The organism is Duncaniella sp. B8, assembly GCF_005304985.1.
Classification (GTDB): domain Bacteria; phylum Bacteroidota; class Bacteroidia; order Bacteroidales; family Muribaculaceae; genus Duncaniella; species Duncaniella muris.
Genome location: NZ_CP040121.1, coordinates 173,015 through 1,095,760 on the forward strand (window position 1 = coordinate 173,015; position 922,746 = coordinate 1,095,760).

A 922,746-nucleotide genomic window follows, 5' to 3' on the forward strand; every position below is an offset into this window, starting at 1 on the left:
TTAAGGGAGGCCCTATGGACTTCACTCCGGGCATATTCCGTATGAAGATAACCGACTTTGCTCCCGGCGGTCAAGGTAGACAGAAGCGTGCGACCATCCCCAACCAGCTTGCATTGTATCTCACCATGTACAGCCCCTTACAAATGGCTGCGGATATGCCCGGGCACTATCAAAAGCACATGGACGCATTCCAATTTATCAAAGACGTACCGGTTGATTGGAGCAAAAGTGTATATCTTGATGCAGAACCGGGAGAATTTATTGTAGTCGCCCGCAAAGACAAAGGCAGCGATGCATGGTATGTGGGAGGCGTTACTGATGAAAATGTCCGAGACTATACACTTGACTACAACTTCCTGCCACTTGGCAAAACGTATGAAGCAACCATTTATGCCGATGCTCCGGATGGCGACGGTTTTGACAATCCCGAAGTTTATACCATTACCACCAAGACGGTAGACAGTACGTCAAAAGACAAAATCCATATGGCTCGTGGCGGCGGATTCGCAATTTCAATAAAACCAGTAGAATGATTGGCAAATAGGTACAAACCACCGTTATATATCTGAGCAAAATGAAAACTATATCTCTACTGCTGACGCTTGGTGTCATCTTCGGTGCCGGAGCAACCGAGTGGGAGAATCATCGTGTTTTTGCCGAAATACGAATGGCGCCGAGGGCTACGTTCTACCCTTACTTTTCCGTAAATGAAGTGCCCGATGGTAATGTATGGCAGTCGCAGAAAAATCCCGACGATTTAACCAGATATAAATCAAAAATCCGCATAATGCCTTCCTAAAGCCAAAGTAGTTCAATTTATAAGACTTACATATGAGATTATTGAGCATTGTTTTAATATCAATAGGTGTGACATTTGCGGTCTCGGGTGCAGAGCATCGCTTTTATGCTATTGAGGCATCGGGTGATAGCATTGCCGAAGGGATTGAATCCACAGTCAATGTGGACAAATCAGGCAATACTGAAACCATAACACTGCGATTGCGCAACACCCGCCATACACCATTCCAGCCCGTAAAGGCTGGCCTTAAACTTGGAGTAGACACCTACATGGACACCTATCCGGAATGGTACGGCAAATTTTTTCCAACACTCGCAGTTTGCGAACCGGACCATTTCTACGGCTACATGCAGTCGCCTGAAGGCAAGAAAAAAGCAGTAGTATCCATCGACCCGATAGCTTCATGGAGCCTTGATTACAACTTGGGCTATCAGGATCCGGAACCGCACTGGTTCTGGGGACACCGCATAGAATGTATGAATCTCGATATGTTATGTCAGGGGCCATTGCCCGACCATCATCCGAGCCTCTGGAAACTTGAACCGGGAGAGGAGCGAACATGGACGGTGAAAATCATTGATCTTGACAATAATGACAATTTCGAAGAGACGGTATACCGTAATACCGGAGCTCCCGTAATTGCAATGGAGAGTACATCCTGTGCTCCGGGGGATACGCTTGCAATTGATATTTTCGGAAACGCTCCGGTAATGACCATCGAAGGCAATAAGACCGACTTAAAGCAAATCGATACGGCATTATGGCGTGCAATATACCATGCCACCGCTCCGGGTATCAAAACCATTGAAGTAAGGGACGGAGAGAGAAAGGCTCATGGCACGGTGGCGGTGCGTCATCCCTGGTACAAGACTATGGAGCTGGCACGTAAAGCCGTAGAACAATACAAACAGAAACCTACCTCGCACGTAGAAAGTTGGTATGGCTTCCATACCGCCTTTGATGTCGCACGGATCATGCCCAATCACAGTATAGACAGTGTTCTAAACAGACGCTTCGACATGGTTGTCGAGAAGGTGTTTGATCTTGACACAGGTGAACCGCATGAATGGAAATGGCGAATACAGAATGTATCTTCCACCCTCGGAATGTTGGCGGACCGCTATCTCGCTTACGGCAATATATCCGATCTTATCTTAGGGGAACGCATGGCCAATTATCTTATGAGCTGTCAACGGGCAGACGGGGCTTATATGAATGGTAATACAGACTACACCTCTGTAATCTATCCAGCCAAAAGTATGTTTGAATTTGCTGATGCGGAGCGCATTGCAGGGCGAAAGAAACAAGCGATACGGATTGAGAAATCGGCAAAACGAGCCATAGAACACCTTGCTGCGGTGGACGGCAATCTCGAAACCGAGGGGCAACTGACCTATGAAGACGGCATGGTGAGCTGCTCGGCACTGCAGCTCGGTGAACTGGCCTTGCGCAGCAAAGACACCAAGGATAAGAAACGTTACACCGATGCAATGCTCAAGCTGCTTGAGGGACACGATTGTTTGACACAGTTGCGGGTGCCCGACGGGCGGCGCAGAGGCGGTACGCTTCGCTTTTGGGAGGCACAATATGACGTATTCATGCTACCGAACATGATTTCTTCACCACATGGGTGGAGCGCATGGCGGGCTTATGCGACTTATTATGCCTATCTTCTCACGGGTGAAGAGCGTTGGCTTCGCGAGACTTTCGATGCTGCCTCGGCTTTCGCAGCCCTCATTGACCATGAATCCGGCGACCTCAACTGGGCTTTTGTCATCGACCCGTATGTCCGCGCGCGGCAGGTATGCGAGCCGCATCCAAACCACACGTCCGATGATGCGACATACGGCAATCCGCATCCTGAATGCTATCCCAACCGGGAATTCATTGTAGGGGAGCAGTATGTACCGATGATTGCCGATTGGCAGACAATAGTTTCGAGTGACAACGATGTGCATGAATGTTTCAAATTCATTGCAGAGGCAATACTCTGCAACGCTTTCATCGTAGAGCGTCCGGACGGCAGCATCGCGGCCTACAATTGTCGTGTCAGCCGGCAGGATAACATTTTGCATGTCAACGCGGATGAATCACAAATTTCCACCCTGTACGCAAACGTGCGCACGCCGTATGAAATCAAATTCGACGGCGATATTAGATGATTATAAAATACACCATCGTTATACATCTGAACAAAATGAAAACTATATCTCTACTGCTGACGCTTGGTGTCACCTTCGGTGCCAAAGCTGCCGAGTGGGAGAATCCTCGTGCTTTTGCCGAAGGGAGAATGGCACCGAGAGCCACTTTTTATCCATACTCATCCGTAAATGAAGCGCTTGATGCCAATGTGTGGCAGTCGTCTCGTGTGACATGTCTCAATGGCCGGTGGGCCTTCTGCTATTCTCCAAATCCTAAATCGCGTCCTGCCGATTTTTACAAGACCGATTACAATGTAAGCCGGTGGGATAGTATCGATGTGCCCTCGAATTGGGAATTTCAAGGCTACGGCATACCTATATACACCAATACCACCTATGTTTTTCCAGTCAATCCGCCCTATGTGCCACACGACGATAATCCCGTTGGCAGCTACAAGCGCACCTTCACGCTCGACAGTGCCACGGTGAATAACAGCCGCACATTCCTTCACTTCGATGGTTCAACAGCCGGTATGTATGTGTGGGTGAACGGGAAGAAGGTGGGATACGTACAGTCGCAGAAAAATCCGGCTGAATTCGATATCACCGACTTTGTTAAGCCCGGAGGGAACGAGTTGGCCTGCGAAGTGTATCGCTGGACCGACGGCTCTTATCTCGAAGATCAGGATTTCTGGCGTCTCTCGGGTATTGACCGCAATGTATATCTGTACAATACCGACAAGCGTGGTCGAATCGCCGACTTCTTCGTGAAAGCCGACCTCGACGGCAGATATCGCAACGGGCTTTTCAATGTCGATGTAAAGCTTGACTCATCCGAACCCCTGACGCTCAGTGCCACGCTATATGATGCGGGTGGGCGTAAGGTGTACAGTACGGACAGGAAGGTGGGCGCAAATGAAACCGTGAGCTTCAAGAGCACGCTCACGAAAGTAAACAAGTGGAACTACGACTCTCCTTATTTGTATCGCCTCGTACTCGATCTACGCGACGCTTCCGGTAAAACCGTCGAGGCAACATCGACCAACGTCGGATTCCGCAAGGTAGAAATCAAGAACTCGCAACTTCATGTCAACGGTATCCCCCTAGAGGTGCACGGGGTAAATATGCAAGAACATCACCCCGATAACGGCCATACCATCGACGAAGAGACTATGATAAAGGATATCCGCACAATGAAGCAACACAATATCAACGCTGTACGCACCTCACACTATCCGCAGCCACCGTTGTGGTATGACCTCTGCGACCGCTATGGTCTACTGCTGGTCGACGAGGCCAATATTGAGGCTCATGGCCTTGGTGTGTATGATATAAGTGATGAAGCCAAGAAAACGCATCCTGGTCATGCTGAGATGTGGCGTGATGCAGTCCTTGACCGCGAAATCAGTCTCGTGGAACGCGATAAAAATCATCCATCGGTAATAATATGGTCACTTGGTAACGAAACATCAAATGGGAAAAACTTCATCGACAGTTACCATTGGATAAAAAAACGAGACAATACACGCCCCGTGCAGTTCGAGCAAGCTGGCGAAGGTGAGAACACAGATATCGTGTGTCCGATGTATCCCCCCTACGAATGGATTGCAGACTATGGCAAACGCGAAGGGGTGACACGCCCTTACATTATGTGTGAGTTCGCCCACGCTATGGGTAACTCCACTGGCAATTTTCAAGATCTTTTCGACCTCATCCGCACATATCCCACGCTTCAGGGCGGATTCATCTGGGATTGGGTTGACCAGGGATTCCGGATGAAGGACGAGAACGGCCGCGAATACTGGAGCTATGGCGGCGACTATGGTGCCACCGGCTACACTCACGACGAAAACTTCTGCATTAATGGCCTAGTAAATCCCGACCGCAAGCCTCACCCCGGTCTGAGCGAGGTCAAGAAAGTGTATCAGGACATCCGTTTCTCCTCCGACAATCCCATATCAGGTGAAGTGACCGTAGAAAACCTCTTTCCATCGCTCTCCACCGAGCCCTACGAATTCTTTTGGGAACTCCTGTGCGACGGCAACGTGGTGACCGAAGGTCGATTCGAACTCAAGGTCGCCGCCAGATCATCGAAAACAATACGACTGCCCCTTCCCCCAATAGACAAAGGAGCCGATTACACTCTGGACATATACGCCTGCGCTAAGAAAGGAGACGAGATAATCCCCACAGGCCATGAAGTGGCCCGCGAGCAGTTCATTCTCGCGCAGAAAGACCTTGGCGCGACTTCTCTTGCAGAGGCCAAGGCCAAGATAATCCACGACTGCGACAACTGGACTGCCGAAGCTGCCGGAGCCTGCATGACATTCGACGCACTCACCGGAGAGCTCACCGCATATACAATAGATGGAAAGAATCTGCTGTCCGGAGCTATGATGCCATCATTTTGGCGTGCGCCGACCGACAACGATTTCGGGAACAATCTCCATGTGAAATCCAACGCCTGGCGCACGGCTGCGCAAAACCGCCGCCTTGTGTCGTTCGCCAGGGACGGAAATTCCCTTAAAGCCGTCTACCGCCTCCAGGAAGTGCCGTCGGACTACACCGTGGTCTATACCCCTCTCGACGACGGCAGCCTAAGTGTAGCCGTAGCCTGGAAGGCGGACGATGGCGCGTTCACGCCCGAGCTGCCGCGTTTTGGCATGATTATCACAATGCCCAGGAGTTTCAATGACTTTGCTTGGTATGGACGCGGTCCACAGGAGAACTATTCCGACCGCAAGACTTCGGCGTTTCTCGGCCGGTACAGCGGCAAAGTTGCGGATATGCGCTGGAATTATATCCGTCCGCAGGAAACAGGCAACCATACAGATGTGCGTGAAGCGTCTCTGACTGATGCCACAGGCTACGGCATAAAAGTTCTGGGCCTCCAGCCACTCGAAGTTAGCGCTCTTGACATCCTTCCCTCCGCACTTGACCCAGGCCTTATAAAGCATCAGCAGCACAGCAACGACATCTCTCCTTCACTACGCGATGTATATCTCTATGTAGACCTCGCGCAGCGTGGCCTTGGTGGTGACAATAGCTGGTGGGCCCTTCCTTACGAACAATATCGCCTTGTTGGGAAGGAATATAGTTACTCATTCGTCATCAAACCGATAAAACCATGAATCTCTCAGATTAAAAATAACTTAAAGGCTTCCAAAATAAACTGCGCTGCATAAAAGTTTTTCTTATAACTTTTGCGGTGCAGTTTAAATTTTATTATTGCTGTCCGATAAAACTTTTTGAGGCAAAACAAAATTAGGACTGGCACCTATTGCAGGAGTCAGTCCTTTTAGTTTAGTTTGTGTTGACCAAAACATATTCTAAACTATGCCCAAAAGTGGCTTTCGGGAAAAATACCGGAGCGAAGCGAGGATGATTTTTCCCGAAACCGATAGGCCCGGCCTTGCAGTCCGAAAGAGGCGGACGCTAATTTTGCCCGGTAGTTTCTTCGGGGCTGTCAGCCAGACTATTCCTCTCGACCCTGTTTCATGCAGTCATTTTTCAATGGGGTTCTACTAATATCAAGTTTTGTTGTATGCTTTGTTTCAAATAAAATTCAATCCTCATGACGCATTATTAATTATGAACCATACAGCGGATACAGGTGTTGAAATTGAATAGTAAATATATGTAATATCACAGTTTATGACACAATATCAATTAAAACGGGCTTACGAACCCGCTTCTCCGGAAGACGGTTTCAGGGTATATATAGACAGACTTTGGCCGAGAGGTCTCTCGCACGATACTTTCCATTATGATTTGTGGGATAAGGATATCGCGCCATCCTCAGAACTCCGCGAATGGTTTCATGCGGATCCCGATAACCGATGGTCTGAATTTGAGACTCGATATTCCAAAGAACTGGAGACCAGCCCTTCGTTCGGGGCATTGCGACATCTTCTTGCACAGAAATCTGTAGTGACATTACTTTATTCGTCTCATGATGAGCGACATAACAATGCCATTGTGATTTACAACTTATTGACAAAATAATCTCTTAACATATCCTCTACTTATGAAAATGTTCTGTTACCAGTGCCAGGAGACCGCACGCGGCAAAGGCTGCGAGATACAAGGTGTATGCGGAAAGAAACCCGAAACGTCTGCAAGAATGGATCAGCTGCTTTACATCGCCCGTGGCATGGCCATCGTAAACCGACAGTTGCGAGAGAAAGGCGCATCAAGCAAGGATGCATCCCGGTTCATCGTCGACGCACTGTTCACCACCATCACCAACGCGAACTTCGACAATGATATGCTCGACGGCTATATCACAAAAGCCCTCGACCTGAAAAACGAACTCGAAGGAGAGTCGAAAAAGCGCGGCATGGAGCCTCCTTTCATGCCTGAGGTGTCGTATCATATCCCAAAGGAGGAATATGGCGTACATGAGGTAATCGAACACAGCGGCACTCTTGAAGAAGAAATCACAAGTGTGCTCCATGACAAGAACCCGAATATAAGAGGTCTCAAGCAGCTTGCCATGTACGGCTGCAAGGGTATGGCGGCCTATGCCCGCCACGCCTGTAACCTCGGTTATGAGGACGAAGACATATATGTCGTGATAGAGAACGCCCTTGCCGAGATAAGCCGTCCTGACATAAGCGTGGATGAGCTGTTTTCGCTCGTGCTCAATGTGGGTGACGGGGGTGTCAAGGCTATGGCTCTGCTTGACAAGGCAAACACATCGACCTACGGCAATCCCGAAATCACAAAGGTAAACATCGGAGTAAGGAACCGTCCGGGCATACTCGTGAGCGGTCACGACCTCAAGGATCTTGAGGAACTGCTCGATCAGTCAGCAGGCAAAGGGGTTGACATCTACACCCACTCGGAGATGCTCCCTGCCCAGAGCTATCCTTTCTTCAAGAAATTCCCCCACTTTGCAGGTAACTACGGCAACGCATGGTGGCGGCAGACTGACGAGTTCGAGACATTCAACGGCATGTTCCTCTTCACCTCCAACTGCATCGTGCCCCCGCGTCCGAAAACCACCTACATGGACCGCGTCTACACGACCGGTGTCGTCGGAATGCCCGGCACACATTTTATCACCGAGGGGAAGGACGGCAAAAAGGATTTTTCCGAAATCATAGAGCGGGCGCAGACATGCCAGCCGCCGACAGAGATCGAGCACGGTGAGATTGTCGCCGGATTCGCCCATAACCAGGTGCTTGCTTTGGCGCCTAAGATTATCGACCTCATCAAAAGCGGTAAAATCCGCAAGTTTGTGGTCATGGCAGGCTGTGACGGCAGAATGCCCTCGCGCAAATACTATACGGAATTTGCGGAAAGGCTTCCTAAAGACTGCGTGATTCTCACCGCAGGCTGTGCCAAATACCGCTGCAACAAGCTTCCGCTCGGTGATATCGAGGGTGTTCCGCGCGTGCTCGATGCCGGACAGTGTAACGACTCCTATTCGCTCGTCGTGATTGCCAATGCTCTCAAGGACGCTTTCGGCCTGGAGAGTGTCAACGATCTGCCGATTGTCTACAACATCGCATGGTATGAGCAGAAGGCGGTGATAGTGCTTCTGGCCCTGTTGAGCCTCGGAGTGAAGAATATCCACACCGGCCCGACGCTGCCGGCGTTTTTCACCCCCGAAATTCTGAAAGTGCTTCAGGAGAAGTTCAATATAGGTACCATCGCCACCGTTGACGAAGATTTGGCTACCCTTATCGGTTGAAAGAAATGGACGGTTGGAATGTGAATCGGTTTATCCATAAATATATGATAGCGGCGGCGCACGCCATCCTTTGGCTGGCGGCGCTGTCTCTTGCCGCATATTTCCATCTTGACCACGGATATTCGGCTGCCGAGGCGCTTCTCGGCTCCACGCTCATGGCATATTGTGCATATGTCTGTGAGTCCGGACTGGGCACATGGCGCGTGGCGGCCGCTGCCGGTGATGTTAGGATTGATTTCAGGAAGGCCGGATTGTGGGGATGGATTGTCGTGAACATAGCGGTAGCAATAACCCTGTCGTTGCTTTTTCTGAAATACCCCGAATGGTGGATATTGCTCCTCATCATACTTAACGCTGGATGGCAGAAATATATGAACGGGCGGATACCCCCGCGTTTGCAGGAAACCTTCCAGTCTGTAAAGCTATGAAAATATCATCCGAACTGTTCCTCTGCCTCGGACTTGTCTTTGCCGCTTTATATTTTCTGATATTCGGCATCGGCTTTGTCATCACTATGAAGATTCGCAAAAAAAGAAACCTCTAAATAAATTTACGACATGTTCAGATTAAAAGGGCTCAAGCCGAAAGCACGGTGCATATGTTAAATTGGGCAATTAGAAGTGTTAAATTTTTAGGCGTAGAGTTTGACTAATCGGAAGATGAAGAAGTCGCGGTCCCGGACACCACGCATTTGTGAGCGAAATATTTTGACTTTAGAGTTGAATGCCTCGGCAGAGGCATTGGTCGCACGACGACGGAAATAGTTCAGGATTGTTGGGGCGTGGTTCTTGAATGTTTTGATTACCGAGCGGAAGTTGTTGTTACCCAATGCCATTACCTTTTCATACCACTTGTTCATCCTCCCCATGGCTTTTGTCGGTGAGATTTTAGCGTTGAAAATCTTGCGCAGCTCCATCGCAAGGCTGTATGCAGCCTTCAATATTGGATAGTATTTGAACAGTATGTTGACACGATGGCGCTGTATGTCAGTCCATTTGTTCTGCGACATCATCAGAGTGTGTTTGCTGCGAGCCAGTATCTGGCGCATGGTCTCTCCGTTGGAGTACGTTACCGGCGGTTCGGACTTGTTGCGGTTGTTTTCCTCTGCGATGAGCTGTCGGCGAATGTCAATGCGGATTTCGTCAACGGCCTCATTATAGACCTGTTGGACATGAAAACGGTCGTTGACTACATGGGCGTTATAGAACACTTCTGCGGCTATGAGCATCATTGATGGCGAGAGATCGCAGGTCACTTCCTTGACCCTGCGTCTGATTGATTTCTCCATAGCTCCGATGAGTATGGATATAATTTCGTCACTCTTTGTTCCGGGAATGGCTGCCGCAAGTGTTCCCTTGCCTCCGTGGCCGTCCTTGTTGGTCAGGAACGTCCATACCTCCCCGTTGCTCAGACACGTCTCATCAAGACTCATGTAAGGGCCGATATTATCGGCGTTGAAATAGAACCCACAGCCAAGCTCCTGTTCGCACCAGTCGGCGTAACCGCTTATCTTATTGCGGTACAAGTCGGCAAAATGTTTGCCGTTGACGCAGTACATCTGCGCTATCTGTTTAATCGACAGGGCTGTCGTCTCCACCTTCGTCTTTTAAAAAAGCCACGAACTCGGCGCTGAGTCGTGTTCCTTCCTCGTTGGGAAGTTCGAGATTGTAGCTGAAGATTTCGTTGGTCTGCCTGTCCCACCACTTGTTCTTGCGCATGTGAAGAAATACAGGCCGTCCACGCATCGGATAGTCCTGTATTGTTACATAATCCGTATAGCCTCGCGCTACGATATTTGGATTACGATAGTCTTCATCAGACAGTTTCTTCTTTTCGTCAAGCCATATGTCATAGGACTGTTCCGTGCGCTCGAAGCGCACCATTTCAAATAGTTCGTCCATGCCCTCGGGCAGGCACATCCATATTGCATCTGCGGTTTTCATGCCACAAATTTAACACTTTTCTCAAAATTCATGCACCGTGCTTTCGGCTTGACCCATTAAAAGACAGAATTCCGTACGCTGACGGCTCCATAGCGAAGGAGATTGTCATGCAGAACCATAGCGGGCTTTCGCTCCTTATGGCAGTTGACAAGGGACTTGAGATTCCCACACATACGGCTAATGCCGACGTGCTCGTCCAGGTAATAGATGGGAGCATGGAGTTCAACATTGAGGATAAAGTACTTGAGTTGAAAGAGGGTGATGCGCTCACTATGACACCGGGTGTGAAACATTCCTTAAAGGCTACGGAACGGTTCAAGGTTCTTGTCACAAAGCTCAACGCATGAGCACGGCATCGTTCGGTCTTCAGGCATCCTGAGGGTATGGACTCCCCGGATGCCTTTATTATTTCCCGATTAGATGTCGGATAGCCATTATCGGGTGATAAATGAGCATCCTCGGGCCGGAAAAGCGCATGACCGTCTTTATTTTTTCTTTCATATCCGGACGGTAACAATGTATCCTGCATTTGCGGCAACTTCCTTTCGAATCGCTGAAAGGACAATGGCGCAGACGGCTTTCGGCATACCTCGCCAAATTCTCACACCCGGGACAAGTATCTCTATTTCCCTCTTTCAGGCGGCAATATAGACGGATCATCTCTTTTACGATCCTGATTTCGTATTCTATCTTCATTTATGGTTTGGATTTGCCGACCGGCGGTTCTGTGAGTGTTATTTTGACAACGGTTGTGCGGTCGAGGCTACGCTTGATCGCTTCATCAAAATTCCCCATGTAATTAGGTAAAAAGCGTTGGCATAGCAGACGCAAAGCCATAATCTTTTCCGCGTTATCAGTCACAATCTCCGCCTCCCCTAAAGCGATGGCAGAGTCATAATACATAGTAAAATTCTTTTTCCCGGTCTCAAATTTCGGGGAGCATCGGCTGACGGCACTCAGACTGACAATGGGATTGGCCCTTATGCAATCCATCTTCTCCCCCTCGTCGGCGCAATGGAAATAAAACGTGTGCCCCTCCCCCCGTATCAACGACAGCGGGAGTCCGTATGACGTTCCGTCCGGTCGTATCATCGACATCGTTACAAAGGGAGCACGGTCAAACACATTAAGCGCCCAGTCCTCATCTTTCTGCCTTGCTGCTTTTCTCATCTGCTTCATATTGCAAATTTAAGAAAAAATAAGGGAATAACAATCTGTGGCTTCTGCGACACGGAAAAGGCAATCTAAAAGAGAATTGCGCCCCGGAATGAGGCGTAATCCAAAAATAAATGCTAACTTTGCATCAAAGTAAAAGAGTTATTTGAAAGCGTGAGAAATATAGCGTAACCAAACACACTACCAATTTCTTATCCATTGCCCATCCTCACGCGAATTCTCAAAAATAACCTTGTAGTCAAAATATTAACCCAAGACTACATCAAATATACGAAGAATAATCGACATTGGATGTTACGAATGTCCCAAGTGTGCGTGAAAATCAGCCCTGAACGATGATATTCTTGAATTTACCCGTGTTGATGCACTCCGAAAACCTCAAGTTTGCTTTCGTCAAGATTTATAAGGACGTCTACTTCATCGCCCCCGCCATCTTCCAGCCATATCAGTTCTTTATCATTGTTTAAGTAGCCGTTAGTTATATCTCTCTCAATAAGCTTCGTGCCATAATCAATCTGGGGGTAATTTGAATGTAATGGGAAGAGTAAAATATGTATTGACTTTTTTGCCATTAATAGTGCCGGGAGTAAAATTAGGGAATAATCTTACTACCCGTAAAGCCTCACGGTCAAGAGCAGAATCTTTACCTCGTACTATTTTCGGCTCACAAACACGACCTAATGTGTCAACATAGAACTGTACTACCACACGACCTTGAATCTCCTCCATTAATTGCTCTTCGGGATATTTCAAATGTTGACCTATGAAACGTAACATTTCAGCGGGACCTCCCGGAAATTGTGGCAGCTGTTCAACACAACTGTAAATTCCACTTTCATCCGGATTTTTCGGCCGCTCTTCCGGCATTTCACCTTGTGTTACTACTTCATTAGGATCATGGCTTATCTCACCTTCTTTGATACCTGAAACTTCGATTGCAGAATTGAAAATTGTATCTCTGGTTTTGGATAATAAGCATTCCTCATCAATTTCGCCCTCGAAATCCAATGTATCAGCTATTTCGATCGGTTCGCCCTGCAATGTTTCGTTTGACTGATTCGATGATGATGTGCCGCTGCACCCCGACATGATAATCATCCCTGCTGAGATGCCGGCGAGGGCTACGGCTTTTCCGGCGAGGGATCGGGCGCGGAGCTGCTGCTCAAGGTAGCGCACCTCGGCTTCGCATTTGGGGCATGTGCCGAGGCAGTCGCCCTTGTAGCGACATTCCGAAGTGGCGAACTCAATGCCGTTGGCCTCGGCTATCTGCCGACGTATCTCTTTCAATATCTTGCAGGTCTGCTTTCCTCGTGCCATAGTCAATCAGTTAATTTGAATGTTATCGGTAAGGTAAACCAATATTCAACAGCTTTCCCATTCAGGGTTGCCGGGTTGAATTTGGGCAAGGATTTGACGACACGCAAGGCTTCTTTGTCAAGTTCCGGATAAACTCCACGTATAATTTCAGCTTCCCCTACGGAGCCGTCAGCTTTTATCAAGAACCGAATTGTAACGCGACCTTGTATGTGCGACTCATAGCATCCCGGAGGATAGACGATATGCTGTGATATCCATTCCATTAGTTTTTCATCGCCGCCGGGGAATGTTGGGCGAACATCTACAATAGCTTCATACACTTTATAATCTTGTTCAGGGTCAATAATTTCCCCCACAACAATTTCAGTATCATCGATTTCTCCTTTTTTTAAGACAACCGTATCTTCAATTGCGGGCAGTTCGCCCTCCTCGATTGTGTCGGCAACCTCAATCTGCTCGACTGATATCTCAGGCTCGCCCTGCAATGTAACGTTCGATTGATTTGACGATATGCCGCTGCACCCCGACATAAGAATCATACCCGCAGAGATGCCGGCGAGGGCTACGGCTTTTCCGGCGAGGGATCGGGCGCGGAGCTGCTGCTCAAGGTAGCGCACCTTGGCTTCGCATTTGGGGCATGTGCCGAGGCAGTCGCCCTTGTAGCGACATTCCGAAGTGGCGAACTCGATGCCGTTAGCCTCGGCAATCTGCCGACGTATCTCCTTCAATATCTTGCAGGTCTGTTTTCCTCGTGCCATAGTGTCAGTGTTTGCGGATTTGGTAGGTGAATAAATCGAATCGGGTGAAGCCGAGTTGTTCAAGCGCGGCGCGGCTTGCCTCGCGGTCGGCATCAGTGTTGAAGTCATGTATCAGCGGTATGCGGATAATGCAGTCGCTTTGCCGACCGCTGTTGGCTATCAGTCGGAGATTGGAGAGGACAATGGAGTTTCCCCGCCCGGTATAGTTGCGATAAATCTCAGGATTCATGTCCTTGATGTCAATGATAAGTGTGTTTACCACAGGGAGCAAGGACGCGATATTGTCTGCCGGAACATTTAGCGATGTTTCAAGATTGATTTGCCAGCTCTCGCCGCACAGTTCGCGGAAGTGTCGGATAAAATCAGGCCGCAGACACGGCTCTCCGCCGCCGAAAGTCACGCCGCCGTTTGTGGCAATGAAATAAAGCTCGTCAATGCGGGTCTCTGTATATAGCTGTTCCGGCGAATACTCGCGGAAACGTCCGCCGTCGCCTAACGACTGCGGGTTAAGACAATATCGGCAACGTAGCGGACAGCCGTGAAAAGCCACAAGCGTAGTCACGCCGTCGCCGTCAGTCGAGAGGCGATGCCGCGCAATACCGATTATCTTAGCCCGTTGCCGTTCCATGAGGGTTTATTATTTCTGTAATATCGCAAATATAATGAAAAATAGGCATATATTCATGCAACTTTGCCATGAATTTATCATGTACGGCTTGGAAAATGGCGATAATAATGGGGCATTCCATCCGGAGCGGTAAATCGGTGTCCTCGACCGGACACCATATGCAGGGTGGGATTGTAAGCCCGTGACACCGCAGCGCAAAGCGCGCAGGTGTCACGGGCTACGAGTAAACCGATGTCCTGCCGGACATCACCATCCGGCGCCATTCAGGCAGAGAGGGTCAGCCTGGGCGGGTTTCCGTAGGTATATAGCAAAAAAAAGATGATTTCAGAAGTCTGAAATCATCTTTTTCGAGTAGCGAATCTGGGAATCGAACCCAGGTCTCCACCGTGAGAGGGTGGCGTGCTAGGCCACTACACTAAATCGCCATTCACTACTCTCTGAAAGGAACTTTTCTGTCGGCGAGGCTCTCCAGCACTGCGTTCCTTCCCGGTTTTGCACTGCAAAGGTAAGGGCTTTTTTTGAGTGTTGCAAATAAAGATTCCCGTTTTAACATATATTTACAAATCTGACAAGGAATCATCAACAAAAACCAAACCGCCTTACCGGTTGTTAAAACATCGACAGCACATTTTACCCTCCAGGTGTAATCAACCGCAGGCCGAATCTATGGTTATTCAGGGAAAATGCTTATCTTTGCATGTTTAAATTAAACACTCATCACTTAAAAAACAGAGAATACGCTCTTAGTTTCAACCACATCTTACACAGAATCAGACAAATGACTGAAACAGTAACAGACATATTGCCCTCAATCATCGAAGGGATCCGCGACCGCAAGGGCCGCAAGATAACCACAGTCGACATGAGCGACATCGACACCGCCGCCGCCCGCCGTTTCGTGATCTGCGAGGGCACATCCACTCAGCATGTAGCCGCTGTGGCTGACAGCATCCGAGAATATCTGCTTGAACACATCGGCGTCAAGCCCTATAACTATGACGGTTACGGCAATTCAACATGGATTGTGATAGACTACGGTGACACGCTTGTCCACGTCTTTCAGCGCGAGACCCGCGATCTTTATGCGCTTGAAGAGCTCTGGAGCGATGCCGTCATCACCGACTATCCTGATGAAGACTGATATAAAAAATCCTCTCATAATCAATTGATTCCAAAATGAGTTCTCCGACTCCACTCAACAATAATCCGAACCCGAAGAAGTTTAAGATCGGGTTCAGCATGTACTGGGCCTATGCCATAATAATCCTGTTTCTTCTCGGAATGCTCTATGTCGATGACACTTCTATAGAGAAGGAAGTGAGCTACACAAAGTTCAAGGAATATGTAGCCACAGGAGGTGTGGGCGAGATCACCGTGTTCTCCAACACCAACAAGGCCGAGGCCGTGCTCTCCGACTCTCTTGCCCGGAGCGTCTTCAAGGAAAGCCAGTATAAGGGCGACAAGGGCACTATCGCCAAGATCATCACCGACATTCCGTCGGCCGACAAGTTCGAAGATCAGATCGACCTCTGGAATCAGGAGGGAGTGAAGCACGGCGAGGTCAAGTATGACAAATCGTCGGACTACGGCTCGCTGCTGTGGTCGTTCGGCCCGATTCTGCTTCTTGTGTTCTTCTGGTTCTTCATGATGCGCCGCATGTCAGGCGGAGCCTCAGGCGGCGGAGCCGGCGGAGTGTTCAATGTAGGCAAATCCAAAGCCAAGATGTTTGAGAAAGGCGAGGGGACCAACGTCACATTCAAGGATGTGGCCGGACTCTCCGAAGCCAAGACCGAGATACGCGAGATTGTGGAATTTCTCCGCAATCCCCAGCGCTACACCGACCTCGGTGCCAAGATTCCAAAAGGCGCTCTCCTTGTAGGCCCTCCCGGAACAGGCAAGACGCTGCTTGCCAAGGCTGTGGCCGGCGAAGCCAATGTGCCTTTCTTCTCGATGTCAGGTTCTGATTTCGTAGAGATGTTTGTGGGTGTCGGAGCCTCGCGAGTGCGCGACCTTTTCCGTCAGGCCAAGGAAAAAGCTCCCTGTATAGTGTTTATCGACGAGATCGACGCCGTGGGCCGTGCCCGTGGCAAGAATCCCAACATGGGGGCCAATGACGAGCGTGAGAACACCCTCAACCAGCTGCTTACCGAGATGGACGGCTTCGGGTCAAACAGTGGTGTCATCATCCTTGCCGCCACCAACCGCGCTGATATTCTTGACAAAGCCCTGCTGCGCGCCGGCCGTTTCGACCGTCAGATCAATGTCGATCTGCCTGAGCTGAAAGACCGCATAGAGGTGTTCAAGGTGCATCTGCGCAACATCAAGACCGATGACTCGGTGGATGTGGACCTGATGGCGCGTCAGACAGCCGGATTCTGCGGTGCCGACATTGCCAATGTCTGCAACGAGGCAGCGCTGATTGCTGCCCGCGGCAACAAGAAGGCCGTTGACCGCGACAGCTTCATGGCCGCTATCGACCGTATAATAGGAGGTCTCGAACACAGTTCGAAGATAATTTCCGACGACGAGAAGAAATCAATCGCCATCCATGAGGCCGGCCATGCCACCGTATCATGGTTCCTGAAATACTCCAATGAGATGGTCAAGGTGTCGATCGTGCCACGCGGAATGGCTCTCGGAGCTGCATGGTATATGCCTGAAGAGCGCCAGATCACTCCCAAGGAGGCTCTGCTTGACCAGATCTGCATGACTCTCGCAGGACGTGCGGCCGAGGAACTGACCACAGGCCAGATTTCTACCGGTGCGCTCAACGACCTTGAGAAAGTGACCAAAATGGCTTATGCAATAGTGGTTTACTACGGCATGAGCGACAAGATTCCCAACGTATGCTACTACGATTCGACCGGTCAGGCCTACGGCTTCTCCAAGCCCTACGGCGGTGAACGCGCCAAGCAGATCGACGACGAAGTGTCGCGCATCATCAGCGAGCAGTATGAGCGCGCCAAGAAGATTCTTACCGAGCATAAAGAAGGCCACGCCAAACTTGCCGAGACACTTCTGACAAAGGAAGTCATGTATGCCGAAGACCTCGTCAACATTTTCGGCAAGCGCCAGTGGAAATCTCGCACCGAAGAGATCATGGAGCTTCAGGCCGCGCGTGACGCCAAGCGCCTCGCCGAGGAAAATGCAGCCAAGGAAGCTGCCGGAGAGTCTGAAAAGCCCCATGAGGCAGAGCCTTCAGGCGATTCTGCTGACAGTCAGGAAGTGGTTGATGTGGAAGTCTCCGAAACGGCTGAGACTGCAGACTCGGAAGAGAAAAAAGACACTTGTGTGACCCCGCCGCCCTACAAAGGCGATGGCTCAAAGGACAGTGAGAGCAACTGATCTCAGACGTCACATTTGAAATAAAACAACCTCTAAAAAATCCACCTCAGGCGATCCGTATTCGCGGATCGCCTGAATTTTTTTGCCTCTCCCCGCATTATCGCACTTAAAGGGGCCGGGGCGCTTGTATATTTGCGGGTGTGAATTATCAAAAAAACATAACCCAGCCATTACAAGCGATGAAAAATGCAAAGTCAGTCAGCATGTTGCCGGATTGTCCGGTGTCAAAAAAGTTTTATCAGGAAACCGTCAGCCGTATTCATGCTTCATTTCAGGCCATAGGCGGAAGTGCAGCCGATGAGCTTGCCGAGAAGACGGTCAAGGCCGTGAATGATTATCTTAGCGGAACTTGTCTGCCGGCCGATGACTCTGATGCGACTGTCAGGCTGATGTTTGCGCTGATCCGCAGTGAGCTTGACAAAGCTATGGCCCGCTCGGCGGCTGCCCGTAGGCGCAAGAAGACGGCTCCTCGCCGCCCTCGGCGTAAATCTGCCGGAAAGAATGTCCCGGAAGAGTCTCTGTGCGAACCCAAGGCCTCAGGAAGCGGCATTGACATGGCGCGCCTGGCTGAACTTCTGAAGATCAGGGAGCAGTTTGATTGTGACGATGAGGATAACTATGACGAGGCGGATGAACCGGCGGAGCCGATTTTACTTAACCGCAGGCAGCGGCGCATGATAGAGCGTGAGAAGCGCAGAAAGGCGCGCCGCGAGGCCTCTCGGCGCCGTTGATGAATATCCCCGGTTGTGATATGAACCTGCCGTTGCTGAAAAAGGGGGAGACGGCGTTACGGCAACGTCATCTCCCCCGGCTTCAAAATCAACGTCAAAACTATTGTTATATAGCGCCGTATGTTTGATTTTATGGCTTCTTTGCAAGATGTTCAAGTGCCTCGCGGTTGCGGTTGCAGTCGGCCTGAAGCTGCGGGCGGAGTATTCCGGCCTCCGTCGGGTCGATCATGGAAAGATCGGCATAGCGGTCTTCATTCATGGCGAATTGCTCAACGGTGCTGACCGGTTCCGGATCGGGGTAGCGGGGCGATTCGGTCAGCGGCGACGAGCCGTTGGCTCCGCTGTTGTCGGCCCCCGGAATCACAGAGTCGATGGTCAGAGCCGGGCGTCCTTCAGCCGCAGCCTGCGGATTGTAGCGGTAGAGAGGCCAGTAGCCCGCCTCGACAGCCCGTCGCTGTTCCACTATGGAGTGGCCGAGACCCGGACGGATGCCGTGGTTCAGACAGGGGCAGTAGGCAATCACTATAGCCGGTCCGGGATAGCGTTCAGCCTCGGCGAGGGCATCGATGGTCTGCTGATAGTTTGCGCCCAAGGCCACGGAAGCCACATAGACATTGCCGTAGGTCATCATCATGCGCCCCAGCTCTTTCTTAGCCACCCGCTTGCCGTCGGGGTTATATTTGGCCACAGCGCTGCGGGGCGTGGCCTTTGATGTCTGACCGCCGGTGTTGGAATAGCATTCAGTGTCCATGACCAGCACCTTCACCGGCTCGCCCGAAGAAAGCACATGATCGAGTCCGGCAAAGCCTATGTCATAGGCCCATCCGTCGCCGCCTATGGCCCATACGGTTTTCCGCCCGAACAGATCGGCCTCCTCAAGCAGGGCCGCATAGGCCGGACTGAGATCTCTGACAGGTTCGAGCATGGCTCTGAGCTGCCCGCCGGTTGCTGCCGAGAGTTCAGGATCGTCCTTTGCCGAATACCAGGCCTCAAGCGGCTGTTTGAGATAGGGGAGAGTATCGGGACTGTCTATCAGCTCCCTGACCTGCATGGCCACACGCTTGCGGCGGTGTTCGAGAGCTACGAGCATTCCGTAGCCGTATTCACCGTTGTCCTCGAACAGAGAGTTGCCCCATGCCGGACCCTTGCCTTGCGGATCGGTGCAATAGGCGTTTGAAGGATAGTTGGCACCCCAGATCGAACTGCACCCCGTAGCGTTGGCAATCAGCATCCTCTGCCCGAAAAGCTGTGTGAGCAGTTTGACATACGGAGTTTCCCCGCAGCCGGCGCAGGCTCCTGAGAACTGCAGGCATGGCTGGCGCAGCTGCGAGCCGTTGACTGTCTCGGCCGGCAGAAGGCGGTCTTTGAGAGTGACGTTGGCCATAGCCCACATTGCAAGCGGGGCCTCGCGGTCAACCACATCTTCAAGCGGTGTCATGGTCAGTGCGTGTCCGGGGCAGATTATAGAGCATGACGAGCACCCCAGGCAGTCTTCCGGAAAGTTCTGGATGTGGAACTTGTAGCCTTTGAGCTGCTGCGCTCCGGTGGCATCCTTGAGCGTGAAGCCTTCAGGCGCTTTGGCGGCCTCTTCCGCCGACAGGAGGAAGGGGCGGATGGCGGCGTGGGGGCAGACAAGCGAACACTCTGCGCACTCAACGCATTTGTCGGCGTTCCAGACCGGCACACGGGTGGCAATGCGGCGGTGCTCGCAGGCGGTGGTACCCATAGGCATTTTACCGTCAGGCGAGAAGGCCGAAACAGGGATCAGGTCGCCGCGGCCTTTGATGCAGGGTGTGTGGATTGTGCGGATGAATGTTTCAAGCGCGGAATCGGCAAATGCCGGTTCCGGCCTTGCCGGAGCCTCCGGAGCAGACCAGCCGCTGATTTCGCTGACATTGATCTCCTTGAGCGCGGCGATAGTCATGTCAACGGCCTTGATATTGCGGCTCACTACATCGCCGCCCTCATGACGGTAGGTTTCGGACAGACGCTCCTTCAGAGCGGCCACACCCTCGTCAAACGGAATCAGGCCGCTGAGATAGAGAAACACCGTCTCCATCACCATGTTGATGCGCGGGCTGAGGCCACAGACAGCGGCAATGCGGTCGGCGTCGATATTGTAGAAACGCAATTTCTTTTCAGTGATAGCCTTGCGCATGTCGGCGGGCAGTTTTTCGGGCATACGGTCGGGAGTCCAGGGTGAGTTCAGCACAAAGATTCCTCCGGGCTTTATCTTGTCGAGCATATCGAAACGCCTTACATATGACGACTTGTGGCAGCCCACATAGTCGGCCCCGTCAATGGCATAGGCCGATGTTACCGGTTTCTTCCCGATTCGCAGCTGCGAGATGGTGTAGCCGCCTGATTTCTTTGCCGAATAACTGAAATAGGCCTGGGCGTAGAGACCGGGAGTGTTGCCTATGATCTGTGCCACCTGCTTTGTGCCGCCTACAGTGCCGTCGTTACCGATGGCATAGAGTATTGTCTGATAGGTCCCGGAGGCCACATTGGTCTCCACGGTTTCAGTGACCGGAATCGAGAGCCGGGTGACATCATCGGTGATGCCTATGGTGAACGGATTCCGGGGCTCTTCCCTGGTCATTTCATCGAAAATGGCCTTGACCATCGAGGGATTGAACTCTTTGCTTGACAGTCCGTAGCGTCCGCCGATGATGCGGGTGTCGCGGAATTTTCCGCAATCATGGAGCGCTGTGATGACGTCCTCGCACAGAGGCTCATGGCAGGCTCCCGGTTCCTTGGTGCGGTCAAGCACCGCTATACAGCGCACCGACGGCGGAAGCGCCTCGCAAAGTTCCCTGGCGGGGAAAGGTCGGTAGAGGCGCACTTTCACCACCCCTGTCCGGTAGCCATTTTCGGAGTTGAGATAGTCTGATGTCTCGCTGACCACATCGGCAGCGGAGCCCATCACTATGATGACTCTGTCGGCATCGGGAGCGCCGTGGTAGTCCACAAGATGATAACTGCGGCCGGTGATGGAGCTTACCTTGTCCATTGCCTGCTGCACGATTGCGGGGAAGGCATCGTAGAATCTGTTGGCTGCCTCGCGGTTCTGGAAGTAGACATCCGGATTCTGGGCCGAGCCTCTCAGATCGGGGTGCTCAGGGTTCATGGAATGGCGGCGGAAAAGATTGACTTTCTCCCAGTTGACAAGGGGCCGCATCGACTCGTAGTCGATCACATCGATGGTATCCATCTCTGACGATGTCCGCCAGCCGTCAAAAAAATGCAACACCGGAAGTGAGCCTTCAATGGCTGCAAGATGGGCCACGAGGGCGAGATCCATAGTCTCCTGCACGGAAGCTGAGGCAAGCATTGTGAAGCCCGTGGCACGGCAGGCCATCACGTCCTGATGGTCGCCGAAAATCGAAAGCGCATGAGTGGCAAGCGAGCGGCAACCCACATGGAAGACCACCGGCAGCAGCTCGCCGGCAATTTTGTACATGTTCGGAATCATCAGCATCAGGCCCTGCGAGGCTGTGAATGTGGTGGCCAGTGCCCCGGCCGCGGCCGCACCGTGGACCGCTCCGGCTGCTCCAAGTTCACTCTCCATTTCCTTTACCTCAAGGGGCTGACCCATCAGATTGCGCCGTCCCTGTAGCCCCCACTTCTGGGCGGTGTCACCCATTGCGGCTATGGGGGTTATCGGGTAGACGGTGGCGACGTCACTGAGTGCGAATGCCACGTGTGCGGCTGCTGTGCAACCGTCAAGGATCTGCTTTTTCATTTCGGTCGGATTGAAAGGTGGATGGTAGAGTCTGTGAGGAGATCTGAATGGTGAGCATAAGTGCGGTCAGGCACTTATACCCTGATGAGTTTCATTGCAGCTTGACAGACTGCCTGAAATCTTTTTTAGAATGATCCTGCGAGGCAGAGGTCTGTGATCCAGAGCCAGAGCGGGCAGAAACCTATAAAGAGGATGACCGAGAGGGTCAGTGACGAAGTGCCCTCGGCCACATAGGTGTCATATTCGTCGGCGATGATGATGCCTGAAAATGCAGGAGGCAGAGCGCCGGCCACAACGAGCATCTTAAGGTTCAGAGGATCCATATGGAAGATCAAGCCCATGATAAGCAGCACGGCTGGCATCATGATCATCTTGAGGATTGATCCGAGTATTACCTGCCAGTTGATAGAGATCTTGATGGCCGAAAGGGTGATGCCGGCTGAGAATACGGCCATTGAGGCATTGGCGCCCTTGATGAGTGTGAACGAGGGGCTTGCCCAGTCGGGCCAGGGTATTCCGACGAGCACCCAGATGACTGCGAGTATCGGGGCCCATGCCACAGGCTGTTCCAGCGCGTGGATCACAGGAGCCCAGGCGCTTTTGTTTTTCGATGATCCGGGATTTTGCTTTTCAAGAGATGCGTTGAGCAGTGAAAGGCCCACGGGGATGCCGACGGCGTTGACAACAATGCCTACGATAGCCACAACGAGTGCCACAGTAGGGGTGGTGCCGAAGATAGGTTCCAGCACGGCGAATCCGAGGAAACCGATTGTCGGCGAACCGCTGATAAGCGCCGAGATGGCGGCATCGGCTCCGGTGTTTTTCTTGAACATCAGGAAGACGAAGTAGACAATCATGAAACAGAGCATGATGCCCACAAGTGAGATTATGGACAGTTTCAGATCATGGGCGAGCATTTCGCGCGTGGCCTGGACTATGGAGACGAAAAGGGCGGCTGGAAGGGCGTAGTCAAGCACAACCTTGTTGAACTTCTTGGCATCTTCGCCGGAAAATATTCCCTTCTTTCCCGAAATATAGCCCGCAAGCATCACTACGATGATCGGGACTATGGCGTAGAGAATAATGTGTTCCATAAATAGTTGTTTGAAAGTTGATAATCAGGGGAGAATATCAAAACCGGCTGGATAGGGGTGAGGCTCCATCCGGCGGATTTGAGTCTGAGTGTGAGTAGGTTTCGGGAAAAGACTATACAGTGATGTTCTGAAGGGGTGCGGGGTTCAGATAGCCTATGTGGCCTGATTCCTTGCCGGAGTCGGCGGCAAGCTGCACGTCGATCAGACAGGGTTTCTTGCTTGCGATGCTCTCGGTCAGAGCTGCGCGGAGCTCATCGGGAGTCTGGACGTAGTAGGTCTGTGCGCCGAAGGCTTCGCCGAGCTTGTCGTAGCGGGCGTGGATATCAAGGGTTGTCGGCGCCGGATCGGTGGTTTTGTCCATTGGCACTCCGATGCCGTTGTAGATACCGCCGTTGTTGAAGATGACAACTGTGAGCGGGAGTCCGAAGCGGCAGGCGGTAGAGAAGTCCATGCCTGAGAAGCCGAAAGCCGAGTCACCTTCGATGGCCACAACAGATTTGCCTGTGGCCACGGCGGCACCGATGGCTGATCCCATGCCCATACCCATGATAGCCCAGGTGGCGCAGTCTACGCGGTGACGAGGGATGGTCATGTCAATGGCATCGCGGGTGTCATCAAGAGTGTTGGCGCCCTCGTTGATCAGTATGATGTCAGGGTTGGCCTCGATGATAGGCTTGATGACTCCGAGCGCGGTCCAGTGGTGCATCGGCATCAGGCCCTTCGTGGCATCGAGACGTGCGGAGAACTTAGCGTTTTTCTCCTTGGCCTCTGCCTGTAGGGAGCTGACCCATGCAGGATCGACTGACATCTTCGCGCCGTCCATTTTTGCAAGAATGGCATCAAGAGCGAGGCCCATGTCACCGACAACCGGCGCAGCGATAGGCACGTTGACATCCATTTCTTCGGGATCGACATCGAGCTGGATGAATTTCATATCGGGGTTCCATTTTCCGCGGCCGAATGAAAGCATCCAGTTGAGACGGGCGCCGATCACCATGACCACATCAGCCTTCTCCATGACGGTCGAACGGCAGGACAGGGCGCTTAGGGGACCCGCATCGGGCATCAGGCCCTTGGCCATCGACATCGGGAGATAGGGGATGTTGTATTTTTCGATCAGAGTCTTGATCTTGTCGTCGACCTGAGCATAGGCGGCGCCTTTGCCGAGAAGGATGGCCGGACGCTTGGCTGAGGTGAGCACCTGGACCGCGCGGTCGACAGATTCGGCATTCGGAGCTACGGGAGAGTACATGTCAACCGACTCATAGAAAAGCTTTTCAGCTTCATCGCGGTCCATGATCTCACCGAGCGCCGGGGTGGTCATGTCGATATACACACCGCCCGGACGGCCTGACACGGCCGCGCGGTATGCGCGGCTGACGGCAGCGGGGATGTCTTTGGCATGGCTGCATCGGAATGCGGCCTTGACCACAGGCTTGGCTGTGTTGAACTGGTCGAGCTGTTCATAGGTGCCCATGTTCATGTCGACCATAGTCGGATCCGATGCGCCTGAGATCTGTATCATAGGATAGCAGTTGACGGTGGCGTTGGCTGTGGCTGTCAGGCCGTTCATGAATCCGAGTGACGATACGGTCATCAGCACGCCGGGTTTCTTGGTGAGAAAACCTTCGGTGGCGGCGGCCATTCCGGCCTGCTGCTCGTGGCGGAATCCTACGAAACGTATGCCCTGTCCCTGGATGAGATAGGCTGCTTCGGTGATAGGAATGCCCACAAGGCCGTAGACATTTTCAATGCCGACATTCTTCAATGCCCTGGCAAGTATATACATGCCGGTCACCTGGTCAGGAAAGTGGGGCGCGGCTTTAGGCTGACATCCGCACCCTGCGGATGTGTTGCTGCTGTTAGTTGTAGTTGCCATATAAAAACAGATTTTGAAGTTGGTTGCAGAATAGTGAAGAGGGGACAATTAGCAATTGGGCTTGCTTTACAAGACAATCGTTAATTGTCCCCTCTTTTCAGTTTCGTTGATTACGTGCGGTAGGTTTACTTGGCCTCAGGCAGGGGTGCGGTTGTACCGTTCTTGGCGAACGATGCGATCTGGTCGTCTGTATAGCCGAGGCTCTTGAGCACTTCATCGGTATTTCCGCCGAGTGACGGGCAGGGGCCGTAGGCCGGCTGATAGTTGCTCATGGTGAACGGACATCCGACGGTTACGAATTCGCCGATCTCACCACCCTGGTTAATCTTGACGAGAGTGTTGCCGTCATAGAGACTCTGGTCAGACATCACTTCCTTGGTCGAAAGGACAGGACCTACAGGCACACCGTATTTCGACAGGATTTCGGTTATCTCAAATTTGGTCTTGTCGGCAGTCCATGCACCGATACGCTGATAGATTTCCTGTTTGTGCTTGTCACGGGCATCGGCTGTGGCGAAGTCGGGGTTGGTGAGCCAGTCCTCGAAGCCGAATCCCTGGCAGGCGAGTTTGAATTCCTTTTCGCCACGCTGGAGGATGATATAGACGTAGTTGTTGGCATCAATGGCCGAGTCGAGATCTCCGGCAGGCTTACACTTGTAGGTCCAGCCAAGCACGCCGCCGCCTTCTATATTGCCTGAACGGGGCACACAGTCACCGAATTTTCCGTCGGGGTACTGCGGGAACTGCGACAGATAGCCGATCTTTTCGAGTGTCAGCTGGTCACGGGTCTTGATGCGGCATAGGTTAAGACATGCGTTGTGCATCGACTGATAGACGAAGCAGCCTTCGCCGGTTTTGTTGCGCTGCTGGAGGGCGGCGAGAAGGCCGATGAGCAGGTGCATGCCGGTGTTGGAGTCGCCGAGAGCCGCGCCGCTCTGGGTAGGGATGTCATATTCGCCTTCATACCAGCCTGTGGTCGAGGCTGCAGCTGCGGTCACCTGGGCGATAGGCTCGTAGGCCTTGAGGTCTTTGTATTTTGATGATACAGGGAAGCCCTTGATTGTACCGTAGATACATTTAGGGTTGAGTTTGTGGACCACATCCCAGCTGAAACCGAGTTTGTCCATAGCACCCGGATGGAGGTTTTCAATAAACATGTCGGCACCCTGGATAAGCTTGGTAAGGATGGCTTTACCATCAGGGGTCTTGGCATCAAGAGAGATTGATTTTTTGTCTGAATTGAGCTGCAGGAAGTAGTAGCTTGGCAGATTAGGGTCGAACTGAAGTTCTTTACGGGTGGCGTCGCCGACTCCGGGACGCTCGATTTTGATTACATCGGCTCCAAGCCAGGCAAGCATCTGGGTGCATGAAGGTCCTGACTGTACTTCGGTGAAGTCAATCACCTTGATTCCTTGTAGTGGGGCAGTGTTCATAATAGTAAATATATTAAGAATAGATGATTTTGGATTTTAACGTGTGTGCGTTAATTTTATGGGTATTTCTCATAAATCTGTACTTATACAACACTATACGGGCTGAAAAGTTGATTTTTGGCTCTTGTTCGGGAATTAATTTGTAATTTTGTCGGCCGGAACCGGCGGGAGGCGCCGCCTCAGGCTACCGTTTGTCCGGCCGAAATCATAACAGAGCCATTATGAACAATATCTGTCTTCAACTGTTTCTGTCTTTCTTCAAGATAGGAGCCTTCACTTTCGGGGGCGGCTGGGCGATGATCTCTATAATCGAGAAGGAGATCGTCGACAAGCACCGCTGGATAGACCGCGACGAGTTTCTTGACCTGCTTGCGGTGGCGCAGTCGCTTCCGGGCATTCTTGCCGTCAATATCTCTGTGGCCGTCGGCGACAAGCTGCGCGGAATGAAAGGTTCGCTTGCGGCCGCTCTGGGCTGCATCCTGCCGTCGTTTCTGATGATACTTTGCATAGCGGTGTTTCTGACGCCTGATCTGATCAAGAACAACCCGACACTGTCAGCAATCTTCAAGGGAATCCGTCCGGCGGTTGTGGCGCTGATCATAGCTCCGGTGATTTCGTCGGCCAAGGCTGCGAAAATCGGTTGGAAGACGGCTGTGATACCTGTCGGAGTGGCACTGCTGATATTTTCGAAACTTCCGGTGGTGTCAAATCCGATCCTTTACATAGTGCTCGGCGGATTTTTCGGCTGGCTCTGGTTTTCGCGCAATGTCAAGGCGCTCCACAAGGTTGAGAATGAAATAAAAAAGGAGGACGAGAAGCTATGATATATCTCAAACTTATATGGGCCTATCTGAAAATCGGACTTTTCGGATTTGGCGGCGGTTATGCCATGCTGGCGCTGATCGAGCGCGAGATAGTAGGGCCGGGGTGGATCAGCGGGCAGATGTTTACTGACATAGTGGCCATTTCGCAGATGACTCCCGGACCGATCGGCATCAACTCGGCCACATATATAGGTTATGTGGCTCCGGCGGAGTATTCCGAGGCTTTCTCCTCGCCGGTTTTCGGTATTTTGGGATCGGTGCTCTGCACGCTGGTGGTCGTGCTGCCGTCATTTGTGCTTGTGGCCTATACAAGCCATCTGATACGCCGCCATAAGGACAGTGTGGTTGTCAAGGGCATCTTCGCAGGGCTGCGTCCGGTGGTTGTAGGGCTTATTGCATCAGCAGCTCTGCTGCTGATGAACGGCGCGAATTTCGGAGAGGAATGGTCGCATATAGCATGGAGCATAGCCATCTGTCTGGCGGCTTTTCTGATGGTTTATAAATTCAAATTCCATCCGATTCTGATTATATGCCTCGCCGGCGCGGCGGGGTGGCTTATCTATTGATATGCCGCGAATTAAATTTTAATATTTCCAGCCTTGCTTCAATCAAGGTATTTGTGTAAATTTATCGCTTAAAAAATTGACAGCCATGACTTATCAGGAGTCTATTGATTTTCTATATAATTCTCTTCCGGTGTTTCAGCGCGAGGGCGCTTCGGCTTATAAACCGGGGCTCGGAACCTCTGTGGCCCTTGACGATCTGTTTGGAAATCCACACCGTGAGTATGCCTGCATCCACATTGCCGGGACCAACGGTAAGGGATCGACAGCCCACACTCTTGCGGCTGTCTTGGCCCGTGCGGGCTACAGGACAGGGCTTTATACATCGCCGCACATTTTTGATTTCCGTGAGCGCATAAGGGTCAACGGTCAGAAGATATCACATGAAGCCGTGGTTGATTTCGTGGAGCGATGGATGGCTGTGGAGTCGGATTTGACACCGAGCTTTTTTGAACTCACCTCAACTATGGCTTTCGAGTATTTTGCCCGCGAGAAGGTTGACGTGGCTGTCATAGAGACCGGTCTCGGCGGCAGGCTCGACAGCACGAACATCATCACTCCGGTTGTCAGTGTGATCACCAATATCTCGCCTGACCATACGGCGCTGCTTGGCGAGAGCCTTGAAAAAATTGCCTTTGAGAAGGCGGGGATCATCAAGACCGGAGTGCCTGCGGTGATCGGAGAGCGTCAGCCAGAGTGCATGGCTGTGTTCGAGGAGCGTGCGGAGGCTGTTGGCGCACCTCTGAAATATGCCGCTTCGCTTGACGGACGGCGCGAGGATGGGATGATGGTCTATGAGCATACTCCTTACGGCAAGATCCGCGGAGAACTTTCCGGTGACTGCCAGATAAGAAATGCGGCTACCGTGATGGAGACTCTTGGTGTTTTGTCAGGCTGTGGTTTCGCAATTCCTGCCGAGTCCGTCAGAGATGGATTCGCACATGTCTGCGAGGACACCGGACTGATGGGGCGCTGGACCACTCTGCGGCGCGATCCGCTGACCATCTGCGACACGGGTCACAATATAGGCGGATGGGAATACATAGCCTCTCAGCTTTCGGCGCGTAAGTCCGGGACTCTGCATCTGATTATGGGTTTTGTCAACGATAAGGATATCTCGGCCATCTTGCGTAAAATAGTGGAGATAGGAGGCGATAAGCGACTTTATTTTTCCGCTCCGTCTGTGCCACGCGGGCTGAATGCCGATGCGCTTGCGGCCCAGGCTGCCGAATTCGGACTGAACGGGCCGGCGATAGCTGATGTGAACGAGGCTCTTGCCACGGCTACGGCCGCCGCCACCGGGACGGATGACATGATTCTCATAGCCGGCAGCAATTTCCTGATCGCGGATCTGAACTTGTCTCTACTCAGTGAAGATAAATGAGGAAATCGGAGGCTGGATAACATATCCGGCTGTTAACCTGCCTCTTAGAGCAGAAATCTGATTCGCTTCAATACCCAGGCATCGCTCGGCCCTTTGGACTATCGCTTACCCTGGGGTTTCGAAAACTCAGTCTCTTCGAGACATTTAGGGAAGATGCGATTTCATCCGGAATCCGTCTTGCTGGACACATGCAGATCGCGGATTACCACTCTTTTACATTGGCCCTGTCTGGGAGTGGCCGGAGCGGTGGAGTGAGATGACCGCGATTATTTGCGGGAGAGGGTTGAGTTGTAGTAGCGAGGATCGCCGGTGACTTCCGGGCCGATGAAGGGGGGCAGCGGCGGGTTGGAGTCGGCTGAGGGCATTTCGATTTCGGCGAGTATGAGCCCTTCGTGGTGTCCGTGGAAGATGTCCACTTCCCATTTCCACCCAAGGTGGTCAACGATGTATCTTGTCTTGTCAATGGCGAAGCCTCCGCAGAGCCGCCGGGCCATTTCTTCGGCGTCAGCTACCGGGACGGGATATTCCCATTCGTCGCGTATGGCTCCTGAGTTGCGTCCTTTGACGGTCAGAAATGCCTCTTTGTCACGGATGCGGATGCGCACCGTGGCGTCAGGGGCAGTTGAGATATAGGCCTGACGAATGCTTACTGCGGCTTCTGCCTGAGAGATAAAGCTGCGGTCTTTGACAAGAAATTTCCGTTCTATTTCTTTTGCCATTGTTTCCAGAGTGTTAAAAGAGTGTAAAGAGGTTATGCCGATAGCAATTATCTACGCATTTATGCGTAATTTTGCAAAATTAAAAAAGATTGTAACTATTTGCAACAATTTTCCATGACCAAATTGTGTGCGCTCATGCGCATCATCATATTTTGTGTAAGCGTAATCCTGATTTCTTTTTCAGCATCCGGCCGTAATGTGACAGTGCGCGGAGTGGTGCGCGATTCGCTGACCCGCGAGCCGATACCATATGCGTCTGTACTGCTCAAAGGTACTGACCGAGGCGTTCTTACGGATGACAACGGCCGCTACACTATAGTGACCACGCTGCCTTTTGACAGTGTGATGGCTTCGTCGCTGGGATATACAACAAAAGCTGTTGCCTCAAGGAAGAGGGGCGACAATGTGCAGGTTGACATTGATCTGGTGTCGACCGGTGTGCTGCTCGGAGAGGTGATAGCCAAGCCCAAGCGGGAGCATTATTCGAAAAAGAATAATCCGGCTGTGGCTTTCATGGAGAAAATACGCCACACTCAGGATCTGAACGATCCGCGGCGCCACGATAATTATAATTATAACAAGTACGAGCGTATAACGCTGGCTTTGAATGACTATCAGTTTAACGATTCGGCCAAGCGCGGCTTTGACAAGATGTTTTCTTTTGTCAAGGAGTATATCGACACTTCAGAGGTTTCGGGCAAGCCGATCCTGAATGTGGCTCTGAGAGAAAAACTGTCATCGGTGCATTACCGGAAGGAGCCTAAAGGGGAGAAGGAGTTCGTCACGGGGCTGCGTTCATCGGGCATTGACGAGATGCTTGACAAGCAGAGTATGCAGACGTTCTATGAGGACGTGTTGCGTGAGGTGGATGTCTATGACAATGATATCGTGCTGATGCAGACCCGCTTTGTGTCGCCGCTGTCAAGAATCGCGCCTGATTTCTATAAATTTTATCTTACGGATACGGTTTTTGTCGACACCACGCGCTGTGTGGAGCTTACGTTCGTGCCGCGCAATCCGAGCACGATGGGGTTCACGGGGCGTTTTTATGTGCCTGTTGGCGATACGACCATGTTTATAAAGAGAATTGTGTTGCGTGTGCCTCACGACATAAATCTCAATTTCATCAACGGTCTTGTCATCAGCCAGGATTATGAGAAGGCTCCTGACGGGTCGCGTCTGAAGACCAAGGACGACATGATTCTCGAAGCGAGCGTGGTTCCGGGTTCAGGCGGTCTCTACGGCCGGCGTCAGACGGTCTATGACAGTCATAATTTCGATCCGGCACCTGATGCGTCGATTTTCAAGCGCGGAGTGGCCCAGATCTATGCCCCAGGCGCGGAGTATCGCGGTCAGGATTTCTGGGATGAGAACCGCAAGGCGGAGATTGCCCAGGGTGTCAACGGAATCGAGAAGATGATGGAACGCATGAGGCAGGTGCCTCTGTTCTACTGGACTGAGAAGGTGGTCAAGGTTCTCGTGTCGGGCTATGTGCCGACGGCCAAGAAGTCATATTTCGATATCGGGCCGATGACTTCGCTCGTGTCCTATAACTCTGTGGAAGGTCTGCGCCTGAGAGCGGGCGGCATGACTACGGCCAATCTTTCGCGCCGGTGGTTTGCCCGCGGCTACGGGGCTTATGGTTTCAGAGACCACAAGTGGAAGTATAAGGCGGAGCTGGAGTATTCGTTCCGTGACAAAAATTATCATTCGCGTGAGTTCCCGATACATTCCCTGAGGGCCACGCAGTTATATGATCTCGACCGCCTGGGCCAGATATCGAGTGTGCACAATGCTGATAATTTCTTCCTTTCGGTGAGCCGTCTGCCTGACTGCCAGATGACCTATCATCGTGTAAGCAAGCTTGAGTATATTCTTGAGACAGAGCAGCATTTCTCGCTTGAGGCGCGGATTCAGCAGGAGCGGCAGTATTCCACTCCGTTTATGACTTTCATCAACGGCTACGGCGAGAATTTCAGGCATTACACTATGAATTCGTTCCGCCTGCAGTTGCGCTATGCTCCGGGCGAGAAGTTCTATCAGCTGACTACGGGACGCACCCGCATCAATTTCGATGCTCCGGAGATGGTTATTTCACACACCTATGCTCCGAAGGGGTTCATGGGTAATCCGTTTGCTCTGAATGTGACGGAGGCTTCGTTTTTCAAGCGCATATGGCTTTCGGCTTTCGGTTATGTCGACATGACGCTTAAGGGAGGCCATGTGTGGTCGCGCACTCCTTATCCGGGGCTGCTGATTCCGGGGGCCAATCTGTCATATCTGATTATACCTGACCTGTTTTCGTGTATGAATCCGATGGAGTTCATCAATGATTCTTACGCGCAGTGGGATCTGACCTATTGGGCCAACGGGTTGATTCTTAACTATATTCCGATCATCAAACGGCTTAAGTTGCGCGAGGCGTTTATGTTCAAGGGTGTCTGGGGCCATCTGAGTGACCGCAACAAGCCTTGGTTAAATCCGGATCTTTATGGTTTTCCGGAGATCAACAATACGCAGCTGATGTCTGATACTCCTTATATGGAGGTGGGTGTGGGTCTTGACAATCTGCTGAAGGTTTTCCGTGTGGATTATACCTGGCGCCTGACTTACCGCGATAACCCCGGAGCCTGCAAGCAGGGGCTGAGGTTTACTTTCCATTTTTCTTTTTGAGAACCGGCATGAACATAAATCCGCATTTCAAAATCTATATCGGAAAGAAGTTCTGCAATATACAACAGTCTGTCAGTGCACTCCATCCGGAGCGGTAAATCGGTGTCCTCGACCGGACACCAGATGCCGGGGGATTGCAAGCCCGTGACACCTGCGCGCTTTGCGCTGCGGTGTCACGGGCTACGAGTAAATCTGCGTCCTCCGGACGCCCATCCGGCCTCAGCATGCACAGCGTGACCGGGACAGTTGTCTGCATCCTGTCTGAGCGATTCACTGCCCCCTGCCTGATGAGTTTTCTGAATCCGCTGATGCCAAATGCACCGAATTTCTTTTGTTGTTTACTTCTCTCAGATCAGGCAGAGGATTATGAGCTGGGCGATGATGACGCGGCAGAACATTGAGAGGGGGTAGACGGTGGCGTAGCTTACGGTTGCATAGTCGCCTGGGATGATGTCATTGGCGTAGTTGAGGGCCATCGGGTTGGCCATACTTCCGCAGAGCATTCCGCAGGTGAGTCCGAAGTCGAGGCGGCAGAATTTCATGGCTATGGCTCCCATTATGAGTACGGGGATTATGGTTATAAGGAAGCCGAGGAGTATCCAGACGAGGCCTTCGGGGCGCATGATGGTGTCAATGAAGTGTGCTCCGGCTTCGAGTCCGAGGCAGGCGAGGTAGAGCGAGAGGCCGATGCCGCGTAGCATGAGGTTGGCGCTTCGGGTGGTGTAGGTGACGAGGCGGAACTGCGGGCCGAAGCGGCCAATTAGTATGCCTACGATGATGGGGCCTCCGGCGAGTCCGAGTTTTATGGGGGTGGAGATGCCGGGGATCATGATAGGGATGGAGCCGATGACGAGTCCGAGGACTATGCCGATGAAGATGGCTCCGAGGTTGGGGTCTTTGAGTTTGATTTCGGTGTTGCCGAGGATCTGTTCGACTTTTTCGATGTCGGCTGCGCTTCCGACTACGTTGAGTATGTCGCCGAGCTGGAGGACGAGTTCGGGGGTGGCGAGCAGGTGGAGTCCGCTGCGGCTTATTCGGCTGATGTTTATGTGGTATTGGTTGCGCAGGCGCAGCGAGCCGAGTTTTTTGCCGTTGATCGAGGGACGGCTGACGATGATGCGGCGCGAGATGAGCTGGTTGTCGATGGAGTTCCAGTCGATGTCTTTCTTGTTCCAGTCACGGGCTTCCTGTTTGCCGAAGAGGACTTTCAGTTTTGCGGCGTCTTCAGGGGTGGTGATGACGAGCAGGTGGTCGTCTTTGAGGAGGATTGTGGTTGAGTCAGGGAGGCTTACGTCATGGTCGCGCCAGAGGCGGGAGATGACGAATCTGGTTTTGGAGACTGCTGAGATTTCGCGGACCGACATGCCGTAGATGGCGGGGTTGCAGACCTGGAATTCGGCTATGAATGTGCCGTCAGGTTCTTCCTGCGGAGGGGTGAGCGGTGCGCCGGAGCGGCGGAGGAAGCCGCGCAGGGCTATGATGGCGAGGATCACTCCGACTACTCCGAGGGGGTAGGTGACGGCGCAGCTGAGGGCGGCTCCGCTGGCTGAGCGGCCTACCTGTTCGAGGGCCTGCTGGGCGGCGCCGAGTGCGGGGGTGTTGGTGGTGGCTCCGCAGAGGAGTCCGGTGGCTTCTCCGATGGGTATGCCGAGGCAAAGGGTGCAGAGGACGGCCATGAGGGTGCCTATGGCGAGGACTCCGAGGCCGAGCATGTTGAGTTCGAGACCTCCTTTGCGGAATGAGCTGAAGAAGCCCGGACCGACTTTCAGGCCGAGTTCGTAGACGAAGAGCACAAGGCCGAGGTTTTCGGTGTAGTGCAGGATGGTGGGGTCTATTGAGAGCCCGATGTGGCCTGCGAGGATTCCGGCGAAAAATACGAATGTGACGCCGAGTGATATGCCCCAGACGCGGATTTTACCTAAGGCAAGGCCAAAGGCGATGATCACTGAGATAATGATCACCGCCTGGAGTGCCGTGTGGCTCATGAAGAGCTCTGAAAACCATTGCATGTGCTGACCAGTTTATTTTGACTGATAGAGGTAGCGTTTGATGGAGCGTTTGGGCGTTTTTTCGAATTCTTCGCTCATGAGTTTGAAGCGCTGTACCTGGGAATAGGCCGGGAGGCTGGAGTTGAGAGTTTTGATGTTTTCCTCCATTATGCCCATGATTCCGTCGTTGTCGAGGCCCTGGGATGTGAGGCTTTCGATGTCGGGGTAGATGAGGGCCACGAGGCGTCCGTCACCTCCGTCGATGATGAGCGATTCGGCTACGTAGGAGAGGTTGTTGAGTTTGTCTTCGATTTCTTCGGGGTAGATGTTCTGGCCGGAGGGTCCGAGGATCATGTTTTTGTCGCGTCCGCGGATGTAGAGGAATCCGTCGCTGTCGAGGTTGCAGATGTCGCCGGTGGAGAGCCATCCGTCTTCGCTCATGCAGGCTTCGGTGGCTTCCGGATTTTTGTAGTAGCCGAGCATTACGTTTTCGCCTTTGACGTGGAGAATGCCTGGTTTGACGGCGCTGTCAGTGGAGTCGATGCGTGCTTCTACGCGGTCTACGATGCGTCCGCATGATGCCATGCGGTTTTCGCTGGAGGGCGAGTAGGAGATGAGGGGCCCGCATTCGGTCATGCCGTAGCCTACGGTGTAGGGGAAGTTTATGCGGCGGAGGAATTTTTCGACGTCGCGGTTGAGGCCGGCACCTCCGATGATGATTTCCTGCACGTTGCCGCCGAAGGTTTCGGTGAGGCGGTCTTTGATTTTGCCGAGGAGCTTTTCATCTACATATGGCACCATGAGCATGAGTTTCATGAGGGGCTTTTCAAGCATCGGGAAGACGCGGGTGCGGATGATCTTCTCGATGATCAGGGGCACGGTGACGATGTAGCGCGGGTGGACCTTGGCGAAGGCTTCCATGATGATGCGCGGCGAGGGTGTGCGGGTGAGGATGTGGATGTGGTTGCCGCAGATGAATGGGCGGAGCATGTCGATTGTGAGACCGTACATGTGGGCCAGGGGGAGCATGCAGACCACTCCGTCGCCAGGACCGGTGGGTATGTTCTCGATGCAGAACTGCACGTTGGACCACAGGCTGCGGTAGGGAAGCATGACTCCTTTTGAGAAGCCGGTGGATCCGGAGGTGTAGCTGATGAGGCAGAGTTCTTCTTTGGTGTCAATGTGGTAGACGACGTCTTCAGGGGTGAAGCGGTCGGGGTAGCGGCGGCCGAAGATTTCGTTGAGGTGTCTGCGGGCGTGGATGAGTTTTTCGTCGTTGCTGTGGAGCATCGAGAAGTCGCGGACTGAGATTGCGCCGAGGAGGGTGCGCATGCCGTCGGGGTTGAGGTCTTCCCAGATGTTCTCGTCGATTATGGCCAGGCGGGCATCGCTGTGGTTGATAAGGTGCTGGATGTTGTCGGCTTTGAAGTCGGCGAGAATGGGAACTATGACGGCGCCGTAGGTGAGGGTGCCGATGAAAGCCACGCACCACATGGAGCTGTTCTTGGCACAAAGTACTACTTTGTCGCCCGGACGGATTCCGCTCTCCTGGTAGAGGAGGTGGAGTTTGGCTATTTTGCGGGCTACGTCCTTGTAGGTCAGGGTGGCACCGCCGAAGTCGGTAAGGGCGGGGAGGTCCCAGTTGTCACGGATTGCGTCCTGGAAATATAGGTTGAGGCTTTCGCGATCTTTCATTATTCTGAAGTATGGGGTGTGATAGATTGAATTTAGGGGAAATTTGGCACAAATTTAGGAATTATCGGCCATTTTTGCAGTGCTATTTTCTTTAATAAATCTTAACGCTTGCGGGCACAGTGGTTTATGCGGGTCGAGAATGCGGACGTCAGGATCTTTCGAGAGCCAGAGGAGCTGTTTTTTTGCGTAAACGCGGGAGTTTTTGGCTATGCGGGCTATTGCTGTCTCGCGGTCCATAGTGCCGTCGAACATGGCGAAGAGTTCTTTGTAGCCTACGGTGTTGAGCGAGTTTAGGTGGCGCTGGGGATAGACGCGGCGGGCTTCCTGCTCGAAGCCTTCGGCTATCATGGCGTCGACGCGCCTGTTGATGCGGTCGAAGAGTTCGGCCCGCTCCCAGCCGACGGCTATCTTGATGATGCGGAACGGGCGCTGCTTGCGGTTGCCGGTGAGCAGGGTGGAAGCGGGGATTCCGGCCTGGAGGGTGATTTCGATGGCGTGGATGAGGCGGCGGTGGTTTGAGGGGTCGGCTTTGTCGAGGTAGGCGGGGTCGAGCCGGCGCAGGTGTTCATGGAGTGCGGGGAGGCCTCCTTTTTCATACAGGTCCATGACTTCGGCGCGGATCTGCGGGGAGATGGTGGGGAGTTGGTCGATTCCGTTGGTGACGGCGTCGATATACATCATTGAGCCTCCGCACATGACGGCGTAGTCGCTGTGGAGCCAGATTTCGGAGAGGATGCGGAGGGCGTCTTCCTCGAAACGGGCGGCCGAGTAGTAGTCGGTGAGATCAAGGGTGCCGACGAGGTGATGGGTCACGGCTGCGAGTTGGGCGGGGGTCGGTGCGGCTGTCCCGATGGGGAGGTCGTGGAAAAGCTGGCGCGAGTCGGCCGACACGATTTCCGTGTCGAGCGCCTGCGCCAGCTCTATTGCGAGTGAGGTCTTTCCGCTTGCGGTCGGGCCTGTGACTATTACGAGAGTTTTCAATCTGCTGCTTATTCGGCTACAAGACGGGCAATCTCGATGATGACCTGAGTGGCTTTTTCCATCGAGGGGATGGGCACGAATTCATAACGTCCGTGGAAGTTGAGGCCTCCGGCGAAGATGTTGGGACAGGGGAGCCCTTTGAATGAAAGCTGTGCGCCGTCTGTGCCGCCGCGGATGGGCTGTACTTTGGGGACTACACCTACGTTTTTCATCGCCTGGATGGCAGTGTCGACGATGTGCATTACGGGTTCGATCTTCTCACGCATGTTGAAGTACTGGTCTTTGATTTCGATAGAGACGCAGTTGGGGAATTCGTTGTTGATTTTGCGTGTAAGGTGTTCGAGCTCTTTTTTGCGGCGTTCGAAGCGGTCGCGGTCGTGGTCGCGGATGATGTAGGTGAGCACGGTTTCTTCTACGGTACCTTCAATCGAGATCAGGTGGTAGAAGCCTTCGTAGCCTTCGGTGTGTTCGGGAGTCTCCCAGCGGGGGAGCATGATGGCGAACTGGTTGGCGACGCGGATGGAGTTGAGCATCTTGTGTTTGGCGTAGCCGGGATGCACGTTGCGGCCTTTGAAGGTTACTTTGGCTACGGCTGCGTTGAAGTTTTCGAATTCGAGTTCGCCGATCTCGCCGCCGTCCATAGTGTAGGCCCAGTCGGCGTTGAAGAGGCTGACATCGAATTTATGTGCTCCCTGGCCGATTTCTTCATCGGGGTTGAAGGCTATGCGGATGTCGCCGTGTTTGATTTCAGGGTGTTTGATGAGGTAGTCAACGGCTGTGATTATTTCGGCGATTCCGGCTTTGTCATCGGCTCCGAGGAGGGTGTTGCCGTCGGTCACGATGAGGTCCTGACCTTTGTAGTCGAGCAGTTCGGGGAATTTGGCGGTTTCGAGCACGATTCCTTTGGCGGCGTTGAGTACTATGTCATTGCCGTCGTAGTTTTCGACGATGCGCGGAGCCACGTGTTTTCCGCTCATGTCAGGCGATGTGTCGAGGTGGGCGATGAAGCCGACTGTGGGAACCTGCTTGTCAACGTTGCCTTTGAGCGTTGCCATCAGATAGCCGTTGTCATCAAGAATAATGTCGTCGAGACCCATTGCGCGGAGTTCTTTTTCAAGATGCTGCGCGAAGATCATCTGTCCGGGGGTTGATGGGGTCATGTTGGTCAGTTCGTCACTCTGAGTGTCGAATTTGACGTAGTCCAGAAAACGGTCAACAACTGTCATGGCGTTTTGTGAGATTATTGTGGTAAGATTATATGCTTGAGTTTTTGCAGTGCAAAGGTACGAAAAAAGAGTGGATAGTCAGTCGGTTGGGGTTAAAAAAAAGAGTGCGGTCCGATGTCTGGACCGCACTCTTTGGTTATCAGGGATGGTTGTTGACCTTATTTCACTTCCTCGAATCTAACCATATATGATTACCAATATATTGGAATTACCGCGCTTGTCAAGCATGGTAAAGAGCAATGGAAATGCAACACCCTTGTGTGTAACTCCAAGCATGAGGTTATTGATGTTGACCTCACCGAATTTCCAGTTGGTGCGGTCAAGGCTCAGAACCAGTCCTGTCTTGACTGGCAGAAGTGCAAATATCACTTTGGCTATGAGGTCAAGATTGAGAGCATATCCTGCAAGGAACCTCTGCAGGCGGCGCAGATTGGAATCACGCTCGACGCTTGTAGGCATCGCAGACGCTATCTTGTGGAGGCTGACCGTCTGCACAACACAAATGGCGTGAAGGACAAACGCAAGCAATTTTATGCGAGCAAGATTCTTGCTGCTCTTGCATAATCGGGACGATTTTATTAGCTTTGTCGCAGTCCCTGGGAGTTGTCGTAACTTTCATGGAAAAAGCGGTCAAACTTTTCTTTAAAGAAACTAATTTTCAGGGACTTTTGCAAGAAATAACTAATTAAAAATCAACAATATAACCGACAAAATTCATTTTTTTCATCTACTAAAAATACCATGATACAATGAAACGTTTATTATTGCTTCTGGCGGTTGTCACAGCCATGATCAACTGCTCCTATGCCGCCAACGACGACATTGCCCTTCATGTCAAGGACATAATAACCGATTGGGGAGGCTCGGGCGGAAAAGCCGACTCTGAGACAAACAGTTACACCTATAATCAGTATGCCCTCAACTATTGGGACATACACGACCTGTCCACCGATGTCTATGACCGCCTCGATATGAAATTTGCCACTCCGGTCGATTATGACAACATCCATGTGACGGTAACCTACAGCGACGGCACCACGACCGAAAGCACCATTGTCAATGGAGCGACAAGCCACAATCTGGCTTTCGAAGCCGACAAGATTCTTGAAAAGATTACCGTATCCCATGGCTGGGACGGTCCCCAAGGCCCGATAACCATCTATTATGACAGCATAGTGATACGCGCCAAGGATTCAACAGGCCTGATAGGGAACATGCCGGTTAAGTCGCCTAAACTCGGAACCGGAATGGCAAATCCCATTCTTGATTTCCAATTCTGTGCCGACCCCACCGCTATAGAGCATGACGGGCGGCTCTATGTCTATGGCACCAATGACCATCAGCAATATGAAGCCGGAACCGAGAAAAACTCTTATGAAAAAATCAAGTCACTGGTCATGATTTCAACCGATGATATGGTAAACTGGACCTATCATGGCTTGATTCAGGTTGACGAAATCGCACCCTGGATCTTGGCATCATGGGCACCCAGCATCATCAGCAAGAAACAGGCCGACGGCACTACATTGTTCTCGCTCTACTTCTCCAACAGCGGATGGGGCGTCGGTGTAATCCAGGCCAAGTCGCCTGTGGGCCCCTGGACCTCTCCGCTGAGTAAAAGCCTCATTGACGGCACCAATCCTGTTGTGGCCGGGAGCGGAGCTGTCTTTGACCCCGGAGCGGTGATCGACGACAACGGTGACGCATGGGTGACATTCGGCAACAGTCAGGGATGGATAGCCCGGCTGAACCCCGATCTTCATTCCTTTGCCGCCGACCCCGTGAAACTCCCTTCACCCTTCCACTATGAGGCCAACGAGCTTAACTTTATAAATGGCACCTATGTCTACACATTCAATAATGACTGGTCGGACCACGAGCCATGGACATGGGGCGGCACAAAACCCCAGCCTGCAGCATGGTTTACATGAAAAGCACCGATCCGTTGAAACAGGATTCATGGACCTATGGCGGCAACTACTTCAAGAATCCCGGAGATAACGGCATGACCTTAAATAACAACCACACCCATCTGCACAAATACAATGATAAATGGTATCTGTTCTAAGTAGATGTTGAAAATTAGTTTATATCAATTTTTTTGCGTATCTTTGTGTAAACACATAAAGACACAACGCTATCGCAAAAATCAAAGTTATACAACTGACAGACCAACAACGTCTGCAATTAGAGGAAGGCTTTCGCCAAGGCAAGAGCCACGCATACCGCATGCGCTGTCGCGCAGTGCTTCTGAAATCCACCGGCCTGACTTCGGAACAGGTTGGAGAACAGACCGACATGACCCATATATCAGTCAATTCCTGGGTGAAACGCTTCGAGGCCGAAGGAATCAAAGGACTGGAAACACGTCCCGGACGGGGTCGGAAGCCAATAATGGACTGCTCGGACGAAGAGTCGGTACGCAAAGCCATAGAGAACGACAGGCAGAGCGTGAAGAAAGCGAAAGAGGCATGGCAGCAGGCTTCAGGGAAAGAAGCCTCCGAGAGTACCTTCAGGGCTTTTTTATCCGCCTTGGCGCGGGATATAGACGTATAAGAAAACGTCCAAAGGGGAAACCCTCGCCGCAGCTCTATGCGTATAAGACCGAGAAGCTGCAAGAACTCGTACAACAGGAAAAAGATTGTCTCATCGACATTTATTATGGAGATGAAAGCCACATCTGCACCGAGGGATATGTGCCATACGGATGGCAGTTCCGAGGTGAAGATGTCTATATCCCATCTGAAAGAGGTCTGAGACTCAATATTTTCGGCATGATAGACCGCAACAATCGATATGAAGGATTCTCCACAACTGAGAATATGACCGCTGACAAGGTTGCCGACTTTCTTGACCGATTTTCTCTCCGTATCCGTAAAAACACTTTTGTTGTCCTTGACAATGCAAGCGTCCACAGATGCAAACTCATGCGGGAACTCCGTCCAATATGGGAGAAACGTGGGTTGTATCTCTTTTTCCTTCCACCGTACAGTCCACATTTGAATATCGCCGAGACGCTCTGGAGAATCCTCAAGGGCAAATGGCTCAGACCTGCGGATTATTGCTCCACAGAATCCCTGCTCTATGCAACTAACCGTGCGTTGGCTGCGCTTGGATCTGAACTCAATATCAATTTTGTCCATGCGGCTTAGTATAAATTAATTTTTACGACTTACTTATCAAACCATGTTGCTGGAGCCGTCGCTGGGTGCAAACAGCGGCTTCCGAAGCATCTATGTGGATGAAATAGAGGTCGACGAGCAGAACGTTGACATCAGCGAATGTATACCCACCCGTGAAGGCGTGAGCGCCATTAAAAATCTCGACCCTGCCATCACTCAGTATGCCGCCACGTCGGCCGCCACACTCGGCATTCTCTACAAGCCCACTGACGAGGCCGGTCACATGATAGCGACGGTGGGCATGACCAGTATCACAGCCCCCGCGATGCCCGAAGGGATTATCGAAGTGAGAAACGTCGATTTTTCAACCCGATGCAAATACCTCAAATGCCGATTGAAAGGCGACGGAAGCGTGGCATTGAGGATTGACGACCGATATGCCGCCGACATCGCCGTGGTCAACAGCAGTAAAAGTGACTGGAACGAATACACAGTCCCCCTGACAAGTATTGAAGACGGCACCCACACGATTTACCTGATACTGAAAGGCGAAGTCGAATTTGACACATGGCAGATGACCGAGAGCGACTTAAGTTCAGTCGATACCGTGCCCTGTGACCCGCATGACCTCCGCGGCAACATCTACGACCTGCAAGGCCGCCGTCTCCCCGCCATCCCCACCGGCACCATCTACATCCGCAACGGCAAAAAATACCTCACCAAGTAACCCTCAATCCATCCGAATCCTTCACAAAATGAGTTGCGCCGCGATGCTTGATGGCATCGCGGCGCAACTATATGGTGGGGGAGGGGGTTATTTTACCAGGTCGAGGACTTGGGAGAGGCGGGTGATGGCCGAGGGGTGGGTGACGGCATCTTCGTCGGCTGTCCATCCTTTCCCTTTGAGCCATGCCACATGGCAGCCGAGCGAGAGGGCGGGGAGGATGTCTTTCTTGTAGCTGTCGCCTATGACAAGCACGTTTTGGGCCGGCAGACCGAGGGCTTCGACTCCGAGCGCAAATATTGCGGGGTCGGGTTTGCGTACTCCCACTACCGCGCTCTCGATTATGCGGTTGAAGTATTTCAGCAGGTCAAAGTCTTCAAGCACGGCGCTGACATTGCCGTAGAAGTTGGACACGAGTACCATGGGGAAGCGTGCATGCAGCGCCTCGAGGGTGGGACGTGCCTCCTCGATACACTCGCGGGCGGCTGCGTAGCAATACTGTGCGACGCGGGCAGCAAGTGGCTCGACAGTGTCGGCGGCGATGTGGCCGCGCTCGGCAAGCCATTCCAGCTCTATGCGCATCTTGATGAGCAAGAGGTCGTGGAAGTTGTGATGCGGGAGGATGTGGCGCACGCGGGCCAGCTCACGCTCGGCATGAACGTAGGCTTCGCGGAAGGTTTCCTTGTCAACCGTGATGCCGCTCTCGCGGTATCCGTCCCAGATTACCTCGCTCCAGTGAACGCCGCGGCTGTCGATTGTGCCGCCGTAGTCAAAAATTATTCCTTTGATTTCAGTATTTTCCATCTTTCAGTTCGGCGGTAAATTTGCGGCAGATGCCTTCGTGACGAATGATCATATAGACAAGGAGGTTGTTGAGCACAACAAGTTCAAAGGCGAAATAGAGCCACGGCATGCCGGCAAAGAGCGATACAAAGAGGGCTATCGTGCGCCAGTTGAACGAGAGGATGTTGGTGTACTTCATCAGCGGCAGCGAGGCGGCACGGAAGGCATCGCGGAACGACTGGGGGATGCGTCCCGATGGGAAGCGCTGCTTCAACTCGCGGCGGAGGGCCTGCATCGCCGGGGCTGTCGCCTCTTGCTGAACGGTATAGTTGGTATATACGGTCAGAGTGAGCTTTTTCCAGAAATCATGACTCCATGAGAGATTTTTCAGCTTGGCCTTGAGATCCGATGCGGTTTCGAGCTCGCTGCCGTCCTCGCCCTTCAGAAAATAAAGGTGGAACTGGCGGTAGTAGTCGGCCATTGCCGCCTGCTTGGCGTGGCAGATGCCGGTGACTACGGCGATTACCCATATAAGCCAGGGGTGGGCCATGAAAAACTCCGATGTGACGTGTAAAAATGTTGGAATTAATTTTGAGGTAAAAATTTAAATTAGTAATTTTGATGTTATGATACATCAAGGTATCGTAGAAGAGGGCTTGCAAACTGAGCCAGCACTGCAAATCAAGTTTGAAAGAAGAACATTGAAATCCGTAGTTGAGAATCTCTTATTTGTACGTTTATATTAGATTGACAGATCTGAAGTAGCGGAATTATATCAACAACAGGCATCAGTCACAGGTTAATCAGTGACAGACTCTAAGCAATTAGAGCAGGCATTCCCTCTTAATATCGACGGTCTAGTTAAGCATTACGAGATGACTCTCCAGAGGGAAGGATTTCTTGAAGATTCGCCCTTTATTATTAACCAGTTATTGGAGAAACTCGGTTGGAAAGTTCCAAGACTTAAACGAAAAGTCCATGTCTATATCGAGTTGACCGGCGACATAAAAAAACAATTAAAAGAGAAAGAGAAAAGTATAGCAAAAAAATTAGCACGAGGCTCAAAAATTAAATCGATGGATTGTAGTGCAGCAAAATATATCATTGAGGCTACATTATCCAGTTTCGAATGCCGTATAGCAAATCGACGTTTGAATAAAAAAGAAGCAGATGAATTCCTATGTTATAGTTCGCGGACCATGCGAGACCAACAGAGGATTTATAAGGATCGAATACTAAACCCAAAAACTTTTGAACATCAGATATTTACTGAACTACGCAGAGAGCTAAAAAGCTTGACCGCACAAGATTAAATAAGGCGCATCCTTTTGTGGTGCGCCTATATTTTTATCGGCCTATAAATAAGTCCTAAATCTTAATCTTAATGGCATCTGCTGCGGACTCTTTCTTTTTATCGACCACTTTAGTGTATATCTGCGTCGTGCGGACGTTAGTGTGGCCGAGCATTTTGCTGACGGTGTAGATGTCTGTCCCGTTGGCAAGCTGAAGCGTGGCGAAGGTATGGCGGAAGCAGTGAAAGGTGATGTGTTTGGTGATACCGGTGGATTTGATCCATCGCTCCAGAGGTTTGGAAATCCAGGATGGAGAAGGCAATCCTTCGAAAACCAATCGATCTCCATCCAGACGATCCCCGCATAACAGGTATGCCTGTTCAGAGATTGGTGTGTATTCTACACCCTTGGTCTTTTGCTGGTTGAAGTTAACTCGCCAATGGTCGCCGTCCTTTACCACCTCTTTCCATTTAAGCTTTTGAATATCTACATGACGCATACCGGACAATGCTGAGAACAGTGCAGCTCGTTTGATGATTGGTTGGTCACATTCTGTTGCGGCTAATTGGTTTAACTCTTCTATGGTAAGGTATTCTCGGCGACTCTCTTGCTCCGGGATGCCTTTTACTTTAGCTGCCAGGTCGACGGTAAGGTAGCCGTCCACGAAGGCTTGCTTCAGTGCCGCCTTAAAAATTGAGAAATAAGTGGCAGCTGTGTTTCGAGACACATTCCCACTCTTCTTTCCACCCTGAGGAGCAGTGAGCATGAACTGTTTGAAATTCTCGATAAAACGGAGGTCAATGTTGCTGAAAGGCACATTATCACTCTCGGCAAATATTTTAATCAGTTCATGAACACGATTCCAGTTCACCTTAATGGACTCCGAGTTGGCTGTGTGCCGTCTCTTGGCCTCCTGCTCAAAATAGTCAATAAAATTAGCCTGGGCGCGTTCACTCTGGGCCGCCAATGCTGCCTCGGTTTCTGTATATAGTTCCTGATTATCATATTCACGCTGTCGAAGTTCACGAACCTTATCTGCATACAAACAGGATTCATTATCAACGGCTGACCGACACATGATAACGCCATTCGCATCACGCCTTGGCTTGTATGTCACGCTCCCATCTGGATGCGTCTTTGCAACATGAGACTTATCCCAAATGGGTGTAGTAACACTCCGGTTGACACCCTCCTTAATCCGGGTGAGCTTCCCATTGGGTGTCTTATACACGGGGTATATGTCAATTATCAGATACCATTCATCACGATATTCTGACTTGCGTAACTTAACAGTGCATTTGGTGTTTGCGAGCTTCTTTTTCATTTCTTCACGACATCTTTATAAATGCGGTCAATTTCTGATTTGGGGGCATAGACGAAGCGCCCTATTTGTCGAATGGGAATAGAGTATTTCCTTATGTGGGAGTATACGGTACTCTCGGCTATAGCGAATTTCTCAGCAATCTCGCCAATAGTATAGCAATCCTCAGGCTCCAAATTATACGGTTTAGGTAGTGTCTGTCTGGCGTCAACGGGTTCTTCACGCAATGGCAGTATGCCCATCAGTTCCGATTTTCGAACTCTTGTAAGCCGTTGTCCTAGATTGATGCTTGACACTTTACCGCTATTTATTAGCCTCCTGATCGTTTTTGCACATACACCAAACACGGCTTCGGCTTCCGTAACGCTTATATAGTCTCGCTTATCCGGAATTTCACCTATGACCTTATCCCATCTTTCGCGTTGCAGTTTCAGTGCATTTCTTTGTTTGTAGCCCTTGTTAGAACAAGCGCGGCTACAATAATAGGAGTCGAGCGACTTTGCAAGAAAGATCGCCCCGCAGCATTTACATTTTCTCTTTATTTCGTATTGTGCTGTTGGCATATTATTACTATTAAGAACCCATAAGAGGACATAAGGGCAAATAAGGGACACCTCATCGCCAATTAAGGGACGTTCCAAATATGGTGCAAATATAACGAAAATAAATCAATTTCAAGCTATCTTGATTAAAATAGTGAAAAAGAAAATGGAGTGTAACCTTTTGAGTCACACTCCATTTATATGGATTTAGATTGTTCTGAATTGAGACCTTATTTCACTTCCTCAAATTCTACGTCGTCGACGTGGCCTTCGCCGGGGTTGCCTGCCTGTGAGGCTCCGGGGTTAGGACCTGCCTGTGCGCCTCCGGCTGCCTGCTGGGCATTGAGGATTTCCTGCTGGATGGCTCCGAAGGTGTTCTGGATTTCGGTTATGGCAGAGTCGATGGCTGCGATGTCCTGGGCCTTGTGGGCTTCTTTGAGCTTGTTGAGGGCGTTGTCGATCTGGGCTTTCTTGTCTGCAGGGATCTTGTCGCCGAGTTCCTGAAGCTGCTTTTCGGTCTGGAATATCACGGTGTCGGCGTGGTTGAGCTTGTCGATTTTTTCTTTTTCCTTGGCGTCAGCTGCGGCGTTGGCTTCGGCTTCTTTCTTCATGCGTTCGATTTCTGAGTCGGTCAGGCCGCTTGAGGCTTCGATACGGATGCTCTGTTCTTTGCCGGTTGCTTTATCCTTGGCTGATACGTTGAGGATGCCGTTGGCGTCGACTTCGAAGGTGACTTCGATCTGGGGGATGCCGCGGGGTGCAGGTGCGATTCCGTCGAGGTGGAATTTGCCGAGTGTCTTGTCGTCTTTGGCCATAGGACGTTCGCCCTGAAGGACGTGGATCTCAACCGAGGGCTGGTTGTCAGCGGCGGTGGAGAATGTTTCGCTCTTGCGGGTAGGAATGGTGGTGTTGGCTTCGATCATCTTGGTCATTACGCCGCCGAGGGTCTCGATGCCGATTGACAGAGGCACAACGTCAAGAAGAAGAACGTCTTTTACGTCGCCTGAGAGCACACCGCCCTGGATGGCTGCGCCGACTGCCACTACTTCGTCGGGGTTTACGCCCTTTGAGGGTGCTTTGCCGAAGAATTTCTCTACTACCTGCTGGATTGCGGGGATACGGGTTGAACCGCCTACAAGGATGACTTCGTCGATGTCTTTTGCTGTCATGCCGGCATCCTTAAGGGCCTGTTCGCAAGGCTTGATGGTTGCCTGGATGAGTTTGTCGGCGAGCTGTTCGAACTGCGCGCGGGTGAGGGTCTTGACGAGGTGTTTGGGACCGGTGGCTGTGGCAGTGATATAGGGGAGGTTGATTTCAGTAGAGGTGGTTGACGAAAGTTCGATCTTGGCTTTCTCGGCGGCTTCTTTGAGGCGCTGGAGGGCCATTGCGTCTTTACGCAGGTCGATGCCTTCTTCTTTTTCGAATTCGTTGGCGAGCCAGTCGATGATCACGTGGTCGAAGTCGTCACCGCCGAGGTGGGTGTCACCGTTGGTTGATTTAACTTCAAACACGCCGTCGCCAAGTTCGAGGATCGAGATATCGAATGTACCGCCGCCAAGGTCGAAGACTGCGATCTTCTGGTCTTTGTCTGATTTGTCAAGGCCGTAGGCGAGGGCTGCGGCGGTAGGTTCATTTACGATACGCTTTACAGTGAGGCCTGCGATCTCGCCGGCTTCTTTGGTTGCCTGACGCTGAGAGTCGTTGAAGTAGGCGGGCACTGTGATGACTGCTTCAGTCACTGCCTGTCCGAGGTAGTCTTCAGCGGTTTTCTTCATTTTCTGAAGAATCATTGCCGAGATTTCCTGGGGGTGTATTCGCGGCCGTCGATGTCGACACGCGGGGTGTTGTTGTCGCTGCGGACCACTTTGTAGGGCACGCGCTCGATTTCTTTTTCAACCTGATCGTAGGTTTCACCCATGAAACGCTTGATGGAGTTGATGGTGCGTTTAGGGTTGGTGATGGCCTGACGTTTTGCGGGGTCACCGACTTTACGTTCGCCACCGTCAACGAATGCTACAATTGAAGGGGTTGTGTTGCGGCCTTCGCTGTTAGGAATAACGACGGGGTCGTTGCCTTCAAGGACTGAAACGCAGGAGTTGGTTGTTCCAAGGTCAATACCGATAATTTTTCCCATAATGATTATAATTTTTTATTTTTTGTTTTTTTTGATTTGTCTGTTGTTTCTGTCGGATTTCGGAATGTGGAGCCTGGGGATGGTTGTATACGGCTTGGTTTTCCGGTTCGACATCCAATAATGTAACAAATTTTGTGCCAAAAAGGTTGTGGCAGGCGTAAGGTACTGACGGATACTGATTTTGGTGTGAGGATTGTTGTGACATGAAAACTGACACGGTCTGCCAATACGACAGACTCGTATAGGCAGACCGCAGAACTATGTGTAAAAAAGGGATGTTGGGGTTAGTTTATAATATATAGGTTGTTATGTGTAAACCGGTGTCTGGGTCAGAGCAGTTCGATGCCTGCATCGGCACATGCTTTGATCTGATCTTCAGGCCATATTGATGCTTGGACTTCACCGATGTGTGCTTTGTGGAGGAGGAACATGCACAGGCGGCTCTGGCCTATGCCGCCTCCGATTGAATATGGGAGCTTTCCTTCGAGGAGAAGTCTGTGGAATGTCAGAGATGAGCGTTCGGGGCATTCGCGGAGTTTGAGCTGTTCGCGCAGTGATTCGGGGCTTACGCGGATGCCCATTGAGGAGATTTCAAAGGGTATGTCAAGCACGGGGTTCCAGAGTATGATGTCACCGTTGAGGCCCTGATAGCCTTCTTCGTTGAGGCTGATCCAGTCATCGTAGTCGGGCGAGCGTCCGTCGTGGGGCTGTCCGTCGCTCAGAGGAGCTCCTATACCTATTATAAATATAGCGCCGTGTTCGCGGGCGAAGATGGTTTCGCGTTCGCGCGGAGTTTTGTCGGGGTAAAGACGGGCCAGCTCTTCGGCATGGACAAAAGTGATGTCCGGCGGGAGGACGGGGGTGATATGCGGAAATTTCTCGTAGACTGTCTGTTCGACTTCAAGAAGGGTTTTGTAGATGGTTCTTACGGTCTTTTTCAGATAGTCAAGTGTGCGGTCTTCCTTGCGGATGGTTTTTTCCCAGTCCCACTGGTCGACGTAGAGCGAGTGGATGTTGTCAAGATCCTCGAATGTGCGGATGGCGTTCATGTCGGTATAGAGGCCGTAGCCGGGGGCTATGTCATAGGCTCCGAGTTTGTAACGTTTCCATTTGGCCAGCGAGTGGACCACTTCGGCTTTGCGGCCTCCCATCGCGTCGATGGTGAATGAGACGGCTTCTTCCACGCCGTTGAGATTGTCGTTGAGGCCTGTGCCTGTCAGAAGGAAGAGCGGGGCGGTCACTCGGCGCAGTCTGAGCTCGCGGGCGAAGATGGTCTGGAAGGTGTCTTTGACCATTTTGATCGCTACTTCGGTTGTTTCCGGAAGCAGTTTGCGATGATATTTCTTGGGGATGATAAGTGGCATGGGGTGAATGTTTTGCTGAGGTTTTATTGATATGTGGCAAAGGTAATGGCAATTTTTTGAATTTGCAAGCAAATTGCAATTAAAATTGTAATTTTATTATCAAAATGATAAAAATGGTCAAATTTAAGCTGCATTTTACCACTGTCGGACTTGTCGTGGCAAAGGTGCTGGCGAAGATATTTTTTGGAATTAGTTTATATATAAGTGGTGTAATAGAAAGAAATAGATTAAATTTGCATACATAAACGTTTCAATCACTCCAGTGCAATGACAGATCTGGCTAAAGATATTTCTTCGGCTGTTGCCGTGCTCCGCAAAGGCGGAATCATTGTCTATCCTACAGACACAGTGTGGGGTATAGGCTGCGATGCCTGTAATTCCGAGGCCGTGCGCAGGGTTTTTGAAATCAAGCGGCGGGCCGATTCCAAGGCTTTGATCACGCTGGTGGCCGATGGAGAGGATGTTGCGCGCTATACATCGTCAGATTTTTCTACGGCCATGAAGCTGATAGGAGAGAGCCGGCGTCCGACCACCGTTATCTATCCGGGTGCCAAGGGACTTGCTCCGGAATTGATAGCAGATGACGGGAGTGTGGGCATCAGGCTGACTTCCGAGGCTGTCTCGGCTGCGATATGCCGAGGCCTTGGCCGTCCGCTGGTCTCTACATCGGCCAATATCAGCGGTTGCCCGGCGCCGGCTTTGTTTGGCGAGATTTCCGAGGAGATCCTCGATGCTGCTGATTATGTGGTCGAGGCCCGGCGCGATGATGTCAGCGCGGCGTTGCCGTCAAGAATAATGAAAATAGAGCCAGACGGCTCCGTCACAGTAATACGGCCGTGAAATCGAAGAGGAGCCGGATACTGAGGACCTGTTATGTCGGCGCCGATTATTTGTCGACTCTCGCCGGAGTGCTTTTGTTCACTCTGGCCCGATTTGTTATGATCGGTCCTCTGCACAATACCTATTCCGGGTTCTGGGCTTTTGTCAATACTCCCGGCTCGCGGCTGACGCTGGCGCTGTTTCCGGCGTTGATGCTGGGGCTGTATTGTGTGTCGGGATACTATGTCAATGTGGCATACAAGTCGAGAATCAGAGAGTTTCTCAATACGCTCTGTTGTGTGGCCATCGGGTCGGTGATCTTCTTCATGGTTGTGCTGCTCAATGACGTTTTGCCGCGCCGTATCCACAACTATGAACTGCTGCTGATTCTTTTTGGATGCCTGTTTGTGACGGCCTATGGCACACGCCTGCTGCTTACCACTCTCATAAAATCATCGTCCGCCCGTCGTCATGACCGTCAGAGATTGCTGATGCTCTGTGACAGAACCGGCGATGAGCGCCTGATACGTGACGCGGACAGCTGCCGCAAGGAGGTTGTCGCCACAATCCCGTTTGATAGCTTCGGTTGCTCCTCCGCCGATAGCCATTGTACTCATGGTTATTTCGGCCGACAGCTGAAGAAACATGACGCAGACGGCTTTCTGCTGTCGCTTTCATCGCTGCCGCAGGACAGGCTGCTGAAGATAATATGTGAGCTCTATCTTCTTGATTGCCCGATAATAGTTTCGGCCGATGATTACCGCCTGCTGACTTCAAAGGTGGTGTATGAAAACCTCATGTCAGAGCCGCTGATGGATATTTCGAGACTTACGCTTCCCGACTCGACTGTAGCAGTCAAGCGCAGTCTTGATGTGGCTTTATCAGTCATCGGGCTGATTGTGTCGCTGCCGGTGATGCTTGTGCTTGCTCTTCTGGTGAAAGTCGGCTCGAAAGGTCCGGCCATATATTCGCAGGAACGTATCGGCTATCACCGCATACCGTTCAGAATCTACAAGCTGCGTTCAATGAAGGCGGATGCCGAAGTGAACGGTCCGGCATTGTCGGCGGAAGATGATCCGAGAATAACACGCATAGGGCGTTTTATGAGGAAATATCGTCTTGACGAGCTGCCTAATCTGTGGAATGTGCTTCGTGGCGACATGTCGCTTGTCGGGCCGCGCCCTGAGCGGGAGTTTTTTCTAAGCCAGATGCGCGAGGCCGCTCCGTACTGCACTCTTCTCCACCAGGTAAGACCCGGACTGACTTCGCTCGGCATGGTCAAGTTTGGCTATGCATCGACAGTCGAAGAGATGCTTTTACGGCTGAAATACGATCTTCTCTATATCCAGAATCTTTCTCTCTCGCTGGACCTCAAGATACTGTTTTATACATTACGCACAGTCATAAGGGGCGAGGGTCTCTGAGACAAGGTAAAAAAGGAAAGAAATGAAACTGTTTTTCACATCCATAGCAAAAAGCTTTCAGGATGCCTTCATGGTGTTTCTGATGTGGCGCGAGCGTCATATAAAGGAAAAGACGTTTGTCATCATACTGGCGTTGCTGGTCGGCATTCTGGCCGGAGTGGCGGCTCTTGTGCTGAAAACGCTGATCCATCTGATAAGCCACGCGCTGACGTCCAACATCAATATCGACGAAGGCAGTCTGCTGTATCTGATCTATCCGGCAGTCGGAATTCTTCTGACCATGCTGTTTGTCAGATATGTGGTCCGTGACAATATATCCCACGGTGTCACAAGAGTGCTTTATGCCATTTCGCAGAACAAGTCGCGCCTGAAGCGCCACAATATGTATTCATCCGTAATCGCCAGTTCGATCACCATCGGATTCGGCGGATCGGTTGGAGCCGAGGGCCCTATAGTCTATACCGGAGCGGCAATCGGTTCGAATCTCGGACGTGTGTTCCGGCTGTCGCCACGGATTCTGATGATCCTTGTGGGCTGCGGAGCCGCAGCAGGTATCGCCGGCATTTTTAAGGCTCCGATTGCCGGTATGCTTTTCACTCTGGAGGTTCTGATGCTCGATCTGACCACGGTCTCGGTGATGCCTCTGCTGATAGCGTCGATAACGGCCGCAACGGTGGCCTATGTCGCAACTGGCTATGATGCAGAATTCTTCTTTCTTCAGAGCGAGCCGTTTGTGACCGGAAGAATACCCTATGTCATTCTTCTCGGTCTGTTTCTCGGATTTGTGTCGCTCTATTTCACGCGGTCGATGAACATGATGGAGGGGCTGTTCAGAAAACTCGGCACTCCGTGGCGGAAAATGCTGGTGGGAGGCTCTGTAGTGGCGCTCCTCGTCTTTCTGTTTCCGCCGCTCTACGGCGAGGGTTATTCGTCGATCATCGACCTTCTCAGCGGCAACACGGAGTCGATTGTCAACGGCTCGATCTTCTACAAAGACAGAGGGTCTGTCTGGTGGATTCTCGGCTTTATCGCCGCGCTTGTCCTTCTGAAATCATTCGCCACCTCGGCCACAAACGGTGGCGGCGGTGTCGGCGGCACCTTCGCCCCATCGCTCTATGTAGGATGTATGGCAGGATTCTTTTTCGCCTATTTCATCAATACGGTCTTCGGTCTGGATCTGTCGACCAAGAACTTTGCGCTGATGGGTATGGCAGGTGTCATGTCAGGTGTCATGCATGCCCCGCTGATGGGTATCTTCCTTACGGCCGAGCTGACCGGAGGCTATGAACTGTTTCTGCCCCTGCTGATTGTCTCGGCGATTTCCTACGGCACTATCAAGTTTTTCGAGCCTTACAGTATCTACACCATGCGTCTTGCCCATGAAGGCAAACTGATCACTCACCACAAGGACAAGGCTGTGTTGACACTGCTCAAGATCGACAATGTCATAGAGACTGACTTTGTGGCAGTCCGGCCTGACATGAACCTCAAGGAGATGGTTAATGCCATCTCACGCTCATCGCGCAATCTGTTTCCGGTCATTGGCGATGACGGAAAGCTGCTCGGAGTGGTGATCCTTGATGAAATCCGCAACATCATGTTCCGGCCTGATCTCTACAAGCGCATGTATGTCAATCAGTTCATGTCAATCCCTCCGGCCAAGGTCGAAGTTGGGCAGAGCATGGAGACTGTCATGAAGACTTTTGACGCTACCGGCGCATGGAATCTGCCGGTGGTTGAAGAAGGTCGATACGTGGGGTTTGTGTCGAAATCAAAAATTTTCAACTCCTACCGCCGTGTGCTGCGCCACTATTCGGAGGATTGATGAAATTTTGTTGAGAGTTCTAATAATGTGTATATATAAGTCAGGAGCCGGATTGCAGATTAATCCGGCTCCTGTGCTATATATGTGTTGCCGTAATGTTCCGGTCTGAGGTCGGGCGGCCCGCGGTGTCAGAGGACTATCTTCCCAGCATTGCTTTCCTTGATGATGCCGTGGCGGAAAGCATAGAGAAGTTCGGTCAGCTCATCGATCTGGCTCTGGAGTATCTTTCCCTTGTCGGTGTCGCGCACACGGATGCGCTGCGAGGTCTGCTCGACCATTTTGGTTGAGCGTACAATGTCTGTGCCGCTCCTGATGGCTTCTTCTTCGGAGATGAACGGTTCGTGCTCTACCAGTTCGAAGTTGCTGCTGTGGTAGATCAGCGTATAGCCGGCTATTCCGGTGGTCTTGTGGTAGGCTTTGGCGAAACCGCCGTCGATCACCATCAGCTTGCCGTTGGCCCTGATGGGACTTTCTCCCTTTTTGGCGCGCACGGGCACGTGGCCGTTGATAATGTGGCGCTGTGAGCCTTCAACCTTGAATTCGTCGAGAATCATGTCACAGACCTCCTCTTTCTGGCGGAGGGTGTAGTAGTGGCCTTTTTCCTCTTTGTGGGCTTCGGGGTCTTTGATGAAATACCGTTCGAAGGTGGTCATCTTACTCTTGTCGAAAAGCGGGGAGTCGGGGCCGCACCAGAGATACCAGTAATAGTCGCGCGCATAGTCCTTGTCGGCCGGAGGGGTATCGTCGTTGAAAGCCGAACGCACGAGCATTCCTATCTGATGGAAGAGCTCGCGTCCGCGGTATTTCTGTCTGTTGACCATGACTTCTTTGAGAGAGCCGTCGGCGTTGAGCGGCATGGAGGCATGGAACAGTAGGTTTGAATTATAGATGCCATACATGCAGCCATGACTGAACAGGCATGATATGTGACGTTTCAGTCCGGTGCTAACCGTGAATGAATGGTGCAGTTTGTTGATCAGTTCCTCTTCTTCCTCTGTCAGGCGGTAGGGATTTGCCGGATCGACTGTCGGGAAGTTCATGTCAGACATTTCATAGTCCTTACCATCGATGTTGACAGTGCCTTTTTCGAAATCTATGCGGTGGAGCAGATTGCGGCCTGTCATTTCCCATTCCGGATGTTTCAGCGTCATAGCCCCTTCGAGCTTGAACTGGATTACGGCTATGGCTTTGTGCATCTGGGCCATCAGGCGTAGAGCCTTTTCAGGGTGCTCGGTCTGTTCGGCATCGACTTTCGGAGCGAATTCAATGCATGGATCGTCGGCATAGGTTTCCATAGCCATTGTGGCAAGCGGCAGCAGATTGATTCCGTAGCCGTCTTCAAGAGTGGTGAGGTTGGCATAGCGGAGTGAGACGCGGATCACGTTGGCGATGCAACATTTGTTTCCGGCCGCCGCGCCCATCCAGAGAATGTCATGGTTGCCCCACTGTATGTCCCAGTTGCCGTAGTGGCAGAGAGTGTCCATGATCAGATGAGCGCCCGGACCACGGTCATAGACATCCCCCAGAATGTGAAGCTGGTCGATGCTGAGTTTCTGGATCACCTTGCATAGTGCCACTATGAATGCGTCGGCCTGACCTGTTGACACGATTGTCTCCAGAATACGGTTGAAATAGCCTTGCTTGTCATATTCTCCTCTTGATTCGTGGAGAAGCTCTTCGATGATGTAGGCAAATTCCTTCGGAAGGGCTTTCCTGACTTTGGAGCGGGTGTATTTCGACGATACGCTTTGACACACTCTGATGAGCTGATGGAGGGTGATGGTGTAGAAGTCATACATGTTCTCCTCTGTCGAGTGCACAATCTGCATTTTCTCTTCCGGATAGTAGATGAGAGAGCAAAGCTGGCGTATCTCGCTTTCGCGCATTGAGGTTCCGTAGAGGTCGGTGACTTTGCGCTTGATGTTTCCCGAAGCGTTTTTCAGAATGTGGCGGAAGGCTTCGTGCTCTCCGTGGAGGTCGGCCACAAAGTGCTCGGTGCCTTTCGGCAGGTTTAATATGGCTTCAAGATTTATGATTTCGGTGCTGGCGGCGCTGATATTCGGAAATGTCTGCGCGAGCAGTTCGAGTATGCGGCGGTCATTTTCAACTTGCCGTTCGTTGGTTTTGCTGTCAATTGGCGACATAGTCGTGCTGTTGTGGTTTTAGAATCGGTTCTTATCCCTTGTTTGCGTTGAATGGAGAGTGGTGAGTGTCTACAAATGTAACATAAATAAGTTGAAAAAGTCCCATTGGTGTGACAAAAAAGTTCAGCTATTATGACAGGAAGTCCCAATTTTCTGGATTTTAGAAGTTTTAAGTGCTTTAATTTGTGGGATCGTGTTAAAATTGCTAATTTTACGCCGAATTTTCTTCACGGAACCATGTAAAAACTTATAGATACATATCATATAGAACCTTAGATAAACAACGCTAATATGGTAAATTTTTCACTTGAAGGCAAAGTAGCGCTTGTGACCGGCGCAGCCTATGGAATCGGTCTTGCTATCGCTCAGGCATATGCCGAAGCAGGGGCTAAAATCGTTTTTAACTGTTCGCGCCAGGAAACTGTCGACCGCGGTCTCAAAGCATATAAAGAACTTGGAATCGACGCTAAAGGATATCTCTGCGACGTTACTGACGAAGAAGCCGTCAAAGCTATGGTGACTGACATAGAGGCAACCGTCGGCACAATCGACATTCTTGTCAACAACGCCGGTATCATCAAGCGTATTCCGATGGAGGAAATGAACGTAGAAGACTTCCGCCGCGTTGTCGACGTAGACCTCATTGCTCCCTATATCTGCGCCAAGGCTGTTATCCCCGGAATGATCAAGAAAGGCCACGGCAAGATCATCAACATCTGCTCTATGATGAGTGAGCTCGGTCGTGAGACAGTGTCGGCCTATGCTGCCGCAAAGGGTGGACTCAAGATGCTGACCCGCAATATCTGCTCTGAATACGGCGAACACAATATCCAGTGCAACGGCATTGGCCCCGGCTATATTGCCACTGACCAGACTGCACCTCTCCGCGAAATCCAGCCGGACGGATCGCGTCATCCCTTTGACCAGTTCATCATCTCGAAGACTCCGGCTGCCCGCTGGGGTACTCCCGAAGACCTGATGGGCCCTGCCGTGTTCCTCGCTTCAGATGCCAGCAACTTCGTGAACGGCCACGTTCTCTACGTTGACGGCGGTATTCTCGCTTACATCGGCAAGCAGCCTAAATAAGAGTCTGGTGTCTGTCCATCCGCCTGAATATATATAATATATGTGTAGGCGATGGCAACAGCTGATGCAATATTATCAAAGAGGGCAGAGGTGTATTTATGGCCTCTGCTCTCTGAATAAAAATCCAATCAATATCACACAACTGTTTAAATGGAACAGGTATTCTCTTACATTATAGGACTTGGCGCGGCTGTCATGATGCCTGTGATCTTCACGATTCTCGGCGTCTGCATCGGCATCAGGTTCAGCGATGCTCTTAAATCGGGCCTCAAAGTCGGTGTCGGCTTCATCGGCCTCTCTATTGTCACCGCTCTTCTCACCTCCGCTCTCGGTCCTGCGCTTGACACTGTGGTCAAGATCTATGACCTTCAGCTTAAAGTTTTTGACATGGGCTGGCCCGCCGCTGCCGCAGTGGCTTATAACACTGCCGTCGGCGCGTTCATCATCCCAGTCTGTCTTGGCGTCAATCTGCTTATGCTGCTTACCAAGACAACACGCACTGTCAACATCGACCTCTGGAACTATTGGCACTTCGCCTTCATCGGTGCGGTGATTTATTTTGCCAGTGAATCACTCGTTTGGGGCTTCTTCGGTGCCATCATCTGCTACATCATCACCCTGATCATCGCCGACATGACTGCCAAAAAATTCCAGTCATTCTACAAAGACATGGACGGCATCTCGATCCCACAGCCCTTCTGCGGCGGTTTTGTGCCTTTCGCATGGCTCATAAACAAGGGGCTCGACAAGATTCCGGGCATCGAAAAGCTCGAAATTGATGCCGAAGGCATGAAAAAGAAGTTCGGCCTGCTTGGCGAGCCTCTGTTCCTCGGTGTGGTTGTGGGTGTAGTCATCGGCTGTCTCACATGCAAAACATGGGCCGAGATCGTCGACAAGATTCCTTACATCCTCGGACTCGGAATCAAGATGGGTGCCGTCATGGAACTTATCCCCCGTGTAACTGTCCTCTTCATCGAGGGCCTCAAGCCTATCAGCGATGCTACACGCAGCCTCATTGCCCGCAAATTCAAAGGCGCCGACGGCCTTAACATCGGCATGAGCCCCGCGCTTGTGATTGGCCATCCGACCACACTTGTGGTTTCGCTCCTCCTCATCCCGGTGACCCTCCTTCTTGCCGTCGTTCTTCCCGGCAACCAGTTCCTGCCGCTTGCATCGCTGGCCGGCATGTTCTATGTATTCCCCCTCGTGCTGCCTTTCACCAAGGGCAACGTTGTCAAGACATTTATCATCGGCCTGGTAGTGCTGACTATGGGCCTTTATATGGTGACCAATCTCGCGCCGGCATTCACTCTTGCAGCCAAGGACGTATTTGCCGCTACCGGTGATGCCGCTGTGGCTATTCCCGCCGGTTTCGATGGCGGTAGCCTCGACTTCGCCTCAAGCCCGCTTGCATGGGTAATCTACCAGTGTACCGAAAATCTCAAATGGATTGGTGCCGGACTGCTTGTGCTCATGACCTCAGGCCTTATGGTGTGGAACCGAATGCTGATCATCCGCAACCAGCGCGACATGATCGCCAGAAACTCAGAAAAGATCCAGACAACTGAATAAAAACATTCAGCACACGCCCGGCATCTGAAATAAGTCTCCGTGGCGCAGGCTGAAATTATCCAAAGAATAAAAAGCAATTAACGAATATGAAAAAATTATTAACTGCATTTGCACTTATGAGCGTATCTCTCAGTGGCTTCGCACAGACCGATTACACAATACTCCGTGCCTGCCATCCCGATGACGTGAAGCACTATGACACCAAGCAGCTCCGTTCTCACTTCATGATGCCGAAAGTCATGGAAGAAGACAAGATCAACCTTACCTACTGCCTATATGACCGTCTGGTCTATGGCGGCGTGATTCCAGTGGCAAAGGAAATGACTCTTGAAACCATCGACCCCCTGAAAGCCGACTACTTTCTTCAGCGTCGCGAACTCGGCGTGATCAACATCGGCGGCGACGGCATAGTGACTGTCGACGGAAAGGAATATGAACTCCACTTCAAGGATGCGCTCTATGTAGGCCGCGGCAAGAAAAACGTGACCTTCCGCAGCAAGGACGCTTCGAAACCCGCTAAATTCTATCTCAACTCAACTCCCGCCCACAAGGAATACAAAACCCAGCTCATCACCATCGACGGCCGCAAGGGTTCTCTCAAAGCCAATTCCTTCGCCGCAGGCAAAATGGAAGAGAGCAACGACCGCGTGATCAATCAGCTCATTGTCAACAATGTGCTTGAAGAAGGTCCCTGCCAGCTTCAGATGGGTCTCACCGAGCTCAAGCCCGGCAGCGTCTGGAACACAATGCCCGCCCACACCCACGACCGCCGTGTGGAGGCCTACTTCTACTTCAACGTGCCCGAAGGCAACGCCATCTGCCACTTCATGGGCGAGCCTCAGGAAAACCGCATCGTATGGCTCCACAACGAACAGGCCATCATCTCTCCCGAATGGTCGATCCACGCCGCCGCAGGCACTTCGAACTACATGTTTATCTGGGGCATGGGCGGCGAAAATCTTGACTATGGCGACATGGACAAGATCACTTACCTTCAGATGGAATAATTTCAGAGCAGACTCTGAAGATTTTAGAAATCTTGACTGAATATATGAATATAATCAGGAAAATAGTCCGGCATTCGGAATACACGGCCGAGGTGGTGATAGAAAACCCTTCTATCGCCCGCTCGGCCCGTGCCGGTCATTTCGTGATGGTACGTTTCACTCCTGATTGCCCCCGCATCCCGTTTACTATCGTCGATGCCTCTCCCGCCGACGGCACATTCACCATTATAATCCACAAGGGTGCCCGTCTGGCCGACCTGATCGGTTCGCTCCACGAAGATTACCGGATTGGTGATGTGCTCGGTCCTTTGGGACAGGCGTTCGAGATCAGAAACTACGGTACTGTGGTCTGCTGTGGCGACGGTGTAGGTTTCGTGCCCATCATCCCCGTGATCAAAGCTTTGAAGCAGGCCGGCAACAGAGTGGTGACAATCCTTTCGGAATTTACCTCGGAAACCTCGTGCCTCAGAGCTAATGTCGAGCCTTACAGCGACGTGATTCTCCATTCTTCTGAAGAGATGGCTACTCTGGAACTCATTGACAGGGTGCTCACTGATGAGAAAGTGGATCTGACCGTTATAACCGGGCCGACTCCCATGATGAAAGCTATTGCCGAGTGCACACGTGTCAGACAGATTCCCACCCGCTGCATTCTCAATATGGTGATGCTTGACGGAGTGGGCCTTTGCGGCATCTGCCGCGTCATGGTCGATGGCAAACGTATGCTGACATGCATTGACGGGCCTGTCTTTGACGCGCATCATGTTGATTTTGACCAACTGCAAAACCGCCAGCGCCATTTCGTATGACAACAATCGAAGAAAACAATCTGATTTCCCGCGATTCCGGGTGGCGTGAAGAACTGCGCAAGCGTTTCACGACCAGAGAGCGCACAGCTGTGCCGCGGGTCAAAATGCCTGAGATGGATGCCGCCTATCGCGTCCGTTGCGACGACGAGGTAAACCAGGGCCTTTCTACCGAACAGGCGGTTCTTGAAGCGCGCCGTTGTCTCGACTGCCCGGATCCAGGCTGCATGAAAGAGTGTCCGGTCTCAAACAATATTCCGGCCTTTATAAAGAATGTGGAACGGCGCAACTTCGGCGAGGCCCTGAAAGTGCTCTCGCTGACCACGGTGCTTCCGGCTGTCTGCGGACGTGTCTGCCCGCAGGAAAAGCAGTGTGAGCACGGTTGCATCTATAACAAGATGAAAAAGCTGCCGGTGGCCATCGGCCATCTCGAACGCTTCGTGGCCGACTATAACCGTGAACTTGATGAATCTGTAGCCCGGCAGTCATCGGCTCCGGCAGTGCAGGCCCCTTCTTATTTTGCCGCCATAAAGATCGCGGTTGTCGGCTCCGGCCCATCCGGACTCGCTTTTGCCGGCGATATGGCCAAACGCGGCTACGATGTGACCGTGTTCGAAGCGCTTGACTGTTTCGGCGGTGTGCTGAAATATGGAATTCCGCAGTTCTGCCTGCCTAATCATGTGGTTGATGCCGAAATTGAAAAGCTTCGCGCCATTGGTGTGAAATTTGTAAAAGATACCTTTGTCGGGAAGACTCTTTCCTATGACGATCTGCAGGAGCAGGGGTTCAAGGGCATATACGTGGCCACCGGTGCCGGAAAGCCCAGGTTTATGGGCATTCCGGGTGAAAACCTGCCTGGTGTCATGACCGCCAATGAATATCTGATCCGCGTCAATTTCAGCCAGCATGAAATCTACGGTCAGAACGTGGCTACTCTGAAACAGAAACGAGTGGCAGTCATCGGTGCTGGCAACACCGCGATGGATGCCGTGCGCGCAGCCCTGCGTCTGGGAGCCGAGAAGGCCATGATCATCTACCGCCGCGGCGAGTCGGAGATCCCGGCACGCCAGGAAGAGGTGCGTCATGCCAAGGAAGAAGGAGCCGAATTCCTTACGCTTCACAATCCGCTTGAATATATTGCCGATGAAAATGGTCTGCTGAAGGCAGTCCGACTCCAGCGCATGGAGCTTGGCGAGCCTGACGAATCGGGCCGCTGCACTCCGGTGCCGGTCGAAGGCGACATTATTGATGTCGAGGTCGATCTGGCTGTGGTTTGCGTAGGCTTCCTGCCTAACCCGCCTGTCTCACTCCCTGACGTCGATCTCTCGCGTAACGGAAATATCCTTGTCGATGGTTCGTCAATGAAGTCATCGTCACCGGAGATCTATGCCGGAGGCGATATAGTCAGAGGCGCGGCCACCGTGATCCTCGCTATGGGCGACGGCCGCAAGGCTGCAAAGTCGATGGCCGAGGCTTTCGAGCAGATCATCCGCAACACACGTCTCGACTGAATGCAAGAATATAGAAAATCATCAAATTTTACCTAATTAAATACCATACTTATTAAATTATGAAAGTTGTAACTTTAGGCGAGATTATGCTTCGCCTTTCCCCCGAAGGGAACAATCGCTTTGTGCAGGTAGATAACTTTGACGTCATCTGGGGTGGCGGCGAGGCCAACGTGGCTGTAAGCTGTGCCAACTACGGCCATGACGCTTACTTCGTTTCAAAACTCCCCAAGCACGAAATCGGCCAGGCTGCTGTCAACGCACTCCGCCGTTATGGTGTCCACACCGATCACATCGCCCGTGGCGGTGACCGTGTAGGTATCTACTACTGCGAGACCGGTGCCTCGATGCGTCCCTCAAAGGTGATCTATGACCGCGCAAACTCTGCCATCTCAGAAGCTGATCCCGAAGATTTCGACTTCGATGCTGTCATGGAAGGTGCTGACTGGTTCCACTGGAGCGGTATCACTCCCGCTATCAGCGACAAGGCTGCCGAACTCACCCGTCTTGCCTGCGAGGCTGCAAAGCGTCACGGCGTGACTGTGTCTGTCGACCTCAACTTCCGCAAGAAACTCTGGACCAAAGAAAAAGCTCAGTCTATCATGCGTCCTCTCATGCAGTACGTTGATGTCTGCATCGGCAACGAGGAAGACGCCGAACTCTGCCTCGGCTTCAAACCTGACGCTGACGTTGAAGGCGGCGAGACCAATGCCGAAGGCTACAAGGGCATTTTCAAGGCTATGGCTAAGGAATTCGGTTTCAAATATGTCATCTCTACCCTCCGCGAATCATTCTCAGCTACTCACAACGGCTGGAAGGCTATGATCTACAACGGTGAGGAATTCTATGAAAGCAAGCGCTACGACATCAACCCGATCATCGACCGCGTAGGTGGTGGCGACTCTTTCTCAGGCGGTGTGATCCACGGTCTGCTCACCATGCCGACCCAGGGCGAGGCTCTCGAATTTGCAGTAGCCGCTTCTGCTCTCAAGCACACTATCCCCGGTGACTTCAACCTCGTTACAGTAGACGAAGTTATGTCACTCGCCGGCGGTAACGCCAACGGTCGCGTTCAGCGCTGATCACTAAGAACTTTTTGATCAAATATACACAAGCGCCCCTGGTCAATCGAGACCGGGGACGCTTTTTTGTTGCTTTTGTGGTGGGCTATGAAGGAGATTTCACTTTCTTATGATTTTTCTATTGTCTGCCCGGATGGGAGATGATGAAATAGTAACGCCGATGTTGGCTTACATCGGCGTTACAGGCAATATATGAAAAGTAAGTGGCTTTAAGCGGAGAGGAGCTTATTTCTTGACGAGGCGGATAAAGCAGGCATCGGAAGTCTCGGCTTTGGCTGCGGCTCCGTTCTGGAAACCTTCGAAGCCCATCGTGAAGAAGTTCATGTCAAAGGCCGAGGAATGGTTGAAGCCGGTATTGCCGTCTGAATACCACTTGTAAGCCCAGTAGACAGCTCCCGGACGACGGTATAGGTCATAGAACATCGGCTGGTATTTGACATTGTCAACATCACTGAAACCGGCTGTGGTTCTAAAGCCGTAATAAGCGCTTCGGCTACTATATCGCAGAGTTCCGGGATAGTCTCTGTTGGCCGGATTTGGGTCCCATTTCCCTTGCCAGTTTGCGGCACCGTCTGGAGTTCCAGATCCTTTCCGTCGTCCGACTCCTTCGGTGCCGAGGGGGAAGAAGATCTGGGCGGCCGTCTGGTTGTTGTAGACAATCACACCGATCATGCCCTTTTCCGACTTTCCGTCAGCTGTTTTGAGATAGCCGTAGGCATCGGAGCGTTTGGTTTTCACTTCACGGGCTCCATCGCCATAGACAATTCCATAGGCTTTGCTGATAGGGAAGGAGAGGTCATTTGTCTCATTGCCTTCAGACATGAGCTGGAAGTAGTTTTCAATGGTGGCTATCTGGTAGTCAGTGTTTGTGATATCCCAGGTATGATCTGAAGTCCAGTCACCCTTGGTCTGATCCCATGACATGGTGGTAGCCTTGCCGGAAGCGTCAATGACATCAAAATTGCCCGGCGCATAGCGGTTGTCGCCTCGCGGACGCGGATATTTCGCATTGTTAGCCGAGGTTATGGCGATGTTACTTTTGCGGCGGAAGAGAGAGCCTTCGTCAAGCGGCGAGTTGGTCATTATGGCTTTGCCGTTTTCGAAGTGATCGACATTGAACGAGCTCCATTTTGCATACGGTTCCCCGTTCTTGTCATTGCCCTCGCGTAAGGCTATCGGGTCATAGCCCTCGCGGCAGAAGATGTCATGCTCGCAGGTGTAGTTGTGGTAGCGCACACGCACAATCGCACAGCCGTCGGCTCCGGTGAAGTTGATTTTGAAGTCGATAGGCTTTTCGGTGGCTCCCTGAATGCGCTTCACGTGGACTTGCGGGGCGGTGTCGTCACCGCTGCCTTCGCGGGTTGACGAAAGAGTGACCACTCCGTTGCCGGCGATGACCTCCGCGCTCCAGGCGCCTTCAGAGTTGAACGATGAGAAGTCTGAGTCATCCTTGTCTTCGGTCAGACGGAGCAGAGTCACATGAAAGTCCTCGGTGCTACCTGACTTGCGCCAGACACCATTCGGATTGAGGATGCGTCGCACCTGAATTATATCGAGAATGAAAGTGGTGTCGGCATAGGCATTGATCTCGTCTTTCCAGATTGAGGCCGTGAAGCGTACTTTCTGCTTGCGCGGATAGGAATAGCAGGGGTTGTTGCCGGAGAAACCTGTGCGGGTCACCAGCTCCTTGGCGCGGGTGTAGAGCGGAATCTTGAAGATGCGCTCTGTCGGCTCGCCCCGGAGATTGCGCTTGCTGACAATCACAGTGTGCTGTCCGTTGCCATCGGTTGTATTTGAACCGAATTCCTGAAGGTCATCCGATGAGTCGTTGCCTATCTCATATTCGCGGTCGCCGATGCTGTGTTCTTTGTAGTAATCCTGACTTTTCTTGAGCGCGCTGGCAAACGGCACATTCCATGACGGCTGGCCTTCATATCCGTCAGGGGGCGGAATCTGCGTCAGGCGGGTCTGCTGGAGCGAGAGGAAAGCCTGATGGCGTCCGTCACCATATACGGCATTCTCATAATAATATTTGATAGAAGGCCATTCGGCGCTCATAGTGCCTTTTACTTTGGGGAATGCCTTTGAACCGTCGCCCCAGGGTCGCCAGAGTGAGATGCTGTCCGGATTGTATTCCGTATCACCCACATCGATGATATGAGCTTTGAGTTTGGTCCCCGGTTCCATGCGTCCGACAACCTTGATGGTTGTAACCATCTTTTTGTCGTAGAGATAGGAGATATACTGTGGAGAAGTGGCGTAGAGACCGCGCTTTTCCTGATATTCGATGTGCCAGTCGGCATCGTTGCCGTAGCCTTTGAAGGCGAGGGTCAGCTGATAGTGGGTGTTGCGGGTAGCGTTATAGTCAGTGGTGACGTTCTGGCCGAGCATGAAGCGGTAGGTGATGGGGCCTGAGCTGACATGACCGTCGGCCGTGGTGCAACGGTAATAGCCTTTCACTTCCACGTAGGTGCCGAAAGGTTTCTCGTCTTTCCAGCCGGAGCCTTCGGTGTCGATGTCGGGATTTGGAAAGTCGATCTTATTGTCGCTTCCCGGTTCTTTGGTGTCATTGTTGATGGCATCCTGCTGCTTTGATTTGCCTGTGCCCTGCATGTTTTCGTAGAAGAAGAGCGAGGGAGCAGTATTGGCGTGGGTAGCGTCAATGACATCGTTCTGATCACTGTTGCCGTAGGCTCCGAGGAAACTGTGGGCGTCATTGCAGACGTGCAGGCAGTTTTCGGGGATGATGGAGTTAGGGTCATCGGGCAGTCTCTGCACGGTGATCCTGCCGCCGTCCTCGTAGACGCCGTTGGGAATGTCATGACGCTTGTCGGCAGAGACTTCACTCCCTTCGCCTGCGGTGTTCGGCTTGCCGAGCAGGCATGTCTTTGGGATGTCTTTCAGATAGATGTCGGTGATGTAGACCTGCACGTCGTTGTAAAGTTCCGAGCCGTCAAAGGCTACTGTCACTTTTGACGCGAGGCGGCGCACCCAGCAGTGGAGCTGCGAGGTGGTGGCAGAGATGACCAGCGGAGAGCTGTCAGATGCCTCGCGGTCGGGGCTGAGTGAGAAGATGCCGAACATCTCGCTGTTGTTGGCCAGCGAAGTTACGTCCCAGGAGCGGGAAATGCTTTTCAGACCGTCGCGTGTCTGTATGGCTGTCTGATATTCATCCTCGCGGAGGGTACCCATGTTGGCCACGGCATAGATGTGGTAATCCTTGCCTGATTCGAGCTGCAGTTTGAAAGTCACTTTGCCGGTGCGGCTGTCAGTGAGGTTACTTTCGTCAGGGTCGAGGCGATTGTCCTGGTCATTGAGGTTGCGGACTTCGGAGATGTCGGGGTGGACAGGTTCGGAGCCGTCGCTGACCACCACATAACGTCCGTAGAGATTGTCGCCTTTATAGACGAGCATCACAAGTGATGATATGTTTTTGATCCGGTCGCCAGCCTCGCCGCCCTCATAGGCGCGGGAGTTGAGCGAACGTGAAGACTCCGCTTCGTATGACAGCTCTACGGCAATGTCAGCCGTGCCCTCGACATACACGTCGGCGCGGCGGTCGAAATCATCGATGCATGAAGCCGTCACTCCTGAGAGGAGAAGAAGAAGCCATATATAATATGTGTTGAAGTGTCTGGATTTCATTGCTGGATTGATAGTCCTAATTGTTGTCTGGATCAGGGATTTCGTTTCTATCGGCATCATAGCACTTGCCGGTGGCCGGATCGCGGAAGTAGCGGAAGGTTCCGTTGTCGTCGCGCACAATGTCCCAGCCTGTGGCCGGATCCTTGGGGTTGCCTTCGATGAGGAATGGGTTTTTGATCACTGTAGTGGCATCGGTGTCGTAATAGTTGCCGTTTTCTGAGTTGAAATAACAGATCAGGTTGCCGTTGTCATCATAGACGGGCACGAGTTCCTTGGGAATGCCTATGCCGAAGCCGGGTTTCAGGGGCACATGGGAGTAGGGGACCACCTGGACTTCCACATTGATGTGTTCGGCCAGTTTGCGGACTTCAAACTGATACCAGTAGTTGCGCAGCAGGTCGAAATAGTCGCCTGCAGCGGCTCCTTCCGGCGGATCGTTGTAATATTTGAAGTCTATGAAATAGTCACGGGCGTTATATTCCTTGTATCTGATCCTCAGACGGGCGCGGGTGGCGTCAGTCTCCCCCCTCTGAGAGTTAGGGAATTCGGGCACGTAGACCGTGTAGTGGCCGTCAGCCGGATTTTTCACCAGCGGAAGCGGCTCGGAACTTTCATTTGGATAGGGATAGAGTCCGGAGCCTGCGGGAAGCGAGGGGTAGAGCACATAGTCTTTCTGATAGTCGTTTTTGACATAGTGGTTCTGATGTGTGACACCTTTGGGCATCGGCACGGCTCTGGTGATGTGGCGCGTGAGGGCTACAGATTCGATTTCGTCGGCGCTGTCTGAGTTGTCCCAGACTTCAATTTTTGCCAAGGCTCTGAGCAGATGTAGATTACCGAGATAGGCGGCCATGTCGGGACGCAGGCTGACGTTGTCATACTGGCTGATGCCGAACATGGCTATCTTGTCGGCAGCCGTGAGATCCCATGATGGAAGTCCGGCGGAGTAGTCGATCCAGTAGTCGGCGGTGGAGACTATGTCGAACAGAGCCTGGAGCGAGCCTGCCTCTGCGAGATCGGGGTAGCGGTGATGCCAGTTGGCAAGCACCAGCACTTTGAATGAAGAGCCGAGAGCATCGCGGATATCTCCGCTGACCTTGAATTCGAGGAGATATGTCTTGGAGCTTAATGTCTCTGAGACGGGAGTGACCACGGGATTTCTCACTGTGGCTATCCAGCGGTCATCTGTGCCGTAGAGGGCCACGAGCAGGTCGCCGCCCGCTATGTCAATGTAGTTTTCATAGCCGGCGCCACGGTCATAGTCACCCGAAGGAGTGGTGCGTGATGCAAGGTCGGATCCTGTCTGCAGGTAAAGACCTATTTTATGTTCAACCGTGACACCGCCCGTGCCGTCCGTTCCACCCGGATCATCCGATCCTTCGGAACAGGCGGCAAATCCAAAGGCTGCGGCCGACAGCAGCAGGGCGAGGAGTGTCCGGATTGAACTTGCAGTGTATTTGTTAAACATTGTGTGTCGAATTGTCTTGCGTGTGGAATAGAGAATGGAGTCCTTTAGAGGTCGGAAGACTGGCGTACAACCATCCAGCTGTTGATGTAGATGTAGGAGTCTGCCCAGCGGTTTCCTTCGTCGATGAAGAACACGAGATCATATTTGTCTTGTCGGTCAAGATATTCCTGCTCGGTCATCGTGTGTTCATAGCGTCCGCGCACGAGCAAGGCATATTGGATAAGTGGAATGTCTACGATTTTTTCGCCGGATGGATTGTAGATCTTGACGCGCATGTCGTTGCTGCGGTCGGCCATCAGGCGTGAGACTGTGAGATTGGCCACACAGGCGCTCATGGTGGTGATGACGGGCACATCGTCGGCTTCAGGATATTCGATTCCGGCTGTTCCGGCGAGTACCTGCCAGGGCTGATAGGTGATTTCCTCGTCGGGCATGATGGAGTTGTCCCAGTCAAGCGAGCCGTTGGCATCGGTAATGGTGAAGGTGTAGCCTTCCTTTACGATCTCGCCGGAGAGGTGCTGAAGCACAATGTTGACATCGTTGGTATTTTTAATGAGTTCAACATTGTAGATGTATGTGCCCTCCTCTTCAGGGAAAATCTTGACATCGGTCTTGCCGTGGTAGAGTCTCTTGAGGTCTTTGCGGGAGAGGGCGGCGCCGGTGACAGGGTCATATTCGCGGTTGAGGCGGCAGGTGAGCTGGGTGTGGTGGCTTGCATCGGCCGGAATGGCGAAATGTTCGTCACGTCCTTCTCCGCACCAGGCCAGTAGCTGATAGCTTCCGGGGGCCACGTCGAGATCCATCAGATAGCCGTCCTGGCGTAGCCGGTCGCCGCGTTCGCTTTTCTGCCATACGATGTCGCCGGTGGCGGGATCGATCAGGTAGAGGGTTACGGCGTTGACTTCCTTTGAAAAGGCATCGGCATAGAGCATGTTCATGTCAAAGATGAAGCGTGCCTTGTAGTGAGGGTCACAGTCTCCTTCTTCGTCATACATGACTCCGTTGCAACTGGCGAGTGACAGTGCGGAGAGCATGATTGCGGCGATTCGCAGGTTGAGACGGCGGAGTTTTGTATCAGGTTTCATTTTACAATCCGTGAATGGCATTATAAAGCGATTGGTTCTTTGAATGAGAGTATGTATAGTGAGGAGGATCGGTGAGATCCTCTCGTCAGTGTCGGGTTGAAGAAGAGGTGAGAGGCGCTATGGCTGTATTCGGGTTTAGAGAGGGGGAGAGGGTTCGGTGTTGAGTGCGGGGAGAGAAAAAAGTGGAAAAGGTGCGGGACTGAGCGGGGCTCCGCACGGCCCCGCACCTTTCAAGGTGGTTGATAATATTCTCTATGTGATGACTGTCAGTATCAGAGGTCTACGCTCTGCTTGACAACCTTCCAGGAGAGGATGCTGATGTTAGCAGCCATGCCGAAGGTTTCTTTTGAGGGATTGTCAGGGATGAGATCTTCAGTGCTGTTGTCGCTGGGATCGAATACGCCCTGGCCGAGACGGAAGACTTTGCCTACCTCGATCTGATACCAGTGGTTGCGGACAACGCCATACTGGCCGTTTTCGCTCACTGTGTAGTCATAGTTTTCACCGGAACCGGCATTTTTGCCGAGGAGGTGTTCAACAGGCACGTAGTAAACGCTTGCACCGCCGGTGTAGGCCATAGGCTTCTCGTTGGTGAAGAATGTGTTGAGCGCGGTTTCGAAAGCTGAAGTCTCTACTGCAGTAGCAGTGTTGCCGTTGATGGCGTAGAGCTGAGTGTCAGCGCCGATGTTGGGCACGAGTTTGAAGATACCGGTGCTTGCGCCGTCTTTGGCGAGCTCGACATTCTTAGCGCTTACCTGAGTGTAGTTGTCGCGGTTGAGAGTGCCGTCGGGGTTGGTTTCGGTCTCGCTGCCGGTTTTGATCCAGTAGTTGAGCTGGTTGGTGGCGTTCAGGCGGTTGAGGATGTAGGGAACGAACTGGTCTTTCTTGTAGTAGACACCGCTGAAGAGGATGAGATCAAGGGGAGTTTTGGCTTCTTTGTCGGCATAGATAGTAGCGGTGAAGACGATGTTGGTGACAGCTGCGGGAGTAAGCACGTTGTTCTCGTTGCGGATCAGGGTGAAATCCTTGGTGGTCTCGTTTGAGTAGACGGGCTTGGTGAGGTCGGTGTTGACCTCGCTGAAAGTCGGGCGGTCAAGTACTGCATTGGCATCGTCGTAGCTTACAGACTTGCCCCAGTAGCTGCGGTGGAGCTGGGCGATGTTCCATGTGTTCCAGAGTCCGGTGAGGCCGTCGAGGTTCTTGCCGAGATATGATTCTTTCTCAGTTCCGGTCACGCCGAAGTTCTCGATCTTTACATAAACGCGCTCTGCACCTAACTCGACGTTATTGTTGTTGTCGTTGTCGAGACCGGCGATTGTAACATCAACCGGGAAAGGATTGCCTTTGGGGAGGTCGATGGTGTATTTGGCGGCAAGACGCTCAACGTAGATTTTGACAACGTCAGAGGCGGGAACATTGTTGACGTCAACGGGTTCGGTCTTGAGGTTGCTTTCCTGAATGAGGTTGGCATAGTAGACGGCATTGTCATACTGGCCGGGGAAAGCGCTTGCACCGCCGTTGAAGCTTGAAGTAGACATCACGAATGATTCGCCGTTCTTCCACTGGAGAGTGTAATTGCGCACTTCTTCCATTGTGCGGGGAGTCGCGCGGACGTATGCAAGAAGTTCGGGAGTGGCGTTGAGAACAGTGATGAGATACTTGGGAAGGTTTTTCTTAGTGAGATTCTTGAGAACAAGCACGTTGTTGCTCTGGAATTCAACATTGTGGTCCTCGAAGTCACCTGACTGACCGCGGCTCCAGACGCTGGCTTCGGTGACAAACATCTTGTCTTTGTCAAAGAAGAAGAAGTGAGCGGTGTTAACAACATGTTCTTGGGGATCGCCGGGAACGAGATCGCCTTCTTCGGCACGGCCTACAGTGTTGGCATCTGTGATGTTGACGGTCAGGTACATGGTTGCACCTTCGCCGTCGATGTTTCCGTTGCCGCCGTTTTTAGCGGGTTCGTCGCTTGAACAGGCAGCAAACGCCATTGCTGCGGCTGTTGTCAGAAATAAGCTTTTAAACTTCATTGTGATTGATTATTGAATTGGTTTTTAATTTGTTACTAATGAATCTGTGTAGTTTTGAAATGTGTGATTGAATGGATGGTTGAAAAATCAGGTTATTGTGACTATTGTCTGATGTCGGTGGAGAGAAGATAGAGGCGAGCGTGGAGGAGGACCTTAGGCAAGCATATTTTGCCTATCGGGCGTTGAGTTTGTCAAGCTGGCGGATGGCGTCGGCCGCTTCGGGGATCGAGGACGATTTTTCAAAGTATGCACGGGCGGCTGAGTAGTTGCCTTTCAAGGCTTCGCGCACACCTCTGATGTATTCGGCTTCTTCTGAAGTTCCTGCCTTGTCGAGGAAGCGGGCAGCATGGTCGAGATCACCGCGTTCGAGGGCGCAGACTGCTGCGTTGAGGTTGGCTGCGGGGTCTGATGGATACATGCGCACGGCTGTCTCGAAGACATCGTTGAACTCTTCGCTGCCGGGCTGGCAGTCCTGGGCTAAGAGATAGAACTCGTTGAGGCTGAGCTTCTGCGGCTGTTCCTTCATGATGCGGCGTATCTCATTGACATCGCTGTAGGTGCGGATGTTGTATTCAATGCGGTAGTCGGTGTGGCGCAGGGCGGGGTAGTAGGTCTGCAACATGAAGCGGTAGTCCTCAGGATAGAGCTTCTTGATGCGGGCCTCTTTTGCGTCAGGCTCCATGTCGGAGTCGATGAGGGCGAGGATTTCGGTGCGGTTGGGGAGGTTTGATCCGTCAACGGCTTTTTTGAGACCGGCCCAGTCTTCAGGCTCGAAATCGGTGGCTATGATGCCAGAGTCGAAGCGGTAGAGTTTCTGGATGTAGTCTTTGAGTGCGGCGGTTCGGCCGATGGCAAGGTCGCGGTTATGGGAATAGGGACTTTCGGGCGAAGCGAAACCTTTGAGCCACACGCGGGTGATGGTCACGTCACCGTCACCGCGCACAGAGTCGATGGTGGCCTGGATCTTGGCCAGCTCGGTGGTGTTGCGGCGATATTCGGGATAGATGACGGTCTGGTCGACTGGGAAGTCAATGAAGGCCGAACCGGAGAGTTCGCGGTGTTTCTCGCCGTTGCCCTGCGGGCGCACGTAGACCCATTTCGGAGTGAAGTAGCCGAAATAGCCGTAAGGGCCTTCGAATGGAGCTTCGGCCAGCAGTTTGCGGCAGCAGCCGAAGTCGGAGCGGTCAAGGTAGACCGAAGAGCCGTTCATCCAGTCGGCATAGGGGATTATCTGTGAGTAGTGCAGGCTGTCAGGGAGTTCTGATGCGCGGATCACGGTCTCGTCTGCGCCTGAGATCATGCCTGGGCTGTTGCGCTGATACTGATAGTAACGCACACGGCCATAGATGCCTACGGCGGGGAGCTTGAGGGTGTCGGAGCCGTTGATAATGCTCGGAGTGAGCAGCACCGCGCGGTTGCTTTCTACCCGGAGTTTGCTGAAATCGAGTGAGAGATCCACGTTCATATAATCGCCGTGGCGCTGGAGTGAGGCGTGGTCCACGCTGACGCCTACCGGAATGGTGCGTGTTTCGGCTGCCGATGTGCCGGCCGAAAGGCCGAGGATGATGGCTGCGGATATGTGAAAGGCGGGAAATTTCATTTCAGTGCGTTTTTGACAGGGTTAAAATACGTACACTACGTTGATTGCGGCTTTTGTCGGGCCAAAGTAGTTGTGAGGGCGGTTTGATTTCAGCTTCTTGCCGCATCCCGCACATTTGAACTGGCTGTAGCGGGTGTAGGAATATCCGAGTCCTATCTCCGCTTCGAGGTTCCAATGACGTCCGAGCACCCAGGCATAGCCGTAGGCCACACCGGCGCCGACAAACCATCCCTGAAAGCGGTAGTCTTTGAGTTTGCCGAAATCGGTGCCGAGCATGGAGAAGCCCATGTCAAGGCCTCCGACATTGTACTGGCCTCCGTGGAGGTGTGCGCCGACAAAGTGGCCTGCGAAGCGGTCGCAGAACCAGTAGCGGGCTTCGGGCTGCACGAACCAATGTTTCCAGCGCTTGTTGTCGCTGAATGTCCAGGCATTGAATTCGCCGGAGAGGTCGAGTGTCCATTTGGGAGCGAGGCCAACTTCACCTCCGATGTTTATGTTGGTGAAGATATCAGACGAAAGGTCGGTCTTGACTGCAAGATCCTGAGCTTTCGACATTTCGAACAAGCTCGCAATCATCATGATTGCAAGCAATACTCTTTTGATCGGCAACATAGATAATCTATATAATTGTTACTATTGCTTATGCCGGCGGGGCAGTGTCAGATGTAGGCGCACAAAAGCACCTGCGAATGTCTCACTGATGAGTCAGGCGCAGAAATTCAAGGGCATGGAGAATAAACCCCAGCACTTTTGGCGATACTACTATAAGCCAACTGGTTACGTGGCATAAACGTGTTACTACTATACTAAAATGCGACTATAACTGTGATGTGTGTCATGAAACGGTTTCGTTGGAAACTCATTTTCAACAGCAAAAGTAGTAATTTGCTTTTAAATCTGCAATAAAAAATGGAAAAATAAGTGCGAATTTTCTGCTTTTTTACCAACGAATCACGCAAGTGATTTTTCAGGTGCGTTTTATTTGTCCGGGTCGCGGGAAATGGCTAATTTTGGATGTCGGTTTGCAAACCGGCAAAATCACACTGATACCTATATTATAATATACATATATATTATACAATCATACTATACAATTTTTATTGGCAATGGTAAAACATATAGTAAGCTTCAAACTTAAGGGCACCGCGGAAGAACGCCGCGAGGTTGCCGAACGTTTCAGAAATGCGCTGATGGAACTCCCGGCGCAGATTGATGTGCTCCGCTCGATGGAGGTCGGCATAAATGAAAATCCGTCGGAAGACTGGGATGTGGTGCTTACTGCTGTGGTTCCGACTATGGATGATGTGATGGTTTATGCCAGGCACCCGGCCCACGTTGCAGCGGCTTCGATAATCGGTGCTCATAAGGAGGCACGGGCCTGTGTGGATTATTATTTCTCATGATAAGTCCGGATTTGGGTAAGGTGCCGGAACTGACAAAGGCAGTGGAATGGTCATAGTCTTCGATCTGGATGATACGCTTTATCCGGAGATGGAGTTCGTGAGATCGGCCTATAGGACGATAGCGCGCCAATATGGCCGCGGGTTGTTGCCGGCCATGCTTGCGGCTGCAGACCCGCGCGAGGCTTTTGACTCTACCGGTCTGCCGGTGTCCGACGTGATCGGTCTCTACAGAAATCATAACCCGGACATCAGATTGCCCTGGATGTCGCTCTATGTGTTGAGTTGTCTTGCTCGCACCGGCCACACTCTGGGGCTGGTGACCGATGGTCGCAGCGTCACTCAGCGCCACAAGATAGAGGCTCTCGGACTTGCCCGTTTCATCAGTCCTGACCTGATCATGATTTCTGAAGAGGTGGGGGAAGAAAAGGTGTCGGGCCGTGCTTTCCGCTCCATTATGAACCGTACAGAAGGCAGGGGGGCTTATGTCTATGTCGGCGACAACCCGGCGAAAGATTTTATTGCGCCTAACCGTCTCGGCTGGACTACGGTAGGTTTCCGGAGGGGCGGCAACGGCGAGAATATCACGCAGGCTGATCCGGCTGATTTTCCGGAAGAAAACCGACCGTCAGTCGAGATAGAAAATTTGGGTGAATTGCTCCGTTTTGTTGATTTTTATGAATTTAAAAATTAGTAAAGTTGTCCAAAATGAACATGTATATTGCTGATATATAATATATTGCTAATTTTAAAAATACAGAAAGTTATCCAAAACGGCATACGGTGTGATATAAAAAGTCTAACTTTTATGTTGGACTTTTCTTTTTTTATGCCTATCTTTGCAGTGTCAAAAACGACTAAAAAGAACACCTGCAAAAAACAATATTCCCCCTCAAAACAAAAATCAGATGATACAGACAGTGGTAAAGCGCGACGGTCGCGTCGTGGGCTACAACGAAGAGAAAATAAAGGCTGCAATCCGCAAGGCAATGCTCACCACAGAGATGGGAGAAGACGAAGCCTTGATTTCACGCATCACAGACCGGATCGGAATGATCGGCTGCGAGCAAATGACGGTTGAAGAGATTCAGGACCGTGTGGAACTTGAACTCATGAAATCGCCCCGCAAGGAAGTGGCCAAGCGCTATATCGCTTATCGCGACCAGCGTTCGATAGCCCGCCGCGCAAAGACCCGCGACATGTTTCTGGAAATCATCGAGGCTAAAAACAACGACATCACCCGTGAGAATGCCAACATGAACACGGACTCGCCCGCAGGCATGATGATGAAATTTGCCAGCGAGACAACCAAGCCTTTCGTCGATGACTACCTTCTGTCGCCCGAAGCCCGCGAGGCTGTGCAGAATGGCTATCTTCATATCCATGACAAGGACTATTATCCAACCAAGAGCCTTACTTGCGTACAGCATCCGCTGGACCGCATACTGAAATACGGCTTTGTGGCCGGCCACGGCGAGTCGCGTCCGGCAAAGCGCATCGAGACGGCCAGCATCATAGGCTGCATCTCACTTGAGACAGCCCAGAATGAGATGCACGGCGGTCAGGCCATTCCGGCATTTGATTTCTACCTCGCTCCTTTCGTGAGATATTCATATATAGAAGAAGTCAAGAAACTCGAAGACCTCAGCGGGGAGGATCTGTCGGCGCTCTACGATGTTGAAATAGAGGACTATATCAAGGCTCCGCTTGAAGGTATGACCGGCACCGAGCGCTGGAAACAGCATGCCGTCAACCAGACTGTGAGCCGTGTGCATCAGAGCATGGAGGCTTTCATACATAATATGAACACCATTCATTCGCGTGGCGGAAATCAGGTTGTGTTCAGCTCGATCAATTACGGTACAGATACTTCGGCTGAGGGACGCTGCATCATCCGCGAGCTTCTCAACTCGACTTACGAAGGTGTGGGCAACGGAGCCACAGCCATTTTCCCCATTCAGATCTGGAAAAAGAAAAAGGGAGTCAGCTATCTGCCCGGCGACCGCAACCACGACCTCTATCAGCTTGCCTGCAAGGTGACAGCGCGCCGCTTCTTCCCGAACTTCGTGAACCTCGACGCGACATTCAACCAGCATGAGAAGTGGGATGCCAATGATCCGGAGCGTTATAAGTATGAAGTAGCCACGATGGGCTGCCGCACACGAGTGTTTGAGAACCGCTTCGGCGAAAAGACTTCGATTGGCCGCGGCAACATCAGTTTCTCTACAATCAACATTGTTCGCATTGCAATTGAGTGCATGAATATAGTTGATCAGGATGAACGCATCAGACGCTTCTTCGAAAAACTCGACGATGTTCTTGATATCACCGCCCGTCAGCTCTGTGACCGTTTCAATTTCCAGAAGACGGCTATGGCCAAGCAGTTCCCGCTGCTTATGTCGCGTCTGTGGAACGGAGCTGAGAAACTCAGCCCGACTGACACTATCGAGAGCGTGATCAACCAGGGCACACTCGGCATCGGCTTCATCGGCCTGGCCGAATGTCTGATAGCCCTGACCGGGAAGCACCACGGCGAGAGCGAGGATGCGCAGAAGTTAGGTCTGAAGATCGTGTCACACATGCGCTCGCGCGTCAATGACTACAGCGAACAGTATAAGCATAACTTCTCTGTGCTCGCCACTCCGGCCGAAGGTCTGTCAGGAAAATTCACTTCACGCGACCGCAAATCGTTCGGCGTGATTCCCGGCATCACAGACAAGATCTACTACACCAACTCTAACCACGTGCCTGTCTACTATCACTGCTCGCCGCGCCATAAGGCCAAGGTCGAGGCTCCGTATCACGAACTGACCGGCGGCGGCCACATTTTCTACGTGGAAATTGATGGCGATGCCACCCACAACCCTAAGGCGATCAGCGATATCGTTGATCTGATGGATAAGTACAACATCGGCTACTGCTCGGTAAATCATAACCGCAACCGCTGCATGGACTGCGGATATGAGGATGCCCAGGAGTCGCTTGAAGAATGCCCCTGCTGCCACAGTCACAATATCGACTGCCTGCAGCGCATCACCGGCTATCTTGTCGGCACCACTGACCGCTGGAACAATGCAAAACTGGCGGAACTCAATGACCGCATAGTCCACAAGTGATCACGGTTTTTCATACAGACAGATTTTTTTCAGAATGAGAATTCTCGATATAGTTCCGGGGACGTCGGTTGACGGCCCCGGACTTCGTACGGCCATCTATGTGGCCGGTTGCTCTCACGGATGTCCAGGCTGTCACAATCCGCAGTCGTGGAATTTCGGGGCAGGGCGTGAGATGAGCATCGATGAGGTGATGCTCGAAGTGATAGAAAATGATTTCGATGTCACTCTGACCGGCGGCGATCCGATGTATAGCGCCGAGCAGCTGATACCGCTTGCCGCCAGAATAAAAGAAGCCGGAAAGAGCATCTGGTGCTATTCCGGTTTCAGCTATGAGGCTGTCATGGGCAATGAGCCTATGAGGCGTCTGCTTGAATATGTCGATGTGCTTGTCGACGGGCCTTTCATCGAGGCGCAGCGCGATGTGCATCTGCTTTTTCGCGGCTCGGCCAATCAGCGGCTGGTCGATGTGGCACGCTCTGCGGTCGGCAATGTTGTCGAGTGGGAGTGGTAAATACAGAGACTGTATAGCCTGGTTCCGTTACAGGGTGGCCGGGGTTTACTTCAGCTGCCGGTCGCTGGCGTTTGAGATTACGTAGGCGCGGACTTTCTGGAAGAGGTCGTTGGCGAAAACGAATTCGTTGAGGGCCTCGTTGGACGTCTGATAGATCTGGTGCATGTCACCAACCCATTCGCGGTGGCCCTTGTTGATGAAGATAATGTTCTCGCCGATGCCGAGCACCGAGTTCATGTCGTGGGTATTGATGATGGTGGTGATGTTGTATTCGTGGGTGATGTCACTCAGAAGTTCATCGATCACTATCGAGGTTCTCGGATCGAGACCTGAGTTTGGTTCGTCGCAGAAAAGATATCTGGGGTTGAGGGCTATGGCGCGAGCTATGGCCACACGTTTCTGCATACCGCCTGATATTTCCGACGGATATTTCGAGTCGGCACCTTTCAGTTTCACACGCTCAAGACAGAACTGCGCGCGGTCTTTGATTTCGGCCGGAGTCATGGATGTGAACATGGTGAGCGGAAACATCACGTTGCCGAGCACGGTCTCCGAGTCGAAGAGGGCCGAACCCTGGAAGAGCATGCCGATTTCCTTGCGCAGGTCCTTGATCTGGTTGGTGTCCATCTTCATCAGGTCGCGTCCGTCGTAAAGGATTTCGCCTTTCTCCGGGCGTATGAGGCCCACGAGCGATTTGACGAGGACTGTCTTGCCCGAACCGCTCTGGCCGATGATGAGGTTTGTCTTGCCGGTTTCGAATCTGGCGCTGACATCATGGAGGATGGTCTTGCCGTCGAATGATTTGGTTATATTCTTTACTTCGATCATTGCAGTAGGAGTTTTGTCAGTACGACATCAAGCAGCAGAATCAGAATGCTGGAAGCAACGACGGCGTTGGTTGAAGCCTTTCCGACTTCAAGAGCGCCGCCTTTGACGAAATAGCCATAGTAGGCTGAGACGGAAGTGATGATGAAGGAGAAGAAGAGCGACTTAATGAGTCCGTACCACACGTACCATTCTACGAACATAGTCTGCAGGCCGTAGATGAAGCGGTTGAGCGGGATGATGCCTGTAAAAATCGAGATCAGCACTCCGCCGAGGAACGATGTGAAAATACAGAAAATCACCAGTATGGGCATATAGACAAGGAAGCCTACTATTTTCGGCAGAACAAGGAAGTTGGCGGAATTTATGCCCATGATATCAAGTGCATCAATCTGCTCTGTCACTCGCATTGTCCCGATTTCCGACGCGATGTTCGAGCCAACCTTGCCGGCAAGGATCAGACAGAGGATGGAGTTGGAGAACTCCAGCAGGATGATCTCGCGGGTGGCAAGACCGGTGGAGTAGGAGGGAACGAGGGGAGAGACAATGTTGAGCTGCATCTGGATGGTGATCACAGCGCCGATAAACAGTGAGATCACTATCACCAGCGGAATGGAATCCACGCCAAGTTTGGTGATTTCGAAGAAGGTGCGTCTGAAAAACGTCTTCCAGCGGTCGGGAACCGAAAATATCTTGTTTATGAAGAGGCAGTATTGCCCGAAAGTGGTGAGTGAGTCGGTTATAACCATGTCAAGAGGTTGAAAATTACATTTACCTCGGCAAAGGTAAGCATTTGTCACCTGTTGCCGAGGCTGTAGTGGGGCTATTGGCCAAAATTCAGGAAAGAAGAGAGAATTTTATCCGGTTTCGGATCAGCCGAGGGCTTCTGTCAGTTTCTCGGTGCTGATTTCAGACTGTTCTCCGGTGGTCATGTTCTTGAGAGTGACAGTCCCGTTCTGGAGTTCGGTCTCTCCGATGATGGCCACAAAGGGAATGCCGAGGCTGTCGGCGCGTCCCATCTGCTTTTTCATTTTTGCAGCATCGGGATAAAGTTCTGCAGGGATTCCGCTTTCGCGCAGTTTCTTGATGATCTGAAGGCTGCGGGCGGCTTCCTTGGGACCGAAGTTGGTAAACATCACCTTGGCCGCGCCTTCGATTCCTTCAGGGTAGAGATTGAGAGTATTGAGCACATCATAAATGCGGTCGGCGCCGAATGAAATGCCTACACCTGAGACTCCGGGCAGGCCGAACACTCCGGTAAGGTTGTCGTAGCGGCCGCCGCCGGTGATGCTGCCGATCTCTACGTCGCGGGCTTTGACCTCAATGATGGTTCCGGTGTAGTAGTTCAGGCCGCGGGCCAGGCTTACATCGAGTTCGAGGTCGGCGCACAGACCGAGAGCCTCTGTGCCGGCCATGACTTCGCGCAGTTCGCTTACGCCCTTGAGGCCTGTTTCGCTTGAAGCAAGCATTTCTTCAAGGCTTGCGAGGCGTTCGGCATTGGAGCCGGAGAGGGTGATGAGCGGTGTGATGCGGTCAATGGCTTCGGCCGACAGTCCGCGTTCGCCGAGTTCGGCTTTCACGTTGTCGAGGCCGATCTTGTCGATCTTGTCAATGGCCACGGTTATGTCCACGATTTTGTCAGGCGCGCCGACAAGTTCGGCTATGCCTGCGAGGACTTTGCGGTTGTTGAGTTTGATTGTGATACGGATGCCGAGACGGCTGAACACATCGTCGATGAGCTGGAGAAGTTCGATTTCGTTGATCAGCGAGTCAGATCCGATAACATCGGCATCACACTGGTAGAATTCTCGGTAACGGCCTTTCTGCGGACGGTCGGCACGCCACACCGGCTGGATCTGAAAACGCTTGAAGGGGAAACTGAGATCGTTGCGGTGCATGACAACGAAACGCGCGAAGGGCACTGTCAGGTCGTAGCGCAGACCTTTCTCACAGATCTTGGCTGCGAGTTTTGCCGAATCGTCGCCGGCTATGGCCGACTGGATCAGCTGGGGATCAGCCCCGCGCAGGAAGTCGCCTGAATTGAGTATCTTGAACAGCAGTTTGTCGCCCTCTTCGCCGTATTTGCCCATGAGAGTCGAGAGATTTTCCATTGCCGGAGTCTCGATCTGCTGGAAACCGTGGAGTTTGAAAACAGTGCGTATAGTGTCGAATATATAGTTTCGGCGCGCCATTTCAGCCGGGGTGAAGTCGCGCGTGCCTTTGGGGATTGACGGTTTCTGTGCCATGTATATCTGTCGATTTGTTCTTAAATATATTATCGTTGAAAGTTAGTACGAATTATTTTGCAAAGATAGCGATTATTTGCTAAATTTGCGTCACTTTAATGCGTAAACATACTTACTCGTAAAACAGACCCGATACTGCAGGTTCAACTGGCAAGTGCAAAATTAGCGATTTGTTTGAAGAACTCGGTTTTCGGGTTTGAAAAACCAAGTTTTTTCCGAGGCCTTAAGTTCAGTTTCTTTGCCACGTTTTTGATGTATAGGTCAGTGAAATCATTGAAATTTGACTTTTTGGGGATGTATTGACGGATGAGTTTGTTGATGTTTTCGACCGCTCCTTTCTGCCATGAGCAGTAGCTGTCGGCAAAGTAAACAGTCACATCATCAAGACCTTTGATGCGTAATCCGGCGGTTATGTCGAGGTGTGCCGCGAACTCGCTGCCGTTGTCAGTAGTGATGGTTTTAAGATATTTACGGTATGCGTACAGCATTCTCACGACAGTCTTTGACAATGGCTTGGCTCTTTTTCCGTAAGGTAGTTTCTCCATCATCACAAAGCCAGTCATGCGTTCAAGCAGCACTAGAATCGCGTGCCCGTAGGCATCAACAATAAGATCCATCTCAAAATCGCCAAAGCGTTTGCCGTCGGCCTCGGCCGGTCTGTCGTGTATGCTTGTGCGGTTTGGTATGTTGGTGGCTTTAGTGGGTTTGCGTTCGCCTTTTGGTCGTCGTCGGAAGTCGGGATGTCTGCGGTGACGGCGCAGTTCTCCGCTTTCATCAGCGTTTATAATGTTGTAAATGGTCTGTATGGATACGGAAACGCCTTCCTTGGCCAACACGCCACGAATTTGTTCTGGTGACCATTGGTGGTCAATAATCATCTGTTTTATACGCCACACCAACACGCTGTCGAGCTTCTTGTTGGATGTGGTGCGCTTTCTGCGTTCAAGGGCTTTGGCATGAGCCTTTTCCCACAGATAGTGGCCTTTGGTTGTGGAATTGCGCTTCAGTTCACGACAAAGTGTTGATTGACTGCACCCTACAATGAGGGCGATTTCTTTTCTTGGAGTTTTTCTTTGCAGTAAGGCGAAAATTTGCGACCTTTGCTGCGAGGTTAATTGTCTGTACATTAGCAATACAAAATTAGTTAATCTCAGGGAGACTTCGGTCTCCTTTTTTATTTTGTATTGCCAGTATGTTCTGCTGCTGTCCGCTCTTGGGGGCGGTTTAGGCCGCCCCCGCCGCTTGGGCATCCCCTCGCCAGAAGGAGTGAGGAGAATGAATAATTCCTAGCTCAAAGTTTTGCACTTCGATTTGGAATCTTCAAAACAGACCCGATACTTATGAAATATATAGGAGCACATGTCTCTGCCGGAGACGGTGTGAGCAATACTCCTTTGAACGCCCATCTGATAGGAGCGAAATCATTTGCTCTCTTCACCCGCAACCCGTCGCGCTGGACTTCGAAACCGATACCGCAGGCGCAGGCTGAGGCGTTCAGGGAAAACTGTATGCGCTACGGTTACAGCCCGGCGCATATCCTTCCGCATGACAGCTTTCTGATCAATCTCGGCTCGCCGGATGCCGTGAAACTCGAAAAGTCGCGTGAGGCTTTTCTTGATGAACTGCGCCGCTGCGAGCAACTTGGACTTACCATGCTCAACTTTCATCCTGGTTCCCACATGCGTGAGATGGAGACTGATGCCTGTCTTGACCTGATAGCCGACTCGCTCAACGGTTTGCTGGAAAAGACGGCGGGGGTGAAGGCTGTGATCGAGAATACTGCCGGGCAGGGAAGTAACCTCGGATATTCGTTCGACCAGATTGCCAGAATTATTGACCGCGTGGATGACAAGACGAGAATAGGTGTCTGCATTGACACCTGCCATGCTTACACGGCCGGCTATGATCTTGCCACAGCCGAAGGCTATGACAAGACTTGGGCCGAATTTGACAGCATCATCGGTTTCAGCTATCTCTGCGGAATGCATCTCAACGATACTCAGAAGGGACTCGGCTCGCATGTTGACCGTCATGCACCGATCGCAACCGCCAATCTTGACCGCGAATTCTGGTCGAGACTGATGAACGATCCGCGCTTCGATGATATCCCGCTGATACTTGAGACCCCTGACGAGGCAATATGGGCAGAGGAAATCAGTCTACTTTACTCGCTTGACAGCCGTAAATCAGACTGAAGCCTGCCGCATACATGCATCCGGCTGTATCCGGCCTGCCGATCCGCTGACTGACGGATCTTGTTTATTATATAAATGTAGAGAGATTATTTTTTGATTATATCATCATCAACTTACACTTACCTATGGTTAAAAATAAACCAGACCAAAGTTTTCTGAATCTTTGGAACCTGAGTTTCGGCTTTTTTGGCGTACAGATCGCCTATGCTCTCCAGAGCGCAAATATTTCGCGAATATTCGCTACTCTCGGCGCCGATCCTCATTCATTGAGCTATTTCTGGATTCTGCCCCCGCTGATGGGCATTATTGTGCAGCCATTGGTTGGCGCTGCGAGTGACCGCACATGGAATCGTCTCGGCCGTCGCCTGCCTTACCTTGTTCTTGGAGCAGCTATCGCTGTTGTGGTCATGTGTCTTCTCCCTAATGCCGGAAGTTTCGGACTGACAGTTGGCGGAGCTATGATTTTCGGCTTTATCGCCCTGATGTTTCTTGACACTTCCATCAACATGGCCATGCAGCCGTTCAAGATGCTTGTCGGCGATCAGGTCAACGAGCGTCAGAAAGGTCTTGCATATTCCATCCAGAGTTTTCTCTGCAATGCCGGCAGTCTCGTCGGTTATCTTGCGCCGATCACCCTGACGGCAATCGGTGTCAGCAATCTCGCTCCGGCAGGACAAGTGCCTGATGCGGTGACCTATTCATTCTACATCGGAGCCGCTGTGCTGATACTGTGTGTCATCTACAGTTTTGTCACCATCCGTGAGATGCCTCCCAAAGAATATGCCGAGTATCATGGCATCACCGAGCAGCAGAATGAAGAAAAGACCTCGATGCTGAAGTTGCTCATACATGCTCCGCGCACGTTCTGGACTGTCGGTCTCGTGCAGTTTTTCTGCTGGGCGGCTTTCCTCTATATGTGGACCTACACGCCAGGTGCTATTGCCGATACCGTGTGGGGCACTACCGATACCAATTCGGAGGCTTATCAGACTGCAGGCAACTGGGTCGGTGTGCTTTTCGCCGTCCAGGCCGTAGGCTCAGTGCTCTGGGCAGTGGTCATTCCGCGATTCAAGAGCCACAAGACAGTTTATGTGCTCAGTCTTCTTCTCGGAGCAGCAGGCTTTATCTCCACTCTCTTTGTCACTGACCAATATGTGCTGTTCATTTCCTTCCTGCTGATTGGCTGTGCGTGGGCCGCAATGCTGGCACTTCCGTTTACCATTCTGACCAACTCGATTTCCGGTAAGAACATGGGAACCTATCTTGGGCTTTTCAACGGGACCATATGTGTGCCTCAGATCTGCGCTGCCGCTCTCGGCGGTCTGATTCTTCCGCTTCTTGGAGGCCACCAGGTAAATATGCTGGTGCTCGGCGGAGTTCTTCTTGTTGCCGGCGCGCTTAGTGTCGGACTGGTCAAAGAGACTTACGCTGAAAAGGAGAATTGATTCTATCCTGACAGACAAAATAAGGTAACTGATCAGCATACTCGCCTGATAGTTACCTTATTTTGTATTTTAGGATTATGTGTCTTGGAAAATACGGCGGCTCATGGCCGTCAGAGCCAGACCACGGGTGAAGAGATATGCCAGAAAGGCTATCCAGAGTCCGTGGTTTCCTATTATAGGGAACAGGATGCGGAGCATCACGAAATAAATTGCAGTGGCGGTGGCCATTGAGAGCAGCATTTCTCTTGTGCGTGTCGCGCCGATGAAAATTCCGTCCCATGTGAATGCCGCGAATCCTACAGCCGGAATGGCTATGACCCAGCTGTAATATTCCTTGGCTGAAAGTCTTACTCCGGCATCATCGCTTAGGAGGCCCATGATGCTTTCTCCTCCCACAGCATAGACCAGGGTGAAGAGCAAGACCATTGCCACACTCCATCTGAACAGTGCTTTGACGCATTCACGCAGCCCCCTGCTGTCGCCACCTCCGATCAGGTTGCCGCACAGTGATTCGCCGGCAAAGGCAAAGCCGTCCATGAAGTATGAAAAAAGAATGAAAAACTGCATCAGCAGTGTGTTGACAGCCAGTATGACGGTGCCTTGAGTTGCCCCTGTGCGTGTAAACCAGACTGTTACGGCTATCAGACAGAGTGTGCGGAAAAATATATCAGTATTGACTTTGAAAAATCTTTTCAGATCGCTCAGGCGGATTATTTCACGAAGCCGTCCCGGAGCAGGGCGATATTTGATTGCCACAATGCCGAGGCCCGTGAGCGCTCCGAGCCATTGGGCTGTCAGTGTGCCGGAAGCAACACCTTCGACCTTAAGTCCGAAACCGAGCACGAGCAGCAGGCTGACGGCTATGTTGGATATGTTGACCACGAATGCCACCCACATCGGCGCGCGGGCGTTTTTCATTCCTAACAGCCATCCGGTGACAGTGAATGTGGCCAGCGAAGCGGGGGCTCCCCAGACAAGAATCGAGAAATAGACTGATGCGAGATCCCTTACCCGGTCTCTGACTTCAAGAAAGTTCAGAGTGAGATCAAGAAGTGGTTTCTGAAAGAGGATTATCAGAATTGACGCGCAGAGAGCAACTGTCAGTCCGCGGGCAAGCACTTGGGCGCAACTTTTGCTGTCGCCTCCGCCATTGGCCTGGGCTGTAAGTCCGCTTGTGCCCATCCGCAGAAAGGCGAAAAGCCAGTAAAGCATGTTGAAAATTGTTCCGCCGACTGCGATGGCGGCAATATAGTCGGCACTCCCCATATGCCCGACGATCACCACGTCCATCAGGGCCAGCAGTGGCGTGGTGATGTTCGTGATGATCGACGGAATTGCGAGCGACAAGATGTCGCGGTTGATTTCATTCATCGGAATTTAGCAGATCCGATCAGTCTTTGAGGCGTTTCGCTTTCATCGAATCCCAGATCAGGTAGACGATGAGAAGGGCATAGACGGCAAGTCCGGCCCATTGTGTGGCGATGGTGCTGAGAGGGCTTGTGTATTCGAAACCGAGGAAGCGTGTCAGGGCGGCGAACACGCCGAAGAGGGCACCGCCGGCAATGAGGCCTGACGAGATCAGAGTACCGCGGTCGCGACGGGCGTCATTGAGGGCTTTGTCGGTAGAACGGCTTCCTACAAACCATGCGATAGCGCCTCCGACAAGCAGCGGAGTGTTGAGCTGCAGGGGAATGAACATGCCGAGACAGAATGCAAGGGCAGGCACGCCGAGCCAGTTGAGTATCAGAGCCAGAATGGCACCGGTCATATAGAGGATCCACGGGGTGTCTCCGCCCATCATAAGCGGTTCGATCACCTTGGCCATTGCATTGGCCTGGGGTGCGATGAGGGCGTTGTCGCCGGTAAAGCCATAGACTTTGTTGAGCAGGAGGATGACACCGCCTACAGTGGCTGCCGAAACAAGTGTGCCGAGGAATTTCCAGCTTTCCTGCTTGCGTGGGGTTGAGCCGAGCCAGTAGCCCACCTTGAGGTCAGTGACAAATCCGCCGGCCATCGATAGAGCAGTGCAGACCACGCCGCCGATCACCATTGAGGCCACGATGCCTGACGATCCGCTAAGGCCGATGGCCACAAAGATGGCCGATGCGACAATCAGAGTCATCAGTGTCATGCCTGACACGGGATTGGAGCCGACAATGGCGATTGCGTTGGCAGCCACTGTTGTAAAGAGGAATGCGATAGCTGTGACCACCAGCCACGCCACCAGAGCCTGCCAGAAGGTATGGATCACGCCTATCCAGAAGAATATGAGCACGGCTGCAAGCGCGAGCGCAATGAAAAACACGATGTGTTTCATCGAAATATCTGTCTGCCAGCGCACGGTTTTGCCTTCAGATGTGTTGCCGCGGAGCTCGCGTGAGGCGAGACCTACGGCACCGCGGATGATAGACCATGATTTCACTATGCCGATGATGCCTGCCATAGCGATGCCGCCGATACCGATCATGCGGGCGTGGTCAGAGAATATGGCTTCGGGGCTCATGGCTGCGATTTCAGCTGATCCGTATGTGCCGAGAAGCGGAATCAGAATCCACCATACAAAGATTGAGCCGGCGCAGATGATGAACGCATAGTTCAGTCCTATGATATAGCCCAGACCGAGCACTGCGGCTCCAGTGTTGCAGCTGAGCACGAGTTTGGTCTTCTCGGCCAGAGTCTGGCCCCATTCGGTGACATGAGTGTTGAGGACACCGGCCCACCATCCGAAAGTTTCCACAATATAGTCGTAAATACCGCCGATGAGCGAGGCAAGCACGAGGGTGCGGGCCTGCCCGCTGTTGCCGGCAGAGCTTTTGCCGAGACCGCTTGCAAGCACCTGGGTGGTCGCAGTCGCCTCAGGGAAAGGATATTTCCCGTGCATGTCTTTTACGAAGTATTTGCGGAACGGGATGAAGAAGAGTATGCCGAGTATGCCGCCTAAGAGCGAGCTGAGAAATATCTGCAGGAAGTTGACGGTGATTTCCGGATACTTGGCCTGAAGAATGTAGAGTGCGGGCAGGGTGAATATGGCTCCTGCAACGATGACTCCCGAACATGCTCCGATACTCTGGATGATGACGTTCTGGCCCAGGGGATTCTCTTTTTTCAGAGCGCCTGAAAGACCTACAGCGATGATGGCGATGGGAATGGCGGCTTCGAAGACCTGTCCGACCTTAAGGCCGAGGTAGGCTGCTGCCGCGCTGAATATTACGGCAAGCAGCAGTCCCATACCGACAGAGTAGGGCGTCACTTCGGGGTAGTCACGGGCCGGGTGCATGATAGGCCTGTAGCCTTCATCCTCGGCGAGTTCGCGGAACGCGTTTTCGGGGAGTTCCACAGGATCTGCGTCCTGATAGACTTCCTTGGGGTTTTCTGTGGGTTTCATTTTGGCTTTTCAGGGAATTAGTTTTCTGAAAAATAGGAGTGGGGGAAGGGGCGGCAATTATAGCGTGAGGCCATGATCTCGCCATAGGCACCGGCAGAACGGAGTGCGAGCAGATCGCCTCGCTTTACTTCAGGCAGGGTTTCGCTTTCGCCAAAACGGTCTGAGGATTCGCAGATCGGTCCTACCACGTCGTAGTGGTGGAGTTCGCCGTTGGGGTTTGAGATGTTTTCGATTTTGTGGTGCGCGCTGTAGAGGGCCGGACGGATGAGATCGCTCATTCCGGCATCGACTATGGCGAAACGTTTGCTTGTGCCTTCCTTGATGTAGAGCACACGGGTGATCAGCGATCCGCACTGTGCCACCACCGAGCGGCCGAGTTCGAAATGGAGTTCCTGATCCGGGCGCAGGCGCAGATGGTTGTGGAAGGTGGTGAAGTAGGCTTCGAAGTCGGGGATCGGGTGGCGTTCGGGGTGTGCGTAGTCAATACCGAGACCGCCGCCAACGTTGATAAGGCTGAATTTGACACCTTTCTGTTCATATTCGTCCTGCAGGCGGTTGATGGTCTCGCAGAGCATCACAAAGGGTTCTGTCTCAGTGATCTGCGATCCGATGTGGAAATGCAGACCTTTGAGGTCGATGGCGGGCAGGCTTTTGGCGAGGCCTATAATCGAGTCGAGCTGTTCAAGATTGATGCCAAACTTGTTTTCGGCCAGCCCTGTAGTGATATAGGCATGGGTGTGGGCGTCGATATTGGGGTTGACGCGGATTGCCACACGTGCTGTCTTGCCCATCTCGGCTGCAATTTCGCTGATGACTCTCAGTTCCGGTTCTGACTCTACGTTGAAGCATTCGATATCTGCTTCAAGAGCAGAGCGGATTTCAGGATCGCTTTTGCCTACGCCGGCAAACACGATGCGGTCGCCGCGGAATCCGGCTTCGATCGCTGCCTCGATTTCCCAGCCGCTGACGCAGTCCACTCCGAATCCTGCGGCCTGGATGGTGCGCAGTATGCCGGGGTTGGCGTTGGCCTTGATGGCATAGTGGACTTTGAAGCGGGGATCACGGGCGGTACGGCGGATCTCCTTGACAGTGCGTTCGAGCAGACGCAGGTCGTAGAAATAGAACGGTGTTTTGAGGCTTGAAAATTCCTCTATGGGGAAACGTGTCATGTTTTTTCTGTCTGATCTCTTTAATTAGGTGTGCGGTCTTTAGCTGAAAAGTTTTTCACTGAGGCGTTTGAGAGCCTCGACTTTGTCGCAGCTGCGGACGAGGAACGAGATGTTGTAGTTTGAACCGCCGTAGGAGATCATGCGCACGGGGATGTCGGCAAGAGCTTCCATCGCTTTTGCCTCATAGCCGGTGTTGGTCCACTCCATGTTGCCTACAACACAGATGATGACCATGTCCTTGTCAACGGTCACGGTGCCGAACTTCTTGAGCTCGTCAATGATTTCCGGCAGGAAGCGTTCGGAGTCGATTGTCAGTGAGACGCCTACTTCAGAAGTGGCGATCATGTCAATCGGGGTGCGGTATTTTTCGAATGTCTCGAACACGCGTGTCAGGTAGCCGTAGGCCAGAAGCATGCGGGAGCTTTTGATCTTGATGGCGACCACATTGTCTTTGGCTGCGACGGCTTTGATTGACGGTTCGGTTATGTTGTTGTAGATCAGAGTGCCGTGAGCTTCCGGTTCAAGTGTGTTGAGCAGGCGCACAGGTATGTTGTTGACCTTGGCGGGGAGCACACAGGTGGGGTGGAGGATCTTGGCGCCGAAGTAGGCCAGCTCGGATGCTTCTTCGTAGTGGAGCTCGTTGACGGGCTTGGTGCCTTCCACGAAGCGCGGGTCGTTGTTGTGCATACCATCGATGTCGGTCCAGATTTCGATCTCGTCAGCTTCGATGGCTGCGCCGATGAGCGATGCGGTGTAGTCCGAGCCGCCACGCTGCAGGTTGTCGATCTCGCCGGTCGAGTTGCGGCAGATAAATCCCTGGGTCACAAAAATGTCGGCATCGACATATTTGTCAAGCAGCGGCTGGAGATGCAGAGCTATGTGCTGCATGTCAGGCTCTCCGTTCTGGCCTGTTTTCATAAAGTCAAGGGCGGGGAGGGCTTCGGCGTAGAGACCGCGCTCGTTGAGCAGGATGGTCATCATGGCCACACTCATGATCTCGCCCTGGGCAAGGATGATTTTTTCTTCAGTCGGTCCGAAAGTCTCGCGCTGGGTGAACGAGCGGATGTAGTTGAAGCAGGCCTTTATCTCTTTGAGTGCTTTTTCGCGGCTCTCATGGCGGTCGTAGAGAGAGGCGATTGTCTTGAGATACTTCGATTCGAGGAGGTTGATCGTTTCCTTGGCTCCGTTGGTGTTTTTTTTGTAGAGATAGTCCGAGATCTCAACCAGAGAGTTGGTTGTGCCTGACATGGCTGAAAGAACGATGATGTTTTTACCTCTTGCGCTGACGAGGTCTGCTACGTGGCGGATTCTTTCGGCTGATCCTACAGAAGTTCCTCCAAACTTTAAGACTTTCATATTTTAAATGTTGTGTATGTGATAATTCGATAGGAGTATTTTGCGCAAATTTACAAAAAAAAATTCACATCAAAGCATTGTGATACCAAAACGGTTGCCAGACTGGCTTAGTTGCCGTAAATCATAGTGTCCGGCAAGCAAATAGGTCTGGTTTTATGCCCTTCGCTCACTTCATGCGTTTGAGAAGCGGGTAGGCGGCTACGATTCCGAGCTCGCCGGCCCGGCTGAGATCGGGGAGGGCTGAGCTTTTGTCACCGAGAGACAGATAGACGAATCCGCGGTTATAATAGGCTTCTCCGAAGACCGGTTTCAGCTCTATGGCGCGGGTGAGGGCTTCGATGGCTTCGACGTAGCTGCCGCATTCTGCCAGCAGTACACCTTTATTATAATAGGCTACGGGCATGAACGGTGAGTGGCGCAGGGTTTCGTCAAGATCGACTATAGCTTCCATGATGCCGCTGCGCGACAGTGCTTTGCCCGGTTCGGATGTGGCTTTGACTGTCTCGTATCTTGCCTGGGCTCGCAACAGATAGGCGAGCGCAAAGTCGGGAGTGAGTCTGGCGGCTTCGTTGAGGTCGGCTATGGCGCGGTCATAGTCTTTGAGCGCTATGAGATCCATAGCACGGCCGAAGTAGTCGATGGCGCGGGGGGCATGTCCGGCCATGTAGGAGTTGTAGTAGCTGATCGACTGGCGGTGCGGGCCTTCAAGTTCATACATTGGCAGCTGTGCAGGGTGTCCGGCAACCTGTAGGACGAAGCGCAGTAGCCCCAGGGAGTTTATTTCATCGACCTCACGGATGTATTCGCTGCTTGGGTTGATCTCGTTGGGCGAGGTGTAGTAGGTCAGCATGAACGGCGGCTCAAGTTCTACGGCCATGTCTTTGTCCTGGACTTTTCCGCGAATGTCAGCTGTCGAGTAATCTTTTTCTGCTGAATAGTTGCTGCGCACGGTGGTGAGTGACGAGAATCTGCGTTTCACCTGCTCCTGTGTTTCCGTTATGGTCTCGCTTTTCGGCTGTGTGGTGCTTTGGGTTGCCGCGGAGACCTTGTCGCCGGCTGTCGAGGTGTTGGATTTGTCGGTTTTCGCGGAACCGGAATATGCCGATCCACTGAATTGCTTGTCAGGTGTCAGCTGGACGGTGGTCTTGGCCAGAGCCATTGATTTGTCGTAGTCTTTTTGGGCCGAACGGCTGTCTCCCTTGCGGCGTTTGATGTCGTATCGCAGAAAGTAGGCTCCGGCAAAGTCCGGAAAGGCTTCGATCACTTTGTCGAGATCGGCCAATGCAGCTTCGAACGACCCGATTTCTGAAAGGAGTATGGCGCGGTTGTAGAGCGTCTTGTAGTCCTCGCAGTCAAGGTCGAGCACACGAGAGAAGTCATCGATGGCACGGTTGGTGTCATGGACTTCGGCACGGAGCAGGCCGCGGTTGAATATAGCTGCGGTGTTGGCGGGTTCGAGCCCGATCGCACGATCATAGTCTTCGAAGGCTCCGTGGATATCGTCGTTCATGTAACGCAGATAGGCGCGGTTAATATAAAATCCGGCGGCTTCAGGACGCAGTTTCACGGCTTTGTCCATGTCTGCGAGGGCGCTTTTGAAGTCTTTGCCTGAATGGATGGCTATATCGGCACGTAGGAGGTAGGCGTTGACTGCATTGGAGTTGAGTGAGAGCGCGTGGTCTATGTCGGCTTTTGCTCCGATCGTGTCTTTCATCTCCAGGCGCAGGCGCGCTCGGCCCAGATAGCCTTCTTCGAATTTCGGAAAGCGTCTGATGAGATGGCTGAAGGTGGTTTTCGCTCCGACTGTGTCGCGGTTTTCATGCTGGGCTATGGCTTTATTGAAGATTATGCTGCTGTTTTCGGGCTGCATTTCAAGCGCGCGGTCATAGTCGGCTATGGCTTCGGCGTTTTTGCCTTGGTTTTGTCGAGCCACACCTCTGACTTCATAGGCTTCGGTGATGAACGGGTTGCGTTCAAGCGCGAGAGTGGCATCTTCTTCAGCTCCGCGGAAGTCATCAAGGTTGAGCTTGGCCACAGCACGGTAGAAATAAGGCTTGGCCTGGGATGGGTTGACGCTTATGACTTGGTTGAAATATTGGATCGAAAGCACGTAGTCTTCAAAGTAGTGGGTGTTGGCGCCGATCCGCAACACCTGCTCGGTGTTGATCTGTCCGCTGACCTGTGTCGTGACGGTGATGAGCATCAATAGGAGCAACAGGCGCCGGAGCATATGTATTTTAGGTGTCGTAATGATCATCTTGCAGGGTTATGACTTGCAAAAGTAATGTTTTCGCACAAAACACGGTCATGATTTAAGGATTTTTCATATTTTTGCGGCCATGAAACAATCCGGATTTCTTAGATTTCTTATTATTGCGATTCTTTTATCTCTGTCTGTTATGTGCTTACATTCACAATCGAGACCGTCGCCGCTGACGCTCGAACAAAAACTTAAGGATCATGGACTTGTCGATGTGGCGGGTCTTGATTCAACCATATGTGTAAGTCTGATGTATGCGAGAGAGGATAATTTTACGGGCGTGTTGCTCTACACCGATGGCCTTGAGCGGGCTTATCTGCAACCGGAAGCGGCTGCGGCGGTAGTGCGGGCGCAGGCTGAGCTTGGCAGGATCAGTCCGGGTCATCGGTTGCTGATCAAGGATGCCGCCCGTCCGATGAGCGTCCAGCGCCGGATGTTTAGAGCTGTCAGCGGAACCCCCAAGGCAAATTATGTGGCCAACCCGGCCAGAGGCGGCGGTCTGCATAACTATGGACTGGCGGTTGATATAACCATTGTCGATCAGGAGGAGCGTGAACTTCCTATGGGAACTCCGGTTGACCATCTTGGTCCGGAAGCGAATATCGATGCCGAGGAAGCGCTGGTAAGGCGTGGCGTAATCAGTGAGACCGAGCGGCAGAACCGTCTGCTCCTGCGTCGTGTCATGACCTCGGCCGGATTTCACACCATCCGCACAGAGTGGTGGCATTTCGACCTTGTCAATAAGGCCAAAGCTCGCGCATCGTTCAGACGGCTTGATTTCTGACCCTTTTTCAGCGTCGGGAAAAACTTCTCAACTCGGAAAAAAAATCGTAACTTTGCACCATAAAATCATAAAAAACAATAAACCCATGTCTCTTACCGACGAAATAGCCCGCAGACGCACGTTTGCAATCATTTCACACCCTGACGCAGGTAAAACAACGCTCACTGAAAAACTTCTGCTTTTCGGTGGGGCGATCCATGTGGCAGGTGCCGTAAAGTCAAATAAAATCAAGAAGACTGCGACTTCCGACTGGATGGAAATCGAAAAGCAGCGCGGCATCTCTGTGGCAACCTCGGTAATGGGTTTCAACTACGGTGATTATAAGATCAACATTCTTGACACTCCCGGTCACCAGGATTTCGCGGAGGATACTTACCGCACCTTGACAGCGGTAGACAGTGTGATCATAGTGGTCGACGTTGCCAAAGGTGTCGAACAGCAGACCCGTAAGCTCATGGAGGTATGCCGTATGCGTAACACTCCGGTGATTATCTTTGTCAACAAACTCGACCGCGAGGGCCGCGATCCGTTTGATATTCTCGACGAACTTGAGAGCGAACTGAAGATCAGCGTGCGCCCGCTGTCATGGCCTATAAATATAGGTGCGAAGTTCAAGGGAGTCTACAATATTTTTGAGCATTCTCTGGATCTCTTTACCCCCGACAAGCAGCGTGTCAGCGAGCGTGTCGAAATTGATTCCGTCACAGATCCGCGTGTCGACGAAGCGGTAGGGGAGACTGATGCCGCCAAGCTTCGCGAAGACCTGGAGTTAATCGAGGGCGTTTATCCCGAATTCGACACCGAAGCCTATCTCGAAGGCAAAGTGGCTCCGGTGTTCTTTGGCTCGGCGCTGAATACTTTCGGTGTGAAGGAACTTCTGGACTGTTTTGTGAAAATCGCTCCTTCTCCCCGTCCGGTCAATGCCGAAGAACGTGCCATCAATCCTGACGAAGAGGGCTTTTCGGGTTTCGTGTTCAAGATTCATGCCAACATGGACCCAAATCACCGTTCCTGCATTGCTTTTGTCAAAGTATGCTCTGGAAAGTTTGAACGCAATGCTCCCTACAAGCATGTAAGATCCGGCAAGACCATGAAATTTGCAGCCCCGACTGCCTTCATGGCACAGAAAAAGAATATTGTCGACGAGGCATATCCCGGTGACATTGTCGGTATTCCCGATACCGGCAACTTCAAAATCGGCGACACTCTGACATCCGGAGAGACTCTGCATTTCAAGGGCCTTCCGAGTTTCTCGCCAGAGATGTTCAAATATATAGAGAATTCCGACCCAATGAAGGCCAAGCAGCTTGACAAGGGCATACAGCAGCTGATGGATGAGGGCGTCGCACAGCTGTTTGTCAACCAGTTCAACGGCCGTAAGATCATCGGAACTGTCGGACAACTCCAGTTTGAAGTCATACAATATCGTCTGCTCCACGAATATGGCGCGCAGTGTCGTTGGGAACCAATATCGCTCTACAAGGCCTGCTGGATCGAGAGTGACGATGCCGAAGCGCTTGCAGCTTTTAAAAAACGCAAGCATCAGTTCATGGCTGTCGACAAAGAGGGTCGCGACGTATTCCTCGCCGACTCCGGCTACGTGCTCCAGATGGCCCAGAATGACTTCCCCAAAATCCGTTTCCACTTCTCCTCGGAATTCTAAGGCGGAAGTGGCTGCGGACGGGCGACAATTGCTGTAAGGTATTATCAGGGCATTGAATGTGGATGATTATAACATTCAATGCCCTGATTGTTAAAGTCTACGCAGTAGGGTGAAACAAGTGGTCGTGAAAAATAAAATAAAAAAGTTGCTGCAAAATTTGGATAGTTCGCAGAAAATATCTACCTTTGCAACGCTTTAGAGAAAGTGAGACACTTTTAACTAAGTGTAAAACAATTCAACAAGCACCTGGAGAGATGGGTGAGTGGCTGAAACCACCAGTTTGCTAAACTGACGTAGGAGCAATCCTACCACGAGTTCGAATCTCGTTCTCTCCGCAAAAGAGCTGCAAATCATAGATTTGCAGCTCTTTTGGCGTTTAGGTGGATTGGTGGTCTTTTGGAGGTGTGTGCTACGTGTACTGAGGCTGGATGAAAATCTACTATCAGATGCAAAGTATATAGAAGAAATCTTATCTCCATCTTTTTTTACAGTCCATTCCGACCCGCGCTGCAAGTAATATCATAAACTTAACCTTGAACTGGATTATTTTACAACATTAACATGGTTTTCAGGGTTAGGGATAAAGTATCTTGTAATATCTTCATCTTCGCATTTTGCTTCGTGCCTAATGTAGCGATTATCGTTGCGTAAGATTGTGAAGTCTTCCCGTCCGCCTTTTACCGCTCCCACTGGATGTCGGTGTCTATATGCAAAAAATATACTTGATGGAATGAGGAATATCGGGTCAAGCCGAAAGCACGGTGCATGAATTTTGAGAAAAGTGTTAAATTTGTGGCATGAAAACCGCAGATGCAATATGGATGTGCCTGCCCGAGGGCATGGACGAACTATTTGAAATGGTGCGCTTCGAGCGCACGGAACAGTCCTATGACATATGGCTTGACGAAAAGAAGAAACTGTCTGATGAAGACTATCGTAATCCAAATATCGTAGCGCGAGGCTATACGGATTATGTAACAATACAGGACTATCCGATGCGTGGACGGCCTGTATTTCTTCACATGCGCAAGAACAAGTGGTGGGACAGGCAGACCAACGAAATCTTCAGCTACAATCTCGAACTTCCCAACGAGGAAGGAACACGACTCAGCGCCGAGTTCGTGGCTTTTTTAAAAGACGAAGGTGGAGACGACAGCCCTGTCGATTAAACAGATAGCGCAGATGTACTGCGTCAACGGCAAACATTTTGCCGACTTGTACCGCAATAAGATAAGCGGTTACGCCGACTGGTGCGAACAGGAGCTTGGCTGTGGGTTCTATTTCAACGCCGATAATATCGGCCCTTACATGAGTCTTGATGAGACGTGTCTGAGCAACGGGGAGGTATGGACGTTCCTGACCAACAAGGACGGCCACGGAGGCAAGGGAACACTTGCGGCAGCCATTCCCGGAACAAAGAGTGACGAAATTATATCCATACTCATCGGAGCTATGGAGAAATCAATCAGACGCAGGGTCAAGGAAGTGACCTGCGATCTCTCGCCATCAATGATGCTCATAGCCGCAGAAGTGTTCTATAACGCCCATGTAGTCAACGACCGTTTTCATGTCCAACAGGTCTATAATGAGGCCGTTGACGAAATCCGCATTGACATTCGCCGACAGCTCATCGCAGAGGAAAACAACCGCAACAAGTCCGAACCGCCGGTAACGTACTCCAACGGAGAGACCATGCGCCAGATACTGGCTCGCAGCAAACACACTCTGATGATGTCGCAGAACAAATGGACTGACATACAGCGCCATCGTGTCAACATACTGTTCAAATACTATCCAATATTGAAGGCTGCATACAGCCTTGCGATGGAGCTGCGCAAGATTTTCAACGCTAAAATCTCACCGACAAAAGCCATGGGGAGGATGAACAAGTGGTATGAAAAGGTAATGGCATTGGGTAACAACAACTTCCGCTCGGTAATCAAAACATTCAAGAACCACGCCCCAACAATCCTGAACTATTTCCGTCGTCGTGCGACCAATGCCTCTGCCGAGGCATTCAACTCTAAAGTCAAAATATTTCGCTCACAAATGCGTGGTGTCCGGGACCGCGACTTCTTCATCTTCCGATTAGTCAAACTCTACGCCTAAAAATTTAACACTTCTAATTGCCCAATTTAACATATGCACCGTGCTTTCGGCTTGAGCCGGAATATCCCTTTTGTATCGGCAGCAAGAACTATGTAGGCGATTCTCTCACTCTTTATTACTTCCGGATCTATGCTATACCACCACGTCTTGTGTTTATATCCGAAATCTTTAGAGCCCCTGAAATAAAGATTTCCCATTGAAGAAGAATAGATTGGTCTCCTTCCAGGGTATTTTTCTATATTCTTGAACTCTGGTGGAAGAATACTGATGGATTGCTCTATAGAAAGGTAGTTCATGACTTCAGTAGTAAGTATATTAATTAGTGTTAAAGAATTTAGATTCGGTTTATTCAATATGATTCAGAGTGGTAGAATTGGGCTGAAATCGCAAAATCGAGGCGTTCAGAACACAGTTCCGAGGTGTCGGCGACATCAAGTTCTTTATGTTCAAACTGGCCACTCTATACTCTTGACATTCCCCTTCCGCCCACCGGAAAAATCCGCTGACCCGTGATTCGGGCGCCGGAGACGGCGTGTCCCGTTTTTGTCCCGGCTGTTTAAAGGAAAACAGGTTTAACTTATTGAGCTAAACCTGTTTTCTCTTGCTTTTGTCGGGGTGACTAGACTCGAACTAGCGACCTCACGCCCCCCAGACGCGTACTCTAACCAACTGAGCTACACCCCGATTATCTTTCAAAAGCGTTGCTTTGTTTCTCAAAAGCGATGCAAAGGTAGGGAGTTATTTTTAAACTTCCAAATGTTTGCCATAAAATTAACCTATGTTAACTTAAAATTGCTGTTTTGATCCTCGTTTGTTAAATATTTTAGCTTTTAGGGGCTTCAGGCAGCTCTGCAACCTTCTTTCGGTTTCTGCGCTTTTTTTCATGAGGACGTATAAAATATTCGTCATAGTAGGCGAGGACGAGGGTGGTGAGGGGGAGAGCTATGATCAGCCCGATCATTCCAAAGAGTGTTCCCCATACGGAGAGAGACAGAAAAATGATTGCCGGATTCATGCTCATGGCTTTTCCGATGATCTTTGGAGTGAGCACCAGATCCTGGATGGCCTGCACGATGCAATAGACGGCTATCATCTCCCAGAACAGTGTCCAGAAGCCGATCTCTCCGCCGACTGCCACGACTATACATATAAGTGTGGCCGGGATGAGTGACACGAGCTGGAGATAGGGCACCATGTTGAGCAAACCGATGAACATGCCGAGCACTATGGCCATTGGCAGTCCTATTATGAGGAATCCGATGCTGAAGAGAATGCCGACGATGAAGGCTACAAGCGCCTGTCCGCGGAAATAGTGGTTCATCGAGATTTTCACGTCATGGCCGATCTTGAAGACTATGCGGCGATATTTCGGCATGACCATGCGCCTGAATCCTGACGATATTTTTTCATAATCAAGCATGATGAAGACCACATACAGGAATACTATGATCCAGCTGAAGAGGCTCATGACAAGCGAGATCGAGCCGGTGATCACCTGCCAGGAGGCTGAGAAGCCCTCTTCGATCATTTTCATCCATTCCTCGTGGGAGAGTTTCCGGGCTATAAGTTCGAAGTTTACGTTTTTTCTGAGGAATTCATGAAGTTCTTCCGGCACGAACGGTATTTTGAGGTCTGTGGCGGCATAGGCTTTGATAAGTCCGGCCATCTGGCTTGACTCTCGTACAATCATCGGGACCAGCAGATAGCAGAGCACGATGAAGAAAAAAGTCATTTCGAACAGAGTGACGAATGTTGCTATGGTTCGTCCTTTGAGATTTAGCAACTGACGGTTGAACTGGACGAACGGCTCAAGCAGGTAGGCTATCAGACAGCCTACGCAGAAGGGGAGTAACACTCCTTTAAGTATGTTGACCAGCCAGATCAGTCCGACAAACAGTACACAGTTGATCAGAAGTCTGACTGTCCGGTCGAGATCGTAGCGTTGACGTACAAGCATAGTAGGAATTAGGGTTGTGGTGGTGAAACGTGTGTAGGATATTTTGCCACGAAATTACAATTTAAATTCTGATTTCCCATTATTTTGCGTAATTTTGTAATGCTTAACATGCACTTTCGCTGCGGTCTGCCGAGACTGTCAGTTGCGCCTGATGCAGATAATTTAATTAAAATCACATACTTATCAATGGAAAATTTAAATCAAAATGTCGTTCAGCCTGTGCGTCAGCTGCTTTCTGACAAGGCATGGGCTCGCTGGACAGCTCTGGCGCTTGTGGCGTCGATGATGCTGTTCGCCTACATGTTTGTCGATGTGATGTCGCCCCTGCAGTCACTTGTCCAGACCCAGCGCGGATGGTCGCCCGATGCATTCGGTTATTATGCCGGAGCCGAGTATATCCTCAATGTCTTCGGCTTCCTGATTCTCGCCGGCATCATCCTCGACAAGATGGGAGTCCGCTTCACCGGTACACTTTCTGCTTCCCTCATGGTGATCGGAGCTTTCATCAAGCTCTATGCCATCAGCGATGCATTCCAGGGCACAGCCCTTGACCAGTGGCTCGGTTCATGGTGGACCGCCATGCCCGGCAGCGCCAAGCTTGCCGCTCTCGGCTTCATGATCTTTGGCTGTGGCTGCGAAATGGCCGGTATCACTGTTTCCAAGACTCTTGCCAAATGGTTTGAAGGCAAGGAAATGGCTCTCGCGATGGGTCTTGAAATGGCTATCGCGCGTGTGGGCGTGTTCTTCATCTTCACTATCTCGCCCCGTTTGGCCGACTGGTCGGCATCTCCGACAGTGGTAGTGCCCGTGGCTTTCTGCTCGGCTCTCCTCTGCATAGGCCTGCTCTGCTTCATAGTGTTCACCTTCATGGACTCGAAACTTGACAAGGAAATGGGTGCTGCCAAGGTTGAAGAAGCCGCTTCCGACGAAGAGTTCAAACTTTCTGACGTAGGCGCCATCTTCGGCAGCAAACTCTTCTGGATCATCGCCATGCTCTGTGTGCTCTACTACTCGGCCATCTTCCCCTTCCAGCGTTATGCGGCCAATATGCTTCAGTGCAACCTCGGCATCTCCGAGACCCAGGCTTCCGATATTTTCCGCTGGTTCCCGATCGGAGCTGCTGTGCTTACTCCCTTCCTCGGTTATTTCCTTGACCGTAAGGGCAAAGGCGCGAGCATGCTCATTCTTGGCGCGATACTGATGATTGTCTGCCACCTGACTTTCGCATTCGTTGTTCCGACAACTCAGAGCGAGCTTATAACCTACTCGGCTATCGTCGTTCTCGGCATTTCGTTTTCGCTTGTGCCTGCGGCTCTGTGGCCCTCAGTGCCCAAGATCATGGACAAGCGTTTCCTTGGTAGTGCCTATTCTCTGATTTTCTGGGTGCAGAATATCGGTCTGGCATTTGTGCCCATCATTATCGGCAAGGTCATCACATGGTCTAACCCTGGCATCACTGATCCCTTGCAGTACAACTACACTGTGCCGATGTGTTGCTTCGCTTCACTCGGCGTACTTGCACTGATTTTCGGTATCATTCTCAAATCAATGAACGCCATACACCACTACGGTCTCGAAGACCCCAACATCAAGGAAGACTTCGAAGATGTCCGTATTGATGGCGAGGCATAAGACTGTCTGTTATTAAGAAGACAAATGAAACGAGTCCCGCAGACCCAAAGCCGATTGCCGGCCGGTCTGCGGGACTTACTTGTTTTTGTGAAGATGTAGAGTATCTGAGCAGTGGTATGATATAAGTTGAGAGGTTTCGCCAGGCCTTATCGGCTGCCGGCTGATGACTGGTCTACACTGGCATCGGCATTGACAATCTTGCGGGCGCCACGTTTCTGATGTCCCCATTGGATGTTGTAACGCACCTGGATGAATGGCATCGGAGCCATGTCAAGCCTGATGTGGGTTGAATTGGTGTTGTATTTGTTAAGTGATTTCGAACCGCGGTCATATTTTGTGAACGGGCATATGGCTCCGGCTGTGAACTCCCACAGACGCCATTCATAGCTCAGAGCGAGTATTGACAGAGATTCGCCCCAGGTGATGGATTCGCCCCAGAGGTCACGCTGGGCTTTCTGATACTGGGCTGTGAGGGTAAAGTCCCAGTGTTGCAGCATGGCTGTGACATCGCCGCTCCAGTCATGGTTGTGGAGCCGGTAGTCGCGTCCGCGCATCTGTTCGGCGCGATACTGTATCGTCCCGCTGACATTCAGCCATTCCGGTATGATTTCCACTTGCGGCGAGAGATAGAAACTCAGATTTTTCAGGCCGCGGCTGTTTTCGTATGACTTTATCAGACGGTCTTCGCTCCATTCAAAGCAGGGAGTGATAGCGTCAGGGCTTGTGAAGGCTCTGATGCCGAAGGTGCCCATCACTTTCGGGAAAGTGAAATTATAGCGCAGCGTCAGCATGTATGACGACGAGGTCTTGAGGTGTGGATTGCCTACGAGCCACTGGAAGCCGTCAATCTGCTGCGGAGCCACGTTGGTCTGCGCGAGAGTCGGAGCGGATTGCCAGGTAGTGAAATTCAGTCTGAACTGTGAGCTTTCATTGAGCCGGTAAGTGGCTGTGAACTGAGGCCGCAGGTTCCAGCTTGAGTTACCCTGGTCTGTTTCTTTGAAGAGAAACGATGTGTATTGGGCGCCGAGACCGGCTGTAAGGGTGACGTTTTTGATGCGCTGGAAATACTCTCCGAAGAAGTATACCTTGTCTTGGCTCTGGTGGAAGATGGCTCCGCCGAGATTTTCATAGGTTGAGCGGTTGCGGTTGGCCGTATATGAAACTCCGGCTGTCAGGCGTGAATTTTTCCAGTTTTTGATATAGTTAGCCTCGATGCCGTAGGCTTGGTTACAGTCGCGTATCCGAGTGTTGACATCAGTAAGCTGATTCTCTGTGGCAGCATTGCGCTCGTTGTAGTTGTGAGTGGTGCGGCCGTTATAGAGAGAGCCGTTGAAGTCAATGGCAATGAGCTGGTCACGGACGAAATGCTGTTCCAGATAGGCCTGGAAACTTGGTGTGAAGCCTTTTTTTGAGTTGTAGTCATGCAGCAGTATGGCATCTGGAGAGTTGCTGAGAGAAAGCAGCCCTTCATAGAGGCTGGTCTCAGGCCATGCCTTGTAGCCGTGGACTGCCACCCACAGTACTGTCGTGTCAGGCTTTATGTAGCTGTAGTCAAGCTGAAGACCTCCGAAAGTGGCGTCCATATATCCGCGGGTAGGCGTTTCAGTGCGTGTCAGAGTCTGGCCGTCGGGGTAAGTGAACACTTCGTGATATTCGCGGTGCATTTCCACCTTGTTGGTCAGCTTGAAATTGGCGCTCATCCCGAATTGCGATCGGCCGTTGTTAAGCTTTAGGCCGGCATTGTATTGTCCCCACGAGCAGTTCAGCGCCGGCATCGCCTGGGTCATAAGCGAACCGCCGGCAGAAGGGTTTATCACTATGAAGTTGAGCACAGCGTTGGCTCCTTTGTATCTCAGTCCGGGATTATCTATCCATTCCACCCGCTTTATAGTCTCAGGCAAGAGATTGCGTACCTGATCAAGGCTTGCCTCGCGGCCGTTGATCCGGACCTGAACGCTTTGGCCTGATGATGTCACGCTTGAGAGAGCCTCATTGACGGTGAGTGTGGGGATCATCAGATTTTTAAGCATCTGCAGGCCGTTTTTTGAATGCTCGATGGCGCTCACTGACGGATATAACACATCCATATCTGATTTGCGCAATACTTTTGGCGCCTGGATGACGATTTCCTGCAGCTCCTGGGTGGCGATGGTGTCGGACTGCTGTTGCTGGGACGACACAAGTAGTGATGAGGCTGTGATAAAGATAACTGATAGCTGTTGACGTAACATTTGGCTTGTTATGTGTATGATTTCGAATTATGGATTCGTATGTATGTGTGACGTTAGATGCCGGGCATGCTGACGGAGTTACAAAGTTACGACAAAAAATCACCCCCCCGGTAATTAAAAAATGTTAAAACGAGCGTTCACGGCGTGAGGCATCAATACGCAGCAATATAAAAAGGAGGAAAGTAAATCCCCACAGCGATGAACCTCCATAGCTGAAGAAGGGTAGCGGGATGCCGATGACCGGACACAGCCCGATGACCATGCCGATATTAATCGATATGTGGAAAATCAGATAGCTCGCCACACAATAGGCATAGACGCGCCCGAACACCGTAGGCTGCCGCTCTGCAATATTAATTATCCTGAGAATCAGTATAAGGAACAGAAGTATCACTGTTGCCGATCCCCAGAGGCCTTCCTCTTCGCCCACGGTGCAGAAAATGAAGTCCGTGTGCTGTTCAGGCACATATTTTAGCTTGGTCTGTGTACCGTTAAGGAAACCTTTGCCCCACAAGCCGCCTGAACCGATGGCTATTTTCGACTGATTGACGTTATAGCCGGCTCCACGGAGATCTTCTTCCATGCCAAGTGCCACCTTGATTCTCATCTGCTGGTGGCGCTGGAGGATGGAAGTGAAGGCATAATTCACGGAAAACAGAAATACAATGGCGGACAGGGCTGTCGCCACTGTTATGACAAGTTTGCGGGCTGTGGTTTTGAACATCAGCAGCACGCAGTAGGCCAGGGCCGCCATGATCACAGCTATGAAAAAGATTGTACCCGGAACTTCCACCCCGCATATCTCAAGCACGGTGACTGCGATGCCGGTGCCTGCAAACCAGAGAAACACATTGCGGGCAGCTGTGAATTCCTTGCAGTAGACAGCGAGCATAGCCACTATCAGCACCATGATCATGATGAAGACCGCTGCCTGACCTGAGGGAATGCCGAGGAGCATGGAGCCGGTGAACTTCACCGCTACCACGAAAAATGTAACCGCACACAATGCAGCAAGCAGCACCAGTCCGCTCATTCCCTCGCGGTAGAGTACAAAAAACAATGAGAGATAGACCAGCGCCGATCCGGTTTCGTTCTGGGCAAGAATCAGGATCACGGGCATGAATATTATCATCAATGCGAGCATATAGTTCTTACGCGAGGCATTGAGGACGAAGTTGTAGCTTGAAAAGAGTTTGGCAAGGCACAGAGCAGTGGAGAATTTGCCGAATTCAGCCGGCTGCAGACTCATCGGGCCGAGCACAAGCCATGAATGAGATCCCTTTGTGTTAGGCGCTATGAATATGGTGATCAGCAGCAATAGCAACACTGTGCCGTAGATGACATAGGCATAATTCTCATAGACTCTGACATCTATCAGCAGCAGTACGAGACCCAACACGAGCGAGAGCCCTATCCATCTAAACTGCTTGCCGGAAAACTCGGTGAAACTGAGCATATTCGCATGGTCGAAATCATAGCTCGCGGCATAGATGCTCACCATGCCTGCCATTACAAGTATTAGATATAGGATGACTGTGAACCAGTCAACCTGTTTCAATACCGAACCGCTGTTTTCCTTTTGCTGCACCTTGGTCTATTTTTAATAGTTTATTGAAAATATGTGGATATGGTAAGTGGTGGGATATGTAGAGCTGCCGGTCGATCAATGCTTTTTGGTGCCGGCAAATTGAATGGTGTTGGACTGCAGCATGCGTTCCTCAAGATATTTGCGCTCCGGAGGAATGTAGCCGCGCAGATAGCGCTCCATGACGAGCGAGCCGATCGGCACACCGAACGTGGCACCGAATCCTGCGTTCTCCACATAGACCGCAATGGCGATCTTCGGGTCGTGATAAGGAGCGAAGCCCATGAATGCCGAGTGGTCGCGTCCGTGGGGGTTCTGAGCCGTACCGGTTTTGCCGCAGACTTCGATGTCAGAAAGGTTGGCTATGCGGCATGTACCGCCGGTGACGGCCATTCGCATACCTTCGGCAATGTCGTTATACCAGTGGGCTGCGATAGTCGGCGTATGCTTTTCAAGATACTGGGCGGGCATCACAGTGTCCTGTATCTCCTTGACTACATGGGGCGTGATGAAATGACCGCGGTTGGCTATGGTGGCTGCAAGGTTGGCTATCTGCAGCGGTGTTGCAAGGATCTCTCCCTGGCCGATAGAAACCGAGATAATAGTGTTGGCGCTCCAGTGACCTTCACCGTAATATCCGTTATAGGTTTTGGAATTTGGTATGTAGCCTCGGTATTCGCCGGGCAGGTCAATGCCGAGTTTGTAGCCGTAGCCCATTGAGACGAGGTGGTTTTTCCAGATTTCGAATGCATTGGCTGACGAGCCATATTTGCTCCGCTTGTCGATCATAGCCTTGAACCCCCAACAGAAATATGCGTTGCACGATGTCTGGAGAGCCGGTTTCAGAGGCAGGGGAGAGCCGTGGCCGTGGCAGCCGACTCTAAGACCTCCTGAAATGAAACCGTGGGCACAAGGAAACATTGTTCCGGTGGTGATGATGTTCTCTTCAAGTAAAATAAGACCCTGTGTAGGCTTGAAGGTAGAGCCCGGAGGATAGACGGCCTGGATCGCGCGGTTGAAAAGCGGTTTGTCAAGGTCGCGCATCATTTCGTTGTAGTTCTTTCCGCGCTCGCGGCCAACGAGCAGACGCGGGTCGTAAGAGGGTGCTGACACAAGACAGAGGATCTCGCCCGTTGAGGGCTCGATCGCCACCACGGCACCTTTTTTGTTGACCATCAGAGATTCGGCATATTGCTGAAGTTCGATGTTGAGCGACAGTTTGATGTTTTTTCCGGCCACGGCATCGCGGTCGAGCGCTCCGTCTTCGTAGCGTCCCTGAATTCGTCCGAGAGCATCGCGCATCAGCACCTCGGCCCCTTTGCTGCCACGGAGATATTCTTCATAAGTGTGCTCAATGCCGATGTCACCTATATAGTCGCCGGGCATGTAATACGGATCTTTGTCAATGTCTTTCTGCGCCACTTCGCGGATGTTGCCCAGCACATTTGCTGCTGTGCGGTAATTATATTCGCGCAGAATTCTTTTCTGGATATAAAAACCCGGAAAGCGGTAGAGTTTTTCCTGCAGGCGTCCGTATTCCTCGGCGCTGAGGTGGGTAAGAAGCCGTTGCGGCGAATATGACGAATAGCCCGGATTGCGGCGCTTGTCTTTCATGTCGATGAAGCGTTTGCGCAGATCTTCGGGCGTGATGTTGATGGCGCGGCAGAAATCGAGGGTGTCGAACTCCTTGACGTCACGCGGAATCATCATCACATCATAGGCCGGCTGGTTGTAGACCACCAGGCGGCCGTCGCGGTCATAGATTATGCCGCGCGATGGGTAGACCGCCTTGCGCAGAAATGCGTTGGAGTCGGCATATTCTTTATATTTCGAGTCCAGTACCTGCAGACTGACAAGACGTGCTATGTATATAAGGGCTATAACCACGATAAAACCGCTGATGATATAGCGCCTTTTTTCGAGATTATAATCTTTTCTCACTTTGTGGTGTCATGAAACTGTCAATCCCGATCATGAGAGCCATTGAGAGAATGGTGCTGAAGACTATGCGCAGCAGCAGTCTGACGGGATTGAAGAATGTGAATGCTTCGATAAGGAATATGAGGCTGCAATAGAGCAGCGTCAATGTGAGCAGATATTTCAGGTATGTGGCTGTTCCGAGAGAATACATCGAAGGTTCAGGACGGGTGAGGTCTTCCTCGCGGGGCACATAGAGACGCAGGATCGGCTTGCGCATCATTGCCTCGATAGTGCAGGCGAGGGTATTCATTCCGTATGTGTCGGAGAAGATGTCGACTATCAGGCCAAGGAAAAATCCGATTGTAAGCATCCAGTTGACCGACAGGGTGATAGGCAGTCGCACCAGCAGGTAGATGAATACCAGCGGCACAGCCACGTTGAAAAGGCAGATGTGGTTGAACACTATCACCTGCGCCAGCACGAGGATGAATCCCAACAATATGAACTGAAGCACCGTTTTGCTCACGTAGCGCTTGTTTTTTTATGAAATTCCTCCGCCGGATTCTCTGAAACGGGGGAATCCGGCGGCGGTTTTTCAGTTGACGTTTTTGATTTCAAGTTCTTTCTCCACGGTCTTGAGCTCGTCTTTCATCTTGTCGCGGATAACGCGGACGGTAGAGAGGGTGGAGAAGTCTGTGAACAGTTTGATTCGCAGTGTGTAGAAGTTGTCCTCGCGGTCGCGCGATCCTGATAGGATCGTGCCTACGGGAACTCCTTCGGGGAACACCGAAGAGTAGCCTGAGGTGACAATAGTGTCGCCTTTCACGAATTTGGCGTGTTTGGGCAGCTCTTCGAGTATCGCTTCGCCCGGATCGCGTCCGTCCCAGACCAGCGAACCTACCTGATCCTCGCCTTTGACCTTGCAGGAAAGGCGCAGATAGGGGTTGAGCACTGAGATGAGACGCGCCGTGTGATCGCCCACAACGTTGACAATCCCGACAATGCCGTTCTGGTCCATGACTCCCATCTCCGGTTCCACTCCGTCAAGCCGTCCTTTTTCTATAGTTATATAGTTGTGGGAGTGGTTGATGGAGTTGTTGATCACGTGGGCGATCAGGAACTGATAGCGGGTGAGGGCTGAGTCAACGGTCATCGTGTCGGCATAGATCTGCTGCTGATAGCCGCGTATCACTTCCTTGAGTTTGTAGATTTCAAGCTCAAGGTCGGAGTTGCGGTGCTGCAGATCTTCGTTGATGTCGCGCAGAGAGAAGTAGGAGGTGACGTTGTTGGTCGTCTTGTAGACGGCCGAAGCGATCGAGTTGGCCGACGACAGATAGACATGGTGCTGATAGGGGTTGCGCGAGAACAGTAGTGCGCAACCTGCCACCAGATAGGCGGCAAACAGGAACCATGAACTGTATTTGACGAAAAACTTTAGTAGCTCGCTCAATTCTTCTCAGTCTGTTTAGCGGATCAGGAAGGAGAATGTCTCGATATTCTTGAGTGCCACGCCGGTTCCCTTGGCCACTGCGAGAAGCGGATCTTCGGCAATGTGGAACTGGATACCGATCTTGTCGGTGAGGCGCTTGTCAAGACCGCGGAGCATTGCGCCGCCGCCTGCAAGGAAGATGCCGTTCATGACAATGTCGGAGTAGAGTTCCGGCGGAGTCTCGTCGAGAGCCTGAAGTACGGCGGCCTCGATGCGCGAGATTGATTTCTCGATACAGTGGGAGATTTCCTGATAGCTGACGGGTACTTCCATCGGAAGGGCGGTCATCTTGTTGGGACCGTGGACAATGAAGTCTTCCGGCGGATTTTCAAGTTCGGTGAGGGCTGAGCCTACGTGGATCTTGATCTGCTCCGCTGTACGTTCGCCCACCTTGACGTTGTGAACTCGGCTCATGTGTTCCATGATGTCGTCTGTCAGGTCATCGCCTGCCACCTGTATGCTCTTGTTTGAGACGATGCCTCCGAGCGAGATGACGGCGATTTCGGTTGTACCGCCGCCTATGTCGACGATCATGTTGCCCTGGGGGGCGAGCACATCGATGCCTATACCGAGGGCTGCTGCCATCGGTTCATAGATCATGTAGACGTCGCGTCCGCCGGCGTGTTCCGATGAGTCGCGTACGGCGCGGATCTCAACTTCAGTCGAGCCTGAAGGAATTCCGACCACCATCTTCATGGAGGGGGAGAACCAGTTGCTCTTGGAGCTTGCTTTCTTGATAAGGCCGCGAATCATCATTTCCGCAGCGTTGAAGTTGGCTATAACGCCTTTGCGGAGCGGGCGGATGGTCTCTATGCCGTCATTTTCTTTACCCTGCATGAGTTTGGCTTCGCGTCCCACAGCTATGAGCTTGCCGGTGCGCTTTTCCAACGCTACGATCGAGGGTTCGTCAATGACAATCTTGTCATTGTGTATGATAATCGTATTGGCCGTTCCGAGGTCAATCGCGATTTCCTTGGTGAATGAAAATAATCCCATGTGTTGTCAGTTGTGTCAGTCTGATTAGTGCTTGAAATGGCGGAATCCGGTGATGGCCATTGCGATTCCGTGGGCGTTGCAGTAGTCTACGCTCTCCTGATCGCGGATCGAGCCGCCGGGATGTACGACTGCTGTCACACCAGCTTCGCCGGCAATCTCCACGCAGTCGGGGAAGGGGAAGAAGGCGTCAGAGGCCATGACTGCACCGTGGAGGTCAAAGCCGAACGAGCGCGCTTTTTCGATGGCCTGCTTGAGGGCGTCGACACGTGAAGTCTGGCCTACGCCGCTTGCCAGAAGCATGCCGTTTTTGGCGAGCACGATTGCGTTGCTCTTCGAATTCTTGACGATCTTGTTGGCGAAGAGGAGGTCTGCAGCCTGTTCGGGGGTGATGGCTTTCTCTGTAACCTGCTTGAGATCTTCAACAGTCTCGATCTTAAGGTCGCGGTCCTGCACGAGGGCGCCGTTGAGGATAGAACGGAACTGGCGGGTTGTGTCAAGAGGCTTCTTGATGATCAGGATGATGCGGTTCTTCTTCTGCTTGAGGATTTCGAGCGCGTCATCTGTATAGGCGGGGGCTATGATGACCTCGAAGAAGATTTTGTTGATTTCTTCAGCTGCGGCAGCATCGACAGTGCCGTTTGTGATGAGCACTCCGCCGAATGCGCTGACAGGGTCACCGGCAAGAGCGTCTTTCCAGGCTTCGGCTATGGTAGGACGGGTTGCGAGACCGCAGGCGTTGTTGTGTTTGAGCACTGCGAATGTCGGTTCGGTGAATTCTGAAATCAGAGTTACGGCTGCGTCAATGTCGAGAAGGTTGTTGTAGGAGATCTCTTTGCCGTGGAGCTGGGTGAACATTGCGTCGAAGTCACCGAAAAATGTGCCTTTCTGATGGGGATTCTCGCCGTAGCGCATCTGCTTTGCGTCGTCAAACGCTATGCGGAGTTCATCGGTGTGTTCGATCGGCGATTCAACTTCAGTCGATGCGAAGTAGTTGAAGATATCGGTGTCATAGCCGGAAGAGACTGCGAATGCCTGAGCGGCGAACCAGCGGCGTTCAGCAAGCGATGATTCGGCTTTGCCGTTGCGCTTGAGCATTTCGGCCAGAGGTTTGTATTGGGCTTTCGAGGCTACGATGATGACGTCGTTATAGTTCTTGGCGGCTGCACGGATGAGCGAGATTCCGCCTATGTCGATCTTTTCGATGATGTCGGCTTCGGGGGCTCCGGATGCAACGGTGGCACGGAAGGGGTAGAGGTCAACGATCACCAGGTCGATTTCAGGAATTTCATATTGGGCTATCTGGCCGCGGTCTCCTTCGTTGTCGCGACGGTTGAGGATGCCTCCGAATACTTTGGGATGGAGTGTTTTTACTCGACCGCCGAGTATCGACGGGTAACCTGTGAGGTCTTCGACTGCTTCACACTCGTAGCCTAAGCCTTCGATGAATGAGCGGGTGCCGCCGGTTGAGAGGAATTTCACGCCGTCAGCGTGGAGTAATGAAAGAATTTCTTCCAGTCCGTCTTTGTAAAAGACTGAAATGAGTGCGGTTTTGATACGTTTGTTGTCAGACATGACTGATTTTATTCTTATCTGATTTAAAATGATAGAACTGATTTCGGTTTTGAAAGTGCAAAGTTAGTGAAAATTACTTAGCAATGGAATTAAAAATAATTATAATTTATTCCGGATGCCTAATTTCTTTGTTTTGCTTTGTTTTGCTTGTCGGCTTTTAATGGGCGGTCTGTTGATATGTGTGTGGTAGGGATGGAGCTGCAAGATTTTTTTTGGGGGCTGCGCGGTGATATGGCAAAGTTGTATATATGAAAAAACTGTCCGTCTCCTTGGGAGTCGGACAGTTCTTGTAATCTTCAAGTTGATTTTCTCTGTCAGGAGAAAATTACTTTCTGATACCGAGTTCTTTCTGGGCGATGATGGCACGGTAGCGGTTGATGTCCTTGCGGATCAGGTAGTCGAGAAGACGACGACGCTTACCTACCAAAGCCTTAAGAGCTCGTGCGGTCGTATAATCTTTATGATTTGACCGAAGGTGTTCAGTCAAATGAGCGATACGGATAGAGAATAATGCAATCTGCGCTTCAGGCGAGCCAGTGTCAGTCTTGCCCTTACCGTACTTCTCAAAGATTTCTACTTTTTCATCAGAGTTCAAGTGCATTGATACAGATGTTTAAAAGTGATTAATGAATATAAATTGTCTCAAAAGAGCGCACAAAGGTAAGAATTAAATTTAACATATCCAACCTTTGCGACGCTTTTCTAAGCGTTTTTTTCTTTTATCCTCATTTTATCCTCGGATTTTGTCTCTGTCAGCACTGTCTTGTGCCGAGGTGAGATCAAAACCTGTATGTGATCAGTCGAGGTTGTTGAGGTTGTCTTTCGCAGGGTTGCGGAAGTGGATCTTGTGGTCGAGATATTCCTGGGTTGCGATGAGGGTGGGTTTGGGCAGACGTTCGTAGAAGCGTGAAATTTCGATCTGCTCGCGGTTTTCTGAGATTTCTTCGAGGTTGTCGTTGAGCGATGCGAATTCCTGAAGTTTCTTTTTGAGGTCGTGTTTCATCTCGCCGGCGATCTGGTTTGAGCGCTTTGCGATGATGCAGACTGTTTCATAGACGTTTCCGGTGTCCTCGCTCATTGAGATGAGGTCGCGGGTCTGGGTGTTGAGAGGTGCGTTGGTCTTCTTGTAGTCCATTATATCTCTGTTGTTTACGTTGTTTCCTTTTCTGTTGTTTTTGTGGAGCCTGCGGCTTATTCTTTGACGTAGCGCTGGGCGATCTTGAAAATGTTGTCGGCTTCCTCGCGGTTAGGGGTGTCGGGGTAGTTGTTGATGTATGAGTAGTACTCGTCGATCACCTCGCGGAAGCGGTCGGGTTTCTTTTCGTCGATACTTTCGCGGGCTTCCTGGTAGCGGGCTTTGAGTATCAGGAGTTCAAGGTCTTCCTTATATTTTGAATAGGGATAGTCTTTGATGGCGTTGCGTGCTACGATTACAGCACTTTCGTAGTTGTTGCCCATGTAGGTTCCGAGGTTGTAGTAGAGCTGGGCGTTTTCGAGCTGTTTGAGGGTCAGTTTGTCCTGAAGCTCGAAGATGGCATTCTGGGCGTTGGCCACTTTGTCGCTTTTGGGGAAGTAGTCGAGAAAAGCCTGGAGTTCCTGAATGGCGTTGATTGTACCGCTCTGGTCAAGCTGTGGCTCAGGAGAGTCGAGATAATAGCCGTAGCCGGCATAGTAGCGGGCGAGCTCGGTGTACTTTCCTTTCGGGAAGCGGGTGTAGTAGGTCTTGAAGAATGAGCCTGCAGTTTCGTAGTCTTTGTTTTCGTAGTTCGAAAGGGCAAGGAGGTAGAGCGAGTCTTCGGCCTTTTCCGAGCCTTTGAACTGGGTGACGATGTCTTCGAGCACGGTGGCTGCCTGGGTGTATTTTTTCTGCTCGAACGCGCGCTTGGCGAAGTCGAGCCTATAGTCGGCGTCATGGCTTTTGAGCACCTTCTGATACTCGCCGCAAGAGGCGAGAAGCATTGCTGCGCCAAGCATGACTGCGTATTTTCTGAGTGATCTGATCACGGTTTTCGGTGGTCTGTGTTCGTGAATGAATTGAGAGTTTGTTTTCAACTTGCAAAATTAGCTATTTTTTCGTGATATTTCACAACTGTGGAACGATTATTTGCAAAAAACACTTAAATTTGTGGCTCAAAATTCCCTTTTGATCCTTCATGAAATCACATTTTATACGTTTCGAGATATTCGTCATGCTTCTGACAGTCTTGTTTAATTCTTCCGATCTGTCCGCTGCCGGGCCGAAGCGGGAGATGAGAGGTGTGTGGCTCACCACAGTATGGGGCATTGACTGGCCATCGGTCACCGGCTCTTCTCAGAAGGTGTGCCGACAACAGCAGGACGAACTGAAGGCGCTGCTTGACAGATGTCAGGCCGCTAATCTCACATCTGTCTTTTTTCAGGTGAGAGGTATGGCCGATGTCATGTACGAATCATCGCTGGAGCCGTGGTCGGCCTTCGTGTCAGGCAAACGCGGTGTGTCGCCGGGCTGGGACCCATTGAAATTCGCTGTCGAAGAGTGTCATCGCCGCGGTCTGGAGTGCTATGCGTGGGTCAATCCGTTCAGGTGGAGTTCCGGCACAGACTACAACAGTGTGCCTGACCGCCGCTGGAAAGAGCAGGGGTGGTTGCTGACCTATGGTAAATATACCGTTTTTAACCCCGGCCTTGAGGCTGTCAGACAGCATGTGGTCGACATTTGCCGCGAGATTGTCAGCGGTTATGACATAGACGGTCTTGTCTTTGATGACTATTTTTATCCAAACCGCATTCCGGAAGACAGTTCGGCTCCCGACTATGATCTATGGCAGGCGGAAGCACCCTGGATGGCCTTCGGAGACTGGCGCAGGGCCAATGTCCACAAAACCGTGGCCGATGTCCATGCTTTGGTCTCAGATCTGAAACCGGGCTTGCGTTTCGGCATCTCGCCTGCGGGGATAGCCGGGAAAAAGCACACTTCGGCGCCGAAGTGGGGCATGACCGGCTGTGAGGTCAAGGGTGACGACTGGCAATATTCCGAAATTTATTCTGATCCTCTCGGCTGGCTCTATCAGGGAACTGTGGATTTTATATCGCCACAGATCTATTGGCCCACCACTCATGCCGTGGCTCCTTACGAGCCTCTTGCGCGCTGGTGGAGCGAGGCTGCAAATTTCTACGGGCGGCATTTCTATGCAAGTATCACTCTGGCTCCGCTTGACAAGCGCAATACCAACAGTGAGCGTCAGGAATTGCTGCGTCAGATAGGAATCAACCGTGATTCAAGCCTCGATGGTGATCAAGGCACGGTGCTCTATAGTGCCAAGCATTTATATAAACTGGCTTCCGATCTGACAAAATCGCCGTTTGGGCTGAAGTCACTGACTCCGCAGGTGCGTCGGGGATCATCGCTCGATCCGGTTGAGGCTCCGACGGCACTAAGGTTAAAAGGCGGGGTTCTGTCGTGGCATGGGAAAGGCAATGCGGCTGCTCCGGTGCGCTATGCGGTCTATGCTTTTCCGAAAAATCTGCCTCATGATGAGCTGGTTGAGGAGAATGGTGACGGCCTGCGTGCCTGCTATCTTCTCGGCGTGGTCTATGGTGAGGAATTCAGAGTCGGCTCACCGGGCTCATATTCATATGCGGTGACAGCTCTTGACGGTTTTTCAGCTGAATCCGAACCGGTTTTTCTGAAATAGTACCCAGTTGTTTTAACTGACGTTTGCCAGATTCCGGCGGTGACGGGCAGTGTCTTGAGTGACATAGAAGCGTATCACAGCATAGATGATGCTCTGATTCGGAGTAAGCGTGTCTTCCGGATTCTGTCCGAGAATGAATTCCATGCTCAGAGCATTGCTGATAGGTGTGCGGTCGGCGCTTGAAAGAGAGTTGATGGTGTCGATTACGCGGGGTGAGATAATGACTGATGAATTCATGGCAGGAATTTGTTTTGAGTTTGAGAGTTGTAGAGAATGAGTGTGTGAATTGGAAGTGATATGCAAATGTAGTGTTCCTGATGGGCGATAATCCTGCACATGTAGGTTAAAATAAGTTGCGGCTTGCTCTGTCTGTCACTTGGCTTTCAATCTTTCATCTCTCCGAAAAGCATAATGTATTCCTGCTCGAAGTTAGGAGTGAATATTCCGTTGCCGATTCCTGCCAGAATCTCCTCGCGCGGCCAGAAGCGGCCTCCGTCAAGTTCGTCAGAGGGTTTCGGTTCGTGGCAGATCACAGTGCTGAATGCATTGACGAGCTCTTTTTCGCGATCGGATTCAAATACATATCGCTTCAGAAATGTCGGCTCGAAATCGTCTATGCCAAGTTCCTCGCGTGCTTCACGGTGGAGCGCTGTGACTACATCCTCGCCAAAGTCGATGTGTCCGCCTACAGCTGTGTCCCATTTCCCCGGCTGGATGTCTTTCCATTCAGGCCTTTTCTGAAGATACAGACTCCCTTGCTTATCAAAGACGTGGAGATGGACTACCGGATGCAACAGTCTGCTCCCTGAATGACATTCGCCGCGGGTGGCGCTTCCGATTACTGTTCCTTCTTCATTGACCACCGGGAATATTTCTTTTGAATTGTCGCTTTTCATGTTGTGGCATGTTATGGATATAATAAAAAAGGTAACGCCGACCTCTGAAATTGTTCGGCAGTCGGCGTTACCCCGCTTACATAAAATGTAGGCTGATTTCTTAGAGGTTGTTGGACAATCAGAGCATAGCGGTAGAACGCTTGATGAATTCGCTCAGATCGCGGCCGCGGAGAAGTCCGTTGGAAAGAAGCGCAAGGTCAATAGCTTGTTTCACAACAGGTTTTTCAGCGGCATAACGGCCTATGATCTCGTCTTTTTCCTTGCGGGCTTTCTCCACGCTGTCAGTCAGGCGCTGCTCTTCGGCTTTCTGCTCGTCGGTCGGCTTGTTGTCTTTGATCTCAGCGCGCAGGGTGGTGATCTTTTCGTTGTCAGAGTCTATAGAAGCGCTCAGAGGTGTGAGTTTGTCGGCCAAAGCTTTCTCTGCTTCGTCAAGAATCCGAGCAACCACAGGCTGTGAGGTGTTGACGATGAGATTGTAGCTGTCAGGCAGTTCGGCGTAGAAACTCATGCCGGCCTGAGTGGCGGCCATGTCTTTCATGCGGCGCATATACTCGTTCTGGGTGATCAGAATCGGGCTTGCTGCCGGATCGAGCGACTCGAACGATACAAGGAATTCTGCTTTGTCGACTGCCGGAATCTGGCTGCGGAAGAGTGGGGTCAGCAGTGAAATCTGATCAGCGTTCAGACCGCTGTCCTTGCTGTCTTCTTTCGGGATCAGCTTTTCAGCTACTTCGCTGTCAACTCTTACGAAGCGGGTCTTCTCAAGCTTGCTTTCAAGCATCGAGATGAAGTGACCGTCGAGCTGTCCGTCCATGAGCAGCACATTGTAGCCCTTTTCGTTGGCGGCGTTGATGAAACTGAACTGTCCGGTCGGGTCGGTTGCATAGATGTAGACCACGTTGCCGTCTTTGTCGGTCTGAGCGCTCTCAACGAGTGCTCGGTATTCTTCGAGTGTGAAATATTTGCCTTCGGTGTCGCGCAGGAGCACGAATTTCATGGCGGCGTCACAGAATTTTTCATCGGTCAGCATACCGTATTCGATGAAAATCTTGATGTCGTCCCATTTCGACTCGAAGTCGGCTCTGTTTTCCTTGAAAAGTTCTTCAAGGCGCGAGGCCACTTTCTTGGTGATGTAGCCGGAGATTTTTTTGACCGCTGTATCGCTCTGCAGATAGGAGCGCGACACGTTCAGCGGAATGTCGGGCGAGTCGATCACGCCCTGAAGCAGGGTCATGAACTCAGGCACCACGCCTTCAACCGAGTCAGTGACAAACACCTGGTTGCAGTAGAGCTGGATGCGGTCTTTGCGAATATCGAGATTGCTCTTGATCTTTGGGAAGAAGAGGATACCGGTCAGTGTGAAAGGATAGTCTACGTTGAGGTGAATCCAGAACAGCGGATCTTCCTGGCCGGGATAAAGCTCGCGGTAGAATTTGCGATAGTCCTCGTCAGTTAGTTCCGACGGCTTTTTGGTCCATGTGGGTTCGGTGTCATTGACTACCTTGTCTTTGTCGGTATCCACGTATTTGCCGTCTTTCCATTCCTGAACCTTGCCGGAGATTACGGGCACGGGCAGGAAGCGGCAGTATTTTTTGAGCAGGGTGTCGATACGGGCCTGTTCAAGGAATTCTTTGTTGTCATCGTCGATATAGAGAACTATGTCTGTGCCGCGTTCGGCCTTGTCAGCGGGGCCCATACTGTATTCGGGGCTTCCGTCGCACTCCCAGCAGACGGCTTCAGCATCTTCCTTATAGCTGAGCGAACGGATCTCAACCTTCTTTGCCACCATGAATGCCGAGTAGAAGCCAAGTCCGAAGTGGCCTATGATGGCATTGGCGGTGTCTTTATATTTGTTGACGAATTCTTCAGCGCCTGAGAAGGCGATCTGATTGATATATTTGTCTATATCTTCGGCTGTCATGCCGATGCCGCGGTCACTGACTGTAAGTGTCCCGGCTTCCTTGTCGACTTTGACGCGCACGTCCATCTCGCCGAGTTCGCCTTTGAATTCGCCGAATGATGCGAGAGTCTTGAGTTTCTGAGTGGCGTCAATCGCGTTTGAAACTAATTCGCGGAGAAAAATTTCGTGGTCGGAGTAGAGAAACTTTTTGATGACCGGAAAGATGTTCTCGGTCGTTACTCCAATCTGTCCTTTTTGCATGATATATTCAGTTTTGTTTGATTTTTGTTATATTATATAATGTGGTGACTCGCTGACGGCGGGTGCATACACACATATAACACTACAGCAAACAGAATGCCAGACTGCAAAACTGACAAATCTTGTTAAATAATATGCAAAAATGACAGACCGCTGGGCTGAGCGGATTTTTGAAATCCATGTCAGGATTGGCAGGGCAGAATCAGAGTTTGATTTCTGTGGTGTCACGCGGCACATTGATATTGTGCCGGTCAAAAATCCCTACGGCATTTCTCACGAAGCCGTTGCGATAGGTGTCCATGCTCTTGTGCAGGGCTTTGCTTTCAGCCGGCAGCAGACGGAATTTGCCGTCGGAGCTGCCGGGCTCTGTAAACACAAGCTTGTAAGTGGCTTCCTTGACATAGGCCCGACCGAAGATGTCGCGCGCAAGTTTCACTCGTGCCATAGCCCCGCCACGGGTGTCGGTGGTGCGCATTGCCGATATGAAATTGCCGAGCGAATAGACTGTGAAACAAGGTCGCCCTGTCTTTTCGTTCAGCCGGAGTTCCATAGGCTGGATCACGTGAGGGTGGCCTCCGATGATCAGCTCTACACCCAGATCGCGCAGATATTTCGCGAGGCTTTTCTGAGCGCTGTTGGGCAGCAGTTTGTATTCTTCGCCCCAGTGGATGCAGACGGCTATCAGTTCGGCACCCTTCTCACGGGCTTTTTTTACGTCAGAAGCAATCAGCTGGCGGTCTATGTAGTCAATCTCTATGTCAGAGGTCTTGTTGATGCCGTTTGTTCCATAGGTATAGTTCAGGAATCCGACTTTGAAGCCGTTGATGACATGGATCATGGGCAGTATCGAGTCGCGGTGGGCTCGGTTGCGGTAGACTCCGAGATAGGGCACGCCTTTTTTCTCAAAGGTGCTGATGGTGCGTCTCACTCCACGGTCGCGGCGGTCGAGGATGTGGTTGTTGGCCGAGAGCATAAGATCGAACCCGGCTTCTGTAAGTGCGTCTACATAGTTGTCATGCGCGCAAAACATCGGATAGCCTGAATAGGGCGCGCCGCCAAGAGGTGTTTCGAGATTGACCACTGCGAAGTCGGCCGATTTAATATAAGGCCTGAGGGCTGTGAAATAAGTGCCGTAGTCCAGCGAGCCGTCAGCCAGGCGCGCGGCATCGATCTGGCGCTGGTGTTGCATGGCATCACCGGCGAATACTATCTCGGCGCTGTCTTGTGGAATCAGCATCGAGAGCAGCGACAGAAATACTGAAATCATGCTCACGGAGGAGGGTGCTTGGGTTGTGAGTGGGAGTGAAAAAAATAACCGGTCTGCAAAAGGGAATCAGTTAGGACCCCTACCTACAGACCGGTCGGAAATATTTTTGTTAATTGTAGATCTCTTTCTTTGCGGCAAGGAGAGTGTTGCGCATGAGCGAGCAGATGGTCATCGGGCCTACTCCGCCTGGAACAGGGGTGATGAATGCGCACTTTTCCGCAACATTGGCGAAATCAACGTCACCGCTAAGACGGAAACCGCTCTTGCGGGTGGCGTCAGGCACACGGGTGGTGCCTACGTCGATGATTGTGGCGCCGGGTTTGACCATGTCGGCGGTGACGAACCCCGGACGGCCGAGGGCGGCGATGATGATGTCTGCTTCAGCGCATGCTTCCTTGATGTTGGTCGACGCGCTGTGAAGCACTGTCACTGTCGCGTTGCCCGGTTGGGCTTTCTGCATCATAAGGTTTGCCACCGGCTTGCCGACGATGTTGCTACGGCCGAGAACCACACATTTTGCTCCACGTGTTTCCACGCCGTAGCGTTTCAGAAGTTCCATGATGCCGGAAGGAGTCGCTGAAACGAAGCATGGCAGCCCGATCGACATGCGGCCCACGTTGACCGGATGGAATCCGTCGACATCCTTGCGGTAGTCAATCGCCTCGATAATTTTCTGTTCCGAGATGTGGCGGGGAAGGGGGAGCTGCACAATGAATCCGTCGACTTCCGGATCTTCGTTGAGTCGGCTTATGGTCTCAAGCAGTTTTTCTTCGGTCACATCGTCCTCATAGCGGATGAGGGTCGAGCGGAAGCCGCAGGCTTCACAGGCTTTCACTTTGTTGGCTACGTAGGTTTCGCTGCCTCCGTCGTGGCCGACAAGGATGGCTGCGAGGTGGGGGCGGCGTTTGCCTTGAGCCACCATTTCTTCGACTTCAGCGGCAATTTCGCGCTTGATGTCGTCGGCAGTCTGTTTTCCGTCTATGAGGGTCATAGTCTTTGTGGGGTGGAAATATGGGGGTGAAATAATAATCGGTTTTCTTCAGCCGGCAGTTCAGCGGCGCATGCCCTTCATGCCTCTCATAAGGGCCATCGGGTTTTTGATGCCTGAAACGGCCTTCATCATCTTGCGGGCATCGTCAAACTGCTTTATGAGGCGGTTGACTTCCTGGATGTCTGTGCCGGAGCCTTTGGCTATGCGCTTGCGGCGACTGCCATTGATGATTTCAGGATGCTGGCGTTCCTGCTCGGTCATTGAGCGGATGATGGCCTCGATGCCTTTGAATGCGTTGTCGTCAATGTCGATGTCCTTGATAGCTTTGCCTACACCGGGTATCATTGATGCAAGTTCCTTCAGATTACCCATTTTCTGAATCTGCTGGATCTGCTGGAGGAAGTCGTTGAAATTGAATTGATTTTTGGCAATTTTGCGCTGGAGTTCGCGGGCCTGCTTTTCGTCATAGGCGTTCTGGGCCTTTTCAACGAGCGATACGATGTCGCCCATGCCGAGAATACGGTCGGCCATACGCGAGGGGTGGAAGAGATCAAGGGCATCAAGTTTTTCGCCTGTACCTACGAATTTGATGGGCTTGGTTACTACAGTGCGGATAGAGAGGGCCGCGCCGCCGCGTGTGTCACCGTCAAGTTTGGTGAGGACAACGCCATCGAAGTCCAGACGGTCGTTGAATTCTTTGGCAGTATTGACGGCGTCCTGACCGGTCATGGAGTCGACCACAAACAGAGTTTCCTGAGGCTTGACTGCTTTCTTGATTGCCGCGATCTCCTGCATCATCTGTTCGTCGACGGCAAGACGGCCGGCGGTGTCGATGATCACCAGATCAAGATGGTTTGTTTTGGCGTAGCGGATAGCGTTTTCTGCAATCTCTACCGGATTCTTGTTGCCATCCTCTGTATAGACGGGAACATCGATCTGGTCGGCGAGCACTTTCAACTGGTCAATAGCTGCGGGACGATAGACGTCGCATGCCACAAGGAGCGGACGTTTTCCCTGCTCTGACTTGAGCTTGCGGGCGAGTTTGCCGCTGAAGGTGGTCTTACCGGAACCCTGCAGACCTGACATGAGGATGACGGTCGGATTGCCTGACAGATTTACCTGGGCTGTCTCGCCACCCATAAGCCGTGCCAGCTCATCGTGGACAATCTTGACCATGAGTTCGCCCGGCTTGATGGCGTTGATCACATTCATGCCCAGAGCCTTGGCTTTTACCTCGTCGGTAAACTGCTTGGCTACTTTGAAGTTGACGTCGGCTTCGAGGAGCGCGCGGCGCACGTCCTTAAGGGTTTCGGCTACGTTTATCTCGGTGATCTTGCCTTCACCTTTGAGTATCTTGAAACTTCTTTCAAGTCTTTCGCTTAGATTTTCAAACACGTTGGGTGGCTGGGGATTGAGGGTTTATAAAAGTTTGTTGGTACGGGTGTCGGGGAAGAGCACCACGGGCTTGTGGGTGCGGGCTTCCTCCGGGGTCATCTGTGCGTAACACATGATGATTACTACGTCGCCCACCTGCACCTTGCGTGCGGCGGCGCCGTTGAGGCAGATGACGCCTGAACCCGGCTCGCCTGCAATGGCGTAGGTGTCAAAGCGTTCGCCGTTGTTGTTGTCGACAATGTAGACTCTTTCGCCTGGGAAAATTCCGGCGGCTTCCATCAGCTGGCTGTCAATGGTGATGCTTCCTATGTAGTCGAGCCGTGCTTCTGTCACGGTGACACGATGGATCTTGCACTTGAGTAGTTCGAGTGTCATTTCCTTGCGGGGTATTTTATGTTGTCGATCAGGCGGACTTCGCCGCAGAACACGGTGGCGCATCCTACGGGGCTTTCCGATTCGGCCCAGTCTGTGATTGGCTGCATGCTGAGCGCATCGACAATTTCGTAATATTCTACTTGCAGGTGAGGAAGAGAGTTGAGTTCATCGATCACGTAGCGTTTGGTCTGCTCAACGCTGTGGTCACGCGCCCATGAAAGGCTGCCTTCAAGAGTACGGTGGATGGCGGGGGCTATGGCGCGCTGCTCGGCGCTGAGGCGGACGTTGCGTGAGCTCATGGCCAGACCATCGGCCTCGCGTTTGATCGGGCAGTCCACTATTTCGAGGTCAAAGCCTTCAATCTCGACCATTCTGCGGATCACGGCTATCTGCTGAAAGTCTTTTTCTCCGAAATAGGCACGGGTCGGACGGGTGAAGTCAAAAAGTTTGCTGACTATCTGGGCCACTCCGTTGAAATGGCCCGGACGCATAGCGCCTTCCATCACTTCGGCCACCGGACCAAGATCAAACACGCGGGTGTCTTTCTGAGGATAGATTTCCTCTACCGAGGGAATGAAGGCCACATTGACTCCGGCTGATCTCATTAGCTCGCAGTCAGCCTCCTCGGTGCGGGGATAGGTGGCAAGGTCTGTTGGGTTGTTGAACTGTGTGGGGTTGACGAACACGCTTACCACCACGAAATCATTTTCGCGGCGGGCGCGCTCGATCAGTGACAGGTGGCCGGCATGAAGTGCTCCCATCGTGGGAACAAGTCCGACGCTTCCAGACTTGCGGGCGGTGTCAAGCTTGGCTTTTAATTCTGCTACAGTGCGAATTATTTCCATTTCTTTCTGTATATGTCTGAAAATTTCAGAGTGCAAAATTACACATTATGTATTAAATTTCCCAAAAAAGTTTGCAGGTTTCGGTCTCCGGATGTCGATTGACGGGATTTTTTAGTAATTTTGATGTGAATTTCAAAGCCTGTCAAGGTCTATGGTATTAAAAAATGGCGCTTGACCTCGCCTTATTATCCACACTGCAAAATGCAACAGGAATTTGCCTCTAAACTCCTTGAAGGAGCCGTCACAGAACTTTCACGCCTGCCCGGCATCGGGCGGAAAACCGCTTTGCGTCTCGCGCTACACATTCTTCGCTGTGATGAAGGGGCGGGAGTGGCTCTTGGCGAGTCGATCATCAGAATGAGGCGCGGTGTGCGTTACTGTTCGATCTGCCACAATATTTCCGAGACCGAAGTTTGCCCGATCTGTGCCGACTCGCGTCGTGACCGGTCAACGGTCTGTGTGGTGGAGAGTGTCAAGGATGTCATGAGTTTTGAAAATACTCGCCAGTACGGTGGCCTTTATCACGTGCTCGGAGGAGTAATTTCGCCGATGGACGGCATCGGCCCCGACCAGCTTGAAATCGACTCTTTGGTCGAGCGAGTGGCTTCCGGAGAGGTGAGTGAAGTGATTCTTGCTCTCAGCGCCACGATGGAAGGGGAGACCACCAATTTCTACCTCTATCGGCGTCTTGCTCCTTATGCCGACGTTCGCATCACTCAGCTTGCACGTGGTGTGTCGGTCGGCAACGAAATTGAATATACCGATGAGATAACCCTCGGTCGTTCCCTGCTTAACCGCACACTCTTTTCAGATTCAATCCGCCGCTGAAACTTCGTCACGCGTCTCTTCTATTGTGTGAAATGTGGTGGTATGATCACAGGAATTTCTGGCAGATGTAGGCATCAGAATAGCTGTTGCCTGACATAAGCCACGATTTTAAACGTCCGCTGATTCTGAATCCGGCTTTTTCGAAAAGCCAGCGTGAGGCAGCATTTTTTTCTCCTACAATGCAGTAAAGCTGATGAAGCGAAAGCCTGCCACGGCAATAATCAGCAGCAAGGTTGAGTGCTCGCAGGCCGTAGCCATGCCGACGTGCGTCGGAATCAATCAGGATTCCTACGCCGCAACGCGAATTGGCAGGATCAAAGTCATAGAGATCGAGAGTGCCGATGGTCTGAGTCATACCTTCCGCATTGATGAGGTCTATCATCAGCCGGAGTTGGCGTGCGGCGTAGATATCACCGTCATAGTTATTTACATAGTCCCACAACTGTTTGCGCGAGTATGGTGCAAGTGTGAGGCCGACACCCCACACCGCCGGATCGTTTTCCCAGCGGTAAAGGGTGTCGACATCAATAGGTTCGAGTGCCCTGAGGCTTATAGTGCCGTCTGTCAGCATTCTATAGGCTAATTTTTTTAGAGGCCCTCTTCGTTGAGGAAACGTTCGGCTTCGAGCGCAGCCTTGCAGCCTGAGCCGGCAGCCACGATGGCCTGACGGAATACGGGGTCGGCAACATCACCTGCGGCAAAGACTCCGGGGATGTTGGTCTGCATTGATGAGCCTTTGACCTTGATATAGCCGGCTGCATCGCAGTCGATGTACTGGCGGAAGATCTCGGTGTTGGGATTGTGGCCGATGGCGAGGAAGAATCCGTCGATGGCGAGGTCGTAGTGCTGTTCGTTCTGTGTGCCTACGTTTTCCACGAGATGTGCGCCTTCGAGATATTCTTCGCCATAGAGTCCGGTGGTGTTGGTGTTGAAGAGCACTTTGATATTGCTCTTTTCAAGCACACGTTCCTGCATCACTTTAGAGGCGCGGAGGTGGGGTTTGCGTACGATCAGGAACACATCGGATGCCAGATTGCTAAGATAGAGGGCTTCTTCGCATGCTGTGTCACCGCCGCCTACAACTGCCACGCGCTTTTTGCGGTAGAAGAATCCATCGCATGTGGCGCAGGCAGAGACTCCGAGACCTGAATATTTTTCTTCGTCAGGCAGACCGAGATAGCGTGCTGATGCTCCTGTGGAAATGATCACTGTGTCGGCGAGAATCTCCAGACCGTTGTTGGTCACTGCCTTGAACGGGCGCTTTGAAAAGTCGACTTCTGTCACAAGACCCGAACGGATGTCGGCTCCGAATTTGAGTGCCTGAGTGCGAATGTCTTCCATCAGCTGCGGACCGGTGATGCCGTTGGGCTGTCCGGGAAAGTTCTCTACCTCGGTTGTGATGGTCAGCTGGCCGCCGGGCTGGAGGCCTTCGATCACGAGCGGCGAGATATTGGCGCGTGAAGCATAGATTGCTGCGGTGTAGCCTGCAGGGCCTGAGCCGATGATGAGGCAACGGGTTTTGATTTCTGCCATAAGTCTCTTGTTTTTGAATTGATGTTTTTGAACGGTTAGATTTTAAGTTGGTCAGACAATTTTAAGTTGTTCAGTCTATTGAACCATACCTATTATATAATGTATATTTTTTCTGATTGTTCACTCTTTTGAGCGTCTACGCGGGCTTTAACGCAGGTCTACCACCGGCAGTCCGGGATGCTTTGCGGCATCATAGCGGAAAAACGACACCGGGAGTGCCTCGCCGGGCTTCACGGAGCTGACAGTGATGCCGACGCTGCGGCGATTGGCCATGTTGAGCACTATGCGGGTCGGGTAGAGGGTAGAGGCGTTGAGGGTCAGATCCACGCTATGGATATCGCTTCCTGCCTGCGTGGCTGTCAGCCTGATCTTCTTCTCTCCGGCTGCTGATTTGAGCATGGATGCGCGGTAGTGGGTCTTGAACGAGTTGATGATCGCAAACGGATTGACCTGCTGAAGCTCTTCCGGACTTGGTTCGGTGATGTTTACTTCGCCTACATGGGTCGAATAGGTCCACTGTGTGCGTCCGTCGTACCACGATGAGATCTGCGGAGAGACAATCGTGAAGCGGTCGCCCGAAATGGTGAGTGTGCCACTGTTGCTCTGGCCGTCGGCAGTGATTGTGTATGATGCCGAGAGTGATTTCGACGCTCTGATCTTCGCAGCGGCTTTGTCAAGCACGGCTGTGGCTGATTCCGCCGCATGGAGCGGCAGAAGGCAGCAGAGAGCGAGGATCAGAAGTATGATGTTTTTTGTCAGCATGGTCGTGTTTCTTATCGGTGTTTTTGAAAGGTGGGATTATCAACGGTTTTCGAGGATATGTTCGAGTGTCACTGCGTCTACGAGCACCTGGCGTGGCTTGCCTCCCTGCGAGGGGCCTACGATTCCTGCGGCTTCCATCTGGTCCATGATCTTTCCGGCGCGGTTGTAGCCTATTGAGTAACGGCGCTGCAGCGATGAGGTCGATGCGGTGTCAGTCGATACCACCAGACGGGCACATTCATCGAACAGTGGGTCGCGGTCGCCGAGAGTTGCGCCGCTGATGTTGCCACCTTCGCCTTCCGGAGTATATTCAGGCAGTTCGTAGGGCGACTGGTAGCCAACCTGCGAACCGATGTTCTCGCAGATGGCACTCACTTCCGGGGTGTCTATGAAGGCACACTGCACTCGTTCGAGCTTGCCGTTGATGGAGAAGAGCATGTCGCCGCGGCCTATCAGCTGATTTGCACCGAGCTGGTCGAGAATAGTGCGGGAATCATTGCCCTGGATCACACGGAAGGCTATACGTCCCGGAATGTTGAGCTTTATGCCACCGGTGATCACGTTGACCGTTGGACGCTGGGTTGCTATGATCAGGTGTATGCCTGCCGCACGGGCCACGGCAGCCAGACGCGACACTGGATTTTCAATTTCTTTGCCCTGACGGATGATCAGGTCTGCGAACTCGTCGATGATCAGCACAATGTAGGGGAGGAAACGGTGTTTCTCCGGATTGAGCTTGCGGGCAATGAATTTGTCGTTGTATTCCTTGATGTTTCGTGCTCCGGCCTGTTCGAGCAGCGAGAGGCGGTTGTCCATTTCGATACAGAGAGAGTTGAGCACGGTGACCACCTTTGACATATCGGTGATAATGGCGTCTTCGCCGGGGAGCGATGCGAGATAGTGGCGCTCCAGCTCGCGGTAGAGACTCAGTTCAACTCGCTTCGGGTCGATGAGCACGAATTTCAGTTCCGAAGGATGTTTTTTATAAAGAAGCGAAGTGATGATGGCGTTGAGGCCTACCGATTTACCCATACCGGTGGCGCCGGCCACGAGCAGGTGGGGCATTTTGGCGAGGTCGGCCATGAAAATGTCATTCGAGATAGTCTTGCCAAGTGCCATCGGAAGCTCCATTTTGGAGTTGCGGTAGACTTCGCTGTCAAGTACTGAACGCATCGAAACCACCTGAGGGTCTTTGTTAGGCACCTCGATGCCGATTGTGCCTTTGGCAGGTATAGGTGCGATGATGCGGACACCTTCGGCTGCAAGCTGCAGTTGCAGGTCATCGCCGAGACTTCTGATCGAGCGTGTGCGCACACCCTCGGCCGGAATGATCTCATATAGGGTCACGGTCGGGCCGATAGTGGCTTCGATCTTGGAAATTTCCACTCCGAAGGTGCGCAGAGTTTCTGTCAGGCGGCGCTTGTTGAACTCCATTTCCTGGATATCCACGCTGGGTCCGTTGTCTTTCGTAGGACGCAGAAGATCTACGGAGGGGAAGCGGAAAAGAGAAAGTTCGGCGCGTGGATTGTAAGGCTCCGAGGCCAGAACCTCTTCTGCTGTGGCCGGGCGCACTGTAGTAGGCGCGAGCGGAGCCTGAAGAGCTGTCTGAGCAGATGGGTCTGAGTTTCCGTGCTGTTCTGTCTCATCATCAGAGTCATTGTCGCTGTCGGCAAACAGAGGAGTGTTGAAATCAGCCTCCTCTTCTTCTGCATTCTGCACGCTTGCGGTCTCTGTGCTGTCTGCGGGAGTTTCGTCGTCAGATTCAATGTCGTTGGAATCATCACGGCTGTAGCTGTCTGTTATGTCGCTGTCATCTCCGGCAAAAAGCGGGCGCAGCAGGCTGTCTTCACGGCTACCGGCTGACTGAAGATGGTCTGAGCCCGGGCCATTGTCCTCGAAATCGGTAACTTCGATCTCTGCAATCTCTTCATCGGTTTCTTCAATGATGTCGCCGCTGCTATTTCCGGACCGATCCGCAGACTCATTTTCTGCATGACCTTCCACTGCATTTTTTGTCATAGCCGGCTGCATCGCCACTGCCACTGCCGCTGCCGGCTGTATGGCTGCCTGCCGCTGTGTTTCGGCTTCAACGGCTGCACGGCGCTGAGCCTCGGCTTCTTCGGCAGCTTCGCGGGCAAGGCGTTCGGCCTCTTCGGCCTCGCGTATGCGCTCACGTTCGGCGCGGCGCTGTGCCTGGCGCTCATTGTAGGTCCGGATGCCCTGTGAAGCCACTCCGTAGATGCGCTTCAGTTCTGTCAGATAGAGGATGATGACAAGGCCGCCCATGATAATGCTGATGCCCAGTGCTCCCCAGATGCCGGTCAGGGTGATCAGGCGATCGTTGAGCAGATGGCCGTGGCGTCCGCCCCAGTAGACTGGCGAGGCGAATTCATAGGTCACCAGACCGCAGATAATCGAAAGTGCCACTGCTGTCAGCAGGCATCGCATGGTCAGCGGCCAGAATGACGGACGGTAGACGCGCAGCATTGACAGTCCGCAGGCGGCCAGATAGTAGATAAGCAGAAACGATCCTATTCCGAGCCAGTTGTAGAGAAGTGTATGGGCTATCCATGCTCCTGCCGGACCTCCGGCATTGCGTATCATAGTCGGGTCGAAATCGCCATTGAGCATCGCGCTTTGGTCTGACCCTATATTGGCGAAGTAGGAGATGGTGACTATCAGCATATAGCCGGCAAGGATCGTGAAGACCAGTCCGATGAACATCACGGTGCGTGAGTCGCGGATCAGTTGCAGCGTTTTTGCCACTCCGGCGCGCGGACGGCGACGGCTGACGGCTGTCTGCTCCGGGACAACGGTGGTTCCTGTCGTGGAGCCATAGCCGGGCTGATTGCCCTGGGGGGCATAGGTTGTCTGTCGGGAAGGGGTGGCAGAGGCTGTCTGCCTGTTGTTGCCGGCATAAGGTGATTCGTCATAAGGTGATGCAGCTGGAGCATCGTCCGGCTGCGGGGTTGAGTCGTGGCGGTCGGAGCGATGTCCGTTGAGCATCTCTTCAGCATCGAATGCGGTATCTGTGAACGAGGGTTCGTCAATCGGGGAGTATGATGTGGACATATATGTATAATCGGGTGATCGCTTGGTCGAGATCGCTTATTGGAATTATCTTGAAATTATCGCTGTGTTTTGAGTAAGTGTGCTTTTGATGTGACAAAGCCTAAACAGATAGCAAAATTACAATTTTTATTTCACAAATTCAACTCGGCAATTTTTTTTGGAGTAAAAAAAGCAACCGCCCTCCCGAAGCCGGGAAAGCGGTTGCCGTTATTGGATCTTATATATGATATATAAGGTGCGGGATGCTTGTCTTATCGTTTTACGAACTTGAATGTGCGCATTGACTTGCCGTCTTCAACCACGAGGACGTAAACGCCTGCTTCAAGAGTGTCGATGATATCTTCGCGGTCAGAACCTACGGCTGTGCGGAGGATCATGCCGCTGAAGGCGTTGACCACAGTGTAACGGGCGTTGCCGCCGTTGGCGATGATGTCTTCGATCTCTGAGAGGCGGAGGAGGTTGAAGTGTTCCTCTACTTCTTCAGCCGAGAGTGCCTTGGGATATACGATGAATTCGTCAATGGCTCCGCCGAAAGTGCGGTGTCCGCTTTCGTCATCACCTCCGATGAAGATGAGTTCGCTTGCCGAGAAGTTGATACCTCCGGTTTTCACACCTGTGAGGGTTGCAGCTTCCTTACCGTCGATATAGAGGGTTGTTGTTTTTCCTGCAAAGTTGCGCACACAGGCAATGTGGTGCCAGTTACCGTCAAATACGTAATCGGCGTTTTCAATCTTGCAGTCTGCTTTATCAGCATTGTCGTCAATTGAGAAGCTGAGGTAGCCGTTCTTGCGTTCGAGGCCGATCCAGTTGCCTGTGCCACCTTCCACGTTGGTGGTGTTGTGAGTGCCGATGCAGAAGAGATAGCCGTCATCGTCGGTTGATTTCACCCAGAGTTCGGCAGTGAAATCGCCTTCGCCTACGTTGATCGCATCATAGATGGGCTGGGTGAAGTATTCGGCATTGTCAAATTCAACTGCTCCGGCCTTCACGCCCTGAACGGATGCGATGCCTGCGGTTGCGGTGGCCTCACCGTGGGCGAGGTTGGGAGTTGTCTCGCCGATTTCGTCCATCGGGAAGTAGAGAATGTAGTCGCCGGCCTGTGATTCGTAGTGTTCCTTGACCTTGCTTGCACTCATTACTCCGCGGTAGAGTGAGAGTTCGTCGAGTTTGCCGTTGTAGGAGTTGTCAAATGCGGTCACGTCGCCGATGATGAGGGGTTCGTCATCGCTGATGATCTCTCCGGTGGGATCATCGCCTGAGGCTACGAGTTCGCCGTCAACATAGAGATTGAGCAATTTGTTGACAACGTCGCGGGTGGCAACGATGTGATGCCACTCGCCGTCAAAATATTTGTCGGCGCCGGAGACTTCGATCTGCTTCTTGGTCACGTTGTCGTCAATAGCGAAGCGGAGTTCCTTTGTGCCCTTGTTGTCTTTGTATTCGATGCCATACCAGTTGCCGGAGCCGTTATTGGGAGAAATGACACCCTTGTTGAGCAGGTAGCAGTTCTTGTCAACAGCGGTAGAATTCATCCAGAGTTCAATGGTGAATGAGTTGCTGCCGAAGTCAATTAGGTCATAGCTTTCCTGAACGTAGCGGTTCGATCCGTTGAGGCTGAGAGCATTGCCGTGCTTGCCTTCTACGGCTTCGCCGTTCCCGCCGTTGGCGGTAGCGATTTCACCAAGGATTGAATTGGGGGTGGTTTCACCTACTTTTTCGAATGGGTAGTGGGCCACGAGTTCAATCGAGGTGTTTAAGCGCACCTTGATTGTGCCGGAGATGGTCGCATTCTGGTCTTCTTCAGCACCGGTGGTGGTGATGGTGAATGCATATTCGCCTTCGGCCTTGGGGGCGCCTGAGATTGAGCCGGAGAGAGTGGCAGGGTCGAAACTGTAGGTCATGCCTTCGGGGAGGCCTTCGATTTTTACGCCTGTGGCGCGGATCACGGTGAAGCCGATAGTCTGGATTTCATCGCCAAGATAGATCACCTGGTTGAGCGCGCCGCCGTTGACGGTGATTGCACCCACGGTATTGAAGGCTTCCTCAAGGTTATAGCTGAGGTGGGGAGGCTGGTTGTAGCCGCAGTTCTGCCATGCTATGGCCACGCGATACTGACGGTCCTGCATCAGAGTGTTGACCCGGTAGTCGGTCGGGATGGTGGTTGAAAAAATGAGCAGATCGGATTCGGTTTCCTGATCGTGGAGAATGATTTCCTCGCGCCAGTCGCCGAAAAGGTCGGCCTGAAGATTGGGAGTGGCTTTGGTTCCGTTGGTGGAGCCTGCGTTTGAGTAGCTGGAGAATACCCAGCTTGCCGCTGTTCCGTTGAGGTTTTCACTGCGTTTCTCGATGATGGGGTATGACTTGCCTGCACTGGAATTGTATTTTCCGTCAAAAAGTTCATCAAGCAGGTCGCCGTCCCAATAGATACGGAAGTTTGACGAGGGAACTTTGCCGTCGATAGCGATCTCGCCTGTGCAGGTGAATGTCTTGTTGGCACGTGAAGTGTCCGAGCTATTTGCATACCATGCGTTAGGCCATACTTCGTAGCCACGGAATTTGGATGAAATGTTCGCTGCGAGACCGCGGCCGATGTCGTGGGCTGACTGGGGATTGCCCCAAAGAATTTCGCCGGTGCGGGCATCGCGGAAAGTTGCATCCCACTTATAGGGAGATTTCTTTTCTTCGTGGACCATGAAGATTTCAAGGCCTTCGCGGTCGGGGTCCATGTCAGCGAGGTGGAGAGCATCGCCGTGGCCTGCACCTGTGCGCAATACTTTTACGCCGTCATGGTCAAGGATGGCAGATCCGTAGACAATTTCGTCAAAGCCGTCGCCGTCACAGTCGCCGATTGTCAGAGAGTGGGCGCCTTCGCCATAGAGGCCCTGGCCTGAAGTCTCTGATTTGTGGAGCCATTTTTCTGTGAGCTTCTGTCCGTCGAAGTTCACAGCCCAGACATAGGCGGCGGTGTAATAACCGCGGCAGAAGATGGCCGACGGAGTTTTGCCGTCAAGGTAGGCCACGCCTGCGAGGTAGCGTTCGCAGCGGTTGCCGTTGCTGTCGCCCCACTGGCTGTTTGTGCGGATTGTGCGTGGAGGATTATACTCGATGGTGTGAATTTCGGCTCCGGTCTCGCCGTTGAATACGGTAAGATATTCGGGACCGGCTACGACTATGCCGGCATGATCGTTCTTGTCTTTCTTTCCGTTGGACTTTGTGCGGTGATCGTCTGTCACTTTGGCATCGCCGAGAAGCACTGCTTTGCCCTGTCCGTCAATGGTACCGGGAGCTGTCTTGCATATGAGCTCAGCCTTGCCATCGCCATTGAAGTCGTAGACCATGAACTGGGTGTAGTGGTTGCCTGAGCGGATGTTCTGGCCGAGGTCTATGCGCCAGAGCTGGGTGCCGTCGAGCTTGTAGCAATCGAGGATGGTGTTACCGGTGTAGCGGTATTGGTCACCGTTGTCTGCCTGGTTGGTCGGGAACCATTTTACAATGAGTTCCCATTCGCCGTCGCCATCGACATCGCCTACGGAAACGTCGTCAGGAGTATAGGTATAGTTGCGCATCTCTCTATAGCCACCTTCGGGCGATGTGCCACCTTTGGGACGGTTCAGATGTACGCGCAGGAAATTTTCAGCCCAGGCGGCTACTTCCTTTGAGGTCTCGATGTCGGTGCCGTTGAGGATGGCTTTGACCTGATACTTTGCTCCGGGAGTTCCGGCGGGATCAGTGAAGTTAGTTACTTTGAGGGGAGTTTCGTTGATCTTGCTGCCGTCGCGGTAGACGTCAAAGAGCAGATCTTTCGAATCGCCGAGCAGCGAGCGCCATGAAACGAAGACGCCATTGTCGGCCTTTACGGCTATGACTCCGCGATCAAGCTTTTCGGGCTGGATCGTGTGGGAGTACTTGGACTGCTGCGCCGACATTCCGAGCGACATCAGCAGCGCCATGCACGATAAAAAAGTTTTTTTCATGCTAACAAGTTAAAGTAAAAAATTGATAAGTTTTCTGATATTATGGTTATTGAATAGTTGAACTGGTTCCGAAGTGCATGGACAGAAGCTTAGAGGAAGAGGGCCTTTCGCAGGATTCCGCCTCATGATGCCACTGCCGGTTAAGTTTTGATGGTATCAGGTGACAAAATTAATGATTTTTAGCCAAAAACGCAAATCCAGACGGCGGTGGCGAACAAATTTTGCATAACTTATGTTTATATTTCATAGACGTTCACGTCTGTTTTGTGGATAATTTAAGATAATATAATGAAAAAGATTGGTATATTTTACGGAACCACCACAGGTTCGACTCTCGAAGTCGCTGAAATGATAGCTCGCGAACTGAATGTAAATCCTCAGGATGTGCATGACGTGGCCCGGACGGCGCCGTCAGACGTAGCTGACTATGATGTGATAATTCTCGGTGCGAGTACCTGGGGGGCAGGCGATCTTCAGGAGGATATGGCCGGTTTTCTCGATGGTCTGCAGTCGCTTGATCTTGAAGGCAAGGAGGTGGCGATTTTTGGCTGTGGCGATGAGTCGATGGCTGATACTTTCTGCAATTCGGTAGGGGAGATCTATCATCGTCTCCATAACACGAAGGCTATGTTCATAGCTCCTTTCAGCAATGATGGCTACCACTACGATCATTCAGCCAGTGATGTCAATGGTATGATAGTGGGACTTTGCATTGATAATGTCAATCATCCGGAAAAGACCGAGGCGCGTGTCAAGGCATGGTGCGAGGAAATCAAAAAGGAATGTGAGTGAGAACGGAATGGGCAAGAATGGACAAGGAGGTAAATAGCATGGAAAAGTGTTATAAAATGTGAAATTTGTTTGATCGTATCAATGTTTTTTCTTAAATTTGCACCTCAAAATGCAGAATAACGAAAAAAATAAAAATATACGGCAATGAAAAGAACATTTCAACCTTCTAACAGAAAGAGAGTTAACAAGCATGGTTTCCGTGCCCGCATGTCTACCCCCGATGGACGCAAGGTCCTCGCCCGTCGTCGCGCCAAAGGCCGCGCTCGCCTGACCGTTTCTGACTCTATCGCCGGAAAGTAATCAGCTCTCACTTCTGAGAAAAACATAAGCCGATCTCCGTAAGGAGGCCGGCTTGTTTTGCTTACAGGAATAGGGGCGGTGGTGTTACTCTAACCGGTTCTAAAGAAATCAGCAGCAAAACCCGTAAAGGGAGGCAGCGGATTCAGAGGATAGCCCAAGCAAGATTCATGGGCCCCTGCAGGTGAGATTCAGACAGCGATGTCTCAAAGGCATTTAAGAAAGCTACGATCTCATCTGGAACGCTCCTTGTCGGATACCCGCCGCTCGTGGGGCCTTCCGTGGTGGTAAATCGGTGTCCTTCCGGACACCACATTTGCTTGAATGTCTTCCCCCCCGACACCTACGCGCTGAGCGCTACGGTGTCGGGGGCTACGAATAAATCGGTGTCCTTCCGAACACCCGCTGCCCGTGGAGCCGTTCGGAAAACGTATTGTCGGACTTGTCGTTGCCTGCGGATTTGTCCGGGTTACGCTGCGTTGAGGCTGGATGGTGATGTCCGACAGGACATCGATTTACTCGTAGCCCGTGACACCGCAGCGCACAGCGCGCAGGTGCCACGGGCCTGCGCCCCCCTACATGTGGAGTCCGGCAGGACACCGATTTACCGCTCCGGATGGAGTGCCTTCCTCTAAAGTCCACTTATAAAATAAAAGCCCGTGGCTTTTGCGCAGTAACCACGGGCCTATGGATTTCAGAGGACTTTGCAACACCCTCTGTTGCTCAGAAATCAGAATAGGTAAGCTGCTGTGATGGTCCAGTAGCGGTTTTTGCCTTCAATGCCGGCTTTGCCGTATTCGTCGTCAATAGCGCGGACGGCTTTAGTGAGGCCGAGGCCGTAGCGGGCGTTGATGTCGATGTGGCTTAGGAAACGCAGACCGAAGCCGAAGTTAAGAGCCCAGTCAACCGAGCGGTTGCGGTAGGCATCGTGGATATTTTTGCGACTGGTGAGGAATGACACACTCGGACCAACACCGAGGTAGGGAACAACGACTTTGCTGATAAGCGGCAGCGAAAAGTTGTATCTAAAGTTCAGCGGCAGCTCGATGTAGCTACGGTTGTCCTTGGATATTTCCTGCTCGGCAAGAAATTTGGCATTGCGGCGGACATACATTGCTGAAAGGTCAGCTGAGATGCCGATGACGGGAATGGTGAATTCACCCATCACACCTGCGGTCCAGCCGGTCTGGTTGTCGGAATCGAGCACGCTTTTGTTGAAGTGCATGTCATTGACGGTAAGTCCAACTTTGGGTCCGAAACGGAACTGCGCGTCAGCAGTGAATGTGGTTGCGCTGACAATGAACGCAAGCACCAACATGATTGCTTTGATAGATTTCATGAATTGTGATTGTGTGATAAATTAAATTGTATATGATTGGATCGCTGTAAAAAATATGGTATGCCATGAAACACATATATAGGACCTGCCTGGTGGTCAGGTCCTATATATGTGGATGTCGTATTTTTAGCCGGTCAGTTTTCAAATTCGATCAGAGGGGTGTCAGTAGCCACCTGGTCGTCTACGCTAACAAGTACCCGCTTGACTATGCCGCTGATTTCGGATTCAATATCGTTTTCCATCTTCATGGCCTCATAGACCAGCACGGTGTCTCCCGGCTTGACTTCCTGACCTGGTTTTACGTTGATTGAAACGACTCTGCCACTCATCGGGGCTGCGATTACCGGACCGGTGATGGGCTCGGCAGTTTCGGCGGGAGCTTCTTCGGCTGCGGGAGCCTTGACTGATTCTTCGGCTTCGAATTCTTCTTTGCGGCGTTTACGGAGGAATCCGTTGGCCACAGATGGCAGGAGTTCGAGCAAGAGATACTCTTCGGTGTTCGATGCGAGTTTGCGTCCGCCGAGTTCCGGAAGTTCAGGATTTTCAGGCTTGCGGTAGGCGCTGACGTCATAGGGCTTTTCTTCAGGGTTGCCGGTGATTTTCTCACGGAATGCGGGATCTATGGCCACCGGGGTTTTGCCGTATTCGCCTTTGACGAGTGAGATGAATTGGTTGGATTTGTTGGTATAGTCCGGCTTGCCGTTTTTGCGGTCGAGGGCCACAAGCACTGCCTGGCTGCCCACTATCTGGCTGGTGGGGGTGACGAGGGGGATCAGGCCGGCATCGCGGCGCACCATCGGGATCAGGCGCATGGCATCTTCAAGGAGATCTTCGCTCTGGAGCTGCTTGAGCTGGGCCACCATGTTGGAGTACATGCCACCGGGAACTTCTGCGGTCTTGACGAGTTCGTTGGGTTTGGGGAAGCCGAAGTAAGCTTCAATCTTGTGGCAGGCATCAAGGAGGGCTGCTTCGTCTTTGGCTTTGGCGAATTCGATGGCACTGTCGAAGAGGGCGAGGACTTCTGGTGGAAGTTTGTCGGTCAGCGGATCGAACGGACGCGGCATGTTGTCTTTGTTGAGGTCGAACTGTGCGAGCTCTTTGCGGGCTTCGAGAAGTCCGGTGCGGATACGGCCCACGGCTTCCATATTGACGTCAACTTCGACTCCCATGCGCTGACAGAAGATCCAGATGAGTTCGATGGCCGGAGCTGCGGAGCCTCCGCCGAACCACCAGATGTTGGTGTCGAGTATGTCGACTCCGTTGATGATGGCCATGAGCGATGATGCCAGGCCGTAGCCGGGAGTGCAGTGGGTGTGGAAGTCAACGGGGACTTTGACTTCGCGTTTGAGGGCTGAGATTATTGATGCGGCCCGGAGGGGGTTGACCAGTCCGGCCATGTCTTTCAGTGTGATGATCTTTGCGCCGAGCGCTTCCATCTGCTTGGCTTTGCTGACGAAGTATTCGTCAGTGAAGATCGGAGTCGGGCCTCCTTCACGTGATCCGAACATTGCTTTGAGCTTGCCGAGGAAGCCTTCGGGTTTGGCGGGAGCTTCGGGCTTGGGATCGACGGTGTAGCATACGGCTCCATCGGCTATGCCGCCGAGTCGATTGATGAGGCGGATTGATTCCTTGACGTTGTCGATGTCATTGAGTGCATCGAATATGCGCATTACGTTCAGCCCGTTGGCTATCGCTTCCTTGTAGAAGCCTTCGAGTACCGAGTCGGGATAGGGCACGTAGCCGAAGAGGTTGCGGCCGCGAGAGAGGGCGGAGAGGAGCGCTTTGGGGTGGTCACTCTTTGAATCCATTGCCTCGGAGAAAGTGCGGAGACGCTGCCAGGGCGATTCGTCGAGGTAGCGCATCACAGAGTCGGGTACTGCACCGCCCCAGACTTCCATGATATGGAAGCGGGCATCCTCGTAGTAAGGAAGGAGGCGGTTGATGGTCTCCTGTTTCATGCGGGTCGCGAAGAGCGACTGCTGGCCGTCACGCAGTGTGAGGTCGCGGATCTGAAGTTTGGGTCGTGTCATAACTTTTGAGATAGTTGAACGAGTAGGTTTGACCGTAAGCCCGGCTGCGATGGCGTGGAAGTGGGTCAGGGCGCCGAGGCTTGGTAGCTGTCGGCAAATATAAGGGATTTAATCTTATTAAAGAAAAAATTCCGTAATTATTTTTTAATTGTTGTGAAAAAAGTCTCAAATATGCCTCACAGGAGTCTGTGGCTGGGCAAGCGGGATGGTGTTGCCAGTTGAAATTGCGTTGGGCGATCAAAGGTAGGGGTTGGTGGTCTTTTCGCGTCCGATAGTGGTTTCGCCTCCGTGGCCTGCGAGGACTACTGTCTCGTCAGGGAGTGAGAGGAGCCGGCGCCTGATGGAGTCTATGAGTGTGGCGTGGTCTCCTTTGGGTAGGTCGGTTCGGCCTATTGATCCTGGGAAGAGGGCATCGCCGGTGATGACGAAGCCTGATTCGGGACAATAGAGCGCTATCGAGCCTGGCGAGTGGCCTGGGACTGCGATGATTTCGATGGGTTCTTTGCCGAGGTAAATGGTGTCGCCGTCGTGGAGTTCGACGTCGAGACTCTGCGGGGCGAGCGGCAGGCGCATGCCGAAACGGGCTGCCTGTTCGGGGAGGGTGCGGGCAAGGAAATCATCGGCGGGATTAGCTTTGATTTCGAGTCCGTATTTCTCTTTTATATATGTGTTGCCGAATATGTGGTCGAGGTGGCTGTGGGTGTTGATCAGCTGTGTCGGCCAGAGGCTGTTGCGAGAGATGAAGCTGTCAAGGGCGTCTTTTTCGGCCTGATCGATCATGCCGGGGTCGACTATGGCGGCTTCAAGGCTTTCGGGGTCCCACATGACGTAGGTGTTGACTCCGAACATATTGAAAACGAAACGGCTTACTTTCATAGTTCTACGTAAATAAGGTCTTTGGTCTTGAAATAGTCTTCTGCAAACCAGTCGCTCAGGGGGATGTCGAGTATCGGTCGCTTGACGCGGCCGAGTTCGGGGGCAAGGTCTCCGCCTTTGAGGCAGACGAGCCCGTTGGGGATGCGGTTGCGCTGTTCAGACGAAATGTTGCGGCTGATGATTCTGACGAGTTCGTCGAGCTGCATGACGGCGCGGCTGATCACGTAGTCGGCTTTTAGTTTGCATTCGCCCATGTCGCCGTGCTGGAAGGTGACGTTGGTGAGCCCGATTTCAGATGCGATTTCAGATGCGACGCGGATTTTCTTGCCGATGCGGTCTATCAGGTGGAAGCGGCATCCGGGCCAGAGGATGGCGAGGGGTATGCCGGGGAAACCTCCGCCGGTGCCGAGGTCGATCAGCAGCGATCCGTCAACCGGGGTCATGAATCGGGCTATCGCCAGGGAGTGGAGTATATGATGTGTGTATAGATTGTCAATGTCTTTGCGGGATATGACATTGATTTTCTCGTTCCACTCAGGGTAGAGGCGTCCAAGGGCGGTGAAGCGTTCGATCTGCTCCGGAGTAAGATCTGGAAAATATTTGAGAATTTCGTCCATTTGGGTTGATGGGTCTGATAGCGGACCGGGGGATCGGGAACGGGTGTGGGTTCCTGCCGGTCAGTCTGTTTAACAATCGGAAGTCTTCAGGCGTTTATATCAGATGGAACTAATTGTCGCCTGATTATGCAAAATTAGGGGTAATTCGTGAAAAAATGGTTAAATTTGCACAAAATAATACTCCATATGCTCAAGATCGGAAAATATAACACTCTGCGGGTGGCCCGCAATGTTGATTTCGGTGCCTATCTTCAGGATGCCGACGGAAATGAGGTGCTGTTGCCCTCGCGCTATATCGTCAACCCGCTTCAGCCTGGCGATGATATAGAGGTGTTTGTGTATAAGGATTCCGAGGGTAGGCCTATCTGCACTACGGAACATCCGTTTGCTCAGGTGGGAGAGTTTGCCTATCTGCAGGTGAACGATGTCAATCAGACCGGTGCTTTCCTGGACTGGGGTATCATGAAAGATCTGCTTGTGCCATTCCGCGAACAGACGGTAAAGCTGTCGCGCGGAATGGTGGTGTTGGTTTATGTTTATCTTGATGATGCCACGAAAAGAGTTGTGGCTTCGGCGAAGATTGACAAGTTTCTTGGCAATACCTATCCGCGCTATAAGCTCGGCGGCCGGGTGAAGGCGCTGGTCTACAAGCGGACCGATCTGGGGTATAAGGCGATTGTCGATGACCTGTTTCACGGTATGATCTATGAAAACGAACTTTTTGCTCCGCTGGAAATCGGAGAGGCTATCACGGCATATGTGAAGCAGGTGAGAGATGACGGTAAGATTGACCTTGTGCTGAGTGGCGGCAATGACGGCCGTGTCGATGCTCTTATGGAGCGGATACTGGGACGGCTGGCCAATGAACCTGATGGTTTTCTGCCTATTTCAGATTCGGCGGCTCCGGAAACTGTCAGAGCTACGTTTCAGTGTTCAAAGAAGGATTTCAAGAAGGCGATAGGCCATCTCTATCGTGAGCGCCGGATTGTGATAGCTGACGGCGGTATCAGGCTGGTCAAGGCGTGATTTCTTCAGTGTAAAAAACATTCGGGCATTACTCTGCATAAGGGGAATGTCCGGGAAAGAAAAGACAAGAGGAGTCTGCTTAATGAAAAGCGGGCTCCTCTTGCTTTTTCTTGGTGTTCTTTCTGTGCTTTGGTGCGCTTTTGTATTAGCGTGAGATTTCTTCGAGTTCCATTGAGGCGAGTTCCCAGAGTGACATGGCGTTTTCGAGTTGCTTGGTGGCTGTGGCGTGGCGGTCGTAGATGTCGGCCGGCGGGTTGCCTGCGGAGATGGCGGACTCGATGTCGGCTACTTCCTGTTCAAGGCGCGAGATTTCGGCTTCGGCTTCTTCGACTTTTTTGCGGGCTTTGCGGACGAGCTTTTCGTGTTCGCGCTGTTCGGCGTAGCTGAGCTTGCGCTGAGCTGGGGCGGTTGATGCCGGCGCATCACTGGAGGTATCGGCTTCTTTGGGCTTGGAAGCTGCCGGAGTTTTGTCGGCGACGGGGCGGATGGTGTTGCGTTCGAGCTCGGCGAGTGATGCGAGTTTTTTCTTTTCGAGGAATTCGTAGATGCCGCCGAGGCATTCGCGGACCTGACCGCCGCCGAATTCATAGACTTTCTCAACAAGGCCGTCAAGGAATTCGCGGTCGTGGCTGACTACGATGACTGTTCCGTTGAAGTCTTTGATAGCCTGCTTGAGAATGTCCTTGGTTTTCATGTCGAGGTGATTGGTGGGCTCATCGAGGATCAGCAGATTGACGGGCTCAAGCAGGAGACGGATCATGGCCAGTCGTGTCTTTTCACCGCCGGAAAGGACTTTGACTTTCTTGTCGGAAGCTTCGCCTCCGAACATGAAGGCGCCGAGGATGTCGCGGATCCTGGTGCGGATATCGCCGACGGCCACGCGGTCGATAGTGTCGAACACGGTGATTTCTCCGTCAAGCAGCGTGGCCTGGTTCTGGGCGAAGTAGCCGATCTTTACGTTGTGGCCGATTTTGAGGTTTCCGGTAAACGGTATCTCGCCCATGATACATTTGACAAGGGTTGATTTGCCTTCGCCGTTTTTGCCTACGAAGGCTACTTTCTCGCCGCGCTTTATGGTGAAAGTGGCGTGGTCAAAAACCTGATGGTTGCCATAGGCTTTGCCAACGTTGTCGGCGATGACGGGATAGTCACCGGATCGTGGAGCGGGAGGAAACTTGAGGTTGAGGCGGGAGGTGTCTACTTCGTCTACTTCGATGCGCTCGATTTTGGCAAGCTGTTTGATGCGGCTCTGAACCTGGACGCTCTTGGTGGCTTTGTAGCGGAAGCGTTCAATGAAGTCTTCGGTGTCCTGAATCATTTTCTGCTGGTTCTGATAGGCGCGCATCTGCTGATCGAGGCGCTCCTGCCGCAGGACGAGATATTTGGAGTAGTTGACGGAATAGTCGTAGATTTTGCCGAGTGAAATTTCAATTGTGCGGTTGGTGACGTTGTCGATGAAAGCGCGGTCGTGGCTGACGAGCACCACGGCTTTGGCTTTTGTGATGAGGAAATTTTCGAGCCACTGGATCGACTCGATGTCGAGGTGGTTGGTGGGTTCGTCAAGCAGGAGTACGTCGGGGCGGGCGAGGAGAATCTTGGCGAGTTCGATGCGCATGCGCCACCCGCCTGAAAATTCTGACGTGGGGCGCTGAAAGTCGCTGCGAAGGAAGCCGAGGCCGATGAGTGTCTTTTCGATTTCGGCTTCGAAGTTTTCGCTTTCTTCAATGGCGAGGCGGTCGGTCAGCGAGGTCATTGTCTCGATGAGCTCCTGGTAGGCGTCAGATTCGTAGTCGGTGCGGGTGAGAAGTTCGTTGTTGATTTCATCGAGGCGTGCCCGCATTTTGTCGACGTGGCTGAAGGCGCTGCGGACTTCGTCAATGACGGAGGAGGTGTCGCTGACGTTGATGTGTTGCGGAAGGTAGCCTACTGTTGTGTCGCGTGGCATGGCCACGTTGCCTGATGTCGGTTTCTGCAGTCCGGCTATGATTTTGAGCATTGTCGATTTGCCGGCTCCGTTTTTGCCGACAAGGGCTATGCGGTCTTTGGGGTTTATTATATAGGATATGTTGTCAAAGAGTGATTTTGCGCTGAATTCGACCGAGAGGCTGTTGATTGAAATGCTCATAGCGGATTGCGGGAGTATGATGGATGGGTTTTGAGTGATTTTGTTTTTCGGATTGCAAAATTACTCAGAATCCCGCAGACTGCCAAGAGTTTTGTAGGGGAGCATGGGGCGATGCCGATGGAGTGGAGTGTGAGGCCGGGTTGGTGGTGGTGGAGGAAGTCTGGGGGGCTACCGCATGAAAGGGTGGCCGTGGGCCGGATCAGGAATGAAGGATTCGTAAGTGCAGTCGTCGTAATAAACCACAATGCCTGTGACTCGTTTGCCTTTTCCGGTTGTTAGCGTGATGGAGTCATCGTTGGAGTCGGTCACGGCAGATGAGGAGGGGAATCCTGCTGATGGTCGGGTTGGCGGTTCGGCCGGTTCAACCGGAGTGGCAAATGTGAATGTTGTGTTGGCCTCCGGCGCAGATGGCGTTGCTGCTGATTTTTCTGAAGAATTTTGCATTGGGGTGTCATCGAAGTCTAAGCCGAAGTCAATTTGCTGTGTGACTGGCGTTTGCTGATGCTCTGGTGTTGAGGGCCGGCTGTTTTGAGGCTCTGAGATTTCAATATTTCCGTTCGTCACCATATTTCCCTCGCCAAACATCAGCCATACGATGTTTAGATCGGGGTAGGCGCTGTGGATTTTGCTGATGATTTCGTCGCTCACCTTCTTGTTGCGTCCGGCAAGTAGCTGGCTGCCAGTGGGGCGAGGGATTCCGCATTCATCTGCAAACTGGGTTATGCTGATCTGACGGCTGTCGAGATAGTGTTTGAGTCTTGAAACGAGGTCCATAATGCAAATTCTTTAGAATTTTGAATTGTAATGCGATTGCAAATGTAATTATATAATTTTGAATATGCAAATTTAAGAATGAAAACTCTAAAATTTGAGAATTGAAATTAGATTGGTGTGGATTATCAATTGTAAAGTCAATTACCTTATGGCGAGTTTGCTATTGTAAATGCAAGATTTGAAGCAATGGTTTAGGGTTAAGCTGTAAAATTCTATATAATCGGGGAGTTATATGTGTATATGGATTTGAATTTAGTAATGGCCTGTAAGTGGCTGTGGGATGGCGTGATATATTAAAGCTTTGATTTGGATTATTTTTATAATATAGGTGATAATTAATTAGTTATTCTGAATGTTAATGCTTTATAATTTGCAATTGTGATGCGTAGATTTGAAATTCGGACAGATAGCAAATATGAATTAGGATTGCAAAAACAGATGATGTAAATATAAATTCAAGAATGTAAATGGATTGAATTTGCGATTTGAAAATTGAAATTGAGATGTCATAAATCATAATAAATGTAAATACAAAGAGCGACAATGCAAATGAGAATTTTACGTTTGGATTGCAAACTTGCATTTGCAATTTAGAATAGTGTATATTTAAGTTTGTAAACTCAAAATACTTGATCTAAGAACAGATTTTCAAAAATTGACGGCATCCATCTGATGCTCATTGTTATAACAAGTCACAAATATGAAAATACATACTGATTAACGATAATTAATCAATGATATTTGCTTTTTATATTCCCAATACATTTATTATACCGCGTTATCTATTGATAACACTTCTCAACAAAGCGATATTTGCGCCGGATTACGATTCAGCCTCGAAATATTGAATTCTCATCCCTATTATTTGTCCGGGTTTCCCACTTTGCTCCTTATACACCTCTGTCTTGGGCTTCCGATGGTACAGTGTGTGAGTATTTTGTAATAAGTAACTTTGAGCATTGAAGATTTTAACAAACTTCAGCAATGTTGCTTACTGATTTTTTGAATTTTCGGAGTAATTTCAATAAATTTGCGCTCTGATAGCTCTTTTAATGATAAAAACACTCTTAATATCTGCTCTCTCCATTTTGTTCATTGCCTGTAGCCATAGGGGCAATGCGGTGGATTTTGACTATATCGAGAAGATGATATCCGATTCGCCTGAAAAGGCAATCGTGATCCTCGACAGCATCGACCGGAGTTCTCTGACTGAGGCCGACCGCCATCTGGCCGATCTTCTGTCAATCAAATCTCGTGACAAAGCCTACATCACCCATACTTCAGACAGCCTTGTGCTTGATGTGATGGATTACTATTCTTCACACAAGGATGACCGATTATATCCCTTGGCTCTCTATTATGGCGGTCGTGTTTACTCCGATCTTGGCGATTACCCGACGGCTCTTCGATATTTCCAGTCGGCGCTTGATGTCATTCCGGAGAATATGGATAATTTGGAATTAAAGGCTGCTGCTTTAAGCCAGACAGGCCGGCTGCTACGCAATATAAGGCTGCCACTACAGGCTATACCATATTTAGAAAAAGCAATTGAAGCAGGCAAACTGCTCGATGACACTTTCGGGGTGGCTTATGACTACAGTCATCTATACCAGTGCTTTGCTCATGTCAACGATCTGCCATCTGCCCGACGATGCAATGCCGAGGCCATGAAATACTCCGAAGCATTGCCTGCAATCGAACAGGCCGATATGAAAATAGATTTAGCCTTACTGCTGTATCAGGAAAATAAAATAGATTCAGCCTTATATGTTATCAGAGGTTTACCGGACAGGGTAGACCCATTGCGCAGATGCTATGCACTCGCAGTCGCCGCACAGATATACAGAGACGCCGGAGTGCCTGACAGTGCCTATATCTACGCCAGGGAACTGGTTCTGGCGGGAAATGACAATAGCCGGATAGGATTCAAAATCATGTTTGCGCCGGAACTTAAAAGCGTAGTGCCCGAAGACACACTCCGTTTTTATCTGCCACTGTATAAACAGACAATTGAGAAATACCTCGCCCAACATGATGCCAGTGAAACGCTCATCCAGAATTCTCTTTATAACTATCAGCTCCATGTGCGCGATAAAGAGAAAGCTGAAACGGCCAGAAACAGAATGTATATTCTTGTCTACACCATATCAGCACTGGCTGCTTTTGTTATTATAGGACTGCTTTATCTCAGAACGCGTAATCTAAGGCAGATTTTGCATCTTCAGAAAACCTTGAATACTATAAAGACATTGAGATACAATCAGGCTGACAATAGCAAGTCTTTCGAGCCAATGACCTCCCGGACTTCAGCCTGCTCAGAGACCGAATTTCTGCGCCGGCAGATCTTGCATGAGTTTGAGGCGATGGAAAATGCCGATAGCTCCGCATTTTCAGTCAGGCAGGGAGTACTCTGTTCTGAGGCATTTCGCCGGCTGGAGGAAGTCATACAGAAACAGAAATCCATACCGGATTCTGATGATTTGTGGGATGAACTGGCGATGGCTGTTGAAAAAGATTCCCCCGACTTTAAAGCGCGTCTGGCCACTCTTACCAATTGCAAAATGTCAAACGCCGACTTTCAGATAGCATTATTGATCCGCTATGGGATTTCCCCATCAAATATGGCCATCTTGCTGAACCGCACAAAAAGCACAATTTCTTCACGTCGGTCTTCTCTATGCTGCAAAATATTTGGCCCAGGCCAAAGCATCAAGTTGCTTGATTCCATAATATGCTATTTATGAGCCTCATGACTTCCGATAAATTGAGATTTGCCCGGTACGGAAATTGTACGAATCCCCGTACTAAAGTATATTTCCGTACTTTTTCCGTACTGATATGTTGCAACTCTTTCTGACATAAGCGATAAATTTGCAAACAAAAAATTAGTTTATGAACCGACTCCTTAAATCAATCACATTGGCCATCATCCTTCTCTTTGCAATGGATCTGGCTGCAGCCAACAATTGTATCACCTTGACATTGGAACAGTCCGTTATTTCTTCAGATCCGGAGATATGCAATCCAGACCACAAAGGGCGAAGATCTATGCCTATAATATGTACCATAGATTTAACATCAGGCACAGTCCAGACCACATTGACTTCAGAAATCATATCTTATGAGATCTGGGATTCTGATGGAACAGCACTTGTGGCTCAATATATAGATGAACCCGATTTTGTCGGATTACTATGTGATGTCAGTGGTCTTTATCAGCTTAGATTTATAACCGAGTCGTACCAATATATAGGATATATTGAGTTGCCCGGAAAATAGAATCATAAATTCAGAGAAACAATTGACCGCTTATTTACGCTAAAACCCAACTGTTAAGCCATGAAGAAGTCAGTCATCCAGATAATATTGATGTTTCTTGCAAGCATTACCTTATGGTCTTGTGCATCTGAAACAGATGCTTATGCCAGGCTTGTATCCGAGTGGCAGGGACGGGAGATAGTATTAGCGATATTGTCTTTCACCGGCGACACCATCTACGGAGAGTTCGAACGGACTATCCATGTCTACTTGGAGGATTTCGAATACCCTACAGTGATAAACGTTTCTGGTAACATAATACAATAACCATTCTCTCCTCATAAACTTAATTAACCAAAAAAACAAACAATGAAGAAGATTGTTTTTCACCTTGTCTTCGTGGCCATAACTACAGTTTCAGGCGTATACTTCTACCATTCCGAAGACAGCAGAAGACTACTGAGCGCAACTACGCTAGCCAACATTGAAGCATTGTCTCGCACCGAGAGCGGATACAAGTACGTCACGCCTATAGAATATTCTTGGGGATGGGGATGTAATTGTGCCGGTAACGGTTCAGAAGAATGTTGTGGCTAAATACTCAGTGATTAACTCCAATCATTCGTGGCATGAACATGTTCATGCCACGAAAACACATTGAACTCATTTAAACTTTTGTGATTTGTGAGTTTTATTAAGCCATATCACTGCGAATACGAGATAACTCCAGCCCTTCCAATTGGAAATTGTTGTATCAAATCTAGTGAGAAGGAGCGAAAGCCATCCATCCATGCATTGGTACGTTCGATTACGAACAGTTCTTTATAAAGTTCCTCTTCAAAGAAATAATTTTCTTTGTGTTCTGCGTTTCTCGTATTAGGACATACATTTGCGATGATACCATACTCATTCAATGCAGGACGAAAATGTTTGGTATCAATTTTAACGATTTGAAATTAGTTTAAATCACTTCATTATATGGAAAAGGTAAAATTTTCACATTTCATTCTGCTTGTCATGTCTATACTCATGGCAGGATGTAAGAATAACTACCAGGGAGCAGGAAATGAAAATGCTACATCCTTGAAATCAGACACAGTCCCTTATTCTGTAAAATTTGATTTTGACAATGCATGCGAAATCTCGACCGATCTTAAAAAAAATGGTATCATTACGTTTGATGAGGAGACTGAAAACATACCGGGTGGAATCCAGCAGATTGCAGTCAAAGGAGATACGATATTTGTAGTTGATCCTGCAAAGAATCCGGGTCTTTATGCGTATCTTAAAGACGGCTCACAGTTATTCGCATATTGTGACAATGGCACGGGACCTGAAGATATAGTTTCGCCCATGAGTCTTGCAGTAACAGATTCTGAAATAAATGTTTTTGATTTCTCGGCTAAGAAACTCATCAGCTTCAGCAAAGACGGCAGGTTTAAGCAGGGAATAAATCTATCTATGGATGTGAAGGCTGCGATTAAAGATTCAAACGGAGGAATCTGGATGGATTTTTCCAATCAAAAATACGGTAATGAGAAGCTTATATGGAAAAAAGATGAGAAAAGCAAACCCATAACCGTCTTAACAGTACCGGAACACCTTAAGGGCATGACTACTGTTCCACTTATGAATATGGTACAGCTTACAAATGGAGAACTGCGATATATACCATCAATAGAGCCATATATATATGCCCTCAGTGACGGTCGCGCCATTATGATGTATGAACTTGACTTCATGGGTAAGTGGCCTTCGATTGAGAAAATCGCGACTCAATATCAGGGGAATGACTGGGCCAAGAAATTCATAAACTTCCCGATTCACATCAAAGGAGTCGCTGAAAGCGATAGATGGCTTGTGGTTGGAGCAAATTTTAACAAGAAACTGTACATTACGGTATATGATAAAATAGACCATACATCCCGCTCTTTTGTCGATTCACAGCAGGAGTATTACAATCCGTTATATGTAGAAGAGTCCAATCTATATATGAATAGAAGTGACGACAGTATAGAAATACTGAAAATTGATTAGATTAATTTGGTCGTTCTGACACACATTTGTTAAGCCATGAAGAAATCAGTCATACAGATAATATTGATGTTTCTTGCAAGCATTACCTTATGGTCTTGTGCATCTGAAACAGATGCTTATGCCAGGCTTGTATCCGAGTGGCAGGGACGGGAGATAGTGTTTCCTGATGTAATGACAGATGTTATTACAGGAGATACAATTGATCTGTCAGATGCAGATTTTACGATTCTCACATATGTTGACAGTACCGGTTGCACCGGTTGCAAGATGAAATTACCGATTTGGAAAGAGTTTTTCGGTTCGTTGGACTCGATTGCCGGAGAGAGGGATTTCAATGCTGTATTTGTCGCTAATGCAAAAGACAACCGCGAATTGACCTATCTTATCCAACGCGATGATTATCCTTATCAAGTTGTTAATGATGTAAACGACTCTTTGCAGAAACTTAATCAGTTTCCTGATGACATTATGCTCCGTACTTTCCTCTTGGATCGAAACAATCATGTTGTAGCTATTGGCAACCCCGCTTACAATGTAGGTATTGCAGAATTATACCGAGCCATTATTTCAGGAAGAAAAACTTTCAATGAAGGCGGGACTCAGATGATTACTGTTGATGATTCAAAAAAAGAAATCGGAGAAGTCAGATTGGGAGAAGTTTTAACTGTCAATTATGCGCTTGAGAATGAAAGTATGGACACCGTGTTTGTCAGAGATGTCATTTCATCATGTCATTGCACGGAAGCTATTATTTCAGATAGCGTCATCCCTCCAAATGATACTTTGCCGATCCAGATTAAATTCCATGAAGATTCTATTACCGGCATATTCAGGCGGAATGTGTACATATATTATCACGGATTTGAAAACCCGACAGTACTGGAAGTCTCAGGATCTGTCATCAATTAAATTTTATTCAATTTTATAAAGATTTACTCATGAAAAAGATCTTTTTAGCCTCATTCGTAGTCTTAGCAGCCATAAGTTCGTGCTATGGCTTTTTTCATCAGTCTCAGAATCCAGTATTGAACAATGCATTGACTCTCACAAATGTTGAAGCGTTGTCAAACAGCGAGATTATAGTCGATTGGGATAGATGTTGTGCCCCTGGTGGAGATGGATGCTGTTCTGGCCCATATAATTGGTTGCCGAATGATCGGATATGCTAAAAACGTTTCTGATGGATGGAATAGGTGAATCTCACACTTATTCCATCCATTCGATCGTCAACCATGAAACAAATAACATAAGTAACTTTTCAAAATTAAACGATATAATGTACATAAGTAGCTTCTACGGATGATCTTTCATCCTCTCTGCGGTTTTATTCCGGCCGGAATTAAGCTCTTCATCGGTCGTTTATATCTATAAACTCCCTCTTCAGCCCTCGATTCCGGCCTCTGAATAAATCCCGCATATAGTATAAATTAATTTTTCCAAAGCTACTTAATAAAATATATTTCAAAGTTATGAGACGTGTTATTTTTATTACATTGTTTTTTATGTCGCAGTTCGCTGTATATACGGCTAAAGCAGAATCCGAGATAATAGCCGACAGTGTAAAAGTGTCTTTATTGCGTGGTTTCCCGGCTGTCAAGATAACAAAAATAGACATCGGGACAGTCCATGTCGGAGAGAAGGTGGAGACCGGCTGTGCCCTGCATAATCAATCTAACCGGAAACTGGAAATTGAAAAACTTGTAGTTTCTGATCCGGGAATGAAATTTGCAACTTCACGACCGTGGATGATGCCGGAATGGAAGATCAGTCTTGAAGGATATCTTAAATTTAAAGCTCCTATAGGGAAATTCCGTGGTACGATAAAGGTGTATTATAAAGGGGTGAAGAAACCTACTATTGCTGTAATTGAAGGTAATGTTGTAAAATGATGTTGAAAAAATGAGATTTTTTAATAAGATTTTGCTGATAGTATTGCCCGTGCTTGCCGTATCTTGCGGGCATTCAGGAGATAACTCTCTTGATAAGGATGTGGACATATCACAAAATGTGATTCCATTTGAACTTGATACAATTTCGGTAGGTAATGGAGCCGGCATATACTCATTTGGCTCCATGATTGTTGTTGTGGATGGACATGCCAAGGACAAGATTCTGACAATCATTGATCTTCCTTCGCTGAAAGTCAAAGGGCAAATAGCACAATTCGGCCCCGGACCGGATGAAATAACGGTTCCTGGAGCTGTTTTTATTGACAATAGCGGAAAATCTATTTCCATATTCGATTATGGACAATTGAAAATTGCCACCTATGACATCGACAGTGCATTGGTTAAAGCCGATTATAGTCCTTCGATAAAGGCTGATTTCAATAATCGGCAATTTCCAGACCGCTATGTCCATGTCAATGATTCAATCGGTTTTGCAAGGTCAATCACTATGGATCCCAAAAGCAGAGGATATTCCCAGGGCCTTTGCAAATATAACATAACAACGGGCGAATTAACAGAAATTTCCGATCCGGAGCGTATGGCCGGGCTGAAGTCATTATTTGGTATCTCATTAGCCGACAGCATTATTGCCGAGGGCGCTACCAATAATGATATTCTGAACATATATAATTTTAAAGGTGAATTGCTTCATAAAACTGAAGGACCGGATTACTCATCTGAGGTAATGAAAGACAAAGTGTTTTTCAGAGAGATAGAAGTGATACCGCATTATATTCTGGCCTCCTATTCAGGGCGGGAGGGGGAAAATGCCTACAGTGCCGACAGGATCAGAGTGTACAAGCATGACGGCAGTTATGTCAAAACGCTAATTGTCGGAAAAAACATAACAGACATGGCATATAACCAAGCGTCAAACAGGCTGTTCTGCATATTCAACGACGAAAACATTCAGTTTGGGTATATCGAGCTGGATGATATCCTATAGGATGATAAGTAAGGCTAATTAATATGAGTGAATAAAAAATCAACCCTACCACTCATCGTGTTTATTCGCACCTTGATTCTTCAGTCATGTAAGAATCAAGGTGCAGTAAACAACGGTGGTGCTCCAGTGGTCAATATTTATTCCGGCAATAAGGAATTGACGCATGAAAAAAGCAGCTTGCATCTGATATCACGGAAGATATAAACCTGCTGATAATGAAGTGGAAGCTCAAGAATGCTTTGACAGGCAATGACATTATAATCTAATAAAACATCTGTCGCTGATACAAAATATCTATTCACGTATATAGAAGAAACTGATGAAGAATATGCTTATGCAATAGTGAAGAAGGAGGTTCTGGCAACAAGATCGAAGTTGCTGCTGAATCATGTTGCAGACATTGACAGCATATTTAAACAGGTTGAAGATGAAGCCTTGTATTTGTTAAAGTATAAGTTGAAAGAATAGCAAGTTACATAAACATTTATTCAATAATATTTTAATTAAAACATTCATAATCATGAAAAAAAACATGCTCGCCACAACCGTGGTTATTGCCGCTGTAAGCGGAATCATCGGCTATTACAATCAATCACCGAATCAACAGCTGGGTGCTTTGGCGCTTGCAAATGTTGAGGCTCTTTCAAGTCAGGAAGATACGTCAGGCTACAGCAATACGGGGCCAGCAGAAGAAAAAAGATGCTATGGCGGCGGTCATAGGATGGTGTGTCGCTGTATAAACTCTCATCCATGCTCAGGTACAGATTGTTATTAACATGTTTGGATGAAGAAGTCGGTATAGCCTTTCGGTTTCAGCACGCTCAATAATACTTAAGTAATATTATTTGATATGAATCATTCCCCAATTTAATAAATAAACTTCCGAAATGAACCATTTATTCATTAGAATATTATTTACGACATGTTTTATCGGATGCGTATTGTCATGCTCAAAGGATAATAATGCACGAGACACAGATGTGCCACAGTCCGTTATTAATATAGATATGTGCAAGGATTCTTATGACGGCTTATATCGTGATCATCATGCTTCATTCGTAATTTTGAAAGAGGATGATGAAACGATGTTTATGGATATAGATAAAGTGAGGTTTTTCAATGGGAATTACTATATTCTCGACAGAAGTTCGGCTCGGAAACTCGTGTCATTTACCTCCGATGGATCACCGATGGGAAGCTACGGGAGACAGGGCAATGGGCCTGGAGAATACGTTTTTCCATGGGATATGGATGTGGATTCAACTGGTGTATATGTATTGGATACAAATAACCGAAAAGTAATCCGTTATTCCCACGATGGTACATTCATCAGTGAATCAAAGCTCAAGTTTCTCGCGGATGCTTTCAAACGCCTTCGGAATGGAAATTTCATATTCAATATCGCTCCTGACGGGAAAGCATCACCAAGCCTTTGTATTACTGACCCATCAGGACATATACAGACTTCTTTCTGCTATTATGAAGACGGATATGTAGGTGGTTGTACGACAAACAATGTGTTACGTGAAACCTCTGATGGTATATTATATTACAGAAGTCCGTTAGATACTTTAATAAAAATGGATAAAAACGGCAATGTAACCGGCCGAATAATTTTTGATTTCATGGAAAAGGGAATATCTCAGATAGCAAAAAAAGATTTTCTGGCATTTCGGCGCAATGAAGAAGACAAATCTTATCTGAGGCTTGTAGACACGCCATTTCCCCTGTCGGGCAGCCTATTGATAGGGCTGGTGGAAGATGAGAGCTCGCAGTACACAATTATTTGTGATCCGGTAAATAATATGTGTGGAAGCCGTAAGTTTACAAGCAATTCTTCTGTATATGACATCATCGAGCCTCTGACATCTGTAGGTGACTCTGTCGTAGTAAGTCTTATGAATGAGGAGCTGGCACATCGTTGCCGTGATTATGCGACTCTTCCAGATTCGATAAAAGATTCTCTTAAATCTGGGGCTCGTGTATTGGTTTTAAACACCTTGAATTAAACTGTCCGGCAGGCACAACAGAAAGATAGGCCATGAAAGCAATATCAATCCGGACTGTTGTAATGTTTATTTTCATCTTGATTCTTCAATCATGTAAGAATCAAGATGCAGTAAACAACGGTGGTGCTCCAGTGGTCAATATTTATTCCGGCAATAAGGAATTGACGTATGAAAAAAGCAGCCTGCATCTGATATCACGGAAGATACAAACCTGCTGATCATGAAGTGGAAACTCAAAAAATACTGAAATCAGAAATACCTTGACATGTAATAAAACAACTTTCAAGGGCGCTCGGCAAAACTATCGGTCACATGAAAAAGTGCAACATTAGAATTCTGTTGATAGTCATGCTTTACTGCATTGGATTGCGTGAAGCCGTGACGGGAGTTCTGCAACTCTTGGGCTTGGCCGAAAGTCTGAATGCATCTTACAGCGTCACGGGAAGTTTTTATAATCCCGGACCTTACGCGTGCTGCCTGGCGTTGGTTTTTCCATTTGCTTTGCGTGATGCAAATTTATCAGACAATAAGCTTCAAAAACTGACGGGATGGACAATGGCGCTCCTCTGCGCCATTCTCATCCCCGTCACAATGAGCAGGACTGCTATAGCGGCCTGCGGTATCGGTGGAATCATTGCAATGTCAGATAGATTGAATCTTCGGCGATTGAGCAAAGGAAGATTATTAGCCTTAGGTATCATGTGTGTGATTATTGCAGGAGGTATATACATAGTAAAGAAAAACTCGGCTGACGGAAGACTGCTGATGTGGAAAGTCGCGGTTCAGGCTGCGATGGAAGTTCCGCTTACAGGGGTAGGCTGGTCAGATGTCGCCGGGACCTACGGAGAAGCTCAGGAGCAATATTTTGCGTCCGGCAAAGGTTCTGAACAGGAAATCATGGTGGCCGATGCTCCCGAATATGTGTTTAACGAATATCTTCAGATAGCCATAGCCTATGGCCCGTTGGCCGCGGCAGGGGTGATTGTCATGATAGCAGGCGCCCTTATGACAGCCATTAATAACAAGGTTTATGACTTTGCCGGTAGTTCAGCAGGAGCTGCAGTAGTAATGTTTGCCTCATATCCATTGCAGTTTCCTCTGTTTGTTATTGCCATTACTCTTGTCCTCTCCGGTGCGTGGCTTTCATCCGCTTCCCGGATAATCGGCCCGGCTTCGGCAGGAATCATAGTGGTTTTTACCTGTCTGTTTCTCTCCAATAATGCAACCGGTGATGTCAGGTCTGATTTTGCAGTAGCCCATAATCTGCACCGTGCGCACAACTACCGCAAGTCAAACAATCTGCTTCTCGGAATGCTCCCACATTCAGCAGACCCCATGATACTCAATATCATCGCAAAAAACTATCGCGCTTTAGGGCAGCCTGACAGCGCGGAGCATTACCTTCAGAAATCAGTCAACCGCTGTCCCAACCGCCTCTATCCCCACTATCTGCTCATGCAGCTTTATGGCGATTCCACTTTTTTTAACCCGGTCCGTCAACGTCAGGAAGCGAGACTCATATTGAACACTCGTGAAAAAATCCACTCACGGGCCATAGAAGAAATGCGAGAGGAAGCAAATGAAATTTTAGGTGTAGAAGAATGAATCGGTTATTATCTTACATATTGTCCTGTTTGCTGGTCTCATCATGTACATCACATGATGAATTGCTTGATTATGCCCTTGAACAAGCCCGCAGCAATCGGCATGAGATTGAAAAGGTATTGACTCATTATGTTGGCGATACGCAGAAACAGGAGGCTGCACGTTGGCTCGTAGCCAATATGCCGGGACATTCGGTGATGTGGAGTGAAGGAGTACAGGCTTTTGCGGACTCAGTAATGCATCAGGGGCTTTCTCAGGAAAGGGGAAATCAATTGTGGGATTCATTGCAGAAGATATCCGCTACACCACAAAAACAACGTGATATAGAAACATTGTCGGCCGAGTTTCTGATTGACAATATTGACAAGGCTTTCCGGGCATGGAGCGAAAGCCCCTGGAAAAGCGAAGTGGATTTTGACCGGTTCAAAAAGTATGTATTGCCATATCGTGCCGACAATGAATTGCTGCGCATCGGCTGGCGCGATTCACTTAGAGCTACCTATGCGCCGGTCATCAAAGACGCAAAAACTGCGCGGGAGGCTTTTGAACGTCTGCGAAAAGCCGTAAATTCCGTAAAGAGAAAAGGGAAGTATGATTTTCCATATGTTATGGATGCCGTGGCCTTACGCAACCACTACTCCGGCGTGTGCCTTGAACGGTGTGTGTATTTCACGGCTGTCTGTCGGGCTTTTGGCCTGCCTGTCGTGATAGACAACTGTGGGCAATGGGCCAATTACAGTAATCGCTCCCATACGTGGGTGGCACTCGTCCTTGACGATGGCACATACACGGTGGTAGATGAAGATTCAGTGGCAAGAAAGTTCAATAAAATTGATGCATCGACTTTCGCACAAAATCAGACTATGCCGGAGGATTATCCATATACGGGTGAATTTAAGAAACGGTTGGTCAAGGTGTGGCGGCAAACTTTTGACCTCAATCCGATAGATGATGCCCCTTTGTTTGATGATAGTTCTGCCCGGCTGTCCTCTCCTCGACTTGTTGATGTGTCTGCAGAATATGGACTGAATGGGAAAGTCGAAATCAAGCCGGACTGTGAGATAGAAGATGTATGGCTGTGTTCCCATTCTTTATCAGGCGGATGGATTCCGCAGGCTCATGCCCAGGTAAAGATGGGGAAGGCAAAGTTTGAGCACATATCCGATTCAGTCATGCTTCTGCCTATGGGAATCATTGAAGACGTAAAAACGGCTTTAGGTGAGCCATTTTATATCAGCAATGGCCGGAAAATAGAGTTAAATGCAGATACGACAAAACTTGTATCAGCCACATTTACCCGGAAATATCCGATAAACGCCGGATGGCTCAACCGCTATGCTCAAATCCCATCCACCCGTCTGGAGGGTTGCAATGAACCGTCGTTTCAGCATCCTGACACATTGTTTACCATAACTGAGGTGCCTGTGTTTCATAATACAGCTCTGATTGATTCGCCGGGACGATACAGATATATTAGAGTAATAGCCGATCTGCCGAGTTATGCAAATATGGACCGGCTTGACATCTATGACAAAACCGGCACCCTGGTTGCCTCAGAAAAGAAAAGGCTTTTGGATCTTGGAACTTCAAAAACGATAAGCCGGATTGACTACTTTCCGTGGAACGACGGCAATTTCGTAGTCCCTGGCCATGATTATGAATTGGCTTATTGGCATAAAGACCGATGGAGAGCTATCGGCCGACAGCATAGTAATGATTATAGCCTCACATTTGACAACATTCCCTCAGGAGCTCTTCTAATACTCCACGACCTCACCGAAGGGAAAGAAGAGCGCCCGTTCACCCTTAATAATGGCAGGCAGATATGGTGGTAAAATCTTACAACTTTCCGTAACTATCGGATTTAATAAATCAATCACAGTTTAAAACATGAAATTTATACTTTATACATTTTTAGTCATTTGCTTTGCCCTATGTACAGGATGCGAATCAAGAAAATCTTATGTAGTGACTAATCAGCCACAGGCTTCCATTTTATTATCAGATTTTGACAGCTTGTTTTCTCTAAATCTAAAGGAGATAACTTTATCCAATGATTTTATCCTTTCCGAGGTGGAATCAATCGAGACTATTTGTCTTGAGACAAGTGACAAATCATTGATTGGCCGCATTTCGATGGTTGAAATTACTGATAGTCTAATCATAGTAGCAGACGATATAGCTCCAAAGAAAGTTCTTGCATTCAATATAGACGGAACTTTTAGCCATCAGATTGGTGCGATTGGTGAAGGGCCTGAAGATTATTCGTCGATAAATCAGGTATTTATTGCAAATGGGTCTGTGTATATCTTAGATTGGACGAGATCTAAACTCTTAACTTATAAACTAACGGGGGAATTTATTTCGGCCATAGAAATAGCAAGACCGGAAAGGCCCGAAAACATATATCTGACAGATGGCGGTTATATCGGCACGTATGCAGCTTACTTTGAACGTAATCCTTTTAATATCCGCACCTTTGGTATGGATGGGGTTGTGACAGGAACTGCTCTTCCGTTTAAATATACTCGCCCAAATCCCGCAGGACATATTGTGAAAGACGCACGGCTTGGACAATTATTTTATACAAGTTTATGTGATACAATATATAGCGTCTCGGACTCCGTTATAAATGCAATTGGGCGATTCGGCTTGTACGGACCAAATGATGTGCCCAATTTTATAGAAGCAACTTCTGCGTTGAATAACCGTGATTATTATAGATTCATGAATACGTCTTCCGACATAAAAATTGTCAATTATATAGAAATGACAGTTATGCCTGATAGTTGGTATATTGAATATCAGACGCCACAATACAGTTATTCATGTATAGTAGACCCTCTTACACTCAGATCAAAAAGGTATCTTCGCACTGATATATCCAATAAATTCTGTTACTTTCCGTTTGTAATAGTCGGTAAAAATGGAGCTGCATCTTTATTGTCTTACATGGATGAAACTGCTTCCAATGCGCTAAGTGAAGAGAATTTGAATTATCTTAGGGAATGTTTCTTAACAAAGGGGTGTAACCTTTCTTTTGGGGAATCTACTTTTGAAAATAATAATCCGATTATAATTAAATTCAACTTGAAGACGTCAATGGCAGAAACAGATATTTAATATGCTGATAAGTAATACAGGAAACTTAAATCTTTTTGGTGAAGTTGAATTATTGAAATCGCAAATCCAATAAAAATGAGTCTTTGGTATAAAGTTATAATATTCTGTGCGCTTTTCCTATCAACAATAGGATGTGTAAAGGAAGAGACTAATATTCAAATGGAAAATGTCATTTATGAAATGCTTGTATCGGATGATACAAGCATAGAAGATTTTGCCATAACAGATATTTTAGGGGATACAATTTCCATTAAAACGCTTGTGGAGAATAATTCAATCGTCATAATCGGACTTTATAACATCGACTGTACCTCATGTGCAGAGCGGGAAATAGAATTATTGAAATCTATAGTTAGGAATGGCAATAATGATGACATTATAATATTAGGCAATTTTTCAAGTCTACGTAAAATGAAAATATTTCATGAAAACATTCCCTTAAAAATGTATTCTGATAAGAATTCAAAGTTGTTGGATTATATCGACCATGATGTGTTTATCTTTAGGCTTAGTACAGATTTAAAAGCTTACTCGATCGTAGATTTAATAGCTTATCCTGCGATTTCAAAAATATATTATGAAGCTGCGATTGGAAATAATAGGCTCAAAGAAGAATAAATCAAATCATGAACAATTTAAAGAATTAAAACTCAAGCCGAAACCAATTTTAGATGAAAGTTACATTACAATCATATCTCTTGATAATTTTTCTTGCACTATTGACCTCATGCTGCAGGTCTTTGAGTGAAAAATTCGATGATATTCTCACCATTGACTTGACTCAGGAACTGACATCTATAACTCCAATTGTAGTCAGAGAAATCAGTCTGTCTACAGGAGATGATCCTATCGGACATATGTCGAAGTTTGTGCCTGCAAAAGATGGGTTCTTCATTATGGATGCCTTCAGAAATACCATATGGAAATTCAGTGAAACAGGAGAAAAAATAGGTAAGCTGCATAGTGTCGGCAATGGTCCGGGGGAATATAGCTGTGTGAGTGAGATTGATGTGTATCCTAACGGGGATTTGGCCGTACTTGACTTCAAGACTGGCAAGATTCATAGATATGACGGATTTCTCAATTTTGTTTCAAGCATAGAAATACCGGAAAGAGCCTGTGGTTTCTCTATTGGTAGCGACACATCTTATTTCGTGAACAAGGCTGGTGACAAGCATGAACTCAATATCAATCTTGGGCATTTTAACACTGCTGACGGAGACATTGAGCCTATTATAAAATCAAAACACAAACATGAGAACCTCGCCTTTGGCTCAGGGAATACACATTTTTGGAGATCTGGAAACGATGTAATTTTCTATGACAGATTCACCCCCGATTTCTATTTGATAAGAAATGATTCCGTAAGCCCTTATTTTTCAATTCTATCAGATGATATTCCGGATAGTGATGTTGTGAAAGCTCTGGTTAATGCGACAATGGACCATCAATACTCATTTTCAGGTATTGATGCCGCTACGATCATTGACGTTCTGTATGCTTTCAAATGCGATAATATACTTTTGTTCGGGCTTCATTCAACTCCATCACGACACATTTGCTATCGGTTCAGTGACAATCAGATGTTTTCGCTCAATATGAACACACCTCCCTTCTATGGCGCTTTGCAAGGTGCTATCGGTGTGTATCAGGACTGCTTTGTGACCAATAAACAGCCTCTTGATGACGGGAATCCATCTATTCTACTTTATAAATTCAATAATTGAAAATATGGCAGTTTGATTTCAATCGGTCATAGAATCAGATAAATAATACTTACAAATGAAGAATATATTAAAATCAGTGGCCATTATTTGCCCCATGCTAATAAGCTCTTGCGTCAATATAAATAAAACTGATGCCGAAAAAGGGATTGATGTGATTAGCATAAATAAATCCGGTCGATTCACATCCGATACATTGGTGGAATCAGTCACGTATTTGGGATTGAAACCATTAGATGATTGTGAAATTTCCGGAATTGACAAAATAGTTCGTGTTGACAGTCTGTATGTAATTGGTGATTTCCGGCGAGGAATTATATGCGCATACGATTCTGAGAGTGGAAATCCGGGATTCATTATAAACAATATCGGCCAGGGGCCCGGTGAATATTCCGAATTGAGTTGCTTCTGTTGTGATAAATCTCGGATATACGTTGTTGATAACAGACGTCAGCAGATGTTGGCCTATGATGCCTTGTCCGGTAAATTTATTGAATCTAAAAGAATGCCTATTATCCCGGATGATGTTGAGTCACTGGATAATGGCGGTTTTCTGTTTGTTACCGTGCCGCTTGGCTCCAGGCGAAAGTTGCCAAACTCAAATCACAGGGTTCACATATCAGACAAAGACCTGAATATTGTGGACAATTTATTCGAGTATAAAGATGATGAGTTTGATCCTATTGGCCAGCGCTACTACTTGACGAAGAATAATAACAAGATTGTGTTCGGATCTCTTATGTTTGACGGTTATACAGTAATGGATGATCGTGACCCCTCAAAATATCATCAAGTCAAAATTGATTTTAAGAACGGACTGCAAGGGAAAAGTGATATTGATATGCGAGATGTCAAAAACTACGATCATCTTACATTGCCTCCATTCATCAGTGGGAACAATGCCATAATATCGTACACTCTTGGCGATGGTTACATAGAGTATGGGCTGTGGAATAAAGATGTAAATGGAATACTTCCAATGCCATCAGACAATATTTCAAAGGCTATAATGCCTGTTGTTGGTGTTGATGGTGACAAATTTATCGGCTATTATGATTCATATGATAGATATAAATCAGCCGTAGATCATGGATTTGCAAAAGCGTCTGAATCGGTGGAAGATATTTTGAAATCTGAAGGTAGTGCACTTGTAATATATAAGATGCGGCAACAAGTACCCTCTAATACCGAAAATTGATTGAGCAGCTACCTCTACGCACCGATATTTATCAGGATGTCGCCAACCGAAATTCTATTTTAATTCAAATACGTGTTATTCGACATGAAGATCTTTTTTAATATTGTAATCTTGACTATTTGTCTTGTACTATCTGGATGTACTCCTGAAGATCAGGCAACAACGATTTCATTCGACAACCGGATCTCATTTTCAGAGTTCCCTGCCGTAGTAAGTCTCGATTCAGGTACTATTATCGATACAAAAACTATTGGAAATCTACAATTCCGCGTAATTGATTCTCTAATGGTCATAGCAACGGCTGAAAGAGAAAATTCATGGAAAGTCAGAAGTATTCAGGGAGATTCCACTTTGTTAGAGTTTATATCGATAGGCAGTGGACCGGATGAATTCGTCTCCTCTCCTCTGATATCTCAGGCTTCTTTTTTTAATGGTGATGGAAATATATACATACTTCTGCCTGACAATTATCGGCAGCAACTTCGAAAGATTGATCTTTCAAAGTCAATTGATTCAGGTCAAATGGAATCAGATGTAGAGAATAATCCTCGGATTAATAATTTTTCTGTTTATAGTAACTTCTCAGACACCAGTACCCGGATATTTGTTTCGGTTAATCCATCCGAAGGGTCTATAGAACGAACAATCTTAAAAGACGGGTCGGAACTGTCTTTAAACAGCATACAGCATCTGAATCAATATAAAGTGCCCGCACCTGATAAACTTGGACTGCTTATGCCCAACATTATCTTCAATTGTGATAAGAACCGTATTGTTGAAGTATTAGAACTATATCCACAATTTAACATATATTCTCTTGATGATAACTTTTCAGTGACAGTCATGCCTGAAGGTAAGATAGATAGTTATAAACGATATATCGACAACGAAACAGCTGAGAATAAAGAGCTGATTTACAGTGGCGTAAACGGTTATGAGAAGTTTTTCGTCATCAATAAGATTAATGGTGAAAAATCTGAACTATGGTTCTTTAATTGGGACGGTATGCCCTTATTGGACATAAAACTTCCTGAACTGGCTACTTCTTTTGACATAGACTTCCGGAATCATACACTATATACATTAAATTTTAAAAACGACATATTTAAAAAATATGATTTAAAGGATATCTTAGAGGGTGTATCTCAATGATTGAAAGACACAGAAACACAGATTATATATGCTTGGATTAAGCAAGTTCATCATGTACATGCTCATGGTCGCGGTGATCGGGGTAGGGCTTTACTGGCTGATTCAGATAACCACAGCCTGTTCATTCCACACTCCTTCGGGCTCAATGTCGCCGACATTGTTGCCCGATGAGAGTGGGTTGGTGAACAAGTGGAAAATGGGTGCGCGGATTTTTAATATTTTCGATGCCATCAAGGGGAAGCCTTACGAGATAAGGCGTCTTCCGGGTTACGGTCAGTTGGAGCGAGGCGATATCATAGTATTCAACTACCCATATCTTGACTCTGACCGTAAGCGCGACAGCATTGCCATGAACCTCGCTACATATTATTGCAAGCGGGCCGTTGCTGTGGCAGGCGACACTCTGGAAATCCGCAATTGCTTCTACCATGTCAGAGGATGCCGCGACACTCTTGGTGTAGCCTCGGAGCAGGAGGCCTTGCGACTATATGTTCGTGAGTTCACCCGTGAAAATCCTGATCCGCACACATGGCCCTCCTGGATGCGATGCTGCCCCCGTGATTCAGCGGTTGGCTGGACGGTAAGAGACATGGGGCCGTTCCTGATTCCGGGCAAGGGGCAGTCTGTAGAGTTGGATTATAAAAGCTGGCTACTCTACCGACGGTATATCGAATGGGAAACGAAATCCAAATTAAAGTGGCAAGATTCTGCGGCATTTATTAATGATAAGCCGATAAAAAGTTATATCTTTACAGAAAATTACTGCTTCGCAGCCGGAGACCACGTAATCGACTCTAAAGACTCGCGCTATTTTGGGCTTGTGCCTGAGAAATTTATAGTCGGCACTGCCGGAATCCGCTGGAAATCACATGTTCTTAACCGTATGTTCAAAGCTATCAATAAACATTGAATACCATGAAATATATCCCTGCCATACTCATTTTGTCGGTCCTCCTCGCATCATGTTCATCTCCAGAAACGGATAAAAAACATAATGCAGATGAGATCGGTGTAGCCACGGCTGAGACCGACCATATAGCTGAAGTCACCGTCATGGATCTACAATCTACAGTGTTCAATCATGAGATCGTGAGCAACGGACGTATTTCAGCTCGTGAGAAAGTTGATGTGAATTTCCGTTCACCCGGACTCATCGCTTCCATATATGTGCGTAATGGACAGAGGGTCACCAAAGGGCAGCGCATAGCCACACTTGACACCTACAAACTCGACAACCAGCTTGAGAAGGAGCAGAGTGCCGTTGCCTCAGCCACGCTTGAGATGCAGGATGTGCTCATCGGCCAGGGCTACGACCCGGATCGGCTTGAAAAAGTGCCTGATGACGTTATGAGACTCGCCCGTCTGCGCAGCGGTCTCCAGCAGGCCGAACTTAACCTCGCGGCAACTCGCAAGGATCTTGAAGATGCCACCCTCCATGCTCCGGTCAGTGGCGTCATCTCCAATCTCACCGCCACTCCCCACAACATGTCGTCATCCACCGAACCGTTGTGCAGGATTATCAACGACAGCGGCATGGAGGCCGAATTTTCTGTACTGGAAAGCGAACTGCCGATGGTTCGGCCGGGTGATAAAATCGCTGTGACTCCGTTTTCGACCACAGACTCGCGCACCGGACATGTCACTGAAATCAACCCGATGGTTGATGACAACGGCATGGTCAAAGTCTGGGCATCGGTCGATGGCGGAGGCGGACTGATTGACGGCATGAACGTCCGTATAAGCGTGAAACGCGCAATCGACAAGGCTCTGGTCATACCCAAGAGCGCCGTGGTACTCCGCTCAGGCCGTCAGGTCGTGTTTACCCTTGATGGCAATAAAGCAATGTGGAACTATATCACCACCGGCCTTGAGAATCTCAGCGAATACACCGTCACCGATGGTCTCACGCCGGGCATGAAAGTCATAACATCCGGTAACGTCAACCTCGCCCACGAATCTCCGGTCAGGATAATTGAGAAATGACATGGTCCGTTATCTCCTGAATCATCGCATAGCTGTCATCATGGCGTTTCTTGCTATGGTGATACTCGGAAGTGTGACATACACAACGCTTCCCGTCTCGCTGTTGCCTGACATAGATATCCCTCACATTACCGTGCAGGTCACGGGTGACAATGTCTCGGCGCGCGAACTCGAAAATACCGTTGTCACACCCTTGCGCCGTCAGCTCATGCAGGTCGGCGGACTTGGCGAAATCAAGAGCGAGACCCGCGACGGTTCGGCGATAATCTCGCTGACAATGGACTATGGTGTCAACACCGACCTCGCCTTTATAGAAGTCAATGAAAAGATTGACGCGGCAATGAACTCCTTGCCCAAGACCGTTACACGACCAAAGGCTGTCAAAGCGAGCGCTACCGACATACCGGTCTTGTATCTGCAAATGACCCTGCGAGACGAAAACGGCAGAATGTCATTTCTTGACATGTCAGGAATTGCCGAAAACATTGTCAGACGCCGTCTTGAACAGCAGCCGGAGATTGCAATGGTAGACATAACGGGTGTGCCTGGAAAAGTTCTGCGGGTCACCCCTGATTTAGACCGTATGACACAAGCCGGTGTGACCGTCGAAGATCTTGAATCCGCTCTCACCGCCAACAATGTCGAGCCCGGTTCAATGACCGTACGCGACGGGTACTATGAATACAACATAACCGTCACCAATCTCCTGCGCTCGGTTGAGGATGTGGAGCGGATCAAGCTCCTTAAGGGCGGGAAGATTATGGAATTGGGCGATTTTGCAGAAGTCAGTCTGACCAACCGTGTGCCTTCCGGCTATTCACTGCATAACAGCAAACGGGCTGTGACTCTTGCCATAATCAAGCACGGTGAGGAGAGCATGGATGCAATGAACAAGGCTCTCGACTCGACCATAAAATATTTCTCAGACCGCTATCCCGAAATAGAGTTCTCCAAAACCCGAAGCCAGACCGAGCTGCTTGACTTCACCATCTCCAATCTTGAGCAGAACCTCATATTGGGCCTTTTGCTCGTGTTTGTGGTGTGTCTCATCTTCATGCGCAGTGCGCGATCGTCATTCATCATCGGATTGAGTATAATAGTCGGAGTAATTCTTACATTCCTGCTCTTCTATCTCTTTAACGTGTCAATCAATATCATCTCTATGGCCGGACTGATTCTTGCCGTCGGCATGATGATCGACAACTCCGTCATAGTCACTGAAAACATCACCCAGTTCCGTCATCGCGGCAACGGGCTTATGGATGCCTGCGTCAAAGGCACCGACGAGATGATAACGCCCATGCTGTCATCATCGCTTACAACTGTAGCCGTGTTTGTCCCGCTGATATTCATGAGCGGTATCGCCGGAGCGATATTCTCTGACCAGGCATTCTCGATCACAGCCGGTCTTGCGGCAAGTTATATTGTCGGGATCACATTGCTCCCGGTGCTGTATTATCTTTTTGAAAATAAGAAATCGGGGATAAAAGAGGGAAAATCAGCAGATTCAAATCAGAATCAGTCACCAGCCTCCCATCAGTCTTTTATCAGTCTTTATGACCGCGGGATGGATTTCTGTTTCCGGCATAAATGGACGTTCATCGCCTCGACTTTGCTCACAGTCCCGCTATGCGTCGTAATGTTCATGCTTATGCGTCAGGAGCGCATGCCTGAGATAGACAGCAACGAGACAATCGTCCGCATCGACTGGAACGAGAATATCAATCTTGACACAAACCGCAGCCGGGTCGAGGCTCTCTCGGATTCAGCATCAGTCGAAAGTTCAGCCTATATCGGCATGCAGGATTACATGCTGTCATCCGACTTCGACCTTTCAACATCTGAAGCCGAGCTTTATTTCAAAACCTCCGGACCTGAAGATATATCACCGCTTCAAAATCGTATTGCCGACCGTATCAGAGACAAATATCCGTCTGCGACAGTTTCATTCCATAAAACTGGCAATATCTTTGAAAAAATCTTTTCGTCAGACGAGGCTGACATCGAAGCGAGAATCAGCAACCGGAATAAAGATGCCGGCGAGATTGACAGTCTTGCATCACTGTGCGGACGCATAGGGGAGGCAACTGGTGAGAGCCTGTCACCGGTTCCGTTGCGCCGGCAGATTGACATATCGGTCGACCGTACGCTTCTCGCTATCTACAATGTCGACTACTCCGAGGTGCAGCGGGCGTTGTGCACCGCATTCAAGGGCAACACAGTGTCGACACTCCGCTCCTATCAGGAATATACTCCGATAGAAATATCAGGGCGTGAACAGAGTGTCGGCGAGATACTTGGCAACGCTTTCGTCAGATCGCGTGCCGATAAAAATGGTGTCCGTACTGAGATTCCACTTCGCTCGCTCGTGACGGTCGGTCACAGCCGCGATCTCAAGACCATTACGGCCGGCGTGGCCGGCGAATATGTGCCTATAGGTCTTGAAGTCCCCGGTCGTGAAGCGAAAGTCATCGAGACCATACGCGAGACAGTAGCTGCTGACGGCTCTCATGAAGTTGAGTTTGCCGGCGGTTTTTTCAGTAATGCCCGCATGATGAGAGAACTGACGGTGATACTCCTTGTGTCAGTCATGCTAATGTATTTCATTCTCTGTGCACAGTTCGAGAGTTTCCTCCAGCCACTCATAGTGTTGCTTGAAATTCCGGTCGACACATTTTTCGCACTGCTTGCCCTCATGATTTTCGGACAGACACTCAATCTCATGTCGGCCATAGGTATAATTGTGACGTGTGGTATCGTAGTCAACGATTCAATCCTCAAACTCGATGCCATCAACGAACTGCGCAAGGGAGGCATGCCTCTGACAGAGGCAATACATACAGCGGGCCGACGCCGTCTGCGCGCCATAATCATGACCTCCTTGACCACCGTCTTCGCCATGCTCCCCGTGCTTTTTACGTCCGATATGGGCTCTGAACTTCAGCGCCCGCTCGCCATAGCTATGATCGGTTCGATGGTGGTCGGCACTCTTGTCAGCATCTTCGTTATTCCGTTGTTTTACTGGCTAATCTATCGCAAACATGAAAATAAGTAAGATATTCCTGCCTATAATCGCATTGCTTCTGCCTGTCACGGCTTCGGCAATGACATTAACGCTTGAAAAGACAATCGAGCTCGCCAACGATTCCTCTCTCATGGCGTTCAGATACCGCAATATGTATCAGGCTGGCTATTGGCAATATGTCAGCTACAAGGCCAACAGGCTTCCGAGTCTGTCGCTCACGGCTACACCGGCAAGATATTACCGCTACATGACCCAGCGCTATGACTCGGAGCAGAATATCGACATATTCCGTCAGCAGCAGATGTTCAGTGCTTCGGCCGGACTGGAGGTGACTCAGAACGTTGACCTCCTTGGGGGCTCATTATATCTTGAGACCGACCTCGAATACATGCGCAACTTCGGGCAGAACAAATATACTCAGTATTCGTCTGTGCCCGTGCGTATAGGTTACCGTCAGGACCTGCTCGGATTTAATGCTTTCAAGTGGGAGCGCAAAATAGAACCTCTGCGCTATGAGAAAGCAAAAAAGGAACTGATCTACAACATGGAATCTGTCAGCGAGCAGGCTGTTTCCTATTTTTTCGCCCTCGCACTTGCTCAGGCTGAATATCGTCTTGCCGAAGAGAATGTGGCCTCATGCGACACACTCTACGTTATCGGCGAGCGGCGTTTTAAAATCGCGGCCATCTCCCGTGCCGACCTGCTCACTCTCGAACTCGACAAGGTTAATGCCCGCAATACTCTTGAAAACTGCCGTATAGCGCTCAAAAGGGCATCGTTTTCGCTCGCTTCGTTCCTCGGCATGGATAAGAATACCGAAATAGAACTTAAGATGCCTGGCCGTCCGCTTACCACAGCAATTCCGTTGGATCTGGCTCTTGCAATGGCCAAAAAGAATAACCCTACGTTGCTTGGCCACTGCCAGACCATACTTGAGGGTGAGAGGGAGTTTAACAGGGCCAAGGTTGAGTCTCGGTTTAACGTCTCAGTCAACGCCTCGGTTGGTTTCAACCAGGTGGCTGATGATTTTTCAGGCGCCTACCGCTCGCCGCTTCGCCAGGATCTTGTGTCAGTGTCCATCTCAGTGCCGCTTATTGACTGGGGGGTGAGAAAGGGAAAGGTCAACATGGCCCGCAACAATCTGAATGTGTCGCGTATCGCCGCCCGTCAGGATGAACTCAGTGTGGAGGAAGACCTTATCATGACCGTCTCCGACTATGAAGTGCGTCAGCGTCTGATCGCATCGGCATCTGAAGCCCTCGATCTTGCCGAGACCGCATACACCCAGACCCGGCAACGGTTCATAATAGGCAAGGCGGATATAAACAGTATAACCCTCTCGCTCAACCGCCGGCAGGAAGCAGCCAAAAATTATATAGCCGCCCTCCAGAACTATTGGTTAAGCCATTACAAAATCCGGCGTCTGACGCTACACGACTTTGAACTTGACATGCCGCTCTCAGAGAAATTTGAGCTGAAAAACTGACAGATGGCCTCACGATCGTTTTCCATAATAGTCATTTTTATCGTCCTGTCGCTGGTGGGATGCGCGCTTGTGCCGTTCCTTCCGGTCAAACTCGCTCCTTCGCGCAATCTGCCGTCACTCACAGTCAGTTTCTCGATGCAGGGCAGTTCGGCCAGAACCATCGAGGCCGAGGTCACTTCACGCATCGAATCAGTGCTCGCGCGTGTCAGTGGAGTGAAAGGCATCAGCTCAAAATCATCCAACGGGGGCGGCCGCGTGTCAATCGACCTTGACAAGCATGCCGACATCGATATGGTGCGTTTTGAGGTCTCGACACTCGTCAGGCAGATATGGAGCGAACTGCCCGAGGGTGTCAGCTACCCATCCATATCGGCCCGCGCGGTTGAGAAGGAGAGCTCCAGGCCATTCATGGTCTACCGTCTCAACGCTCCGGCCAATCCGTCAGAAATCCAGACTTATGGAGAAGAAAATCTCAAACCGCTCCTTGCCCGTATCCCCGGAGTATATAAGGTAGAACTCAACGGTGCGCAGCCTATGGAGTGGCAGCTGCATTACGATATAGACAGGCTGTCATCGCTCGGCCTTACGCCGTCCGATCTGCGTCAGGCCATACGCGAGCATTATACCAGCGAATTTCTTGGCATGGCACCTGTCATAGCCGATGACGGTGACAAATCTGAATACATCCGCCTATCGCTGCATACCGATGGCACGGCCGGCTCATTTATCCCATCGGAAATTTCCGTCAGACTGAACAGCGGCTTATCGGTCACTCTTGATAAACTTGTGAGTGTCATCCACACCGAGGCGGCACCTAAAAGTCATTTCCGCATCAACGGGCTTAACTCCATCTATGTAAATATTACATCCGAGGAGGATGCCAATCAGCTTACGCTGGCTGAAGAAATCAGGACAGCCGTCAGCCGATTTGAGACTGTAATGCCTGAGGGCTATATGATTGACCTGTCATATGACGCAACCGAAAGCATTCGCGGCGAGCTCGATAAGATATATTTCCGCACAGGACTCACAGTGCTGATACTCCTGCTGTTCGTTGGCCTTGTCACTCTCAATTTTCGCTATGTGCTGATGATAACCATAGGCCTGACAATCAATCTTGCCGTGGCGGCAGTGTTCTATTATTTCGCCCACATCGAAATCCAGCTCTATACACTCGCAGGAATCACAATTTCACTCAATCTCGTCATCGACAATCTCATTGTAATGGCCGATCACTACACGCGCCGGCGTAACCTGCGGGCTTTCACCGCCATTCTTGCCGCTACAATTACCACAATCGGCGCATTGTCGGTGGTCTATTTCATGGACGAGAAAACACGCCTAAGTCTGGAGGATTTTGTCACAGTGGTCATCATCAATCTCTCCGTCTCGCTCGCGGTGGCACTGCTGCTTGTGCCAGCACTTGTGGAGAGGCTTGGCCTGCAAAGGGTGAATGGCAAGAACGTAAAATTCCGCAGTCTGCGCCATCGGGTCTCTCTGAGCCTTTCACGTCTTTATGCCAGCATAGTTCGGTTTATGCTGCGGTTCAGGGTCGCCATGATTGTTATTGTGATACTCTCTTTCGGATTGCCGGTGTTCATGCTCCCGGATAAAATCGAAGGTGAGGGATACTGGACAGAGAAATATAATTCCATATTCGGAAGCCCGACATATCGGGAGAAAATCAGACCGGTGACCGACATTGCACTCGGTGGCACTCTGCGACTGTTTGTCGAAAAAGTCTACAACGGTTCCTATTGGGACCGCGACAATAGTGAGCCGGTTCTGCATATCAACGCCACTCTGCCCAACGGAGCTACACTCCGGCAGATGGACGCACTTGTAAGGCAGATGGAGGCCTATTTGTGCGGGTTTAAGGAAATACGCCAGTTTCAGACTTCCGTGTCAAGTGCCCGTCGTGCATCCATTTCGGTGATGTTCAATGAGGGGCATCAGCATGACGGATTCCCTTACAAACTGAAGGGCGAGGTCATATCCAAGGCTCTTACACTCGGTGGCGGTTCATGGAGCGTATATGGTCTTGAAGACCAAGGGTTCAGCAACGATGTCAGAGAGACGGCCGGAAGCTACCGCGTGAAGATGACAGGCTACAATTATGACGAACTCTCTGACTGGGCCTACCGTATGCGTGACACACTGCTGACCCACCGTCGCATCAAGGAAGTGGCGGTAGCATCCGAGTTCTCTAACTGGAAGGATGACTATACGGAGTTTCACCTGGTTTTTGACAGGGACCGCATGGCTAAATACGGCATCACAGCCACACAGCTATTCTCGGCAATCAAGCCGACATTCGGTCGGGAGATCAACTGCGGGCAGATTGTTGTAGACCGCACATCGCAGCGTATAAATCTCTATTCCATCCAGTCGGATGCCTACGATATTTTCACCCTCATGCGTCAGCCTTTTACCGTCAGAGGGCGCACATTCAAACTGTCAGATATAGGCTCGATAGAAAAACGTCAGGCCCCGCAGGACATTGTCAAGAAAAACCAGGAATATGTGATGTGTCTTCAATATGAATATATAGGTTCCAACATGCAGGGCGATAAAGTGCTCGACCGCGACCTTGAGACAATCAATGCCCTCATGCCGGTGGGATATAAAGCCGAAAGAGAGCAGCGCCAGTGGAAAGCCAAAGATGAAAGCGGGAATTACTTGCTGCTGTTGCTCGTCATGGGCATAATATTCTTCACAACCTCGATACTGTTTAATTCACTGCGACAGCCATTTGCCATCATTTTCATCATACCGGTGTCATTCATCGGAGTTTTCGCCTCGTTCTATCTGTTCAAACTTAACTTTGATCAGGGAGGCTTCGCGTCCTTCATACTGCTTGCAGGCATCACCGTTAACGCTGCGATATATATTCTCAATGAATACAATTCATTGCAAGCCGGATATCCGCAAATGGCACCATTGAAAACCTATCTGCGTGCTTTCCGCGTCAAGATAGTTCCCATACTGCTGACTGTCATGTCGACCATCCTCGGATTCATACCTTTTATAATCGGCGAGAGTAAAGAATCTTTCTGGTTTCCGCTTGCCATAGGTACAATGGGAGGCCTGGCAGTCTCAATACTTGCTATTTTGTTAATACTTCCGATCCTGGTAATCCGGAGAGATATGCGCCCACGGAATTAATAAATATCGGGGAACGGGATATAAGAGGTCGTTTAAAACCAATAGTTAAAAACTGAGTGGTTTATCTTTTAGATAAATTGTTGCAAATGAGGAAGGAGTCATATCCACCTCAAAACTTTCGCTCAGATTTTAACTATTGTTTTTAAACGGCCTCTAAATATATGGCAAATGCTTATATATGACAATCATTGCTCATTCTTTCCAGCAAACTGTCTCCAGTCAAGCCACTTGCGCTTCCGCACATGCAGGTATGTGGCACGCCCCCTTATGGGATAATCCTGTATGGTTCGGTAATCACCAAAACCGTAGCAGATTATGTTTTTATTGTACTTGTCTTCGCTAAGTTGTTCATTCTTTTCATCAAGCCAAATGTCGAAACGGCTCTCGCTTTTTTCAAAGCGGTCAATGTCGAAGTTGTCTATCAGGACTTCGGGGAGGATGGATCTGAGTAGTTGGTCTGGTTTCATTTTGCCAAGCTAACACTATGCTCCGACATCCCCTTCCGCCCACCGGAAAAATCCGCTGACCCGGAATCACTTTCAAACCCGTTAGAAAAATATTACTGTCCGCTAAACCATAAAAAGGCGAGTCCAACTTCCTGAACGGCAGAAGTTGGACTTACTTTTTGTATTTGACAAGCCCCCTCAGCAGTTTTCAGGAACTTCGGGAGGCGATTCCGATGCTTCGGCGAGCATGATTTTCAGGTCTGCATCGGGCTGATTGAGGAACTTTTCGAGATTCAGGTAATACATCAGCACAATTCTGACGATTGTAGCAAGCCCTGAGAAGCTCCAACGTCTTTCGAGTTTGCTTTGAAGTACTGACAGCAGCAGATTTGCGATGAGTGTAACCCATATCTGGATTTTGATGGCGTTGGCGCTCTCGCCATAGAAGTATCTCAAGGGGAAGTTCTGTTTGATCTGCTTGAAAAGAGACTCTATCTGCCATCGGCGGCGGTATATCGCCACGATTGTCTCTGGCGGCATGTCGAAGTCGTTGGTCAGAAGCGATATGAGTTTTGGCTTCCCGTTCTTCTTGATGTCAACGTATGTAATTATTCTGGCGATGTGGTTTATGCCGTCTTTACGGAACACCACGACCTGTTCACGGTATTCCATCAGTCCCTGCGGGTTCTGATGCATACAGTCTACAAGTACCTCATAACTGAGGTTTTTCTTCATTTTGGTGACATATACAACGCCACGGTCCGTCAGTTCCTCGAATTTGGCATAATTGATATAGGCGCGGTCAAGAGCGACTATCTCGTTGTGGCTGTAATGGCTCGGAGCAAGCATGAAAGAGTCATTGGTGGCCGCCGAAGTGAACTGCACATCGCAGGGAACCCCCTCGTTGGCGTGTATGACAGAGTGTACCTTTATGCCGCCTTTCTTCTTTCCCGTCTTGGGGTGTCGACCAACGCCCTTGAAAATAGCGTTGGAGAACAATGTGATTGTAGTGGAATCGATAATCCTAAGCTGCTTTATCCACTCTTCCGTGCCGTTGCGTCTGCTGTCCGATGAAAGAATGTCTTTGTTGGCTGCATACAGGTCGCGATAGACATCCTCAAAGAACTTCTCTGACCGTCGGGCATTTGCATCCGACAGGGTGCTGCGCTTTGGTACAGTATCAATTCCGACATGGTGCAGTTTGCGAACCTCCGCTGTCATAGATGTCTCTATCTCACGCAATGAGTCGAAGCGCTGGATCACGGCATAGAGCATCGTAAGCAGATGCGTATAGCCGTCAAAGCTCTTTACATACTTCTCTCCGCCGTGTTTTCGGCTGAATTCAACAATTTTTTCACGATTGAGTGATTTTATCAGCTGTCCATATATCGGCTGTCCGAAGAAATTACGGGTCAAGCCGAAAGCACGGTGCATGAATTTTGAGAAAAGTGTTAAATTTGTGGCATGAAAACCGCAGATGCAATATGGATGTGCCTGCCCGAGGGCATGGACGAACTATTTGAAATGGTGCGCTTCGAGCGCACGGAACAGTCCTATGACATATGGCTTGACGAAAAGAAGAAACTGTCTGATGAAGACTATCGTAATCCAAATATCGTAGCGCGAGGCTATACGGATTATGTAACAATACAGGACTATCCGATGCGTGGACGGCCTGTATTTCTTCACATGCGCAAGAACAAGTGGTGGGACAGGCAGACCAACGAAATCTTCAGCTACAATCTCGAACTTCCCAACGAGGAAGGAACACGACTCAGCGCCGAGTTCGTGGCTTTTTTAAAAGACGAAGGTGGAGACGACAGCCCTGTCGATTAAACAGATAGCGCAGATGTACTGCGTCAACGGCAAACATTTTGCCGACTTGTACCGCAATAAGATAAGCGGTTACGCCGACTGGTGCGAACAGGAGCTTGGCTGTGGGTTCTATTTCAACGCCGATAATATCGGCCCTTACATGAGTCTTGATGAGACGTGTCTGAGCAACGGGGAGGTATGGACGTTCCTGACCAACAAGGACGGCCACGGAGGCAAGGGAACACTTGCGGCAGCCATTCCCGGAACAAAGAGTGACGAAATTATATCCATACTCATCGGAGCTATGGAGAAATCAATCAGACGCAGGGTCAAGGAAGTGACCTGCGATCTCTCGCCATCAATGATGCTCATAGCCGCAGAAGTGTTCTATAACGCCCATGTAGTCAACGACCGTTTTCATGTCCAACAGGTCTATAATGAGGCCGTTGACGAAATCCGCATTGACATTCGCCGACAGCTCATCGCAGAGGAAAACAACCGCAACAAGTCCGAACCGCCGGTAACGTACTCCAACGGAGAGACCATGCGCCAGATACTGGCCCGCAGCAAACACACTCTGATGATGTCGCAGAACAAATGGACTGACATACAGCGCCATCGTGTCAACATACTGTTCAAATACTATCCAATGTTGAAGGCTGCATACAGCCTTGCGATGGAGCTGCGCAAGATTTTCAACGCTAAAATCTCACCGACAAAAGCCATGGGGAGGATGAACAAGTGGTATGAAAAGGTAATGGCATTGTATGGGCGGTAAAACGAAACGTGCAATGTTGAGTGAGCGGTCGGAGGTCAGAAGCCGCGATGTTTCAGTGAGTTACGGCGCGATGTCGTGAAATGGCCGAAAAAACGAAAAGTACATTTGCTTGGATTTTGCTTGGATTTTCGGAGCGGTTGGTTGGATAGTAAGTTGGATTGAAATTGGATTGTGTGCGGTCGCGCTTGTAGTGCGGCCTTTTTTATTGCGTGTCCAGCTGCATGAGGCGCGTCGGTGGCCTGTGGCGGTCGTTGATTCGTGGAATGATGGAAAGGCCGTGGCGCGGCTAAATGCGCGGAAATACGGCCATTTATAGGCGTGTAGTTGGCTGTGGTAGTGGCGTGGCCGGGAACGTATGTCGCAACACTGATTAAAGACTGTTTGAGCGGCGATTGAAAGCCTGTTAAAGACCGTTTGAACGCTATGCTCCGGGATATTTGCCGCCGACAGTTGCACCCGTCGTTTCAGCCGAAAATCATCAAAATTTTGTGATGCTTGGAGCATTGGTTGGAGTGTTGGTTGGAGTTTTCAGTACCATTTTAAAGCGTGTTCAAACCCCTATAAGGTCAAAAATCGGTTAAAAATCGGGCAATTCTAAGCGATAACACCCCCTATAATACCACAAAAAGCGGGGTAATTACGAGTTGCCAAGACGCCATAACCCTCTGTAATTATGCGACTTAAGGCTACGCAGACCATGGAAACGGCGAAAAATAAATAAAACGCACTAAAAAAGCGGCCTATCAGCGGTCGCGGCGTTTGAATGGAAAGAGTGAGAAACCTATTAACCTACACGCGCAGATGCGTCTGTATCGACAAGTGCCGCAAGCCGCTCCGCGTGTTTTTTTGTTTCGGCTAATTCAGCCTCTAAACGGCCAATCTCCTTTGCTTGATTTACAATGCGATCCATTAATTCACTCTGTGGCAGGTATGAATTAGTTTGGGGTGCTTTAAGTTCCATATCACCTCTACCTGTAATAAGCCAGTCTATATTGATGTGTTCACAAAATGAAAACACAAGGGGATAATCAATGGTATTGCGCTTTCTCCAATTAGAGATGGCAGCCTTTGACACTCCCAACCTATTACCTAAATCGGTATCGCTTTTGAGTGATAGAGCCGTTTTTAGGCGGTCTAATATGTCGTCAGATGAAAAAGTTTCCATTTTGTGTACTTTTATCGCCAAAAAATTTTGCAGTAAACAAATTGTGTACTAACTTTGCAGCGAATTAAAATTTTAACAGCCGCCAAAGGTACTAAAATTTGGCGAGATAACAGTAAAGAACCGAAAGGAATATGACAACAGAAGCGAACAACACCACGGAACGGAAGGCTCTAAACCTTGTGCAGCGCATAGTAGCGAACCGCCTTGAAAATGAGAATGGCAAAATACAGGAGAACATGAAAGCTCTTGGAGAGGACTTCACATATCACCTCGGCTGGAAATGCGAGGATATATACAAGCGGCATCTCCTGCGCAACTTCTACCGCGATATGCTGACACAACTCGCGCACCCGGACACAACCGAGGAGAGCGCAAAGGAATATCTGCGCCACACGGTAGAACACCTCGCCGATGATATTCTGCACGGAAGCCCGACACGCCACTCAACCAACGCGATAGAGAATCTCGCACACACTTGGGAATTTGAGACCAAGCAGGAAATGTATAACATCGCTGTGGGACTTCATAGCCAATTTGAAGACTGAGCCATGATTACAACGGAGGAATACATAGAAGCCTTACAGGGGGTCAAACGCCCCTTGATAAAGGCACACGACGAGATAACGGGAGTGGCCGACTTCATCGAGGCTCGCTTGCAGACCGAAAAGGAGTTTGCCGACAGCCGGGTATATGGCACGGTCTGCTATGTTCTCGGAATCTTGGAGGAACAGATAACAAGCATAGGAAACCAAATCACCAAACTCAAAAAATAATGGAACGTAAAAGAATTATCGTAATCACCCCGGAGGAACGCAAGTATCTGCAGAAGATGATCGGCTGCTCAGGCGTAACCGTGTGGGAAGCGGTAAAATACCGCAAAAGTAATGACATACACAAGCGCATCCGCAAGGCAGCGATAGAGCGCGGCGGGCAGCAGATGGTTCTTACGCCGGAGTTCGAGGCCATCTACATCACCAACCGCGAAGATGCCGACAAGGGCATGCACCGCTACATGGTGCAGTCTTTTGAGAACGGAGCGACGTTGGAGGGATGCTTCGACACCGGGCTTGTGGTGATACGTGACAAGCGCGGCGAGGTCAGAGGCGAATGGCAAAGCCCGAGGTTAACCGAAATAGCAGCCATACAGGAGGTGGCGATGTCGCTCTGAGGTATGGTCAAGTATTACAATCCTCCAAAGGCCATGTGCACTGCCCAAGAGCTCGCATCTCTGCTATCCCCCGTTGACAGACGCAGAATGGCATATCGGTATTTTGTCCATACCGCTGAAAAACAGAAGCAATCAGACGGGCGAACATATATCGAGGCATTGGCGGCTTCTCTCCGGAACGGAAGAAGTAATCTTCAACCCACAATTCTGAACCGTCTTTTAAGCCTTTGGCGACAGATTCAGAAAGAATGGCAGGTATCGCAGGTGCGTAATACTCGCAGTCTTGAAGATGTGCTATGTTTTTTAGAGTCTCGTGGACTAACGGTCGATTCTGAAACAGTGAGTATCGTCCATAATAGATTACGCAAAAGGCAATCTCCCACGGCTTGATGATAGCGGGCTTTTTCATAAAGAGCGATTAAAGAATTAACGACTACAAAATTACAAAAAAGTATGGAGTATTGCGACGGCATTCTTTGCGCAACACACGCCGAACTTACCGACGGCATTATGACAGCCGACACACTGATGTACTACTGCAAAAAGGACAAAGGTCTTCGGGTACGTCGTGGTTGCAACGGTGTCCCCGCACTCTATGATGTGAACAGATTGGCGGCAGGACACCGAGCAGAGGTCAAGCGGCGGTATGTAGACCCGGAGGCACAGGCAAAGGCGCGGGCATTCATCGACATAATCGTGATAGACCAGAGAGCCGCCACTTACTACGAGGGAGTGAGCATAGAGGGAGCGCGGGGACTGAGCGACGAGAAACGGATGCTCTACACCAACTCCGCCTCGATACTCAACGCATGCCGTGTGAAACTCATGGAAGCCGAGGCCGAACAGAAAAAAGTCGGCAAGAGCCGCCGGGTAAAGATGAGCGACTTTTGGGCGGCAGTGGCGGCACACCTCCCCCGCGTGGCCGACATCTATCCCCACAGCCTCCCGGAGAATCCGCGAGTGCTGCAACGCAAATACCAGGAATATTTCAAAGGAGGCCAGCCCAATTACGAGGTGTTGATTTCGGGTAAGTTCCGCAACAAGAACGCCGCGAGGGTTGCGACCCCGGAGCAGGTGGCATGGCTCACCAAATTCTTGGAGCATCATACCAACCTCGACGGACAGGAGGTGGCCGACTACTACAATACGGTATGCGAGGCTTTCGGATGGCCGAAAGTGACGCGCCAGACGATGTTGGTATGGCTGCAGAAACTCGGATGGCTTGTGAACGCCGGACGGCACGGAGCAAAGGAATATATGAACCGCTACGGAATGCAGAACAAACGCTTTGCACCGACCGCGCCGATGCTGTTCTGGTCGCTCGACGGATGGACGGTGGAGCTATACTACAAAAAGCGCACCGAGGGGAAGCGCGGCGGTCGTACCACATACTGCAACCGCATGACGGTGGTAGTGGTACTCGATCCTTTCAACAAATACCCGATAGGCTACGCCACAGGCTATCAAGAAAGCCCGGAACTGATAAAAGCCGCGCTCCGCGATGCGACGAACCACACGGCGCAGCTTTTCGGCCAACGTCTGCGGCCTGTGCAGATACAGAGCGACAACTACCGAATCAAGGTGATGCTACCGACCTACGGCATGGCCGAATATGTAACCCCCGCACAGGTAGGCAACGCAAAGGCCAAGCCGATAGAGCCGTATTTCAGACGGCTCAACCACAAATACGCTAAAAAATGCTCCGGCAACTGGAGCGGCTACGGCATAACCTCCCGCAAGGAGAGCCAGCCCAATATGGAATGGCTCAACGCGCACAAGGGGCAGATACCCGACGAGGCCGGGGTAAGGGCGCAGATAGAATGGATCATCGAATCGGAACGCGCCGCCAAGCGCGAGGAATATGTGGCCGGATTCAGCCGCATACCCGCCGACCGACTTCTGCCGATGCCGATTGAAAGCTACCTGCTGAACTTCGGGCAGGAGACAGGCTACAAGAACACATTGGAGGGCAGCGGCCTCAACGTCCGGCTTCTCGGAGAGCGCAGGACATACGACAGCTTCGACCTCGAATTCAGAAAATACGCACACCTGCGGTGGAGCATCAAATATGACCCCGACAATATGCAAGAGGTCTTGGCCGTGAGCGACGAGGGGGACATCCGCATACTGCTAAAAGAAAAGCACCTGCAGCCGATGGCACTTGCCGACCGCCGTCCCGGAGACGCGGAGGAACTGCAAAAGGTAAAGGACTTCAACGACGAACTGAAACGCACCGTGATAGAATACGACAGGCAAGCCACCGAGATAGCGCGTGAGAGCCTGTTGCGCCACCCCGACCTCGGCAACCCATACATAACAGGCATACTCACCGACAGCCGGGGACAGAACAAAGACCGCAAGAGCCAATACCGCCTCGAATACACAGACGTAACCGAGGAGACCGCATACGAGGAAAGCGCGGGCGCGGGCATAGCCGAATCGACACGCGACCTCTATTGATTAACGGATAATCATAAAACTAATATAGGAAATGAAACAGACAGAAAAAGAAGCCATAGCCGCCAAACTGCGGACGTATGTAGACAGCAAGGAGAGCCAAAACGCCGCCGCCAAATCCCTGCGTGGCGTGAGCGCGGCCACCGTGAGCCAGATACTCAACGGCAACTGGGATCTAATCTCCGACGACATGTGGCGCACGGTAGGCAACCAAATCGGCTATGACCCGCGCAACTGGGTCGTGATAGAGACCGAGGGTTACAGGCGCATGACACAGGTGCTGACCGACGCGCAGCGGCACTCGCTCGTGATGGCCGTTACAGGCGACGCGGGCTGCGGCAAAAGTCAGGCGATAAAGGTATATGCCGGGAGCAACAGAAACGTGATAGCGTTGAGCTGCTCCGAATATTGGAACCGCAAGGAGTTTCTCGGGGAACTGCTGCAGAGCCTCGGCACAGAACCCGGCGGCTCGACGGTGGCCGACATGATGCGCGAGGCCATACGGCAGCTCAAACGCCGAGAGGGGGTTCTGATAGTGTTGGACGAGGCCGACAAACTCTCCGACCAGGTGCTGCACTTCTTCATCACCATATACAACAAACTGGAAGATACCGTGGGAATCGTCCTCTGCGCCACGCAATACCTCAAAAAGCGGATAGAGCGCGGAGTGGTGAACAACCGCAAAGGCTACAAGGAGATATACTCACGCATAGGCCGCAAATTCATACCGATGCCTGTTGTGAACCGGGGCGACATAAAGGCCGTATGCACCGCCAACGGCCTTGAAGACCGCCGGGAGATAGAACGTATCATTGACGATGCCGACAACGACCTGCGGCGCGTAAAACGCCTTGTGTGCGCCCTCAAACTGAAATCAGCCGAGGGTTAAACCCCGGTCAAACACCAATTAAACAATGGCAAAGGCATTAAGCAACCGCAACGTGTGCGACGCGAATTTCAAGGTCGCCGACTTCACCGGGGAGTGGCTCGCCACATTCGGGAAGCCGGAACTGCGCGGCGCGTGGATCATCTTCGGGGAGAGCGGCAGCGGCAAGACCCATTTCGCGCTCTCGCTTCTTGCCTATCTGACGCAGTTTGTAGACAAAGCCGCCTACGACACCATCGAACAGGGCTTGTCGCTATCATTCAAAAACTCTTGGTTAGACGCGAACATGGCCGAGGTCGGCAACAAGGTTGTGGTCTACTCAAAGGAACAGATCCCGGCATTGCGCGAGAGGCTGCGCAAGCGCAAAAGTCCGCAGGTTGTGGTGATAGATTCCATAACCGCGCTTGTGGGGTTCACGCGCAGCACCTTTGCCTCGCTTATGGACGAATTCCCCGACAAACTTTTCATCTTCATCGCCCACGAGGAAAACGGCAAGCCCTATCCGGCGGTGGCGCGGCACGTCCGCAAACTGGCCGAGGTGAAGATCCGCGTGGAGGGTTTCAAGGCATACCCCACGACCCGCTTTGCCACCGCGGAGGGAGGCGGCGAGGAGTTTGTGATATGGCCGGAGGGTGCGGCCAAATACTACGCTCAAATAATAGACAAGGAGACCAACCAATAAAAACGAGATATTATGGCAACAGTTACGGCACAACAGCAGAAGTGGCTGCTTAAAAAATTCCACACGCTCTGCGCCCGGCTCAACATGGACGCGGACATGAAACTGGCTCTTATATCCGGCTACGGCGTGGAGAGCAGCAAGGATCTTACAAACGCGGAACTCTTGGAACTCTGCGACCACCTCAACGAGATACTGAACCCGGAGGATGCTAAAACAGACAAGATGCGCAAGCGCGTGATAGCGGCCATCGGAGGTTGGCTGCGCATGATCGGCAAAGGCGACGAGGGGATAAACTACATAAAAGGCGTGGCGTGTCAAGCGGCAAAGACCGACAATTTCAACAAAATCTCTCTTGAACGGCTCACCACCATCTACAATATGTTCCTGCGCAAGCAAAAAGATGCAAAGAGCGTGAACGAGGTGGCCGAGAAGATAGCATACGAAGCGCGGTTTGGCACGGATAACAATCTTCTGAACTGATACAGGCATGAGTACAGCAATAGAACATCTAAAAGAGCGCACCAAAACCTGTATGGGCAATGACGGCCACGTGGTCGGGGTCGTGGAATACGACGAGGCAATTGCCGCACTCCATATTCAGAAAGCGTGTCTAATAGAACATTTTAAGAATTTCATTCTGAATGTGCGACTTTGCCAAGCCATAGGCTTAAACAAAGACTGGGAGCAGATACTCGACGAACAATTCAAAGATTTATAATTATGCCAGAGAAGAAAAAAGAGAACCTCAACAAGCAGGTGAAAGGTGTCGGCCATATCACGGTCTACATCAAGGTTACCAAAGGCAAGACGGTAACGACCTATTATACCCGATACGGCTTTGCCGGGGTATATACAAAAGCATCCTTGCAGACTGTTGCCGCTAAATTCAAGGAGATTGGCATAGACAGCACCCGCAGGGAAGAGCCGGACGCAGATAAAATCACCGCTTCAACCAAAATATACACATCAGACTGCCAATATATAATTCCACAAGACTTAAACCCGGAGACATGATAGAGGTACACATGAACGAGGGAGGCCACCAATGGGAGAAAACCAACCTCACGACATTAGGCGGAGACAATGGCCGCTCCACATACGACACTTACCGTTGCACCGCTTGCGGACTGACCGGGAAAATGTATCATTTCAACCATATTACCGTGCAGGAACGCTCCCGCAAAAAACTGTTTAGCTGCCCCGGCATGAAAAAAACGCGGAAAATCCGAATCACCTGCTGTCGGGCAGTAGGATCACAATTCGCCAATCTCACGCCGGACAGTATCCATGAGGTAATTCCGACACCTCCGGGAAACAACGGCAACAACGGCGTGTGGGTAATGGGGGTCGGCGAGCCTGTAAAAGTGCTGAATGGTGAATTTACATACATCAACGAATGAGCCGCAAAGCACTTGAAAACGAGATAACCTCACACATCACCGAGGTAACGAGCAGCCTTGAGATGGCCGAATACGCAGCCCTTATGCGGTGGCTTTCGGACTGGGCGCACGAAAAGGCAGAACTCGCCGATTACCTGCCCGACTTTGACTGCGAAGAAGAATAACAACCATCAATAAAAAAATAATATGACAGTAATCGAAAAGCAGTACATGGACGCGGTGATAGCGATGAACCGCAAAATGGCAGATCAGAACAAAGTAGACTGGGAACGCTACCGCATGGACGCAGCCCAAAATGTGGCAACCTACTGCATGGGGCTGTATCTTACCAACCGGGAAAGCGACAGACCTACCTATGCGGAAGTTGCGGAAGTCGCTGTAAAAATGGCTAACGCTATCGTGACAGAGCTGCAAAACAATCCTCTAAACACGAAAAACGACGGAAATGGATAAAGAGCGATTCGAAGCAGTATGCAATGCTTACAAAGCAATGTATTTCAGCGCAAAAAACGATAAAGAGCGCAAGGATAGAATCAACTCGTTCCGCGCCGGACAAATCAAAATATCAAAGGGATAATCACCCATCATTTAATCACCATTAAAACAACAGACAAATGGCAAAAAGAGAAAAGAAAACAATCATCAGCGGCGTAAGCCGCGAGGCGATGGAGGAGGCTTTCAGAGCATACGCCGACGCCGACGCACAACAGCGATCACTCACCGCCGAAATGGACGGCAAGCTCGTGGAGATTCGCGAGGACTACGCCGACCGACTGGCCGAACTCGAAGCTGAGAAAAAGGCCGCATTCGAGAAAATGCAGGTGTTCGCGGTAGAGAACCGCGAGGAACTGTTCACCAAGCGCAAGAGCATGGAGACCACGCATGGCATCCTCGGCTTCCGCACCGGGAATCCGAAACTCAAAGCCCGCAAGGGGATGACGTGGGCGGGGATTCTCGAACTGCTCAAAATCAAAGGCAAGAACTACGTGCGCATGGTCGAGGAGGTGGCAAAGGACAAACTCCTTGCCGAGCGCGACCTTGACGAATGCAAGGTAGTAATGGAAGCCTGCTGCATCGATGTGGTGCAGGACGAGACATTCTTTGTAGAACCTAAATCGGAGGGATAGCCTTATGGGAAAGCGCACGGAGTTTGCCCGCGACACCATAGAGGTGTGTCGCAACTGCAAGGCAGAGGGTTCAGTCTACGGACGCACCGAGGACGGACGCAGCCACGTCCTGGAAATCTGCCCGGTATGTTGCGGATCGGGACTTGTGAGAAAACATATAGAGGGGTTCGTGGCGGTCGAGCCACACAACAAAACCACAGCAAGGCCATGAAAAGAAGCGCGCCCGCCGCAAGGATAAATCGCTTGACAACGGGCAACACCGTGGAACGTGTTGCAAAGATAGCGGTTAAATTCTTAACATGGCGACAAAACCTCACAAAAATACACTCCTGCGCATACAGCACGTCTGCGACATCACCCGCGAGCATTACGAGGAGGGCAACCTTGCGAAATGCTACAAACAGGTGTGGAGGCATTTTGTGTACCCTGTCTATCCGATGTGTTACCACACGTTCCTCGGCTATCTTCGGCGTGGGCTGGAGGGATTCTCCGACAAGCCCCGCGACACACAGCCCTCCCTGTTCGACGACATAGACATGGGGGAATGAAAGCGACACCGCCCGCAGAACCGAAACTGCGGGCGGTGTTGTGTCTATACCATCTCCTCGGAGAAAGCGTCGGCGAAGATGTCGCCTGTGTCAAGGGTAACATTGCGCGGTGTGAGAATGTAGCCGTCATCGACGGAGGCCGAACAGTCTATGCAGTGGGTTCGCCACTCCTCCAAATCCTCGCATATCTGCTCATGGTTATGGTCGGTGTCCGAGCCGGAATATTGGAACTGCGAGAAACTGCGTCCCTGTTCATCCGCGCCACCCGAAAAGCCGTTCAAGGCGAGTTTGACGGCGCGGATCAGCCGGAAGCGGCACAGAGCCTCGTCGCGGTAAGGCGTGTCGGTCTGCGCGAGCGTGGCCGTTACGAAATGCAGCCTCACAGTCATATCGCCATGCACCGCACCGCGAGAGAGCGGCGACCACAGCACCGGGAGAAACTCCACGAAGATTCCCGGCGGGTTGAACGGACGCATCTGCGTGAGACGTGCCGTATTCTCGTTCCACAGGCCGACATGGTTAATGGCCGGAACTCCCGGTAATTTTGCGTCAGGGTCGCGTTTAGGTCGGCAGTAGATATATTTGTCATCCACGAGACGGACACGCGACAGACGCGCCTCTAAATCGGTAAAAATGCGTAATCTCATATCAATGTCGGTTAAAGTCATCGGCAAGGCGTTGCGAGAACTCCTGCAGCCGTTTGAAAACAATGTCGCCGAGGGCTTGCTGCACCTTTTCGTGGTCGCCTATGAACTGGCGTTGCGGCATATTCATCTGCCGGGAATGTGAGCGCACGGTGTATGTGTTCCCGGTCTTCTTAGACGTGCGCGAGTGGGAGCGGACGGTAACGGCGAAATTGCCGCCCTCGTTGTGCAGGGCTGTATATGGTCGGTCGGAGGTGAAGACCACGGCCATTCCCCGGATCATCGAACGGATGGAGCGTCGCATCGCCCCGGTAACGATAAGGATAGAGCCGCGTCCGCGTTTGTTTGTCTTGCTCGCCTTTGTCGCCACCCACTTCTCGCCGAAGAAACCCTGCTGCCGGAAATTGTCCTTGAACAGCTCCGTGAGCTTCACGCGGGCATCGCTCAGAATATCGTCGTAAATGTTGCGTGGCATGGCGGCGCGGATCTAATCGGCGAGATTCAGAAACAGCAGGGAGATAAGGCCGAGTTTGACCTGCATACGGTCGGACTTGTCCTCTATCTTCTGAAAATCTATCTTTGAGGGAGCGGCCTTGACCTGCTCCCATCTTTCCGGGGTCAATTCCTCGCCGAGACACATAAGGGCTGCGGCGACATCGGTCTGCGAGAACTCGGCTGTAACTGTTATTTTTTCGTCCATTTTGTTGAAAGTGTTGGGGTTTATTTTGTTGTATGAAAAAGAATGTCTATCTTTGCAATCCCATAGGAGGCCGCTGTGGGTTCTTTCGAGGAGGCGGCAACCTGCCCGCGCTGCGGGCTTTTTTTATGCCTATACATCATGTAGGCGAATATCTGCCGAGCCGTCCTCCTTTCGCACCACACAGACAATATGCTTTACCTGTAAATGTCGTGTCTGCCGTTTAAGCCATTTAACGCCGTTGGTAATTTTGCTTGGATGGTACATACTGCCGTCGTGGAAATAGAGGCACACGGTATCGGCGGCAATACGGACATCAGAGCGGGCATTATATCTCGCAAGCTGCTTGTTCTTATCCCGGAGCGCAGAGCCATAATGCCTTTTTTTCGATGTTATAGAGCGAATATCCATCATCACGCCGTCGAGCTGCATATCAAGAGCCGGGAGCGTCCGACCCTTTTTCTTCTTGCTCTCGTCGCAGAGGATAGCCGAATGGCCGCTTTGGAACAGAAGCCGCTGCACCTCATTTTCAAGATCCGCGCCTGTCATGCCCCACCGCAGAACCTGTGCATTATTGGATGTGGTATTGTGTCCCACATGGGCGGCGGTCATGCCGCCGGACACCGGGTCATACTCCACACCCCGATACTTGCTGTCCTTTGAAAGACGGTCATAGAGCCGCTTTGCCTCGACCCTGCGCTGCTGCTCGTGAACGACACGGCAGACCCGGCACTGTTCACGCTTGGGGTCGTAAGCAAGATTGAGGCGACCGTCGCAAGAGCCGCACCCCTTGGGGAGATATGGATGTTTCTTGGGGAACAGTGTCATCTCGCGTCCGGCATTGTAACGGAACATCCGGGCTTTCGGCTCATCGGTGCAAGCGTCCCCGGCGGCTTTGGCCGTCTCCGGGTCGGACATCGGGTAATCATCGCGCAGCACCTGATCCACGTCGCAGCGGCAATTCCAACCATTCGGCGGCAGATAGTCGCGCCAAAACGGGTCAGACGGCGGGAGCGTGATATTGTCGAGCGCGGCGTGTTCCGAGCGCACCCTTTCATCCCCTGCGGTACGGTATTGCAGGTTGTAGCGGTCGCCGTCGGCCACGAAATCGTGCCATTTAACGGCCATCTGCGAGGTGTGGACGGCATGGTTATACTCGGCATAGAGATAGTTGGTGTTATACCGGGCATCAATGGCCTCCACGTCCTTGCGGAACGTGTCGAAAGGCTTCACATGGCCGTCCGCATCGGTGAGCGCAAGGCCGACCTCCGAGAGTGAATGGTAGGTCTTGAAGCCGGAGAATATGAAAGCGTTGTTTTGGAGCGCGGCGGTCAGTTCCGGCGGGGTCTCGGTATTGATGGCCGTATCGACGGCGCGGTTAAGCGCGTTGTACGTCTCCTCGACGAGCGGTCGCACGGCGGGGTCGGCAAGCATATCCGGGGAGAAGCCGCCACGAGCGAAGACCTCGCGCACGGCGCGGTCGAACACATCACGGTTGAACTCCACACGTCCGACACCTCCGGCGAGGGCAAGCACCTGCGGCTCGTAAAGGGTGGTTAACGCTTGATTAAACAGGCGGTAATGGTCGGCTTTTTCTTTTTGTCTGTCTCGGGGCTTGGCCTCCTGTTTTTCGGAATCCTCACCCCCTACTCGAAAAAAGAGCCGGAAGACTGTTTTACGCCGAGAATCGGGATTTTGTATTTTTCAGTGAAATACTGCGGGTCGATGTCGAAGAACTGCAAGAGCATACGTTCCAGTTCGCGCTGCTCCGCCGGTGAGTATGTGGCCGCATCGTCCCACTTGAACGTAAGCCCGGCAAGAGGGAAACCGAGGCGGATCATCTTCGGAATAAGGTCGTCATTGATAACGTATGCAATCAGTTTGGCATCTGCGGCACATAGGTTTTCAAACACTTCAAGATGCGTCTCGGACTGCGATTTTGAGGAACCGTCATCAACGGTCATGGTCTGGCCGACCACGCCTTTTGACATCTCGGAGTTGGCGCGGTCAATGCGCTTGTCATAGACATTGTAAGCGTCGCCACGCGAAGATTCCTTTATGTCTATTGTCGTACCCTCCGGGAACAACGCCCATCCCGCCGCGCCCATCTCCTCGAGCATCACCTCAATCTGCTTGCGGTCGGCGGGGTTCTGCGAGGTGGTAGTTCCCACACGCATAGGCATACCGAAAATCTCGCCGAACACGTCCCAATAGGAGGTCATGTTCTTTTTGGATAACGCGTGGGGAGCGCATTTCAGCAACAGACCGAGGTTGCGGCTCTCGCCGACCTCCACGCACCAGTCGGCCAACGCACCCTCACGGTACGGAATGCCCTGCTGCGGGGAATCGGAGCGGTCGCGGAGCAGCACACCATACTCCGGGCATACGTGGTCTCGCGGCACCAGTTCCACGTCGGAGAACTTCATCACGCCGTTAGCGTCGGTAATCACGTCGCCCAACTGGATAAGGGAATGCCCCCACGCGATAGATTCAAGAGCATTGAGCAGGAAATGGTAGAACCACTTGCTCTCAAAGATTTTCGCCGCGTCCTCGTTCTCGTTGCCCGCATCGTCCGTAAGTACAAAGGCTTTGAGCAGCGTCTTGTGGTAGCGTTGAGTGAAGCAGCCTGTGAGGTGCATATCAATAAGCGCGTCGGTATAGATGGAATACAACGCTCCGCGCTTGGGGTTCTCTATGTTTAGAGCCATAGCCCACGCCCGCCGCCACCGGGCAACGTCCTGTTTGGTGAGGCTCTGCGTCTGTTGGTTGAGCATCATCACGAGGCTTTTTCGCTTCTTCATGCTGCCGCCGCGCTCGTTGTTGCGGCGAGCGGCGAGGCGTATTGATTCGAGCGACCTCTGCGAGGCGTATCTGTTTTTTGCCATTTTATCAGTGTTTAATCTTGTCGTCAATCATGTTTGAATAATCCTCGGAAGTGAGGCCGGAGAGCGCGGTGGAAATATTGGCCTTGTAGGTCGCTCCGCCGTCCTGTGGAGCGACAGCCGAGGATTTGAGCGCGTTAATGATAGCGTCGATTCTCGCCTTGCAGATGTTAAGCTGCTTCTGCAGTTCGGTGGCGTTTGCCGTTGTCTCGCTGCCGCCGTTCCATACCGACACGCCTTTCTTCATTTCAAGGGTCGTTCCGTCTATGTCTATTTTGAGGTTGTCGGCGGTGAGCGTGGCCGAGCCTTTCCGGGTTTTCAACACCACGGAATTGTCCTCGACGGTAGCCTCGGTGTCGCCGATGGTGATAACAGACTTTGTTATTTCCATCGCAAGCACCACTACGGCCACGGCGGGATTGAGGAAACCCACCACGACTTCAGAACCGACTGCCGGGAACGACACGAGGCCGACCGTCTGATTCTGATCCGCCTGTAAATTCACGGCGAGGAGCGGCGCACCCTCGTTAATGGGAGTGCAGTCGATAGTCCGGGCATCTTCGTCCACCGCGTCCACGGTGCAGACGGTGAGATACATTTCAGAGCCGGACAGGGCAAGCTGTCTTATCGCGTTTCTAATATCCATCACTCTGCCGCCCTCGCGCCGAGGGTAATGTCCTGCCGGAAGCCGGAGCTGCCGTATGTTATGGTATTCTTATGGACTTGGTACTTGCCCTTGCGCTCACCGTCGATCTTAATGCCTATCACGTCGAGGACATCAAGCAGCACATGACCGAAAGTCTGAAAAGACCCGGTAAGGCCGTCGCGTTTGAGACGCTCCAACTCCTGCTCACCCCACGCCTTTGCCTCGGCCTCGGTCTTACCGTAACAGTGCAGGGTGCGTTTTTCTCCGTCCGGATCGCCAATCTCCACCTTGATTTTCTTTTTGTTGTCGGGTTGTAGGCTAACCACTCTCAGCTTAATTTTCACGTCCTCGGCTCTCTGCTCGTCAAGGCTGCTGTCCGAAATGATGTTTACCCCTGTGGCGAATACCTGCCGCATCTCGTTGCCGTGGTCGAAAAGCACACCGCAATAAAGGACAGGCTTGCCGTCTTCAAGACGGAAGAAAGTGCGGATGTTGTTCTCTTTGAGGTGAGCGAGCAACTCGGCCACGTTCTCAAAATTCACGCGGTACTGCCCGATGTTCTGCTCGCCGAGAACCTTTATGTCGTATGGCAAGCCCTGTTCTTTGAGCAGCGTATGAATATCTACGTTCTTGTAGGACTTCTTCACGCAGGGGGTCTGTTTGAGCATAAACATCTCGTCCTCGCAGAAAATCTCAATCGGGGCTTTGAAACCCTTGCGCAGCACATATCCTGTAAAGGCGAGTTGGAGGTTGTCATCATAGCCAAGCCACACGGAGATTTTGTCGCCGCGCTTTATGGGGTTTGAGGTCTCGCCTTTCCATTTTACCTTTCGGGGGAGAATGAGCTTGCAGGTGATGGTGAGAGCCTCGCTGTCGCGCACGATCTCGCAAGCCGTGATTTTCTCAAAGACCCACGTCTTATCACCCTTAATCTCTATTTTCGCACAGAGTTTTAACATCGTTCAAATGCTGATTAAACAGTGGTTTACAAATCACCAGTCATAGCCGTTCTTCTTCATGCTGCCGTAACGCATCGGATTACCTCCGAGGCCGCTGTCCGGGTCGCCGCCGTCGGGATATTCGGGGAACTCCGGCGTAAAATTGCCTTTCTGAATATCCTTTAAGCGGGATATGGCATTGTCGTAAAGCGTCTGTCGCATCTCGCTTCCCAACATGCCGGGCAACCATTGGCCGAGCCACCACAGCGCGATTGATACAGTGAGCTGCACGAGCAGGGGGTTACGCTGAATGTCGGTCTTTGAATAGGCCGCGTCTATGTCATATCTGGTGCGGACATATCCGGCGACTTCCTCCATAGCCGTGCGCTCGGCCTGTCGGCGTATATCCTCGGAGGACTGGCAGATAATTTCAAGGTCGGACGGGCAGGTAACTACCCGGTAATCGTCGTTGGTAAGAAAAGACATCGGAGCAGGGATTAGACGGTTCTGTAAATCGCGATGGCCTCTATGTCTGCGGCGGTAACTCCTTTGCGGTAGACACCCTCGCGCACAAGCCGCTTGATATGCTGCTTGCTCACGACCACAGGGCGACCGTTAAGGTTAATGACAAGATGCTTCTGCCCGGAGACGGCGCGTCGGCGGTCGGCCTCGCGTCGGCAATGGCGCAGACGGCAGTCGAAAACGACCGCACGGAAGTAGGTTCTGATGTTGCGGAATAATTTCATATAGGAGAAGTGTTGAATTGTTACCATGAATTTTTAGGGGCTTTGCGGCGACCCACGGAGGGCTTGAACCTCTGCTGCCGGGTAAGCCCCTGCAGAATGAAAATCGCTCCCTCGTCGGCATCCGGGCCGTCGTCGTGTCCCGACATACCACGCTCACAGGAGAGCGTCTGGTCTATGCCTGTGCGCATATCGGGATCATTCTTCATGCGCACGTTATAATAGACGTGGCCGTGTTCCCACAGCGGGGAAATGGCCTCTATGCGTTGGAACTTGTCGGGCTTCTTGCGCGTGTCGCCGAAAATCGGGAGCTGATAGCCTCTTTCGTTGCCCTCGCGCACGAACTCGTCAAGGAGAATCTGCTGAAGGAAATTGGCCTCTATATAATAGGAGCATACGGCGTTGGCCTTTACAATCTTCTCGTGGAGGTCATAGAACCAACCCACCATCTCGGCCACGGAGCATTGGCGGACGAAAGCCGCGAGGCAATGGAGATCCGTGCCTGTCTTGCCCCACAGTTTAATGGCCTTGTAGTCGTTGCGGGTGGTGGACTTGAACGAGGGGTCGCAGTAGCACACGAGATAATCGTACTTGGCGAGAGGCAGCGGGCGACACCAACGTATCCAATCGTTGCGGAAGATGCTGCCCTCGGTAATGGGGTTGTTCATCTTCTCGCGTTGGAACGATATATAACCCATGAACCGCTCCTCGGCACGTATCTCCTCGATAGACCACTTAGCAGCCCACGCGGGTTTGCCGTTTTTGTCAATGGCATTCACCTTAGAGACCACGACACCGTCGGAGGCCATGAAATTGGCGAGGACAGAGTTTTTGCCTATAAGGTTGCCGACCATACAGAAACGGCCACGGCCACCGTCGAGCGTGCCGAACAGGGCTTCTTTTACCCACTTTGTGAGCCGCGCCACGCGGTCGGGGTTGTTTACAAGTTCGTCGTCGTCGAGGTCATCTATCACGATATAGTCCGGGCGGTACTTCTTGTAACGGAGACCACGCGGCGACTGGCCGCGACCGCGAGCGAAGAAAGCGCGACCGTCGGCGGTTACGAACTTTCCTGTCTCCCACGACCCTGTAACTTTCTGCACCCCGAAGTCGGATATATAGCGTTGGTTGAACTCGAACTCCGCCTGTATGTCGCCGAGGAGCGTCTCGGCATTGTCCTTGCTCTTGCCGACAAGCACCATGAGGTGCAGTTTTTTGAGGGCTTTGAGATACATGGGAATGCCGACATCGAAATGGACGGACTTCGCGTGGCCTCGCGCCCACTGCGCGGCATATTGGATTGTAGGATGGTCGCGGAGCGTGTGCGCCGCCTTTATCTGAAACGGTGCGCAGTCGGTATGCTTCCCTGTCTCCTCGTCGTCGCAGTAGTGCGCGAGATAGTAAGAAAAGAAGCGGCCATAGTCGGCGAGGAGATACGCGATGCGTTTCTCCTTTTGCGCCGGGGTCTCGCGGACAGACACGACAGAGCGCGTCTGCACGGTCTCGCACCATTGCTTCCACTGCTCGATCGCCTCCTTGCGGTTCTGTGCGGTGTTCCTTGCCATACGCTACAATTTGCTGCTGAGCATTTCAAGTATATACTTGTTCTGATACTTGTTGACAAGTTTACGGAACTCCGGCGTAATCTCCAGGTCTGTCTCCGCCTGGTATTCGAGCCAACGGCCAAAAGCCATGAAGCACTCGATGAAATCGACAGCGGAAGCCTCCTTGTCGAGACGCTCGATAGTGGCCGAGAGTTTCACGAGCTGATCGACGACCGTCGCGGACTTGGAGATGTCGAGGTCTCGCAGTTCCTCTATCTTGTCCTTTATGGCCGAGAGCAGTTCATTCTGCAGACTTTTGCGGGTAATAGACATCGCAGCGCGTTTCTCACCCCAGCAGCCGTCCTTTACCCACTTGCCTACGGTATTGGCCGACACGCCGACTTTCTCGGCGATAGAGTTTTGCGGCATACCCTGCATGAAAAGAGCCTCGGCGAACTCCTTTTTATCTGTTGAAACCTTGTTTGCCATTCATAATAAATGATGTTTTCGGGTTGTATCAATGTTGATTTTACGGTGCAAAATTGCGACAAACGGACGGCGCGAGAAAATAGAGTGTAAAGTTTTTACACTCTGTTTTGCAGGGCAGTAAACCCTCCCCAACTTTGCACCGTAAAACGACATCGCGGAGTAGAGCAGCCGGGTAGCTCGCAAGGTTCATTCCCTTGAGGTCGCGGGTTCAAGTCCCGCCTCCGCCACAACCCCCTTTTGCGATCCGTCGGCGCGGCGGCACAGGGTTTTCACACAGTGAAGTGCCACACAAGCCGCGCCGACATTTTTTCATCATTATCACGCCAATGCCGAAAGAAGCAATCATATCGACCCCGCGCCTCAACAGTTACGGCGCAAGGGTACTGACCGAGGGCATAGACCTCACGCAATACCAAAAGAACCCGGTACTCCTGTATATGCACCGACGCGGGCGCAAGGAGGATATGCCGATAGGGATCATGGAGAATGTGCGCGTGGAGGGGGATACGCTCTACGGCACGCCTAAATTCGACGACGACACCGAGGACGAGCGCAACATCTCGAAGAAATGGGAGCGCGGCACGCTGCGTATGCTCTCCGCCGGGCTTGACATCATGGAATGGAGCGAAGACCCCACGCTTCTTGTGGCCGGACAGACGCGCCCGACCGTAACCAAAAGCAAACTCATAGAGGTGTCGGTGGTGGATATAGGCGCGAATGACGATGCGCTGCAGGTCGGCCTATATCACGAGGGGAAACTGCTCACCCTCGCCGCCGGGGAGGAAAGCGACCACCTGCCGCTTCTGAACCTCACCGTACACGAAGAAAAGACAGAACAACCCCCAAATAACAACATCAAAAAGAACATGGAAAAGATCCTTTTGAAACTCGGCCTCGCGCCCAACGCCACCGAGGACGAAGCAGTGGCCGCAATCACAAAATTACAGGAAGACAAGGCCGCTATGACCCTCGCCCGCATCACCGACGCGGTAGACACGGCAATCAAGGAAAAACGCCTCACCCCTGACAAGAAAGAGAAATACATCGTGCTGGGCAAAAACGTCGGCCTTGACACCCTCAACACGCTCCTTGACGACATGCAGCCCGCACAGAAGCCCCTCGACCTCGTGCGTCCCGCCGGAGGCGGCACAGCCCCCACCGCGACCCTTACATGGGACAAGGCAACCCCCGAACAGCTTGCCGACCTGCGCGACAATAACCGCGAGGAGTATGCCCGGCTCTACAAGGAGTATTTCGGTTTCGCACCCAAATTCAACTGACATCAACTCAACAAACATTTTCAATCAACAAAAGACGAATGAAAAGATTTCTTCTCGCCCTTATGGGCATGATTATCGGAGTTGCGCTGACCTCCGCAATGGGCGCGACCCTCGGTGTGGCCGTGGGTGTCTCGCCGCTCGCCGGAGCATTGACGCTCAACGGCGTTGCGGTAGGCACGTCGCTCATAGGCGGTCTCGCACCCGCCAACGCGCTCCGCGCCGGGCTTTATCCCGAAGCGTGGACAGGCGAGCTTGTAAAGGCATTCCGCACCGCAGCCGCCGCAATCGGGTGGTATAACAAGATCCGCAGCTACGACCAATATGTGGAAAAGGACGTTATCCACATGGTGGATGTGGGAGTAGATCCCGAAGTGCTTGTGAACAACACCTCCTATCCGCTGGAGGTCGAGACGCTCGAAGACGGCGACATCGCCGTGCGCCTCGACAAATACCAGAGCAAGCCCACCCGCATCACCGACGACGAGCTTCACGCGCTCGGCCATGACAAGATGGCCTCAGTGATAGAACGCCACAAAGAGGCATTCGACGAGGTGCGTTTCAGCCGCGCAATCCACTCTCTCGCACCCGCCGAGAACACGGCCAAGACCCCGGTGCTGCTCACCACAGGCGAGGTTGACGGCGACCGCAAGCGACTGACGCGCCGCGACATCATCGCGCTCAAAAAGGCTTTCGACAAGGCCAGGATACCCGCCGAGGGGCGCATCCTCGTGCTGTGCGCCGACCATGTGGCCGACCTGCTGGAGCAGGATCAGAAATTCGCCTCGCAGTATTACAACTACGACAGCGGCGCGATAAACCGCATGTACGGCTTCGAGGTGTACGAGTATGACGCATGTCCCCACTACAACACCTCCACGAAGAAGAAACTGGCCTACGGCGCAGTCCCGGCAGCCACAGACCGCCAATGCTCCGTCGCATTCTCGCTCAAACGCGCCATGAAAGCCAACGGCTCGACGAAGACCTATCTGCAGGAGGCCGCAGCCAACCCCACTACACAGGAAAACCTTTTCTCCATGCGCACCTACACAATCTGTCTGCCGACAAAGGCCGAGGGTCTCGGCGCGATAGTGAGCGCACCGAAAGCATAACCAGGTATGAAACAAACGCTGAAATATCTCGTTCTGCACTGCACCGCCACCCCGGAGGGACGCGACGTGACAGCCGCCGACATACGACGGATGCACACCTCTCCCAAATCGGCGGGCGGTCGCGGGTGGAGCAAACCCGGCTATACCGATATAATCCGGCTCGACGGCACGGTGGAGCGTATAGTCGACAACAACGAGGACAACTTCGTTGATCCGTGGGAAATCACCAACGGCGCGAAAGGCTACAATGCAGTGAGCCGCCACGTAGTCTATGCCGGAGGCTGCGACAAAAACATGAACCCCAAAGACTCCCGCACGGCGGCGCAGAAAAGCGCAATGGCAAAATACGTGCGCGACTTCCACGCCAAGCACCCTAATGTAAAAATCATCGGTCACCGCGACCTGTCACCCGACCTCAACGGCAACGGCGTGATAGAGCCTTACGAGTGGATGAAAGCCTGTCCGAGTTTCGACGTTGCCGCATGGCTCAAAGAAATCGGCATAACACAATAACGCTGAATGACTGAAACGATCCTTGCCGCAGCGGTGGCGATCATCACCGCGCCGCTCTCGGCATTACTCACGGCCATATTCCTGCGCTCCAAGCACAAGGCAGAAGTGGAGCAGCTCCGCGCCGAGGTGAAAAAGACGCTCGCCGACGTGCGCGGGCGTGAACTCGACAACGACAAAAAGGCCATAGAGATGATTATGGAACTTGTGGTCGAGCCGCTGCGCAAGGATATGATTCAGTTACAGGAAAAAGTAGACACCCTCACCAATGCGATTGAAAAAATCAATTCATGTCCTCACGCTGACGATTGTCCTGTCAGCCATGAGCTGCGCCGCGCCAAGAAAAGCGATGTCGGAGCAGCGGTCACAAACGCACTCGTCGCAGTCAGAAACGACATCGGGCGAGACCCACCTGCAGGACAGCGCGGCGATGCGCACGGAGCGGCTTCTGAATGAATGGCTCGCGGCATGGCTTCAACGCGAGGAGACAAGGGACGAGGCCACCGAGCGCGTGACCGAGATATTCGACACGACGCAGCCGCCGGACAGCGTCACAGGCACCCCGCCGCTGTCAGCCCGCATCCGGGAGCGTCACGAGACCAGGAGCCAGAGCGACAGCCGGGCAAAGGTGGAGACCGCCAAGAGCGACAGCACCGCCACCGAATGCGAGGCTCACTCACGGACGGACGAGGCCACGCAGACCGACATCGAGGCCGAAACGTCCGGGGAGAGCGAGGCCGAAAGCCGGGAGGAGAAAGGCGCGGACAAAACCCTCGTTTGGGTGTCGATAGCCCTGTCCCTCGTATCGCTCGCTGTCATCGCCATAATTATCAAACACCGTTCAAACAGACATTAAACACCATACGACAATGGCAAAAAAGACAAAAGAAACAGAAAAATCCACGGCGACGGTGGCCGCGAAAGCCGCCGCCAGGATAGCCGAGGAGACCCTGCGCCTCAATCCCGACATAAACGAGGTACACGTAACCTCTGACGGCACGGCGTTCTACACCCGCAACGACGCGCAGAACCACGCCAACTCCCTGCCCAACCGCGAGGTGTACTCCACCAACCGCAGGACTGCCGCGCTGAAAGCCGCAGCAGCAAAGAGCAAGGCCGACACCGCCGAGCCTGCCGCACCCTCCGACACCGAGCCGGAGGTGGACGAACTGACCGGGGAGGCAGTGAATGATACCGACAACGAACCCGCCAACACCGACGAATAATGCAGAATCTCACCATTACCCGGACAAACGGCAACATCGTGCGCTCGCTCGCTGGTGAAGACCACATAAGCGGCCTCGTGTTCTACTCGGCAACCCTGCCGACGGCCACCGAGGGCGTGGACGGCTTCACCGCAACAGAGCGCATCCACGCCATATCATCGCCGGAGACCGCCGAGAAATACGGCATCACCGCCGACGCGGAGGCATGGGAGACAAGGGTGCTTCACTACACCCTCGCCTCGATATTCAATATGAATCCCGGCGTGAGCCTGTATGTGGGCATCTTCAAGCCCGCCGCCGGAACAAACGCCTTTTCGGAAATCAAGCAGATACAGAACCATGCCGGAGGCCGTCTGCGGCAGGTGGGCGTGTGGAACGGCGCGGTGGAGCTGAGCGACACCCTCGTCAACTCCCTGCAATCGGTACGCACCACGCTTGAAGCGCAGAACAAACCGCTGTCGATACTCTACGCGCCGAAAGTCTCCGACGTTACCGCGCTCCCCTCAGACCTCGCAAAGATCGGACGCAACGGCGTGTCGGTCATCATCGGACAGGACGGCGCGGGAGTGGCCGACGAGCTCTACCGCGACGCGGCCAACGCCGCCAAAGCGAGCGTGTCGGCACTCGGCGACGCACTCGGCGCGGTGAGCAAGGCAAAGGTACACGAGAGCATCGCGTGGGTGGAATCGTTCCCGACGAACATAGCAGTGGCCGCTTTCGGCGACGGCAAGAAACTGCGCGATCTCGACGACGAAGTTATAAAAACGCTCGACAACTCGCGCTACATTTTCCTGCGCACCTACGACGGCCTCGCCGGGTGCTTCTTCAACGACAACCACACCCTCGACATTCCTACAAGCGACTACGCCTATATCAACGACGTGCGCACGATGGACAAGGCCGTGCGCGGTGTGCGCACCTACCTGCTGCCCAAACTCGGACGGCCTATGAAAGTGGACGCGGACACCGGGAAACTGGAGCGCACGGCGGTGGAGCATCTCATCACCACAGGCAACAAGGCACTGGAGGAGATGGCAAAGGCCGGGGAGCTGAGCGGCTACCGCTTCGACATAGACCCCGACCAGAACATACTCGCCACCTCGCGTGTGCGGGGAGTGATAAAGAACGTGGCCGTGGGAGTTATGCGCAACCTCGACCTTGAAATAGGTTACGCCACAAGTGTATAACCATTAACGCGACAAAAGAATGAACACATTGGACGCGGCCTATAACGGAATCCCGCTTATCAACGGCGAGGAATATTCGTGGGGCAACATCAAGACCTGCATAAACGGCATCGTCGTAACCGGGATCACCGCGATAGCCTACGGCGACAAACAGGACATGCAGAACAACTACGGCGCGGGGAGACACCCGGTAAGCCGCAGCTACGGACGCATAACCCCCTCGGCGAAAATCACGCTCTACATGAGCGAGGTTGTGGCGATTTCGCGCACCTCCCCGACCGGGCGAATGCAGGACATCGCGCCTTTCGACATCGAGGTGGCCTATCTTCCCCCCAACGGCATCATTGTCATCGACAAGATCCGCAACTGCCAGTTCACGGAAAACAAACGCGACTGGAAAGAGGGGGACATGAACCAGCAGGTGGAACTCGAACTGCTCCCCGGCAGCGTCGAATACGGCAAGCCCGACGGCGTTTAAGCCGGAAACCCGGAGTGTGAAACCCGAAACACGAACTTTTTCAGAAACAACAATCTCAAACCGATATGGATAACAAGACAATCGACATCAACACAGAGAATTTCACAGTAGTAAACGGCGACATCACCGAGGAGCAGATAGCCACGTGGAAAGGGAAGCATGGCCGCGTGGTGGAGGTAGAGGTGGCCGACACCGACTTCGAGGAGCTGCACCGAGGCTATTTCCACCGCCCGGACATGAAGACGATGCAGGCTTTCTCGGCCACGGCCAAGCAGAACGAGGTGAGAGCCGCCGAGGTTCTGTTTGACAACTGCTGGCTCGGCGGGTCGCCTCTGATGAAGAGCGATGCGGTCTACAAGATGCAGGCGACCGGGGAACTGCAGAACATCTTCGGGAAGTGCGTGTCTAAGCTAAAAAACTTGTAGAGGCGCACCAACTCTCCGGGGGCGTGGAGGACGACGACCCTGGAGAGATAGCGAAAGGGTGCGCCTTGATCCGCGCCAACTTCGGGACAGACCCGGAGACACTCACCGACGAAAGGTGGGCTATGCTGTTCCAACAGGCCGTGTGGCTGGAAAACTTCCGTCTTGAAAACATGGCAAGAATCCTCGCAAAATTATTCTCACCCGCAGATGCCGAATGCAGCCTATAATGCAAAGCCACCTTTGAATGAGCAATTACAACTTCAATTACGCTTTCAACATAAGCGGCAACTGCAATGCCGTGGTCGCCGAGATTTCGGGAGGTGTCGAGAACCTCCAACGGAATCTCCGTGCGACCACGTCGCTGTGGGACACATTCGAGGGGAAGATACTCGCGCTTAACCAATTCACGCAGTATGTCGGCAATCTGAGCCAAACTCTCAACGAGACACTCGCTCCCGGCGCGGCACTTAACGCCTCGCTCGCGGACTTACAGGCCATATCCGGCGCGACCGGGAGAGAACTTGAAACCGTGGAGCGTTTCGCACGATCCACGGCAAGGGAATTCGGTGTGTCGGCCTCCGGCGCGGTCGAATCATACAAACTGCTGCTGTCGCAACTGTCGCCGGAACTCACCAAGAACACGGCGGCACTCGACGCGATGGGACGCAACGTCGCCATTCTGTCAAAGACGATGGGCGGCGACACCACCGCTGCCGCCGAAGTTCTGACAACGGCCATGAACCAATACGGCGTATCGCTTGAAGACCCGATGGAGGCTTCCCGGCAGATGGCCGACATGATGAACATAATGGCCGCTGCCGGACGTGAGGGTTCTGCGGAACTGCCCACTATCAAGGTGGCGTTGGAACAGTGCGGTATGGCCGCGAAAGCCGCCGGGGTATCTTTTGCCGAAACCAACGCCGCGATACAGGTTCTTGACAAGGCGGGCAAGAAAGGTTCGGAGGGTGGTGTCGCCCTGCGAAATGTCATGTCAACTCTCGCGCAAGGCCGCTTTCTGCCAAAGGATGTGCGCGAGGAACTCGCCGCAGCCGGGATAAGTGTAAACGACCTCACCGACAAATCAAAGTCTCTTGCCGAGCGTCTACAGGTACTCAAACCCGTAATGGCCGACGACGCTCTTTTCAGCAAATTGTTCGGCAAAGAGAACTCCGCAGCAGCAATGGCTCTCGTGCAGGGCATTCCAAAGGTGGAGCAATGGACTGCCGCCATATCCGGCACCAATACTGCCGTGGAGCAGAGCAAGGTCATTATGGAGACCTACAACGAGCGTCTTGCGCGGGTACAGGCGAAGTTCGACGACATAAAAATTTCCATATTCAACTCCTGCGGCGACCTCGGTATATGGACGCAGGTCGTGGTGGGTGCGCTCGTGCCGCTCTCCCAACTCGTGCCGCTGATCTACGGCGCGGCAAAGGCGGTCATGTTTCTGCGGAGCGTGAATTTCAAAGGCGCGTTCACAGGCGTTGTCTCCTCGATACGGAACGTTGTCGCGGGTCTGATGATGCAGAATATAGCCATAACCGCGTCCGGCGGCTATTGGCTCGCATTCAAGGTTCTCGCGCAGAACGTGTGCCGCTCAATAGGTGTCGCCATTATGAACATCCCCATTGTCGGGTGGATAGCCGCCGCCATTGCCGCAGTCATCGCCATAATTCAGCAGCTTTGGGATAAGTGCTACGGCTTCCGCGTGGCTGTCTTTACCGCGTGGGAGGGCATCAAAGCCCTGTTCTCCGCTTTGTGGGAATGGCTGTCCGGGCTGTGGCAAAGAATATCCGCGTTTTTCGTCGGCCTGTGGAACGGCATAAAGTCAATGGCACAGAAAGTCGCCAACGTCTTTATGGCCGTGGTAAACAAGATCCGCTCATTCATAGCCGCGATCCGCAACTTTGTCGTTAAGGTAGTCAATGCCGTGGTCGAGAAGGTGAGCGCGATATGCAAGCCGCTCGTTACCGCTTTCAAGAATGTAGCCAACGCCATAAAAGGTTTCTTCGGCAAAATCATTGACTGGGTGCGGGATAAGTTCTACGCTCTGATAAACTGGTTCATCGACAAATACAACTGGATAGCCTCCAAACTCAACTTCGACAAGATAGCCCGGCTCGGCAGGGAGGCCGCAGACCGCTCTTGGGCGGCAGACCACCCGGAGCAGCCAGACGATGATTCTTCCGGCGGTGGAAACGGCAGCTCCGATCCCGTCGGTAACGGAGGTGGGCTTGGCGGCGGTTCACCAATCGGCAATGCCCTCGGCAGTGTCGGCGGCAGTGCGTCGAAAGAGACCGACCGTGTCAAGAATATAAACATCACCATTGACCGCCTTATCGACAAATTCACCATAACGACCAACAATCTCTCCGAAAGCAAGGAGAGGATAAAGGATGCGGTGGCCGAGGCTCTTCTTTCGGCTGTCAACGATGCAAACTACGCTCTATAATACAGATCATGCAGGAATACAAGTTTGAAATAATCAATGCCCGGTTCATAGCGTCCGGGGTGGCGATACAGGCAAAGGGACTCGCTTACAGGCTGCGACCTAACAAAGGGAGGGACGCGCAGAAAAACGAGGACTACAAGCTCGGGACGCTGCCAGGCTACGCGATGGGGGGCGGCACTACCGAGGGGGGCGCGGCTATCAACAAGGCCGAGGAGAAGTGGAGCGGGAGCGGCGACTATTGGCTTGGCCGCACCGCGCTTACGGACATGGTGGTGAAAGTTCCGGGAGAGGGTCTGCTTCTGATCAACGACGCGACGGTGAACGTTAGCCTGCAAAAAGAGGTGGTGAAGACCGCGCTTGTAGGCCGCGCCGGAACGATAAAGGAGTATATCACCGACGGCGACTACCAACTGAGCATAAGCGTGGGGATAGTCGCCGTGGACGACGATGGCAGGATATGCGACCAATACCCGGAGCGGGCTGTGGCGCAGCTGCGGGAGATAATGGAGAGGCCGGAGGCACTGGAGGTGAGCTCGGCGTTCCTTGACCTGTTCGGGATAAGCCATATAGTCGTAACCGGGTTCTCTGCAAAACAGATGACGCACTCTAACAGGCAGGTGATAGAGATAACGGCGTTGAGCGACACCGAGTATGTGATAGAATCAACCGATTATTAACCGACGTTCAAACACCTTTCAAACGATGAACGGACTTACGACATACGAGAACTGCGGCGACCTTGCCATAGAGGGCGGGGGCTGCATCGTGGCCGGGACGGAGGCGCAGACGATAGAACACGTTCTTGTGGCTAACCGTGGAGAGTGGCGGGAACACCCGCTGCTCGGCGGGGAGATCCGCAAGATGCAGCACGGCCTTGCCGGGAGGATGTGGGCTGCGCGTGCGCGGCAGATGTGCCGCGAGGCGGGAGTGGCCGTGAACCGGGTAACGGTGAGTGATAACGGAAAAATCACGGTGGAATGAAGACAACGGCGAGAGAGGGGCAATGCCTCGTTGACATAGCGTTGGCGGCGACAGGCTCGGTGGAGGGCGTTTGGGCGTTGGCTCTGCGCAACGGACTGAGCGTGACCGGGGAACTCGGCCACGGCACGGAAATAGCGTGGGAGGCCGGGGACGTTGCGGACGCGAGGGTTGCCGAGAAATACGCCGCCGAGGGGATATGCCCGGCGACGGCAGTAAACGAAAAGACGCTTGCGGGACTGCTCAACCGACCTGTTATAATACAAGTCCCGGACTACATGACAATCAAGGCCGACCCTGTGAAGAAACAGCAGACAAGGGCTGCTGTGTTCACAGGCGCGTTCACGGCGGCATTCTCGTAAGGCGCGAAAGGAGAGAAAACAGACGCATTACAAACAACATCATCATAAACAGACAATATGAAACAGGACTGGAAGCCCGACGAACTGCGGGCAACGTCGGCAGAGATCCGCGAGGCGGTAATGCCGAAATCAATCACGCCGGAGATGGTAGGCGGGACACTCGCAGGTCTCACCGAAGCCGTGGCCGAGGTGGTGGAAACCCTCGGCGAGATACCGAGGGAACATGTGCGTGTAGAGGTTACGGCTTGCGACGGCCAAAGCAAAGTCAGTGCCGAAGGAGCGACAGTGCGGCTTGACGTGTTTGCCATCGGCGGCTTCCCCTGCACGGCAATGCCACGACAGGAGCTCACGGCAGATGCGGACGGCGTGGTGGAGTTTGACGTGCCGCACGGCTTCAAATATGCGGTCTCGTCCCATATAGACGGCCTCGGCGCGTCGTTCCAACTGGTGTTTGACGCTGTGGCGGAGCAACGCGACGTGAGACTGTGGAACTTCCCTGTGGGGGTATGGGCACTCGGCCATACCGATCTCGCCCATTATGGCGATGACGGTTGGGAGGATGAATACTACACAGCGATACCATTCGTTACTCCTATGAGAATGGAGGAGGTGCCGGAAGAAATATATCTTTGGGCGCAAGACTCCGAAAAATATCCTCAAAACGAGGGATGGTGGTATATAGGCGTTCTTGTGTCAACCGCTGAAACGACATTTGCCATAGGCAAAAACAGCCTCTCTGATAAAACAATGGAGTGGTGCGACAGCCGCGACCGCAACACTCTGTTCCCGCTGATGGACTATGCCGTTCAAAAGAGATCGACCGCCCACGATTATGATGCGGCAATAGAGAAAGCCCGCACCGATATGGACGGAAATATGAACACCGCCAAAATACTCGGATTCAGCCCGACGCATACGGCAGCGAGATGGGCGGCTTCGTCGCCGTCCGATTATGACGAACAGAGATTCTTGCCCTCGGCGGGACAGCTATATATTATGTGGTTGAACCGCACGGCCATCAACGCTATAATACAGCAGCACACCGATGCGGGAGAAGAGGGCTTTTTTCTTCTTCCCGACATTAAGCCGGGAACGACTGGCCAATGGACTCAGCCGAATGGTCGTTGGGAGTATTGGTGGTCAAGTTCCGTGTACGATTCTCTCTGCGGGTGGGTTGTCAACGTCAATGGCTACAGCATCAACACCAGATACAACCCTAACGACGTGCGGGCGGTGTCGGCTTTTCATTTTGAATATTAAACCTTTTTCCTTTCCTTTGGTGAGGTCGCCCCCTTAAAGGGCGACCGGGCAGAGGGAAAGCGACACCGGGCGAAGCCCGGTCGAAAAAATTTTCGTAACTTTGCAGACGATTAAAAAATTAACTGAAATGGCAAACGGCGCGGCGACAGCCGGGGCATACAAGAGCGTTTACAGGCTGATACAGCAGATGGTCGGCCTCAGCGACAACGTGCCTGTGAAATACCGACGGTGGCTTTGGGAGAAGACGTTGGACGCTGCAACGGATCTGATCGCGCTGATAGTGTATGCGTGGGATGAGCAGAACGTGGCGCACAAGGTTGTCTACATAGACCGGGCGTTGACGAAATTCACGGTGCTGAACACGTATATGCGGCTGTGCAACGAGGCGCGGGTGCTGCCATTGCAGAAACAGACAAGTCTGTCGGAGCTTATGGCCGATATATCCGGGCAGCTCGGGTCGTGGCGCAAGGCCACGGCTGAAAGGGCGAAAAAAGTGTCTAAGAGTGAGTGTTCCGTCGGCCACGGCTTACGGAAGCGCGATTTTCTTTAATGAAAAGGTCTGTGCGCTCTCATTAAGAGCAAGGAACAAGCCAGTCACAGAAGATTACTGCTCGTGGGTTGTCAACTACAATGGCAACATCAACAACAACAGAAACAACACTAACGACGTGCGGGCGGTGTCGGAATTTCAACGGAAAATGAACAACCAACCGGAACAACATATCGCCATAGGCTACGACAGTCTTTTGTCCGCCTATTATCAGTGCCGCCGCAACAAGGCGTGGACTGAGGCGGCTGCGGCCTTTGAGATACACTACGAGGCCGAACTGCTGAAACTGCGCGAAGAGATACAGGCCGGACGGTACAGGCCGCAGCCCTCGATCACGTTCCTCGTGGAATGGCCGACGCTGCGGGAGGTATTCGCGGCGATGTTCCGGGACAGGATAGTGCAGACTTGGATCGCACAGCGGATAGAACCGCTTTTCGAGGCGCAGTTCATCCCGGCGAGTTTCAACTGCCGCAAGGGTAAGGGTACGCTTGCCGCCGTGAAACATCTGCACGAGGCCATACGCGAGAAATCCGAGAACTACACCCGCGACTGCTGGGTTCTGAAATATGACCTCAAAGGTTTCTTCATGTCGATAAACCGGGCGATGGTGACGGATAAACTCTGCCGTTTCATCCGGGAGCGGTACAAGTGCGCGGACGTGGAGACGCTTGTCTACCTCACGCAGGTAACTCTGCTCAACTCCCCGGCGGAGGGGTGCATCATACAGGGCGACCCGCGCAAGTGGGAGGAACTGCCTCCGAACAAAAGCCTGTTCACCGTGCCGGAGGGGTACGGCCTCCCGATCGGAAACATCACCTCGCAGCTCGTGGCGAATTTTCTGCTTGACGAGACCGACCATTACCTTACCGAGACCCTCGGCCTCGACATAGACCGCTATGTGGACGACACGGCCACCGTGGACTGCGACAAGGAGAAACTGCTACTCGCTATGCCGCTTATCAGGGAACACCTGTGGCAGACAGCCGAGGTGAGGGTAAACCCGAAAAAGTATTACCTGCAGCACTACAAGAAAGGCGTTAAATTCCTCGGCACGGTCATCAAGGGAGAGCGCATCTACATCGCCAACCGCACCCTCGGAAAAGCGATGTGCCGTCTGCACGGATTCAACCGACAGGCCGAGGAGCGCGGCGCGGCATGGTGCAAAGCCAACGCGGAGCATTTCGTGAGCTGCATCAACTCCTATCTCGGCCTCATGCGGCAAGGACAGGAATATGGTATGCGCCGGGCTTTCTGCGGTAGGATCTCCGAGGCGTGGATGAAATACATTGTGGTGGAATGGGACTTCACCAAGATAATACTAAAACAGAAATACAAACACCGCGAGCGCGTGAAGCGTATGCTCCGCCGCAAGCGTAAACAAGCATCAAGAAACAGAATACCAAAAGCAAAGCGAATGACAGCACGAGTTTTCAGCGGGGAGACGCTCCCTGCCGTTGAGCAGTTCAACACCGGTCGCAAAAGGGGTTGCATTGTTCGTTGGGACTACGAGCCTGTCAAGACAACAATCCCCGAAGTTGACAAACGCGCCGCGTTCCGCAAGCGCAAGGCGTTGAGCCGCGCCGCCAAAAACGGCACACCCCCTCCCGCCGAGGAACCGCAGCAGGGCAAGGAGGTTGACAGCGGCCTTGTGGCCTATTCTGAAATGCGCTACTTAGGCATTCCCGACCCGGAGCGAGTTGTGGCCGACATTCAGTATGACCTCGACCTGCGTTACGGCGACGCACCGCGCCCGGAGATTGATTTCGACGCTTACCGCTCGGCCATAGCCGCGCTCAACAAAGCGTGAGGCGATGTCACGGTCAATCGCCGAGATAAAGGCTCAGATATGCGAGACCTTCATCTCACAGGACGCTATCCGCACAGGGTACGGACTGAAAGAGAACCAATCCTTTGACAAGGCTTTCTCGCCGGTGTCGCTGGAGAGCCTGATGTTCTACGTCGTCGCCTCCTGTATATGGCTGCTCGAAAAACTTTTCGACCGCCACCGCGAGGAGGTGGACGCGAGGATAGATGCCCTGCGCCCGCACACGCTCCGTTGGTACGTTACAAAGACCCTCGCCTATATGCGCGGCAAGGATCTCATAATGACCGACGGCGTGGTCGTGGCCGACTACTACGACACGTCGGGAATGACGGAGGCCGACATCGAAAAGGCACGTGTGGTGAAATACGCGGTCGCCACCGAGGACAACACGCAGGTGTTCATCAAGGTTGCCGCGAGGGGCAACAACGGCCAGCCCACGCCTCTGCAGCCCGATGACCTCGCCGGACTGAAAGGCTACCTCTCGCAGATAAAGGACGCGGGAGTGGCCATAAAGGTGCTGAACGAACCCGCAGACAATATGCGCGTGGAACTCGTGGTGCTTTATGATCCGGCCATACTCACGGCGCAGCCCACAGGCAACGGTCGCCCGGATGCGGACGGCTACACGGCCATAAGGCTGCTGCGCGACGGCAAGGACGTGATAACCGAGGCCGTGAGCGGTGTCATATCCAAGCTGCCTTTCAACGGCGAATACCGAAACTCCGACCTTATGGCCGCTTTGCAGTCCATTGAGGGAGTGCGCGTGGCCGACATCGTGAAAGTGGAGGCCGCAGCCGGAGGCTCGGAGGCTTACTCGCGTGTCGTCGGCTACCGCCGTCCCTATTCGGGTTATTACGCATTGCAGAACCTCACGGTCAGAGGCCGTGCCTATCAAGTGGCCGAATGATGATTTTTGACATAGATTTCGACAAGTGGATAGCGACCATGCTGCCGACGTTCCTGCGTCTGCGCCGGGTGTTCGCTTTCTGCCGCGCCTTATGCTCGCCGCTCTACCTCGGCGACGACACAGGGCTGTACCCGCGCTTCCTGCGGGCGCGTGGCGACCACATATACAGGTTGAGCCACAACGGGCAGGTGTGCTATCTCCGCGCCGCTCTCAACGACGCTTTCAATCTGAAAAAAGGGTTTGAGATCGAGGACGCGGGGGCATACGAGGGGGAGTGGGTCTATGCAAAAGACCCGACGATGCCGAACCAGTTGCTCGCCGTGGACGAGAAGAAGAACCGCAAGCCCGTAGAGGGTGAGCCGCCGGAACATCCGACACCGTTGCTCGCCGACGAAGCGCGGCTCAACGCGCCGCAGAACTCGTTCATCGTGCGCGTCCCCAACAACATCTACACAACGCAGCTCGACAAGGTGAAGGCCATTGTGGAGCAATACAGAATCCTTTCAAAAACTCCGATTTACACCCCAACAAACTCAAGCAATGAACAGAGCGGAATATTTATCAACGGCGGTCGCAAACGGTGGCAATGGCCTGTATCCATTATCGACGCAGGGGCTGTCGTTCATACAAGACCAGATTACCTTTTTACAGGCATTCGCAAGGATAGGCGGTAAACGTTACATCCTGCTCGCACCTACGGCCACCGCCGACGGCGTTGTGGTGATAGACGGCGAGGTGCTGCGCTTCAAGGCCGCAGCCAAGCCGGGCAACGGCATTCAGATCCGGGAGACAACCGAGAACATCGTGGCCGACGGCACGACCTACCGCGAGGCGCGGATTTACCGTTACGCCGAATATGTGCCGACATATACAAAGAACGTGCCGGGATTATATCCGGCCTCCGGGTTCTCGATGATAGAAACCAACGACCAGTTGGCAAAGAAACTGCTCGACTACACCGCCGTCAACAGCGACCTCGCCAAGAAACTCACCGTATTGTCTACCGACAGCCTCACCCGCGTTCAGTTGGACGCGCAAAAGGACAACGTGCGTCTTAACTGCCGCAAGGGGTGTTTCGCTCTGAACGGCGCGGAGGAATACACGATCAACGTCTACCGCCACAGCGCGAACAACATCACGCAGGAACAGATCCTGCCCGACCTGCGCCGCTACGTCCGCTATTGGAACAGCGCGGCAAAGACGTGGGGAGGTTTCTACCCGGTTACGGAAAACCTGCATATCGACGTTAAGGTTGTGAAAGGATCGACCGTCTATGTGCGCCACGGCTTTATCCCGGAGGGGGTTCAACTTGTGCTGCTCCGCAAGAAGAAACGCAGCCGAAAGCGTCGTTCCGGCGGCACGACAGGCACAAACGCCGCATGGAAAGGGAAATCCATGCTCCGGCAACCGAAGAACCAATACGTGCATTACAAGGGCGTGATACTCTCCACCTCCTCACCTAACAACTGGTATGTGCCTAAGTGCATAGGCGTAACCGACAAGGAGGACAATGCCCTTATCGGAAAGGAACTCGGATCTGTCTGCTCGGATATGATTGTGGCAAGCGGGAGTCTGTCAGAAATCGCCGCCGGGAACGGACTCTACAAAGTGGTCGGCACTCGCGTCAAGGCCTCCAAGAAAGGCACAAAGCCCAAGACACAGGCTTGCTGCTATGCGCGGATCGCGTTGCAGTTTGCCGCAGCCGGGAAGACGTTCAAGAGCGCGGGCGGCGAGATGGCGCGTATGAAATACCGCCTTTGGTTTCATCTCGACAAGAAGACCAACAAGACCGTGGTGCGCCGTGGGTTCTCTGCCGATTAGGGACAAAAAAAGAGGGGCGGTTGAAAAACTGCTCCTCTAAAAACCCCGGCGGTCGTAACTCATTATATGCTCTGTTGTGAAATCTTGTAGGTTGTCGCTGACTAATCCAGTCGGTGCTTCGTTCAAAATCATCTCAACGGGGTCTATAAGACGCTCAATCCCTGCTGTCGGACGCGGCCATTGCCGCGATAACTTAGTGTGAGAGGGAATCGCACATGCCGCACACACCATACACTATCTTGAAATCGAAATCGCAAAACTGTCGAGGGTGTAATGCATGGCGCAAAGATAACCGTTAAATTCTTAACCCCAATAAAACAGCCGATGAAAAAAACAGAATAACAGAAAACATACGTCGGTGGGCAATAAAAAACAGCCCCCGACCAGATAGTAAAGGCGGCAACCACATACTATCACAAAGACGCGATACCCCGCGCAGTCGAGGGCTGTATAAGCCTTTTGACCGCAGGGCATCGCGTCTTTGTATGTGGTTGCCACTGCAAAATTACGCAAAAGGGGCGAGATAACCAACCGTTTCACAAACTATCAAACCCCATTTTATGCTGAATGAATGACAGCAACAGTCTCCCGACGGAGATTTACAAGGAGACCTCCTCGCTCGGACGGCTTCTGATAACGCCTGTTGACAAGGCCACCGCAAAGGAAATGATTGTCAAGAACCACTACTCCCACAAATGGAACGACGGAGGTTTCGGTGTCTACAACTTCGGAATCTTCCGCGCCGACGAACCCGACCGCTGCCTCGGCGTGGCCGTCTACGGCTACATGAAGAATCCAAAGGCGCGCCTGTTCACGCACCCCAATCCCAAAGCGTGGATGTGCGAACTCAACCGTATGTGGATAGATGATGAACTCGGCCACAATGCCGAGAGCATTCTGATAGCCGCCTCGATCAAGCTGCTGCGCCGCCTTGACCCTAACCTCGTGGCCGTGCAGAGTTTCGCCGACGGTCGCCTCGGCTGCGGCACTATCTACAAAGCCGCCAACTTCCAGTATTACGGCTTTCACCTCACCAAGTTTCTGCGTAACAGGCGCAGCGGTGAGATGGTACACGAACAGATATTCACCAACTCAACATCGCCGTCGGGCTTTCTACGCGCCAATGTCGGGATGCTGATAGGCGATTTTGAAGTGTTCCACGTCAAGACCTACCGATACATTTACGCGCTCGACAAGCGTTTTCGGTGCGTAAAGCCGCAGCAACCTTATCCGGCATACGACAAAGGGATGGAAGCGACCGAATGGAAGCGCGACCGCTCGAAAATGATAGAAAGATGCGTCGGAATACTTACGAAAATGGCCGCAGATTCGGTGTGAACGCGGCCAAGATAACAATACAAAGGTAGTAAAAATCCCTCAAACCGCAAAAAGTTTGAGGGATTATTTTGCTGTAAAAATAACTATTTTTCAACCGATTAAACAGCGTTTGAGCGATGATTGAACGGCGGTCAAACAGACGCGCCCGAAATGGCCGGAAAACACCAAAAAATGTACTTTTCGTTTTTCAAAATTGCACTTTTCGTTTTGCCGATTATACTACCGGCATCTTTGTATGCCATCCGGCTCCGGCTGCGAGTTCGAATCCGAGCGGATAGTTTCTGACATAGGCCGGCGGCAGACTCCAGACAAGGTTGAAGCGAGGGTCAAAATAAGGCTTACCGCTCAGTTCATATCTGCTGTCGAGATGCAGAAGCTGAGTCTCTCGCAGACCGGCCGTCAGTGAAAGGGTGTGCTTCCCTGCATAGAATCTGGTCTCGCTTTCGAGGTATGCCGAGAGCTGGTGCATGGCCGGTACATCACGGAAGGCGCGCGGACGAGTGTTGTTGCCTGCTATCAGCGGGCGCGAAATATCATAAACGGCCCCACGGCCATAGTTTTTGCTCATGTTCCACTCAACTCCGAATTTCAGAGCCGATGACAGTGAACTCCCGCCGAAACGCAAGCGGCCGCTGCTTTTGAGCGAGGCGGTAAACGGACGGCCCTCCACACGGTAGTCGGCAAGATAGAGCATGGGGAGATAGCCGATGTAATTGTCACCTTCAACCAGCGAGACAGGCATCGGCATAACTCGTGACGAAGCTACGTGTTTCTGCTGCTCAAGCTGCTCATGTCCGTAGCTAAGTCCGGAAACCAGATTTAATTCCTGAAGCACGGAGGCAACAGACGGTACATAGCGCAAAGTGTTATCCCAGCGCATGGTGTGCTTGCTGTTCTGATAAAAGTCAATTGTATTGTTGACGGCAAGATCCGGATCGTTGTCATCTTTCTCAAACATGCCGCTGTAGCTGAAATTGGAATTCCAGGCAATGCGGGCCACCGGGCCGGTCCAACGCTTTGTGCTTCGCAACGAACCGGTCACGCGCTTGAAATTCTCGCGATTGTTGCGCGGGTCAATCTTCGAATCGAGATAGTCGACTCCGGCATTTATGATCCATGTGTTGTCGCCACTGAGATCAAAGCCTTTGCCAACATAGAAAAGCTGGCTCTGAGTGTCGGCTTTAAAACGGGCTTCGAGACGTCTGGCTCCGCTTTTGCTCTTGATGCTTACAAGTCCGGAGGTCAGCTCGCCGTATTCCACTGACGGAATACCACGCACAATCTCCACACTCTCTATATCATCTGTCGAAAGCGAGCGCATGTCAACTCCTTTACCTGTCGATATCCTTGAAGTTCGGTTGGCATCCGGTGTGATCTGCATGTCGGCATCAGTGTTAAGTCTCACACCGTCGACCACGAAAGCCGTGCCGAGGGCCGCTGTGGCATAATCGTCATTCTGAGTCATGCCCGAAGCCGAGCGCAGATCAATCCTGTTGACCGACCCCATTTCAGGATCTTTGGTCACTCCGCCAGGAAGCAGGCTCATGAGATCCGTGAAACTCGACGGCTGAAGATGCCTCATAGCCGTAGTGTCAATAAGTGATGCGGATGTGGCATTATAGCCCTCGCGGGCGGTGACAACAACTTCATTCAGGGAGGTGGACGGTTCAAGCCTGAAATTCAGCGTCAGACTTTCACGGTCTTTAAGCGAAAGATTGCGACGTTGCGCTTTATAGCCTACAAGATTCAGCTCTATCACAGCCTGGCCGGGCTGGACCGTAAGCGTTATCGAGCCTTCCGCATCAGTATGGCCACCGGAAACTCCGGCCACCGCAGGCTGGCGGAATGTCACCGCCGCAAATTCCAACGGTTCGAGTGTAGCCGCATCCTTTACGTTCACAACCAGCCAGACTGCAGCCGATACATGACAGGCCGCACCGACCATTGTCGATACAGCCATCACAAATATGAATAGGGCTGACTGATATTTTGATTTGAAGATCATTTGTTGACCGGCTTGTTTTACACTCTTTTTTCAGTGTGCAAAATTACGCCGGTCTTCACAGCCGGGAAATACCTATTTTTTGGTAATTTCAGATCTCATTACAAGCTTCAGATACCCAATAACCATTATGAGACATTCAGATCAGCGGCCACGGCGGCAGCAGAACGGTCTCCGTCAATTGCAGCCGACACAATTCCGCCAGCATAACCGGCGCCCTCGCCACAGGGATACAGACCTTTCAGGGTGATATGGCGCAACGACTCATTGTCACGCGGTATGCGCAAGGGCGACGAGGTGCGCGTCTCTGCCCCTATCAGAACTGCGTCATTTGTAAGGAAGCCGCGGTTCTTACGGTCAAAATCCTTGAATCCGAGCTGCAGACGGCGGGCAATTCCCTTTGGCAAAAGCTTGTCAATGCGCGCCGGATGCGCTCCGGGAGCATATGAAACCTGTGGCAATGAAGAAGACGGCCGGCCGTTGACAAAATCAGCCATCCGCTGTGCGGGAGCGTTCTGAGTCTGTCCGGCCTCCTGCCAAAAGGCCTTCTCAATGCTCTCCTGGAAACGCAGCATCTTCAGAATGCCTTCCGGATCATCATCTGTCCCTACTGTCGGAATATCTTCAGGCAATACTTCAACCACCATAGCAGCATTGGCCCACCGCGATGAACGCGCTGATCCCGACATACCGTTGACGGCAAGCTGCTCAGGACCACTGGCAGACGGGATAACAACGCCACCAGGACACATGCAGAAAGAGTAGACTCCACGGTCATCGACCCTTGTCAGCATTGTATATTCGGCTGCCGGCAAATAGCGCCCGCGGCCGTCTTTGGAATGATAGCGCAGACAGTCTATCAGATGCTGCGGGTGTTCGAGACGTACCCCGACGGCGAGTCCCTTCGGTTCCATCGTCACTCCGGCTGACAGCAGGAAGCGATATACATCACGGGCCGAATGGCCTGTTGCAAGAATCACAGGACCGAAATATTTTTCACCGCCGGCTGTGACCACTCCTCTTACCTCATCACGCTCTATTATCAATTCTGTCACACGGGTTGAAAATCGGACTTCACCTCCGCAGCGGCAGATGGTCTCGCGCATGGCCTTTATGACTCCTGGGAGTTTGTCGGTACCGATATGCGGGTGGGCATCCACCAGAATGTTTTCCGAAGCGCCATGCTGGGCAAAAATATTCAGAATCTTGTCTACCGAGCCGCGTTTTTTTGATCGGGTGTAAAGTTTCCCGTCAGAAAATGCCCCGGCACCGCCTTCACCAAAGCAATAGTTTGAATCAGGATCAACTACTCCCTTGCGAGCTATATCGGCCATATCGGGTCTGCGCGAGTCCACATCCTTGCCGCGCTCGAACACAATCGGGCGCACACCTTCCTCTATCAGCCGCAAGGCTGCAAACAGTCCTGCCGGACCGGCACCAACCACTATGGCCTGCGGAGCGTCTGAAGCCACCGAGCGGTAATCCACCGCACGGACAAGCGACAGAGACGAAGGCTCTTCGTCGATATAGGCTCTGACCGAAAGGTTGACCATCACCTGACGCTGACGTGCATCAATTGAGCGTCTGGTCACGAGCACATGACTGACTGATTCTTTACTGACACCTGCCAGACGCGCCACCTCTTGGCTGAGCAGATGAGGTTCAGCAGCTACACGCGGCGTTACACGTAGATCAAGAGTTTCTTGCATTGAGTTCCATTTTTTTCATTGTGTGTCCCATCCACCACCAGAGGGTGACTACGGCGACAACAAAAGCTATAATATCAGATCCTGCCATCGAAGCCCAGACTCCCGGCACTCCCCACAGACGCGGGAAAATTATCAGGAACGGAATCAGGAACAGAAGCTGGCGTGTCAGAGAGAGGAATATCGACATCTGCGGCTTGCCCACACTCTGGAAAAAGTTCTGAATGACGATCTGGCATCCGACCACCGGATAGCAGATGAAGTAGATTCTGAAGCCGTCACGGGCTATGCCGACAAGAGTCTCATCTGTGGTAAACAAGGCGGAGACCACATCCGGGAAGCCTTCACTGACAATCCAGCCTACAACCGTGATTGCAACTCCGATCCATATGCCGAGCCGAAGCACTCGCTTGACTCTGTCAAAATTGTTGGCACCTATATTATATCCGAGAATAGGTTGCATGCCCTGGGTGACTCCGAACACGATCATCACAAAAAACATTGTGGTGCGGTTGAGAATTCCATAAGCACCTACAGCAAGATTGCCGTCGGCACCTCCATAATCAAGAAGCGCCCTGTTGATAAAGATCACTACCACACATGCGCAGACGTTCATCAGAAACGGCGAAAGGCCGATGGCATAGATACGTTTTATTATAGACCACGTAAGCCACTTGTTATGCCGCTTGAAGTGAATCGAACTTTTGCGCGAAAGGAAATGTGACAGCACCCAAACGAATGCCGAAAACTGGCCTACCACAGTAGCACACGCCGCTCCTCTGATGCCCCAGTCCAATACAAATATGAAAATCGGCGCGCATATAAGATTGACAATCACCGATATCAGGGCGGAAATCATGGCCTTGCGCGGATAACCGGTGGCGCGCATGAGGTTGTTGAGGCCAATGAACACAAAGCCCAATGGAGTTCCCAGCAGAATTACCTGCATGAATTCACGCGCATAGTCAATGGTCTCTTCCGTCGCTCCGAAAAACAGCAGGATTGGATCAAGGAAGATCAGTGTGAGCCCACCGAACACGATCGAATGGATCAGACAGAGCGAAAAGACATTGTTGACCACATCTGTAGCCCGACTGTAGTTCTTCTGCCCGAGGAAAATAGAACTGATAGTGGCACCGCCGGCGGCGATGAGCATACAGAATGCCGCGACGAGGTTCATCAGCGGAAATGTGATGGCCAGACCGGCAATGGCCATAGGACCGACACCACGACCGATAAAAATACTGTCTATGATATTGTATAACGAAGTAGCGACGCTCGCAATAATGGCCGGAATCGAATACTGGGCCAATAATTTCCCGACAGAACTTTTGCCGAGATCCTCTGTTGATGTGCTTGCAGTCACTGCCATATCCTATATAACCTTATATAAATGTATTATTGAAACGCGGGTGCAAAATTACTCAATTTTGCACCACTCTCTTATATGATAAAAATATTTTAACTAAAAACTTCTGATCAGCAGACCTAAAGGCCATGTTTTCTGAATTTTCTCATACCGTTCAGGCATGCAGACGACGTCTGGTAAAAAATGATCGGGTAAAGAAAAGCAAGAGCAAAGTGCCTGCGATCTGAGAGACGGAAGTAACCCAGAAGGCAGCCGAATAGCCGGCATATTCCACAAAGAAGCCACCGAGGAGTATGCCGAGCCCCATGCCACAGTCCCAGGAGGTCAGGATTGAAGAGTTGGCCGTTCCTCTCTGGTCATGACGGGCTACACAGATAAACATATTCAGAAAAGCCGGGAACATGCGGCCGTTGCCAAGTCCGATCAGCACGGCCGACAGATAGTAGGCCCACACTCCCGGAGCGAGAGCGAACAGAGTGAAACCCACAGAGCTTATGGCGGCTCCCTGAAGGGCATTTTCAGTCAGATGTCCCTCTCGGAGAGACTTGACTCCATAGAGGCGCGAAACAAAAAGTCCGCCTGAAAGAAGTGCGAAGAACAAGCCTGTGCCATCGGTGATGCCAAGTTCTTCCTTTCCATAGATAGCCACATAATTGCTCATGATGCCCCAACAGAGACCGAAAAGCAGAATGTTTATTGCCATCAGCCATGCACGGCTCAGAAAAAAGTGATCCATGCTCAGTTTCGGTTTTCCTTCAACCGGCGGACGGTGAGGCAGCCTGATGGTGCTTACAAAATAGAATCCCACAAAAGCAACCACCAAAGAGATCCAGAAGAGCAACCGAAAATTCCCGCTGAGAGAGTAGATATAGATTCCTGCCGAGGGAGCAATAGCCATTGCAAGGTTGTTGCTCAGGCCATAGAACCCCACTCCTTCGTTACGCCGTGAGGATGGGAGCACATCAATGGCAACTGTACTGTTGGCAACTGTGGTCGCACCGAAGGGCAAACCGTGAAGAGTACGCACCACGGCAAACATCAGAATGGTTCCGGCTCCGATATACCCCGTAAAACATATGAAAAACGCAAAGAAACAGAGCATCAACACCTTCTTGCGGTTGAAACTGTCGACAATAAAGCCGCTGAAAGGCCTTACGAGGAGTGCAGCGACAACATAACCGGACAATACAAGGCCTATGAGATCCTTGTCGGCCTTGAATTCCGCATCGAGATAGATGGGCAGCAGCGGTGTCAGCAGATAAAATGAAAAAAACATCATGAAATTGCCAACCATCGCCTTGCAGTAATTACTGTTCCAGAGTTTTTCCTTTGCTGCAGCAGTGGTGCCCTGGACTGCTTTTGTCTGTGAATTTAGATTCGTATCTTCCATAAATCACCTTAATCGCCCTCAATCTCTGGGGGTCCTATTGAAAAACAGTGCAAAGATACGCAGAATTTGGTCAGGTCCAGTAACCGGCTCTTCAAAATTTGTAGGCTCCGCCGATAAATCCTGAGTGTGTTATGAACTTGCCATGATCTGACGGAGACCTGTAATCGTGTCGACAACCGGAGTATAGGCTGTAGTCGGATATACCATATCCTATGAAGACAATGAAGCGATCAACCTGGAGATTTATGCCGGTCTTCAGATCCCAGGAAACCCATTCAGCCCGATGGCTTCCTGAAGCTCCCGGTGAAAGTATTATACCCGGTTCGGCAAAAAGATAAAATCCGCCACCCTGATTTTTCCAATTGATAAGCTTCGGACTACGGACCACCAGCGAGGATGTGGATTTAAAACGGGCGGCATAATCGAGGCGCGAATCATATTCATCATCACCCCAGTATTCCACAGGCACAATCTCTCCGGCTGATCCCAGCTGAGTCTTTATGCCAAGATATTGAAGCGGGAAGTAAGCTATGCCAAGGTCAAACTGATATCCGTCGGTATTAAGGCCGGCTGTGAAATTAGCTTCCCAGTGCATATTGCCGTCATCACATTTCAACGCCTGCGAAGATGCGCCGACCACACAAGCAGCAAAAACCAGCAACACATATAATCTTTTCATAATTGCAATCTTTAAAATAAAAATTAGAATTTCAGACTGAGTAGTTTTCATTTATCTCTATCATCAAACGCAGATTTCAAAATTTCAAATTCTTTGGTTGTCATCGTCAGTGGCTAATGTGTTCTTTTTCCAAAACAGAGTGCAAAAATACTGATTATTTCCCAAATAGTCTTCTTTTAAGGTATAAACAGCAACATTTACCGGACCGACAATGTTATTATTATTGATAATACATAAACCTCAAACCAATAAAACTCATAAATCATGGATTTTCTGACTACTGAGAAACTGACCATTGTCGGAGCTGCCGGCATGATCGGATCAAACATGGCCCAGACCGCAATAATGATGCGTCTGACTCCTAACATCTGTCTCTACGATCCTTTCGCACCGGCTCTTGAAGGCGTTGCCGAGGAACTCTATCACTGCGGATTCGAAGGATTGAATCTGACATATACCTCTGACATCAAGGAAGCTCTCACCGGAGCAGCCTATATAGTATCGTCAGGCGGTGCAGCCCGCAAAGCCGGCATGACCCGTGAAGATCTTCTCAAAGGAAATGCACAGATCGCAGAGCAGTTCGGTAAAGATGTCAGACAATATTGTCCGGATGTAAAACATATCGTTGTCATCTTCAATCCTGCCGACATCACCGGTCTTGTAACTCTTCTCTATTCCGGCGTTGAGCCTTCACGCGTGACCACTCTTGCCGCTCTTGACAGCACCCGTCTGCGCAGCGAACTGTCGAAATATCTCAAGATTCCAGCTGATGAAATTGTCAACAGCCGTACCTACGGCGGTCACGGAGAACAGATGGCAGTATTTGCCTCGACCACAACCGTTGACGGCAAACCGCTTGTAGACATCATCGGAACACCGAGTCTGCCTCTCGAAGAATGGATCAACATCAAGCAGCGCGTTATCCAGGGCGGTAAAAACATCATCGACCTTCGTGGCCGTTCTTCATTTCAGAGCCCGGCCTATCTGTCGATCGAGATGATAGCCGCAGCAATGGGCGGACAGCCTTTCCGCTGGCCGGCCGGAGCCTATGTCAACAATGACCGCTTCAAACACATCATGATGGCTATGGAAACCACCATCAGCAAAAACGGCGTGGAATGCAAGCCCGTCAACGGAACTCCCGAAGAAGAAAAAGAGCTTGAAAAGAGCTATGAGCATCTTTGCAAGCTGCGCGACGAAGTAATCGAAATGGGCGTCATGCCTCCTATTGCCGACTGGCACCGTCTGAATCCTTATATGGATCAGAAGACCTGCTGATAGTTACTTCTGACATGACGACAAAAAAAATTACTAGTCATCACGACGAATAACTTTTTTACCTTAAATCTAATACCATGAAAAACTTATTCGCAAATATAAGTCATGAAACGAGCCTTGTCAAGCAAATTAACATAAATTCTGCTTGATTTTACAATATTTAACTTAATAATTTCCTATTCTGCAATTAAGCCTATTCTAACACGGGCGAAAGTTGTGGGATAGGAAATTATCCATTAAATTTGCACTGACGTTCGGCTTGTTTTTAACAATCCGGAACTAAACAACCGGAACCATCTATATAATCATCCAAATGGGACAAATGATCGCCATAGTGGGACGCCCTAATGTGGGCAAATCCACACTTTTCAACAGACTTACCCAGTCACGCACCGCTATCACCAACGACGAGGCCGGAACTACCCGCGACCGCCAGTACGGCAAAGTTGACTGGAACGGGAAAGAATTCTCGATTGTCGACACCGGCGGCTGGGTGGTCAACAGCGAAGACATTTTCGAAAACGAAATCAATAAGCAGGTCCACCTCGCCATCGAGCAGGCCGACGAAATTCTGTTTGTGGTCGACGCCATGAACGGCGTGACCGATCTTGATGACCAGGTAGCCGAAATTCTCCGCCGCTCAACCAAGCCCGTAATTCTCGTGGCCAACAAGGTTGACGCAGGTGACTCGCTCTACAATATCGCCGAATTCTACAGTCTCGGTCTCGGTGACCCTATGGGTGTCTCAGCTGTCAGCGGTTACGGCACCGGCGATCTTCTTGACGAAGTGGTCCTCAAAATGCCTGAAAAAGATGACGATGAGGAATCCAAACTCGACGACATACCGAAGATTGCCATCGTAGGCCGTCCGAATGCCGGAAAATCGTCAATCATCAATGCGTTTATTGACGAAGACCGCCACATCGTGACCGACATCGCCGGCACCACACGCGACTCGATCTATACGCGCTACAATAAATTCGGCTTCGATTTCTACCTCGTCGACACAGCCGGTATCCGTAAAAAGACCAAGGTTACAGAAGATATCGAATATTATTCGGTTATCCGTTCGATCCGCGCCATCGAGGCTTCGGATGTCTGCATACTGATGATCGACGCCACACGCGGCATCGAGTCGCAGGACGTCTCCATCTTCTCGCTCATCCAGCGCAACAAGAAGGGCCTTGTGGTTGTGGTCAACAAATGGGACCTCGTAGAAGACAAATCGAAGGAAGCGATCAAGCATTACGAAGACGCCATCCGCGAGCGCTTCGCACCCTTTGTCGATTTCCCGATCATATTCGCATCGGCTCTCACCAAGCAGCGCATCTACAAAGTGCTTGAGACAGCCCTTCACGTATGCGAAAACCGCAAGCGCATTGTCCCCACATCGCAGCTCAACACCGTGATGCTCGAAGCCATTTCGGCATATCCGCCTCCCGCCAATAAAGGAAAGTTCATCAAGATCAAATATGTGACCATGCTGAAAGGCTCTCCCATACCCACATTTATCTTCTTCTGCAACCTGCCGCAGTGGGTCAAGGAACCCTACCGCCGCTATCTGGAGAACAAGATCAGAGAGACATGGGACTTCCACGGCACACCGATCAACGTTTTCATGCGTGAGAAATAATCTCCACGCATGAAAACACACTCCCTCTCTCCCCTCACCTTCTCCCTCACGCCACGACAAATCACACACTACCTTAGAATTTAACAAACAACGTCGATTATCATGAAAACTGAATCTACCACCTATTATATAGCGGTGGATCTCGGTGCGACCAGCGGTCGCCTTATCCTTGCATCGTTTGACGGAGAAAAAATCTCAACTGAAGAACTTCACCGGTTCAAACACCCGATGCTCCCCATCGCAGGCCACCTGTTCTGGAATCTGCCCGGACTTTACCACGAAATTCTTACCGGCCTGAAAGCCGCAGCTGAAAAACTCAATGCCATTGGAGCTAAAGCACAGTCTATAGGCATAGACACCTGGGGTTGCGATGTGGCCTATTTCCACGCTGACGGCACACTTGCCGGACTCCCCTACTGCTACCGCGACCCACACACCACCGGAGCTGTCGACAAGTTCTGCGAAGACATGTCAAAAGAGACAGTATATGGCAAGACCGGAATCCAGTTCATGGATTTCAACACTCTGTTTCAGCTCTACACCATAGGCAAAGAACAGGGCAACGCACTCCACAACTCAGACAAGATTCTGTTTATCCCCGATGCACTGGCCTACATGCTGACAGGCGAGGCCGTGACAGAATATACCGTAGCATCGACCTCTCAGATACTCAACCCGACAACCGGCCGACTCGACGACGAACTTCTTGCCCGCATAGGACTGAGCGAGGACCGCTTCGGCAAACTCGTGAACCCAGGTCATCGTATAGGCTCACTTACACCCGCCGTTCAGCAGCTGACCGGACTGGGCGAGGTCCCCGTCATTGCAGTAGCCGGACACGACACAGCCTCGGCCGTGATCGGCGTACCTGCCAAAGATGCGAATTTCGCATATCTGAGCTGCGGCACATGGTCGCTTCTCGGCATCGAGACACCTAAGCCCATCATCAACGAAAAAGGCTTTGCCTACAATTTCACCAATGAAGGCGGCCTTGACGGCACCATCCGATATCTGAAAAACATCTGCGGAATGTGGATATTCGAACGCGCCCGCACCGAGCTGAAAGACGCGCCGGCCAGTGTTGCCGATCTGTGTGCGCTCTACACCGAATCTGACATCGACAGCACAATCAACCCAGACGATCCGTCATTTGCAAATCCGGCCTCGATGACCCAGGCCATCTGCGACTACTGCGAGCGCACCGGACAGAAAGTGCCGGTCACAGTGGCTGACTACGTCCGTCTGATATTCCGCAGTCTGGCTCTCCGCTACAAAGAAGTGCTCGGCTGGCTGCGTGAGCTCTCCCCAAAAGAAATCAATACCCTGCACGTGATAGGCGGCGGATCACTCAACGCCCATCTGATGCAGCTCACCGCCAATGAACTCCAAATGCCCGTGGTGGCCGGTCCGACCGAATCCACAGCCCTCGGCAATGTACTCGTGCAGCTTCGCGCTGATGGCCGCGTCAGCGACCTCTCCGAAATGCGCAAGGTGGCAATCAACTCAACCGAGACAAAAACTTATCTCCCTCAATAAACAGACACATCAAATTTTACCTAAATACATCTAAATCTATCTTATCATGAACGAAGGAACTGTAAAACAAGCTTATGAAATAGCCAAAGAGCGTTACGCAAAACTTGGTATCGACACTGACAAGGTGCTGCAGCAGATGCAGGACTTCCACCTCAGCATGCACTGCTGGCAGGCTGATGATGTAGCCGGCTTTGAAAACCAGGGCGGCTCGCTGACCGGCGGCATCCAGGTCAACGGCAACTATCCCGGCAAAGCACGCAATATCGACGAACTCCGCGCCGACATTCTCTATGCCATGAGCCTCATCCCCGGCAAGCACCGTCTCAACCTCCATGAAATCTACGGCGATTTCGGCGGCATGTTCGTTGACCGCGACCAGTGCTCTGTCGAACACTTCCAGAGCTGGATCGACTGGGGCAAAGCCAATGACATCAAGCTCGACTTCAACTCAACCTCATTCTCTCACCCGAAGAGCGGCGACCTCAGCCTCTCGAACCCCGACAAGGGCATCCGTGATTTCTGGATCGAACACTCAAAACGCTGCCGTGCCATCTCTCAGGCCATAGGCGAAGCTCAGCAGGACCCCTGCATCATGAACACCTGGGTTCACGATGGTTCAAAAGACATCACCGTCAACCGCTATCTCTACCGTGAGCTCCTCAAAGACTCTCTCGACCAGATCTTCGAACACAAATATGACTGGATGAAAGACTGCGTGGAGTCAAAGGTGTTCGGCATCGGACTTGAAAGCTACACCGTAGGCTCAAACGACTTCTACACATCATACGCCGCCAAGAACAACATGATGATCACCCTTGACACAGGCCACTTCCACCCCACCGAAAGTGTAGCCGACAAGGTGTCAGCCATGCTGCTTTTCGTGCCCGAACTGATGCTCCATGTGAGCCGCCCCATCCGTTGGGACTCTGACCATGTCACCATCATGGACGACCCGACAATGGACCTCTTCAGCGAAATTGTCCGTGCCGGCGCCCTCAACCGCGTGCACTACGGCCTCGACTACTTCGACGGCACCCTCAACCGCATCGGCGCTTACGTGATCGGTAGCCGCGCAGCCCAGAAGTGCATGCTCCGCGCACTGCTCGAACCCACCGAAACTCTGCGCAAATACGAACTCGAAGACAAGAGATTCCAGCGCCTTGCCCTCCTCGAAGAGTGCAAGAACCTCCCCTGGAATGCCGTTTATGACATGTTCTGCCTCAAGAACAATGTGCCTGTCGGCGAAAACTACATCGTCGAAGTGGAGCAGTATGAACGTGACGTCACCAGCAAACGATGATACTGATAGGTCTCCTTATAATCGCGATCGGCGCTTTCTGCCAGTCCAGCTGCTATGTACCCATCAACAAGATCAAGTCATGGAGCTGGGAAAGCTACTGGATTGTGCAGGGCGTTTTCGCGTGGCTCATTCTGCCGTTTCTGGGCGCACTCCTCGCCGTTCCGGCCGGCCATTCGCTGACAGAGCTCTTTACAGCCGACCAATCATTCAACATCTGGATGACCATTCTCTTCGGAGCACTCTGGGGAGTGGGAGGTCTGACCTTCGGACTCTCCATGCGCTATCTCGGAGTGGCGCTCGGTCAGTCTATAGCCCTCGGCACATGTGCCGGCTTAGGCACCATAATGGGCCCCGTGCTGCTCAACATTTTCTTCCCTGAAAACGATCCGCTCTCTCAGCTGACAATGGCTGTGATCCTCGGAGTGGTTGTCACCTTGATCGGCATCGCCATCATCGGCATCGCCGGATCAATGAAAGCCTCATCGCTCAGCGAAGAAGAGAAGAAGGCTGCTGTCAAGGACTTCAATTTCCCCAAAGGAATCACCATCGCCCTGCTTGCAGGTTTCATGAGCGGCTGCTTCAACGTAGGCCTTGAATTCGGCAGCGGAATCAATTTCGGTTCACTCACCCCTGACATCTACAAAACCCTTCCGGCCACTCTGCTTGTGACCCTGGGCGGATTCGTCACAAACGCCGTCTACTGTTTCTATCAGAACCACAAGAACCGGACCTGGGGCGACTATGCCAACAGAGCCGTTCTCGGCAACAACCTGCTCTTCTGCCTCCTTGCCGGAGCTCTCTGGTACAGCCAGTTCTTCGGACTCGCACTCGGCAAAGGATTCCTGACCGACTCCCCTACGCTGATGACCCTCTCGTTCTGCATCCTCATGGCGCTCAACGTGGTCTTCTCCAACGTCTGGGGCATAATACTTAAAGAGTGGAAAGGCTGCTCGTCAAAAACGATCACAGTGCTTGTCATAGGCATCGCAGTGCTCATCGTTTCGTGCTTCCTTCCGCAACTGATCTGACCATCAATATTTATCACATACTTATGTCATCAATATTAGAAAACCGCCCCGTGCTCACAGCCGAGGTTGAAAAAGTAGCTGAAGTAGCCGGCTATCTCTGGGAAAAGGGATGGGCCGAACGTAACGGAGGCAACATCACAGTCAACGTAACCGAATATGTCGACGATGCGATCCGCGCCATGCCGGCCATCGCTCCCGCCGCTCCTATCGGCATGACTCTTCCCAACCTCAAGGGATGCTATTTCTTCTGCAAAGGCACCAACAAGCGTATGCGTGATCTCGCCCGCAAGCCTATGGCCAACGGTTCTGTGATCCGCATCACCGATGACTGCGCCCACTATGAGATCATCGCAGACGAACCGGTGAAACCCACCTCGGAACTGCCTTCGCATCTTGCCGTCCACAACTACCTCATCGGAAAAGGCTCGAAATACAAAGCATCGCTCCACACTCATCCGATCGAACTCGTGGCAATGTCACACTGCAACAAATATCTTGAAAAAGACGTGGCCACCCGCCTGCTCTGGAGCATGATCCCCGAAACCAAGGCTTTCTGTCCGCGCGGTCTCGGCATCATCCCCTATCAGCTTCCCGGCTCAAACATCCTCGCCGAGTCTACCATCAAGGAACTTGCCGACTACGACGTGACACTCTGGGAAAAACACGGAGTCTTCGCCGTAGAGGAAGATATCATGATGGCCTTCGACCAGGTTGATGTGCTCAACAAATCTGCCCAGATCTACATCTGCGCCAAGAACATGGGCTTCGAACCTGACGGCATGTCTGACGAGCAGATGAAAGAGATGACAGTGGCCTTCAACCTGCCCAAATAATCAGGCGCAAGCTACCCACACATAATCAGCCCCAGAAAGGCGGCCAAAGCCTCCTTATATATAAACGGTCCTGCCGGTCTGAAAGAAAAAATTCAGACCGGCAGGACCGATACTTTATGCAGAATCCCTATCGGGCTCTAAGCTCCCAGAAAGCCACAGCCGCCGCGGCGGCCACATTGAGCGAATCGACCCCGTGAGCCATAGGAATACGCACTGTATAATCGGCATCTTCAATAGTCGCATCGGCAAGTCCATCGCCCTCGGTACCCATAACTATAGCGAGCCGAGGCTCCTCTCTCAGCGCCGGGTCTTCAAGAGAGACAGACTTGTCAGTCAGAGCCATCGCCACCGTCTTGAACCCGGATTCACGCAATGAGCCGATCGGTCCGTCAAGCCATGTCCACGGCACAAGAAATACCGACCCCATCGAAACCCTTACCGCTCTGCGGTTGAACGGATCGCATGATGACGGCGTAAGCAGCACGGCATCAATGCCAAGAGCGGCAGCTGAGCGAAATATCGCTCCTATGTTGGTTGTGTCTACCACACCGTCAATCACCACCACCCTGCGGGCTTCATTCAGCACTGCACCGACAGTCGGAGCCTGCGGACGGCGCATGGCACAGAGTACCCCGCGTGTCAGAGTATAGCCGGTCAGAGTGCCAAGCAGATCCCGGTCACCTGTATAGACCGGGACTGAGTCTCCGCAACGCGCCACAATGTCGGCAGCGTCACCTTCTATATGTTTCCGCTCACACAGCAAAGCCACAGGCTCATAACCGGCTTCAAGAGCCACACGTATCACCTTAGGACTCTCTGCTATGAAGACACCCTTGTCAGGTTCTAGTCTGTTACGCAACTGGGCTTCGGTCAATGAGCTGAAAATCTCTGCTCCGGGATGGGTCAATGATGAAATTTCAATTATCGGCATAATTCTCAATAGTTAGTGGAGGGGTGTGAGCGTCAGAAAACTTTACTCCAAATTATCACAAAATTAAGTCAATATTACGGTTGTTGCAACCTCCGGGGAGCGTTTTTGCCGAAAATATTTCAAATCCCGCCCAATTCTGCGTAACTTTGCACCCGCGAAATAAAAGAAACGAATTAATTTAATAGACCAAATGGCTTATAATCTTTTGAAAGGAAAGCGCGGCATTATCTTCGGCGCGCTCAATGACATGAGTATTGCCTGGAAAGTAGCTGAGAAAGCTGTAGAAGAAGGCGCTACAATCACTCTGTCAAACACCCCGGTCGCAGTCCGCATGGGTGATGTCAGCAAACTCGGCGAAAAGCTTAATGCTGAAGTTATCCCGGCCGATGCAACCAATGTGGAAGATCTCGAAATGGTATTCCAGAAATCAATGGAAATCCTCGGAGGAAAGATCGACTTCGTTCTCCATTCTATCGGCATGTCACCCAACGTGCGCAAGAAACGTCTCTATGATGACATCGACTACGATCTGCTCAACAAGACGCTTGACATATCAGCCATATCATTCCACAAGATGATTCAGGCCGCAAAAAGACTTGATGCGATCGCTGACCACGGCAGCATCGTGGCCCTCAGCTACATCGCAGCCCAGCGCACAATGTTCGGCTACAACGACATGGCCGATGCCAAAGCGCTCCTCGAATCAATAGCCCGCAGCTTCGGCTACATCTACGGTCGCGAAAAGTCAGTGCGCATCAACACCATCTCTCAGTCGCCCACCCAGACCACTGCAGGCAGCGGCGTGAAGGGCATGTCTTCGCTCATGGACTTTGCAAACCGTATGTCGCCCCTCGGCAATGCCACAGCCGACGAATGTGCCGACTATTGCATTGTCATGTTCAGCGACCTTACCCGCAAGGTCACCATGCAGAACCTCTTCCATGACGGCGGTTTCTCAAGCATGGGCATGAGCCTCCGTGCAATGGACCAGTACGAAAAAGGCTTTGACCAGTACCGCAACGAAGACGGAACAATCCAGTACGGCTAAACACTCAGCCAGACAGATCCAGACTATAAGCACAGATCCCGAAACCGCCACGGCTTCGGGATCTGTCTTTTCTGTGTGAGCTCTCTATTGTTACTTTTTCTTTGATTTCGGAAACGGGAGATCATTCCATAGAGTTTCAATCACCTTAAGAGCCTTGCGGGTGTCAGCGAAGTCAAGGATATAGGCCTCCTTTGCGCCCTGATAAGGAAAGCCGCACTCGGCATCAGCCATCAAGTCGGCAATACAGGGCAATTTCTTTACGTAAGCGATATTGTCGCAGGCTGTGATTACACATTTTTCATTGACATAGATGACGTAATCGCCCATCATCTTGCGACTGCGAACCACACCCAATGGAGCAAGTGCATCACAGATGAATTCAATAAATGCATAGGTACACGCCATTTTATTTAGTCTTTGGTGAAAGAGTGGATTTCAATCAGGTTCCCTTCGGGGTCTGCAATATAGCAGGTGCGTTGCCCCCAAGGCATAGTTTGCGGTGCAAATACTGACTTTGCTCCAAGGGCGGTCACTCTCGCATACTCTTCATCTACATCGCTGAATGTCGGTACATAAAAAGCCAGTTCGACCGTGCCGTTCAGTCCGCATGGATAAGAGTATTCCCGCCCGGTCATCTGTTCAAAGGCGGTACGTGGGAACAATATTAGCCACATATTGCCAAGCTGCATCCTTACATCAGGGTCTTCACCGTTCCAATCGGTTTCAAACCCCATTATGTCACGATAGAATGCCACCATGCGGGTATTGTCAGTCGTAAACAATCCGATGGTATTGAAATTAAATTTAGCTGCCATATTATCTGTTTGCATTTTTACGGTTTTCCATTATCCGTTCAAAATTCTCGCGTCCCCAGTTGAGCAGAGCCTCGACGTGAGGCAAAAGAGTTTTACCGAACTCCGTCACCGAATATTCCGTCCGTGGAGGGACATCCGGAAAGAGTTCGCGACGGATTATGCCGTCGGCGGTCAGCTGACGAAGCACTTGCGACAGTACCTTCTCCGAAACCGACGGGATGTTGCGGTACAGTTCGTTGAAGCGTACCGGTCCGCTCTCTGAAATCTTCACGAGAACCACCAGCGCCCACTTGTTGCCGAGCCATTCAAGCATCGGAGCCGCCTTGCAATATTCGTAGTCAAGTTTTTTTACCATAACCGAGGTTTCAAAAAAGACTGATCACGAGCAATACAAACTTTTCGGTAAGGGTCAAACCTATCGGTAAGTCATTGCTTCCACACTGATAATCATCTAATTTTGCATTACAAATGTGAAACATTCGCGAGCGAGCAGAGAGCGCATGTCGGCGCATCTGGTGCGCGGTGCAAAGCACTCTGACTCACCGCAAAGTTACAAAAAATAATCAAATATGATGTATCCGCAACTCCATTTCACCGGGCAGGTGTGGCGTCCGCCATACGAGGCCAATTCTCAACTTCTTCAGATCACATCCGGCTGCACATGGCACAAGTGCAAATTCTGTAGCCTTTATCACGGCACTCCGTTCCGTATGTCGCCGCTGTCAGAGGTGGAAGAAGACCTGAAAGTCATTCGCCAGTGGCAACCGCGTGCCAGACGAGTATATCTCACAGGAGCCAATCCTTTTGCGTTGAGCTACAACAAACTGATGGATGTGGCACTTCTGTTAAGAAAATATCTTACTCACATGGTATCGTTCGGAATGTTCGCCCGTGTGACAGACATTAAATCAAAATCTGTGGAAGAGCTGAAAAACCTCCGGCACATGAAGCTCGACAGCATCAACATCGGCATCGAGACGGCTCACGATGAGACCCTCGACAGAATGAACAAAGGTTATCACGCCTCTGACATTCTCGAACAGTTATCGAAACTTGACGAAGCCGGAATCCGCTACAACGTGTTCTATCTGAACGGACTCGGAGGAAGAGGGAAAGGAGAGGAAAGCGCCGTGGCAACAGCCAATGTCCTCAATCAGCTCCACCCCTGCATAATCAACATTGTATCACTCACGATATTCCCGGAGTCACAACTGTTTAATGAAGTACTCGACGGGACTTATGAGGAAGAACCGGAAATCGAGAGGCTGATGGAAATGCGCACACTCATTGACCGACTTAGCATAAAAGTCAACCTGCTTGGTCATCACATATCCAATACGGTACCGATCACCGGAGCGCTTCCAAACGACAAAGTCACATTGCTCCGAGAATTTGACAATGCGATAGCCAAGTTCCCGGAAGAAGAACTCAAAACATACCGCCACCGGATATGGCATCTGTGATTTGCACATGCAAAGTATCAAAAAAAAGCAGGGAGCGACATTTCTGTCACTCCCTTTGAGCCGCGAGTGGGACTCGAACCCACGACCTTTTCGTTACGAATGAAATGCTCTACCGACTGAGCTATTGCGGCTTGATGACTGCGGTCCGGACTATTGAATGTCCGTCATATGCCGGGACCACAAAAAAAGTAACTTTGCGGCAACCCCGTCAGGACTATTGCAGCGCAAAGTTACTAATTTATTTTTTAATTACCAAGGGTCTGCTTGCTGTAGCTGAACTTGATCTTGGCATTCGAGAAATCAAGTGTTGCCATTACCGGTTCGGTTACATAAGGTGTTATGGAGCTTACCTGAGTGGATGTGGTGTTGTAGCCGTAGTAATAGCTGTAGTAGTTTGAATTGGAATTCACATAGAACGACACCAGTGCCGGACAGATGACGAACTCCTCATCCTCTTCCGTAGCCTCGCCTTTCTTGATTATGTCGAGAATATAATCGCGCATTGACGAGAATGTATAGCTCTTGGTGGTAGAGTTGTATGAAGCATAGAACGACGAGAGATTGTCATTGATCTGAGTTCCGGCAAAAAATTTGTCCTTATCCTTCTTCTTGACAAGCAACACATATGGCGGAGGTGTCAGACCGTAGTCATTTTCGATCTCTTTGGCGGGAATCGAGAGCGAAAGTGAGTTGACCACTGCAAGCGATCCGCTGTTTTCCTGATAGCGGCGGAGTATTTCGCGTGCCGGGAAGTTGAACTCCACATCGTAGCCGGTGGGAGCTATAAGCATTGTTTCGCCTGACTGGGCGCGCTGCTTAAGTTCTTCCGACATCTTATATACTATATTATTGTTGGTAATTACCTCAGGAGTGACAGCCATATATGATCCGACGAGGTTGAACACTGTGTCACGCTGCGGATCGGTGTCAGGAATCGGCATAACCGAACGGTAATAGACGTTGATCATATTGTTGACTATTCTTGTCACACGTCCTGAACCGAATGAATTGGCGATGTATAATCCTGGGAACCATTTTGCGAATGCCTGTGGGGTGGCAAATGTGGCCTCCGAAGTCTTGAACTGATTGTAGAGACGGACACCGAATTCTGTCGGCAGAGTCACCTTTATATCCTTTATAATACTGCCCTCGCTGTCAGCTCCTATATCCTCGGCTCCGTCAATGAGCGCCGAGTACGATGTTGAACCGATAGGTGCCGAAGGATCGTAATATCCGTCAGGAGTGAAGTCACTGTAGATCGGCGAAGGCAACTGTTTGTTGAGTTCATAAACCGTAAGCCCCATCGGCACCACAGAGTCTCCGGCAAATCCGTCCTTATACATAGAAAGGACGAGCTTGACAGAATCAATATAGTCCGGCTTGACATAAAATGTATCGACATAAGACGATGGCATATACTGGCAGACGATATCGCTGCGGAGATTGCCATATCCTTTGGCATCCAGATTTCCGAGAAGCTGAAGCACAGTGCGTGACTGCACCAGATCATTGCTGACCGGGCGTCCGCTGACGGTAAAGTTGGAGTCTATGACGATCTCAACCTCATCCTCGACCAAGCTCCCGCCGGCCGTTGAGGTGCTTTCGTCACATGAAATGACGGAGAGTGTGGCTATTACGCCTGCTGAAAGCAGAGCTAATTTTTTCATTCTGATCGGAGATTAATCATCATCCTCGCCTAAAAGCGAGCGATAAAATTCTGTGTAACGGTCAACGCGATCTTCCTCGCCCTCATAAGCAAGGAATGGTTTACCGGAAGCCTTGGCATATTCAACCAGCACTGGATCGACATCGCCGGTCACCTGGATGACGGCATCGGCATAGTCAATGGCCAGACGGTTAAGGGTGGCGAAATCCACGGGGTCGGAGCCGAGAGCCGCTATATCTTCTTCGCTGAAATCACTCATGCGCAGTTTCTCTGCGAAACGCGGGTCAAGAGTTCCTTCAAACTTTTCAGGCTGCAGGGCATAGACGATCTTTGAGTCTCGAAAAATCGGGTCATCCGAATAACGTCTGCGCAGATACAGTGGAGTCAGAGCCGAAACCCAGCCGCTGCAGTGGATCACAGCCGGCTGCCAACGGAGTTTTTTGACGGTCTCCGCAACACCCATTGTGAAGAACATGATGCGTTCGTCATTGTCGGCCGGCAGAAGATCTGTTTCGAGCCCCTTTTCAGGTAATGGCTGAAAATAATCGTCATTGTCAATAAAATAGACCTGCATGCGCGAAGGCAGCAAGGTTGCCACCTTAATTATCAAAGGGTGGTCTGAATCATCTATGATAAGATTCATGCCGGAGAGACGAATCACTTCGTGGAGCTGGTTGCGGCGTTCGTTGATGCAGCCATATTTCGGGGTGAAACTCCTCACTTCGAATTCTTTGCCATGAATACCCTGCGGTATGTCACGACCAAGGACTGACATTGATGTGTCCGGCAGATAAGGCGATACTTCTTGCGAGACGAATAGAACTTTTTTGGGCGCCATTTAGGATAGATAGTCTTAGCGAACCGGCCAAGGTCCATATTTTTTACAGCTGAACTCTTGGCCCAGGCTCTTTGTTATGTGATTGGATTGCAAAGTTACAATTTTTTTTTCATTTTTCCACCATCGCGCGCATCCAAACAGCAACTTTTCGACTTTCAGACCTTGATCTCACCTCTTTTAAGACTCTCAAATTTTGATATAAGCCGAAAAATTACTACCTTTGCACGAATTATCTGCTATAAGTAGACATGAGACAATTAAAAATCACCAAATCTATAACCAATCGTGAAAGCGCGTCGCTCGATAAATTCCTCCAGGAAATCGGCCGCGAAGAGCTCATCTCCGTCGAAGAGGAAGTAGAGCTCGCCCAGCGCATTCACCAAGGAGACCAGAGAGCTCTCGACAAGCTCGTTCGTGCCAACCTCCGCTTCGTTGTATCTGTGGCAAAACAGTATCAGAACCAGGGGCTCAGCCTCCCCGATCTTATCAACGAAGGCAATCTCGGCTTGATTAAAGCGGCACAGAAATTTGACGAGACACGAGGCTTCAAGTTCATCTCCTACGCCGTGTGGTGGATTCGTCAGTCCATCCTCCAGGCTCTGGCCGAACAGAGCCGCATAGTGCGCCTGCCGCTCAACCAGGTAGGTTCGCTCAACAAAATCAGCAAGGCACTCTCGAAATTCGAACAGGAAAACGAACGCCGTCCGTCGCCTGAAGAACTCGCTGAAAAGCTCGACGTGCCTGTCGACAAAATCGCCGATACACTCAAAGTTTCAGGACGCCATATTTCTGTCGACGCCCCCTTCGTTGAAGGCGAGGACAACAGTCTTCTTGACGTGCTCACAAACGATGACTCTCCTATGGCTGATGCAACACTCACCCAGGAATCTCTGTCAAAAGAAGTAGAGCGCGCCCTCAAGCAGCTCCACGACCGTGAACGCGAAATCCTCAAAATGTTCTTCGGCATAGGCTGTCAGGAAATGACCCTCGAAGAAATCGGCGCCAAATTCGACCTGACCCGCGAACGTGTGCGCCAGATTAAAGAAAAGGCCATCCGCCGGCTCAAGGGTCAGAAAAGCCACCTGCTCAAAGCATATCTCGGCCAGTAATCAGCATAAACCTCAAAACCGACTCAATTCATGCTCGCGTTTTCACTCCTGCTTTCAATTACTGTTACCGTTACGAATCCACAACCGACACCCCGCCAGGCGGTGCCGGTTGTTGTTCCTATAGCACAAAACGGTAAAGAAATCAACTCGGCGGTCATCAAAGGCCAGCCCGACACGCCTTGGCAACTTGACGATCTCAACGACGACGGCCGTCCCGATGAACTCGTTTTCCTCGTCGACCTGAAAGCCAACCAGACAAAGACTCTGACCGTCGACCTCTCATCGGCCCGCCCGAAAACATCATTCACCCCCGAAACCAAGGCCTACCTCAAGCTCAACGACAAAAACAAGAAGCATCCTGAGATACAGGCCATCGCTTTTCCGGGCGATGTTGACAACCGCCAGATGTACAACAGCATCTACGGCCACGGAGTTGTGCTTGAAGGGCTCTATAATGCCATTCGCATCTACATGGACAACCGCCAGAGCGTAGACCTCTACGCCAAAAACACCCCGCGGCTCGAACTTGACAGCACCGGCTTCTACACCACCCGCAAGCAGCTCGAACAAGGCTACGGCCGCGACGTGCTCTGGGCCGGAACCTCAGTAGCGCTCGGCTCGTTCCGCGGATGGCAGAACGGCAGCCCCGTCACCATTGACACCGTCACCACCCGAATGCAGCGCGTGATCGCCTCAGGTCCGGTCCGCTCCATAGTCGAAGTCTCTGACCGCGGCTGGATCTACAACGGCGCACCCCTCGAAATGCGTCAGCGCTACACAATCTATGCCCGTCACCGCGACATCGACGTAGACATCACCATTTCAGGCGCTCCCAAAACATATACTTATTGCACAGGAGTGCAAAAACTCGCCACTGACAACCAAGGCTTCCTCACCCAAACCGGTCTTGCCGGAAGCTGGGGCACAAATCTGCCTGACAAAGGAATGCCCGACATAACCGACACAATCGGACTCGGCATCTTTGTGCCGGCAGCCTATCTGCGATCTGTCAAGGAAGATGACGTCAATTATCTGACGCTTCTGAAAACCGACACCAAGGGCCGCATCCGTTACAGCTTTATCTCCGGAGCCGAACGCGACAGCGCCTCTCCCCACTCTGCCACCGAATGGTTCGACTACCTACACCGGTGGGAAAAAGAGAAACGAAATCCGGCAAAAATAACAATCAAATAAAACAATTCGAGAGGATGCTTGGTTATCAGGCATCCTCTCAATTCGTTAATATCAAAAAAAATAAAATTTCAATTTTAATATATCACAAACATTCATTACCTTTGCGGCTCAAAACTCACTTAGTAGCTTGTAACAAATCAATTAAAGACTAATGAAAACTGCACTGATCACAGGTATCACCGGCCAGGATGGTTCGTTTCTGGCAGAGTTCCTTTTAGAGAAAGGTTATGATGTTCACGGCACCATCCGCCGTTCGTCAGTAGATTATCGCGAACGCATCGCACACCTTGAGGGAAAGCCCAACTTCCATCTTCACTATGCCGACCTCGGTGACTCGATGTCGATACTACAGGTAGTGTCAAAAGTGCGCCCTGACGAAATCTACAATCTTGCCGCCCAGAGCCACGTCCAGGTATCTTTTGACTCGCCCGAATTCACAGCCGACATCGATGCCACCGGTGTGCTCCGCATCCTTGAGGCCGTGCGCCTCACCGGCCTTGCCGACACCTGCCGCATCTATCAGGCTTCAACTTCAGAGCTTTATGGAAAGGTTGAGGAAGTACCTCAGAACGAAAAGACACCCTTCCACCCCTACTCACCATATGCAGTGGCAAAACTTTACGGATTCTGGATCATCAAGGAATACCGCGAGGCATATAACATGTATTGCTGCTCAGGCATTCTCTTCAACCACGAATCAGAACGCCGCGGCGAGACATTCGTAACCCGCAAGATCACCCTTGCCGCTGCCCGCATCGCCCAGGGAAAACAGGAAAAACTCTATCTCGGCAACCTTTCATCGCTCCGCGACTGGGGCTATGCCAAGGACTATGTGGAATGTATGTGGCTCATCCTCCAGCAGGAAAAACCCGAAGACTACGTGATCGCTACCGGCGAACAGCACTCAGTGCGTGAATTCTGCCTCTACGCTTTCCGTCGCGCAGGTATCGAACTGCGTTTCGAAGGCGAAGGAGCCGATGAAAAAGGCATCGATGTAAAGACCGGCAAAGTAGTCATCGAAGTATCGCACGACTTCTACCGCCCGACCGACGTGGTCAACCTCTGGGGCGATCCTTCAAAAGCCCGCAAGCAGCTCGGCTGGGACCCTTCCAAGAAGACCTCTTTCGAGCAGCTCGTCAACCTCATGGTAGATGCCGACATGGCCAAAGTAGCCGTAGAACGCGCCGGCGAACAGGTACGCACCAACCTTGCCGAATATCTTGAAAAAGGCATCGTGAAATAACCGCAGACAAAACTCTGCTCTCAAAAGGAGCTCATTTTTGCCGATGCGCCCGGAGTGGGGCGCATCGGTGATTTTTCAGATGATTTTTCAAAGTCCCGATGCCGTTTTTAGACCGCTTATGATTTGGAAAATCACGAATAAAACTCTACCTTTGCGCCGACAAAGGGGTGCGGCATTCACCCTCCTGTGATTGCCGCTGAGATGATACCCTCTGAACCTGATGCGGTTAGTACCGCCGAAGGGATTGCACTTGACTTTGCCTCAGCCGCTTTGTCAGTCCGACGTCTGACCGCCTGACGTCAGCCGGACTTCGAAGAGTATCGTCTGGCCTTATGCCCACTACGGCATAAGCAGGAGTTTTAATAATAACAAAGCGCGATGAGAACTTACTATCCCACTCTCACAATCGCCGGGTCCGATTCATCGGGTGGCGCCGGCATCCAGGCTGACATCAAGACAATGTCGGCCATCGGCTGTTATGCTATGTCGGCCATAACCTCGGTCACAGCCCAGAACACCACCGGGGTGCGGTCGATCATGCCGGTATCGCCGGGAGTAATGACCGATCAGATCGACATGGTCATGACCGACATTCCGCCTCTGGCCGTCAAGATCGGGATGCTCTGCAATGCAGAAGTCGCCGCGGCTGTAGCCGATCGTCTCGAACACTATCGTCCCAAAAATCTCATTATCGATCCGGTAATGGTCTCGACCTCCGGATCAATGCTCCTTGAAGAGGATGCCATCGAAATCCTTGTCAGCCGCATTTTCCCTTTGGCCACGCTTGTTACTCCCAACCGGATGGAAACCGAAAAACTGGCCGGATCTTCAGACACCGCAGAGCAGATCGAAGCATTGCGGAAATTTGGCTGCAAGAACATTCTGATCAAAGGCGGCGACTCTGACAGCACTGATTTCAAAACCGACACACTGTATCTCGGCGCCACCGGAGAAACCATCGAACTCAAAGCCGATGCTGTCGACACAAAAAACTCCCACGGAACCGGGTGCACCCTCTCATCGGCCATAGCCTCTTATCTCGCACTCGGCTACTCCCTGACCGAATCCGTCAGAATGGCAAAACTCTACGTGACACGCGCCCTTGAAGCCGGTGCATGGATCTCCACAGGCCACGGCCACGGACCCGTGAACCACTTCTTCTCACCCAGACGATTAAAAAATTTCAATCCGAAAAGCCGCTGATCCCGGCAGGCTATTTCAACAGATAAAACCAACAACCATGACCGTAAAAGTCAACCAAGTAGACATAACCCTCTCTGACGGCGCCTCTCTGCAAGATGCTCTTGACGCCAAAGAAATAAAACCACAGGGAATCGCCACAGCCGTCAACGGAAAAGTAATACCCGCCGTGCTGCGTCCGTCTCATAAACTTGCCGACGGAGATGACATTGTCATCATCAAAGCATTCTACGGAGGCTAAGCCATAAATCTCTCCGCGATGACAGCGATAGCCATTACACCGGAACGCCTCGAAAACGAGCGGCATGAAGCAGCAGCGGTATGCGCGCTTCTTGATGCCGGATGGCACAGAATACACCTCCGCCATCCCGGAGCGTCACGCACCGATGTCAGAAAACTCATCGAAGCAATACCCCAGGCTTTCCACAGCTGCCTCGTGCTCCACGGCCACTTCGACCTCTGCAACGATTTCAATCTCGGAGGCCTGCATCTGAACCACCGCTGTCCGGACGCACCGGCCCTCTACAGAGGAGCCTTGAGCCGTTCATGCCACTCGATCGATGAACTCAGAAAATGCACAGGGCTGGCCTATGCCACCCTCAGCCCCATTTTTGACAGCATCTCCAAACAAGGCTATCACTCAGCATTCACCGGCGAGACCCTCTCCGCTCTTGACGATATCCCGACTCCGGTCATCGCACTCGGAGGCGTTACTCCTGAACGAATTCCATATCTCAAACGTTATAACTTCAATGGCTTCGCCATGCTTGGAGCCATTCCGTGGAACAGCCCGGCCACAACTGTAAGGCAGTTTGCGGAACAAACCATAAAACTAATCTGACTCTTATGCTCCAGTTCATAACCCATCCATCCGAGCGCTACACAATTGCGGAAGAAGTCCAGATGGTCCTTGAAGGAGGCTGCAAATGGATACAGCTCCGCCTTAAGGATGCCACTGATGAAGAATTCCGGCAGACAGCCCTTGAAATCATTCCGCTCTGCAAGGAAAACGAAGCCTTCCTCGTGTTCGACGACCGCGTAGAACTTGCCATCGAGATGTCGGTCCACGGCGTGCACCTCGGCAAAGATGACATGAATCCGCTCGTCGCACGTGAGAACATGGGAGCGGAAGCCATCATCGGATGCACAGCCAACACTGCCGCTGACATCACCCGGCTCCGCGGCTGGGACGTTGACTATGTAGGCCTCGGCCCTTTCCGCTACACCACCACCAAAGCCCGCCTCTCGCCGGTAATCGGCCTTGACGGCTACACGGAGATAGTCCGTGAAATCCGCGCCGCTGACATCCTGCTCCCCATCGTGGCTATCGGAGGAATCACCCTTGAAGACATCCCGGCAGTCATGGCCACAGGTGTCAACGGAGTAGCCATGAGCGGATCAATCATCAACGCCGATGACCCGGTGGACTATACCCGCAAGGTGCTCGGCGCTCTTCAGGAAGCATTCGAAAAGCGCCGGTAATCCTCAGATAACCCTTCCAGACAAAATCATCACACAAGCTTATATATGAACGACATTTTAACCATCGGAGGAAAAGAATTCACCTCACGCCTATTCGTAGGCACAGGCAAATTTTCGTCCAACCGCCTGATGCTTGAATCAATTCTCGCTTCAGGCTCGCAGATGATCACTGTGGCCATGAAGCGGATCGACATGGACCATGAGGAAGAAGATGACATGCTGCGCCACATCAACCGCGAGCATGTACAGTTTCTCCCCAACACTTCAGGCGTCCGCACAGCCGAAGAAGCCGTGCTCGCAGCCAATCTCGCCCGTGACTGTTTCGGGACCGATTTTATCAAACTTGAAATCCACCCCGATCCCAAATATCTGCTCCCCGACCCCATCGAAACGCTGAAAGCCACCGAAATCCTTGCAAAACAAGGCTTCAAAGTGCTCCCCTATATCCAGGCCGATCCGGTTCTGTGCAAGCGCCTTGAAGAAGTAGGCACCGCTGCTGTAATGCCACTCGGCGCACCGATCGGAACTAACAAAGGGCTCAAGACACGCGATCTGCTTGAAATCATAATCGAGGAAAGTCGTGTGCCGGTGGTGATCGACGCCGGACTCGGAGCTCCCTCTCACGCAGCCGATGCAATGGAAATCGGAGCCGATGCCGTTCTGGTCAACACAGCAATCGCCGTAGCAGGCGACCCTGTTGAAATGGCAGTCGCATTCAGACTTGCAGTCGAAGCCGGACGTAAAGCCTATCTCGCCGGTCTGGGATCTGTCTCTTCATCAGCATCCGCAACAAGCCCTCTCACTGAATTTCTCAATCTATAAATCAGACATTTATCACCATAACTCAGAATATGGAAATAGAAAACATCGACGTAAACAGCTATCCCGGTTCAGAAAAAGTCTACATTGACGGAAAACTCCATCCGATCCGCGTAGCCATGCGGCGTGTCAACCTCACCCCTACTGTAAAAATCATTGATGGCGAACGCCTGACCCGCGAGAACGGCTCTGTCTATGTCTATGACACCAGCGGTGTCTACACAGACCCGAACGTAACCGTTGACATCAACGCCGGACTTCCCCGTCTGCGCGAGGAGTGGATAGCCGGACGCGAAGACCTCGAACAACTCTCATGCATCACCTCTGACTACGGACGCATGCGCGAAGCCGACAGCTCTCTCGACTCAATCCGCTTCAGCCACCGCTACGCACCCCGCCGCGCGGCCGAAGGCAGGGAAATAACCCAGATGGCGCTTGCCCGCCAGGGTGTCATCACCCCTGAGATGGAATATGTAGCCATCCGCGAGAACAATAATGCCGAAGCCCTCGGCATCAAGAGCCACATCACTCCTGAATTCGTACGCCAGGAAGTAGCAGCCGGACGTGCCGTCATCCCCGCCAACATCAACCATCCCGAAGCCGAACCGATGATCATCGGCCGCAACTTCCTCGTAAAACTCAACACCAACATCGGAAACTCCGCCCTCTCTTCCGGAATCAAGGAAGAAGTCAGCAAAGCCGTGTGGAGCTGCTACTGGGGAGGCGACACTCTGATGGACCTCTCGACCGGCGACAACATCCACGAGACCCGCGAATGGATCATCCGCAACTGCCCGGTCCCGGTCGGAACAGTCCCCGTCTACCAGGCTCTTGAAAAAGTCAACGGCAAAGTGGAGGATCTGACCTGGGAAATCTATCGCGACACACTGATCGAGCAGGCAGAACAGGGTGTGGACTACTTCACCATCCATGCCGGAGCTCTCCGCGCTCATGCTGACATGGTTCAGGAACGTCTGACCGGCATCGTGTCGCGCGGCGGCTCTATAATGACCCGCTGGGCCGTGATCCACGATCAGGAAAACTTCCTCTACACCCATTTCGATGAAATCTGTGAGATCCTCGCCCGCTACGACGTAGCAGTTTCGCTTGGCGACGGTCTGCGTCCGGGTTCTATCCACGATGCCAATGACCGCTCGCAGTTCCTCGAACTCGATGTGCTCGGTCAGCTCACCGAAATAGCCTGGAAACACAATGTACAGGTGCTCATCGAAGGTCCTGGACACGTGCCGATGCACAAGATCCGCGAGAACATGGACCGCCAGATCGACAAATGTCACGAAGCGCCGTTCTACACCCTCGGCCCGCTGACCACCGACATCGCTCCCGGCTACGACCACATCACCTCGGCAATCGGAGCCGCACAGATAGCCTGGATGGGCACCGCTATGATCTGCTACGTGACCCCCAAGGAACATCTCGCACTCCCCAACCTCGAAGATGTGCGCAACGGTGTGATCACCTACAAGATCGCAGCCCATGCCGCCGACCTTGCCAAAGGACATCCCGGCGCACAGGTCCGCGATGACGCCATGAGCAAGGCCCGCTTCGAATTCCGCTGGAAAGACCAGTTCAACCTGTCGCTCGACCCAGCCCGCGCACGTCAGTACTACGTAGAGAGCCACAAGGACGATGACCACTTCTGCACCATGTGTGGTCCCAACTTCTGTGCGATGCGAATCACCCAGCAACTTGTTGACGACTGCGCAAAATAAAATATTCATCACTTGATGCCACCGTATATAACCGCAAGAGGGACCCTACTGCGATTGTAGCACCCTCTTGCGTCTATCAGTGGTTATTGCTTTTCATGTCTTCTGATGACATAATCACACACTATAACTTAACCGTTCAACTATTTTTACAATTTTCACCGATGACCAATAGGCTTTTTCTTTGGCTCCTCTCCATCCTCTCTTTCACACTATGCTATGTCCCGGCCAAAGCGCAGAGGGTCGCGTTGAAGACCAACACGCTTGACTGGGTGCTTATGTCGCCCAACCTCACCCTTGACACCCGTCTGTCACGCAGAGTCACTTTCGAGATCGGCGTTGCCGGAAATCCTCTCGACAAGACTGTCTACGGCTCAGATATCAAGCTCAAAAACCTGCGCATCGAACCGTCGCTGCGCTACTGGTTCAACCGCCCGATGGCCCGCCACTTCATGGGAGTAGCATTCAGCGGCGGAGTCTTCAACCTGCGCCTGCGCGAACACTGCTACAAAGGCAACGGAGTAGCCGCCGGTCTGACCTACGGCTATGCCCTCGTACTCAACCGACACTGGAACGTAGAATTCACTCTTGGACTTGGAATGGCACGTGTATGGGGCTACAACTATCTCTACCAGAACGGCCAGCCTGCCACCACAAACATGAGCCGGTGGGTGCCTGTGCCTGTCGGAACCGGAATTTCATTCTCTTACATTTTTAAATAATCCGCGAAAGAAATGGAAATGACAACAGCCAAACGCATCCTCTCCTCTATCGCGGCTATCCTTATGATAGCGCTCGCCGCTACAGCACGTGACATCAATGTCCGCGGCATCGTTACCAATTCACAGGGCGAGCCGATGCAGGGAGTCTGCATTTACAATGCTGAAAACGAACAGCTCCTCACAAGCACCAACGAAGAAGGCAAGTATCTCGTAATCATTGACGGCGACGGCAAGCTCGTGTTCTCCATCCTCGGCATGGAAGACACCGAAGTCCCCGTAGAGGGACGACTGACCATCGATGTTATGCTGACACGTTCCTCGATAACCCTTGATGAAGTCCTGGTCAAGGCCAAAGGCAAACTCAAGACCGTGGCCCCGGAGCCTACCGACATCGAGATCAAAGGTAACTATGCCCACATAAAGACCCGCATAAAAGTGCCTCACCGCTTGTTCGGCTCCTCCACCCGATTGATAATCCAGCCGGCACTCTACAATGTCTCGGCATCGAAAATGTGGTATCTCAAGCCACTCGTGTTTGACGGACGCCGCTACAACATCACCCAGGACCGAATGCTCGATTTTGATCTCAATGACGATCCGCTCACACCCTATGTAGAGGTCCAGAAACATTCAAGCCGCAAGGACGACATGATCTTCTGGAGCGACTCCGTCTATCTCGATAATCCTGACCACGACTTCCACTGCGACATGCTCATGGCAATGGAAAACTACAACCGCGTATTCTATCGCGACACCACAACCATAGCCCGCGGCACTGTCAACCCGATGCGCTTCTTCCAGTACAATCTGATCGGGACCGAAGTCACCGACACCACATTCTATCCGACACCTGAAATGCAGATGCGCGACACCCGTGGCGACGTCATGCTGACATTCCGCGTCAACGACGCCCGCCTTGACATGGACCAGGGCAACAACCGCTCTGAAATGAACTCGCTTCTGAGCCAGCTGCAGCGCATCGAAAACGACCCGGATGCCGCCCTCAAGAGCTTCTATATCTACTCCACTTCGTCGCCTGAAGGCAACTATGAGAAAAACGTGACTCTCTCGCAAAGACGCATGCAGTCGGCTCTTGACCTGATCATGGACAACCTCTCCCCCACTACCCGCCGATACATGGAAGTCAAAAGCGATGCCTCGGTCGAACCGTGGGAAACTCTCGTCAAAATGCTCCGTGCCGACAGCCTCAACACCGAAGCCGATGCAGTGGCCGAGATCATAGCCCGCTACCCCGGACAGATGGACATGCAGTCAGTCCGTGTGCGCAAACTGCCCTTCTATTCATCGCTAATACCCGAAAAATATCTTCCCCGCATGCGTAAGGTCAGCTATGAATTTCTGACATCGCAATACCGCTATCTGACCGACGATGAAATAGCCGAAGTTTACAAAACAGATCCCAAATCGCTTTCCCGCTTCGAATTCTTCCGTCTTTACCGCTATGTGGCCAAGACACCGGCTGAGAAAGAGGAATATCTGAAAAAAGCGCTTGAGACACATCCGAACTTCATTGTCGCCGCCACTGACCTCTCGGCCATGAAGCTCGAACGCGGCGAAGCGGACTACGACCTACTCGCCGCCTATCTCAAACCCGGAAACAAGACAAAGAAAATCCCCGACGAATCACGGCTCAACCACATAGCAGCCTGCCTCGCCTCTCACCACTATCTCGAAGCCGACTCGCTGGCATCGCTTCTGCCTGACACTCCGAAATTCCACAAAGCCAAGGTCTACACCGATGTGTTCAACGGACGCTATGAGGAAGCCATGCAGGAAGTAGCCGCCGAATCACCCATCAATGAAGTAGTGATACTCCTTGCCCTCAAAGCCAATGATCAGGCCTGGCGCAAGGCTTCAAAACTCGGAGGCTCAGCTGAAGAGGAATACCTCAAAGCTGTGGCGGCAAACCGTGTGGATGAATACATGGCAGCCGTAAGCCACCTTGAAAATGCTCTCCGCCTTAAGCCCGAACTTAAGGAAATCGCCAAAATAGACGGCGACCTTATTGACCTTATGGAAGAACGTGAAGAAGAGGAGGAACAGATATGAAAACCAATATACGCACCATCTGCACTATTATAAGCTCCTGCATTCTGCCCTTAGGCGCTTATGCCACCCAGGATGCTCCGGTGGCCATCGACTCGACTATGAACGCGCTTGACTACGTGCTCCAGCGCCCTGCCCCTGCCGAGAAATTCGCTCACAAACGCTTCGGCGACCATCTTTTCATCTCTATGGAAGGCGGCCCCGAATGGATGCGCCCCAACTCGCATCTGTCAGGTCCGTCATCCGAAAACGGTTACCGCGCAGGGATATCCATCGGAGACTGGATAACTCCCGTCCACGGCTGGCGTCTCGGAATCAGCGGCGGACGCCACCACGGACTCAGAGACTACAAACCGTATTTCGCAGCCCTCTCACTCGACTACATGATGAACCTCTCATCCCTGCTTCGAGGCGACAACCCCTCACGCCATTTCGAACTGGTCGGAATCATGGGAATCGAAGGCCAGGCGCTCCACCGCGAAGGTCACCGTCTCTGGGGTGTGGCCGGTGCCAGAATAGCCCTGCAGCCAAGAGTCTACCTCACATCATCCACCTATCTCTATGTGGAACCTCGTCTCGGCATCTACGGCGACAAGCTTGACGATGTCAAGACATGGCACAAATATGACTGGAACGCATCTGTCATGGTCGGTCTCGGCTACCGTATGGCCGGAGGAAAAGGCATCAGCGTGGACAACTCCATGTTTGCCAACAACCATTTCCGCGACAATCTCTTCATTGGTCTCTCAGGAGGAATTGTGTCAATCGGCGAAAACACCTCTGAATGGCGTGACCGCATAGGCGCCGCAGGAACCCTCTCTATCGGAAAATGGTTCAGCGCACCCGCCGGCCTGCGTCTTTCGATCGGCGGCGCGGAACTCCGGCAGCCCGCAGGATTCAAAAAACGCTACAGCACAATAGCCGATCTTGACTTCCTTTGGAATCTTAATTCGGCATTCGTAGGCTATAACCCCGATGCCAAAATAGAGACAAACGTGGTGCTGGGTGCAAGCGCAGCCTGCCTCTCAGGCGAAGGAAAGAAATTTTTCCCCGGGCTTCATGCCGGACTTCAGGGCATATGGAAAGTCTCACCCTCTGTAGGGCTCTATCTTGAACCCAATGTCAGGGCATTCGACAGTGAGATAGCTCGTGCCAGCCACCGCGTCGCTCTGATGCCGGGAATTAACGTTGGCCTCGTCTACCGCTTCAACACATCACCCGAATATGATGCCTACAAGTCGCATTTAGACTATCGAGAATTCCTCTCCTCACGCCGCTACTTCTTCGATCTGCTCGGCGGAGTGCTGATGCGTTCGCGCTCATGGCAGCCTAACTGCGCAGTGAGCCTGGGCTTCGGCAAATGGTACACCCCGGAGAGCGCCTGGAGAATCAACGGCGAATACGAATATTATAACACCGGAGCAAACTACCGCTCCCTTTCGCTCTCGGCCGACTATCTGTTGAGCCTGTCGACACTCGCCGGCGGCTTTGACAGCGAACGTAGCTTCGATCTTGATGCCTTTGTAGGCATGAACGCCGGTATCGCACATTATAACCATAAGCACAACAGCATTATCTGGGGACCAAGAGCCGGACTGCGCGGACGCATCGGCGTGTCACCCGCAGTCGACATCATCCTCGAACCTCAGGTGCAGCTGCTTGCCATCCCGAACTACACACGCCGTTTCAATCCTGAAGCACGTCTGCTCGCAGGCCTCAGCTACAAAATAGGCCGCACCAGGAAAGAACGTTCGGCCCATGCCTCTGCCACTGATTTATCGGAATTCCGCCCCTATGTCGGAATAGCGGGAGGCCCGATGCTCTACAGCGAAAGTTTCTCCAACACATCGTTCCGCAAAGTCTCCTGGGGCTTCAACGCCACAGCCGGAGGGTGGCTCACCGGCACCTCCGGACTGCAACTCTCATTCGCTTATGACTGTGTGCCCTTCAACCGGATCGTCAATCAGGAGATCAAAACCCTCAGCCTCGACTATATGCTCAATCTCACCCATGTGTTTACCGGAGAGACTGACCGCCGCTTTGAAATCAGCCCGATGGCCGGAATCGGCTTCGGCTGGGGATCATGCAGAAACTCCAAGACATCACTGGCTCTTGAAGGCGGCCTGCGCGCCAGCTATCGCCTGACCGACAACATCGGTCTGACACTGACTCCGATGGTGACCGTCTGGCAGCCACGAATCAATGGCGAAAAACACAACGGCCACCACTTCGTGGGAGTCGGTCGCCTACCGCTTGGCATAACCTACCGATTTTAACCGAGAGGCTGACGCTGCTCTCTCGCGTCGGCCTCTTGCAAAAACATAAACACCAAAACTCTTATGTTTTCAGAAGAACTAAAAAAATATGACTGGGATGAGACCACACGTTTCATCCAGTCTCGCACGGCAGCTCACGTCGAGAGTGCCCTGCGCAAGCAGCATCTCAGTGTCGAAGACTTCATGGCACTGATCTCGCCTGCCGCGGAGCCTTATCTCGAACAGATGGCGCAGCTTAGTCACCGCTACACTATGGAGCGCTTCGGCAAAACCATCTCTCTCTACATTCCGCTCTATGTGTCTAACGCGTGTACTAACTCCTGTGTGTATTGTGGCTTCAACCACAACAACCCCCTCGAACGAGTCACACTGACCCTTGATCAGGTCAAGGCCGAATGCGAGGCCATCCGCCGTCTAGGTCCTTTTGAAAACCTGCTTATCGTATCCGGTGAATTCCCGGCCCTCAACGGCGTAGACTATCTTGAAAAGGTGTTGAATGTGGCGCGTCCCTATTTCAACAATCTCACCATCGAAGTGATGCCAATGAAGACCGAAAGCTACGCACGTTTGGTTGAAAGCGGTCTTAACGGAGTGGTATGCTTCCAGGAGACCTACAATGCCGCCAACTACAAAACCTATCACCCCAAAGGCATGAAGTCCATTTTCGACTGGCGCGTCAACGGCTTCGACCGCATGGGCCAGGCCGGGGTCCACAAAATCGGCATGGGAGTGCTCATAGGTCTCGAAGACTGGCGCACCGACCTTGCAATGCTTGCCCGCCACCTGCGCTATCTGCGCAAAAACTACTGGCGCACCCGCTACAGCGTGAATTTCCCGCGCATGTGCCCGGCCGAGGGCGGCTATCAGCCCAAGGTCGTGATGAGCGACCGCGAACTGGCTCAGGTGACATTCGCTTTCCGCATATTCGACCACGATGTGGACATATCTTATTCTACACGCGAGGATCCGGAGTTCCGCGCCAATATGATGAAACTCGGTGTCACCTCCATGAGTGCCGGAAGCAAGACCGAACCGGGCGGATACTGCTCTACGCCTGACGCACTCGAACAGTTCGAGGTGTCTGACCCACGCTCGCCTGAAGCTGTGGCAGCCGACATCCGCCGCCTCGGATATGAAGCCGTCTGGAAAGACTGGGACAAGATCTTCGATTGACCTGAGAGTGTAATTCCACACACCAATACAAGAGCCGGTTGGACAACCCTGTCAGCCGGCTCTTGAAGTTTTTATCAGCGTTTTATTACTGCATGACAAAACTTTTTCACTCCGCAGCCATTTATTATATATAACATTACTCACTTATAAAACTATTTGACTGTCTTATGAAATCTTTTGGCAAAGGCCTTTTCTGGATTGGCTTCATACTCCTGATGGGAGTGGTAATAGCATATATGATAACGATGTTTGTCGGAGTTGTGGCTCTCGCGTCATGGACCACCGCCGTCACATTCGGCGCGCTGATAATTGTCGGCGGAATTTTCATGCTCATAGGCCGTGCCTCAGAGCGCCGTGGCGAAATGAAGCGCTTCATCGAAAATGAGAAGAAAGATATAGCCACAGCAGAAAAAAAAGCTTCATCCGCTACTGATGAAAGTCAGGCATCAACCATCCCCACCTCTTCGCAGATGCAGTAACAGTCAGGCTCTCTACGAAACAAAACGCCGGATTCCTTCTCGGAGTCCGGCGTTTCTACTATATAAAGAAAATGATTCAGTATTATCAGAATTCAGCCTTGCCCGGAGTGCGCGGGAAAGGAATGACGTCACGGATGTTGGTCATGCCGGTAACAAAGAGCACTAGGCGTTCGAATCCGAGACCGAAGCCGGAGTGAGGCACTGAACCGAAGCGGCGGGTATCGAGATACCACCACATATCCTTCATCGGGATATCGAGTTCCTCAATGCGGGCCAGAAGCTTGTCATAATTTTCCTCGCGTTCAGAACCTCCGATGATTTCACCGATATGCGGGAAGAGCACGTCCATAGCGCGGACTGTCTTGCCGTCTTCGTTCTGCTTCATGTAGAAGGCCTTGATTTCTTTCGGATAATCTGTAAGGATCACGGGCTTCTTGAAGTGTTCTTCCACAAGATAGCGTTCGTGTTCGCTCTGAAGGTCGGTGCCCCAGTGCACAGGGAATTCGAACTTCTTGCCTGATTCCTCAAGAATCTTCACGCCCTCGCCGTAAGTCAGACGCACGAAGTCATTCTCGACCACGAACTTCAGACGCTCGATGAGATCCTTGTCATACATATCCTGAAGGAAGGTGATGTCATCAATGCAGTGTTCGAGCGCATAGTTGATGCAGTATTTCACAAACTCCTCGGCAAGATCCATGTTGTCAGTGATGTCATAGAAAGCCATTTCCGGCTCGATCATCCAGAACTCTGACAGGTGGCGCGGAGTGTTTGAATTCTCAGCGCGGAAAGTCGGGCCGAATGTGTAGATCTCACCGAGAGCGGTGGCGCCGAGCTCGCCTTCGAGCTGACCTGACACAGTCAGTGCGGTCGGCTTGCCGAAGAAATCCTGAGAATAGTCGGTCTTGCCGTCTTCAGTCTTGGGAAGGTTGTTGAGGTCAAGGGTTGTGACCTGGAACATGGCTCCGGCACCCTCACAGTCACTCGCTGTGATCAGCGGAGTGTGGAGATACTGGAATCCCCGTTCGTTAAAGAATTTGTGGATGGCGAAAGCCAGTGCGCTGCGCACTCGCAGCACGGCTCCGAACGTATTGGTGCGGGGACGCAGGTGAGCTATCTCGCGAAGGAATTCCAATGTGTGGCCCTTCTTCTGCAGGGGATAGCTTTCAACATCGGCTGTGCCGTAGACCTTAAGGCTCTCGGCCTGCACTTCGCAGGTCTGGCCTTTGCCCTGCGACTCTACAAGCATGCCTTTGACGCAGATGCTTGATCCGGTTGTGACTGGCTTGAGTTCCTCATCGCTGAACTTGGCCATGTCAAACACAATCTGTATATTTTTTATTGTAGAGCCGTCACTGAGTTGCACAAACTGCACGTGTTTGTTGCCGCGGCGGGTGCGCACCCAGCCTTTGGCTTCAACCTCGGTTCCGATCAAAGACGAATCTTTGAGCAGATCAGCTACTTTTGTTCTTTTCATTTGCAAGAGTCTGATTAGTAATGATTATTCAAACGAGCCCATTTTGAGGAAGTTTACTTCTTCCTGGGTCAGATAGCGCCAGCGACCGCGGGGCAGGTTCTTCTTGGTGAGTCCGGCGAAGTAAACGCGGTCGAGCTTGGTCACGTGATAGCCGAGGCTTTCAAAGATACGGCGCACGATGCGATTGCGTCCGGAGTGGATCTCGATACCGGCCTGGTTGCGGTCAGTGTCGGTGGCATATGAGATAGCATCGGCGTGGATAGGTCCGTCTTCAAGCTCAATGCCGTCAGCAATACGCTGCATATCCTCTTCGGCTATATCTTTGTCAGTCCAGACATGGTAGATCTTTTTCTTGACATATTTGGGGTGGGTCAGCTTGGAAGCGAGATCGCCGTCGTTGGTAAGCAGAAGCACACCGGTTGTGTTGCGGTCGAGACGGCCTACGGGGTAGATGCGTTCGTCGCAGGCTCCCTTGACGAGATCCATCACAGTCAGACGTCCGTTGGGATCATCGCTGGTGGTCACGCAGTCTTTCGGCTTGTTGAGCAGGATGTAGCACTTGCTTTCCAGTGCCACTACCTTTTCATCATATTCAACCACATCGCTGTGTGAGATCTTTGTTCCGAGTTCGGTGACAACATTGCCGTTGACCTTGATCAGACCCTGCTGGATGAATTCATCAGCTTCGCGGCGCGAGCAGAGACCTGCATTGGCCATGAACTTGTTGAGACGGATCTGTTCATTTGGATCGGGCAGCGGCATTTCATATTCTATGCGGCGGGGGCGCGGAGTGAAGCTGCGACCTCCCTGCGGCATTCCATACTGGTTCTGGCGGGGAGCCTGCTTTTTGAATCCACCCTGACGGTTGTTGTAGCCGTTCTGGTTGTTATAGCCACCCTGGCGGTTGTTGTTATAGCCGCCCTGATTGTTATAACGGTTATTGTTATAGCCGCCCTGACGATTGTTGTTGTAGCCGCCCTGACGATTGTTGTTGTAGCCGCCCTGGCGGTTGTTGTTGTAGCTGCCCTGACGGTTGTTGTTGTAGCCGCCCTGGCGGTTGTTGTTGTAGCTGCCCTGACGGTTGTTGCTGTAGCCGCCCTGGCGATTGTTGTTATAGCCGCCCTGACGATTGTTGTTGTAGCCGCCTTGATTGTTATAACGGTTATTGTTGTAACGGGGCTGATAGCCTCCGCCTGCGTTTTCGCCTTCTGATGAAGTTGCGTTCACGCTTCCTTCGGGTGAAGTCTGAGGCTCTCCTTCGAGCTGGGGATTAGCCTGCGGACGGGGCTGATAATTATTGTTGTAGCGGTTATTATTGTTGTTGTAACGGTTATAACCGCCCTGGTTGTTATTGTTGTAACGGTTGTTGTTATAGCCGCCCTGACGATTGTTGTTATAGGGACGCGGCTGATATGGACGGTTGTTGCCATAAGAGCTGTTGCCATAGGAAGACTGATGACGTTCCTGGCGTTCCTGGCCCTCATGTCCACCTTCCTGTGATGAGAAGTCACTGCGGTTTTCTACACTGTCTGAATTGATGGGGCGAACTCCGATTCGCGGGCGTTTGCTTTTCTTTTCGTTGCTGTCCATGAGTGGTTTTCTGAATTTTGGAAGTTTGAGATACAGTATGGATTAATTTTTGATCAAAGCCTCGCGGCTTATTGGTTACGGTTGTTTTTTTTTGATTTTCAGCTATGGTTCAGCTGCAAATTTAAATACTTGATAGTTGAGTGAATAGAATATCGTTATTATCGTTGATTTCCTATCGGATATTGTAATTGTGATGCCAGGCTCTCCTGCTTGGCCAACACAACTGCAAAAGTAATCATTATTTTCAATTTTTCCTATATCCTGACAATGAAAATTTTGCTATTTTTTCACGCCTTTTTCGCAGCAACGCCGAGCAGGCATCAGCTGAACACAACGGTTTTGTTGTTATATGTCAGTATTTTACGCTGTATATGCTTTTCAACGGCCCGCGAGAGCACTATTTTTTCCAGATCACGGCCTTTCTTGACAAGTTCATCGATGGTATCCTTGTGTGAGATACGGGCCACGTCCTGCTCTATGATCGGTCCGGCGTCAAGGTCGGCTGTGACATAGTGACTCGTGGCTCCGATGAGTTTCACGCCTCTCTCATAGGCCTGATGGTAAGGCTTGGCTCCTACAAAAGCCGGAAGGAAGGAATGGTGTATGTTGATGATGCGGTTAGGATATCGCCTGATGAAATCCTCTGAAAGCACCTGCATGTAACGGGCAAGCACTATGAAATCAACCTTATGCCGGTCAAGTATCACAAACTCACGTTTTTCCATTTCCTCCTTGTTGTCGCGTGTGACCGGAATGTGCTCGAACGGTATGCCGAACTGCTTTCCGGCTATAGCGAGATCAGGATGATTGCTGATGATCACAGGAATATCAACATCCCACTCGCCGGCCATATGGCGCGCGAGCATATCGTAGAGACAATGTGACATCTTGCCGACGAAGATAGCCATACGCTGCCTGCGGGTGGAGAAACTGATGCGGTAGGTCAGTTCATAGCGCCGGGCATAAAGGGTGTTGAAATATTCATCGATCTTTTCGGCCGGGATCATGAAGTTTTCAAGCTCCCACTCTACGCGCATGTAGAATATGCCGTTCTGACGGTCTACATACTGGTCGAGATAGATGATATTTCCTCTGTTTGTTGTGATGAAATCTGTTATTACAGCTATGATTCCGGGCTGATCCGGACAGTGCATACGCAGGATGGCGGTAGGTTTCTTTCTGTTATCCACGACGGTTTGCTTTTTCAGATAAGTAACTAATTTCAATATTCCGCAAATATACTCAATTTTCCACTACCCTAAAAACATCAGCATAAAAAATCCGCGCTCCGGAAGCTGAAGGCTTCTGAAGCGCGGGGCCTATATCTTGTAAAGATTGCCGGAAAAACAATCTTCTACTGCGGCAAGGCGAGTATGAGAGCCGAGCGCGGAGCCACTGTCATTCTGCCGCCCTTGCTTTCGCCAAGTCCTGAGGCGGAAATGTGGCCGTCATCAGCGATCACAAGCCACTTGCCGCGCGGAATCTTCACTTCACGGGCCTCATCGGCTCCGTTGAACACCACTTTGATCTCTTTCCACTGATCGCCGTTCGCATGGTCTTTCAGTGAATAGGAAATGAGATTCGGTTCCTTGACATTGTCAAATTTCAGATGCCTGGCCACCTGATCGGCTGTAGCCATTCTGAATGCAGGATGCTCCTTGCGCAGCTTGATCAGCTCGCGGTAATAGTCAAACTGTTCGCGGTTGACATGCTTGAGATTCCAGTCGATAGCGTTGATCGAGTCAGGCGACTTGTAGGAGTTGTGGACTCCTTTCTTATCACGGAAAATCTCTTCGCCGGCAAACATAAATGGTGTGCCCTGCGAGGTGAACACTATGGTCTGGGCCAGACGTGCCGCGCGCTGACGGTCGGCCTCGCTTGCGTCAGGCATCGACTTGCGCAGTTTGTCGGTTAGCATCAGATCGTCATGACACGAAACATAGTTGATGATCTGTGTCGGAACCGAGGCATAGGCGAATTTAGAGTTGTTGCCCTTTGAATAGTCTACCTGCGGATGGGCTGTGGCACCTACAATACCGATCTTCACAGTCTCTTCCAGTCCGGGCTTACCGGTGGCGAATCCGCGGTCAGAGGCATCGGTATAATGCCCCTTGACAGCGTCACGGATGTCATCGCTGAACACCGCCACCTGAGGCATCTTGCTGACATTCTCTTTCAAAGCGCGCTGGCTGACAGGCAGAGGCGAGTCACCTGCTGTCCAGCCTTCGCCATAGACAAAAATATCAGGATTGATCTCTTTCAGCGCGGCAGCCACCTCATTCATTGTCTCGATGTCATGAATGGCCATCAGGTCAAAGCGGAATCCGTCAATGTGATATTCCTTTGCCCAGTATTTGACAGAGTTGACAATAAAGTCGCGCATCTGCCGGCGGTCAGAAGCTGTCTCATTGCCGCAGCCCGACGCATCGCTGTAACTGCCGTCAGGACGGTGACGGTAATAGTAGCCGGGAGCGGTCAGAGAGAAATTGGAGTTGTCATTGTCGGCAGTGTGATTGTAGACCACGTCCATGATCACTCCGATGCCGTTGTCATGCAGCGACTTGACCATCTCTTTCATTTCTCGGATTCTTGCTGACGGATCGGCCGGATTGGTCGAATAGGAGCCTTCGGGCGCATTGTAGTTGTAGGGATCATAACCCCAGTTATACTGGTTGGAAGGCAGATTTGCTTCGTCGACACTGTTATAGTCGTATGACGGAAGAATATGGACATGCGTGATGCCAAGCTCTTTCAGATGGTCAATTCCGGTTGCTTCGCCGTCAGGACTGGTGGTTGACGGTTCGGTCAGAGCGAGAAATTTTCCTTTGTTGACTATACCGGATGACGGGTCGACCGAAAAATCCCGGTGGTGCATCTCATAGATGACGGCATCGTTGATATGTGCGATGGCCGGGCCCTTGTCGCTCTCCCACCCTTCCGGATCAGTGGCGGCAAAATCGATCACCGCCGCACGGTGGCCGTTGGTACCGACAGCCTTGGCCCAGACTCCGGGAGTTTCGTCAAGCCACTTGCCGTTGTCGAGAATCGAGAAGGTGTAGAATGAGCCGTAGAGCTGACGCGGCACTGCCGCAACCCAAGTTCCACCCTCGCCGCGGGTCATGTCAATAGTATCCACAGCTTGTGTGTTTCGGTCACTGTCATAGAGAATCACTCTTGCCGCCTGAGCTTTAGGCGACCACAGACGCCAGTGTGTTCCCTTGCTGTCCACTGTCAGTTCAAGATCCTCACCGGAATAGGTGGGATAAGTCTGAAAGACTGCATCGGGGTTCTCTGCCTTTGTGGCTACGGATGCGCTTAATGCGAGCATTGTCAGATAGATTGATCTTTGATGCATTGGATTGAATGATATGGTATTAAAATGAAAAGAATCGGGAGCGCGAACTCCCGATAGGTAAGTATGTATATAATGATATTTTTTATCAATCCGAGCCGGTCATCAGTCAACCTCGATCACCAGGAAGTCTGAAAGCTGCCAGAATTTTGCTGGATCTGAAATTCTTATTACTTTCTGACCATTGACGTCAACGATCGTGTAGGAACCCTTGGGCTGAGAGGTGAGCACTTTGGCCTTCTTGCTGTGAGTGGGGATCTCGGCGAGGGTGCGACGGTCACCGGCGGTGAAATAGCTCATGTCGAAATTGCCTTCCATCACTTTGGTCTTGCGGAGGAAACCGGACTGAAGAATCTTCTTTTCTTTAAGTTCCTTACCGGTTCCAATGGCATAATATACAGTGTTGAGTTCGTTGGTAGCGGCATTGGCAGCTTCCTGCGCGGCTTCTTTCTGCTCGCGTTCTGCTGTCAGACCGGTGTTGAGCGAGTCAACGTCGCTGTTCAGATGAGTCACCTGATTGTTAAGTTCTTCAATTCGGATGTTGGCGCTCGCAAGCTGATTTGTCAGAGTGGCGATTTCAGTCTGCTGCTCGGCCATCTGCGCTTTCAGATTTGCGATTGTACGTTTGAGAGTGCTGCTCTCACCGCCGTTGTCGGCAAGTTTCTTTTCGAGTTCGGCAAGACGTTCGCGACGCTCCTGAAGAGCTTTCTGTATGGCGATCATGTCATTCTTGATCTGGTCTCTGCGTGACACCGATTCACCGAGTGAGCCGGGAGTCGAGATGATCTTTTCGAGATCTTTGATCTGATTCATGCCGTCTGAAATGTCATTGACAAGAACCAGAAGACTGTCTTGGGTGGCAAGCGTCTCACAAAGATCGCCTTTCAGCTGTTCATTCTGAGCTTCGGCTTCACGAAGTTTACCTCCGTTACAGGCGCTGAGTATTGCAGTAGCAATAACTGCCAAGGTTGCAAGCTTTTTCATAAATCTGTTGTTGAATGTGAGTTTTGTCTATATTTATTCTTATGTACCTTAGGTGCCTTATCATCCCGTGCACCTACGATTATAACAATTTCTCCTCGCGGAATGTTTTCTGTGAAGTAATTCTTCAGTTCGTCGAGCGTTCCGTTGACGGTGGTGTTATGCAGTTTCGAGATCTCACGGCTGACAGAAGCCTCTCGCTCTCCGCCACAAGCCACTGCAAGCTGCTCAAGTGTCTTCACAAGCCTCAGCGGCGATTCATAGATGATTGAGGTGCAGTCACTGGCGGCGATTTTCTCCAGCCTTGTCTGACGGCCCTTTTTCGGCGGTAGAAATCCCTCGAATGTGAATCGGTCTGTAGGAAGCCCTGAATTTACGAGCGCTGGCACAAAAGCCGTGGCACCCGGCAGGGTTTCCACCTCGATTCCATCGCGCCGGCACTCACGTGTCAGCAGAAATCCCGGATCACTGATGCCCGGAGTGCCGGCATCCGAGATCAGCGCAACTGTCTCTCCGGCAAGAAGCTGGTCAATGATCGGCCTTACTGTGGCATGTTCGTTGAACTTATGATGGCTCGAACAGGGGGTGGTGATTTCGAAATGGCGCAGAAGCACTGCCGAAGTCCTTGTGTCCTCGGCATAGATGCGGTCACAGCTCTTAAGCACCTCGATGGCTCTCGGTGTCATATCGGCCATATTACCGACCGGGGTAGGAACTATATAGAGTCTGCCCATCAGAAATGTTTTGCGACTATAGCCATGAATTCCTTGACCTCTTCCTTTTCTGAATCCCAGCAGAGATCGTTGTAGAAATATTCCTCGGCTTCATCCATATCGGCCATCGAGCCTATCACTTCAAGTGTCTCCTTGAACTCCTCGTTTGAGTTGCGGAAAAGTTCACGGCAGAAACGGAAGCGGTCATTCAGAGTGAAAGCCTTTGAAATATCAGCCGCACGTTCGCGGGCAAGTTTTTCGTCAAGAGTCAGTCCTGACGGCGCCTCATCGGCATCGGCCTTTTCTTCAGCCTCGGCGCTTTCCGCTATTTCAGATTCCGGAGTCCGGACATCGGCATCCTCATGGCTGACAGCCGCTGTCTCGGCGGGAATCTCAGCCTCGGCTTCGGCCTCCTGCTCCTCAACCGCGGCATCGGCATCGGCTGCCGGAGCGTCACAGACTACCGCGGCATCGCAGGCTGCAAGCGCATCGGCAAGCAGCTTTGCCTTGCCGGCAAGCAGCTCTTTCATTTCAGACGGAGTCTCGTCGCCGCGGTTGATCCGGAGCAACAGCAATCCCTCTATCTCGTAGGCCAGGTTCAGCAGGCCGGTCATATCATTGTTCATCATTCGGATTTTCAGTTATAGTCTCTTCCTCTGAAAGATTTTCAGACTGCAAACTTACGTCAAATTTTTCTAATAACAATCTCTCTATGTCATTTTTTAACGCCGCACGGCTGCAACGGAAATTGTTGACCATAAAAATTATCACATGGGTCGGATGGCCGTTTTCATCAAAAAGATAGCCCGCATAGCTCTGCACTCCTCTCATCGAACCGGTCTTCATGGCCACGCGCCCTTCCAGAGAGGTCCCCAAAAGGAAATTGCGCATCGTGCCGTCATATCCGGCACGAGGGAAGAGCGAACTGTAGTCACCGCCGAAAGAATCTGTGATCATATACTGATAGATTCCGGCAAGGAAACGCGCTGTCAGACGGTTGTCACGCGAGAGTCCGCTGCCGTCCTTGATCACTACGCCGTGAGGGCTGATTCCTGACAGAGACCACACCGCCATCTCTTCCTTTATGGCATCCTCGCGGGTGCCCCCAGGGGTGATGGCCCGCAGAATCCCTTCTGCCATAAGATTGTCTGACCGGAACATCAGGCTGCGCATGATTTCTCCGAGGCTCGGCGAATGATGTTCATAGACAGTCCATGAGTCCTGAGAAGAGGCGGTCTTGTTGCCTCCGATTTCAATCCCGCTGTCAAGCAACACGGTCACTATCTCATGGCGCATGGCTTTCCACGGATTGGGCATGGAGAACACGTCGTTGAGTCCGCGACGCTGATTCCCGCTGACAATGAAGGTCTCGGATCCGTCCTTGCGGTCTATCTTGACCCTGCGGCGCTTTGGATTCGTATAGGAGAATTTCAGATCAGGCACAAAAGGCTCAGTCTCTTTCGAGGGCAGACGCAGTCTGAATCTGTTGTCGCGGAAATTGGCTCCCTGGAGTCTGGCTCCATATGGCCACGGTATGTCCTCGTCCATCCATCCCGGAGGAGTAGTGGCATCTGGAAAATCGGAGGAGTCAATTATGACATCGCCGGTGACGGATGTGACGCCAAGCCGGCGCAGACCGGCGGCAATGCTGTCGGCAAAGCCCTGGGATGACGGCAGAAACTGTGATTCGATTGTCGGATCACCGCAGACTCTGACCACGATATTGCCTGAAAGCACTCCGTCACTGATGCTTCCATCGGCCACCACGGGTGTGATGAAACATTCGCTCGTATCAGCAAGGTTCAGCATCGACCCTACGGTCACTGACTTCATGACTGACGCCGGAATCAGTGACCTGTCTACGTTTTCCGAAACTATATCCGCGCCGAAACGCAGATCGCGGATAAGGATTGCGGTGTTGACTGAGTCAATGCCGCTGACACGCAGCGGAAAGGCAGAGGCCGAGACAGCCCCGCTCAGAAAAATAACGGCGGTGACCGCTATGCGGCAAATTTTCTTGATTACCATCAGCCTTTGAATTGCATATGGTCCATCATGACGTAACAGAACGGACGCTCTCCTACCGCGCGGAAACCTACACGCTCGTATAGACGGCGCGCACGGTGATTGTCTTTGTCAACCAGCAGTCCGGCCGGCTTGCCTGCGTCAGCCGCTCTCTCCACAGCTCCCTTAATCAGCATCGCGGCTATGCCTTGCCCGCGGTATTCGGGAAGCACTGCCAGTGTGTCAAGATAAAATTCATCAGCATCAGTCTCATCTTCGACATCATCAAGGTTCTTGTCAAGGACAGTCTTGACAAGCTCAAAAAACGGCTTGCGCAGTTCGGCGAGCTGAGCCCCGTCATAGGACACTATGACTCCTACAGCCTTTCCGTCATCATCGGCTGCCACAAGTGTATTGAGATAGCTGTACTGGCTGTCATCTCTTTCAGCCAGCGTGGTGAACAGGCGTTCCACATCTGCAAGCGTTCTGTTTTCGCCTGCAAGGTTCTCACATATTTCCGCTCCCACTGCATCCATTATTGAACGGGCTATCAGAGGTGCGTCAGCCTTTCTGGCCTTTATTATTTCCATTTTCTAATTTCTATATGTTATGATTCGATGACCGTCAACAGTCTCACTGTCTATAACAAACGGGAGTCGGATAAGATCGGGTGCTTTCACACGGCCATTGATACACTCCGGCGAGATTTCCACCCTGATTTCATCCCAGAGGTCCTCTTTCATGAACGATTCGAGCACCTGGGCTCCGCCTTCCACAAGGACTGATGTGATTCCCTTACGGTAAAGTTCCGACATGGCGTCTCCGAGCGATCCATAATCCGACATCATGATCACCGGGATATCACCTTTGAATATTCCGGCTTCAGGTCCGACGCGCCTGCGCCTGTCAAGCACTACCTTGACCGGCGATTTTCCGGCATAGAGACGAGTTGAGAGCGACGGATTGTCGGCAAGCACTGTCCCGCTCCCCACAAGGATGGCATCATGCGTGGCCCGAAGTTTGTGCACGAGCATAGAGGTGAGCGGTGTTGAGATTTTTCCGTCGATAAAACCGTCGCGGCTCTGCGCCCATTTGAGGGTGATGAACGGACGCTGTTTCTCATGAGCGGTCATGAACCTGAGGTTCAAAGCACGGCATTCGTCTTCAAGGACTCCAGTGACCACCTCAATCCCGGCTGCTTTCATCCGCGCTATACCCCTGCCTGATACCTTGGCAAATGGATCGGCCGTACCGACCACCACCCGCGGTATGCCATGCTCTATTATCATGTCGGCGCAAGGCGGCGTCTTGCCATAGTGGGAGCAAGGTTCGAGAGTGACATACATAGTAGAGTCCAGCAGACTCTCCCTGTCTCTGACAGAGGCCACGGCATTGACCTCGGCATGACCTTCGCCACAACGGCGGTGCCATCCCTCGCCTATGATCCGCCCGTCACGCCCCACGATGACCGCTCCGACCATCGGGTTGGGCGATGCGTCAAGCAGACCGTGACGCGCGAGATCGAGTGCCCGGCGCATATATTTTTCGTTTATCTCCATCCGCAGTTTTTTATCGCACCGGGCCTGACGGTTCAACCCAGTCACCATTGGCCTTGATAAGGCTGACAAGGTGGCTGATAGCCTCTTCGGCAGGAATATTTTTTTCAATACACTCTTTCCCTTTGTAGAGACTTATCTTACCGGCGGCGGCACCTACATATCCATAGTCGGCGTCGGCCATCTCGCCCGGACCGTTGACTATACAGCCCATGACTCCGATTTTCAATCCCTTGAGATGCGAGGTAGCGGCTTTGATTTCTCGCAGTGTGGACTGTAGATCGTAGAGCGTACGGCCACAGCCGGGACATGATATGAATTCGGTCTTCGAGATTCTCAGTCTGGTGGCCTGAAGTATATTCAGAGCAAGCGCTGTCAGCCGCTCGCGGCTTTCGCCGGAGGCTTTGATCCAGACTCCGTCGGCAAAACCGGCAAGCAGCAGCGAACCGAATTCAACCGATGCTGCAATTGTGCGCTCCTGCTCACTGAGCCCGGTGTAATCCCGACAGACAATCACCGGATTTTCCACCCCCTCGCTCTTCAGCACGGTAAGGAATGCCCTGAGGTGGCCAAGCGCGTTGGAGACTTCGGAACCGAGCACTACCACGCGGTCAGAATCAGCCTTAAGCTCCTCAATCAGCTCAGGTGCGATTCCGTCTTCAGCCTTGAGCGCCAAGGCTCCGGATAATGAATCGGGGTCAATATCAAGGCCAACAACCTGCGGAAGTCTGTCAGTCCAGCGGCTTTTGCGCCGTGAAGGTTTATAGCTGTCATAATCCTCTCCGACAGTGACTGCCGCGACTTCCGGTCCGGAAGAAAGCGAAGCGATGAACTTGACGATGCCGGTTGCCGGTTCGATCTCACATTCCGGTTCCTCGCTGAGCGATACACGGATTGTGTCACCGATGCCTTCGGCAAGCAGACTACCGATGCCGACGGCTGATTTTATGCGTCCGTCCTCGGCATCACCGGCCTCTGTCACTCCAAGGTGAAGCGGGAAGTGCATGTCCTCCCTGGCCATCGCATCGACAAGACGGCGCACGGTCTCGACCATCACGCAGACATTCGATGCCTTTATCGAGATAACCACATCACGGAAGTCGTGGCGCAGACAGACACGCAGAAATTCAAGAGCACTTTCCACCATTCCGGCCGGCGTATCGCCGTAGCGGCTCATGATGCGGTCTGAAAGTGATCCGTGGTTGACACCGATGCGCAAGGCGGTGGAATGTTCCCTACATATGTCGAGGAGCGGAACCAGCCCTTCCTCTATCTTTTCGATCTCGGCTGAATATTCCTCATCGGTATAGTCGATCTTTTTGAATACACGGCCAGGATCAACGAAATTGCCTGGATTGATGCGCACTTTTTCAACCCGTGAGGCTGCGGCAAACGCAGCCCGCGGATTGAAATGTATATCGGCAACAAGTGGCACCGAGCAGCCGTCGGCCCGGAGTCTGGCTGAAATTTCAGCCAGATTTTCAGCCTCACGGACTCCCTGGGCTGTCAGACGCACTATCTCTGCTCCGGCATCAGCTATCCGCTTGATCTGAGCCACGGAACCGTCGGTATCCATAGTGCTTGTCGATGTCATTGACTGAAGGCGCACGGGATTGTCGCCTCCAATAGTGACATTCCCGACTTTCACTGGCCAGGTGGCTCTCCGCCGATAGTTGAAATCAAGTGTCTTTGATTTGCTTTCTGTCATCTGTCAGTCGACCTTAAAGTCATATTTAACATCCTTGAGTTCCTCGTTGGCCTTGACGATCTTCTTTGAAAGGGTCGCGCGGTAAGCTTCATAGCGTTCGGCAAGTGCAGGATCGGAAAGAGCGAGAATCTGCACGGCTGTGATGGCAGCATTCATGCCGGCATTGATCCCGACTGTTGCCACTGAGATGCCCGGAGGCATCTGGACTATCGAATAAAGTGCGTCCATGCCGCTGAGAGTCGAATTGATAGGAATGCCGATCACGGGCAGCGGTGTCATCGCCGCGATCACTCCCGGCAGCGCGGCTGCCATGCCTGCGGCGGCTATGATGACTTTGATGCCTCTTTCCTGCGCTCCGTGGGCGAAACTTTCAACTTCCGACGGTGTGCGGTGGGCCGACAGTGCGTTCATTTCAAACGGCACCTCCATCTGGTTGAGGAAATCGGCGGCTTTCTTGAGGATGGGAAGATCACTGGTGCTTCCCATTATTATACTTACGATCGGTTTCATGATATGTTAATTTATTAATATGTAGAGGTTAAATTTTTCAGAGCATTGACATCAGATATACGCAGATGAATCCATTGGCGCATCCGGCAAGCACCTGCCACAATGTGTGGCGTCCGAGATATACACGGGCGGTCATCACAGCCCCTGCCAGAATTATAACGGTCGAAAGCCAGAGATTCATATTATAGAGTGCGTAGTGCGATGCTACGATTCTGAACAGCAGGGCCACAAGTCCGCCCATCGCTGCTGCGTGGGCACTGATTTTCCACCAGTAGTTGACCGCGACATTTATCACCGTTGCCAGTGCGGCACCGGCGAAGAACATAGGCAGCCACAGCGGGGCGCTCGCCTTGAAAAAGAAAAATCCGCAGCCAAGATAGCAGAGCACCACAGCTCCGTAGGGCAAGTATCGCTCCTTGCGCTCGTTGAGCCCCGGATCAGAGACCATGCCTGACCGGAAGAGTGCCATGATGATAGACACTGGAATCAGACAGGTGATGACAAAAGTTATTCCGACAGCCGTGCAAAGAAGATTGACCGGCAGATATCTAAGTATGGTAAGAAATGCGGCCAGGATCATGCCATAGGTGGGAACCAGCAGCGGAGAAAACAAGACCGACAATATTTCCGAAATTCTTTTCATTATTCTCTGATTATAAATATAACGTTAATTCATGCTATATGCCTTTCCGCAAACGCGCCACCGGCAGGCCAAGGCGCTCGCGGTATTTCGATACTGTCCGTCGGGCTATCTCGTAGCCCCTGTCGTTGAGTTCTTTCATAAGCGCGTCATCGCTGAACGGATGGAGCGGGTCCTCACCCTCGATGATCTCGCGAATCACTGCAAGGATCTCACGCGAGGATGTCTCTTCATCATCTCCTCCTACACGCTCGTTGAAAAAGAATTTCAATGGATAGATGCCTACAGGGGTCGAGACATATTTGCCGGCCGTCGCTCTTGAGATCACTGAAAGGTCATAGCCTGTCTCGCGCGAGACATCCTTGAGAATCATGGGCCGCAGGCGAGTCTCGTCTTCGCTGACAAAAAAATCGCGCTGAAGTCTGACTATCGCCGCCATGACATTGTAGAGAGTCTGCTGGCGCAGGCGCAGCAGATCAATGAAGTCTGTGGCATCCTCACGCTTGCGGCTGACAAACGCCATCGCATCCTTCCGTGAGGCGGCTGTCGAAGCCACTGAAAAGCTTTCGCCATCGGCAGAAAAACTCTTTTCGATAGTGAGATCAGGGATGTTGTTAAGCAGCGTCAGGGTGATACTGTCACCGTCTACTTCTACATTGAAGTCGGGTATTATATGCCGCGAGCGTACATCGGCGTCACTGTCACCGATAATGCCTCCTGGCTTTGGATTGAGCGAACGGATCACGTCGATTGCATCCCGCAGGCTGTCACGGTCAATGCCCAATGCCGCTCCGAGACGGTCGTAATGCCGCAGAGAAAAAAGGTCGAAATAATAATCTACTATCTCCAGAGCGATTTTACGTGAGGGAGTTGGTTCAAGCCTTTTGAGTTGTAGTGACAGGCAGTCTCTTAGGTCATAGGCACAAACTCCAGCCGGATCAAGGGCTCGGATGCGGTCGGCTACAGCACCAAGCTGCTCCATAGTCAGTTCAAGCCCTGCATTTATTGCAAGATCGTCGAGAATCTGCGGGAGCGTGCGGGTCAGATAACCGTTGTCATCAAGATTCCCTATAATATAACCGGCAGCAAGAAGTTCAGTGTCGTTTATATCGGTTTCCCGCAACTGGTTCATGAGCCATTCTCCGAGGGAATTCTCTCCGGCTACGGCCACCGGTTCATAATAGACATCATCACGCGAGGAATTACGCGCTTCAAGCCGATAGGCCGGAATCTCGTCTTCGTCCTTGTAATCTGCGAGCTGCATCTCTTCGGCACTTTCGTGAAAATCATCCTCCGGGGTCTCGCTGTCACTGCGGTCGGCAATCTCAAGCGCCGGATTGTCATCAAGCTCGCGCCTTACCTCTTCCTCCACTTCCGGACCGGTCATCTCAAGCATACGCACAAAACGCATCTGCAGGGGCGAGAGCCTCTGCTGGAGTTTCTGGGAAAGCGATAATCTGAGTGATTCTTTCATTTCTGTTACAATGCCGTGATGACTGCTGCTGTTTTTACTGTCGCTGACACATCGCCGCAGCGCTACAGTTCGATCAGAGAATCATATGCGAAATCCTTTTTGGCCACCTGGCCGATCACACTATCCCACTGCATAGGGCTGATGCCATTGCCGGGGCGCTTGACCGTAATGTTCTCTTCTGTGAACATCTCACCCTTGACAATGGTTCGGGCGGCGACTATGCTCTTGCGGGCTACTTCTATATTCGGTCGCTCCGAGTCTGCCACGGCCTTCACGCCGCTGCCCAGCGCTTTTTCTATATGGCGCACGGCCTTTACCATCTCGGCGAGCTCAGCCGGATCGAGCGAGGCGCGGTGGTCTGGTCCGGGCAGATTTTTGTCAAGTGTAAAATGCTTTTCTATCACCTTTGCGCCAAGTGCGGCGGCCGCGACAGGAACCTCGATTCCAAGTGTGTGATCGCTATAGCCCACGCCACCGGTGTTCAGCCGGCGCAGACTGTCCATAGCTTTGAGATTCACATCGCTGTAAGGTGTAGGATACTGGGTTGTGCAATGCAGCAATATGATGTCTTTGCGGTTTATGCCTCCGGTTTCGAGGATATCGACTGCGGTTGCTACCTCGTCAATGGTCGACATTCCGGTCGAAAGTATCACCTTGCCGCCGGTCTTAGCGATCTTGCGCAGATAGGGCAGATTGGTTATCTCGCCGGAAGGAATTTTCCAGTAGTCCATATCAAGAGACGCAAGGGAGTCGATGCTCACAAGGTCAAACGGAGTGCTCATGAAACCGATGCCTTCCTCGCGGCAGAGTGCTGCCAGTTCAGGATAGGCCGAAAGAGGCAGATGGATTGCCTTACACATCTCAAGCTGTGATTCGGCCTCTCCGGTGGTCTCTTTCTGATACTCAGCCTTGGGGGCTATCGATGAGATGACCAGTTCAGGCACCGCAGTCTGGAATTTGACATAATCCGCTCCCGCACGGGCGGCTTCCACCACCATCCTGCGCGCCATTTCCATCGAGGCGTTGTGATTTACGCCGGCCTCGGCTATGATGATTATTTTTTCTGCGTCGTTCATACAGTCAATGGAAATTTTTTTTAACATCAAATACCGCTTCTTCAAAGTAGCGGCAGATCATTACTCCGCTTCTGACTTCACGGCTGCCGTCATAAGGCTGCCCGCAAGCTTCCGCAAGAATCATCGCCGGAATATCGGCTCCGGCATGGACCGAGCATACCACTCCGCCGCCAAGCCGCGGATTGATCTCCATAAGCATCAGCCGGCCGCTTTCAAGGTCACGCAGATACTGCAGGGTCACGGCTCCGCGCAGTCCGAGACGCTCTACAGCCTGACGTGAGGATTCAAAGATATCCTGATCATCGACTGTAACCGTTCTGGAAACTTCGCCGCCTACCACTTCGAGTCTGCGCCGCGGGCTCACGCACAGGGTTTCGCCTTTCTGTGTGATATAGCAGTCAACAGTGTATTCCTCTCTCTTCGGATAATATGTCTGAAGCAAATATTCGTCACTGACATTCTGGAGCCGGCGGAAATCGCTTATTCCGTTCAGCACTTCAATTCCCTTGGAAGCCGATCCGCGCCGCGGCTTGGCTATCAGAGGAAACACAGGCTTGCCTCCACGATATGTTGTCGGTATTTTCAGACCTGCGCTCTCGAAAGCACAGGCTGAAAGCACTTTGTCAAACAGAGTCTCGGCCAGCCCCGGTCTGACAACCGGTGACCACGCATCGCCGTAGGTGGCCACATAGGCCCCGGCTATCGAGATCGCACCGTCGACAAACGGCAACAGCACATCGATATGATAGGCTCCGACAATCTGATGGATATGATCAAGTATGTCAGGCGCACCCCAACGGCGACCAATGATTATACCGCCTATGAGCGCTACGGGCACTTCAGCTTCAAGTTCATAGCTGTAGATTCCGATCTCAAGCCCCATCCGGTTTCCGGCCTTTATGAGTTTTCGCCCGAAAGAAACCCGTTTGGCTCCTCCGAGAAAAAGGATATTGATTCTCTTTTTACCCTCTGCCATAAGCCTCAGACGTTATAGATACCGCTCTTGTATTTCGACAGGTTATCACCCTTGGTAAACCACTCCACCGTCTCGCGCAGTCCGTCTTCCAGGCTGTAGCGCGGACGCCAGTCAGTCAGAGATGTTATCAGACTGTTGTCACCGCAAAGCCTGAACACTTCGCTGCCTGAGGGTCTCAGACGCTGCGGATCCGTCACATAGTCTACCTTTTCGCCCATGATCCTTGCTATTGTTTCAAGCGTTTCGCGCATGGTGACCTCTGTGCCGGTGGCAATGTTGATCTCTCGGCCTTCTATGTCCTCTGCGCGGCCGAGCGCAATGAAACCCGCTGCCGTATCCTTTACGAAATTGAAATCACGTGTAGGTGTGAGATCGCCCACTTTTATCTCACGCATTCCGGATGCGATCTGAGTGATGATCGTAGGAATTATGGCACGGGCGCTCTGACGCGGACCGTAAGTGTTGAACGGACGCGCAATCACAACCGGCAGTCTGAATGCGTTGTAGAAACTGAGTGCTATGGCATCGGCTCCGATCTTTGTAGCGCTGTAGGGCGACTGCGGCTGACGCGGATGGGACTCGTCGATAGGCACATATTTTGCCGTTCCGTAAACTTCACTGGTCGAGGTTACAATCAGACGGCGCACCCCGCAGTCGCGGGCGGCCTGACACATATTGAGCGTTCCCTTGATATTAGTGTCGACATAGCTGTCAGGCGCTACATAGCTGTAGGGAATCGCAATCAGTGCGGCGAGATGATAGACTGTGTCACAGCCTTCGGTAATATGGCGGCAGAAATTCGGGTCTCTGACATCGCCTGTGACTACTTCAAGATCCGGGCTGCTTACTTCTTCAAGCCAGCCCCAGTTGTTGAATGAATTATACTGGCTAAGCGCTCTGACTGCGTAGCCTTCGGCCAGCAGCATCTCGGTCAGATGAGAGCCGATAAATCCGTCGGCTCCGGTAACGAGCACTCTTGTTTTTGCCTTATCCATATCTCTTATTGTATATATAATGTCTGTGTTAATAGGGTCTTTTTAGATAATATGTATATGTGACATCGTCAGCTCCGATATATGAGAGCACCATACGATGGTTTTTAAACCGGTCGATGTGCAGACGTGTTATGCCATCGCTCACCAGATGCAACGCAGCCGGCGCCCTATAGCCCGGCTCGTGGCCCGGCTCGTCATCACTGTAGCTGAAATTCAATTCAAGCACATCATTTTCTTCACGCCATGAACCGGTATGTTCCACATATTCATGACGGGGCAACATCTCCACAATCTGAATGATCTTGCCCTGAAACGCCCAAGTATAAAGCTCAACACCGCTTCCATCGGTGTAAAGCGGCAGGGCCTCTCCGTCAGCAGTAAGCTTTTCAAGACGCCATTCGCCGAAATAATCGCCAATGTCGCCATCATTCCGGGTGCAGCCGCATGTGACAAGCACCAGCAGCAACACAATAAATATATCGGTCAGTCTGTGTCTCATTTCTGTCTGCTTATTTTATATTTGATCCCTACAAGAGCGCCGAATGCATTTCCGGGCATCGTACCTCGGTCAAGCTCAACCTGCATGTTAAGGCTAAGTCCTTTGACAAGCGTAGCCGGATGCCAGTTCGCCTCCAGCATAACCGCCGTTTCATGGATCGGAGTTTTCAGCATAGCCTTCGAGGTTCCCCACGCTTTGCGGTAGCCCCCTTTCAGTCTATAACTGATATCACCGCCCAGCTCACCCTCCACTCCGATGTGGAAACCACGCAGACTGTTGGCGATGAAGCCGGGGTAGCCGTCGCGGTTATAGATCGGCGCCATGATGGCCGGTGTGCCTAACGACTGTCCGTAGTAGGCATATGAGTTATGCGAGGCATTGTTATAATAATCATCAGCACCTGAAACATGGTCAGGCACTGTGGTTCCCGGATTGTCAACCGGAGCAAAATGTATAGGCCCGCTCTGATTCGTGAAATCAAGATATTCCACAACGGCACCACTTACCAAACCTTTCGATTTTGCCTTATAGCCAAGACCCCAGAGGCCATCCCAGCCGTTGAGTTTACCTATGCCGGAGCCATCTTCCCAAAGCCAGGAACAGTAAGCCGATAGTTCGGATCCATTGGCAAAAGCATATCTGGCTTTGATATCCCATGTGCCGAGATGGTTTCCTGACACAAATCCCTCACCTCCGTCTTTCGAAGGAAGTAGCATCATGAAAAACTCCTTTATCCCTGCCGGATATTTGTCTTCAAGTATAAGTTCTCCGCGCCGATAGTAACGGTTCGTGCCCCCGAAAACGGCAACGGCCTGCATACCGAACGTAACAGACAGCCGCTCAGTCGGCTTAGTGCGGAAATAGCATCGCTTGTAATTATAAAGCTCGTTCTCGCAGATATGATAGGAATAATAGTTATAATGATCACGCCACCATGAACTATCCATCATTTTGCCAAATGCCACCTCACCGGAAATCTGCATCCAGCCATTAGTGAAAGGTATGTTCTGAAAATCCCAGAAACCGGCTCTTATCTGCGGAATCGGTCTCGCGTTTCCGCTCTCCACCAGATCTCCGCTCGTCAGCGACTGAGGCAGAATAGGAGAATCATGCTCCTTCATCCCGGCTTCGACAAACACCCCGCGGTATTTTATTTCGCCGTAAAGCTGCTGGACTCTCAGCATTGAAGGACGCTCTGAATGATAAAACCATGAATTACTTTCCCGGTCATAGCGCTCATAGCTCACCGCAGAAGAGTAACCGCCTATCACGTCAAACCCGAAACCGAACGAAAAACGCCGGTCATAGTCCATGTCATGCCAAAGACGGGCTTCCGCCTGCACATTGTCAGCCTGAGTGAAACGCCCGTGACGCAACGACGAAATATAAAACGGCGCAAAATCACCGCTTCCGGCTCCCACACTGAACTCTCCCTCATAATTCATCGGAAGTTCAGCAGAAACCGCAAAAGGCAAAACTAATGCAAAAGCCACTACCGACTGTCTGAATCGCCGTCTAAAATTCATGTCATCACAGGATTCTAAATTGTAAAATAATATTTTTTTAATTTCATTTGGGACAGATAAAACCATTCCCGATACAAATTTAGGCAAAATCCGTGAGAATCCCCAAGCCGCCACAAAAACATAATTCAAAATTTATATCCCATGAGCGGAACCATCCTTATTCCAGCTGTGAATAAATAACAATGATTCGGTAAAAATTACGGGTCCGCGGATTTTTCCGATGGGCGGAGGGATATAAAAAAAGCGGGCCGGAAGCTGTCTCTGTGACAGGATCCGGTCCGCGGTTTAGAGGGGGCGGTTATCTACTTTCCCACTTTCGTAGTATCATCGACGTGGTGAGGTTTAACTTCTCTGTTCGGAATGGGAAGAGGTGGAGCCCTCACGCTATGGCCACCTTAGTATCGTTAAAAAAGAGGTGACTGGAAGCGAAGCTGATGTTCTTCAGCTATCTCGCGAGTTTGTATTTCAGACGCTCTGAACTGAACCAGAGGCTTTGTTATCGTTTGCCGTTGCTTTGATGTTCTGCCGGCTGAAATTGTTTTTGTTTGTTTGGGATTGCTCCCAAGAAAGGGTTTGGGCGATTAGTATCGCTCGGCTGTGTACGTTACCGCACCTGCACCTGCGACCTATCTACGTCTTCGTCTTAAACGGCCCTTATGTGGAGATCTTATCTTGAGGGGGGCTTCGTGCTTAGATGCTTTCAGCACTTATCCTTACCCGACGCGGCTACCCGGCGGTGCTCCTGGCGGAACAACCGGTAAACCGGAGGTCGGTCCAACACGGTCCTCTCGTACTAGTGTCGGGGCCTCGCAAATCTCCTGCGCCCACAACAGATAGAGACCGAACTGTCTCACGACGTTCTGAACCCAGCTCGCGTGCCACTTTAATAGGCGAACAGCCTAACCCTTGGGACCTTCTCCAGCCCCGGGATGTGACGAGCCGACATCGAGGTGCCAAACCACTCCGTCGATATGAGCTCTTGGGAGGGATCAGCCTGTTATCCCCGGAGTACCTTTTATCCTTTGAGCGATGGCCCTTCCATGCGGAACCACCGGATCACTATGCTCTAGTTTCCTACCTGTTCGACTTGTCTGTCTCTCAGTCAAGCGCGCTTGTGCCATTACACTCTGCGGCCGGTTACCAATCGGCCTGAGCGCACCTTTAGAAGCCTCCGTTACGCTTTTGGAGGCGACCACCCCAGTCAAACTACCCACCAAGCAGTGTCCGCGCCGATGCGCGTTAGAAACCAGATGTGCAAAGGTCAGTATTTCAACGTCGACTCCACGATGACTGGCGTCACCGATTCTCTGTCTCCTGACTATCCTACACATCGCACACCCGGTCACAGTGCTAAGCTGCAGTAAAGGTTCACGGGGTCTTTTCGTCCCGTTGCGGGTAATCGGCATCTTCACCGATACTACAATTTCACCGAGCTCACGGTTGAGACAGTGTCCGGATCATTACACCATTCGTGCAGGTCGGAACTTACCCGACAAGGAATTTCGCTACCTTAGGACCGTTATAGTTACGGCCGCCGTTTACCGGGGCTTCAATTCAATGCTTCTCTTGCGATGACATCTCCTCTTAACCTTCCGGCACCGGGCAGGTGTCAGGCTGTATTCTTCATCTTTCAATTTCGCACAGCCCTGTGTTTTTGTTAAACAGTTGCCTGGACCTATTCTCTGCGCCCCTCCCGTGAAGGAGGGGACCCCTTATCCCGAAGTTACGGGGTCAATTTGCCTAGTTCCTTAACCGTGAATCTCTCGAGCGCCTTGGTATGTTCTACCCGACCACCTGTGTCGGTTTGGGGTACGGGTCCCTTCAGGATTAAGTTTAGCGGATTTTCTTGGGAGCCTGATTACCTCCGCTGTCGGATTGCCACGGGGGCTCTCCGTACTGTCCCGTTTCAGCATCTGAGGCGGATTTGCCTGCCTCAGATATACCTACGCGGTTTAACGTGCTATTCCGTCAGCACGCGGGAGTGTCACTTCTCCGTCTCCACGTCACTCCTGAAGGGAGTAACGGAATGTTGACCGTTTCTTCCATCGGCTGCGCCTTGCGGCTGTGCCTTAGGTCCCGACTGACTCTGATCCGATTAGCGTTGATCAGAAACCCTTGGTCTTGCGGCGAGGGGGTTTCTCGCCCCCTTTGTCGTTACTTATACCTACATTTGCTTTTCCGGGACCTCCAGCCAGGCTCGCGCCTGACCTTCTGCGGCTACCGGAATGCTCCCCTACCAATCGACGGATGAACCGTCAATTCCACGTCTTCGGCACCGGACTTATGCCCGATTATTATCCATGCGGGATCACTCGACTAGTGAGCTGTTACGCACTCTTTAAATGAATGGCTGCTTCCAAGCCAACATCCTAGCTGTCCTTGCAATCCCACCTCGTTATTGTCTTCAACTTAGCCCGGATTTGGGGGCCTTAGACGGTGGTCTGAGTTGTTCCTCTCTCGGACGCGGACCTTAGCACCCGCGCCCTCACTCCCGGGGATCGTGCCGTGGCATTCGGAGTTTGTCAGGACTTGATAGGCGGTGAAGCCCTCGCATCCTATCAGTCGCTCTACCTCCACGGTACTGCGCCCGAGGCTGCACCTAAATGCATTTCGGGGAGTACGAGCTATCTCCAAGTTTGATTGGCCTTTCACTCCTACCCTCAGGTCATCCGAAAGCTTTTCAACGCTTACCGGTTCGGTCCTCCAGTGGGTGTTACCCCACCTTCAACCTGCCCAAGGGTAGATCACTTGGTTTCGCGTCTACCGCCGCTGACTAGATTGCGCCATATTCTGACTCGCTTTCGCTTCGGCTCCGTCCATCCGTGGACTTAGCCTCGCCAACGACGGTAACTCGTAGGTTCATTATGCAAAAGGCACGCCGTCACTGCACGAAGCAGCTCCGACCGCTTGTAGGCACATGATTTCAGGGTCTGTTTCACTCCTCTGTTCGAGGTTCTTTTCACCTTTCCCTCACGGTACTGGTTCGCTATCGGTCTCTCGGTAGTATTTAGCCTTACGGGATGGTCCCCGCGGATTCGGCCAGGATTTCTCGTGTCCCGGCTTACTCAGGTGCCGTCTCTGTCAGTCGTCTGTTTTCGCCTACGGGGCTGTCACCCGCTGCGGCGCCCCTTTCCAGAGGCTTCGGCTAACTTCAAACTGTCCATTTGCTGACGGTCCTACAACCCCGGTCAGTGCCTGAACACCGCCGGTTTGGGCTCTTGCGCGTTCGCTCGCCACTACTGGCGCAATCATTGGGTTATTTTCTTTTCCTTTGGGTACTGAGATGTTTCAGTTCCCCAAGTTCGCTTCTTCCATTCGGAAGATACTGCCTGTTCGGGCAGTGGGTTGCCCCATTCGGAAATCTGCGGATCAAGGGATATTTGCTCCTACCCGCAGCTTATCGCAGCTTATCACGTCCTTCGTCGCCTCCGAGAGCCCAGGCATCCTTCATGTGCCCTTCTCTCCTTTCTTTATGACCTTAGTTTTCAATCGGTTCGAACATCACGCGGCTCGCTCTCTGAAATTGTTCAGTCTTTTGTCTGATTTCAGAAACGCGAAGTTTGTTACCTCGTGTTTCGCTTGATTTGATTTACTCGTTGTGTTTGCTTGAAGATTGTATCTTCTTCGCTTCCAATATGTCAATGTCCTCTTTTTTGAGTGGAGAATAACGGATTCGAACCGTTGACCCCCTGCTTGCAAAGCAGGTGCTCTAGCCAGCTGAGCTAATCCCCCTTTTAGCCGGAAAAAAATTCCGGTTATAAGGTCAATAGAACGCTGAAAGCAGTACCGGAGCATCTTCCGGCTTGTCACTCTTTTCATAAGTCAGTCGCTGCGGACATCTCCGGTCCGGGAGTTTCGGGAAACTGACGCTTGGCGTTGTTTCCGCTCCAGAAAGGAGGTGTTCCAGCCGCACCTTCCGGTACGGCTACCTTGTTACGACTTAGCCCCAGTCACCAGTTTTACCTTAGGGCGCTCCTTGCGGTTGCACACTTCAGGCACTCCCGGCTTCCATGGCTTGACGGGCGGTGTGTACAAGGCCCGGGAACGTATTCACCGCGCCATGGCTGATGCGCGATTACTAGCGAATCCAGCTTCATGGAGTCGAGTTGCAGACTCCAATCCGAACTGAGACAGGCTTTCAAGTTCCGCTTTGCGTCGCCGCATTGCTTCTCTCTGTACCTGCCATTGTAACACGTGTGTCGCCCCGGACGTAAGGGCCGTGCTGATTTGACGTCATCCCCGCCTTCCTCACAGCTTGCGCCGGCAGTCTCGCCAGAGTCCCCAACTTGACTTGCTGGTAACTGGCGATGGGGGTTGCGCTCGTTATGGCACTTAAGCCGACACCTCACGGCACGAGCTGACGACAACCATGCAGCACCTCGACACAGGCTCCGAAGAGCTACCTCCTTTCAAAAGTATTCCTGTGTCGTTTGAGCCCGGGTAAGGTTCCTCGCGTATCATCGAATTAAACCACATGTTCCTCCGCTTGTGCGGGCCCCCGTCAATTCCTTTGAGTTTCACCGTTGCCGGCGTACTCCCCAGGTGGAATACTTAACGCTTTCGCTGTATCACTCAGGGATCATTCTCCCCGAACAATTAGTATTCATCGTTTACTGTGTGGACTACCAGGGTATCTAATCCTGTTCGATACCCACACTTTCGTGCATGAGCGTCAGTTGAGCGCCGGTATGCTGCCTTCGCAATCGGAGTTCTGCGTGATATCTATGCATTTCACCGCTACACCACGCATTCCGCATACTTCTCGCTCACTCAAGAAAACCAGTTTCAACGGCTCGAAGAGGTTGAGCCTCTCAATTTTACCGCTGACTTGATCTTCCGCCTGCGCACCCTTTAAACCCAATAAATCCGGATAACGCTCGCATCCTCCGTATTACCGCGGCTGCTGGCACGGAGTTAGCCGATGCTTTTTCTTCGGGTACTCTCGGAACGCCACGCGTGGCGTCTTTTGCTCCCCGACAAAAGAGGTTTACAATCCATAGGACCGTCTTCCCTCACGCGACTTGGCTGGTTCAGGCTCGCGCCCATTGACCAATATTCCTCACTGCTGCCTCCCGTAGGAGTCTGGTCCGTGTCTCAGTACCAGTGTGGGGGACCTTCCTCTCAGAACCCCTACGCATCGTCGCCTTGGTGGGCCGTTACCCCGCCAACTAGCTAATGCGCCGCATGGCCATCCGTAGCCGGTGTTACCCTTTAAACTCCATGAGATGCCTCTCGGAGTTATTACGCGGTATTAGACGGAATTTCTTCCGCTTATCCCCCTGCTACGGGCAGGTTCCATACGTGTTACTCACCCGTGCGCCGGTCGCCGGCGGAAGTATTGCTACCTCCCCGCTGCCCCTCGACTTGCATGTGTTAAGCCTGTCGCTAGCGTTCATCCTGAGCCAGGATCAAACTCTTCGTTGTTGTCTATATATTTTTCTTTTCTTCTTTATTAAAAAAAGCAAAGCTAAAATACAGACCGTTTGTTCTGTTATTTCTTTTGCTTTCACAGAAACAACCGTCAAAAACCGAATGTCTGCCCGGTCCGTCAGTGGATGTCCGTTCAATCTATTGCGATCTAACTTTGAAATTGACAGAGTGCATTTCCTAAAAATGACTCTTGTACTACTTTCATGTCTATTGTAAATCTTTCAATGTTCTCTCGTTGCTTTCTCGATCGCCGTGGCGGCCAGTGGAAAACTTTGCAAAGGTACAACCTTTATTTGAATCTCGCAAATTTTTCTGAAGATTTTAACCTTTCTTAGGATTTGATCGGCAAACCAACCTACTAATTCCAGCGTTATATCTTCTGTCAGTCTGCCGCTGCAGGCCTTGCTTCTCAAAAGAGAGTGCAAAGGTAGACATTTCTCTAATTCCCTCCAAATATTTCGCAGTATTTTAACGCTATTTTAACATTTAAGGGCGATTTTACCCTCTTTTTTGAGTTCTATGGCCTTTTTTGAGCCATCAGGAAGCACTATTGTGGTAGATCCACCATTCGGAGAATATATGGTAGCGGATGACAATTTTCCACCTCGCCACTCCATATCTACTATGAATCCACCACGCGCACGCAAACCTTTAACATTTCCATCGGACCATTGGACAGGAATAGCAGGCAGCAAGACTATACTTTCAGGAGTTGACTGAATCAGCATTTCGGCCACGCCGGCTGTTCCACCGAAATTTCCGTCAATCTGAAATGGAGCATGAGCATCAAGAAGGTTAGGATAGGTGCCTCCCCCACTCCGTTTATCCGATCCTTTATAATTGTCAGGACTCACATATTGCAACAGGCGGCGATACATATGGTAGGCTCCTTCTGAATCGAGCAGACGGGCGAGCAGATTGACACGCCATCCGGTGCTCCAGCCGGTTGTGTTGTCACCCTTTATTTCCAATGTACGCGCGGATGCGCGCGCGAGGTCCGGAGTAGAGGCCGGTGAGATATGCCTTCCCGGAAAGAGTCCGTAGAGATGTGACTGGTGACGGTGAGTAGGGTCGCGGTCTTCCCAATCGAAATACCACTCCGAAAGATTGCCTTTGTGTCCGATCTGATAGGGATAGAGTCGCTGGAGCACGGAATCAGCTTCTGTGCGGAAGTCCGAATCAAGGCCAAGCTCCTCGGCTGCATCACGGGCATCCATCAGACACTGCCTGATCATGGCAAGGTCAGCCGCTCCGCCATAGAATGTGGCTCCGGCATAACCATCGGGAGTGACATAGTTGTTCTCCGGCGAAGTAGAGGGCGATGTGATCAGCTTTCCGTCTTTTTCAATGAGCCATCCGATGCAGAACTCGGCAGCTCCCTTAAGAGTCGGATAGTACTCAGCCAGAAACTTCTTGTCCTGCCCGAAGAGATAATGTTCCCAGATATGGCTTGCGAGCCATGCGCCACCCATGTTCCAATTGGCCCAAGTGGGATCACCATCAGTCAGCCCTACAGGATTTGTCATGGCCCATATATCTGAATTGTGGGCGAGACACCATCCGCGGTCCACACCATAATAATTACGGGCCGTGCGTTTGCCGCTTGCCGACAGATTTTTGATCCAGGGGAGCAAGGCGGTGGCATGAAGTTCGCCAAGACCTGTGATTTCAGCCGGCCAATAATTCTCCTCTACATTTATATTGGTGGTATAATTACTGCTCCACGGCGGAAGGATATATTCATTCCAGAGCCCCTGAAGATTTGCAGGCACTCCGTGAGTGCGCGAACATGAGATCAGCAGATAACGGCCATACTGGAAATACAGCTCCTCAAGGTCGGGATTCACCTCCTTAAGATCAGTATAGCGTTTCAGCTGCACATCGGTCGGGAGCACAGCCACAGAATCAGGCGTCGCACCGAGATCAAGGCTGACGCGTGAGAATAGCGATGTATAATCTGCAATATGGTCACGCTTTATGCTATCAGCTCCCTTGGCCACGGCTTTTTTGATACGCTTTTCAGCAAGCGCCACATAATCGCGGCCATCTTTGGCCGGATCACGGTCGAAGCCGTTGAAACTTGTGACATTGGTTATATAGATGACGGCTCCTCTGACATTCTTGAGTTTGAGCGCACCGTCAGCCTCGGCGATGATCTCACCGCCATCGGTTTCTGCTTTCAGAATAGTGCAGAACTTAGTGCCACGCTCAGGGTCATACTTCAGTTTTTCTTCAAACGACGTATAGCCCGGAAGCGAAAGATAGGCGGCGTGGCCGAGCGAACGGATCTCTCCGCGGGCATCAGACGTTACCTTAGCAGGCAATTGCGATGAAAGTCTGAGCGTGGCGGTAAAAGGATGCTCGCCCGAAAGCCTCAACACTATTACCGAATCAGGGGCCGAGGCAAAATAGTCGGTTTTCAGTTCCCCCTTTCCGTCATTAAACCTGTTGGCGGCCATAGCTGTCGTCAGATCAAGTTCCCGCTCATATGAGCTGACCTTTGGCGCCACACCTTCGTGACTGATGGTCAACTGCCCCAGCGGCTGATAGTTTTCGCTATAATGTCCCTGCACTTTACGATGAAGAGAATCTGCCGCACGATAGTCGCCACGGTCAAGGGCCGCTCTGATTTCAGGTATTGCCTTATAGGCATCGGGAGTAGTCACTCCGCGTTCCGGCTCACCGGTCCAGAGTGTTATATCGTTAAGTGAAATCCGGTTTTCAGCAGTTCCGCCATAGATTATGGCTCCGAGATTGCCGTTGCCTATAACCAAAGCCTCTTCAAAAAACTCGGCAGGACGGTCATAGTGCAGTTTCAGTCTGTTATTTTCATCAGCGCCTGCAGCAGAAATGGCAGCCGCGCCAAAAAGGATAGCGAGAAGAGTATTTTTCATGGTACTCCGTGAAATTATGTATTGTCAGGTAAGTAAACTATTGCATCTTGTCTCGGCTGATAGCCGAAGACCGTGATAAAGAGAGATTTTTCGATAAATAGAACGAGGCTGTTTGCGGGGCGATCAGACATCAGCGCCGGAAACGCCCCGCTACAGAAGCCTCATATCGGGTCAGACATTGAACAGGAAGTGCATGATATCACCATCCTGGACAACGTAATTCTTGCCTTCGATTGCCATCTTGCCGGCATCGCGCACCGCGCTTTCAGTTCCGAGAGCCACATAATCGTCATATTTGATCACTTCCGCGCGGATGAAGCCGCGTTCGAAGTCGGTATGGATCACGCCGGCACACTGCGGAGCCTTGCTGCCGCGCATGAATGTCCAGGCTCTGACCTCATCGGCACCGGCTGTAAAGAATGTCTGGAGATTGAGCAGCGCATAAGCCGCACGGATCAGACGGGCCACACCCGACTCTTCAAGACCGATCTCGGCCAGGAACTCCTGACGCTCCTCAAAGGTGTCAAGTTCGGCTATCTCGCTCTCGGTTTGGGCAGCTACGATCAGCAGCTGGGCATTCTCGTCCTTGATAGCCTCACGGACAGCCTCTACATACTTGTTGCCGCCTACAGCCGATGCATCATCGACGTTGCAGACATACATCACCGGCTTGCTCGTCAGCAGGAAAAGATCATGGGCGAATTTCTGTTCGTCGACAGTCTCCAGCTCCACCGTGCGCGCCGGTTTGCCCTGCGAAAGCGCATCATGATACTTCTTCAGCACCTCATACTGCAGTTTGGCCACCTTGTCGCCTCCGGTCTGAGCCTGCTTCTGAGTCTTTGCCATACGGCTTTCCACAGTCTCAAGATCTTTGAGCTGCAGCTCGTAGTCTATGATCTCCTTGTCGCGGACAGGATCCACAGTATTGTGGACATGCGTCACATTGTCATCATCGAAGCAGCGCAACACGTGGAGAATGGCATCCGTCTCACGGATATTCGCCAGAAACTTGTTGCCAAGTCCCTCGCCCTTGCTCGCGCCCTGGACAAGTCCGGCTATATCCACGATCTCGACTGTAGCAGGCACCACACTACGCGGCTGACACATGTCGACAAGCTTGTTGAGACGAGCGTCAGGAACGGTGATCACACCCACGTTGGGTTCGATAGTACAGAACGGGAAGTTGGCCGACTGAGCTTTTGCGTTTGACAGACAGTTGAACAATGTTGACTTGCCCACGTTGGGAAGTCCCACTATGCCACATTGAAGAGCCATGATATAATGATTTGTTTATTTACTGTTTTGAATTATATTGAAAATTAGCATACAAAGGTAATCAAAAAAATCCACACCTCAAAGATTCAGTTCAGTCGAAGCTATCAGCCTGAAATCAGGATGAGAATGCAGCAGAAGAAGCGAGGCCACCTCGCAGGCCGAATCGCCAAACTCTTCATCGGTAAGCCCGCGCAGGTCAGCCACGACATCGACAGCACCCCAACGATCGGCCAGATCGTCGACAACCCCGTTGAGCTGCCCCGCATCGCCTGAGTCCACCGGATAGAACCGACATCCGGCACTCTGGGCTATGCGAGTCCCCTCACGTCGGTCTGTCATACAGAAAGCCACCTGGAAATCCGCTTTCCGGAAACAGCTGCACACACGGCTGACGAGGGCGGCATCCTCGCAGAGCACAAGCACACTCATTGGCGGAAAGGCCACCACAAATTCTCCGGCCTTACGCTGCCGGGCCACATAAGTCTTTCCACCTTTCGAAGTCAGCTTCCCGGCTCGGTATTCCTCCATCCGCTTTTCAAGATAATTGTCTGCCATAAAAATTTTCAATTCGTTTTAAATTGCAAACATACAAATTTTACCGGATTAATTCGGTAATTTTGCACCCCGATAGTAAAAGTTACTTATGAACATCGCTCTTTTACGCAAGCGCATCAAGCCCTGGATACTCCCTATCGCAATGGTAGCCGGGATGCTCTTCCACGACTTCATGGTACAGATTGAATTCATCGCCCCCTACCTCATCTTCATCATGCTATTCATCACATTCTGCCGTGTGAAACCACATGAATTCAGGATCACAGCTCTGTCGTGGAGCCTGCTCTCCGTGCAGATCATCGGAGCACTGGCACTCTATTTCATCATCGCCCCCATGAGCGTCGATGTGGCTCAAGGCACCTTCATCTGTGTCTTCTGTCCCACCGCCACAGCCGCACCCGTCATCACCGGGATGCTCGGAGGCAGTGTGCCGCGCCTGGCTACATTTTCTATAATATCCAACATCGCGGTCGCTCTGCTCGCCCCCGTAATTTTCACCCTCATGGGAAGCGATGCCGGCATCCCCTTCTCCGACGCCCTGCTGACAATCTCAGCCAAAGTCATGCCGCTTATAATCCTCCCGCTCGTGCTTGCGCTGTGTCTGCTTAAAATCTTACCGAAAGTCCACCGCGCGGTTGCCGAAAAGCAGGCCGTCTCGTTCTACATCTGGGCTGTCTCGCTCTTCATAGTTGTCGGACGCGCCGTCAGCTTCATCATGGACGAGCCCACTGAAGCCATCCCGGAAATGATCATCCTCGCCATATTTTCCGGCATAGTCTGCTGCGCCCAATTCTGGATCGGACGCAAGATCGGACGCCGCGGCGGCGACAAGATTGCAGGGGCACAGGGACTTGGCCAGAAAAACACGGTCCTGGCCATATGGATGGCCCTCACCTATCTACATCCGGTATCGTCCGTAGCCCCGGCAGCCTATGTGGCCTGGCAGAACACCATCAACTCCGCCCAGCTCTATTTCAAAATGCGCCGCGAAAACTCCGGAAAGTAACCGGGCAAATGGCAATTCTATAGAACGGAAAAACTAAATTCTTCCAAAATCCGTTAATATAGATAGAAATAAAAACATAGCGTCTATGGCACTCAACAGCATGTATGAGAATCTTATGGGGCTTCCGCTGTTTAACGGCGTGAGCTATAACCGTATATCTGAGATTGTGGGCGGCACCCGCCTTGCATTCCTCAAGTTTCTGCCCGGCGAGAAAATAGTCATGGCCGGCGATCCCTGCACCAGACTCATGTTTGTGATCGGCGGCAAAGTCAGACTCTCCATCCGCAACAGCTCCGATCGGTTCATTGTAAGCCAGACTCTCGAAGCGCCATCGGTAATCTCTCCCGACTTTCTCTTCGGGCGCAATACCCTCTTCCCGGCCTCCGTCACAGCGATTGACACCGTATCTATAATGGAAATCGAAAAAAACGACTTCATTTCCATTATCCGCAGCGATGAAGTCTGCCTCTTCAACTATCTTAACTTCATTTCAACCAACGCCCAGAAAGCCATTGACGGAGTTGTCGCTCTTACATCAGGATCTCTTGAAGAACGAATCGCCTTCTGGATCATCGCCCTCACCCAGCGCGATGCCAAAGACATAGTGCTCGCCTGCCGCCAGCGAGACCTCTACTCACTGTTCGGCGTGCAGCGCTCGTCATTCATCAACACCCTCGACTCCATGAAAGAACGCGGCCTCATTGACTACGGTCCGACCGAAATTCGCGTAATATCCCGCAACGACCTCCGATCCATCCTCCTGAAATCGCCCGACTGAAGATTGAGGCAGACCAGAGGATCGATGCCATACCAACCGCCAGAAACTCATATACCATTACGGATAAAAAACTCCGCCTGTGCATTTTCTCGCACCGACGGAGTTTTTTTTACTGTATATTTCTATTCTGACTGAGGCCGCTGTGTCAGAATATTTTGATAGACGGAATGTAATGCTTGGGCTTCTTCTTAAGGTCGATCAGAATGCTGTCCACATGCGCGGCACAGTTGTTCAGATTGTTATAAAGTTCCGAATCGTTGAGCAGCAGACCGAGCGACGAATTTGTAGAGTTGAGCTGCTGGGTAGCGCGGTCGAGATTGGCTGTTATATTATTGATATTGCGCATTGTCGAGTCAAGAGGCATTGTCTTGAGATCCTCTGACACCACCGCGAGAGCCGCCGAGATCTGAGTGAGATTGGCAGAGATCTCCTTCACGTTTGTCATGGTTCCGTTGGCGGTGTTGACCAAAGCCGGAACGCCGGCCATAGCCGCGTTAAGATTTTTGGTCGACACTTCAAGGTTAGCCATGATATCGTCCAGGCGCTGCACGGATCTTAGAAGAGCCGGATCACTTGCTATGGTGGTCAGCGCAACAACAAGCGAGTCGATGTGAGGTGCGATTCTGGCCAAAGTCGGCATCAGGTCTCCGCCGAGCTGGTCCATCAGGCCTCCGTTGACCACACCCTCTATCTTAGAACCGATCTCATAAAAATTCTTGCCTGTGCCCATCTGCAGCTCAATGCTCGAAGTGCCGAGCATGTCGGTGACAAGAGCGGCCTTTGTGCCTTCCGGAAGCTTCAGCTGCTTGTCAAGACTGAGCTCGACAGCCACATGTCCGGGATTGTCATACTCATAGCTGATCTCTCTGACAAGCCCCACCTTGAAACCGTTGAGAGTGACCGGAGCCGATTGCGACAGACCTGCCACATTCGTGTAGGAGGCGTAATAGTAATTGGCCGATTTAAAAACATTGATACCCTTGAGGTAATCAATTCCGAAGAAGAGAATCAGCAGCGACAGCAATACACTGGCACCTATGATGAATTCCTTGGTCCGTATTTTTTTCATGAGTCTGGGTTATTTGATGCGTTTCCCGTTGCATGTCTTGATGACAAATGCGTCAGGGAATGATTTCTTTATTTTTTTCAGTTCTTTGGATGCTTCCGCCTGGGAGCAATATGATCCGTAGGTGTATTTGACCATATTTCCATCCTTATAATATTCAACCGGCGAGAGACCCTTCAGCCTCGAATCGCCCTTGCGCAGAGGCGAGCCGGCTGTCAGGAACTGTATTTTATATACAATTCTGTCCTTGGCATCGGCAGCGGCGGCGGCGGCCTTGCTCTCAGCTTTTTTACCGGCTATTGTTTCAGAGCCTGACTGCGCAGCGCCTGATGACGGCAGTTCCTCAGGTCTTGAGTCGGCCACCACTCGTTCCTTCCGTGAGTCCGCCGGCTTGTCAGCGACCTTGCGGTATTTTTCAATTCCGCGATAGATAGCCAGTGCAAGCTTCTTCTGTCCCTGCTCCGAAGCCATGAACTTCTCCATAGCAGGATTACAGATGAAATCAAGCTCCACAAGTATCGCCGGCATGCTCGTGCGCACCAACACCCAGAAAGGAGCCTGGCGCACACCGTTGTTCTTGCGGCCGGCCGTTCTGACAAGCTGATTCTGCACAGCCTCCGCAAGCTCTATGCTCTGATCGAGATTGGCATGCTGCATCATCTCAAACGCTATGTAGCTTTCAGCCGACGACGGATCGAACCCCTCATAGGTCGTCGAGTAGTCCGGTTCCAGTTTCATCACTGCATTCTCGCGCATAGCTACACTGAGATTCGTTTCGCTGCGCTGAAGTCCGAGAGTATAGACCGCAGCTCCGTTCACGCTTGTGAACATCGGCGATTTCTTGTCGACCGAGTTGGCATGTATCGAAATGAAAATATCGGCATGCTTACGGTTGGCCATGTCAGCACGTCCCTGAAGAGTGACAAAGGTGTCATTGCTGCGTGTCATGATGACATTGACATCGTTCATGTTTGACCTCAGCAGATCTCTGAGTTGTTTGGCTACTGCCAGATTTATGGTCTTCTCATTTGTCTTCCGTCCGAGAGCTCCGGCATCCTTACCTCCGTGGCCGGGATCTATGACTACCGTAAACTCCTTGCCTTCGGCTGACAGAGCCAATGCAGGCAGAAGCAGTATAAGTAGAAGCTGCTTTATGATTCGTGACAGTGACATGTAGAATTTTCTGGTTTGCCAAATTTTAGGCAAAGTTAGTAAAACTATCCCTAATTGCCATTTCTCAGCCTCGATTTTGTGCATTAATGGCAAAAAATAGCTACTTTTGAACAATTAAACAGTACATATACTCCCCATGATTCTTCCCGTCAGACAATACTACACCTTATATATAATATATGTGGCCGTCATGCTTGCCATACCGGTGACATTCCTATCATCATGTTCCGGAAGCCGGGCAGGAGAACCGGTAGAGATCAGGCGCCTTGACCTTGCCCTGCGGGCCGACATCATGCCGGAAGATCCGGCCATGCAATCAGCAGCCGCCACCCTCTTCTCTCTCTCCGGCTACGGTCAGCTGACCGACTCTGCAATCCACGTCTACAACCGCAATCCCGCCATCCGCCTGCATGACCGGGCTATGGACTCCGTCTGGCATGACATGCAGCCGCTTGAAAACAGCTTGGGCCGCATGAGATTCAGTTTTGAGAAACTCTTTCCCGGCAATCGCTTTCCATCGGTCATAGCCATAGTCTCGCCGTTCAATCAGTCAGTCTTCACGGTCGACTCCCTCCTCTACCTTGGCCTCAACCACTATTTAGGCTCAGACTATCCGCCCTACGCCTACTTCCCTGACTATATCCGCGCCAGCAAGACCCCTGAAAGGCTCCTGCCTGACATAGCTGAAGCCATAGTCCGCGGCAATTATCCCTATCGCCCCTCCGCTGAATATCCTACAGCACTTTCACGCATGCTTTATGAAGGAGCCGTCACAGAAGCCGTCATGCAGATCTGCGGCCTCAGCGAGCAGCAGGCCCTTGGATATGACACCGAAGCGATGAAATGGGCTGACTCCAACGAGCATCGAGTCTGGCAGACAATGGCCGAACAGAAAATGATATTCTCAACCGATCCTCAGCTGGCGGCGATGCTCGTAAGCCCGGCCCCGTTCACCTCAGCCATAAATCCCCGGTCGCCAGGAGCCATAGGGCGCTTCATAGGCCACCGCATAATATCCGCCACGCTCGACCGCCACGCCATAGCGCTCCCCGACCTCCTCTCTCCCGCCTTCTACGACTCCGAGACCACACTCTCGCAATCCGGCTACAAATAACCGATAAGAGAGTGTTTCATAACAACAGTTAAAATCTGAGCGAAAGATTTGAGATGGATATGGCTCTGAATTGAAAGAGCATAGCGAGCTTTGTAACTGAAATGAAGAGTCATATCCACTGCAGCAAAAAAACGCAATCCGCCTTTGGCATCATACTCTTGATACCGAAGGCGGATTGGATTATGATCTCTGTGCCGCGGAGTCTGCGGCGTCAGTCGGTGTGGATTAAGCGAATTTCGACCAGTCCACGTTGCGCATGTCGCCTGACGAGAGGAACTCGGTGTGGAAAGCGAGTGCGGCGTGGAGAGTGTGGGGAGTCTGACCGCCACGGGTGCTAAGTTTCAGATAATCGTTGAGCAGTTCGCGGTAAATCGGGTGCGCGCAGTTGTTGATGATCTCATGGGCGCGTTCAACCGGGTCAAGACCGCGGAGGTCGGCGATACCCTGATCGGTCACAATGATATCTACCGAGTGTTCGGTATGGTCTACGTGTGACACCATAGGCACAATGTTTGAAATCTTGCCCTCCTTGGTGATCGACGGGCAGGAGAAAATTGAGATATAGGCGTTGCGGGTGAAGTCTCCAGAACCGCCGATACCGTTCATCATGCGTGTGCCGGTCACGTGGGTCGAGTTGATATTTCCGAAGATGTCGGCTTCAAGAGCTGTGTTCATGGAGATCACCCCCAGTCGGCGGATGACCTCAGGATTGTTGGAGATTTCCGACGGGCGAAGAACCACGTGCTCCTTAAAGAACTCGATATTGCTGATGACCTCGTCCTCAACATCGTTGGAGACGGTCAGCGAGCAGGTCGATCCGAATTTGCAGCGGCCCTGCTTCATAAGGTCGATCACAGCATCCTGGATTACTTCGGTGTACATTTCGAACGGAGGAATCTCCTTTGCGTCTGCAAGACCGTAGAGCACAGCATTGGCCACATTGCCCACACCGGACTGAAGCGGAAGGAAGCTCTTGGGGATGCCGCCGCGACGAAGTTCCTCGATAAGGAAGCGGCAGACGTTAGCGCCGATCATCTTGGTGGTTTCGTCAAGCGGAGTGAAAGCCTTGACACCTTCATAGTGGTCGCTCATCACCACACCGACAATCTTTTCCGGGTCGATCTTAAGCACGGGAGAACCGATGCGGTCACTTACCTTGAAGATGGGTATCTCGCCACGGTTGGGGGGATCGAGCGGAAGATAGATGTCATGGAGTCCGTGGAGGGCGTGGCGCAGTTTTTCGTTAAGCTCTATGATGATCTTCTTGGCCATGCGGGCTATCGTGGGAACGTTGCCCACGCCTGTGCCTACCACTGCAGTGCCGTCATCCTGAATGTCAGACACCTCGATGATCGCGAGATCGAGATCACCGAAAAATCCGTAGCGCAGCTTCTGAGCGGCTTCAGAAAGATGCAGGTCGAAATAGTGGGCGTCATGCGTATTGATGCGCTTGCGCAGATCCGGGTGGTTCTGATAGGGAGTACGCTTGCCGATGGCATTCGCACGGGCGAGAATGCCGTCACAGTTGTCGCTGGTAGAGGCTCCCGTGATGATATTGATTTTGAAAGGCTGGCCTTCGGCATGAAGCTTTTCGGCTTTGGCTGCTATGGCCTGGGTTACCACTTTAGGCGATCCGGGGGCGGTAAAACCGGAAAATCCACATTTTGCATCGTGGAAAAAAAGTTCTGCGGCTTCTTCCGGAGTCAGGATGGGGAATTTCATAACTTTTCTTTTTTCTGAATTTTCTTTAGGAGGTGAAGGAGAGATTTATTTTTCGAATGATCGGTTTTGATTTTTGTTCTGTTCTATCTGTAGAGGCTAAAATTTACGCTGGAGAATCTCACTGTCAATTATAGCCCGGCGCCAGCGCTGATAATGCTCGCTCAGATCCTGCTCTTGCTTTCCGGAGGCAAAGACCTCCTGGTTCTTTCCGGCTTCGTCAATCGGGCTCTCGTCGAATATCGAGCCTACTTCGTCAGGCAATGCCGGCGGCTGCTGTGACAGGCGGCTGATCCCGGCATCCGCAGGAGTCTGAACACAGCTGACCGGCAGAGGCGGCTTGCGCTCCGCCTTCTTTGGCTTGCGCCTGGGTTTTGGGGCCACTGTCCGGGCTGTGGTTTCTGATGCCTGAGCGGAGCCGAAAATTTTACCCGCAACGCTGTCCGCTCTCTGTTCCCTCTTCTTCTTGAGGTACTCAAAGAACGAACCGACACCGAATACTATCAGGAATAATATCAGTTTCTCCATTGCCCGTTGCGCGGTTTTTCTTAATTTTGTAGCAAAATTACGGATTCTTATGCTTTTCGCCAAAGTTTCCACCTTAAAAATATGACACAATCACGTAAATTACATATAGAAACCTATGGCTGCCAGATGAATGTGGCAGACAGTGAAGTCGTGGCCTCCATCATGGAGACCGTAGGCTATGAGATGGCGGCTACTCCGGAAGAAGCTGACGCTGTGTTGCTCAACACATGCTCTATCCGCGACAACGCCGAGCAGAAAATAGTCTCCCGCCTGGCCTACCTCGCATCGCTCCGCAGAAAGCGCTCCAAAGATCTGCCGAAACTCATCATCGGAGTGATCGGTTGCATGGGCGAGCGAGTCAAAGAGGAGCTGATCGAACGTCACGGCGTTGATCTCGTGGCCGGACCTGACTCTTACCTTGACCTTCCAAACCTTTTCGCTTCAGTCGAAGCCGGAGAAAAGGCCGTCAACGTAGAGCTGAGCACCACAGAAACATATCGCGACATTATACCCGCCCGCATCACGGGCAACACCGTCTCAGGCTTCATCAGCATCATGCGCGGATGCAATAATTTCTGTTCCTACTGCATTGTCCCCTACACCCGCGGCCGCGAACGTTCGCGCTCGGCCGAAAGCATCCTGGCTGAACTCGCCGATCTCCGCTCCCGCGGCTTCAAGGAAGCCACCCTCCTCGGACAGAACGTCAACAGCTACCGCTACGAGACCGAAAGCGGCGAGACCATCGACTTTGCCCGCCTGCTGGCAATGGTAGCCGATGCAGCCCCGGAAATGCGCATCCGCTTCACCACCTCGCATCCCAAGGACATGTCTGACGAAATCATCGCAGTCATAGCCTCAAAGCCAAACGTCTGCAAACACATACACCTGCCCGTCCAGTCAGGCTCCGACAAAGTGCTCAAGGCCATGAACCGCAAATACACCCGCGAGTGGTATCTCGGACGCATCGAGGCAATCCGCCGGGCAATTCCCGACTGCGGAATCTCCACCGACCTTTTCACCGGATTCCATGACGAGAGCGAAGAAGACTTCCAGGAAACTCTCTCGCTCATGCGCGAGGTGGGCTTCGACTCCTCATTCATGTTCAAATACTCCGAACGCCCAGGCACACTGGCAGCCCGCACCATGCCTGACAACATAACCGAAGAGGTGAAGATCGACCGCCTAAACCGCATGATCGCCGTGCAGAACGAACTCTCGCGCGATAGCAATGCCCGCGATGTAGGCAAGACTTTCGATGTGCTGGTCGAAGGAGTCTCCAAGCGTTCACGCGAACAGTTTGTGGGACGCAACCAGCAGAACAAGACCCTTGTCTTCCCCCGCGGCGACTATCGTGTGGGCGACACGGTCAGAGTCCGCGTGACCGGCTCATCGTCCGCCACACTCATCGGCGAGCTCGCCTGAGCGCACCGTGGCTATATCCATGCGCACACCGGACTCAGCCCGGACAAGAGGCTGTCAAAAAAAAAACAATCAGGCCATGCTCGACTTTGAATCACTGATTTTCAACATAGACATAAACCGGAGTGCCATTCCGCACGCCGGATCGCTTCTTGTCGCCGAACCGTTTCTGAGAGAGCGCTACTTCCACCATTCCGTCATCTGCCTTGTCGACTACGAAGAACGCGGATCAGCTATGGGCATAGTGCTCAACAACCGCACCAGCTACACACTTCAGGACCTCCTTCCCTCCGTCACCGCATCGGTCACGATACCCGTCTACTGCGGCGGTCCGATGTCATGCGAGCGGCTGTATTTTGTCCACACGCTCGGCGATCTGATCCCCTCGTCGCGCGAGATAGTCGACGGTCTTTATATCGGAGGCGATTTCGACACCATGATCTCCATTGTCAATGACGGCTATGCCCTTGAAGGTAGCATGCGCTTCTTTATCGGATACAGCGGTTGGGGAGTGGAGCAGCTCGACGAGGAACTGCGCAAAAACGTATGGGCCGTCACCGACATCCCATCCGTCAGCGATCTGCTTCGTGGAGAGGAAGACCCCTACTGGCACCGCATTGTCCGCTCGATGGGAACGCCATACAGAGGCTGGCTCTACCACCCCCGTAACCTACAGTCAAACTAATACGCAGCAACTGCCACTTCCACCACACAATAGTAGCCATATCCATTCCGACGGCTTGCAAGATCCCGGCCACGGCTCCCGCAAGCCGTCCTTTTTCCGGACCTGAGCAGACAAAAAGCCACCACAGATGTTAAATATACTTAAATACAATCCCAATCCACCGCATTGTCAGGCCTCAACGGTTGGCAATCACGCGCAAAAGCAGTAACTTTGCGCCCGAATTAATCAATACAAATCACAAATTAATGGCAACAAAAATCAGACTGCAACGTCATGGTCGCAAGAACTATGCGTTCTATCCTATTGTTATCGCCGATAGCAGGGCACCACGAGATGGTAAATTTATTGAAAGGATAGGTTCTTATAATCCGAACACTAATCCTGCTACAGTAACTTTGAACTTCGAGCGTGCTTTGTATTGGGTTAACGTTGGTGCTCAGCCCACCGACACCGTACGCACCATCCTCTCTAACGAAGGTGTTCTTCTCATGAAGCATCTCCAGGGCGGTGTGAAGAAAGGCGCTTTCGACGAAGCTGAAGCTCAGCGTCGTTTCGAAGCCTGGAAAGCTCAGAAGCAGCAGACTGTCGACAAGTTCCGCGCTTCTATGGCCGACAAGAAAGAGCTCGACGAAAAGGCTCGTCTTGAAGCTGAAGTAGCTAAAAACAAAGCCAAGGCTGAAGAAGTAGCCAAGAAGAAAGCCGAAGCTGCTGCCGCAGCTGCCGAGGCTGAAGCTGCAGCAAACGCTGAAGAAGCTCCCGCCGAAGAGGCTGCTGCTGAATAAGCATCTGGCTCCGCATCGGAAACAGGTCTCTGCGCCTGATCCATATGTGCAAAACCAAACAGAGGTTGCGTCTTGTATTCACCACGACGCAACCTCTTTTTTTATGCTTTTATGGATGAAATCTAAGAAACTGTTTAAACTCTTATCGTAAATTTTAAATAGCTTCTTGGAGAGTCGAGCCTCGTGACGCCCCTCACTTGCGCAGACGGCGCGCTATTTCTCTGTGATGGTGGGCCGAGGATTTATCGCCGGCAGTGTCATATATGTCGGCCAACAGCGAATGCAGACCGTGAAGCGCCTGACGCGGACAGTCGGCGGTCTCGCTCAGCGACAGAGCCACCAGGCAGCGGTCCATAGCATTATGCACATCATCCATGCGGTAATAGGTCATTCCCATGCGCACCATCGCATCGAAATTAGCCGGATCGAGCCTCACCACCTCTCCCAGATCATCAAGCGAACGACTGTAATCCTCAAGAGTGATGGCTGCGAGCGCACGGCCGTAAAGCGCCGGGATATGGCCCGGCAACAGAGCAAGAGCCTTGTCATAGTTCGCTATGGCCGGCAGAGGCATCTCGTCTATACGGCAGTCATCGCCAAGCGAGGTGTACTCCATAGCCATGTCGCGGAAACGCTCGCGGTCAGCAGCTATATCCGACTCAAGCTGCGCTACCCTCTCTCTGAGTTTGCCGATCACGGCCAGTTTGCTTCTGGCAAGCCTCATGGCACTCTTGTTGTCAAGAATGCTTTTCGCTCTCAGTCCTTCGGCAAACAGATCGAAAGCCTCGCTGAAATCCCCCTCGTCGGCCTTGGCGAGAGCATTTTCGTAACACTCCTCGGCATGAGCCTTGCGCATGGCCCCGTCAATCAGTATCGGATCGTTGAACGAACGGCTAAAATTCAGAATGGCCGGATTCACAAAGATATCTCTCTCGGCCACGGTAGACCTCAGCGTCAGTCCCTCGAAACTCCGGCAGCGTGAGAGCGCTACATAAGTCTGTCCGCCGGTAAATGCCCCGCGGCCAAGGTCGATTATGACATTGTTGAACGTCAGCCCCTGGCTCTTATGGATGGTAAGCGCCCAGGCCAGCTTCACCGGATACTGCGTGAAACTGCCAAGCTCCGTCTCTATGATCTTGTTGGTTTTCTCATCAAACGAATACTTTATATTCGACCACTTTTCGGGTTCCACTTCATGGATTTCGCCGTTTTCAAGCCTCACTTCAAGCAGATCCTGCGTGAGAGTGGTCACAGTGCCGATCGTGCCGTTGACCCAGAATCTGTCAGGCGAATTCTTGATGAAAACCACCTGCGCACCCTCTTTCAACGACAGTTCCAGATCCGTAGGGAGCGAATTCTCAGGGAAATCTTTTTTTATCTCGCCGATAAATGTAAACACCGGCTTGTCAATGGCCTCCAGACGCGATTCGTTGATCTGATCAACCATATCGCGGCGCGAGGCCAGAGTCATGGTGGGTTTCTCCTCCCCCTCCACAGGCAGAGACAGCGCCACGCAGCGCGAGTTCAGCCGCGAGATATCGGCGGCCGTAGCAGCGCCCATACGTATCCGGTCAAGAAGTTCCACGAATTCACCCTGGCTCTGACGGTAGATCTTGCGCAGTTCTATCGGCACGAGATTTATCCTGTCAAACGCATGGGCCGAGAAGAAAAACGCATCGCGGTAAAACTTGCGCAGTATATCGCGCATATCGCCAGTAAGCACCGGTTCGAGCTGAAACACGTCGCCCACAAAAAGCAGCTGCTTGCCGCCGAACGGCTCCCGCTGGTTGCCCGAATAGGTGCGCAGCAGCAGATCCACGAAATCAATTATGTCGGCCCTCACCATCGAGATCTCGTCGATAATTATCAGTTCGAGCTCGCGTATGAGTTTCACAAGGCTTCCGGGATACTTCATTCGCTCCTTGATGCGGTTTGGCGCGAAGTCAGGATCGCCGGGCACTATAGGCTTGAACGGAATCCTGAAAAACGAATGGAGAGTGACCCCGCCCACATTCACCGCCGCGATTCCGGTCGGTGCGAGCACCACATATTTCTTACGGGTATGGGCAGTGATATAGCGCAGGAAAGTCGATTTTCCCGTTCCGGCCTTGCCGGTCAGGAAAATCGACTGTTTGGTGTGCTGCAACAATTCCCAGGCTTTGATGAATTCGGGATTGTCGAGATCTATGTTGTCATTCCGATCCGCGACTATGCGTCGGGCAGGTCGCGAACTCTTTTTTGCCATTCGTTTTGCGGGCTGTTAAAAAGCTGTTGTGAATAAATCAGTTGTTATCAGAAGCGCACGCCTACGGTGAGCACAAGCGAGTTGTTGTCATCCGAAACCTTTCCGGTCGGTGCAGGCACGTAGTAGTCGGTGCCATACTCGTTGTAGTTCGAAAACGCGCTGTACTTGGCCGAACGGTGGCGGTGGACATAGGCCAGATCGGCATACACATTCTTATAGCGGTAGCCGATACCGCAGGTCACATACTGAGTGGCCTTGTCAAAGGTGTACGAGGGCTGAGTCTCGGTGTCGTCAGGGCCGGAAGTGTAGACATCGTTGGCATCTATCGCCTGTCCGTTGGTGGTATATCCGGTCATAGCCGTGGTAGTCACGGGAGATGATTCATAGGAATAGCCGGCGCGGAGGCTGACCTGTGGTGTCACGCGATACTCCAGACCGAGACGCATGATGTTGGTAGCCTTGTAGTAGTTCTTGATATCACCGTTGACATCGGCGAAATCGGTGCCTTCATAATCCTGGACCTTGATGTCATTGCTTGCGCGATATTCATAGTCGGCACTGATGATTGCGCGTCCGCCTATCACACCGGCCGCTCCGACCATGAAGCGCCACGGAGTGCGGCATTTCCAGTCGAATTCACGCATATAGCCGTCATCCGTAACCGCTGTGCCGGAAACCGGCTCGGCATATTCGGAAGAATCGTAGAGATAACCCAGCTGGCCGCTGCCTTCATATGAAAGATTATAATAGGTGGGAGTATGCACTGCCACACCGATGCGGAATTCATTGACCGGCTTGAGGATCACACCCGCTTTGAAATTGAAGCCGCTTCCCCAGATGTGCTTATAGTTCGCAAGAGTATAGTCAGCCGTACCGGTGACAAAGCCGCCGTCATAGGCCGATCCGGGAACCATAGCATTGTTGATGCTCTCTGAGTAGTATGAACGCGAACGGAACTCCACGTCAGTAATTCCGAAGCCTATGCCCCAGAACACCGTATTGGAGATATTGCCACCGAAGTCTATGGCATATTCGTCTACATAGCCTTTCTCCTCGACCTCCACAGATGCTAAGCCAGAAGACTTCTGATAGTCATAGAGACCGTTATAAGTGGAGCTGTTGGCGGTAAGCGGATTGATGGCTCCGGCAGTGTACATCAGAGTGCTCAGCCAGGGCGCATAGGGATTTCCGTTGTAGTCGTCCCAGTAAGGATTATAATCGCTGCCTTCCACAAACTGCATCTGCTGCGGAGGTATGCCGCCGTTGTTGACAAACGTGCGGTTGGTATTGTCAGCCACGAAGTTGCTCAGCGAGGTATTGATCGAACCGAGCGATCCGCGGTAGCGGCGGTCAAACGAGGCCGCACGCGAATAGCTCACACCCCAGTTGAAAAACGGCATCACCGAATTCGACCCAAGGTTCACGGTGCCGATATAGCCGAAATTGTTGCAGGCCACACCGGTGTGGTTCCAACTTTGGGAACCTGCTCCGGCATTGAATTTTCCGGATTTGAAGGTGACATCGAGAGTGGCCGTGATGTCACTGCTGCGGTAGACACCGATACCGCCGGGGTTCTGATTGAGTGTCGAGATATCACCGCCGAGAGCGGTAAACGCACCGCCCATCGACATGAAGCGGGCACTACCCCGCATATCGGTCTGCGAAATCGAAAACGCATCGAGTGCAGTCTGGCCCATCATTGCTGACGGAAGAGCTACCAGCATCCCTGCCAATACTTTCTTGTTCATAAGCTGAAGTTTGTGAGTGTGAGTGTTTTTGTGTTATACTTCTGATCAATGACGACCGCGTCCGCCGCGGCTGCCACCGCCTGACCCCATTCCGCTTCCGCGGCTACCGCCGCCGTAACTGCCGGAGCCATAGCTGCCTGTGCCGTAACGGCCGCCGATGCTGTTGGGATTGTAATTGTTGTAGTTGCTGTTATTGTTATAATTGTTGTTATTGTTCGGACGCTGATTGGTGGCCGGACGGCGGTTGGTGGTCACGTTGGGCCGACGGTTGGTGACTGCCGGCTGACGGTTGGTCGACACACCCGGACGGCTGTTTGTATAGCCGTAAGATCCGGGACGCCGTCCGCTTGACGACGGACGGGCGGCACTGCCCACACCGGGATGACGGCCGGCAAGAAGATTCGGAGCGCGACGCGGACCGGTATAGACCGGACCTCCCCAGCCCCAGCCCGGATGGCCCCAGCCTGGACCCCAGCCCGGATAGCCCCAACCCGGACCCCAGCCCGGATAAGCCCATGACGGTCCCCATCCCCAGGCCCAGTAAGGATCATACCATGATCCCCAGTACCATGCCGAGTTCCAGCGCCAGTAGTTGTTATACCAGTAAGGCGATGCCCAGGCGTTGTAGGGATAGAAATAGTCATATCCCCAATAGGCCGACGGGGTATTCACGTAGATATTGACCTGGTCGGGCTCCATATAGTAGATATTGGCCAGTTCCTCATCTCCTGAACCGCTTACAATCTCCGGATTGTAGAACTGCTCTATGCGTCGGGTATAGGCAAAGTCAGTAGCGGTAGTGTCGGCCGTCAGAGAGTCGGTCGCAAAAATTCCGCGCCGGTTATAGTCATCGACGCTGATGGTGCGGGTGCCGCTGACCATATAATTGTCAGCCGACGGATAGTCATAGACCACAACTGCGGTCCTATTATTGTTCTTTTTGGCCGTTTTCTGGGCTGGCTTGCTGGCTTTGGAGGCGTCGAAATATATGTCGTCATCGTAATACGACTGTGCCGACACCGCTCCGGCTGCAACCAGAGTTCCGGCTAAGAATGTGAAAATACGCTTGATATTCATAGTGTGTGAGAGATATTGTGATATAGTTTAGACAAGCGAGCGTCTCAAAAGTTTAATCGCGCGCGTATATATTTTGCTTTTCATGCTTTCGCCCTACTTATATCTGATCCACCTGACAAGTTCCTTGACCGAAGGCTTTTTGCCATACATGAAGATGCCCACGCGGTAGATCTTTCCGGCAAGCCAGACCATAGCCACAAACCCCGCGGCAAGAAGCACGAGCGACAACGCTATTTCCCAGCCCGGAATCCCGAACGGTATGCGGGCCACCATCACCATCGGCGATGTCAGCGGGAACATCGACATCCAGAACGCCACGCTCCCCATCGGGTCTGCGGCGGCCACCATTGCAAAAATCAGTCCGAAGAGAATCGGAAACACGGCCAATGATGTCAGCTGACTGGCATCCTGAATATTGTCGACGGCTGATCCTACGGCTGCGAAAATCGACGAATAGAGCAGGAAGCCGAACACCAGAAACACCGTCATCAGCGCCATCAGCGTAACAATATTGCCGACATTACCGAGCATCCCGATGGCCTGGATGATCTCGATTGACGAAGAATCGCCCACCTGGTCGAAATGGCCGCTCTGCACAGCCGCCACATCGGCCATCGCATCGGCCGGAACAAGCGCTGGAAGCACGAAGGCCGACATGACCGAGAGCAGCACTCCCCAGATAACCATCTGCGTCACTGCCACAAGCGCCACGCCGATGATCTTGCCCATCATCAGCTGCACGGGCTTCACTGACGAGACCACCACTTCGAGCACACGGTTGCCCTTCTCCTCGATTATGGATGTCATCACCATCTGCCCGTAGATCAGCAGGAACATATAGAGAACGAAAGTCATGGCAATGCCTATGCCGTAGCTGAACATCGACGAGTTGCTCTCCTCGCTGTCTTTGTCGGCGCGCACAGTGGTGAGGCTTACATCGCTCTTCACGCTGCTCAGAATCTCATCAAGATTTTCGATATTGTAAGCCTTGAGCCGATGGGCCTCGATGATGCTGTTGATGCGGTCAGTGATTCCGGCCTCAGTGCCTACCGATGACGGACCGCTGGTGTAGTACTTCAGCCCGGCACGCGGATTGTCGATGATATTCTCAGGAATCACCAGCACCGCGTCTATGCCCTCGCGGGTCAGCGCCGAATCCACCGTGGCATCGACCGCCGGACAGAATCTCAGATCTTCCGAACTTCTCAGCTCCGGCAGTATCACCCTTGTATTGTCGATCACAGCCACCGTAGCGGCCGACGAGTCGACATAGCTCATGATCAGCGCCGGCATGGCCATCAGCAGAAGCATCAACAGAGGCATCAGCAGCGTGGTGATGATAAAACTTTTCTTTTTGACGCGCTCCATGTATTCGCGCTCTATCACTATTCCTATTTTTGACATTGTGATGTTTTCTCCGTTTGTTTATTAATCGTAAAATTTACCCGCTGATTCCTATCGGCAGCTTTCGTCTTCTCTGACAGCTCTGATGAATATATCGTTCATCGAGGCTATGCTCTCGCTTATGCCGGCAAGCCTCACAGAGTCATTGGCTATCGCTATCGCATCGCGCAACCCGACGCCTTCTTTCAGATGGAATGTCAGTCTGCGCCGTCCCTGCAGCTGATCGGCCGCCGTGACTTCAAACTCATTGCCCACAGACTGCAGAGCCTCCATCAGGCTGCGGTCATCGCCCTCGTAAAGAAGATCATAACGGTTGCCGAAATACTTCCGACGGATCTCTTCCACATTTCCGCTCAGTATGTTGCGGCTCTTGTTGATCAGAGTGATATTGTCACAGATCTCCTCGACCGAAGCCATGTTGTGGGTCGAGAAAATCACCGTGGCACCCTCTTCCTTGAGCCTGAGTATCTCGTTTTTAAGCAACTCGGCATTGATGGGGTCGAAACCGGAAAAAGGCTCGTCGAAAATCAGTAGCTTAGGCCGGTGTAGCACCGTGATTATGAACTGTATCTTCTGTGCCATACCCTTTGACAGCTCCTCGACCTTCTTGTCCCACCAGTCGAGAATATCGAAGCGCTCAAACCACTCGCGCAGGCTCCTCGTGGCCTCATGCTTCGGAAGCCCCTTCAGGCGAGCGAAAAACAGAGCCTGCTCTCCCACCTTCATTTTCTTATAGAGACCGCGCTCTTCGGGCAGATAGCCTATGTGACAAACATCGGCCTCGGTCAGCTGATGGCCGTCGAGAAGCACACGGCCGCTGTCAGGAGCGGTGATATGGTTGATGATGCGGATGAGAGTGGTCTTGCCCGCGCCGTTGGGGCCCAGCAGTCCGTAGACCTGACCTTCGGGAACGCTGAGCGAGACATTGTCAAGCGCACGGTGTGACGAATAGCTTTTGCTGACGTTTTCTACCTGTAGGATGTCCATGTTGTGATAACTGGTATATTCTTTTATAGCTTTCTGATATTTTTTTCTTCGTTAGACGCAAAATTACCGAAAAAGTTTCAATCCGCTGTAACTTTTCTGCCGAATTCGCGTCTAATGAAGAAAACCATCACCCACTTCCCCCCAGTAAACCCCATCAGCAGCATCACATGCGACAGAGCGAAAAAGAATCCCGGTTCATGAAGGTTGTCAATGACAGCCGTCAGCTTATATGCAAGGTCTGTTACATGTATGCCACCGACCGCGACCACTTCCAGGACCTCTATCAGGAAGTTCTCGCAAACATCTGGGTGGGCCTCGACTCCTTCCGTGGCGAGGCGGCGATATCAACCTGGCTCTACCGCACGGCCATCAACACCTGCGTGACATTTTTCCGCCGCCACAACACCCACGCCACCTCAATGACCTCTCTCGATTTCGCTGCCGACCTCGCAGCCGACGACGGCAGCGCCAGAGCCGAACAGCTGCGAGAGATGTACAGCCTGATTTCAGGCCTCGACAAACTTGACAAAGCCATTATATTAATGTGGCTCGACGAACGCTCCTACGACGAGATCGCAGAAGTGACCGGATTCACCCGCAACAACGTGGCCACCCGGCTCCACCGCATCAAATCGCGGCTGGCCCGCCAAAGCAACCGCTGACACCATCCACCACCTCCCCCCCGACCTGAATTTACCAAAGACCCCAAAGCACAACCCATCATGAATATCGACGATTTGAAAAGCAACTGGAACTCCATCAGCTTCCCTCCCGGCTACGGCGGCGTGCCGGAGACAGCCGAACTGATGTCGCGCGTCAGAGCCGGCCGTGTCTCCACTCTGCGCGATCGTCTCGCCTCCATCAGCTTCGCACTGACCATGCTCTGCCTGATGGGTGTACTGATCATGGTTCCATACTTCGCGGCCACCCCGACTCTGGCCATCCTCGCCATATGCTTCTTCATATTCATAGGCTCGTTACACCTTCGCAACTACCTCCGTGTGCGCCGCCTCAACTTCTCGATCATGTCGGTCCGCGAAGCCCTCGCCGCCGTCTGCGCCATCGAGACATCGAGAGTACGGCTCAAAGCCATAGCCATGACACTCGCCTTCCCGCTGCTGCTCTACATGTGTTTCACATTCTCATCGCTCTACGGCCACCTGATGTTCTACGGCTGCCTTGCAGGAGGAGTCATCGGAGCCACCATCGGCTTCTTCATCAACCGCAAATCGATGACAATCATCCGCGAAATGCGCCGCCAGCTCTCCGACTCCGAAGCCACGGATAAAAATTAATCTGAAAATTCCCGCCGTTTTATCCGTCGGATTAGACGAAAATTCTATAAATTTGCAGTGAACTCACATTTCACTGCAATGAATAGCAAAAGTCTTGTTTCAATCAGCGATATAGGCCGCGATGAAATCATGTCGCTTCTCGACTCGGCCCGTCGCTTTGAAGAGAATCCAAACCGGCGTCTGCTTGAAGGGCGCGTAGTCGCAACCCTGTTCTTCGAACCGTCAACACGCACTCGCCTGAGTTTCGAAACCGCTGTCAACCGTCTCGGAGGCCGTGTGATAGGCTTCTCCGACGCCAACACCACAAGCTCATCAAAAGGCGAGACCCTCAAAGACACTATCAAGATGGTCAGCAACTATGTGGACATCATCATCATGCGCCACTATCTCGAAGGTGCCGCCCGCTACGCCTCCGAAGTCACTGACATCCCGGTAATCAACGCCGGCGACGGAGCAAACCAGCACCCCTCCCAGACAATGCTCGACCTCTACTCGATCTACAAGACACAGGGAACCCTCGAAAATCTCACCATCACCCTCGTCGGCGACCTCAAATACGGCCGCACAGTCCACTCTCTGCTGATGGCGATGAGATATTTCAACCCCACCTTCCGCTTCGTGGCATGCGAGGAACTCGGAATGCCGAAAGAATACAAGATCTTCTGCGACGAAAACGGAATCCGCTACACCGAACACCGCGACTTCTCACCGGAAGTAATCAACACAAGCGACATCATCTACATGACCCGTGTGCAGCGCGAACGATTCGCCGACATCATGGAATATGAGCGCGTCAAAGACCTCTACAATCTCAACAGCGCCATGCTGACAGACGCCCGCCCCAACATGCGCATACTCCACCCACTGCCCCGCGTCAACGAGATAGCACAGGATGTCGACGACAACCCCCACGCATATTATTTCGAGCAGGCCCGCAACGGCCTCTACGCCCGCCAGGCCATAATCTGCCGCGCACTCGGCATCGAAGCCTGACCCGCGCCGGCGCATCTCACCACCTCTCCCCTCACTCCACCCCTCTAACACCACACTCGAAATAAAACAACCATCACCCATGACCGTCTCAAAACAAGAACTCGCAGTAGCCGCCCTGCGCAACGGCACCGTGATCGACCATATCCCCTCGGCCTCCCTCTTCAAAGCCGTCAGAATCCTCGGAATCGAAAACCTCACCGGCGCAGTGACCATTGGCTACAACCTCGACAGCAAGAAACTCGGCACCAAAGGCATCATCAAGGCCGCCGACGTATTCTTCCCCGAATCGACCCTCAACCGCATAGCGCTGATAGCACCATCGGCGGTAGTCAACATCATCCGCGACTATGAAGTAGTGGAAAAATTCCCCGTCTCACTCCCTGACACCATTGTAGGCATCGTCAAGTGCGGCAACCCCAAATGCATCACAAACAACGAACCGATGCGCACACGCTTCCACGTAATCAACCGCGACGACGTGACAATCAGCTGCCACTACTGCTCGCAGGTTGTAAAAAGCATCGACGCAAAAATAATCTGATCCATCCCCCCGCAGCCACGCCCCCGATGAAAACATCCTGGAAACCCGGCACAATGATCTACCCCCTTCCGGCCGTATTGGTGACATGCGGCACGGAAGAACGCAGCAACATGCTCACCGTAGCCTGGACAGGCACCATCTGCACCAACCCGCCGATGTGCTACATCTCAGTGCGCCCCGAACGCCACTCCTACGCCATGATCAAAGAACAGATGGAATTCACCATCAACCTGACCACAACCGCAATGGCCCGCGCCACCGACTGGGCAGGAGTCCGCTCAGGAAGCGACTACGACAAATGGAAGGAAACCGGGCTCACTCCCGTCGCCGGCCAAAAAGTCAGCTGCCCCTCCATAGCCGAATCGCCCCTCTCCATCGAATGCCGCGTCAAAGAGATAGTAAAACTCGGAAGCCATGACATGTTCATAGCCGACGTCATCAACGTCCTCGCCGAAGAAAACCTCATCGACCCCGCCACCGGAGCCTTTGACCTCGCATCGGCCGGACTCCTCAACTACTCCCACGGCCACTATTTCGAGCAAGGTCCTGAAATAGGCCGCTTCGGCTGGAGCGTAAAGAAAAAATAACCCCTAACCCTCAACCGATCCAAAACTCACCCCCTATATTTTATTTAAGGTATGAAAGAAGACAAAGTAATCTTCGACATCATTGAGCGCGAGCACCAGCGCCAGAAAAAAGGAATCGAACTCATCGCTTCCGAAAACTTCGTCAGTGACCAGGTGATGCGCGCAATGGGCTCGTGTCTCACCAACAAGTATGCCGAAGGCTATCCCGGCCACCGCTACTACGGAGGCTGCGAAGTGGTCGACGAATCCGAAAGCATCGCCATCGAACGCCTCAAAGAACTCTTCGGAGCTCAGTGGGCCAATGTACAGCCCCACTCAGGCGCACAGGCCAACATGGCTGTCTTCATGGCCTGCCTCAACCTAGGCGACAAATTCCTCGGCCTCAATCTCAGCCACGGCGGTCACCTCAGCCACGGTAGCCCAGTCAACTTCTCAGGCCTCGTATATCAGGCTCTTGAATACAACGTTGACCGCGAAACCGGACGCATTGACTACGAGCAGATGGAAGAAGTGGCCCGTCGCGAACGTCCGCGCCTCATCGTAGGCGGCGCAAGCGCCTATAGCCGCGAATGGGACTACGCCCGCATGCGCCGTCTCGCCGATGAAATCGGAGCTATCTTCATGGTCGACATGGCCCACCCCTCAGGCCTCATCGCCGCAGGTCTTCTCGACAACCCCGTGAAATACGCCCACATCGTGACCACCACAACCCACAAGACCCTCCGCGGTCCCCGTGGCGGCGTCATCATGATGGGTCAGGACTTTGAAAACCCCTGGGGAAAAACCACTCCCAAGGGCGTAGTAAAGATGATGTCGCAGCTGCTCGACTCAGCCGTATTCCCCGGAGTGCAGGGCGGTCCGCTCGAACACGTCATCGCAGCCAAGGCAGTCGCTTTCGGCGAAGCCCTCTCCCCCGAATTCCGCGAATATCAGCTCCAGGTGCAGAAAAACGCCGCCACCCTCGCAGGCGCACTCATCGAAATGGGCTATGACATCGTCTCCGGCGGCACCGACAACCACTGCATCCTCGTAGACCTCCGCAGCAAATTCCCCGAACTCACAGGCAAGGTAGCCGAAAAAGCCCTCGTGCTCGCCGACATCACCGCCAACAAAAACATGGTTCCCTTCGACTCTCGCAGCCCCTTCCAGACCTCAGGCATCCGCCTCGGCACCCCCGCCATTACAACCCGCGGCGCCAAGGAACCCCTCATGCTGGAAATCGCCGAGATGATCGACACCGTGCTCCGCAACCCCGAAAGCCCCGAAAACATCGCAGCCGTCCGCGCTAAAGTCAACGCCACGATGCAGCCCTACCCCATGTTCGCATGGTAATCACTTCAGGAAAGCATCATCCATAAAAGGCGCTCGGCAATAGCCCGGCGACCCAAAACTTACAGGCCGTTCAGAAATCTCAGCAGAATTCTGAACGGCCTTTTTCACAATTTGGCGGACAGCCCGGAATCGCCACCAAAATAACAATTTTAAAGCGACATCCCCATAAAACACACATTTTGTAACACATATTTGCATATTTAATCAACAATCGTTAATTTTACCGCCAGAATATTCACAAAATGCAATCTCAGATTTATCGTATAAAATCAGAAGGAGCTTAATCAAAATTTTACTGTCCTTTCCCTCATCTCTTGCTTGGAACTACCCATTTTTAACTAAAATCATAATTGATGAAATTACATTACTTGCAATTTGCTATTGCCGTGACCGGAGCATTAGCTGTTACAGCCCAAGCTGGAGCTGACGACAAGCTGGTTGTAACAGGAACCGACAGCAAACAGACCGCCATCAGCATCGCGGATGTCAGCCGTATCACCTTCAACGGCGACAAAATGAAAATCGCCACAACCAAAGGCGATCTCGACTATCAGTTAGGAGCGATTGACAACCTTGCCTTTGACCTTGAAGCAAGCGCGGCCGACCATATCGAAACCTCGCTCCGTGACGACATTACCCTCGGCATCAGCGGAGGCATTCTCTCCGTCTCAGCCCCCGCAGGCGTCCCCCTCTCGGTAGCCGTCTACAACCTCAAAGGGGTCGCCGTGGCGCGCCACACCGGATTTGAAAACATCAGCATCGACTTCAATCCTATGGCGCCGGGCATCTACATTGTAAAAGCCAACGGCAAAACCATCAAATTCACCCGTTAATCACCACCAATCACTGAAACATCACAGACATGAAAAAATATCTGCTTCCCTCCCTTCTTCTTTGCGCCGCATCGGCTTTCGCCCAAACCCCGGCCTACACACTCAGCATCAATCTCAAAAACGGCGACAAAGTCCAGTATCGCGTCGATGAAATCGACAGCATGACATTCGATGAATCCAAGGAAACCACCCAGGCAGTGGCAGTAGAAATCCCCACCGACTTCTCTACCGGATGGGTACAGAAAGTCATGGCCGATGGTAAACAGGTGGCCGAAGTAGCCAAGGAATACATCCGCTCCATCAACAGACAGGTAGTGGTGATCTACCCGATGGGAGCCGACGGACGCGCCGATCTCACCAAAGGCCTCACCTCAACCGGAGCCTCTGTGGTCTGGGATCTTGACGCAAACACCGCCACCGTAGGCGAGGAAGGCAATGCTCTTTCCACCGTCTATGTAGCCGACGGAAACATCATCTCTTCTTACAGCGGCGAGACAACCGCAGCCACTCTTCAGCCTGATGTCATTACCGACAACCGAGGCCTCTTTGACCGCAACACATACAAGATCGTAAAGATCGGAACCCAATACTGGATGGCTGAAAATCTCCGCGCCACCTGCTTCCGCGACGGCTCTTCAATAGCCTCCATCTCCTCAGGCGAAAACGCCGCCTGGAAAGCCAACACAACCGGAGCCTACCTCGCAAGCACCGACTATGACTGGCTCCAGGTTGCAGGCTACATGTATAACGGCTACTGCGTGACCAGCGAAAAAGGCATCGCCCCGGAAGGCTGGGAAGTACCATCGACCGAGCAACTCACAAAACTGCGCACCGCCGGCGGTCTTGCCGCTGCCAACTTCAAGGCCTCCGACTTCGGAATGTGGTCAGAAGGCATGACCGGAAACAACATCACCGGATTTGATGCCGTCGCAACCGGCACCTATGCCAACGGAGACATCACCGGCCTGTATTCCGACACATATTTCTGGGGCTCTACCGTTTCCACCAGCTGGCTCCGAGTCGAAGGTCTCAGCACCCTCCGCGTTAATGGCACCGCCAAAAATGTAGCGGTCAGCGGCCCGGATGACTGCCATGCCTACACATTCGGCCACTCCATCCGCTGCGTACGCAAATAATCATCCCTCCACTCCTCCTCTCTCCGCTCTTAATTACAAAAATCACTTATTACAACAGAGAGTCCAACTTCTGCTTTTCAGGAAGTTGGACTCTCTTTTTGATTCCGGCAATCCGGTCTTTTACGCCTTACTCGAAAATGCCTACGAGCGTGCTCTTGTAGCTTTCGAGAGCTGCTTTGAGTTGAGTGTTCACACTATAGTCTGTATCGGCACCGCTGTAGTTGAGATCCCAGACAAAATCGCCGTGGTTGAGACGGCCTGCGCCGTAGAAACCGGTCACCACAGCCGGCACTTCTGACGCCTCAAGCGGAGTGTAGTCATACATCAGAGCCGGATTTGTGTCGAAGTTGTCATAGGTGCCACCGCCTACAAGCGCCTTGAATGTCGAAGGCACTTTTTCGTCACGGCTCGATGCCTCGTAGCAGTCAAAATCCGTAGCACTCATGGCGTGAGTGATCACATTATATTTATCGGCCGTGCCCTTTTCGGCATAGAGATTTCCGAAGCTCTTGATGATGCCGCCGTTTTCGCCTGAGAAAGTGCCATCGCCCTTTGCATCGGTGCCCTGACGCGAGCTCATCATCGGAGCAAGAGAGTGGCGGAAGAAATTACGCTCAACAAACACACTCGATGAGGTCGTGGCACCCACTCCGTATTTCGAACAGCCGTCATAATAGTTGTTCCAGACATGCACTGTCATAGTGCGCACACGCGGATGGCGCGAATCGCTGTGGTCAAACCAGTTGTGGTGATAGTCGATATAGTTCGGGCCTGACTCCGACTTCATGCCGCAGAGCGAGCTCTTGCCGCTGTCATGAAAACGGTTGTAGGCCACTGTGATATACTGCGAATCATTTTTGATGTCTACCGTGCCATCGCCTTTCGCCTGGTCTGAATCGCCGCCGGCGTTGCCATAGAACAGATCAAGGTGATGGACCCAGCAATACTTGTTGTCAGTGTCGATCGAGATACAATCATCCATGCAGAGCATGTTTGCGAAGTTTCTCAGCTCAACAGAGACCGTATTTCTGAGCAGGAAGCCGAAGCCCCAGGTGGTTGCGTCATCACCGATACCTTCGATGGTGATATTCATTGGGATGGTATTGTTCTTGCCCTTTATCTGCAGACCCTCTGCAGAGCTGCCTAATGCGTCCATATCGGAGTCACGGATTGTTCCGATCAGACGGACAGCGAGCGGACGGGTCTCCACACCCTTCTGATAAGCATTGATAATGGCCTGGAGTCCGGTGAACTCAGTGCCCTCGCCGTCTTTGTCGCTCTGCTTTACCAGACACTTCACAGTCTTGGCAGTCTCTGCGGTGACATAGATCACACGAGCATCATCTTTCAGCTCGCCATTGTCCTTGTAGGCACCGACACCACTGTTGTTGAAATGAGCGAAACCGCTGCGGTCATAAGCCTTGACGGCCATTTCCTTGGCCTCGCTGGCCATACTCTCGTCTTCCGCTCCGCCGATCACGGGCACAACCTTCAGCGAATAGACCCCGGCAGGAAGCCCAACCATGTCGACACGACCGTAAGAGCCATAGTTGCGCACCAGCTCGCGGTCTATGCGGGTATAGTCGCTATACTTGCCACCTTTAATATATACACGGTAGGTAGACGCGTCTTCAAGCGGCACCCACTTGGCATAGACCGACTCCAGCCAACCTTTAGCCTCGGTGATGTTGACACCCTTGTTGCTGATTTCCGCGTCAGCTCCGGTTTCGGGAGCCTTGGCGAATCTGATGGCGGTTACATTCTGCTTGAACTCATCGTTCCAGTCGCCGGCGAGAGGAGTCACGCTCACTGTTCCGGTGGCCTTGTCGATGTTCACCTCTGCAAGATCGGCGGTATTGTAATACTTGACATCACCGCTTCCGAGCTGCAGGAGCATCTGATTGTTCAGAGTGTTCATACCCACCGAATGGTCACCTGAAGGAGTGGGGCCCGGCTCAGGATTCTCGCCGCCGGTTCCGGGATCGCGGACAACCGAGATGAACATAAGGTTAGTGCCTGTATTGCCGTCACGCACAAGCGAGAGATTCGGCTGATCCTCTACGAGAGTGTAGGTCAGTTTCTCAGGAGTGTCAGGAGAGCTGTAACCGTTGATGAAATCGGGGAACGCGTTAAGTTCGACTATTTTATTTCCCTCTCCCAAAGAAATAAGTTTGACAGCGCCGCGTTTCGAGGCATCCTTATTGTTTATAAAACCTTGGATAGTCACGACATCTCCGGCCTTGAATCCATCAGAGCAGATAAGATTGATCGCGTTTCCATTATAGACGTTCTCTGTAGTGTAGCCGTTTGCAAGCTGCAGACAAGTGACGCTTGTCGTGTTAGATGCATACTTAACTGATTTTGAAACAGTAGTGCCTGAAATCGAGATGTTGGTCATCGACCCGTTCGCATAACTGCAAAGCAAGGTTTCGGCATTCATTGCCGGCACAAGGGCAAATAAAGCTATTACGGCGGTCAGAAGTCCGCGCAAAGAGTAGAGATGTTTCATTTGACGTAGACTTTTTGACCGTTGACAATGTAGATTCCTTGTGAGAGGCCATCAGGTTTTTCGCCAAGATACTGGCCTTTGAGGTTGTAGACGCCCTTCTGCTTTTTGGGATCAGCGAGGATTTCCTTGATGCCTGACTCGCCGCTGTGGTCGAGAGTCACGGCTACGAGGCCCATTTCAGCAGTCTCGCTGGTGTTGTCACTGAACGTCAGAGTAACCATCTTGTCATTAAACGTGAGCTTTGTGAGATCTTTGGCAATTGTCTGCCCGTTGATGACGGTGGTCACCTTCGAGTCAGCCTGAGCCGTCACGGCCATTGCCAGAAGTCCAAGCCCGAAAATCAGTTTCAGGGGTTTCATGGTTTTTGTATTGATGTAAATAATGAATGTCTGATAAAATTCAATAGTTTCCAAGCAGAACCATAGGCGCTTGAATCATGGTATCAACATTGGTTCCTGCAGCAGAGATATTGTATTTTGCAAAAATCGAATTTGGGACAAAATTACAAATTGAATTTTGAAAGATTCACATCCGTAGACTTAAAATAAGTTAAACCACCCGGAAGCACTCTCCTGCGGCCGTCAGCTGACAGCCTCATCAACAACAGCACCCGTGCGGTCTGTTCTCAAATTGCTTTTTTTAATTAATTCACAAACAAATGCCATTTGTATTCCAAAAATCTTCGCTATATTTGCGGTTCACATTTCTTTTCATGCACACATACTGCTTAAAACTATCCTTTCTGCTCTTCGCCCTGTTGCTGCTGACAGGTTGCAACAACGATATTTTCATTGACGATACCCCTCCCTCATCCTCCGATTTTGAAATCGCCATCGGCGAAGGGAAAGAGGTCACATTCGCCACCGATTATCTGCGCAGCATTCAGCTCCAGCTTGACCGTTTCAGTTATGACTGGACAACCTATAACGAATACGGCTACACCCAGACCTACAACGACTATACCCGCCTCTATCTGATGGACGTCAGCTCAAGCCTGCCTTTCATCAGCAGAGTCGAGGCCGTCAGCAACGATCTGACGGTGGAATTCGTGCAGGAAAAGCTCGGAAAGATCAAAATCAGCTCTCTTAAAAACATCTCCGGCGAAAACGTCAGCGGGCGCATAAAACTCGAATACTCCTACAAGACCGAATATGTCAGCTTCACCATCATGCGCGAGGAGGAAGAAGGCCACTACATCATCACCGCCCTGACCTACGAACCAGACATCTCGAATGACTTCCGCACCACCACCAGCAATCGTATCACCATCAACAACCGCGGACCCAATACCATCACCCAGTCATACTGCGTGGAGAACATCTGCCAGATATATGTCAGATTCGAAACCCCGTCGCTCCGCAACTTCGACATCGACACCGATTCGGAATTTCCGCTGGTGGAGATACCGACCTATATCCAGACAGCTGAAACCGAGATGGTCACCGGAAAATTCAACGGCGAGAAAGTACGCTACTCCGAAGAGCTCTCCTATATCAAACCACTCGACAGCGCCTCGGTCAACGGTCTGAGTTTCTCGGCAGTCTATCCGGTGGAGATACCGCCCATGTCAGCCGCTATAAGCAATATGACTATATCGAGAATCATAATGACGGCCAAAGGATCGCTCCGCATAAGCAACCCCATCTCAGGCCGAAGCCACGATCTGCCGACAACGGTAACCGTCATCCAGCCATTCTTCTATACATTCAACTGGAAAATATCACCCCTCGATGAATAACACCAACCGGACATCACTGACCGGGGCGATCTCCACAAAGCTCCGCGCCATAGCCGCCGCGGTCCTGACCGGCACGGCACTCTCACCCGTCTCAGCAGCCACCCCCGCAGCGGCTGACAGCACCTCGTCAATAGTCAGCCATCTTGGCTTCGACATGTGCGGGGCATATGTAGGCTCCTCCACCTCAGCCCTGCGTGACGCCGGCTATTACGGCGATGACCAGAAAGAGCTCCGCTCGGCCATGTCGGCCCACCTGAAATACTCGTTCAGCTACTCCCACTCAACCCGCACCGGCCGGCTCTATCCGGGTGCATACCAAGGCATAGGCCTGTCAATGACATCGTTTTTCGAAAACCGGCGCGTAGGAACGCCCCTGGGCATCTACGTGTTTCAGGGCGCACCGATCTTCAGGCTGACCCCGCGGCTCACCTTCGACTACGAATGGAACTTCGGAGCGTCATTCGGCTGGAAAAAATATGACGAAGACCACACACCCGTCAACCTGATAGTCGGCTCGAAGACCAACGCCTACATCAACGTAGGCTTCATGCTGCGCTACCGCCTGACATCACGGCTCGCGCTTGCCGCCGGCATCGACATGACCCACTGGTCAAACGGCAACACCTCATGGCCCAACCCCGGAGTCAACTCCATAGGCGGCCGCGCCGGACTGATCTACACCTTTGACAGCCGCGCCACCCAGGCCACCCTCTCGGACATGACTGGCACCGAACCGGTCAAACCCCACTTCAGCTACGACCTGGTCATCTACGGCGCCGCCCGCAAGCGTATGCTCCATATCAACTCCGCCCCCCAGCTTCTGCCCGGACGCTTCGGCATAGCAGGGCTGAATTTCGCCCCGATGTATAACTTCAACCGCTTTCTGCGTGCCGGAATCTCAGCCGACATACAGTATGACGAAAGTTCCGGACTTGGAAAATATTACGTCGAAGGCACCTACGGCGACAACATCAAATTCCGCCGCCCCGGCTTTTTCCACCAGGTTTCGGCCGGACTCTCGGCCCGCGGCGAGCTCGTGATGCCCATCTTCTCTATCAACGCCGGCATGGGCTACAACATCATCGGCAACAGCGACAGCCGCAACTTCTATCAGGTCCTCGCCCTGAAAGTCAACGTCTGGCAGCACCTCTTCCTCCACATCGGCTATCAGCTCAACAGTTTCCGCAACCCCAACAATCTAATGATAGGCCTCGGCTACCGCTTCCACGACCGCCGCTGACCCCGCCGAACCAAAACAGCCTCATTGACGGACGTTTAGCCGAAAGCAACACTTTTTCAGCGTCCATCCGGCAAATTCAGCTTACTTTTTTGCCCGAATCATGATCAAGACCGGGATTTTTTTGTTAACTTTGTAGCCAGTACAATTCTAATTACTATTATTAATCAATAAACCTCTTAACTAAAATGACAAGTTATAAGGAATTAGGTCTCGTAAACACCAAAGAAATGTTTGCAAAGGCCATCAAGGGTGGTTATGCGATCCCCGCATTCAACTTCAATAACATGGAGCAGCTCCAGGCCATCATCAAGGCTGCGGCTGAAGAAAAATCACCCGTAATCCTTCAGGTTTCCAAAGGTGCACGCAATTATGCCAACCCCATCCTGCTCCGCTTCATGGCCCAGGGTGCTGTTGAATATGCAAAGAGCCTCGGCTGGGAAAATCCCCAGATCGTGCTTCACCTCGACCACGGTGACAGCTTCGAGCTCTGCAAGGACTGCATCGAACACGGCTTCTCGTCAGTGATGATCGACGGATCACACCTTCCCTATGAAGAAAACGTTGCCCTCACAAAGAAAGTATGCGACTACGCCCACCAGTATGACGTGACTGTAGAAGGCGAACTCGGCGTGCTTGCAGGCGTTGAGGACGAAGTGTCATCCGACCACCACACCTACACCGACCCTGAAGAAGTTATCGACTTCGCAACCCGCACCGGTGTTGACTCACTCGCAATCTCAATCGGCACCTCTCACGGCGCTTACAAGTTCAAGCCCGAACAGTGCACCCGCGACGCCAACGGCCGTCTCGTTCCCCCGCCGCTGGCATTCGACGTACTCGATGCCGTTATGGAAAAACTCCCCGGATTCCCCATCGTGCTCCACGGCTCAAGCTCTGTTCCCCAGGAATACGTTGACGAAATCAACGAATACGGCGGCAAGCTCCCCGACGCCATCGGTATCCCCGAAGAAGAACTCCGCAAGGCCGCCAAGAGCGCTGTCTGCAAGATCAACATCGACTCTGACAGTCGTCTGGCAATGACCGCCGCCGTGCGCAAGGTGATGGCCACCAAGCCCGCTGAATTCGACCCCCGCAAATACCTCGGTCCGGCCCGCGACGAAATGGAGAAGCTCTACAAGCACAAAATTGTTGCAGTGCTCGGCTCAAACGGCAAGGCTGAATAATCAGCATCCGCGCCGAACAAAAAAATACTCTGACTGACAGGGCTGATGCGCGGTGCGCATCAGCCCTGTCCGATTTTCCAGCCATTCCTTTTTCAGTCTATCCGGCTTCAGAGAGCGTTTCTTAACATTTGTTATCAGACTCACTCACAAATATTGCGTATCTTCGCAAATACAAACCATCTTCAAAAACTCGATTATGGAACAGATGTCATGGGACAGACTCATCAACGACAAACGCTTCGGGCTCGAACACTTCCACGACCCGAAAACCGGCTCGCGCAGTGACTTCCAGCGCGACTTTGACAGGCTGGTCTTTTCCTCGCCGTTCAGACGTCTGCAGAACAAAACCCAGGTGTTTCCGCTTCCGGGCAGCATCTTCGTCCACAACCGCCTGACCCACAGCATAGAGGTGGCCAGCGTAGGCCGTTCGATGGCCGCCGAGATAGCCGCCGGACTTCGGCAAAAATACTCCTCTGAACCGTGGGTCGGCAAGCTCTACTCCATCGGCGAGATAGTCAGCGCCGCCTGCCTCGCCCATGACCTCGGCAATCCACCCTTCGGCCACTCAGGCGAAAAAGCCATCTCGACTTATTTCAGCGAAGGCGAAGGCCGCTGTTTCCGCGACCGCCTCACAGACCTCCAGTGGACCGACCTGACCAACTTCGAAGGCAACGCCAACGCCTTCCGTCTTCTCACCCACCGCTTCAACGGACGCCGTCCCGGCGGATTCGCCATGACCTACTCCACCCTCGCCTCGATAGCGAAATATCCATTCGACTCCTCGCTAGCAGGCTCACACGGCAAATTCGGATTCTTCTCATCCGAGCAGGACGATTTCATAAAAGTGGCCGAAGAACTGGGCATGATCCGCCACAAGGAACCCTCAGGAACCGTGCGCTTCGCCCGCCATCCGCTGGTCTACATAGTGGAGGCCGCTGACGATATCTGCTATGAGATCATGGACATCGAAGACGCCCACAAACTGAAGATACTCTCAACCGAAGAGGTCATTCCCCTCTTCCTGGGATATTTCGACGAAGCCCGCCGCGCCCACATAACGCGCGTCATGGAAAGCGTCGACGATCCGAACGAGAAGATAGCCTATCTGCGTTCGTGCATCATCGGAGCGCTCGTCAACCGCTGCGCCGAGGCCTTCCTCAGCCACGAGGAAGAGATACTCCGCGGACAGTTCCGAGGCTCGCTGCTCGACCACATTCCCGATCCCGAACACCGGGCCTACCGCGACTGCGAGGCTCTTTCCTGGAAAAAGATCTACTGCGCCGGCGATGTGGTCGACATCGAGCTTGCCGGCACACGCATCATATCATTCCTTATCCACGAACTTGTCAAAGCCGTCTGCAACCCCGACCTGAACTACTCGCGCCTGCTTCTGGCTAAAGTGCCGGAGCAATATGAAGTAGACTCACCGGGGCTCTACGGCAAACTCCAGGCTGTACTTGACCACATCTCAGGCATGACCGATGTATATGCCCTCGACCTCTACAGCCGTCTGAAGGGCATGAGTCTTAAAATCAACAACTGATGATGACCAGAAACCACCACCCCTCCGCCCTGCGCCTGGGCCTTGCCCTGCTGCTCCTCCTCTGCTCGGTGACAGCGAAAGCCATCACCGTCGACGAGGTGCCCAACGTGCATGTAGCCGACCGCTCTCGCTACGTCTCCAACCCCTCCGGTGTCCTCTCCGACGCCGCAGTCCGCAGTCTTGATGCCGAAATCGGATCGCTGTGGACCGACACCTCTGTCGAACTGGCCGTTGTGGCCGTGGACCGCGTAGACGCCTCGATGACTCCTGAGGAATTCGCCACAAAACTGTTCGAAAAATGGGGCATCGGCAAGAAAGACAAAGACAACGGCATACTGGTGCTGCTGTCGCGCGACGACCATGCCGCCATCATCCGCACCGGCTACGGAGTGGAAGGAGCCCTCCCCGACATAATAGCCGGACGCATCATCCGCAACGTCATGTTTCCCCTCTACCGCGAAGGCCGTTATGACGAAGGCACCGCGGCAGGAGTCAGCAGCATCGCAGAGATAATCCGCAACCCGGAGCTTGCCGAAGAACTGAAATCGAAATATGCCAATGACTCGCGCCGTGAGTTCGAGAATGACCTCAGCGGCAGCGAGCTCTTCAGCATGTATCTCTCGTTTGCAGGCGCAGTGGCCCTGGTGCTCCTGGTGATGGTGGTCTACGCCATCGCATCGACCCGCCGTCTCGACGACGTGCAGCGCTACCGTGCACTCGACCAGTACCGCACCCCCACCCTGTTCGGCCTCTTTCTCACCCTCGGCATGGCACTGCCTGCCTTCCTGCTCCTCGTCTTCAAGATGAAACGTGTGCGCCGCCACAGACGTGACTGCCCCCACTGCGGCACCCGCATGGAGCTGATCGACGAAGAGCATGACAACGACTATCTCACCCCGGCGCAAGACACCGAGGAGCGCATCAACTCGATCGACTATGACGTGTGGCACTGCCCCAAGTGCCACCAGACCGAGATACTGCCCTACATCAACCGTCAGAACAACTACAGCATCTGTGAGCGCTGCGGAGCACGCGCCATGTCGCTCGTCGACCGCCGCACCCTGCGTCAGCCCACCGTCTCCCAAGAAGGCGAGGGCGTAGACATCTACATCTGCAAAAACTGCGGAAACCAGCATCAGAAACGCTTCCGCATCCCCAGGAAAGCCGATCCAACAGCCGCCATAGTGGCCGGGAGCATTCTCGGCAGCTCACTCCGCGGAGGCGGTGGCGGCGGCTTCAGCGGCGGATCGTTCGGCGGTGGCATGACAGGCGGCGGAGGCGCAGGCGGACGATGGTAGGCGAATCTGTGACGGCTCTCGCCGACTTCCTCTGCGGCTATCCGCTGTTCATCCTGCTCATCGGCGGCGGCTTCTACCTCTTCCTGCGTTCAGGCATGGTGTCGCTGCGATTGCTCCCTGCGGCGTTCAGTGAACTGCGCGGCAAGCAGTCGCGCGAATCCGGACGGCAGATCTCATCGGTCCAGGCTCTGACATCTGTGGTAGCGGCAACCGTGGGCATGGGCAACATAGCCGGTGTGGCCATTGCTCTTGTGATGGGCGGGCCGGGTGCCATTTTCTGGATGTGGGTCAGCGCCCTGGTGGGAATGTCGACCAAATTCCATGAAGGAGTCCTCACCACACGCTACAAGACCGCCGGCCCTGACGGACGCACATCAGGCGGCACAATGTATATCATAGACCGAGCCCTCGGCCCGCGATGGCACTGGATGGCGCTGACTTTTGCCGTGGCCGGAATGCTCGGCACGCTCTGCATCATGAACGCCAACCAGCTGACCGAAGCCGTGGTCAGCACCTTCACCACTCCCGAATGGCTTGAAAACAGTCCGGCTGTAGGCTCTCTCGCCTCGGCTCTCGGCTGGGGCCACGAAGCAGCCTTCCGCCTCATGGTCGGAATAGCCATAGCCCTGATTGTGTCATCGGTAGTGGTAGGCGGCATACGCCGCATAGCCGGAGTGGCCAGCTGGCTCGTACCCTTCATGGTAGGGCTTTATTTCCTCCTTGTGCTCTACATAATCATCACTCATTCCGCCGAAGTCCCCGCAGCCTTCAGATCAATCTTCGCCGAAGCCTTCAACCTGCGCGCAGGCTGGGGCGCTCTGGCCGGCATAGCCATCATAGGCGCCCGCAGAGCCGCACTTGTCAACGACGCGGGTGTCGGCACGGCCACCATCATGCACGGAGCCTCGGCCAACAGCGAGCCAGCGCGTGAAGGCCTCATCGCCATGCTTGGTCCGGCCATTGACTCAGGCCTTGTCTGCACCCTCACCGCCCTCGCCCTGCTGCTTTGCGGCGATCTGCAGGCAGTGGAAGGAATCAAGGGCCTCGACGTGGCCATGAAAGCCTTCGCCGCCGCCATTCCCGCCGGCGAGTACCTGCTGATGGGCATAGTGCTCTGCTTCTCGCTGTCGTCAATGTTCAGCTACAGTTTCTACGGCAACCGCTGCGCGGCCTATCTCTTCGGCGAACGCCGTGCGCGCTTCTACACCTGGTTTTTCATCCTGACACTCGTGGTCTTCGCTGTCATGCCGCTCGGAGTGGCCATAGGATTCTGCGACCTGTTCTACGCGCTCATGGCCTTCCCGACAATGATCACTCTGCTGCTTCTCGGCGGTAAAGTGAGGGAAGAAATCAGAAAATTCACAGGCCGTCCCGCATTATCGCACTAAAACCATCGCCGCACAACCGTATATTTGCAGTGAAAAATCACTGCAAACACACATCACATCCATACGGTTATGAAAAGACAGAAAAAACAGAATCTGAGCGTATCGCAAAACTTCTATGACGGGATAATGGCCCGCATCGACAGCTCCATGAAGGCCGTAAGAGCCACCCAGGAAGAGACCTATCAGGTCAAAGCCTACATCTACGAATATCTGAGAGACGGAAAAGCGCCCGGACGCCGGCTTGAGGGGCGGCAACTTCTGACCGTCATGCTGCTTAAAGCCGAGATCGAGAAAGCCATAGCCCGCTCGGCCAAAGCCCGTCAGCGCAGCCGCAGGCGCAAAGAAGCGGCTGTGGCCGCCACTCCGGCCGAGGCGCTTTCTACAATCCGCACCGATGAACCAGAAGAGGAGGCAGAAACCGAAGAAGCCCCCATCACCGTAAAGCTCAACCGCCGTCAGCGCCGCCTCCGCGAGATGGCCCTGCGGCGCATGGCCCGCAAAAGCGCACAAAAAAACTGCTGCCCGCCAGGACGATCCCTGGCAGGCAGCAGCCGATGATTGTGAAAAAAATACGAATTCTATTATTTTTTCTTCATGCTTGTGTCGTAGCCAAGCTGTTCCATTTCAAGCGAAGCCCAGATGAACGGGCCGATGCCCTTGGCATCGTTGTCGCGGACAGGCTCGCTGAGATAATAGTCATAAGAACCGTCGCGGCGGGTGTTTTCCTTCACCTTGGGAGCGGCGGCTTTAACCGAGGGGCTCATGCCCGGACCGAGGCCTGCCACAGCGCAGCAGTCGGTGAGCGAGATGGTTCCGTCAGGATTTTCCTTGATGAATTCCTTAAGAATTCCGCGATAGGCCTTGATGCCGGCGTCACGGTAGCTCTGGCCTACCCAACCCTTACGGGCGGCTTTCAGCAGAGAGTAGGCGAACATGGAAGACGCGGTTGATTCAAGATAGTTGCCCTTGCGGGTAGGTGAATCCATCACCTGATACCACACATCGGTCTTCTTGTCCTGCCATTTGATCACATTGTCAAATGTCTTGGTCAGCAGCTCGATCACCTCGCCGCGGCGCGCATAGTCATCAGGCAGAGCATCGAGAAGTTCCACGAGAGCCATAGTGTACCAGCCCTGGGCGCGCGCCCAGCAGTGCTGCGAAAGGCCGGTTTCGTTGTCGCTCCAGAACATGTCGCGGTTTTCGTCCCAGGCATGGCGGTTGAGACCGGTGGCAGGGTCGAGAGTGCGCTCATAGGTCTTCTTGACCTGATCGACAGCATCGTCGTAGATCGGGAGAGCCTGTTCGGGCGCATAGATCATTGACGCGGTCAGCACACGATAGGGAAGGCCCATGAAAATGCCGTCGAGCCACACCTGATAGGCGTAGATGGCCTTGTGCCAGTAGACACCCTCTTTGGTTCTGGGCTGGTCGTTGAGCTGGAGCATGAGAGTGTTCATGGCCCGGAGATTCTTGGCTTCGGGGAAGTGCTCATACATGCGGGTCACGAAGTGGCCTGTGCGGACATTGTCGAGATTGTAGTCCTTCAGATTGTAGCGGCGTATCTCACCGGCAGGAGAGATCATCGTATCTGTGTATTCTATACAATAAGCCTTGATGTCGTCACCGCCGTAGCGCAGATAGGTGTCGAGCATAGACTCCAGTTCGATACCCATGACATAGCTCCATTTCGGGCGGTTGGAGAAGTCCAGGAGATAACTTTTCGGCTGACGCTTCATCTCAGAGCGTGTCATCCATTCCGAATAGTGTTTGGGCTTTTCGGGCGCAGGCGCGGCGGGCATCGAAGCCACAGCTTCGGCTGCAAAAACCGACATTACAGCCCCGGCAAGCATTAGCTTTAACTTTTTCATTGGTTTTAGAGGTTGTGATAAACGGATATTGATTTCAGCACAAAAGTAGTAAGAATCCGCCTAACTGCCAAACAGCCCCCCGCCAGGGCATTTGGATTTAAGAAGTTTTAATCGTATCTTTGCATAAAACCAATCGGCTATGACAAAAGTCGATAGCCCGCGGGATATGGTTTTCTTTACAATAAGGCTTCCCAGGCTCCTGCATCGCCAATCCAATCAAATTAAACCATTCATAGATCCATGAAACTTACCCACGCGATAGTATCTGCCGCCTTGCTCGCCATGACAGCTCCGGCTGTAAGCGCCCAGATGCTACCCTATCAGAACCCGGCCCTCTCGTCGACCGAGCGTGCCGAGGATCTCTGTTCGAGACTCACTCTCGAAGAGAAAGTGAAACTCATGATGAACTCCTCACCGGCCATCGAGCGCCTCGGAATTCCCGCTTTCGACTGGTGGAGCGAGGCTCTACACGGTGTGGGCCGCAACGGCCTGGCCACAGTTTTCCCCTCTTGTATCGGCATGGCCGCTTCTTTTGACGATGACCTTATAGAAGAGGTGTTCACCGCCGTCAGTGACGAAGCCCGCGCCAAAAACACCCTCGCCCGCAAGCAAGGTAATGTCGGGAAATACAAATGCCTCTCCTTCTGGACCCCGAACATCAACGTGTTCCGTGACCCCCGCTGGGGACGCGGTCAGGAAACCTACGGCGAAGACCCATACATGAACGGCCGGATGGGCCTCAGAGTGGTTCGCGGACTCCAGGGTGACGGAAGCGACAAATACTGGAAACTCCACGCCTGCGCCAAGCACTATGCCGTGCACAGCGGACCTGAAAAGACCCGCCACCAGTTCGACATCAACACCCTCCCCGCCCGTGAACTGTGGGAAACCTATCTCCCCGCATTCAAGATGCTCGTGCAGGAAGGCAAGGTGCAGCAGGTCATGTGTGCCTACCAGCGTTTCGAAGGCGCTCCCTGCTGCGGATCTGACCGCTTGCTCAACTCCATACTTCGCTACAAATGGGGCTTCGACGGCCTCGTGGTCAGCGACTGCGGCGCCATCGGCGACTTCTACCGCGAAGGTCGCCACGAAGTATCGAAAGACGCTGCCGCCGCCTCGGCCCTGGGTGTGCTCAGCGGCACCGACGTGGAATGCGGAAGCGTCTACAAACGGCTCCCGCAGGCTGTGTCACGCGGAGACATAAAAGAGTCTGACATCGACGTCAGCGTAAAGCGTCTGCTCAAAGGCCGCTTCGAACTCGGTGACTTCGACCCAGACTCACTCGTCTCCTGGACCTCGATACCTCTGAGCGTGGTCAACTCAAAAGCCCACCGCGATCTCGCCCGCAAAATGGGACGCGAACAGATGGTGCTCCTGAAAAACAACGGCCTGCTGCCCCTATCGCCCAAGTCTGGCAAAATTATGGTCATGGGCCCCAATGCCGCTGACTCCACCATGCAGTGGGGCATCTACTACGGACAGCCCGGCCACACAGTGACCATCCTTGAGGCTCTGCGCGAACGCCTCGGCCAGGATCTGCCCTACGTGCGCGGATGTGCAGTCACTCAGATGACCGACCGCGAGAGCGTGTTCGGATCGATGACCAGCTCCAAAGGCCGCGGCATGGAGGCCACTTACTGGAACAACACCAGAATGGAAGGCACTCCAGCAGCTGAAACCGTCTATACCTCAGCCATACAGCTTGACAACGGAGGCAACACCGTGTTCGCCCCCGGAGTCAACCTCACCAACTTCACCACCCGCATCAAGGGAACCCTCGTGGCCGACCGCGACGAGACCCTCAACATGATCTACAACAACGATGACGGCCTCCGCATCATCATCAACGGCGACACCGTCCACAACCGCTGGAAAACCGATCCCCTCGGCTTCCGCGAACGTGAACTCCCGGTGAAGAAAGGCCAGAAATATGACATCGAGGTTGACTACATGCAGCTTGAAGACGATGCCACTCTCAATTTCGACATCATGCGTACACGCCAGGTGACAGCGGCTGATGCCGTAGCCCAGGCCAAGGATGCCGACGTGGTGATCTTCGCAGGCGGCATATCTCCCGCCTATGAAAGAGAAGAAGCCAAAGTGCGCGAACCGGGATTTGACGACGGTGACCGCACCTCGATCGAGCTCCCCGCTCCCCAGCGTGAAATCCTCAAGGCCCTCCACGAAGCAGGCAAGAAAATAGTGCTCGTCAACTGCAGCGGCAGCGCAGTGGCCCTCACTCCCGAAAACGAAACCTGCGATGCCATTCTTCAGGCATGGTATCCCGGCGAACAGGGCGGATATGCCGTGACCGATGTGCTCTTCGGCGACTACAATCCCTCCGGAAAGCTCCCAGTCACCTTCTACAGGGATGACTCACAGCTCCCGGCCTTCGACGACTATCTGATGGCAGGCCGCACCTACCGCTACATGCGGCAGGCTCCGCTCTACCCCTTCGGCTACGGCCTGAGCTACACCACTTTTGACATCTCGAAGCCGAAATACAAGAACGGCAAAGTGACCGTCAGCGTCAAAAACACCGGCAAGGTCAGCGGCACTGAAATAGTGCAGGTCTACATGCGCCGCCCCTCTGACACGGCAGGCCCCAACAAGACCCTCCGCGGCTATACCCGCGTGGATCTCGCTCCCGGCCAGAGCAAGACCGTGGAAATCGACTTCCCACGCGAACTGTTCGAGAACTGGGACGAGGCCGTTCAGGAAATGCGCGTCGTTCCCGGTGAATACGAACTGATGGTCGGCTCTTCAAGCGATGCCAAAGACCTCAAGACCATCAAGGTAAAAATCTGAACGGAAGCACACCGCAAATAAGAGGTTGTTGTTAAAAAACCTCTAAAAAGCATACCTGATAATAAAAGTCACCGTCAAGGACGAAAATTCCTCTGACGGTGACTTATTATTATTATTTAGATCGCGTTCCTCAAAATGTATGGCCGGATCAGGACTGATCGGTCAGATACAGTTCCACGGGACAATGGTCCGACCCCATGACATCGCCTCGGATATTGGCATCGGCCAGACGCGGAAGCAACCGCGAACTGATCAGGAAGTAGTCTATACGCCAGCCCACATTCTTCTCGCGGGCCCGTGCACGATAGCTCCACCATGTGTAGGCATCCTCAAGATCCGGATGGATAGCACGGAAGGTGTCGACAAAGCCGCAGTCGAGCAATTTTGAAAACTCGCCGCGCTCCTCGTCGGTAAATCCAGGGTTACGGCGGTTAGACTTGGGATTCTTCAGGTCGATCTCCTGGTGGGCCACATTCATGTCACCGCAGATGATCACCGGTTTCTGACTGTCAAGCCCGCGGACATAATTGCGGAATGCCTCCTCCCAGGCCATACGGTAGTCCAGACGGGCAAGCTCCGACTGCGAGTTGGGAGTGTAGACCGTCACCAGATAACAGTCGCCCATGTCAAGAGTGATCACACGCCCTTCGCGGTCATGCTCCTCCACACCGATGCCATAGCTGACCGACAGCGGGCGCTGACGGGTGAAGATGGCCGTCCCCGAATAGCCCTTGCGGTCGGCAAGATTCCAGTAGGAGTGATAGCCCTCGAATTCGAGCTCAAGCGCGCCGGGGCTGAGTTTGGTTTCCTGAATGCAAAAAAAATCTGCATCCATTGAGGCGAAAAGCTCGTCAAAGCCCTTGCCGCACACAGCTCGCAGGCCATTGACATTCCATGAAACAAATTTCATTTTTATCGTATTTTCAGTTGTTTACATAAATTTAACACTACAAAGATACGGATTTCAGAGCTTTTTCTGACGCAGGCTGTAACTATTTAGGTAATTTTGCGTCTAATTAGGAAAAAACATCTTAAAAACCGTCAGTGTTTCCTGCACACCTGACACCATGCCAATCGGTATAATTTTAATTCTGCTATGATTATCAGCCTGAAGGACATCAATAAATCTTATCCCGGAGTCGTGCCCCTGCATGTGCTCAAAGACATCAACCTCACCATTGACAAGGGAGAGCTTGTCTCAATCATGGGTGCGTCCGGTTCCGGAAAATCCACACTGCTGAACATACTCGGAATTCTTGACAATTATGATTCCGGAGAATACTGGCTCGACGGTGTCCTCATCAAGAATCTGAGCGAGAACAAGGCCGCCGACCTGCGCAACTATATGATCGGCTTCGTCTTCCAGTCATTCAACCTCATCAGCTACAAGAACGCTCTTGAAAACGTGGCTCTTCCGCTCTTCTACCGCGGAGTGTCGCGCCGGCAGCGCAACAGACTCGCTATGGAACAGCTCGAACGCATGGGAATGGCCGACCGCGCCACCCATCTGCCCAGCGAACTCTCAGGCGGACAGAAACAGCGTGTGGCCATTGCCCGCGCACTGATCACCAAACCCTCCATCATTCTCGCCGACGAACCCACAGGCGCTCTCGACTCAAAGACCTCGCGTGAGGTGATGCAGGTGTTCCGCGACCTCAACGCCGAAGGCATGACCATAGTTATAGTCACGCATGACCCCGGTGTCGGCGAACAGACAAACCGCATCATCCGCATTGCCGATGGCCGTATAGTCAGTTAAACTCAACAACCTTGTCTGACAACTCAAATGTTTGATCTCTTAAATGAAATATTAGCCACGCTGCGCAACAACAAACTGCGCACCGCGCTGACCGGCTTTGCCGTTTCGTGGGGCATCTTCCTGCTGATCGTGCTCCTGAGCGTGTCACGCGGACTGGTCAACGGCATGGACGCGATGTTCGGACAGCACGACACCGAGACAGTGTCAATCCGCGGCGGCTACGCCCAGAAAGCTTACAAAGGGCTGAAAGAAAACCGCCGTGTGCGCCTGCGCGACAAAGACATAGCAATAGTGGCCTCGCAGAACAGCAATGTCGCAGCCGAGGTAGTGGCAAGCGTCACAAACGACTCGGCTCAGATCTCCACCTCCAAAGACTATCTGACCGACGGCTACAAAGGGGTCTATCCGGCCGAAATACGCAACAGCGGCGTGACCATCGAGAAAGGCCGCTTCATAAACCAGAGCGACATCAACAGCAAACGGCGCGTGGTGGTGATCCACACGGAATCGGCCGAAACCCTCTTCGGCGACAAAGATCCCATAGGGCAGCAGGTCAAGATCTGCAACCTGTCATTCACAGTCGTAGGCACTTACAGGCAGGAATGGCGCCGCGACAACTTCATCCCCTACACCACCGCACGCTCCATGAGCGGAGGGTCGGACTACGTCAACAACATCACCGTCAAACTCAAAGATGTCAGGACGCTTGAAGAGAGCGAAAACGCCGAGAAAGGCTTCCGCTCAACCCTCGGCCGCCAGCACACCTTCGCTGACGATGACAGCGGAGCCCTCTGGATCTGGAACCGTTTCTCTGACTATCTGACCACCTCCTCGGCAATGGGAGTGCTTGGCATGGCTGTCTGGATAATCGGGCTGCTGACCATGCTCTCAGGCATAGTGGGCGTGAGCAACATCATGTTTGTCTCGGTGCGCGAACGCACCCATGAGATAGGCGTGCGCCGCGCCATCGGAGCCAAGCCACGCAGCATACTGCGGCAGATCATACTCGAAAGCGTGGCCATCACCACTCTTTTCGGTTATGTCGGCATAGTGTTCGGAGTGCTCGCCGCCCAGGGCATCGCCGCCCTCACGGCAGGAGACGGCGAAGGCGGACACCAGATACTCAAAGATCCCACTGTAGATCTTGCGATAGCCTTCCAGGTGACACTCGTGCTCATCATAGCCGGAGCGCTCGCAGGCCTCTTCCCGGCCATGAAATCATTGAAAATCAAACCGGTCGAAGCCCTCAGAGATGAATGACCATCAGCCAAAACGCCACTACGATAAATGAAAAATCCAATATTTGACATAGAAAACTGGCGCGAGATAGGCACAACCCTGGCTCAGAACAAGACGCGCACTTTCATGACCGCCTTCGGCATCTTCTGGGGAACGGCGATTCTCGCCATGCTCATAGGCGGTTCGAAAGGCCTCAAAAGCTTCATGAGCCGTAACTTCGAGGGCTTTGCCACGAACGTGGCCATCGTGTTTCCGGGCCGCACCACTGTTTCATACGGCGGCTTCAACAAAGGGATGGAAGTGCAGCTCAACCTGCAGGATGTCATCAACATCCGCCGCGCCATCCCTGAGATAGAAAACTCATCGGCTGTCAACAATCTCTGGGGCGAGGCTCTCTACGGGCAGAACCAGACCACCGCACAGCTGACCGGAGTGGAAAGCGGCTATGACAAAATCTTCGTGCCTAAGATCTACGAGGGCCGCTTCATCAACGAGGCCGACAACGCCCACAGCCGCAAAGTATGCGTGGTAGGCAAAAAGGCCGCCGACGAACTCTTCGGCTCCGAGTCAGGCATAGGAAAAGACATCTCGCTCAACGGCATATATTACAAGGTGGTAGGCATTGCCGGACAGACATCCGAAATACGCATGGGTGCCGAACTTGACGAGTCTGTCATCATCCCCTACAACTCGATGCGGGCCAACTACAATCTCGGTAACGATGTGGGCATGTTCATGATGACTCTGCGCAGCGGCTACTTGCCCGGCGACTATGAGAAAACCGTGCGCCGCCTGATTGCACGCAACCACCCGGTCGATCCGGCTGACAAAGGAGCTGTGTTCTTCATCGACGTCTCGGAGAAGTTCAAGATGGTCGACAATCTCTTCCTGGGCATCACGCTGCTTGCCCTCGTGGTAGGCGCCGGCACTCTGATGTCAGGCATCATCGGAGTAGGCAACATCATGTGGATAATAGTGCGGGAGCGCACCCATGAGATAGGCATACGCCGAGCGCTCGGCGCCAAGCCACGCGACATCATCACACAGATTCTCTCCGAGAGCATGGTGCTGACCACCGTGGCAGGCCTGGCAGGAATAGTCCTGGCCATCCTGCTGCTCGGAGGAGCCGAAATGGCCTTCTCCGATGACCGCGGCACCATAGCCTTTCAGCTCTCCTTCAGCCAGGCCGTGACCATCCTTGCCACCTTCCTCGTGCTCGGTACGGCCGCAGGTCTGATCCCGGCCATAAAAGCCATGAGGATCAAGCCGATCGAGGCGCTCAACGACAAATAACCCATCATGCCACACCGGAACAAACAACAGAAAATATAACCAACGTAACCCCATAAAAAACGCTATGAAGAAAATTTTGCGGATATTCATGTGGTGTCTGATCGCCGCTGTTTTCATCGGGACATTCGTCTATCTTTTCATGAAATCCCGCCCGGAAAAAGAAAAATATGAACTCGTCAGCCCCTCGACCGGCGAGATCGAGCGCAGCACTGTGCTGACAGGCAAGATAGAACCGCGCGACGAGATCGAGATCAAGCCTCAGGTATCGGGCATCATCTCGGAGATCAACGTAGAGGAAGGCGACATGGTGCAGGTCGGTGATGTCATAGCCCACATCAAGGTTGTGCCTGACGAAGGCCAGCTATCCTCGGCCCTGTCACGGATAGCGACCGCCAAAATCAGCCTTGATGACGCGCGCGTCAAGCATGAGCGCAACCAGCTGCTCTATGACAAGAAAGTGATCAGCCGCGAAGAGTTCGAAACCACCGCCACCGCACTCGCCCAGGCCAAGGCCGAACTGAATGCGGCTGAAGACGCCTACTCGATTGTCAAGGAAGGTGTGTCGAAAACCAATGCCAAGGAGAGCAACACCCTTGTGCGCGCCACCATCACCGGCCTTGTGCTCGATGTGCCCGTCAAAGTGGGCAGCTCGGTAATCCAGGCCAACACGATGAACGACGGCACCACCGTGGCCACCGTTGCCGACATGAACAATCTCATATTCGAAGGCAAGGTTGACGAGACCGAGGTCGGACTCCTCTCCGTGGGCCAGCCCATGAGCATCTCGATCGGCGCCCTCCCCGATCTGAAACTCGATGCCGTCATCGAACTCATAGCCCCCAAAGGCACCGAGACCAACGGAGCGAACACCTTTGAGATCAAGGCGGCCATCAAAGTGCCCTCAGGCGACACCCTGCGCGCAGGCTACAGCGCCAACGCCACCGTGAGCCTCAGCAAGGTCTCCGATGTGCTTACCATTCCGGAAAGCGTCATCGAGTGGGAAGGCGACAGCACTTTCGTCTATGTACTCACCGACAGCCTGCCCGAACAGAAATTCGAGCGCAAGGCCATCAGAACCGGCACCTCTGACGGCATCAACATCCATGTGACCGACGGTATCGAAAAGACTCAGCTGCTGCGCGGCGGCGCGGTCAAGAAAAACTGACAGACAGCCACCATTTCGCTAACACACAAGAGGTTATTTAAAAAGAATACAGATGAAACGCTTATCATTACCGCTGCTGCTGTGCTCGATGGCCATCGCTTCCGCCTCGGCCGAGACCTGGAGCCTCGACAGCTGCATCAGCTACGCACTCGAACATAACCTGCGGATAAAGTCGGCCGAGATCGAACGCATCCAGGGCGAATATTCCGTAACCGAGGCCAAAGACGCTTTCCTCCCCACTCTGAATGCCTCTGCCTCGCAGAATTGGGACTTCGGGCGCGGCCTGACCTCGTCAAACACTTATGCCAACCGCAACACCTCCATGTTTTCATGGGGCGCGCAGATGTCACTGCCCGTTTTCCAGGGGCTCAGAAACATACGCCAGCTGCGCTATTCCAAATCCTCTCTGACAGCGCTTGAGATGCAGGCCGAAGCCGCTCGCGACGAGGTGCGCCTCAGCGTCATCACCGATTACCTGCAGGTGCTCTACAACAAGGAACTCCTTGAAGTGAGCCGCGAGCAACTGCGCCTGAGCCAGGTGCAGCTCGAACGCCAGAAAGCGTTGCTCGAAGGAGGCAAAGTGCCTGAGGTCGACGTGATCCAGGCCCGGTCAAAGGTGGCGCAGAGCGAGGTCCAGGTGGTCAATTCAGAGAACGAATATCAGACCTCGCTTATAAATCTGGCCAAAGACCTTGAACTTGATGATATCAGCGGCTTTGAAGTGACGCCGATCGACGAGAACAGTCCGGCCATTGCAAGCGCCGACGAAGTCTATGCCAATGCCCTGGCCAACTATCCGGCTCTACGGGCCTCACGGCAGAATATCAAAGCGGCTGACGATGCCATATCAGTGGCCCGAAGCGGCTATCTCCCGCGTCTGAATTTCAACGCCGGGCTCGGCAGCAGCTACTACACCGTGTCAGGCCAGCAGGGAGAATCATTCTCAGCCCAGATGAAAGACAACTTTTCCAAGCAGCTCGGCTTCTCGCTCTCGGTGCCGATCTTCGACGCACTCTCGACCCGCAACAACGTGCGCCAGGCCAAAGTGCGCAAACTCAGTGCCCAGATCAACCTCGCACAGCAGGAAAGCGAACTCCACAAGAGCATCCGGCTCGCCTATCATCAGGCAGTCGGAGCCGAAAAGAAGTTCGAGGCCGGGAAAATAGCAGTCGAGGCCGCCAAGGCATCTCTCGACGCCATGACCGAAAAATATACCTACGGAAAAGCCAATGCCACCGAGTGGGAACAGACACAGTCGGACTATATAACCGCCCTGGCCCAACAGGTACAGGCCAAATATGAGCTGATTCTGCGCAACCGTGTGCTGCAGTTCTACAACCGCAAGTAGCACTACCCCATACAATCGTCAATAAAAAACTGTTTCAACAGCAGATTTCCACAATTTATATGAAGGCAAAGGCTCATCAATAGGCCTCTGCCTTCATATTTGTAATTTTTAACATCTCTTTGAGGATGCGGGCCACTACAAATTGCTAATTTTGCGTGTTATATAACATAGTTGCTCGACACTCTACTCATGGTCAAAAGTACAATTGAAAAAATTCTGACGGAAGAACTTGCTGAAATCTGGGCGCTTCTCACCAACGAGGAAAAGCGCAAACTGATTGATAATTTCACCATCCACCACTACAAAAAGAACCAGATCATCTATGCAGAAAAGGAGGACCCAGAATATCTCTGGGCCCTTATTGACGGCAAGGTGAAGAAATACAAGGACGGTGTAGGCGGCAGAGTCCAGATTCTCCGGCTTGTCAATCCCGGCCAGTATTTCGGCTACAGGGCTTTCTTTGCCGGCGAGCCATACGTGTCAAGCGCCGCGACAATCGAGCCTTCGACTTTAGGCACTCTGCCCATGAGCCTTGTAGAGGAGATGATCAGCAAAAACAACCGGCTTGCCATGTTTTTCATCCATGAGCTGTCACGCAACCTCGGCAATTCAGACACTAAAATCGTCAATCTCACCCAGAAGCATATCCGCGGACGCCTTGCCGAAGCCCTGATAGTGCTGCTTGACACCTACGGCTATGAGGAGGATAACAACATGACTCTGAAGATCTATATGGCCCGTGAGGACCTTGCGAATCTCTCGAACATGACCACCTCGAACGCCATCCGCACACTGTCGAACTTCGTCACGGAAAAAATAATCGTGGTAGACGGCCGCAAGATCAAGATACTTAACGAACCGATGCTCCGCAAGATCTCCAAATTCGGATGACACAGCGACTTGGCCGGGAGGGTCAGAGGATAATGGAGTTTGTTTGAAAACAGCTTCTGAAACACACTAAAACACACAATCTATATAATTGCAAATGTCACAGAAAACTACTTTCGCATCAAAAATCGGGCTGATCGCCGCTACTGTAGGCTCTGCGGTCGGACTCGGCAACGTGTGGCGCTTTCCGGCCGAAACCCAGGCCAACGGAGGCGCGGCTTTCCTGCTCATCTATATGGCCTGCGTCTTTCTGCTCGGAATTCCGGTGATGACAGCCGAATTTTCGCTCGGACGCGGTGGAGCCTCTGACGCCACGGGAGTTTTCCGCAACGTCACTCCCGGCAAGAAGGGCTGGTGGCTTGTAGGCGCGCTTGCCATTCTCGCATCGTATCTGATATTGTCATTCTACATGGTCGTGTCCGGCTGGACGCTTGAATATCTTGTGCAGTCCGTCACCGGCCATCTCTATTCTTCGGCATCGCCGGCTGTCGGACCTGATGATGCGGAAAGACTTTTCAGTGACAAGATGGCCCAATATATCACCGGGACTTATCGCCCGCTTGTGATGACCTACATCATGCTTGCCACCAACCTTTTTGTGCTGCTGAAGGGTGTGCAGAAAGGAATCGAGAAGATGTCGAATATCATGATGCCGCTGCTGTTTGTGCTGCTGGTGGTGTTCTGTGCGGTCTCGCTGTCACTGCCAAAGGCTGCCGAGGGAGTGGAATTTTTCCTGGAGCCTGATTTCTCGGCAATCTCGGCCGGGACTGTGGTCAACGCTCTGGGCCAGGCCTTCTTTTCGCTCAGTCTTGCAATGGGTATCCTCGTGACATATTCGAGCTATTATCCTAAAGACACAAAGCTCACCCGCACGGCTGTCACCGTCTCGCTTCTGGATCTTGGAGTGGCTATTCTGATGGGGCTCATAATTTTCCCTGCGGTGATGACATTCGGACTTGCCGATCACAATCTGGCCGGTTCGGCGCTGGTGTTCATCACGCTGCCTGAAATTTTTGCCCAGATGGGGAGCACCCAGGTCTGGTCGGCGCTCTTCTTCCTGCTTCTGTCGGTGGGTGCTTTCACATCGACCATATCGCTGGCCGAAGTCTCGGTAGCATTTCTGGAATGCCGTTTCAGTTTCAGCAGGACAAAGGCTGTGCTGACTGTGATTCTGCCGCTTTTTGTTCTCAGCTCAATCTGCTCTCTTTCTGTCGGGCCGTGGAGCGGCTATACCATATGCGGCATGACCATATTCGATTTTCTCGACACGGTGGCAACAAACATCATGCTTCCGGTGGGCGGCATTCTGATGTGCATCTACATGGGATGGGTGGCTCCGCGTTCGTTCTTCCACAACGAGATGACAAACGGCGGCACGCTGAAATCACACATTTTCGGCATTGTGGCCTTCATTGTGAAATGGGTGGCTCCGCTGCTGATAGCGACAGTGCTGGTCAGCCAGTTCATCTGACCGGTCAGAATTGCGAGGGGCGGGAATATCATGAGTCTACGGTCTTGCCGTCGGGATAGGTGACTTTTCCGGTGGCGATGTCATAGGTGATGACTGTATTTTCCATAGTCAGTTTATAGAAATGCGCATCGCGGCTCATGCGATAGACGGAGTTCTGCAGCTCTACACTCTGAAGATAGTTGAACAGAGCCGGCGGGAGCTGATTGTAGACAAGGACTTCAGGCAGGCGGACACCGTTGCCGTCAATCGAAGTCCAGGAATAGTCGCTGTCAAATGACAGAGTGGCTCCGTTGGTGATTTTTACCTGATAGCCGTTGTCGGTCTGATTGTAAGAACTGAGCCCGCTTCCGGGATAATACTGTTCGACAAAGGATGTTATCGGGGATGGAACTTCGTCCCAGACATTGGATGAACAGGCTCCAAGAACAATGATGCCGACAACTATCGGCAGGAAGAGGAATTTTTCAAGGCGGCTCATAAGCAGTAGAAGATTTGTAGATGAAGATTTTTATACAGATTAAACATAATTTTGCCTTAAATTGTTGAACATCACTCCATAATTAACACATTACGCCGGTCATGATTTCAAAAATCCGCTAAAATTGGATAAGTTTCCGTAAAAGCGCCCAACATACGCCGGCGGCCAGAGGTTATAATGACAGAAAATTTTAACCTCAACTCATTATGGAAAGAATCATAAAACTCGCTGACCTGAAGTCTGCGGTACAAAAAGCTTATGACAGTCACAAAAACGATACATGCGGCACTCCTGATCCGAAAACCGCAGACATGAACGAAGGCTTGTTCGGCATTTCGGTGCGGCTGACTGACGGCTCTAAGTTTGACATCGGCCACACTCAGGCTCAGTTTGCAATGGGGGCCATCAGCCGTCTTCCGATAGCTGTGCAACTGCTTACCCAGATGAAGCCTGAAGAGCTTGTAGGGAAAATGGGGCTCGGAAAGAATGGCTGCAAATGCGGATGCCAGTCTCAGCCTGACAAACAGGGAGAGAAACCGCTGAAAGGGCTCCACGCCAAGGGTGTGCGGGCTGTGAGCCTTGTTGAACCTACGGGCGATTTCGACGGCAAGATGGAGATTCTTTCCGATATAATGGTCTCGCTGATGGGATCGTCGCCCGTGCTTGATGACCGGCTCTACAAAGCCTCAATGGCCGAGAATGCCGGGGCCGATAAGGTCAATGCTTTTGCTGATGCGGGCTATGAACTGTATGATGCCGCTGATATTTCGATTGACCTCTACACGCGCCTGCGCTCGATGCTCGTGACCACCGAACAACTTGCCCAGATGGGTGCTACAATCGCTGCCGACGGAGTCAATCCGGCTACTAAGGAGATTGCTTTCGACGGCAGTCTTTCGGCCTCACTTTGCGCCATGATGGCGGCCAAGGGTCCGAAGCATATGGGCAAACCGTGGCTGATCATCACCGGTGTGCCTGCAATGTCGGGCTTCGGAGGCGGTTTTGTGACTGTCATTCCGGGCTTCGGCTCAATCGCAGCGTTTTCGCCCGGACTCAACGAGGCCGGAGTTCCCGCCAAAGCGGCCAAGGCAGTGAAAGAGATACTGACTGAACTTCAGCTCAACGTCTTCGGCAGCGCCAGAGTCAAGGTGGAAGTCTGAGTTTTTTAGAATCCTCATATCTGACCGAAGGGTATAATAAGCCCCTACAAGCGCCATCGGTGCGGGAGCCGTCTGTGTTACGGCAACCGGGACCGGTGGCGTTTTTGTCGGAATACGGCTCCGGGCACGATGGGGTCCGGCTTTTTCTCACCGTTGTCCAATCCGATGAAAATGGCTACCTTTGCAGTAAGCTGAGACGAACAGCGTGCAATTAGAGGTCGTTGTTTTTAAACGACCTCTCAAATTCAATTCATAAGTCTTCATGAAACTGACAGAAAAATTGAGTGTTTTCGGAGCGAGGCTCGGAACGAGTGTGAAGAGTCTGGCCAAAGTGGCGCTTCTGGGGCGCAGGCCCGGTGTGAAGCCCTCGCCGATGGCCGCGGATGGGAAGCCTCTGATTATTCTCGGCAACGGGCCGTCGCTCAGGGCTCTGATCGACTCCAGGGGAGAGCAGCTGTGCAGGGCTACGACGATGGCTCTGAATTTCGCGGCCAACGCCGAGGAGTTTCCGATGCTGCGGCCTGATTTCTATCTTCTGGCAGATCCGCATTTCTTTGAGGGACGCGAGTCGGATCCGAATGTCAGAAAAATGTTTGAGCGCTTCAACAGCCTTGTGGACTGGCCGATGACGCTCTACATTCCGACCTCGCAGAAAGCGTCGGGGCTGAAGATCACTAACCGGAATATCAGCATCGAACGGTTCAATTTCATAGGGGCTGAGGGGTTCGGATGGCTTGAACGGTGGCTCTACGGGACCGGGCTGGCTATGCCGCGTCCGCGCAATGTGCTGGTGCCGGCGCTGATGACCGCGATGCTCGCCGGATTCCGCACCATCTATCTGACGGGGGCTGACCACGGCTGGCTGTCGACTCTTGGCGTGACCGAGGAGAACACAGTGGTGAACTTTCAGCCCCATTTCTATAAGGATAATGACGAGGAGCATTCGAGGGTGGCGAGCGTGTACAGCAACGTGAGGCTCCACGATGTGCTGCTGAGTTTCTATCTTGCCTTCAGGTCGTATCACCGGGTGGAAGCTTATGCAAAAGCCTGCGGAATCACAGTTGTCAATTCCACTCCGGGGTCTTTCATCGATGCCTTTGACCGTGGTCCCCTGCCTTTTTAAACGGCGGGGATATGAACAATCGGCAGACCGCAGATGTTAGTATGACATTGTAACCATTTCCTTAAAAGTTGCTAATTTAAATGTTAATTATTAATTTTGCGGTACTATACTATCTTCTCACTTTCCGAGGCCGCGTCAGCACAGGCCTCTGCTAATAATTGTTCTAACCCGACGGTGCGGTCTACACTTGGCCTATATCACGCATCTGCCTCATGCTGAGGGCCTGTGGCCTTACTGCATTACATTCTGGTGCCTGACCGGCTCCACTCATTTTTCATGGCGCGAGCTAAAAAAACGCTCAGGCCTCTCACGTTTTCGCATATCACATTATACAGTCACAAATGAAACAATATGACATAGCTGTAGCCGGGACAGGCTACGTAGGACTCAGCATAGCGACTCTTCTCGCTCAGCACAACCACGTCACCGCCGTTGACGTGATCCCCGAAAAAGTCGAGGCCATCAACCGGCGCAAGTCTCCGATCCAGGATGAGTATATCGAGAAATATCTTGCCGAAAAGGATCTTGACCTGCGGGCCACGCTTGACGGCGCCGAGGCTTACCGCGGGGCAGATTTCATTGTGATAGCCGCTCCGACCAACTATGATCCGGTGAAGAATTATTTCGACACGTCGCACGTGGAAGAGGTCATCGATCTGGTGCTTGAAGTAAATCCGGATGCGGTGATGGTCATAAAGTCGACCATCCCGGTGGGCTACTGCCGCTCGCTCTATATGAAGTATGCCGCCAAGGGTGTAAAGCAGTTCAATCTGCTCTTCTCGCCGGAATTTCTGCGCGAGAGCAAGGCGCTCTATGACAATCTCTATCCCTCGCGCATCATTGTAGGCACTCCAAAGATCATTGCCGACGAACGGTTCAGCGAGGAAAACGAGGCTATTCTGTCGGTGACAGACATTGCGCGTCTCGATGAGGCCGCCCGGACTTTCGCTTCGCTTCTGCAGCAGGGAGCCATCAAGGAGGAGATCCCCACCCTGTTCATGGGCATGAAGGAGGCTGAGGCGGTGAAGCTGTTTGCCAACACTTATCTCGCGCTCCGCGTTAGCTATTTCAACGAGCTTGACACCTATGCCGAGGTCAAGGGTCTCGACTCGCAGGCCATCATCGAGGGTATCGGACTTGATCCGCGCATCGGTACACACTACAACAATCCGTCGTTCGGCTATGGCGGCTACTGCCTGCCGAAGGACACGAAGCAGCTTCTGGCCAACTATGCCGATGTGCCTCAGAACATGATGTCGGCAATCGTTGAGAGCAACCGCACCCGCAAGGATTTCATAGCCGACCAGGTGCTTAAGAAGGCCGGATATTATGACTACAGTTCCCAGAACGCCTATTCGACAGTAGCTGAGACGGAGTGTGTGATCGGGGTCTACCGCCTGACCATGAAGTCGAATTCCGACAATTTCCGCCAGTCGTCGATCCAGGGTGTGATGAAGCGCATCAAGGCCAAGGGCGCAACGGTGATCATCTATGAGCCTACGCTTGAGAACGGGACAACGTTTTTCGGCTCGCGGGTTGTCAATGATCTGGAAGAGTTCAAGCGCCTTTCGCATGCCATCCTTGCCAACCGCACTTCCGCCGACCTTAAGGATGTCAGCTACAAAGTCTACACCAGAGATCTCTTCAGCCGCGACTGAGAGAGGCAATGCGGTTCATTTTAATCCACTGGCAAAACCCGTCAACCACAGAATCGGCTCATGAATCTTGGATCACTCAGGATGTTCTTCAAAAAAGGAGACCAACGCACGATATTATTAAAGAAAAATATACTGGCATCGGTTGTCCTTAAAGGAATCAGTATGCTGATTTCTTTGTTCATAGTCCCTATAACCATCAATTACGTAAACCCGGTCCAATATGGCATCTGGCTGACTCTGAGTTCGCTCATGGCCTGGTTCTATTTCTTTGACATCGGCCTGACCAACGGCTTCAGAAACCGCTTTACGACTCTGAAAGCATGTGGGAAACTGAAGATGGCCCGCGTGTATGTGTCGACCACGTATGCGGCGCTGTTCATTTCGTTTGTGGTTTTCATGTCGGTAATGATCCCTGTCAGCTTCATAGTTGACTGGAGTTCTGTGCTGAAAGTAGATCAGTCATACTGCGAGGAACTGAGAATGACATTTGCGGTTCTTCTGGGATTTTTCGGTCTGAATATAGTTTTTCAGACATTCTCGACCATGCTTATAGCCGACCAGCGGTCAGCCTTTTCGTCAGGCATACAGGTGTTGGGCCAGGGTCTTGCGTTACTGGTGATCTTCATTCTGACCAAGACTGTCAAATCAGGTTCCATAACCTCACTTGCATTCATTTTTTCCGGCATCCCGTTTGTCACGCTGGTGCTCTGCTCAATCATATTCTTCAATACCCGCTACCGCCAGTTTCGCCCGAATTTCGGCTACATACGGCTCAAATATGTGAAAGATATCCTTGGGATCGGAGGAAAATTTTTCATTATCACGACTTCCATGTTGTTTATCTATCAGATAATCAACATTATCATCTCTCGCAATTTAGGACCTGAAGTCGTGACTCAGTACAATATATCGCATAGATATTTCAGCATACTGACTATGGTTTCAAGCCTTGTGATAGGGAATGTCTGGTCTGCTTTCACGGATGCCTATGCACAGAAAAATTTTGAATGGATGCGCAGAATAGCTTCTATCCTGCAGAAAGCACTTCTGGCCGGAATACCAGTAACGGTCATAATGTACTTTCTGGCAACCCCGTTTATCAACCTATGGATTGACAAGAAAGTAATTGTTCCGGCAGAAATCAATATCAGCGAAGCCATCTATATCTTTTCAAATTTCTGCGGAAGCATCTACATGTATATGATAAACGGTATCGGCAAGATCCATATTCAGCTTGTCATATATCTGACATTTGCCATTATCGCATATCCATGTATGTCATGGCTATGCCGCCTTTATGGAGTCCCAGGAGTATTACTGATACCTGCATCGGTATATTTTATCCAAGCTATATCAGGACATATACAGATCAATAAAATTCTCAATAACACGGCCACAGGCTATTGGGACAAATGATATCTCATATCCAAGTTTTTTGCTTTTTATGACAGCGACAAAAACTTATACACAAAGCCAGTACACGATACTGTACGTTTTTATTTCCTGCCTTTTCCTCATCCAGCCGGTCGGGGCATTGGCGGTGCTGCTACTGGTCTGCTATGCCTCCCCGTCAATGGGCCAGAGAATATGGCACAGAAACATTATTTTCCTGATCATTTTCTCCATCCTGCTGCTCGCCATCATCAACTCGTCAAAGGTCAATGACAACGACTTATTCTATTATGTCCGGTGGTTCAAACGAAGTGGCAATACCGACCTGTTGTCATATCTATCCGGTCAGAAAAAAAAGAGCGAGGCCGCTTATGCCACATATGTCTGGTGTGTCAATCATTTCATAAGCAGCAAGGAGGAGATATATAAATTTTTAACAACCGTAATACAATATATTTTTCTCAATCTGGCCACATTAAAGTTCTGCCAGAAAACCACAGTCAACAAAGGTGTGGTCATGGCTGCGGTAATGCTGACTTGCTTTAATCCATATGTTTTTTCACTTTCAATCCAGTTGCTGCGCCAGAGTTTAGCAATCAGCATCTTCATATATGTCATGGTGGAACGGTGTCTGTATCAGAAAACACACTGGATATTGCTGATACTCTGCCCTACCATCCACACTATGACGCTGCTTCCGGTGATACTGCTTTTTATCCCGATTCTTGACAAACCGATCAAAAAGAACATTACAGTCTATTCAATCGTTCTTCTGATCATAGGGAGCATCCGTCTGATAAGCGGCTACCTGCTTTCACTGTCAATATTCAGCGACTCTACAGCATCATATGCCCTGCAACGTGCGAGTGCCACCAAAGTATTCGATCTCGGCGAAGCGTCTCCGGCAGCCATACTGCTTGCTGTGACCATATTGGTGACATCCTTTTATTGCAGTCAGATGCAGACCCGAAACGCGACCGACAATACATCGAACGGGCTAAGACACCTGTTCAATATTCCTGCAATAATCGCTGTATTTGTCCTGCTGAATGTAAATCTCAGTGAGATATTCGCCCGCTTTCTGATGCTGCTCTATCCGTTTATATCGCTGATTTTCGCAGCTCTGTTCAGAACTTCCAAAATCAGCCGCCTGATGTTTTTATTCGGATCTATCATGATCCTTGCAATATTTATCTATCTGACACTGCATAGTGTCTGGTCATATACCAATTTAGATAATCTGCTGAAATCAGGATTGCTATATCTGGTTGTCTGACACAATAATTTTTATATCGTCAATTCAAAATATTTTCTGCCAAGAAATATCAAGGAAATATATAAGCTGTATAACAGATGATCATGAACAAGCGAATTGCAGTTCTTCTTACAGTGTTCAACCGAAGAGAGACGACTCTTGCCTGTCTGGAGTCGCTGTTTTCGGGCAGTGTTCCCGAAGGATATTCCATCGAGGTCTATCTGACCGATGACGGATGTACGGACGGAACCGCCGATGCTGTCAGAGAAAGATTTCCGGATGTGAGAATCGTTGCAGGTGACGGTTCTCTCTACTGGAACCGCGGTATGATCGCCGCATGGAATGAGGCGGCAAAATCTGATCCGGAGTTCTATCTATGGCTCAATGATGACACGACGCTTCTCTCTGATGCTATCGAGAATCTGATCCGGACAGCAGAAAAGAACCCCGGCTGTATCATTGTCGGCACCTGCCATGCCTCCGACAATCCGGATCGGATCACATATGGAGGACGTGACACCGACATGAGACTGATTGATCCGACGGACAACGGAAAGACCAGCCGGTGCAGGACGTTTAACGGAAACATCGTCTTGGTTCCCGCAGAGATCTATCGGAAACTTGGCACTCTTGACCCGGTCTTCCGCCATAGTCTCGGTGATTTCGATTATGGTCTCCGGGCATCGGAATCGGGCATAAACATCGTGGTAGCTCCAGGCTTTTCGGGGATCTGTGACACTCATCCTAATATTGCGAAGTGGGCTGACAGTTCAAAGCCGTTTTCCGAACGCTGGCGTCATTTCATGTCACCGACAGGAGCGAATCCATTTGAGTTTTTCAGATTCCGCAGGCGCCACTCCGGATTGCTTCCGGCCTGCATGACGTTCTGTTCAAATTTCATTCATGTCTTATTTCCATCCATATGGCAAAAATGAGCAATCAAACACCACATAAGACTCCGATCCTTTTTCTGATTTTTGACAGAAAAGATGTAACGGCAGAAGCATTCAAGGCCATCAGAGAATATCAGCCTGAAAGATTGTTTATCGCCGCTGACGGTCCGCGCCCACACAAAGAGGGTGAGGCCGGACGCTGTGAGCAGACCCGCAAGGCCGTACTGGATATGATAGACTGGGAATGCGAGGTAAACACATTGTTCCGGACAGAAAATCTCGGCTGTGCCGGGGCTGTAAGTTCGGCTATCGACTGGTTTTTCAAAAACGTGGAATGGGGTGCCATCATCGAGGATGATGTAATTGTGTCACCTGATTTCTATCGGATGTGTGAGGAGGTCATGCCTCTCTATGCCAATGATGACCGCGTCATGATGGTCACAGCTCAGTGCTATGCACCCAAAGAGAGTTATATCGCCGACGAATACACCTTCTCTAATTCGGTCCTCATATGGGGATGGGCCACTTGGCGCCGCGCATGGGCCAGAATGGATATGTCAATGTCAAAATGGCCTTCGACCGGGATTTCAGATGTCATAAAAGCCTACGGCCTGTTCGAAGGGCTTATGAGGACCTACTACTGGTCGTCTGACCACAGGCATATCGCAAACGGCGACCGCGTCAATTCATGGTACACCCGATGGGCATTTTCAATCATGTCCAACAGAGGACTGTGTCTGGTGCCACGCACAAATCTGTCAAAAAACATAGGCTGTTCAGGAGTTGGAGGCGCTCACTATGAAAGCTCCGACATTGATCCTTATGCCCATCTTCAGATCGAGCCGATGAAGTGGCCTCTTAAAGCTCCGGCAAAAGTAGCTGTAGACCGACAGATGCAAAAATTTGAACGGAAAGACTTTTTCCGTATCCGCATGATCGGATTGAGGAAAAAACTGAAAAAACTTTTTTCATGACACTGCCAAAAACTCTCTTATGAAAAATAATATCAGCAACAACAAGCCTGTCGGACGTTCAAACTTTGTCTATAAGCTCCGAAGCATTGCCAATTGGGCCAGAAGTTTTGTCCGCTTCCGCATAAGACAACGGTGGATAAAGACATCCGGCATGACTCGTATACACAGTACAGTCCATCTCAACGCTCCTCACCGGATTCTGACGTTCGGACATCATGTGCAACTGGGTCCACACTGCCATGTGTCGGCTGATGCACATTTCGGCAATTATGTGTTATGTGCCGCTCATGTCTCGTTCATCGGACGCAACGAGCATTCCTATAATATAGCAGGAACGCCCGTGTGGGAGTCTCCGAGAGGGACAGATGCACCGACCGAAATAGGCAACGACGTATGGATCGGACATGGCGCCATAATAATGGGTGGCGTAAAAATCGGAAACGGAGCGATCATTGCGGCTGGTTCGGTTGTTACTAAAGACGTAGCCCCTCTGACAATTGTCGGTGGTAATCCGGCTAAAGTCATAAAAAAGAGATTCAATACGGAAGAAGAGGAAAACATTCATCTGGAAGCTATACGAAATTTATGATCAACGTTCTGATAAACGCATATGCTGTAGCTCCAAACTGGGGCAGTGAGCAAGGATTGGGATGGAACTGGGTGATTAACCTGGCTAAATATTGTAACGTCCATGTGATAACTGAAGGTGAATGGAGAAAAGAAATAGAAGAGGCAGTTGACAAACTCCCTCATAAGGCTAATCTTCATTTCTATTATAACCCGTTACCGGATAAGGTGCGCAGAATGTGCTGGAATCAGGGTGACTGGAGATTTTACTGGCATTACAGAAAATGGCAGGAAAAAACGCTCGAAATCGCTCGCGAAATCATAAATCATCAAAAGATTGATATTATCCACCAGCTTAACATGATCGGGTTCAGAGAGCCAGGATCACTTTGGAAAATTGATGGAATTCCTTTTGTCTGGGGGCCTATAGGAGCAATGAAAGAAGTTTCATTGGGTTATACCGATGGCCTGGATTCTAAAGCCAAATTTAAATTATGGCTGAAGAATCATGTCAGCAGATGGCAGATGCTTCATTATCCCCTGTCGAAAAATGCGATGAAAAGAGCGGTGAAAGTTCTGGCCGCGACATCTGAAGTAGGCGAATTCATCCGAACTCACCATCGCAAAGATGTGATCGTCATGAACGAAACCGGATGCTATGTTAAGGAGACTGAATCAATCAAAAAGTCTTCTGACTCATTTTCCATTCTATGGGTTGGAAAATTCGACTACCGGAAACAATTGCCATTGGCAATCAAAACGGTAGCATCGCTTCATGCTCAGCATCCAGAACTACAGCTGCACGTAGCAGGGAGTGGCACTCCAGAGCAAATCAAGGAGGCCAACAGACTGGCTGAACAATTGAATTGCGCGAATGCCATAACCTTTCATGGAAAGATCCCAAACACCGAAGTCCATCAACTGATGAAAGACTCTGATCTATTCCTATTTACAAGTATTGACGAGGGCACACCACATGTGGTTTTAGAAGCTATTCAAAACAATCTTCCTGTTGTCTGCTTCGACACCTGCGGCCAGGGAGATGTTGTCAATGATAAGATCGGAGTAAAAATACCCGTGACGAACACCAGACAGAGTGTACATGATTTTTCAACAGCAATTTCCAAACTAATAGCATCTCCTGAAACTCTACAACGTTTTCGGGAAAACTGCCACCAAAGACAACAAGAACTTTCCTGGGACAATAAAATCAGACAAATGGTCAATATCTATAAGGATGTCCTTTCATGGAAATAAATAAAATACACGACACTTTATGCAACCAAAGCCGTCAGTAATACGGCCTACAAACAATTCTTCTCATATATAAATGGATAATTATTTCAACATACGTTACGAGTTTGACCGTGGTGAGGTCCACAAGGCTATTGCGCGCAGGGTGGAGATGCCGGGGGGCGATTATGTGTGCGTGGCCGACGGGGTGATTCTAAATGAGGTCAACCGTAATCCGGAGTATCTCGATGTGGTCAACGGCGGAATGTTTTCCATCTGCGACAGTTCCTATGTGCCACTCTATATAAAATGGATCTACGGCAAGCGCTTCCCGCAGTATTGCGGAAGTTCGATTTTCAAGGATATTGTCAGCAGCCGGCGCTACCGCATGATCTTTCTCGGTTCGTCGTCCGAAATACTTAAAGGACTGAAAAAAAACATTTTACCTTGGAATCCTGACGTAGAGCAGATGCAGTTTGTGGAGCTGCCATATTGCGGGGCCGATGAGTTTGACTATAAGGCGATAGCCGATATGGTGAACCGCGACGGGGCTGACATCATCTGGGTTTCGCTGGGTGCTCCGAAGCAGGAGTGGTTCATGAGCAAGCTGAAGCCTCATCTGCGCCACGGGGTGATGATAGCTGTCGGTGCGGCCTTTAAGTTTTACGGCTCGGAAGATATCAAACGTGCGCCTGAGTGGATGATCAGGAACCACCTTGAGTTTGTCCACCGCATTTTCTCGGAGCCGGGCAAACAGATAGGCCGCTGCATTGACATAATCAGGTCGCTTCCGCGGCTGCTTCTTGGCGAATATCGGAGGAAGAGGGCTGTCATGTCTCATCTGCCGGAACATGTGTAGGTTTTTCAAGGAATTGGTGTTCAGCGGCTGGAGCGCTCGGCTTTTTCGTCTGAAAATTTACGCCGTGAGGATTTTTTGAGTTAATTTTGCAGCAATTTTTCAAATCAACCGAAGTTTGTTGCATTATGATTGACGAAATTCTGAAATACAACCGCGAGTTTGTCGAGTCGGAGGGTTTCCGGCAGTTCAAGACCTCGAAATATCCCGACAAACGTATCGCTATCGTGACCTGTATGGACACACGCCTTGTCGAACTTCTACCTGCCGCTCTCGGCATCAGAAACGGTGATGTGAAGATGATAAAGAATGCCGGGGGCACGATTACAAATCCGTTTGACTCCACGATGCGCTCCCTGCTGGTGGCGGTCTACGAACTTGGGGTCAACGAGGTGATGGTCATCGGCCACACCGGCTGCGGAGTGCAGGGGATGGATGCCGAGGAGATGCTCGGCCTGATGCGCGAGCGCGGCATCGACGAGGAGCATATCTCGCTCATGCGCCACTGCGGTATTGATCTCAACAGCTGGCTGCATGGTTTTTCAGATACAGCCGAGGCGGTGAACGAGACTGTGGATCTGATACGCAACCATCCGCTGATGGCCAAGGATGTCCGCGTGGCGGGCTACATTATGGATTCCGAGACCGGCCTCCTCGAAAGCCTCTGATCCTCAATTGAAACAAACATTAAAAAGCTCTGCTCCGGCAGGGCTTTTTTTGTGGTCTATGCAAAAAAACGGGTGTCAGATGCGAGCCGGATGGCTCCGGAATCGCTGCCCCCCAATGTTCTTCTGCCGGGGGCGCGGGGAGATGTAAAACGAATGAAACCCACTGGCCAGCAGCGGGTTTCATTCGAGTTTTCTGCGGAAGGACAGGGATTCGAACCCTGGGTTCCCGTAAGGGAACAACGGTTTTCGAGACCGCCCCGATCGACCACTCCGGCATCCTTCCTGTGATCGTTGGTTTATTCTGTGTACCCGGACCCGGGATCGAACCGGGATGGATTGCTCCACCGGTGTTTGAGACCGGCGCGTCTACCGATTCCGCCATCCGGGCAAGTGCTTTTCAGCTTCGGCTCACGGAGGACTTTGCAAGTGGTCCGTGATTTAGACGGCCACAAAGGTAGTGATTTTTTTTATTACCGCCAATTATTTGAGCTTGGTTTTGCATGGCTTTTTCAAAATTTGGCTGAAAAAACAATCCGCAGGTGTCTTCCGTACTGAACCGGAAGAGGTGCCTGCGGATTGTTTTTTGCCGATGAGGGGGAGGTCAGAAATCGGTCGGTGCGTCAGGGTCGGTGTACCAGCGGGAATACATCAGATAGTTGCGGGCTATCTTGGTGTTGAGCTCACGCGATGTTTCCGGGTCGACCATTTTGATGAATTTGGCGGGAGCGCCACCCCAGAGTTCATTGGGGCCGATCTTGGTGCGGGAGAGCACTACGGAGCCGGCGGCCACAAGGGCGTTTTCGCCTACTTCGGCATCGTCCATCACCACTGCGCCCATGCCTATGAGGGCGTAGTCGTGGATTTTGGCGCCGTGGATGGTGACGTTGTGGCCGATCGAGACATCGTTGCCGATTTCGATGGTCGATTTTTTGTAGAGGGTGTGGAGCACGGAGCCGTCCTGGATGTTGACGCGGTTGCCGATGCGGATGGAGTTGACGTCGCCGCGGATCACGGTGTTGAACCAGACGCTGCATTCGCTGCCCATCACCACATCGCCGATGACGGTGGCGTTTTCAGCCAGAAATGTATCTTCTCCGATTTCGGGTGTAAATCCCCTTACGGGTATGATCAGAGCCATATTTTATGTTTGGATTTTAGGGGGGGGTATTTCAAGGGGGCGGTCGCTGCGGCGAGCCACTGGCGTTCGTCGGCTTCCATCAGCGGGGCCAGACGGTCATAGACGGTGCGGTGGTAGTCATCGACCCAGCGGATTTCTTCGGCCGACATGATCGAGGTGTCGAATAGCGAGCGGTCAAACGGGCAGAGTGTAATGGTTTCGAAGGCATAGAATTTGCCGAACTCTGTTTCTTCGTAAGGGATGGTCAGCACGAGGTTTTCGCAACGTATGCCATAGCGGTCTGCCAGGTAGACTCCGGGTTCGTTTGAGGTGAGCATACCGGGGGTGAGCGGTGCGAGTGTGTCGTTGAGGCGGATGCTCTGCGGGCCTTCGTGGACATTGAGGAAGTGGCCTACTCCGTGTCCTGTGCCGTGGAGATAGCTCTTGCCTTCTTTCCAGAGCGGCATGCGGGCAAGTGCGTCGAGCTGTGCCCCGCGGGTGCCTTCGGGATAGACTGAGGTGGCGATGGCTATGTGGCCTTTCATCACGAGGGTGAAATCGTGACGCATGTCGGCCGAGGGTTCTCCGATAGCGATGGTGCGGGTGATGTCAGTGGTTCCGTCGAGGTAGTTGGCGCCTGAGTCGATCAGCAGGAGGTTGCCTTTGGTGATTACGGTGTTGCTGGTTTCGTCGGCGGTGTAGTGGACAATCGCGCCGTTGGCACCGAAACCGCAGATGCTTTCAAAGCTAAGATCGAAGTAGAGATCGCCTTTAGAACGGTGGCGGAGCAGGATGTCGGCCACGTCCATTTCGGTGAGGCGTTCGCCTGCGGCAACCGTGCGCTCGATTTCCATGAGTGAGCGGACCATAGCCACACCGTCGCGCAGATGTGCCTGACGGATGCCGGCGATCTGCACATCGTTCTTGATTGCCTTGGGAAGCGCTACAGGAGAATCACCCTTGACATAACGGTCTTCGAGCACATGGGCTATCGCACCGGATGCCCTTGAACCGCTTAACAGCACCTTCACTCCGGCTGGCAGGGCAGCCAGTGCGGTGAGCACAGAGGCGTAGGGAGCTGTAGCCACTCCGGCCTCTGCCAGATAAGCCTTGACCTCCGGGGTCAGCTTGGCTTCATCGACAAAGAGAGTGCTGCCTGACGGAGCCACATAGAGGAAGGAGGTTGCCACCGGATTGCAGGGCACGTCGTTAGAGCGGATATTGAGAATCCAGGCTATCTCGTCGAGGGCCGAGGTGAAATAAGCCTGCGCGCCCTGGGCTTTGGCAGAGTCGAGGATGCGACCCATTTTCGAGGCGGCTGATTCACCGGCATATTTTTCGTCGTGGATAAAGATCTTGTCGGAGGGGAGTGCGGGACGGTCGGTCCAGATGCGGTCAATCGGGTCGAAGTCCACGTCAAGCTCTATGCCTGCGGCATTGAGGCGGCTGCGCAGGGCGGCAGTCTCGTCGATCGACATCAGCATTCCGTTTATACCCACTTTGTCGCCTTTCGAAAGATTCTCGCAGAGGTAGCCGGCAATTGACGGAGTGTCAGGCAGGCCGTCTTTCATAAGGATTATGCCTGAGCCTTCAATCTGCTGTGCTCCCTGGAGGAAATAACGGCTGTCTACCCACAGCAAGGCCTCCTTATCGGTGACAACCATAGTGCCGGCCGAACCGGTGAAACCGCTGAGATAGCGGACAATATGCCAGTGAGCCGAGATATATTCGCTCAGATGGGCGTCGGTACGGGGCAGGACTACAGCCTTGACTCCGGCTTCATTCATTTCCTTGCGGAGAGCGGCTATGCGCTCGATGACGGGATTTTGCATAAGTATTCTGTTTGATTTAAGAGTTCGTTGTTTAAACTGTTTATTCGAGATCTACTTTCAGGCCCTCGTTGGCCAGAATGACATCCGGGAACACCTCTCCGGCTTCGCGGAGCAGGAGCTCTTCCGAATTGTAGCGTTTTGAGAAATGCCCTATGATCAGGCGCCGGGCACCGGCCTGCAGTGCGATTTCGGCAGCCTGGCGGGCGGTTGAATGGCCGCGTTCGCGGGCACGTTCGGCCATCGAGCCATCATAAGTCGCCTCGTGATACACCGTGTCGACCCCGCTGATGTCAGCCGCTACCCGCAGGTCCATCATCGTGTCGCTGCAATAGGCATAGCTCACCGACGGATCGGCCGGAGAGGTCAGAAGCGCGTTGGGAATCACCGTGCCGTCTTCTCTGACGAAATCGGCTCCCTCCTTGACAGCCTGAAGCATGGCTATGGGTATATTGTGGAACTTCACCATATCGCCGCGCAGATGGCGCAGTTTGGGTTTCTCGCGGAAGATGAAGCCCGTGCAGGGGGTGCGGTGGTAGAGCGGAAAAGTCTCCACGGTCAGTCCGCCGTCTTCATAGACGATGCGGCGTTCGCCCTCTTCGATCACGTCATATATGATCTCAAACGGAGAGTTGCGGTTGAAAAAATCCATCCACTCTTTCATGAGTCTTGCGCCGTCGCGGAATATATGGATTGTCACCGAACCGCTCACCTCGTGGAGTGCCATTGTGGAAAGCAATCCCGGCAGCCCGAAAAGATGGTCGCCGTGAAGATGCGAGATGAAGATGTGGTTGAGGCGTGAGAATTTCAGCCCCATGCGCCGGAACTGCGACTGCGCGCCCTCGCCGCAATCTATCATAAAAAGTTTGTCGCGAAAATTCACAACCTGACACGACGGCTGGTGCCGCGCCGTGGGCGTTGCAGAACCGCATCCGAGAATATTGATCTGAAACTTTGCCATTACAGCAGCAAATTTAAGGAAATAAATCGAATTTGCGCTATCTGACGAGTTTAATTCGGCTTAAATTCGACCTCAGATCTACAAAAACATCCGCCCCTCCCACTTTCTCCTGCTGACGAGCGTCATTCAAATCACGCCTTATTTATAGGTGAAATATCAACGATTTATTGTAACTTTGCACGGATAAAAAGCCTTCTAAACTTTCATATCATACAGATATCTAATTACTCATGAGTTCTTCAAAACAAGCTCCGCTGCTGTCGCGCGACGGCGTAAGCCTTCTCTTGCCCTTTATCATCATCACCTCATGTTTCGCTCTATGGGGCTTTGCGAATGACATTACCGGTCCGCTGGTCAAAGCCTTTTCCAAGATTTTCCGCATGAGCGTTACTGAAGGCGCACTTGTCCAGGTGGCCTTCTATCTCGGCTATTTCTGCATGGCCTTCCCCGCCGCACTGTTCATCCAGCGGTATTCCTACAAAGCCGGTGTGCTTCTTGGCCTCTCGCTCTATGCCGTCGGCGCCGCCATGTTCATCCCCGCTCAGATGGCCGGGTTCTACTATCCCTTCCTCGCGGCATATTTCATCATGACCTGCGGCCTGTCTTTTCTTGAGACGAGCTGTAACCCCTACATCTACTGCATGGGACCGGAAGAAAGCGCCACCCGGCGTCTGAACCTCGCCCAGGCCTTCAACCCGATCGGAGCACTGGCCGGCATGTATGTGGCCATGCACTTTGTGCAGGAGCGGCTTCATCCACTCGACACCGCCGAGCGCGCCCTGCTCTCGCCCGAAGAATTCGAACAGATTAAAAGCGACGACCTGTGGGTGCTCATCCAGCCCTACATCTATATAGCCGCCGTGCTCGTGGCCATCATCATACTCGTGCGCCTGCTCAAGATGCCGAAGGCCGGCGACACCCGTTCGAGCAAGAAACTCTCTACCGCTCTCGGCGAGCTTGTCAGAATCAAAAACTACCGCGAAGGTGTCATAGCCCAGTTCTTCTATGTAGGCGCCCAGGTGATGTGCTGGACATTTATCATCCAGTATGGCACACACGTCTTCATGTCAGAAGGCATGGACGAACGCAGCGCCGAGATACTCTCGCAGAAATTCAACATCGCGGCCTTGATCTGCTTCACATGCAGCCGCTTTGTCTGCACCTGGTTCCTGAAATACATAGCCCCCGGACGCCTGCTTTCAATTCTCGGCATCCTGGCGGCCATTTTCTCTGTCGGCGCCATAGTGATGACCGACCGCTCAGGCGTCTACTGCCTCGTAGGCATCAGCGCCTGCATGTCGCTCATGTTCCCCACCATCTACGGCATAGCCCTGCGCGGACTCGGCGACAATGTCAAATTCGGCAGCGCCGGACTCATCATGTCGATTCTCGGCGGTTCGGTGTTCCCCCCGCTCCAGGCCCTCGTCATCGACTCCGGAGTGACCGCCGGCGGACTTCCGTCGACCAATCTCTCATTCGCCATTCCTCTGATCTGCTTCATCGTCATCACAGCCTACGGAACCCGCGCCTATCGCCGCACACACTCCGGCGAGACTGAATAAGAAGCAAACCAAACTTCCTCCACCCCACCCCCTGTCTTATCCATCATCACCATGACAAAAAAACTGCTATCGCTCCCACCCAACCTCGTGGGCTGTTTCCATAAAATCACCGGACTTCCCGCTTCGGACTACTTCTGCACATCAGACCCCATCGGCCACCGCCTCGGCAGCGGCGGCGGCACCACCTGGATACTCGAAGAATGCCACCGAGCCTCCGAATCATCGGCCGAGCCCTTCGAAAACTGGCTTGCCGGCCAGAAACGCATCATACTCCACGCCGGAGGGCAGAGCCGCCGCCTCCCCTCCTACGCACCCTCAGGCAAGATTCTCACCCCGGTCCCCGTGTTCCGCTGGGAGCGCGGACAGTCCATCACCCAGACCCTGCTTGACCTCCAGTTGCCTCTCTACGAACGCATCATGGACGCCGCTCCGGCCAACGTCCACACCATGATTGTCAGCGGCGATGTCTATATCCGCGCGGCCGCCCAGCTCCCCCCGGTGCCTGAGGCAGACGTGGTCTGCTATGGTCTCTGGCTCGACTCATCCATAGCCAAAGACCACGGCGTTTTCTACAGCACCCACTCCACTCCCTCGATTCTCGACCGCATGTTGCAGAAACCCTCCGTCGACACTCTCAACTCACTCCTGCAGACCGGCTACTACCTGACCGACATAGGCGTATGGCTTCTGAGCGACCGGGCCGTGGAACTGCTGCGCCGGCGTAGCCGCGACGCCGAGGGAGCGCTCCGCGAATATGACCTCTACTCAGACTTCGGATGCGCCTTGGGCACCAATCCCGGTGTAGCCGATCCGGAACTGAGCCAGCTCAAGGTAGCCATAGTCCCCCTGCCGGGAGGAGAGTTCTACCACTACGGCACCGGACGCGAGATGATCAGCTCTACCCTCGCCGTACAGAACATTGTCAACGACCAGCGCGAGATCATGCACCGCGACCGCAAGCCCCATCCGTCAATTTTCGTCCAGAACTCCAAGGCCGGAATCAGATTCACCTCGGCCAACACCAACATTTGGATTGAAAACAGCTGCATAGGCGCCGGATGGCAGCTCACCTCTGACCACATCCTCACAGGCATACCTGAAAACGACTGGCAGCTGGCTCTCGCCCCAGGCCAGTGCATAGACATTGTCCCCGTGGGCGATGACGGATTCGCCGTGCGCGTCTACGGCATCGACGACAAATTTGCCGGCGAAGAGCAGACCCGCCCGCGCTTCCCCATCGTCAGCGACATCGCCGAAACGGGCCGCGTCATCAAAGCCATGCTCGCAGGAGAAGCCGACCTCTCGGCCTATGAGCTGATCAGCGCCGAGCGCATCTCCGACATAGCCCGCCTGGACCGCCTCGTTGACCAGCGCCGCAGATTCCGCCGTGCCAACCGCGAGGCCCTTGCCGCCAACCACCGCCACAGCGTCTTCTATCAGAGCGACCTGCGCGAAGCCGCAACGGCCTTTGCCAATGACTCCCTGAAGATGCCCGCTCCGCTCGCCGATGACGAACCGCTGATCACCCGCATCAGCGATTCGATGTTCCGCGCGGAGGTCAGCAGACTCACCGGAGCCGACCCGCAGGCCCATGAAGAGCGTGCCTTCTCGCTCCTGCGCGAAGGCCTCACCCGCACCGTGCTCGAACACAAGGAACTCCCCCGGCGCGACGTCTGCTCCGACCAGATTGTCTGGAGCCGCTCCCCGGTGCGCATCGACATAGCCGGAGGCTGGACCGACACCCCGCCGTTCTGTCTGATGGAAGGTGGCAATGTGATCAACTTCGCCATCGAGCTCAACGGCCAGCAGCCGCTCCAGGCCTACGTGCGGCCCTGCCCGGAGCCCCACATTATCTGCCGCAGCATCGACCTCGGCGCCGAAGAAATCATCGAATCCTTTGACGGAATCCTTGATTTCCACCGCGTAGGCAGTCCATTCTCAATCCCCAAGGCCGCACTGGCGCTTGCAGGTTTCCATCCCCGTTTCTGCAGTGTCAGCTACCCCTCACTCCGCGACCAGCTTCTCGACTTCGGCTCAGGACTGGAAATCACCCTCTTCTCAGCCATCCCCGCAGGCAGCGGTCTGGGCACAAGCAGCATCCTCGCAGCCACAGTGCTCGGCGCCCTCAGCGTCTTCTGCGCCCTGGCCTGGGACAAAAACGAGATCTGCAAGCGCACTCTCGTGCTCGAACAGCTCCTGACCACCGGCGGAGGCTGGCAGGACCAGTACGGCGGAGTGCTCGGCGGAGTCAAACTTCTGCAGAGCACCAAGGGCTTCGACCAGAACCCGGCTGTCAACTGGCTCCCCGACACCGTGTTCACCGATCCCGGCTATTCGGCCTGCCACCTGCTCTACTACACAGGTATCACCCGCACCGCCAAAGACATTCTCGCCGAAATTGTCCGCAACATGTTCCTCAACGAAGGGAAACAGCTGCGCCTGCTGCGCCACATGAAAGCCCACACGCTTGAAATGTTCGACGCCATCCAGCGCTGCAACTTCGAACGCATGGGGCGCCTGATCCGCGACACCTGGGCCCAGAACATGGCTCTTGACAGCGGCACCAACCCGCCGGCAGTCGAGGCCATCACCCGCCGCATCGACGATCTCTGTCTCGGCTACAAGCTCCCCGGAGCCGGTGGCGGAGGCTATCTCTACATGGTGGCAAAAGATCCGGAAGCCGCCGCACGCATCCGTCAGACACTGAATGCCGACCCGCTCCGTCCCAACGCCCGCTTCGTCGACATGTCGCTCTCGCGCTCCGGTCTGACCGTGACCCGCAGCTGACAACCGCTATTAGTCCCCCACGATATTCCGCCTCGGCAAGGCTGGTTAGCAGACAGATCTGTCAACCAGCCTCGCCGAGGCGAATCATTTCGAGGCTGTTTAAGAAACTGTTTAAAACCCTCCTGAATAGACGCTCCGGCATCTGACCGCCGGCCAAATTTCAGTGTGGCCTCAACGGCCTCATTTTTAGCGTTTTTAACAATAGCCATTAGGTTTTGGAGCCTATTTTGTTGGGCATAGGCGAAAAATTATTTAAATTTGCACTTATTTCCCGCCACTGCGGTCGGAAAACAAGCTACATTTACACCTTAATATATATAAGCAAATAAAATCAAAATCATCAATATATGAATGTCCTTGAACTCAGTGAACAAGAGATCGTACGTCGAGGCAGTCTTGACGAAATGCGTCGCCGTGGCATAGACCCCTTCCCCGCAGCCGAATTTCCGGTCAGCGGCTACTCCGACGAAATTAAAGAAACTTTTGCAGACGAAGCCCCCCGCCGCGATGTGGCCATAGCAGGCCGAATCATGGGCCGCCGCATCATGGGCAAAGCCTCTTTTCTTGAACTTCAGGACTCCAAAGGCCGCATCCAGGTCTATGTGAACCGCGACGAAATCTGTCCGGGCGAAGACAAAGACCTCTACAATGTGGTGTTCAAGAAACTGCTTGACATCGGTGACTTTGTAGGCATCAAAGGCTACGTGTTCCGCACACAGACCGGCGAAATCTCGGTTCACGCCCAGGAGCTGATAGTGCTCGGCAAGTCACTGCGCCCGCTGCCCATCGTGAAGGTGAAAGACGGTGTGACCTACGACGCTTTTGATGATCCCGAACTCCGCTACCGCCGCCGCTACGTTGACCTCATTGTCAACGACGGCGTGAAAGATATCTTCGTAAAGCGCACCAAAGTGCTCAACTCAATGCGCAAGTTCTTCAATGACCACGGCTACATGGAGGTAGAGACCCCGATTCTCCAGTCGATAGCCGGCGGAGCAAGCGCCCGTCCCTTCATCACCCACCATAACTCCCTCAACATGGAGCTCTACATGCGTATCGCCACCGAGCTTTATCTCAAGCGCCTCATTGTAGGTGGTTTTGACGGAGTTTATGAAATCGGCAAAAACTTCCGCAACGAGGGCATGGACCGCACCCACAACCCGGAATTCACCTGCATGGAGATCTACGTGGCCTACAAGGACTACAACTGGATGATGGAATTCACCGAAAAACTCGTTGAGACCATCTGTCTCGAAGTCAACGGCACCACAGAGATCAAGGTTGGCGACAACATGATCAGCTTCAAGGCTCCCTTCCGCCGCGTCACCATGACCGATGCCATCAAGGAGCACACCGGAATAGACATCACCGGCATGACCGAAGAGCAGCTCCGAGAAGCTGCCACATCTCTCGGCATCGAAGTAGACGAGACTATGGGCAAAGGCAAACTCATCGACGAAATCTTCGGCGAGAAGTGTGAAGGCAGCTACATACAGCCCACCTTCATCATCGACTACCCCATCGAGATGTCGCCTCTGACCAAGAAACACCGCGAGAACCCCGAACTTACCGAACGCTTCGAACTGATGGTCAACGGCAAGGAACTCGCCAACGCCTATTCGGAACTTAACGACCCGATCGACCAGTATGAACGTTTCGTTGAGCAGATGAAGCTTGCCGACAAGGGCGATGACGAAGCAATGATCATCGACCAGGACTTTGTGCGCTCTCTCGAATACGGCATGCCCCCCACATCAGGCATGGGCATGGGCATCGACCGCCTCGTCATGCTGATGACCGGCCAGAGCACCATCCAGGAAGTGCTCTTCTTCCCGCAGATGCGCCCCGAAAAGGTGCAGCGCCGCGACAAGGAGGAAGCCTTCACCGCCCTCGGCGTTCCCGCCGAATGGGTAGCGCCCCTCTACAAGGCCGGAGTCTACACCGTAGAACTTCTCTCGGCCCAGAGCGCCGGAAAACTCCACCAGGAACTCTGCGGCATCAACAAGAAATTCAAACTCGGTTTCAAAGCTCCCCTCGTCGACGAAATCGAACAGTGGATAGCAGCCGCCACACCCGCGGCAGGCGAATAACAGACTCCACACTCATTCGACCCTGACACTCAAAATCATTTCGCGCATACTCATGGCATTCAACAAAATAGCAGTGATGGGCGGCGGGAGCTGGGCTACAGCGCTCGCCAAGCTCCTCCTGCGCAACTGTGACTCCATACTCTGGTATATGCGGCGCGATGACCGTATCGACGACTTCAAAAAGCTCGGCCATAATCCCGCTTACCTCACCGACGTCCAGTTTGACGTCACACGGATTGAATTTTCAAGCGACATAAACTACGTATGCTCCCAGGCTGACACTCTGCTGATGGTCATGCCTTCGCCATACTTCAAAACCCATATCAACAAAATCACCACCGACATATCCGACAAACACATCGTCTCGGCTGTCAAGGGCATAGTGCCCGGCGACAACGAGATCATCTCGGATTTCGTCGTCCACCATTTCGGGGTGAAGCCCGAACACGTGCTGGTGGTGGCCGGCCCCTGCCATGCAGAGGAAGTGGCCCTCGACCGGCCGAGTTTTCTGACAGTAGGCTGTCATGACGTGGCCAACGCCGAACTCTTCGGCAAGCTGCTAACCTCGCCCAACACCCGCGCCATACCATCAAGCGACGTGGAAGGCATCGAATATGCGGCCGTGCTGAAAAACGTCTACTCCATAGCCGCCGGAATTGTCCACGGCATGAAGGGAGGCGACAATTTACTCGCCATGCTCGTCAGCAACGCCATCCGCGAGATGGAGCGCTTCATTGACGAAGTATGCCCCCGCCCGCGCTGCATCTGTGACTCGGTCTATCTCGGCGACCTGCTGGTGACGGCCTACTCACGCTTCTCCCGAAACCACAATTTCGGCTCCATAATAGGCAAAGGCTACTCCGTGTCAACCGCCAGAATGGAAATGGAGCAGACAGCCGAAGGCTACTACGGCACAAAGTGCATAAAGGAAATCAACAAGCGCTACGGGGTTGAAATGCCGATCCTTGACGCCGTCTACGATGTGCTTTACCGCCACGCCAATGCCGAACGGTCAATCAGATCGCTCGGAAAATGGTTTATATAAATAAGCGGGTACTGCAATCAGCGCCCCACGCAACAGAGATCTTACCAAATTAAAAAATAAAATAACATGAAGACCTTACATGTTGACATCAAAGACGTCCTCGGCACAGTGAGCCAGGACGAGATCAATAAGCTCGATGCGAATGCCGCAAGCGCGCTCGACAAAGTTCTCAACGGAACCGGAGCCGGCAGCGACTTCCTCGGCTGGGTCAACCTCCCGACGGAAACCACCGATGCTCTCCTTGACGACATCGTGGCCACAGCCGAAGCACTCCGCCGCGACTGTGACACAGTGGTAGCCATCGGCATCGGCGGCTCTTATCTCGGAGCAAAAGCCGTGATCGAAGCTCTCAGCGACAGCTTTGCCGCATACCGTCCCGCAGAACAGGGCAACCCCAAGGTGCTCTTCGCAGGCCAGAACATCGGCGAAGACTATCTCTATGAACTCCAGGACTATCTCAAAGACAAACGCTTCGGCATCATCGTGATCTCCAAGAGCGGAACAACCACAGAACCGGCCATCGCCTTCCGTCTGCTCAAAGAACAGCTCGAACGCCAGCTCGGTCTTGAAGAAGCCCGCAAGCGCATCGTAGCCATCACCGACGCCCAGCGTGGCGCTCTCCGCCGCCTCGCTACCGAAGAAGGCTACAAGACTTTCGTCATCGCCGACAACGTGGGCGGCCGCTACTCGGTGCTCACCCCCGTGGGCCTGCTCCCAATCGCAGTGGCCGGTTTTGACATCCGCGCTCTCATCGACGGTGCGGCTGAAATGGAAAAGATGACCAACTCGGCTGACGCTTCGAACCCCGCATATCTCTATGCCGAAACCCGCAACGCCCTCTATCAAGCCGGCAAGAAGACCGAGATCCTCGTGAACTACAACCCCAAACTCCACTTCTTCGGCGAATGGTGGAAGCAGCTCTACGGCGAAAGCGAAGGCAAAGACAATCTGGGCATTTTCCCCGCCGCTGTCGACAATTCCACCGACCTCCACTCGATGGGCCAGTGGATTCAGGAAGGCGAACGCACCATATTTGAAACCGTGATCTCTGTAGGCGAAAGCAAGCACGAAAAACTCATCCCCTCTGACGAGGCTAACCTCGACGGTCTCAACTACATCGCCGGCAAGCACGTTGACGAAGTAAACAAGATGGCAGAACTCGGCACCCGTCTGGCTCACGTCGACGGCGGTGTTCCCAACATCCTTGTGACCATCCCCGCCCTCGAAGAGAAATATCTCGGCCAGCTCATCTACTTCTTTGAAAAAGCCTGCGGCATCAGCGGCTACATCCTCGGCATCAACCCCTTCAACCAGCCCGGCGTGGAAGCCTACAAGCGCAACATGTTCGCTCTCCTCGAAAAACCCGGCTATGAAAAAGAAACTGAAGCCATCAAAGCCCGCATCTGATAAAGTGGCATGACAGGTAGACTCCTGCATCAACAGGAGCCCACTTCAATCCATAAAAAAACTCGTCCGGCAGACACAAATGTCAGCCAGACGAGTTTTTTATCATTCAGACCGGAGCGGACTTCAATAGCCCTCCGGGCGCAGACGCTGTCGCTATTCATCTTCGGGCTCCTCCATGCGGCAGAGCAGGAAGGTCTTGCCATTGTAGACGAAATCGAGCAGATTCATGGTGTGGAGTCTGACCACTATATCCTCGGCCATCGAGCGCGACACCTTTGCCGCAAGCATGAACTCTTCAAGCGTGACAGGCCCCTCGGCAAGCATACCTGCAAGCCGGCTTTCCGACTCGCTCAGCGAGATCAGCACCCCCTCGGTCTCGGAAGAAGCAGCCTCCCAGGCACGGACCATAAGCGGCGTGGCCGAGATATTCTCGTCCTTGACCCTGTAATAGGCATGGGCCGATCCGTCAGCCTCCATCACAAGCACCGGCCGGCGCCGCGCGCGGTCAATCTCGATGCGCAGCACCGTCTTCTCTTCCTCGGCCTTGAAAGCCGTGACCCGGATTTCCTGCGGAGGACGGCAATACATCTCGGCGGCCTGCTCTATGACAAAGATATCTTCCTCGTTTCTGACACCTGCCACCACGCCGTTGTCTTTCACCCCAACGAGCAGACGGCCGCCGTCTCTGTTGGCAAAGGCCGATATGCTGCGGGCAATCTTACGGGCATCCGAGATGGCAAATTTGAAATCCTGGTGCTCATGCTCGCCCTCTTCTATCAGACGGGCTATGTAATATTTACCCTTGATCCCTTTCAGGTCTTTCATCACTGAGGGTAGACAAGGTTTTCAGGTTTCAGACAGCAGATCACCTCGTCGAGATAACGGCGGGCAGCCTTGCGGGCAGCCTCAAGATCCATGAACGACCAGTTGCCGCAGTCACGCGGAGTGGCTCCCGGCACCTCGCCTTCAAAGGAGCTTACAAACTCCATTGTCTCGCGTATCAGACCTGTGATTTCGGCCGATTCAAGCTGACCCTGCAGAATCAGATAATTGCCGGTGCAGCAACCCATAGGGCCCCAGTAGACCACACGGTCTTTCCACTGCGGATGGTTGCGCAGGAAGGTGGCGGCAAGATGCTCCATTGCATGCAGCGCCTCAGGTGTCAGAGCCTCCTCGCGGTTTGGCTCGGTCATTCGTATGTCAAAAGTAGTGAGCACATCGCCTGAGGGGGTGACATCGCGGCGCGACACATAGACGCCCCGCTGCAGACGGTTGTGGTCAATCGTAAAGCTTGCTATTTTTTCCATAAGTAGTCTTAAGAGATTGTTTTCAGAATCGTAGACGGATCACAATGAAGCAAGAATCTCGCTCACTGCTGCAAACGACTTCTGCGGAGCTTCAGTCCAGAAATCCTCATACTGGCTCGAATTGTCATGAGAGGTCCAGGGCGAGTCGCTGATCACGCGGAGACACATGAACGGCACCTGGCGCAGACAGCAGGCCTGGGCTATGGCGGCCGACTCCATGTCGACGGCCTTCACCATCGGGAAGTGCGAGCGGATCGAATCGATTTCCTCCTTGCGGCTTATGAACAGCTCTCCGGAGGCGATGAGACCCTTCTTCGCTCCGCTTTTTTCCGCAACAGCCGGCACCTCGGCCGGGAAAAGACGGGGACAGCCGGGCACATGGCCCCACTCCTCGCCTATGCACCAGAAATCATGATGCGCGAGAGAGTCGGCCACCACTATATCCATCACCCGGATGTCATCTCCGGCGCCTGCCGCAACTCCGGTATTGATCACCAGATCAGGTGAGAAAGCATCGATCAGGCTCACGGCGCCGATAGCCGCGTTGACCTTGCCTATACCACACTGCATCACGGCAATGTCATTGCCGCCTATGCGTCCGCGGTGGAGAGTGACAGCACCACGGGTTTCTACAGTCGCATCGGAGAGAAGGGGTAATATCATGGCCAGCTCTTTGCTCATGGCCACTATAATGCCAATTTTCATAAGTTACTTATCGTTTCAGTTTCTGATTTTTCTTTTTTAAACGACCTCTCAGAAGGGAGAGTCAGAGCCGAAAGCTCCCAGAGGAGATAGAGAGGCAGGAAGACCACCATCAGGGTGAACGGATCGCCCGTCGGGGTTATGACAGCCGCCGCCACCAGAAGCGCCACCACGGCATGCCTGCGGTAGCGGTTGAAAAGTCCGCGGCTGACAATTCCGGCCTTGCCCAGCATCCATGCCACCAGGGGCAGCTCGAACACAATGCCCATCACAAGAATCAGCATCATGAAATTGTCCATATAGGAATCAAGCGAGATCTGGTTGGGAATCAGTGCGCTCAGCTGATAGTCGGCAAGGAAGCGCAGAGTCAGCGGAAACACAAGGAAGTAGCCGGTGGCAACGCCTAAGAAAAACATCAGGTTTCCGGCTAAAAACGCGCCTCGCGCCCCACGCTTCTCCTCTTCGTAAAGCCCAAGTGCTATGAAGCCCCAGAGCAGCCACACACATATCGGGAAAGCAAGCACTACAGCCAGCCAGAAGGAGGTTGACATGTGGATGAAAAACTGCGAGGCCAGACGGATGTTGATCAGATGCACTTCGAAATCGCCGCCACTGCCTCCCGGCATCAGTGAAGTCGCAGAAATGCTGTCAAGCCACCGGTAGAGAATGAAGTCGCCCCGACACGGAGCCAGAATCACAGAATCGAAAATGTGGGGCATGGCCGCAAACAGCCCGACCGTAAGCACAACGATGACGGCCGCCATGCGGAGCAGCACTCCGCGCAGGGCCTCGGCGTGATCCCAGAATCCCATTTCGCCGCTCACTTTTCAGCAGCGCTTTTGTCGGAATTTTCGGTCGTATTATCTTTGATTTCGCTGACGGCATCATTCATGCCCTGTTTGAACTGGCTGATGCCCTTGCCCATGCTGCGGGCAAGTTCGGGTATGCGCTTGGCGCCGAAAAGCAGAAGCACCACCACGAGAATCACAATGATCTCTCCGGTGCCGAGATTGAAAATGCAGGGTGTCATTCTGATATTTGGGTTTTCTGCAAAGTTAGTGATTTTTTTGCTGCAAATCTGTTTAAAACCCGTCACCGCAGACTCCGCTGATGTTAAAAATGGTTTTTGAACCTTAACTAATCAATAGAAAAGCGTAACTTTGTACTCTCAAACCAATCATATTCAAACGAATTCAAATTCACGACAATTCAATGAAAGCTTACGTATTCCCCGGTCAGGGCGCCCAGTTCGTAGGAATGGGCAAAGACCTCTATGAAAGCAATGAAGTAGCCAAGGAAATGTTCGAGAAGGCAAACGAGATTCTCGGCTTCCGCATCACCGACCTGATGTTTGCAGGCACTGACGAAGACCTCCGTCAGACCAAAGTAACCCAGCCCGCCGTATTCCTCCACTCTGTGATCCTCGCCAAGACACTCGGCGAAGACTTCCAGCCCTCTATGGTAGCCGGTCACTCTTTAGGTGAATTCTCGGCACTCGTAGCCGCCGGCGCCCTCAGCTTCGAAGACGGTCTCCGTCTGGTAGCCGCCCGTGCACGCGCCATGCAGAAAGCCTGTGAGCTGAAGCCCTCCACAATGGCTGCCGTGATAGCCCTCCCCGACGAAAAAGTAGAGGAAGTCTGCGCCTCGATCCCCGGAGTAGTTGTCTGCGCCAACTACAACTGCCCCGGCCAGCTCGTGATCTCAGGTGAAGAAGAAGCCATCGACGCAGCCTGCGAGAAGCTCAAGGAAGCAGGTGCAAAGCGCGCCATGCGCCTCAAGGTAGGCGGTGCCTTCCACTCACCCTGCATGGAGCCCGCCCGCGCCGAACTCGCCGAAGCCATCGCTGCGACTGAATTCCACAACCCCGCAGTGCCCGTCTACCAGAATGTCGATGCCAAGCCCCACACCGATGCCGCTGAGATCAAGGCCAACCTCGTGGCACAGCTGACCGCTCCAGTGCGCTGGACCCAGAGCGTACAGAACATGATCGCCGACGGCGCCGACGAATTCATCGAAGTCGGCCCCGGCAAGGTGCTCCAGGGCCTCGTTGCCAAGATCAACCGCGAAGTAGCCACCTCTGGCCGTCAGTAAGCCACCACAATCGGGCCTCACTCCGGAGCCTGAGATGAACCTCATCGGGGCTCAGTGTGTTTTTCAGTAAACACACAATCATAGAAATCTCAGATTATGATCACGCTTCGACAATCGGCGGCCGCCACGCAGACGGCGCTCAAGGCCAGACCGAAAAAGGAATGTTCACTCAGCTTCAAGCCCTTGCGCATAGCAGACATCGACACTCTGCGACCGCTGCTCGCGCAGACATGCTGCCGCACATGCGACTTCACCGTAGGCGGCACATTCATGTGGCTCGAATACTTCGACTACTCATACTGTATATTCAATGACACTCTTTTCATCAAAGGTGTCACTGAAGACGATGTCAGCCGGCCGGCTTTCTCAATCCCCGTAGGCAAAATGGGGCTTGAGGAGTCGGTCGCTCTTTTGCGTGAATACTGCGCCGCCACAGGCTGCCGCCTCATCTTCTCGGCCGTCCCGGAAGCCTTCGTGGCCCCGCTCAAAGCCCTCGGAGCAAGCAGCGTCCAGCAGCTTGCCGACTGGAGCGACTACCTCTACGAGGCCTCGGCCCTCGCAACCCTTTCAGGCAAGAAATTAGGCAAGAAACGCAACCACGTCAACCGTTTCGAAGCCGAAAATCCCGGCTACACCTTCGAACCGCTGACCCCGGAGCTGATTCCCGCTGTCAAAGAGTTTTTCCTTGCACGCCATCTTCCGCTGTCAAAACCGGCGCTTGCCGACATAGAGCGCGAGCAGGTGATGCAGGTGCTCTCCACCCCAGGCCTCTTCGGCTTCGAGGGCGCAGTACTCTCCACTCCGGCCAACGGCATAGTGGCATTCACCCTCGGCGAAGTCAAGGGCGACACCCTCTTTGTCCACATCGAAAAAATGGACCATGAAGTCAACGGAGCCGGCGAGACCATCAACAAACTCTTCGCCGAAATGATGACCGGACGCCATCCAGGCCTTATCTACATCAACCGTGAGGAAGACGTGGGCGATCCCGGTCTGCGCCACGCCAAAGAATCATACCACCCCGCAGAACTTCTGGCCAAATACAACGTGATATTCTGATCATTCAGGCCGGGTAACTCTGAAATTCGCCCAAATAGCGTCTCTCTAACAGACTGCGTAATTTTGAAGAGTTACTTATTATGCTTAACTTTGCTCCGCAACTGTTAAGAAGCCTCATAATGATCAACTATTATCACCATTCCGAACCATTCAGCCTTGAACTCGGCGGGCAGCTCGATGCCCTCCGCATAGCATATCACACTTATGGCACACTCAACGCCGACAAAAGCAACGTCATCTGGGTGTGCCATGCTCTTACCGGCAACAGCGACGTGCAGGACTGGTGGCCACACACCGTGGAGGAAGGCAAATTCCTCGATCCGGCCGACAATTTCATAATCTGCGCCAACATTCTCGGATCGCCTTACGGCACCACCGCCCCGCTACACACCAATCCCGCCACAGGCTCACCCTACTACAAAGATTTCCCACCCTACACCATCCGCGACATTGTCAACGCCCACCGCGTCCTTGCCGAAGCGCTCGGCATTGACCGGATAAAGGTACTTGTAGGCTGCTCTGTGGGCGGTTTTCAGGCCATCGAATGGGCCGTGATGGAACCCGAACGCTTCGAACGGCTCGTTCTGATGGCCACTGACGCCATAGCCACACCCTGGACCATAGCCATCGACGAGACCATGCGCATGAGCATCGAGGCCGACCCGACCTTCGGCGACCCTGACCCTCAGGCCGGACGCAAAGGCCTTGCCGCCGCCCGCGCCATCGGCCTGCTGAGCTATCGCGGATATTATGGCTACAATCTCACCCAAAAAGATGTCGAGGAGCTGCCCGAAATACACCGCGCATCGAGCTACCAGCAGTATCAGGGCGAGAAACTCTGCCGCCGCTTCGATGCCTATTCCTACTATGCCATTCTAAAAGCCTTTGACACCCACAACGTGGGCCGCGGCCGCGGAGGCCTCGACGCCGCTCTCAAGCGCATCAAGGCCCGTACCCTTGTGGTAGGCCTCGAAACCGACATCGTGTTCCCGCCCCGCGAGATGCAGGAACTCTGCTCCAAGATTCCCGGAGCCGTCTACGGCGAGATCCACTCCCCCTTCGGCCACGACGGTTTCCTCGTGGAATACAATCAGCTCAACAATCTCCTGCTCCCATTCATCAAAAACTAAGAGGTTTTTTCTCAATAACTGTTAAAGCGCAAAACCGGCCGGCGGCCGCACCGTTTTTTCACATAATCTCATGACCCGGACCACCAAAGGATATATTCTTGGTGCAGTTGCTGCTGTGAGCTACGGCACCAACCCGCTCTTCGCCGTCCCCCTCTATGAACTTGGGATGGGCGTCTCCTCCGTACTCTTCTACCGCTATCTGTTTGCCACAATCATACTCGGCACCATCATGCTCATCCGCGGCGACAGCTTCCGGCTCGCCCGCCGCGACCTGCCGCTGATGGTGCTCCTCGGCATCTTCTTCGCCATGTCATCCGTACTGCTGTTCGAAGCCTACAGATACATGGACGTAGGCCTTGCCTCCACGCTGCTCTTTGTCGAGCCCGTTTTCATAGCGCTGATACTCTGGATCTTCTTCCACGAACGCATCTCGCTGTGGACCCTCATCTCCATAGCCATCTGCCTCACCGGAGTAGTCTTTCTGTGCAATCCGGGCGAAGGCGCACATGTGACAGCCACCGGCGTCACCCTTGTCATACTCTCGTCACTGGCCTATGCGCTCTACATGGTGATGATCAACAAGAGCCGCATACGCCATCTCTCAGGCTCCACTCTCACCTTCTACTCGCTGCTCTTCGGCATGATTGTCTTCGCCGTGCGCACCGACGGCTTCACCGAAGTGCAGCCTGTGCCCTCCGGACTGCTCCCCTGGGCCTGCGTGGCGGGCATCTCGATTGTCCCCACCATAGTCTCGCTGCTGACAGTAGCCATCTCAATCCAGTGCATCGGCTCGGTTCCGGTCTCCATTCTCGGCGCCCTCGAACCTATCACCGGAGTAATGTTCGGAGTGGCACTCTTCGGCGAAATCCTGACTGTAAGAGCCTCGATTGGAATCGTGCTCATCATCCTCGCCGTCATCGTCCTCATTCTCTCCGGCCGCCGGCAACACTCCAAGTAACAAAACCCTACACATATAAACCTGCTTCCAAACAACCAACTGATTATTATTGAATCTATGCTAAATGTTGAATCATACATACTTCTCCTGCTTGCGCTCATTGTATGCGGCAAATGGATTGTTTTCATTCTTATGTGTCCGCTGCTTGTCGCATTCCGCATCCGGAAGGAAAAATCGTGGACAAATTCCGAAAGCCTGCACAATCGCACCGCTGACAAACCCGATGAAGCGGAAACATGCGCAACTGACCGCACTCCTACACGGAAATCATTTCTGCATAAGCTTCTGCAAACCCCTCAATACTATTTCTTCGGCTACAGGCGATATATTGATTTCCAGGTAGGATTAATACCGTCACACACAATCCGCAATTTTATATACCGAAAAATCTTTGGCGTGAAATTAGGCAAGATGGCGACCATATATTGGGGGGCAGAAATCCGTGATCACCACAAACTGAAAATCGGGCGCGGAACAATTATTGGCGACCAAGTGATTCTCGATGCACGAAACGGGATAGAGATCGGCGATAATGTAAATTTTTCATCCAATGTGCATATCTGGACCGAACAGCATGATCATCGTGATCCGGACTTCGCCTGTAACAGCAGTGCCGCTTTCAAGGTGACAATCGGCAACCGAGCCTGGATAGGCCCCGGAACCACGATACTTCATTCGGTAAATATCGGCGAGGGAGCCGTTATCGCAGCTGGTGCAGTGGTGACTAAAGATGTAGAGCCATTTGCAATCATGGCCGGCATTCCGGCAAGAAAAATCGGCGAACGCAACCACAATCTCAGATATGAGTTCAACGGCTATCCTGCTCCATTTTATTAATCTTAGCCCACGTCCCCAAAAATCCATCATCTGAAATCCGGAAACTGACATCAGCCATTAACAAACGGAGGCCGCGCCTGAGTTGAATTCAGGCGCGGCCTCGGTATTATAGATTGATGCTATGGGCTGATGTGGTCTTTACTTCTTGGGGAATGTGGTCTGCCAGCCTTCATTCTGTGTCACACCGAATCCGGCATTGATCTCATCAGCAGGGATGGGATAAACACAGTCAGAGATCTTGAAACCGGTGATTGCCCAGTCGATTTCAGGATAAGAAACATTGTCCTGAGCAAGATTTGCACTTACATCCCAGCGGCGGAGGTCATAGAGACGGTGACCTTCCTGGAAGAGCTCGCGGGCACGTTCTTCCTGAATGAAGCTCATGAGACCGTCCTTATCAGAAGGCAGATCGGCAACCGAAGTGATGGCCGGGTTACGCTTTGCAACCACAAGGAGTGCGTTCTGTGCATTGGTGATGTCAGCCGACGAAGAGCGCAGATAGCCTTCAGCCTGGTTGAGATACATCTCAGGAGCGTTGATCAGGTAGTTTGTGCCGTAAGCCGAGTTTCCACCGAGACCATAGGCTCCGAACTTGCCGCTTCCGAATTCTTCGACACCCTTGTCATTAGTATTCCAGCTCCACACTGCGCGACGCACGTCACCGTCTGTCATGATTGACTTCAGATAGGGAGTGGGGCCATAGCTGTAGTTCGACCAAAGTGTACCGCAGGAGTTTGCGCTCCAGTTATCGGAAGTATTGATGGCAAGATAGAAGAAGCTTTCAGTGTTGCTGCCTTCACCGTTGTAGAGAGCCTTGTAGGCGGCGGGAGTATAGGCAAGCGCCGGATCTCCGGCTGCGGCAAGAGCCTTCTTGGCTGCGTCAATCGATTCATCGAACTTCTCCATGTAGAGATAAGCGCGAGAGAGAAGACCCCATGCTGCCGCCGGCGACATATAGACACGGTTTTCTTTTGTCTGGCCTGCAAGTTCAAAATAGCTGATCGAAGACTTCAGGTCATTGACAATCGAAGTATAGGCATCGCCTACAGTGCTACGGCTGACCATCGTACCGGCAGCCACAGGCTCGTTGATCACAACGATACCGGGCTGTGCCGAGAAATCCTGACCGTCAACCATCACCTGATGGGCGAACACATTGACAAGCACAAGATTCGCATAGGCGCGGAGCGCATAAGCTTCAGCAAGATACATGTCGAGATCAGCGATTTCATCTTCGTGGACATTCTCTTTCATGGCTTCACCGGCCTTGATGATTCGGGCGCTGTTGTCAACCACCTTGTAACCATACTCCCAGATGTATGAGAGATAAGTGTCAGTCACTGACGGAGTGAACTGGTTGATTGCATTGAAGTGGCTCGACGAACGGTTCCAGTATGCCAGGTCAGATGCGATGTCGCCGAATGAAGTGGCATAGTTACCGGCGAAATAGTAACGGTAAAAACTGTAATATGTACCGTTGAGAGCATAGCCTATATTGTTGACGCTGTTAAGGCCGGTTTCTATGTCGATGCCATCATAGATCTTTGAATCCAGGAAGTCATCGCCACAGCTGACCATGCTTCCGCCCAGAAGCAGCATAGCAAGAGCCTTGATATGTAGTTTTTTCATATTTTCCTTTAGTTTGTGAATTATGATTCTTGAAAGATAGAAGATAATTTTAGAATGTCAGCTGGATGCCGCCGGTGAAGGTAAACGCTGCGGGATACTGCCATGCGATCTCACCGTTGGCATAGGTTTCAGGGTTGTAGCCGATGAAATCAGATGCAGTCCAGGTGTGCACATTGTCGAAACTGGTGTAGATACGGCACTTAGAGATAAGAGCCTTGCGGGTGATCGAAGCAGGGATAGTGTAGCCGAATGTGATGTTGCTAAGACGGAGATAGTTTCCGCTCATGATCCAGCGTGACGAATAGTTGTCGGTAGAAATCTGGTTGGGGTCGCTGATGATGTACTGCGGATACTTGGCATCAGGATTCTCAGGAGTCCATGAATTTTTGATCATTTCCTTCAGCGGTGTGCGGTAGGTGCTCATGTTCCAGCCGGTGAAGTCATGGCCGGTGTCGATCACCTTGCTGCCGAGGCGGTAGTTGAACTGCATGGAGAGGTCAAATCCATAACCGCGGGCATTGAGACCGAATGCACCGAACACCTTGGGAGCTGCTGAACCTACATAGCGTTTTTCAGCTGCATTGTAGTCATCGGTAAGCACATTGCTGAGATCGTTGCCGTTCTCGTCTTTTGTGCCTTTGGCATAACGGTAATAAAGAGCCTTACCGGTCTCGCGGTCTACGCCTGCATACTCCTGAGTGTAGAACTGAGTGAAGGGACGGCCTTCTTCAAGAATCTGATAGGTGTATTCCACAGATCCGTCGGCAAGCTTGAGGATCTTGTTCTCATTCCAGGTGAGGTTGGCGAAGAGGCTGACAGTCAGATCACGGCTTGTGTAGGCCACACCATTGACACCGAATTCAACACCACGGTTGCGCATCTTGCCGATGTTCTTATAATATGAATTCATACCGGTGGTCATTGACAGAGGCACCTTGTAGAGAGCATCGGAAGTCTCATCGTTGTAGTAGTCAAAAGTGAAGTTCACGCGGTTGAAGAGCGAAAGATCAAAGCCAACGTCAAACTTGCGGGAAGTTTCCCATGTAAGATCCGGATTTGAGATCTGAGCGGGAATCATACCGGGAACCTGATTGTAGTTAGCTTCGGCTGAATAGTATCCGCGGGCAGCATAGAGGTTAGGCAGAGACTGGTTGCCAACAGTACCGTAAGAGATACGGAGCGCGGCATTGCTGAGCCAGGAGAGATCTTTTGCGAATGATTCCTGCGAGAGACGCCACTTGCCGCCGACTGACCAGAAGTTACCCCAGCGGTTGTCAGCGCCGAACACCGATGAACCGTCGCGGCGGAAAGAAGCCGACAGGTAGTAGCGGTCGTCATATGAATAGTGGGCATCCATGAAGTATGATGCAAGACGCGATTCGCTGCGGTAATATGCGCTACCGTTGTCTGTGGCTGCGGTTGTCAGATCGCGCATGCCTGAGTCAGCGAATGGGAAGTCAGTGCGTGAATAGAAATCTTCGTGGTAGTCGTAGCGCTGGCATTCCTGACCGAGAAGGAGGTTGATGTCATGCTTGTCGAAAGTCTTGGTCCAGCCGAAAGTGTTGGTCCAGGTAATAGTGCTGATACGCTGCTTATACTGCTGGCCGAGACCGTTATATTTCATACCCTGCGGGTTGTAGACGGCACTCCAGTAGTCATAGTCGGTCTGGTCAACGAGGTTGACACCAAGATTTGTCTTGGCCCAGATGCCGAATGGCAGGTCGATGCGAAGCCAGGGATTGGCATTGATGGTCTGGTTTGTCACCTCATAGAGGTTACCGAGTTTTTCGTCATTGACAGCCACAGGGTTGTAGCCTGAAACACCGTAATATGAACCGTCTTCATTGTAGATGGGATCAGTCGGGAGCCATGAAGAGACCGCTCCGGTCAGAGGGTTCGACATTGCGCCAGTTGTCGACTGGCTGAAGTTGTTGTTTTTGCTCCATGAAAGAGAGGCATTGACACCTGCAGAGAAATATTTATACTTGGTATCGATGTTCACACGGCCTGAATAGCGGGTGTTGCCTGAGTTGATCACAATACCTTCTGAATCTACATAGCCGATAGAGGCATAGTAGTTTGTATTGCCGCTTGTGCCGTTGAAGCTGATGTTGTATTCCTGGAAATAACCGGTGCGGGTCACAGCGTCGATCCAGTCTGTGTCAGTCTTGCCGTCCCAACCGAGAACGCCGACAAGCTTGTCATACCATTCGTCATACGTACCGCCTCTCAAAGCCATGTAGCCCTTGGTGAACCAGTCAATAGTTTCTGCGGCATTGGCATAATCCATGTTATGGTTGCCCATCTTGGTCAGACCCTGCTTGATGTCGATGTTGAGGTTGAACTTGCCCTCGCCACCCTTCTTGGTAGTGATGACGATCACACCGTTGGCTGCGCGTGAACCGTAGATAGCGGTTGCTGCAGCGTCCTTGAGCACAGTCACACTCTCGATATCGTTGGGATTGTAGGCAGCCATCGGGTCAAAGAAGTTGTTTGACCCGCTGCTGATACCATCGGCATCAGAATTGACAGGCACACCGTCGATCACATACAGAGGCTGCGAGCTTGAAGAAAGCGAACCGCGGCCACGGACGTAGACCGAACCGAATGTACCGGGCGAAGAAGTAGAGTTGTTGTACTGGAAACCGGTGACCGAGCCTTCGAGAGCCTTCACGAAGTTCACATCAGACTTCTTGTCGATGACCTCACCGTCGAGCACAGAGGCGGCACCTGTAAAGGCAGCCTTGCGCTGAACACCGTAACCGGTAACGACCACTTCGTCAAGAGTGTTGGCATTCTCCATCGAGATCATCATCTGACCGGGAGTGATAGCCACCTCGACAGTCTTCATGCTGATGTAAGAAACCTGAATTTTGGTCACTGATTCGGGAAGGCTCAGAGTGAACTTTCCGTCGATGTCAGTAGCGGTACCGATCTTGGTACCCACACCCATGACAGTGGCTCCGATCAACGGCTCACCGTCAGCGGCGCTTATCACGGTGCCGGAAACTGTGCGGTTCTGAGCCGCAAGCGTTCCGACAGCCACGACGAGGGCCGTCAGTAGTAGAAACAGCTTTTTCATACCTAATAGTTAAGTAATACGAAATTAGTTAAAGTATAAAATGATGATAATTTTAAACAGCGGTGCGGAAAAGTCCCTTTTCTGCGGGGTGCTTCCCGGTTGGGGTTGTTAAGAGAGAGCTTTGTCGGGAAGCGGGGAACTTCTAATGATGTCGTAATGTCATTATTGAAAACTTGAAATAAAATGGAATTTTATGTTGGGGGCGAGGGTGGCTACGCGCCAGTCTCCTGTATGAGATACAACTGTGCGAATTAAAAAATTTTTACACAGATGTTTCAATTCGGTCACAAAAGTAATATTTTTTAGCGTAGCATAGGGTTTGTTTAATGTGAAAGTTTGTTAATTATAAAGTTTACAGCATTAAATCTGTTATCAATCCCATCAAAAAGATGAAAAAGTGAAAGGTTTTGCATGTCGATTTTTTGAATTTAATCTTATTGTTGGCCATGTCGGATCTGATGGCTGTGTCATCGAGTCTTTCAACGCTGCTGGGGACGGTGGCTGTGCTGCCGTGGCGGATGGTGCGCCATAACCCACAGATCGGGTTTGCTGCTCTTGCGAAAAAGTGTTACATTTGCAATTTGAATGTAACACTATTACAATTTCTAAAGTATGCGATCAGAACAAGAACTTGACGGCGTGTCGCTGCTCGGCAACACCGGAGTCAAATACCCGACACAATATGCGCCTGAAGTGCTGGAGACATTTGTCAACAAGCACCCCGACAACGAATATCTCGTGACCTTCACCTGCCCGGAGTTCACCTCGCTCTGCCCCAAGACAGGCCAGCCGGACTTTGCGAAGATAATCATCTCCTACATCCCGCGCGAGAAGATGGTCGAAAGCAAGAGTCTGAAACTCTACCTCTTCAGCTTCCGCAACCACGGAGATTTCCATGAAGACTGCGTCAACATCATCATGAAAGACCTCATAGCCCTCATGGACCCGCGCTACATCGAAGTCAAAGGCATCTTCACCCCGCGTGGCGGAATAGCCATACTCCCATTCGCCAACCACGGCGACAGCGAGCATCAGGAAATGGCCCGCCGCCGTATGCTCGACTCATTTCCCTCGGATCTCTGAGACAGATTTCACCGACTGACATCATTATAATATTATAAATATGGCAAAAGATACACTCCTGGTGCTCTCAGGCGGCATGGACTCCACTACCATGCTCTGGGACTACGCCGACACTATAGCAGCAGCCGTCACCTTCCAGTACGGCTCAAACCACAATCGCCGCGAAGCCGAATGTGCGCGCTGGAACTGCGAGCGGCTCGGCATCCGCTGGATCGAGATTGATCTTGAATTCATGGGCCGTTACTTCAAGAGCTCGCTTCTCTCCGGAGCCGACGAGATTCCAGAGGGCCACTATGCCGATGACAACATGCGTTCCACCGTGGTGCCTTTCCGCAACGGCATCATGCTCGCCGTGGCAGCAGGGCTTGCCGAAAGCATGGAGCTCAAAAAAGTCATGATCGCCAACCATTCCGGTGACCATGCCATCTATCCCGACTGCCGTCCGGAATTTGTCCGTTCGATGGGTGCCGCGATTTCCGACGGCACATATGAACATCTTGAACTCCTTGCGCCTTATACTGATATGACAAAAGGAGAAATCGCTTTACGAGGCAAAAACTTAGGCGTCGACTATTCGCACACATATTCCTGCTACAAAGGCGGCGAACACCACTGCGGCAAGTGCGGCACCTGTGTGGAACGTCGCGAAGCCCTCGAATTCGCCGGCATTGTCCTTGATAATGACTGATTTTCTAACCGCAGCAACCCGCACCCGCACCTCACGATGGACCAGCACGTCAGCCGGCGCAAACCCAGACGCCGTTTCAGCCTTGTCAAGACCCTCAGACTCCTGCTTCCTCTGATGCTGTTCATCAGTCTGTGTGTGGTGATGTGCACCCCGACAAATCACGGCGAGAGCGACGGCTCGGTAGTGGTGCCCGAAGTGAAAGTGTCGCGCTTCACGTCGGTCTACGACCTTGAGGTAGACACCGTAAGCCCCTACACAGGCCATCTGCCGGAGATGCCCGATCCAAACGGGCGGCTCAAAGTAAACTATTTCGGCAGTCTCAAACAGAATTTCAACGACAGCAACTACATCCATTGGGCCGAGGCCGAGCAGTATGGACTGGAGCCTCTGACCGATACCCGCTCACACTGGCAGCTGCGCTCACCGATAGTCAAGGTCACAACCTGCACTGACTACTATGTCGACACCCTGATATTCTCGCGTCCCTACCTTGTGCCGGCAGCCGCCGGACGCCTCCGTGAAATCGGGCGCCGCTTCCGTGACAGCCTTGAGGCAAGGGGCGGAGGCGATTACCGCATAAAGGTGACAAGCATCCTGCGCACCCCACGCACCGTCAAGCGCCTGCGCCGCCGCAACCGCAATGCCATCGACTCGTCGGTCCACCAGCTGGGCACGACATTCGACATATCCTACGCCTCGTTCATAGCCAACTCTGCCGGCGAAGCCCGCAGCACCGACGATCTCAAAGGTGTGCTCTCTGAAGTGCTGCGCTCAATGCGTGACGAAGGCAAGATCTGGGTGAAATATGAAGTAGGGCAGCCATGCTTCCACATCACAGCCCGCAAACCTGAGGAATAAACCACTAAAAACTCATTCTCATGAGCGATCAGCAGCAGAAGCCCGCCCCCCCTGAGGGCAAAGAGGAAAAGACTAAAAAGTCCATTTGGAAAAAGGTGTTGCGTACTCTGCTCTTCACCATTCTCGGACTACTTGTGGTGGTAATCATTGTGATCACCATAGCCGTCTCATATCTCAAACCGGAACGGCTGACACCGCTCATCGAGAAATATGCCAACGAATATCTTGACGCCGATGTCAGCATCGGGCGCATGGAACTGTCATTCTGGAGCACATTCCCGCGGCTCGAACTCGACGTGCGCAACCTTTCGGTCAGAAGCAAGACCTTCGACTCGCTTCCTGCCTCACAGGCCGACTCGCTTCCTGCCTATGCCGACTCGCTTCTGTCGCTGCGCCATTTCAACGCTGCAATAAACATTCCGAAACTTTCGGTAGGAGCGCTGGCGTTCTATGACATCATATTTGAAAACCCACGCATCAACATCGTACAGCTCACCCCGGATCTGTCTAACCTCGACATCTTTCCGGCATCCGAAGAGTCCGAAAAAGACTCCGGACCGCTGCTGGTCCCGGACATCTCATTCGGCACCTTCGAGATCCGCGACTCCATGCCGGTGCGCTATCTCTCAGTGCCTGACTCGATCGACGCGATGCTCTGCCTCACCACTGCCGGCCTCAGCGGCAGCCATGCGCCGGTCTACAGACTCGACCTTCAGGGCCTGACCGATCTGAATATGCCCGCTTTGTTTCTCGAAAATTTCAGTTTCGGCATGGGCGGAAACATAGGCTGGAACCGCCACAACCCCTATCAGGTGACTCTCGATGATTTCGCGCTGCGGGCCGGCAAGGTCAATGCCTCGCTCTCTGCCGATATTGATTTTGCCGATACTCTGCGGGTCAGCACCTTGGATTTCAAGCTGCCGCTGACTCCCTACAACGACCTGGCGGCACTCGTCCCAGCCGCCTATGCCGGTGAACTGTCAAAGATCAAGACCGACCTCGGAATCAGCTTCGCTCTGCAGCTCACCGCCCCCTACGCTCCGACTGTTGATTCGATACCATCCTGCCATCTCTCTGTCGAGATTCCAGAATGCCGTGCGCGCTACGAGCGTCTGAATCTCAAAAGCTTCTCATTCTCGGCCGAGGCCGACATTGACGGCCGTGATCTCGACCGCTCGACCGTAAGCCTCAAGAAACTCTCGGCTATAGGCGACGGAGTAGGCTTCGAACTGATTGCCGACTTCGCCAATCTGATCTCCGACCCCTCGGCTGAAGGAACATTCCGAGGCGGCATAGACATTGACCGTCTCCCCTCCGCCATGCTTAAGAAACTGCCTTGCGAACTGTCGGGCAACCTGCGTGCCGACAGCCGTTTCGCACTGCGCAAAAGCTATCTGACAAAAGAGAAATTCCACCTCATACGCCTGACCGGCGATGCAACTCTGCGCGACTTCCGCGCCTCGATGCCTGAACTCCCCGCTGACCTCTATACCCGCACCGTGGAACTGAAACTCGGCACCAACTCCTCTTTCACCCGCGGAGACGTGGCTGTCGACTCGATGTTGACGGCATCTTTGAAAATCGACACCATAGCAGCCGATGTCACCGGAATGACCCTCATAGGCAACGGACTGAAAATGGGTGTCGGGAGCCGCAACACAGCCTCGTCGGCCGACACTACAATGATCAATCCCCTCGGCGCCCGCATAGTGGCTGAAAAACTCTACTTCAGATCGCTGGAAGACTCACTGCGGGTGCGGCTGCGCAAGGCCACCGTCGGGGCCACACTCCGCCGCTACAAAGGCGATGCAAAAAAACCGCAACTCCATCTGGACGTAGCCACCGAAGGCGCCTTCTACGGCGACCGCGTCAACCGCGCCATGCTCCACAAGGCCTTGCTCTACGTCACCGTTCATCCCGACTCACTCCCGGCGGTTTCCCGCAACCGCAACAGCCGTCTGCTCGACTCTCTCGCTGTGGCCCATCCCGAACTTTCTCAGGATTCCCTGCGCAGCCTCGCGGCTTCGATCAGACAGACCCGTAGAAACAACCGCCTGAACGCCGACAGCGCCGCTGTGTCCAACGGAGAGGTGATTGACATCTCGGTCGACAACTCCATGCGCCGCCTCATGCGCCACTGGGATGCGAAAGGCATACTGCGCGCCAAGCGTGTGGCAGTCTTCACACCATACTTCCCGCTGCGCAACAGCCTGACAGATCTCAACATGCGCTTCACTTCTGACTCTGTCACCATCTCCGACACCCGCCTGCGGTCAGGCAACAGCGGTCTGACAATCAACGGATCTATCAGCAACATCACCAAGGCCCTGACATCAAGAACCCACTCGCAGCCTCTGAAACTCGACTTCACGCTCTCAGGCGACACTCTTGACATCAACCAACTCGCCGCAGCCGCTTTTTCAGGCGCAGCATTCGCCGAAAAAGACTCTGCCGGAACTTTCGTCGCGCCTGACACCGACAATGAGGCAGTGCTTGCAGCTTCAGTCCAGGCCGGAGCAGACACCTCGGCCCTGCTCGTAGTTCCGGCGAACATCGAGGGAACTCTAAAAGTCAATGCCGCTGACATATTATACTCCAACATGGTTTTCCACGATTTCAACGGAAAGCTCAACGTCTACAAGGGTGCAATAAATCTTGAGCAGATGACGGCTCGATCTGATGTCGGATCGCTCGATCTGAACGCCCTCTACAGTGCGCCGACAAAACATGACGCCACGTTTGCCTTCGGGCTCAGAGTCAATGATTTCCACATAGCCCAATTCCTCGACCTCGTTCCGTCGCTTGACACCATCATGCCGCTCCTCTCCGACATCAGCGGCATCATCAACGCCGATATCGCCGCTACCACCGGGCTGGATTCAGACATGAACATTGACATACCCACTCTGAAAGCTGCCGTCAAGCTCTCAGGCGACAGCCTTGTGCTGATTGACCAGGAAACATTCCGTACAATAGGCAAATGGCTACTGTTCAAGCACAAAGAGAAAAACGTCATTGACAGCATGAACGTCGAGATGATAGTCAACAACTCGCAGCTCGAACTCTTCCCCTTCATCTTCAATCTCGACCGCTACAAGCTCGGCGTAATGGGCTCGAATGACATGGCCATGAACCTCAACTATCATGTGGCCGTGCTCAAATCGCCCCTGCCGTTCAAGTTCGGCATCAACATCAAAGGCGATGTAGACAACATGAAGATACGACTTGGCCGCGCAAAGTTCAACGAAAAGAACATCCCGCGCACCGTTGCGATTGCTGACACCACCCGCATCAACCTCGTGCGCGAGATTGGCAACATATTCCGCCGAGGTGTAAGGACAGCCGGAATCAACAGTCTCGACTTCTCCCGCAATCCCGCCGTCAGTCCGGCTGACAGTTATCCGGCTACCGACACAATCTCTCACGCCGATTCGCTATATTTCATCAAAGAAGGACTGATCCCGGCCCCTGACACCGTCACCGCCACACCGCTCCAGTCTGCCAAACAGAAAAAGAAACGCAAATGACACAGCCTCCGCTTCCCTTTGCCCCTGAAATACTCCGCTTTCTCAAGCGCCATCACTACGAACGCGTCACCCCGCGCGCGGCCCTCATCGACATGGATGGAACCCTCTATGACTCGATGAAAAACCACACCCGTGCATGGCACCGGCTCATGACCGAGCTCGGAGTCGAGTGCACACGCGATGAATTCTATCTCTATGAAGGCCGCACCGGAGCATCGACAATCAACGCCCTGTTCCAGCGCCAGTTCGGGCGCGATGCCACAGATGAAGAAAAAACATCGCTCTATCAGCGCAAAACCGAATACTTCCGTGAACTGCCGCCGGTACTTCCTATGGAAGGCGCGCTTGACATGCTCTCCGTTTTCCGCGAAGTGGGAATGCAGCGCGTGCTTGTCACAGGTTCCGGACAGCAGTCGGTGCTTGACAACATCTCGCGCGACTTCCCCGGAATGTTTGACGATAACAAACGCATCACCGCCCGCAACGTCACCCACGGGAAGCCTCACCCCGAACCCTTCATCAAAGCCATGCAGCTTGCAAGAGTAAGCCCCTCGCAGTCGATCGTGGTTGAAAACGCCCCCCTCGGTGTCGAAGCCGGCGACCGTGCCGGAGCCTTTACAGTCGGAGTGACCACCGGCCCTATTCCCCGCGAGGCTATGGAAGAAGCAGGAGCCGCAGTAGTGTTCAGCTCAATGCCTGAATTCGCCCACATGCTTCCGTCCTTGCTCCTCTCGCTGCTGACTATCACCAGCGACTATTAAGCACCATCCAAGAGCCACCTGAATCTCATTAACCCCGTCTCTTACACCCACGCCTTCCAAATGCAGAAAATAGTTTACACAAATGAAGTAGCCCAAGCTATAAAAACTTTCGTCAACGAACTCACACCCGCAAGCGTCCACATAATAACCGACACCAACGTCGCGGATGCAGTGCTCCCGAAACTCAGACTCGACTATCCGGTAATCACCGTCCCTGCGGGCGACGACCATAAGAACATCGATTCTCTGAGCCACATCTGGAGTAGCCTGATCAACCAGGGAGCCACACGGAAATCACTCGTAATTAATATAGGTGGCGGCGTTGTAACCGATATGGGCGGATTTGCAGCAGCCACCTTCAAGCGAGGAGTGCGCTTCATCAATGTACCGACCACTCTGCTTTCGGCTGTCGATGCGGCTGTAGGCGGAAAGACCGGCATAAACTTCGAGGGACTCAAAAACGAGATCGGAGCCTTTGCCCCTGCAGAAGCAGTGGTCATCTCGACAATCCTGTTTGCATCTCTTCCGAAAACCGAACTGCTCTCAGGCTATGCCGAGATGCTGAAACACGGTCTCCTTTCGTCAGCCGCCGACTATGCCGCGCTGCTTGATTTCGACATTCTTGATGCCGATCTTAGCCGTCTGCTTCCCTTGCTCGAAAGAAGCGTGCGTGTCAAAGAGTGCATAGTCGAGGAAGACCCCTGCGAAAAAGGCATACGCCGTGCCTTGAACCTCGGCCACACAGCCGGCCATGCTTTCGAGGCGCTTGCCATGCACAAAGGTCGACCCATGCCCCACGGCTATGCAGTCGCATTCGGCATACTGGTGGAAATGATCATCTCGCACTCGCTCGAAGCCTTCCCCTCGGCCGAACTTTACCGCTATGCCGCCTATCTGAAGGACCAGGGCTACGGATCGCCAGACGTTTCATGCAACGATTATCAGGCTCTTCTCGAATATATGCGCCACGACAAGAAAAACGACACTCCCTCGCAGATCAACTTTACCCTCCTCTCAGCTCCCGGACAGCCGCTGATCGACCGCACCGCATCCGCTGACGAAATTCTGGCCGCCTTTGACATCTTCCGCGACCTGATCTGAGATCGGATCAGGAATATCAGAAAATATAGCCTGCGGTAGCCATCACATTGACATTATGAGAATTCGGAGTCTTTATCGCGGCACTTGTGCCCATAGCCACATTCCGGAAACCGAACTGGCATCTCACTCCGAGCGAGATCTTATTCATGAATGTAAGGCCCGTGCCGAGATGCAATCCCATGTCGAAATCGCGGTATGAATTGATAAATCCGCGGTCACTCTTATAGTAATCAGCCGTTGGGTGCGATATGTTTGTCACGAGCTGGCCAAGCTCATTGACCTTGGCATTATATATCGTAGCCTTCTGCTTACCTCCTATGCCGAAACTCATGAATATACCGCCGTCGGCATTCCATTTTACTCTCGGAGCCAGATTGAAAGTGAATGACGCGAAAATAGGCACGTTGAACGTACGGTAATTATTCTTGATGAATACATTTGACACATTGGCCTCACCCTCCTGGGTCACCGCCAGATCCAGTTTGCCCGAATTGCGCAGATAGTTCAGCTCAGTGCCGAGCCCGACGAAAGAAGTCAGATTGAACTTGGCTCTGAAGCCCACACCCCAGGCGAAACCCATCGAATTGTTGACATCAGAAACAGCCGGGAAACAGCTCTTATAGTTTTCCGTCACGTAGCTGCCACCTGCCAGCAAGTGGACCTGGGTCTCGAAAAATTTATCGGGCTTACCATAGACAATCAGTTGTGACTTTACAGCTGTCGGGAATAACAGAGCTGCGACAGCGATGACGGCGGCGGTAAAGATTTTTTTCATAACATTAGCGCGTGTGTGATTATATTTGACTGCTTTATTTCAATCCAAAATTACATCAAAAAGCCCTTATAAGCAACCCCTGATATAAAAATTGCCAAAAAATGATATTTTTTTTGCACAATTGAATAATTATTTCTAACTTTGCAGAGTCAAAAACGACAACACAACGGCTCCTTAGCTCAACTGAATAGAGCATCTGACTACGGATCAGAAGGTTACAGGTTTGAATCCTGTAGGAGTCACACCAAGCCCGCTTCACCAAGCGGGCTTTTTTCATCCCCCGCCTCGTCGGCCTTTATCACCGTCTGCGGATATCACTGTACAGAATCCCCAATAAGGCCGATTAAGAGAGTCCGCGCACTATCAACGGACCGACTACACCAGAGCAATCCCCGGTTTCACATGGCTGAGACCGGGGATTGCTCCGTAGGCGGGCAAAGGCAATTCAGGTTTTGTCCATTCGATTTTTAAGTTTATATTTGCATTGACAATTGCATTCCGACAATCAAGATTTGGATTTATGACTCAAGAGGAAAGCGACGAGAAGTTCATGCGCATGGCTCTGGCCGAGGCGCGGGAGGCTATGGAGCGAGACGAAGTGCCGATAGGTGCGGTGATTGTGTCGCCGCGGGGCATGGTCATAGGCCGTGGCCACAATCTGACGGAGGCTTTGGCCGATGTGTCGGCCCACGCGGAGATGCAGGCCATAACCGCTGCGGCGCAGATGCTTGGCGGGAAGTATCTTCAGAACTGTACGCTCTATGTCACAGTGGAGCCTTGCCTGATGTGTGCGGGCACCATAGGATGGGCGCAGATAGGCCGTGTGGTCTACGGGGCGGCGGATGAGAAGCGGGGCTACCGGTCGTTCACGTCGAGATCGCCTTTCCATCCGCGGGCCACGGTGACATCCGGGGTGCTCGGAGATGAATGTGCGGAGCTGATGCGCACTTTTTTCAAGTCGAAGCGTTAGATTAGAATATGCCGGTGTCAGAAAAGTCTGACGGCTCCCTCTCCATAGATAATCAAAAAAACAGAACCTGATCAAAAAATATAGCCTGACAGTGAAACCGAAACTTGTAATCTCGTCCGGAGCCGGTATTTCGGCCGAATCCGGAGTCTCGACGTTCCGCGATGCGGGAGGTCTGTGGGAGAACTATCCCGTGATGGATGTGTGTAGCGCGGATGGCTTCGCGCGCAATCCTGCGCTTGTCCACCAGTTTTACAACGAACGGCGCAAGGGGCTGGTGAAGTGCCTGCCCAACGCCGCCCACCGGGGGCTTGTGGAGCTGGAGAAATGGTATGACGTGTATGTGATCACACAGAACGTCGACGATCTCCACGAGAAGGCCGGGAGTTCGAAGATTCTGCATCTCCACGGCGAGCTGATGAAGGTGAGGTCCATGCGTGATGACACCCGCATCTACACGCTCGATGAAAAGCATCTTGAGACCAGTCCGGATACGCGCGACAGCTACGGAGATCCGGTGAGACCCCACATAGTCTTCTTTCAGGAGGCTGTGCCCAACATCGAGCGGGCTATAGAATGGACGCGCGAGGCCAACATATTCGCGGTGATAGGCACTTCGCTCGCGGTCTATCCGGCGGCGAGTCTGCTTCACTACGTCAGGCCGGGAGTTCCGGTCTATTACATAGACCCGCGTCCGGCGGCAGTTCCTGACAATGTCACAGTGATCCCTGCGACCGCCACTCAGGGAGTGACCCGGCTCATAGAGCTTCTCAGGCCCGAAGGAAAATAAGAGGTTAAAAAAACTCTAAGCGGCTTCCCGGCAAGTTGAAAATCCTTGCAAAACAGTTTGCTACAATCTCTAAATGTGAGAAATTGTTAAAGGATTAACCTAATTTTAAGAATCTGTTTATATTTTTCCTACCTTTGCGCTCTGAATCCGGCCATCATCCAGGCCACCCGAATCGGTGGGGCAGAGTGTCAGTCAAGGCGCACCACCCATAGCGTTATACTATAATATGTTGAAAAACCTCGTCATAGTAGAGTCTCCGGCCAAAGCCAAGACCATTGAGAAATTCCTCGGCAAGGACTATAAGGTCATGTCGAGCTACGGTCATATCCGTGACCTCCGCAAGAAAGATATCAGCATCAAGGTTGATTCCGACTTCCAGCCAGTCTATGAAATTCCGGCCGACAAGAAAAATCTTGTCACCGAGCTAAAGAAAGCCGCCAAGGAGGCTGAGACAGTCTGGCTCGCATCTGATGAGGACCGCGAGGGAGAAGCCATAGCATGGCATCTCTACGAGGTGCTCGGACTGAAGCCGGAAAACACCAAGCGGATAGTCTTTCACGAGATCACCAAGAACGCTATTCTTGAAGCGATCGAGAATCCGCGTGACATCGACCTGCATCTTGTCGATGCCCAGCAGGCCCGACGGGTGCTCGACCGTCTGGTGGGCTTCGAGCTGTCGCCTGTGCTCTGGAAGAAGATCAAGCCGGCGCTCTCGGCCGGCCGTGTGCAGTCAGTGGCCGTTCGTCTGATAGTTGACCGCGAGAACGAGATCAATTCCTTCAAGTCGGAGCCTTACTACCGAGTGACAGCGCTTTTCACCATTCCCGGCGGTGCCCAGCTGAGGGCGGAACTGTCAAAGCGTCTTCCTGATGAGGAAAGCGCGCGTGAATTCCTCGAAGCCTGCAAGAAGGCAGTGTTTACGGTTTCCGACATCAGCGTCAAGCCTCTCAAAAAGTCGCCGGCGCCCCCCTTCACCACCTCGACCCTCCAGCAGGAAGCTGGCCGCAAGCTCGGATTCACTGTGTCACAGACCATGATGGTGGCCCAGAAGCTCTACGAAGCAGGTCACATCACTTATATGCGTACCGACTCGCTCAACCTCTCGAAGCTTGCTGTGGCAACCATATCGAAACTCATCACCGAAGAACTCGGCGATAAATATCTGAAGGTGCGCCGCTATCACACCAACTCTAAAGGCGCGCAGGAAGCTCACGAGGCCATCCGCCCGACCTATATCGACAAGGAGACGGTGGAAGGCACCTCGCAGGAAAAGCGGCTTTACCGTCTGATCCGCCTGCGCACAATGGCTTCACAGATGGCAGATGCCGAACTGGAGAAGACCACTATCGACATCAGTCCCTCAGGCCGTCAGGAGCATTTCACTTCAAGCGGTGAGGTCATCAAGTTTGACGGTTTCCTGAAAGTCTATCTCGAAGGCAACGATGATGATGACAGCCAGAGTCCCGAAGGTGACGACATGTTGCCGCAGGTCAATCCCGGCGAACAGCTTACAGCCGAAAACATCAGCGCCACGGAGCGTTTCACTCTCGCGCCTCCGCGCTATACCGAATCATCGCTCGTCAAGAAGATGGAAGAGCTCGGCATAGGCCGCCCGTCGACCTACGCTCCGACCATCTCGACCATCCAGCACCGCGAATACATAGTCAAAGGGGAGAAAGCCGGCGAGAAGCGTCCGTTCAAGGTTCTGACACTTAAAGCCGATGGCAAACTAAGCTCGGCCACAAAGACCGAAAGCGTAGGTGCAGAAAAAGGGAAGCTCATCCCGACCGACACCGGCATTATTGTCAATGAGTTCCTCACGGCCAATTTCCCTGACATTCTCGACTATGACTTCACAGCCGACATGGAGCAGAAATTCGACCGCATAGCCGAAGGCGAAAGTGACTGGAACAAGGAGATAGCCCGTTTCTACGGACTCTTCCATCCGGAAGTGGAGAAGGCCAACGAAATGCGCACCGAGCATAAGGTGGGCGAACGCCAGTTAGGCACCGATCCGGCCACCGGCGAACCTGTTTCGGTCAAGATAGGCCGTTTCGGGCCTGTGGTGCAGATCGGGTCAGCCGATTCCAAGGAAAAGCCGCGTTTCGCGTCTCTGCGCAAAGACCAGAGCGTTTTTGACATCACTCTTGAGGAAGCTCTGAAACTCTTCGACCTGCCACGCACTGTTGGCGAGATAGAAGGCAAGACAGTGGTTGCCGCAATAGGCCGTTTCGGGCCCTACATACGCCACGACGGCAAGTTTGTCAGCATCCCCAAGGACCTTTCACCGACTTCGATTACCCTTGAAGAAGCCACCGAGCTGATCCGCGCCAAGCGCGAGGCTGACAGCAACAAGGTTGTCAAGACGTTCGCCGAGGAACCGGAGATACAGATACTCAACGGCCGCTACGGTGTCTACATAGCCCACAACAAGACCAACTATAAGATTCCGAAAAGTGTGACCGATCCGGCAGCTCTTACTCTCGATGAGGTCAAGGCTATCATGGCAGACCAGGAGAAGGCGCCCAAGCGCACTGTGCGACGCAAGAAATAATCAATAGCTCTCCCCTACCCCCTTTCAGCATCAGACACATTACCCAATCAATGGCCAAAAGAACATATTCAACCAAGCCGGGCGCCGAACGCAACAAGTTCAAGCCCGATGTAATCGAAACCTATCAGGTGGCCGAGGAGGCCGCACTTCTTGAATTTCTGATCGGCGCGATGCCTCAGCGCAAACGCACAGCGATCAAGAATCTTTTGAGCCACAACCAGATAGCAGTCAACGGCATTCCGACCACCCAGTTTGACATGGCGCTGAAGGCCGGCGACGAGGTGAAAGCCAATCTCACCCGCGAGTTCCGTGTGTTCTACAACCGCCGTCTTAAGCTTGTCTATGAAGACGATGACATCATAGTGGTCAACAAGGGCTACGGGCTGCTGTCAATGGGCACTGACAAGATAAAAGAAGGAACGGCCTACAGCATACTGCGCGAATATCTGAAGTGGCAGGACCCGCGCAACAAACTCTTCATTGTCCACCGTCTCGACCGAGACACATCCGGACTGATGGTCTTCGCCAAGAGCCAGGAGGCCAAAGACAAGCTCCAGCACAACTGGAACAATATGGTGATTGCCCGCAAGTATCTTGCGGTTGTGGAGGGACGTCCGGAATCCGAAGAGGGGGAAGTGCGCAGCTATCTTGCTGAAAATTCGCGTTTTGAAGTCTATTCCACCGATAAGCCTGAGGAGGGTCAGTTAGCCGTTACGCGTTACCGGACCCTGCGCTCGCGCAACGGGTATTCGCTGATGGAGGTCTCTCTGGACACCGGACGCAAAAACCAGATCCGTGTCCATATGAAAGATCTTGGTCACCCCATTGCCGGCGATCGCCGCTACGGGGCGAAAAGTTCGCCCATTCACCGTATGGCACTTCATGCTCAGACGCTTCGTTTTATCCATCCGATGACCCGGAAGGACATGAACTTCTCCACTCCGGTGCCGGCTTCGTTCGCCCGCATGGTCGGGATGTGATTGGCTGTCTGACAGATCATTATCCTTTTCACCAGAAACTGATTCCTTAGCCCGGCGCCGTCGGGCCGCGCTTTCGCGCGCCTTGCGGGAGCGCTCTACGGCTTTGTCTATGTCGGGACGCAGAAGGTAGAAGATCAGCAGGGAGTCTGTCGAGATGTCGCCTGCAGGTTCAATACGGTGGATCAGATAGATGTTGATGGCCTCCATAGTTTCGTAATATGAGGCTGTACGCCCGGTCCAGCTGACGCACTCGATGGCCGAGCGGATGTTGTCACTCAGACGGGTATAAAATTTTTTCGAGACCGGGAGGTCCTGGGAGGTGGTGGGTTTCATAGAGCAAAAAAATTTATTAAGTAACTCTTCAAAATTAACCGATATAATGTACATAAGTATCTCGTATGGGGGATCTTTTATACTCTCTGCGGTTTTATTCCGGTCAGAATCAAGTTCTTCATCGGTCGTTTATGTCTATAAACTCCCTCTTCAGCCCTCGATTCTGCCTCTGAATAAATCCCGCACATAGTATAAATTAATTTTTCAGAGTTACTTATTTTTGCAAATATACACCACGCCACCCCCGAAAAGAGTGCGATAATGCGGAGGCTTCGCTGTCAGGAGCTATTCGGTGATGCCGTCGCGGGCAAGAAGGGCTGTGATGGATGGATCCTGGCCGCGGAAACGGCGATAGAGTTCATCGGGGTCTTCGGTGCCTCCGCGCATTAGAATGCAGGTGCGAAATGATTCTGCCGTGGCACGGTCAAAAATACCGTTTTCCTTGAATTTTGCAAAAGCGTCGGCATCGAGCACTTCGGCCCATTTATAGCTGTAGTAGCCTGCGGCATATCCGCCGGCAAAGATGTGGGAGAAGGTAGATCCGATGACGGATCCGGGAATGTGGGCGAACATTGCGACCGGCGCTCCGGCCTCACATTCGAATGCCTCCGGATCGTCGACCGGCGAGGTGATGCTGTGCCAGGCCATGTCAATCAGTCCGAAATTGAGCTGACGCAGGCAGGCATAGGCCGCACCGAAGCGCGAGACTGCGACTATGCGGTCTACGAGTTCTGCGGGAATCGGTTCGCCGGTCTGATAGTGGCGGGCGAATCCATCGAGAAAGTCTTTTTCAGTCAGATAGTTTTCATTGAACTGCGAGGGGAGTTCCACAAAGTCGCGCAACACGTTGGTGCCTGAAAGCGAGGCATATTTTGTGGCGGCGAAGAGGCCGTGGAGCGCGTGGCCGAACTCATGGAGGAAGGTCTCGACCTCATAGGGCGCAAGAAGTGAGGGCCGGGTGGCGGTAGGCTTTGTGAAGTTCATCACTATGGTGACGTGAGGGCGGATGTGCTCACCTTCAGGAGTGATCTCCTCGCTGCGGAATTCAGTCATCCACGCACCGGGGCGCTTGCTGTCGCGCGGGAAGAAGTCGGTGTAGATGATTCCGAGGAAGGAACCGTCACGGTCAATGACCTCATAGGCCCTTACATCGGGATGATAGACCGGGATTTCATTGTTTTCCCTGAATGTGACACCGTAGAGACGGGTGGCGAGTCCGAAAACTCCGTCAATGACGTTGCCGAGTTCGAAATAGGGTCGCAGGGCCTCTTCATCATAGGCATAACGCGCGTTTTTCAGTTTGTTGGCATAGTAGCTGTAGTCCCAGGGGCACAGCTCTATCTCCCGGCCTTCAGTCTGCGAGGCATAAGCCGAAAGTTCGCGGAGCTCGGCTTCCATTGCGGGGCGATAGGCATCGCGCAGCGAATCGAGCAGCTCATAGACCTTTTCAGGGGTCTTCGCCATAGATTTCTCCAGGCGGTAGTGGGCAAAGGTCTCGTAGCCGAGAAGCCATGCGAGGTGCATACGGGTCTCGGCTATCTCTTTCATGACGGGGAGGTTGTTGAGGTCGCCGCTGACGTTGCGTCCGGAGTAGAGGCGATACATCTTTTCGCGCAGATCGCGGCGGTCACTGTATTTCATGAAAGCCATGTAGACGGGCTGTGCGAGAGTGAAGAGATATTCCCCCTCGCGGCCTTTCTCCTTGGCGGCAAGAGCTGCGGCTTCGACGGAGCTTTCGGGGAGTCCGGAAAGGTCATCGGTCGTGAGCCAGATCTCGTAGGTGTTGAGCTCTTTGAGCACATTCTGCCCGAAAAGAGTGGTCAGTTCGCTCAGACGGCTTGAGAGCCATGAGTAGGTCTCGCGGTCATCGCCTTCGAGCAGAGCGCCGCTGCGCACAAACGACTCGTAGGTGCGGCGCAGGAGCATGGAGTCTTCGGTGTCGAGGCCAAGTGAATCGCGCTTGTCATAGACGGCTTTTACGCGCTCCCAGAGTCTGCGGTTGAGCGAGATTGATGTGGAATAGTCAGAAAGGCGGGGTGTGATCTTGAGCGAGAGTTCCATCATGGCATCGTCGGTCATGGCCGAGAGCAGCGGGTCGAAGACCATAAGCACGCGGTTGAGATCACGGTCGGCATGTTCAAGCGCCACGATGGTGTTTTCAAACGTCGGAGGTTCGGGGTTGGCAACAATGGCATCGACCGCCTCAAGGCCGAGACGGATGCCACGGTCGATGGCGGGTTCGTAGTCGGTGACCGAGATGCGGTCAAAGGGTGCGGTGCCGTATGGAGTGGAGGTAAATTCCGAGAAAAATGGATTCTGGGTCTGTGACATGTGGGGATCGGAGGAGGGGTAAAGATTCTGTGCGGTTGGTGTGGATATCTGAGAGGAGCTGATCAGAGGCTCTGGCCGAGTTCGGAGGAGCGGCGGAAGGCTTCGTCGAGCAGCAGGCCGAGGGTCAGAGAGTCAGGCGCGGGAAACGAGCTGAACAGGTGGCGGTCGGCGTTGAAGTCGCGCATGAAGTCATCGCGGTCGAAGTTGCGCGCGGCAATTGAGGAGGCATAGCGCTCCACGGCTTTGTCGAGGCTTCCGCTCAGCACTTCGAGATGGCCGGCGGCAAGGAAGTCGGAGGCAGAGGGATCGCGGGAGAGGATCATGGCGGAATAACGGCGCGCGCGTTCGAGATCGCCTGAGAGCAGTGAGCAGCGGACTATTGGGCGCGAGGAGCGGTCAGACTCTCCGGCGAGAAATTCGACTTTATAGAAGAATTTCAGGGCCTCTTCATAGCGTCCGCAGAGCATGTGGCAGCGGCCCATGTTGAGAGCCAGGGCGGAGTCGTCGGGGCGCGCTGAGGCCACACGGATATAATAAGAGAGAGCTTTTTCCCAGTCGCCGTTCTGACGGTGGCAGAAGGCGAGACGCTTGACGGTCCATTCGCTCTGCGAGTTGAGCAACTCGCTCTGTTCATAATAGCGTATGGCCTCGGCGAGATTGCCGGTCATCTGCATACAGTAGCCCATCTTCTGGAAGAGTTCGGCGGAAGGTGGCATTTTGAACGAGAGGCGGTCGAAGAGGTCAAAGGCATCGGCATAGTGGCCGTGTCTGAAATAGAATTCTCCGACAAGGCGTAGGGTGTCGGCATCGTCAAACACCTCCGAGAGCTGCGGCAGGGTGACAAGGTTGAGCGACGAGGCCACGGCAAAGGGGTCGCGGAACTCACCCTTGCGGCGGAAGAGGCGGAAAAAGCGGTAGATATCCTGGACATAGCGCCCGGCAATGCGCTCGCGGTCTTTGCCGGCCTGGGGCAGATCGCCGAAACTCATGGCCGCCATCTGGGCCGAGTGGGCCTTGAGCTGCGAGGCCATCATCTCTCTCTGCGATGCGGGCACCTGTGAGAGCGAGAGGATGATCGAAAATTTATCGCCGTCGCAGAACATCGGCGCGGCATCCATGATCTCGCCGAGGAGGCGCACTGAGGTGTCGCCGCTTCCGGCTATCGAGGAGTGAGACGAGTGGAAGGGCAGAAACCAGTTTGATATGTCGTTGAAAAACGGGAATGTCTTAAGTTTGCTGAAGGTCACCATCATGACATCGCCGCCGTCTTCCTGGATCTCCTGAAGCTCCTTCAGTTTGTCGGAAATTCCGGATTTGTCAAGCAGTTCGGCCCATTCGGGGTTTTCTTCCATAGCCTCAGGATCGAGCGGCTTGCGGCCGAGTTTCTCGATCTCAGGACGCAGTTTCATCATTTCGGGAATCACCTCGTCGGTGAGTTTTCGGCCTATGCGCTCGGTGTCACGCGCGCGGATAAACTGCATGAAAGCCATGCGCACGTCAGAGCGCCAGCGCGGATCCTCGCGCAGAGAGTCGAAGCGGCGCAAGAGCGAGGGTGAGAACGGACGGTCGCGGCGCATCGACATGACTATCAGCAGAGAGCAGAGAGCGCGGACTGAAATTTCGGCATCGTCAACAGTATAGGCATCCATCAGCATACGCAGGCGGCGTTCGTCGTGATATTCAAGCTCGCCCATCATGACAGCCCCGATGCAGAGCAGTTTGAAATGGCGCGGCAGCGAGGGGTCGGCCATGACATTGCCTATGGCGGCGGCATCGTCGACCGACAGTGGCGAGGTGGTCCAGATGAAGTTGAAGATATCTTTCTCCAGCGACTCGGCCCTGGCGGTCAGTTCGCGGCCTGCCTTTTCGGCATCTTCGGTCAGCACTGCCATCTGCAGGCGGCGGTTGACGCGGTGATATTCGCCGATGAGTGCGGCCACTGTCAGGTCGCGGCTGCTGAGCTGAAAGCGCAGGGTGTTGAAATATAGCGTCGGGGCATCGGCTATGCGCGAACGGCGGTGAAGATCGTCGGCAAGCGAGCGCACCGAGCCGCAAAGCTCGGCGAAAAGCTGCGGACGGGCCGGATCGGGAAGCCCCTGAAGGGCGTAGTGGGTCATCAGCCTGTAGCTTTCGCGCAGACGGGCTGTGGCCGAGCGGATCTCGGCGATGGCTCCGAGCGACGAGGCTGCGTTGTCGATGAGATCGAGAGCGTCGTTGATGCGCCCTGAGTCAAGAAGACGGTCAATGTCTCCTGAAATATCTATATGGTGATTCATTGGAGTTCGTGTATATGCAAATTTACTATTATTCCCGCAAAAATCATGCCAAAATGAGGATTTTTCCGTATTTTTGCACTTCTTAAAGCAACCAATCTGAAAACATATGCCACATAATATAGCAATCCTCGGCTCAACCGGGTCGATCGGAACGCAGACACTCGATGTCATATCCCACTTCCCTGACCGGTTCAAGGCCACGGTGCTGACAGCCGGCTCTAAGGTCGACGAGCTGATAGAACAGGCGCGCATTCACCGTCCGGCTCTTGCTATCATAGCCGATGAGTCGAAATATGCCCGTCTGCACGAGGCTCTCTCTCCCTTAGGTATAGAGACTGCCTCCGGCGCCGCGGCAATAGCCGATGCGATGGAGCGCGACGATTTCGACACGGTGGTGACCGCCACCGTAGGCTACAGCGGCCTGCTCCCCACTGTCCGCGCCATCCGCACAGGCAAGGAAATAGCTTTGGCCAATAAGGAAACTCTTGTAGTGGCCGGCGAACTGGTCAGCCGCCTTCTGGCCGAGTCAAAATCAAAAGTGATACCCGTCGACTCGGAACACTCGGCGATCTACCAGTGTCTGGTCGGCGAGGAAAAAGGCTCGGTCAACAAACTTATCATCACCGCTTCGGGAGGTCCGTTCCGCACAATGGACAGCAAGCACATAGCCCGGATGACCGCCCGCGAGGCCCTGCTGCACCCGCGCTGGCAGATGGGAGCCAAGATCACTATCGACTCAGCCACCATGCTCAACAAGGCCTTTGAGATCATCGAGGCCCGCTGGCTTTTCGACATTGAGCCGGAGAGAATCGAGGCCGTGGTGCATCCTCAGTCAATCATCCACTCGATGGTCGAGTTTATCGACGGCGCCGTCAAAGCCCAGCTCGGAATTCCTGACATGCGCCTGCCGATCCGCTATGCTCTCGGCGATGCCTCGCGCCTGCCCTCATCGGAACGCCCGCTGAGTCTTGCCGACTATTCGACGCTGACCTTCGAGAAGCCCGATGCAGAAAAATTTCCCTGCCTGACCCTCGCCCCCTATGCCCTCAGCCGCGGCGGAAACACGGCCTGCATCATCAACGCCGCCAACGAAGTGGCAGTGCGCGCCTTCCTTGACGGACGCATTTCCTTCCCAGCCATCTACAGCTGCATCACCCAGGCGCTTGAGGCCATAGATTTCATTGCATATCCGTCGCTCGATGACTATGTGGCCACACATCACGCCACCATCAAATTTACCGAAGAAAATCTGACACGCAAATAAAGAGGTTGTAAAAAAACAACATCATAAGCAACACTGACAATTCTTATGGAAACATTCCTTATAAAAGCCCTTCAGCTCATAGTGGCCCTGGCCTTCCTCGTGATCATCCACGAATTCGGCCACTTCATTTTCGCCCGCATTTTCGGCATCAGAGTCGAGAAATTCTACATGTTTTTCGACCCCTACTTCTCGCTGTTCAAGTGGAAACCCAAAGCCAAAGAGGGCGCAGACCCAAACAAAAGCTCATGGCGCGACACTGAATACGGCATAGGCTGGCTCCCGCTCGGAGGCTACTGCAAGATCTCCGGCATGATCGACGAGTCGATGGACACCGAACAGATGAAGCAGGAGCCCAAACCCTGGGAATTCCGCACCAAACCGGCCTGGCAGAGACTGCTGGTGATGCTCGGCGGCGTGCTCTTCAACTTCATACTCGCGATTCTGATCTATGCCGGCATTGCCATGCACTGGGGATCGCAGTACATACCTTTCGAAGCTGCCACCGAAGGCTTCGACTTCGCTCCCGCTGCCCAGAAAGCAGGATTCCGCAACGGCGACATCCCTTACAAGGCCGACGGCCGTCTGCTTGACGCATCGAAGGGTGACTATCCCTACCATATGGCCGACGCCGACGTGGTCACAGTGATCCGCAACCACCGCGATACCGTCGACATCGCCATCCCCGATGACTTCATCTTCCGTCTCAACGAAGACAAGGGCTTCCTGGCCTACCGCCTGCCGGTCTACATAGACCGCATCGTACCCGGCGAGGCCGCCGCTAAGGCCGGACTGAAAGAAGGCGACCACATCATAGCCGTTGACTCGACAGCCACTCCCTCGTTCACCGAGCTCACCCCCGCCCTTGTCAGCCATGCCGGGAAAGAGACCACAGTGACCGTGGAGCGCGACGGCAAGACCCTGCGTCTGCCAGTCACCCCCAACGAACACGGCAAACTCGGCTTCCAGCTCAGACCGATCACAGCCGTCTACAACCCAGTGACCATTGACTACAGCTTCTTCCAGTCATTCCCCAAAGGCTGGGAAATCGGCACCACCACCCTCACAAACTACGTCAGCTCGATGAAGCACGTCTTCTCGCAAGAGGGAGCCGAGAGCCTCGGAGGATTCGGAGCAATCGGCAACATGTTTCCCGAACGCTGGAACTGGCTCAGTTTCTGGGAAATCACGGCCTTCCTTTCCGTTGCGCTCGCATTCATGAACATCATCCCCATTCCCGGACTCGACGGCGGGCACGTCATGTTCCTCCTATACGAGATCATCACCCGCAGGCAGGCTCCGGAAAAGGTTCTGATCGTAGCCCAATACATCGGCATGGCCTTCCTGCTGCTTCTGCTGCTCTACGCCAACGGCAACGATATTTTCCGGGCATTCTTCAAATAACCCGGCCCCTCTCCCCCGCCCACACACATTGTTATAAACTGTCAATATGTCATCATCACAGCTTAAAACCATAACCCTCAAGCGCGGAAAAGAAGAATCGCTCCTGCGCTTCCACCCGTGGGTATTTTCAGGTGCCATCGCCAGCCTGCCCGACGGTCTTGAAGAAGGCGAGACCGTAAGAGTAGAAGCCTCTGACGGACGCTGTCTCGGAACAGGCCACTATGAGATCGGCTCCATAGCCGTGCGTATGCTCGAAAACACCGACTCGGCAATCGACGGCAACTTCTACGCCTCGCGTCTGCGCCACGCCTGGGACCTGCGCCGGCGCCTCGGCCTGATACGCCCCGACAACTCAACCTTCCGCCTGGTCCACGGCGAAGGTGACTTCCTGCCCGGATGCGTTGTAGACATCTACGGAGACACAGCAGTGCTCCAAGCCCATAGCCCCGGCATGCACTACGCCCGCCTGACCATAGCCGAAGAACTGACCCGCCTGCCCGATGCCGGAATCAAGAACGTTTACTACAAATCAGAGACAACCCTCCCCTTCAAAGCCCGCCTCGATCCGGTCAACGACTATATAATAGGTGGCTACAACACTAATATCGCAATTGAAAACGGCCTGAAATTCAACATCGACTGGCTCAAGGGGCAGAAAACCGGCTTCTTCGTAGACCAGCGCGACAACCGCTCGCTGCTGCAGAAATACAGCGCCGGAGCCAGAGTGCTCAACATGTTCTGCTACACCGGCGGCTTCTCGGTCTACTCGATGCGCGGCGGCGCCGAACTGGTCCACTCCGTCGACAGCTCGGCCAAAGCCATAACCCTCACCGATGCCAACATCGAGCTGAACTTCCCCGGCGACACCCGCCACAAATCATTTGCCGAAGACGCCTTCAAATATCTTGCAAAGGTTGAAAAAGGCGCCTATGACCTCATCATACTCGACCCCCCGGCCTTCGCCAAACACCGCAGCGCAATCCGCAACGCAATGATAGGATACCGCAGGCTCAACGCCGCCGCCTTCGAGAAAATCGCTCCCGGAGGAGTGCTCTTCACCTTCTCCTGCTCGCAGGCCATCAGCAAAGAGCAGTTCCGTCTGGCCGTCTTCACCGCTGCAGCCATGTCCGGCCGCCGGGTGCGCATTCTCCATCAGCTCACCCAGCCGGCCGACCATCCGGTCAACATCTACCACCCCGAAGGCGAATACCTCAAAGGCCTCGTGCTCTACGTCGAGTAAGAGAGTTGGCCAAACCAACTGACAGAACGTCAAAAAAACATTCTCATAACCAATCTCATAATCATGTCATTAACCAAATTTATTGTTCCTGCAATGGCAGCAATGGCAATCACAGCCTGTGGCTCAAAAGCCACACAGGAAACGGCTGACGATTTCGACTACACAGTCGACCGTTTCGCCGACATCGAGGTGCTTCGCTACAAAGTGCCCGATTTTGAGAATCTGACCCCTCAGCAGCGCATCCTCATCTACTATCTGACAGAGGCAGCCATCACCGGCCGCGACATTCTCTGGGAGCAGAACGGCAAATACAACCTCGCTATCCGCGACCTCATCGAGAACGTCTACACCAACTTCGACGGCGACCGCGAGAGCGACGAATTCAAAGGTCTCGAACTCTATCTGAAGCAGATCGAGTTTGCCAACGGCATCCATCACCACTATTCGATGGATAAGTTCACCCCCGTGTTCAGCCGCGAATTCCTCGCCGGCCTGGCGGCAAAACTCCCCGCCGACCAGCAGCCCGAAGATCTGGAAACACTCCTGACCATCATTTTCGACCCCTCAGTGATGCCCAAGCGCGTCAACCAGGCCGAAGGACAGGACCTCATCCTCACATCTGCCAACAATCTCTACGACAACATCTCGCAGCCCGAAGTAGAAAACTACTACAACGCACTTAAAGACACCACCGATGCCACCCCCGTTTCATGGGGCCTGAACGCACGTCTCACAAAGCAGGACGGCAAAGTAGTCGAGCAGGTCTACAAAGTAGGCGGTCTCTACTCCGAATCCATCTCAAAAATAGTGGATCTTCTCGGCAAAGCTGCGGAATATGCCGAAAACGACTCCCAGCGCGCCATCATCAACAAGCTCATCGAATATTACCGCACCGGCAACCTGAAGACCTTCGACGAATACTCGATAGCATGGGTTGAAGACACAGCCTCGCAGGTCGACTTCATAAACGGATTCATCGAAAGCTACGGCGACCCCCTCGGAATGACCGGTGCTTATGAATCAATCGTCAACTTCAAAAATCAGGAAGCCTCCCACCGCACCGAGGTTATCTCAGGCAACGCCGAATGGTTCGAGCAGCACTCGCCCGTCGATCCCCGTTTCCGCAAAGACGAAGTGAAAGGTGTAAGCGCCAAGGTGATCACCGCCGCCATCCTCGCCGGCGACGCCTACCCTGCCACACCAATCGGCATCAACCTTCCCAACGCCAACTGGATCCGCGCAGCCCACGGTTCGAAGTCTGTAACCCTCGAAAACATCACCGAGGCATATGACCAGGCATCGCACGGCAACGGCTTCAACGAAGAATTCGTCATCGACAAGGAGACATCCGACCTCCTTGACAAATACCTCTTCATCACTGACAACCTCCACACAGACCTCCACGAATGCCTCGGCCATGCCTCCGGACGCCTGCTCCCCGGTGTAGACCCCGATGCGCTGAAAGCCCACGGATCAACCCTTGAAGAAGCACGCGCCGACCTCTTTGCCCTCTACTACCTGGGCGATCCGAAGCTCCTTGAACTCGGTCTGCTCGACAACCCCGATGCCTACAAGGCCGAGTACTACAAATACATCCTCAACGGCCTCATGACACAGCTCATGCGCATCGAGCCCGGAAAAGACGTAGAGGAAGCCCACATGCGCAACCGCCAGCTCATCTCGGCCTGGGTCTATGAAAAAGGCAAGCCCGACAACGTGATCGAAATGGTGAAACGCGACGGCAAAACCTACATCAAGATCAACGACTACGCCAAACTCCGTGAACTCTTCGGTCAGCTTCTCGGCGAAGTGCAGCGCATCAAGAGCGAAGGCGACTACCAGGCCGGACGCGATCTCGTGGAGAACTACGGTGTCAAAGTCGATCCCGCCCTCCACAAGGAAGTACTCGAACGCTACGCCAAACTCAACATCGCACCTTACAAAGGCTTCGTCAACCCCGTCTACACTCCTGTCACCGACAAAGACGGCAACATCACCGACGTGACAATCAGCTACGACGAAGACTATCTCCCCCAGGTGCTCCGCTACTCGAAACAATATCGCACATTGAAATAATCTATACGATAATTCACCCGACAACATAAAGACTTCATATGACATCTATGAAACGTCTGCTCTCATTGCTGCCGTCATTCCTAATGGCGGCAGTTCTTTGGGGGCCGCTCCCTCCGACTATTACAAAAGCTGCGAAGGCAAAAAAGCAGCTGATCTTCTGTCAGCCCTGTGCAAGGTTGTAGGCCCGCACACCAACGTAGGCTACAGCGGACTGTGGGGAGTCTACGGATCCTCCGATATTGACGAAAACGGAAAGATCTGGGACATGTATTCGACCAAACGCTGGACCTACCGCAAAGAACAATGCGGAAGCGGCGGCTACACGAAAGTAGGCGACTGCTACAACCGCGAACACTCCCTGCCGAAAAGCTGGTTTAACGATGCAAGTCCGATGTATTCCGATGCTTTCCACATCTATCCTACTGACGGCAAGGTCAACGGACAGCGCAGCAACCATCCCTACGGCGAATGCGCCAACGGTTCTTCTGTTGCCGCCGCCAACGGAGTCAAGCCTCTCGGCAAGCTCGGAGCCTCAACCTTCCCCGGCTATTCCGGCACTGTGTTTGAGCCCGTTGATGAATACAAAGGTGACTTCGCGCGTTCCTATTTCTATATGGCCGCGGCCTACAACGACCGCATCGCCTCCTGGAACGCTACCGAAGCCAGAGCCATGCTCGACCAGAACAGCTATCCGGTGTTCGATGCCTGGGCCGTCAGTCTGCTTCTCAAATGGCATCGCCAGGACCCGGTCAGCCAGAAAGAAATAGACCGCAACGAAGCCATCAGCAAATATCAGGGCAACCGCAACCCCTTCATTGACCACCCCGATCTGGCCGACCACATCTGGGGCGACAAGAAAACCGAAGGCTGGCACTCATCGGCCACCATGCAGCCGGTGATCAATCTTCCGCTTAACGGCTCGACAGTCAACTTCGGAGTCACAGCCGTCAACTATCCTCTGCAGGTGCCGGTGAGAATCGAAGGCATGAACCTCACATCGGCTGTCAGTCTGACCGTCAGCTCCTCCGATTTCTCGCTCTCGCGCACATCAGTCCCGGCAGCCGAAATCAACGGCTCGGCAGCCACAGTCACTGTCACCTTCCGCTCATCGACAGCAAAAAATGCCACAGCGGTCCTGACTCTCACTTCAGGATCACTCGTGACAAAAGTCAAACTCACAGCCAGTGCCATCAACGGCATCCCGGCCCATGAGGCAGCCTATGTGACCGAAGACTCTTTCACCGCCTGCTGGACCGGTCTTGCCGGAGACTCGGACTACACTCTGACCGTCAGCCTCAACGGCACACCGATCAGCGGCTATCCCGTGACCGTGCGTGCCGATGACGGACGCCACATCGTTACCGGTCTCGAACCCGGCACCACCTATACTTATCAGCTCTCGTCGGCCACAATGAAATCCAATATCGTGACCGTGACCACAGCCGTGCCACAGCCCTCAATTGACATCATGCACTATGGCTCCGACAGCCGCGTGGTGCTCACCGCAATGCCCGGCGAACCCTCTGACTGCGAGGAATTCTGGCTGGAGACCGAAAACATCGACTCTGAAATCACCCTCTCGGTAAACAGCCCGTTCGAACTCTCGACCGACAAAGCCGAATGGACCCGCACCCTGATCCTCCGCCCGATGGAAGACCGCTTCTACATCCGCATCGCCGCAAGCCCTGCCGGACACTACGAAACGTTCATCACTGCCACCGCCGGAAGCTATTCCACCGACGACTCAATGGTGGAAGCCATCGTGACCGATCCCTCGGTGCCGACATTCATCGAGACATTCAACCCCATCGGAAGCACCTCTTACGGAAACCACGTCTACAAAGGCTCGGCCACCACATGGAACTGCAAAGATGTGCTCTTCAGCGCATCGGAAGGTGTTGACAAAACAGGCGCCGTGCGCTTCGGCAAAACCACATCAAGCTCCATCACCACCGCATCGGCCAAGCCTGCCGGCATCGGCACCATAAGCTTCCAGGCCAAACGCTTCGGCACCGATGATGACGCAGTCATCGAAGTGGAATACTCGGCTGACAGCGGCCAGACATGGCAGAGTGCAGGCAAAGCCGAAATAAGCTCATCGGCTTACACGGAATTCACCTTCCCGGTCAACGTCAAAGGCGACAACCTCATCCGTCTGCGCCAGACCTCCGGCGAGCGCGTGAACATCGACAACTTCACCGTGACCGACTATGCAGGCCAGTCAGCCATAGAGATAGTAGATGACATCCAGACCTGGGAAGCCTACTCGCTCGGCGGCTCACTCGTCATCGAGAACCACGGCGAAGCCTCCCGCTTCATCGTCTACAATCTCGAAGGCATGATCCTCGCCGACCGCACAGTCAGCGGAAGCGCCACACTTCCGCTCACACCCGGCTTCTACATCGTCTCCAACCTCACCGACATCCGCCGCGTGGTAGTGAAATAACAGTACCCGAAACCGAAAGGCTGTTTAACCAACAGTTTCTAAAATCTGACCGTCAGAGATTGCGTCTGATATCGCAGCCTCTGACGGCATTTTTTATCAGAGGTCATTAAAAACAACCTCTGATAAAAAATTAAAGCAAATTAAAATCCATAACTTGTGATTGTTTTTTTCACAAGTTATGGATTTGTATGATTCAGCAGTTGAGCTTATGTGGAGTTCGTATTACAGCTTGGTGTAAGTTATATAAGTTTCCCCATCCTGGTCTTTCTGATACGTTGTCATGTTAGTGTCAGTGAGCTTTTTAATTGTAGCTTTCATTGTTCCGTCAATGAATTGGTTACCCTTAAGTCTTACTTCGCCAGACTGATTGAACTTCCATTCCCGGCTTGATGCACTCCAATAATAACTGATAATTTCAATATTATAGGATTCGGTTCCAGAATCGAAACTGCCAACTTCGATATCAACTTTCTGAGCGTCTATAATGTTGTCACCGACAGGAATACCCTGTCCATTAAAGTTAAATGTTTCGTCAAACTCATATTTTTCATCCTGAGCATCACCAACATATTCCCAACCTCTGATATTTGTAATGTACCAATTGCCCGAAATACGTGCGGGATCGACATGTTTGGGCTCGTCATCGTCCGAGCAAGCTTGCAAAGCGAAAAGCATTACAACCACAAGCAGATAATCAGTAATTTTCTTCATGTTATATTTAATTATTTTGATTTAACTTCTATGATATAGAAGACATGATAAGCACAACACTTCCTGTTATTTCAAAATGTCAGGGACTGAACAATGCCAATACTATTACAAAATTACACAATCGAGTCGGAATACAAAATTTTCACCTTGAAAATTCGCCATTTACGGAACAATAAAGAATGTACATCTGAATAAAAATATTAACTTTGCAAGCGGACTAAAGAACATTCTCGCAATATGGGCTTAGATATATATTCAGGAAAACTGACCCGCTACTACAGCCGCAACTGGAAAACCATCGTCCAGCAGATGTCTGAGGGAAACGGACAGAAATGCGTAATGACAGACGGTTCAGGCAATGAAATGAAACCGGTTGAAGATCCGTCGGAAATTGATCAGATAAGAGAAACGGTCACACGATGGATTGACAATATCGCCACCGGCATCGACCAGCCTCTCCCTTCGCCATTATGGGACGAGACAAGCGAATGCGCTTACTATACCGACAAACCGGATTGGGAAGCATTCGGCGCACTGGTGTTGTTGCAGGCCTGCCAGTCTCTGAATCGCCCGTTGCCGGAATATGTGGAAAACAGATGGGACGCACTTGAAGATCCTATAGTCAAGGAAGCTATGTCGAAAAAAATAGTCAACTCATTGCTTTATAATGTAGATCTCTGGCTGCCCATTCCTGACAATGCTATTTTTATAGCGGCATACCCGACAGGCAATGAAGGCTCAATCTCCACGGTGTCACTTCTGAAAAAGGAACTGGAAGAACTGAACCGGCAGCTGTGGAAAGCCGATGAGGCCACTATCCTCTCATGGCGCAACGATAAATACTATGTTCCGGTAAAAACCAAAGAGCCGAAACTCATTTTAGGATTCATCAGACGGACTAACAAAACACCAAAGGAAAAATACCGCACTGAAGATCTTGCCCAATGCGCCTACTCGATGCTCTACCAGGCTGTCCGATTTGCGGAAGAACACCGGGTGCCGATAGTATTGGACTATTAGAGAGCCATCTTAAAATATGAAAGGGGAAACGTCCGGTGACAGGCGCATCCCCTTTCACTATTTCATGACCGCAACGACGCGGTTACGGGTTGATCACTTTTTGGCTTTCTGACGGATCTGATTGTGGCGGATTTTCCAGACCACGGCATCATAAGGCGGCACCATTGTGCGGAAAGGCTCGGTGCTGCTCAACTGTTTGGTGTCCTGCTCGCGGGTTATGAGCTCTGTGGCTACGGCCTCGCCTTCTGCTATGCCTAACATCTCGAACGCATGGCGCGGAATGTTGATGCCGAGATCACAGGAATCAGCCGAGAAGTTCACTGCTATCACAAGAGTCTCGCCGTCGCAGTGGCGCATGAAGGCATACTGGCGGTGAGGATTGAGTGTAGGGTTATGATAGTTGACATACATAAGGTCGAAGAAACGTCCCTCGGAGATGGCTCTCTCGCGGTTGCAGATGTTAAGGATGGTGCAATATTTTGACCTCAGCCAGCGCTCACGCGGAGTCAGCAAGGCTCCGCCTGGCTTGCCGTCGTTATACCACCGGCGCAGAGTGCCGACACTCCAGTAGTCAAAAATTGTGGTTCGTCCGTCATAACCGCTGAAGCCCTCGCTGTCTGTGGCCTGCTCTCCGAGTTCCTGGCCGGCATAGATCATCATCGGACCTGTAGAAATCATGGAGCTGACCACCAGCGACGGAATCACTTTGGCGGGATCGCCGGCATAGAACTTTGAGCCGAATCGCTGCTCGTCATGGTTCTCAAGGAAGTTGAGCATGTGCCGGGAAATGCCCTCGACAGTCTGCCAGCAGTTTGTGATTGTAGCAGCCGAATGGTTGTGACACTGGATGGCCCGCAGAGTATCGTAGAGGTTCACCTTGTCATAGAGATAGTCGAAACCGCCCTTTTCGATGAAATCGCGGTAGATATGGATGTCATAAAGCTCGGCTATGAATTTCACGTGCGGATAGCGGTCCTTGACATTAGGGATGGCCCACTGCCAGAATTCCAGCGGCACCATGTGGACCATGTCGCAGCGGAACGCATCGACTCCTTTCGAGGCCCAGAAGCGCAGAATGTGGAGCATCTTCATCCAGGTGTCAGGGATGGGCGAATAGTGAGTGCTCCAGTTGCCGGGATCACGCCCGTAGTTCAGCTTGACGGTGTCATACCAGTTGTTGACGCCAGGGAAAGCCGAGAAGCAGTCATCACCCGTGGCCTTGGCCGGAAATTCGATATATGCTTTCTTCCCGCTGCCCATGTCGACCGACGGAGCGAAAAGCTGACGGGTTATATAATAATAATTGTTGTTCGGATCGAAGAACATGTCGGTATTGTCATCTTCGCCGAGGTCCTTGATTCCGGCCGGCTTCACATCGCTGTGATAGCAGCGGGCTGTGTGGTTCGGAACAAAATCGATGATCACGTCAAGACCGGCATCATGGGTGCGGGCCACGAGAGCTTCGAATTCTTCCATTCGCTTGCCGACGTTGACAGCAAGATCGGGGTCAACGTCATAGTAGTCCTTGATGGCATATGGAGAACCGGCCTGGCCTTTGACCACGTGAGGATTGTCGGGGCTTATACCCTCGCTGCTGTAGTCGGTCCGTGTGGCATGCTCGATCACTCCGGTGTACCACACGTGGGTGGCTCCAAGTTCCTTGATGCCTGAAAGTACGGCTTCATTTATGTCGTTGAACTTGCCTGAACCGTTCTGCTGATATGTGCCTCCGGGAATGCAGTTACGGTTTGAGTTTGTAAAAAGTCTTGGTAATAGCTGATAGATGATTGGTTTTCTGTCCATTATGGATAGTTTCATTTTTTCTTCCGCCGTTCGCCGCGCAGGGTGAATCCCGCATCCAGGAGAGCCTGGAGCGTATTGTCGTAGCCTGAGCGGAACACACGGGTTATTTCTTTGAGATTAAACACTTTGTAAGATGCCACATCGTCAATAGAGATGGCAAGGTCGCAAAGCTCCATCTGAGCCTGCGAATTGTTTTTGACAAGCAGATCATAGGTGCGGTGGGCTATGTCCATCAGAGATTTCGGCTTGCCGCGCGATGGCATGGGGCTGCAGTTGATGCCGATGAGATATTTGCACTTGTCTCTGAGCGCCCAGGCCGGCAGGTTGGCCAGCACTCCGCCGTCGACGTAAGTGACACCTTTGATTCTTACAGGTTTGAATATAATAGGAATACTGCACGAAGCCGCCACACAGTCCACAAGAGTGCCTTCCGAGAAGGCCACCGGACGGTTGTTGTCAAGGTCCGTAGCGCAGACCATCGCCGGAAGAGGCAGTTCCTCGATATTCTCATAGCGGACATGCCTGCGCAGAAACTTTTTGAAGCCGTCCATCGAGAAGAAGCCGTCACGCGGCACACCCAATTCAGCGAAATCGCCGAATTTGGCATCGCTGAATACCTTGATGATCTCTTCAGGAGCCATTCCGGATGCATACATCACCGAGACTACCGAGCCGGCACTCACGCCGGCCACAATGTCGGGCTTTATGCCGACCTCCTCAAGAGCCTTGAGAGCACCGGCATGGGCAAAACCGCGGGCTCCCCCTCCACTGAGGACGAGTCCGAGTTTATATGGCTTGCGCGAAAATTTCAACATGTCAAGCATAACAGATGCAAATTTAGTATAAAAACGCGAGATTTTACCTAGGCGGTTCAAGAGAATGTCTAAAATCTCATGTTTTTATGCTAAATTTGCATTACCATGAAGTTCAGTCAGATTCCATCACATGAAAATGTCAAGCGGCAGCTGCGTGACATGGTGGCCGACGGCCGCATTCCCCACGCGCTGCTTCTCCACGGTCCGGCAGGCATAGGAAAATTCATGCTTGCCCGCACGTTCTCCCAGTTTGTCCACTGCCAGTCACCCACGCCTGACGGCGAGCCTTGCGGCTGCTGCCAGTCATGCGTTCAGCATGAAAGTTTCAACCATGTCGACAGCATCTATGTGTTTCCGGTGGTCAAGACCGAAAAGCTGAAATCTCCGGTATCTGATGACTATATGTCGGAGTTCAAGGAATTTGTCGGCGCGAGCCCCTTCATGGATTTCGACCGCTGGACCGGATATTTCGAAAAGAAAAACGCCCAGCCGGCGATCTACGTTTCAGAGAGCGAGGCTCTTGAGCAGCGGCTTGCGGTGACAACCACCCTCTCGCGCTACAAGACCGTGATCATCTGGCTTCCCGAAAAGATGAACGAACAGACAGCCAACAAACTGCTGAAACTCATTGAGGAGCCTTTTGCCGACACGATTTTCATACTCGTCTCTGACAATGCGGCCTCCATTCTACCGACAATCTACTCGCGTTGCCGCCCGATAGAGATGAAGCGTCTCAGCGATGAGACTGTGGCCCGTTATCTGACCGAGAATCTGGCCATAGATCCGCAGGATGCGCTCTCGATGGCCCATATAGCCGCCGGCGATGTCAACAGCGCGCTGCGCGCTATGGATGCCACAAGCGTGAGCCGGATGTTTTTCGATCTCTTTGTCAGACTCATGCGCCTGGCCTACCAGCGCGATGTCAAAGGCCTGAAGGAGTGGAGCGCCGATGTGGCGGCCCTCGGCAGAGAGCAGGCTGTAAAGTTCTATGATTACTCCCAGCGTCTCATCCGCGAGAATTTCATCTACAACTTCAATATTCCCGATCTTCTCTATCTAAACCGCAACGAGGCCCAGTTCAGCAAGAACTTCGCCCGCTTCATCACCGAGAACAATGCCGAGCGCATCATCGCCGAAATGAACCGGGCGGCTTCTGACATTGCCGGAAATGCAAACGGCAAGATAGTGAACTTCGATTTCGCGATTAAAATGATCATCCTGATCAAGAATTTCTGACAGTCCGGCCCCGGCGCGCATGACGCTGAGGCCTTATCCCCCCACTCACCAGCACTCCACCCCACTCGCCTTAAGAGGTTTTGAGGTTGTTTAAAACCAAATGTGAAAGCCAATGATCCCCTTCCTCCGCCAAGTGGCCGGGGCCTATGCGGCCAATGAACTCGGCAATCTCCAGGACTATTGCTTCGTGTTTCCCAACAAGCGAAGCGGAGTCTTCTTCACCCACTATCTTGCGCTCGAAGCCGCAGGGAAGCCCTTCCTGATGCCTGAGATAGCCACCATCGCAGAGGTAACGCGCAGTTTTTCGGCACTGACCGAAGCTCCGCGCCTTGACCAGCTCTTCATTCTTTACAATGAATACCGCGAACTGAGCGGCGAGAACGTGGCTGACTTCGACCGTTTCCTCTTCTGGGGCGAGATGCTGCTTAACGATTTCAATGATGTGGATCTCTATCTGGTCGACCCCCACAAGCTCTTTGTCAATCTCCAGCGCTTCCGCGAAGTGAGCGCCAACTATCTGACCGAGGAGCAGACCGAGATCATCAACCGCTACTGGGGCGAGAAGTTCGTACACTCCAGCCCGGATGAATTCTGGAACCACATCCACTCCACCCCCACTCCGCTCGAAAACAAATTTCTGCAACTGTGGGAGGTGCTTGACGAGCTTTTCGAGCGCTTCCACAAACGCCTGCTTGACAACGGCATGGCCACCCGCGGCATGTTTGCCCGCAACGCCGTCAATCTTCTGAGCAAAGGCAGAGACCGCAAGCTGCCCTTCAGCCGCTACATCTTTGTGGGATTCAATGTGCTGACGCTTTCAGAGATCAAGATTTTCGAAAAACTGCAGGCGCGCGGATGTGCCGATTTCTACTGGGACATGGCCTCGCCGGCTTTCAGCGCAAAAGGAAACCGCGCATCGCTTTTCATGCAGCAGAACGTGGGCTGCTTCCCTTCTCTCTATGATCTGGGCGAACTCTATCCTGAAAATCCGGACTTCCCGAAAATACATATCACCGGAGTGCCGAGCGCATTCGGTCAGACCAAACTTGCCGGACAGCAGCTTGACCGGTGGATAGCCTCAGGAGCTGTTACGGATACGGCCGATGCGATAGACACAGCCGTTGTGCTTCCTGACGAGAGCCTGTTCATCCCGATGGTCCACGCCGTACCCCCCGCCATCAGCGCCCTGAATGTCACAATGGGTTTCCCGCTTAAAAACACAGCGGTTTCATCGCTCATGTCGGCCATCGTCAATCTTCATCTCCGGAGTTCCCGCTCCCGCGGCGAGTGGAGCTTTTTCTATGAAGACATGCGGGCAGTGCTCACCCACCCCATGCTCCAGAGCTATGCTCCTGAAGGATGCAATGCGCTGCTGCGCCTGATGGTGGAGCGCCGTCTCTACATGGTCAGCGCCGCTCTGATAGCCGAGACCGCTCCGGCACTGGCTTTCATTTTCACTCCGGTGACCGACACCAATGGCATAGATGAGGTACACGACTATTTCTTCAGGCTCGCAAGCACTCTGCGCGAGTTCACCGCCGGCGATAAGGAGAGGATGATCGAAAATTATTTTCTCGACACCTATCTGATAGAGCTTGAGAACATACGCCGAGCCTGCCGCAACTGGAAGATCAGCATGAAGGACACCACCTTCATACAACTGCTTCAGTCAACCATCTCGTCGGCCAGCATCCGCTTCACCGGCGAGCCGCTGAAAGGCCTGCAGGTGATGGGTGTGCTGGAGACGCGCGCGCTTGACTTCGACAACCTCATCATACTGTCAATGAACGAGAGAGTCTTCCCCCGGAAACAGTATTCGCGCTCGTTCATTCCCGATTCGCTGCGGCGCAGCTACGGCATGGCCACCACCGAACTGCAGGAATCGATCTTCGCCTATTCGTTCTACCGCCTGATCTCCCGCGCCACAAATGTGAGGCTCTTCTACGATGCCAGAACTCTCAGCGGCAAAAACAGTGAGATATCACGCTACATAGCCCAGCTGCTCTATCTTTTCCCGGAATGCGAGGTGGACCATGACCTGGCGTCATTCTCAAGCGTAATCTCCGAGGAGGCCGGGCTGACCGTGGAGAAAACGCCTGAAATAATGGCCAAACTGAAAGAATTTACTGTTAAAGGCGGAAGAACGCTTTCAGCATCATCGATCAACGGCTATATCAACTGCCCGCTTTCGTTCTACCTGAAAAGAGTCTGCGGACTTGACCTTGACGAGGAGGTGATGGACTATATGGATTCCGGAACCTACGGTGACATCATGCACGCCGCAGCCGAAAGACTCTATAAGGAGCTGCGCGGTTCACGCCACGAGGTGAAGATCACCTCTGAGATTCTCGATTCGTTCATAAAGGACGAAATAAAGCTCGATACGGTGATCACGGAACTGATCAACGAAAAATATAACCGCTATCCGGCCGGCGACCGCACTCCGCTTGTGGGCGAATGCAAGGTGCTGGCCCGCGTGATGAAACATTTTCTGATACTGATGTTCCGCGCGGAAAAAGGGATCGCACCCTTTGACTTCATTGACGGCGAACACAAGGTCAGAGGCACCATGCGCATCACCGACTCTCTGAGCGTCAACATCTATCAGATCATCGACCGCATAGACCGCATCTATCCCTCAGGCCGCTACGGCGAGGGGCTGGGACTGCTCCGCATAGTCGACTACAAGACCGGCGGCGATCTGACGGAATTCAAAGATATGGACGAGCTTTTCGATCCGGAGATAAAAGACCGCCGCAAGGCCATACTCCAGCTGCTGTTCTACTGCAACGCCTATGCGCAGCAGACAGGATATGACGGAGCCATCAGGCCTCAGATCTATCCCTTCCGCACTCTCTCCACTTCGGGGCTGCCCCCTCTGAAGTATTCCGGCGAGGCGCTTGACGACTACCGCCCGGTCAACGAGGAGTTCATGGAGCGCTTCCGCTCAACTATCGCCGAGATTTTCAACCCCAACATACCGTTTACGCAGGCTCTCAAGGAAGACAGCTGCACTTTCTGCAGTTTCAAGGCTATCTGTCGCAGGAATCCGCAATGATCTGACCGTCTTACAGCTATCCCCCCACACTCATACCGTCTATGAAACTATATGTCCACATACCTTTCTGCCATGCCAAATGCGCTTACTGCGATTTCTATTCAACTCCGCGCCGCGAGTGGATGGAGGCCTTTGTCGATGCGGCCATCGGCGAGTGGGGAGAACGGTCAGCCGGGCTCAGCGAGCCGGTCGATACGCTCTACTTCGGCGGCGGCACCCCGTCGTCACTTCCGGCTGAACTGCTCCGACGGTTGCTTGAGGCTCTTCCGACCGAGAATCTGCGCGAGGCTACAATAGAGGCAAACCCTGAGGATGTGACCGATGACTGGGTAAGATTCATCAGCGGCGAGACTCCGTTCAGGCGCGTGAGCATGGGGGTCCAGTCGTTTTGCGATGACGAACTTGTCACCGTAGGACGCCACCACAGTGCGGCCCGTGCGGCGGAGGCTATCGACTGTCTGCGCCGTGGCGGCATAGACAATCTCAGCTGCGACCTCATCTACGGACTTCCCGGACAGACGGCCGGATCATGGCGCAGGTCTCTTGAACGGCTGATCAGTTTCAGACCGGAACATATCTCGGCCTATCTGCTGTCATATGAACCTGGAACCCGCCTGGATGCGATGCGCCGGAAAGGGACGGTCACCGAGGCGGACGATGATATGGCCGAGGCGATGTATGAGGCTCTGTGTGACATGACCCGCATGGCCGGATATGTTCACTATGAGATTTCAAACTTCGCGCTTCCGGGCTGCGAGGCCGTACACAATTCGGCCTATTGGGACAATTCGCCCTACATAGGCCTCGGCCCTGGGGCACATTCGTTTGACGGATTCAGAAGATCATTCAACCCGTCGTCGCTTAAAGACTATATCGCCGCCGGAGGCCGCGGTTTCGGCATCACGGAGGAAGAAAGCACCGACAGCCGTTTCAATGACCTGCTGATCACCCGCCTGCGCACCCGCCACGGGCTGCACCCCGATGAAGTTGAGCGGCTCTTCGGACGGCCGGTCCGCGATTTTTTCACGGCAACGGCCATTCCGCTGATCTCAGCAGGCGATCTCGAAGTCTCTCCCTCCGGCGCTTACGTGATCCCCGAATCATGCTGGCTCACCTCCAATTCCATCCTCCTCCCCTTCATAAGAGTATGATCCCATTGAAATAACTATATACTGAAATCCGACTTAAAAACTCCAGCCAACGCGACCCATCCCGACATCCGCCTGCAGTATCAGGCCGATGCGAAGTGGCAGGAGATGTTCGAGTGGTCGACAGCCCACGGACTTGACGTGCAGATCAGAGCCGCTCTTGTGGATGCCAACTGCGTAAGGCGCTATCACGAAGCCGGCGTAAAGGTGAATGTGTGGACCGTAAACACTCCTGAGGAGTATTCACGCCTCAGCAATCTCGGCGTTGACTACATGGTGACCGACTATCTCAGCCCTGAGTCCTTATAAGAATTTAACTACCCGAAGCGGGCTATTCTCACCGCTTATGCTTAACTTTGCGATTCAGTTAAGAATAGTTTAAAGAATGACCTATGGGCCTTTTCAGTTTTCTTTCAAAATCAAGCGATCCGTTATGTCTGCCGTTCGCAACAGACATTCACTGCCATATTCTTCCGGATGTCGATGACGGCTCTCCCGATGTGCAGACTTCGGCTGAACTTGTGGAACGGATGAAGTCATGGGGCATCAGCCGCATCATAGCCACTCCTCACATCACTGAAAGTTCTTTTGAGAATACGCCTGAAACGCTCGACCGGGCGCTTGATGCTCTTAAAAGCGAACTCGCCAAGCGCGAAATCAGCATTGATCTGAGCCGTTCGTCGGAAAACCGCATCGACGACTATTTCCGCACTCAACTGGCAGCCGGAAATATCACGCCCTATCCCAACAATTACATTCTTGTGGAGAATTCGTTTATTCAGGAGCCCTGGCAGCTTGATCAGTTTCTGTTTGACCTGAAACTGAAAGGCTACCGCCCGATACTCGCTCATCCGGAGCGTTTCTTCTATTACTTCGAGGAGCATCCCAACCGTTACGATGAACTTCACCGTGCCGGCAATCTGTTTCAGATCAATGTGCTTTCGCTTGCCGGAAGCTATACCCGGAAAGAGAAAAAAGCGGCTGAAAAACTGATTGAAAAAGGCTATGTGGATTTTCTCGGTACAGACCTCCACAACCACCGCCATGCAGACACGATCGACGCTTATCTGCGCTCCAAAGACGCCTCGCGCCACTTCGCGGCACTCAAAGGCCACCTGTTCAACGACCGGGTGTTTATCTAAACTCTACTACTTCTGGTCTCAACCGCGGAGGAATTCTTTGAGGCGGGGGATGATGGCGAGGGCGGTGCGACGGCCGGTGTCATAGACGAGCTGCATCTTGCCGGGGTTCATTTCTACACGCCCTATGGGAAGGGGTGATTCGGGGGCGATGACAAAGGCGTGGCCGGCTGCGGCCTGTGAGGCTATGTAGTCGAGCTGGGAGTTGTACATTTCGTGACGTCGGGCCATTGCACGGGCTATAGCCGGGCAGCGTGGCAGCAGAAGCCGCCAGAGCCATGCCGGAGAGGCTGTCTTACGGTAGTCGCGCGGCTGGGTGAGCACTACCACATTGCGTTCATAGCCCAGAGACTGAAAGTATTCCAGCGGTATTGAGTCGCTGATGCCGCCGTCGAGCATACGGCGCCCGTCGGAGACTCTGACCGGGCGGGTGACGACTGGCATAGAGGCCGAGGCGCGCAGCCATTCAAGGGAGTCGTAGTCGACGCGGTCCATCCGATAGTAGGCCGGAGAGCCGGTGGTCACGTCGGTGGCCACGAGGTAAAATTCCATCGGATTGCTCTCAAAGGCTTCGATGTCGAAAATGTCGAGTTCGAGCGGGAGGGTGTGATAGGCGAACTCGGCTCCAACGAGATCGCCGGTGGTGAGGAGCGAGCGCAGCCCCATGTAGCGCGGATCACGGCCGAAGCGCAGATTGTAGCGCAACACGCGGCCCGGCTGCCGCGACTTGTAGTTGCATCCGAAACTCGATCCGGCCGAGACTCCGATCAGTCCGTCGAAGTCTATGCCTTCTTCCATCATCACGTCGATCACGCCGGCTGTAAAGAGCCCGCGCATCGCTCCGCCTTCAAGCACAAGTCCTTTTTTCATTTTCAATAAACCATATTTGTCTCCGTAAAGTTACGGATTATTTCTGCATTTCCGTAAGATATTTCCAATATCTTACGGGCATGTCCTGCCTTTGCTTGCGCGGATTGAGGCGCTCCATTATTGCTGTAGACTTCACATAGGCTCGCCAGAGGTCCTGGAAGAGTCGTTCCTGCGGGTGCATGATCTCTTCGGAGAGGAGTCCGGTCTGCATGTGGTAGCCGTCGGAACTTATGACCACCCGCTTCAGTTCCGCGCCGTCGTAGTGGTAGCCGTAGTCACGCAGGCGGTCATAGATGATGAAAGGCTGGTCGGAAAAACGGTCGGCAAAATGATTCACGGCAAAGGGCAATACATCAAAAGCAGGCTCTATCATGCCAAAATAAGTGCCGTCAGCCGCTTTCTGGAATCTCACGAACTGAAGCAGTCTGTGGGCCTCTCCCCTGACCCTCCGGCATTCCTTGAGCACGGCCAGGACGGCAGGGTCGGAAAAATCGGTCTCGACAGACACTCCGGGCGATGTGACTGCCCGGCTGATGAAACGGAGTGCGAGGATTGGAAATTCAGGGTTGTCTGTCAGAAATGCCGATGTCAGAGCCGCGCGGGCTGAGGCGGTGATAACTTTGGTGAGTTTTCGCCACACGCGGCCACTCTTGTCGCTGTCGGTCTCCACCTGATGGACCAGATCATAGAAGAGAGGCAGGGAGCCGTCAGGGGTGAGCAGCGCGTCGGGCTTCTCCCTGCGCGCAAAAGAGTCGAAGACGGCCGAGAGCAGGCCGTCGAAACTGCCGTCAAAACGATAGATGATCATGAGAAATCAAATGAAAGCTGGAGTGGATTTTCGCCACGGCTCTTGCGGGCGGTTAGCAGACGGCGCACATATTCCGGAGAGGTATCGGCGATTGATGGCGCCACCAGTTCGCCGCAGGTGATGAAATATTTTGCCCTCTTCATGGCCACTCCGATTTTCGACAGATGGGAGGAATTGAGATGACGGTAACGGCGTGCACTGACAATCAGAGCGGCTGATTTCACACCTATGCCCGGCACACGCAGAATCATCTCGTAAGGAGCGCGGTTGATGTCGACCGGGAAGGCTTCGGGATGACGCAAAGCCCATCCGAGTTTCGGATCAACCTCCAGATCGAGGTTGGGATTGCCCTCGTCAGCAATCTCTTCGGCCTTGAACTGATAGAACCTCATCAGCCAGTCGGCCTGATAGAGGCGGTTTTCACGCACGAGCGGCGGCTGTTTAAGCGCCGGCAGACGCGAGTCATACTGATTGACCGAGACGTAGCCCGAATAATAGACACGGCGCATGGTAGGCATACTGTAGAGAGCCGAGGATGTGAGCAGTATGTCACGGTCGGTGTCAGGAGAGGCACCGACAATCATCTGTGTGCTCTGCCCTCCGGGCACGAAGCGGGGCACGTGGCGCATCTTCTTTTTGTCTTCCTGACACTGCAACACACCCTGACGGATGAAGCCCATCGGTTCATAGACGCTTTTATGGTCTTTCTCCGGAGCGAGATATTTAAGCGACTGTTCGCGTGGAATCTCGATGTTGACGCTCATGCGGTCGGCATAGCGCCCGGCTTCATTGACAAGCTCACGCGAGGCTCCGGGGATGCTCTTGAGATGGATGTAGCCGTTGAAGCGGTGGATCAGGCGCAGGTCTTTGGCTATACGGGCTATGCGCTCCATTGTGTAGTCGGGGTTGCGCACCACGCCGGAACTAAGAAAAAGCCCTTCTATATAGTTGCGGCGGTAGAATTCCATCGTTATATCGACCACCTCCGAGACCGAGAGAGTGGCCCGCGGAATGTCATTGCTGCGCCGGTTGATGCAGTAGGCGCAGTCATACATGCAGTAGTTTGTCAGCATCACTTTCAGCAGAGCGATGCATCGGCCGTCGGCGGCAAAACTGTGGCAGATGCCCACACCGCCCACAGTGTTGCCCACGCCCTTGCCATCGTTGCGCCTCACCGTGCCGCTTGACGAGCATGACACATCATATTTGGCCGCCGCTGCCAGAATTTTTAGTTTCTCAAGAGTAGCTTCCGTCATAACGTTGCAAAATTAGCCATCAGACGGGCAAAACGAAAACACACCCATGTTAAAAATCATCAAAGACCGCTACCGCTAATAATATTTACTATTTTTGTGGCTCCATTAACACAGACCATCACACAACTCGCCATGAAGTCCAACCACCATCCGGCCGTCAGCATCATAATGCCGGTCTACAATGCCGAGAAGTTTCTGCATGACTCAGTCGGTTCTATCCTCCTACAGACATGTCAGGATTTCGAACTTATCTGCTTCAACGATGCTTCAACAGACGGAAGTCTCCGCCTGCTAAAAGAGTTTGCCGCGCCATCCATCCATCCATCCATCCATCCATCCATCCATCCATGCGTATCCGCATGAAAGAGTGCGGGTGATCGACTCTCCGGTCAATATCAAGCAGGGCGGTGGCCGCAACCGCGCTTTAGCAGAGGCACGCGGCGAATATGTGATGTTTGTGGATGCAGATGACGCTTTACGCTCCGATGCAGTGGCTGTCTGCCTCGAAACGGCCAGGCGCGAGAATGCCGACATGGTTATCTTCGACTATGCCCGCTTCTCGTCAGCCCCTGCAAATATCGGCGAGGAGATCTGCCAGCTCGGCAAGGATGCTTCCGGACTCCGCGGTGAAGATCTGCGCAGAAGGATACTTGACAGATCAACCCCGGTGTGGTCGGCGATGTATCGCAAAGAGCTGATCACTGACAACGGGCTGTTTTTCCCGGAGAAAGTTTTCTATGAGGACAATGCCGTGGCGCTCGCCATGCAGCTGTCGGCCAAAACGCCTGTGAAAATCAACGAAGCTCTCTATCTCTACCGCTTCGACAATTTATCGGTCACACGATCGACGAACAACTATCATTTCTTCGGCCGGCTTGCGTCAGCCGTGACCCTTATGGACCACCTGAAACGACTTGGCCTGTATGAGCGCTATCGCAAGAAACTGGATTTCATTTTCATAAACCAGTATTTCACCCACAGCATATTCGGCTGCATCTACCGTTTTGACCGTGTGCCGATGCTACGCCACAACTATATCCGCAAGACTATCTCACGCCATCTGCCTGACTACCGTTCAAATCCATACTTCAAGGCACAGCCGTTGCGGATGAAGCTGAAGATCTTTACCCATGTCAGATTCCCAAGACTGATAAAACTAATGTCAAACGTCAGCCGCCGTCTCCACAGAGCCGGCAGCTGACGCTGTCATTTTATACTTCTATTACTTAACTCCCTGAGGAATAAATCTCTTACAGGGCTATTTTTTCATTTCAATCCGGATGACTCCTTCCTTTGATTTGTCGACTGTCATTGATTCGATTTTCGAGGGGTCGATGTCTGCCAGATTGCCTTCATAAAGTTTGCCGTCGACATATACTTTGACTTCCTCCTTCCGTCCGTCAACATCTGCCACCTGCTTGTCATCAACTGACTTTACTTTGACAACAGGCATGGCAGTGTTTTCTTTTTTGGCATCGTCTTTGAGGCTGAAACCAATGGGGAGAACATAGTAGACCGAAACCGGCTTGCCGTCTACCTCTCCGGGTTTAAATGCCGGCAAAGTGCTGACCACTCTCATGGCCTCTTTGTCCAAAAGCGGATCTGCACTGCGGAGCACACTGGTCTCGCCAACCGAGCCGTCTTTGTTGATGACAAAACGGACCACCACGCGCCCCTGGATTTTTTTATCTCTGGCTTCCTTAGGATAATGGATATTGTCAGAGATGTACTGCAGCACAGCGGCGTCGCCACCGGGGAATTCAGGCTTCTTCTGAACGACGGAATAGACCGACTCCGGAGCGTCTGCTTTTTCAGCAGTCTTCCCGCTTGGCTTATCACCTTCGGAGACCGCGGCCGTCATGGTCTCGGCTGCAACAGCTGCCACGGCATTGCCGGTATGGTCAGAGACTGTGGCCGGTGACATTTGCGAGTCCTGAGTTTTTTCGCTAACTTCGCGGGTGGAAACCGCGGTGCTTTCGGTAGAGGGAAGACCGCTGACCGCAGTCAGGATTTCAGCCGCTACCGGTTCCGAAGTCTCTTCGACAAGGAAGCACGCCGCAGAGGTTTCCTCAAGCACTGCCGCTACGGCATCAATGTTTGTCACTGCGATGGCTGCGGCGAGCGCAGGCACCAGGGCCAGACCGCGCAGACGGCGGGAGGCCGATGAATTCTGATTGTACATCATGGTGATACGTTTTTTAAGTTTACTATGATTCAGGCTGTTGGCAAGTGACGGGAATCTCGCGCCGACAGCCTTTTTTATTAATAACATCTGATAGTCACGGGCAGGGATGCCTGATTCGAGCACGGCCTTGTCGGCCTGGTATTCATGGACGGTCTTGAACTCCTCGCGCATGAGCCACGCCGAGGGATTGTACCACTGGAAAATGCTTATGATCTGCGCTACAGCCAGGTCAATCCAATGACGCAGACTGAGGTGCTTGAGCTCGTGGGTAAGGATCATGCGCCCGCTCTCGTTCCAGTCGCTACGGCTCATGACCACATAGCGCCACCAGCTGAAGGGTGCTATGCCGCGGTCATCGGTAAGAATTATTCTGTAAGGTCCCTCGCTGACGGTCTCTCCGGCCGAGATGATGCGCCACAGCCTTAAGACAATCAAGAGTGTCTGCACGGCCGTCAGCACTACTCCTGAAAGGTAGATCCAGAGCACAGCGGTGAGCCACAGAGGCTGAGAACCGACGCTCTCGTCGGCCGCCAGGCCGATCTGTATCTGCCCCATCTCGATTTCGGACATCACTGCAGCCGGAGCATCGGCGCCAATGGATGCGGCCAAGCGCAACAGCGGCAGACCGAGAAGCGCGACAAGGCATATCAGCCACAGCGCTGTGCGGTTGTAGGCATGCTGATTCTCTCCTGCAAGCACCCATTTATATGAAAGATAGAGCAGGGAGAGGAGAATGGAACTGTAGAGCGAGTAGGAAAATAGTATGCCCATATACCTTATAATATAAAGAGAGTTTTTTTATTGAACGGAAGAGCAGGATGGCGGTTTTACTTGTCGCTGTCGCTGTTTTTTCTTTCAACAAGATCTATGATCTCCCGCAGCTCGTCAAGCGAGATTTTTTCTTCCTCCACAAGGGCCGACACCGCATTCTTATAGGAATTGTTGAAATAGTCGCTGACAAGGCGGGCAAGCGATTTCTTGCGGAAGTCTTCCTGCCGCGCCACGGCATAGTAGCGGTGGGAGGCAGCTACGACTTCATGGCCCACATGGCCTTTGTCTTCAAGAATGCGCACTATGGTTGAGACGGTGTTGAAGTGGGGCTTGGGTTCGGGATAGATCTCAAGCATCTCGCGGACGAACATCGGACCGTGCTCCCAGAGCATTCTCATGATGACCAGTTCTTTCTCGGTCAGAATCTGTGGTTTCCTTCCTGCTTTCATAAATGTCTGTCTGAGTTAGAGGCTGTTTAATAACAATTCATGGTATCAAACTAATACATTAGTTGACACGGCAAAGATATAACTATTTTTTTAATTCCCAAAACTAATATATTCGTTTTACTCGGTTAAATATTGTTAACTGCCACTTTATCCGATTTCTAAAGGGCATATTTGTCTCGCTCAATGGCGGCGGATGGATGCCGGATTTTGTAAATTTGCAATTCCCCCAGCCTGTCAACAACAAATAATCACAACTCTATATGATAAACCCCATCTACACCCCTGCCCCTGCAAGATATGACAGCGGCATGAAATACCGCCGTTGCGGATGCAGCGGCATACTGCTTCCGGAGATTTCACTCGGCCTCTGGCACAATTTCGGCGATGTCAATCCGCTGTCCGATTCTATGGCTATGCTGCACTATGCCTTCGACCACGGCATCACCCACTTCGATCTGGCCAACAACTATGGTCCGTCATACGGTTCGGCTGAGGAAACCTTCGGCATTGTCATGGAAAAATCATTCGCTCCCTACCGCGACGAACTTTTCATCTCGACCAAGGCCGGCTATGACATGTGGCCCGGTCCGTACGGCAACTGGGGTTCGCGGAAATATCTTATGGCGAGCCTCGACCAGAGCCTCCGCCGCATGAAACTTGACTATGTAGATCTGTTCTACAGCCACCGCTTCGATCCGGAGACACCGCTTGAAGAAACCCTGCAGGCGCTTGTCGACATTGTTCGTCAGGGTAAGGCTCTCTATGTCGGGATCTCCCGCTGGCCCGCCGAGGCTGCCCGCAAGGCCTACAGCTATCTTGCCGAACGCGATGTGCGCTGCCTGATCTACCAGGGCCGCTACAATATGCTTGACCGCGCCGACGAGGCCGGAGGCATAATCAGTGAGGCGGCTGACAACGGTGTTGGCTATATAGCGTTTTCACCTTTGGCCCAGGGGCTTCTGACCGATCGCTATCTCAACGGCATTCCGGAAGATTCGCGCATTGCTCTCGGCGGCCATCTGAAATCCGACTCTCTGACTCCCGGCCTGCTCGAATCGGTAAGAAAGCTTAACGGTCTGGCAGCAGAGCGCGGTCAGAGCCTCGCCGAGATGGCTCTCGCCTGGATTCTACGTGACCGGAAAGTAACGAGTGTGATCGTAGGCGCAAGCTCCACCTCCCAGCTCCAACGCAATCTCAGCGCTCTGGAATCGCCGGCTTTCAGCGATGAGGAGCTGCAGATAATCGACTCCACAAACCCGTGACGCCTGCGCGCTTTGCGCTGCGGTGTCACAGACTCCACAAAACAAGCAAATCCCCCGTGCTCGGATCTGAGCACGGGGGATCGTCATATAGAAAACTTCGTTAGATCTTTCTATTTTCTATCGTTATCAGGTTGACTCTGATTATTTGTCAGCCTCAATAGTTACGGCGCGGTCGAGAGAAACGAACTTCTCACCCATGTCGTTGAGGTTGCCGTTGTTAACGGTTACGTTGAGCTGAGAAGCGTTAACGCCGTTGCGGAGAAGAACGCGTTCAACACCCTTGGCACGAGCGTTACGGAGACGTTCGTTAACCTGATCAGAACCGGTGTAGTTATCGGCCCAGCCGGTAACGGTGTACTTCTGTTCGGGGTTCTGCTTCATGATTTCAGCCACAGCGCCAAGCACCTTGTTGTCAACACGAGAGATGTTTGACTTGCCGATGGTGTAGTAGATGGTGCAGAGGGGGCCTTCTTTGGCTTCAACCTTTTCAACCGGACGGTTGAGGCAGTCGCGGAGCTGACGTTCGAGGTCAGAGATGCGGGCGTTAGCAGCCTGGAGACGAGCTTCAACAGCATCGCAGTTGGTGGGTTCGGGGCAAACGGGCACAACGGGAGCTGACCAGGTGGTCTTGTTGAAGTTGTAGGTAAGACCGAGATAAGCCTGGAGGTCCATGTACTGCTTCTGCTGATAAGCTGAAAGGCTGCCTGCATAACGGAGGTCGTCAGTCATGAGAGCTGCACGAACGTCGAGGTAGAGGCTGAGGTGCTTGTTGAGAGCGAAGTTGTTGATAAGACCAACGTGGGCAGTGAGGTTCTTGTTGCTACCGTTCTTCCAGCCGTCACGGTTGCCGTTTGAGTCGAAGTCGGGCACATACTGCCAGTTGAGGCCTGCACCACCGTAAACGATAGCGTTGTAAACGCGACCGGGACGATAGCCGCACCACCAGTTGGTGAGGTTCAGCATAGCGTCGAGGTTGATGCCGAACTCGTTACGTTTGTACTTATCGAAATCTTCAAAAGTTCCGTAGTAACCTACACCACCGTCTTTGCTGAGGCCTTTGACCTGAGTGAAGTTGCCACCGGCACGAAGACCAACGATGGGAGAGAACCATTTACCAACCCAGATGCCGGCATTGGGAGAGAAACGGTCGAGGAAGCTACGTTCTGAGTTGTGGTTGCGGAAGTAGTAGTTCATACCACCTTCAACCGATACAAACCAGTTGTTTGAGAAGCTATTTAAGAGATAGCCCTGAGAGGGGTCCTCAACATAGCTGATTTCTTGGTTGCTCTGAGCCATTGCGCTATGACCAACAAAAAGAGCAGCTACCAAGCCAAGGATAGCACTTTTTTTCATAATAATTTAAATTATTGTAAAATAGTTGAAAAATGTTTGGTTTAAGACTGTGTCTATAATAATTAAGGTGTATAGTCATTCCTAAGACGCTGGCATGACATTCGGAGCCACACCTATCTGTGGAAATTACCGTCAAAGGTATAACTTTTTTTTCAGACTATCTAAATTTTAGCTAATTTTTCTTTAACAATCACTAATTTTCTTACTTTCTGACCAAATTTGCGGGGTCTTATAGGCCGATAAGAGAAGATTAGTGACCAAAAATGCAAAATTCCCGCCGGCACAGCCGCTCAACAAAAATCGCTTCTGCTGCCGATTGATAAAGATGCGGAAGCAGAAGCGATACATTGCAGAGCCCGTCAAAGGTCCTGGTCATAGAGTTTCAGAACAAGTCTGTCACTCCTGAGATCAGGCTTTGATGAAGTTTTCAACGAGTCCTTTGACATGATCGACTGTGAAGCCGAATTTTTCGTCAAGGACTTTATAAGGTGCGGATGCGCCGAAGTGGTCGAGACCGAATACCATGCCGTCAGCTCCGACTACCTCTCGGAGTGTAGAGGGCAGACCGGCAGTCAGACCGAACGCGGGAACTCCGGGGGTGATGACTGCCTTGCGGTAGTCGGCATCCTGGAGGAAGAAGAGTCCGATCGAGGGCACTGAGACTACGCGTGCTTTTTTGCCTTCTTCGGCAAGACGGGCTGCGACTTCGCAGAGAAGCGACACTTCAGAGCCGTTGGCTACGAGGATCACGTCGGGGTTCTCAGCTTCGACAACCACATATCCGCCACGGCGGCAGCCGGCGTTGGCTTCGGCGAAACGGTCGCCTGATGCGGCGGGCAGGTCGGGGATGTTCTGACGCGAAAGGATGAGGGCCGACGGGGTCTTGAAGTTCTCCATAGCCATTGCCCATGCCACTGAGGTTTCGGCGGCATCTCCCGGACGGAGCACGAGCATCGAGGGCTCGCCGTTGAAGTTGCGGAGCTCTTCCATCAGCCGGATCTGGGCTTCCTGCTCTACGGGTTCGTGGGTCGGGCCGTCTTCGCCTACGCGGAATGCGTCATGGGTCCAGATATATTTCACGGGAAGTTCCATCAGTGCGGCCATGCGGACAGCGGGTTTCATATAGTCGCTGAACACGAAGAATGTGCCACAGGCTCCGATGACTCCGCCATGAAGGGCGATGCCGTTCATTACGGCTGCCATTGTGAGTTCTGAAACGCCGGCGTGGAGGAAGGCGCCTGAGAAGTCTCCGTTGGTGAACGGACGGGTCTTCTTGAGGAAGGCGTCGGTCTTGTCTGAGTTGGCAAGGTCGGCAGAGGAGACAATCATGTTGTTGACCTTCTCGGCAAGCACTCCGAGCACGTCGGCCGATGCCTGGCGCGATGCGATGCCGGGTTTGTGGGGAATGGCTTTCCAGTCGATTTCGGGGAGTTTGTTGTCAAGGAATGTGTGGAGTTCCTTGGCGAGTTCGGGATTGGCGGCCTCCCATGCTGCCTGCTCGGCGCGTTTTGCCTTGACAATTTCGCGGAGTTCACGGCGGCGTTCGTCATAGAGGGCTTTGACATCGTCAAAAATAACCCAGGGATTTTCAGGATCGGCTCCAAGGTTCTTCATAGTGGCTGCATAGTCGGCACCTGATGCGCTCAGAGGCTGACCGTGGGTAGAGCACTGGCCTTCGAAGTTTGAGCCATCGGCCTTGACAACGCCACGACCCATCACGGTGTTTCCGATGATCAGCGTGGGGCGTTCCTTTTCTCCCTGAGCGGCAATGATGGCCTGGGCTATTTCCTGAGGATCGTTGCCGTTGATCTCGATTACGTTCCAGTGCCATGCGCGATATTTTGCAGCTACGTCCTCGCGGTCTACGGCATCGACCATCGTGGAGAGCTGCACGCGGTTGCTGTCATAGAACATTATGAGGTTGTGAAGGCCGAGATAACCGGCAAGACGACCTGCGCCCTGCGAGATCTCTTCCTGAATACCGCCGTCGGAGATAAAGGCATAGGTCTTGTGGCTCATCCATTCGCCGAAGCGGGCGGCCATGAAGCGCTCTGCGATGGCGCAGCCGACAGCCATTGTGTGGCCCTGGCCGAGAGGACCTGATGTGTTTTCAACACCGCGTTCGGGGTGAAGTTCGGGATGACCGGGTGTCGGAGAGCCCCACTGACGGAACTGCTCAAGTTCGGCCAGTGTGTAGTGGCCGAACAGAGCCAGGACACTGTACAGCATAGGCGACATATGACCGGGGTCGAGGAAGAAACGGTCGCGGCCAAGCCACTTCCCGTCGTCGGGATCGGTCACAAGGAACTGCGAGTAAAGAACGTTGACGAAATCAGCGCCACCCATGGCGCCTCCGGGATGACCGGACTTGGCTTTTTCAACCATTGATGCAGCGAGCACACGGATATTGTCGGCTGCATGGTTAATTGCTGATAGATTCATGGGGTTATTTATAAGTATAAAAATAGTTTCAGATTGCATTCGGGGGCGATCACTGCCTCGCCTGAATGACTTGTGAGGTGATGCAAATTTACAAATTAAAAACGAATTCCCCGCCAAAAACGGCAAGGAATTCGACACACAATAGTAACAAATAAAATAGATGTACCCACTTTTCACAAAGAGGATTACTATCTATGCGGTCAATCCGGAGACGGCCCGACAGACAGCTGTCTACAATAAGCCTGATGACACTTATTGCTTCAAAGCCTGCCGCGGATCAATATGATGTCAAAGGCCGCATCACAGCAGAAACGGCCAGATGTTTCAGATCTGGTAAAACGGTAGATTTGCAATAATGAGCATTATAGTAATTTGGGGTCAAGCCGAAAGCACGGTGCATGAATTTTGAGAAAAGTGTTAAATTTGTGGCATGAAAACCGCAGATGCAATATGGATGTGCCTGCCCGAGGGCATGGACGAACTATTTGAAATGGTGCGCTTCGAGCGCACGGAACAGTCCTATGACATATGGCTTGACGAAAAGAAGAAACTGTCTGATGAAGACTATCGTAATCCAAATATCGTAGCGCGAGGCTATACGGATTATGTAACAATACAGGACTATCCGATGCGTGGACGGCCTGTATTTCTTCACATGCGCAAGAACAAGTGGTGGGACAGGCAGACCAACGAAATCTTCAGCTACAATCTCGAACTTCCCAACGAGGAAGGAACACGACTCAGCGCCGAGTTCGTGGCTTTTTTAAAAGACGAAGGTGGAGACGACAGCCCTGTCGATTAAACAGATAGCGCAGATGTACTGCGTCAACGGCAAACATTTTGCCGACTTGTACCGCAATAAGATAAGCGGTTACGCCGACTGGTGCGAACAGGAGCTTGGCTGTGGGTTCTATTTCAACGCCGATAATATCGGCCCTTACATGAGTCTTGATGAGACGTGTCTGAGCAACGGGGAGGTATGGACGTTCCTGACCAACAAGGACGGCCACGGAGGCAAGGGAACACTTGCGGCAGCCATTCCCGGAACAAAGAGTGACGAAATTATATCCATACTCATCGGAGCTATGGAGAAATCAATCAGACGCAGGGTCAAGGAAGTGACCTGCGATCTCTCGCCATCAATGATGCTCATAGCCGCAGAAGTGTTCTATAACGCCCATGTAGTCAACGACCGTTTTCATGTCCAACAGGTCTATAATGAGGCCGTTGACGAAATCCGCATTGACATTCGCCGACAGCTCATCGCAGAGGAAAACAACCGCAACAAGTCCGAACCGCCGGTAACGTACTCCAACGGAGAGACCATGCGCCAGATACTGGCTCGCAGCAAACACACTCTGATGATGTCGCAGAACAAATGGACTGACATACAGCGCCATCGTGTCAACATACTGTTCAAATACTATCCAATATTGAAGGCTGCATACAGCCTTGCGATGGAGCTGCGCAAGATTTTCAACGCTAAAATCTCACCGACAAAAGCCATGGGGAGGATGAACAAGTGGTATGAAAAGGTAATGGCATTGGGTAACAACAACTTCCGCTCGGTAATCAAAACATTCAAGAACCACGCCCCAACAATCCTGAACTATTTCCGTCGTCGTGCGACCAATGCCTCTGCCGAGGCATTCAACTCTAAAGTCAAAATATTTCGCTCACAAATGCGTGGTGTCCGGGACCGCGACTTCTTCATCTTCCGATTAGTCAAACTCTACGCCTAAAAATTTAACACTTCTAATTGCCCAATTTAACATATGCACCGTGCTTTCGGCTTGAGCCGTAATTTGCATATGTTTCTATGTCGCAGAGATGGTTTGCTATGCCGCTTTGGCATGAGAATATAATCTGTCAGTTGATTCTACAATGCCCAATCGGGCGGAATCATGCACTGAACTGTCTGTTTTATGAAGAATTGCGTTACAAATTTAGGCAATATTGTCGAAATGACAACAAAAACTCTACATTTTTTTGTGAAAACGCCAATAAAACACCTGTCCGCCATCCTTCCTGCAATCATTTCAGCCGGTCATGATATTGTATGCCGGAGCTTGTCCGAACGCCCTGATCCTCTCTGTCAAATATACAATAAGCCACCCTGAGTCATAGGATTAGACAAAAAATTTACGCGAAAAGGCAATCAAAACCTATAATTATCCGCAATATGATAAATTTATTAAAAAAGAATGGTTATCTTTGCTGTGTCATGAAACTATCGGTCATACAAACCATATTTCCACCAACACAAATTTCTAAGGCTCGCAAGAAAAACAAATTCTTTTATTACATAATTTTTCTTCTACCAAAAATCAACAAATGGAAACTACCGTAAAGAACAACGGGCGAATAGTGGCTATAGTCGTGATGTTTTTCATCTACGCCATGATCTCGTTCGTTACCAACCTTGCAGCTCCGATCGGTACAATCTGGGGCTATCAGTTTGAAGGAAATTCAGTGCTCGGCATGATGGGCAACATGATGAACTTCGCAGCTTATCTGTTTATGGGCATTCCTGCCGGAAACCTGCTCGTCAAAATCGGCTACAAGAAAACGGCTCTCTGGGCCCTGGCTGTCGGCATCGTCGGCCTTTTCGTCCAGTTCCTGTCAAGCAGCGTAGGGACAGACACTGTTGTGACCACCTTTAATTCTACAAATGCTGACGGTGTGGCACACTCTTTCCCCATCACTCTCAACTTCTTCATCTATCTGCTCGGCGCATTCATATGCGGTTTCTGCGTCTGTATGCTCAACACGGTTGTCTGCCCGATGCTCAACCTTCTCGGCGGCGGCGGCAACAAGGGCAACCAGCTGCTGCAGTTCGGCGGTGCGCTCAACTCCTTCTCCGGCACAATGACCCCGTTCTTCGTCGGTATGCTCATCGGCGTTCTCACCGACAAGACCCAGATCGGAGATGTCAATCCGCTTCTTTTCATCGGTATCGGCATCTTTGCGGTGGCTTTCGTGATCCTGTCATTCGTCGCTATACCTGAACCGAACACTACTTCCGGAAAGAAAGTCAAGTATTCACACTCTCCCTGGAACTTCCGCCACACAGTGCTTGGCGTAATCGGCATTTTCTTCTATGTAGGTATTGAAGTCGGCATCCCCGGCACCCTCAATTTCTATCTTGCCGATCAGACTGCCAACGGCGCCGGCGTGGTAGGCCAGGCATCAACCATCGCAGGTGCGATCGTGGCTATCTACTGGCTGTTCATGCTCGTGGGCCGTACACTTTCAGGTTTCATCAGCGGAGCCGTTTCGTCACGCACACAGCTCATAGCCGTTTCATGCACAGCGATAGTGCTTATCATCCTTGCCATCTTTATCCCCAAGGAAAGCACACTCCCCGTGCCTGAATTCCTCTATGAAGGTGGAGCCGAAGTGCCTGTCAGCGCCTTCCTGCTTATTCTCTGCGGCCTTTGCACTTCCATCATGTGGGGCGGCATTTTCAACCTTGCGGTGGAGGGCCTCGGTAAATATACCGCCCAGGCTTCCGGCATATTCATGATGATGGTGGTAGGCGGCGGCATCATGCCTCTCGTTCAGAACGCCATTGCCAACAGCATCGGCTATATGGCTTCCTACTGGCTGGTGGTAGCAATGCTTGCCTATCTGCTTTTCTACGGCCTTGTTGGCTCGAAGAATGTCAATACAGACATTCCCGTCGATGAAGAAATCGATCCCCGCAATCTGTAATCAGGATTGAGCGGAGCAGACTTCGCTCCACGTGTCCGCGACACGCACATACATTACAATAAAATCGCATCCGCGCCGAGGGTCTCCGACCTCATTGCGGATGCGATTCTATTTTATGCCCTGTTGCCCGGATGCTTCTTTCTTGAGCCGTCAATTCACAGGCTGGTCCAAGGGACGCCGTGGCGGCGGTGACTGACGGAGAAACTTGCCGGATTTCTTATGGTCTGATTTCTTCCTGCGCCCTACCCTTTTGCCCGGATCTTCTTTATTGTCTTTGCCTGGAAGCGTATCCGGATGAACGGTCTGTTGATCTTTCTGCGCCCCTGCTTCATCTGCGGCTATGACCTCAGGATTTGACATGTCACTATTGCGATCGTGACGACGGTCACTGATCGCAAGTGCCGCTCCAAGCAGCAGCAGAATCAAGGCAAGCAGGATGAGGCCTCGCCTTTCGCCGGAGGTAAACATTTTCATTATGCAGATGCCGTATTTTTTAGGTTACATAAATCACTCAGTACCACACATCTAAACCCAGACAGACTCTTTTAAGGGCTGCCGAGAGTCAAAAATTGCGAGCCGGAAAATTTTCCGGCCGGAATATCGCAGGGATACGGACATAAATATAATAAAAAAATTTCACCGGATGTTCCTCTGGGAGGAATCCGGTGAAATTTTTATAAATGAATCTCGTTGTCAGCTTCAGATTATTCAGCTGCGGGAGCTTCTGCTGCAGGCGTTTCTGCCTGGGCGGGAGCTTCAGCTGCGGGAGCTGCGTTCTTGGCGCCACGACGAGAACGACGGGTGCGGGTCTGTTTCTTGCCGCCGTTGTCCTTGAGCATGTTTTCGTTGTAGTCTACGAGTTCGATGAAGCAAGTCTTGGCGTTGTCACCGAGACGGTTGCCTGTTTTGAGGATGCGGGTGTAACCACCGGGGCGGTTAGCGATCTTCTGAGCGATTTCGCGGAAGAGTTCAGTCACAGCCTCCTTATTCTGGAGATGAGCGAAAACCAGACGGCGGTTGGGAGTGCTGTCTTCCTTAGCGCGGTTGATCAGGGGCTCAGCATAGACGCGGAGAGCTTTGGCCTTGGCGAGAGTTGTGAAGATGCGTTTGTGCATGATCAGCGAAATCGTCATGTTGGCGAGCAGAGCGTCGCGATGAGCCTTCTTGCGACTGAGGTGATTGAATTTTTTATTGTGTCTCATCGTTATAATTACTCTTTATCAAGTTTATATTTGGAAATATCCATTCCGAAGGAGAGGTTGAGGTTTGCAAGAAGTTCATCGAGTTCGGTGAGTGACTTCTTGCCGAAGTTACGGAATTTCAGGAGGTCGGTCTTGTTGAAGACCACGAGTTCACCAAGGGTTTCAACCTCGGCGCTCTTGAGGCAGTTGAGAGCGCGGACTGAGAGGTCCATATCCACAAGCTTGCTCTTGAGGAGCTGGCGCATGTGGAGTACTTCTTCATCAAATTCTTCTTCACCGTCAGTTTCGTCCGTTTCAAGAGTGATCTTTTCATCGGAAAAGAGCATGAAGTGATAGATGAGAATTTTAGCTGCTTCTTTGAGAGCGTCTTTCGGAAGAATTGATCCGTCGGTGGTGATTTCAAGTGTGAGCTTGTCGTAGTCGGTCTTTTGATCAACGCGGAAGTTCTCCACTGTGTATTTCACATTCTGAATCGGGGTGTAGATCGAGTCGATGGCGAGGACATCAATAGCGTCGTTTGCATTGCGGTTTTCCTCGGCGGGAACCCAACCGCGACCTTTGTTGATTGTGAGGTCGATAGTGAAGCTGGCGCTCGGATCCAAATGACAGATGACAAGATCTGGATTCAGGACTTCAAATCCTGAGAGGACTTTGCCAATGTCACCGGCTGTGAACTCTTCCTGACCTGACACAGTGATGGAGGCTTTTTCGAAGTCGGTATCTTCAACCTTTTGCTTAAGGTTTACTTTCTTGAGGTTAAGAATGATGTTTGTGACATCTTCCTTGACGCCGGGGATAGTGTCAAACTCGTGTTTCACTCCGTCAACGCGGATCGACGAGATGGCGAAACCTTCGAGGGAGGAGAGAAGGATGCGACGCAGGGCGTTGCCAATGGTTATACCATATCCCGGTTCCAATGGCTTAAACTCAAATTTACCGAAATGATTATCGGCTTCCAACATGAGGACTTTGTCGGGTTTCTGGAATGCTAAAATAGCCATGGATCTTGATTTAATTATTATTTAGAATACAACTCGACGATAAGCTGTTCTTTGATGTTCTCAGGGATGTCTTCACGGGCGGGAACATGGAGGAATTTACCGGCCTTAATGTTCTCATCCCATTCGAGCCAAGGATATTTGCTGTGATTGAATCCGGCGAGTGCGTCGGAAATTACTTCGAGAGACTTTGACTTTTCACGGACACCGATTACATCGCCGGGCTTAACTGCGTAAGATGCGATGTTGACAACTTTGCCGTTGACCACGATGTGGCGGTGGAGCACAAGCTGACGGGCTGCTGCGCGGGTGGGTGCGATACCGAGACGATAAACTACATTGTCGAGACGGCCTTCAAGAAGCTGAAGGAGGATCTCACCGGTGATACCTTTAGCGCGTGATGCTTTGTCGAAGAGGTTGTGGAACTGCTTTTCGAGAACGCCGTAGGTGTATTTGGCTTTCTGCTTCTCGCGGAGCTGGACACCGTACTCAGAAGTTTTTCTTCTTTTGTTGAGTCCGTGCTGGCCCGGAGGATAATTTTTCTTGGCGAGGACTTTATCTTCACCGAAGATGGGTTCGCCAAACTTACGGGCGATTTTGGTGCGGGGACCTGTGTATCTTGCCATTTCTGTTTTTGTTTGATGTTGTTTCCTTTTCAGTGGCTCCGATTCTGCGGCTGATGATGAAAACTGATGAATTCCGGGGTGACAGCCGCGACCACAGAGAGGTGAATAAAAGATGTGGTCTATTTCACTGAAGAGTCATCATGGCTTTCACTCAGCCATCCGGTCTTCTCCGTCCGGTTCGTGGAGGCAGAAGCTCGCAGATCGTCTTTGGATCTGAAAAGGAGTTGGAAAAAATTGAATAATCAAAATTTACCTTGTTGCCGGGTTTCCGGTTTGCGGCGGCTCATTTGATATTTTGATTCTGAAAGTGAGAGCTGAGCCGGCCACCGGACTCCGGTCGAGCGAGGTCTGGGCGGATATTATACGCGACGACGCTTGGGAGGACGGCATCCGTTGTGGGGCAGCGGAGTTACGTCAACGATTTCAGTAACTTCGATTCCTGCGCCATGCACGGTGCGGATTGCTGATTCACGGCCGTTGCCGGGACCTTTGACATAGGCCTTCACTTTGCGGAGACCGAGGTCATAGGCTACTTTGGCGCAATCCTGAGCGGCCATCTGGGCTGCGTAGGGAGTGTTCTTCTTTGAGCCACGGAAACCCATCTTGCCAGCGGATGACCAGGAAATTACCTGACCTTCAGAGTTGGCTAAGCACACAATGATGTTGTTGAAAGACGAGTGAACGTGAAGCTGACCGGCGGCGTCAACCTTGACGTTTCTTTTCTTTGCTGCGACTGTCTTTTTTGCCATTTTCGTTTATTATTTAGTAGCTTTTTTCTTGTTTGCAACAGTTTTCTTGCGACCCTTGCGTGTACGGGCGTTATTTTTGGTGCTCTGACCACGCACGGGGAGACCGTTACGATGACGAATGCCACGATAGCATCCGATGTCCATAAGACGTTTGATGTTGAGCTGAATTTCGCTGCGGAGGTCACCTTCAACCTTGTAGTCGGCGCCGATTACTTCACGAACTTTGGCTGCCTGATCGTCGGTCCAGTCCTTGACCTTGATATTCACGTCAACGCCTGCCTTGTCAAGGATTGACTTGGCTGCGCTACGGCCGATACCAAAAATATAGGTCAGGGCGATTTCACCTCTTTTGTTCTGGGGGAGGTCAACTCCCACAATTCTTACTGCCATATAATTACTTGATTACTTGACTAAAATTTTTGCAAAGGTAATACTTTTTCAGCGATCTTAAAATAGGCTTTCAGTCATTTCGAAACACTTATTAGAAATCATTGAGAAATATTAACTAATAGGTTTCTATAATGACTTTCAGTCTATCTTTGTGATCCGGACCGATTAACCTTGGCGCTGCTTGTATTTGGGGTTTTTCTTGTTGATGACGTAAAGACGTCCTTTGCGGCGCACGATTTTGCTGTCTGGAGTGCGCTTTTTGACTGAAGCTCTTACTTTCATTGGTTTATCTGTTGTATTGAAGATGATTATTTCTGGATGTTTTATTTGTAGCGGAATGCGATGCGGCCTTTAGAGAGGTCGTAGGGCGACATTTCCACTTTCACTTTATCGCCGGGAAGGATCTTGATGTAGTGCATGCGCATCTTGCCTGAGATGTGGGCTGTGATTTCGTGCCCGTTTTCAAGTTCGACGCGGAACATTGCGTTTGACAAGGCTTCGACGATGGTTCCGTCAAGTTCGATTGCTGCTTGTTTTGCCATATTTTATTTCGATGATGAAATATCGGTTGGGTTGTTTGTTAAATGAATCTGTCTCCGAGAGCTTCTTCGATGTAGTCGAATGTGGTGAGGATCTGCGGGCCTTCCGGGTCTATGACTATGGTGTGTTCATAGTGGGCGGAGGGTTTGCGGTCTTTTGTGCGGCACTGCCAGCCGTCTTTTTCGATGACGATGTTGCGGCTGCCGAGGTTGATCATGGGTTCGATGCAGATGCACATGCCCTTTTTCAGTACGGGTCCGCAACCACGGCGTCCGTAGTTAGGGACTTCAGGGTCTTCATGCATTTTGCGTCCGATGCCGTGTCCGCACATTTCACGCACTACACTGTAGCCGTGACGCTCGCAGTAGGTCTGGACTGTGTTGGCGATGTCGCCGATGCGTTTTCCTTCCTGGGCTGCCGAGATTCCTTTGTAGAGAGATTCCTTGGTGACTTTGCAGAGTGCGAGCACTTCGGGGGCGATCTCTCCTACGGGGAAAGTGTAGCACATGTCTCCGTGGTATCCGTCAAGTTCGACCACGGTGTCGATGCCGATTATATCTCCGTCGCGGAGTTCGTAGCCGGAGGGGAATCCGTGGACTACTGTCTCGTTGACTTCGATGCAGAGTGTGCCGGGAAACCCTCCGTAACCGAGACATGCGGGCTTGCCTCCATTGTCGCGCATGAATTCGCGGGCAATGTTGTCAAGGTGACGGGTAGTCACGCCCGGAGCCACCCACTTGGCGACTTCGCCAAGTGTGCGGCTCACAAGCGTGGATGCCTGTCGCATTTTTTCGATTTCTTCGGGTGTCTTAAGATAGATCATTTATTGAAGAATGAATCAGCGGTAATCGAGACGGGTATTAATAGGCTGAACCGGTGGTGCGGCCTTTGATCTTGCCGTCCTTCATGAGTCCGTCATAGTGGTGCATCATCAGGTGGCTTTCGATCTGCTGGAGGGTGTCAAGAACGACACCGACAAGGATGAGCAGTGATGTGCCTCCGAAGAATTGCGCGAAGTTCTGGCTGATGCCGAAGAAGCGTGCGAATGCAGGGAGGATGGCCACGATGCCGAGGAAGAGTGAACCGGGAAGAGTGATGCGCGACATGATCGAGTCGAGATATTCTGCGGTTTTCTTTCCAGGCTTCACACCGGGGATGAAGCCGTTGTTGCGCTTCATGTCCTCTGCCATCTGGGTGGGACGCACTGTGATGGCGGTGTAGAAGTAGGTGAATGCCACGATGAGGATGAAGTAGACAAGATTGTACCAGAATCCGTTGATGTCCGAGAAAGCGGCGTAGAATCCCGATGAGCTCTCTGAGCTGCCGAATCCGGCGAGAGTGATGGGGATGAACATGATTGCCTGGGCGAAGATGATGGGCATCACGCCGGCGGCGTTTACTTTCAGGGGGATGTACTGGCGGGCACCTCCGTATTGGCGATTGCCGACAATACGCTTGGCGTACTGTACGGGCACCTTGCGTGTTCCCTGCACGAGAAGGACTGCACCTACGGTGACTGCGAAGAGCAGGAGAATTTCAACTACGAACATGATGAGACCGCCCTGGCTGCCGGTGGCACCCGGAAGACGGCTTGTGAATTCGTAGAAGAGCGCTCCCGGAAGACGTGCAATGATACCTACAAGGATGATGAAGGAGATACCATTGCCGATGCCGCGGTCTGTAATGCGCTCACCGAGCCACATGATGAACATGGAGCCGGCTGCAAGGATTACTGTAAGGAATGCCAATGTCCAGAAGCCCATGGTGGCACCGCCTGTGGCGGCGCTCACCTGAACCTGGAGATTTACAAGATATGCAGGACCCTGGAGCAGCAGGATAAGCACAGTCAGATAACGGGTGTACTGGCTGAGCTTCTGGCGGCCGCTCTCGCCTTCGCTCTGGAGCTTCTGGAAGGAAGGGAGTACCATGCCGAGCAGCTGTATCACGATTGATGCAGTGATGTAGGGCATGATGCCGAGAGCGAAGATCGAGGCCTGAGAGAAGGCGCCTCCTGAGAACATGTCAAGGAGTTGCATGAGGCCGCTCTTGTTGGTGAACTTCGACAGGGCGTCGAGATCCTCCGGCGAAATACCGGGAAGGACTACGTAGCAGCCGAGACGATAGACGAGCACCAGCAGGAGGGTGACAAGAATACGCTTTCTCAGTTCCTCAATGGTCCAGATGTTACGAATTGTTTCAATAAATCTCATTTCGAGGAGAAGGGGGATTAAATTTTGGTTACTGAGCCTCCGGCTTCAACGATTGCTTTCTCTGCGGCTGCGGAGAATGCATTGGCCTCAACAGCGAGTATCCTGGTAAGCTTGCCTGTCGCGAGGATCTTGACTGGCTGCTTGCCGTTGATGAGGCCTGCTGCAACGAGTTCGGCTACGCCGATCTTTTCGATTCCGGCAGTCTCGGCGAGACGTTCGAGATCAACAAGATTGACAGCTTTGTATTCGGTGCGGTTGAGGGGTTTGAAACCGAATTTGGGGAGACGGCGCTGAAGAGGCATCTGACCACCTTCAAAACCTATTTTGCGGCTGTAGCCTGAACGTGATTTGGCACCCTTGTGACCACGGGTAGATGTTCCACCCTTGCCGGAACCGGCGCCACGGCCGATACGGGTTTTCTTCTGGACGGAGCCTACAGCTGGTTTTAAATTGCTTAAATCCATAGTTGTGTTAATGATTTTTAGAAATTAGGCGTTGGTCACTTCTACCAAGTGGCGTACTGCTTTAACCATACCCATCACTGAGGGGGTGTCCTCAAGGACTACTGAGTGATGCATTTTTTTCAAGCCGAGGGCGTCGAGAGTGCGCTTCTGCACTGCGGGAGCGTTGATGCGGCTCTTAATCTGGGTGATTTTAATTTTTGCCATCTGATATATGGATGATTAGCCGTTAAACACATTGTCGATAGAGATACCGCGGTTCTGTGCAACCTGAGCGGGTGAGCGCATTTCGCCGAGGGCGGCGATGGTTGCCTTTACGAGGTTGTGAGGGTTGGAAGAACCCTTTGATTTTGCAAGGACGTCAGTCACGCCTACGCTCTCAAGAACGGCACGCATCGCACCACCGGCTTTTACACCGGTACCGTGGCTTGCGGGTTTGAGGATTACGCGTGAACCGCCGAATTTGGCGATCTGTTCGTGGGGGATTGTTCCGCGATGAACAGGAACCTTGATGAGGTTCTTTTTGGCAGCTTCAACGCCTTTTGCGATTGCGGCCTGAACTTCATTGGCTTTTCCGAGGCCCCAGCCTACGATGCCGTTTTCATTTCCGACAACAACGATGGCTGCGAAAGTGAATGTGCGGCCACCTTTGGTAACCTTGGTGACGCGGTTGATGGCGACGAGACGATCCTTGAGTTCGAGATCGTTGGTGGATTTAACTTTATTGTTCTTAGTAGCCATATTCTTTAGAATTTAAGGCCGCCTTTGCGTGCGGCGTCAGCCAATGATTTAACTCTGCCATGGAAAAGGTAGCCGTTGCGGTCGAAAACCACTTCGGTGATACCGGCTGCAAGAGCTTTCTGAGCGATAGCCTCGCCAACCTTGGCTGCGATTTCACACTTGGTGCCCTCTTCGATGCCCTTTGAAGATGAGGCGCAAAGAGTTGTGCCTGCGAGGTCGTCGATGAGCTGGACATAGATCTGCTTGTTGCTGCGGAAAACCGACATGCGGGGACGAGCGGCGGTGCCGGAAATCTTCCCGCGGATGCGGGCCTTGATTTTAGTTCTGCGTTGTATCTTAGAAACCATTTTTGAATCAATTTAATTATTTAGCACTTGCCGACTTACCCGACTTGCGACGGATAATTTCGCCCACAAACTTGATACCTTTGCCCTTGTAGGGTTCGGGCTTGCGGAGAGAGCGGATTTTGGCGCAAACCTGACCGAGAAGCTGCTTGTCATCGCTTTCGAGGATGATGAGCGGGTTTTTGTTACGCTCGCTCTTGGCCTCTACTTTCACTTCGGGGGGAAGCTTGATATATATGGCGTGTGAGTAGCCGAGCGAGAGCTCAAGCACCTGGCCGGTTGCGGCGGCGCGGTAACCCACACCTACTAATTCCATTTCCTTGCGATAGCCTGTGGAAACGCCGACAACCATGTTGTGGATGAGTGCGCGGTAGAGACCGTGCTGTGCGCGGTGTTCGCGATCGTCAGAAGGACGGGTGACAACGATGTGGCCGTCTTCGACTGCTACCTGGAGGTCGGAATTTACTTTCTGTGAAAGGGTGCCTTTGGGACCTTTTACGGTTACTGTGTTATCCTGGCCGACTGTTACCTGGACACCGGCGGGGATTTCAATGGGAGCTTTACCTATACGTGACATAATTTGTATCCTCCTTATTGATTAGTAAACGTAGCAAAGGACCTCGCCACCGATCTTGAGGTCGCGGGCCTTCTTGTTAGTCATCACACCCTTCGAGGTTGAGAGGATGGCGATGCCGAGTCCGTTCAACACACGAGGCATATCTTTGTAGCCGGTATAACGGCGGAGACCGGGACGCGAAACGCGCTCAAGGCTCTTGATTGCGTTGACCTTGTCAACGGGATCGTACTTGAGGGCGATCTTGATTGTGCCCGCGGGATTTTCGCCTTCCTCGAACTTGTAGTTGAGGATGTAGCCTTGTTCGAAGAGAATCTTTGTGATCTCTTTCTTCAAGTTTGAGGCAGGAATCTCGACCACGCGATGGTTGGCCTTGATTGCATTTCTCAATCTTGTCAGATAATCTGCTATAGGATCAGTCATTTTGAAAAATGTTTAAATTGATTGGGATTTTCCCAACAATATTTAATACTCACTGTGATTGGTCGGAGTTTGGTTGAGGGGAGAGAGAGGGAAAGAAGAGGACGACCGCGGGTGCCTGTCGGATGCCGGAGAGGGTCTGGAGTAACTTTTTCGGCTTTGACGATGGGCCTGACCGCTTAGAGGTAACGACTCTCTGGCCGTCGACTCTCTTGATGGGATCTGGACTGGTAAGGGGGATTTTTTACCAGGAAGCTTTCTTCACACCGGGGATGAGGCCGGCTGAAGCCATCTCGCGGAACTGGATACGCGAAATGCCAAACTGACGCATGTAGCCTTTGGGACGACCGGTGATCGAGCAACGGTTGTGAAGACGGACTGTAGAGGCGTTCTTGGGAAGAAGCTGGAGAGCTTCGTAGTCACCTGCGGCCTTGAGTTCGGCTTTCTTCTTGGCATATTTTGCGACGAGCTTTGCGCGTTTTACTTCGCGAGCCTTCATTGATTCTTTTGCCATAGCGGATGCTTAGTTTTTAGCGTTTTTGAAAGGGAGACCGAATTCCTTGAGAAGAGCATAACCTTCTTCGTCAGTGTTGGCTGAAGTAACGAAGGTGATGTTCATACCCATGAGCTTGCTGATCGAGTCGATGTTGATTTCGGGGAAGATGATCTGCTCAGTGATACCGAGGGTGTAGTTGCCACGGCCGTCGAGCTTGCTCTCGATACCCTTGAAGTCGCGGATACGGGGGAGGGCCACGCGGATGAGGCGTTCGAGGAATTCATACATTTTCTCACGACGGAGAGTAACCATCACACCGATGGGCATCTTCTTACGGAGTTTGAAGTTAGAGATGTCCTTGCGGGAGAGAGTAGCAACTGCTTTTTGGCCGGTGATGGCTGTGAGCTCGTTGATTGCTGTCTCGATGACTTTCTTGTCCTGAGTAGCTGCGCCAAGGCCCTGATTGATTACAATTTTCTTCAGCTTGGGCACCTGCATCGGAGTGGTGTAGCTGAATTTCTCGGTCAGGGCGGGAACGATGCGTTCCTGGTAGTCTTTTTTAACTGTCTGGGTGCTCATTACTTAATTTCCTCTCCTGATTTTTTAGAGATTCGTACTAATTCACCTTTCTCGTTGCGACGGCAGCTGATGCGGGTCGGCTTGCCAGATTTGGGGTCGATGAGAGAAAGATTGGAGATGTGGACGGGAGCTTCCATCTTGATGAGACCTCCCTGGGGATGCTGTGCGTTGGGCTTGGTGGCCTTGGTCACCATGTTGATGCCTTCAACGAGGGCTTTCTGCTTCTGCACGAGCACCTTGAGCACACGACCCTCCTTGCCACGGTCTTCGCCGGCAAGAACATAGACGATGTCGCCTTTTTTGATATGTGATTTGCTCATTACGTTTAATGTTTTTGACGGTTAAGAATGATTAGAGGACTTCGGGTGCGAGTGAGACGATTTTCATCTGGTTGGCAGCGCGGAGTTCGCGGGCTACGGGGCCGAAGATACGGGTTCCGCGGAGTTCGCCGGCGTTGTTGAGGAGCACACAGGCGTTGTCATCAAAACGGATATATGAACCGTCGGGACGGCGGATTTCCTTCTTGGTGCGGACAACCACTGCCTTCGACACTGTGCCTTTCTTAACGTCTGATGAAGGGATGACGCTCTTGACGGAAACGACAATGATGTCACCTACAGAGGCATAACGACGGCCGGTGCCACCCAGTACATGGATGCAGAGCGCTTCTTTTGCGCCACTGTTGTCGGCTACGGTTAAACGGCTTTCAGTCTGTATCATAGTTTACTTCACTTTTTCGATGATTTCCACGAGGCGCCAGCGTTTGGTCTTGCTGAGGGGACGAGTTTCCATGAGGCGTACAGTGTCGCCGATGGAACATTCATTCTTCTCGTCGTGGGCGTGATATTTCTTTGTTTTGTTGACAAATTTGCCATAAATGGGGTGCTTCTCTTTCCATTTCACCATTACAGTGATGGTCTTGTCACCCTTGTTGCTCGAAACAACCCCGATACGTTCTTTTCTTAAATTTCTCTTTTCCATTTTATTTAAGGGGGAGTTTATTTGTTGTTAAGTTCGCGCTGACGCAACTCGGTCTTGACGCGGGCGATAGCCTTGCGAGCATGTGTAATCTTAGCGGGGCTGTCAAGGGGCGAGATGGCGTGGTTGATCTTGAGCTGGGCATAGTCCTTCTCCATCACAGCCAGGCGGTCGCGGAGATCCTGAGTGCTCACTTCAGTGAATGATTCTTTCTTCATGACGGGTTACACATTTTGGGTTGGGTCATAGTCGCGGCGCACAACGAATTTTGTGGTCACGGGGAGTTTCTGAGCTGCGAGGCGGAGGGCTTCCTTAGCGATGTCGTAAGATACGCCTTCAACCTCTATGATTATGCGGCCGGGGGTTACGGGGGCTACGAATCCTTCGGGAGCACCTTTACCTTTACCCATTCGGACCTCTGCGGGTTTCTTGGTGATGGGTTTATCCGGGAAGATGCGGATCCAAATCTGTCCCTGACGCTGCATGTAACGGGTTACTGCAATACGGGCGGCTTCAATCTGGCGACCGGTGATCCACTTAGACTCCAGGGTCTTTATGCCGAACGAACCGAAGGCCAACTGGTTGCCACGCTGCGCAATGCCTTTCATGCGGCCTTTTTGCGCGCGGCGAAATTTGGTTTTCTTGGGTTGTAACATTGTTTTGTTGAATCAATTGTGGGTTTAACGGTTGTTTTTGGGTTTGCGGAAACCGCCGCGACGGGGAGCGCCATTTGAAGCTGCACCGCGAGATTCCTTCTGGTTTGAAGTGTACTGGGGAGCCAAGTCACGCTTGCCGTAAACTTCGCCACGGCAGATCCAAACCTTCACACCGATCACACCTACCTTTGTGTGGGCTTCGACCAGTGCGTAGTCGATGTCGGCACGGAGTGTGTGGAGCGGAGTACGGCCTTCCTTGAACATTTCCGAACGAGCCATTTCTGCGCCGTTGAGACGGCCTGAGATCTGAACCTTGATGCCTTCGGCACCGGCGCGCATTGTAGAGGCTACTGCCATCTTGACTGCACGGCGATAGGCGATCTTGCCTTCGATCTGGCGGGCGATGGTCGATGCTACGATCTGAGCGTCGAGTTCGGGGCGTTTTACTTCATAGATGTTGATCTGGACATCCTTGTCGGTGATCTTCTTGAGCTCTTCTTTCAGCTTGTCGACTTCAGAGCCGCCCTTGCCGATGATCAGACCGGGGCGTGAAGTGCAGACAGTGATGGTGATGAGCTTCATGGTGCGCTCGATGACGATGCGCGAAACGCTTGACTTTGCAAGGCGGACATTGAGATACTTGCGGAGTTTTGAGTCCTCAAGCAGAGTATCGCCGTATTTCTTACCGCCATACCAGTTAGAGTCCCATCCACGGATAACTCCCAAGCGATTGCTGATTGGATTTACTTTCTGTCCCATTTGTTAAGCTTTAGCGTTTTTGTTATCAATTGTGTCAACAATCAATGTGACGTGGTTTGCGCGTTTGCGGATACGATAGCCGCGGCCTTGGGGAGCGGTGCGCAGACGCTTGAGCATAGGAGCACAGTTTACAAAGATAGTGCTGATGTAAAGCTCGCCGGCGTCGGCTTTACGTTCGTTTTTAGCTTCCCAGTTTGCGATAGCCGAACGGAGGAGCTTTTCGAGGCGGGCAGCCGCTTCCTTATTAGAGAACTTAAGGATGCCGAGCGCACGGTTAACCTCTACGCCGCGCACCATGTCAGCGACAAGGCGCATTTTGCGGGGCGAGGTGGGGATGTTGGTGAGCTTTGCGAAAGCTACCGTTTTCTGTTCGGCTTTCCTGAGGTCGGCTGAATTTCTTTTTCTTACACCCATTTTATTGTAATTCTTTTCTTTTTTACAAATGAATTAGTTATATCAGGGCCCAATTTATTTCTTGCGGTTACCGGAGTGACCACGGAAGGTACGTGTGGGAGCGAACTCGCCAAGCTTGTGGCCTACCATGTTTTCAGTAACGTAGACAGGGATAAATTTGTTACCGTTGTGAACTGCGAAAGTGTGTCCTACAAATTCGGGGGCGATCATTGATGCACGGCTCCAAGTCTTGATAACCGATTTCTTACCGCTCTCTTCCATTGCAGCGACCTTCTTTTCGAGCTTCACGCTGATAAAGGGGCCTTTTTTTAATGAACGACTCATGATAAGTGTTGCTAATGTTAAATCAGATTACTTTTTTCTTCTTTCAATAATGTACTTCGAAGAATGTTTCTTCGGGGCACGAGTCTTGAGACCCTTAGCGTAGAGGCCCTTGCGAGAACGGGGATGACCACCTGAAGCGCGGCCTTCACCACCACCCATCGGGTGATCGACAGGGTTCATTACTACGCCGCGGTTGCGGGGACGACGGCCGAGCCAGCGTGAACGGCCGGCTTTGCCGGAGCGTTCGAGTGAGTGCTCGGAGTTGCCGACAACGCCAACAGTGGCGCGGCATGCGGCGAGGATCTTGCGGGTTTCACCCGAAGGTAATTTAACGATGGCGTAGGTGCCTTCACGCGAGATCAGCTGGGCGAATGTGCCTGCCGAGCGGGCCATGAAAGCGCCCTGGCCAGGACGCAACTCAATGTTGTGGATGAGCGTACCTACAGGGATGTTGGCCAGCGGGAGGCAGTTACCTACCTCAGGCTGGGCATCAGCGCCTGAAAGAAGCACATCACCAACTTTTAAGCCGTTGGGTGCAATGATATAGGCTTTAGCACCGTCTTTGTAGTAAAGGAGGGCGATGCGGGCCGAACGGTTAGGATCGTACTCGATGCTCTTTACTACAGCGGGAACACCGTCTTTGGTTCTCTTAAAGTCAATGATGCGGTATTTGCGCTTGTGGCCACCACCAAGGTAGCGGGTGGTGAGATGACCTTCGGCGTTACGGCCGCCGGAGGCTTTTTTACCGACTGTAAGAGATTTTTCCGGTGTAGTAGCAGTGATGGTACCTTTGAATACACCGATAACTTTGTGTCTCTGCCCCGGTGTTGTGGGCTTGAATTTTCTTACTGCCATTTTATTTAGATATTGCTATAGAAGTCAATATTCTGTCCTTCGGCAAGGGTTACAAGTGCTTTTTTCCAAGCGGTGGTCTTGCCACGGAGCAGACCGCTCTTGGTCCAGCGAGACTTGTTCTTGCTGCGGACATTGATGGTGTTTACGCGGACTACTTTCACGCCGTAGAGATTCTCGACGAGCGACTTGATCTGATACTTGTTAGCCTCAGGAGAAACGGCGAAGGTGTAACGGTTCAGCTTCTCGATGAGATTGTTTGCCTTCTCTGTTACGATGGGTTTGATTGAAATTTCCATTGTCTATGTTTTCTCGTATATGAGGTTAAAGTTTGTTAATGAAATCAAGGCTACTCTCCGTGAGGATGACAGCGTTAGAGTTCATGAGCGCGTAAGTGTTAAGCGCCGAAGCGTCGATGGTTTTGGCATCGGGCACATTTCGGGCAGACAAAGTTACGTTTTTATTCTGACCCGGTAAAACGAGGAGCACCTTTTTGCCTTCAACTTTAAGATTTTTAGTAAAATTTACAAAATCTTTAGTTTTCGGAGCTTCGAAGTTGAAGTCTTCAACGACGATGAGCTGTGAATCCTGTACTTTATAGGTCAACGCACTTTTGCGGGCGAGCGCTTTCACTTTCTTATTCAACTTGAAGCGGTAGTCACGGGGACGGGGACCGAAAACACGTCCGCCACCGACAAGTACCGGAGAGTTGATGTCACCGATACGGCTGCCGCCGCCGCCTTTCTGCTTGTGGAGCTTGCGGGTAGAACCTGAAACTTCACTACGTTCTTTGGACTTGTGAGTACCCTGACGCTGGTTGGCGAGATACTGCTTCACATCGAGATAAACGGCGTGCTCGTTTGCATCTACTGCAAAAACTTCGTCGCTGAGCTGTGCTTTGCGACCGGTGTCTTCACCTTTGATATTGTAAATTGCGACTTCCATTATTTCTCAATTAAAACGATTGAACCTTTACTTCCGGGGATTGAGCCCTTGATGAGGAGCAGATTGTGGTCTGCGATCACTTTGAGCACCTGGAGGTTTTGAATTGTCACTTTCTCGTTGCCCATCTGGCCTGCCATACGCATTCCTTTGAATACTTTAGCGGGGTAAGAGCAGGCGCCGACCGAACCGGGAGCGCGAAGGCGGTTGTGCTGACCATGAGTGCTCTGGCCTACGCCACCGAAACCGTGACGTTTTACCACACCCTGGAAGCCTTTACCCTTCGAGGTACCCTGAATGTCAACGAAGTCATTCTCGTTGAAGAGATCGACTGTGATGGTATCACCGAGTTTGTACTCGCCGTCAAATCCTTTGAACTCGGCCAAGTGGCGCTGGGGAGCTACTCCGGCTTTTTTGAAGTGACCGGCCATAGGGGCAGTGGTGTGCTTGTCTTTCTTTTCAGTGAAACCAAGCTGCACGGCCTCGTAACCGTCTTTTTCAGCCGTTTTAATCTGAGTAACTACGCAGGGGCCTACTTCGATAACAGTGCACGGCACATTCTTGCCGTCGGCACTGAAAACGGATGTCATTCCGATTTTCTTTCCTAATAATCCTGGCATTTCTCTTTGATTTAAAAATGTGAACTGATTGTGGGAGTTGTTTGTGATTACTTGAATCCTTTGATGTCTGAGTGTTTAATGATCAGACTTTGATTTCTACTTCTACGCCTGAGGGGAGTTCGAGTTTCATCAGCGCGTCTACGGTCTTGCCGGTAGAGTTGTGGATGTCGATCAGACGCTTGTAGGACGAGAGCTGGAACTGCTCGCGCGATTTCTTGTTGACGAAGGTCGAACGGTTGACGGTGAAAACGCGACGGTGGGTGGGCAGGGGAATAGGTCCGCTGATCACAGCACCTGTTGCTTTTACGGTCTTCACAATCTTCTCAGCCGACTTGTCAACCAAGTTGTAGTCGTAGGATTTAAGTTTGATTCTGATTGTTTGGTCCATATCTTTGTTGAATGAAAGTGTTTGTCTTACTTGATGAGGTCAACACGGCCCTGGCATTCGGTGAGCACGTTCTTTGCGATCGAGTTGCTTACCTCTGCATAGTGGCTGAATGTCATGGTCGATGTTGCACGGCCTGAAGTGATTGTACGGAGGGCTGTCACATAACCGAACATTTCGGCAAGAGGAGCCTTGGCCTTCACGATGCGTGCGCCAGAACGGCTGGTTTCCATACCTTCAACCTGACCGCGACGCTTGTTGAGGTCACCAATAACATCACCCATGCTTTCTTCGGGAGTTACTACCTCTACTTTGAAGATCGGTTCGAGAAGCACGGGACCGGCTTTTTCAGATGCTTTCTTGAATGCCTGGATGGCACAAAGCTCGAATGAAAGCTGGTCAGAGTCAACCGGGTGGAAAGAACCGTCGATGACTGTAACCTTGAGCTGATCTACGGGGAAGCCGGCGAGCACACCGTTCTTCATAGCTGCGGTGAAACCTTTCTGGATAGAGGGGATGAATTCCTTGGGAATGTTACCGCCCTTGACTTCATCGACAAACTGGAGGTTTCCTTCGAAGCCTTCGTCAACTGGTTCTACACGAACGATGATATCGGCGAACTTACCGCGGCCACCGGTCTGCTTCTTGAACACCTCGCGAAGCTCTACAGGCTTGGTGATAGCTTCCTTGTAAGTAACCTGCGGACGGCCCTGGTTACATTCAACCTTGAATTCGCGACGGAGACGGTCGATGATGATATCGAGGTGAAGCTCACCCATACCTGAGATGACTGTCTGTCCGGTTTCTTCGTTTGTCTCAACGCGGAAGGTGGGGTCTTCTTCTGCAAGCTTCTGCAGGCCGACACCGAGTTTGTCAAGGTCTTTCTGAGTTTTGGGTTCAACTGCGATACCGATAACGGGATCGGGGAATTCCATTGCTTCAAGTACGATAGGATGATTTTCGTCGCAAAGGGTGTCACCGGTGCGGATATCTTTGAAACCTACGCCAGCGCCGATATCGCCGCAGTCGATAGATTCTTTTGCATTCTGCTTGTTGGAGTGCATCTGGAACAGACGGCTGACACGTTCCTTTTTACCTGAACGGCTGTTGAGGACGTAGCTACCGGCTACAACATCACCTGAGTAGACACGGAAGAAGGTCAGACGGCCTACATAGGGGTCAGTGGCAATCTTGAATGCGAGAGCACACATGGGTGCGTCTGATGAAGGCTCGCGGGTCTCAACCTTGTCGGGATCTTCAGGATTTGTTCCTTCAACGGCACCTGAGTCAACGGGGCTGGGGAGATATGCGCAGACAGAGTCAAGGAGACACTGTACACCTTTGTTCTTGAATGAAGAACCGCAGATCATGGGAACGACTTCCATCTTGAGAGTTGCGTTGCGGAGAGCGCGACGAATTTCTTCCTCAGTGATGGTAGAAGGATCGTCGAAGTACTTCTCCATAAGAGCGTCATCGAATTCGGCGATCTTTTCGAGCATCTTGTCACGCCATTCTTCAGCCTCTTCAGCGAGACCGGCGGGGATTTCCTCTAAGGTATAGTCAGCACCCATTGATTCATCGTGCCAAAAGATAGCCTTCATCTGGATGAGGTCAACCACACCCTTGAAAGTTTCTTCAGCTCCGATAGGTATCTGAATGGGACAGGGATTTGCTCCGAGAACATCCTTAAGCTGGCGGACAACTTCAAAGAAGTTCGCGCCCGAACGGTCCATCTTGTTCACATAACCGATACGGGGCACATTGTATTTGTCAGCCTGGCGCCATACGGTTTCAGACTGGGGTTCAACACCACCTACGGCGCAGAAAGTAGCTACCGCACCGTCAAGCACACGGAGCGAACGTTCAACTTCCACAGTGAAGTCAACGTGTCCCGGAGTGTCAATAAGGTTGATCTTGAACTGATCGCCGGCATACTTCCAGAAAGTGGTGGTAGCGGCAGAAGTAATTGTGATACCACGTTCCTGTTCCTGTTCCATCCAGTCCATAGTGGCAGCGCCATCGTGAACTTCGCCGATCTTGTGAGTAAGACCGGTGTAGAAAAGAATACGCTCGGAAGTTGTGGTCTTACCGGCATCGATGTGAGCCATGATACCGATATTACGCGTATATTTTAAATGTGCGTCTGATTTAGCCATTTTGATTTGTGTGAATCTAAATGAATGAAATTAATATAGGCTTAGAAACGGAAGTGAGCGAATGCGCGGTTAGCCTCGGCCATCTTGTGCATATCTTCCTTGCGCTTGTAAGCACCGCCCTGGTCGTTGAATGCGTCTACGATTTCGGCAGCGAGCTTCTCAGCCATTGTCTTGCCACCGCGCTTGCGGGCGTAGAGGATCAGGTTTTTCATCGAGATAGATTCCTTGCGGTCGGGACGGATTTCAGTAGGAACCTGGAATGTCGCACCACCGACACGACGTGACTTAACCTCTACCTGAGGAGTCACATTTTCAAGAGCTTTTTTCCAAATCTCAAGAGCGGTTTTCTCTTCATTGGGAAGTTTGTTCTTCACGAGATCGAGAGCGGAGTAGAAAATAGTATAAGAAGTATTCTTCTTTCCGTCATACATCAGGTGGTTGACGAATTTCGACACTCTCACATCATTAAACACGGGATCGGGAAGAATCACCCGCTTCTTAGGTTTTGCTTTTCTCATTTTTTGAGGAAATGTTTTGTTTTTGGTTGCTTGGTTGCTGCATCTTTAATCTTCAACGGCCGCCCCTCCGGGCGCCATTTACTCAACCTGTGATTTAGCCTTCCAGTCAAATCAAAAACGAGGGTTTAACGACTCTGTTTTTAATTTAATTTTTGTCTTCAGAAAAGGGCTTGCGCTTAATTACTTCTTCGCAGCCTTGGGACGCTTGGCACCATACTTGCTGCGACGCTGAGTACGGTCCTTAACGCCGCTGGTATCGAGCGTGCCGCGAACGATGTGATAACGCACACCGGGAAGGTCTTTCACACGACCACCGCGTACAAGCACGATTGAGTGTTCCTGAAGATTGTGGCCTTCACCGGGGATGTAGCTGTTGACTTCCTTACCGTTGGTCAGGCGCACACGAGCCACCTTACGCATAGCCGAGTTAGGCTTTTTGGGAGTGGTGGTGTACACACGCACACACACGCCACGACGCTGGGGGCATGAATCAAGTGCGGGTGACTTGCTCTTATCTTCAAGAGCCACGCGACCTTTTCTTACTAATTGCTGAATAGTAGGCATCTTGCTTTCTTTTGATTTATTTAATAATGAATAGTAGTATATTTGACTGTTTATTACGCGCTTCCCGCCATCAACCCCGCTAATTACCAAGTAGTTAACGCAGCCGTGACGACAAGCCGTTCTTAAAAGCGATGCAAAATTACAACTTATTTTCCTAACTACCAAACATTTCCAAAATAATTTTCGCATCACCGGATTTGCGCCGGATTTGCGCTAATTTTTCATCTGAACCGTGCAAAAAATCCGCAGCATCCTCACGGCCGGATGCCATGCGGCAAGCCCACACTCACAATCGCACCCCAAATGCAACCACAACCCTTATTTTATTTTTTCGCTTCTTTATTGTGTTTTTCCTACATAACCATTAATTTTGCACCTTAAATAAAAACACGGCCGTTTCCACGGCCCAATACGTTAAAAAGCCAAGCCACCATAAATCAATGGAAAGAAAATTCAAGCGAACCCTCATCACCACAGCCCTGCCCTATGCCAACGGGCCTGTGCATATCGGACATCTTGCCGGCGTATATGTTCCGGCCGATATTTATGCCCGCTATCTGCGTATGCGCGGCCAGGACGTAGTCATGGTCGGCGGCAGCGATGAACACGGTGTGCCCATCACACTCCGTGCCAGAAAAGAAGGCATCACCCCGCAACAGGTCGTAGACCGCTACCACAACATCATAAAAGATTCGCTTGAAGAACTCGGAGTAAGCTTCAATATCTATTCAAGAACCACTTCCGAACTCCATCACAAGACTGCTTCCGAATTTTTTCGCCACCTTTATGATAAAGGCGAATTCTCCGTGCAGACCGCACAGCAGCCATATGATGAAAAAACCGGAGAATTTCTCGCCGACCGTTATGTGGTCGGCACCTGCCCGCGCTGTCACAATGAAAACGCCTACGGTGACCAGTGCGAAGCCTGCGGCTCATCGCTCAACGTCACTGACCTCATCAATCCCCGTTCGGCCCTCACAGGCGAACCGGTGAAAATGCGCGAGACCACCCACTGGTATCTCCCCCTTGACAAGTGGGAACCCAAACTGCGCGAATGGATACTTGAAGGCCACAAAGAATGGAAAACAAACGTCTACGGACAGTGCAAATCATGGCTTGATGCCGGACTCCAGCCCCGTGCCGTGAGCCGCGACCTCAACTGGGGTGTGCCCGTTCCGGTTGAAGGAGCTGAAGGTAAAGTGCTCTACGTATGGTTCGACGCTCCGATCGGCTATATCTCCAATACCAAGGAACTCCTCCCTGACTCATGGGAAAAATACTGGAAAGATCCGGAAAGCCGCATCATCAACTTCATCGGCAAAGACAACATCGTCTTCCACTGCATCGTCTTCCCCTCGATGCTGATGGCCTACGGCGATAACTTCCAGCTGCCCGACAACGTCCCGGCCAACGAATTCCTTAACCTCGAAGGCGACAAGATCTCCACGTCACGCAACTGGGCCGTGTGGCTTCACGAATATCTCAATGACTTCCCCGGCAAGCAGGATGTGCTTCGCTATGTTCTCACCGCCAACGCACCTGAGACAAAGGACAACGACTTCACATGGGCAGACTTCCAGGCCCGCAACAACAACGAACTCGTGGCCATCCTCGGCAACTTCGTGAACCGCGCAATGGTTCTGACCCACAAATATTTCAACGGTGAAGTTCCGGCCGCAGGAATGCTGACAGAAACCGACACCCTCCTTGCAACCGAACTCGGCACCGCCACAGAGGCCCTGACAGCCGCACTTGAGACATTCCATTTCCGCGAAGCCCTCAAGCAGGCCATGGAAATAGCCCGTCTCGGCAACCGCTATCTGCAGGAAACCGAACCCTGGAAACTCGCCAAGACCGACATGGAGCGCGTGAAGACAATTCTCAACATAGCTCTCCAGCTCTGCGCCAACATCGCTGTGGCATTCGAGCCCTTCACTCCTTTCATGTCTGAAAAGCTCGCCAAGATGCTCGGCCTCAGCGGAAAACTCACATGGGACATGCTCGGAAAGCTTGACATCATTTCCGCCGGCACCACACTCGCCACTCCCGAACTGCTTTTCGACAAAATCGAAGACAGCCAGATCGAAGCCCAGCTCAAACGCCTCGCCGATACAAAGAAAGCCAACGAAGCAGCCGCCTGGAAAGCAGAGCCTCAGGCCAAGGATGTGGAATTCGACACCTTCGCCGCCTGTGATCTCCGAGTGGGCACCGTACTTGAATGCGTGAAAGTCCCCAAGGCCGACAAACTCCTGCGCTTCCTCATTGACGACGGATTGGAAAAACGCACCATTGTTTCAGGCATAGCCAAATACTACAAGCCCGAAGAACTGGTAGGCAAACAGGTCTGCTTCATAGCCAACCTCCCTCCCCGCAAACTCAAAGGCATTGTGTCTGAAGGCATGATTCTTTCTGCCGAGAACTCCGACGGTTCCATAGTGCTTCTCAGCCCCTCGGCTGCAGTAGCTCCCGGCGCCAAGATCGGCTAAGGCTCATGCGCCGACCGTCCCCACACAGCAATATGAAATCCGAGAGGGTTGGGCTTCCCTCCCCTCCCGGATTTTTCAATTCTCCCCCCAAAAGCATTCTTTATCAACAGGTCGTTTAAAAAACAACAGTTAAATGACAGCCAGAAGAAAACCACGACTCCTGATCATATACACAGGCGGAACGATCGGAATGATCGAAAATCCAGAAACCCATGCCCTGCAGCCTTTTGACTTCTCGCACCTCATAGACAATGTGCCCAAAATCAAGATGCTCGACTATCATATCGACAACATCCAGTTCACCCCGATAGACTCAAGCGATATGAATCCGTCAGGATGGGCGGAGATATCAAATGCCATAGCCTCGCATTATGACGAATATGACGGTTTCGTAGTTCTCCACGGCACCGACACAATGGCCTACACGGCCTCGGCTCTTTCATTCATGCTCGGCAATCTCCACAAGCCGGTCATTATCACCGGCTCGCAGCTCCCCATCGGAGAAGTGCGCACCGACGGAGAAGAAAACCTCATAACCGCCCTGCAGATTGCAGCCGCCACTACTTTTGACGGGTCTCCGATGGTCCAGGAAGTAGCTATCCTGTTCGAGAACTATCTCTGGCGCGGAAACCGCTCTACCAAAATGAGTGCCGACAACTTCAATGCCTTCAAGAGCAACAACTATCCGCAGCTGGCAAAAATAGGCCTTGGAATACACTTTTCAGAAGAGGCTCTGTGGCGTCCAAAAGCAAAGACACCTTTGCAGCTCAACACCCGCATGGACTCCAACGTGATGTTTATCGAGCTCTACCCCGGCATGACACAGCAGACCCTCCGCTATCTTCTGAACGCTCCTGGAGTAAAGGGCATTGTACTGCGCACATACGGAGCAGGCAACGCTCCGACAGCCGGATGGTTTATCGAGGAAATAGCTCAGGCAGTGCAACGGGGAGTAGTGATTGTCAATGTCACTCAGTGCGTGAACGGAGGTGTGCACCACAGGCGCTACGTGGCAGGCGACAAGCTGGCCAACGCAGGTGTGATTTCCGGCCATGACATGACCTCAGAAGCAGCAATAACCAAACTGATGTATCTGTTCGGCCTCGGACTGACACCTTCAGCCGTGGCTACACGCCTTAACACTGATCTCTGCGGCGAGGTCACACTGTAGCCGCGCCGCAAAAACGTCAGTCATACCCGTTTTCAAAATCAAATTCCAGCTGTCGCGGATCATAGACCGTCCGTGAGGAACTTCCATGTTCCGGCATCGAGACAGAAAGGCCCACAAGCCTAACCTGCCGTCCGACCACCGGCGCCAGAGCCAGCAGGCGTATAGCCGCCTGGGCGATGAGATCTTTGTTCTGATAGGCGTGTGGAGCAGTATGGCTGCGTGAACACTGGCTGAAATCGCTGAATTTCAATTTAAGCGTCAGCGTACAGCCGCGGAACACACTGCGTCCTATCCTCCAGACAAGTTCTTCTGCCAGATCAGAGATCACCTGCTCGATCTCTCCGACGGTCACAAGATCTTCCTGAAGAGTGATCTCGCAGCCGACCGATTTCCGCGTCCACAGCGGCTCCACGGGTCTATTGTCGATCCCGCGGGCAAACTGATAGAAAATCCTCCCGGACTTCCCGAATTCATGACTCAGCAGTTCGGCTGAACAGGCTGCAAGCTGTTCGCCGTTCCAGATACCAAGAGCATGCATCCTTGCGGCCGTGACGGGCCCCACACCCCAGAAATCTTCCACCGGAATCCTGCGTATAAAATCAAGAGCCTGCGAGGGATGGATGGTACACAGGCCGTCGGGCTTCCGATAGTCAGAAGCTATCTTAGCCAGAAACTTATTGTAAGAGACTCCGGCGGAAGCTGTCAGCCCAAGTCGCTCACGGATCTTGCTCTTGATCTCTCTGGCGATATTGACAGCCATCGGTTCACCTGCCTTATTGACAGTCACGTCAAGAAAAGCCTCGTCAAGAGATATCGGCTCGACGATATCGGTATATTCATGAAAAATCTCATGCATAGCTGCCGACACCTTTTTATATACATCGAATCTCGGTTTCACAAAAACGAGTCCCGGACAGATTTTCGCTGCCCGCATCGACGGCATGGCCGATCTTACGCCGAATCGCCTCGCCTCATAGCTCGCAGCCGCTACCACACCGCGCCCCTCGGCATGGCCGACGGCTATAGGCACTCCTCTCAGTTCAGGATTGTCACGCTGCTCGACTGACGCATAGAACGCATCCATATCAATATGGATGATCTTACGTATTTCACCCAGTTCAGAGACGTCCCTGGTCATTGTAGGAATAAAATTCGTTTCGCGCTATTATCACATGATCAAGCACTTTGATTCCGAGATAATCGGCTCCGACCTTGATTCTCTGAGTCAGACGGTCATCCTCACCGCTCGGAAGCGGATTCCCGGAAGGATGATTATGAACCAGTATTATCCCTTCGGCAAGACAGTCGAGCGCCCGTTTTAGAAGCAGCTTCACATCCACCACCGTGGCGGCCGTGCCTCCCTGCGATATGCAACGCTTGAACTTCACGCGGTTACTCCTTGAGAGCATCATCACCCAGAATTCCTCATAGTCAAGATGAGCCATAAGCGGCTGCATTATATCCTTGACATCCTCGCTCGACCTGATCAGCGGCTCTGCGGCACCGGCCATCTGCTCACGGTTACGGCGGCCGAGTTCAAAAGCCGCGGCAAGGCATACGGCTTTGGCCGGACCGACTCCTTTGTATTTCGACATCATCTCCTGCATACTCATGCGGGCAAGGTTGTCGACCCGCTGGTCACAGTCATGCAGAATGCCACGCGCCATGTCGACCACCGACATGCCCGGCAGTCCACCACCAAAAATCAATGCCACAAGTTCGGCATCGCTCAGCGAGCGTATGCCGTTTGCAAGCGCTTTCTCACGCGGCTTGTCGTCGTCATTCAGATCATGAATGCGGGTCGGGACAAAAGGTGTCTGGTCATTCATCGCTTCTACTTCCCTTTTCTCATTAAAATCTCTTCCTCGACGTCACGTCCGCGCCCAAGCACTATCTTGAGGAAGTATGCTTTCAGAAAACCGCAGCCGTAGCCACAGATCTGGATGACGCTCGCAGGCAAAGCCTTGACCGCAATCACCGGCGAGCGGGTTGACACAAGCGCACTGACGAATATGGCAATAAGATACAACCCCAGCGGCAGCAGGAACCACGGAGAGACTGCCGCTGACAGCACCACAAGCACCAGCCCTATGATCACAGCCAGGGCAGGAAGAGCATGAACCACTTTCAGCGACCCCGGATAGAGCAGCTTGAGGGTGATGCGCGACATGCCGAACACATAGACCTGACGAAGGAATTTTCTGAAATCAACACGCCTCTTGTGGTAGACATAAGCTGGACGGATCAAGGCTATCGAAAAGCCAGCATTACGGATTCTAGTCGACATGTCTATATCCTCTGAAAACATTTCACGGAAGCCCCCCACCCTTTCATAGACTCTGCGCGAAAAACCCATGTTGAATGTGCGCGGCACAAACTTTTCAAGGCTCATCTTCCCGCCACGGATTCCGCCGGTGGTCAGAAACGAGGTCATGGCGAAATTGATGGCCTTCTGAGTCGAGGTGAACGACGAGTGAGCCGAGTCCGGACCGCCGAAACAGTCTACGGGCTTTGCATCCAGCTCGCGGCTAAGAACAGCGAAGTAATCCTCCGGGATCACACAGTCGCTGTCAAAGAAAATGAAATAATCGCCTGCGGCCCGCTCCATTCCATAGTTGCGGGCAATCGAACGGCCTTCATTCTCCTTGTAGAAATATCTGACACGCAGATTTTCCACGCTTTCAGCTTCGGCCTGGCATCTGTCTGTCGACCCGTCCTCCACTATCACGACCTCGAAATTCTTCAAGGTCTGACGGCTGAGACTTTCCAGCAGATCACGGACCTCATCAATACGGTTATAGACCGGTACTATTACCGAAAAACGCACCTTTTCATCCATCAGCTCATGCGGTTTTTATAATCATTATAATCGAAACGGCGCAGATAAGTGCAATTGCCATCAGAGTCGCAAAGCACCATAGCAGGATGCTGTATGCCATTGAACATAGAGGTCTTCACTGTAGTATAGTGGTTCATATCCTCAAGCGTGAGGCGATCACCGGCTTTCAGTGGCTCCCGGAAACACCAGTCGCCCACATAGTCACCGCTCAGGCAGGAATTTCCGCCAAGCCTATAGCGCGGCAGCCCCTCCGCTTCCGGAACACTTTCGGTGATGGCCGGCTTATAAGGCATCTCAAGGCAGTCAGGCATGTGGCAGGCGAAACTTGCGTCGATGACAGCCGTTTTCACTCCTTGGTTCTCAACCACATCAAGCACTTCGGTGATCAGATCGCCGGTGCGCCAGGTGAAAGCACTTCCCGGCTCCATAACTACCTGCAGCCACGGATAACGCCCACGGAAATCTTTCAGAAGCCCGATCAGATGGTCCACGTCATAGCCCTCGCGCGTCATCAGATGACCACCGCCGAAGTTGACCCACTTCAGCTGACTGAAATACATTCCGAACTGATCCTCGAAAGCGGCAAGCACCTTTTCAAGATCATAGCTCGAACTCTCGCACAAAGCATGGAAATGCAGACCCTCGATCCCGGCAGGCAATACTCCGGCAAGCTGATCGGCGGTCACTCCGAAACGCGAACCGGGAAGAGCCGGATTGTAGATCTCAGTCTCGATGACCGAGCACTGCGGATTGACTCTCAGTCCGGGCGACACTCCGGCCGCCAGAGTCTTGGCGCCATACTTTTCCCACTGACCGAGAGAGTTGAAGGTCAGATGAGTGGCACGTGAAAGAAACTCACTTATCGTGGCCTCGGTATAGACCGGACAGTAGACATGCGCCTCACCTCCGAGCTCTTCATTGCCAAGCCGGAGCTCGTTGAGCGAACTGGCGGTAAAATCGCGGTTATACTCCCTGATTATAGGGAATGTACGCCACAAGGCATTGGCCTTGAAAGCCATGATGATATTCACACCGGCCTCACGCTCCACTCTGTTGATCAGCGACAGGTTGCGGCGCAATTTATCTTCATATACTATATAATAAGGTGTAGCGATCTCGTCTGCTTTCATCTCATATTGTTTTTGGTATGGTGGTTACTCGGTTCCGACTATTGAAAATTTCGCAAACTTCAGCATCAGGGTGCGAGTGTCGGTATTCTCGAACTTCACTGTGATTCTCGGATCGGGCCCTGCGGTGTCGATATTGACAATCGCACCACGGCCGAACTTGGCATGTTCTATGACCGTTCCCTCCGCCACTTCGCTCACCGAATGAAGGGCATATCTGACATCGCTCGCAGGCTTTCCGGCAGACGGCTGCATCTGTCCGGGCCGTCTGAATGACTGCGGCGCGCCTGACGAAGGCTGAACCTTGCGCAGCGAGTTCAGACTGCGGGCTGAGCCGGCCATTGATGCCGTATAATTTACCGTCGGGCGCACCTTCGGAGCATCGTCTCCAAGATTGTCATTGGTGGCAAGACGCAGATAGCGCTGATCTATATCTCTGAGGAAGCGCGACGGGCGGCAGCTGACCGTCTGACCGTTGCGGAAACGCGATCCGGCATATGTCAGCATGCAGAATTTTTTCGCTCTCGTCATAGCCACATACATCAGACGGCGCTCCTCTTCGATCTGGGCCGGTGAATCCTGAGCCATAGCCGACGGAAAAAGCTCTTCCTCAACTCCGACCACAAACACATTATTGAATTCCAGCCCCTTTGCAGCATGGACAGTCATCAGAGTCACGCGCTCCTCGCTTGCGTCGCCGGAATCCGAATCCTGGTCAGTGGCAAGCGAGACCTCCGCCATAAAATCGGCGAGCGACATGCTGTCACTCCCCTCCTCCACACGGGTCTCCACAAAGCCCTTCACGCCTGAAATCAGTTCCTGAAGGTTTTCCTGTTTCGAAAGATTTTCAGGTGTGCTGTCGTGGAGATACATCTTCAGCATCTCAGTACGTTCTATGATCCTGGTGGCCAGTTCAAGCGCATCGGCCCCCTTGCGGTCAGCCTGCACGAATTCAGTTATCAGACCGGCAAATCTGTCGAGTTTACGCAAAGTCCCGGCATTGAGACCGGCCGGATACCTGTCAGGCTCCTGAATCACAGTCCAGAGGCTTACGTTGCCGTCAATCGCTGCACGTGTCAGCTTGGCGAGAGTTGTCTCCCCGATGCCTCGCGCCGGGAAATTGATCACACGTCTCAGCGCCTCGTCATCATCAGGATTCAAAGCCAGACGGAAATAGGCAATGGCGTCCTTTACCTCCTTGCGCTGGTAGAACGACAGACCACCGTAAATCCTGTAAGGCACATTGCGTTTTCTCAAAGCCTCTTCCAGCACACGGCTCTGGGCATTGGTACGATATAGTATGGCGAATTCATCGGCACTGTCGCCGCTCGTCATTTTCAGCTGCGACAGCCGCGAAGCCACCTGATAGGCCTCCTCGAAATCGCTATAGCACTTGACCACCTCTATCAGCGCCCCGGTCTCGTTCTCTGAATAAACGGTTTTGGGTATCTGCTCGCTGTTCTTGTCGATAAGTGAACCGGCGGCATTGATGATGTTACGTGTCGAGCGATAGTTGCGTTCGAGTTTAAAGATAGACAGTGCAGAATACGTCTTTCTCAGATCAAGGATATTGCGGATATTGGCACCCCGGAACGAGTAGATGCTCTGGGCATCGTCGCCGACCACACAGAGCCTGCCGCTTTCGCGTGTAAGCTGGGTCACTATCACGTGTTGCGCGAAATTCGTGTCCTGATACTCGTCGACAAGCACATAGCTGAAAAACTCCCGATAGTGGCGGAGCACATCCGGATTGTCGCGCAACAGTACATTGGTATAATAGAGCAGATCGTCAAAATCCATAGCCCCGGCCACCACGCAACGGTCGCGATAGGCTCTGTAGACCGCATAGAGTTCGGGGCGTTTGGCTCTCGCATCGGCTTCCATCACATCGCGGCTCAGCGCATAGTCTTCAGGCGAGACAAGTGCGTTCTTGGCACCGGAAATGGCCGAAAGCACAGCCGACGGCTTGTAGATCTTATCGTCAAGCTGCATATCCTTTATGATAGTCTTGACAAGCGATTTACTGTCGGCGCTGTCATAGATCGTGAAATTGCTTTTGAATCCTATCAGTTCGGCATTGGCGCGGAGAATACGCGCAAAGATCGAATGAAAGGTACCCATCCACAGTTTCGAAGCCACAGCGCCGCCCACAAGCTGCTCCACACGCTCGCGCATCTCTTTGGCAGCCTTGTTCGTAAAGGTCAGAGCAAGAATCCGCCACGGCTCATAGCCGAGGCGGAGTAGATGAACTATCTTATAGGTTAGCACACGGGTCTTGCCTGAGCCGGCTCCCGCTATCACAAGCTGAGGTCCGTCGCAATACTCTACTGCGGCCCGCTGCTGTTCGTTGAGTTCATCAAGATAATTTTCGTCCATCAATATCATCACTTGACGAGCAGATGGTCACCGGTTTCGTTGACAATCGAGCGGTAATAGCGATCGTCATATCCGCCGTAGACCGGCGACACAGGCATTCCTTCGGGAGTGCGTTCGAATTTTCCGTCTTTCTCTTTCTTGATATTGCCGTCCATATATTTGACAAGGAGATAGTCGCCGAGATCCTTATAGCGCTTCACATAGCGGCGCGAAGCAAGGGCAGAGTGATCGTTGAGCAGACTGCGGGCGGCATCAGGCTCGAGAGTCGGCACTTCGGCGAGGAACGTTCTGACTTCATTTTCAAGAGTATCTTCCTCGGCTTTCTGCACACGGCGGATATCATCGATCATCTTGCTGTACTGGTGATAGGCCTGGTTCGCCACATAGCTTGTCACCCAGAATGCAGCGTCCCATGACAGGGTGAGGAGATCGCCGTTGCCCTGGGCGAATTCATGAGGTATTGAAGTGATGCTGCTGTACATGGGCACATACACACAGGTATTGGCATCGTCAACACCGAACCAGAGTATGCCGCGCATCAGTTCAGGATGGGCAGAGTTCATCTGCGACACGAACGAAAAACCGGTCTGCTGAGTGGCGATGGCACGTTCGTTGAGATATTCCTTTCCGTCGACTTTGAACGTCATCGGACGCCAGCGGTAAGGCACCGCATAGGGACCGGCGCCAACATCTTTGGTCATGTCCATCGGAGTACCCTCGAAATGGTCACGCATCATCCACTTCATGTCATTGAGACTCACCTTGCGGTCAGGTTTCACCCAAAGCGGCATAGGCTCGCCCTCGGCCTTCATGATCCAGGGGAGATAGCTGTCCATTCCGTCGGCAAAACGGTTGAAATAGCTCCACACACGGCCGTCACAGCCTCGGGTTGCAGTGCCGTCGAGTTCGCCATAGGCAAGCGAGAAACTGAAATCCTCGTCCTTACCGTTGTAGTAGCCCATTTTGCGGGCGAATTTGATGACATCAGGCGAGTAGAGGGTGTTTTCCTTGTCTTTCAGAGGAAATTTATGGATACGCGGATGGTTGGCATGGCCCGAAATACAGTCGTCGGGGATACGGCGGGCCACCCATACGGCGCCCTTCTCCTTGCCGCCCTTGCCGATCAGTTCCATGATCCAGGCTTCTTCAGAATCGGCAATAGAGAACGATTCACCACTTGAATGATAACCGTATGTGTTCACCAGATCTGTCATGATCTTTATGGCCTCGCGTGGCGTTTTGGCTCGTTCAAGGGTCACATAGATCAGCGAACCATAGTCCATTATACCGGTTGTGTCTTCCAGCTCGTGACGGCCACCCCAGGTGCTTTCCGAGATTGTCAGACCGTGTTCGTTCATATTGCCTATAGTAGTATAGGTTTCGGCTACTTCGGGTATCTCGCCGAGATAGCGGCCTGTGTCCCATTCAACGATCTTCCTCATCGTGCCTGGCGCATGTTTGCCTCCGGGGCGGTTGTAGAGTTCACCGTAAAGCGTATGGCTGTCGGCGGCATAGGTGACAAGCACCGAGCCGTCAGGAGTGGCGTTCTTACCTGCGATAAGGCTCGTGCATGCCAGAGCCGGCTCAACTGACATCAGAGCCAGGGCTCCGAGAACGATTTTATCGAACATTTTCATGATTGGTTTTGTTTTTTTTAATAATTTATGCAAGGATCTGTCAGCCTCCATATTCCAGCAGGAACACCACAGCGGACGTCCGTCTTGCAAAAATAATGAAATTCATCTACAAATCCAAGCCGCAGGATCTCTTTCTGCATCGCACAGAAAAATGTGAGAATGTCTGACAACAAATGTTAAACCCCTCTATAACTTCCGATAAATTTGTAACTTACAAATATTTTTCATTAATTTGCAATCAGGACTCCTTACCTGCATAAACAAATTTCTCATATACTACTCACTAACCAACTGCTTATTTTATGAAAAAGTATCTCGCAGAGATGATCGGAACATTTGTTCTGGTACTCATGGGTTGCGGCAGTGCAATCTTCGCAGGCATTGGCCTCGGCACAACCGGCTATGGCGTGACAACCCTTGGCGTGGCTATGGCGTTCGGCCTTTCTGTAGTGGCTATGGCCTACACCATCGGCAACATTTCAGGCTGCCACATCAATCCGGCCATCACCCTCGGTGTCTGGTCAAGCGGACGCATGAGCGGCAAGGAAGCCGGAGGCTACATGCTCTTCCAGTGCATCGGCGCTATCATCGCTTCTGCTGTCCTCTACATCCTCGTCCACACAGGCAATGAAGCCGGTATCGAAGCCGTGTTCAACAGCACTACGACCACCGGCTCAAACAGCTTCCTCCCCGGCAACATCGTGCCTGCCTTCATTGCAGAACTTATCTTCACTTTCATCTTCGTGCTCGTGGTGCTCGGTTCCACTGACGAAAAGAAAGGTGCCGGCAACTTTGCAGGCCTCGCCATCGGCCTGACTCTTGTCCTGGTCCACATAGCATGCATCCCCATCACCGGCACTTCAGTCAACCCGGCTCGTTCGATCGGCCCGGCCATTTTCGCAGCCATCGAAGGTAACTGTGTGCCTCTCAGCCAGCTCTGGCTCTTCATCGTGGCTCCATTCATAGGAGCTATGCTCAGCGCCTTTGTCTGGAAAGGACTCCGCTCAGACAACTGATCGGCATTCGTAGCTAAAAAAATAAACCGCAGGGGCATGAGGATTGTCAGCATGTCCCTGCGTATTATCTGACACATTCAAATACTCTTCATGAATCTCAACGGACGACGTGAAAGTTCAAACGTCAGCGACCGCCGCAGTGGAGGCGGTGGGGGCGGCAAGAAAATCGGCGCCGGAATCGGCGCGGTAATAATAGCGGCTATCATTGCATGGATCTCCGGTGGAAACCCTCTTGATGTCCTGATCTCTAACGCCGGTTCATTCACCTCCGGCAGCAGCCAGGTCTCGCAGAACTACACCCCTACAGAAGAAGAGGAGGAACTGGCACGCTTCTCCCGCCAGATTCTGGCCGGAACGGAAGACGTGTGGACAAAGATTTTCGCCCGGATGGGGAAGGAATACGAAGCGCCGACCCTGGTGCTCTACACCGATGCCGTCAGAAGCGCCTGCGGAGATGCATCCGCATCTGTAGGCCCGTTCTACTGCTCGGCCGATGAGAAACTCTACATTGACCTGTCATTTTTCCGTGACATGCGCAAGACTCTCGGAGCTGATGGAGATTTCGCATACGCCTATGTGATAGCCCATGAAGTCGGGCATCATGTACAGCATCTGCTCGGCATACTTGACGAAGCCCATTCGCAGATGAACCGCGTAAGTGTAACCGAAGCCAACAACATCAGTGTGCGCATCGAACTCCAGGCCGATTTCCTCGCCGGTGTCTGGGCTTATCATGACAACGAGATGTTCAGCTCCATTGAAGACGGTGATCTTGAAGAAGCTCTTGATGCATCAATGAAAATAGGCGATGACTATCTGCAGAAACGCGCCCGCGGCTACTCCGTGCCCGACTCATTCACCCACGGCACATCAGCCCGGCGCAGCCGCTGGCTCAAAAAAGGCCTCTCGACAGGCGACCTCAGCCAGGGCGACACATTCTCCATCCCCTATTCCAGTCTGTAAGCGCTTATCAGGAAATGCAAACCTTTTTTGCACCTCCACGCATTATCGCACTAAAACTCTATTCTCTTGTGGTTAACTTTGCAGCGTCAGGAGAGTTTCCGGAAAAGTATCGAGGCTACGTTTGAGGCGGCGCTGCTGTCGGTATGAAGTATGGATCTGATCTTTGCATAACCTTCCAGCTGGGCCTCGCGGGCCGGCCCCGCTTCAAGTATCTGCGAAAGTTCACGGTCCACATTGTCAGCCGTACAGTTGTGGACCAGCATCTCCGGCACCACACACCCCCTGCCCCCCGTGCGCACGGCCTCGCGGTTGACCTCACGTCGCGTCTGACGGTCTATCTTCCCGCCTATAAGGTTAGGCAGAGCCACATAGGGAATCTTCAGAATGTGAAGGAATATGTCATGGGCCCATTTCCACCCCACGGCACGATAGCAGACCACCTGCGGACATCCCGCCAGGGCACATTCCAGCGAGGCTGTGCCTGAAGTCACCATAGCGGCATGGGCACCGGCCATCAGCTCAAGAGTGGCGGCATCTACAAGAGGGAAAGAGGTATAGGCTCCATACATCGACTTGTCTATAGAAGGAGCGGCGGCCACCACGGTCTGCATCTCAGGATGACGCCTGGCCACAGCATCCATCACCGGCAGATTAGCCTTGATCTCTCCGACACGGCTGCCAGGCACAAGAGCGAGGATCGGACGCTCCGACAGCCCGTGACGCTGCAGAAATTCCGCCCGCGAAGGCAGTGATTTCAGCACTTCCTCCACCTCTTCGACCGATGGGTTACCCACATAGTCCACCTTGACTCCCCGTTCCCCGAACCATGCAGGCTCAAACGGAAGTATCGAGAAAATGCAGTCTACATAGCGGCGCAACTGCTTGATGCGATATTCCTTCCAAGCCCAGAGCTTTGGCGCGATATAGTAAAACACCTTTATGCCAAGCTCTTTGGCAAATCTGGCCAGATTCAGATTGAAGCCCGGATAGTCGACAAGCACCACGGCATCAGGCCGCATGGTCCGGATGGCCTCTTTAGCCCTACGCAGATTGCCGAGAACCTGCGGCAAGTGGGTTGCCACATCAATAAATCCCATGAATGCCATGCGGCTGAAATGTATCAGAGGCTCATGCCCAGCCGCTTCGGCCATGCGGTCGCCACCGAGAAAAGTGATTTCCGCCGAAGCATCAAGCTTCAGCAACTCTTTGATTACCTGCGCCGCATGGACGTCACCGGATGCCTCTCCGGCTGAAAAGAAATACTTCATAAGCACAAAGATATAGGATTTTTTTCATTTTCTGAAGGATTTTCGCTAACTTGCGCGTTATTAAGAAGAGCTCAACTATTCATTCTTCTTCATCAGCATCACAACTATATGTTCAGATACATCTTCGGGGCAATACTCAGCCTGCTTCCGCTTCTCTCGTTTGGGAAAACGCCGATTTTCGGAAACCCAGAAGTCGATGTCGACAATATGTACGCCTATGTCAAGCGCCACAACCCAGATTTCAGACGCGAAGTTGCCGAGGCCTTCTACAGCATCGGGCGCCGTTACGGCATACGCGGAGACATCGCCCTGTGTCAGGCCATAATCGAGACCGGATGGTTCCGTTTCGACAACGGCACTGCCGTCCGCCCCGAAGCTCATAACTATTGCGGACTTGGCGTGAAAAAGCGTGGCGACCGCGGATGCTCGTTCAAATCCGTGGAAGAAGGAGTCACAGCCATGATACAGCACCTCTACGCTTATGCCTGCTCAGGCAAATTGCCGAAAGGAGAACGCAAGATAGATCCCCGCTTCGACTATGTGAGCCGCGGTTGCGCCCCGACATGGGAAAAACTCGCCGGCCGCTGGGCAATGAATCCGCGTTACGGCAAAAACATAATGAAAATCTATTCCGGACTTGCCTCCAAAGCCCACTCCGGCGGCAAAGTGCAATTCATAGAAGTCAATATCCCCGATGATCTCCTTGACGGCGATGAAATTGACTACTCCGATCTTGACTATGCCCATGACGTTGACACTCCGGAAATCTCCGTGGCCGATGACGATATCTTCAACTGACCCCATTCCACACACCCCCGAAAACAGACCAATGAAAGAAAAAGACATCATATCAAACATCGCCTCCCGCCTCGCCATCACCGAACTCAACGCTATGCAGAAACGCATGGCATCTGTAAAAACCGGAGGCAACACCATTACACTCCTGGCCCCGACAGGTTCCGGCAAGACCGTGGCATTCGCCATAGCCCTGCTCAAAAGCCTTGGCCCGGCCGACGGACGGATACGTGCCGTGGTCATGGCTCCATCGCGCGAACTTGTACTCCAGATCTTCGATGTAATCCGCCCTATAGCCACCAGACTCAAGACAGTCGCTTTCTACGGCGGACACTCCATGCAGGAAGAAAAAAACTCACTGTCTGTAACCCCTGACATCATCATCGCCACTCCCGGCCGTCTGCTCGACCACATCACCCGCGGTCTTGTCGACCTTTCAGGAGTACGCACACTCGTGCTCGATGAATATGACAAAGCCCTCGAACTCGGATTTGCCAACGAAATGAAGCGCGTGTGCAAAAAACTCACATCTCTCAGCCTCATAATCCTCACCTCAGCCACACGCCTTGACGAACTCCCCCCCTTCCTCCCGGTGACACAGACCTCCGAACTGATTGACTTCAGATCCGACTGCTCTCCGCGCCGCAGAATACAGATTGTCAATGTCCCGTCACCGACACGCGACAAACTCGATACCCTCATCGACCTCCTGCGCTCGCTCGACAACGGACGCGTGATCGTCTTTGCAAACCATCGAGAAAGCGTAGAGCGCATCTACTCGGCTCTGCGCAAAGCCGGACTGCCGGCGGGAATCTATCATGGCGGCCTCGAACAGAACGACCGCGAAAACGCCATCGAGATGCTCAACAACGGATCGACCCCCATACTCGTCTCAACCGATCTCGGCGCCCGCGGTCTTGACATCCCCGAACTTTCGGCCGTAATCCATTATCATCTCCCCCCCTCGCCTGAAGCCTGGACCCACCGCAACGGCCGCACAGCACGCCAGCAAGCCTCCGGCGAAGTCTATGTCATCACCTCCGAAGGCGAAAACCAGCCAGAATATCTCGAATGGGACCGCGAACTGGTGCCGCAAGGCAAAAGCTCCGACCCGATTGTCTCCGATACCGCCACTCTATATTTTAACGTAGGCAAAAAAGAGAAAATCTCGCGAGGCGACATCGTAGGCTTCATCGTAGCCAAAGGCAACCTTGACGCCGGAGCGATAGGCCGCATAGCCCTGCGCGACCACTCGGCGCTCGTGGCAGTTCCACTCAAAGAAGCCGCAAGGCTCATCGACACCCTCAACAGCCACAAAATCAAAAACACCCGCGCCAGAATCTCCCGCCTCGGCTGATAAGATGCCATTTAACCTCTCACCGTAACTATTCAGCGAATGGAAGATATAGGCACCAAATCTTGAGGATATTGAATTAAGATCTTATCTTTCAGTAATTTAATAGCTAATTTATTTGCAAATGTCAAATAAATTAGCTATCTTTGTATCTGTGAAACAACAGATTAGCGACATATCATCCATTCTAGCCGGAATGTCAGAACAACTCAAGTCCATGCAGGGCACTATCGATTCCCAGCATGCCGAGATATGTTCGCTAAATCGTAATGTTGATAGACTTCTTAAGGAAAACCGTGAGTTACGCAAGCGTCTGGAGAAGTATGAAAAGCCGCCGATGGACTCCGGCAACAGCAGTACTCCACCATCGAAAGAACCGATAAAGGCTGAGGTGGAACGCCGGACAAAATCATTGCGGAAGAGATCGGAAAGACCCGTAGGCGGTCAATACGGGCATGAGGGAACTACACGCAAAATGGTGGAGACGCCTGACGAAATTCAGGATATGTCATCCAGCTATTGCAGTGAGTGCGGGTGCGATCTGTCGGATGTTGAAGGAGAACTTGATTATGTCAGCCAAGAGATAGATCTGCCTCAGATACGGCCAATTTATCGTGAACGCAGATTCTATAAAAAAGTCTGTATCTGCGGATGTTGCAATCGTGATTATGCACCGCGTCGCAGGGGAGGTAATGCCATTACTTTCGGCAAAAACATACGAGCCATTGCGACTTATCTGAGTGTGGTGCAATGCGTGCCTTACGAGCGGTTGCAATCCCTGTTCGCCACGATGTTCAATGTACGCATCAGTCAGGGGACGCTTGTCAATATCGTCCGTGAGACGCTTGACAAATCCCGCCCGGCAATCGAACTTATAGAGCGTCTGCTCAGAGAATCATCCGTAGTCGGCTTTGACGAGTCCGGATGCTATGTCAAAGGCAGGCTCAACTGGTCGTGGATTGCACAGACTGCGTATCTGACCCTCGTGTTCCGCGGTGCGGGCCGTAGTGCAAAAGTGCTTGAAGAGCGTTTTGGTGACTCATTGAAGAAAATGACAGCCGTAACTGACCGCCACAGCGCGTACTTTGCCATCGACTTCCTAAATAATCAGATATGTCTGGCTCATCTGCTGAGAAACCTGGAATACCTTAACGATATTGACAAGGAGCAGACATGGGCAAAGGAAGTACAGACCTTATTACGCGAGGCCATTCATCAGAGAAACGAAAAACCGGTCGATATAATACCGAAAGATGACTGGCTCACAAGGCTTGATGGCTTGCTCAAACGGAATCTTGACAGTCTGCGCAAAGAGTTTAATGAGTTGAAGAGGGGGATAATAAAATGCAGGGACTACATCTTCAACTTCCTTGAAAATCCGGCCATACCATCTGACAACAACGCTTCAGAACGTGGAATCCGAAAACTCAAGGTCAAGCAGAAAATATCCTGATGCTTCCGCTCCGGTACCGGTGCCGATGCCTTCCACGCACTACATTCCATTGCTGACACGGCCTGGAAAAACGGACAATCTCCTCTCGATGCTATATGGAAAACCCAGGCTCGGATGACCCCTTAGACCAGGTTGAATTGACCCCTGAAGCCAAAATATCACTGACCCTTTTGCCCAATATAAAAATGACCCCTGTCGACGTAATGTCAGCAGGGGATTTTATATGTATCTTTGAATTCCGTTTTGGCCGACGGGGGATATAATTCAAAGAAAACATGAACACAAAATTAAAGAATATTCTCCTATGTCACGCATCAGGGATGGGCATAAAATGCATCAGTAGTGCCTTTGACATATCCCGGAACACGGTGCGCCGCTATGTGAGAATGTATCAGGACAGCGGTATACCCGCTGAGAAGCTGCCGTCGCTGAGTGATGCGCGGCTACAGGAACTATTTGCCATACCAGGGGCGAGGGAACGTAAACCGTCGGAGCGGCAGGTCAGGCTTGAAGCCCTATTGCCCGATTATGCGGCGCGACTTTCTCGAAAGGGCATGACGGTCAAGAAGTTGTATGAAGAGTATCATACCGGCCATCCCGATGGCTATCTGAAGGCATCTTTCGGGATGAAACTCAGGCAGTTCATGCTGCAGACCAATGCCATCGGGCATGTGGAGCACCGCGCCGGAGACCAGATGTATATCGATTTTGCCGGAGACAGATTGGAAATAGTCGATGAGGCAACAGCCGGGATACGAAAGGTCGAGGTGTTTGTGGCGATACTTCCATGTAGCCACTACACATATTGCGAGGCAGTGTGGACGCAGAAGAAGGAAGATCTGATAAAGGCCTGCGAAAACGCCATCCGTTTCTACGGCGGCGCACCATGTGCGATTGTGCCTGACAACCTGAAATCTGCAGTCACGCGCAGTGGCCGCGACGAGCCGGTCATAAATCCTGACTTCGAATCCTTTGCCGAGCATTACGGCTGCGCCGTGGTGCCTGCCCGTGTGCGGCATCCAAAGGACAAGGCCCTGGTGGAAAATGCAGTAAAACTGATGTATTGGTCTGTGTACGTAGACCTTGAAGGTCAGATTTTCCATAATCTGGAGTCGCTTAACGAAGCAATCCTCAGGTCTCTGGAGAAGTTCAACGCGCGTAATCTGACGCGTCGAAAGGAATCACGCCGTCAGCTCTTTGAGGCTGTGGAGCGGGACAATCTCCGGCCATTGCCTGCGAACCGCTATCAGATGAAACAGCGGGCTGTCGCGACAGTACAGCGTAACAGCTACGTAACTCTGCACAAGCATCACTACAGTGTGCCTGTGCAATATGTAGGCAAACGTGTGGAACTGGTCTACGACACTGACACGATCGACATCTTTCATGGCTTTACCCATGTGGCGACGCATCACCGCAACGATACTCCGTATGAATATACAACGAAACCGTCACACAATCTCCCCGGACGCAAGGGGAGCTGCGAGAGCGACATTGCGGAACTGCTTTCACGTGCGGCACAGATCGACAACATCGTATTGCACAATCTGCGGGCTGTCATCGAGGACAGGCGTTATCCGGAACTTGCCTTCAGAGTCTGCCGTGGCATCATGAAACTTGAGAAAAAGTATGGACAGGAACGGCTTGTGTCAGGATGCGCCGCGGCAATGGACGCACGCCTTTACAGTGTCAGCGACATGGTGGACATACTTGAGTCCGGAGCCGATGCGGATTATTTGCCGGGGGCTGATGCCGACGGCAATGACCGTCAGACACCATCCCACCGGAACATACGCGGTAAAGAATATTTTGCCGCGAGCATAAAACTATCAGCCAACAACAACGAACAACATGGAAACGAACAATAAAACCACGCCAATAACAGCGGAGAAAGACCGCAACTCCATCTCTCTGGATCTGATGCACCGTATGCGCTTACACGGCATGTCGGCAGCGTTTTCCGAAAGTCTTCAGGCCACATTCGCCGAGACAATGACACCTGACAGCTTTCTGAACTGGCTGTTATCCACAGAATGGGACTACAGGGCCGCACGCAATATTGAGCGCCTGGTGAAAAACGCAAACTTCAGATACGACGACGCGTCGGTGGCGCAGATTGACTATAACCTTCCGCGTGGCCTGGATCGTAATCAGATGGAGCGTCTCGCATCGCTGGACTTTATCCGTAAAGGTGAAAACCTGTTCATCACAGGCTGTTCTGGTACGGGCAAAAGCTATCTGGCAACAGCACTGGGATACGAGGCATGCAAGGCCGGTATGCGCGTACTGTACGCGAACGCATCCAAACTGATGGGGACCCTGAAAATCGCCAAAAACAAAGGAACAATCGAAACGGAGCTCAAGAAACTCGAAAAAACGCAGCTTCTGATCCTCGACGATCTCTTCCTGGTGCCTCTCGACGCCAAGGAACGCGCACACCTTACGGAAATCATCGAAGACCGCCATGGTCGCAAATCAATCATCGTGACATCACAGCTCCCCGAACTGGACTGGTACGAAGCAATCGGTGACTCCACAGTGGCAGATGCAATACTCGATCGCATTGTCCACACTGCTCATCGAATCACGCTTACCGGCGAAAGCGTCCGTAAGCTTAAAGCTATAAAAAGCCGATAAGACAAAATAAAATTGACCCCGTCGGCCAGAACGTTTTCAGGGGTCAATTCAAAATATTTTCAGGGGTCAATTCAACCTTGGTCTAAGGGGTCATCCGAGCCTGGGTTTTCCAACAGACATTTGAGTTCAACGGTAACGACAGTGGCGACGATGACGGAGGCAAGACCCCCGGAACAATCGTCCCTGTCAATCCCGGAACAATAACACCGATTGCCCGATGAAAAAATTACTGATGTTCTTTATGGCTTTGCTGACCCTCGCGGCGGCAACGCCGGCAGCCAACGCAAAGCGGTCGATTATGGAGCTTCCGCTATTTGAGCGAGCAGTACTGATTATAAAGAAGTTTGAAACACTTCATAAGCCTAAACACTGGCCGACGATATGCTATGGTCATGTCGTTCAGCGGGGAGAACATTTCACACGCCGCCAGTACAGTGAACGGGAGGCTGATGCTCTTCTTCGCCGTGACTATGCCAAGTTTTGCGAGTTGTATAAAGAATATGGGCGTGACAAGTATATTCTTGCGGCTCTCGCTTATAACATTGGCCCCGGAGCCGTCAATAAAAGCAGCGTTCTGAAAAAGTTGAAACGCGGCGACCGCAACATCTTCAAGTCCTATACCTCCCACTGCCATTACAAAGGCAAGTGGCACTCCGGCCTTCACAAAAGGCGGCTTACGGAGCTTGCAATTCTTTACACACCATAAAATATGCCGCGATGCTATTCATTGAAACAAAATAGCATCGCGGCATTTGTATAGTTTATCAATCCCAGTCATTTAATGATTCGATATATTTATCGACATCAAGTATATGAACATACCTTTTACGATTTTCCAAACAAGTGGAACAATTACAGATTTCGGATTGAATATGGATTCCCTCAGTTGCAGGATTATCCTTTTCAATTTCTTCTTCCATTATTTTGCAATTTCTTCCTTGAAAGAATTGGCAGGCTTAAATGCCGGAATGTTATGAGCCGGAATAATCAGGGTGGTGTTCTTGCTGATGTTACGCGCGGTCTTCTCTGCTCTCTGCTTGACGATAAAGCTACCAAAGCCTCTGAGATATACGTTTTCACCATGTGCGAGACTGTCCTTAACAACGGTCATGAACTGTTCGATAACGGTAACAACTGCGGACTTGTCGATGCCGGTTGTCTTTGCGATTTCACTCGCTATTTCTGCCTTAGTCATTTTGTACTGCTTTGAATTTGATACGTTTTTACATTGCAAAATTACTAAAAAACGCTGAATTTCGGAACGAATTACCTGCACAACGCCGCCTTTTGGCGGCCGAAATTTTTGGCAAAATGAAGGTGACGGAGGTCTTATACTCCGCCACCTTCATCGCTGATATGGCACTGTCTATGCTCTTTTTCTCTCTGCTATCATCTTCTTGTTGGCGTTGATGATACCTGCTATCTGCTGGGTGTACTCACATATTTCATTGGCGAAGGCTCGGCATTGGATTATGTGGTAGTCGTCAAGCGAAATTTCGATGGTGGCTATCTGCTTGTTTCCGATGTAGGCGGTAAGTGTCAATGTATCCTCTTTAAGGTAATATTTGGCAGTACCGCAACAGATAGATTGTTTATCTCCGATTTTATAGTAATCATCGATGGTGTCGATTGAGTGGATTTCAATCTCTCCGTCAGTCATTTCCATTCCGAAGTAGCGGGATTTGAGTTCCTCGAACTTGGCTTTGTCCTTGATGGCTTGCTGACGTTCTTTCTCTCTCTGCTCCTTGATGCGCTGGCGATTGACCTTAGCCACATATTCATCGTGGGCTACTTTGAGGTTTTTGGGTGCTATCAGCGAGGGAGAATTGAGGTCTCTGCCCATACGCTCCAACATCTTGATATAGTCAAACCACATCTGCGGGTCTTTAACCTTGTAGCCGTTGCGCTTGGCTATCTTAATGGTGTTCCAATACTTGTCAATGTCTGACTTATAGGCTGGTCTTGCACAAAGGTATCGTAACAATCCTATCTCGTTGGCTTTCATCAGTGTCTCGGCTTTTGGGTTGGTCAGCAACTCTTGGAACATAGTCACGGGGTGGATATGGTGGACAGAGTTCTTGAACCCGTTGCGCTTGATGGTGTCAGTGACCTTGATGTGAGGATATACCCATTGGTCTGAAACGTACATATAAGCCTCCCCGTCATTTCTGATTTCAAGTGGTGCGCCGAATGCAAAGGTATCAACATAGCAACCGAGAGTACGAGGGATAGCGACAACGGTCTTATTGCCTTTGGGGTCAATGAAATACTGACCGATTTCAAGATAGGCAGGTTTCACCTTCATACCCTTGCGCATTTCAACCATCATCAGGAACATTCTGATTACCTGATAGTCTTCGATGGTGGTGATTACGTTGAAATAGGACTTTTCGCGGATAACACGCTCTTTTGTATCCTTGATTTCAATCTGAGTGCCACATTCGGGGCATAGACACATTCCGTTGCGTGTCTCCAGCCACTCGTGACCGCATTTCATACAGGTGCACATTCCGTTCTTCAACCTATAACCATAGTGATTGATGGTAGAGTTGAGTGCCCAATTCATTTGGGGAGTGGTGAGCGGGCGAAGTCGCCCACTCAGTTCCACTATATGCTGTTGTTTCTTATTGCGAGGTTTCATATCCTTGAAGTTTTAGAAGTCGAAAAGATTGGGTTGAACATTGATTTCTGCTCCGGCTTTGGGAGCGGTGGCGGTCGGCTTGGGTTGAGTCTTCGGAGCTGACTGCCGTCTGATTTCTCGGAGTTGCTCCTCCTTGTATTGCTCCATAGCCTGCTCTTTGAGTTCCTCCTTATCCTCATCGGAAAGTTCCGGCTTGGATACCACGATGTTGCAGTTGACTTTTCCGCCTTCCTCAATCTCATTCTCGTCGAAGTAATGAACCAATATGTTCATCACGGTAGCGTCATCGACACAGCACAGACCGCTCTTCTGAATTTGTCCGCACAGATAGTTTACTGCGCCTTCCATACTCTTGGACGGGTTAGCCATCTTGATGGCGAATGTGGGTTCTGCGATGCAACGCTCTTGGAGCATCAGCTGCATAGCTGCGATTGCAGCGTTGTTGGATTTCATAGTAGCCATATCAGTGTTATATTAAAGGGTGAATAACCAAAAGATTATCATTATTGCGGTTATAATGGATATAACCCAGCCCGCACCTCGGATTACAGGTCTGACCATCGCCCACACCAGAGTTCCGATTATTGCTCCGATGATGATAGCCACCACCTTTGCAACCTTTTTTATTTGGTTGAACCTGAGGCTTTGAGCTTCGCTTTGACCTTTTATGTGGCTGTTTGTTTTCATCGTTGTGACTTTTTTTTATTTGTATATCACCATCGGTTTTCGCTTGCTTGACACCTCAAAGGCGTGTGGTGAATAGAGGGGTTGTTCGCCTTTGGCGGAAAAATACAAGCCGCAGGTCTGGAGATTTTTCAGCCAAAAGGCAAAAGAATATCCCCGGCACCGCACGTTCCCCACTGGCAAGCAAGTTGAAAATCGTTGTTGATTAGACAATAACAGGAGCCATGACTCCGGCACGGTGAAAACATACTGTCACATAATCGAATGAAATTTCGTAATATTGAAATGCTAATAGAATTGTCCGGTCCCGGAAAGTCGAGTCTGTGATATGCCGACAACGCAGGAAGGCGGCACATCACTGTCTCGACTCGTGGACTGCTGACCAACGGAGAGTGGCGTAACGGCTCAAACTACGAAAGATGAAGGCGGCGTAAGAACACGGAGTGGCTGAAATAGCAAGAGCAGGTACAGCGAAGCCTGCGTAGCAACCCGCTCAGGCTATCAGACACTCGGTGTTTAGCCGACTCTTTAATTCTGGCAATGCGGTCAGCGGTAGTGCAGACTCGTCAAACGCCGCTGACGGCATTGACTCCATCGGCACTGCCTCGCTTGCGACCGACAATGCCGAGCCGTTGCGCCTCTCGCAGGTTATGTCATTTTTATGATGTATGACAAATAGAATTGCGATTTTACCCCGTTTTGTTTGGTATGATTAACAAAATTCACTACCTTTGCAGTCATGAAGATAATAGCAAGGCAACAGTATATTGAGCATATTCAGAGATTTATCGGCAAGGGTATGATAATCGCCCTTACCGGGCAGCGTCGCGTTGGCAAGAGTTATATAATCCGTCAACTCGTCAAAGAGATTGAAGCCGACAATCCGGATGCCAATATCGTCTATATCAATAAGGAAAAAACAAAGTATGCCGATATAAGAAATGCAGATGATCTTTCGCGTTATCTTGACGGCAAACTGAAAGACGATGCGGAGAATTATTTGCTCATTGACGAGGTGCAGGACATTGACGGTTTTGAGAATGTACTCCGTAGCCTTAATGCCGATGAGGAATGCCAAATTGTCGTGACCGGAAGTAACGCCAAAATGCTTTCGTCGGAGCTTTCCACATACCTCGGCGGTCGATATATTGAGATTCATATCCTGAGTCTTTCATACCGGGAGTTTCTGACCTTTCACAGGCTTGATGATTCTGATGACAGTCTTCAGAAATATCTTGGATTCGGCGGTCTCCCTCACCTGTATCGTCTCGGACTTGAAAACGAGGATATGGTATGGGAATATATACAGAACATCTACAATACCATTGTTTTGAAAGATGTGGTGCAACGGGAAGGATTGCGCAATGTGACACTGTTTGAAAACCTGATGTCATACGTCAGCGACAACGCGGGGCAACTTGTGTCGGCTACGTCCTTGTCGAAATATCTCAAATCACAGCGAGTGGAATTGACCCCGTTGTCGGCGATAAATTATCTGAAAGCCGCCTCAAACGCCTACATCATCAATAAAGTGCCGAGATATGACATACATGGAAAGCGTCTGTTGGAGACCAATGACAAATACTACTTTGAGGACTTGGGGCTGCGCAATATGCTTGCCGGGCCAAACCGTACCGGCGACATAGAGAAAGTAATAGAAAACGCCGTCTATTTTCATCTCAAAAATCTCGGATGCAAGATCAGCGTCGGAACACTTCCCAACGGTGAGATTGATTTCGTTGCCGAAAAAGGCGGCACATCGGTCTATATACAGGTGGCGTATCTAATCGCTGACGACAAGACAATGGAACGGGAGTTTGGAAATCTACTGAAGATACAAGACAACTATCCCAAGTATGTCATATCCATGAATCCGATGTCACATCCTCAAAACTACGAAGGCATAAAACATCTGACATTACGGCAGTTCCTGATGTCGGATAACTTATAACTAATGGCAGTTCATTTTAGGAACTTTTAATATGACTAATTTGACACTGCGGCAGATAATGATTAACTTTGCACAAACGAAGATAAGAACGGCGTTGCAGAATGATGAAGTACAGAGGTGCCTCATCCGAGCCAAGTCCGAACTTTAACATAGAGAATAAACTGCCCTACAATAAGTTACCTTGAAGTTCAAAGTACTAGTGGGACCACTTCTTAGAAATCAAGCAGTTACGAAACAAATCGTAGCTGCTTTTTCTTTTACGTTGAACACAAATCTGAACACAACTCCGCGCCAACTTGTTTCAGCCGCCATTGACAGCCGCCGTGTTCATGCCCTTGTGTTCAAATTTTGTGTTCAAACCATAGCTGAGGAAAAGAAAATAACAGGAGAGAATGCTTTTTCTTTTACCCAGCCATATACCAGCCATTTATATAGGTTTAAGTTTAACCGGGCATATATAAAGCCCGAACCAAACCAAAATCAGCATCACTGGCATTGCTTGTGGAAAGGAAAGACTAAATGCAATCATTATTTGTTACCTGAGTTGGGCGGAAAATCTGAAAAAAATCATAGCAAAATTTGGTTTATAATATAAATCGCTTTATCTTTGCAGTCGAAACGGAATGAGAGCGACAAATCGCGAAGTTGCTCTTTCTTTTTCAAGGTATAGTTTATATTATCAACCGATTTATTAAACCTGCAAAACTTCAATTATGGAAGAAAGAAAGATTACTGAAGCTGAGAGCATCGAAATAATAACCTCGATGATCTCGCGCACAAAAGCCCGCCTCGTAAAAGGTAGCGGCAACATTCTCCTCATGTGGGGATACCTCATCGTGGCAGTGACGGCACTTATATGGGTGCTCCTTGTGACAACAAATAATCCGGCTGTAAACTGGCTATGGTTCCTTATCTGGGTAATAGGCGGTATTGCCACTCCAATAATGGTTAAGAGAAAGCGAATGGCATCAGGCACCAAGAGCTATACCGACAAACTGACTTCACAAATATGGTCTGTTGTCGGATTGACAGGAATAGCTTCTACCCTTTTATGCCTCGGTTTTCTTCTGATTGGCGGAAAAGATTCATGGAGCATGATGTTTGTTTTCGCTCTAATCATCGTTCCTATGGCTGAAATCATGCAAGGGCTGGTCATCAAAGAGAGTCCTCTCATTGCGGGTGGCGGCATCGGGCTTTTAATCGGACTTTTCACTACATGCTGCATCTCATCTCATATTACGCTTATGGCAACATGGTTCATGCCGCTTTTCATCATAGCTTTTGCTGCAATGATGATTGTTCCCGGTCATATACTTAACTCGAAAGCAAATCGCGAATCATGAAAGAGCTGAATCCATTACTGCACTCTCAGTTGAGACTGGGCGTAATGTCGATTCTCATGAATGTAGAGGAAGCCGATTTCGTCTATCTTAGGGAGAAAACTGAATCGACAGCCGGAAATCTCAGTGTGCAGCTTGACAAACTTTCCGCAGCCGGATATATATCTATTGAAAAAGGGTTTGTAGGGAGAAAAACACGAACTACAGCCCGGATAACAACCGAAGGTCGTAATGCCTTCGAAGAATATGTCGAAGCACTGAAGCAATACATTTCTATGCGATAGGAAAAATTACAGATGAAAACAATCAGAAAGTTTATGCGACTACATCATGTCATATTGTTCTTATACGCGACAGCCTCCCTAAATGCTGTTGCGCAGAGCGAATTGCCTGATACTTTGGACATATCGCATGAACTTGATGAAATTGTAGTGACGGCTCCTGAAAATCATACAATCGGCAATAAGACTTTATTCTATCCGACAAAGGAACTTAAAAATGCCATAAACAATGGAGTCCAACTGCTTGCAGGTCTGCAAATTCCTGATTTGATTATAAATCCTGCCACAGGGTCTGTTGAAAGACTGGGTGGTGGCGAACTGTCTATCAGAATTAACGGTCGTCCTGCCTCACAGATAGATATTACAGCCCTGTCGCCCAAGGATATTACAAGAGTAGAATACACATCAAATCCGGGTGTGAGATATGGAGAGGCAAAAGGCGTGATAGACATAACTGTAAAACGACGCGAAACAGGCTATGGAGTGTCGCTCAATCTGCTCCAGTCTGTAAACCGTGGGTGGGGTAATTATACCGGAGCACTGAAATACACATCAGGTCGTAGTGAGTGGACTCTTGATTTTCAGTCTAATCCAATGTGGAGAATGTCAGCATACCGTGATAATTCGGAACATTATCTTCTGTCAGACGGGGCTGAAATACTACGTTTGGAGAATGGTATAAAGACACCGAACAGGATGGCTTCTCATCGGGTGTCATTGCAACATTCCTATGCTATAGGCAGTAAACTTCTGCTGAACACCCAATTACGCATATTTCGCAAGAATGATCACTATGTATCTGAGGGAAATATAACAACCGTGATTGGCGATGAGGTTACTGGAAAACCCAGGCTCGGATGACCCCTTAGACCAAGGTTGAATTGACCCCTGAAAATATTTTGAATTGACCCCTGAAAACGTTCTGGCCGACGGGGTCAATTTTATTTTGTCTTATCGGCTTTTTATAGCTTTAAGCTTACGGACGCTTTCGCCGGTAAGCGTGATTCGATGAGCAGTGTGGACAATGCGATCGAGTATTGCATCTGCCACTGTGGAGTCACCGATTGCTTCGTACCAGTCCAGTTCGGGGAGCTGTGATGTCACGATGATTGATTTGCGACCATGGCGGTCTTCGATGATTTCCGTAAGGTGTGCGCGTTCCTTGGCGTCGAGAGGCACCAGGAAGAGATCGTCGAGGATCAGAAGCTGCGTTTTTTCGAGTTTCTTGAGCTCCGTTTCGATTGTTCCTTTGTTTTTGGCGATTTTCAGGGTCCCCATCAGTTTGGATGCGTTCGCGTACAGTACGCGCATACCGGCCTTGCATGCCTCGTATCCCAGTGCTGTTGCCAGATAGCTTTTGCCCGTACCAGAACAGCCTGTGATGAACAGGTTTTCACCTTTACGGATAAAGTCCAGCGATGCGAGACGCTCCATCTGATTACGATCCAGGCCACGCGGAAGGTTATAGTCAATCTGCGCCACCGACGCGTCGTCGTATCTGAAGTTTGCGTTTTTCACCAGGCGCTCAATATTGCGTGCGGCCCTGTAGTCCCATTCTGTGGATAACAGCCAGTTCAGAAAGCTGTCAGGTGTCATTGTCTCGGCGAATGTGGCCTGAAGACTTTCGGAAAACGCTGCCGACATGCCGTGTAAGCGCATACGGTGCATCAGATCCAGAGAGATGGAGTTGCGGTCTTTCTCCGCTGTTATTGGCGTGGTTTTATTGTTCGTTTCCATGTTGTTCGTTGTTGTTGGCTGATAGTTTTATGCTCGCGGCAAAATATTCTTTACCGCGTATGTTCCGGTGGGATGGTGTCTGACGGTCATTGCCGTCGGCATCAGCCCCCGGCAAATAATCCGCATCGGCTCCGGACTCAAGTATGTCCACCATGTCGCTGACACTGTAAAGGCGTGCGTCCATTGCCGCGGCGCATCCTGACACAAGCCGTTCCTGTCCATACTTTTTCTCAAGTTTCATGATGCCACGGCAGACTCTGAAGGCAAGTTCCGGATAACGCCTGTCCTCGATGACAGCCCGCAGATAGTGCAATACGATGTTGTCGATCTGTGCCGCGCGTGAAAGCAGTTCCGCAATGTCGCTCTCGCAGCTCCCCTTGCGTCCGGGCAGATTGTGTGACGGTTTCGTTGTATATTCATACGGAGTATCGTTGCGGTGATGCGTCGCCACATGGGTAAAGCCATGAAAGATGTCGATCGTGTCAGTGTCGTAGACCAGTTCCACACGTTTGCCTACATATTGCACAGGCACACTGTAGTGATGCTTGTGCAGAGTTACTTAGCTGTTACGCTGTACTGTCGCGACAGCCCGCTGTCTCATCTGATAGCGGTTCGCAGGCAATGGCCGGAGATTGTCCCGCTCCACAGCCTCAAAGAGCTGACGGCGTGATTCCTTTCGACGCGTCAGATTACGCGAGTTGAACTTCTCCAGAGACCTGAGGATTGCTTCGTTAAGCGACTCCAGATTATGGAAAATCTGACCTTCAAGGTCTACGTACACGGACCGATACATCAGTTTTACTGCATTTTCCACCAGGGCCTTGTCCTTTGGATGCCGCACACGGGCAGGCACCACTGCGCAGCCGTAATGCTCGGCAAAGGATTCGAAGTCAGGATTTATGACCGGCTCGTCGCGGCCACTGCGCGTGACGGCAGATTTCAGGTTGTCAGGCACAATCGCACATGGTGCGCCGCCGTAGAAACGGATGGCGTTTTCGCAGGCCTTTATCAGATCTTCCTTCTTCTGCGTCCACACTGCCTCGCAATATGTGTAGTGGCTACATGGAAGTATCGCCACAAACACCTCGACCTTTCGTATCCCGGCTGTTGCCTCATCGACTATTTCCAATCTGTCTCCGGCAAAATCGATATACATCTGGTCTCCGGCGCGGTGCTCCACATGCCCGATGGCATTGGTCTGCAGCATGAACTGCCTGAGTTTCATCCCGAAAGATGCCTTCAGATAGCCATCGGGATGGCCGGTATGATACTCTTCATACAACTTCTTGACCGTCATGCCCTTTCGAGAAAGTCGCGCCGCATAATCGGGCAATAGGGCTTCAAGCCTGACCTGCCGCTCCGACGGTTTACGTTCCCTCGCCCCTGGTATGGCAAATAGTTCCTGTAGCCGCGCATCACTCAGCGACGGCAGCTTCTCAGCGGGTATACCGCTGTCCTGATACATTCTCACATAGCGGCGCACCGTGTTCCGGGATATGTCAAAGGCACTACTGATGCATTTTATGCCCATCCCTGATGCGTGACATAGGAGAATATTCTTTAATTTTGTGTTCATGTTTTCTTTGAATTATATCCCCCGTCGGCCAAAACGGAATTCAAAGATACATATAAAATCCCCTGCTGACATTACGTCGACAGGGGTCATTTTTATATTGGGCAAAAGGGTCAGTGATATTTTGGCTTCAGGGGTCAATTCAACCTGGTCTAAGGGGTCATCCGAGCCTGGGTTTTCCAATAATCAATAAAATAAATAATATTATGAATCTCGTAATCGCACACTCCGCTCAAATCGCCTTCGCTGTATCCCGTGCCCTCAACTGCACAGACCGTACCGAAAACGGCGACTACACCAACGACACCGGCAGCATCGTCATCACCTCCGTCGAGTCCAGTCTCGTCGAGCCGGCACCGTTTCAGTATTACGCCGGCGGCAGCGACTTCATCAAGACGCTCCCTTTTATCCCCAAGAGATACCTGTACGGTATCCGTGCTGACAATGTGGGAGGTAAATTCAAGGTCAGCGACGAGGACAAAAGCACGGTCGTCAGGCTTCAGGCTCTTGTCGAGCAGGCCGCAGAGGTCATCTTCGCCTCAAACAACGGAAGTGAGGCTCAGGCTCTATTCGCTATTCTATGTCAGGCAGCAAAAGCCGGACGCCGTATCAGCCGTATGTGGCTGACCACACTGAGCAACCGGGCGATAACCTATGCCTACCGTAACCGCGAGTCAGGCCGCAACATCACACGTATAGCCCGCTCCGGTTTCGTTCACCACGGAATGAACTTTCTGTTCCGTGCCAATGTGGAACAGGCTTTCGCCCAGATGTATGGCAAGCAGTCGTTCCCGATGGAGCGTATGGACATCGCCGCGCTCTGGCTCCTTTGCAACAGCTACGACAACATGAAAGTCAAGCTCCCAAAGAAGACCCGCTATGGCGTCGGCATCACCGGAAATTGGAATGGGAAATCTGTCCAGTTGGCACCGGCTGAACTCTGGACAAAGAAATCAGAGGCTCAGAGCTTGTATGACAAGTTCATGAAACTTAATGGCAAAACTGTCATGGCTGAGGTCGTGGAGGTCAACCCGAAGGTGGAGTGGCGACACGAGTTGCTCAACATGGTTACCCTTCAGGAGGTGGCTATCGAGGAACTGGGATTCCTGCCCGCCCGTACAATGGCGGCCGCAGACCTTCTTTTCGAGAAAGGGCTTATATCTTCACCCCGCACCTCGGTCTCCTCGCTGCCTCATCATCTGAAACGTCACATTGAACGTCGCTTCCCGGAGGCAAAGGCGTTTCCGTTCTGCCCCGAAGAGCAGATACCTTACTGCTACGGAATCATCACCACCGAGCGTACACCTCTTTTTCTCAGCGACGACGAGCAGCGTGTGTATGAACTCATCAACATCCGTACAGAAATGGCTTTTGACTCAGCAAGATGTATAGAGGTGGGAATCGCGGCAAATATCGAAGGTGTCGGTCTTTTTGGCACAGCCGAACTGCCCGATGATGCGGAATGTGTAACGGGTAATATAGAATTTACAATCTCAGGTGTGAGCATCTACTCGTTCTCGGAGCACTCACCCGAAACCCTGACCGCCGCAACATTTCTGCACGACCTCAATGAACTGGTCAACACAGGTGGTGATACACCCTCGCTTCTTCCCGTGAGCAGCTACCGCGACTGCGGAGCCTGCCTCCAGCGTCTCATCGACAACGGATTCGTAAAATATCTGCTTGGCGACATTGAACCGACGGAGAAGGCGCGTGTGCTTCTTTCGCACGCCGGCCACCTCGAACTCGCCGACATCGGCAAGTACATCACCCAGATAGACGAGGCTGACGCGCTCGCGGAGAACCGCAAACCCACAAAGCCTGTAATGAGGGATTATGAGAACTGGCTTCATCCCCTTATTCTCTCGCTCATCACCGACAAGAAATCCTTTGCCAGCAAGGTTTCGGGCTACACCTGCCCGAAATGCGGCAACCACGGGCTGACCGTGTTCCCGGCTACAATAGCCTGTGAATGTTGCGGATTCTCAATCCCGCGCCACTTCCACGGCTACGACCTGACCGACAAGGACATCGAGCAGCTTGTACGATACAAATACACATCGCCCATCTACGGCTTCATCGACCGCAAAGGCCGCAAGTTCTGCGAATCGTTGGTAATCGACAACCGTTTCGGCGTGACATTCTCCGCCAAAGCCGCCAAGATATACGGATGAGAACAGTAGAGATTGATGAGGATATTCTGGAATCAATGTTCGAGCAGGTGGAATATCTTCATTCTTTAGTCAGGACAATTTCAAGACTCCTCGTCTCAAAGAAACCGGATGACCTCATTACAACCAATGAAGCCGCTGCAATATTACGAATGAGCACACGTCATCTAAATAATCTCAAGGCGGCTGGAAAGATTCCTTTCATACAGATCGATTGCAGGGTGATGTATCTCGCAAACGATATTGCGAAATATATAATCATGCAGAAGGCTAAATTATGATTGATATTGTATTTACCAAACGTAATGAAAGGGTGAGAATGTTTTTCAGCCGTTGCAAGGAACTTAAAGACGCTCTGAATCATATCTGCGAGAACTGTCGTCCGATTCTTAATAACGATGCTTTTCTCACGGACGCGGAGCTGGCGCAACGGCTCAGAGTAAGCAGACGCACTCTTCACGATTACCGGAATAGTGGTATATTGCCTTACTATGAAATAGGCGGCAAGTACCTCTATTCTGAAAAAGATGTAGATAATCTCTTGATGAGCAATTATCGTAATGTAATTTACAATCCTTGAATATGACAGAGGCAAGAATCCTTAACCGGACTCTTGCCTCTGTTGTCGTTTGGTGGTTACTGTTTTATCTTCCGTTCCCGTTTCTTTTTGGAGAAGAGGTCTCCGGCCATAACCTCACGGATATTCTGCATATCCTCCATGATTGAGGAATCGAGTACCCGGGCGTAGTGCTGGGTCATCTTGATGCTTGTGTGTCCGAGCATCTTCGAGACATTCTCGATACGTACTCCCTGTGACAGGCATACTGTCGCATAGGTGTGGCGGGCAACGTGAGTGGTCAGCACCTTGTCTATCTCGCAGATGTTTCCTATCTCTTTCAGGTAGCGGTTCATTACCTGATTGCAGGGTACTGGCAGAAGTGTTCCTTTTTCAGCCGCCTTCTGGTTGTCCTCATATTTTTTGAGTATTGCTTTGGGGATGTCAAGCAACGGTATGTTCTGGACAATATCCGTTTTCTGACGTGGCTTGCGAATCCACATGTTGCCGTCGTTGTCCTCGACAACGTGTTCTCTTTTCAGATTGGAGATGTCGATAAACGCCAGCCCGGTGAAAGCGGCCATTACAAACATATCTCTGACCACATCAAGTACACCGTCAAAGTGTCTCCTATATATTATATGGAGTTCATCGAGGGTGAGGAATGTGGGATTTGTCTGTACTGTTCTGACCTTTATTCCGGCAAACGGATCTTTGGTAATCCAATCGTTTGCAAGAGCCCGGTTAGTGATTTTCTTCAGACCTTTCATATATCTGGCCACTGTGTTCTGCTGCTGGTTGCGGTCTATTTTGAGATACATCTCAAACCCATGTACGAAATCGCGGTCAAGACTTGTCAGGGGCAGGTCATCGACTTCATATTTCTTCTTGATGTAACGCTGTAGCAGTCGGGTAATGGTCTCGTATTTCTTGATGGTGCCAAGCTCGAAATCGCGCCCCATCAACGCACGACATTCCTGATTATGTTCCTGAAATGTCGTTATTATCATACGTTCCACAACCTTATGGACACCGATATTGAAAAATCGGTTGTGAAGTTCCTGAGCGGTTGCGACAACTCCTTCCGACTGCATTTCTTGAAACAGCTTGAACAGCTTGATGTTTGTCTCGTCAATATAGTCGTTCACATCTATTGCATTCTTGGACGTGCCTTTGGCGCGTTCCTTTGACTGATTCCAGAGAGCAGGGTCGATATACTTCCCAGTATTGGAATCAATTCTTGTGCCGTTCACAGAAATTCTCATGCGAATCGCACATTCTCCTGTTTTTGTCACGGTGCTTCTTCGATAGAACAGCACCGTCAATCGGTCTTTCTTCATTTCTTCTATGAGTAAAGAGGGGTTAAATCGTCAAGAAATGAAGCCTTTTCGGAGGTGATTTTTTGTCGCTGCAACAACTGATATATCAGTGTGTTATATGCGTTTTAGTGCCACGGTTTTTAGAGGAATTGGTGCCAAAAATTTCTGGCACTGTTTTTGGCACCGATTTGGCACCAAAATGATTTTTGCTGAAATTCCGCCAAAGACATTTTTTTCCTCCGCAAGGCCTCATATTTCTTTCAGACCATACTGAAATTTCTACGCGAAGATAATAAAGACGCTTCCGACTCTTGCTATGCAAATCGTTGAAGAATAATGAAATGAGTATAAAGTTCAGCCATGCACCCCCATCCGGCAGGCTCTCACAAGCCTTTGGCTCCAACGGGGAACCTTCATTCCTCATCGTTCTTCATCGGCGTGCATAGGGCATATAAAAAGTAAAACGCCGATTATGTTGATAATCAGCGTTTTGCCTTAATTTAACATTAAAATAAGTGGTCCCACTTGGAGTCAAAATAGTGAATCGCGTTGAATTTGGATGAATATGAGTATTCAAACGACAATATTTTATATATCTTGAATATCAGTATATTATAACTTGGCTTGAGTATTTGTGAATTGCGCCTCTATATCAAGCAGACGCAAGTAGGCGCAAAAGATGTGGACAATCCGTGGACAGAAATTTGTGTGCGTGGACAATTTTGATTAATTTTGTACCATAACTTTTAACCCCTCTCCTTATGGCTACAATCACAAGGTCTCTTTCCTCGAAAGTAAATGGCAACGGTGAGTCTGAAATCATGCTCCGTCTTACCGTGTCACGCGAATTGCGTCTGCGTCTCAGAAGCGGTGTGTTTATCGAACCCTCCCGATTCAGAGACGGCAAATTTATCATGCCGCGTGCCGACCGCAAGACGCTTGCAAAATTACAAATTATCAGTGACAATCTCTCATCATTGGAGTGCAGATTGATCTCTCTCAGCGTAAACACACCTGCAAATCAACTCAACAAGGAATTCTTTGAGGACGCCATAATGCGTCACAATCATCCGGAATTGTTTGAGACGGTACCTGTCAGCCGCAGTTTCTTCGATACCTTCAATGAATATCTTGACACCACACAGGATGGTACAAAACTGTCAAGCCACTATAAAGTGTTGGCCCGGCTGTTGGATAGATATGAGAAATACAAGCGAAAATCAACCCGGCAGAAATTTCAGTTGACTCTCGAAGATTTTAACGGGGCGATGGTTGACGATTTCAAGCAGTTTGTCATTGATGAACCCAGAATCTATGAGAAATATCCATCCATATATAAGGACGCATCAGATGTTGTGGAGACAAAGCGCAAGCCTCGCAAGCCGGAGCAGCGTGGCCACAATGCCGTAATTGCCATTATGAAACGGCTTCGTGCTTTCTTCAACTGGTGTGTGAAGCGTGGATACATCACTCGCACTCCGTTTGCCTCCTGCACAAGTATCGGCGCGGAGAAATATGGTGTGCCGTATTACATCACATTGGAGGAACGTGACAAAATTGCTGACCGCGATTTTTCATTCAAGAAATCGCTGGAGGTGCAACGCGATATTTTCATCTTCCAATGCCTTATCGGTTGCCGAGTGTCTGACCTTATGGAACTGACACCCGAAAACATTATCAATGGCGCGGTAGAGTATATGCCCAACAAGACAAAGGGAGAGCGACCGGAGGTTGTGCGTGTGCCACTGAACAGTCGTGCAAAGGCTCTTGTCAGGAAATACAAAGGAGTGGATGAGAAGGGTCGATTGTTCCCATTCATCAGCACACAGAAATACAATCAGGCAATCAAGGATATTTTTACACTTTGCGGTATCACACGTGTTGTCACTGTCCTCAATCCCAAGACCGGCGAAGAGGAGCGTAAACCGCTGAATGAGATTGCGAGCAGCCACATGGCACGGCGCACATTCGTCGGCAACCTCTATAAGAAGGTTAAAGACCCAAGCCTTGTCGGAGCATTGTCCGGTCACAAGGAAGGTAGCAAGGCCTTCGCCCGCTACCGAGACATCGACGAAGACATCAAGAAAGAATTGGTCAATCTCCTTGATTGACAGAGATTAATTTCTGAGAATCAGAATAATTTGCTAATTTTGCATATGGATAAGACTAAAGACACCCCATATATCGTAAGAGTTAAGGATTTCAGAATTGACTCTGATTACTCATCATGGCTTTCTGATATAATAAAGCGATATAGGGAGGCTCAGATAAAAGCGGCTCTAAAGGTTAATTATGAAAAATTGCAATTCAACTGGAGCATTGGACGTGACCTTGTAATACGGAAAGCAGAGGAACGTTGGGGCTCAGGAGTTGTTGAGCAACTTAGCTTTGACTTGCAAGATGCTTTCCCTAATGAAAAAGGATTCAGTAGCCGCAATATGTGGAGGATGAAACAATGGTATTTGTTTTTCTCCACATCTGAAGCATCCGAAAAACTGCCCCAACTTGGGGCAGAATTGCAAAATGCTGAAATCCAATCATTAATAAAGCTGCCACAGGTTGGGGCAGAATTGAACGAAGATAGTTTGCCAATGATTCTCGGACTTGTGCCATGGCGTCATCAGACAGACATTGTAACCGGATGCGAATCGTTAGACGAAGCCATTTTCTATCTAAAAGAATGCGTAACAAGAGGATGGAGCCGTCAAACGTTGGCAAATTCAATGAAGGCCAAATTATATGAGAAGCAAGGCAAAGCCATCTCAAACTTTCCAAAATACCTGCCGGAAGCGCAAAGCCGACTTGCGCAGGAAATTACTAAAGACAACTACGATTTCAGTTTTGTGACAGTCCCTGAGAATTATCAGGAAGAACAGTTGGAAACAGCTCTTGAGCAGAACATCACCCGTTTTCTTCTCGAACTTGGAACCGGATTTGCTTTTGTTGGTCGGCAGAAAGAGTTTATCGTCAATGGCCGTAGCCGACGTATTGATATGTTATTCTATCATATCAAACTGAAAGCATATGTGGTTGTAGAACTCAAAATAAGGCCATTTGAACCGGAATTTGCAGGTAAACTCAACTATTATGTAAGTGCAGTCGATGAATTATTGAAAGGACCCGATGATAATCCAACCATCGGATTGCTGATATGCAGTGACAAGGATGAGACTGAGGTACGTTGGGCGTTCAGGGGCGTACATACACCGATGGGAGTGGCTTCTTATGACAATGTCAATACCATTAATGAAACGAATCTATTACCTTCTGCTGAGGAACTTCAAGCACGTATTCGTTTGGTAGAGGAGAAGATAAACAAAAACAAATAATCCTAACCTAAATTTAATTAGAATATAATTGGGATTCTACTACATTCTCTGAATTTTCCAAGACGGTAATTATTTATTTCTTTCATAGGACTTTTTCAAGGGTATTGCGTCTTTTATATTGAGGCCGTATAGCCTATCGATAATGACACAATGATTACTTCGAGAGAATTTGAGACATATTTCAGACGACTGTATTTGCCATTGGGTATGTACGCACTCCGTATCGTTGATAATGCCGACGATGCGGAGGACATTGTGGAGGATACTTTCATGAAGGCTTGGCAAGCTATCTCGTCGGGTGCAGAGATTGAACATTTCAACTCATATATCTACCGATGTGTAAGAAATGAATGTGTGAGCTTCCTTCGAGGGAAAAAGGAATTTGAAAACATTGATACAATCCCGGAAGTATGCGAGGAGGTGATAGACACCTCTTTCCATGATGCAAGGATATGGAAGGCGATTGATGAACTTCCGGAGAAATGCCGTGAAATATTCTTGATGAGCAAGCGTGATGGACTGACCAATGCGGAAATTGCCGAGGAAATGAATATCTCTATAAAGACTGTTAAGAACCAGATGACAAAAGCGTTTGCCCGGCTCAGAGAGTCGTTATCAACCGGGCACAAGCCATTCTTCCTACCTTTTTTATAAAAATTTTAATTCCGGATAGGACCTGAGGATAGTGGTTGCGTCATATAAGTGAACGGGGACAAATCCCGGGACACTTTTTGAACAACCATTATGAATGAAGAAATAACATACATAGCAAAGCGTTACCGCAAAGGGAAGTTCTCCGTTGAAAAGAGTTGGAAACGGTTGAATATAAAACCAGCCTTAAAATGGAATGGTCTCAAAATAGCGGCAGCCGTTGCCTCGGTTGTAGTCCTGTCGGCGACAGCGGCTATCATATATCATCAGTACGAATTGAAAGACACGACTGATAAGATTGTCAATGAATCAGTCAGACCTGCTGCATCGCTGGAGACTGTCAAAATCATTGATTTTGAAAACACGCCGCTCCCTACCGTCATTTCCAAAATTAAAGAGGTGTATGGCGTTGAGGTTATCAATGTTCCGGAGAATGCCGGGGAGTATCGTCTTTCACTGCACTACGAAGGTAACGCCGTTGACCTTGTAGCCACAATCAACGACATTCTTGAAACCCAAATGTCAGTAAAGGAATGAAGCGTTTGATGTCATTGCTGATTGGAGTTTCCTGTTGTGTGTCTGTTGTGGTCGCGCAGAATGTAACAATCCGCGCGGTCAATCAACCTGCCGCAACTGTATTCCGCTCCATTGTTGAACAGACTGGCAAAAACTTTGTGTATTCATCGGAACTGCTTAAAGATGTACGTGTCACTGTCAAAGCCAAGAACAAACCACTGAATTATGTGCTGTCTGAAATGTTCTCAGGCACTCCCATTGAGTATAAAATCAAGGGGAATAATATAGTCTTGAAGCGAAGGAAGAAAGTGGTAAAGACTGAAAAGATCAAACCTCCGGTTGTATCTGTTCCTGTGACAAAGGTATATGAATCCTCGATTAAATCCACGATGCTTGATGAAGTGGTTGTCGTATCGCGTCTTGAAGCCCCTCAGGTCGAGACTGCCGAAATCGGAGCTAAGAAAGTCACCGCCGAGGAAGTGCGCAATACACCTGTGCTTTTCGGTGAGGCAGATGTGATAAAAGCATTGCAAACCCAGCCGGGCGTGACTGAGGGCACGGAGGGTATGGCGGGAATGTATGTTCATGGCGGAAACGCTGATGAAAACCTCTATATGCTTGACAATGTGCCTCTCTATCAAGTCAATCATTTTGCCGGTCTATTCTCAGCGTTCAATACCGATATAATAAGATATATAGACTTTTTCAAGTCTTCCATTCCTGCGAAATATGACGGCCGTCTGTCTTCTTTTATGGATGTGCGTCTGCAAAACGGCAACCGCGACGGTCATCACGGGTCCGCACGTCTCGGCCTGACATCGGGAGCTTTCAATATCTCCGGGCCGATAGGCAAGAAGACAACCTATCTTGTCGGATTGCGCCGTTCTTGGTTTGATGTGCTCACTATTCCGTTTGTTGCGATTGCCAATTCGCAGAACGAAGATGAGAAACTTCGCTTCAACTATTATTTCATGGATTTCAACGCTCGTGTGCAGCATCGGTTCTCACCTAAGGCTACCGCTTTTGTAAGCTTCTATTTCGGGGATGATAAACTGAAAACCGGTATGGAAGACAAGGGCTATGACAAGCCTAATTATTTCGGGTCGTTTTATGATGACCGGTTTGACATGCACTGGGGAAACCTGCTTGCGCAGGCCGGACTCAATTACCGTTTCAATGATAATCTATCATCTGAGTTCACTGCCGCATACACACGCTTCTTCTCCAGCATGAAGCATGATTATATCTATAGAGATAAATCTTCCGACCACATGGACGAATCGCATACTGTCCTCAATACAGACAATAACATCAATGACTGGATATTTCGTGGTGATTTCGATTGGAGTCCCAATGGAAATGACTGGGTTCGCTTTGGTGCAGGTTATACGCGGCATTCGTTCCTTCCGGCGCGTACATCTCGTTCATACGAGGTCGGGACGACACATTTGTCAACCCGCGATTCAACATGGGCCTATGGTGCGAATGAAGTCAACGCATATATTGAGGATGATTGGAAAATAAGTGATAAGTTCAGAATGAACGCCGGTTTCCATGGCTCGCTGTTCAATATCGGGGGAAAGACAAATCTCGGATGGTCTCCGAGATTGTCACTCAGTTATCGTCCTGATGAAGACTGGGCGGTGAAATTTGCATACGCACGGACTACTCAATACGTACACCAACTCAGCCAGAGTTATCTTGCACTCCCAACTGACCAATGGATACCGATCAGCGGAAAGTTCAAGCCGGAGACAGCCGATAAAATATCCGTGGGAGGATATTGGCAATCTCCTGACAAGACTTATGCAGTGTCAGTAGAAGGTTACTACAAATGGATGGATAATCTTGTAGAATACAAGGATGAGTATTACCTGCGTCCCCCTCTCGACTTGTGGAACGCTCAACTTTGCAGTGGTAAAGGTACGGCTAAGGGCGTTGATTTCAAAATTGAAAAAGTATTTGGAAAGGTGACAGGACACATATCCTATTCGTTAGCGTGGGCAGACCGCACGTTTGCCGACAAAAACTGTGGGCACACATTCCCTGCCAAATTCGATAACCGCCATACAATAAATATAATGGTGAATTGGAAAATCAGTGACAAGGTGCAGCTCAACGCTTCGTGGGTGGGACATTCAGGCAACAGATTCACTCTGTTGAATCAAGTGTGGGATGATCCTGACTTTGAAACCACCGATTGGTTCGGAGCCGGAGAGTCACCATTGCGTACCGGCATCAACAGTTATAAGTTGCCTTTCTACCATCGTCTGGATTTAAGCTGTACTGTCAAAAATAAACGTGGGTACTGGACATTCGGCCTCTATAACGCATACTGCCACATGAACACTGTTGCAGTGAAGCGTGGAACCCAAGATATTGCCGTGTCGAAACCCGATGAATACTATATCACCAGTGAACCAGTATTCAAACGTGTCAAACTCCTTCCTGTCATACCCTCGATTTCATACACATGGCTATTCTGAAAAAAATATATCCACTTCTTGCATTACCGCTCCTCACAGGATGCGAGGAGGCGTTCACACCGGATATGCCCCATACTCCGGCATTGTGCGTCAACTCCCTGATAACCGCTGGAGAACCTGTAGAGGCTAAAATTTCAAAGTCAAGGCTTTACACCGACAGTCCCGAAAAATCCGAAGTCAGGGATGCCGAAGTCAGGATTTATGTCAATGGGGAGTTGCAGCTTGACTCCTATATCCCGAAGGAGGGCGACAATATAAGGATTGTTGCCGAAAGTCCTGCAGTTGGCAGAGGTGAGGCCGAGGTTCTTATCCCGGCTTCTATCCCGGCGCCGACTGCTACTTGGGAGGCTTATGATGTTAGTTGCCGGGAATCTGACAATGATATGGTTTTCGTCGAGTTCAAGCTAAAGGTTGACCTCCGGATTGAAGATACGGATGGAGAAAATTATTATAAATTTTCATTCAACAGTGATTTTCAAGCCGATGAAGAGTTGGACGACTTTGCAGCAAGCGGAAATTATGGGTTTGCGATAGGCTCGTTGCTATATGATATGGAACCAATTTTCAGGGAGCATATCGGTATTTTTGAGTCTATCATGGGTGGCGATGCTGAAGGCTTCTCATTCTTCTCAGACCGACAGTTTGAAGGAAAAAGTTATACATTGCATCTTCAATTTGACAACTGCTGGTTCCGCTATCCAAAAGGTGAGATACCCGACTGCAACGTCAATTTGATTGTCAGCTCCGTGTCGCCCTCCTACTACAACTGGGCCAACTATATTTGGCAGCGTGATAGCGGCACTCTGACCGAACTTGGAGACTACGGTTTTGGAGACCCGATTTGGGGCTATAGCAATGTGTCTTCCGGAGCCGGTGTTGTGGCGGCTCAATCGAAATCAGTCTGCTCGATTGATTTAACAGACTTCATTAGGGAAACAATAAACGAAACAATCAAATAGAACAATACAATGGGAAAATCGAAAACAATCGGAATAATAACGGTATTCATAATGTCTATACTTGTATTGACATCATGTGATAAAGAGGGATATGAACCAATATCAACCTCCACGGATGCCTGTCAGATAATAGTGCAATGTCTCGACCACAGTGGGAAAAGCCTTCTTGATAACAATAAATTTGTTGATGGCATTTCTATCGAGGGGGATGCTTCACACTCAAAGATAAAATATGATGTAAAAAATGCAAATGGAGGAAAGGTTCTGTCTTTCATTGCTGAACTTCCTGATCAGGACGATATGAAATGGTCGAAAGATAGAAGCGAGGCCAATGGTATCTCTAAGATGACCATGAAGTTCAAAAAACACAAAATTGAGCTGAAATGCCACATAAAATATATCGCCAACCGTCCTCCGGCAGTATCAGGTGGCAAAGCCACACTTGAAGAGGTATCATGCAATAACCAGACATTCAAACGCTCTGGTAACAGCGTAACCATAACACTACGTATGGATAAAAACGGCAAACTCTTATAAAAATATAATAATGAACCAAATTAAATTCCTGATTGTCGCTCTGATAGCGATACTCGCATTCGCCTCATGCAGTGAGGACGAACCTGCAAGAATGTTGTGGGAAGTATCCGGCAAACCGGCAGGAAATGTGGAGACATCTATTCATTATGATTATAATTCTCCAGTATGGATAACTGTCGGAGGCTATGCCGCTGAAGTTATTTTGAAATGCTCCAATTATTCCGAACTGTCGATATATGGTCAAAAGAATGAAGACGGGAAATACGTTGACTCTGATTGTCGGTTTTCAGCAAAAGTTATAGATCCAACAACCGTAAGAATATCATTTGACTATATGGAAGATGTGGACTTTACGGAAAAATCATGCTATCTACAAATAGATGGAATCAATGGTAAAGATATGCGTACAACAATGGTAACTATTACGCGTAAACATCTCAATTATAAATAACAAAAATCAATCAGATAAAAGACCACATGATTACAAAATTAAAACTAATGATGATGGTGTGTTTTGCCATCATTGTGTTCGCCTCATGCAGCGAGGACGAACCCGCAAAAATGCTGTGGGAAGTTACGGCTACCCCGGCAGAGAGTGTTAAGGCGGCCTTCGACCCAAGTTTCTACCACCAGATTCAGATTACTTCTGATGGGGAAGGCGGTGAAGTGACGCTCAAATGCACCAACTACAAATCACTTAATCTGGTTGGTACCACCAAAAATGAGAACGGGGAATATTTCGATGCTGATTGCAAATTCACGGCAAAAATCACGGATCCCGGAGTTGTCAAGATAATCCTCGACAAAATGCCCGATGGTTTCAAAGAAGCGAAAACAATCCTTCAAATCGACGGAACTGAGGGGAAGGACTCTAATACAACGACTGTTGATATTACACGTAAACCATAAATGGAATAATGAAAAGAGGAATTACCTTATTAGCCTTTCTTTTAGTCATGGCTGGATCTGTCTTCGGACAGACCGACCATGGCTATAATCTATACGGTCAATTTTTAGGTACCTCAACAGGCATTGGAGTGGGGCTTGACAGCCGTTTTAAGGCAGGTGGAATACTTGGCTATTCATTGGGGCTTGCTTTTACTGACATTTCTTGGAGTAGAGATGATGGGCTGGATGGGTGTTATGCCAGCTATGATGCGGAAAGCCGGGGAATAAGTATTCCTTTCGAGATCAATGCAATTTTGGGTAAACGTGCCAGCAAATTTGAAATAGGATTTGGCATGACAACATATCTGGTCAATAGAGACGAGCTGCATTATAAAACTATCTTCTTCCCTTCAGAAGAAGATGGAGTATTGGATTTTGAAAGGTACTCAACCCGTAAAAAAGTTTTCCGACCTAACATTATTGGTACAATCAATATCGGATACCGACTTCAACGTAAATCCGGATTCTTCATGAAAGTTGGATTATCCTTACTTATTGGAGACCTGAAATGTTCACCTATTGACGGTGTAGTTGCTTTACCGAATATTTGTCTTGGATATACAATCCCTCATTTTTAGTGCATTATAACATGAGATGAATTGCATGAGAAAAATTAGTAAGATCTTGACTGCAGTGACTTATATTATTGCTTGTTTCCTGATTGGTGGATGCAATTATGATGAACCCACACCGGGTAATGATTCCAATCCGGATTCTGATAAAACATGTGCCTTAGCATGGGATACGATTGTTTGCAATCAGTTATCGGTAAACGAGCTTTTCATCGGTTCTAAATACCTCGGAGTTCAGAACTGGAATTGCAATGGCAATCCTCCAGGCATATATCCGGCAGCAGTTTTTCCAGAAGATGCCTTTGCAACCACGTTTGATAAGGAGGTTTCCGGTAAGAAAAATCCTATTGTCGTATATACCAACTTCAGTGATCCCTTTATTTCGACTATAGAAAACCCTTCCGGAGTAAATTATAGCCGGTTTCTGAAGAGTATGCTCAGGTCGGAGGAATATCAATCTAACTCTGAACCCCAATTGAATTTATATAGATGTGCCAAAATGAATACTCTTGATAGTTTCATAAAAATATTCCCTGATAATCCATCTTTTGCCGAGACCTTTGAAATTATAGTAAAGCAAAAGATGGATCTTGATAAAATCAAGAGTTGGACTATCGGAGAAATTATATTCAAAGGTTTTACTGTCACTATGGATGTGCCGGAAAAGGGTATTTTTGCAAATGAGATGCCATCTAAAAATGGATTGGTGTATGTCAGGAGCATTACTTATGGCTCCACAGCGTATTTTGTTATTGGCAGCGATTTGACATATCCTGAAGTCAGGGCCATTATATCTAAACCATCTATGATTGGAACTGAAAAACAAAATCTGAAAAATACACATGTAGTTCTCCTTACCAATTCAGGCATTGACCAAAACGCGGAACTTCATACTGAATCCGATGCCTTGTATGATTATTTCAGACATCCCTATATCGAAGGGAACTATGGCTATCCCATATACTGCACAGGATGCTACCTTAAAGACAATTCTTATATTCACATCTCTGTAAAATAAAAATCTCCACCGAAGAATTTATAATGAAATGCTCGGTGGAGAATTCTTAAATTAATATTCGTAACCTTCAGGGAGAGAAGGCTTGGCATCATCGGGGATGTGAGGGTTGGCTCTCATTTGCTTGATTGCTTCTATCTCACCGGGAGTGTAGCGAGTCGGACTTTTGTGAGGCATCGGTAGTTCATCCGGTTTTGATTCAGATTGTGCCGGGTCTACTTCCTGCGGAGATTCTTCTTTCTTTTTGGATTGCCAATCATCATGAGGATAGAAGAAGTTGAATTCAGGTCCAGTTGACTCTCTCGTAACGATGAGATCTTTCCAACCATCTTTTTCAGCCTCATCTGTGCCTAACATATCCTTTTCTATCCTGTCAATAAACTTACTGTCATTGCTGATTGCTCGTTGGGCGCGGTATAGCCATTCAATGTTTGTGAGTTCCCGGTTCTCTACTTTGACAGAATGTATCCAATAACCCAAACCGAAAATGATGTCCACAAGACCAATGATGACAAAGGATAGAATCTTGATTTTCTTATCTCGCTTCGCCAACTTTTCCTTCAGGTCTTCATCAGTTCGCAATCCATTTATCTGATAGTAAATGTCAGCTGCATCCTTGACGCTGATGCCATCATACTGCTTTCTGCCATTATAGTAGGACTCCGTATGTCCTTTCTCTATGATGGGAGTCAGATTTGAAGTGACTTTTGACACGAATACCTCGCTTGCCTTTTTAACAATCTCATCGGTCTTGTCCTCCGGCTTCGGCATTGCCTCAACTGCCTTTTTGAGATCTGCCATGCCTTGGACGACAAGAGCCATTGAGCCGTTCATAGTCTGGATTATTCCGGTGAGTGTGGCGACATCCTCGCTTTTGGCGAGATTATCAGGAATTTTAATCTCCGTAATTTCCATTGGCTCGGGGGTGGCAGGAAGCATAACGGGAGCCGATATTTTCGTTGCCACATTTGCCATCTCATTCTTAATCTCCGTCAGTGCGTCCTCCAGCCGTTTCATTTGGCGGCGGAGCAATTCCATATCCATGTCCCCGCACTGTGGAACAAGTGAGATGTTATCTTTCTTTGCCATAATCAGGATAATCTGGGTTTGTTGTTACGTTTTCTTCTTCTCTTCAGCAGTTGGTTGGCTGCGGCCTGCTCGTTCTCGTCAAGGTGACCGTTTCCAAGTTGGAACGCACCGCCAACCATATTGCATATAGACTCGCCAATATCAGCGGTCACTTCCGCAGCCTTTTCCAGAGTCTCCATTGTGGATTTTGCCAACGACACTACTGCCGACTGATCGACACTGGCTTGATGTGGCTGAGTCTGCCTCGGCTGTGACTGTCGGCTATGTGACTGCGAATTGAAAAGGCTGTCGAGATTTCTGAATTTGAACTGCTCTCCGACATCAGAACCTTTCACCTTGTAGTCGCCAAGTTGGAAGGAAACGCCCTGCATCTCGGTAGTGCCACGGCGGTATTTCGGAATGATTGAGATGTTCTTTTTAGCCAACTCACGCGCAAAACTATTCCAGTCGCGGGCATTTTTCAATGCTTCCGTGGCGGCGATTCTTATCTCCGCTTTCGCTCTCTCAATGCCGTGCAGTTTCTCTAAATCGGGGTTCTCCTGCTTGGGCAATGCAAGTCCATACTTCCGTGTCAATGCCTCGCAGACCTTCTTATTCTTGTAGCGGTTGCGTCCGCACTCCATACGCTTGCCGTTGTTGCCTACCATATTGAACACGATATGGCAGTGCGGTTTGTCGGTTTCGTAATGGCGGACTATGAGCCATTGGGTCTTGTCGAGGCCCATCATCTTGATGTAATCTTTCGCTATCTGAAGCATCTTTTTATCGCTTAATTTCGGTCTGTCCTCGGCGGCGAAAGACAAAGTTATGTGTCCGGCGGGGTTGCTTATTCGATGGTTCAGCATAGACTGCGACTCAAAACTTGCGATTATCTGACGGCGTTTCGTACCCAACAGACCATCGCTTCCGAGTATCTTCCAAGTGTCGGGAGTGAATATTCTTTTGTCGTGTTTCTCGCGGGTGACATAGTCAACCTTTGAACCGAACGACCCGGATTTCAAAATTTTTCCTATCATCTTTGTGTCCGTTTTTTGAGATTTATGAGGATGTCGGCCATTGTGTCAAGGCAGAAATTAGCCTTGTCTTCAATAGCGGTCAATCCCTCGGTATTGCCTGTATGGGCGATTTGATTGAGATTGGGTCCGAGTTTTTTCAACTCGTGGATAAGGGCTTTTTCCTCGTCAGAGAGGAATGCGATGATGACATCCTCCAAAGCCCGGATGCGGACATATTCAGCCTTGTTCATACCTGCCTTTGCCGAGAGAATATCAACGCGGTCATACTCGCCGTCATTGAAACTTATCTTGACATACCTGTCTCTTTTTGCCGAGCCGAGGCGCGGTCTTCCATTCGATTTATCCATGTTGTAAATCATTGTAATCGGTGTAACCATTATACCGGAATATGCGACCATCGGGAGGCAGGCAATCAACCGTCAGGCTGTCGGATTACCCCCTTTTGAGGAACTCAAAAGGTATCTTGCCACTACTACTGAATCAGGCTGCGCAGCATACCTCCGTTTCCATCCAGACGGGACTTTCTGCCTCCCGATCTGTCGCTTATTTCCGGCTGTCAATTCTCAGAGTTTGCGCCATGCCTCGAGGTCGTCGCCGAACAGGTCGAGGTGTTCGCAGATGATGCGCTCGGCATAGCTGCCAACGTTTGCGCCACGGTCGCCGAGAATACGGGCGTAGCGTTCAAGACGCTCCCATGTGGCATCGCTGATGTTGAGCGAATGTCGCTTGACAATCTTCACCGGGATAAGATATGTTTCCTTGTATTCGCCGAACTCCAGCTTTCGCTGCTTTATGCCCACACGCTGTTGCTTGGGTTGTGGCGTTGCGCTCTGTTCATTGTTGAACAGATTGGCGTTGTTGTCGGGAGTGTTGCGGTCGTTGCTGTTAACAGCAACATCAGAGTTAGCGGTGTTGACAGGCTTTACCTAGTCAACGGAATTGGGTGTAATATCAGATTTCATAATATCATCAGATTTTGGAGTTATACAATCGGTAGATGTTTTGCCAGTCTTGGGTGTTGACTTGGCAGTGGAGGGAGAGGTTGTTGACTGAGGTTTCTTGTTGATCATATTTTCTCGTTTATACGGTTTGACAATGTTGTTTCGGTTGTCGGGTCATACCGCTCAACCGACACTAATTCGAGTTGCAGGTCATCTATGAATTTCTGCAACATCGGATACTTTCTAATCATACTTTGTAGTACTGCTTGGTCTGGCTCTATTCGCAGTAGATAGTCGGCAATATCATATCCGGCTGACTTGTCGGTATCATCGGCAACATCATCCATGAAGTTGAAGATGGAGGCTTCGATACCGAGCGACTTCATCAATGGCAGTTTCTGCCGCCACTTCTCGGTCGCCCCCAAATCAGGATAGAGGATAACCTGCCGTCCACTAAGAACCCGGAGTGCCTCGGCATTGAGGCAACCGTTCTTGCCGCCGGTAGCGAGCCACACATATTCGGGCAGATACCAACTCGCTATCAGTGCTGTCTTCTCGCTCTCGACCAATGCGACAGGCTTGCCACGGTTCATCGGCAACAGATGCTCACCGAAAAAACATTGACGGAGATTGTAGTGCGGCAACTTCATCAGCGAGTGGGCCCACGACACATGGTTGAATGGCTCTTTGACACGCTTGCCACTTTCGGCATTGTAGAGCATAACTTTCCCGGTGCGGACACGCCCGTTTATGTCGGTCTGCCAGAACACACATGCTCCCGGCCAGTGCTTCGATGTGCCGACGCAATACTCTCTCATCATACGCTCCGCATCATCGGGTCCGAACTTCGATTTGAGGAACAGAAAGAGATTGTTTCGGTCGTAACCGTGCAGAGTCTGTGAAACAGTCTCTGCCGCAATGAAAGAGGCTGGCTTGGGCGGCTCGGTCGGCGTGGCTATGCGGGCTGACGGAGCTGACCAATCGGAGTGCTGAGGTTTGTGCTGTGGATTGCGATCAAAATATTCCTTTGGTGTGAGGTGGTAGCCACAACTCTGCTCATGGTCACATCTGCCGACATCATCAGGAAACGTGAATTGTTTCTCGGTGTCGATGTATCGAGAGAAACAGCGTTTCTTGTGACAGGCGGGGCAAGAATGACGGCTTCCGACACCACGATAGGGTTGGAGAATAAATCGGTATCCACTCATAGTTCTATCAAGATTTTGGTTGCACTATCTGCATTATTTGCATTTTGACGGAGCGAAAATGCGGAAAGTGCAGAAAATGCAGGTGGATAATCATAATTTCGCATAGACTCCGTGACGCACCTTTTGGAAATGGATGCCGGTGAACCGCTTGACAAAATCCTTGAATGTCCGCTCTGCCATAGAATTGGCTATCGCAATCTCAACGCCTTGCTCGGTTGTGAACTCCTCCGGCAGTGCGGCTATGACAGCCCGTTGCAGTTCTGACAGCGACAAATCCTTGATTATGCCCTGCACCCTTGTGGCGGTAGCCTTGAAATAATCTACAAGGCCTATGGCATTCTTCACCGAAACAAGATCTATTTCAGTTTTGTCAGCCTCGCCACAAGCCCACCGCGCTATCTGGATTATCAGACAGAAGCGTATGGCATGGAAATCGAATTTGCTGAACACTCCTTTTAGAGCATCGTTTTCCTCGCGGTTGCAGTCCTCGGTGTTTTCCCGTTGCCACTGATAGAGCCGTGTCTTTGCCTCCGGCGAAAATCCTATGATTGTCGGGATAACCTTTCCGTCTTCATCAGTTTTGTATGGCATATCCACAAGTCTGCTGATAATCTCAGCCCATGTAGCCTCAATGTCGAATGACGGTTCTTTGTCGCTCCACGCCTGTTTATCCTGATTGTTGGCGATGACGAATAGAAGGCGGTCGATAAAGCCGTTTGAACTGCGGCTGCCTTGGGCGAGTTCGTTGAGGATGCCGTTCTGGATAGTGCCGACAACAGACACAAACGGTCTTCCGATATAGACGGAGTCTTTCGCTCCCTTGCGGTCGGAGAATATCGGGTTGGCGTTATAGAGTTTCAGCCAATACTCCTCGTCAGAGCCTTTGTTGTAGCGGTTGAAATTCTTGAACCATCCGGCAAGTTCATCATTCCACATGCAGATGCCGCGCAGATTGTGGGAGTGAATAAGCATCATTGCCTCCGGCGTAGCGTCAGAAATCAGGAACCGCTTGTTAACAGGCAATACCGGGTGAGCAACAGTCCTTTCTTTCATCGGTAATTCGCACTGGCGGTTGTACTCGGCAAGTTCTTTCTGAAAGGCACTGTTGTTTACGCCGTCAATATCGGAGAAAGGACGGATAGCGAAGTTCAGAGGATGCGACTTGCACGCTCCGGGTCTGCCGACAAGAGCCATGAACAGAATGGCACTCTCATCCCATTTCCCTTTCAGCCGGGCAAAATGGGTGTTACCGATGCCAAGACCGAGAGCCACGAGCATAGCCCCGGCAAGATAATCCACCGGATAACCGTAGCAGTCGTTAGCCTCGCGGATAATCCGCTGAATCTTCATCGGCATGGCACCAAGCGGAAAATCACCGCCACGCATACTAACACACATATCCACAGCCTTGCCGAGAATGAGCATAGGGTCAATGCCTTTGGAGTTAGATGTGCTCTTTTCCATACTTTTCCAGAATCGTGTTTACGGCAGATGTCTTGTAATAGACTTTGCCTCCAAGTAGAGTTGCTTCCAAATATTGGCTCTTGCGCCAGTTGCGGAGTGTGTTTGCACAGACTCCAAGAATTCTCATTACCTCCTTGCGGGGAATGAGTGGATCCTTGTCTGCCGAAAGCATAGCCGGCAGAACCTCCTCCTTAAATTTTTCGATAGCACGTTCAGCAGTGTGCTCGACCACTTCAAGGAGGTGACCCAGAGGGAGCGTGATTGAAAGTCCGGTCAGCTCCTCCGGTGTGAATTTTGAAAAATCAAGATTCATTGTTAAAATTCCTCGCGTCATCTGGATTAATCAATGGACACCGACAACATGAAATGTCCAAGGGTCGCATCGCTATGAATTGGCTTCTCTCTGTCGGTTTTTATTGCATGGGGTGACCGGTCTTTACCTCAGCAATGATTACGGACTTTCGCCTTGTCGTTGCGATTTGACGGTGCAAAGAAAACACATGATTTATGTTTCTCCAAATTTATAACGCTGATACACAGTGGTTTATATTCGCATTGATTCGTAACGAAGTAAAACGAAGAATTTTTCTTTTCAGCGACCCTCAAAATTGCGCAGAAGGCGGTACGGATATGAAAAACGGGAGCCATCCGACATCACTGTCAGATGGCTCCCGTCAATAATATTTTTATATGTCAGCAGGAGTATGCGTAATCCTGCACTCCCAATTTCTCAACAAGGTCATTGTAGGCGAACATGTATTCCGGTCTCTCAAATGTCATGCAAGGGACTTCCACTCCGCTTTTCTTTGTGATTGTGGTAGGCGTAAGAAGCATTTTCAAATTATCCTGTATGCCTCTATGCCCGGGGATGCGGATGTTGGGCTTTTTCTCATAACGCTGTTCAAGAGCCGCATGAAATTCGACAACGGAGGTATTGGTAAGGGAACGGCTCTTTTCAAGGACAAGATAAAGAAGAGCCAAATCCTTCCCGCTTTGTTTGATATGGATATGCTCATCAATCGACCCCAATAGATATTCATCACTGTTGGGCAACAGTTCTTTCAGGCTACGGCGTTTCTTTTCTTTGCCGGGAATGGGTTTCTTTTCTGAAGTGCTCTTCATTTCAACCTTTGTCTCTGTCGGTATTGATTTGAATTTGGCAACAACTCCAGCAGTAACAACCGGAGTGATCCCCATGTCTTCCATCTCAGACACGAACTTCACCCAATCTTCCTCTTTACGAGCGCCAATAGTCAGGCTGCGGTTGATGATGGTTTTTATATTGAACGATGCGAGTCTGCGCAGAAGAAAATTTAGTTTACCATCCTGAATCAACTCCTCGCCATATTCAACCATACACTCGAAGCTGCGGCCGAAAAACAACCAGCTCAACATTGCCGGAACAATGCAATCAGGCATCTGAGCCCTGAAATGCAGGGCAAGTTGGTCTTTAAGTCCTCCATCGGTAAGAATCTTTTCCAGATCTTCAATGCCCTCCGAGCGGTCATTCTTCAGATAGAGCAGAAGTGCCTTCTCATATTTCGGCACAAGCATAATGGCAGTCTTGAAGACTTGGTCGAAACCGATACCTCTGCGGTCGTGCATAAGGTCGGTAAAATTGCAATATTCCTCCTGATGATTCTCATACCAGTGGCGGAGGGCATCACTGGTAAGTTTGTTCTTTTCCTCTTTAGTCATATAGTGGGCTTGGGTGAGTGAATGAGCCAAAATAAGCATCGACATTCAAAACGCTCACTACACAACTATTGTTCGTCACCAATCAAATTATACCCGTTTTTGAGGCAACATCAATTATTTTCAGAATTTTTAAGGAAATTTTTTGTCCACTGCGTGGTCAGAAATCAATTTGGTGGACAAATTGTGGACAATACTTATAAAAGAAAATCTCCAATCGCTTGATATATAAGCGATTGGAGATTCATAAAGGTGGTCCCACTTGGGCTTGAACCAAGGACTCCCTGATTATGAGTAGGTGGAAGACGTGATTTTGAACGAAACCGTATGAAACTTTGTTAATAGAATACAGTTTGATTATCAGATATTTGCAAGCGCAAAACAAAATTTATAATTTTGAATGAGACCTCTTGAAACTCGCGAGTTGTGTTCAAAATGTGTTCAAATACCATTTGCTGAACACGCTCCCTGATTGTTTTATTGGGTCCGGCAGATCTGATAAAAACTTGAACACAAATCTGAAAATATCAAATATGAATAAGGCTCTCTTCAGCGACGAATCCCGGAGATTCGCAGGGGCGATGGTGTATATCATTCTCGCTCCTGATAATAGATATAAATTCGACACAGGCAAATCTGTGCCGTTGACAGTCTGCGTCACCCATCAGCGGGCGAGAAGATATTTCTCGACCGGATATAAGGTGTCATCAATGAAAGAATACGAGGCTCTGTTCTCAAAATCTAATACAGCCATCGAAACTCGAAAAGAACTTCGCAAGATGTTTGATCGGGTATGCGCCAAAGCTGATGAGCTTATCTTGCTCAATCGCTTCTCTGTAGCCGACTTGAAAAGTTATCTCGACAAGTCGGAAGGGAAAGTGACAGAAAAAACGATGAGAGCAGATGATACTTTTTCTTATTGGGCAGCTCTTGGAGCATCGAAAGAAAAAGTAAAGACCCGCGCGATGTATTCTTCCGCGCTTGATTGGTTCAAACTGTTCCGCAAGGATAAACCAATTTCTCTCGGTGCTGTCGATACCGCCATATTAACGCGTTTCGCCAAATGGCTTGATGAGCAGAAAGCGCGAAATGGCACAGATCTGCCGCTTTCTTTGGACACGCGAATGGTAATTCTTCGCGCCACTCGTGCTGTGTTCAATCAGGCATATAAAGACGGACACACCACTATGGTTCCCAATTTCAAAGGTCTTATTCATGCAGGCAACCGTCGCCGCTTGAATGCCTTGACTGTGGAAGAAGTATTGAGGTTGTGGGAATATTGGCTTGCTTCTCCCGATAAACAGTCAAAATATGCCCGTGCCGTGGGACGCTGGTTGCTCCTTTATTGTCTCAACGGCATGAATACCATAGATATGGCTAAACTTGTCTGGACAGAAAAAGCGGCAGTTTCACAGAAATTTCCGCAATTTGTTTTCATCCGCTCTAAAATTGACAGGGCAAACAAACCTGTCGGCAAGCAGCTTGATGAAACATCAGTGCCGATTATTCCGCAGTTACGGCAATTGCTTGATGTGTATGCATCACCATATAGTCCCGGTGAACTGGTTTTCCCTGATATTTTTCTCAATGCCGTCACTGATGAACAGAAAGCAATCCGTGTTCACGACTTTAACCGCCGCATCTCAAAGAACATAAAGGACGTATGCGAATCGCTCGGAATCCAAAGTGTCACTCCCCAGTATGCCCGCAACTCGTTTATCTCGGCATTGGCGCATCATGGGGTCATGACCGCTTACATAGACTATGCGGTAGGTCATGCCACATCGGAGGTGTCTGCACTCCTTGCAGGTTATATATCCAACGTAACACCCGCTATGATGCAGGCTTTCAATGAGAAAATATTTATCGTGCCTCCGATTCAATGATTTCTTCCCTTCTAATACATGCTTATAATCTGCCAAATCTATAACTTTTGAGCCACTTTTGGCAGATTATAACAGGGTTTAGCTGGACAAGGATGTATTTATCGTAGTACGTATCCCTTGAATATGCCTAATTATCGTAGTTTACAAGTTGTAATTTTGCGGGTTTACCGAAGTTTTATTATCTTTGCGCCATAAATATAAGACATTAATGGAGGCTTCAGTACTGCTTGAAATATTACGAGACCAACGAGAGGAACTTGACACTCTTCGTTCCCAACGCTTTTGCAAACGGAAGGAAGAAGATATGGTTAAACTTGAGAGCAAAAAGGCTCAAGTGGTAATAGGTGTACGCCGCAGTGGAAAATCAACATTGTGTTTCAACGTATTGGACAAAGCTCAGGTAAAATTTGCTTATGTGAATTTTGATGACGAGCGTTTAGTCCGTTTGTCAGCCGAGGATCTGAACGATGTATTAAAGTGCCTTTACCAGATTTATGGTGATTTCACTCATTTATTTCTTGACGAGGCACAGAATATAGAAGGATGGCATCTTTTTGTCAATAGACTGCTTAGGCATGGAATGAAAGTGTTTATAACCGGTAGCAACGCAAAACTACTCAGTAGCGAACTTTCCACATATCTCACCGGACGCTATAATGAAATCGAATTGTATCCTTTCTCGTTCCGTGAATTTTGCGAAATGGAGAAAGTGGAAACGACGAATCTTTCTACAAAAACTGACGCCTTACTTCGCAGAGCATTTGACAAGTACATGGAGACAGGTGGTTTTCCGGAGATAATCAGTGGAGAAGAAACTGCCGAGGAATATATAGATACTCTGGTTTCAAATATTCTGGAAAGAGACATCGTGCAGCGTTTTAAGGTAAGATACAAAGATGCCTTTAAGTCACTGTCTCATCATCTTATGAATAATGCTCCATGCGAAGTTATATATACAGCTTTGCAGAAGACTTTTAATTTCAAAAATGACAAAACCGTTGAGAATTATGTCGGATACCTTTATCAGGCTTATCTCCTGAAACAGTTACGCAAATATTCTACCAAAAGCAGCGAGCGGATTCGTAATGCGAAATGCTACCCCATAGATGTATCGCTTATGAACGCCAGAAAGGATGCTTTTGCAAAAGATAATTTTGGATGGAGGCTTGAATCTCTGGTTTATTTGGCGATATGCAGAAAATATGGAGTCGGATACGATGTCTATTATCACAAAACAGAGTCTTACGAAGTTGATTTCGTAGTCTGTCATCGAGCAACGGTTGTTGAACTTGTACAGGTCTCCTATGACATATCCTCGGAAAAAACTCTCAATCGCGAAACTTCTGCTTTGGTGAAAGCCGGGACATCACTAAAATGTGACAAATTGACTTTGGTCACCGCCTTTGAGGAGCGTGAATTGGAGGTTCAGGGACAAGTCATTGATGTCTGTGCTGCTTACAAATGGCTTCTGATATAACCACATCGCTCGTTTTTAACTCCCCAATCCTGCTACAGCATAGAATAACAATCTTTAGAACGTAAAATATGACAGAATCAGACTTCATAAAAGCAATACAGCTTCTTTTCCCAAAAGGAAATCCTTTGAGAGAGTTCGCCGATTTTGTATCAAAAGGAAATAGCATTGAAAAGCTCACTTCGCTCCTTTTTGTCAAGGATCGTCTTGAATCGGAATATAAGTTAGCCGCCTTTGCCCAATTATACTCTCCAAATAACAATCACACCCGCTATCTTGAAGGCATTTCGTCCGCCCTATCCGAATGTAATAATCGCATAGTGCAACTGACGGATAAAGTCTTACAAGATGAGATGCAAAAGAAAGTCCTTGACAATATAAGAGAGATAATGAATAGAAGTGGATTCTGAGTCTCAACATTGGATACGGCGAGAACCTCGGTTCCGGTTTCCCTCTCATTCTCAACGCATGGCAGGAAAAGCACTGGTTGGAGCCGCAGCTCATTGAACAACCTGAGCTGATGCAGGTTAAACTTGAACTGAAGATAGTTAGTGCGGAGAATCTTACTGCCTCACAAAGGGGGCAGTAAGAGGGGCAGAAAGAGGGGCAGAAAGAATTGTCTCCACGCCAATTGGAGATAATTCATCTATTGGAGAATACTCCCGGTGCAACCATGCCGCAGATAGCGGAAGCCATGGCAATTACATACCGTACAGTCCGTAGGGATATGGAGTATCTTCAAAAATCTGGAATTATATCGCGTGAAGGTGGGCGCAAAGAAGGTAGATGGATTATAAATAAATTTTAATCCTTCATTCTGCCATTTTCATTTTCTATGCCTTATGGCGCATACGATGCGTCACGCCCAGTAAGCGGTATAAAACTTTCTGAAACGGTTTTTTGGGGGGGTATATTATAGGGCTTCGTTATGAATGGCTTGTAGTTTGTTAGATCGGTGAACACTTGGTGAATGGAGGTTGTTTGATATGCTGAATGTCACTATGACGAAAATTTCAGTAAATCGGCATAGCTATTGGCATTCATATTCATCAACCCGTTAAACACTACCCCGCCAATGCCAAACCATACGACCCTACGCGATGTTGTGCCAATATTGGAAGATTTGAGGCAGCTTACGAAAGCTCCGCTGGTAGCCAAACAGGATACAATTTTATACAAGCGAATTGCCGAAGCCACCAGCAAACTATGTTCTATTGATATCGAAAACGCTATCATCGAATCTCACGCCTCTGGAGAAATCGGAAAGGTACAAGCTGACCAAACCCGAAATTACTGTGCCGAGATTGCAACAAGGCTACTTACATTCTGGAGTGTATTCCATACGTTGGACCGTGAACGTAAGAATAAATCCAAGGCAGACATGATAGACGGGTACGAAAGCAACCACTTCCTTAAAGAAGTGGAGATGTTCTATATCTGTGCAGCTCATTATGAGTACGCGCTAAAGGCTTGTCACAAAATCCCGGTGCCTGACGACTGGACGATAGATAAATACAAACAGGAAATCGAGCAATTCCATATGTCTGAAACCCGTGAGGGATGGCTTGAAAAGAAACGGGAGTTCCTTAAGAAATTACAGGAAAGCGTTGAATATGATGAATTTCTGTTGAAGCCATCATTCGATGTGTACCATGAGTTGCGAAGTGTCTGTCGTAGAATTTTCATCACGGTGGAGCGATACTTTCCGCCATGTGAAATTCGGTTACATCCGAAATGTAGGGAAACCTTTATCCAAAAGATGCAGGTCCCCAATGGTAGTTATCCGGCACCTGAACAACCTGTAAAACAGAATCAGACAAATACGAAATCATGCCGCCAATGGGAAGAAGATCTGTTCCCTATGATACTTGTTTCGGAGTTATACGAAGTTTGTTCTGATGTTTTCGACAGCACCGAGACTCAGTTCCATTCATCACTCAATCTCCACGGCAAACATGAACCTATAAAGATACGTCCCAAGCAGAAAATCAAGGCTTGCTATCTCATATCGAAATTATACGAAATTGTTCCGGCCAAGCACAAAGCGGCGTGGCGTGAGGATATTCTCGCTCATCTTGATATTCAGTGGAGCTACTACGAAAAGAAGTATTGTCATCCACGCGGCGATGATGCCAGTGTGTCAAGCAGAGAGTATGCTGATGAGATTGACAGAATCCTCAAAAATCATAAAAAGCGAGCATGAGAGTCCATGCAACTTAAAGATACCACTCGCGCACCACTTTCACCACTTGAAATTCCACTTTTGAGACCTTATGATGCTACCCGTTAGAGTTTGATACTCTGACGGGTAGTTTTGTTATATCCATAGTCATACACCACATACACGCCACTCATGACCGGCAGTAATTTTGCAGTGTCCGGGAGTTACTCGGATGCGCTCTACAAGAGGGCGGTACGTACAACTCTAAACAACACTGCGTATGACAAAAGACCAGTTACTCAAACTCCCTCTCTGGCAGTACACCGGAGAACAATTTTTAGAATTACTTGACTCTCATTTTGTCAAGACCACGACCGCAACCGAAAACGTGACCTCTGACGAAAATGTTTCCACCACAGCAAAGCGTTGGCTCGTTTATGGAATCAACGGACTCTGCGAACTTCTCCAGTGCAGTAAGGCTACCGCGCACCGCATCAAGAATAGTGGCGTAATCAAGGATGCCATTACACAAACAGGCAGAAAAATCATCATAGACGCCCAGAAAGCACTCGACCTTATGCAGGCTTATAAGGAAGGAGGTGAAAAGTGAGCGAAGTAAAGCAAGACATCCTCCGACTTTGGGAGGAGAAGCAGTTGCGAATCACTGATGAGATTCAGACTGCGCCGGAGGTGCTGTATGCCAACGGCAGCGTTATCGGCACGCTCGGCAACTTCTCGGCATCAACCGGAAAGGCAAAGAGTAAAAAGACCTTCAATGTCGCCGCCATTGTCGGGGCATCGCTCGTCAACGGCAAGGTATTAGGTTACACTGCCGAGTTTCCTGATGATAAGCGCACAATCCTCTACTTCGACACCGAGCAAAGTCCGTATCATTGCCAGAAGGTCATGGAGCGCGCCCTGCGACTTGCGAAACTGCCAACCGACACACATCCGGAGCACTTGAAGTTTGCCGCTCTGCGCCAGCTTACGCCCTCGTTGCGCCTTGAAGTCATCGAACAGGCGATAATCAACACTCCCGGTGTCGGGCTTGTAATCATCGACGGTGTGCGTGACCTGATGTATGACATCAACTGCGCCAAGGAATCGACCGACCTTATCGGCAAGCTGATGGAATGGACTGACAAGTTCCAGATACATATCCACACGGTTCTGCATCTCAACAAGAGCGACGACAATGCCCGTGGTCATGTCGGCACAGAACTTAACAACAAGGCCGAGACCGTGCTCCAGATTAGCCGAAGCAAAACCGATGACACTGTTTCGGAGGTATGTGCCGCCATGATACGCGCAGCCGAGTTTGACCCGTTTGCCTTCCGTGTGAATGACTACGGTCTGCCGGAGATAGCCAGCGGATATGTGTTCACCGAACCGGGCAAGAAAGCCAAAGATCCGTATCCCTACAAGGAGTTGACCGAGGAACAGCACCGCGAAGCGTTGGCGGTAGTTTTCGTCAACGGCCCGATAAAAGGTTGTCGCAATTTCGAGGCGGCATTGAAAGCCGGATATGCCGCCTGCGGACACTCGTATTCCAACAATAAGGTCAAGGGCTTAAAGACCTTTCTTGACAACAAAGGCATGATTCGCTACGAGAACCGCGAGTATATCTACAATCCGGATTTCTACTATTGAAAACCACAATTTTGGTTTGGTTTGGCAAAGGGCATATATAATAGAACCTGAACCACGAACCAGCTCACCCAAACATTTTAGAACTCATGCTCAAAGAGATTAAATCAATCCCTTTAGCCGACTTCTTGTCTCAACTCGGACATGAACCGACGGCGAGAAAAGGAACGAGGCTATGGTATAAGTCGCCATTACGACAGGAATATACGCCGTCGTTTAAGGTGGAAACCACGCTCAACTGCTGGTATGATTTCGGACTTGGCAGAGGTGGAAGCATCATAGACTTGGCAACCGAAATGTATCAGTCAACAGACCTGCGCTATCTCATGCGTTGCATCGCTGACAGTTGTCCGGTGCCATCGGTGCAGACAGTCGCTTCCTCTTATCCCCAGCGGCATTCTGCGCCGAGCATGGAGCGATTTGAGGTCATGCCACTGGAACACCGCGCACTTGTCGCATACCTTCAAGAGCGTGGTATCCCGGCACACATTGCAAAAGCGAAATGCAAGGAGGCGCATTACTGCGTCAACGGTAGATTTTATTTTGCCGTGGCATTTGAGAATGTCAGCGGTGGCTGGGAACTGCGCAACAGATATTTCAAGGGTTGCCGGGGACGCAAGGACATCTCATATCTGCCATGGGCGAGAGATGGCCCGTCAACAGAGTGTGCCATGTTCGAGGGATTCATTGATTATCTCTCTGCGCTCACACTCGGAATCATCAGCGGAACAGATGCAATCATACTCAACTCGGTTGTCAATGTCAACAAGGCTGTGCCTTATCTCAAAGACTACACCACCATCAACTGCTATCTTGACAACGACTCAGCCGGACAAACAGCACTCACCGAGTTGACAGCCGTATATGGCTCAACCGTGATTGACCGCTCTACGCTATACTCCGAGTTCAATGACTTGAATGAGTATCTCACAAATCAAAGTTTCACCCAAAACACACTTTCCAATGAAAACAAATAAATCCACCGCATCCAAGTCAACCGAGTTGACCGATGCACCCGAAGCCAAAGTATCAGCCATCAAACCTCAAATTATTATGCAACCGGATAACTCCATCAACTCAACTCCCACTATCAATGCTATAAACAGCGACAACACTGTCAACAGCACCAATTCTACCAACACAGACAATCTGTTCGACAACGAGCAGACAGTATCACTCTCAACCGATACGACAGAGCTACCGAAGCAACAGCGTATCGGCAAGCAAAAGCGCAAGTCAGATTACGCCGATTTCAAGGCTACCTATCTTACGCCGGCAAAGCTGGAGAAGCGTCATCCTGTCAACATAGAGGACAGCGTATGGGAGAAGCTCGAACGCATCGCCCGCATCCTTGGAGACCGTGACACCACCGTCGGCAGCTACATCAACGCCGTCCTCTTGGAGCATCTCAATCTCTATGCCGACGACATCGAAATATGGCGTAAACTCTGAGATGATAATGTCGGGATACCACTGCACCCGGTACACCGTGGGGCAGCTTCCCGATGAACGTAGTGAATTGGGAAGGCAAGGATATGTTTCGGGATTTCTTTTTCTCCGAAAATGCTTCCCGAAACTGCGCAGCATAAGCCGCTCTTTACCTCCCCAATCCACATAAACCACAACAATGTCTACAATGAGTAAATCAACTGTCAGAAAGGGTGGTCGTCCCTCTAAACCGACCGATGAGAAGCGCACCCATGTGGTGACAATCAAACTTAACGATGTCGAGTACTCCGACCTTCTGGAGCGGTCAAAAACCGCCGGAGTAAAGATGGCGGAGTATGTCCGTCACGGTGCTTTCCGGCTCACTATCGTCAGTCGCCTGAACGAGATTGAAAAGGAGATTGCCAAAGGAATACTAAATCTCAGTTCCGATTTCAATCAGGCAATGACCTGTTTTCATCAGCTCAAACTTCGCAGCGCGGCAAATAAATTAGCCACCGTTGTCGATAAGATGTTTGACATTCTCAAAAAATTAAGACCCAATAAAGAGACTGATTATGTTTGCAAGAATACTTAAAAGCGGCTCGTTTCACGATGTCGTGGGGTATGTGACGCGCCAGTTCCACAACCCTGAAGAATATACGCCGGACACATGGCGCATAATCGGAAGCGATAATATCTTCACCTCCGACTATGCGAAAATGGTGCAATCGTTTGAAGCGGTACATGGATTTATGCCCGGCAAGGAGAATCCGGCAGGACATATTTCCATCAGTTTTGACAACGCCGATGCGCCTCGCCTGACCGATGAATTCATGGCTCAGCTCGCAAAAGAGTATATGGAAGGAATGAGAATCAAGAACACCCAGTATCTTGTCGTGCGCCATCTGGAAACCGAACATCCGCATTTCCATATCGTCTATAACCGTGTGAATATGTCAGGCAAGGCAGTCGACGAGCGCAACAATTTCAGGCGCGGCGACCGTGTCGTAAAGGCTATCAAGGACAAATACGGACTCACATACTCGCCGCTGAAACAGAAATACGAGGACAAAATTCCGGTATTTAAGGAGCGGATCAGTCAGGCGATTTATGGTTGTAAGTCGTGGGATGAGTTCTCGCGTCGACTCGCCTGTGCCGGAATTGAGGTAAAATTTCAAGACGACCACAACACAGGCAAACACATAGGGGTGAAATTTACAGACGGCGATATAACGATCAACGGGTCTAAAATCGACCGTGCTTTCACATATCGCCGCCTGAACAACCTCTTTGAGTTTAACCGCAAGCATGGGCAACAACAGTCTGATCATGCTCCGACGCGCCCCAAAGTAACGGTCGAATATACCCCGACGCAAAAGCCCTCACTTGTAGAAGATGTGATTGAAGTCACCGTCGGGGCAATCGGAAATTTGTTCACTCTCGGCCCCGGCTTCGACCCGGAGGAACAGGCGTTTCAAAACGCCATCAAGAAAGAAGAAGCCAAACGTAAACGCAAATTAAGAAGAATCTGAATATGTCAAAGCTATATGATGACGTCAAGAAACAAGGAGAGCAGATTGACGACCTGCAAAAGACAGTTACCAACCACGGCACACGCATCGAGACCCTCGAAACAAAAGCGAAGGCAACGCCGCCGACACAAGCAGTCAATCAAGGACCTATAACGGTGAAATTGCCCGACAACATAGCGACCAATGAAAGCGTCGGCAAACTGCTTGATGAAAAGCTACCGGCAACCACAACCGACGGCACACTCAAAAAAGTTATGGAGCAACTGCCGGGTAGCCTGTCGAAAGGAGTTGCGGATGTACTGTCCGACAATTTGGGAGACAAGGTCAAGGACGCTCTTTATGAAGGATTCCGCAGGGAGTTTGCGGATGAGCGAAGAAAGCTCTATGACGTGGTGAACGACATGCGCTACAAAGCCCAGTCGATAATCTGGGGGCAATGGTGGCGTGCTACCCCACATTGGGTCTATGCCATCTTTGTGGTTCTGCTTCTCGCCGCCGGAGGTTTCGGTTATGGATTCTTCTATCAGCTCAACGAAAACTCAAAGCTAAAAGATGTGGAATGGCTCTACCGATACGAAAGGCTTTGGTGGGAAGGCAAGGAACAGGAAGATATGCTCCGCCGAGAAAAAATCTTTGCTGTCGGCACACAACATGAGCAGGATTCAATAAAGAACCGCACCCGCCAGCTCGAAAAATCCCGACACATAGAAGAAACCTTCCTCTATTTCAACCCCACGGAGAAATAGCATTACTCTAATCGTAAGACAGGCAACCCCAACATTTCTGCCGAGGTTGCCTGTCTTTGTCTATTGTATGATTAAGCTGATATTATTTGAACTTGTATAGAAAGAGCGTATCCGCACGTGCAGCATCTGATCGTTGCAGCCCTTTAATTTGGGCATCAGACATTCCTGTTTGACGATATGGTTCATATCCTCGTGTTGTAACAATAACTTTTTTCTCTAAGCTACAAGAGCAAAAAGCCATCAATGTTATTAGTAGTAATAAAATTCTCATAAATCAGTAGTTTAACGCTATTTTCCTGTGCCAAAACGCGATGTGTCAATGTTTGTTTCTTTGGGTTTGAAGCCGTTGAACCGCCAGATGAATGTCAGTTTGAGATTGTGAGACATGTCGCGCACTTTCATCCGGTAATCCTGACCGGCATGGTTGATAGTCATGGTCGGCGACCATTTATTGAAAATGTCATCGGCTTTCAAATCAAGTTCACAGCATCGATTCTTTCCGAACTGCCATTTTACGCCGGCATCGACTTTCCATATACTCGATAAGTCGGCTATACCCTGCAATGATGGCGAGATGTAGCTGAAATCAACGGTCAGTGATACCGGGCAGTTCTGACTGAACTTAAAAGAATTGCTAAATTCACCATAGAATATCCACTTGCTGTTGTCAAAGCCGATGTCATGAAAATGGTCGGCTTTCTCCCGCTGATTGAAAACATTGGCTGTGGCCGTGGCATTCCAGATATATCCTACACCAAAAGGCGCATAAAGATTAAGCCCGACAACGCGCTTATAGTTCATGTTGATGGTCTGATAGATGAGATTCATGGCATCCGGCGATTGGTAAGGAAGCTGCACCGTGGTCTTGTCGCCATATTGGAAATAGAAGGTCGCTACATATTTTTGCCTGAGGATATAGTTGAACTGGGCATCATATTGAATATAGGGTTGCAACTGGAGATTACCGACAATTGTCGAGTAGTCGTTAATGTGGCTCGTGCCGCCATGTAGTTCCCAATATGAGGGATATATGCGTTGGGTGTTGAAGTTCAGTTGAAATATGCTTTTGGGTGTTTTGTAGTAAGTCGCCCCGAACTGAGGAATGAAATTCCAGTTGTGCTGATATTTAGTGTAATAATACTCACCCTTTGCCGAAAGATTGAACGACAGTCCCCAGTCGAAAGACCGTTCTGTGCCGACGTAAAAACTCGCCACATCTTCGTTGAGAATATCATCGAAATCGGGATTGTCGGACATTGCGTAGTGTTGTGAACTGTGATCTTTTGAGTGTTGATATTCCGCGCCATAGTTCAGTTGCCACTGTCCAAGCTGATGCTGTTGGTCAATATATGCATGCCAACGGTTAATATGCTGACGGTTTTCAGAGCCAAGAAGGTAGTCTGTGTCCTTAAATAATGACTGTGAGCGGTTTTCGGAATAGCGGGTGTAGTCACCTCCTATTGTCATGCCGAATGGCGCCGTGTAGCGCAGGGCGATATTATGATAGCCGACAGGCGACAGCATGTTGTAGGCATTTGTATAGTTGCCCAAAGTGCCTGATGAGAGACTCCATCTCTTTGAATCGGAGATTATCTGACCGTTGTAAGTGAGTTTGAGCGTTTTCCAAGAAGCGGATGCAAATATGGTATTGCTCCAGTTCTGACCGATTCGGCGCATGTCATCCTCAATCATAGTTCGCTTACCATCATTAAGATGATTCGACCATGTTTCCTCGCGGCTCCACGATTTACTGCGCGTCAGTCCGTAGTTCAAGTCAAAAGTCCAGTCCTTTATAGCGTATGCGGCTGCAAGTACACCGCCATACGAACCATAATGAGCCTGATTGTATCCGGTTCTGACTTGTCCCTGCAAGCCGTCGAGAGGCGTCGGCGTTTTCAGAACCACGTTGATTACCGCGCCATTTACATGATACTTTGCCGGAGCGGAATACATAATCTCCACGTTTTTCAGTCTGTCAACCGAAGTGTTGTAGAGAAGTTGATAAAGATTCTGGAGCGGCATATTGGTAAGCTCACCATTGAGAATAATGGTGACATTGGAAGCTCCCGCGAGCCAGATCATACCGTTATTGTTTGTGATGCCGGGCATATAGCCAAGGGCTTCAAGAATATTGTTAACCGGTTTGTCCTTGACTATTCCGGGGAGGTCGACTACCATAATTCCGTCCTTACCTTTGACTTGTGGTTTCTCTCCCTTTACAACAACCTCATCGAGCTGTCTGGTAGAAATTGTATCAGTTGCTTCCGTCTGAGCCACAGCCGATATGAACGTAATGAATGAAGCGAATAATATACCTTTCCTCATAGCTGTTTCGTTTTTGTTTGATGCAAAATTACAGGCATATGGTCTTTGGCAGATAATTCTCAACCTTATTTAGTCTTAAATGCTCCCTTATTTAGTCTTAAATTGAAGTGTTACTAAACAATTGTGTGACGGATTATTAGTAACTTCGCATTATGAAACGCTTTAAGACTATCTCGACTACGTTTATTGTTGTCATTGCAGTTATTTTCAGCTGCAATGTCTATTATCTCGTAAGCCTGTATAATTCTATAAGAAGTAATGTCGAACGCGATGTAATGACTGCTTTGGCCGATGCAGATATTGACGACCTAATGTTTCGGGCAGGGAGGGCGCAGGCATTGGCATCAAATGTACAAATGCAGGAAGAAGTTGAAGAGAAACAGGCTCCAAGAAAAGCGGAGGCAACAACATATAGAGATGAAAACGGTCAACTCATATCAGTCCGGACTGAAGCTGACGGAACTGTTATTGAAGAGCGCGCGATGTTATCTGAAAACGCGTCCTATTCCAATCAGATGGTTGATGCTATGAGCCGGCAATTTCACGCTATAATGGATAGATACATCCCTTACGATATGGAGGTTATGGATAGCGTCTTATATAATCAACTTTCCAATAGGTTCATATATCCGGATTTCCTATGTGTGGAAGTTGTCAACAGTAACGATTCCGTGATTTGCGGCAATCCCAAATTCAACGGAGAATCAGGATTGGATTCATTCAGCTTCAATATCAATCCTGACGAGGGAATATATTACAAGGCATATATGACACCACTGACCCGCCATATCCTTTCGCAGATGTTTGGAATCATTATTACGGTATTTCTTCTGATGGTTGCATTCTCTCTGGCGTTTTGGTATCTGTTCCGCACAGTCTCGCGACTGCGCACCATTGAGGAGATGAAAGATGATTTTGTCAGCAATATGACCCATGAATTGAAAACGCCTATTGCCATAGCATATTCAGCCAATGACGCTCTGCTCAATTATGACACAACCAACGACCCCGACAAAAAGACAAAGTATCTGACGATTGCAAACAAGCAACTGAAACGACTTGGCGAACTTGTGGAAAATATCCTTGCAATGAGTATGGAACGTCGAAAAACTATGAAACTCAGACCAGAAGATATACAGTTACGCGAGTTTGTAGAAGAAATCGCCGCAGCCCAGCGTATGAGAGGCGATAAGGATATAACCATCAATGTTAATATTCCTGAAAATACCACCATTGAGGCAGACAGGGCGCACTTGGCAAATGTACTGAACAATCTGATTGACAATGCAATCAAATACTCCGACGAGAGTGTTGAGATAAGTATATCCGGCGACAGCCATGACCTTTCGGTAAGAGATAACGGCATCGGCATTCCGTCAAAATCCATTCCCTACCTGTTCAATAAGTTCTACCGCGTTCCGCATGGCAACCGTCAGGATGTCCGTGGCTATGGCATAGGACTATATTATGTAAAGAGTATTCTCGACAAAATGGGCTGGGATATTGAGGCCAAGAGTACAGAAGGTGAAGGCTCGGTGTTCACTATTAAATTCAGCAAAGATGAGCAATAAGATACTGTTTGTAGAAGATGAGGAAGACCTGACGCTGATTGTCGCCGACACTCTGCGCGGGCAAGGCTATGAAGTTGTCACTGCTGTTGATGGCGTAGTCGGACTTGAGAAATTCAAAACCGAAGCTGCCGATATAGTCGTGGCTGATGTCATGATGCCCAAAATGGATGGGTTCACTATGGCGAAGGAGATAAGGAAATTGTCGCCGACAGTGCCATTGCTTTTTCTCACCGCAAAAAGCACAATAGATGATGTTGAGCAAGGTTTTGAAATCGGAGCCAACGACTATCTTAAAAAGCCCTTTGAACTCCGCGAACTGATAGTGCGGATTAAGGCACTATTAAGAAGATATGGTGACAATCGCACCGAGGATATCCAGTTTGCAATTGGAGACTATACTTTTAACGTAACGACCCAGACATTGTCATTTGGCGACAAAGAAACAGAATTATCTCACTTTGAAGCCAAGATACTTGAACGTCTGGCCACAAATATCGGGAAGACTGTCGATGCCTCAGAACTGATGATTGCCGTGTGGCAGCGCGATGAACAAAGCAACCGCAACTCCCTCCATGGTTACATTCACAAACTACGCCGAGCCCTGCGTCACGACCCCACAATTTCTATCATCAATCAACGTGGGTTCGGCTATATGCTCACCATTAAATGAACCGGACTATGAAAGCTTACATCCTTACATTTGTTATCTGCCTGGCGGCACCGCTGGCGGGTTTCGCACAGCGGGAAGTGCCGGACACAATCAGTCTGCGCTGCGACTCATTGGCTAAATCCATCAATATCGGCGGTTTAGTCAAAAGCGACAATCTGACCTCATACATCGGTCCGACATTTCAATATGCCCCTGAGAGCACCCCGCTCGTCGATAATAGTGCTTCAGCTCCTTTAAAACTGAATATCCCCGATTTTACCTTTGCTCCGGGACAAGCTTCAATCTTCCGGTGGACAAATGGGGAATTCATAGCCTCGGGCGGTACTACGGTATATCCGGGACTGATGCAGATTGACAGTGGTGCTCTCCGTGTATTTCATCAATTTGGTAACTTTGACATATATGTTGGAGGGAAAGTTAACAAGTATGGATTTTTCAGAGGCATACACACTCAATACGGAGTGGATGGAAGCATCACATATAATTTATCTCCGACAACCTCATTCACAGCATTTGGCACATACTATTTCGGCAGACCGCCTATGATTGGCGGCGGACTGCCAATGCCACCAGCAATGGTTGGCTACTACGATACGTCTAAATTCGGAGGGTACGTCAACCAATCGTTAGGCGAGCGATTTGGGGTTCTTGTCGGTGTCCAGACCGTCCAACAGGTGTACATCCAGGAATACCGTCCCGAACCAATAGTTACTCCCTACGTCAAAGTAGGCACCGGAAAGAAAAAAGTAGCAATCGGCCTCCCTGTTGGTCAAATTCTACACGGCATACTCACAAGATAGCTATCTGCAACGAGAGCATAGTTTAACATTTCTCTTTCGCAAATATATTCATCTATTTTGGTTTGGTTCGGGCTTTATATATGCCCGGTTAAACCTAAACCTATATATGGAGGCGGGGCAAAAGAAAATGGCTCCCCATAATTTTCTTTTTCCTCAGCTATAGTTTGAACACAGAATTTGAACACAAGGGCATGAACACGGCGGCTGTCAATGGCGGCTGAAATGAGTTGGCGCGGAGTTGTGTTCATATTTGTGTTCAAGATAAAAGAAAAAGCAGCTACGATTTGTTTCGTAACTGCTTGATTTTTAGGAGGTGGTCCCACTTGGGCTTGAACCAAGGACTCCCTGATTATGAGTCAGGTGCTCTAACCAACTGAGCTATAGGACCGTGCCTTTTGTTTGTGGCTGATGTCAACTGCGGGGCTGACGGGGCCTCAGGCGTTTTGCGTTGCAAAGGTAGGTATTTTTTTGTTTCCGTCAAATATGTCAGGCGCTTTTTTGCTTATTTTTTTATCTGTGATATTATAAGGTTTTGATTTTGACCTGGTTTTCAGATGGATTTATTTTGTCTTCGGCCTGGTTGCTGGGGTTGCTGTCAGGGAGTTTCTACACTTTTCCGGGTTTGTTTGTGCTGTCTTCCTTGATGATGAGGAGGGTGTCGCCGGGCTGAAGGTTGCGTGTGCCGTTGGGGACTATGTAGCGGTTGCCGCGTCGGATCATCATGACGAGGTTGCCTGGGGGGAGCTGCATGTCGCGCAGGGTTGTGGCTTTGGCGAGATGGTCGGGGGTGAGGGTGAGGGTCTGGAGGGATGTGGGGAGTTCGTCGGCGAGTTCTACGCCGAAGTCTTCATTGTCAGGGTTGTCGGTGGAGATCAGGTCGAGGCGGCGGGCGGCTGTGATTACAGTGGTGCCCTGGATGAGCAGGGAGAGGATGGTGATGAAGAATACGATGTTGAAGATCTGTCCGGCTCCTTCTATTCCTGAGACTATGGGGTAGGTTGCGAAGATGATGGGGACGGCTCCGCGAAGGCCTACCCAGGAGATAAAGGCTTTGGACCGGAGGCTGATTTTGTGCAGTGGGGCGAGGGTTAGGAATATGCTCAGGGGGCGTCCGATGAGGATCATGAAGATTCCGATGAGGAGGGAGACGGCGGCTACGTCGATCATTTCATGGGGGTTGACGAGGAGGCCGAGCATGAGGAAGACTACGATTTGTGCGAGCCATGTCATGCCGTCGAGAAATTTGGTGATGCCGCGGTGGTTGGGGAGGGTGGCGTTGCCAAGGACTATGCCGCAGATGTAGACGGCGAGATAGCCGTTGCCGGCGAGGGCTGTGGTGGCTGCGAAGGTGAAGAATACGGCTCCGATCATGAGGATGGAGATCATTGATGTGGCTTGTCCGGTGTCTTCTTTTGACTGGGCGTTGGCGTCGATGCGTCGGTAGACGGCTATGAGCCACAGGGTGAGTTTCCCCATGAGAAATCCGCCGGTGGCGCCGACTCCGAACTGCAGGATCAGTTCAATGATTATGGATCCGGCTGAGAGTTCGCCGCCGAGGGTGATGGTTTCGATGAGGATGATGGTGAGCATGTAGGCCATCGGGTCGTTTGAGCCGCTTTCGAGTTCGAGCATGGGGCGCAGATGGTTGCGCAGGCCTACTTTCTGGCTGCCGAGTATGCCGAAGACCGAGGCGGAGTCGGTCGATGACATCGTTGCTGCCAGGAGCAGGGATGGGATGAAGGCGAAATGTATGTTTGTCCAATCCATGCCGGAGAGCCACCAGATGAACAGTCCGGTGAGCAGTGCGGTCAGGAGGACTCCGATGGTCGAGAGTATGAGTCCGGGTACTATGACGGGGCGTATTGCCGAGAGTCTGGTGCCCATGCCGCCTGAGAAGAGAATGATGCAGAGGGCTATCATGCCTATGAATTGGGCGGAGTGCATGTTGCTGAACTGGATGCCGACTCCGTCTGTGCCGAATGCCATGCCGACAAGCAGGAAGATGAGCAGCAGCGGCAGTCCGAAACGGTAGCTTGATTTGCCTATGAGGACTCCGGCTATCAGGAGAATGGAGCCGATGAGGATTATGTTTTCAGAGGTGATGAGTTCCATAGGCACAAAGTTAGTCGATTTGGCAGAGGTGTGCAAGAGCGGAGTCATGAAGGGTGTCAGGTGTGAACAAGTTCGGTTAGATGTTTGTTTAAACGACATATATCCGGATCTATCCGGGATTGTGCCGCCATATCAACGTCTATACTCCCTATTACTGATAAATTTGGTTACCTGACATGAAAGATGTGAAAGATACACTTTTGGACCGTCGCTCCGTGCGCCGTTATGAGCGTGAGCCGATTACCAACGAGCAGATGGCTTTGATCTACGAGGCTGTCCGCAATACTCCTACGAGCTACAACGGGCAGCAGTTTTCTGTGATTGATATTACTGACCAGGATGTCAAGGAGCAGCTCTACGGCCTGACGGGTCAGAAGCAGATCAAGACTTGCAGCCATTTTCTGCTTTTCCTTATTGACTATCATAAGATTGCTCTGCTCAGCGAGGAGAAGGGGATTGATATCCCCGGTTTTACCAATACGGCCGACGGGCTGATTGTCGGGGTTGTCGATGCGACTCTAGCTATGATGAGCGCGCTGACTATGGCTGAGTCTCTTGGGCTGGGTACATGTCCGATCGGTTATGCCCGCACGGCGGCTCCTGAGGCTGTGGCATCGCTGATGAAGCTTCCCGACAAGACTTTTGTGGTCTGCGGGATGGCTCTCGGAGTGCCGCGTGAGCATCCTGATCTGAAGCCGAAGCAGCCTGTGGACCTTGTGGTCCATAAGAATCATTACCGGCAGGACAGCGAGGCGATGATTGACGAACTGAAGGCTTATGATGAGACCGTCAGCGAGTATAACCGCACCCGCGAGGGTACGAAAAGCGACAACGACTGGGCCGGACACATAGTGGGCTATTACCGGGAGGCTATGAACTACCGCATGTTGCGCGCTCTGCAGCGGCGAGGGTTTGACATCACCCGCTGAGAATGGCCCGTATAGAATTATTACTGTCCGCTAAACTTATTTTGAGCGATTGAAAAATTAGGGCTGACACCTATTGCAGGAGTCAGCCCTAATTGGTTATTTTGGTGTCGCCAAACAATCCATGAATAACCATGAGTAAAAGTAGTAATTTCTTCGGACAGCCGATATATGGACAGCTGATAAAATCACTCAATCGTGAAAAAATTGTTGAATTCAGCCGAAAACACGGCGGAGAGAAGTATGTAAAGAGCTTTGACGGCTATACGCATCTGCTTACGATGCTCTATGCCGTGATCCAGCGCTTCGACTCATTGCGTGAGATAGAGACATCTATGACAGCGGAGGTTCGCAAACTGCACCATGTCGGAATTGATACTGTACCAAAGCGCAGCACCCTGTCGGATGCAAATGCCCGACGGTCAGAGAAGTTCTTTGAGGATGTCTATCGCGACCTGTATGCAGCCAACAAAGACATTCTTTCATCGGACAGCAGACGCAACGGGATAAAGCAGCTTAGGATTATCGATTCCACTACAATCACATTGTTCTCCAACGCTATTTTCAAGGGTGTTGGTCGACACCCCAAGACGGGAAAGAAGAAAGGCGGCATAAAGGTACACTCTGTCATACACGCCAACGAGGGGGTTCCCTGCGACGTGCAGTTCACTTCGGCGGCGACCAATGACTCTTTCATGCTTGCTCCGAGCCATTACAGCCACAACGAGATAGTCGCTCTTGACCGCGCCTATATCAATTATGCCAAATTCGAGGAACTGACGGACCGTGGCGTTGTATATGTCACCAAAATGAAGAAGAACCTAAGTTATGAGGTACTTGTAGACTGTATGCATCAGAACCCGCAGGGACTGATGGAATACCGTGAACAGGTCGTGGTGTTCCGTAAAGACGGTATAAACCACATCGCCAGAATAATTACATACGTTGACATCAAGAAGAACGGGAAGCCAAAACTCATATCGCTTCTGACCAACGACTTCGACATGCCGCCAGAGACAATCGTGGCGATATACCGCCGCCGATGGCAGATAGAGTCTCTTTTCAAGCAGATCAAACAGAACTTCCCCTTGAGATACTTCTATGGCGAGAGCGCCAACGCCATCAAAATCCAGATATGGGTTACACTCATCGCAAATCTGCTGCTGTCAGTACTTCAAAGCAAACTCGAAAGACGTTGGAGCTTCTCAGGACTGGCTACAATCGTCAGAATTGTGCTGATGTATTACCTGAATCTCGAAAAGTTCCTCAATCAGCCCGATGCAGACCTGAAAATCATGCTCGCCGAAGCATCGGAATCGCCTCCCGAAGTTCCTGAAAACTGCTGAGGGGGCTTGTCAAATACAAAAAGTAAGCCCAACTTCTGCCGTTCAGGAAGTTGGACTCGCCTTTTTATGGTTTAGCGGACAGTAATAGTATAGAATAAACAGACGAGGGCGTATCAGATTTCTACAATCTGATACGCCCTCGTCTGTTTATTCTATATTTTCAGAGTGCAGGAGCTATTTTTTCCAGCGCTGGTCGCCTATCGAGAGCTTGTAGATTTCGTGGTTGAGCACTTCGGGGGTCTGCTTGTAGCGCAGAGCCTCCATGATATTGTCAGGGGCTATATGGTCAAGCGCATTGCATGAGGTTGGATTGTGTGATGTGTATGGCGGATTAGGATTGGTGAACAGGTCTGTTGCCATGAGCGGGGTTGCTCCAACCTTAACCACTAAATCATCGGCTGTGCCGTTGTTGTTATTGGCAAAAGCTCCGAATGAGTTCTTTGAAGCAGAGAACGCAACGGAAGAGTTAGTGAATATACCGTTATTTGCAAGGTGTTTGTCTCGGCATCCTACCGAATAGTTGTCCTTGACATCAAACGAGAATTTTCCACTGCCATTGACCAAGCGGATGTCGGCGCCTGAGAAGTAAAGATTACGGGTGTCGTTATCTTCAGCTGCAAGGACGAAGAGATTGCGCTGTACTGACATATAGGACCCTCCGGGAATATAGCGCATGCTTATCAGATGACGGTCTATTGAACGTGTCGAGAAGTTAATAAATGTATTGTTTTCGATGCGTATATTCCATTTTGTGTCCTCACTCCAGTTAAGATTCTTATTATTGTCAGTGACAAGATTCGAGCGAGGTGAGTCATAAATAGTATTGTTGGTAAACTCAAAATTGTTGAACATATTGTTTGTGACATTTCCAGGACCGGCAAACCATGCATATCCTTGGCCTCTGGCATCATAATAACCGCAGTTGTAGAATAGATTTCCGTCAACTTTGACTTTTAGGATGATGTGATTGTTACCCTGCCCTCTGACAAAACCTCTGATGAAGCCTTGGAAAGTACAGTTTCTGATTTCCAATGCCTGTAGAGTGAATGGATTTGCAGATGCCAAAGAGTTAATAAAATAATTAGATGTCACTGAGCCTGAACCGTAATTCTGTGCTGCCGGTGCTGAGAAGTCAATTCCGTCAAACACGATTGGAGCAATGTTTTCAGGAGATTGGCTGTTGCCCGATTGACTCAGTGAGCCGAGCATCATGTTTGATAAGTTCGCAAATCCCACTTTCGCCCTCTTGCCGACGGCATAGTCCTCAGGCCGTGTGGCAAGAGTAAAGCCTTTTGACATCTCTACATTAGAAAATATTGTATATGTTTTGCCACCTTCGAGATAAAACACCTGATTTTCTGCGTGGGCATCATTTGCCATATATTCCGATAGAACGGTGCCGATATCGGCCGATGATACTACGATTGGAGTTGAGGAGTCAATTTTGCTGCGGAATGAGATTGAATTGTAAACGGCATCACACTCCCACCTGATGTTTGAGTTATATGCGGCTACGCTATAGAGAGCACCTTCGTCAAGGTCTGTCAGAGTTATCTCTCCTACTTCGAGATCTGATGCGGTGACAGGAAGGTATTTAACCTCGCCGGTAAGAGAGTTTCGCAGTTTTAGCTTGTCGACAACGAAACGGTTGCCATTCAATTCGAAGTGAGAACGTATCTCTGCTATCTCATCGGCAGAATAGAGCGATTCGTCAAACAATGTATTCAGTTTAAGGGTCACACAGCCGACTCCGGACGATACAAGACTGACGACTGTCGGTACGATGTAACGGGGATATGTCACTATTGACAGGTAATTCCATTGTGGAAGACCGAAATTTATACGGGTAGACCATTCGGAGTGAAAGTTCTCTCCCTTGGGAGATAGTGTGCGTATCGCAAAACTATAAGTTGTGTTATATTCAAGATGTTCGATCAACAGGTCTGAGTCTCCGGCGCCTACGATTGTATCTCCTACCATCTTTTCGCTGTCGGTCCAGTCGATTTCATTGGCGGTGATGCGATATCTGATCTGATAACCAGCCGCATCATCGACCGGACGCCACATCAGACGAATGGCGTTATTGCCGGTTCTCTGCATGTCAAGACATGTAGAGGGCATATATCCGGGCATAAGATAGGTCAGCTCAAAGCCTTTGAGGAGTTCAAGATTGTAGGTCGCTTTTTTCTCACGGTCTTGTGCGAATGAAAATCCACCGTATACGGTAAATGTCTGGGAATCAACATCAAATGCTATGGAGTCAATGTCATTGGTGTGGAGTTCCGGCGAAAGATTCGACTGGCCGGGCAATATGCCGAATTCCTGGGAGGTGACAGGAATGAACTTGTGTATGCGGTCAGTGGACAGTTGCGCGAAGGCTGATGAAGCGCCGAGAGCAAAGGCGCATAATGTCAGTGTCTTTTTCATCTCTTGGTAATTTTAAGTGAATGAGAAGAGATATTTACAATATAGATTCCGGGCTGGAGCGATGCTAGCGAGAGGGTGATCGAGCCGACACTTTCATCTGTGACATCTGCGCCGCACTGCCGTCCGTTGAGATCAAAGACTCTCACATCACTGGATTTGAGTGACTCGCTGCCTGTCACTTTCACAAGATCTCCACCAAGGGGAGCTATGACAATGGCGTTGCCAGACGCAATGATGTCAGCGATGGCAGATGTGGAGTTGGTTTCGATAGGAGCCATGTCCTGAAGATCTTCAACTTCAAACGTGTAGACTGATGGTGGTGCGGTCACTCCGGGTTCTCCGGTTTCCTTTGGCGGGAGCTTTACTTTGAGTGCGGTAGGGGTGAATGTCATTACGGGCAACAGTTTTTCGTCTCCATTGTCGGATGCGGTAAGGTCAAGCACTACGCTGCGGCCATCTTTGAACTTGATTGTCAGTTGTGTGGTTTTGGCCGATGCCGGGAGGCATGTGCACACCGACAACGCAGCGGCAATGATCAGGGGCTTAAATTTAATCATATAAATGACTGGCTGTTTAATTTGGAGGGGTATCAGACAAATAGCAACGCTTCAGCAAGACTATGATTTGACACAGCCTCCGGTTATTAAGAATATTGGATATCAGGTTAAATAAATTGATTGGGCTAAATTATTGAACCCAAAGAAAAACAGATAGGTTTTAAGCAACTCAACAACACTTAAAAATGAATAAGATGACAGAGTTTCGGTATATTAAGTGTGCAAAAGTAAGCATAAAAAATTACCCCCCCCAATTTTGTTAACATTTATTTTTGTTTATTAACTTGGGAGGGGTGAGAGGTAACTATTCAGCGAAAACAAAGGATGCGAAGATATAGCCCGTCAGTTTAGACGAGCGCCAATATAGCATCGAGAGGAGATTGTCCGTTTTTCCAGGCCGTGTCAGCAATGGAATGTAGTGCGTGGAAGGCATCGGCACCGGTACCGGAGCGGAAGCATCCGGATATTTTCTGCTTGACCTTGAGTTTTCGGATTCCTCGTTCCGACGCGTTGTTGTCAGATGGTATGGCCGGATTCTCAAGGAAGTTGAATATGTAATCCCGACATCTGATTATTCCCCGTTTCAACTCATTAAACTCTTTGCGCAGACTGTCAAGGTTCTTTTTGAGCAACTCATCCAGCCTCGTCAGCCAACTGTCTTTAGGGATTACCTCATCGGGTTTCTCATTCCTCAGGTGTATGGCTCCCCGCAACAGTGTCTGCACATCTTTTGCCCAGGTCTGTTTCTTGTCTATATCATTGAGATATTCGAGATTCCTCAGCAGATGAGCCAGACATATCTGATTGTTGAGGAAGTCAATGGCGAAGTACGCTCTGTGGCGGTCTGTCACCGCGACCATATTCTTCAGTGAGTCGCCGAAGCGCTCCTCAAGGACCTTGGCGCCACGGCCGGCTCCACGAAACACTATAGTCAGATACGTTGTCTGCGCAATCCATGACCAGTTGAGTTTCCCATTGGTGTAACATCCCGATTCATCGAAGCCCACTACTGCGGATGCCTTTATCATACGTTCTATCAAGGCAATGGCAGGACGGGATTTTTCAAGCATCTCACGGACGATATTGGCCAGCGTTCCCTGACTGATTCTGACATTGAACATCGTCTCAAACAGCGACTGCAACCGTTCGTAAGGCATGCATTGCACCACACTCAGATAGGTCGCAATGGCACGTATGTTTTTACCGAAGGTAATGGCGTTTCCGCCTCTGCGGCGCGGTGCATAATCACGATTGCAACATCCGCAGCTACAGACTTTTTTATAAAATCTGCGTTCACGATAGATAGGCTGTATCTGAGGCAGGTCTATCTCTTGGCTGACATAATCAAGCTCACCTTCAACACCCGACAAATCGCGCCCGTACTCACTGCAATATCGGGATGACACTTCCTGGATTTCGTCAGGCATCTCCACCTTTTTGCGTGTCGTTCCTTCATGCCCGGATTGACCGCCGACAGGTCTTTCTGATTTCTTCCGCAATGATTTTGTCCTGCGTTCCACCTCAGCCTTTATCGGTTCTTTCGATGGCGGAGTACTGCTGTTGCCGGAGTTCTCCGGCGGCTGTTCATACTTCTCCAGCCGCTTGCGTAGCTCACGGTTTTCCTTAAGTAGTTTATCTATATTTCGGTTAAGCGAACATATTTCGGCATGCTGGGAATCAATAGTTCCCCGTAACTCCTTCAGCTCAGACAATAGCCCTGCCAAAGTTGAATTTATGTCGTTAACCTGTTGTTTCACAGATACAAAAATAGCAATTTTATCTGACATACACAAACAAAACCACTATTATTTTGATGATACTCCCACGGCTCTTTCATTTAAGATTTAGTCTCATTCCCGGAAAATGTGTTATTTTATAGTGGTAGCTGTATGGACGCAGGGATGTTTTAGCCTCTGATTTTCAATAAAATAAATACTTTAAAAATTGGTCAAATGGCAGCTTTTTCGTAACTTGTAGGTGATAATCAAAGAGTTACGCCAAAAAATGAAGCCACTTGACCAAGTCTGTTCGACTGACGCCTATGCGCCTGATCATACCGCAAAAGTACACAATAAATTTGACACAAGGCGCAGTATCATGGAAGAACTTCGAGCGTTTGCCTCATCCGTGCCGGATTTCCGTAGATTGGACAAAGGCAATTTCCGTCACAGCCTCAACGATATCATCATGCTGATGATACTCGGACGTATGGCCGGATGCATCGGACGAGCCGAGATATTGGAGTTCGGCAGATACAACCTCAACAAATTACACAAAATGGGCCTGTTAAGGAACGGCGTACCATCTGAGGCCACGCTTTGCCGTGTGGAGAACGGCATCAACGATATGGATATGGCCGACAGGATGCAGCAGTTCGCAGACATATTCCTTGAAAGACTTACTTGCGCCAGCCGCATCATTGAAATAATCTGCATAGACGGCAAGGCTGAGCGTGGCACCGTCCAGGAAAACGGGCGTAGCCCGGATATTGTCTCGGCCTATTCGTTCAACACCGGCATAACACTCGCCACCGAAGCCTGTCAGGAAAAGAGCAACGAGATAAAGGCCATACCGATACTTCTTGATAAAATAGATGTCGCAGGAAAGATTGTCACAGCCGACGCAATGTCTATGCAGAAGGATATTGTCGAGAAAATCAGAAAGAAAGGCGGAGACTTCCTGATAGAACTCAAAGCCAACCAGCCGTCATTGCGATATGGCGTTGAGGACAGGCTTGCGGGACACACACCGGTATATTCTTACACCGAAGGTCCCGAACTGGCCCACGGCAGGATAGAGACGAGAACCTACCGCGTATATGACGGACTGGACATTATCGCAGACAAGAAGAAATGGGGCGGAAACATGACCATCATAGAGTATGAATCGTCCACAGTCAAAAAGTCAACAGGAGTACACACCTCAGAAAAACGCCTGTACGTCAGCAGTATGCCTACGCATACTCCGAAGCCAGGAATCTTCGTGCGCAACCACTGGTCAATAGAAAGTATGCATTGGGGGCTGGACCACAATCTTCAGCAGGACAATATAAAACGCAAGTCAACAAGAGCCGCCAGAAACCTCGATACCATACAAAGAATAGTTTACTCGGTGTTCTCAATATGGAAAGGACTTCGCAAGAAACAATCGGATAAGAATAAAGGCATAGCCGAACTGATCAGACATATCTCGATGAGCTTTACCAGACTGATGCGATTTTTAAGTCAAAAGTGAAAAAAATAAGATTTTAACGAAGAGATAAACAACTGAAATACAGATATAACAGATTACCCGCTTCAGCTCGAAACGGGTAAGGGCAGGTATACACTTTATTTTATCTTAAATGAAAAAGCCGTGATGATACTCAGAGAATTATTCTAAAATTGTTGCTGACCGACCTGATTGTGTTCGATTCGCTGAATAGTTACGTTGACAACCCTTTGGCAATCGGAGGCTCCTACGAAAACAAACAAGCCATTCGGTGTTCCGGATGGCTCGAATTATGTGTCGAACTTATAGCGTTCGAGATATTATTTCAGTCGGTTTTGAATCCGGGTCAGCGGATTTTTCCGGTGGGCGGAAGGGAGATGTCAAGAGTATAGAGTGGACAGTCTGAACATAAAGAACTTTATGTCGCCGACACCCCGGGACTGTGTCCTGAACGCCTTGATTTTTGCATTGAAGGATTCTGCCGAGGCATTTGTGAGCCTTCGCTCGAAATAGTTGATTATTGTGGTGTTGTGGTTCTCGAAAGTCTCCAGGACTTTGTTGAATTCATTGTTCCTGATGGCCTCCACTTCGTTGTACCATCTGGCGAGATTCAGTCTGGCAACTCCGGCAGAAGTCTTTTCGTTGAATATGTCCACAAGCTTTAGAAACAGTCCGTATGCCTTTTCCGGATCGGGGAATATCCTGAACAATATTCCGGCGCGTATCTTCTGCTGTACGTTCCATTTTGATTTGTGCTTGAGTATGATATGCCGGCTGCGTGCCATTATCTGAGGCATGGTCTCGCCATTCTCCATCCTTTCGGGTTCCCACTGTCCGATCAGTTCGCGTTCTTCTTTTGAGGTTGCATTCTTTCGCCTCCGGCGATGCTCCCTGATTGCCTTGTTCTCGGCATCGAGCACCTCCCAGCGGTGTCGTATCCTCAGCTGGTCAACGGCTTCGGAAATGAGTTGCTGGACATGGAAACGGTCATTGACAAGCGATGCGCCGGGAAACACGTTTCTGACAGTCAGCATCATGGCTCAAGAAAGGTCTGTCGTAACCGTTTTTACCTTAAGGCGCTGCCTCAAAGGAACTTTCCGCAGTATTGCCGACACTGTGTCACTTGACACACCACGGACCATCGCCGCAAGAGCCCCTTTGCCTCCATGCGCGGCCTTGTTGGTCAGTATGGTATAGACATCGCCATTGCTCAGGCAGGTCTCGTCAAGACTCATGTCCGCGCCGAAATTTTCAGGATACAATATGTATTCATCGGCATGGTCAAGCTGGTCCCATGACCGATAGTCGCTGATCACTTCCTTGTATTGCTTGGGCAGTGTCTGTCCGTTCAGACCGTTGCGTTCGGCAAGAGTGGAGATGCTGACGGGAGTGCTCTCAATCTCCCTCTTTTAAAAAAGCGACGAACTCGGCGTTAAGCCTTGTGCCGTCGAATTCGGATACATCCCATTCATAGCTGAATATCTCGCCGGTGGATTTGTCAAGCCACTTGCGCTTCCGCACATGCAGGTATGTGGCACGCCCCCTTATGGGATAATCCTGTATGGTTCGGTAATCACCAAAACCGTAGCAGATTATGTTTTTATTGTACTTGTCTTCGCTAAGTTGTTCATTCTTCTCATCAAGCCAAATGTCGAAACGGCTCTCGCTTTTTTCAAAGCGGTCAATGTCGAAGTTGTCTATCAGGACTTCGGGGAGGATGGATCTGAGTAGTTGGTCTGGTTTCATTTTGCAAAGATAACACTATACTCCGACATCCCCCTTCCGCCCACCGGAAAAATCCGCTGACCCTGTTTTTGCCCAAAGTCGAAAATTCTGCGTAGAAACGCCGGTTGGGGATAACGAAAAGCCTCTGAAATCGTCTGGATTTCAGAGGCTTTCTGCATTTTGATGCTTTGTCTTGTGACCCCGGAGATTTCGGGGTTATTTCATCTGTTAGCACTGGCTATCAAAGAGTTGCAAGCAAGAGTATAGAGCCTACTCACTAATGGCTCACTCCGCTACTTCAATGTTCTTCACCGTTATGATGATACGGTAATGCAAAGGTAATGCTTTATTTCCAATCATCAAAGAGCCAAAGCGTTAAAAGTCCTTCGGACTCACGAGTATAGAAATTTTCCGGCTCACGGTTCAAAATACCAAATCCATATATTCCATAAGAGAATGGCTTTTGCCGACTCACGGTTGATTTGCCGTGCTGTTTTCAGCCGAAAACGCTTCCTGCGACTATCTTTTGACAGCGGTTATCTCATCGGTCAGCAGGTGTAATCAAATGCTGTCGGTTTTGTCTTTTTTGCCATAAGTCAAAAATGGGCTACAAATTCCATGACTATCTTATTCTGTTCTGAAATTGCCGGAGTTACTCCTTTGTTATAAAAATATTGTTCATAGTTGAGGCGAATATCTGCCTGTAATGATTTCTTTCCCAGACTCAATGTAACACCTCCAGTCAGTCTATGCCTTTCAGGATCATCTACTTTGAGATTGCCGGATTCATCTTTCGTACCTTTGCTGTGATCTGACATATAGTCATACCTTCCGAGGAATGATATGGAAGTCAGACCTTTTTTCATCGGAAGTCGATATGCGGCAAATGCGTCAACCGCATTTACAGGCGTGAAAGAGCCGTGGGCATAGTGCTTGCGGAGATATTCCGCCTCGATGTGCCATCTCCGGTTTTGCCAGTAGACCCCTGCATCGTACATCATCACGTTCACATCCCCGGCATTTGCCTTCTGGCAACTGAGTGTGATATTAAATTGCCGGGCAATCATTGTCTGCGCCTTGAACGAGAAATTATAGTTGTTGGTCCAGAAATGTTTTTGATTTGTCAGTCCTGAGCCGTTGAATATACCTCCTTCAAGCGTAATGGGCATACGGTCGTTGAATGTCCACGATGCTGATGCCCCTACATCGCGCACATTGCCGACCTGCTTTGCTATGAAAGAACGATTGGCGAAATACTGTAGATGAGGTGAACGATGGGCATCAATGGTAAACGGCACTCTCATCTGACCGAAGGTGAACTTTAACACGTCTTTAGGTTGCAGACGTATATATGCGTCAAGCATCTTTATAGTACCCTCGTCCGAAAGGTCTATCTCGGCTTTGTATCTTACAATAGGAATCACCTTGCCATCCACGCTCAGACGCGCATTGCGTATCTCAAAGCGTCCCTTATCTATTTGAGGCTCATATTCATATTTGGCCCGGATAGTCCCGTGTATTTCAGGGATAAATGGATTTTTATCCTGAGCCACGGCAGACAATGCAAATACTGACAATGCCGTCATAATTAAAATCCGTTTCATGCTGTCATTGGTTTATTGCTTGTTTTAATGTTTTTGATTGCCTGTAGAAAGGAACTGATAAAGGAATGAAGATAATACAAGAGCATCAGATAGGAATATGAGGGGGCTCCTTCATCAAAATCTTCATGGGTCATCCCTTTGGAATGTATGGCGATGCTGTGTTCGATAAAATCTTTCTCCAAGCCCGCATCTCCATTAATCTTCACTGTATCAACATCTGAACTGAGTATGCTGTCAGCTAATTGAGACAGTCGGACAATCCCTCCACGAATTGTTTCGATCTCACATTTGTAAGAGATAGGTATATAGCCATCCGGGGACGTGACAAGATGACGTGTGATTTCGGCAATCTTGTCCGTAGCCTCAAGCATATATTCACAATATAGCGCAGTCTTGCCGATAGTATCGTCAGTGTCTGCCGAACTATTCCGGACTTTATCGCTGATTATATCAATGGTCTGCGAACCGATTCGATGATTCTTGCATACCGCAATATTATCATTGTTTGAAAGACATTCCAACGCTTTGTCGATAATCGGACCGCATGACTGCATCGTCATAGTCAAGCAAGACTTTTCAACAGGACGGGCGGGGATAAAACAATACATTTCCTTGACCTTACGTCTGCGTATATGCCGTCGCAACATAATGATGATTCCGGCCAAAGCCATTATCGAGAGAACTGTAACGTACATGATTTATAGTATTTCTTTGATACAAAGTAACCGCATTTTTATTTCACGTTTATATCGGAAATATTAGATAAACATTAAATCTATCAGTCAATTACGACATAAAAAAGATGGGAGATATGCACTCCCATCTCAATCTTAGGAACAATCTTTTTTACCTTAGACTTTATGCTGTTGGTACCATGATTTTGGCAGGGCGTGTGCGGAAATCCGAGTCGCGCAGCTTGGCAAACGCCCGCAGATATTTCCTTATTGACGATACCATTTCCTGCGTTTCCTGAAGCAGATTGACATAGACATACAGAACAGCCATTGCCGATGTGTCTCCGTCGCGGAGCTGGTCATGCACACGATGATATGTGTCGGAAACAGTATCCTTTATCTCGTCACAGTGTCGGCGAAGTGTACTTATCATATCTGTATCCCCGCTCCCCATAAGTTTGACGGTATCATTGAACAGTGTACTTATTTGTGTCCGTATCATCTCGTATTCAGTAGTATATTTGGGAGGCAGAGGAAGGAAATTGTTGTCGACATGCTCTTTGCAGACCTCGTTGATGCGGCGCAGGTTGTAAAGTATGCCCATACAGCAGTTGTTGCTGAGATAGAACCAAGTGCTTTTTTCTATCGCCATCTCGCGTGTCAAATGACGCAGACATAGAGTTTCCTTACGGCGGGCGTTTTTAAGCGTGGTTTTCTGGCGGGCGAGACTCGATTCCGTCTTGCCGAGAATCCCGGCGCTCTCAGTTATGAAAGCCGATGTTATATCCCGGTATTTTTCCTCGGCATAGGTCATGAACTTCTCTTGTTGCTCGGTGATATACATCATAAGCAACGGCCATGTCTGTGTTTTATCCTGAGTGGATATTATAGTCTGGAACAGTGCATCACCGTTATCTTCTTGTGTCTTCTTTCTGAACCTCCGGTTGCTGTTGATGATTATGAATATCGTCAAAGCCGCCAACAGAAGCATCACCCACTGACCACCATAGTGCATTGCTGCAACAATCAGTCCTGCGCCGATAAACGCCGCACCCGCAGTAAGAAACCAACCGCCGATTACGGAAATCACGCCGGTGATGCGGAACACAGCACTTTCACGCCCCCATGCCCTGTCGGCAAGAGAAGTACCCATAGCGACCATAAATGTTACGAAAGTGGTTGACAGGGGCAGTTTCAGTGAGGTGCCGAGGGCAATGAGTGCTCCGGCAAGTACTAGATTGACAGAGCCGCGTATGAGGTCGAAAGCCGCACCTTGATCCATAATGGTCTCATCCACATTAAAACGACGGTTGAACCAACGGCGTACTTTCGCGGGTGTGACACGCCTTAACCAAGAAAGGAATGATAAGGTCCATCTTACCAGCCGCCGGGCAATGCGGGAAGAACCAAACATCTCATCGCCACCCTGCTGGCTTCCGAGACCGATTTCAGTCTTGGTCACATTCCGGGCTTTTTTTGACGTTGCAAGTGACACCACCATTATGACTCCGGCACCGATGAGGAAATATATCGGTGTATTTGCCGGGCCGTTAAGTGAATCCATAAGAAAACCTTTGGAGTCCCCTCCGCCGTTAGCCATAAAATCCTGATATGAAGCCAGACCGCTCAAGGGAACACCTATGAAGTTCACAAGGTCATTACCTGCAAATGCCACGGCAAGCGAGAATGTACCCATCAGCACAATTACTTTCAGCACATTAACCTTGCAGACATGGAGCAGTTGCATCAGCACTGTAAAAACTGCGAAACAGGACAGTATGATCAGCGCAGTATTGTTTTTTATCCACGCTTTCAGTTCAGGGGTCATGAAAGAAAGATCTTTAGCCCCTTTAATCAGAAGAAAGTAAACAATCGCAGTTGCACATATACCTCCGAATATTCCTATCTTCCATTTCAGGTTGCTCCGGTAATTGAACGAGAACACCATACGGGATATGAACTGCACCACCGTTCCGAAGAAAAAGGCTATCGCCACCGACAGGAATATTCCGAGAATCACCGACAGGGCTTTCTCCGTGTTAAGCAAGTCATCAAAACCGAGACCGATGCCTCCTGCCATTTTAATCAATGCAACGACAAAGGTGGCTCCCAGCAGCTCGAAAACCATTGACACGGTTGTAGAGGTAGGCATACCCAGCGAGTTGAACACGTCGAGAAGGATGATGTCCGTGACCATTACCGCCATGAAGATGCAGATAAGGTCATAGAACGAAAAATGCTCGGGACGGAAAATTCCGTGCCGGGCAATCTCCATCATTCCGTTACTCATTGCCGCACCGATGAACACACCGATGGAAGCGACAATCAGGACTCTTTTGAATGATGCCGCCTTAGACCCGATAGCCGAGTTCAGGAAGTTGACAGCATCGTTACTCACACCCACTGACAAGTCGAACACGGCCAGCAGGAAAAGAAAAATTACTACGCAAAGAAACAGTATTTCCATTGTTTTCTCAATTACTTATTCTGCCGCAAAGTAACTAAGAAAACATTTCATGATTATTTCAAAATCCTTAACCATTTATTAAAACTGCCGGACTGACAGAGAGTTTAATTGCGGTCAAACCTTATATAGCTCTGTTCGATGGGTTTATACGTCGGGTCATTCCACAGACGGCTTGAAATCATCAGGTCCGCACTTATTCGGTTGCAGGCAATCGGCACGTTGTGGAGACGACATTGACGCAAAAGCATCTGAATGTCCGCCTCGTGGGGCTGCGCATTGAGGTCGTCTATCAGGAATATGGCAAGATCAATTTCGTTTCTTACCACCATTGCCGCTATTTCGGCATCACCGCCCATCGGTCCGGAGTTCATACATTCGACTTGGGCATCCATTCCTGCTTCTGAGAAAGCATTCTTTATAAGCCCTCCAGTCGTGCCGGTACATACCAGCTCATGCTGTGAAAGGTATTGGGCGTTGAATTTTACCCAATCTACCATATCGGCTTTGCGTTGGTCGTGAGCTACAAGCGCGATTTTTAGTTTTGTCTTCATTTTGAGTTTCTTAAAAATGTTATTTTGAACAATAATCCGCCTGAGCATTGAGTTTCGGCGAAGATTTCACCGCCATGAAGAATCACGGCGTTTTTCACTATCGAAAGCCCGAGTCCGGTGCCACCGGCCGCTCGTGACCGTCCCTTGTCAATGCGATAGAACCTTTCAAACAGTCTTGGCAGGTGTTCGGGAGGAACGCCGCATCCGTTGTCGGACAATGCAATTACAACTTTATCGTTGTCGATACTGATTAATTCTATTTTTATTCTGGTTCCTCCACTATAAACAATCGCATTGTCTATAAGGTTGTTGAAAACGGCCTCAAGCAGAGAAGCATTACCGGCCATGATTACGTTATGAGAAACAAAATTCTCAATCCTTATGCCCTTTGTGGCGGCGATTATCTGTCGGTCCTCAACTACATCATTTATTATATCCGTGAGATTAACCAGTTCTTTCAATATAGAGGCGCTTCCGTCGTCCATGCGTGTCAGGAGCGAGACATCGGTCAGAAGCCTTTGGAGCCTTTCTGTGTTTGTAAGACAACGTTGCAGGAACAATATCTGCTTTTCATCGCTCATATTCCTGTGTGCCAGCATCGTCTCCACACTGACCCTGATTGATGCGACCGGGGTTTTCAGTTCGTGGTTTATGTTATTCGTGAGTTGCTTTTTGATGCGTTCCTTTTCAAGCTGTTCATGGAGGGCGGCGCGATGTTCGCTGTCCCTGTCGGCGACAGCCTGTTGCAAACGGGCATAAAGGCGGACAATGTGGTTTGAAATCTCGCCAAGCTCGTCATGAGGGAACGGTTCTGTGTCGGAAATCTGGGCACCGTTTTCCACGTTTTCCGCAAATTTGTTCAGCCTGATTATGTGGAGGCCGACCCTTCGGGTTGCGAAATAGCCAAGTACGCACATCACCATTGTGATAATCCCCATAATCCACAGAAAGCCATAATCGGCTTGCAACAGACCTCTGAATGAAACCGAATACGGCACCGCAGTACGGACAATATTCCCGTCATCGCTCTTTTTCGCCGAGTAAAAATAGTAGTTGCCCGTACTCTCGCTGTGCCGTCTTACAGCATAGCCCGCCCCATGCCGTACGGCATCCCGTATTTCCTGACGGTCAAGGTGGTTGGTTTTAGGCAGGGAATCAAGTGTGTTGTCATATATTATATGTCCTTTGTCGGAAATTACGCTGACACGGATATCGTCAAACGGTTTGAAATCGTCCAGTCTGATATCCGGCACATCGTGTCCCTCACCAAGTTCGGTAAGGATATATGTGTTGATAAGCTGTAGTTGCTTGTCAATCTCCTCCGCCTTGAATTCCTTTTCCCTGTGATACTGAAACACGACAAAGCAACCGACCATCAGCAAGGAATATCCAAGAAGCCACACGAACAGCCGCTGCGGATAGGAGAGCTTATTCAATAAACCCATAACCGTAGCCCGAGCGAGTTACAATATTCTTGCCGTAGATGCCGATTTTCTGGCGTATACGGGTTATGTTCACATCTACAACCCTGTCAAGCACCACAACCTCGTCGGACCATATCTCGTTGAGCAAATCCGCGCGGGTGAAAACCTGCCCCCGGTTGGAGATTAGTTTGAGCAGTATCTCAAACTCCTTTTTGGGCATTCTCACCTCTGTCCCGTCAACCGTGCAGGTCCTGTTTTTTGAAGACAGGACCAGCCCCCTGTATGAAACAAGGTCAGAATCAGTCTTGGCAGGTGCGACATAAGCCGCCGTACGGCGAAGCACAGTCCTTATTCGGGCAAGCACAGAATTAAGAGAATATGGCTTCATGATATAGTCATCAGCCCCGAGATCGAGTCCCGAAATCATATCCTCCTCCGTGTCTTTTGCTGTGCAGAATATGATGGGAACGGAGGCCGTTGCCGGATTCGACTTCATTATGCGTGCCAGTTGAGTCCCGGATATTTCCCCCATCATAATATCGAGGAGTATCAAGTCATAGGCAGCAAGGTTGAGGGCAAGAGCCTCCTCCGCGCTATACGCCATGTCGACCTGATAGCCTTCCGCTTCAAGATTGAATCCAAGGCCGTCACACAGGGCTTCCTCATCATCGACAACAAGTATCTTCTTTTTTGTTTCCATGCCGCAAAATTACTAATAATCGGTTAAATACTATCCTAATGATCAAAAGTTTAATAAAAGTTTAATGACACAATTTATTTCATAAAATCTAAACAAATCTGATAAACCCATGAAATATTAGTTGGCGAATTTTGCAGCGTGAATCAGAAACAAAACAACAATCACAATGAAAAAAGTAATGTCAACTTTTTGGGTCGCACTTGCTTCAAGTCTGACCATTATGGCGGCTGACAGTCCGAAATACGGACAACTTAAAGGCCGCATCCTTGACAATGAGAAGAACCCGCTGCCGGGGGCGGTGGTTATCATTGACAGCAACAAGCTGTCGGCGGTTACAGATCTCGACGGCTTTTTCTCGTTTGCCAACCTTTCATCCGGGAATCATAATCTGAAAGTAACTTATATCGGTTTTCTTCCGGTCAGTAAAACAATCGTGGTTTCGGAAAAATCGACGGTTGACGACATTGTAATGTCGGATACATCACGGGAACTGAATGAAGTTGTAGTGACCGGCGTTTTCTCCGGGCAGCAGAGAGCCATAAATGCCCAGAAGAATAATGTCAATATAACCAATGTGGTGTCTGCCGACCAGATTGGCAAATTCCCCGACTCGAATATCGGAGACGCTCTGAAACGGATAAGCGGTATCAATGTGCAGTATGATCAGGGCGAGGCCCGCTTCGGTCAGGTACGCGGCACTCCGGCTGAGTTCAGTTCAGTGACAATCAACGGGTCAAGACTGCCATCGGCCGAGGGAGACATTCGCAATGTTCAGCTTGACCTTATACCGTCCGATATGATTCAGACAATAGAGGTCAGCAAGACACTTATGCCGGATCAGGACGGCGATGCTATCGGCGGTTCTATCAACCTCGTTACTAAAAATTCGCCACACAGATTTACTGTCGGGGCCGTAGCGGGAACAGGCTACAACTGGATAAGCCGTAAGGCTCAGATGAATTTCGGCCTCACTCTCGGTAACCGTTTCTTCAATGACCGCTTCGGAGTGATGCTTGCGGCCTCCTATAATAATGCGCCAGCCGGATCATATAATACAGAATTTATATGGGAAAAGGATGACGACGGCAAAATCTATGTCAACGACTATCAGATAAGGCAGTATTATGTCACACGAGAGCGACAGAGCTACTCATTGTCGCTCGACTGGAAGTTCAATGACTTCAACAAGGTCTGGTTCAAGGGTATTTTCAACAACCGCAATGATTGGGAAAACCGTTACAGGACAACACTCAAAGACATTACGCCCGAAGGGAAAGCCGATGTGCGTGTCCAGACAAAAGGAGGTTCGGGTGACGAACGAAACGCCCGTCTTGAACGCCAACGGACAATGGATTTCACTTTGGGAGGTGAAAACCGTTTAGGTATCCTTGGCATGGACTGGAAACTGGGATATGCACGGGCTACGGAGAAACGCCCGAATGAGAGATACATCGACTACCGTCTCAAATCGCAGAGGTTCAGTTTCGACCTGAGTAATCCGAGAGAGCCATTTGCCACTCCCGATGAAGGATATACAATGACCTTGAATGATGACTTTTCGCTCAAAGAGCTTACACAGCAGCAGGAGGATATTGTGGAGCAGGACTTCAAGGCGGCACTGGATTTCAAGGCCCGACTTAGCGAACGCTCAAAAATCAAGTTTGGATGCAAGTTCGTGAACAAGACAAAAGATAAGGAGATAGACTATTACGAATACACTCCGCTTGACAAAAAGGCATTTAACGCAGATGCGCTTGCACATACCACAGACCAAAGTACCGACAGATTCATGCCTTCCTCAAAATATCAGGCCGGCACATTCGTTGACAAGAAATTTCTTGGCTCCCTCAATCTTGACGATTCCAATTTGTTTGAACGAGAGCAAATTGCAGAGGAACTTGCGGGCAATTTCCATGCGAGGGAGAATGTGGCATCAGGTTATGTGCGTATTGATTCCAGACTTTCCGACCACCTTAACTTTATGGGCGGTCTGCGTGTCGAGAACACATCACTGCGTTACATAGGCAGAAATTACGATGATGAATCCAACAGCGTCTCCAAGACCGAGCCTGAGACTTCAAATTATATAAATTTCCTCCCCTCATTATTATTGAAATGGGACATCAACAAGGATTTCATGCTGCGTGCCGGTTATAACCAGTCCATATCCCGGCCAAAATATTCCGCACTCGTTCCCGGCATGAATATCAAACGTGGCGACAATGAGATAAGGATCGGGAATCCCGGTCTGAGAGCAACGACATCTCACAATATCGACCTCAACGCTGAATATTACTGGAAATCAATCGGACTTGTGTCCGCCGGAATTTTCTATAAAAGAATAGAAGGATTCATCGTGGACGAAGTGGCATACAACAAGGAGTATCAGGGTACTGTCTGGACTAAGTTCACACAACCTAAAAACGGTGGAAACGCTAATCTTTTCGGAGTGGAAATGGCATGGCAGCGCGATTTCAGTTTCATCACACCGGCGATGAAGTGTCTCGGACTTTACGCTACATACACCTATACCCACTCACGCATTACCGACTTCAACTTCGAGGGTCGTGAAAACGAGAAAGGCCTTAGCTTGCCCGGTTCTCCCGAGCATACAGCCAATCTCTCGCTATATTTCGACAAGTGCGGTTTCTCCGCAAGAGCCTCATTCAACTATGCCTCGGCATTTATCGATGAAATGGGCGCAAGTTCGTTCTACGACCGATACTATGATGCCGTGAAATATCTGGACCTGAACGTCAGCTACACATTCGGGCGCAAAACAAAAATAACCGTATATGCCGACTGCAATAACCTCCTCAACCAGCCTCTGCGCTATTATCAAGGTAGCAAGGACTACACGATGCAGCAGGAATATTACGGAGTGAAACTCAACGGCGGTGTAAAAGTAACATTCTAAAAATACAAAACAATGATTCGTAAATTATTTATCGCGGCTTTGGCTCTCATCCCCTCTTTTGGAGCCATTGCCCAGACTGAAATCGCCAAAGGCGATGTGAACCTGATGGTAGTGTCAGACCTCGGACGCAACGGCCACTATGACCAGAAGCCTGTTGCCGCGACAATGGGCAGAATTGCAGAACAAATAGGACCCGATGCTATTCTTGCTCTTGGCGACACACATCACTACGGCGGAGTGGAGAGTGTGACAGATCCCTTGTGGATGACCAACTATGAGCTTATCTACGACCACCCGGAGCTTATGGTGAACTGGTATCCCGTCTGCGGCAACCATGAATATCGCGGCAACACTCAGGCGGTTATCGACTATTCCGACATATCCCGCCGTTTGGAGATGCCGGCAAGATATTACACCAAGACCTTTGAAGATGAAGGGACAACTGTCAAGGTGGTATTTCTCGACACTACTCCTTTGATTGACAAATACAGGAAAAAGACCGACACATATCCCGATGCTGTGAATCAGGATACCGAAGCCCAGTTGCAATGGCTCGAAAAGACTTTGACAGAGGCGACGGAAGACTGGATCGTTGTGGTCGGTCATCATCCCATCTATGCCTATACCGACAAGTCGGAATCTGAGCGAACAGATATGCAGAAGAAAGTTGACACAATTCTGCGGATGCACAATGTGGACATGTATATCTGCGGTCATATCCACAATTACCAGCACATCCGCCGCCCGGATTCAAAAATCGACTATGTGGTCAACACATCCGGCTCCCTCACACGGACTCCGAAAGAAATCGAGGGCACCGTATTTTGCAACGATTCTCCCGGATTCTCTGTCCTGACCGCCGACAAAGAGAATCTTAAACTGAATTTGCTCGATAAAGAAGGCAAAACCATACATGTGGTAAGCCGCACCAAATAATACATGGCTTATGTGATATTCTAACAAATAACTACAAAACTCAGATACGTTTCATGCTCTTTCATGGAACGTATCTGACTGTGTATTTTAATAATCTAAATTTATCTAACAATGAACAAAATCCTCATTGTAGATGCCTCCGACTCCGACCGTCGGCTCATGGTTGGCTTGCTTACGCGAGCCGGCTACGAGCCGATAGCAGTCGAGACGATGGAGGCTGCAAAAGACGAGGTGGTGTTATCGCCTTGGCGCTCTCAGCGAAGCGTAGAGAGAAACTTCCACCGGGCGCAGTGATTAACTCGTAAACTCGTTGAGCTAAAGGTTGTCGCGGCGATTAAATTCGTCCGTGGCACAGCGCAGGAGTTAACCAACTGGCAGAAGACTGAGGGATACGGATTTACCGTAGCCGTCATAACACTCACTCAAAAAGGGATTATTTTGCAAACTCATATATAATGATTAACTTTGTGGAACAAATCGAAAATACAGCACAGTTCAACAATATGAAATGGCAGTTGTGCATATAGCTACGCTCAACGAATAGCACTCTCAACTAATGCTATTCAGCAATAGGTAGGCTTATCGAAGCCTGCCCTTTATTGCTTTGCCATATATCCCCATTTTACAATTTCATTTTACATTAGGCAGCGTTACACCGCATTATGTGGTGTGGCTTACTGTATCTTATCATATTGATTTGAACAAGTGAATTATAGCTATAAACAAATATGGCTCATCGCATATCCTGTGATGATGAGCTTTCTTATTGAACAGCTGATAAATATAACCGATGCCTTGTTCTTGGGGCATATCGGTGAAATCGAACTTGGCGCATCCGCACTTGCCGGAATATGGTTCTTGGCAATCTATATGCTTGGCTTAGGGTTCAGTGTAGGGCTGCAAGTTGTAATTGCACGGCGCAACGGAGAACAAAAATACGAAGAAACTGGAACAACGTTTTTTCAAGGACTGTGTTTCTTGCTGATACTCGCGTCATTACTTTGTCTGTTATCAAAGTTCTTTTCTCCACAACTATTAAAGTATCTGATTACCTCTCCCGAAGTCTATAATGCTGTTGTCAAGTATCTGGATTGGCGTATAATAGGATTGTTCTTCTCTTTCCCGTTTCTTGCCGTCCGCTCGTTTTTAGTCGGCATTACAGAAACAAGACCTCTTAATTTAGCCGCTTTGACTGCCGTATTGATGAACATCCCTCTCAATTGGCTTTTGATTTTCAGATATGATATGGGTATATCAGGAGCCGCTATCGGCTCTTCATTTGCAGAGTTCTGCTCATTGTTGATATTGGTAGCTTATATGTTTCTTTGCGTAAGAAAACACAAGTATGGTTTATCTTGGCGTATAAACATAAAAATACTAAAAGATGTGTTTTCTGTCTCTGTCTGGAGTATGCTCCAGTTTTTTACAAGCGTAGCCATCTGGTTCTTGTTTTTTATCGCTATTGAGAGATTGGGAGAAATCGAATTGGCGGTATCTAATATTGTAAGAAGTGTTTCCGCTTTATTCTCTGTTATAGTAACTGCGTTTGCGGCTGTCACAAGCTCTTTGGTAAGCAATTTAATTGGTGCCGGTGAGAGAAATGCTGTTTTTCCGCTTTGTCATAAGATAATCCGATTGGGGCTTTATATCGGCACCCCATTGATTATTATTGCGTTGTCACTTCATTCATTAATTATCGGAGCATATACTGAAAATCCGGTTGTTAAGCAAATCGCATGGCAACCATATGTGGTTATGCTCCTGAACTACTTCTTCGCACTGCCGGGTTATATTTATCTTAATGCGGTGACAGGTACCGGTGCAACAAAGACCGTATTCTTTTTTCAAGTAATCACTACTATCGCCTATTTATTCTGTTTATGGGGATTGAGTAATCTCAATGTCCGATTGGCAACTTATTGGAGCGTAGAATATCTATATGTGATAATGCTCGGTATTCAATCTTTTATTTATCTGAAATTATACAATTCAAAAAACAACAGGATATGATGAATAAAATATATCCCCGTAAGGGTGACACACAAACCGTTTATCTGAACGCAGTGGTTAAAGACCCGTCGATTGAGGTAGGTGATTACACGATTTACAATGATTTTATCTCAGACCCTCGTCAGTTCGAGCAGAATAATGTGCTGTATCATTACCCTATTAATCATGAGCGACTGATAATTGGCAAGTTTTGTTCCATTGCCTGTGGTGTAAAGTTTCTGTTCAACTGTGCCAACCATACTCTAAAATCTTTGTCAACCTATACCTTCCCTCTGTTTTATGAAGATTGGGAATTGGAAAAGTCAAATGTAGCCTCCGCTTGGGATAACAAAGGTGACATCGTGATAGGCAATGATGTATGGATTGGTCTTGAGGCAGTTATTCTTGCCGGTGTAAAAATCGGAGATGGTGCCATTATAGGAACAAGAGCAGTCGTAACCAAGGATGTTCCTCCTTACTCTATCGTTTGCGGCATACCGGCAAAAGTAATCCGCAAACGGTATAGCCCGGATATTATTGAGCAACTACTGTCGCTTCGGTGGTGGGATTGGACAAAGGATAGAATAAAAAGAAATCTACCATTCATTATGGCTGGGAATATTGAAAACATGACAGAATAATAAATATTACATATCTGTTTAACTTAATTATTTGTAATCCGCAAAACATAAAGTGCAAAACGGAACACGCCGCTAAAAATTAGGTCCTCTGCCAAGTTGTTGATTATAAAGTCTATACCGAGCATGCCTTTTAAAGACACTTATATGGCGTAAAATCGGCAGTTCCTATCTATCATATTTATAATCAGTGTAATAGATGATTCTGATTTTTTGACAGTTCCAAGTAGTGTGACAAAATAAAACGAAACGTGAGAAAATTGGGGTTGCGTTCCATTTGGGAACATTCGACTTTTTGACCAATTCTAAAAAGTCGGAGGAACGGTAAAATCCGCTCCTCCTTCTGCAACGAATCGGTAGTCATTAGCTACGGAATCGTTATTTTGCCACACGGCTTGAAGTTGTCGCGCCTTTTCGGTGGTCTTACTTTGCAAAGGTAATAAAACTTCCAATGCAATCAAATAGACGGCGAGAGGATTATTATAGCTCCTCACGCCGTCTATCCGCAAAATAGGTTCAAAATAGAAGCCCTCCGGGCGGCGCTTAGGTCTAAATTGCCAGCTTGCCATTCCCGGAGGGCTGTTATATCATACAAACGCGCTTCGCTTCAAATTAATTGTACAAAGTCCGTTCCACTATGCCGAAGTGGCTGAGCCTACCAATCCGTACCAGCGTGAGCCGTTAAGTTCTCGCATAGTAATCGGAGTGTGCGGAGCCACTCCACCCGGAGGCTTTCGCGCCGCAGGTCCCAAACTCTAAAAGATCAGCCGGCAGTCATAATTTATGTTATGCTGTCGGCTGTCTTTCGTTTTGAAGCAATATTTATCGATTTTTCAAACGATATTACATAGTAGACATTCCTGCGCTTCGACGAAATACCATGCATCGTGTGAAGTATCTTCTTATGCAAACGCTCAGCTATAACTATTTATTCGGGTACGTAAATGATGTCTCCGTTTTCAAGTTCGTAGGCGGTTCCGACTCTTTTTCCTTTGTTGCCAGATGAGTTTTGCTCTTCCGAAGGTGTATAACGATTTATTTTTTCGCCTTCTTTTGTAATGATTTCCATATTCTCCTTACCGGGATTTTTCACCATTGTAAAATCTTCCTGAGAAAACATTTCAGTCATATTGTAGCGACTGACAAGAGCAACCATCAGAGCTACGGCAAACACCATTGCCACATCAAAAAGATTGCTCACGACGCTCATAGGATCAGAATCCTCTCCGCGCCGGAGTATAGAACGTCTTCGTGCCATTATTTTTTCTCTTTGAGTGTTTGAACAATGAAGTCAAGAATCATGAGATTATGCAACGCCCAGCGTTCCTTAGCCTGCTGTGTTACAAATCCAATAGCACTTACCACAAGCCCAACCACAGTTGTAGCAAAAGCTACCTGCATATTGTATGCCATAGAAGCTATATCTCCTTTAGCGAGACCTACAAGTGCCGGTCCCATCGGAATCAGTGTTCCCATAAGACCAAGTATCGGGCCCATTTTAGTAAGAATCTTAGATGTCGCGATGTTTTTCTCTGCGGCAAGCTCGTATTCTGAGACAAGCATATCCAATCTCGCAGGGCTATCAGCTGATTTATAGATTTCATTCAGATAGTCGATGACCAAGATCCCTTTCCTGTCTGAAAAAGACGCAAGAAAGTCATTGATGTTTGAAGGATTGAGTTCCTTGACTTTCTCATCCAACATTGTTGCAGTTTTCTTTTCTGTCATATACTGTCCGAAGAATCCGCCAATGAGGATTATTGACCTTATAAAGAAATAGATCAGCAACACGATGACAGGTACAAGTAGTCCTGTCGAAATCCAGTAGAGGATATTTGAAATTACATTCATGATTGATTATTGTGTTTATTTTGATTTTTGCGAAAAAGAAGATACCCAAGAATACTGCCGATTACAGCGATTCCAATAATTGCCAGTAAGGAGTTAACATTGATTTCGTTGACTCCAGTTGTTGCAGTCCGACCATTTACGGTAGCTATAATTCCAAGAAGCCCAATGATACAGTTAATGTAGAAAATCAGTTCGAGCCGTTCTGACTTTTCAGGAAGTAAGTATCTTACGCCATAAGCAAGCAATGGAATCATAATCACTATTGCTATCCCCAGACAGTAGCTAAGATTGTTAAAATCCACTCCCGCATTAGTAAATATAATCTGCACAAGCAAATAAAATGAAACGGGGAATATAAGCAATCCGGGAATAAACAAAAGTAGATTCTTTACGACTCTGTCTTTGAGCTTTATTGGATTATTAATCATAAAGAGGCAAAATGCTATCTGTAATGCCACGTCCAATGTGAGGATTACCGCCAAGTCAAGCATCAGGTCAGGAGTCTGTAGCCATTCAGAAATCTGTATTTTCGACTGGCTGATTGCAATATCTGTAGTTGATATGGTAGCAAATGCCAGACTCACGGCTTCGGCTATCATTTGCCATGGGCGCATGAAGGTCAGTTTGAGCACGAAGCTCAAACCGACCATAAACATGATGAGAATAACGACAGTCTCCATTATTTATTCATTTTTCTGCGACGTCTTATAACGAGGAACACGACGAGGACGCATATCGCGACAATTCCAAGTACAAATCCGCTATTGATATGACTTGTTGTCTTTTCGAGATTGTTCAATTCTTCTTTCTTCATTACCTTGCCATCATCTACACCGAAATTCTCTGCGCGAATATTGCTTATAGAATTGTTATACGCTTTGGCGGTCGTTTTGTCGACGTTTGAAGCGATATACTCACGGAGTTTGGTGTTGTTACATACAAATCCGGAGCAAGAGGGCTGATACTCGTTTACGACTTCCGTATGAAGTTTGGCCAGCGCAGAAAGCTGTTCGTCTGTAGCAGTCCACATTCCTTTTCGCGCAGTCTCCATCATTACAGCCGTAATTTCTTCTATGGCTGCGGGATTGACAGACTTGAAATAATCTCTTGTTCCGAGATTATGCTTGTCAGCGATGTATGTGTCGTAGATGTCGTTCCATAATTCGTTGTCAATGACATCAGGTTTCATCACATTCCAGCCGTATGTGTTCCTTACGACATCAGCAATTCCTGAGGCATCCCCGGCACCGCCATTCATTTTTTCCTTGATGTATGTCGGATTGAGGATGGTTGTCCTGCTTTCTACGCCGATAGCTTCTTTTACTTCCTGCATTTTTGCATGACTGCGATTTCGGTAATCGGCAAGGTAAGCATCCGGGTCTTTACCTGTTACGTTACGTACAGCGAGATTCATACCACCCATGAACTCATACACGTGATCGAGACTTAGCGCACCCCAAGTATTACTCTGTCGAGGCTGAACTACCACATCGGTACGGGTCAAAGCTGCCTCAAATGCGAAATCACGCATTTTTTCCCAATCTTTCTCTGAGCCGTAAGAAGCTCCCATATTATGGATATAAGTCTCGGCTATCTGAGTCTCGTCATCCCATCTGTCTCCAGCCTCAACCATTTCCTGTATTCCACTTCCATAGTTCCCATCTACACCTCCAAACACTCTTGCAGTTGACATCTCACGAGCCTCTTTGGGTGATACTCCTTTATCTACAAGATGCTTTTCGGATTCAACTACACCTTCCGAAACGTAGTTGGGATATTTGTCATCCTTTGCCTGTGATGCCATTTCTACTGCTCTTGTAATCAGAAATAATCTGGAAGCTGCCAGATCCCGTAATTGTCCGGAGGTCTGGACTACAACATCAATTCGCGGACGTCCAAGTTCTTCAGACGGTATAAGTCGCAAATCTGTGACACGTCCGAAAGGATCCCTCAGCGGTTCAACACCAAGCATATATAGAATCTGGGCTATTGTAGCGCCCTCGGTTTCGATAAATTCACTGCTCCACAATGTATAACTGACCTTTCGAGGCAGTGAATCGTTGTGGGCCTCACGATACATTTTGAGAGTATTATCTGCCAGAGTTTTTCCCTTTTCCCATGCTACAGCCGAAGGCGTTTCTTCTGCATTTATAGCAAACATATTTCTTCCGGTCGGCAAAACCAATGGATTGAGAACCGGGTCGCCGCCTGATGTCGGGGCGATAAAACCGCCATTCAAAGCATTGATAACCGATGCCAATTCATATTCGGGGCTGTTGGCCAACGCTTCGGCATAAAGACTGACATTCCTGACAGCGCGTTCAATCTCCATTATTGCCGTCGCTTTTTGTATCTCCTCTTTAGTGTATTTTGGCGCTGACATTGCCTTGGCTTTCGAGGTAGCTGCACCTTTATCTTTTGACTTTGATGAATTTCGCTTCATGGCGGCGCTCATTTTTGCAATTGCAGCAGAATCCGCACCCATTTTCTTTGCCATTTCAAGTGCTTTCTCCGGTGACATACCGGTGGCATTCATCATTCTTTTCATTTTGGTAGAAGAACTTTCTTTCCTTTCGGATAATTTAGCCGTAGGAGCGGCTATTGGCATGGACGACCCCATTACCATCATCTTCGAGAATAAGTCTTTTGAACCATTAATGTCTTCGGTAACAGCTCTGGCACTCTGCAAATCATTCATAGAAATGCCGGCAATTTTACAAATCTCAGCATCTGTAGCTAAGCGGTTCTCCGCAAGAATATTTGCTACAAGTGTGCGAACTGGTGTCAAATATCGACCGGTGAATGCCAGTCCTTCAGACTTATTGCCCTTTATCTTGCCACGTTGTTTGTCAAGAGTAAGAAGGCTGTACGCTATCGGGTCAACAGTCATCGCCAATACAGTCGATTTCAGTTTATCCTTTTCGTATGGTATTCCCATAACATATAATGCGCCTGTGATTTTCTCATTGGCAAGTTCCTCTGCAAAACTCTCTATTCTGGAAATCTCACCTGCTGAGTAGGGTTTTGAAATAAGACTGTCCAATCGGAGTTCTCTATGTATTCCAAGCTCTACAACATACTTCTTCACGAGTCGTGATGCCGCATCAAGACGACTGTTGTCAGGATTATCTGATTCGGCTTCCTTATTATAGGATGCTATTGCATCAGTCAGGTTTTTGTAAATTCCACGTACATTGCTTTCCAAAAACGGAGGGGTAAGATAGTTTATTATTCCGGCATAGCTTCGGCGTTTTGCCATCATCGCTTCACCTACATTACTTGTGGAATAGATATAAAAATGAGGTATTGTGCCGACCAGTCTGTCTGACCAGTCACGACTGCTGAGTGCCACCTGCTTTCTCGGTGTAAACTCCAGTGAACCGTGTGCTCCAAAATGGATGATTGCATCGGCATTAAAGCCGTTACGTGCCCAAAGATAAGAAGCGACGTAAGCATGAGGGGGTGCCATATCCGTACCATGGACAATTTTGAAATCATCATCTCCAAGTCCGGCTGCCGTCTGAGGAATAAGGACAATATTGCCGAATTGAAGTCTGGCAAGTGCAAGATCTCCGTTGTCTGTCTTAAGACCATGACCGGGAAACTCACCATCAACAGCTGTTATCTCTTCCGACATTTCTTGACCGAGATCATTTACAGCCCATTTTTCATAATCGGAGCGGGTTATAATCTCAGGATTGGCTTTTTTGACAAAATCAGACATTGCCCCTGTCGCGTAATTTCCGAATACCCGACCACGGTCATTGATCAATTTCTCAAACACTGCGAGTGATGAAGGAAGGTTATCCACTTTATATCCTTCCTGTTTGAGCCGGTTGAGCATATTGTATAAAGAGGGTGCGACCTCCAATCCTTCGGCGACAAGAGAATTTTGTCCGGGGCCTTTGAAGTAGAAAATTACAACTTTCTTCTCTCTATTGTACTTATGCCTTAGACTCACATAATTATTGACAGTCTCAACGAATTCAGTCAGTCGTTCAGGAATAGCTTTTATCACCGGCACTCCGTCGGTACCTTCAAACTGTGCAAATAGGGCGTAAGGTCTTATAGCACCATCAATCTCGGGAGTCACGATACTCTGGGACATGAAACCGCCGTTCATACCCATCTTGTCATCCATCCATTCATTATAATCACGATTGACGTTCAATGGTGAAAACAAAGGTATATTCTTTTCTTTCAGATACTCCACGACGACATCGCCCATCCTTCCGTGAGCCATGTTTATCATTGCCGATGGGGAGATACTGTCTGTTATTCCGTTGTTGATTGCCTTCTGGATATTTGAAATGGGGTAAACGATGTTGCCTGTTGATTCCAATTCGGCTATCAATTCATCGGGGACCCCCATCTGTCCGGTCAGAATAATTTCAGGAGAGTTGGATTTAAGCAAATTGTTTTCATTTAGGAAGTTCCTATATTCAGACAATGAATCGAAATATAACATTTCATTGTCAGGATCCTTGAGGTCTTGGTGATAAAACATTCCGCTTGGTGCCTGTTTGGGGTCGCTGATTTCGCCAATAAATAGTTTTTTGCCATCTATATATTTTCTTACATAGTTGAGCATACTTCTATAATTCGTACGACCACCGCCTTGAAGATACTGTTTCAGAAATTCCGTGTCAACGGAATCGATTGATACGATATAATTGTCGGGATTTGTGGCGGCTGTCGTTATTACAGGTGTGCCGGACTCCGCTGCCTTTGACAATGACTCACGCTGCTCCTCGGTGATTCTCAATCCCATTCCATTGACAAATACCATATCGAATTTAGAGGCATTTTCTAAATCTTCGACATCAAGATTTTCTATCTTAATGAAAGAGTTATCATTGGCTTTACCGATTTCTCCGAGAGTGATTGGCTGATAGTTTACGAACGCTATTTTTGTGGATGATGCCATGCTTCTCCACGCAACAATAGCAACGGTAATTAAAATCACCACTGCTACTGATGCAAGAATTATTTTTTTTCTTGTCATTTTCATCTAAACATTGTGTCAATATCTAATGATACTCCTATCGACCAAGTCCGTCCAAGCGTAGGAAGTGAGTTCCAGTAATATACTTTAGGTCGATAGTTCAACAGATTGTCAATTATAAAATTGACATTTATCCCGCGCCAGATCTCCTGTTGGAGCGTAAATTTCCAAACAGAATAAGCATTGTCTGTGTCATACTTTGATTCCGGCTTTGCAAGATACCGTCCGGATATACCGGCATAGAATTTATATGCACTGCATAAGCGTCTTTCATAATCCAGCCTCCAAGTCATGGAGTGTGGACGAGGATTGGAAAACTGAGAGTCAACGGTTCTTCCCATTGTATGCAAGTAATTGTAATTCAACGTCATTCCCAATCCCATTTGTAGTCTGTAACGTGCTGAAATATCTATACCTGCTACTTTTACTCCATCCTCGTTACAATAGATGGCTCCCGGCTCATTGGTCGAATCCCCCGGATAGTCAGTGGTGGTGATTCGGCTGTCATACCAGTTGAAATAGCCCATTGCATTCATGCTATAGGAACCGGCAAAAATACTGTTACGGATCTGACCATTATGCTCAAGCGCAAGATTGAAGTTGTGGCTTTTCTCCGGTTTAAGGTTAGGATTGCCATAAATCATCTGTATTCCTGCCATATCGAAATTCATATACATTTCTTTGAGGGTTGGAGCTCTGAAACCTCCGGCATAGTTAGCCCTCACTGAAAAACGGTTGAATTTGAACATAGTGGCAAGTCGGGCTGTGACCGAATTGTTTTTTGATTCCGAAAAATAATCCTCACGTACACTTGCTACAATATTCAGCCAAGACAATGGGTTATAGTCAAACTGAACAAAAGCATCAACTGAAGACTGTGAATGAGTTTCTCCACTTACGAACTGATAAGTCAGAAGATAATCATTCATGTAGTCGGCTCCAGCTGTTAATGCGTTATTCCCAAAGAACTGAGTATATAAAGCGTGAGCGATATGCTGACGATTACTATAGTCATGGTCGTGGGTGCGTCGGCCGTTTACATATCGTTGCTTATCGTACTGGTCGTAGCTGTATGATAATTCAAGAGTCTTTCCGACTCCTATATTCCATGCTCCACGGAGCCCCGCAGTATAGTCAATATAGTGGTCGTCATAATTTATTCGAGTGCTCGTCCTATTGAAATATCCACCTCTTGCTGTCAGGCGTAATGCATTCGATGGCTGGAAAGACAGTCGTTCCTTGACGTTGAATGTTCGTCCACCATATAAGTTTTGCAGATTCGATTCGGTATCAAATGCATCAGTAAGCTTGACAGTTTCAGAAGTATTATACTGAAAGTTTGTGTTTGATGTCCATTTCCCGGAATAAAAGTTAAGGTCTGCGCCTGATCTCCATTCATTTCCGAGACTTTTATATCTTGAATTGAGATTGATACGCCATGGTTCTTTACTCTCACGGGTGATAAGGTTGACAACGCCACCTACGGCATTGGCACCATATAACGCAGATGAAGCACCTTTCACAACTTCAACCTGACCGACATTGTCAAGATTGAGTCGGTTGAAGTCAATGTTGTCCATTGTCTCTCCGGCAAGCCGTTCTCCGTCAACAAGGAACAGAACGGATTTTCCACCAAAGCCACTCATATTTAATGATGTCTCCTGACTCATTGCGTATGTAAATTCAAGTCCCGGAAGCTCTTCTGTCAGCAAGTCCTGTATATTTGTTGCGTCAGTCTTGCGTATATCATCCGCAGTTATTAATCGTGTGACAACAGGAACATCTTTCAGAGCCTTTGGTGTACGGGTTGCAGTGACCACTACTTCCTCTAAGGCACCTATATCCGGAGTCATCCGTAACTCATGTTTGCCGGTATTGCTTTTTAATATAAACGTCTCTGTAAGGAATCCGATATATGATATTTGAAGCTTTGCAGTGGAGCCTTCTGCACTAATACTGAAATCACCATCAGTATTAGTAGTCGTAATCCTATCATTGGATGCCTTGACCGTTGCGCCTATCAACGGACTCCCCGTTTCATCGACCACCCGGCCGTTAAAGGTATCGGCGAGTCCGATGAAAGGGAGCGTTAGTCCGTAGATGGCAAGGAAAATTTTAATTCTTTCCATTGCCGGAGTGAGTTACTGTTTCAGAGCTGTCGATGAACAAATCATGGGCATAGGCATTGCGCCATATTGAAGATTGAACTTCAGATTCAGGGTCTTGTCCTGAACTGTGCCGGAGAAAGTACACGTGTAGGATTTTCCCGCATCGGTCTGACCGGTTACTTCTGTAGTAGCCAGAGTGACCACGCCATTTGCTTCTGTTACTTTTACTCCGGTGAGAGTGATGGACGGCAATGCCATTGGTGCTTCGCCAAAAGCAGGGAGCACAACAGAGACAGTTGATTCATCCGTGGCGTTGACAGTGAACGTCTTGCCCTCGAATATCGAAGCACTGCCCATCACTGTACATTCCAGATCACCGGCGTATGTACCCTGAATTGTTTTTGCTGCGGGAACCGCAGGCTCGTCTTTTTCGTCGCTGCACGACGAGAATGTTGTCAAGAAGACAACAGCCATGATTGTGGCAAAAAGAAACTTAATTTGTTTCATGTGATAAAATAATTTATTGGTTTATGTTATGTGAATTTTTGATTTTACGACTTATGATATAGCCTGATGCCAGAACAGACAATATTATCAAGCCAGACAGAAAGACGAACAGATTTGATATCGGACCAAGGAATGATGAATAACATCTTCCGACATGAAGTTCCAAGGCAAAATTCCATAAAGACATTGGTTGGTTTCTCATGTCACTGCCCATAGGATGCAGTTCTTCAGTCCCTTTAGCATAATCAAATACGATAGGCTTATAGGTATCAGCACTGTAGCCACTAACTATGTCGTTTGCCAATCCAAATGAATTTCGTCTATTGGGGTCAACAATAGTGTTATCATGAAAAGTATAGCATTTCCCCTCATTGGGTTTCCAACGATAGATTCCGCTAAAAGACCCGACGATCCATACTCCCGGAGCTTCTCTATAAAATACGTTGACTCCCATCGGACTTACTGCCGGGCTTTTATCCGAAGGGATAATGACTGGATTTGATGAAAAATCCTTTAATTGCACGAATCCTTTTGATGTTGAAATCATCCAATTTTGATTATCTTCATCCCAGCGTATAGCACGGAGTTTATCATGCCAATAGTTATCAGTATCAAGACTCGATCCGGGAAGCGGTGATGTCTTTGTCATGACAAAAGGTATCATCAATGGTGGGCGTAAACACATTCCTGTAAACACTACAAGTATCGTAAGGACAATAGTGAAATAGCCGATTAGATTATGCCATTTGAAATTCCATTTTAGAATCTTCGCTGGAAGGATTGTTTTATGACTGTGACGAATAGAAAATGGCAAGATAAACAAGATAATACCCGTCAAAGACAGGATTATCAATACTATGGCTATAATGTCAACAACAATCCTACCTGGTAGCCCCCACAGCTCACCACTATGCAGATTCCATATTGACTTAAATAGACTTATTTTATTATCCTCATCAAATGGAGCCTGTAAAGTTAACTCCTTAATATCATCATGTGATACTCTATAGATGTTTGAACGAGTAAGGACAATTATTCCTGAGTTGTCAGGTGTAGATGAAATATCAGATATCTTTGAGTGATTTTTTGGTAAATCAACCGGCTTCCATTCATGACCTTTTAATTTATATAAATCATAAGTTGTGGCACACCATATTTGTCCACTCTGATCCTTTATGATATTTCTGACATTTCGTCGATCTATACCTGTCGGTAGTCCGGCATTAAAATCATAAGAATTGCTGAATATCGAATCCGTCAACCACACCCCACATGAGCCATAGGCAAGTATTCTATCTTTGTCAAGTGGCAATGTACCTCGGATTATCCCATAGTTATAGTTCTTTAATTTGTATGATGAAGGTAAACAGGAGCGGTCAATATTAAATTGTGAAAACGTGTCCCTGTGATTGAGGATTATCCCGGATAGACAGAACAACAACATGAAGACGGAGACCAATAGTCCCGCCCATTTGTGGAGCCATTTCCATTTTTTGTGCTTCTTTGGTTTCATGTTGATGATAAATTTTGGGCGCAAAATTACTTGTATCCGGAAACTGACACAATACTCAAAAATCGGATAAATTAGAGCAATTAAGGTAGTCATGATTTAATTCCCCAGGGAAAAACACTCATTTTTAGGTATGGTGTAGGTATTATATTCATAGTAATTTTGCATGGGGATTTACAGCCCCGTTTCAACTATCAAACTATGTCAAAGAATCAATCAATATTTCCTGGTGATCGCCTTAAAGCCATTATAGAGGATGAACCTCATATATTAGGAGTTTTAAGTCGGTTTGGACTGTCTTTCGGATTCGGCGATAAGACAGTTGGCGAAGCATGTAAGGAAGACAATGTTCATATGGAGTCATTCCTTGCAGTTTCCAATTTCCTATACGGACAAAACTATTCACAATTTGAAATATCGCTGCCTGCTTTAATGGGATATCTAAGGAAAGCCCATACACACTTCCTTGACTTTCTATTGCCTTCCATCCGTAGGAAACTCATAGAGGCTATTAATTGCTCCGATATAAATGACGTAGCGTTTCTGCTTCTGAAATTCTTTGATGATTATGTGAAGGAAGTACACAATCACATGGAACATGAAAACGATGAGGTGTTTTGCTATGTGACCGACTTATTGAACGACGTTACTAATGAGCAGTTCCGAATTACTGACTACTCCTCACATCACAGTAGTATGACAGAAAAGCTTTCTCAAATTAAAGACCTGTTTATAAGACACTATCATGTGAAGGACAATGAAATACTGACATCAGCATTATTCGACATAATTTATTGTGGCAATGAGTTAAAGAACCATTGTGAGATTGAGAATAAACTCTTTATCCCGGCAGTTGAGAAACTCGAAAAGTCATTGAAGTTGTCACGTCATGAATCAGTAAAAGACAGCAACAGCGACGATGAAAAAACAGATTTGCTGGATTCTATGACTGATCGCGAGAAGGATATAATATGCTGCGTTGCCAAAGGCTTGTCAAATAAAGAAATTGCGTCACAGTTATTAATTTCTATACATACAGTGACAACATATCGCAGAAACATCTCTGCCAAACTACAAATCCATTCATCAGTGGGACTGGCGGTTTTTGCGATACTCAATAATTTAGTTGATATAAAAGATGTAAACCCACATAGATAATTATACATTAAGATAATCTCTCAGCCCTGATTTATCCAATTTTTAAGTATTGTGGGATACTCTACTTCAATCTAACTTTGCTGTATGAAATAAAAAGTTCTAAATTTTTGGTGCGGGAGCAATGATGTATGTAGTGGTTGAAGAGCTTATACCTGAAACAGCCCAAGATGGACACTCCAATCTTGGGACGATCGGTTTTGCTGTCGGTTTTGCCCTTATGATGGTACTTGATGTAGTATTGGGTTAGAAGTTTACCATGTTGTCCGTAGCCCTTGACACGCAATAATGAACACTATTTTTGTTTGTTCATTGTTTGCAGTTTATCTGATTGATTTGCAATCAACAATCGGTCACTCACTACTATTAGGTATTGTGTATTTTATTGCTATTGAGTAATTTTGCAACGAATTATAGAACTTAGTTCATTTATGCAGATTCTTAAACAAGATATAAACCGCCGTATTCTCGATGTGGCTCGACAGGAGTTTTCTTACCGGGGATTTACAAAGGCATCAATGCGCGACATTACTTAATAATGCTTATTGTGTTGATTCTCGGAGGGTGTTCCTCTGCTGATAGGGTCAACGGCCGGTATCTTTGCTTCTCTTGATGGCAGTTGATGTCAGTGTAGTTTATGGCCTTTTCATCGCAATTTTGCTCTGTGCTCATTTCAGAAACAGCGCAAGGCTTCCTCGATGCTCATGCCGGGGCATTTGCCTCATATTGCTATGATTTGAAAGGCGTTCGGTGATTTTCTGTTCAAGAAAGTGCTTGAAGTCGTCAGGCATTCCACCGCCGTTAGTGAAACCTTGCTCCGAAATTTCATAATTGATTGATGTTTTTGAAACATTTTTGAAATGTTTAAGCTCTTACTTTGTTGTTATAAAACAAATACAAGATTTAATTCATAAACATCAAGTAATCCTCACGCTACATGGACATATTGTTTCTCTGCGTTGTGATCTTCCTGTTTCTGCTGGCGGTATTCGATCTGTCGGTGGGGGTGAGCAACGACGCTGTCAACTTTCTGAACTCGGCTATAGGCTCTAAAGCGGCCTCGTTCAAGCGAATACTGATCGTGGCCTCGATAGGTGTGTTTATCGGCGCTGCGATGAGCAACGGTATGATGGACATTGCCCGCCACGGCATTTTCAGGCCGGAGCATTTTGCGTTTTATGACCTGATCTGCATTTTCATGGCGGTGATGGTCACGGACATCATACTGCTTGACGTGTTCAATACTCTCGGAATGCCAACCTCGACCACCGTCTCGATGGTTTTCGGCCTTTTGGGCGCTACGTTTGCGGTGGCTATGATCAAGATGGCCGGAGGCTCGGAGCTCGGCTTCAATGATCTGCTGAACACCGAAAAAGCACTGTCGGTCATCCTCGGTATCTTTCTTTCGGTTGCTGTGGCATTTTTCTTCGGCACTGTGGTGCAGTTCATTTCGAGAATGATTTTCTCGTTCAACTACCGCAGCCACATGAAGTGGAAAATCGGAATCTTCGGCGGTATCTGCGCTACGGCCATCGTCTACTTCCTTCTTCTCAAGGGTGTGAAGGAAATGGTGTTCATGACTCCTGAGGCAAAAGCCTGGATCGGGGCCAATACGTGGCTGATACTCGGCGGAAGCCTGGTTTTATTCACTGTGGTCATGCAGCTGCTCCATATGCTGAAGGTCAATGTGCTGAAGGTTATAGTGATGATGGGCACGTTTGCGCTGGCTATGGCTTTTGCCGGCAATGACCTTGTCAACTTCATTGGAGTGCCGCTGAGCGGACTTGAGTCATATAATGATTATATGGCAAACGGTGCCGGCGATGCTCACGGTTTTCTGATGGGGTCGCTCAACGGTCCGTCAGACACTCCGGTGTGGTTCCTGATCGGGGCCGGAGTGATAATGGTGGTTTCGCTTGCCACCTCGAAGAAGACCCACAATGTTTCAAAAACCGAAATCGGGCTCGGCTCGCAGCAGGGAGGCGAGGAGCTGTTCGGGTCGTCGCGCATAGCCCGCCGGCTTGTGCGCTGGGCTCTCAGGGTTATAGCGTGGGTCAGGAGTGTGACGCCGCCCCATGTGCGCCGCTGGTTTAACCGCAGGTTCAATACCGATGAGACTATCATGGACCAGGGTGCGGCCTTCGACCTTATCAGAGGTGCTGTGAATCTGGTGTTGGCGGGCGCTCTGATCGCGCTCGGCACATCGCTGAAGCTCCCGCTGTCGACCACGTTTGTAACGTTTATGGTGGCGATGGGTACTTCGCTTGCCGACCGGGCATGGGGGCGTGAGAGCGCTGTGTTCCGCATCACCGGTGTCATCTCCGTCATTGGCGGATGGTTCATCACCGCCGGTGCGGCTTTCATGGGCGCCGGAGTCATTGCCCTGCTGATGCATCTCGGAGGCCACTGGGTGATGATAGCTCTCGGAGCGCTGACCATCTTCCTGATCATACGCAGCAACCGCCGCTTCAAGGCCCGCAAGGAGGAGGAAAACGGCGATGTGATGTTTCAGACCATCATTTCTTCTGGCGATAAGAGCGAGAACTGGAATCTGCTTCTGCTCTACATCACTCAGCAGCAGGAAAAGTTTCTGTCATATGCCGGAGAGTCATACCGCGGCATAGCCGAAGCTTTTGTGAGCGAGAATGTCAGAGCGCTCGGCAAGGCTGAGTCGAGTCTGACGCGTCAGAAGAGCATACTGAAAAGCGACCGCAGAAAGGAGACGCTCTGTCTGCGTCAGGTGGCCCATGAGACGGCCATCGAGAAAAGCACCTGGTTCTATCTCAGCAACAACTGCTGCATGGGGATTCTCTACAATCTGCGGCGAATCAGCGAGATCTGCAAGGAGCATGTGGAAAACAACTTCCTGCCTCTCCCGCAGGCCTATGTGGGGGAATTCCGGGAGATCTGCTCGCGGGTAGAGATTCTGTTTAACGACACTCTGGCCATGATGGATACCGGGGGCACAGAGGCGATTCCGATGCTGCGCCGGCACTGTGACGAGATCAAGGATTTGATTTCTGAGACGTATCACCGGCTGTATGATCAGCTCCGCGAGGGCGATTCGGCCTCAATGACAGTGCTCTACGTGTATATGAACATGCTTCAGGAAACTCAGGAAATGGTTTCGGGCCTGCGTAAGTATCTGCGTGCCTACGCCAAATTGCGTGACACCCAGTTCAGAAGCCATCCGACAGGCGAAGACCGTCACCAACCCCTGCCGGCCTGATATTCTTGATTGGACAAACCAACCGTCAGCGGAGTTAATGACCGCTTTTCGGCAAAATTAAACAATCAGCCACTTAGCTTAGCGCTAAGTGGCTGATTGTTTAATTGTTTGGTCGTGAAATTTTTATTCCGGACTCACTCGATTATCAGAGATTAGCGTGTGCAACTTACGCTGTGGTCAGTTCTTCAGGCAGAATCGGCATGGCTCCCTTGCGTGTGCAACTTACGCTGTGGTCAGTTCTTCAGGCAGAATCGGCATGGCTCCCTTGCGGGTGCAGACGAAAGCCGAACTCTGGACTGCCAATGAATGGGACTCGGCCACGGATTTGCCTTTAAGAATCGACGATATGAAAGCGGCTGTAAAGCTATCACCTGCGCCTACGGTATCGGCTACCTCAACTTTCGGTGTAGGCTGGAAAGATACATTGCCGGGGGTGAATACATAGCTGCCGTTGATGCCACAGGTGAGAATCAGCATCTTGAGATTGTATTTTCCAAGAAGGATCCAGCATTTGTCCTGGAGGTCGATTCCGGGATAGCCGAACATGCGGCTCACGGTAACCAGTTCCTCGTCGTTGATCTTAAGAATGTTACAGCGCTTCATCGAATTGCAGAGGATTTCCTTGTTGTAGAATCCCTGACGGAGGTTGACGTCAAAGACCACCAGCGTATCGTCGTTCTGAGGCATGGCATCAAGAAAACGGTTGATCGTGTTGCGCGACACCACATTGCGCTGTGCGAGTGATCCGAAGCAGACAGCCCTTGTCTTTTCTGCGAGTGATTCGAGATGGGCGGTATAGGGTATATTGTCCCACGCAACGTTTTCTTTGATCTCATACTGCGGAACACCGGCCTGGTCGATCTCAACCTGCACTGTTCCGGTGGGATAAGGCACTTCGGCTATAAGCTGGTTGAGGCCCTTGGAGGTGAAATTATCAACTATTTCCTTGCCGAGGGCATCTTCGCCGACAGCGCTCACCACACAGCTGGGAAGCCCGAACTGAGAGACATGATAAGCGAAATTGGCAGGTGCGCCACCTATCTTTTTTCCTTCGGGGAGTACGTCCCACAGGGCTTCGCCCATTCCTACTACATAGTTATTCATGATCTTGCTGATTTGGAAGGTGTCTGATAATTTATTGATTATTTGACGATTTGATTTTCAATGTGTAATACAGAAGATAAGCCACTCCGACAGTCATCACTGCCACTGCGCCAGCCTGGCCGGTGGCGTCGGCGGCATAGCCCATTGCGAGAGGGAAGACGGTGCCTCCGAAGAGTCCCATGATCATGAGTCCGGAGACCTCGTTCTTTTCATCGGGCGAAGCCATCAGAGCCTGCGAGAAGATTACAGAGAATATGTTGGAGTTACCGAAGCCGATCAGGCCAAGCGCGGCATAGATCATTGTCAGCGACTCGCAGGTGAAAAGCATTCCCATAGCTGCAAGCATCATCACCACACTGATTCCAAAAAACAGTTTCGGTGACACCGAACGCAGTATGAAAGCTCCGAGGAAGCAGCCGGCTGTACGGAAGATGAAATAGACGCTCGTTGCGAATCCGGCTTCTTCGAGCGGCAGGCCGAGACGCTCCATGATGATCTTGGGAGCGGTTGTGTTGGTGCCCACGTCGATACCTACGTGACACATGATGCCCAGGAAGCAGAGAAGAATGAAGGGTCGGCCGAGCAGTCTGAGGCATTCACCCACGCCCGAAGCTTTGTCCGAGCGCTCCTCCTCGATGGGAGTGGCGGCGAGGGCCGAGATTGACACAAGGCTTATCACGGCGTAGATCACAAACAGCGCGCGCCAGCCGAGTCCGAAGGTCGGAAGATATGTTGTGGCTCCCCAGGCTGCGATCACCGGTGCGAGAAACGAGGCTATGGCCTTGACGAACTGTCCGAATGTCAGCGTCGACGCAAGCCGGCTGGGGCTTATGAGATTTGACACCAGCGGGTTGAGAGAGGTCTGCATGATGGCATTGCCGATGCCGAGCAGAGAGAACGAGAGGAGCATGGTGGTATAGCTGTCGCCTGTGATCGGGAGTATCAGCGAGACGGCTGTCACAAGCAGGCTCAGAAGCACTGTTTTCTTGCGCCCGATGCGGTTCATCAGCATTCCGGTGGGCACCGAGAATATCAGAAACCAGAAGAATACGAGCGAGGGGAAGAGATTGGCCTGCGAATCGGTCAGGCCCAGATCTTTCTGCACATAGTTTGATGCGGTGCCAACTAGGTCAACAAAACCCATTGCGAAGAAGCAGAGCATCACTGGGGCTATCTGTATCAGCGAACTTTTCTTGTCGCCGGCTAAAGTCTGTGAAATTTCCATAACTTGTTCGGAGTATTTTGAGGAGGTTTTATTCAACTGTTATCGAGTAGATCTTAAGATCGGAGAGACGGACGCTCCCTCCGGTAGCCCGCACTGAGAGACGGCTGTAGGGACTGTTGGGAAACACAAGGTTGGTCATGGCGAAACGGCCGTCTTTACCAAAGACCTCAATGCTTGAACGGTCAATGAAGATGCGCAGACCCACCTTGTCGCCGTCGGTATAGGCCGGGCTTACGGTCACTGCCGGAAAGTCCTGGCTGAAGTCCACTATTCCGCTCTTGCGGCGGTCGAATGACAGACTGTCAGACTTTGCATCATAGATCATCACGACCTTCTCGCCTGCGGCATTTGAAAGCTCTATTTCCACTGATTCGGCTTTCTTGGGACTGATCTCCATGTCGATCTCGCAGAGTTCGGGGATGGAATATGTCCTGGCCTTTGAGCCGAGAGAAGTTTTTGATACTGATTTCACGAGCGCGCCTCTGAGAGCGTCGACCTCAGGCGAGGGTGTGGACGACACGTAGAGCTGACCATCGGGCGCACGGAAGAGACCCATCTCGCGCGGAAGAGTGTTGGCACTGCGAAACTGCATTGTCGGTACCTCAGGAGCATACTGCCAGTTGCTCATCCAGCCTATCACCGTGCGGCGTCCGTCAGGAGCATCGCTGAAGCTGACGGTGGCATAGTGGTCCTTGCCGTAGTCGAGCCACTTGGTGGGAACCTTGCCTGAGTCATCGGTGTCAGAAGTGAAAGTCTTGCCATCGAAATCGCCGATGAAATACTGTGTGGCGCTGCCGCCGAAAGGCCCGCCGGGATTCAGGTTGCAGAGAAGCACCCACTTCTTGCCGGATTCACCATTGACAGGCAGTTCGAAGAGGTCGGGGCATTCCCAGACACCGTCCTGCGCGCCGAGACCACGGCCGAAGCTGCTTTCAAGAGTCCAGTCCTTCATGTCGGGCGAAGAGAAAATCAGCATCTCATGGTCAAGAGCATGGGCGAGCACCAGAATCCAGACATTGCGCTCCGCATCCCAGAACATATTCGGGTCGCGGGCTTCGCTGTCAAGCGTGAGCACCGGGTTGCCGTCATATTTCGTAAAAGTTTCTCCGTTGTCATCGCTCCAGGCGAGACTCTGGATCTGGCTTGCGGCAGCCGAAGTGTACATAGCCACCACCGCGTCCTTGCCGAAACCGGCGCTGCCGCTGCGGTCTACTGCTGAACTTCCGCTGAATATCATTCCGAGGCCGTCAGGCTCGATCACAGCGTCGGGACGGTGCTCCCAGTGGATCAGGTCGCGGCTGACGGAATGTCCCCATGAGAGATTCTGCCATTTCGAGCCGTAGGGGTTCCACTGGTAGCAGAGATGCCATTCGCCATCTTTGTAGAACATTCCGTTCGGGTCGTTCATCCAGCCGTAGAGCGGAGTGTGGTGATAGGCCGGACGGAATTTTTCACGATTGCTTGTATCGAAAGTATCGGAAACAGATATGTTCTGCCAGCAGGCATCTTCTTTGGCCTCGCGGACCGACGAGCGGCTCTGCGAGGTGACCACATTGAGCAAAACTTTCTTTCCTTTATAGTCTTCTATTTTCAGAGGCACGGTATAGTCGACCTTCGACTTGGCCAGACGCACGCTGAGAGTCTTGTCAGTCTTGCCGTCGACAAGCACGTTGACCGTGGCCTCGTCATTCGACTCCTGGACCGGGAGTATGAGATATTTACCGTCAGCGGTAACGCGCACAAGAGTATTGTTGACGCCGAGATGTTCAATCTCGACCCCTCTTTCAGCAGCCCGGAGAGAGCCGGCTGCTCCGATTGCCGTGGCTGCAATCATCGTCATCACGATATTAGAAATTCGGTTCATATTTTATTAATGTTATTGTGTTAGCAGTTGTTTGACAATGCAAAACTATCAACTCCTGCCGATTATGACTATAAAAAATAGTGCAATCGCTGTCAAATATGTTGCATGGGCGCAAAATTGCAAGCAAAGTACTTATTTTTCATAATATTATCCTTATCTTTGCCGGACACACAGCAAACTGCTTCTTAACATCAGCCATGAACAGAATCATCATACTCTTACTCATGTTGACGTCACTGCTTTTCTTCCCCTCGTGCCGGAAGAAGGAGCCTTACCGCATCGGCATCTCCCAATGCAGCCAGGACGGATGGCGCATGAAAATGAACGATGAGATCAACCGCGAGATCATGTTTCATCCCGAAGCGACAGTAGAGATCCGCTCGGCCGACAACAGCAATGAACGCCAGATTGCCGACATCCGTTATTTCATGGACAACGGTTTTGACATCATCATCGCCGCTCCGAACGAGGCCGACGCCATCACACCTATAATAAAAGAGGTTTATGAATCCGGAACTCCGGTGATAGTCTTTGACCGCAAGATCAACGGTGACACATACACAGCGTTCCAGGGGGTAGACAATACCGAAATCGGCAAGTCGGCGGCCCACTATGCCCGACACCTCATAGGCGAGGGTGGCAAGGTCATAGAGATCTGCGGACTGAAAGGTTCCACCCCGGCCATAGAACGCCACGAAGGATTCCACCGCGGAGCTACAGCCGAGGGGATTTCAGTCGTGGCATCTGCTTCAGGCGACTGGACTTACGAATCAGCCGTACCGGTAGCCGATTCACTGCTGACCGCGCATCCTGACGCAGACATGGTCTATGCCCACAATGACCGCATGGCCATAGCAGCCTCCGACGTTGCCCGCCGCCGCGGACTGAAAATGAAGATCATAGGCATTGACGCCGCTCCAGAGATAGGCATCAAAGCTGTGGCCGACAGTGTGATCGACGCAACTTTTCTCTATCCCACCGAGGGCTACAGGCTTATCCGGACAGCGCTTGCCATACTCGAAGGCAAGCCATACGAGCGGGTGTCCACTCTGCCGCTCTCCTCTCCGGTCGACATCACCAACGCCGACATCCTTCTGCTTCAGAACGGATCGCTCAATGAAGAGACCGAAAAAATCAGACTGCTCAAAAGCCAGGTGGACGACTTCTGGAGCCGCCATTCGGCACAGACCTCACTGTTCTATGCCGCCGTAGCCATACTTGTGCTGCTTGTCGGCGTTCTGTTTCTGCTTCTGCGCACATTCTGGCAACGTCAGCGCCACCAGCACCAGCTCATGGAGCAGAACCGGCTGCTTGAAGAACAGCGCGACGCTCAGAAAGAACTAAACGAACAACTCCACGCCGCCACTCAGTCGAAACTCGTCTTCTTCACCAACGTCTCGCATGACCTGCGCACACCTCTGACACTGATAGCCGAGCCGGTAGAGCAGCTTGTCAGGGCCGAAAACCTCACCCCACAGCAGCAGGTTCTGATGAAGATAGCTGACAAGAATGTCAGGATACTCCGCCGGCTGATAAACCAGATACTCGACTTCCGCAAATATGAAAACGGCAAGCTCGATGTCAATCTCACGGAGGTGCATTTCGGCTCGCTCGTCCATGACTGGACCGAGGCATTCCACGCCATAGCGCGCAAAAGCGGCATAAAACTTTCGGTGGACATCAGACTGCCTGATGACTTCACGATAGCGATCGACGTGGAGAAAATCGAGCGGGTGTTTTTCAACCTCATGTCAAACGCATTCAAGTACACTCCTGCTAACGGCAGCATACGCTTCACAGCCTCATTGGCCGACGGAAAACTGATGTTTGCCGTGGCTGACACCGGACGCGGAATCTCGGTGGAGGACCTGGGCAATATCTTCGACCGCTTTTATCAGGTTGACAAAGTCCATCCGAACGGCTCCGGCATAGGACTCTCTCTTGCCAAAGCCTTCGTAGAACTCCACGAGGGCAGCATTTCGGTAGAGAGCCAGTTAGGCGTAGGCTCGGAATTCACCGTGAACATTCCGGTCAGACACATCTCCGACACAGCCGAGACGGTGACGCCGGGCATCATCAGCGAGAGTGTTGTCGACGCCGAACTCGGAGAAATCGAGCCGGAACCACAGGAAATCGACGCCGACAAGCCTCTGCTGCTTGTGATCGATGACAACGAGGACATCCGCCATATGATACGCGAACTTCTCAGCGATGACTATGTGATGATCTTCGCGGCCAACGGCAAGGACGGTCTGCGGCTCGCGGCCAAATATGTCCCTGATCTAATCATCTGCGATGTAATGATGCCTCTGATGGACGGACTTGAATGTTGCCGCCGTATAAAAGAAGAGGTGTCGACATCTCACATTCCGGTGCTCCTGCTGACGGCATGTTCGATGGACGAACAGCGGGCGCAGGGCTACGACAGCGGTGCCGACGGCTATGTCGCCAAGCCGTTCAACTCTTCGGTGCTGAAATCGAGATGCCGTAATCTGATCGACAACCGGCGCAGAATCAAGGACCTCTGGTCGGCAAACCCGATAGGCGGCATGAGCGACAGACCGCGCCCGGCGCTGCCCCCCGACAAGGCTGCGGCCCCCAACGGCGATCTTGACAACGAATTCTATGCCCGCTTTCTCTCGATAGTCACCGCAGAGATGGGCAACTCTGATCTGAACGTTGATCAGCTTGCCTCACGCATGGGGCTCGGACGCTCGCAGTTCTACCGCAAGATCAAGGCCCTGACCAACTACAGTCCGGTGGAGCTCCTTCGCAATCTCAGACTGAAACGCTCGCGCGACCTGCTGACCACCACCCGGAAATCAATCAGCGAGATTGCCTATGAGGTTGGATTCTCTACCCCGGCCTACTTCACAAAGTGCTACAAAGAAGCCTTCAGCGAAACCCCTACCGAACTGCGCGAACGGCTTTCATCAAAATAAGAGGCCGTACATTTGTACAACCTCTAATAGGGTGTTTCATGACAACTGTCAAGCCCCCACAGACAAACTTCCTGACATAAAGACACACCGGCACTCCTGCGCAAAGGAGCTGCCGGTGTGTTTCCTTTTCTCCGGCGGGAGAGTCTGATTCGCCGGAGGGCTGTCAAAAATGGTGCTTTATGTATAAAAAATCATTCATAGCACGATATTTTATAGCCAATGCAACAGGTGTTATATGCACTACAATATATTCAGTGATAAATTTGCGTCAGAAATTTACCAATCTTTTAACCAATGAAAAAAACTATCTTATATGCGCTGTTCATGCTGCTCGCCGCAATCAGCGCACAGGCACAGAACATCACAGTGCACGGAACGGTTTTATCGAAGACCGATGACGAGCCTCTGATCGGGGCCTCCGTCATGTCAGAAGTCCTGAAGACAGGAGCAAGCACCGATATCGACGGACAGTTTACACTCAAAGTTCCCGAAGGATCAAAGATCACCATCTCTTATGTAGGCTACATGCCGCTGACACTCGTGGCAGAGCCTGAAATGACCATACACCTCAGCGAAGACATCGAGATTCTTGACGAAGTAGTAGTGGTGGGTTACTCATCTGAAAAGAAATCAGACCTCACCGGCTCGGTGTCTGTAGTGAAGATGAAAGATGTGTCTGACACCCCGACCGGCAACGTAATCCAGGCACTCCAGGGCCGTGTGGCCGGCATGAACATCACCACTGACGGAACACCGGGCGGTCTGAGCACCGGCACATCGATCCGCGGCGCCTCTTCATTCCGCAGCGAGGCCAACGGTCCGCTCTATGTGATCGACGGCGTGATGACCCGCGAGAATCCGGGCACCATCCTCAACAGCAACGACGTGGAGTCGATCCAGGTGCTCAAGGACGCAGCCTCGGCTTCGATCTACGGCGCCCAGGCAGCCAACGGCGTGATCATCATCACCACCAAGCGCGCCAAAAAGGGTGAAAGCCGCGTAACATTCGACGCCACACTCACACTCCAAACCTATCAGAGCGGCCTTGACATGCTCAATGCCGACCAGTGGGGCGACGTCTATTGGTCAGCCTACAAATATTCCTACGGCACCACCCCGACCTCTGAACTCTACGGCAACGGCGCCACCCCCAAACTCCAGCCCTACGTGAACCTCAACGGAGTAATGGTCAACCCGCAGAACACCGACTGGGAAAAAGAGATCCACCGCACAGCGCTTATGCAGACCTACAGCGTAGGCCTCTCCAGAGGCGATGAAAACGGTTCGTCATCACTTTCGCTGAGCTGGCTCGACCATGACGGTATCATCAAAGGCTCCGATTTCCAGAAAGCCAACGCCCGCTTCAGTTCAGACTACGGCTTCATCAACAACCGCCTGCGCGCCGGCGGCAATGTCACCGTCAACTGGTGGCGCCAGCACAACGCTCCCGGCAGAATAGAGGAAAACGCAATCAAGATGCACCCGGCCCGCACAGTCTATGACTCGGAAGGCAACTACAACGACCAGGTGGCCTTCGGCCTGAACGACACCCCCAACATCATGCGCCAGATCGAAGAGGAAGCCAACAACAAACGCGAATACTGGCGAGTGTTCGGCAACGCCTATCTCTCTGTCGAACCGATCAAGAACCTCATCATCAAGACCAACTTCGGTCTCAACTACCACAACGGCAACGACAAGATTTTCACCCCTGCCAACCTCCGCGACAAGACCAACAGTCTCTATCAGTATTCAAGCAAGACCACAGACTGGGTCTGGACCAACACCGCACAGTATAACGCCGACTTCGGCAAGAACTCCATCATGGCGCTCCTCGGCATCGAGGCCAAGCGCAACCACTTCGAAGACATGTTCGGCGAAGGCAAAGGCCTTGAGATCGAAGCCCCCGACTATCTCTATCTGGGCAATGTCACCTCAAATAAGAACACCGGTTCCGGAGCCTCGAACTACTCGATGTTCTCCGTGTTCGGAAATATAATCCGCAAAACGAAATGTTACGCGCTCTTGAAACGAAGCGTTGCTTTTTCTAAAACCAAACGTATCCCGGAACACCCATTTTCAAAAAAATTTCGCCCGGCTTCGCCGGGGTCTGAGGGTTGACCCCGGCGCGTGTCCGGCACTCCCCTGCTCCACTCCACCATATTTGAACGGCCTCCGAACATCGTCCGAAGACCGTTCTTTTCGTGTTTCGCTTTACGCTTTGGGTCGCTGCGCGACCGCTTTGGCTTTGTCGCTCACGCAACCTCGATCAGCGCCTTGTAAGCGGCCACGCTCTGCGCCCTGACGAGCTTGCCGCGGAAGGCCAGGCGCGACCCGACACTCGTGCTCGCATACGAAGCACCGTAATACGCATACGCGCACGACACGCCGCCACTCGCATACGCGTAAGCGCTGCCGCGATAGACCACACGGCCTGTTGCGGTGCTTATCCAGTAGATGTCGCAGTAGTGGGTGCTTGATGAGCCATTGGCGCTTCCTACGGGGACTACTGCCATATAAAGGCCGTGAGCAACGGCAGTCGTCCATGCTCCGTTCGTTGTATGACCCTTTATCATGAAGGTGCTGCCGTCGGGAAGCCATATCCGCCACTTGCCGGCGTTACCGCTTGTGTTCGGAAGGTCGACACCGTCCATCATGTCGTACTTATGGCCGTAGATATCCTCGTAGCCCAGGCAGCAGATGTTATTCATCTGCTCCACGGTCTGCGCCCCGTACTCCTCTTTGATGTACCAAGCGTACTGGTGTACGAGGTTCTCTATCATGGAGTTCGTTACGTTCGGATTTATGGCTTTGGCAGCCTCGTAGCCCACGGTATCGGTCATGCCGTATTTCATGGTGCCACCGACTGTGCGGTTGTTGGTGTGGGAGCCGGCTCCGCACTGCTCCTGGGCATCCCTGCGACCGTATTTGGCGTAGAAGAGGTTGGCGATGCGGAAGTGCATCATCGCGTCTATCTGCTGCATGCCGCGCTGGGCGCTGTAATAGTGGAAGTCGGTCCAGGACATGCTTGCCAGTGTGTATTTGCCGGCAACGGCCGCTCTGAACTTGCCGTTGACCTCGGAGGTGCCGACAACGGCGCACAGATGTTCGTCATCGTAGTACCAGTCGGGTTCCATGTCCTCTATCTTTGTCGAGTTGGAAAGGATGACCTTGTCAAACTCCGCTGTAATGAGTATGGTGAAGTGGAGCGACACTGCTCCTTCGGGCACATCGACAATGAGGTACATGCCCGGCTCGAACTTGTTGGCGAGGGTCGGGACTATGACCTCGCTGACCTTGTTGCCTTGCGCGTCGCAGAAGATGGAACCCATGAGGTTGGTGCCGGGAACGGTCGGGAAGCGCACCCTGCGGTGTTTCGATACGTCGACGGAGCAGACGGCATAGGAATTGTCGTTGCTGTAGGAGGTGGCAAGTGTAGCCTTGCCGGTCATGATCTTGCGGCCCTGTATGTATCCGCCTCCAGCTTTTATGTCATCGAGAGTGACAACATCGGCTTCGGGCCGGGCCGGGGCTTTGTCCTTTGCGTTGCTACTGTAGCATGAGTAGTGCTTGGCCTTGAGATAATCGTTGATGCCTTTGGACCACATGCCGGGCTCATACATCATCAGGTCTCCTTCCGTGGAGTCGAGTTTCGCCGGGGTGCAGTTGACTGTATCCTCTGCGTCGGCGTAGTAGTTGGAGTTGCCGTCATGCAGGGGGAACCAGGTCATCTCGCCGTCGAGGTTGTTCATCGTGGTCTCTACGTTGGCGATGGTGACAGGGCGTGTGGTGGCCTTTTTCGTCACTTTGGCAAGTGTTTTGTGACGTTTGGCGAGTATCGCGGAGATATGACCGCTGGGCTTGTATTCGTTGCCGTATTTGTAGCCCGTGTCGTTGTCGAGGTTGCTGATGTTTGCGTCGTCGCTTACGGAGTCGTCGAACTCGATCATGGTGTATTCGGGCTGTACGATGTTCAGTTCGGGGAAGTGGGCGCACATCTGCTCGTAACGCCCCTGCTCGATATATTTGGTGAGGCGCACCGTGCCGACAAGGGCGCAGGTGTCGGTGAAGTTGCCTTCGGCATCGACCCCGCCCATCGCCATGAACTTGTTGAGCCACGTGCCGTCGTCCTCGCGGTCTATGCCGGTGACACGGATGCGGTCGGCGTTGGCGCAGCGATTCAGCAACGCCTCCCAGTTGAGTCCGGGGCAGTTGTCGAAGATGAAGGTGCGGACGTTGCCATAGGTCTCCAGTGTCAGGCCGCCGGAGGTGAGCTTGCCGAGGTATTCAAGGCGCAGTGTTGTCAGCGTGCCCGGAAGCCTTGCGATGGTCACCGGCGCGCCTTTGGCGAAGTTTATGCTCTGCACTTTCGTTCCCCTGGCATCGAGTTCCTCAAGTCTGGTCTGGTTGGTGAGGTTGAGGGCGGTGCTGGTGCTGCCGCCGGTCTTGGCCTGTGTCTGATTACGCAGGGATAGTCTACGCAGTTGGCGGCAATTGCCTATTGACAGCCACCACCCTGTGGAACCGCCGCCCTGTGGCGCGTCGAGGTTGAGTTCGCGCAGAACGGAGCATTTGCCGAGGTCGAGGGCGTTCTTGAGATGGCCGGCCGCCCTTGTCATGTCGAGCGCCTTGATGCGGCTTGCGCCGTAGACGCGCAAAGGGTCGTTGACCGTATAGGCCCCGGTGATGTCGAGGGTGGCCGTGTCGCCTGCGTCGACAATGCCTGTATTGGCGATGTTGGGGCTGTTGTTGGTTCCGTAGCCGAAGGCGTATGGCTCGTTGGCAGTGATCCGCAGGGTATCATTCGTGTCGTCTGCGGCACGGGCCATGTAAAGGTCGATGTTGTCGGAGGTGAAGTTGCTCGTGCCGTATTTGGCGTCGAGAAGGGCGAAGCGGTTTCTGATGAAGTAGGTGCGGTGGCTCCTGTTGCTGCCCTGCAGGGCGTAGATGAACGGCCATACCTTGCCGTACATCTCCCTCGTGGCAGGGGCGATGTATTTCAGATAGCCGGACTTGTTGAACGCACGGTCACTCCAGTTGCCGCTCTGTTCGTCGTTGAGCATAGACAGCACACGCTCGTTGGTCATGACGGCGCGGAAGGCCCCGGCACAGCGTTTCAGATCATCCTGAAGGTTGGCGAGAACGAGGTTCCACAGCCATGAGTCGTGTCCCTCGAAGGCGTATTTGCCGGCCTCGGCGTCCCATGTGTCGCGGTCGGTGGTATAGAGATAGACCAGGAAGCAGTCGTTACGTTTGCCCAACTGGGTGTCGCCATCGTAATATGTGATATACCATTTGAGGCCGTCCCATGTGCGGAGCATCATGTTCTTGGCTCTCTGGTCCACGCTCAGGAAGTAGTCGGTGAAAATGTAGTAGGTCAGAAGGAAGTCCTTGTCGAAATACTGCCCTATCTCGTTTTTGAACTTGTCGCTCCTGAATGTGGAGAGGTCGTTGGAGTTTGCCCCGGCCGGCACACATGAGCGTATCCATCCGTAAAGGCGTTTGAGTGCGGATTTAGCTTCCGGACCCAGTTCGCTCACGTCTTTTGCAGGGTTAGGGGTCCATGCGCAGTCGCCGTCGCTCTTGACTTTGCCCGATGTGTTGACTCCATAGTTTACCTCAGCTCCGGCGTCAAATTTGGCTGCAAGGTCTTCATCGCTTGCGGTGGCGAACAGACATATCGGGGAGGTGTTGTTGAGCATCTCGAGGGCGATGGGGCATTCCGGGGTATAGCCTTCGACCCCTTCCATGCCGAACACCGGGCCGCTCTTGGATTTCTCGTTGTTGAAGTTGTACTGGCCGTAGTAGACGTTCTCGCCGTCGGCGGTTTCGGCACAGAAGATGTCGATGGGCATGCCGTCGATGGCGGTGCGCACGTTTATGGCCGCGAGGCTGTTGCCCCCCTGCTCGTACTGGTGGCGCTGCGGAGGGGTCAGCAGACCCAGTTCCTTCATGACGTCGTTGAACAGCTTGGCACCGCCGGTGTTGAGCGACATCGACGAGTCGGAGTAGTCGCTCTTGCAGCAGACGATGGGCACGGGCACGGCTCCGGGGCGCATCCTGTACTTGTTGCCGGCAAGTACGTTCTTGCCGGTCATGGAGAGATTCTCGCTGCCCTTGGTGAAGTAGATGCGGATATTCTTGCTCGGATATTTGGTCGACGATGTACCCTGTATGCGGATATAGCAGTTGGTGAGGATGAAGTCGTAATCGGGGCCGAGCGGCGAATAAAAGTAGACATCGGCAAGGAAGTCGGTCTTCTTGTTGTTGGTCTCGTAGACATCATCGAGCATGTTCTTCCTGACGATGCGCAGGACTCCCTTCCCTTGGGCTCGCAGCTTGTCGAGGTCGACATCGCCGTTGTCGCCCAGGATGTCGTTGATGGTGAATTCACCCATCATCTCCTCGGTGGTCTCGCAGTCGACGATGCGGTTCTCGAGTTCCTCGTCGTCGCTGAGGGCACGGTTATATACTCGTATGCTCTTTATCTCGATGTCAGCTTCGGAACTGTCAATGGTGATCTCCTGCGGCGTGTCCTGACGGAAGCTGAATGATGAGTCATAGATGTCGGCGCCGTTGCGGTTGCCGTTCATGTATAGTTCCATCAGCCGGTCCTGTGCGGCCGTGCCTATCGTCAGGGCGACCTTGGTCCACTCTCCCTCGACTATATTGGTGGCGAGCTTGATCTCGCGTGTGACCTGCTCGTCGTCCTCGTTGGTGTAGGTGACGGTCTGCCCGGTTCTGAAGCTCGCCTCGGAGGTGGTGACGAGCAGGCCCTTCCCTTTGTCGATACATGACACCACAGAGGCCGTGCGGTCCATGATGTTGCTCACGCGCATTGTTATCTCGACCGTCAGGCCGCCGGACTTGACATCGGTGGCGAAAGGTCTGTAGCCGATGGTGGCCCTCGCTCCGTTGGTGAGCTTCAAGGCCCCGTCTATCCATCCGCTGCTGCCCCAGTCCACGTTTTCAAACGATGTTGTAATGCCGTTCGATTCCCATTTGGCGCGGTCATCGGGGCTTTCGTCGTTGCTACGTCCGGCTGCGTCGAGTTTGAACTGCAGGCCGTACTGCGCTTCGCCGATGTCGATGCCGCTCTCGGCCACGTCGATATGTATGGTGTAACTTGCCGAGCCGAGTTTCAGCTGCAGGATCTGCCGTCCTTTCTCGGTAAATCGGTTGGTATAGGTCTGCGCGGTTCTGGGCACGCTTACGGTACGCGCCAGTGTGCCGTTGTGCCAAAGTTCCACTGTAGCCGGAACTACCGACGGATCATAGGCGGCGAAGTCGAATGTGCATTTCTCGTACTGCCCCGCCTCGATGACCGGGATGGAGTGAGCCGCCCCGGTGAATATGCGCCCGTCAGGGTGGATAATCTTGGTGCCTATGAAGGGTGCGTTGCTGCCGCGTTTGAGGATGTCGAAGTAGATGCTCTCGCTGCAGAGCGTAAGACTGTCCTGCTCCATCTCGGCGACCATCTGAACGGTATGGCGCCCTACCGACAGCCCGGCCATGTCGAGGTTAAAGTTGCCGTTGGTGGTGCCGCTCCTTGTAACCGAGTGGAGGTTGCGCTGCACACCGTCGACATACAGTATTACGGATTTCGTGCCGGCACCGGACACGGCGTATGGTATCTCGACCTTGTCATGGAGGTCGTAACCGCCCTGGGCGAGTCCGGAAGCCACGTTGTATGAACTTGAAAGGTTCAGGCTGACCACCTTGATGCTGACATAGGCCGGCTTGCGCTGCTGTTTGCCGGTGGTCGGGTCGGTGGCCGTGGCTGTGACATAGATGTCGCTTGTTCCGAGAAGGAGGTATTTTGTGAGGTCGAGGGTGTAAGTCCCCTTGCTGACATTCTGCTTTGTTTCACTGTAGGTGGTGACGATGCCGCGCTTGACGGTGATTTCAACGGTGGCTTTCTGCCCTGTGCTCTGCCCGGCTTCCTCGCCTGTGAACTGGTGGTCGTAGCTCCATGTAAGGATAGCCGAGCCGCCATCCTTTATGGTAGACGCACTCAGCGATGCGTTCAGCACTATCTTGGTGCCGGCTGCATCTCCCCCACCCCCGCCACCGGCGGGTATGGTGAAGTCGGTGATGACGGCGCTCTTGCTCTTGAGCTGCACGGTGACGGTGCCGTCCTCGTTCTCGATGACCTCGTTGTTGAACAGCGTGCCGGATTCCAGTTCCGACAGTTTGGCGGTCACTACTCCGTTCTGCACCGGATTGGTGCTATCGGGGTTGAGGCTGTCGTCCACCTCGGTCTCATTTATTGTGATGCCGACATTCCCTTCCGCATCCGGCGTTTTCTTTTCGCCGTTGACGGTGACACTCCTGACGGTGTTCTTTGACCCGTATTCCTCCCATGCGCCTGGGTTGGTGAAGGTGGAGAGGCTCGTGCCGATGAAACGGTAGTCCTCCCATTTGCCGGCGGCGCTCTCAAAGGTGATGATCATGCCGCGCTTCTGCTCGTCATCGATGTCGGCTTCGGCGAGTTTAGCCACGGCGGTCGTCTTGGTGTAATAACCTGTGGTCAGCGGATGCAGGGCGGTGACGTTATAGTATCCGCTACCACTCCCGGTTCCGGCGGTGGCGAATGGTATCCACTTGGTCGCATCGGAAATGTCATTATCCGAATTACCGATGAACTGCCACGACTCCCAGCCTTTGGATCCTCTGAATATCATCACACAGCCGATGGACATATACTCGTCACCATCGGACTGCGAGTGCGCGGCCAATGCGTCCTTGGCCGCGCTCCAGTCTGCGAATACCCGCTCGGGGTCGCCTAAGATGTCGTTCACAAGTACCATGGGATGGCGGCGCGCCGATTCTATGGCCTTCTGAAGCTGTGTGGTGGCATCATTCGCTGCCGTTGCTGCATCTCGGGCCTGTGTTGCCGCGTTTGCAGCGACTGTCGCAGCCTGTGACGCTGCGTCCCTTGCAGCGTTGGCCTGTAAGGTCGCATTGGTTGCGTTTAAGGCTGCCGTTGTTGCGGATTTCGCCGCGTCATCGGCCGGCTTGCGCAGCAGCGACACCGGTGCGCTTACGACCTCGGTGCCGCGGATGGCCGGGAGGGTTGTGATGCCGTCAAGGCTCGCCACGACGGGGAGTTCATCCATGCTCTGGCTCTCGGCCTTGATGGCGTTGAGCATCTCGTTCTTGTCTGCCTGTGATAATGCCATGATTAGTCTGTTTTAGTCTGGTTGTTTATCTGCTCGTTAAGCCCGTCGATGAATGCCGGGGTTCCGTAATTGGCCGCGACCTCCGTGATGGTGCGTACCTCTTCGTCGGTATAGTCGGTAACACCCTCACTACGGTAGATTTTCATTGCGAGGGCATGCGCACGTATCCCATTCACATTAATGTAAATCATATCTGCCACACACTCTCTCGCGTCTCCTGTTTTATAAACAGACTTACTGATCCCTGCCGGAATCTTGAATCTTTGAAAATTAAGTTTTGTCATATTTCTGATTTTACGCATTATAACTCCAAATAGGTGCAAGCACCATTATTTCGCAATTTGAGTCATTGCCCGTTTCGTCATCAGACATACCAATTGAGAAATGATCGTTGGCCACCTCAAACACACGAGCGTCAATCGTCCATGAACCATACCCACAAACAATGACCTTATATCCATTTGGAAAAAGTCCGCTTTCAAATGACACAACATATCGCCCGGCTTGCGACCGTTCAACTGTCATGTAACTACCCATATTTCGGTCATCCCATAACTTTCCATTTATAATCGCAGTTTTTGAAGATTCATTATAAGAAAGCCTCCCAAGCGCAAGCATTCTCGGGAAACGGCCTAAGTATCCGTTTGTTTCTCTAAAATTTTCCGGGCCGAATCTATTGGTCATAATCCATTCACACTCGTAGCTGTTTTCATTGTCGCTTTTCAAGAAATTCGTTATCTCTACAGTTTCTTGAGGAAGCACTACCACATCATAAGTATGATATTGGTGGCCGTAGGAACCATCTTTTGCACCTCGCCACGAGTATAGACCGAAAGTGTATATTCCACCACCTTTAGGCGACGAATTGTAAAAACGAATTACCTTCCCTATATCTTCATATACATCATCCCAAGGGAATGTCATATTTTTTACAACGCCCGCCTCTAATGGCTTCATGTGGATTATATTATTGCCATTGGTGAATCCGTTGTACCCGGCAGACAGATTAAGAACTCCGGTGAACTTACCATTGTGAGCCACGATACTTCCGTCTTCTTTAATCTGAATATTTCCATTTGCCGTAATAATACCCTCAAGTTTGATGTATTCAGCCTTGATTTTTACACCGTCCTGCCCAGCACCAACAAACGATTGGAGATTGCCTTCGCTGTCGATGGCATACAAACCCGACATTTGTGAGGTTGTCAAAATGCCAGATTCGGCAAGCACCTTGCCATCGGGGCCAAAGTTCTGCGCCGAAATTCTTATCAGTTTCTCGCTCTGCTCAAACAGTGTGCGGTATTTATATGTAAGTGCCTCTACCTTGTCGGTGGACAGCACGAGCATATACAAATATATCTCACCAGAGAAACTAAGTTTGAAGTCTCCGGTCCCATTCCAAAGTCCGTCACAAGAGAACTGCTGATAGCCGTCAGTGGGATTCAGATCCGTGGCATATTCGAATGAATTGAAATTCTCGAATCCGGTCTTGTCAACATTCTCGAATCCGACTTTCAGCACCCCACTCTTTTTTACTTTGTAGAAGAAGCTCAGATACACCGGCAACGGCTCTTTCTTGCCGTCGGAGTTGGTGCGGAACGTGGGTTTGCTGCGTAGGTCGACATTCTTCTGGAGTATGTATTTGTCAACGATTCTTACGACCGTGCGGTCTGAATCACGGGTGACACTCGCGCAGTTCCCTTTCTTTATCAGGACGTTGTTGTTGACCCAAAGCCATTTGTTGCCGACAAGGAAGAACACGGCCTCGTTGGATGTGTCCCACTTTTCCATCCCCAAAGAGAATGTCGGGTTGCTCAGATAGCCTTTGTCAGCCACGAAGTCCTGGCGCACTGCTTCGATGGAGCTTGTGATTCGACCCTCGACTATTTCAAACTTCGTCTTTATATCCTCACCTGTAACCAACAGGAATGTGCCTCGCAGATAGGCGTTATCGCTGTACACGCCGTTGCCGTGGGGCTGATTATCTGCAGGGAACCAGTCGTCGGTAATGCCGTCAAGGTTGCCGAACCGGGCGCGTAGACAGCTGGAGAAATTCTTGTCGCGCACACCATCGAGGACATCGATACGTGGCTGCCCTTCCTCGGTGGCCGATATGAGTATGAGGTTCTGACGCTTGGGATCGGAGGTATTGCCCATCAGCACACACTCGTCGCCAGGCATCGGTACCGCCCCGGCAAATTCTGTTGCCGGAATAACAACAGTGTTACCGCTTACGTTTGCGATTTCTACCCAGTAGCTCTTAAGGTTACCGCCGGTGAAAGTCTGGCAGCGCATGAGGTCATGGGCAACGAAAGTGTTATCCTGCTCGAAGGTGATTATATAGTGACCATTGACACTCTGCACCTCCTTGATCTTGCCGTTGGCCGCCGACACGCATATCTGGCCGCCCACGCTCCGGATCTTCTCGACGAGCAGTTCGAACACGGTCATGATCTGACGCACGGTCAGCCTGTCGACCGTCAGGTGCGACAGCCCGTTCTCAAGCCATATACGCCACCCCTCTCCAGCGAATCCGTCAACGAATTTCGGGGAGCTTAACAGGGCACGCACAAGGAGAGTAAGAAGTTCGGCATTGCCGGCACCGTCTATGGTTCCGCCCTGGGTGCCGGGAATAAAGTCGCCTGCATCCAGTCCTTCCTCGAAGATAATCTTCTTTTTGGCCCGGTCGGGGCTGTTCTTGCTTATGAATTCCCGTTGGCTGCGCCGGGCGGAAAAAAGGTTGTTGTCGGTGGGAACAGTCCTGTCCCAAGTGCGTATGATGTCCGGCATCGAGATGGAGCCGGCTATGTCGCGGATATATGTCCGGGTCTCCCCGATACTGTCAGACACCTTCTGCATGGTGCTCCGGCTGAGCGCGTCGCTGATCTCGATGTCCATGCGCGACGGAAGGTTGACCTTGCGCGTTATCCTGGTGATGCGGCTGTCGCGATAGCCGGTGCCGGGGAAGTACTTGTCACTCTCAAGGCGCACCCTCTGTCCGATGCTGAGCCTGACAGCGTTCTCCTCTATCCATACATGGTCGGTCGGGGCCTTGAAAACCGCGATGTCGAGGGTATGCTCCTTGTTGAAGGCATTGACAGCAGTCAGCAGTTCCTCTTCGGCAAGGGAGTAGTATTCGTCCGGCATATGGAGGTTCCACAATATGTATCTGTCGCCTGGCTTGGGTATGAGCTTGTCGCCGGGTAGCTGCATGTCGTTGTCATACGGCCATATTGTGATAATCTCGAACTCGCGGGTCTTGCTGTCGAAATTTACCTCGAAATAGAATGTACCGTTATCTTCATCACCCTGGCCGGCAAGTTCGCTCCCCTCCTGAAAGGACACACGGATGACCTTGCCGCCTATCATGTAGTCGGTGGGGTCGAATGGCAGACTGTTGTCGGTGAAGTAATAGACATCGTATGTATTGCCGTCCTGCCCTTTCCGGGTCTCGCTCCTGGCTCTGCTGACAGTGCCTATGCGCCTGGGGTAGATGTCGGCAAAGGCGGATTCCTCGTAATGGTCCACGATGCCGTATTCGTCGGAATAAGCCTCTACATACTTTTGTCCACCCGGAAGCTGCAGACGCGAAAAGCCATATTTCGATGGGTCAATATTCCTTGAGCTTCCTTTCGGGAACAGTCTTGTGTAGAATTTGACATTGTTCGCTGTGCCGGGATCTATCGACAGCAAGCCCTTGTCGTATCCGAGTGTTATGGGTTCTCCATGCTCGCAACGACAGATGTTGACGGTCTGCCCCTCGGCCCACCATTCGGCACCGACTTTCTCGGCTATCTCCTTGAGCGCCTCGTCGCAGTATTTACCGAAATAGTCAATGGTGATGTTCTCGGTGCCGTTCACCTGTCCTACCTTCCAGTCGGTGATATTGCCGCATGCGTCGTTCATACATTTCACTATCATGGCCACATGCTCCCGTGGGGGTGCGGTCAGCGTGAACACCGGGTCCTGCTCGTTGTCGACTGTCTTAAGCACGAGCCAGTTCTTTATCAGGCTCTCAATTCCATAGAGTTTGAGGTCGTATGTCCATTCGCGTGTGGATTTCTGCTTCGGGCGGTATCTCTCGGTGAGCCAATAGTGCTCCCCCTCGAAATCGGCGTAGTCGTACACATCAAGGGCTATGTGCTCGTACAGAGTGAAGGAGAGCGTCAGGACATTGTCGCCCTGAACTTCCTTCGACTGTACGGAACTGTCATTCGGGGATAGTTCCGCCTTGGGGATACCGTATCTATCGTATATCGTTATAAGCATGTTTGAATGGCGTTATAATATGGTTAGAATGACGGCTCCGGCTCCTTGAATTTGACTTTGAACCGGCCGGCCTGGACTCCCTCTTTCCACAGGTAGGTAAGGGACTTGAAATCGGTGTTGTCGACATAAAACAGGCGCATGGTTAGTCCGAGTGACGGAAAGCGCATAGTCAGCCATCCGTCTTTGCCCTGTTTTATAAATGTCAGGAACTTGCTGTAGCGGTCAATCCACTCTTCTATTGTGGGGGCGAATATTGCAAAGTGAAGCGTGATGTCGCGCTCCTGGTTCCGCACGTCGAGTTTCGGGGAATATTTTGTGCCGTTATGTTCACGTATGTCTACACCCACATGAGCCTTGACCTTGGATGCTTTCAGAATGGCATTGAGGTTCTCTCTGCCGCCTCTCTTTTCCTCGGTCAGAAACGCTCCGAACTCTTTCCATATATCGGCGCCGTTGATTATTACAAGTCCGTCAAGTTGGTACATGGCTATATCTTTATTCCGTCTCTTATAATCTGCTCTAACTTCTCGTTTATCTCCTTCGTTTCTTTGGCGGTGGCCGAGGTATTCTCTTCGATCTTGCGGAGATGTTCCGTGGCCACGTTCATCTTGTCGGAAACATTCTCCACATTCTCATCGATGGATGCTGAGTGCATCTGTATGCTCGTGCCGATACCCTCAAGCTTGGTTCCCTGATCCTGGGACATGGCGGTATATACCCCTGATTTCCCGGACTGGGAACTCCCGGCTGTGTCAAGGTCTATTCCGGCCGCATCGGCGATACCGTCGAGCCTGTCGTTGGCTGCGGACATGGCCTGTTCAAAGCGTTGCTTCCAGTTCTCAAGGTAAGCCTTGTCTGCCGTGCCGGCAATGAGGTGTTCCGACAATTCGTTGTAAAGCGGCTCAAGCACTTTTGCAAGATCCTTGTACATGAATCCGTTCAGGATGGCATTGGCGAGCGTGTCCTCGGTGAATTTTCCGAGCTCGGACATATCCCCTCGCATAGCCTTTAGTGCATCTCTGGCATTTGAGAGGAAACTGTCGAATGACACTCCCATAACCATTTCGCGCATGGAGTTGTAGCATTCCTCGATATTCTGCTTGAGTTCCTCGATGGTCTTGCCGCTTGCCACCCATGCCTCATAATAGGCCCGGGCTTCGCTGCTCAGTTTGTTCTGATTATACCAAAGCTCTATCTGCTGTGCCGAGTAGCCCCGCAAGTCCCATGTTGCAGAGCCTCCGTTCAGGGAATTACCCCACTCGTAATGCCCCTGGCTCCCCTGGAGCCTGTTCCACAAGTCATCCCAGACAGCAGTCTCGCTGCGTAGGTTCTTCGTGTACTCATCAAGTGCCGATGACTGCGCCTCCCACACGCTGACACTCGCCGGCTTTGCATAGCCTCGTTCTATGAGCCAGTTGAGAAGCTCGACATCTTTTATTATGTCACTTATCTGGCTTTGGTTGGCGGCATATTCTGCTGTCCGCTCCCTGATGGCGCGGTTGGTCTCGATTTCGGCAATGTACCATTCACGTTTCATCTCCTCCATTTTCTCTTTCCATGAACTGAAAAGGGAGAAAATGGATGACAGGCCGTTCAAAGTGTTGGTAATACCACCGACAATATCGCCGGCCCATATCTGCGCTATGCCGGTACCCATGTCCATCGCACCGTCGCAGAAGGTCATTATCTCGTTCATCGAGTTCTTGAAGTTGTCGCCAAACACAGAACCGAGGGCATCGCCCCAACCGCGTATGGTGCTTGTGACCTCCTTGCCTTTTGATTGCAGATTCTTCAGGGCGCCGGTCACATCGCCGCCCTCCTTGATAGCCTTGTTTAGTTCAGACCATGAGGTGCGGAAGGCTGCAAAAGGATTGTCCTTTTCAAGCTGTTTCTTTATCTCCTGCACCTGCTTGAGCATGCGCCGGTATTCATCTACGGTTATCTTGACCGCCTTCTTGACAAATTTTCCGTCGGCATCCTTGACGGGTATGGAGATTTCCACCCCGTCACCGTCAACCTTTGCGTTTTTAAGGGTATCCTGTGCCTGTGTATAGAAATCTTTCAGCACCTTGTAACCCCTGTCGGACACAGTGCCGAAAAGTTTGTCGTAAAAATCGGATGACTGAAGGATCTCCCCCTCAAGCGCCAGTATCGAGTTCCGATATGCCTGTGTCCGTGCGGATATGGCGGATTCTATCTCCGTAGTGTCCGCACCCTCACCGCGCAGTCGATTGAGTTCCGCGTTGAGCACTTCCATGTCGGCACCGTAAGCCGTATCTATATCCCGGCGCCGCTGATCGAAATCCTTGTACTGCTGCAGGAGTTCGTTCAGTTTTTCCCGGTTCTTGGCTACCTCGTCATTTTCTACCTGTCGGACCGCACTCTCCATGCCGGATTGCGCAAGTGCGTAGGATTGACGGAGAGCCTTGTCCTGTTCGGGGGTAAGGCTCCCGTTCTGAGCTTCTCTCCATCTGGCTTCCTGTGCCTGAATCTCCGCAATCTGCTTTTCGTAATCAAGTTTTATCTGACGACGGCGTTTATCCGCACTTTCCTCCATCTGGTCTATGGCCTCCTGTTCGTTCTTCCAACGGAGTTTGCGCAGTTCCTCAGCCACTCTGCGCTCTTGCTCGATGCGCGGATCTTGCTCCGGATTGTCGGATGTGTCAGGTTTATCCGACTTTTCTGGTTCTATATCTGTTCCCGGCATGTTTGACATAACAGAATCAAGTTGGCCGGAAAGACGGTTCATTTCATCCACATAGCCTCCTATTATGTTGGTGGCGTTATCACGTGCTGCCTGTTGACGGCCAAGAGCATCAAGGTTGCCCTGTTTTTTTCGCATTTCGTTAATTATGCGTGCTCCTTCGGCATCCAAATTCTCGCCAGACTGTCCTCCATACTGTGAGTGCCATGTGGTGATATGAGAGCCTGCCGCGGCTCTTTCCTCCGGGGTGAGTTCCTGAAGCACAGCGTGTCCGCCGATGCCGAATCCCTGGCCGGTTCCTGACACGGCCCCGGCTTTTACAGGTTTCCAGTTGTATGTCTTGTTTTTCTCTATCTCCGACACCATATCATCAGCAACCTGCTGTATTCTTGTTTCGTATGCCTTTAATTCAGCGCGTATGATGATGGCGTTGAGCATGTCCTTTGTATGATCCCGGAATATTCTCTCCATGTCATTGACATTATCTATTTCCTTTCCGAGCTTGCGCCATTCATCTTTGGTGTCGGTGATGAATTTTTTCTTTTTGTCAAGACTGTCACCGAGATTTTCCCAAGCTCTCTTCAGCTTGAGGAACGACGCTATCTGGGAACCGGCCGACTCGACGACAGCACGGGCAAAATCCTCTTCCTGTTGCTTCCGTTTCTCAGCCTGCGCCTGACGCTCCTCCTCCGCCTTCTGAGCTGCCTTTGAACCTTTTGCAAACGCATACAACGCACCAACCACTGTTAGGCATGCCATAGCCAATATAACGTATGGGTTTGCTTTGGCCACGGCATTGAAGGCTGCCTGTGCTATTGTGGCCGCTTTGGTTACGATGACTCCTCTGCCCTGCGTCGCAGTCTTAATATTTTCTGCGGTTGCCAGGGCCTTTGTCTGAATGATATTAACTCCCTGCATAAGCGCTGACTGCTTTTGCAGGGTATTCTGCATTGAGCTCAATGCATTGCTCGCCACAAGGGCGGCCTGTAGTTTTGTCTGCGCCTCGACAAGATCCTCCTGACTGACTCCGAAAATCTCTGCGCCGGCAGTGGCCAGTCCGAATCCGTCAATAACCAGTTGAAGGGCTCCGGCCATCTGGTCGAACCCTCGCGTATCCGATGCCGCGTTGTTGATGGCCGCCGTGGTGTCGGCCATCGCGTCGCGTAGGATACCGGCTTGCTCGGTCAGTTCCTCTATATGTCGCTGCAGAGCCTTGCCCTCGGCCGAGGCCCGTTCCTCGTCGCTCAACTGGGCGTATGACACCATAAGTGTCGCAATCTCCTGTGTAAGATTGCGCAACTGTTGGCGCAGAGAGGTGTCGGCTCCTTCTGCCGCCCCCTTGAGTTCATTCTGTTTCTGAATCAGTCCGTCAAGGGCACCTTTCTCATCCTCCAGTTCCTTACGTGCCGCCTCAAGACGGGACTTGGCAGTCTGCCATTCCTGGCCCGGAGCGGCCTTCTTGAATGCTTTCTCAAGGCTTGCAACTTCTTTTTCCAGTCGTTTTATGTGCTTCTTCTGCTCCTCAAGGGATGCCGTGACCTCACGTAGCTCAATCTTGGCATCTTCCGAGAACTGCCTGACGACACGCCGGGCATTGGACAGCCCCGGCGTAAGTCCGTCTCGCATCAGAATTTCTATTTCGACCGGTTTCATTTGGTGAGTTCGCTTTTATAAAATCCGACTATTTCATTGGCCTCATCCTCCGCGCTGCGCTCAGTGTCTTCGGCTTCCTGGGATTTGCCGCCAGTATCGATATACCTGGGGGCATCGCTCAGCATCATTATGAGGGTCTGGTAGTTTACGTTATTAAGTATGTAGTCTATAGTCCAGCCTGTGGCACTCGCCACCTGCCATAAGAATCCGAAGGGGCTATGGGAATTCTCAAAGCGAGTCTTTAACTCCCCGTCGCGTTTTGGCTCAGACGCACCGTCAGCGGATTTGTACGCTCGGCGGATCTGATAATAGGTATAAAAGGGTCGGTACCCATCAGCGACACGAACTTGCGCACGGCCGCTATCTGGTATTCATATCTTACGAAGTGCCGGACAAACCATGTGAGCGGTTTTACGAAGGACGGGCGTCCGAGAGTCAGGGCTATCATTCGGCAGATCTTGTCACCGTGGTCGGCAAGGAAGCGCATCTGCTCATCCTTGCTGAAAGCTTCCATCTGCGCGCTCGTGACGTTCATTGACAGATATGTCCGGGCGATTTCTATCTGCCCGGACATACAGGGGCGCCGCATAGTTACCCTCAGTATTATAGGGCGTTTCCTGAATGGCAGCCGGAACTCCTTCAGGGGGAGGGAGACACCCACATTGAGGAGTGCCTCCGCTGCCTCCTGTTGGACTTGGCGGATTGTCTTTTCATCCATGCTTTATCCGGCCGAGGGTGATTCGCCCTTGGTCGGGGCGGCAGACTGGGATGCGACATTGGTGCCCATAGAGTCGGTGTCCTGTATGCGGTAAGGTGGCACGCCATCTTCCTCCGGCTTGTTGATCTTGAGTTGACACTCTATCTTAGACACCTCGGTAAGCGTGAGCTTGCCACCGGGGTTGGCGAGGATGGTGGCGTTGGGAATGGTCATGGTCTGCCCGGACACGAACTCAATTTCCCATTCGCCGGAAAGTTCTACAAGGGATGACGGGGCATTCCATCCCGTGATCTTCTTGTCCTGGCCGGTACCGGATTCTATCAGCGAACCGCCGAGTGATCTCTGTAGGTTCTCATAGTCAAGCTGAATGAGATTGAAGGTCGGGGAGATCTTGCCATTTGACTGGAGCAGGGTAAGGACAGGGGCGTCAGGAACTTGCTCGGCTTCCACATCGACTGATTCAGGCTTGGAGCCGCCCCAATCCCAGGAGCCTTTCTCGATGTAGCCGACCTTTTCAGCGGTTGTGCCGCCCTTCTTCTTGAATCGGACTTCGGCTATGCCGTAAATGAATTTCTTACTCATTTTTGTGTGATTTTAAAATTGAGAAAATAGATTAGTGCAATTGTGAGGATAAAGCCACAGGTAACCCCGCTCATATATATGCTAAAGGGGGATTTCCGGGACGCACGTTCCTCGATGACCGACTCGTGGTAATTTTCCAGTGCGTCACGTGCATTATGATAGAGCGCCTCGTAATATTCTACCTGGCGTTGCAGACTGTCGCATGTGCCGGTGATATAGATTATGCCGTCATGATGGGTGGCCTCTACATGCGCCCGGTCTTTGTTTTCACGGTAGGCCGCTCCCTCCGGCAGCTTAAGGAGGCTGTCCACGGATATCGCCATGTGCACCTGACTCTCGGGAACCATCTGTGTCGTTATCACTCTGGTCACTGCCGCAGTCGTGTCGCTCTTCGCGGAAGTCGAAGATATCTGCTCCTGCTGAGTCTGCGTCTTTTGGGTTGTCGCGCAGCTTGAAAAGCACAGGGCAATAGTCAGCATGACGACAACCGGAAGCAGCCTCGACAGCCTTGCGTAATCGAGCCATTTCTCTCTTGGTAGAGGCCATCTCCTTTTTGGTGGCCTGCAGATCTGTTCGTGTGGCATTTAGTTCATCTTTTAATGGTTTGACGATGTTCTCCACCAGAATCCGGGTCGCGTTCTCGGTGTTGGTGATGCGCACAGTTTCGGCGTCTGCCTTTGCTTTCTCCGCATCAGCCTTTGCCTTCTCCGCATCGGCGTTGGCCTTGCGCACGGTTGCTTTCATGGTGGCCACTGCCACCATGAGCCCCACAAGGCCGGTGCCGAGAAGTATGTTGAGGATTTCGCTGGTGGACATCGTTGTGATTGGTTTACTGGGTTGTTACTGGTTTATACCGATTGACTTGAGCCATTTTTGAACGTCGAAGCTCGGACAGGCTTTGGCGGCGACCTCGTTGTGACCTATGATACGCACATCAGGGAAGCGGCGGTGAAAATCTTTCACATACGCCTCCATAGCCTTGCGCTGTGCCGGAGTCCGGGTGTCTTTGGGATTCATCGACCTGTCACAGCCGCCGGCATAGACGACATGACGGCTGACGGAGTTGTAGCCTTTGGCCCCATTGGTGATTTCCCACGGATCGACATTGGCGTCCTCGTTGTTATCTACAAGCCGCTCGACGGTGCCGTCAAGGTGAATGATGTCGGTATAGCCGACCTGCTTCCACCCCCTGCCGCCAGCCGACACCGGGCTAAGGTGCATCCGCCTGATGTCGGCGGCTGTCACCTCGCGCCCTTCGGGTGTCGCTGTGCAGTGCAGTACAAGATACTTCAACCGGGCCATAGCTTATTCCGTGGGAGCCTCCTTTTTGGTGAACTTGGGAGTGGCGCGGAAGTCGGCGACGATGAACTCTTCCCCGAAGGCGATGTTGGTATCAGCCTTCATGAGAATCTTGCAGAAGTAGAGTTCCGAAGCCGGTGCGTATTTGTCGATCTGGATGACGCTTTCGTCATTCTGAAGGTTGACAGCGGCGAAGAAGTTGCCATCGGCATCCGGCGAGCAAAGAGTGGCGACGATGACACCCTCGGGCCACGCAGCCACGGTTTCGATGGTGATGCCCTTGTAGCGCTTGCGGTTGACCTCTGTTTCGCTGGCGTTCTTGGCCTCGCGTTCGGTCAGCTCGTCGTCATACTTGTCGAAATCCTCGACGCTCATGATGATACGCAACGAGGGGTTGGAGCGCATGGCTTTGGGGATTCCTGCACGGACCGCTTTGAGCTTCTTCAGCATGGTGTCAGCCTTCGATACGTCGACCCACTTGTAGTCGGCGGCTTTGGCAGCCTGGGTGAGGATACCGTTCATGAGCTTGGTGTCATCCTCGCCATCGACGTATTCGCCATTGACGTAGTGGTCGCCGAGCTCGAACTGCACCTGCTTGGACAGTGCGTCGAGAAGCGCGTTCTGCGCCTCCGGGGGAAGTTGGGCGAACACAAGGTTTCCCTTGGGCTGCCACTTACGCCAGATCTGCTCGAAAGCGCGGGGGTTGAACAGGGTGAAGGCCATGAAGTCGTGTGGCTCGAGGGTCTGCTCCGACCAGTTGAAGTCACCCTTGCTGTCCTCGATGACGGGGTTCTCCTTGCGTTTCTGGAGCATACGTCCTGTCTTAAGACGGGGGATGCTGATCTTTTTCTCCACGCCGGGGATAACATGGATGAGACCCTTTTCCACAAGCTCGTTGCTCGTGGTGGCGACGGTGAGGATTCTCTCAAGTACCTCGCCGTTGTAATTGGTGTTGTCTACTCTGATTGCCATATCTGTATGGGGTTGGTATTGTTACTTATTGAGTTTTGCGCGGATTTCGTCCATGCGGAGTTCCCACGGGCCTTTCTTTGGAAGATCGTCGCCGGCGGGGGCTGTCTGGAGTGTGCCGCTGAGTTTCGGGGCCGGAGAGATGGCGTCGAGGGTGGCGTTGAGGGTTTCGATACCCACAGACTTGCCGAGGTCGAGGAAATGCTGCTTCTTCTCCGCCGGGATCTTTTTGGCGGCGATGGCCGCGTCTACGGCGGCCGTGACCTGTGATAGTTTGAGCTGCTCGTTTTCCCTACGGATGTTCTCCACATCGTCGTTGGCGGTTTTGAGTTCCGCGAGTTTCGCGTTGACGGCCGCCTCGTCTGCCGTTTCCGGCAAGCCCAGTGTCAGGGCGAGTGTCTTGATGTCCATTTGCGGTTGGTTGTTGGTTGGTTTATGATTCAGCCTCGGAAGGGGGCAGTCACCACCCTCGCTCAGCGTTATTAACTGTCCGTCCTTGTGGAGCCGGATTGCATCGTTGTTGGCTCCGATGTCGACAAGCGACACTTCGATAAGGCGCGCCTTTGTCACTGTCGCATAGCGCTGCCCCGACACGATAAGCTCCGCGGCGTCGCTTGTCTCGATGACCTCGAAGCCGATGCTCACCATGCGGAGCGAGCCGAAGTCCCACTGCTTCTTGCACTGGGTGGAAAGTTCGGTAGCCTCGTCGAATGCGAGCTCGCCGGTGATCTCGCCATTTTCTTTCTTTATGTCCTTTATAAGTCCGATAGCCTTGCCGCGGTTGTGCATATAAAGGAGTATAGGATTGCGCTCATACTGGGTGATGTCCACGCCATCGGTCAGGACGCGGTACCCGTAGCTGTTGAGCGTGTCGTTTGTCAGTCTTACTCTGTTGCCCATGTCTGTGCGATAATGATTTTTTCGGTGCAAAAGTGAGAGATAAACCGCTTGTTTCCAAAAAAGTGTGCAATGGTTGCACACTTGTATGCAATGGTTGCACACTTTTTTTGAAGGCACACCTCATATTCGCACTTTTGCAGTGCAAAAGCGCCAAAATCATTATCGACATGACAAAAGCTGAACTTGAAAATAAAAGAAACCTGGCACGCACCCTGTATCTTTCAGGGAAGGAGCAGACCGAAATCGCCGAGATGATAGGCGTGTCACGAGTCACTATATCCAAATGGTGTACCGCTGAAGGGTGGAAAGCCACCCGCGCTGCCAAGACCATCACTCGCCCGGAACTCATAAAGAAATTACTCCTGGCGACAAACACATTGCTCGACAAAGTCAACGAATCCGGCGACCTCGCCCTTATAGACAGCCTCGGCGACAAGCTCTCGAAGCTGACCGCCGCCATCGACAAGCTCGACAAGTCACAGGCCAATGTCGTGGCCGCCATAGAGGTGTTCACTGCTTTCTCCAAATATCTTGAATTCCGCGCTAAGACAGACCCGGAGGTAACCATCGAGTTCATCAAGAAGGTCAACAAGCTGCAGGACGGATTCCTCATCGAATCATTCAACAAGGGAGCACTCGTTTACCATGGCGACTAAACTTACAAAGGAACAGAAGGAGGCATTCGCGCAGTGGAAGGAACACTGCCGCGAAGTCCAGGCCATGACGGCGGCGTCCCTGTCTATCGTAAAGGAGTCGCCTGTCGAGAAGGAGCGTCGCATCAAACGGCTGCTCTCCAATTATGACGAATTCTGCGAGTATTATTTCGCACACTACCTCACCCTGCGCGACAAGACCACCGGGGAGGTTATCCGAGTGATACACAATGCGCCGTTCCACACCAAAGCGGCGCTCACGATAAAGAACACGCCAAATCTGAAGGCGGTGTTCAAATGGCCGCGCGGCCACGCCAAATCCACCCACATCGGAGTGTTCATTCCCCTTTGGCTGATTTTCCAGCCGAAGAGGCTTATCAATTTTATGGTCACTGTCGGCAAGTCTGAGGACAGCGCCAACCGTCTGCTCGGCGACCTTCAGGCGGAACTGGAATACAACCAGAAGCTCATCGCTGATTTTGGTGAACAGAAAAACCTCGGCTTATGGCTGCAGGGGGAGTTCAAGACCAAAGGCGGGGCAAAATTCCTCGCCGTGGGCCGCGGACAGTCGCCGCGCGGCCTCCGCGACCGTGAGGCCCGTCCGGACTATATTGTGATCGACGACCTTGACGATGACGAGCTCTGCCGCAATGAAAAACGTGTCAAGGAACTCACTGACTGGGTCAAGGAGGCTCTGTTCGGTGCGCTCGATGTTGGCCGCGGCCGCTTCATAATGGTCGGCAACCTTATTTCTAAAAAATCGGTGCTTGCCAATATCGCCGCTTCAAAGGGAGTGCATGTGTCCGAGATAAAGGCCGTCGACCGTGACGGCAACCCGGTGTGGGTTGAGAAGTGGACTAAGGAGGAGGCGCAGGCTGTCAAGGATTTCATGGGATACCGTGCTTGGGAAAAGGAGATGATGCACAATCCCATCAATGACGGCTCCATATTCCGGCATGAGTGGATACGCTTCAAGCGTATGCCGAAACTCGAAAAGTACGAGATGCTCGTGTGTTATACCGACCCGTCGTTCAAATCGACAACGGCAAACGACTACAAGGCTTGCCGACTGTGGGGCAAGATCGGGACAGAACTGCACCTCATTGACTGCTACGTCCGCCAGGACACAGTGTCCGGAATGGTACGCTGGCTCTATGACCTCTATGAGCGCACACGTGACCGTGTGGCAATATCCTTCTTCATGGAGGCCAATTTCATGCAGGACATCATCCTCGACGAGTTCGCCGCCGAGGGAAATATCCGCGGGTACCAGTTGCCCATACTGCCGGACACCAGAAAGAAGCCGGAAAAGGTGCAGCGCATCGAAGCGGTGTCGCCGCTGTGGGAGCGTGGTTTCGTATTTTACAACGAGGCTCTGAAAGAGTCCCCTGACATGGAGGTCGGCATCGAGCAGACCCTGGCTCTTGAGCGAGGCTCCCGCGTGCATGATGACGCACCGGATGCCGACGAGGGTGCTATCTGGTATCTGCAGCGCAGCACTCGTCAGGAAGTTTTCAAACCGGTGGCGATTCCCCGTCGCTCGCCTAAAAATATGTGGTAATATGTTTATAGATACCGAAGATTACAAAGTGGTGATTGGTGATGCGGCCTTGAAAGTCGTGTCGCAGTCATCACCTGAAAATATAGCCAATGCCGAGGCAGAGGCCATTGAGGAAATATCAGGCTATCTCCGCCCGGTATATGACACCGCGGCCATTTTCGCCGCAACAGGCAACGACCGCAACCGGCTTATAGTGATGTACACCGCCGACATTGTGCTTTATCACCTCACAGCTTCGCAGCCGCAGAAGATGGGTAGCGAAATCCGCAAGGAGCGATATGAGCGCGCTATAAAATGGCTCGAGGGCGTACAGGCAGGCAAAATCGTCCCCGACCTTCCTCTTGCCGGATCTGATGACGACTGCCCCGGCTTCGGCACCTCCTATTATTCATTTCCCAAACTTAGACACGACTGGTGATTATGGGCCGCAGACAGAACAGACCGAAACTCAGCCGGGCGCAGAAGGATGCCAAAAGCAGGATACAAAAGCAGACCTCCGTTATCCTGGAGCTGCACCGCTATGCGGAGTTTTTCTCAAAGAATGACATCGAGGACTGGCGCCGGGCGTGGCAGAGCGCGATTGATCCGCGCCACCCGTCCCGACAGAAGCTGTACGACATCTACCGCGACGCCATGACCGACTCGCATCTTTCGGGCTGCATACAGCAGCGCGTGGGGTTCGTTATGTCACGCTCGTTCAAACTCGTCAATGAGAACGGCGACCAGGACGATGCCGCAGGGCACCTGTTCGACCAGTCCTGGTTCAAGGACTTGTGCCGGCTCTGTCTGGAGTCGATATGGTACGGCCACTCGCTCATCGAACTTGGCGATGTCATTACCGACGGCGACGGCCACCCGGCTTTCTCCGGCGTGTCGCTCATACCCCGCAAGCACGTGATTCCTGAAAAGGGCCGAGTGGTGCAGCGCGTGGGCATGAACTGGGAAACCGGCATCGAGTTCCGGGAGCGTCCCTGGCGCGACTGGCTTATCGAGGCCGGGCGCCCGGATGACCTCGGATTGCTGCTGAAGGCCGCACTCCATACCATCCCCAAAAAGCACGCGATGACGTTTTGGGATTGTTTCGCGGAAATATTCGGCATGCCGTGGCGAATAGCCCGCACATCGACCCGCGACCCGAATGAGTTCAAGCGTCTGCAGGACATGATCTACAACGGCGGAGCCAATCAGGGCATGGTTGCCGGCATGGAAACGGAGATTCAGTTCGTGGAATCCGGCAAGGGGGACGCCTTCAACGTCTACGACAAGCGAATCGACCGCGCCAACTCTGAATTGTCAAAACTGGTGATAGGCCAGACCATGACCATCGAGGACGGCTCGTCGCTCTCACAGTCGCAGACCCACCTCGAGGTGTTCATGAATCTTGTGGAGTCTGACCGCGACTTCCTGCGCGACATCATAAACAATCAGCTTATCCCCATCATGGTCTTGCACGGCTTCCCTGTAAAGGGGCTGCGCTTCGAGTGGGATGACGCGGTTGACTATACGCCGGAGCAGCAGGTGGCATACGAAACGATGATTGCCGACCGCTACGAGGTCGACCCGTCGTATTTCGCCGACAAATACAATATGCCGGTCGGTGAACGACGCAATCCTATGGCTCTGTCCTCGGCTGAAAATGACAAAGAAGATGATAACGACAAAGAGGAGAAAAAACATTTTTTCGACTGAGCCCCTCTGACTACGAGGGGCTGCACAGACGCTATGCCTCCTTGCTCGATGGAGTGGTCATAGAGAACCTTGCCGCTCCCGGCGATGATTTGCGCAAGCGTCTGTCCTCGCTGTTCTCCGGCATGATGAAGTCGCTTTTCAAAGAGCAAGGAGCGCAGTTCCGCGTCGAACTTGTGGCCGACCCGGCTGTGCAGGAGTTTGTCAATGCTCATGCCTCAGCTCTCGACTCGGCCTTTCATAAGGTGGAGATGTCTGATGCAATGCGCCGACGCCTTACCCGGTCGAATTACATTTTCTCCGGCATGAAGGCTTTTCATGAGCTGCACGAGGCATTCCCGTCGCTGCTCGATGAGAACGGCAATAGAAAGCCATTCGAACGGTTTTTGAATGATGTTCAAAGCATCGACAAAACATATAATTCCAATTACCTCCGAGCTGAATATAACTTCGTGGCCGCATCTGCGGAGATGGCCGGCCGGTGGGAGCAGTTCATGCGCGACGGCGAACGATACAATCTCCAATACCGTACACAGCGCGATGACAAGGTGCGGCCGGAGCATGCCGCACTCGACCGTGTAACTCTGCCGCCTTCTGATTCATTCTGGGAGGAGTTCTACCCGCCGAACGGTTGGAACTGCCGCTGCACTGTCGTTCAGGTGCGCAAATCAAAGTATCCTGAAACTCCCCATGACGAGGCGATGCGCCTTGGAGATGAGGCCCTGCAGCGCGACACAAAAGGTATCTTTCGGTTCAACGCTGGCAAGGAGGGCAAATCCGTCCCGGACTACAATCCATATACCATCCGCCGTTGCTCGACCTGCCCTATCGCGAAAGGCGGCAAAGGCCGCAAACTGGCGTTTGTGCTGGATAACGAGGTGTGCCAGGCATGTGCCCTCGTTCACCAATGTGAACAGCTACGGGGCGAAGTGATAAAGCTCGGCAAAGGCACAATCGAGATAAGTCACCTTGTCGATCGTGCTGACGGGGATTATGATCGGCTGCTGTCTGTCGCACGGCATTTTGCCGCCGATGGCGCAAGGGTTGTTCTGACTCCCAAAATGACTCGCCCTGCAAGGTTTGAATACGACTGTGTGTACGGTTCGCTACGCGGAACCCGTTATGACGGCAAGTGTCCCGACCTAAAAATAGACGATTACTGGTACGAGCATGAGGGCTTTGTGACCGACAATCCCAAACGCGCTTTCTCTAATATGGTAAACCACGGACTAAAACAATCTGACCGAATTATCATTGACAAACCAGACCTTACTGACGCGTACATGAAGCGCGTAATAAATCAACGGTTAAAGGATGGTCACCATATCTCAGAAGTATGGTTAAACGAAAATGGCCACCTAAGGCTGCTATATAAAAAGTCAGAGGAATGATCGCTCATTCCTCCTTCTGCAACGAATCGGTGGTCATTAGCCACGGAATCGTTAGTGCAAAGATATAAACAATTCCTCAAACACAAAAGTTTATGGGTAAAATAATCTCATTTCTCAAAAAATCCAACCGCTACAAGCATCTTATAGGCGGTTTTATCGTAGGGTTGCTCGCCTGTGGCCCCTACCCTGCCACATACTCGGCCATCATAGCCGGTTCTTGTCTTGAGCTTAAAGACAAGCTGCACGGATGTCCGTGGGACTGGATAGACTGGCTTTCAACCGTAGCCGGAGGAGCGATGGCTGCTGTTTTATGGCTTTTGCTCTGAAACATTCCTATCGGAACACGGATTATGCGTAACTTTGCACTTTGTAAGGCGGTGTCCCTCAATAGGCCGTGTGGTCTATCGCGGCAACAACAACGCGAATGCGAATGGCGGCGTGTCGTACGCGAATGCGAATAACGATGCTTCGAATGCGAACACGAATGTCGGGTCGCGCCTGGACAACCATTAATCGGCGTACATCACCGGGGACGTGTCCCCATCGAGGTGCCGAGAGGGGCAAGCCTCGGCAACAGCGCATAATCCCAGTGCGGAAAGCCGGAACATCAAGTGCTCGGGTAGGGTTTGGTAGGCCGTATGGCTCGAAGATCCCGGACCCGGTGACCGGAAGGCTCAAGGAGCCTGACAAATTATTATCAACACATCCTACCATGCGAAGAGAAGGACATATCATCGAGGAGATTGTCGCCTACCCAAATATGGCGCAGTCATTCGACCAGGTTCTGCGGGGTACGACGCGCAAGCGTTCCCGGCAGGGCCGATACCTTCTCGCGCACCGGGAGGAAGTTATCGCGGAACTGTCGGCCAAAATTGCAGATGGTAGCTATACCATCGAAAACGGCTATCGGGAGCGTACCATCATCGAGGGCGGCAAGGAGCGGCACATTCAAGTACTGACGATGAAAGACCGCATCGCCGTCCATGCCGTCATGTCGGTGGTCGACGAACACCTCAAACGGCGGTTCATACGCACCACCTCGGCAAGCATCAAAGGGCGCGGAATGCACGATCTGAAGACGTATATTGAGAACGACCTCAGGGCGCACCCGAATGACACCCGTTATTGCTACAAGTTTGACATCTCCAAGTTCTACGAGAGTGTGGACCAGCAGACCATCATGGACTGTGTCCGGCACATTTTCAAGGACGCCAAACTGATCGCGATACTGGAGAGGTTCGTACATATGATGCCCAAAGGTGTCAGTATCGGTCTGCGAAGCTCGCAGGGGCTGTGCAACCTTCTGCTGTCCGTGGCTCTCGATCACCCGCTCAAGGACAGGCTGCGCACACGGTTCTACTACCGTTACTGCGACGACGGGGCGGTTCTGGCCGGCAGCAAGGAGGAGCTTTGGCGAATACGCGATATCATACATGAATGTGTTGAAAGTATCGGTCTGAAGATTAAAGCCAACGAGAGGGTGTTCCCGGTTACTGAAGGCATCGACTTCCTGGGTTATGTCATCTACCCCACCCATGCGCTCATCCGCAAGCGCATAAAGCAGAAGTTCGCCCGAAAGATGGGCGATGTCAGGAGCCGGAAACGAAGAAGCGTGCTTACAGCCTCGTTCTACGGGATGGCCAAGCACGCACAGTGTAATAACCTCTTTAATAAATTAACAGGCACAGAAATGAGATCATTCAAAGACCTTAATGTCGCTTACAAGCCCGATGACGGCAAAAAGCGATTCCCCGGTGCAGTGGTAAGCATACGGGAACTGGTGAACCTTCCCATCGTAATCCGCGACTTCGAGATGGGCGTAAAGACCTCGCAGGGGGATGACCGTTGCGTGGTGGCCATCGAGCAAAACGGTGAGCAGAAAAAGTTTTTCACCAACAGTGAGGAGATGAAAAACATCCTCCTACAAGTGAAAGAAATGCCCGACGGCTTCCCCTTTGAAACCACCATAAAGGCTGAAACCTTCGGCAAGGGTAAAACAAAATACGTCTTTACTTAAAATGAAACGAGTCCAAGGCAATCCCGATGTAGCACTCCTGGAGTGTACAAACCCGGTCAAAAACAAATGGCGTGTCCGCTGGGACGTATCGGCCGATGAATCCGGCACCACTTCCTACATGGAAGAAGAATTCGATCATAAACCTGCGGTCGATGAGATCAAGGCTCTAATCGAGGGCTGGATCAGCGATGCCACCCGGGAGAAGATCGTATCCGGCTTCTCTTACGAGGGTGTCCCGGTTTGGCTCTCCACCGAGAACCAGGCCAATTATGAGCGCGCCTATATCCAAAGCCGGATAGGAAACAGCGTGTCAGTGGTCTTCAAGTTCGGCACCGATGACAAGCCGGTCTACCGCCGGTTTGAGAATCCGGCTGACATCGAGGCGTTCTATCGCGCTTTCTCCGAACATATCCAACAGGCGCAGCTTGACGGATGGAATGCCCGGGAAAGTATTGACTTGGAACCTTACCGCATGGACTGATCCGCACCGCCCTTCGGGGGAGGGCACAAAAAAATGCCCCCGGCCCGTGATACGGTGTTTATTTGAATAAGTGAGACACTGCAAAATTAGCAATTTTCGCCGACATGACAATATTTGAAGTGTTGAATTTCAACCGCGAGCTGCTCGAAAGACTGCGCCGCATTGGCGTAAGACTCGAGGACACCGCCTACATCGACCTTTTTGTTGACTTCAACAATATGGTCGGCGCCGGCGACAAGGTGTCGTATGCGGTGGCGGTTCTGGCCGACAAATATGGCGTGAGCGAGAGGAAGGTCTACAGCCTGATAAAGCGTTTCCAGTCATCGGCTCTGCCGATTTGCCCGGCAAAGAATGACTGCAATCCGCGTGCAGTGTGATTCCCGGTTCCGATAGTGTGCCGCTGATGGCGCGTGCCTACCTTTGCACCATCATCAACAATCAACCGAAATGGCACGCAACAAATATCACCAAATCCTCGCCCGGATTCTTGACAACGGCAGACACCAGGTCAACAAGAAGGGCAATATAACGTACCTTATCAACGAGCAGCTCTCGCTTACCCCGGCCGACCTGCTTGAAATTTTCGAGGGACACGGACTGGCCCGCAAGAAGCTCCGCTCCGAACTGAGGCTCTTCATGAGCGGCGAGCGTTCTGTGGAGAAGTACCGCAAGGCCGGCATAAACTGGTGGGACTACTGCGGTTCGATCCTGGTCAACTCCTACCCCACCTATTTCGAGAAGCTCCCGCCGCTGCTCGCCAGGATCAATACAGAGCGTCGCCCGTCAAAGAACTATGTGCTGTTCCTCGGAGCGACCGAGGCAGAGAGCAACCAGGCCCCATGCCTGTCGCTCGTTCAGTTCCAGATCGAGGACGGCGAACTGGTGGTGTCCGCCTACCAGCGCAGCTCCGACGCCAACCTCGGACTGCCGGCCGACATATACCACCTCTACCTCATGGCCCGGCACATCGACTTCCCCCTCAAGTCAATAACATTGTTCCTGGGCAACGTGCATGTGTATGACAACAATATCGACAACACCCGCCGACTTCTCGCCGGAGAGGACAGCGTCAAATTCGAACTGAACGTATGAGCCGCCTTTATCTGTCCGCTCCCCTGCCCTTCGTCGGGCAGAAGCGTATGTTCGCCAAACACTTCATAGAAGTGATAAAGCAATATCCGGCCGGCACCGTGTTCGTTGACCTTTTCGGTGGCTCGGGACTGTTGTCACACATCACCAAGCACACCCATCCCGATTCACGGGTCATCTACAATGACTTCGACGACTACCGGCTGCGCATAGCCAATATTCCGCGCACCAATGCCCTGCTCGACCGTATCAGACCTATATCCGACGGTTTCGGGCGGCACAAGCCCATTACAGGAGAGGCAAGGGAGCGTATATTCGCCCTGCTTGAGCAGGAAGAGCAGGAAACAGGCTACCTCGACTTCATCACCCTGTCCTCGTCGCTGATGTTCTCTATGAAGTATAGGATGAGCATCCCGGAGATGCGCAAGGAAACGCTCTACAACAATGTGCGCAAGGCAGGATATGCCGAATACCCGGAGTATCTCGCCGGACTGGAAATTGAATCGTGCGACTACCGGGAACTGTTCGAGCGGTTCAAGGATGTGCCCGGCGTAGTGTTCCTCGTAGACCCGCCTTATCTGTCTACCGACGTGGGCACATACCGCATGTACTGGCGGCTCGCGGATTACCTCGATGTGCTGTCGGTGCTGTCTGGCCATAACTTTGTTTATTTCACTTCCGAGAAATCGTGCCTCGTGGAGTTGTGCGAATGGATGGGCCGCAACCCTTCGCTTGGCAACCCGTTCGAGCGTTGCAGCCGCAAGGAGTTTAACGCGACCATGAACTACAATGCCCGGTACACGGACATCATGCTGTTCACCACACCCGACCTCCCTGCCGTCGATGCCGTCTGAGGCCGTTTTCTCGCCCATATATCGCCAAGAGAGCCGCAACCCGATAAAGGATGCGGCTCTCTGTTTTCTTTGCGACTCGGCGCGTTTATGTGGCCTTATTTCAGATGACGGAACCCGACGCAAGTATAGGTTTCTATGTTCTCGACAATATCCTCGTGATTATGGTTGGTGGCGGAGCTGTCGATGTCGAACTCCATGAAGTTCTCGCCTTTCAGTCCGGCAAGCTGCTCATGAATCTTGTCAAGCAGCCGGAACTCGCCGATGTTTTTCTGTTCAGCCCAGTCGGTCACCACATGGAGGTTGATCAGTGGCTGCGCCCGGTATTCGACTCCGGGCACGACGGCATGCCACTTGAAAGGCACAAATTCGATGAACACTGCCGGGCGTGGCCATGGTGCCTCCTGCTCGAGGAACTCTACATTATGGTTCCATAGGTCGATGTGTTTGATCGCACGGAGATACAGTTCGTCATCCATGTCTGCTTCGTCCGGGCGTTCATAATACTCTCCGGCGGCATTGATGCACAGTGCCTCAAGCCGGGTTTTAAGTTTGCGGTATAATTCCTCTCTCATTTGAGTTGTTTTTTAGCTTCAAAATACATTTTTGTGAGTTTAGAGTTACCTCCCATGCGGAATACGCTTTTAACCATTGTTTCGGATATATCATTGCGCCAGTAGTTGGATAGAGCCTCACAGGAGATGGCATTGGCAAAATCCCATAGCACTTCCTGATTGTGTTTTTTGCGAGAGGTTGATTTCTCTCGTATGAACTCTTTCCATTCCTTGAATGAAGTCGGGATTCTTAATGTTATAGTTTTCATTTAATATTGAAGTCTATATTGTTGATGTACTCGTTAAGGTTCTCCTCGATGATCTGCCTGACTGCGTTTTCTACTTCCGGCGACGTGCCGAGGAATTTGCGCTGCGGTATCTTGATGGCACTTCCGACCTTCATGAGCGCCATCGCTTTCCAGAAATCGGCATCGGAGGATAGTTGGCTATTCTTTTTATTTTGCCGTAGAGAGCCGTCTTTTCGGCGTCCGAAGGAGCCGGTAGCGGAATAATACTTGTGCCAGAAGTAGCGCTTCATTCTGGTCGTCACTTTGATTTCACCACCTTCGTTGTGGATGGCTGCTCCCGGATGGTCTGACAGAAATACAATACTGCTTTCGCGGATTTCACTGCGGATGCTCTGTCTCAAGCCGCCGGAATCAACCAGTATCAGACCACCGGGGCGCGTCGGACTTTTGCGCCTCGCCCATGCCTGACTGAAGAATGCCTGCCGCTCGAAGTTTTGGTCGAACTCTTCTCCAAGTTCGACCTGTATGTCGCGCAATATGCTTCTGAAGACAGCTCGAATCTGTTGGTCAAGTTCGCTCATTAGGGTCGTTTGTTTCGGTTTTTTCGTCAATGTAATCAAAAAGGCCAGGCATGTCGGACGCCACGACCGGGTTTTCAAGCCCTGCCGTGGCGTTCATGATGTTGTAGAAAGTGCGCTCGCTGATCCAATAAACCGGATATATGTACCTCCGCCATATCTCCCGGTTAGTCAACCCGCTTTTGGCGTGTTGGTCAAATATCCGGTTTATATCCTCTACGCGCTTCCTGTAGGACATGCCACGCTTGCTCGCCATCGATTACTATATGGGTTTTATCGTTTTTTGTTTATAAGGTCTGATGTCAAGTGTTGTCACGCTGCTTACTGTAACCCTGCCGCTTCCCTCACACTGGGGGCATGGATCGGGATACCTTTGTGGTGATTCGGCCCTCTGTACCCCGGTGCCGTTGCATTCCCGGCACACTGCAATCCGGGGTGGTCTTTTGATTTCTTTTTCCATTTTCGTTACGTTTTAGTCGACATCGGTCATGCCGAGAGGGATATAACACCATGCGCCCTTGTCGTTTTTGTACTGGGCGCGGATGAACTTCTTGGAAATAGTAGGCTGGTAAGCCTCCTCGATGATTTTCACACCCTCGAGGAACTGCTCATTGCCGCTATCCTCCGCCATTTTGCGGAGCTGAAGCACTCGGCTGGCCTTTATATTGCCCTGCCCGTCGCGGCTCAAAAGACGGAGCACGGCATTAACGAGAGCCTTGGTAGCATCGTCTTTGGCCAGGCTCTCAATGTAGCCCTTTACCATTGCGATACCATCCTCTACAGTGTCGCGGTAGCCATCGATGGTGTTCACTCCGAGGATGACGCGCAGGGTGCTGTCGGAATTGGTGAACGTGTGGCTGTTCTGATTGTCACGGGCAACGCCGGTAATCTCGGACTTCATCTTGAGGATTGCCTCGAAGTTGCCGAAGATGGTTTCCTTGACCAGTTTGATCTGTTCGCTCAGCTCGCGGAGCTGCGGGATGGTGGTGGAGATTTCCTCGTCCACCATGTCGGCGTACTGCTTGCGCTGCTCTTTGCGTTCCTGTTCACGAAGCTTTTTTTCTTTTTCGGCTCTGTAAGCCTCGAATTCCTGACGCTCTTCGGCTGTCATTTCTACTTTTTCTGTCATAAGGATATTATTAGTCGGTTTGTCGTTTTACGATTTCATGCCGTTCCCGGCAAGGTTGATCAGGTAAGTTATATGCTGTTGCGGAGTGGCCGAGGCCGGCTCGTCCTTTTTGCGCTGCCACCCCTTGCGCTTGATCGAGCGGAGCTTGGTGGCGAGTGCCATAAGGTCATCGATGGTCAATTTGCCGAATGGCTGCCCGGCAATCCTGGGATGACGACAAAAATCATTGATCTGCGCCCAGTCGGTGGTGTCGACATCAAGTTCCTGCATCAGCTTGAGAACTATGCTCCGGCGACGCTTCAGTTCGTCATGCGAACCTGTCAGAGCCTCGATGCCGACACAGAGGGCGTTGTATTCGGATCGGGTGATCTCCTTGAGACTGTCGGTGCGACCGCCGGTGTACTGCAGCACAAACTGCCGCCGGGTATCATCTCGCTCACCGTGTATGGTGAGTTTGTTGAAGGCGGAGTAGAACCGCCCGAAGTTAGTTACTTGCTGTTTCATGTCATTATACACATGTTTTGTGTGCCAGTTTTATGACAACCATTCCTTGATACTGCTCCAGCCACATTCTTGCCTCGTCAAGTTTTGTCTTTACAAGAGCGGTTTCGCGGTTAGCCTCCATTCCGGCCACATATTTTTTCGCGTCTGAAATCAGACTCATGGCGCAACTCGTGAGGCGTTCCTGCTCTTTCAGGCTATTTACATCATTTTCCATAATTTGATTTATTTAAGTTTTGTATTTGGTTTCCAGTCAATAACCACCATTGCCACAACCTCGCCGGAGCCTTGGCAGTCGGGACATGTTTCAATATCCGACCCGTTAGGCGTGTCAATTGGGAAGCCGCCGCGTCCGTTATAATACGGGCATACCATTGGAGCGGTCATAAAGGCCTCCTTGTGAATCCGACCGTCAGGCTCGATGATTATCATTGTCCGTTTCTTGCTCATATTATCCGATGTTGTTTGAGGTTCTTAAAATTCCTTCTTCCCACACCACATAGTAGGCTTCGGGATTGGCGGTGAATCGGCCTTGGCAATATGCCTTGTAGCCTGACACACGGATTTTGATTCCGGCTTTGTATTTCACTCTTCCCGCAGGCTTGCCTGTGGGTTGGCCTTTATACTCCTGGCTAATGAAGATGAAACCCTTGCGGTGGAACCGGGTAATCAGAGCCTCGACTTCCTCGTAAGTCAGCTTGCTATCCTGAAAACTGTCGATAATTACAAACTTGGCGCTCTTTGGCCGGCGCAGCCTCTCCACAAGATCATCGTAGGTGTCACCGACGACTGTCCGGAACCGACCCTGCACCTCGTTCATCTTTTCGCGCTTGAGGCGTTCCTGGAACGACATGCTGACACCTTCCTCGTAACTCAGATACAGCACAGTTCCGTAATTGCACAGTTCCTTTGCCAACTGCATCACGAAACTGCTCTTGCCGGAGGCAGATGCGCCGCTGATGAACCATGTCTCGTTCACCGGCACCTCCCCGAAGGGGACACTCCATTTCGGTCCCCACGGCAGGGTCTTGTAGGTCTTGGCAAGAACCTCTTTCGGACTGTAGGCTCGTTTAGCCATTGTTATTGGGGGATTCGGTTGTCATCAACTCAGCTACTGCAGCATCGGCAATTGCAACAGCCCTCTTCGCAATCTTTTCAGGGGTAGGATCTCCTTCCTTATCAAAATGCCACGGCATCATTAAAGCTACCTGAAGAGCAGCCTTGGTAAGTTCAAAGCGACGTTCATCCCAGTCTATCTCGTGGTTTCGTTGACGGCGGTTCATCTGAACTACCGCGTCCATATATTGCATTTCAATTTTTGTCAGCATAGTTCTTATTTTTTAGTTGATTCATAACACCATCCTATCATTCTATTAAAAGGCAGCGCAATACCGTGTATAGTTCCGAATATTCCGAAATCGCCTTCTTCATCTACCTCTCCGTCAGAATAGCCGGTATAAACCTGCCAGTTATCCATGACAAACATAGCTTTCCGATTTTTGTCAATAGCATGGAAGTCAGTGGGTGATTTTAGTACCCGGCGACGACCGTTCTTGAACGTGGCTGTTATTTTCATACTCATGGCTCATTGTCTTTTAAGTTTTTCGATTTCGGTATATACTCGCCGGAGTCCGCCTCCGCTTCTCCTGGCAATGTCAGCCGGATCAACGCCGGCCGGGGCGTTCAGCTTGGCCACAGCCCGTGCCTGCCCCATCAGGAACCGCGCCCTGTCTTTGCCGTCGTCGGGCGACACCTTGCTGTAGCGGTCACCGTACCGGCTGAGCATCTCGGTGTAGCCGACCTTCCGGCACTCGATTGAACGGTTGATCTTCTCCTTGAGTCCGTCGGCCCCCATCATGTACCATGCGCAACACCGTTCGGTGGCGTTCCACAGTGCCTTCAGTTCGAGGAAGGCTTCATACTGGAGATCGCCGGCCTCGTCGAGTATGATCAGCGGATTATCTATCGAGCGTAGATAATACACGAGGTCATCATAGACATCCGAATACCGGCCCCGGCTGTTGGTTCCGAACTCGGCCGCTATCTTGCGCACCAATTTCAGTTTGGTCTTGACCTGGGAACAGTCGATATAGACGGCATTGGGATGGGTCTTGACATAGTGCCGGGCAGTGAAGGTCTTGCCGATATTCGGGATATCGCAGAGGATTCCGCTCAGACTGCCGGTCTGCGCCAGTTCAAGCTGGGTCATGATGAAGTCGAAGGTTTCAGTCCTGGCAATCTTCCATTCTATCTCGCCTCGCAGACTCACGCCGAGCTTCCGGGCGATGCTGATCCAGTTGGCATCGCTGAGCACGCGGTCGGTCTGGCCGTTCTTTATGGCACTGTAAACCGAGGTGGTGACACCGAGGGAGGCGGCATGCTTGGCATCGCTCGGATAATTGCCTCGGTTGGCTCTTATCGCCTCGGTGATCTTGTTTTTGATGTCTGTTGTAATCATATTCTAACAGTGTTATAATGTCATTAAAATGCCTGTGCAGCCCTCTCCTTCGCGCTCATGGCGGGCATGTATTCGTCCATGAAATCATCATCGTTGACTGTTGTGACGGGCATCTGAATCACTTCTTCAACGTCGGGTTCCGGCTCCTTGCTCCGGGGAGCGATTCCAAGTCGGGTGATGGCGTTCCTGTCAAGGTAGACCTTGAACTGCTCTATCTTCTGCATCTGCCGGGCGAACTTCGCCTTATCCTCTTCTGTCTGCTCTACCATGACGCGGTTGAAGGTTTCTACCTTCTCTACTTTGTCAAGGTAGCGGTCGCCTTGGTAGATATAGACATCCTGCGCCTCGCCGTTCTCATCGGGCAGATAGTAGGCAGTGACCTTGTAGTTGTTCGGCTTGAGCCAGCCAAGCACCTCCGGGGTGCTGAGCCACCAGTCGGCGTAGCGCACCTTGACGGTGGAGTGCCGGCGGATGCTTGTTTCCACCTTCATGCCGAGATAGCGCGCCAGTGTCAGTTCGTCGTATGGCCGCAGATTCGGGTTGATGTTGGATATAAGCACTTCCCACCGTGTCATGCCGGGATAGGTCTTTTGATCGGGGTGCAGGGTGTTGTTCCACTCCAGGTTGTCTGCCCGGTCGTTGGCCACCATCTCCTCGAAGGTGTAGTATCTCTTATCTTCCCATAGGGCGTTGGTGTCGTCGCTGACTTTTTTCTGGTAAGTGCGCCATTTGCCCTTGCCGTAGAAGCGGCCGACCTCCTCGTGGTTCTTGTGGATGATCTTGCGCTTTTTGGCACCGTTGAGCGGTTCGGCCTGTTTGTCCTGGGAATTCTGAGGCGCGCAGAACCTTACACGGGAGAATACCACGCCTTCGGCAAGCAGTCCGTCCTTGTGGCGCGTCATAAGGTGGTTCTCGACTTCGACACCGGCCGGCATTCCCCATTGGCGACGCTTGATCAGCCGGAACATCTCGCGGAAGCATTCATCCACAAGAGTCTCATCCTTTTTGCGCCCGTAAGAAGCAGCTATCACGCACTCGCTGACGGAATCGTAGGCATAGTAGGCATGTACCCTTTCGTTGCCTTTCATGCGGAACGGCAAGTCCACGTCGTCCATCGTGATCTGCGAGAGAGAATACTGCCCCCGGTGGCGGTGAACGTGGGGCATGACCTCGTGGTAGTAGTCCACGTTGGGTTTGAGCCAGCGGTCGACAAACGCCTTGATGTCGGGCCGGTTCAGGAAACCGGCGATGGTGGCCTCGCTCGGAACCCACGGTTCTCCGTTCTTTTTCCGGGCGCATTTCTCCGGGTCGAGCAGTTCCCCTGTTTCCGGGTCCCACACGTCAAGTTCGCCGCAGACAAACATCTCGTACATTTCCCGCACGTTGGTATTCCACGGGCGGTTGGGCTGTACGGCCAGGCCTTTCAGAACACGTTCCTCTCCGGCGGTGAGTATCTGGGCATTTGAGTTGCCGAACTTGCCGCTGAGCAGGGATTCATATCCGCGCTTGCGGTAGTCGCTGACCTTCTTGCGGAAGCGGAGAACCGAGGTCGGCAGCGTGTGGCCGAACTGGACTCTCAGGCTCTCGATAACGCCGGTCATACATGTCCAGTCGTATTTGTTGCCCATTAGCCTTTGCCTGGCCGCTGCGTTGTCATAGAGTTTTATGCAAGTGTTCAGAACCGAGGCGTTGACAACATATTCCCGTCGTTTAGCTATCGAGAGGTTGCTGATTCCAGTCTTTTGAGGATTGTTGAAGAATGCCATTGCCTCCTGATCCTCGGTGTAGTTGCTCCGGACCCATGCCGCAATGTGCGCTGCCTTGCCTCCGAATTGGGCCTCAACCTGAATCCGCTGCTCAGTGGAGAGGGAATCCACAGCGATCAGTGCGCCGGAGCCTTTCGCTCCTCCGCCTCGCTTGACGACCTCGATGCTCTTATGACGAACGGAATATTTATAACTGCCAAGAGTCATAATTCCGCCATCGATAAGCGCACGTGCCGATACGCAATATCTGCCGTTGTGGTAAGTCATCATTTTCGCGCCCTCCTTAGATAGCCATTGCCCGTTCCTGTATCGAAGGAATTTCCGAGAGTTTCACCCCCTTGTATTCGGCTATCGACTTACCGTCATAAATGACAGTGCCGATTCCCGTCTTGGTGCTGAGTTCAATCTGCGCTCCATTGGGGAACATCTGAACCATCGTACCGTCATGGAGAAACATGCACTCCATCTCCTTAGCTACGACATAAACACAGAAGCCGGATTTTTTAGCTGTGTGACGGATTTTACGTGCAAGATTTGTCTTGCCTCTTTTCGGATCATAAGTCAAGGCGAAATATACCATCCGCTCGGAGCACTTGAAAATTTTCGCCAGTTTCTCGCGCTCTTCCTTGGTTACTGGAATGTACTTTTTCATTTTCTCACTTATTGGGTTTTATTCGTTATATTTGTGCTTATTTTCCAAATGGAATCGCTATGAACATCGAATTTGAAATGCTCAAGGCTCAACATGAGGCATTGCGGAATTACTTTATATCCCTTCTGCCGTACATTTTCAGAACCCATCCTGACGAGAAGCTGGGCGGTAGCAAGACTTGGCTCGCCAAATATTTCCTGTGGCGTTTCGAGCGAGAAAATCTCGCTCCATTAGATTATACACAGTCATTATCTTCTCATGAGAAAGCCCCGATAGATCACCGACGTTTTCAATTACAAGTCCTGATGGATGTAGCTTATATCCGGGGAGGTCTTGAAGGATACGACATAGTCCGGAAAGTCTCTCAAGACGCCCAGGCTCTCGCAGACATCGTGTACAGTCGGTCCGATGGGTCCGAAGCTGACATGTGCAGGGTGATAGATGAGATTTACAATTCATAGTCTCACTTATTGGGTTTGTTTAATATTCGGGTGATTTTTACGATGGTTTCTTCGAGGGCGAAATGACCGGCGACAAGGGCACTATAGGTTTTGGAATTGCAGCACTCACTGTCGTCATGGGTCACCTCGTACTGGTCGAGGACTGTCCCCGTGTCGTTGAAGTTCCGTTCCAAAGACTGCAATAGAACTTTGACGGCATTCTCGGTCATTTTTTCTGCTCGTTGTTTCATCGCTTTATTTTTTTAGAGGGAAGACTCGGACTCGAACCGAGGACGATACAGTCGGATTGGTTACCGCCGTTTGTTCTGCCAACTGAACTATCTTCCCAAAGTACCGCCGGGCTTGCAATTCCGGCGGCATTCAAATGTTGTGCCTTTCGGCTTTCCCGGCTCTCTTGCCGGAGGATTGCCCTCTCTTGGGTCTAACCCTGTTAATTTTCTGCGAAATACCGTCCAAGTATGTCGCAGACTATTTCCTTAGCTTGACCGATACCGTCTCTGTATCCTCGTGCGTAACCGGGTGCTTGAGATAGGTGAGCATGGCTACCATTCGCCCATTGACGTATCTCCTCAAGTGCCATGCGCTCGGCATTTTCTTTACCGCTTGCCTTAAAGTGCTCCGCCTGACTCAGTTCAAAATTCAGATGGCTAAGTTCATTTATGGCCACGGTTAGTTCGGACGAACTGTGAGCCTTGTCAACTTTGCGCTTTGCAACGCATATAGCCTCTTCGATTTCCGATATTGTCCTCATGTTATCCTACGTATTGTGCTATATGTATTAATTTCTGAAGTTCGTTGCGGATTTCTCTCTTGCCGTCTATCTGCAGTCGGTGTTCCGCATTTACAATCTCATTAGTGCATGAACCGAAAGGCGATGCATCAAGAATCTCATGTTCAATCTTTGCAATGAGTCGGCAAAGCATCCGGGCTATTTCATCAAGGTCACCTACCTTGGCGAGCGTCTTAATTTCCTTGAAGTATCTGTACTCCATTTGGGTCTTGTACATGTTGCCGGCATTCCAATGGAAGAAGTTCATAAAATCCTCGGCTGCCTGAAGAGTGTATTTGTTGATGCGCTCGTCAGCATGTCGGAGTATAGCCGCAATTTGGCGGTCAATCTCCTGTATTTTCTCGTTCTCGGTCATAGTCACACCTATTTGTTTATGTTTGCTTAGCTGTTAAAATTTGTCTATCCACGCCAATTTTCGTATCTTTGGCCGCTTGTTCGTTCGTGAACACGTTGCAAAGATAATACGCATTTGCGAACATACAAAATTATCTGCGTATTTTTATTCGCATCTGACAATATTTAACATTTATGACAATAAACGAGCGGTTTGAATTTATAATAAGGACCTTATTCGGAGGCAATAAGAGAGCGTTTGCTATACACGTGGGAGTCAGTCCTACTGTAGTTGAAAATGTAGTGGGAAAAAGAAAGGGAAAGCCCTCATTTGACTTCCTTGAAAAAGTATGCGCAAATGCAAACATATCCGCTGAATGGTTATTATTGGGAATTGGAGAAATGGCTATGGATATGTTTGAACCCAGAAAGGTACCTATGGCATTCCACTCCGACCCAGAACAGTATATACGAGAAGGTAAAAAAGAAATAACCGATGAGGAGGAGTCCTCTCAATCCGGCACAATCCCCGATTCGAATAACGAGAATAATCAAATACTTCTAACCCTTCTAAAGGAGAAAGACAAGGAAATTGGAGCCTTAAATAAAGAAATTGGCAAATTGGAAGCTCGTATTGAGGAATTGGAGAGAAACCGGATGTATGCGATCCCCCAACATGTCCATACTTCAGAAACTGTACCGACATAACCCCAGCCTCACAAGAAGAATTATGCGCTCTTGCATGGCTGCCCTGTCACCTAAATTGACCCCTCCCGGCCACCCATCTGCCCCCACCACCACCCTGCTTTGAACACCACCCCCACCCTTAAGGACATAATTTCAACCAACTCGCTGATTTTAAGCACCAATACAAATTGAACCTCAAAAACAAGGGGGTTATTTGCTTCACATCGAACCCCCGATTTTAACATTTCATTTTCGAGCAACCATATTTTGCCATCCTCAGCTATTTGCACTGCAACGGACTGAAACTTGACACCCCACCCCTTCAAAAAAAACACTCCACTTTGACACCCCACAAGGTTCCCCACCTCAAAAATTCGCCCAAAATCGAATCGTTCAGGCATAAAAATAGGGCATCATCGGTGCAATGCCGACAATACCCTCCGAATGCCGTTTTATTCGCCCTCTAAGGCCGTTCAAACGCCATTGTTATAATCTGCGCCACCCCCACCCGATATAAGCGTAGATTGCTTGATTATAGCGCGTTTAGTTATAATTGAGCCGTTCCCGGACAGCCCTGCATGCCGTAGGTAATTATAGGTCGCACCGACCTGTTCAGCCGTAAACACGGTAAAAACGGCCTTTATACTGCTGAAATACCAATCCTTACGCCTCGTACCCTTGATGGGATGCGTCAGATGAACATGAATAACTTTCGCCATACTTCATTGATTTATTAGCGCAAATATACCAAACAATACATATATGGTATATTTTAAATAATACAAATTTCAAAGAGAGGCACAAAAAATCGGCGCGAAGCCGACTCAATACACAACCTCACTCCCCTACTCTCTCGTGTAAACCTCGCGCTGATGACACGCAAGTCTCCGGTAATCGCCATGTAAACTTTTTGCCCCAAAAATTAAACGCCGCGTAAGCCTATGTGAACTTTTGGAACGTTTCGTTTTTGACCTCAACAACCGCACTTCACATCATAACCCTCTGAAATCAAAAGGCTTTACCTCAAAACGCACTGACCTCATCAAGCAACGCTTCGTTTTGTGCCCCATAGAAAGATCAATTACACATGGGACAATAAATATCTCGTCTCCTTCACCCTGCGCCGCGACGCATCATCACGCCTCTCGACAAGCCACAACTACGACTGGTTCCCCTCTGTATCGGCAGGATGGCGCATCTCGCAGGAGAGCTTCATGGAAGGCACACGCTCCTGGCTCAGCGACCTCAAGATCCGTGGCGCATACGGCGTGAACGGCAACGACATCATAGCAAACGATGCCTTCTATGCTAAATATGCGATGGATCTTGACCGCGCGGCCTACGCCATCGGCGGTGGCAACTCTCTGATGGCCGGCGCACTGCGCTCGCGTAGCACCAACCCCGACCTTACATGGGAAAAGACCTATCAGACCAACGTGGGCTTCGACGCCTCACTGCTTAACAACCGCCTGTCACTCTCGTTTGACTACTTCCACAAGCGCACCGATGACATGCTCGTCGAGAAACCCTACATCGCCACTATTGGCGAAGGCGGCTACTGCTGGTACAACGGCGGCTCGATGGTCAACAAGGGTTTCGAGATCTCTGCTGAATGGCGCCAGTCACTCAACAAGGATTTCAGCTACAGCGTGGGCCTCAACGTCACCGCGATGAAAAACGAAGTCACTGACCTGATGAAAGACATCTACTACACCTGGGGCGGCGGCAACGGCATCGACAAGAGCATCGTCGGCCATGCTCTCGGATCATGGCTTGGCTACAAGACTGACGGAGTGTTCCGCACCCAGGAAGAGGTAGACGCCTATATGGCCAGATACAATGTCAGCTTCGGCAGTCCGGCAGTGGGCCGTGTGCGCTACGTCGATGCCAACGGCGACGGTGAGATCAATGACCGTGACCGCACCTGGCTCGGCACCGACCTTCCCAAAGCCCAGTTCGGCCTCAGCTTCGGAGCAAACTGGAAGCAGTTTGACCTCAGCCTGTTCTTCTCAAGCATAATCCGCGACGCCTGGAACAACTCCAAGTACTATACCGACTTCTTCCCCCTCTGGACCGGCAACCACGGCACCCAGCTTCTCGGAGCCGCCAAGGCCTATGACCGCTATCTCCAGACCGGCTACTACGATTCAAGCGTCCCGGCTCCCTCTATCGACAACAACAACAAGGAGAACGAAGGTTCGGACTACTACATCGAAGACGGCTCGTTCCTGCGCCTGAAGACCCTCTCGCTCGGCTACACCCTGCCCAAAACCATACAGAACAAGCTGAAAATGCAGAATGCCCGCGTATATTTCCAGGCCCAGAACCTGCTGACTCTCACCAGCTACAGCGGCGCTGACCCCGAAGGTCTCGGCTATCCCTACGCGCTGCCCCGCCAATACACATTCGGCATTCAATTCGGATTCTAAAAACATCATCTTAAATCGAAATCACAATGAAACTCAAAAATATATTCGCAACCGCACTTGCCGGACTCGCTCTGAGCGCCTGCAGCGACGATTTTCTCGAAAACAAGCCCTAGGGCTCGCTCTCTGACGGCAATATGAACGATCCCTCGGCGGTAGACCTGCTTGTCAACGGCGCCTATGCCACATTCGGATGCCGCTACGCCGATTCAAACGACCCGCACCTCTTCCCGGTGACCAACTGGAGCTACGGCGAAGTCCGCGCCGACAATGCCTATAAAGGCGGAGGCAGCGAGACAGACCTCTGGGAGATACACGACATGGAAACCTCGCGCATACAGCCCAACAACGGATTTCTCGACGGGAAGTGGTTCAACGTCTACTGCGGAATATCGCGCTGCAACTCGGCCATCCGCGCCCTGCGCAAGGTTGACGAATCGCAGAACAAGAACAAGGCCTCGCGTATAGCCGAGGTCCGAGTGATCCGCGACCACTGGTATTTCGAGCTGGTGCGCCTGTTCAACCGCATCCCCTACATGGATATCGATCTGCCTGAAAACGACTACACTTCAGTGCGCAACGATGAATTTACCCGCGACGAACACCTCGACCGCATAGCCAATGACCTGCTCGAAGCCGCCAATGACCTCCCTGACAGCCAGAGTGAGATAGGCCGCATCAACCGCCGCATAGCTCTTGCCTACGCGGCAAAGGTGAAACTCTACCAGGCCTACGAACAGGATCCGCAGACCAATGCCGTCACAGGCATCAACCGAACACTGCTGCAGGAAGTAGTGGACCTGATTGACGGAATCCAGGGCTATGACCTGCTTGCTGATTTCCAGCAGCTCGACCTGCTTGAATATGAAAACGGCCCGGAATCAGTGTTTGCCATCCAGTTCTCGAAAGACGATGGCTCAAGCGGAGTGGGACGCATCAACTGGAGCATGCTTCTCAACTCCATGACCGGCCCCGGCTGCCCCTGGCAGGGCGACGGCTTCTTCCTCCCCTCGCAGGACCTCATCAACGCCTATCAGACAGATGCCAACGGTCTGCCGGTGTTTGACTACCAGAACCGTCCCGACTATGGCAAAGTGGTCTTTGACAGCAACGGCGGTTATTCGCTGGGCAATACCGACGGCAATGTGGACCCGCGCCTGGACTTCATCACAGGCCGTCCGACCATCCGCTACAAGACATTCGAGGAGAGAGCCTGTGGTCTGTGGGTGCGCAACAGCGATGTCTACGGCTACAACAATACCAAGCGATTCTGGCTCTCGCCCGAATCCAAAGATGCCGAACAGGGCTGGCCCTGGGGCGCCTCGGCTCTCAACTGGCAGATCATCCGCTACGCCGATCTTCTGCTCTACAAGGCAGAGGCCCTCATAGAGCTGGGAGGCAATGGTCTTGAAGAGGCCCGCACGCTGATCAACAGAGTTCGTGCCCGCGCCATGAACAGTTCATATGTCAAGGATTTCGACGATCCCTCGAAAGATGCCGCCAACTACAAGATTGGTCTCTATCCCGCCGCCGGCTGGACTCAGGATTATGCCCGCCAGGCTCTCCGCACCGAGATGCGTCTGGAGAAGGCTATGGAAGGGGAACGCTTCTTCGACCTGGTGCGCTGGGGCATAGCCAAGAAGACCATGAACAATTTCTTCGCAGCTGAAAAAGACAACCGCATATATTATCAGAACGTCTCGTTCGAGACCGGCGAGGAATACTTCCCGATCCCGGTGGCTCAGTATAACTTCTCAGGCGGTATCTATGTCCAGAATCCCGGCTACCCGGCATTCTGATCCGACTCAGACACATAGCCAAGGTACAATACATATAAGGTAATAGAAGATTTTTAAGGTTGATTTTACATGTGGAGGGCCCGTGGGGGCTCTCCACTGTTATATTGAAACAACAAGAATGATCCAGAAAAGGACATTAATTAGAAATGTCGTGCTGGCCGGTCGCTCTGTCCAGACAGGGCTGTATCTGACAGAAGCGATGATATTTCGGACAAGCCGAGTGCTTTGATTGTGAATGAATGCAAACTCCATCAACTTTTGAGCCGACATTTTGGCTCACCACTCCACTTCAATATTCTGCGTATAAACGCCGATGGAGGTCTTCAGGAGAGATGCGAGTTTCCTCTGACGGTATCGAATACGGAGACTGAATCCAATTATATGCGTCGGCTTTTGCTGACGAAAATTCAACCTTGCGTTTCTCAGACCGATATCAATGTGTCGTTATTCATTCCTATTCCGAATTTGCTGCAAATTAACAACATTTTCGGAATAGCGCCAAATCCAATATCGCAGCACGGCGGTAATCGGCTCATAGCCGGACTTGACAAGCAAGCACGCCATAAGCCGACGGTCAGATTCGGAGGCATCTACAATGAGTACCTTGTTCATATAAATGTTAACGTCAGGGTTGCAGATTTTAAATTTATATAATTGTATTTCAAGCAGGCAACAGATTGACATCCAGTCCCCAATGCATACTTCCTATGGCGCCCGTGATGGCGCGCGATAGAGCCAAGGGAGGGTGTGTCGGTCGGCAGACTGCTCACATACATACGTTTTTCACGTGTATGTATCGCGGGCTTCTTTCTGACGGTCTCGGCCTTGTATTCCATAATCGTCATGTTTCCGCCACATTTCTCCTTGTCGGCAATAATTCCGAGACCGTCATATATGCCGTAGGTTCTTGTCTCGATTATTCCATGACCGAGTTCGGGACCTTCCGTGTAAGAATACAGTGGCTTATGCTCTTTGAGCTTGTCTTCCACTCCGTAACGCAGTAAAGGTTGGTTGGCCTTGAGCCCTATGAGAAAATCGCCACCTTTCTTCCTGATTTTTTTGATAATATCCTTTTGCATTGACATGGCATCTGCGGTGACAATCTTTCCGGATATGTCGATTTTGTCGATCAGTATACCAGGACTGAGGCGGCAAAATTCATCAGTCGTTCCGAGAAACTGAAGATTTACTGAAGATTTAGCGAATTTTATTTTCGATTTTTGAGAAAATATTTGCACAATTAAAAAATAGTGCTTAACTTTGCACTCACAAACGAAACGGCAGCCTTTATGAGGCGTTGAGAGAAACGGACTCGGCTATGGTTTCGAAAAAAAACTCAACTTGGTGTGGTAGTTCAGCTGGTTAGAATACCTGCCTGTCACGCAGGGGGTCGCGGGTTCGAGTCCCGTCCATACCGCTGAGGAGAGAGGAGAATGAGTAATTCTTGGACTTCGGTCCTGATTGCTCATTCTTTTTTGTGTCTTATCGCTCTTATGATAGAAAAACGGGGGTCAGCGGATTTAGCCGGAACAGCCTATGATCCTGCGGCGCTGCTGCTTGGTGACGGATGGCGGCTCCCCACAGCCGCTGAGTGCGAGGAACTGCTCGACGCATGCACTTTCGAAGCGATGACTTTCGGCGACACCTGCGCAGTGGTGCTGACAGCGTCGGGAAACGGCAATAGCATCATTCTTCCGCTCGCCGGCTACATGACAGGTGCACGTCTTTATACTTTCAATTCCGAGGGTACCTACATGACCGGCAACTGCGAATTTGAAGCATATGGCGACGCGTGGAGCGACATCGGTCCGATCTCTATGCTGATGAACAGCGCAATGGCCTTTGTCAACTACGGATCACCACAGCTCGGATCTACCATCCGTCCGGAGAGAGACAAGGTATGATAGGTGCAGGAGCAGTCTCCGCACATGATTTCACTGTGCTCGTCACGCCGATCGATGTGGCCATTGACAGTGTGGATTTCAATGAAAGCCTTGAGCGTGAAAGCAATGACCGCCCGTTAGAACTTCCTCAGTTTCAAGACAGCCTTGTCAACTGTGTGTTGGATGCAAATCCGAACACCATAGTCTTGTTCAATGCCGGGAGCAACGTGGATATGAGCCACTGGCAGCAACGAGCCCCGGCCCTGCTATATCTGTGGTATCCCGGACAGGAAGGCGGTCAGGCAGCGCAGAGATCCTTTTCGAAAAGGTGACCCCCAGCGGTAAACTGCCGCTAAGTTTTGAAAAACGCTGGGCCGGCAATCCGGTTTACGATTACTACTATGATCATGACGGAGACAAGCGCGTAAGTTATGGAGAGGCCTTCTGTTAGGCTATCGTCATTACGACACACGTAACGCAGTTGGAAACTTTCTTGGAAACTTTCTGCAAGATTTTTATAAAAATATTTTCAAAAAATTTGGTGAAATCAAAAATAAGCCTTACCTTTGCATCGCAATTGAGAAAAACGCTCAATAAAGCAAGACTCCGTAGCTCAGTTGGTAGAGCAACTGACTCTTAATCAGTGGGTCGAGAGTTCGAGCCTCTCCGGGGTCACAATCAAAAATGGCAAAACGCCGCAAAGCACTGAAATCACTTGATTTTCAGTGCTTTTTATTTTTGCCAAAATTTCAGAATGGCGCAGAATACAGAGGTGGTGAGTGAGTCATTAGTGAGTACTCACGTTTGTGAGTAATTCGACTCACGGTTGGCAGAAATCATCAGTGAGTCGGCTGAAACACCGAAAGTTAAGCTGGTGTCAAGCCTCACAAAGTGGGGTTTTGAGCATGGGAACGAACCTTTGACCCGGTTGGGGTCGCAATTTTCAGAGTTTCTAAATACTATTTAACTCTTGAAATATTCTTTAACTATAATTCCCCGCTCAAACCGCATTTTGAAGCCGATTTCTGCGATTTGCACCATCTTGCACCGTGAGCCGGACTCACGGTTTTGGTGGAATACAGGCGTGAGCCGTCCAATCAGTCATATCCGCGATATTTGAAGCTCTTTCTCGTTTGGTGATGTCGGCGAAAATGATTATATTTATATAACCATTAAACCCACAGAGAAATGACACCAGATTCTTATTTTACTCTGACTTTCTACGCAAGGAAGCCAAAGACAGAAAAGAGCGAATATCCGCTCTATGCCCGTATCTCGGTCGGAGGCCAGATGACGGAGTTTACAATCGGTCGTTCAGTGAACCCCAAACACTGGAACCAGAAACGCAACCAGAGCGATGGCACATCGCGCCGCGACAAGGAGCTGAACAAATTTCTTGAGATGGTGCGCGCCCGTTTCTGCGAAATTCACAACATGCTCATCCGTGAGAACAAGCTGGTAAATCCGGCTGTCCTTAAAACGCATTACATGGGAACTATGGAGAAGCCCAAGATGATGTGCGAGGTGTTCCGCGAGGCAAACGAGAAACGCAAGGAGGAACTTGACCGTGGTGACATCGTGAAGCCCACCTATCAGCGCTGGACTCGTTGCGTTGACTATCTGGAAGACTTCTTCAAACTCCACTACAAGACCGACGACATTCCGATAAAGGAGGTTACATCGGGGATGCTTGACGACTTCGAGCATTTCCTTCGCATGAAGAAATCCTGCGCCAACAACGCTGCCGTGCGCTATCTCCGCTGCGTAAAAAACGTGTTGCAGTATGCTCTCGCCCACAAGTGGATAGACCACGACCCGTTTATCGGCAAGAAATACCAGCGTACATACAGTGAGCGTCAGTTCTTGACTGAGGCTGAAATAAAGACCATCATGGATCTTGACCTTAAGGAGTTGCCACGATTGGAAGTAGTGCGTGACACCTTCGTGTTCTGCTGCTTCTCCGGACTTGCCTTTTGCGACATGAAATCACTCACCATTGACGACATACAAGACGATGACAAAGGCAATACTTGGATACGCAAGGCCCGTGCCAAGACAGGAGAAATGTGTATAATCCCGATGCTTGACATACCCCGCCAGCTCATCAAAAAGTATTCGGATCATCCTGTTGTTAAGGCTACGGGAGTAGTCATGCCGGTGATTACAAACCAGAAGATGAACGCCTATCTGAAAGAGATTGCAGATTTGGCGAAAATCAAAAAGCATCTGACAACCCATGTGGCGCGCCATACATTCGCCTCTATGTCGCTCTGCAACAACGTGTCCATCGAGGTAATATCCAAGATGCTCGGACACAGTGATATAAAGACAACGCAAATTTACGCCAAGATGCAGGATCAAGCTGTGTATGATGGTATGGCAACCATGCGCAGCAAATTCAACAATGTGCAGGTGGTATAAATCCGGCTGTCAGTGAATGAAATAAATGCGGTCATCGGTATTACCCGGTGGCCGCATTTTCGGTTTCAGTATTTGGGGCGGTATGTGGATTTCAAAAATTCCTCCACATCATCATCTGCATAGAGTATCTTGCCGTCAAGTCGGTAATAGGCAATCTGCCTGTTATCACGGTATTCCTGCAATGTGCGTCTTGAAATGTTGAGTTTTTCCGAGAGCTGGGCATCGGTATAAAACTTTTTGCCCAAGAACGACGGATGTATTTCAGTGTTCAATCTCTCAACGATTTCAAGCACTGTAAGACTGTCGGCATGGAAATTCCCTATTTCATTACTGTCATGGGTATATATCGTTCCCATTTCTCGGTACAGCCTCTACCCGTTCAAGTAATCCGAAAGCATCTCCGGCGAGGAACATAGATCCTTTCCCGCTCTTGATGAACCCTATACGTCCGCTCTTTTTGAGCGAGCGTGCTTTGGACTCGGAGATATGGAGCAACTCACAGAGTTCCTGCAACGTAAGCCAATCATCAGGCTCTTTGTTTCTTACGCGCTCGAAGAAAGTGATAAATACTTTCTTCAAATATGACATTCGGCTAAATATTTCTTCAAGTTCGGATTTTTCGATTTGAACAAACTCTGGCATAAATTATTGGTGGATTAAGTGGTGGGTGGGATATGTGCTTGAAAAAAAGAAGGCGGGTATCCCTCCCGCCTTCTCACCACTAAATCCACAATCAAAATAAATTATGACTGCGATTCAGTGGCAAAGTTAGCGATTTTTATCGGATTATGCGCTATGGTCAAGCGTCTATTTTTCAATCACGATATAAATTATCGCTGTCGGTGCGGTCATTTGTTTTTGGGTGTGTAGCGCAGAATGTCGGTTACGGTATCGGTGAGCCATTCGCCGAAGCCCTTGACGGCTTTTCTGCCTGTTATTGTGCCGTAGGGTATCTCGTCAGCTCCGTATTGCCCGACCAGTATGCTGTGGGCAAGATTGTAGGGAGCAAGGTCAAGCAGCAGACGGTCGCCTTCGGGCGTGCAGGCGATAGTGCCGTCCTCTATCGTGATGAAGCCCTTACGCACAAGACTTTCGAGTGCCGTGCCGTATTCGTGTACGGTGTGGCAGTAAGGCATATCAGGGTGCGTAGTGTCTGCGGTCAGCGTCGCATATCCGGTGAGGTTGGCAAGTGTCGGAACAAAGCCGTATGAAATGGGCGATACCTCTTTGACCGGAGCCATCATCTTTTCGACGATCGTGATTGTCTGTTCCGATGAGCCTGTATATTCGGGCTTCGGCTTTTTCACCTCCCATCGGCAGGTGAATGTCAGTCCGGCGATTTCAGCCGTCACAGAGGCATACTGTTTCTTTTCCGGTGGCATTGCCGCCGCATCCATGCGCCCTGCAATAAGTCTGTACAGGCTGCGCTCGGTCTTTGTGGCGCATTTGGACAGTCGGCGCAACACGGTTATGCCGTTGCCGGCGTCCGGTGCGGTGACGTATGGCGATGAGATAAAGCCCTGCTCGTAGAGCTTCTCCGCTGTCCTGACGGTGAGCGACGGCATAAAGCCGAAATTGTCGAATGCGTCCATCTGGAGAGTGAGCATCGTGTGGAGTCTGACTACCGGTGCATCTTCCTCCGTGACGGTCATCCGCGCCTTGACGGGTTCGCCGACAGGGATAGTGTCAACGATTGCGGCGCAGACCCTCTCGCTCTGCCAAGACTGATCAGAAATGAGGTGCAGCCCTCCGTAATCGAGGAAGATTCTGTACGCCTTCGGCTGGGCGTCATATTGTGCCGCTTGTTCATCCATATCACCGAGATACTGCATGGCTACGACCTCCTTGCGTGTCAGCGGCCCGCCTTCGTAATACCAGCGTTTGAGAACTCCGGCGAAATTATATTCAAACATCATGTCCATCGCGCCTGCCACAAGACCCGACTGGGCGAGATTATGCAGGTGACGACCTTTCTCTCGCTTGGAGAATGAACGCCTGATAGATGCACGGGTAATGCGGGGAAGCCACATTCGGCTCGTCGGATGCCCGACTCGGAAGTGTCGGCAGATATTGAAGAAACGCGCCTGAGCGTCTGCACCCTCGTCTGAGGCGAAGACAACCTCTCTCGCATTGCGGAACAGCGGTTTGAGTACACGGTCACGTTTCTTGTCGGTGACGACAATCTTGAATTTCTCCGGCACGAATGGCAGACAGCCGTTAGCAGCCTTGTCAAGACCGACAGGCTTGATGAAGCCTCGGTGAACGTAGGCGACGGTGATGTCATCGTTGGTGAACACCCCGTATGCCGGGTTAAGTGTCGCCTTCAACGCTTTGGCGACGGCTATGGCTATGCGGTATTTCTCGCATACAATCAGTTGTGTCATAATTTTTGTGGGTTTAGTTGGTGAATGTTTTGAAAACACGGGGAGGCCGCGCGCACCTCCCCATGTCGTGAAGATACTTGTCAGGATATTGACAGGTTGCCGGAGGCGGGATATTTGTCGCAGTGGATTTATGGATTCAGTGGTCGGATTTATGTTCCGGCAGACGTGTCAGCGAATCGCAGTTGTTTTGACTGTGGATAACGGATGAAGTGGTGAGGCGGCTACGGCTTTGGAGTCTTGGGCTTGGGCTGGTGCTGCTTTTTCTGCTGCGCCTCGTCCTTCGGCTCTGTCTGTCCGCGCTGGAGCGGTTCATTCACGTTCTTGGTCGCCTCGTTGGTCTTGCCGTCGTTGTTGACCGCCATCTGGGTTTTGCTTTCCTCGGCGATGCCCACCACCTTATCGCGGTCGGGATATACGCGGGTGGTCTGAGGCTTGCGCTCTTTGGGATCATATTGCAGGTATATGGTACAGTCGTTGCCACTCCTGTCCTTGCCCTCACCGACGAGTACCTGTTTCCCGGCGAGGTAGTCAGCCTGTTTCTGCTCGTCGAGCGGGATATGGTACCACTGATTCAGACGCTTGGGGTTGCCGTTGGCGTCATGCCAGTTGTCTTTGAGGCTTTGCCCGGATTGTTGCCCGCCCTGTTGGCGGCTCTGTTGTGCCCGCTGTGCCTCCTGCTCGTTCTGCTGACGGTACTGAGCCGAGTTGACAAAGGCGATGTCACGCTTGGATGCGTTGTATTGCAGGTCGGCGGTGAATTTCTGTCCGTTGGGGAGTTCGACGTGCTGTTCCTTGATAAGACCGCCGTTTTTGAGTATGCCTATCTGCTGCATTGTCAGATTTATATTGGCAACCTTCTGTTTGATAAAGATTTTATCGACAGGTATGCTCTCGATCTCGTTTGTGAGGCGGTCTATGCTGACGAGGCATTTATGCACCTCTCCTGTCGCTGGGTCTTTGAGGTCAACGGCTTTGCCGAGATTGCCCGTGTTGGATAACTCCACCTTGTCCTCGGCGGTGAATGTGTAGCCCCGGAATGGCTGGTCAAGCAACGGTTCCTTCCTGACGAAATGGGGCGTGAGCGAATATGTGCCGTCGGGATTGGTGCGGAATGACAGACGTGCGTCCAGCTTTTCGCCGCTTCCGTCGGGGTCGTTGACTTTATGAAGTTCCGGCGACTTGTGGTGGTAAACCATCTGTTGGAGCGCGCCGGACTTTTCAAGATCCTCCCGGCTGATGCCCCATTGTTTCTCTATCTCCGCCCAGTTCACCTTGTCGGGGTCAACCGGTTTGATTTTTGCGGCGGGAGTCTTCATCTTGACGCGGTATTTGTCAAGCATCTCCCTGTTGGCTTCGAGGTCGTTGAGCATTTCCGCCATAGGCTGACTCAGAGCCTCGTAGTCGGCGGCCGACATCTTGAATATGCCGAAGGTGGTCGGGTTCTTCGCCTGACGCATGAAGTTGGCGATGAATGCCTCGATGGGGTTTTGCCCTTTGGTGAACTTGATGAGTTCGCTTAACGGGGTCGATTTTACATCGGCCATTTTTGGGGTACCGTCGGGGTTCTGACCGACGACCGCGCCTACCTGCCCGGTTTCATTGTTACGGGCAATCAGCACTTCTTCCTTTGGATTTTCTTCCATGAGTGAATTAAAGATTTAGCGGTGATTATTTATCGGTGTTTCCACCGGTGTTGTTATGTTTTTTCTTCATCTTGGGATAGTCCGGATGCCGGGAGCTGATGAAGTGATTGTCTATGAAATCATTGAAGGCTTCCTGTGTCACGAATGCCGCCCCGCAGGTCAGGCTTTCATAGATTTCAATTTTTCCCTCGTCACGGTATTTGCGCATTGTCTTTTTGGAGATGTGCAACCCAAAGGCCACATCATCAAGGGATATTATACGCTTACCGTGGTAAAATAATTCGGGAGGTGCGCGAATGTCGTCATTGTGAGTTCTGATGCCGGCGAGAGCCATGCCTGCAATCACAGCGGTCTTGAAGTCCGCTTCGGTGGATGTTCCGTTGCCCATAATGTCATTCCGCGTCTGTGGTGCTGAACATCTCTCTGAGTGCCACGCTCAAAAATAAGAACATGAGGCAACCTACAAACCAGTCGATATTTTCAGCATTGTCATTGCACGCAGGAGCGGAACATGCTTGCTTTCTGTCGAACTTACGCTTGAATGAGCGTTTTTTATTTCTTGTGGATGACTTCTTTACGAAGTCGGTGGCATTTGGTGGATTTTTTGTTTCCATTCGGTTGTTTTGGGTTTGGTTTGCGAGGAATAGCCCTCGGTTGAAATTATAACCGAATGGTTGAAAATTGAGGTGATCCGAGGCGTGTTAAAATCAACAAACCGCTAAATAGCAACCTCTTAATTGCTTAAAATTTACAATGGTTAAAAATTTGCTTTCACGCTGGATAGTAAATAAACCTGAAGATTAAGCGTGAAATATATCCTTAAAATGAAAAAATGGCAGATTAGATTAAGACAAAAAATAGCGTGCAATTCACGCCATCTCTCTTGAGGGTTCTGGACTACCCATTGTCGAAAAGGTGTGTATGCACGCTATGCAGTAAGCATAGCATAAGCATCACGCCAAGCTCGACATTCGTAAATTGTCCAGATCTACAAGAGAACTTATGCGAAAGTTATGTTATCCTATAAATTTGATGCGATTGACTCTACAACCGCAGTCTTTGCTATTTTAACACTGCAAAGTTAGTGATTTTTTACGAGCTGTCAAACCTCCGGCTCGCCCTTCTTGCCGATGCCGTGTTTCTTACGCTGTTCTATCAGAGCGCGTTCCGAGATTCCCAACAGCTTTGCAGCGCCTGTCCAAGAACCACTGCGACGGTACGCCTCAATGATTTTTTCCTTGTCTTTTTGCGGTTTGCGCAGAGTAAGGCTGTCATCGGCATCAGGCTCCGACTGGCTGAAATTGAGGTCGGCGGCCGATATTACATCGGTTTTTGAATGGAAGGCGGCATAGAGGACGGTATCTTTAAGTTCCCTTACATTGCCGGGCCACGGGTGCAGCTTCAACGCTTTGACTGCCGAAGCATCGAGCTTTTTCCTGTGCTGTTCTCTGCTGTGGGCAAAACGTGTCAGGAAATAGTCTGACAACGGTACTATGTCTTCGGTCACCTCCCGTAATGGCGGCACTGTTATGTCAACCGGTCGTAGAGTATAGAACAGATTTGGGCGGAACGTCTTTTCAGACACCATACGGCGCAGTTCTGGGTCTGCGGTGCAGATTACCCTCACATTCGGATGCTCGTTTTCAAGTATATGCAGAAGCACCGACTGTTTCTCGAAGGTCAGCAACTGCACGTTCTTGATTATGATCGTACCGCCGTCAGCCTTCTTGAAGTATCCTTCCATACGGTTAAGCACTTCGCTGCGCAGATTTGCAGGGTCATGGTTGCCGACAAGTGCCGCGCCGCCGGCTTCTATGACGGTGCAAGGCTTTTGTGACCGTGAACTGAGCCTGTAAATCTCTTTTGCAATCTGCTCTTTTCCTGAGCCGCATTCGCCGAAAATGACGGCATTGACGTCCGTCGCGGCAATATTTCTGATTGCCCTTTCAATCACGGCAAACGCCTCGCTCCGGCGAGGGATAAGCTCGTCAGGAAGCAACAGCATTGTTCTACCCGGTCTTGCATACCTGCCCACTGTTTCGACAAGTTGCTTGTCCATTGCCGTACGCTGAATGATGTTGACGGCACCGCCGTCCTTCATCACATCGGCAATATCCAAAGCGTTGAGATTGTCCACTATGGCGATTACGGGGAATCCATATCCCTCCGCCTTCTGCCAGTTGATTAACTCCTGCGCTGTGCCACGGACGAATTTCATAGCCGCGACAATCACTGCGCCGGGTGGCAATTTCGCCACCTCGTCCTTTGCTACCTCCATCGTCTCGACGGCAATCGGCTCATAACTGTGCTTGACAAGCATGCCCACCATAAGCCGACGGTCTGATTCGGAGGCATCAACAATGAGTACCTTGTTCATAAGATTATAATTAAACATTTGAGGTTATTCATTAACAGTCCCCGACAAAGCTGCCGAGGACCGAATTTTTGTTTGTATGATTAGCTGTTTCTTTCAGAGTTCCTTTAATGTGTTATAAATTTTAGTATTAATGCTTAGCCTGTGCTGTTGATTATAGAGTTGCCTTTTTCCATGTTATTTTTCTAATGGGTTATAGAACTGTGACCAATCTTCATTCAGACGATGGAAACCTTGCTCACTATTATCCATAATTATAATCCGTGCGCCGGTATTGCGGACAAATGCTCCTGCGTTTTGATACATTTCACGCTCAAATCGCTTCCAGTCTTCTTTATTCATGGTTTTACGGTTCCAGTCATAACGGATTATCGGCTGCGTTTTTTGCGTTAAGCCTTCTGCCTCAAACACAAAATTATGCTCGGAATCCTCTGCTTTAAGAACAAGGCCCTTGACTCCGTTTAGTTTCCACGGACCGTATGGCAACGGAATGTCATTGGTGTAATATACTTTCCATTCGCGCCCTCCGTAGGTACATTTAGCCGCATGACAGTGGTAGCCCATCACTGTGGCTGTGTCTTCAAGAACGTACGTCCATACAGGAGCGGGAGTATTCTCCGTATATTCAATAACTTGAGAAGTATAGGGAACACGATGGGTGACAATGGTCGTCGAATCAGCATGATTGACAAGAAGGTCAAATCCGACATAATTCTCCGGCACGGTCTGGAATTGCATTGTGGTTTTGAGTTCTTTAGTGTTCCGGATGTCAAGATCACGGAGATTGCGACTGAAGAAGGCGTTGTATTTACGTCCAAGTTGCAGATCCATCAGGTCTTCTTGACTGAGCGAATCGTCTTTCTCAGTTGCCTTGTATTTGAATCGATAGGTGATTGTTAGATAACAGGAGTCAAGTGCTTGTGCTTTGTCGGTATCCTCATGGGCAAGTGTGAATGTCGGTGTATCCATTGCATAGGTAACTGTGACCTGTGCTGAGACATACACACATGAGAGCATCATTAAAGATGCTAAAGCTAAAAGTGTCTTTTTAATCATTCTCATATTGGTGTTTTTTTAGTTGATAATTTTCATAGTTGTTATTTTATGCTGAATCTAATGCCAAGCATGATTGTACGGCCACGCAGACGATATTGACTTGAATACTGTATGATTCCGTTATCATTATAGCGGCGAAATATTCTGCAATCCAACAAATTGCTACATTTGAGGGATAATATTGCGTTCCCTAAGGAATATTCTATATTGCAGTTGAGGAAAGTATTGTTTCTATAACTCGCTGAATAGTCGTTGTAATAATACATTACAGTCGGCATCAGGCTAAGTTGCTTACAGGGCCAGATAACGAAAGATGTTGAATTGGTGAATGTATGTTTCGCATTTCCGTTGGCTATACCGTCGGTAAATGTCTTGGATAATGAAAATTCATTTGAAGTCTCAAAAGTAATCCATCGGGCGAAAGAAGCTGTAAAGGAAATGTTCGCTCGCAGATAATTGCTTCGCCCTCTGTGCATGGCATCATCGACATAAAACTCATTCTGACTTGAGCCGATTGTAAACGATTCGCTTATCTTGGAATTCCATTTGAAAAATCCTTTGGAAAATGTCTGGTCTCCCTGCCAGATATTACCACTTGTAGCATACGGCAGTCTTATATACTTGATAATATCGTCAGTCACATCATATCCATTGGATAAGCTATTATAGGAATAAGCATGTGTTAATGTCACACCTCCAAACAGCATATCGAGCACGCTTTGGTAACTTGCACTTAAGGCCGTTTTTATAGTCCTGTTGATTTTAGCCTCAAGTTGGTACGGATTCGAAATAGAAGTACGATAATCAATATATCGCCTCTGTGCCATGAGGGAAAGGGCTGCGGGCATAGATTCCTCGCAGGTTGATGTCAACGCAAAAGACAAACGCTCCGATGGTTTGAAAGTGAGATTTGTGTAAGGTTTGAACGAAAAGAACATTTTGTCATATTTCCATTCTCCGTCTGTCGATGTATAATATTCAAAACCGACAGGCATGTATATCAGCCATTGGAATCGCTGACCGTAATGCAGAAAGAACTTAGGTGTGATGTTGGCACCTAACTGCCAAGTTCGTTGATTTCCTGATGTAAGATTTTCAGCCAGATTCAGTTCCGTTTTAGCCTGCTGCCATTGCGCATCGAAGCCGCCGTTGAGGTTGAACATAAAATGAGGCACTGCAACGGCGATTATAGATGCAGTTCCGCCGGTGTTCAGATTTCTTTGTCTTACAGTCTGATCCATACCACATTCTATCAACCGAAGTATTCCGAATTTATCAGTATAATTGGCATGCAAGGTCGCCTCGCCAATGCCCCCCTGTTTATTCTTATAATTTATCTTCAGCACATCATCTATATTAAATGAATGTCCTGAGAATTGCTGTCCTATCAAATCGTTGATAGATCCGTCGCCATGAGGAAACGACGCACTTGCTGTAAAAGCGTTTTTGATATAACGCTCATTACCGTTCAGCTTATAGACTGCATGTGCTCCTACGAATTGCTGGCGCATACAGGCTCTATTCGATTCATCTATAACAAAACGCGAGATACTGTCGGCAAGATAAGTGGTTTGCTCTGTAGCCTCTCTTTTTTCTTTGTCAAAAAGGTAATTGAGATTAAACGCCAATGTCTTGTCTTCGTCTAACTTGAAAAGTTGATTTATCGACAGGCTATGTGAGTTGTTACGATATGCGTAAGTGTCATTCAGCCCCGGAGAATCAGGGAAAAGTATCCCCGTTCCGTAAGATGAATTGAATGTCACGGGTGCACCAATATCCTGTCTCAAGTCATTGCCAATGTTGTTCGTCTTATAAACAGAGATATTTTGGGCTTTGCGCCGGAAATTCATGAGGGTGGCGGAGGCATCCCAAGATATATTGGGCTGTGTCCCGATTGCTGCTTGAAGTGTGGATGACCATATACCGAGAGCATTTTGTTTAAGCTTTATGTTCATAGCGGGAGCATTGCCGCTCTTCACTCCTTGCAGCAATTTCACATCCTGATGATTTTGCAGTACTTGAACTGAACCTATATCATTTGCATCGATATTTCTTGTAGCTACACCATAATTTCCGCCAAGCATATCAAGCCCCTCGATATAAAACTCATTTATCCATTGTCCGTTATAAGTTATCTGGCCATCGGCTTTTACTTCAATACCCGGCATCTTTCGCAACAAGTCTTCAAGAGTCTTGTCGTTTTTACCTCTGTATGTAGCAGCAGAATACGAAATTGTATCGCCGGACTGTCGGATTTTTTTAGCAGTAACAATTACTTCCTTTAGTTCAAGGGCGTTGATAATTGAATCCAGTGATTCGGTACTGACCTCCTGCGCCATCGCCATAAGAGCGATGGACACAAAGATGAATAGTATTTTGAATCGTTTGAACATAATTTGTCTTAAAAAGTCAAGCGCAAAATTACGGCAAACTCTTTCTCCAAAGTCTTAGTTGAATCTCCTTTAGTCTTAGTTAGTCTTAATTTGGGGTGATTTTATCGTAATTTTTCATTAATTTTGTTGACATGAAACGTTTTAGGACTATCACAATCATTTGTTTGTCAATCATTGCTATTTTGGTGACGGCTAACTTCTGGTATATGCATCGCCTATACGAATCCATAAGGATGCAGACTCTTCGGACCGTAAAAGAATGTGTGAGGAGGGCAGATGTGCTGGAAATTATCGACAGGAAGGCTCTTGCTTCTGGCCTAAAGGAAGATTTTTCAATAAAAGTCGGAATTGTTGTTAAAGGCGAAATAGATTCGGGGGGAAACTTTGACTTTATTCACGAAATGGATAAAGTCAACCAAACTATGAGTGAAGAATTCCACTCAGTGGAACAAACGGACGTCACGATACCGACTCGTAATTATAATCGACTGGCATTACTCCTTCAAAATGAGCTCAAAAACTATGGTATTAAACTTAACCGGGTGGCAATAGTTCCATTTGGCGAAAATGCTGGTCAAATCAAAGGACTGTGGCATATCGACTTTTCTATAACGGAAGGGGAACCGCCTCTTTATACTGTTTATTTCTCTCCCCTTCAAAAGCATGTCCTCAGACAAATGGCGGGAATTTTGGCGACATCATCCGCTGTTCTCGCACTAATGATTTTCCTAATATGGTATCTTTTACACTGGGTTGGAAAACTGCGTAGTATTGAGCAGATGAAGGATGATTTCACTCACAACATGACTCACGAACTGAAAACTCCGGTGGCCGTGGCTTATTCTGCGGCGGATTCAATGCTCCGATACTATGACCAGAGTGACGAGGTAAGGAATAAACAGTTCCTTAAGATTATTATGCAAAGACTGAGTTTCCTTTCCGGCATGATTGAGAATATTCTGTCAATGAGTATGGAACGCTTCAAAGCGATGAAACTCAGCATTGAGAATGTGGAGGTAAAACCAATTGTCGTAGAGGTCGCGGGAATGATTGAGCTTAAAGCCGACAAACCGGTGAAGATTGATATTGAAATCCCGGACAATCTTTCGGTCATGGCAGATTCATTACATTTCGGCAATGTCCTGTCAAATCTGATAGACAACGCCGTGAAATATTCCGAAGATACTGTCAACATAAAAATTATGGCTGACAACAACTCAATTGTAATTGCAGACAACGGCATAGGAATAGACAAGGACAATCTCCCTTATATATTTGATAAGTTCTATCGTGTCACCTCAGGAGACCGTTATGAGGTTGGAGGTTACGGGCTTGGACTTTTCTATGTAAAGCAGATTGTTGAATTACTTGGCTGGAGCATAGATGTGACAAGCAAACCGGGAGTCGGAACGAAATTCACAATTAAATTTAAGAACAATGAGGAAAGATAAGATATTGCTCGTAGAAGATGACTCAACTCTTTCATTTATTGTGCAGGATGCGCTGACCCGTGAAGGTTTTGATGTCGTTTGTGCTTCAAACGGAGAGTTCGGGCTTAAACTCTTCAAGGAGTCCGAACCGGATATTATTGTTGCAGACGTGATGATGCCAAAGATGGACGGTTTTGAGATGGTAAGGCTTATCCGTCTTACAGCACCGGCTGTACCCGTGCTTTTTTTGACCGCCAGAACTGCGCTTGACGATGTGGTGAAAGGGTTTGAGCTTGGAGCCAACGACTACATCCGCAAACCGTTTCAGATACTCGAACTTGTTGTGAGAATTAAGGCTTTATTGAAGCGTAATTCTCAGGGCATTACCGAAGATACGAATCTCAATATCGGAGATAGCTCACTTGACTTTGCATCACAACGACTTGTAATAAGAGAAGAGGCTATCGAACTGACACATACCGAAGCTGTAATCATTGATGAACTATTCCGCCATCCAAATGAAGTAGTCGAGGCTAAGACACTTATGTATCGCATTTGGCAGAACGATGATTATAACAACCTCAACCGTCTTCACGGATTTATCTATAAACTCCGCAAATACCTGTCTAAATCAACCTCGCTGGAACTTCTGAATGTTCGAGGGATAGGCTATAAATTAGCCACCTCCAAGCAGGAATAATACGGTATCAAAGCCATTGAAGATAAAAAGCAGACAAATGGAGGACGGTATTTCCATCTGTCTGCTGTTGAATTATAGTCCTATAAGTCGAATGGGGCGTTGAGGGTTAGTCATAGGTCGATAACGAAATTGAGGTTCTGCAACCATTGACTTTTTAGTATCAGTGGCCGGAGTATCGACAGTATTGACCTGCTTATTCTCAACGCCGTCCTGTTCCTCCTTTTTAGGTGCCAGTTCGGCAGTGATTTTACGGTCGAGGGCGGCGAGTTCGGATTTGAGGGCTTTCAGTTCGTTTTCCTTGCCCCATTTGCGCGACACGATGGCTTCAAGGGTCGGCACATCGACACGCTTTTTCTCGGCTCGTTCACGGTGCTGGCGGATTGTTTCGGGGAGTTTTTCAAGGGCGTTTACGAAGTTCATGCAGGCGGCATGTGTGTCTGACATTGCGAGATTGCCATTATTGTAGGTGTATTTGTACTGACCTTCCACCATAAAGCGGTTGTGGACTGCCTCAACACCGTCAACAATTGCTTTCTCCGAGATGATACACACCGGGAAGCCGTAGATTTCGCCGACACGGACATACTCGCCATGTGTGTTGGTGTTTTTCACCAACGCCTGAAGGTATTTACCCATGCGATCCTCGTCGGTAAACTGGCAATTGTCAAGCGTGAGGGCGTTGACTGGGTTGCCCTCACTGTCGCGCTGAACGACTGCGGCATAGCGAGAGTTGTCTGCCTCCATCTTGCCGATAATGATTTCCAGTTTTTCAACCTCGTCGGTGATGTCACGAAGTCTGGCACGGCTGTCACCAAGACCCTTGTTGAAAGAACGGTGTTCACTCTCCATAGCGGCTATGCGCTTTTCAAGTTTAGCCTTTTCAAGAAGGTCGGTGTTGCCCGACAGGATAGCCACATACTCCGAGTAGTTCATGCCGGATTTCTCGTCAGAGCTGCCCTCGTCGATCGTGCGAAGCCCCATCGCCCCGCGTTTGAGCTGGGATATGAATGTCTGCTTGCAATGCAGGAGGTTGAACTTGTAGGCATCGAGTGAGCGTTCAACGGCATAGATTATGACATCCACCTTGTTATCGTTGTGGAGTTTGGCAACCTCGTTGCCCTTGCGTATGGCACGCCCTTCGCGCTGCTCCAAGTCGCTGGGCCGCCACGGGCAGTCAAGATGATGGATTGCGACGGCGCGTTGCTGGGCGTTGACGCCTGTTCCCAGCATTGAGGTCGAACCGAACAGAACTCTTACGTTCCCGGCGTTCATGTCGGCGATCATACGGTCTTTCGCCCGCTGTGTGCCGCACTCCTGTATGAAGCGTATCTCGCTTGCGGGTATGCCGTGGTCTTCAACGAGTTTTCGTTTAATCTCGGCATACACGCTCCACTCGCCCGGCTTGTAAGTGCCTAAATCGCTGAAAACAAACTGCGTGCCTTTGTATTCGTCGAAACGTCGATAGTATTCGGCGATTTTGGCGGCGCAGATACTCGCCTTGTTGCCGGGGTTGTCGCCATAAGCCGGATCAATCATACGCATATCAAGCGACATCTTGCGGGCATAGTCGGTGGCTATGAGCATACGTGCCTTGTCCTCGCTGTCCGAAAGAGGCAGTCTGCCCAGCACTGTGGCATCGCCGGTCTGGGCGAACACCATCAGTTTTTTGATAAATTCCTCCTGCTCCGGCGTGGGCGGTATATTGCACATTATCTCGTTCTTCTCCGGACGGTCAACACCCACATCCTCCGCGGTCTTGTAGTCGGTGATCTCGTTGTAGAATGCTGCCAGTTCCGGCACCTTGATGAAATAGCGGAAACGCTCTTTGGCGGCTGTCGTATTGGTTACGGTAAACTCGAAGTCGGTAGTTTTCTTTGCAAAAATCGCCGCCCATGCGTCGAAGCAGTTTATCTGCTGCGATTCCAGAGCATTGGGGCGTAGGTATTTGAACAGAAGATACAGCTCCGTCAGGGAGTTGGAGATTGTAGTGCCGGACAAGAATGTGGCACCGAGGTCTTTGCCCGTGCGCTCCTGTATGGTGCGTATGGCATAAAGTAGGTTAAGGGCGCGGTTGCTCCCTTCGGAATTGCCGAGTCCTGCCACACGGTCGTGACGGGTGTTGAAGGTCAGGTTCTTAAAATAGTGGCTCTCGTCAATAAAGATATGGTCGATGCCCATGCTCTTGAAGTCAAGCACCTCGTCCTTCTCCTTTTCCATCTTGTAGCGTATGGTTTCAAGTCGCTTTTCGAGAGTCGCCTTCCGTTTTTGAAGTCCTTTGAGCATACCTACGGAGATGTCCTTTCCCTGCTCCTTGAGAACATTGAGGTTTTCCTCCACCGTGTCAAGCTCCGCCTGCATTATTTCCTCCTGCAAATCGCGCGACTGCGGGATTTTACCGAACTGGTCGTGCGACATTATTATGCAGTCGTAGTCGTTGTTCTGCATATTCCGCAGGAATTTCACGCGGTTGGCGGTTGAGAAAGTCTTTTCATCGGCAAAAAGTATGCGGGCGTCCGGGTACGCCGTGCGGTAGGTTTCGGCAATGGCGGCGACATTGGCTTTAAGCCCGATAATCATAGGCTTGTGGGCAAGACCAAGACGCTTCATTTCGTGCGCTGCTATGCACATTATCAAGGTTTTACCCGTGCCTACCTCGTGATCCGCGATACCCCCGCCGTTCTGCAATAGCATCCATATACAGTCCTTTTGGGATTGGTATATTGACCTGACATTCAGCCTTTCGCCAAGCAGTTTCATGTTTATGCCGGGGAATGTCTGGTGGGAGCCGTCATAGCGCGGTCTGACGAAGCAGTTGAAGCGGCGGTTGTAGAGGTCGACAAGCCGTTCCTTGAACTCGTCGCTTTGGTTGTCGAGCCACTCTGTGAAGCCGTCGCGGATTTCGTCAATCTTTGTATTGGCAAGCTGTATCGCCTCCGGGTCGGGAACAAGAATGTCCTTGCCGTTCGCGTCCTTGCCTATTGATTTCTTGATGTTGGGGGTGGTGTTGTGCAAGGCATGGCGCAACAGCGACATTCCGTTGTAATGCCTGAACTTACCCTCTACGCAATATTCGTGTGTTATTTTGGCTGTATCATCGGTATTTGTCGCCGAGAAAGTATCCATCGCCGAGGAATATGCAATCTTCACCTCAGTGCCGTAGAGATATGACATGTATTCGGCATAGATGCCGGCGGGTATCCAACGCTCGCCGAAGTTGAAGTCCAGCTCCTCGTAGCGTATCCTTTCGGGAAATGCGTCTTTCAAGGCTTGGAGCGATGCCGCCACACGCGGATCGGTGTCACCTGTGTCGTCAATCCATTGTTCAATAAGCTCAGTCTTAGTCACCACATTTCCGGCGATGAAGCGGTCGGAGATTTCGTACTCACCTATGAGCGGGTTGAAATATATCCGTCCGTCAAGGCTCTCAATAATCTGAGCCTCGTCCATGCCGACAAGAGAACACATATAGGAGAAATCCACCTTGCCGAACCTGTTGAGCGAAGCGGACAGAGCCTCCATAGGGGTGCCGACGGATGTAACCTCGTCAACGGCAAATGCTACCGGGCGGTCGAAGATGTCAGCCTTTACGAACAGCCCGTTGTCGCCACGTTCAAGGGCGAGAGCGTCACACCCGTTGGAGTCCATTTTTATGAACTTCACATTCTCACGCTCGTTGAGATGCCCGAATTTCTCCACGAACTCATCATAATACTGGTTGAGATGTTCGCGCAGTTCGGCACTTGCCTCGTGTGTTTCCGCCTCGTAATGGTAGAGCTGCTGATATGTTTCCGACAGGGTAATATACAGCATGGCGCGTTTCTCCTGCTCCGGCTTGAGCTGGAGCGGTGTGAAGGTGGCTCCCATGCGGCTGACCTGCGAGAGAAAGCCGACCTGACCTCTGTCGCATACCATTGAACCCTCCTTGTGGAAAAACTGCATATCTTCCGAGAACGGACGGGGCGACATATCCGGCTCTATGTTTACATCCTCAATCGGGATAATTGTACGCTTCTTGACACCCGTAGGCACACCGGGAATGAAGTCGCCCTCAGTCATTTCTATGTATGGCGTATCGGGAATATTATCTTTATCCTGATTTTTTGCAGCTTCCATGCGTTGCCTTTCCGCCTCCTGCTCCATGAGCTGGCGGTGTGCAATCTCCATCATTGTGGTGTAGAACCCGTTTATAGGCGGATTGTCATCCCAGTTGAGAGAACCGTAAAATTTTAGTTCATCTTCGGTGAGCGGGCGGAAGTCGGTCTTGGACGTTTCAACCTTGACTGCTTTCGCTTTTGGTGATGCGGTAGCCGCTTTGACCTCAGCCGATTTAGCAGGTTGATCAGGCTTTTGTTTCTGCACCTTCTGTACCACCTGACGCTTGCTGCGGTGTTTCTTTGCGCCGGGTATCTCCACCAGTTCGCCGAAAAGATTATACATCATAATTTTCGGGTCGTAGCTGTCAGGGTTGCCATTCTCCGGCACAGTATTGCCCGATGTTTCTGTTTCATCGGCTCTCTGAGAAATCACCTGTGCAGGTGTTGGCGTTACCTCCACCGCCTCGACGTCCTCAATGTTAGGCTGCGGCTTTTCCTTCGGTGTCGGTTTTGCTGATACCTTATTATATATAGGTGCTGATACCATGTGCGCCTTTTGCTGTTTACCGTGATACAGGTCAAGGTTGAGATGTAGTCCGAACTCCGCGTAGAGAACCCTGCGCATATCATCGCCGATTGCGACAACACCGCCGTCATGGGTATATACCAATGCCGGTTTTCCGTATGGATCGGTGTCCTCTTTCGCTCCTGTACAGATAATATGCGTTGGATTTTCTATGAAATAGCGGTTGTTGGGTATTCCGCTGTCCTGTGCGGCTGTTGACTGAATAAAAAGTTTCTCGTCCGGTGTGAAGCCTGTTTTGCCGGAGTGCTTCTGCAATATGATAAGGTCGCTGCCCACCTCGGTGTTGGCACTGTCGATGAATGTATTGTTGGGCAGGCGCAAAGCGGTAACGAGGTCGGCACGCTTCATCAGCTCCATACGCACAAACGGGCTTTTGCCGTTCATCACACCCTGCGAAGTTATGAAAGCGACAATGCCGCCCTCACGAACCGCGTCAAGACCTTTGAGGAAGAAGTAATTATGTATCGCCGATGCCGATTTTCGGTAAGCAATGTTGTCACTGGTGGCATACACCGGATCAGGTACGGCGATATCACCGAACGGGATATTCGATGCCGCGACATCAAAATAATTCTCGTGATCGGTGCCCAGTTTCTCGAAGCCCTCTATATGAACGTCGGTCTGCGGGTATAGCTTGGACAGTATCAGCCCGGTCAATGTGTCCTTCTCGAACGCAATTCTCTCGCCACGGGGATTTACCCATGTGAACGCGTCCACAAAGGCACCGCTCCCCGCACTGGGGTCGAGGAAGCGTCGAGGTTCCACTCCCACCTGTTGCAGAGTCTGGGATATGGCTTCAACAACGTGCTTAGGGGTATAGAAGGCGGTAAGCACGGACGCTTTCAGAGAGTCCATGTAACGCTTAAACTCCCGGTCATTATTTGAATGGTCGTGAATTATGCGCCGAAGTTCTACTGTCGGGGCAAACAGTTCCCGGTCTGATTTCGTCCACTTGTCTGCGTCGGCAAGCTCGTTGGCGTCATTGAGGATACATTTAAGTCCTCCGAAGCCGGCATACTTGGATAATATCTCCCATTCCGCGTCATCCGGCGGTCTGCGCTCAACGCTCAGGGCGAAAGCTGTGCGTATCGCCTCAATGTTGTCACGCATTTTCTGCATACGGTTATAAGCCATTGTCCACGCAGAATTGAGTGATACGGCCTATCAGTATGTCGCGCTTTTCGTCAAGCTCCTCACGGTCTATGCCTACCTGAGTGCGGTCAAAACCGTCAAAGAGGTTCGGCACGTTGTCAATGACCCAGCGCGCCCAATAGTGGGCGGCAGGCTCGTAATCCACGTTGAGGGTATCGCCGAAATATTCAAGCAGAATATCGGCAACGATGTCAAACTCCGACTCGCCTATGTTGGTGAACAACACAGACAGAGCCAGTTCCTCCGCCTCCGGCACACTTGCACCGTTGCGCCGTGCTTCCTCGTATGTGTCAAGGGCACGGTCGGAGTTGGCGACAATCTGCGGATGGTCGGTGGCTATGTCGAAATTGTTTTGCGACAGGTATCTTAGCAGATACAGACGGTAATAATCGAGGTCGTAATAACCTCCTGTAAATTGTAACATTGGATTGTGGATTAAGTGGTGGTTGTTTTCTATTGTTGCGGGAAAAGGTGACTGAGTTCCGGGGTGGATAAAATCCGTTGCTTTTCATCGGATATTATCTGTATCACGTCGGCTTTCACCTGTTCATAGTTGCGTTGGATTATAGCCTTCATGCGCGACTTGTCGGGGGTGTCGTCGTGGAAGTCTGTTAGTATCGGAATAGGTTTGTAGCGGTCTGTTTCCGCCTTGACCTTCGCGCTGTCAATCACTATCTCGGCATGAAATATCTTCTGATCTATGCGCTCGTCGATATTGTCACAGACCGCCCCGACGAACATACCCTGCGTGAGAGTGGAAATCTTGCTCGGAGGAATGAGGCTGTCCATCTGCGTGTTGAAAGAATGGCTCACGTCCTGACGGTTGATGGATATTGACTGACGTTTCTGGAGAACCTTGCCGAAACGCTCGGAGAGTGTCTTGGCGGTCTCTCCGACGACCTGCCCGGAGAAGATGTTGCCGACGGTGTTCATCACCACGGCCGCCTCCTTGTCGCCGTAGTCGCGTTTGAGCTGCGAGAAGTCCTGAAAGCCGAGGCACACTGCAACCTTGTTGCTTCGGGCGGTGGCAATAAGCTGGTCAAGCCCCTTGAAATATATCGTCGGAAGCTCATCAATCAGCACTCCGCTTTTCAGCATACCTTTCTTGTTGATAATTTTGACGATACGGGAATTATACAGACCCAGTGCCGCGCCGTAGATATTCTGGCGGTCGGGATTGTTGCCGACACACAGTATCTTCGGCTCTTTCGGATTGTTGATGTCGAGAGTGAAATCATCGCCGGTCATAACCCAGTATAACTGAGGCGAAATCATGCGTGACAGCGGTATTTTCGCCGATGCGATTTGCCCCATCAACTGCTCAGCCGCGCCTCCCTGCCATGCGTCCATGAAGGGCGAGAGGTAGTTTTCCAGTTCCGGATAGCTGGTAAGAATGGGAAATAAATCCTCGTATCTTCTATTCAGAAGTTCTATGGCATGGGGAAATGTGCAATATTTTCCTCCCTTGTAAATGCGGAGATACCATATTATCGCGGCAAACAGTACAATCGGTGACTCCACAAAGAAATCGCCCTGCTTGCTCACCCACGACTTATTGAGGTTGAGCATAATAGTGTACGCGCTTTCGTATGCGTCGGCTATGTCGCTCATGAAATCGGGATGTATCGGATTGCATCGGTGACTACGTTCAGGGTCATCGAAATTTATCATGTAGAATTTCGGCTTGACCTTACCGTAGCCCTCCTTGTGACTGAGCAGATGGTTGTAGGCTATCATACTCAAATCGGGACTCTTGAAGTCATAGATATAGCCGCTGTAACCTTTCTCTATCATCTGCTTGATAAAGGAATTTATGACGGCATACGACTTGCCTGAACCGGGAGTACCCAACACGATGGTGGCTCTGAAAGGGTTGACGACGTTTATCCAGCCCTTGTGCCATTTCTTCTGATAGTAGAATCTGGTCGGCAGGTTAATGGAGTATTGGTTGTCCATAAGTTTTGTTTCCTGCATGAAGCTCTCGTTCTCGTCGTTGAAGCGGTCGTCCATCATATTGTTTTTCAGCATACGACCGGCCCATATTCCGCCCATGAGCAGGCAGATGTAGCCGACAACGGTGCTTATTATATAGGTGTAGCGCATACCGATGTCGAGTGTCCACCAGTTCAGAAGGAACAGTATGCTGCCTGTGGCGATTGTTACGCCGATATGCCGCCATGTGATGTTCTCGCTCCTTACTCCTCTGGTGCCGAAGCATGATAGCCCAAGTAGCAGGAGCGCGAACAGTTTGGCATTGAAAGTGGTGCTGAAAAGCCCGCAGGTGCGGTTGAAGTTGGCGCAGATCCTATGGACGGTCGAATAGAACCAGCCGCTCTCGACGGTTTCCACGCGGGTGAACCAGTATAGGTTGGCGACAACCAACACTATACTGACCGCCCGCAGGAAGTCCATAATCTTTGCCAACGCTCTGAGGTCGTCCTCTTGTTGGCTCATAATTGTAATTTTAGAAAAGTGAATTGTTAGAATTTCGGGCGACGCCCTTTCTTCTTTTTGCGCTGCATACGGCGGCGGAATTCCTCCTCGTCGGGATTGAACGACTGCCCCTGTTGGAACAGGCCGAGTCCCGGAATTGGCAGGTCGTAGTCGCCGAAGTCGGAAACGGATTGGGTGACGGTGTGTTGATGCTGACCACTTGAAGGTTGATTAACCACCGGCTCTTGTGCTGTGTCGGTATGAGTGTCACCCGGTGTCGGTTCTACCAGCGGAACAACAATGGGTGTCGAAACATCGTGAGTGTCGGCAGGTATATTTGTCTGATTGTTGAACTGATTGTTGAATCGCTCATTGATTGCGTTTGCCGAAAACTCCTTGCCGAGATTGGAACCGTTCAATACCGTCATGGTGTTGTGGTCGATGAACGTGACTCCATATATGCGGCCTCCATCATTATAGCGGAGAACAACATCAATATTGCGTTCTTTCAGCTTGGCGATGAAATCAGCCTTATCGATAGAGTGAGCAATCACATCGGTGACTTTGCGCTTGGTCGGTGCAATATCAATCTTTTCCTTAGCCATTTCAAATCTCCCGTCAATAGCGGTGCGACTCGCAAATTTGCCGAGGAGCGAAGCCTTGAAAGGCGTTGCGATGCTCTTGCCATTATTATCAGTGGCGAAATAGACAAGACCGTGATACTCGCGCCCGTTCACTCTGCCGTCGGTAGGCTCACACCTCACATTATATAGTGAGAGAATTGCGTTATATTCCCCGATGGTCTGGAATTTATAGCGCATACCGACCATCTTGACGGTGTTGGCAACCTGACGCTTGATGTCGCCTGACGGGTCAATCTTTCTAATCGGAGTATCGGGCGAGATTTTTTCTCGTTGCGCCTTGTGGAGATTATATTTTTCCTCCAGCTCGGTGGTAATTTTCTTGCTGCGACGAAATAGAAAGTCCTGATTGAGCCTCTTGCCCTGCTCGTTGACATTGACTGTCACTATATGGATATGGTGGCGGTCGATGTCCATGTGCTTGTAAATTATGTAGGGCTGCTCACCGAAGCCGAGTTTGTCCAGATACTCGCGTGCAAGGATTTCATACTGCTGCTCAGTCAACTTATCGTCGGGGTGCGGATTTAGGGAGATATGCAGCACGGGCTTTTTTGTCCTGCCCGTTTTCGGCATGAACAGGTTGAAATTCTCCACCATTCGGGCAATGTCAATATGTCCGTCTGCCGGAAGTATAATCTTGTTGGCACCAAGCACACGGCCCTCGTCACGGTTCATCTTCATGCCGTTGTATGACAACGCCCCGTAGAGCGATGATCCTATCGAGATTTTAGCGACCATTGTTCATCAAACTGCATGGATAACGCCTTTACATCGGCTGTGACTTTTGCCAGATCTATGGTGGCTTTCTCCAGCTTGTAGAGATGTGTCATAGCTTTCTTCTCAGTGAAATTTGCGCGAAGCTCCTTCACAACGAGGTCATAATTTACCCCGATTGTACGGTACTGGGCGAAAAACTCCGAGAGTTTGGCGCAATATACTGCAAGGGACTTATCCGTGGTCAGCACCTTGAAAGGCTTTCCGAAGATAAGTTTTTTTATGAACGTGGCTTTTACGGATTCATCAGCCTTCTCCATCATGCGGGTCAGGCTATCCCATTCGAGGTCATCGAAGCGTACCATGACGCAGTGGGTGCATCGGTTGGGCGACAAGGGTCGCCCGGTTTTCGGTTTTTCAGTCATATTATGTATGGATTTTGTGGTGAGTGCATCGCTGTGTACAGACAAACCGCAGGTCAAGTCATGGGATATTCGACTTTGGAGAATATCCTGCATTGCAAGGTTGTTTCGTGGGAACCGGAGTTACCCGAAACCCGAATAGTTACTATTCGGACACCTTGCTATGTCTATGTGGACATCCTTCCTAATATGAAATCCATATTTTCGGTGCCTGTGGTGCCGGTCATACCATTTGGCGGTGAAAAAACGGTGTTCCATACCTGCGGAGTGTAGATACACACGTCGATGCTTCCATAAAGTTACAAAAAATCCGGTGCAATTCCTAACTGCAAGAGAGAAAATTTGAAACTTTATGACGGCAGGGATTGCCGTGGGGGCACCGTTGGAAAGTCCGGTGATGCCGTGAGTAAAAAAATCGCATGGCAAAATGTTAAAATTTCAGCCCCGTTTTCGGGAAATCCGGGGAAAAGTGAGGAAATCCGGCACCTCAACCTCTATGAGCCAATGAGTTGGCAATTTTAAGGGCTTGACAAAATGGAATTTATTTTGTTTCTTTGTGTAGAGATTAGCTCGAAAGCTCGCCTTCAGGGAAGTCAACCTACTTGTTATATAATGAACTTCCCTCCTGAACTGCAAGATTGAAAGCTGACCTGCCAATAACATTCCTCGCCTCTTGGCAAGACCGCAATAAAGGTATTTATACAATGTCCTTCCGAACAATCTATTTTATTTATGATGTACGGAGATTGGTTACTGAACGGCAAAGTATGTATCTTATAATAAAGCGGGCAAACCTCCTGACAAGGAATATTAGAAGCAAACTACCTATCTATGGTTCTACGGACATATAGCCGTGCGGCCATAGTTAGAAAGGAACAATGTTCCGCCACTAAATCCAACACCCAAAATTAAAAAAAGAAAATGACTGACATGACTATCACCTTCCGGCTTACATAGCCGATGCCCTCCTGACGGCGGAGGAAGGTCGCCCATGAGCGACGGAGATAGCCGTACCCCAACTCAAAAGCATAGCCAATGCCGCTGCCTGTCCCCCCCACGGAGTATAGACAAGACCGGTCTGCGACGTGTCGAAATGAAGCTGACGGCCACTGCTATGCAGTCACCACTACATCCATTTTCAAATTTTATTTATGACAGATCCTAAATTTGTCGCTTTCTCCACCCAGAAAGGTGGAGCGGGCAAAACGACTCTGACCGTTCTTGCGGCGAGTTACCTCTACTATGTCAGGGGGCTGAAAGTCCTTGTCGTTGACTGCGACTTTCCCCAGTACAGCATTGAGGATATGCGTGAACGTGACAAGGAGCTGATAGAGTGCAGCCCCGTGTTCAAAAAGATGTTTTCCGACAATATGCGTCTGACAAAGCTGGCTCCATATCCGGTTTTGTCGGCTCAGCCGGAGAATGCCATGCGCAAAGTCCGTGAGATTATCGATGACTGCGAGGATGAGATAGACATCGTATTTTTCGACCTTCCCGGCACAGTCAACAATCCCGGTGTTGTTTCTATCCTTAACTGTCTGGACATGGTGATTGTCCCTGTCGCCGCCGACAAGGTAATACTTGAAAGCTCGCTCGCCTTCGCCCTGAAAATACAGGAGTGGCTCACGACCGGGCGCACATCGGTCAAACAGATGTATATGCTCTGGAACCTCGTGGACGCCCGCGAGAAGACTGACCTCTATGACCAATATGAGGCTGTGTTTGAGGAATACGGGCTTCAGACCATGAAAACCAAGATACCCGACACCAAGAAGTATCGCCGCGAGGGGTCAAAGACCCTTAACCGCGCTGTGTTCCGTTCTACGCTTGTTCCGCCTGACAAAACGCTGCTCAAAGGCACAAGGCTTCCGGAACTTGCCGATGAACTGCTCGGCATATTAAACCAGTGAGCCTATGTCAAAGGTTTATGAGCCGCAAATCGATCCGGAGGAATTTATCAGGACATTTCGTGATGAGCCATCCGGTCTGTCATCGCTGAAAAGAAAAAGCGCGTCCAAACAGCAAGAACAGGCTAACCCACAGCCGGTGGCAGGCGAAGGTGACGGTGCAAGCCCCGGAAATACCACTGTACAGGCTAAAAATTCCGAAAGGGAACGGCTGTATATGGAACGCTTCGTGCGCAATATGCGTTATATGTGGCCGGAAGATAAATTCCAAGTGTCGGAAATCGATCCTGAATTTATCTGGAAGATACGCCGGATACTATTCCACAAGAAGAAAGGGAAGGTCTGCTCCATCAAAGCCTATATCAACAATGTGCTTGCAGCGCATTTTGAGGAATTCGCAGATATTATCGACCCTATTTTATAACCCCACACATTCACAACAATCATGAAAAAATCCCAATCACGAGTAGTCACCACTATCGAGGTGGCTGAAATCCCTGATGGCGCGGAAGAACGCTATATTGAGCGTTTTCTCTCGCCGCACATCTTGATGTCCAACAGGAAGGTGTATATCTATCCCGAAGTTCATGCCGCCCTGTCGCGCATGGTAAAGGGTCTTGACAGACCCGGAGTGTCAATCGGCTCGTATGCCTCGGAAATCATACTTGAGCATATTGCCCGCAACAATGCGGTGATGCGCAGTGTCCATGAACGTAACCATAAAGACCTGTTCTGATGGAAACTGTACTTATAATAGCTCTGCTGGCGAGTAACCTGTGGCTTATCCGCAGGGTGCTGACAAAGCCCGACACAGCAAAGCCGGTAAAGGAAACGCCATCGCCGGAACCCGCTAAGGCTGCCGACACAGAGGAGGAAGCCGAAAATGACAGTATTGTCGGCAAAAGCACTTTTGACATCAACGAGTTCAAGGAGGTGTTCCGCGAGGCTGCGAAAGAAGCAGCCAAAGAGGTATTACCGCTTATCATCAAGGAGTACGGCAAACCCTCGGATGCCGGTTTTCCCGATGAACCGGAGGAAAAGTCCTCAGCACAAATCCCGGTGGAGAAACTCGATGAAGTTTTTGCCACACACTCCGCAAGCGAACTGACAGGCGATGAAATCCCGGCGGAGGAACCCAGAGCCGGAGGCAGTGACTTCAACGAAATCAGTACTGCTGTAAACGTTCTGAAGGGTAATTCCGACAATCCCGATGACAAGGAAACCGCCCGCCGTGTGCTGCCCGACATACAAGGCACACAGATTATCGAGAAAATCAAGCTCGATCCGTTGGTGCGCAAGCGCATACTTATGATTGAGTGCCAGCTCCCCGAAATTCCGGGGGAGAATAATACTGCTGACACTCCACCCTCAAACCCGGAGGAAGCGAAGCCGAAAAAGAAAATCGTGTTCCATGCTGACATAGACACAACCGGCATTGACGCTATCGACTTCAATATTCTCCACTGACCACCACTATCCAAATCCACAATCCATCCTAAAAATAAAATTTATGACAAAATCCCTCAAAAAGCTCTATGACAGTATCGTAGCGTTTATGAACGCTCCCGGTATGCGTCGCCCTATGGCGATGATGCTCACGCTCCTTCTGTGTGCAGCCAACCTCTACGCCGCCGGCAACGGTCTGGCGGGTATCAACGAGGCTACCTCGATGATGACCTCCTATTTCGACCCCGCCACGAAACTGATCTATGCCATCGGCGCGGTGGTGGGTCTTATCGGCGGTGTCAAGGTCTATGGAAAGTTCAGCTCCGGCGATCCCGACACATCGAAAACCGCCGCCTCTTGGTTCGGTGCCTGTATATTCCTCGTGGTAGCCGCCACAATCCTGCGCTCGTTCTTCCTCTAATCCCGCCACGCCAATGGAATATCCTATCAACAAGGGCATAGGCAGGACGGTGGAATACAAGGGGCTGAAAGCTCAGTACCTTTTCATCTTCGCCGGAGGTCTGATAACCGATTTCATTCTGTTCGTGGTACTCTATATGTGCGGTGTACAGCAGGGTCTGTGCATAGGCTTCGGTGCCGTGAGCGCGTCGGCTCTGGTATGGTACACCTTCCACCTTAACGGCAAGTACGGGCAGTACGGTCTTATGAAACTCACCTCGGTGAAGTACCGTCCCCGCTATATCATCAACCGTCTGCGTGTGCGCAGTATAATGAAGGGAGGTCGCAAATGAGAAATACACTGAAAGCCACAACGCTGGAAAGCAAACTGCCGTTGCTCGCCGTGGAACACGGTTGCATCATCTCGAAGGACGCCGATATAACGGTGGCCTTCGAGGTCAGCCTCCCGGAACTGTTCACCGTAACATCGCAGGAATACGAAGCCATGCACGCCGCATGGTGCAAGGCGATCAAAGTGCTGCCGCATTATTCGGTGGCGCACAAGCAGGACTGGTTTGTGTCTGAGAACTATAAGCCGGAACTGCAAAAAGATAATTTGAGTTTTCTTGACCGCAGTTTTGAACGCCATTTCAACGAGCGTCCATACCTCGCCCACAAGTGCTACCTGTTCCTGACAAAGACCACAAAGGAGCGTATGCGACAGCAGTCGAATTTCTCCACCCTCTGCCGTGGGCGTATAACACCGAAGGAACTCAATCACGAGATGATTGTGGGCTTCATGGAAGCTGTCGGGCAGTTCGAGCGCATTATCAACGACACCGGCTATATCTCGCTGCGCCGTATAGGTGACGATGAGATAATCGGTACAGACACAACTTCCGGTATCATAGAAAAGTATCTGTCACTGTCGATGGGAGATGTCAACTGTCTGGAGGATATCGACCTGTCACCGAAAGAAATGCGTATCGGCGACAAGATGCTGTGCCTGCATACACTTTCAGATACTGATGATCTGCCCGGAAAGGTCAGCACTGATAACCGTTATGAGCGGTTATCGACTGACCGCTCGGATTGCAGATTGAGCTTCGCCTCTCCCGTTGGTCTGCTTCTGCCGTGCAACCATATCTACAACCAGTATATACTGATTGACGACCACGACGAGAATCTGGCGAAGTTCGAGAAGACAGCCCGAAATATGAACAGTCTTTCAAGGTATAGCCGAAGCAATGCCATAAACAAAGAGTGGATAGACCGCTATCTGAACGAGGCTCACAGCTATGGTCTTACCTCTGTGCGCTGCCACTGCAATATAATGGCGTGGAGCGACGATGCAGAGGAACTGCGCAGGATTAAGAACGATGTCGGAAGTCAGCTCGCCACAATGGGGTGTATGCCCCGTCACAACACCATTGACTGCCCGACACTGTTCTGGTCGGCTATGCCCGGAAATGAGGCTGATTTCCCTGCCGAGGAGAGTTTTTACACTTTCATAGAACCCGCTGTTTGTTTCTTCACCGCTGAAACAAACTACCGCTCTTCTCTCTCGCCATTCGGAATAAAGATGGTCGATAGACTGACCGGGAAACCTATCCATCTGGATATAAGTGATGAGCCTATGAAACGCGGTATCACCACCAACCGCAACAAGTTCATACTGGGCCCGTCGGGTAGCGGAAAGTCTTTCTTTACCAACCATCTGGTGCGCCAATATTATGAGCAGGGCGCGCATATCCTCCTGATTGACACCGGCAATTCATACGAAGGGCTGTGCAATCTGATCCACAACAAGACGCACGGCGAGGACGGTATCTATTATACCTACACCGAGGAAAAGCCGATTTCTTTCAATCCGTTTTTCACAGATGACGGGGTGTTCGATGTGGAGAAGAAAGACTCGATCAAGACCCTGCTGCTGACGCTGTGGAAGTCGGAGGACGACCGCGTGACAAAGACCGAATCCGGTGAGCTTGGCTCTGCGCTGTCGATGTTTCTTGACAAGATGAAACGTGATAAGAACATCGTGCCATGCTTCAATTCCTTTTATGAGTTTATGCGCGACGATTACCGTGCTGAAATGGCACAACGTCCTATCCCCATCTACAAACAGGATTTCGACATCGACAACTTCTTGACAACCCTGCGCCAGTATTACCACGGAGGCCGGTTTGACTTCCTTCTCAATTCCAAAGAGAATATCGACCTGCTAAGCAAGCGTTTCGTCGTGTTCGAGATAGACGCCATACGCGACAACAAAGACCTGTTCCCTGTGGTGACAATTATCATCATGGAAGCCTTCATCAACAAGATGCGCCGGTTGAAAGGCGTGCGAAAACTTCTTATATGCGAGGAGGCTTGGAAGGCGTTGTCAACCGCAAACATGGCTGAGTATATGCGCTATATGTTCAAGACGGTGCGTAAATACTTTGGCGAGGCGGTGGTTGTCACTCAGGAAGTGGACGATATTATCTCGTCGCCCATTGTCAAGGAAACCATCATCAACAACTCAGACTGTAAAATCCTTCTGGATCAGCGGAAATATATGAACCGCTTTGACCAGATACAGGAGCTGCTCGGTCTGACCGACAAGGAAAAGGCGCAGATACTCAGTATCAATATGGCAAACAGCCCCAACCGGCTCTACAAAGAGGTATGGATCGGGCTGGGCGGAACGCAGTCCGCTGTCTATGCCACGGAGGTATCACCGGAGGAATACCTGTGTTACACTACCGAGGAAACGGAGAAAATCCAAGTCCTTGACCGCGCCCGTCAGCTCGGCGGCGACATCGAAGCCGCAATCAAACAGTTAGCCAACGAAAGGAGAGAGAAATAATGTATGAAAGTGAAATACGTCTTAATAGGCATTTTTTCAGGAGTATCTTTCTGCCTCGGCCTCCTCCTGACAATTATTCTCGCCATGATTAGAGCTATTATAAGCATGGCTCACAGAATACGATAAATCCACCACTTTTAATCCGCAATCAAATGAAGCAACTCAAGTTTTTAATCCCTCTTATTGCCCTGTGCCAGATGTTAGGCACGGGCAGGGCTTCCGCCCAATGGACGGTCATAGACCCGTCCAACATCGCCCAGTCCATCGTAAACAACTCCAAATCACTCGTTCAGGAGTCACAGACGGCTACGCACATGGTCAAAAATTTTCAGGAAACCGTGAAAATTTACCAGCAGGCTAAGAAATATTATGACGCACTGCAATCGGTCAACAACCTTGTCCGTGATGCCCGCAAGGTGCAGCAGACAATCCTGATGCTCGGCAATATCTCCGGCTATTACGTCAATAATTTCCAGAAGATGCTGACCGATCCGAACTTCACATCGGCTGAACTCTCGGCAATCGCCTCCGGCTACACCCGTATTCTCGAAGAAGCCAACGGCGTACTCGGCGACTTGAAACAGGTAGTCAATATCACTACATTGAGTATGACCGACAAAGACCGTATGGATGTGGTCGATGACTGTTACAAGGAGATGAAAAGGCTGAAGAACCTGACGGCATATTACACCAACAAGAATATAAGCGTGTCATACCTGCGTGCCAAAAAGAAGGCTGATACACAGCGTGTGGTGGCTCTCTATGGCGACGGGTCTGAAAAATACTGGTAATCGTAATAATCATAATTAAAAAAATATGATAGCGTTATCAATAGATTTCAACAACCTCCACACCATACTGCGCTCGCTCTATGACGAGATGATGCCTCTATGTGAGGATATGGCGGGTGTGGCTCAGGCGATAGCCGGATTGGGCGCGTTGTTCTTCGTTGCCTATCGCATCTGGCGGTCACTTGCCGCCGCAGAGCCGATTGATGTGTTTCCGCTGCTACGTCCGTTCGTGATAGGCTTCTGTATAATGTTTTTCCCGTCGGTGGTACTCGGCACCATCAACTCTGTGATGTCGCCGATTGTGCAGGGTACAGCCTCTATGCTTGAAGGGCAGACACTCGATATGCAGAAATACCGCGAGGAGAAAGACAGGCTGGAGTATGAGGCGATGATGAATGACCCGTCAACAGCCTACCTTGTCGATGATGCCGAGTTTGACAGACAGATAGACGAATTAGGCGTGACGGAGATAGGCACAGCCGCCGGAATGTATATCGAGCGGGGAATGTACAAAGTCAAAAAAGCTATTCAAAACTTTTTCAGAGAGTTGTTAGAGATGCTTTTTCAGGCTGCCTCACTCACGATTGACACTATCCGCACATTCTTCCTTATCGTGCTGTCAATTCTCGGCCCGGTCGCCTTCGCTCTTTCCGTTTGGGATGGCTTCCAGTCAACGCTGACCCAGTGGATACAACGATATATCCAGACTTATCTGTGGCTGCCGGTGGCAGACCTATTTTCGACAATCCTTGCGAAAATACAGGTGCTGATGTTGCAGAACGACATTTCGGAACTGACAAACAACCCCAACGCAAACCTCGACAGCTCAAATACTTGCTATGTCATTTTTATGATAATCGGCATTATAGGATACTTCACGATTCCAACTGTGGCGGGCTGGATAATACAAGCCGGAGGTGCCGGAAACTATAACCGTGCTGTCAACACCACCGCGATGCAGGTCGGTTCTGGTGCGGCAAGTGTCGGAGGCGCGGTCGCCGGAAATGTCGCGGGCAACGCAGGCAAATTGCTTAAATAATATTCAAACGACATTCAAATGCAATTCAAATCACTTAAAAACATCGAAACCTCGTTCCGCCAGATACGGCTGTTTGGTATTGTGTTTGTGGCGATGTGTGCCGTGGTGGTGTCGGTGGCTCTGATCTGCGTGTTCAATTTCGCTGAAAGGCAGAGGGAAAAAATCTATGTTCTTGACAACGGCAAGAGTCTTATGCTCGCCTTGTCGCAGGACATGGAGCAGAACCGCCCGGCGGAAGCCCGTGAACATGTGCGACGCTTCCATGAACTGTTTTTCACTCTGTCGCCCGACAAATCGGCGATTGAGCATAACATCAACCGCGCCCTTATACTGTCGGACAAGTCGGCATACAACTACTACACCGATTTCTCGGAGAAGGGTTACTACAACCGTATCATCGCCGGCAACATCAACCAAGTGCTGCAAGTGGACAGTGTGGTGTGCGATTTCAACAACTATCCGTACATCGCTAAAACCTATGCCCGACAAATGATTATCCGCGAAAGCAATGTTACAGAGCGTACACTGGTGACGCAGTGCCGCCTCTCCAACGCCTCACGCTCCGACGACAATCCCAACGGCTTCATCATCGAAGGCTTCACAATACTTGAGAACAAGGATATTTCAACCGTAAAACGATAATTCAATTATGACAAAGATTAAATCAATATTCTCCGCCATATATAACAATATGTGGCGCACCCCGAAAGGGAGGCTCACAACGCGCCTGAAAGGAGCGTGCGAGTCAATTCCCCAGAAACAACGGCTTACTGTCGTGTCGCTGATGCTGACCGTGTTTGTGCTTACCGCCTTCTTCGTGTTCGGTCACGCCTGTTACAGGATAGGTCTGGGCAAAGCGCAAAAATCTGTGGCGATTGAGCATATAATGCCGATCGACATCGTTACCAAATCTCCCGTTCATGAACCTCAAAATCTTCCAGACTATGACGATGCAGGAGTGGAAAGCGAAGATTAACGGCTTCTTCCAGCCCAAATCGCAGGCTGAACGGCAGAAGATGATGAAATACTTAGTCGTGTTCCCGGCGGCTGTCGTGTGCGGCATAGTGATACTGTGGCTGCTGTACACAAGCCTCAACAAGAATGACAGCAAGGTCGGCAATGCCTTCAACACCGAAATTCCTGAGGGTGAGAACGGCGGCATCAAGACCAAAGCGGAGGAATATGCCGCCGCCGATGCCGCCAAAGAGAAGGAGGCGCAACAGCGTGCGGTGGTCGCCCTTGATACTCTGACCGCACTTACAACCGATACCGTTGAGCATCAGTCCGCCGTTGAGAACTCCGCGCAGGCGTATCAGGAGGTTCAGGCGTCGCTCAATGACTTTTTTGTGGAGGATACCTCAGCCGACAATGTTGAAATGGAGGCTCTAAATGAGCGTATTGCAGAGTTGGAGGTTCAGAACGCTCTGGCACAGCAACAGGCGGCACAGCCCGACGAGATGGAACTGATGGAACGCTCGTATCAGTTGGCGGCACAGTATATGGGCAACGGCGGCAGCTATTCGCCGCCACATCCTACCGAAGAAAAGGGCAAACGGGATGTGCAGCCGGTGGCGCAGGTCAACAGGAATGTGGTATCCTCGCTCGGTCAGACATCAACCGTCAGGGGCTTCAATACCTCGGTGGGTACAATGAGGGCGGTCGCCAAGAATACCATAGCCGCAGTGGTGGCCGGTAACCAGAGTGTGGTTGACGGCGAGAGTGTCAGGCTGAGAACCTCCGAACCTATGTGGGTCGGCAACCGCCTGATACCGCGTAACACCACCGTTGTCGGCTCTGCAAGAGTGCAGGGCGAAAGGCTGGAGATTGAAATCACCTCCATCGAGTGCGAAGGCTCGATATATGACGTGGAGTTGCAGGTTTATGACTCCGACGGGCAGGAGGGTATCAATATACCGCAGTCAATGGAGAGTGATGCGTTGCATGAGATAGGTGCCAATATGGGCAGTACGATGGGTAGCTCGATCAACATTTCCACAAATACCAGGGCGCAGATTGCCTCTGATGTGGGGCGCGGGCTGATAAACGGTGTCAGCCAGTATCTTACCAAGAAGCTGCGAACCGTCAAAGTCCACCTCAAAGCCGGCTACCGTGTGATGCTTCACCAGCCGGAAGACATATGATTATTCACCATTAAATCCACAATTCAATGAATTACAAACTCTTTTTACTTTCGCTTATTGCCGTTATCGGCATGGCAAGCACTGCTTTTGCCGGAACAAAGTCGGTTAAAAACACCGATAATAACGTGCCGTCTGGCACGGAACAGGTTGCCACTCAGGTAGCAGAACACGACATCAATGTGTACGGCGGCAACTACACCGACGGTGACAAGTTCGACGGTCTGACCCGCAAGGTCGGCTTCGACCGGATGATACCGCCTCACGCTCTGGAGGTATGCTACGAAAAGACTACGCACATCATATTTCCCTCGGAAATAGTCTATTGCGACTTGGGCAACGAGAACCTTGTCGCCGGATTAGCCGACGGCGCGAAGAACGTGCTGCGCGTCAAATCAGCCTTCAAGTCGTTCAAGCAGGAAACAAATCTGTCGGTAATCACCGAGGACGGAAGCTATTATAGTTTCAACGTGAAATTCGCCAAAGAGCCGCTGTTGCTCAATATCGAGATGACCGATTTTCTGCATGACGGCGAGGCGGTGAACCGCCCGAATAATGCGCAGGAAATCTACCTCGAAAAGTTAGGTAGCGAGTCACCGATGCTTGTCAAGCTGATTATGAAAAGTATCTACAAGCAGAATAAGCGCGAAATCAAACATATAGGCTCAAAGCGTTTTGGGGTGCAGTTCCTCTTGAAATCCATATATGCCAACAACGGGCTTCTCTATTTCCACACCGAACTGAAAAACACATCAAACATTCCTTTCGATGTCGATTATGTCAGCTTCAAGATTGTGGATAAGAAGGTTATCAAGCGTACTGCTATGCAGGAGCAGGTACTTGAACCGCTCCGCGCCCAGAACTATGTGACGGTGGTACACGGAAAATCCTCCGAAAGAACAGTCTTCGCTCTGGAGAAATTCACCATTCCCGATGACAAGCAGCTCGTTATCGAAATTGCCGAAAAGGAAGGCGGCAGACACCAGTCTTTCGTGGTCGAGAACGAGGATATTGTGAGAGCCAACATAATTGACGAATTAAGCATACAATAACCTATGAGAAAAGCGATAATGATAATCGCTGCCATGCTCACCCTTTTCGGAGGGCGGGCAATGGCCCAGCGATGCCTCCCCGGAATGTCAACGGTAGAAATCAAGGCTGATATGGCAGACGGCTTTTATACCGGCAACTCTCGCAACTGCGGCTATTCTCTCGGAGTGTTCTACTCCGTCTATAAAGGCGGTGCCAATACTTGGAGCTTCGGCGGCGAGTATCTCCAGACCTACAAGCCATACGGCGCGAAAGGTCGTATCACGGTGGCTCAGTTTACAGGTGAGGTCGGCTACAATCTCCATCTGTTGAGCGACTACTCGCAGACCTTCCACCTATATGGCGGCGTGTCAGCTCTCGGTGGCTACGAAACAGTGAATTGGGGAAAGTCGGTTTTATCCGACGGTTCGACGCTCCATGACGGCGACAACTTCATCTATGGCGGCGCGCTCACGCTCTCTGCGGATTTCTACCTTTCAGACAAAATTGCTCTGACCGCAAATATAAAGGAGCGTTTCACTTTCGGTAGCGATGTGCAGATATTCCATATGCAATATGGTGTTGGTGTCAAATTCATAATAGAATAAACCTATGGGATTGATTGTGATAGACCTCGATATAAATAATCTTCCATTGGAGGATTTTATGAAGGCGATCGGCTATGAGCCGATAAAAAAGGATGGCAACCTTCTGATATACAACGCTCCGTATTCTGTCGGTGGCAACGCTACTATGGTGGTGGACACCGAAAAGAATGGCTGGTATGACAGCAAAGAACCCGAAAAATACTATGGCGGCATTTATGATCTCGCTTACGAGCTAACCGGGAGCTGCAACCGCTCCGAGTTGAACCTCTATATCGCCACACAGATGAAGGATTTTAAGGAGTTCAAGACTTACGAAGTGACCGTCAACGGCGATGAAGCCGAGGGTGATGTGACGGCTACGCCCGTCAGCAGACCGGAACAGCCTAAGCAACAGCCGCCCAAACCCAAACGCAAAATGCGGTTTTAGCCTATGGATATAGATGCTATCAAGGGAATATCCCTTGTGGATTTTCTGCACCACCTCGGCTATGAGCCGACTGGGCGCGACAGCAAAGGTCTGTGGTTTTATGCCCCGTACCGCAACGAGAGAAAGCCATCGTTTCATGTCAATCCTCGTAAAAATGTATGGTTCGATTTTGGTAGCGGTGCCGGAGGCGACATCTTCACTCTTGCCGGAGAACTGTGTAACTCCACCGACTTCATCCGACAGGCGGAGTACATAGCCGAAAAGATGCGGATGCCGATATCACAGCCTTACAAGCCGGAGCCATTCATTGAGCAGCCGACCTTTGAGGACGTGAAAATCTCCCAATTAGTATCGCCGGCTCTACTGCGTTACCTCGCCAACCGTGGCATACCTGCCGACATTGCACAACGATATTGTGTGCAGGTGGATTATAAATTGCATGGCAAAAACTATTATGCCATCGGTTTTGAGAACAGCGCACACGGATTTGAGTTGCGAAACAGCTTCTTCAAAGGAAGTTATCCGCCAAAGCATATCACCAATGTCGCCAACAGCAACGCCCGGTGTAATGTATTCGAGGGCTTCATCGACTTTCTTTCGGCGGAACGCCTCGGATTGAATGAAGGCAATGACAGTGTTGTGCTTAACTCCGTGGCGAATGTCGGCAAAGCAATCCCGACTTTGGCGGAATACCCGCTGATACTGTGCTATCTTGACAACGATACCGCCGGGCGTGCCGCAGTAGCCAGACTGCGCCGCGAGTTCGGCGACAGGGTGAGCGACAAATCCGCACTCTATCCCGACCACAAGGATCTGAACGATTACCTACAATCGCTCAACCCCAAGAAATCAACAAAACTAAAATTCTAAACAGACACAAAAATGGAAAAGACAAATAAAAAATCATTTGGCATTATCGCCATTCTCTCCCTTGTAATCGCTGCCGTATGCAGCCTCACATCCTGCTCCGACGACCTCGATGTGCAGCAGTCCTATCCCTTCACAGTGGAAGTCATGCCATACGCTGACAAGATTGCCAAAGGGCAGACCATCGAACTGCGCTTCGAGATAAAGCCCGAAGGCAACTATGCCAACACCCTCTATACCATACGCTACTTCCAGTACGACGGAGAAGGCTCGCTCAAACTCGTTGACGGCCCGGTGCTGGTCAACAACGACCGTGTGCTTCTTGAAAGTAAAACATTCCGACTGAACTACACCGCCAAAAGTGACGAAGCACACAAATTCCTCGTGGTCGTGGAAGATGTATGTTGTCCATTACATAAATCTTCTAATGTGGCGATGACATTTATGTTTGCATCACTTGATAAGTAATTAAGGATATGTGCATTAACTTTAATCATAACAACATAATTTTAGGGTTAAGAAAATAGTCATATTTTATATCAGACATTTTTTAATTCTACAATATGTTTAATTTACTATTCACAAACTTCTTGGATTTGCAAAGACATGAGCAAGCCTCATTCTCTGAGCAAAGACAAGCATATCTGCACAAACTACACGCAGATGGAATGGGCATTCGACATTTGCGAGGATTGGCTGGTCTGCTAATCGCAATTGATGAACTTCTTGCCCTTAGAGAAAGTGACACATTCGAGATTCCATTGGAATATATCGTCCAAAAGACATCTGAATGGGATTCGATGACACGTCAACAACGGTGTGATATGCGCGTGGAGGTTAATTTCCATTGTCGCTTTCTTGGTGCGTCCAAGAGATGGTTGACATATTTGGGAAGACTGGATCACCGCTATTATCCTGAGGATAATATAATCAGCAAGATTTTTCCAAGAGGATACTTTCGAGTTCGACACCTTGTCTCACCGATGTATATGGAACGGCTCGTATATCTGGAAGCTCAAGAACAACAGGGGGTTCCTTCAGTGACTTTGAGACGAATCGCACAATATCAACTGACAGCCATAGAGTTGCTTGATTTACCATCTACTTCTCTTGTAACCATGAGTGAAATACAAAACGCGGCAGCTATATGGCGAGATGTTGAGGATCCAAGCAAACGAAAGAAATCCGGTACCGATAATAGTTATCGGACGTTCATTCATGTCACAACTAATTGGCTTTCACATATGGGACTACTTGCCCAGCCGGAGGAACATGATTTTCCCGAAAAAGACAAGATCATGTCATATCTCAACTGGCTTGTTGAATCCAAAGGATATTCTGTCCAGACTCATAGAAGCCGTCTGAGTATACTTCGTAATCTGATGAATTACCTTCAGGGCTCAAGCTTATTGCTTGCCGATGTTCAATCTACAGACATTGACAGTTATCTCAAAGAACGTCATTACAATGGGTGTAATCGACGCACTATTGCAGGGCTTGTATCCGTACTACGTTGCTTCTTCAGATATGCGGCTGATAGACAATGGGTGAAAGACGATTTGTGGAAAACACTTTCCGCCCCTCGGCTGTACACGATGGAGCAACTTCCGTCATATCTTCATTGGGATGACGTGAAAGTTATCTTGACTGAATCTACGCGAAATCCGACGATTCAGGGCATAAGGAATCATGCAATTTTATCGCTTTTGGCAATGTATGGCTTGAGATCCAGTGAAATCACTGAACTGAAACTCAAGGACATTGACTGGCGGAATAGCGTCATTCATCTGCGTAGGGCAAAAGGATGCAGACCGCAGATAATGCCTCTGATAGATGAGGTTGCACAGCCACTTCTGAGATATATCCTTGAAGCTCGTCCAAAGTATCCGAAGCAGGAGTTTGTGTTCCTTACTACCCGAGCTCCATTCCACGGCATATGTACATCAACAGTTTACCAAGTGGCAAGTAGATCTCTGGAAGGCAGGCAACTCAACATAAGGCATCATGGTCCTCACAGTTACCGACACAGTTGCGCAACGAGACTGGTCAATGAAGGACACTCTCTTAAAGAAGTCGCAGATGTGCTCGGACATGTGAAAATCGATACTACCGCCATCTACGCCAAGGTCAATTTCTCCAGACTAAGGGAAGTGTCGGATATGGACTGTAAGGAGGTGCTTGAGTTATGATGCTCAATAGTGCCATTGACAAATATGTCGAGTATAGACGTTCATTGGGAGAGTCGTTCAAAACCAATGCGAATCTTCTGAAACAGTTCTGCAATTATCTGGGGAAAGATATGAATCTGTTAGAGATAACCGCATCCATCACATCAGATTTTTTGCAATCAGGAGGCAACGAGATTACTCGAAAGTGGTTTACGCGTCACGCTGCTCTGTCTGGCTTCTTCCGGTGGTGCATGTCACGAGGGTATGTATCAAAAATACCCTTGACTATGGATAAGCCTAAGAAACCGCAGCGAATAACACCGTATATTTACTCAGATATCGAGCTCAAGAAGTTGTTCTCAGCTGCCATGACATATCAGAAACGGCCTTCTCTCACATATCCTGAATGCGTCAAAGCAATCCTTCAGTTGACATATGTGCTGGGGTTAAGAATCTCAGAGACCATGAGCCTTCGCATGAAAGATGTGGATCTGGCAAACTGTTGTATCACAATCCATGAATCCAAATTTTACACGTCAAGAACTGTCACTTTCAACGAGGAAGTAAAGAAACTGATTGAAAAGTTCTTTTCATGGAGAAAGGACAACTGCAAGATCTCTGATGAAGACACATCTCTATGGATTATGTGTAACGGCTCGTCAATGAGACTGAACTGCATAAACGGCATCTTCAAAAAGATACGTATAGAAGCAGGAATCAGCCGAAACGACAACACAAGGTATCAGCCACGTATCCACGATCTGCGCCATACGTTCGCTGTGAACCGATTAAGAAAGTGGTACCAAGATGGTAAGGATGTTCAGACTCTTTTGCCTGTGTTATCTACCTATCTGGGCCATAAACAAGTGAGTTACACAACTGTGTATCTTAACATGACTACCGGACTGCTCTCAGATGCGGCCAATCTATTCTTTGAATATGCAAACCCCAAAACAAATCAACATGAATGAAAAAACCATATATCTCAGTTATTGGGTGCGGCGTTATCTCACCGACTATATGCTGGCTGCCAAGAATCTGTCGCGTAATACGGTACGTAGCTACCGCGATACCTTCAGACTTCTTGTTGGCTACCTTCGAGATGTCTGTAATAAAAATCCAGACAAGCTCCACCTTCAGGAACTGACAATCAATGTCGTGTCAGACTTTCTTGACAATCAGCAGGAAACCCGTAACGTCTCAGTGGCTACTCGAAACCAAAGACTTGCCGCATTACAGGCCTTCGCAAAGTATGTATCCATGAACTCTCCGGAGCATATGGAATGGAGCCGAAACATACGCAATATCCCTAAGAAGAAAGCCCCTAAGAGAATGATAACGTATCTTGAAAAGTCTGAGATGGATGCTTTGCTATCTCTGCCCGACCAGAGATCCGCTCAGGGCAGACGCGACTACGCTCTTTTGATCTTCCTATACAATACAGGAGCGAGAGCCGAAGAAGCATCCGACCTGAACGTATCATCCGTGACGCTTGCCAAAAGCAAAAGTGAATCAACAATCCCCTTGGTAACCATTGTTGGGAAAGGAAACAAGACTCGCAGATGCCCCCTTTGGGACAATGTCTGTGCAATCCTTAAGACAATAATCAATGACAGAAAGCCAGATGAACCACTCTTCTTAAACCGCTACGGCCAACGTATAACCCGATTTGGAATATACGAAATGGTGAGTCGGTATGCTCAAAAACTGGAACTACAGTTCCCTTCCGTAAGGGACAAGAGAGTTAGCCCACATACGATCCGGCATACCACCGCAACACATCTTCTGCAAGCAGGAGTGGATATAAATACGATCCGTGCTTGGCTCGGACACGTATCTATAAACACAACGAACATCTATGCTGAAGTAAATTTGGAGATGAAAGCTAAAGCTCTCATGACCTGTGCTATCGATAGTTCCAATGGGAAGAAAATCTCATGGAAAACCGATGAAAATCTTCTCTCTTACTTGGATAGCCTATGATGAATCTCTGCCAGTGCCTCCAAAATAATGTTGTGAACAGCAAACTTACATGTCTGATTTACTCATCGTTGGAGGCACTGTTAAACATAAATGTCATCGCCACATTAGAGGACAGCTTCAATACCACCCCGTGGGAGCAGACCTTCGAGTTCAACAGCAAAGACAGCGGTGATGAGGGTACGATTGTCAGCCCGATTGTGACACCCGTAAATCCGGCTATCCGATGAAGAAAATCCTGCTGATGTTTCTCGCGTTGCTCACCGTCATGGTGGGCAACGCCGCCGGGCGGAAGATAAACATAATGGATCTGCCGCCATTCGAGAGAGCTGTGATTATCATCAAGAAATTTGAAACGCTCCACCGCCCAAAGGATTATCCCTATGTCGGATATGGTCATAGAGTGTTACCCGGCGAGCCATACCGACGAGGCGTGCAGCTCACCGAGAAACAATCTGACGCCCTGTTGCGAAAAGACCTGTTGAAATTTGTGTCACTCTACAAGGCATACGGCAAAGATGCCCTGTTGTTAGGCGTATTAGCCTACAACTGCGGCCCCGGAGTAGTGAACAAGTCCACCGTGCTGAAAAAACTGAAATCCGGCAACCGTGACATATTTAAGTCCTATACCTCCCACTGCCGCTACAAAGGCAAATTCCACAAACAACTTTACCAGCGCCGACTGACCGAGTTCGCCGCTTTGTTTCCATAAATTATATCGGTAAGGTTTTTGCAAATCTTTGTAGAAACCTTACCGATAATCTACAAATCCCAATCCGTTTTAATCTTCGAGGCTGTAATCTTGATTTGTGAGTTAATTCTCATTAAATCTATGGGAATTGCAAATAGTGACGAAAGCGTTATTTTTAGATTTTCTTCAGTAAACCAGATATGCGATGCTATATTTGGGGTTACATTATAATCGCCAACTGAAATTTTAGTGATATACTGCTTGTCTTCATTAGATTTATGTAGATCCATTTCGATATTAATGCCAATTGGGGTGTCATCATCAGAAGGGAGATATAATAATCTGTCTGAATAGGAGGAAAGAGCCTCTCTAATAAATTCAAAAGATTTTATGAATCTGTGATCTTTTCGTAGCAAAAGAACTGAATCCAAATCCTCTGCTTTCAAGACATCTCTAAAATCGCCATTTGAATCAAAGTAAATTTCAAATAGGATTCCATTCAATATGTGGTTAACACCATCATTTTCAGAATACCTATGAAGATTATTTCCAAGCGATTCAAAATAGTTGGCAACATTAAATGGATTTGCACTGGCTTGATATAAATTCCTCCCTAAAATAAATTTTTGATTGGCGTCCAAATTAGGTATCATTGCAATAATCTTTGGGAATGCTGCATTTTGTCTATACCAATTAGCAGAAGCCAGTTCTTCGATTAGCAATCCAAATTCATCTAATTGATTATATAAGCGATCTTTAATTACATTTTCTGCATAAGGTAAATTCTTTGCTACGACCATTTGCCCCTTGTTAAAATAGAAATCGCCAATTAGTGAAGTATGTTCCCACGGAACTTGAGTGCCTTTTGAGAGCAACGCAACTGTCTGTCTAACCTTCTTAAAAAGAGTTTCCACCGACAGTCGTTCACTGCCAATATATTTCAATAAAGCACCTGTATATAGGCTATGACCATCTATGCCATCATCTTTTGCTTTCATTTTTGGCGATGTGGCGAATGCAATTAAGGTGCCTTTGGGTGCATTTATAGGAGCAAAAGAGTTTCCTACAACACCTCTCTCATTAATTTCCTGACGACAAGCATCTAAGATTACTATATTTACATTTCTGTATTTTCATTCAATATCTTCATTATCTCGTTAAGACCAATGCTTTGATGGGATAGAGAATATTCATCTGCAAACTGTAATTGGCAATCTATTGCTGGCAGATAATTAATACCTCTGCACTCCATCCCATGACCTGCATAATATAAAATGAAATGTTTGTAATTTTTGATTTTTTCTTTAATTACACGAAGGACTTCTACGATATGAGCAATATCAACATCATAATACTCCACAACATCATATCCAAGATTAACGAATACATTTTTGATTGCTTGTGCATCAAAAATGGCATTATTCAGGTTGAACGGCTCAAAATATGAATTATTCCCGATTATCAGGGCAAAGGTATCAGACATATATGTTTTAGAGTTCTAAAGAATTTTCTTTTAACAAGAAATCGTATATTCCCATAGTGGTAATACCGGCTTCATTGCGGCGGATTATAATGTTGCTACCAACAACTATTATTTTCTTAAACGAGTCATCGACATTTCGTAGCGATGCTTCTTCCTGTCTTATTTTATCTTCATCAAGCATTTGATATGCCGACTGGATATAATATTTTCGGCTGCCTTTGTTACATACAAAGTCTATTTCAAGCCGTACACGTTCCTGTTTTCCTTCAGCGTTGCGCCTTACAATCGGCACGACACCGACATCAACATTAAATCCTCTTATACGCAGTTCATTGTAAATTACGTTCTCCATCATGTGTGATGGTTCAAGTTGGCGGAAATTCAGTCGGGCATTTCTAAGACCGAGATCTGTAAAATAGTATTTGTAGGGCGTATCCAAATATTTTTTGCCCTTGACATCATATCGTGAGGCTTTTTCTGCGAGAAATGCCTCGCAAATGTATTCAAGATAAGAGCAAACTGTGTTCCTGCTTATTTTCTCCCTCTTTACTGTTTCAAATGTGTTGGAAAGTTTGGTCGGATTGGTGAGGCTACCAATTGATGAGGATATGAAATCAAGCAGATTTTCCATATCTTCATTATTCTTAATCTGATACCTCTCCTTTATATCACGCAGGTATGTTTCAGTATAAAGGTTTTTAAGATAATCGCTTTTCAGTCCTTCATCATTAAAATCCAGTATCTGCGGCATTCCTCCGTAAGTCATATAAGCGTCCAATGCGTCTTCCTGTTGTCCTCCATAGGCAGAGAAAAATTCCCGAAAACTCAAAGGATATACTTTTATCTCAATGCTTCGACCTCTGAAAGTCGTTATGACATCTTTGGAAAGGAATTTGGCGTTACTTCCCGTTGCATACACATCAACATTGGACATTTTAAGATAGCTGTTCAACACATCCTCAAATTCGCTTACAAGTTGCACCTCGTCAATCATGATATAGTGCATCCCATCATCGTTTATTTTTGAATCTATGTATTCAAGCAATACATCCGGATTCCGAAGTTCTTTATTGCGACGGTTTTCTAAATCTATCTTTATGATATGGTCATCCGAAATGCCCTGTTCTTTCAGCCATGAAGAAAACAGTTGAAAAAGAAGATATGACTTGCCGCAGCGCCGGATGCCTGTAACGGTCTTAATCAGACCGTTGTGTCGGCAATCTATGAGTTTTTGGAGATAATGAGGCCGTTGAATAATCATGCGCATTGATTTTTTATGTCACTTGTGACACTAATTGTCAATGCAAAGTTAACTGTTATTTTTATCGTGTGCAATCTTTACCAAGAGATTATGCTCAAATAAAGTTTATCTTGACCTATGGAAACAAATAAATCGCCCACATAATCAGCAATTAGCCAATTGTATGGGCAATCTGAAATGTTATCCATAAAGATTTGGATCAATCCCCTTTTTTATGGATATGGGGCTTGAGAGAGGGTGTGTTTCCCGGAGTGGATTTATTATCCCTCTGACGACGATCTGGTTTGCCAGTAGATTTGGCAATTCTTTTGGGTCCCGGTTTGATTCCCATAACTAAAAAAACAATTTTTCGGTTTTGTGACACTATTGTCAGTTATAAATCAGGCAAATAGTATGCCAAAGCAACATATTTTGCTGATATGACAGTTTGTCATATAGAAATGCACCAACGCCGCCTTTTGGCGGCCGAAATTTTTGGCAAAATCAAGGCTGGCGACTTCATCACGAGGTCGCCAGCCTTCTCTATTACGACTTGGCAAATGTTCGGTTAAAATCGGGTGTATAATCCCGTCACGTCGGTAAAGATGCCCTCCAACATATCGCAATAGACACCATCTATCGTCTTGATGTCCTTTGTCGTCACCTCAAACGTCTTGTGGTTGATGCTCTGACGATAAAATCTGACATTGTAGAGGTCTGCGCCACTATCGTATATGATTTCAAGGCGGTTAGCCGATGTCTTGTTTCGGCTAAGGCTCATTCTCAGTCCGTTGCCGAGGTTGATGAAATCGTGGCTTCCCGTCATTGCCACAAACCTGCGCCCTCCGATTTGTTGGAGTATTATTTTTGCTACTTGGTTGTCCATAACGCTATTATTTAGAGTTGTTGATTTTCTTGTTCAGCCATTCATCACGGCGTTGGCGACATTCTTTCAAAGTCTTTGCCACGGTGCTGAATAGAGTGCCGTCGGTGGCACGATAGTCATATTGATAGAAAAGGATACGTTTCCCTCGGTGTGCCGACATAAAACGCTCGTATTGCTCGGTATCGGGTGTAATGGTGGTTGATACGCCATTCACAGTTAATCTTGTTGCCATATCAATGTATTTTAGAATTTCACAATCAGTATTCGGTAGTTGAAAACCTTTTCGGGGTCGGTGATTTTCTTTTGAGCCAGCCAAAAGTGGTGTCTGCCAAATCCATATACGAAGTATTGGTCAAGTGCCGATTTCTCCGCATAGTCGGCTACCAACCGCCTTAGAGTTTCCTCGTTGTAGGCTATAAGAATATGGTTCACAAAACCGACAAGCACCTCGGCTATCTTATCGTCATAGACTACTGTCGTATGTTCAAATGTCACGTTCATAATTAGGGTGATTTTGTGACCTGCGCCATTGCTGACGCAGGTCGTGTTAAACATTAGGCGGTCATTCTCGCCTTGATTAGCTGGGCGTTGGAGTTCACCAAATTCACAATTCGGTCGTGATATTCGGTGTTTTGGTTGCACGCTCCACGGCATTGAATAACTGAAAGGGTTTCAAGCGACACCTCCACGGTTTCAATCCGCTTGCCGTTAATCCTTGCCGACAATATGAGGGAGTCTTTTTTGCCGTAGTACATTGCTGTACCTACACAGATATGCTGGACATCTCCTTCCTCTATAAATTCCTCCACGCTCTCCAACACTTTCACTTCAATCTCGCCATCGGAGATTACAAGTCCGAAGAATTTGGATTTGAGTTTGAGAAAACTATCTCTCCTTTCCTGCTCTGCGAGTGCTTCCTTCTCCTTGCGTCTTATGTCGGCTTCCCTGCGTCTGCGTTCCTCTATCGCCATGACCTTTTTGTGGTATATGTTGTGTGCCTGACGAAGATTGTCGGGGCAGATGTAGTGGGGATTGTGAGTGTCTTTCTTGCAGGTCTGCAACATCTTGATGTAGTCGCACCATAATCCTAAGTCGGTTATCTCGTAATGGTGGCGTTTGGCTATCTTGTATGAAGCCCAGCACATACGGCAGTCATAGGGGCGGTTGAGAAAGTATTTGAATACTTGCTCGGTATCGTTTTTCATCAGCGTTTCAAGTTGGGGCTGCGAGAGAAAACGGCTTATACATCTCGCCGGTGACATATTGAAGAACTTGTTGCCCATAACATCTATATGCAGAGATGGGATTATCTTCATTTTGGGATACATCGGAAAATCCATCGCTATATCTGCGAACACATCATCCTTGCTCCGTATCTCCATAGGCGAGCCGTATGCGAAACAATCCACATAGTAACTCATACTGCGTCTAAGTCCGATTACGGCGCATTGTCCGTTGGGGGCTACCCAATACTGACCGATTTCCACGATGCTGTATTCGGCTTTCTTTCCCTTGCGCATTTCTGCGAATATGGCGAACATCCGCAAAGTCTGGTATTTCCCGTTCATACCAAGCACGTTGAAATACATCTTACCGCTCGCCTTCTGCTTTCGGGTGGTTTCAAGAGTGAGTTCCCTGCCACATCGGGGGCATACGCATTTGCCCGATGTTTCATCGCTGTGCCAAGTGTGTCCGCAGTCCATGCAGGTGGTATTGCCACTCTGAACACGGAAGGCAAAGTGTTCAAAACATTCGCCTATCGCCCATTGAGCCTGCGCCTTTGTGACGGGGCGGAGTTTACGGCTTTCTTTGAGTATGTCTTTATGGAATTTTGTTGTCGGTTTCATAGTCGTAATATGTTAGAGGTCAAATAGACTGGGTTGTTCAACTTGGTTTTTCTTCTCGGCGGTCTTTCTCGGCTGGATAGGCTTTCGCATTTTCTTCATCTCCTCGTCACGGAGTTTTTTGATGGCGTCCTGCCGTGCCTGTTCCTTTTCCTCCTCGGTTAGTTCAACCGTATGGTTGACTACCACTTGGCAGTTTATAGGCTTGCCAACCTCAATTTCTTCCTCGTCATAGTAGTGGACTGCCATTCCGAATATTTCATCGTCCTCGAACCCGTTGCAACCGCTTTTCTGCACGGAGTTTAGTATGTAGGTCACGCAGTCCTCAACTGATTTCGAGGGATTTGCAAACTTGACTGCGAACAGTGCGTCATTCTCGGCTCGTTCTTCAAGATACGCCTTGATAGTTTTGTTAAAGGCTCGTGTGCCTTTGTTTTCTCTTGTGGTTGCCATAGTCGTATGTGTTTAGAGTGTTGCGAGTATCATTTTTTCAATCTCCTTGCGGTTCAGTTCCGTATGGAAAAGCCAGCTTATGAACAGCTTGCGACCCGCAGGTTTGAGTTCATAGTACAGCTTGCGGAATGTTGATATGTTGCCGTTGATATAGGTTTCCACCATATACTCGGCGATGTTGTCAACTTCGTAATATTTGGCTTGCTGTTCCCAAGTCTTTGAATTTCTTTTCGTTGCCATAGTCGTAAATATTTAGAGTGTCATTACCAAGTAGATAATCCCTATTGCGGTGAGGATTGAGATTATCCACCCCACACCTCGGAATATCGGTCTGAGTATCGCCCAAAGAATAATCCCGACAACCGCCCCGACTGCTATCCCCACCACCTTAGCCGTCTTTTTTAATGCGGTATGAGCTGGAGAAGGTGTGAAGCTCGTATTTTTAATATGTCTGTCGTTCAGTGTCATAAGGCGATATTTTTTTTAATGCGTATAATCGCTGTTTGAAGTTTGTTCGCTCGTTGACCCTGCGGCACGACGGGAGCAAAGGGGTGTTCGGCACTTGCACAAAAAAATACTACCGACCACCGGGAGCTGTGGAGATTTTTTTGCGCGAATGCCAAAGAATACCCCGTACCGTCGTGTTAATCAACTTCGAGCGAATAAACTTTGAATGGAGATTATACTCTGCATAAAAAATAGAGGCGGCAAAGCCCCGCAGGGTGACACTGGACGACAGACATAAGAAAAATGGAAACCGTTGAGATAAAAGCAATGGCCCCGGAAAGAGCAAGTATGTGTATGCCGCCGTACATGGAGCATGGCGTAATTATCGGCGTCATACGCTTTCTTGCTCCCGTGGGCTGGAACAAACGGATAGTGGCGTGACGGCTCAGATTCATTATAAGGAGAAGGCGTATGGCACACTGATTTGCCGATTGGAGTCTTGTGAGGGAAGCGACGTCACCGGCGCATCCTCACAAGGCGTTGAGGCAAACCGGTGTGTAGCCTTCTCCCATAGTTGGGGTGCGGTCGGATGGTGTCAGTGACCCACCGGATCACCGTCACCATCCGACGGCAACACCGACGCCAACACTGTGAGCCGCCACGCCTCTATCCGTTTCCGTAGTGCTATCCTAAAAATCTCGTGCCAAACAACCTAAAATCCAAATTAAAGTGTTATATTTGCAAAATAATTCCAAATATGACATTTGAAATGATATTGGAAATAACTCTCACCAACTTTTTCTCGATAAACGAGAAGATAACTCTGGATTTACAGGCTGCCAACATCCAGACAAAGGAGGCCCGCGCCCTTGCCGACAACACATTTGCAGTCGGGAATGAAAGACTGCTGAAAACGGTTGCCATATATGGTGCAAACGCCTCCGGCAAGAGCAACATAATCAAGGCCGTTAAAGCAGCGGTTGATATGATACTCGACTCCCATAACTATAATGAGGGTGACAGTTTTGGTTTCAAGCCGTTCAAGTTCGGAGAAAATAACGCTCCCAGTGAGTTTTATATACGCTTCATCATTGACGGCATAGAACATGAGTATTCATTCAGTTGCACCCGTGATGAAATAATAACCGAAAGCCTGTATTATTACCCGAAGGGCAGACGTGCGCTGATTTTTTCGCGTGACGAGCGTATATCCGGCGGCAAGAAAGAAAAATATGAGTTTACCAATGTTATCCGTCGCCCGATGGATGTAGCGTCCAACACCTCGCGCAAGACTCTGTTTATATCACGCGCAAGCCAGATGGACAGGGAAAAGGCGAAGGAGATATATAGGTGGTTCAATGAGCAACTGGTGTTCAGTTATCGTGGCAAGACTTCTGTTGCCATTGACCGTTTTCTTGGTGACAACAAAGACGCAGTTCTTCGGGTGCTTAAAGCCGCCGACAGTGATATCGTTGAGTTTACCTATAAAGACGGTGAACTGACTACATTCCACCGCCGTAATCCGGCGTTGCCCTTTGACTTCAACACCGAAGAATCGGAGGGTACGAAAATCCTGTTCAAAATCATGCTGACGGTCATGGATGTGGTACGCAACAACAAGGTGATGTTCCTTGACGAAGTTGAAACAAGTCTGCACACCCGCTTGGTGGAGTATCTTATCAGCCTGTTCCATTCAAGCAAATCCGCGCAGCTGGTATTCACAACCCACAACACACACCTGCTTGACATGACGCGCTTCCGCAAGGATCAGATTTTCTTTGTCAACAAGCGCGACGACGGTTCATCTGATTTGTATTCATTGTTTGACTACAAGGATTTCCGGGAGAAAATGGATTTGGAGAAAGCCTACCTTCAGGGGCGTTTCGATGCCGTGCCGTATATCAACGAATTTGAGAACATCTGACTATGGCACGAAAAGCAAAGCAGCCAAGAGGTAAGAAGATGAACCCGACGTTCTTCGTGTTCTGCGAGGGTAAGACGGAGGCGGCATACGTTGACCTGCTGCGTCGCAGTTTCCGTGTGCCGGTGGAAATTATAGCGAGGGTCAGCGATTCCAATATTTCACAGCCTTATATTGACAGATGCAAGCGTGACAGATTTACAACATCGGAGGATAAGACATTTTTGATGTTTGACCTTGATGTGCCGGGTATGCTGGAGCGTTTGCGAAAGATAAAAGAAGCAGTGTTACTGCTCTCCAATCCCAGTATCGAGTATTGGTTTCTGTTACATTATAAGGACACCAACAAGGAGTTGTCATCCGCCGAATGTCTTGCAATGTTGAAAGGAATAGATGCAGATTATCAGAAAGGCATATTCTCCACGGCAATGAAAAAGGTCTTGATAGACGCGATTGGAGATGCCGCCAAACGAGCAAAATCCAAAGAGGCATACACTAATCCGTCATCAACAATCCACCTGCTGACCGATGAGATAACCGCAGTCAAAAGATAGTCGCAGGAAGCATTTTCGGCTGAAAACAGCACGGCAAATCAACCGTGAGTCGGCAAAAGCCATTCTCTTATGGAATACTTGGATTTGGCATTTTGAACCGTAAGCCGGAAAATTCCTGTATTCGTGAGTCCAAAGGATTTTTAACGCTTTGGCTCTTTGATGATTGGGAATAAAATATTAACTTTGCATTACCGTATCATCATAACGGTGAAGAACATTGAAGTAGCGGAGTGAGCCAATAGTGAGTCGGCTCTATACTCTTGCTCGCAACTCTTTGATAACCAGTGCTAACAGATGAAATAACTCCGAAATCTCCGGGGTCACAAGACAAAGCATCAAAATGCAGAAAACCTCTGAAATCCAGACGATTTCAGAGGTTTTTCGTTATCCCCAACCGGCGTTTCTACGCAGAATATTGAAGTGGCGGGGTGTCCCAAAAGGGTACATTGCCGGCAGGAGCGGAGATTGTACCCTCGCAAGGGTTCTGAACGCTATCGTTCAGATATTTACGCCATCGTCAAGATTCTACAATCACGGCGTTGTGGCATCTTCGGAGGGTACATTTTTTCATCGGACACCCGAATGGACCCTCGAATGGACCCTCGGATACTCGTACTGATGTGTTTTTCAAATCGTTGCCTTGAAGTTTGCAAAACTGAGAAAATTTTTGTAACTTTAATGTAACACTAAACCACATCAAAGTATGAAGAATCAGCAATTCTTTAATGCGACCTTTATCGCACGAAAGGCGCGGGTGCTACGCAACGGCGAGGTGCCGATTATCCTGCGTATCACAATCGCGGGTCAACGTGCGGAGCTGAACATCAACCGGACTGTCAATCCCGATATGTGGGTTGCGGCAAAGGGTATGTCCAAAGGCAAAAGCCGAGCCGACATCGAACTTAACCGATATCTTGAAACCGTCAGGGCAAAGCTCCTTGCAATCCACACCCAAATGGTGGCGGAAGGTGCACTAATCAATCCGGACACTATGAAAAAACGCTTTCTCGGTGTTGACGAAAAAGTTAAAATCCGGATGTTTCTTGAAACTTTCTGCGAAAACAATGAGAAATATGGCTCAAGCCGAAAGCACGGTGCATATGTTAAATTGGGCAATTAGAAGTGTTAAATTTTTAGGCGTAGAGTTTGACTAATCGGAAGATGAAGAAGTCGCGGTCCCGGACACCACGCATTTGTGAGCGAAATATTTTGACTTTAGAGTTGAATGCCTCGGCAGAGGCATTGGTCGCACGACGACGGAAATAGTTCAGGATTGTTGGGGCGTGGTTCTTGAATGTTTTGATTACCGAGCGGAAGTTGTTGTTACCCAATGCCATTACCTTTTCATACCACTTGTTCATCCTCCCCATGGCTTTTGTCGGTGAGATTTTAGCGTTGAAAATCTTGCGCAGCTCCATCGCAAGGCTGTATGCAGCCTTCAATATTGGATAGTATTTGAACAGTATGTTGACACGATGGCGCTGTATGTCAGTCCATTTGTTCTGCGACATCATCAGAGTGTGTTTGCTGCGAGCCAGTATCTGGCGCATGGTCTCTCCGTTGGAGTACGTTACCGGCGGTTCGGACTTGTTGCGGTTGTTTTCCTCTGCGATGAGCTGTCGGCGAATGTCAATGCGGATTTCGTCAACGGCCTCATTATAGACCTGTTGGACATGAAAACGGTCGTTGACTACATGGGCGTTATAGAACACTTCTGCGGCTATGAGCATCATTGATGGCGAGAGATCGCAGGTCACTTCCTTGACCCTGCGTCTGATTGATTTCTCCATAGCTCCGATGAGTATGGATATAATTTCGTCACTCTTTGTTCCGGGAATGGCTGCCGCAAGTGTTCCCTTGCCTCCGTGGCCGTCCTTGTTGGTCAGGAACGTCCATACCTCCCCGTTGCTCAGACACGTCTCATCAAGACTCATGTAAGGGCCGATATTATCGGCGTTGAAATAGAACCCACAGCCAAGCTCCTGTTCGCACCAGTCGGCGTAACCGCTTATCTTATTGCGGTACAAGTCGGCAAAATGTTTGCCGTTGACGCAGTACATCTGCGCTATCTGTTTAATCGACAGGGCTGTCGTCTCCACCTTCGTCTTTTAAAAAAGCCACGAACTCGGCGCTGAGTCGTGTTCCTTCCTCGTTGGGAAGTTCGAGATTGTAGCTGAAGATTTCGTTGGTCTGCCTGTCCCACCACTTGTTCTTGCGCATGTGAAGAAATACAGGCCGTCCACGCATCGGATAGTCCTGTATTGTTACATAATCCGTATAGCCTCGCGCTACGATATTTGGATTACGATAGTCTTCATCAGACAGTTTCTTCTTTTCGTCAAGCCATATGTCATAGGACTGTTCCGTGCGCTCGAAGCGCACCATTTCAAATAGTTCGTCCATGCCCTCGGGCAGGCACATCCATATTGCATCTGCGGTTTTCATGCCACAAATTTAACACTTTTCTCAAAATTCATGCACCGTGCTTTCGGCTTGACCCAGAAATATCGTAAGCGGCTGGAACTTGGCGACATCTCAGAGGGTACTGTTCTTCGCTGGGAGCGTTGTGTAACCTATCTAAAAGAATACCTCAAATCGCACAAGAAGGCCGAGGACATCCCCTTGCGTGATGTGACGCTCCCTCTGATTGACGATTTCGAGCTTTGGCTACGCACAGAGAAGAGGTGCGGGCACAACTGCGCGATTCGCTACATCAGCACCATAAGGAGCGTTATACGCGATGCAGTCAACTATAAATGGCTTGACGTCGATCCGTTCTACGGCAAGACCTATTCAAAAAAGAAGACCAATCGCGAGCATCTTAGCGAAGCGGAACTCAATGCAATCATGTCGCTCGACCTCAAAGTGCTCCCACGACTGGAGGCGGTGCGTGATGTATTTGTGTTCTGCTGCTTCACCGGACTGGCTTTTTCGGATGTGTCAACCCTCACTGCCGACAAGATTGTGACCGATGCCGACGGCGAACTTTGGATACGGAAGCACCGAGAGAAGACAGACGAACTCAGTTCGATACCACTGTTGGAAATCCCTCGCCAGATTATCGAAAAATATTCCGACCACAAGAAAATAATCGGTACAGACAGACTGCTGCCCGTATTATCAAATCAACGATGCAACGGCTACCTGAAGGAAATCGCCGACCTTGCGGGTATCACCAAAAAGCTGACAACGCACGTCGCGCGCCACACTTTCGCCTGCCTTTCGCTCGACAACCATGTGTCGATAGAAACCATCTCGAAGATGCTCGGCCACTCGAATATAAAAACCACGCAGACCTACGCGAAAATGCAGGACAAGACCATTTCGGAGGATCTGGTTAAAATGCGCCGCAAATTTGATGGTGTAGTTATGGCATGACCGGATTATCGTACATTTAATTGTTAAAAATTCAGTTTCTCAAATCGGACATACTTGGACATAGCCGGACATATTCGGACAAGATGCTGAAATGCGGAATTATGAATCACCTGACGATTTGAAAAACTGGATTATTATTTGTATATTTAAGTAAGGATTGACAATCTTGCCTGCCTTCAAGGAGTTCAAACCACTGTTGATATCCCGGAACAACCATTGAACTGCAAGTATGATTTTCAGTCAGTCTCGAGAACACGAATATTATTGAAAGGCACATCTATTCATAGACAGATTTGTATCCTTCCTTACAGTTCAACTTATAGATATGGAAATGGAACTGCTTAATGAACGATAATGATATTGTCTTAAAGATTGATTTACCTACAATATTCTATATTGTTTGATTGACAAATCTATTTATCTATAGTTCAAGGCTTCATGACCTCATAACCTCAGGGCTATAGAGCCATAGCTAACTACTTGGCTTCCACTATTAAAACAGAGATTAAAAATGAGCGACACATTTAGTTATCCAATCAGATTTGTTCCAGCCTTCCGGGCAAAGGAGGAGGAACGCTATCTCTGGCAACAATCGTGTGCCGAAACAGATGCCTACCATAGTATCTGAAGTATCTGACTTTGATTGGTTAGACTGTTTCAGCATTGCGAACCGCAGGATTTGCCGCCAAAGGGCGGCAACCACCGTAATGATAATGGAGGGGGAGCGAGTTTAGGCTAAGGTAATACCTGAGCCAATCGAGTACCTCGCAATTCCCCTCCATCATCACTACAACCACTTTATCCACTTAATCATAACAATCATTTATGCGAAAGCAACTCAATTCACTCCCGCTATCGGGATACAATAAGACGGACATCTTGGATATCCGCAATATAGTAAGGAGTATTAAGTTCTCCTGCAACGACCTCACTGCCGTGCGAGAACGAATGAGGAAAGCCGGTTATACCAGCTTCTCCACATTCGGACGCGACTGCATACTGAATACAGCAATCATCGAGCGTGTTTCCAGTGAACAGATGGCCACTCTCAACGAGCTTATTCGCGAAAGAAACAATCTCAACCAGATTGCCAGAGCTTGTAATGCCGGACGATGCTGGAGCGTAGCAAATGAGGCGTCGGCTCTAATCCGGAAATTGGATGCAGCAATCAGCCTGTTCAACGAAAAAAGCTCTGAAATATGATTGGCAAAATAAGTCACGGCAATTCTTTTGGCGATTGTCTGGATTACCTTACCCGCGTGAAACAGGACAGGCAACCGCTGGAAAAACGAGTATGGAATATTATCGACAGCGACGGTGTAAGACTTAACATCGGCGAAGACGGCTGGCGGAATATGGCAGCATCGGACGTGGAAAGACCGACCCTTACAAGGTCAAAAATCAAAGACCCGTGCGGACACATTTCACTCGGCTTTTCTCCGAATGACAGCGGCCGTATGACCGATGATTTCATGCTAAGAATTGCGCATGAATATATGGAGAAGATGGATATAACTGACACGCCGTATATCATCGTCAGGCATACGGATAAGGAACACCCACACTGTCATATCATGTTCAGTCGTGTCAACTACAACGGCAAAATCATCAAACCTGTCACCAACCTATATCGCAACAAAGCGGTCTGCGCCGATATCACCAAGCAGCATAATCTGACTATGGGAACAGACAGTCTTAATCTTGACACCTCAAAACTTCGGGGGTCAGAACGCAGCCGCGTGGAGATTATCCAAGCTGCTACCGAAGTGTTGCGTGATGTTACTATCACCGACTGGCCTATGTTCAGAAATGCCCTTGCTCGACGTGGCATCATCGCTAACGCTCTTTTCAGCGGAGAGGGCGATGAAAGAAAACTGAAGACCATCATCTATAAGAAAGGTCGTCATTCTTTCGTCGCCTCAAAAATCGGAAAGAGTTTCACTCCGGCGGCATTGGTTCGCAAGTTCAAATTCCGCAGTGAGCAAGCAGAACAGCATAAAATGGCTAACACACCCGACCCAGCCAATAGATGGGTTCATATTGACGGTAGTCCGATTGCCCCAACAGAATTCGGAGGAATTCAAATCACTCCCGAACAGCAGCAAGATTACATCAAGGGAAGGACAATCCGCGTAAACGACGCATACATCTGGTTTGACTACGAGACAAAGCAGCCGCAAGTGTCGCGGTTCAATCCCGATATGTTCTCCGACCGTGGATGTGGATTGCCTTTATCACCCGGAGCCGACCCAGAATATGCGGCATTTTACGGCGACCTGTCGGAACAGTTCCGGCAGGAGTTCCGACGCTTCCGTAAGCGTCACCCGTCGCTGACAAACTCCGAGGCAATGCAGATGTTCAAGACCAATTACGGCCAATCACATCGTTTGGAACATAGTATGTAACTTTACGCTCAAATACGAACAAAAAGTATTATGCTGGAATAAGGGTTCAATTAAATGGTTTATTGCAAATATCGTGTGTGTTTCAAAGATAGCTATTTAGGGTAACTTTTTTAGTTGCAGATTGAATAACTTTGCTCTCTATAATAACCGACAATGACAAAAGATAAAAAAACTAAATACTGCCAAACGTGTGGGATACCCTTAGATATTGATTATGACAATCTTGGGGGAGGTACGAATGTGGAATATTGTGACTATTGCCTGAAACATGGTGTCAAAGGGTACGATTTCTCAATGGACTATCTGATTTATCTTTGGGGGCTTTTCCCTGAAGAATATTATAAAGAAGCAGGTATCTCCTATACATCAGCTGAAATTAGAGAAGTAATGTCCAATCGCCTTCCCCGAATCAAGCGATGGAAGCAAAAAATCAATACTGCACATGTCCTATATGAATTGATTATGAGGGTACAGGAATACATTAACCGACATTTATTTGATGAGCTTATTCTTGACTCTATTTCGCAAATGGTAGGTATATCTAAATATCATTTCCGTCGTGTTTTCAAAGCGGTATGTGGTGAAAATATCGGCCTTTATATTCAACGGTTAAGGCTGGAATATATCGCTTTTAAATTAATCTCAACTGATATAAGCGTTACGGAGTTGGTATACCGAACAAACTATCAGAATAAGCATACCCTTTCAAGAGCATTCAAAAGTTATTTTGGGTGTACAATACCCGAATTTCGCAGACTACACTCAAATGCAAGCCCGGATGGGATGAACCCGGTGTATATTACACCCTTAATTAAACGCATCCCTTTAGTACGTATTGCATATCTTAAACTGGAATGGACAGAACATATAACTCATGACTTTACAGTATTATGGGAACAAGTTTTATCTCTTTCAAAAAGTTATAATCTGCAATCAAACGGCGGTAGATTCATAAGTTTGACACTTGACTGTCCGTTGATTTCATCAGAAGAAAAAGCCAGATTCTTGGTGGGAATAACTATTCCGACGTCATTTAGTGTTCCCAAAGGCTTCTTTACTTATGAAATAGATGCTGGAGAATATGCAATATTCCACTTCAAAGGGTTATATCATGAACTTAATAGGGTGTATCGTTACATATATATTGATTGGTTACCAACAAGTGGATATACTTTAAGAGAGCCTTATACATTTGAAACTTATCTCAATACTCCAGAGAAGACTTCTGTTTCAGAATTGAGAACGGATATTTATGTTCCAGTCATGAGGAAGAAAAAATGAAGACCTTAAACTTAGAAATAGAACAATTTTTAAGGAGTGAAAATGTTGATTTTGTTCACTTTGTAAATATTTCGATACTTAATAAGCAACAGAATAGAGGGCTCCCATACGCGATACTGATGGGAATCGCTATAAATCCGCAATTTATCAAAGGTGTATATGAAAATCCCCATTATATACATTCTGCTACTGATGAATACGCCCAAACAGAGGAACTTATCGGATTAATTGCTGATAAATTAGCAAATCGACTTATTAAAAAGGGATTTAAAGCTCTATCTCAATCGGATGGAGGATTAATCACCGAGAATGCTTTTGACTTCGAGACAAAAAGCTCAATTCTTCCACATAAAACGATTGCCGTGCTTAGCGGTCTTGGGTATATTGGTAAAAGCAATCTTTTTATCACAACAAAATATGGAGCAGCGCAGTGTCTTGGAACTGTTTTAACAAACGCTCCGCTTTTAGTAAAAGAACACAAAATTCAATCACCAAAATGCTACAACTGTAATATATGTAGAAATGTATGCCCTAAAAAAATTTTGAGAGGAATTAGCTGGAATATTAATATCTCAAGAGATGAAATAATAAATGTTTATAACTGCACCGCTTGTTTAAAATGTATGGTCTATTGTCCGAAAACGCAAGCATACGTCTCATACTGAATAATGGCTCGACAAATACTTATAATTGACGACAACGTATCTGACTCCAATGAGATAAAACGGCATTTATCCGGATTACGCGCAGAGATTTATCAGGCTTTGCGAATTGGCATGGCTAAAGAGGATCTGACAAAATTCAATAAAGGCGATATTGTAATTTGCGACGTCAAACTGCCTGACGGCGATGCCGTTGAGTTGATGGAATGGCTTGACAAAAAGAATATCCGATGCAGTGTTTTTGTAGTAACTGATGTCGAAACGGTCGCAGATGCTGTGGCATCGTTTCGAGCCGGGGCAAAAGATTATGTAAACAAGCGTCTTATCGGTGAGCTGCTCCTGCCGAAGATAAAGGCGTTGTTTGTGAAGAACGACGTCAGCAATTTTCCTTTGCTGTTTTCCCGCAAAAGCGACGGATGTCTGCGTGCGTACAGTTCTGCTCATAGAGTAGCACCTACAAACCTGAATGTATTGATTATAGGTGAAAGCGGTGTGGGGAAAGAACCTTTGGCACAGGAGATATATGATCTCAGCACAAAAAGCGACAAACCATGCGTATTGCTTGACTGCGGAACACTCCACTATCTTGCGTTGAACCATAATTCCAAACAACCTATGTCGCTACTGGATGTCGTGGCTTCACAGTTTCATAAGGTGCAAGGTGGCACGGTAATACTCGATAATGTCCAGTTGCTTTCGCCGGATATGCAGTCTATAATTCTTCATGTACTCGCGAACAGCAAACAAGATACGCGAATTATCGCTACTGCCACACCGAATATTACAGAATTGGTGGCAGAAGAAAGTTTTCTCTCAGCGTTGTTTTACAAAATCAAGGAATTTACAATAACGCTTCCGCCTTTGCGCGAATGTCAGGATGACATACCGTTGCTTGCCGATTTCTACTTACGGCATTACAATAACGAATTCGGCAAAAACGTAAAGCGGTTTGATAACTCCGCACAAAAAGCGATGCGATTCCATTTATGGCCCGGCAATATCCGTGAACTTAGACACGTTGTACGCGTCGCTGTACTGAAATCCCGTGGCGATGTCATCTCAAAAGATAATCTTGAACTTGACACACCGGCAAGTAGTGTCCACATGAATTTTCGGTTGGATGACAGCAGCTTCGAGAAAGCAAAAATCACTGCCGCGATAGCCCATACCGGAGGTAATATGGCACATGCTGCTAAATTGCTCGGCATCTGCGAAAAAGCCTTATGGGCAAAGAGGAAAAAGTATGGGCTGAAATAAATTCCTACTAAAGAAATGTGCCAAAGCGAAGCTGTGCTCTAATGAATCAGACAAATCAATCGTGTGCTATGTCATGATAGGACAATGTAAATGATCATATATTGCCATAACCAATATTCCATTTGGAACATTGGGGGAAAAAACGTAAATTTGCACTTAGTTTGGTGTGGTGTAGCTATACATGGCAACATTTATACCAAATGATTGATTTAAAATGAATGTTAATATACATAATTTCAATACTCTAGACTTCGACTCCATCGCGATTCAGCCTGAGTGGAATTTGCCGGAAAAGCGAGAAAATCGTATGCATAGCATACACGCTTATCCAGCAAAATTTCCTGCGTTCATTACCACAAAAGCAATTGAAAAAGCATCTCAGAATGGCATTACGGTGAATAATATCGCTGATATTTTTTGTGGATGTGGAACTGTCGCATTTGAAAGCGTATGCGCTGGTCGCAACTTTTGGGGGTATGACATTAACCCCGTAGCGACTTTAATTGCATCCACAAAAAGTTGTTCATATGATGATTGTAGAATAGAAGCATACTACAAATCTATTTTGGAGGCTTTTGAGGTATGCCAAATAGATGAACAAAATTCTGTTTATAAAAACGAACGGATAAATTATTGGTTTAGTAAAACTCAAATAGACCTTTTACTCCGCTTGAGAACGGCGATTTATACATCTGTCGATAATCAGAAATATCTTAATTTTTTCCTTTGTGCGTTTTCAAATATCCTCAAACCTTGCTCTAAGTGGCTTACAAAATCAATAAAACCACAAGTTGATCCGAACAAAGCTCCTAAAAGCCCACTAGAAGCCTTCGCTTTTCAAATAAATATGATGAGAAAAGCTAATAAGGAAATAGAAGGGATTAGAGGTGTCGCACATATAAATACAGCCAACTTTTTAGAGCAACAATTTGACGAACCGTTTATTGATTTAGTTGTAACAAGTCCTCCATATGTTACTTCATATGAATACGCAGACTTACATCAACTATCTACTTTATGGTTAGGATATACTGATGATTTCAAAACATTTAGAGAAGGAACTATCGGTAGTCTTTTTCATTCAGAAGACTTCCAACTTAATCAAGATAAATTGAATAAAACGGGAAGTGAAATAGTATCTTCTCTTGCCAAAGTAGATCGCAGGAAAGCAAAATCTGTAGCCCAATATTATGTAGATATGCAGTTGGCCATCAGTAAAGTTGCAAAGATGCTCAATCAAAATGGAGCATGTCTTTTTGTTATTGGTAATACGGAATATAAAGGTATTCATATCAACAACGCTCAACATTTGGTTGAATGTTTAATTTCTGAAGGTTTTGAGAATATTGAAGTTGACCGTCGTAAGATTTCGAATAAAATACTAACTCCGTATAGGGATGCAAATGGTAAATTTGCCAGTATTGCAGAAAGTAGCCGAAAAATTTATTCAGAAGAGTTTGTAATTTTTGCACAAAAATAATCCGATGGCTGTAATTAAACACGACAGTGCCCCATTTGAACCTTATGCTCGTTTAATGACAATGCTAGGGGATCAGTTGATAACTGACAAGAAAGTGGCAATTATTGAGCTAATTAAGAATTGTTATGACGCTGATGCAAAACTTGTATCAGTAGCTTTTTACAATATCCAAAATATTGGCCTAAACGATTTACCACAAAATGAATTAGCATATGTTGAAATTAAGGATGATGGAATAGGAATGTCCTTGGATACCATAAAAAATGTTTGGCTAAGACCTGCTACTCCTAATAAGATGACCACTAAACGTAAAGACAATCGCACAAGGTTGGGACGCATCATCCAAGGAGAAAAGGGTATTGGTCGTTTTGCAATCCATAAATTAGGAACTAAAATAGAACTCTATACTCGTACTGAAGGTCAAGAAGAAGTCAAACTTCTTATGAATTTTTCGGACTATGATCCTGATCAATCCAATCTATTCAATCAGCAGGGTGAATACAAACTTCTTCAGGATGTCACTAATGATTGGTACGTAAATTCTCCCGCTGAAGTTATTACCTCTGGAACTGGCACAGTCCTTCGAATATACTTATTAAGAGAAAACTGGTCTACCAAAGATTTTGAAGAGCTTTATCGTAGCATTCAGCGGATGATTCCTCCAATAGATAATTCTGCAAGACAGTTTGGAATAATTCCAATAAAAGACTTTGATGTGTTCCTTTCTGTAAATAATAAACCATTTGTTGCAGAAGAAGGAACGTCTTTTAACGATGTGATTGAGAGAGCTCAATATCGAATAACAGGCTCTGTTTCAAAAGATGGAATTTTGTCATTCCAATATAAATCTACTAATCCTTATCGAGAATTTAATAGAGAATTAAATTTGCTCGATAGGAATCATCTCGCACATCACAATTATTCATCTTATGCTATCACAGAATTTCTGAAACGCGAACAGAAATTGAATTGTGGCGGCTTCGATTTTGCATTTTATGCCTTTGATTTAGATAAACCGGATAAAACAATCCTTAACGAGGATTTAAAACGGTTTATCAAAGAGAATTTTGTGTATGTCCTTAGAGATGGTGTTCGAGTTTACCCATATGGAGAAAAGGGAATTGACTGGCTTTCCTTGGATAAACTTCGTGCCACAAAAAAAGCGGGACAATTTATCAGCTATAATGATTTAACGGGATTTGTATATATCACTCAAGAAGGAAACCCCAAATTAAAGGACTCAACCAATAGACAAGGATTAATTGACATTGATGGTGCTTTTGAAGCTTTTACTAGTCTTGTAACTGCTGTAACAGAAATATTTAATGCAGAAATAAAAATCGACAAATTAAAAAAGAATATACAAACAGCAAACCGTCTTAAATCAACAAAAGATAAATTACAACAAGCATATATTAGCTTCGAAAAGAGACTCTTGGCCCTTGATGACAAAGAAAGCTTAGAAAAAGCCAAGAAGTTTGTTGATGCATATGTAGGACATTTTTCTGTCATTCAAGATCGTATGCAGACTGTTGAGGATTTAGCCGGATTAGGAATGGCAGTAGAACGTTCTTCTCATGATTCGCTAAGACTTCTCTCGCTAATGAAAATGAATCTGAAGAATGTTTCCAAAAAAGCCAAGAAACATATTTTGAAAGATGAGGAACTAATTTCCTTTATCGACGATATGACGGAGAATATAGATATCGTGTATGACGATATGCAAATGATCCAACCCTTATTCAAGGTACAAAGGAAGTCTATTAAGGATATATCTATATACGAATCCTGCAAAAAGGTATTTAGATATTTTCGGACCGAAATCAATGATGAAATATCTTGCAAGATAATTCTAACTGGTGATGATTTAATTATTCGGACTAATGCAGGACTTATTTTACAAGTTCTTATAAATCTTGTGGATAATGCTATTTATTGGATTAAATCCACATCAACAAATATTGAAAGGGAACTCTATATCCAGATAAATTCAATTAATAATACTTGTATCATTGCCGATAATGGTCCAGGTGTACGAGACGATATATCTTCTATGATATTTCAAGAATTCGTTTCTATGAAATCGAATGGTCGAGGCCTTGGACTCTATATAGTTCAAGAGCTACTAGGACGGATTGACGCTACAATTGAGTTGATTGAAGATAACAAATATAAAATTTTGCCAGGAGCAAACTTTAAGATTACTTTTAACCCTAATGTTAATCAAAAATGAACGGAGTTATAATTTTCGCTGATGATGATGTTCTCAAATCAGGCAGACCAGAGAATAATCTATTCAATACATTCATTAACTCCGAAGACGAGTTAACGGTAATTCCTATATCTACACTTGAACATCTCTCAGGGGTATTGAGATCCGTTTCAACAATTCGTTGCTTAATATTAGATTGGACTTTTGAAAAAGAGATAGAAGGCATTTCTAAGAAAGAGACTCCATTGGCTATATTAAGGGAGAATAATATATATTCTCTTGTGTATATTTACTCAAGAGATGCTTTGTCAGACGAAACAAAAACAGAATTAGACAAAAGGTTAGGGAACAAAATAAGGTATAGAGAAAAAAACAATGATTTAAATCCAGAAAAAGAGTTTTCGTCCATAATGGACGAAATCAAGTCTTTAGAGGATCAAAATAGTCATATGCAAATTCCGAAACTTTGGAGCCAAACTATTAATCAAGCTGTTCAAGAGCTATTTGTGGATTTCGAGCAAGCTACAAATAATTGGATTACGGATATTAGGGATAGTGCAAAATCTGATGGTTCTGATGGCGCGTCTGAAGTGATTAGCATTTTCCAAAATGTGCTATCAGAAAATCTAATACAGCATCCTATATTACGTGCTAAAATAGATGCTTTAGTTGCAAGTGGCGAAAGTAGTGCTAACGAAAAAGTAGCTCAATTGTATCGTCATATAATGTATTTGAAGGTTCTACCAGAAACACCTTTAACAACTGGAGATATCTTCAAATTTGCAGAAGATTATTATGGTATATTAATATCTCCCGAATGTGAAATCGGAAATTTGTCTGAATTAGCGTTTCTTATCATAAGTCATACCGGGTATAAAGAATATATAAACAAAACATTTACCAAAGGACAGGAAAGTGGATGGTATTCCGATATTAAACAGAAAGATAAGCCCAAATATCGTGGAATATTCCATAATGGTGTGTTATCGTGCCATATTTTACCATCTTTCCCATTTGATGAGAACAATAATAAGGCTGGATATATTAATTTCAAAACAGGATTTAGATTATTTCATAAAGATACTATAATGCCTAATCGGACCCATTATAGACTAATGGCACCATATATACATCAGCTAAGGCAACGATATTTATCGTTCTTTGGAAAATATGGCGTATCCGAATTTCCCAATAGTTTAAAAGACCATAATTTAAATTGGTGAACTTTTATTTTCAAAAGCGGGAATTTTTCTATACCTTTGTAATACAATGATTCGGTAAAATTTGAGGTCGTTCAGTCTTGGCTAAGCCGCTAACTGAGCCAACCGATGGTTTATTTTCTGAATTATTTTTAGATGCGGAGATTTTCCGCAAGTCGAAATAATTGTTGAGGCGAGATAAGATTCAAACATAAGCCGTTTGAACTGCGCTACCGAAAGATCCGGATAATCCTTCCTTATGACCTCTTTGCAGACATTGAGGGCTGTGAAGGAAAGATTGAACGCAAAGTCAAGCCGCTCCCTGTCGCGGGTCTGCTGTGACTGAAGTCCGGTAAACTGCTTGGCATCGCGTATACCGAACTCAATCTGAAAGCGGGTGCGGTAGAAACCGATGATCTTTTCAGGCCTCATGTTGGTGTCGGTAGAGAAGTAAAGAAGAGGCTCTGCGTTTTCAACCGGACAGACCACGATACGGATGTCGCGTTTCAATGCCCTCGAATGTACGACCGCCGTGTGACATCGGGTTTTGTTTCCTTTGGAATCCTCATATATGAATGAAGTGAACACGGATATGTCAAGGCTGGAGAAATCCACTTTCTCTCCATACTTTTTCTTTCTGCCGCGTCTTCGCGGGGCGGAGGAATCCGGTATGGCCAGATACCTCAGATATGAGTTGGCACGTAATCTCCCGACAAATCGAAATCCCATGCCAATCACTTCATTTACAAACTCATATTTGGAGAAAAAGGCATCGGCAACCAGAATATCCGTCAGTGAGAGCAGCTCTGCCGCCTTTGACCTGACAAGTGCCACATACCAGTCAAGCATTGACATGTGCTTCTCGGACTCAAGAGTCTTGAAGTTCGGTGACTGGACAGCACCCAGCATCACGCATGTATGTTTACTCAGACTTATTGCCCCGATCGCCATTATCTCCAGACCGCGTTTGACACGTTGTGCCACCCCTGACCAGAAACGGCCTATGCCATACGTCAGTCTGCCTGCTTTTGAAATGAACGACGGATCGATTGCCACTGCCATGTCATGGGCCGGCCCAAAACAATCCTGCGCCATACCTATGTTGACTTTCATCCAGTCTACGGATGTCTTGAAATTGGAGGCAAAGGTCTTGGCTGTACGACCGCCATAGCGCGACAGCCGGGTAAAATTGACTTTGCCCGGAATCAACGCTACAGTGCGTATTGTTAAAATCAGCCAGTTGAGGAACCTTTTGCTCATCTTGGTTGTAGTATTTTCAAATACCGACTTACACCGAAAGGTGAAGTCTTTGAGAATCGCCAATACGTTCATACGCTAAGTTTTTTTATAATGAACGATTTGGCGATTCATTTGTATTTGATAATTCGTTATATTAACTTAAGTTTCAACTACTTCTGTAATTTTTACCGAATCATTGAGATAAAATAAATACTTTGTAAAAGTGTGCTATATATTTTTATGGCACACTTTTTGCTTTATATAGGGCATAAATATCATCAATTTATGGCTACACAACAAAAGAAAGGTGAAACTAAGAATCAGCATTATGTTCCGCAATTTTATCAGCGTAATTTTTCAAACGATGGAAAAACAATTGGAGCATATGTTTTAGAGAAGAGTAGATATATACCTAAAGCTCCAATCAAGAATCAATCAAGTGGAGACTATTTCTATTCTGATAATATGAAAATTGAAAAGACCCTTGGTTTAATGGAGGGAATGGCAAATGTCGTTATCAAAAAAATTATAGAATCACCACTTGAAAGAATATCAAAAGAAGAAGAATATACGTTGTATGTATTTACAATGTTACAAGCAGGTCGAACTATATTTCAAGTCGAACTTATAAAAGAATCAGCGAATCTTTTTGTCCGCAACACTCTCAAAAAGATAATAGAATTAAAAAGAAAATATGGGAAAGAAGAGGAAGTCGCTGACATTACTGATGAAATAATAGACCGTGTTGAATTAAATTTCAACTCTGTCGGGATGATGGCACTTGGGACACAAGCGCAGCTTGTGAATACATGTATTGATTTAGACTATAAAATCATCATAAATAAAACAGAGAAGTCCTTTTTAGCAAGTGATAATCCGGCTGTTATATATGATGTGTTTATGGAGCGAATGAAACAAATTTATGCGTTGGGGAGTTGAGGGTTAATGATATATTTACCCTTATCGCCCTTTATCGCAGTTTTGTATTATGATTCTAAATGTTACAAAGTTGGTGATAGGGAAAAAAAGTATGTGGATTTAATTTCCGAGAAAGACGTTGAAGAGTTAAATAAGTTGATTGTTGCAAAAGCTTCTAATGTTGTTTATTTCCGCCCAAGCACTTATTCGGAGTATCAAATTCGGAATTTTTGTGATTGTGTCATGAAGTACCGGCTATCAGACAAAGTGGCAGGTTATCCCGAAATGGTGTCAGAAGACGGTAATCCAATTATAGGATCATATCATATTCTGATGTTTTGCAATCTTTCTTTGTCATTTGTTAAGGAGTTGCCTAAATATTCATTTATTAAGCCGAATCAATATAATCCGGCTATTCATCGGTTAAGAGAAATTGCATATTATCGAGATGATTTTATTTTGAAGTAAAAAATAACATGGTTTGTCGCCGCCTTTTGGCGGCCGAAATTTTTGGCAAAATGAAGGTGACGGAGGTCTTATGCTCCGCCACCTTCATCGCTGATATGGCATTGGCTATGCTCTTTTTCTTTCTGCTATCATCTTCTTGTTGGCGTTGATGATACCTGCTATCTGCTGGGTGTACTCACATATTTCATTGGCGAAGGCTCGGCATTGGATTATGTGGTAGTCGTCAAGCGAAATTTCGATGGTGGCTATCTGCTTGTTTCCGATGCTGGCGGTAAGGGTCAATGTATCCTCTTTAAGGTAATATTTGGCAGTACCGCAACAGATAGATTGTTTATCTCCGATTTTATAGTAATCGTTGATGGTGTCGATTGAGTGGATTTCAATCTCTCCGTCAGTCATTTCCATTCCGAAGTAGCGGGATTTGAGTTCCTCAAACTTGGTTTTGTCCTTGATGGCTTGCTGACGCTCTATTTCTCTTTGCTCCTTGATGCGCTGACGGTTGACTTTTGCCACATATATGTCGTGGGCGGTTTTGAGGTCTTGGGGTGCTATCAGCGAGGGGGAATTGAGGTCTTTGCCCATACGCTCCAACATCTTGATATAGTCAAACCACATTCTAACGTCCTTGAACTCGTATCCGTTGCGTTTGGCTATCTTGATGGTGTTCCAATAGTCCTCGATGTCAGCCTTATTGGTGGGTCTCAGACAAAGGTATCGGAGTAATTCTGTCTCGTTGGATTTCATCAGTGTCTCAGCCTTAGGGTTGGTCAGCAACTCTTGGAAGAGGGTTACGGGGTGGATATGGTGGATAGAGTTCTTGAACCCGTTACGCTTGATGGTGTCAATCACCTTGATGCGGGGGTAAACCCATTCATCGGATATGCGCTGGAAGGCTTCGTTGTCACGCCTTATCTCCAATGGAGACCCAAAGGCGAAACTATCTATGTAGTGTCCCAGAGTCCTCTGCAACCCTACAACTGTAATATTACCCTTGGGGTCAATCCAATAACTGCCGATTTCAAGATAGGCGGGACTTGCCTTCATACCCTTGCGCATTTCAACTATCATCAGGAACATTCTGACTACCTGATAGTCCTCAATAGTCGTGATGATGTTGAAATAGGACTTTTCGCGGATAACACGCTCTTTGGTGTCCTTGATTTCTATCTGAGTGCCACATTCGGGGCATAGGCACGTTCCGTTTCGGGTTTCCAGCCACTCGTGACCGCATTTCATACAGGTACACATTCCATTCTTCAACCTATAGCCATAGTGATTGATGGTAGAGTTGAGTGCCCAATTCATTTGGGGAGTGGTGAGCGGGCGAAGTCGCCCACTCAGTTCCACTATATGCTTCTCTCTTAAATTTCTCGGTCTCATAGTCTTGTGGTGTTTAGAGTTCATCAAACAGATTTGGGATAGTGTCAATCTCTGCTCCGGCTTTTGGAGCGGTGGCGTTCGCCTTGGGTTGAGTCTTAGGTTGAGATTGTCTGCGGAGTTCTCGGAGTTGCTCATCCTTGAACTGCTCCATAGCCTGCTCTTTGAGTTTGGCTTTGTCCTCATCGGATAGTTCCGGCTTTGATACCACAATATTACAATTGACTTTTCCGCCTTCCTCAATCTCATTCTCGTCGAAGTAATGAACCAATATGTTCATCACGGTAGCGTCATCGACACAGCACAGACCGCTCTTCTGAATTTGTCCGCACAGATAGTTTACTGCGCCTTCCATACTCTTGGACGGGTTCGCCATCTTGATAGCGAATGTGGGTTCTGCGATACAACGCTCTTGGAGCATCTGCTGCATTGCTGCGATTGCAGCGTTGTTTGATTTCATAGTAGCCATATCAGTATTGTATTAAAGTGTGAATATCCAATAGATTATCAGTATTGCGGTTATGAGGGATATAACCCAGCCCGCACCTCGGATTACAGGTCTGACCATCGCCCACACCAGAGTTCCGATTATTGCTCCGATGATGATTGCCGCCACCTTAGCAACCCTTTTTATTTGGTTGAACCTGAGGCTTTGAGCTTCGCTTTGACTTTTTATGTGGCTGTTTGTTTTCATCGTTGCGACTTTTTTTTATTTGTATATCACCATCGGTTTTCGCTTGCTTGACACCTCAAAGGCGTGTGGTGGACAGAGGGGATGTTCGCCCTTTGGCTTAAAAATACAAGCTGACCATCGGGAAGTCTGGAGATTTTTCAGTCAAAAGGCAAAAGAATATCCCCGGCACCACACGTTAACTATTGGCAAGCAAGTTAAAATCGCTGTTGATTAGACAATAACAGGAGCCACGACTCCGGCACGGTGAAAACATACGGCGACATAATCACTATGAAAATTTCGTAGTATTGAAATGTCTATAAATAGAATTGTCCGGTCCCGAAAAGGCGAGTCTGTGATATGCCGACGACGCAGGAAGACGGCATATCACTGTCTTGGCTCGTGGACTGCTGACCAACGGAGAGTGGCGCAACGGCTCCAACTACGAAAGATGGAGACGACTTAAGAACACGGAGTGGCTGAAATAGCAAGAGCAGGTACAGCGAAGCAACCCGCTCAGGCTATCAGACACTCGGTGTTTAGCCGACTCTTCAATTCAGGGAATGCTTCGCTTGCGACCTAAAATACCAAGCACATTTAAGAAATCAATTTCGATTTATGTGTTAATTTCTAACGGATATAACAACTTTACTCCTCTATAATTTGTTTATTAGAAAAATAATCGTAATTTTGCGGTGTGCTTTTAACGTTTTCGATATGTTATTAAGATTTGCAGCTGAAAATATAATGTCTTTTAAAGACTCTATAGAATTTAATACATTTACATCTAGTAGAAGCCAGAGCCATGAGTGGCATAAGGTAAACTGCAATGGTGTGGATGCGCTTCGCATGTCAGCTATCTATGGAGCCAATGGAGCAGGCAAGAGTAATTTGCTAAAATGTATCGATTTGCTCAAAGAGATGGCAAGTTCCGATAAACTAAGCGATTTAAATCTAAAAGATGATTTATATTTCAAGTTTGACCCGGATGACATGTTGAAGCCTTCGGAACTAGCTATAGAATTTTTTACGAATAATCAAACTTTTTACTACCACATAGTATTTAATCGAAAAGAGGTTATTGAAGAGGAGCTTTTTCTTAGTGGAGGAAAAGAGGATATACCCATCTATAGGAGAAAGAATAATGATGTTATTCTCACTGTCGAGAATATACCTAAGGAGGACAAGAATGCTTTCATAAAAGTGTTCTCCGATGCTATGAGTCGAATTATTCGACCGGATATGTTGGTTCTCTCCTTTTTTGGAAATTATTATTCAGAAGAGTTTCCTGTTGTCAAGGATGCTTACGAATGGATTAGAAAACTACAGATTGTCTTACCAGGGAAACGTTTCGGTTTTCTTGTTCATACATTTGATGTTAATCAGGATTTCGCTGATATGGCTAATGAGATATTGCCCGAGTTGAAGACTGGCATCACACGTCTCTATATAAAAAAAGAGGTGATAGATGAAAATGACATAGATGGAAATCCCGGTCTAAGAATGGCGATTGATGCATCAAAGGATCAACCTGGAGTACCTCAAATGTATAAGAAATCTGCATTATCAAATGAAATCTGCAACATTGTAGTTGAAAATGACACTATAATATTGAAATCTTTGGTTGCGCTTCATATGGATAAGAATGGTAATGAAGTGCCAATGGATTTGGAAGATGAATCAGATGGAACAAGAAGGCTTATAGAATATATGCCTTTAATATATTCCATTTTAAAAGGAGATGCGGTGTATATTGTTGACGAGATTGAGCGCAGCATACACCCAATACTGATTAAAAGTATAATCAGCAAAATCTCTGAAAGTCACGAGGCAAAAGGACAATTGATTTTTACAACCCATGAAAGTTGCCTACTCGATCAGTCAATATTTAGACCTGATGAGATTTGGTTCGCGCAAAAAGATGTTGACCAATCCACCCAACTCTATCCACTAAGTGACTACAATATCCATAAGACAGCCAATATTGAGAACGGTTATCTGAATGGCCGCTATGGTGGAATTCCTTTCTTGTCTAACTTGTCTGATTTGAAATGGTAATATGATTAAGAGAAGAAAGGATTATGTCAAACGTGCGCCATCCAAGGATGCAAGCAAGATTTACATCATTAGTGAGGGGACGGATTCCGAAATTAAGTATCTAAATTTCTTTATTGGCTTATCATCGAACCTTGAGTTAATTGTGATACCGTCCGAAAAAGGCACTGATCCATTAAAATTGAGAGAACTGGCTAAGGAAAAATTCTTTGGCACAAATAGGGTACATACATTGGATTACATGCAAAAGGATCAAATCTGGTTTGTTATTGATACCGACACGTGGGAACAGGAGGGTAAGATAACCCCACTTAGGGACTTTTGCTCCGTTAATAATAATAACATTCCAAAAGATTACGATGAAGTTAAAGCATATGAAGCTTGGAATGTAGCTCAAAGTAATCCCTGTTTTGAGGTGTGGCTATATTATCATTTATATGGTGAGATACCGGACAGCTCATCCGTACCTAAAGATCCAAACATCAAACGATACATCGACAGTCTTATTGGTGGTGGATTTGATTACGAATGTGATCCAGCAAGAATTCAATCGGCGATTCAGCGAGCTAAGAGAAACTTTCGGCTTGATCAAAATGAAAAGTTAAAATGGTTTGCGACAGAGTTTTTCAAGTTGGGAGAAGAAATCGAAAAGTTTACCGGCAACGAAACGCGCAAACTTCTAGGAAAATTAACAAGCGGGCACTTCCCTAGTAGGTAATAACATTATTCATTAACGCAGGAAGGTGGCAAATCGCTGTCTCGGCTCGTGGACTGCTGACCAACGGAGAGTGGAGTAACGGCTCAAACTACGAAAGACGGAGGCGGCGTAAGAACACGGAGTGGCTGAAAAGACAAGAGCAGGTACAGCGAAGCCTGCGGAGCAACCCGCTCTTGTCTTTTCAGACACTCGGTATTTAGCCGACTCTTCAATTCTGGCAATGCGGTCTGCGGTAGTGTCGGACTTGCTCCAAACGCCGCTGACGGCATTGCCCAATACCTGCGAGGCCACACTTGCGATTGCCTGCAAAGTCGCGCCTCTCGCAGTTCAGAATCGAATAATTCCGTCAGATTTGTAATCAACTGATTTTTCGTAGTCTGTATGTCAGGAAATTTTCGTACCTTTGCAACATCAAAAGTGCCGGTATTGACTCTAAGGTTCAATGCCAACACTATAAAAGGGGAAAAAGAGGTCGTGCATTCTGCTGCACGACCTCGCTTTTTATAGCTAAAATCCCAAGCCTTTGCAGAGACGAACCATTATCTTGCCAAAATAGCAGCCAAGCAATGTTCATTTTAGGGATTATTAAGATAATGACTATTGCACAGATTGTCTTAATACATTAATTTTGTAAAGTCGAAGGGAGTTATAAGAACTCTATGGAGACATCCGGACTGCAGAGGCGGTCTAAAACGCATAACAAGGCAATGAAGAATGATGAAACGGATAGGTGTTCAAGACGTGTCCATTCTATAAATTTCATCAAATACAATTCTGAATATCACCCATTTAACTGCAATAACGCAGTGCAAGTGGGACCACCTCTTGAAAGTCAAGCAGTTACGAAACGAATCGTAGCTGCTTTTTCTTTTGCCTTGAACACAAATCTGAACACAACTCCGCGCCAACTCATTTCAGCCGCCATTGACAGCCGCCGTGTTCATGCCCTTGTGTTCAAATTCTGTGTTCAAACTATGGCTGAGGAAAAAATAATATGGTAGAGCTTTTTCTTTTGCCCAGCCATTCCCATATAGGTTTAGGTTTATCCGGGCATATATAAAGCCCGAACCAAACCAAATAAGTTTAGCCTTTGTGTCGTTAGAAACGCCAGTGGCTGAGGAAAAGAAAAAAATATGGTAGCTACCGTGGAGGTGCGGATTTTTCTTGCCCTATTATCACCGAGTTACGAAAAATTTGTTGTAACTTTCCTCTAAATCCTATTTGGGCTCAAGCCGAAAGCACGGTGCATATGTTAAATTGGGCAATTAGAAGTGTTAAATTTTTAGGCGTAGAGTTTGACTAATCGGAAGATGAAGAAGTCGCGGTCCCGGACACCACGCATTTGTGAGCGAAATATTTTGACTTTAGAGTTGAATGCCTCGGCAGAGGCATTGGTCGCACGACGACGGAAATAGTTCAGGATTGTTGGGGCGTGGTTCTTGAATGTTTTGATTACCGAGCGGAAGTTGTTGTTACCCAATGCCATTACCTTTTCATACCACTTGTTCATCCTCCCCATGGCTTTTGTCGGTGAGATTTTAGCGTTGAAAATCTTGCGCAGCTCCATCGCAAGGCTGTATGCAGCCTTCAATATTGGATAGTATTTGAACAGTATGTTGACACGATGGCGCTGTATGTCAGTCCATTTGTTCTGCGACATCATCAGAGTGTGTTTGCTGCGAGCCAGTATCTGGCGCATGGTCTCTCCGTTGGAGTACGTTACCGGCGGTTCGGACTTGTTGCGGTTGTTTTCCTCTGCGATGAGCTGTCGGCGAATGTCAATGCGGATTTCGTCAACGGCCTCATTATAGACCTGTTGGACATGAAAACGGTCGTTGACTACATGGGCGTTATAGAACACTTCTGCGGCTATGAGCATCATTGATGGCGAGAGATCGCAGGTCACTTCCTTGACCCTGCGTCTGATTGATTTCTCCATAGCTCCGATGAGTATGGATATAATTTCGTCACTCTTTGTTCCGGGAATGGCTGCCGCAAGTGTTCCCTTGCCTCCGTGGCCGTCCTTGTTGGTCAGGAACGTCCATACCTCCCCGTTGCTCAGACACGTCTCATCAAGACTCATGTAAGGGCCGATATTATCGGCGTTGAAATAGAACCCACAGCCAAGCTCCTGTTCGCACCAGTCGGCGTAACCGCTTATCTTATTGCGGTACAAGTCGGCAAAATGTTTGCCGTTGACGCAGTACATCTGCGCTATCTGTTTAATCGACAGGGCTGTCGTCTCCACCTTCGTCTTTTAAAAAAGCCACGAACTCGGCGCTGAGTCGTGTTCCTTCCTCGTTGGGAAGTTCGAGATTGTAGCTGAAGATTTCGTTGGTCTGCCTGTCCCACCACTTGTTCTTGCGCATGTGAAGAAATACAGGCCGTCCACGCATCGGATAGTCCTGTATTGTTACATAATCCGTATAGCCTCGCGCTACGATATTTGGATTACGATAGTCTTCATCAGACAGTTTCTTCTTTTCGTCAAGCCATATGTCATAGGACTGTTCCGTGCGCTCGAAGCGCACCATTTCAAATAGTTCGTCCATGCCCTCGGGCAGGCACATCCATATTGCATCTGCGGTTTTCATGCCACAAATTTAACACTTTTCTCAAAATTCATGCACCGTGCTTTCGGCTTGACCCAACATAATCGGTACATGGGATGCAACCTCAGTCAAGTTCTCGGACAGTGATTGGATTGACATTACCAACCATCCGTCACTTGCCCTGTCAATCACATTCAATTCCGATGGCAGCTACTATGGCCGTGGCGCACTCGGAAACGGCGGTGGAACGTACACAATCAGCGGCAAGACAATCAAGACTTATATAGATGGAGAACTTTATGGCACTTATGTCGTAAAAACTCTGTCAGGCAACCATGCAGAGCTTTCCTTGTCAATGGATGGCTCAACAATGGAAATAAGAGCCACTAAGCGATAACCACAATGAGGAAGATTCTCTCAATGCTCATTTTAGCCGTAATGTCGTCTGTCATTCTTGGAGGTTGCTCTAAGGATGATGACGATATTACAGGCTCGATGAAACTTACCAATCTGTCGGGTATAGATTGGTATGATGGAGAAGTGTGGTACTCCGATGTTCCAAATGGCGACCTCAACGGCGATGTTGACTTTGGCACATTGAAAGTTGGCGAAACAAAGACCGTCAAGACAAAGGGCGCATACTTCTATGTATGTATCAAAAACTCTCGCGGTAAAATGCAACTTAGCAAGCCAAAGAGTGTCAGCAGTTCCGTAACGGTGTCGGCAAGCGATATGTATTAACCTCTACGAAATTTCCCATGAAGAAAATAGTACCTATCTTAACAGTTGCATTGTTTGCTCTTTCAACCGCTTGCTGTGGATGGTCAAAAGGCAATGACAGCACAACCTCCGCGAATGATTCTATCGCCAACGATACGGCGGTGGATTCTCTTGCTATCGCATTGAGCCGCTTGGATAGCATACAGAGCAAAGGGCAGCTCGTTCACTTCGACACTTGGAAAATTGGCAATCTCAAAGGAGTGGAGATACAGGCACAGAAGTTCTCCAGCGAGAATGACAGCATTGTTTTCATAACTCTCCGCAAAGATTGTGGAGGCGAGTATTATTACTCATGGGAGGATGCTTTCATTTTCCAAAAGGAACTTCCCTCGCTTTACGAAGCTATCAACACAATCAAAAGCAACCTCGACCGAGAAACCGACCATAACGAAAAGTACGTCTATTCAACAAAGGACAATGTTATGGTCTATGCCGAAAATCCCGGCAAAGGGTGGAACTTGAAACTAAGTGTTGACGCACACAAGAGCAATTCCTATATCAACCTCACCACGGCAGAACTTGACAAGTTAGTGGAGTTGCTTCAACAAGCTAACAGGAAACTTGACGAAATAAAGTAAAGCTATGTGGATAATTGCGCTTCTCTGTGCCTTTGCTTGGATAGGACAGGCACTTAAAGACGGTGGAAATGTGAAATAAAATTTTTTTTGACTCGCACCCCTGCGCCACAGAGAGGGCGACGCGTTACCCCCGGCACCCCTTATGGTGCTGACCTCAACAATCATTCAGAACTGACAAGACGAGGCTTCCGCATCCGTGGAGGCTTCGCTTCTTTTATGGATAGACCAACGCAAAATTGCGGGCGTTGCCGTCCATCTCAAGCAGTCCAATATCGGCGCAAAAGCAGATATTGTGTTGAAAGTTGCTTATCTGTTGCTTATTGATAAAATAAAAATAGCTGAAAATCAAACGATTAACAGCTATTTGTGGTGCCCAGAACAGGAACACTAATATTGAATCGAGATGAATCGCTGTCAATTTTGAGCCGATTAGAATAAAATTCGTAATATACTGATTATTAGATATAAACAAACCGAAATGAATTGATTTGAAGCGAGAGTGAAATTGATTCTGATTTGTTAAAGTTTAGAACTTGCTGACAAAACGCTGACAAAAGTTGTTGTATATTTGAGAGGGTATTATTACCTTTGCATCAACAAAGTAAGTCATGTCGAATATAAACATTCTCTCCTATGGCAACAATCAAAAGAGCCTTATCGGCGAAAGTAAATGCTTCCGGACGCGCTGAGATTCTTCTCCGCGTATCCGTTTCGCATAGCGTTTCCCACCGTATCAAGAGTGGTCTGTATATCTCTGCCGACCGTTTCAAGGACGGCAAATTCACTAATCCGCGTGACCCGGAAGGGAAACGTGAAGTTCGCGAGGTGCAGGATAGACTGGAAAGCATTGAGAAGTTTCTTATCCGTTTATGTGAGGATAATCCGGTTGAAAAAGTGACAAAAGATTTTGTCCTTGCCCAGTTGGAATTGTTCCTAAACCCACCGAAAGAGGAAACGGTGGTGGTACCGGAAATATCGTTCTTTGATATATTCGAGGATTATATCGCCAAAAAGAACATATCGGAGTGGCGCATCAAACATCTTCGTGTGTTGAAACGCGCCCTAATGCGCTACGAACTATACGTGCAAGCCAACGGCAACAGGAAATACCGAATCAAGCTCGACGAGTTTACGGTTGATGATGTCAATAAGTTTGAGAAATTCTTGCGCTCAGAACATTTTATCTACACTAAATATCCGAAAATTTATGATGCGATTCCGGCTGACACTCATTCCCAGCGAAAGAAACCTAAGCCACATCCAAAGGGCGACAACACTATCATTGGCCTTTTCGGACTGATGAGAGCATTCTATCGCTGGTGTCGTGAGCAGGATATGACTATGAATGACCCGTTTGCTAAATACAACGGTAAGACAACCGAGCGATACGGCACTCCCTACTATATCACAATCGAGGAGCGCGACCAGATTGCTGACTTCGATTTGTCGGCTAATCCATCGTTGGAGTCACAACGGGATATTTTTATTTTTCAGTGCCTGATCGGATGTCGAGTATCTGACCTGTTGGCGATGACTCATGACAGCATCATCAACGGTGCAATCGAATATATGCCGCAGAAAACAGCCGGAGAAAGGCCGCAGGTGGTCCGCGTGCCACTGAATACCCGCGCGTTGGCTCTTGTTGATAAATACAAAGGACGCGAGGGGCTGAATGGAAAACTCTTTCCGTTCATCAGTTCACAGAAATACAATGTCGCCATCAAAAAGATATTCAAGACTTGCGGCGTGACCCGGATGGTGACAATACTGAATCCGACCACCGGGAAAGAGGAGAAACGGCCCATTGACGAAATCGCCAGCAGCCACCTCGCCCGACGCACCTTCATCGGCAACCTATACAAGAAGGTCAAGGATCCAAACCTTGTAGGCTCACTAAGCGGCCACTCCGAGGGAAGCCGCGCCTTCGCCCGCTACCGCGACATCGACGAAGACATGAAAAAGGAACTTGTCGGTTTGCTCGACTGATATATGGGCCTTAATGATAGCAGTTTGAATAAATTTTTGTAAATTCGCAATATGAAACCAATTATAAATCTCTCTCAGGATAAGGAATATCACGTTTGGGTAAAGGAACTCAAACAGCGATACCTGTCCGCACGTCTGAAAGCCTCCATCGATGCTAACCGCACATTGTTGGAATACTATTGGAGTCTGGGGCGTGACATAGCCTCCAAACAATATGCCAATACATACGGCTCTGGCTTTTATAAGAATCTGAGCCGAGATTTGAGATTGGAGATGCCCGGTGAAAAGGGATTCTCGGAGACAAATCTCAAGTACATGTATTACTTTTATAATCTTTATTCTCAGTTGATTGAGAATCGTCCGCAGCGTGTGGACGATTTTGTGGACAAGAATCATCCGCAAGGTGCGGACGATTTCAAGATTGAAATATGCTCTATCCCCTGGGATCATCAAAGAAGAATTATAGACAAATGTAAGGGTGATGTTCATAAGGCATTATTTTTTGTCCGTAAAGTCATTCAGAATAGCTGGGGACGTAATGTGCTGCTGAACTTCCTCGATACAGATTTGTATGAACGAGAGGGGAAAGCCATTACAAATTTCGGTAAAACCCTCCCCGCATTGCAGAGCGACCTTGCGCAGCAGGTTACTAAAGACCCGTATGTGTTCAACTTCTTCTCAATGACTGAGGCTTACAATGAGAAAGAACTGGAGGATGCGCTTGTTGCCAACGTCACGAAATTCCTTATTGAACTTGGAACCGGCTTTGCTTTCATGGGAAGACAATACCGTCTGCAAGTCGGAGAAAAGGAAATCTTCATTGATTTGCTCTTTTACAATACACGGATACATGCCTATTGCTGCATCGAATTGAAGACCGGTTCATTCAATGCCTCACACCTCGGTCAATTGGGACTGTATGTTACCGCAGTCAATCATCAACTTAAAACCGAGCAAGACAATCCAACCATCGGACTTCTGATTTGTAAAGACAAAGACAATATTGAGGCCCAGTATTCTCTGGAAGCATACAATCTGCCTCTTGGAATATCGCAATATGAGCTTACCAAGTTGATTCCTGCCGAGATAAAAAGTACGCTACCGTCTATCGAGGAGATAGAATCATCATTGGAACAGCTTTCGGAAAACGAAGACGAAATGAAATAATTATAGATGGGGCTGTCTAACAAGTTTAGGCAGCCTCTCTTTTGTGTGGTTCATCAACAAAAAAATAAGGCTTTCATGCTGAATTTCAGCGCGAAAGCCTTTGTCATGTCAAAGATTTTAGTAAATTTGGGTTGCAAGTAAACAACTAATAATCAAAACATAACATGGCAAAGTTAGCAATAAAATCTGATAATAGAAAACAAGATTTGCTTCTTCCTCCATCTTTGGATGAACTTGTTCCCGAAAATCATATGGTTAGGGTCGTTGATGCGGTCATCGACCGCCTTGACATCAGTGATATACTTTCGACCTACCGAGGCGGAGGCAACAGTGCCTTCAACCCGAAGATGATGCTCAAAGTGCTTGTGTTCGCTTATCTGAGCAATGTTTATTCCTCGCGGCGCATCGAGGAGCTTCTCAAACGCGACATCTATTTTATGTGGCTGTCCGGCATGAAGCGTCCGGACTTCCGCACAATCAATTACTACAGGGGCAAGCGGTTGAAGGAAGGGTTTGATTCTGTATTCACACAGGTCGTGCAGTTGCTTCACGATGAGGGTTTTGTATCGTTGAAGGTGCAATATATAGATGGTACAAAGATTGAGTCGGTCGCCAACAAATACACATTTGTATGGAGAGGTTCTGTAGAGAAGCATGATTCGAAACTTAAAGCCAAGACGGAAGCATTGCTCAACCAGATAGAACAGAACCACGCCATAGAGAATGAGGAGAATCCTGTCGGAGGAGAGTTGACGGCAGATGAGGTCACAGAAAGGGTTGAACGCATCAAAGCCAAGGTTGACGCAAAAAATCTCAGCAAGGAGGAACGCAAGGCACTCAGTGAGATGGAAAATGATGCCGTGCCGAGGATGGAGCGTTACAAAGAGCAGCTCGCCACCATGGGCACACGAAACTCCTACTCCAAGACCGACCCGGATGCCACGTTCATGCGCATGAAGGAGGACGCCATGCTCAACGGTCAGCTAAAGCCTGGGTATAACGTTCAGATGTCCACTGAAAATCAGTTCATAACCAACTTCGGTATATATCAGCGTCCAACCGATACCCTCACAATGATCGGCTATCTTGAATCGTTCAGATCGAGATATGGCATACAGAGTCAGGAGATTGTGGCAGACAGCGGTTACGGTTCGGAGGAAAACTATGAATACATGTTCAGCAACGGGATGCTTCCTTATGTGAAATACAACATGTTCCATGTCGAGCAACGCCGCAAGTACCGCAATGATCCCTTCCGGGTCTCCAATCTGTTCTATAATCCGCAGGAAGACTTCTATGTGTGCCCGATGGGCCAGCGGCTGAGATTCATACGTCAGGAAAAACGCCACACGGCAAGCGGTTATCAGCAGACAGTCAGCATCTACAGAGCCACCCGGTGCGAAGGGTGTCCGTTAAGAGGACAATGTCATAAATCAAAAGGGGATAGACAGATAGAGGTTAACCATACCCTTGATGATTACAAGGCGAGGGCACGTGAGCTCCTGACCGGCGAGCAGGGGCTGAAACACAGAAGCAACCGCCCGGTCGAGCCGGAAGCCGTGTTCGGGCAAATCAAGGAATGCGGCAAGTTCAGAAGACTGAGGCTGAAAGGTCTGACCGGAGCGAAAATCGAGTTCGGTCTTAAAGCACTTGCCCATAATCTGAGGAAACTTGCCCTTGCATGGGCAAAATCCTCTTTTTCACGCCTGTTTTTATCGCAAAGATGCCTCTACAGGCGCAATACAAACCCTTTGGTCTGCGGTTTTGTACCTAATCGCGATTTTCGCAAGAAAGCAGCCTGATTCTCTCAATATTAAATCTAAAAAAGAGACTGCCTAACTTTGATTGTTAGACAGCCTCATTATACCTCCCGGCTCATCATGCTTCGGCATGGCGAGTCGGGATTTTTTAGTTTAGCGGCTGTGAGGAGCTGTGAGCGGTCACATAGTCCTATGCTATCGCGGATTTGGGATTCGGAGAGGATGGGAATGTATCTTTGCATCAAAATCGCGTCACTTTTGGGCAATGCCGGGCAAGATGAGCCGATGCTGCCTGAAAATTTGGATTCGGAGTGGATGGAATTGTAACTTTGCAGAGTCGCGTCACTTTGAGGCACTGAGAGGCAAGATAGTCCCATGCGCCCTGAATATTTGGATAGCAGTATGACTCTGACTTAACTTTGCGGTGAATCTTGATGGCGTTACCACCGCGCACCGGCTTTCAGCCGACATGCGCTTCAAGTTCACTCGCGATTTTCAATTGCATCACAATAATCGACCGCAACAACGAAGTCGCGGTTATGTTCATCTGGAAAATTATTGTTGGGCAATGTTGGGAAAAGTGTGTGCAAACGTGGGAAATGCACGAAAAAGCGAAATCTTTTCTTTTTGATGGCTTGTTTCTCTTCTGAAATCCAGTTGGTCAGCGTGGCCAAATGCGGCCATAGATATACTTTGTGCGGCCAAGGGGTCTGAAAATTTGGAAATCGAAGACCGCATGTTGTATATTTGTCGAGCATTACGGCTGATGAAGTCCTCTTTGCGTTCAAGATATTGTTTGCAGGAACGGCAAAAGCACGACTCCCGTAGGTAGTGATGCGACGCTTATCGGACAACTTCGGAAATTAAAAAGAATATTCAAGACATTCGTCGGACGCCGTCGGACTTTTCTCAATACTTAACCACTTGTGATTGAGTAAATGTAAGAAGTAAAACGCTGAAATATAGCAATGTCCGAGGTTTGCCCGATGCAAACCAAGCGGTTGAGACACGTGTTTTGTATACGAAGACCGACCAAAAGTAGAGCGTTGAAATCGAGATGAATTCTCATCCGGCACATTCAAAATTATACTCTGAGGAATTGCTGCCCGATGTTTTTCTCTTGATGAAGACAAATGACTGACAAGGGTTTTCAACCAACTGACCCACGGCGGGTTAATGCCGACATTATTTCTCAATGGCATAATAGCGCTATCGGGACTGCCATGGAAGTCCTGATGCCGGAGAGAAACCAATTCCATACCAATGCTTGAGGCAGTGGGATAGCCAAAGAGCCACTGGAATCTTTTTATCGTAGTGAGGGGCGCGTGACCCCGTCCCATTTCAATTCTTTTCGTGGACATTCCGCAACTTATCCGACCGCCCCGGCAGTCGGTACGGCCACCGCTATGTCTTTTCGGAAAAATGTAACTTTCGTCTTATGGAGCTGTGGCGCATCACTCCGCCAACGCCACAGATTCTTACCCCCCGGCGGAATCCGATGATTATATGAATAATATCATGACCCTCATAGAGAGTGGAGTCACCGGTCTGACCCTCACTCTGACAATCGAAGACCTCAAGGCCTTCGCGACCGATATGATTGAACAAGCCAAGGCGCAGCTTCTGCCAGTAATGGTCAACGCCTCGCAGGAGAGCTGCATCCCCAAGAAGGAAGTGCTGGAGATGTTCGGTGTATGCCCAACGACTCTCTGGAACTGGGAACGCTCCGGTTATCTTGTTCCCGTCAAGATGAAGCGCAAGATTCTCTACCGCCGCGCCGACGTTGACCGTCTGATAATCGAAAGAGGAAGACAGTGATGGACGCGAAAGATCTTGACACGCTCTGGCAAGCCTCGCAGATACGCGTCACAGACGAATTGGCGATGGCTCCCGAAGTGTTGTTCTGCAACGGCTCTGTTATCGGCACACTTGGCAACTTCTCAGCGTCCACAGGCAAAGCCAAGAGCAAGAAGACATTCAATGTCAGTGCCATTGTAGCCGCCGCGCTTACAAACGGTGAATGCCTCGGATATTCGGCAGAGTTCCCGGACGATAAAAGAACGGTTCTGTACTTCGACACCGAGCAAAGCCCATACCACTGTCAGAAAGTGATACGACGCGCCATAGAACTCGCAGGTTTGCCCACCGACAGACACCCCGACAACCTGTTTTTCTCGCAGTTGAGGGCGCAGGTTCCCGACACCCGTCTAGAAATAATCGACCGGGCGATAGCCACAACGCCAAATGTAGGATTGGTAGTGATCGACGGCATCCGTGACCTTATGTTCGACATCAACAACGCCACCGAGTCATCGCGCCTCATCAACAAACTGATGGAATGGACAGACAACAATCAAATCCATATCCACACGGTGCTCCATCTCAACAAGAGCGATGACAACGTACGCGGTCATGTCGGCACCGAGTTGAACAACAAGGCTGAGACCGTTCTGCAAGTCAGCAAAAGCGCGACCGATGATGAAGTGACCGAAGTGTCGGCATCCTGCATCCGTGCAATGGACTTCTCGCCATTCGCCTTCCGTATCAACGACAACGGTTTGCCTGAGATCGCCGACGGCTATACCTTCAACCGTCAGAAGCCGCAGACATTCTCCTACAATGAACTGACATCCGAACAGCATCGCGCGGCATTGGAAAAAGCGTTCGCGAATGGAGCAATCAAAGGTTGTCAGAACTGCGAGGACGGACTCAAACAGGCGTATGCCGCCTGCGGCTTCCCATTCGGCGACGGAAAGGTGACGAAACTGAAAACATTCCTTATGAACAAGAGGATGATTGTCAGAGAAAACGGAGCCTACGCCTACAATCCCGATTTCTACTACTGATTTCAGTTCAGTTTGGAACGGGGTGTATATAAGCGAGCCAAACTTGAACCGACAAGCCATTCTTAACCCCTTTGTCCAATAATTAAAATAGATATTATGAGTAATAAAAATATTGTAGTTCCTGAAGATCAAGATGAATTCATGGAATGGATGAGGGAAACCTCACGACCGACATACGCGAAACCCGGCGAGTCGGATTCCAAGGCACGAGAAAGTAAATCTTCCGACAAACCGATGGACAACTTTGATATAGACAATATCAACATGAATATCTTAGGGCTGGAGGATGAAGTCACTCCAACGACTTCAACGACTGATGCCAACAAAGCCATTGGAGCGGGCACGTCACTTTCCGATGAAGCGAAGGCAATCAAGGAAAGGATGCACGCGAAGCAAGTAAAAATAGACGAAGATGAGGCCAAACGCGTAGCCGCCGAGGAAATGGCAGAACGTGAGAGCGATTCTACCTCCGCTATACAATCCGCATTATCCACTAATGTGACTATAATGACTGAGGTTGATACAGTCAATGAAGTGAGTGGTGTCAATAAGGAAGAAGAGGTGTCAACTGACAAGATGCCGTCCCAAAAGAAGCCCACCCGAATCAGTGCCAGGATGCGACGTACCAAACTTGCAGACTTCCACGACTCCTATCTCGTAAAGACAAGCACCAAGGACGGCTCTCCGATAACAATTTCCCCCGACCTCATCAAAATGGCCTATCGGATTTGTGCTCTCTCAGGCGACCACAAGGCGCGGCCGACCTACCTCATCAATAATCTCCTGCGTGAGATTTTCAAGGAAATGGAGCCGGATATTTCGGAGTGGTCGAAACTTGACTGAGATTGAGACAGCACCTAAGCACAAGCCCTAACCGATGGCGAATTTGAGAGGTTATAGCCTCTTAATCGCAGCGGAAACTGACGCCCATAGGCGACAACCACCGCAATGATAATGGAGGGGGAGCGAGTTTAGGCTTTGGTAATACCAAGCCGTTTTCTGCACCTCGAAACTCCCCCTCCATTCTTCACTACAATGACTATAACCGTTTAATAACTTTAGTGATATGAATAGAAAAAAGAACCGCCGCCCCATGCCGGGGCACGATGTCGAGGATATGTATGATGTGATCAACCTACCCAAGACAATCAAGTTTTCTCTAAACCAGCTCGACCACGCAAACGAGCGCAAGCGCAAGGCCGGCTACCGGAATTTCTCCACATTCGCCCGTGACTGCATCCTCAATACGCAGATTGTGGAGCGCCTTTCGCCGGAGCAGATGAGGATTCTCAACGAACTTATCCGCGAGGGTAACAACCTTAACCAGATCGCCAAGGCGTGCAACAGCGGAAGATGCTTCGCTGTGGCAAACCAAGCCACGGCAGTGCTGAAAAGACACAATGCGCTCATCGACCTGTTCTATGAAATTAAGGCCTAAAATATGTTTGCCAAGATAAGAAAAGGTAACGGATTTGGAGGCTGTCTGGACTATATAACCCGTGTCAAGCAGGACGACAAACCTATAGAGAAGCGTGTCTGGAAAATCCTCGACAGCGACGGCGTAAGGATTGCCGATGGTGAGAAAGATTGGCGAAAGAGAGCCGCCGCCGACATAGAGCGGCCAACCCTGACAAGGTCTAAAATCAAAGACCCGTGCGGACATATCACGTTGGGATTTGCACCGGAGGATGCCCACCGCCTGACCGATGAATTCATGACTCAGATCGCCAAAGAATACATGGAGGCGATGGGGATAAAGAATACTCCATACGTTATTGTCAGGCACACGGATGCTGACCATCCCCATTGCCACCTTATGTTCAGCCGCGTGGATTACGACGGAAAAATCATCAAGCCAGTCACGAATTGGCACCGTAACAAGCGCGTATGCTTCGATATAACCGAACGCCATGGCCTGACCATTGCCGAGGACAGTCTTTCGATTGACACCTCAAAACTGCGAGGCGCGGAGAAAAGCCGTATTGAAATCCGCCAAATTGGTCACGAAGTCCTGAAAGACAAATCCATCACTGACTGGCCGACATTTCAGAGAAGGATGAAAGAACGGGGCGTGAATGTGAAATGCCTGTGGAAAGATCCCGATGCAAAGAAACTTGAGATTAAGACCCTCATCTATGCTAAAGGCAATCATTCTTTCATCGCATCCAAAATCGGCAAGGATTATACGCCCACCGGCTTACTTACCCAATTTGAGGCAAACCTCAAAAGCCAAATGGCTCCGACCGCCAAGGCCGCCACGACGGCTCTGACACCCGCAGCTGCGCCTCAGCCCCAAGCCCCGGCAATTACCCTTTCAACGCCATCACTCGGAAGCCAATCGGCAGACGACACCAACATGGTACTAGGAGGAGGTCTGTCCGACGACTTCGCTCACTTTCTCAAAATGCACCCCGGCCTCAGCATCGAAGAAGCCAAACGCAAATTCAAGGAACAGCAGAAACTCAAAGCCCAGCAGCGCAAAGGCCCCAAAATGCACCACTAACATACAGCCGCCGAGAGAACCCAATCTCTCGGCGGCTTTTTACGCTAAATATCGGCAATAATGATATGTTACGCAGCATAACCTCATTGTAGTCTGCGAATTTTTTTGTAATTTTGCAGTTGAACCCCGCGATGCGTGGTACCTCAGAGGAGGATTAACACCGGGTGTTGGGTGGTTCGTTTTACATACGAAAGGCGTTTACCAACGCTTGATTCTTGGCTATTCGGAACCTGAGAAATTTTGAATTTGCAACCAAGGATGAAGCAATAGTAGATGCCCCATGGGTACGTTTATGTACTTCCTTCCCACAAACGGTAAGTTATGGGCAGGAATTTTTGCATATACATACTTCGCGGGGTGATTCTACCATTGCTCATTCAGTTGCAATGGCAGTCTCAGGGCCACGAATAGCGGAATGGGCATGGTGTGGCTCCCCGTTTTTCGTTAATATCAACCCAATCTCCGCTTCGAGCCGGCGGCATATTATGTAATGGCTCGTATTTACGACAATATCGAAATAAAATTTGAGCAGGGACTCAAAGATATTATAGAATCTTCAGGTGTTAAACGTGTGGATTTTTGCGTCGGCTATTTCAATCTGCGGGGTTGGGATAAGGTGGTTGAGCATGTTGAGCAACTTGAAGGAGATTTTGTTTTTGAAGGTCGCGCCAACGAACATCGCACTTGCCGTTTGCTTATAGGTATGCACCAGCCACCGGCTGAACTGGTGCGGATGCTTTATTCCAACGGCGATTACACACCTGATTCTGAACTTGTACAGAAAATCAAACGTCGTATCGCTCGGGATTTTCGCAGTCAACTGCTACTGGGAATACCCTCAAAACATGATGAATGGACGCTTCGCAGATTAAGCACCCAGCTTAAATCAAGAAAAGTAGTTGTAAAACTCTCTGTCAAAGAACCTCTCCACGCAAAATTATATCTAGCATATCGCCCGGAAGACCGATTCAATCCCATATTGGCGATTATGGGTAGTAGTAATCTAACTTATTCGGGACTTACAAAACAAGGAGAACTAAACGCAGAATTTCAAGATAGGGATCAAGCTGAAAAATTATCCGCTTGGTTTGAAGCGAGGTGGAATGACAACTTTTGTGTGGATATTACATACGAACTCATCAAAGCCATTGATGAAAGTTGGGCCGCGGAGCGAGAAATTCCACCTTACTATATCTATCTCAAAATCGCATACCACCTGAGTGAAGAAGCGCGTAACGGCATAAAGGAATTTGCCCTTTCACCGATATTTCAACGCGAACTATTCGATTTTCAGCAGAATGCGGTTAAGATTGTTGCACGTCATCTCAACAATGACAAGCGACGGGGTGCAATGATTGGCGATGTTGTGGGTTTGGGCAAGACCATTACAGCCTGTGCAGTAGCGAAAATCTACGAAACAACGTTTGCCGGGACCACACTTATAATCTGTCCTGCCAATTTGCAGGAGATGTGGCGAAAATACATTGTCAAATACGACCTCAAAGCAGAAGTCACTTCAATGTCAAAACCCATTGATGTTGAAAAGGCTCGTTTCTATCGTCTGATAATTGTCGATGAAAGCCATAATCTGCGTAATGGCGGCAAGCGGTATCAGAATATCAAAAACTTGATTGAACACCAGTCGAGCCGTGTTCTTTTGCTGACTGCAACGCCATACAACAAGCATTATTCCGACCTTGCAAATCAATTGCGACTCTTTATATCCGATGACCAAGACCTCGGAATACGACCTGAACGTTACATTGAAAGTCTTGGAGGTGAGCGAGGTTTTCAGATGCAGCATAGCGACATACCAATTCGCACTATCGGAGCATTTCAAAAGAGTGAGGACGTTGAGGATTGGAATGAGCTGATGAAGTTATTCCTGGTGAGAAGAACACGTTCTTTTATCCGTAATAACTTTGCCAAGTATGATGAGAAGGGAAAATACTTGCAATTTCCCGACGGAACAAAATCCTATTTCCCCGACCGGATACCACGTTCCATAAAGTTCGCCACAATTTCAGGTGATCAGTACTCACGGTTATATTCGTCGGATATGATTGATCTGATGGAATCGCTTGCTTTGCCTCGTTACGGTCTCAGCAATTTCATTAGTGACAAAGCCTCCGCTGATGCACCAAAGCATATTCAGACGTTGATTGACAATCTTTCACGCGCAGGAGCACGTATGATGGGGTTCTGCAAAAGCACTTTCTTCAAACGTATGGATTCGAGTGGTTTTGCATTCCTGCTCACACTTTATCGTCATATCCTCCGCAACTGCGTTTATATCTACGCTCTCGACAACAAACTGCCGGTCCCTATTGGTGATGGTAATGCGTTGCCAGAAGATTATACTGAAGACTTTGACAATGACGGGAATGTCTTTGGAGAGGACGGCAATGAGCCGGCTATTGACGCAACCCTTGATATTCCTACTGATCTTGATGATTACATACGAAAGGCCAAAGACCATTACGATATTATCACCCAGAAGAATAATATATCTTGGCTTGATGCTAAATTCTTCAAACGGACTCTTAAGCAACAGCTTAAAGCCGACTGCGAGATTATTCTGCAAATGATTCGGCTTTGTGGAAAATGGAAGCAGAACGAGGATCAAAAGCTCAACGAATTGGAGCAATTATTGCGCGGGAAACATCAGGAATACGACGAACACGCGGCGGATAAAGTCGTTGTCTTCACTCAATACTCCGACACCGCCCGATATATCTACTATCAACTGCGCAAGCGTGGTTTCTCCAATGTGGACTTCGCAACTGGAGGAAGTGATAATCCATCTCAAATTGTTGAGCGTTTCTCTCCTGTCAGCAATGAAGCTGTTTGTAAATACCCACTTGACAAACAGACACGCATACTCATCGCAACGGATGTGCTTTCCGAAGGCCACAATTTACAAGATGCCCACGTAATTGTCAATTATGACCTTCCCTGGGCAATAATCCGGCTCATCCAACGTGCCGGTCGTGTTGACCGTATCGGCCAGAAAGCCGACAAGATTTATTGCTACTCATTCTTCCCGGCCGACGGTGTGGAGGAAATCATAAATCTCCGAGGTCGCCTCAACGACCGCATCAACGCCAATGCCAACATCGTTGGCTCTGATGAGGTGTTCTTCGAGGGTAACGAACAGAATCTGCGCGATATGTTCAACGAAAAATCGGGTGTTCTTGATGATGCCGACGATGGAGATGTCGATCTTGCTTCTCAGGCATATCAAATTTGGAGTAATGCTATTAAAGTAGACAAACGATTAAAAGAGATTATCCCTCAACTTCAGAATATGATTTACTCCACACGCCTTGTTGACAGCCGTGGAGAACAGGGTGTTGTGACCTATACCCGAACAGCCAACGATTTTGATGTGCTGACTTGGCTTGATACTGATGGCAATGTGGTCTCTCAGTCGCAACAACGTATCATGCAGGCTCTTGCCTGCCACCCGGATACACCGTGTGCGCCACCTCTTGAAAACCACCACGATTTGGTCAGCGAGGCTCTTGAAAAAATAAAGGAGCAAACCGTGAACAACACCGGAGGTGTTCTTGGCAACCGTTTCTCCACACGGTATCGTATAGTTGACCTGCTCAATCATTACTACGAGCAACCGACAACGCTTTTCTTTGGAGAAGATCGACGGGAGGAACTTAAATACGTTATCGACGACATCTACAACTATCCGCTCCAAGGAAACGCAAAATTCAATATCGGACGAATGCTTAAAAACAGCGGACGAGCTGCCGATGATGATATTGTAGATTATGTACTTGAACTGCGTCGCAACGGTCAACTTTGCGTGATTGCCGACGAAGACATCGAAACCAAAGAAAATCAAATAATCTGCTCAATGGGATTGCGCCATGAATCGTAATACTTTCAACACTTATATAAATGAGGCCGACTTCCGAGGTCTCTTCCTTATGGAACTTGGATGGAACAAGCCTAAAGGCAATCCCAGACTTCTTCCTATTGTAATAGACGAAACTGAATACAGATTCATCTGCGTTGCTGAACGTAATGGATTGCAGGTGGTTGTTGTGGATGTTGAGAATATCCCCTCCACATCGCTTGCCCGGCGTATAGACGCGCAGCTACGCAAACAGGCACAGGATTATATTGCTATTTACAAGGCTAATGACAGAGATGGTCACCACGCTTGGATTGTACCTGTCAAGAATGTTGACAAGCGAGATCTGGTGAGCATTGAGTATGAATCTCCCTCAAAGGCAGACTTCCTACTTCAAAAACTCGATTGCATCACTTTCGACCCCGCGGAAGCCACAACCATTGTTGATGTAAAGGAGGGAGTGCATCGCGCTTTCGCTGTCAACGCTGAAAAAATCACAAAGGATTTCTATTCGGGGTTCAAGAAGGAACACACTGCCTTTGCCAAGTTCATATCCGGTATAGATGACAATATTGCAGTCAAAGACAACCGTAATAAGCAATGGTACGCTTCGGTCATGCTCAACCGACTGATGTTCTGCTACTTTATTCAGAAGAAAGGTTTTCTTGACGGCAATGTAAATTATCTGAGAGAAAAACTTGAATGGGTGCGTAGAGAGCAGGGGGAAAACCGTTTCTTTGGCTCATTCTATAAAGAATTTTTGACTCGTCTTTTCGCGGACGGTCTCAACGCTCCGCAGCATGACCAAGACTTTATAGACAAATTCGGAAGAATTCCATATCTTAACGGAGGCATGTTCGACCATCACCAGATTGAACGTGACTATGCCGATATTGACATTGCAGACGATGCCTTCATTTCGCTGTTCTCGTTCTTCGATAAATGGCAGTGGCATCTTGACACCCGCGTAACTGCTTCAGGTCGTGACATCAATCCCGATGTCCTTGGTTATATCTTCGAGCAGTATATCAACGACCGTGCCGCTATGGGTGCCTACTACACAAAAGAAGACATCACTGAATATATTGGCCGTTCAACTATTCTGCCGTTCCTTTTCGACAAGGTTGCGAAGAATTCAGGCTCTATGGAAAAACTGTTTGCTTCCGGTGGTTGGGTCTGGAATAAACTCCGTGAAAGTGGCGACCGGTATATTTTTGATGCCGTCAAGCAAGGTTTTACTCCTGATTGGCGTGAACTGATACCCGCAAATATTGCCATAGGTCTCGATACTACAAAACCGGAATTGCTGGAACGACGTAAGGATTGGAACACTCGGACTCCGGAGCCATGGGCATTGCCAACCGAAATCTGGCGTGAGACAATTGAGCGACTTCAGCGTTGCGAATCAATACTTGACAAAATCAAAGGTGGTGAGATTTCCTCGATCAACGACTTCATAACATACAATCTCGACATCCGTTCTTTCGCCGCTGACCTTATCGCAGCAGACGATCCGCCACAGGCATTTATCTACAATTTCTACGATGCCTTGCGCAGTGTGACAATCCTTGACCCAACATGCGGCTCAGGTGCATTTCTCTTTGCTGCGATGAATATTCTCGAACCTCTATACTACGACTGCATCAACAAGCTTGAAAGCTATCCTAACAAGTCTGAGCAGACAAAAGCGGCACTTAATGAGATAAAAGCGAAGTACCGCTCAAACATTCACTATTTCATTTTCAAGTCCATTATTCTCAGGAATCTATATGGCGTTGACATCATGGCAGAAGCCACCGAGATTGCCAAACTCCGTCTTTTCTTGAAAATGGTGGCAGTGGTAGATGTTGACTATAGAGCTGACAACCTTGGTCTCGACCCATTGCCCGACATTGACTTCAACATTCGATGTGGCAATACACTTGTTGGCTATGCCAATGCAGATTCTGTTTATGCCGACCACCAGGGCGACCTCTTTGCTGCACAGGAATACCACGACACCATAGAAGCTGAGATGAACAAAGTATCCATGGTTTTCAAGATATTCAAACACCTCCAACTTACACAAGAAGCTGATAAGCACGAAGAATTCATAGACGCCAAAAAAGACTTGAGCAATCGTCTTATAAAGCTGAATGATACCCTCAATCATCATCTCTATAATGCAACAGCATCTAATATTACATATGACGAATGGTTGAAGTCTCATCAACCGTTCAACTGGATAGCGGAATTCTACGATATCATCCACGGCAACAGTGGTTTCGATGTTATTATAGGTAATCCTCCCTATGTGGAATACACCCGGAAAAACAAGGAAACTAAAAAATCTATCAGTGACATCTATAAATTAGTCGGTTACAAAACCATTAAATGTGGAAATCTCTATGCCTATGTAATCGAACGCAGTTGCCAAATTTCAAATAATACTGATAATATCGGCTTTATTGTACCCCTTACTTTGGCATCAAATAATAATATGCTCGAATTACGTAAGTTGATTACTGATAGCGGATTGTCATGGTTTAGTCACTATGAGGTAAGACCAGCCAAATTATTTGAAGGAGCAGAACAAAGGCTTACCATTTTTTTAATGCGTAAGTCCTGTAAAAGGTCGTTATTTAGCACTTCAATAATACGATGGCATAATGAACATCGTAGTTCATTGTTTACAACTATTCATTACTCTCCATCTTTTTTCAATGGTACGATATGGAGAACGTCTTCTCCGATAGAAACATCAATATATAATAAGTTTCAACAGCAACAATCAGCATCCATTCTATTGCGCGATGCTGGATTTCCATTGCAATATCGTACAGCAGGCGTAAGATACTGGATAATATTTGTAAATAACGGGTTCGGCACCGAATCTCTTAGCAATAAAATAGCATACTACGAAGATATAGAGCAGTCTAAATTTTTTATGGCCGCTTTCAATTCTAATGTCTATTGGTGGTACTATGCCTTGAATTTTGATATGTTCAATCATAAAGATTACATGATTTTCGGTTTTAGATTGTCATATATTCACGACAATCAATTGATTGAACTTGCCAACCAGTTGGAAAGAAGTTTGGAGGATAATAAAGTTGAGCAGATCATCAATAGTAAAACACGAGGAACCGTAACCACTTCTTATTACCAGAAAAAACAATCAAAGCTTATTATTGACGAAATTGACAAGGTATTGGCGAAGCATTACGGATTCACGGAAGAAGAGTTGGACTTCATTATTAACTATGACATCAAGTATCGCATGGGCGATGAAATTAATTCTGATGAATAAACGCGACCAAATATCTATATACATTAATAATCCGACAAGGTATTACTTGCTTTGTCGAATTGTTAATATGGGAGACTCTCGTTCGCCTGACTTAAAATTCACAGATGTATCTGATTATGGATATATAACTAAAGTTGGTCGTTATGATGGGACTATAAAACCAGAAGATGAAATTGATTTTGCATCAAAAAAGGTCGAATTATCTTATCATAAAGATGGTAGCCCTCTTTATAAAAGTCAAAACAAAGGCAATTATAAACCATTGTATTCAAATTTTATGCAACCGGGATTCAGGCAGATACCAATAAATGACTGCTCAGACATCTTACCACTTATCAACTTTCAAATTAGAAGACCTGAAATATATAAGTCCGCTAAATTAGATACCGAGAGTACCAAACACAAGGTTTACATATGCACAAATAAAATTTTATTTACTGAGGAACAGCAATTGTTTGCGGTTATTTATGTTAGGCACAAGCATATTCCCTTAACAAGAATATCGACTAACGATTACTATTCTGATATTCTTGCACGAATTTCAGATGAAACGGATTTATGTATTTTCATTTGTCGTCATAGTTATCCTGCTCCTAAACCATACTATGATTTGGGCTTTAAGGGATGGATAACACCTTACCCTTGTAATTCAGTATCATTTTGTAATCAAAAATCTTTATTTGATGAAATGGTTACAAAGCTACACCATAATATTTTTGACGGGGCATTTGCGACGTATATAAATATACTCGGAGATGGAGAATTATTTCATTTAACAGAAGAAAAGTTATTGGTCCTTGATGAAATTGATATTTTCTTTGAGGGGATCGTGAACCCAGTTGTACATAAACCTGAGTTCACTAAATTTGTATTTGAAATATTCAAATACAATCCACAAGAATTTATCTCTAAGCCTTTTCAAAATAGACAAATGGCATTAAAGGCCATTTGGGACACGATATTATATGAAGGCAAACAACGTAATTGGTTTAATTAATGGAAACTCTTGGGAATGTAATACTACTCGACCGACACCGCTTTGGTTTTCTTGCCGGGAGTAAGATTGCAGCTCTGTCGGTGCTTCCGACCCTTGATTGGGCATCAGAAGTTTCAGTTCGTAAAGATGTTTCCGTTGTCAGCGGTTTCCATTCTCAATTAGAACGACAAGTACTTGATTTGCTCTTAAAAGGCAAATGCGGCATAATTTGTGTCCTTGCTCGTTCTTTATATGCTAAAATACCATTGGAATTCCAGTCAGCCTTTACAGGCGGACGTGTAATTTTTGTCAGCGAAGAAAGGCAAGTTCGCCCTACGAAGAATTCTGCCTATCGCAGGAATCAATTGGTGGTCAGCCTTTCAGATGAGTTGGTGATTCCCCAAATATCGTCTGAAAGTTCACTTCACCCAATAATAACTTCATTCACCAAAACAATATCAATTCTGTAAATCATGAGTTTTTTGGAGTTTTATAAGAGATATGTTTGTGTTTGACTGGCTGTTTGGTCACCGCAAGAAAGAATCCTTTTGGGAACGGAGTCAAGAGAGCAACAACGTTTCGACAACAAGTCGTCCCACGATGAGTATAGCGACAGCAGTTACAGTCATTACCATCACAATGATTATGCCCAACAGGATTTCGATGACGATCTCGATTCGGGCATGTTCGACGATGACTTCTAACCCAAAGGTCTTCTCAATGCCATCATATTTGTAGGTTTGGTTTAGGTCGGGTAATATATACCCGAGTTAAACCAAACTTATATACCAAACTTATATATAGGCCACTGAAAAGAAACTTGCCAATGAGAAAAGGGCTGGCTAGAAGAAAAACGCGGCCGAGCCTTGTCGTAATGACTTGTGTTGTCTATGGATAGGGTGGTCGAGGAGGCAGAGTCGAGAAGTGAGAGGTTATGCTACTGCGACGGGTGTATTAAAGAAAGTTAATAAATCCAAATTCGATTTATTCAGTTGGATTTGCGGTGTTTCAGCGGGGTTGAATGGCTGACTTTTTTGAGGCTCGCTGACAATTTGCTGACAATTTCTGAATGTAAAAATCGCAAGTAATTGATTTTCAACTACTTGCGATTTCATAGGGTGCCCAGAACAGGACTCGAACCTGCACGCCTCGCAGCACTCGCACCTGAAACGAGCGCGTCTACCATTCCGCCACCTGGGCTTTTCGGAGGACAAAGGTAAGCATCTTTTTTCATTCCTCCAAATTTTTTCGGCTTTTCAATATGTTTTTTTCTTACTTTTTTCTTGTTACTTTGTTTTTTACCGCTTATTAACAGTATCTATTCTCTTGTTATGCAACAACTTATACAGACATCTTTTACTATATTCATCCGCCATTATTCCTGCCGGCTGCTTTTCCCGGAACAATGCAAGGTGATTAATCACTAACAATCAACCTATTTCACACACCCAACAGTCCTGACTGACTCGATTCAACCTCTTTTCAAGACTGATCTTCATGTTTCGTTCTCTATTTTTATCTCTTCCTTGCTCTGATTTTTTCACTACTCCAATACTCTATCTATGGCGATTCTCTCGCTGCGCGATTTTGTTTTTACACCTTAATTATATATTGGGAGCCAAGCATTGTTGACAATTGTTTTATGGTGGCAATGGCGACCTTTAAGGCCTTTAATTCTTTTTGTGTTTCTCCTGTCGGTGTTTTTTTGTATTTTTGGCAGCATTTTCCCGATAATCATAAGTTTATCACCAGTCACAGCACTGCAGTCATTTTTTCATTCCCGTCAATTAACGATGAAATCAAATATTTTTTACCTCCTCCTATCTTTCCTCTGCCTCAACAGCCTCTTCGCCTGCAATACCGACAAAGACCTGATGGCGCCTGACCGCAGCCCGATTTCTGTTTCGTTTGACAATGAATCCGGCGTCTACGAGCTCAAAACCGACCGTCAGCTTACGGTCACGCCCATTGTGGCCAACGCAGTCAATCCGCGCTACAAGTGGGTCGACGACCGCGGAACGACCGTGGCTTCCGGTTTGACCCTGAGTTTTTCGTCACAGACAGAGGGTGTGTTCTATTTCACTTTCTGCGTTGATGCCGACAACGGTTCGGCCCGTGAAGAGATCCGCATCGACGTGCTCTCAATGGTGGTTCCAACCGTCACTCTGCCTACGGAGATGCAGACCACCGTGGGCCGTGAGCTTACAATCACTCCTGCAGTCAGCACCGGGGGCGATGAATCGGCCGCCTATGAGTGGCAACTCGACGATACTGCTGTCAGCTCCGACACGGTGTTCACCTTCCAAGCCGACCAGGAGGGCACCTACACGCTCCGCCTGACGGTCAGCAACTCCGACGGCAGCGGATCTGCCGAAATGAAAATCAACGTCACAAGCGTCCGGGAGCTATCGGTCAGCTTTCCTCGCTCTGAGATCGAAGTCCTCAGCGGCCGTACCGTCAGCCTCACCCCGATAATCCGCGACACCATAGGCCCGACGAGCTATGAATGGAGCATCGACGGGCGTCTGATAGCCGATGCCAACGGCACAGTCCTCGAATACACGCCTTCTTCACCGGGTCTGTCTACCGTAAGTTTGAAAGTCACAGACTCAAACACCAGCCGCGCGGCATCTGTCAGCGTCAACTGCCTCCAGGCCACCGAAGCCGACCGCTACCGCCCGGCCACTGCATCAAGCTCCGCCGACCGCGTCACCGTCTATGAATTCCTGCCCGCTCCCGGACAGTTCATCCATCAGATCAGCGCGACAACCGCCACCAAAGCCTGCCGCGAAGCCGAGCGGCGCCTCGCCAACAACCAGACCGTCTCGCTCGGAGCATTCGGCGGATACATCACCGTCGGTTTCGACCACAGCGTCAGAAATATCAGCAGCGACTACGACTTTGCCATAGCCGGCAACTCATTCCGCACCAGCAACGAGCCCGGAATAGTTTGGGTGATGCAGGACGAAAACGGCAACGGACTGCCCGACGACACCTGGTATGAACTGCGCGGCAGCGAGACCGACAAGCCTGAGACGCTCTACAACTACTCCGTCACCTACTACCGCCCTTCCGCCGCAGGTTCACCGATAGCCTGGGCCGACAGCGGGAATTTCACCGGAACCCTGACCGTCATGCCATCATGGCCCTCATGGCAAAACACCGGAAGCTACACCCTCAGCGGCACTAGACTTAAAGCCAGAACCATTTTCACAACCGAATGGTCAAACGAGCCTTTTGACTGGGGCTATGCCGATAACATGGGCAGCGACCGCCTCACCGACTCCGAAAACCCCGATGCCGGCATGAACTACAACTATTTCAAGATCGAAAACGCCATGTCAGCCTCGCGCCGACCGGTGAGTCTTGCCTATATCGACTTCATCAAAGTGCAATGCGGAGTCAACTCCACAGCCGGCATACTCGGAGAAGTTTCCACCGAAGTCTTCGGCTTCCTCGATTGCACAATGAACAGGCAGGCGGAATAAAAAAATTTCGCTCCGCCCGCATTATCGCACCAAAACGCGGCCCTGACGGCATTACCTTTGCATCATCATCACCAAAATCACCCGCTCCCCCGCTCCCCTAACCCTCTCAACCGTCACTCCCGCAATGAAAACCCTCACCTCCAGCCATCGCCACCCGCGCCCCACAGTTTCCCCGCAAGCCCTACGCCCCCTACAGTCCATAGCCGAATCAGCGTATGTGACATGATTTTTTTATGCAATTACAAAAATTCTGACTAACTTTGCATTTTAAATCGAACAGAAACTCACAATATAGCCAGAACAATGGAAAATAATAACCCGTCCACAGCCCAGGAATCCAAGGGACTCAGCTTTGTAGAGCAGCTTGTGCTCGAAGATCTTCAGGCCGGCAAAAACGGCGGCCGGCTCAACACCCGTTTCCCGCCCGAACCAAACGGCTACCTCCACATAGGCCATGCCAAGGCAATATGCATGGACTTCGGAATCGCCGAAAAATTCGGTGGCACATGCAACCTGCGCTTTGACGACACCAACCCCGTCAAAGAGGACGTGGAATATGTCGACTCCATCCGTGAAGACATCCATTGGCTCGGCTTCGACTGGGGCGACCGCGAATACTACGCCTCCGACTATTTCCCCCAGCTCTTCGACCTCGCCGTGCGCCTAATCAAGGAAGGCAAAGCCTACGTCGACGACCAGACCTCCGAAGAAATCGCAGCCCAGAAAGGCACCCCCACCCAGCCCGGCACCGAGAGCCCCTACCGCAACCGCTCGGTAGAAGAGAACCTCGACCTCTTCATCCGCATGAACCAGGGCGAATTCGAAGAAGGCGCCCGTGTGCTCCGCGCAAAGATCGACATGGCCAACCCCAACATGCACTTCCGTGACCCGATCATGTATCGCATCATCAAGACTCCCCACCACCGCACAGGCACAACTTGGAAAGTCTATCCGATGTATGACTTCGCCCACGGACAGAGCGACTACTTCGAAGGCGTCACCCACTCGATCTGTACACTTGAATTCGTGGTCCACCGTCCGCTCTACGAATACTTCGTCAAAGAACTCGCCGACGAAAGCTACTGCCCACGTCAGATCGAATTCAACCGACTGAACCTCACCTACACCGTCATGTCGAAGCGCAAACTCCTGCAACTCGTCAACGAAGGCCTCGTAGCCGGCTGGGACGACCCCCGCATGCCGACCATCTCCGGTCTGCGCCGCCGAGGCTTCACCCCGCGCTCCATCCGCAACTTCATCGACACCATCGGCTACACCAAATACGAAGCCCTCAACAGCATCTCGCTGCTCGAACACGCCGTGCGCGACGATCTCAACAAAGTAGCCACCCGCGGCATGGCCGTCATCAACCCCGTCAAAGTAGTCATCACCAACTACCCCGAAGGCCAGACCGAAACCGTAGAGATGGACAACAACCCCGAATCACCCGAAGCCGGCACCCATGAAATGCCCTTCAGCCGCGAAATCTACATCGAGCGCGACGACTTCATGGAAAACCCGCCGAAAAAATTCTTCCGCCTCGCCCCTGACAGCGAAGTCCGCCTGAAAGGCGCCTATATTATCAAATGTACAGGCGTGAAGAAAGACACCGAAGGCAACATCGAGGAAATCTACTGCACCTACGACCCCGAAAGCCGCAGCGGCCTCCCCGGAAGCCAGCGCAAAGTCAAAGGCACACTCCATTGGGTATCGGCCACACACGCCATCAATGCCACAGCCCGCCTCTACGACCGCCTCTTCAGCGTCGAGAACCCCGGAGCCGAAACCGAACGCGACTTCCGCGAACTGCTCAACCCCGACTCGCTCAAAGTAGTGGAAGGCATCAAAGTCGAGCCCTATCTGGCCGAAATCGCCGCCCCCGGCCTGCCCCTCCAGTTCCAGCGCATCGGCTACTTCACCCTCGACCCCGACTCAACCCCCGGCAACCTCATCTTCAACCGCACCATAGCGCTTAAAGACAGCTGGGAAAAAGCTCAGAAATAATCTATTGACAACCACAATCCGGGAGCGTGTCTAACCTCTTTTTCGGGGTCAAACACGCTCCTGACATAACCACCCCTGACCGAATGGACGAACCCAACGACCGCCGGGACCTCTACGAAGAATTCGAATCAGAAGTAGTCCGCCGAGGCAACACCGAAGCCTTTTTCGATGAAAACGACCTCGTCGAGATCTTCGACTACGCCTCGGACTACGACAACTACATCGTCAAAATGGAAGTACTTCTCTACGGAGCCATCCACTACCCCAAGAGCGAAGCTCTGGCCACGCGCCGCGCCTGGCTCTACTACTCGTTCGGCGACGTAGAAGCAACCTCCGAGCTCAACAGACGCGTCGGCACAGGTGGCGTCCTCAACCGGCTCCTTGACCTCCGCGCCAGCAACGCTAATCTCGAACTCGGTGACGAAGAAGTGATCAGCGCCCTCGAAAAAATACTCGACGATACCGACGACTTCGATGACGAAGGCATCATACAATTCACAGACTACGCAATGGAACTGCGTCTCGAATCATGGCTGATGCAGAACAAAGACCGCATCCAGTCAAAATGCTCCTATCCGCAGACCTTCCTCTATGAATTCGCCGACCATCTGGAGGAAAACAACGACCTGCCGGCAGCCGCAAGACTCTTCGAGGAACTGACCATGCTCGAACCCTTCAACCTCGACTTCTGGCTAAGACTCGCCACAGTCCAGATCAACAACGACGACTATGAAGGAGCCCTCTCGTCAGCCGAATACGCCCTCGCCATAAACCCCGAATCAATGATGGGCCTGCGCATCAAAGGCGCATCGCTCTACAGACTTGAACGCGACCCGGAGACAGTGACCGCCATCTACCGGCGCATAGTTGCATCAGCCGAAGCCGAAGACACCGACGTCTCCACCCTCGCAGCAGCCCTCATGGAGACCAACCGGCAGGCCGAAGCCGTGGAAATGCTCACCAGATACATCGGACAGCACCTCGACTCGCGTCTTGCCATCGACGTGCTCCTCGTACTCGACCGCGAGAAAGCCGCCCCCTACGTGCGCAGCCTCATTGCCTCCGACCTCCTGAGTGAAAAAGACACCGTAGAGTGGGCCCGCAACCACGTGGTCCACGGCCAGTTCGCATCCGCCGCCATCGTCTGCCTCATCTATGACGAAATCAAAGGATTCCAGGAAGAAATCCCATTCCTGATCGAGATAACCTACTTCGCCCTCCGCTTCGACGACGTCATCAGAGTCTACCGCGACAAATTCATCAAAATGAAATGGCCCTACCTCCCGGCACTCACCTACCCCTACCTGATGAGCCTCGTGCGCACCGGACACCGACAGGAAGCACTTGACGAAGCCAAAGAAATCCTCAACACCATACGCACCTTCAAAAAAAGCCACACCAATTCGGATCTCGGCACACTCTTCCGCCTCACCCCGGCCTCGACAGCCGCAATGATCACCGGCTACATTGAACACCTCAGAAACATAATTCACGCCCTGAAAGCCCCGGAACCGATTCCGGCCGACGAATTTGACCCCATGCTGCTCTGAACCACCGGACTGAGCACCCAGAAAAAGCCACACCTCAACCGGCCTCGCCCAAAGAGAGAATTAGAGGTCGTTTAAAGACAACCGCTTAGAAGCTGTTAAAAAACAATCGCTAAAGCCGGCCCTGCTATAAAGCAGACGGACCAGGGCAACCGCATCAAAATTTTAGGCGATAAGCAGCGATGGCGTTGCGTCAACGATGATAGATGTAGGGAAATTCTTTGAATACACCATATCCGAAGTCATGAATTCTTAGTAATTTTATAGTGTTAAAATCTCGGCAACAGTCTGATTTTTAGCGCCATAAAGCTTGCATATCTCGTGCTTTTTTAGTATCTTTGTAGCTGACAATCAACAATATAGATACTAAAATCATGCTAAACGAAATCTTTATGACAGTACCCGATCATCGGGTTACAGGTCGTTGCACATACGCGCTTTCCGACCTTCTGACAATCGCCTTGCTGACCTATATCTGCGGAGGCGAGGATTATGTGGACATGAGCGAGTTCGCTTATTATCGGGCGCGTGATTTCGGTCTGCTTGCCGAGCGTCCTGACCGCAGCCCGTCGCCTGACACTTTCGAGCGGCTGATGAGTGCTGTGGATCCCGATGAGATTGAGAGATGTCTGGTTGAGCATGGCCGGAAGTTCCTTGACACGCTTTCTGAAAAACAGGTTGTCATAGACGGCAAAAAGCTCAGGGGTACATCGCCTAAACAGCATGGAACGAAAGGCGATTACATAATGAACGCCTATGTCAGCGAGAATCATATAGTAGTAGGACAGCAACGTCTCAAAGACAAGGAAAATGAAATAGTCGCCATACCGCAGCTTATTGAAAAACTGGATATCGAAGGAGCTGTAATCTCTATAGATGCTATTGGCACACAAGTAAAAATCGCTCAAGACATCCTTGATAAAAATGCCCATTACTTTCTCGCAGTCAAAGAGAATCAGGGAGCTATGAACGAACAGATTATCGATGCATTCCGCTACAATAAGCCAGTTGACTCAGCTTCGCAGATGGATGCCGACCACGGACGTATCGAGACACGCGATTGCCGCATATTGAATGCGGACACTATCGAGGACAAGGATGTCCTGGCTCGCTGGCCCGGCCTGAAAACATTGATAGAGGTCACTTCAACGGTTGACTATGGCAACCGCACGGCAACCGCCGTCAGACGGTACATCAGTGACGAAGATTATCCCAAGGCTGCATACTTCAATATGTTGGCCCGTGGTCACTGGTCAATCGAGAACCAATTGCATTGGAATCTTGATGTGACATTCCTCGAAGATGCCTGCCGTGCAAGGAAAGGGTATGCGTCACTAAACCTCTCAACAATAAGGAAGTTGGCAATGCAGATTATTAAAGAGCATGTCGACAAAAGTAGTCTGAAGAAAAGACGCTTCAAAGCGAGCCTTTCCAACGACTATCTGACCGATATGCTACTTAAAGCAAAATTTTGATGCGGTTGCCCTGGCAGACGGACGGCAAAGTTTTGCGATTTGGGATTTTTTTGTTAATTTTGCACGCTGATTCAACGCGCGCGGGCGAATCTGCAACGGCAGCCCCCCGGCGAAAAACAATCATCAGACGTAAACACTAATAAAACAGATAAATAGGAAATGAAAATTACCAAGGAAGAGATTTCACCCGTAGACGTACGTCTTACCGTGGCGATCGAAGAAAACGACTATAAGGACGAGGTCACCAAAAAACTCAAGGAAATCGGCCGCACCCACGTGCTCCCCGGCTTCCGCAAAGGCCACGTTCCCTTCGGAGAACTCAAACGCCGTTTCGGCAAGCAGATGACCAGCGACGTCATCAACGACACCGTTTACCGTGCAGTGGTCGACTACATCACTGAAAACAATCTCCCCGTAATGGGTCATCCCGTACCCGTAGAAGTGAAAGAAGCTTTCGAGGACGGCGATCAGGAATTCAAATATGACCTGGCCCTCATCCCCCAGCTCGACATCAAGCCCGGTAGCGACGACCACTATCCCTACTACGAAATCGAAGTTACCGAAGAAATGATCGATGAGCAGGACAAAAACCTCCGCAAACGCTTCGGCAAGCAGGAACCCGGCCAGGAAATGACGGAAGACGGCGTTGTAAAAGGCACCCTCATGCAGCTCGCCGAAGACGGAACTGTCAACCAGAACGAAGGCGCCATCCAGGTAACCGACGGCATCGTCTTCCCCCTCTACTTCAAAGACAAGGAAGAAGCAGCCAAATTCAACGGCAAAAAGCCCGGCGACAAAGTGGTCTTCAACCCCAACAAGGCAGCCGGAGGCGATGCAGGCGAACTCGCATCAATGCTCCACGTCGACAAAGCCATCGCATCTGACATCACAAGCGACTTCGAGATGACCATCTCAGAAATCATCGTAAGCGTTCCCGCCGAACTCGGCGAAGAATACTACAAGATGGTATTCGGCGAAGACAAAGTACACAACGAAGAGGAATACCGCGCAGCCATCAAGGAAATGATCGCCGGCGAACTCAGCCAGAACAGCCACATCCTCTTCCGCAACCAGTTCGACAAAGCCATGATGGAAAAATACGGCGAATCAATGACACTCCCCGCCGAAACCATCAAGAAACTCTTCTTCGCTGACGCCGAAAACGCCGATGAAGCATTCAAAGCTCAGGAAAACGGCATCAAACACGAAATCATCGAAAACAACCTCCTCAAGGCCCTTGAGATCAAGGTTGAGGAAGACGAAGTGCTCCAGACAGCCAAATTCCTCACTGCCCGCCAGTTCGCACAGTACGGCATGGCCGGAATCGACGACGAGATCATCACCCGCTACGCCAAAGAGCAGCTCGAAAAATCAGAAATCCGCCAGCAGCTCATCCAGCAGGTGCTCACCTCCAAACTTTACGATGCAATCGAAAAGGCTGTCACCCTCGACAAGAAAACCGTCAGCCTCGACGAATTCAAGACCATCGCCCAGGAAGCATAACAGACATCCATTGCCGGCATCCGCTTCCCCGAACTAAAGCGGACCGCACAGCATAACCTCCATCAGAACCAGGCCGCAAGCAGATTTCAACCCTGTCTTGCGGCCTGCTTTAAAATCACCATCGAAAGCACCGACACCTATGAAAGCAAGCACCCTGACCGGAAAAGCCGGTTTCTGGAAAGCATATAAGCCCGAATACAAAAGCCTGTGGCGACTCGGAATGCCCGTCCTCGTCACTCAGGTCGGAATCATCGTAGTCAGCTTCGCCGACACCATGATGGTCGGAGCCTACGGCACAGAAGAACTCGCCGCAGCAGCCTTTGTCAACAGCCTCTTCATGATAGCCATAGTCATGCAGCTCGGCTTCGCCTCCGGAATGACACCCATAATCGGAGCCCTCTACAGCCGCCGGCAGCATGACCGGGTCGGAGCCACACTCCGCGCCGGACTCCAGATAAACTCGATCGTCTCGATCGGATTCACAGCCATAATGGGCACACTCTATTTCTTCCTCGACCGCTTCGGACAGCCGGAAGAACTAATGCCGCTGATCAGGCAATATTACCTCATAATACTGGCCACACTACTCCCTATGGCCATATTCAACTGCTGCCAGCAGACTGCAAACGGCACCACAGACACCGCCACACCGATGTGGATGATCCTCGGCGCCAACATAATCAACATCATAGGCAACTACCTGCTCATCGGCGGACGCTTCGGGTGCCCCGAACTCGGCCTGGCAGGAGCAGGAATCAGCACCCTGACAGCCCGCTGCATGGCCACCGTCGGAATACTGACAGCATTCTTGACATCGAAGCGATACAGAGTCTACAGAAACGGACTCCGCACCCCCTCGTCCGAAACCGCCGCCATCCGCCGCCACGTATGGCTGACATCCTACCCAGTCATGATACAGAGCGGAGTGGAATGCTTCCTTTGGTCATTCGGAGCCATCGTCTCAGGCTGGTTCGGGAAAATACAGCTTGCTTCCTACCAGGTAGTCAACACCATCTCACAGCTCGGATTCATGACCTACATGAGTTTCGGCATAGCCACCTCCATACGCGTAGCCAACTACACCGGACTGCGTGACACCAACGGCATCCGCCGCATCACCTCAGCTGGACTCCATCTGAATCTGCTCCTTAGCACCATCGCCTCCGTCATCTTCCTCATCGGAGGCTCCGACCTGATCCGCATCTTCACCCCCGACCCTGAAGTAACCGCCGCCGCCCTGCTCCTCATCGCCCCGCTGATCCTCTACCAGTATGGCGACGCCATCCAGCTCACCTATGCCAACGCACTCCGCGGCACATCCAATGTCAAGCCCCTGCTCTGGATCTCCCTCACCAGCTACATAGTCATCGGCATCCCCTTCCTCCTTCTGCTCGCCAAAGGGCTGTCGATGAAAAATGTCGGCGTCTACTACAGCTTCTCGCTTGCCCTGATCGTAGCCTCGGTCCTGCTCTACCGCTCCTTCCGGTCCACCATCGCAAAAAAGGAACTTGAGACTTTACAGACCGTTGCGGCCGGCAACAGCGAAACAGACTGAAACACCGTCAGAAATATTTCCACGGATACCCGAAATTTATAGCTTCCGCATTGTTTAAAAAAAGTAAAAAAATCGTACCTTTGCACTCTCAAAACCGCACCTCCTGCCTGGATGTATCCGGAGCGGTCTCCAATAGGCTTCAGATCCCTCTTCGAGACGCGGCGTGGTCAGGTGAAAAAGATTGAAACATTCTCTAAATTTCCTATAACAATTTCGTATCTCAATCAAATGGAATGGTTAATTGATCTGATCGGTCCGGGACACACGGAACTTGCGAGCACCCTTGTGCTCTACTCGTTTGTCATCGCGGCCGGCATTTTCCTCGGCAAACTGAAAATCGGAGGAATCTCACTTGGGGTCACCTTTGTACTGTTCGTGGGAATCATCATGGGCCACTTCGGCTACATCGTCAACCCCGAAGTCCTGAAATTCGTCCGTGAATTCGGCCTCATCCTCTTCATCTTCGCCATCGGCATCCAGGTAGGCCCCGGCTTCTTCTCGTCATTCAAGAAAGGCGGCGTATTGCTCAACGGACTCGCAGTGCTGATCATAGCGCTCAATGTCGCTATCGTGCTCTCCATCTTTTACATTGACGGCAACACAGGCATCGAAGCCCTCGTAGGCGTCATGTCAGGAGCCGTGACCAACACCCCTGGTCTTGCAGCCGCTCAGCAGACTGCCGGCTCGACCGAAGCCATCAACATCATGGCTATGGGCTATGCCGCCGCCTACCCCCTGGGTGTAATCGGCATCATCCTCTCGATGCTCATTGTCAAAGCCATCTTCAAAATCCGCACCGAAGATGAGATCAAAGCCATCGAAGACGAAATAGAAAGCAGCCAGCAAAAACCGCTCATACTGTCATTCGAAGTGACCAACAAGCTCATTGACGGCAAAACCCTCTATGAACTCCACCAGATCCTCGACTGCGACTTCGTGGTTTCACGACTGATGGGAGCCGACGGAAAAGTGATCATCCCCACCTCCAAGACAGAACTCCACGTCGGCGACAAGATTTTCGTTGTCATCGGCCCGGCCGATGAAATGAAATTCCAGGGCGTAATCGGCCATGAGATCGAAATGGACTGGGAAGAAGTCCAGAGCCAGGTCTACTCTCGCCGCATCGTAGTCACCCAGAGCAAATACAACGGTGTGCCCCTCGGCGACCTGCGCCTCCACACCGCCTACAGCCTCAACTGCACCCGCGTCAACCGTGCCGGCGTCGACCTGCTCGCATCGCCCAACCTCCGCCTGCAGATGGGCGACCGCCTCGTAGTTGTCGGCGACCTCAATGACATCGAGCGTCTCGGTGTGCGCCTCGGCAACTCAATGAAGCGCCTCAACCAGCCAAACCTCATCACCATCTTTGTCGGCATACTCTTCGGCATAATCATCGGCTCGATCAACGTAGGCTTCGGCATGAAACTCGGTCTGGCAGGCGGACCGCTCGTGGTAGCCATCCTTCTCAGCCGCTTCGGCTACAAATTCAAACTCGTCACCTACACCTCTTCGTCGGCATCGCTGCTCATGCGCGAACTCGGCATCTGTCTCTTCCTCGCCTCCGTCGGCATCTCATCGGGACGCGGCTTTGCTGACACCGTCTTCAACACCACCGGTATGTGGTGGGTTATCTGGGGCTTCATAATAACCTTCGTGCCACTGCTCATCGTCGGCATCATCGCCCGCGGAGTCTACAAGATCAACTACCTCACCATCATGGGTCTTGTTTCCGGCGGCTGCACCGATCCCCCTGCACTCGCCTATGCCAACAACTCCACCGGCAGCGACGCTCCCGCCGTGGCCTACTCGACTGTCTATCCGCTGACCATGTTCCTCCGCGTGGTAGCTGCCCAGGCCCTCATCCTCTGCTTCTTCTGATGCACGGCATCAAAGTATAACACCAGAACAAAAAATTCCCTCGCATTTAACACTATGGCCGAGGGAATTTTTGTAATTTTGCACCCAAACTCATCATTATCACATAAACCATGATTGATTCCCTTCCACCAATCAAAGTTTTTTCAGGGACTAAGTCTCACTACATGGCTGAGGAAATCTGCCGCGATTTAGGCTGCGAACTCGGCAAGATGAACATCCAGTATTTCGCCGACGGCGAATTCGAGGTTTCTTTCGAGGAATCCATCCGCGGCTGCGAGGTCTATCTCGTGCAGTCCACATTCCCCAACACCGACAACCTCATGGAACTCCTGCTGATGATCGATGCCGCCAAGCGCGCATCGGCAGCCTCGATCATCGCCGTGATGCCTTACTTCGGCTGGGCCCGCCAGGACCGCAAAGACAAACCGCGTGTGTCAATCGCCGCCAAACTCGTCGCTGACCTTCTGACAACCGCCGGAGTCGACCGCGTGATCACAATGGACCTCCACGCCGACCAGATCCAGGGCTTCTTCGACATCCCCGTAGACCACCTCTACGCTTCGTCGGTCTTCATCCCCTATATCCAGTCGCTCAAACTTGAAAACTTGGTTATCGCATCGCCTGACGTAGGCGGAGCCAAACGTGCCAACAGCTACGCCAAATATCTCAACGTGCCTCTGGTCCTCTGCCACAAACAGCGCGCCAAAGCTAACGTAGTAGCCCAGATGACAGTCATCGGCGATGTCAAAGACAAAGACGTCATACTGATCGACGACATGGTAGACACAGCAGGCACCATCACCAAGGCAGCAGACCTGATGATGAGCAACGGGGCCCGCTCGGTGCGCGCACTCTGCTCTCACGCCATCATGTCTGATCCCGCATCAGAACGCGTTGACAACTGCGCCCTGACCGAAATGATGTTCACCAACTCCATTCCGTTCAACAAAAGCTGCAAGAAAGCCACCATACTTTCTGTGGCCCGCCTCTTCGCCGACACCATCCGTCGCGTCCACACCCACGAGTCAATCTCCTCACAGTATCTTATAAAGTAAGAGCCTGTCTGTGCATATCAAACAACCGCTAATTACTTAGACCACAGTTTTTATGAAAAATATTCTTGTCATGGCTGCAACCGCACTCACTCTTACTGCATGCGCAGGGGCAGGCGAAAAAGAAGCCGATATCATCGACAAGCCCGACTACAAGAGCGAGACAGGAGTCTTTGACATCGAAGCCCTCGAAGCCCTCGGCCGCGTATCAGCGGTGCAGGTTTCACCCGCCACAAAAAAGGTACTGTTCAACATTTCATATGAAAGCGTAGAGCAGAACCGCAGCAATGCCGACCTCTACGTCATGAACCCCGACGGTTCCGACCTGCAGCGCATCACCCGCACAGCCGGCTCGGAAAGCAATTTCGTCTGGATCAACGAAGGCAGACAGATCGCCTTCACCTACGCAGTAGAAGGTGTTCCCCAGCTCTTCGTCATGAACGCCGACGGCAGCACCCGCAAACAGGTGACCAAACTCGAAAAAGGCGTGGAAGGCTTCCTTTTCTCTCCTGACGAAAAGAAAGTAATGATCATCTCCCCCATCAAGTTCATGCGCGAGGCCAAGGACCTCTATGAAGACCTGCCCGATGCCACCGGCCGTGTAATCGACGACCTCATGTACAAGCACTGGGACCAGTGGATGACCGAAATCCCCCACCCCTTCATCGGCGACTTTGACGGCAACGAAGTCAGCAACCTCGCCGACATCATGTCAGACGAACCCATGTATGAAGCTCCGATGCGCCCCTTCGGCGGATCAGAATCATTCGCCTGGGCTCCTGACAGCAAGTCGATCATCTACGTATCACGCAAGAAGACCGGAGTTGACTATGCAGTCTCAACAAACTCCGACCTCTATCTCTATTCACTCGAAGACAAGACCACACGCAACCTCACCGAAGGCATGATGGGCTACGACACAGCTCCCGCCTATTCCCCTGACGGCAAATACGTGGCATGGCTCTCGATGGAACATGACGGCTACGAATCAGACAAGAACCGCATCTTCCTGCTCGACACCGCAACCGGTGAGAAACGCGATCTCACTGCCGACTGGGACTACACAGCTGATGCCATCGCCTGGAACCCCGACAGCAGATCGCTCTACTTCCTCGCCGCACGTGACGGCGTCTGCCCCATCTTCAACATGGCCCTTGACGGCACCGTCTCTGTGGTTGCCCAGGGCGAATGTGACTATGCCGCACTCGCACCCGTCGACGAAGAAACCGTCATCACCCTGCGCCACTCAATGCTTGCACCCAACGAAGTCTGCGCAGTCAAAGGCGGAGAAGTGAAACAGATTTCCAACGTCAACACCGAATTGCTCGCATCACTGAAAATGCCCCGCGTGGAACGCAACATGGTTCCCACCACCGACGGCAAGGAAATGCTCGTCTGGGCCGTCTATCCTCAGGACTTCGACAGCACCAAGACCTATCCCGCACTTCTCTACTGCCAGGGCGGCCCGCAGCAGGCTGTCAGCCAGTTCTGGAGCTACCGCTGGAACCTCGCGCTCATGGCTGCCAACGGCTACATAGTCATAGCCCCCAACCGCCACGGCCTGCCCGGATTCGGCACCGAATGGAACGCCCAGATCTCAGGCGACTACCCCGGCCAGAACATGCGTGACTACCTCGCGGCTGTCGACTTCATGAAAAAGCGTCCCTACGTAGACGAATCACACATCGGCTGCACAGGCGCAAGCTACGGCGGCTTCTCAACCTACTGGCTTGCCGGCAACCACGAAAAGCGCTTCGCCGCCTTCCTCGCCCACGCCGGAATCTTCAACATGGAAGCCCAGTATCTCGAAACCGAAGAAATGTGGTTTGCCAACTGGGACATGGGCGACGGCGCCAAAAACGGCCCTGCCGACACCGCCACAGCCTATGACTACGGCGCATTCTGGAAGAAAGACAACGCCGCAGCCCAGCGCACATTCGCAATGTCACCCCACCGGTTCGTTGACAAATGGGACACCCCGATCATGGTGACCCACGGCGAATTCGACTACCGCATCCTCTCATCGCAGGGCGAAATGGCCTTCAATGCTGCCAAACTCCGTGGCATCCCCGCCGAAATGCTCATCTTCCCCGATGAAAACCACTGGATACTGAAGCCGCAGAACGCCATCCTCTGGCAGCGCCTCTTCTTCCGCTGGTTCGACAAATGGCTCAAGCCCGAAAGCGCAGCTAAAACTGAAGCCGAAGCCAAATAAGCCCGAACGTTTCTCATCATAAACAAAACGCGCAGCCCGCCCCACGGCGGACTGCGTTTTTTATCCCCGCTCCCCAAATAGTTTTTACCGCCTTTGAGTTTCTGCAAAGATACACCCCCTGCCTTGACGGAGTGTCATAATGCGTAGACACCCCATCCGGAGCGGTAAACCGGTGTCCTGCCGGACACCACATGCCGGGAGGATCGCAAACCCGTGACACCTTCGCGCTTTGCGCTCCGGTGTCACGGGCTACGAGTAAATCGATGTCCTGACGGACATCACCATCCGGTCTCAACACGCGCAACATGCCCCATACAGATTGCAGCCAGCAGTCAAGCCCGACAAGACGTATCCCGGACCATGCCCCGAACAGATCTGCGGCCTGCGGGTGTCCGCAAGACGGGTGCTTGATGGGATCGTAGCTTACCTATATCATAAAAAACAGCAATTGCTTGTAAGACAATTGCTATTCTATTTTTTGACATCCATTGCAGAGCCGGAAGCGGATTATGCAGAAATCAGCGGTGGAAGGTGACGAGGCGGTTGTAGAGGTAGTTGCAGATGGTGTAGGCACCCATGCCAATGAGGGTAGCCAGGCCGTAGGGACTCATCACAAAACCACCCGGAAGCTGCCACTCGGCCTCGCCCATCATCCGTGTCAAAGCCCACGTCAGCGCGAACTGCACGGCATAACACAGACCGAAGCCTATCAGGAAGCGCAGGGCCTCACCGTGGAAACGCCGGCTGTGCGAATGGAAGACCCAGAGTTTGTTCCAAAGAAAAGAATTGATCATTCCGGCCACGTAGCCGCAGGCATTTGCCACCCACGGATTGATGCCTAGGCCAGATTTCAGCCCTATGATCACTATGAGAGTGAGGGCGGTGTTGCCGCCTCCGACAAGCAGATATTTGCCGAACTGAGCGGCATCGGTCCGATGCAGATGCGGAGTCTTCATCTGGTGCGTTCCTTCATTTCGGGCAGATGCCATCCGTAACGCAGTGCACCCCAGCGCAACACGAGGATGGCCAGAACGCACAGCGACTGCTGAAGCCATACCGGACCGCCGAACACAGCCGTCATCCAGTAGAGCGCGCCACCTGCCAGGCAGGCTGTGGCATAAATGTCTTTGCGAAAAAAGAGAGGTTCCTCGTTGAGAAGCACGTCGCGCAGAATACTGCCGAACGAACCGGTGATCATGCCCATTATTATCGCCACCCACATCGGATAGCCTATGGCGAGGGTCTTCTCAATGCCGGTGATCACGAAAAGCGTAAGCCCGACGGCATCAAACATGAAAAGCGATTTGGAATCTGAAGTGAGCACCTTTGTAAAGGCAAGCACAATCAGAAACGAAACGCCCGTAACAGCGAGATAGAGCCATGTCTGCATCCAGAACACAGGGATGTCCAGAAGCACATCGCGCACCGTACCGCCACCTATGGCGGTGATCACGCCGAGCGTATAGGCGCCGAACCAGTCGAAATGCTTTTTTGCGGCAAGACGGACACCGCTGACTCCGAAAGCCAGCGTGCCGAGAATCTCTATTATAAATAAGAATGTCGACTCAACCATTTTTTGAATAAAAACGACAGACTGATGTCAGAAAACAGTTAAGACAGTCCGGACGACGTGCTTTGCAGACGTAGCGTCCGTGAAGTATAAGCCAATGATGGGCCTTCGGTATCAGTTCCTCAGGGATATATTTCACAAGAGCCTTTTCGGTGGCAAGCGGAGTCTTGCTGCCGGTGGTCAGGCCTATGCGCTCGCTGACGCGGAACACGTGGGTGTCAACCGCCATTGTCGGGCGGTCGAAAATCACCGAGAGGATCACATTGGCGGTCTTTCGCCCTACTCCCGGAAGACTTGTTAGCGAGTCAAGATCCGAGGGCACCTCGCCGCCGAAATCTTCGACAAGCCGCCTGGCCATACCGCTGAGCGAACGGCTCTTGTTGTTTGGATAGGAGCAGGATCTGATGTATTCGAATATCTCTTCCTGTGTGGCCGCAGCCAGGGCCTGAGGTGTCGGATAGGCCTCGAAAAGCGCCGGGGTGATCAGGTTGACCCGCTTGTCGGTGCACTGAGCCGAAAGAATCACGGCCACAAGCAGCTGAAACGGGTTTTCATAATGCAACTCTGTCTCGGCGATAGGCATCGCCGAGGCAAAGAGTTCGAGCACTTTTGAATAGCGTTCCTTGACGGTCATCAGAGACTGTTTGGTTTTGGAAGTATGTCAGGAATATGTCTGAAAAACGTCTTCTCAGTGCGCAGCCTGGAACTGCTCAAGGAAGCGTACGTCATTTTCAGAGAACATGCGCAGGTCTTTGACCTGATATTTCAGGTTGGTGATTCGTTCGACACCCATGCCGAGGGCGAAGCCGGAGTAAACTTTGGAGTCTATGCCGCAGGCTTCAAGCACATTTGGATCGACCATGCCGCAGCCGAGAATCTCGACCCAGCCGGTGTGTTTGCAGAACGAGCAACCCTTTCCGCCACAGAGGTTGCAGGAGATGTCCATTTCGGCAGAGGGTTCAGTGAAAGGGAAGTAGCTCGGACGCAGGCGGATCTTGGTTTCAGGTCCGAACATTTCGCGGGCAAAGTAGAGCAGAGTCTGGCGCAGGTCGGCGAAAGAGACGTTTTTGTCAACGTAGAGAGCCTCCACCTGATGGAAGAAGCAGTGGGCGCGGGCCGAGATGGCTTCGTTGCGGTAGACACGTCCGGGACAGATGATGCGGATTGGCGGCTGGGTCTTTTCCATCACGCGGCTCTGCACGGATGAGGTGTGGGTGCGCAGGAGCACATCGGGGTTGCGCTGGATGAAGAAAGTGTCCTGCATGTCACGTGCGGGATGGTCTTCGGCAAAGTTGAGCGAAGAGAACACGTGCCAGTCATCTTCGATTTCCGGACCTTCGGCAATGGTGAAGCCGAGACGCGAGAAGATCGAGACGATTTCGTTGCGGACAAGCGAGAGCGGATGGCGGGTTCCGAGGGGCATCGGGGCCGCCGTGCGCGAGAGGTCGATGTCAGCGGCTGTATTGTCAGCGGTCTCAAGCGCCTCGCGGAGAGCGTTTAGGCGGTCAGTGGCAAGATTTTTGAGCTCGTTGAGTTTCTGTCCGAGCTCACGTTTCTGCTCAGCGGGCACGTTGCGGAAATCGGCCATGAGTTCCGACACGGCACCCTTTTTGCTGAGATACTTGATGCGGAGGGCTTCTACATCCTGGGGAGTCTTGGCTTCAAGAGCCTCGATTTCAGCCTTTAGCTGATTTATTTTGTCTATCATCGTGTATGATCGGTTTAGAATGCGTTTGATGGAGTGCAAATTTAGTGATTTTCCTCTTAACGGAGAGGTCTCAGCGACGTTTTTTTGCAGGCTGATCCCCATCGGCATCAGCAAAGCGGTTCGGGAAAGTCAGCTGTTGGCGGGGCCGCATCATGGCGTAGACAATCAGTCCGACGCCAAGGAGTATGAAGGGTATGCTGAGGAGCTGGCCCATGTTGAGCACCATTGTCTGCTCGAACTCGACCTGGGGATTCTTTATGAATTCTATGAGGAAGCGTGGCAGGAAGATGCCGATGAAGAAGACTCCGAAGATGAGTCCCGGACGCTCTTCGGCATTCTTTTTCCAGTACATCCACATCAGCAGGCCGAAGAGTGCGAAATAGCACAGAGCCTCGTAGATCTGCGTCGGGTGGCAGGCCTGACCGTAATAGAACTGGTGCCACTCGGCGGAGCGCACAAACATGAAGCCCCAAGGGAGGTCTGTGGAGTGGCCGAAAATTTCGGAGTTCATCAGGTTGCCCAGGCGTATGAGTCCTCCCACAAGCGCAATCGGTATCACCAGGCGGTCAAAGGCCCAGAGGGGGCTGCGCTTCGTTGTGAAGATGGAGTACATGATGATGCAGAGCACAATCCCGATGGTGCCGCCGTGGCTTGCAAGTCCGCCTTCCCAGACATAGAGAATGCTGATGGGGTCCTGCCTGTAGAGGTCCCACTGATAGAAGAACACATGGCCGAGGCGGGCGCCGATTATGGTGCCGGCTATGGTCCATAGCAGCAGGAGGCTGAGCCACTTTTCAGGCGCTCCCTCATGCTTGTAGATACGGGCTTCGATCTCGTAGCCGACGAGGAATCCGATCATGAAGGCCAGGCTGTACCAGCGGATTCCGAAGTTTCCGATATGAAACAGAAAGGGATCGGCATTCCAGACTATAAAATCCAACATTTGCAGAAGTTGTGATGAGGTGTGATTATTTTGTTAAATTCCTGCAAAATTACGCAGAATCGGGGTGTCGGCCAACCGCAATCGGCATTTTTACATTAATTAACCCTTGCGAAGATCTCTCAGCCTTGCCACCAGGCCGTTGTTGCGGTCGCTGTGGCGTGAGAAGAAGCTGTCAGCGGTGAATAGCCTGACTACTCCGAAAGAGACAGTGGCCGTAATCATCAGGGGCAGGAAGTAAGAATAGGCCGCTCCCATCTCGCATGTCAGAAAGATGGCCATCAAGGGCGCTCTGATGGCTCCGGCCATCACTCCGGCCATAGCAAAGTAGGCGAAGGAGGCCTCCGGCAGATGCAGGCCGAAGAGGCCGTTAAGCAACGAAGCGAAGAAGAATCCACCCATGCAGCCGGCAAAGAGCGTGGGCGCGAAGTCGCCGCTGACACCTCCGCCATTGTTTGTGGCTGATGTGGCGAAGCATTTCACAAGGAGAGCTCCGCCGGTAAAGAGCACCAGACTCCACTGTCCGCCACATCCGGCAAAAAGGCTGTCATTGAGAAGAGTGGAGAAGTCTCCGTTGATTACCTTCCCCACCGTCCCGTAGCCTTCGCCATAGAGGACCGGAAACAGAAACACGAGCAGCGCGAGAATGGCGCCTCCGGCCAGATTTCTGACCCACGGGCTTGAAATGCGATATAGGATTGTTCCGACGGATTTCATCACATGACTGTAATACAATGAATAAGCTCCGCAGAACAAGCCAAGACAAAGCACATAAGGAAGCAGCGAGGAATCAAAGCCTGCCCCCTGGGCAAAGGGAATATCGAGAGTGCAGCCCGACAGCATGTAGGCCGTCATGCCGGCTGTGATGCATGAGACCACGAGTACCAGCACCGAGACTGTGGACAGCGGCAGTCTCAGCACCTCAAGAGTGAACAGCACTCCTCCGAGCGGCGACTTAAAGATGCCTGCGATGCCCGCTCCGGCACCGCAGCCCACAATCACCATCATCATCCGCGGCGAAAAGCGCATGACGCGCCCAAGGTTACTTCCGATAGCGGCTCCGGCATAGGCGATAGGCCCTTCCGAGCCGGCCGAACCGCCGAATCCGAGGGTGATGGTGCTCGCAAGGATGGGAGTGACTGTCAGTGCGGCCCGCAGACGGTAGATTTTTTCAGACAGATTTTTCATCAGCTGCCTGACCCCGTGGGCCAGTTTCATGCGAATCACATAGCGGCAGAAGACACCTGTCAGCAGTATTCCGGCCAAAGGAATGATCAGCAGAACCCAGTTGGCCGACATGCTGTGCAACCCGGCCACCAGGAGTCCGGAGACTCCGGCCACCAGCCGTTTCAGCACAAAAGCTCCCGCTCCGGCAAGCAGACCTGTGACCGTGGCGACTATGAAGAGAAAAGCCGTGTCGGAAACATATCTGCGGCGCCACAGCAGAAAGCGCAGCAACCTCCGGTTGAATTTCCATCCGGAGCTATGTCGAAACTGGTGAAACGTCATATTTTGTAAACAAAATTCAAAGCGGCAAGGTTTTACCGGCACAAATAGTTAATATTTATTAATGCAAATTACACCGTCTACAAAGATAAACATCTAAGCGACAATGCAATAATACCCGCCACTACTAATTTTCACTTTAATTAAAATTTCAATAAACAAACTGACATTTTGCTACTTAATGATAAAATACATATCTTTGAGGTCTGTTAAAACAGATCAAATTTATCGCAAAGCGAGTAAAACAGTAACATTTTGATATAACGCCCAATCAGTTTTACACTTCTTAACAAAAAGCAATGAACTTAGTTAACCATTATCCCTCCGGATTAACTCGGATGATCGGGACTTTGGCTGTATGGCTTGTCTGTGTGCTTTTCGCTGCCGGAAGCGCGTCTGCACAGAACTCCGGGACAGTCAACGGCGTGGTCCTTGACGAAGCCGAGCACCTGCCGATGCCTGGAGTTACAGTCGCCGTCATGAAAGGCGGCAAGATAGTAACAGGCACTTCGACCAACCTTGACGGCGAATTCAGCCTCAGTGTTCCCTCCGGCGCCAAACTGCGCTTCTCTTATATCGGCTATGCTTCCCAGGAAGTGGCCCCAGTGTTCGGCAAGAGCATGGAAGTGGTCATGAAGGAAGAGTCTGAGATGATGGAAGAAGTAGTTGTCAACGGCTACTTCACCCGCAAGCGCAACACCTATACAGGTGCGGCCAAGAGCATTTCAGGCGATGAGCTTCTGAGCGTGTCGCCCACCAACATTCTCCAGGCCATCAGCACCCTTGACGCGGGTCTTAACATCACCCAGAACAATTCAATGGGCTCAAACCCCAACAACATCCCCGATCTTGTGATCCGCAGCACCACGTCGCTTGCCACCAACAACGAAGTGGGTCTGAACTCGCCGCTGATCGTCATTGACGGTGTGGAGAGCACGCTCCAGGCCCTCTATGACATGAATATCCAGGACATAGAGCGCGTGGACATCCTAAAAGACGCATCGGCCACAGCTCTCTACGGCGAGAACGCCGCCAACGGCGTGATCATCATCGAGCGCAAACGAGTGACCCAGGCCCCCGTGCGCGTCCGCTACACATTCACCCCCCAGATGAGTTTCGCCGACCTCAGCAGCTATGATCTCTGCAACGCCGGCCAGAAGCTTGAGCTCGAACGCATAGCCGGCCTTTATGATGCAACCGACGGCTCGCTTGACCAGAGTTATTTCGACAAGCTGGCAATCATCAGCGGAGGCCGCGACATAGACTGGATATCCAAGCCTGTGCGCAACAGCTTCTCCCACACCCACTCTCTCTCGGTGTCGGGCCGCGGCTCAAGCCTCGACTACAACATCACGGCCGACTACCAGAGCATCAACGGCGTGATGAAAGACGACGGGCGCAACCGCTACGGAATGAACCTCTATCTGAGCTATCGCGTGCAGGACAAACTGATCGTGACTCTGCGCGCAGACCACACCAGCCTGCAGACCAACAATTCGAAATACGGATCGTTCTCTGACTATATCTCGGCCAATCCCTATGACTCGCCTTATGACGAACGGGGCAACCTTCTGAAACAGCTCTCCTACAGCAAGCGCAATCCTCTCTATGAGGCGTCGCTGAGCAGTTTCAGCAAGACGCAGACCAGAACTCAGAACGTGTCGCTCGACGTGCGCTACAATTTCAAGCCGAATCTCTACGTGACCGCCCAGGGCACTTACTCTACCTCGCGCGGCACAAGCGACGTGTTCGTGTCGCCGGAATCCAATTCATTTGCCAGCGCTCCGCTCGAACAGAAAGGCTCCTATCAGTTAGGCAACCTCGGCACTGACAACTGGAGCGGCAAGATTGTGGGTAACTGGATACACAATTTCGACAAGCAGGGCACCATGTTCACCCTCAACCTCGGCTGGGAGGTGAAACGCAACAAAACAACCAGCAGCTACCTCACCGGCAGCGGCTTCCTTTCAGACGATATGGACGATCTGTCATATGCCACCACCTATTCAACATCTCAGCTCCCCTATGGCGGAGAAGATCTATCGACAAGCATAGGCGGATTTGCGGCAGCCAACTTCATCTGGAAAAACCGCTACGTGGTTGACGGAAGCTACCGTCTGTCAGGCTCCTCGAAGTTCGGCGCCGACAAGCGCACAGCGCCGTTCTGGTCAGCAGGTCTCGGCTATAACCTCCACAACGAGAGCTTCATCCGCGATCTCGGATTCGTTGATCTCCTTCGCCTGCGCGGAAGCTACGGCTACACCGGCAGTGTCAAGTTCGACTCATATCAGGCTATCTCGACCTACTTCTATTCGGTCAACTATCTTCACTATGCGGGCGTAGGCGCCATTCCGATGGGCATGGCCAACCCCGACCTTACATGGCAGACAACCAAGAAGTTCAACGTGGGTCTGAATTCATCGCTCTTCGGCGACCGCGTGAACATCAACTTCGACTACTACCGCGAGACTACCGACGACATGCTCATCGATGTCAGCCTGCCGCCGTCATCAGGCGCAAACTCTGTCAAGAACAACTTCGGCAAGCAGCGCAGCAACGGTATAGAATTCTCTCTCTGGGGCAAGATCATCCAGACACGCGACTGGAGCTGGAACCTCTCGGTCAACGGCCTCCACTCCAAGACCACCATCCTGAACATCTCTGACGCGCTCAAGCGCAAGAACGAGAACAACTCGCAGGTCAACGACGAAGTGGCCCCCCGCCTGCAGTTCCGCGAAGGCGAATCGCCCACAGCCATCTATGCCGTGCGCTCCGCCGGTATCGACCCCGCCTCAGGCAAAGAAATCTTCATCAAGAAAGACGGCTCATATACCTATGAATATGACACAGCCGACCAGGTAGCCTGCGGTGACACCAACCCGACCCTCCAGGGAACATTCTCATCGCTGGTGACCTGGAAGAACCTCTCGATGAACCTCAACTTCTCCTATCGTTTCGGCGGCGACATGTACAACTCGACACGTATGGCCAAAGTAGAGAACGTGGACCCGCGCCAGAACGTGGACATCCGCGCGTTCACCGAACGCTGGAAGAAACCCGGCGACCGGGTGCCCTATCTCGCCATCTCGCAGAACGGCGGGTCGACATTCAACTATACCGACCGCTTCATCGAGAAAGACAACGAGCTCTGGCTGTCAAGCATCACCCTGCAATACAACGTGCCTCAGAACTGGATCACCCCCCTCGGTCTGCAGCGCCTCTATGTGAGCGCCGGAGCCGAAGACCTCTTCCGTCTGACCAGCGCCAAATATGAACGCGGCACCAACTACCCCTTCAGCCGCAGCGTGAACCTCTCGCTCAGTGTGACATTCTAACCCTCCACAGACACGACAATGAAAAAAATATATCTTACCTTACTTTCGGTCCTGACCCTCACCGCAAGCTCCTGCGATGATTTTCTGGACGTAAGGCCGAAAGGCGAACAGGTTGAGAACGACCAGTTCGAAACGGCCAAAGGCTTTGAAGATGCCATCTACGGAGTCTATGGCTACATGACCGAAAGCGCCCTCTACGGCATGGATATGGTATGGGGCGTGGCCGAAATACTTTCGCAGGACCTCAAATGCACCGACACATTCGGAACCGACCTCGGCAAATATGACTACAAGAGCAACGCCGTGACCCGCGGGCGCTTTCTTGCCATGTGGACCAAAGGCTATCAGGCTATCGGCTATGCCAACAACGCGCTGAAAAACCTTGACAAAAAATCGCCTGACGCATTCCCGCTCTATGACTTCTACAAAGCCGAACTGCTGGGTATCCGTGCCATGATCCACTTCGACCTGCTGCGCTTCTTCGCCCCGACTGATCCGGCCAAGCAGGGTATCCCCTACGTCAAGACGTTCAATTTCTCAGTGAAACCGTTTTCGACCGTAGGCGAATGCTATGACTTCATCATCGCCGATCTCACAGAGGCCGAAAGTCTGCTCAAGGAGAAGGAAGTGATGGTCTATCCGCGTGACAACGAGAATTATGACCGTTTCCTTAACTGGCGCGAGACACACCTCAATCTCTATGCAGTACAGGCACTGCTCGCCCGCGTCTACTGGTATATGGGCGACTACGGCAAGGCTGCCGAATATGCCGAAGCCGTCATAGGCAGCGGGCGTTTCCCGCTGGTAGATGTGACCGAGGTCCAGAACTACGTGGCAGGAGTGCTCTCTCCCAAAGAAACTATTTTCGGCCTCTACTCAACCAAATATCTGAGCACCGCCACAGATTATCTCTACTCCTACGAGACCAACAAGTCATACAATCCGTTTGACGACATCAGCGGAACCAACTATCTGCAGTCATGGTCGGCAGTCTATTCGGCCGACACCGAGTCGACAAGCCAGGACTACCGCAAGAATCAGTTCCGCCAGGGCAACGGTGTGGCCTACTGCCTCAAGATGGTCGACTATCTGACCATCGAGAACAGCAACGTGCAGGCCCGTCCAAACCTGATCACCGGCATCAGCCTTATCCACAGCGCCGAGATGTATCTCATCGCAGCCGATGCACTTCTGGAAAGCAACTATTCAAAGGCTCTGAAATATTTCAACGATGAAATCTCGTCGCGCGGCCTCACTCCGCTGCCCGACACAGAGACCCTCACTGCCGAGCGGATCTACAATGAATTCCACAAAGAACTTTTCTGCGAGGGCCAGCAATGGTTCAACATGAAGCGTCTTGGCCGTGACATCATCTCCAACGTAGAGAGCCGCGTCATTCCCGCAAGTGACAATATTTATGTGCTCCCCATCCCAGATGAAGAGTTTGAATATCGTCCCGATTACAAAAACTAACACCGTCCCCACAAAAAAACTCAGAAAAATCACATATGGAATTCAAGTCTATAAAAAACATCCTTCTGATCACAGGTCTGGCGACGGCCGCTTCAGCCTGTACGGAGGATGACTACAAACTCTATGATGTCTCTCAGAAAGACTCGGTCTTTTTCGAATACCGCGATTCGAAAAACGATCTGGCCGACGAGATCGAATATGCCTTCAACTTTGACATAGCCACAGTCCACACCATCGAGATCCCCGTCACGCTCATGGGCATGCCTAAGGACTATGACCGCACTATCAACATCGAGGTCATAGCTGACAAATCGACCATGACCGAAGGTGTGAACTACACTATCACCGACAACATCATCGCGGCAAACGCTGTAAGCGGCACCGTAAAGGTCAATCTGCTCCGCGACATCGATCCTGAGATACTGACATCGGCCAAAACGCTTGTGCTCACCATAGGCGAAAACGATGACCTGCGGTCAGTCGGAGAGAACTCCTTCACCATCACCTATTCCGACATCCGTCCGGAAGTACGGCCTGAATGGTGGTCAGTCTCAAGTACCTCCCCAATGCCGGAATATACGTTTGAAAACGCCCAGCTTTTCTTCCAGTATTTCTATGAGTACGCCCCGAAGGCCGACATCAATCTTTTCAACGAAATGATTGACAAGTATGGAGACTATTTCGTCGATGCCGCGTATGTGCAAGGCCCTCTGGCCATGTACAGCGCATTCATCAAGAATTATGTCTGCATTCCGCTCTACCGCGATCATCCTGAAATCGGCTGGCCATACTCTATCCCCGAATGGTAAAACAAGAGACCAAACAACAAAGCAAGTAAAGAATCATGATAAAAAAATCATATTTATTCCCCACCTTTGTCGCCATGCTGGCGGTGACAGCCACCTCATGTATCGACGACAGCTCATCCTACGGCGGGAATCCGCTTCCGGGGCTCTCGGTCACCGTGCCCGGCGACGAGGAGATGCCGGTCTACAGCTTCAACTACGGCGAGGACTGCGTCATCACGCCGGATATCCGCTATGACGGCACCGGCGAACTGAGCTATGAATGGAGCATCGGCACATTCAACAACCGCGTGAAAGGACCGATGGAATTTGTCACAAATGACAAGACGCTCAGATACTTCTTCCCGCAGGGAGGCAGCTACTACGCCCACCTCGTGGTCTCTGACGGAGAAGTAGGCCTCGTGCAGGACTATGAGATCAATATCAACCGCACATTCGAACAGGGCTACATGATTCTCTCCAACAATGCCGCCGGCGAAGGCAATCTCGTGTTTATCAAAGACCTGACACGCGAGGAGATCGAGGCCGGCCAGGAGCAGACAATCATGGAGAACTGTCTGCAGCGCGTCAACCCCAACCTCAGCAGCTCTTCGCTTATCGGAGCGCAGATCATCCAGTGGTATGCATGGGGCGGCAGCGGCCCGGTGCAGACAAGCAGACTCGCGGTTATGACCACTGAAGAGGGCCTCTATGTGGACCCCAACACCTTTGTCATCTCATCGACTATCAGATGCAACGACATTGTGCCCGGATTCAAAGGCAACCAGTTCTTCATGAGCGGAATCACTCCGGTGATAGTCGACAATGTCTCAAAGAAATATATCTCGCTGAACAGTCAGTATATGTTCGGTTTTGAAGACAGTCTCTACAAGGGTGAGGAGTTTGATCTGATCAAGAACAACACCTATCAGGTGGGGCTGAATCAGGTTTCAGACGTTTATTACGTCAATCTGTCACCTCTTGTGCTTTCAATCACAGCCCCATATTCGCCCACAAAATGGTCATCGTCAAACACGATTGATGAAACAGATGAGAACGGCTATCCGCTGTTCACCAATGAAGAACTGCTTGCTATCTTCAAGGGTGAAGGCATTTCCGGCTCTACCGGCACCACTTCATATCCGGCCACACTCATCACCCGCAACAAGACCACCGGACAGATCTACTCCACAGCTTTTGTGGGCATCGGAGACTACACAGACGGCCTCAGATTCTCATCGCGCAACGTAGTCACAGCCGACGCATCGACTGCACTGCCTGACCAGAATTCACAGATAGTATGCTCGAACACATACCGCCGCGGATTCTTCTCAAAAGGAAATCAGATTTTCGTGATGCTCAGAAACGAAAGCATCTATAACTTTCCGCCGGTCTCTCAGGCAGCCGTCACCTATCCTTCAAACGAAGAGATCACCTATATGACCATCAGCACCCAGAGCGGATCGGAATCTCTTATCGTGGCGACTGTTGACAACAATACCGGCCGCGGCAACCTCTATTTCTATAACGTGAGTGATATCCGCACCGACAACCCGAATCCTGCGCCTGTGGCCACATATCCCGATTGCGCCGACCGTATTTCATACATTACCTATAAACCCAGTATCTCTAATTAAGCATCATGAAATCAACTTATATCACCATCGCTCTGGCCATGTGCACCGCCATTCCTGCCGGAGCCGCAACTCTGGATCTGACCGTCGGCATGCCGGCTGAGGACCTCAGAATGTTCGTACGTCCTGTCAACGATACATCCAGAGAAGCACTTGTGGAACTGACCGCAGATGAAAGCCGCCGCAACGCCAAAGGCCAGGTCAATGTCAATCCTGACGGGCTTTACTATCTGTTTGTCTCAAACTCAAACGCCCAGTATTCACTTCCGTTCTATATTCCGGCTGATAAACCGGCATCAGAATTCTCCCTGATTCTTGACGGCACCACCACTGCCACCTCACTCTCTGACAATGTCAATTCGGCTCTTAACACCTACACCACCTCACAGACTCAGAATTCCAAAATACTTGGCGCAAAAGCTGAAAGCCTTAGTCCTGAACAGATCAGAAGCATGCTTACAGGCTGTATCACAGAAGCCGATTCGCTTATCGGTCTCGGCCATCTGCCTACCGCAGTGGCTGATTTCATGCGTATCCAGGCCTATATCGCAGCCTCTGACGCCTATCGCTTCGCCGACTATATGGCCATGCGGGCCAAACGCCAGCTCGGCTTCGGCTCAGCCGATATTCTGCCCGCCGCATCCACAGTGCTTGACACACCGATGGCTGCATCTTTCCCCACCGCACCGCAGATTATCATCGCCAGCCTGCCCCAAGGCACTCTGGAGGAACGCCTCGCGGCTCTTGACAACATATACAAAACTCCGGAGATCAAAGGCCGCATCAGAGAGCTACTTGTCAGCTCCTTTATCGATTCCTTTGACTATGCCAATGATTTTGCCAATGGTGAGGCCCGTCTGAAAGCCGTTGTCGAACAGTACTCGCTGCCACAGACCTATCTAACAATTTTCCGCGCACGCCTCGCCACAATACCCGGCACTCCTTTCCCTGCCGGAGTGACACTCGTAGACAACGAGGGAAACAAGGTTGATTTCAGTAAATTCAAAGGAAAATTCGTCTATGTAGACCTTTGGGCTTCATGGTGCGGACCGTGCTGCAAGGAGGTTCCGTATCTTCAGGAACTTGAAAAGGATTTCGAGAATTCAGACGTGGTTTTCGTCTCGATCTCAATCGACTCCGCCAAAGAACCCTGGCTCAAGAAGATGGGACAACTCAACATGCACGGCAACCAGCTCTGGAACAGTGACGGTGAGCTGCCCAAACAACTCAACATCCGTGGAATCCCACACTTCCTGATCTATGACCGCGAGGGCAAGCTTCTGGATTACGATGCACCGCGTCCGAGCTCAGAAAAGATCAAGGCCCTGCTTCAGTCACTGAAATAATCCGTACACACGGCTAACGTGTAGCCGATCATCGGCCACAAAAAAATCAGGGGATCACAAAAAATGCTATTTTTTGTGATCCCCTGATTTTTTGTATCTTTGCCGAAGCGTTGTATCCATATATAATATATGAGCAACGCATTATCTGAACCAAACTGTCGATTTATGGAAAATGGAACCTGGTGGACGGCTCCCACTGAAAGCGAATCAGGCAAACTGATTCTCGTCACGGGCCGCAAAGACGTAGAAAAATTCCGCTCCAATCCGCGCTTCAACATCCGCGTGGAAGTCAGCTGGAAATATGAGGGCGATGCCAAAGGTATGCCTGACAAGGAGACTTCAACCCTTATGGAGGAGGTCCAGGAGGCTCTGCAGAAGGAGTTTCACAAAGATCCGGTGGCTGTGCTCACCGGCATCTTTACCGGCGACAGTCAGCGCGACTGGATTTTCTACACTCTGAGCACCCACATCTTCGGCCGCAAACTCAACGAGGCTCTTGAATCGTTTCCCCTGCTTCCCTTGACCATCTATACAGAGAATGACCCTTCATGGGAAGAATATGACGAGATGTCGGAAGCCGAGATAAAACTCGACTGAGGCCACACCTGTCAGAGGCTGTTAAAGCTGCCTCTCACGCATCAAGATCATACTGACTCAGATCTGCGCCCGCTTTGGAAAGATTGCTGTCGACAATCTTCCGGAGCGGGTTGACTGTATGACGGTAGTCACTTATATAGCGCCGCATTTTCAGTATGCGCGGCACATAGTCCTGCACCATGTCGCGCTCCTGCAGAAAGTCCATCACCTCGTCCATGAATTTGTCGATATTTGTGTAAAGAGCGTCAAGGAGCCATGTCTGCGCGCCGTTGCCTATCAGAGCCAGCAGAGTGTCAACCATCAGTTCGGCCACTGCATCATCGCCCGGTTCGAGCGAGCGGAAGCGTTTCAGAGTAGAGCGCAGACGCGATATGCGCGGGCGGAATGCCCTTTTGGCATAGCGGGTGGCTTCTTTACGGAGAATAGCCCTGTACTCTTCGGTCTTCTTCATTACATCAGGGTCGGCCAGAAAGTCGAGATATTCCCTCGCGTCCTTACTGTGGGAATAGACATCCATGATCAGTGACCGGAGCTGCACGTCGCTGAAATCATTGAGTAATTTTCGTAGAGTTGTTTTTGACATGTCGTGAGGTTCAGATTATATAGCGTGGCCGTAAACGGAAGGCGGCGTGTCGCACTGCTTGTCCGACACGCCGCCTCTTTAAGCCCCCATATGGGGTGGAATTCAGATCTACTCTGATCAGAGTTTATTTCTTATAGCCTTTGATGCCTTTTTCAAGAAACTCGGAGAAGCGGGCCACATTTTCGTCATAGGTATAGGGCCCTGACAGGAGCTCGCCTTCGTCATTGAGAATGACATAGTAGGGCTGGGCGTTGGCGTTGAATTTGTAGCGCTGCAGATAGCTCCAGCGGTCACCATAGGTGTAGAGAGTCATATCCTTGCCATATTCCTTAACAGTGATAGGCTCCGGAAGGTTCTTCTTTTCGTCTACCATAAGCTTGATGACTGTGAAGTTGTCTTCGATCATGGCCTTGACATTCGGTTCGTCAAGCACGGCGCCTTCCATCTTGCGGCAGTTGACACAGCCGAAGCCGGAGAAGTCGATGAGGACGGGTTTGCCTGACTCCTTGGCAACCTTCATGCCTTCTTCAAAGTCGTCATATTCCTTGAAGCCGTCACCGTAGAGGTTGAAATCCTGAGTGAACAACGGGGGCACGAATGCGCTGACTCCCTTGAGAGGAGCGCCCCAGAGACCGGGGATCAGATAAATTGTGAACGAGAACGAGCAGAGGGCAAGGAAGAAGCGGGTCACACCGACACTTCTGTCAGCCGGGCCGTAGTGGGCGAAGTTGAACTGGCCGAGCAGATAGAGGCCGAGCAGGGCAAAGATCACGATCCAGAGAGCGAGGAAGGCTTCGCGGTCAAGAATATGCCATCCGTAAGCGAGGTCGGCTACAGAGAGGAACTTGAGCGAGAGGGCGAGTTCGACGAAACCAAGCACCACTTTCAGTGTATTCATCCAGCCGCCGGAGCTGGGAGCGGCCTGCAGCATTGTGGGGAACATGGCGAATAGCATGAACGGAAGAGCAAGGGCTGTCGAGAAGCCGAGCATACCGATTGCCGGGCCCCAGAGGTCGCCCTGTGAGGCTGCCTCAACGAGCAGAGTGCCGATGATAGGGCCTGTGCAGGAGAATGACACAAGTGTCAGGGTGAAGGCCATGAAGAAGATGGAGAGCAGACCGGTGGTCTTCTCGGCTGTGGCATCCATCTTGTTTGACCATGATTCGGGGAGTTTGATATCAAAGGCTCCGAAGAAGCTGATGGCAAACACCACGAGCAGAAGGAAGAAGATGATGTTGCAGACGGCCGAGGTAGAGAGTGCGTTGAGCGAGCTTGCGCCGAAGATACCGGTGATGAGCAGGCCGAGGGCCACGTAGATTATGATGATTGACAGACCGTAGGTGCAGGCATCGGCGATGCTCTTCGCGCGGTCTTTTCCCTTTTTAAGGAAGAAGCTGACAGTCATCGGGATCATTGGCCACACGCAGGGTGTGAAGAGGGCCACGAGACCACCGAGGAAGCAGGTGAAGAATATGTACCAGAGAGAAGTCGACGAGAAGTCCTCGGCGCTTTCTGAATCCTCGAATGACACGGGGGCCCAGAGGTCGGCACCTGCACTTGCAGGAGCGGTGGAGGTCAGAGAATCTGCGGCTACGGAATCTGCCGGAACAAGCACCGCGGCCTCCTCAGCCACTTCGACTTCGGCAGTCTCGACAAGTTTGGGTTCTTCCTTCACCTCTGCCTTTTCTTTCGGCTCATCTTTTGAAGAGACGGCAGCGGCAATCTTGGCCGTGCCTGAGAGGTTGAATGTAGAGCGTGACGGCGGAATGCAGTTTTCATCGTTGCAAGCGCCACACACAATCATCACGTCGATGTTGAACTCAGGCTTGGTGGCTTTGAACTTCTGTGTGATGGTCACACTCTGCGTCCACCATGAGAGTTCGGCTCCAAACATTTCGTCAAACTGTTTGTGAGAGGGCTTGTTGGGTGTGGGTTTTCCTTCGAGAGTCACTCCTTCGAGTTTAGGATAAGAGATCTCAAGAATCTGGGGACCGGCATCAGGGTTGCAATCAAGCGCATACATGTGCCAGCCGGAACTGATCGCAGCTGTAAGAACTACCTGCCCTTGGACATCGCCTGTCATTTCGACCTTGGCCTGCCATTTTACGGGGTTCATGATCTGCGCGACGGCCATGTTGCATACCATCGACAATAGAAGCAGAAGCGTGAAAGTGTACTTTCTCATGGTTACAAAAAAAGAGAAATGCTAAATTAGATTGGTTTTACAGCACAAATGTAATGATTTTTCCTCAATCGCAACTGTTTTTACCTTACGGAAACGTAAAAAGTCATTGTAAATCTTGCAAAAAGCACGATTTTTCGGTTTCTCGCTGTTCAAAAAGTCAAAAACGGCCTTGCTTTTGGCCCAAAACGACCTCTGCATGATGACTTTTTGCCACATGAGGAAGTAGTCATACTTTTTTGCCATTTTATTGGCGCAAGAGCTTGACACAGCCTCCGGTTTTCAAAAATTTCATTATCTTTGTAGATATCGAAACATAACCTACATTTTACCTCAGTCCTCCCATGAAGCAATTCCTTTTACTGCCCGGAGCGGCGCTGCTGCTGATGACAGCCGCACTTCCGGCTACTGCCGAGACAGTCAACATCTCCACCCCAAACACATCTCTTGTACTCGACGCCGAAAAAGGAGGCAAGCTCCGCATCCTCCACTATGGCAACAGGCTCAGCGATGCTGATATAGCTACCCTTTCAGACGCAGGCGCCATCAAGCGTGATGCCTATCCAGTCTATGGTATCTATCCGCAGGCCGAAGCAGCCATGAGCGTGACCCACGCCGACGGCAACAGAACCACCGACACTGAAGTGACCGGCATCACAAGCCGCAAAGATGCCGACGGAGCCGACGTGACCACCATAGCCATGCGCGACAAGGTCTATCCTTTTGACCTCAACGTAAACTACCGTACATATCCGGGTGAAGACGTAATCGAGACCTGGGTCGATGTAAAGAATAATGAAAAGGGCACTGTCACCCTCAACCGCTTCATGTCGGGCTACCTCCCGGTGCGCTACGGCAACGTATGGCTCTCTCAGCTCTACGGCTCATGGGCCAACGAAGGCAAGGTGTCGGAGACTCCGCTCAACCACGGGGTCAGGATGATAAAGAACAAAGACGGAGCGCGTAATTCCCACACCTCACATGCCGAGATCATGCTCTCGCTTGACGGCAAGCCGCAGGAAAACACCGGCCGCACCGTGGGCGCAGCTCTTGAATATTCAGGCAATTACAAACTGTTTATCGACACTGATGACAGCGACTATCACCACTTTTTTGCCGGCATCAACGAGGAGAATTCGGAATACCATCTCAAGAAGGGCGAAAGTTTCGTGACTCCGCCTCTGGCTCTCACCTACTCCGAAGAAGGTCTCTCAGGTGTGAGCCGAAATTTCCACCGCTGGGGACGCAACCACCGTCTGCACGCCGGCAACACCGAGCGCAAAGTGCTGCTCAACTCCTGGGAGGGTGTCTATTTCAATATCACAGAGCCTGTGATGGACGGAATGATGAAGGACATTGCCGACATGGGCGGAGAGCTCTTCGTGATGGACGACGGATGGTTCGGCAAAAAATATCCCCGCGACAACGACAGCACCACCCTCGGCGACTGGGTTGTGGACACCAACAAGCTTCCCAACGGAATCCAGGCGCTGATCGACTCTGCGTCCACCCACGGTATAAAGTTCGGAATCTGGATCGAACCTGAAATGACAAACACCGTCAGCGAACTTTACGAAAAGCATCCCGAATACATAATAAAGGCTGCCAACCGCCCGGCCACTCAGGGACGAGGCGGCACTCAGTTAGTGCTCGATCTCGCCAACCCCAAAGTGCAGGACATAGTGTTTACCGTCGTTGACACCCTCATGCGCAAATATCCGGCCATAGACTATATCAAATGGGATGCCAACGCGCCGATCATGGACCACGGCTCGCAGTATCTCACCGCCGACAATCAGAGCCATCTCTACATAGACTATCACAAGGGATTCGAGACTGTGCTCAATCGCATCCGCAAGGCACATCCCGATGTGACCATCCAGGCCTGCGCCAGCGGCGGCGGCCGTGCCAACTGGGGCATTCTCCCCTGGTTTGACGAATTCTGGACCAGCGACAACAATGACGCTCTGCAGCGCATCTACATGCAGTGGGGCACCAGCTACTTCTTCCCTGCCATTGCTATGGGATCGCACATCTCGGCTTCACCCAACCACCAGACTTTCCGCAGAATTCCTGTGAAATTCCGCGCCGACGTGGCCATGAGCGGCCGTCTCGGTCTCGAAATGCAGCCCCGCGACATGAACGATGAAGACAAGGCCGTGTGCCGTCAGGCCATCACTGACTACAAGAAGATCCGCCCCATAGTGCAGTTCGGCGACATCTACCGTCTGATCTCGCCTTACGATGGAAAGGGTGTGGCCTCGCTGATGTATGTCACTCCGGAGAAAGACGACGCCGTGTTCTACTGGTGGAAGACCGAAACATTCATGAACCAGCAGCTCCCGCGTGTGGTGATGGCCGGTCTCGACCCCGACAAGATCTATATGATCACCGAGCTGAACCGCATTGACAAAGAGCCTCTGAGTTTCGAGGGCAAGACTTTCAGCGGCCGCTATCTGATGTCGAACGGACTTGAGATTCCTCTGACCCACAAGGTGGACTATCACAAGAACACCGACTACGCCTCACGAGTGCTGCGCGTCACAGCTAAGTAAGCTGATGACGGCATTTCCATTGTGATTTTCCGCAGAATTTCAAGTCGATTTTTATTCTTAAAACTTTTTGGCGCATTTTACTTAGTACAATGATTCGGTAAAAATCACCGAAGTGGTTGAAACTTAAGTTAATAAGTAGATGTTGAAAATTAGTTTATATCAATTTTTTTGCGTATCTTTGTGTAAACACATAAAGACACAACGCTATCGCAAAAATCAAAGTTATACAACTGACAGACCAACAACGTCTGCAATTAGAGGAAGGCTTTCGCCAAGGCAAGAGCCACGCATACCGCATGCGCTGTCGCGCAGTGCTTCTGAAATCCACCGGCCTGACTTCGGAACAGGTTGGAGAACAGACCGACATGACCCATATATCAGTCAATTCCTGGGTGAAACGCTTCGAGGCCGAAGGAATCAAAGGACTGGAAACACGTCCCGGACGGGGTCGGAAGCCAATAATGGACTGCTCGGACGAAGAGTCGGTACGCAAAGCCATAGAGAACGACAGGCAGAGCGTGAAGAAAGCGAAAGAGGCATGGCAGCAGGCTTCAGGGAAAGAAGCCTCCGAGAGTACCTTCAGGGCTTTTTTATCCGCCTTGGCGCGGGATATAGACGTATAAGAAAACGTCCAAAGGGGAAACCCTCGCCGCAGCTCTATGCGTATAAGACCGAGAAGCTGCAAGAACTCGTACAACAGGAAAAAGATTGTCTCATCGACATTTATTATGGAGATGAAAGCCACATCTGCACCGAGGGATATGTGCCATACGGATGGCAGTTCCGAGGTGAAGATGTCTATATCCCATCTGAAAGAGGTCTGAGACTCAATATTTTCGGCATGATAGACCGCAACAATCGATATGAAGGATTCTCCACAACTGAGAATATGACCGCTGACAAGGTTGCCGACTTTCTTGACCGATTTTCTCTCCGTATCCGTAAAAACACTTTTGTTGTCCTTGACAATGCAAGCGTCCACAGATGCAAACTCATGCGGGAACTCCGTCCAATATGGGAGAAACGTGGGTTGTATCTCTTTTTCCTTCCACCGTACAGTCCACATTTGAATATCGCCGAGACGCTCTGGAGAATCCTCAAGGGCAAATGGCTCAGACCTGCGGATTATTGCTCCACAGAATCCCTGCTCTATGCAACTAACCGTGCGTTGGCTGCGCTTGGATCTGAACTCAATATCAATTTTGTCCATGCGGCTTAGTATAAATTAATTTTTACGACTTACTTATATCCAATGATTCGGTAAAAATTACAGAAGTAGTTGAAACTTAAGTTAATATAACGAATTGTCAAATACAAATGAATCGCCAAAGCGTTCATTATAAAAATCTTAGCGTATGAACGTATTGACGATTCTCAAAGACTTCACCTTTCGGTGTAAGTCGGTATTTGAAAATACTACAACCAAGATGAGCAAAAGGTTCCTCAACTGGCTGATTTTAACAATACGCACTGTGGCGTTGATTCCGGGCAAAGTCAATTTTACCCGGCTGTCGCGCTATGGCGGTCGTACAGCCAAGACCTTTGCCTCCAATTTCAAGACACCCGTAGACTGGATGAAAGTCAACATAGGTATGGCACAGGATTGTTTTGGACCGTCCGATGACATGGCAGTGGCAATCGATCCGTCGTTTATCTCCAAATCCGGCAGCCTGACGTATGGCATAGGCCGTTTCTGGTCAGGGGTGGCACAACGTGTCAAACGCGGTCTGGAGATAATGGCGATCGGGGCAATAAGCCTGAGTAAACATACATGTGTGATGCTCGGTGCTGTTCAGTCACCGAACTTCAGGACTCTTGAATCTGAGAAACAAATGTCAATGCTTGACTGGTATGTGGCACTTGTCAGGTCAAAGGCGACAGAGCTGCTCTCACTGACGGATATTCTGGTTGCCGATGCCTTTTTCTCCAAATATGAATTTGTGAATGAAGTGGTTGGCATGGGCTTCCGGTTTGTCGGGAGATTACGTGCCAACTCATATCTGAGGTATCTGGCCATGCCGGATTCCTCCGCCCCGCGAAGACGCGGCAGAAAGAAAAAGTATGGAGAGAAAGTGGATTTCTCCAGCCTTGATATGTCCGTGTTCACTTCATTCATATATGAGGATTCCAAAGGAAACAAAACCCGATGTCACACGGCGGTCGTACACTCGAGGGCATTGAAACGCGACATCCGTATCGTGGTCTGTCCGGTTGAAAACGGAGAGCCTCTCCTGTACTTCTCCACCGACACCGACATGAGGCCTGAAAAGATCATCGGTTTCTACCGCACCCGCTTCCAGATTGAGTTCGGCATACGCGATGCCAAACAGTTCACAGGACTCCAGTCTCAGCAGACCCGGGACAGGGATCGGCTTGACTTTGCGTTCAATCTTTCCTTCACTGCCCTCAATGTCTGCAAAGAGGTCATAAGGAAAGATTATCCGGGTCTTTCGTTAGCGCAGTTCAAACGGCTTATGTTTGAATCTTATCTCGCCTCAACAATTATTTCGACTTGCGGAAAATCTCCGCATCTCAAAATAATTCAGAAAATAAATCATCGGTTGGCTCAGTTAGCGGCTTAGCCAAGGCTGAACAACCTCAAATTTTACCGAATCATTGTATATCGAATCGTCAAATACAAATGAATCGCCAAAGCGTTCATTATAAAAACATTAAACAATATGAACGTATTGGCGATTCTCAAAGACTTCACCTTTCAGTGTAAGTCGGTATTTGAAAATACTACAACCAAGATGAGCAAAAGGTTCCTCAACTGGCTGATTTTAACAATACGCACTGTGGCGTTGATTCCGGGCAAAGTCAATTTTACCCGGCTGTCGCGCTATGGCGGTCGTACAGCCAAGACCTTTGCCTCCAATTTCAAGACACCCGTAGACTGGATGAAAGTCAACATAGGTATGGCGCAGGATTGTTTTGGACCGTCCGATGACATGGCAGTGGCAATCGATCCGTCGTTCATTTCAAAGTCAGGCAGCCTGACATATGGCATAGGCCGTTTCTGGTCAGGGGTGGCACAACGTGTCAAACGCGGTCTGGAGATAATGGCGATCGGGGCAATAAGTCTGAGTAAACATACATGTGTGATGCTCGGTGCTGTCCAGTCACCGAACTTCAGGACTCTTGAATCTGAGAAACAAATGTCAATGCTTGACTGGTATGTGGCACTTGTCAGGTCAAAGGCGGCAGAGCTGCTCTCACTGACGGATATTCTGGTTGCCGATGCCTTTTTCTCCAAATATGAGTTTGTAAATGAGGTGATTGGCATGGGATTCCGGTTTGTCGGGAGATTACGTGCCAATTCATATCTCAGGTATTTGGCCATACCGGATTCCTCCGCCACGCGAAGACGCGGCAGAAAGAAAAAGTATGGAGAGAAAGTGGATTTCTCAACTCTTGATATGTCCGTGTTCACTTCATTCATATATGAGGATTCCAAAGGAATCAAAACCCGATGTCACACGGCGGTCGTACATTCGAGGGCATTGAAACGCGACATCCGTATCGTGGTATGTCCGGTTGAAAACGGAGAGCCTCTTCTTTACTTCTCTACCGACACCGACATGAGACCTGAAAAGATCATCGGTTTCTACCGCACACGCTTCCAGATCGAGTTCGGTATACGCGATGCCAAGCAGTTTACCGGACTTCAGTCACAGCAGACCCGCGACAGGGAGCGGCTTGACTTTGCGTTCAATCTTTCCTTCACAGCCCTCAATGTCTGCAAAGAGGTCATAAGGAAGGATTATCCGGATCTTTCGGTAGCGCAGTTCAAACGGCTTATGTTTGAATCTTATCTCGCCTCAACAATTATTTCGACTTGCGGAAAATCTCCGCATCTCAAAATAATTCAGAAAATAAATCATCGGTTGGCTCAGTTAGCGGCTTAGCCAAGGCTGAACAACCTCAAATTTTACCGAATCATTGTTAGTAATTTGCGCCTTTTTATGTAATTTTGCCATAAACTATAAAAACTCATATCATGAATCAGGAACTTGACTGGGGAAACCTATCATTCGGCTATATCCCCACCGACTATAATGTGCGCTGCTATTTCCGCGACGGGAAATGGGGCGAGATCGAAGTGTCGCAAAGCGAAGAGATCAGTCTCCACATCGCCGCCACCTGTCTCCACTACGGCCAGGAAATTTTCGAAGGCCTCAAAGCCTTCCGCGGCAAGGACGGCAAAGTGCGAGTGTTCCGCCTCGAAGAAAATGCCCGCCGCATCCAGGAATCAGCCAAAGGAATCCTTATGGAGCCGCTGCCGCTGGAGAAATTCAAGGAAATGGTGCTGAAAGTGGTGAAACTCAATGAGCGCTTCGTGCCGCCCTACGGTTCCGGCGCATCACTTTACATCCGCCCGATCGAACTCGGCATTTCGGCCCAGGTCGGTGTCAAGCCGTCTACCGAATATCTTTTCATTATTCTCGTTACTCCGGTAGGTCCTTACTTCAAGACCGGATTCAAGCCGACTAATATCTGCATCATGCGCCAGTATGACCGCGTGGCCCCCAACGGCACAGGCCTCTGGAAGGTGGGCGGCAACTATGCGGCATCGCTCACTGCCGGCGAACACGCCCACGAGCTTGGATATTCGGCCGTGCTCTATCTCGATCCGAAGGAAAAGAAATATCTCGACGAATGCGGTCCGGCCAACTTCATCGCCATCAAGAACGGTGTCTACATCACTCCAGCCTCTAACTCGATACTGCCTTCGATCACCAACAAGAGCCTCATGCAGCTTGCCGAGGATATGGGAGTGAAGGTTGAACGCCGCCACATCACGGTCGATGAACTGCGCGATATCGACGAAGCCGCCGCTGTCGGCACTGCCGCTGTGGCTTCACCCGTCGGCGAGATCGATGACCTTGACACCGGCGAGAAATATATCGTTTCGAAAAACGGCGAACCGGGCCCCATCACCACTCGCCTCTACAATACGCTCCGCGGCATTCAGCTCGGAGAGATTGAGGACGTCCACGGATGGTGCACTATATTAGAGTGATCCAAGACAATTCACAGAATCAATCCACAACACTGAGCCATGACATGGCAGGAAATGATTGACAGATATTATCCCGAAGGCAGCCGTCTTCGGGATATTTACATGGCCCACTGCCGTTCGGTGGCCGATCTGGCACTTGAAATCAACCGCCGGAAAGGGCTCGGCCTTGATCAGGCGGCGGTAGAAGAGGCCGCTATGCTCCACGACATTGGCATTTTCATGTGTGACGCTCCAGGCATAGAGTGTCATGGCGACGAGCCTTATATACGCCACGGTGTGCTTGGCGCCGCACTGCTGCGCAGCGATGGTCTTGGAGAGGACTGCGCCCGTGTGGCCGAGCGCCATACCGGAGCGGGCCTGAGCCGTGAGGATATTGCCCGGCAGCATCTGCCTCTTGATCCTGACGGGGACTACATGCCGCAGTCAACACTCGAACGCCTCGTCTGCTATGCCGACAAGTTCTATTCAAAGAGCGGCGACATGCAGCGCAAGCCGCTTGAAAAGGTGATACGCTCAATGCAAAGGCTTTCGCCTGAGACTCTGGAGCGCTTCATGGTGCTCCATCGCGAGTTTGGCGAGCAGGAGTGAGCCTCCGAAAACGCAAGACACACATAACGGCCCGCATGAAGACAGAATTTTCATGCGGGCCGTTTCTAAGAGATTGTCTATGAGAATGTCTCACAGCAGAAACAATCTCTAAAGCTGACATTTTATCAGAAGGGATAGATGCCGTTGGCAGCTCCGTTCATGAGGGCATTGAAGAGATAGCCGTTAAGCTGATTGCCGTTGTTACGGTCAATGTCTCCACCGGTTTCCCAAAAGAAGGGCACACAGCCATGAGCCTTGGCCGATCTGGTGACATATTCAGTCCAATAGGCGCGGCTTGCTTTGTGTTTTTCAACATCCATGCTATCAATGTTGCGGTTAGAAGCAACACCATATTCGCCTATGATAGCAGGAACTCCCTTGCTGACGTAGGCATCCTGCACTTTCTTGAACTGGGCATCAATATTTGCCTCTTTGTGCCATGTGCAGTTGCGGTCAGAACCGGCCACGAAGTTGGCCTCACCCCAGTAAAGCTTGATAGGATTGTTGGGACCCCCCCAAGCGTTGTCTTTATCCATGATAGTGAAGTCAGTGGGATCATAGAAATGCACTTCGACCATTGAACGGTCTGCTACGGGATCTTCGGGAAGTTTATAGAGGCCTCTGACACCTTCATCAATATTGGTGAAAGGAGTCTGATGGATCAGCACTCGTGAAGCATTGTTTCCGCCTGTAGCACGGACAGCGTCGACAAAGGTCTGCTGATAGGCCATAATTGCATTGACAGACTGCTGCTGGCCGGCTGCAGACTGATTCTGCTGGCCGGGTTCGTTCATGCCGGCAAAGAGAAGATGCTCGTCATAGTGGTTGAGTTTGTTGGCGATCTGAGTCCAGAAAGTGCTCTGCTTTTTGTCAACGTCAGCATCATAGCCGTTTACGCAGCTTTCTTCAAGCCAGCCACCGTCCCAATGGATGTTCACAATGGCATACATGCCTTCGCCTATAACCCAGCCTACAATCTCGTCAACACGATCAAGCCAGGCGGGATCAATTATATTTTTGGCTTTTTCAGCGGTTGTCTTACCCTGAATGTGGCTGTTCCAGGCGCATGGGATACGCACGGCGTTGAAACCTGCGGCCTTAAGGCCACGGATGTAGCTGACAGTCACAGGGCGACACCATGATCCTTCTCCGTCAGGAGCTTCAAGTGTATTGCCGATGTTGACACCTGCAAAGATGTTTTTGGCAATCTCAGTTGCGCTGACATTGTTGATGGGGGTTTCGGCCGGCACCACAGGAGCAGAGGTGGGCTGAGTGACAACCATGCCGCGGGCCACGTTGCCTGCAAAAACCGAGACACGGGCCGAACGCGGACCGCGGGTTTCATTAAGTTCGGTTATCACAGTCACAGGGGAACCGTCGGCTGTACGGTCACCAACTTCTGCTTTGATCCATTTTAGATCATCGTCCTCATCTATTTTTTCAACCTGAACCGATACGGCTGCAGGCGACTTTACTATAAATGTCTGTGGTCCGCCAGTCGCAGCAGCAGTCATACCATCGGCAAAAAGCTGATCGGGCACCTGAATCACTTCATAGCGCATTTCATTTCTGTCATTGTCACACGATGCGGCAAACGAACCGCCTGCCACCGTACAGAAAGCAAAAAGAATTGATTTAGTCATATTCATTTGTAGATATTTTATCAAAAAATAAAGAAGTCCGGCCGGACTGAAGCCTCACCGGACTTCTCTATAAATTTTATTTCTGTTATTTGAAAATCACCATTCAACAATCGGGAACAGTCTGTCAACGGTGAAGCCTACACTCATCGAATTCGAGAATCCGAGTTCCACGATCTTCATCTCGCCACCGCTCTGAACGGGTGTGCCGAAGGCACAGCCTGAAGATGCAGTGATTCCATAGGTGTTCCAAAGTTCAAGACGATGCTTGTCACCGTCATCAGAGTTAAGAACTTTGGCAGAATCCCAGCCGGTTACTGCGTTGCCGTCAAGTTCAAGCGATGTAAGAGTCATGTGGGTGCCTGGGAAGTCCTTATACAGCTGCTCGGTGTTGACAAATGTCATTATCGATCCGTCGGCATGGTCTGTGGAGTTGAGAGTGATGACAAAATTCTTCTTGCTTGCGGCAATTTTTGAATTTTCGTCAACTACAACGGTGAACGATCCGTCATTCGGACCGGTCCAGTCACCACCCCATGAGGGATTGATTGTGATAAGACCCGGAGTGTAGTAGGCGGGGCTGAGATTAATTGTGTAGTCTATCTCAAGTTCAGATGAAACCTGGAATGCAGGCTCGCTTTCCAGATTTGTGGCTGCACTGAAAGGACTTCCCACAACCTTGCCGCCCTGCTGGCCCTTGCCCCAGATGTTGAAGAGCTCAATGCGGTAGTTGCCGTTGTCTTCAATGTCGCCATAGAAGAATCTGTTGGCATCAAATTTTATTGACTTGCCGTCACAACGTATATCGTTGATATAGACGATGGCTGTCGGATATTTTGCAACAAGGTTCTGGAAGTCGATGTTGAATACCATAGCGCCATTGACGGTGCCGTTATAGGTCACGGTGTGTTTGCCTTCGAGTTTTTCGGCATCAATGCGGTCGCAGATCGCCCCCCATTCACCGTTCCAGTCACCGCCTACACACTGGAAGTTGACCGGAATGGCGTCATCGAACTCCAGTTTGCGTTCACTGTAGTAGTTGACTGCATAGCCGTAGTCTCCGTCAGGGATGGCGATGCGGAGTCCGTCATTGTCAAGAGCGAGGATCTTTAGGCTTCCCGATTTGTTGGCAAGCCAGGTGTTGCCGCAAAGAATGTCAATGTCAATGTTAAGGACAACGTTCTTTTCGTCAATAGTGTAGTGGCCGGTCTCGTCGGTAACTGTTCCGTCCTCGGCGATACGATGGATGCTGACGGTTCCGTCTTCAAGAAATTCCATGTAGCCATAGTCCTTGCCGTAAGTGTAGCCGATCCAGCCGTTGTTGGTTCCCATTTCCCATCCGATCTGCTGTTCGACATTGGGATGATTGTTGGTGATGGTGTTCCAGTTGTCAGTTACGCCAAACTGGGTGAAGGGACCTTCAAACACGTGGAGTTTGCCGTCCTGGCCGTTTTCCATGTACCATTTGCCATAGAGTTTTGTCTTGTCAAACGGAATGTTGCGGGCAGTTGAAATGGCACGGACTGCTGCCGCCTGATAGACAGGAAGAGAGGCGCGGGCTCTGTTGGACAACGAGAACTGATAGGCATAGTAGAAATCGCCATTGTTTACAGAGCCTGTGGCATAGTAACCTGCTGTGCCCTGAGAGCTGATATCACTGACTGTACGAGTGCCGGCAGCGGGAAGGAAGATGGAGTTTCCGTTGGGGCCGGTCAGTCTGTAGCCGGCTACGCCCTCAACTTCAGTCCATTCGGCTGTACATTTTGCAAAAAGTTCCTCATAGTCCTGGTAAGAGGGAAGTGTTCCGACACCTCCAGTCACGTTCCATGCGAGGTCCTGCTTGGTGCGATAGATGTCGCCTGAAGCATAGTCTTCGGGGAGATACGATGTATTGACACCTGAAAGATCTCCAAAGCCGAAGAGGCCTCCGAAGTCAGACTCTGATTTCGCGCCAAAATTGCTTTTTGCCCATTTGACAGAGAGACCGAGGTCTACGAAATCGGCATCGGCATCAAAGGTCTTTGCGTCAGTGGTGAATTCTTTCACGTCGCCGTAGATGACACCTGCGCCAAGATCGAGATAAGCGGCATAGTAATATTTGGTTCCGGGAACGAAGCCTGATTTTTCGACAGAGAATGCGGCAGCCTGCTCCGCAGCGGGAACAATGAGACCTGCACGGACTTTCTCCACATCAGGATCAGCAGATATAACCACACCCACTGTGGCACCTTCAGGTGCTTCGGTAACGGCTCCGCCCATAGTGGCTGATGCGAAATCAACGGTCTGTACATTGTCCGTGACAACGGTGGCGCTGGTGGTCACGAATGACTTGACTTCGCCCTGGAATGAAACCTGGCCCTTGAGAGATACAAACACCTGATAATAGTATGTCTTGCCGGTCTCAAGGCCATCGACAGTGGCTGTCACGACGTTTTTGTCAAGCACACCGTCAATGCGGTTTGTCAGACTGTTCTGATCCTCGCCATAGTAGAATCCTACAGAGTAGAATGCAGCAGACTTGTCGGCCAGGCCCTCCACCGTTCCGTGGAGGGTTGCGCTGTTGGCCGTCACATCAGAGGAACCGGTTGTGACCGATGACTGGTCTATAACGGGGTCCGTCGAGATGAAATAATTGTCATCGTCATTGCAGGAAGCCAAGGAAAGGCCGAGCATGAGCGACGCACAGAGAAATATTTTGGTTTTCATGTTAAAATTTTCCTTGTTTCATGGTTTATTCAATTGTCAGCGAAACGATTTCGGGCTTGACCACAGTTGCGTCAAGATTTCCGTCGGCGTCAAGCGGTGACACTACAAGACCCTTCTGCTGTATGCAGATTGAGAAGCAGCTTGTGCCCTCAAACTTCAGAGTTCCGGAGGTGGTATTGGTCAGGCTGATTTCGGTCACACCGTCCTTGTTGAGGGAAACAGACGGATTACTGAACACACCTGCGTCATTTGAATCCCAGTTGAAAGCAGCCAGGTCATCGAAGTTATGGCCGAAGACTACTTTGGGGTCAGCTCCGTCAGTCCAGGTGATGCCGGGGAGGCGGAATGCAAGCTTGATGGTCTGTCCTTTCTTGAGACGGAGTTTGGTCACATCAACAGGATAGAGGCCATCGGCATCATAGAATGCGTTGTAGACTTCCAGACGATAGTGGTGGCCATCCTGGATGTAGCAGTTAAGATATTCAGGATTTACAGCAATAACAGTCGGACCTGCCTGGCCACCGCCAAGAGGCTTGACAGTCAGATTGGCACAGACATAGCGGTTGGCGACACCGTTTTCATCCTTAGCCACGGGAACACCGATAACGAGGGTGCCGTTTTCAGGGTTACATTCAAAGACTGTGAATTCTTTGCCCTTGACGGGATCAGGAGTAGTGGCGAGAAGTGTCACTTCCCGTGCAAACACGATCTTGTTGCCTTCAATGGTGAATTCAGTCTGCGCCAGGCGTTCTTCAATAGCAAGTCCGTAGGCATTGTAAGGGATGCTGAATTTGCCGTCAGAATCCTCTTTGTAGCCGGTGTAGCGATTCATTGTCATTACGAATTCGTCATCAGAGAAAGCCGGACAGGCGGGAGTGCCATAGAGTTCAGAGAGTTTTTTCCATGCACCTTCAATCTTGCCTTCACCGTTCTTCACTGTACCGTCCCATTCCATAAGACAATAGGGCTGTTCAGAATCAAGGAGATATGTGACAGCGGTTGCGTGATAAGAAGCATCATCGCCGATAATGGTGAAGAGATCCGTGGCAAGATCCTTGTACTCAGGAAGAACCGGTGGAACTGTCGACAGAGACGGTCCGGTGACAGGCCACTCGCCGTCCCAGCCTTTTTCAACGAAGCAGAGAACCATGCGCTGATCCTTGTTGCCTCCTTTGCCGTCGTTACGGATGAGTTTGAGACCGAGAACGTGTTCGTTGAGTTTGACCAGTTCGATATTAACCATGTCGACAAAATACGAGTCACCAATGCGGTCGCCAAGCCAGTTCAATCCGGCAGGCATAGTGATAGTTTTTCTATCAGGGTCCATGACGAACGCTTTTGTCTGGCCGTTGACAGTCAGATTTGCGCCATTGATGAGATCGAACGTGAGTTCGTGGATAGACTCGATGGTAGCTGTGGTAGTGGCGGCATCGCCAAACAGCCAGTCAGGAGCACCGGCCTGCCATACCCAGTTGGGGTCATCGACACCATCTTCGGCATATGAGGGATAATCGGCCTCGGTATATGTTTTGCCGTCGGTAAATTTGTCCCATCCCATCGGAGCGCACATGAATGTGAACGCGCCTAAATCAAGGTTTTTGGTGTCCAGCTCCCATGTTTTTGACTGGTCGGCCCCACCGGTGAGGTATGTCCAGAGAGGGTCTGTCAGCAGGTCACCGTTGGTATTTTCGAGTGTGAAACGATAGGGTTCGCCATAGACTATGCCGCCACGGGTCATTACGCCGAAACGGATTTCATAATCACCGGCAAAGGGGATGTTGGCTTCTGTAGAGGTTTTGCGCTCTATGCCCTGCGGATGAATCCAGCTTGTGACGTAGCGGCTTCCAAGGAGGCTTTTCATTTTAACCTTGTTAGTAGCCTGGTCGATTTCAATTGTGTATGCTTTGCCTTCCACGAGATCCGCAGCCGTCAGATCAGGAGCGGGAAGGGATTCATCTTCCGGCGTACAGGCAGTGGAAGAAAACATCAGAGCCACGCCTGCAAGAAATGAATAAAAAAACTTATGCTTCATGTTTTTCAGAAAATAATAATATAATAACTGTGTGTTTCCTTAAGGTCAATCAGCCCAACCTGGGTTCTGCTTAAGCACACCGTTTGAAAGAATAATCTGATCGTTGGGAATCTGCGAAAGACCCTTTGTGGCAATGATCTTGTTGCGGTTGTATGAAACCTGAGCGGGAGATCCGCCATTCTGTACGGAACCGGCACTGGCTACAACTGCATCAGCCATCACTTCAACTCCCTGACGCAGGAGATCCCAGTAACGGATGCCTTCAAAGGCAAGTTCACGGGCACGTTCCGCCATGATGTTTTCTTTATTGACAGGGATGTCTGAAAGTCCGGCGCGCGAACGAATGCGGTGCATGTAGGTTGCAGCTTGAGGCGAGCCGAGTTCGGCTGCCATCAGAAGAACGTCGGCATAGCGTATAATATTGTACGGCTGACAGTTATTGATCTGCATATCACCGGCTCCGGTAGACATATTAGCATTTTTTATGACCAGAGCTCCGTTTTCGAGCTGATAGAAAGCGATGGGTGAATATTTTTTAACGGTATATCCCGTATATTCACGCCAGTCATTATATGACGGTTTGAAGTTTGCGTCTGATCCGATGCCTTCGCCTGCAATATCAATCACGCCTGCTGTGCGACGGGGATCGGCAGCATCATAGATGGAATTGATGAATGAGGGAATCACGGTGCATGCGCCCCAGCCGCAGTAGTAGGGAACCACGCTGAGCGGGCTACGCATACCCATCATCACCTGCCAGCGGTTGCCGTCAGCCGATCCCGATCCTTCGGTAGCATATGAGGCCATCGGAGTGAAGTTCATGCTGAGCACTACCTCTGAGTTGGCATCGCCTGCGTAAGTGGAGGCTGCTTCGTTCCATCCGGCTGAGGTTGTATTGGCTACGAGCGATGATGCCGGCCAGAAGTCTTTGTATGAGTCCAGAAGTTCGTAGTTGCCGCTGGCAATGACATCTTCGACAGCTGCAAGGGCTTCCGCCTTTGTGACAACGCCTGTGGTTTCGCCGGATTCATTGGTGAAACCGGGTTCCTGTCCGTAATAGCCTGTATAATAAAGGTAGGCACGGGCAAGGATTGCCTCTGCGGCATATTTTGTGATACGGCCGAACTGTGATTTTTCAAGATTTGCATCACCGGGAATATTGGCGATCGCATATTTGAGATCTTCGAAAATAGCAGCATAGACTTCTGCGGGATCGGCCTGACTGCGGTTTTCATTGACGGGTTCGAGAAACAGAGGTATGTTGCCCCAGAGACGTACCATGTCAAAATAGAGGAAGGCTCGGAGAGCATGACATTCGCCCATGTAGAGACCGCGGTTCGAGTCTTTGTCTTTCCACTTGATCTGATCTTCACGGGTTATAAGCTCATTGCAGCGGTAGACTCCCTGATAGTACATTTTCCAATCCTGTGCATACATCTGGAGATCGGCGGGCGATTCGCTCTGGTCAAAACGGTCGATGACCTGATAGTTGCGGGCATCGGAGTTGCCTGTGCCTCCGTAGCATTCATCGCCCATGACGGTGGAGGCTACGTAGAAGCCTATGCCGGGAGCGGTTGAAGTCTGACGCCAGCCGTTGTAGCAGCCGATCAGCGCGCGCCATGCATCGGCTTCGGTCTTATAGAAATTGTCGGTATTGGAATTTGTCATCGAATTTACATCGAGGAAGCTTTCTGAGCATGAGCTCATGCCGAGCAGCCCGACAACACCGAGTGCGAGTATGTTGACTTTAAATTTATTCATTTGTATAGATCTAAACTTTATAAGAAAGTGAATTTAGAACGCGAGGTTCACACCGAAGAGGAATGTGCGCGGACGCGGATAGTAGCCGAGGTCTACGCCTGATACCCATGCCTGGGTGCCATAACCGATTTCCGGGTCCATTCCGTCATATTTGGTGAATGTGTAGAGGTTCTGTACCTGGAAGTAGAGGCGGGCGTTGCTGCACCATTTCTGCTTCATGAGGGGAGCGAAGTTGTAGCCGAAGGTGAGGTTCGAGAGACGGAGGAAATCGCCATCCTGCACATAGAGGTCGGAGAACTGCCAGTTGATGTTCTGGTTGGTCACACGCGGAATTTTGTTGGATGTTCCTTCGCCTGTCCAGCGGCCGAGGATACGGGTGGTGTAGTTGGCCTGCTGACTGTCCCAGCTGCGGTAGCTCTGCACGATCTTCTGACCGGCGGCACCTGTGGCGACAAGGCCGAGATCGAAGTTCTTGTAGTAGAGATTGATGTTGAAGCCGTAGGTGAACTTGGGCATGCCATTGCCGAGGTTGACTTTGTCGTTGTCATTGATGACACCGTCGCGGTTGATGTCGACAAAGATCACGTCGCCGGGCTGCACATTGTCCTGAAGCACACCGTTGCCGGCCTGAAGCCACTGGTTGATCTGTTCCTGGTTCTGAAAGATGCCTGCTGTCTTGAAGCCCCAGAAGTATCCTATTGGATTGCCGTTTTCAGCACGGTAGAATTCAGGGGTGTTGTTGTAGAGTTCATTGACATTGCCGTGAATGATACCGTCCTGGTTGGGGATCGAGCCGACTTTGTTTTTGTTGAACGCGCCGTTGACACCTACACTGTAGGAGAAGTCGCGGCCGATTACGTCGGTCCAGGTGAGATTGAATTCGACACCGGTGTTTTTCACGTTACCACCGTTGATGAATGGAGCGTCAGTACCTGCGGTGGCAAGAATCGGAGCCACAACGAGCCAGTCTTTTGTGTTTTTGAGGTAGAAGTCAAATGCTACGGCAAGACGGCTGTTAAAGAGGCGGGCGTCAAAACCGAAGTCGGTCTGCTCGGAAGTTTCCCAGGTGATGTCGAGGTTGCCGAGACGTTCGGGGTATGCGCCCCAGTTGTCGGCCCAGGTGGAGTTGTATTCACCGTTGTAGACACCGTTTGGTCCCATGTACTGTCCGAAGAAGTAGTTGGCGTAGAGGTTTTTGATCGGTGAGAGATACTGGTAGTTGTCGATATTCTGATTACCTACGCGGCCCCAGCTTGCACGGATTTTGAGGAAGTCGAGCCATGAGCGGGTAGATTCCATGAATTTTTCGTTGGAGATGTTCCAGCCTGCCGAAACAGAGGGGAAGGTGCCGAAGCGGTGGCCACGGGCAAACTTCGAAGAGCCGTCGCGGCGCACGGTGGCGTTGATCATGTATTTTTCTTTCCAGTTCCAGCCAATACGTCCGAAGTAGCTGACCGAACGAGACTCGTCATGAGGATAGCCTGCGGCGTTGAGGCCGTCGGCAGTAGAGGCAGCTGTGCCGTTGCTGATCCATGCGTGGCTCCAGTCATCGAAGCCTTCTTTGAGATGGCTCTGCTTGGCTTCAAGATAAGAACCTGAGTAACGGTAGCTTTCCATACCGATGAGAGCGTTGAAATGGTGGTCTTTGATGTCCCAGTCGTAGGTAGCGGTGTTGGTCCAGGTCATGCCGAGAGAGTTGGTCTTGTTCTGGGCTACTTTGGTGTAGGAGTGGGAGGTGTCAGTCGAGGTGAACTGGAAGACCGGCTCGAAGCTGCGGTATTCGGAAGCACCGTAGACAGCGCCGAACACGGTGCGCACCTTGAGATTCTTGATCGGTTCGATCTGGGCGTAGACATTTCCTGAGAAAGTGGCGCTCTTGTTGTCGTTCTTAAGCAGCATCATGTTGCCATAGGGGTTGCCGTCGCCCTTGTTCCAGTCGGAATTGACAGTTGAGTTGAAATCGCCGTCGGCATTATATATAGGTGCGAGCGGAGATGTGTAGAACGCGCCGCGGAGGGTGTTGTTATACTGGTTGCCCACGCCGATGCCGATTGAGTTGACGTAAACGAAGCTTGCCTGTTCGCCGACAGTGATGATGCCGTCAAAGAGTTTATGGTCTGAATTGATACGGAAGTTGTAGCGGGAGTAGTCCGAAGCATCTTTGCCACCTACGATACCTTCCTGATTGATATAGCCGAGAGACATGGCATAGGTTGAATTTACCGAGCCGCCTGTCACACCGAGAGTGTAGCTCTGAGTCTTGGCGTTGTCCTTGAACATTGCATCCATCCAGTCGGTGTCATAGACCGAAACAGGGTTGCCATCGGCATCACGGCGCCAGATGCTGCTGATCGACGACCAGTCATAGGGAGCGAGACCGCTGTTGATCTGCTGTTCGTCCATGATAGTCATATATTCCTGAGCGTTGAGCATCTTGGCTTTGCGGGGAGCCGACTGCCAGCCGTAGTAGCCGTCGAAAGTGACTTTGGCTTTGCCTTCACGGCCCTGGCGGGTGGTGATGAGCACAACGCCGTTGGCTGCCTGCGCGCCATAGATGGCTGCCGAGGCAGCGTCTTTCAGCACGTCGATGCTTTCGATGTCGGCAGGGTTCAGAGTAGAGATGTCACCGCCGATACCGTCAATGAGGTAAAGAGGCTGAGCATTGCCTGTTGTTCCAAGACCGCGGATTGTCACTTTCATGGCTGCTCCGGGCTGTCCTGACTCACTGGCGATGTTTACGCCTGGGAGCTGGCCCTGCATAGCCTGCAGTGGAGAAGTGGTGTTCATCTTGGCGATGTCATCACCCTTGATCTGTGCGGTAGCTCCGGTGACAAGTTTCTTTTTCTGGACGCCGTAGCCCACGACTACGACTTCGTCAAGTACTTCGGAGTCTTCTACGAGAGCGACATCCATGCGTTCTGACGTCACTTTGATTTCGCGGGTTGTGAAACCTACATAGGAGAATACGAGAGTGGCGCCTTCGTCGGCCTTAAGGGTATAGTTGCCGTCAATGTCCGTCGATGTGCCTTGCGACGAGCCCTTGATGAGGACACTGACTCCGACAAGCGGTTCACCGTCGGAAGCCTGGGTGACTGTACCTGATACAGTCAGAGGAGCGGCCGATGCGGTCATTCCGGCCAGAAGGCAGAATGCCAGCAGGGCAGTCCGGAAGAGACGCAGAGACTTGCATCGTTCCAAATTGTTTTTTCCCATTAGATGAATAGATTTAGTTTTACTGGTTAGTCTTGCTGATTTTGTTATTCTCTCTTTGTGTGCGGCCGCGCTCGGCCTATAAATATATTGTATGTCAGGCAAAGTGCTGTATGCAGGTTTGAAGCAATTGCAGAACTTTGTTTTTAAGGTAAGAAGATAGTGCGATAGTCTAATAAAAGTAAGCAAATGTAAAGATTGCTTTCGTAATCACCAATTTTTTACCCTCATTATATGGGATAAAAACTGTTCTATCCGGGAGTTATTTGTTAACTTTATTAGCTTAAAATGTTTTAATCGATAATTTTCACGACTAACATTCAACACTTTACATCATTGACGCAAATGTTACTCCACCACCCGCAATCGCAGTGGATTTGGATATTTCATGAAAATCATTTTACTTTGTGAATGTAAATACTCCTTAAATGTTAACGCCATGCGTTTACCCTTACTCATAAGCCTGACTCTTTGTTTCCTTTTCGGCTCCGCCCAGGAGTTCATGCTGAAACATCTTGACACATCCAACGGTCTTGCAAACAACAAAATAAATGCCTTTCACCGTGACTCAGACGGCTTTCTATGGGTCGGGACATCTTCAGGGCTCTGCCGTTACAACGGCTATGGCTTCAAGATCTACCTTCCTGCCGTCGAAGACTCCGTCATGATTTCCTATGACGAAGACATCACCGACATACAGGAAGACAGAAAAGGACGTCTGTGGGTCCGCTCCGGGAAAACATATCTCATCTATGATCCGGTTTCAGACTGCCTGTCGACCGACCTCTCGCCTATTTTTGAGGAATACAATATGCAGTCTGCACCTTCACAGATCCATTTCGACAGCGGCAAAAATGCATGGATTCACATCAACAATGAAGGACTCTACCGGATCAAATCCGGATCAGGCAAAGCCGAGCTGCTGAAAGACAAAAGCTTTGCCGGAGACGAGATCACAGACATTGTCTCCATCCCTGACGAAGTCATGACCATCGACAACCACGGCGTCATAAAATTCATCTCCCCTCAATCAATGCTTGTAACCCGCACCGACTCTCTCATAGCGGTGAACACCGACCCAAGCACTACTTTTGTCTACACCATCGTGCCTGACAACGATGGCCTGGCCTGGATCTTCAGCAATGAAAAATTGTGGCTCTACGACACCCGCAGCCACACCTGGGCCAATCACCTTCTCCCCGATGACAGAAATCAAAAAGTTGTCAAGACGTTTATGCACGACAGCTCCGGAATCCGCTGGATAGCACGCGACCATAACGGCCTCGAAAAAGTGGTGCGCGAAAACGACCGCTTCCGCTTCATTCCGGTAACCACATCGGTAAGCTCAGGCATACGCAACACCGTCACCGCTCTTTATGACGACAACGCCGGATCACTATGGATCGGAACATATAAAAAAGGTATATATTATCACAATGAAAGCGCAAACAAATTCAAACTGATACCATTCCCTGATGTCAACTGCCTGTATCCATCGCTGATCGACGGCTCGGTATGGATCGGCACCGATGCCGCTGGTATTATAAAATGGAATCCGCAGACCAACAGCCGCACCCCGATCCCCTACCTTACTGACAACGGCTCGCACCCGGCAATCACCACCATGCTCGAACTGCCCGACGGCACACTCTATTTCGGATCCTTTGCACGCGGCCTGCGCCGATGCCGCAACGGAAAAATAGAGACTCTGAGCACAGGAACAACCCTTGACAACGCCTACACCTGGGCGCTGGCCAAAGCCCCTGACGGCAAAATCTGGATCGGAACCCTCGGTCACGGACTCTACAGATTCGATCCGAAATCGCTCGAAGTGAAATCATACAACATGTCCAATTCCGATCTGTTTTCGGACTATATCCTTGATATCGCGCGCGATGGCGAAGGAGAGAGGCGCATCTACATCGCCACCTCCTCAGGTGTCGCCGTATTCGACCCCATAAAAGAAAAATTCTCCAGCATCCCCCTCCTTGACGGACTTAAGATCAACGACCTGCTCCACGACACCCGCGATCTGCTATGGGTAGCCTCAACCCGCGGACTGCACATCTATGACCCTCATAGAGAACGGATAATCCCGCTAAAAACTTCTCCAGACAAGGCCACTCCGGATTTCATTCTCGGCCTGCAGATCGACAACAACGGAAACGTCTGGGCCAGCGAAGGCGGCAATCTCGTAAAATTCAATGTCAGATACAATGACAAAACCGGAGAATTCTCATACACCACACACCGCTATGACTCAGCTGACGGCCTGCAGAACTGCGACTTCAACCAGCGCTCCTTCGGCCGTCTCCCTTCGGGACAGATATTCATAGGCAGCCTTTACGGTCTCAATGAATTCAACCCTGACAGCATCCGTCACAACCGCGCACTTCCAAACGTAATGTTCTCAGACATCAGTGTCGGATCAAAAACCATCAGAGTCGGAGAGAATGTCAAAGGTCATGTATTGCTGAAATCATCGCCGAATCATGGCGGCACACTTGAACTCTGGCCTGACAACTCATCATTTTCAGTCACATTTGCGACTGACAACTACATATTCCCCGAAAAAACCACCTATCAGCACAAGCTTGAAGGCCTTGATGACGAATGGATGACCACACCACCCGGAGTCCACATGGCAAGCTACACCAATCTGGCTCCCGGCACCTACCGGCTGCTTGTAAAAGCCGTCAACAATGACGGTTACGAAAGTGTAAGCGCCGCAGAACTGACCATCATAATGCACCCGCCATTCTGGCTGTCGGTATGGGCCAAACTACTGTATGCCCTTATACTGTGCCTGCTTGTCTACGCATTTATACGCCACATCAAACTGCGCGAACGCCGCCGCTTCAACGAGAAGCGTAAAGAAGACGCTCTCGTCAAGCAAGAGGAAATCAACCAGCTGAAATTCAAGTTCTACACAAACGTCAGCCACGAACTCCGCACTCCGCTGACACTGATAGTCTCCCCTCTCGAAAGCATGATCAAGGAAGCAACAGACGAAAAACAGCTCAAACGTCTGACCCTCATGCGTAACAACGCCATGCGTCTGCTCCTGCTTGTAAACCAGCTTCTTGATTTCAGGAAAAATGAAGTCACAGGCCTGTCGCTACAGCTGTCTGAGGGCGAAATCGTAGGCTTTGTGCGCGGAGTCTGCCATTCTTTCGCCAACCTCTCCGAACGTAAAAACATACGCCTCACATTCACCTCCTCCACTCCCGAACTGAATGCCATGTTTGATGAAGACAAACTCTATAAATCAATCATGAACCTCCTGTCCAACGCATTCAAATTTACCCCGGAAGGAGGAGAGGTAAAAACCGAACTGTCAACCACCCCGACTTCAGTCATCATCAAAGTCTCAGACACAGGCATAGGCATCAGCGACAGCGACAAGCCTCATGTGTTCGACCGTTTCTTCCAGGCTGACAATGCCAAAAACGACAGTTCAATGACCGGAAACGGCATCGGACTAAGCATGGTAAACGAGTATATCAAGCTCCACAACGGCACCATCGAGATCTCTGACAATCCGGGAGGAGGAACAATATTCACAATCAGCATTCCACTCATAAAGCAGACCCCGCTCGCTGAAACAACCCCGCCTGTCAGCGAAACCGTCTCTCTCCCTGACACCGAAATCCTTGAGGCACAGACAGAACAGCCATCTGTTGAAAAACAAGATGATCCGGCAGCATCTGACAAACCGACAGCCTTAGTGGTCGATGACAGCCACGACATGATCGAATTCCTGCGCGATGGCCTCGGCCATGACTTCCACGTCATGACAGCACCTGACGGAGCCACCGCACTCCGGCTACTCGAATCAATCAGACCGGCAATCGTACTGACTGACCTTATGATGCCCGGAATCGACGGCCTCGAACTCTGCCGCAAGCTCAAGTCCAACCAGGATCTAGCCTCAACACCGGTCATCATCCTGACAGCCAAACACGACATCGGCGCCAAAGTCGAAGGTCTGACCACCGGAGCCGACGATTACATAACCAAGCCCTTCAACATCGATCTGCTACTGCTGAAGATGAAAAAACTCATCTCGCTCTCCCATCGCGGAAACGGGCGCTCGCTCATCAACCCCGAACCTGACACCATCAAAATCACACCTCTTGATGAAAAAATGGTGGAAAAAGCCATCAAATATGTCGTGACAAACATCAAACGACCCGATCTGTCGGTTGAAGAACTCAGCAGCCACCTCGGCATGAGCCGCGTGCACCTATATAAAAAGCTAAAGGCCACTACCGGCAAGACTCCGGTTGAATTCATCCGCCTGATCCGCCTGAAACGAGGGGCACAGATGCTGCGCGAGAGCCAGTTGAACGTCTCGGAAATTGCCTTCCAGCTCGGCTATAACAATCCAAAATACTTCAGCAAATATTTCAAGGAAGAATTTGGCGTTCTGCCTTCTGTTTATCAGGATAAAGAGGGCAAAGCAACAAATTATCACGTATAAGTTAACATTTTCACCCCGTCCAAAATCATTCCGACCACAGAGGGTCAACATAGATTTCGGTTTATACCGATTGTTATTTATAATTTTGCATAGTCACGGATCGGAGAACCGGACCTCCATCTGCGGCTATGCTTATTTATTTATTCATTCATTACTCCATCTTCTTCCCTTAAAACTGAAAATATCTAATTCATACATGAAATCAAGAACTATAACCGCTTCATTATTAACGGCCATGCTGTTCGCCTCGTGCGCGGCCGGCAGATATGAAAAATCAGAGCGTGGGATCACAGTCAACATCGCTGCCGAGACAGAAAATTCAGTCCGCAAGGTAAGGCTGCAGGTGATTGACGACAAGATCATCCGCGTATCGGCAACTCCCGACAAAAAATTCTCATCAGACACAAGCCTTGTGGTCATTCCTCCCAGGGCCAATGTAGAATACACCATCGCGGAAACAGACTCGACCGTATCGCTTTCAACCTCTCAGTTGACCGCTACAGTATCTTTTTCAACCGGCGATGTCAAATTCTATAACAAAGACGGCCGCCTGATCGTTGCCGAAGCCGACGGCGGGCGTGAATTCTCCCCAATCGAAGTCGAAGGCACCAAAGGCTACACCGTACGCCAGGTATTCGAATCTCTTGACAAGGAAGAAGGCATCTACGGCCTCGGACAACACCAGAGCGACGAGTTCAACTATAAAGGTAAAAACGAAGAACTTTTCCAGTATAATACCAAAGTCTCAGTGCCATTCATTGTCTCCACTGACAACTACGGCATTCTCTGGGATAGCTATTCGCTCTGCCGCTTCGGAAATCCGGAACCATACAAACAACTCGGCCAGGTTTTCAAACTCTACGATAAAGACGGCAAGGAAGGCGCTCTGACAGGAACCTATGTACCCGCCAAAGCCGAAGAATCGACCATCGTGCAGCGCGAAGACTCAATCTACTTCGAACACCTCATCCGCAAAGAACTCAAACATGTAGTGAATCTGCCTCAGGATTTCAACTATCAGGGCTCTCACGTGACCTATGAAGGAGAAATCGAGCCCTCAGAAAGCGGTGAATTCAAATTCATCCTCTACTATTCAGGCTACATGTCAGTATTCATTGACGGCAAAGAAGTTGTCCCCGAACGCTGGCGCACCGCCTGGAACCCCAACTCCTACAAATTCTCCGTCAACCTCGAAGCCGGCAAACGTGTTCCCGTAAAAATCCAGTGGGAACCCAACGGCGCCGTAGCCTATTGCGGCCTCAGAGTCTACTCTCCCGTTGATGACAAAGAACAGATGCAGATGAGCTGGTGGGGCGAAATGCAAAGCCAGATAGACTACTACTTCATCTATGGCGAAGACATGGACGATGTGATCCACGGCTACCGCACCCTCACAGGCAAAGCTCCCATGATGGCCAAATGGGTCATGGGCTACTGGCAAAGCCGCGAGAAATACAACACATCAGATGAAGTGCTCTCGACTTTCGCGGAATTTCGCCGCCGCGGCATTCCCATCGACAACATAGTTATCGACTGGCTCCACTGGAAGCAGGATTCATGGGGTAGCCACGAATTCGATCCCGAACGCTTCCCCGATCCCAAAGGCATGGTCGACTCGATCCACAACATGAACGGACGTGTGATGATCTCCGTATGGCCAAAATTCTATGTAACTACCGAACACTACAAGGAATTCGACAAAAACGGATGGATGTATCAGCTCCCAGTCAAAGACAGCATCCGCGACTGGGTAGGTCCCGGCTATCTCAGCTCATTCTATGATGCCTACAGCCCCGATGCCCGCAAACTCTTCTGGAAGCAGATCGAAGACCACTATGTGCCTGTCGGAATGGATGCCTGGTGGATGGACGCATCCGAACCCAACATCCGAGACTGTACCGACCTTCAGTATCGCAAGGACCTTATCACCCCGACCGCACTCGGCCCCTCTACAAAATACTTCAACGCTTACGGTCTGATGAACGCCGACGCCATCTATAACGGACAGCGTGGCATCAACGACAACCGCGTCTTCCTTCTCACCCGCTCCGGTTTCGCCGGACAGCAGCGCTATTCAACAGCAACCTGGAGCGGTGACATCGCCACCCGCTGGGAAGACATGAAAGCCCAGATCTCAGCAGGCCTTAACTTTGCCGCCTCCGGCATACCCTGGTGGAGCATGGACATCGGCGGATTCTGCGTTGAAGACCGCTTTGTGGCCGCCGCTGCCGAATTCGACAAAACCGGCCGTGAAACACCCGACATGAAAGAATGGCGTGAGCTCAACACCCGCTGGTATCAGTTCGGAGCATTCGCACCCATGTTCCGCGCCCACGGCCAGTGGCCCTACCGCGAAATCTTCAACATCGCTCCTGAAAACCATCCCGCCTACAAGTCTGTGGTCTACTACACCAACCTGCGTTACGACCTGATGCCCTACATCTATTCACTCGCAGCCAAGACCCATTTCGATGACTACACCATCATGCGCCCGATGGTAATGGACTTCACCGCCGACAAGGCAACCCGCAACATCGGCGACCAGTACATGTTCGGTCCCTCGCTGCTCGTAGCTCCCGTCTACACCTACGGCGCCACTTCGCGCGAAGTCTACTTCCCCGAAGGAGCTGACTGGTATGACTTCTACACCGGCAAGGAGATCAACGGCGGCCAGACTCTAAAAGTCGCAGCCCCCTACGAACGCATCCCCCTCTTTGTGCGCTCAGGCTCTATCATCCCCTTCGGTCCGGCCATGCAGTGGTCTGCTGAAAAACCGGCTGACATGATCAATCTCTACGTCTATGCCGGAGAAGACGGCAAATTCGTCCTTTATGAAGACGAAAACACCAACTACAACTACGAGAAGGGCCAGTATGCCATGATCCCATTCTCCTGGAACGACGAAACCTCAACCCTCACTATCGGCAAGCGCGCAGGCCAGTATCCCGGCATGCTCCGCAACCGCAAGTTCAACATCATCAAGGTGTCTGAGAAAACACCCGTCGGCTATGGCCGTGACAAGAAAGGTGTGGTTGTGGCCTACAACGGAGAGGCTAAAAATGTAAAACTTTAAAGTACCACTATAAGTGCTCTACAAGCCCAACACACAATAGATCATGTTATCTAAGGTAAATTTGATTGTATTGGCATGCCTCGCCCTCTTCGGCGGGGCGGCCATTTTTTCGGCTTCAGCAGCCGATCCACGGGCTGAAAGCTTCAACGATGGCTGGAAATTCAGTCTCGGCGATGCTCCTGAAATGGCATCGCCGGACTACGATGATTCCAACTGGCGGAATCTCTCGCTCCCGCACGACTGGGCCATCGAAGGCGACTTCAACATTGACAACCCGTCCGGAACCGGCGGTGGCGCTCTGCCCGGCGGCATCGGATGGTATCGCAAATCATTCACCATCTCTCCTGCTCAGCAAGGCAAAAAGACGTTCATCGACTTTGACGGAGCCTACATGAACTCCACCGTCTTCATCAACGGACATGAACTCGGCACACGTCCTTACGGCTACGCATCGTTCAGCTATGATCTCACCCCTTATCTCAAAACCGACGGCAAAAACGTGATAGCTGTGCGTGTCGACAACGCCGAACAGCCAAACTCGCGCTGGTATAGCGGTTGCGGCATCTACCGCAACGTCTGGCTCCGCTCGCTCAATGAAATACACATTCCGCTCTGGGGACAACAGATAAACGCCGACGTGACAGACAGTATCGCGGCGGTGACAATCCGCACCGACATTGTCAGCAATGCCCGGAAAACCAGAAATATCAGCATCTATACCGCTCTGATTGATGCCGCCGGAAAAATGATCGGCAAAACCGAGCCGCGGACTGTGCGTCTCAGCCGGAAAAACGCATCTGCGGAGGTCACAGCAAAACTCGATCTGAGAAACCCCCATCTCTGGTCAACAGAAGATCCATATCTCTACACCCTCGCCACTTTCATCTCCGATGCCAAGACCGGCGAACTGCTTGACACATATCTTCAGACCACCGGATTCAGATATTTCAGCTTCGATCCTAAAACAGGCTTCTCTCTCAACGGAAAAGCTATGAAGATCAATGGAGTCTGTATGCACCACGACCTCGGAGCACTCGGAGCGGCCGTCAATACCCGCGCCATAGAGCGCCAGTTCGAAATTCTTAAAGAGATGGGAGTCAACGCCTACAGAGCCTCACACAATCCTCCCGCCCCGGAAGTGCTTGATCTGTGCGACCGCATGGGTATCCTTGTCATGGACGAGACCTTTGACATGTGGCGCAAGAAAAAGACATCTCATGACTATGCGCGTTACTTCCCTGACTGGCATGAGAGAGATCTGACCGATCTTATAGTCCGCGACAGAAACCACCCGTCTGTCATAATCTACAGCATCGGAAACGAAGTGCTCGAACAGTGGAGTTCCGCCAAAGCCGACACCCTCACTCTCGAACAGGCCAACCTCATCCTCAACTTCGGCCACGGAAAAGAAAACCTCGCCAAAGAGGGTGAAAACCTCAGCGTCAACTCACTTCTCACAAAGAAACTTGCCGGAATGGTCAAGGATCTCGATCCGTCACGTCCGGTCACCGCCGGCTGCAACGAACCTGATCCCGGCAACCACCTGTTCCGCTCAGGTGCGCTTGACATCATCGGCTACAACTACCATGACAACTGGTTTGACTCCGTCCCCGGCTGGTTCCCTGACAAACCGTTCATCATCAGCGAAAGCGTCTCCGCACTGATGACTCGCGGCTACTACCGAATGCCCTCAGACAGTTTATACATCTGGCCCAAGCGGTGGGATATCGAATTCCGCGACAGCACATTCTCCTGTTCTTCATATGACAACTGCCACGCGCCCTGGGGCAATACCCATGAAGGCACACTCGGCCATGTGGACTCAAAAGACTTCATCGCCGGTCAGTTCATCTGGACCGGATTCGACTACCTCGGAGAGCCGACACCCTTCGGCTGGCCGGCCCGCAGTTCCTACTTCGGCATTGTAGACCTTGCCGGCATCCCGAAGGACATATATTATATGTATCAGTCGCAGTGGCGCCCCGACAAGACTGTGCTTCACCTCTTCCCTCACTGGAACTGGCAGCCGGGACAGGAAATTGACATGTGGGCCTACTACAACAATGCCGATGAAGTCGAACTCTTCATCAACGGTGAGTCGCAAGGCATCCGCAAACCCGAACCGGGGAAATATCACGCCTCATGGCGTGTCAGCTTCCAGCCCGGCTCAGTAAAGGCTGTCAGCCGCAAAGACGGCCGCACCGTGGCCACCCGTGAAATCCGTACCGCCGGTTCTCCTTACCGCATCCGCCTTACACCTGACCGGCAATCAATCAAAGCCGACGGCAAAGACCTCAGCTATGTCCTCGTGGAAATCCTCGACAAAGACGGCAACCTCTGCCCCTGGGCCGAAAACCAGGTGACATTCGACGTCAAAGGTGCCGGCTTCAATGCCGGAGTCGATAACGGCTCTCCCATCTCGCTCGAACACTTCAAGGACAACAAGCGCAAGGCCTTCTATGGCAAAGCCATGCTCATAGTGCAGAACAATGGCTCCGAAGGCCCGGTAAGCGTCACCGCCACATCACCTGATCTGAAACCTTTCACCACTACCATAAATTCATTCTGAAAAACAAATGATTCTGAGAAATTCACTGTTCACTCTCGCAGTAGCCGCCTCATTTGTCAATGCAGGGGCAGCTATTCCTGTCTATCAAGATGAAACCAGACCTCTGGACGAACGTGTGGAAGACGCTCTTTCACGCATGACTCTTCAGGAAAAAGCAAATATGATCCACGCCCAGGGCAAATTCTCCTCTGCCGGTGTGCCGCGCCTCGGCATACCAGACCTCTGGATGAGCGACGGCCCTCACGGTGTACGAGCCGAAATAAACTGGAACGACTGGGGCTACTCAAACCGCACCAACGACTCCATAACAGCCTTCCCGGCACTCACTGCCCTGGCCGCCACATGGAATCCAGATCTTTCATTCGCCTATGGCAACGCGCTCGGCGAAGAAGCCCTGTATCGCGAAAAAGACGTGATGCTCGGCCCCGGTGTCAACATCTACCGCACTCCGCTCAACGGCCGTAACTTTGAATACATGGGAGAAGACCCCTATCTCGCTTCCGTGCTCGTGGTCCCCTACATCAAAGGCATGCAGCAGAACGGCGTTGCGGCAAGCGTCAAGCACTTCGCCCTCAACAATCAGGAACTATGGCGCGGCCACATTGATGTCAACCTCTCAGACCGTGCACTCCACGAAATCTATCTTCCGGCGTTCAAAAGCGCCGTCATCGACGGTGACAGCTGGACCATCATGGGCTCCTACAACAAAATCCGCGGCCAGCACGCCTGCCACAACGAAATGCTCCTCAACAAGATTCTCAAAGACGACTGGGGCTACAAAGGTGTGGTTGTCACAGACTGGGGCGGCGCACATGACACCCGTGAAGCAGCTCTCTACGGTCTCGACCTTGAGATGGGATCCTACACAAACGGCCTGACTTCAGAGTCAGAGTTCACAACCGATGACTACTATCTTGCCAACCCCTACATCGAGATGCTCCAGAAAGGAGAATTGCCGATGGAGACAATCGATGACAAGGCGCGCCGTATGCTCCGCCTTAACTTCCTGACTGCCATGAAGCGTGACAAGCCCTTCGGCTCTGTAGCTACCGACGAGCACTATGCCGTAGCAGAGCAGATCGGCAACGAAGGCATCGTCCTGCTGAAAAACGCTCCTGTCGGCAAGAAAGGCCCGAAACTCCTCCCGCTCAACCCCGATGTGAAATCAATCCTTGTGGTAGGCGACAATGCCACCCGCGACCTCATGAAAGGCGGAGGCTCCAGCGAACTCAAAGTCAAAGACAACTTCACTCCGCTTGACGGCCTCCGTGCTATCTACGGCGATAAAGTCAGATATGCACAGGGCTATCGCGCAGGCCGCCCGATGTATGCTCATGTCGAAGACATTCCCCAGGCCGTGCAGGACTCTCTGCGTGCCCAGGCTGTAGCTATGGCCAAAGATGCAGATGTGGTCATATTTATCGGCGGACTCAACAAGAACCACCAGCAGGACTGCGAAGCCGGCGACCGCCAGGAATACGGTCTGCCATTCGGACAGCCTCAGCTCATAAAGGAACTCAGCGCCGCCAATCCCGACCTCGTGGTAGTGCTCCTCTCAGGCAACGCCGTTGAAATGCCGTGGGAAAAAGAAGTGCCCGCAATCATCCAGGGCTGGTATCTCGGCTCAATGGCCGGACGCTCACTCGCCAACGTCATCAGCGGCAAGGTAAGCCCCTCAGGCAAACTCCCATTCTCATTCCCTGCACGTCTTGAAGACAACGGCGCCCACAGCTTCGGAGCCATCGCCTATCCCGGCGACTCTATCCGCGAGGAATACCTTGAAGACATCCTTGTAGGCTACCGCTGGCACGACACCAAGAAAATCCCCGCCTTCTACCCCTTCGGCCACGGTCTGAGCTACACTGATTTCAAATACGGCAAAGCATCGGCTTCAGCAAAGACAATCAGCGGAGACCAAAGCCTGACCATAACAATACCAGTCAGCAACACCGGCTCTGTTGAAGGCAAAGAAGTGGTCCAGCTCTACATCGGCGATGAATCAGCCTCTGTGCTCCGTCCGCTCAAGGAACTCAAAGGATTCGAAAAGATTTCTCTGAAACCGGGCGAAGAAAAAGCCGTCACCTTCACCGTCAAACCCGATGATCTGAAATTCTACGACGACAAAACCGGAAGCTGGCGCGCCGAACCCGGCAAATTCAAAGCCTATATCGGATCTTCGTCTGCTGACATCCGTGCAACAGTTCCCTTCGAACTGAAATGACCTCAGCAAAGTCAGCCATTACGCAATCACTCTTGGAAAATAGATTTAATCTAATGCTTCCTGCACCGCCGCAGGGTTAAACACTCAAGAGCTTTCCCGACACAGTTTTCAGACCGCAATCCACACCGGCGGCATCTGAAAACTGTGTCTATTTTTTGCGCCTAAACCTTGACTGCGTGAATAGCGTTTAAAACATATAGATAAGAGGTTGTTTAAAAATAAACTCTAAATATCCGGGAGGCTCTGTGAATCACAGGCCTTTCATTCACGTCAATCAACTGTTCAACAAAATGTTAGCTCTTATACCCTCAAACCAGGTGGCCGGATGGCTGCTCATCCATATCCACAGGCTGCTGGATCTCATCGGTCTGGAAAAAGACAAAACCGCTGAAGAAGTGATCTACATCATCATCGTGGCCGGAATAGCCATCTGTCTCGGCTGGATCATACGTACTCTGATACTCCTTGCCGTAAGAAAATTCGTAATGCTGCGTCACAACACACTCGGCAAGGAACTCGTGCAGCACAAAGTGCTGATACACTGCAGCCACATAATCCCTCCGCTGGTAATGCTCCCGCTGCTGCCATTCGCATTTACCGAAGACTCGCTGCTGCGCACCGTCGTGTTCAGAATTCTGCTTGTCTACACCACCATTGTGGTCTGCCGGGCCATCTGCTCGGTAACATCTTTCGTCTGGCTGCGTTTCGATGAAACCCGCAACAGCAAAAACCTGCCCATCAAAGGCATCCTCGACACCATTATCGGCATCCTATGGTTCATAGCCCTGATAATCAGTGTGGCCATAATTGTCAACAAATCGCCGGCCAACCTCCTCACTGGCCTCGGAGCTTTCGCGGCGGTACTGATGCTTGTGTTCAAAGACAGCATTCTCGGACTCGTGGCCGGACTGCAACTCTCGCAGAACGACATGCTGCGTGTAGGCGACTGGATCGTAGTGCCGTCCACAATCGCCAACGGCATTGTGACAGACGTCTCTCTGACCGCCGTCAAAGTGCAGAATTTCGACAACACCATTGTGACCCTCCCGCCCTACACACTCATATCTACCTCCTTCCAGAACTGGCGCGGAATGGCTGACAGCGGCTGCCGGCGCATAGCCCGCTCTGTGATCATCGACTCCGACACCATCACGGCCACTACACCTGAAATGGTCGATGCCATCTCGGCCAGATACCCTATCATCAAAGCCTACATCAGCCACCTCCGTGACCTCGGCCATCCCGACTACAATCCGGGCATAGCCGTTGTCAACGGCACCGACTCTACAAACCTCGGACTTTTCCGGGCCTATCTGTGCCAGTGGCTGCTCAACAACCCCGCAATTGTCAGCGACCAGCAGATACTCGTCCGCGTGATGGACCCTACAGGCGAAGGCATCCCGCTTCAGATCTACTGCTTCACCGCCACCACCAAATGGACCGCCTATGAAGCCATACAGAGCGCCGTGATCGAACACGTTGCCGTCACAGCCCAGAACTTCGGACTGCGTCTATTCAACGATCCCTCAGGCACAGACGTCACAACCGTCAATCTCGTCCGTCAGCAGCAGTCAGCAGATCCGGCACCGGCATCACAGAAGTGATCCACAGCCCATGCCACAAACAACATCGGAAGCACCTCCGTCATGGAGGTGCTTCCGATGTTGTTTTGTCACAATCCGTCACTCTTCAGCGACGGCACTGCGGTCTGTCAGACAGCCTTGCCGTCTTTGAGCACAACCGGTAGAGCCTTGGGATTGACTGCTCCGGCCGCATCGGTAGGCAGAGCTTTAAGCAGCACGAAGAATTCCGGAATCATATATGACGGCAGATATTGTGCCATACGGTTTTTCACCCATGACAGGCGGAACGAACGGCTCTTCGGAACCACATAAGCCACAAGATAGGCCGCACCCTGCTCATCTACATAGTGGACCACCACGCAGTCATCCACTTCATCGCTCTTCTTCATGGCACGTTCCACCTCGCCGGTGACAACCCTCTTTCCGAGTATGTTGACCTCACTGTCCTTGTGGCGCAGATAAGCGTAATTTCCATCGGGAAGCTGACGGCCTATATCGCCGGTGCGAAACACTCGCCTGCCATCGCTGATCACGGCAAACGGTTGAAGATCGCCGCGATGGTCACCGGTATAATAGTCGGCCAGACCGTCACCTATGAGACAGATCTCACCTTCAGCCCCCGGAGCTACCTCCCGCAGGTCATCATCGAGAATCATCACATCTGTGCCGTTCATCGGCTTGCCGATAGGGAAAGATCCGTCAGGAAGCACACTGTCCGGTGTGCAACAACAGCAAGTGACACTCACTGTGGCCTCAGCCGGCCCATAGGTATTGTAGACCGTCACCTGTTCGAGCAGATGACTGACAGAGGCGGCGTGGAGCACATCGCCTCCGCTGATGAGCAGACGCACTGTCATCGGCAAAGCCTCCAGATTGTCAAGCTCCATCATCAGATAAGGGAATCCGCTGATGACGGTGACATACTGACTGTCTATAAACCTCACAAGAGCTTCAAGATTATTGCGTGTAGAGGCCGACGGTATGGCAAGAGCGGCACCGTTGAGGAGCGCACCGAACACCTCCTGAATAAAGATGTTCATGATGCAGGCCGAGAACTGTAGCAGAATATCGTCACCGCTTATATTATATGTGCGCCTGAAAGCCTCGGCGAAATGAATGACCTGACTGTTGCCCACGGCCACTCCGAGCGGAAAACCGTCAGGTGTGGAAGTGTACATTATATATGCCGGGCGGTTGGCCTGCGAACGGTCAGGCAGCGGGTGGAGCGCCGGATCAATGAAGATCTCGCTGGTAATGATCAGACGGGTGAAGTCTCTGACAAGCCCGGCATACTTTTCCTGCGTGATCACAAAGTCCACGCCGTTCTCAATGAGAAATGTGGTCAGACGTTCGGGCGGAAAATCCGGTTCGACAGCCACAAAAGCGGCGCCTGATTTTATGACGGCAAGGATGGACCCTATCATCTCCACACTGTGATCCATCACAATCCCGACTCGCGCCGGAATGAAAGAGGGAAAACGTGAAATCAGGCTGTCGACCAAACGGTCAAGACCTGCATAATTGACACAGGAGCGTTCGTCGATGACTGCAGGATGATCCGGGTCATTTTTGACGAGCTCTTTGAAGCGTGAGTAAATCGTCGATTCCATAATATTACATCCTTTTGTTATACATATAAAAAACTGTAACCACCTTATAATATGACGGTTGATACATGAATAACGGTCTGATCCCGCAATAAGTTTATGCCGGATCTGTTAAAAGGATGTGATTATATGCAAAGGAAATCCTAAAGCGTCATTCTATCCCGAAAACGCCTCTTATGGCCTCACGGATAGTCGAAGCCGGATCTCGATTTTCTTTCAGGATCGAGAGTATGGCCCTGATATATGTGTCTTTGTCATCGCGGCGCAGACCGCATGCCCGCGCCACATGGCTCTCCGAAATCATGGTCTTGCGGTTGTAGACCTTGAGCACTGCCGCATAATCGCCCTGCGCCACATAGCGGCGGAAATCACGGCAGTATTCCTCGTAGATGCCACGCGGATTGATTGACTGGCAGAGGTCATTGATATGCTCTTCAAGCTTGCCGATGTTGGCGAAGCGCCCGTCGATACGGTGCTCCACGGTCTTTTTGACCTGATGGCGTGTGTGCATCAGCGCCTGCTGCCGCAGATCTGTTTCAAACAGGCGCATGATCGACTTTTTGACCTTCGCGAAAGCCTCGTTCTGATCACGGTGGAAATGTCTTGCCACAGCCTTGATCACGGCTTCAAGCATAAAGATATTCTCTATCTCGGCAACTTCCGGCACAAGGATTTTCTTCCCGCGCAGATAGTTGACTTCCGCCTCGTTGCGGCGATCGCGGTCCACAATGCCGAATGCGTCGAGATTATGAAAGGCCCGCAGACTGTTGAATGTTCTGGTCGACTCGATCACCCGGTCGCATCCGCCGAGCGATTTCACGGTATATTCCTCGAAAATGAGCGGATACAGCTTGGCATCTATCGAATTAACGCCATCACCTTCAATGAAAAGCACCGGCTTGCGCGCTCCAAGAATGGCAAGATACACCTCATCGTTAAGTCCGTCAGCCGATGTCATGATATCATAGTCCCACTGCTCCAGCGAGGGAGCGCAGCTCTTGACCCATACGGTCACACCGTCACCACGGGTAGAGGCAAAGGACAGATCATGGGTGATGTAGACAAACGAGCAGTCACGCCTCATCTCCTCGATGCGGTCCCACAACGAACGGATCGACGACGGATGCAGCAGCATGTCAGGCGATTCGACGAATATCGTGGCTCCCTGTGGCGCGAACATCGCGGCACCTATATAATATAGCACGGCTCTTTCGCCTGCCGAAAGTTTGGACGATGAGTAGGTGTCATCCGACCTCTCGCTGCCGAAAATCATTCTGCCGCTTTCTATCAGCACTTTGTTGCCGGGGAAAACCCGCTGCCAGAGCCTCACCATACGGTCAAGCCGCGTGACGGGCATTTTGCTCTCCCTGCCACCTTTTCCACCCTTATGCTCCGAGACTTCATTACGTCTGTAATTACTGTATTTGAACGCCACAAGATTCAGCATCTCCTCGTTGAGCATCAGAGCGAGCATGCGGTCGAACTCGCCCTTTATGTCATTGCGTATGAAAGTCGATCCGCCACCTGTAGCCTCGCGGTAGAGCGAGTCAATAGATCCGGGTGTCAGATCTTCCTCATCCTTGCCATAAAGCGCTTTGAGGGCTGACATTCTGAACGCTGCCGCACCGAGATCTGCCATCATCCGGTTGGCAAAGCGGGTTTTTCCGGATCCGTTGGCTCCGATGATGATCAACTGGCGGTTTTCTGACGTATCGACTTCAAGTGGCCGACCGGAAATGCGGGGAGGAAGAGTAAGTTTCATAACCTATGTCATAGCACGGCTTTTATGCACGCCGCTATATCAATAACAAATATACGCATTGTTTAGGTAATAATCAAAACTCCAGACTAAATATCACACCCGGAGCCACGGCAATGACATCGCGACCCTGACCCGCACAGCCCGCAGGGACCTGCAGAGCCGCCGGACTGACGCTGAGCCGATACTTCTCACTCAGTCCGCGCCCGCCATAGATGCGGTCTGCGAGAAAATAGCCCAGCTCGGTCATAGCCACCCCTGTAAGTGCTCCTGCGGCCACATCCAACGCCGAGTGGCGTCTTACTGCTATACGTTCTATGGCTATCCCAGCCGCAAAGGCATAAGCCCCGACAGGATACCATGCCGAACGCCAGCCGAACTCCCTGGCAATTACCGTAGCCCCAGCAAAGGCCCAGGCGGAATGGCCTGACGGGAAGGAGCGGCAGTCGGAACGGTCGGGACGCCGCTTCCCTGCCATATGCTTCAGAGAGTAGACAGTTCCGGCCATCAGTATCACCGAGAAGCCTTGCGAAACCGCGAGGCGGCCCCAGCTGGAACGCGAGGGCTGTCCGCAGAGTTTCATAGCCTCCGGGAAAACCATCGGAAGATATTGCAGACAATCAATCTCTGTGTCTTTCGCTTTGCTGACCAGACGCGAACCACGGTCTGCGGCCACGGCATTGCACACGGCCAGCCACACGGATATTATGACCAATCCGATTTTCTTCAATTTATACACTATTTTTTATTATTCCACTAATTAGAAGTTGCTTGATAACAACCTCATTATCCAGCGAGATCCGAAAATGACTGCCTGACATTTCAGACCGAACGCTGGTATTCCGACGGAGAAAATCCGGTCAGATGCTTGAAATACTTCCCGAAAGAAGACTGGTTCGGAAAGTTCAGCTCATAGCTTACCTGCTGGATATTCTTCCCTGAGAAACGCAGCAGATTCTTGGCTTCAAGTATCACGTAGTCATCAATGATTTCAGCAGCCGAACGCCCAAGAGTCTCCTTGATGATCAGCGAAAGGTATTTCGGAGATATAAAAAGTTTGTCGGCATAGAAAGCTACCGTCCGCTCGCTGCGGTGATACTCATGCACCAGCTGTATGAACTCGTGCACATAAGTCATTCTCCTCGACTTAGGCCGGTCACCGGAGTCTGCCGGAATCCTGCGGCTGACAATCTGTATCAGCTGATAAGTCAGCGCCGCTATCACACACCTGGCTATTGACTTGCCGTAGGTGCTGTCTGTATCATGAATATTGTGCGTGTTATGGTTCAGTATCTCGAAATAGGCTCTCAGCAGAGTGGCTTCCTCAGGCAGAATCGTTATGACCGGATTCTCCTTAAGCCCTCTCTCGCCCATAGGCGCCAAAGATCCGAGGATGTTCAGATCAAAGTTGATGTCACGGATAAAATCACTTGACACAAAGAGCATATAGCAATCCAGGCCGGACCAGTCGATATTCTTGACCTCGATAAAAGACCCCGGCCGCGTCACTCCTACTGAATTTGGGGTCAGGGAAGCCGGCGTCAGATTCACTTCAAAGTCAAGGCATCCGCCAAAACAGAGAAACCACGACATGCCGTCAAATCTGACCGGCCCGGTATCCGATATCAGCAACGGTGTGCGGTTCGACTCGGTCAGACGTGTGAACACATAGTCATCACTGAGATTCGAAAATTCAGTGACGAATTTTTCAAGCGATTTCAGCTGTGTCAGATTTACAGTCTTGCCCATATTAAATTTTCAAAAACGAGTAAACGGTGTTCTCACCGCAATTATCGGCAAAATTATCACTTTTAATCCAAATCAACCACCAAAGCACATCAAATTTGTCCGTTTAGAGCAAAAACATAGACCTTTTTACCAATAAGACATTTGCAATTTGGATAATTAAGCGAATGTTAGTACTTTTGCACAAATTTTCACATCTTACGCAACCATGATGGATCAGGATTTAAAAAAACAGTTGTCACAGGACCAGGACGGTCTCCTGACATATGAGTATATCGCCAACCACATAGGCCACTGCGATGAAATCATGGACGAGTTGGTCGACAATATGATTCTCGTCGATTCTACCGGCCAGTTTGTTGTATCAGCCGCCCGCTATCTCTATGCCATTGACGGGAAGCACTACTCCGATGTGATCTCCCGCCTCATAGCCACCGCGATAGAGAAAGACCGCGAACGCCGCTATCTGCCTGACCTGATAACCTCTATCTGGGGAGCCGACTATCAGTCACGCGCTGAAGAGCTGAACGCGACTGATGACAACTTCCGGCGCATCTACAAGCGCATCACCCCGACAGAAAATATCTGAAAGCACTCCTCAAAACAGACCTGAGGCCGCGATCTTTGAACCAGGCCGCAGGAGTAAAACCGCAGTGACAGGCGGCAATATTTCATGAAATACATTCTACCGATAGTCATAGCTCTCGCCCTCGCCATAGGTCTGAGAGCACATAATCCGAACACAGAAATGAACGATCTCCAGGCCAATCCGGGCGATGTCAAAGTAATGCTCCATACAACTATGGGCGACATCACCCTCCTGCTTTACGGCGACACGCCTCTCCACACCGCAAACTTCGTCAAACTCGTCAACGAAGGCTTCTATGACGGCCTCCTGTTCCACCGCGTCATTGACAGTTTCATGATCCAGGGGGGCGACCCGACCTCAAAAGATGCACCGAAAGGCAAACATCTCGGAGCCGGCGACCCATCATACAGAATTGACGCAGAGATCGACTTCCCCAAGCACTTCCACCACCGCGGAGCGCTTGCCGCTGCCCGCGAAGGCGATGCCACAAACCCTGAGCGCAAATCATCAGGCTCACAATTCTACATTGTCACCGGCAAGAAATTCTCGCCCGCCCAGCTTGACCAGATGGAACACAAAGCCGTGATGCGCCACAAACAGGAAGTGTTTGACAGCCTCTCGATGCAGCACCGCGACAGCATCATGGCCATGCGCCGCAACCGCGACCAGGCCGGACTGGAAGCTCTGCGCGAGCAGCTGGCAGTGGAGACCGAACGGCTCACCGCCAATGACTCGACCTACTTCACCCCCGAACAGCGCGACCTTTATATGCGTGAAGGCGGCACACCGCATCTCGACGGCGCCTACACAGTGTTCGGCCGCGTCATTTCGGGCATGGACACCGTCGACAAAATCCAAAAGGTTGAGACTGACGGCTATGACCGCCCGCTGGAAGATGTGAAGGTAATTTCTGCCAAGATACTCCCTTGACATTTTTTTACCTTTCAGACAGAACTATTCTCGCATTTAAACCCTACCTTTGCATCAGGAAGCAGCTTTCGGAAAAATAACTTTCTTAATAAAAGTTTGTTTAAATTTCAAAAACTTCGCTTCAGAATACTTCTAAGGTAAATTAATTTTAATACGGATTCAACTGTTATGGCAGAAATCAAATGTGTAGGCATTCTCACCTCCGGAGGTGACGCCCCAGGTATGAACGCCGCAATCCGCGCCGTAACCCGCTCGGCCATCTACGGAGGTCTCAAGGTCAAAGGTATATACCGTGGCTACCGCGGACTCATCACCGATGAGATCCAGGAGTTCCACACTCAGAACGTCTCAAATATCATCCAGGCAGGCGGCACCATTCTCAAAACCGCCCGCTGCAAGGAATTCACCACCCCGGAAGGCCGTCAGCTGGCCTACGACAACCTCAAGCGCCACGAAATCGACGCTCTCGTAGTGATCGGCGGTGACGGATCGCTCACCGGCGCCAGAATTTTCGCCAACGAATTCAACTTCCCCATCATCGGCCTCCCCGGAACCATCGACAACGATCTCTACGGCACAGACTCGACAATCGGTTATGACACAGCCCTGAACACCATCATGGAGTGTGTCGACAAGATCCGAGACACGGCCACAAGCCACGAACGCCTCTTCTTCATCGAAGTAATGGGCCGCGACGCCGGCTTCCTCGCCCTAAACGGCGCGATAGCCTCCGGAGCCGAAGCCGCCATCATTCCGGAAATATCCACTGAGGTCGACCAGCTTGCCGAACTCATACAGAACGGCTTCCGCAAGAGCAAAAACTCCTCGATAGTCCTCGTGGCCGAAAGCCCGGTGACAGGCGGAGCGATGGGCCTGGCCGAACGTGTGAAAAACGAATATCCGGGCTATGACGTGCGAGTCTCCATCCTCGGCCACCTCCAGCGCGGCGGATCGCCAACCGCCTGTGACCGCATCCTTGCATCGCGCATGGGCGCTGCCGCCATCGACGCTCTTCTTGAAGAACAGCGCAATGTCATGATCGGCATCCGCAACGACGAGATTGTCTATGTTCCTTTCTCCAAGGCCATCAAAAACGACAAGCCCATCAACCGCGAGCTTCTCGACACTCTGCGCCGTCTCTCCATCTGATTTTCAGAGATTATTCCACACCGCATCAGCGCCCGACCCCCACACAGATGATCCAGGTCAACGACATATGCAAAAGTTTCGATAAACTGCAGGTGCTCAAAAGCGTCTCGCTGTCGATTGCCGACGGCGAGATGCTGACCATAGTGGGGCCGAGCGGAGCCGGAAAGACAACCCTGCTGCAGATAATCGGCAGTCTCGAACGCCCGGACAGCGGATCGGTCATTTTTGACGGAGAAGACATAACCCGCCTCAAAGACTCGCGTCTGGCCGCCTTCCGCAACCGCAACATGGGCTTCGTGTTCCAGTTCCATCAGCTTCTTCCTGAATTCACACTTGAAGAAAACGTCGCGCTCCCGGCACTCATAGGCGGCACAGCCCGCGGCGAGGCCATAGCCCATGCCCGCAAGCTGCTGAATGACTTCGGACTGGGCTCACGCCTGGACCATCGTCCGGCCCAACTTTCAGGCGGCGAACGCCAGCGCGCCGCAGTGGCCCGCGCGCTCATCAACGACCCTAAAGTAATTCTTGCCGACGAACCTACCGGCAGCCTCGACAGCCATAACCGTGCCGAACTCTACCGGCTTTTCTTTGACCTGAGGCAGGCCACCGGCAAAACATTTATCATCGTGACCCATGATGACACCCTGGCTCTGAGCTCAGACCGTGTCATCAGAATGAACGACGGAAACATCATTGAGGACAGTGCCCAATAACAACAGACCCATATACAGCCATCTCGCCTTAGCGCTCATTATACTTGCGCTAACTTGCTCATGCTCTGACGAAACAGGATTCAAAGGCCCGGTAGAGATGCAGTTGTGGGATATCGTCACCTATGAAGGCAGTACCGACGGAGGCGATCGTAGCCGCTTCACTTTCAGGCAGGTGGATGACAGTCCGCTGATCACGCTCATCTCCCCCACTCTGCTCCCCGCAGAAACCACGGCCGGAACCCGCATGATCATCCGCTATATTCCCGAAAGCGGCGAGGCCTACACGTCAGGCAACATCACGCTGCTCAGCGCCGCCCGCGTCAACCAAAGCCCGGTGGCCACTGAGTGGAAAGAGGAGTTTGACAATTGGAACCGCGACAAAGTGTATCTCTACAGCGTATGGCGCACCGGAAACCATCTGAATTTCCACGTGCGGCTCACCTATGATCCTGAACCGCGACTGTTTCAGCTCGCGGCTGATCCCGCCACCATCGGCACCGAATATCCAGACATCTATCTGGTCCACATAATGGCCTCGCCCACAGACTATCATGACCGTGCTTATTTCGCGTCTTTCGACATTGCCGGAGTCTGGAACTCGCCTCAGACCAAAGGAATCAGACTGCATGTGGCCAACACCAACCTCGACCAACAGGAATTTACATTTGTTAAAGATATTTAACTCTGCGGCTTATGATAATTCTTTATTATAAGCCGTTTTAATTCATTTGCGCAACATTTTCGCAGGTGTGCAATAGGTTAAAGTTTAATTAAAATGGATCCTATAAAAAGAATTATATGTAAATTTGTGTTGAATAAGTATGTCAACGATGAGGGTCCATTCTATACCGCACCTCACCGCCCAACTAACCGCTAAAACATCATGGCTAAAGTTATAGGAGCTGTAGAAATCAACCGCGAACGCTGCAAGGGATGTGACCTCTGTGTTGTGGCATGTCCATGTCAGGTGCTCTCGCTGCAGCAGAATGAAGTCAACGACAAAGGCTATCATTTCGCAGCCGACGTCGCACCGGAAAAATGTATAGGCTGCGCGGCCTGTGCCACCGTCTGTCCTGACGGCTGCATAACCGTCTACCGCGTGGTAGAGAAATAAGAGGTTGTTTAAAACTCACCCCATCCATTCAAAACAAAACAAAAAAACGGCACTGAAAAAAATAGTGCTCCGCAATATGGAAGATGAAGTCAGACTAATGAAAGGCAATGAGGCAGTGGCCCATGCAGCCATCCGCTACGGAGTGGACGGCTATTTCGGCTACCCTATCACCCCTCAGAGCGAAATACTTGAGACTCTCGAAGAGCTGATGCCCTGGGAAACCACCGGCATGGTGGTGCTTCAGGCTGAAAGCGAAGTAGCCGCCATCAATATGGTCTACGGAGGCGCCGCCACAGGCAAGGCCTGCATGACCTCCTCGTCGAGCCCCGGTGTCAGCCTCAAGCAGGAAGGCATTTCCTACATAGCCGCCGGCGAACTTCCGGCCCTCATCATCAACTGTATGCGCGGAGGCCCCGGCCTCGGCACAATCCAGCCCTCGCAGGCCGACTATTTCCAGGCCACAAAAGGAGGCGGCCACGGCGACTACCATCTGATAGTCCTCGCCCCGGCTTCAGTGCAGGAGATGGCTGATTTCGTAGCTCTCGGTTTCGACCTGGCTTTCAAATACAGAAATCCCGTCATGATGCTTGCCGACGGAGTAGTCGGTCAGATGATGGAGAAAGTAGTTCTTCCCCCGCAACGCCCGCGCCGCACCGATGAAGAGATAGCCCGCCAGTGTCCCTGGGCCGTGACAGGCCGAAGCGGAATGCGCAAGCCCAACGTCATGACCACCCTCGAACTCGATCCGGTGGCTATGGAGAAAAACAATCTCCGCCTGCAGGACACCTACCGCAGAATAGCACAAAATGAGGTCCGCTTCGAGGAACACGACACTGAAGACTGCGACTATCTGATAGTGGCATTCGGCTCTGTGGCCCGCATCTGCCAGAAAGCTATGGAAGACGCCCGCGCCGAAGGACTGAAAGTCGGAATCCTCCGCCCAATCACTCTCTGGCCTTTCCCCTACGACGAGGTGAAACGCCTCAGCAAAAAAGTGAAATCAATCCTTGTGGTCGAACTCAACGCCGGACAGATGATCGAAGACGTGCGTCTGAGCCTCGAAGACCGTGTCCCGATCCACCATTTCGGCCGCATGGGCGGCATAGTCATGGACCCCTCCGAAGTTCTTGGGGCCCTTAAGAACATCATTGAAAAGTAAGAGACAGTCATGACTCCCGAAGAAATCAAACAAAGCGCCAACATAGTCGAGACCAAGCCCCGTCTGCTCAACGACAACACCATGCACTACTGCCCCGGATGCTCCCACGGAGTTGTCCACAAGCTCATCGCAGAGGTGATTGAAGAGATGGGTGCCGAAGAGATAGCCATAGGCGTTGCCCCCGTCGGCTGTGCCGTAATGGCCTACAACTATATTGATGTGGACTGGATAGAAGCGGCCCACGGACGCGCACCGGCAATCGCCACCGCCGCCAAACGCCTGAATCCGTCCAGACTGGTGTTCACCTATCAGGGCGACGGCGACCTCGCGGCCATCGGCACAGCCGAGACAATCCACGCAGCAAACCGTGGCGAGAACATAGCCATAATTTTTATCAACAACGGCATCTACGGCATGACCGGAGGCCAGATGGCACCCACCACCCTCGAAGGTCAGGTGACATCGACTACCCCCTACGGCCGTCGTGTAGAACTCAACGGCTATCCGCTGAAAATCTCCGAGATTCTCGCCATGCTTGACGGGACATGCTACGTCACCCGCCAGAGCGTCCACTCGGCTGCCGCTGTGCGCAAGGCCAAGAAAGCCATCCGCAAAGCTTTCGAGAACTCCATGTCAGGCTTCGGGACATCAGTGGTTGAAATCGTATCCACCTGCAGTTCCGGATGGAAAATGTCGCCCGTCAAATCCAATCAATGGATGGAGGAACACATGTTTGCCAAATACCCCGTAGGCGATCTCAAAGACAGCACTGTCAAACCATAAGAGAGCGTTAAAGAAACGAAATAACAGACGAGATGAAAGAAGAAATAATCATAGCAGGTTTTGGCGGACAAGGAGTCCTGTCAATGGGCAAAATCCTCGCCTATGCAGGGCTGATGGACAATCTTGAGGTCACATGGATGCCAGCCTACGGACCTGAGCAGCGCGGAGGCACAGCCAATGTGACTGTAATTCTTTCCGATCAGCCGATCAGCAGCCCTGTGCTCAACACCTATGACACAGCCGTTATTCTCAACCAGCAGAGCCTCGACAAGTTCGAGTCGAAAGTAAAAACCGGCGGCACTCTGATCTATGATCCCTACAGCATACACCATGCGCCTACCCGCACAGACATCAACATCTATCCGGTCGAAGCTATGGAAGCGACATTCGAGCTTTCATCAAGCAAGGCCTACAACATGGTGCTGCTCGGCTCGCTCCTGAAAGTGCGCGGACTGCTTCCGGTAGAAGCCGTCATGAAAGGCCTCAAGAAGACTCTGCCCGAACGACACCACCACCTGCTCCCCATCAACAAGCAGGCCATACTCAAGGGCATGGAACTTGTCTGAGAGTAGAGAGATTCGTCTTCGCTCTTTCCCTCTGCCTGACAGCTCAGCTCCTTCAGACCGAAAAAACATTATAAAAGAAAAAAGTCAACCTCCACATGCCGCAGATCACGGCTGTGGAGGTTGACTTTTTGGGTGATTCTTTAACGGAAAGGTCCGCTTGCTTATCTTCTTCTGCGGCTTCTTTTCTTGGCCGTTGCTTTCTTGGCCGGAATTTTCAGGCTCTGTCCGGCGCGGATGTTAGTACTTTTTCCAAGTCCGTTGGCCGACTGGATGGCTGCGACTGTAGTTCCGTGTTTGCGGGCAATTTTCTCCAGTGTGTCACCGTTGCGCACCTTATATCTGGTGGCCTTCGGAGTCGCGACGGCTTTGGGTGCAGGCTTTGAAGCCGCAGCTTTTGAAGCAGATGCAGATTTGGCGGGAGCGGCATTCTTTGCAGCAGAAGCCGACGTGGCGGCCGGTGCTGCGGCATTGGACGAAGCGGCAGATTCCCGCAGGGTCTCGGCACTGACCTGAGCCACTTCAGGGGCGGCTACAACCTTGACGCTTTCCGGGGACACACGCTCGAACACTTCGATCTTGAGCTTATCGCCCTCCTTGACTTTGCCACGGCGCAACTGATTCCAGCGCTTGATGTCTGTAGCCGAGACGCCATACTGACGCGCGATGTCACGGATGCTTTCTCCGCGTGTCACCACATGGGTCTTCACCACCATCTTTTCCGACATCTGGGTCTGGGCAATCTCATTGTTGGTTTGGGCATTGGCTGTCTGGCGGCTTGCCTGGGCAAGATTGGCCACACCGTTGTCTCCGGCCACGATCTCCGGCTCGGAATTCTCGCCCGGCTCCACATAGCTGCGACGCGCATAGCGGTCTGCGTCATAGTCGACGATTCGCTTCTCGCTCATAACGTAGCTCAGACACTGCTGAGTGGGGAGCGTCAGAAGATAGGGGCGATAGTCTCCGGGGATGATATCCTTGCGATACTGCGGGTTTAGCATACGGATCTCGTCGACCGGTATATTAAGCACTGCAGCAATCTGGTTGAAATGAATATATTTGTTTACCTGGACGGTGTCAGTGGTCAGATGACGCTTGATGACAGTCGGAGAGATGCCATGCTTGTTGTAGTAATTCATCACATAGTTGGCGGCGATGAAGGCAGGCACATATCCACGGGTTTCGGCAGGAAGATAGCTGTAGATCTCCCAATAGTCTTTCTTGCCTTCGCCTCCGGCACGGCGCAGAGCCTTGTTGACGTTACCCGGACCGCAGTTGTAGGCCGCTATGGCAAGCGACCAGTCATTGTAGATCTCATAAAGCTGTTTAAGATAACGGGCGGCGTTACGAGAAGACAGACGGGCATCGCGGCGCTCGTCGATCAGCGAGTTGACTTCCATTCCGAGCCCTTTGGCCGTTGCGGGCATGAACTGCCACAGGCCTGCTGCTCCTGCACGCGAAACGGCGTTGGGGTTAATGGCCGATTCAATTACCGGAAGATACTGCAGTTCGGTAGGCATACCCTCTTTCAGCAGTTCTTCCACGAAAATCGGACCGTAGTAACTGTGGAGGGCAAGCATATCAGCCACCAGCGAGCGGCGCTTGGTGAGATACATATTGATATAGTTCCCTACAATCGAGTTGTAGGGCAGCTCGATCTCGGTCGGGAGTCTCTTGAGCCTCTCCTCATATTCAGCGGGAGTGGCGGTCTGCGACGCTCCGAGGTCAATGCCCGGAACCACATAATTCTTCAGATAAAAATTCTCCTCAAGCAGACGGGTCTGCGTCTCGAAGCTTTCAGGAGCTATTATATTGTCATCGGTAATCGAGTTCTTTATCTCAAGTATGGATTGAGCGCCCATGACACTCATGGCGTTGAGTCCGACGGCAAATACTGCGACAAGGATTGACTTATTCATTATTTTTCTTTACAGATATATCTATGGGAGAGTTTTGGACTATTTTACATAAATGATCGACCGGCTGACAGCGTCAGAAATTGACCGCCCAGCAGACTCCGAGACCGGGCAGACCGTTCTTGCGAGTCTCGGTGGGGAGCAGTGCCGGAGCGATATCGACACTGAGGTCCGGACTGATGTCGAAATGGGCAAGCTGCGCATCGACATAGGCATCGACCATCGCAACAAGATATACGCCTATCATGCAGATGACACAGAGGTCACGCTGACGGCGATACATGTTCTTGCGCTGGCGCAGTATATTGGTCAGCCATTCTTTATTTAGATCAGACTCCTGCACGGTCGGCGCGAAGAAGTCCATGTAGCTCTTGGTCGAAGGGTCATTGTCCATGATATCGGAATAGGCGCGGGTGTAGTCGCGCAGCATTGTATTGTTCCAGTTCATGGCATAGCCAAGCCCCATGAATCCGCCTACTACTATGGGGAGTTTCCAGTAACGGCGGTTGTAAAGCTGCCCAAGGCCAGGAAACAGGGCTGACATCCAGACGGCTTTGGTGGGGTCAGGGACAAAGGTAAATTTCTTTTCCTCCGGAGCGCGGGCTATCGAATCGGTCACCGCTATCAGCGGAGAGGCAACAACCGGGACAGAGTCAAGCGGAACTATGCTGACGGAATCACCCTGGGCCGAAAGGCTGTCAAGAACCACCATGACCGGAGGTGTCTGCGGATTCCCTACCGGAAAACTGTCAGGCAGATTTGAGATCGGTGATGTATGACGCCGCTCCGGCCTTACAGGCTTCCGCGAGGGAGCCGTGACAACCGGAGCTACCGAGTCGGCATCAGCCACACAGCTTTCGGCCGGCATATTTTCAGAAAAAATGTTAAACGGGCATGTCAGCACGATCAACATCATGCCGACAGCAAGCCTCCATATGGTTCCAGCTGTTCGTTGTTCTTTTTCCGCTTCGAATTGCATTTTGGATTTATCGTCCTGAGTTCCAGGCGAATATCAAGATCCACCCGGTAATTTCCAGGCAATAGCTTCTGACGGCTACTGCTTTGCAGTGTCAAAGATAGCAATTAATCTTTCAAGTTCAGCCTCATCGCGGAAAGAAAATGAGATTTTTCCTTTGCCGGAAGCGTCGCAGGTGAGCTTTACAGGGGTGCTGAATCGCTGCGAGAGGTGGTCTTTTAAAATATCATAATCATTGTTAGAAAATCTTCTGCTGTCATTCTCAGGCTTCTTGCCTTCGAGAGCCGCCTGCTGATATTTCTTTGCGAGTTCCTCCACCCGGCGCACCGAAAGGCCCTGTTTAACGATCTCATTATAGAGACGCAGCTGAAATTTCGGGTCGTCGATGCTCAGCAGAGCGCGGGCATGACCCATGTCAATCCGGCGGTCGCGCAGACCGAGCTGCACTTCAGCCGGAAGGCGGAGCAGACGCAGGAAGTTGGCAATCGTGGTACGCTTCTTGCCTATGCGCTCGCTCAGACGCTCCTGGGTGAGATTATACTGATCAATCAGCTTTTTGAATGTCAGAGCTATTTCTATGGCGTTGAGATCTTCGCGCTGTATGTTCTCTATGAGCGCCATTTCGGTCAGCTCAGTGTCATTCGCAGTGCGTATATAGGCAGGGACGGTAGTCAGTCCGGCCATCATCGCCGCGCGGTAGCGTCGCTCGCCGGCTATGATCTGGTAAGTGTCAGGTCCGGTTTTGCGCAGCGACAGGGGCTGTATGATGCCGAGCTCACGGATGGAGCGCGAGAGTTCCTCAAGGGCTTCTTCGTCGAAAAGACGTCGCGGCTGATCGGGATTGGGAGAGATACGTGAGATCTCTATGTCATTTATGGCCGAGGTACCGCGGGCGGGCGCATCATCCATTGCGATGAGCGAGTCGAGACCGCGGCCGAGGGCAGGGCGTTTGGGCTGCATAGGATTCTGTGATTATTTATCTGTAGTGTGGTTAGAGGCTGTTTTTTGCTATCAGTTCACGGGCGAGGGCCACGTGAGAGGTAGCTCCGCGTGAAATCGGATCGTAGAGCAAAGCCGGCAGGCCGTGGCTCGGTGCCTCGCTCAGACGGATGTTGCGGGGAATCACCGTGTCAAAGACCATTGGACCGAAGTGGCCTTTCAGTTCTTCGTAGATCTGATTGGCCAGGCGCAGACGCGCGTCATACATGGTCAGCAGAAAGCCTTCGATCTCGATCTGCGGATTGAGTTTCGATTTGATGATACGGATGGTGTTGAGAAGCTTGGTGATTCCCTCCAGTGCGAAATATTCAGCCTGCACGGGAATGATCACGGAGTCTGCCGCGGTCAGTGCGTTGACCGTTATAAGTCCGAGCGACGGAGAGCAGTCGATCAGTATGTAGTCATACTTGTCCTTGACGGGAGCGACTGCCTTTTTCAGTACATTCTCACGCGCAGGCTTGTTGATAAGCTCAATTTCAGCGCCTGCCAGGTCGATGCGCGACCCGACAAGATCAAGCCCCTCGCAGCAGGTGGCTACCTGGGATCCCTCCACCGGATAGTCATCGACCAGACATTCGTAGATCGAAGAGGTCATAGTCTTAGGGTCTATCCCGTAGCCCGATGTTGCGTTGGCCTGCGGATCGGCGTCAATTATCAGTGTCTTCTTACCCTCAGCCGCAAGTGACGCGGCCAGATTGATGGTAGTGGTGGTTTTTCCGACGCCGCCTTTCTGATTGGCGATTGCTATTATTTTACCCATAAGGCGTTTATTGGTTTTTCTGATGCAAAGTAACAAAAATTCCTCTGTCCGTTAGACCTTTCTACTATCAAATCGTGTTAAAATGTTGAAAACTGCCTCTGATTGTTAATAACCTCCCCCCTAAACCATCGGCATGGCTCATTCGTTTATCTGATACAATGATTCGGTAAAATTTGAGGTTGTTCAGCCTTGGCTAAGCCGCTAACTGAGCCAACCGATGATTTATTTTCTGAATTATTTTGAGATGCGGAGATTTTCCGCAAGTCGAAATAATTGTTGAGGCGAGATAAGATTCAAACATAAGCCGTTTGAACTGCGCTACCGAAAGATCCGGATAATCCTTCCTTATGACCTCTTTGCAGACATTGAGGGCTGTGAAGGAAAGATTGAACGCAAAGTCAAGCCGCTCCCTGTCGCGGGTCTGCTGTGACTGAAGTCCGGTAAACTGCTTGGCATCGCGTATACCGAACTCGATCTGGAAGCGTGTGCGGTAGAAACCGATGATCTTTTCAGGTCTCATGTCGGTGTCGGTAGAGAAGTAAAGAAGAGGCTCTCCGTTTTCAACCGGACATACCACGATACGGATGTCGCGTTTCAATGCCCTCGAATGTACGACCGCCGTGTGACATCGGGTTTTGATTCCTTTGGAATCCTCATATATGAATGAAGTGAACACGGACATATCAAGAGTTGAGAAATCCACTTTCTCTCCATACTTTTTCTTTCTGCCGCGTCTTCGCGTGGCGGAGGAATCCGGTATGGCCAAATACCTGAGATATGAATTGGCACGTAATCTCCCGACAAACCGGAATCCCATGCCAATCACCTCATTTACAAACTCATATTTGGAGAAAAAGGCATCGGCAACCAGAATATCCGTCAGTGAGAGCAGCTCTGCCGCCTTTGACCTGACAAGTGCCACATACCAGTCAAGCATTGACATTTGTTTCTCAGATTCAAGAGTCCTGAAGTTCGGTGACTGGACAGCACCGAGCATCACACATGTATGTTTACTCAGACTTATTGCCCCGATCGCCATTATCTCCAGACCGCGTTTGACACGTTGTGCCACCCCTGACCAGAAACGGCCTATGCCATATGTCAGGCTGCCTGACTTTGAAATGAACGACGGATCGATTGCCACTGCCATGTCATCGGACGGTCCAAAACAATCCTGCGCCATACCTATGTTGACTTTCATCCAGTCTACGGGTGTCTTGAAATTGGAGGCAAAGGTCTTGGCTGTACGACCGCCATAGCGCGACAGCCGGGTAAAATTGACTTTGCCCGGAATCAACGCCACAGTGCGTATTGTTAAAATCAGCCAGTTGAGGAACCTTTTGCTCATCTTGGTTGTAGTATTTTCAAATACCGACTTACACTGAAAGGTGAAGTCTTTGAGAATCGCCAATACGTTCATATTGTTTAATGTTTTTATAATGAACGCTTTGGCGATTCATTTGTATTTGACGATTCGATATATTAACTTAAGTTTCAACCACTTCGGTGATTTTTACCGAATCATTGCTGATAAGTAACTCTGAGAAATTAATTTATACTATTATATGAGCTACTTATGCACACATTCTATCGGTTAATTTTTAAGAGTTGCTTAAACACAATCACGCAAACTATTTATATATTATGAAACGACTGTTTACTCTGGTCATAGCTCTGACCGCCGCGGCTTTCGGGATGTGGGCCGACAGCCAGACCGAGCTCAACCGACAGCTGAAGGCTTACAACTCGCAGATGGCCGCACACCAGTATCTGCCCGCCGCACGCTCGGCAGCTGCCGCGGCTGCGATATGCGCCGATGCCAAGAACTACGACGGCGCTTTCCGTCTTCTCGCCAACAACGACAAGACTCTTGCCGAACGCCATATCTCGCCCGACTCTCTGCCTGCGGTTTTCTACACGACCGAACGCGCCCGCTTCCTCATCTACCGCAATCTCTCAAACAACTCCGACGCAGGCCGCTCGCTCGCCAAAATGGCCGGCTATGCAAAAAAAGCAGGAAACAAGGAACTCACAAGCGACATGCTCTTCAACGAAGCCCAGTATTACTATGCCATCAACCAGACAGCCAAAGGCGACCTCTGCATAGCCCGCCTGATCAAGCAGTATGACCAGGCCAATGACTACAAAGCCGCCGACAAGGCCTATCAGGACCTCATCGAAAGAGCCGTAAGCGCCAACGATGCCCGCCTCGTGGAACACACCTATGAAAACTACATGCGCTGGTCAGACTCGATCGAGGCCATAACAGCCCATACCGAACTCGGCAAGGTTAAGCAGGAGTATGCCGAAAGCCAGGAGACTATCGCAGAGAAAGACCACACCATAAAGGCCCGCACGGGCTGGGTGGTAACCTTCATCACTCTCTTCGTCATCGCTCTTGCCGCCCTCGGTGTCGGTGCCATGTTCTACTGGCGCGTGGTGGCGAAAAACAGACGCATGAAAAAATCCGTTGACACCGCCAACGCCGAAAGCGCCGCCAAGAGCGCCATACTCCACAACATGTCTTCGCAGATGGAGCCTACACTCGAACAGCTTGACCAGACAGACCCGGCTGTGCGCAACCTCCGCGGCTATGTCAGACGTGTCGGCGAACTCTCCGATGTGGAAAGTGCCGGACAGCTTGACGAGGAAGCCCTCGAAGAAGTGAATCTCCAGACATTCTGCGATGCCATTGCTAATAAAATCCGCCCGATGCTCAATCCGCGCGTGGTGCTGCATCTCGACGGCTGCAAAGGCTATGCCCGCATCGATGCTCCCGAAGTCGACAAAATCCTCACCCATCTTCTCGGAAATGCTGCAAAACACACAGCCGAGGGCGGTAAGATCACACTCGCCTACCGAAAACGCGGAGCGAAAAGCCACCAGTTCATCGTGACCGACACAAGTCCGGGCATCCCCGAAAACGAGCGCGAAAATCTGTTCAAGCCCTTCGCCACGCCGACTGACATCAGCAAAGGCGCCCGCCTCGGCCTCCCCATCTGCGCCCTCCGCGCCGAAAAGATCAACGGCTCTCTGATCCTCGATCCCTCAGTCACCACTGGCGCCTCATTCATCCTTACCCTCCACAGCTGACGCACCATCCATACACACAACCATGAACCGGTCAAAGTCTGGTTTTACAACAACATGATCCTCACCTGGGGCATAAAACCTCTTACCCCGAAACGGTCACTCGGCATCTTGCCGCGGACCGTTTTTTTAACAAAGCCGAGGCAAAATCTGTGAGGTTACGAAAATTCTCATTATCTTTGCAGCGATAATGCCTGTGTTGGCTCATACCGTCTTTGAGATTGATGCCCCGGCTCTTTGTATAACTTATCTAAATCGTCTTGGACACTGACCCTTTACCTGCCACTGAACAGGTGGCAAACACTCTTCTTGACATTACCAACACTCCGTTGCTTGACGTTGCGCCATTTTCCACCGACAGCATTGTGGCGCTCTTGTGTGCTTTGGCAGCGCTTCTGATCTCCGCATTTGTTTCCGGAAGCGAAATTTCATTTTTCTCGCTGACACCCGTGCAGTGCGACGAACTGGAAGAAAGTTCGTCGGGCGAACGTGTGTTAAGACTGCTCCGGATGCCCGAACGCCTCCTGGCCACAATCCTCATCATCAACAATCTGGTCAACGTGACCATCGTTGTGCTCTGTAACTTCGCCCTCGGCCCGATCTTCTCGACACTCAGCCCTGTGTGGAGTTTCATCCTGCAGACCGTACTTCTTACCTTCCTGATACTCCTCTTCGGAGAAATCCTGCCGAAACTCTATGCCAACTCCAACAATCTGGCATGGGCCAAAACGGCTGCCCCGATGCTTGAAGCCGGGCTCAGTCTGTTCTATCCGCTCTCGTCAGTCCTCGTCAAGAGCAGTGGCATTGTAAAGAAAGTGGTGACCAAAAAGACCACCTCTGTCACCGCCGATGACCTCTCGCAGGCTCTGGAGATAGCCCATGTAAGCGACGACGAAAACAAAGACATGCTCGAAGGCATTCTGAAATTCGGCGACACAACAGCCTCTGAAGTCATGACCCCGCGCGTCGACATCACAGGCATCGAAACCTCCGACTCCTTCGCCCAGGTGATGAAAATAGTGATCGAAAGCGGATTCGCCCGCCTGCCGGTCTATGAAAACACTATGGACAACATAAAAGGAGTGCTCTATTCGCGCGACCTTCTCCCCTACGTAGGGCAGACCGGAGAAAACTTCGAATGGCAGAAACTGATGCGCGAACCCTACTATGTGCCTGAATCGCGCATGATCGACGACCTCCTCGAAGATTTCCGTTCGCGGAGAGTCCATCTGGCCATCGTGGTCGACGAATTCGGCGGCACCCAAGGCATCGTGACCCTTGAAGACGTGCTTGAAGAGATAGTGGGCGATATCGACGACGAATATGACGTTGAAGAAAAAACCTACCGCCGCCTACCTGACGACACCTATATCTTCGAAGGCAAAACCTTGCTCAACGACTTCTTCCGCGTAACCGATCTCGATGAAGAAGCCTATGCACCCGTCATCGAAGACTGCGAGACACTCGCCGGAATGCTCCTGGCCATCAAGGGAGACTTCCCGAAAGAAAAAGAATCAATTGTCTACGGCCGCTGCCGCTTCCTGGTGCTCTCCATCCATCAGCACCGCATCGTCAACGTGCGCGTCAAAGTAATGCCCGAAGACCAGCCTGATTCAATGACCTCTCCAACTCCCGCCCTGTAAAACCGATGAAAAAAGCCTTAGGCCATATTTCATGCCTTATAATAAGCATCACGGCGGCTATAGCCGCAGATTCATGCTCCGGGGCCGGAAATGACAGCGCCGTTCCCAAACCGGAGGGATGGCCCCGCATCGAACTGCCAGGCCGAAACCACAGCATCCACACCGCAGGTCCGGCCACACTGATGTTCAATTCAGACGCCGACGTCAGCATGCAGCAGAAAGCCGACGCCTCATGGTGGATCACCGTGACCTACCCGCAGTTCAGCAATGCAACCCTCTACCTGACCCTCTCTCCAGCCGGCCGACAGGAGATATCAGCGATCATGAACAACCGCCGCGAACGCATGGAACTCAACTCCGGAGGCGCCACAACTGTCATCACCGAACTCACATCAGCCGGCAACTGGCACTGCGAACTGGCCGAAACCCGCACCTCGCTCACCACCCCCGTGCAGCTTCTTGCCACAGATTCCGCCTCCGTGCTCTCCGGCGCCTTCTACCTTGATCTGCCCGCAGGCTCCTCACCCGACTCAATAGCCCCAATAGTAAGAACCGTCAGAGACGACATGCTTTATCTCCTCAAAAACCTCTGACCATGACCGAACTGACCGCCGGCTGCTGCCGCCTTTACCTCTGCCCCGTCCCGGACACCGCAGGCTCAAGACGCGACTGCGAGAAAGCCGCCGTCGAATCGCTTATAGCCCAAGCCCTTGGCGAGGGGATGGAATTAACCCACAGTCCGGAGGGTGCACCGTCCGTGAGCGGACATCCGGACCTGCGCATCTCCATATCCCATTCCACCAGCCACTGCCTGCTCGCCGTAGGCAATAGCCCGCATATTAATATAGGTGTAGATATCGAGTCTCCACGCCCGCAGCTGCTTCGTGTGGCCCAACGCTTTCTCACCCCTGCCGAAGAAGACTCTGCAAACCTCTGCTGTGACGAGCCGTCGAGACTCGGCATACTCCTGAAATACTGGACAGCCAAAGAAGCCGCCTACAAAGCCGCGCTCACCCCCGGACTCGCCCTCAAGGAAATCCACATAGCCCCGGATTTCACATCCGCGCAGGCCCGCGGAAGCAAATTTTCACTCGCCTGGCACTCCCTGGCCGCCGGCGAGGTCATCGCACTTGCCTGCCTTGAACCCTGAATTTGCCTATCTGTAAGGCAATTCCCGATCAAAAGCCACCCGATTTAGAGTTTAAACAGACTCTAACGCAAAAATCAGTCCTCCGGCGAGGGCATTTAAAAGAATTTTTGTATATTTGCAGACTGAAAATTGGCACTTTACCGATTTTCTCCATGAAAATCAATCAGAATTTTAATTTTAACTAACTATTTAAATACATCACTTTAACACAATGCAAAGCAAAGGATCTTTGGGAAGTGTTGTTGCAGGTGTGATCGCCATTTTCATGGTGCTCATCTGCTTGTTCTACCTTTCATTCACGTTAGTTACCAACCACTACGAGAAGAAAGCGGAAGAATATGCCGCCGTCGAGGCTGCCAAGGACAACAACAGCCCTGAAACTAAACGTAAGGCCTACAGCGAGTACATCAAGAACATCGCAAACGAAAAGGTTTATTTAGGCTATACATTCAATGAAGTACAGAAACTCGGAGTAGGTCTCGGCCTCGACCTCAAAGGTGGTATGAACGTCACCCTGCAGGTATCGGTACCCGACATCCTCCGCTCGATGGCCAACGCAGAAGGCAACCCCTACTTCGAACGTGCCGTCATGAGCGCCGACTCAATCACCCGTGCCAACAAGAGCAATGACTTCATAGACGTCTTTTGCGCAGAATACCGTAAGCTCGACCCCCAGGGCGATCTTTCGGTAGTGTTCAAGGATCAGGTGAAGCGCGGTGACAGCATGGACGCCATCAAGAACTCACTCCGTCAGGAAGTGAAAGACCGCGTCAGCAGCTCCACCAACGTGCTCCGCACCCGTATCGACCAATTCGGAGTCGTTGCCCCCAACATCCAGGAACTTGAAAAGGACGGCCAGATCCTCCTTGAGCTTCCCGGCGTTAAGGAACACGACCGTGTACGCGAGCTTCTCAAATCAAGCGCCAACCTCGAATTCTACGAGACCACCCAGTTCAACGAAATCGCCCCGATGCTCCAGGCGCTTGACAACGCCCTGCGCACCGACACCACCGGCAACGGCAAAGGTCTCTTCGACTACTTCCTCCAGGTCGGCAACCCCTACCGCCCAATCAGCGTAGGTTCAGCCACCGAAACTGCCCGTGACACCATTGATGCCATCCTTGCATCAAACGTAGCCAAAGGCATCCTTCCCTCCAACCTCAAACTTGCATGGGAATTCAAGCCTGAGATAGTACAGGTCGACGACTCCGTACGCGGCAAGCGCAACCTCAGCATCTATCAGCTCGTAGCCCTCAAGACCTCAAACGGCAAACCAGCACTCAGCGGCGACGTCATCACTTCAGCTACCAGCGACTACGAAGCCATGAACGGCAACTACGTTTCAATGAACATGAAACCCGAAGCAGCCCGCCAGTGGGCCCGCATCACTGCCGCCAACCTCAACAAGCCCGTGGCTATCGTGCTTGACAATCAGGTCTACTCTTCGCCCAACGTCAACTCAGTGATCGAAGGCGGACGCTCGCAGATCACCGGCAACTTCACCACCGATGAAGCAAAAGACCTTGCCAACGTGCTCAAGAGCGGCAAGATGGCAGCCAAGGTCGACATCATCTCCGACACCGTGATCGGTCCGTCGCTCGGCGAACAGGCCATCCACGACGGTCTCTGGTCGTTCATCATCGCCATCGTGCTCCTGATGATCTTCATGTGTCTCTTCTACGGCCTTGTCCCCGGCATCATCGCCAACATCGCCCTCATCTTCAACATCTTCTTCACCTTCGGCATCCTCGCGTCATTCCAGGCCGTGCTGACACTCTCCGGCATCGCCGGTATCGTGCTCGCGCTCGGTATGGCAGTTGACGCCAACGTGCTCATCTACGAACGTGCCAAAGAAGAACTCCGCGCCGGCAAGAGCGTACGCACCGCCATCGCCGACGGTTACAGCAACGCATTCTCAGCCATCTTTGACTCGAACCTCACTTCGATCATCACAGGTGTGATCCTCCTTCTCTTCGGAACAGGTCCTATCAAAGGCTTCGCCACCACCCTCATCATCGGTATTGTCTGCTCATTCTTCACCGCTGTCTACCTGACACGCCTTATATATATAATGTGTGCCAAGACCAAGCCCTTCGAAAAGCTGACATTCACCACTCCCCTTTCGGCCAAGATGTTCTCTGACACCCACTTCAATTTCCTCGGCGCCCGCAAGGTCAGCTTCGGAATTGTCGGCGCGGTTGTAGCCATAGTGATCATCTCGTTCTTTGCCCGCGGCCTCAACCAGGGCATCGACTTCTCAGGCGGCCGCAACTATGTGGTTCAGTTCGATCATCCTGTGAAGACCCACGAACTCCAGGCTCAGCTCGCACCCCTCTTTGACGGTGCACAGCTCAGTGTCATCACCATTGACGACGACACCAAGGTCCGCATCTCGACCAACTACAAGATCGACTCTGACGAAGAAGGCATCGACAACGAAATCACCGGCATCCTCTACAAGGGCCTTGAGAACCAGCTCAACGGAATGAGCATCGAAGACTTCTCGACCACTAACGAGAACATCGGCATCATGTCATCGCAGAAAGTAGGTCCGACCGTGGCCAACGACATGCGCACCGACGCTTACATCGCCGTGATCCTCGCCCTTCTGGCCATGTTCTTCTACATCCTGCTCCGTTTCCGCAACATCGCCTTCTCGCTCGGCGCACTTGCAGCTGTAGCCTTCACAGCCTTCACCATCATCGGTTTCTACTCGCTCTTCTGGGGCCTCTTCCCCTTCGCTATGGAAATCGACCAGTCATTCATCGCCGCCATCCTTACGGTTATCGGTTATCAGATCAATGACACCGTGGTAGTCTTCGACCGTGTGCGTGAAAACGTTCAGCTCTATCCGAAACAGAACTTCTTCGACACCATCAACAGCTCGATGAACTCTACTCTCGGCCGTACAGTGATGACCTCATGCTCAACGCTCCTCGTGCTCCTGTGCATCTTCATCCTCGGCGGTGACGCGATTCGCTCATTCGTATTCGCAATGATCTTCGGTGTGATCATCGGCACTCTCGCCACAATCTACGTGGCAGCTCCCGTGGCTTACCTCACCGATGCCCGCCGCAACGCCAAGAAAGCAGCCAAGGCATAACCGCCCGGAACCATATCCACTTCTTATAACCCTCCGGCCCGTAAGAAATTACGGGCCGGAGTTTTTTATGCAGGAAATCCAACCACAGGCATCAGACATCTCCATCTTCCTACTTAAAACCCTAAATTACTCCCACATATAGCATGTGACTGAATATGCTATATAACAGCTATACTTTTTTTCTCGCTGCGAAAAATTTATATAAATTTGCCTCACTGTCATCACTTTTGACATTCAGAGATTGTTATAACAGCATATGGACAGAACTCAGACAAAATCACAGGCTCACCTCCGCTCTCGGCTCTCAGCCTTCGGAACCGTGACCCACCGCATATACCGCTTCTATGCCGATGGATTCCGCTCGATGACTGTAGGCCGGAAGCTATGGTTGCTGATAATCATCAAACTGTTCATTCTGTTTTTCATTTTCAAACTCTTCTTCTTCCCAGACATCCTGTCACGCGACTATGACACCGATGCCCAAAGGGCCGAGGCAGTGAGGGAGTCTCTTCTCAACCGTTAAGCTCCGGAAATATTCTGCCATTTACAAACACACACACTCAACAGACTTTCTATCTCTTTCAACTATAAAAAACAACTTATAAAAAACACGAGAGTATGGACGATTTGATGACCGTAGTCGACTGGTCGCGATGGCAGTTTGCCCTCACAGCCATGTATCACTGGCTCTTTGTGCCGCTGACACTCGGCCTGAGCGTGATAGTCGGAATCATGGAGACCATCTATTTCCGCACCCGAAGCGAAAAATGGCTCCAAATTACCAAGTTCTGGATGACACTCTTTGGCATAAACTTCGCTATGGGAGTGGCCACCGGAATTATCCTTGAATTCGAATTCGGCACAAACTGGTCGAACTACAGCTGGTTTGTGGGCGACATTTTCGGAGCGCCGCTTGCCATCGAGGGCCTGCTCGCCTTCTTCATGGAAGCAACCTTCATTGCCGTCATGTTCTTCGGATGGAAAAAAGTAAGCCCCGGATTCCACCTCGCTTCCACATGGCTGACAGCCCTCGGAGCCTCGATCTCGGCCCTGTGGATACTGATTGCCAACGCATGGATGCAATATCCCGTCGGCATGGAATTCGACCCGGCACAGATGCGCAACGTCATGGACAACTTCTGGGACGTGGTTCTTTCTCCCGTGGCCATCAACAAGTTCTTCCATGCAGTGTTTGACGGCTGGGTGGTAGGCGCAGTGTTTGTCTGCGGTGTCAGCGCCTGGTTCCTGCTGAAAAACAAGCGCCGGGAATTCGCTCTCGACTCGATCCGCATAGCCGGCTGGACAGGTCTCGCAGGCATCGTGCTGACACTCTGGACCGGCGACGGCTCGGCAGTCCAGGTGGCGCGGGTGCAGCCCATGAAACTCGCTGCGATGGAGGGACTATATAACGGTAAAGTAGGCCAGGAGATAGTGGGCTTCGGTCTGCTCGACCCGTCAAAGACTCTCAATGACGGCAAAGATCCCTTCATTTTCGACATCTCGATCCCCTACGGACTCTCGATCCTCGCTAACCACGATGCCAACACCTTCGTGCCCGGCATCAATGATCTTATCGAAGGTATAAGCCTCACGCCGGAAGGCGACACCATCAGGACTGAATCATATGCCGAACGCATAGCCATAGGCAAACGCGCCCATGAGGCCCTCCGTGACTTCGACCGGGCCATGACCGACGGCGATACCGCGGCTATGGCCGAAGCACGCGCCCGTCTCAAGGAAGACTACCGCTATTTCGGCTACGGATATCTCGACAGCCCTGAGGAGGCGATTCCGCCTGTGGGCATGACATTCTATTCGTTCCACATCATGGTGCTTGCCGGAGGCTATCTCCTGCTTTTCTTCATACTCGCCGTCATCAGCTCGGCCCGTGGCGGACGCCTTTGGGAACGCAAGTGGTGGCAGTGGGTGGCCATACTGACCATCCCTGTGGTGTGGATCTGCTCAGAAGCCGGGTGGGTGACTGCAGAAGTCGGACGCCAGCCCTGGATCATCGAAGGCCTGATGCCCGCCCGCGCCGCTATCTCGGCCATCTCGGCCTCTACCGTACAGCTGACATTCTGGATGTTTGCCGCCGTATTCACAGCCCTGCTCGTGGCCGAGGTCACAATCATGATCAACCAGATCAGACGCGGACCTGAAAACCACTAACCCGATTTCTCACCCTCAAACAGACATAAATCATGGAACTTGAATCCTTACAGATATATTGGTGGCTGCTCATTTCCGTGCTCGGCGCACTGCTGGTGTTCCTACTTTTCGTGCAGGGAGGACAGACGTTTCTGCTTTCCGTCAGCGACTCTTCCGAGGCCTCGCGCCGTATGATCAGTTCTTTCGGCCACAAATGGGAACTCACGTTCACCACTCTGGTGGTTTTCGGAGGTGCCTTCTTCGCATCGTTCCCGCTTTTCTACTCCACAAGTTTCGGAGGCGCCTACTGGCTGTGGATGCTCATACTGATCAGCTTCGTGCTCCAGGCTGTCAGCTATGAATTCCGCACAAAGCCGGGCAACATCTTCGGCACCCGCACCTACGATACCTTTCTCTTCATCAACGGCTGCGTGGGCTGCATTCTGCTCGGCGTGGCTGTCTCGATGTTCTTCTTCGGGGCTGAGTTTTCAGTCAGCAAAGGCAACATTCTCAACGGTTCTTCTCCGATGATCTCAGTCTGGGCTCCCTCCCACGGTTTCGAGGCCATATTCAACTGGAAGAACCTGCTGCTCGGCTTCACCGTTCTCTTCCTTGCCCGCACGCAGGGAGCACTCTATCTGCTCAACAACAATTCCAACCCTGACAGCTTTTTCAAGGCCAACCGCCGCCGAGTCATGGTCAACGGTGCCATATTCGTGGTGCTCTTCCTCATCTTCGCCGGGGTTCTCCTCACGTCAACCGGACTGGAGACCACTTTCAACGGCGGGATCGACGGCCTGCGGAGCACTTTCGCTCCGCGCGAGTTCAAATACTTCCACAATCTGGTGGAAATGCCCTGGACTCTGGCCATATTCCTGATCGGAGTAGTGATGGTGCTCTACGCAATCATCCGCTCCACTCTTGCCGACCACTGGACCGACGGCATCTGGTGGAGCGGAACAGGCACCATACTGGTGGTGCTCTGCCTCTTCTGGATAGCAGGCTACAACAACACCCCCTACTACCCCTCGCTCACCGACCCATCGTCGTCGCTTACCATCTTCAACAGCTCATCGAGCCACTTCACTCTCACCTGCATGAGCTGGGTTTCCATAATCGTTCCTGCAGTGGCTGCCTACATAGCCTATGCCTGGTATGCTATGGACCGCAAGCACGAATAAGACGCCTATCATCTTGTAAATCCCACCGATCCAACACAATCAAAAGTTCCGGAAGTCTTGTCACCGACTTCCGGAACTTTTGTCATACAGTTTACCTCTGCAACTGACTTTTACCGAGCGGACAAAAGACGCTGACAGGCTCTTCCAAGAGGTCGTTTAAAAACGGCCTTAAAGCACTGCAACCTGAATTTCAGGCAATTTCTTAAATAAAAGAGCATGACTGCGCTATAAAAGCCAGAGCGGAATATCACATAAAAGATTTTTGAAATCGCAGGCGCGGCTTCCGCCGGATCATAATTCCGATAAGCCCGTTTAAGCGTTTCCAATGCTTCGCGGCGGTCATGAGCCGATAATTTCGAATAATTTTCAACATATTTTGCCATCTTGTCGGCAAGACAAGCTGAGAGATGTAGTTGCAATCGTCTCCATAGCGGACCTTCACTGCATCCATGATCCAACAAGGCCTGACGGATAAACATATTTGAATCCAGGATATTGAAACTCCTGGCCGATTTGATTTCCACAACCGAATCAGGATTATATCTGTAATTGTAAACCGCATTAGCGGCAAAAGCGACTTTTTCCGCATCCATCAGAAGGACACGGCTGCCGGCTTCGTCAATAAACATAAGAGACTCCGTAAGTGCCACCACGGGGGCCTTCACCGTCAATCTCAGTCCCAGAAGATAGTTCAGGCACTTCTTATAGAACTCCTTTTCATACAAACCGCCGTTCATTCCAAAGCGCCACTCATAGAGCGTGTGGGCAACCAGATCCCAACCCGTATAAACCGAGCCCTTATCCAAGGCTTCGGAATCAAAGATTTCCACCTCTTCCCCGGATCGGCAATTTCTCATGATCGGTAATGTTATTTCGGTTCCGGTCTCCAGCGCCCTGTCAATAAGCTCCCTGATAAAGTCTGCCGAAACATCGTCATCCGCATCTATCGGGCAGACATACTCTCCCTCGGCCATCTCAGCGCCCTTTACCCTCGGTCTCAATGGAGTTCCGGAATTATGTTCCGTCTTGTAAAGTCTTACCCTCGGATCACAATCGGCTATATCTTGTACCACAGCCGCAGTCTGATCAGTCGAGCAGTCATCCACAAAAACCAGCTCCCAGTCAGGATAGGTCTGCGCCAATACACTATTATATATTGTCTTTACGTATTCAGCAACATTATATGCGGGCACTATAACTGATACCAGCGGATGCCTGACCTCTCTTCCATTCTCAATCATATTTCAATTCCGGCTAATTAGAGGGTGTTTCAACATACGAAACAGAATTATAAGGCCCTGTTACCTTGACATGACAGGGCGCTATGTATATGAGACTCCGGCCATCGCGGGTGCGAAACCGGATCTGCACCGACTCCATGCTGTCAAATCTCCGGCCATCAGCACACTCGTAATCACACTTTATACCACGCGACGCCACTTCAGTCTCAGTCCCAGTCCAATAAGTCATAGTCATCCGTCTGTCAGGCATGATCAGCTCATCGCCATAGGCAAACACATCTGCCCCACCTGAAAGTTTCGCCGGAAATCCGGGCCGTTCATGACTGTCATGACCGCCATTGGAGCTGCGTTCCATCCAATCGACCATTTCAGCCGTCAGACTCTCCAGCACAGGCGGAACAACCGCAAAGACTTTGTCGCCGGGATAAAAATCATTGTAACTGTTGATGTGGAGCGTGGTCCGCCAGTGGGCGTTGACCGGATGAAGCAGCGTCAGTTTTGACATTGCAATCGTATAATCACGATATACAGTCCCCGTCTCCGACTCCGCCATCTGCCGCTCGATCTCCTGTTCTTCATCCCATAGCCGCTTCTGAGTCCTGATGACATTGATATAGAAGACCACGATCATAAGCAATGCCACCCCGGCCAGACATTTCACCACCGTGGCCGGCCATCTGACAAAGACCGTCCGAAGCAGCCCGAACATTGTCAGCGAGGCAAAAAGATTGCAGATCCAAAGAGCCCGCGGATTGGAAGGGGACGATTTGAATACTATCACCGCTGACACCACAAAGGCCATCGCGACAACGACATCCATTGCTTGTGGATGCCAATAATGATCCCGACATCCTCCAAGCGCACATTTCCGGATGCGGCAAGCCATCAAGACAACAGCCAATCCCGCCAAGACTACTACAGGCAGCGACAGAGTAAGCACTGTCTTCAGATTGACCGGGGCGCCCACAGAGACAGATGAAAACCTCATCCAAAGGCCCGGCGCACTGACAACCCAAAGTGCTCCCGCAGCAAAAACGGCTGTGAGAATCCACCACTGCCACGGCATACGGAAACACCTTAGAAGCGCCCACGCCCCAAGACCGCATCCGACAGGCACGGCATAACCTTCATGTATCCATCCACACAGAAAGGCATAAACACCACCTGCGACAAGCACCGGAACCGGGAGCCTGCCGCTTGCCACACGACGCAGCAGGACGAGAAACCACACCGTCATGGCCGACGGCAAAAGGACATTGAATGAATTGTCGATCCCCATCGTGCCGAAGGGCCACGAGAACGTAAATGTCATCCACCCCCAGAAAGCGATCATGACCAGAGGCAGGTCTGAGCGTCGGGGGGAACACAGCTGTCCCGCACCAAGGATAAGAAAGGCCCCGCTCAGTCCGACTACAAGCGCCAGAGTCCATTTGGGCAACAGAGCCATACGCATCGCCATGAACACGATGTTGTCCAGCCGGCAATTGTCGATAGACCTCAGATAGGCCGTGAAATTCCACATCCTCGGCCAGGAAAACTCCTTGACACCGCCGTTGGCTGTCATCCAGTCGACAGGAAGGGCATAATCGTCACCGATATAAGGTACATGGAGCGAGAAAAGTGCATAGATCAGCGCGGCGAGCAGCACACCCGCCCAACAGACAAGTCTTCCTCCGGGCGACAGAGGTCTGTCAGCGCCCGGAGGAAGAGTCGCATATAATTTCTCAGAAAACACGATGTATGGGCGGAAAAACGAAAAGTGCAAAACGTTGTGTAATGGTAAACGGTGTTATTTTCAGTGGGTTGCAGGGCGTTTTGAGGGCGATTTTTGGCACTCTGAAAACGTGATTTTAGTTGGATTTGCTTGGATTTTGCTTGGATTTTCGCGGCTGAAAGTGTGATTTTTACTTGGATTAAGGCTTTGTTATCTTGGATTTTAGCTGTATTAGCAGGGTGATGCGGTGGTTATTGTGCGTCTTGTGCGTTGTCTTATTTGCGGCGCGAGGTGTCAGTTAGCGTAAGATTGACCTCTATTTTGCGCGACTCCGGGAGATTGTGTAAAACGGCACTCTTGTATAAAGATTGAATGTGTAATGGCTCAAATGTGATAAAACGCAATATAACAATACTTTATAAAATGTACTTTTCGTTTTGCGCCGAGATTGTGTAATGGATATAGTGTTGGGGTTACATTTGCCATCCAACAAAGTGCGTGGAACAATCTATTTTAGGCGTTTCAAAGCGTCCTGCAATCGGTAAAACAGCGAGGCGGCTTCATTGTCCCATTGGGCTATATCGGCGAGAGGTTCAAGTGCAATTTCCATTTGTATCTTTATGCCGTCAAGTGTGGGTAGTTTATCCAAACCCATTTTTTCAAGTGTAGAAACCTTAGTACCGATTTGCCCGGCAATCACTTCAAGGCTCATTCCGCGCACCCTCATGTAACGAGCCAATCTGTTTTTCATTTGTGCGCTATGCTCAAATGTGTAAAGTGTCTTTCGGCAAACTCCTAATATGGCGGCCAAATCATCTTTTGTGCCGTTGTGCTTCATCACAGCGTTGTAATAGCGTTCCGGGGTCAGTTTCGGTTTGTCCTGCTCCTGCGTGGATTCTTCGGGTGAGGACTCAGCAAGCGAGCGGCGCAATTTTCGGATATAACCGCTTTGTGCGCTTATATGCAACGTGTCGGCAATCTCGCTGTCAGTGAAGCCACACGAAATCAACTCAATAATGCTTTGTTTCTTTGATTTGGATTTATTTGACATTCAGCATAATATGTTATATTTGAGCGTTAAGCGGCGGCAGTCGCCCGAAAGCAACCGCCGCCGTGTTGTGTATCAGTTCAGCGAAAAACCGCCAAGCAGGATTTTAGGGTTTACCTTTGCGAGAGCCACGGCCATTGCGGTATTGTGGCTTTTTTTCTCGGCGAGATGTCGGGGTAAATCAATGCCGTTTTTCTCCAAATAGTATTGGAGACCTCCGATTTGCTCATGCGCCTCCGCGAGGCGTTCCAATAGTTCTTTGGTGCATCGCTTGTAAAAAGCGATAGTCTGCGCGTCAGCTGTTTGCGTCTGCTTGTTCATAACTCAAGTATTTAAGGAAGTTAAATAAAAAAGCGACCCTTAGGTGTCCTACGCTTACTTGAGTAAAAGCGCCGGGGCGTTTCCGCGCTCCGCACCATAGGCCGCTAAATATCTTTGGGGTGTTGTTGAAATGAATCATTACTCAAGTTTTTTAGGATGCGCAAATTTAGCCCTAAAATTCGGTTTGACAAAATATTTCGGGTACAAAATTGGGAAGTGTAGAAATTTTACGCAAAAAGAGTGTAAAGTTTTTACACTCCGTTTTGCCGTTATGGCATTAACGGCCAATTTTGCGCCAAACATTACGACAATGGCAAACGACACAAAAACAACAACTTTCATACTTTCGGACGAGTCACTGAACTCTTACGGCTTTGTGGTTCAGACAGCCGGAATCGACACGGCTCAGTTTGAACGTAACCCGGTTATGCTCTACATGCACGACCGCGAAAGCGGCGTTGTTGGCCGCTGGGAGAATATCCGCAAGGATGGCACCAAGCTAATCGCAGACGCGGTTTTTGATGAAAGCACCGAGTTGGGCGCAAAGATTAAAAAGCAGGTTGACAACGGTTTTTTGCGTTGCGTGTCAATCGGTATCGACAATGTGACGCAGGAGGATTTGAACAACGTTCAGACGGTTGTCAAATGCCGTTTAATCGAGGCTTCGATTGTGGATATACCGAGCAACGCCAACGCCGTGAAACTCTTTCGCCGCTCCGGGTCGTTCACCTATCGGCTCTCCGATCTCAACGACAACGCCTCCGATGCGTTCAGAACCGCCGTAATTGCCGCGTTAGGGCTTGAACCGGGCGCGAGTGATACCGAGATACTCCGGGCGATAGAAAAGGCCGTAAACGGCACGGAAAACGCCGAGGAACTGCTAAACAACGCCGTAGCACGCGGATATATCGACCCGGCGCAACGCGAGAACTTCCGGGCGATGGCGAACGGCAACCGCCGCGCCCTCATGGCGTACATAGACACCCAACGAAATACCGAGGCGAAAGAGATAGAAACAATGCTCAGAACCGCCGCCGGAACGTCAAGGATATTGAGTTACGAAACCGACCTTTACCGCCGTATCGGTGAGGCGATGGGGGCGCGTACGCTCCGCGAACTGCTTGATACGCTGCCCGGCCCGACAAAACCGCTTGACTTTATCAACCGAGGGAACGGGCGCGAGGGCTGGGGATTGCGCGAATACCGCAAGTTTGCCCCTAAAGAGTTGCAGGACAACCCCGATTTATACGCCCGGTTAGTCAAGGAGGAGACGGGGCGCAGTGTCGAGCCTCATTCGCTTGAATGGTATCGGCGCAACAATCCCGAATATCTCAAAGAGCACCCCGAAATATATCGGGAACTACTTGAAAAAGAGCGAGAACAGAGAAAAAGAAACCAATAAAAACCACCAACCCCCAAAACGCTGAATGGCATTAAACAAAGAAGTCTGGATTAACCAGATAATGGAGGGTTTTTACCCCGATGACAGCTTTTTGCAGAAAGCAAAGGATTTTTCCGGCTTTGTGGAAAATGACCGTCTGCACATTGCAAGCGCGGGAATAGACCCCAAAGTGTTGATTAACAACACGACATATCCTATTAAGACGGTCGAGCGCGAGGACGATGACAATGAAATCGTGCTTGACAAGTTCGAGACCGAAAACACGCTTGTGCGCCGCCCCGAGGCTATCGAGTACAGCTATGACAAGCTCGAAAGCGTAATCAGTCAGCACCGCGCCACACTCCGCAAAAGCGTGGCGATGAAAGCGATACACGCTTATGCGCCAACCGCCGACACGACCGACACTCCGGTAATTCATACAAGCGGACTCGCCACCGCCGGGCGCAAGCGTCTGACATTCGCCGACATTCTCGCCCTTAAAGAGCGTTTCGATGACGCAGACATACCGCTGACCGACCGCTACATTGTGTTGCACCCGAAACATGTCACCGACCTGCTTTTGCAGGACACGGAACTGTTCAAGAACCTCACCAACATCAAGGACGGCAAACCGTTTCAGTTCGCCGGATTCGGTTTTTATTCATTCGCGCAGATGCCCGTATATTCTGTCAAGGACGGCGCACTTACAAAAGTGGCGTTCAACGCCGTAAAGCCTGCAAACGCGCAGTTCGCGTCCGTGGCGTTCTATGCCGGGGAGGTGATGAAAGCGGACGGCGAAATCTATATGTATTCCAAAGAGGATGACCCAGGCGAACGCGCCACAATCGTGGGCTTTGACAAGCGTTTTGTCGCGCTGCCTATCCGTGGCAAGGGTATTGGCGCAATCGTAAGCGCATTAACCGAATAAAATACAGACACAATGCACGAGAACACCAAACGCAGAATACAGGCGGTCAAGAAACTGGCCGCAAAGCATTACGAGGAGGGCAATCTCGCCAAGTGCCACAAAAGCGTTTGGCGCAGGTTCATTCTCCCGGTCTACGGCATAGGTTACAGAACCTATCTGAGCTATCTTAAAACCGAATAGGACGCCAACCACATACCTACAACAAACGCGGCAACCACAGCGGAGCGCGGCGGCAATCTCAACCGATGCCGCCGCGCTTTTTCAGTCCCGAAACCGGGCAAATTTGGCCGTGGAACAATTTAGCAGCGCAATTATTGCCTGAATAGCAAAACCGAGGAGGGGACTATTTCTAAAACGCTGATTAAACAAGGCTTAACCACATAAAACGGCATTTTTAGTCCGTTTCGCACTCCAACTCAAAAAATGTACTTTTCGTTTTTTGGGGGTTTGTACCGCTTTTGTAAGTGTCTGAAAATCAATACTTGTTTTGCGGTACTAACTTTTTAGAGTTGTACCGCTAATTTTTTTAACGGAATTTCGGAAAATTGGTCGCAATGTAAACTATATCAAACGATTAGGCGATTTTTTTAGCGGTACTAAAGCGGTACTTTTGATTTTGCTAAATTGCACTTTTCGTTTTGCCGATTATAGATGGTCCGTTTAGAGATCGAAGAAGGTCTTGAATGCCGCTATGGTATAGGCATGGTCTTTAGTGGCCATCGTCTCGCGGATCGAGTGCATGGCCCATATGGCCTCGCCCATGTCTACGCCGCGCAGGTCGATCTGCGATGTCAGAATATTGCCGAGAGTCGATCCGCCGGCCACATCACTGTGGTTGACGAAATACTGACAGGGCACTCCGGCCTTGTCGCAGATAGAGCGGAACACGGCAGCTGATTCGGCATCGGTCATATACTTGCAGTTGGCATTGATCTTGATCACCGGACCGCCGCCCACCACGGGGTGGTTTGTCGGGTCATACTTCTCCGCATAGTTCGGATGGAAGGCATGGGCGTTGTCAGCCGAGATCATAAACGACCGGTCGATCGAACGCAGATAATCCTCCTCACTGCCGCCGAGACAGCCTACAATGCGGCGCAGCAGCTGGGCGAGCACCGGCGAAGCGGCCCCCTGCTTGGTTCCCGATCCGGTCTCTTCATTGTCAAACACAGCCATCACACGGGTCTGTGCCGTCGACGAAGTCTCAAGCAGAGCAGTCATAGCGCCGTGGACCATACTCAGGTCATCCAGGCGACCCGAAGTCAGAAACTCATCGTCAAGCCCCACGGTGCAGGCGGGAGTGGTGTCGAAAAGCGAGAGGTCGAAATCAAGAATGTCGTCCACACGGCATCCGAGCGCATCAGCCACAGTGCGGAGCAGCAGATTGTCCTTCTCGGCGGCATCTCTGACAATGGCTATCACCGGCAGCATGTCTTTCTGCTTCGAGAGAGGATTGCCCTCGTTGACAGCGCGGTTGAAATGGATGGCAAGGTGCGGTATGATCAGCAGCGGGCGGTCGAATTTCACTATCTCTGTACGGGGATGCAGCGGATCCCCGCCGCGGAGCACCACACGTCCGGCCACCGAGAGCGGACGGTCGAACCATGTGTAGAGAATCGGACCACCGTAGACCTCCACGTTCAGCCTGACAACCCCACCTTCGCTGATCATCTCGGCCTTGGGCTTGATGCGCAGGCAGGGAGAGTCAGAGTGGGCCGAGATTATGCGGAAACCGGCGTCAGGGCCTTCGGTGGTCACTGTAAACGCGAAAATGGCGCTTGAGTTCTTTACCAGATAATATTTTCCGCCCGGCTGAAGCTGCCAGCGGGCCGCGGGGTCAAGCATGGTGAAACCGGCGGCGTCAAGATGGCGTCTGACGGTCTTGACGGCAAGAAAATTGACCGGACTTTCGTTGAGGAACTCCATGAGGTTCCGTGCGGTGACTTTGATATCTTCCATGTGATTCAAATTTCAAGGTTTACGGCAAATTTACAATTTATTCGCGAGAATTTCATAGCCCGCAAAAATTTCTCGGATTTTTTCATTATATTTGTGCATCTATAAACCTTCAACCTATTTACCCCAAACCTTACCAATCAGCATGTCATTCCGATCATTCATGTCTGCCGTCATGGCCTTCGGCATCCTGACAGCCGCCGCAGACACCCGCACAAATGCAGGCTCAGCCTATCTGCTGAGCCAGAGCATTGATGTCAGCAAGGATTTCGCTGACTTCACCAACACCTATTTCTTTGCCGACTCTCTGGCCGGGTTCGACACTTCGACCGGACGCGGCACCATCAGCTGGAAGCGTCAGCAACTCATGCCCCGTCAGGCCTTCAACGCCAACACCTATCTCCACCAGCCTCTCAAAAGCCTTGATTTTCCTGACACTGCCTATCCGCAAAATCCCGATCTCGGTTTCAGTATCGAGCCGGTCAACGGACGCACACTGCGCCTGCGCATCCACACCTCGCCGGTAGCTCCCGCCGATCCCGACTCGCTTTCGCCCATGCTTGCCGGACCGGTAGCCAACGATGCATCCGCCTGGAAGGTCACACGCAAGGGCGCCGACGTTCTCTACACCTCGCCCTACGGTTCTCTGCGCATCCAGGCCGATCCCTGGCGAATAATAATCCTTGACAGCGAGGGCCGCGAACTGAGCCGCACACGCACCTGGAGCGACAACGATTCCACCCAGATCAAGGTGCCACCGTTCAGTTTCATCAAGCGCGGATCAGACAACTCCCGCTCCATCAACCCCGTCTTCTCCCTTACGCCCGGCGAACGCATCTTCGGCTTTGGCGAAGGCCCCGGTCCGCTTGACAAGGCCGGACAGAAGCTCAACCTCTTCGTCACCGACCCGCAGGGCCCGGAAAGCCCCGATATGTACAAGCCCATCCCCTTCTTTTTCAGCAACCTGGGCTACGGCATGTTTATCCACACCTCGGCTCCGCTGACCGCCGACGTGGGCCAGAGCTACATCGGAGCCAACAAGCTCTTCATGGCCGATGAAGACCTTGACCTCTTCATCATGTGGGGCACTCCAAAGGAAATCCTCAGCGAATACACCGCCCTGAGCGGACGTCCAGAAATGCCACCGCTGTGGAGCTTCGGCACCTGGATGAGCCGCATCAGCTACTTCTCCGAAGACGAGGGACGCGACGTGGCGGCCAAGCTGCGCAGCAACCGCATTCCCGCCGACGTGATCCACTTCGACACCGGATGGTTCGACACCGACTGGCAATGCGACTACGAATTCTCGCCCGAACGCTTCCGAAACCCGCGCAAGATGATCTCAGATCTTGCCAAAGATGGGTTCCACATCTGCCTCTGGCAGCTCCCCTACTTCGTGCCCGGCAACAAATACTTCCCCGAACTCGTCAGCAAGGGTCTCGCGGTCAAAAACGGACGCGGCACTCTGCCCTATGAAGACGCCGTGCTTGATTTCACCAACCCGGAGACCGTCAGCTGGTATCAGTCGAAACTCGGCTCGCTGCTCGAAATGGGCGTTGGCGCCATCAAGGTCGACTTCGGCGAAGCCGCTCCCCTCGATGCCATCTATGCCAACGGCCGCAGCGGTCTCTACGAACACAACCTCTACCCGGTGCGCTACAACAAGGCCGTGGCCGACGTGACCCGCCGCATCAAGGGCGACAACATCATCTGGGCCCGTTCAGCCTGGGCCGGATCGCAGCGCTATCCGCTCCACTGGGGCGGTGACGCGGCAAGCACCAACACCGGTATGCTCGGCACACTCCGCGCAGGCCTCTCGCTCGGCATGAGCGGTTTCTGCTTCTGGAGCCACGACATGGGCGGCTTCGTCACCTCAACCCCCGAAGCCCTCTACCGCCGCTGGCTCCCTATGGGCTTCCTCTCGTCACACACCCGCGCCCACGGAGCGCCTCCGACCGAGCCCTGGCTCTATGAAAATCCGGAATTCACCGACTACTTCCGCCGCTGCGCCGAGCTGAAATACTCGCTGATGCCCTACATCGAGCAGCAGGCCGCTACCTGCGTGGCCAACGGATGGCCCATGCTGCGCGCCCTGCTCGTGGAGTTCCCCGATGATCCCGGTGTCTGGACCGTTGAAGACCAATACATGTTCGGCTCCGACATACTCGTGGCTCCGCTGCTCACCGAGACCTCCGCGCGCAACGTCTATCTGCCCGCCGGACAGAAGTGGACCGACTATCAGAGCGGCCGCAGCTATTCGCCCGGATGGCACCACATCGAGGCCGACGGTCCGATAAAGTGCATCATGCTCGTGAGGGAAGGCGCCGAGATTCCCACCGTGGCTCCCGCGCAGTCAACCTCGGCGATCGACCGCTCCACTCTGCGCGTGACCAAGTTCTGACCCGATTCCGTTAAAAAACGGGGCAATTTTTCAGAGCTACTTATCGGAAAGAAGTTCTGCAAAGATACAACACCCGGCCTCCTGAAAGAGTGCGATAATACGGAAGCACGCCATCCGGAACGGTAAATCGGTGTCCTCGACCGGACACCACATGCCGAGAGGGATCGCAAACCCGTGACACCTGCGCTTTGCGCTCCGGTGTCACGGGCTACGAGTAAACTGATGTCCTGGCGGACATCACCACCCGGATTCTGTGCGACTCTATCCGGATTCTGAGCGCATCCATCCGGCCTCAGCACGCGAAGCGTGACCCGGACAGAACCCCAAGCCCTAACCAGTCCGAAAAGACGGACCTTGGAAGGCTCTGCGGTTAGCGGGTGTCCGGCAGGACACCGGTTTACTCGTAGCCCCCGACACCGCAGCGCTTTGCGCGTAGGTGTCGGGGGATTGAAAGACATTCAAACTATCGTGGTGTCCGGTCGAGGACACCGATTTACCGCCCCGGACGGCTGCGCAACGGCGCGTGTCCATCCGGAGCGGTAAATCGGACGGCTTTGCGTATGACGACATCCACAGAACAGAAACCGGGCCTTGAAAGCGCGTTGAATCCGCTTTCAAGGCCCGGTTTGTATGGTATGTGTGATCAGATTTCAGATCACTTCACAAGAACTTTGGTGACACTGCTGCCCCGGCGCACAATGTAGATGCCGGGGGCAAGGCCTTCAGTCGAATCGCCGAGTCTGATGCCGTTGATCGAATAGACTTCCACAGGACCGTCTACAACCACATCGGCCACCGGAACATCAATGCCCGACTCATCAGAGCCGTTGACGCCGTAGACAAGTTCAGGCCCGTCGGCATAGAGCGTAGAGGCGATGATGCGGCATCCACCCTCGTCAGCACCTTTGCGGACAGTCACAAGACCGTTGTTGTCAACGGTAGCGACAGCCGGATTGGTAGAGCGCCAGAAAATCTGAGGCAAGGTGGCATCTGCGGGCCACACCTTGGCCGACAGCTGGATGCGGTCGCCGGGCTCTCCGCTGATGCTTGTCTCTCCCTCGCCGTCTATGCGCCGGGCCACAGTCATCGAATAGCCTGTGAAACGGTCCCAGCAGGTATAAGCATCATAATAGGCATCAATCACATCCTGACCGCCCTGCAGATAGAGCTTCGCGCTGTAGTCGCTGAAGGCAGTGTAGGGCGCTGTCGGGGGCTTCTGAGCGGTAATCGCCACAGATTCCACATTCGCGTTGCCAGCGAAAGCATTTTCGCCGATAGTCTCCACTCCGCAGCCGATAATCACTGATTTTAAATTATTGCCACTGAATGCATACGCACCGATAGAGCGCACAGATGATGGAATCACGACTTCAGACAAAAGTCCGACACTAAAAGCATTGGCTCCAATCGACTCCAGGCCGCTTCCTAATGTCAGATTTTCAACATTCCGACAAGCAATAGACGCATCATCAGGAATGGCCTTTACAAGGTTGCCTATGACAAGGGTCTTAAATCCGACTACTCCAATTTTACTGTCACCACCCCAGTCACGGCCTATATACATTGACTCTGCATTAGCTCTCGTATCCTGGTTGGGATAATGATAAGATCCAAAAATATCCGTCCCGAAAGATATCGGCTCAGTCGAATCTTCGATCCGGAATTCAGTCATAGATTTGCAGCCGGCAAACGCCTGGTTGCCGATAGTCATTACCGCTGCAGGAATGCTCACAGAGCGCAGACCTGAGGCATAAAACGCGTTTGCCCCAATGCTCTGCACGGACTCAGGAATGCTCACAGAGCGCAGACCTGAGGCATAAAACGCGTTTGCTCCAATGCTCTGCACGGACTCAGGAATCTCAAACGATTCAAGAACAGAACAGCCATTGAACAAACCGGAAGGAATCAGACCAATGCCCGGTCCGGCAATGACTTCTTTCAGAGCGCTGCAACCGCTGAATACATCAGAGTCAATGCGTTGCACAGTCGCAGGTATTTCAAACGATTCCAAAGCCGTGCAATCCTTGAAAGCACCACGGCAGATGATCTCAATCGAAGCACGCGGATTTATAGTCATCTCTTTCAGTTCGTAGCAAGCGCTGAATGCCTCCGGGCCAATCACCTTGACATAATAGCGGCGGGGATTGTCAGGATCTGACATATCTGTCACTCTCTCAGGGATAGTGGCCCCGGTTATGCTTTTTGACACAACACCGGCAAGTATGGCTGTCGGTTTCTCCGGATCGTCATTGACAAGTCTATATCTGAATATACCGTCATCAATGCTTGTGTTAGAGATATCGGCACCACCGGCATTTATGGATTTGAATTCCTTCCAGTCGGTTGAAATATAGTCAATAATCGTACCTTCAGGAATTTCAAGCACAGCATCGGAATATGTATTTGAATTCCATACCGAATATTCCATAAGCGGAGGCACAGGATTCAGCACCTTTATTTCTGTAATCTTACTGTCTATCGGATATTGATAACCCATATTGGTATATCCATAACAATAAAATGCATTATTCCCGATTGATTCCACTGACTTGCCAAGGCAGACAGAGGTCAATGCTCCACAACTTGAGAATGCCGATTCTCCGATTGTCCTGACAGAATCAGGGATGACAAGCGAAGTCAGACTACTACAGTCTGAGAACGCAGATTTTTCAATTGTTTCTACCGATTCGCCGATTTTCAACGATTCCAGTTTTGTACAGCTTGAGAACGCAGATTCTCCGATTGTCCTGACAGCATCAGGGATAACAAGCGAAGTCAGACTACTGCAACCTGAGAACGCACTAATTCCGATTGTTTCTACCGATTTGCCGATATTTAACGATACAAGATTATTACATCCTGAAAATACACTGTCGGCAATTGATTTTATACTATCTCCGATTGAAAGTGATTTTAGAGTCGTCTTGTTATCCTTAAACGGAAAAGGCATATTCCCTGTCTCCAGATTTCTACCATAGTGCAGCTTTTCTAATGGGGAGGTACTAAAATCGAGCTCTTTAGAATAATTACCAACCCATACCAAAGGAGTTTCTCCATCTTGAATAGTCAGCTCTTTCAGGCTGCTACAGCCTCTAAACGTATAACTCTCAATTGTTGTGACCGTATTCGGTATAGTCATTGATGTCAGGCCGCTGCAGTTATAAAACGCATAGCTCCCAATTGTTGTAACTGAACTCGGTATAGCTATTGACGTCAGGCCACTACAGCCGTAGAACGCATATTTCCCAATTGTTGTGGCTCCACTCGGTATAGTTATTGATGTCAGGCCGCTGCAGCCCAAAAACGCACTACTCCCAATTGTTTGAACTGAATTTGGAATTGTTATTGACGTCAGGCCGCTGCAGCCGGAGAACGCATGGTCCCCAATTGTTGTGACTCCACTCGGTATAGTTATTGATGTCAGGCCACTACATCCGGAGAACATATAGTCTCCAATTTTTGTGATTCTGCTCGGTATAGTTATTGATGTCAGGCCACTACATCCGGAAAACGCATAGTCCATAATGGTTGTGACTGATTCCGGAAGAGTTATCCCACCATTTTTGCATGGTAGACACAACCATACAACTGACATATCTTTTGAATAGACAATGTCATCCACACATATCAGGTTCGGATTATCTTCATCAATAATGAATTCTTTCAAATTACTGCATTCTGAAAATGCTTGGCCTCCGATTAATTCAACTGACTTGCCAATTTTTAAAGATGTCAAGCCATAGCAACCATAGAAAGCTCTATCCATTACATTTACAACCGAGTTCGGGATATCTATTGAAGTCAGACTCGTGCAACTCTCAAACGCACTCGGCCCTATATATTCAACTGATTCCCCGAATTCAACAGAGGAAAGTCTGAGACTTGCATAAAATGCTTCACGACTAATAGATTTAAGAGTATTCGGCAAACGTATAGATGAAATATAACTACCTACGAAAGCGCTGTTTATCATATCATTTACTATATACGGTTTCCCATAGCCATAAATAGTATCAGGAATTACCACATCCCCATTTGCGCTACGATTTTCATATACTACTGCAGTTCCCGGAAGTCCGTCTGCCGGCTCACTTGAAGCATAATATTGGAAGGTGTCGCTTTAATGGTATAATTTCAGCGAAAAAGAATAGAACGTAATCATGTTATTGGTCAGTGATTTAGTATTTTTTGAATCTTTGGTATTTTTCGTTGTTTTGTATTGTTTTTCGCATTCAGTACAACTTTAGTACGCCCCTGAATGTTAAGGAGTGTGTAGTACACCTTTTGTGTTTCAGAGGTTTGACATACCTTTGCCGACACGACAAAAAACATTTAGATATGCCAAGACTCAAAAACCTCTCGAAACAGAACCCGAAGCTGCTTCAAAAGACGCTTCAGGATGGTCGTGCGAGTCTGTATCTTGAATACTATCTCGGACGACATGAAACTCCGGTGCTTGACGAAGACGGCAACCCCGTTTTATACACTGAGGGCGCAATGGCTGGAAAGCCTAAATACAAGATTACCCACAACCGCAAGAAGGAGAGTCTTAATCTCTACCTTTGGCTCAATCCCCGAAATCAGCAGGAACGGTTGCAGAACCGGAATACTTTGGCTCTCGCTGAGAAAATAAGGTTTGAACGTGAGCAGGAGTTTCTTGAAGATCGAGAGGGTTACCGTTTGCAAAAGGAAAAGGAACCGAATTTTCACGATTTCTTCCGCAGGATTTATTCGGAGGAGGCAACGATAACCAAATCGGCCAAGCTTGCATTCCGGCTTATCCATAACCGCTTTATCAAATATCTCAATTCGATACCCCGATTCCAACGGTATGCCACGTTCATACGTTTTGAGAATGTATCGAATGAGATTGCTGTCGGATTTGCCGAATGGCTGAAAGGGATATGCGCCGGAGAGGGTGCCCGAAAGTCTTTCTTCTATTTCAAGAAAGCCTGTGCAATGGCGATAGAGGAAGGAATGATGAAGAAGGACCCTTGCAAGGGTATCGTCATCAGATGTGACACTAATGTGCTGACAAAGGATATTCTCACCAAGGAGGAAATCGAACGACTGTTGCTTACCCGATACAAACAGGAACGCCCCGATATTCAGAGAGCCTTTGTTTTCTCGCTGTACACTGGAATCCGATTTTGCGATATAGTCCGGCTGACTTATTCAAATGTGGATTTTAGTTCCCGCACACTTCGTTTCAATCAGGTCAAGAGCGAAGGGCGAAGCGCACACAGTGCGGTTGTCATGCCATTGAGCGATGACCTTATGGAGATAATCGGATTCCCGCGTGATCCGGAGATAATGTCAGAGAAAATTTTTCCACTGCCACATAATTCCATTTGCCGTAAGCATCTCAAGGAATGGGTCAGGCAGGCCGGGATAAACAAACGCATAACCTGGCACTGTGCCCGCCATAGTTTTGCGGTAAATGTACTGAGTGCCGGAGCGAACATCAAGACTGTATCATCTTTGCTCGGACACGCCAGCATAAAGATGACAGAGAAGTATCTTCATGTAATTGACAATCAGAAGAAGGATGCGATGAACAGTCTCGGAAGAATATCATTTCGGCGTGATGACATATTCTCCCGCGAATCCTCCTCGGATGTTGAAGATTGACAGTTCATACCCCGTGGCATTCTTGACACTTTGGCTCTTTCGCTTGTTATAGAGTTGTATAGGCGGTCAAAAATGACTACCTTTGCAATAAGATTCAACGTCATAATGTTTTTGTTTCATTTTTGACGTGGATTAGTGGTTGGACATCGGGAGGGAAACCCGATGTCCTTTTATTCTAATTCTGAATTAGAATTTCCCAAAGTTGTAAATATCATTGAAATTTATTATCTTTGCTCCTTAAATCAACTCATACTCAACAACTAATATGAAATCAAATAAAATCATATTTTTTCTTGGTGCTGGTTTCTCTAAGGATGCCGGAGGTCCCATTCAAAATGAGATTATCCAAAATATCCTTAGTTCGGATTTTTATGAACATTTTTCAGATAATGAGGATGTAGTAAAATCCATTGATGAGTTTAAGGAGTTTCTTAGAAAAGAATTGTTGTTATCAGACGAAATGTTTTCTAAAATTGCGTTAGAAGACGTTTTTACGCCCATTGACAGATGTATTTCACAAGGTTTGTCGTTAGGTTCATATTCTGCAAAAAGTTTAATGGATCTAAGAGAAAAGCTACATCTGTTAATGGCTCGCTCCATTCAATACGGTGTTGATTTTCGAGGTCATAATAAAACCTATATCACAAAATTCGCTGATTATATCAATTCCATCGCAAAACAAAGAATTGCAAATCCGGAATTGGATGGCATAGGAATAATCACAACAAATTGGGATATTTTGTTAGACAATAGTCTGTATGATTTAACAAGTCATGAATCTCAAATTCTCTGTGAAGGGGATACTCTACATGGCCCAATTTCAGTTGTGGATTACTGCTGTTACATCAGTTCATTAGATAATGATCCATTTATCAAACCCGGATTGTTAGCGTTGGGTAGAAATGGATATAACATAAAATATCTCAAACTTCATGGTTCTATGAATTGGCTACACTGCCCCCTATGCCAAAGAATGTATGTAAAGTTCGGGGAAAAGACAATGTTTGAGACTACATACTGTAAATATTGTAAGTCTAATTATAACCTTGGGAACAAAGCAGCTTCTATTAGACTTAGAGGTAACCTCATCTTACCAACCTTTCTTAAAGATTTAAGCAATATTCAAATCCGACTTATATGGCAAAATGCAGGAATAGAGTTATCTGAAGCCACAAAAGTTGTTTTTATTGGGTATTCTCTTCCAGCCGCAGACTTTGAAATTCGTCAGTTACTATCTCGATTTATCCGGAAAGATGCTAAAATAGAAGTAGTGTTTCACCCGACAGCAAAAACAGAGGAAATCGATCGGTATAGAATATTTTTTGGAGATAGGCAATTTACCGAAAAGCGCATGACTGTAGGTGAATATGTTGATAGTCTATTTTCTGACACTCCATTGAAACCTAGATAAAACAAAACCCGATAGCTTGATATACAGGGGCTACCGGGATTCAACACTGCAAAGGTAGTGCTTTTTATCTTAAAAACAAAACATTACTCCAAAAAGATTAAGATTTTCTGATGAAATACGCAGATTTTGAGAAAATAATGTCCTCCAAAAGGATGGAGCGGTATCTGACAGCCTGCGGTGGCGACACCCGTAAGGCTATGACGCTCTATCGCTACAATCTACAGATTTCACAGGAAATGTTTACTATTGTGAGTTGCTTCGAGGTTGCACTGCGTAATGCGATTGATAGTAAACTTACTGATAATCTTGGTGAGGATTGGCTCAGAGATTCAATTATGCCAGACGGAGTATTTACTGAACCGATTTTGAGGAAGACGCGTGATATTATCGCCTTTGCCCATCGTAAACTGATACAATCCCATTCATATAGCCATCCCAAACTATTGGCTGAAATGGAATTTGGCATCTGGAAGTATATGTTCTCGCCGATACAGTATAGAGTGACCGGGCGTAATCTTCTCACTATATTTCCCAATAAGCCCCGGTCATCAAGGGAGATGCAGTATAATCAGACTTACATTTTCAATGAGCTTGATAAGGTCAACTCCTTGCGAAACCGTATTGCTCACCACGAAACCATATGCTTTGCCACAAACACGTCAACAATAGATACCTCCTATGTGATAAACATATATTCCAAGATAAAGACATTGTTTTCGTGGATGGATATTGACAGCAATTCGCTCTTATATGGGTTAGATCATATAAACCGTGTCTGTGCTCAGATCAATCAGTTAAAAGCAGGAATTTGACCCGTCAAAATCAGCTCCATAACGCATATTCGCCCTCGGAGCCTCCAAAAATTTGGATATTTCGTAACTGTTTTGTAGCTTAGCCGCCGAAATAAGAATCAAGCAGGAATTATGAAAGACACACGTCAGCCAATGTAAGACCAATATCGGACATGGCTGAACAATTTCATTTTTCTTTTGTTAGGAAGTTATCAAAAGTTAGGTGGCAGTAGCCCTAACCCCTCGCGACATTGCGAAGCACTGACCCTGACGGGGCGGTGACGATTGTCGTACCCCTGCCACACCTCCTTGCGAAGGGGTGACATTGATGGATTAAAACTTTTTACGAGACCTCGCCAAAGGCACGTCAGCACAGACGCATCGGCAAGGCCCCGCTTTTTTATTGTCCGTCCGGAAGGGCAGTAAAGGTAAACAATTCAGCGATGTTCACTTTCTCGCATATCTCATGGACGCAAGTCCAATACTATTTTGCAGTGTCTGCCGGCCTTTTAATCCTCCGGGTGTAGTCATCGGGCCGGTGTGACGCAATAACTATGACCTGACGACACCCGCCTACCCGTATGTTGAGCATACAGCATATCACTTATCATCTGAAAACTGATGCGTGAGAAAAAACAAAACAATCCACAACCCACTAATCCACTTTTCCTAAAAATGCAAAACATTACTGATTTCCTGAATCTTCCTTTCATCGAGGTTCTGAAACTCGTCATGAAAGGAGCGGTCGAGGATTACCTCACCGAATCGGGAGTGATGGCAGCACTTGCCGCCATTCCCGCAAAAGCGACGAAAAAAGACAATGAAGGCCTTAACGCCGAAGAAGCTCTTGACTTTCTCAACGCCAACGGCTATCCCATCAAGAAAGGGCAGCTCTACAAAGAGACAAGCGCGAACACCATTCCACACAAGAAGTTTGGAAACAAACTTCATTTCAAGGCACAGGAACTGCTTGCATGGGCTGAGAGCAAACTCATTGACGGCAACGCCGTAGGCGTACTTGGCTCCAATGACAAGCCGAAGAAGAAAGGAGGCTGCCGATGAAAAATGAAACGACATCATCAGCAAAGGCTACTCCCAAGCCTAAGGCCGGCGAGAAAAAGGCAACCGTAAAGAAGAAAGCCGACAGCAATCCCGACACACCTGCAATCAAGTGTACGGAAGTGACTTGTCAGACAAATGAACAGGTGACAAATCACACTCCTGACCAACTGACCAATCAGTCAGTACCGCCGGTACCGACTGACGGCTTGATTGCAGAGCAACCGACTGCGCAGAGTATCAGCGGTTTCCCCATTGACGTCCTGCCTGCAAAGTTGCAGGGGATAATCAACGAGGCAAATGCCACCCTCGGATTTCCTAAGGACTACATCGCAGGCTCCATGTTGACGGCTATGGCTGCGGTAATCGGCAACACCCATTCAGCCGAGGCTATGTCAGGGTGGAAAGAGTATGTCATTCTTTTCGTTGCCCTTGTCGGATGCCCCGGTGTGTGCAAGAGCCACCCGCTCAGTTATCTAATGCAGCCTCTCATCGACCATGATGCCGAGAAAGCGGCTCAGTTTACCGAGGAGTTGAAACGCTACAATGCGGCGATGGAGCTGCCACCGAAAGAAAGGGTCGCCAACGGTTACGAACTCAACCCGGTCGAACCCCGTCGGGTGCGCTTTATGATGCAGGACGTGACCAACGAGGCGGTACACCGTATTCTCTCGGAGAACCCCCGTGGACTGATACTGATGTATGACGAGCTTGCGGGTTGGGTCAAGAATTTCAACCGCTACAACAGCGGCTCGGAATCGGAGTTCTGGATGTCGGTGTTCAACCACAAGGTTGCCATGTCCGACCGCAAGAGCAGTCAGAGCGGTGTGTTTATCCGCAACCCGTTCCTTTGCGTCATCGGGACGATACAGCCGAAGGTGCTTACCGATCTTGCGGCGAACAACCGCAACGCCAACGGTTTCATGGAGCGCATACTCTATGTGTTCCCCGCCGACCAGACAAAACCGAAATGGGACCGCACCCGCCGACTGCCGTCATTCGACATCGCGGCCGCATGGCGTGAAATCCTGTCAAGGCTTATCGGGATAGTGCCGACGGTTGACAGTAGCGGAGAGATAATCCCCGATGATGTTCCTTTCTCGCCGGACGCGCTCGACCGCCTCTATCAGTGGCAGAACGAGCAGACCGACCGTTGCAACGCCGACGGAAGCGACACCCTGACCTCCATCGCAAGCAAACTCGAAATCTACGCTATCAGATTTTCTCTTTTGCTCGCTCTCGCCGACTGGGCGTGTGGCGGTGAGAAGAAACTGATTGATGTGGACACGGTGGAGAGGTCGATACGCCTTGCCGAGTATTTCCGCTCGACCGCATCGAAGGTGCAGGGCATCATCAGCGAGGACGCACTGACCGAGTTGCAGCTTGCCGTTCTCTCGGAGTTGCCCGACAGTTTCACCACTGCCGAAGGTGTGGCGATAGCCGGAAAATGCGGTATGCCGGAGCGCAGCTTCAAGCGGTTCCTGAAGGACAGGAAAGGCGTGCTTTTCATCCGTAACACTTACGGAAACTACACCAAGTTATAAACATTCACCCCTTGGCATTTTTGGCACTCTGGCATTTCTGACGGAGATGCCTACCCATCCCGTCTGTGCCAGAATGTCAATTGTGCCAAGGGTAAAATCAAAAACTGAAATCCCGTGAAACATTCTTTTTTCGTTGCAAAATCCATTGCAGTCATTGCAATGGTTATATCGGTGTACCACTGCTATGGCAGTGCAGTACCATCTGTGCAGTGGCGGCACGGAAATTACGCCATCCGGAAATTCCTTAGCTCATTAGGGAATTTTCCGAGCCGCATATCGTTCCGATACGCTGAAAATGTCCCTACTGAGCCAAAGGGGACATCCCCTTTGAAAACCCCGATACGGCTTAATGAGAAGCCGTACACTCCGATTGTTCCACAAAATAAACACGCTTGCCTATGAGTTACGCCGTACTCCACATAATGAAGGCAAGCGGTTCATGCACCGCCATCGCCCGACACATCGAGCGAAGCACCCAGCCCGACAATGCCCACCCCGAACTGCGCCATCTCAACCGTGATGATTTCATCAAATATCCCGATGGTGTTGACGGTCTGGGCGAGGCAATCCAGCATCGACTTGACCATGCCGGACTGACACGGAAGATTGGCAAGAACCAGGTGCTTGCCCTCAACGTCCTGCTGTCATCCGACGGCGATGCACTGCGACGTTTAGCCGATGAAGGTAGGCTCGACGATTGGGCGGAGTCAAGTGTCCGCTGGGCAAAGGAAACATTCGGAGAAGAAAATGTAGTCGGCGCACACCTCCACATGGACGAGCAGACACCGCACCTTCATGTCACGGTCGTGCCGATAGTCACCACCGAGAGAAAGAAAAAGGCGAGCGAAGCGAAAGCCCGGAAGCGTTACCGTACCAAGTCGGGCAACGCTCCCAGATTGAGTGCCGACAGCATTATGACCCGTGAAAACCTCACGCACTTTCAGGACACCTATGCCGAGGCAATGGAACGATTCGGGCTGGAACGTGGCATCCGTGGCTCCGAAGCCCGCCACGTTGACCAGCACGAATATTACCGTAAATGCCAAATCAAGAAAAAGGATCTGGAGCAGGATGTGGTGACTCTTACCACCGAGAAAGAGCAGCTTGATACCGAAACCCAATCTTTGGAGAAACGTAAGGCTGAACTCGAAATGGGCAACCGCTGGATTGAAAAGACAATCATCGAATCCAAGGCCGCAAACAAGCAGCTGACCGACGAGAACGCTCAACTTGCCAAGGATAAGAAATTGCTTGTTGAGTATAATTCGACACTGAAAGAGACTGTCGTTGGAATGATTGAAGAATACAAAGGTCTTGAAACATCGAAAGAAAAGCTCTCAAAGGAAGTATCGGCTCTTGAAGCGTACAAAATGTCAGTTGCTTATGATTCCGACTATGCCGAATATAAGGCTGACATTGAGAAATACTTTCCAGATGTACCCGACCTGCTTATTTGGGCAAGATACTGCAAGCATATCGGATTTCCGGATAGTTTTACTCAAAGAATAATCGCTCAACAATCTGTTCCTTTCCAAGGATCGTTGTACTCACCCGAACATAGTCAAAGATTCTCCACCGAACACTCAGAGGCGAAACTTGAACGTGATCCTGATAAGAAACACTGTTTCATCCTGAAGATTGACGGCGTCAGTGTCTTTCAGTGGTTCCGCGACATGGCTCGCAAACTCATTGAAAGGATGGGCTTCCGACAACCCGAACCCAAACAGCGCGGCGGAATCCGACGATGACTGTAAATTCCAAGTGATAGAATAATAAGTGAGCTTCGGATCCACCAATTAGGTGGTGCCGAAGCTCACTGTATGAGTTAGGGATTAAAGCCTTACGGTCAAGATCATAGGCTCGATACACGAAAGCGCGGTGGCGATGCCACAACTCCAAAAATCAATTATTGTCGGATATTTGCTTATTATATTCTTCTTTAATTGCTTTCGTGCTTTTTGAAAAGAGTTTTGATAATAAAACAAATGGACGAACTATCCAATATAATAAACTGTGCTTAGATTTAGGTTTGGATTCCCTAGGAGTAGGCTGCGTATAACTCTTGATATAAAACCTGTTAGTAGGTATTATCAATAAGAGGAAATATGCCCCATAGCACAAAACGGATGTGGCAGCATATTCATCATTTATAAAAGCAGCAAAACGGTATTGATATATCTCCGTAATATGTTCGTGATTTATAGAGCAAAAGGCTGCAATAAAACTAATACCAAGAATTGTAAATGTTATGAAATTGACAATTGAAAAAAACTTAGTAATCTTTACTGCTTTGATATTTACATTGCCTATATTGCGATAATAACGGAGCGCAAAACAAATTGCCCCTACTATACAAAGTAAATATAGTGCGATGAAAATAGCACATTTTATTTTTAGATTTCTATTATATTGAGATTCCTGTTCCTGCCATTCTTTATAAGAATGTAGGTCTAATTCCTTTGCGATATTGAGAAATTCAGCATCTAAAAAGTCAAAAGTATTGGATTTTGCAGGCCGTTCTACTTTCTCATCAACATAAAAGTTTAGTTCATATGCACGATTATTAGCAAAGATAGTTATATGCTTCTTAAATATAGGAGGATAATCGTCACCCACAGAAACCGTCATATAGACAGGTGTTTCAATTGCTAAATTAGGAGAAAAATTCTCAGAATGTTTATAAAAAGATGAATCAGATACTAAAGCGTCAATATAATACTGATAAATCGATTTTCCATTTTCCTGTGAATCAATAATTTCAGAGTCCAAATCATAAACGCGAAGAATGATTCCCCTACCATACAATTCAGAATTGCTATCAGAATTATAAGTATGAATGGAACTTAAAATACGTGAGTATGGAGTGTGCGGTTCTTCATTTGGAAGTTCCTCCCAATTGCGCCCCAATAGCAATGGCGTATGAATTGTTTTCCATCTATCATAAACTTCAGTCTTATCTCGAATATCACCTATGCGTAAATTAGAGTAATGGCCATATGGGAAATACCAACCCTTATACTGACCATACATTGGTCGGTAAAATCTTTGGCGGTTGAAATCAGTAAAACTAACCATTGTAATAGCAACCGCAATCAAAAAAACGCAGTATATCCAAATAGTTCGAGCAATCCTCTTGTGAGAAGCGACATGAGGCTTAAAAGTTTTTTTTGAATTACGTAGCCAATCTATAAAAACATAGATCGCGTAAATAAGTAAGAATGAAACTAATGCTCCGAGCATAAAGGCAGAAAAATTATAATAGAAATGAGGGGAACAAAAAAATATACATTAGTCCCAGTCATTAAGGTTATACAAAAAAATTTCAAGGTCGGGTTCATAAAACATTGGGCGAGCCGGTGTTCTCGAAGTTATCGAAATCCACCCACATATCATGTTCGGTGTACCCGTTGTATGTATCTAAGGCGTCGAGTTCGTCCACATTAAACTAAGGCTAAATTTTCATTAGCTCGTTGACTCAAGAGCCATTATAGATTACAAGAAAACGTGAGCCAACTATGCCACGTCTAAAATGAGGGTCGTAGGAAACCTTTGATACAGATGTAACAATAGCAGCCCACGCTATATGCGTGAGAACCACTATGCCATCTCTTGTATCAGGTTGAAAATTTCCTACGTTTTCATTTTACAAGATAGCATAACGCTTCTTATTTTCCAGAATGTCGTGAACTGACCGATGCCAATTCGACTGCAAAATTAACGATTTTTTCTCATTGCCTTGCTATTCAAAACCTCAAATTTGGAGTGATATTGCGAAAAAGAATCGAATTAAATATAACTAACATGCCTTAAAAATCCATAAATTAATTCTAATAATCTTCTCTTATTATCTCATTCAGTACCTATTTAGTACACCCCACAAATCGCAATATACTGATAATCAATCATTATATCCTAATATAATATCTAATGCCATCATATACAATAATTGCGCTTCTTGCCGACAAACCGGAAATTATTGTCAGCAATAGCAAAATTAACTTTTTCATATAACGTTTTTTGATTGTTTTTTATGTTTAAATTATTCCTGCCGATGACTTGCTGATCTGCTTGCGGCTGTTGTGGATGTGCAGCATGGCATCGATATTGTAGAACGACAATATGCGCAGAGTCTCGCAGTGCAGGCCGGACAGCAGGGGCTCGATCTGCGGCCAAAGATTGCGGAGCTGGGCTACAGTGGTTCGGGGAGTCACTCCAAGAGCCTTCAGTGCCTGCATGGCCTGCAGTCCGGGGGCCAGACGGCGCAGTATCTCCTGCATCTCCGGATCATGGTCAAGGTCGATCTGCCTAAGCGTAAAGACACCGGTCATCGGACTCCAGGCCTTTGATGAGAAATCGAACGAATAGACCTGATGGATCAACGGACTCTCATCGGTCGAGCCGAAAAGCTTTATGTAAACGTGGCCTGCACTGTCAATGCCGATCTCGTCAATCGAAGCCAATGTATAGGCCCACATTCCGTCGGGCAGACGGGTGAATCCGCGGGGATCTCTCCGATCCTCGGCCACATAGAAGAGTATGCGGTCGGTGATAGTTTCAATGACATCGTCAATCTCGGCTTTCCACGCATCCAACCAAGCTTTATGCGAGAGCAAGAGTCCGGTGGGAGAATTTCGTTCGAAGTCTTCAGCATTGTGGAAGATAGACCGCACCGCTTTCAGCGGGAAGGGTACGGTGGTGCCACCCTTGCGCGACTGGGTGACGAGACGCCCGCGGAATTTGCCGCGCACTGACTGCGGAGCTTTTCCAATGAAGGGGTCCACAGTCGTTTCACGCACCGATATCCAGTGGATTCCGGCAGGCACCGGCGCTATGCCCTGGGGCACCAGGGCGGATGCCGGCAGCTGCTGCAACTCGGCCTCTTCGGGGAGATCGCCGGAAGCGGCATCGGCTTCATCGTCAGCTTCATCATCTGCCATGAGCACTGCATCGGCGTAGTCACGGAAACGCCTTAGAGCGGTGAGGCGGTCGGCGAGTGTGCGTTGGTTTTCGCTGTCGGGCGATGATAATAAAACAGTCTCGATAATGCCGTCTATGAGGCTACGGGCGTATGACGGCGACGGATTTTCTTCAAGCTGTCCGCAGAGCCACTGAAGCAGGTCAGTGTCGGCCGGTAGCTCTTTCAAGCCTGCCGGACGGAGAGAGCGGATGCGCGACATGGTGCTGTCGGCACTCTGAGGCAACATGCGCCTGCACAGATAGTCTTTAAATCCAACTGCAGAAAAAAGATTGGTCGGCATAAAGATGTGTGTGATTGGTCTGATATATGTCCAGCCGACACCCCTGACGGGACTATGAGAAAACAAAAAGCATGGGTGCCGAACAATTGCTCGTCCCACCTCTTGAGGCTCTGGCATGTGCCCATCATAGTAAGACGAGCAATGTGCAGAGCCCACGCAAATATGCATGCATACGATAGACCAAAGGCAAGACCCCTCACAGGGTCACACCTCAGCCATCGGATGCCGATTACATATCCATGAGCATCTACCATTGCATCAGTCCTGACTATGATTTTGAAACTGCCAGATTTCAAGAGGTCAAGAACAGAAGCGCAAGTAAACGCTTTTTTCAGTATGTCCTTGCCCACGGCATGGCGCCGGAGCAAGACTGCCTCCCTCCCGCATGACCCACACGCGCGGGCTCTGCTAAGAAGTTGTATTCAAAACAACCGTTAAGTCGGCATGCAAAATTACAAACAATTCTTAAAAAAGTCAATATCCCGACAGGGAATTAACAGTCCGGATCACAAAGATTCAGAATAGGCAAAACGCACTAATTGACATAAAACAACACCCCCAAAACGCACTAATTGACATAAAACGACACCTCCAAAACGCACTATTTGACATAAAACAGCACTTCCAAAACGCACTAATTGACATAAAACCGGGCAATGGCACAAAAAGCGGTTGTTAAAACATCGGAAAGAACTTCCGCAAAGATACAAAATTCCGCCCCAGAAAGAGTGCGATAATGCGGAGGCACGCCATCCGGAGCGGTAAATCGGTGTCCTCGGCCGGACACCACATGCCGAGATGTATCGCAAACCCATGACACCTGCGCGCTTTACGCTCCGGTGTCACGGGCTACGAGTAAACCGATGTCCTGGCGGACATCACCATCCGGATTCTCTGCACGTCCATCCGGCCTCTGAGCGCATCCATCCGGCCTCAGCACGCGCAGCGTGTATGAGGCTATGCGCGAGATGCGGTCAGAAGCCCTGGTCGAAAAGGCTCTTAACGTCGGGTCGGAGGAAACGGTCGACCTCGTCGGGGTAGACCGCCACATCTACAGGCCCAAGAGCGTAGGGACCGATCTCATAGGGGTCGTAGTGGAAATAGAGAGTGTTTGACGCAATGTAGGGCTTGCCGGGATAGGTCAGCTGCGAGACAAAGATGCCCCCGCGGTCAAGAGCGTCGACCGGAACTGAAAGCTGCCGGGCAAGCGCCGTGCGTATCACAGGCATTATGGAATCAGCCGTCACGCCGGGCAGAAACATATTGTCGAAACCGAGCACCTGACCCTGCGCGAAGGAGTAGGTGAAGGGACGCACGGAGGTCATGGGGTGGGCGCCGCCAAGATAGGTCGACGAAACCACCTGATAGGTGGCCATATCCTCGTTGACCTCCATAACCGAGGCCGTGACATTGTTGAAATAGGTCATCGTGTCGGCCGGGAGCGAGTCGACCTCGGTGACAGACTTTATACCCTCTACAATAGAAGTGTTGTCGAGATAGGCTCTGATGGCGGCTCTGATGTCAGTGACGGCGGTGTCACCGTAGGCAAAATACAGCAGCGAGTCCTGAAGGACGCTTATATCATTTGAGCCCAGCCGTTCGGGCCAGTGGATCGAAGTGTAGAGTTCAAGATATGCATCGCCGTAGTCCATCGAGATGCGATAGTCCTTGTCAGCCGTCATCAGAATCTCGCTGACCTGAAATTCGTTGATGAGCCCGGCATCGGCCTTCCGGCCTGATCCGGAACCTCCGCAGGCCGTCAGGGCAAGCGCGAGAGCGGCCGAGGCGAGGAAACAGTATTTTCTTTCCATAATCCTAATAAAGTGTGTATTATATATAATATATGTGGCATATCTGCCGGCCCTGACAGAAGAAACCGGCCCGCAGAGAGAGGGGGGAGAGCATTCACAGAGGTAACACGCAAGGAACGTAACAAGTTTGTAACATCCGGCCACAATCCTAATCGCCCAAAGAGGCCAATGAATCGGCGAAAGGCACCAAAAAGCGACCAAAAAGGAGCTTAATTAACATCTTTATACGTTTGTTGTGTGCGAAGTTGACAAAAAATAATTACCTTTGCACCGCAAATGTAAAAATTTTTGCGATTCCAATCAAGAAATTACTAATCAACTCACAAAATTAAAACTATGTCTGAAATTGCATCTCGAGTTAAAGCTATCATCGTTGATAAGCTCGGTGTTGACGAAAACGAAGTAACCGAAACCGCTGAATTCACTAAAGATCTTGGCGCAGACAGCCTCGACACCGTAGAACTCATCATGGAATTCGAGAAAGAATTCGGCATCACTATCCCCGATGACCAGGCCGAAAAGATCAGCACCGTACAGAACGCTATCGAATACATCGCGGCTAACACTCAGAAGTAAAAACCGGTCTGCGAGCTCACAGCCCGCGCTCTGACCGAGCCAAAAAAAGGCTCCCCACGCCAATAAAACCAGCGCGGTGGAGCCTTCTTCTCAATTAACCCCCTCCCCTCAGAAACTTTCCTCCACATAACACCCCCTTACGAAATTCATTTTGCCAATGGAACTTAAAAGAGTAGTGGTGACCGGACTCGGCGCCATCACCCCTATAGGCAACGATGTTGAAACCACCTGGCTCAACGCCGTAGCCGGAAAGAGCGGAGCCGCTCCCATCACCCACTTTGACGCTTCGCAGTTCAAGACCCAGTTCGCCTGCGAGGTCAAGGATTTCAACCCCAATGACCACTTCGACCGCAAGAAACTGCGTCAGCTCGACCTCTACGCCCAGTATGCTATGGTGGCAGCCCGTCAGGCCGTTGCCGACTCAGGCATCGAGGAAGCCGCAAACCTCGACCGCAACCGCGTGGGCGTAATCGTGGCAGCCGGCATCGGCGGCCTCCACACATTCGAGGAAGAAGCCGGTTACTACGCTCTCAACGGCCCCCAGCAAGGCCCCAAATACAACCCCTTCTTCATCCCCAAGATGATCGCCGACATCGCTTCGGGCCACATCTCGATGGAGTATAACTACCACGGCCCCAACTTCGGCGTGGTATCGGCCTGCGCATCGTCAAACAACGCCATCATCGATGCCTTCAACCTCATCCGCCTCGGCAAGGCCGACGTGTTTGTGACCGGCGGCGCCGAAGCAGCCATCTACCCCGCAGGTGTGGGCGGCTTCAACTCAATGCACGCCCTCTCTACCCGCAACGATGACCCGGAACACGCATCACGCCCCTTCAGCGCCTCGCGCGACGGCTTCGTCATGGGCGAAGGCTCGGTAGTGCTCATCCTCGAAGAACTCGAACACGCCAAAGCCCGCGGCGCCAAGATCTACGCCGAAGTAGCCGGCGGAGGCATGAGCGCTGACGCATATCACCTCACCGCAACCCACCCCGAAGGCCTCGGCGCCATCCTCTCGATGCGCAACGCCCTCGAAGACGCAGGCATGAAGCCCGAAGACATCGACTACATCAACGTGCACGGCACATCGACCCCAGTAGGCGACATCTCCGAAGTCAAAGCCATTGTAGAAGTGTTCGGCGAACAGGCCCACAAGCTCAACATCAGCTCAACCAAGTCGATGACCGGCCACCTGCTCGGAGCCACCGGCGCGCTCGAAGCCATGTTCTCGGTACTCTCCGTCAAGAACGACATCGTGCCCCCGACCATCAACCACGAGGAAGGAGACAACGACGAAAACATCGACTACACCCTCAACTTCACCTTCAACAAAGCCGAAAACCGCCCCGTCCGCGCGGCCCTCTCTAACTCATTCGGCTTCGGCGGCCACAACGCCACCGTCATCGTGAAGAAATACGAAGAATAATCCACCCTCCTCTGCGGAATCAGCTTCACAGAAGCCACCGCACACATATCCTGAGATGGCGCGCGGAAACCACAACCGCGCGCCATCTCAGCACTATAAAGATTAGTTAAAATATGTGATGGCCACCTAAAAAGTTTGAATTCCGCTTGGCAAAGCGGGAATAAATTCTTAACTTTGCAGCCGAGTTTTGTGGCACATCCTTGAAAAGAGGTTAAGAATGATGCACTTAGCCTTGATATGAGAATTGAGATGGCGGCCACAAGACGCCGTGACTAAAAATTATTAGTAAACAACAAAGAGATAAAAACCAACAGCCATGTCAAAAGTTTGTCAGATCACAGGCAAGAAAGCAATGGTGGGCAACAATGTGTCGCACTCAAAGCGTCGCACCAAGCGCAAGTTCGATGTAAATCTCTTCAACAAGAAATTCTTCTGGGTTGAGGAGCAAGCTTGGATCACTCTCACCATCTCAGCCGCAGGCCTCCGCACCATCAACAAGAAAGGCCTCGACGCTGCCATCAAAGAAGCAGCCGCAAAGGGTTATATAACTGAAATCAAATACTTAGACATTTTATAAGAAGATGGCAAAGAAAGCTAAAGGCAACCGCGTTCAGGTCATCCTCGAATGTACCGAACACAAGGCATCGGGCATGCCCGGTACTTCGCGTTACATCACCACCAAGAACCGCAAGAACACCACCGAACGCCTGGAGTTGAAGAAATACAACCCCATCCTCAAGAAAGTTACCGTTCACAAAGAAATCAAATAATTCACTGACTCATGGCAAAGAAAACCGTTGCATCTCTGCAAAAAGGCGAAGGCCGCACTTACAGCAAGGTCATCAAGGTCGTTAAGTCGGCGAAGACCGGTGCCTACACCTTCCAGGAACAGATGGTTCCCAATGACGCTGTGAAGGACGTCCTCAAATAAGAAAATCAGAGGAAAATCCTTCAGGACACTGAAAAAAAATATACCGCTTCCGGGCTGACAGTCTTTTTCAAAGACAAACAGTCCGGAAGTTCTTTTTTATACCACCGGAAAGCCCGTTGATGTTCTACAACATAGCCCTCCAACACCCTTCAGCCCGATTTTAACTTTTTTCACCACAAAATTTGCTTTTATCAAGACAATAGGTTAAATTCGTGACTTAAATAAATCCAATGCCTTCCGTAAACCCTCCTCAGCTCCGCGCGAAGCGCATCAGTTCTAAGTTCTAATATCATCCGTCAGGAATCTAACATCATAATCTATATCTATTCCCTTACATGAGCTATCTTAAATTTGATAAAAAACTCATGATTAATCTGGAGCAGTCACTTCCAAAGGAAATGCTCCGCACTAATCAGTCGGGAGCCTATCACTGTACGACGATAGTGGATTGCAACACCCGCAAGCAACACGGCCTGCTCGTTGTCCCCGTCCCCGAGCTGGGCAACTCCTGGCACGTGCTGCTATCGTCACTCGACGAAACAGTCTACCAGCACGGCGTCCCCTTCAACCTCGCGCTTCACCGCTACCGCGGAGGAGTCATGAGCCCAAACGGCCACAAATACATACGCGAATTCGACTGCGAAAACGTGCCCCGCACCACCTACAGAGTCGGAGGCGTGATCCTCACCAAAGAAAAGATCTTCATCTCCAACGAAAACCGCCTGCTCATCCGCTACACCCTCGTTGAAGCACACTCTCCGACCACACTCCGCTTCCGCCCGGTGCTCGCCTTCCGCGACGCCAACGAACTCTGCATCGCAAACAACGCCCTCGACCAGACAATACCACAGATCGACAACGGCGTCTCGGCATGCCTCTACCCAGGCTACCCGACACTCTACATGCAGTTCAGCCACAAACCAACCTGGACCTACGAACCCAACTGGTACAACGGATTCGAATACGTCAAAGACCTCGAACGCGGAGTACCCTACTCAGAAGACCTCTGGGTTCCCGGCTACTTCGAAGTCCCCATCAAAAAAGGCGAATCAATCATCTTCTCAGCCGGACTAAGCGAAGTCTCACCCCGCTCACTCGCCAGAATGTATGAAAAAGAGATCGCACAGCGCACATGCCGCTCATCATTCTTCAACTGCCTGAAAAACGCAGTCAAGCAATGCTACCTCAATGACGGCGACAGCATGTATCTCCTCTCAGGCTACCCTTGGGGCAAAATACTCGCCCGCAACACCTTCATGGCCCTCCCAGGAGCCACGATAGCCATAAACCACCGCGAAGACTTCGAAAAAATCGCAGCCACATCGCTCAAGGCACTCCGCCACTTCATGGCCACAGGCGAGCTCGACAGCCGCATCAACGGCATCGACCTCCCCGACATACCACTCTGGGCTATCTGGTCACTCCAGCAATATGCCAAAGCCTACGGACGCGAAGACGCCTCCGCAAAATACCTCCCCGAAGTACGTGACATCCTCAACTTCATCCTCTCCCAGCGACACCCCCTCCTCAAAGTCGACAGCAACGGAATGGTAAACACCGAAGGCACCGAAAAACCCATGTCATGGATGAACGCCTCCCTCGGCGGACACCCCATAGTCCCCCGCTCAGGCCTCCTCGCCGAATTCAACGCCCTTTGGTACAACGCCCTCATCTTCGCCTCACGCCTCGCCGAAGGCACCCCCGATGAAACCCGCTTTCGCGAAGCCGCTGAAAAAATGGCTCAGCCATTCATCGCCACATTCCTCAACGACTTCGGCTACCTCTACGACTACGTCAACGGCACCTACGCCGACCCCTCCGTGCGCCCCAACATGGCAATAGCCATCGGCCTCGACTACAGCCCGCTTGACCGCCGCCAGCGCAAAAGCGTGCTCGACATCGTCACCCGCGAACTCCTCACCCCCAAAGGCCTCCGCACCCTCTCCCCAAAAAGCTACGGCTACCGCCCAAGCTACCTCGGATCGCCCGAAGAACGCGAAATGGCACTCCACAACGGCCCCGCACGCCCCTGGCTCATGGGCTTCTACTCCGACGCCTACCTCAAAGTATTCGGCATGAGCGGAGTCAGCTACATCGACCGAATGCTCATCGGCTTCGAAGACGAAATGTCAAACGGATGCATCGGCTCCCTCTCACAGCTCTACGACGCCAACCCACCCTTCTCAGGCCGAGGCGCCATCAGCCACGTGACCAACATAGCCGAAGTGCTACGCACGCTCACCACACTCAAGAAATTCATAATGGACTAATCATCACACGCCCATGAAAGCTTTAATGTTCGGATGGGAATTTCCCCCTCACATCCTCGGCGGCCTCGGAACCGCCAGCTACGGTCTCACTAAGGGTATGTGGGAGTGTGGTGACATGGACATCACATTCGTTATACCCAAACCGTTCGGCGACGAAGAAAAACACTTCGCCAACATCATCGGAATGTCGCAGGTACCCATCGTATGGCGCGACGTCGACCGCCAGTACGTCCAGGACCGCATAGGCAACGTAATGGACCCCGACCTCTACTACCGCCTGCGCGATCACATCTACGCCGACTTCAACTACATGCGCACCAACGACCTCGGCTGCATCGAATTCTCCGGACGCTACCCCGACAACCTCGTCGAAGAAATCAACAACTACTCCATCTGCGCCGGAGTCATAGCCCGCACAGTCGACTTCGACATAATCCACTCTCACGACTGGCTCACCTACCCCGCAGGCATCCACGCCAAACAGGTTTCAGGCAAACCGCTCGTCATCCACGTCCACGCCACCGAATTCGACCGCTCACGAGGCAAACCAAACCCCACAGTGTTCGGAATCGAAAAAGACGGAATGACCCACGCCGACCACATAATAACAGTCTCGAACCTCACCCGTGACACCGTCATCAACCACTACGGAATCGACCCCGCAAAAGTCACCACCGTCCACAACGCCGTCACACCGCTCACACCCGAACAGCTCAACGTTCCCGAACACAAGAGCAAAGACAAAGTGGTGACCTTCCTCGGCCGAATCACAATGCAGAAAGGACCCGAATACTTCGTCGAAACCGCAGCCAAAGTCCTCAAGAACAACCCCAACGTACGCTTCGTCATGGCAGGCAGCGGCGACATGATGAACAAAATGATCCTCCTCGCAGCCGAACGCGGAATCGCTGACCGCTTCCACTTCCCCGGCTTCCAGAAAGGCGCCCAGGTCTACGAAATGCTCAAAGCATCTGACGTCTACGTCATGCCCTCAGTCTCCGAGCCATTCGGCATCTCACCCCTCGAAGCAATGCAGATGGGAGTACCATCCATCATCTCAAAGCAGAGCGGCTGCGCCGAAATCCTGACAAACGTCATCAAAACCGACTACTGGGACATCGACGCAATGGCCGACGCCATCAACTCAATCGTAACCTACCCCGCAATGTACAACCAGCTGCGCGAAGACGGCCTCGCCGAAGTCAACCGCATAACCTGGGACAAAGCCGGCCAGAAAGTGATTGATATATATAACAAGGTCTTAAACAAATAAAGCGGCCCCTTTCTCCACAACAAACAGGCACAGCCGCCCCAAAACATAAAAAACTCATGAAAGCAATCTGTTTCTACTTTCAGATCCACCAGCCGTTCCGTCTGAAAAGATATCGCTTCTTCGACATAGGCAACGACCACTACTACTACGACGACTTCGCCAATGACGACATCATCACCCGCATAGCCCACCGCAGCTACATCCCCGCAGCCGAAAGCCTCCTACGGATGATCGAAGCATCAAAAGGCAAATTCAAATGCGCCATCTCCGTAACCGGAACAGCACTCGAACAATTCGAACAATACGTCCCCGAATTCATCGACCTGCTCAAAAAACTCGCCGAAACAGGCTGCGTCGAATTCCTCGCCGAAACCTACGCCCACTCACTATCATCGCTCGCCGACCCCGACGAATTCATCAACCAGGTCAAAGTCCACGACGAAAAAATCAAAGAACTCTTCGGACAGACTCCCAAAGTCCTCCGAAACACCGAGCTCATCTACAGCGACGAACTCGCACCGCTCATCCAGAGCATGGGCTACAAAGGCGTAATCACCGAAGGAGCCAAACATATCCTCGGATGGAAATCGCCTAACTACATCTACAGCGCCGCATCAGCACCCAAACTCAAAATCCTCCTCAAAAACGACAAACTCAGCGACGACATCTCCGACCGCTTCAGCAACACATCCTGGGAAGACTACCCCCTCACAGCCGACAAATACATCGACTGGATCGCATCCACCCCACAGGAAGAACAGATCATCAACCTCTTCATGAACCTCGAAGTCTTCGGCGACTTCCAACCGCGTGAAACAGGCATCTTCCAATTCCTTGAGGCCCTCCCACGCTTCGCCGAAGAACGCGGAATAGACTTCTGGACACCCACCACAGCCGTAACCAAACTCAAACCCGTAGCCGAACTCTCCATCCTCCACCCCATCTCATGGGCCGACGAAGCACGCGACACCTCGGCATGGCTCGGCAACCAGCTCCAGAACGAAGCCTTCCAAAAACTCTACTCCGTCAGCGAACGCGTACGCCTCTGCCAGGACCGCCGCCTCAAACAAGACTGGTACTACCTCCAGGCAGCCGACCACTTCTTCTACATGTCAACCAAAAACATGCACGACGGATCGGTCCACTCACAGTTCTCACCCTACGACACACCCTTCGACGCATTCACAAACTACATGAACGTCCTCGCCGACTTCATAGTCCGCGTTGAAGAACAATACCCCATGTCGATCGACAACGAAGAACTCAGCTCACTCCTGACCACCATCCGCAACCAGGAACGCGAAATCGAAGTACTCAACAAAGAAGCTGAATCAATGCGCAAAAACATCGAACACTTCAACGAAGAGCACCTCCTCCGCGAAAAAGCAGCCGAAGAAGCCGCAGCAGCAAAAAACCGCAAAGCCAAAGCAGCAAAGCCCGCCAAAGCAGAAGCCGAAAAACCTGCCAAAGCCCCAAAAGCCCCCAAAGCCAAAGCCGAAAAACCCAAAGCTGAAAAAGCAAAAACCAAACCTGCTAAAGCAGAACCCGCAAAAGCAGAACCCGCCGAACCTAAAGCCGAATAAGCAACCGGCTCAGAAAAAACCGGCTATTCAATAACTATCAGACAGCCTCATCGGATAAATCCGGTAAGGCTGTCTGCTTTTATTAATTTTTCATAAAATACATTTGTCATCCATTCAAACTCATCAGCCCGATTTTCCAGATTCCGAAATATATATTACCTTTAGCCATCTAATCACCAATCAGCTATAAGTCCTTTATTTAACATGAATTTTAAAATTTTCAAATGGCCAATATTTGCTATGGCCATTTCAGCAAGTCTGACCGCTTCGGCCTCTGACTGCGTTGTCCTATGGTTCAAAAATGGCTCAAGCATAGTCATCCCCTTTTCTGACAATCCGCAAATAACGTTTGACAGCAACAACCAGATCAATGTCAACAACCGGATTTTCAACTTCAGCGAAATCAGCAAGTATACCATAGGTGACACATCGTCAATCGGCCTGATCGGAACCGATGGAAAAGAAATCTCTGTTGATGAAAACGGCGATATCATCATCTGCTCACCCATTAAAACCGAAGAAATTTCAGTCTACGGCACAGACGGCATCCGCTATGAATGCGAAGTCATCACTCTCGGCAACGGTAACCTGAAAATAAGCCTTTCTTCATTATCACCTCAGATCTACATCATCAAGGCCGGTAATCGCACCTTTAAAATGAGGAAACCATGAAACAGTTATTACTCCTGACCCTGATGCTATTCAGCATCTCCACCAGCCTTGCTGCCGATGAAACAGATACACAGGTGCTTGTTTTCAGCAAAACCGGTGATGTCACTCTGATATACGCAGAAGAACTGCAGTCAGTCAATCTTTCAACAGTCGACACCGACAGCATTGATCACCCTGATTTCATTTCACAAGATTTCATCCGTAAAGACGGCTCTGTTTTCAAAATCATGCTCGCCGACATCGACTCAGTAGCATTTGGCAACCGCAACAAAATTGTACCCAAAACAGGCGTTCATGAAATAACAGAAGCCGATATTCCATACATAACAGACAGCACAGATGGTGTAATCAGCTTTAAAGCCGGCACCCCAGTCAACCGCATACCCTCCGCCGGACAATATGTCTACTATATCGGCTTCCACGAACTATTCCCCTGGGGACTCTGCGCAAAAGTCGATGCCGTTACCCGCAACAATGATTCATCGGTAAACGTAAATATCTCTGACGTTCCCGCCTCCGAAGTTTTCGACGAATTCTTCTTCTCCGGAGAGGTCGGTTCCGTACCGGCTACCGTAAAGAGAGCCTCCCGTGCAGGATCTGCCGATGGCTATCCGTGGGATAATGCACTGAAATTCGCCGAACAGTCAGAATTCAGCCTCCTGCTCAACTGCGAGCTAACTTTCACAAACGTTGTAGCCAATGTGCTCTCCGGCTATTACCATGCCAATATCGCGATCACCAACGAGATGGGCATGACATTCAATTTCAATCTTGAAGAACCCAAAGAGGCAGGCAAGGAATATGGAGCACATAAATTTTATCTCCCACCGCTCGCATTAGGAACAATCCAGCCAATTATCGAGATCGGAGCATTTTGGGAAGCGGAGGCATCAGCTAAAATCGATTATTCGATGACCCGTACCACAAGCTACCACACCGAATGGACTCGGCGCAATGGAGTCAACACATTCTCTCAACCCTCACAAGCTGACAATCCGGCGGAAGCTGACCCGACAGCTGACGAAGCAAAGTTTGCCATTGTTCTTGACGGAAGCCTCTTCGGCGGTTTTTACACCAAACTGAGTCTCAACACATTTATCGAGCATCTCGGTGCCGGAGTCCGCCTGCGCGGTGGGGCTGAACTTGCCGGAAACATCAGTGTCGGAGCTATTGCCGATATGGCCTCTGACCATACAAAACCTGCGGTCAACGGAAATCTTGACTTAAGCCTGAAATTAGACATCGCCCCTTATTGGTACACCAAGTCGATTTTTGAAACAGAAAAAGACGAACACATAATCGGCGAACCCTTCTCTCTCAAATTCCAGCTCGCCCAACTGAGTCTTTTCCCCTCTTTTACTGACGGCAAGGCCGTCCCGGCAAAAAAACAACCGGAACCATTCAAAGAAGCGCAGAAAGTCTGCACCGCCGCCGCCATTTCCGAAATCCCCATCCCCTATCCTCTCGAAACCGGCTTCGAGTTAGTCAACACAGTCACAAATGAGGTTGTCGACAGCATCTTCACTACTGACATCGAAGCCTTCAGTTTCGAACAGCAGGGCATCTCCGCAGATCTTGACTTTGGAACAGAGGGAAAAATCGATCCGACTCAATGGCAGGTAAGACCCGTTTTCCGCTATGGCAACCATACTCTCGCCTCAGCACCGATCGCCCTCAACGAGGGAGCCCGTCTCAGCCCGTTCATTTTCAACTCCGTCAAATCAGGTGTGACAGTCCGGTCAAGTTTTCCTGCGGTAGGATCTTACAAAGCCGACGAGCGAGTATTCGAATGGTGCGGAACTCCGAATGTCCGTAGGATCAACAAAGCTTTTATCCCACAGCTCCCGCCCACAGCCTCTCTCCCGAACCGGAACCTGCTTAAAGGCTCATGGAAATCTACCGATCTCTCGAAAGAAATCACTATCACCTTCCTTGACGATGAAAAAGGCGCTGTCTCCTATGATGGCCTGACAGCAGACTTCACATATACAATTTCCTCGACCGGAGAAATCCGTATGCAGATCTCAGAAGAAAACATCACCCGCATGGTAGTGATTGACATTGACGCATCTGTCATGATCGGCCGATTCAAAAATCAGAAATCAAACACCACATTTAAGAAACAATGAAAAAACAGTTCTTCACAATATTATTTCTCTTCATGACCCTCGGCCTCAACGCCCAGATAGGTTATCAGGTATCTCTCCTTGATGCTGCAACCGGACAGCCGAGAGCCGACGAAACTGTCAGTGTAAAAGTCGAAATAACCGACTCTTCAGGTTCGTTAATATGCTCCGAGACCAAATCGGCCACTTCCGATGATTTCGGCGTGCTCTCTCTGACCATCGGCAATGCCTCTACTTTCGAAAATGCCGACTGGTCAAAACTGCCTTTCTACATCTCGGCAACCGTCGATGATGTTCTGCTCGGAAGAAGCCAGATTCTGAATGTGCCGGTAGCCGAATATGCAAAGCGTGCAGATAGCCTTGACAAGAGAACTCTTATAAGCAAAAGTTGGTCCTTCACAGACACTGATACCGAGTGTATCGGTAAAATTTCGTTCTCTTCAAGCACAGCCAAGATATCAGTGACATGGACAGATCCTGACGGTGGTGGATTCAGCAAGTCTTCACCTTATATAATTTCGGGTTATACAATCATAACCTCTTTCGGAATTTTTGCATACAACAAGTCTAAAGGACAAATAATAGGGATTGCCGATGATATTCAAATCATCGCACAATAAAAGGCATTCAAATACAATTCAATAATAATGATACGCTTAACTACATTTATATCCGCATTATTCCTGACACTTAGTCTCAACGCCCAGATAGGTTATCAGGTATCACTCCTCGACGCTGCAACCGGACAGCCGAGAGCCGACGAGACCGTCAGTGTAACAGTCGAAATAACCGACTCCTCAGGGTCCTTAATATGCTCCGAGACCAAATCGGCCACTTCCGATGATTTCGGCGTGCTCTCTCTGACCATCGGCAATGCCTCTACTTTCGAAAATGCCGACTGGTCAAAACTGCCTTTCTACATCTCGGCAACCGTCGATGATGTTCTGCTCGGAAGAAGCCAGATTCTGAATGTGCCGGTAGCCGAATATGCAAAGCGTGCAGATAGCCTTGACAAGAGAACTCTTATAAGCAAAAGTTGGTCCTTCACAGACACTGATACCGAGTGTATCGGTAAAATTTCGTTCTCTTCAAGCACAGCCAAGATATCAGTGACATGGACAGATCCTGACGGTGGTGGATTCAGCAAGTCTTCACCTTATATAATTTCGGGTTATACAATCATAACCTCTTTCGGAATTTTTGCATACAACAAGTCTAAAGGACAAATAATAGGGATTGCCGATGATATTCAAATCATCGCACAATAAAAGGCATTCAAATACAATTCAATAATAATGATACGCTTAACTACATTTATATCCGCATTATTCCTGACACTTAGTCTCAACGCCCAGATAGGTTATCAGGTATCACTCCTCGACGCTGCAACCGGACAGCCGAGAGCCGACGAGACCGTCAGTGTAACAGTCGAAATAACCGACTCCTCAGGGTCCTTAATATGCTCCGAGACCAAATCGGCCACTTCCGATGATTTCGGCGTGCTCTCTCTGACCATCGGCAATGCCTCTACTTTCGAAAATGCCGACTGGTCAAAACTGCCTTTCTACATCTCGGCAACCGTTGATGATGTTCTGCTCGGAAGAAGCCAGATTCTGAATGTCCCGGTAGCTGAATATGCTAAAAAAACCGGCAACCTTACCCAAGAAATCCTCATGAGCAAAACCTGGTCAGGCGGAGGTTACCATCTCAGTTTTTCGAAAGATAATTATTACTGTCCGCTAAACCATAAAAAGGCGAGTCCAACTTCCTGAACGGCAGAAGTTGGGCTTACTTTTTGTATTTGACAAGCCCCCTCAGCAGTTTTCAGGAACTTCGGGAGGCGATTCCGATGCTTCGGCGAGCATGATTTTCAGGTCTGCATCGGGCTGATTGAGGAACTTTTCGAGATTCAGGTAATACATCAGCACAATTCTGACGATTGTAGCAAGCCCTGAGAAGCTCCAACGTCTTTCGAGTTTGCTTTGAAGTACTGACAGCAGCAGATTTGCGATGAGTGTAACCCATATCTGGATTTTGATGGCGTTGGCGCTCTCGCCATAGAAGTATCTCAAGGGGAAGTTCTGTTTGATCTGCTTGAAAAGAGACTCTATCTGCCATCGGCGGCGGTATATCGCCACGATTGTCTCTGGCGGCATGTCGAAGTCGTTGGTCAGAAGCGATATGAGTTTTGGCTTCCCGTTCTTCTTGATGTCAACGTATGTAATTATTCTGGCGATGTGGTTTATACCGTCTTTACGGAACACCACGACCTGTTCACGGTATTCCATCAGTCCCTGCGGATTCTGATGCATACAGTCTACAAGTACCTCATAACTGAGGTTTTTCTTCATTTTGGTGACATATACAACGCCACGGTCCGTCAGTTCCTCAAATTTGGCATAATTGATATAGGCGCGGTCAAGAGCGACTATCTCGTTGTGGCTGTAATGGCTCGGAGCAAGCATGAAAGAGTCATTGGTGGCCGCCGAAGTGAACTGCACATCGCAGGGAACCCCCTCGTTGGCGTGTATGACAGAGTGTACCTTTATGCCGCCTTTCTTCTTTCCCGTCTTGGGGTGTCGACCAACGCCCTTGAAAATAGCGTTGGAGAACAATGTGATTGTAGTGGAATCGATAATCCTAAGCTGCTTTATCCACTCTTCCGTGCCGTTGCGTCTGCTGTCCGATGAAAGAATGTCTTTGTTGGCTGCATACAGGTCGCGATAGACATCCTCAAAGAACTTCTCTGACCGTCGGGCATTTGCATCCGACAGGGTGCTGCGCTTTGGTACAGTATCAATTCCGACATGGTGCAGTTTGCGAACCTCCGCTGTCATAGATGTCTCTATCTCACGCAATGAGTCGAAGCGCTGGATCACGGCATAGAGCATCGTAAGCAGATGCGTATAGCCGTCAAAGCTCTTTACATACTTCTCTCCGCCGTGTTTTCGGCTGAATTCAACAATTTTTTCACGATTGAGTGATTTTATCAGCTGTCCATATATCGGCTGTCCGAAGAAATTACTACTTTTACTCATGGTTATTCATGGATTGTTTGGCGACACCAAAATAACCATTTAGGGCTGACTCCTGCAATAGGTGTCAGCCCTAATTTTTCAATCGCTCAAAAAAAGTTTAGCGGACAGTAATAAAAGATAATGTCAGATTTTATGACGAGGAATCGTCAAGGATCTATCGCTATAAAGTCTCAGGTGATTTCGTTATCTGCTATGACACAGCAAACGGCGCCGGCACAATGTTTCTTTTTTATACCGGAACGCATCTGGTCGAATCAGATGACACAATTTACAGATAATGTCATTATAGTTTAGCTATTACGCAAAACTCTATGCCCCCTTATCAGCATCCGTCCTCCCTCCCGCCATTTTTTCGAGCAAGGCGGGGGTGAGGACGGTGTGTTTCGGCGAGAAGTGCAGGCTGTTCATCTCGCTGGCGGAGAGCCTGACAGCATTGGTCAGATGCGGACGCTGTATCCTTTTCATAGTGCATGATATTTTATAACGTATGATCGGCCCCGCCGCTGGCGCTGCCGGCATTCTCCTGCCGGTCAATCAGCGGAAGTATCCGGTTGAGTCCCAACAGAACGGTCAGATAAGTCAGGCCGAGCACAAAAAACTCGATCCTTAGCGGAAAAACTCCCCTGAACCATCCGCCGCCAAGGTAGCAGAAAAACAGCAGCCACAACGAGGCCTGAACACTCACGCAGAGCGTACACCACGCCTTGGCCCGGAACTTCTGATACCATATGCTCCAGAACGTAAACGGCAGGCAGCAGGCATTGCAGAGAGCAAGATAGCAGATCCACTGCGGAAAGATCAGCAGCGTGAGCAGGCTCACCGAAAAATATGAAAAGCCCACCTCGCTCCAGCCGAAGATCCCGAAAAACTTCGAAGCCTTGGTTTCAAGCACACTGTCGCAGCCCCCTTCCTGCAACACCCCGCAGACGCGGTCGGCCGCACGGTTCTTGATCTTCAGCGATTTCTGCACAAGCATGTAAGTCAGCCACAGTCCGGCAAGATCAATCAGCGTCAGCCCCACCGTAGACCATGCGGCATAAATACGGTTCGACACAAACAGATAGAGAAACAACAGAATAGCGCCTGCGGCCAGCACCCACTTCTTAGCCTCACCGATGAACAGGTCACGCGCGTGTGCGGCATAGCCCGGCTCAACCGACTTCTCATCGGGATAGGCCAGCAGCACCACTCCGCTCCAGGCTTTCTTGAATTCATCCGGCGGCATGGCCTCGGCCACGCCCTGGGTCAGATAGCCTATGCGGTCAGCACCGACAGATGTGACAATCACAAAACCGCCGTCTGTTCCGGCAAGAAACGGCACCGGCAGCTTACCGATCTCGCTCTTCTCGGCAAGGCGCAGCGCTTCATTGTCAACGCCATACTCCTGGAGCAGTTTCGACAGCCCGAAAAGCGACTTGAAAGGCATCTCGCTGAAACGCCGGTCAGTATAAGCGGCCGTGTGTCTCACGCCCAATTCTTTCAGAAAATCGCTCATCAGTGTAGCGGTAGCAGCCATAGTAATGCAGTTCTATTCTCGTTAAGCAACTCAATTTGACAGTCGAAAAAAATTAGTCAGTCCGGCCTAAAGAAACGACTCGATTTTGCTCAGCAGAACCTCGCCGTCAATCTCGCCGGTATGCCGCCAGGCCTCCTCGCCGTCCACATAGATCAGAAACGAAGGAATCGATCTGACGTCAGCCGCATCAGCAGCCTCCTTGTTATTGTCAATGTCAAGCTGACACACATTAGACCTTCCGTCAAGCAGTTCCTTGACCTGGGCCACAACAGGCATCATCCTCTGGCAGTGAGGACACCATGATGCGTAAAACTCCATCAATACCACTTTCGAGCTGCGGATTTCCTGATCGTAAGTCATAATATTCGATAATTTTAAAGGTTGATAAAAATGCAGACAGACGGATCTCCGGGCGGAGGCCGTCTGTCTGTAAAACATCTTTGAAAAGCCGATGGTTCGCAGCCCCTACATAGCGCGCAGCAGTTTTATGGCCTTTATGAGCACACGTGTGGTCGATGCTTCTATCACTCTCTGGCGGTTGCCGGGGAAGTGATGGGTCTCGGCCTCGCAGACCGTCATGCCGTCAGGAGCAGTGACCGCGGCAGCCATACACACAGTGCCCACGGGCTTCTCCTCGCTACCCCCTCCTGGGCCGGCTATACCGCTCGTGGCCACAGCCACATGAGCACCGACAGCCCTCAGCGCACCCTCGGCCATCTCGCGGACCACCGGCAGACTCACAGCTCCGTTGGCTTCAAGAGTCACCCGTTCCACGCCGAGCAGCCCCATCTTCACATCGTTGCTATAGCTCACCACCGAACCGGCAAACACATCTGACGAGCCTGGGATCAGTGTGAGCTCATGCGCGATGTTTCCGCCTGTGCAGCTCTCGGCAGTAGCCAAAGTCAGCCCCAGTTCCCGGCAGCGCTGCAGCAGAATCTGAGCCGGAGTCAGATCTTCGGTCGCGATCACCGCATCACCGAGCATGGCGGCAAGCTCGCCGGCCGCACGCTTCACCTCCGACGCTATGAAATCACGATCGCGATGGGCACCGTCGATGCGCAGGCGTATCAGGCCGGGCTTAGGCAGATAGGCAAGGTGAAGATACTCAGGCAGAGCCTCTTCCCAGGGAGCAATCTTCTCGGCCAGAGCGCTCTCGGTATAGTCCGTGACCATCAGCACGGCATGTTCTATGTCAACATCGGACTTGAACTTCTCGCGCAACTGCGGAAACACCTCAGATGTAAACATCTCGCGGGTCTCGAAAGGCACTCCGGGCATAGCCACAAGCACCTTCCCGCCCTTCTCAAACCACATTATCGGCGCCGTGCCCACACGGTTCTGGATAACCCTGCACGAAGTCGGCACTATGGCCTGCGCAGCCGTCAGGTTATTGATCCTAAACCCTCGGCGGCTCACCACGTCCTTCACATTGGCAAGCACAGCCGGGTCCTCACGCAACTCACCTCCGAAATAGTCCCGCATCACCCCTTTGGTAATGTCATCCTTGGTCGGGCCGAGGCCACCGGTGGTAAGCACCACATCGCTCTGTTCAAACGCACGGTCGATGGCCAGACGGATCTCGTCAGCCTCATCGCCCACAGCCTGCACATCGCCCACCTCCCATCCATAGGGAGCTATATGGCGGGCAATGTCACCTGAATTTGTGTCTGTGACCTGGCCGAGCAGAATCTCGTCGCCGATCACTATTACTGATACTTTCATTAGCTTATAGAAATTAAACCTGAACTTAGAGGTCGTTAAAAAACAAGCTCTTATACTTTCACGCGGGCATAAGGCACCTCATCGTAGCGGCAGAACTGCCGGTCGAGATATTTGTAATAGGCAGCTATAGCCACCATAGCGGCATTGTCGGTTGTAAACACCCTCTCAGGGATAAACGCAGTCAGGCCGCGGCGGCTGCAGTAGTCAGCCACGGCATCGCGCACACCGGAGTTGGCCGACACACCGCCGCCGATAGCCACCGTAGTGACGCCGGTCTGTCTGACAGCCTTGTCAAGCTTGTCCATAAGTATCTCGATGATTGTACGCTGCAGCGAAGCCGCAAGATCGGCCTTGTTCTGCTCTATGAAATCGGGGTTCTTCCTGATCTCGTCTCTGAGAGTATAGAGAAACGACGTTTTCAGCCCGCTGAAACTATAGTCCAGACCCGGAATGTGGGGCTTGGCAAAGCGGAAACGCTTCGGATCGCCCTCGGCGGCCAGGCGGTCGATATGCGGACCGCCCGGATAAGGCAGCCCCATCACCTTGGCACACTTGTCGAAAGCCTCGCCGGCGGCATCATCGATGGTCTGGCCGAGGATCTCCATGTCATTATAGTTCCTGACAAGTATTATCTGGCTGTTACCGCCTGACACCAGCAGGCAGATGAAAGGATATTCAGGCACACGGTCATCCTCATTACGGCGGATGAAATGTGACAGCACATGGCCATGAAGATGATTGACATCGACGATAGGGATGCGCAGGCCGAGCGACATGCCCTTGGCAAAACTCGTACCCACCAGCAGCGAGCCGAGCAGGCCCGGACCGCGTGTAAAACCGATGGCGCTGAGCTCTTCCCTGGCCACACCGGCTCGTTTGAGCGCCGTGTCGACCACCGGCACGATATTCTGCTGATGCGCGCGCGACGCCAGTTCCGGCACCACACCTCCGAACTCAGCATGGACCTGCTGCGAGGCAATCACATTGCTCAGCAGCACCCCGTCGCGGATGACAGCCGCCGACGTATCATCGCACGACGACTCTATACCTAAAATGATAACACTCATATTCTGATTGATTCCGGAACCGGCCGGCTCTCACGCCCCGGCTCCCCGTTTACCCTGCAAAATTAGCAAAATATCTTGGGTTTGACCACATCAATCAGCCCAAGATTGCCAACTTCATCCCAGAGCGCCGTCACAGCGCAGCAGAGCCACATCTGTCAGCCCTCCACACTCCGTGTCTCCGACCTGCCGGATCCGAGTCTCCGAAGCATGTTGTCTGTTATCAGGTCTCTCTGAGCCGTAAACCTTGGAAACAGTCTTTTCAGTACCGGAATCAGGGCGATACTGAGCATCGCAGTCAGAAGAAATACAGCGAGACTGTAATATGCATCATCCGGGCTCATCCCGAAAAACTCCAGTCCGCGTGAGGCAACCGACATTACCGCAACATGTACGCCCAGCACGATCAGGGAATAACGCCCTACATACCTGAGTCCCGCCACAGCCCCGGCCGTTTTACAGAGCAGCATAAAAGCTATCACCACCGATATCGCCCCTACATAGTAAAGCAGGAAATTTTCCCCTATGTATAATGTCCTGAAACTGACATAGGGCCTGTCACCGAAAAAGAAACACCAAACGGCAGCCGCGATCAGCACCGCAGCCGCCGGAAGAGCATATCTGTCATAACGGTTCGGATACAATATATCTGTCGATTTCAGCATATATCCCAGACAATAGAACGGCACAACGGCAATTCCTGAATCAATGAACAAAGGGAGCCTGACACCATAATGATCAAAACAGATCATACCGCCGCCCCCCACTGCAAGACTCAGCAATGCCGTCACACAACGGTTTGTGCTTGCCTTATATATCATAAAGAAACAGACGTTGGTCCAGAACAGAGCCAACAGGAACCACAATGCCACATTGACCATTTCTTTCGATGTGACGAATGCGAAAAACGGAATCTCCACCTCCTGTCCTGCCATAACCCTGATTGCGGCGAATGACAGATAACTGAGAGTGTAGAAAAAAACAAACGGCACCAACAGCTTATTGACTTTCTTCAGAATGGTTCTGAATCCGCCATAATCTTTAAAGAACAGACCTGACAATGTAAAATAAAACGGCATTCTCAGCATACTTAAACAAGGAGTATCATTGTCCACCAGTCCCGCATGATACATGACCACCAATAAAATGCAGATGCCTTTTGCCGTATCGACAAACTGAATGCGCCCACTTCCGGCGCCACAGCCCGTCAAGCCTTCACCTTTTTCGGTCAACGCTCTATCAGGAGAGTTATTCATGATTTCAAATTCGTATATTATATTCTGTGATAAGACACAAAAATAACATGTTTAATTCAAATTTGCAATGTTTATACATCATCCTGTCACCACATCCCGAACTTCATCAGTCAAACTTCCGATATGAAAACATGTTAAGGATGGAATCGTAACTTTCCTAAATGACTCGAAAACATAGCCCCTACGAGGCATCGCTGTCCGGATCACGCCTGAGCGGTCAAAGAACCCGCAGCAAATGTAAGCGGCCCGCTCGGCGGAGGGCCAGGCGGGTCGCAAACGTCAATTATTGTTTTGAAAGAAAACTCGGTTTTCTAAAGTCGAGGCGGGAGAGGAATATCTTTCCTATGTGCAGTGGCAGCTGAAAGGTTATGGTCCGTTATTCGGGAACGGCGAAGATCACGATACGGTTCCAGTCGTTGGTGTCGTAAACCTGGGTGTTGCTGCCGGCGGCTTCAAGCACGAGGCGAGAAGAGTCAATACCGTAGTCACCTACGAGGATGTCAGCTACAGCCTGGGCGCGGCGTTCTGAAAGCTTCATGTTGTATTCAGATGTGCCGGTGTCTTCGTCAGCATAGCCGCGGACCACGATAGAGGTGTTGGGGTTGGCCTTGAGGTATTCGGCTACGTTGTAGACGTTGACCATTTCCTCTGAAGATACGTAGGCTGAGTTGATCTTGAAACGCACGGTGGGGAGGAGTGTCACGGCAGGTGCGGGTTCTACGACAGTGACATCGGGGCAGGGAAGCTGGGCCTGGGCTGCTGCAAGGGCTGCAGAAGTGGTGGCGAGAGCACCGCGAAGGTCGTTGATCTGGGCGTTGGCGTTGTTGATGTAGTCAACGTAGTCACAGGGATTGTAGCGTTTGAACTTCGAGCCTGTGAGGTGGAAGGTGAAACCGCCAACTGCTGAGAGATCGATGTCGATGGGGCGTCCGTAGGCTTCGTTATTGAAGTTGTCGCCGTAGAACATCGCGCGGCCTTCTGCGAAGAAGTCAACATATTCGCTGAGACGGAAGCGGAGCTGCAGACCTGCCGACACGGGGAGAAGCCACTGGTTTGACTTGATGCCGTCGCCCTTGCGGTCCTGGATGTTGCCAACCACAGGATGGAAGTGGTAGACATAAGATCCGCCGAGTCCGATGTAAGGCACGATCGAGAACACTCGTTTGGGACGGTAACCGCCGATGGAGTTGAACATATCCCACATGAAGTCAACGTTGAGGTTGGCTACACGGGCAGAAGCGGTCACGCCTTTATTCCAGTGCATCGAGCCGTAATAGGCAGAGAAGCGGAAGCCTAAGTATGGTGAGATCCAGCGGCCTACACCGAGGTTATATATGGCGGTAATATGGCGGTCGTCGCTTTTGCCGTCAGAGCGGACATTTTCCACAAATGGCGAGCGGATACCGGCGCCGAGCTGGATAAACCAGTTGTCTTTCCATGAGCCGGGAGTGTAGATGTCCTTGCACTCTACGTCCTGAACCAATACTGGAGTTTCTTCTACCACCACACCGGTGATTGTCTCCTGTGCATTAGCCTCACTGGCGCTCCAGAACATGCCGCCTAAAGCTGCCACGATTAATAAATTCTTTTTCATTCTCTCACAAAATTAAAATGAAACACGATTTTTTAGTAAACTCTCTTTTTTTAATAGTCTTTTAGTAAGATCACTATGAATATTCATCCCGGACACGCTTGCCCTAGGGGTTTGTAGTGTTCGGTTTGCCGATTTTGATTTTATAACATTAGTCCATTTTTATTTGTTCATCTCCCCTTCTTTTTCGAATCGTTTTTAACATTTCGGGTTGCGGGAAACCGCCGAGGGCCGGGTGGTAGCTGGGTGCCGACACCGTTTTCCTGTCTGCATTTCAACACTCTTTGCAAATAAATTGTTAAATTTGCATCCAAATATATAAGTACCAACAACCAAACCCTCTCATGACAGTTCTCGATATCATATTGCTGCTGATATTCATCGGCTCGGCCTGGTATGGCTTCCGCAAGGGAATCATCAAGCAGTTAGGATCTCTGGCGGCCATCGTGGTCGCCATCATAGCCTGCCGCACCCTCGGCCAGCCGGTTGCCGAAATGCTCTCAGGCAGCAATCCCGACTGGCAGGCATCAGCCGTCAGCCGTGCCACCGTCTCGATCATAGCCAACGCTCTGGTCTATCTGGTGGCCTATTACGGAGTAATCCTGATAGCCAAAGTAATGCGTATGGTGAGCCATGCCGTTCTGCTCGGTCCGCTCGACCGCATTACCGGCGCGGCCTTTGCCGTGGCAAAATACTTTCTGCTCGTCAGCCTGCTCCTCAACCTCTACATAGCCGTGTTTCCCTCAGCCCGTCTGTCAGAAAAATCTCATCTGTGCGGGGGCCGGGTGGTGCTTCTCACGGCCCGCTTCGCCCCCTGGGTGCTCGGTGCGCTGTCGCCCTTTGTCACGGGCGACGACGGCTGCCACATCAATAGCATCGACAAGGCTCCCCAACCAACCGAAACAACCATATAAGAGGCCGCTGAAAAGCCTCTGATCAATACCCTCCGAGTCATGGAAAATATGGACAACAAAGACAAACTGAACCAAAAGCCGGACAGCGACGCGCTGCTCAACCGCGCGACATCCGACGAATATAAATACGGTTTCACCTCCGACATCGACACCGAGATCATACCCGTGGGTCTCAGCGAAGATGTGGTGCGCCTCATCTCAGCAAAAAAGGGCGAGCCTGAGTGGCTCCTCGAATTCCGTCTGAAAGCCTTCCGCTACTGGCAGACACTCGAAATGCCTACCTGGGCCCATCTCGACATTCCGCCGATCAACTACCAGGCCATCAGCTACTACGCCGAGCCGCGCTCCAAGGCCAAAGGCCCCGAAAGCCTTGATGAAGTCGACCCGCAGCTTCTCGACACATTCAACCGCCTCGGCATCCCCCTGCAGGAACAGAAAGCCCTTGCGGGCATGGCCGTCGACGCCGTGATGGACTCCGTCAGCGTCAAGACCACCCACCGCGAGAAGCTTGCCGAGAAGGGCATAATCTTCTGCTCGATCTCGGAAGCCGTCCGCGACTATCCTGATCTGGTCAAGAAATATCTCGGCTCAGTGGTCAGCTACCGCGACAACTTCTTCGCCGCCCTCAACTCGGCAGTCTTCTCCGACGGCTCGTTTGTCTACATCCCCAAGGGTGTGCGCTGCCCTATGGAGCTTTCAACCTACTTCCGCATCAACGCCTCAGGCACAGGCCAGTTCGAGCGCACTCTCATAGTAGCCGACGACGATGCCTATGTCAGCTACCTCGAAGGCTGCACGGCTCCCATGCGCGATGAAAACCAGCTTCATGCGGCAATTGTGGAGATCATTGTGGAAGACCGCGCGGAGGTGAAATATTCAACCGTGCAGAACTGGTATGCCGGTGACGCCCAGGGCCGCGGAGGCATCTACAACTTCGTAACCAAACGTGGTCTATGCCGCGGTGACCACTCCAAACTCTCATGGACCCAGGTGGAGACCGGCTCGGCAATCACATGGAAATATCCCTCCTGTGTGCTCAAAGGCGACTATTCGCGCGGCGAGTTCTACTCTGTGGCCGTCACCAAAAACTATCAGCAGGCCGACACCGGCACCAAGATGATCCACATCGGCAAGAACTCCACATCGACCATCGTCTCGAAGGGCATCTCGGCCGGACATTCGCAGAATTCCTACCGCGGGCTTGTCAAGGTGGCTCCCGATGCCTCAGGCTGCCGCAACTACACCCAGTGTGACTCCCTGCTGATGGGCAGCAACTGCGGTGCCCACACCTTCCCCTACATCGACATCCTGAATGACAGCGCCATAGTGGAACACGAGGCCACAACATCCAAGATCTCCGAAGACCAGCTCTTCTACTGCAACCAGCGCGGCATTCCCACCGAAGAAGCCATAGCCCTGATTGTCAACGGCTATGCCAAGGAAGTCATGAACAAGCTCCCGATGGAGTTTGCCGTCGAGGCCCAGAATCTGCTCCAGATAACCCTTGAAGGATCAGTAGGATGACAAGCGAAGAAAGCAAAGCCGCAGCCTCGCCGCTGCGCCCGGCCCTCTATCTGATTCCATCGACCATGAGCGATGCGTCGGTCAGCGACGTGATTCCCGAAAGAAATCTCGCGGTGATCCGAGCCATCAGACACTTCGTGGTCGAGAACGTCCGCACCGTGCGCCGTTTCCTGAAACGCTGCGACCGCTCGATCGACATCGACTCGCTCTCGTTTACCGTGCTTGACGAACACACGGCTCCGACCGAAGTCAGCGCCATGCTTGCCCCTCTCCGCGCCGGAGAGCCTGTAGGAGTCATCTCCGAAGCCGGCTGTCCGGCCGTGGCCGACCCCGGAGCCGACCTTGTGGGCATAGCCCAGGCCGAAGGGCTCGAAGTTGTGCCCCTCGTAGGCCCGTCAAGCATACTGCTCTCGCTCATGGGCTCAGGATTCAACGGCCAGACCTTCGCCTTCCGCGGCTATCTCCCCTACGAGTCAAAAGCCCGCAGCCTGCGCCTGCGCGACATGGAGCGACGCATCCGTCAGGAGGGCGAGACCCAGATTTTCATCGAGACCCCCTACCGCAACAACCGCCTCATCGCCGAGCTTGCCTCATCGCTACCTCCGTCCATGAGACTCTGCGTGGCCTCTGACATCACCGGCCCGCGCCAGTCGATAGTCACCCTTCCGCTCTCAGCCTGGGCGCGCCGTAAGTATGACTTCGACAAAATTCCCTCCATCTTCCTCCTCTACACCTGAACCATCCCCCCAAAAAAAGAAAACAAGCATAAAATCCACCCCACACGCTGCTCATGGCAAATCCGCGCAAACCCTCCAGACTCCCTATGCCGGGACTTTTCGACTCTCTTGACGACTTCAACGAAGGCTCCGAGAGCGATTTCAGCATCATACCCGACAAGAAGATGGTCGAAATCGCGCGCAAATACCGCCGCGAACAGCCGGCGATCGACGAACTCCCTGAGTTCCAAGCCTCTGACCGCATCTTCTTCATGAGCTTCGGCAGCGGAAGCTCAGGCAACTGCTCCTACATAGGCGACCGCAGCGGAGGCTTCCTCATCGACGCCGGAGTGGAAGTGGCCAAGGTGGTCGAAGGCCTGCGCCGCAACGGCATCTCGATGGACCGTGTGGCCGGAATATGCCTCACCCATGACCACGGCGACCACATACGCGACGTCTACCCGCTGCTCAGGCGCTACCGCCACCTGCGCGTCTACTGCACTCCAAAGACCCTCAACGGCATACTCCGCCGCCACAACGTCTCGCGCCGCATCAAAGACTATCACTCGCCCGTCTACAAGGAATTCCCATTCCGCATAGGCAACTTCGAGGTGACCCCCTTCGAGGTGATGCACGATGGCGCCGACAATGCCGGCTTCTTCATCACCAACGGCGACTGCCGCTTCGCCGTCGCCACCGACCTCGGCTGCATCAGCGAGCGTGTGGACCACTACATGCGCCTGGCCAACTACATCATGATCGAGGCCAACTATGACCTGCGGATGCTCCGCGAAGGCCGCTACCCCGAATATCTCAAAGCCCGCATCGAGGCCTCCAACGGCCATCTCGACAACCGCGTGGCCGCCGAGTTTCTCGCAAGCATCTACACCCCGCAGCTACGCAACATCTTCCTCTGCCACCTTTCCAACGACAACAACAGCCCCGACCGCGCCCTGCGCGCCGTCTCGTCGGCTCTCGCCGGCATCGGAGTGACCCGTATCGGCAACGGCATGATCGACCTCAAGGACACAGCCATCCCCACTGACGAACCCCGCGTCCACCTCGTGGCCCTCCCCCGCTTCGACACCTCGCCTCTCTACACCCTCGGCGTCTGACCCAACCGGCACAGAGACGCAGCTCCACTCTACAGACACATAGCCCGCCACTCTCTTCCACATGCACAGACATCTTTTCCACTTCATACTGCTCATGCTGCTTTCGCTGCTGTCTCACAGCTGCTCTTCACCTCACACCCATACCATTCAGGAGGCCGAGGGCATCATGGACCAATATCCTGATTCTGCACTCTCCATCCTCGAAGATATTCCGCGCGAAGAGCTCCGCGGTAGCCAAGCCCGTGCGCTCCACGCCCTCCTGCTCACCTAGGCCCGATCCAAAAACTACATAACCGAGACAAACGACTCGCTGATCTCAACCGCCGTCAGCTATTTCGAGTCGACCGACGACAGCCATCATCTCATGCTTGCCCTCCACTATTTCGGAGAACTGAATTTCAACCGCAAGGCCTATGCCCGAAGCCTCACGGCGCTTTTCAAGGCTTATGATCTCGCTGTCCGGCTTGACGACAAATTCTGGATAGCCATGTCGGCCCGCATGATCGCCGACATCTATCACGAAAACTATCATACTGCCGAGGAAATCGAATTCTCCGAAATCGAACTCGAAAACTTCCGCCTCTCCCACCGCCAGCCTCATATCAACTATGCGATCCTCGACCTGGCAAAGACCTATGCAGCGGCTGAAAAAAATGAAGATGCTATTGCCTTAAGTAAGCAACTGATCGACTCGGCGACAAAATATAATGATACTACACTTTATATAGAAGCCATCCGATCCATTGGTGTGACACATATAAATTCAGGCGATTACAGCAAAGCCATTCCATATTTAGCTGAAGTCTGTGAATCTAATCTCGCTACTGGCAGGGACTCTATATATTATGGGCTTGCAAATGTTCATATCGGAGATATAGCCAAAGCGTCCGAACTTTCGGAAAGATTCAGCACAGCCGGACACGGGATGAACGCTTGGCTGCAATACAAAATCTGCAAAGCCTCAGGGTCTACATCAGAAGCCATAATTGTACTTGAGGATCTGAACCATTTTACTGACAGCATCCTTCGGTCCGTCATGTCACAGTCGCTCGGAACCTCAATGAGAGAGTTTTATGTTTCAGAACGAAATCTCAATGAAGCCCGGCTGAAATCGACCAAAGCCATTGCAATCAGCATAATCATTATTACAGTCTTATTGCTCACTATTGCTGCGATATATCTGATCCGCTATCGTAAACGCAAATTAGAAATAATCAATAATAATGTGGAGATTGCGCGCAATCTCAGTGAGCTGCTTGCAAAAGATGCCAAGTCACAGGCTACCATTCAGTCTCTTCTCGCTGAACGCTTCACTGTGATTGACAATCTTTGCCGCACTCTATATGAGGCTCCTTCAAGAGTAGCTAAAAAACGGATCTCAGAAGAAATTACATCTTTAATTGATCAATATTCTTCAGACAGCAAAAAACTCAGCGAACTTGAAACTTTGGTCAACAGACATCACAACAATATTTTGATTAAGCTCCGCAACGAGTTTCCTGATCTAAAAGATCCCGATTTCCGACTTTTCATGTTCTCTGTTTTAGGCTTCTCCAACTCAGCAATTGCCATATTTCTCGGAGAAGCAAAAATCACAGCGATCTACGACCGCCGCAAGCGCCTGAAAGCAAAATTTCGCCTTTCAGCAAGCCCCAATAAAGAAATATACCTGAAAGCCATATCCTAATCACTTATATAACAACAATCTGTCATTCTCAAATTCAGTACTTTAGTTTTATCTACTTCATAATACACTGATTAATAGTGTTTTAGCATAACATCATTTACACACGCCTAATTTTAGCATCAGGCATCAATATACACACCTGTAAATCAACTACATACTACGAGTCTCCGCCTAATACAAAATCCACTATTTTTAGTTTTTAGACATTAATCTATCTAATTTTGTAATGTCAAAAACTAAAAAATTATGTCTAAATTCACCCATCTCTTCATTACAATTTCATTATTGTTCCTTTGCTCGTCAACTATTCATGGAGAGCAAAAATTATCAAATAATGAAAAATCAATTACGACTATCCTTCCTCGTAACACTCCAACCCATCGCCCGAAATCTCCCGCCAAGATCTATTTGGTATGTCAATATTCCATAGGTCATATAAGCCTGTCATTTCCGGATGATGCTACTTATATGGACGTTTCGTTGAACGATGAAACCGGACCTGTATGGATCGGCACTATATCGCGTACAAATCCGGAAACCGAAATCCCCAGCCTTTTAGGAGAATACACAATCATATGTCAGACTGACCAGAACCAAATATTTGAAGGGACTCTATTTTTTATCAATTAAATTCATCGTCTTATGAAAATTACATCTTTATTAAAAACGCTTACCATTTTTACCATTTTTTTCATTAAGCGTGACAAGTTGCCAAAACGAGTTGGACGAACCACAATGGCAAATGCCTCTTGAAGACGCCCCTATTAGATCTCTTTCTGATTCCCGTTCAGAAATCTCTACTGTTGGGAATGGAGAATGCGTGATCGGAGCGATCCAATACTGTGGTTCAAAGTTAGGAATGAAAATTTTCCGTGAAGACATTATCAACTACTTCGATGACAAAATTATTAGGAGTGAGTCTGGCTCAATCTTAGGCATAAGCTTAAACACTGAAGACTGGCATAATGGTCTAAACCATTGGTTTAATGCAACTCTCCCTCTTGGCCAGAACGATTTAATATCACAAATCAAGTATAACAACCGAATAGCATGCTGTCGAATTAAACCGGATGGCGTTTTCAATGTTACACACGCCGTTGTATTGATAGAAGTCAATACCTATAAATCACAATTTAAATATTATGATCCTGTAGATCCTGGTGATCATTATGTTTATTTCAAAAATGTCTATGATCCGAGAATAATCACTCCCAAACAATAAACTTAGAACATAAAATTCAAGAGTGCAGCATTTGTTTATAATCCTTAGACTCCGAATAAGCTAATATTGCATATGTCAATTTCTCATACTTTCAAAATCGGATATGAACTAATGCTGCGCTCTTTTCTGATCAATTTCAACAAACTATTGCAAATCCGCCTACTAATTCCTATATTTGCATTGCTCACAACTCAAATAAGTTATATTATGAAATCAGTTCTCTCCATCTGTGTAGTGGCCCTGAGCAGTCTTTGGGCCATGTCGCAGGATGTCAGTGTGGCGAAAATACGCGCATCGGCAAAGATTATTCCCGTGGTGGATTATTCTCCCATCTGCTTTGAATCGGCCATCGGCAAAGCTTTCGGATCAGGAGATGACAGGAATTGTTTTTTCTTGACGACCGATCAGAAGAATGGCACTGAACTCTACTGGCTCAACGATTATTCGGAAAAAGGCCGGTTCAAGCTGTCAAAAATGAGTAAGAGCCTGCCGCTGTCTGACTCTCAGACTGAAATTCTCAACACGGTCGACAGTGTGTTCATTTTCAATCCATGCCCCGACATACGCTTTGAATTCATACCACGGGACATCCGTTATATCGGCTACCGTGACGGCGGACAGACCCGCTACATGAGTACAGACCGGACATTTGACAGTCTTTCAGACTTCATTGTCAGCGAATTCGGCTCGGTTGCAAATTTCACAAGCCTATATCTCGAACACTTCGGCAATGCGTTTTTCAGCCCCGGTAGCGGACTCTACGGATTCGACAGCGACCGCGCGGCCATCGACTTTCTTAAACACGACTATCGCTTCAATGCTGTCTGCAACCGTCAGGCGGAAGAAACCATATCACTGTTCATCGAACTGCTGAAAAAGGCAGTCATCGTCACTCCCGCACAGGAAGCCAGACTGACCAAACTGTTGGCCGACAGCTATAAGGCAGGCGATCAAATCACCTCCGACTTTCTTTCAGGCAAATCTTTCGAAGTATTCCGTCCCCAAACACTGCGTGCGGTATTTTCGCCGGATGAATACGAACTGATTCAGACTGCCATTACGGAAAACAAGGCCCGCCTCGCCATCGCCTATTGGCGCATTTCCAAAACCATCGGCAACTCCGATGCCAACGGCGCCTATCTCTCAGACCGCGACATACTGAAAGAGATTTCCAAACGCACATTCTAACCATGCAATTCCGACATGAGGCGTCAATATAAGAGGGTGTTTCATAACATTAATGAAACATCCTCTTAATTGATTTTCTGTCAGCCTACACCGAGAAGTTCGATGTCAAAAATGAGGGTCGATCCGCCGGGAATGCCGGGCTGTGAGAAGCGGCCATAGCCCATTTCGGCAGGCAGATATATCTCCCAGCGATCGCCTACCCGCATCTGCTGCAGGGCTATGATCCAGCCCTGGATGAGATCCCGCAGACGCATGGCCGGAGCCGTGCCGCCACGCGAGCTGTCAAATTTCTTGCCGTTGATGGTGGTGCCGGTGTAGTGGACCACAACCACACTGTTGCGGTTGGGCTTCGGCGCATCAGAGCGGCCTTTTGAGATCACCTTATAGAAAATACCCTTGTCAAGCGGTTTCACTCCGGGCTCCTGGGCCTTGGCCCGAAGCCATTCTTTGTTTTTGTCGATATATTCCTGCTTTGCCATAGCGGTTATTGCGTTTTTTGAATGTCAGGACGGCAAAGTTACGCATAAATTGTGGATCTCTCCGCATTATCGCACCTTTTCGGCGTGTATCGGGCCTTATCTTTGCATTGTGTTGACAGCAATGCAGCTTTTTCACTCCACCGCCTGCATACTCCTCCACTCCCAAGATGCCTTGCCGTCAATGCAAAAGGAAAGAACACTCCCGGAAAGAACCAAGAACAAAACCCTCTGAAACCCGCACATCAAAATCCTCTAACTTCCACACACTCAATGCAAAACCACCCGCCTAAAGAAAGAGGCAGGCGTCGCCGTATGACAGAAAGCGGTAACGGCTGTCAGCCAAAGCGTAGTCATAGATTGCGCGCCAGTCCGGATTGGCCGGATCAGAAGCCAGAAAAGCCGAAACAAGCAGCAGAAGCGTAGACTTCGGCTGATGGAAATTCGTGACCATCCCCTTCACCACCCGATAGCGATAGCCCGGAGCTATCATCAGACGGGTCGAAGCCACAAACCTATTCTCACCCGTAGTGTCAAGATGCGAGAGAATCGCCTTCATGGCTTCGGCTACCGGAAGATCAGGATGCGAGGGGTCATATGGATACCACTGCGGCAGCACATCGGCCGGCAGTCCGGCAGCCAGACGGCAGCCGAGATGGTAGAGACTCTCCAGAGTGCGAACCGAAGTGGTGCCTACGGCTATGATCCGGCGCTCAGTCGCGGCGAGTTCGCCGATCAGACTGCGGTCCACGGCTATGAACTCGCTGTGCATGTCGTGCTCGCCGATGGTATCTGACTTCACCGGCTGGAAAGTTCCGGCGCCCACATGGAGCGTCAGTTCGCGCCTCGCTATCCCCACGGCGTCTATCGCCTCAAGCACCTCAGGCGTGAAGTGCAGTCCGGCGGTCGGAGCGGCCACTGATCCGTCGATGTGAGAGAATACGGTCTGATAGTCCGTGGAATCACTCTCCTCCGTTCCGCGGTTGAGATAGGGCGGAATCGGGATCTCGCCCACTGCCGAGATTATGCGGCTGAAGGTAATCTCCCGGTCGTCCCAGTCGAAACGGACCACCGAAGTGTTGCCCTCACGGCTCACACGGGTGGCGCGCAGAGTGAAATCATGTCCGTCGATGCTCAGCGGCATCAGCAGTTCGCCGCTTTTCCAGCGCTTGGAGTTGCCTACGAAGCAGGTCCATGAGCAGCCCGAAACAGAGGCGAAATTACAGGCATAGTCAGCCGGCTCTACAGGTTCGAGACAGAAGATCTCGATCAGAGCTCCGTCGGCAGCCTCGCCCTTGCGGAAACGCAGGCGCGCGTTGATGACACGGGTGTTGTTGTAGACAAGCATCGAGCCTGCCGGGAGCAGACCGGGCAGTTCGTGGAAACTGCGGGTGCTGAGAGCTCCGTCGCTGTCTTTGAAGAGCAGCAGGCAGCGGTCGCGCTGAGCGAGAGGATGCCTGGCAATGCGTTCGTCAGGCAGAGGATAGTCGAAATTCTCTATTCGGATGTCGCGGATATTCATTCGCTGAGGTCAATAAGGTCTGAAATGGCTTTGAACGGATCGGAAGCCCTGAACACATAGCTTCCGGCCACAAGAATGTCGGCACCGGCTTCGATAAGCGCGGGCGCGGTTTCAAGATTCACTCCTCCGTCAATCTCGATCACGGCTTCCGAACCGCTTTCGGCTATAAGCGAGCGCAGCTCACGGACTTTGCGGACTGTGTTAGGGATGAAGTTCTGACCGCCGAAGCCGGGGTTGACGCTCATGAGAAGCACCATGTCGAGATCGCGGATCACGTCGCGCAGCAGCATCACCGGAGTGGCCGGATTGAGCGTCACGGCCGCTTTCATTCCGGCCGAGCGGATTGAGCGGATTACGCTGTCGAGATGGGTACATGCCTCCCAGTGGACATTCATTATCTCCGCTCCGGCCTCACGGACCTGATCTACATAACGGCCCGGATCGCAGACCATCATATGGACATCCAGAGGCTTTTCGGCAATACGGCTGATGGCTTTGATCACCGGGAAACCGATGGTGATGTTGGGAACAAACATCCCGTCCATCACATCAATGTGAATGAGTGACGCACGGCTTTTGTTGACCATGCTTACTTCCTCGCCCAGACGGGCGAAATCAGCTGCGAGCAACGAGGGGGCGACTTGAATCATGACTGTGATATAATAAAAAATAATGCGGTGCCGCCCGCTGCTGACGGACGACACCACAAAAGTACGCATTTATTTTTCAATTCGGGTCGGTTCGGCTCTAAAAGTTGACGGCACGGGGGTCATCCCAGTCATTCCTGAGCGAGAGACGGCGGCGAAGCGCTCAGACTCCGGCTCTCTTTTGGCGCGGCTTGAAAGCATTCCAGAGAATGACTCCCACGCAGACCACTCCGATGGCAAGCCCCACGTAAGTCAGATAGTCGTTATACTCCTCTACCTTCGCATAAAGCTGCTCCTGAGGCACCATCTTGCCCAGCCAGTAGCCGAGAGCTCCGAGAACCACGTTCCAGGTCAGAGCGCCCAGTCCGGTGAAAAGCACAAACTTGCCCACATTCATGCGCGCAAGTCCGGCAGGAATGGAAATGAGCTGGCGCACAGCCGGAATCAGACGGCCGATGAAGGTCGATGCGGATCCGTGGCGGTCAAAATACTCTTCTGCATGACGCACTTTGGCCTCATCGATCAGACAGGCATGGCCTATGCGGCTGTTGGCGAAACGATAGACTATCGGACGGCCTATCCAGACTGACAGATAGTAGTTGATCAGCGCGCCGATGATAGCCCCTACTGTCGCAAGGCCGACAACGGCTATTATGTTGACATCCCCCTTGGTGCAGGCCAGATAGGCCGCAGGCGGGACTATCACTTCCGAAGGGAAGGGAATGAAGGAACTTTCGATGACCATGAAGCCAAGGACAAGCAGGTAGACTGTCATTGGGTCGGCACGGAAAAAGTCGGCCATAATGCCGGCCGGGTCAAACAGTGCCAGAAGCGGAATGAGATCTAACATGTGATTAAATACTTCTCTAAAATTAAAAAATTCGATTATCTGGATGGAGACTGACAGGAGGGAAGATTGTCTCAGACAAGTCCGGCCTTGCGGAAAAACTCTCTGTAGGCATCGGCTTTACGGTCTACAGCCAGCGGATAGGCCCGCGAGGTCGACGGCATACGGGTCATCTGAAGCACTCGTCCGTCTGCCGGCCACACGGCCGATGTCCACTCTCCTATCTTCGGGACTGCTGTAGAGGTCAGCCCCGCAAGCACTCCGGCAGCTTTCTCGCCGGTGGTGGCAAGGAAACGGCAGCCGGGCATTCGCTCAAGCAAGGCTTCGAGGCAGACCGGCTCGATGATTTCAAGAAACTTGTCGGAGGCGTTGTCTTTCAGTCGGATCACAGCAGCCGCGGTGTCATGGAGCGCTATGCCCTTCTCTTCAAGGAAAGCGCGTATGAGAGCCTCGTCGAAAGCGCCGTCGGGCAGACGGAAATGGTCCACGTCGTCATAGAAGATTATTCCCATCACACGCCAGAAGTCATTGGTCTTGTTCGGGTAATAAAACTCCATTGACCAGCGCAGCGGCTTGGGAGGGAAAGTGCCCATGATCAGCACCTTCGCGTCAGTGGGTATGAACGGCGGAAAAGGATGTCGCTCTATCCGGTTGTCGCTTGTCTTCATCTTCAGTCTGTCAGCTTTATAATATGGTCAAATATACTGATTCAGCTCCGGAGAATGCGGTCGGCTACCGAGTCGGCCAGCCGGCGGCACTCGGCTATCGCATCGGCTCCGGGAGCCTGCTTCGCTTCAACTGAAACAACTTCGTCGCAGTAAAGTTTGCTTTCGTCCATCAGCTGGTTGATGCGCTTGACAGCCTGCGGAGCCCAGGTGAATGATCCGAAGGTGCCTATGACACGGTTTTTCAGCTCGCGGGTCTTCACTGCGTTCATCACAGCCTCCACCGGCGGGAAAAGCGTATTGGAATAGGTAGGAGCGCCGACAATCAGTCCCTTGTAACGGAAAATGTCGCTCAGAATGTATGACAGATGCGAGACCGAGGCATTGTGCATCCGTATGTTCCTGATGCCTCTTTCGGCAAGCCGCGAGGCTATCGCCTCAGCCATATCCTCGGTGTTGCCATACATCGAGCCATAGACTATCGTCACGCCATCCTCAGCTTCATAACGGCTCAGACGGTCATAGATCGAGACCACACGGTCGATCTGTTCGTGCCACACCGGTCCGTGGGTCGGGCAGATGAAATCCATCTCAAGGTTAGCCACTTTCTGAAGAGCCTTACCTACAAACATGCCGTATTTGCCAACTATATTGGAATAGTAGCGGTACATCTCCGGGAAATAAGGCTCGGTGTTCATGTCGGAGTCTGTCACCGCTCCGCAGAGAGCGCCGAAACAACCGAAGGCATCGCCGGTGAAAAGCGCTTTCCTCTCCGCTACGTATGTCATCATTGTCTCCGGCCAGTGGACCATCGGGGTGATGACGAATTTCAGACTCAGGCCGCCGAGGTCGATGCAGTCACCGTCAGCTATCCTCATCACATTGTCAGCTATGCCATAGAAGCCTCTGACCATTTCGAGAGTCTTGGCGTTGCCGACAATTGTCATGTCAGGAAACATGCCGCGGAGCACTCTGACCGAGCCGGAATGGTCAGGCTCCATATGGTTTATCACCAGATAGTCAGGAGCGACATCGCCGATGGTTGCGATGAGATTTTCACGCAGACGGTCGCAGGCACTCAGTTCCACGCCGTCGATCAGCGCCGTTTTCGCGCTGCCTTTCACTATATATGAATTGTAGCTGACACCGTCAGGCAACGGCCACAGGGCTTCAAAGCGGTGGGTAGTGCGGTCATTGACTCCGACATAGTATATTCCATCACAGATTTCTTTGATATTCATAACCTATTGTACTGTTTCTTGATTCTGATAAAGGGTTTCGGGAGGAGGAGGTAAGAGATTGTTGCGAGTGTGTATATGTGTATATATTGTAGCCCGTGTGTGCGCAATGACACCTCCGGGCAGAGTTGCCCAAAAACATCTGACGAGCCAGGAAGAAAAAATTCCCCCGGCTCGTCATTGTTATTTGACATTATGGATTCCGGCCATCTAAGGTCCGGATGCAGCTGTCAGTCTGATTATTCCTTGATGCGTTCAACGTATGAACCGTCGCGGGTATCTACGCGCACCTTGTCACCGATGTTGCAGAAGAGGGGCACACGGATCTCAGCACCGGTTTCGAGAGTAGCGGGCTTGAGTGTGTTGGTGGCGGTGTCGCCCTTGATGCCGGGTTCGGTGTAGGTGATTTCGAGAACTACGCTGGTGGGCATTTCGCAAGTGAGGATAGTCTCTGAAGCGGCGTGAACCATAGCTTCGCAGATGTCACCTTCCTTGAGGAACTGAACGCCGTCGATGCTTTCGCCGGGGAGGGCTACCTGCTCGAAAGTTTCAGTGTGCATGAAGTTGTAGCCCATGTCATCCTTGTAGAGATACTGGTAGGGGCGGCGTTCGATACGCACTTCGTTGACCTTTACGCCTGAGTTCCAGGTCTTGTCGAGGACACGGCCGGTCTTTACGTTTTTGAGTTTTGTGCGGACGAAAGCCGGACCTTTGCCGGGCTTTACATGAAGGAATTCAACGATGAAAAAGTAGTTGCCGTCGATGTCGAGGCACATACCGTTTTTAAAATCAGCAGTTGTTGCCATGAATTGTGGTAATGTGTTGAGATTATTAAGCAATTGATTGGGGTTGGTGTGCGGCCCGGCGTCAAGACGGATCAGTTGCCGCAGCCGTCACAGCCGCATGAGGAGTCGTCGCCTCCGCAGCCATTGTCGCCACAACCTCCGCAGCATCCGCCTCCGCATGAAGGGTGGAGTTCTTCAGGGGTAGCGTCACGCACGGTGACCACTTTGCCCTTGAAGCGGAGATCCTTGCCTACGAGGGGATGGTTGAAGTCCATGACAACATGGTCGGCAGTCACCTTTTTCACCTTTCCGGTGATGCGGTAGCCGTCAGCTGTCATCATGGGGATGTATGCGCCCTCGCGGATGGTTTCGGCGTCAAACTTTCCGTCGACCATGAAGATGCTCTTGCTGAGCTCGGCCACGTCGTCGGGGTTATAGGGGAAACCCTTGCCGGCGTTGACGGGGACATCAAACTCCCTGCCCTGCTCAAGGCCGTCGAGAGCGCGTTCGAGGGGAAGGATCATGCCTTGGGTCACACCGAATATGAAGCGTTCGGGTTCATCTTCAGTGACACTGTGGACGAGGTTTTCAGTTCCGTCAGGGGCAACATCAAAGAGGTCGTAGCTTATTTCGACATATTTGCCGGGGAGAATCTTTTCCATAATTTTCAGTTTTGTTTAGAGTCGGTTTGGACGTCAGACAGGAGCCTTGGACGGGTCTCAGGCTTCACCTTCGGTCACACCGGCGAGATCGGGGTCGATCATGATGCGTCCGCAGTATTCGCAGACTATGATCTTCTTGTGCATCTTGATTTCCATCTGCTTCTGCGGCGGGATGCGGTTGAAGCAGCCGCCGCAGGCGTTGCGCTGGATATAGACCACGCCGAGGCCGTTGCGGGCGTTCTTGCGGATGCGCTTGAATGCGGTGAGTGTGCGGGCGTCGATCTGGGGTTCGAGTTCCTTGGCCTGCAGACGGAGACGCTCTTCGTCTTTCTTGGTCTCGGAGACGATCTCTTCAAGCTGACGGCGCTTGTCGGCGAGAATGTGATTGCGGTCGGTGAGGGTTTCCTCGGCGGCGGCAATGTCGGCATTCTTGTTGTCGATCTCGCGGGCATACTGGTTGATGCGCTTTTCGGAGAGCTGGATTTCGAGGGTCTGATATTCAATCTCTTTAGATAACAAATCAAACTCGCGATTGTTGCGCACGTTATCGAGCTGCTGCTTGTAGGTGGCAATCTGTGCCTGGGCCTGCTCGATGTTGTTTTTCTCCTTGGCCGATTTCAGACGGAGGTCTTCGATCTCGGCTTTGAATTTATCGACACGGGTGTGAAGACCCTCGATGTTGTCCTCCAGGTCACGGACTTCTTCGGGAAGCTCGCCGCGGATGGTCTTGATGCGGTCGATTTCCGAGAGGATGGTCTGAAGTTCGTAAAGAGCGCGGAGTCGCTGCTCAACAGAAAGGGTCTGGTCGTTTTTGTTTTGCTCTATCGCCATATTGGTATATGTGGATTTTTTATTTTTCAGACGTAGCGCACAGGGTTGTGCTCGGCACGTGACTGCCGGACTGCAAAGTTAGGAAATTTTTCTGAAACAATGGCCGAAAAAATTGACTTAGTGCAGATTTCGCTTTCGAAATGGCCGGTATCGACTATCAGGATGTCGCGTCCGAAATCGACAAAGTCGTGATAACGGGTGTCGGAGGTGATGTAGGCGTCGGCTCCGGCGGCTATTGCATCGGGGATGAATTCGCCTCCCGACCCGCTGCACAAGGCCACATTCTGCACTCCCCGCCAAGATCTGCCAGAGTCTGACACTCGAAGCGATTCTGTTTGATAGACCTCCTTGACGCGCTTGAGAAAGTCATCTTCCGAAAGGGCGTAGTGGAAGTCACCGATCACTCCAAGCCCGGTCGAGGGATCAGTCTGACGCGGAGAGAGGACCTGAATATCCATCAGTCCCAGCATCTTGCCCAACTGATGGGAGACTCCTTCCGGAGCGTTGTCAAGCGCCGTATGGGAAGAGTATATATATATCCCGTGGGTGATTGCTCTGAGCAGGGCAAGCTGGTTAGGCCTGTCAGGCGAAATTTGTTTCAGACCGTGAAACAACAATGGATGGTGGGAAACTATCAGGTTGCAGCCTTCACTGACAGCCTCATCAACAACCTCAGGAGTCACGTCAAGACAAAGCATGACTCCTGTACAGCTGTTAAGTTCGGATGCAGGGCGGAGCTGCCAGCCGGTGTTGTCCCACTTTTCCTGAATCGAGCGCGGGGCAAAGGCTTCGATGCACTCTATTATCTCAATGATACTCGGCTCTGTCATTGGCAACGTGGCTTATTCCTTTTCTTTGAGGTCGAGACGGATGCAAAGTTCGTCGAGCTGCGAATCGTCGATCGCGGCGGGTGCATCGATCATCATGTCGCGGCCTGAGTTGTTCTTGGGGAAGGCGATGACGTCGCGGATCGAGTCGAGGCCGGCAAGGATGCTGACGAAGCGGTCGAATCCGAATGCAAGACCGCCGTGAGGGGGCGCTCCGTATTTGAAGGCATTCATCAGGAAGCCGAATTTATACTGGGCGTCTTCCTCGGAGAGTCCAAGCAGACGGAACATCTTGTCCTGGAGTTCGGCTTCGTGGATACGAATGGAACCGCCGCCAAGCTCGTTGCCGTTGACCACCATGTCATAAGCAGTGGCGCGCACAGCGCCGGTGTCACTGTCGAGCAGATGGATGTCATCTGGGTTGGGGGCTGTGAAGGGGTGGTGCATGGCGTAGTAACGCTGTGTTTCCTCATCCCATTCAAAGAGTGGGAAGTCTACCACCCAAAGGCAAGAGAAGTTCTGCGGATCGCGCAGACCGAGGCGAGAGCCCATTTCGAGGCGCAGTTCGCAGAGTTGCTTGCGGGTCTTCATTGTCTGTCCGACAAGAATCAGCATGAGGTCACCGGCCTTGGCTCCGGCACGGTCGGCCCATGTGCGGAGGTCGTCTTCGCTGTAGAATTTGGATACTGACGACTTGATCGAACCGTCGGCTTCGATCTTGACCCACATCATGCCCTTGGCCCCAATCTGCGGACGCTTCACGAAGTCGGTGAGCTGGTCAAGCTGCTTGCGGGTGTAGTCGGCGCAACCGGGGGCCACGATGGCTCCAACATATTCGGCATCGTCAAGCACGGCGAAGCCCTTGCCGCCTGTAAGATCCTTGAGCTCCACGAATTCCATGCCGAAACGGGTGTCGGGCTTGTCGGAACCGTAGAGACGCATGGCATCGGCCCAGGTCATGCGGGGGAAGGGCTCTGTGAAATCGATGTCTTTTACATATTTAAATATGTGTTTGACGAGGCCTTCGAACATCCGGAGCACGTCTTCCTGATTGACAAACGACATTTCGCAGTCAATCTGGGTGAATTCCGGCTGACGGTCGGCGCGGAGGTCTTCGTCGCGGAAACATTTCACAATCTGGAAGTAACGGTCGAAACCGCTGACCATCAGAAGCTGTTTGAAGGTCTGGGGAGACTGGGGCAGTGCATAGAACTCGCCGGGATTCATGCGCGAGGGCACCACGAAGTCGCGGGCGCCTTCAGGGGTCGACTTGATGAGTACCGGGGTCTCGACTTCAAGGAAACCTTTCGAGTCGAGATAGCGGCGGATCTCGAAGGCCATGCGGTGGCGGAGTTCGAGATTTGCACGCACGCAGTTACGGCGCAGGTCGAGATAGCGGTATTTCATACGGAGATCGTCGCCGCCGTCGGTTTCGTCCTCGATTGTGAAGGGAGGCACGTCGCTTCGGTTAAGCACTTTGAGATCCGAGGCAATGATCTCGATGTCGCCGGTGGGCAGATTGGGATTCTTGCTGGTGCGCTCGGCCACCTTGCCGGTGATCTGCACCACGAATTCGCGTCCGAGATTATTGGCGGCATCACAGAGAGCCGCGTCATTCTCCACGTTAAACACCACCTGGGTAATACCGTAGCGGTCACGCACGTCTACAAAGGTCATGCCACCCATTTTTCGGGCGCGCTGCACCCAGCCGGCGAGGGTAACCTCCTGTCCGGCATCACAAAGGCGGAGTTCTCCGCATGTTTTCGTTCTATACATAAGAACCTGATATGGTTTTTGATTTGTTCCGGTTAAACTTGAGGACTGATGCGATGCACAAAATGCAAGCCATCAGCTTCAAAGGTGCAAAATTACAAAGAATCGGATAGAAAATCAAAAAAAATTAATTCAGAATCTGCGCAGGGACTTCACGCACAGCGTAGTTTAAGCCGGCATCCTGCCGAGGTCCGGATGCCGGCTGTGCTTTGTGGCAGGTCAGAATGTGACCTGGAGCATGGTCTGGATTCGGTTGTCGTGGTGTGAGAGGCCCGACATATCGACACGCCGTCCGTAGATGTATTCCAGGCCGGTGGAGAGGTGGGGAGATATCTGCCAGATGACGTTTGCAAGGGCGTATTGCGCGTATTTGTACTGGCTGTCCCATGCGGTGGAGCCTCCGGAGTAGTCAGGGGCGTAGTTGCGGAGGTGGCTGTAGGTGGTTGTGGCGTAGACTTTCGGAGAGATGTTGTATTGCAGTCCGAAGTAGCCGCCCCAGGCTTTGACAGCTTTTAGACGGCCGCTTCCGTCAGGCACCATGTCGAGGCCGCCTTCATAGAGATCCTGGAAGTAGCTTGTGATTCCTTCGCCATAGGCAGCCTGATAATAGGCTGTCACCAACGGTGTGAGCGAGGCGCTTCCGCTCATCTTCACGCCCCAGCCTACCTGGTCACGGTTCTTGTCGGCGATCTCGTCGCGATAGAGCATATTGCGGACAATGCCGGAAAAGCGAATCCAGCTTTTGCCTCCGCCCCATGAATACTGCACATAGGCTGGTATGTCAGGTACGCGCTGGTTGACCACATAGGTTTTCTCGCCGGTGGTTGCGGAGACCATAGGCATCTCGACTCCTACTCCAAGACTCCAGTGCTGCCCGAAGCTGTGACGGTAGTCGAGGACTCCGTTCGGTATGGCTGTGAATCCGCAGGGGCCTTCATTGTCGATGCTCGGAGGTGCGGCGGCCATGTCAGAGAAGAGGCTGTAGTCATAACCGGCGGTGAATCCGCGGTATTTTATGTAGGCATACTGCAGGTCAAAGCCATAGCTGTTGCCGGTGAGGTTGAAATCAATGTAGACACCCAGCTGGTTCTTGTCGCCCGGAAGGGCCACGAAGTTGAGATAGAGTCCGCTTGTGGCAGCGCTGAACTGCACCAATCCGCCGTCGCCCTTTCGCGGGTTCATGGGAATCGACGATGTGGTGAAGTTGAAGCCGTTGTCAATGGGGTCGCCCCAGTCATATGACAGGGTGGCTTTTGCCGTGCCTCCTATGCCGAGATAAAATTTCTTGTTCTTGCCTTCTATGGCAAAATTAGGCACTCCGGATTTCTTGTGTGATTTCGGGGCGTTCTGGAGAAAAATATTGTAGATGTTTATCACGGTCAGGCCCGAATCAGACCGAGTGGCCGAGGGATTGATTATTGTCACCTCTCCCTCCTGAGGAGTAAGGGGATGATTCTGGGAGGATGCTCCGGCAAACGCGCACAAGGCCGGAACTACAGCTGCGAAACGTATGAGGCTGTTCATTTTTTTGAAAACGTATTTTTGTTAATAATATGACTTGTCGATGCGGAAGACGAACGATTTGCGCAGCACTATGACTATCACCGTGAATGCGGCCAGCAGAATAGCGTTGAATTCAAAGGCGAAGGCATTGTTCAGATGGTGCGGATCAAAGATATCTCTGAAGAAGTCGACTATAAAGGGCGTGGCACTTATCGAGATATAGTTGGCGGCAAGCACAATGGCAAGTGCGAGTGTGGCTTTGGCAGGGTCGGTGACTATCTGGGTGGCCTTGTCATAGATGACCGGCTGAAACACTCCGTAGCCGAAGCCGACAAGGGAGGCCGCCATGCACATCAGTCCGAAACGGTGGCAGACCACCATCAAAACGATCCCCGCGATCATTACTACCGACGATACTACCAAGGTGGCCTGACGCAATGTCTTGATAATATACGGCAGGATGAAGCCCGGAAGAAAGACAGCGAGGAAAAATATGGCAGTGACAGTGCCTACGTCAGAATCATCGAGACCCTCGCTCTGCATAAGAAAGGGGGTGTAGTAGCTTACGATGACCGTAGCATAGCAGACAAAGAAATAGACCGCTATCAGCGACCACGTACGGGAGAGTATGAAGCCGCCTCTCACCTTACCGATATAACCGTACTGATCATACAGGCCGGCAGAGCCAGGGGGTGCCGTCCGGATTGCTCCGGCTGGCGATCCGGCTATCGCTGCCTTTGCAGCTGCCTTTGCCGATGCTTTCATTTTCGGATCAGGGGCAGCCGGAGCGGGAGCCAGATCGGCTTTGGGTATGCCCCGCAAAAAGACTGAGAGCACAAGCGGGATGGCCGGAATGAGATAGACCAGAAAGGGCAGACGCCAGTTTCCGTGGCTGAGCCAGCCTACCACAAATGTGGCTACTACAAGAGCCATGTTGGATATGCCTGATTTTATGCCGAGCTGACGCATACGGTATTTCCCCACGAATGTGTCGGCAAGCAGTCCGGCGGCAAGCGGGATGAGCAGACCGCAGCCAATGCCGAGCAGACAGCTTATGACTATCAGATCTACCATGTTACGGGCAAAGAAGTAGAGGAGTCCGCTGCCAAGATAGATGGCAAGCGCTACCACCACTATTCTCACCTTGCTCTTTGACAGAGACAGCCTGCCGGAGAGCAATACGAAAGGTATAATGAAAAGATTCGGCAACACGGTGAGAAGCTGAATCTCCAGTTCCGATGTGTGGGGAAATATTTTGTCAAGATTGCCAAGCATCGGCGTTATTGCAAGCCCAGGCAGATTGACGGTAAGGGATATCGACCATATGGCAATCAGGGTTATCAGAGAGATGGTGCCCTTTCCGGTGTTGATTCTCATATTCATGTTTTTATGAAGGTGGATGGTAGAGCCCTGGAATATGCGGGCAGGGGCTGCGGCTCCGCGAAAACGGGCCGCAGTCTCCCACCGGCATGTATGAAAATTTCGTATTATGCCCCCGTACCTTTGTCTTTATCCAATATATCATAAGCCTCGGCCTGGGGATTTTCAGATCCGTCATAGGCCTTCTCGGCTTCGGCGGCAATCTTTTCGGCCTCGGCGGGCGTGGCGCCGTTTTCCTCGGCAAGAATACGGGCATCGGTTCCGGCTATCTGTGCAGGTGTGGGCTGATAGGTCGGGCTCCATTTCGACACTTCCGATGGCCTTCGGTTTTCTATCTGCCAGTCGAAGGGATAGAAATTGGCTTTCGGGTTTCGCCATGACGGTTTACGCTTCGAAAAGACGATCAGAGGCACACAGAAGAAGAGCAGCGCACCGCAGAATATGATCAGCACGTAGACCACCGGACTGCCGGTGTTGATCTGTGACGGCGGGAAGAAGCTCAGCACCATAGCCACGACAGCGCCGAGGATACCGATACCGGCCACCACGACTTCGCCCAGCTTACCGCCGGGGATGCGGAATCCGCGCTGTTTCTGCGGCTGGGTGTGACGCAGACGGATAAAGGCGAAATAGATCATCAGCACCAGTATCAGATAAATCACTGTGGCCATCTGTGACATTACCTGATAGGCCGATTCGACAGAGGGCAGAACCACCAGGACAAGCGACAGAAGGCTGACAAATATGGCCTGGACATAAAGGATAGGCTTGTTGACTCCTTGCGCATTGGTTTTCTGAAGGCTCCGGGGCAGATAGCCGCTCTCGCCAACGGCCACAAGACCGGTCGACGGACCGGCGATGATGACGCTGACCTGACCGATGACACCGAAGGTTATCAGCAGGGCCATCACATTGCCGAGCCAAGGCACTCCGACAGCAGCCCAGAGATCATTGTAGGCCACAAGGAGCGAGGCCAGCAGGTTGATGTCCTTGGCAGGCACTACGAAACCGATGGCCAGAGTGGCGAACACGAACAGGAGCACGATCACGGCCACGGCAAGAAAGATGGCGCGCGGAAACTGACGTGCAGGGTTCTTCATGTTCTGCACATGAACGGCGTTCATCTCCATGCCTCCGTAGAAGAGGAAGATGGAAGCGGCAAGCACTATGGTGCCTATCTTGGAGAAGTCAGGGAAGAATGACTCATGAGCAAGCATTATCGGTTTGCCCATGCAGAGATAGGCCACACCGAGTATTATAAGAATCGCGCCGGGGACTATGGTGCCGAACAGACCGCCGAGAGTGCTCAGAATCTTTGATGACTTCATGCCACGGAAGGCTATGAAGTTAGTGATCCAGTAGACGGCAAGCACCACGACAAGGGTATATATCTTGTTGGCCGACAGCCTGGCGTCAAATGATTCAGGCCAAAATATATATGCGAGCGAGACCGCAGCGAACATGAGCACGGCCGGAAACCAGATCACGAGGGTCTGCCATTCGAGATACATAGCCGTCCAGCCCCATTTCGGCCCGAAAGCCTCGGCGACCCAGCGGTAGAGACCGCCGGAATGGGTGTAGGTAGAGGCAAGTTCGGCGCAGACAAGCGAAAACGGAATCAGAAAGACGATTGCGGCGAAAAGATAGTAGAATATGGACTGGATGCCGAACTCAGCCTGTGACGGAAGTCCTCGCAGACTTACTACAGTGGTGATGATCATCACAGTCATGGCACCTGTTGAGATCAAAGCCTGCGGCGCTTTGCCGCCTTTGGCCTGCGGACCCGGCTTTGAGGGATTAGAATTAGCCATATATATATCAGAAATTAAATGTGAAACGGGAAACTTACGGAAACAGACAGGACCGGCGGTAATGCCGGCCCCGTCTGTCAATAAGATGAGTAATCGGTCATTCCTTAGAACAGGAGGCCGATAAGAGTCCGGCGCGTCAGAGCTCCACTACAGGATAGACTTCGCCGATCTTGGTTCCGACTTTATAGTGTGTGCCGAGATGGGCTGACATAGAGACATTCATATTGGCGGAGAAGAGGTAGACTATATCCGAACCGCCGAACTGGAAGTAAGAGATTTCATCGCCCTTCTTAAGAGCCATGCCTTCTTCGGCTGTGATGACCACTGATGAAACCTGCGGCATGGCGATAGGCAGAACAGCCACGTAGCCGTATTTTGTTTCAAGGACAATAAGCCCCCTAGTCTGCATGAATTCGTAGCCGGCCTGGTCAGGGGCAATGGCACGCCATGCCTCAACCTGGTTGGTGGCGGGATTTACCTTGTCAGGCACTGCGACAAGGTCGACATAACATGCGCCCTGGATGACACGGGCTTCACGGACTATGCCTGAGAGCGGAGCATGCTGACGGTGATAGTCGGTCCAGCTCAGGAATGAGTGGCACCACATGCCGCCTTTGAATTTATCTTTATATGGACTGCCTTCGAGAAGCTCGTCGATACTCCAGTCGAGACCTTTGATGCGCACATGGGTGTCAGGGCGGATTTCCCACTGGCCTCCGAAGCAGGCATCGGCCGGATGGACTATGATCTTGTCATCGTCAATGGCGGCGATAGGACGGTAGCCGGGTTTCACGTGACGGGCAAACATCTGGTTGAATGTCTTCCATCCGCCACGTGGTTCGAGATATTCGTCCATGTTGTAGACGGCGCAGTCATAGAACGACTTGACACTGTCATCAGTGATTGACTCAGGACTGTCAAGCCAGTCGCCGATAGCATAGCAGTAATTGGTCATCCATTTTGACAGCGGGGTGAGTTCGGGCTGCCGGTCGGCAGGCGCACACGGAGTCTGGAGCGATTTGACCGGTTCCTGATCCAGGAGGAAGAATGAACGGAAAAGGTGCTGGTAGACGTGTGTGCCTTCTTTGTTTTCAGCAGGTACCCAGTGCATGTAAGCTTCAAGGTAATCGAGATAGTCTTCGATGGTCTTCATGTCGGAAAGGCCTGGAATCTTGTAGGCCACGACATTTGCGATAGCCTGATGGAACTTGTCTTCCCAGTTGTTTTCCTTGATAAGATCAGCGAGTTCCTGCACTGCAGGAGAATACTTCTTGTCAGCCATAATAATTGATGTGTTTTTTAGTTTGTAAAATATTTATATCTGAGTCAATCAGGCTTGGAAGAAGTATTCTCCGCCACCGTCTTGGCTGTGTGTTTTTGTGTCAATATCGCCAATGCGGATATTTCACCTTGCATTGATTAATGAACACATAAACAGCTGGAAATCTTTTCGGTTTCACATTTTTTAATGTTATTTCATCTTAATCCGCTCCCTGTTTAACATTCCCCTGATCCGGCCCCCACACCTCGGATAAAGAACTCTTAACCTATTTTATAGATGGTTTTAACATTTTTGGGACGTTTTCTTTGTTATTTCCATAAAAGGCAGTAAATTTGCCTTATCCACCATAGAAAAACCATAGCGCACCAACCTGCTATCTTTTTGCTGTGCCAAAACTACAGAAATCATTTATACTCCCCCCTATATTAATATGGAAAACGAACAACTGCTTAAAGAAGTTACCGCCAAAGCCCAGGTATGGCTCGGTGACGGTTATGATGAAGAAACACGTCTGGAAGTAAAGCGCATGCTTGACGCAGATGACAAGACAGAACTTATCGAATCGTTCTACAAGGATCTGGAATTCGGCACCGGCGGTCTCCGCGGTATCATGGGAGCCGGTTCAAACAGAATGAATATCTACACCGTAGGCGCTGCCACCCAGGGCCTTGCAAACTATCTTAAAGAAGCTTTCAAGGATCTGCCCGAAATCAGCGTGGCCGTGGGCCATGACGTGCGCAACAATTCGCGCAAGTTTGCTGAAATCGTAGCCGATATCTTCTCGGCCAACGGCATCAAGGTTTATCTTTTCGACAGTTTCCGCCCCACCCCGGAACTTTCATTCGCCATCCGTCACTTCGGCTGCCAGAGCGGCGTGAACATCACCGCATCGCACAATCCGAAGATCTACAACGGCTACAAGGCTTACTGGGAAGACGGCGCACAGATCATCGCGCCGCATGATGTCAATATCATCGACCACGTGAACCGCATCAAGAGCGTCAAGGAAATCAAGTTCGAGGGCGACAAGTCCAAGATCCAGATCATCGGCGCCGATGTCGACAAGGTGTATCTCGACAAGATCAAGGGCCTTTCACTCAGCCCCGATGTGATCGAACGCCACAAAGACCTGAAGATCGTCTACACTCCGATCCACGGCACCGGCGTTGAACTGATTCCCGCATCGCTCCGCAACTACGGCTTCACAAACATCATCCACGTTGACGAGCAGGACGTGCCCAGCGGAGATTTCCCCACCGTGGAATCGCCCAACCCCGAAGTACCCTCGGCTATGGCAATGGCTATCGCCAAGGCCAAGGAGGTCAACGCCGACATCGTCATGGCATCCGATCCTGACGCTGACCGCATCGGCTGTGTCATCCGTGACAACAGCGGCGAATATGTGCTGCTCAACGGCAACCAGATCGTGATGATCCTTCTCAACTACATCATCACCCGCAACAAGGAACTCGGTCTGCTCAAGGGCAATGAGTTTGCCGTGAAGACCATCGTGACCACCGAGACCATCAAGGCAATCTGCGAGGCCATGAACGTGCGCCTGTTTGACTGCTACACCGGCTTCAAGTGGATCGCAGCCGTGATGCGCGACAATGAAGACGTGCTCCGCTATCTTGGCGGCGGCGAAGAAAGCTATGGCTTCCTGGCCGAGACATTCTGCCGCGACAAGGACGCCGTGTCAGCTATCTCGCTCATGGCCGAGGCCTGCGCATGGGCCAAGGACAAGGGCATGGACTTCCAGGCCATGCTTGCCGACATCTATCTGAAGTATGGCTTCAGCCACGAAGTAGGTGTCTCTGTGGTACGCCCCGGCAAGACCGGCGCCGAAGAGATCCAGGCCATGATGAAGAGCTTCCGCGAGAATCCGCCCAAGGCTCTCGCAGGTAGCCCCGTCAAGACTATCAAGGACTACGGCACACTCAACGTGACCGATGTGGAAAGCAACACTACCGAGAAACTCGATTTTCCCTGGACCTCAAACGTTCTCCAGTATTTCACTGAAGACGGATCGAAGGTCTCTGTTCGCCCCTCAGGCACAGAGCCCAAGATCAAGTTCTACATGGAAGTCAAGGTTCCGATGGAAAAGATCGAGGACTATGACAAGTGCGGCAAACTCGCCGAGGAGAAGATCGAGGCACTCAAGAAGGATCTCGGCATCGCCTGAAAAAAGCCAGGCACTGTCTGAGACAGACAAGAGCAATCCCCTGCCTGCCCGGCAGGTAATATAGAGGGCACCTGATGTGGAGAGATCTGACGCGGACCCAAAACCTTGCAAGGCTTATATCCGTTATCTCTACATCAGGTGCTCTCTGTTTTTTCTCCTCCTCTCCGACGCACCTTAAACACCATCCATCAACCTACAAACTCCTGATATAATCATCATATGGATCCTTCCTCAGGTTTCAGCACCGCTCTCCAAAACGCGGTCAACGCTGTCAGCGGTGTGCTCACCGACTATGTATTAGTTACAGTGCTGCTGATCGTGGCCGTGGTTTTCACAGTCAGGACCCGCGGCGTGCAGTTCAGAATGGCAGGCGAGATGCTGCATCTGCTTGTCAGATCAGGCAGGCGCGACAACGACCGCCGCCAAAACGACGCTCCTGCTCACGGCAACATCAGTTCATTCCAGGCATTCGCGCTGTCGATAGCCTCACGCGTCGGCACCGGCAATCTTGCCGGCGTGGCTTCGGCGATAGCTCTCGGCGGACCGGGAGCGGTGTTCTGGATGTGGGTCATCGCCATACTCGGCGCCGCAAGCGCGTTTGTCGAGTCGACACTCGCCCAGCTTTTCAAGGTCAAGGGCGACAAGTCGTTCCGGGGCGGTCCGGCCTATTACATACTCAAGGGTCTGCACAAACGCTGGTGGGCGGTGACTTTCGCCGTGCTAATCACGCTGACTTTCGGCTTTGCGTTCAATTCAGTGCAGTCAAACACCATTTCAGATGCACTCAATGCCTCGTTTGCCATTCCTCGCGAGGCGACGGCCGGGGTTCTCTGCCTGCTGACTCTCGCCATCATCTGCGGCGGTGTGCAGCGCATCTCGCGGGTGAGCGAGATAGTGGTGCCTGTGATGGCTATCGCATATATAGTGCTGGCTCTGGTGATCATAGCCATGAACATAGGCCGCTTTCCGGAGATCATGATGCTGATTGTCAGGAATGCTTTCGGGGCCGATGAAATTCTTGGCGGCTCGGTGGGCGCGGCAATGGTGATGGGCATAAAGCGCGGTCTGTTCAGCAACGAGGCCGGCGAGGGGTCAACTCCGAACGCCGCTGCGACCGCCTCGGTGAGCCATCCGGTGAAACAGGGGCTGATTCAGACTCTCGGTGTCTATACAGACACTCTGCTGGTGTGCACAGCCACGGCTTTCATCATACTCTGCAGCGGAATCTATACCGGAGGCCATGACGGAATAGTGCTGACCCAGCAGGCCATAGACGCCGGACTTGGCGGAGACCATCGTTTCGGCTCGATCTTCGTCAGTGTGGCCATCTTCTTCTTTGCCTTCACAAGCATAATAGCCAACTATTACTACGGCGAGACCAACATCCGCTTTATACGCAACAGCGACCTTGCAGTCAGGATCTATCGCCTGCTGGTGGCAGCCATAGTCTATGCCGGGGCCGTGGTGTCACTTGACCTCGTCTGGGGTTTCGCCGATATCACTATGGCGCTCATGACTCTCTGTAACCTCGCGGCCATCATCATGCTCGGCAAATATGCCATACGCCTGCTCAAAGACTATCAGGATCAGAAGCGAGAGGGCAAAGATCCGGTCTACAGGTCTTCGACAATACCCGAAATCGCCTCCGAGACGGAATGCTGGGAGTGAGACCACGCCTATTCCATTGACTTGTGAAGTTGAAAAAAATATCATAGCCCTTGGCTCCTAACGGCATGCAGGAGCCAAGGGCTATGATATTTTCGGTCCGGAGGCTTTCCGAGTGCCTCTCAGAGGTTGCTCTTATTCTTCGGTTCCGGCGAATTCCATGAGGTAGGCTTTGATGAAGGCATCGAGATCGCCGTCCATCACACCTCCCACGTCACTGGTCTGATAGTTGGTGCGGTGGTCTTTGACGCGACGGTCGTCGAAGACGTAGCTACGGATCTGCGATCCCCATTCAATCTTCATCTTTCCGGCTTCAATCTTGGCCTGCTCCTGGAGGCGGTGCTGGAGCTCTTTGTCATAGAGTATAGAGCGGAGCTGACGCATGGCGTTTTCCTTGTTCTTGGGCTGGTCACGCGTCTCGGTGTTCTCGATGAGGATTTCTTCCTGCTCGCCGGTGTAGGGGTCGGTGAACTGGTAGCGCAGACGCACACCTGACTCCACCTTGTTGACGTTCTGACCGCCGGCACCACCCGAACGGAATGTGTCCCATGAAAGCAGGGCGGGATCAACCTTGACTTCGATGGTGTCGTCGACAAGCGGGGTGACGAACACTGATGCGAATGAGGTCATGCGTTTGCCCTGGGCATTGTAAGGCGACACGCGCACCAGACGGTGAACGCCGTTCTCGCTCTTGAGATAGCCGTAGGCGAAGTCGCCCTCAACGTTGATGGTGCATGACTTGATTCCGGCCTCGTCACCTTCGAGAAGGTTGGCGATCGAAGTCTTGTAGCCGTGGTCCTCGCACCAGCGGAGATACATTCGCATGAGCATCGAGGCCCAGTCCTGGCTTTCGGTACCGCCGGCACCGGAGTTGATCTTGAGCACTACTCCAAGCTTGTCTTCCTCGCGGCGGAGCATGTTGCGCAGTTCGAGATTCTCGATCTTGGTGATGGCTTCGGCATAGAGAGCGTCGATCTCCGATTCCTCTACAAGACCTTCCTTGAGAAAGTCCCATGCGATCTGGAGTTCGTTGACAATCTTGTCAATCTCTTCATAACCTACGATCCACGCCTGAAGATCCTTGATTTTTTTCATCTGTGCCTGGGCTTCCTTGGGATGCTCCCAGAAATCGGGCACGTGTGTGCGGAGTTCTTCCTCCTCTACCTGGATTTTCTTGCTGTCGATGTCAAAGATACCTCCTCAGCGCCAGCTTGCGCTCAAAAGTCTCTTTTAATTGTTCCTGAGTAATCATATTTTAATCAGTCGCTTGGTGAATATTTCGTTTATTTTTGGCGGGAAAAGCACTGCGGAGTGATTTTCCGGCTGCAAAGGTAAGCATTATTTTCCACCTGCGAAAACGCCACGTGTAACGCAGGCGGGGCCGGTCAGCCGAAGAGGTTGAGCCGGTGGCGGTTGAGTATGACATAGAGGATGACAGGGACACCTATGACCGGGGTGATGGCGTTGATCGGAATTATGCCGCGCGAACCGGGCATCACGCTCAGAAGCACGCAGAGCAGTCCTAAGGCGGCTCCGGCAAGAGCCGTGGCGGGTATCAGTATCAGGTGACGGGAACTGCGGGTGAGCAGACGGGCCACGTGGGGGACCACCATGCCGACAAAGGCTATAGGTCCGCAAAAGGCTGTGACAACCGCTGTCAGTACTCCTGACAGAATGAGGAGTCTGTTGCGCGAACGGCGCACATCGACTCCGAGGTTGGCAGCATAGGCATCGCCGAGGAGCATGGCGTCAAGGGGCTTGACCATGAGCATGGAGAGCGCGATGAACACAAGCGCAAGCGGGGCAAACACCAGCAGACGCGACTGCGAGACTCCCGAAAATGATCCGAGGCCCCAGATGACGAATGAATGGACTCCTTCCTGTGTGGCAAAGAAGTTCAGAAGCGAAACGGCCGAGGAACTGAGATAGCCCACAAGGATTCCGACTATCAGAAGCATGACCGAGGAGTTGAGTATGCGCGAAAACAACAGTAGCAGCACCAGCACGAGCATGGCTCCGGCTATGGCGGCGAGGACTATGCCAAGCGATTCACCCACGAAGCCGAGAGCTCCGCCGAAGGCAAGCATCACAATGGCCACCCCAAGGCTCGATCCGGTAGAGACTCCGAGTATCGAGGGCCCGGCAAGCGGATTGGCGAACGTGGTCTGGAGCATCAGGCCGGCTATGGCGAGTGCCGAGCCGGAAAGCAGCGCCACTATGGCCGTGACAAGCCGTGAGCCGATTACTATCACTGCCCACGACTCTCTGGAAGGTTCTCCGCCGGTCAGCACCGTCAGCACTTCACTGGCAGGAATGCAGACTGAGCCGATGAATAGGCAGAGCACGAAGAGTGCGAGTGTCAGGAACAGCAGTCCCCAGAGCGAAATCCGCTCGCGGCGGGAGGAAAGCGCAGGCAGGCCGGTCATGGTGCTATATCATTTTTCTATACGTTGATAATACTGCGTCTTGTCCGTGCCGGCATAGTCAGGGCCAAGAAAAAGAAGGATGTATTCGCGCAGCAGTTTTTCAGGATGAAAGGGGAAGTCATCGAAGAGAGTCGACGTAGAGGTGTCGGCCACGTAGACATCGCCGTTTTCAAAAGCCTTGATCCTGGAGTTCAGGTCATAGGAACTTTTAAGTTCCGAGAGAGTGAGTTCCGGGCCGTAGTTGCGTATGAGCCATATGTCGGCGTCATGGGCTTTGTCAAAAACAGATGCGAAATCAAGCTGTATGGAACCTGCGTCAGGAGTGTCAGCCCAGGGATTCACACCTCCGGCATCGGTTATGATGCTCGACATGTAGCTGCGGCCTCCGGGCACAAACCACACGCCGTTGGTCAGCCGCTCGGTAATCACTTTGGGATGCGAGCTTGCGGAGGCGGCACGTGTGGCAAGGCGCGAATATTCCGCCGAGACTTCCTTATAGATGCTGTCGGCCTCATGGCGGCAACCGTAGAGTTCGCCGAGCAGCTTTATCCACTCGGCACGGCCCAGCGGGGTCGATTCCATATAGTCGGCACACTCTATGATCGGTATGCCCAGACGTTCTATCAGTCCGTAGGATGAATTCTGATAAGGCGATGCGAGTATGGCATCAGGTCCGAGCACCGTGACTCTTTCAATGTCAGGCGACATTGAGGAGCCTACGTCCATCACCGCGCCGGATTTCAGCCCGGCTTTCACTTCAGCTACGGTGAAATAGCCTGCATCGGCCACACCCCTGACGGCATCAATGGCACCAAGGTCGCGGATGGCTCCGGCATGAACGCCTGAATAGACCAGCGAATTGCGCAAAGGAGTGCGCACCACCGTACCTTCGGGCAGTCCTTCGGGATTTCCGGCAGAGTCAGGCACAAGCACGTAGCGCTGAAGCAGGCGGGTGCTGTCCCACGGATTTTTAATGTCAGCCACTACATAACTTCCACAGTCGACCAGCGTCAGAAGATCAGCTCCAGCAGTAAGAGTGTCGCCTGACACTTCAGCCCCGGCAGAAGAGCCGGCACCGCTGCATGACGTCAGGATGGCGGCTGTGGCTGACAAAGCAAGAGAGAGAGACAAGAAACTCTTCACAATCAAGAAGGTGTTTAATAGGTTGTTTGACAAGATCAGTATCTGACCTCCCAGAGAAACAAAGCCTCTCCCGGCATCGAGGTCCCGGCCGCACAGCGGTCGCGGCGGTCAATCACTTCACGGAACTGCCCGATGGTCATTTTACCGCGGCCCACGTCGACGAGAGTTCCCACTACGGCGCGGACCATGTTGCGCAGAAAGCGGTCGGCAGTAATGACGAAAACCCATTCATGCTCGCCGAGCCTCTCCCATCTGGCATAGCTCACACGGCAGATGTTGGTTTTGACATCGGTGTGAAGCTTTGAGAATGATGTGAAATCAGAGGTCTCAAGCAGTATTTCGGCCGCACGGTTCATGGCATCGAAATCAAGCGTGGCCGGGGCTTTCCAGCTCAGGGGGTAGAAAAACGGGGTCTTCTCAGTGACCGCATAATAGTGGTAAGTTCGGCTGACGGCATCGAAGCGCGCATGGCGGTCAGGCTCGACCTCATAGATCTTCTGCACGGCAATATCTTTGCCGACAACCGCATTGAGCCTCCTGACAAGCTCTCCGGCATCGCCCAGAGGGGTGTCAAGATCAAAATGGGCCACCATCATGCGCGCGTTGACTCCGGCATCTGTGCGTCCGGCGCCGGTGATTTTCATTTCGCGGCGCAGGATCATCGACAGAGCGTCTTCGAGAACCGACTGGACTGTCACCTCGCCCGGCTGACACTGCCAGCCGTGGAAAGGCGCACCGCGGTAAGAGAGCTGCATGAAATATCTCATAGGCTGAATCCGTATCGGCGCATCGGCGGGTTATCAGTCTTTTTCAATATAGGTATAGCCATAAAGGCCCGAACGGTAGTTGCTCAGGAACTCGCGTCCTTCTTCGGGAGTGATGCGTCCGGCTTTCATAGACGATGTCACCCAGGCTTCCACGTTGCGCACAAGTTTCTTCGGGTTGAACTGCACATAGTCGAGCACATCGGCCACGGTTTCGCCGTCGATGATACGGTCGATCTCATAACGGTCTTTATAGACCGAGATATGGACGGCGTTGGTGTCGCCGAAGAGATTGTGCATGTCACCGAGAATCTCCTGATAGGCACCTACGAGGAAGACTCCGAGATAGTAGGGCTCGCCGGGCTTCACAGGGTGGACAGGAAGAGAACTTGCCGTGCCCCCCTGCGAGGATATGAAGTTAGAGATCTTGCCGTCGCTGTCGCAGGTGATGTCCTGGAGGGTGCATGTGCGTGATGGCTTTTCGTCAAGGCGCGACAGAGGAATGATCGGGAACACCTGGTCGATGGCCCATGAGTCGGTCAGCGACTGGAAGAGCGAGAAATTGCAGAAATACTTATCAGGTACCATCTTGGCCACCTTACGCAGCTCTTCTGGAGCGTGTTTCATATTGTCAGCGATCTCTCCTACCTCGCGGGCTATGCTCCAGAAAAGTTCCTCGATCTGGGCACGGGTGCGGAGATCGAGCATGCCGAGGCTGAACAGGTCAAGAGCCTCCTCGCGGATCTGCAGGGCGTCATGCCAGCTTTCGAGAAGACGCTGCTGGTTGAGCTTGTCCCAGATCTCATAGAGTTCTTTGGCAAGTTCGTGGTCTTCTTCCTGAATATCTTTAGAGTCTTTCCAGATGGGAAGCTGCGTTGTCTCAAGCACTTCAAACACCAGTACGGAATGATGGGCGGTCAGCGAGCGGCCGCTCTCGTTGATAATGTTGGGCTGCTTGAGGCCGTTTTTCTCACAGGCATCCACGATGGCCGACACTGCGTCATTGGCATACTCCTGGATAGAATAGTTCATCGAACTGCCCGATGCGGAGTTGCGGGTTCCGTCATAGTCCACGCCAAGGCCACCGCCTATGTCCATGAATTCTATGTCAAATCCCATGTTGGTGAGCTGCACGTAGAACTGGGTGGCCTCGCGGATGGCATTCTTGATGCGGCGGATCTTGGTGATCTGGCTGCCGATGTGGAAGTGGATCAGTTTCAGGCAGTGTTTCATCTTGTTTCGCTCCATGAAGTCAAGCGCTTCAAGAAGCTCCGAAGAGTTGAGACCGAATTTCGACTGGTCGCCGCCGCTTGTCTCCCACTTGCCTGAGCCTGAGGAGGCGAGTTTGATGCGGATGCCTACATTTGGGTCTATGCCGATTCGCTTGGCCACTTCCGAGATGATGCGCAGTTCATTGAGCTTTTCAACCACGAGATAGATGCGGCGTCCCATCTTCTGGGCAAGCAGAGCCAGCTCTATATATGTCTGATCCTTGTATCCGTTACAGATGATCAGCGCGTTTTCCTTGATGTTGGTGGCAAGCACAGCGTGGAGTTCCGGCTTGGACCCGGCCTCAAGACCGATGTTGAATTTTTCGCCGTGAGTGACGATCTCCTCGACTACAGGACGCATCTGATTGACCTTGATGGGATAGATTATATAGTTCTGTGCCTTATAGTCATACTGCTTTGAAGCTAAAGCGAAACAGTTGGAAATCTTCTCGATGCGGTTGTCAAGAATATCGGGGAAGCGCAACAGCACTGGCGAGGTAATGTCTCTGACCTGCAGTTCGTCCATGACCTCACGCAGATCAACCGAAGCATAACCCTCACGAGGAGTAACGGCCACGTTGCCTTTCTCGTTGATGGAGAAATACTGTCGACCCCAACCTTGAATGTTGTACAGCTCTGAGCTGTCTTCAATACGCCATCTTCTCATCGGCTCTGTTCTTTTTTTCTGAATTGTTTCTGAATTTTATAGGTTTAACTGTCTGTAAAGCGCGTTATCGCGCGTTATTATCCGGCAAAAGTACAACTAATTCGCCAAATCGGGATCTTTTTGCAACAATTATTTTCATTATTTTGGGATATTAACAATAAAGATTGTAACTTTGCTACATAAAAATCACATCAAAACTCCTATCACATAATTTTATTAAATTTTGCTATGGATAAGAAATCTGCTTTCTCTCTCCTCTTCGGTTCGGCTATCGTGCTGACCGGTTGCAGCAAGAAGATGAATCAGTTTGCAGCTGATTACTTCAGCACCAATCCCAATCCGCTCGAAGTAGTGGGCCAGAATGTTCCCGCTACCGTTACCGGTAACATTCCTCCGAAATTCTTCGTGAAAAACGCCACTGTGACAGTGACCCCCTACCTCACATTCAACGGCACTGAAGTGGCCGGCACCGCCCAGGCATTCCAGGGTGAGAAAGTACGTGGCAACAACCGTGTCATCTCCTATGACAACGGCGGCACAGTGACAATCCCCGTAAACTATGCCTATCAGCCCGAAATGCAGCGTTCGGAACTGTATCTCGGCTTCACTGTCGATCAGAAAGGCAAGCAGTATGTGCTTCCCCGCGTGAAAGTGGCTGACGGCATCATCGCCACAGCAGCTCTCGCCGATGCCGGAACCGTAGATCCCGCTACCGCAGCTGACAAATTCCAGCGCATCATCAACGAAAAATATTCTGCCGACATCCACTTCCTCATCAATCAGGCCAACCTCCGCGAAAGCGAACTCAAGAGCGATGAAGTGCTCCGCCTCAACCGCGACATCAAGGCCGCTGCCGGCGATGAAAGCCGAAAGATCGAGGAAATCAACATCCAGTCATACGCTTCACCCGACGGTTCGCTCGACTTCAACACCAAACTCGCCCAAAACCGCGAGACAAACACACAGGGCTATCTGACCAATCAGCTCAAGAAGGACAAAGTGACTGAATTCGGCGAACTTACCGCAAACTTCACTCCAGAAGACTGGGAAGGCTTCCAGAAGCTCGTGGCCGCAAGCAACATCCAGGACAAGGAGCTCATCATCAGCGTGCTCTCAATGTACAAGGACCCTGAACAGCGCGAACGTGAAATCCGCAACCTCTCAAGCGTGTTTGACCAGCTCGCCGACGAAATCCTCCCGCAGCTCCGCTACTCTCGCATCACTGCCAGCGTCAACGTGATCGGCAAGAGCGATGAAGAGATCAACAAGGCATTTGACACCGATCCCTCTACCCTCAGCGTAGACGAACTTCTCTACGGAGCAACCCTCACTGACGACCTCAACCGCAAGAAAGCCATCTACACTGCCGCCACCAACCTCTATCCCAACGACTACCGCGGCTACAACAACCTCGGCAAGGTGCTCTATCAGCAGGGTGACTATGACGCAGCTATGGCAAGCTTCAAAAAAGCAGCCCGCGTGAACTCTTCGGCTCCTGAAGCCCAAATGAACCAGGGCCTTGTGGCTCTTGTCAACAACGATCTCCGCGCTGCCAACCAGTCATTCGGCAAGGCCGGCGGTGTTCCCGAACTCGGCTCGGCTCTCGGTGTATATTACCTCCAGCAGGGTGATGTAAACGCCGCAGTAAAGGCATTCGGAAATGACAAGAGCAATAACGCCGCTCTCGCCCAGATCCTCTCCAAGGACTACAGCAAGGCCAAGTCAACCCTCGCAGCCATCCAGGCTCCCGATGCCACCACCTACTATCTCATGGCCATTCTCGGTGCCCGCACCAACAATGAACAGATGGTGACTTCAAACCTCCGTCAGGCCATCAAGCTAGACAACAAGCTCGCCAAGCAGGCTGCCAACGACCTCGAATTTTCCCGCTTCAATCTTTCAAGCGTTCTCTGATAAGACGCCGGATTAAAGCTTCACAATCCAACAGCCCCGCCACACCGCGTTTCATGCAGTGTGGCGGGGCTGACTTTTTCATGGATACCACCGGCTGACACCGCCACAGACTCAAACATCCTTGCCTCGCCGGGCGTTTTAATTCCAGAGGGCGGCATCTGCCCGGCCATCTTCATCCATTCCACAAACTGCGCTTACCATTATATAATATGAACGAGGGAACAACGGCACAAAAACACCGGCACCATTACCGGCTCGACATACTGCACTGGATCATAATAGCGCTTTCAGTTCTGCTGATAGTATTCATCTCGATCGACACCTTCAACGGCATCAACTTTCTTGATGACGGATTCTACATGCACTTCCAGTTCTGGGTCTGCATAGTGTTCATGGCAGATTTCTTCATCGAACTGGCCCTGGCTCCCGACAAACTCCGCTACACGCGCAACCGCCTGCTGTATCTGCTGCTGTCTATCCCCTATCTCAACATCATCAGTGTGCTCGGCATCAGGCTCACACCGGAGCAGCTGTTTTTTATCCGCTTCATACCCCTGGCCCGCGGCATCATGGCGATGGTGATAGTTGTGGGCGCGTTTTCGCGAAACAGACTGACATCGTTCCTTTCGTCCTACATAGTCATCCTCGCCGCCTTCATCTATCTCGGCAGCCTCATATTCTTCTACTTCGAGCAGGGAGTCAACGCCGATGTCAACAATTTCGGCACCGCTCTCTGGTGGGCCTGCATGAACGCCACCACCCTCGGCTGCGACATCTATCCCGTCACGGTGGCCGGAAAAGTGCTCGGCTGCATCCTTTCGGTCGGCGGCATAATCATGTTTCCGCTCTTCACAGTGTTTATCACCTCACTCATACGCCAGTACACACGGACACTGAAAACAGACTCCGGCGCGGCCACGCAAAAAAGTTAGGTAATTATTTTTGTACCCTATCCAAAAATCGTAACTTTGCAGACATCTCACGGACAAAAATGAAATCATGGAAAAGGACCCGGACAAGCGGTTTGAAATCGACGAGGTGATAGGTCGCCTTTGCAGCATGGAAGACATGCGCCACGTGTGCCCGACCCGTTCAGGCGAAGGGGAGCCACTGCTCTCCAACTCAGCCGTGCGCCGTATAGTCGAGCTTGCCTCACGCCTCATGTTTCCGGGATTTCTAACAGACTCTGACCGCGGACCGTCCGTGATGCGCTCGGTCATGACAATCGAATGCCATGAACTGCGCGGTCTTCTGGCCAGCCAGATCTCCGCAGGTCTCTGTTTCGACAAAAATCACTCCGCAATTCCTGATGCTGACATAAGCCGTCATGCCGGATCTCTGGCCGACTCTTTTATAGACAGCCTGCCCGATCTGCGCCACATCCTCGACACTGACATTGACGCCACCTATCTCGGCGACCCTGCCGCAACCTCTACCCATGAGGTAATAATCTGCTATCCCGGCTTCAAGGCCACGGTAAGCTACCGCATAGCCCACCGCCTGCTGGAGCTTGGGGTCCCGGTGGTGCCTCGCATGATCACCGAGCAGGCCCATTCCGACACCGGAATCGACATCCACCCCGGAGCCCGCATAGGCAAAGGCTTCGTCATTGACCACGGCACCGGTGTGGTTATCGGAGCCACAGCAATTATCGGCGATAATGTCAAGATCTATCAGGGCGTGACCCTCGGAGCCAAGAGCTTTGTCACTGACGACTCCAACAATCCGGTCAAAGGAATTCCCCGCCACCCGATACTCGGCAACGGAGTGGTTGTCTACTCCAACTCCACGATACTCGGCCGCGTAAACATAGGTGACGGAGCCGTCATCGGCGGCAACCTCTGGGTCACACGCGACGTAGAGCCTGGAGAAAAACTCATCCAGGCCCGCGCCGACAACTTCCGGTCGGCCCGCTGACCGCAAGGCCTGCGCCTGAGGCCTAAAAACAACTGAATAAACCAAGGAAACTATATAATTTACCACATGGAACATCGTTTTGAAATGGTTGCCAAGACCTTCAAGGGTCTTGAAGAAATTCTTGCTGAAGAACTCCGGCAACTCGGAGCGGTCAATGTCGAGCCCGGCCGACGGATGGTATCATTCGAAGGTGATCTCGCCATGCTCTACCGCGCCAACATCTGCTGCCGCACCGCACTCTCTATCCTCAAGCCGATCTACAAGTTTATCGCCAAGGACACCGACTCGCTCTACGAGATGGTGAAAGAGTACAACTGGAGCGATGTAATGTCGATCGAAAAGACTTTCTCTATCGACACCACCTCACACTCCTCGGAGTTCACTCACTCGCGTTTTGTCACCTATCGTGTGAAAGACGCCATTGTCGACTATTTCAAAGACCGTTTCGGCCAGGACAAGCGCCCCGGCGTGCGTCTGAACGATGCCGACGTGATGATCAACGTCCACATTGACGGTGACCGCGTCACCCTCTCGCTCAACTCATCGGGCGAGTCGCTCCACAAACGCGGATGGCGCGTGGCACAGACCGAAGCCCCGATCAACGAGGTTCTCGCCGCCGGCATCATCCTCAAAAGCGGATGGCGCGGCGACAGTCCGCTGGTCGATCCCATGTGCGGCTCAGGCACCTTCCTAATCGAAGCCGCTATGATTGCCGCCGGAATCAAGCCCGGCAGCTTCCGCAAGGATTTCGCCTTCGAACACTGGCGCGACTATGACGCCGAACTGTTTGAAAAGGTGATGGCCGAAGATTCAGGCCTCCGCGAAGTGCCGTTCAAGATCTACGGATCAGACATCTCGCCGAAAGCCGTGGCTATCGCCGAACGCAACATTCTTTCAGCCGGTGTCGACGAATATATCAACCTCCGCATAAAGCCTCTCCAGCTTTGGGAAGAGGCTCCGGCAGGGGGAGCGCCCGGTGTGCTCATCACCAATCCTCCTTACGGCGAGCGAATCAATGTCCAGGACATGGAGCAGCTCTACAAGACGCTCGGCACCAAGTTCAAACGTGTCTTCCTCGGCTATCACGCCTGGGTCATCTCCTCAAACATCGACTATCTCACAGCCATCGGACTGACTCCTTCGGTCAAAGAAGCCATGCAGAACGGAGGCCTCGACTGTGAACTGCGCGAATACGTGATCTTCGAAGGCACCAAAAGCGACTTCCGTCGTGAAGGCGGTGTGCTAAAGGAAGAAACCCCTGACCGCAAGGAACGCCGCCAGCCCGCACGCAAGAGCGACAGCGAATGGCGCCGCGACGCCCGCGAAAAGGGCATGGGCGGCAAAGATGCCGGAGCCGCACGCCGCAAACCCAACAAGCTTGAAGACAGATACCGCCCGCAGAAAGGCGGCTATGCCCGCAGCGAGGAACGCAGACGCAAGTTCAAGGAAGAGACGGCCGCACAGAGTGAAGCCGAACAGCTCCTCTCGCGCCACCGCAATCCCCACGCGCTCAAATCGCTCGGCGAATCGCCCAAGCGTCCGTCAATACCCGCGCCTGACGGCCCGTTCATGAGAACCCGCCGCCGCTGGAAGCGTCCGGATGCCGACAATTCGTCTTCCGAAGGAGAGGCATAAGCAACACTTACAGCCCCTTCCATACTTTTTCAAAATAAAATTCTCAAATCACGCTAATCCATATAACCAAAAGCCATGTCACTCCAACAGAATCTCAACACTCTGCGCCATCCCGTCAGCAACGCGCCTGAAAAAAGTCCTTTCAACGCCGGCGAAACCCTCGCCTGCCAAGGTGAGAAGCTCAGAGTGTTGCTCCTCGGATCGGGCGGACGCGAATGTGCCCTCGCATGGAAAATATCACTCTCTCCCCGCCTTGAGAAACTTTTCATAGCTCCCGGCAACGGCGGAACAGATGCCTACGGTGAAAACGTGGCCCTCTCGCCGCTTGATTTCGCCGCTATAGCCGCTTTTTGCAAGGAGAATTCAATCGACATGATCGTAGTCGGCAACGAAGACCCGCTTGTGGCCGGAATCTATGACTACTTCCTGAGCGTGGAAGGTGCTCCGCTGATCGTAGGGCCCTCTCAGGCAGGTGCAGCACTCGAAGGCAGCAAGGATTTTGCAAAGCAGTTCATGGTGCGCCACTCTATACCCACCGCAGCCTACCGCAGTTTCACTGCCGAGACCGTTGAAGAGGGTTGCGCGTTTCTTGAATCACTCAAAGCCCCCTATGTGCTCAAAGCCGACGGCCTTGCAGCCGGAAAAGGTGTACTCATAATCGACTCTCTCGAAGAAGCCAAAGCCTCGCTGCGCGATATGCTGGGCGGAATGTTCGGCAAGTCATCGGCCACAGTGGTTATCGAAGAGTTCCTCAAGGGAATCGAATGTTCGGTTTTCGTACTCACTGACGGCAACGGCGGCTACCGCATCCTCCCCGTGGCAAAAGACTACAAGCGCATCGGCGAAGGCGACACCGGCCCCAACACCGGAGGCATGGGAGCAGTCAGCCCCGTTGTGTTTGCCGACAGTGAATTCATGCGCAAGGTAGAGGAACGCATCATTCTCCCGACTGTCAACGGCCTGATAGCCGAAGGCATAACCTACCGCGGCTTCATCTTCCTCGGTCTGATTGAAGTTGACGGCGAGCCGATGGTGATAGAATACAACGTCCGCATGGGCGACCCTGAGACCGAAGTCGTGATGCTCCGCATCGCATCTGACCTGCTTCCTCTGCTCGAAGCAGCGGCCAAAGGCAACCTCGGCGCTCTTCCCCTCGCTGAAGATCCACGCTATGCCACAACAGTCATGATAGTGTCAGGCGGCTATCCTAGAAGCTACACCAAGGGTGAGACCATAACCGGAGCCGACACTCCGATGAGCAACGCCATTCTCTTCCACGCAGGCACACGCCGCGAGGCCGACGGCGAGCTCGTCACTTCAGGCGGACGTGTGATTGCATGTAGCGCCTATGGCGATTCGATCGACTCGGCTCTCGCCAACAGCTATGCAGCCGCCGATGCTGTTGAATTCAACGGTAAATACATGCGCCGCGACATCGGCCAGGACCTTAAAAAATTGAGTGAAAACCGCGGATGACCCGTAAAGAACTCACATTTACCCGAATAATTCGTTCGCGAGGCATGGGCGTGCTCATAGGCCTCGCGGCGGTTTTTATGACCCTGCAGGCTCAGTTCGCAGGCAAGATCGCGCACATAGGCGATTTCCGCACCGTGGCCTTCCCAACACCATCGGCATGGTTGCCCGAAGGCAGCATCTCGATGTGGGCCAACATCATCGTGGTCCTGGCCACAGGGGCGGTAATGATCATCATCAACCGCCACTTCAATCTGCTGCGCACCACCTCGGCCTTCTTCGCGGCCTATTTCGTGTTTGTCACAGCCTGCACCCCGGCTGTGATGGGCCAGTTAGGAGCGTCATCGCTGCTTGCGCTGATCATGATGGGAGCCGTATGGCTGATTTTCAGCATCTACAATCAGCGCATCAGCTCGCGCCGGGTCTTTCTTGCCTTCTTTCTGATCGGACTGGGGCAGCTGACTGAATATACATTCGCGCTCTACATTCCGGTATTCATCGCCGCACTCGGACAGATGCGAGTGTTCACGTTCAAAAAAATCCTTGCCGCGATTCTGGGCAACATCACTCCTGCGTGGATCACCTGGGGACTCGGCCTGATACCTGAGCCGGAAATCCCACAGTTCTGCTTCACACCTCCATCAATGCTGCTGGCCGATGGTGCCGACTGGCCCATGCTTTCGGCCGCGGCTCTGACGCTGCTGGCCGGATTTGTGTTCGGCAACCTGAATCTCATAAAGATCATAGGATTCAACGCACAGGCCCGCGCCTATAACGGAGTGCTGACCCTTCTCTCGATCGCGACCGGCATTTTCTCCATTGTCAACTTCACCAATCTTCCGCTCTACATCACCCTCCTGAATGCCTGTGTGGCCTTCCAGGTGGGACATTTCTTCCGCTTCACCGTCATGCGCCGTGGCTACATTGCCGTAGTGGTCCTGATGGCCGCCTATTTCGGTATATACATGTGGGGAATGTTGAGCTGAGACGGAAGCCACCGCTGCCACACAAACGCATCCATACACCGGCTTAGACAACTTAGCCAACAGACCACCATACGCACATGAAAATTGTAGCCGACCGCAACATTCCCTATATAGCCGATGCAGTCCGTCCGCTCGGAGAGATAATACTCCTGCCGGGCGATGCCATCTCGGCTGAGACTGTAAAAGATGCCGACATTATTCTTACACGCACACGCACACGCTGCGACGCCTCGCTGCTCGGCAGGTCCACGTGCTCGTTCATCGGTACAGCTACAATCGGCACCGACCACATTGACCTCGACTATTGCCGCGAGCGGGGCATCACGGTGGCCAACGCTCCGGGCTGCAATGCTCCGGCAGTGGCACAATACGTGCTTTCAGCCATCAGAGCGTTTCTGCCCCCCGAAGAAGCGCTTGCCGGAAAAAGGCTTGGCATAATCGGAGTGGGCAACGTCGGCACTATACTCAACCGCTGGGCCTTAGGCCTCGGCATGACCACAATCCTCAACGACCCCCCACGTCAGGAAAACGGCGACACAACCTACATCTACAGCACCCTTGAGGAAATCGCTGCAGAAAGTGATTTCATCTCGATCCACACACCATATTCCAAGACCGGACCCCACTCCACTCGCCATCTGCTGAATTCGGAATTCCTCTCAGCCGTGAGCCGGCGGCCACTGATCATAAATGCCGCCCGCGGACCAGTGGCCGACACGCAGGCGCTCAAGACCGCCCTCAGCCGGAATCTCATATCAGGAGTGGCCATCGACTGCTGGGAAAACGAGCCTGACATTGACCTCGAACTGCTTTCAGAAGCATTCGTAGCCACACCGCATATTGCAGGCTATTCCAACGAAGGAAAAATCAGAGCCACCCGCATGGTGCTCGATGCCCTTGCCAGCCATCTGCAGGACCATTTCGGTCTTGACATCACAGCCGAGACCCTATCAGCCGGACTTCCGGCAATAGGCCCCATATCGGAGACAATCACCGAACAGCAGCTCGGCTATGACATCAATGCCGACCACATAGCCCGCAATCTGCCCACTCCCGATGCCGCCGTAAGCAGATATTTCGAATCTCTGCGCAACAACTACAGTCTCCGGCCGGAACCTCACATCTGAGACTCCGGCCCCACATGTTTTTCCAGACCTCTTTTCGGTCCGGACCATGCCAAAATACGGTTTAAATTTGGTTTAAATTTACAGAAACTTCCTGAAAACAAGTAAAAACCGGTTCATAACAAAGCCGTAAAACCAACTCCCCGGATGTTATAATACAATAGCACCGGAGGACCTTGCTTATGAAACAGATTCTTACCATACTCATGATATTCTGCGCCCTTGCCGCAGGCGCAGCAGGCAAAACCCCAAAAAGGAGCAAAGCAAAAAAGGCCAGAACCACCAAAGTTGTCTCGGCCCCAGCCGTGCCGCGTCCGGCCCGCGAACCGTTTGTCACACGTGTGGACGCACCGTCTGTCAAAAAAGGGCTTGCCGGCAAGAACATAGCTCTATGGCAAAGCCACGGCCGATATTTCGACCAGAATGAAGAGCGCTGGATGTGGCAGCGCGCACGGCTCATGGGCACGGTAGAAGACCTGTATCCACAGGCCTACGTGCTCCCCTACCTCATCCCTATGCTCGAAAATGCCGGGGCCTATGTGATGACTCCGCGCGAACGTGACACCTCGACTCAGGAAATAATCGTCGACATGGACGGAGGCTTCGCTCAGAAGGACTATAACGAGAAAAACGGACAACAGAAATGGACAGCCGCTGCCGGCATCAAAGGTTTCGGATATAAGAAAGAGATATTGGAAACCGGCGACAATCCCTTCCGCATGGGCTCTGTCCGCGAAGTGACCACCGTCACCGACCCGGCCAAAGCATCCACCGCATCCTGGTATGCCGATTTCCCCAAAGGCGGCGACTATGCGCTCTACATCAGCTATGCCTCGCTCCCCAGCAGCACCCGCGACGCGCGCTATATCGTGAACTCACTCGCCGGAAGCGAGGAGTTTGACGTAAACCAGCGCATCGGCGGAGGCACATGGGTCTATCTCGGCACCTTCCCCTTTGCCGCAGGCAAAAGCGACATCCCGGTGGTGGAACTGTCAAACGTCTCGACCGAGAGCGGCAAGGTGGTCACGGCCGATGCCATCAAGATAGGCGGCGGCATGGGTAATGTCAGCCGCTCGGCTGCAGGCGGCGAGCCTGTGGTTAGCACCTATCCGCGTTTCACCGAGGGCGCGCGCTACTGGATGCAGTGGGCCGGTGTCCCTTCGTCGGTCTATAGCATCACCAACGGCGAAAACGACTATGAGGACGACTACAAGAGCCGCGCCCTCTGGGCCAACTACCTTGCCGGAGGCTCATCGCAGCTTCCGGGAGAGAAAGGCCTCGGAATTCCCGTTGACCTATCGTTTGCATTCCATACCGACGCCGGCACCACATCTGATCCCGGAGAGACTGTGGGCACGATGCCTATTGTCTACACCAAAGGCACGCGTCTGGGTAGTGGCGAGGCCCGCTCCACCTCTCGCCGCTATGCCGACATGGTCACCGACCAGATTGTCAGTGACATCCAGACCCTCTACGAGCCGACATGGACCCGCCGCAAACTGCGTGACAAGCCTTATCGCGAGGTGATGGACACCAAAGTGCCCGCAATGCTGATCGAGCTTCTGAGCCATCAGAACTTCGCCGACATGCGCTATGGCCTCGACCCCACATTCCGTTTCACCGTCAGCAGAGCCATCTATAAAGGCATTCTGAAATACCTCCATGAAAAAGACGGTGTGCCCTACGTGGTAGAGCCACTGCCCGTCAGCCATTTCCGCATCGCGGGAAGCGGAGGCGAATATCTTCTCACCTGGCAGGGTGTCGATGATCCTCTGGAGCCCTCGGCCAAGCCCACATACTATATTGTCTATGAACGCATTGACGATGGAGCCTTCACCGAACTGGCCGTGACCGATGATCCGCAACTCACGGTCCGCGTCAAGGATGACCGCATCTACAGCTACAAGGTTGTCGCGGCCAATGACGGAGGCATCAGCTTCCCCTCCGAGATTCTATCGCTGTGCGACACCGGCACCGACAAACCCCAGGTGCTGATTGTCAACGGCTTCACCCGCATCTCAGGCCCGGTCGAAGTCTATGCCTCAGGCCGCGTAGGCTTCGACTATGAGGAAGACCACGGAGTGCCCTACATCAGCGACATCCACTTCACCGGCCTCCAGACCGAATTCCGCCCCGGAGTAGAATGGACATCCAATGACTCTCCCGGCCACGGCTCCAGCCGCGCGACCCACGAGACCGAAATCTTCGCCGGCAACACCTTCGACTTCGTCTATGTCCACGGCACCTCCGTCCGCGCCGCAGGCCACTCCTTTATCTCAGCCGGAGTCGACGCCTTTGTCGACAACATGCCCGAAGCCCGCATCATCGACCTCATCCTCGGCAAGCAGAAAGAAATCACCGTAGGCACCTCGCAGGAACGCAAGTTCAAACCCTTCACCGACGAACTCAAGCAACGCCTGAGCCAGTTCTGCGACGCCGGCGGCTCACTCTTCGTGTCGGGCAGCTACATAGGCAGCGACCTCTTTGACAACCGCCACTCCACAGGCTCGCAGCGAGTAGCCGACGGACAGTTCGGCCACTCGGTGCTCGGCCTCCAGTGGCGTCAGGCAAAAGCCACAGTCACAGGCAAAGTCCGCGAAGTCAAATCGAAATACGCCGAATTCCATCCGGGCCTCTCGTTCACCTTCCGTCAGCAGCTCAACGCCGACTGCTACGCCGTGGAATCGCCCGAATCATTCAGCCCCATCGACCCGTCGAACGGCACCGCCATACTGCGCTACACCGAAAACGACTACATAGCCGGCGTGGCCTTCGACCCCGGCACCCACCGCGCCGTGACCCTCGGCTTCCCCTTCGAGACCATCACCGGCAGCTACGAGCGTGACGCGCTGATGAAACAGATCCTCGACTTCTTCACCGCCCCTGAAGGTGTGCATCCCGGCGCACGCCCCAAAGTACTGCCGGAAACCATCATAGGCCACGAACCACCCACCACACCGATGCAGACCCGCTCCCCGCGCAACCTCCGGCCCCGCGAAGCAGCCGAACTCGCCGAAAACACCGAAGCCCGCAAACCCCGCAAAGGCCCCGCCCGCCAAGCCTAAGGCCGCCCAACAGCCCTTCTCACATACCGGAGGGGCTATTTTCAATCAAAGACCGAGATTCATTGCGGTTTATCGGGGGAAATTTACGAACTTTGCAGTGAGGCGAGGTGTGTGGCTGTCACACTCTGATTTCAAGCGCCTTTCTGTAAAAATCATGAAATCCCGTTTTTCAACCAAAACCATGAAGGATCTGGCCGCTCAGGCCGGCCGGAGTCCGATATTCATACATCTCTCTGACGATGACGTGACCTTTGTCAACGGCGGTGACCACAGACTGCTCAGTGTTCTCGCCGAGACCGGTGCGGCAATGGTGTATTCCGATTTCCTTACGCCTGCCGATGGCGGCGGCGATCCTGTACCCCACCGGCTGATCGACTGCCAGTTGGGGGCCATCCGCGATGACTTCGACTTCGGCCGGGTCGTGGCTGTGAACCCCGCCATGATGCGCCGTGCGGTGGAGGATATGACCGATGATTTCGAGGCTGCCGGCTGGTATGACCTGCGCCTGCGCCTCTCGCGTCTCGGCAGGATTGTGCACATTCTGGAGACTCTCTATCAGGCTTCGCCCAAGGCTTCAGTCAGCGCCGACGAGGGTGAGGAGCAGTTCCGCTACGTGGACCCGCGCAACCGCAGTTCGCAGATAGAGATGGAAAAAGCCGCCACGGCCCATCTCAAGGCCCTCGGCGCTCTGGTGACACCCGCCGGAATCACGCGCCCGGACCTCGATGAAGGCTCCTTCCCGACAGAGGCTTCGGTGATAATCCCCGTGCGCAACCGCCACCGCACAATAGCCGATGCCGTCAGAAGCGCTCTGGCTCAGCAGACGTCATTCCCGTTCAACGTCATTGTGATAGACAACCGCAGCACCGACGGAACATCAGAGATTCTTGCCGAAATCGCGGCCTCAGACCCGCGTCTTAAGATCATAAGCACCGCCCCGGCTCCCGCGCCGGCTCCGGGTATAGGCGGCTGCTGGAACCTCGGCATCAACAGCCCCGACTGCGGACGCTTCGCCGTGCAGCTCGACAGCGATGACATCTACAGCCGCCCGGACACTCTTGAAATGATCGTCGGCAAGTTTCGTGAGACCGGTGCCGCAATGGTCATCGGCTCGTATATGCTCACCGACTTTGAGGGCAATCCGCTGCCCCCGGACTGATAGACCATGCGGAATGGACCGATGACAACGGGCCAAACAACGCCCTGCGCATCAACGGTCTCGGCGCGCCGAGGGCATTCTTCACCCCCGTGGCCCGCGAGATAGGATTTCCGGATGTCAGCTACGGCGAAGACTACTCGATGGGGCTTGCCGTCAGCCGCCGCTACCCGATAGGGCGCATCTATGAACCGCTCTACTCATGCCGCCGCTGGGAAGGCAACTCCGACCATGCCCTCAGCCCTGAGCGTATCAACGCCAACAACACCTACAAGGACCGGGTGCGCACCCTCGAACTCATCTCACGCCAGAAGCTCAACCATGAATCCTGAAAGTTTCCTCCGGTCTGAACTTGCGGCGTGGCCTCTGGCTGCTGAAAACTTCAGCAATCTTGAAAAGGCATCGGCCCAGGCAGTAAGCCTGACTGACAGCGAGCCGTGGAGAATCCGCAAGCTGCTTGTCAGCCACCGCCGCGCTTCCATCACAGCCAAGACCGATCCTCAGAGCATAGCCGCGCGCCCATGCTTCCTATGCGAGGCCAACCGCCCGCCGGAACAGAGCGCCATCACCGGCCACGGCTTTCAGACTCTTGTCAACCCCTATCCCCTCGCCCGGCGGCACTACACCATAGCATCCGCGCGCCATGAACCGCAGCGCATCAGCGGACACCTGCAGGAGATGGCCCGGCTCACGCATGAATTCCGAGACCTATGCGTCTTCTACAACGGTCCGCTCTGCGGAGCCTCCGCTCCTGACCATCTGCACTTCCAGGCTATCTCTACGGAGGTTGCCGCCGGTCTGACCGATCCGAGACTGCCACTGGAGACTATTGACTCGTCAGACGGCTGCAAGCTGCTGCGCAGCGTAAGCGGCGCGGTCCCCTATCCGTTCTTCATCATTGATTCCACAGACACAGCCGCCCTTGTCCGCTGCGCCGACCTGCTGCTCGACTCGCTGCCACAGGCTGAGCCGGAGCCGATGGTCAATGTGGCTATGGTGATGCTCCCCGACGGCAGACTCCGCACATTCATAGCTCCGCGCCGCCACCACCGCCCGGCTGTCTACGGCTCCGGACCCGGCAAGATGCTCGTAAGCCCCGCCACAATCGAAATGCTCGGCACCATAGTCTGCTCACGCCCTGAAGACTTCGAGAGGCTCGACCTTGCCACCGCCACCGCCATTCTGGGCGAAGTCAGCCTCGACGAACAGCAATTCGCCGCCACAATTCACCGCTACCAACAACTCAACACCCCACAGCAATAATGCCCCAGGAACCACGAGTCAGAGTCGGCATCCTCTCAGCCCCGACCATAAGTTTCACCCTCACCGGTCTCTACTCCACGCCCTCAGGCGAGATGGTCACCGGGCGTCAGGAAGTAAGCCTCAGCGAATCAGGCCTCGCCGTCAGCTGGAACGGCCGCGTCAGCCAGTCGCTCGAATTCGAACCCACCTCCTATGCAGGCGACAGTTTCGAACTCGAAGGAGTGACCATCGGTGTCGATTTCCACTGGGAGCGCAAGGAAAACCAGCGCTTCCGCGGAGCCTTGCGCGTGATAGTTGAAAACGGCAGACTAACGGCCGTCAACGAAGTCAATGTCGAAGACTATCTTGTCAGCGTCATCTCAAGCGAAATGAGCTCCACCTCCTCGCTGGAACTGCTGAGGGCACATGCCGTGATCTCGCGCGGATGGGTGCTGTCAATGATGTCACGAGGCAAGGAGCCCATCCCTCCGGCCGACCGCCGCCCCGATGTCAGAGCCCTGAATCCCGGACCCTCGCTAATCAGATACTGGGACCGCGAAGACCATCTCAATTTCGATGTCTGCGCCGACGACCACTGCCAGCGCTATCAGGGCATCAGCCGCGTCTCTACCCCGGTGGCAGCCGGAGCCGTGGCCGACACCCGCGGAATGGTCCTGACCTTCGAAGGCGAGCTCTGCGACACCCGCTTCTCGAAATGCTGCGGCGGAGTCTTTGAAGTCTTCGAGACATGCTGGGACGACACTCCGCGCCCCTACCTCCAGCCCCGGCGCGACGGGGTGGACCCGACTGACTACCCGGACCTGACGGTGGAAGAAAACGCCGTCAGCTGGATACTCGGCAAGCCGGAAGCCTTCTGCAACACCACCGACCGGCGAGTGCTCTCGCAGGTGCTCAACGGCTATGACCGCGAGACTCCCGACTTCTACCGCTGGACAGAGACACTGACGCAGGAAAAAATCGCCCGCCTCGTGGCCGACCGTCTTGGCGAAGATCTCGGCCGCATACTGAGCCTGACGCCACTGACCCGCGGCACCTCCGGACGAATCCGTGAACTGAAAATCACCGGCACAAAGGGAGAACGCATCATAGGCAAGGAACTGATGATACGCCGCACTCTCTCTGACAGCCATCTCTACAGCTCGGCCTTTGTGGTCGAGCCTTTGGCTCCGGAAGCCGACGGCACCCCTTCAGGCTTCACTCTCCACGGAGCCGGATGGGGCCACGGCGCAGGCCTTTGTCAGATCGGAGCCGCCATCATGGGCGAACGCGGCTATGGCTACTCCGAAATCCTCGCCCGCTACTACCCCGGCTCAACCCTCACAAGACTATATTAAAACAGTGTTTAGCAACACTTTGCTTATAAATATCGGTTAATTTTGAAGAGCTACTTAAGATTTAGAGGGTGTTTCATAACAATTGCTCTTCTGCATATGCCACGTTAATTTTACCTCTTAACAGAACAGACCATGAAAAGAATCGTCACTTGCCTTTTTGCCGGAGCGGCGGCCGCTGTCGCTTCAGCGGCCTTGCCTGAGGTATGGCCAGCCGCCGGAGCGGAGGTCTCGCCAGACACACGCCTCACCATCTGTTTCCCCTCTACGCCGACCCTCGGCACCTCCGGGGTGATACGCATCTTTGATGCCGCGACAGACGCTCAGGTAGACTCGCTGGACCTCTCGATACCTGCCGGCCCGACTGAAAAGACCAAACTCCCCAAAGCTCCATACACCCTTGAGCCTTACAACTATCACACTCCGCGCCTGACCAACGCCACCTGTGAGCCGGGCACTCCATCGGGCACTGCCGCACGCGACACTTCGCGCTATCAGCTGACAATAATAGGCGGATTCACTGACGGATTCCACTTCTATCCCGTGATGCTATCGGGCAACACCGCAGAGATATATCCTCACCACAACCTGCTCGAATACGGACGCGAGTACTATGTCACCGTCCCGGCATCAGCCTTCACCCTTGCCAAAGGAAAGTTCAAGGGTATAAGCAAGAAAGACGGTTGGAAATTCAAGACACGGCCCGAAGCACCCGCTCAGGAGCGTCGGCAGCTGACCGTGGCCCGCGACGGTTCAGGCGACTTCCTCACTCTCCAGGGCGCCCTCGACCACGTGCCGGACTTCAGCACCGAACCGTGGAAGATATTCATTAAGAACGGAGACTATGAGGAGCTGGTCTACTTCCGCAACAAGACCAACCTCACCATCGAAGGGGAGAGCCGCGAGGGGGTCTATGTCCACTATCCCAACAATGAGGTGTTCAATCCCCACCCCGCTGATGTCAGCACCAACGAGTGGCTCGGCACTTTCCCCTCACGCCGCGCCGCATTTGCCGCAGACCACTGCACAGACCTCACACTCAGGAATTTCACCGTGGCCACCACTGTCACAGGTCAGGCCGAGGGCCTTCTGCTCAACGGCAACCGCATATATCTCGAAGACATGATCATCAGAGGTTCGGGCGACGCGCTGCAGTCCAACGGCCCGGCATACTTCAGAAACTGCCGGCTCGAAGGTCATGGCGACACCGTGCTCGGCCGTGGTCCGGCATACTTCAAGAACTGCACCATCGTCACCTCCGGCCCGTTTGCCTACATACGCAACGGCTCTTCCTGCCACGGTGACGTCTTTGTGGACTGCACGATGATAGGCAAGGGCGACAAGGCGGTCTTTGCCCGGACCAACGGCACCTATCCCAACGCCGAGTTTGTGCTCATCGACTGCCGCCTCGACGGCATCCGTCCTGAGGGATGGAGTGGTCTTGAGAAAGATGGCAACACCTACGTGCGCTATTGGGAGGCCGGATCGGTCAACCTCTCAGACGGCAAGCCAGCCGACACCTCGCGCCGCGCCCCCGGCTCGCGTGTGCTCGACCCCGTGAAAGACAAGGCCCTTATAGAACTCTACCGCAACCCCGCATGGGTGCTCGGCGGATGGGACCCCATGAAGAAGTGAGATCCAACATCACACCTCAAAAGAGAATTCAGATGAAGAATCCGATGAATTTTAAGATTTTATCACTCTGAATATTTCGATCTTACAGGCGAAAAGGCTATATTTGTGGTTTAAAATCATTCGCTTGAACGTCAGGCGGTGGATTTTTGAGTATTGACCACAGTGTTTTCACAGCGGGGAATACATATACCTTGATATCTCTTTAACCGAACAATATAATTTTTCAACCAAATCATATTTTTTCACATCTAAATCATGAAACTTAAAAGTCTTTCAGCCTACGCGGTAGGCTTGTTTGTGGGTCTCGCCCAGATGACAAGCGCCACCGCCCAGACCACTGACTACAGTTCCTACTACAAGAATCTCCCCATCAACCAGCCTCAGGTCTCGGCCCCGGTGATTCCGGCCTATGAGATCAAGATCACTGACTTCGGCGGTGTCAACGATGGTGTCACTCTCAACACCGAAGCCTTCGCCAAAGCAATGGCCCACCTCGCCTCCAAGGGCGGCGGCCGCCTCGTGGTTCCGGAAGGAATCTGGTACACCGGCCCGATTGCATTTGAAAACAACGTCGAACTTCATCTCGAACGCGGCGCGCTGGTGCTTTTCAGCGAAAACCTCGCCGACTATCCCGCAGTAGCCTCTGACTGGGAAGGTCTCACGACTCACCGCGCCACATCTCCCCTCTCGGCCCGCGGCAAACATGACATCGCAATCACCGGCGACGGCACTTTCAACGGCAACGGCCAGAAATGGCGCCCTGTAAAGAGAGGCAAAATGACTGACAACCAGTGGAAAGCGCTTCTGAAGAGCGGCTGCGTCAACGCCAAGGGCGATGTGTGGTTTCCCAACGAACGCATCCGCGAGGTCTATGAAAACAAGGCACTCCAGGCCAAGGTGCACCACGGTGACAAAGAGACTGTGGACTATGCCCATGACTTCCTCCGCCCGGTGCTGCTCTCGTTCATCGACTGCAAGAATGTGCTGCTCAAAGATGCCACATTCGAAAACTCTCCCGCCTGGAACCTTCACCCGCTCCTGTGCGAGAATCTGATTGTAGACAACATCAACGTCCGCAACCCCTGGTATGCGCAGAACGGTGACGGCATAGACATCGAGTCGTGCAACAAGGTGCTCGTCATCAACAGCCGCTTCGATGTGGGCGACGACGCCATCTGCATCAAATCAGGCAAGGACAAGGACGGCCGCGAACGTGGCATTCCCTGCCGCGACGTAGTGATAGAAGGCTGCACTGTCTATCACGGCCACGGCGGCTTCGTGATCGGCTCTGAAATGTCTGGCGGCTGCAAAGACATTGTGATCCGCAACAGCGTGTTCATCGGCACCGACGTGGGCCTGCGTTTCAAATCTACCCGCGGTCGCGGCGGCGTGGTCGAAAACATATATGTGGACAATATCAAGATGACCGACATTGCCGGCGAGGCTCTGATCTTCGACATGTACTACGGCATCAAGCCGGGCGCTCCTGTTCCTCCGGTGACAGAAGAGACCCCCTCGTTCCGCAACATCTACATCAAAGACGTGACCTGCCGCTCGGCCAAACGCGCGGCGCTCTTCAACGGTCTGCCTGAGATGCCGATGAAAAACGTGGTCATCACCGACTCCCGTTTCCGTGCCGACGCAGGCTTCCTGCTCAACCACGTGGACGGCCTGACGCTCGACAATGTCACAGTAGATGTGGCCGGCGACAAGATCACCGAAGGCGAGGGTGTCAAGAATGTAAAAATCAAAAAGTGACCACAAGCACTACCCGACTTTGAAAAGCAATCCGAAACAACCGAACGTGAGTCGGAATCCCTGGACGTGGATTCCGACTCTCTATTTTGCCCAAGGGCTCCCCTACGTTGCCGTGATGACTATTTCGGTGATCATGTACAAACGTCTGGGCATTTCCAACACCGACATAGCCCTCTATACCGGATGGCTCTACCTGCCGTGGGTCATCAAGCCCTTCTGGAGCCCCTTTGTTGACATCATCAGCACCAAACGGCACTGGACTCTCACCATGCAGTGGCTCATAGCCGCCGCTTTTGCCGGCATAGCCTTCGCGCTTCCCACTCCGCTGTGGTTCTCTCTGACACTGGCCGTGTTCTGGATGGTAGGATTCACCTCCGCCACCCACGACATAGCTGCTGACGGCTACTATATGCTTGCTCTGAGCGAACACCAGCAGTCGCTCTACGTGGGCATACGCTCCACGTTCTACCGTGTGGCCACCGTAGTGGGCCAGGGGCTGCTCGTCATCATAGCCGGAGCACTTGAAACCACCACCGGTGACATTCCGCTCTCATGGGCCATAGTCTTCGCCATACTGTCGCTGCTCTTCCTCGGTTTCGCCCTCTACCACTCATGGGCCATGCCTAAGGTGGAAAGCAAGGCCGGAAAACTGCGCTCGGCTTCTGATGTGTGGCGTGAATTTGTCGATGTCTTCACCGAATTCTTCAGAAAGAAGCAGGTCGGGGTGGCAATTATCTTCATGCTCCTCTACCGCCTGCCTGAGGCCCAGCTGGTCAAGCTCATCAACCCCTTCCTCCTCGACCCTGCGGAGGCCGGAGGGCTCGGTCTGAGCACCGCGCAGGTCGGGGTGGTCTACGGCACTGTGGGAATCATCGGGCTCACACTCGGCGGCATCGTTGGCGGCATCGTGGCCGCGCGCCGCGGACTCGGCTTCTGGCTGCGCCCTATGGCATGGAGCATGTCGCTCACCTGCCTGACATTCGTGTATCTCAGTTTCGCCACAGACGCTCCGCTGGCGGTTGTCAACATCTGTGTCTCCATCGAGCAGTTCGGCTACGGCTTCGGCTTCACGGCCTATATGCTCTATCTGATCTATTTCTCCGAAGGCCATCACCGCACGGCTCACTACAGCATCTGCACCGGCTTCATGGCTCTCGGCATGATGCTGCCCGGCATGGCCGCCGGTTGGATTCAGGAGGCAGTTGGCTACCAGAACTTCTTCATCTGGACCATGATCTGCTGTCTGGCCACTATCGGTGTCACATATCTTATCAGGATCGACCCCTCATTCGGGGTGAAGAAATAGCGGCAGACGCTGCCGGAGGGTATCAGCCCCCCGCGCCGGAGACAATACAAAACAGACTATTACTGTCCGCTAAACCATAAAAAGGCGAGTCCAACTTCCTGAACGGCAGAAGTTGGGCTTACTTTTTGTATTTGACAAGCCCCCTCAGCAGTTTTCAGGAACTTCGGGAGGCGATTCCGATGCTTCGGCGAGCATGATTTTCAGGTCTGCATCGGGCTGATTGAGGAACTTTTCGAGATTCAGGTAATACATCAGCACAATTCTGACGATTGTAGCCAGCCCGGAGAAGCTCCAACGTCTTTCGAGTTTGCTTTGAAGTACTGACAGCAGCAGATTTGCGATGAGTGTAACCCATATCTGGATTTTGATGGCGTTGGCGCTCTCGCCATAGAAGTATCTCAAGGGGAAGTTCTGTTTGATCTGCTTGAAAAGAGACTCTATCTGCCATCGGCGGCGGTATATCGCCACGATTGTCTCTGGCGGCATGTCGAAGTCGTTGGTCAGAAGCGATATGAGTTTTGGCTTCCCGTTCTTCTTGATGTCAACGTATGTAATTATTCTGGCGATGTGGTTTATGCCGTCTTTACGGAACACCACGACCTGTTCACGGTATTCCATCAGTCCCTGCGGGTTCTGATGCATACAGTCTACAAGTACCTCATAACTTAGGTTCTTCTTCATTTTGGTGACATATACAACGCCACGGTCCGTCAGTTCCTCAAATTTGGCATAATTGATATAGGCGCGGTCAAGAGCGACTATCTCGTTGTGGCTGTAATGGCTCGGAGCAAGCATGAAAGAGTCATTGGTCGCCGCCGAAGTGAACTGCACGTCGCAGGGGACGCCCTCGTTGGCGTGTATGACAGAGTGTACCTTTATGCCGCCTTTCTTCTTTCCCGTCTTGGGGTGTCGGCCAACACCCTTGAAAATAGCGTTGGAGAACAATGTGATTGTAGTGGAATCGATAATCCTAAGCTGCTTTATCCACTCTTCCGTGCCGTTGCGTCTGCTGTCCGATGAAAGAATGTCTTTGTTGGCTGCATACAGGTCGCGATAGACATCCTCAAAGAACTTCTCTGACCGTCGGGCATTTGCATCCGACAGGGTGCTGCGCTTTGGTACAGTATCAATTCCGACATGGTGCAGTTTGCGAACCTCCGCTGTCATAGATGTCTCTATCTCACGCAATGAGTCGAAGCGCTGGATCACGGCATAGAGCATCGTAAGCAGATGCGTATAGCCGTCAAAGCTCTTTACATACTTCTCTCCGCCGTGTTTTCGGCTGAATTCAACAATTTTTTCACGATTGAGTGATTTTATCAGCTGTCCATATATCGGCTGTCCGAAGAAATTACTACTTTTACTCATGGTTATTCATGGATTGTTTGGCGACACCAAAATAACCATTTAGGGCTGACTCCTGCAATAGGTGTCAGCCCTAATTTTTCAATCGCTCAAAAAAAGTTTAGCGGACAGTAATAAAAACAGACATCCACCCTTGTTGCCGCACAATGCGGTTTCCAGGGGTGGATGTCTGTTTTTATGCGGTCCTGCAAAGGGGATGCAGGAGCTATTCCGAAGTGGGATATCAGCCGATCTTGATGCCAGAGAAGCCCATGAAAGCCATAGCCAGAAGGCCGGCGCAGATCATGGCGATGGGCACTCCGCGCATTGCCTTGGGAACAGAGGTCCAGGCAAGCTGTTCGCGGATGCCGGCGAAGATGGCTATAGCCATTGTGAATCCTACGGCGGTTGCGAGGGCATAGACGATGCTTTCGCCGAGATTCATGCCTTTCTGCACCACTGTGATGGCCACGCCGAGCACGGCACAGTTGGTGGTGATGAGCGGCAGGAAGACTCCGAGGGCGCTGTAGAGCACCGGAGCGATCTTCTTGAGGATGATCTCAAGCATCTGCACGAGGGCTGCGATCACGAGGATGAAGACGATAGTCTGCATGAAGCCAAGGCCGAAGGGGTTGAGGACGAGGTCCTGAAGTGCCCAGGTGATGGCAGTGGCGAGAAGCATCACGAATGTCACCGCCGCACCCATGCCTACCGCGCTCGACAGTTTGCGCGAAACTCCGATAAACGGACAGATGCCGAGGAACTGGGCAAAGACAATGTTGTTGACAAAGATTGCCGTTATTATGATGGAAATATATTCGAGCATTTCGTTATTCTGTTAAAATAAGGTGGATGAGAGTAGAGATAGTGTGTGGAGGTGGATTAACACTTGGCTGATCTGAGCTTGGTAAAGAGAGCGATGAGCAGGCCGAGGGCGATGAACGCGCCGGGGGCGAGCACGAAGACAAGCGAGCCGAACTGTTCGGGATAGACGGTGAGATCAAACACCTTGCCGGTGCCGAGGAGTTCGCGGACGGCGCCGAGGATGGTGAGAGCCACAGTGAATCCGAGTCCGATGCCGATGCCGTCGAGACAGCTGTCAAGCACCCCGTGGCGCGAGGCGAAGGCTTCGGCGCGGCCGAGCACGATACAGTTAACCACGATCAGAGGGATGAAGATGCCGAGAGTGGCGTAGAGCGAGGGCACGTAGGCTTCCATCACGAGTTGGAGCACCGACACGAAGGCGGCGATCACTACAATGTAGGCAGGGATGCGCACCTTAGAGGGCACGAAGTTCTTGATCAGAGAGATTACTACGTTGGAGCAGATGAGCACTGCCATTGTGGCGAGTCCCATGCTCATGCCGTTGATGGCGCTGCCGGTGGTGCCAAGCGTGGGACACATGCCAAGCATCAGCACGAAGGTGGGGTTTTCGGCTATGATACCGTTGAATAGTATTTTAAGTTTATCGTTCATGGCTTGGAGTCGGTTTTATTGGCGGTCAGCGAATTGTTTTGAGGCTTTGTCGGCAAGGGTGAGCGCGCGCAGGAATGCGCGTGACGAGATGGTGGCTGCGGTGATGGCATCGACATCGCCACCGTCTTTGCTGACCGTGAGGTTCGAAGTGGCGGCATTGAGACCGATGATGCTGTGGGCGGGGTTGCAGAACCACTCTCCCATCTTCGATCCGAGGCCGGGGGTCTCGGCATGCTGCATCACGGCATAGCCGGTGATGTCACCTGAGGGGTTGAAGCCATACATCACTGTGATGAGGCCTGAGAAGCCGTTTGTGTCGTGGCTTTCAACCGCGAGGCCAACGAGCTCGCCGTCCTGACGGGCGGGGAACACGGTTACGGTCTCGCCGTCTACGGTTACTTCCGCGGCTTCCTCGGCGGGATTGTTGTTGAAGCTGATCTCAGGAAGCACCTGGCCTATCGCGGCTTTCTGCTTTGCGGCCTTTGCTTCTTCGATGGGCTGCTTGGTGGCGGTGTAGACTCCGGCAAGCGCGCCGGCGGCCACTATCGTGATGACGCCTAGAGAGAGCACCATGTTTACGAGTGTAGATTTCATGCTGCTACCCTCCCTTCTCCGAACTTGCGGGGTTTGAGATAACGGTTGATGAGCGGGGTGAGACCGTTCATGATAAGGATTGCGAATGATACGCCTTCAGGATATGCGCCCCACTGGCGGATTACCACGGTGATGATGCCGATCATGACTCCGTAGAGTATCATGCCTGAGTGGCTCATCGGCGAGGTTACGTAGTCAGTGGCCATGAAGATTGCACCGAGCATCAGACCGCCGGTGACGAGCTGGACTCCGGGGTTCACTCCGATGCAGAGCGAGAAGAGGGCTACGGTGGCGAGGATCGACACGGGGATGTGCCAGGTGATGGTGCGTGTACACAGAAGATATATAAATCCGATCAGGAGTGCGATGGCACCCATTTCACCCATCGAGCCGCCGGTGAATCCGAGGGCGTGGGTGAGGATGTCGACGTCAGCGCCGCTGATCTGGTCCATTTTGAGCTGGCCGAGGGTTGTTGCACCGGTCGTTGCATCGAGATATGCCATGCGGTTTTCCATGGGCAGCGGCCAGGTGGTCATCTGCACTGGGAATGAGAGCAGGAGGAACACACGGCCTACGAGGGCGGGGTTGAAGATGTTGCAGCCGAGGCCGCCGAAGGTCATCTTGCCGATGCCGATTGCGATCACGCAGCCGATCAGCACTGTCCAGATCGGGAGGTTAGACGGGAGGTTGAGTGCGAGCAGGAGGCCTGTGAGCACGGCTGAAAGATTGCCGATAGAGGGTTTCTCGCCAAGCATGTAGCGCGAGATGAGATATTCGACTACGACACATCCTGCGATAGATGTGGCTATCACTACTGCTGCTCCAAGACCGAAACAATAGAGAGCGAGGGCTACGGCCGGCAGCAGGGCTACGATGACGTTAAGCATCAGCCTGCGCACCGTCACCGGCGTGTGCGCATGAGGGGACGGGGAAATGGTGATTAGTTGGCTCATTAAGTTTTGTAATTGGTATTAGTGGTGCAAAATTAATAATTTTTCAGTTAATGAGCAAAATGAAAAATTTTTAAGCAGCGGGAAGGCCGGGAGGATCGGGAGAGTTGAGAGCATTGGGAGGATTGGGAGCTTTGGGAAGAGTGGGAGCTTTGGGAGAGGTGGGGGAATTAGACCAATGAGATCAAACCTCCGGTAGAATCAAAAAAAGCTTCCCGGCCTTTTGAGCGGTCGGGAAGCCTGTCATAAGTAGTGGATCTTTTCAGATCTTGTCAGCGGGATTAATACCAACGGGGGTCGCCGACGCGGTTCTGATAGATTTCTGAAGCCTGCACCTTGGGATCAGAGCTGCGGACTTTGAGTGCCTCAAAGATATTGTCAGGAGCAGCGTGGTCTTCCTTATGAGGTTTGGCCTTGTCGAAGGTGGTGTGCTTCGGGTTCGGGTTCTGGAAGAATTCATCGGCGCGGAGAGGTGTTGAGCCGGTCTTGACAATGAGATCATTGGCATTTCCTGATACGAGACCGGGAGTCCAGTTCCACTTGTCACCTACAGAATTCTTCTTGGCGGAGAATGCCGCAGAAGTGAAGATACCGTCATCTTTCATGTGGGTGTCACGGCTGCCGAGAGAGTAGTTGCCGCTGATATCCCAGGTAACACGGCCTTCGCCTGCAACGTTGCGGAAGTCACATGCCGACTGGTTGAGGTCACGCTTGTCATTCGGATCGGCTGCAAGAACAATGAGGTTGTTCTTGAATGCGATTCTCGAATCATTTGGCATATAGCGGAACTCGAAAAGCAGACGGCCCGAAGAACGGGTAGAGAAGTTAATGAAGGTACAGTTCTCAATCGTGATGTTGAAATGGATGTCGCTGCCCCAGAGGAGGTCTTTGTTGTTGTCGGAGAGGAGGGCGTGACGGGGCGAATCGTAGAATGTGCAACGACGCATCTGGAAGTCATTGTAGAGGTTTGACTTCACATGTTTACCGTCACCTGCAAACCAGGAGTAGCCACGACCGTTGTTGTCGTAATAACCCTGGTTGTAGAAGAGACAGTCTTCAACGAGAATCTTCTTGAAGAACTTGTAGCGGGGGCCCTGAACGCGGAAGAAGCCACGGGTGAAGCCCTGGAATGTACAGTTCTTGAGCTGGAATGACTCGAAGGTCACTGCGAGACCGCCTGAGTACATGTTGGCGAAGTAGTTGCCGGTAGCGCTGCCGTCACCGAAGTTGCGGGCGAGCGGACACTGGAAATCGATACCTTCGAAGATAACATCGCTGATTTCGATAGGAGCGTCAACGTCACCTGCCCCCTTGTTCTTGCCGAGCACCCAGTTGCCGGTCACGGGGTTGCCGCCCTTGAGAGCGATACCGCCGAGATAAACCACGGCGCGCTTGCCTTCGGCGAGGTCATCGGGATGAGTTGCGAGGGTGAAGCCTTTCTGGACGAGCGGGTTGCCATAAGTGTAGTAGTTGTGACCGCCACGGAGGTAGAACACCTGGCCTTCAGCAAGTTCGTTGGAGTTAACGAAGTTGGTGATGATGGTGTCGATACGGGTAGCGTTGTATTCAACGGCACCGGGGATGGTGTCATTGGGGTCAACGATCGGTTCGATGAGGATAGGATCTGCGGGATCACCTTTGGTGCGGACGAACATCGGGTTGAAGTTGGCGTCAACATCAGAAGTAACCATCTGGCCTGACATGTTCTCATAAGAGATGATCTTGTCATCGTTGCGGAGATAGATGTAGTAGCCTGAGTTTTCAGACAGACCGGTCAGACGGATTTCGCCTGCAGCTTTTTCAGCATCGGTAAGGACATGCACACCGTTTACGAAACCGTCAGGCATCTTAGCTTCGGGGTTGAAGGGGGCGGGCTTGACCACGATTGAGGAAACAACGAAGTTGTTATTTGCATCAACCGGGAAGCGGGTTGTGATGCAGTCGGGGTTAGGGGTGCCGTCTTCAAGAGTTTCCAGAAGGTCTGATCTGTCATAGTCACTCGGATCATATGCAAGCTTGTAGAGGACGGTCACAGCAGTGTAGTCCTTGTCTTTCTGGCTGCAGATGGCAGGACGGGTATAGGATTTGTCGGTAGGGATTTCGCAAAAATCTTCCCATTCGCGGCCGCCGCCGAGACCATACCACTCCGAGTGGTGGCCTTCGCCCTTGGGCGAAAGCACTCGGATGATGAAACGATAGTTGGTACCGTAGTTAAGATTGTGGATCTCACAAGAGGTCTGTTCAGGACCTACGATAAACGACTCTACAATTTTTGTGGGATCGCTCCAGTCTTCAATAAGACCGGTAGTGAGGTTTTCAGCATAGCGGATCTCATAGCCTGCCGCACCGCTGATGCCATACCAGTGGAGCTGGACAGAGTTGCGGGTGCCCGGTATGAGCTTTGATGAATATTCATCATTCTCAGGCTTGACGTTTGTAGTGTTCTCACTACGGAACATCGTTCTGGGCATGCGGTCAAGATCAGACGGCGAATATACCGAATCATCATCCTTACATGATGTCATGCCTGCGGCAATACACAGTGTAAGGGCATATATGAATTTTTTCATTTTTCTGTTTAATTATTCAGGTTAAGAATTCGTGTAACCATACTTGTTTTCGTAACGGCCATGCGAACGGTCGATGACAGACTGAGGAATGGGAAGAATGTAACGTATAACCGGAAGGTTTGTGCGGTTGGGGAATGTAGCGAGGTCACGAGAGTCCATGCTCCATGTTCCGTTGTTGTTGATCATGATCACACCGTCGGCACCGTTTTCGTCACCACCTTCCACAACCATGTAGATGTAGCCGCGGAGCGAGTTGCGGAGTTCGTTGCGGATCTGACCTTCTTTCGACCATTCGATGATGTCCTGGCGAACGTTGTTCAAGCCGAGGTTATTGACTTCAGACGAAGACATCTGTCGGTAGGGGTTGATGATGCGGCAGACTTTGACATCCTGGTTGGGGAAGACACTCTTTTCATAGATGGGCTTCTCGATACCATCTACAGTCATGATGTTGTCGACGTCACGGACATTGTAGATAGTGAAGGGCACATTTTCATATGCTTCGTCATTTCCGTCAAAGTCATAGGCTGCAACGGCAGAGAGATAAGAAGATGTAGACTCAGAAGCTTCTGCAAGAGCGATGTAGCGGTAGAAAGTCCAGTAGACAGTCTCTGACAGGAGATCGTGACGGACAAGGTCGCGCCAACGCATGTTCTCGCCTGCGAATTCAAACTTACGTTCGTCAAGCACAGCCTTGCGGAAGTCTTCTTCAGAAGTGCGGCTTGCGATGTAAGGCTCTACAAGTTCCGGATTGTTGGGGAATGCGCGCTTACGTACCTGGGCGAGGGCGTCGATAGCCTTGGCTCCGTTCGGGCCGCTGACACCGTGCTCGGTCTCGTTGACTGCTTCTGCATACATAAGGAGAACATCGGTATAACGCATGAAGGGGAAGTTGATACCGGTGTTTTCGGTGGTCTGGTTACCGAGGCCACCGGTCACCCAAAGTTTCGACCATTTGCCGTTTGAAACAGTGTAGTTGTTGTCAAACATGGCTTCTCCAGCGGGTGCGTCATATTTGGTGAGCTGATTGACATAATCACGACGAACGTCGTTTTCGTTGAACATGTAGCGGTACACACCGTTGAGGCGAACATCAGATTTGGCTTCACCGTAGGGGTGGGGAGTCTCGCTCTGATAAGAATCGAGCTTAACGCCGTGAGAATAGCCAACCTTGCCGTTTGCAGTCTTGGCGAAGGGGATCTCCCAGATAACATCGTCACCTGAAGCGGGAAGGAAGTTACATTCGTCGAGGAACACCTGATAGAAAGGCTTTGCAAGCTTGTGTTTCTGCGAATCAATCACCTTGGCTGCATATTCCTTGGCGATTTCATAATATTCGGTGTAACGGGTGCCGTTCATGCGTTCCATCTTGCCGTAGGTGTTGCCGTCGGGGCGGAGAGTGTAGCCTGCGGCAGTCTGGGCGATACGGGCTATCATCGACCAGGCCATTTCCTTTGAGATGCGTTCAACACCGTCAGGAAGTTCATCGGCGAATTTCATGTTTTCAGAAATTTCTTTCAGGTCTTTGATAAGTTCGTCGAGAATCTCGGCACGGTCTTTGATGGGATAGATCTTATCTTCAGCGGTGCGGGTGGAGTTGAAAGAGAAGGGCACATCGCCGAACATCCAGATAAGGTCGTGGTAAACGATGGCACGGGCCACCTTAGCTTCACCGATCATCTGGAGGATGTCTTCATCATATTCATCTTCACCGATCTTGTAGAGGTCTGAAGATTCGGCACCTTCCACAAAGAGGTTAGTGAGTTCGATGGTGGCATACTGCTGCTTCCAGGTAGAAGCGATGTTACCGCCCATCGGATTGCCGTCATAACGGCTCCAGTTGGAGCCAGTCAGTGTGCGGCCTGAGTTAGTCTTGAAGTCTACGTCAGTATTCATGACGTAGGTTGAGTAGATCTTGTCGCCATAGGTGTCGGCGCTCAACATGGCTTTGTAGATGCCGTTGAGAGCATTGTTCATCTCGGTTTTGTCAGAGAAGACGTAGCCCATTTCATTCTTTGAGGGAGCATCCACTTCCAGAAAGTCGGAGCATGATGCCAGGGCCACAGCCGAGAGACTTGCTATGAATATATTGCGAAATTTCATTGTGTATATTCCGTAATTGGTATTATGATTTTATTAGAAGGTCAGATTGAGACCGAATACGTAGCTGCGTGAACGCGGGTAGCGGTTCATGTCGTAAGAGGGGGTCAGACCGCTCTGCACGTCAACTTCGGGATCATAGCCTGAGTAGCTGGTGATGATGAAGGGGTTGGTGACAGAGGCGTAGAAACGACACTTCGACATGCCGGCCTTCGAGATGATGTTGGCCGGGAGGCTGTAGCCGACAGTGATGTCGTTGCAGCGGAGGAACGAGCCGTCTTCAACGAAGCGTGAGATTGTGTATTCCTTGGTAACGTCAGCAGGGTTCCACTCGGTGCGGTTGCCGTTGACATACTGGTATCTCTCGAAGCCCCAGAGTTTCTTACGTTCAGATCCGTCGGGGTTGACCATAGGAACGCCGGAACCTTCGAAGTTGTCCCATTCGGTCTGAGAGTTGCCGAGCATGTGTTCCCAGCGCCAGTCAGTGTCGGTGTAAGTCCAGCGGTTGTCTTTGTTGAACTTGCTGAGGACATTGTAGAAGTTGTTCTTGTTGTTCATTGAAGAAGAGAGACGGTAAGCGGTGGCGTTGTAGACGTCGAAGTCAAGGAAGAAGGTGAAGTTGGCAGTGAAGTCGAAGTTCTTCCACTGACCGTTCAGACCGAAACCGCCCTGGAGTTTGGGGGTGGTGCGACCGATGACCTTCTTATCGTTCTGGTCGATGATGCCGTCGCCGTTGAGGTCTTTGAACTTGGGCTTGCCGGGCTGGGTCTGCGCACCCTGGTCGTTTGAGTTGTACATGTTGTCCATTAGCACTGTACCGGAAACGAGCTTGCCGTTTTCGTCAAACACCTGGGGAATGGGATCATATGCCTGCTTTGCGGAATTGTAGGTAAATTCATCGAAGCCATAGAGACCGTCATAGACGTAACCGTAGATGAGACCTACTTCGCCGCCGACTTTAAGACGGTAGTTGTTGCCGGCATCAGTGTGGGCGCGGCCGTGGCGGAGGTCGAGATAATCTTCGTCGCCGGTGAGTTTGTCGACTTTCATCTTATTGGCGCCGAGGTTGAAGTTGGCAGAGAGCACATAGTCCTTGCCGCGGAGAATGTCGCCGCTGATCGAGAGCTCGAAACCGCGGTTGGTCACCTGGCCGATGTTCTGATACTGCTTGCCGTAGCCAAGGGTGGTCAGCACGTCGGCCTCATAGATAAGGTCGGAAGTGGTGTTCCAATAATATTCGGGGGTGATGCGCAGGCGGTTGTTGAACAGAGCGATGTCAAAGGCGAAGTTGCGGGTCAGGGTAGTCTCCCACTTGATGTCGGGATTGGGGAGGTAGTTTGATGTATCATAGTAGATCTCGCCGTCGGGGTTGAGGGTCGATTCGCCGAAGTTGGGGCCGCCTGATGAGTTGGTGCTGTAAATATAGCGCCACATGTCGGCTTTGATTCGGTTGTTACCGGCCTTACCGATGGCCACGCGGAACTTGAGTTCGTTGAGCCAGGTGAGGTCTTTCATGAATTCCTCGCTTGAGATAACCCATGCACCGGAAACTGAGGGGAAGTAGCCCCACTGGTGGCCGGGGGCGAACATTGTAGAACCGTCGGCACGGAAAGTAGCCGAAAGGAGATACTTGTGATCGTAGTTGTAGCTGAGCTGTCCGAAGTAAGAAGTGGTGCGGTCAGCGGTACCGAGTTCGGTTGTCGAAGTCCAGGCTTTGCCGAGACCCATGTTGTCCCAGGCTTTGTCGGCTGTGATTTCGCGCGGGAAGTAACGGTTTTTCTGATTTGACGACTTGGCCTGCTTGTGATAGAGTTCGAAACCTACGAGGGCGTAGAAGTTGTTCTTTTCCTTGATGCTCCAGTCATAGGATGCAGTTGTAGTCCAGGTGTACTGGTTGGTCTGCTTCTTTTCTACCTGAGCCACGGGAAGGGTCTGGTTCTTCTTGCCGGTATCGGTCAGCGGACCCCAGAAGCGGTTGTCATCGCTGAATGCGAAGGTGAAGTTGCCTTCGGTGCGGAGAGTAAGACCGTTGATGGGCTTGTATTCGAGAGCAGCCTGGTTGGCGATGGTGTAAGCGTGTTTCTTTCTTACGTTGGTCTTGATGTCGTTGACAGGGTTGGTGTACTCGAACAGGGCTTCCTGGTCGGGGTCGGCTGCGCCGGGAGTCCAGAAGATGTCACCAAGTTCGCGGATACCGTTGGTGGGACGATAGCGGAGCACGTCGATGATACCGCCGGTGCCCACGTTGTCACCGCCGGCACCTTCGTCGCGGCGATAAGATACTTTGGGGTTGAACTGGAGGGTAAGATTCGGGAGAATCTTGGTCTGCAGCTTGGTGTGGATATTGGTACGGCGAACACCTGAACCCATGATGATACCGCGGTCATCTGACTGGGTAAGAGAGATGTTGTAGCGAGTCTTGTCATTACCGCCGCCGATCGATACGTTGGTAGAGTATGAGAAGGGATCGTTGCCCATCACTTCATCCTGCCAGTCATGGGTCGGAGCGCTGCGATAGAGGTCAAGGTCACGGATGTTACCGAAGTTGTAACGGAAAAGTTTTGCAGAGCTTGACGATTTCGAACGGCCTGTGGCGAAGTCCCACTGGTAGTCAACGAAATCATAAGCATTCATAAGGTCGAGCTTCTTGGAGATGTGGCTGACAGAACCCTGGGCGTTGAACGAAACCTGGGTCTTGCCTTCCTGGGCTGACTTGGTGGTCACGATAACAACACCGTTACCACCCTTGGCACCGTAGATTGCTGTCAGTGAGGCATCCTTGAGGATGTCGATGCTCTGGATGTCGCTCGGCGGGATGTCGTTGATATTGTCAACCTGGAAACCATCGACAATGTAGAGAGGGTCGTTTGACTGGGTAACGGATGTCGCACCACGCACACGGATGTTGATGTCGGCACCGGGCTGACCGTCGACTGTGGTAACCTGCACACCGGCTACCTTACCCTGGAGGGCTACGGCGGCCGAGGTCACGGGGACAGCAGCGAGTTTGGCGCCTGAAACCGAGCCTACAGAACCGGTGAGGTCGCGGCGGGCACGGGTGCCGCCATAACCGATAACTACGACTTCTTCAAGAGCCTCGGAGTCTTCCGAAAGTGTGATGTTGATGTGGGTCTGGCCGTTGACAGCCACTTTTTCTGTCTTATAACCAATGTATGACACTACGAGAGTGGCATTCTTGGCAACATTCTTGAGGGTAAAGTTACCGTCGATGTCAGTGGCAACGGCATTTTTGGTGCCTTCCACCGTAACGGTAGCTCCAATCATGGGTTCTTCGGTGCCGTCGACCACCGTACCGGATACGGTGATATTCTGTGCGTTGGCATTGAAGCCTACGCAGAGCACCAACAGGAGAAGCATGGTTTTCCAATGTGTCGCAAAGGAAAATTGCCGCAGCCGGAGACTACGACCTTGGATTAAGTCTTTCATGTTTTGGTGTTAAATAATAATAAATAAGATTTCGTTCATGCAAGTTTTTTTCGATATAGAAAGTACTAATTTTTGTCAAATGATTGGTATAACAGGTTAACTATTAAACTGATGGTATAAAACAAGGTTGGGCCGATCCAAGCTGGTTGAGCCGAATTAGCCACAAAATTATGAAAATAATCGGAAAGTGCAAAAAATTGGCGTGCTTTTAAGATTTCAATACACGGCTCTTTCATTTAAGATTTCGTCTCATTCTCGACAAATGTGTTATTTTATAGCGAGAGCAGTACGGGTGGAGAGGCTTTAACCTCTGATTTTCAAGAAAATAAGTGCAATGAAAATTTGGCCAAGTGGCAGATTTTTAGTAACTTTATAGGTGATAATCAAAGAGTTACGCCAAAAAAATGAAGCCACTTGACCAAGTCTGTTCGACTGACGCCTATGCGCCTGATCATACCGCAAAAGTACACAATAAATTTGACACAAGGCGCAGTATCATGGAAGAACTTCGAGCGTTTGCCTCATCCGTGCCGGATTTCCGTAGATTGGACAAAGGCAATTTCCGTCACAGCCTCAACGATATCATCATGCTGATGATACTCGGACGTATGGCCGGATGCATCGGACGAGCCGAGATATTGGAGTTCGGCAGATACAACCTCAACAAATTACACAAAATGGGCCTGTTAAGGAACGGCGTACCATCTGAGGCCACGCTTTGCCGTGTGGAGAACGGCATCAACGATATGGATATGGCCGACAGGATGCAGCAGTTCGCAGACATATTCCTTGAAAGACTTACTTGCGCCAGCCGCATCATTGAAATAATCTGCATTGACGGCAAAGCCGAGCGCGGCACCGTTCAGGAAAACGGGCGAAGCCCGGATATCGTCTCTGCCTATTCGTTCAGCACCGGCATAACAATCGCCACCGAAGCCTGTCAGGAAAAGAGCAACGAGATAAAGGCCATACCGATACTTCTTGATAAAATAGATGTCGCAGGAAAGATTGTCACAGCCGACGCAATGTCTATGCAGAAGGATATTGTCGAGAAAATCAGAAAGAAAGGCGGAGACTTTCTGATAGAACTCAAAGCCAACCAGCCGTCATTGCGATACGGCATTGAGGACAGGCTAGTTGAACACACACCGGTATATTCTTACACCGAAGGTCCCGAACTGGCCCACGGCAGGATAGAGACGAGAACCTACCGCGTATATGACGGACTGGACATTATCGCAGACAAGAAGAAATGGGGCGGAAACATGACCATCATAGAGTATGAATCGTCCACAGTCAAAAAGTCAACAGGAGTACACACCTCAGAAAAACGCCTGTACGTCAGCAGTATGCCCACGGATACTCCGCAGCCCGGAACCATCGTACGCAACCACTGGTCAATAGAAAGTATGCACTGGGGGCTGGATCACAATCTTCAGCAGGACAATATAAAACGCAAGTCGTCGAGAGCTGCCCGAAACCTCGATACCATACAAAGAATAGTTTACTCGGTGTTCTCAATATGGAAAGGACTTCGCAAGAAACAATCGGATAAGAATAAAGGCATAGCCGAACTGATCAGACATATCTCGATGAGCTTTACCAGACTGATTCGATTTTTAAGTCAAAAGTGAAAAAAATAAGATTTTGATACCAGAATAACTCTTTGATATACAGACATGGAAAAATTACCCGATTCTCAATGAACCGGGTAAGGGAAGATATGCTATTTATTTTAGGTTAAATGAAAGAGCCGTGATTTCAATAATCCAATGCGTGGTAAATCAGGGAGTCTCGTATAAGAGGGGGACAGTGGAAGCAGGCGATAGATGCAGGTGTGTTTCGTAGTGTAAAGATAGTGGTTTTTAGGGGTGTCTGCAAGGGTCTGAGCGATGTTTAACATGATTTATGAATCTCGATTCTCTCTATATAATATAAGGTGTAAAAGGATTGGGCGCGGACTTGCCGGAGGCGCGCAACGGCATTTGTATCATCATGTGGATAGATAGATTGAGTTTCAGCGACATATACTTTCATATCGGAAAAAATTCTTTTGGCGCAAGTAAATTCGAGAATGGCAATCTTGGAACAAAAGACGATCTGAAAGTCAAAGTTCTGAAAGATGACAATGGCAATGTTATGAAGGCAACAGATCTTTTCAATAGCCCCAATGCTCCTTATACTCAGTATAACTCATCTGTTCCCAACCATCGCGACCACGAAGCTCCCGCTGACATCTTCAACGCCCTCCGCTACAAGACTCTTCCCTCAATTCTCACAGAGAAGAACATCGGCGACCCGCGCTGGCGTTAACCCCGCCGACAAGATCTGAAAAGATCTCCCGCTTATGACAGGCTTCCCGACCGCTCAAAAGGCCGGGAAGCTTTTTTTGATTCTACTGGAGGTTTGATCTCATTGGCCTAATTACCCCAACTCTCCCAATCCACCCAACTCTCCCAGTCCTCCCAATCAGCCCCAGCCCCCACCTCTCCCGGCTCCCACTTACGTTAATTATTTTAAAAGTTTGTTGAATATCGGGTGGAAATTATTACCTTTGGCCTTTAAATACGCTGCAATCAGCAGCATCACATACCTGAAATCAATACTATCTTTACCTTATTGACCTATATGAATCTAAGCAAACGAATCAGTCTGCTGGGCCTCGCAGCCGCAGCTACTATCGGTGCGTGGGCAGATGGAAAGCCCTATGTATCTAAAGTCTGGTCGCCGGATCTCGGCAACGGACAGTATATAAACCCGGTTATCGACGCCGACTATTCCGACCCTGACGTAGTGCGCGTCGGCGATGACTTCTACATGACAGCATCAAGTTTCTGCGACATTCCCGGCCTTCCGATTCTCCACTCAAAAGATCTGGTCAACTGGACTCTTATAGGCCACGCAATCACCGAAATGCCCGAATACGCTCAGTCTGCCAAAGACCCCAGCCACGGCAACGCCGTATGGGCTCCCGCCATCCGCTACCACAACGGCGAATTCTATATATATTATGGTGATCCCGATCTGGGCATCTTCATGACCAAGACCAAAAACCCCGCAGGCCCCTGGGAACCGCTCGTCCACGTCTACAAAGCCAAAGGAGTCATTGACCCTTGCCCCATCTGGGACGAAGACGGACGCGCCTACATAGGCCACGGCTATGCCGGCAGCCGCGCCGGTGTCAAGAGCATCCTCGGCATGATCGAGATGACCCCTGACGGCAAACAGGCCATCGGCCAGGACAAAGTGGTCTATGACGGACACCTCGAAAACGAAACCATCGAAGGCGCAAAACTCTACAAGCGCGACGGTTGGTACTACATCTTCTCCCCCGCCGGAGGCGTAGCCACCGGATGGCAGGAAGTGCTTCGCTCGAAAAACATCTGGGGCCCCTATGAAACCCGCAACGTAATGGAACAGGGCTTGACCGACATCAACGGCCCCCACCAGGGCGGATGGGTCGACACCCCCGACGGAAAAGAATACTGGTTCCTCCACTTCCAGGACAAAGGCCCCTACGGCCGAGTGGTACACCTCCAGCCTATGGAATGGCGTCAGGACGGATGGCCGATGATCGGTGTTGACCCCGACGGCGACGGCCGCGGCGAACCCGTCAGAAAATACCGCAAACCCAACGTAGGCAAAACCTACGCCGCCGTCAACCCGGCCGAGAGCGACGAATTCGACTCCATCGAACTCGGCAAGCAGTGGCAGTGGAAAGGCAACCCCAACGCACTCTGGTACTACACCGATGCCAACGCCTCAACACTCCGCCTCTTCTCCCAGCACAACGAAGGCGCAAAGACTCTCTATGACGCCTCCAACCTCCTGCTTCAGAAATTCCCGGCCCAGAACTTCACAGCCACAGCCAAAGTAAAATTCTTCCCCCGCAAGAAAAACGGCAAAATCATGGCAGGCGAACGCGCCGGCCTCATCGTCACCGGCTATGACTTCGCAGCCCTCTCGCTCGTGAGCCGCGAAGACGGAGTCTATCTCACCGAGGCTGACTGCGTCAAAGCAAGCAAGGGTGCCGACGAAACTGAAGTAGCCTCTGTCAAGATCGACCCCGAAAAAGAAATCTATCTCCGCGTCCAGATCCGCATGGTAGGCCCCAAGAAACCCATGCAGAAATCAGACTACAAGACCGAAGCCACATTCTATTACAGCCTCGACGGCAAGAAGTTCACCAAGTTCGGCCGCCCCTTCAACGTGCGCGAAGGCCACTGGATCGGCGCCAAGCTCGGCCTCTTCTGCACCCGCGACTGGGTCAGCAACGACAGCGGCTGGCTTGACATCGACTGGTTCCGCATCACTAAATAACGAACTCCACCCTCATGCCCCACTCCTCTCTTCTCGCCTCAGTCCACACAATATAATCATACCTTAGAAATGAAATATCGTCTTGCCTCCCTGCTTCTGATGGTCTGCGCCCTGACAGGGCTCAAGGCATCAGCCGCCGAATGGAAACACGACATCTACGTCAACCCCGACGGATCAGCCGACTACACCACCGTCACCGAAGCTCTTGACGGCATCCGTGCCTATATGGACTACAACGTCACAGTCCACATAGCCAACGGAGTCTACAAAGAAAAGGTCGTCATTCCCTCATGGCTCAAAAACGTGACATTCGAAGGCCAGAACGCCGACTCGACCATTATAACCTTCGACCATCACGCCAACATCGACAACATGGGCACCTTCCGCACCTACACCGTAAAGGTAGAAGCCTGTGACGCCACCTTCCGCAACCTCACCATCGAGAACAACGCCCCACAGCTCGGCCAGGCCGTAGCGCTCCACACCGAAGGTGACCGCCTGCGCTTCATCAACTGCCGTTTCCTCGGAAACCAGGACACAATCTTCACCGGAGGCAAAAACAGCCGCCTCTACTTTGACAGCTGCTACATCGAAGGCACCACCGACTTCATCTTCGGCCCGGCCACAGCCTATTTCAGAAAATGCGACATCCTCTCCAAACGCGATTCATACATCACCGCCGCATCGACTCCGGAAGACGTAAAATACGGCTACATCTTCGACTCCTGCACCCTGCGCGCACTGCCTGAAGTTACCAAAGTGTATCTCGGACGCCCCTGGCGCCCCTATGCCCACACCGTATTCATCAACTGCGAGATGGGTTCACACATCCGTCCCGCCGGATGGCACAACTGGAACAACACCGACAACGAACGCACAGCCCGCTACGGCGAATACGGCTCGCGCGGAGCCGGCGCCTCCCAGAAAGGCCGTGTCAGCTGGGCCATGAAAGTCTCTGACACCGAAGCCGCAGACTGTCTCGACATCGCCAAGGTCTTCGCCGTCACCACCGGATGGAATCCCGCCGAATAAAAGGTTGTTTAAAACCAAGCGTAAACCATTGCTTTTAAACAACCTCCAAACCCGCGACACCTCTCCGCTTTATACCTCTGACAATAGCAGAAATTAAAAAACAATCAACAATATCACTAAAATCATGAAAGCTTTAAACAAACTCACCGCACCCAAAGCGGTTGCACCCGAAAGAATCATCCAATTCGGCGAAGGCAACTTCCTCCGCGCCTTCGTTGACTGGATCATCAAGAATATGAACGACAAGACCGATTTCAACTCATCGGTTGTAGTCGTACAGGGTACCCCCGACGCATTCGTGATGCAGCTTCTCCAGGGTCAGGACTGCCTCTACCATGTAAACCTCCAGGGCCGTCTCGACGGCGAAGTGATCAACTCCTTCACCCGTGTCGACGTGATCAGCCGCGGTCTCAGCCCCTTCACCCAGTTCGACGCCTTCCTCGCGCTGGCCGACCAGCCCGAAATGCGCTTCGTCATCTCCAACACCACCGAAGCCGGCATCGCCTTCGATCCCGAATGCAAGCTCAACGACCGCCCCGCCGCATCTTATCCCAGCAAGCTCACACAGCTCCTCTACCGCCGATTCAAAACCTTCAACGGAGCAGCTGACAAAGGCTTCATCATCATGCCCTGCGAGCTTATCTTCGAAAACGGCCACCATCTGAAAGAGATCATCTTCAAATACATCGACCTCTGGAAAGAAGATCTCGGCTCTGACTACGAGGCATTCCGCGCATGGTTCGAAAACCACTGCTACGTATGCGCCACACTCGTTGACCGCATCGTCCCCGGCTTCCCCCGCAAGGAAATCAACCAGATCCAGGAAAAACTCGGCTACAAGGACAACATCGTGGTCCAGGGCGAAGCCTTCCACCTCTGGGTGATCGAACGCGCCTCAAACATGAGCCTCGAACAGCTCCGCGCCGAATTCCCCGCTGAAAAAGCCGGTCTCCAGGTGCTCATCACCGACTCTGAGGCACCCTACCACGAACGCAAGGTGACCCTGCTCAACGGCCCACACACCGTGCTCTCGCCCGTAGCCTTCCTCAGCGGAGTCAACATTGTCCGCGACGCCTGCAACCACCCCGTCATCGGCAAGTACATTCACAAAGTACAGTTCGACGAACTCATGCAGACCCTCAACCTCCCGATGGAAGAGCTCCAGAAGTTCGGTGCAGATGTCCTCGAACGCTTCAACAACCCCTATGTTGACCACCAGGTGACATCAATCATGCTCAACTCCTTCCCCAAATACCAGACCCGCGACCTTCCTGGCCTCAAGACCTATCTCGAACGCAAGGGCGAACTCCCCAAAGGCCTCGTGCTCGGTCTCGCAGCCCTCATAACCTACTACAAGGGCGGCAAGCGTGAGGACGGCACAGAAATCGTGCCCAACGACGATCAGAAGATCATGGATCTCCTCACCGGACTCTGGTCAAGCGGCGACACCCGCAAGGTTGCCGAAGGAGTCCTCGCAGCCAAAGATCTCATCTGGGGCGAAGAACACGGCGATCTCAACCAGATCCCCGGTCTCACCGACCTCGTCACCGAGTATCTCGACTCGATCGCATCGAAGGGCATGCTCGAAACAGTTAAGGAAGTTGTTGAAGCATAACATCCCCCCGACTGACAGATGAAAGACTTTCTCAAGATCAATCCCGCCGACAACGTAGCAGTGGCCATCAACGCGCTCAGCGCCGGAACAGCCCTCAACGTAGACGGCGAAGAGATCACACTTGTGGCCGACATCCCCGCCGGCCACAAGTTCGCTCTCCGCGACATAGCCGAGGGCGAGAACGTGATCAAATACGGTTTCCCGATCGGCCACGCGCGCCACGCCGTGAGCCGCGGTGCATTCCTCGACCACAACGACATCAAGACCAACCTCGAAGGCCAGCTCGACTACTCCGACATAGCCATCGACAACCCCTCGGCTCCCGCCCCCGGATCGGCCCGCAAAGGCGCCGAAGCAACCTTCATGGGCTATGAGCGCGCCGATGGCCAGGTAGGCATCCGCAACGAACTCTGGGTCATCCCCACCGTGGGCTGCGTCAACGGCATCGTGAAGCAGATTGTAGACCGTCTCAACGCCGAAACCAAGGCCGAGGGCGTGGACGGCATCTTCGGATTCCCCCACAACTACGGCTGCTCGCAGCTCGGCGATGACCACGAAAACACCAAAAAGATCCTGCGCGACATGGTGCACCACCCCAACGCCGGCGGCATCCTCGTGGTAGGACTCGGATGCGAAAACAACCAACCCAAGGTTTTCGAGGAATTCTGCGGCGACTATGACCGCTCCCGCGTGAAATTCATGGTATGCCAGGAAGTGGAAGGCGACGAAGTGGAAACCGGAGTAAGAATTCTCCGTGACCTCTACGATCAGGCCCGCAACTTCAAGCGCACCACCGTACCGGCCTCCAAACTCCGCATCGGCCTCAAGTGCGGCGGATCAGACGGATTCTCAGGCATCACAGCCAATCCGCTGCTCGGCGAATTCTCTGACTGGCTCTGCGACCAGGAAGGCGGCACAACAGTGCTCACCGAAGTCCCCGAAATGTTCGGAGCCGAGACAATCCTCATGCGCCGCTGCGCCGACAACAGCCTGCTCGGC

Annotated in this window: 792 protein-coding genes, 13 tRNA genes, 3 rRNA genes, 15 pseudogenes and 1 riboswitch (2 of these 824 only partly in view); of the genes and pseudogenes, 441 read left to right on the forward strand and 382 right to left on the reverse strand. The window is 50.9% G+C overall.

Features of this window, described 5'->3' with window-relative positions; translation table 11 throughout:
* The 7 genes from FDZ78_RS00855 to FDZ78_RS00885 all read left to right on the forward strand — a co-directional run.
* Positions 1-533, forward strand: partial view of a glycoside hydrolase family 97 protein gene (locus FDZ78_RS00855; RefSeq protein ID WP_240740408.1) — the end only. Its footprint begins 1,552 nt before the window's first position; the window shows 533 of its 2,085 coding nt (coding positions 1,553-2,085); its start codon lies off the left edge, out of view; the stop codon is at positions 531-533.
* Between the two features lie 41 nt (positions 534-574).
* On the forward strand, positions 575-799 hold the full coding sequence (locus tag FDZ78_RS00860; RefSeq protein WP_136408862.1) for a hypothetical protein: 225 nt from the start codon (positions 575-577) through the stop codon (positions 797-799).
* A gap of 161 nt (positions 800-960) precedes the next feature.
* On the forward strand, positions 961-2,961 hold the full coding sequence (locus FDZ78_RS00865) for a hypothetical protein (RefSeq protein WP_124075497.1): 2,001 nt from the start codon (positions 961-963) through the stop codon (positions 2,959-2,961).
* A gap of 35 nt (positions 2,962-2,996) precedes the next feature.
* On the forward strand, positions 2,997-6,071 hold the full coding sequence (locus FDZ78_RS00870) for a glycoside hydrolase family 2 TIM barrel-domain containing protein (RefSeq protein ID WP_205746905.1): 3,075 nt from the start codon (positions 2,997-2,999) through the stop codon (positions 6,069-6,071).
* A 523-nt stretch (positions 6,072-6,594) separates the two neighbouring features.
* On the forward strand, positions 6,595-6,945 hold the full coding sequence (locus FDZ78_RS00875) for a DUF488 domain-containing protein (RefSeq protein ID WP_124075496.1): 351 nt from the start codon (positions 6,595-6,597) through the stop codon (positions 6,943-6,945).
* Between the two features lie 22 nt (positions 6,946-6,967).
* Positions 6,968-8,638: a hydroxylamine reductase gene (hcp, locus tag FDZ78_RS00880; protein WP_124075495.1), complete on the forward strand. Its 1,671-nt coding sequence runs from the start codon at positions 6,968-6,970 to the stop codon at positions 8,636-8,638.
* Positions 8,639-8,682: 44 nt separating this feature from the next.
* Entirely contained in the window at positions 8,683-9,066 is a 384-nt protein-coding gene (locus FDZ78_RS00885; protein ID WP_124075494.1) for a hypothetical protein, read from the forward strand.
* Between the two features lie 203 nt (positions 9,067-9,269).
* Here FDZ78_RS00885 and FDZ78_RS00890 read toward each other — a convergent pair whose 3' ends face one another.
* Positions 9,270-10,235: a transposase gene (locus FDZ78_RS00890; RefSeq protein WP_240740261.1), complete on the reverse strand. Its 966-nt coding sequence runs from the start codon at positions 10,233-10,235 to the stop codon at positions 9,270-9,272.
* On the reverse strand, positions 10,210-10,581 hold the full coding sequence (locus FDZ78_RS00895; RefSeq protein WP_107037111.1) for a transposase family protein: 372 nt from the start codon (positions 10,579-10,581) through the stop codon (positions 10,210-10,212). Before FDZ78_RS00895 ends, FDZ78_RS00890 begins: the two co-directional genes overlap by 26 nt.
* A gap of 107 nt (positions 10,582-10,688) precedes the next feature.
* Between FDZ78_RS00895 and FDZ78_RS00900 the strand changes: the two genes are divergently transcribed.
* Positions 10,689-10,928 carry a cupin domain-containing protein gene (locus FDZ78_RS00900; RefSeq protein ID WP_136408861.1) on the forward strand — a complete coding sequence of 80 codons (240 nt, stop codon included), beginning with the start codon at positions 10,689-10,691 and terminating at the stop codon, positions 10,926-10,928.
* 58 nt (positions 10,929-10,986) lie between these two features.
* Here FDZ78_RS00900 and FDZ78_RS00905 read toward each other — a convergent pair whose 3' ends face one another.
* Positions 10,987-11,277, reverse strand: coding sequence for a nitrous oxide-stimulated promoter family protein (locus FDZ78_RS00905; RefSeq protein ID WP_025076936.1), 291 nt, complete (start codon positions 11,275-11,277; stop codon positions 10,987-10,989).
* Positions 11,278-11,751: a pyridoxamine 5'-phosphate oxidase family protein gene (locus tag FDZ78_RS00910; protein WP_124075513.1), complete on the reverse strand. Its 474-nt coding sequence runs from the start codon at positions 11,749-11,751 to the stop codon at positions 11,278-11,280.
* Positions 11,752-12,092: 341 nt separating this feature from the next.
* Here FDZ78_RS00910 and FDZ78_RS14890 point away from each other — a divergent pair, with 341 nt between their 5' ends.
* Positions 12,093-12,224, forward strand: a complete 132-nt coding sequence (locus tag FDZ78_RS14890; RefSeq protein ID WP_255575957.1) for a hypothetical protein — start codon at positions 12,093-12,095, stop codon at positions 12,222-12,224.
* Positions 12,225-12,267: 43 nt separating this feature from the next.
* Here FDZ78_RS14890 and FDZ78_RS00915 read toward each other — a convergent pair whose 3' ends face one another.
* The 4 genes from FDZ78_RS00915 to FDZ78_RS00930 form a co-directional block, all read right to left on the reverse strand.
* On the reverse strand, positions 12,268-13,074 hold the full coding sequence (locus FDZ78_RS00915) for a TonB family protein (RefSeq protein WP_123611102.1): 807 nt from the start codon (positions 13,072-13,074) through the stop codon (positions 12,268-12,270).
* Between the two features lie 2 nt (positions 13,075-13,076).
* Entirely contained in the window at positions 13,077-13,832 is a 756-nt protein-coding gene (locus FDZ78_RS00920) for an energy transducer TonB (protein ID WP_124075493.1), read from the reverse strand.
* Between the two features lie 4 nt (positions 13,833-13,836).
* On the reverse strand, positions 13,837-14,460 hold the full coding sequence (locus FDZ78_RS00925; RefSeq protein ID WP_136408860.1) for a radical SAM protein: 624 nt from the start codon (positions 14,458-14,460) through the stop codon (positions 13,837-13,839).
* A gap of 352 nt (positions 14,461-14,812) precedes the next feature.
* Positions 14,813-14,885, reverse strand: a tRNA-Glu gene (locus FDZ78_RS00930).
* Between the two features lie 353 nt (positions 14,886-15,238).
* On the opposite strand from FDZ78_RS00930, the gene rsfS reads away from it, so the two are divergent.
* The 3 genes from rsfS (at position 15,239) to FDZ78_RS00945 (ending at position 18,536) form a co-directional block, all read left to right on the forward strand.
* Positions 15,239-15,601 (forward strand): ribosome silencing factor, encoded by a 363-nt coding sequence (gene rsfS, locus FDZ78_RS00935; protein ID WP_107033476.1) that lies wholly within the window; start codon positions 15,239-15,241, stop codon positions 15,599-15,601.
* A gap of 35 nt (positions 15,602-15,636) precedes the next feature.
* Complete coding sequence (ftsH, locus tag FDZ78_RS00940; RefSeq protein WP_136408859.1) at positions 15,637-17,805, forward strand: ATP-dependent zinc metalloprotease FtsH; 2,169 nt, start codon at positions 15,637-15,639, stop codon at positions 17,803-17,805.
* 179 nt (positions 17,806-17,984) lie between these two features.
* The gene (locus tag FDZ78_RS00945; protein ID WP_136408858.1) at positions 17,985-18,536 is read left to right on the forward strand and encodes a hypothetical protein; all 552 of its coding nucleotides are present in this window, start codon (positions 17,985-17,987) and stop codon (positions 18,534-18,536) included.
* Between the two features lie 130 nt (positions 18,537-18,666).
* On the opposite strand, the gene nifJ is transcribed toward FDZ78_RS00945, so the two are convergent.
* From nifJ to frc, 4 genes are all read right to left on the reverse strand, one after another.
* Positions 18,667-22,281 (reverse strand): pyruvate:ferredoxin (flavodoxin) oxidoreductase, encoded by a 3,615-nt coding sequence (gene nifJ, locus FDZ78_RS00950; RefSeq protein WP_124075492.1) that lies wholly within the window; start codon positions 22,279-22,281, stop codon positions 18,667-18,669.
* Between the two features lie 125 nt (positions 22,282-22,406).
* Positions 22,407-23,375, reverse strand: coding sequence for an AEC family transporter (locus tag FDZ78_RS00955; RefSeq protein ID WP_107030945.1), 969 nt, complete (start codon positions 23,373-23,375; stop codon positions 22,407-22,409).
* Positions 23,376-23,487: 112 nt separating this feature from the next.
* A complete protein-coding gene (oxc, locus tag FDZ78_RS00960; RefSeq protein ID WP_168182117.1) occupies positions 23,488-25,254 on the reverse strand; it encodes an oxalyl-CoA decarboxylase in 1,767 nt (588 codons plus the stop codon).
* 125 nt (positions 25,255-25,379) lie between these two features.
* Positions 25,380-26,687: a formyl-CoA transferase gene (gene frc / locus FDZ78_RS00965; protein ID WP_107030946.1), complete on the reverse strand. Its 1,308-nt coding sequence runs from the start codon at positions 26,685-26,687 to the stop codon at positions 25,380-25,382.
* 221 nt (positions 26,688-26,908) lie between these two features.
* On the opposite strand from frc, the gene FDZ78_RS00970 reads away from it, so the two are divergent.
* The 3 genes from FDZ78_RS00970 (at position 26,909) to FDZ78_RS00980 (ending at position 29,458) form a co-directional block, all read left to right on the forward strand.
* Positions 26,909-27,511: a chromate transporter gene (locus FDZ78_RS00970; RefSeq protein WP_107030947.1), complete on the forward strand. Its 603-nt coding sequence runs from the start codon at positions 26,909-26,911 to the stop codon at positions 27,509-27,511.
* Complete coding sequence (locus FDZ78_RS00975; protein ID WP_136408856.1) at positions 27,508-28,077, forward strand: chromate transporter; 570 nt, start codon at positions 27,508-27,510, stop codon at positions 28,075-28,077. Before FDZ78_RS00970 ends, FDZ78_RS00975 begins: the two co-directional genes overlap by 4 nt.
* Positions 28,078-28,162: 85 nt before the next feature.
* Positions 28,163-29,458, forward strand: coding sequence for a folylpolyglutamate synthase/dihydrofolate synthase family protein (locus FDZ78_RS00980; RefSeq protein ID WP_136408855.1), 1,296 nt, complete (start codon positions 28,163-28,165; stop codon positions 29,456-29,458).
* Positions 29,459-29,724: 266 nt separating this feature from the next.
* On the opposite strand, the gene FDZ78_RS00985 is transcribed toward FDZ78_RS00980, so the two are convergent.
* Entirely contained in the window at positions 29,725-30,177 is a 453-nt protein-coding gene (locus tag FDZ78_RS00985; protein WP_136408854.1) for a CYTH domain-containing protein, read from the reverse strand.
* Positions 30,178-30,312: 135 nt separating this feature from the next.
* On the opposite strand from FDZ78_RS00985, the gene FDZ78_RS00990 reads away from it, so the two are divergent.
* Positions 30,313-32,850, forward strand: a complete 2,538-nt coding sequence (locus FDZ78_RS00990) for a DUF5686 and carboxypeptidase-like regulatory domain-containing protein (RefSeq protein ID WP_168182114.1) — start codon at positions 30,313-30,315, stop codon at positions 32,848-32,850.
* 347 nt (positions 32,851-33,197) lie between these two features.
* Here the strand turns inward: FDZ78_RS00990 and FDZ78_RS00995 are convergent, their stop codons facing one another.
* The 5 genes and pseudogenes from FDZ78_RS00995 to FDZ78_RS01015 all read right to left on the reverse strand — a co-directional run.
* Positions 33,198-34,859 (reverse strand): putative transporter, encoded by a 1,662-nt coding sequence (locus FDZ78_RS00995; RefSeq protein WP_137426157.1) that lies wholly within the window; start codon positions 34,857-34,859, stop codon positions 33,198-33,200.
* 12 nt (positions 34,860-34,871) lie between these two features.
* The gene (locus FDZ78_RS01000; protein WP_124075491.1) at positions 34,872-36,533 is read right to left on the reverse strand and encodes an AMP-binding protein; all 1,662 of its coding nucleotides are present in this window, start codon (positions 36,531-36,533) and stop codon (positions 34,872-34,874) included.
* A 54-nt stretch (positions 36,534-36,587) separates the two neighbouring features.
* On the reverse strand, positions 36,588-37,514 hold the full coding sequence (gene miaA, locus FDZ78_RS01005) for a tRNA (adenosine(37)-N6)-dimethylallyltransferase MiaA (protein ID WP_136408852.1): 927 nt from the start codon (positions 37,512-37,514) through the stop codon (positions 36,588-36,590).
* An 8-nt stretch (positions 37,515-37,522) separates the two neighbouring features.
* Positions 37,523-38,740, reverse strand: a complete 1,218-nt coding sequence (gene pepT / locus FDZ78_RS01010; RefSeq protein ID WP_107030959.1) for a peptidase T — start codon at positions 38,738-38,740, stop codon at positions 37,523-37,525.
* Positions 38,741-38,941: 201 nt separating this feature from the next.
* Positions 38,942-39,359, reverse strand: a pseudogene (locus tag FDZ78_RS01015) (IS4 family transposase); the annotation flags it as partial.
* 130 nt (positions 39,360-39,489) lie between these two features.
* Between FDZ78_RS01015 and FDZ78_RS01020 the strand changes: the two are divergent.
* The 5 genes and pseudogenes from FDZ78_RS01020 to FDZ78_RS01035 all read left to right on the forward strand — a co-directional run bounded on the left by FDZ78_RS01020 (position 39,490) and on the right by FDZ78_RS01035 (position 42,589).
* Complete coding sequence (locus tag FDZ78_RS01020) at positions 39,490-40,671, forward strand: family 43 glycosylhydrolase (RefSeq protein WP_137426158.1); 1,182 nt, start codon at positions 39,490-39,492, stop codon at positions 40,669-40,671.
* Positions 40,659-40,808, forward strand: a complete 150-nt coding sequence (locus FDZ78_RS14550) for a hypothetical protein (RefSeq protein WP_168189996.1) — start codon at positions 40,659-40,661, stop codon at positions 40,806-40,808. The genes FDZ78_RS01020 and FDZ78_RS14550 overlap by 13 nt, the downstream gene beginning before the upstream one ends.
* Positions 40,809-40,969: 161 nt before the next feature.
* Positions 40,970-41,206: pseudogene (locus FDZ78_RS14760) on the forward strand (helix-turn-helix domain-containing protein); the annotation flags it as partial.
* Positions 41,128-41,892, forward strand: a pseudogene (locus tag FDZ78_RS01030) (IS630 family transposase); the annotation flags it as partial. The pseudogenes FDZ78_RS14760 and FDZ78_RS01030, both read left to right, overlap by 79 nt.
* A 34-nt stretch (positions 41,893-41,926) precedes the next feature.
* The gene (locus FDZ78_RS01035) at positions 41,927-42,589 is read left to right on the forward strand and encodes a hypothetical protein (RefSeq protein ID WP_136408851.1); all 663 of its coding nucleotides are present in this window, start codon (positions 41,927-41,929) and stop codon (positions 42,587-42,589) included.
* 87 nt (positions 42,590-42,676) lie between these two features.
* Here FDZ78_RS01035 and FDZ78_RS01040 read toward each other — a convergent pair whose 3' ends face one another.
* Both FDZ78_RS01040 and FDZ78_RS01045 read right to left on the reverse strand, forming a co-directional pair.
* Positions 42,677-43,390, reverse strand: coding sequence for an HAD family hydrolase (locus tag FDZ78_RS01040; RefSeq protein WP_136408850.1), 714 nt, complete (start codon positions 43,388-43,390; stop codon positions 42,677-42,679).
* Positions 43,377-43,919: a hypothetical protein gene (locus FDZ78_RS01045; protein WP_124075488.1), complete on the reverse strand. Its 543-nt coding sequence runs from the start codon at positions 43,917-43,919 to the stop codon at positions 43,377-43,379. The genes FDZ78_RS01040 and FDZ78_RS01045 overlap by 14 nt, the downstream gene beginning before the upstream one ends.
* Before the next feature lie 256 nt (positions 43,920-44,175).
* On the opposite strand from FDZ78_RS01045, the gene FDZ78_RS01050 reads away from it, so the two are divergent.
* Positions 44,176-44,682 (forward strand): hypothetical protein, encoded by a 507-nt coding sequence (locus tag FDZ78_RS01050; RefSeq protein ID WP_136408849.1) that lies wholly within the window; start codon positions 44,176-44,178, stop codon positions 44,680-44,682.
* 55 nt (positions 44,683-44,737) lie between these two features.
* Here FDZ78_RS01050 and FDZ78_RS01055 read toward each other — a convergent pair whose 3' ends face one another.
* The 4 genes and pseudogenes from FDZ78_RS01055 to asnA form a co-directional block, all read right to left on the reverse strand.
* A complete protein-coding gene (locus tag FDZ78_RS01055; RefSeq protein WP_137426159.1) occupies positions 44,738-45,985 on the reverse strand; it encodes a site-specific integrase in 1,248 nt (415 codons plus the stop codon).
* Positions 45,982-46,545, reverse strand: coding sequence for a helix-turn-helix domain-containing protein (locus tag FDZ78_RS01060; RefSeq protein WP_123399102.1), 564 nt, complete (start codon positions 46,543-46,545; stop codon positions 45,982-45,984). The genes FDZ78_RS01055 and FDZ78_RS01060 overlap by 4 nt, the downstream gene beginning before the upstream one ends.
* A 209-nt stretch (positions 46,546-46,754) precedes the next feature.
* Positions 46,755-48,658, reverse strand: a pseudogene (gene dnaK, locus FDZ78_RS01065) (molecular chaperone DnaK).
* Between the two features lie 329 nt (positions 48,659-48,987).
* Entirely contained in the window at positions 48,988-50,022 is a 1,035-nt protein-coding gene (asnA, locus tag FDZ78_RS01070; protein WP_107030962.1) for an aspartate--ammonia ligase, read from the reverse strand.
* A 276-nt stretch (positions 50,023-50,298) separates the two neighbouring features.
* On the opposite strand from asnA, the gene FDZ78_RS01075 reads away from it, so the two are divergent.
* The 3 genes from FDZ78_RS01075 to FDZ78_RS01085 all read left to right on the forward strand — a co-directional run bounded on the left by FDZ78_RS01075 (position 50,299) and on the right by FDZ78_RS01085 (position 54,090).
* The gene (locus FDZ78_RS01075) at positions 50,299-50,862 is read left to right on the forward strand and encodes an L-threonylcarbamoyladenylate synthase (RefSeq protein WP_172480306.1); all 564 of its coding nucleotides are present in this window, start codon (positions 50,299-50,301) and stop codon (positions 50,860-50,862) included.
* Between the two features lie 98 nt (positions 50,863-50,960).
* Positions 50,961-52,265 carry a sugar transferase gene (locus tag FDZ78_RS01080; protein ID WP_136408846.1) on the forward strand — a complete coding sequence of 435 codons (1,305 nt, stop codon included), beginning with the start codon at positions 50,961-50,963 and terminating at the stop codon, positions 52,263-52,265.
* A 22-nt stretch (positions 52,266-52,287) separates the two neighbouring features.
* Positions 52,288-54,090 carry a chloride channel protein gene (locus FDZ78_RS01085; RefSeq protein WP_107030965.1) on the forward strand — a complete coding sequence of 601 codons (1,803 nt, stop codon included), beginning with the start codon at positions 52,288-52,290 and terminating at the stop codon, positions 54,088-54,090.
* A gap of 128 nt (positions 54,091-54,218) precedes the next feature.
* Here FDZ78_RS01085 and FDZ78_RS01090 read toward each other — a convergent pair whose 3' ends face one another.
* A complete protein-coding gene (locus FDZ78_RS01090; RefSeq protein ID WP_107030966.1) occupies positions 54,219-56,234 on the reverse strand; it encodes a fructose-1,6-bisphosphatase in 2,016 nt (671 codons plus the stop codon).
* A gap of 291 nt (positions 56,235-56,525) precedes the next feature.
* Here FDZ78_RS01090 and FDZ78_RS01095 point away from each other — a divergent pair, with 291 nt between their 5' ends.
* The 6 genes from FDZ78_RS01095 to FDZ78_RS01120 all read left to right on the forward strand — a co-directional run bounded on the left by FDZ78_RS01095 (position 56,526) and on the right by FDZ78_RS01120 (position 63,295).
* Positions 56,526-57,320, forward strand: coding sequence for a gluconate 5-dehydrogenase (locus FDZ78_RS01095; RefSeq protein ID WP_107030967.1), 795 nt, complete (start codon positions 56,526-56,528; stop codon positions 57,318-57,320).
* 150 nt (positions 57,321-57,470) lie between these two features.
* Positions 57,471-58,892 (forward strand): PTS galactitol transporter subunit IIC, encoded by a 1,422-nt coding sequence (locus FDZ78_RS01100; RefSeq protein ID WP_124075485.1) that lies wholly within the window; start codon positions 57,471-57,473, stop codon positions 58,890-58,892.
* An 86-nt stretch (positions 58,893-58,978) separates the two neighbouring features.
* Positions 58,979-59,899 carry a 5-dehydro-4-deoxy-D-glucuronate isomerase gene (gene kduI / locus FDZ78_RS01105; protein WP_107030969.1) on the forward strand — a complete coding sequence of 307 codons (921 nt, stop codon included), beginning with the start codon at positions 58,979-58,981 and terminating at the stop codon, positions 59,897-59,899.
* A 44-nt stretch (positions 59,900-59,943) separates the two neighbouring features.
* Complete coding sequence (locus tag FDZ78_RS01110; RefSeq protein ID WP_124075484.1) at positions 59,944-60,708, forward strand: sulfide/dihydroorotate dehydrogenase-like FAD/NAD-binding protein; 765 nt, start codon at positions 59,944-59,946, stop codon at positions 60,706-60,708.
* Positions 60,705-62,216: an FAD-dependent oxidoreductase gene (locus FDZ78_RS01115; RefSeq protein ID WP_124075483.1), complete on the forward strand. Its 1,512-nt coding sequence runs from the start codon at positions 60,705-60,707 to the stop codon at positions 62,214-62,216. The genes FDZ78_RS01110 and FDZ78_RS01115 overlap by 4 nt, the downstream gene beginning before the upstream one ends.
* Positions 62,217-62,275: 59 nt before the next feature.
* On the forward strand, positions 62,276-63,295 hold the full coding sequence (locus FDZ78_RS01120) for a sugar kinase (protein ID WP_124075482.1): 1,020 nt from the start codon (positions 62,276-62,278) through the stop codon (positions 63,293-63,295).
* A gap of 225 nt (positions 63,296-63,520) precedes the next feature.
* Here the strand turns inward: FDZ78_RS01120 and FDZ78_RS01125 are convergent, their stop codons facing one another.
* From FDZ78_RS01125 to FDZ78_RS01150, 6 genes are all read right to left on the reverse strand, one after another.
* Positions 63,521-66,940 carry a DUF4906 domain-containing protein gene (locus tag FDZ78_RS01125; RefSeq protein WP_136408845.1) on the reverse strand — a complete coding sequence of 1,140 codons (3,420 nt, stop codon included), beginning with the start codon at positions 66,938-66,940 and terminating at the stop codon, positions 63,521-63,523.
* Between the two features lie 16 nt (positions 66,941-66,956).
* Positions 66,957-68,408: a hypothetical protein gene (locus FDZ78_RS01130; protein ID WP_136408844.1), complete on the reverse strand. Its 1,452-nt coding sequence runs from the start codon at positions 68,406-68,408 to the stop codon at positions 66,957-66,959.
* A gap of 44 nt (positions 68,409-68,452) precedes the next feature.
* Positions 68,453-69,493, reverse strand: a complete 1,041-nt coding sequence (locus FDZ78_RS01135) for a FimB/Mfa2 family fimbrial subunit (RefSeq protein WP_205746904.1) — start codon at positions 69,491-69,493, stop codon at positions 68,453-68,455.
* A 272-nt stretch (positions 69,494-69,765) separates the two neighbouring features.
* Positions 69,766-71,523: a fimbria major subunit gene (locus FDZ78_RS01140; protein ID WP_136408843.1), complete on the reverse strand. Its 1,758-nt coding sequence runs from the start codon at positions 71,521-71,523 to the stop codon at positions 69,766-69,768.
* A gap of 172 nt (positions 71,524-71,695) precedes the next feature.
* On the reverse strand, positions 71,696-73,123 hold the full coding sequence (locus FDZ78_RS01145) for a DUF3868 domain-containing protein (RefSeq protein WP_136408842.1): 1,428 nt from the start codon (positions 73,121-73,123) through the stop codon (positions 71,696-71,698).
* 21 nt (positions 73,124-73,144) lie between these two features.
* Positions 73,145-73,735: a DUF3575 domain-containing protein gene (locus FDZ78_RS01150; protein WP_123399060.1), complete on the reverse strand. Its 591-nt coding sequence runs from the start codon at positions 73,733-73,735 to the stop codon at positions 73,145-73,147.
* A gap of 494 nt (positions 73,736-74,229) precedes the next feature.
* Here FDZ78_RS01150 and FDZ78_RS01155 point away from each other — a divergent pair, with 494 nt between their 5' ends.
* The 4 genes from FDZ78_RS01155 (at position 74,230) to nrdG (ending at position 78,150) form a co-directional block, all read left to right on the forward strand.
* Positions 74,230-74,526 (forward strand): Dabb family protein, encoded by a 297-nt coding sequence (locus FDZ78_RS01155; RefSeq protein ID WP_107030978.1) that lies wholly within the window; start codon positions 74,230-74,232, stop codon positions 74,524-74,526.
* A 46-nt stretch (positions 74,527-74,572) separates the two neighbouring features.
* Positions 74,573-75,217 carry an HAD family hydrolase gene (locus FDZ78_RS01160; protein ID WP_123399058.1) on the forward strand — a complete coding sequence of 215 codons (645 nt, stop codon included), beginning with the start codon at positions 74,573-74,575 and terminating at the stop codon, positions 75,215-75,217.
* 214 nt (positions 75,218-75,431) lie between these two features.
* Positions 75,432-77,639 (forward strand): anaerobic ribonucleoside triphosphate reductase, encoded by a 2,208-nt coding sequence (locus tag FDZ78_RS01165; RefSeq protein WP_107030980.1) that lies wholly within the window; start codon positions 75,432-75,434, stop codon positions 77,637-77,639.
* 34 nt (positions 77,640-77,673) lie between these two features.
* Entirely contained in the window at positions 77,674-78,150 is a 477-nt protein-coding gene (nrdG, locus tag FDZ78_RS01170; protein WP_107030981.1) for an anaerobic ribonucleoside-triphosphate reductase activating protein, read from the forward strand.
* Positions 78,151-78,195: 45 nt separating this feature from the next.
* Here nrdG and FDZ78_RS01175 read toward each other — a convergent pair whose 3' ends face one another.
* The 4 genes from FDZ78_RS01175 to FDZ78_RS01190 all read right to left on the reverse strand — a co-directional run bounded on the left by FDZ78_RS01175 (position 78,196) and on the right by FDZ78_RS01190 (position 82,348).
* Entirely contained in the window at positions 78,196-78,978 is a 783-nt protein-coding gene (locus FDZ78_RS01175; protein WP_107030982.1) for an ABC transporter ATP-binding protein, read from the reverse strand.
* Positions 78,975-79,718 (reverse strand): ABC transporter permease, encoded by a 744-nt coding sequence (locus FDZ78_RS01180; RefSeq protein WP_172480175.1) that lies wholly within the window; start codon positions 79,716-79,718, stop codon positions 78,975-78,977. Before FDZ78_RS01180 ends, FDZ78_RS01175 begins: the two co-directional genes overlap by 4 nt.
* A gap of 129 nt (positions 79,719-79,847) precedes the next feature.
* Positions 79,848-81,221 (reverse strand): histidine--tRNA ligase, encoded by a 1,374-nt coding sequence (gene hisS, locus FDZ78_RS01185; RefSeq protein WP_107030984.1) that lies wholly within the window; start codon positions 81,219-81,221, stop codon positions 79,848-79,850.
* Between the two features lie 143 nt (positions 81,222-81,364).
* Positions 81,365-82,348 carry an IS30 family transposase gene (locus tag FDZ78_RS01190; RefSeq protein WP_136408456.1) on the reverse strand — a complete coding sequence of 328 codons (984 nt, stop codon included), beginning with the start codon at positions 82,346-82,348 and terminating at the stop codon, positions 81,365-81,367.
* Positions 82,349-82,561: 213 nt separating this feature from the next.
* Between FDZ78_RS01190 and nfo the strand changes: the two genes are divergently transcribed.
* Positions 82,562-83,416 (forward strand): deoxyribonuclease IV, encoded by an 855-nt coding sequence (nfo, locus tag FDZ78_RS01195; RefSeq protein ID WP_107030985.1) that lies wholly within the window; start codon positions 82,562-82,564, stop codon positions 83,414-83,416.
* A 125-nt stretch (positions 83,417-83,541) separates the two neighbouring features.
* Complete coding sequence (locus tag FDZ78_RS01200; RefSeq protein ID WP_107030986.1) at positions 83,542-84,861, forward strand: SLC45 family MFS transporter; 1,320 nt, start codon at positions 83,542-83,544, stop codon at positions 84,859-84,861.
* Between the two features lie 75 nt (positions 84,862-84,936).
* On the opposite strand, the gene FDZ78_RS01205 is transcribed toward FDZ78_RS01200, so the two are convergent.
* From FDZ78_RS01205 to FDZ78_RS01225, 5 genes are all read right to left on the reverse strand, one after another.
* Positions 84,937-86,232, reverse strand: a complete 1,296-nt coding sequence (locus FDZ78_RS01205) for an MATE family efflux transporter (protein WP_168182112.1) — start codon at positions 86,230-86,232, stop codon at positions 84,937-84,939.
* A gap of 19 nt (positions 86,233-86,251) precedes the next feature.
* Entirely contained in the window at positions 86,252-88,246 is a 1,995-nt protein-coding gene (locus FDZ78_RS01210; RefSeq protein ID WP_123399054.1) for an OPT family oligopeptide transporter, read from the reverse strand.
* Between the two features lie 17 nt (positions 88,247-88,263).
* Positions 88,264-89,415 (reverse strand): diaminopimelate decarboxylase, encoded by a 1,152-nt coding sequence (gene lysA / locus FDZ78_RS01215; protein ID WP_107030988.1) that lies wholly within the window; start codon positions 89,413-89,415, stop codon positions 88,264-88,266.
* Positions 89,416-89,454: 39 nt separating this feature from the next.
* Positions 89,455-90,771 (reverse strand): aspartate kinase, encoded by a 1,317-nt coding sequence (locus tag FDZ78_RS01220; RefSeq protein WP_107030989.1) that lies wholly within the window; start codon positions 90,769-90,771, stop codon positions 89,455-89,457.
* 166 nt (positions 90,772-90,937) lie between these two features.
* Positions 90,938-93,028, reverse strand: coding sequence for a tetratricopeptide repeat protein (locus FDZ78_RS01225; protein WP_136408841.1), 2,091 nt, complete (start codon positions 93,026-93,028; stop codon positions 90,938-90,940).
* A gap of 142 nt (positions 93,029-93,170) precedes the next feature.
* On the opposite strand from FDZ78_RS01225, the gene FDZ78_RS01230 reads away from it, so the two are divergent.
* From FDZ78_RS01230 to FDZ78_RS01250, 5 genes are all read left to right on the forward strand, one after another.
* Positions 93,171-93,815, forward strand: a complete 645-nt coding sequence (locus tag FDZ78_RS01230; protein ID WP_240740300.1) for a M15 family metallopeptidase — start codon at positions 93,171-93,173, stop codon at positions 93,813-93,815.
* A gap of 85 nt (positions 93,816-93,900) precedes the next feature.
* The gene (locus tag FDZ78_RS01235) at positions 93,901-95,478 is read left to right on the forward strand and encodes a peptide chain release factor 3 (protein WP_107030992.1); all 1,578 of its coding nucleotides are present in this window, start codon (positions 93,901-93,903) and stop codon (positions 95,476-95,478) included.
* 248 nt (positions 95,479-95,726) lie between these two features.
* Positions 95,727-95,813, forward strand: a tRNA-Ser gene (locus FDZ78_RS01240).
* Between the two features lie 462 nt (positions 95,814-96,275).
* Positions 96,276-96,647, forward strand: a complete 372-nt coding sequence (locus FDZ78_RS01245; RefSeq protein ID WP_107037111.1) for a transposase family protein — start codon at positions 96,276-96,278, stop codon at positions 96,645-96,647.
* Positions 96,622-97,587, forward strand: a complete 966-nt coding sequence (locus FDZ78_RS01250) for a transposase (RefSeq protein ID WP_240740261.1) — start codon at positions 96,622-96,624, stop codon at positions 97,585-97,587. The genes FDZ78_RS01245 and FDZ78_RS01250 overlap by 26 nt, the downstream gene beginning before the upstream one ends.
* Positions 97,588-97,613: 26 nt before the next feature.
* Here FDZ78_RS01250 and FDZ78_RS01255 read toward each other — a convergent pair whose 3' ends face one another.
* From FDZ78_RS01255 to FDZ78_RS01265, 3 genes are all read right to left on the reverse strand, one after another.
* Positions 97,614-97,883 (reverse strand): hypothetical protein, encoded by a 270-nt coding sequence (locus FDZ78_RS01255; protein ID WP_136408839.1) that lies wholly within the window; start codon positions 97,881-97,883, stop codon positions 97,614-97,616.
* 314 nt (positions 97,884-98,197) lie between these two features.
* Positions 98,198-98,271: transfer RNA gene (locus FDZ78_RS01260), tRNA-Pro, on the reverse strand.
* Between the two features lie 139 nt (positions 98,272-98,410).
* Positions 98,411-99,544, reverse strand: a complete 1,134-nt coding sequence (locus tag FDZ78_RS01265) for an AI-2E family transporter (RefSeq protein ID WP_123398761.1) — start codon at positions 99,542-99,544, stop codon at positions 98,411-98,413.
* Positions 99,545-99,730: 186 nt separating this feature from the next.
* Here FDZ78_RS01265 and FDZ78_RS01270 point away from each other — a divergent pair, with 186 nt between their 5' ends.
* The gene (locus tag FDZ78_RS01270; protein WP_240740299.1) at positions 99,731-101,176 is read left to right on the forward strand and encodes an MFS transporter; all 1,446 of its coding nucleotides are present in this window, start codon (positions 99,731-99,733) and stop codon (positions 101,174-101,176) included.
* Between the two features lie 146 nt (positions 101,177-101,322).
* On the opposite strand, the gene FDZ78_RS01275 is transcribed toward FDZ78_RS01270, so the two are convergent.
* The 10 genes from FDZ78_RS01275 to FDZ78_RS01320 all read right to left on the reverse strand — a co-directional run bounded on the left by FDZ78_RS01275 (position 101,323) and on the right by FDZ78_RS01320 (position 112,973).
* Positions 101,323-103,407, reverse strand: a complete 2,085-nt coding sequence (locus FDZ78_RS01275; protein WP_124075478.1) for a hypothetical protein — start codon at positions 103,405-103,407, stop codon at positions 101,323-101,325.
* Positions 103,408-103,531: 124 nt separating this feature from the next.
* Positions 103,532-104,995 (reverse strand): rod shape-determining protein RodA, encoded by a 1,464-nt coding sequence (gene rodA, locus FDZ78_RS01280; protein WP_240597544.1) that lies wholly within the window; start codon positions 104,993-104,995, stop codon positions 103,532-103,534.
* Positions 104,996-105,070: 75 nt separating this feature from the next.
* The gene (mrdA, locus tag FDZ78_RS01285) at positions 105,071-106,933 is read right to left on the reverse strand and encodes a penicillin-binding protein 2 (RefSeq protein WP_107030996.1); all 1,863 of its coding nucleotides are present in this window, start codon (positions 106,931-106,933) and stop codon (positions 105,071-105,073) included.
* Positions 106,917-107,438: a rod shape-determining protein MreD gene (locus FDZ78_RS01290; protein WP_136408838.1), complete on the reverse strand. Its 522-nt coding sequence runs from the start codon at positions 107,436-107,438 to the stop codon at positions 106,917-106,919. The genes mrdA and FDZ78_RS01290 overlap by 17 nt, the downstream gene beginning before the upstream one ends.
* 69 nt (positions 107,439-107,507) lie before the next feature.
* A complete protein-coding gene (gene mreC / locus FDZ78_RS01295) occupies positions 107,508-108,362 on the reverse strand; it encodes a rod shape-determining protein MreC (protein WP_107030998.1) in 855 nt (284 codons plus the stop codon).
* Positions 108,363-108,377: 15 nt separating this feature from the next.
* Positions 108,378-109,397, reverse strand: a complete 1,020-nt coding sequence (locus FDZ78_RS01300; protein WP_107030999.1) for a rod shape-determining protein — start codon at positions 109,395-109,397, stop codon at positions 108,378-108,380.
* Between the two features lie 24 nt (positions 109,398-109,421).
* Positions 109,422-110,969, reverse strand: coding sequence for a bifunctional phosphoribosylaminoimidazolecarboxamide formyltransferase/IMP cyclohydrolase (gene purH, locus FDZ78_RS01305; RefSeq protein ID WP_107031000.1), 1,548 nt, complete (start codon positions 110,967-110,969; stop codon positions 109,422-109,424).
* A gap of 325 nt (positions 110,970-111,294) precedes the next feature.
* Positions 111,295-111,570 (reverse strand): 30S ribosomal protein S15, encoded by a 276-nt coding sequence (gene rpsO / locus FDZ78_RS01310; RefSeq protein ID WP_107031001.1) that lies wholly within the window; start codon positions 111,568-111,570, stop codon positions 111,295-111,297.
* A 195-nt stretch (positions 111,571-111,765) separates the two neighbouring features.
* Positions 111,766-112,104, reverse strand: a complete 339-nt coding sequence (locus FDZ78_RS01315) for a DNA-directed RNA polymerase subunit omega (RefSeq protein WP_137426160.1) — start codon at positions 112,102-112,104, stop codon at positions 111,766-111,768.
* Between the two features lie 56 nt (positions 112,105-112,160).
* The gene (locus tag FDZ78_RS01320) at positions 112,161-112,973 is read right to left on the reverse strand and encodes an outer membrane protein assembly factor BamD (RefSeq protein WP_255201550.1); all 813 of its coding nucleotides are present in this window, start codon (positions 112,971-112,973) and stop codon (positions 112,161-112,163) included.
* Positions 112,974-113,122: 149 nt separating this feature from the next.
* Between FDZ78_RS01320 and FDZ78_RS01325 the strand changes: the two genes are divergently transcribed.
* On the forward strand, positions 113,123-114,643 hold the full coding sequence (locus FDZ78_RS01325; RefSeq protein WP_107031004.1) for a glycoside hydrolase family 10 protein: 1,521 nt from the start codon (positions 113,123-113,125) through the stop codon (positions 114,641-114,643).
* Between the two features lie 12 nt (positions 114,644-114,655).
* On the opposite strand, the gene FDZ78_RS01330 is transcribed toward FDZ78_RS01325, so the two are convergent.
* The 8 genes from FDZ78_RS01330 to panC all read right to left on the reverse strand — a co-directional run bounded on the left by FDZ78_RS01330 (position 114,656) and on the right by panC (position 122,573).
* On the reverse strand, positions 114,656-114,880 hold the full coding sequence (locus tag FDZ78_RS01330; protein ID WP_107031005.1) for a hypothetical protein: 225 nt from the start codon (positions 114,878-114,880) through the stop codon (positions 114,656-114,658).
* Positions 114,881-115,026: 146 nt separating this feature from the next.
* A complete protein-coding gene (locus FDZ78_RS01335) occupies positions 115,027-115,539 on the reverse strand; it encodes an NUDIX domain-containing protein (protein ID WP_107031006.1) in 513 nt (170 codons plus the stop codon).
* 118 nt (positions 115,540-115,657) lie between these two features.
* Entirely contained in the window at positions 115,658-117,700 is a 2,043-nt protein-coding gene (gene htpG, locus FDZ78_RS01340) for a molecular chaperone HtpG (RefSeq protein ID WP_107031007.1), read from the reverse strand.
* A 202-nt stretch (positions 117,701-117,902) separates the two neighbouring features.
* On the reverse strand, positions 117,903-118,967 hold the full coding sequence (locus FDZ78_RS01345; RefSeq protein WP_124075475.1) for a CapA family protein: 1,065 nt from the start codon (positions 118,965-118,967) through the stop codon (positions 117,903-117,905).
* 109 nt (positions 118,968-119,076) lie between these two features.
* The gene (gene folD / locus FDZ78_RS01350) at positions 119,077-119,958 is read right to left on the reverse strand and encodes a bifunctional methylenetetrahydrofolate dehydrogenase/methenyltetrahydrofolate cyclohydrolase FolD (RefSeq protein WP_107031009.1); all 882 of its coding nucleotides are present in this window, start codon (positions 119,956-119,958) and stop codon (positions 119,077-119,079) included.
* A 60-nt stretch (positions 119,959-120,018) separates the two neighbouring features.
* Positions 120,019-121,353, reverse strand: coding sequence for a signal recognition particle protein (gene ffh / locus FDZ78_RS01355; RefSeq protein WP_107031010.1), 1,335 nt, complete (start codon positions 121,351-121,353; stop codon positions 120,019-120,021).
* Positions 121,354-121,377: 24 nt separating this feature from the next.
* Entirely contained in the window at positions 121,378-121,728 is a 351-nt protein-coding gene (gene panD, locus FDZ78_RS01360; RefSeq protein WP_107031011.1) for an aspartate 1-decarboxylase, read from the reverse strand.
* A complete protein-coding gene (gene panC / locus FDZ78_RS01365) occupies positions 121,725-122,573 on the reverse strand; it encodes a pantoate--beta-alanine ligase (RefSeq protein WP_136408837.1) in 849 nt (282 codons plus the stop codon). Before panC ends, panD begins: the two co-directional genes overlap by 4 nt.
* A 201-nt stretch (positions 122,574-122,774) precedes the next feature.
* Here panC and recR point away from each other — a divergent pair, with 201 nt between their 5' ends.
* Complete coding sequence (recR, locus tag FDZ78_RS01370; protein ID WP_107031013.1) at positions 122,775-123,401, forward strand: recombination mediator RecR; 627 nt, start codon at positions 122,775-122,777, stop codon at positions 123,399-123,401.
* A 46-nt stretch (positions 123,402-123,447) separates the two neighbouring features.
* Here the strand turns inward: recR and FDZ78_RS01375 are convergent, their stop codons facing one another.
* The 5 genes from FDZ78_RS01375 to FDZ78_RS01395 all read right to left on the reverse strand — a co-directional run bounded on the left by FDZ78_RS01375 (position 123,448) and on the right by FDZ78_RS01395 (position 132,742).
* Positions 123,448-123,972, reverse strand: coding sequence for a GNAT family N-acetyltransferase (locus tag FDZ78_RS01375; protein ID WP_124075473.1), 525 nt, complete (start codon positions 123,970-123,972; stop codon positions 123,448-123,450).
* A 17-nt stretch (positions 123,973-123,989) separates the two neighbouring features.
* Entirely contained in the window at positions 123,990-124,934 is a 945-nt protein-coding gene (gene trxB / locus FDZ78_RS01380; protein WP_107031015.1) for a thioredoxin-disulfide reductase, read from the reverse strand.
* A gap of 147 nt (positions 124,935-125,081) precedes the next feature.
* Complete coding sequence (locus FDZ78_RS01385) at positions 125,082-125,696, reverse strand: LolA-like putative outer membrane lipoprotein chaperone (RefSeq protein ID WP_107031016.1); 615 nt, start codon at positions 125,694-125,696, stop codon at positions 125,082-125,084.
* Positions 125,697-125,735: 39 nt separating this feature from the next.
* Entirely contained in the window at positions 125,736-128,768 is a 3,033-nt protein-coding gene (locus FDZ78_RS01390) for a DNA translocase FtsK (protein WP_124075472.1), read from the reverse strand.
* 251 nt (positions 128,769-129,019) lie between these two features.
* Entirely contained in the window at positions 129,020-132,742 is a 3,723-nt protein-coding gene (locus FDZ78_RS01395) for a LamG-like jellyroll fold domain-containing protein (protein WP_137426161.1), read from the reverse strand.
* Positions 132,743-133,030: 288 nt separating this feature from the next.
* Here FDZ78_RS01395 and FDZ78_RS01400 point away from each other — a divergent pair, with 288 nt between their 5' ends.
* Positions 133,031-133,534, forward strand: a complete 504-nt coding sequence (locus FDZ78_RS01400) for a flavodoxin (protein WP_124075470.1) — start codon at positions 133,031-133,033, stop codon at positions 133,532-133,534.
* 144 nt (positions 133,535-133,678) lie between these two features.
* Positions 133,679-133,834, forward strand: a complete 156-nt coding sequence (rpmH, locus tag FDZ78_RS01405; RefSeq protein ID WP_107031019.1) for a 50S ribosomal protein L34 — start codon at positions 133,679-133,681, stop codon at positions 133,832-133,834.
* A gap of 727 nt (positions 133,835-134,561) precedes the next feature.
* Here rpmH and FDZ78_RS01410 read toward each other — a convergent pair.
* From FDZ78_RS01410 to rsmG, 4 genes are all read right to left on the reverse strand, one after another.
* Positions 134,562-135,170: a porin family protein gene (locus FDZ78_RS01410; protein WP_124075469.1), complete on the reverse strand. Its 609-nt coding sequence runs from the start codon at positions 135,168-135,170 to the stop codon at positions 134,562-134,564.
* Between the two features lie 134 nt (positions 135,171-135,304).
* Positions 135,305-137,200: a biotin/lipoyl-containing protein gene (locus FDZ78_RS01415; protein ID WP_124075468.1), complete on the reverse strand. Its 1,896-nt coding sequence runs from the start codon at positions 137,198-137,200 to the stop codon at positions 135,305-135,307.
* 237 nt (positions 137,201-137,437) lie between these two features.
* Positions 137,438-138,076: an MBL fold metallo-hydrolase gene (locus tag FDZ78_RS01420; protein ID WP_168182110.1), complete on the reverse strand. Its 639-nt coding sequence runs from the start codon at positions 138,074-138,076 to the stop codon at positions 137,438-137,440.
* Entirely contained in the window at positions 138,073-138,693 is a 621-nt protein-coding gene (gene rsmG / locus FDZ78_RS01425; RefSeq protein WP_123398773.1) for a 16S rRNA (guanine(527)-N(7))-methyltransferase RsmG, read from the reverse strand. Before rsmG ends, FDZ78_RS01420 begins: the two co-directional genes overlap by 4 nt.
* 186 nt (positions 138,694-138,879) lie before the next feature.
* Here rsmG and FDZ78_RS01430 point away from each other — a divergent pair, with 186 nt between their 5' ends.
* Positions 138,880-139,719: a S1 RNA-binding domain-containing protein gene (locus tag FDZ78_RS01430; RefSeq protein WP_107031024.1), complete on the forward strand. Its 840-nt coding sequence runs from the start codon at positions 138,880-138,882 to the stop codon at positions 139,717-139,719.
* 145 nt (positions 139,720-139,864) lie between these two features.
* Here the strand turns inward: FDZ78_RS01430 and FDZ78_RS01435 are convergent, their stop codons facing one another.
* Together FDZ78_RS01435 and FDZ78_RS01440 are read right to left on the reverse strand one after the other, a co-directional pair.
* Entirely contained in the window at positions 139,865-141,844 is a 1,980-nt protein-coding gene (locus FDZ78_RS01435; protein WP_107031025.1) for an ABC-F family ATP-binding cassette domain-containing protein, read from the reverse strand.
* A 168-nt stretch (positions 141,845-142,012) separates the two neighbouring features.
* The gene (locus FDZ78_RS01440) at positions 142,013-142,618 is read right to left on the reverse strand and encodes a helix-turn-helix transcriptional regulator (protein WP_123398774.1); all 606 of its coding nucleotides are present in this window, start codon (positions 142,616-142,618) and stop codon (positions 142,013-142,015) included.
* A gap of 1,121 nt (positions 142,619-143,739) precedes the next feature.
* Between FDZ78_RS01440 and FDZ78_RS01445 the strand changes: the two genes are divergently transcribed.
* The 21 genes from FDZ78_RS01445 to FDZ78_RS01555 all read left to right on the forward strand — a co-directional run bounded on the left by FDZ78_RS01445 (position 143,740) and on the right by FDZ78_RS01555 (position 171,278).
* Positions 143,740-145,362 (forward strand): tetratricopeptide repeat protein, encoded by a 1,623-nt coding sequence (locus tag FDZ78_RS01445; RefSeq protein ID WP_136408835.1) that lies wholly within the window; start codon positions 143,740-143,742, stop codon positions 145,360-145,362.
* 148 nt (positions 145,363-145,510) lie between these two features.
* Complete coding sequence (locus tag FDZ78_RS01450; RefSeq protein ID WP_136408834.1) at positions 145,511-145,897, forward strand: hypothetical protein; 387 nt, start codon at positions 145,511-145,513, stop codon at positions 145,895-145,897.
* A gap of 957 nt (positions 145,898-146,854) precedes the next feature.
* Positions 146,855-147,913 carry a 6-bladed beta-propeller gene (locus tag FDZ78_RS01465; RefSeq protein WP_136408832.1) on the forward strand — a complete coding sequence of 353 codons (1,059 nt, stop codon included), beginning with the start codon at positions 146,855-146,857 and terminating at the stop codon, positions 147,911-147,913.
* Between the two features lie 36 nt (positions 147,914-147,949).
* Positions 147,950-148,822: a DUF1573 domain-containing protein gene (locus FDZ78_RS01470; protein WP_136408831.1), complete on the forward strand. Its 873-nt coding sequence runs from the start codon at positions 147,950-147,952 to the stop codon at positions 148,820-148,822.
* 29 nt (positions 148,823-148,851) lie between these two features.
* On the forward strand, positions 148,852-149,082 hold the full coding sequence (locus tag FDZ78_RS14925) for an NVEALA domain-containing protein (RefSeq protein ID WP_136408830.1): 231 nt from the start codon (positions 148,852-148,854) through the stop codon (positions 149,080-149,082).
* A gap of 300 nt (positions 149,083-149,382) precedes the next feature.
* Positions 149,383-149,802, forward strand: a complete 420-nt coding sequence (locus FDZ78_RS01480; protein WP_123398779.1) for a DUF1573 domain-containing protein — start codon at positions 149,383-149,385, stop codon at positions 149,800-149,802.
* Between the two features lie 10 nt (positions 149,803-149,812).
* Positions 149,813-150,808, forward strand: a complete 996-nt coding sequence (locus tag FDZ78_RS01485) for a 6-bladed beta-propeller (protein WP_136408829.1) — start codon at positions 149,813-149,815, stop codon at positions 150,806-150,808.
* A 520-nt stretch (positions 150,809-151,328) separates the two neighbouring features.
* The gene (locus FDZ78_RS01490; protein WP_240597547.1) at positions 151,329-151,583 is read left to right on the forward strand and encodes an NVEALA domain-containing protein; all 255 of its coding nucleotides are present in this window, start codon (positions 151,329-151,331) and stop codon (positions 151,581-151,583) included.
* Positions 151,584-151,695: 112 nt separating this feature from the next.
* Entirely contained in the window at positions 151,696-152,817 is a 1,122-nt protein-coding gene (locus FDZ78_RS01495) for a 6-bladed beta-propeller (protein WP_107031033.1), read from the forward strand.
* A gap of 555 nt (positions 152,818-153,372) precedes the next feature.
* The gene (locus tag FDZ78_RS01500; protein WP_160631700.1) at positions 153,373-154,422 is read left to right on the forward strand and encodes an O-antigen ligase; all 1,050 of its coding nucleotides are present in this window, start codon (positions 153,373-153,375) and stop codon (positions 154,420-154,422) included.
* Complete coding sequence (locus FDZ78_RS01505) at positions 154,419-156,257, forward strand: transglutaminase domain-containing protein (protein ID WP_123398782.1); 1,839 nt, start codon at positions 154,419-154,421, stop codon at positions 156,255-156,257. Before FDZ78_RS01500 ends, FDZ78_RS01505 begins: the two co-directional genes overlap by 4 nt.
* 55 nt (positions 156,258-156,312) lie before the next feature.
* Entirely contained in the window at positions 156,313-157,545 is a 1,233-nt protein-coding gene (locus FDZ78_RS01510; RefSeq protein ID WP_123398783.1) for a 6-bladed beta-propeller, read from the forward strand.
* 75 nt (positions 157,546-157,620) lie between these two features.
* A complete protein-coding gene (locus FDZ78_RS01515) occupies positions 157,621-158,163 on the forward strand; it encodes a hypothetical protein (protein WP_124075464.1) in 543 nt (180 codons plus the stop codon).
* A 53-nt stretch (positions 158,164-158,216) separates the two neighbouring features.
* Entirely contained in the window at positions 158,217-159,272 is a 1,056-nt protein-coding gene (locus tag FDZ78_RS01520; RefSeq protein WP_136408826.1) for a 6-bladed beta-propeller, read from the forward strand.
* Between the two features lie 55 nt (positions 159,273-159,327).
* On the forward strand, positions 159,328-160,467 hold the full coding sequence (locus FDZ78_RS01525) for a 6-bladed beta-propeller (RefSeq protein WP_123398785.1): 1,140 nt from the start codon (positions 159,328-159,330) through the stop codon (positions 160,465-160,467).
* Positions 160,468-160,551: 84 nt separating this feature from the next.
* Positions 160,552-161,619 carry a hypothetical protein gene (locus FDZ78_RS01530; RefSeq protein ID WP_123398786.1) on the forward strand — a complete coding sequence of 356 codons (1,068 nt, stop codon included), beginning with the start codon at positions 160,552-160,554 and terminating at the stop codon, positions 161,617-161,619.
* Between the two features lie 28 nt (positions 161,620-161,647).
* Positions 161,648-162,529, forward strand: a complete 882-nt coding sequence (locus tag FDZ78_RS01535; protein WP_107031773.1) for a S26 family signal peptidase — start codon at positions 161,648-161,650, stop codon at positions 162,527-162,529.
* A 5-nt stretch (positions 162,530-162,534) separates the two neighbouring features.
* Entirely contained in the window at positions 162,535-163,602 is a 1,068-nt protein-coding gene (locus tag FDZ78_RS01540) for an efflux RND transporter periplasmic adaptor subunit (protein WP_136408825.1), read from the forward strand.
* Position 163,603: 1 nt separating this feature from the next.
* Positions 163,604-166,657: an efflux RND transporter permease subunit gene (locus tag FDZ78_RS01545; RefSeq protein ID WP_123398788.1), complete on the forward strand. Its 3,054-nt coding sequence runs from the start codon at positions 163,604-163,606 to the stop codon at positions 166,655-166,657.
* Positions 166,644-168,113, forward strand: a complete 1,470-nt coding sequence (locus FDZ78_RS01550) for a TolC family protein (protein ID WP_136408824.1) — start codon at positions 166,644-166,646, stop codon at positions 168,111-168,113. The genes FDZ78_RS01545 and FDZ78_RS01550 overlap by 14 nt, the downstream gene beginning before the upstream one ends.
* A gap of 3 nt (positions 168,114-168,116) precedes the next feature.
* Positions 168,117-171,278, forward strand: coding sequence for an efflux RND transporter permease subunit (locus tag FDZ78_RS01555; protein WP_136408823.1), 3,162 nt, complete (start codon positions 168,117-168,119; stop codon positions 171,276-171,278).
* A 185-nt stretch (positions 171,279-171,463) separates the two neighbouring features.
* Here the strand turns inward: FDZ78_RS01555 and FDZ78_RS01560 are convergent, their stop codons facing one another.
* Positions 171,464-171,745, reverse strand: a complete 282-nt coding sequence (locus FDZ78_RS01560; protein WP_107031768.1) for a transposase family protein — start codon at positions 171,743-171,745, stop codon at positions 171,464-171,466.
* A 177-nt stretch (positions 171,746-171,922) separates the two neighbouring features.
* Positions 171,923-173,158 (reverse strand): IS4 family transposase, encoded by a 1,236-nt coding sequence (locus FDZ78_RS01565; protein ID WP_136408822.1) that lies wholly within the window; start codon positions 173,156-173,158, stop codon positions 171,923-171,925.
* Positions 173,159-173,188: 30 nt separating this feature from the next.
* Between FDZ78_RS01565 and FDZ78_RS01570 the strand changes: the two genes are divergently transcribed.
* Together FDZ78_RS01570 and FDZ78_RS01575 are read left to right on the forward strand one after the other, a co-directional pair.
* A complete protein-coding gene (locus FDZ78_RS01570) occupies positions 173,189-173,560 on the forward strand; it encodes a transposase family protein (RefSeq protein ID WP_107037111.1) in 372 nt (123 codons plus the stop codon).
* On the forward strand, positions 173,535-174,317 hold the full coding sequence (locus tag FDZ78_RS01575) for a transposase (RefSeq protein ID WP_137426162.1): 783 nt from the start codon (positions 173,535-173,537) through the stop codon (positions 174,315-174,317). Before FDZ78_RS01570 ends, FDZ78_RS01575 begins: the two co-directional genes overlap by 26 nt.
* Positions 174,318-174,377: 60 nt before the next feature.
* Here FDZ78_RS01575 and FDZ78_RS01580 read toward each other — a convergent pair whose 3' ends face one another.
* Both FDZ78_RS01580 and FDZ78_RS01585 read right to left on the reverse strand, forming a co-directional pair.
* On the reverse strand, positions 174,378-174,821 hold the full coding sequence (locus FDZ78_RS01580) for a hypothetical protein (RefSeq protein ID WP_133166564.1): 444 nt from the start codon (positions 174,819-174,821) through the stop codon (positions 174,378-174,380).
* A 280-nt stretch (positions 174,822-175,101) separates the two neighbouring features.
* Complete coding sequence (locus FDZ78_RS01585) at positions 175,102-175,482, reverse strand: helix-turn-helix domain-containing protein (protein WP_107033230.1); 381 nt, start codon at positions 175,480-175,482, stop codon at positions 175,102-175,104.
* Positions 175,483-175,613: 131 nt separating this feature from the next.
* Here FDZ78_RS01585 and FDZ78_RS01590 point away from each other — a divergent pair, with 131 nt between their 5' ends.
* From FDZ78_RS01590 to FDZ78_RS01655, 16 genes are all read left to right on the forward strand, one after another.
* Positions 175,614-176,027: a hypothetical protein gene (locus tag FDZ78_RS01590; RefSeq protein WP_137426163.1), complete on the forward strand. Its 414-nt coding sequence runs from the start codon at positions 175,614-175,616 to the stop codon at positions 176,025-176,027.
* Positions 176,028-176,030: 3 nt separating this feature from the next.
* Positions 176,031-176,255, forward strand: a complete 225-nt coding sequence (locus FDZ78_RS01595; protein ID WP_137426164.1) for a hypothetical protein — start codon at positions 176,031-176,033, stop codon at positions 176,253-176,255.
* On the forward strand, positions 176,255-176,650 hold the full coding sequence (locus tag FDZ78_RS01600) for a hypothetical protein (RefSeq protein WP_137426165.1): 396 nt from the start codon (positions 176,255-176,257) through the stop codon (positions 176,648-176,650). The genes FDZ78_RS01595 and FDZ78_RS01600 overlap by 1 nt, the downstream gene beginning before the upstream one ends.
* Positions 176,651-177,103: 453 nt before the next feature.
* Positions 177,104-179,110: a hypothetical protein gene (locus tag FDZ78_RS01605; RefSeq protein ID WP_137426166.1), complete on the forward strand. Its 2,007-nt coding sequence runs from the start codon at positions 177,104-177,106 to the stop codon at positions 179,108-179,110.
* Positions 179,111-179,141: 31 nt separating this feature from the next.
* On the forward strand, positions 179,142-179,996 hold the full coding sequence (locus tag FDZ78_RS01610) for an ATP-binding protein (RefSeq protein ID WP_104403624.1): 855 nt from the start codon (positions 179,142-179,144) through the stop codon (positions 179,994-179,996).
* Positions 179,997-180,021: 25 nt separating this feature from the next.
* Positions 180,022-180,675, forward strand: a complete 654-nt coding sequence (locus FDZ78_RS01615) for an ATP-binding protein (protein WP_104403623.1) — start codon at positions 180,022-180,024, stop codon at positions 180,673-180,675.
* Between the two features lie 12 nt (positions 180,676-180,687).
* Positions 180,688-181,155 carry a hypothetical protein gene (locus FDZ78_RS01620; protein ID WP_104403622.1) on the forward strand — a complete coding sequence of 156 codons (468 nt, stop codon included), beginning with the start codon at positions 180,688-180,690 and terminating at the stop codon, positions 181,153-181,155.
* Between the two features lie 7 nt (positions 181,156-181,162).
* Positions 181,163-181,393, forward strand: a complete 231-nt coding sequence (locus FDZ78_RS01625) for a hypothetical protein (protein WP_133159437.1) — start codon at positions 181,163-181,165, stop codon at positions 181,391-181,393.
* Positions 181,394-181,395: 2 nt separating this feature from the next.
* Entirely contained in the window at positions 181,396-181,689 is a 294-nt protein-coding gene (locus FDZ78_RS01630) for a hypothetical protein (protein ID WP_104403620.1), read from the forward strand.
* A complete protein-coding gene (locus FDZ78_RS01635) occupies positions 181,686-182,075 on the forward strand; it encodes a hypothetical protein (protein ID WP_104403619.1) in 390 nt (129 codons plus the stop codon). Before FDZ78_RS01630 ends, FDZ78_RS01635 begins: the two co-directional genes overlap by 4 nt.
* The gene (locus tag FDZ78_RS14555) at positions 182,072-182,239 is read left to right on the forward strand and encodes a hypothetical protein (RefSeq protein ID WP_168189997.1); all 168 of its coding nucleotides are present in this window, start codon (positions 182,072-182,074) and stop codon (positions 182,237-182,239) included. The genes FDZ78_RS01635 and FDZ78_RS14555 overlap by 4 nt, the downstream gene beginning before the upstream one ends.
* A gap of 22 nt (positions 182,240-182,261) precedes the next feature.
* Positions 182,262-182,528 carry a hypothetical protein gene (locus FDZ78_RS01640; protein ID WP_104403618.1) on the forward strand — a complete coding sequence of 89 codons (267 nt, stop codon included), beginning with the start codon at positions 182,262-182,264 and terminating at the stop codon, positions 182,526-182,528.
* Positions 182,521-182,652 (forward strand): hypothetical protein, encoded by a 132-nt coding sequence (locus FDZ78_RS14895; RefSeq protein ID WP_255400122.1) that lies wholly within the window; start codon positions 182,521-182,523, stop codon positions 182,650-182,652. The genes FDZ78_RS01640 and FDZ78_RS14895 overlap by 8 nt, the downstream gene beginning before the upstream one ends.
* A gap of 37 nt (positions 182,653-182,689) precedes the next feature.
* On the forward strand, positions 182,690-183,202 hold the full coding sequence (locus FDZ78_RS01645) for a host-nuclease inhibitor Gam family protein (RefSeq protein WP_137426167.1): 513 nt from the start codon (positions 182,690-182,692) through the stop codon (positions 183,200-183,202).
* 4 nt (positions 183,203-183,206) lie between these two features.
* Complete coding sequence (locus FDZ78_RS01650) at positions 183,207-183,413, forward strand: hypothetical protein (protein ID WP_137426168.1); 207 nt, start codon at positions 183,207-183,209, stop codon at positions 183,411-183,413.
* Between the two features lie 88 nt (positions 183,414-183,501).
* A complete protein-coding gene (locus FDZ78_RS01655) occupies positions 183,502-183,750 on the forward strand; it encodes a hypothetical protein (protein WP_137426169.1) in 249 nt (82 codons plus the stop codon).
* Between the two features lie 44 nt (positions 183,751-183,794).
* Here FDZ78_RS01655 and FDZ78_RS01660 read toward each other — a convergent pair whose 3' ends face one another.
* From FDZ78_RS01660 to FDZ78_RS01710, 11 genes are all read right to left on the reverse strand, one after another.
* Positions 183,795-184,397, reverse strand: a complete 603-nt coding sequence (locus FDZ78_RS01660; RefSeq protein WP_136408951.1) for a hypothetical protein — start codon at positions 184,395-184,397, stop codon at positions 183,795-183,797.
* Between the two features lies 1 nt (position 184,398).
* Entirely contained in the window at positions 184,399-184,869 is a 471-nt protein-coding gene (locus tag FDZ78_RS01665) for a phage virion morphogenesis protein (protein WP_104403613.1), read from the reverse strand.
* Positions 184,870-184,881: 12 nt separating this feature from the next.
* On the reverse strand, positions 184,882-185,094 hold the full coding sequence (locus FDZ78_RS01670; RefSeq protein ID WP_104403612.1) for a hypothetical protein: 213 nt from the start codon (positions 185,092-185,094) through the stop codon (positions 184,882-184,884).
* 129 nt (positions 185,095-185,223) lie between these two features.
* Positions 185,224-186,627, reverse strand: coding sequence for a phage minor head protein (locus FDZ78_RS01675; RefSeq protein ID WP_240740316.1), 1,404 nt, complete (start codon positions 186,625-186,627; stop codon positions 185,224-185,226).
* Positions 186,628-186,737: 110 nt separating this feature from the next.
* Positions 186,738-187,976, reverse strand: coding sequence for a DUF935 family protein (locus FDZ78_RS01680; protein WP_136408952.1), 1,239 nt, complete (start codon positions 187,974-187,976; stop codon positions 186,738-186,740).
* Between the two features lie 4 nt (positions 187,977-187,980).
* Complete coding sequence (locus tag FDZ78_RS01685; RefSeq protein WP_136408953.1) at positions 187,981-188,619, reverse strand: hypothetical protein; 639 nt, start codon at positions 188,617-188,619, stop codon at positions 187,981-187,983.
* Complete coding sequence (locus FDZ78_RS01690) at positions 188,619-189,578, reverse strand: hypothetical protein (protein WP_136408954.1); 960 nt, start codon at positions 189,576-189,578, stop codon at positions 188,619-188,621. The genes FDZ78_RS01685 and FDZ78_RS01690 overlap by 1 nt, the downstream gene beginning before the upstream one ends.
* Positions 189,579-189,611: 33 nt before the next feature.
* Complete coding sequence (locus FDZ78_RS01695) at positions 189,612-190,043, reverse strand: phage protein Gp36 family protein (RefSeq protein ID WP_136408955.1); 432 nt, start codon at positions 190,041-190,043, stop codon at positions 189,612-189,614.
* Between the two features lie 11 nt (positions 190,044-190,054).
* A complete protein-coding gene (locus FDZ78_RS01700) occupies positions 190,055-190,303 on the reverse strand; it encodes a hypothetical protein (protein ID WP_239654418.1) in 249 nt (82 codons plus the stop codon).
* 20 nt (positions 190,304-190,323) lie between these two features.
* Positions 190,324-191,865: a hypothetical protein gene (locus tag FDZ78_RS01705; RefSeq protein ID WP_136408956.1), complete on the reverse strand. Its 1,542-nt coding sequence runs from the start codon at positions 191,863-191,865 to the stop codon at positions 190,324-190,326.
* A gap of 3 nt (positions 191,866-191,868) precedes the next feature.
* On the reverse strand, positions 191,869-192,333 hold the full coding sequence (locus FDZ78_RS01710; protein WP_136408957.1) for a terminase: 465 nt from the start codon (positions 192,331-192,333) through the stop codon (positions 191,869-191,871).
* 153 nt (positions 192,334-192,486) lie between these two features.
* Between FDZ78_RS01710 and FDZ78_RS01715 the strand changes: the two genes are divergently transcribed.
* The 21 genes from FDZ78_RS01715 (at position 192,487) to FDZ78_RS01815 (ending at position 210,041) form a co-directional block, all read left to right on the forward strand.
* Positions 192,487-192,560, forward strand: a tRNA-Met gene (locus FDZ78_RS01715).
* A 99-nt stretch (positions 192,561-192,659) separates the two neighbouring features.
* Complete coding sequence (locus FDZ78_RS01720; RefSeq protein ID WP_136408958.1) at positions 192,660-193,613, forward strand: HK97 family phage prohead protease; 954 nt, start codon at positions 192,660-192,662, stop codon at positions 193,611-193,613.
* Positions 193,614-193,651: 38 nt separating this feature from the next.
* The gene (locus FDZ78_RS01725) at positions 193,652-194,722 is read left to right on the forward strand and encodes a hypothetical protein (protein ID WP_240743519.1); all 1,071 of its coding nucleotides are present in this window, start codon (positions 193,652-193,654) and stop codon (positions 194,720-194,722) included.
* 6 nt (positions 194,723-194,728) lie between these two features.
* Positions 194,729-195,235: an N-acetylmuramoyl-L-alanine amidase gene (locus tag FDZ78_RS01730; protein ID WP_136408960.1), complete on the forward strand. Its 507-nt coding sequence runs from the start codon at positions 194,729-194,731 to the stop codon at positions 195,233-195,235.
* Between the two features lie 6 nt (positions 195,236-195,241).
* Positions 195,242-195,688, forward strand: a complete 447-nt coding sequence (locus FDZ78_RS01735) for a hypothetical protein (RefSeq protein ID WP_136408961.1) — start codon at positions 195,242-195,244, stop codon at positions 195,686-195,688.
* A 172-nt stretch (positions 195,689-195,860) separates the two neighbouring features.
* Positions 195,861-196,088 (forward strand): hypothetical protein, encoded by a 228-nt coding sequence (locus tag FDZ78_RS01740; RefSeq protein WP_136408962.1) that lies wholly within the window; start codon positions 195,861-195,863, stop codon positions 196,086-196,088.
* Between the two features lie 13 nt (positions 196,089-196,101).
* On the forward strand, positions 196,102-196,458 hold the full coding sequence (locus FDZ78_RS01745) for a hypothetical protein (RefSeq protein ID WP_136408963.1): 357 nt from the start codon (positions 196,102-196,104) through the stop codon (positions 196,456-196,458).
* Complete coding sequence (locus tag FDZ78_RS01750) at positions 196,458-197,645, forward strand: DUF2586 family protein (protein ID WP_136408964.1); 1,188 nt, start codon at positions 196,458-196,460, stop codon at positions 197,643-197,645. The genes FDZ78_RS01745 and FDZ78_RS01750 overlap by 1 nt, the downstream gene beginning before the upstream one ends.
* Positions 197,646-197,664: 19 nt before the next feature.
* The gene (locus FDZ78_RS01755) at positions 197,665-198,123 is read left to right on the forward strand and encodes a hypothetical protein (RefSeq protein WP_136408965.1); all 459 of its coding nucleotides are present in this window, start codon (positions 197,665-197,667) and stop codon (positions 198,121-198,123) included.
* 65 nt (positions 198,124-198,188) lie between these two features.
* Positions 198,189-198,548: a hypothetical protein gene (locus FDZ78_RS01760; protein WP_136408966.1), complete on the forward strand. Its 360-nt coding sequence runs from the start codon at positions 198,189-198,191 to the stop codon at positions 198,546-198,548.
* A 23-nt stretch (positions 198,549-198,571) separates the two neighbouring features.
* A complete protein-coding gene (locus tag FDZ78_RS01765) occupies positions 198,572-198,775 on the forward strand; it encodes a hypothetical protein (RefSeq protein ID WP_104403993.1) in 204 nt (67 codons plus the stop codon).
* Between the two features lie 17 nt (positions 198,776-198,792).
* Positions 198,793-201,000, forward strand: coding sequence for a phage tail tape measure protein (locus FDZ78_RS01770; RefSeq protein WP_136408967.1), 2,208 nt, complete (start codon positions 198,793-198,795; stop codon positions 200,998-201,000).
* 8 nt (positions 201,001-201,008) lie between these two features.
* On the forward strand, positions 201,009-201,677 hold the full coding sequence (locus FDZ78_RS01775; RefSeq protein ID WP_137426170.1) for a DUF6046 domain-containing protein: 669 nt from the start codon (positions 201,009-201,011) through the stop codon (positions 201,675-201,677).
* Positions 201,678-201,702: 25 nt separating this feature from the next.
* Positions 201,703-201,981 carry a hypothetical protein gene (locus tag FDZ78_RS01780; RefSeq protein ID WP_136408969.1) on the forward strand — a complete coding sequence of 93 codons (279 nt, stop codon included), beginning with the start codon at positions 201,703-201,705 and terminating at the stop codon, positions 201,979-201,981.
* On the forward strand, positions 201,978-202,340 hold the full coding sequence (locus FDZ78_RS01785) for a hypothetical protein (RefSeq protein ID WP_136408970.1): 363 nt from the start codon (positions 201,978-201,980) through the stop codon (positions 202,338-202,340). Before FDZ78_RS01780 ends, FDZ78_RS01785 begins: the two co-directional genes overlap by 4 nt.
* A 57-nt stretch (positions 202,341-202,397) precedes the next feature.
* The gene (locus FDZ78_RS01790) at positions 202,398-203,600 is read left to right on the forward strand and encodes a hypothetical protein (protein ID WP_137426171.1); all 1,203 of its coding nucleotides are present in this window, start codon (positions 202,398-202,400) and stop codon (positions 203,598-203,600) included.
* A 127-nt stretch (positions 203,601-203,727) separates the two neighbouring features.
* Positions 203,728-204,150 carry a four helix bundle protein gene (locus tag FDZ78_RS01795; RefSeq protein ID WP_136408972.1) on the forward strand — a complete coding sequence of 141 codons (423 nt, stop codon included), beginning with the start codon at positions 203,728-203,730 and terminating at the stop codon, positions 204,148-204,150.
* On the forward strand, positions 204,104-205,957 hold the full coding sequence (locus tag FDZ78_RS01800; protein WP_137426172.1) for a reverse transcriptase domain-containing protein: 1,854 nt from the start codon (positions 204,104-204,106) through the stop codon (positions 205,955-205,957). The genes FDZ78_RS01795 and FDZ78_RS01800 overlap by 47 nt, the downstream gene beginning before the upstream one ends.
* Positions 205,958-205,961: 4 nt before the next feature.
* On the forward strand, positions 205,962-206,882 hold the full coding sequence (locus tag FDZ78_RS01805; RefSeq protein ID WP_136408974.1) for a hypothetical protein: 921 nt from the start codon (positions 205,962-205,964) through the stop codon (positions 206,880-206,882).
* Positions 206,883-207,422: 540 nt separating this feature from the next.
* Positions 207,423-208,703 carry a hypothetical protein gene (locus FDZ78_RS01810; protein WP_136408975.1) on the forward strand — a complete coding sequence of 427 codons (1,281 nt, stop codon included), beginning with the start codon at positions 207,423-207,425 and terminating at the stop codon, positions 208,701-208,703.
* A gap of 567 nt (positions 208,704-209,270) precedes the next feature.
* The gene (locus FDZ78_RS01815) at positions 209,271-210,041 is read left to right on the forward strand and encodes a hypothetical protein (RefSeq protein ID WP_136408976.1); all 771 of its coding nucleotides are present in this window, start codon (positions 209,271-209,273) and stop codon (positions 210,039-210,041) included.
* A gap of 214 nt (positions 210,042-210,255) precedes the next feature.
* On the opposite strand, the gene FDZ78_RS01820 is transcribed toward FDZ78_RS01815, so the two are convergent.
* The 5 genes from FDZ78_RS01820 to FDZ78_RS01840 form a co-directional block, all read right to left on the reverse strand.
* Positions 210,256-212,046, reverse strand: coding sequence for a TonB-dependent receptor plug domain-containing protein (locus tag FDZ78_RS01820; RefSeq protein WP_136408977.1), 1,791 nt, complete (start codon positions 212,044-212,046; stop codon positions 210,256-210,258).
* Between the two features lie 125 nt (positions 212,047-212,171).
* Positions 212,172-213,752 carry an NAD(P)/FAD-dependent oxidoreductase gene (locus FDZ78_RS01825; RefSeq protein ID WP_136408978.1) on the reverse strand — a complete coding sequence of 527 codons (1,581 nt, stop codon included), beginning with the start codon at positions 213,750-213,752 and terminating at the stop codon, positions 212,172-212,174.
* Positions 213,736-215,121, reverse strand: coding sequence for an MATE family efflux transporter (locus FDZ78_RS01830; RefSeq protein ID WP_136408979.1), 1,386 nt, complete (start codon positions 215,119-215,121; stop codon positions 213,736-213,738). Before FDZ78_RS01830 ends, FDZ78_RS01825 begins: the two co-directional genes overlap by 17 nt.
* Positions 215,122-215,272: 151 nt before the next feature.
* Positions 215,273-216,508 (reverse strand): MFS transporter, encoded by a 1,236-nt coding sequence (locus FDZ78_RS01835; protein WP_136408980.1) that lies wholly within the window; start codon positions 216,506-216,508, stop codon positions 215,273-215,275.
* Positions 216,509-216,599: 91 nt separating this feature from the next.
* Positions 216,600-217,187 carry a hypothetical protein gene (locus FDZ78_RS01840; RefSeq protein ID WP_136408981.1) on the reverse strand — a complete coding sequence of 196 codons (588 nt, stop codon included), beginning with the start codon at positions 217,185-217,187 and terminating at the stop codon, positions 216,600-216,602.
* A 264-nt stretch (positions 217,188-217,451) separates the two neighbouring features.
* Here FDZ78_RS01840 and FDZ78_RS01845 point away from each other — a divergent pair, with 264 nt between their 5' ends.
* The 6 genes from FDZ78_RS01845 to rhaD all read left to right on the forward strand — a co-directional run bounded on the left by FDZ78_RS01845 (position 217,452) and on the right by rhaD (position 224,795).
* Positions 217,452-218,465, forward strand: a complete 1,014-nt coding sequence (locus FDZ78_RS01845; RefSeq protein WP_123399252.1) for a malate dehydrogenase — start codon at positions 217,452-217,454, stop codon at positions 218,463-218,465.
* A 313-nt stretch (positions 218,466-218,778) separates the two neighbouring features.
* Positions 218,779-220,098, forward strand: coding sequence for a ribosome biogenesis GTPase Der (gene der, locus FDZ78_RS01850; RefSeq protein WP_136408982.1), 1,320 nt, complete (start codon positions 218,779-218,781; stop codon positions 220,096-220,098).
* 102 nt (positions 220,099-220,200) lie between these two features.
* The gene (locus tag FDZ78_RS01855; RefSeq protein WP_136408983.1) at positions 220,201-221,634 is read left to right on the forward strand and encodes a rhamnulokinase family protein; all 1,434 of its coding nucleotides are present in this window, start codon (positions 220,201-220,203) and stop codon (positions 221,632-221,634) included.
* A 46-nt stretch (positions 221,635-221,680) separates the two neighbouring features.
* Positions 221,681-222,934: an L-rhamnose isomerase gene (locus FDZ78_RS01860; protein WP_136408984.1), complete on the forward strand. Its 1,254-nt coding sequence runs from the start codon at positions 221,681-221,683 to the stop codon at positions 222,932-222,934.
* Positions 222,931-223,962: an L-rhamnose/proton symporter RhaT gene (locus tag FDZ78_RS01865; RefSeq protein WP_107032897.1), complete on the forward strand. Its 1,032-nt coding sequence runs from the start codon at positions 222,931-222,933 to the stop codon at positions 223,960-223,962. The genes FDZ78_RS01860 and FDZ78_RS01865 overlap by 4 nt, the downstream gene beginning before the upstream one ends.
* Positions 223,963-223,985: 23 nt before the next feature.
* Complete coding sequence (gene rhaD / locus FDZ78_RS01870; RefSeq protein WP_107032896.1) at positions 223,986-224,795, forward strand: rhamnulose-1-phosphate aldolase; 810 nt, start codon at positions 223,986-223,988, stop codon at positions 224,793-224,795.
* Between the two features lie 127 nt (positions 224,796-224,922).
* Here the strand turns inward: rhaD and FDZ78_RS01875 are convergent, their stop codons facing one another.
* A complete protein-coding gene (locus FDZ78_RS01875) occupies positions 224,923-225,726 on the reverse strand; it encodes an RNA methyltransferase (RefSeq protein ID WP_107032895.1) in 804 nt (267 codons plus the stop codon).
* A 190-nt stretch (positions 225,727-225,916) separates the two neighbouring features.
* On the opposite strand from FDZ78_RS01875, the gene FDZ78_RS01880 reads away from it, so the two are divergent.
* Entirely contained in the window at positions 225,917-226,774 is an 858-nt protein-coding gene (locus FDZ78_RS01880; RefSeq protein WP_107032894.1) for an enoyl-ACP reductase, read from the forward strand.
* A gap of 90 nt (positions 226,775-226,864) precedes the next feature.
* On the opposite strand, the gene FDZ78_RS01885 is transcribed toward FDZ78_RS01880, so the two are convergent.
* From FDZ78_RS01885 to FDZ78_RS01895, 3 genes are read right to left on the reverse strand one after another with little or no spacing between them, the layout of a single operon-like run.
* A complete protein-coding gene (locus FDZ78_RS01885) occupies positions 226,865-227,179 on the reverse strand; it encodes a TfoX/Sxy family protein (RefSeq protein WP_124076326.1) in 315 nt (104 codons plus the stop codon).
* 5 nt (positions 227,180-227,184) lie between these two features.
* On the reverse strand, positions 227,185-227,589 hold the full coding sequence (locus FDZ78_RS01890; protein ID WP_107032892.1) for a VOC family protein: 405 nt from the start codon (positions 227,587-227,589) through the stop codon (positions 227,185-227,187).
* A 1-nt stretch (position 227,590) separates the two neighbouring features.
* Entirely contained in the window at positions 227,591-227,944 is a 354-nt protein-coding gene (locus tag FDZ78_RS01895; protein WP_124076322.1) for a helix-turn-helix domain-containing protein, read from the reverse strand.
* Between the two features lie 214 nt (positions 227,945-228,158).
* Between FDZ78_RS01895 and FDZ78_RS01900 the strand changes: the two genes are divergently transcribed.
* Positions 228,159-229,052 (forward strand): radical SAM protein, encoded by an 894-nt coding sequence (locus FDZ78_RS01900; RefSeq protein ID WP_123611154.1) that lies wholly within the window; start codon positions 228,159-228,161, stop codon positions 229,050-229,052.
* 58 nt (positions 229,053-229,110) lie between these two features.
* Here FDZ78_RS01900 and FDZ78_RS01905 read toward each other — a convergent pair.
* From FDZ78_RS01905 to FDZ78_RS01915, 3 genes are all read right to left on the reverse strand, one after another.
* Positions 229,111-229,183 (reverse strand) — tRNA-Thr (locus tag FDZ78_RS01905).
* Positions 229,184-229,297: 114 nt separating this feature from the next.
* The gene (locus tag FDZ78_RS01910) at positions 229,298-230,719 is read right to left on the reverse strand and encodes a DUF4270 family protein (RefSeq protein WP_107032889.1); all 1,422 of its coding nucleotides are present in this window, start codon (positions 230,717-230,719) and stop codon (positions 229,298-229,300) included.
* Between the two features lie 12 nt (positions 230,720-230,731).
* Positions 230,732-231,556 carry a glycogen/starch synthase gene (locus tag FDZ78_RS01915; RefSeq protein ID WP_123611153.1) on the reverse strand — a complete coding sequence of 275 codons (825 nt, stop codon included), beginning with the start codon at positions 231,554-231,556 and terminating at the stop codon, positions 230,732-230,734.
* 248 nt (positions 231,557-231,804) lie between these two features.
* Between FDZ78_RS01915 and FDZ78_RS01920 the strand changes: the two genes are divergently transcribed.
* The 14 genes from FDZ78_RS01920 to FDZ78_RS01985 all read left to right on the forward strand — a co-directional run bounded on the left by FDZ78_RS01920 (position 231,805) and on the right by FDZ78_RS01985 (position 247,050).
* The gene (locus FDZ78_RS01920; RefSeq protein ID WP_107032887.1) at positions 231,805-232,665 is read left to right on the forward strand and encodes an RNA polymerase sigma factor RpoD/SigA; all 861 of its coding nucleotides are present in this window, start codon (positions 231,805-231,807) and stop codon (positions 232,663-232,665) included.
* 30 nt (positions 232,666-232,695) lie between these two features.
* Complete coding sequence (locus tag FDZ78_RS01925; RefSeq protein WP_123611152.1) at positions 232,696-233,859, forward strand: DUF4861 domain-containing protein; 1,164 nt, start codon at positions 232,696-232,698, stop codon at positions 233,857-233,859.
* A gap of 151 nt (positions 233,860-234,010) precedes the next feature.
* A complete protein-coding gene (gene gmd, locus FDZ78_RS01930; RefSeq protein ID WP_107032885.1) occupies positions 234,011-235,102 on the forward strand; it encodes a GDP-mannose 4,6-dehydratase in 1,092 nt (363 codons plus the stop codon).
* 153 nt (positions 235,103-235,255) lie between these two features.
* Positions 235,256-235,363, forward strand: a riboswitch (TPP riboswitch).
* Between the two features lie 117 nt (positions 235,364-235,480).
* Positions 235,481-236,305 carry a bifunctional hydroxymethylpyrimidine kinase/phosphomethylpyrimidine kinase gene (gene thiD / locus FDZ78_RS01935; protein WP_136408985.1) on the forward strand — a complete coding sequence of 275 codons (825 nt, stop codon included), beginning with the start codon at positions 235,481-235,483 and terminating at the stop codon, positions 236,303-236,305.
* Between the two features lie 37 nt (positions 236,306-236,342).
* Positions 236,343-236,543 carry a sulfur carrier protein ThiS gene (gene thiS / locus FDZ78_RS01940; protein WP_107032883.1) on the forward strand — a complete coding sequence of 67 codons (201 nt, stop codon included), beginning with the start codon at positions 236,343-236,345 and terminating at the stop codon, positions 236,541-236,543.
* Between the two features lie 18 nt (positions 236,544-236,561).
* Entirely contained in the window at positions 236,562-237,143 is a 582-nt protein-coding gene (locus FDZ78_RS01945) for a thiamine phosphate synthase (RefSeq protein WP_136408986.1), read from the forward strand.
* Between the two features lie 5 nt (positions 237,144-237,148).
* Positions 237,149-237,784 (forward strand): thiamine phosphate synthase, encoded by a 636-nt coding sequence (locus FDZ78_RS01950; protein ID WP_136408987.1) that lies wholly within the window; start codon positions 237,149-237,151, stop codon positions 237,782-237,784.
* Positions 237,785-237,829: 45 nt separating this feature from the next.
* The gene (locus FDZ78_RS01955) at positions 237,830-238,606 is read left to right on the forward strand and encodes a thiazole synthase (protein ID WP_123399226.1); all 777 of its coding nucleotides are present in this window, start codon (positions 237,830-237,832) and stop codon (positions 238,604-238,606) included.
* A 29-nt stretch (positions 238,607-238,635) separates the two neighbouring features.
* Positions 238,636-240,336 carry a phosphomethylpyrimidine synthase ThiC gene (thiC, locus tag FDZ78_RS01960; RefSeq protein WP_124075920.1) on the forward strand — a complete coding sequence of 567 codons (1,701 nt, stop codon included), beginning with the start codon at positions 238,636-238,638 and terminating at the stop codon, positions 240,334-240,336.
* Positions 240,337-240,497: 161 nt separating this feature from the next.
* On the forward strand, positions 240,498-241,055 hold the full coding sequence (locus FDZ78_RS01965; protein ID WP_160631214.1) for a DUF3575 domain-containing protein: 558 nt from the start codon (positions 240,498-240,500) through the stop codon (positions 241,053-241,055).
* Positions 241,056-241,067: 12 nt separating this feature from the next.
* Positions 241,068-243,125, forward strand: coding sequence for a carboxypeptidase-like regulatory domain-containing protein (locus FDZ78_RS01970; RefSeq protein ID WP_107032877.1), 2,058 nt, complete (start codon positions 241,068-241,070; stop codon positions 243,123-243,125).
* A complete protein-coding gene (locus FDZ78_RS01975) occupies positions 243,122-245,398 on the forward strand; it encodes a hypothetical protein (protein ID WP_124075921.1) in 2,277 nt (758 codons plus the stop codon). The genes FDZ78_RS01970 and FDZ78_RS01975 overlap by 4 nt, the downstream gene beginning before the upstream one ends.
* 63 nt (positions 245,399-245,461) lie before the next feature.
* Positions 245,462-246,571: a 2-iminoacetate synthase ThiH gene (thiH, locus tag FDZ78_RS01980; protein ID WP_123399218.1), complete on the forward strand. Its 1,110-nt coding sequence runs from the start codon at positions 245,462-245,464 to the stop codon at positions 246,569-246,571.
* 167 nt (positions 246,572-246,738) lie between these two features.
* Complete coding sequence (locus FDZ78_RS01985) at positions 246,739-247,050, forward strand: phage holin family protein (RefSeq protein ID WP_107032874.1); 312 nt, start codon at positions 246,739-246,741, stop codon at positions 247,048-247,050.
* Between the two features lie 85 nt (positions 247,051-247,135).
* Here FDZ78_RS01985 and asnS read toward each other — a convergent pair whose 3' ends face one another.
* The 26 genes from asnS to FDZ78_RS02115 all read right to left on the reverse strand — a co-directional run bounded on the left by asnS (position 247,136) and on the right by FDZ78_RS02115 (position 278,281).
* Positions 247,136-248,527 carry an asparagine--tRNA ligase gene (asnS, locus tag FDZ78_RS01990; protein WP_107032873.1) on the reverse strand — a complete coding sequence of 464 codons (1,392 nt, stop codon included), beginning with the start codon at positions 248,525-248,527 and terminating at the stop codon, positions 247,136-247,138.
* A 24-nt stretch (positions 248,528-248,551) separates the two neighbouring features.
* Positions 248,552-250,117 carry a pseudouridine synthase gene (locus tag FDZ78_RS01995; protein ID WP_136408988.1) on the reverse strand — a complete coding sequence of 522 codons (1,566 nt, stop codon included), beginning with the start codon at positions 250,115-250,117 and terminating at the stop codon, positions 248,552-248,554.
* Between the two features lie 320 nt (positions 250,118-250,437).
* Complete coding sequence (purU, locus tag FDZ78_RS02000) at positions 250,438-251,307, reverse strand: formyltetrahydrofolate deformylase (RefSeq protein ID WP_255575962.1); 870 nt, start codon at positions 251,305-251,307, stop codon at positions 250,438-250,440.
* A 164-nt stretch (positions 251,308-251,471) separates the two neighbouring features.
* A complete protein-coding gene (pulA, locus tag FDZ78_RS02005) occupies positions 251,472-253,445 on the reverse strand; it encodes a type I pullulanase (RefSeq protein ID WP_136408989.1) in 1,974 nt (657 codons plus the stop codon).
* Positions 253,446-253,574: 129 nt separating this feature from the next.
* Positions 253,575-254,453 (reverse strand): hypothetical protein, encoded by an 879-nt coding sequence (locus tag FDZ78_RS02010; RefSeq protein ID WP_107032871.1) that lies wholly within the window; start codon positions 254,451-254,453, stop codon positions 253,575-253,577.
* On the reverse strand, positions 254,450-255,184 hold the full coding sequence (rsmI, locus tag FDZ78_RS02015; RefSeq protein ID WP_107032870.1) for a 16S rRNA (cytidine(1402)-2'-O)-methyltransferase: 735 nt from the start codon (positions 255,182-255,184) through the stop codon (positions 254,450-254,452). Before rsmI ends, FDZ78_RS02010 begins: the two co-directional genes overlap by 4 nt.
* Positions 255,184-255,792 (reverse strand): hypothetical protein, encoded by a 609-nt coding sequence (locus FDZ78_RS02020; RefSeq protein ID WP_123611150.1) that lies wholly within the window; start codon positions 255,790-255,792, stop codon positions 255,184-255,186. Before FDZ78_RS02020 ends, rsmI begins: the two co-directional genes overlap by 1 nt.
* The gene (dacB, locus tag FDZ78_RS02025; RefSeq protein ID WP_136408990.1) at positions 255,779-257,191 is read right to left on the reverse strand and encodes a D-alanyl-D-alanine carboxypeptidase/D-alanyl-D-alanine-endopeptidase; all 1,413 of its coding nucleotides are present in this window, start codon (positions 257,189-257,191) and stop codon (positions 255,779-255,781) included. Before dacB ends, FDZ78_RS02020 begins: the two co-directional genes overlap by 14 nt.
* Positions 257,191-257,757, reverse strand: coding sequence for a GNAT family N-acetyltransferase (locus tag FDZ78_RS02030; RefSeq protein ID WP_136408991.1), 567 nt, complete (start codon positions 257,755-257,757; stop codon positions 257,191-257,193). The genes dacB and FDZ78_RS02030 overlap by 1 nt, the downstream gene beginning before the upstream one ends.
* A 3-nt stretch (positions 257,758-257,760) precedes the next feature.
* Entirely contained in the window at positions 257,761-258,726 is a 966-nt protein-coding gene (gene ribD / locus FDZ78_RS02035) for a bifunctional diaminohydroxyphosphoribosylaminopyrimidine deaminase/5-amino-6-(5-phosphoribosylamino)uracil reductase RibD (RefSeq protein ID WP_136408992.1), read from the reverse strand.
* Between the two features lie 10 nt (positions 258,727-258,736).
* Entirely contained in the window at positions 258,737-260,431 is a 1,695-nt protein-coding gene (gene ispG / locus FDZ78_RS02040) for a (E)-4-hydroxy-3-methylbut-2-enyl-diphosphate synthase (protein WP_107032865.1), read from the reverse strand.
* Between the two features lie 3 nt (positions 260,432-260,434).
* Positions 260,435-260,941 carry a 5-(carboxyamino)imidazole ribonucleotide mutase gene (purE, locus tag FDZ78_RS02045; protein ID WP_107032864.1) on the reverse strand — a complete coding sequence of 169 codons (507 nt, stop codon included), beginning with the start codon at positions 260,939-260,941 and terminating at the stop codon, positions 260,435-260,437.
* A gap of 37 nt (positions 260,942-260,978) precedes the next feature.
* Complete coding sequence (locus FDZ78_RS02050) at positions 260,979-261,584, reverse strand: phosphatase PAP2 family protein (protein ID WP_136408993.1); 606 nt, start codon at positions 261,582-261,584, stop codon at positions 260,979-260,981.
* 34 nt (positions 261,585-261,618) lie between these two features.
* On the reverse strand, positions 261,619-263,055 hold the full coding sequence (gene rpoN, locus FDZ78_RS02055) for an RNA polymerase factor sigma-54 (protein WP_123399200.1): 1,437 nt from the start codon (positions 263,053-263,055) through the stop codon (positions 261,619-261,621).
* A 62-nt stretch (positions 263,056-263,117) separates the two neighbouring features.
* The gene (neuB, locus tag FDZ78_RS02060) at positions 263,118-264,131 is read right to left on the reverse strand and encodes an N-acetylneuraminate synthase (RefSeq protein WP_136408994.1); all 1,014 of its coding nucleotides are present in this window, start codon (positions 264,129-264,131) and stop codon (positions 263,118-263,120) included.
* Positions 264,132-264,135: 4 nt separating this feature from the next.
* Positions 264,136-265,107: an ATP-grasp domain-containing protein gene (locus tag FDZ78_RS02065; RefSeq protein ID WP_136408995.1), complete on the reverse strand. Its 972-nt coding sequence runs from the start codon at positions 265,105-265,107 to the stop codon at positions 264,136-264,138.
* A 5-nt stretch (positions 265,108-265,112) separates the two neighbouring features.
* Positions 265,113-266,102, reverse strand: a complete 990-nt coding sequence (locus tag FDZ78_RS02070) for an NAD-dependent 4,6-dehydratase LegB (RefSeq protein ID WP_136408996.1) — start codon at positions 266,100-266,102, stop codon at positions 265,113-265,115.
* Between the two features lie 28 nt (positions 266,103-266,130).
* Entirely contained in the window at positions 266,131-266,601 is a 471-nt protein-coding gene (locus FDZ78_RS02075) for a lipocalin-like domain-containing protein (protein WP_123399193.1), read from the reverse strand.
* Complete coding sequence (locus tag FDZ78_RS02080; RefSeq protein WP_168182139.1) at positions 266,598-268,127, reverse strand: capsule assembly Wzi family protein; 1,530 nt, start codon at positions 268,125-268,127, stop codon at positions 266,598-266,600. The genes FDZ78_RS02075 and FDZ78_RS02080 overlap by 4 nt, the downstream gene beginning before the upstream one ends.
* Before the next feature lie 289 nt (positions 268,128-268,416).
* Positions 268,417-268,525: ribosomal RNA gene (gene rrf / locus FDZ78_RS02085) — 5S ribosomal RNA — on the reverse strand.
* Between the two features lie 163 nt (positions 268,526-268,688).
* Positions 268,689-271,598, reverse strand: a 23S ribosomal RNA gene (locus tag FDZ78_RS02090).
* A 187-nt stretch (positions 271,599-271,785) separates the two neighbouring features.
* Positions 271,786-271,859, reverse strand: a tRNA-Ala gene (locus tag FDZ78_RS02095).
* Between the two features lie 159 nt (positions 271,860-272,018).
* Positions 272,019-273,551, reverse strand: a 16S ribosomal RNA gene (locus FDZ78_RS02100).
* The 16S, 23S and 5S rRNA genes sit together here with 1 tRNA gene alongside, the layout of an rRNA operon.
* Before the next feature lie 485 nt (positions 273,552-274,036).
* The gene (locus tag FDZ78_RS02105) at positions 274,037-276,451 is read right to left on the reverse strand and encodes a glycoside hydrolase N-terminal domain-containing protein (protein ID WP_136408998.1); all 2,415 of its coding nucleotides are present in this window, start codon (positions 276,449-276,451) and stop codon (positions 274,037-274,039) included.
* A 171-nt stretch (positions 276,452-276,622) separates the two neighbouring features.
* Positions 276,623-277,726: a redox-regulated ATPase YchF gene (ychF, locus tag FDZ78_RS02110; protein ID WP_107031346.1), complete on the reverse strand. Its 1,104-nt coding sequence runs from the start codon at positions 277,724-277,726 to the stop codon at positions 276,623-276,625.
* A 78-nt stretch (positions 277,727-277,804) separates the two neighbouring features.
* The gene (locus FDZ78_RS02115) at positions 277,805-278,281 is read right to left on the reverse strand and encodes a hypothetical protein (protein WP_107031345.1); all 477 of its coding nucleotides are present in this window, start codon (positions 278,279-278,281) and stop codon (positions 277,805-277,807) included.
* An 88-nt stretch (positions 278,282-278,369) separates the two neighbouring features.
* On the opposite strand from FDZ78_RS02115, the gene FDZ78_RS02120 reads away from it, so the two are divergent.
* Complete coding sequence (locus tag FDZ78_RS02120) at positions 278,370-279,287, forward strand: transporter (RefSeq protein ID WP_136408999.1); 918 nt, start codon at positions 278,370-278,372, stop codon at positions 279,285-279,287.
* Positions 279,288-279,372: 85 nt separating this feature from the next.
* Positions 279,373-280,065 (forward strand): Crp/Fnr family transcriptional regulator, encoded by a 693-nt coding sequence (locus FDZ78_RS02125; protein ID WP_123398999.1) that lies wholly within the window; start codon positions 279,373-279,375, stop codon positions 280,063-280,065.
* A 145-nt stretch (positions 280,066-280,210) separates the two neighbouring features.
* Here the strand turns inward: FDZ78_RS02125 and FDZ78_RS02130 are convergent, their stop codons facing one another.
* A complete protein-coding gene (locus FDZ78_RS02130; RefSeq protein WP_136409000.1) occupies positions 280,211-281,134 on the reverse strand; it encodes an MlaD family protein in 924 nt (307 codons plus the stop codon).
* 9 nt (positions 281,135-281,143) lie between these two features.
* Positions 281,144-282,304 carry an N-acetylmuramoyl-L-alanine amidase gene (locus tag FDZ78_RS02135; protein ID WP_136409001.1) on the reverse strand — a complete coding sequence of 387 codons (1,161 nt, stop codon included), beginning with the start codon at positions 282,302-282,304 and terminating at the stop codon, positions 281,144-281,146.
* Positions 282,305-282,440: 136 nt separating this feature from the next.
* Here FDZ78_RS02135 and FDZ78_RS02140 point away from each other — a divergent pair, with 136 nt between their 5' ends.
* Positions 282,441-283,418, forward strand: a complete 978-nt coding sequence (locus tag FDZ78_RS02140) for a hypothetical protein (RefSeq protein WP_107031340.1) — start codon at positions 282,441-282,443, stop codon at positions 283,416-283,418.
* A gap of 225 nt (positions 283,419-283,643) precedes the next feature.
* Here FDZ78_RS02140 and FDZ78_RS02145 read toward each other — a convergent pair whose 3' ends face one another.
* Together FDZ78_RS02145 and FDZ78_RS02150 are read right to left on the reverse strand one after the other, a co-directional pair.
* Complete coding sequence (locus tag FDZ78_RS02145) at positions 283,644-285,140, reverse strand: succinate CoA transferase (protein WP_107031339.1); 1,497 nt, start codon at positions 285,138-285,140, stop codon at positions 283,644-283,646.
* Positions 285,141-285,236: 96 nt separating this feature from the next.
* Positions 285,237-285,665: a hypothetical protein gene (locus tag FDZ78_RS02150; RefSeq protein WP_136409002.1), complete on the reverse strand. Its 429-nt coding sequence runs from the start codon at positions 285,663-285,665 to the stop codon at positions 285,237-285,239.
* 81 nt (positions 285,666-285,746) lie between these two features.
* On the opposite strand from FDZ78_RS02150, the gene miaB reads away from it, so the two are divergent.
* The 3 genes from miaB to FDZ78_RS02165 all read left to right on the forward strand — a co-directional run bounded on the left by miaB (position 285,747) and on the right by FDZ78_RS02165 (position 288,551).
* A complete protein-coding gene (gene miaB / locus FDZ78_RS02155; RefSeq protein WP_107031337.1) occupies positions 285,747-287,087 on the forward strand; it encodes a tRNA (N6-isopentenyl adenosine(37)-C2)-methylthiotransferase MiaB in 1,341 nt (446 codons plus the stop codon).
* 76 nt (positions 287,088-287,163) lie between these two features.
* Positions 287,164-287,769, forward strand: coding sequence for a YqgE/AlgH family protein (locus FDZ78_RS02160; protein WP_168182140.1), 606 nt, complete (start codon positions 287,164-287,166; stop codon positions 287,767-287,769).
* A 245-nt stretch (positions 287,770-288,014) separates the two neighbouring features.
* The gene (locus FDZ78_RS02165; protein ID WP_107031335.1) at positions 288,015-288,551 is read left to right on the forward strand and encodes a 30S ribosomal protein S16; all 537 of its coding nucleotides are present in this window, start codon (positions 288,015-288,017) and stop codon (positions 288,549-288,551) included.
* Between the two features lie 193 nt (positions 288,552-288,744).
* Here FDZ78_RS02165 and FDZ78_RS02170 read toward each other — a convergent pair whose 3' ends face one another.
* The 5 genes from FDZ78_RS02170 to FDZ78_RS02190 form a co-directional block, all read right to left on the reverse strand.
* A complete protein-coding gene (locus FDZ78_RS02170; protein WP_136409004.1) occupies positions 288,745-290,796 on the reverse strand; it encodes an AAA family ATPase in 2,052 nt (683 codons plus the stop codon).
* 47 nt (positions 290,797-290,843) lie between these two features.
* Complete coding sequence (locus tag FDZ78_RS02175; protein WP_107031333.1) at positions 290,844-292,544, reverse strand: outer membrane protein transport protein; 1,701 nt, start codon at positions 292,542-292,544, stop codon at positions 290,844-290,846.
* A gap of 45 nt (positions 292,545-292,589) precedes the next feature.
* Positions 292,590-293,621, reverse strand: coding sequence for a hypothetical protein (locus tag FDZ78_RS02180; RefSeq protein ID WP_136409005.1), 1,032 nt, complete (start codon positions 293,619-293,621; stop codon positions 292,590-292,592).
* Between the two features lie 93 nt (positions 293,622-293,714).
* Positions 293,715-295,025 (reverse strand): ABC transporter permease, encoded by a 1,311-nt coding sequence (locus FDZ78_RS02185; protein ID WP_107031331.1) that lies wholly within the window; start codon positions 295,023-295,025, stop codon positions 293,715-293,717.
* Positions 295,026-295,076: 51 nt separating this feature from the next.
* A complete protein-coding gene (locus FDZ78_RS02190; protein ID WP_107031330.1) occupies positions 295,077-296,012 on the reverse strand; it encodes an ABC transporter ATP-binding protein in 936 nt (311 codons plus the stop codon).
* Between the two features lie 167 nt (positions 296,013-296,179).
* On the opposite strand from FDZ78_RS02190, the gene FDZ78_RS02195 reads away from it, so the two are divergent.
* From FDZ78_RS02195 to FDZ78_RS02230, 8 genes are all read left to right on the forward strand, one after another.
* A complete protein-coding gene (locus FDZ78_RS02195) occupies positions 296,180-296,674 on the forward strand; it encodes an RNA polymerase sigma factor (protein WP_124076017.1) in 495 nt (164 codons plus the stop codon).
* 60 nt (positions 296,675-296,734) lie between these two features.
* Positions 296,735-297,307: a hypothetical protein gene (locus FDZ78_RS02200; protein WP_124076018.1), complete on the forward strand. Its 573-nt coding sequence runs from the start codon at positions 296,735-296,737 to the stop codon at positions 297,305-297,307.
* A gap of 78 nt (positions 297,308-297,385) precedes the next feature.
* A complete protein-coding gene (gene pyrB / locus FDZ78_RS02205) occupies positions 297,386-298,300 on the forward strand; it encodes an aspartate carbamoyltransferase (protein WP_123399017.1) in 915 nt (304 codons plus the stop codon).
* A gap of 79 nt (positions 298,301-298,379) precedes the next feature.
* The gene (gene pyrI / locus FDZ78_RS02210; RefSeq protein WP_107031326.1) at positions 298,380-298,841 is read left to right on the forward strand and encodes an aspartate carbamoyltransferase regulatory subunit; all 462 of its coding nucleotides are present in this window, start codon (positions 298,380-298,382) and stop codon (positions 298,839-298,841) included.
* Between the two features lie 26 nt (positions 298,842-298,867).
* Positions 298,868-299,428, forward strand: a complete 561-nt coding sequence (locus tag FDZ78_RS02215) for a flavin reductase family protein (protein ID WP_107031325.1) — start codon at positions 298,868-298,870, stop codon at positions 299,426-299,428.
* A gap of 51 nt (positions 299,429-299,479) precedes the next feature.
* A complete protein-coding gene (gene glyA, locus FDZ78_RS02220; protein ID WP_123399019.1) occupies positions 299,480-300,760 on the forward strand; it encodes a serine hydroxymethyltransferase in 1,281 nt (426 codons plus the stop codon).
* A gap of 353 nt (positions 300,761-301,113) precedes the next feature.
* Positions 301,114-301,593 carry a T9SS type A sorting domain-containing protein gene (locus tag FDZ78_RS02225; RefSeq protein WP_123399021.1) on the forward strand — a complete coding sequence of 160 codons (480 nt, stop codon included), beginning with the start codon at positions 301,114-301,116 and terminating at the stop codon, positions 301,591-301,593.
* Between the two features lie 29 nt (positions 301,594-301,622).
* Positions 301,623-302,729 (forward strand): fibrobacter succinogenes major paralogous domain-containing protein, encoded by a 1,107-nt coding sequence (locus FDZ78_RS02230; protein ID WP_124076019.1) that lies wholly within the window; start codon positions 301,623-301,625, stop codon positions 302,727-302,729.
* Between the two features lie 127 nt (positions 302,730-302,856).
* Here the strand turns inward: FDZ78_RS02230 and FDZ78_RS02235 are convergent, their stop codons facing one another.
* Together FDZ78_RS02235 and FDZ78_RS02240 are read right to left on the reverse strand one after the other, a co-directional pair.
* Positions 302,857-305,238: a pectate lyase gene (locus tag FDZ78_RS02235; RefSeq protein WP_240740318.1), complete on the reverse strand. Its 2,382-nt coding sequence runs from the start codon at positions 305,236-305,238 to the stop codon at positions 302,857-302,859.
* Positions 305,235-305,597 carry a subtilase gene (locus FDZ78_RS02240; protein WP_124076020.1) on the reverse strand — a complete coding sequence of 121 codons (363 nt, stop codon included), beginning with the start codon at positions 305,595-305,597 and terminating at the stop codon, positions 305,235-305,237. Before FDZ78_RS02240 ends, FDZ78_RS02235 begins: the two co-directional genes overlap by 4 nt.
* A 353-nt stretch (positions 305,598-305,950) precedes the next feature.
* Between FDZ78_RS02240 and FDZ78_RS02245 the strand changes: the two genes are divergently transcribed.
* The 7 genes from FDZ78_RS02245 (at position 305,951) to FDZ78_RS02275 (ending at position 314,187) form a co-directional block, all read left to right on the forward strand.
* Entirely contained in the window at positions 305,951-306,976 is a 1,026-nt protein-coding gene (locus tag FDZ78_RS02245) for a hypothetical protein (protein WP_136409006.1), read from the forward strand.
* Positions 306,969-308,216: an acyloxyacyl hydrolase gene (locus FDZ78_RS02250; protein ID WP_123399026.1), complete on the forward strand. Its 1,248-nt coding sequence runs from the start codon at positions 306,969-306,971 to the stop codon at positions 308,214-308,216. Before FDZ78_RS02245 ends, FDZ78_RS02250 begins: the two co-directional genes overlap by 8 nt.
* Before the next feature lie 185 nt (positions 308,217-308,401).
* Positions 308,402-309,400, forward strand: a complete 999-nt coding sequence (locus tag FDZ78_RS02255) for a class II fructose-bisphosphate aldolase (protein ID WP_107031317.1) — start codon at positions 308,402-308,404, stop codon at positions 309,398-309,400.
* Positions 309,401-309,605: 205 nt separating this feature from the next.
* On the forward strand, positions 309,606-310,943 hold the full coding sequence (dgt, locus tag FDZ78_RS02260; protein ID WP_136409204.1) for a dGTP triphosphohydrolase: 1,338 nt from the start codon (positions 309,606-309,608) through the stop codon (positions 310,941-310,943).
* Positions 310,943-312,241, forward strand: coding sequence for a YgcG family protein (locus tag FDZ78_RS02265; RefSeq protein WP_123399028.1), 1,299 nt, complete (start codon positions 310,943-310,945; stop codon positions 312,239-312,241). The genes dgt and FDZ78_RS02265 overlap by 1 nt, the downstream gene beginning before the upstream one ends.
* A complete protein-coding gene (locus tag FDZ78_RS02270; protein WP_123399030.1) occupies positions 312,235-313,629 on the forward strand; it encodes a sodium:alanine symporter family protein in 1,395 nt (464 codons plus the stop codon). The genes FDZ78_RS02265 and FDZ78_RS02270 overlap by 7 nt, the downstream gene beginning before the upstream one ends.
* A 69-nt stretch (positions 313,630-313,698) precedes the next feature.
* Positions 313,699-314,187, forward strand: coding sequence for a hypothetical protein (locus FDZ78_RS02275; protein WP_124076139.1), 489 nt, complete (start codon positions 313,699-313,701; stop codon positions 314,185-314,187).
* Positions 314,188-314,210: 23 nt separating this feature from the next.
* On the opposite strand, the gene FDZ78_RS02280 is transcribed toward FDZ78_RS02275, so the two are convergent.
* Positions 314,211-315,497 (reverse strand): glycoside hydrolase family 105 protein, encoded by a 1,287-nt coding sequence (locus tag FDZ78_RS02280; protein WP_123399032.1) that lies wholly within the window; start codon positions 315,495-315,497, stop codon positions 314,211-314,213.
* A gap of 240 nt (positions 315,498-315,737) precedes the next feature.
* Between FDZ78_RS02280 and xyl3A the strand changes: the two genes are divergently transcribed.
* A complete protein-coding gene (gene xyl3A / locus FDZ78_RS02285; RefSeq protein ID WP_123399034.1) occupies positions 315,738-318,305 on the forward strand; it encodes a xylan 1,4-beta-xylosidase in 2,568 nt (855 codons plus the stop codon).
* A gap of 148 nt (positions 318,306-318,453) precedes the next feature.
* Here the strand turns inward: xyl3A and FDZ78_RS02290 are convergent, their stop codons facing one another.
* Positions 318,454-319,215 (reverse strand): exodeoxyribonuclease III, encoded by a 762-nt coding sequence (locus FDZ78_RS02290; RefSeq protein ID WP_123399035.1) that lies wholly within the window; start codon positions 319,213-319,215, stop codon positions 318,454-318,456.
* Positions 319,216-319,404: 189 nt separating this feature from the next.
* Here FDZ78_RS02290 and FDZ78_RS02295 point away from each other — a divergent pair, with 189 nt between their 5' ends.
* From FDZ78_RS02295 to FDZ78_RS02325, 7 genes are all read left to right on the forward strand, one after another.
* Complete coding sequence (locus FDZ78_RS02295; protein WP_107031356.1) at positions 319,405-320,064, forward strand: ABC transporter ATP-binding protein; 660 nt, start codon at positions 319,405-319,407, stop codon at positions 320,062-320,064.
* 27 nt (positions 320,065-320,091) lie between these two features.
* Complete coding sequence (locus FDZ78_RS02300) at positions 320,092-321,324, forward strand: ABC transporter permease (RefSeq protein WP_107031310.1); 1,233 nt, start codon at positions 320,092-320,094, stop codon at positions 321,322-321,324.
* A gap of 27 nt (positions 321,325-321,351) precedes the next feature.
* Entirely contained in the window at positions 321,352-322,596 is a 1,245-nt protein-coding gene (locus tag FDZ78_RS02305; protein ID WP_107031309.1) for an ABC transporter permease, read from the forward strand.
* 64 nt (positions 322,597-322,660) lie between these two features.
* On the forward strand, positions 322,661-323,761 hold the full coding sequence (locus tag FDZ78_RS02310; RefSeq protein WP_107031308.1) for an efflux RND transporter periplasmic adaptor subunit: 1,101 nt from the start codon (positions 322,661-322,663) through the stop codon (positions 323,759-323,761).
* A 52-nt stretch (positions 323,762-323,813) separates the two neighbouring features.
* The gene (locus FDZ78_RS02315) at positions 323,814-325,109 is read left to right on the forward strand and encodes a TolC family protein (RefSeq protein ID WP_123399039.1); all 1,296 of its coding nucleotides are present in this window, start codon (positions 323,814-323,816) and stop codon (positions 325,107-325,109) included.
* A gap of 189 nt (positions 325,110-325,298) precedes the next feature.
* Entirely contained in the window at positions 325,299-326,000 is a 702-nt protein-coding gene (locus FDZ78_RS02320) for a Crp/Fnr family transcriptional regulator (protein ID WP_123399041.1), read from the forward strand.
* Between the two features lie 94 nt (positions 326,001-326,094).
* A complete protein-coding gene (locus FDZ78_RS02325; protein WP_136409007.1) occupies positions 326,095-327,468 on the forward strand; it encodes a sodium-dependent transporter in 1,374 nt (457 codons plus the stop codon).
* Between the two features lie 28 nt (positions 327,469-327,496).
* On the opposite strand, the gene FDZ78_RS02330 is transcribed toward FDZ78_RS02325, so the two are convergent.
* Entirely contained in the window at positions 327,497-327,946 is a 450-nt protein-coding gene (locus FDZ78_RS02330; RefSeq protein WP_136409008.1) for a PepSY-like domain-containing protein, read from the reverse strand.
* A gap of 206 nt (positions 327,947-328,152) precedes the next feature.
* Here FDZ78_RS02330 and FDZ78_RS02335 point away from each other — a divergent pair, with 206 nt between their 5' ends.
* The 11 genes and pseudogenes from FDZ78_RS02335 to FDZ78_RS02385 all read left to right on the forward strand — a co-directional run bounded on the left by FDZ78_RS02335 (position 328,153) and on the right by FDZ78_RS02385 (position 339,725).
* On the forward strand, positions 328,153-329,106 hold the full coding sequence (locus FDZ78_RS02335; protein WP_123399045.1) for a glutaminase: 954 nt from the start codon (positions 328,153-328,155) through the stop codon (positions 329,104-329,106).
* 262 nt (positions 329,107-329,368) lie between these two features.
* The gene (locus tag FDZ78_RS02340) at positions 329,369-330,229 is read left to right on the forward strand and encodes a hypothetical protein (protein WP_107031303.1); all 861 of its coding nucleotides are present in this window, start codon (positions 329,369-329,371) and stop codon (positions 330,227-330,229) included.
* 341 nt (positions 330,230-330,570) lie between these two features.
* Positions 330,571-331,887 carry a nucleotide sugar dehydrogenase gene (locus FDZ78_RS02345; protein ID WP_123398507.1) on the forward strand — a complete coding sequence of 439 codons (1,317 nt, stop codon included), beginning with the start codon at positions 330,571-330,573 and terminating at the stop codon, positions 331,885-331,887.
* A 60-nt stretch (positions 331,888-331,947) separates the two neighbouring features.
* Positions 331,948-333,303 carry a lipopolysaccharide biosynthesis protein gene (locus FDZ78_RS02350; RefSeq protein WP_240740319.1) on the forward strand — a complete coding sequence of 452 codons (1,356 nt, stop codon included), beginning with the start codon at positions 331,948-331,950 and terminating at the stop codon, positions 333,301-333,303.
* A gap of 28 nt (positions 333,304-333,331) precedes the next feature.
* Positions 333,332-334,555 (forward strand): EpsG family protein, encoded by a 1,224-nt coding sequence (locus FDZ78_RS02355; protein ID WP_123398508.1) that lies wholly within the window; start codon positions 333,332-333,334, stop codon positions 334,553-334,555.
* Positions 334,556-334,638: 83 nt separating this feature from the next.
* On the forward strand, positions 334,639-335,469 hold the full coding sequence (locus tag FDZ78_RS02360) for a glycosyltransferase family 2 protein (RefSeq protein WP_136409009.1): 831 nt from the start codon (positions 334,639-334,641) through the stop codon (positions 335,467-335,469).
* Positions 335,466-336,401: a hypothetical protein gene (locus tag FDZ78_RS02365; protein WP_124075581.1), complete on the forward strand. Its 936-nt coding sequence runs from the start codon at positions 335,466-335,468 to the stop codon at positions 336,399-336,401. Before FDZ78_RS02360 ends, FDZ78_RS02365 begins: the two co-directional genes overlap by 4 nt.
* 373 nt (positions 336,402-336,774) lie before the next feature.
* Positions 336,775-336,948, forward strand: a pseudogene (locus FDZ78_RS14930) (DapH/DapD/GlmU-related protein); the annotation flags it as partial.
* Between the two features lie 38 nt (positions 336,949-336,986).
* Entirely contained in the window at positions 336,987-338,225 is a 1,239-nt protein-coding gene (locus tag FDZ78_RS02375) for a glycosyltransferase family 4 protein (RefSeq protein ID WP_107031297.1), read from the forward strand.
* Positions 338,226-338,298: 73 nt separating this feature from the next.
* Positions 338,299-339,060: a WecB/TagA/CpsF family glycosyltransferase gene (locus FDZ78_RS02380; RefSeq protein ID WP_124075582.1), complete on the forward strand. Its 762-nt coding sequence runs from the start codon at positions 338,299-338,301 to the stop codon at positions 339,058-339,060.
* A 125-nt stretch (positions 339,061-339,185) separates the two neighbouring features.
* Positions 339,186-339,725, forward strand: coding sequence for a carbonic anhydrase (locus tag FDZ78_RS02385; RefSeq protein ID WP_107031295.1), 540 nt, complete (start codon positions 339,186-339,188; stop codon positions 339,723-339,725).
* A 196-nt stretch (positions 339,726-339,921) separates the two neighbouring features.
* On the opposite strand, the gene FDZ78_RS02390 is transcribed toward FDZ78_RS02385, so the two are convergent.
* The 5 genes from FDZ78_RS02390 to FDZ78_RS02410 all read right to left on the reverse strand — a co-directional run bounded on the left by FDZ78_RS02390 (position 339,922) and on the right by FDZ78_RS02410 (position 343,632).
* Positions 339,922-340,008, reverse strand: a tRNA-Ser gene (locus tag FDZ78_RS02390).
* A 23-nt stretch (positions 340,009-340,031) separates the two neighbouring features.
* Positions 340,032-340,113: transfer RNA gene (locus tag FDZ78_RS02395), tRNA-Leu, on the reverse strand.
* Between the two features lie 213 nt (positions 340,114-340,326).
* The gene (locus FDZ78_RS02400) at positions 340,327-340,863 is read right to left on the reverse strand and encodes a gamma carbonic anhydrase family protein (RefSeq protein ID WP_107031294.1); all 537 of its coding nucleotides are present in this window, start codon (positions 340,861-340,863) and stop codon (positions 340,327-340,329) included.
* A complete protein-coding gene (locus tag FDZ78_RS02405) occupies positions 340,854-342,674 on the reverse strand; it encodes an aminopeptidase P family protein (RefSeq protein WP_137426173.1) in 1,821 nt (606 codons plus the stop codon). The genes FDZ78_RS02400 and FDZ78_RS02405 overlap by 10 nt, the downstream gene beginning before the upstream one ends.
* A 40-nt stretch (positions 342,675-342,714) precedes the next feature.
* Positions 342,715-343,632, reverse strand: coding sequence for a ribonuclease Z (locus FDZ78_RS02410; protein ID WP_136409011.1), 918 nt, complete (start codon positions 343,630-343,632; stop codon positions 342,715-342,717).
* A 230-nt stretch (positions 343,633-343,862) separates the two neighbouring features.
* Between FDZ78_RS02410 and fucP the strand changes: the two genes are divergently transcribed.
* From fucP to FDZ78_RS02435, 5 genes are all read left to right on the forward strand, one after another.
* The gene (gene fucP / locus FDZ78_RS02415) at positions 343,863-345,194 is read left to right on the forward strand and encodes an L-fucose:H+ symporter permease (protein WP_107031291.1); all 1,332 of its coding nucleotides are present in this window, start codon (positions 343,863-343,865) and stop codon (positions 345,192-345,194) included.
* Positions 345,195-345,245: 51 nt separating this feature from the next.
* Positions 345,246-347,981, forward strand: coding sequence for a bifunctional fucokinase/fucose-1-phosphate guanylyltransferase (locus FDZ78_RS02420; protein ID WP_136409012.1), 2,736 nt, complete (start codon positions 345,246-345,248; stop codon positions 347,979-347,981).
* 347 nt (positions 347,982-348,328) lie between these two features.
* A complete protein-coding gene (gene lysS / locus FDZ78_RS02425) occupies positions 348,329-350,071 on the forward strand; it encodes a lysine--tRNA ligase (RefSeq protein ID WP_123398516.1) in 1,743 nt (580 codons plus the stop codon).
* A gap of 52 nt (positions 350,072-350,123) precedes the next feature.
* Positions 350,124-351,116, forward strand: coding sequence for an NAD(P)H-dependent glycerol-3-phosphate dehydrogenase (locus FDZ78_RS02430; RefSeq protein ID WP_240740320.1), 993 nt, complete (start codon positions 350,124-350,126; stop codon positions 351,114-351,116).
* Positions 351,117-351,182: 66 nt separating this feature from the next.
* Entirely contained in the window at positions 351,183-352,523 is a 1,341-nt protein-coding gene (locus FDZ78_RS02435) for a glucose-6-phosphate isomerase (protein WP_123398517.1), read from the forward strand.
* A gap of 153 nt (positions 352,524-352,676) precedes the next feature.
* On the opposite strand, the gene FDZ78_RS02440 is transcribed toward FDZ78_RS02435, so the two are convergent.
* The 5 genes from FDZ78_RS02440 to FDZ78_RS02460 are packed head-to-tail and all read right to left on the reverse strand — an operon-like array spanning position 352,677 to position 355,562.
* Positions 352,677-353,348 carry a helix-turn-helix domain-containing protein gene (locus FDZ78_RS02440; protein ID WP_136409013.1) on the reverse strand — a complete coding sequence of 224 codons (672 nt, stop codon included), beginning with the start codon at positions 353,346-353,348 and terminating at the stop codon, positions 352,677-352,679.
* Positions 353,348-353,830 carry an S-ribosylhomocysteine lyase gene (locus FDZ78_RS02445; protein ID WP_123398519.1) on the reverse strand — a complete coding sequence of 161 codons (483 nt, stop codon included), beginning with the start codon at positions 353,828-353,830 and terminating at the stop codon, positions 353,348-353,350. Before FDZ78_RS02445 ends, FDZ78_RS02440 begins: the two co-directional genes overlap by 1 nt.
* A gap of 39 nt (positions 353,831-353,869) precedes the next feature.
* Positions 353,870-354,535 carry a 5'-methylthioadenosine/adenosylhomocysteine nucleosidase gene (locus tag FDZ78_RS02450; protein WP_123398520.1) on the reverse strand — a complete coding sequence of 222 codons (666 nt, stop codon included), beginning with the start codon at positions 354,533-354,535 and terminating at the stop codon, positions 353,870-353,872.
* Positions 354,532-355,344 carry a twin-arginine translocase subunit TatC gene (gene tatC / locus FDZ78_RS02455; protein ID WP_136409014.1) on the reverse strand — a complete coding sequence of 271 codons (813 nt, stop codon included), beginning with the start codon at positions 355,342-355,344 and terminating at the stop codon, positions 354,532-354,534. The genes FDZ78_RS02450 and tatC overlap by 4 nt, the downstream gene beginning before the upstream one ends.
* 8 nt (positions 355,345-355,352) lie before the next feature.
* Positions 355,353-355,562, reverse strand: coding sequence for a twin-arginine translocase TatA/TatE family subunit (locus FDZ78_RS02460; protein ID WP_107031283.1), 210 nt, complete (start codon positions 355,560-355,562; stop codon positions 355,353-355,355).
* A 182-nt stretch (positions 355,563-355,744) separates the two neighbouring features.
* Here FDZ78_RS02460 and fabD point away from each other — a divergent pair, with 182 nt between their 5' ends.
* The 5 genes from fabD (at position 355,745) to FDZ78_RS02485 (ending at position 360,607) form a co-directional block, all read left to right on the forward strand.
* A complete protein-coding gene (fabD, locus tag FDZ78_RS02465; protein ID WP_136409015.1) occupies positions 355,745-356,623 on the forward strand; it encodes an ACP S-malonyltransferase in 879 nt (292 codons plus the stop codon).
* A gap of 96 nt (positions 356,624-356,719) precedes the next feature.
* A complete protein-coding gene (locus FDZ78_RS02470; protein WP_123398523.1) occupies positions 356,720-357,682 on the forward strand; it encodes a DUF2156 domain-containing protein in 963 nt (320 codons plus the stop codon).
* 119 nt (positions 357,683-357,801) lie between these two features.
* The gene (gene metX, locus FDZ78_RS02475) at positions 357,802-358,812 is read left to right on the forward strand and encodes a homoserine O-acetyltransferase (protein WP_136409016.1); all 1,011 of its coding nucleotides are present in this window, start codon (positions 357,802-357,804) and stop codon (positions 358,810-358,812) included.
* 70 nt (positions 358,813-358,882) lie between these two features.
* Positions 358,883-359,770, forward strand: coding sequence for a DMT family transporter (locus FDZ78_RS02480; protein ID WP_136409017.1), 888 nt, complete (start codon positions 358,883-358,885; stop codon positions 359,768-359,770).
* A 57-nt stretch (positions 359,771-359,827) separates the two neighbouring features.
* Positions 359,828-360,607, forward strand: a complete 780-nt coding sequence (locus tag FDZ78_RS02485; RefSeq protein WP_136409018.1) for a DapH/DapD/GlmU-related protein — start codon at positions 359,828-359,830, stop codon at positions 360,605-360,607.
* 138 nt (positions 360,608-360,745) lie between these two features.
* On the opposite strand, the gene FDZ78_RS02490 is transcribed toward FDZ78_RS02485, so the two are convergent.
* Both FDZ78_RS02490 and FDZ78_RS02495 read right to left on the reverse strand, forming a co-directional pair.
* Complete coding sequence (locus FDZ78_RS02490; protein ID WP_136409019.1) at positions 360,746-362,236, reverse strand: RagB/SusD family nutrient uptake outer membrane protein; 1,491 nt, start codon at positions 362,234-362,236, stop codon at positions 360,746-360,748.
* A 49-nt stretch (positions 362,237-362,285) separates the two neighbouring features.
* On the reverse strand, positions 362,286-365,318 hold the full coding sequence (locus tag FDZ78_RS02495) for a TonB-dependent receptor (protein ID WP_137426174.1): 3,033 nt from the start codon (positions 365,316-365,318) through the stop codon (positions 362,286-362,288).
* Positions 365,319-365,930: 612 nt separating this feature from the next.
* On the opposite strand from FDZ78_RS02495, the gene queF reads away from it, so the two are divergent.
* Genes queF through FDZ78_RS02525 form a run of 6 tightly spaced genes read left to right on the forward strand, consistent with a single transcriptional unit; the run spans position 365,931 to position 373,336 of the window.
* A complete protein-coding gene (queF, locus tag FDZ78_RS02500; RefSeq protein WP_136409021.1) occupies positions 365,931-366,401 on the forward strand; it encodes a preQ(1) synthase in 471 nt (156 codons plus the stop codon).
* Positions 366,402-366,441: 40 nt separating this feature from the next.
* The gene (queC, locus tag FDZ78_RS02505; protein WP_107031275.1) at positions 366,442-367,089 is read left to right on the forward strand and encodes a 7-cyano-7-deazaguanine synthase QueC; all 648 of its coding nucleotides are present in this window, start codon (positions 366,442-366,444) and stop codon (positions 367,087-367,089) included.
* Between the two features lie 36 nt (positions 367,090-367,125).
* Entirely contained in the window at positions 367,126-367,947 is an 822-nt protein-coding gene (locus tag FDZ78_RS02510) for a DUF5715 family protein (protein WP_136409022.1), read from the forward strand.
* Between the two features lie 20 nt (positions 367,948-367,967).
* Entirely contained in the window at positions 367,968-371,474 is a 3,507-nt protein-coding gene (locus tag FDZ78_RS02515; protein WP_136409023.1) for a hypothetical protein, read from the forward strand.
* Positions 371,471-372,235 (forward strand): HAD family phosphatase, encoded by a 765-nt coding sequence (locus tag FDZ78_RS02520; RefSeq protein WP_136409024.1) that lies wholly within the window; start codon positions 371,471-371,473, stop codon positions 372,233-372,235. The genes FDZ78_RS02515 and FDZ78_RS02520 overlap by 4 nt, the downstream gene beginning before the upstream one ends.
* 60 nt (positions 372,236-372,295) lie before the next feature.
* Positions 372,296-373,336 carry a 3-dehydroquinate synthase family protein gene (locus FDZ78_RS02525; RefSeq protein ID WP_136409025.1) on the forward strand — a complete coding sequence of 347 codons (1,041 nt, stop codon included), beginning with the start codon at positions 372,296-372,298 and terminating at the stop codon, positions 373,334-373,336.
* 16 nt (positions 373,337-373,352) lie between these two features.
* Here the strand turns inward: FDZ78_RS02525 and FDZ78_RS02530 are convergent, their stop codons facing one another.
* Positions 373,353-374,111: an outer membrane beta-barrel protein gene (locus tag FDZ78_RS02530; RefSeq protein ID WP_107031270.1), complete on the reverse strand. Its 759-nt coding sequence runs from the start codon at positions 374,109-374,111 to the stop codon at positions 373,353-373,355.
* 168 nt (positions 374,112-374,279) lie between these two features.
* Here FDZ78_RS02530 and FDZ78_RS02535 point away from each other — a divergent pair.
* The 5 genes from FDZ78_RS02535 (at position 374,280) to FDZ78_RS02555 (ending at position 379,402) form a co-directional block, all read left to right on the forward strand.
* Positions 374,280-374,353, forward strand: a tRNA-Arg gene (locus tag FDZ78_RS02535).
* A 278-nt stretch (positions 374,354-374,631) separates the two neighbouring features.
* Positions 374,632-375,081 carry a nucleoside deaminase gene (locus FDZ78_RS02540; RefSeq protein ID WP_107031269.1) on the forward strand — a complete coding sequence of 150 codons (450 nt, stop codon included), beginning with the start codon at positions 374,632-374,634 and terminating at the stop codon, positions 375,079-375,081.
* Between the two features lie 91 nt (positions 375,082-375,172).
* The gene (locus tag FDZ78_RS02545) at positions 375,173-375,868 is read left to right on the forward strand and encodes a Sir2 family NAD-dependent protein deacetylase (RefSeq protein WP_123398533.1); all 696 of its coding nucleotides are present in this window, start codon (positions 375,173-375,175) and stop codon (positions 375,866-375,868) included.
* Positions 375,869-376,094: 226 nt separating this feature from the next.
* Positions 376,095-378,422, forward strand: a complete 2,328-nt coding sequence (gene topA, locus FDZ78_RS02550; protein WP_123398534.1) for a type I DNA topoisomerase — start codon at positions 376,095-376,097, stop codon at positions 378,420-378,422.
* 50 nt (positions 378,423-378,472) lie between these two features.
* Positions 378,473-379,402, forward strand: a complete 930-nt coding sequence (locus tag FDZ78_RS02555) for an RluA family pseudouridine synthase (protein ID WP_107031266.1) — start codon at positions 378,473-378,475, stop codon at positions 379,400-379,402.
* 618 nt (positions 379,403-380,020) lie between these two features.
* Here the strand turns inward: FDZ78_RS02555 and FDZ78_RS02560 are convergent.
* Both FDZ78_RS02560 and FDZ78_RS02565 read right to left on the reverse strand, forming a co-directional pair.
* Positions 380,021-382,066, reverse strand: coding sequence for a M3 family metallopeptidase (locus FDZ78_RS02560; protein ID WP_136409026.1), 2,046 nt, complete (start codon positions 382,064-382,066; stop codon positions 380,021-380,023).
* Positions 382,067-382,128: 62 nt separating this feature from the next.
* Positions 382,129-384,342 carry a lipopolysaccharide assembly protein LapB gene (locus FDZ78_RS02565; protein WP_168182143.1) on the reverse strand — a complete coding sequence of 738 codons (2,214 nt, stop codon included), beginning with the start codon at positions 384,340-384,342 and terminating at the stop codon, positions 382,129-382,131.
* A 106-nt stretch (positions 384,343-384,448) separates the two neighbouring features.
* Here FDZ78_RS02565 and FDZ78_RS02570 point away from each other — a divergent pair, with 106 nt between their 5' ends.
* From FDZ78_RS02570 to FDZ78_RS02590, 5 genes are all read left to right on the forward strand, one after another.
* Positions 384,449-385,606, forward strand: coding sequence for a 1-deoxy-D-xylulose-5-phosphate reductoisomerase (locus FDZ78_RS02570; protein WP_107031351.1), 1,158 nt, complete (start codon positions 384,449-384,451; stop codon positions 385,604-385,606).
* 45 nt (positions 385,607-385,651) lie between these two features.
* Entirely contained in the window at positions 385,652-387,007 is a 1,356-nt protein-coding gene (gene rseP / locus FDZ78_RS02575) for an RIP metalloprotease RseP (RefSeq protein ID WP_136409028.1), read from the forward strand.
* A gap of 46 nt (positions 387,008-387,053) precedes the next feature.
* Entirely contained in the window at positions 387,054-388,247 is a 1,194-nt protein-coding gene (locus tag FDZ78_RS02580; protein WP_107031261.1) for a class I SAM-dependent rRNA methyltransferase, read from the forward strand.
* Between the two features lie 63 nt (positions 388,248-388,310).
* On the forward strand, positions 388,311-390,323 hold the full coding sequence (locus tag FDZ78_RS02585) for a dihydrofolate reductase (RefSeq protein ID WP_136409029.1): 2,013 nt from the start codon (positions 388,311-388,313) through the stop codon (positions 390,321-390,323).
* 97 nt (positions 390,324-390,420) lie between these two features.
* Complete coding sequence (locus FDZ78_RS02590) at positions 390,421-392,769, forward strand: endonuclease (RefSeq protein ID WP_240740321.1); 2,349 nt, start codon at positions 390,421-390,423, stop codon at positions 392,767-392,769.
* 222 nt (positions 392,770-392,991) lie between these two features.
* On the opposite strand, the gene FDZ78_RS02595 is transcribed toward FDZ78_RS02590, so the two are convergent.
* Entirely contained in the window at positions 392,992-393,480 is a 489-nt protein-coding gene (locus FDZ78_RS02595) for a hypothetical protein (RefSeq protein ID WP_107031258.1), read from the reverse strand.
* A 237-nt stretch (positions 393,481-393,717) separates the two neighbouring features.
* Here FDZ78_RS02595 and FDZ78_RS02600 point away from each other — a divergent pair, with 237 nt between their 5' ends.
* Positions 393,718-394,500, forward strand: coding sequence for a hypothetical protein (locus FDZ78_RS02600; RefSeq protein WP_123398540.1), 783 nt, complete (start codon positions 393,718-393,720; stop codon positions 394,498-394,500).
* Between the two features lie 93 nt (positions 394,501-394,593).
* Here FDZ78_RS02600 and FDZ78_RS02605 read toward each other — a convergent pair whose 3' ends face one another.
* Together FDZ78_RS02605 and FDZ78_RS02610 are read right to left on the reverse strand one after the other, a co-directional pair.
* Positions 394,594-396,303 carry an alpha-amylase family protein gene (locus FDZ78_RS02605; RefSeq protein WP_240740322.1) on the reverse strand — a complete coding sequence of 570 codons (1,710 nt, stop codon included), beginning with the start codon at positions 396,301-396,303 and terminating at the stop codon, positions 394,594-394,596.
* A gap of 11 nt (positions 396,304-396,314) precedes the next feature.
* Positions 396,315-397,118: a patatin-like phospholipase family protein gene (locus FDZ78_RS02610; RefSeq protein WP_168189998.1), complete on the reverse strand. Its 804-nt coding sequence runs from the start codon at positions 397,116-397,118 to the stop codon at positions 396,315-396,317.
* A gap of 105 nt (positions 397,119-397,223) precedes the next feature.
* Here FDZ78_RS02610 and FDZ78_RS02615 point away from each other — a divergent pair, with 105 nt between their 5' ends.
* From FDZ78_RS02615 to FDZ78_RS02635, 5 genes are all read left to right on the forward strand, one after another.
* Positions 397,224-398,354 (forward strand): DNA polymerase III subunit delta', encoded by a 1,131-nt coding sequence (locus FDZ78_RS02615; protein ID WP_136409032.1) that lies wholly within the window; start codon positions 397,224-397,226, stop codon positions 398,352-398,354.
* A 112-nt stretch (positions 398,355-398,466) separates the two neighbouring features.
* A complete protein-coding gene (locus FDZ78_RS02620) occupies positions 398,467-401,412 on the forward strand; it encodes a PD-(D/E)XK nuclease family protein (protein WP_136409033.1) in 2,946 nt (981 codons plus the stop codon).
* A 41-nt stretch (positions 401,413-401,453) separates the two neighbouring features.
* Positions 401,454-402,563 (forward strand): radical SAM family heme chaperone HemW, encoded by a 1,110-nt coding sequence (gene hemW, locus FDZ78_RS02625; protein ID WP_136409034.1) that lies wholly within the window; start codon positions 401,454-401,456, stop codon positions 402,561-402,563.
* A gap of 105 nt (positions 402,564-402,668) precedes the next feature.
* The gene (locus tag FDZ78_RS02630; RefSeq protein WP_136409035.1) at positions 402,669-402,869 is read left to right on the forward strand and encodes a glycerophosphodiester phosphodiesterase family protein; all 201 of its coding nucleotides are present in this window, start codon (positions 402,669-402,671) and stop codon (positions 402,867-402,869) included.
* 83 nt (positions 402,870-402,952) lie between these two features.
* Positions 402,953-403,702 (forward strand): tyrosine-protein phosphatase, encoded by a 750-nt coding sequence (locus tag FDZ78_RS02635; protein WP_136409036.1) that lies wholly within the window; start codon positions 402,953-402,955, stop codon positions 403,700-403,702.
* A gap of 18 nt (positions 403,703-403,720) precedes the next feature.
* Here the strand turns inward: FDZ78_RS02635 and FDZ78_RS02640 are convergent, their stop codons facing one another.
* From FDZ78_RS02640 to FDZ78_RS02650, 3 genes are read right to left on the reverse strand one after another with little or no spacing between them, the layout of a single operon-like run.
* Positions 403,721-404,569 carry a patatin family protein gene (locus FDZ78_RS02640; RefSeq protein ID WP_136409037.1) on the reverse strand — a complete coding sequence of 283 codons (849 nt, stop codon included), beginning with the start codon at positions 404,567-404,569 and terminating at the stop codon, positions 403,721-403,723.
* A 37-nt stretch (positions 404,570-404,606) separates the two neighbouring features.
* A complete protein-coding gene (locus FDZ78_RS02645) occupies positions 404,607-405,377 on the reverse strand; it encodes a TIGR03915 family putative DNA repair protein (protein ID WP_136409038.1) in 771 nt (256 codons plus the stop codon).
* Positions 405,374-406,633, reverse strand: coding sequence for a putative DNA modification/repair radical SAM protein (locus FDZ78_RS02650; protein WP_136409039.1), 1,260 nt, complete (start codon positions 406,631-406,633; stop codon positions 405,374-405,376). The genes FDZ78_RS02645 and FDZ78_RS02650 overlap by 4 nt, the downstream gene beginning before the upstream one ends.
* 96 nt (positions 406,634-406,729) lie before the next feature.
* Here FDZ78_RS02650 and FDZ78_RS02655 point away from each other — a divergent pair, with 96 nt between their 5' ends.
* Together FDZ78_RS02655 and FDZ78_RS02660 are read left to right on the forward strand one after the other, a co-directional pair.
* The gene (locus FDZ78_RS02655; RefSeq protein WP_205746906.1) at positions 406,730-406,996 is read left to right on the forward strand and encodes a glycosyltransferase; all 267 of its coding nucleotides are present in this window, start codon (positions 406,730-406,732) and stop codon (positions 406,994-406,996) included.
* Positions 406,935-407,834: a glycosyltransferase gene (locus FDZ78_RS02660; RefSeq protein ID WP_136409040.1), complete on the forward strand. Its 900-nt coding sequence runs from the start codon at positions 406,935-406,937 to the stop codon at positions 407,832-407,834. The genes FDZ78_RS02655 and FDZ78_RS02660 overlap by 62 nt, the downstream gene beginning before the upstream one ends.
* 57 nt (positions 407,835-407,891) lie before the next feature.
* Here FDZ78_RS02660 and FDZ78_RS02665 read toward each other — a convergent pair whose 3' ends face one another.
* Together FDZ78_RS02665 and FDZ78_RS02670 are read right to left on the reverse strand one after the other, a co-directional pair.
* Positions 407,892-409,589 (reverse strand): M56 family metallopeptidase, encoded by a 1,698-nt coding sequence (locus FDZ78_RS02665; protein ID WP_136409041.1) that lies wholly within the window; start codon positions 409,587-409,589, stop codon positions 407,892-407,894.
* Between the two features lie 56 nt (positions 409,590-409,645).
* On the reverse strand, positions 409,646-410,038 hold the full coding sequence (locus FDZ78_RS02670) for a BlaI/MecI/CopY family transcriptional regulator (RefSeq protein ID WP_107031243.1): 393 nt from the start codon (positions 410,036-410,038) through the stop codon (positions 409,646-409,648).
* A 260-nt stretch (positions 410,039-410,298) separates the two neighbouring features.
* Here FDZ78_RS02670 and FDZ78_RS02675 point away from each other — a divergent pair, with 260 nt between their 5' ends.
* On the forward strand, positions 410,299-411,300 hold the full coding sequence (locus FDZ78_RS02675; RefSeq protein ID WP_136409042.1) for an aldo/keto reductase: 1,002 nt from the start codon (positions 410,299-410,301) through the stop codon (positions 411,298-411,300).
* A 141-nt stretch (positions 411,301-411,441) separates the two neighbouring features.
* Here the strand turns inward: FDZ78_RS02675 and FDZ78_RS02680 are convergent, their stop codons facing one another.
* The gene (locus FDZ78_RS02680; RefSeq protein WP_123398552.1) at positions 411,442-412,653 is read right to left on the reverse strand and encodes an OmpA family protein; all 1,212 of its coding nucleotides are present in this window, start codon (positions 412,651-412,653) and stop codon (positions 411,442-411,444) included.
* A gap of 408 nt (positions 412,654-413,061) precedes the next feature.
* Entirely contained in the window at positions 413,062-415,095 is a 2,034-nt protein-coding gene (locus tag FDZ78_RS02685) for a transketolase (RefSeq protein ID WP_107031240.1), read from the reverse strand.
* 430 nt (positions 415,096-415,525) lie between these two features.
* On the opposite strand from FDZ78_RS02685, the gene FDZ78_RS02690 reads away from it, so the two are divergent.
* The 3 genes from FDZ78_RS02690 to FDZ78_RS02700 all read left to right on the forward strand — a co-directional run bounded on the left by FDZ78_RS02690 (position 415,526) and on the right by FDZ78_RS02700 (position 418,809).
* Positions 415,526-415,897: a transposase family protein gene (locus FDZ78_RS02690; protein ID WP_107037111.1), complete on the forward strand. Its 372-nt coding sequence runs from the start codon at positions 415,526-415,528 to the stop codon at positions 415,895-415,897.
* Positions 415,872-416,837, forward strand: coding sequence for a transposase (locus FDZ78_RS02695; RefSeq protein ID WP_240740261.1), 966 nt, complete (start codon positions 415,872-415,874; stop codon positions 416,835-416,837). Before FDZ78_RS02690 ends, FDZ78_RS02695 begins: the two co-directional genes overlap by 26 nt.
* 592 nt (positions 416,838-417,429) lie before the next feature.
* Entirely contained in the window at positions 417,430-418,809 is a 1,380-nt protein-coding gene (locus FDZ78_RS02700) for a sugar MFS transporter (RefSeq protein WP_136409043.1), read from the forward strand.
* Between the two features lie 150 nt (positions 418,810-418,959).
* Here the strand turns inward: FDZ78_RS02700 and FDZ78_RS02705 are convergent, their stop codons facing one another.
* From FDZ78_RS02705 to rpsL, 34 genes are all read right to left on the reverse strand, one after another.
* Positions 418,960-419,283, reverse strand: coding sequence for a hypothetical protein (locus FDZ78_RS02705; RefSeq protein ID WP_136409044.1), 324 nt, complete (start codon positions 419,281-419,283; stop codon positions 418,960-418,962).
* A gap of 230 nt (positions 419,284-419,513) precedes the next feature.
* On the reverse strand, positions 419,514-420,011 hold the full coding sequence (gene rplQ, locus FDZ78_RS02710) for a 50S ribosomal protein L17 (protein WP_107031237.1): 498 nt from the start codon (positions 420,009-420,011) through the stop codon (positions 419,514-419,516).
* A gap of 8 nt (positions 420,012-420,019) precedes the next feature.
* Positions 420,020-421,012, reverse strand: coding sequence for a DNA-directed RNA polymerase subunit alpha (locus FDZ78_RS02715; protein ID WP_107031236.1), 993 nt, complete (start codon positions 421,010-421,012; stop codon positions 420,020-420,022).
* Between the two features lie 17 nt (positions 421,013-421,029).
* Entirely contained in the window at positions 421,030-421,635 is a 606-nt protein-coding gene (rpsD, locus tag FDZ78_RS02720) for a 30S ribosomal protein S4 (protein WP_107031235.1), read from the reverse strand.
* Positions 421,636-421,994: 359 nt separating this feature from the next.
* On the reverse strand, positions 421,995-422,384 hold the full coding sequence (rpsK, locus tag FDZ78_RS02725; RefSeq protein WP_107031234.1) for a 30S ribosomal protein S11: 390 nt from the start codon (positions 422,382-422,384) through the stop codon (positions 421,995-421,997).
* Between the two features lie 9 nt (positions 422,385-422,393).
* A complete protein-coding gene (gene rpsM, locus FDZ78_RS02730; protein ID WP_107031233.1) occupies positions 422,394-422,774 on the reverse strand; it encodes a 30S ribosomal protein S13 in 381 nt (126 codons plus the stop codon).
* 165 nt (positions 422,775-422,939) lie between these two features.
* Entirely contained in the window at positions 422,940-423,056 is a 117-nt protein-coding gene (rpmJ, locus tag FDZ78_RS02735; protein WP_016562612.1) for a 50S ribosomal protein L36, read from the reverse strand.
* Between the two features lie 41 nt (positions 423,057-423,097).
* Positions 423,098-423,316 (reverse strand): translation initiation factor IF-1, encoded by a 219-nt coding sequence (infA, locus tag FDZ78_RS02740; RefSeq protein ID WP_107031232.1) that lies wholly within the window; start codon positions 423,314-423,316, stop codon positions 423,098-423,100.
* 38 nt (positions 423,317-423,354) lie between these two features.
* Complete coding sequence (gene map, locus FDZ78_RS02745) at positions 423,355-424,137, reverse strand: type I methionyl aminopeptidase (protein WP_107031231.1); 783 nt, start codon at positions 424,135-424,137, stop codon at positions 423,355-423,357.
* 37 nt (positions 424,138-424,174) lie between these two features.
* Positions 424,175-425,524, reverse strand: coding sequence for a preprotein translocase subunit SecY (gene secY / locus FDZ78_RS02750; RefSeq protein WP_107031230.1), 1,350 nt, complete (start codon positions 425,522-425,524; stop codon positions 424,175-424,177).
* A 17-nt stretch (positions 425,525-425,541) separates the two neighbouring features.
* Positions 425,542-425,988, reverse strand: coding sequence for a 50S ribosomal protein L15 (gene rplO / locus FDZ78_RS02755; RefSeq protein ID WP_136409045.1), 447 nt, complete (start codon positions 425,986-425,988; stop codon positions 425,542-425,544).
* Positions 425,989-426,012: 24 nt separating this feature from the next.
* Positions 426,013-426,192, reverse strand: coding sequence for a 50S ribosomal protein L30 (rpmD, locus tag FDZ78_RS02760; RefSeq protein ID WP_107031228.1), 180 nt, complete (start codon positions 426,190-426,192; stop codon positions 426,013-426,015).
* Between the two features lie 15 nt (positions 426,193-426,207).
* On the reverse strand, positions 426,208-426,726 hold the full coding sequence (gene rpsE / locus FDZ78_RS02765; RefSeq protein WP_136409046.1) for a 30S ribosomal protein S5: 519 nt from the start codon (positions 426,724-426,726) through the stop codon (positions 426,208-426,210).
* Positions 426,727-426,731: 5 nt separating this feature from the next.
* On the reverse strand, positions 426,732-427,073 hold the full coding sequence (gene rplR / locus FDZ78_RS02770; protein ID WP_107031226.1) for a 50S ribosomal protein L18: 342 nt from the start codon (positions 427,071-427,073) through the stop codon (positions 426,732-426,734).
* 16 nt (positions 427,074-427,089) lie between these two features.
* The gene (gene rplF / locus FDZ78_RS02775) at positions 427,090-427,647 is read right to left on the reverse strand and encodes a 50S ribosomal protein L6 (RefSeq protein ID WP_123398558.1); all 558 of its coding nucleotides are present in this window, start codon (positions 427,645-427,647) and stop codon (positions 427,090-427,092) included.
* A 21-nt stretch (positions 427,648-427,668) separates the two neighbouring features.
* Positions 427,669-428,067, reverse strand: coding sequence for a 30S ribosomal protein S8 (gene rpsH / locus FDZ78_RS02780; RefSeq protein WP_107031224.1), 399 nt, complete (start codon positions 428,065-428,067; stop codon positions 427,669-427,671).
* Between the two features lie 241 nt (positions 428,068-428,308).
* Positions 428,309-428,578, reverse strand: a complete 270-nt coding sequence (gene rpsN / locus FDZ78_RS02785) for a 30S ribosomal protein S14 (RefSeq protein ID WP_107031223.1) — start codon at positions 428,576-428,578, stop codon at positions 428,309-428,311.
* 9 nt (positions 428,579-428,587) lie between these two features.
* Entirely contained in the window at positions 428,588-429,139 is a 552-nt protein-coding gene (rplE, locus tag FDZ78_RS02790) for a 50S ribosomal protein L5 (RefSeq protein WP_107031222.1), read from the reverse strand.
* Entirely contained in the window at positions 429,139-429,459 is a 321-nt protein-coding gene (rplX, locus tag FDZ78_RS02795; RefSeq protein WP_107031221.1) for a 50S ribosomal protein L24, read from the reverse strand. The genes rplE and rplX overlap by 1 nt, the downstream gene beginning before the upstream one ends.
* A gap of 31 nt (positions 429,460-429,490) precedes the next feature.
* Positions 429,491-429,859, reverse strand: coding sequence for a 50S ribosomal protein L14 (rplN, locus tag FDZ78_RS02800; protein WP_107031220.1), 369 nt, complete (start codon positions 429,857-429,859; stop codon positions 429,491-429,493).
* A 3-nt stretch (positions 429,860-429,862) separates the two neighbouring features.
* A complete protein-coding gene (rpsQ, locus tag FDZ78_RS02805) occupies positions 429,863-430,120 on the reverse strand; it encodes a 30S ribosomal protein S17 (protein ID WP_107031219.1) in 258 nt (85 codons plus the stop codon).
* 17 nt (positions 430,121-430,137) lie between these two features.
* Complete coding sequence (gene rpmC / locus FDZ78_RS02810; protein WP_107031218.1) at positions 430,138-430,335, reverse strand: 50S ribosomal protein L29; 198 nt, start codon at positions 430,333-430,335, stop codon at positions 430,138-430,140.
* A gap of 6 nt (positions 430,336-430,341) precedes the next feature.
* Positions 430,342-430,773, reverse strand: coding sequence for a 50S ribosomal protein L16 (gene rplP / locus FDZ78_RS02815; protein WP_107031217.1), 432 nt, complete (start codon positions 430,771-430,773; stop codon positions 430,342-430,344).
* A 24-nt stretch (positions 430,774-430,797) separates the two neighbouring features.
* On the reverse strand, positions 430,798-431,532 hold the full coding sequence (gene rpsC / locus FDZ78_RS02820; protein ID WP_107031216.1) for a 30S ribosomal protein S3: 735 nt from the start codon (positions 431,530-431,532) through the stop codon (positions 430,798-430,800).
* A gap of 3 nt (positions 431,533-431,535) precedes the next feature.
* Complete coding sequence (gene rplV / locus FDZ78_RS02825) at positions 431,536-431,946, reverse strand: 50S ribosomal protein L22 (RefSeq protein WP_107031215.1); 411 nt, start codon at positions 431,944-431,946, stop codon at positions 431,536-431,538.
* 54 nt (positions 431,947-432,000) lie between these two features.
* On the reverse strand, positions 432,001-432,270 hold the full coding sequence (rpsS, locus tag FDZ78_RS02830; RefSeq protein WP_107031214.1) for a 30S ribosomal protein S19: 270 nt from the start codon (positions 432,268-432,270) through the stop codon (positions 432,001-432,003).
* A 27-nt stretch (positions 432,271-432,297) separates the two neighbouring features.
* Entirely contained in the window at positions 432,298-433,125 is an 828-nt protein-coding gene (rplB, locus tag FDZ78_RS02835) for a 50S ribosomal protein L2 (protein WP_107031213.1), read from the reverse strand.
* A gap of 5 nt (positions 433,126-433,130) precedes the next feature.
* Positions 433,131-433,421, reverse strand: a complete 291-nt coding sequence (gene rplW, locus FDZ78_RS02840; protein ID WP_107031212.1) for a 50S ribosomal protein L23 — start codon at positions 433,419-433,421, stop codon at positions 433,131-433,133.
* Positions 433,422-433,446: 25 nt separating this feature from the next.
* A complete protein-coding gene (gene rplD, locus FDZ78_RS02845) occupies positions 433,447-434,067 on the reverse strand; it encodes a 50S ribosomal protein L4 (protein ID WP_123398560.1) in 621 nt (206 codons plus the stop codon).
* Entirely contained in the window at positions 434,067-434,684 is a 618-nt protein-coding gene (gene rplC / locus FDZ78_RS02850; protein WP_107031210.1) for a 50S ribosomal protein L3, read from the reverse strand. The genes rplD and rplC overlap by 1 nt, the downstream gene beginning before the upstream one ends.
* 82 nt (positions 434,685-434,766) lie before the next feature.
* Complete coding sequence (gene rpsJ / locus FDZ78_RS02855) at positions 434,767-435,072, reverse strand: 30S ribosomal protein S10 (RefSeq protein ID WP_107031209.1); 306 nt, start codon at positions 435,070-435,072, stop codon at positions 434,767-434,769.
* Between the two features lie 26 nt (positions 435,073-435,098).
* Positions 435,099-437,225 (reverse strand): elongation factor G, encoded by a 2,127-nt coding sequence (gene fusA / locus FDZ78_RS02860; protein ID WP_107031208.1) that lies wholly within the window; start codon positions 437,223-437,225, stop codon positions 435,099-435,101.
* 41 nt (positions 437,226-437,266) lie between these two features.
* Complete coding sequence (rpsG, locus tag FDZ78_RS02865) at positions 437,267-437,743, reverse strand: 30S ribosomal protein S7 (protein WP_107031207.1); 477 nt, start codon at positions 437,741-437,743, stop codon at positions 437,267-437,269.
* A 180-nt stretch (positions 437,744-437,923) separates the two neighbouring features.
* Complete coding sequence (rpsL, locus tag FDZ78_RS02870; protein ID WP_016562585.1) at positions 437,924-438,307, reverse strand: 30S ribosomal protein S12; 384 nt, start codon at positions 438,305-438,307, stop codon at positions 437,924-437,926.
* 440 nt (positions 438,308-438,747) lie between these two features.
* Here rpsL and metG point away from each other — a divergent pair, with 440 nt between their 5' ends.
* Together metG and FDZ78_RS02880 are read left to right on the forward strand one after the other, a co-directional pair.
* Complete coding sequence (metG, locus tag FDZ78_RS02875) at positions 438,748-440,793, forward strand: methionine--tRNA ligase (RefSeq protein ID WP_124075593.1); 2,046 nt, start codon at positions 438,748-438,750, stop codon at positions 440,791-440,793.
* Between the two features lie 133 nt (positions 440,794-440,926).
* Positions 440,927-441,964: an asparaginase gene (locus FDZ78_RS02880; protein ID WP_107031205.1), complete on the forward strand. Its 1,038-nt coding sequence runs from the start codon at positions 440,927-440,929 to the stop codon at positions 441,962-441,964.
* Between the two features lie 16 nt (positions 441,965-441,980).
* On the opposite strand, the gene dinB is transcribed toward FDZ78_RS02880, so the two are convergent.
* Genes dinB through FDZ78_RS02910 form a run of 6 tightly spaced genes read right to left on the reverse strand, consistent with a single transcriptional unit; the run spans position 441,981 to position 449,943 of the window.
* Positions 441,981-443,102, reverse strand: coding sequence for a DNA polymerase IV (gene dinB / locus FDZ78_RS02885; RefSeq protein ID WP_123399985.1), 1,122 nt, complete (start codon positions 443,100-443,102; stop codon positions 441,981-441,983).
* On the reverse strand, positions 443,083-443,793 hold the full coding sequence (gene radC, locus FDZ78_RS02890; protein WP_107031203.1) for a DNA repair protein RadC: 711 nt from the start codon (positions 443,791-443,793) through the stop codon (positions 443,083-443,085). Before radC ends, dinB begins: the two co-directional genes overlap by 20 nt.
* 5 nt (positions 443,794-443,798) lie before the next feature.
* A complete protein-coding gene (locus FDZ78_RS02895) occupies positions 443,799-444,803 on the reverse strand; it encodes a glycosyltransferase (RefSeq protein WP_107031202.1) in 1,005 nt (334 codons plus the stop codon).
* Positions 444,803-445,933 carry a carboxynorspermidine decarboxylase gene (gene nspC, locus FDZ78_RS02900; RefSeq protein ID WP_136409047.1) on the reverse strand — a complete coding sequence of 377 codons (1,131 nt, stop codon included), beginning with the start codon at positions 445,931-445,933 and terminating at the stop codon, positions 444,803-444,805. The genes FDZ78_RS02895 and nspC overlap by 1 nt, the downstream gene beginning before the upstream one ends.
* 24 nt (positions 445,934-445,957) lie before the next feature.
* Positions 445,958-448,306, reverse strand: a complete 2,349-nt coding sequence (locus FDZ78_RS02905) for an ATP-dependent helicase (RefSeq protein ID WP_136409048.1) — start codon at positions 448,304-448,306, stop codon at positions 445,958-445,960.
* An 8-nt stretch (positions 448,307-448,314) separates the two neighbouring features.
* Positions 448,315-449,943 (reverse strand): dipeptidase, encoded by a 1,629-nt coding sequence (locus FDZ78_RS02910; protein ID WP_136409049.1) that lies wholly within the window; start codon positions 449,941-449,943, stop codon positions 448,315-448,317.
* Between the two features lie 302 nt (positions 449,944-450,245).
* On the opposite strand from FDZ78_RS02910, the gene FDZ78_RS02915 reads away from it, so the two are divergent.
* Both FDZ78_RS02915 and FDZ78_RS02920 read left to right on the forward strand, forming a co-directional pair.
* Complete coding sequence (locus tag FDZ78_RS02915; protein WP_136409050.1) at positions 450,246-450,959, forward strand: MIP family channel protein; 714 nt, start codon at positions 450,246-450,248, stop codon at positions 450,957-450,959.
* A gap of 90 nt (positions 450,960-451,049) precedes the next feature.
* Entirely contained in the window at positions 451,050-451,922 is an 873-nt protein-coding gene (locus FDZ78_RS02920) for a neutral zinc metallopeptidase (RefSeq protein WP_136409051.1), read from the forward strand.
* Between the two features lie 86 nt (positions 451,923-452,008).
* On the opposite strand, the gene FDZ78_RS02925 is transcribed toward FDZ78_RS02920, so the two are convergent.
* A complete protein-coding gene (locus FDZ78_RS02925) occupies positions 452,009-453,190 on the reverse strand; it encodes a lipid-A-disaccharide synthase (protein WP_136409052.1) in 1,182 nt (393 codons plus the stop codon).
* Between the two features lie 108 nt (positions 453,191-453,298).
* Between FDZ78_RS02925 and FDZ78_RS02930 the strand changes: the two genes are divergently transcribed.
* From FDZ78_RS02930 to FDZ78_RS02955, 6 genes are all read left to right on the forward strand, one after another.
* Positions 453,299-453,988: a glucosaminidase domain-containing protein gene (locus FDZ78_RS02930; RefSeq protein ID WP_136409053.1), complete on the forward strand. Its 690-nt coding sequence runs from the start codon at positions 453,299-453,301 to the stop codon at positions 453,986-453,988.
* 31 nt (positions 453,989-454,019) lie between these two features.
* The gene (locus FDZ78_RS02935) at positions 454,020-455,342 is read left to right on the forward strand and encodes a DEAD/DEAH box helicase (protein ID WP_168189999.1); all 1,323 of its coding nucleotides are present in this window, start codon (positions 454,020-454,022) and stop codon (positions 455,340-455,342) included.
* 193 nt (positions 455,343-455,535) lie between these two features.
* Positions 455,536-456,792, forward strand: a complete 1,257-nt coding sequence (locus FDZ78_RS14560) for a transposase (RefSeq protein WP_240743521.1) — start codon at positions 455,536-455,538, stop codon at positions 456,790-456,792.
* A 275-nt stretch (positions 456,793-457,067) separates the two neighbouring features.
* Positions 457,068-458,660 (forward strand): IS21 family transposase, encoded by a 1,593-nt coding sequence (gene istA, locus FDZ78_RS02945; protein WP_136409056.1) that lies wholly within the window; start codon positions 457,068-457,070, stop codon positions 458,658-458,660.
* Positions 458,644-459,429 carry an IS21-like element helper ATPase IstB gene (gene istB / locus FDZ78_RS02950; protein ID WP_136408497.1) on the forward strand — a complete coding sequence of 262 codons (786 nt, stop codon included), beginning with the start codon at positions 458,644-458,646 and terminating at the stop codon, positions 459,427-459,429. The genes istA (FDZ78_RS02945) and istB (FDZ78_RS02950) overlap by 17 nt, the downstream gene beginning before the upstream one ends.
* 217 nt (positions 459,430-459,646) lie before the next feature.
* Positions 459,647-460,135, forward strand: a complete 489-nt coding sequence (locus FDZ78_RS02955) for a lysozyme (protein WP_123475505.1) — start codon at positions 459,647-459,649, stop codon at positions 460,133-460,135.
* Between the two features lie 58 nt (positions 460,136-460,193).
* On the opposite strand, the gene FDZ78_RS14565 is transcribed toward FDZ78_RS02955, so the two are convergent.
* The 5 genes from FDZ78_RS14565 to FDZ78_RS02975 form a co-directional block, all read right to left on the reverse strand.
* Positions 460,194-460,349 carry a hypothetical protein gene (locus tag FDZ78_RS14565; RefSeq protein WP_160632018.1) on the reverse strand — a complete coding sequence of 52 codons (156 nt, stop codon included), beginning with the start codon at positions 460,347-460,349 and terminating at the stop codon, positions 460,194-460,196.
* Positions 460,349-460,624: an HU family DNA-binding protein gene (locus FDZ78_RS02960; protein ID WP_123400558.1), complete on the reverse strand. Its 276-nt coding sequence runs from the start codon at positions 460,622-460,624 to the stop codon at positions 460,349-460,351. Before FDZ78_RS02960 ends, FDZ78_RS14565 begins: the two co-directional genes overlap by 1 nt.
* Before the next feature lie 171 nt (positions 460,625-460,795).
* Entirely contained in the window at positions 460,796-462,070 is a 1,275-nt protein-coding gene (locus FDZ78_RS02965; RefSeq protein WP_123400556.1) for a PcfJ domain-containing protein, read from the reverse strand.
* A gap of 12 nt (positions 462,071-462,082) precedes the next feature.
* Positions 462,083-462,523: a Cas9 inhibitor AcrIIA9 family protein gene (locus tag FDZ78_RS02970; RefSeq protein ID WP_168190000.1), complete on the reverse strand. Its 441-nt coding sequence runs from the start codon at positions 462,521-462,523 to the stop codon at positions 462,083-462,085.
* A 21-nt stretch (positions 462,524-462,544) separates the two neighbouring features.
* Complete coding sequence (locus FDZ78_RS02975) at positions 462,545-462,757, reverse strand: hypothetical protein (RefSeq protein ID WP_107036562.1); 213 nt, start codon at positions 462,755-462,757, stop codon at positions 462,545-462,547.
* Positions 462,758-463,266: 509 nt separating this feature from the next.
* On the opposite strand from FDZ78_RS02975, the gene FDZ78_RS14570 reads away from it, so the two are divergent.
* The 6 genes from FDZ78_RS14570 to FDZ78_RS03000 all read left to right on the forward strand — a co-directional run bounded on the left by FDZ78_RS14570 (position 463,267) and on the right by FDZ78_RS03000 (position 467,187).
* Positions 463,267-463,419 carry a hypothetical protein gene (locus tag FDZ78_RS14570; RefSeq protein WP_168182149.1) on the forward strand — a complete coding sequence of 51 codons (153 nt, stop codon included), beginning with the start codon at positions 463,267-463,269 and terminating at the stop codon, positions 463,417-463,419.
* Between the two features lie 74 nt (positions 463,420-463,493).
* A complete protein-coding gene (locus FDZ78_RS02980) occupies positions 463,494-464,705 on the forward strand; it encodes an ATP-binding protein (protein ID WP_124076489.1) in 1,212 nt (403 codons plus the stop codon).
* A gap of 181 nt (positions 464,706-464,886) precedes the next feature.
* Positions 464,887-465,300: a hypothetical protein gene (locus tag FDZ78_RS02985; RefSeq protein WP_124076492.1), complete on the forward strand. Its 414-nt coding sequence runs from the start codon at positions 464,887-464,889 to the stop codon at positions 465,298-465,300.
* A 118-nt stretch (positions 465,301-465,418) separates the two neighbouring features.
* A complete protein-coding gene (locus FDZ78_RS02990) occupies positions 465,419-466,048 on the forward strand; it encodes a hypothetical protein (RefSeq protein ID WP_124076494.1) in 630 nt (209 codons plus the stop codon).
* Positions 466,042-466,329, forward strand: coding sequence for a transcriptional regulator (locus tag FDZ78_RS02995; RefSeq protein WP_124076496.1), 288 nt, complete (start codon positions 466,042-466,044; stop codon positions 466,327-466,329). Before FDZ78_RS02990 ends, FDZ78_RS02995 begins: the two co-directional genes overlap by 7 nt.
* A 12-nt stretch (positions 466,330-466,341) precedes the next feature.
* Positions 466,342-467,187 carry a hypothetical protein gene (locus tag FDZ78_RS03000; protein ID WP_124076498.1) on the forward strand — a complete coding sequence of 282 codons (846 nt, stop codon included), beginning with the start codon at positions 466,342-466,344 and terminating at the stop codon, positions 467,185-467,187.
* 90 nt (positions 467,188-467,277) lie between these two features.
* Here the strand turns inward: FDZ78_RS03000 and istB (FDZ78_RS03005) are convergent, their stop codons facing one another.
* Both istB (FDZ78_RS03005) and istA (FDZ78_RS03010) read right to left on the reverse strand, forming a co-directional pair.
* Positions 467,278-468,063 carry an IS21-like element helper ATPase IstB gene (istB, locus tag FDZ78_RS03005; RefSeq protein ID WP_136408497.1) on the reverse strand — a complete coding sequence of 262 codons (786 nt, stop codon included), beginning with the start codon at positions 468,061-468,063 and terminating at the stop codon, positions 467,278-467,280.
* Positions 468,047-469,639 (reverse strand): annotated as a pseudogene (gene istA, locus FDZ78_RS03010) (IS21 family transposase). The gene istB (FDZ78_RS03005) and the pseudogene istA (FDZ78_RS03010) overlap by 17 nt, the downstream one beginning before the upstream one ends.
* 203 nt (positions 469,640-469,842) lie before the next feature.
* Between istA (FDZ78_RS03010) and FDZ78_RS03015 the strand changes: the two are divergent.
* From FDZ78_RS03015 to FDZ78_RS03025, 3 genes are read left to right on the forward strand one after another with little or no spacing between them, the layout of a single operon-like run.
* Complete coding sequence (locus tag FDZ78_RS03015; protein ID WP_136409057.1) at positions 469,843-471,810, forward strand: DNA topoisomerase; 1,968 nt, start codon at positions 469,843-469,845, stop codon at positions 471,808-471,810.
* Positions 471,807-472,088: a helix-turn-helix domain-containing protein gene (locus FDZ78_RS03020; RefSeq protein WP_124076047.1), complete on the forward strand. Its 282-nt coding sequence runs from the start codon at positions 471,807-471,809 to the stop codon at positions 472,086-472,088. The genes FDZ78_RS03015 and FDZ78_RS03020 overlap by 4 nt, the downstream gene beginning before the upstream one ends.
* Positions 472,085-472,387: a helix-turn-helix domain-containing protein gene (locus FDZ78_RS03025; RefSeq protein ID WP_240740324.1), complete on the forward strand. Its 303-nt coding sequence runs from the start codon at positions 472,085-472,087 to the stop codon at positions 472,385-472,387. The genes FDZ78_RS03020 and FDZ78_RS03025 overlap by 4 nt, the downstream gene beginning before the upstream one ends.
* 56 nt (positions 472,388-472,443) lie before the next feature.
* Here FDZ78_RS03025 and FDZ78_RS03030 read toward each other — a convergent pair whose 3' ends face one another.
* A complete protein-coding gene (locus FDZ78_RS03030; RefSeq protein ID WP_123400536.1) occupies positions 472,444-473,703 on the reverse strand; it encodes a site-specific integrase in 1,260 nt (419 codons plus the stop codon).
* Between the two features lie 740 nt (positions 473,704-474,443).
* On the opposite strand from FDZ78_RS03030, the gene FDZ78_RS03035 reads away from it, so the two are divergent.
* The 11 genes from FDZ78_RS03035 (at position 474,444) to FDZ78_RS03085 (ending at position 484,698) form a co-directional block, all read left to right on the forward strand.
* Positions 474,444-475,793 carry a site-specific integrase gene (locus FDZ78_RS03035; RefSeq protein WP_124076045.1) on the forward strand — a complete coding sequence of 450 codons (1,350 nt, stop codon included), beginning with the start codon at positions 474,444-474,446 and terminating at the stop codon, positions 475,791-475,793.
* A 45-nt stretch (positions 475,794-475,838) separates the two neighbouring features.
* On the forward strand, positions 475,839-477,011 hold the full coding sequence (locus FDZ78_RS03040; RefSeq protein ID WP_107036805.1) for a YhcG family protein: 1,173 nt from the start codon (positions 475,839-475,841) through the stop codon (positions 477,009-477,011).
* A gap of 150 nt (positions 477,012-477,161) precedes the next feature.
* Positions 477,162-477,665, forward strand: a complete 504-nt coding sequence (locus tag FDZ78_RS03045) for an RNA polymerase sigma factor (RefSeq protein WP_124076043.1) — start codon at positions 477,162-477,164, stop codon at positions 477,663-477,665.
* 90 nt (positions 477,666-477,755) lie between these two features.
* Complete coding sequence (locus tag FDZ78_RS03050) at positions 477,756-478,199, forward strand: hypothetical protein (protein WP_124076042.1); 444 nt, start codon at positions 477,756-477,758, stop codon at positions 478,197-478,199.
* Positions 478,200-478,207: 8 nt separating this feature from the next.
* Entirely contained in the window at positions 478,208-480,664 is a 2,457-nt protein-coding gene (locus FDZ78_RS03055; protein ID WP_205747844.1) for a TonB-dependent receptor, read from the forward strand.
* Positions 480,652-481,623 (forward strand): DUF4249 domain-containing protein, encoded by a 972-nt coding sequence (locus tag FDZ78_RS03060; protein ID WP_124076040.1) that lies wholly within the window; start codon positions 480,652-480,654, stop codon positions 481,621-481,623. Before FDZ78_RS03055 ends, FDZ78_RS03060 begins: the two co-directional genes overlap by 13 nt.
* Positions 481,624-481,632: 9 nt before the next feature.
* A complete protein-coding gene (locus FDZ78_RS03065) occupies positions 481,633-482,160 on the forward strand; it encodes a hypothetical protein (protein ID WP_124076039.1) in 528 nt (175 codons plus the stop codon).
* 10 nt (positions 482,161-482,170) lie between these two features.
* Entirely contained in the window at positions 482,171-482,611 is a 441-nt protein-coding gene (locus FDZ78_RS03070) for a hypothetical protein (protein WP_124076038.1), read from the forward strand.
* 26 nt (positions 482,612-482,637) lie between these two features.
* A complete protein-coding gene (locus FDZ78_RS03075) occupies positions 482,638-483,069 on the forward strand; it encodes a hypothetical protein (protein WP_124076037.1) in 432 nt (143 codons plus the stop codon).
* Between the two features lie 8 nt (positions 483,070-483,077).
* On the forward strand, positions 483,078-483,686 hold the full coding sequence (locus tag FDZ78_RS03080) for a hypothetical protein (RefSeq protein ID WP_124076036.1): 609 nt from the start codon (positions 483,078-483,080) through the stop codon (positions 483,684-483,686).
* A gap of 25 nt (positions 483,687-483,711) precedes the next feature.
* Complete coding sequence (locus tag FDZ78_RS03085) at positions 483,712-484,698, forward strand: hypothetical protein (RefSeq protein ID WP_124076035.1); 987 nt, start codon at positions 483,712-483,714, stop codon at positions 484,696-484,698.
* Between the two features lie 51 nt (positions 484,699-484,749).
* On the opposite strand, the gene FDZ78_RS03090 is transcribed toward FDZ78_RS03085, so the two are convergent.
* The 8 genes and pseudogenes from FDZ78_RS03090 to FDZ78_RS03125 all read right to left on the reverse strand — a co-directional run bounded on the left by FDZ78_RS03090 (position 484,750) and on the right by FDZ78_RS03125 (position 492,111).
* A complete protein-coding gene (locus FDZ78_RS03090; RefSeq protein ID WP_124076034.1) occupies positions 484,750-485,784 on the reverse strand; it encodes a hypothetical protein in 1,035 nt (344 codons plus the stop codon).
* Between the two features lie 2 nt (positions 485,785-485,786).
* A complete protein-coding gene (locus FDZ78_RS03095; RefSeq protein ID WP_124076033.1) occupies positions 485,787-486,800 on the reverse strand; it encodes a relaxase/mobilization nuclease domain-containing protein in 1,014 nt (337 codons plus the stop codon).
* Positions 486,797-487,147, reverse strand: coding sequence for a hypothetical protein (locus tag FDZ78_RS03100; protein WP_124076032.1), 351 nt, complete (start codon positions 487,145-487,147; stop codon positions 486,797-486,799). The genes FDZ78_RS03095 and FDZ78_RS03100 overlap by 4 nt, the downstream gene beginning before the upstream one ends.
* A 216-nt stretch (positions 487,148-487,363) precedes the next feature.
* Positions 487,364-487,672: pseudogene (locus tag FDZ78_RS03105) on the reverse strand (DUF3408 domain-containing protein); the annotation flags it as partial.
* Between the two features lie 194 nt (positions 487,673-487,866).
* Positions 487,867-488,949 (reverse strand): DUF6371 domain-containing protein, encoded by a 1,083-nt coding sequence (locus FDZ78_RS03110; RefSeq protein WP_124076030.1) that lies wholly within the window; start codon positions 488,947-488,949, stop codon positions 487,867-487,869.
* Between the two features lie 90 nt (positions 488,950-489,039).
* The gene (locus FDZ78_RS03115; RefSeq protein WP_124076029.1) at positions 489,040-490,413 is read right to left on the reverse strand and encodes a DUF3987 domain-containing protein; all 1,374 of its coding nucleotides are present in this window, start codon (positions 490,411-490,413) and stop codon (positions 489,040-489,042) included.
* Positions 490,394-490,726, reverse strand: coding sequence for a helix-turn-helix domain-containing protein (locus FDZ78_RS03120; RefSeq protein WP_160631921.1), 333 nt, complete (start codon positions 490,724-490,726; stop codon positions 490,394-490,396). Before FDZ78_RS03120 ends, FDZ78_RS03115 begins: the two co-directional genes overlap by 20 nt.
* A 380-nt stretch (positions 490,727-491,106) precedes the next feature.
* Positions 491,107-492,111 carry a DUF6043 family protein gene (locus FDZ78_RS03125; RefSeq protein WP_124076028.1) on the reverse strand — a complete coding sequence of 335 codons (1,005 nt, stop codon included), beginning with the start codon at positions 492,109-492,111 and terminating at the stop codon, positions 491,107-491,109.
* 707 nt (positions 492,112-492,818) lie between these two features.
* Between FDZ78_RS03125 and FDZ78_RS03130 the strand changes: the two genes are divergently transcribed.
* The 12 genes from FDZ78_RS03130 to FDZ78_RS03185 all read left to right on the forward strand — a co-directional run bounded on the left by FDZ78_RS03130 (position 492,819) and on the right by FDZ78_RS03185 (position 502,982).
* Complete coding sequence (locus tag FDZ78_RS03130) at positions 492,819-493,994, forward strand: phage integrase SAM-like domain-containing protein (RefSeq protein WP_168182151.1); 1,176 nt, start codon at positions 492,819-492,821, stop codon at positions 493,992-493,994.
* Positions 493,995-494,202: 208 nt separating this feature from the next.
* On the forward strand, positions 494,203-495,471 hold the full coding sequence (locus FDZ78_RS03135) for an ATP-binding protein (RefSeq protein ID WP_136409060.1): 1,269 nt from the start codon (positions 494,203-494,205) through the stop codon (positions 495,469-495,471).
* A gap of 68 nt (positions 495,472-495,539) precedes the next feature.
* Positions 495,540-495,878 carry a hypothetical protein gene (locus FDZ78_RS03140; protein ID WP_136409061.1) on the forward strand — a complete coding sequence of 113 codons (339 nt, stop codon included), beginning with the start codon at positions 495,540-495,542 and terminating at the stop codon, positions 495,876-495,878.
* A gap of 221 nt (positions 495,879-496,099) precedes the next feature.
* Positions 496,100-496,276, forward strand: coding sequence for a DeoR family transcriptional regulator (locus FDZ78_RS14935; protein ID WP_168190002.1), 177 nt, complete (start codon positions 496,100-496,102; stop codon positions 496,274-496,276).
* 267 nt (positions 496,277-496,543) lie between these two features.
* A complete protein-coding gene (locus FDZ78_RS03150; protein WP_136409063.1) occupies positions 496,544-497,671 on the forward strand; it encodes a hypothetical protein in 1,128 nt (375 codons plus the stop codon).
* Positions 497,672-497,909: 238 nt separating this feature from the next.
* Complete coding sequence (locus tag FDZ78_RS03155) at positions 497,910-498,239, forward strand: DUF3853 family protein (RefSeq protein ID WP_136409064.1); 330 nt, start codon at positions 497,910-497,912, stop codon at positions 498,237-498,239.
* Positions 498,236-499,279, forward strand: a complete 1,044-nt coding sequence (locus FDZ78_RS03160) for an AAA family ATPase (protein WP_136409065.1) — start codon at positions 498,236-498,238, stop codon at positions 499,277-499,279. The genes FDZ78_RS03155 and FDZ78_RS03160 overlap by 4 nt, the downstream gene beginning before the upstream one ends.
* A gap of 86 nt (positions 499,280-499,365) precedes the next feature.
* A complete protein-coding gene (locus FDZ78_RS03165) occupies positions 499,366-500,253 on the forward strand; it encodes a toprim domain-containing protein (RefSeq protein WP_136409066.1) in 888 nt (295 codons plus the stop codon).
* Positions 500,240-500,728, forward strand: a complete 489-nt coding sequence (locus tag FDZ78_RS03170; RefSeq protein ID WP_168182153.1) for a DUF3408 domain-containing protein — start codon at positions 500,240-500,242, stop codon at positions 500,726-500,728. The genes FDZ78_RS03165 and FDZ78_RS03170 overlap by 14 nt, the downstream gene beginning before the upstream one ends.
* Before the next feature lie 184 nt (positions 500,729-500,912).
* Entirely contained in the window at positions 500,913-501,299 is a 387-nt protein-coding gene (locus FDZ78_RS03175; protein WP_136409068.1) for a hypothetical protein, read from the forward strand.
* Complete coding sequence (locus FDZ78_RS03180) at positions 501,280-502,236, forward strand: relaxase/mobilization nuclease domain-containing protein (RefSeq protein WP_136409069.1); 957 nt, start codon at positions 501,280-501,282, stop codon at positions 502,234-502,236. The genes FDZ78_RS03175 and FDZ78_RS03180 overlap by 20 nt, the downstream gene beginning before the upstream one ends.
* A 2-nt stretch (positions 502,237-502,238) precedes the next feature.
* A complete protein-coding gene (locus tag FDZ78_RS03185; RefSeq protein WP_136409070.1) occupies positions 502,239-502,982 on the forward strand; it encodes a hypothetical protein in 744 nt (247 codons plus the stop codon).
* Between the two features lie 288 nt (positions 502,983-503,270).
* On the opposite strand, the gene FDZ78_RS03190 is transcribed toward FDZ78_RS03185, so the two are convergent.
* Entirely contained in the window at positions 503,271-505,307 is a 2,037-nt protein-coding gene (locus tag FDZ78_RS03190) for a TonB-dependent siderophore receptor (RefSeq protein ID WP_136409071.1), read from the reverse strand.
* Positions 505,308-505,459: 152 nt separating this feature from the next.
* Here FDZ78_RS03190 and FDZ78_RS03195 point away from each other — a divergent pair, with 152 nt between their 5' ends.
* Genes FDZ78_RS03195 through FDZ78_RS03205 form a run of 3 tightly spaced genes read left to right on the forward strand, consistent with a single transcriptional unit; the run spans position 505,460 to position 508,348 of the window.
* Complete coding sequence (locus tag FDZ78_RS03195; protein WP_136409072.1) at positions 505,460-506,878, forward strand: HAMP domain-containing sensor histidine kinase; 1,419 nt, start codon at positions 505,460-505,462, stop codon at positions 506,876-506,878.
* Positions 506,868-507,548 carry a response regulator transcription factor gene (locus FDZ78_RS03200; RefSeq protein ID WP_136409073.1) on the forward strand — a complete coding sequence of 227 codons (681 nt, stop codon included), beginning with the start codon at positions 506,868-506,870 and terminating at the stop codon, positions 507,546-507,548. The genes FDZ78_RS03195 and FDZ78_RS03200 overlap by 11 nt, the downstream gene beginning before the upstream one ends.
* A gap of 8 nt (positions 507,549-507,556) precedes the next feature.
* Positions 507,557-508,348, forward strand: a complete 792-nt coding sequence (locus tag FDZ78_RS03205; protein ID WP_136409074.1) for a hypothetical protein — start codon at positions 507,557-507,559, stop codon at positions 508,346-508,348.
* 314 nt (positions 508,349-508,662) lie between these two features.
* Here the strand turns inward: FDZ78_RS03205 and FDZ78_RS03210 are convergent.
* Both FDZ78_RS03210 and FDZ78_RS03215 read right to left on the reverse strand, forming a co-directional pair.
* Positions 508,663-508,736, reverse strand: a tRNA-Ile gene (locus FDZ78_RS03210).
* A gap of 218 nt (positions 508,737-508,954) precedes the next feature.
* Positions 508,955-510,508: a potassium/proton antiporter gene (locus FDZ78_RS03215; RefSeq protein WP_240740326.1), complete on the reverse strand. Its 1,554-nt coding sequence runs from the start codon at positions 510,506-510,508 to the stop codon at positions 508,955-508,957.
* Positions 510,509-510,636: 128 nt separating this feature from the next.
* On the opposite strand from FDZ78_RS03215, the gene FDZ78_RS03220 reads away from it, so the two are divergent.
* Together FDZ78_RS03220 and FDZ78_RS03225 are read left to right on the forward strand one after the other, a co-directional pair.
* Entirely contained in the window at positions 510,637-511,389 is a 753-nt protein-coding gene (locus tag FDZ78_RS03220; RefSeq protein WP_124076309.1) for a nitroreductase family protein, read from the forward strand.
* 131 nt (positions 511,390-511,520) lie between these two features.
* Complete coding sequence (locus FDZ78_RS03225) at positions 511,521-512,732, forward strand: IS4 family transposase (RefSeq protein ID WP_136409075.1); 1,212 nt, start codon at positions 511,521-511,523, stop codon at positions 512,730-512,732.
* A 174-nt stretch (positions 512,733-512,906) separates the two neighbouring features.
* On the opposite strand, the gene FDZ78_RS03230 is transcribed toward FDZ78_RS03225, so the two are convergent.
* The 3 genes from FDZ78_RS03230 to FDZ78_RS03240 form a co-directional block, all read right to left on the reverse strand.
* The gene (locus tag FDZ78_RS03230) at positions 512,907-515,159 is read right to left on the reverse strand and encodes a hypothetical protein (RefSeq protein WP_124076461.1); all 2,253 of its coding nucleotides are present in this window, start codon (positions 515,157-515,159) and stop codon (positions 512,907-512,909) included.
* Positions 515,156-515,716, reverse strand: a complete 561-nt coding sequence (locus FDZ78_RS03235) for a T9SS type A sorting domain-containing protein (protein ID WP_136409076.1) — start codon at positions 515,714-515,716, stop codon at positions 515,156-515,158. The genes FDZ78_RS03230 and FDZ78_RS03235 overlap by 4 nt, the downstream gene beginning before the upstream one ends.
* A 347-nt stretch (positions 515,717-516,063) precedes the next feature.
* A complete protein-coding gene (locus tag FDZ78_RS03240; protein WP_240743522.1) occupies positions 516,064-517,428 on the reverse strand; it encodes an IS66 family transposase in 1,365 nt (454 codons plus the stop codon).
* Positions 517,429-517,720: 292 nt separating this feature from the next.
* Here FDZ78_RS03240 and FDZ78_RS03245 point away from each other — a divergent pair, with 292 nt between their 5' ends.
* Positions 517,721-518,950 (forward strand): ISAs1 family transposase, encoded by a 1,230-nt coding sequence (locus FDZ78_RS03245; protein ID WP_240740327.1) that lies wholly within the window; start codon positions 517,721-517,723, stop codon positions 518,948-518,950.
* A gap of 356 nt (positions 518,951-519,306) precedes the next feature.
* On the opposite strand, the pseudogene FDZ78_RS14770 reads toward FDZ78_RS03245, so the two are convergent.
* From FDZ78_RS14770 to FDZ78_RS03285, 8 genes and pseudogenes are all read right to left on the reverse strand, one after another.
* Positions 519,307-520,188: pseudogene (locus FDZ78_RS14770) on the reverse strand (transposase).
* Between the two features lie 133 nt (positions 520,189-520,321).
* Positions 520,322-520,672 (reverse strand): transposase family protein, encoded by a 351-nt coding sequence (locus FDZ78_RS03255; RefSeq protein WP_107032970.1) that lies wholly within the window; start codon positions 520,670-520,672, stop codon positions 520,322-520,324.
* A 575-nt stretch (positions 520,673-521,247) separates the two neighbouring features.
* Complete coding sequence (locus FDZ78_RS03260) at positions 521,248-522,255, reverse strand: porin (RefSeq protein WP_124075910.1); 1,008 nt, start codon at positions 522,253-522,255, stop codon at positions 521,248-521,250.
* Complete coding sequence (locus FDZ78_RS03265; RefSeq protein WP_136409077.1) at positions 522,252-522,950, reverse strand: hypothetical protein; 699 nt, start codon at positions 522,948-522,950, stop codon at positions 522,252-522,254. Before FDZ78_RS03265 ends, FDZ78_RS03260 begins: the two co-directional genes overlap by 4 nt.
* Positions 522,951-523,113: 163 nt before the next feature.
* The gene (locus FDZ78_RS03270) at positions 523,114-525,396 is read right to left on the reverse strand and encodes an inorganic phosphate transporter (protein ID WP_124075908.1); all 2,283 of its coding nucleotides are present in this window, start codon (positions 525,394-525,396) and stop codon (positions 523,114-523,116) included.
* Between the two features lie 104 nt (positions 525,397-525,500).
* Complete coding sequence (locus FDZ78_RS03275) at positions 525,501-525,947, reverse strand: methylglyoxal synthase (RefSeq protein ID WP_124075907.1); 447 nt, start codon at positions 525,945-525,947, stop codon at positions 525,501-525,503.
* Positions 525,944-527,392 (reverse strand): cell wall metabolism sensor histidine kinase WalK, encoded by a 1,449-nt coding sequence (locus FDZ78_RS03280; protein WP_136409078.1) that lies wholly within the window; start codon positions 527,390-527,392, stop codon positions 525,944-525,946. The genes FDZ78_RS03275 and FDZ78_RS03280 overlap by 4 nt, the downstream gene beginning before the upstream one ends.
* On the reverse strand, positions 527,376-528,071 hold the full coding sequence (locus tag FDZ78_RS03285) for a response regulator transcription factor (protein ID WP_136409079.1): 696 nt from the start codon (positions 528,069-528,071) through the stop codon (positions 527,376-527,378). The genes FDZ78_RS03280 and FDZ78_RS03285 overlap by 17 nt, the downstream gene beginning before the upstream one ends.
* A 166-nt stretch (positions 528,072-528,237) precedes the next feature.
* On the opposite strand from FDZ78_RS03285, the gene FDZ78_RS03290 reads away from it, so the two are divergent.
* From FDZ78_RS03290 to FDZ78_RS03310, 5 genes are all read left to right on the forward strand, one after another.
* On the forward strand, positions 528,238-530,988 hold the full coding sequence (locus tag FDZ78_RS03290) for a TonB-dependent receptor (protein ID WP_136409080.1): 2,751 nt from the start codon (positions 528,238-528,240) through the stop codon (positions 530,986-530,988).
* A 12-nt stretch (positions 530,989-531,000) separates the two neighbouring features.
* Positions 531,001-531,924 carry a metallophosphoesterase gene (locus FDZ78_RS03295; protein ID WP_136409081.1) on the forward strand — a complete coding sequence of 308 codons (924 nt, stop codon included), beginning with the start codon at positions 531,001-531,003 and terminating at the stop codon, positions 531,922-531,924.
* A gap of 111 nt (positions 531,925-532,035) precedes the next feature.
* The gene (locus tag FDZ78_RS03300; protein WP_136409082.1) at positions 532,036-532,218 is read left to right on the forward strand and encodes a hypothetical protein; all 183 of its coding nucleotides are present in this window, start codon (positions 532,036-532,038) and stop codon (positions 532,216-532,218) included.
* Between the two features lie 411 nt (positions 532,219-532,629).
* Positions 532,630-533,934, forward strand: coding sequence for an MATE family efflux transporter (locus tag FDZ78_RS03305; RefSeq protein ID WP_240740330.1), 1,305 nt, complete (start codon positions 532,630-532,632; stop codon positions 533,932-533,934).
* Positions 533,931-534,554: a CatB-related O-acetyltransferase gene (locus FDZ78_RS03310; RefSeq protein WP_107032981.1), complete on the forward strand. Its 624-nt coding sequence runs from the start codon at positions 533,931-533,933 to the stop codon at positions 534,552-534,554. Before FDZ78_RS03305 ends, FDZ78_RS03310 begins: the two co-directional genes overlap by 4 nt.
* Positions 534,555-534,856: 302 nt before the next feature.
* Here the strand turns inward: FDZ78_RS03310 and FDZ78_RS03315 are convergent, their stop codons facing one another.
* From FDZ78_RS03315 to FDZ78_RS03350, 8 genes are all read right to left on the reverse strand, one after another.
* On the reverse strand, positions 534,857-535,120 hold the full coding sequence (locus tag FDZ78_RS03315; protein WP_107032982.1) for a hypothetical protein: 264 nt from the start codon (positions 535,118-535,120) through the stop codon (positions 534,857-534,859).
* A 359-nt stretch (positions 535,121-535,479) separates the two neighbouring features.
* On the reverse strand, positions 535,480-535,809 hold the full coding sequence (locus FDZ78_RS03320; protein WP_107032983.1) for a DUF2149 domain-containing protein: 330 nt from the start codon (positions 535,807-535,809) through the stop codon (positions 535,480-535,482).
* Complete coding sequence (locus FDZ78_RS03325; protein ID WP_136409083.1) at positions 535,809-536,402, reverse strand: MotA/TolQ/ExbB proton channel family protein; 594 nt, start codon at positions 536,400-536,402, stop codon at positions 535,809-535,811. Before FDZ78_RS03325 ends, FDZ78_RS03320 begins: the two co-directional genes overlap by 1 nt.
* Complete coding sequence (locus FDZ78_RS03330) at positions 536,399-537,082, reverse strand: hypothetical protein (RefSeq protein ID WP_136409084.1); 684 nt, start codon at positions 537,080-537,082, stop codon at positions 536,399-536,401. The genes FDZ78_RS03325 and FDZ78_RS03330 overlap by 4 nt, the downstream gene beginning before the upstream one ends.
* On the reverse strand, positions 537,082-541,407 hold the full coding sequence (locus tag FDZ78_RS03335; protein WP_136409209.1) for a cobaltochelatase subunit CobN: 4,326 nt from the start codon (positions 541,405-541,407) through the stop codon (positions 537,082-537,084). Before FDZ78_RS03335 ends, FDZ78_RS03330 begins: the two co-directional genes overlap by 1 nt.
* Positions 541,408-541,409: 2 nt before the next feature.
* The gene (locus FDZ78_RS03340; protein ID WP_136409085.1) at positions 541,410-543,536 is read right to left on the reverse strand and encodes a TonB-dependent receptor; all 2,127 of its coding nucleotides are present in this window, start codon (positions 543,534-543,536) and stop codon (positions 541,410-541,412) included.
* 12 nt (positions 543,537-543,548) lie between these two features.
* Positions 543,549-544,022, reverse strand: a complete 474-nt coding sequence (locus FDZ78_RS03345; protein ID WP_136409086.1) for a calycin-like domain-containing protein — start codon at positions 544,020-544,022, stop codon at positions 543,549-543,551.
* A gap of 13 nt (positions 544,023-544,035) precedes the next feature.
* Positions 544,036-545,535, reverse strand: a complete 1,500-nt coding sequence (locus FDZ78_RS03350; RefSeq protein WP_168182155.1) for a PepSY-associated TM helix domain-containing protein — start codon at positions 545,533-545,535, stop codon at positions 544,036-544,038.
* A 198-nt stretch (positions 545,536-545,733) separates the two neighbouring features.
* On the opposite strand from FDZ78_RS03350, the gene FDZ78_RS03355 reads away from it, so the two are divergent.
* The 3 genes and pseudogenes from FDZ78_RS03355 to FDZ78_RS03365 all read left to right on the forward strand — a co-directional run bounded on the left by FDZ78_RS03355 (position 545,734) and on the right by FDZ78_RS03365 (position 549,916).
* Entirely contained in the window at positions 545,734-546,690 is a 957-nt protein-coding gene (locus FDZ78_RS03355; protein ID WP_136409088.1) for a helix-turn-helix transcriptional regulator, read from the forward strand.
* Between the two features lie 106 nt (positions 546,691-546,796).
* Positions 546,797-546,937, forward strand: a pseudogene (locus FDZ78_RS14780) (ZIP family metal transporter); the annotation flags it as partial.
* Between the two features lie 687 nt (positions 546,938-547,624).
* Complete coding sequence (locus tag FDZ78_RS03365) at positions 547,625-549,916, forward strand: inorganic phosphate transporter (RefSeq protein WP_136409089.1); 2,292 nt, start codon at positions 547,625-547,627, stop codon at positions 549,914-549,916.
* 222 nt (positions 549,917-550,138) lie between these two features.
* Here FDZ78_RS03365 and FDZ78_RS03370 read toward each other — a convergent pair whose 3' ends face one another.
* Genes FDZ78_RS03370 through FDZ78_RS03380 form a run of 3 tightly spaced genes read right to left on the reverse strand, consistent with a single transcriptional unit; the run spans position 550,139 to position 554,109 of the window.
* Complete coding sequence (locus FDZ78_RS03370) at positions 550,139-551,020, reverse strand: carbohydrate kinase (RefSeq protein ID WP_136409090.1); 882 nt, start codon at positions 551,018-551,020, stop codon at positions 550,139-550,141.
* 31 nt (positions 551,021-551,051) lie between these two features.
* A complete protein-coding gene (locus FDZ78_RS03375) occupies positions 551,052-552,245 on the reverse strand; it encodes an MFS transporter (RefSeq protein ID WP_240597803.1) in 1,194 nt (397 codons plus the stop codon).
* A 28-nt stretch (positions 552,246-552,273) separates the two neighbouring features.
* Positions 552,274-554,109 carry a DUF4980 domain-containing protein gene (locus FDZ78_RS03380; protein WP_240740332.1) on the reverse strand — a complete coding sequence of 612 codons (1,836 nt, stop codon included), beginning with the start codon at positions 554,107-554,109 and terminating at the stop codon, positions 552,274-552,276.
* Between the two features lie 197 nt (positions 554,110-554,306).
* Between FDZ78_RS03380 and FDZ78_RS03385 the strand changes: the two genes are divergently transcribed.
* Together FDZ78_RS03385 and FDZ78_RS03390 are read left to right on the forward strand one after the other, a co-directional pair.
* A complete protein-coding gene (locus tag FDZ78_RS03385) occupies positions 554,307-557,051 on the forward strand; it encodes a substrate-binding domain-containing protein (RefSeq protein WP_107032993.1) in 2,745 nt (914 codons plus the stop codon).
* Between the two features lie 294 nt (positions 557,052-557,345).
* Positions 557,346-559,172, forward strand: coding sequence for a SusC/RagA family TonB-linked outer membrane protein (locus FDZ78_RS03390; protein WP_136409091.1), 1,827 nt, complete (start codon positions 557,346-557,348; stop codon positions 559,170-559,172).
* Positions 559,173-559,306: 134 nt separating this feature from the next.
* Here the strand turns inward: FDZ78_RS03390 and FDZ78_RS03395 are convergent, their stop codons facing one another.
* The 13 genes and pseudogenes from FDZ78_RS03395 to FDZ78_RS03455 all read right to left on the reverse strand — a co-directional run bounded on the left by FDZ78_RS03395 (position 559,307) and on the right by FDZ78_RS03455 (position 579,327).
* Positions 559,307-566,233 carry a hypothetical protein gene (locus FDZ78_RS03395; RefSeq protein WP_137426176.1) on the reverse strand — a complete coding sequence of 2,309 codons (6,927 nt, stop codon included), beginning with the start codon at positions 566,231-566,233 and terminating at the stop codon, positions 559,307-559,309.
* A 2-nt stretch (positions 566,234-566,235) separates the two neighbouring features.
* The gene (locus FDZ78_RS03400) at positions 566,236-566,424 is read right to left on the reverse strand and encodes a hypothetical protein (RefSeq protein WP_240740333.1); all 189 of its coding nucleotides are present in this window, start codon (positions 566,422-566,424) and stop codon (positions 566,236-566,238) included.
* A 103-nt stretch (positions 566,425-566,527) separates the two neighbouring features.
* Positions 566,528-570,502 (reverse strand): hypothetical protein, encoded by a 3,975-nt coding sequence (locus FDZ78_RS03405; RefSeq protein ID WP_136409094.1) that lies wholly within the window; start codon positions 570,500-570,502, stop codon positions 566,528-566,530.
* Positions 570,503-570,525: 23 nt separating this feature from the next.
* Entirely contained in the window at positions 570,526-570,987 is a 462-nt protein-coding gene (locus FDZ78_RS03410) for a hypothetical protein (protein WP_136409095.1), read from the reverse strand.
* Between the two features lie 2 nt (positions 570,988-570,989).
* Positions 570,990-574,859, reverse strand: coding sequence for a hypothetical protein (locus FDZ78_RS03415; RefSeq protein WP_136409096.1), 3,870 nt, complete (start codon positions 574,857-574,859; stop codon positions 570,990-570,992).
* On the reverse strand, positions 574,856-575,053 hold the full coding sequence (locus FDZ78_RS03420; RefSeq protein ID WP_136409097.1) for a hypothetical protein: 198 nt from the start codon (positions 575,051-575,053) through the stop codon (positions 574,856-574,858). Before FDZ78_RS03420 ends, FDZ78_RS03415 begins: the two co-directional genes overlap by 4 nt.
* 47 nt (positions 575,054-575,100) lie before the next feature.
* Positions 575,101-575,577, reverse strand: coding sequence for a hypothetical protein (locus FDZ78_RS03425; protein WP_136409098.1), 477 nt, complete (start codon positions 575,575-575,577; stop codon positions 575,101-575,103).
* 3 nt (positions 575,578-575,580) lie between these two features.
* Positions 575,581-576,159 (reverse strand): hypothetical protein, encoded by a 579-nt coding sequence (locus FDZ78_RS03430; protein WP_136409099.1) that lies wholly within the window; start codon positions 576,157-576,159, stop codon positions 575,581-575,583.
* Positions 576,156-576,482, reverse strand: a complete 327-nt coding sequence (locus FDZ78_RS03435) for a hypothetical protein (RefSeq protein ID WP_137426177.1) — start codon at positions 576,480-576,482, stop codon at positions 576,156-576,158. The genes FDZ78_RS03430 and FDZ78_RS03435 overlap by 4 nt, the downstream gene beginning before the upstream one ends.
* Positions 576,454-576,975: a hypothetical protein gene (locus FDZ78_RS03440; protein WP_137426178.1), complete on the reverse strand. Its 522-nt coding sequence runs from the start codon at positions 576,973-576,975 to the stop codon at positions 576,454-576,456. The genes FDZ78_RS03435 and FDZ78_RS03440 overlap by 29 nt, the downstream gene beginning before the upstream one ends.
* Before the next feature lie 24 nt (positions 576,976-576,999).
* Positions 577,000-577,461 carry an N-acetylmuramoyl-L-alanine amidase gene (locus FDZ78_RS03445; RefSeq protein WP_136409102.1) on the reverse strand — a complete coding sequence of 154 codons (462 nt, stop codon included), beginning with the start codon at positions 577,459-577,461 and terminating at the stop codon, positions 577,000-577,002.
* A 30-nt stretch (positions 577,462-577,491) separates the two neighbouring features.
* Positions 577,492-578,430: pseudogene (locus FDZ78_RS03450) on the reverse strand (hypothetical protein); the annotation flags it as partial.
* A 21-nt stretch (positions 578,431-578,451) separates the two neighbouring features.
* The gene (locus tag FDZ78_RS03455) at positions 578,452-579,327 is read right to left on the reverse strand and encodes an HK97 family phage prohead protease (RefSeq protein ID WP_136409104.1); all 876 of its coding nucleotides are present in this window, start codon (positions 579,325-579,327) and stop codon (positions 578,452-578,454) included.
* A gap of 167 nt (positions 579,328-579,494) precedes the next feature.
* Between FDZ78_RS03455 and FDZ78_RS03460 the strand changes: the two genes are divergently transcribed.
* The 11 genes from FDZ78_RS03460 (at position 579,495) to FDZ78_RS03510 (ending at position 589,059) form a co-directional block, all read left to right on the forward strand.
* Positions 579,495-579,983, forward strand: a complete 489-nt coding sequence (locus tag FDZ78_RS03460) for a DUF1804 family protein (RefSeq protein WP_136409105.1) — start codon at positions 579,495-579,497, stop codon at positions 579,981-579,983.
* Positions 579,973-581,541 carry a hypothetical protein gene (locus tag FDZ78_RS03465; protein ID WP_136409106.1) on the forward strand — a complete coding sequence of 523 codons (1,569 nt, stop codon included), beginning with the start codon at positions 579,973-579,975 and terminating at the stop codon, positions 581,539-581,541. The genes FDZ78_RS03460 and FDZ78_RS03465 overlap by 11 nt, the downstream gene beginning before the upstream one ends.
* Position 581,542: 1 nt before the next feature.
* A complete protein-coding gene (locus FDZ78_RS03470; RefSeq protein WP_136409107.1) occupies positions 581,543-581,959 on the forward strand; it encodes a phage protein Gp36 family protein in 417 nt (138 codons plus the stop codon).
* A 2-nt stretch (positions 581,960-581,961) separates the two neighbouring features.
* Complete coding sequence (locus FDZ78_RS03475; protein WP_136409108.1) at positions 581,962-583,230, forward strand: DUF935 family protein; 1,269 nt, start codon at positions 581,962-581,964, stop codon at positions 583,228-583,230.
* Positions 583,231-583,352: 122 nt separating this feature from the next.
* Positions 583,353-584,618 carry a phage minor head protein gene (locus FDZ78_RS03480; RefSeq protein WP_136409211.1) on the forward strand — a complete coding sequence of 422 codons (1,266 nt, stop codon included), beginning with the start codon at positions 583,353-583,355 and terminating at the stop codon, positions 584,616-584,618.
* A gap of 92 nt (positions 584,619-584,710) precedes the next feature.
* The gene (locus FDZ78_RS03485; RefSeq protein WP_136409109.1) at positions 584,711-584,944 is read left to right on the forward strand and encodes a hypothetical protein; all 234 of its coding nucleotides are present in this window, start codon (positions 584,711-584,713) and stop codon (positions 584,942-584,944) included.
* A gap of 386 nt (positions 584,945-585,330) precedes the next feature.
* Positions 585,331-586,635: a reverse transcriptase domain-containing protein gene (locus FDZ78_RS03490; RefSeq protein ID WP_136409110.1), complete on the forward strand. Its 1,305-nt coding sequence runs from the start codon at positions 585,331-585,333 to the stop codon at positions 586,633-586,635.
* A gap of 1 nt (position 586,636) precedes the next feature.
* A complete protein-coding gene (locus FDZ78_RS03495) occupies positions 586,637-587,116 on the forward strand; it encodes a hypothetical protein (RefSeq protein WP_136409111.1) in 480 nt (159 codons plus the stop codon).
* A 104-nt stretch (positions 587,117-587,220) separates the two neighbouring features.
* Positions 587,221-587,493: a hypothetical protein gene (locus FDZ78_RS03500; RefSeq protein ID WP_136409112.1), complete on the forward strand. Its 273-nt coding sequence runs from the start codon at positions 587,221-587,223 to the stop codon at positions 587,491-587,493.
* A gap of 70 nt (positions 587,494-587,563) precedes the next feature.
* On the forward strand, positions 587,564-588,208 hold the full coding sequence (locus tag FDZ78_RS03505; RefSeq protein ID WP_136409113.1) for a thymidylate synthase: 645 nt from the start codon (positions 587,564-587,566) through the stop codon (positions 588,206-588,208).
* On the forward strand, positions 588,205-589,059 hold the full coding sequence (locus FDZ78_RS03510; protein WP_136409114.1) for a DNA adenine methylase: 855 nt from the start codon (positions 588,205-588,207) through the stop codon (positions 589,057-589,059). Before FDZ78_RS03505 ends, FDZ78_RS03510 begins: the two co-directional genes overlap by 4 nt.
* Before the next feature lie 95 nt (positions 589,060-589,154).
* Here the strand turns inward: FDZ78_RS03510 and FDZ78_RS03515 are convergent, their stop codons facing one another.
* The 14 genes from FDZ78_RS03515 to FDZ78_RS03585 form a co-directional block, all read right to left on the reverse strand.
* Complete coding sequence (locus FDZ78_RS03515; protein WP_240740334.1) at positions 589,155-589,631, reverse strand: hypothetical protein; 477 nt, start codon at positions 589,629-589,631, stop codon at positions 589,155-589,157.
* Positions 589,628-589,879, reverse strand: coding sequence for a hypothetical protein (locus tag FDZ78_RS03520; RefSeq protein ID WP_136409115.1), 252 nt, complete (start codon positions 589,877-589,879; stop codon positions 589,628-589,630). The genes FDZ78_RS03515 and FDZ78_RS03520 overlap by 4 nt, the downstream gene beginning before the upstream one ends.
* Positions 589,876-590,439, reverse strand: a complete 564-nt coding sequence (locus tag FDZ78_RS03525) for a phage virion morphogenesis protein (RefSeq protein WP_136409116.1) — start codon at positions 590,437-590,439, stop codon at positions 589,876-589,878. The genes FDZ78_RS03520 and FDZ78_RS03525 overlap by 4 nt, the downstream gene beginning before the upstream one ends.
* Positions 590,426-590,692 (reverse strand): hypothetical protein, encoded by a 267-nt coding sequence (locus FDZ78_RS03530; RefSeq protein WP_205746927.1) that lies wholly within the window; start codon positions 590,690-590,692, stop codon positions 590,426-590,428. The genes FDZ78_RS03525 and FDZ78_RS03530 overlap by 14 nt, the downstream gene beginning before the upstream one ends.
* A 216-nt stretch (positions 590,693-590,908) precedes the next feature.
* Positions 590,909-591,565: a DUF3164 family protein gene (locus FDZ78_RS03540; protein ID WP_136409118.1), complete on the reverse strand. Its 657-nt coding sequence runs from the start codon at positions 591,563-591,565 to the stop codon at positions 590,909-590,911.
* A 27-nt stretch (positions 591,566-591,592) separates the two neighbouring features.
* Positions 591,593-592,069 (reverse strand): hypothetical protein, encoded by a 477-nt coding sequence (locus tag FDZ78_RS03545; protein ID WP_136409119.1) that lies wholly within the window; start codon positions 592,067-592,069, stop codon positions 591,593-591,595.
* Between the two features lie 4 nt (positions 592,070-592,073).
* Positions 592,074-592,283 carry a hypothetical protein gene (locus FDZ78_RS03550; RefSeq protein ID WP_136409120.1) on the reverse strand — a complete coding sequence of 70 codons (210 nt, stop codon included), beginning with the start codon at positions 592,281-592,283 and terminating at the stop codon, positions 592,074-592,076.
* Positions 592,284-592,291: 8 nt separating this feature from the next.
* The gene (locus FDZ78_RS03555; protein WP_136409121.1) at positions 592,292-592,516 is read right to left on the reverse strand and encodes a hypothetical protein; all 225 of its coding nucleotides are present in this window, start codon (positions 592,514-592,516) and stop codon (positions 592,292-592,294) included.
* 1 nt (position 592,517) lies between these two features.
* Entirely contained in the window at positions 592,518-593,144 is a 627-nt protein-coding gene (locus FDZ78_RS03560) for an AAA family ATPase (protein ID WP_136409122.1), read from the reverse strand.
* Positions 593,137-593,394, reverse strand: coding sequence for a hypothetical protein (locus FDZ78_RS03565; RefSeq protein ID WP_136409123.1), 258 nt, complete (start codon positions 593,392-593,394; stop codon positions 593,137-593,139). Before FDZ78_RS03565 ends, FDZ78_RS03560 begins: the two co-directional genes overlap by 8 nt.
* A 5-nt stretch (positions 593,395-593,399) precedes the next feature.
* A complete protein-coding gene (locus tag FDZ78_RS03570) occupies positions 593,400-593,642 on the reverse strand; it encodes a hypothetical protein (RefSeq protein ID WP_136409124.1) in 243 nt (80 codons plus the stop codon).
* A 9-nt stretch (positions 593,643-593,651) separates the two neighbouring features.
* Positions 593,652-594,524, reverse strand: a complete 873-nt coding sequence (locus tag FDZ78_RS03575; protein ID WP_136409125.1) for an ATP-binding protein — start codon at positions 594,522-594,524, stop codon at positions 593,652-593,654.
* 23 nt (positions 594,525-594,547) lie between these two features.
* Positions 594,548-596,560, reverse strand: coding sequence for a hypothetical protein (locus tag FDZ78_RS03580; protein WP_136409126.1), 2,013 nt, complete (start codon positions 596,558-596,560; stop codon positions 594,548-594,550).
* Between the two features lie 13 nt (positions 596,561-596,573).
* A complete protein-coding gene (locus tag FDZ78_RS03585; RefSeq protein WP_136409127.1) occupies positions 596,574-596,942 on the reverse strand; it encodes a hypothetical protein in 369 nt (122 codons plus the stop codon).
* A gap of 59 nt (positions 596,943-597,001) precedes the next feature.
* Between FDZ78_RS03585 and FDZ78_RS03590 the strand changes: the two genes are divergently transcribed.
* Complete coding sequence (locus FDZ78_RS03590) at positions 597,002-597,403, forward strand: hypothetical protein (protein WP_136409128.1); 402 nt, start codon at positions 597,002-597,004, stop codon at positions 597,401-597,403.
* A gap of 2 nt (positions 597,404-597,405) precedes the next feature.
* Here FDZ78_RS03590 and FDZ78_RS03595 read toward each other — a convergent pair whose 3' ends face one another.
* The 4 genes and pseudogenes from FDZ78_RS03595 to FDZ78_RS03610 all read right to left on the reverse strand — a co-directional run bounded on the left by FDZ78_RS03595 (position 597,406) and on the right by FDZ78_RS03610 (position 598,548).
* Complete coding sequence (locus tag FDZ78_RS03595; RefSeq protein ID WP_136409129.1) at positions 597,406-597,633, reverse strand: hypothetical protein; 228 nt, start codon at positions 597,631-597,633, stop codon at positions 597,406-597,408.
* Positions 597,634-597,649: 16 nt separating this feature from the next.
* Positions 597,650-597,730: pseudogene (locus FDZ78_RS03600) on the reverse strand.
* A gap of 103 nt (positions 597,731-597,833) precedes the next feature.
* A complete protein-coding gene (locus FDZ78_RS03605) occupies positions 597,834-598,154 on the reverse strand; it encodes a hypothetical protein (RefSeq protein ID WP_136409130.1) in 321 nt (106 codons plus the stop codon).
* 1 nt (position 598,155) lies between these two features.
* Positions 598,156-598,548: a hypothetical protein gene (locus FDZ78_RS03610; protein ID WP_136409131.1), complete on the reverse strand. Its 393-nt coding sequence runs from the start codon at positions 598,546-598,548 to the stop codon at positions 598,156-598,158.
* A gap of 173 nt (positions 598,549-598,721) precedes the next feature.
* Between FDZ78_RS03610 and FDZ78_RS14720 the strand changes: the two genes are divergently transcribed.
* Positions 598,722-599,234 (forward strand): XRE family transcriptional regulator, encoded by a 513-nt coding sequence (locus tag FDZ78_RS14720; RefSeq protein ID WP_205746907.1) that lies wholly within the window; start codon positions 598,722-598,724, stop codon positions 599,232-599,234.
* Positions 599,235-599,284: 50 nt separating this feature from the next.
* Here FDZ78_RS14720 and FDZ78_RS03620 read toward each other — a convergent pair whose 3' ends face one another.
* Together FDZ78_RS03620 and FDZ78_RS14785 are read right to left on the reverse strand one after the other, a co-directional pair.
* Complete coding sequence (locus FDZ78_RS03620; protein ID WP_136409132.1) at positions 599,285-599,614, reverse strand: hypothetical protein; 330 nt, start codon at positions 599,612-599,614, stop codon at positions 599,285-599,287.
* 72 nt (positions 599,615-599,686) lie between these two features.
* Positions 599,687-599,932: a hypothetical protein gene (locus FDZ78_RS14785; protein ID WP_136409133.1), complete on the reverse strand. Its 246-nt coding sequence runs from the start codon at positions 599,930-599,932 to the stop codon at positions 599,687-599,689.
* A 342-nt stretch (positions 599,933-600,274) separates the two neighbouring features.
* On the opposite strand from FDZ78_RS14785, the gene FDZ78_RS03630 reads away from it, so the two are divergent.
* Complete coding sequence (locus tag FDZ78_RS03630) at positions 600,275-601,642, forward strand: SusC/RagA family TonB-linked outer membrane protein (protein WP_136409134.1); 1,368 nt, start codon at positions 600,275-600,277, stop codon at positions 601,640-601,642.
* Between the two features lie 134 nt (positions 601,643-601,776).
* The gene (locus FDZ78_RS03635; protein WP_240740335.1) at positions 601,777-603,438 is read left to right on the forward strand and encodes a RagB/SusD family nutrient uptake outer membrane protein; all 1,662 of its coding nucleotides are present in this window, start codon (positions 601,777-601,779) and stop codon (positions 603,436-603,438) included.
* Between the two features lie 608 nt (positions 603,439-604,046).
* On the opposite strand, the gene FDZ78_RS03640 is transcribed toward FDZ78_RS03635, so the two are convergent.
* On the reverse strand, positions 604,047-604,517 hold the full coding sequence (locus tag FDZ78_RS03640; protein ID WP_240740336.1) for a hypothetical protein: 471 nt from the start codon (positions 604,515-604,517) through the stop codon (positions 604,047-604,049).
* 264 nt (positions 604,518-604,781) lie between these two features.
* Here FDZ78_RS03640 and FDZ78_RS03645 point away from each other — a divergent pair.
* The 5 genes from FDZ78_RS03645 (at position 604,782) to FDZ78_RS03665 (ending at position 607,742) form a co-directional block, all read left to right on the forward strand.
* Positions 604,782-604,855: transfer RNA gene (locus FDZ78_RS03645), tRNA-Asp, on the forward strand.
* Positions 604,856-604,931: 76 nt separating this feature from the next.
* Positions 604,932-605,342: a hypothetical protein gene (locus FDZ78_RS03650; protein ID WP_136409136.1), complete on the forward strand. Its 411-nt coding sequence runs from the start codon at positions 604,932-604,934 to the stop codon at positions 605,340-605,342.
* Complete coding sequence (locus FDZ78_RS03655) at positions 605,339-605,653, forward strand: glycoside hydrolase family 3 C-terminal domain-containing protein (protein WP_136409137.1); 315 nt, start codon at positions 605,339-605,341, stop codon at positions 605,651-605,653. The genes FDZ78_RS03650 and FDZ78_RS03655 overlap by 4 nt, the downstream gene beginning before the upstream one ends.
* A 270-nt stretch (positions 605,654-605,923) precedes the next feature.
* Positions 605,924-605,996: transfer RNA gene (locus FDZ78_RS03660), tRNA-Lys, on the forward strand.
* Positions 605,997-606,509: 513 nt separating this feature from the next.
* Positions 606,510-607,742: a site-specific integrase gene (locus tag FDZ78_RS03665; protein WP_124029396.1), complete on the forward strand. Its 1,233-nt coding sequence runs from the start codon at positions 606,510-606,512 to the stop codon at positions 607,740-607,742.
* A gap of 65 nt (positions 607,743-607,807) precedes the next feature.
* Here FDZ78_RS03665 and FDZ78_RS03670 read toward each other — a convergent pair whose 3' ends face one another.
* From FDZ78_RS03670 to FDZ78_RS03710, 9 genes are all read right to left on the reverse strand, one after another.
* Positions 607,808-608,098 carry a helix-turn-helix domain-containing protein gene (locus tag FDZ78_RS03670; protein ID WP_123550669.1) on the reverse strand — a complete coding sequence of 97 codons (291 nt, stop codon included), beginning with the start codon at positions 608,096-608,098 and terminating at the stop codon, positions 607,808-607,810.
* Entirely contained in the window at positions 608,076-608,330 is a 255-nt protein-coding gene (locus FDZ78_RS03675) for a helix-turn-helix domain-containing protein (RefSeq protein WP_124029395.1), read from the reverse strand. Before FDZ78_RS03675 ends, FDZ78_RS03670 begins: the two co-directional genes overlap by 23 nt.
* 260 nt (positions 608,331-608,590) lie before the next feature.
* Positions 608,591-610,126: a hypothetical protein gene (locus tag FDZ78_RS03680; RefSeq protein WP_124029394.1), complete on the reverse strand. Its 1,536-nt coding sequence runs from the start codon at positions 610,124-610,126 to the stop codon at positions 608,591-608,593.
* 221 nt (positions 610,127-610,347) lie between these two features.
* On the reverse strand, positions 610,348-611,769 hold the full coding sequence (locus FDZ78_RS03685) for a DUF4099 domain-containing protein (protein WP_124029393.1): 1,422 nt from the start codon (positions 611,767-611,769) through the stop codon (positions 610,348-610,350).
* A 25-nt stretch (positions 611,770-611,794) separates the two neighbouring features.
* A complete protein-coding gene (locus FDZ78_RS03690; RefSeq protein ID WP_123618588.1) occupies positions 611,795-612,157 on the reverse strand; it encodes a hypothetical protein in 363 nt (120 codons plus the stop codon).
* Positions 612,158-612,161: 4 nt separating this feature from the next.
* On the reverse strand, positions 612,162-612,383 hold the full coding sequence (locus tag FDZ78_RS03695; protein ID WP_124029392.1) for a hypothetical protein: 222 nt from the start codon (positions 612,381-612,383) through the stop codon (positions 612,162-612,164).
* A 488-nt stretch (positions 612,384-612,871) separates the two neighbouring features.
* Complete coding sequence (locus tag FDZ78_RS03700; RefSeq protein ID WP_168182160.1) at positions 612,872-614,146, reverse strand: sigma-54 dependent transcriptional regulator; 1,275 nt, start codon at positions 614,144-614,146, stop codon at positions 612,872-612,874.
* 174 nt (positions 614,147-614,320) lie between these two features.
* Positions 614,321-615,199 (reverse strand): GLPGLI family protein, encoded by an 879-nt coding sequence (locus FDZ78_RS03705; RefSeq protein WP_168182162.1) that lies wholly within the window; start codon positions 615,197-615,199, stop codon positions 614,321-614,323.
* 41 nt (positions 615,200-615,240) lie between these two features.
* Positions 615,241-617,592 carry a Plug domain-containing protein gene (locus FDZ78_RS03710; protein WP_123486669.1) on the reverse strand — a complete coding sequence of 784 codons (2,352 nt, stop codon included), beginning with the start codon at positions 617,590-617,592 and terminating at the stop codon, positions 615,241-615,243.
* A gap of 233 nt (positions 617,593-617,825) precedes the next feature.
* Between FDZ78_RS03710 and FDZ78_RS03715 the strand changes: the two genes are divergently transcribed.
* Complete coding sequence (locus FDZ78_RS03715) at positions 617,826-619,043, forward strand: sensor histidine kinase KdpD (RefSeq protein ID WP_168182164.1); 1,218 nt, start codon at positions 617,826-617,828, stop codon at positions 619,041-619,043.
* On the forward strand, positions 619,030-619,722 hold the full coding sequence (locus FDZ78_RS03720) for a response regulator transcription factor (RefSeq protein WP_123486671.1): 693 nt from the start codon (positions 619,030-619,032) through the stop codon (positions 619,720-619,722). Before FDZ78_RS03715 ends, FDZ78_RS03720 begins: the two co-directional genes overlap by 14 nt.
* A gap of 72 nt (positions 619,723-619,794) precedes the next feature.
* Here FDZ78_RS03720 and FDZ78_RS03725 read toward each other — a convergent pair whose 3' ends face one another.
* Genes FDZ78_RS03725 through mobA form a run of 5 tightly spaced genes read right to left on the reverse strand, consistent with a single transcriptional unit; the run spans position 619,795 to position 629,767 of the window.
* Positions 619,795-625,536, reverse strand: a complete 5,742-nt coding sequence (locus tag FDZ78_RS03725) for an N-6 DNA methylase (protein WP_124030620.1) — start codon at positions 625,534-625,536, stop codon at positions 619,795-619,797.
* Positions 625,526-625,978 carry a DUF1896 family protein gene (locus FDZ78_RS03730; RefSeq protein ID WP_123550740.1) on the reverse strand — a complete coding sequence of 151 codons (453 nt, stop codon included), beginning with the start codon at positions 625,976-625,978 and terminating at the stop codon, positions 625,526-625,528. Before FDZ78_RS03730 ends, FDZ78_RS03725 begins: the two co-directional genes overlap by 11 nt.
* A 29-nt stretch (positions 625,979-626,007) precedes the next feature.
* Entirely contained in the window at positions 626,008-628,008 is a 2,001-nt protein-coding gene (mobC, locus tag FDZ78_RS03735; RefSeq protein ID WP_124030619.1) for a conjugal transfer protein MobC, read from the reverse strand.
* A 26-nt stretch (positions 628,009-628,034) separates the two neighbouring features.
* A complete protein-coding gene (gene mobB, locus FDZ78_RS03740) occupies positions 628,035-629,366 on the reverse strand; it encodes a conjugal transfer protein MobB (RefSeq protein WP_124030618.1) in 1,332 nt (443 codons plus the stop codon).
* Positions 629,345-629,767 carry a conjugal transfer protein MobA gene (gene mobA / locus FDZ78_RS03745; RefSeq protein WP_124030617.1) on the reverse strand — a complete coding sequence of 141 codons (423 nt, stop codon included), beginning with the start codon at positions 629,765-629,767 and terminating at the stop codon, positions 629,345-629,347. Before mobA ends, mobB begins: the two co-directional genes overlap by 22 nt.
* A 1,148-nt stretch (positions 629,768-630,915) precedes the next feature.
* Here mobA and FDZ78_RS03750 point away from each other — a divergent pair.
* The 22 genes from FDZ78_RS03750 (at position 630,916) to FDZ78_RS03855 (ending at position 648,126) form a co-directional block, all read left to right on the forward strand.
* Entirely contained in the window at positions 630,916-631,674 is a 759-nt protein-coding gene (locus FDZ78_RS03750; RefSeq protein WP_123486677.1) for a ParA family protein, read from the forward strand.
* A gap of 4 nt (positions 631,675-631,678) precedes the next feature.
* Positions 631,679-632,095 carry a DUF3408 domain-containing protein gene (locus tag FDZ78_RS03755; RefSeq protein ID WP_123550736.1) on the forward strand — a complete coding sequence of 139 codons (417 nt, stop codon included), beginning with the start codon at positions 631,679-631,681 and terminating at the stop codon, positions 632,093-632,095.
* A gap of 21 nt (positions 632,096-632,116) precedes the next feature.
* Positions 632,117-632,407, forward strand: coding sequence for a DUF3408 domain-containing protein (locus FDZ78_RS03760; RefSeq protein ID WP_123486679.1), 291 nt, complete (start codon positions 632,117-632,119; stop codon positions 632,405-632,407).
* Positions 632,407-633,138 (forward strand): hypothetical protein, encoded by a 732-nt coding sequence (locus tag FDZ78_RS03765; protein ID WP_124030615.1) that lies wholly within the window; start codon positions 632,407-632,409, stop codon positions 633,136-633,138. The genes FDZ78_RS03760 and FDZ78_RS03765 overlap by 1 nt, the downstream gene beginning before the upstream one ends.
* Positions 633,139-633,241: 103 nt before the next feature.
* On the forward strand, positions 633,242-633,538 hold the full coding sequence (locus FDZ78_RS03770; RefSeq protein ID WP_123486691.1) for a DUF4134 domain-containing protein: 297 nt from the start codon (positions 633,242-633,244) through the stop codon (positions 633,536-633,538).
* A 13-nt stretch (positions 633,539-633,551) separates the two neighbouring features.
* A complete protein-coding gene (locus tag FDZ78_RS03775; protein WP_124030614.1) occupies positions 633,552-633,869 on the forward strand; it encodes a DUF4133 domain-containing protein in 318 nt (105 codons plus the stop codon).
* On the forward strand, positions 633,866-636,367 hold the full coding sequence (locus FDZ78_RS03780; protein ID WP_124030613.1) for a TraG family conjugative transposon ATPase: 2,502 nt from the start codon (positions 633,866-633,868) through the stop codon (positions 636,365-636,367). The genes FDZ78_RS03775 and FDZ78_RS03780 overlap by 4 nt, the downstream gene beginning before the upstream one ends.
* Before the next feature lie 152 nt (positions 636,368-636,519).
* Positions 636,520-637,158, forward strand: a complete 639-nt coding sequence (locus tag FDZ78_RS03785) for a DUF4141 domain-containing protein (protein WP_124030612.1) — start codon at positions 636,520-636,522, stop codon at positions 637,156-637,158.
* 40 nt (positions 637,159-637,198) lie between these two features.
* Positions 637,199-638,197, forward strand: a complete 999-nt coding sequence (traJ, locus tag FDZ78_RS03790) for a conjugative transposon protein TraJ (protein WP_124030622.1) — start codon at positions 637,199-637,201, stop codon at positions 638,195-638,197.
* An 18-nt stretch (positions 638,198-638,215) separates the two neighbouring features.
* Positions 638,216-638,839, forward strand: a complete 624-nt coding sequence (traK, locus tag FDZ78_RS03795) for a conjugative transposon protein TraK (RefSeq protein ID WP_123486682.1) — start codon at positions 638,216-638,218, stop codon at positions 638,837-638,839.
* 7 nt (positions 638,840-638,846) lie between these two features.
* Entirely contained in the window at positions 638,847-639,173 is a 327-nt protein-coding gene (locus tag FDZ78_RS03800; protein WP_124030611.1) for a TraL conjugative transposon family protein, read from the forward strand.
* Positions 639,118-640,338 carry a conjugative transposon protein TraM gene (gene traM, locus FDZ78_RS03805; RefSeq protein ID WP_124030610.1) on the forward strand — a complete coding sequence of 407 codons (1,221 nt, stop codon included), beginning with the start codon at positions 639,118-639,120 and terminating at the stop codon, positions 640,336-640,338. The genes FDZ78_RS03800 and traM overlap by 56 nt, the downstream gene beginning before the upstream one ends.
* Before the next feature lie 26 nt (positions 640,339-640,364).
* On the forward strand, positions 640,365-641,387 hold the full coding sequence (traN, locus tag FDZ78_RS03810; protein WP_124030609.1) for a conjugative transposon protein TraN: 1,023 nt from the start codon (positions 640,365-640,367) through the stop codon (positions 641,385-641,387).
* Positions 641,388-641,390: 3 nt separating this feature from the next.
* Positions 641,391-641,972, forward strand: coding sequence for a conjugal transfer protein TraO (locus tag FDZ78_RS03815; RefSeq protein WP_124030608.1), 582 nt, complete (start codon positions 641,391-641,393; stop codon positions 641,970-641,972).
* 4 nt (positions 641,973-641,976) lie between these two features.
* Positions 641,977-642,399 (forward strand): hypothetical protein, encoded by a 423-nt coding sequence (locus FDZ78_RS03820; protein WP_124030607.1) that lies wholly within the window; start codon positions 641,977-641,979, stop codon positions 642,397-642,399.
* Positions 642,400-642,402: 3 nt separating this feature from the next.
* A complete protein-coding gene (locus FDZ78_RS03825) occupies positions 642,403-643,269 on the forward strand; it encodes a toprim domain-containing protein (protein WP_124030606.1) in 867 nt (288 codons plus the stop codon).
* 12 nt (positions 643,270-643,281) lie between these two features.
* Positions 643,282-643,734, forward strand: coding sequence for a DUF3872 domain-containing protein (locus FDZ78_RS03830; RefSeq protein ID WP_136408028.1), 453 nt, complete (start codon positions 643,282-643,284; stop codon positions 643,732-643,734).
* Positions 643,735-643,829: 95 nt separating this feature from the next.
* Positions 643,830-645,455 carry a tyrosine-type recombinase/integrase gene (locus tag FDZ78_RS03835; protein WP_136408029.1) on the forward strand — a complete coding sequence of 542 codons (1,626 nt, stop codon included), beginning with the start codon at positions 643,830-643,832 and terminating at the stop codon, positions 645,453-645,455.
* A gap of 266 nt (positions 645,456-645,721) precedes the next feature.
* A complete protein-coding gene (locus FDZ78_RS03840; protein WP_240740337.1) occupies positions 645,722-646,405 on the forward strand; it encodes a tyrosine-type recombinase/integrase in 684 nt (227 codons plus the stop codon).
* Positions 646,398-647,417 (forward strand): tyrosine-type recombinase/integrase, encoded by a 1,020-nt coding sequence (locus tag FDZ78_RS03845; protein ID WP_123487154.1) that lies wholly within the window; start codon positions 646,398-646,400, stop codon positions 647,415-647,417. Before FDZ78_RS03840 ends, FDZ78_RS03845 begins: the two co-directional genes overlap by 8 nt.
* A gap of 32 nt (positions 647,418-647,449) precedes the next feature.
* Positions 647,450-647,644: a hypothetical protein gene (locus FDZ78_RS03850; RefSeq protein ID WP_136408030.1), complete on the forward strand. Its 195-nt coding sequence runs from the start codon at positions 647,450-647,452 to the stop codon at positions 647,642-647,644.
* Positions 647,641-648,126, forward strand: a complete 486-nt coding sequence (locus tag FDZ78_RS03855) for a lysozyme (RefSeq protein ID WP_136408031.1) — start codon at positions 647,641-647,643, stop codon at positions 648,124-648,126. The genes FDZ78_RS03850 and FDZ78_RS03855 overlap by 4 nt, the downstream gene beginning before the upstream one ends.
* A gap of 50 nt (positions 648,127-648,176) precedes the next feature.
* On the opposite strand, the gene FDZ78_RS03860 is transcribed toward FDZ78_RS03855, so the two are convergent.
* The 10 genes from FDZ78_RS03860 to FDZ78_RS03905 form a co-directional block, all read right to left on the reverse strand.
* Entirely contained in the window at positions 648,177-649,220 is a 1,044-nt protein-coding gene (locus tag FDZ78_RS03860) for a caspase domain-containing protein (RefSeq protein ID WP_370291914.1), read from the reverse strand.
* Between the two features lie 2 nt (positions 649,221-649,222).
* Positions 649,223-649,588, reverse strand: a complete 366-nt coding sequence (locus tag FDZ78_RS14900) for a caspase family protein (protein ID WP_124030602.1) — start codon at positions 649,586-649,588, stop codon at positions 649,223-649,225.
* Positions 649,589-649,595: 7 nt separating this feature from the next.
* Complete coding sequence (locus FDZ78_RS03870; RefSeq protein ID WP_124030601.1) at positions 649,596-650,849, reverse strand: ATP-binding protein; 1,254 nt, start codon at positions 650,847-650,849, stop codon at positions 649,596-649,598.
* A gap of 547 nt (positions 650,850-651,396) precedes the next feature.
* Positions 651,397-651,714, reverse strand: a complete 318-nt coding sequence (locus FDZ78_RS03875) for a hypothetical protein (protein ID WP_124030600.1) — start codon at positions 651,712-651,714, stop codon at positions 651,397-651,399.
* A gap of 7 nt (positions 651,715-651,721) precedes the next feature.
* Positions 651,722-651,946: a DUF3873 domain-containing protein gene (locus tag FDZ78_RS03880; RefSeq protein WP_107033526.1), complete on the reverse strand. Its 225-nt coding sequence runs from the start codon at positions 651,944-651,946 to the stop codon at positions 651,722-651,724.
* 11 nt (positions 651,947-651,957) lie between these two features.
* The gene (locus tag FDZ78_RS03885; RefSeq protein WP_124030599.1) at positions 651,958-652,215 is read right to left on the reverse strand and encodes a hypothetical protein; all 258 of its coding nucleotides are present in this window, start codon (positions 652,213-652,215) and stop codon (positions 651,958-651,960) included.
* A gap of 53 nt (positions 652,216-652,268) precedes the next feature.
* Complete coding sequence (locus FDZ78_RS03890; RefSeq protein WP_136408032.1) at positions 652,269-653,561, reverse strand: PcfJ domain-containing protein; 1,293 nt, start codon at positions 653,559-653,561, stop codon at positions 652,269-652,271.
* A gap of 12 nt (positions 653,562-653,573) precedes the next feature.
* Positions 653,574-654,011 carry a PcfK-like family protein gene (locus FDZ78_RS03895; RefSeq protein ID WP_136408033.1) on the reverse strand — a complete coding sequence of 146 codons (438 nt, stop codon included), beginning with the start codon at positions 654,009-654,011 and terminating at the stop codon, positions 653,574-653,576.
* A gap of 12 nt (positions 654,012-654,023) precedes the next feature.
* Positions 654,024-654,251: a hypothetical protein gene (locus tag FDZ78_RS03900; protein WP_068959945.1), complete on the reverse strand. Its 228-nt coding sequence runs from the start codon at positions 654,249-654,251 to the stop codon at positions 654,024-654,026.
* A 12-nt stretch (positions 654,252-654,263) separates the two neighbouring features.
* Positions 654,264-654,479 carry a hypothetical protein gene (locus FDZ78_RS03905; protein ID WP_136408034.1) on the reverse strand — a complete coding sequence of 72 codons (216 nt, stop codon included), beginning with the start codon at positions 654,477-654,479 and terminating at the stop codon, positions 654,264-654,266.
* A 282-nt stretch (positions 654,480-654,761) separates the two neighbouring features.
* On the opposite strand from FDZ78_RS03905, the gene FDZ78_RS14580 reads away from it, so the two are divergent.
* The 4 genes from FDZ78_RS14580 (at position 654,762) to FDZ78_RS03920 (ending at position 658,053) form a co-directional block, all read left to right on the forward strand.
* Positions 654,762-654,899 carry a hypothetical protein gene (locus FDZ78_RS14580; RefSeq protein WP_168181922.1) on the forward strand — a complete coding sequence of 46 codons (138 nt, stop codon included), beginning with the start codon at positions 654,762-654,764 and terminating at the stop codon, positions 654,897-654,899.
* Positions 654,900-655,227: 328 nt separating this feature from the next.
* Complete coding sequence (locus FDZ78_RS03910; protein WP_123618502.1) at positions 655,228-656,382, forward strand: ATP/GTP-binding protein; 1,155 nt, start codon at positions 655,228-655,230, stop codon at positions 656,380-656,382.
* 2 nt (positions 656,383-656,384) lie between these two features.
* The gene (locus FDZ78_RS03915) at positions 656,385-656,933 is read left to right on the forward strand and encodes an RloB family protein (RefSeq protein ID WP_136408035.1); all 549 of its coding nucleotides are present in this window, start codon (positions 656,385-656,387) and stop codon (positions 656,931-656,933) included.
* A gap of 703 nt (positions 656,934-657,636) precedes the next feature.
* Positions 657,637-658,053, forward strand: a complete 417-nt coding sequence (locus FDZ78_RS03920; RefSeq protein ID WP_136408036.1) for an Arm DNA-binding domain-containing protein — start codon at positions 657,637-657,639, stop codon at positions 658,051-658,053.
* Between the two features lie 13 nt (positions 658,054-658,066).
* On the opposite strand, the gene FDZ78_RS03925 is transcribed toward FDZ78_RS03920, so the two are convergent.
* Together FDZ78_RS03925 and FDZ78_RS03930 are read right to left on the reverse strand one after the other, a co-directional pair.
* A complete protein-coding gene (locus tag FDZ78_RS03925; RefSeq protein ID WP_240740261.1) occupies positions 658,067-659,032 on the reverse strand; it encodes a transposase in 966 nt (321 codons plus the stop codon).
* A complete protein-coding gene (locus FDZ78_RS03930) occupies positions 659,007-659,378 on the reverse strand; it encodes a transposase family protein (protein WP_107037111.1) in 372 nt (123 codons plus the stop codon). The genes FDZ78_RS03925 and FDZ78_RS03930 overlap by 26 nt, the downstream gene beginning before the upstream one ends.
* A gap of 30 nt (positions 659,379-659,408) precedes the next feature.
* Between FDZ78_RS03930 and FDZ78_RS03935 the strand changes: the two genes are divergently transcribed.
* The 9 genes from FDZ78_RS03935 to FDZ78_RS03975 all read left to right on the forward strand — a co-directional run bounded on the left by FDZ78_RS03935 (position 659,409) and on the right by FDZ78_RS03975 (position 670,831).
* Positions 659,409-660,311: a site-specific integrase gene (locus FDZ78_RS03935; RefSeq protein WP_136408037.1), complete on the forward strand. Its 903-nt coding sequence runs from the start codon at positions 659,409-659,411 to the stop codon at positions 660,309-660,311.
* Between the two features lie 879 nt (positions 660,312-661,190).
* Positions 661,191-661,514 (forward strand): plasmid mobilization relaxosome protein MobC, encoded by a 324-nt coding sequence (mobC, locus tag FDZ78_RS03940; protein WP_160680989.1) that lies wholly within the window; start codon positions 661,191-661,193, stop codon positions 661,512-661,514.
* Positions 661,511-662,716 (forward strand): relaxase/mobilization nuclease domain-containing protein, encoded by a 1,206-nt coding sequence (locus FDZ78_RS03945; protein WP_136408038.1) that lies wholly within the window; start codon positions 661,511-661,513, stop codon positions 662,714-662,716. Before mobC (FDZ78_RS03940) ends, FDZ78_RS03945 begins: the two co-directional genes overlap by 4 nt.
* A gap of 153 nt (positions 662,717-662,869) precedes the next feature.
* The gene (locus FDZ78_RS03950) at positions 662,870-663,997 is read left to right on the forward strand and encodes a GyrI-like domain-containing protein (RefSeq protein ID WP_136408039.1); all 1,128 of its coding nucleotides are present in this window, start codon (positions 662,870-662,872) and stop codon (positions 663,995-663,997) included.
* Positions 663,994-664,662, forward strand: a complete 669-nt coding sequence (locus tag FDZ78_RS03955) for a 4Fe-4S dicluster domain-containing protein (protein WP_136408040.1) — start codon at positions 663,994-663,996, stop codon at positions 664,660-664,662. Before FDZ78_RS03950 ends, FDZ78_RS03955 begins: the two co-directional genes overlap by 4 nt.
* A 3-nt stretch (positions 664,663-664,665) precedes the next feature.
* A complete protein-coding gene (locus FDZ78_RS03960; protein WP_136408041.1) occupies positions 664,666-665,916 on the forward strand; it encodes a sigma-54 dependent transcriptional regulator in 1,251 nt (416 codons plus the stop codon).
* 214 nt (positions 665,917-666,130) lie between these two features.
* A complete protein-coding gene (locus FDZ78_RS03965; RefSeq protein WP_123475616.1) occupies positions 666,131-667,396 on the forward strand; it encodes a DNA methyltransferase in 1,266 nt (421 codons plus the stop codon).
* Between the two features lie 4 nt (positions 667,397-667,400).
* Positions 667,401-669,629, forward strand: a complete 2,229-nt coding sequence (locus FDZ78_RS03970; RefSeq protein WP_136408042.1) for an ATP-binding protein — start codon at positions 667,401-667,403, stop codon at positions 669,627-669,629.
* Positions 669,626-670,831, forward strand: a complete 1,206-nt coding sequence (locus tag FDZ78_RS03975; protein ID WP_136408043.1) for a hypothetical protein — start codon at positions 669,626-669,628, stop codon at positions 670,829-670,831. Before FDZ78_RS03970 ends, FDZ78_RS03975 begins: the two co-directional genes overlap by 4 nt.
* Positions 670,832-670,912: 81 nt before the next feature.
* Here FDZ78_RS03975 and FDZ78_RS03980 read toward each other — a convergent pair whose 3' ends face one another.
* Positions 670,913-672,139: a transposase gene (locus FDZ78_RS03980; protein WP_136408044.1), complete on the reverse strand. Its 1,227-nt coding sequence runs from the start codon at positions 672,137-672,139 to the stop codon at positions 670,913-670,915.
* A gap of 192 nt (positions 672,140-672,331) precedes the next feature.
* Between FDZ78_RS03980 and FDZ78_RS14940 the strand changes: the two are divergent.
* Positions 672,332-673,432 (forward strand): annotated as a pseudogene (locus FDZ78_RS14940) (DUF4238 domain-containing protein).
* Between the two features lie 105 nt (positions 673,433-673,537).
* Here the strand turns inward: FDZ78_RS14940 and FDZ78_RS03990 are convergent.
* The 3 genes from FDZ78_RS03990 to FDZ78_RS04000 are packed head-to-tail and all read right to left on the reverse strand — an operon-like array spanning position 673,538 to position 675,503.
* Positions 673,538-674,812: a PcfJ domain-containing protein gene (locus FDZ78_RS03990; RefSeq protein ID WP_168190004.1), complete on the reverse strand. Its 1,275-nt coding sequence runs from the start codon at positions 674,810-674,812 to the stop codon at positions 673,538-673,540.
* Between the two features lie 13 nt (positions 674,813-674,825).
* The gene (locus FDZ78_RS03995; protein ID WP_168181926.1) at positions 674,826-675,269 is read right to left on the reverse strand and encodes a Cas9 inhibitor AcrIIA9 family protein; all 444 of its coding nucleotides are present in this window, start codon (positions 675,267-675,269) and stop codon (positions 674,826-674,828) included.
* Positions 675,270-675,290: 21 nt separating this feature from the next.
* On the reverse strand, positions 675,291-675,503 hold the full coding sequence (locus FDZ78_RS04000; RefSeq protein ID WP_136408047.1) for a hypothetical protein: 213 nt from the start codon (positions 675,501-675,503) through the stop codon (positions 675,291-675,293).
* A 696-nt stretch (positions 675,504-676,199) separates the two neighbouring features.
* Here FDZ78_RS04000 and FDZ78_RS04005 point away from each other — a divergent pair.
* Together FDZ78_RS04005 and FDZ78_RS04010 are read left to right on the forward strand one after the other, a co-directional pair.
* Positions 676,200-677,540: an ATP/GTP-binding protein gene (locus FDZ78_RS04005; RefSeq protein WP_136408048.1), complete on the forward strand. Its 1,341-nt coding sequence runs from the start codon at positions 676,200-676,202 to the stop codon at positions 677,538-677,540.
* Position 677,541: 1 nt separating this feature from the next.
* On the forward strand, positions 677,542-678,255 hold the full coding sequence (locus FDZ78_RS04010) for an RloB family protein (RefSeq protein WP_136408049.1): 714 nt from the start codon (positions 677,542-677,544) through the stop codon (positions 678,253-678,255).
* Positions 678,256-678,267: 12 nt separating this feature from the next.
* Here FDZ78_RS04010 and FDZ78_RS04015 read toward each other — a convergent pair whose 3' ends face one another.
* The 3 genes from FDZ78_RS04015 to FDZ78_RS04025 all read right to left on the reverse strand — a co-directional run bounded on the left by FDZ78_RS04015 (position 678,268) and on the right by FDZ78_RS04025 (position 680,849).
* Complete coding sequence (locus FDZ78_RS04015; protein ID WP_136408050.1) at positions 678,268-678,564, reverse strand: hypothetical protein; 297 nt, start codon at positions 678,562-678,564, stop codon at positions 678,268-678,270.
* Positions 678,565-679,537: 973 nt separating this feature from the next.
* Positions 679,538-680,503 carry a transposase gene (locus tag FDZ78_RS04020; RefSeq protein ID WP_240740261.1) on the reverse strand — a complete coding sequence of 322 codons (966 nt, stop codon included), beginning with the start codon at positions 680,501-680,503 and terminating at the stop codon, positions 679,538-679,540.
* Positions 680,478-680,849 carry a transposase family protein gene (locus FDZ78_RS04025; RefSeq protein WP_107037111.1) on the reverse strand — a complete coding sequence of 124 codons (372 nt, stop codon included), beginning with the start codon at positions 680,847-680,849 and terminating at the stop codon, positions 680,478-680,480. Before FDZ78_RS04025 ends, FDZ78_RS04020 begins: the two co-directional genes overlap by 26 nt.
* 61 nt (positions 680,850-680,910) lie before the next feature.
* Between FDZ78_RS04025 and FDZ78_RS04030 the strand changes: the two genes are divergently transcribed.
* The 7 genes from FDZ78_RS04030 to FDZ78_RS04060 all read left to right on the forward strand — a co-directional run bounded on the left by FDZ78_RS04030 (position 680,911) and on the right by FDZ78_RS04060 (position 687,120).
* Complete coding sequence (locus FDZ78_RS04030) at positions 680,911-681,204, forward strand: lipocalin family protein (RefSeq protein ID WP_255575985.1); 294 nt, start codon at positions 680,911-680,913, stop codon at positions 681,202-681,204.
* A gap of 5 nt (positions 681,205-681,209) precedes the next feature.
* On the forward strand, positions 681,210-681,548 hold the full coding sequence (locus FDZ78_RS04035; protein WP_128715094.1) for a hypothetical protein: 339 nt from the start codon (positions 681,210-681,212) through the stop codon (positions 681,546-681,548).
* Between the two features lie 17 nt (positions 681,549-681,565).
* Positions 681,566-682,165 (forward strand): hypothetical protein, encoded by a 600-nt coding sequence (locus FDZ78_RS04040; protein ID WP_123618638.1) that lies wholly within the window; start codon positions 681,566-681,568, stop codon positions 682,163-682,165.
* 196 nt (positions 682,166-682,361) lie between these two features.
* A complete protein-coding gene (locus tag FDZ78_RS04045; protein ID WP_136408051.1) occupies positions 682,362-682,556 on the forward strand; it encodes a hypothetical protein in 195 nt (64 codons plus the stop codon).
* Positions 682,557-682,798: 242 nt separating this feature from the next.
* A complete protein-coding gene (locus FDZ78_RS04050) occupies positions 682,799-684,151 on the forward strand; it encodes a site-specific integrase (protein ID WP_136408052.1) in 1,353 nt (450 codons plus the stop codon).
* A 51-nt stretch (positions 684,152-684,202) separates the two neighbouring features.
* The gene (locus FDZ78_RS04055) at positions 684,203-685,318 is read left to right on the forward strand and encodes a YhcG family protein (protein WP_136408053.1); all 1,116 of its coding nucleotides are present in this window, start codon (positions 684,203-684,205) and stop codon (positions 685,316-685,318) included.
* A gap of 164 nt (positions 685,319-685,482) precedes the next feature.
* A complete protein-coding gene (locus FDZ78_RS04060; RefSeq protein WP_240743523.1) occupies positions 685,483-687,120 on the forward strand; it encodes an IS1182 family transposase in 1,638 nt (545 codons plus the stop codon).
* A 440-nt stretch (positions 687,121-687,560) separates the two neighbouring features.
* Here the strand turns inward: FDZ78_RS04060 and FDZ78_RS04065 are convergent, their stop codons facing one another.
* Complete coding sequence (locus FDZ78_RS04065) at positions 687,561-687,836, reverse strand: hypothetical protein (protein WP_136408054.1); 276 nt, start codon at positions 687,834-687,836, stop codon at positions 687,561-687,563.
* A gap of 748 nt (positions 687,837-688,584) precedes the next feature.
* On the opposite strand from FDZ78_RS04065, the gene FDZ78_RS04070 reads away from it, so the two are divergent.
* From FDZ78_RS04070 to FDZ78_RS14585, 10 genes are all read left to right on the forward strand, one after another.
* The gene (locus FDZ78_RS04070; protein WP_136408055.1) at positions 688,585-688,896 is read left to right on the forward strand and encodes a helix-turn-helix domain-containing protein; all 312 of its coding nucleotides are present in this window, start codon (positions 688,585-688,587) and stop codon (positions 688,894-688,896) included.
* Positions 688,896-689,924: an AAA family ATPase gene (locus FDZ78_RS04075; protein WP_136408056.1), complete on the forward strand. Its 1,029-nt coding sequence runs from the start codon at positions 688,896-688,898 to the stop codon at positions 689,922-689,924. The genes FDZ78_RS04070 and FDZ78_RS04075 overlap by 1 nt, the downstream gene beginning before the upstream one ends.
* Before the next feature lie 96 nt (positions 689,925-690,020).
* Positions 690,021-690,767 (forward strand): DUF3408 domain-containing protein, encoded by a 747-nt coding sequence (locus FDZ78_RS04080; protein ID WP_136408057.1) that lies wholly within the window; start codon positions 690,021-690,023, stop codon positions 690,765-690,767.
* Positions 690,768-690,990: 223 nt separating this feature from the next.
* Positions 690,991-691,362: a plasmid mobilization relaxosome protein MobC gene (gene mobC, locus FDZ78_RS04085; RefSeq protein ID WP_136408058.1), complete on the forward strand. Its 372-nt coding sequence runs from the start codon at positions 690,991-690,993 to the stop codon at positions 691,360-691,362.
* A 3-nt stretch (positions 691,363-691,365) separates the two neighbouring features.
* Positions 691,366-692,427, forward strand: coding sequence for a relaxase/mobilization nuclease domain-containing protein (locus tag FDZ78_RS04090; protein WP_136408059.1), 1,062 nt, complete (start codon positions 691,366-691,368; stop codon positions 692,425-692,427).
* A 490-nt stretch (positions 692,428-692,917) separates the two neighbouring features.
* Positions 692,918-696,322: a helicase-related protein gene (locus tag FDZ78_RS04095; RefSeq protein ID WP_136408060.1), complete on the forward strand. Its 3,405-nt coding sequence runs from the start codon at positions 692,918-692,920 to the stop codon at positions 696,320-696,322.
* 49 nt (positions 696,323-696,371) lie between these two features.
* Positions 696,372-699,587 carry a DNA methyltransferase gene (locus FDZ78_RS04100; protein ID WP_240740343.1) on the forward strand — a complete coding sequence of 1,072 codons (3,216 nt, stop codon included), beginning with the start codon at positions 696,372-696,374 and terminating at the stop codon, positions 699,585-699,587.
* On the forward strand, positions 699,580-700,584 hold the full coding sequence (locus tag FDZ78_RS04105; protein WP_136408062.1) for a hypothetical protein: 1,005 nt from the start codon (positions 699,580-699,582) through the stop codon (positions 700,582-700,584). The genes FDZ78_RS04100 and FDZ78_RS04105 overlap by 8 nt, the downstream gene beginning before the upstream one ends.
* On the forward strand, positions 700,584-701,033 hold the full coding sequence (locus tag FDZ78_RS04110) for a hypothetical protein (protein ID WP_136408063.1): 450 nt from the start codon (positions 700,584-700,586) through the stop codon (positions 701,031-701,033). Before FDZ78_RS04105 ends, FDZ78_RS04110 begins: the two co-directional genes overlap by 1 nt.
* 78 nt (positions 701,034-701,111) lie before the next feature.
* Positions 701,112-701,267, forward strand: coding sequence for a hypothetical protein (locus FDZ78_RS14585; protein WP_168181930.1), 156 nt, complete (start codon positions 701,112-701,114; stop codon positions 701,265-701,267).
* A gap of 415 nt (positions 701,268-701,682) precedes the next feature.
* Here FDZ78_RS14585 and FDZ78_RS04115 read toward each other — a convergent pair.
* Positions 701,683-701,763 (reverse strand) — tRNA-Leu (locus FDZ78_RS04115).
* 593 nt (positions 701,764-702,356) lie between these two features.
* On the opposite strand from FDZ78_RS04115, the gene FDZ78_RS04120 reads away from it, so the two are divergent.
* From FDZ78_RS04120 to FDZ78_RS04160, 9 genes are all read left to right on the forward strand, one after another.
* Positions 702,357-704,051, forward strand: coding sequence for a PKD-like domain-containing protein (locus FDZ78_RS04120; protein ID WP_136408065.1), 1,695 nt, complete (start codon positions 702,357-702,359; stop codon positions 704,049-704,051).
* Between the two features lie 303 nt (positions 704,052-704,354).
* Positions 704,355-706,055, forward strand: a complete 1,701-nt coding sequence (locus FDZ78_RS04125; RefSeq protein ID WP_136408066.1) for a glutamine--tRNA ligase/YqeY domain fusion protein — start codon at positions 704,355-704,357, stop codon at positions 706,053-706,055.
* 26 nt (positions 706,056-706,081) lie between these two features.
* Positions 706,082-707,605, forward strand: a complete 1,524-nt coding sequence (locus FDZ78_RS04130) for a tetratricopeptide repeat protein (protein WP_136408067.1) — start codon at positions 706,082-706,084, stop codon at positions 707,603-707,605.
* A 389-nt stretch (positions 707,606-707,994) separates the two neighbouring features.
* On the forward strand, positions 707,995-709,077 hold the full coding sequence (locus FDZ78_RS04135) for an ISAs1 family transposase (RefSeq protein WP_240740289.1): 1,083 nt from the start codon (positions 707,995-707,997) through the stop codon (positions 709,075-709,077).
* Between the two features lie 159 nt (positions 709,078-709,236).
* Positions 709,237-710,580 carry a trigger factor gene (locus FDZ78_RS04140; RefSeq protein WP_107031623.1) on the forward strand — a complete coding sequence of 448 codons (1,344 nt, stop codon included), beginning with the start codon at positions 709,237-709,239 and terminating at the stop codon, positions 710,578-710,580.
* Positions 710,581-710,719: 139 nt separating this feature from the next.
* Positions 710,720-712,135 carry an MATE family efflux transporter gene (locus FDZ78_RS04145; protein WP_136408068.1) on the forward strand — a complete coding sequence of 472 codons (1,416 nt, stop codon included), beginning with the start codon at positions 710,720-710,722 and terminating at the stop codon, positions 712,133-712,135.
* A gap of 228 nt (positions 712,136-712,363) precedes the next feature.
* Positions 712,364-714,013 carry a putative transporter gene (locus FDZ78_RS04150; protein ID WP_123398298.1) on the forward strand — a complete coding sequence of 550 codons (1,650 nt, stop codon included), beginning with the start codon at positions 712,364-712,366 and terminating at the stop codon, positions 714,011-714,013.
* A 110-nt stretch (positions 714,014-714,123) separates the two neighbouring features.
* The gene (locus FDZ78_RS04155) at positions 714,124-715,068 is read left to right on the forward strand and encodes a ribose-phosphate pyrophosphokinase (protein WP_107031625.1); all 945 of its coding nucleotides are present in this window, start codon (positions 714,124-714,126) and stop codon (positions 715,066-715,068) included.
* A gap of 52 nt (positions 715,069-715,120) precedes the next feature.
* The gene (locus tag FDZ78_RS04160; protein ID WP_136408069.1) at positions 715,121-717,280 is read left to right on the forward strand and encodes a S9 family peptidase; all 2,160 of its coding nucleotides are present in this window, start codon (positions 715,121-715,123) and stop codon (positions 717,278-717,280) included.
* Between the two features lie 518 nt (positions 717,281-717,798).
* On the opposite strand, the gene FDZ78_RS04165 is transcribed toward FDZ78_RS04160, so the two are convergent.
* The 6 genes from FDZ78_RS04165 to FDZ78_RS04190 all read right to left on the reverse strand — a co-directional run bounded on the left by FDZ78_RS04165 (position 717,799) and on the right by FDZ78_RS04190 (position 723,007).
* Positions 717,799-718,236, reverse strand: coding sequence for a GtrA family protein (locus FDZ78_RS04165; RefSeq protein WP_168181931.1), 438 nt, complete (start codon positions 718,234-718,236; stop codon positions 717,799-717,801).
* Positions 718,233-718,853 (reverse strand): trimeric intracellular cation channel family protein, encoded by a 621-nt coding sequence (locus FDZ78_RS04170; RefSeq protein WP_107031628.1) that lies wholly within the window; start codon positions 718,851-718,853, stop codon positions 718,233-718,235. Before FDZ78_RS04170 ends, FDZ78_RS04165 begins: the two co-directional genes overlap by 4 nt.
* A complete protein-coding gene (gene nth / locus FDZ78_RS04175; RefSeq protein WP_136408071.1) occupies positions 718,846-719,484 on the reverse strand; it encodes an endonuclease III in 639 nt (212 codons plus the stop codon). The genes FDZ78_RS04170 and nth overlap by 8 nt, the downstream gene beginning before the upstream one ends.
* A gap of 54 nt (positions 719,485-719,538) precedes the next feature.
* Complete coding sequence (pheS, locus tag FDZ78_RS04180) at positions 719,539-720,558, reverse strand: phenylalanine--tRNA ligase subunit alpha (RefSeq protein ID WP_123398248.1); 1,020 nt, start codon at positions 720,556-720,558, stop codon at positions 719,539-719,541.
* Between the two features lie 70 nt (positions 720,559-720,628).
* The gene (gene lgt / locus FDZ78_RS04185; protein ID WP_136408072.1) at positions 720,629-721,501 is read right to left on the reverse strand and encodes a prolipoprotein diacylglyceryl transferase; all 873 of its coding nucleotides are present in this window, start codon (positions 721,499-721,501) and stop codon (positions 720,629-720,631) included.
* Positions 721,502-721,600: 99 nt separating this feature from the next.
* Positions 721,601-723,007, reverse strand: coding sequence for a chloride channel protein (locus FDZ78_RS04190; RefSeq protein ID WP_136408073.1), 1,407 nt, complete (start codon positions 723,005-723,007; stop codon positions 721,601-721,603).
* Positions 723,008-723,303: 296 nt separating this feature from the next.
* Here FDZ78_RS04190 and FDZ78_RS04195 point away from each other — a divergent pair, with 296 nt between their 5' ends.
* The 6 genes from FDZ78_RS04195 to FDZ78_RS04220 all read left to right on the forward strand — a co-directional run bounded on the left by FDZ78_RS04195 (position 723,304) and on the right by FDZ78_RS04220 (position 732,174).
* Entirely contained in the window at positions 723,304-726,339 is a 3,036-nt protein-coding gene (locus tag FDZ78_RS04195) for a SusC/RagA family TonB-linked outer membrane protein (RefSeq protein WP_107031633.1), read from the forward strand.
* 18 nt (positions 726,340-726,357) lie between these two features.
* Positions 726,358-727,812, forward strand: a complete 1,455-nt coding sequence (locus FDZ78_RS04200) for a RagB/SusD family nutrient uptake outer membrane protein (protein WP_124075882.1) — start codon at positions 726,358-726,360, stop codon at positions 727,810-727,812.
* A gap of 35 nt (positions 727,813-727,847) precedes the next feature.
* Positions 727,848-728,621: a DUF4843 domain-containing protein gene (locus FDZ78_RS04205; protein ID WP_107031635.1), complete on the forward strand. Its 774-nt coding sequence runs from the start codon at positions 727,848-727,850 to the stop codon at positions 728,619-728,621.
* Between the two features lie 35 nt (positions 728,622-728,656).
* Positions 728,657-730,234: a hypothetical protein gene (locus FDZ78_RS04210; RefSeq protein ID WP_123398253.1), complete on the forward strand. Its 1,578-nt coding sequence runs from the start codon at positions 728,657-728,659 to the stop codon at positions 730,232-730,234.
* Between the two features lie 5 nt (positions 730,235-730,239).
* Complete coding sequence (locus FDZ78_RS04215; protein WP_123398254.1) at positions 730,240-731,577, forward strand: TlpA disulfide reductase family protein; 1,338 nt, start codon at positions 730,240-730,242, stop codon at positions 731,575-731,577.
* A gap of 165 nt (positions 731,578-731,742) precedes the next feature.
* Positions 731,743-732,174, forward strand: a complete 432-nt coding sequence (locus FDZ78_RS04220; RefSeq protein WP_123398255.1) for a DUF695 domain-containing protein — start codon at positions 731,743-731,745, stop codon at positions 732,172-732,174.
* 34 nt (positions 732,175-732,208) lie between these two features.
* Here the strand turns inward: FDZ78_RS04220 and FDZ78_RS04225 are convergent, their stop codons facing one another.
* Complete coding sequence (locus FDZ78_RS04225) at positions 732,209-732,757, reverse strand: DUF6155 family protein (RefSeq protein ID WP_124075879.1); 549 nt, start codon at positions 732,755-732,757, stop codon at positions 732,209-732,211.
* A gap of 124 nt (positions 732,758-732,881) precedes the next feature.
* Positions 732,882-734,942: a protein-disulfide reductase DsbD gene (locus tag FDZ78_RS04230; RefSeq protein ID WP_107031640.1), complete on the reverse strand. Its 2,061-nt coding sequence runs from the start codon at positions 734,940-734,942 to the stop codon at positions 732,882-732,884.
* A gap of 341 nt (positions 734,943-735,283) precedes the next feature.
* Between FDZ78_RS04230 and FDZ78_RS04235 the strand changes: the two genes are divergently transcribed.
* From FDZ78_RS04235 to FDZ78_RS04265, 7 genes and pseudogenes are all read left to right on the forward strand, one after another.
* Complete coding sequence (locus FDZ78_RS04235) at positions 735,284-737,494, forward strand: alpha-galactosidase (RefSeq protein WP_124075878.1); 2,211 nt, start codon at positions 735,284-735,286, stop codon at positions 737,492-737,494.
* Between the two features lie 296 nt (positions 737,495-737,790).
* A pseudogene (locus tag FDZ78_RS14800) lies at positions 737,791-738,027 on the forward strand (helix-turn-helix domain-containing protein); the annotation flags it as partial.
* Positions 737,949-738,713, forward strand: a pseudogene (locus tag FDZ78_RS04245) (IS630 family transposase); the annotation flags it as partial. The pseudogenes FDZ78_RS14800 and FDZ78_RS04245, both read left to right, overlap by 79 nt.
* Before the next feature lie 136 nt (positions 738,714-738,849).
* The gene (locus FDZ78_RS04250; RefSeq protein WP_136408189.1) at positions 738,850-740,076 is read left to right on the forward strand and encodes a transposase; all 1,227 of its coding nucleotides are present in this window, start codon (positions 738,850-738,852) and stop codon (positions 740,074-740,076) included.
* A 99-nt stretch (positions 740,077-740,175) separates the two neighbouring features.
* Entirely contained in the window at positions 740,176-741,402 is a 1,227-nt protein-coding gene (locus FDZ78_RS04255; RefSeq protein ID WP_124076708.1) for a transposase, read from the forward strand.
* Positions 741,403-741,494: 92 nt separating this feature from the next.
* Positions 741,495-742,517 (forward strand): branched-chain amino acid aminotransferase, encoded by a 1,023-nt coding sequence (locus tag FDZ78_RS04260; RefSeq protein ID WP_107031643.1) that lies wholly within the window; start codon positions 741,495-741,497, stop codon positions 742,515-742,517.
* Positions 742,518-742,556: 39 nt separating this feature from the next.
* Positions 742,557-743,105: an HDIG domain-containing metalloprotein gene (locus FDZ78_RS04265; protein ID WP_124075679.1), complete on the forward strand. Its 549-nt coding sequence runs from the start codon at positions 742,557-742,559 to the stop codon at positions 743,103-743,105.
* A 125-nt stretch (positions 743,106-743,230) separates the two neighbouring features.
* Here FDZ78_RS04265 and FDZ78_RS04270 read toward each other — a convergent pair whose 3' ends face one another.
* The 5 genes from FDZ78_RS04270 to FDZ78_RS04290 form a co-directional block, all read right to left on the reverse strand.
* Positions 743,231-744,748, reverse strand: a complete 1,518-nt coding sequence (locus FDZ78_RS04270) for a cellulase family glycosylhydrolase (RefSeq protein WP_160630362.1) — start codon at positions 744,746-744,748, stop codon at positions 743,231-743,233.
* 96 nt (positions 744,749-744,844) lie between these two features.
* Entirely contained in the window at positions 744,845-747,451 is a 2,607-nt protein-coding gene (locus FDZ78_RS04275) for a hypothetical protein (protein ID WP_136408076.1), read from the reverse strand.
* Positions 747,452-747,476: 25 nt separating this feature from the next.
* Positions 747,477-749,483, reverse strand: coding sequence for a hypothetical protein (locus FDZ78_RS04280; protein WP_136408077.1), 2,007 nt, complete (start codon positions 749,481-749,483; stop codon positions 747,477-747,479).
* A gap of 45 nt (positions 749,484-749,528) precedes the next feature.
* Positions 749,529-751,244, reverse strand: coding sequence for a RagB/SusD family nutrient uptake outer membrane protein (locus FDZ78_RS04285; protein ID WP_136408078.1), 1,716 nt, complete (start codon positions 751,242-751,244; stop codon positions 749,529-749,531).
* A gap of 33 nt (positions 751,245-751,277) precedes the next feature.
* The gene (locus FDZ78_RS04290) at positions 751,278-754,457 is read right to left on the reverse strand and encodes a TonB-dependent receptor (RefSeq protein WP_107031649.1); all 3,180 of its coding nucleotides are present in this window, start codon (positions 754,455-754,457) and stop codon (positions 751,278-751,280) included.
* A gap of 436 nt (positions 754,458-754,893) precedes the next feature.
* Between FDZ78_RS04290 and FDZ78_RS04295 the strand changes: the two genes are divergently transcribed.
* The 5 genes from FDZ78_RS04295 to FDZ78_RS04315 all read left to right on the forward strand — a co-directional run bounded on the left by FDZ78_RS04295 (position 754,894) and on the right by FDZ78_RS04315 (position 768,404).
* Positions 754,894-758,937 carry a hybrid sensor histidine kinase/response regulator transcription factor gene (locus FDZ78_RS04295; RefSeq protein ID WP_168181937.1) on the forward strand — a complete coding sequence of 1,348 codons (4,044 nt, stop codon included), beginning with the start codon at positions 754,894-754,896 and terminating at the stop codon, positions 758,935-758,937.
* 196 nt (positions 758,938-759,133) lie between these two features.
* Positions 759,134-762,010, forward strand: coding sequence for a TIM-barrel domain-containing protein (locus FDZ78_RS04300; protein WP_123398264.1), 2,877 nt, complete (start codon positions 759,134-759,136; stop codon positions 762,008-762,010).
* A 43-nt stretch (positions 762,011-762,053) separates the two neighbouring features.
* On the forward strand, positions 762,054-764,579 hold the full coding sequence (locus tag FDZ78_RS04305) for a glycoside hydrolase family 2 TIM barrel-domain containing protein (protein ID WP_123398265.1): 2,526 nt from the start codon (positions 762,054-762,056) through the stop codon (positions 764,577-764,579).
* A gap of 7 nt (positions 764,580-764,586) precedes the next feature.
* Positions 764,587-766,800 carry a glycoside hydrolase family 3 C-terminal domain-containing protein gene (locus FDZ78_RS04310; protein WP_168181939.1) on the forward strand — a complete coding sequence of 738 codons (2,214 nt, stop codon included), beginning with the start codon at positions 764,587-764,589 and terminating at the stop codon, positions 766,798-766,800.
* 290 nt (positions 766,801-767,090) lie between these two features.
* The gene (locus FDZ78_RS04315) at positions 767,091-768,404 is read left to right on the forward strand and encodes a mechanosensitive ion channel domain-containing protein (RefSeq protein ID WP_107031654.1); all 1,314 of its coding nucleotides are present in this window, start codon (positions 767,091-767,093) and stop codon (positions 768,402-768,404) included.
* Positions 768,405-768,511: 107 nt separating this feature from the next.
* On the opposite strand, the gene FDZ78_RS04320 is transcribed toward FDZ78_RS04315, so the two are convergent.
* The 4 genes from FDZ78_RS04320 to FDZ78_RS04335 all read right to left on the reverse strand — a co-directional run bounded on the left by FDZ78_RS04320 (position 768,512) and on the right by FDZ78_RS04335 (position 773,498).
* Complete coding sequence (locus FDZ78_RS04320) at positions 768,512-769,993, reverse strand: AMP-binding protein (protein WP_136408079.1); 1,482 nt, start codon at positions 769,991-769,993, stop codon at positions 768,512-768,514.
* Positions 769,994-770,141: 148 nt separating this feature from the next.
* Positions 770,142-771,752, reverse strand: a complete 1,611-nt coding sequence (locus tag FDZ78_RS04325) for a DUF4435 domain-containing protein (RefSeq protein ID WP_107031656.1) — start codon at positions 771,750-771,752, stop codon at positions 770,142-770,144.
* Between the two features lie 73 nt (positions 771,753-771,825).
* A complete protein-coding gene (locus tag FDZ78_RS04330; RefSeq protein ID WP_136408080.1) occupies positions 771,826-772,479 on the reverse strand; it encodes a phosphatase PAP2 family protein in 654 nt (217 codons plus the stop codon).
* A 92-nt stretch (positions 772,480-772,571) separates the two neighbouring features.
* Positions 772,572-773,498: an AraC family transcriptional regulator gene (locus FDZ78_RS04335; protein WP_123398270.1), complete on the reverse strand. Its 927-nt coding sequence runs from the start codon at positions 773,496-773,498 to the stop codon at positions 772,572-772,574.
* Positions 773,499-773,730: 232 nt separating this feature from the next.
* Here FDZ78_RS04335 and FDZ78_RS04340 point away from each other — a divergent pair, with 232 nt between their 5' ends.
* The 9 genes from FDZ78_RS04340 (at position 773,731) to FDZ78_RS04380 (ending at position 780,498) form a co-directional block, all read left to right on the forward strand.
* On the forward strand, positions 773,731-774,084 hold the full coding sequence (locus tag FDZ78_RS04340) for a hypothetical protein (protein WP_124075683.1): 354 nt from the start codon (positions 773,731-773,733) through the stop codon (positions 774,082-774,084).
* 84 nt (positions 774,085-774,168) lie between these two features.
* Positions 774,169-775,014, forward strand: coding sequence for a peptidylprolyl isomerase (locus tag FDZ78_RS04345; RefSeq protein WP_123398271.1), 846 nt, complete (start codon positions 774,169-774,171; stop codon positions 775,012-775,014).
* A 168-nt stretch (positions 775,015-775,182) separates the two neighbouring features.
* Positions 775,183-776,163 (forward strand): 6-phosphofructokinase, encoded by a 981-nt coding sequence (pfkA, locus tag FDZ78_RS04350; RefSeq protein WP_107031661.1) that lies wholly within the window; start codon positions 775,183-775,185, stop codon positions 776,161-776,163.
* Between the two features lie 47 nt (positions 776,164-776,210).
* Positions 776,211-776,876, forward strand: a complete 666-nt coding sequence (locus FDZ78_RS04355) for an ABC transporter ATP-binding protein (RefSeq protein ID WP_123398272.1) — start codon at positions 776,211-776,213, stop codon at positions 776,874-776,876.
* Positions 776,866-777,558 (forward strand): NigD-like C-terminal domain-containing protein, encoded by a 693-nt coding sequence (locus tag FDZ78_RS04360; RefSeq protein ID WP_136408081.1) that lies wholly within the window; start codon positions 776,866-776,868, stop codon positions 777,556-777,558. Before FDZ78_RS04355 ends, FDZ78_RS04360 begins: the two co-directional genes overlap by 11 nt.
* Before the next feature lie 201 nt (positions 777,559-777,759).
* The gene (locus FDZ78_RS04365; RefSeq protein ID WP_107031664.1) at positions 777,760-777,990 is read left to right on the forward strand and encodes a 4Fe-4S binding protein; all 231 of its coding nucleotides are present in this window, start codon (positions 777,760-777,762) and stop codon (positions 777,988-777,990) included.
* A gap of 76 nt (positions 777,991-778,066) precedes the next feature.
* A complete protein-coding gene (locus FDZ78_RS04370) occupies positions 778,067-779,149 on the forward strand; it encodes a 3-methyl-2-oxobutanoate dehydrogenase subunit VorB (RefSeq protein ID WP_124075684.1) in 1,083 nt (360 codons plus the stop codon).
* A 9-nt stretch (positions 779,150-779,158) separates the two neighbouring features.
* On the forward strand, positions 779,159-779,932 hold the full coding sequence (locus FDZ78_RS04375) for a thiamine pyrophosphate-dependent enzyme (protein ID WP_123398275.1): 774 nt from the start codon (positions 779,159-779,161) through the stop codon (positions 779,930-779,932).
* A 32-nt stretch (positions 779,933-779,964) separates the two neighbouring features.
* Positions 779,965-780,498: a 2-oxoacid:acceptor oxidoreductase family protein gene (locus FDZ78_RS04380; RefSeq protein ID WP_123398276.1), complete on the forward strand. Its 534-nt coding sequence runs from the start codon at positions 779,965-779,967 to the stop codon at positions 780,496-780,498.
* A 161-nt stretch (positions 780,499-780,659) separates the two neighbouring features.
* Here the strand turns inward: FDZ78_RS04380 and FDZ78_RS04385 are convergent, their stop codons facing one another.
* From FDZ78_RS04385 to FDZ78_RS04405, 5 genes are all read right to left on the reverse strand, one after another.
* The gene (locus tag FDZ78_RS04385; protein ID WP_136408082.1) at positions 780,660-782,414 is read right to left on the reverse strand and encodes a lytic transglycosylase domain-containing protein; all 1,755 of its coding nucleotides are present in this window, start codon (positions 782,412-782,414) and stop codon (positions 780,660-780,662) included.
* 73 nt (positions 782,415-782,487) lie between these two features.
* The gene (locus FDZ78_RS04390) at positions 782,488-783,390 is read right to left on the reverse strand and encodes a DUF5683 domain-containing protein (RefSeq protein WP_123398277.1); all 903 of its coding nucleotides are present in this window, start codon (positions 783,388-783,390) and stop codon (positions 782,488-782,490) included.
* Between the two features lie 75 nt (positions 783,391-783,465).
* Positions 783,466-784,347 carry a ParB/RepB/Spo0J family partition protein gene (locus tag FDZ78_RS04395; protein WP_123398278.1) on the reverse strand — a complete coding sequence of 294 codons (882 nt, stop codon included), beginning with the start codon at positions 784,345-784,347 and terminating at the stop codon, positions 783,466-783,468.
* Between the two features lie 31 nt (positions 784,348-784,378).
* On the reverse strand, positions 784,379-785,146 hold the full coding sequence (locus FDZ78_RS04400) for a ParA family protein (RefSeq protein WP_123398279.1): 768 nt from the start codon (positions 785,144-785,146) through the stop codon (positions 784,379-784,381).
* Between the two features lie 193 nt (positions 785,147-785,339).
* Positions 785,340-786,566 (reverse strand): transposase, encoded by a 1,227-nt coding sequence (locus FDZ78_RS04405; protein ID WP_124076708.1) that lies wholly within the window; start codon positions 786,564-786,566, stop codon positions 785,340-785,342.
* A 224-nt stretch (positions 786,567-786,790) separates the two neighbouring features.
* Here FDZ78_RS04405 and FDZ78_RS04410 point away from each other — a divergent pair, with 224 nt between their 5' ends.
* From FDZ78_RS04410 to FDZ78_RS04445, 8 genes are all read left to right on the forward strand, one after another.
* Positions 786,791-788,239 carry a HAMP domain-containing sensor histidine kinase gene (locus FDZ78_RS04410; protein ID WP_136408083.1) on the forward strand — a complete coding sequence of 483 codons (1,449 nt, stop codon included), beginning with the start codon at positions 786,791-786,793 and terminating at the stop codon, positions 788,237-788,239.
* A 290-nt stretch (positions 788,240-788,529) separates the two neighbouring features.
* Entirely contained in the window at positions 788,530-789,879 is a 1,350-nt protein-coding gene (gene gldE / locus FDZ78_RS04415; RefSeq protein ID WP_136408084.1) for a gliding motility-associated protein GldE, read from the forward strand.
* 5 nt (positions 789,880-789,884) lie between these two features.
* A complete protein-coding gene (locus FDZ78_RS04420) occupies positions 789,885-790,472 on the forward strand; it encodes a hypothetical protein (protein ID WP_136408085.1) in 588 nt (195 codons plus the stop codon).
* Between the two features lie 2 nt (positions 790,473-790,474).
* The gene (locus tag FDZ78_RS04425; protein WP_136408086.1) at positions 790,475-791,029 is read left to right on the forward strand and encodes a 4'-phosphopantetheinyl transferase superfamily protein; all 555 of its coding nucleotides are present in this window, start codon (positions 790,475-790,477) and stop codon (positions 791,027-791,029) included.
* 211 nt (positions 791,030-791,240) lie between these two features.
* Positions 791,241-794,132, forward strand: a complete 2,892-nt coding sequence (secD, locus tag FDZ78_RS04430) for a protein translocase subunit SecD (RefSeq protein ID WP_107031676.1) — start codon at positions 791,241-791,243, stop codon at positions 794,130-794,132.
* A gap of 256 nt (positions 794,133-794,388) precedes the next feature.
* Positions 794,389-794,655: a DUF4492 domain-containing protein gene (locus tag FDZ78_RS04435; RefSeq protein ID WP_107031677.1), complete on the forward strand. Its 267-nt coding sequence runs from the start codon at positions 794,389-794,391 to the stop codon at positions 794,653-794,655.
* A 95-nt stretch (positions 794,656-794,750) separates the two neighbouring features.
* A complete protein-coding gene (locus FDZ78_RS04440; RefSeq protein ID WP_136408087.1) occupies positions 794,751-796,301 on the forward strand; it encodes a cytochrome ubiquinol oxidase subunit I in 1,551 nt (516 codons plus the stop codon).
* Positions 796,302-796,333: 32 nt separating this feature from the next.
* Positions 796,334-797,461, forward strand: coding sequence for a cytochrome d ubiquinol oxidase subunit II (locus tag FDZ78_RS04445; RefSeq protein WP_136408088.1), 1,128 nt, complete (start codon positions 796,334-796,336; stop codon positions 797,459-797,461).
* Between the two features lie 110 nt (positions 797,462-797,571).
* On the opposite strand, the gene FDZ78_RS04450 is transcribed toward FDZ78_RS04445, so the two are convergent.
* The 4 genes from FDZ78_RS04450 to FDZ78_RS04465 form a co-directional block, all read right to left on the reverse strand.
* Positions 797,572-798,702: a glycosyltransferase gene (locus FDZ78_RS04450; RefSeq protein WP_136408089.1), complete on the reverse strand. Its 1,131-nt coding sequence runs from the start codon at positions 798,700-798,702 to the stop codon at positions 797,572-797,574.
* A 13-nt stretch (positions 798,703-798,715) separates the two neighbouring features.
* Complete coding sequence (locus tag FDZ78_RS04455; RefSeq protein ID WP_136408090.1) at positions 798,716-800,437, reverse strand: DUF6056 family protein; 1,722 nt, start codon at positions 800,435-800,437, stop codon at positions 798,716-798,718.
* Positions 800,438-800,924: 487 nt separating this feature from the next.
* Positions 800,925-801,467, reverse strand: coding sequence for a hypothetical protein (locus FDZ78_RS04460; protein WP_136408281.1), 543 nt, complete (start codon positions 801,465-801,467; stop codon positions 800,925-800,927).
* 72 nt (positions 801,468-801,539) lie between these two features.
* Entirely contained in the window at positions 801,540-801,785 is a 246-nt protein-coding gene (locus FDZ78_RS04465) for a hypothetical protein (protein ID WP_136408280.1), read from the reverse strand.
* A 310-nt stretch (positions 801,786-802,095) separates the two neighbouring features.
* Here FDZ78_RS04465 and FDZ78_RS04470 point away from each other — a divergent pair, with 310 nt between their 5' ends.
* The 3 genes from FDZ78_RS04470 to FDZ78_RS14590 are packed head-to-tail and all read left to right on the forward strand — an operon-like array spanning position 802,096 to position 804,274.
* Entirely contained in the window at positions 802,096-803,187 is a 1,092-nt protein-coding gene (locus tag FDZ78_RS04470; RefSeq protein ID WP_168181969.1) for an HK97 family phage prohead protease, read from the forward strand.
* Between the two features lie 25 nt (positions 803,188-803,212).
* Complete coding sequence (locus FDZ78_RS04475; protein ID WP_136408278.1) at positions 803,213-804,094, forward strand: phage capsid protein; 882 nt, start codon at positions 803,213-803,215, stop codon at positions 804,092-804,094.
* Between the two features lie 12 nt (positions 804,095-804,106).
* Entirely contained in the window at positions 804,107-804,274 is a 168-nt protein-coding gene (locus FDZ78_RS14590) for a hypothetical protein (RefSeq protein WP_168181967.1), read from the forward strand.
* Between the two features lie 480 nt (positions 804,275-804,754).
* On the opposite strand, the gene FDZ78_RS04480 is transcribed toward FDZ78_RS14590, so the two are convergent.
* Positions 804,755-806,053 carry a M18 family aminopeptidase gene (locus tag FDZ78_RS04480; RefSeq protein ID WP_136408091.1) on the reverse strand — a complete coding sequence of 433 codons (1,299 nt, stop codon included), beginning with the start codon at positions 806,051-806,053 and terminating at the stop codon, positions 804,755-804,757.
* 172 nt (positions 806,054-806,225) lie between these two features.
* On the opposite strand from FDZ78_RS04480, the gene FDZ78_RS04485 reads away from it, so the two are divergent.
* The gene (locus FDZ78_RS04485) at positions 806,226-808,451 is read left to right on the forward strand and encodes an alpha-xylosidase (RefSeq protein ID WP_240740415.1); all 2,226 of its coding nucleotides are present in this window, start codon (positions 806,226-806,228) and stop codon (positions 808,449-808,451) included.
* 655 nt (positions 808,452-809,106) lie between these two features.
* Here the strand turns inward: FDZ78_RS04485 and FDZ78_RS14805 are convergent.
* A complete protein-coding gene (locus tag FDZ78_RS14805; protein ID WP_240743524.1) occupies positions 809,107-810,948 on the reverse strand; it encodes a leucine-rich repeat protein in 1,842 nt (613 codons plus the stop codon).
* Positions 810,949-810,954: 6 nt separating this feature from the next.
* Positions 810,955-812,424, reverse strand: a pseudogene (locus FDZ78_RS14945) (leucine-rich repeat domain-containing protein); the annotation flags it as partial.
* Positions 812,425-812,789: 365 nt separating this feature from the next.
* On the opposite strand from FDZ78_RS14945, the gene FDZ78_RS04495 reads away from it, so the two are divergent.
* From FDZ78_RS04495 to mobV, 6 genes are all read left to right on the forward strand, one after another.
* Positions 812,790-814,082, forward strand: a complete 1,293-nt coding sequence (locus FDZ78_RS04495; protein WP_124075690.1) for a site-specific integrase — start codon at positions 812,790-812,792, stop codon at positions 814,080-814,082.
* Between the two features lie 265 nt (positions 814,083-814,347).
* Positions 814,348-815,493 (forward strand): hypothetical protein, encoded by a 1,146-nt coding sequence (locus FDZ78_RS04500; RefSeq protein WP_124075691.1) that lies wholly within the window; start codon positions 814,348-814,350, stop codon positions 815,491-815,493.
* Positions 815,494-815,603: 110 nt separating this feature from the next.
* Positions 815,604-816,305: an Abi family protein gene (locus tag FDZ78_RS04505; RefSeq protein ID WP_124075692.1), complete on the forward strand. Its 702-nt coding sequence runs from the start codon at positions 815,604-815,606 to the stop codon at positions 816,303-816,305.
* A gap of 654 nt (positions 816,306-816,959) precedes the next feature.
* Complete coding sequence (locus FDZ78_RS04510) at positions 816,960-817,346, forward strand: helix-turn-helix domain-containing protein (protein WP_124075693.1); 387 nt, start codon at positions 816,960-816,962, stop codon at positions 817,344-817,346.
* Positions 817,343-818,887, forward strand: a complete 1,545-nt coding sequence (locus tag FDZ78_RS04515; protein ID WP_124075694.1) for a YfjI family protein — start codon at positions 817,343-817,345, stop codon at positions 818,885-818,887. The genes FDZ78_RS04510 and FDZ78_RS04515 overlap by 4 nt, the downstream gene beginning before the upstream one ends.
* Before the next feature lie 398 nt (positions 818,888-819,285).
* Positions 819,286-820,635 (forward strand): MobV family relaxase, encoded by a 1,350-nt coding sequence (mobV, locus tag FDZ78_RS04520; RefSeq protein ID WP_124075695.1) that lies wholly within the window; start codon positions 819,286-819,288, stop codon positions 820,633-820,635.
* 154 nt (positions 820,636-820,789) lie between these two features.
* Here the strand turns inward: mobV and FDZ78_RS04525 are convergent, their stop codons facing one another.
* The 3 genes from FDZ78_RS04525 to FDZ78_RS04540 all read right to left on the reverse strand — a co-directional run bounded on the left by FDZ78_RS04525 (position 820,790) and on the right by FDZ78_RS04540 (position 825,956).
* Positions 820,790-822,127, reverse strand: coding sequence for a hypothetical protein (locus tag FDZ78_RS04525; RefSeq protein WP_124075696.1), 1,338 nt, complete (start codon positions 822,125-822,127; stop codon positions 820,790-820,792).
* Between the two features lie 794 nt (positions 822,128-822,921).
* The gene (locus FDZ78_RS04535; protein WP_124075697.1) at positions 822,922-824,145 is read right to left on the reverse strand and encodes a hypothetical protein; all 1,224 of its coding nucleotides are present in this window, start codon (positions 824,143-824,145) and stop codon (positions 822,922-822,924) included.
* A 974-nt stretch (positions 824,146-825,119) separates the two neighbouring features.
* Positions 825,120-825,956 (reverse strand): RsiV family protein, encoded by an 837-nt coding sequence (locus FDZ78_RS04540; protein ID WP_136408095.1) that lies wholly within the window; start codon positions 825,954-825,956, stop codon positions 825,120-825,122.
* Between the two features lie 336 nt (positions 825,957-826,292).
* Here FDZ78_RS04540 and FDZ78_RS04545 point away from each other — a divergent pair, with 336 nt between their 5' ends.
* From FDZ78_RS04545 to FDZ78_RS04605, 13 genes are all read left to right on the forward strand, one after another.
* Positions 826,293-826,532: an acyl carrier protein gene (locus FDZ78_RS04545; RefSeq protein ID WP_107033236.1), complete on the forward strand. Its 240-nt coding sequence runs from the start codon at positions 826,293-826,295 to the stop codon at positions 826,530-826,532.
* 157 nt (positions 826,533-826,689) lie between these two features.
* Positions 826,690-827,958, forward strand: a complete 1,269-nt coding sequence (fabF, locus tag FDZ78_RS04550) for a beta-ketoacyl-ACP synthase II (RefSeq protein WP_107033237.1) — start codon at positions 826,690-826,692, stop codon at positions 827,956-827,958.
* Positions 827,959-828,274: 316 nt separating this feature from the next.
* Positions 828,275-828,535, forward strand: a complete 261-nt coding sequence (gene rpmB, locus FDZ78_RS04555) for a 50S ribosomal protein L28 (RefSeq protein ID WP_107033238.1) — start codon at positions 828,275-828,277, stop codon at positions 828,533-828,535.
* Between the two features lie 4 nt (positions 828,536-828,539).
* Positions 828,540-828,728, forward strand: coding sequence for a 50S ribosomal protein L33 (gene rpmG / locus FDZ78_RS04560; protein WP_107033239.1), 189 nt, complete (start codon positions 828,540-828,542; stop codon positions 828,726-828,728).
* Between the two features lie 11 nt (positions 828,729-828,739).
* Complete coding sequence (locus FDZ78_RS04565) at positions 828,740-828,889, forward strand: DUF4295 domain-containing protein (RefSeq protein WP_107033240.1); 150 nt, start codon at positions 828,740-828,742, stop codon at positions 828,887-828,889.
* A gap of 335 nt (positions 828,890-829,224) precedes the next feature.
* On the forward strand, positions 829,225-831,159 hold the full coding sequence (locus FDZ78_RS04570; protein ID WP_137426180.1) for a glycogen debranching enzyme N-terminal domain-containing protein: 1,935 nt from the start codon (positions 829,225-829,227) through the stop codon (positions 831,157-831,159).
* A gap of 13 nt (positions 831,160-831,172) precedes the next feature.
* Positions 831,173-832,432, forward strand: coding sequence for a glycosyltransferase family 4 protein (locus FDZ78_RS04575; RefSeq protein WP_123398287.1), 1,260 nt, complete (start codon positions 831,173-831,175; stop codon positions 832,430-832,432).
* Between the two features lie 56 nt (positions 832,433-832,488).
* Entirely contained in the window at positions 832,489-834,015 is a 1,527-nt protein-coding gene (locus tag FDZ78_RS04580; RefSeq protein WP_136408096.1) for a glycoside hydrolase family 57 protein, read from the forward strand.
* A gap of 204 nt (positions 834,016-834,219) precedes the next feature.
* On the forward strand, positions 834,220-834,687 hold the full coding sequence (locus FDZ78_RS04585; RefSeq protein ID WP_136408097.1) for a hypothetical protein: 468 nt from the start codon (positions 834,220-834,222) through the stop codon (positions 834,685-834,687).
* Complete coding sequence (locus FDZ78_RS04590) at positions 834,684-836,816, forward strand: hypothetical protein (RefSeq protein ID WP_136408098.1); 2,133 nt, start codon at positions 834,684-834,686, stop codon at positions 836,814-836,816. Before FDZ78_RS04585 ends, FDZ78_RS04590 begins: the two co-directional genes overlap by 4 nt.
* The gene (locus FDZ78_RS04595; protein WP_136408099.1) at positions 836,813-837,433 is read left to right on the forward strand and encodes a hypothetical protein; all 621 of its coding nucleotides are present in this window, start codon (positions 836,813-836,815) and stop codon (positions 837,431-837,433) included. The genes FDZ78_RS04590 and FDZ78_RS04595 overlap by 4 nt, the downstream gene beginning before the upstream one ends.
* 27 nt (positions 837,434-837,460) lie before the next feature.
* Positions 837,461-838,081 carry a hypothetical protein gene (locus tag FDZ78_RS04600; protein ID WP_136408100.1) on the forward strand — a complete coding sequence of 207 codons (621 nt, stop codon included), beginning with the start codon at positions 837,461-837,463 and terminating at the stop codon, positions 838,079-838,081.
* A gap of 27 nt (positions 838,082-838,108) precedes the next feature.
* Positions 838,109-838,585: a hypothetical protein gene (locus FDZ78_RS04605; RefSeq protein WP_136408101.1), complete on the forward strand. Its 477-nt coding sequence runs from the start codon at positions 838,109-838,111 to the stop codon at positions 838,583-838,585.
* Positions 838,586-838,627: 42 nt separating this feature from the next.
* Here the strand turns inward: FDZ78_RS04605 and FDZ78_RS04610 are convergent, their stop codons facing one another.
* The 7 genes from FDZ78_RS04610 to FDZ78_RS04640 form a co-directional block, all read right to left on the reverse strand.
* Positions 838,628-839,851: an IS4 family transposase gene (locus FDZ78_RS04610; RefSeq protein ID WP_068960910.1), complete on the reverse strand. Its 1,224-nt coding sequence runs from the start codon at positions 839,849-839,851 to the stop codon at positions 838,628-838,630.
* A 478-nt stretch (positions 839,852-840,329) separates the two neighbouring features.
* On the reverse strand, positions 840,330-841,367 hold the full coding sequence (locus FDZ78_RS04615) for a vitamin K epoxide reductase family protein (protein WP_136408102.1): 1,038 nt from the start codon (positions 841,365-841,367) through the stop codon (positions 840,330-840,332).
* 66 nt (positions 841,368-841,433) lie between these two features.
* Positions 841,434-841,805 carry a co-chaperone YbbN gene (locus tag FDZ78_RS04620; RefSeq protein WP_136408103.1) on the reverse strand — a complete coding sequence of 124 codons (372 nt, stop codon included), beginning with the start codon at positions 841,803-841,805 and terminating at the stop codon, positions 841,434-841,436.
* 27 nt (positions 841,806-841,832) lie between these two features.
* Positions 841,833-843,092 carry a CinA family nicotinamide mononucleotide deamidase-related protein gene (locus FDZ78_RS04625; RefSeq protein ID WP_136408104.1) on the reverse strand — a complete coding sequence of 420 codons (1,260 nt, stop codon included), beginning with the start codon at positions 843,090-843,092 and terminating at the stop codon, positions 841,833-841,835.
* A 50-nt stretch (positions 843,093-843,142) separates the two neighbouring features.
* Complete coding sequence (gene tsaD / locus FDZ78_RS04630) at positions 843,143-844,159, reverse strand: tRNA (adenosine(37)-N6)-threonylcarbamoyltransferase complex transferase subunit TsaD (protein ID WP_107032849.1); 1,017 nt, start codon at positions 844,157-844,159, stop codon at positions 843,143-843,145.
* Positions 844,160-844,314: 155 nt separating this feature from the next.
* A complete protein-coding gene (locus FDZ78_RS04635; RefSeq protein ID WP_136408105.1) occupies positions 844,315-845,412 on the reverse strand; it encodes an acyltransferase family protein in 1,098 nt (365 codons plus the stop codon).
* A 376-nt stretch (positions 845,413-845,788) separates the two neighbouring features.
* Positions 845,789-847,006 carry an OmpA family protein gene (locus FDZ78_RS04640; RefSeq protein WP_123398293.1) on the reverse strand — a complete coding sequence of 406 codons (1,218 nt, stop codon included), beginning with the start codon at positions 847,004-847,006 and terminating at the stop codon, positions 845,789-845,791.
* Between the two features lie 341 nt (positions 847,007-847,347).
* Here FDZ78_RS04640 and FDZ78_RS04645 point away from each other — a divergent pair, with 341 nt between their 5' ends.
* From FDZ78_RS04645 to FDZ78_RS04680, 8 genes are all read left to right on the forward strand, one after another.
* Positions 847,348-847,917: a CvpA family protein gene (locus tag FDZ78_RS04645; protein ID WP_107032846.1), complete on the forward strand. Its 570-nt coding sequence runs from the start codon at positions 847,348-847,350 to the stop codon at positions 847,915-847,917.
* A 48-nt stretch (positions 847,918-847,965) separates the two neighbouring features.
* The gene (sufB, locus tag FDZ78_RS04650; RefSeq protein ID WP_370291916.1) at positions 847,966-849,441 is read left to right on the forward strand and encodes a Fe-S cluster assembly protein SufB; all 1,476 of its coding nucleotides are present in this window, start codon (positions 847,966-847,968) and stop codon (positions 849,439-849,441) included.
* Entirely contained in the window at positions 849,438-850,178 is a 741-nt protein-coding gene (locus FDZ78_RS04655; protein ID WP_107032844.1) for an SAM-dependent methyltransferase, read from the forward strand. Before sufB ends, FDZ78_RS04655 begins: the two co-directional genes overlap by 4 nt.
* A 53-nt stretch (positions 850,179-850,231) precedes the next feature.
* A complete protein-coding gene (locus FDZ78_RS04660) occupies positions 850,232-851,272 on the forward strand; it encodes an MBL fold metallo-hydrolase (protein ID WP_136408107.1) in 1,041 nt (346 codons plus the stop codon).
* Between the two features lie 61 nt (positions 851,273-851,333).
* On the forward strand, positions 851,334-851,543 hold the full coding sequence (locus tag FDZ78_RS04665) for a hypothetical protein (RefSeq protein WP_137426181.1): 210 nt from the start codon (positions 851,334-851,336) through the stop codon (positions 851,541-851,543).
* Positions 851,544-851,636: 93 nt separating this feature from the next.
* Positions 851,637-852,959 carry a hypothetical protein gene (locus tag FDZ78_RS04670; RefSeq protein ID WP_137426182.1) on the forward strand — a complete coding sequence of 441 codons (1,323 nt, stop codon included), beginning with the start codon at positions 851,637-851,639 and terminating at the stop codon, positions 852,957-852,959.
* Positions 852,960-853,701: 742 nt separating this feature from the next.
* The gene (locus FDZ78_RS04675; RefSeq protein WP_136408109.1) at positions 853,702-854,181 is read left to right on the forward strand and encodes a hypothetical protein; all 480 of its coding nucleotides are present in this window, start codon (positions 853,702-853,704) and stop codon (positions 854,179-854,181) included.
* Positions 854,182-854,388: 207 nt separating this feature from the next.
* The gene (locus tag FDZ78_RS04680) at positions 854,389-855,369 is read left to right on the forward strand and encodes a hypothetical protein (RefSeq protein WP_136408110.1); all 981 of its coding nucleotides are present in this window, start codon (positions 854,389-854,391) and stop codon (positions 855,367-855,369) included.
* Positions 855,370-855,449: 80 nt separating this feature from the next.
* Here the strand turns inward: FDZ78_RS04680 and FDZ78_RS04685 are convergent, their stop codons facing one another.
* The 15 genes from FDZ78_RS04685 to FDZ78_RS04755 form a co-directional block, all read right to left on the reverse strand.
* On the reverse strand, positions 855,450-855,848 hold the full coding sequence (locus tag FDZ78_RS04685) for an FKBP-type peptidyl-prolyl cis-trans isomerase (RefSeq protein WP_136408111.1): 399 nt from the start codon (positions 855,846-855,848) through the stop codon (positions 855,450-855,452).
* Positions 855,849-856,134: 286 nt separating this feature from the next.
* Positions 856,135-857,367, reverse strand: a complete 1,233-nt coding sequence (locus FDZ78_RS04690) for an S-adenosylmethionine:tRNA ribosyltransferase-isomerase (RefSeq protein ID WP_136408112.1) — start codon at positions 857,365-857,367, stop codon at positions 856,135-856,137.
* Entirely contained in the window at positions 857,364-858,017 is a 654-nt protein-coding gene (rpe, locus tag FDZ78_RS04695; RefSeq protein ID WP_136408113.1) for a ribulose-phosphate 3-epimerase, read from the reverse strand. The genes FDZ78_RS04690 and rpe overlap by 4 nt, the downstream gene beginning before the upstream one ends.
* 160 nt (positions 858,018-858,177) lie before the next feature.
* Positions 858,178-858,816 (reverse strand): DedA family protein, encoded by a 639-nt coding sequence (locus tag FDZ78_RS04700; protein ID WP_136409149.1) that lies wholly within the window; start codon positions 858,814-858,816, stop codon positions 858,178-858,180.
* A 119-nt stretch (positions 858,817-858,935) separates the two neighbouring features.
* On the reverse strand, positions 858,936-859,529 hold the full coding sequence (locus FDZ78_RS04705; RefSeq protein ID WP_123398863.1) for a uracil-DNA glycosylase family protein: 594 nt from the start codon (positions 859,527-859,529) through the stop codon (positions 858,936-858,938).
* 41 nt (positions 859,530-859,570) lie between these two features.
* Entirely contained in the window at positions 859,571-860,767 is a 1,197-nt protein-coding gene (locus FDZ78_RS04710; RefSeq protein ID WP_136408114.1) for an FprA family A-type flavoprotein, read from the reverse strand.
* 236 nt (positions 860,768-861,003) lie between these two features.
* Entirely contained in the window at positions 861,004-861,570 is a 567-nt protein-coding gene (gene efp / locus FDZ78_RS04715; protein ID WP_107032834.1) for an elongation factor P, read from the reverse strand.
* Between the two features lie 71 nt (positions 861,571-861,641).
* A complete protein-coding gene (locus tag FDZ78_RS04720; protein WP_136408115.1) occupies positions 861,642-862,211 on the reverse strand; it encodes a peptidylprolyl isomerase in 570 nt (189 codons plus the stop codon).
* A gap of 57 nt (positions 862,212-862,268) precedes the next feature.
* The gene (locus tag FDZ78_RS04725; protein WP_107032832.1) at positions 862,269-863,042 is read right to left on the reverse strand and encodes a zinc ribbon domain-containing protein; all 774 of its coding nucleotides are present in this window, start codon (positions 863,040-863,042) and stop codon (positions 862,269-862,271) included.
* Between the two features lie 26 nt (positions 863,043-863,068).
* A complete protein-coding gene (locus FDZ78_RS04730; RefSeq protein WP_107032831.1) occupies positions 863,069-863,872 on the reverse strand; it encodes a Nif3-like dinuclear metal center hexameric protein in 804 nt (267 codons plus the stop codon).
* Positions 863,873-863,884: 12 nt separating this feature from the next.
* Positions 863,885-865,645: an aspartate--tRNA ligase gene (gene aspS, locus FDZ78_RS04735; protein ID WP_136408116.1), complete on the reverse strand. Its 1,761-nt coding sequence runs from the start codon at positions 865,643-865,645 to the stop codon at positions 863,885-863,887.
* A 216-nt stretch (positions 865,646-865,861) separates the two neighbouring features.
* Positions 865,862-867,166 (reverse strand): porin, encoded by a 1,305-nt coding sequence (locus FDZ78_RS04740; RefSeq protein WP_123398858.1) that lies wholly within the window; start codon positions 867,164-867,166, stop codon positions 865,862-865,864.
* Between the two features lie 21 nt (positions 867,167-867,187).
* On the reverse strand, positions 867,188-868,522 hold the full coding sequence (locus FDZ78_RS04745; protein WP_205747845.1) for an MFS transporter: 1,335 nt from the start codon (positions 868,520-868,522) through the stop codon (positions 867,188-867,190).
* Between the two features lie 110 nt (positions 868,523-868,632).
* Complete coding sequence (gene gadC / locus FDZ78_RS04750; protein WP_123398856.1) at positions 868,633-870,336, reverse strand: putative glutamine/gamma-aminobutyrate antiporter GadC; 1,704 nt, start codon at positions 870,334-870,336, stop codon at positions 868,633-868,635.
* Positions 870,337-870,472: 136 nt separating this feature from the next.
* Positions 870,473-871,618 (reverse strand): phosphatidylserine decarboxylase, encoded by a 1,146-nt coding sequence (locus FDZ78_RS04755; RefSeq protein ID WP_136408117.1) that lies wholly within the window; start codon positions 871,616-871,618, stop codon positions 870,473-870,475.
* A gap of 430 nt (positions 871,619-872,048) precedes the next feature.
* On the opposite strand from FDZ78_RS04755, the gene FDZ78_RS04760 reads away from it, so the two are divergent.
* Both FDZ78_RS04760 and FDZ78_RS04765 read left to right on the forward strand, forming a co-directional pair.
* Entirely contained in the window at positions 872,049-873,800 is a 1,752-nt protein-coding gene (locus tag FDZ78_RS04760; protein ID WP_136408118.1) for a phospho-sugar mutase, read from the forward strand.
* Positions 873,801-874,019: 219 nt separating this feature from the next.
* The gene (locus FDZ78_RS04765; protein WP_124075725.1) at positions 874,020-875,468 is read left to right on the forward strand and encodes a sodium:alanine symporter family protein; all 1,449 of its coding nucleotides are present in this window, start codon (positions 874,020-874,022) and stop codon (positions 875,466-875,468) included.
* Between the two features lie 132 nt (positions 875,469-875,600).
* On the opposite strand, the gene prfB is transcribed toward FDZ78_RS04765, so the two are convergent.
* From prfB to speA, 5 genes are all read right to left on the reverse strand, one after another.
* A protein-coding gene (gene prfB / locus FDZ78_RS04770; protein WP_107032104.1) for a peptide chain release factor 2 occupies positions 875,601-876,717 on the reverse strand; the annotation gives its coding sequence in 2 pieces (ribosomal slippage) (positions 875,601-876,653 and positions 876,655-876,717; 1,116 coding nt in all).
* Positions 876,718-876,850: 133 nt separating this feature from the next.
* Positions 876,851-877,891, reverse strand: a complete 1,041-nt coding sequence (locus tag FDZ78_RS04775) for an iron ABC transporter permease (RefSeq protein ID WP_136408119.1) — start codon at positions 877,889-877,891, stop codon at positions 876,851-876,853.
* A 9-nt stretch (positions 877,892-877,900) separates the two neighbouring features.
* On the reverse strand, positions 877,901-879,034 hold the full coding sequence (locus FDZ78_RS04780; RefSeq protein WP_168181941.1) for an ABC transporter substrate-binding protein: 1,134 nt from the start codon (positions 879,032-879,034) through the stop codon (positions 877,901-877,903).
* Between the two features lie 35 nt (positions 879,035-879,069).
* A complete protein-coding gene (gene truA / locus FDZ78_RS04785) occupies positions 879,070-879,801 on the reverse strand; it encodes a tRNA pseudouridine(38-40) synthase TruA (RefSeq protein ID WP_136408121.1) in 732 nt (243 codons plus the stop codon).
* A gap of 33 nt (positions 879,802-879,834) precedes the next feature.
* Positions 879,835-881,736, reverse strand: a complete 1,902-nt coding sequence (speA, locus tag FDZ78_RS04790) for a biosynthetic arginine decarboxylase (protein WP_107032108.1) — start codon at positions 881,734-881,736, stop codon at positions 879,835-879,837.
* Positions 881,737-881,964: 228 nt separating this feature from the next.
* On the opposite strand from speA, the gene FDZ78_RS04795 reads away from it, so the two are divergent.
* The 15 genes from FDZ78_RS04795 (at position 881,965) to FDZ78_RS04860 (ending at position 902,299) form a co-directional block, all read left to right on the forward strand.
* Entirely contained in the window at positions 881,965-883,650 is a 1,686-nt protein-coding gene (locus tag FDZ78_RS04795) for a tetratricopeptide repeat protein (RefSeq protein WP_107032109.1), read from the forward strand.
* 209 nt (positions 883,651-883,859) lie between these two features.
* The gene (locus tag FDZ78_RS04800; RefSeq protein WP_107032110.1) at positions 883,860-884,582 is read left to right on the forward strand and encodes a potassium channel family protein; all 723 of its coding nucleotides are present in this window, start codon (positions 883,860-883,862) and stop codon (positions 884,580-884,582) included.
* Positions 884,583-884,649: 67 nt separating this feature from the next.
* On the forward strand, positions 884,650-885,567 hold the full coding sequence (locus FDZ78_RS04805; RefSeq protein ID WP_136408122.1) for a serine acetyltransferase: 918 nt from the start codon (positions 884,650-884,652) through the stop codon (positions 885,565-885,567).
* Between the two features lie 66 nt (positions 885,568-885,633).
* Positions 885,634-887,202, forward strand: a complete 1,569-nt coding sequence (locus FDZ78_RS04810; RefSeq protein WP_107032112.1) for a class I SAM-dependent RNA methyltransferase — start codon at positions 885,634-885,636, stop codon at positions 887,200-887,202.
* Positions 887,203-887,277: 75 nt separating this feature from the next.
* Positions 887,278-888,678, forward strand: a complete 1,401-nt coding sequence (gene purD / locus FDZ78_RS04815; protein WP_136408123.1) for a phosphoribosylamine--glycine ligase — start codon at positions 887,278-887,280, stop codon at positions 888,676-888,678.
* A complete protein-coding gene (locus FDZ78_RS04820; protein WP_124075723.1) occupies positions 888,675-889,661 on the forward strand; it encodes a hypothetical protein in 987 nt (328 codons plus the stop codon). The genes purD and FDZ78_RS04820 overlap by 4 nt, the downstream gene beginning before the upstream one ends.
* 77 nt (positions 889,662-889,738) lie before the next feature.
* The gene (locus FDZ78_RS04825; RefSeq protein WP_136408124.1) at positions 889,739-890,788 is read left to right on the forward strand and encodes a 4-phosphoerythronate dehydrogenase; all 1,050 of its coding nucleotides are present in this window, start codon (positions 889,739-889,741) and stop codon (positions 890,786-890,788) included.
* Positions 890,789-890,967: 179 nt separating this feature from the next.
* The gene (locus FDZ78_RS04830; RefSeq protein WP_136408125.1) at positions 890,968-893,850 is read left to right on the forward strand and encodes an N-acetylmuramoyl-L-alanine amidase; all 2,883 of its coding nucleotides are present in this window, start codon (positions 890,968-890,970) and stop codon (positions 893,848-893,850) included.
* Between the two features lie 154 nt (positions 893,851-894,004).
* Positions 894,005-895,009 (forward strand): glycosyltransferase family 2 protein, encoded by a 1,005-nt coding sequence (locus FDZ78_RS04835; protein WP_137426183.1) that lies wholly within the window; start codon positions 894,005-894,007, stop codon positions 895,007-895,009.
* Between the two features lie 89 nt (positions 895,010-895,098).
* Complete coding sequence (locus tag FDZ78_RS14595; RefSeq protein WP_168190006.1) at positions 895,099-895,338, forward strand: hypothetical protein; 240 nt, start codon at positions 895,099-895,101, stop codon at positions 895,336-895,338.
* Positions 895,328-896,269, forward strand: coding sequence for a DUF4922 domain-containing protein (locus tag FDZ78_RS04840; protein ID WP_168181943.1), 942 nt, complete (start codon positions 895,328-895,330; stop codon positions 896,267-896,269). Before FDZ78_RS14595 ends, FDZ78_RS04840 begins: the two co-directional genes overlap by 11 nt.
* Positions 896,269-897,603 (forward strand): SpoIID/LytB domain-containing protein, encoded by a 1,335-nt coding sequence (locus tag FDZ78_RS04845; protein WP_136408128.1) that lies wholly within the window; start codon positions 896,269-896,271, stop codon positions 897,601-897,603. The genes FDZ78_RS04840 and FDZ78_RS04845 overlap by 1 nt, the downstream gene beginning before the upstream one ends.
* Positions 897,604-897,735: 132 nt before the next feature.
* Positions 897,736-899,235, forward strand: a complete 1,500-nt coding sequence (locus FDZ78_RS04850) for a pectinesterase family protein (RefSeq protein WP_136408129.1) — start codon at positions 897,736-897,738, stop codon at positions 899,233-899,235.
* Positions 899,236-899,490: 255 nt separating this feature from the next.
* Positions 899,491-900,993, forward strand: a complete 1,503-nt coding sequence (locus FDZ78_RS04855; RefSeq protein ID WP_107032121.1) for a glycoside hydrolase family 28 protein — start codon at positions 899,491-899,493, stop codon at positions 900,991-900,993.
* A 19-nt stretch (positions 900,994-901,012) separates the two neighbouring features.
* Positions 901,013-902,299: an MFS transporter gene (locus FDZ78_RS04860; RefSeq protein WP_370291741.1), complete on the forward strand. Its 1,287-nt coding sequence runs from the start codon at positions 901,013-901,015 to the stop codon at positions 902,297-902,299.
* Between the two features lie 144 nt (positions 902,300-902,443).
* On the opposite strand, the gene FDZ78_RS04865 is transcribed toward FDZ78_RS04860, so the two are convergent.
* From FDZ78_RS04865 to FDZ78_RS04900, 8 genes are all read right to left on the reverse strand, one after another.
* The gene (locus tag FDZ78_RS04865; RefSeq protein ID WP_068960910.1) at positions 902,444-903,667 is read right to left on the reverse strand and encodes an IS4 family transposase; all 1,224 of its coding nucleotides are present in this window, start codon (positions 903,665-903,667) and stop codon (positions 902,444-902,446) included.
* A gap of 220 nt (positions 903,668-903,887) precedes the next feature.
* On the reverse strand, positions 903,888-904,469 hold the full coding sequence (locus FDZ78_RS04870) for an electron transport complex protein RnfA (RefSeq protein WP_107032122.1): 582 nt from the start codon (positions 904,467-904,469) through the stop codon (positions 903,888-903,890).
* Between the two features lie 56 nt (positions 904,470-904,525).
* On the reverse strand, positions 904,526-905,119 hold the full coding sequence (rsxE, locus tag FDZ78_RS04875) for an electron transport complex subunit RsxE (RefSeq protein ID WP_107032123.1): 594 nt from the start codon (positions 905,117-905,119) through the stop codon (positions 904,526-904,528).
* A 15-nt stretch (positions 905,120-905,134) separates the two neighbouring features.
* Positions 905,135-905,713 carry an RnfABCDGE type electron transport complex subunit G gene (locus FDZ78_RS04880; RefSeq protein WP_123398841.1) on the reverse strand — a complete coding sequence of 193 codons (579 nt, stop codon included), beginning with the start codon at positions 905,711-905,713 and terminating at the stop codon, positions 905,135-905,137.
* A complete protein-coding gene (locus FDZ78_RS04885) occupies positions 905,710-906,666 on the reverse strand; it encodes an RnfABCDGE type electron transport complex subunit D (RefSeq protein WP_107032125.1) in 957 nt (318 codons plus the stop codon). Before FDZ78_RS04885 ends, FDZ78_RS04880 begins: the two co-directional genes overlap by 4 nt.
* Before the next feature lie 278 nt (positions 906,667-906,944).
* Complete coding sequence (locus FDZ78_RS04890; RefSeq protein ID WP_136408130.1) at positions 906,945-909,233, reverse strand: fibronectin type III domain-containing protein; 2,289 nt, start codon at positions 909,231-909,233, stop codon at positions 906,945-906,947.
* Between the two features lie 21 nt (positions 909,234-909,254).
* The gene (locus FDZ78_RS04895; RefSeq protein ID WP_107032127.1) at positions 909,255-911,336 is read right to left on the reverse strand and encodes a RagB/SusD family nutrient uptake outer membrane protein; all 2,082 of its coding nucleotides are present in this window, start codon (positions 911,334-911,336) and stop codon (positions 909,255-909,257) included.
* A 33-nt stretch (positions 911,337-911,369) separates the two neighbouring features.
* Positions 911,370-914,711 carry a TonB-dependent receptor gene (locus tag FDZ78_RS04900; protein ID WP_136408131.1) on the reverse strand — a complete coding sequence of 1,114 codons (3,342 nt, stop codon included), beginning with the start codon at positions 914,709-914,711 and terminating at the stop codon, positions 911,370-911,372.
* A 473-nt stretch (positions 914,712-915,184) separates the two neighbouring features.
* Between FDZ78_RS04900 and FDZ78_RS04905 the strand changes: the two genes are divergently transcribed.
* The 6 genes from FDZ78_RS04905 to FDZ78_RS04930 all read left to right on the forward strand — a co-directional run.
* Positions 915,185-916,414, forward strand: coding sequence for an ISAs1 family transposase (locus FDZ78_RS04905; RefSeq protein WP_240740348.1), 1,230 nt, complete (start codon positions 915,185-915,187; stop codon positions 916,412-916,414).
* Between the two features lie 361 nt (positions 916,415-916,775).
* On the forward strand, positions 916,776-917,093 hold the full coding sequence (locus FDZ78_RS04910) for a hypothetical protein (RefSeq protein WP_124075718.1): 318 nt from the start codon (positions 916,776-916,778) through the stop codon (positions 917,091-917,093).
* 315 nt (positions 917,094-917,408) lie between these two features.
* Positions 917,409-919,100 carry a glycoside hydrolase 43 family protein gene (locus FDZ78_RS04915; protein WP_123398836.1) on the forward strand — a complete coding sequence of 564 codons (1,692 nt, stop codon included), beginning with the start codon at positions 917,409-917,411 and terminating at the stop codon, positions 919,098-919,100.
* Positions 919,101-919,169: 69 nt separating this feature from the next.
* Positions 919,170-920,132, forward strand: a complete 963-nt coding sequence (locus FDZ78_RS04920) for a pectinesterase family protein (protein ID WP_123398835.1) — start codon at positions 919,170-919,172, stop codon at positions 920,130-920,132.
* A gap of 124 nt (positions 920,133-920,256) precedes the next feature.
* The gene (locus FDZ78_RS04925) at positions 920,257-921,747 is read left to right on the forward strand and encodes a tagaturonate reductase (RefSeq protein ID WP_136408132.1); all 1,491 of its coding nucleotides are present in this window, start codon (positions 920,257-920,259) and stop codon (positions 921,745-921,747) included.
* Between the two features lie 18 nt (positions 921,748-921,765).
* Positions 921,766-922,746, forward strand: the 5' portion of a protein-coding gene (locus tag FDZ78_RS04930) for a UxaA family hydrolase (RefSeq protein ID WP_123398833.1). 531 nt of this gene lie beyond the right edge of the window; the window shows 981 of its 1,512 coding nt (coding positions 1-981); the start codon lies at positions 921,766-921,768; the stop codon falls past the right edge of the window.

Coding starts and splice junctions, on each gene's coding strand:
- FDZ78_RS00860 (WP_136408862.1), top strand. CDS start 575: ATGAAAACTATATCTCTACTGCTGACGCTTGGTGTCATCTTCGGTGCC.
- FDZ78_RS00870 (WP_205746905.1), top strand. CDS start 2,997: ATGAAAACTATATCTCTACTGCTGACGCTTGGTGTCACCTTCGGTGCC.
- FDZ78_RS00875 (WP_124075496.1), top strand. CDS start 6,595: ATGACACAATATCAATTAAAACGGGCTTACGAACCCGCTTCTCCGGAA.
- hcp (WP_124075495.1), top strand. CDS start 6,968: ATGAAAATGTTCTGTTACCAGTGCCAGGAGACCGCACGCGGCAAAGGC.
- FDZ78_RS00885 (WP_124075494.1), top strand. CDS start 8,683: ATGATAGCGGCGGCGCACGCCATCCTTTGGCTGGCGGCGCTGTCTCTT.
- FDZ78_RS00895 (WP_107037111.1), bottom strand. CDS start 10,581: ATGAAAACCGCAGATGCAATATGGATGTGCCTGCCCGAGGGCATGGAC.
- FDZ78_RS00900 (WP_136408861.1), top strand. CDS start 10,689: ATGCAGAACCATAGCGGGCTTTCGCTCCTTATGGCAGTTGACAAGGGA.
- FDZ78_RS00905 (WP_025076936.1), bottom strand. CDS start 11,277: ATGAAGATAGAATACGAAATCAGGATCGTAAAAGAGATGATCCGTCTA.
- FDZ78_RS00910 (WP_124075513.1), bottom strand. CDS start 11,751: ATGAGAAAAGCAGCAAGGCAGAAAGATGAGGACTGGGCGCTTAATGTG.
- FDZ78_RS14890 (WP_255575957.1), top strand. CDS start 12,093: ATGATATTCTTGAATTTACCCGTGTTGATGCACTCCGAAAACCTCAAG.
- FDZ78_RS00915 (WP_123611102.1), bottom strand. CDS start 13,074: ATGGCACGAGGAAAGCAGACCTGCAAGATATTGAAAGAGATACGTCGG.
- FDZ78_RS00920 (WP_124075493.1), bottom strand. CDS start 13,832: ATGGCACGAGGAAAACAGACCTGCAAGATATTGAAGGAGATACGTCGG.
- FDZ78_RS00925 (WP_136408860.1), bottom strand. CDS start 14,460: ATGGAACGGCAACGGGCTAAGATAATCGGTATTGCGCGGCATCGCCTC.
- rsfS (WP_107033476.1), top strand. CDS start 15,239: ATGACTGAAACAGTAACAGACATATTGCCCTCAATCATCGAAGGGATC.
- ftsH (WP_136408859.1), top strand. CDS start 15,637: ATGAGTTCTCCGACTCCACTCAACAATAATCCGAACCCGAAGAAGTTT.
- FDZ78_RS00945 (WP_136408858.1), top strand. CDS start 17,985: ATGAAAAATGCAAAGTCAGTCAGCATGTTGCCGGATTGTCCGGTGTCA.
- nifJ (WP_124075492.1), bottom strand. CDS start 22,281: ATGAAAAAGCAGATCCTTGACGGTTGCACAGCAGCCGCACACGTGGCA.
- FDZ78_RS00955 (WP_107030945.1), bottom strand. CDS start 23,375: ATGGAACACATTATTCTCTACGCCATAGTCCCGATCATCGTAGTGATG.
- oxc (WP_168182117.1), bottom strand. CDS start 25,254: ATGGCAACTACAACTAACAGCAGCAACACATCCGCAGGGTGCGGATGT.
- frc (WP_107030946.1), bottom strand. CDS start 26,687: ATGAACACTGCCCCACTACAAGGAATCAAGGTGATTGACTTCACCGAA.
- FDZ78_RS00970 (WP_107030947.1), top strand. CDS start 26,909: ATGAACAATATCTGTCTTCAACTGTTTCTGTCTTTCTTCAAGATAGGA.
- FDZ78_RS00975 (WP_136408856.1), top strand. CDS start 27,508: ATGATATATCTCAAACTTATATGGGCCTATCTGAAAATCGGACTTTTC.
- FDZ78_RS00980 (WP_136408855.1), top strand. CDS start 28,163: ATGACTTATCAGGAGTCTATTGATTTTCTATATAATTCTCTTCCGGTG.
- FDZ78_RS00985 (WP_136408854.1), bottom strand. CDS start 30,177: ATGGCAAAAGAAATAGAACGGAAATTTCTTGTCAAAGACCGCAGCTTT.
- FDZ78_RS00990 (WP_168182114.1), top strand. CDS start 30,313: ATGCGCATCATCATATTTTGTGTAAGCGTAATCCTGATTTCTTTTTCA.
- FDZ78_RS00995 (WP_137426157.1), bottom strand. CDS start 34,859: ATGCAATGGTTTTCAGAGCTCTTCATGAGCCACACGGCACTCCAGGCG.
- FDZ78_RS01000 (WP_124075491.1), bottom strand. CDS start 36,533: ATGAAAGATCGCGAAAGCCTCAACCTATATTTCCAGGACGCAATCCGT.
- pepT (WP_107030959.1), bottom strand. CDS start 38,740: ATGACAGTTGTTGACCGTTTTCTGGACTACGTCAAATTCGACACTCAG.
- FDZ78_RS01020 (WP_137426158.1), top strand. CDS start 39,490: ATGAAACGTTTATTATTGCTTCTGGCGGTTGTCACAGCCATGATCAAC.
- FDZ78_RS14550 (WP_168189996.1), top strand. CDS start 40,659: ATGGTTTACATGAAAAGCACCGATCCGTTGAAACAGGATTCATGGACC.
- FDZ78_RS01035 (WP_136408851.1), top strand. CDS start 41,927: ATGTTGCTGGAGCCGTCGCTGGGTGCAAACAGCGGCTTCCGAAGCATC.
- FDZ78_RS01040 (WP_136408850.1), bottom strand. CDS start 43,390: ATGGAAAATACTGAAATCAAAGGAATAATTTTTGACTACGGCGGCACA.
- FDZ78_RS01045 (WP_124075488.1), bottom strand. CDS start 43,919: ATGGCCCACCCCTGGCTTATATGGGTAATCGCCGTAGTCACCGGCATC.
- FDZ78_RS01055 (WP_137426159.1), bottom strand. CDS start 45,985: ATGAAAAAGAAGCTCGCAAACACCAAATGCACTGTTAAGTTACGCAAG.
- FDZ78_RS01060 (WP_123399102.1), bottom strand. CDS start 46,545: ATGCCAACAGCACAATACGAAATAAAGAGAAAATGTAAATGCTGCGGG.
- asnA (WP_107030962.1), bottom strand. CDS start 50,022: ATGCCACTTATCATCCCCAAGAAATATCATCGCAAACTGCTTCCGGAA.
- FDZ78_RS01080 (WP_136408846.1), top strand. CDS start 50,961: ATGATCGGTCCTCTGCACAATACCTATTCCGGGTTCTGGGCTTTTGTC.
- FDZ78_RS01085 (WP_107030965.1), top strand. CDS start 52,288: ATGAAACTGTTTTTCACATCCATAGCAAAAAGCTTTCAGGATGCCTTC.
- FDZ78_RS01090 (WP_107030966.1), bottom strand. CDS start 56,234: ATGTCGCCAATTGACAGCAAAACCAACGAACGGCAAGTTGAAAATGAC.
- FDZ78_RS01095 (WP_107030967.1), top strand. CDS start 56,526: ATGGTAAATTTTTCACTTGAAGGCAAAGTAGCGCTTGTGACCGGCGCA.
- FDZ78_RS01100 (WP_124075485.1), top strand. CDS start 57,471: ATGGAACAGGTATTCTCTTACATTATAGGACTTGGCGCGGCTGTCATG.
- kduI (WP_107030969.1), top strand. CDS start 58,979: ATGAAAAAATTATTAACTGCATTTGCACTTATGAGCGTATCTCTCAGT.
- FDZ78_RS01110 (WP_124075484.1), top strand. CDS start 59,944: ATGAATATAATCAGGAAAATAGTCCGGCATTCGGAATACACGGCCGAG.
- FDZ78_RS01115 (WP_124075483.1), top strand. CDS start 60,705: ATGACAACAATCGAAGAAAACAATCTGATTTCCCGCGATTCCGGGTGG.
- FDZ78_RS01120 (WP_124075482.1), top strand. CDS start 62,276: ATGAAAGTTGTAACTTTAGGCGAGATTATGCTTCGCCTTTCCCCCGAA.
- FDZ78_RS01125 (WP_136408845.1), bottom strand. CDS start 66,940: ATGAAATCCAGACACTTCAACACATATTATATATGGCTTCTTCTTCTC.
- FDZ78_RS01130 (WP_136408844.1), bottom strand. CDS start 68,408: ATGTTTAACAAATACACTGCAAGTTCAATCCGGACACTCCTCGCCCTG.
- FDZ78_RS01135 (WP_205746904.1), bottom strand. CDS start 69,493: ATGAAACCTGATACAAAACTCCGCCGTCTCAACCTGCGAATCGCCGCA.
- FDZ78_RS01140 (WP_136408843.1), bottom strand. CDS start 71,523: ATGAAGTTTAAAAGCTTATTTCTGACAACAGCCGCAGCAATGGCGTTT.
- FDZ78_RS01145 (WP_136408842.1), bottom strand. CDS start 73,123: ATGAAATTTCCCGCCTTTCACATATCCGCAGCCATCATCCTCGGCCTT.
- FDZ78_RS01150 (WP_123399060.1), bottom strand. CDS start 73,735: ATGTTGCCGATCAAAAGAGTATTGCTTGCAATCATGATGATTGCGAGC.
- FDZ78_RS01155 (WP_107030978.1), top strand. CDS start 74,230: ATGGTAAAACATATAGTAAGCTTCAAACTTAAGGGCACCGCGGAAGAA.
- FDZ78_RS01160 (WP_123399058.1), top strand. CDS start 74,573: ATGGTCATAGTCTTCGATCTGGATGATACGCTTTATCCGGAGATGGAG.
- FDZ78_RS01165 (WP_107030980.1), top strand. CDS start 75,432: ATGATACAGACAGTGGTAAAGCGCGACGGTCGCGTCGTGGGCTACAAC.
- nrdG (WP_107030981.1), top strand. CDS start 77,674: ATGAGAATTCTCGATATAGTTCCGGGGACGTCGGTTGACGGCCCCGGA.
- FDZ78_RS01175 (WP_107030982.1), bottom strand. CDS start 78,978: ATGATCGAAGTAAAGAATATAACCAAATCATTCGACGGCAAGACCATC.
- hisS (WP_107030984.1), bottom strand. CDS start 81,221: ATGGCACAGAAACCGTCAATCCCCAAAGGCACGCGCGACTTCACCCCG.
- FDZ78_RS01190 (WP_136408456.1), bottom strand. CDS start 82,348: ATGTACAGACAATTAACCTCGCAGCAAAGGTCGCAAATTTTCGCCTTA.
- nfo (WP_107030985.1), top strand. CDS start 82,562: ATGAAATATATAGGAGCACATGTCTCTGCCGGAGACGGTGTGAGCAAT.
- FDZ78_RS01200 (WP_107030986.1), top strand. CDS start 83,542: ATGGTTAAAAATAAACCAGACCAAAGTTTTCTGAATCTTTGGAACCTG.
- FDZ78_RS01205 (WP_168182112.1), bottom strand. CDS start 86,232: ATGAATGAAATCAACCGCGACATCTTGTCGCTCGCAATTCCGTCGATC.
- FDZ78_RS01210 (WP_123399054.1), bottom strand. CDS start 88,246: ATGAAACCCACAGAAAACCCCAAGGAAGTCTATCAGGACGCAGATCCT.
- lysA (WP_107030988.1), bottom strand. CDS start 89,415: ATGACACGTTTCCCCATAGAGGAATTTTCAAGCCTCAAAACACCGTTC.
- FDZ78_RS01220 (WP_107030989.1), bottom strand. CDS start 90,771: ATGAAAGTCTTAAAGTTTGGAGGAACTTCTGTAGGATCAGCCGAAAGA.
- FDZ78_RS01225 (WP_136408841.1), bottom strand. CDS start 93,028: ATGATCATTACGACACCTAAAATACATATGCTCCGGCGCCTGTTGCTC.
- FDZ78_RS01230 (WP_240740300.1), top strand. CDS start 93,171: ATGTGCTTACATTCACAATCGAGACCGTCGCCGCTGACGCTCGAACAA.
- FDZ78_RS01235 (WP_107030992.1), top strand. CDS start 93,901: ATGTCTCTTACCGACGAAATAGCCCGCAGACGCACGTTTGCAATCATT.
- FDZ78_RS01245 (WP_107037111.1), top strand. CDS start 96,276: ATGAAAACCGCAGATGCAATATGGATGTGCCTGCCCGAGGGCATGGAC.
- FDZ78_RS01255 (WP_136408839.1), bottom strand. CDS start 97,883: ATGAACTACCTTTCTATAGAGCAATCCATCAGTATTCTTCCACCAGAG.
- FDZ78_RS01265 (WP_123398761.1), bottom strand. CDS start 99,544: ATGCTTGTACGTCAACGCTACGATCTCGACCGGACAGTCAGACTTCTG.
- FDZ78_RS01270 (WP_240740299.1), top strand. CDS start 99,731: ATGGAAAATTTAAATCAAAATGTCGTTCAGCCTGTGCGTCAGCTGCTT.
- FDZ78_RS01275 (WP_124075478.1), bottom strand. CDS start 103,407: ATGTTACGTCAACAGCTATCAGTTATCTTTATCACAGCCTCATCACTA.
- FDZ78_RS01300 (WP_107030999.1), bottom strand. CDS start 109,397: ATGGGATTATTTTCATTCACCAAGGAAATCGCGATTGACCTCGGAACG.
- purH (WP_107031000.1), bottom strand. CDS start 110,969: ATGTCTGACAACAAACGTATCAAAACCGCACTCATTTCAGTCTTTTAC.
- rpsO (WP_107031001.1), bottom strand. CDS start 111,570: ATGCACTTGAACTCTGATGAAAAAGTAGAAATCTTTGAGAAGTACGGT.
- FDZ78_RS01315 (WP_137426160.1), bottom strand. CDS start 112,104: ATGGACTACAAGAAGACCAACGCACCTCTCAACACCCAGACCCGCGAC.
- FDZ78_RS01325 (WP_107031004.1), top strand. CDS start 113,123: ATGAAATCACATTTTATACGTTTCGAGATATTCGTCATGCTTCTGACA.
- FDZ78_RS01330 (WP_107031005.1), bottom strand. CDS start 114,880: ATGAATTCATCAGTCATTATCTCACCCCGCGTAATCGACACCATCAAC.
- FDZ78_RS01335 (WP_107031006.1), bottom strand. CDS start 115,539: ATGAAAAGCGACAATTCAAAAGAAATATTCCCGGTGGTCAATGAAGAA.
- htpG (WP_107031007.1), bottom strand. CDS start 117,700: ATGCAAAAAGGACAGATTGGAGTAACGACCGAGAACATCTTTCCGGTC.
- FDZ78_RS01345 (WP_124075475.1), bottom strand. CDS start 118,967: ATGATTTCAGTATTTCTGTCGCTGCTCTCGATGCTGATTCCACAAGAC.
- folD (WP_107031009.1), bottom strand. CDS start 119,958: ATGACCCTCATAGACGGAAAACAGACTGCCGACGACATCAAGCGCGAA.
- panD (WP_107031011.1), bottom strand. CDS start 121,728: ATGACACTCGAACTACTCAAGTGCAAGATCCATCGTGTCACCGTGACA.
- panC (WP_136408837.1), bottom strand. CDS start 122,573: ATGGAAATAATTCGCACTGTAGCAGAATTAAAAGCCAAGCTTGACACC.
- recR (WP_107031013.1), top strand. CDS start 122,775: ATGCAACAGGAATTTGCCTCTAAACTCCTTGAAGGAGCCGTCACAGAA.
- FDZ78_RS01375 (WP_124075473.1), bottom strand. CDS start 123,972: ATGCTGACAGACGGCACTATAAGCCTCAGGGCACTCGAACCTATTGAT.
- trxB (WP_107031015.1), bottom strand. CDS start 124,934: ATGGCAGAAATCAAAACCCGTTGCCTCATCATCGGCTCAGGCCCTGCA.
- FDZ78_RS01385 (WP_107031016.1), bottom strand. CDS start 125,696: ATGCTGACAAAAAACATCATACTTCTGATCCTCGCTCTCTGCTGCCTT.
- FDZ78_RS01390 (WP_124075472.1), bottom strand. CDS start 128,768: ATGTCCACATCATACTCCCCGATTGACGAACCCTCGTTCACAGATACC.
- FDZ78_RS01395 (WP_137426161.1), bottom strand. CDS start 132,742: ATGAAAAAAACTTTTTTATCGTGCATGGCGCTGCTGATGTCGCTCGGA.
- FDZ78_RS01400 (WP_124075470.1), top strand. CDS start 133,031: ATGAAAAAGATTGGTATATTTTACGGAACCACCACAGGTTCGACTCTC.
- rpmH (WP_107031019.1), top strand. CDS start 133,679: ATGAAAAGAACATTTCAACCTTCTAACAGAAAGAGAGTTAACAAGCAT.
- FDZ78_RS01410 (WP_124075469.1), bottom strand. CDS start 135,170: ATGAAATCTATCAAAGCAATCATGTTGGTGCTTGCGTTCATTGTCAGC.
- FDZ78_RS01415 (WP_124075468.1), bottom strand. CDS start 137,200: ATGACACGACCCAAACTTCAGATCCGCGACCTCACACTGCGTGACGGC.
- FDZ78_RS01420 (WP_168182110.1), bottom strand. CDS start 138,076: ATGAAAGTAAGCCGTTTCGTTTTCAATATGTTCGGAGTCAACACCTAC.
- rsmG (WP_123398773.1), bottom strand. CDS start 138,693: ATGGACGAAATTCTCAAATATTTTCCAGATCTTACTCCGGAGCAGATC.
- FDZ78_RS01430 (WP_107031024.1), top strand. CDS start 138,880: ATGCTCAAGATCGGAAAATATAACACTCTGCGGGTGGCCCGCAATGTT.
- FDZ78_RS01435 (WP_107031025.1), bottom strand. CDS start 141,844: ATGAGCATTTCAATCAACAGCCTCTCGGTCGAATTCAGCGCAAAATCA.
- FDZ78_RS01440 (WP_123398774.1), bottom strand. CDS start 142,618: ATGGACCTCGTTTCAAGACTCAAACACTATCTCGACAGCCGTCAGATC.
- FDZ78_RS01450 (WP_136408834.1), top strand. CDS start 145,511: ATGAACCGACTCCTTAAATCAATCACATTGGCCATCATCCTTCTCTTT.
- FDZ78_RS01465 (WP_136408832.1), top strand. CDS start 146,855: ATGGAAAAGGTAAAATTTTCACATTTCATTCTGCTTGTCATGTCTATA.
- FDZ78_RS01470 (WP_136408831.1), top strand. CDS start 147,950: ATGAAGAAATCAGTCATACAGATAATATTGATGTTTCTTGCAAGCATT.
- FDZ78_RS14925 (WP_136408830.1), top strand. CDS start 148,852: ATGAAAAAGATCTTTTTAGCCTCATTCGTAGTCTTAGCAGCCATAAGT.
- FDZ78_RS01480 (WP_123398779.1), top strand. CDS start 149,383: ATGAGACGTGTTATTTTTATTACATTGTTTTTTATGTCGCAGTTCGCT.
- FDZ78_RS01485 (WP_136408829.1), top strand. CDS start 149,813: ATGAGATTTTTTAATAAGATTTTGCTGATAGTATTGCCCGTGCTTGCC.
- FDZ78_RS01490 (WP_240597547.1), top strand. CDS start 151,329: ATGAAAAAAAACATGCTCGCCACAACCGTGGTTATTGCCGCTGTAAGC.
- FDZ78_RS01495 (WP_107031033.1), top strand. CDS start 151,696: ATGAACCATTTATTCATTAGAATATTATTTACGACATGTTTTATCGGA.
- FDZ78_RS01500 (WP_160631700.1), top strand. CDS start 153,373: ATGGCGCTCCTCTGCGCCATTCTCATCCCCGTCACAATGAGCAGGACT.
- FDZ78_RS01505 (WP_123398782.1), top strand. CDS start 154,419: ATGAATCGGTTATTATCTTACATATTGTCCTGTTTGCTGGTCTCATCA.
- FDZ78_RS01510 (WP_123398783.1), top strand. CDS start 156,313: ATGAAATTTATACTTTATACATTTTTAGTCATTTGCTTTGCCCTATGT.
- FDZ78_RS01515 (WP_124075464.1), top strand. CDS start 157,621: ATGAGTCTTTGGTATAAAGTTATAATATTCTGTGCGCTTTTCCTATCA.
- FDZ78_RS01520 (WP_136408826.1), top strand. CDS start 158,217: ATGAAAGTTACATTACAATCATATCTCTTGATAATTTTTCTTGCACTA.
- FDZ78_RS01525 (WP_123398785.1), top strand. CDS start 159,328: ATGAAGAATATATTAAAATCAGTGGCCATTATTTGCCCCATGCTAATA.
- FDZ78_RS01530 (WP_123398786.1), top strand. CDS start 160,552: ATGAAGATCTTTTTTAATATTGTAATCTTGACTATTTGTCTTGTACTA.
- FDZ78_RS01535 (WP_107031773.1), top strand. CDS start 161,648: ATGCTTGGATTAAGCAAGTTCATCATGTACATGCTCATGGTCGCGGTG.
- FDZ78_RS01540 (WP_136408825.1), top strand. CDS start 162,535: ATGAAATATATCCCTGCCATACTCATTTTGTCGGTCCTCCTCGCATCA.
- FDZ78_RS01545 (WP_123398788.1), top strand. CDS start 163,604: ATGGTCCGTTATCTCCTGAATCATCGCATAGCTGTCATCATGGCGTTT.
- FDZ78_RS01550 (WP_136408824.1), top strand. CDS start 166,644: ATGAAAATAAGTAAGATATTCCTGCCTATAATCGCATTGCTTCTGCCT.
- FDZ78_RS01555 (WP_136408823.1), top strand. CDS start 168,117: ATGGCCTCACGATCGTTTTCCATAATAGTCATTTTTATCGTCCTGTCG.
- FDZ78_RS01560 (WP_107031768.1), bottom strand. CDS start 171,745: ATGAAACCAGACCAACTACTCAGATCCATCCTCCCCGAAGTCCTGATA.
- FDZ78_RS01565 (WP_136408822.1), bottom strand. CDS start 173,158: ATGCACCGTGCTTTCGGCTTGACCCGTAATTTCTTCGGACAGCCGATA.
- FDZ78_RS01570 (WP_107037111.1), top strand. CDS start 173,189: ATGAAAACCGCAGATGCAATATGGATGTGCCTGCCCGAGGGCATGGAC.
- FDZ78_RS01580 (WP_133166564.1), bottom strand. CDS start 174,821: ATGCTCCAAGCATCACAAAATTTTGATGATTTTCGGCTGAAACGACGG.
- FDZ78_RS01585 (WP_107033230.1), bottom strand. CDS start 175,482: ATGGAAACTTTTTCATCTGACGACATATTAGACCGCCTAAAAACGGCT.
- FDZ78_RS01590 (WP_137426163.1), top strand. CDS start 175,614: ATGACAACAGAAGCGAACAACACCACGGAACGGAAGGCTCTAAACCTT.
- FDZ78_RS01595 (WP_137426164.1), top strand. CDS start 176,031: ATGATTACAACGGAGGAATACATAGAAGCCTTACAGGGGGTCAAACGC.
- FDZ78_RS01600 (WP_137426165.1), top strand. CDS start 176,255: ATGGAACGTAAAAGAATTATCGTAATCACCCCGGAGGAACGCAAGTAT.
- FDZ78_RS01605 (WP_137426166.1), top strand. CDS start 177,104: ATGGAGTATTGCGACGGCATTCTTTGCGCAACACACGCCGAACTTACC.
- FDZ78_RS01610 (WP_104403624.1), top strand. CDS start 179,142: ATGAAACAGACAGAAAAAGAAGCCATAGCCGCCAAACTGCGGACGTAT.
- FDZ78_RS01615 (WP_104403623.1), top strand. CDS start 180,022: ATGGCAAAGGCATTAAGCAACCGCAACGTGTGCGACGCGAATTTCAAG.
- FDZ78_RS01620 (WP_104403622.1), top strand. CDS start 180,688: ATGGCAACAGTTACGGCACAACAGCAGAAGTGGCTGCTTAAAAAATTC.
- FDZ78_RS01625 (WP_133159437.1), top strand. CDS start 181,163: ATGAGTACAGCAATAGAACATCTAAAAGAGCGCACCAAAACCTGTATG.
- FDZ78_RS01630 (WP_104403620.1), top strand. CDS start 181,396: ATGCCAGAGAAGAAAAAAGAGAACCTCAACAAGCAGGTGAAAGGTGTC.
- FDZ78_RS01635 (WP_104403619.1), top strand. CDS start 181,686: ATGATAGAGGTACACATGAACGAGGGAGGCCACCAATGGGAGAAAACC.
- FDZ78_RS14555 (WP_168189997.1), top strand. CDS start 182,072: ATGAGCCGCAAAGCACTTGAAAACGAGATAACCTCACACATCACCGAG.
- FDZ78_RS01640 (WP_104403618.1), top strand. CDS start 182,262: ATGACAGTAATCGAAAAGCAGTACATGGACGCGGTGATAGCGATGAAC.
- FDZ78_RS14895 (WP_255400122.1), top strand. CDS start 182,521: ATGGATAAAGAGCGATTCGAAGCAGTATGCAATGCTTACAAAGCAATG.
- FDZ78_RS01645 (WP_137426167.1), top strand. CDS start 182,690: ATGGCAAAAAGAGAAAAGAAAACAATCATCAGCGGCGTAAGCCGCGAG.
- FDZ78_RS01650 (WP_137426168.1), top strand. CDS start 183,207: ATGGGAAAGCGCACGGAGTTTGCCCGCGACACCATAGAGGTGTGTCGC.
- FDZ78_RS01655 (WP_137426169.1), top strand. CDS start 183,502: ATGGCGACAAAACCTCACAAAAATACACTCCTGCGCATACAGCACGTC.
- FDZ78_RS01660 (WP_136408951.1), bottom strand. CDS start 184,397: ATGAGATTACGCATTTTTACCGATTTAGAGGCGCGTCTGTCGCGTGTC.
- FDZ78_RS01665 (WP_104403613.1), bottom strand. CDS start 184,869: ATGCCACGCAACATTTACGACGATATTCTGAGCGATGCCCGCGTGAAG.
- FDZ78_RS01670 (WP_104403612.1), bottom strand. CDS start 185,094: ATGGACGAAAAAATAACAGTTACAGCCGAGTTCTCGCAGACCGATGTC.
- FDZ78_RS01680 (WP_136408952.1), bottom strand. CDS start 187,976: ATGGCAAAAAACAGATACGCCTCGCAGAGGTCGCTCGAATCAATACGC.
- FDZ78_RS01685 (WP_136408953.1), bottom strand. CDS start 188,619: ATGGATATTAGAAACGCGATAAGACAGCTTGCCCTGTCCGGCTCTGAA.
- FDZ78_RS01690 (WP_136408954.1), bottom strand. CDS start 189,578: ATGTTAAAACTCTGTGCGAAAATAGAGATTAAGGGTGATAAGACGTGG.
- FDZ78_RS01695 (WP_136408955.1), bottom strand. CDS start 190,043: ATGTCTTTTCTTACCAACGACGATTACCGGGTAGTTACCTGCCCGTCC.
- FDZ78_RS01700 (WP_239654418.1), bottom strand. CDS start 190,303: ATGAAATTATTCCGCAACATCAGAACCTACTTCCGTGCGGTCGTTTTC.
- FDZ78_RS01705 (WP_136408956.1), bottom strand. CDS start 191,865: ATGGCAAGGAACACCGCACAGAACCGCAAGGAGGCGATCGAGCAGTGG.
- FDZ78_RS01710 (WP_136408957.1), bottom strand. CDS start 192,333: ATGGCAAACAAGGTTTCAACAGATAAAAAGGAGTTCGCCGAGGCTCTT.
- FDZ78_RS01720 (WP_136408958.1), top strand. CDS start 192,660: ATGCCGAAAGAAGCAATCATATCGACCCCGCGCCTCAACAGTTACGGC.
- FDZ78_RS01725 (WP_240743519.1), top strand. CDS start 193,652: ATGAAAAGATTTCTTCTCGCCCTTATGGGCATGATTATCGGAGTTGCG.
- FDZ78_RS01730 (WP_136408960.1), top strand. CDS start 194,729: ATGAAACAAACGCTGAAATATCTCGTTCTGCACTGCACCGCCACCCCG.
- FDZ78_RS01735 (WP_136408961.1), top strand. CDS start 195,242: ATGACTGAAACGATCCTTGCCGCAGCGGTGGCGATCATCACCGCGCCG.
- FDZ78_RS01745 (WP_136408963.1), top strand. CDS start 196,102: ATGGCAAAAAAGACAAAAGAAACAGAAAAATCCACGGCGACGGTGGCC.
- FDZ78_RS01750 (WP_136408964.1), top strand. CDS start 196,458: ATGCAGAATCTCACCATTACCCGGACAAACGGCAACATCGTGCGCTCG.
- FDZ78_RS01755 (WP_136408965.1), top strand. CDS start 197,665: ATGAACACATTGGACGCGGCCTATAACGGAATCCCGCTTATCAACGGC.
- FDZ78_RS01760 (WP_136408966.1), top strand. CDS start 198,189: ATGGATAACAAGACAATCGACATCAACACAGAGAATTTCACAGTAGTA.
- FDZ78_RS01770 (WP_136408967.1), top strand. CDS start 198,793: ATGAGCAATTACAACTTCAATTACGCTTTCAACATAAGCGGCAACTGC.
- FDZ78_RS01775 (WP_137426170.1), top strand. CDS start 201,009: ATGCAGGAATACAAGTTTGAAATAATCAATGCCCGGTTCATAGCGTCC.
- FDZ78_RS01780 (WP_136408969.1), top strand. CDS start 201,703: ATGAACGGACTTACGACATACGAGAACTGCGGCGACCTTGCCATAGAG.
- FDZ78_RS01785 (WP_136408970.1), top strand. CDS start 201,978: ATGAAGACAACGGCGAGAGAGGGGCAATGCCTCGTTGACATAGCGTTG.
- FDZ78_RS01790 (WP_137426171.1), top strand. CDS start 202,398: ATGAAACAGGACTGGAAGCCCGACGAACTGCGGGCAACGTCGGCAGAG.
- FDZ78_RS01795 (WP_136408972.1), top strand. CDS start 203,728: ATGGCAAACGGCGCGGCGACAGCCGGGGCATACAAGAGCGTTTACAGG.
- FDZ78_RS01805 (WP_136408974.1), top strand. CDS start 205,962: ATGTCACGGTCAATCGCCGAGATAAAGGCTCAGATATGCGAGACCTTC.
- FDZ78_RS01810 (WP_136408975.1), top strand. CDS start 207,423: ATGAACAGAGCGGAATATTTATCAACGGCGGTCGCAAACGGTGGCAAT.
- FDZ78_RS01815 (WP_136408976.1), top strand. CDS start 209,271: ATGAATGACAGCAACAGTCTCCCGACGGAGATTTACAAGGAGACCTCC.
- FDZ78_RS01820 (WP_136408977.1), bottom strand. CDS start 212,046: ATGATCTTCAAATCAAAATATCAGTCAGCCCTATTCATATTTGTGATG.
- FDZ78_RS01825 (WP_136408978.1), bottom strand. CDS start 213,752: ATGCAAGAAACTCTTGATCTACGTGTAACGCCGCGTGTAGCTGCTGAA.
- FDZ78_RS01830 (WP_136408979.1), bottom strand. CDS start 215,121: ATGGCAGTGACTGCAAGCACATCAACAGAGGATCTCGGCAAAAGTTCT.
- FDZ78_RS01835 (WP_136408980.1), bottom strand. CDS start 216,508: ATGGAAGATACGAATCTAAATTCACAGACAAAAGCAGTCCAGGGCACC.
- FDZ78_RS01840 (WP_136408981.1), bottom strand. CDS start 217,187: ATGAAAAGATTATATGTGTTGCTGGTTTTTGCTGCTTGTGTGGTCGGC.
- FDZ78_RS01845 (WP_123399252.1), top strand. CDS start 217,452: ATGGATTTTCTGACTACTGAGAAACTGACCATTGTCGGAGCTGCCGGC.
- der (WP_136408982.1), top strand. CDS start 218,779: ATGGGACAAATGATCGCCATAGTGGGACGCCCTAATGTGGGCAAATCC.
- FDZ78_RS01855 (WP_136408983.1), top strand. CDS start 220,201: ATGAAAACTGAATCTACCACCTATTATATAGCGGTGGATCTCGGTGCG.
- FDZ78_RS01860 (WP_136408984.1), top strand. CDS start 221,681: ATGAACGAAGGAACTGTAAAACAAGCTTATGAAATAGCCAAAGAGCGT.
- FDZ78_RS01865 (WP_107032897.1), top strand. CDS start 222,931: ATGATACTGATAGGTCTCCTTATAATCGCGATCGGCGCTTTCTGCCAG.
- rhaD (WP_107032896.1), top strand. CDS start 223,986: ATGTCATCAATATTAGAAAACCGCCCCGTGCTCACAGCCGAGGTTGAA.
- FDZ78_RS01875 (WP_107032895.1), bottom strand. CDS start 225,726: ATGCCGATAATTGAAATTTCATCATTGACCCATCCCGGAGCAGAGATT.
- FDZ78_RS01880 (WP_107032894.1), top strand. CDS start 225,917: ATGGCTTATAATCTTTTGAAAGGAAAGCGCGGCATTATCTTCGGCGCG.
- FDZ78_RS01885 (WP_124076326.1), bottom strand. CDS start 227,179: ATGGCGTGTACCTATGCATTTATTGAATTCATCTGTGATGCACTTGCT.
- FDZ78_RS01890 (WP_107032892.1), bottom strand. CDS start 227,589: ATGGCAGCTAAATTTAATTTCAATACCATCGGATTGTTTACGACTGAC.
- FDZ78_RS01895 (WP_124076322.1), bottom strand. CDS start 227,944: ATGGTAAAAAAACTTGACTACGAATATTGCAAGGCGGCTCCGATGCTT.
- FDZ78_RS01900 (WP_123611154.1), top strand. CDS start 228,159: ATGATGTATCCGCAACTCCATTTCACCGGGCAGGTGTGGCGTCCGCCA.
- FDZ78_RS01910 (WP_107032889.1), bottom strand. CDS start 230,719: ATGAAAAAATTAGCTCTGCTTTCAGCAGGCGTAATAGCCACACTCTCC.
- FDZ78_RS01915 (WP_123611153.1), bottom strand. CDS start 231,556: ATGGCGCCCAAAAAAGTTCTATTCGTCTCGCAAGAAGTATCGCCTTAT.
- FDZ78_RS01920 (WP_107032887.1), top strand. CDS start 231,805: ATGAGACAATTAAAAATCACCAAATCTATAACCAATCGTGAAAGCGCG.
- FDZ78_RS01925 (WP_123611152.1), top strand. CDS start 232,696: ATGCTCGCGTTTTCACTCCTGCTTTCAATTACTGTTACCGTTACGAAT.
- gmd (WP_107032885.1), top strand. CDS start 234,011: ATGAAAACTGCACTGATCACAGGTATCACCGGCCAGGATGGTTCGTTT.
- thiD (WP_136408985.1), top strand. CDS start 235,481: ATGAGAACTTACTATCCCACTCTCACAATCGCCGGGTCCGATTCATCG.
- thiS (WP_107032883.1), top strand. CDS start 236,343: ATGACCGTAAAAGTCAACCAAGTAGACATAACCCTCTCTGACGGCGCC.
- FDZ78_RS01945 (WP_136408986.1), top strand. CDS start 236,562: ATGACAGCGATAGCCATTACACCGGAACGCCTCGAAAACGAGCGGCAT.
- FDZ78_RS01950 (WP_136408987.1), top strand. CDS start 237,149: ATGCTCCAGTTCATAACCCATCCATCCGAGCGCTACACAATTGCGGAA.
- FDZ78_RS01955 (WP_123399226.1), top strand. CDS start 237,830: ATGAACGACATTTTAACCATCGGAGGAAAAGAATTCACCTCACGCCTA.
- thiC (WP_124075920.1), top strand. CDS start 238,636: ATGGAAATAGAAAACATCGACGTAAACAGCTATCCCGGTTCAGAAAAA.
- FDZ78_RS01965 (WP_160631214.1), top strand. CDS start 240,498: ATGACCAATAGGCTTTTTCTTTGGCTCCTCTCCATCCTCTCTTTCACA.
- FDZ78_RS01970 (WP_107032877.1), top strand. CDS start 241,068: ATGGAAATGACAACAGCCAAACGCATCCTCTCCTCTATCGCGGCTATC.
- FDZ78_RS01975 (WP_124075921.1), top strand. CDS start 243,122: ATGAAAACCAATATACGCACCATCTGCACTATTATAAGCTCCTGCATT.
- thiH (WP_123399218.1), top strand. CDS start 245,462: ATGTTTTCAGAAGAACTAAAAAAATATGACTGGGATGAGACCACACGT.
- FDZ78_RS01985 (WP_107032874.1), top strand. CDS start 246,739: ATGAAATCTTTTGGCAAAGGCCTTTTCTGGATTGGCTTCATACTCCTG.
- asnS (WP_107032873.1), bottom strand. CDS start 248,527: ATGAAAAGAACAAAAGTAGCTGATCTGCTCAAAGATTCGTCTTTGATC.
- FDZ78_RS01995 (WP_136408988.1), bottom strand. CDS start 250,117: ATGGACAGCAACGAAAAGAAAAGCAAACGCCCGCGAATCGGAGTTCGC.
- pulA (WP_136408989.1), bottom strand. CDS start 253,445: ATGCTCGCATTAAGCGCATCCGTAGCCACAAAGGCAGAGAACCCCGAT.
- FDZ78_RS02010 (WP_107032871.1), bottom strand. CDS start 254,453: ATGAAAAAGCTTGCAACCTTGGCAGTTATTGCTACTGCAATACTCAGC.
- rsmI (WP_107032870.1), bottom strand. CDS start 255,184: ATGGGCAGACTCTATATAGTTCCTACCCCGGTCGGTAATATGGCCGAT.
- FDZ78_RS02020 (WP_123611150.1), bottom strand. CDS start 255,792: ATGATGAACAATGATATGACCGGCCTGCTGAACCTGGCCTACGAGATA.
- dacB (WP_136408990.1), bottom strand. CDS start 257,191: ATGGTAATCAAGAAAATTTGCCGCATAGCGGTCACCGCCGTTATTTTT.
- FDZ78_RS02030 (WP_136408991.1), bottom strand. CDS start 257,757: ATGGAAATAATAAAGGCCAGAAAGGCTGACGCACCTCTGATAGCCCGT.
- ribD (WP_136408992.1), bottom strand. CDS start 258,726: ATGGAGATAAACGAAAAATATATGCGCCGGGCACTCGATCTCGCGCGT.
- ispG (WP_107032865.1), bottom strand. CDS start 260,431: ATGACAGAAAGCAAATCAAAGACACTTGATTTCAACTATCGGCGGAGA.
- purE (WP_107032864.1), bottom strand. CDS start 260,941: ATGAAACCGATCGTAAGTATAATAATGGGAAGCACCAGTGATCTTCCC.
- FDZ78_RS02050 (WP_136408993.1), bottom strand. CDS start 261,584: ATGAAAAGAATTTCGGAAATATTGTCGGTCTTGTTTTCTCCGCTGCTG.
- rpoN (WP_123399200.1), bottom strand. CDS start 263,055: ATGAAAGAATCACTCAGATTATCGCTTTCCCAGAAACTCCAGCAGAGG.
- neuB (WP_136408994.1), bottom strand. CDS start 264,131: ATGAACGACGCAGAAAAAATAATCATCATAGCCGAGGCCGGCGTAAAT.
- FDZ78_RS02065 (WP_136408995.1), bottom strand. CDS start 265,107: ATGGCAGAGGGTAAAAAGAGAATCAATATCCTTTTTCTCGGAGGAGCC.
- FDZ78_RS02070 (WP_136408996.1), bottom strand. CDS start 266,102: ATGGATAAGGCAAAAACAAGAGTGCTCGTTACCGGAGCCGACGGATTT.
- FDZ78_RS02075 (WP_123399193.1), bottom strand. CDS start 266,601: ATGAGACACAGACTGACCGATATATTTATTGTGTTGCTGCTGGTGCTT.
- FDZ78_RS02080 (WP_168182139.1), bottom strand. CDS start 268,127: ATGAATTTTAGACGGCGATTCAGACAGTCGGTAGTGGCTTTTGCATTA.
- FDZ78_RS02105 (WP_136408998.1), bottom strand. CDS start 276,451: ATGAAAAATACTCTTCTCGCTATCCTTTTTGGCGCGGCTGCCATTTCT.
- ychF (WP_107031346.1), bottom strand. CDS start 277,726: ATGGCTCTTCAATGTGGCATAGTGGGACTTCCCAACGTGGGCAAGTCA.
- FDZ78_RS02115 (WP_107031345.1), bottom strand. CDS start 278,281: ATGGCAGACAATTATCTTGAAAAGCGGATGGAGGAATACCGAGCCGGG.
- FDZ78_RS02120 (WP_136408999.1), top strand. CDS start 278,370: ATGAACATCGCTCTTTTACGCAAGCGCATCAAGCCCTGGATACTCCCT.
- FDZ78_RS02125 (WP_123398999.1), top strand. CDS start 279,373: ATGGCACTCAACAGCATGTATGAGAATCTTATGGGGCTTCCGCTGTTT.
- FDZ78_RS02130 (WP_136409000.1), bottom strand. CDS start 281,134: ATGAAAAAAATACGGACCAAGGAATTCATCATAGGTGCCAGTGTATTG.
- FDZ78_RS02135 (WP_136409001.1), bottom strand. CDS start 282,304: ATGTCACTGTCACGAATCATAAAGCAGCTTCTACTTATACTGCTTCTG.
- FDZ78_RS02140 (WP_107031340.1), top strand. CDS start 282,441: ATGATTCTTCCCGTCAGACAATACTACACCTTATATATAATATATGTG.
- FDZ78_RS02145 (WP_107031339.1), bottom strand. CDS start 285,140: ATGAAATTCCCCATCCTGACTCCGGAAGAAGCCGCAGAACTTTTTTTC.
- FDZ78_RS02150 (WP_136409002.1), bottom strand. CDS start 285,665: ATGGAGAAACTGATATTATTCCTGATAGTATTCGGTGTCGGTTCGTTC.
- miaB (WP_107031337.1), top strand. CDS start 285,747: ATGACACAATCACGTAAATTACATATAGAAACCTATGGCTGCCAGATG.
- FDZ78_RS02160 (WP_168182140.1), top strand. CDS start 287,164: ATGCTCGACTTTGAATCACTGATTTTCAACATAGACATAAACCGGAGT.
- FDZ78_RS02165 (WP_107031335.1), top strand. CDS start 288,015: ATGGCAACAAAAATCAGACTGCAACGTCATGGTCGCAAGAACTATGCG.
- FDZ78_RS02170 (WP_136409004.1), bottom strand. CDS start 290,796: ATGGCAAAAAAGAGTTCGCGACCTGCCCGACGCATAGTCGCGGATCGG.
- FDZ78_RS02175 (WP_107031333.1), bottom strand. CDS start 292,544: ATGAACAAGAAAGTATTGGCAGGGATGCTGGTAGCTCTTCCGTCAGCA.
- FDZ78_RS02180 (WP_136409005.1), bottom strand. CDS start 293,621: ATGAATATCAAGCGTATTTTCACATTCTTAGCCGGAACTCTGGTTGCA.
- FDZ78_RS02185 (WP_107031331.1), bottom strand. CDS start 295,025: ATGTCAAAAATAGGAATAGTGATAGAGCGCGAATACATGGAGCGCGTC.
- FDZ78_RS02190 (WP_107031330.1), bottom strand. CDS start 296,012: ATGGACATCCTACAGGTAGAAAACGTCAGCAAAAGCTATTCGTCACAC.
- FDZ78_RS02195 (WP_124076017.1), top strand. CDS start 296,180: ATGCGACAGAGCGAAAAAGAATCCCGGTTCATGAAGGTTGTCAATGAC.
- FDZ78_RS02200 (WP_124076018.1), top strand. CDS start 296,735: ATGAATATCGACGATTTGAAAAGCAACTGGAACTCCATCAGCTTCCCT.
- pyrB (WP_123399017.1), top strand. CDS start 297,386: ATGAATAGCAAAAGTCTTGTTTCAATCAGCGATATAGGCCGCGATGAA.
- pyrI (WP_107031326.1), top strand. CDS start 298,380: ATGACCGTCTCAAAACAAGAACTCGCAGTAGCCGCCCTGCGCAACGGC.
- FDZ78_RS02215 (WP_107031325.1), top strand. CDS start 298,868: ATGAAAACATCCTGGAAACCCGGCACAATGATCTACCCCCTTCCGGCC.
- glyA (WP_123399019.1), top strand. CDS start 299,480: ATGAAAGAAGACAAAGTAATCTTCGACATCATTGAGCGCGAGCACCAG.
- FDZ78_RS02225 (WP_123399021.1), top strand. CDS start 301,114: ATGAAATTACATTACTTGCAATTTGCTATTGCCGTGACCGGAGCATTA.
- FDZ78_RS02230 (WP_124076019.1), top strand. CDS start 301,623: ATGAAAAAATATCTGCTTCCCTCCCTTCTTCTTTGCGCCGCATCGGCT.
- FDZ78_RS02235 (WP_240740318.1), bottom strand. CDS start 305,238: ATGAAACATCTCTACTCTTTGCGCGGACTTCTGACCGCCGTAATAGCT.
- FDZ78_RS02240 (WP_124076020.1), bottom strand. CDS start 305,597: ATGAAACCCCTGAAACTGATTTTCGGGCTTGGACTTCTGGCAATGGCC.
- FDZ78_RS02245 (WP_136409006.1), top strand. CDS start 305,951: ATGCACACATACTGCTTAAAACTATCCTTTCTGCTCTTCGCCCTGTTG.
- FDZ78_RS02250 (WP_123399026.1), top strand. CDS start 306,969: ATGAATAACACCAACCGGACATCACTGACCGGGGCGATCTCCACAAAG.
- FDZ78_RS02255 (WP_107031317.1), top strand. CDS start 308,402: ATGACAAGTTATAAGGAATTAGGTCTCGTAAACACCAAAGAAATGTTT.
- dgt (WP_136409204.1), top strand. CDS start 309,606: ATGTCATGGGACAGACTCATCAACGACAAACGCTTCGGGCTCGAACAC.
- FDZ78_RS02265 (WP_123399028.1), top strand. CDS start 310,943: ATGATGACCAGAAACCACCACCCCTCCGCCCTGCGCCTGGGCCTTGCC.
- FDZ78_RS02270 (WP_123399030.1), top strand. CDS start 312,235: ATGGTAGGCGAATCTGTGACGGCTCTCGCCGACTTCCTCTGCGGCTAT.
- FDZ78_RS02275 (WP_124076139.1), top strand. CDS start 313,699: ATGAAAAGACAGAAAAAACAGAATCTGAGCGTATCGCAAAACTTCTAT.
- FDZ78_RS02280 (WP_123399032.1), bottom strand. CDS start 315,497: ATGAAAAAGTTAAAGCTAATGCTTGCCGGGGCTGTAATGTCGGTTTTT.
- xyl3A (WP_123399034.1), top strand. CDS start 315,738: ATGAAACTTACCCACGCGATAGTATCTGCCGCCTTGCTCGCCATGACA.
- FDZ78_RS02290 (WP_123399035.1), bottom strand. CDS start 319,215: ATGAAATTTGTTTCATGGAATGTCAATGGCCTGCGAGCTGTGTGCGGC.
- FDZ78_RS02300 (WP_107031310.1), top strand. CDS start 320,092: ATGTTTGATCTCTTAAATGAAATATTAGCCACGCTGCGCAACAACAAA.
- FDZ78_RS02305 (WP_107031309.1), top strand. CDS start 321,352: ATGAAAAATCCAATATTTGACATAGAAAACTGGCGCGAGATAGGCACA.
- FDZ78_RS02310 (WP_107031308.1), top strand. CDS start 322,661: ATGAAGAAAATTTTGCGGATATTCATGTGGTGTCTGATCGCCGCTGTT.
- FDZ78_RS02315 (WP_123399039.1), top strand. CDS start 323,814: ATGAAACGCTTATCATTACCGCTGCTGCTGTGCTCGATGGCCATCGCT.
- FDZ78_RS02320 (WP_123399041.1), top strand. CDS start 325,299: ATGGTCAAAAGTACAATTGAAAAAATTCTGACGGAAGAACTTGCTGAA.
- FDZ78_RS02325 (WP_136409007.1), top strand. CDS start 326,095: ATGTCACAGAAAACTACTTTCGCATCAAAAATCGGGCTGATCGCCGCT.
- FDZ78_RS02330 (WP_136409008.1), bottom strand. CDS start 327,946: ATGAGCCGCCTTGAAAAATTCCTCTTCCTGCCGATAGTTGTCGGCATC.
- FDZ78_RS02335 (WP_123399045.1), top strand. CDS start 328,153: ATGGAAAGAATCATAAAACTCGCTGACCTGAAGTCTGCGGTACAAAAA.
- FDZ78_RS02340 (WP_107031303.1), top strand. CDS start 329,369: ATGAAACTGACAGAAAAATTGAGTGTTTTCGGAGCGAGGCTCGGAACG.
- FDZ78_RS02345 (WP_123398507.1), top strand. CDS start 330,571: ATGAAACAATATGACATAGCTGTAGCCGGGACAGGCTACGTAGGACTC.
- FDZ78_RS02350 (WP_240740319.1), top strand. CDS start 331,948: ATGAATCTTGGATCACTCAGGATGTTCTTCAAAAAAGGAGACCAACGC.
- FDZ78_RS02355 (WP_123398508.1), top strand. CDS start 333,332: ATGACAGCGACAAAAACTTATACACAAAGCCAGTACACGATACTGTAC.
- FDZ78_RS02360 (WP_136409009.1), top strand. CDS start 334,639: ATGAACAAGCGAATTGCAGTTCTTCTTACAGTGTTCAACCGAAGAGAG.
- FDZ78_RS02365 (WP_124075581.1), top strand. CDS start 335,466: ATGAGCAATCAAACACCACATAAGACTCCGATCCTTTTTCTGATTTTT.
- FDZ78_RS02375 (WP_107031297.1), top strand. CDS start 336,987: ATGATCAACGTTCTGATAAACGCATATGCTGTAGCTCCAAACTGGGGC.
- FDZ78_RS02380 (WP_124075582.1), top strand. CDS start 338,299: ATGGATAATTATTTCAACATACGTTACGAGTTTGACCGTGGTGAGGTC.
- FDZ78_RS02385 (WP_107031295.1), top strand. CDS start 339,186: ATGATTGACGAAATTCTGAAATACAACCGCGAGTTTGTCGAGTCGGAG.
- FDZ78_RS02400 (WP_107031294.1), bottom strand. CDS start 340,863: ATGGCTCTGATCATACCCGTAAGGGGATTTACACCCGAAATCGGAGAA.
- FDZ78_RS02405 (WP_137426173.1), bottom strand. CDS start 342,674: ATGCAAAATCCCGTCATCGAGCGCATAGCCGCTCTCCGCAAGGAAATG.
- FDZ78_RS02410 (WP_136409011.1), bottom strand. CDS start 343,632: ATGGCAAAGTTTCAGATCAATATTCTCGGATGCGGTTCTGCAACGCCC.
- fucP (WP_107031291.1), top strand. CDS start 343,863: ATGAGTTCTTCAAAACAAGCTCCGCTGCTGTCGCGCGACGGCGTAAGC.
- FDZ78_RS02420 (WP_136409012.1), top strand. CDS start 345,246: ATGACAAAAAAACTGCTATCGCTCCCACCCAACCTCGTGGGCTGTTTC.
- lysS (WP_123398516.1), top strand. CDS start 348,329: ATGAATGTCCTTGAACTCAGTGAACAAGAGATCGTACGTCGAGGCAGT.
- FDZ78_RS02430 (WP_240740320.1), top strand. CDS start 350,124: ATGGCATTCAACAAAATAGCAGTGATGGGCGGCGGGAGCTGGGCTACA.
- FDZ78_RS02435 (WP_123398517.1), top strand. CDS start 351,183: ATGAAGACCTTACATGTTGACATCAAAGACGTCCTCGGCACAGTGAGC.
- FDZ78_RS02440 (WP_136409013.1), bottom strand. CDS start 353,348: ATGAAAGACCTGAAAGGGATCAAGGGTAAATATTACATAGCCCGTCTG.
- FDZ78_RS02445 (WP_123398519.1), bottom strand. CDS start 353,830: ATGGAAAAAATAGCAAGCTTTACGATTGACCACAACCGTCTGCAGCGG.
- FDZ78_RS02450 (WP_123398520.1), bottom strand. CDS start 354,535: ATGAAAATTGGCATTATAGTGGCCATGAGCAAAGAGCTGGCCATGATA.
- tatC (WP_136409014.1), bottom strand. CDS start 355,344: ATGGGATTCTGGGATCACGCCGAGGCCCTGCGCGGAGTGCTGCTCCGC.
- FDZ78_RS02460 (WP_107031283.1), bottom strand. CDS start 355,562: ATGACACCCTGCATTTTCAATCTCGGCACCGGAGAGATCATTGTGATT.
- fabD (WP_136409015.1), top strand. CDS start 355,745: ATGAAAGCTTACGTATTCCCCGGTCAGGGCGCCCAGTTCGTAGGAATG.
- FDZ78_RS02470 (WP_123398523.1), top strand. CDS start 356,720: ATGATCACGCTTCGACAATCGGCGGCCGCCACGCAGACGGCGCTCAAG.
- metX (WP_136409016.1), top strand. CDS start 357,802: ATGATCAACTATTATCACCATTCCGAACCATTCAGCCTTGAACTCGGC.
- FDZ78_RS02480 (WP_136409017.1), top strand. CDS start 358,883: ATGACCCGGACCACCAAAGGATATATTCTTGGTGCAGTTGCTGCTGTG.
- FDZ78_RS02485 (WP_136409018.1), top strand. CDS start 359,828: ATGCTAAATGTTGAATCATACATACTTCTCCTGCTTGCGCTCATTGTA.
- FDZ78_RS02490 (WP_136409019.1), bottom strand. CDS start 362,236: ATGAAAAAACTACATATCAAGGCTCTTGCTATGCTGCTTCTGGGCGGA.
- FDZ78_RS02495 (WP_137426174.1), bottom strand. CDS start 365,318: ATGAAAAAGCTGTTTCTACTACTGACGGCCCTCGTCGTGGCTGTCGGA.
- queF (WP_136409021.1), top strand. CDS start 365,931: ATGCGATCAGAACAAGAACTTGACGGCGTGTCGCTGCTCGGCAACACC.
- queC (WP_107031275.1), top strand. CDS start 366,442: ATGGCAAAAGATACACTCCTGGTGCTCTCAGGCGGCATGGACTCCACT.
- FDZ78_RS02510 (WP_136409022.1), top strand. CDS start 367,126: ATGGACCAGCACGTCAGCCGGCGCAAACCCAGACGCCGTTTCAGCCTT.
- FDZ78_RS02515 (WP_136409023.1), top strand. CDS start 367,968: ATGAGCGATCAGCAGCAGAAGCCCGCCCCCCCTGAGGGCAAAGAGGAA.
- FDZ78_RS02520 (WP_136409024.1), top strand. CDS start 371,471: ATGACACAGCCTCCGCTTCCCTTTGCCCCTGAAATACTCCGCTTTCTC.
- FDZ78_RS02525 (WP_136409025.1), top strand. CDS start 372,296: ATGCAGAAAATAGTTTACACAAATGAAGTAGCCCAAGCTATAAAAACT.
- FDZ78_RS02530 (WP_107031270.1), bottom strand. CDS start 374,111: ATGAAAAAAATCTTTACCGCCGCCGTCATCGCTGTCGCAGCTCTGTTA.
- FDZ78_RS02540 (WP_107031269.1), top strand. CDS start 374,632: ATGACTCAAGAGGAAAGCGACGAGAAGTTCATGCGCATGGCTCTGGCC.
- topA (WP_123398534.1), top strand. CDS start 376,095: ATGTTGAAAAACCTCGTCATAGTAGAGTCTCCGGCCAAAGCCAAGACC.
- FDZ78_RS02555 (WP_107031266.1), top strand. CDS start 378,473: ATGGCCAAAAGAACATATTCAACCAAGCCGGGCGCCGAACGCAACAAG.
- FDZ78_RS02560 (WP_136409026.1), bottom strand. CDS start 382,066: ATGTCACAGACCCAGAATCCATTTTTCTCGGAATTTACCTCCACTCCA.
- FDZ78_RS02565 (WP_168182143.1), bottom strand. CDS start 384,342: ATGAATCACCATATAGATATTTCAGGAGACATTGACCGTCTTCTTGAC.
- FDZ78_RS02570 (WP_107031351.1), top strand. CDS start 384,449: ATGCCACATAATATAGCAATCCTCGGCTCAACCGGGTCGATCGGAACG.
- rseP (WP_136409028.1), top strand. CDS start 385,652: ATGGAAACATTCCTTATAAAAGCCCTTCAGCTCATAGTGGCCCTGGCC.
- FDZ78_RS02580 (WP_107031261.1), top strand. CDS start 387,054: ATGTCATCATCACAGCTTAAAACCATAACCCTCAAGCGCGGAAAAGAA.
- FDZ78_RS02585 (WP_136409029.1), top strand. CDS start 388,311: ATGTCATTAACCAAATTTATTGTTCCTGCAATGGCAGCAATGGCAATC.
- FDZ78_RS02595 (WP_107031258.1), bottom strand. CDS start 393,480: ATGAAGAAAATTACTGATTATCTGCTTGTGGTTGTAATGCTTTTCGCT.
- FDZ78_RS02600 (WP_123398540.1), top strand. CDS start 393,718: ATGGGCTTAGATATATATTCAGGAAAACTGACCCGCTACTACAGCCGC.
- FDZ78_RS02605 (WP_240740322.1), bottom strand. CDS start 396,303: ATGGACAGAAAACCAATCATCTATCAGCTATTACCAAGACTTTTTACA.
- FDZ78_RS02610 (WP_168189998.1), bottom strand. CDS start 397,118: ATGTTGAAATTTTCGCGCAAGCCATATAAACTCGGACTCGTCCTCAGT.
- FDZ78_RS02615 (WP_136409032.1), top strand. CDS start 397,224: ATGAAGTTCAGTCAGATTCCATCACATGAAAATGTCAAGCGGCAGCTG.
- FDZ78_RS02620 (WP_136409033.1), top strand. CDS start 398,467: ATGATCCCCTTCCTCCGCCAAGTGGCCGGGGCCTATGCGGCCAATGAA.
- hemW (WP_136409034.1), top strand. CDS start 401,454: ATGAAACTATATGTCCACATACCTTTCTGCCATGCCAAATGCGCTTAC.
- FDZ78_RS02630 (WP_136409035.1), top strand. CDS start 402,669: ATGTTCGAGTGGTCGACAGCCCACGGACTTGACGTGCAGATCAGAGCC.
- FDZ78_RS02635 (WP_136409036.1), top strand. CDS start 402,953: ATGGGCCTTTTCAGTTTTCTTTCAAAATCAAGCGATCCGTTATGTCTG.
- FDZ78_RS02640 (WP_136409037.1), bottom strand. CDS start 404,569: ATGAAAAAAGGACTTGTGCTTGAAGGCGGAGCGATGCGCGGGCTCTTT.
- FDZ78_RS02645 (WP_136409038.1), bottom strand. CDS start 405,377: ATGATCATCTATCGTTTTGACGGCAGTTTCGACGGCCTGCTCTCGGCC.
- FDZ78_RS02650 (WP_136409039.1), bottom strand. CDS start 406,633: ATGACGGAAGCTACTCTTGAGAAACTAAAAATTCTGGCAGCGGCGGCC.
- FDZ78_RS02665 (WP_136409041.1), bottom strand. CDS start 409,589: ATGGGCATACTATTTTCCTACTCGCTCTACAGTTCCATTCTCCTCTCC.
- FDZ78_RS02670 (WP_107031243.1), bottom strand. CDS start 410,038: ATGAAAGCAGGAAGGAAACCACAGATTCTGACCGAGAAAGAACTGGTC.
- FDZ78_RS02675 (WP_136409042.1), top strand. CDS start 410,299: ATGATAAACCCCATCTACACCCCTGCCCCTGCAAGATATGACAGCGGC.
- FDZ78_RS02680 (WP_123398552.1), bottom strand. CDS start 412,653: ATGAAAAAAAGTGCTATCCTTGGCTTGGTAGCTGCTCTTTTTGTTGGT.
- FDZ78_RS02685 (WP_107031240.1), bottom strand. CDS start 415,095: ATGAATCTATCAGCAATTAACCATGCAGCCGACAATATCCGTGTGCTC.
- FDZ78_RS02690 (WP_107037111.1), top strand. CDS start 415,526: ATGAAAACCGCAGATGCAATATGGATGTGCCTGCCCGAGGGCATGGAC.
- FDZ78_RS02700 (WP_136409043.1), top strand. CDS start 417,430: ATGGAAACTACCGTAAAGAACAACGGGCGAATAGTGGCTATAGTCGTG.
- FDZ78_RS02705 (WP_136409044.1), bottom strand. CDS start 419,283: ATGAAAATGTTTACCTCCGGCGAAAGGCGAGGCCTCATCCTGCTTGCC.
- rplQ (WP_107031237.1), bottom strand. CDS start 420,011: ATGAGACACAATAAAAAATTCAATCACCTCAGTCGCAAGAAGGCTCAT.
- FDZ78_RS02715 (WP_107031236.1), bottom strand. CDS start 421,012: ATGGCTATTTTAGCATTCCAGAAACCCGACAAAGTCCTCATGTTGGAA.
- rpsD (WP_107031235.1), bottom strand. CDS start 421,635: ATGGCAAGATACACAGGTCCCCGCACCAAAATCGCCCGTAAGTTTGGC.
- rpsK (WP_107031234.1), bottom strand. CDS start 422,384: ATGGCAAAAAAGACAGTCGCAGCAAAGAAAAGAAACGTCAAGGTTGAC.
- rpsM (WP_107031233.1), bottom strand. CDS start 422,774: ATGGCAGTAAGAATTGTGGGAGTTGACCTCCCCCAGAACAAAAGAGGT.
- rpmJ (WP_016562612.1), bottom strand. CDS start 423,056: ATGAAAGTAAGAGCTTCAGTCAAAAAGCGCACTCCAGACAGCAAAATC.
- infA (WP_107031232.1), bottom strand. CDS start 423,316: ATGGCAAAACAAGCAGCAATCGAACTTGACGGAACCATCGTCGAAGCC.
- map (WP_107031231.1), bottom strand. CDS start 424,137: ATGATCTATCTTAAGACACCCGAAGAAATCGAAAAAATGCGACAGGCA.
- secY (WP_107031230.1), bottom strand. CDS start 425,524: ATGAGATTTATTGAAACAATTCGTAACATCTGGACCATTGAGGAACTG.
- rplO (WP_136409045.1), bottom strand. CDS start 425,988: ATGGATTTAAGCAATTTAAAACCAGCTGTAGGCTCCGTCCAGAAGAAA.
- rpmD (WP_107031228.1), bottom strand. CDS start 426,192: ATGGCAAAAATTAAAATCACCCAGATTAAGAGCCGCATCAACGCTCCC.
- rpsE (WP_136409046.1), bottom strand. CDS start 426,726: ATGGCTACTAAGAACAATAAAGTTAAATCCACCAACGATCTCGAACTC.
- rplR (WP_107031226.1), bottom strand. CDS start 427,073: ATGGTTTCTAAGATACAACGCAGAACTAAAATCAAGGCCCGCATCCGC.
- rplF (WP_123398558.1), bottom strand. CDS start 427,647: ATGTCACGTATAGGTAAAGCTCCCATTGAAATCCCCGCCGGTGTCCAG.
- rpsH (WP_107031224.1), bottom strand. CDS start 428,067: ATGACTGATCCTATAGCAGATTATCTGACAAGATTGAGAAATGCAATC.
- rpsN (WP_107031223.1), bottom strand. CDS start 428,578: ATGGCAAAAGAATCAATGAAGGCTCGCGAAGTAAAACGCGCAAAGCTC.
- rplE (WP_107031222.1), bottom strand. CDS start 429,139: ATGAGCACCCAGACAGTTAAAAAAGACTACCAGGAACGCATCGTTCCC.
- rplX (WP_107031221.1), bottom strand. CDS start 429,459: ATGAGCAAATCACATATCAAAAAAGGCGACATCGTCTATGTTCTTGCC.
- rplN (WP_107031220.1), bottom strand. CDS start 429,859: ATGATACAGACTGAAAGCCGTTTAACCGTAGCCGACAACAGTGGCGCA.
- rpsQ (WP_107031219.1), bottom strand. CDS start 430,120: ATGGAAAAGAGAAATTTAAGAAAAGAACGTATCGGGGTTGTTTCGAGC.
- rpmC (WP_107031218.1), bottom strand. CDS start 430,335: ATGAAGAAAGAATCATTCACTGAAGTGAGCACTCAGGATCTCCGCGAC.
- rplP (WP_107031217.1), bottom strand. CDS start 430,773: ATGTTACAACCCAAGAAAACCAAATTTCGCCGCGCGCAAAAAGGCCGC.
- rpsC (WP_107031216.1), bottom strand. CDS start 431,532: ATGGGACAGAAAGTAAATCCAATCAGCAATCGCTTGGGAGTTATCCGT.
- rplV (WP_107031215.1), bottom strand. CDS start 431,946: ATGGGTGTAAGAAAAAGAAATTCAGCCGACCTCAGGAAAGCCGAACAG.
- rpsS (WP_107031214.1), bottom strand. CDS start 432,270: ATGAGTCGTTCATTAAAAAAAGGCCCCTTTATCAGCGTGAAGCTCGAA.
- rplB (WP_107031213.1), bottom strand. CDS start 433,125: ATGGCAGTAAGAAAATTCAAGCCCACAACACCGGGGCAGAGACACAAA.
- rplW (WP_107031212.1), bottom strand. CDS start 433,421: ATGGAAATTTCAATCAAACCCATCGTAACAGAGAAGGCAAACAATCTC.
- rplD (WP_123398560.1), bottom strand. CDS start 434,067: ATGGAAGTCGCAATTTACAATATCAAAGGTGAAGACACCGGTCGCAAA.
- rplC (WP_107031210.1), bottom strand. CDS start 434,684: ATGCCAGGATTATTAGGAAAGAAAATCGGAATGACATCCGTTTTCAGT.
- rpsJ (WP_107031209.1), bottom strand. CDS start 435,072: ATGGACCAAACAATCAGAATCAAACTTAAATCCTACGACTACAACTTG.
- fusA (WP_107031208.1), bottom strand. CDS start 437,225: ATGGCTAAATCAGACGCACATTTAAAATATACGCGTAATATCGGTATC.
- rpsG (WP_107031207.1), bottom strand. CDS start 437,743: ATGAGAAAAGCAAAACCTAAGAAGCGGGTGATTCTTCCCGATCCCGTG.
- rpsL (WP_016562585.1), bottom strand. CDS start 438,307: ATGCCTACTATTCAGCAATTAGTAAGAAAAGGTCGCGTGGCTCTTGAA.
- metG (WP_124075593.1), top strand. CDS start 438,748: ATGGAAAGAAAATTCAAGCGAACCCTCATCACCACAGCCCTGCCCTAT.
- FDZ78_RS02880 (WP_107031205.1), top strand. CDS start 440,927: ATGACAGCCAGAAGAAAACCACGACTCCTGATCATATACACAGGCGGA.
- dinB (WP_123399985.1), bottom strand. CDS start 443,102: ATGACCAGGGACGTCTCTGAACTGGGTGAAATACGTAAGATCATCCAT.
- radC (WP_107031203.1), bottom strand. CDS start 443,793: ATGAATGACCAGACACCTTTTGTCCCGACCCGCATTCATGATCTGAAT.
- FDZ78_RS02895 (WP_107031202.1), bottom strand. CDS start 444,803: ATGGATGAAAAGGTGCGTTTTTCGGTAATAGTACCGGTCTATAACCGT.
- nspC (WP_136409047.1), bottom strand. CDS start 445,933: ATGAAAGCAGACGAGATCGCTACACCTTATTATATAGTATATGAAGAT.
- FDZ78_RS02905 (WP_136409048.1), bottom strand. CDS start 448,306: ATGGACGAAAATTATCTTGATGAACTCAACGAACAGCAGCGGGCCGCA.
- FDZ78_RS02910 (WP_136409049.1), bottom strand. CDS start 449,943: ATGAAAATGTTCGATAAAATCGTTCTCGGAGCCCTGGCTCTGATGTCA.
- FDZ78_RS02915 (WP_136409050.1), top strand. CDS start 450,246: ATGAAAAAGTATCTCGCAGAGATGATCGGAACATTTGTTCTGGTACTC.
- FDZ78_RS02920 (WP_136409051.1), top strand. CDS start 451,050: ATGAATCTCAACGGACGACGTGAAAGTTCAAACGTCAGCGACCGCCGC.
- FDZ78_RS02925 (WP_136409052.1), bottom strand. CDS start 453,190: ATGAAGTATTTCTTTTCAGCCGGAGAGGCATCCGGTGACGTCCATGCG.
- FDZ78_RS02930 (WP_136409053.1), top strand. CDS start 453,299: ATGTTCAGATACATCTTCGGGGCAATACTCAGCCTGCTTCCGCTTCTC.
- FDZ78_RS02935 (WP_168189999.1), top strand. CDS start 454,020: ATGAAAGAAAAAGACATCATATCAAACATCGCCTCCCGCCTCGCCATC.
- FDZ78_RS14560 (WP_240743521.1), top strand. CDS start 455,536: ATGTCAGAACAACTCAAGTCCATGCAGGGCACTATCGATTCCCAGCAT.
- istA (WP_136409056.1), top strand. CDS start 457,068: ATGAACACAAAATTAAAGAATATTCTCCTATGTCACGCATCAGGGATG.
- istB (WP_136408497.1), top strand. CDS start 458,644: ATGGAAACGAACAATAAAACCACGCCAATAACAGCGGAGAAAGACCGC.
- FDZ78_RS02955 (WP_123475505.1), top strand. CDS start 459,647: ATGAAAAAATTACTGATGTTCTTTATGGCTTTGCTGACCCTCGCGGCG.
- FDZ78_RS14565 (WP_160632018.1), bottom strand. CDS start 460,349: ATGGAAGAAGAAATTGAAAAGGATAATCCTGCAACTGAGGGAATCCAT.
- FDZ78_RS02960 (WP_123400558.1), bottom strand. CDS start 460,624: ATGACTAAGGCAGAAATAGCGAGTGAAATCGCAAAGACAACCGGCATC.
- FDZ78_RS02965 (WP_123400556.1), bottom strand. CDS start 462,070: ATGAAACCTCGCAATAAGAAACAACAGCATATAGTGGAACTGAGTGGG.
- FDZ78_RS02970 (WP_168190000.1), bottom strand. CDS start 462,523: ATGAAATCCAACAACGCTGCAATCGCAGCTATGCAGCTGATGCTCCAA.
- FDZ78_RS02975 (WP_107036562.1), bottom strand. CDS start 462,757: ATGAAAACAAACAGCCACATAAAAGGTCAAAGCGAAGCTCAAAGCCTC.
- FDZ78_RS02980 (WP_124076489.1), top strand. CDS start 463,494: ATGAAGATAATAGCAAGGCAACAGTATATTGAGCATATTCAGAGATTT.
- FDZ78_RS02990 (WP_124076494.1), top strand. CDS start 465,419: ATGGAAGAAAGAAAGATTACTGAAGCTGAGAGCATCGAAATAATAACC.
- FDZ78_RS03000 (WP_124076498.1), top strand. CDS start 466,342: ATGAAAACAATCAGAAAGTTTATGCGACTACATCATGTCATATTGTTC.
- istB (WP_136408497.1), bottom strand. CDS start 468,063: ATGGAAACGAACAATAAAACCACGCCAATAACAGCGGAGAAAGACCGC.
- FDZ78_RS03015 (WP_136409057.1), top strand. CDS start 469,843: ATGAATCTCGTAATCGCACACTCCGCTCAAATCGCCTTCGCTGTATCC.
- FDZ78_RS03020 (WP_124076047.1), top strand. CDS start 471,807: ATGAGAACAGTAGAGATTGATGAGGATATTCTGGAATCAATGTTCGAG.
- FDZ78_RS03025 (WP_240740324.1), top strand. CDS start 472,085: ATGATTGATATTGTATTTACCAAACGTAATGAAAGGGTGAGAATGTTT.
- FDZ78_RS03030 (WP_123400536.1), bottom strand. CDS start 473,703: ATGAAGAAAGACCGATTGACGGTGCTGTTCTATCGAAGAAGCACCGTG.
- FDZ78_RS03035 (WP_124076045.1), top strand. CDS start 474,444: ATGGCTACAATCACAAGGTCTCTTTCCTCGAAAGTAAATGGCAACGGT.
- FDZ78_RS03040 (WP_107036805.1), top strand. CDS start 475,839: ATGGATAAGACTAAAGACACCCCATATATCGTAAGAGTTAAGGATTTC.
- FDZ78_RS03045 (WP_124076043.1), top strand. CDS start 477,162: ATGATTACTTCGAGAGAATTTGAGACATATTTCAGACGACTGTATTTG.
- FDZ78_RS03050 (WP_124076042.1), top strand. CDS start 477,756: ATGAATGAAGAAATAACATACATAGCAAAGCGTTACCGCAAAGGGAAG.
- FDZ78_RS03055 (WP_205747844.1), top strand. CDS start 478,208: ATGTCATTGCTGATTGGAGTTTCCTGTTGTGTGTCTGTTGTGGTCGCG.
- FDZ78_RS03060 (WP_124076040.1), top strand. CDS start 480,652: ATGGCTATTCTGAAAAAAATATATCCACTTCTTGCATTACCGCTCCTC.
- FDZ78_RS03065 (WP_124076039.1), top strand. CDS start 481,633: ATGGGAAAATCGAAAACAATCGGAATAATAACGGTATTCATAATGTCT.
- FDZ78_RS03070 (WP_124076038.1), top strand. CDS start 482,171: ATGAACCAAATTAAATTCCTGATTGTCGCTCTGATAGCGATACTCGCA.
- FDZ78_RS03075 (WP_124076037.1), top strand. CDS start 482,638: ATGATTACAAAATTAAAACTAATGATGATGGTGTGTTTTGCCATCATT.
- FDZ78_RS03080 (WP_124076036.1), top strand. CDS start 483,078: ATGAAAAGAGGAATTACCTTATTAGCCTTTCTTTTAGTCATGGCTGGA.
- FDZ78_RS03085 (WP_124076035.1), top strand. CDS start 483,712: ATGAGAAAAATTAGTAAGATCTTGACTGCAGTGACTTATATTATTGCT.
- FDZ78_RS03090 (WP_124076034.1), bottom strand. CDS start 485,784: ATGGCAAAGAAAGATAACATCTCACTTGTTCCACAGTGCGGGGACATG.
- FDZ78_RS03095 (WP_124076033.1), bottom strand. CDS start 486,800: ATGATAGGAAAAATTTTGAAATCCGGGTCGTTCGGTTCAAAGGTTGAC.
- FDZ78_RS03100 (WP_124076032.1), bottom strand. CDS start 487,147: ATGGATAAATCGAATGGAAGACCGCGCCTCGGCTCGGCAAAAAGAGAC.
- FDZ78_RS03110 (WP_124076030.1), bottom strand. CDS start 488,949: ATGAGTGGATACCGATTTATTCTCCAACCCTATCGTGGTGTCGGAAGC.
- FDZ78_RS03115 (WP_124076029.1), bottom strand. CDS start 490,413: ATGGAAAAGAGCACATCTAACTCCAAAGGCATTGACCCTATGCTCATT.
- FDZ78_RS03120 (WP_160631921.1), bottom strand. CDS start 490,726: ATGAATCTTGATTTTTCAAAATTCACACCGGAGGAGCTGACCGGACTT.
- FDZ78_RS03125 (WP_124076028.1), bottom strand. CDS start 492,111: ATGACTAAAGAGGAAAAGAACAAACTTACCAGTGATGCCCTCCGCCAC.
- FDZ78_RS03130 (WP_168182151.1), top strand. CDS start 492,819: ATGAAAGAATACGAGGCTCTGTTCTCAAAATCTAATACAGCCATCGAA.
- FDZ78_RS03135 (WP_136409060.1), top strand. CDS start 494,203: ATGGAGGCTTCAGTACTGCTTGAAATATTACGAGACCAACGAGAGGAA.
- FDZ78_RS03140 (WP_136409061.1), top strand. CDS start 495,540: ATGACAGAATCAGACTTCATAAAAGCAATACAGCTTCTTTTCCCAAAA.
- FDZ78_RS03150 (WP_136409063.1), top strand. CDS start 496,544: ATGCCAAACCATACGACCCTACGCGATGTTGTGCCAATATTGGAAGAT.
- FDZ78_RS03155 (WP_136409064.1), top strand. CDS start 497,910: ATGACAAAAGACCAGTTACTCAAACTCCCTCTCTGGCAGTACACCGGA.
- FDZ78_RS03165 (WP_136409066.1), top strand. CDS start 499,366: ATGCTCAAAGAGATTAAATCAATCCCTTTAGCCGACTTCTTGTCTCAA.
- FDZ78_RS03170 (WP_168182153.1), top strand. CDS start 500,240: ATGAAAACAAATAAATCCACCGCATCCAAGTCAACCGAGTTGACCGAT.
- FDZ78_RS03175 (WP_136409068.1), top strand. CDS start 500,913: ATGAGTAAATCAACTGTCAGAAAGGGTGGTCGTCCCTCTAAACCGACC.
- FDZ78_RS03180 (WP_136409069.1), top strand. CDS start 501,280: ATGTTTGCAAGAATACTTAAAAGCGGCTCGTTTCACGATGTCGTGGGG.
- FDZ78_RS03185 (WP_136409070.1), top strand. CDS start 502,239: ATGTCAAAGCTATATGATGACGTCAAGAAACAAGGAGAGCAGATTGAC.
- FDZ78_RS03190 (WP_136409071.1), bottom strand. CDS start 505,307: ATGAGGAAAGGTATATTATTCGCTTCATTCATTACGTTCATATCGGCT.
- FDZ78_RS03195 (WP_136409072.1), top strand. CDS start 505,460: ATGAAACGCTTTAAGACTATCTCGACTACGTTTATTGTTGTCATTGCA.
- FDZ78_RS03200 (WP_136409073.1), top strand. CDS start 506,868: ATGAGCAATAAGATACTGTTTGTAGAAGATGAGGAAGACCTGACGCTG.
- FDZ78_RS03205 (WP_136409074.1), top strand. CDS start 507,557: ATGAAAGCTTACATCCTTACATTTGTTATCTGCCTGGCGGCACCGCTG.
- FDZ78_RS03215 (WP_240740326.1), bottom strand. CDS start 510,508: ATGACTCCGCTCTTGCACACCTCTGCCAAATCGACTAACTTTGTGCCT.
- FDZ78_RS03220 (WP_124076309.1), top strand. CDS start 510,637: ATGAAAGATGTGAAAGATACACTTTTGGACCGTCGCTCCGTGCGCCGT.
- FDZ78_RS03225 (WP_136409075.1), top strand. CDS start 511,521: ATGAGTAAAAGTAGTAATTTCTTCGGACAGCCGATATATGGACAGCTG.
- FDZ78_RS03230 (WP_124076461.1), bottom strand. CDS start 515,159: ATGAAAAAGACACTGACATTATGCGCCTTTGCTCTCGGCGCTTCATCA.
- FDZ78_RS03235 (WP_136409076.1), bottom strand. CDS start 515,716: ATGATTAAATTTAAGCCCCTGATCATTGCCGCTGCGTTGTCGGTGTGC.
- FDZ78_RS03245 (WP_240740327.1), top strand. CDS start 517,721: ATGAAGCCACTTGACCAAGTCTGTTCGACTGACGCCTATGCGCCTGAT.
- FDZ78_RS03255 (WP_107032970.1), bottom strand. CDS start 520,672: ATGAAACCAGACCAACTACTCAGATCCATCCTCCCCGAAGTCCTGATA.
- FDZ78_RS03260 (WP_124075910.1), bottom strand. CDS start 522,255: ATGAAACGGATTTTAATTATGACGGCATTGTCAGTATTTGCATTGTCT.
- FDZ78_RS03265 (WP_136409077.1), bottom strand. CDS start 522,950: ATGTACGTTACAGTTCTCTCGATAATGGCTTTGGCCGGAATCATCATT.
- FDZ78_RS03270 (WP_124075908.1), bottom strand. CDS start 525,396: ATGGAAATACTGTTTCTTTGCGTAGTAATTTTTCTTTTCCTGCTGGCC.
- FDZ78_RS03275 (WP_124075907.1), bottom strand. CDS start 525,947: ATGAAGACAAAACTAAAAATCGCGCTTGTAGCTCACGACCAACGCAAA.
- FDZ78_RS03280 (WP_136409078.1), bottom strand. CDS start 527,392: ATGGGTTTATTGAATAAGCTCTCCTATCCGCAGCGGCTGTTCGTGTGG.
- FDZ78_RS03285 (WP_136409079.1), bottom strand. CDS start 528,071: ATGGAAACAAAAAAGAAGATACTTGTTGTCGATGATGAGGAAGCCCTG.
- FDZ78_RS03290 (WP_136409080.1), top strand. CDS start 528,238: ATGAAAAAAGTAATGTCAACTTTTTGGGTCGCACTTGCTTCAAGTCTG.
- FDZ78_RS03295 (WP_136409081.1), top strand. CDS start 531,001: ATGATTCGTAAATTATTTATCGCGGCTTTGGCTCTCATCCCCTCTTTT.
- FDZ78_RS03300 (WP_136409082.1), top strand. CDS start 532,036: ATGAACAAAATCCTCATTGTAGATGCCTCCGACTCCGACCGTCGGCTC.
- FDZ78_RS03310 (WP_107032981.1), top strand. CDS start 533,931: ATGATGAATAAAATATATCCCCGTAAGGGTGACACACAAACCGTTTAT.
- FDZ78_RS03315 (WP_107032982.1), bottom strand. CDS start 535,120: ATGGCAAGCTGGCAATTTAGACCTAAGCGCCGCCCGGAGGGCTTCTAT.
- FDZ78_RS03320 (WP_107032983.1), bottom strand. CDS start 535,809: ATGGCACGAAGACGTTCTATACTCCGGCGCGGAGAGGATTCTGATCCT.
- FDZ78_RS03325 (WP_136409083.1), bottom strand. CDS start 536,402: ATGAATGTAATTTCAAATATCCTCTACTGGATTTCGACAGGACTACTT.
- FDZ78_RS03330 (WP_136409084.1), bottom strand. CDS start 537,082: ATGGAGACTGTCGTTATTCTCATCATGTTTATGGTCGGTTTGAGCTTC.
- FDZ78_RS03335 (WP_136409209.1), bottom strand. CDS start 541,407: ATGACAAGAAAAAAAATAATTCTTGCATCAGTAGCAGTGGTGATTTTA.
- FDZ78_RS03340 (WP_136409085.1), bottom strand. CDS start 543,536: ATGGAAAGAATTAAAATTTTCCTTGCCATCTACGGACTAACGCTCCCT.
- FDZ78_RS03345 (WP_136409086.1), bottom strand. CDS start 544,022: ATGAAACAAATTAAGTTTCTTTTTGCCACAATCATGGCTGTTGTCTTC.
- FDZ78_RS03350 (WP_168182155.1), bottom strand. CDS start 545,535: ATGAAACCAAAGAAGCACAAAAAATGGAAATGGCTCCACAAATGGGCG.
- FDZ78_RS03355 (WP_136409088.1), top strand. CDS start 545,734: ATGTCAAAGAATCAATCAATATTTCCTGGTGATCGCCTTAAAGCCATT.
- FDZ78_RS03365 (WP_136409089.1), top strand. CDS start 547,625: ATGGACATATTGTTTCTCTGCGTTGTGATCTTCCTGTTTCTGCTGGCG.
- FDZ78_RS03370 (WP_136409090.1), bottom strand. CDS start 551,020: ATGAATAACTATGTAGTAGGAATGGGCGAAGCCCTGTGGGACGTACTC.
- FDZ78_RS03375 (WP_240597803.1), bottom strand. CDS start 552,245: ATGGAAATTTCACAGACTTTAGCCGGCGACAAGAAAAGTTCGCTGATA.
- FDZ78_RS03380 (WP_240740332.1), bottom strand. CDS start 554,109: ATGAACCGAATTTCTAATATCGTGATGACGATGATTGCAGCCACGGCA.
- FDZ78_RS03385 (WP_107032993.1), top strand. CDS start 554,307: ATGAACAGAATCATCATACTCTTACTCATGTTGACGTCACTGCTTTTC.
- FDZ78_RS03390 (WP_136409091.1), top strand. CDS start 557,346: ATGAAAAAAACTATCTTATATGCGCTGTTCATGCTGCTCGCCGCAATC.
- FDZ78_RS03395 (WP_137426176.1), bottom strand. CDS start 566,233: ATGGCATTATCACAGGCAGACAAGAACGAGATGCTCAACGCCATCAAG.
- FDZ78_RS03400 (WP_240740333.1), bottom strand. CDS start 566,424: ATGATTTACATTAATGTGAATGGGATACGTGCGCATGCCCTCGCAATG.
- FDZ78_RS03405 (WP_136409094.1), bottom strand. CDS start 570,502: ATGCTTATAACGATATACGATAGATACGGTATCCCCAAGGCGGAACTA.
- FDZ78_RS03410 (WP_136409095.1), bottom strand. CDS start 570,987: ATGTACCAACTTGACGGACTTGTAATAATCAACGGCGCCGATATATGG.
- FDZ78_RS03415 (WP_136409096.1), bottom strand. CDS start 574,859: ATGAAACCGGTCGAAATAGAAATTCTGATGCGAGACGGACTTACGCCG.
- FDZ78_RS03425 (WP_136409098.1), bottom strand. CDS start 575,577: ATGGATGAAAAGACAATCCGCCAAGTCCAACAGGAGGCAGCGGAGGCA.
- FDZ78_RS03430 (WP_136409099.1), bottom strand. CDS start 576,159: ATGAGTAAGAAATTCATTTACGGCATAGCCGAAGTCCGATTCAAGAAG.
- FDZ78_RS03435 (WP_137426177.1), bottom strand. CDS start 576,482: ATGGCGATATCCGTGGACAGCCTCCTTAAGCTGCCGGAGGGAGCGGCC.
- FDZ78_RS03440 (WP_137426178.1), bottom strand. CDS start 576,975: ATGTCCACCAGCGAAATCCTCAACATACTTCTCGGCACCGGCCTTGTG.
- FDZ78_RS03445 (WP_136409102.1), bottom strand. CDS start 577,461: ATGGCCCGGTTGAAGTATCTTGTACTGCACTGCACAGCGACACCCGAA.
- FDZ78_RS03455 (WP_136409104.1), bottom strand. CDS start 579,327: ATGGGCAACAGAGTAAGACTGACAAACGACACGCTCAACAGCTACGGG.
- FDZ78_RS03460 (WP_136409105.1), top strand. CDS start 579,495: ATGACAAAAGCTGAACTTGAAAATAAAAGAAACCTGGCACGCACCCTG.
- FDZ78_RS03465 (WP_136409106.1), top strand. CDS start 579,973: ATGGCGACTAAACTTACAAAGGAACAGAAGGAGGCATTCGCGCAGTGG.
- FDZ78_RS03470 (WP_136409107.1), top strand. CDS start 581,543: ATGTTTATAGATACCGAAGATTACAAAGTGGTGATTGGTGATGCGGCC.
- FDZ78_RS03475 (WP_136409108.1), top strand. CDS start 581,962: ATGGGCCGCAGACAGAACAGACCGAAACTCAGCCGGGCGCAGAAGGAT.
- FDZ78_RS03480 (WP_136409211.1), top strand. CDS start 583,353: ATGATGAAGTCGCTTTTCAAAGAGCAAGGAGCGCAGTTCCGCGTCGAA.
- FDZ78_RS03485 (WP_136409109.1), top strand. CDS start 584,711: ATGGGTAAAATAATCTCATTTCTCAAAAAATCCAACCGCTACAAGCAT.
- FDZ78_RS03490 (WP_136409110.1), top strand. CDS start 585,331: ATGCGAAGAGAAGGACATATCATCGAGGAGATTGTCGCCTACCCAAAT.
- FDZ78_RS03495 (WP_136409111.1), top strand. CDS start 586,637: ATGAAACGAGTCCAAGGCAATCCCGATGTAGCACTCCTGGAGTGTACA.
- FDZ78_RS03500 (WP_136409112.1), top strand. CDS start 587,221: ATGACAATATTTGAAGTGTTGAATTTCAACCGCGAGCTGCTCGAAAGA.
- FDZ78_RS03505 (WP_136409113.1), top strand. CDS start 587,564: ATGGCACGCAACAAATATCACCAAATCCTCGCCCGGATTCTTGACAAC.
- FDZ78_RS03510 (WP_136409114.1), top strand. CDS start 588,205: ATGAGCCGCCTTTATCTGTCCGCTCCCCTGCCCTTCGTCGGGCAGAAG.
- FDZ78_RS03515 (WP_240740334.1), bottom strand. CDS start 589,631: ATGAGAGAGGAATTATACCGCAAACTTAAAACCCGGCTTGAGGCACTG.
- FDZ78_RS03520 (WP_136409115.1), bottom strand. CDS start 589,879: ATGAAAACTATAACATTAAGAATCCCGACTTCATTCAAGGAATGGAAA.
- FDZ78_RS03525 (WP_136409116.1), bottom strand. CDS start 590,439: ATGAGCGAACTTGACCAACAGATTCGAGCTGTCTTCAGAAGCATATTG.
- FDZ78_RS03530 (WP_205746927.1), bottom strand. CDS start 590,692: ATGGCGAGCAAGCGTGGCATGTCCTACAGGAAGCGCGTAGAGGATATA.
- FDZ78_RS03540 (WP_136409118.1), bottom strand. CDS start 591,565: ATGACAGAAAAAGTAGAAATGACAGCCGAAGAGCGTCAGGAATTCGAG.
- FDZ78_RS03545 (WP_136409119.1), bottom strand. CDS start 592,069: ATGAAACAGCAAGTAACTAACTTCGGGCGGTTCTACTCCGCCTTCAAC.
- FDZ78_RS03550 (WP_136409120.1), bottom strand. CDS start 592,283: ATGGAAAATGATGTAAATAGCCTGAAAGAGCAGGAACGCCTCACGAGT.
- FDZ78_RS03555 (WP_136409121.1), bottom strand. CDS start 592,516: ATGAGCAAGAAACGGACAATGATAATCATCGAGCCTGACGGTCGGATT.
- FDZ78_RS03560 (WP_136409122.1), bottom strand. CDS start 593,144: ATGGCTAAACGAGCCTACAGTCCGAAAGAGGTTCTTGCCAAGACCTAC.
- FDZ78_RS03565 (WP_136409123.1), bottom strand. CDS start 593,394: ATGCTGACAAAAATTGAAATGCAATATATGGACGCGGTAGTTCAGATG.
- FDZ78_RS03570 (WP_136409124.1), bottom strand. CDS start 593,642: ATGAAAATAACAGCCACGTTCAAGAACGGTCGTCGCCGGGTACTAAAA.
- FDZ78_RS03575 (WP_136409125.1), bottom strand. CDS start 594,524: ATGATTACAACAGACATCAAAAACAAGATCACCGAGGCGATAAGAGCC.
- FDZ78_RS03580 (WP_136409126.1), bottom strand. CDS start 596,560: ATGATGACTTACCACAACGGCAGATATTGCGTATCGGCACGTGCGCTT.
- FDZ78_RS03585 (WP_136409127.1), bottom strand. CDS start 596,942: ATGAAAAAGTACATTCCAGTAACCAAGGAAGAGCGCGAGAAACTGGCG.
- FDZ78_RS03590 (WP_136409128.1), top strand. CDS start 597,002: ATGAACATCGAATTTGAAATGCTCAAGGCTCAACATGAGGCATTGCGG.
- FDZ78_RS03595 (WP_136409129.1), bottom strand. CDS start 597,633: ATGAAACAACGAGCAGAAAAAATGACCGAGAATGCCGTCAAAGTTCTA.
- FDZ78_RS03605 (WP_136409130.1), bottom strand. CDS start 598,154: ATGAGGACAATATCGGAAATCGAAGAGGCTATATGCGTTGCAAAGCGC.
- FDZ78_RS03610 (WP_136409131.1), bottom strand. CDS start 598,548: ATGACCGAGAACGAGAAAATACAGGAGATTGACCGCCAAATTGCGGCT.
- FDZ78_RS14720 (WP_205746907.1), top strand. CDS start 598,722: ATGACAATAAACGAGCGGTTTGAATTTATAATAAGGACCTTATTCGGA.
- FDZ78_RS03620 (WP_136409132.1), bottom strand. CDS start 599,614: ATGCCTGAACGATTCGATTTTGGGCGAATTTTTGAGGTGGGGAACCTT.
- FDZ78_RS14785 (WP_136409133.1), bottom strand. CDS start 599,932: ATGGCGAAAGTTATTCATGTTCATCTGACGCATCCCATCAAGGGTACG.
- FDZ78_RS03635 (WP_240740335.1), top strand. CDS start 601,777: ATGAACGATCCCTCGGCGGTAGACCTGCTTGTCAACGGCGCCTATGCC.
- FDZ78_RS03640 (WP_240740336.1), bottom strand. CDS start 604,517: ATGCAAAAGGATATTATCAAAAAAATCAGGAAGAAAGGTGGCGATTTT.
- FDZ78_RS03650 (WP_136409136.1), top strand. CDS start 604,932: ATGATAGAAAAACGGGGGTCAGCGGATTTAGCCGGAACAGCCTATGAT.
- FDZ78_RS03655 (WP_136409137.1), top strand. CDS start 605,339: ATGATAGGTGCAGGAGCAGTCTCCGCACATGATTTCACTGTGCTCGTC.
- FDZ78_RS03665 (WP_124029396.1), top strand. CDS start 606,510: ATGACACCAGATTCTTATTTTACTCTGACTTTCTACGCAAGGAAGCCA.
- FDZ78_RS03670 (WP_123550669.1), bottom strand. CDS start 608,098: ATGGGAACGATATATACCCATGACAGTAATGAAATAGGGAATTTCCAT.
- FDZ78_RS03675 (WP_124029395.1), bottom strand. CDS start 608,330: ATGTCATATTTGAAGAAAGTATTTATCACTTTCTTCGAGCGCGTAAGA.
- FDZ78_RS03680 (WP_124029394.1), bottom strand. CDS start 610,126: ATGACACAACTGATTGTATGCGAGAAATACCGCATAGCCATAGCCGTC.
- FDZ78_RS03685 (WP_124029393.1), bottom strand. CDS start 611,769: ATGGAAGAAAATCCAAAGGAAGAAGTGCTGATTGCCCGTAACAATGAA.
- FDZ78_RS03690 (WP_123618588.1), bottom strand. CDS start 612,157: ATGGGCAACGGAACATCCACCGAAGCGGACTTCAAGACCGCTGTGATT.
- FDZ78_RS03695 (WP_124029392.1), bottom strand. CDS start 612,383: ATGGAAACAAAAAATCCACCAAATGCCACCGACTTCGTAAAGAAGTCA.
- FDZ78_RS03700 (WP_168182160.1), bottom strand. CDS start 614,146: ATGAACAAGGTACTCATTGTTGATGCCTCCGAATCAGACCGTCGGCTT.
- FDZ78_RS03705 (WP_168182162.1), bottom strand. CDS start 615,199: ATGATTAAAAAGACACTTTTAGCTTTAGCATCTTTAATGATGCTCTCA.
- FDZ78_RS03710 (WP_123486669.1), bottom strand. CDS start 617,592: ATGTTCAAACGATTCAAAATACTATTCATCTTTGTGTCCATCGCTCTT.
- FDZ78_RS03715 (WP_168182164.1), top strand. CDS start 617,826: ATGCAGACTCTTCGGACCGTAAAAGAATGTGTGAGGAGGGCAGATGTG.
- FDZ78_RS03720 (WP_123486671.1), top strand. CDS start 619,030: ATGAGGAAAGATAAGATATTGCTCGTAGAAGATGACTCAACTCTTTCA.
- FDZ78_RS03725 (WP_124030620.1), bottom strand. CDS start 625,536: ATGGCTTATAACCGTATGCAGAAAATGCGTGACAACATTGAGGCGATA.
- FDZ78_RS03730 (WP_123550740.1), bottom strand. CDS start 625,978: ATGTTACAATTTACAGGAGGTTATTACGACCTCGATTATTACCGTCTG.
- mobC (WP_124030619.1), bottom strand. CDS start 628,008: ATGAGCCAACAAGAGGACGACCTCAGAGCGTTGGCAAAGATTATGGAC.
- mobB (WP_124030618.1), bottom strand. CDS start 629,366: ATGGTCGCTAAAATCTCGATAGGATCATCGCTCTACGGGGCGTTGTCA.
- mobA (WP_124030617.1), bottom strand. CDS start 629,767: ATGACTGAAAAACCGAAAACCGGGCGACCCTTGTCGCCCAACCGATGC.
- FDZ78_RS03750 (WP_123486677.1), top strand. CDS start 630,916: ATGACAGATCCTAAATTTGTCGCTTTCTCCACCCAGAAAGGTGGAGCG.
- FDZ78_RS03755 (WP_123550736.1), top strand. CDS start 631,679: ATGTCAAAGGTTTATGAGCCGCAAATCGATCCGGAGGAATTTATCAGG.
- FDZ78_RS03760 (WP_123486679.1), top strand. CDS start 632,117: ATGAAAAAATCCCAATCACGAGTAGTCACCACTATCGAGGTGGCTGAA.
- FDZ78_RS03765 (WP_124030615.1), top strand. CDS start 632,407: ATGGAAACTGTACTTATAATAGCTCTGCTGGCGAGTAACCTGTGGCTT.
- FDZ78_RS03770 (WP_123486691.1), top strand. CDS start 633,242: ATGCGTCGCCCTATGGCGATGATGCTCACGCTCCTTCTGTGTGCAGCC.
- FDZ78_RS03775 (WP_124030614.1), top strand. CDS start 633,552: ATGGAATATCCTATCAACAAGGGCATAGGCAGGACGGTGGAATACAAG.
- FDZ78_RS03780 (WP_124030613.1), top strand. CDS start 633,866: ATGAGAAATACACTGAAAGCCACAACGCTGGAAAGCAAACTGCCGTTG.
- FDZ78_RS03785 (WP_124030612.1), top strand. CDS start 636,520: ATGAAGCAACTCAAGTTTTTAATCCCTCTTATTGCCCTGTGCCAGATG.
- traK (WP_123486682.1), top strand. CDS start 638,216: ATGCAATTCAAATCACTTAAAAACATCGAAACCTCGTTCCGCCAGATA.
- FDZ78_RS03800 (WP_124030611.1), top strand. CDS start 638,847: ATGACAAAGATTAAATCAATATTCTCCGCCATATATAACAATATGTGG.
- traM (WP_124030610.1), top strand. CDS start 639,118: ATGAACCTCAAAATCTTCCAGACTATGACGATGCAGGAGTGGAAAGCG.
- traN (WP_124030609.1), top strand. CDS start 640,365: ATGAATTACAAACTCTTTTTACTTTCGCTTATTGCCGTTATCGGCATG.
- FDZ78_RS03815 (WP_124030608.1), top strand. CDS start 641,391: ATGAGAAAAGCGATAATGATAATCGCTGCCATGCTCACCCTTTTCGGA.
- FDZ78_RS03820 (WP_124030607.1), top strand. CDS start 641,977: ATGGGATTGATTGTGATAGACCTCGATATAAATAATCTTCCATTGGAG.
- FDZ78_RS03825 (WP_124030606.1), top strand. CDS start 642,403: ATGGATATAGATGCTATCAAGGGAATATCCCTTGTGGATTTTCTGCAC.
- FDZ78_RS03830 (WP_136408028.1), top strand. CDS start 643,282: ATGGAAAAGACAAATAAAAAATCATTTGGCATTATCGCCATTCTCTCC.
- FDZ78_RS03835 (WP_136408029.1), top strand. CDS start 643,830: ATGTTTAATTTACTATTCACAAACTTCTTGGATTTGCAAAGACATGAG.
- FDZ78_RS03840 (WP_240740337.1), top strand. CDS start 645,722: ATGGATAAGCCTAAGAAACCGCAGCGAATAACACCGTATATTTACTCA.
- FDZ78_RS03845 (WP_123487154.1), top strand. CDS start 646,398: ATGAATGAAAAAACCATATATCTCAGTTATTGGGTGCGGCGTTATCTC.
- FDZ78_RS03855 (WP_136408031.1), top strand. CDS start 647,641: ATGAAGAAAATCCTGCTGATGTTTCTCGCGTTGCTCACCGTCATGGTG.
- FDZ78_RS14900 (WP_124030602.1), bottom strand. CDS start 649,588: ATGTCTGATACCTTTGCCCTGATAATCGGGAATAATTCATATTTTGAG.
- FDZ78_RS03870 (WP_124030601.1), bottom strand. CDS start 650,849: ATGATTATTCAACGGCCTCATTATCTCCAAAAACTCATAGATTGCCGA.
- FDZ78_RS03875 (WP_124030600.1), bottom strand. CDS start 651,714: ATGGACAACCAAGTAGCAAAAATAATACTCCAACAAATCGGAGGGCGC.
- FDZ78_RS03880 (WP_107033526.1), bottom strand. CDS start 651,946: ATGGCAACAAGATTAACTGTGAATGGCGTATCAACCACCATTACACCC.
- FDZ78_RS03885 (WP_124030599.1), bottom strand. CDS start 652,215: ATGAACGTGACATTTGAACATACGACAGTAGTCTATGACGATAAGATA.
- FDZ78_RS03890 (WP_136408032.1), bottom strand. CDS start 653,561: ATGAAACCGACAACAAAATTCCATAAAGACATACTCAAAGAAAGCCGT.
- FDZ78_RS03895 (WP_136408033.1), bottom strand. CDS start 654,011: ATGGCAACCACAAGAGAAAACAAAGGCACACGAGCCTTTAACAAAACT.
- FDZ78_RS03900 (WP_068959945.1), bottom strand. CDS start 654,251: ATGGCAACGAAAAGAAATTCAAAGACTTGGGAACAGCAAGCCAAATAT.
- FDZ78_RS03905 (WP_136408034.1), bottom strand. CDS start 654,479: ATGACACTGAACGACAGACATATTAAAAATACGAGCTTCACACCTTCT.
- FDZ78_RS14580 (WP_168181922.1), top strand. CDS start 654,762: ATGGAAACCGTTGAGATAAAAGCAATGGCCCCGGAAAGAGCAAGTATG.
- FDZ78_RS03910 (WP_123618502.1), top strand. CDS start 655,228: ATGATATTGGAAATAACTCTCACCAACTTTTTCTCGATAAACGAGAAG.
- FDZ78_RS03915 (WP_136408035.1), top strand. CDS start 656,385: ATGGCACGAAAAGCAAAGCAGCCAAGAGGTAAGAAGATGAACCCGACG.
- FDZ78_RS03920 (WP_136408036.1), top strand. CDS start 657,637: ATGAAGAATCAGCAATTCTTTAATGCGACCTTTATCGCACGAAAGGCG.
- FDZ78_RS03930 (WP_107037111.1), bottom strand. CDS start 659,378: ATGAAAACCGCAGATGCAATATGGATGTGCCTGCCCGAGGGCATGGAC.
- FDZ78_RS03935 (WP_136408037.1), top strand. CDS start 659,409: ATGCACCGTGCTTTCGGCTTGACCCAGAAATATCGTAAGCGGCTGGAA.
- FDZ78_RS03945 (WP_136408038.1), top strand. CDS start 661,511: ATGATTGGCAAAATAAGTCACGGCAATTCTTTTGGCGATTGTCTGGAT.
- FDZ78_RS03950 (WP_136408039.1), top strand. CDS start 662,870: ATGACAAAAGATAAAAAAACTAAATACTGCCAAACGTGTGGGATACCC.
- FDZ78_RS03955 (WP_136408040.1), top strand. CDS start 663,994: ATGAAGACCTTAAACTTAGAAATAGAACAATTTTTAAGGAGTGAAAAT.
- FDZ78_RS03960 (WP_136408041.1), top strand. CDS start 664,666: ATGGCTCGACAAATACTTATAATTGACGACAACGTATCTGACTCCAAT.
- FDZ78_RS03965 (WP_123475616.1), top strand. CDS start 666,131: ATGAATGTTAATATACATAATTTCAATACTCTAGACTTCGACTCCATC.
- FDZ78_RS03970 (WP_136408042.1), top strand. CDS start 667,401: ATGGCTGTAATTAAACACGACAGTGCCCCATTTGAACCTTATGCTCGT.
- FDZ78_RS03975 (WP_136408043.1), top strand. CDS start 669,626: ATGAACGGAGTTATAATTTTCGCTGATGATGATGTTCTCAAATCAGGC.
- FDZ78_RS03980 (WP_136408044.1), bottom strand. CDS start 672,139: ATGAACGTATTGGCGATTCTCAAAGACTTCACCTTTCGGTGTAAGTCG.
- FDZ78_RS03990 (WP_168190004.1), bottom strand. CDS start 674,812: ATGAGACCGAGAAATTTAAGAGAGAAGCATATAGTGGAACTGAGTGGG.
- FDZ78_RS03995 (WP_168181926.1), bottom strand. CDS start 675,269: ATGAAATCAAACAACGCTGCAATCGCAGCAATGCAGCAGATGCTCCAA.
- FDZ78_RS04000 (WP_136408047.1), bottom strand. CDS start 675,503: ATGAAAACAAACAGCCACATAAAAAGTCAAAGCGAAGCTCAAAGCCTC.
- FDZ78_RS04005 (WP_136408048.1), top strand. CDS start 676,200: ATGTTATTAAGATTTGCAGCTGAAAATATAATGTCTTTTAAAGACTCT.
- FDZ78_RS04010 (WP_136408049.1), top strand. CDS start 677,542: ATGATTAAGAGAAGAAAGGATTATGTCAAACGTGCGCCATCCAAGGAT.
- FDZ78_RS04025 (WP_107037111.1), bottom strand. CDS start 680,849: ATGAAAACCGCAGATGCAATATGGATGTGCCTGCCCGAGGGCATGGAC.
- FDZ78_RS04035 (WP_128715094.1), top strand. CDS start 681,210: ATGAGGAAGATTCTCTCAATGCTCATTTTAGCCGTAATGTCGTCTGTC.
- FDZ78_RS04040 (WP_123618638.1), top strand. CDS start 681,566: ATGAAGAAAATAGTACCTATCTTAACAGTTGCATTGTTTGCTCTTTCA.
- FDZ78_RS04050 (WP_136408052.1), top strand. CDS start 682,799: ATGGCAACAATCAAAAGAGCCTTATCGGCGAAAGTAAATGCTTCCGGA.
- FDZ78_RS04055 (WP_136408053.1), top strand. CDS start 684,203: ATGAAACCAATTATAAATCTCTCTCAGGATAAGGAATATCACGTTTGG.
- FDZ78_RS04060 (WP_240743523.1), top strand. CDS start 685,483: ATGGCAAAGTTAGCAATAAAATCTGATAATAGAAAACAAGATTTGCTT.
- FDZ78_RS04065 (WP_136408054.1), bottom strand. CDS start 687,836: ATGCTCGACAAATATACAACATGCGGTCTTCGATTTCCAAATTTTCAG.
- FDZ78_RS04070 (WP_136408055.1), top strand. CDS start 688,585: ATGAATAATATCATGACCCTCATAGAGAGTGGAGTCACCGGTCTGACC.
- FDZ78_RS04075 (WP_136408056.1), top strand. CDS start 688,896: ATGGACGCGAAAGATCTTGACACGCTCTGGCAAGCCTCGCAGATACGC.
- FDZ78_RS04080 (WP_136408057.1), top strand. CDS start 690,021: ATGAGTAATAAAAATATTGTAGTTCCTGAAGATCAAGATGAATTCATG.
- mobC (WP_136408058.1), top strand. CDS start 690,991: ATGAATAGAAAAAAGAACCGCCGCCCCATGCCGGGGCACGATGTCGAG.
- FDZ78_RS04090 (WP_136408059.1), top strand. CDS start 691,366: ATGTTTGCCAAGATAAGAAAAGGTAACGGATTTGGAGGCTGTCTGGAC.
- FDZ78_RS04095 (WP_136408060.1), top strand. CDS start 692,918: ATGGCTCGTATTTACGACAATATCGAAATAAAATTTGAGCAGGGACTC.
- FDZ78_RS04100 (WP_240740343.1), top strand. CDS start 696,372: ATGGAACTTGGATGGAACAAGCCTAAAGGCAATCCCAGACTTCTTCCT.
- FDZ78_RS04105 (WP_136408062.1), top strand. CDS start 699,580: ATGAATAAACGCGACCAAATATCTATATACATTAATAATCCGACAAGG.
- FDZ78_RS04110 (WP_136408063.1), top strand. CDS start 700,584: ATGGAAACTCTTGGGAATGTAATACTACTCGACCGACACCGCTTTGGT.
- FDZ78_RS04120 (WP_136408065.1), top strand. CDS start 702,357: ATGAAATCAAATATTTTTTACCTCCTCCTATCTTTCCTCTGCCTCAAC.
- FDZ78_RS04125 (WP_136408066.1), top strand. CDS start 704,355: ATGGAAAATAATAACCCGTCCACAGCCCAGGAATCCAAGGGACTCAGC.
- FDZ78_RS04135 (WP_240740289.1), top strand. CDS start 707,995: ATGACAGTACCCGATCATCGGGTTACAGGTCGTTGCACATACGCGCTT.
- FDZ78_RS04140 (WP_107031623.1), top strand. CDS start 709,237: ATGAAAATTACCAAGGAAGAGATTTCACCCGTAGACGTACGTCTTACC.
- FDZ78_RS04145 (WP_136408068.1), top strand. CDS start 710,720: ATGAAAGCAAGCACCCTGACCGGAAAAGCCGGTTTCTGGAAAGCATAT.
- FDZ78_RS04150 (WP_123398298.1), top strand. CDS start 712,364: ATGGAATGGTTAATTGATCTGATCGGTCCGGGACACACGGAACTTGCG.
- FDZ78_RS04155 (WP_107031625.1), top strand. CDS start 714,124: ATGATTGATTCCCTTCCACCAATCAAAGTTTTTTCAGGGACTAAGTCT.
- FDZ78_RS04160 (WP_136408069.1), top strand. CDS start 715,121: ATGAAAAATATTCTTGTCATGGCTGCAACCGCACTCACTCTTACTGCA.
- FDZ78_RS04165 (WP_168181931.1), bottom strand. CDS start 718,236: ATGAAGACTCCGCATCTGCATCGGACCGATGCCGCTCAGTTCGGCAAA.
- FDZ78_RS04170 (WP_107031628.1), bottom strand. CDS start 718,853: ATGGTTGAGTCGACATTCTTATTTATAATAGAGATTCTCGGCACGCTG.
- nth (WP_136408071.1), bottom strand. CDS start 719,484: ATGACCGTCAAGGAACGCTATTCAAAAGTGCTCGAACTCTTTGCCTCG.
- pheS (WP_123398248.1), bottom strand. CDS start 720,558: ATGATAGACAAAATAAATCAGCTAAAGGCTGAAATCGAGGCTCTTGAA.
- lgt (WP_136408072.1), bottom strand. CDS start 721,501: ATGTTGGATTTTATAGTCTGGAATGCCGATCCCTTTCTGTTTCATATC.
- FDZ78_RS04190 (WP_136408073.1), bottom strand. CDS start 723,007: ATGACGTTTCACCAGTTTCGACATAGCTCCGGATGGAAATTCAACCGG.
- FDZ78_RS04195 (WP_107031633.1), top strand. CDS start 723,304: ATGAACTTAGTTAACCATTATCCCTCCGGATTAACTCGGATGATCGGG.
- FDZ78_RS04200 (WP_124075882.1), top strand. CDS start 726,358: ATGAAAAAAATATATCTTACCTTACTTTCGGTCCTGACCCTCACCGCA.
- FDZ78_RS04205 (WP_107031635.1), top strand. CDS start 727,848: ATGGAATTCAAGTCTATAAAAAACATCCTTCTGATCACAGGTCTGGCG.
- FDZ78_RS04210 (WP_123398253.1), top strand. CDS start 728,657: ATGATAAAAAAATCATATTTATTCCCCACCTTTGTCGCCATGCTGGCG.
- FDZ78_RS04215 (WP_123398254.1), top strand. CDS start 730,240: ATGAAATCAACTTATATCACCATCGCTCTGGCCATGTGCACCGCCATT.
- FDZ78_RS04220 (WP_123398255.1), top strand. CDS start 731,743: ATGGAAAATGGAACCTGGTGGACGGCTCCCACTGAAAGCGAATCAGGC.
- FDZ78_RS04225 (WP_124075879.1), bottom strand. CDS start 732,757: ATGTCAAAAACAACTCTACGAAAATTACTCAATGATTTCAGCGACGTG.
- FDZ78_RS04230 (WP_107031640.1), bottom strand. CDS start 734,942: ATGAGAAAGTACACTTTCACGCTTCTGCTTCTATTGTCGATGGTATGC.
- FDZ78_RS04235 (WP_124075878.1), top strand. CDS start 735,284: ATGAAGCAATTCCTTTTACTGCCCGGAGCGGCGCTGCTGCTGATGACA.
- FDZ78_RS04250 (WP_136408189.1), top strand. CDS start 738,850: ATGAACGTATTGACGATTCTCAAAGACTTCACCTTTCGGTGTAAGTCG.
- FDZ78_RS04255 (WP_124076708.1), top strand. CDS start 740,176: ATGAACGTATTGGCGATTCTCAAAGACTTCACCTTTCAGTGTAAGTCG.
- FDZ78_RS04260 (WP_107031643.1), top strand. CDS start 741,495: ATGAATCAGGAACTTGACTGGGGAAACCTATCATTCGGCTATATCCCC.
- FDZ78_RS04265 (WP_124075679.1), top strand. CDS start 742,557: ATGACATGGCAGGAAATGATTGACAGATATTATCCCGAAGGCAGCCGT.
- FDZ78_RS04270 (WP_160630362.1), bottom strand. CDS start 744,748: ATGACTAAATCAATTCTTTTTGCTTTCTGTACGGTGGCAGGCGGTTCG.
- FDZ78_RS04275 (WP_136408076.1), bottom strand. CDS start 747,451: ATGAAAACCAAAATATTTCTCTGTGCGTCGCTCATGCTCGGCCTTTCC.
- FDZ78_RS04280 (WP_136408077.1), bottom strand. CDS start 749,483: ATGAAGCATAAGTTTTTTTATTCATTTCTTGCAGGCGTGGCTCTGATG.
- FDZ78_RS04285 (WP_136408078.1), bottom strand. CDS start 751,244: ATGAATAAATTTAAAGTCAACATACTCGCACTCGGTGTTGTCGGGCTG.
- FDZ78_RS04290 (WP_107031649.1), bottom strand. CDS start 754,457: ATGGGAAAAAACAATTTGGAACGATGCAAGTCTCTGCGTCTCTTCCGG.
- FDZ78_RS04295 (WP_168181937.1), top strand. CDS start 754,894: ATGCGTTTACCCTTACTCATAAGCCTGACTCTTTGTTTCCTTTTCGGC.
- FDZ78_RS04300 (WP_123398264.1), top strand. CDS start 759,134: ATGAAATCAAGAACTATAACCGCTTCATTATTAACGGCCATGCTGTTC.
- FDZ78_RS04305 (WP_123398265.1), top strand. CDS start 762,054: ATGTTATCTAAGGTAAATTTGATTGTATTGGCATGCCTCGCCCTCTTC.
- FDZ78_RS04310 (WP_168181939.1), top strand. CDS start 764,587: ATGATTCTGAGAAATTCACTGTTCACTCTCGCAGTAGCCGCCTCATTT.
- FDZ78_RS04315 (WP_107031654.1), top strand. CDS start 767,091: ATGTTAGCTCTTATACCCTCAAACCAGGTGGCCGGATGGCTGCTCATC.
- FDZ78_RS04320 (WP_136408079.1), bottom strand. CDS start 769,993: ATGGAATCGACGATTTACTCACGCTTCAAAGAGCTCGTCAAAAATGAC.
- FDZ78_RS04325 (WP_107031656.1), bottom strand. CDS start 771,752: ATGAAACTTACTCTTCCTCCCCGCATTTCCGGTCGGCCACTTGAAGTC.
- FDZ78_RS04335 (WP_123398270.1), bottom strand. CDS start 773,498: ATGGGCAAGACTGTAAATCTGACACAGCTGAAATCGCTTGAAAAATTC.
- FDZ78_RS04345 (WP_123398271.1), top strand. CDS start 774,169: ATGAAATACATTCTACCGATAGTCATAGCTCTCGCCCTCGCCATAGGT.
- pfkA (WP_107031661.1), top strand. CDS start 775,183: ATGGCAGAAATCAAATGTGTAGGCATTCTCACCTCCGGAGGTGACGCC.
- FDZ78_RS04355 (WP_123398272.1), top strand. CDS start 776,211: ATGATCCAGGTCAACGACATATGCAAAAGTTTCGATAAACTGCAGGTG.
- FDZ78_RS04365 (WP_107031664.1), top strand. CDS start 777,760: ATGGCTAAAGTTATAGGAGCTGTAGAAATCAACCGCGAACGCTGCAAG.
- FDZ78_RS04370 (WP_124075684.1), top strand. CDS start 778,067: ATGGAAGATGAAGTCAGACTAATGAAAGGCAATGAGGCAGTGGCCCAT.
- FDZ78_RS04375 (WP_123398275.1), top strand. CDS start 779,159: ATGACTCCCGAAGAAATCAAACAAAGCGCCAACATAGTCGAGACCAAG.
- FDZ78_RS04380 (WP_123398276.1), top strand. CDS start 779,965: ATGAAAGAAGAAATAATCATAGCAGGTTTTGGCGGACAAGGAGTCCTG.
- FDZ78_RS04385 (WP_136408082.1), bottom strand. CDS start 782,414: ATGAATAAGTCAATCCTTGTCGCAGTATTTGCCGTCGGACTCAACGCC.
- FDZ78_RS04390 (WP_123398277.1), bottom strand. CDS start 783,390: ATGCAATTCGAAGCGGAAAAAGAACAACGAACAGCTGGAACCATATGG.
- FDZ78_RS04395 (WP_123398278.1), bottom strand. CDS start 784,347: ATGCAGCCCAAACGCCCTGCCCTCGGCCGCGGTCTCGACTCGCTCATC.
- FDZ78_RS04400 (WP_123398279.1), bottom strand. CDS start 785,146: ATGGGTAAAATAATAGCAATCGCCAATCAGAAAGGCGGCGTCGGAAAA.
- FDZ78_RS04405 (WP_124076708.1), bottom strand. CDS start 786,566: ATGAACGTATTGGCGATTCTCAAAGACTTCACCTTTCAGTGTAAGTCG.
- FDZ78_RS04410 (WP_136408083.1), top strand. CDS start 786,791: ATGAAACGACTGTTTACTCTGGTCATAGCTCTGACCGCCGCGGCTTTC.
- FDZ78_RS04420 (WP_136408085.1), top strand. CDS start 789,885: ATGAAAAAAGCCTTAGGCCATATTTCATGCCTTATAATAAGCATCACG.
- FDZ78_RS04425 (WP_136408086.1), top strand. CDS start 790,475: ATGACCGAACTGACCGCCGGCTGCTGCCGCCTTTACCTCTGCCCCGTC.
- secD (WP_107031676.1), top strand. CDS start 791,241: ATGCAAAGCAAAGGATCTTTGGGAAGTGTTGTTGCAGGTGTGATCGCC.
- FDZ78_RS04435 (WP_107031677.1), top strand. CDS start 794,389: ATGGACAGAACTCAGACAAAATCACAGGCTCACCTCCGCTCTCGGCTC.
- FDZ78_RS04440 (WP_136408087.1), top strand. CDS start 794,751: ATGGACGATTTGATGACCGTAGTCGACTGGTCGCGATGGCAGTTTGCC.
- FDZ78_RS04445 (WP_136408088.1), top strand. CDS start 796,334: ATGGAACTTGAATCCTTACAGATATATTGGTGGCTGCTCATTTCCGTG.
- FDZ78_RS04450 (WP_136408089.1), bottom strand. CDS start 798,702: ATGATTGAGAATGGAAGAGAGGTCAGGCATCCGCTGGTATCAGTTATA.
- FDZ78_RS04460 (WP_136408281.1), bottom strand. CDS start 801,467: ATGTCAAATAAATCCAAATCAAAGAAACAAAGCATTATTGAGTTGATT.
- FDZ78_RS04465 (WP_136408280.1), bottom strand. CDS start 801,785: ATGAACAAGCAGACGCAAACAGCTGACGCGCAGACTATCGCTTTTTAC.
- FDZ78_RS04470 (WP_168181969.1), top strand. CDS start 802,096: ATGGCAAACGACACAAAAACAACAACTTTCATACTTTCGGACGAGTCA.
- FDZ78_RS04475 (WP_136408278.1), top strand. CDS start 803,213: ATGGCATTAAACAAAGAAGTCTGGATTAACCAGATAATGGAGGGTTTT.
- FDZ78_RS14590 (WP_168181967.1), top strand. CDS start 804,107: ATGCACGAGAACACCAAACGCAGAATACAGGCGGTCAAGAAACTGGCC.
- FDZ78_RS04480 (WP_136408091.1), bottom strand. CDS start 806,053: ATGGAAGATATCAAAGTCACCGCACGGAACCTCATGGAGTTCCTCAAC.
- FDZ78_RS04485 (WP_240740415.1), top strand. CDS start 806,226: ATGGCCTTCGGCATCCTGACAGCCGCCGCAGACACCCGCACAAATGCA.
- FDZ78_RS14805 (WP_240743524.1), bottom strand. CDS start 810,948: ATGGGTTATCAATATCCGATAGACAGTAAGATTACAGAAATAAAGGTG.
- FDZ78_RS04495 (WP_124075690.1), top strand. CDS start 812,790: ATGCCAAGACTCAAAAACCTCTCGAAACAGAACCCGAAGCTGCTTCAA.
- FDZ78_RS04500 (WP_124075691.1), top strand. CDS start 814,348: ATGAAATCAAATAAAATCATATTTTTTCTTGGTGCTGGTTTCTCTAAG.
- FDZ78_RS04505 (WP_124075692.1), top strand. CDS start 815,604: ATGAAATACGCAGATTTTGAGAAAATAATGTCCTCCAAAAGGATGGAG.
- FDZ78_RS04510 (WP_124075693.1), top strand. CDS start 816,960: ATGCAAAACATTACTGATTTCCTGAATCTTCCTTTCATCGAGGTTCTG.
- FDZ78_RS04515 (WP_124075694.1), top strand. CDS start 817,343: ATGAAAAATGAAACGACATCATCAGCAAAGGCTACTCCCAAGCCTAAG.
- mobV (WP_124075695.1), top strand. CDS start 819,286: ATGAGTTACGCCGTACTCCACATAATGAAGGCAAGCGGTTCATGCACC.
- FDZ78_RS04525 (WP_124075696.1), bottom strand. CDS start 822,127: ATGCTCGGAGCATTAGTTTCATTCTTACTTATTTACGCGATCTATGTT.
- FDZ78_RS04535 (WP_124075697.1), bottom strand. CDS start 824,145: ATGCCGACCAATCTTTTTTCTGCAGTTGGATTTAAAGACTATCTGTGC.
- FDZ78_RS04540 (WP_136408095.1), bottom strand. CDS start 825,956: ATGGAAAGAAAATACTGTTTCCTCGCCTCGGCCGCTCTCGCGCTTGCC.
- FDZ78_RS04545 (WP_107033236.1), top strand. CDS start 826,293: ATGTCTGAAATTGCATCTCGAGTTAAAGCTATCATCGTTGATAAGCTC.
- fabF (WP_107033237.1), top strand. CDS start 826,690: ATGGAACTTAAAAGAGTAGTGGTGACCGGACTCGGCGCCATCACCCCT.
- rpmB (WP_107033238.1), top strand. CDS start 828,275: ATGTCAAAAGTTTGTCAGATCACAGGCAAGAAAGCAATGGTGGGCAAC.
- rpmG (WP_107033239.1), top strand. CDS start 828,540: ATGGCAAAGAAAGCTAAAGGCAACCGCGTTCAGGTCATCCTCGAATGT.
- FDZ78_RS04565 (WP_107033240.1), top strand. CDS start 828,740: ATGGCAAAGAAAACCGTTGCATCTCTGCAAAAAGGCGAAGGCCGCACT.
- FDZ78_RS04570 (WP_137426180.1), top strand. CDS start 829,225: ATGAGCTATCTTAAATTTGATAAAAAACTCATGATTAATCTGGAGCAG.
- FDZ78_RS04575 (WP_123398287.1), top strand. CDS start 831,173: ATGAAAGCTTTAATGTTCGGATGGGAATTTCCCCCTCACATCCTCGGC.
- FDZ78_RS04580 (WP_136408096.1), top strand. CDS start 832,489: ATGAAAGCAATCTGTTTCTACTTTCAGATCCACCAGCCGTTCCGTCTG.
- FDZ78_RS04585 (WP_136408097.1), top strand. CDS start 834,220: ATGAATTTTAAAATTTTCAAATGGCCAATATTTGCTATGGCCATTTCA.
- FDZ78_RS04590 (WP_136408098.1), top strand. CDS start 834,684: ATGAAACAGTTATTACTCCTGACCCTGATGCTATTCAGCATCTCCACC.
- FDZ78_RS04595 (WP_136408099.1), top strand. CDS start 836,813: ATGAAAAAACAGTTCTTCACAATATTATTTCTCTTCATGACCCTCGGC.
- FDZ78_RS04600 (WP_136408100.1), top strand. CDS start 837,461: ATGATACGCTTAACTACATTTATATCCGCATTATTCCTGACACTTAGT.
- FDZ78_RS04605 (WP_136408101.1), top strand. CDS start 838,109: ATGATACGCTTAACTACATTTATATCCGCATTATTCCTGACACTTAGT.
- FDZ78_RS04610 (WP_068960910.1), bottom strand. CDS start 839,851: ATGAGTAAAAGTAGTAATTTCTTCGGACAGCCGATATATGGACAGCTG.
- FDZ78_RS04615 (WP_136408102.1), bottom strand. CDS start 841,367: ATGGCTGCTACCGCTACACTGATGAGCGATTTTCTGAAAGAATTGGGC.
- FDZ78_RS04620 (WP_136408103.1), bottom strand. CDS start 841,805: ATGTTTTACAGACAGACGGCCTCCGCCCGGAGATCCGTCTGTCTGCAT.
- FDZ78_RS04625 (WP_136408104.1), bottom strand. CDS start 843,092: ATGAAAGTATCAGTAATAGTGATCGGCGACGAGATTCTGCTCGGCCAG.
- tsaD (WP_107032849.1), bottom strand. CDS start 844,159: ATGAGTGTTATCATTTTAGGTATAGAGTCGTCGTGCGATGATACGTCG.
- FDZ78_RS04635 (WP_136408105.1), bottom strand. CDS start 845,412: ATGAATAACTCTCCTGATAGAGCGTTGACCGAAAAAGGTGAAGGCTTG.
- FDZ78_RS04640 (WP_123398293.1), bottom strand. CDS start 847,006: ATGAAAAAGAATTTATTAATCGTGGCAGCTTTAGGCGGCATGTTCTGG.
- FDZ78_RS04645 (WP_107032846.1), top strand. CDS start 847,348: ATGACAGTTCTCGATATCATATTGCTGCTGATATTCATCGGCTCGGCC.
- sufB (WP_370291916.1), top strand. CDS start 847,966: ATGGACAACAAAGACAAACTGAACCAAAAGCCGGACAGCGACGCGCTG.
- FDZ78_RS04655 (WP_107032844.1), top strand. CDS start 849,438: ATGACAAGCGAAGAAAGCAAAGCCGCAGCCTCGCCGCTGCGCCCGGCC.
- FDZ78_RS04660 (WP_136408107.1), top strand. CDS start 850,232: ATGGCAAATCCGCGCAAACCCTCCAGACTCCCTATGCCGGGACTTTTC.
- FDZ78_RS04665 (WP_137426181.1), top strand. CDS start 851,334: ATGCACAGACATCTTTTCCACTTCATACTGCTCATGCTGCTTTCGCTG.
- FDZ78_RS04670 (WP_137426182.1), top strand. CDS start 851,637: ATGCTTGCCCTCCACTATTTCGGAGAACTGAATTTCAACCGCAAGGCC.
- FDZ78_RS04675 (WP_136408109.1), top strand. CDS start 853,702: ATGCCTCTTGAAGACGCCCCTATTAGATCTCTTTCTGATTCCCGTTCA.
- FDZ78_RS04680 (WP_136408110.1), top strand. CDS start 854,389: ATGAAATCAGTTCTCTCCATCTGTGTAGTGGCCCTGAGCAGTCTTTGG.
- FDZ78_RS04685 (WP_136408111.1), bottom strand. CDS start 855,848: ATGGCAAAGCAGGAATATATCGACAAAAACAAAGAATGGCTTCGGGCC.
- FDZ78_RS04690 (WP_136408112.1), bottom strand. CDS start 857,367: ATGAATATCCGCGACATCCGAATAGAGAATTTCGACTATCCTCTGCCT.
- rpe (WP_136408113.1), bottom strand. CDS start 858,017: ATGATTCAAGTCGCCCCCTCGTTGCTCGCAGCTGATTTCGCCCGTCTG.
- FDZ78_RS04700 (WP_136409149.1), bottom strand. CDS start 858,816: ATGGCCGACTTTTTCCGTGCCGACCCAATGACAGTCTACCTGCTTGTC.
- FDZ78_RS04705 (WP_123398863.1), bottom strand. CDS start 859,529: ATGAAGACAAGCGACAACCGGATAGAGCGACATCCTTTTCCGCCGTTC.
- FDZ78_RS04710 (WP_136408114.1), bottom strand. CDS start 860,767: ATGAATATCAAAGAAATCTGTGATGGAATATACTATGTCGGAGTCAAT.
- efp (WP_107032834.1), bottom strand. CDS start 861,570: ATGGCAACAACTGCTGATTTTAAAAACGGTATGTGCCTCGACATCGAC.
- FDZ78_RS04720 (WP_136408115.1), bottom strand. CDS start 862,211: ATGGAAAAGATTCTCCCCGGCAAATATGTCGAAATAAGCTACGACCTC.
- FDZ78_RS04725 (WP_107032832.1), bottom strand. CDS start 863,042: ATGGCGATAGAGCAAAACAAAAACGACCAGACCCTTTCTGTTGAGCAG.
- FDZ78_RS04730 (WP_107032831.1), bottom strand. CDS start 863,872: ATGACAGAGCCGAGTATCATTGAGATAATAGAGTGCATCGAAGCCTTT.
- aspS (WP_136408116.1), bottom strand. CDS start 865,645: ATGTATAGAACGAAAACATGCGGAGAACTCCGCCTTTGTGATGCCGGA.
- FDZ78_RS04740 (WP_123398858.1), bottom strand. CDS start 867,166: ATGAACAGCCTCATACGTTTCGCAGCTGTAGTTCCGGCCTTGTGCGCG.
- FDZ78_RS04745 (WP_205747845.1), bottom strand. CDS start 868,522: ATGAGAATCAACACCGGAAAGGGCACCATCTCTCTGATAACCCTGATT.
- gadC (WP_123398856.1), bottom strand. CDS start 870,336: ATGGCTAATTCTAATCCCTCAAAGCCGGGTCCGCAGGCCAAAGGCGGC.
- FDZ78_RS04755 (WP_136408117.1), bottom strand. CDS start 871,618: ATGGCTGACAAGAAGTATTCTCCTGCAGTGCAGGAACTCGCTGATCTT.
- FDZ78_RS04760 (WP_136408118.1), top strand. CDS start 872,049: ATGGAAAACGAACAACTGCTTAAAGAAGTTACCGCCAAAGCCCAGGTA.
- FDZ78_RS04765 (WP_124075725.1), top strand. CDS start 874,020: ATGGATCCTTCCTCAGGTTTCAGCACCGCTCTCCAAAACGCGGTCAAC.
- FDZ78_RS04775 (WP_136408119.1), bottom strand. CDS start 877,891: ATGACCGGCCTGCCTGCGCTTTCCTCCCGCCGCGAGCGGATTTCGCTC.
- truA (WP_136408121.1), bottom strand. CDS start 879,801: ATGAGATATTTCATGCAGCTCTCTTACCGCGGTGCGCCTTTCCACGGC.
- speA (WP_107032108.1), bottom strand. CDS start 881,736: ATGAGAAGATGGCGTATTGAAGACAGCTCAGAGCTGTACAACATTCAA.
- FDZ78_RS04795 (WP_107032109.1), top strand. CDS start 881,965: ATGGATAAGAAATCTGCTTTCTCTCTCCTCTTCGGTTCGGCTATCGTG.
- FDZ78_RS04800 (WP_107032110.1), top strand. CDS start 883,860: ATGAACGAGGGAACAACGGCACAAAAACACCGGCACCATTACCGGCTC.
- FDZ78_RS04805 (WP_136408122.1), top strand. CDS start 884,650: ATGGAAAAGGACCCGGACAAGCGGTTTGAAATCGACGAGGTGATAGGT.
- FDZ78_RS04810 (WP_107032112.1), top strand. CDS start 885,634: ATGGAACATCGTTTTGAAATGGTTGCCAAGACCTTCAAGGGTCTTGAA.
- purD (WP_136408123.1), top strand. CDS start 887,278: ATGTCACTCCAACAGAATCTCAACACTCTGCGCCATCCCGTCAGCAAC.
- FDZ78_RS04820 (WP_124075723.1), top strand. CDS start 888,675: ATGACCCGTAAAGAACTCACATTTACCCGAATAATTCGTTCGCGAGGC.
- FDZ78_RS04825 (WP_136408124.1), top strand. CDS start 889,739: ATGAAAATTGTAGCCGACCGCAACATTCCCTATATAGCCGATGCAGTC.
- FDZ78_RS04830 (WP_136408125.1), top strand. CDS start 890,968: ATGAAACAGATTCTTACCATACTCATGATATTCTGCGCCCTTGCCGCA.
- FDZ78_RS04835 (WP_137426183.1), top strand. CDS start 894,005: ATGAAATCCCGTTTTTCAACCAAAACCATGAAGGATCTGGCCGCTCAG.
- FDZ78_RS04840 (WP_168181943.1), top strand. CDS start 895,328: ATGAATCCTGAAAGTTTCCTCCGGTCTGAACTTGCGGCGTGGCCTCTG.
- FDZ78_RS04845 (WP_136408128.1), top strand. CDS start 896,269: ATGCCCCAGGAACCACGAGTCAGAGTCGGCATCCTCTCAGCCCCGACC.
- FDZ78_RS04850 (WP_136408129.1), top strand. CDS start 897,736: ATGAAAAGAATCGTCACTTGCCTTTTTGCCGGAGCGGCGGCCGCTGTC.
- FDZ78_RS04855 (WP_107032121.1), top strand. CDS start 899,491: ATGAAACTTAAAAGTCTTTCAGCCTACGCGGTAGGCTTGTTTGTGGGT.
- FDZ78_RS04865 (WP_068960910.1), bottom strand. CDS start 903,667: ATGAGTAAAAGTAGTAATTTCTTCGGACAGCCGATATATGGACAGCTG.
- FDZ78_RS04870 (WP_107032122.1), bottom strand. CDS start 904,469: ATGCTCGAATATATTTCCATCATAATAACGGCAATCTTTGTCAACAAC.
- rsxE (WP_107032123.1), bottom strand. CDS start 905,119: ATGAACGATAAACTTAAAATACTATTCAACGGTATCATAGCCGAAAAC.
- FDZ78_RS04880 (WP_123398841.1), bottom strand. CDS start 905,713: ATGAAATCTACACTCGTAAACATGGTGCTCTCTCTAGGCGTCATCACG.
- FDZ78_RS04885 (WP_107032125.1), bottom strand. CDS start 906,666: ATGAGCCAACTAATCACCATTTCCCCGTCCCCTCATGCGCACACGCCG.
- FDZ78_RS04890 (WP_136408130.1), bottom strand. CDS start 909,233: ATGAAAAAATTCATATATGCCCTTACACTGTGTATTGCCGCAGGCATG.
- FDZ78_RS04895 (WP_107032127.1), bottom strand. CDS start 911,336: ATGAAATTTCGCAATATATTCATAGCAAGTCTCTCGGCTGTGGCCCTG.
- FDZ78_RS04900 (WP_136408131.1), bottom strand. CDS start 914,711: ATGCTTCTCCTGTTGGTGCTCTGCGTAGGCTTCAATGCCAACGCACAG.
- FDZ78_RS04905 (WP_240740348.1), top strand. CDS start 915,185: ATGAAGCCACTTGACCAAGTCTGTTCGACTGACGCCTATGCGCCTGAT.
- FDZ78_RS04910 (WP_124075718.1), top strand. CDS start 916,776: ATGTGGATAGATAGATTGAGTTTCAGCGACATATACTTTCATATCGGA.
- FDZ78_RS04915 (WP_123398836.1), top strand. CDS start 917,409: ATGAATCTAAGCAAACGAATCAGTCTGCTGGGCCTCGCAGCCGCAGCT.
- FDZ78_RS04920 (WP_123398835.1), top strand. CDS start 919,170: ATGAAATATCGTCTTGCCTCCCTGCTTCTGATGGTCTGCGCCCTGACA.
- FDZ78_RS04925 (WP_136408132.1), top strand. CDS start 920,257: ATGAAAGCTTTAAACAAACTCACCGCACCCAAAGCGGTTGCACCCGAA.